Raw genomic sequence first — 902754 nt, 5'->3', positions numbered from 1 at the left:
TCTTGCACCAGGCGATCAGCGCCGCCTTGGAGGCCACGCTGTCGATGCAGTCCAGCACCAGGTCGAGTTCTTCGGTGATGTAGTCGGCCATGGTCTCGCGGGTGACGAAGTCCGCCACCGCCTTGACCGCGCAGGCCGGGTTGATGGCCTGGATGCGCTCGGCCATCACCGTGACCTTGGGCCGCCCCACCTGCCCTTCCAGCGCATGTACCTGGCGATTGGTGTTGCTGACGCAGACGTCGTCCAGATCGAACAGACTGATGCGACCGACACCGCTGCGCGCCAGGGCCTCGGCGACCCAGGAACCCACCCCGCCGATGCCGACCACGGCGACATGACTGGCGGCCAGGCGCTCGACGGCCTCCTGCCCATAGAGCCGGGCGATCCCGCCGAAGCGTTGTTCATCGAACGTCATGAAGGCTTTCCACAAAAGCCACAGTATAGGTTTTCCTTTACCATACCGCTCCCCCTGAACCCTAGCTGCCTCCCGGGACCCGCCATGACCACCGCCCTCACCCCCACCCTGGAACTCGCCTGCGACCTGATCGGCCGGGCTTCGGTTACGCCGCTGGACGAAGGCTGCCAGGCCCTGATGATGCAGCGCCTGGAGCGCCTGGGCTTCGCCCTCGAACCCCTGCGCATCGAAGAGGTGGACAACTTCTGGGCGCGGCGTGGCGGCGAGGGTCCGGTGCTGTGCTTCGCCGGTCACACCGACGTGGTGCCCACCGGCCCGCTGGAGGCCTGGCAGCAAGCCCCCTTCAATGCCCATGTGGATGCCGACGGCATGCTGCGCGGTCGGGGCGCCGCCGACATGAAGGGCAGCCTGGCGAGCATGATCATCGCCGTGGAGCGCTTCGTCGCCGACCATCCCGATCACCATGGCGCCATCGCCTTCCTCATCACCAGCGACGAGGAAGGCCCGGCCCTGCACGGCACCCGCGCCGTGGTGGAGCGCCTGCGCGCGCGTGGCGAGCGCCTGGACTGGTGCATCGTCGGCGAACCCTCCAGCACCCGCCTGCTGGGTGACGTGGTCAAGAACGGACGCCGTGGCTCGCTCAACGGCCGCCTGACCGTGCGCGGCAAGCAGGGTCATGTGGCCTATCCGCACCTCGCACGCAACCCCATCCACCTGGCGGCCCAGGCCCTGGCGGATCTCGCCGCCGAGCAGTGGGATGAGGGCAACACCTTCTTCCCGCCCACCAGCTTCCAGATTTCCAACCTCAATTCCGGCACTGGCGCCGGCAACGTGGTGCCGGGCGAACTGCAGGCGCTGTTCAACTTCCGTTTCTCCACCGAATCCACGGTGGAAGGCCTGCAGGCCCGCGTAGAGGCCATCCTTGATCGCCACGGCCTGGACTGGCACATCGACTGGTCACTGTCCGGCCTGCCCTTCCTCACCGAGCCGGGCGACCTGCTCGACGCCGTCTCGGCCAGCGTGGAAGCGGTCACCGGCTATCGCCCCGAAGCCTCCACCAGCGGCGGCACCTCGGATGGTCGCTTCATCGCCACCCTGGGCGCTCAGGTAGTGGAACTGGGTCCGGTCAACGCCACCATTCACCAGGTGGACGAGCACGTCCTGGCCAGCGACCTGGATCTGCTGACCGAGGTGTACTACGGCACCCTGGTACGGTTGCTGGCATGAAGCTGACCTGTCCGCTCTGCCAGGCCCCGCTGGCCGAACTCGAGGGTGGCGTCGGTTGCGCCGCCGGCCATCGCTTCGACCGCGCCCGTCAGGGCTATCTGAATCTCCTGCCGGTGCAACACAAGAAGAGCCTGGACCCGGGCGACAACGCCGCCATGGTCGAGGCACGCCGACGCTTTCTCGATGCCGGTCACTATGCGCCCCTGGCCGAGCGCCTGGCGCACCTGGCCGCCGAACGCGCGCCCCGGCGCTGGATCGACGTGGGCTGCGGCGAAGGCTTCTATACCGCGCGCCTGGCCCAGGCCCTGCCCGCCGCCGACGGCTATGCCCTGGACATCTCCCGCGAGGCGGTGCGCCGCGCCTGCCGGCGTACCCCGGCGCTGACCTGGCTGGTGGCGAGCATGGCGCGCCTGCCGCTGCCGGACGCCAGTTGCCAGCTGCTGGCCAGCGTCTTCAGCCCCATCGACTGGAGCGAAGCCCGGCGCGTGCTGGCACCCGGCGGCGGCATCCTGCGCCTGGGGCCGGCCAGCGCCCACCTGCTGGAGCTGCGCCAGCGGCTCTATGACGAGGTGCGCGACTATGCCGAAGACAAGCACCTGCAGGATCTGCCGCCGGGCCTGGAACTGGCCCACAGCGAGCGGCTCGAATTCGTGCTGCCACTGGCTGAGCGCCAGACCCGCGAAGACCTGCTGGCCATGACGCCCCACGGCTGGCGCGTCAACGCCAAGCGCCGCGAGCGGGTCCTGGCCGAGCCCTTCGAGGTGCGGGTGGCAGTACGTTACGATTGGATCATCAAATCCGGAGCCTAAGCCCCATGCGCCAGCCCGATATCGAAATCTACCTCAAGGACGTCGATCAGGACGCCATCTCGGCCTGGCTCGAACAGGTGTTCGCCATGCCCTGCGTCTGGCAGGCGCACGGACAGACCTTCAAATGCACCCTGCGCTATGGCGGCGAGTCGATTCCGGTGACCTGGCTGCCGAAGGCAGTCGGCAAGTGGCACAGCCTGCTGCTGGAAAGCGATGTGTCGCCCTGGGTGGATGACCTGGCCTGCGCCCGCGATGCCTATGCAGCCCTCCAGGTACAGGTGCGCTGCGCCCCGAGCGGCTGGAGCGAGGAAGAAGAGGAAGAAGCCGCCGATCGCTGGCTGAAGGTGACGGACGCGGGCGTCGAAGAGATTGTCTGGCGCACCGAGTGAACTGAAGGCGCGAGGAGCCTTGCGCTCCTCGCGCAACGGATCTAGACCTTGGCGACGTCTTCGGCCTGGAGACCCTTCTGGCCCTCGATCACCGAAAACTCCACCTGCTGGCCTTCGTTCAGGGAACGATGACCTTCACCGCGGATGGCGCGGTAGTGAACGAACACGTCGGCACCGCCTTCGCGTTGAATGAATCCATATCCCTTGGCGTCATTGAACCACTTGACGGTCCCGGTTTCGCGTTGCTCACCCATCACATCTCTCCGAAGCTTTCTGGATTTCCTATCCCCGCTCGCCACAAGCTGGGCGCTCGGGTTGCTTTGTTGTATCGGTACAGATCGCTCGCCGGACCGGTCGCCAGGCTGACAGCCCGATTCCGACCATCGGCAAGAACCTGCCGATGCCTTATAAAGCATGGCTTTCCCGGCAAAAGCAACGTTCTTTACGCAAAGTGCCAGCATGGCTGAAAGCCGCGCCAACGCCGGGTTTTCGACGATCTGAGCGGCATTTTTTCGACAACGGGGACAAGCCGCCGACTGCCGGGTCGAAGAGAGAACAACACGGGCGGTTTTACGCCCACCAGGCCATCCGGCACACTGCCGCCCCGTCACTCCGGTAGCCCTCCATGACCCGTTCGCCGCTGCGCCTGCTGGCCTTCTCGCTGCTCAAGCGCCTGCTCTATCTCTGGGTCCGCTCCGAGACCACCCAGGCGGCCAGCCTGCTCAGCCGCATCGATCCCGCCAGGCCGGTGCTCTATGTCCTCCCCGAGGCCTCGTTGAGCGATCTGGCGGTGCTCGACCGGGAATGCCGCAAGGCCGGCCTGCCGCGACCGTTGCGCCCGCTGGTGCTGGGTAGCAAGACAGAGCCACTGGCCTACTTCAACGCCACCGGCAAGGCGAACTGGCGCGGCCGCCCCGCCCGGCGCTCGGTACCCCCTACCCTGCGCCGGGTGGTGGCCGCGGTGACCGAGCAGCGGCTGGAAGACGTCCAGCTGGTACCGGTCAGCGTCTTCTGGGGCCAGTCGCCGGATCGCGAGACCAGTCCCTGGAAACTGCTCTGGGCGGACAACTGGGTGGTGACCGGACGGCTGCGCAAGCTGGCGCGCATCCTGGTGCTGGGCCGGCTGACCCGGGTGCAATTCTCCAAGCCGCTGTCGCTGGGCGAACTGGCCAGCCAGCGTCCCGATCCGCAACGCCTGGAGCGCCTGGTGATGCGGCAGCTGCGCATCCACTTCCGCAACGTGCGCCAGGCGGTGATCGGCCCGGACCTGTCGCACCGCCGTACCCTGTTGCGCGGCCTGCTCCGCGCGCCCCAGGTACGGGCGACCATCGCCCACGAGATCGCCCAGCGCAAGGCTACCCCCGGGCGCATCGAAGACGAGGCGGCGCACTATGCGCGCGAGATCGCCTCGGACTTCTCCTATCCGGTGGTGCGCTGCCTGGACGTCGGCCTGCGCTGGTTCTGGAACAGCATCTATGACGGCGTCACGGTCAGCCACATCGAGCGGATCCAGGAGATGGCGCCCGGTCATACCGTGGTCTACGTCCCCTGCCACCGCAGCCACATCGACTACCTGCTGCTGTCCTACCTGCTGTTCCAGAACGGCCTGACCCCGCCGCACATCGCCGCCGGCATCAACCTGGATATGCCGGTGGTGGGCAACATCCTGCGCCGTGGCGGGGCCTTCTTCATGAGGCGCAGCTTCAAGGGCAACGCCCTCTATGCGGCGGTGTTCAACGAATACCTGCACAGCCTGTTCAGCCGCGGCTTCTCCACCGAATACTTCGTCGAGGGCGGTCGCTCGCGCACCGGACGGACCCTGCAGCCACGCACCGGCATGCTGGCCATGACCCTGCGCAGCTTCCTCCGCGATTCGCGGCGCCCTATCGTCTTCGTACCGGTGTACATCGGCTACGAGAAGGTCTTCGAGGGCCGCACCTACCTGGGCGAGTTGCGCGGCGCGGCCAAGAAGAAGGAATCCATCTTCGACCTGGTCAAGGTCTTCGGCGCCCTGCGCCAGCGCTTCGGTCGGGTCTGGGTCAACTTCGGCGAGCCCATCCCGCTGCAAGGCTTCCTCGATGCCCGCCGTCCGGGCTGGCGCGACGAACCCCTCGACGAAGACCTGAAGCCCGCCTGGTTCAACTCGGTCACCCACGAACTGGGCGAGCGGGTGGTCCGCCGCATCAATGCCGCGGCGGCCGTCACCCCGGTCAACCTGGTGGCCCTGGCGCTGCTCTCGACCAACCGCCAGGCCCTCGACGAAGGCGCCCTGGTACGCGCCATCGACCTCTATCTGGATCTGCTGAAGCGGGTGCCCTACTCCACCAGCGTCACCCTGCCCGAGGGCGACGGCCAGGCGATCATCGAAGAGGTGCGCGCCCTGGGTTTCCTCTCCGAGCAGCAGGACGCCCTGGGACGCATCCTCTACCTGGACGAGCAGAACGCGGTGCTGATGACCTACTACCGCAACAATGTCCTGCACCTCTTCGCCATCCCGGCGCTGATCGCCAGTTTCTTCCAGAACACCGGGCGCATGACCCGCGAGCTGATCCACAGATTCGCCCTGGCGCTCTATCCCTATCTGCAGGCCGAGTTGTTCATCCACTGGGAGCGCGAGGAGCTGCCCCTGGTGCTGGACGGCTGGCTGGAGGCCATGGTGGAGCGCGGCCTGCTGCGCATCGAGGACGACGTCTTCGTGCGTGCGGCGCCCAGCTCGCGGCAATTCGTCCGCCTCACCCTGCTGGCGCGGGCCATCCTGCAGACCCTGCAGCGCTACTACATGACCACCGCGCTGATCCTCAACCACGGCCAGAACAGCCTGACCGCGCCGCAACTGGAAGAACTCTGCACCGTGATGGCCCAGCGGCTGTCGGTGCTGCATGGCCTCAATGCGCCGGAATTCTTCGACAAGTCGCTGTTTCGCCACTTCATCCAGACGCTGCTGGCCGAGGGTGTGCTGCGCAAGGCCGACGACGGCACCCTGGGCCATCACGAATTGCTCGGCGAACTGGCCGAAGGCGCCGGCAAGCGGGTGCTGCCGGCGGAGATCCGCCTGTCGATTCGTCAGGTGGCGCTGGACCGACCCGATGCGCCCGACCTGCCGGATCCCGAATCCCCTGCGGTCGCCGGCAACTAAGCCGGCGTCCATGGGTCACAGCAGTCGATTTCAGTCCAGGATCTACCCATGAAAAGAATCGCCACCCTGCTCGCCACCTCGCTGCTGCTCAGCGCCTGTAGCGGGCTGCGCCCCGGTCCCGCGACGCCACCGCCGCCCGCCGGCCAGCCGCTGCCGCCCACCGAGCAGCCGCAGACCACCACGCCTGGCGTGCCGGCCCAGCCGAGCATGACCAGCCTCAGCGGCCAGGCCACCTTTACCGCCAACGAGCCGGTGCCGCCCACCGCCAAGCTCACCGTCAGCCTCTACAGCGCCAGTGCCGGCGACACCCCTGCCGGTCGCCTGGCCCAGCGCACCCTGTTCGTCAAGCAGCCCGGCCAGGTGCCCTTCCGCCTTGACTACGCCCCGGCCAAGGTCAAGAGCGGCGAGCGCTATCTGCTTAGCGGGCGCATCCTACTCGGCGGTCGCCCGCTGTATCTGACCCAGGAGCCGGTGGCCGTGGACCTGAGCAATGGTGGCGAAGTGGAGTTGCCGCTGCAGCCGGTGCGTTGAGGTCCGTAGGGCCCGGGGCGGCATGCTAGGATCAAGGCTCTCGACCCCCCGCTTCGCTACCGAGGTGCGCCTTGACTCCCCGTCTCGCCATCAAGCGCTATCAGGGCGAACACCAGCCCCATGCCCATGCCTTCGCGCAGCTGGTGCTGCCCATCCAGGGCGGCATGGAGCTGGAGCTCGCCGGGCGTACCGGGACGCGGTTGCATACCGGTCTCGCGGCCCTGGTGGCGCCCGATTGCGGTCATGCCCAGCAATCCGAGCCAGGCAGCCGCTTTCTGGTGATCGACTGCGCGGCCGACTGGTTGCCTGCTCCGCTCTTGGATCGCGCGTTACGGCAGCCGGGCCTGGCGATTCCGCCTGCGACCCGCCAGCTGATCGCCTTCGCCGAGCTGACCTCGCCTGACACCCTCGACCAACACGCGCCCGAACTCACCCGTCTGCTGCTCGCCTCGCTCACCGCCGCTACCGCCAGCGCGGCCTTCGATCGCCTGCTGGTCCAGGTGGAGGCCCAGCCCGCGGGGGACTGGAACAATGCGGCCATGGCCCGCCTGGCGGGCCTGGGGCTGACCCGGCTGCACCTGCTGTTCCACCAGCGTTTCGCCCAGACGCCCCAGGCCTGGCTCACCGACCTGCGGTTGCGCCAGGCGCAGCGCTGGCTCGCCGACAGCCGCCTGCTCATCGCCGACATCGCCCTGCGCGTCGGCTTTTCCGACCAGGCCGCCCTGACCCGCGCCATGACCCGCCGCCAGGGCATCAGCCCGGCCGCCTGGCGGCGCGGTCAGCGACTGCCGGGGTAGGCAGTCCAGGTACGCAGTCCAGGTAAAAAACCCCGCAGTCTCGCGCAAGACCGGTCCAGGTCGCCGTCACCACACTGGTGTCGAATCGGTGGAGACGGCGCGATGCAGGAACGAGAACTGTCGGCAGTGGGTATCGGCTACGGGCTGGCGGCAGGCCTGTGCTGGGGCGTGATATTTCTGGCCCCGGCGCTGGTCCCTGACCTGAGCGGCGCCCAGTTCGCCGTGCTGCGCTTTCTCTGCTACGGACTGGTGTCACTCGGGCTGTTGCTGCCCTGCTGGCGCCGACTGCGCAGGCAGCTGACCTGGGCCGACGGCACGCGCCTGTTCTGGCTCAGCCTGATCGGCAACCTGGGCTACTACACTCTGGTCGGCGTGGGCGTGAAGCAGGCCGGTATCGCGGCGACCACCCTGATCGTCGGCCTGATCCCGCTGCTGGTGGCCCTGGCCGGGCAGCGCGACGCGGGCGCTGTGGGATTCGGTCGCCTCTGGCCATCGCTCTGCTGCGCGCTGCTCGGCGTGGTCCTGATCAGCTACGAGACGCTGACCACCACCGCGGTTGGCGAGCGGCCTGCCCTGGGCCTGCTGTGCGCCTGTGGCGCCCTGCTGGCCTGGAGCTGGTTCGCGGTGGTCAACACGCGCTTTCTGACCAGGACGCCGATCGGCGCCCACGATTGGAGCCTGCTGCTGGGCGGGATGACCGGTGCCCAGGCACTGCTGGTCGCACCCTGGTTGCTGGGAGAAGAGCTGGCGTTGCGGGGACCGGCGGACTGGCTGCAGCCGCTGCTGGTGGCTGCCGGCGTGGCGCTGCTTGCCTCGGTCATCGGCGGCGCCTGCTGGAATTAGGCCAGCCGCCGGCTACCCCTGACCCTGAGTGGTCAGGCCATCGTCATCGAGACCCTGGCCTCGCTGACCTATGGCTTTCTCTGGAGCGGGCGCTGGCCGACTCGCCTGGAATCCCTGGCGATCCTCCTGCTCATGCTCATGCTCGGGACGAGCTGGTGCCTGCAGTGCCACCGGCGCCCGTCTCGGACAGTCGCGGCAGGGGCGACCTGACCGCGAGGGTCGTGGCCGGCTGCGCCCTCCTACGCCAGCGGTGGCAGCGCCCAGTCGATAGGGGTGAGGCCGGCGTTGCGCAGGAATTCATTGGTGCGGCCGAAGTGGCCGTTGCCTATGAAACCGCGGTGGGCCGACAGCGGCGAGGGATGCGCCGACTTGAGGATCAGGTGCTTCTGGGGATCGATGAGCGTCTGCTTGCTCTGGGCATGGCTGCCCCAGAGCAGGAACACCAGGTTCTCCCGCTCGGCGCTGACCACCTCGATGATGCGATCGGTGAATCTCTGCCAACCGGCCTTGGCGTGGGAACCGGCGTTGGCCTGTTCCACGGTCAGCGAGGTATTGAGCAACAGCACGCCCTGCTCGGCCCAGTGCTGCAGATAGCCGTGGTTGGGAATGGGCAGGTTCAGGTCGCGCTTGAGTTCCTTGAAGATATTCTGCAGCGACGGCGGCGCCGGTACCCCAGGCTGCACCGAGAAGCTCAGCCCATGGGCCTGACCCGGACCGTGATAGGGGTCCTGGCCGAGGATGACCACCCTGACCTGATCCAGAGGGGTGGTATTGAGGGCATTGAAGATCAACGGCCCGGGCGGATGGATGACCTTGCCCGCCGCCTTCTCGCGCCTGAGGAATTCGCTCAGCTGACGCATGTAGGGCTGCTCGAATTCGTCGCGCAGCGCGGCTTTCCATTGAGGGTCGAGCTTGATGCGATCGTCGTCCACGATTCGAGGCTTCCTGGTCAAGACAAGGGCAGCACCCTAGAAAAGCCGGCTGCCCCTGTCAAACCCGCTACCAGCGCGGACCGTAGCGCGGGCCCCAGCCGGGCGGACCATAACCCGGACGCGGCCCCCAGCCCGGCGGTCCCCAGCCGGGACCCGGACCCCAGTGAGGCGGTGGTGGCGGTGCCGGTCGATAGTAGTAGCCATAGCCATAGGGCCGCACGATGACCGCGGGCGGCGGATAGGCTGGCGTGCCGTAGAAGACCGCCGCAGGAGGGGCCGGACGGCTGTAATAGCGCGGGGACGTGTCGTAGACGGTGCAGCCGGTGAAGGTCAGGGCACAGAGCGACGCCAAGAGGAAATGGCGCATGGGGGATATCTCCAGAACGGCCCGGATGGGCCTGGACAAAGCTTAAGCCCTGGCCAGGCGCCGCGCCCGGTTATCGCGCGTTCATTCAGCCGGGATTAAGAGACGCCGGTCCGTTCTCCGCCCGCTCGCCCAGGTAGTCCTGCAGCCGCGCCTGCAGATGGGGCACCCCTTGGGGATGGGCAAGGAAGTCGGCGATGCTCATCAACTGCCAGTGCTGGCCTTCGTCGCCAAAGCGGATGGCGGCGAGTTCGGCGGGATGCAACTGCCCGGCGAACAGCCAGCTGGGCAGATAGCCGGGTTGGCGCGGCGGATAGCAACGCCCCCAGGTCAGCCGCGCCTCGTCCAGCACCAGGCCGAATTCCTCTTCCAGCTCGCGCAGGGCGCAGCGCTCGGGCGTCTCGCCGTCTTCGCGACCACCGCCGGGCAGGTCCCAGAGGGCCGGCCAGGGGATGTCGGGCTTGTCATCGCGCTGATAGACCAGGATCTGCTCAGCGCAGAGCAGCGCCAGCTTGGCACCGTTGAAGGCATGGCGGGACATGAGGAGGCCTCCGTTGGCGACGGGGAGACCGGCAGGCCTCCCCGCCTGGACTCAATAACCCAGCTGCTTGAGCAGGGCACCGGGTGCCTGCTTGGCCGGACGCTCATAGAACTTCAGCAATTCGGCGGCGCGATTGCTGAAGAAGCCATCCACGCCACGGGGCGCGAGACGCGCGTAGTCCACCGCCGAGTCCACCGTATAGGCATGCACCAGCAGACCCCGCTCGTGGGCGACGTCGTTCATCCAGGGCTTCACCAGGTCCGCATAGCTCTGGTCGCCACCCTCCTCCAGGGCCGCCGAGGGGCCGATGCCGATGGCGCCATGGGCCTTGGCCCACTCGATCCAGGCGGTGAAATCGCCTTCGGAGCGCACCTGCTGCTTGGCGTAGTAGGCCGCCTTGCTGGCCTCGCCCGACTCGGCGTAGCTCGGCCCGGGCTTGGCCGGGATGTAGTCGTCGCCCAGCCACAGCAGCAGGATCTTCGGCGTCTTCGGCATCTCCTTCTGCAACAGCTCCAGGCTGCTCTTCTCGAAGGTCTGCAGGATCACCCGCCCGGGCATGGCGGCGACGCCGGTGGCACCCGGCTTGGGCTTGCCGAGCCAGCCGCGCTGGGTCAGCTTGGCCTTGAGGTCGCGCTCGATACCCGGAAACAGCTTGGGTTGCTTGGTTTCGATGTAGAGACCCGGCTTGTTGCGACCGCCTTCGGCGATGTCGATGACCTCGTCGAGGGTAAGGATCCTGAGTCCGGCGAACTTTGGCCGGGCGCGGTCGGGATGGGCCTGGTTGAACCAGCTGCCGGCGTCCAGCGACTTGAGTTCGGCCAGGGTGAACTGGCTGACCGGGGCCTTGGCGCGGTCGGGGAAGCGCTTGGCGACATCGGTGGTACGTTCCAGGGTGTCGTCGTGCAGGGCGATGAGCTGGCCGTCCCTGGTGCGCTGCAGGTCGAGCTCCAGGTAGTCGGCGCCCAGTTCCCGCGCCACCAGGTAGGCCGGCGCGGTGGATTCGGGGGCGTCGAAGGAGGCGCCGCGATGGGCGATCACCGCCGGCCAGGGAATGCCGGCCTGGCGGGCCAGGGTCTGGCCGACATCGGCTTCGGTGGCCAGGGCCAGTTGGCTGACCAGCAGGGTGCCGGGAATGAGGGTACGGATCAGGGTGCGCAGAGCAGTTATTGTCATGGGTTCCTCGGGTGGTCCGACGATCGGAGCTAGGATGCAGCTTGCACCCTGGTTGCGACAGTACGCAGACCCCCAGCGTAGCGGACGTTACCCAGGTCGCAATTCCCGGTACTCTGCCGCCCGCTTCGCCCGACGAGATCACCATGGCCGCATCGCCCATCCCCTTCGATCCCACCCGCTGCCCGCTGTGCGGCCAGGCCAACAGCTGCGTCCTGGCGGCCGGGGGCGAGATCCGCGACTGCTGGTGCCTGCAGACGCCGATCAATCCCGCCGTCCTGGACCGCCTGCCCGCGCAAGAGCGCGATCGCCGCTGCCTCTGCCCGGCCTGCGCGGCAGGCGTCGCGAGCGAACCTCGCTGATGCGCCTGGACCGCTGGCTGGGCAACCGACCCGAGCTGGGCCGGCAACTAGGGCGGCGCCTGCTCGCCGAGGGCCGGGTAAGGGTCAACGGCACCACCACCCTGCGGGCCGAGCAGGAGGTGTTCGCCTTCGACCGCATCGAGGCCGACGAGCGCCTGCTGCAGGACGGCCCCGGCGGTCGCTACCTGATGCTGCACAAGCCGCGCGGCTGCGTGAGCGCCACCGTCGACCCCCGCCATGCCACGGTGCTGGACTGCCTCGCCCCGGACCAGCGCGCCGATCTGCACCTGGCCGGACGGCTGGACTTCAACACCACCGGCCTGCTGCTGCTCACCAACGATGGCCAGTGGTCACGCGGCCTCAGTCATCCGCGTCACAGGCAGACCAAGCGCTACCGGGTCACCACCGCCGAGGTCATCCCGCCGCAGCTGGTGGCCGCCTTCGCCGAAGGGCTCTACTTCGCCTATGAGGACCTCACCACCCAACCGGCGCAGCTGGAGTTGCTGGACGACCACAGCGCTTTCCTGACCCTGGTCGAAGGCCGCTATCACCAGGTCAAGCGCATGTTCGGCCGCTTCGGCATCGAGGTCATCGCCCTGCATCGCGACCGCATCGGCGAGCTGGCGCTGGATTCCGCCCTGGCCGAGGGTGCCTATCGTCCGCTCACCTGCGCCGAGGTGGCCCTGCTACGTCCGGCGGACTAGGGGAACAGGAGTCTGGGGACATCGGTCGGGATGCAGACACGCACCACCCTGGAGACTTCCCATGCGTATCGACATCCCCTCCCTCGGCTTTGGCGGCGCCCCGCTGGGCAACATGTTCCGCGAGGTAGGCGACGCCGACGCCCGGGCGACGCTCGAAGCCGCCTGGGACGCCGGCATCCGCCTCTATGACACCTCGCCCCACTATGGCGCCGGGCTGTCGGAGCGACGTTTTGCCGAGGTGCTGGCCGACAAGCCGCGCGACGACTTCGTCCTCTGCAGCAAGGTCGGCCGCCTGCTGGAACCGGCCGACCGGCCGGAAAATGCGCCGCCGTTCGTCAACGAACTGCCCTTCAAGCGGGTGCTCGACTATTCCGCCGACGGCGCCCGCCGCTCCATCGAGGCCAGTCTGGAACGCCTCAAGACCGACCGCCTCGATCTGGTCTGGATCCACGATCTGTCCGAGGACCAGCATGGCCCGGCCTGGCGCGACTACTTCGCCCAGGCCATGCAGGGTGCGGCCAAGGCCCTCACCGAGATGCGCGAGGAAGGGCTGATCCTGGGCTGGGGCCTGGGCGTCAACTTGGTGGAACCCTGCCGCCTGGCGCTGGAGCAGAGCGATCCCGATGCCTTCCTGCTGGCCGGTCGCTATTCCCTGCTGGATCATCGCGAAGCCCTGGACACGCTCTTTCCCGAATGCGAACGCCGCGGCGTGGGCATCGTGGTGGGTGGGCCCTACAACTCCGGCCTGCTCGCCGGTGGCAAGCACTACAACTATGCCGAAGCCGAGCCGGCACTGCGCCGCAAGGTCGAGCTAATCGAGGGCGTCTGCCAGGATCACGGGGTGGACATCCGCGCCGCGGCCCTGCAGTTCTGCCTGGCCCATCCCACCGTGGCCGCCACCATTCCCGGCAGCAGCACGCCAGAGCGGGCCCGGCAGAACGCCGAACTGCTACGGGCGCCCATCCCTGCCGCCTTCTGGCGCAACCTGCGCGAGATCGGCGTGCTGCCGGAAGACGCCCCGACGCCCGCGTGAGCCGTATAGCCTGTTTAAAGCCTACTGCGCGTCGGGCAAACGGCGTTGAAAATGCCTCCGGAATGCTCATTTACCGACTGTAAACTCCGCTTCCTCAGGCATTTTCGCCTTGTTTGTACCTGGCTCGCGAGACTTAAAACAGGCTCTAAAAGGGTGGCTGTGCTAGGCTCGCCGCCCCTTTTCCACCCTGCCTGCCTTCATGACCTCGCCCCGCCGCCCCCTTCCTGGCCGCCCTGCGCCCCTGCATCCACGCAATCGCCACCAGGGCAGCTACGACTTTCCAGCGCTGATGCGCACGAGCCCGGCGCTCAGGCCGTTCGTGGCGCCGACGCCGCGGGGCAATCTGTCCATCGACTTCACCGATCCCCAGGCCGTCCGCGCGCTCAACCGCGCGTTACTGGCGCTGCACCATGGCGTGCGCGATTGGGACATCCCCGCCGATTTCCTCTGCCCACCGATTCCCGGCCGGGCGGATTACCTGCACCACCTGGCCGACCTGCTGGCCGAGGGCAATGGCGGCCGGATTCCCCGGGGTGCGACGACGCGCTTGCTGGACGTGGGTACGGGCGCCAATGGCGTCTATCCGCTGATCGGCTTCAAGGAGTATGGCTGGCATTTCGTTGGCAGCGACATCGCCCCGGCGGCGCTGGCTGCCTTCGGCCGCACCCTGGCGGCCAATGCGGATTGCGCCGCCGCCATCGAGTTGCGCCGCCAGCCGGATCCCCAGGCCATATTCGCCGGTATCCTGCAACCCGGTGAGCGCTACGCCGCCACCCTGTGCAATCCGCCCTTCCATGCCAGCCCCGACGATGCCGTGCGCGGCAGCCGGCGCAAGTGGAAGAACCTGGGCAAGACCACCGGCAAGCAGGTACCCCTGCTCAATTTCGGCGGCCAGGCGGCTGAACTCTGGTGCCCCGGGGGCGAGGCCGTCTTTGTCGAGCGGATGATCCGCGAGAGTCGCGCCTTTGCCGGTCAGGTCGGCTGGTTCACCTGCCTGGTGTCCAAGGTCAACAATCTGCCGCCGTTGCAGGCGGCACTGCGCCGCGAACAGGTCAGTGAAAGTCGCGTGGTGGCCATGGCCCAGGGCCAGAAGCAGAGTCGCTTTCTCGCCTGGCGCTTCGCCTGATCGACCTCTCCACACTTGAACGACGACCCTCCGGCGGCTTTCCGGCCGCTTTCGTCGGTGCCGCCGGCGGCTCGCGGAAAGCCGTCCAGACCGCTCCGGTTCGCCCGGAGCGGCAGCTGGCGGGACTTTGACTGTCGTCACAGAGGGTTAGACTAAAGGCTAATAGGCAAAGCCAATGAATTACGGGCTAGGCAGCCCTAACCCTTCCCTTTAAAATGTCCGGCAACAATTACGCCACGCGCACGCAGCCGCGCCCGAGACCTCTGTCTCCGGTCAGCCGCTGCCAAGGCCGCGTCTTGCGTTTTTGCTCCGACTCCTCCGGTGACTCATGAGAGAGGGGCGGTGGAGGGAAAAGAACCTGCCCTTGCGTGTTTCCGGCTGCATTCTGCCTTGCCCACTGCACATCCCCCCATGTGCCATGGTGCCGCACCGCACCGAAACTCGATAAGCAGACCCAGCTTCTATCGAACGAGAGATCACATGCTGAAGAAAATGACTGGCGCGCTGCTCGGCGTCGCCATCGCCTCCGCCCTGGGCACCGCACAGGCCGAAGACACCAAGAAGGTCGACGTCCTGCTGATCGGCGGCGGCATCATGAGCTCCACCCTGGGCATCTGGCTGAACGAGCTGGAGCCGAACTGGACCATGGAAATGGTCGAGCGCCTGGACCAGGTCGCCGACGAGAGCTCCAACGGCTGGAACAATGCCGGTACCGGCCACTCCGCCCTGGCCGAGCTGAACTACACCCCGGAAGACAAGGACGGCAAGGTCACCATCGCCAAGGCCATCGAGATCAACGAAGCCTTCCAGATCTCCCGTCAATTCTGGTCCTGGCAGGTCAAGAACGGTGTCCTCAAGGACCCGAAGAGCTTCATCAACAGCACCCCGCACATGAGCTTCGTCTGGGGTGACGAGAACATCGCCTTCCTGAAGAAGCGCTACGAGGCGCTCAAGGCCAGCCCGCTGTTCTCCGGCATGCAGTTCTCCGAAGATCCCGCGCAGATCAAGCAGTGGGTTCCGCTGATGATGGAAGGTCGCGATCCCAAGCAGAAGATCGCCGCCACCTGGAGTCCGCTGGGCACCGACGTCAACTTCGGCGAAATCACCCGCCAGTTCGCCGCCAACCTGCAGTCCAAGCCGAACTTCAAGCTGAACCTGTCCAGCGAAGTCGAGAACATCACCCGCAATGCCGACGGCAGCTGGCGCGTTGAGTACAAGAACCTCAAGGACGGCAAGAAGACCGAAACCGACGCCAAGTTCGTCTTCATCGGCGCCGGCGGCGGTGCCCTGCACCTGCTGCAGAAGTCGGGCATCCCCGAAGCCAACGACTACGCCGGCTTCCCGGTGGGTGGTTCCTTCCTGGTCACCGACAACCCCGAGATCGCCCAGCAGCACCTGGCCAAGGCCTACGGCAAGGCGTCGGTGGGCGCACCGCCGATGTCGGTACCGCACCTGGACACCCGCATGCTCGACGGCAAGCGCGTGATCCTGTTCGGGCCCTTCGCCACCTTCTCCACCAAGTTCCTCAAGCAGGGTTCCTACCTGGACCTGCTGACCAGCACCAACACCCACAACGCCTGGCCGATGGTCCGCGTGGGCGTGGCCGAATACCCGCTGGTGGAATACCTCGCCGGTCAGCTGATGCTGTCGGATGACGACCGCATGGCCGCCCTGCGCGAGTACTTCCCCAACGCCAAGAAGGAAGACTGGCGCCTGTGGCAGGCCGGTCAGCGCGTGCAGATCATCAAGCGCGACGCCGACAAGGGTGGCGTGCTGAAGCTGGGCACCGAGATCGTCGCGGCCAAGGACGGCAGCATCGCCGGCCTGCTGGGCGCCTCCCCGGGTGCCTCGACCGCCGCGCCCATCATGCTGAGCGTGCTGGAGAAGGTGTTCAAGGACAAGGTCGCGACCCCGGAGTGGCAAGCCAAGCTGCACCAGATCGTGCCCAGCTACGGCACCAAGCTGAACAGCGACCCGGCGCGCGTGCAGCAGGAGTGGAACTACACCGCCGAAGTCCTGCAACTGGCCACCCCGCCGGTCGCCACCGGCACCGAGAACGCCAAGGCCACCGCCAGCGCCCCGCGCGCCGAAAAGGCCGCCAACGACATGGCGCTGTAGATCGCTGCCAGGCCCGCTGCGCGAGCGGCGGGCGCTTCGCGATGACCAGAAGGCCCCATCCCGACCCGGCGTGGGGCTTTTTTTCGTCCGCCGCTTGCCCGGTATAGAGCCCTTGCGCCCGCTCAGGCCCTGTGACGAAAACCGCAACGGCGTGAATTTTTTCCGGTCAGACAGGCACTAAAAACTGCAGCGATACGCCAAGGCAGGTCGTTGCACGCCACAATGGTGATCTATCCTCGAGCCTTAACCGTTACCTGAATCTGGAGACACGATGACGGCACATCCCGCCCCGGGCATCCTGCATACCCGAGAAGGCCAGCGCCTGGCTGATACCGATGCCGCCGCCTGGCGGCAGTGGGGGCCCTACCTGAGCGAGCGCCAGTGGGCCACGGTCCGTGAAGACTACAGCGCCGATGGCGACGCCTGGCGCTACTTCCCCCATGACCATGCGCGCAGCCGCGCCTATCGCTGGGGCGAAGACGGCCTCGCTGGTTTCTGCGACAAGGCTCAGCAATGGTGCTTGGGCATCGCCCTGTGGAACGAGCGCGATCCCTTCCTCAAGGAACGGCTGTTCGGCCTGACCAACGCCGAAGGCAACCATGGCGAGGACGTCAAGGAGCTGTACTTCTACCTGGACGGGGTGCCGAGCCATGCCTACCAGAAAATGCTCTACAAGTATCCCCACGCCGCCTTTCCCTATGCCCAGCTCACCGAGGAAAACGCCCGGCGCGGCCTGGAGGATCGCGAATACGAGATCCTCGATACCGGCGTCTTCGCCGAGGATCGCTATTTCGACGTCACCGTCGAATACGCCAAGCACACCCCCGACGACATCCTCATGCGGATCACCGTGGAAAACCGCGGGACCGAACCCGCCAGCCTGCGAGTGCTACCGCAGATCTGGTCTCGCAACACCTGGGCCTGGACCGGCACCCCGCCGCGCTCCATGCTCAGCCTGGAAGGCGACCAGGTCCGCGCCAGCTATTTCGACCGGCCCGACCTGGTGGTCAGCGCCTGGGGCCCGCGCGAGGCCGAGTGGCTGTTCTGCAACAACGAAACCAACCTGCCGCGCCTGACCGGTGAAGCCGCCGAGGGCCCCTTCAAGGACGGCATCAACGACTACGTGGTGCGCGGCGCCCGCGAGGCGATCCGCCGCGACTTCGGCAGCAAGGCGGCCGCTCATTTCGCCGTGGAGCTGGAGGGTGGCGCCAAGACCGTGGTCTACCTGCGCCTGGCGCCGACCAATGCGCTGTCGGTGGATGCCGATGCGATCTTTGCCGAGCGCATCGCCGAGGCCGATGCCTTCTATGCCGCCCTGCAGGAAAAGATCGCCGATCCCGATGCGCGCCTGGTGCAGCGCCAGGCCCTGGCCGGCCTGCTCTGGTCCAAGCAGCTCTACTACTTCGAGGTCAATCGCTGGCTCGATGGCGATCCGGCCCAGCCGACGCCGCCGGCGCAGCGCCAGCGCATCCGCAACGGCCACTGGCGCCACCTGCTCAATTTCGACATCGTCTCCATGCCGGACAAATGGGAGTACCCCTGGTACGCCTCCTGGGACCTGGCCTTCCAGGCGGTGGCCTACGCCCTGATCGATCCCGGTTTCGCCAAGCAGCAGCTGCTGCTGCTGGTGAAGGACAGATTCATGCATCCCAATGGCCAGCTGCCGGCCTACGAGTGGAATTTCGAGGACGCCAATCCGCCGGTGCATGCCTGGGCCACCTGGCACGTCTACCTGCAGGAAAAGTCCCTGACCGGGGTGGGCGACCGGGTCTTTCTCGAACGCGTCTTCCACAAGCTCCTGCTGAATTTCTCCTGGTGGATCAACCGCAAGGACACCGAGGGTCGCAACATCTTCCAGGGCGGTTTCCTCGGCCTGGACAACATCGCCCTCTTCGACCGCTCGGCCCCCCTGCCGGAGGGCTATCACCTGGACCAGGCCGACGGCACCGCCTGGATGGCCGCCTATGCGCTGGACCTGATGCGCATCGCCCTGGAGCTGGCCAAGGAAAATCCGGTTTACGTCGATCTGGGGGTGAAGTTCTTCGAGCACTTCCTGCACATCGCCGGCGCCATCAACCACAGCGATGATCGCGAAGACGGCCTCTGGGACGAACAGGACGAATTCTTCTACGACGTCCTGCACAAGGCGGATGGCAGTGCCGAGCCGTTGCGCCTGAGGTCCATCGTCGGCCTCATCCCGCTGTTCGCGGTGCAGGTGCTGGAACAGCGCGAGCACGAGGGCCTCCCCGGCCTCGGCGGACGACTGCGCGGCTTCCTGCGCCAGCGGCCGGATCTCGCCCGACTGGTCTCGCGCTGGACCGAACCCGGCCAGGGCAATAGATTCCTGCTCTCGCTGCTGCGCGGCCACCGTACCAAGCTGCTGCTCAAGCGCATGCTGGATGACAACGAATTCCTCTCCGAATACGGCATCCGCTCGCTGTCCAAGGCCCACGAACAGCAACCCTTCGAGATGCGCCAGGCCGACGGCAACCTGCTCAGCGCCCGCTATCAACCGGGGGAATCGGATTCGCGCCTCTATGGCGGCAACTCCAACTGGCGCGGGCCACTGTGGATGCCGATCAACTACATGCTCATCGAGTCGCTGCACGAGTTCCACCGTTACTACGCCGACAGTTTCTCGGTGGAATACCCCAGCGGCTCCGGCTACCTGGCCAATCTGGAAGAGGTCGCCGACGGCCTCAGCCAGCGCCTGACGCGGCTGTTCCTCAAGGACGCCGACGGCAAACGCCCGAGCATGGTCGACTATCCACAACTGCAGAACGATCCGCGCAGTCGCGACCTGGTGCTGTTCCACGAGTATTTCCACGGCGAAAACGGCCGCGGACTCGGGGCCTCCCACCAGACCGGCTGGAGCGCCCTGGTGGCGCTGCTGCTGCAACCCCGCCGCTAGTCCGCTAACGCCCAGGCGCCGGGAGCGACCGGCGCCTGGGCGAACTGCAGCAAGGCTACAGTTTTCCTCTGTCGCCCTGGATACTATGCTCTAGCCAGAGACCCCGCCTTCGCGAGCCCGCATGACTCACCCCGATGACGCCCAGCGTCTCCACGCCCTGAGCGAGCTGCAGATTCTCGATAGCGGTGTCGAAGCCGCCTACGAGGACATCGTCGCCCTGGCCTGCCAACTGACTCGGGCGCCGGTGGCCTTCATCACCCTGGCCGATCGGCAGCGTCTCTGGTTCAAGGCCTGCCAGGGCATTACGGTAGCCGAGGTACCGGCCGACGCCTCGCTCTGCCACCTGGCGATCCGCACCCCTCGCCAGCCTTTTCTGGTAGAGGATCTGCAGAGGGACCCGCGCGTCTCACACCTTAGGGCGGCACCCGGGCTGGAACGGATGCGCGCCTACCTGGGCATTCCCCTGCTCGACCGGCACGGGGTCGCCCTCGGCACCCTCTGCGTGATGGACGACCGGGTCCGGCGGTTCGAGGCGGCTCAGGTCGACAACCTGCAACGGCTGGCTCGGCAGGTCATCATTCTGCTGCAACAGCGCGAGACCCTGCGCCAGCTGGAAGAACTGGACATCAACTTTTCCGCCTTCATGAACAACGGGCCCTTCATCGCCTACATCAAGGACCGCGACTGGCGCTACCGCTATGTTAACGAGCCCTTCCTGCAGCAGCTGGAACTGACCCGTGACGAGGTCCTCGGCCAGGACGACTTCACCATCTGGCCAGAGGCAGCGCCACGTTTCCGCCAGGTCGACGAGCAGGTGATGAACGAACTCAAGCCGAGCCGACTCGTCGAGCGCATGACGGCCCCGGATGGTCGACGCCTCTTCTGGCAGTCCTACAAGTTTCCCCTGGTCACACGGCAGGGCATCGCCCTGGCGGGGCTGTCGGTGGACGTCACCGAGCATATCGAGCAACAGCACATGCTGGAGGCCTCGCAGCGCCAACTGCTGGACATGATGCAGGCCGCCGAGCAACGCAGCGTCACCGATGCCCTGACCGGTCTGTTCAACAGACGCGCCTTCGACCTGCGCCTGGCGGAGCATCTGCGGCGCGCCGAGGACCAGGGCACGCCGTTGTCCATGCTGCTGATCGACGTCGATCACTTCAAGACCTACAACGACGCCTTTGGCCACCAGGCCGGTGATACCGCATTGCAGACGGTCAGTCAGTTGCTGCTACAAAGCTGTCGCGACAATGACGCCTGCTTTCGCTACGGCGGCGAGGAATTCGCCATCCTGCTGTCGGGTGCCGATCTCACCGCGGCCCACTTGGTGGCCGAGCGTTGTCGGGCTGCCGTCGCCAACCATGCCTGGTCACGGCGCGCGGTGACCCTGAGCGTTGGTATCGCTACCTACAGGACCGGGATGGATGCCTACACCTTCACCGAAGGCGCCGACCGGGCGCTCTATGCGGCCAAGAACGCCGGTCGCAACCGCATCGCTGCGGAACCCGGACCTTAATCGCCCGCTGTCCTTGAATCGCGCCCAACAAAAAACCCGCCGAAGCGGGTTCTTTGTTGCGACCATCCCAACATCCTGTCAGGCGCCATCCTGGCCTGGTCTTCATCCGTGACCTCAGGGCTGCGCATCCTGCGCTGCTGATAGGTGTAGATTACGCAGCCCGCCGAGATGGCAACATGGCCAGGTGACACCAGGGCGTGTAAGCCTTTCGCCATACCCTGCCCGGTCCGCCTGCTGGTCTCAGATTGCGCCCAACAAAAAACCCGCCGAAGCGGGTTCTTTGTTGCGACCATCCCAACATCCTGTCAGGCGCCATCCTGGCCTGGTCTTCATCCGTGACCTCAGGGCTGCGCATCCTGCGCTGCTGATAGGTGTAGATTACGCAGCCCGCCGAGATGGCAACATGGCCAGGTGACACCAGGGCGTGTAAGCCTTTCGCCATACCCTGCCCGGTCCGCCTGCTGGTCTCAGATTGCGCCCAACAAAAAACCCGCCGAAGCGGGTTCTTTGTTGCGACCATCCCAACATCCTGTCAGGCGCCATCCTGGCCTGGTCTTCATCCGTGACCTCAGAGCTGCGCATCCTGCGCCGCTGATAGGTGTAGATTACGCAGCCCACCGAGATGGCGACATGGCCAGGTGACACCAAGGCGTGTAAGCCTTTTGCCATACCCTGCACGGTCCGCCTGCCGGCCTCAGATTGCGCCCAACAAAAAACCCGCCGAAGCGGGTTCTTTGTTGCGACCATCCCAACATCCTGTCAGGCGCCATCCTGGCCTGGTCTTCATCCGTGACCTCAGAGCTGCGCATCCTGCGCCGCTGATAGGTGTAGATTACGCAGCCCGCCGAGATGGCAACATGGCCAGGTGACACCAGTCCTTGAAGCCTTTTGCCATACCCTGCTCGGTCCGCCTGCCGGCCTCAGATTGCGCCCAACAAAAAACCCGCCGAAGCGGGTTCTTTGTTGCGACCATCCCAACATCCTGTCAGGCGCCATCCTGGCCTGGTCTTCATCCGTAACCTCAGAGCTGCACATCCTGCGCCGCTGATAGGTGTAGATTACGCAGCCCACCGAGATGGCGACATGGCCAGGTGACACCAAGGCGTGTAAGCCTTTTGCCATACCCTGCCCGGTCCGCCTGCCGGCCTCAGATTGCGCCCAACAAAAAACCCGCCGAAGCGGGTTCTTTGTTGCGACCATCCCAACATCCTGTCAGGCGCCATCCTGGCCTGGTCTTCATCCGTGACCTCAGAGCTGCGCATCCTGCGCCGCTGATAGGTGTAGATTACGCAGCCCACCGAGATGGCGACATGGCCAGGTGACACCAAGGCGTGTAAGCCTTTTGCCATAGCCTCGGGAACACGGCGACCGCCGCCTCGACTAATGCTGACCCTCGCCGAAGATCCGCCATGGCCCTCTCGACTTCCTTCGCTATCGTGCAACAGCAGATGCGCCGCGCTGCCGGCCTGGTCTGGAGTACCTCTCCCGCGCTGATGATCGGCCTGGTTCTGGCCACCCTGGTCGCCGGCCTGCTGCCGGCCCTGGCCGCCTGGCTCGGGCAGCGCATCGTCGATGCCGTGGTGGCGGCCATGCGGCTGCATGCCGAGCAGGGCCAGGCGCCGCTGTGGCCAGTGCTGAAGTTCGTGCTGGCCGAAGCCGGGGTGCTGGCCGCCCTGGCGGGAGCCCAGCGGCTGCTGTCGGTGCAGCAATCGCTACTGCGGGTACGCCTGGGGCAGACCGTGAATCTGCTGATCCTGGAAAAGGCCCAGACCCTGTCGCTGGCACAATTCGAAGACGCGGATTTCTACGACAAGCTGGTGCGGGCCCGGCGCGAGGCGTCCATCCGGCCCCTGGCGCTGGTGACCAAGTCCCTGACCCTGCTGCAGAACCTGATCTCGCTCGTCAGCTTCGCCGTGCTGCTGGTGCATTTCTCGCCCTGGGCGCTGTTGCTGCTGGTGGTGGGTGCCCTGCCGGTGTTTCTGGCCGAGGCGCGCTTTTCCGGCGATGCCTTTCGCCTGTTCAGTCGGCGTGCACCCGAGACGCGCCGCCAGACCTACCTGGAGACCCTGCTTTCCCACGAGGCCTACATCAAGGAGGTCAAGCTGTTCGGCCTGGCGCCGCTGCTGCTGGAGCGCTATCGCACCACCTTCACCAAGCTCTATGCCGAGGACCGTCGCCTCACCCTGAGACGTGACGGTTGGGGTTTCGTCTTTGGCCTGCTGGGCACCCTCGCCTTCTATGCCGCCTATGCCTGGGTGGTGCTCGATACCGTGCGCGGGCGTCTGAGCCTGGGCCAGATGACCCTCTATCTCACCCTGTTTCGCCAGGGCCAGGCCGCGGTCAGCGCCAGCCTGACGGCCCTTGGCGGACTCTACGAAGACAGCCTCTACCTGAGCAATCTCTACGACTACCTGGGCCAGCCGACCAGCGCCGAGGGCGGCAGCCTCACCGCCGGCAGCCAGCCCGGAGATGGCCTGAGATTCGACGGGGTCGGCTTCACCTATCCGGGCGCGACCGCACCGACGCTCAAGGACATCAGCTTTCACCTGGCGCCGGGCCAGAGCCTGGCCCTGGTGGGCGCCAACGGCTCGGGCAAGACCACCCTGATCAAGCTGCTGACCCGGCTGCATGCGCCTACTCAGGGACGCATCCTGCTCGATGGCAGCGATCTGCAGGAGTGGCAGCCGGCCGCCCTGCACAGGCGCATTGGCGTCATCTTCCAGGATTTCATCCGCTACCAGCTCACCGCTGGCGAAAATCTCGGTGTCGGCGACACCACGGCCTTCAACGACGGGGCGCGCTGGCGCAAGGCGGCCGAACAGGGCCTGGCCGACGAAGTCATCGCCGGTCTGCGCGAGGGCTACGAGACCCAGCTCGGACGCTGGTTCATGGGCGGCCAGGAGTTGTCCGGCGGCCAGTGGCAGAAGATTGCCCTGTCACGCGCCTATATGCGCGAAGAGGCCGACATCCTGGTGCTGGACGAACCCACCGCCGCGCTGGACGCCGCCGCCGAGGCGGTGATCTTCGAGCGCTTTCGCGCCCAGGCGCAGCAGCGCATGACCTTGCTGATCTCGCACCGTTTCTCCAGCGTGCGCAATGTCGATCAGATCCTGGTGCTGGAAGGCGGCGAGATCCGCGAGCGAGGGGATCACGAGCAGCTGCTGGCCAGCGGCGGCCGCTATGCCCAGCTGTTCGATCTGCAAGCCAGAGGCTATCGCTGATCGCCGGTGGCGAACTTCGCGTGGAGGGCTATGCCCAACGCTTAACAACCACTCGCGGAGGCCGCATGAACGATCAGATCAAGGAAAACCCCGACGACCTGGACATCGATCCGGACATTGCGCCCGATCCCGAAGAGCCCGTAGGCGAAGATCCGGATGACAAGCCGGTCGAGGAACGCCTGCCGCAGAAGAATCCGCGCAATCCGGAGTACAGCTGATGAACACCATCCTGCCGTTGCCCGAGGACGAAGATCCGGAGGGGCTGCATCCGGCGGAGTTGCCGGCCGACGAGGACGATGCGCCGCCGGTGGATCCGCTTTGACGCCTGGAGTCGGTATCCGGATGGAGCTGGCGTAGGGATTGCCCTCACCCCGGCCCTCTCCCGGAGGGAGGGGGAAAGAGCGGCGCGTAGGTTGGGTTGAGCGTAGCGAAGCCCAGGCCCAAGCCCAAGCCCAAGCCGGAAACTTTCACACCATGAAAAAGGTCCGCCGTGGCGGACCTTTTCTTTGGCCTTATTTCGCGCCGGGTTGCGGTTTGTAGAGTTCGAGCAGCTTGAGCGTGACGCCATTGGTCCAGCCGAAGCCGTCCTGCAGCTCGTACTCGCCGCCGCCGCCGCCCTGGCCGCCGGTGAGGTCGTATTTCTCCACCAGCTTCTGCTCGCGGGCGTAGAGGTTCTGCACCTGGGTCAGGAAGCGGGTGCCGATGTCCGCGGCCAGCTTGTCCTGCTGATAGCGGCGCAGGCCATCCACGGCCACCCACTGCAGCGGCGCCCAGCCGTTGGGCTCGTCCCACTGCTGGCCGGTCTTGACCGTGGTGGTGGCGATGCCGCCCGGACGCAGCAGCTGGTTGGCCACGGTCGCGGCGGTCTGGTCGGCGCTGCTCTGGCTGGCGGCGCCCACGAACAGCGGGAACAGGGTAGCGGCGGAAACCTTGTCGGTACGGCGCTTGGCCTGCCAGTCGAAGTCGGTGTAGTAACCGGCCGGATTCCACAGGTAGCGGTCGATGGCCTGCTGGCGGGTCTTGGCCTTCTGGCTGTAGGCCTGGACGCAACTGGCCTCGCCGGTCTTCTCGCAGGCCTTGGCGATGGTCTGTTCCAGGTGATAGAGCAGGCTGTTCAGGTCCACCGGGGCGATGGCGGTGGTGCGGATGGTCGCCAGGGTCTTGCCATCGCCCAGCCAGCGCGAGGAGAAGTCCCAGCCACTCTCGGCTCCGGCGCGCAGATCGCGATAGACCTCGCCGGCCGGTCGGCCCTTGGCCTGGGCGGCGGTGGCCAGGTCTTCCAGGTAGGACTCCTGGCGCGGGGTATCGCGAGCATCCCAGTAGCGATTGAGCAGGGTGCCGTCGGCCAGCCTGACCACATGGGCATTGGCCTGGCCCGGTTGCAGGCCTTCGGCCCCGGCCATCCAGTAGGCGTATTCCTTCTGCAGTTGCGGCAGGTAGCGGCGATAGGCGGAGTCGCCTTCCAGGCTGGCCTGCAGATCGACCATGTAGGCGAAGAACGGCGGCTGCGAGCGACTCAGATAGTAGCTGCGATTGCCGTTGGGGATGTGGCCGTAGACGTCGATCTCATGGGCGAAGTTGTCCACCATGTCGTGGACCAGGTCGGTGCGCCCGTCCTTGGCCAGTCCCAGCATGGTGAAGTAGGAATCCCAGTAGTAGACCTCGCGGAAGCGTCCACCCGGCACCACATAGGGCTTGGGCAGCGGCAGCAGGCTGCTGTAGGCCGGCACCTCTTCGTAGTGGCGGGTCAGCACCGGCCAGAGATCCTTGACGTGGGTCGGCAGGTCGGCCCCCGCCTTGGGCGGTGCGGCCTTGATCGGATCGGATTCTTCGAAGTTGGCGCTGACGAAGGCCTTGAGGTCGAAGCCCGGCTTGTCGCGCTGGGCCAGGTAGTCCTGGCGGATGTCGGCCGGATTGCGCTTGGGCAGGGCATCGACGAAGTGCTTCTGGTCGCTGAACAGCTTGCCTTGCTGCACGGCGGCGAACAGCTCGGGATAGGCCTGGTCCGGCGGCACGGCGCGGGCGTTGCTGGCGTCGCGCCAACTCCAGGTCGGGGTTTCCGGCTTGCTGCCCTCATGGGCGCAGGCGGCGAGAAAGGCGATGGACAGGGACAGGACGAGCATCCGCGCGGGTGGCGCAGGTGGCAGGCGTTTCATGAAGCGCTCCTTTTCTTGTCGACACGACAGCAGCCGCAACGGACGTTGCGACACGAAAGGATCGACCCTGGAGCGCCGCGACAGTTCGCCGCAATCGGCTCAGTTCCCCGGACGCAGACGCCTTACGCAGCGTGCCAGCTCTTCGAGACCGAAGGGCTTGCCAATGAGTTCGACGCCCTCTTCCGCCAGCTCCGGCAGGGACGCCGGGTCCGCCTGACCGGACAGATAGAGCACCGGCAGCCCGGGGCTGGTGGCCCGCGCCTGCTCGGCCAGTTGCCGGCCGTCCAGCCCGGAGAGGCCGAGACTGGTCACCAGCAGATCGATACGCAGGCTGCCCGAGGCGATGAGGGCCACGGCGGTGGCGCTGTCGGCGACAGCCAGGGGCGTGTAACCCAGCTCCGCCAGCACCTCGCCGATGATGACGCGGACTTCACGCTCTTCTTCGACGATCAGCGCGCAGTCACCGGAGACCTCCGGCAGGACCGGACCTTCGGCTTCGCTGGGCGCGGGCTCCACCACAGGCTGAGCCAGTAGCCGCGGTAGATAGAGGCTGATGCAGGTGCCCTCGCCCACCACCGAATGGATCTCCACCTGACCACCCGATTGGCGGACGAAGCCATAGATCATCGACAGCCCGAGTCCGGTGCCACGCCCGCTGGGCTTGGTGGTGAAGAAGGGTTCGCAGGCGCGCTTGAGGGTATCGGCGTCCATGCCGGTGCCGGTATCGCAGACCTGGATACGGACGAAATCACCGGCCACCGTCTCGATCGGCAGGCCGATGCTGAGCGGTCCGCTGACATTGTCCACGCGGATGCTCAGGTTGCCGCCCTCGGGCATGGCATCGCGGGCGTTGATGGCCAGGTTCAGGATGGCGTTTTCCAGCTGATGCGGATCGCAGTGCAGCAGCCAGAGGTCGGCATCGAGCTGGACGTCCTTGCGGATCTTCTTGCCCAGGCTGTGACGCAGCAATTCGTGCATGCCCTGCACCAGCTGGCCGGCATCCACCGGGCGGGGTTCGAGTACCTGACGGCGGGCAAAGGCCAGCAGGCGCTGGGTCAGGGCCGCGGCGTTCTCGGCCGAGCGGGTGGCGGTGTCCAGGTAGCGCTCCAGCTCCTGGATGCGCCCCTGCTGCACCCGGCGACGCATCAGATCGAGCGAGCCGACGATGCCGGTCAGCAGGTTGTTGAAGTCGTGGGCGATGCCGCCGGTGAGTTGGCCGATGGCCTCCATCTTCTGCGCCTGGCGCAGCTCCTCTTCCAGGGCCATCAGCTCCTGGCTGCGTATCTCGATGCGCTCCTCGAGGTTGCGATTGAGTTCGTCCAGGGCTTCGCGAGTGTGGACGGCTTCGCTGACATCGCGAGAAATGGAGAGGAATCTCAGGGGCTGGCCGTCATCGCCCAGGATCGGCGTGACCACCACGTCCCACCAGCGCCGGGTGCCCTTTGCCGTGGGCGCCAGCCCGGTGAAACGCCCGATGCCGCCCTGCCGCGCCGCCTCGATGGCGGCGGTCACCTCATGGCGCTGCCCTTCGGGCCAGAGTTCGGCCCAGGGACGGCCCTGGAAGGGAATGAAGTCGTCGATCTCCATGACCACCAGGCCGCCCGGATTCATGTATTCCAGACGCCCTTCCAGATCGATCAGCTTGATGCAGTCGACGCTGCAGACCATGACGCTGCGCTTGAAGGCCTCGCCCTGCCAGAGCTCGGCTTCATGGCGTCGCTGCGCGGTGATGTCGAGCAGTACGCCACCGGCCTCGCGCCGCTGGAATTGCAGGCAGCGCAACTGGCCATCGGTGCCCTGGCGCCAGGCCTCCCAGACCTGGCCCGCGGCGGGCAGCAGCCCCTCGGGCGGTGCGCTGCGACTCTGCAGCCCGCTGAGCAGCTCGGCGGGCGAAAGGCCCCGGGCCAGCGCCTCGGCGTCCCGTTCCAGCATGGCCGCACAGGCGGCATCCGCGCGCCACTCGGCGCGGCTGGGATCGTATTCGAACAGGCCGACGGCAAGGAATTGGGACATGGTGGGTAGGTGGCCGGTAGGAGAAGGAGATGTCATAACGCCAGCAGAAACGGCGAACCTGTCTACGTTAACAGTTTCATCGTTTCGCTTCGCGCTGGGCTTCGACCACTGCGCCGGAAAAATTACTCACTAGGTCGCGTTTTTCTCCACGGCATAGCGCCGCTCCAGACCGCTATGGCCCAGACCGACGCCCTTGCGCACCTTGAGCTGCACCGGGATGCGCTCCTTGAGCGCCTCCACGTGGCTGATGATGCCGATGGTCTTGCCGCTGGCATTGAGCTGATCGAGGGCATCCAGGGCGACCTCCAGGGTTTCGCCATCGAGGGTACCGAAGCCTTCGTCGAGAAACAGCGAGTCGATGCCGGTGCGCTGGCTGACCAGATCCGACAGGGCCAGCGCCAGGGCCAGGCTCACCAAAAAGCTCTCGCCACCGGAGAGGGTACGGATGTCGCGCAGGGCATCGGCCTGCCAGGTGTCGAGGATCTGCAATTCCAGCTCGGCGGCCTGGCGCCGGAAGAGTCGATAGCGACCGTGCAGGCGCATCAGCTGACCATTGGCGAGATGCACCAGGTGATCCAGGGTCAGGCCCTGGGCGAACTTGCGGAATTTGGCGCCGTCGGCCGAGCCGATCAGGCCGTTGAGGTGCTGCCAGAGGTCGTGATCGCGCTCCTGGGCGGCGATCTCGCCGAGCAGGGCCTGCAGACCATCGCGGCGGCGCTCGTCTTCGCGCAGGGCGGCGTTGACCTCGCCCTGGCGCTGGCCCAGGGCGCGCAATTCGGCACCGGCGGCGGCCAGTTCGGCATCCAGCTCGGCGGCGCTGCGCTCGGTCTGCGGCTCGGCGTTCAGGATTGCCAGGCGCTCCTGCGCCGCACCGGCCAGGGCGCGCGCCTCGGTCAGGCCGGTCTCGAGACGGGTGCGCTCCAGCGTCAGAGCGCTGTGCTCGTGGTCGTCCAGTTGCGCGGCGCGCCAGGCGTCGGCGTCGGCGAAGGCGCTGGCGGCCAGAGCGGTCTGCCAACGGACGCCGGCTTCGCTGGCCAGCTGCACCTCGCCCGCCAGTCGCTCGTGCAGCGCCTGGTGGCTGCCCTGCAGCGCCGCACCCTGCTCACGGCAGTCTTCCCAGGTCGCGGTCGCCTCCGCGAGCACGGCCGCAGCGGCCTCCGGCGCTACCGGGACGGCGGCGACCTCGCCGGCGCGCTGGCGCCAGGTCTCGACCAGCGGCACGAGGGTGGCCAGGCGCTGGGCAATGTCCTTCAGGTGCTGCTGCAATTCCTGGGCTCGCTGGCGATCGGCCTGCCAGCGGCGCCACTCCTGCTCGCGCAGCGTCAGCCATTCGCCGGCACGACTGGGCACCTCATGTCCCCAGCGCGCCAGCTCCGCGCCCAACTGGCGCTCTGCCGCGGCCTGTTGCGCCTCGGCCTCCCGCTGTTCCCTGGCACCCTCCGCCAGACCTTGGCGCGCGCGCTCCCAGGCCGCCTCGGCCAGCGCCTGGCGCTGTTCGGCATCGGCCTGTTGACGCGCCAGGCGCTGGGCTTCGTTGCGGCCTTCCTCGCCTTGCTGACGCAGGCCATCCAGGGTGGCGAGCACCTGCTGGATGCGCGCCAGCTCCTGGTCCTGACGGCGGCGCAATTCGGCCACCGCGCCAGGCACCTCAGGATCGGCACCCAGGGCCGTGCAACGCTGACGCCAGAGTTCGCCCAGTTGCTCCAGCTGCTGACTGGCCTCGGTCTGCTGTTCGGTGGCCTGATCCAGTTGCGCCTTGAGCGCGGCCAGGGCTTCGCTGAGCTCCTTGCCCTCCTGGGTCAGGCGCTCCAGCTCGGTCTTGGCGTCCTGCAGGGCGGTCTGGGTGGCGGAGACGTCCAGCGCGGCATAGTCGGCCACCGCGGGGTGATCACGGGAACCGCACAGCGGACAGGGTTCGTCGGGCTGCAAGTCGGCGCGCTGGGCCTCGAGACTGCGGATGACCCTTTCCTGTTCGAGCAGCTTCTCGCGCTCGCGCACCTGCTGGGCCACCTCGCGATAGCGCCCGCGCAGGGCGTCCAGGCGCACCTGGTGATCGCCATGCTGGCGCTGACGCTCACCCTGGCTGCGGGCCAGACGCTCCAGCTGGGTCTGCAGCTGGCGCCGGCGCTCGACCAGCTGATCCAGCTGATCCACCTCGTTGACCCGGCCCAGCGTGGCCTGCCAGAGCGCGCGCCACGCCTTTTCGTCGCGGCCGTCCAGCGCGGCCTGCCAGCGTTCGCGCTGGGCCTGCTCCGTCGCCTGGGCCTGGGCGGCCTGCGCGCGTGCCCGCGTCACCGCCTCCTGGTGGGCTTCGCGTTCCTCGGCCAGCAGCTGCAGCTGGCGGGTCTGCTCCTCCTGGCGGCGCGTCAGGCGCGCCAGGGCCTCGGCTCTTTCGTCGCGCAGGGCCAGCTGGCTGCGCCAGTCGCCCAGGCGTTCGCCAAGTTCGGCATGACCACTGCGCTCGGCCAGGCTCAGCTCCAGATGCTGCTGTTCGTCCAGCGCCTGCGCCTGCTCCGCCTCGGCCTGGCGCAGTTGTTCGCCACTGGCCCCCAGGGCCTGGGCCAGGGCGGCGTCGCGGCGACTGGCCAGGGCCTGGATCCGCTGATCGAGCTGTGCCAGTTCTTCCCGGCTGCGCTGTTCACGTGCCGCGGCCTCGCGCCAGGCCTGCTCGACGGGCAGCAACCGGGCCGCCGGTTCGGCCGCCGCCAGCCGCTGACGTTGCGGCTCGGCGGCCTCCCAGGCCTGCTGCGCCGCGGCCAGGCGCGCCTGGGCCTGCTGCTCGTCCGCCGCCGCCTGCTCCACGGCGCTCAGCCACTGGCGCTGGGCCTGCCAGGTCTTGAGGTCTGCGCCCAGTCGCTCTTCGCGCTGCGCCAGGCCGCTGCCCTCGGCGGCCAGCGCCTGGCGGCGTTCGGCGTCCAGCACCTCGACCCCGGCGACGCGCTGGCGCAGGCCGTCCAGGACGCCCTTGGCCTCCCGCGCGCGCTCGAACACCCGCTGGGAGATCTGCCCGTACACGGCGGTGCCGGTCAGCTCTTCCAGCAATTCGGCACGCTGGCTGGCACTGGCTTCCAGGAAGGCGGCGAAGCCCCCCTGGGCCAGCAGCATGGAGCGGGTGAAGCGCTCGAAGTCGAGGCCGGTGAGTTCCTCGGTAAGTCTGAGCTTGTCGCCGGTCTTTTCGGCGAGAATGCTGCCGTCGAGCCTGGCCAGTTCCACCTTGGGTGGCTGCAGGGCGCCATCGGCGCGGTCGCGGGCGCGTCGCTGGCTCCAGAAGGCCCGGTAGCGCTCGCCACGCACGGCGAATTCCACCTCGGCGAGGCAGTCGCCGGTGTGGCGGGTCATGAGTTCGTTGCTCTCCCCACCCACCTTGCTCATGCGCGGCGTGCGGTGATAGAGCGCCAGGCAGATGGCGTCCAGCAGGGTGGTCTTGCCCGCCCCGGTCGGTCCGGTGATGGCGAACAGGCCACTGCTGGCGAAGGGTTCGGCGGTGAAGTCGATCTTCCACTCACCCTTGAGGGAATTGAGGTTCTTCAGGCGCAGGGTGAGGATCTTCATCGGGCTTTTCCAGGACGACTCGGCGAACCGCCGATTCTGGCATTGTTGGGCGCGCTCGCCCATGCCAACCGACCACTCGACCTAAGGTCGTGCCCACCGCTGAACTTGCTCCGGCCTCCGCTCTCAACTGCAGGGTATCGCTCTGCAATCACGTTTCCCCGGAGGATCCGTCGTGCGCTCGCCCCTCTCTCCCTTCGATTTCCTCGGCATGCCCCTGCTGGTCGGTGCGGGCACCCTGGCACTGGTCAGCTGCAGTGGCGGCCACAAGGTCGCCGCGCTGTGGCAGCCGCTGGCGACCTGGCTGGTCTAGCGGATAGAAAGCCCACCGATCCTGGGATCGCCGGGCTGCCCTCACGGCATGAACACCGCCCTCATGCAGTTCTTGTCCTTGGACTTGAACAGCTCGTAGCCGTAGGGCGACTCTTCCAGGCCCATCGGATGGGTGAGCAGGTAAGACGGATCCAGCTCGCCCTTCTGGATGTGTTCGAACAGCCGCTCCACATAGCGCTGCCCCGGCTGCTGGCCCGATCTCAGGGTCAGGGCCTTGTTGACGATGGCGCCCATGGGAAACTTGTCGATCACCCCGCCATAGACGCCGATCACCGACACCGTGCCGCCCTTGCGACAGGCACGAATGGCCTGGCGCAGCGCCGATCCTCGCTCGGTATGCAGGCGCAGCAGCTGCTTGGTCTTGTCATAGGCATAGTCGACCTGGGTGCCGTGGGCTTCCATGCCGACGCAATCGATGCAGCGATCCGGGCCACGGCCTCCGGTCAGTTCCAGCAGCGCCTCGTGGATGTTGGTGGTCTCGTAATCGAGGACGATGGCGCCGGCCTTCTCGGCCGCCAGCTGCAGGCGATCGCTGAAGCGATCGATGGCGATGACCCGCTCGGCGCCCAGCAGGTAGGCGCTGCGAATGGCCATCTGGCCAACGCCGCCACACCCCCAGACCGCCACGGTATCGCCAGGCTGGATGTCGGCGATGTCGGCAGCGTAGTAGCCGGTGGGCACGGCATCGGACACGAACACCGCCTGGGCATCGCTGACGCCGTCAGGCACCTTGAACAGATTGACGTCGGCATAGGGCACCCGCACGTAGGTGGCGTGGCTGCCGGCATAGCCGCCGAAGGCATGGCTGTAGCCGAAGATGCCGGAACAGGGCTGCCCATAGGCCAGCTCGGTCATCTCGGGCTTGGGGTTGCTGTTGTCGCAGCAGTTGTAATCCTCGCGCTGGCAGTGCTCGCAGTCACCGCAACCGATGATGGAGACGGTCACCACCCGGTCGCCAACGGCCAGGCCCTGGTTACGCAGGCTGCTGCCCAGTTCGACGACCTCGCCGAGGAATTCATGGCCGATGATGTCGCCAGGCTTCATCGCCGGGACGTAGCCGCCCAGCAGGTGCAGGTCCGAACCGCACACCGAGGACATGATGATGCGCACGATGGCGTCGCGCGGATTGAGGATCTCCGGATCCGGGACGGTTTCCACCTGCAGACGATTGGGGGCTTGCCAGGTCAGGGCACGCATTATTCGGACCTCGCCTGAGTGCCCAGGCCGGCATTGATGTCGGCCTGGGGTTCGTCGGCCGGGCGAGTCACTGGCGGATGAGGCGGCGCCAACGGGCGACCGCTGTGGGAGACCTCGGGGGTGGCGATCTCGCCGGTTTCCAGTTGCTGCTTGAGCCGGCGCAGGCCGAGATTGACCGCCTTGCCGGTGAAGCGGCTGATGCCTTCGGTGACGGCATGACCGAGCAGGCCGGCCGGGGCTTCGCAGGCCAGTACGGCCTGGACCAGGGTGCCGCGGCCCTGGGGTGCGTCGCTGAAGGTCAGACTGGCCTTGTGCGCCATGAAGGTGCCGGGCACGGTGCTCCACAGCAGGAATTCGTTCTCGCGGCGCTCGCTCTGCTCCAGGGTCCAGCTCAGGGTGCGCCCCAGGGGACCGGAGGCATGCCAGTGGCTGTCGCCATCGGCGCCCAGCTCGATACGGTCGACGAAGGGCAGCAGCGCGCGCAGGTGCTGCAGGTCGGTGCAATAGGCGAACACCTCCTCACGCGGCTTGGCGATGGTGACGCTGCGCTGGATGGCGGTGGGATTGCGCCAGCCCCAGCGCTCGGCCAGGGCCTGTTCGAAAGGTGATGGCTGCAGCGCGGCCTTGAGCTCGCAACGCTGGCGGACGCCGCGGCTGAGGGCCATGGCGCCCAGCGCCAGTCTCACGCAGCCGGTGAGGCCACCGCTGCGCAGACCACCAAGGATCAGCAGACCACCGCCAAGCAGGGACACCAGGCGTTCGGTGCCCTGGACATTGGGCAGCTGGTCGTCGGAACGTTCGTGACGCGTGGCGGCGAGGGGTTGCGACAGGTCGTGCATGGGGTCTTCTCCGGTATGGGCTACATAGAGAGGGTGACCCCGGGGCAGCGGGCCTTGTTCCGGAGGAGAAATACCGTCCGATGGACGCGTTTCGCTGCGATCAGGCGGGCAACTCGCCGAGAACCTCGCGATAAAGGCTTTCCAGCCGGGTACGCAGGTCGTCGTCCAGGGTCTCTTCGGCCAGGCGCTGGCTGAAGACATCCAGCGGGCTGAGCTCTTCCAGCGTTTCGCGCTGGGTACCCTGCAGAGTGGGCGCGATGGCGCTGCGCGCGCGCCTGACCCGCAGCACCTCCAGCGGCAACTCGGCCACCAGTGCGGAGATGCGCGGCTGCAGATCGGCCAGGTAGTCGTCACCGGCCACCACCACCTCGGCCCACACCGGGCACTCGGGGCGGCCGTCGGCCGCTGCCTCGACCAGGGCGGCGCCCAGGGTGTCGAGGGTGCCCTGCACCACGGCCAGCGGCTGGAAACAGGGCACCGCCACGGGCGTCACCCGCTCCAGGGTCGCGCCGAACTCCACCAGCAGGACTTCCTTGGCGCGCTCCTCATCGAAGCTGAGGCACAGCGGCGAGCCGCTGTAGCGCACCTGCTCCAGGCCGCCGACCCGCTGGGGGCGATGGATATGGCCAAGGGCGATGTAGTCCGCCGGCGGAAAGGCGCTGGTGGGAAAGGCGTCGAGGCTGCCGACATAGATCTCCCGTACCGACTCGCTGGTGCTGGCGCCCACGGTGGTCAGATGGCCGGTGGCGATGATCGGCAGGGCAACGCCCAGTTCGGCGCGGCGCGCCTCGGCCAGAGCGTACAACTCGGCATAGTGCCCCTGGATGGCCTGTTGCAGCGCCTGGCGCTTTTCCTCGGCGCTCTGTCCGGCCTGGCTCTGCACCACGTCACGCGGTCGCACGAAGGGAATGCCGCAGAGCAGTGCGCCGATCTCGCCGTCGCGGCGGCGCAATTCCAGCAGCTGGTCGGCTGGCGTCTCGCTGACGCAGGGGATCACCCGGGTGTCCAGGCAGGCCAGCAATTCGCGGGACTCGGCCAGCACCGCAGCGGAATCATGGTTGCCGCCCAGCACCACCAGGCTGGCGCCGGTGCCGCGCAGGGCGACGATGAAGCCGTTGTACAGCTCGCGGGCATAGCTCGGCGGGGTGGCGGTGTCGAAGATGTCCCCCGCCACCAGCACCACGTCCACCGCCTGCTCCGCCACCTGATCGACCAGCCAGGCGAGAAAGGCGCGATGCTCGGCCTCGCGGGTGCGCCCGAGGAAATGCTGCCCCAGGTGCCAGTCGGAGGTGTGCAGCAGACGCAGACCGCTCGCGGAAGCAGACTTTCGAACACGTCTGGGCTTGGGCTTTTCCTCGGGGGCGGCAACGGGCAGATCGAACAGCGGGAGGTTTTCCATGGGTATCGGCGGTCAGAGCGGCAAAGGGCGCAGTATCCTCTCCGGGGCGCCTGAGGGAAACCGCCCCGCACCCTGACCGGACCGGCGTGCCTAGCGCCGGGGATCGAGGCGCTGACCGGAGGCGGCGTCGAACAGGTGCAGATGCTCCTCCGGCGCGCGCAGCTGCAGGACGTGGCCCGGCGCCGGCCGCTGCTGATGGGGCAGGCGCACCACCAGCGCCTGCTCGCCCCAGCGCCCATGCGCCAGGTTGTCGGCGCCGAGGATCTCCAGAGTGCCGACCACCAGGGGCAGGCCCTGCTCCGAAACGCCGCAGGGCTGCAGGTGCTCGGGCCGGATGCCCAGACAGACCGGACGTCCGGCCAGATGGCGATAGCCCGGCCCCAGCGGCAGGCGCAGACCGCCCGGCACTTCGCAGTGGCTGCCAGCGGCGTCGACCTGGCCGTCCAGCAGATTCATCGCCGGACTGCCGATGAAGCTGGCGACGAAGCGCGTGGCCGGACGTTCGTAGACCTCCACCGGGGTGCCGAGCTGCTCGACCACCCCGGCCTGCATCACCACCACCCGCTGGGCCAGGGTCATGGCCTCCACCTGGTCATGGGTGACATAGAGGCTGGTGGTATTGAGCCGCTGGTGCAGCTGCTGCAATTCCAGGCGCATCTGCACCCGCAGCTTGGCGTCCAGGTTGGAGAGCGGCTCGTCGAACAGGAACACCGCCGGATCACGCACCAGGGCGCGGCCCATGGCCACCCGCTGGCGCTGGCCGCCGGATAGCTCTCGCGGCCGCCGTTCGAGCAGGCCATCGAGCTCCAGGATGCGCGCCGCCTCCTTGACCCGGGTGGCGATCTCGGCACGGCCGAGACCGGCGATCTTGAGACCCCAGGCCAGATTCTCGGCCACGCTCATGTGCGGATAGAGGGCGTAGTTCTGGAACACCATGGCGATGCCGCGCGCCTTGGGTTCCAGCGCGGTGACGTCCCGGCCACCGATATGGATGCTGCCGGCGCTGACCCGCTCCAGCCCGGCCACCAGCCGCAGCAGGGTGGACTTGCCGCAGCCCGAAGGCCCCACCAGCACGATGAATTCGCCATCCGCCACCTGCAGATCGAGGGGCTGGATGACCTGGGTCTTGCCGCCGTTCCAGCTCTTGGAAACGGTCCTGAGTTCGAGGTTTGCCATGGTTACTTTTCGCTATCCACCAGACCGCGCACGAAGGCGCGTTGCATGACCATTACCACCGCCACCGGCGGGATCAGGGTGAGCAGCATGGCTGCCATCACCTGGTTCCATTGCGGCACCCGCTCGCCGAGCGAGAGCATGCCGCGAATGCCCGCCACGGCCGTGCCGAGGTCGGGGTTGCTGACGATCAGCAGCGGCCAGAGGTACTGGTTCCAGCCGTAGATGAAGGTGATGACGAACAGCACCGCCAGGTTGGTCCGCGACAGCGGCAGGACGATGTCGCGGAAGAAGCGCAGCGGCGAGGCGCCATCGATGCGCGCCGCTTCGAGCAATTCCTCGGGCAACGTCAGAAAGAACTGGCGGAACAGGAAGGTAGCGGTGGCCGAGGCCATCAGCGGCAGGGTCAGACCGGCGTAGCTGTCCAGCATTCCCAGGTGGCCGATGGTGTCCACGGTGGGAAAGATGCGCACCTCCACCGGCAGCATCAGGGTGATGAAGATCAGCCAGAAGGCCAGGGTGCGCAGCGGAAAGCGGAACCAGACGATGGCGAAGGCCGAGAGGATGGAGACCGACAGTTTGCCCAGGGTGATGCCCAGCGCCATCAGGAAGCTGTTGAGCAGCAGCAGCCAGAAGGGTGCGGTGCTGTTGCTCACACCCTGGGTCCAGATCAGGCTGAGGTTGTCCCAGAGATGGCGCCCCGGGATCAGGCTCATGGGCGTGGCGAACACCGCCCGGTCGTCGAGGGTGGCGGCCACAAAGGCCACATAGAGCGGAAAGAGGATGACGCCGATGCCCAGTACCAGCATCAGGTGGCACAGCAGCGTCAGCCCGCGACGATTCTCGATCATTGATAGCGCACCCGGCGTTCGACGTAGCGGAACTGCACCACCGTGAGCACGATGACCAGCAGCATCAGCACCACCGACTGGGCGGCGGAGGCGGCGAGATCGAGTCCGGTGAAGCCCTCGCGATAGATCTTGTAGATCAGGGTGGTGGTGGCCTGCACCGGTCCGCCGCCGGTGGCCGCGTCGATCACCGGAAAGGTGTCGAAGAAGGCGTAGACCAGGTTGACCACCAGCAGGAAGAAGCTGACCGGCGCGATCAGCGGCAGCGACAGCTGCAGGAAGCGGCGCAGCGGCCCGGCGCCGTCGATGGCGGCAGCTTCCAGCAGCGAGCGCGGGATGGATTGCAGCGCGGCGAAGAAGAACAGGAAGTTGTAGCTGATCTGCTTCCACACCGAAGCGAGCACCACCAGGAACATCGCCTGACCGGCGTTCTGGGCGTGGTTCCAGTGATAGCCGTAGCGCTCCAGCAACAGGGTGAGCAGACCGAGACCGGGGTTGAACAGAAAGATCCACAACACCGCGGCGATGGCCGGGGCCACCGCATAGGGCAGCAGCAGCAGGGTCTGGTAGATCCGGCTGCCACGCACCACCAGATCGACCAGGGCCGCGAGGACCAGGGACACCAGCAGGCCGCAGCCGGTCACCAGGGCGCTGAAGGTCAGGGTGGTCCAGAAGGAGGCCAGATACAGCGGGTCCTGGAACAGCTGACGGAAGTTGTCGAGGCCGACGAACTGGCTGGACAGGCCGAAGGGATCGACGCTCTGCAACGAGTACCAGAGCGTCTTGCCGGCGGGCCAGAGAAAGAACACGGCGGTGATCGCCAGCTGCGGCGCGAGCAGCGCATAGGGCAGCCAGCCGGAAGGAAAGACCTGACGGGATGTGGACATGGGCGCACGCATCGTCGCGAAAAGAGGAGCGGCGCCGGCACTCGTCGGCAGGCGCCGCCAGGGCGGACCTCAGGCTTACTGGGTGGATTTCTCGAAGCGGCGCAACAGCACGTTGCCGCGCTGCACGGCAGTATCCAGCGCCTGTTGGGGGGCCTGCTTGCCGGTCCAGACGCTTTCCAGCTCTTCATCGATCACCGCGCGGATCTGCGGCATGTTGCCCAGGCGCAGGCCCTTGGTGAAGGCCAGTGGCGGCTTGTTCAGCATCTGCCGGGTGGCGATGTCCGCCCCCGGATTCTTGCTGTAGAAGCCCTGCTCGCGGGTCAGGTCGTAGGCCGCCTTGGTGATCGGCAGGTAGCCGGTCTGCTGGTGCCATTCGGCGGCGATCTCCGGCTGCGCCAGGAAGGCGAGGAATTCGGCCACGCCGCGCTTCACCGCGGCATCCTGGCCCTTGAACACCCAGAGGCTGGCGCCGCCGATGATGGCGTTCTGGGGAGCGCCCTTGAGGTCGCCGTCGTAGGGCATCATGGCCACGCCGAAGTCGAACTTGGCGTAGTGGCGGATGTTGGCCAGCGAGCCGGACGAGGTGGTCAGCATGGCGCAGTCGCCGTTGTAGAACTTCTCCGTGGGTTCGTCCTTGCGGCCGACGTAGGTGAAGTCACCGCGCTTGCCCATCTCCTGCAACAGGGCGATGTGCTTGACCTGGGGCGCCTGGTTGAAGTCCAGCACGGCATCGGTCCCCAGGTAGCCGTTGTCCCGGCTGGCGAAGGGCAGGCCGTTCCAGGCGCTGAAGTTTTCCAACTGCACCCAGCTCTGCCAGCCGCTGGTGTAGCCGCACTTGAGACCGGCGGCGCGCAGCTTGGCGCTGTCCTCCGCCAGGTCCTTCCAGGTCTTGGGCGGCGCTTCCGGATCAAGGCCGGCCTGCTTGAAGGCGGCCTTGTTGTAGTAGAGCACCGGGGTGGAACTGTTGAACGGCATGGACAGCAGTTGACCGGTCTTGGCGTCGCTGTAGTAGCTGGCGACGGTAGGTACGAAGCCCGCTTCATCCAGCTTCAGGCCCGCGTCCTTGAACACCTGGTAGACCGGCTCGATGGCCCGGGAGGCCATCATGGTCGCGGTGCCCACCTCGTAGACCTGCAGAATGGCCGGCGGCTTGCCGGTCCGGAAGGCCGCGATGCCAGCGGCCAGATTCTGCTCGTAGTCACCCTTGTACACCGGCTGTACCTGGAATTCCGGGTGCGCCTGGTTGAAGCGCTGGGCCAGGGAATCGACCTCCTTGCCAAGCTCCGCATCCATTGAATGCCAGAAGGGAATGGGCGTCGCCGCCCACACCGGGCCGCTACTCACCAGCCCGAGTACCAATCCCAACGTCATACCGCGAAGCGAAGCCTGCATGTCTGTGCCGCCCTTATCGATAGCCTGAGGATCGAAGGCGCGAAATCGCGCCTTCCTGTTCGAAAGGCAACATGCCAGGCAGAGATGACAGTCAGGCTACAGCGAAGACAGCACGCACGATCCTTCCGAAAAGACCGTCGTAGAGCCTTTCGCGGGCAAAACCCCTGGCAGCGCGGCGGCAGCCTGGCGCTAGCAGCGACTCGCGGGCGGCGGCGCCAGGGTCAGCCGCTGCACCAGGCTGGGCACCAGGCTCAGCATACCCAGCAGCGCCATTCCCAGGCCGACCCACAGGGGCGCGCGCAGGCCCTGGCCGGCATCGATGGCCGCGCCGCCGGCCCAGGCACCCACTGCCAGGCCCGCGGTGATCACCGAGGTATGCAGGGTATTGACCAGGGGCCCTGGGGTGGCCGCGGCCATGACCCGGGCGACCATGGCCGGGTTGAGCGCCACCCCGGTCAGGCCGATCAGCGCCAGGGCCAGGAGGCTGGCCGCGGCACTGTCGGCGCAGCTGACGAACAGGGCGAAGCCCAGCGCCAGCACCGCCAGCCCGACGCCCTGCACCTTGAGGGTGTAGCGATCGGCCAGGCGGCCCACCAGCAGATTGCCCAGCACGTTGGCGAGGCCGTAACCCATCAGCAACCAGGGAATGGTGGTGGACGCGAAACCCGTCACCTGGATGAGGATGGGCGAGAAGTAGCTGAAACCGGCGAAGGTCGCGCCGATGATCAGGCCGCTGGTGAGGTAGGCCGCCCAGAGCCGGGCGCTGACCAGGGTTCGCAGTTCACCGCCCAACTGCCCGGCCACGCGCGCCGGCGTGCGCGGCACGCACAGGCCGACCAGCAGGGTGCAGCAGGCCGCCAGCAGGGCGACCGCCCAGAAGCTGGCGCGCCAGCCGGCCAGTTGCTCGATCAGTACCGTGCCCGGCACTCCGAACACCGGCGCCAGCATGAGCCCGGACAGGATCAGCGAGGCCGCCCGGCCGCGGCGATCCGGCGTGACCAGGTTGGCGCCCAGGGTCAGGCACAGGCCGATGCTGGCGGAGCTGGCGATGCCCATGAGCACCCGCCCCGCCGCCATCACCGGATAGCTGGCCGCCAGTGCGGCGACCACGGCGCCTACCAGATAGAGCGCCAGCAGCCACAGCAGCGCCGATTTTTCCGCCAAGCGCAGGGCCAGCAGCAACAGGGTCAGCGGCGGGCCGCCCAGGGCCATGCCCAGGGCATACCAAGAGATCAGATAGCCGATCTGGCCAATGGAGACGCCGAGATCGGCGGCCAGCGCCGGCATCATGCCGGCCACCATGAATTCGGCGGTGGTCAGCGCGAAGATGGTCAGGGCCAGCAGATAGATGAGACGGGGGATGGCGGGTGGAACAGTCATGACAGCGGGATATTCCAGAAAAAGCGGACAGGAGCGGCGGTAGCGGGCCGGATGTAGGGGCCGATCCCGGGTATCTCAAGAGGCGACAGCTCAGGCGGTCGCAGAGGGTCCGAGTGGTCTCGGGAGGTGTCCGTTCCAGGCGGAACGACGAATCGACAGGCGGCAGGTCGCGCGCCAGGGTCGGCACCTTAGTGGCTGCACGGTCGCCCGGTCAAACCTCGCGCCGCCTGGCTAGAGGCGAAAATCCTCGGCGATCAGCCCGGCCAGAGAGGTGCAGGCGGGGCTGCGCTCACCGGGCGGCGAGGCTAGCCGCAGCTCGTGCACCGGCAGTTGCGCAAAGCCCTCCTCCGGCGTCAGTTCACGCATCGGCGGGGTCATGCGCGCCCGGTCGGTGATGGCCACGGCCTGGCCCAGTTCGACCGCCGCTTCCAATGCCGAAGAGGCGGCGCTGGTCACCACCGCATGCCAGCGCCGGCCCTGGTGGATCAGCAGGTCGATGCCCAGTTCGCGATAGCTGCAGCCTTCGCCGTGCAGCGCCAGGGGCACGCTGGCGTCTGGGCTCAGTTGCAGCCCGGGACCGGCGACCCACACCGGCTGGGTATGGCCGAACCTCTGGCCGTCCGCCCGATCGGTGCGGGGCGGCCCCACCAGCAGCGCCAGGTCCAGCAGTCCCTGGCCGAGCCAGCGCCGGAGCTGGCTGCTGTTGCCGGTCAGCACCTGCAGGACGATCCCGGGATGCTCGCCCTGCAAGCGCGGCAGCACGGCCTTGAGCAGGCGGGCGGCATAGTCCTCGGCCACGCCCAGGCGCACCTCGCCCACCACCGGCTGGCCGGTGAGACCGGCGAGGATGCGGTCATGGGCCTGCAGCAGGTCGGCGGTCTCCAGCAGCACGCGGCGCCCGAGCGGGGTCAGGGTCACCGCCTGGTTGTCCCGCTCGAACAGCCGGCCGCCGGTCTGCTCCTCCAGTCGGCGGATCTGGCTGCTCACCGCCGAAGGACTGCGATTGAGCTGCAGAGAGGCGGCGCGAAACTGCCCCAGCCGCACGATGGTGTGGAAGGTACGCAGGACGTCGATATCGAGAGGTGCAGGCATGATGCGTTTTTATCGAACCACAGCTACCGATAATGTCGTTTGAGTGTATTACTACCCTGGGCCAGGCTCAAGGCATCCCGTCATCTGGAGCCCGGCCATGCCTGCCATCCTGTCTTCCTCGCTGCTGCGCCAGCTCGCCCTGGTGCTGTGCTGGAGCGCCGGTTTCGTCGGTTATCGCTACGCAGCGGACCAGGCCCCTACCCTGCTGGTGACCTTCTGGCGCCTGCTGCTGGCCGCCGTGCTGCTGCTGCCCTTCGCCTGGGCCGAGGTGCGGCGATTGCCGCTGAAGATCATCGGCCAGCAGGCGGGCATCGGCGTGCTGGCCTTCGCCGGAGCGGCAGGGCCGGCCGCCAAGGCCATCGAACTGGGCGTCTCACCCGGGCTGGCGGCGCTGCTGTCGGATCTGTCGCCGCTGCTGGTGGCTCTGGGCTGCTGCCTGCTGCCGGGCCAGCGCACCAACTGGCGCCAGTGGCTCGGCCTGGGCCTGGGCCTGACGGGCGTCCTGCTGGCCACCGGCGCGGGATTGGGACTGGGCGTGGCCCCCGGCTGGGCCTACGCCCTGCCGCTGGGCAGCGCCCTGGCCCTGGCGCTGGCGACCCTGGTGCAGAGTCGCCTGCCGCCGAGTCGACTGGCGTTGCGGACGCAGCTGTTCATCCAGCTGGCGGCCAGCAGTCTGGTAATGCTGGGGGTGGCCGGGGTGGAAGGTCCGCTGACCCCACCGCTGACCCTCGGCTTCGCCCTGGCGGTGCTCTGGCTGCTGATCCCGACCCTGCTCGGCTTCGGCCTCTACTGGCTGTGCCTGCGTCAGGGCAGCCCCCAGGCGGTGAGTGGCGCGCTCTACCTGAGTCCGCCGGTGGCGCTGCTGTGGGCCTGGGCCTGTTTCGACGAACCCCTGGCACCGGGCATGCTGCTCGGTCTGCTGTTCGCCCTGGCGGGCTTGCTGTGCCTGAATGCGGCGGAGCGGACCCGGCAACCTGAGCCGGCGCTGGCGCCGGGCAGCTGACTCTGGCGGGAAGGTGCGATGCCGACGGTCGTCAGCATCGGAAGGCCTCGCGTGCTGCGAGGCTGGCAGACGGTCAGGCTTTGTCGTCGGCCTGCTCGTCGTGGTCCTTGAGCGCGGGTTTCTTGCCCGGTTGCGGCGCGTGCTCGGCATCGGGTGCGATGTCCTCGCCCTGATGCTTCTTTTCCTGCTGCACTTTCTTGTCGTGGGCGACGTTACGTGGGTCAGTCATGGGACATCCTCGCTCGGTAGGTCATCAGGTTATCCGTCGCCGCGTCAGGCAAGCCGTGCGCCGGGATAAGGCTTCGAGCGGGACGGCAGGCAGCCGTTCCTGTGCGCCGACGAAACGCTCTGGGGCGCGCCCTCTGCCCTTTGCCCCAAGCGCAGCGCCAGGCGGCTCAGTACTTCAACCGCCGCTCCTTGGACGGCGGATAGCCGAAGTAGGCCGAATATCTCTTGCTGAAGTGGGTGACCGAGGTGAAGCCGCAGGCCACCGCCACCTCCAGCACCGACAGGGTGGAATGCTGCAGCAGGCGGCGGCCCTCGGTGATGCGGAGCTCCAGGTAATAACGCATGGGCGCGGTATCGAGCTGCTCGCGAAACAGCCGCTCGACCTGGCGCCGCGAGCGGCCGGCGTAGTCGCACAGTTGCTCGATGGTGAGGGGCTCCTCGATGTTGGCCTCCATCAGGGTCACCACCTCGCGCAATGGCGGGGTCATCTGCACCTTGAGCGTCGGATTGACCTGGCGAAAGCGCGATTCCTCGAAGGCCAGGATGTTGACCAGGCCATCGGCCAGGGCGCTGCCGCACTGGGCGCCGATCCATTCGAGGAAGAGATGGAAGGCGCCGCTGGGACTGGCCGCGGTGAGGCGATCGCGATCCAGCACATGGCTTTCCGCCGAGGTCTTGCAACCGCGCACCCGTTCGCTGAAGGCGCTGCGCTGCTCGGGATGGATGGCGCAGCGATAGCCGTCCAGCATCCCGGCCTGACCCAGTTGCCAGGCGCCGTTCCACAGGCCGCAGAGGGTCACCTGCTGCTTGGCCGCGCGCAGCAGCAGCGCCTTGAGCCGCGGGTCCAGCTCCAGCGGCGTCCGCAGGCCACCACAGACCACCAGCAGATCGAAGCGGGCGCTCTCCGCGGCGCGGTAGTCGCCGTCCGGACGGATGACGATGCCGAGGTCACTGAGCACCTCGGCGCCGGTCGGGCTGTAGGTCCGGGTAGCGAAGGTCCCGGCGGCCAGCAGGTTGGCGGTGACCAGGGTATCCAGCGCCTGGGTGAAGGACGGCAGGGAAAAGTGATCAAGCAGGATGAAGCCGACCAGCCGGGAAAATTCCGGCCGCGGCCGCGTCGACTGCAACTGCAGGTAGTTCTTGCCCTGGATACCGCTGCCAAAGGTTCTCGAATCGATCACGTCCTACCGCCCCGCTCCTTGCCTCGGGCCCATCCTAGCCCAAAGCCGCGTTCCCACTTGGCGGGAGAACCGCCGCCCACCATGTCGCCAGCGACCAGGGTCCTGTCGAAATCAGCGTTCACCTTGCCGGCGAACAGCAGGCTGCCGTCCGGTTCGTAGGTCCACCTGTGATAGGGGCAGACCCGCTTGGCAACCTTGCCCTGCTCGCGCTCGCAGATCTTGGCACCGCGACGGCGACAGGCGTTATGGAAGGCCCGCACCTGACCGTCCTTGCGGCGCATCACCGCCACCGGGTAGTCGCCGATCTGCAGAGTGAGATACTGGCCGGGCTTGGCGATCTCGAAGGTGTGGCCGGCGAAGATCCAGTCGCGATGCCAGAGTCGTTCGAGGTCCTGGCGACAGACCTCGGGATCGCTGTACAGCGCGCGGGCCGGTTTCGTAGCCGAGGCAGAGGGCTTCGGGCAGGTCGCGGCCGCTGATACGGCGGCCCTGGGCGTGCAGGGCATCGGCCAGCGCCAGCAGTGCCGGGACCGCGGTGCGGCATGGCCCTTGGAGGTGAAGTGCCCCTCGTGGGCGTCCAGGCTGTCGCCGGTGAACCCTCCCGCCCAAGCCGCGCCCAGCAGATTCACCGGGGTGCCATCGAAAGGCAGGCGGCTCATGAATTCGCCACCAGGATAGTGCTTGCGCGCATAGCCATAGAGCGTCTGACCGGTGGCATTGGACACCGCCACGGCCAGGGTGCCGAGGATGTCCAGCAGGCTCTTCTGCAGGATGGCCCGGCTAGGGCGCGGTACCTGGTCGAGGGTGAGGGCTTGGCAAAAGGCGTAGGGCGACATCCGCGGACTCCCTTGTTGTTGGCTGCCGAGGTTGGCCGGCAACAGACAATGAGTCAGGGTCGGGCGATGGCTCCAACGACTTTTTCGCCGGGCAAAGGATAACCGCAGGTCAGGCGGGCGCCCGGCCGAGACGGCCGAGCAGCCACTGCTGGAAGCGCCGCACCGCCTCGCTGTCTTCCATTTCCTCGCGGATCGACAGGTAGTGGCGGCTGTTGCGCAGGACCACCTGCTCCTTGATCGGCCGCACCAGCTGGCCCTGTTCCAGCAGCGCCGCCACCAGGTGATTCCAGCCCAGGCTGATGCCCTGGTGCGTCAGCACCATGCCGATGATCAGGTTGTAGTCGTTGGCATTGAACAGCGGCGGACGCCCGGCCGGACGCTCGTCCAGATCGATGCCCTGGAAGGCCAGCCAGACGCCCCAGTCGACGTGCTCGGCCACCTGGGAGCGACCGTAGGGACTGAGGTTGAGCAGGGCCGCGTCGCGTACCCCTTCGAGGGTGCGGATCTGCGGATGGCGTTCGAGATACAGCGGCGAGCACACTGGATAGATGATGTCGTGGAACAGCGCCGTGCTGCGATAGCCGTCGCGCACCTTGGGCATCTTGGTGATGAAGGCGTCCGGCTGCACCCCCGGCTCCATGGCCAGGAAATTCTGGGTGGTGACCAGATTCAGTTCGATCTCGGGGTGGCTGGCGAAGAAATCCGGCAGGTGCTGGGACAGCCACAGTGCCGAGAACGCCGGCGAGCAGCACAGGGTGAGCATGTGCCGGGCGGTCTGGTTGCTGCGGATGCGTTCGGCAGCCTGGGCGATGTTGACGAAGGATAACTGGGCCGCATCGAAGAACAGTTCGCCCGCCGGGGTCAGCGCCACCGCGCGCCCGACCCGACTGAACAACTGAGCCCCGAGATAGCCCTCCAGCTCGCGGATCTGTCGACTGATCGCGGCCTGGGACACGCACAGCGCCTCGGCGGCACGGGTGAAACTTGCGTACTTGGCCGCCGCGACAAAGGCCTTCACCGCGCGCAACGAAGGCATTTTCAGCAGCAGCGTATCGGGATCGACGGCTTTGGACATCGCAACTCTCGACGGACGGAAAAGGGGCGGACAAGCAGTATTGGCCATGGCCGCGCGACCTTGGAGCCTTTGGAGACGCCAGGCATATCTCACGGCGACACCTCTGGCGCGCTCAGCGAAATCATAACGTGACGTTATCAAATTAGGGCTGGAAATGTTGTTGGATTTGCCCGGGGTCAGCTTATAGATTTGCTGAAAAGCCCCGTTCCGAGGGCCATCAGAACAACAAGAAGGGACCGCCGTCGTGAAGACCGACACCCATTTCCTCTGCCCAGCATCTCTCATCAATCAGAACTGCACAGCGGTGGTGACTGCCTGTGCTGGGCGCGAAGGAGGCATGGCATGACCCGCTCCGACGAAATCATCTCGGTCCGCAACATCTACAAGGTGTTCGGCTCTCAGGCGGACACCGCCATGGCGCTGGTCAGGGCGGGGGCTTCCAAGGCGGAGGTGTTCGAGAAGACCGGCCAGGTCATCGGGGTCTTCGATGCCAGCTTCTCGGTCATGCGCGGCGAGATCTTCGTGATCATGGGACTGTCCGGCTCGGGCAAGTCGACCATGGTGCGGCTGTTCAATCGCCTCATCGAACCCACCGCTGGCACCATCTTCCTCAACGGCCGGGAAATCACCGGCCTCAGTGACAAGGACCTGTTGCAGGTCCGCCGCAAGGACATGGGCATGGTGTTCCAGTCCTTCGCCCTGATGCCGCACATGACGGTGCTGGACAACGTCGGCTTCGGTCTGCAGATCAGCGGCGTCGCCGAGAAGGAACGCAACAGCCGCTCCATTACCGCGCTGCGCCAGGTCGGCCTGGCCGGCCAGGAAAACTGCTATCCGCACCAGCTCTCCGGTGGCATGCAGCAGCGCGTGGGCCTGGCCCGGGCGCTGGCCAACGATCCAGCCATCCTGCTGATGGACGAGGCCTTCTCGGCCCTCGATCCGCTGATCCGCCACGAGATGCAGGGTGAGCTGATCAAGCTGCAGCAGCAACAGGACCGCACCATCATCTTCATCTCCCACGACATCGAGGAAGCGGTCCGCATCGGCCATCGCATCGCCATCATGGAAGGCGGCCGGGTGGTGCAGATCGGTACCCCGCGCCAGTTGCTGTGCCAGCCGGCCAACGACTACGTGCGCACCTTCTTCAACGGCTTCGACGCCAGCCGCATCCTCAAGGCCGGCGACATCGCCCAGCGGGATGCGCAGATCGCCTATAGGCCCGGTCGCGAAACCCCGATCACGGCGGACACGCCGATCAGGGACATCTTCGGCACCGTGGCCCGCGCCAGTGCGCCCGTGCCGGTCGTGGACGCCGCCGGCGCCTATCAGGGCTGCATCTCCCAGGGTCGCCTGCTGAGCTATCTCGGCGGCCACTGATCGCTGTTTTCCTTTGTTGAAGGCGCGCAGGCGCGCCGGAGGCCCCGCTCATGTCCGATTTCAGCATTCTCGATCCCTTCAAGACGATCACCGTTCCGGTGGGCTCCTGGGTGGAAGCCGCGCTGCGCTACCTGGTGCACAACTTCCGCGAGGTGTTCCGCTCCATCCGCTGGCCAGTGGACCAGGTCCTGGACGGCATCCAGGCCGCGCTGATGTCGGTGCCGCCGACCGTGTTCATCCTGCTGGCCGCCCTGCTCGGCTGGCAGATCGGCGGTCGCCGCATCGGCATTCTGACCCTGGCCATGCTCACCGCCCTGGGGCTGATCGGCGTGTGGAACGATGCCATGGTCACCCTCGCCCTGGTGCTCACCTCCCTGGTGTTCTGCGCGGTGATCGGCATCCCGCTGGGCATCCTCAGCGCCCGCAGCAATCGCCTGGAAATGTGCATCCGCCCGCTGCTGGACGCCATGCAGACGCTGCCCGCCTTCGTCTACCTGGTGCCGGTGGTGATGCTGTTCGGCATCGGCAACGTGCCGGGGGTCATCGTCACCATCATCTTCTCGCTGGCACCGCTGGTGCGCCTGACCAATCTGGGCATCCGCCAGGTGCCGGAAGACAAGATCGAAGCCGCCCGTGCCTTCGGCTGCACGCCCTGGCAGATGCTGGTCAAGGTCCAGCTGCCGCTGGCCGCGCCGACCATCATGGCCGGGGTCAACCAGACCCTGATGCTGGCGCTGTCGATGGTGGTGGTGGCCTCGATGATCTCGGTCGGCGGACTCGGCCTCATGGTCCTCAGCGGCATCGGTCGCCTGGACATGGGCCTGGCCAGCGTCGGCGGTATCGGCCTGGTGCTGCTGGCGATCTTCCTCGATCGCTTCACCCAGGCCATGGGCGAGCGCAGCGCCCACCTGGCCACCGGTCAGCGCTGGTACCACAGCGGCCCGGTCGGCCTGGTGGTGCGTCTGGTCGCCAAGAAAAAAGCGCTGCCGCAGCCGGTTACGCCTTGAACCTGCCTTCACCGCAGAACATCAACTCACAACGACAGGTGCTCCATGAATCTTTCCGCATGCAAGAAAGCGTTCCTGACCGGCTTCGCCGCCTCCCTCCTGGGTCTGGCCCTGAGCGGCGCCGTCCATGCCGCTAGCGCCGACCAACCCGGCGCCGGGGTGAAAGTCACGCCGATTTTCCCCACCATCGCCGAAGAACGCTTTCGCGGCGAGATCGCCATCGCCGGCCTCAAGGCGCTGGGCTACGACGTCAAGGCCCCCAAGGAAACCGACTACCCGGCGCTGTTTCTGGCGCTGTCCTATGGCGACGCCGACTTCACCGTGCATATGTGGGAACACATGCACCAGGCCTTCTATGACAAGGCCGGCGGCGACGACACCATGGTCAAGGCCGGTAACGTGATGCCAGGCGTGCTGCAGGGCTTCATGATCGACAAGAAGACCGCCGACCAGTACCACATCAAGGACATCTCGGACTTCAAGAAGCCGGAAATCGCCAAGATGTTCGACAGCAATGGCGACGGCAAGGCCGACCTTACCGGCTGCAACCCCGGCTGGGGCTGCGAGGTGATCGTCGAGCACCAGCTCAAGGCCTATGGCCTGAACGACACCGTCACCGACAACCGCGGCTCCTATTTCGCGCTGATGGCCGACACCATCCAGCGCTACAAGGACGGCAAGCCGATCTTCTACTACACCTGGGTGCCGCAGTGGATCTCCAGCGTGCTGGTGGAAGGCCGGGACGTTGTCTGGCTACCAGTGCCCTTCACCTCGCTGCCCGACGGCAAGAACGACGTGAACACCACCTTCGAGGGCAAGAACCTGGGCGCTCCCATCGACAACGTCGTGGCGGTGATCAACAAGGACTTCGCCAGGAAGAACCCCGCCGCGGTCAAGTTCCTCTCGGAGCTGAAGATCGCCACCGCCGACGAAAGCGCCCAGAACCTCAAGATGCAGAACGGCGAGAAATCGCTGGACGACATCAAGCGTCAGGCCGCCGAGTGGATCAAGGCGCACCAGGCCGAGTGGGACGGCTGGCTGGCGGACGCCCGCGCCGCTGGCCAGAAGTGATCGCCTAGACGGCGCCAGCGCGCCGTGACCGGGCAGTAGTCGGGCACAGCGCCACCACGACGTACCGGACCGCCGGGCCTGAACGGCCTGAGCCCGCGGCCCGGTCCTGAACGACCTCAAGCGACATCCTGCCTCCCCGGGAGGCGGGCAAGCCCTGTGCGCCTCGCGTTCAGGCCAGACGCTTCACCGGAGACGGTTGCGCACCATGAAAGTCCAAGCCCTGCCCGCCGACGACAACACCTGTGGCTGGTACCACACCAGCGCCCCGCGCACGCCCCGGCCCAGCCATCGCGGTCATAGCGAGGCGCCCTGGGTAGTGGTCGGCGCCGGTTTCACCGGTCTCGCTGCCGCGCGGCAGCTGGCGCTGAAGTTCCCGGACGACGAGGTGATCCTGGTGGAGGCGCAGGAGGTCGGTCTGGGCCCGGCCGGGCGCAATGCCGGCTTCGCCATCGACCTGCCCCATGACATCGGCGCCGAGGACTACATCGGCGACATCGGCATCGCCCGCACCGTGCTCAAGCTGAACCTGAGTGGCCAGGCCTACCTGCGCCGGCAGGTCGAACGCTACGGCATCGATTGCCAGCTGCAGGCCTGCGGCAAGTATCAGGCCGCCGTCGAGGAACGCGGTCTGGCAGTGCTCGATGCCTACCGGCGCGGCCTGGACAAGCTCGACCAGCCCTACCAGATGATCGAACGCGAGACCCTGCCCGAGCACCTGGGCACGGACTTCTATCAGCGGGCGCTCTATACCCCTGGCGCGGTGCTGATCCAGCCCAGCGCCCTGGTCAAGGGTTTGGCCGAGAATCTACCGGCCAATGTCACGCTCTTCGAGCGCACGCCGATCCTGGACGTGGACTACGGTCCGCGCCCCGAGCTGCGGCATGCCGCTGGCCGTATCACCGCCGGCAAACTGGTGCTGGCCAACAATTCCTTCGGCCAGCACTTCGGCTTCCTGCAGGGGCGCATGCTGCCGATCTTCACCTACGGCAGTCTCACGCGGCGGTTGACGCCCGACGAGCAGGCGCTGCTGGGCGGCAAGCCCTTCTGGGGCGCCATCCCCGCCGACCCTTTCGGCACCACGGTGCGGCGTACCCCCGACCAGCGCCTGCTGATCCGCAACAGCTTCAGCTTCAACCCCGATGGCCGCAGCAATCCCAAGCATTTGCAGCGGGTGCTGCAGCGTCACCAGGCCTCCTTCGCCCGCCGCTTTCCCATGCTGCCCAAGGTGACCTTCGAGTACACCTGGGGTGGCGCCCTGGCCATGACCCGCAACCACAACGGTTTCTTCGGCCAGCTGGCCCCCAACGTCTATGGCGCCCTGGGCTGCAACGGCCTGGGCGTCACCCGCGGCACCGCCACCGGCAAGCTGCTCGCCAACTGGCTGGCCGGCGAGCGCGACGAACTGATCGATTTCCTGCTCGCCGCGCCCGGGCCCAATGCCAACCCACCGCAGCCGTTCCTCTCGGCCGGCGTCAATTTCAACCTCTTGTGGGGGCAGTACCGCGCCGGCTGCGAAAGCTGACGGCCGCGCCCTCCCCCCGACATCCGTGCAACCTCTGGAGGCTCCACCCATGAACTTCGACGGCATCTACACCCCGGCCATCACCCCGCTCAAGGTGGACGGCGCCATCGACCAGGCCGGTTTCGCCCAGGTCCTGGAATACCTGATCGAATCCAAGGTGCACGGCATCGTGGTCGGCGGTTCCACCGGCGAGTACTACGCCCACAGCGGCGAAGAGCGCCTGGCGCTGATCGCCCAGGCCTGCGACGTGGTGGGCCAGCGCCTGCCGCTGGTGATCGGCACCAGCGCCATCCGTACCGAGGATTCGGTGGTGTTCGCCCAGGCCGCCCGTGAGCACGGGGCTGATGCCCTGCTGGTCGGCACCCCGCCCTATGCCCTGCCGACCCAGCAGGAGATCGCCGAGCACGTACTGACGGTGGATCGCGCCGCCGACCTGCCGATCATGCTCTACAACTATCCGGGGCGGATGAACGTGGCCATGGGCGAGGACTTCTTCGCCGCCATCGCCGGCTGCCGCAACGTCCAGTCGATCAAGGAAAGCAGCGGCGACATGGCGAGTCTGCACCGCCACGCGGTCAAGCGCCCGGACCTGCAGCTTTCCTGCGGCTGGGACGACCAGGCCCTGGAATTCTTCGCCTGGGGCGCGCGCAGCTGGGTCTGCGCCGGCTCCAACTTCGTGCCGCGCGAGCACGTGGCGCTCTACCAGGCCTGCGTGCTGGAGCAGGACTTCGCCAAGGGGCGCCGGATCATGGCGGCCATGCTGCCGCTGATGGATTACCTCGAAGGCGGCAAGTTCGTGCAGTCGATCAAGTACGGCTGCGAACTCGCCGGCCTGCCCAACGGCGGCGTGCGTGCCCCGCTCAAGGGCATGACCGCAGCCGAGCAAGCCGAACTGGCGCAGGTGATCACCGCGCTGAAGAGCAACGTCACCCGTATCGTCCAGGGAGCCTGACCATGACCGATCTGCTGAGCAAAGCCGCCTACGCCGACCTCGCCGCCACCGTCGAGCTGCGCACCCAGGCCTTCATCGACGGCGCCTTCGTCGCCGCCCGGAGCGGCCAGACCTTCGCCACCACCAACCCCGCCACTGGCGCTGAACTGGCGCAGGTGGCCGCCTGTGGCGCCGCCGACGTGGACGCCGCCGTAGCCGCCGCCAAGACCGCCTTCGAAGACGGTCGCTGGAGCGGTCGGCACCCTTCCGCGCGCAAGGCCGTGCTGCAGAAATTCGCCGCCCTGCTGGAAGAACACGCCCATGAACTGGCGGTGGTGGAGAGCCTCGACAGCGGCAAGCCGGTGCGCGAGTGCCAGACCATCGACGTGCCGGAGACCATCAACACCCTGCGCTGGCACGCCGAGCTGATCGACAAGATCTACGACGCCACCGCCCCCACCGGCGCCGGCGCCCTGGCCATGGTGGTACGCGAGCCCATCGGCGTGGTCGGCCTGGTACTACCCTGGAACTTCCCGCTGCTGATGCTAGCCTGGAAGATCGGTCCCTCGCTGGCCGCTGGCTGCTCCATCGTGGTCAAGCCGGCCAAGGAGACCACCCTGAGTGCCCTGCGGGTAGCCGAGCTGGCCCACCAGGCCGGGGTGCCGGCCGGCGTGTTCAACGTGGTGCCCGGCAGTGGCAAGGAGGCCGGCGAACCCATCGGCCGGCATCCGGACATCGCCGCGGTCAGCTTTACCGGCTCCACCGACACCGGTCGGCTGTTCCTCAAGTACGCCGCCGAATCCAATCTCAAGCGCATCGTCCTGGAACTGGGCGGCAAGAACCCCGCCGTGGTGATGAACGACGTCGAGGATCTCGACCAGGTCGCCCAGCACGTGGTCAACGGCGCCTTCTGGAACATGGGCGAGAACTGCTCGGCATCGTCGCGGCTGATCGTCCATCGCGAGGTCAAGGATGCCCTGCTGGAGCGCGTCCAGGTCCACCTGCAGGACTGGCAGCTGGGCGACCCGCTGGACCCGGAGAACCGCCTGGGTTCCATGGTCAGCAAGGCGCATTTCGACAAGGTCCGTTCCTACCTGGAGCACGCCAGCGAGCAGCAGCTCAAGGTGGTGACCGGTGGCGCGACCCGCGATGGCGTCTATGTGGAGCCGACCATCGTCGACGGCGTGGCGCGTGACAGCCGCCTGTTCCGCGAGGAGATCTTCGGCCCGGTGCTGAGCGTGACCCCCTTCGATACCCTCCACGAAGCCCTGGAGCTGGCCAACGACACCGCCTACGGCCTGGCCGCCTCGGCCTACACCGGCAACCTGCGCAATGCTATCAAGCTGGCTCGCGGCATCCGTGCCGGCATCGTCACCGTCAACTGCTTCGGCGAGGGCGATGCCTCCACCCCCTTCGGCGGCTACAAGGAGTCGGGGTTCGGCGGGCGCGACAAGTCGCTGTGGGCCCACGACCAGTACACCGAGATCAAGACCATCTGGATCGACGCGTCCTGATCTCGGGCTAAAGACGCTACCCGGTCCGCTGCCGCAGCGCAGCGGACCGTCCTCCCCTGCCTGGCCGCGCTCGACCTCAGTATCCTGGCTGAACACGTGGCGGCGGTCCGCCGTTCGCTGCTGCGCTGATCACGCCGGCTAGCGCTTGCCCTGTACCGCCTCCCGTAGCCAGAACGGACGTGCTGGCTTCCTCGCCCGGCCGCGCACCGACGACCGCCATCCCACCTGGCGCCCTTGTCCTGCTAAGCTTCGCGGCTTTTTTGGCGCTGCCCGCGCCGACGGCCGCGGGCGTTCCGCACACCACCCTTCATTCGACGACCGCGACTGGCCGCCAGAGCCAGCGCCGGCCCCCGTTAAACTGCCAGCTGGAATCCCCATGTCCACCGCCTCTCCGAGTCTGCAGCGCCGGCTCAAGCCCCGCCACCTCAACATGATCGCCATCGGCGGCTCCATCGGCACCGGGCTGTTCGTCGCCTCCGGCGCCACCGTGGCCACCGCCGGTCCGGGCGGCGCCCTGGCGGCCTATGCGCTGATCGGCCTGATGGTCTACTTCCTCATGACCAGCCTCGGCGAGATGGCCGCCTACCAGCCGGTGTCGGGTTCCTTCTCCATCTATGGCAGTCGCTTCGTCGAGGACGGCTTCGGCTTCGCCCTCGGCTGGAACTACTGGTACAACTGGGCGGTGACCATCGCTGCCGAACTGGTGGCGGCGCAGCTGGTGATGGGCTTCTGGTTTCCCGAGGTGCCCGGGCTGATCTGGAGCGCAGTTTTCCTCGCGCTGATGTTCCTGCTCAACGCGGTGTCGGTGCGCGGCTTCGGCGAGAGCGAATTCTGGTTCGCGCTGATCAAGGTGGCCACCGTGGTGGTCTTCATCGGCCTGGGCCTGGCCGCCATCCTCGGCATCTTCAGCGGCATCGAGCCGCCAGGCCTGTCCGTGTTCACCCAGGGCGAGGCGCCCTTCGTTGGCGGCCTGCAGGCCATGGTCGGGGTGGCCATGATCGCCGGCTTTTCCTTCCAGGGCACCGAGCTGATCGGCATCGCCGCCGGTGAATCGGAGAATCCGCGCAAGAACGTGCCCATCGCCATCCGCCAGGTGTTCTGGCGCATCCTGATGTTCTATGTGCTGGCGATCTTCGTCATCGGCATGCTGATCCCCTATACCGATCCGCGCCTGCTGCAGAACGATGCCACCGACGTCTCCGTCTCGCCGTTCACCCTGCTGTTCGAGCGCGCCGGCCTGGCCTTCGCCGCCAGCCTGATGAACGCGGTGATCCTCTCGGCGGTGCTCTCCGCCGGCACCTCGGGCATGTACGCCTCGACGCGGATGCTGCACAGCCTGGCCGAACAGGGCAAGGCGCCGCGGCTGTTCGCCCGCGTCTCGCGCAATGGCGTGCCGCGCAACGCCCTGCTGGCCACCACCGCGGTGGGCGCCCTGTGCTTCTTCACCTCCCTGGTGGGCGACAAGGCGCTCTATGGCTGGCTGCTCAACACCTCGGGCATGTGCGGCTTCATCGCCTGGCTGGGCATCGCCGTGTCCCACTATCGCTTCCGCCAGGGCTACCTGGCCCAGGGTCGCCGGCTGGAAGACCTGCCCTACCGTGCCAAGCTGTTTCCCTTCGGGCCGCTGCTGGCCTTCGCCCTCTGCCTGGTGATCACCCTGGGGCAGAACTATGCCGCCCTGTTCGGGCCGCACGGCGTCGACTGGCTGGGCCTGGCCGCCACCTACATCAGCCTGCCGCTGTTTCTCGCCGTCTGGCTGGGCTATCGCTGCAAGCACGGCAGCCGGCTGGTTAAGCTCAAGGACATGGACGTCAGCCCGAGCGGCGACTGAGCGCTCGCCCGCGGGACCCGCCGGCTGCGCCCGGCGGGTCCCGTGCTAGCATCCCGGATCTTTCCGATCGACTCGCCAGCGCTGCCATGGGCACCACCCTCGCCTCCCAACTGATTCCCGACATCCTCACCTACATCGCCTCGCACCAGCTGGCGGTCGGCACCCGGCTGCCCGAGCGCGCCTTGGCCGAGCGGCTGCGGGTGTCGCGCTCGCCGGTGCGCAGCGCCCTGCAGCAGATGGCCGACCAGAGCCTGCTGGCGCGGCATCCCGAGGGCGGTTTCGCCGTGGCCGCCGCGGCCCTGGACGCCACGCCCCAGGCGCGCGAAGAGGTGTCCGCCAGCGAACGCCTGTACCTGACCATCGCCCGCGACCGCATCGAGGGCGAATTGCCGCTGAAGGTCACGGAAAACGAGCTGATCCGCCGCTACCAGGTCACCCGTGGGCAACTGGCCGATATCCTCAGGCGCATCGTCCAGGAAGGTTGGGCCGAGCGCCTGCCGGGCTACGGCTGGAGCTTCGTCGAAGGTCTCACCTCGCCAGACGCCTATGCCCAGAGCTATGCCTTCCGCCTGCTGATCGAGCCGGCCGGCATCCGCGACGCCGGCTTCACCCTGGATGCCGGCGAATTGCGGCGCTGCCGCGACGAGCAGGCGCTGCTGGCCGCAGGCCGGGTGTTCGAGGCCTCGCCCGCGGAGATCTTCGACGCCAACACCCGCCTGCACGAGACCATCGCCCGCTGCTCGGGCAATGCCTTCATCCTCGATGCGCTGCGCCGGCTCAATCGCCTGCGCCGCTTGATCGAATACCAGAAGTCGGTGGATCGCGAGCAGGCCCAGCGCCGCTGTCAGGAGCACCTGCAGCTGATCGACCTGCTGCTCGAGGATCGCCGTGAAGAAGCCGCGGTCTTCATGACCCGCCACCTGGGCAACGCGCTGCAGGAAAAGCAGGCCACGGCGGCGCGCTGAGCCTGCGGCGCCCAGGGCCTGCCCGCCAGGGCGCGGGGGCGTTAGACTGGCGGACTTTTCTCCGTTACCCGAGGCCGTCATGCCGATCCGTCACGCCATCGTCCATCTGATCGACAAGAAGCCCGACGGCCAGCCCGCGACCCTGCACGCGCGGGACGCCGAACTGGCCGACTCCCAGGCCATCGAGAATCTGCTGGCCGATCTCAACGACAGCTACAACGCCAAGCCCAACAAGGCCTGGGGCCTGTTCCACGAGGAATCCGGCGCCTATCCCTTGAGCGGCTGGCTCCATGCCTACCTGGAAGGCGAGCAGGACTTCGTCGCCTTCAGTCGCCAGGCGGTGGAGCACCTCAAGGGGCTGATGGAGAGCAGCAACCTTTCCACCGGCGGCCATGTGCTGTTCGCCCAGTACCAGCAGGGCATGACCGACTACCTGAGCATCGCTCTGCTGCACCACAGCGAGGGGGTGACCGTCACCGAGAGTCTGGAAGTGGCCCCGGCCAAGCACCTGGACCTGGGCCAGCTGCACTTGGCGGCGCGCATCAACCTCTCGGAATGGCGCAACAACAAGCAGTCGCGCCAGTACATCTCCTTCATTCGCGGCAAGGGCGGCAAGAAGGTCTCGGATTACTTCCGCGACTTCATCGGCTGCCAGGAAGGCGTCGACGCCAAGGGCGAGACCCGGACCCTGCTCAAGGCTTTCAGCGACTACGTGGAGAGCGAGGACCTGCCGGAAGAGGCCGCCAAGGAAAAGACCGACACCCTGGTGGACTACGCCAGCAGCCAGGCCAAGCGCGGCGAGCCCATGGCCCTGGACGCCCTCTCCGAGCTGATGGATGACCAGGCACCGCGTGCCTTCTACGACTACATCCGCAACAAGGATTACGGTCTGGCCCCGGAGATCCCGGCGGACAAGCGCACCCTCAATCAATTCCGCCGCTTCACCGGCCGTGCCGAGGGGCTGTCGATCAGCTTCGAGGCGCACCTGCTGGGCTCGCGCATCGAATACGACGAAGGCCAGGATCTGCTGATCATTCGCGAGGTGCCGACCCAGCTGAAAGACCAGCTCAAGCGGCGCAATGACTAGGCTTCGTCCGAAAAGTCGCCGCGCGAAGGTCAGGCAAGGCGAAAATTCGTGAGGAAGCGGAGTTTACGAGCAGTAGATGAGCGTTCGGAACGGCTTTTCAACGCAGCCTGGCCGAGCGCAGGCACTTTTCAGCCAGGCCCCGGTGACCGCCGGGCCGCTGGACACCTGGGGTTGCAAACGCGATCACCGATCGGGCGCCCCCGGCTGGACAGCGGCCGGCCAAAGGGGGCACAAGATGTCCCTTCTTTTCCTTATCTGCCGAAAAAGTCGAAACCATGAGCCAGTACCCCTTCGAACGCCGCATCGTCATCACCCTGCAATCGAACAACGAACTGACGCTCGACGCCGCCCTCGACCAGGCCGTGTCGCGCATCAAGCAGGGCGAGATCCACGGTGGTGACGAAGGCCTGGCCACCGCCTACAGCTTCCATGTGGACACCGTCGCCGAAGGCCCCTCCGGTCCGGTGGACCTGGGCGAATACCTGGGCCGTCCGGCGACCAAGGCCGAGCAGAGCGTGGTGGACGCCGGCGTGGTCCCGCGCTTCCGCCTGGGCCAGACGGTGGCCGTGCAGGTCGGCAATGGCGAACCCAAGCCCAGCAGCATCCAGGAAGTGCGCCTCTTTCCCCAGGTGGAAGGCCCTTGCTGGCTGTACCTGGTGGAAGAGCGCGTCCACCGCGACTACCTGCCGGCGAAGAAGCTGCGGGCGATCTGAGGGCATCTTGGCGTTGGGCTTCGCTGCGCTCAGCGCCAACCTACCGCTCTGACGTAGATTGGGTTGAGACGGCTTCATCGTCGAAGCCCAACAAGCAGGTCTTAGCCCAACAGCGCCACTCAACCAAAGGCGGCGATCTGGCGATAGAGCGACAGCGAAGGCGCCGCCGTCGCGCCGGTCATCTGGGTGAGGATGCTGCCATCCAGCGCGGTGCTCGCTTCGGCGTCCTGCCCGTCCGCCGGTTGCATCGTCCACTGGGGTGCGCCATCCGCCCCGGTGGTGACGCCAAAGGTCGGCGCCGCCAACGCGGCCGTTTCCTGAGCCGCCGCAGTCGCCACCCCGCCAGCGCTCAGGCCATCGATGAGCTGGGTGTTCAACTGACCCGACTGCCAGTCCGGCGCGCCCGGATTCAGGGTCCCGAGAATGCCGGCATCCTCGGTGGCGGCAGGTGCCCAGTTCCAGGCGGCGGCGCCCTGGCCTGATGTGGAGAGACCGGAAAAGGCCACGTTGGCGCCATCGGTACCGCGCTGCGCCCCTTCGAAATAGGCCAGCTGACGCTCAGCCGAAGTAAAGGTGCCGGAATCGTCGCTGGCGATCCGGGTCAGGCTGTCGCTGTCCAGATTGGCGAAGGGATCCTGGGTAGAGGCGTCGGCATAGCGACTGTCGTCATGGTAATAGCTCACCAGCAGGTGATTGGCCGCCTGCTTGGCCAATTGCACACGGTCGGCACTGGCATCCTGGGGCAGTTCGCCGAGCACGGCGGCGTCGGTGCCCTGGCTGCGGATCTGCTGCTGGAGGATCTGCATGAAACCGTCGAGATCGCTGTTACCGTTCGACTGACCCGGCAGCAATCCGGCTATAAGCTGGGCGGCGGGCGACAGATCCACCGCTACATCGGTGCCGGCTGGGATTCCCCCCGCGCTGGTGGAATCACTGGCGGAGTCACTGGCGGATACGCCCTGACTGGCGGTAACGCTCGAATTGGCAGGCTGAGTCCCTGCCATTGCCGTCGAAGTCTGGCTGTCGATCGCCCTCATGGTCGTGCCCTCCGGCCGCCCAGGCGGCCTGCCTCAGCGTCTTTATGCCATACCCGTCTTAGGTTTTACTTAAGGTCGGAACAATGACCGGAGCCAGGCGGGAAGGCTGCAGGCGAACGCCCCTAGGCCCGGCGCTCCCAGACCTCGCAGGCATAGGCCGGACGGTCGTCCTCGGCCGCATGCGCCTGGCGCGAGACAAGCTCCCACTCCGCCTCCTGCCAATCGGGAAAGAACACATCCCCGGCCGGCGCCAGGGCGACCCGGGTCAGGTAAAGGCGCTGGGCCACCGGCAGGGCTTCGGCGAACAGCTGGGCGCCACCGATCAGCATGATCTCGCTGGCCTCGCGCTCCCGGGCCCAGGCCTCGGCGCGCTCCACGGCAGCGGCCAGCGAGGTCCGCACCTCGGCACCTTCGGCCACCAGATCAGTCTGACGGGAGACCACCAGATTCAGCCGGCCCGGCAACGGGCGGCCCAGGGAATCCCAGGTCTTGCGACCCATGACCAGCGGCTTGCCGAGGGTCACGGCCTTGAAATATTTGAGCTCCGCCGGCAGGTGCCAGGGGAGACGATTGTCGATGCCGATGACGCCGTTGTCGGCCACGGCGACGATCAGGCTCAGGGGAAGAGAGGTTTTCATGGTGACAGAGCATAACAGAGGCGTTAACAGCCAGGGCGCCAGGGACTATGCTCGGCGTCTTTGCCGCAAGGGCGTCGACGCGTGACCGCACTCCCCTCTCCCGCCTTCGAGGATCTCTGGCTCACCGAAGCCCTGCGCCTGACCGAGGAAGACAGCGGCCCGCTGGAAGACGCCGAGGCCAATCGCCAGGCGCGTGCGGCCGGTGGCCCCTTCGAGTCGCGGCTGGTGACGCGCGCCCGTCTGCTCGGCCAGCGCGACGGCCTGCTGGCGGCGCGGCGCCGCTGGCGCCAGGGTGCGCTGCTGGCCGCCTGGCTGCTGGGCATCGTCGCGCTGTTCTGCGGCGCGGGACTCGCCGCCGGGGCCCTGGGTGATGGCAGTCGCCCGGTCAATGTGTTCTGGGCGCTGGGCAGTCTGCTCGGGCTCAACCTGCTCAGCCTGCTGGTCTGGACCCTCGGCCTGCTGGGCGGCGGCCGCCAGCTGGCCTCGCCGCTGGCGCGCCTCTGGCTGTGGCTCTCCGGCCGCCTGGCGCGCGATGCCCGCGCCCTGCACCTGGGGCCCGCGCTGGTCGGGCTGCTCGGCCGCGCCCGTCTGCTGCCCTGGGCGCTGGGCGGGCTGGTGCACGGTCTCTGGCTGCTGATCCTCGGCAGCGCCCTGGCCACCCTGCTGGCCCTGCTTTCCGGGCGCAGCTATCTGTTCGTCTGGGAGACCACCTTGCTTGGCAGCGACACCTTCGTGCTGCTCACCCAGGTACTCGGCGCCCTGCCCCAGCTGCTGGGTTTTCCGCTGCCCGATCCGGCCAGCATCGCCGCCAGTGGCGATGCCGCCAGCCCCCTGGCCACGGCACGTCAGGCCTGGGCCGGCTGGCTGCTGGGCGTGGTGCTGGTCTATGGCCTGCTGCCACGGCTGCTGTTGACCCTGCTCTGCCTGTGGCGCTGGCGACGCGGTCGCCAACGGCTGCGGCTGGACGTCGAGCGCTCCGGCTATCTGCAACTGCGCGAACGCCTGCTGCCCACCAGCGAACGCCTGGGCGTCAACGACGCCGCCCCCGCCCACCTGCCCCAGCAGAACGCCGGCGGTCTCGCCCGCATCGGCGACGAGGCGCTGCTGGTGGGCATCGAACTCACCGACCATACCTGGCCGCCGCCGCTGCCCGAGGGCGTGCGCGATGCCGGCATCCTTGACGATGGCCAGGGCCGGCGCCATCTGCTCGAACAGCTGACCCGCTATCCGGCGCGCCGCCTGCTGATCGCCTGCGATCCGCGCCGTTCGCCGGATCGCGGTACCCTGGCCTTGCTGGCAGAATTGTCACGCTGTGCCACGGCGACCCGCGTCTGGCTGTTGCCCGCGCCCCTGGGCAGCAAGCTCGATCCGGTCCGCCTGGACAACTGGCGGCAGGCGCTGGACGCCCTGCGTCTGGCACACTGCGCCGGCGATCTCGAAGAACTGGCCTGGCTGGAGACGAATCCATGAGCGGCCCCCTGCGCCTGGCGCTGGTCGGTCACACCAATGTCGGCAAGACCTCACTGCTGCGCACCCTGACCCGCGACATCGACTTCGGCGAGGTCTCCCATCGTCCCAGCACCACCCGCCATGTCGAGGGTGCCCGATTGTCGGTGGACGGCGAGGCCCTGCTGGAGCTCTACGATACCCCCGGCCTGGAAGACGCCATCGCCCTGCGCGACTACCTGGAGCAACTGGAAAGACCCGGCGAACGCCTGGACGCCGCCACCCTGCTCGATCGCTTTCTCGACAGCGTGGAAGCCCGCCAGAGATTCGAGCAGGAGGCCAAGGTGATCCGCCAGCTGCGCGCCTCCGATGCCGGGCTCTATGTGATCGACGCCCGCGAGCCGGTGCTGGCCAAGTACCGCGACGAACTGGCGGTGCTGGCTGGTTGCGGGCGGCCCCTTGTGCCGGTGCTCAACTTCGTCGCCGCCGACGGTCACCGCGCCGACGACTGGCGCGCCATCCTGGCCCGTCTCGGCCTGCACGCCCTGGTGCGCTTCGACAGCGTCGCCCCGCCGGCGGATGGCGAGGCGCGTCTCTACGAAAGCCTGGCGACCCTGCTGGAAAGCGGCCGCCCGGCGCTGCAACGGTTGATCGCCGACCATGCCGAGCAGGCCCGCCGCCGCCATCAGCAAGGCGTGCGGCTGATCGCCGAATTGCTGGTGGACGCCGCCGCCGCCCGGCGCAGCGTGGCGCCGGGCGAAGCCGAGGTCAGTACCGCGACCGCCGAGTTGCGCGACGCCCTGCGCACCCGTGAACAACGCTGTGTGGAAGAACTCTTGCGGCTGTTCGGCTTTCGCCCGGGCGATGCCCATGCCAGCGACCTGCCGCTGCTGGACGGCCGCTGGGGCGATGACCTGTTCAATCCGGAAACCCTGCGCCTGCTCGGCATCCGCCTGGGCGGCGGCGTGGCGGCCGGGGCGGCTGCAGGGGTCGGTCTGGACCTGCTCGCCGGCGGCCTGACCCTGGGCGCCGCCACGGTACTGGGCGCCCTGGCCGGCGGCCTGGCGCAGACCGGCGGCCACTATGGCCGGCGGCTGTTCGGCAAGCTGCGCGGCGGACGGGAACTGTCCATCGACGACGCCGTGCTGCGCCTGCTGGCGCTGCGGCAGCGTCAGCTGCTGGCGGCGCTGGAAATCCGCGGCCACGCCGCCCAGGGTGCCATCGAAGTGGCCGCGCCTGACGAGCAGCGCTGGCGCGAAGGCAAGCTGCCCGCCGCCGTGCAGGTGGCCCGGGCCCATCCGGAATGGTCGGCGCTCAATCCGCGACCGCGCCTGCAGGCCGACGACCGCCAGACCCGCATCGACGAGATCGCCGCGGCCCTCGACGCCGAGGCCTAGCGGCCTTCCACCTCGGCGAGAAAGATCGCCACGGTGGCCATGCAGGCCTCGCGTTCTTCCACGTGGGGCATGTGACTGGAGTTCTCGAAGATGCGCCAGCGCACGTCCGGGATGAGTCGATCGAAGGGCTCGACGCAGGCCGGCGTGGCCTCGTCGTGACGCCCGGAGATCAGCAGCGTCGGTACCTGGATCCGCGCCAGCCGCTCGATCACGCTCCAGTCCCGCAAACTACCGATCACATGGAACTCGGTGGGGCCATTCATGGCGTGATAGACGGTGGGATCGGCGTCGATGGCGGCGAAGGTCCGCGCCACCTCGGCCGGCAGCGGCTGCACCCGGCAGACATGGCGGTCATAGAAGACCTGGCTGGCGGCGCGGTACTCGGGCGAGTCGGTGGTGCCGGCGGCCTCGTGGCGCTCCAGGGTGGCCTGCACCACGGGCGGCAATTCGGCCCGCAGCCCTGTTGCCGCCGCGCGCCAGAGCGCCATCGACGCAGGCGAATTGGCGATGATCAGCCCCCGCAGTCCTGCAGGCTGAAGCACCCCGTGCTCGGCAGCCAGCATTCCGCCCCAGGATTGGCCAAGCAGCGCGTACTGGCCGATACCCAGGTGGCGCAGCAGGTTGTTCAGCTCGTCGAGAAACAGCTCCACCGTCCAGAATCCCGGATCGATGCCGCGCAGGTGAGTGGAACGGCCATTGCCCAGCTGGTCGTAATGCACCACCGGCCAGCCGTGCTCGGCCAGGTCCTTGAAGCTGTCGACATAGTCATGGGTGCAACCGGGACCGCCGTGGGCCACCACCAGCGGCAACCGCCCGCTGGCCAGCTCACCGGTGACCCGGTACCAGGTCTGGTGGCCTTGGAAATCGACGTAGCCTTCTTGAACCTGCATGGATGCCTTCCTCGTCGCGATGGGAACGGGGTCAGGCTAGCGGGCGGGCGGCAGGGGGATAACTGGGAAAAGTTGTAGGTTTGGGGAGTTTGGCTGATTCGCGGAACCAGTGGATTCCCTGTGCTGATGGTCCCTGTACGCCGGATGCCTCCTCCACACTAGACCGCCCCCCTCCGCTTGCGGGGGAAGGCTGGGGTGGGGGGCTCTCGCCAAGCTGACTCTCGGTGTATTAGGAAGCTTCTTATTCCGCTCCCGCCGGGCGGGTCATTTTTTTCAGTCGCAAAAAAAGTAACCAAAAACGCTTGCCCTGGTCATCCGGCCCGGCGCTACGCGCCGCGTTCCCTCGCTCCGCCGTCCTTCCGGCGGGCCGTCGTCGAAGGGCCGTCCTGGCCCTCGACGCCTTTCGCGGCATCCTTGCCGCTCACCCACCTACAGAACGGCTGTGCTCGGCCTACTGAACAGGGCGCTGGGTGCCGGCTGAAGGTCCCTTTGAAAACTGGTCAGCTCTTCGCGTTTTTCGGTATGGCATTAAGCAATAGTGCCAAGAAGACGTACTACGACGGGCCAACACAGACCGAATAACTCGAAGTGTCAGCCGGCACCCCAGTGCCCCGTCTGGCCGGCCGAACGGCAGTGTCGCGGAAGCGGGTGAGCGGCATGGATGCCGCGAAAGGGGCCGAGGGCCAGGACGGCCCTTCGGCCCCGGCCCGCTGGAGCGGCGCTGACGTGAGGGCATCCTGCGCAAGGCGCAGGACCGGCCAGTCGGGGCGAGCGTTTTTGGTTACTTTTTTTGCGACTGAAAAAAGTAACCCGCCCGGCGAGGGCGGAACAAAAGCCTACCGAGCACACCGCAAATCAGCTCGGCAGGTTGAGCCACCCCCCACCCCAACCCTCCCCCGCAAGCGGGAGAGGGGGCGTCTGGCGTAAAGGGTAGCTTTCCAGCACAGGATCGTGCCCTGCGTAGGGTGGATGACGGCGCAGCCTCATCCACCAACACACGGAAGGGTCAGTGCGACTTGAGCCCCGCCGCCGTCAGCACCAATCTCAGCACCCAGGCCACCACGCCCAGCGCCACCAGACTGCAGGCCCAGATGGCGGCCATCCAGGCCAGCCGCTGCCAGAGCGGCTTGTTGTCCGCGGAATTGGGTTCGCGCGAGCGGCCGACCATCAGTGGTAGCCCTCCCCCGCGCGGACCTTGCCGCGGAACACGTAGTAGCCCCAGAAGGTGTACATCAGGGTGATGGGGATGATGAACAGGGTGCCGATGAGCAGGAACAGCTGGCTCTGCGGCGGCGACGAGGCCTCCCAGATGGAAACGCCCGGCGGGATGATGTTCGGCCAGAGGCTGATGCCCAGACCGCTGTAGCCGAGGAAGATCAGCGCCAGGGTCAGCAGGAAGGGCGCATGGTGCGAGTCCTCGCGCAGGATGGCGCGCAGCAGGGCCAGGGTCACCACGCCCACCAGGATCGGCACCGGCAGGAACCAGACCAGATTGGGCATGCTGAACCAGCGGGCGGAGATGGCCGCCTGGCTCAGCGGGGTCCAGATGCTCACCACCGCGGTGAAGGCCAGCAGCAGGAACAGCAGCGGCTTGGTCAGGCGGCGCATGGTGGCCTGCAGCGGACCCTCGGTCTTCATGATCAGCCAGGTGCTGCCCAGCAGCGCATAGGCGGCGATGACGCCCAGGCCGCAGAACATCGAGAAGGGCGTCAGCCAGTCCAGCGGACCGCCGACATACTGGCGATTCTCCACCGGGAAGCCTTCGATGAAGGCGCCCAGGGCCACGCCCTGGCAGAAGCTGGCCAGCAGCGAGCCGAAGATGAAGGACTTGTCCCACAGGGCTTCCTTGCCTTCCTGGACCTTGAAGCGGAATTCGAAGGCCACGCCGCGGAAGATCAGGCCGATCAGCATGAAGATCAGCGGCAGGTAGAGCGCCGGCAGGATCACCGCGTAGGCCAGCGGGAAGGCGCCATAGAGCCCCGCCCCGCCGAGCACCAGCCAGGTCTCGTTGCCGTCCCAGATGGGCGCTACGGTGTTCATCATGACGTCGCGATCTTCCTTGCCCTTGACGAAGGGGAAGAGGATGCCAATGCCCAGGTCGAAGCCGTCCATGACCACGTACATCATGAGACCGAAGATGATGATGATCGCCCAGATCAGCGGGAGGTCGATGCCAGGGATGCCGTTCATGTGCGGTCTCCGGTCAGCTGGTCATTGGGATTGTCTTCTTCCAGGCCGCCATCGGCGCCGGACAGCGGACGCTTGGGATGACGATCGGTGCCCGGGCCGCCGGAGGTGGGCAGGTCGCCTTCACCGGTATGCGGACCCTTGCCGATCATGCGCAGTGCATAGAGGGTGCCGATGCCGAACACGGCGAAGTAGACCACCACGAAGGCCACCAGGGTGATGCTCAGCTGGGTGACGCTGTGGTTGGACACCCCGTCTTTGGTGCGCAGGAGGCCGTAGACGATCCACGGCTGGCGGCCCACCTCGGTGGTGAACCAGCCGGCCAGCAGGGCGATGAGGCCGACCGGCCCCATGCAGGTGACCAGGCGCAGGAAGCCGCGGGTCTCGAACAGTTTGCCGCGCCAGCGCAGCCAGGCACTCCACAGGCCGGCGGCGATCATCAGCATGCCGAGGGCGACCATGATGCGGAACGACCAGAACACCACATAGGCCGGTGGCCGGTCTTCCTTGGGGAAGTCCTTGAGCGCCGGGATCGGCTCGGTGAGGCTGTGCTTGAGGATCAGGCTGCCGAGCACCGGGATCTCCAGCTTGAAGCGGGTTTCCTCGCGCTCCATGTCCGGCCAGCCGAACAGGATCAGCGGGGTCGCCTCGCCTGGGGGGTTCTCCCAGTGGCCTTCCATCGCGGCGATCTTGGCCGGCTGGTGCTCCAGGGTGTTGAGGCCGTGGGCGTCGCCGACGAAGGCCTGGATGGGCGCCACCAGCAGGGCCATCCACATGGCCATGGAAAACATCTTGCGCACCGCCGGGTTGTCGTTGCCGCGCAGCAGGTGCCAGGCCGCCGAGGCGCCGACCAGGAAGGCCACCGACAGGTAGGCGGCGATGGTCATGTGCGCCCAGCGGAAGGGGAACGACGGGTTGAAGATCACCGCCAGCCAATCCACCGGGACGATGCGCCCATCGACGATCTCGTAGCCGCTCGGGGTGTGCATCCAGCTGTTGGAGGCCAGGATCCAGAAGGTCGACATCAGGGTGCCGATCGCCACCATCACCGTCGAGAAGAAGTGCAGGCCGCGGCCCACGCGATTCCAGCCGAACAGCATGACGCCGAGGAAGCCGGCCTCGATGAAGAAGGCGGTGAGCACCTCGTAGGTCAGCAGCGGGCCGGTCACGGCGCCGGCATAGTCGGCGAAGCCGCTCCAGTTGGTGCCGAACTCGTAGGCCATCACCAGACCGGACACCACGCCCATGCCGAAGAAGATCGCGAAGATCTTCAGCCAGAAATGATACAGATCCTTGTAGACATGGTTGTCGGTCTTCAGCCACAGCCCTTCGAGCACGGCAAGAAAGCTCGCGGTACCGATGGACAGCGCCGGAAAGACGATGTGGAAGGACACGGTGAAGGCGAACTGGATCCGGGCGAGATCCAGGGCTTCGAGGCCGAACATAGCTATTCCTCTCAGGCACGCCGGCCGTCGAGAGCAGCCGGTCGAGTTGACGCTGACCGAGGTTCGAACCTCCGGCGTCGCCTGGGGTTCGAGCGGGACGCTAAAAAGGCGCCGCCGCCGCTAGCCCAAAGGACCAGGTCGGAAGCTGACGTGGATCAACGTCAGGCTTTAGGATAGTCCTCCTCGATACATTTGCTTACGTGGTTCGATGTCGCATCGGGCAGGCTGTCGCACCCCGCAGTTGTATGACGATCAGCCTCGGGGTGGCTTAAGATGCTGCCTCTGCCCTCGCGAGCCCCAGTCATGTCCGGCGATACCCTGCAGCTGCGTCACCACCGTCCCTTCGTCGCCTTCTGGTTCGCCCGCATCTGTACCGCCGGCAGTTTCCAGATGCTCACCGTCGCCATCGGCTGGCACCTCTATTCCCTCACCGGCAACGTGCTCGACCTCGGCCTGGTGGGGCTGGTGGAATTCCTGCCGCGGGTGCTGTTCATGCTGCACACCGGACATGTCGCCGATCGCTACGACCGCCGCCGGGTCGCTGCCCTCTGCCAGACCGGCCAGGGGCTGATCGCCCTGGTACTGCTGGTGGGCAGCCTCAACCAGGCGGTGACCCGCGAGCTGATCTTCATCCTGGCCTTCTGCCTGGGCACCGCCCGCGCCTTCGAGCAGCCCACCACCCAGGCGCTGCTGCCCAACATCGTGCCACCGGCGATCTTTCCCCGCGCCATCGCCGCGGCGGCCTCGGCCATGCAGGGCGCCACCATCATCGCCCCGGCGCTGGGCGGGCTGCTCTATGCCCTGGGCGCCGCCTGGGTCTATGGCCCGGCGCTGGTGCTCTATGGCATCGCCATCCTGCTGGTCTCCAGCCTGCCGGCGCGGCAGACGCCCAGCCAGAAGGAAAAGCCGACCCTGAACAACCTGCTGGCCGGCATCCGCTTCATCAGGAGTCGCCCGGACGTACTCGGCGCCATCTCCCTGGATCTGTTCGCCGTGCTGCTGGGCGGCGCCACCGCCCTGCTCCCGGTGTTCGCCGCCGACATCCTGCTCACCGGCCCCTGGGGCCTTGGCCTGCTGCGCTCGGCACCCGCGGTGGGCGCCCTGGGCATGTCCTTTCTGCTCGCCTACGTCAGCCTCAATCGTCACGTGGGCCGCATCATGTTCGGTTCGGTGGCGCTGTTCGGCGTCGCCACCATCGCCTTCGGGCTATCCACCTCGCTGTGGTTCTCGCTGGCCACCCTGGTGGTGCTGGGCGCCGCCGACATGGTCAGCGTGGTGATCCGCAGCTCCTTCGTGCAGCTGGAAACCCCGGATGCCATGCGCGGCCGGGTCAGTGCGGTCAACGGGCTGTTCATCGGCGCCTCCAACCAGCTCGGCGAATTCGAATCGGGGGTCACCGCGCACTTCTTCGGCACCGTGCCGGCGGTGGTGCTGGGCGGCGTCGGCACCCTGGTGATCACCGGGGTCTGGATGAAGCTGTTCCCGGGCCTGGCCAGGCGCGACCGGCTGACGGAGCCACGCGACGACGGTTGAATGCTGGCCAGTCGCGCTGGCACGGCCACTCATCCCGAGGCCATGACCGCTCGCCCCGGAAAAGAGTTATCGCGCAAACCTTTACCACAAAATGTGATCCATATCACATTCCGATAGATTCCTGAGGTTTCCATGCGCACCCCTCTTTCCATGGCCGCCCGCCTGGGCCTGGGCTTCGGCCTGATCCTGGTGCTGATGCTGCTGATCACCCTCGTCGGCGTCCAGCGGGTCGGCGTCATCGATGACACCCTGACCGCCGTCAGCCAGGGCGCCAGCGTCAAGCAGCGTTACGCCATCAACTTCCGCGGCAGCGTGCACGACCGCGCCATCGCCATTCGCGATACGGTACTGATCCACGACGCCGCGCCCCTGGCCAGCCGCCTGGCCGACATCGATCGCCTCAAGGCCTTCTATCGCCAGTCCGCCGAGCCCATGGATCAGCTGTATGCCAGCCAGGGCGCCACCGCCGAGGAACAGCGCCTGCTGGCGGCCATCAAGGACATCGAAGGCACCGCCCTGCCGCTGACCGATCGCCTGCTGCAACTGCGCCAGGGCGGTGATCTGGAAGGCGCCCGGATGTTCCTGCTGGAGCGCGTTTCGCCGGCCTATGTCGAATGGCTCAAGCGTATCAATGCGCTCATCGATCATGAGGAAGCCATCGCCAGCGGCCATCTGGCCGAGGTCCGCGGCATCGCCGGTGGCTTCCGCTGGCTGATGCTGGTGACCTGCGCCCTCGCCCTGCTGCTGAGCGTGACCGTCTCCATTCTGATCATCCGCCAGATGGGCGCGACCCTGGGCGGCGAACCCCATGTCGTGGCCGCCGCCATCCGCCGGCTGGCCGAGGGCCGCCTGGACGAGCGCCCCGCCACCCGTCATCCGGACAGCGTGATGGGCACCCTGGGCAGCGCCACCGCGCACCTAGGCGAGACCATCGTCCAGGTCCGCCATACCGCCAGTTCGGTCGCCGCCGCTGCCGCCCAGTTGCAGGACACCGCCCAGACCAACCAGCGCCACACCGATGTGCAGTCCAACCAGGCCCAGCACATGGCCGCCGCCGTCACCGAGCTGGCCGCCACCATCGGCGAGGTCGCCGGCTACGCGGCCCAGGCCGCCCAGGCCACCGGCAACGCCAGTGCCCAGGTGGACACCGGCAACCGGCTGGTCGCCAGCTCCGGCCAGGCCATCGGTCAGCTGGTGCAGGCCCTGGAGCAGGCCAGCGTCACCGTGCAGCAGGTCTCCAGCGACAGCGCCAGCATCGAGAACATCGTCGCCGTCATCAACGGCATCGCCGAGCAGACCAACCTGCTGGCGCTGAATGCCGCCATCGAGGCCGCCCGCGCCGGAGAACAGGGCCGCGGTTTCGCCGTGGTGGCCGATGAGGTCCGCAACCTGGCGACCCGTACCCAGGAATCGACCCGCGAGATCCGCGGCATGATCGCCACCCTGCAGGAAGGCGCCGGACGCGCCGCGGCGCAGATGGAAGAGAGTCGCGGCCAGGCCCACGAGACCGCCGAGCTGACCCAGCGCGCCGTCGCGGCCCTGGCAGCCATCCAGGCGGACGTCGGCTCGGTGAACGCCATGAATGCGCAGATCGCCACCGCCGCGGCGCAACAGACCGCCGTGGCCGAAGAGGTCAACGAAAACATCAATCGCATCCACGCGGCCACCCTGGAAACCGCCAGTGGGTCGCAGCAGATCGCCGGGGCCAGTCGTCAGCTGGCGGAGCTGGCCGAAGACCTGGAACGCCGCATGAGTCTGTTCCGCACCACCCGTGCCTGAACATCCGGCAACGCTCGCGGGCTGAACCTAGACGCGAGCGCAACGGTCAGCAGTCAAACACCTTTTCCGCGCAGGAGTCTGTACATGCAGCTTTCCCTCAACGGCCAGGTCGCTCTGGTCACCGGCGGCAGCTCCGGGATCGGCGCCGCCGTTGCCGAAGCCCTGGGCAAGGCCGGTGCCGCCGTCGCCATCAACTACCATTCCCATGCCGAACCTGCCGAAGACCTGGCCAGGCGCGTCCAGGACGCCGGAGGCCGTGCCATCGCCGTGGGCGGTGACGTCGGCGACGAGGACGCGGTCAAGGCCCTGTTCGAGCGCACCCTGGAAGCCTTCGGCCGCCTGGACATCCTGGTCGCCAACTCCGGTCTGCAAAAGGACGCGGCGGTGGCCGACATGTCCCTCAAGGACTGGAACACGGTGATCAACACCAACCTCACCGGCCAGTTTCTCTGCGCCCAGGCGGCGATCCGCCAGTTCCGCAAGCAGGGCCGCGACGAGAACATTTCCCGCGCCCTCGGCAAGATCATCCACATGAGCTCGGTGCACGAGGTCATTCCCTGGGCTGGACACGTCAACTACGCCGCATCCAAGGGCGGGGTCAATCTGCTGATGCGCAGCCTGGCCCAGGAAGTCGCCGCCGAGGGCATCCGCGTCAACAGCATCGCCCCGGGCGCCATCGCCACCGCCATCAATGAAGAGGTGACCGGCGACGAGGCCAAGGCCCGCGAACTGCTCAGGCTGATCCCCTACAAGCGCGTCGGCCATGTCGACGACGTGGGCAACGCGGCGGTCTTTCTCGCCAGCGACCTGGCCGACTACATCGTCGGCACCACCCTGTTCGTCGACGGCGGCATGTGCCTCTATCCGGGATTCGAAGACAATGGCTGATTCCACCTCCGTACAGGGTCGTCGCAGTATCGGTGCCCACGGTGTCATCGGCGACCTGCGTACCTGCGCCCTGGTCGCCACCGACGGCACCATCGACCACTTCTGCTGGCCGAATCTGGACAGCCCCTCGGTGTTCGCCGCCCTGCTCGACTCGGAAAAGGCCGGCTATTTCAGCCTGGCGCCGGTCTGGGAAGACGCCCGCGAGCAACAGCTCTACCTGCCGGATACCAACATCCTGCAGACCCGCTGGCTGTCGGCGGAAGGGGTCGCCGAGATCACCGACCTGATGCCGGTGTGCAGCAGCGAAGATACCAAGCCGCGTATCGTCCGCCGCGTACAGGTGGTGGCCGGCCGCTGCCGCTTCCGCCTGGTCTGCGCGCCGGCCCACGACTATGCCCGCGCCGAGACCCGCGCCCGCCTGGTGGACGGCGGCGCCCTGTTCGAGGCCGCTGGCCAGCCGACCCTGCGCCTGGCGTCAAGCGTCACCCTGCGGGTCGACGGCAATGCCGCATCGGCCGAGTTCGAACTGGAACAGGGTGAGCAACTGGATTTCGTCTTTGGCTGCAAGGAAGACGACAAGGTCGTCGCCGGCCAGAGCGATCTCTGCTTCGAGGACACCCTCTCCTACTGGACTTCCTGGGCCGCCAAGAGCCATTACCAGGGGCGCTGGCGCGAGATGGTCACCCGCTCGGCCCTGGCGCTGAAGCTGCTGACCTCCTGCAAGCACGGCTCCATCGCCGCGGCCGCCACCTTCAGCCTGCCCGAGGCACTGGGTGGCGAGCGCAACTGGGACTATCGCGCCTCCTGGATCCGCGACGCCTCCTTTACCGTCTACGCCTTCATGCGCCTGGGCTACACCCAGGAAGCCAAGGATTTCACCCACTGGGTGGGCCAGTGCGTGGAAAACAGCCACAACGCCCCGGAAAAACTGCAGATCATGTATCGCCTGGACGGCGGGCTGGACCTGCCCGAGGAAACCCTCGACCACCTGGCGGGCTATGCAAACTCGAGTCCGGTGCGCATCGGCAACGAGGCCTACAAGCAGGTCCAGCTGGACATCTACGGCGAGCTGATGGACGCCATCTACCTGTCCAACAAGTATGGCGAAGCCATCTCCCACCATGGCTGGAAGGACGTGGTGCGGATGATCGATCACGTCTGCGAACACTGGAACCAGCCCGATGCCGGTATCTGGGAGATGCGCGGCGATCCCGAGCACTTCCTGCATTCACGGCTGATGTGCTGGGTAGCCATCGACCGCGCCATGCGGCTGTCGGTCAAGCGCTCGCTGCCAATGCCCTATGAACGCTGGTACGCCGCGCGCGCCGCCATCCAGGAAGACATCTGGGACAACTTCTGGAACGCCGAACTGGGTCATTTCACCTCGACCCGCCACGGCAAGAGTCTGGACGCCGCCCTGCTGCTGATGCCGCTGGTGCGCTTCGTCAGCGCCACCGATCCCATGTGGCTGTCTACCTTGGACGCCATCAAGACCAACCTGGCCTACGACGGCATGATCCGCCGCTACAACCCGGTCGACACCCCGGCGGACAACCTCAAGGGTGAAGAAGGCGCCTTTGTCGCCTGCTCCTTCTGGTACGTCGAATGCCTAGCCCGCGCTGGTCGCGTCGACGAAGCCCATCTGGAGTTCGAAAAGCTGCTGGGCTACGCCAATCCCCTGGGTCTCTATGCCGAAGAACTGGACAAGCGTGGCTACCCCCTCGGCAATCTGCCCCAGGCCCTGTCGCACCTGGCGCTGATCAGCACCGCCTTCTTCCTCGATCGCAAGCTGAGCGGCAAGGATCCGCAATGGCAGCCGTAGGGCGAGCCAATGCGGCCATGGCGGTCCTCGATGCGGCTGCCCCTGTGGGTGCCCCCCCGATAGCGGATCGCGATCTTGCTCGCTGGAGCTGATAAAGCAGGAAACCCGCTCGGACAGCCCCCTCTCCCCCTGGGAGAGGGTTGGGGTGAGGGCACAGCGAGCTACCAGGCTACTTTCCCGGTAACAAACGCAGTTGCTCCAGAAGCTCCGGTAGAGCGGTAACCACGGTTTCCCAGACGACATCGATATCGATGTCGAAATAGCCATGGGCGATACGGTTGCGCATACCCCTCATGCTGCGCCATGGAAGGTGCGGATGCATTTGGGTGAAAGCCTCGTCCGCGATCATGATATTGGTCGCCGCTTCGCCAATGATGATCAGGCTCATGACCACCGCTTGCTGTGTCCGGCGGTCCTCCAGGAAGTCTTCCCGAGTGAGGCCCTCGATAAAGCCTACGGCTTCGCCGGCCGCCTGTTGCATATGAACCAGATAGTCCGCTGTGCGATTCATATCGGTCGTGCTGCCAGCAGGACCTGAGTGCGAAAAGATCCGGGCAGATCGGCAGGGGTCACCAGATCCACAGGAACGCCCAGCAACTCCTCCAGCTCATCCTGCAGGCCTCCCAGATCAAACAAGGTCGCCCCCGGCAATGCGTCTACCAGCAGATCGAGATCGCTGCCGTCCTGATCGGTACCGTCCAGGACAGAGCCAAATACCCGCGGATTGGCCACGCGAAAACGCGCTGCAGCGTCTCGTATTACTGCGCGTTTGAGGTCTAAGGCTAAGGAAGGTCGCATGGCATGACTCAAGCTGGATCAGCCCTCGAATAGTCGGCCATAGGTCCCGACTTTTCAACCGCCCCCTCACGCCACCCGACTCTGCCCCAGCACCTCGTTGACGCAATTGGCCATGTCGTCGATATGCCAGGGCTTGGGCATGAAGCGGGTGCGGCCGGCGCCGCGGGGGACGGTCAGGCGATCGCCGGAGGTAAGAATCACCGGGATGTGCGGCCAGCGCTGAGCGACCAGTTGGGCCAGGGCCTCACCATCCAGGCGTCCCGGCATGCGCACGTCGGTGAAGAGCACGTCGATGCGGGCACCGTTCTGTTCCAGATAGCTCAGCGCCGCATCGGCGGTCGACATGGCCACTACCTGGAGGTCCACCAGCGACTCCAGGGCCTCGGTGGCCAATTCCCGCAGCAAGGGTTCGTCCTCTACCAGAAGCAGTAGTGCACGATAGGAGCCGAAGGGAGAAGATGCCTGAGTCATACCCAACAGACTTTGCCAAGAGGTCACGGTTCTGACCATTCGGCCCTGGCTAGACCAAAGTCGACCACCGGCATAAGCAAGCCTTCTAAGCGGCAACTTTCAACGCCTCGCTGACTCGAAGCGTTCACCTCGGGGGCCTCCTGTGGTATTCTTTTTTAATCGAACGATCAATTAAAAAAGCATTCTTCCCTTTGGCAGTCTGCAAGGAGTCCTCATGAGTGCAACGCCCTCATCCGGCACCGTAAAGCTGAATCCTCCCGCCTTCTATTGCGCGGCCGCAGTGATCCTGCTGTTTTCCCTGGTGGTCATCGGCCGTCCCGAGCAGGCTGGCGCCTGGCTGCTGCAGGCCCAGACCTGGGCCGCCAATACGGTCGGCTGGTACTACCTGCTGGCCATGTCGCTCTATCTGGTGTTCGTGGTGGTCACCGCGCTGTCCGGCTACGGCAAGATCAAGCTCGGTGCCGACCACGACCAACCCGAGTTCAGCTATCTGTCCTGGGCCGGCATGCTGTTCGCCGCGGGCATCAGCATCACCCTGTTCTTCTTTTGCGTATCCGAACCCCTGACCCACTTCGCCCAGCCCCCGGCCGGTGAAGGCGGCAATCCGGCAGCCGCGCGCCAGGCCATGCAGATTCTCTTCCTGCACTGGGGCCTGCACGGCTGGGGCGTGTTCGCCCTCGTGGCCATGGCCCTGGCCTACTTCGCCTATCGCCACAACCTGCCGCTGGCCCTGCGTTCGGCGCTCTATCCGCTGATCGGCAAGCGCATCAACGGGCCCATCGGCCACGCCGTGGACGCCTTCGGCATCATCGCCACCATCTTCGGCCTCGGCGCCGACCTGGGCTTCGGGGTGCTGCACCTCAATGCCGGCCTCGACTACCTGTTCGGCATCAGCCACAGCCACTGGGTGCAACTGATCCTCATCGTGCTGATGATGGGCGCGGCCATCGCCGTGGCCGTGTCCGGTGTCGACAAGGGCGTGCGCATCATGTCCGACATCAACATGGTGCTGGCCGTCGCCCTGCTGCTGTTCGTGCTGTTCGCCGGTCCGACCCAGCACCTGCTCAACACCCTGATCCAGAACATCGGCGACTATCTCTCGGCCTTGCCGGGCAAGAGCTTCGATCTCTATGCCTATGACGAGCCGTCCGACTGGCTGGGTGGCTGGACGGTGTTCTACTGGGCCTGGTGGATCGCCTGGGCGCCCTTCGTCGGGCTATTCATCGCGCGCATCTCGCGCGGTCGCACCATCCGCGAATTCGTCTTCGGCGTGCTGTTCATCCCGCTGGGCTTCACCCTGGCCTGGCTGTCGATCTTCGGCAACAGCGCCCTGGAGCTGGTCCTCGGCCAGGGCATGACCGGCCTGGCGCAGACCGCTCTCACCGATCCGGCCATGGTCTTCTATCAGGTGCTGGAAACCTATCCGGCCAGCCGCGTGGTGATCAGCGTCGCCGTGCTGGTGAGCTTCGTCTTCTTCGTCACCTCGGCCGATTCCGGCACCGTGGTGCTCTCGACCCTGTCGTCCACCGGCGGTGAGGCCGATGAAGACGGTCCCAAGTGGTTGCGGGTGTTCTGGGGCGCGGCCGTGGCCCTGGTCACGGGCGGCCTGCTGTTCGCCGGCAGCATGGATGCGCTGAAATCCGCGGTGGTGCTGACCTCGCTCCCCTTCTCGGTGGTGGTGCTGCTGATGATGTGGGGGCTGCACAAGGCGCTGCACCTGGAATCCCAGCGCCAGCGGGCGCGGCTGCACTCGCTGGCGCCGGTGGCGACCAACGGCAAGGCCCGCCATGGCGGCTGGCGCCAGCGGCTGTCCCAGGCGGTGTACTTCCCTTCGCGGGACGAGGTCTATCGCTTCATGGACAGCACCGTGCGGCCAGCCATGGAAGAGATGGTCGAGGTCTCGCGGGAGAAAGGGTTGGTGGTGGAGACCCAATTCGACGCCACCAACGCCAACCTGCAACTCATCATCGGCCATGGCGAAGAGCATCCCTTCATCTACCAGGTGATCATGCAGGGCTACTTCACGCCCTCCTTCGCCCGCGCCGGCATCGGCGGCCTGCACCTGAAGAATCGGCGCTACTACCGCGCCGAGGTGCACCTCACCGAAGGCAGCCAGGACTACGACCTGGTGGGCTACAACCGCGAGCAGATCCTCAACGACATGCTCGACCAGTACGAACGCCATCTGCAGTTCCTGCACCTGGTGCGCTAGCCAACGGTTTTTTCAGTGACTGAAAGGCCATTGAAAGCGACAAAGGTCGTATAATCGTCTCCGGGGTCGACCCCGTGTCGGCCCCGGGGTCGGTACGCCGCGCCGGTCCCCCGCCGTCCGGAGACCGCCTTGCCCACCCCGCCTGTCCCCTCGCCCTATCCTCCACTGCTGCAATGGCTGGCCCTGATCCTCTGCTCCGCCCTGGTCGGCGGCGGACTCAGCTGGCTGCAAGTACCCGCGGCGCTCTTTCTCGGCCCCATGCTGGTGGCCATCGGCTTTGGCGTCTGCGGCGCCACCATTCGCCTGCCACGGCGGCTGTTCCAGACCGGCCAGGGCGTGGTGGGCTGCCTGATCGCCCATGCCATGACCGCCGCAGTGCTGCTCACGGTCGCCGAACACTGGCCGGTGATGCTGCTGGCCACCGCCCTGACCGTACTGCTCAGCCTGCTCACCGGCGCCCTGCTGGTGCGCTTCGGTGGTCTGCCCGGCAGTACCGCTGCCTGGGGCACCACGCCTGGCGCCGCGGCCGCCATGGTGGCCATGGCCGAGGAATACGGCGCCGACCCCCGCATCGTCGCCACCATGCAATATGTCCGGGTGGTCTGCGTGGTGCTGATCAGTGCCCTGGTCGGCCGCTTGCTGGGCGCCGAAGGCAGCGGCACCGGGCATCAGGCGACGGTAGTCAGCCTGGACGGCCACTTCGCCTTCAACCTGGCGCTGACCCTGGCGGTGGCCCTCGCCGGCAGCTGGCTGGGCGGCCGGCTGTTTCCTGCCGGTGCCCTGCTGCTGCCGATCGCCCTGGGCACGCTGCTGCAACTCAACGGCTGGCTGGATATCACCCTGCCCCATCTGCTGCTCGCGGCGGCCTATGGCGCCATGGGCTGCTATGTCGGCCTGAGATTCGACCGGGCCACGGTCGCCTATGTCTGGCGCGCCCTGCCCAAGATGATCTTCGCCTCACTGCTGCTGATCGCGCTCTGTGCCTTCTCGGCCCTGCTGATGGCGAAGCTGATGCACGTGGACTTTCTTACCGCCTACCTGGCGACCAGTCCGGGCGGACTGGATTCCATGGCCATCATCGCGGTGGATGCCCATGCCGATGTCGGCCTGGTGCTGGCCATGCAGGCGCTGCGCCTGATCGGGGTGGTGCTGACCGGGCCGTTGCTGGCCCGGCAACTGGTCAAGCTGGCCCCCAGCTAGCACGAGCCGAGGGCCCGGCCATCAGGCCGAGCGGCGACGCTCGACCTGGGCAGTGATGTTGTAGCCCTCGGCGGCATGACCGCGCACTACTACCCGGGCATCCGGATAGAACCCCTTGAGGCGCTGTTCGAAGAGAAAGTAGATTTCCGCGCCGACCCGGATCTCCGCAGGATCGGTCAGGGTCAGGGAAAAGTTGCGCACGGGATCGGCGGCATGCTGCGGCTCGTTCTCCTCGATGCGCTGCATGGCGTCTTCGACGATCTGTTCGGCGATCTGCGACATCTTTGACCTCCCGGTCGGGCAGTTGGCTGGGCGCCATCCCAAGGACAGCTATATCGCTAGTGACCACGGCTGTGACGCGAGGATTCGTACGCTCTGCAAGATTCCGACGAAACTGTAGACTTGTCTGACTTTTATCCCCGTGTAGTGGCCTGAATCGCCCGGCGCGCGGTCTCCTGCACACCGAGGACGAGGAAGCTTTCCCGCCATGGTCGACGCCGACGATACTCCCCTCCCGCCGCGCAACCCGGCCACCCAGCGCCGGGCGCTGTGGCTGCTGGTCTGTGCCGTCGCGGTGATCCTGGCCCTGGAGTCCTGGCAGGTATGGCGCAATTACCAGAACGCCTTCGCCAGCGCGCGCAGCGACGTCGGCAACATCGCCCTGGCGGCGGCGCAGCATGCCGACGACGCCATCAAGGAAGCGGATTCGCTGCTGGTCAGCATCCGCGACCGCCTGGAGGATCAACCCCTCGATCACCTGGACCGCCCCCGGGTGCATCGCCTGCTGGCGCGCCAGGCCGCCCTCCTGCCGCAACTGCACGGGCTGTTCATCTACGGTCGCGATGGCGAATGGCGGGTGACCGACAAGAGCAGCGAGCCGCCCCGGGCCAACAATGCCGATCGCGAGTATTTCCAGTTTCACCGCCAGCACGCCGCCGACGTACTGCACGTCGGCACGGTGATCGAGAGTCGCAGCACCCACGAGTTGATCATCCCGGTATCACGCCGGCTGGAAGACCGCGACGGTCGCTTCGCCGGTGTCCTGCTGGCCACCATCCGCCTGCAGTACTTCGTCGACTACTACGAGCGCTTCAAACTGGACGCCCGCGGCGCCATCACCCTGGCGCAGGACGATGGCACCCTGATGGTCCGCCGGCCCTATGTGCCCGAGCACGTCGGCACCCCGCTGGCCAGCAGCACGCTGTTTCGCCAGTACGTGACCCAGGCCCCCAGCGGTACCGCCCTGGTGCGCGCCATGCTCGACGGCCGCGAACGCCTCTATGCCTTCCAGCATCTGGAAGGCTATCCGCTGGTGGCGCTGGCCGGTATCTCCCGGAGCGACATCCTCGCCAGCTGGCGCCAGGACATGCTGAGATCGGTGACGGTGGTGGGCCTCATCATCGTCGGCATGCTGGTCTTCGGCTTCAGCCTGCTGCGCGAGATCCGCGCCGGCGAACGCAGCGCCGTGGCCCTGCGCCAGGCCCATGACGAGTTGCACCTGCTGACGCTCAAGGACAGCCTGACCGGGCTGGGCAATCGTCGGCAGTTCGACAACCTGCTGCCGGTGGAGCTGGCCCGGGCGCAACGCAACGCCCAGTCGCTCAGCCTGCTGATGATCGACATCGATCACTTCAAGGCCTACAACGACCACTACGGCCATCCCGCGGGCGATCGCTGTCTGCAGGCGGTGGCCGGCGTGGTGGCCTCGGCGGCGCGCCGCCCGGGCGACCTGGCGGCGCGCTACGGCGGTGAGGAGATGGTCCTGCTGCTGCCCAACTGCGACGAAAGCGGCGCCCAGCGGGTGGCCGCCACGGTCCAGGAACGCCTGCAGGTACTGGAGGTGGCCCATGCCACCAGTCCCTTCGGTCGCATCACCGTCAGTCTCGGCATCGCCGTCCAGCCGCCCGGCCAGACCCCGCCGCCCCAGCCCGCCGACCTGCTGACCAGCGCCGATGCCGCGCTCTACCGCGCCAAGCACCTGGGCCGCAATCGCACCCATCCGCCGCTGGAAGATCAGGGGCTCTAGGCGTGGCCCGGGCGCCGTGCGGACGGGCCTAGCCGCAGATCATGCCGCCGCGGTAGTGCACCCGGTCCTTGCCGGCGCGCTTGGCCTGATAGAGCTCGCCATCGGCCTGCTTGAGCAGCTCCGAGGGCTGATAGCCCGGGGCGAGGCGCGCCACCCCGGCGCTGAAGGAAAAACAGCTGCCGGTACAGGTGCTGCTGCGGATATCGTCCAGCAGCGCCTGCAGTCGCTGCGCCAGCTGGCGCTCATCCTCGGCCTGCAACAGCACGCCGAATTCCTCGCCGCCCAGGCGTCCGAAGTGTCCACCCGGGAAGTGCCTGCCCAGGGTAACGGCCATCTCCCTGAGCACCTGGTCCCCCACGTCGTGGCCGAATCTGTCGTTGATCCGCTTGAAGTCGTCGATGTCGAGCATGACGAAATACCAGGACGGCGATCCCTCTCGGCAGACCTGCTCCATGTCCAGCATCAGTGCGCGGCGGTTGCTGATCCCGGTGAGGGCATCGGTTTCCGCCTGCAGCCGATAGCTTTCCTTGAGTTCCAGGGTGCTGGCGACGATGCGGACGAAGGTGGCATTGAGCAACAGCCCCAATGCCAGGCTGGCCCCCAGCATGACCACGAACAGCGGCAGGGCCGCCGCGGTGATGGTGTCCAGTTCGCCATAGAACAGCAGCAACCAGACCGCCGCGGCGGCGATGCCGTAGTCGAGCACATGGGAAAACAGAATGGTCGAGCCGAGGATGATGACGATGGCCATGGGAATCATCCAGGCATGGCCAGCCTCGCCCATGCCGAGGATCTGGAAGCGAAAGGCCAGGGCCTCGAACAGCACGAATACCAGGGCGAACATGCGCCAGACGGCGAAACGCCGGGCGGTGGTCATGGCCAGGCAGGAGCCGATCATGCCGGCAAAGGCCAGCCAGCCCCAGGCCGGTACCCCGGCGGTCAGGAAGGGGTTAATCAGCGTGCTGATCAACCAGCCCAGGATGCCGGTGCTCTGCGCCAGCACATTGGGCAACTGCAGCATCTGGCGAATGTGAGTCTGATAAGTCATTGCACAACTCGAACGCCAAATTTAGTGGCCAACTGATATCGCTGGATGCTATCCCATTCGTGGCCCGTCGTCGGCGGAAAGCGGACTCAAGCAAGACAATAGACGTCTGGTTATCGCTTCGCCCATCACTGGAACGCATAGGACCACGGCCGCGCACGGATCGAGCCAACGGACGGCGGCGAAATGACGCCACCGGTCAGCTCATCCTGCAACCCGCAGCGCCCGGCCCGCTAAGCTCATCGCTGCGGATTCTCGGCTAGGCTTGGCAGCGCCCAGGCCGTCGTTCATGCTTTCAGCGACTTATCAGTTCCCACCTTCGGTATAGAACAAACCAGGCGCCATCATGGAAATCGATGCTCTGTTCGATCACCTGCATACCCTTCCCAGCATTCCCAAGGTGGCTCAGGAGCTGATCCAGCAGTTCGACGATCCCAACAGCAGCATCGAAGACGTCGCCCGCAACCTGGCGCTGGATCCGGTGCTCTCGGCCAAGGTCCTGCGCCTGGCCAACTCGGTGCGTTTTCGTGGCGTGCGACCGTCCACCAGCATCGAAGGCGCCGCCATCCGCCTGGGCTTCGACGCCCTGCGCACCTTGGTGCTGGCCTCGGCGGTGACCGCGGCCTTCCGCCACAACCCCAGCTTCGATCCGCGGGACTTCTGGCAGCACAGCTTCGATGTGGCCAGCATCTGCCGCGTCCTCGCCCGCCAGGCCGGTGCCGATCCCGAGACCGCCTTCACCTGCGGCATGCTGCACAGCATCGGCGAGTTGCTGATCAGGACCGCGGCACCCGACATCGCCGTGCGCATCGACGCCGAGCAGCGCGCCCCGGTGCCGGCCGACCAGGCCATCGGCTTCGGCTATCCGGAGGTGGGCGCCGAGCTGGCCCGCCGCTGGCAGCTGCCGGTGGTGATCCAGCATGCCATCGCCTACCAGCTGCATCCCCAGGATGCGCCCGAGGATTCCGCTCCAGCGCGCATGGTTGCCCAGGCGCGCCTGATTTCCTTTGTCCTGCGGCGGCACGGCGGCATCAACGACCAGGCCAAGGCGGCGCTGGCCAATCCGCTGCTGGAAGGCGTGGATCTGGAGCTTCTGCTGGGCGAACTGCCCGAGGTGATAGAGGCGGACAAGGCCTTCGGTACCCTGATCAACTGACCGGCCGTCCCCTGCACGGGCAGCGCCACCGCCTGCATCACAAATCTGCCAGCCGGTCATGGCAAAAGTCGAACGGGTAGCCCAAGAATCGGTCGAAGCGTTATAGCTGACAGGAGTGATTGCGATGGCCGAGCCGCTGAAGTTCACGGATGCGAACACCATTATCAAGGGCGCTTTTCAACCGATGCTGTGCGCCATGACCGCCCAGGATCAGGCGACCTTCAACGTCGAGGTCTATGCGCCCAACGGTACGGCGCTCCTGCAACGCCGCATCGCGCGGGTCGATCTGCTGGACAACTCCCTGCTGGAAGCCTTCATCTGCGACAGTCGCGCCCGTATCGAGCGGGCCACCCATGAGCGACTCGACTGGCAGGTGCGCTACACCCGCGCGTGCTGAACCCGCGCCTGCTGAGGCTTTTCCGCCGTCACAGGCTGCGATCGAAAAAAGGCGCCCCGAAAGGCGCCTTTTGTTTGACCATCAATCGTTGAGCACGCGCTTCTGCTGGCTGCCCTGGCCCTTGGTGGCAGGCGTCTTGTCGGCCTTCTTCTGGGTGGACGGCGTGGCGCTGGAGGTATCGTCCGCGCTGTCTCTGTTGCTGGTGTTGGAGCTGCCCGGCGCGCCGATGCCGTTGCCAGTCACCCCGGCGTCGTTGTTGCTGCTGGCGGCCAGGCTGGGACCGGCCACCAGAGCCAGGGCAGCGCTCAGGGCAAGGATCAGCGGGGTCTTGCGCATCTTGGTGTCCTCCGGCCGCGAAAGGAAGGGTGTCGCGGGCTGCACCCTGATTGATTAGGCCAAAGCCCGGGCCAAGCGTTCCCGCCTTCCTATAGACTAACGGCCATCCCGCCGCACCCCGACAGGTGCTGCCGTCGCATTCAGGAGTTGCCGTGAAGCACCGTTACCTCATCGTCGATCGCACCGCGCTCGATACCCCCGCGCTGTTCGACTATCTGTCCGAGGCGCCGCAGCACCGCGTCATCGTTTCCGGCAGCACGGCCGAGCAACTGTTCGCGGCTGAGCTCTGGCCGCGCCTGCGCGAACGCCTGGCGCCCCACGCCGAGCGCTTCTTCTTCGCCGACTCCAGCGGTCCGTTGCTGCAGGCCGAGCTGGAAGGTCGCAAGCCCGGCCTGCTGGACCGCGAACTGACCCTGGCCTTCAAGCAGGCGGTGACCGCCGACGCCGAGGACGATCGCGTCCTGGTCCGCATTCGCCGCGAATTGCTCGATACCGACGACGATTACCAGACCAACCGCCGCATCTTCCTCAACAGCCTGCTCGGCCAGATGCGCCGCGCCCTGCCGGCGGGCGCGGTGACCACCGGCAACTGGCAGGACGCCGTCCGCCAGGCCATCGCCGCGGCCCAGCAGGGCCTGGCCAAGGGTTTCGCGCCGGGACTGGCCGATGCCCCCTTCAAGGTCTTTCTCAAGGCCTATCCGCTGGCGGCGCGCTATGTCGCCCAGCTCGCCGTGCTGCTGATCACCGCCGGGCGCCAGGACAACGACGTCCTGATCGACCGCTTCGTCGCCCAGGATCCGGCGCTGGTCGCCACCCTGTTCGACGGCCTGCTGACCGAAGATGACGAGCAGCGTCAGGCTTACACCGCCCTCAAGCGCACCCTGGATACGCTGGGGACCGGTGGCCAGGCGCTGCACTAAAGGCTAGAGGCGCTCCAGCAGCGCCGGCAGAATCATCCCGGCTGCGCCCAGCAGCTGCCAGTCACCCTTGAAATCCGCCGCCGGCTGCGGATCGATGCGCACCACCGTGGCGCCCTGCTGGCGCGCTACCCCGGGCAGACTGGCTGCCGGCTGCACCAGCCCCGAGGTGCCGACCACCAGGCAGAGGTCACAGCGCTCGGCCAGGGCCCAGGCGCTGGCCAGGGCCTCTGCCGGTAAAGCCTCGCCGAACCAGACCACCCCAGGCCGGGCCAGACCGCCACAGGCGGGACAGAGCGGCGGCGCCACGAGTTGCTCCGCCGATTCCGGCAACGCCGGCGCTGCCAAGGGCTGCGCACACGCGAAGCAGCGCGGCGCATGCAGGCTGCCGTGCAGATGAATCACCTCGCGACTGCCCGCGCGCTCGTGCAGGTCGTCGACATTCTGGGTGACCAGGCGCAACCGCCCGTGCTGCCGGCCCCAGTCCGCCAGGGCACGATGCGCGGGATTGGGCTGGGCCGCCAGCACCTGGGCACGTCGCCACTCGTACCAGCTCCAGACCCGCACCGGATCCTCGACGAAGGCTTCGGCCGTGGCCAGTTGCGCCGGATCGAAGCGCGCCCAGAGCCCGGTCAGGGCCTCGCGAAAGGTGGCGATGCCGCTTTCCGCCGACACGCCGGCACCGGTCAGGACCAGCACCTCGTCGGCCTGGCGCAGGTGTTCGAGCAGCACCGGCGGCAACGCGGCGAGACCGTCGCGACAGTCGATGGGATTGGGCATGGAAGCGTTGACTCCTGACATCTGCGGCAAAACAACAGGGTCTTGCGGACCGCGAAAAAGACCGAAAGTGTGACGTTACTCGACGGATGGTGAGTCCACTCATCGTTTTCCGGGGAACTGAGGTTCACCCTTTTCGCCACAGGCCGATAATCCGGGAGTCCGCGTCCGATGTCGCTCCTACCCTAACGGTATGTGAATGAAGAAGTCCGTCGTTTCCAAATATCCGCGCCTGCTCATCGCCGGCGCCCTGGCCCTCATCACCGTCCTCAGCCTGGCCAGCTGGCTGTGGCTCACGCCCAGCACGCCGGCGCCTACCGCCACCGCCATGCTCGCCAGCGTGCAGCAGGCTCCCGAACACTGGACCCAGCAGCCACGTGATCTCTCCGTGCTGCTGGGCGATCTGCGCGCCAAGGCCATCACCGGCGCCGTGATCGGTGATCACACCCTCTACATAGACACCAATCGCGGCGAGCACTACGCCGTGGCCGACAACGGCGGGCGCATCGCCGATCGCCTGCTGGCCGACTACGCCACCCAGGCCGAACCGCTGTTCCCGGTGGCCACCTGGAGCGAATCCGGGCAGCGTCATCCCTGGCTCGACGCCCTGCTGATCAACCTGCCGGGCTACCTGCTCCTGCTGTTGCTGGCCATTCCCCTGGCCCTGAGATTCGCCAGCCCCTTCAAGCTGCATCGCAAGGGCACCGGCATCTCCTTCAAGGACGTGGTCGGTGCCGCCGAAGCCAAGCGCGCGCTGGAAGACGTCACCACCTGCCTGCGCAATCCCGCGGCCTTCGCCGCCCTGGGTGCCCGTCCGCCCAAGGGCGTGCTGCTGACCGGCGAGCCCGGCACCGGCAAGACCCAGCTGGCCAAGGCCCTGGCCACCGAGTGCAACGCCCACTTCATCCAGGTGACCGGCAGTGACTTCTCCTCGATGTTCTTCGGGGTCGGCATCCAGAAGGTCAAGTCGCTGTTCCGCACCGCGCGCAAGAAGGCGCCCTGCATCATCTTCATCGACGAGATCGACGGCATCGGCCGCCGCGCCGAGCAGTCGCGTTCCAGCGATGCCGAGGCCAACCGCATCATCAACCAGTTCCTCACCGAGCTGGACGGCTTCGACGGCACCAGCGGCGTGCTGGTGCTGGGCGCCACCAACTTCGCCGATTCCCTGGATCCGGCGCTGCGCCGCGAAGGTCGCTTCGACCGCACCATCGCCGTGCCGCTGCCGAGTCTGGAAGACCGCCGTGCGCTGTTCGAACTCTATGCCGGCAAGCTGCCCTGCGCAGGCGAGCTGGACCTGGCCGCCCTCTCCCGCGGCACCGTGGGCCTGACCCCGGCGGCCATCGCCTACATCAGCAACCACGCCGCCCTGCTGGCCGCGCGCGAGAACGCCAGCGCCGTGACCATGGCGCACTTCGTCGAGGCCATCGAGACCTGCCGCATCGGCGAGCAACCGGTCGGCGTCACCCCGCTGGGTTCGGCCGAGCGCACTCGCATCGCCGTGCACGAAGCCGGTCACGCCCTGGTCGCCGCGGTGCTCAACGTCGGTCGGGTGGAAAAGGTCACCCTGCTGCCCCGTGGCCAGGCCCTGGGCGTGACCCTGATCACCCCCACCGAAGACAAGCGCCTGCACCTGAAGTCGGAACTCGAAGGCCGCATCCAGATGCTGCTGGCCGGTCGTTGCGCCGAGCAGCTGTACTTCAACGAGGTCTCCTCGGGTGCCGCCCAGGACCTGCAGGAAGCCTCCAAGCTGGCGCTGTCCATGGTCGCCTCCCTGGGCATGGGCCCGAGCGGCTCGCTGCTCAGCCTGCAGGCCCTGCGCGACGCCGGCATCGAGTTCGACGCCGGGCCCAGCATCGCCTCTGCCGATCAGCTGCTGCACAGCCTGGATCACCGCTGCCTGGCGCTGATCACCGAACTCAAGCCGGCGCTGGACGACATCACCGACCAGCTGCTGCGCGACGAGACCATTCCCGGCAGCGCCGTGGCCGAAGCCATCGCCCGCGCCAGCGGCCTGGAAGCCTGCGGCGCCCTCAATCGCGCCCTGGCCTTCGTGCCGGAGCGTTCGACTGATTCGCGCGCGGGTGACAGCGAGCCGAGCATCGCGGCGGCCTTCAAGGGCGAGTGACGCCCACGACGCCTTGAAACGAAAAAGCCCCGGCCTGCCGGGGCTTTTTCATATCAGCGCCTGAGCAGACTCTTAGAGGATATTGGCGTAATCCGCCTCGATCCGATCCAGGCTCAGGTGGTTGAGGAAGTTGGAGAAGCACATCCAGGCCGCCAGGGCGTTGAGGTCCTGGAATTGCGCCGGCAGGTACTTGGGCGGCACCACCACGCCTTCGTCCACCAGCTGGCGCAGGATGCGCATGTCTTCCAGGGTGGTCTTGCCGCAGAACAGCAGCGGGATCTGCTCCAGCTTGCCCTTGCGCACCGCCAGCTGGATGTAGTTGTAGATCAGGATGAAGCCCTTGAGATAGGACAGGTCCTTGGTGAAGGGCAGCCCCGTCGGCGTCGAGCCGCGAAACACCCGGCTGGCGTTCTGGTAGCCCGACTCCAGGTCGTAGCCCTGCTCCTGGAAGAAGCGGAACACCTCGAGGAAATCGGCACCGTCCTCGGCCAGGTGGATGGCGCGGGTGCGATTGGTCAGCTTGCGCAGCCGGGTCGGATAGGAGGCGAAGGCAATCACCTCCATGAGGATCGCCAGGCCTTCCTGGGTCACGGTGGACGACGGCGGGCCCTTGGCCAGGAAGGTGCAGATCGGCTGGTTCTGGCCATTGAGGGTGGTGCCGACGTGCACCAGGCCCTCGTGGACCTCCAGCGCACGGACGTCGCGTTCGTTGAACAGGGCGTCGGCGCGCACCTTGATATAGTCGGCGCCGGCCGCGGCGTCGGCGACGATGCCATCGGATTCGAACACCCGGATGGTGCCTTCCGTCTCACCGAACACCCGATTGAGGCGCGCCTGCAGGATGGGTACGGCGTCCTTGGCGGTGAGGGTCTTGGGTTCGTCTTCCAGGGCGCCGCGATGGGCGATGTTGTCCAGGTAGCTGGACATCATCATGCCCAGGTCGGCCAGGGTCGGATCGCCGGCATGGAAGGCGTCCGAGGCCGCGCCATAGAGCTCCTGGGAGATCAGGCCGAAATCCGGGGTACCGCGCGCCTGCAGCATGCGGATCACCATGCGGTATTCGCGGCACATGCGCCTCATGATCTGGCCGACCGGATTGAACTGGCCGAGCTGGCGGGTGACCTCGCGCTCGATGCTCTGGAATTCGCCCTTGAGCGCATCGCCGTCGAAGCCCAGCGGGCGTCCCTCGTAGAAGGCGCGATTCACCGCCGGCAGGCGCTTGCCCTTGCCCTCCAGGAAACCCTGGCGCACCCCGTCGTCCCACTTCACCGCATCAAGGATGCGGATCGGCGCCTGGGCCGCGACGATGCGATCGGACAGCTGGCGAATGGTCTGGTGATAGGGATCGAGAAAGGGCTGGCGGGCATTCATGACGGCAACCGGGCGACGGGCAAGGCTGCAAGGATGGCCGCTGCCGCGTCTTTTGCCTAGGTTGCGTGACATCAGACCTGCCGAGTCGCCCTATTTGGCGAACAGCTGGCTCATGTCCTTGAAGGCCTTGAACTCCAGGGCATTGCCGCAGGGGTCGAAGAGAAACATGGTGGCCTGCTCGCCGACCTGGCCCTGGAAGCGGATATAGGGCTCGATGACGAACCGGGTTTCCCGGGCGCGCAGACGCTCGGCCAGGGCTTCCCATTCGTCCCAGCCCAGCACGATGCCGAAGTGCGGTACCGGCACGTTGTGCCCGTCCACGGCGTTGGTATGGGCCTCGTCCTGGGACGCGGTCTTGGGGTGCTCGTGGATCACCAGCTGATGGCCATAGAAGTCGAAGTCGACCCAGTGATCACTGGAGCGACCTTCGGCGAGGCCGAAGACATCACCGTAGAAGTGCCGGGCGGCGGCCAGGTCGTAGACGGGAATGGCGAGGTGAAAGGGCGACAGGGCCATGCTGGGAAATCCTGCTGAGAGGGAATGCAGCCATTCTCACCCCAGGTTTTCCTGTGCATAAAGCGTATTTTACTGCCCCCGAGCGACAAAAATTTTGTGGCTCGCTACAGTGGCCTCTCCTGACTTCAGGCCACCACCATGCTTCGCGAACTCAAGACCCTGCTCGCCGTGGCCCGCCATGGCAGTTTCGCCGCGGCCGGTCTGCACGTGGGCCTCACGCCCTCGGCGGTGAGCGCCCAGATCCGCACCCTGGAACAGAATCTGGGCGTGAGCCTGTTCGACCGCAATGGTCGCAGCGCCCTGCTCAATGCCGCCGGTCGCCAGGCCCTGCCGCTGGCCGAAGAGATCCTCGCCACCTATGCGCGCATGGCCGGCGCCGGTGACGAGATCCAGGGCGAATTGCGCATCGGCGCCATCGCCAGCGTCCAGACCGGCCTGCTGCCCGGCACCCTGGTACGGCTGCGCCAGCAGGCGCCACGCCTGGAACCGCGGCTGGTGCCGGGCGTATCCCTGGCGCTGCTCAGCCAGGTGGATGCCGGCGAGCTGGATCTGGCCATCCTCATCCGCCCGCCCTTCGAACTGCCCAAGGAGCTGCACGCCACCACCCTGCTGCAGGAACCCTTCGTGCTGATCGCGCCGCCGGACCTGCCCGGCGATGATCCGCGCCTGCTGCTGGAAACCCAGCCCTTCATCCGCTACGACCGCCACTCCTTTGGCGGGCGCCGGGTCAGCGCCTTTCTGCGCGAGCAGCGCCTGGCGGTGCGCCAGGTGCTCGAACTGGACGAACTCGATGCCATCGTCAAGATGGTGGAACACGGCCTGGGCGTGGCCCTGGTGCCCTGCGCCGGCCTCTGGCTGGAGCATCCCCGGGTGCGCCGGCTGTCCCTGGGCCCCCTCACCTTCCACCGCGAACTGCAGATCATCGCCCGCCACGCCGGGCGCGACCTGCCGGCCGTGGCGCTATTCCGCCGCTGCCTGACCGAAGCCGTGTCAGAGCCTGGTTAAAATCTCGCGAGCTAGAGACAAACAAGGCCTGGGCGGCCCCGCGAAAATAGCTGAGGAAGCGGATCGGACCCGCGCTCGGGTTTACGAGTGGTAAATGAGCATTCCGAAGCCATTTTCAACACAGTTTGGCCGACGCGCAGCAGATTTTGAACAGGCTCTTAGAACAGGTGCACCAGCAGCCAGTAGAGTGACGCGGACAGCGCCATGGCCACCGGCAGGGTGAGCACCCAGGCAAGCGCCAGATTGCGTACCGTCGCCCACTGCAGTCCGGAGCCGTTGGCGGCCATGGTCCCGGCCACCCCGGACGACAGCACATGGGTGGTGGAGACCGGCAGGCCGAAGGCGTCCGCCGCGCCGATGGTGCCCATGGCCACCAGTTCGGCCGAGGCGCCCTGGGCATAGGTCAGGTGGGTCTTGCCGATACGCTCGCCGACGGTGATGACGATGCGCCGCCAGCCGACCAGGGTCCCCAGCCCCAGGGCGATGGCCACTGCCACCTTGACCCACAGCGGGATGAAACGGGTGGCCTGGTCGATCTGCCGCTTGAACTCCTTGAGATCCTCCTGCGCCCTGGGCGCCAGCCCCGGCAGGTGCTCCTTTTCCAGCAGGCGGATGGATTCCGAGGCCAGGTACATGGCGTTGCGCACGTTGGGCATGCTCTGCGCCGGCACGTTGTTGAGCGCGCCGTACTGGCGCACCTCGCGGGCGATGTCGTCGGTGATGGCCGCCAGCGCGGGCAGCACCTCGGGGTTGCTCTGCCGCTTGCGCACGAATTCCAGCAGCACCCCGTGGGGATCGGCCGGTGCGGCCTGGGGCGCCGCCTGGCGCAGGCCGCTGGCGGTGACCTCGGCGACGGCGGCGAAGGCTGGCGTGGCCGTGGCCGGCACGGCTCGGTTGAGCGCATAGGCGGTCGGCAGGGCGCCAACCAGGATCAGCATGATCAGGCCCATGCCCTTCTGGCCGTCGTTGGAGCCATGGGCGAAGGACACCCCGGTGCAGGTCAGGATCAGCAGGCCGCGGATCCACGGCGGCGGCGGCTCGGCGCTCTTCGGCTCCTGGTAGAGCGTCTGGTCGCGCACGATCCGTTTGAGCAGCACCAGCAGCAGCGCGGCGCAGGCGAAGCCGATCAGCGGCGAGAACAGCAGCGCATAGCCGACCTTGGCCACCTGGCCCCAGTCCACGCCGCTGCTGCCATCCATCCCACCCAGCCAGGCATGCATCAGACCGACCCCGATGATGGAGCCGATCAGGGTATGGGAGGACGACGCCGGCAAGCCCAGCCACCAGGTGCCGAGATTCCAGATGATGGCGGCGATCAGCAGGGCGAAGATCATCGCGAAGCCCTTGCCCGCGCCCATTTCCACCACCAGGTCCACCGGCAGCAGGGCGATGACGCTGAAGGCCACCGCACCGCTGGAGAACAGCACCCCGAGGAAGTTGCAGAAGCCGGACCAGAGCACCGCCGCATTGGGCGGCAGCGAGTGGGTGTAGATGACGGTGGCCACGGCGTTGGCGGTGTCGTGGAAGCCATTGACGAATTCGAAGCCGAGGGCGATCACCAGCGCCAGCGCCAGACCGGCGAAGGGCAGCCAGGTGGTGGGCGGCGACTGGGCATCGCTGACATCGTTGTGGATACCGCCGAGGGTTACCGCCAGACCGGTCAGCAGCAGCGCGATGAACAGCACGATCCGCAGCGGACCGGGCTTGCGCGAACTGTGCAGGGGATGGGATAGCGGTGACAGGGAGGCGACTGGACTGGACGAAGGCATGGGGCGAACTCCGACACGGGATCTGCCTACCCTGCGCCGGCCACATGACGCTTTTACGTCAGCGAGGTGGCCAGACGACGGATGACCGTCGCGGGCTTTTTTCCACGTCGTCCCTGCCCTGCTAGGCTGGGACTTTGCTCAAGGATCTCGCCGATGTCCCCGCGCTGGCTGCTCTGCCCCCTGCTGCTGTCCCTCGTCACCGGCGCCCTGGCGGCCACGGAGCCTTCACCGCGCAGTTGCGCCCAGGAAATCGGGCAGCGGCCCGCTCAGGCCTTGGCCACCACCTGCCGAGCGCTCTCCCCCGCCACGCGACCGCCCTGCAACGCGGCCAACAGCTGCGCCCTGATGCAGGACGAGATCGCCCGCAGCTGCGCCCTGTTCGGCGATGGCGAGGCGGCCAAGGAACCCGGTTGCGGTCCGCTGCCCAGCAGCGCCGAGGCGGCGGCGGCCGTGGTCCGGCGTTACTACCGGGCGCTGGATGCGCGGGACTACGGCACCGCCTGGCAGCTATGGGGAAGCGATGGCCGGCCCGGCAACAGCTACGAGAAATTCCGCCAGGGCTATGCCAGGACTCGCAGCGTCCAGGTGACCCTCGGTCAACCTGGCCCGGTCGAGGGTGCGGCCGGTTCGAGCTATGTCAGCATCCCGGTGACGATCAAGGCGCGCCTCGCCGACGGTACCCGCCAGACCTTCAGCGGCCGCTATCAGCTACGCCGGGTCAACGACGTCGACGGCGCCTCGGCCGAGCAGCGCCGCTGGCACCTGGACGGGGCGAAGCTGAAGGCCGAGCGCTAGGCTCTGTATGAAAGGTCGCCGAGCGCAGGCACCTTTCGTACAGAGCGCTAGTCCGGCCCGATCTGCCGCAGCTGGGATAGCCGGCTGCGCGTCCGCGACATATCGGCGATCTCGCTGTCGGCCAGGGTCTCGTCGAGGGGCGCGGTGCTGACCAGGAACAGCGCCAGGCGACGGTCGTAGAGCACGTCCACCAGGTTGATGAAGCGCTGGCGGGCGGCGGGACTGGCGTCGCGCAGCGGCGGCACGGCATCGAGCAGCCAGCGCTGCCAGGTTTCGCTCAGGGTCAGGTAGTCGAGGACCGCGGTGGGGCCTTCGCAGAGATCGGCGAAGCTGAAGTGCAGCAGCCCCTCCGCGGCGCTGATGGCGGGCAGGCTGCGATGGCCTACCGGTACCTCGATCCTGGTCTCTGCCAGCGGCGGCAGCCCCAGCGCCTGGCGCTGTTCCAGGCTGCCCGGCCAGAGATAGGCACCGATACCGAAGGGATCGGGCTCGGCAGGACTGGCGCCGCGATAGTCCTGGGGACCGGCCACCGCGAGGATGTCCATGCGCGTCTCGATCAACCGGATCGCCGGCAGGAAGCGCTCGTGGTAGAGCGGATTGGGCAGCAGTCCTTCCGGCGGATAGTTGGAGGTGGTGATCAGCACCACGCCGCGGCTGAACAGCGCCTTGAACAGCCGGGTGATGAGCATGGCGTCGCCGATGTCATGCACATGGAATTCATCGAAACAGAGCAGTCGGCAACCTGCGAGCAGTTCGTCCAGGCTGGCGGCCAGGGCATCGCCACCCGGCGGCTGGCGAAACATCCGCTCGTGCAGTTCACGAAAGAAGGCATGGAAGTGCACCCGGCGCTTCTCGGCGAATGGCAGGGCGGCGAAGAAACCGTCCAGCAGAAAGCTCTTGCCGCGCCCTACCGGGCCCCAGAGATAGAGACTGCGCGGCGCCTGGCGACGGAACAGGCGCGGGCGCAGGAGTTCGTCGGCGAGCCGGGCAAAACGGTCGATGGCGGCCTGTTGCGCTGCATCCAGGGTATAGCCGCGGCCCTGGGCGAGCTCGGCGAAGTGCCCCAGCACCTGCTGGGCGGGCGAAGGAGACGTCATGCAGGCGGCCAGCCGAGAAAGACAGGGCGCTAATGAAGCTACAGCCGTCGCTGCCGGTCAAGACCGGCAGCGACGTTGCACTCAGGCCGCGGCGATGAACAGGCAGAGGCAGCAAAATATCCCGCCGACCCAGGCCAGCGAACGGCGGGTGGCGTGGTCACGGATATACAGCCAAGTATAGGCGATGCGGCTCAGCAGGAAGAGGAAGGCCCAGAAGTTGATGGTGCCCTGGTCGGCGCCACCGGTGACGTGGGCGACGATTACCGCCGCGGCGAACAGCGGATTGATCTCGAAGGCATTCTGCTGGGCAGCGTTGGCCCGCGCCCGGGCACCCTCCAGCTTGCCGAGAAAGCTGCGCGGATCCCGATTGTCCTCGGGCGTGAAACCGCTGCCCTTGAACTTGGCGTAGTAGGCCGCGCCATAGGGCACGAGGTAGACGAGGAAGATGCACCAGTAGGCAAAGGTCATGTCGGCGTCCCTGGAAGGATGAGGGTTCGCCTATCTGACCTGCCACGCCGGGAAAAATCCACTCTACCTCAGACGGCTGTGGATCTGTGGGTCCAGCGCGCCATCAGCGCGGTCGCCACCGCGCAGAGCGCCAGCACCGCGCACATGGGCACCACGGTGCCGTTGTGCAGGGCGCCCACGCTGCTGGAAGCCAGCGCCGCCAGGATGAATTGCAGGCTGCCCATCAGCGCCGAGGCACTGCCGGCATTGGCGCCCTGCCCGGCCAGGGCGCAGGCCGAGGCGTTGGGCACGATGCCGCCGAGCAGGGCGATGGCGCAGAACAGCGGGACCATCAGCACCGGCAGGGCCTTGGGCTGGAAGGCGCCGACCAGCAGCAGGACCAGTCCCGCCGCGGCATAGGCCACCACCGCGCGCCGCAGCCAGAAGGCCGGGCCCTGACGGACCACCAGGCGGGCATTGAGCTGTCCGAGCAGGATGAAGCCGGCGGCGTTGAGGCCGAATACCCAGCCGTAGTGCTCGGGTTTGACGCCATAGAGTTCGATCAGCACGAAGGGCGAACCGGAGATGTAGGCGAACATTCCGGCCATGGCGATGCCGCCGGTGAGGGTGTGGCCGATGAAGGTGCGATCGCGCAGCAGCCGCAGGTAGTTGCGCAAGGCCCCCCGCAGCGGCGGCCGCGGATGGTGCGCCGGCAGGGATTCGGGCAGCCAGAGCGCCACCGCGGTGCCGCAGGCGGCAGCGAACAGCGCCAGGCTGACGAAGATCGCCTGCCAGCCAAAGGTGCTGAGCAGCAGGCTGCCGGCAAAGGGCGCGATGAGGGGGGCGATCCCGGTCACCAGCATGATCTGCGAAAAGGCCCGCGCCGCGGCCATCGGCTCGCAGAGATCGCGTACCACGGCCCGCGCGATCACCATGCCGGCGCAACCGCCCAGGGCCTGGACGAAGCGCGCGGCGATCAGCCAGGGCAGGTTGGGCGCCAGGGCACAGCCCAGCGAGGCCAGGCAGAACAGGCCGATGCCGATCAGCAGCGGCAGGCGGCGGCCGAAGCGGTCTGCCAGGGGGCCATAGAACAGCTGGCCGCTGGCAAGACCGGCGAAATACACCGCCAGACTCAGCTGCACGTGTTCGATATCGGTGGCGAACGACCGTGCCAGCGAGGGGAAGCTGGGCAGGTACATGTCGATGGCGAAGGGAGCGAAGGCCGAGAGGGCCCCGAGAATCAACAATAAGCGAAAGGTCATGAAGCCTGATCCGATGGAAGCGGAAATGTCACGCAGTTACATACAATCATGTTTGTAAAAGCGGCGAGGCGAGCTAGACTGCGTGGCAGACCCACTGCCAGTCAGATCACCCATGCGTCGTACGAAAGAAGAAGCCGAACAGACCCGCCAAGCCATTCTCGATGCGGCGGAAGCCCTGTTCCTGACCAATGGCGTGGCGCGTACCAGCCTGGAAATGATCGCCCGCGAATGCGGCGTCACCCGGGGTGCAGTGTACTGGCATTTCCAGAACAAGGCCCACCTGTTCCACGAAATGCTTAGCCAGATAAGGATCCCGGCCGACGAACTGACCGAGCGCCTGCGCGTCGACGGCGAGGAAGACAGCCTGCAGCGGCTGTTCAAACTGTGCATCGAAGGCATGGCGAAATTCACCCAGCCCGGCCGGGAGCAGCGGGTGATGACCATCCTGCTGCACCGCTGCGAATTCACCGAAGAGTTGCGCGAGGCCGAGGAGCGCGATCTGCAGTTCCTGCGGCAGTTCATCCGCATCACCGACGCCCTCTTCACCGCCCAGGCCGCCCGTTTGCAGCCGGGCGTGACGCCGCAGCTGGCCAGCCGGATGCTGCACAGCCTGTTTCTCGGCACCCTCTCCGACCTGCTGCGCGACGAACAGACCTTCGCCCCGCTGCTGGCCGCCGATCAGGTGTTCACAACCTTCTTCCGCGCCATCGTGCGTGACTGGACTCAGTCGGCGACGGTATAGCCCGCCTGCTCGATGGCCTGGCGGAAGGGCGCATTCACCTCGGCGCTGTCGATACGCACCTCGCCCGCCTGCAGGTCCACCTCCACCCGGGCGCGATTGTCCACCTTGAGCACGGCGGATTCGATGGCGCTCACGCAGTGGGCGCAACTCATTCCGATCACCTTGATGACATGCATGGTCTGCTCCTGTCGGTCTTGACCTCTTTCTCCTGACGCCAGCGCCAGGCTCGGGTTCCAGTGTTGACCTTGACCCGAGGTCAAGGTCAACACTGAGCTCAGGAGGTGCCCATGCACGAATTCGAACTCTCCATCAGTGGCATGACCTGCGCGGCCTGCGCCGGTCGGGTCGAGCGCGCCCTGCAGAAGGTCCCGGCAGTCAGCGCGGCCGGTGTCAACCTGGCCAGCGAAAAGGCCCGCGTCAGTGCGCCGGTCGACGCGGCGCCGGCGCTGGCCGAGGCGGTCAGCGCGGCGGGCTACCGGGTGGCCGAGGTCGAGCATGACCTGGCGCTGTCCGGCATGAGCTGCGCCAACTGCGCCGGGCGGATCGAAAAGGTCCTGCGTGCCGCGCCCGGGGTGCTGGCCGCCGAGGTCAACCTGGCCAGCGAAAGAGCCCGGGTGACAACCCTGGCCGCGGTCGAGACGCCAGCCCTGATCGCCGCGGTGGAAGCCGCCGGCTACGGCGCCGAGGATCGCCACGCCGAAGACGAGCGTTCAGCGCCGGCCCGTCAGGGTGTGCCCTGGGAGGGTCTGGAGCTGGCCCTGGCGCTGCTGCTGGCCGCGCCACTGATCCTGCCCATGCTGCTGACGCCCTTCGGCTGGCACCTGATGCCGCCCGCCTGGCTGCAATTCCTGCTGGCGACGCCGGTGCAGTTCCTAGTCGGCGCGCGCTTCTATCGCGGCGCCTGGCATGCCCTGCGCGCGCGCAGCGGCAACATGGATGTGCTGGTCGCCCTGGGCACCAGCGCCGCCTTTGGCCTGAGTCTCTATCTCTGGCTGGTCAAGGGCAGCCCGCACCTCTATTTCGAGACGGCGGCCATGGTCATCGCCCTGGTGCGCCTGGGCAAATACCTGGAAACCCGCGCCAAGCGCCGCACCGGCGCGGCGCTGCGCGCCCTGGAAGCCCTGCGCCCGGAAAGCGCCCGGCGCCTCGATGCGAACGGCGAGGAAGAGGAAGTCGCCCTGAATCGCCTGCGCCTGGGCGATCGCCTGCAGCTGCGTCCGGGCGAACGCATCCCCGCCGACGGCCGCATCCTGCAGGGTGAGAGCCAGGTCGACGAAGCCCTGCTCACCGGTGAAAGCCGCCCGGTCGCCAAGGGTCCCGGCGACGAGGTGGTGGGGGGCGCCATCAACGGCGAGGGCAATCTGCAGATCGAGGTCACCGCCCTGGGTGGCGAGACGGTGCTGGCCGGCATCATCCGCCTGGTGGAAGACGCCCAGGCCACCAAGGCGCCCATCCAGCAGTTGGTGGATCGCATCAGCCGGGTGTTCGTCCCGGTGGTGGTGGCCCTGGCCCTGGTCACCCTGCTCGGCTGGCTGCTGAGCGGCCACGCCCTGGAGCCCAGTCTGCTCGCCGCCGTGGCGGTACTGGTCATCGCCTGCCCCTGCGCCCTCGGGCTGGCCACCCCCGCCGCCCTCATGGCCGGCACCGGAGTGGCGGCGCGCCACGGCATCCTGATCAAGGACGCCGAGACCCTGGAGCGCGCCCAGGGCATCACCAGCGTGGTCTTCGACAAGACTGGCACCCTGACCGCCGGCCAGTTGCGCCTGCGTCAGCTGGTCACGGCGCCCGGCATCGAGGAAGCCGAATTGCTGAGCCTGGCCGGCAGTCTGCAACGCGGCAGCGAGCATCCCCTGGCCGCGGCGGTCCTCCTGGCCTGTCGCGACCGCGGTCTGGACACCCCACCCGCCCGAGACGTGCGCGCCCTGCCCGGCCGTGGCCTCCAGGGTATCTGGCGGGAGCGCTCCCTGCTGCTGGGCAATGCGCGCCTGCTGGCCGAACAACAGCTGGACGCCGGCCCCCTGGCCGACGCCGCCCGCGCCTGGGAAGATCAGGGACTGACCCTATCGTGGCTGGTGGAAACTGGCAGCCGACCGCAGGTCCTGGGGCTGCTGGCCTTTGGCGACGAGATCCGTCCGGGTGCTGCCGAGGCCATCGCCCGGCTACGCCGCGACGGCATCGACAGCTGGCTGCTGACCGGTGACAACCGCGGCAGCGCCCGCCAGGTGGCTACCGCTCTGGGCATCGAGCAGTGGGAGGCCGAGGTGTTGCCTGCCGACAAGGCCGCCGTGGTGGCCCGGCTGCAGGCGAGCCGGGGCGGCGTCGCCATGGTCGGCGACGGCCTCAACGACGCCCCGGCGCTGGCCGCCGCCGAACTGGGCATCGCCATGGGTTCGGGTACCGCCGCCGCGCGCCATGCGGCCGGCATCACCCTGCTGCAGGAGGATCCGCGCCAGGTGGTGGCGGCACTGGACATCGCCCGGCGCACCCAGCGCAAGATCCGCCAGAATCTGTTCTGGGCCTTCGTCTACAATGTCATCGGCCTGCCGCTGGCCGCCCTGGGTCTGCTCGATCCGGTCTATGCCGGCGCCGCCATGGCCTTTTCCAGCGTCAGTGTCCTGGCCAATGCCCTGCTGCTCGGCCGCTGGCGCCCGTCCGGAGACTCCCTGTCATGAACATCGGTCAGGCCGCCAAGGCCAGCGGGCTCACCGCCAAGATGCTGCGCTACTATGAGCGCATCGGCCTGCTGGCGCCCGCCGGGCGCACCGACAGCGGCTATCGCCAGTACGGCGCCGAAGACCTGCGGGTGCTGGCCTTCGTCCGCCGCTCGCGGGAGCTGGGCTTCAGCCTGGAGGAGATCCGCCAGCTGCTCAGCCTCTGGCAGGATCGCCAGCGCGCCAGTGCCGACGTCAAGGCGCTGGCCAAGCGGCACATCGCCGAGCTGGATCTGAAGATCGCCGAGCTGACCCGCCTGCGCGGGACCCTGGGCGAACTGGTCTCCTGCTGCCATGGCGACGCCAGTCCCGAGTGCCCGATCCTCGATAGCCTGGGCGGCTGACGCAACCGCTGCCGCCCAGCGGGGTCCATCGCTTATCCCCCGCTGCCGAGGCACTCCCATGCAGACCCTGCACCGTTACCTGATCCACTATCGCCTCAATGGCGAGCCCCTTACCCACGAGCTGGAGAGTTTCGAGCCGGTCACCGAGGAAGAAGCGCTGCTGCAATTGCTCATCAAGCACGTCGAGGAGCCCCAGGTAGTGGTCGATGCACCCTGGGAGCGCCATGCCCAGCCGAGCATCGCCCGCCGCGCCCAGGAAGCCGGGCTGAGCGATATCGAGGTCAGCCAGCGGGACTGACGGCCGGTCCAGGCAGGTGGCTTTGCGCTATAATTCCGCGCTTTTGCCCCCTTCGCCGGAGACCTTCATGACCCTGCCCCGCCTGCGCCTCAAAGCCAATGCCGACCGCCGTCTGCGCGCCGGGCACCTCTGGGTGTACAGCAACGAGGTGGACGTCGTCGCCACCCCGCTCACCGCCTTCGAGCCGGGCGATCAGGCCATCCTGGAAACCACCAGCGGCAAGCCGCTGGGCCTGGTGGCGCTGTCGCCCAACAACCTGATCTGCGCCCGCCTGTTCTCCCGCGACACCGGCTACCTGCTGGACAAGTCGCTGCTGGTGCACCGTTTCAAGGTCGCCCTGAGCCTGCGTGAGCGGCTGTTCGGCAGCCACTGCTATCGCCTGGTCTACGGCGATTCGGACTTCCTGCCCGGCCTGGTGGTGGATCGCTTCAACGACATCCTGGTGGTGCAGATCGCTTCCGCCACCATGGAGCGCCAGCGCGACGCCATCCTCGCCGCCCTGCTGCAGGTGTTCAAACCCCAGGGCGTGCTGTGGAAGAACGATGGCAGCGCCCGCGCCGCCGAAGGCCTCTCCAGCTACGTGGAAGTGGCTTACGGCGAGGTCCCCGACTGGGTGGCGCTGGAAGAGAACGGCGTGCGCTTCGAGGCGCCGGTCCGCGAAGGCCAGAAGACCGGCTGGTTCTATGACCACCGCCTGAACCGTGCGCGCCTGGCGCCCTATGTCGAAGGCAAGCGGGTGCTCGACCTGTTCAGCTACATCGGCGGCTGGGGCGTGCAGGCCGCGGCCTTCGGCGCCAGCGAGGTCATGTGCGTGGACGCTTCGGGCTTTGCCCTCGACGGCGTGGAGCGCAATGCCACCCTCAACGGCCTGGCGGAAAAGCTGGTGTGCGTCGAGGGCGATGTCTTCGAGGCGCTCAAGGAACTCAAGGCCGGTGAAGAGAAATTCGACGTCATCGTGGCCGACCCGCCGGCCTTCATCAAGAAGCGCAAGGACCTGAAGAACGGCGAGGCCGCCTACCGTCGCCTCAACGAACAGGCCATGCGCCTGCTGAACAAGGACGGCATCCTGGTCAGCGCCTCCTGCTCCATGCACCTGCCCGAAGACGACCTGCAGAACATCCTGCTCGGCAGCGCCCGCCATCTGGATCGCAACCTGCAGATCCTCGAACGCGGTGCCCAGGGCCCGGATCACCCGGTGCACCCGGCCATCCCGGAGACTCGCTACATCAAGAGCCTCACCTGCCGTCTGCTGCCCAGCTGAACGCCAGGCAGACAAAAGCCGGACACTGTCCGGCTTTTTCGTATCTCCAATGCCTCAACTCAAGGCACGAATCAACTCGTCTTTCTTCATTCGCGACCGACCGCGAACGTTCTGCTCGGCCGCCTTCCTGACCAGCTCATCGCGAGTCATGTCGCTCAGCGAGGTGCTGCCGCCAGACGAACGCCGCGCCGCGGCACGACCGCTGTTGGGCGACTGGCCCTGCCTGGTCGCCACCGCACGCCGAGCGGAATCCTTGCGATCCGCGCGCTTGGCGGTACCGCTCTTGGACTTGCCGGAGCCACTCTGTTCGCCACCGCCGGACTGCTTGTTCACCGTCGCCCAGGCCCGCGCCTCGGCTTCATCCTTGGAGACGCCTTTTTTCTCGTAGCTCTCCTCGATGTGCTCGGCCTTGCGTACCTGCTTGTCGCTGTACGTGGATTTGTCGCCGCGGGGAATGGCAGTCTCCTGGGAAGGACTTGTTTGAAAGGTCACCGAACGAAGGTCAGGCAAGGCCTAGTCTTCCGCTTTGATGGTGGCGACATCGCCTGCCTTCACCCGCACATGACGACCCGCCACATCGGTGAATTCATAGAAGCCATCGGACGTCTTGGTGTTGGGCCTATCTTCGGTGATGTACTGGGTACCGTCCTGCAGGGTCACCACCGTCTCGGTGGAGCAGGCCGCAAGGCCCAGCAGGGTCATGGTCAGCAATCCACCGCTCAGCAGGCGTTTCATGGGGCTTCCGGTGCGACGCGATGGATGGAGACATCGTGCAGTGCCACCAGCGCCTGACCGGACTCGATGTCGGCGAGGTGGAAGCGCTCGTCGTTGATCGCGTCCAGGTGCCGGCAGGCCAGTTCGCGGACCACGTCGGTGATGGGTACGTCCAGGTTGCTGATACGGTCGGTATAGCTTTCGCCCAGCAATTTGTAGTGGATTTCGTAGTGGCTATCGGTGTCGTCACGCATGAGGGATCTCCGCGAAAAGGCTGCCCGACTCGGGTTATTTCTATAGAGCCTGGGCAACCAGAGCGGTTCTTTTCCGCCCGTCAGACGCCGCCGAACGGTCGTCTGTCAAGTACCGCGAACCGGCTCTGGCGCACGAGCTCAACGCCCTGCCCGCATCTGCTGCAACAGGGCGCTGCACTGGGCGCCCTGCTCGTTGCTGGGCGCCACCAGTGCCAGCAGACCGGCGGCCGGCGCTGCGAAGGTGGCGAGCAGTGCCGCCGCCGCGCCGCGGGCCGCCAATGGCAATGCCTTGACCCCCGGCGAGGGACTCTTCAGGGTGCCGCGCACATAGAGCGGCGAGCGCAGCGAGAAGATGCGCAGGCCCTTGCTGTGCGGATCGACGGTAAGATCCAGGCGCTCGCTCGCCAGGTTGATGGTACCGGTGATGTTGATCAGGGCGTTCTCGGTGTCGAGCACGAAGACCTGGGGCTGCACCAGGCCCTTCTTGAAGTCGAGGTCGGCGACCGCACAGTTGATTTCCACCTCGTCATCGCCGAACAGCCGATCGACCAGGTAGTTGCCGACATTGAGTCCGGCCAGCTCCATCAGGCTGCGGCTGATACGGCCGTCGTTCATCAGCAGCTTGAGTTCGCCGTTGCTGGTGCCGAGCAGCGCCGCCACCGAGTTGCCGGTGCCACTCAGGGTGGCATCGCCATTGAGCTCGCCCATGCTGCGCTTCATGGCCTCCACGGTGGGGAACAGCTGGTTCAGCTTGACCCGCCGCACGTGCAGATCGACCCGCCCCTGCAGCGGCGTCTTGTCGCCTTCCAAGCGCACCGTGGTGTTCAGATCGCCCCCGGCCACGCCGAAGCGCAGGGGATCGAGCAGCAGCACCCCATCGGTCAGGCGCACATGGGTATTCAGATCGGTGATCGGCAGCTGCGCGTTCTGCACGATGCGCTTGCCGGTGAAGCGCACATCGGCATCCATGGCGCGCCAGCGCTCGGTGCGGAATTCGGAGACCGGCAGCGCCTTGTCCGCCGGCTGCTGGCTGGTCTCGCCCTTGGCCGCCTGCTGCTCCTTGGTATCGGCGCCGATCAGCGGGGCCAGGTCCTCGAACAGCAACTGATCGGAGCGCAGGGTGCCGCTGAGCTTGGGTCGCGGCTTGCCGCCGGTGAACAGTACCTCGCCATGCAGATCGCTCTTGCCGACCCGGCCATTGAAGTCTTCATAGCTGAAACGGGCGCCCGCCGGATCGTTGAGCTTGACCGTGAGATGGCCGTCGGTGGCATAGGGCGCCGTCTCCGGGAGGGTGACCCCGGTCAGCGGATAGAGCTGCGCCAGGCTCTTGCCTTCCAGCACCAGGTGCAGATCCAGGGCGCCCAGGCGCCGCGGATCGGTCAGGGTGCCAAAGACCTGGACACGGGTTTCGCCCGCCCGGGCATCGAGCTGGATGGGGAAAGGCACATCGGCGTCCTGCAGCGCCAGCAGGCCACCGATCTGGCCACGGCCACTGACCGGCACCTGCTTATAGCTGCCCTCTACCGCCAGGGCGAACTGGAAGGGCTGGGTCTGCCTGACGTTGGAGCGCTGGCGCGAAGTGCCCTGCTTGCCCACCAGATCGGCATAGGCGATGGGAGCATCCAGGGAGGTGATCCGCGCGCGCAGCCGGGTAGCGGTCTGGGCATCGTCGAAGCCGACCCGGCCGGCGTCGAAGCCGATGGTGCCGATGTCGACGGTCCAGGCCGAAGGCTCGGCCTTGGGGTCCTTCTCGGCGGTCGCGAAGGTCCAGCTGTTGCGGCCATCGGCCAGTCGCTGGGCATTGACCACCGGTCCACTGAGGTCGATGCGCGGGATATAGATCTGCTTGGCCAGCAGGGCCAGCGGCGAGATCCGCAACTGCACCCGGTCGAGGTGGACGAACGTCTTTTCCTTCGCCCACTCCGGATTGCCCAGGGTCAGGTCCTCGGCGGCGATGTGCGGCCAGGGAATCCAGGCGCGCCAACCGCCCTGATCCGGCTCGCGGTGCCAGACCACCCCCAGGTTGCCCTCGATGGCGAAGGGCCGGTGCAGGGCGCTCGACACCTGCTCGTTGAGGGTCGGCTTGAGCCGATTCCAGTCGAAGGTGGCCAGCACCACCACCAGCAGGACGAACAGCAGCAGGATGATTCCCAGCAGCCAGGCGAGGATCTTGCGTGGGCGCGTCATGGCCGCCTCCTTGGATTTCCGTTCCCTCTTGGGTCTGCTCAGCGCAGCGGGGTTCCCTGGACAGCCATCATGCCGTGCGTTGGCGCAGGGCGAGCAGTGCCACCGCCACCCCGATCAGGGTCAGCAGCAGCAGACTGCCACGCAGGCCCACCTGCCCCGCCACGGCGCCGATCAGCGGTGGGCCGAGTAGGAAACCGAGATAGCCGGCCGTGGCGGTCATGGCGATACCCGCAGCCGGCGTCTCGGCCACCTGGCCAGCGGCGCTGAAGGCCGCCGGCACCACATTGGACAGCCCCAGGCCGACCAGCGCGAAGCCCAGGATGGCGGTCCAGGGCGCCGGCAGAAGGACCGCCAGCGCCAGTCCCAGGGTCGCCAGCAGGGCCCCGCCAACGATCACCTGGGGACCACCGAAGCGGCCGCGGATACCGTCGCCGAACAGCCGTCCCACCAGCATGGTCAGCGAAAAGGCCGCATAGCCCAGGGTCGCCACCACCGGACTCGCGCCGCCCACCTGGCCCAGGTAGACGGCGCTCCAGTCGGTCATGGCGCCCTCCAGCATCAGGCAGCCCAGGGCGATCAGTCCCAGCGCCAGGACCCGCCGATCCGGCAGCCGCAGGGCCTGACTCACCGGACTGCGATCGCCCTCGTCCAGCGCCAGGGCGGCGGGCAGCGCCAGCACCAGCGCCACCAGGGCAGCAGTCAGCAGCACCGCCAGCGCCGAGGCGCCCAGGTGCAGCACCAGCGCTCCCAGGCCGGCACCCAGAAATCCGCCCAGGCTGAAGGCGGCGTGGAAGGACGACATCAGCGGACCGTTCCAGCGGCTTTCGACATCGCTGGCATGGGCGTTCATGGCCACGTCGATCAGCCCGTTGCAGGCGCCGAGCAGCAGCGCGCAGGGCAGCAGCCAGCCCAGCGACGGCGCCACCCCGGGCCAGCTCAGCACCAGTACGAAGGCCAGGATGCTCAGGCGAGTGAGGCGTCCGGTCCCGCCCAGGCGCGGCACCAGCACCCCGGCGAAGGGCATGGTCAGCAGGGCGCCCAGGGCGACCGCCAGCAGCACCAGACTCAGCTGGCCATCGCCCAGCAGCAGATCGCGCTTGAGTTCGGGAATGGCCGCCGCCCAGCCGCCGATCCCGCAACCGTTGGCGAGAAAGACGGTAAAGGTGGCGCAACGTTGGCGACGCAATACGGCAGAGGTCATGGCGATCCTTGGGCGCGAGTCTAGCGATCGAGCGAATGCAGCTGCAGCCCGGCGTCACGATAGGGCTGCAGGCGCTCCTCGCTCAGCCCCGGTTCCAGCACCAGATGGTTCAGCTGATCGAGCCGGAGCACGTGATAGAAGGCCACGCTGTCGAGCTTCTCGGCGGTCACCGCGACGGCCACCTGGCTGCTCTGCTCGGCCACGGCCGCCTTGAATTCGGCTTCTTCCAGGTCGAAGCCGGTCACGCCGGTCTCCACCGCCAGGGCGCAGGTCCCGAGAAAAGCCAGGTCGGCGCGCACGCCCCGCAGATCACGCAGCGCCCGGGCGCCGAGGCAGGCACCCGACTCCGGCGCGGCCAGGCCGCCGATCATCAGCACCCGGATCCCCGGGCGCTGCAGCAGCGCCGCGGCGATCACCGGTGCATTGGTGGCCACGGTCAGGTCAAGATCCGTGGGCAGCGCCTGGGCGATGGCCAGGTTGGTCGAGCCGGCGTCCAGCAGTAGCAGTTGCCCCCGCTGCGCCAGCCTGGCCGCGGCCTGCCCCAGTGTCTGCTTGGCCGCCTCGTCCTGACCGATACGCGCCGGCAGCGCCTCCGGCGGCGTCAGGAGCGAGAGCGCTCCGCCGTACACCCGACGGCACAGGCCCTGGCGGGCCAGTTCGCGCAGGTCGCGGCGCACGCTGTCTTCGGAAATGCCCCAGGTCGCGGCCAGTTCAGCCGACAGGACCCGGCCCTGTTCGCGCAACAGGGCCAGGATCGCGGCCTGGCGTTCTTCGGGAAGGTGGACGGCTGCTGCATTCATGCTGATACTCCAGGAGGACCAGCACATCATGCACAATCATTTACGATCGTGCAATATCATGCACCAGACGACGCCTTGCTCCGGGCATCCAGCCAGCGGCCGCCAAAGACATTGATCAACAGCCCGAGCATGACTGCCATGCCGCCCACTTCCTGCTGAACGGTCATCTGCTCACCTAGCAGCACGGCGGCCGAACTGAGCCCCACCACCGGCACTAGCAGCGAAAAGGGCGCCACCTGGCCGGCCGGATAACGCGACAGCAGCCGGCTCCAGATACCGTAGCCGACCAGGGTGGCGATAAAGGCCAGGTAGACGATGGCAAAGACCGACCCGCCCGACAGCGACGTCAGCGCCGTGGTGATCTGTTGCGGGCCTTCTAGCAGCAGCGAGAGGATGAAGAAGGGAATGGGCGGAATCAGGCTGCCCCAGACCACCAGACCGAGCATGTCCACCTTGCCGATCTTCTTGGTGACGATGTTGCCCAGCCCCCACATGGCCGCCGCCGCCAGGGTTAGCAGGAAACCGGCCAGGGTCATGGTGACGCCATGTTCGGTGCCGATCAGCAGCAGGCCGAGCGCCGCCACCAGCAGCCCGGCCAGACTCGCCCGGCGTACCTGTTCCCCCAGGAAGGTCGCGGCGAAGGCCAGGGTAAAGAAGGCCTGGGCCTGCAAGACCAGCGAGGCCAGGCCCGCCGGCATGCCCACGTACATGGCCGAGAACAGAAAGGCGAACTGGCCCAGGGAAATGGTCAGGCCGTAGGCCAGCAGCAGTCGCCAGGAGACCTGGGGGCGGCGCACGAAGAGGATGGCCGGAAAGGCCGCCAGGCAGAATCTCAGGGCTCCCAGCAGCATGGGCGGCACGCCATGCAGGCCAACCTTGATGACCACGAAGTTCACCCCCCAGGCCAGGATGACGACCAGTGCCAGCAACAGATCCCGGGGTGCCATCGACAACTCCTTGAACGCGTTCAGATAGATAGGCGGCTACCCTACTCCTTTGTGTCCGCGCTGCGGCGTCACAGTTGCCCACAAATTCGGCCAGTCACTCTCTGCCAAAGAAAAACCGCAGCCTGGGCTGCGGTTCGTCGGGATCAGGCGCTGCGCTTGTCACACAGAGGGTCGTGGCCCCAGTTCATCAGCGACTTGCGCCAGCGCGAATCCTCGATGTCGCCGTCCGGTCTCTGCTTGAGATGGCGGTGCACATAGCCGATGACCTTGCGCATGGCCTGGTAGTCATCGTCTTCCAGCTCGGCCTGACGCTTGCCCTTGAGCTCCAGGATGCGTTCGCCCATGGCATGGCCGACCGCCTTGCCATCGTTGGCCGCCGTGACCTTCTTGCCACCCTTGGTCATGCCCACGCCCTTGCTGGTGTCGCCACTGAGCCATTTACGCAGCTGACTCGGGGTCATGTTGACCACCTGCTTGAACTCGCTGCGTACCTCTTTCTTGTCGTCTTTCTTGTCGTCGTTAGAAGCCTTCTTGGTGCTCATTTTTCACCTGCCTTTTGCAACGCTTTGACCAGTTCGTCTTTCTTCATGCGCGAACGCCCCCGCACCTCGCGGCGCGCCGCTCGTTTCATCAGCTCGTCCTTGGTCAGGCCGGCCAGGCCCGACTCACGCGCCGCGGCCGTCTTGCGTGCCACATCGGCGGGTTGCTTGGAATGCTGCTGGCCCCGGCGCGTGTCACGGCGCTTCTTGGCCGTGGTGCGCTGGTACTCTTCCTTGCTCAGGGAGTCCCGGGCCTTTTCCGGCAGATAGCGTTCGCCGGTGTCCTCGGATTTCTTGCCGGAGCGGGTGTCCCACTTCTCGTCGGTCCACTGCTGCAGATGATTGTCCTTGCCCTTGCCGCCCTGGTATTCACCACCGCGCTTCTGGTACTCCTGGGAGGCCAGTTGCGCCTTGCGCGCCGACCATTGACCGGGCTTGCCGCCCTTGTCGCCCTCGGTAATCTCTTTCTTCACCTTTTCCCAGAGTTCGGGATCGCTCTTCTTGGCCGTCGCACTCATGGCTCACCTCGGATTGGGGGTCACTGCAGTCGCTGTCTCTAGGATGACTGTCCAACCGAAACGGGGGTTCGCGCCAGGCGACGAATGCCCCTACCCTGCGTCTTCCGGTATCCAGAGAAAGCCATGTCCCTCGCCACTCTGCTCCGCCGCCGCCTGATCCCGCTGCTCTTCGTCACCCTGCTGGTAGGGGTCGGGGTCCCCTATGGCTGCTCGGAACTGGCCTATCGCGAACGCCAGTGGGTGTTCAGCATCGAACCAGGCAATGCCAGCTGGTTCACCGGCGTGCCGGAAGGCGTCCGCCAGTTCAACCTGCCAGTGCCGGACGGCCTGACCGGCACCGACTACCTGCACGCCTGGTGGTGGCCCGCCCGCCGGCCGGACGCCCCCACCCTGCTCTATCTGCACGGCACCCGCTGGAATCTCACCGCCCAGGTCCGACGCATCGCCACCCTGCGGCAACTCGGCTATTCGGTGCTGGCCATCGACTATCGCGGCTTTGGCGAAAGTCCGGGCGACGTGCCCTCCGAACGCAGCGTCTACCAGGATGCCCGGGTCGCCTGGAAGTACCTGCAGAGCCTGCAGCCCGATCCCCGCAAGAGATACCTCTATGGCCACTCCCTGGGCGGCGCCGTGGCGGTGGACCTGGCCTGGCGCATCGCCCGCGAAGGCAATCCCACCGGTGACTATCCCGCCGCGGCCGGTCTGATCATCGAGTCCACCTTCACCACCCTGGCCGATGCCGCCACGGCAGTGGTCGACACCCGCTTTCCCCTGCGCTGGCTGATGTCGGAGAAATTCGATTCCCTGGACAAGATCCCGGACATCCATATCCCGGTGCTCATCGTCCACGGTGGCGACGATCGCTATGTGCCTCCACGCTTCAGCGAGGCTCTCTATGCGGCGGCCCGGCCGCCCAAGCGCCTGCTGCTGATCCCCGGCGGGACTCACTCCAACAGCATGGTGATAGGCACGCGCGACTACGCCGCCGCCTTGCGCGAACTGTTCGGCGGCGCTCACCTGAGCGAAGCGGAAAAGGGGCAATCATCGACGGGAAGCTAGAGACTTTCTGAAAGGCATCGACGGCGCTGATAGTCACTATCTGGCCAGTCTATTTTTTCTGGGCGGTCCTGCTCGGGATACTGAACGCACTCCAGCACAGTTTCCCCAGAGGACACCACCATGAACCTGCGTATCGCCTTCGGTTTCGCCCTGACCGCCCTGGCTCTGAACACCTTCGCCCAGGACTTCGCCTTCACCCCGAACGCTGCCACCCAGATCGCCGAGGAATCCAGCCAACGCCCACTGGGCCAGCTGATCAAGCAACAGCAGCAGCGCCTGCAGCAACGTACCCTGGCCGAAGAATCCAGCCTGCGTCCCCTGGGTGGGGTCATCAAGCAGCAGCAACGCCAGCTGCAGGAACGTCGGATCGCCGAGGAATCCAGCCTGCGCCCCCTGGGACAGGTGATCGAAGACCAGCAACAGCGTCTCGGTGACGATGCAGTGGCCGAAGAATCCAGCCAGCGCCCCATGGGTCGACTCATCGACCGCCAGCAGCATCGCCTGCAGGATGACGCCCTGGCCGAAAATGGCTCGGCCCAGACCCTCGACCGCCTGATCAGGGCCGGCCAGACCCGTCAGGCCTGAGCCCTACCCGTCCCTTCCTGCCCGGCCTTGCGCCGGGCTCGCCTAATCAGGTCTTCTCGCTACCCGGCCCAATGCTGGCGGGGGCCTCCACCACCATCTCCTGCGGCACCTCGTCGATGCGCGGATCCAGCGCCGCTGCCATCGGACTCACCGAATCCGGCATGGCCACGTGATGCAGTGGCGCCGCGTCCAGCCGGTGCTCGCCACTGACGAACCGGGGCTGCACGAAGACGATCAGGATCAGCGCATAGGCCGAGGTCAGCACATAGAAGGTGCCGGGGCCGAAATGCTCCATCGCCGCACCGGCCAGCAGCGGCCCGATACAGGCACCGACGCCATAGGTGGTCAGCAGCATCGCCGACAATTCCACCCGCCGCTCGGGCTCGACGTGGTCGTTGGCGAAGGCCGTGGCCAGCGGATAGAGGGTGAACAGCAGCATTCCCGAGACGAAGCCCGCGGCTAGCAGCCAGGGATAGGGCAAGCTGATCAGCCCCCAAAGCGGCACCGCCGCCAGGCACAGCAACACCGCATTGGCGCGGATCAGCTTGCAGCGATCGAGGCGATCCGACAGCCAGCCCAGCGGCCACTGGGCACAGAAGCCCGCGACGATGCACAACCCCACATAGAAGCTCGACTGCGCCGTATCCAGGCCACTGCGACTGGCGAATACCGGCGCCAGGCCATAGAAGCCGCCCACCAGCAGGCCCGCGGTAAAGATGGTGACCAGCGACTGGGGTACCCGCTGCCAGAAGAAACGGATCTCCAGCGGTGCCGCCACCAGCTTGGCCGGGTGCACCCGGCGGGTCATGGCCAAGGGAATCAGGCAGGAGGCGAAGCAGATGGCGACCAGCAGCAGCGGCTTGTAGTCGAGTTGCGGATGCCAGGCCAGTAGCGCCTGACCGATCACCAGCCCCAGGTCCACCGCCACCATGTAGCCGGCGAACACCTTGCCGCGCTGATGATTCTCCGCCTGCTCGTTGAGCCAGCTCTCGATCACCATGTACTGATTCATCATCACTACGCCCATGACGAATCTCAGCGCGATCCAGACGTTCAGGTCATCGATCAGGGCGTGGATGAGCACCGTGACCGTGGCCGCACCGGCGCAGGCCACATAGGAACGGATGTGGCCGACGCTGGCGATCAGCCGATGACCGAACTTGCCACCGCAGACCAGTCCGAAGTAGTAGGCCGCCATCAGGGCGCCGGTCCACAGATCCCCCGCCCCCTCGCCGGTCAGTCTCAGACCGATATAGGTGGTGAAGAGGCCGGAGCCGGCCAGCATCAGGAGAGTGGCGAAATAGAGTGCAGGAAAGGTAACGAGAGGGCTGAACATCAGGGATCACATGAAAAGAAGCGGAAAGCCGGAACGGACCAGCCGGAGCTGATCGTCGGGACTACGGAAGGAAAAGCTTTAGGAGATAGCGCCGGAAATCACTCCGGCTCTTGGCGCCTGCTGGTCTCGGTACGCTGGCGCTGCCGCCATTGATCCAGATAGACCACCTGGCCGTGTTCGGGCTTGGCCTGATAGGCAGGGGCCGAAGCCACCACCGAATCCGCCGCCGGGCGCTCGACCTCGGGTACCACGAAGGGCGCGAACTCGACCTTGGCCAGGGTCTTGCCGAACAGGGCCAGAGAGGCATCGAGCCGCTCTTCGCCCGTCACGGTGAACTCGAAGGCGAACAACCGCGCCAGGCGCTTGCGCCCCTTGGCATCGGCCAGCCAGCGAAAGCGGGAAAAGGCCACGGCGCCATCGAGCAGCATGACCTTACGGCGACGACACTCCTGCTCGGCCAGCAACAGCGCCCGTTCGCGAATGCCGTGGGCGTGCCAGAACCACAGGCCAATGCCGACTGCGCCCAGCAACAGGCAGAGATTACCTAGCGTCAGCATCTTCGCTCCTCATCGAAGGGTACCGCCGTCACTGACGCCGTGCAGCGTCACCAGATGCCGTCTCGTTCAACAGGCGAATGTTTTCACGCTCGCCTTTGTACAGCGCCAGAGGGGCGATTTCCTTACCCAGCAACGGCACCTGCTGTTGGTGCCATATGTAGTAGAAAACGTTCAGTACCACCAATAGCAGAAACAACCAACGCATCATTCGTTCTCGAGCGGACACGCCAAAGCCAATCCAGCAAACACCATATCGGGCACGATTCGCGCGCCCGGAACGACATGTTTGACCAGTTCCGCGTCACCCCCGGTCAGAAAGATCTCGCAACCTTCGGCGAACATCTCCTGAGCCAGTTCGTACTGGGTACGGACGAATCCCTTAAGCATGTACAGACACCCACGCTCCACGGCCTCGCTGGTCGTGCGTCCCGGCGCCTCGTAGCGTTCACCACTGGCCCAATGTGGATCGTAGCGGATCCGCCGGGTATGGGTCTGCAGTTCCCGACGCATCAACGGAATCCCCGGACAGATGAACCCTCCCTGATGCTCGCCCTGGGCGTCGACCAGATCGGCCGTGACCGCGGTGCCCAGATCCAGGACCACACAAGCCTTGCCCTCGGCCAGCCGTACCGCGGCCAGGATCACCAGCCAGCGATCCATGCCCAGGCGCTGATAATCACGATAGCCATTACGTACGCCATTCCAGGCCTCGACCGGGACGGCCTGGTGACAGGGAATGCCGAAGGTAGCGGTCAGCCTTTCCTTGAGCTGCTGGGTCTCTTCGTCGCTGCGCACGCTGACCAGGCGACAAGCTGCCAGTGGCGGTGTATCGGGCTGGGACAACGCAGCCACCAGGGCCTCGTCGCTGTCGACAATGCCCGTAGCGGCCACTTCGGCGCCGGCGGCAAGCAGTCGCCACTTGATCAGGCTGTTACCGCAATCGAGTTCAAGAATCATGATCTAGGCTCAGGCTCAATTCGCCACCGCTGAAGGCCTGTGTCTGACCGTCTACATGCATGAGGATAGCCCCATCTTCGGCAACTCCTGCCACTGTGCCCTGAATACAGCGAACCCCCGAAGACAGGGTTACCGCTCGACCTTGCCAGCCATGATAACGCTCCCACTCGTCGCGCAGGGCGGCGAATCCGGCCTGGCGGTGAATCTGCCACAGGTTATCGATCTCCCGGAGCAGCAGGCTGGCAACCTGGTTGCGATCCTGCAGACCATCCAGGGCTTCGGCCATGGAGATCCAGGGCTGATCGATGTTGTCGGCCAGACGCATGTTGACGTTTATACCGATGCCGATGATGGCCTGACAGACGTCCTGCGGATCACCCGACAATTCGATGAGGATGCCGGCCAGCTTGCGGCCACGCACCAGGACGTCGTTGGGCCACTTCAGGCAGGCATCCTCGACGCCCAGCTGTTGCAGCGTCCTGATGACCGCCAGGCCCATGGTCAGGCTCAGGGCCTGCAGCTTCTGGATCCCGCCCTGACTGGATACCACGGCGGTGAGATAAAGATTCTTGCCATAGGGACTGACCCAGGCGCGCCCACGACGGCCGCGGCCAGCCTGCTGATGCTCGGCCAGCAAGGCGAATGGAGGCAATTGCTGATGCAGACGCCGTTGCGCTTCGGCATTGGTGGAGTCGATGGAAGCCAGGACCGCTACCGGCCAACCGCCCTCCTGGGCGATCCGCTCGGCATCGAGCAGCGACAGGGGCTCTTCCAGGCGGTAACCCCGGCCCGGCACCTTGAACACCTCGACGCCCAAGTCATCTTCCAGCGTCTTCAGCCGCTTCCAGATGGCACTTCTGGAGACGCCCAAGGCCTCACCAAGCTCGACGCCGGAATGAAATTTTCCATCACTCAGCAGTTTCAGCAACGGCATTCCCAGACTCCGTTCGACTTTCTTTCGCCCCAAAGACAACACCCCCGCCAGAGTGAACTGAGCGGGGGTGCTGGGTGTTAGGCGCTTGACGATGACCTACTCTCACATGGGGAAACCCCACACTACCATCGGCGATGCATCGTTTCACTTCTGAGTTCGGGAAGGGATCAGGTGGTTCCAATGCTCTATGTTCGTCAAGCAATTCGGTTGGCTGACCAGGCGATGAGGCTGCCTGGCTGGCCCAATTGGGTCTGTGATCGAAGTAGACAACTCGTCTTGGGTCTTGCGAACCCACGCGCCGGTTTTCGGCGTCGTCTTCCTCACGCTCTGACCACGGTCAGATTGTTTGGGTGTTATATGGTCAAGCCTCACGGGCAATTAGTATCGGTTAGCTCAACGCCTCACAGCGCTTACACACCCGACCTATCAACGTCGTAGTCTTCGACGGCCCTTCAGGAAGCTCAAGGCTCCAGTGAGATCTCATCTTGAGGCAAGTTTCCCGCTTAGATGCTTTCAGCGGTTATCTCTTCCGAACGTAGCTACCCGGCAATGCCACTGGCGTGACAACCGGAACACCAGAGGTTCGTCCACTCCGGTCCTCTCGTACTAGGAGCAGCCCCTCTCAAATCTCAAACGTCCACGGCAGATAGGGACCGAACTGTCTCACGACGTTCTAAACCCAGCTCGCGTACCACTTTAAATGGCGAACAGCCATACCCTTGGGACCGGCTTCAGCCCCAGGATGTGATGAGCCGACATCGAGGTGCCAAACACCGCCGTCGATATGAACTCTTGGGCGGTATCAGCCTGTTATCCCCGGAGTACCTTTTATCCGTTGAGCGATGGCCCTTCCATACAGAACCACCGGATCACTAAGACCTACTTTCGTACCTGCTCGACGTGTCTGTCTCGCAGTCAAGCGCGCTTTTGCCTTTATACTCTACGACCGATTTCCGACCGGTCTGAGCGCACCTTCGTACTCCTCCGTTACTCTTTAGGAGGAGACCGCCCCAGTCAAACTGCCCACCATACACTGTCCTCGATCCGGATAACGGACCAGAGTTAGAACCTCAAGATTGCCAGGGTGGTATTTCAAGGATGGCTCCACGCAGACTGGCGTCCACGCTTCAAAGCCTCCCACCTATCCTACACAAGCAAGCTCAAAGTCCAGTGCAAAGCTACAGTAAAGGTTCACGGGGTCTTTCCGTCTAGCCGCGGATACACTGCATCTTCACAGCGATTTCAATTTCACTGAGTCTCGGGTGGAGACAGCGCCGCCATCGTTACGCCATTCGTGCAGGTCGGAACTTACCCGACAAGGAATTTCGCTACCTTAGGACCGTTATAGTTACGGCCGCCGTTTACCGGGGCTTCGATCAAGAGCTTCGCTTGCGCTAACCCCATCAATTAACCTTCCGGCACCGGGCAGGCGTCACACCCTATACGTCCACTTTCGTGTTTGCAGAGTGCTGTGTTTTTAATAAACAGTCGCAGCGGCCTGGTATCTTCGACCGGCATGAGCTTACGGGGTAAACCCTTCACCCTCACCGGCGCACCTTCTCCCGAAGTTACGGTGCCATTTTGCCTAGTTCCTTCACCCGAGTTCTCTCAAGCGCCTTGGTATTCTCTACCCGACCACCTGTGTCGGTTTGGGGTACGGTTCCTAGTTACCTGAAGCTTAGAGGCTTTTCCTGGAAGCATGGCATCAACCACTTCTCCTTCTAAAAGAAGGATCGTCATCAGCTCTCGGCCTTAACTGTCCGGATTTACCTAAACAGTCAGCCTACCACCTTAAACTTGGACAACCAACGCCAAGCTGGCCTAGCCTTCTCCGTCCCCCCATCGCAGTAACTAGAAGTACGGGAATATTAACCCGTTTCCCATCGACTACGCCTTTCAGCCTCGCCTTAGGGACCGACTCACCCTGCGTCGATTAACGTTGCGCAGGAACCCTTGGTCTTTCGGCGTGCGAGTTTTTCACTCGCATTGTCGTTACTCATGTCAGCATTCGCACTTCTGATACCTCCAGCAAGCTTCTCAACTCACCTTCACAGGCTTACAGAACGCTCCTCTACCGCATCACCAAAGGTGATACCCGTAGCTTCGGTGCCTGGTTTGAGCCCCGTTACATCTTCCGCGCAGGCCGACTCGACTAGTGAGCTATTACGCTTTCTTTAAAGGGTGGCTGCTTCTAAGCCAACCTCCTAGCTGTCTAAGCCTTCCCACATCGTTTACCACTTAACCAGGACTTTGGGACCTTAGCTGACGGTCTGGGTTGTTTCCCTTTTCACGACGGACGTTAGCACCCGCCGTGTGTCTCCCATGCTCGGCACTTCTGGGTATTCGGAGTTTGCATCGGTTTGGTAAGTCGGGATGACCCCCTAGCCGAAACAGTGCTCTACCCCCCAGAGTGATACATGAGGCGCTACCTAAATAGCTTTCGAGGAGAACCAGCTATCTCCGAGCTTGATTAGCCTTTCACTCCGATCCACAAGTCATCCCCTGCCTTTTCAACGGAAGTGGGTTCGGTCCTCCAGTCAGTGTTACCTAACCTTCAACCTGCTCATGGATAGATCGCCCGGTTTCGGGTCTATTCCCAGCGACTAAACGCCCTATTAAGACTCGCTTTCGCTACGCCTCCCCTATTCGGTTAAGCTCGCCACTGAAAATAAGTCGCTGACCCATTATACAAAAGGTACGCAGTCACCTAACAAAGTAGGCTCCCACTGCTTGTACGCATACGGTTTCAGGTTCTATTTCACTCCCCTCTCCGGGGTTCTTTTCGCCTTTCCCTCACGGTACTGGTTCACTATCGGTCAGTCAGGAGTATTTAGCCTTGGAGGATGGTCCCCCCATATTCAGACAGGGTTTCTCGTGCCCCGTCCTACTCGATTTCATTGATAAGAGCGTTTCGCGTACAGGGCTATCACCCACTATGGCCGCCTTTTCCAAAGCGTTCCGCTACTCTCAAATCAACTTAAGGGCTGGTCCCCGTTCGCTCGCCACTACTAAGGGAATCTCGGTTGATTTCTTTTCCTCAGGGTACTTAGATGTTTCAGTTCCCCTGGTTCGCCTCTTAACCCTATGGATTCAGGTTAAGATACCTAGCTTATGCTAGGTGGGTTTCCCCATTCAGAGATCTCCGGGTCACAGGTCATTTGCCACCTCACCGAAGCTTATCGCAGGCTATCACGTCTTTCATCGCCTCTGACTGCCAAGGCATCCACCGTATGCGCTTCTTCACTTGACCATATAACCCCAAGCAATCTCGCTGGCGTCACAAGGACGCTACCGATCTGCAGGCGTTACATGAGTGAAGACGACATTTCGCCGAAAACTTGCGCTTGAGTTCGCAAGATTTTACCTTGACGACACTAACTGCCAGTGAAAACAGTTAATGCAGTCTACTTCTATCACTTTCCCAATTTTTTAAAGAACAGTTCTGATCAAAGACCAGAAGTCAGGATTCGCGTCGGCGAACACTCACTTCTGAGCTTTTCAAGCAATTGCGTTAGCGGTAGGTGGAGATGGTGGAGCCAAGGAGGATCGAACTCCTGACCTCCTGCGTGCAAGGCAGGCGCTCTCCCAGCTGAGCTATGGCCCCATCGATTGGTGGGTCTGGGCAGATTCGAACTGCCGACCTCACCCTTATCAGGGGTGCGCTCTAACCAACTGAGCTACAGACCCAATCGTCTTACCTTGAGTCTAACTAACTCAATTGCTCTTCTATCAGTGAATCAAGCAATTCGTGTGGGTGCTTGCCAGCAAGCTGACATCTTCGATTAAGGAGGTGATCCAGCCGCAGGTTCCCCTACGGCTACCTTGTTACGACTTCACCCCAGTCATGAATCACTCCGTGGTAACCGTCCTCCCGAAGGTTAGACTAGCTACTTCTGGAGCAACCCACTCCCATGGTGTGACGGGCGGTGTGTACAAGGCCCGGGAACGTATTCACCGTGACGTTCTGATTCACGATTACTAGCGATTCCGACTTCACGCAGTCGAGTTGCAGACTGCGATCCGGACTACGATCGGTTTTATGGGATTAGCTCCACCTCGCGGCTTGGCAACCCTTTGTACCGACCATTGTAGCACGTGTGTAGCCCTGGCCGTAAGGGCCATGATGACTTGACGTCATCCCCACCTTCCTCCGGTTTGTCACCGGCAGTCTCCTTAGAGTGCCCACCATAACGTGCTGGTAACTAAGGACAAGGGTTGCGCTCGTTACGGGACTTAACCCAACATCTCACGACACGAGCTGACGACAGCCATGCAGCACCTGTGTCTGAGTTCCCGAAGGCACCAATCCATCTCTGGAAAGTTCTCAGCATGTCAAGGCCAGGTAAGGTTCTTCGCGTTGCTTCGAATTAAACCACATGCTCCACCGCTTGTGCGGGCCCCCGTCAATTCATTTGAGTTTTAACCTTGCGGCCGTACTCCCCAGGCGGTCAACTTAATGCGTTAGCTGCGCCACTAAGATCTCAAGGATCCCAACGGCTAGTTGACATCGTTTACGGCGTGGACTACCAGGGTATCTAATCCTGTTTGCTCCCCACGCTTTCGCACCTCAGTGTCAGTGTTAGTCCAGGTAGTCGCCTTCGCCACTGGTGTTCCTTCCAATATCTACGCATTTCACCGCTACACTGGAAATTCCACTACCCTCTACCACACTCTAGCCAGACAGTTTTGGATGCAGTTCCCAGGTTGAGCCCGGGGATTTCACATCCAACTTATCAAGCCACCTACGCGCGCTTTACGCCCAGTAATTCCGATTAACGCTTGCACCCTTCGTATTACCGCGGCTGCTGGCACGAAGTTAGCCGGTGCTTATTCTGTCGGTAACGTCAAAACTCACAGGTATTCGCTGTAAGCCCTTCCTCCCAACTTAAAGTGCTTTACGACCCGAGGGCCTTCTTCACACACGCGGCATGGCTGGATCAGGCTTTCGCCCATTGTCCAATATTCCCCACTGCTGCCTCCCGTAGGAGTCTGGACCGTGTCTCAGTTCCAGTGTGACTGATCATCCTCTCAGACCAGTTACGGATCGTCGCCTTGGTAGGCCTTTACCCTACCAACTAGCTAATCCGACCTAGGCTCATCTAATAGCGTGAGGTCCGAAGATCCCCCACTTTCTCCCGTAGGACGTATGCGGTATTAGCGTTCCTTTCGAAACGTTGTCCCCCACTACTAGGCAGATTCCTAGGCATTACTCACCCGTCCGCCGCTGAATCGAGGAGCAAGCTCCTCTCATCCGCTCGACTTGCATGTGTTAGGCCTGCCGCCAGCGTTCAATCTGAGCCATGATCAAACTCTTCAGTTAAGTAGACTGATCGGGTTTTGAGAAAACCCTAAACTTGGCTCAGCAATCGCAAAAAACTCATGAATTCACGAGTTACTTGTGTTGCTGATAATCTTGCGACACCAGACTTATCTCACAAGCACCCACACGAATTGCTTGATTCAACTTGTTAAAGAGCAGTTGGTTGCGACCGTGTCGCTAACCGAGGCGCGCATTCTACGCTGTCCTCACATCCTGTCAAGCGTTGATTTGAACTTTTTCGTTTCAACTCAACCACTTGCGCCTGCCTGACCGGTCTAACCAATCTCGGCAGCGGGAGGCGAATCCTACAGCATCCCAAGACGCTGTCAACCCCCTCCGCTTCATCCCGCCATCACCCGGAGGTGAAGACCAGACAGCGAAGAATCCGTGGACCCCTCGCCTGGCTCAGACCTAAGTGCTTGATTTTCAAGCCGCTTCAGCATCTGCGCCGGAAGTGGGGCGCATTATAGGGGAGTTTCGGGGCAGGTCAACAGTTATTTTACGACCGAGTTACAGCGGATCAATTCGGCCATGTCCCTGACCGCCTGCTTGAAGCCGACGAAGACTGCCTGGGCGACGATGGCGTGACCGATGTTCAGCTCGTTGATACCTGGCAGGGCCGCGATCGGCTGAACATTGTGGTAGTGCAGGCCATGGCCGGCATTGACCACCAGCCCGAGGCCGGTGGCGAATTCCACGGCCTTGGCCAGGCGCTGCAGCTCCAGGGTCTGCTCGTGCTGGGTGTCTGCCTCGGCATAGCGACCGGTGTGCAGTTCGATCACCGGGGCGCCGCAGTCCTTGGCCGCCTGAATCTGCTGCAAATCCGGGTCTATAAAGAGGGACACTTCCGAAGCGGGCAGCGCGGCAATGGCAGTGCTGATGCGCTGGACCTGCCCCAAGACATCCAGACCACCTTCGGTGGTCAGCTCTTCCCGGCGCTCGGGCACCAGGCAGACGTGCTCGGGACGGATCTCCTGCGCGAAGGCCAGCATCTCGGGGGTCAGGGCGACTTCGAGATTCATGCGGGTCTGCAGGAGCTCGCGCAGCAGGCGGACATCCCGTTCCTGGATATGGCGACGGTCCTCACGCAGGTGCAGGGTGATGCCATCCGCCCCTGCCTCTTCGGCGTCCAGTGCCGCCTTGACCGGATCCGGATATCTCGTACCCCGGGCCTGGCGCAGGGTGGCGACATGATCGATGTTGACGCCCAACAGAACACGACTGAACTCTTTCATGGCTTATTCACTTGGCTTGGCGAACAATTCGCGACTCATCAGGGGTTTGCTGCCCAGGTGCGGCGCCAGGGCCTGGCGCATCAGGCGCTTGGCAGCGCGGACTACCGTGGGATCGTCCCATTCGCCGCGATCCAGTGCCAGGATTTCCGCGCCGGCCAGACAGCCCGGGCGAACCTCGTCGACGGGCTCGAAGCCCTGATCCGGAATGAAGCGATAGAGACGCCGGGCTTCGATGGCCCGACCATCCAGGGTCTGGGCCAGCGAAAAACCGTAGCCCAGCAGATCAAGCAGACGCCATTCGAAGGTACGCAACAGGGGTTCGACCGGACGGCCCTGGACCAGGGCGGCCAGGGTCAGACCATAGAGTTCGAAGAGGGCGGGATAGGGATCTTCGACGGGTAGCAGCCGGACCAGCAGTTCGTTGAGATAGAAGCCACTGAAAAGGGCCTGTCCCTGAAGCAGAAAGGGCGGCGCCAGGGCCGCCACCTTCTGCAGATTCTTCAACTCCCCTCGCCCGCTGAGCTGGGCTTCGAGCGGAATGAAGGGTCTGGCCAGACTTCCGGAGCGGGAGCGGGCCGCGCGCAATACGGTACGGACCCGGCCAAAGGCGCCGAACACATCCACCAGCGCACTGCTTTCCCGGTAGGGGCGCGAATGCAGGACGAACAGCGGCTCGGACGCCTGCATCGCTAGAGGTCGGAATAACCCAGAGAGCGCAGGGCACGCTCGTCATCGGACCAGCCGCCTTTGACCTTGACCCAGAGGTTGAGCATGACCTTGGCGTCGAACAGGGTTTCCATGTCGTGGCGGGCTTCCTGGCCGATCCGCTTGATGCGCTCGCCGGCCTGGCCGATGAGGATCTTCTTCTGGCCATCACGCTCGACCAGAATCAGGCCGTGGATGTGCAGCACGCCGTTGTCGTACTTGAATTCCTCGATCTCGACCGCGACCTGATAGGGCAACTCCGCCCCCAGCTGGCGCATGATCTTTTCCCGGATCAGCTCGGCCGCGAGAAAGCGGCTGGATCGGTCGGTGATCTGGTCCTCGGGGAAGAAGTGGTCACCTTCCGGCAGACGTTCGGCGACCAGCTCTTCGAGGGCGTCGAGATTGTGGCCATGCTGGGCGGAGATCGGAATGAGCGCGGCTTCCGGCAACTGCTCCTGCAGCCATTGCAGGTGCGGCAGCATGTCGGCCTTGTCTTCCAGGCGATCCATCTTGTTGACGGCGAGCAGCACCGGGCACTTCACGAAGCGCACCCGCTCCAGCACCATCTGGTCTTCGTCGGTCCAGCGGGTGCGATCGACCACGAACACCACGACGTCCACATCGCGCAGGGCGGTGACGGCCGTCTTGTTCATGAAGCGGTTGAGCGCCTTCTGGTTTTCCTTGTGCAGACCGGGGGTATCCACATAGATGGTCTGGACCTCACCCTCGGTCTTGATGCCAAGCATGTTGTGCCGGGTGGTCTGCGGCTTGCGCGAGGTGATGGCCAGCTTCTGCCCCAGGATATGGTTGAGCAGCGTGGACTTGCCAACGTTGGGGCGACCCACGATGGCTACGTAGCCGCAGCGCGATGCCTTCAGCTCATCATTCATGACCATTCTCCACGCCCAGGGCGATCAAGGCCGCCGAGGCCGCTATCTGTTCGGCGATGCGGCGACTGGCGCCCTGCCCCGTCGTCTTTTCGTTGAGCATGGCGATCTCGCATTCGACGAAGAAGACCCGGCAATGGGGCTCTCCTTCGATGGCGACCACCTCGTAGCGCGGCAGGTCGCAGGCGCGCGCCTGGAGAAACTCCTGCAGCCGCGTCTTGGGATCCTTGTTGGTATCCACCGGCGTCAGCTCGCGAAGTTGCGGACCCAGCCAGGCCATGACCCGGTCTTTCGCCGCGTCCATGCCGGCATCCAGATAGATGCCGCCGATCAGGGCTTCCATGGCATCGGCAAGAATGGATTCGCGACGAAAGCCGCCGCTCTTCAGCTCACCGGAACCCAGGCGCAGGTAGTCACCGAGTTCGAAGCTGCGGGCCAGCAGCGCCAGGGTCTCGCCTTTCACCAGCTTGGCCCGCAAGCGGGACAGCTGGCCTTCGCGGGCCTGGGGGAAGTGATCGTAGAGGGCTTCGCCAATGATGAAGTTGAGGATGGCGTCGCCGAGAAATTCCAGGCGTTCGTTGTTGCGACCGGCAAAGCTGCGGTGCGTGAGGGCGAGCAGCATCAGATCCGGGTCCTGGAAGGTATAACCCAGCCGACGCTCGAGGCGATCTAGAGATAAAGTCACGGGAGATTTATACGGAAATCACGATTGAAACGAACGACCAGATCGATGTTGCGGATCAGGTGTTCACGTTTTTCATAGTCGAGGTGGATCTGCAGGTGGTTGCCGTCGGCTTCGACGCGCATAGCCTTTTGCAGATCGAGATCACGGATGTCGTTCACCTGCATACCCTTCCCCACGTAGCTGTAGACGTCGGACACGCTGCGAATCTGGTTATCGGGGTTGTCGCCGATGGATTCGATGACCTTGGTCAGAGCATTGTAGTCCAGGTAATGCGGAACGAGTTTCATGGCCGTGCTGGCCAGGAAGGCGATGACGCAGAGTCCGAGCAGACCACCGAGAAACGACAGACCCTGCTGACGCGACGGGAGACCGGGCACTCTGCGTTCATTCATCTGATGATACCTACGCGAGACAGGGTGGGCATGCTCTGCAGCTTGGGCTCCGGCCAGCTCAGCCAGACGGCGAAGGCCTTGCCGACGATGTTGCGGTCGGGAACCATGCCCAGCAGATCACGGGGAATGTTGGGATCGTCCCAGTAGCGACTGTCGTTGGAGTTGTCGCGGTTGTCACCCATCATGAAGTAGTGACCGGCCGGCACCTTCCACTCGTGGTCGGGCTCCATGCGGTAGCGGGTCATCTCCTCGCGGATCAGGTGTTCGGCCTTGCCCAGTTGTTCCTTGAACAGCTTGACGCTGCCCAGCGAACCCGGCTCGTCGCCTACCAGCTCCTCGCTGACGCGCTGGCCGTTGATGTACAGCTGCTTGTCGCTGGTATAGCGGATGGTATCGCCCGGCACGCCGATCACGCGCTTGATGTAGTTGACGCTGGGATCGCTGGGATAGCGGAACACCATGACGTCGCCACGCTGCGGATCACCGATCGGGATGACCTTGAGATCGATCACCGGCAGGCGGATGCCGTAGGCGAATTTGTTCACCAGGATGAAGTCGCCCACTTCCAGGGTCGGCTTCATGGAGCCCGAAGGAATCTGGAACGGCTCCACCAGGAAGGATCTCAGGATCAGCACGATGGCCAGGACGGGAAAGAAGGACTTCCCGTACTCGACCAGCGCCGGTTCCTTGTTCAACTGCTCCAGGACCACGGGATCAGGCTCGCTGACCTGCTGCCCGTAGGTCTGGATCGCCTTGCGACGACGCGGTGCGAGCACCAGCAGATCGATGAGCGCCAGGGCGCCGCAGACGGCGACCGCGAGAACCAGCAACAGAGGGAAGTTCCAGGACATGGGCTTCAGCTATCCACCTTGAGCACGGCCAGGAAGGCCTCTTGAGGAATCTCTACGCTACCAACCTGCTTCATGCGCTTCTTACCCGCCTTCTGCTTTTCCAGCAGCTTGCGCTTACGGGAGACGTCACCGCCATAGCACTTGGCCAGGACGTTCTTGCGCAACGCCTTGACGGTGGTACGGGCGACGATCTGACCGCCGATGGCTGCCTGGATCGCCACGTCGAACATCTGCCGCGGGATCAGCTCCTTCATCTTCTCGGTCAGGGCGCGACCCTTGTAGTGCGCCTTGTCGCGATGGACGATCAGGGCCAGGGCGTCGACCTTCTCGCCGTTGATGAGGACATCGAGCTTGACCAGGCTGGCCGCCTCGAAGCGATCGAAGCTGTAATCGAGTGACGCATAGCCGCGACTCACCGACTTCAGGCGGTCGAAGAAGTCCAGTACCACCTCGTTCATCGGCAGATCGTAGCTGACCTGCACCTGGCTGCTGAGGAACTGCATGTCGCGCTGGACGCCACGCTTTTCGATGCACAGGGTGATGACGTTGCCCAGGTGCTCCTGGGGTACCAGGATGTTGGCGCGGACGATGGGCTCGCGCATCTCGGCGACGGAGGCCAGGTCCGGCAGTTTCGAGGGGTTGTCGACATAGATGGTGCTGCCATCCTTGAGCACCACCTCGAAGACCACGGTCGGCGCCGTGGTGATGAGGTCGAGATCATATTCGCGCTCCAGGCGCTCCTGGATGATCTCCATGTGCAGCATGCCGAGGAAGCCGATGCGGAAGCCGAAGCCGAGGGCCTCAGAGCTTTCCGGCTCGTATTGCAGGGCCGCGTCGTTGAGGGTGAGCTTCTGCAGCGCTTCGCGGAAGTCCTCGAAGTCGTCGGAGCTGACCGGGAACAGACCGGCGTAGACCTGCGGCTTGACCCGCTGGAAGCCCGGCAGCATGGCCACGTCAGGGGTGGCGCTGAGGGTCAGGGTGTCACCGACCGGAGCACCGAGGATTTCCTTGATGCCGGCGATGATGAAGCCTACTTCACCGGCCTTCAGGTCAGGCATCTCGGTGTGCTTGGGCGAGAAGACACCGACGCTGTCGACCTGGTGCACCTTGCCGGTGGACTTGACCAGGATCTTGTCGCCCTTCTTGACCCGACCGTGCTTGACGCGCACCAGCGAGACGACGCCCAGGTAGTTATCGAACCAGGAGTCGATGATCAGGGCCTGCAGCGGTGCGTCGATCTCGCCTTCCGGCGGCGGAATGACCTTGACCAGTTGTTCGAGCACCTCGGGTACGCCCATGCCGCTCTTGGCACTGCAGGGCACGGCGTCGGTGGCATCGATGCCGATGATGTGCTCGATCTCGGCCTTGACCTTGTCCGGATCGGCCTGGGGCAGATCCATCTTGTTCAACACCGGCATGACCTCGAGGCCCTGCTCGATGGCGGTGTAGCAGTTGGCGACCGACTGGGCTTCCACGCCCTGCCCCGCGTCCACCACCAGCAGCGCGCCTTCGCAGGCGGCCAGCGAGCGGCTGACCTCATAGGTGAAGTCGACGTGGCCAGGGGTATCGATGAAGTTGAGCTGGTAGGTCTTACCATCTTCGGCCTTGTAGTACAGCGTAACGCTGTGGGCCTTGATGGTGATGCCGCGCTCACGCTCGAGGTCCATGGAATCCAGGACCTGGGCCTCCATTTCTCGGTCGCTCAAACCACCACACATCTGGATGAACCGATCCGCAAGCGTCGACTTGCCGTGATCGATGTGGGCGATGATGGAGAAATTGCGGATATGGCTCAGATCACTCACGAATCAGCACTCGAATAGCCAGCGGCGGAACATCCGCCGGGAAAATAGCGGGGGAGTTTACCTGAATGCGGCAAACAAGGGGACTCGCGCCGTTCGAGCGGACAAAAAGAAGGGGCGGTCGCCCGCCCCTGCGCGCCTGCCTTGCCGTTACTTGCCCGGCAGCTTGAAGGTGATGAAGCTGGCGCGACCGTCGCGCACCACGCGCATCGAGATGGAACGACCCGCCGGCAGCGCCGAGGTGATCTTCTCGAAGGCCGGGGCCGATTCGATCGGCTGGTTGTTCAGGTGGGTGATGACATCGCCCGGACGCAGGCCGATGGCCGCAGCGGGACCGTCGCCACTCAACTTGTTGATGACCACACCGCCCTGGATATCCAGGGTCTTCTTCTGCTCGGGCGTCAGATTGGCGACGGCGATGCCCAGGCGATTGCTGGCGCGGTCGGAGCCACGCTCGCCACCGGAAGCGGCCTGGTCATCCTTCGGCATGTCGCCCACGGTAACGCTGAGGTTCTGCCGCTTGCCTTCGCGGATGATCTCCATGTCGGCCTTGGCACCCGGCTTGAGGTTGCCGATCAGGTGCGGCAGGTCGGCGGACTCCTCGATCTTCTGACCATTGACCGAGAGGATGACGTCACCCACCTTGATGCCGCTCTTGGCGGCGGGACCGTCGTCCAGGGTCTGGGCGACCAGGGCACCCGCCGGACGATCCAGGCCGAAGGATTCGGCAAGGTCCTTGTCCACTTCCTGGATGACCACGCCAAGCCAGCCGCGACTGACCCTGCCTTCGGTCTTGAGCTGATTGGCCACGTTCATGGCGACGTCGATCGGGATGGCGAAGGACAGCCCCATGAAGCCCCCGGAGCGGGTGAAGATCTGCGAGTTGATCCCGACCACTTCCCCCTTGAGGTTGAACAGGGGGCCGCCGGAGTTGCCCGGGTTGATGGCTACGTCGGTCTGGATGAAGGGGACGTAGCTTTCATTGGGCAGGCTGCGACCCTTGGCGCTGACAATGCCGGCGGTGACCGAATGATCGAAGCCGAAGGGTGAGCCGATGGCCAGCACCCATTCACCCACCTTGAGCTGGTCGGAGTTGCCCAGCTTGAGGGTAGGCAGGTCCTTGGCGTCGATCTTCAGCAGGGCCACGTCGGTGCGGGGATCCGCGCCGATCAGTTTGGCGGTATGGTCGCTGCGGTCGGACAGGCGCACCAGGATCTCGTCGGCATCGGCGACCACATGATTGTTGGTCAGGATGTAGCCATCGGGCGAGATGATGAAGCCGGAACCCAGCGACTGGGCCTGCTCCTGCTTGCCCCGGGGACTGCGCGGCATCTGCGGAATGCTGCGCTCGAAGAATTCACGGATACCCGGTGGCAGGCCTTCCAGGTCGGGCATGGTCATGGCGCCGGCGCCGCGACCTTCGGGAATTTTCTGCCGGGTGCTGATGTTGACGACCGCGGAAGATGCCGCCTCGACCAGACCGGTGAAATCCGGCAGATCGGCCCGGGCCATGGCCGTCATTCCCATCAGCCAGAGCCCCATCAGGGCAGCCGTGTAATGCTTTAGATTGCGCATGCGCATGCAGCTCCACTCTATCCAATGACTTGAACACATCGCTGGCGACCTGCCTTTCCGGGATCGGAGGCACTGTCAGTGACGACTGGCAGCAGAAATACCACGCCCTTGCTGAACGATAGCTTTCGAAGCTTTTTTGCGACCTGGTCGAAAATCTCCAGGGCAAAAAAAACGGCGCCTGGAGCTGGGCTCCGGGCGCCGTTTCGAGGTGAAGCCAGCGGATCAGCGCTGGGCAGGAGCGTCCTGCTTTTCACCTGCTGCAGGCTGATCAGCCTTGACCTGGGCATTGGCCTTGGTGCTTTCTTCGCTGAAGCTGGCCAATACAGCCGGGCTACGGGCGGGTTGTGGCACGGTCAGCTGGCTCGACGCCTGCTGGGCCAGACCCTGGGTGGAGACGTCGGACTGGTTGTACATCCGCACGCCCGCCAGTACGGCGAAGGTCACGGACGCAGCGACCGCGACACGACCCAGGCTCGACCAACGACCCTTGCTCGCCTGAGCGGCAACAGGTGCTGCTACTGGCGCTGTGGCGACCTCATCACGCTCCAGCGTGGTGGTGACGCCTTTGGCGATATCCAGATTCGGCAGCATGGGCTCACCGCGAATCACGGCGCTGACCATGGCGTAGCGCGACCAGGTGGCGCGCAATTCCGGGTCCTTGCTGACCTCGGCGATGACGCGCCGGGTTTCGAATTCGTCCGCTTCGTTATCCATAACAGCGGACAGGGATTCCAGCAGGGCTTCACGACTCATACGTATTACCTCTCTAAAAGCTGTCGCCGCTGTCTATGCATCACGCAGCAGGGGCTGCAATGCTTTGTCTATCGCTTCCCGAGCCCGGAAAATCCGGGACCGGACCGTTCCCACCGGACATTGCATCACATTGGCAATGTCCTCGTAGCTGAGGCCTTCGAACTCACGAAGAGTCAGCGCGGTGCGCAGATCTTCCGGGAGTTGCTGGATGGTCCGATGCACGGTGGCCTCGATCTCATCCCGCAAAAGGGACCGCTCCGGGGACTCGATATCCTTTAGAGCATGGTCGCCTTCATAAAATTCCGCATCTTCGGCACTGACGTCGCTATCCGGTGGACGACGACCCCGGGCAACCAGATGGTTCTTTGCCGTGTTGATGGCGATACGATAGAGCCAGGTGTAGAAAGCACTATCGCCACGGAAGTTCCCGAGGGCACGATAGGCTTTGATAAAAGCCTCCTGAGCAACGTCCTGGGCTTCCTGGGTATCGTGGACGAAACGCACGATCAGACCGAGAATCTTGTGCTGATACTTGAGCACCAGCAGGTCAAAGGCACGCTTGTCGCCGCGCTGTACGCGCTCGACCAGTTGTTGATCCTGCTCCTGAGTGGGCAGGACTTGCTTGCTATCCTTGGCTTGCAGCTCGGTATCGTCCTTGCCTTCACTATCGACGCGCGCTGCTAGACTGGGCTGTTGCACGAAGTTTCTCCCCTCCACAGCAGTTGATGAGCGAGCACTGAAATGGCTGCTAATCGCTCCTGGGTATCACTGATTTAGCTTTGGCAGATGGCCCATTCTCGTCCAGGCACTCCGGCCGCACGGATGAGCGATTATCTGTACATAGACCCCGTTTGACGCCCGCGAGTTCCCTGCCCCCTTGCCATCGATGGCTATGCCGTCAGCCGCCGTGTTCCTATACTCGCCGTCTCGGTGAGAAGGAAACGTCATGGCGCGTCATCTGGAATTCGATGTCCTGGTAATCGGCAGTGGCGCCGCGGGCCTGACGCTTGCGCTCAATCTGCCCGCGACGCTGTCGATCGCGGTGCTGAGCAAGGGTGAGTTGGCACATGGCTCGACCTACTGGGCGCAAGGGGGTGTCGCCGCCGTGCTGGACGAGGGCGATACCGTCGAGGCGCACGTGCAGGATACCCTAGTCGCGGGCGCCGGACTGTGTGACGAAGCCGCCGTGCGCTTCACCGTCGAGCACAGCCGCGAGGCCATGCAGTGGCTGATCGACCAGGGCGTACCCTTCACCCGCGAGCAGGACGCCGCCAAGGGGGGCCTGGGCTTTCACCTGACCCGGGAAGGCGGCCACAGCCACAGACGCATCATTCACGCCGCCGATGCCACCGGCATGGCGATCTTCGACACCCTGCTGCGGACCGCGGAAGGCCGTCCCAATATCCAGCTGCTCAGCCAGCGCGTGGCGGTGGATCTGATCACCACGGAAAAACTCGGCCGGCCAGGTACGCGCTGCCTGGGCGCCTATGTGCTCGACCGCACCAGCGACCAGGTGGATACCCTGCACGCGCGTTTCACGGTGCTGGCCACCGGTGGCGCCAGCAAGGCCTACCTCTATAGCACCAACCAGGACAGCGCCAGCGGTGACGGCATCGCCATGGCCTGGCGCGCCGGCTGCTCGGTGGCCAATCTGGAATTCAACCAATTCCATCCTACCTGCCTCTATCACCCCCATGCGCGGAGCTTCCTGATCACCGAAGCCCTGCGTGGCGAGGGTGCCGTATTGCGCCTGCCCGATGGCGAGCGCTTCATGCCGCGCTTCGATCCCCGCGCCGACCTGGCACCGCGCGACGTAGTGGCGCGGGCCATCGACCACGAGATGAAGCGCCTGGGCATCGACTGCGTCTTTCTCGACATCAGCCACAAGCCAGCGGATTTTGTGCAGGAGCACTTTCCCACGGTCTATCGCCGCTGCCTGGAACTGGGCATCGACATTACCCGCGATCCGATCCCCGTGGTACCGGCCGCGCACTACACCTGTGGCGGGGTGCGCGTCGATGAGCACGGACGCTCGGATCTCGCCGGCCTCTACGCCATCGGCGAAACCAGCTGTACCGGTCTGCATGGCGCCAATCGCATGGCCAGCAATTCATTGCTGGAGTGCTTCGTCTATGCGCGCTCGGCGGCACTGGACATTCAGGCGCAAGAGGCCGAGATCGCCATGCCGCGCGACCTGCCCGACTGGGATGCCAGCCAGGTGACGGACTCGGACGAGGACGTGGTGATCGCGCACAACTGGGACGAATTGCGGCGCTTCATGTGGGACTATGTCGGCATCGTGCGCACCACCAAGCGACTGGTGCGCGCCCGCCATCGGATTCAGCTGCTGATGGACGAGATCGACGAGTTCTACAGCAATTACCGGGTCAGTCGCGACCTGATCGAATTGCGCAACCTGGCGCAGGTTGCGGAGCTGATCATCGAAAGCGCACTCGCCCGTCAGGAGAGTCGCGGCCTGCACTTCACCCTGGACTATCCGCAGCTCGCCAGCACGGCCCGGGACACTATTCTGGTGCCGCGAACCGACGCGGCGCGAAGCGAAGCCTGACTCTCAGGCGGCGATGGGCGTCCGCGGTGAGGCTGTCGCGGGCGACGCAGAGACTGCGGGTGCGTCTTTCGTCCGGCACCCGATAACGCAGCACCACCAACCGCGCCAGGGCCAGGCTGTCCGGGCGCACCTGGATGGCCTGCCAACCGGTCGCTGGCGACCAGAGCTGCCAACCCTCGGCGCCATGCCGCAGCCGCCGTGGCACGCCCGGGTAGCGCTGCTGGAGCTGGCGCTGGCGCACGCGCTGCCAGGACCAGAGCACCAGCAGCGTCAGCAGGGGCTTGAGCGTCCAGGGAATGGCCGCCAGCCAGGGGCAGATCCCCGCGCCGAAGGCGGCCAGGGCGTGCAGCCGCAGGAGGCCGGTAGAGGCGCTCCAGCGGCATTCGAGGGGCTCAAGCCGGCTGGACACGGTCCAGGATCATGCGCACGATGAGCTGCAGATCGGCGTCTTCCGGTTCGCCACGCTGCATGAACCAGTGGAACATGTCCTGATCCTCGCACTCGAGCAGCTTGCGATAGCGCGCCTGGTCTTCCGCGCCCAGGGAGGAATAGACCTCCTTGACGAAGGGCACCAGCAATACATCCAGTTCCAGCATGCCGCGACGGCTGTGCCAGTACAATCTGTTGAGTTCGGTAGCTTCGGTACTCATGGGGACTCCTGCGACAATCGGCGCAGTATAAGCCCGAAGCGCCCCGCCGCGCAGTGCGCCTGACATTCACCCCGGGCACGCCTATGATGAGCGGCTTCACTCGACACGGAGCTGCTGCCGCAATGGCCGACTCGCCGTATTTCTGCCGCTTGACCCACGAAGGCGTCCTGGCCATCCGCGGGGTCGATGCGACCAAGTTTCTCCAGGGGCAGGTGACCTGCAACCTCAACTATCTCGCTGACGACCAGGCCGGCCTGGGGGGTCGCTGCACGCCCAAGGGGCGCCTGGTGTCCAGCTTCCGCATCGTCAAGCAGGCCGACGGCTATCTGCTGGCGATGGCCGCGGAGCTGGTCGAGCCCTTGCTGACCGATCTGAAGAAGTATGCGGTCTTCTCCAAGTCGACGCTGACCGATGAAAGCAGCCACTGGCAACGCCTGGGGCTCTCTGCCGCCGGTTTCGCCAGCGCCTATCCCGACGTCGTGCTGGGTGACCAGGCCAATGCCGTGGCGCCGCTCGATGGCGGCTTCGCCCTGCGGCTGGAGGATGGCCGGGTCGAGACCTGGCGCGCGGTGGACGCAGCGGCACCGGCCTTGCCGGAGGTCGCGCTCGATGAGTGGCTGCTGGCCCAGGTGCGGGCCGGCGTGGGCCAGGTGTTCGGCGCGACCCGTGAGCTGTTCGTCCCGCAGATGATCAATCTGCAGGCGCTGGATGGCGTGAGCTTTCGCAAGGGCTGCTACACCGGCCAGGAGATCGTCGCGCGCATGCAGTACCTGGGCAAGCTCAAGCGGCGCCTCTATCGGCTCGCCGGCAGCGACCAGCCCCCCGCCGTGGGTACCGAGCTGTTCTCGCCGGTACATGGCAGCAGCGTGGGCGAGGTGGTGCTCGCCGCGTCTAGCGCCGAGGGCTGCGAATTCCTGGCGGTGCTGCAGGGCGATGCCGCCGAGGATGGACGCGTCTCGGTGGGCAGCTCGGGCGGGCCAAACTGCCGTTTACTCGATTTGCCCTACTCACTCGATAGCGATCGTGAAATAAAGCGCTGAAGGTTGGGATCGCCTTTTCCGCTCCTCACACAGGTACGTCATGACTCCTCTTGCCGAAAAAGTTGTCCAGGATCTTCTGCACGCGATAGACACCGATCGCGTGGTGCTGCCCACCCTTCCCGAGGTGGCGCTGAAGGTCAGAGAAGCGGCCGAAGACCCCAACGTGGGTGTCGCCGAGCTGAGCCGGGTGATCGCCATGGACGCCGCCCTGACCGCGCGCCTGATCAAGGTGGTCAACAGCCCGCTGCTGCGCACCAGCAAGGAGATCACCGACCTGCAGATGGCGGTCGGGCGCCTGGGCATCAACTACACGGCGAACCTGGCCACGGGCCTGGCCATGCAGCAGATGTTCCAGGCCACCAGCGACGCCGTGGATCGCAAGATGCGCGAGGTCTGGAGCCAGGGCACCGGGATCGCCGCCATCAGCCATGCGCTGTGCAAGAAGTACACGCGCCTGATGGCCGACCGCGCCCTGCTCGCCGGCCTGGTGCACCAGATCGGCGTGCTGCCGATCCTCACCTATGCCGAAGAACAGGAAGAGCTGCTGGCCAACGCCATCACCCTCGACCAGGTGACGGCGCGCATCCATCCGCAGATCGGCGAACGCATTCTCAAGGTCTGGGACTTCCCGGCCGACATCGCCTGCGTGCCCCGGGAGTATCTGGTGCTGGAACGCCAGCCCGCGGCGGCCGACTATGCCGATATCGTGCAGATCGCTACCCAGCTGCACGCGCAGCGCCAGGGTCAGCAGGAGATCGCGGTGCAGACACTGCCGGCCGGCATCCGCCTGGGGCTGAACAACCAGCCCGATCCAGCCCAGGATCAGTCCTTCTGGGACGCGGTGGAGCAGTCGCGCACCCTACTCGGCTGAGCATCGGGCTTGGCTGAAACGTCGCCTAGCGAAGGTCCGGCACTTTTAGACAAAGCCTAGGCTTCCTCGGCGGGAAATTCGACCCGCACCCGTAGCCCGCCAAGCGCGCCGTCCAGCAACTGGATACGGGCGCGGTGGGCGGCGCAGATCTCTCCGACGATGGCCAATCCCAGACCGGCGCCCCCGGACTGCGGATCCAGGCGCTGAAAGCGCTCGAACACCTTGACCCGCGCATTGGCCGGAATGCCGGGACCGTCATCCTCGACTTCCAGCACCGCCGGCGCCAGCACCCGCACCACGATGTTGCCACCTGGCTGGCTGTGGGCCAGGGCGTTTTCCACCAGGTTGCAGAGCAGCTCGTTGAGCAGCGTCGGCTCACCGATCACCGGCGCCTTGGCGAAGGGCTCGAAGGCCAGGGCGACGCCCTTGGCATGGGTCAGCGGCGCCAGCGCCATGGCCAGCTCCCTGGCCAGTTCGCTGAGCTCCAGCCGTTCGGCGCCACCCTCGGCGATGGCCTGGGCACCGCTCTCGATGCGTGCCAGCGACAGCAGCTGGTTGGCCAGGCGCGCCAGGCGATCGGTGCTCGCGCGGGTCTCTTCCAGGGTGGCGTACCAGGCCTGGGGCTCGCGTTCACGCAGGCCCAGTTCGACTCGCGCCTTGATCGCCGCCAGCGGGGTGCGCAATTCGTGGGCGGCGTTGGCGATGAAGTCGGCCTGGCGCTCGAACAGCCGGCGCAGGCGCAGGGTGAAGCCCTCCAGGGCATGCACCAAGGGCAGCAGTTCCTGGGGCGCCCGCACCTCGGGCAGCGGGCGCAGGTCGTCCACCCCACGCTCTTCCACGGCCTGGCGCAGGCGCTCCATGGGCCGCAGGGCGGCGCCGACCGCCATCCACACCAGCAGGATGGCACCCAGCCCCATCAGCCCGAGGCGGATCAGGGTGTCGGTGAGCAGACTGCGGGCCACCTCCTCGCGAGCTTCGGCGGTCTCAGCGACGCGGATCTCGGCCATGCCGGTGAGATCCGGCTGGCTGACCGGCTGGGCCAGGCTGACCACCCGCACGTCCTTGCCGCGATAGGTGCTGTTGTAGAAGCGCGCCAGGGCCGGATAGTCGCGGGTCAGGGGGGCGCCCGGCGGCGGGGGCGGGATCTCTTCGTAGCCGGAGATCAGCCGGCCACGGGTATCCAGCACCTGGTAGAAGATGCGCCCCACGTTGTCGTAGGCGAAATTGTCCAAGGCGATGTAGGGCACATCGGCGCGCAGGGTGCCGTTGGACGCCGACAGGCCCGCGGCGATGGTCCGGGCCGAAGCCAGCAGCGTCCGGTCATAGGCCACGTCGGCCAGGCGCCGGCCATTAAGATAGGCCGCCAGACTGCTGATCGCCAGGATCACCGCAAGCAGGATGACCATTCGCAGCAGCAGGCGGCCACGCAGGCTGCCCGCTGCCTTCGCCACTTCAGCCATGCTGTTCTTCCAGCAGATAGCCCAGGCCGCGGAAGGTGACGATGCGTACCGCGCCGGCTTCCAGCTTCTTGCGCAGGCGGTGGACATAGATCTCGATGGCCTCGGGACTGGCCTCTTCGTCCAGGCCGAAGACCTGGGCGGCGAGTTGCTCCTTGCTCATGACCCGTCCGGGACGGGCGATCAGCGCAGCCAGCACGGCGTGCTCGCGGGAGGTGAGCGACAGCGCCTCATCGCCCAGGGTGAAGCGCGAGGTATTGAGGTCGTAGATCAGCGGACCGCAGCGCTGCTGGCGATCGCCGCCCAGCACGCTGCGGCGCAGCAGGGCCTTGACCCGGGCTTCCAGCTCGGTGAGTTCGAAGGGCTTGGCCAGATAGTCGTCGGCGCCGAGATTGAGGCCCTGCACCCGGTCCTTGACCTCGCCACGGGCGGTGAGCATCAGCACCGGCAGGCGATCGCCACGCTCGCGCAGGCGCGCCAGCACCTCGAAGCCATCCATGCGCGGCAGGCCGACGTCGAGAATGGCCAGGGCATAGCTTTCACTCTGCAGGGCCAGGTCGGCGGCCACGCCATCGTTGAGCAGGTCGACGTTGAGCCCGGCACTCTTGAGCGCCTGGGCGACGCTTTCGGCCAGAGGCGGATGATCTTCGACCAGTAGGATGCGCACGCTGACAGCTCCTGCCTAAAAGGCCCGAGTTTACCGGATAGTGGCCCCTTGACCCGTTGCCCGCCACGCACATTCGTTGCCTTTCACGACTGAAAGGCTGTTGAAAGCTTGGCGGTCTAGAGTGAAAGGTAGCGGTCCCAGAACCGCATGATGCTTGCCCAAGCGCCACCCCTGGTTGGCCAACAACAATAACAAGCGGAACGACATCCATGCTCGCCCTCGCGCAGCTCCACGTGCTCCCGTGCTACCTCTCCGAACGATCGCCGCCCTGGCGAGCCTGAGCCGTGTCCGCCTGTCAGCTTCTGAAATAACAACAAAAGGAAGACGTCGATGAGCACCACCTTGCGCACCCTGACCCTGACCCTGGCCGCCTCCGTGCTGCTGTCCGCCCAGGCCATGGCCGAACCCAAGCGTCCCGAATGCATCGCCCCAGCCTCGCCGGGTGGTGGCTTCGACCTGACCTGCAAGCTGGCCCAGAGCGGCCTGGTGGAAGCCAAGCTGCTGGACAGGCCCATGCGCGTGACCTACATGCCCGGCGGCGTCGGCGCGGTGGCCTACAACACCGTGGTGGCTCAGCGTCCGGCGGATGGCGACACCATCGTCGCCTTCTCCAGCGGTTCGCTGCTGAACCTGGCCCAGGGCAAGTTCGGTCGCTTCGACGAGAAGGCCGTGCGCTGGCTGGCGGCGGTGGGTGCCAGCTACGGTGCCATCGCGGTCAAGGCCGATTCGCCCTACAAGACCCTGGGTGATCTGGTCGAGGCGCTGAAGAAGGATCCGAGCAAGGTGGTTATAGGTTCCGGCGGCACCGTCGGCAGCCAGGACTGGATGCAGACGGCGCTGATCGCCAAGGCCGCCGGCATCAATCCCAAGGACCTGCGCTACGTGGCCCTGGAAGGTGGCGGCGAGATCGCCACCGCGCTGCTGGGCGGCCACATCCAGGTCGGCAGCACCGACATCTCCGACTCCATGCCCCATGTCGAGGCCGGCAACATGCGCCTCCTGGCGGTCTTCGCCGAGCAGCGTTTCGACGAACCGGCGATGAAGGACATCCCCACCGCACGTGAGCAGGGCTACGACATCGTCTGGCCGGTGGTCCGCGGCTTCTATGTCGGCCCGAAGGTCACCGACGAGCAGTACAACTGGTGGAAAGCCAGCTTCGACAAGCTGCTGGCGTCCGACGACTTCGCCAAGCTGCGTGATCAGCGCGAGCTCTTCCCCTTCGCCATGACCGGTTCCGAACTGGACGCCTATGTGCAGAAGGAAGTCGCGCGCTATCGCGGCATGGCCAAGGAATTCGGCCTGATCCAGTAACAGAGCCCCCGCCCCTGGCGCCCCTCCGGGCGCCTTCGAGGATGTCGACATGATCTTCCAACGCGCCTTCATGGCGGTCTGGCTGGTGGCCGGACTCGTCATGCTGTTCATCGCCCGGGATTACCAGGCGCCCTTCTCCTACGAACCGGTCGGTCCGCGGGCCTATCCGATGCTGATGTTCGGGCTGATGAGCCTGGGCCTCGCCTATCTGATCATCCGCCCCACGCCGATCGGCGATGGCGAAGACCAGAAGCCGCTGGACGCCTCGTCGCTGCGCAAGGTGGTGGCCTGCTGCGTCATCCTGCTGGGCTACGCCCTGACCTTCCAGCCGCTGGGCTTCCCCTTGAGCGCCTTCCTTACCGCCACCTTGTGCGGCCTGCTCTATGGCGGTCGCCTGATGCCCTGTGCCCTGGTCAGCCTGCTGCTCTCGGTTAGTCTCTATGTGCTGTTCGACCGGGTGATGGAAGTCCCCCTACCCCTTGGCGTGCTGGAATTCCTGGAAGGCTGACATGGAAACCTTGAATTTTCTGATGCAGGGCTTTGGCGTCGCCATGACGCCGACCAACCTGATCGTGGCGCTGATCGGCACCCTGATCGGCACCGTTGTGGGTCTGCTGCCGGGTCTCGGGCCGATCAACGGCATCGCCCTGCTGATCCCGGTGGCCTTCGCCCTGGGCCTGCCGCCGGAGACGTCGCTGATCCTGCTGGCGGCGGTCTATCTGGGCTGCGAATATGGCGGCCGGATCTCTTCGATCCTGCTGAACATCCCCGGCGAAGCCGCGACCATGATGACCTGTCTGGACGGCTATCCGCTGGCACGGCAAGGGATGGCGGGCGTGGCCCTGTCGCTGTCGGCCTGGAGCTCCTTCATCGGCGCCTTCATCGCCACCTGCGGCATGGTGCTGTTCTCGCCGCTGCTGGCCAAGTGGGCGATCGCCTTCGGTCCGGCGGAGTACTTCGCGCTGATGGCCCTGGCCATCCTCAGCCTCTCCGGCATGGCCGCCGAGAAGCCGGTCAAGACCCTGGTCGCCGCGCTCTTCGGCCTGGCCATCGCCTCCGTGGGCATCGATGCCAACAGCGGCGTCTATCGCTTCACCTTCGACAACGTGCATCTGGCCGACGGCATCGACTTCGTGATCCTGGTGCTGGGGCTGTTCTCGGTGAGCGAACTGCTCCTGCTGCTGGAGCAGACCCATCATGGCCAGGTTGCGGTCAAGGCCACCGGGCGCATGCTGTTCAACGTGCGCGAAGCCCGCAGTGTGTTCATGGTCAACATGCGCAGTTCGGTGAGCGGTTTCATCATCGGCGTCCTGCCAGGTGCTGGCGCGACCCTGGCCAGCGCCCTGGCCTACACCACCGAGAAGCGTCTGGCGGGCGCCGATGGCAAGTTCGGCAAGGGTGACCTGCGCGGCCTGGCCGCACCGGAAACCGCCATCGGCGCGGCGGTGTGCGGCAACATGATTCCCATGCTGACCCTGGGCATCCCCGGCTCGGGCACCACCGCGGTGATGATCGGCGCCCTGACCCTGTACAACATCACCCCCGGCCCGCTGCTGTTCCAGAACGAGCCGAATCTGGTGTGGGGCCTGATCGCTTCGCTGTTCATCGCCAACGTGATGCTGCTCATCCTCAACGTGCCCATGGTGAAGATGTTCACCAAGATCCTCGATGTACCGAACTGGTCGCTGGCCCCGGCCATCGCTATCATCACCGGCATCGGCGTCTACGCGGTGCACGCCACCACCTTCGATCTGGTGCTGATGGTCTGCGTGGGCATCTTCGGCTACATCATGCGCAAGCTGGACTTCCCCCTCTCGCCGCTGCTGCTGGGCTTCATCCTCGGCGAGCTGATGGAGACCAGCCTGAGACGCGCGCTGTCGATCTCCAACGGCGACGTGGGCATTCTCTGGCAGAGCGGCATCAGCCAGGTCATCTGGATCGTCTGCATCCTGATGGTGGTCCTGCCCTTCTACCGCGCCTGGCGCAAGCGTCGCGCGCCCAAGCCCGCGACCGTCTGAAGTCGGTGACACCAGCGCCCGCGGCCGGAGTCCTTCCGCCCGCGGGCGTTTTCGTTCAGAGCGGCTAAAAAAACGTAGCGAGCGGCTGTCAGGCGGGTGCGCGCGGCGCGCAGGAACCGCACCGGGCTCGCGCACGAGTGTACGAGCGGCACATGAGGATTCCGAGCACTGCACGCGCCCGTCTGGCGGACGCTCAGTAGGGTTGTCAGCTGCTCTAGGAGGACTTGAAGCTCTTCTTCGGATAGATATCGTAGCGGCTGGACTTGCCCTCCAGCACATAGCCCGGCTTCACCCCCTCGATGGCCGGCGCCTTGCGCGGGCGCTTGACCACCACCCGGTGACTGGCGCGGGCCAGGGCCGCGGCCAGCAGCGTCGGTGCGTCCAGATCGTCGCCCACCAGCGGTCGGAACAGGCGCATCTCCTTCTTCACCAGGGCGCTCTTGTCGCGATGCGGAAACATGGGATCCAGGTAGATCACCTCGGGCGCCTCGCCTTCCCCGCCTTGCAGGTAGGCGGTGGAATCGGCCTGCACCAGGGTCATCAGGGCAGCAATGCCGGCCGCTTCATGATCCCGTGCCGCGCGGGCGAGGCCGTCTTCGAGCAGGGCGGCGATCAGCGGCTGGCGCTCGACCAGCGTCACCGTGCAGCCCAGGGTCGCCAGCACGAAGGCGTCGCGACCCAGACCCGCGGTGGCGTCGAGCACGCGCGGGCGCACGCCGGGTCCGACCCCGACCGCCTTGGCGATCATCTGGCCGGCGCCACCGCCGAACTTGCGCCTGTGCGCCGCCGCGCCCTCGACGAAGTCCACCCGTACCGGACCCGGTGCCTCCGGGCCGCGCTGCACCAGCTGCAGGCCCTGAATACCGACCTGCAGGGCGAATTCCTCGGTCGTGGCGGTGCCCAGGGGCAGGTCAAGGCGCGCGGCCCAGGCAGCGGCGGCCTCGATGAAGGCGGGTTCCAGGGCTTCGACGATAAGCGCGGGGCGGGCGGTGGACATGGGCGACTCGCTGGCGAAAGGACCGGCCATTCTACCGGCAGACGCGAAAGCCACCCATGTCGACATGGAAATGATCGCGGTGCGCCGCGTTGTAGTCCGGTCCCAGGGTGGTATTGAAGGACCGGCAGGCCCCATCGCGTACCAGCCGCAGGAAGCGTTGGGCCTGGGGATCGCCCTTCCAGTCCCGCGCCACGCTGATGCGGCGGCCATCGGCCAGACGCAGTCCGGCGATGTCCAGGGCGTTGGCCGTGGCGTGCTGACTGCGCCGGCCGCTGGCGCGGCCATAGATGTTGCGGCAGGCAAAGCTGCCGTAGTGCTCCACCTCGGCCACCCGCTGGCCATAGACGGCTTCGGCCGCCGGCTGCAGGGCCTGCCGCTCGAACAGCGCGAAGCTCACCGCCAGGGGACAGCTGGCGAGGAAGCTGCCGCTGAGTCTCACCCCTTCGCCGCGCTGGATGCGCACCGTCCGCTCCAGCGGGCAGTCGGCCGAACCGGCATTGCCGCGCAATTCGCGATAGTTGAGCGCCGAGGTGGCCAGGGACGCCGCGCAATAGTCGGCATCGGCCTGCAGGCGCCAGAGCTTGAGTCGGGTGACGGCATTGGTAGGTGCCTGGATGTCCAGCGGCGTCCAGGGGTTGTAGGCCGGCGGAATGCGCAGCCAACCTTGGTCAAAGGCGGTGTGCAGACCGCCATAGAGCAGGATGACGAGACCGAGCAGGTGTCTGGCTTTCATGCGGCGCGCCGAAGAGGATCGTCAAGCGAGAGACTTCATCTGACCGGAGCGGACCACGGGAATGCCGGCGAAAACGTCGCCAAACGTATCGCGGTGGACGGCGCGGACTAGAGCAGGCCGAGTTGTTCGGTATCGGCGGTGCTCAACTCGGGCAACGCCGGCAAACCGGGCAGGCGTTCGCGCAGCTGGGCGTGGAATCTCAGGGCCAGTTCGGGCGCCTGGCGGTTGTCCGGTGTGTGCAGGAAGACATAGGGCACCTTGCCCGCCTCGATCCAGTCGGCTACCCGGGTGACCCACTTGGCCAGGTAATAGTCGTTGGCGGCCAGCTCCAGGCGGCCGATGAAGCGCACCTGGGGATGCTCGCTGAACGCCAGGGCGCGCGCCGGTACCCGCGGCTTCTTGGCCTGGGCCAGGCGCACGGCCGGCTCGCTCGGATCGGCGCTGAACAGGGCAGCCGAATCCAGGCCGACGCGCTCCACGCCCAGGTCCATGAGCAGGCGGTTCAAGGCCCGCTCGGACTCGCCCTTGTCGAAAAAGGCCAGGTGCCGGACCTCCACGGCCAGGGCGCAACGCGGCGCCATGGCCGAGAGAAAGACCTGCAGTTCCTTGAGCCGATCGGGCCCGAAGCCGGCGGGCAGTTGCAGCCACAGCGGACTGGCCCGCTCGCCCAGGGGCGCCAGCAAGTCGAGAAAGGTGCGTGCGCTGGCGAGTTGCACGCGCAGATCTTCGGCATGGCTGATGTCGCGGGGAAACTTGGCGCAGAAGCGAAAGTCGGCAGGCATCAGCTCGGCCCAGCGGCGGATGGTATCCGCCGCGGGCCAGGCATAGAAGGTGGTATTGCCTTCCACGGCATTGAACACCTGGGCGTAGCGCGGCAGGAAATCACCCGGGCGCAGGCCGTGATAGAGGCTTTCACGCCAGGCGTTGTCGTTCCAGGAAGGGCAGCCGAGAAAGTACGGCAGCATCAGGCGTAGAGATCGAGGCCCACGACGCTGGAAGAGCCGTCCGCCTCGGCACCGAGGGCGGCGGTGCTGCCGTAGCTGGCCAGCGCCTGTTGCGCACGCGCGGTGAGCTGACTGGCGAAGCGCCCTTCCCGCTCGCTGAGCACCAGGCCATTGCCACCGCCGTTGCCGGTATCGGTTGCTGCGGTCGCCTCGACGCGGCGGACGGGCGCGACGTCGGACCGGGAATTACCCGTGGCCTCGCGGGCGATGGCGTTCTGACGGGCGTCCTCGTCCTTCGCCACCTCGCGTACGAGCGTGACCGCGCGCGAGGAACGATTCAGGGGATAAGCAGAGGAGGAATAGCCGCTGTCAATGCGCATGGCAGGTCCCGAACGGATGGCACTACTCTAAGTAGGGTCGAAAGCTATGACAATCAAGGGCCGGACGCCCGTCGCGACCGGCGGACGAGCGGCATATACAGCTTGGACGTCAGACTATTACGTCGGGTTTCCTGACGTCAGACCGACTGCTTGGGAGTGGCGACCCGATCACGCAGATAGACGGGTTGCGCCGCTTCGGATTCGGCCGACACGGCTTCGCCGCGCTGCCAGGCCGAGGCCGCCAGCACCGCCAGATCCTGCGCATGGGGCAACAGGCTGGCATCCCGCTCGGTCAGGGGCACGGCCATGCGATCGCCGTAACCCCAGCCGGTGCCGGCACCGAACCAGTCGCCGGTGGCGGCAGCCGGCAGGGCAACGGCCTCGGGCGCCAGCACGGCTTCCGCCCCGGCCAGCACCATGGCCGCTTCGTCGAGGCGATAGCAGCCCCAGTAGACCTCGTCCATGCGCGCGTCGATGGCGGCGGCCACCTGGGTCACGCCGCGCTCGCGCCAGGCACGCTGGGCGATGATCGCCAGATTCGACACCGGCAGCACTGGCCGGTCCAGGCCGAAGGCCAGGCCCTGCACCACGCCGATGGCGATGCGCACGCCGGTGAAGGCGCCGGGACCGCGACCGAAGGCGATGGCGTCCACCTGCGTCAGACTCAGTCCGGTTTCGGCCAACAGCTCCTGCACCATGGGCAGGACCCGCTGGGCATGCAGGCGTGGCGCGATCTCGTAGCGATGGATGATCTCGTCGCCCAGATGCAAGGCGACCGAACAGGCTTCGGTGGCGGTGTCGAGGGCGAGCAGGATGGACATGGGGGCGAATCCGCGACGAGGAAAAGGGCTGCGCATTCTAGAGGAAGACGGGACGCGAGGGGACCCGCCCATCGGTCATGACGCCAGGACGGCGCCTTGACCGGACCGCCTGCAGGCACAGGCGGCCGTTACCGGCGTTTAGTTCAGGGCCTGCAGCACCTTGGCGGTGATGGCATCCACCGAACCCACGCCCTCGATGCGGCTGCACTTCGGCGTGCCCTGGGCGGCGCCCAGCTTCTGGTAGAAATCCACCAGCGGCTTGGTCTGGGAATGATAGAGGTCCAGACGCTTGCGAATGGTGGCTTCGCGGTCGTCTTCGCGCTGTACCAGCGGCTCCCCGGTCAGATCGTCGGTGTCGGCGACCTTCGGCGGATTGTGCTCGACGTGATAGACGCGGCCCGAACCCGGGTGCACGCGGCGACCGGACAGGCGCTGGACGATTTCCTCGTCGTCGACGGCGATTTCCAGCACGTGGTCGATTTTGACGCCCGCGGCTTCGAGGGCCTCGGCCTGGGGAATGGTGCGCGGGAAGCCGTCGAACAGGAATCCCTTGGCGCAATCGGCGTCGAGGATGCGTTCGCTGATCAGGGCGATGATGATCTCGTCGGAGACCAGGCCGCCGTTGTCCATGATGTCCTTGACCTGCAGGCCCAGGGGCGTGCCGGCCTTGACCGCGGCACGCAGCATGTCGCCGGTGGAAACCTGCGGAATGCCGAATTTCTCAGTGATGAACCGGGCCTGAGTACCTTTGCCGGCACCGGGCGCTCCCAGCAGGATTACGCGCATCTGTTACTCCTTAGAATGGTCTCGGACTGGCAGCCCGCGCGGGGCGCTGTCGCGATGATTGTTGTCGACGACACGAGACGGCCAAAGGGACCAACCATACACAGCGCCCCCTGGCCGCACAAGTTACCAAGCGTCGCAGGTGCCGGGGCCGTCCAGACGACGCCGGACCCCGGCAAAAGCGACAGTCTGTTCAACCGGTATTGCGCAGTCCGGCGGCGATCCCGGCCACGCTCACCAGCAGGGCCTGATCGAGTGCGGCCGGCTGGCTTTCGCCCGCCGCTCGCGCCCGGGCCAGCAACTCGATCTGCAGCAGATGCAGCGGATCGAGATAGGTATTGCGTACGGCGATGAACACCAGAGTTTCCGGATGGTGCTCGAGCAATTCGGCCTGTCCGGTCAGGCGCAAGACCGCCACCCCGGCCTGGCGCAGCCGCTCGCGCAACTGGCTGCCGAGCACCTGCAGATCGGCTTCCACCAGGCGTTGGTCATAGAGCCGCGCCAGTTCGGCCTCGGCCTTGGCCAGCACCATTTCGAGCATGTCGATGCGCGTCTGGAAGAACGGCCAGCGCTCGCGCATCTCGCGCAAAAGCGGCGATTCGCCACGGCGCTCGGCTTCTTCCAGCGCCCTTTCCCAGCCGAGCCAGGCCGGCAGCATCAGCCGGGTCTGGGTCCAGGCAAAGATCCAGGGGATGGCCCTGAGGCTTTCCACGCCGCCTTCGCGGCGCTTGGCCGGGCGACTGCCCAGGGGCAAGCGGCCCAGCTCCTGCTCGGGCGTGGCCTGCCGGAAATAGCTGACGAAATGCGGATCCTCGCGCACCACCCCGCGATAGGCCTGCAGGCTGTCGCGGGCCAGGCGATCCATCTGCTCGCGCCAGGCCGGCTCGGGTGCCGGTGGCGGCAACAGGGTGGCCTCCAGCACGGCGCCCAGGTACAGCGCCAGATTCTGCTCGGCGATGGCTGGCTGACCGAACTTGAAGCGGATCATCTCGCCCTGTTCGGTGGTGCGGAAGCGCCCGGCCACCGAGCCCGGCGGTTGCGAGAGAATGGCCGCGTGAGCCGGGCCACCGCCACGCCCCACGGTACCACCGCGGCCATGGAACAGCAGCAACTCCACGCCACGGCTGGCGCAGATCTCCACCAGGGCTTCCTGGGCACGGTACTGGGCCCAGGCCGCAGCAAGAGTGCCGGCGTCCTTGGCCGAGTCGGAATAGCCGATCATGACCTCCTGGGGACCGGCCAGACGCTCGCGATAGTCGGGCAGATCGAGCAGGCTGGCGATGGCCGTGCCGGCGTGATCCAGATCGTCGAGGGTCTCGAACAGCGGCACCACGCGCATCGGCTGGCGCACCCCGCACTCGCGCAGCAGCAGCTGCACGGCGAGGACGTCGGATGCGGCACCGGCCATGGAGATGACGTAGGAGCCCAGGGCATCGGGCGGTGAGGCGGCGATGACGCGGCAGGTGGCGAGCACCTCCTGGGTGTCGGCCTCCAGCTCGGCGTCCAGCGGCAGCAGGGGACGCCGGCTGCCGAGTTCGCCGCGGAGGAATTCCAGACGCTGCGCCTCGCTCCAGGCGGCATAGTCGCCGAGGTCTAGGTAGCGGCAGATATCGGCCAGGGCCGCGGCATGGCGCGCGGCGTCCTGGCGGATGTCCAGGCGGACCAGATAGAGACCGAAGGTGCGGGCCCGGCGCAGGGTATCGAGCAGGGAGCCGTCGGCGATGACCCCCAGGCCACAGCGCTGCAGGGAGTCGTAGCACAGCTGCAGCGGTGCGATCAGCTCGGCGTTGTCGCTGAGGACATGGCGGGCGCCGGCATGGGGATCGGTGATGGCATGGGCTGCCCAGCTGCGGGTGATCTGCAGCCGTTCGCGCAGCACCTTGAGCACCTTGCGATAGGGTTCCGGGTGATCGCCGGCCTGCTCGCGCAGGGCCGGACTCGCCGCCTGCATGGACAGCTCGGCGGCGAGCCGGTCGACATCGCGCAGATAGAGATCGGCGGCCATCCAGCGCGCCAGCAGGAGCACCTCGCGGGTAATGGCGGCGGTGACATTGGGATTGCCATCGCGGTCGCCCCCCATCCAGGACGAGAAGCGCACCGGCGCCGCCGTCAGCGGCAGCCGCTGGCCGGTGCGTTCCTGCAGGCCGGCATCCAGCTTGCGCAGCAGACTGGGTATCGCCTGCCAGAGCGAATTCTCGATCACCGCGAAGCCCCACTTGGCTTCGTCCACCGGCGTCGGGCGCTGGCGGCGGATCTCTTCGGTGTGCCAGGCCTCGGCGATCAACCGGCGCAGCCGTGCCTCGATGGCGGCCACCTCGGCAGCGGTGAGGTCGCGATGATCGAGGGCCGCCAGTTGCGCACTGATCTCGTCGTATTTCTGGATCAGGGTGCGCCGGGAGACCTCGGTGGGGTGAGCGGTCAGCACCAGATCGATGTCCAGCGCCGCGACCCGCTCGGCCAGTGCCTGGCCGGAGTGCCCGGCCGCGCCCAGACGCTCCAGCAATTCCGGCAGCACCTGCTGCTCGAAGGGGGGCGGCTCGTCCTCGGTGCGCCGTCTGACCCGATGATATTCCTCGGCAATGTTGGCCAGGTTGAGAAAATGGCTGAAGGCCCGCGCCACTGGCAGCAGCTCGTCTTCGGCCAGGGTATCCAGGGTGTCGCCCAGTTGGCGGGCACCCTCCGCGGAGCCGCCACGGGCGGCCTTGGCGCCCTTGCGGATCCGCTCGATCTTGTCGAGAAAGGCCGCGCCATGCTGGTCGGCGATGGTCTGCCCCAGCAGATCGCCCAGCAACCGCACCTGCTCGCGCAGGCGAACGTCGATTTCCACCATCTCGTGCTCCTCGAAAGTACCGGTTCGGACCTCACGGCAACCGCTGCGGTCTAGCGCAGAGGACAGCACCCTGCTGTCACGGTTGCAAGCCCCGGCTGTTGCAGGGTGCCCAGCCTCGCTCAACCTGAATATCCGACCTTTGCCTAAGCCACGGGAGATGCTCATGAAGATTCGCGAACTCGCTCACCAATGGGAGCAGCAGGCCACCACCTCCGGCACCACCCGCAGCTACCGCCTCGACCTGGAAGTCGAGACCGCGGCCCGTCTCGAGGCGCTCTGCGAACTCTATCCCCAGCGCACGCCCGAAGCCCTGCTCGGCGAGTTGCTGGCGGCCGCCTTCGAAGAACTGGAAGCCAGTTTCCCCTACGTGCAGGGCGAGGAAGTGGTGGCCACCGATGAACTCGGCGACCCCCTCTATGCCGATGCCGGCACCACGCCGCGCTTCCTGGAACTGGCGCGCAAGCACCTGCATCGCCTGCAGTCCGAAACGGCCGGCTAGCCGCCAACCTGCAGCTTTACCTACGCCGCTACCGCTCTGCCAAGGGCCTCCGCGCATGGCGAAATTCGATAGCCAGTGAACATTTTTGCCGGATGAGCGGTCACAGAGTCAGACCGCAGCGCTGGACGAGGGCTGGTTACCAGTACCCGTCACGGCCCCTTGGGGACGGATCGGACTTGCTTCCACGTGCGGCTTTCAACTGACCAGGCGCCCGCCCTGCCCGTGCCGGCGGCGCGCTTTTCGGATCAACAACGGAGCTTGAATCCATGAAGAGTGCCACTGCCCAAAAGTCCCTTTCCAAAGCCTGCACCCTGAAACTTGCAGCCCTTGCCCTGGGCAGCTCGCTGTTGCTGGCCGGTTGCGCCGGCAATCCGCCGACCGCCCAGATGGCCGTGACCCAGTCCGCCGTCAACGAAGCCGTGAGCGGCGGCGGCAACCAGTTCGCCCCCATCGAGACCAAGTCGGCTCAGGACAAGTGGACCCAGGCCCAGACCGCCCTCTCCAACGAGAAGTACGACGAAGCCAAGCAACTGGCCGAGCAGGCCGAGTGGGATGCCCGCCTGGCCACCCGCAAGACCCAGGCCGCCAAGGCCGACGCCGCACTCAAGGATGCCCAGAACAGCATCCAGCAGATCCGTGAGGAAGGTCAGATCAACCTGCAGCTCCAGCAGAACCTGCAGAAGAAGGTCCAGCAGTAAGCGACCGCCCCTTTCCTCCCTTCACGAATTCAAAGGACGACCATCATGCGTAAACACATTCTGATCCCTGCCGTGTCGCTGCTCAGCCTGGCCCTGGCCGCCTGCTCGACGCCGCCCAACCCGAATCTGGAACAGGCCAAGTCCGACTACTCGGCGCTGGAATCCCAGCCTCAGGCCGCCCAGTTGGCCGCCCTGGAAACCAAGGACGCCGGTGCCTGGCTGCAGAAGGCCGAGAAGGCCTACAAGGACGGTGAAAACGAGAAGACCGTCGACCAGCTGGCCTACCTGACCAACCAGCGCATCCAGACGGCCATGCAGACCATCAAGCTGCGCATGACCGAAGCCCAGATGCAGAATGTCGACGCCGAGCGCACCCAGGCCCGCCTGGACGCCCGTACCGCCCAGCTCAAGCAGCTGCAGGACGCCCTGCAGGCCAAGCAGACCGAGCGCGGCACCGTGGTGACCTTCGGCAATGTGCTATTCGACTTCAACAAGGCCGAACTCAAGCCCCAGGGCTACGCCAATGCCCAGAAGCTGGCCGAGTACCTGAAGCAGAATCCCGAGCGCAAGGTGATCGTCGAGGGTTACACCGACAGCGTCGGCAGCGACTCCTACAACCAGCAGCTGTCCGAGCGTCGCGCCCAGGCCATCCAGACCGCCCTGGTCAGCGCCGGCGTCGAGCCGAGCCGCATCCAGACCCGTGGCTATGGCAAGGCCTTCCCGGTGGCCAGCAACAGCAACGCCTCCGACCGCGCCCTGAACCGTCGCGTGGAGGTGACCATCTCCAACGACGCCAACCCCGTCGCTCCGCGCATGTAACGACTGCGTGCAGCTCAAGGACCCCGCCCAGGCGGGGTCTTTTTTTTGCCTGCGGTCCGGCTAGCGGCGCTTGCCACCCAGCAGGGAGCCGAGCAGCCCCCGGACCAGCTGCCGTCCGAGCTGATTGGCCGCCTGGCGCGCCGCGCTCCTGAGCGCATTTCCCGCGAGTTCGCCCACCAGATCGCCGAGGGCACCGCCCTCCCCGGCCTTGGTCTTTTCCGGCGCCGGCGCCTCCGCCGGTACCCGCTCGGCCTGACGCTCCCGCAGGATCTCGTAGGCCGATTCGCGATCCACGGCCCGGTCATAGCGCCCCGCCTGGGGCGACTGGCGGATCAGCGTCTGGCGCTCGGCTTCGCTCAGCGGGCCGACCCGGGATTGCGGCGGGGCGATGGCCACGCGCTGGACCATCGCCGGCGTGCCCTTGTCTTCCAGGCTGCCCACCAGGGCTTCACCGATGCCCAGCTCGGTCAGCACCTGCAGGCTGTCGAACGCCGGATTGGGCCGGAAGCCGTCGGCCACCGCGCGCAGGGCCTTCTGCTCCCGGGCGGTGAAGGCGCGCAAGCCGTGCTGGATGCGCAATCCCAGCTGGGCGAGGATGGCGTCCGGCAGGTCGCTGGGCGACTGGGTGACGAAATAGACGCCAACGCCCTTGGAGCGGATCAGTCGCACCACCTGCTCCAGGCGATCGCGCAGGGCCTTGGGGGTGTCGCCAAACAGCAGATGGGCCTCGTCGAAGAACAGCGCCAGCACCGGCTTATCGGCATCGCCGCGCTCGGGCAGTTGCTCGAACAGCTCGGCCAGCAGCCAGATCAGGAAGGTGGCATAGACCTTGGGCGCCTCGTGCACCAGGCGACTGGCGTCGAGCAGATGGATGCGTCCGCGGCCGTCGGCCTCCGGGCGCAGCACGTCTTCCAGCTGCAGCACCGGCTCGCCGAAGAAGGCCTCGGCGCCCTGCTGTTCCAGGGTCGCCAGCCGCCGTAGCAGCGCCTGGGCCGAGGCACCGGCGAACAGCGCGCGGTCTTCGCCCAGGGCCTCGGGCTGTTCGCGCAGGTGATTGAGGACCGCCTTGAGGTCCTTGAGATCGAGCAGCAGCAGGCCTTCGCGATCGGCCACCTTGAAGGCGGCGTGCAAGGCGGCCTGCTGGCTATCGGTCAATTCCAGCAGGTTGCCCAGCAGCAGCGGGCCCATCTCGCTCAGGGTGGTACGCAGCGGATGACCACGCTTGCCGTCGACGTCCCAGAGGGTGACCGGATAGGCCCGGGGCTGGTAGGGCAGGCCCTGGGCGGCGATGCGCTCAGCCAGCTTGCCCTGGGGCGTGCCAGCCGCGCCGAGACCGCAGAGATCGCCCTTGATGTCGGCGGCGAAGACGGCGACGCCGGCGTCGCTGAAGGCCTCGGCGAGGCGCTGCAGGGTTACGGTCTTGCCGGTGCCGGTGGCGCCGGCGATCAAACCGTGCCGATTGGCGAGCTTGAGCGGATGACCGAGCGGTTGGCCAGTGTTCGGGTCGGCAGAAACGGCAGTACCAAGGATCAGCAGGGGCGTCGAGGACATGGCGCAGCTCCGTAGCGGTTCTGCGCCCAGCTTAACCCGGGAGTCCGCGCTCAGGTACGGTTGCGGATCCGCTCGACGATGGCGGTGGTGGAGCTGTTTTCCACCAGGCCGAGGATGCGTACCTCGCCACCATAGGCCTGCACGATCTGGGCGCCGACCACCTCTTCGACGCTCTTGTAGTCGCCCCCCTTGACCAGCACATCCGGACGCACCTGCTCCAGCAGGCGCTCCGGGGTGTTCTCGCTAAAGGGGATGACCCAGTCCACCGCGCCGAGGCCGGCCAGCACCGCCATGCGCCGGTCGACGCTGTTGATCGGCCGGCCCGGGCCCTTGAGGCGGGTCACGGAGGCGTCGTCGTTGACCGCGACGATCAGGCGATCGCCCTGGGCCCGCGCCTGTTCCAGATAGGTCACGTGACCGGCGTGGAGGATGTCGAAGCAGCCGTTGGTGAAGACGATCTTCTCGCCGTGGGCGCGGGCGTCCTCGATGGCCAGCTGCAGCTGTTCCAGACTCAGGACGCCGCGCTCGGAGCCTTCCGAACGCTGCACCGCGCGCCGCAGCTCGGGGGCGCTGATGGCGGCGGTACCCAGCTTGCCGACGACGATGCCGGCAGCCAGGTTGGCCAGTCCCACGGCCTGGGGCAGGTCTTCACCGGCGGCCAGGGCAGCGGCCAGGGTGGAAATCACGGTGTCGCCCGCGCCGGTGACATCGAACACCTCGCGCGCACGCGCGGGCAGATGCACGGCCGGCTGAGCGGGACGCAGCAGGGTCATGCCGTGCTCGCCGCGGGTCACCAGCAGCGCCCCCAGATCCAGGCGCGCCATCAGTTCGCTGCCCTTGGCGACCAGCTCGGCGTCGTCGGCGCAGACGCCGACGATGGCTTCGAATTCGGAGAGATTCGGCGTGATCAGGCTGGCGCCGCGATAGATGGAAAAGTCCTTGCCCTTGGGATCGGCCAGCACCGGGATGTTGCGCGCCCGGGCCAGCTGGATGAGGGCCTGGTGATTCTTCAGGGCGCCCTTGCCGTAGTCGGACAGCACCAGCACCTTGACCCCGGCCAGCATGGCGGCGGTGTCCGAGGCCAGCGCCTGGGCATCGGTGTCGAAGGGCTCTTCGAAGTCGACCCGGATCAGTTGCTGATGGCGACTCATGATGCGCAACTTGACGATGGTCGGCTGCTGGGCGATGCGCTGGAAGCGCACCTGCACATGGGCGGCTCTCAGGCTGTCGGTGAGGGCATCGGCGGCTTCGTCCTGGCCGGTGACGCCGACCAGATAGGCCGGCGCGCCCAGGGCGGCGATGTTGAGGGCGACGTTGGCCGCGCCACCGGGACGATCCTCGTGCTGGTCGACGCGCACCACGGGTACCGGCGCCTCGGGGGAGATCCGCGAGGTGGTGCCGTGCCAGTAGCGGTCGAGCATCACGTCGCCGACCACCAGGACCGGCGCGAGATCGAAGCGAGGCATGGTCAGCTTCATAGGGACAGGCTCCAAAGCGCGAAAATGGCGGCGATCATAGCATAGGGGCCAAGGCGCCCCGAAAGCGCCTGCCGGCGGGAGACGCCGGGTTCAGAGCTCGTTGCGGCGGCTTATCCAGAACAGCTCGTGACGGCGTACGGCCTTGCGAAAGAACTCGTCTTCGCCGGTGCGCGGCCAGCGGCGACCGGCCAGCAGCCACTGGATGGCCCGACGCAGGCGTTTCTTCGCCGGCAGCGGCACCAGCAGGTCGTGCTGCATACCCAGGGCCATGGCCTTGTCCAGCCGCCGCTCGGGAGTCAGCAGCGGACTCCAGGGCACCAGGGGCGCGGGCGTCTCGATGGCCGGCGGCAGGGCGATGCCGCCTTCGGCCGGGCCCATGGGCCAGCGGTCGTTGTCGTGCAGGTGGTTGGCGTAGAGCAGTTCGAGTTCGGGCTGCCACTGGCTCAACGTCAGAGCTTCGCGCAGGGCCTGGGTACTGGCCACGTGATCGGCATGGGGATCGATCTGCGGATGCGGCAGCACCACCACCTCGGGACGGAAGTGCTCCAGCAGGGCCACCAGATCGGCCACCAGATTGCGCCAGGTGGGGGCGCCGTCGACATCGCCGGGCAGTTGCAGGGGATTGTGGCGCCGGGCGCTGCGCACATCGCAGTCGCCGGACTCGCGAGAGCCGAAGGTGTCTTCCGGCGCCTGGCGCATGGCCGGCAATTGCAGGCAGTAGTAACCCAACTGCACGCAGCGCTCCGGCGGTACCCCACCCCACAGCGGCGTGACCAGGCTGTCCCAGGTGCGCAGCCGCCCCTTGAGCCGGGCCGCGGCCTGGCGATCGAGGCCCAGGCGCTGATAGTGCCCGGCCTCGATCTCGCCCTGGGTCAGGGTGACGATGCTTGCTTCCCGCGCCTGGCTGTAGAGGCCGAACGCCGCCAGTTCGGCGTCGTCGGCGTGAGGCGCGATGACCATGACGCTCTTGCTGCGGAAATCCGGCTGGGCGAAGACGTGCAGACGCAACTCGCCCTGCAACCGGCAGAAGCGCGTCCAGAGGTGCAACTCGCCACGCCGCAGGGCTTCGGCGTAGCCACTGAGATTGACATAGCGCCGCCCGGCCACGCCGCGCTCGAAGTCCTGGCGATCGCCTTCTTCACCGGCGCGCAGGTGCACCCGGGGATCCAGCAGGCGACCAAGCCAGCCGGCCCGCAGCCGACCTTCCAGGAACAGCGTCAGCTCGCCCGGCGGCAATTCCACCGCGGCCAGTCGACCGTGCTCCAGATGCAGGCCCAGCACCAGGGTGTCGGCGGGGAACTGGTAGCTGTAGTTGTCGCGCGGCGAATAGAAGAGATGGTCGGCGAACCAGGCCTCGTGGCCGAGCCAGACCAGCAGCGCCAGCAGCGGCGCGCTCCACCAGGGCCCGAGCGCCAGGCAACCGAGCAGCACGACGGCGATGACCACCAGGACCAGCCGCTTGTGACGGCGGTGACGCTTGAGCAGGGTTTGTTTGCGGGCGGTCATCTCAGCTCTCGAAGACGGTGACGCGGTGGCACCAGCGGTCCTTGTAGTCGCGATCGGCGCGGCCGAAGGAATAGCGCAACGCCTTGCCGAGGACGCGGGCATCCTGCCAGGCGGCCTGGGTGTTCAGATAGGTGAGGACGCTGCCGGGACTCAGGTCGCTGGCAGCGGGATCGACACCGCCATTGACGTATTCGACGCTGATCCATTCGGGCGCCTCCACCCGATAGAGCACCTGGATCGCCACCGGACGTTCGCCGAGCATGAGCAGCGAGCCGGTCATGAATTCCCGCAGCAGGCCGAACACCTCGGCCAGCCGGGCCTTGCCCGGCACCTCGAAGCCCCAGCGCGCCTCGAACAGCTCGGCATAGATCCGTGCCTGCTCGGTGCTGTCCAGCTCGGCCATGGGGACCACGCGCCCACCGGCGTCTTCGAACAGGCGCTGCTCGCGACGCTGGTTGTAGCGAAATTTCTTCGACCAGGCTTCCGGCTCGCGGAGCATGGCCAGTTCTTCGCTCTGCCGGCGCAGACCGGCGAAACGCTCGTCGCACAGGGGCGACAGATAGCGGGCGCGCTGCCGCAGGGGCGCCGCGCTACCCGGGGCGGCGGGCAGGATGATCTCGGCGTTGCCCAGGTCGAACAGGGCACGCTGGCGGCGCTTCTTCAGCACCGTACGCGACAGCGCCAGCTCGCGCCCCCAGCAGGGCACCGCGGCCTGCAGGCCATCCGCGCCGGGCCAGCCCAGGTAGCGCACCGGAATGCCGGCCAGCTCGGCCAGGCGGGCGATGACCTCCGGGTGGCTAGCGACGCTGCCGCCATGGCGCTGCCAGGCAGCGGCGTAGTCGGCGGCGGAAATGGTCGTCCAGCCGCGTTCACGCCAGAAACGGAACCTATTCAGCATGGGACGCGGGCGTCGCGGGAGCGACGTCCTCGAATTGCTTGGCGTGCAGGCGCGCATAGTAGCCGTTCAGCGCCAGCAGCTCGCCATGGCTGCCACGCTCGACGATGCGGCCATGGTCCATCACCAGGATCAGGTCGGCCTTCTCGATGGTGGAAAGGCGGTGGGCGATCACCAGGGTGGTCCGGCCCTGCATGACGCGGTCCAGCGCCGCCTGGATGTGGCGTTCGGATTCGGTGTCCAGCGCCGAGGTGGCCTCGTCGAGGATCAGCAGCGGCGCGTTCTTCAGCAGCGCCCGGGCGATGGCCAGGCGCTGGCGTTGACCGCCGGAGAGCAACACGCCGTTCTCGCCGACCTGGGTGTCGTACTGCTGCGGCAGGCGCTGGATGAATTCGTCGGCATAGGCCGCCTCGGCCGCCGCCCTGACCTGCTCCATCGGCGCCCCGGCCAGATCGCCATAGGCGATGTTGTTGGTGACGCTGTCGTTGAACAGGGTGACGTGCTGGGTCACCAGGGCGATGTGCCGGCGCAGGTTGGTCAGCCGATAGTCCTGGATCTCCAGGCCGTCGAGAAGGATCTCGCCCTGCTCGTGCTGGTAGAAACGGGGGATGAGGTTGGCCAGGGTCGACTTGCCGCTGCCGGAACGACCCACCAGGGCCACCATCTGGCCGGGCTCGGCGACGAAGTCGATGCCTTCCAGCACCGGCTTGTCGGTGCCCGGGTAGCGGAAGGTCAGGTTGCGCACCTCCAGTCGACCCTGGACGCGCTCGCGTTCTTCACGGCCGTCGTCGCGTTCGGCGGGCTCGTCGAGCTGCTCGAAGATGCTTTCCGCACCGGCCACGCCGCGCTGGATGGTGGAGCTGACCTCGGAGAGCTGGCGGATCGGCTTGGGCAGCAGGCCGGCCATGGTGATGTAGGCCACCAGGTCACCGGCGGAGGCTTCGCCGCGCAGCCAGAGCACCAGGAACATCAGCACCGCCATGGCGGAATAGATGACCAGCTGCAGCATGGGCGTATAGACCGCGCCGGTCTTGGTCATGGTCAGCTGCTTGTCGGTGTTGGCCAGACTGGAATCGAGGAAACGCCGTTGCTCGTAGGTCTCGCCGCCGAAGCTGCGCACCACCCGATAGCCCTGGATGGCCTCGGAGGTGATGTGGGTGACGTCGCCCATGGCCGACTGGATCTTGCTGCTCTGCTTGCGGAACTTGCGACTGGCGCTGGTCACCATCAGGGCGATCAGCGGCAGGATGGCCACCATCACCAGGGTCAGCTTCCAGTTCATCCACAGCAGCGAGGCGAACAGGAAGACCACGGTCATGCCTTCGCGGATCACCACCTTGATCGCCTCGGTGGCAGCGCCGGTCACCATGGTGACGTTGAAGGTGATGCGCGAGATCAGGTGACCCGAGTTGTTGGCATCGAAGTAGCGATTGGGCAGGCGCAGCATGTGGTTGAACAGCGCCACCCGCAGGTCGTGCACCAGGCCGAGGGAGACCCGCGCCAGGAAGTAGTTGCCGAGAAAGGAACCGACCCCCTGCCAGGCGGCGATCAGGATGATCATCAGCGGCACCGCCTGCACCAGGTGCAGGCCACCGACGATGGGCCAGCCCGGGAACATGGAGGCGTTGGGGTTGTTCAGGCCATCGACGAAGTACTTGAGGATGCCCGCCAGCATCGGCTGGGTGGAGGCGAAGATCAGAAAGCCGACGATACTCAGGGCGAACATGCCGATGTAGGGCCGCACGTAGCCGAGCAGGCGGAAATAGATCTTCAGACTGGAGGTCTGCGCAGGGGAGTCTTGGCTCATGGTCTCGTCGTGACGCAAAAGCGCCATGTTAACACGCACCCGCCGCCGACCCAGCGGCGGGATTTTCCGCTAGGCTCTGCACGAAAAGTCGTCGAGCGAAGGTCAGGCGAGGCGAAAAAGGCCGAGGAAGCGGAGTTTACGAGCGGTAAATGAGCATTCCGCATGTCTTTTTCAACGAAGCATCACCGAGCGCAGACTCTTTTCGTACAGAGCCCAGGCTTGCCCTCCCCCGCCCCGGAACACCTATCATGCCGCCGCTGATCGCCACCTTCGCCGAACTCAAGGATTACTGGCGCCTGGAGGTGCTGGACGCACCTGGCAAGCCCTTGCGACTCAAGCGTCTGCTCCGGCGCGTCACCGCGGGAGAGAGTCCGAGCTTCCTGTTCTGGTATCGCCTGGCGCAATTCCTGTACTGCCACCCGCGCGGCCTGCTCAACTACCGCAAGCTGGCGGAGCGGATCAATCGCCGGCTGATCCGTCGGCACAATATCGAGATCCTGCTGGGCGCCCGTATCGGCCCCGGGCTGCGCCTGCCCCATCGCATGGGTATCTGCGTGTCCAATCTGGCGGTGATCGGTCGCAACGTGATGATCCGCCAGCACACCACCATCGGCATCAAGAGCGACGATCCGGCGCAACTGGTCGGCATCTTCATTGGCGACAATGTCAGCCTTGGCGCCCACGTCTGCATCGTCGGCGACCACCTGACCATCGGCGACAACGTGGTGGTCGGCGCCGGCGCCCTGGTGATGCGCGACATCCCCGCCGACAGCCTCTACTACAGTCGCCACGAGGCGGTGATCCGCCCGCTGCCGGGCGCTACGCCCGGGGATGGCGCCCCCTGAGGATGGTCCGCAGCATCTGCGGCAGCACGCCGTACAGATACGGCCGATTGCCCAGCAACTGCCGCCCCAGGTAGCGCAGCACCTTGCCGCGCGAGGCGCCCTTGTAGTGCAGGCGCAGCAGCAGGGCGACATAGAATTTCTCGATGTCGCGAAAGCGCCGCTGGGCCGGGGTTTCCGCTTCCAGTTCGGACAGCGAATGGTCGAGGATGCCCGCGCAGCGCAGCGCCACTGGCGCTTCCCGCGCCAGCGCCTGCACCCGCAGGAAAAAGGAGACATCGACGCCATAGAGGGCGAAGCGCTCGTCGAAGACATCGCCGTAGCGAGCCGCGATACGCGCGGCCAGGCCCTGCGTCAGGCACAGGCCCGAACTGATGGTCACGGTGGCCTGGGGATCCAGGGGTCCCTCTGCGGTCACCACCGCCTTGTACTGGTGGGGATAGCGGATGGCGCCCGCCCCCAGCACCAGGGGTACCAGCAACTCGGCGTCCTGGCCAAGCGCCTGCAGAAAGCGCCCGTCCACCACGGTGTCCTGGTCGAAGATCACCAGGCGCTCGGCGCCCAGCCGCAGTGCCTGGTTGTAGACCCGACTCAGGGGCGGATTGCCGAGGTCTTCCTCGATCAGGACCGTCGTCCAACCCGGGGCCGCCAGCAGCGACTGGCGCTCTGCGTCCTCCAGCGTCCGGGGGCCGTTGTTCCAGACCAGCAGGGCGCTGTCGGCCGGCAGGCTGGCAGGGGGCTGGGCCAGCAGGCTGTCGAGGGTGGCCGACTCCGCGGGACGCAAGCCATAGAGGACGACGAGAAAGAGCGTTCGCATGGAATTCCCTGGGGATCGCGGCCTAGCCGCGCACCCGCTTGCGCAGATAGTCGAGGGCCGCGCCGGCTTCGTCGGCCAGGTGAGGACGCGGCAGGTCGTTGGGCCAGATGCCTTCGGCGAAGGCCTGGCGATCGCCGCCGCCGAGACGCTCGCTCAGCGCCCGCTCCCACCAGACGTGGCGACAGGCACGGGCATAGCTGTCCTGGGGCGCCAGGCAGCCATAGAGCAGCTTGCGCCCCAGGCTCGCCCGCTGCTTGTCCAGACCGGCCAGCTGCCACTTCACCCGCAACCGGGTCCAGACATCTGGCAGCGGCTTGGTCAGGGGCACCTCCTGCCAGTGCTGCTGCAGCGCCGGCGAAAAGTCCTCGCCATAGCGCTCGAAGAAGTGCGCCAGCATGAAGTGCAGAAAGCGCTTTTCCGCGTAGTAGTGGCGCACGGGGCCGCGCGCCTCGCCGATGGCCAGATCCGCCAGGCTGAACGACAGGGCGATCTGCTCCAGGGTATGGACCTCCTCGTCGTGGCCATGCCAGTCGTCGATCAGGGCGATGGCCTGCTCGACCCGCGGCAGATGGACCCGCGCCAGACCACAGACGCCGCTGTTGTAGAGCCGGGTCTCTTCCGCCGGCTCCTGGCCACGCGCGGCCAGGGCCGCCGCGAAGCGGGCGAATTCCGGGCGGGTACGGGCCTTGCGCCAGGACCACTCCTCGATGTCCAGCAGCCCGCGTCCGCTGTCGATGCCGTCAAACAACGACGCTAGCGGCGCCTGGACCACGGTGTCGCTGTCCAGGAACAGGGTCCTGTCGGCCCGCGGCAAGGCCCAGGCGATGGCGCAGGCCTTGCTGCGGTGCAGATAGCCGTGCTGCCCCTGCCACTCCCTGAGCGTCGCGGCCTCGATGGCCACTACTTCCGCCGGCCAGCCGCGATAGTCCTGCGGCCGATCGGTCAGGATACGGAGGGCGATGTCCTGGCCCTGCCGCCAGTGCAGGGCGCTGAGCAGGCTGAACTTCAGCTCCTGCCGATAGGCCTGGGCACCGCCGTAGACGAAATACAGGAGTTGGCGTGTGGGGCGCATGTAAAGCTGCCGGCAAAAATCTGATTCTAGCAACAAGCGGCCGGATAGGTCGCAGGGGTCACTTCACAGCCTGCCACCTTCGGGTAACATGCACGCCCTGACGTTGACGGGTCCTGCATGAAGCCTCTCGAACATTCGCGCTATCTCGAACTGCGCGACGCCGCCCAGGTAGTGGAAGCCGATCACCATGGCGACAAGGTCCTGCGCCTCACCGATGGCAGCTATCTCAAGCTCTTTCGCCGCAAGCGGCTGCTGACCTCGGCGGCGCTGTTTCCCTATGCCCAGCGCTTTGCCGACAACGCCCGCCAACTGGCCGAGCGCGGCATTCCCTGTCCGCAGGTGCTGGAGGTCTATCGCGCCGCCTCGCTGCAGCGCGATCTGGTGCACTACAGCCCGCTGCCGGGCGCCACCCTGCGCCAGCTGCGCACCTCGGACGAGGCCGCGGCGCTGCGCCCCGCCCTGGGTCGCTTCATCGCCGAATTGCACGACAGTGGCGTCTACTTCCGCTCGCTGCACCTGGGCAACGTGGTGCTGACGCCAGAAGGCGAACTGGGCCTGATCGACATCGCCGATCTGCGCTGTCATGCGCGGCGTCTGCCGCTGCGCCTGCGGGTGCGCAACTTCCATCACCTGCTGCGCTACGGCGAAGACCGCGACTGGCTGTTCGAACCCGGTCGCGAACCCTTCCTCAGGGCCTATGCCGAAGCCTGCCGCCAGCCCCTGGACTGGCGCGAACTCGACCGGCAGCTGCAGGACTAGATCAGGACTGGACCGGCACCGCCTGTCCCAGCGCGAGCTTGCGCCGGCGTTGCACCTCGGCGCCGACGATCATCGCCGCGGGCAACAGCACCAGCGGCCACAACTCGTCCGGATTGCCGATCAGCTTGGCGCCGTCGAAATTGAGCATCAGCAGAGCCACGGCCAGATAGAGTCCCCAGGGATCGCGCTGGCGCAGAGCCGCGCCCAGGCTGGCCAGCATCAGCACGCCGAAGATCAGCAGCGACACCAGGCCGGTGTAGATGCCGAAGGAGACGAAGATGTTGTGCGGGTGCTGGATGGCCTCGGTGCCATGCAGCAGGTCGTGACTCTGGTAACCTAGGCCGCAGCCCAGCCACCAGCCGCAGGACTCCCAGTCCTTGATCATGAAGTGGAACAGCTCGATGCGTCCGGAATCCGCCCGGCCCCAGAAGGCGACGAACCAGGCTTCGGTATGCACCACCTGGACCACTCCGGCGATCAGGGCACTGACCAGGACGACCAGCGCCAGGGTGCGCAGCGGAAAGCGCGGAAAGGCGAAGAGCACACCGAGGGCGGCCAGGAAGCCGATGCCCACCAGGCCGGTACGGGTCTGCAGGGCGAAGGAGATGCCGACGATGCTGACCACCACCGCCGCCAGCAACTCGATCCGGCGCCGCTCGCGGATCCAGGTGGGCGCGGCCAGGCCGCCCAGGCAGACCATCCAGATGCTCACATAGATGGGATTGGAGATGCGTCCCGGCAGGTGGATGACCCGCTGGCCGACGGCATAGTGGCCGGTCAGCCAGAACACCAGGCTGGAGCCGACGGCATAGGCGCAGACCACCCAGAAGGCCAGGCGTACGAGGCCGGGGCGACGAAATAAGTCGCCATCCACCAGGCAGGCCACGGTCAGCACGAACAGCAGCACATAGAGAATGTGCTTGAAGAACTGCCCCTCTTCGGCCCGTGCCCCCGGCACGATGAACCAGGCGAGAAACACCAGCCAGAGCAGCAGCAGCGGCGAGCGCCAGTCGATCAGCCGCGGCCGCAGCACGAAGAGGATCAGCGCCGGCAGGGCGATCGCCGCATAGAAGTAGCTGTTGATCCACTTGGCCGTGGGGATGCACAGGTAGGCGGCCATGAACACCAGCACCGCCAGGGTGAAATAACGACTCTGCTGCAGGCGATCGAGCAAGGGTGTCACCACAACAGGGCTCCCAGGAGTGCGCCGACCAGGAAGGCCAGTGCCAGTTTGATGCGTTCCATCCGCCGGCGCTTCTGCTTGTCGTTGCGGTCCTTGTCGCTGACCACGTGCTGGCCGAAGCCGGTATGCAGCACGGCATCGTTTTCCAGGATCAGCGCGTGGCGCTGGGCGTCGGCATAGCGCCGGGACAGTTCCTTCTCGCCGCTCAGGTCGCCATAGGGGGCGTGCAGCAGGTAGTCGGCGCGCCGGCGCAGACCGGGATTGAAGGAAAAGCCCTGCCATTCGGGCTTGTGCGAGCCGACTTCGTAAAAGGCGATACCGGCATGCACCTGCCGCGACTTGAGATAGACGTAGGGGCTGTGGATCGCCAGGTCATGGGCATGGCTGCGCAGCCAGACCTGCAGCGCCTGGGGATCGGCCTCCAGCAGCGCCTGAGAATCCTCGATGAAGCCGGGGCGATAGAAGGCCCAGTCATCCTCGCAGTGGAAGATCCAGCTGGTCTCGACCCGGGCATAGGCGGCGTCGACACTGCGCATCTGGCCAAGCTTGGGATTGTTGACGATGAACTCGGTGTGTTCGCGCCAATGGGCGGGGATGCAGTCGCGTACCGCCTCGTCACCGGAATCTTCGGTGATGAAGACGCGGCGGATGGGCGCGGTGTTGAATTCGTCGAAGGTCGCCAGCGTCTGCCGCAGCAGGTCGAAGCGCCCGCAACTGGTGACGACCACGGAGATGTCGCTGTCGGCGGAAAACTGCACGTTCTACCCTTTCTGCCAGTTGAGTCGAAAGCCGGACCTCGGGCAGCGCATCAGCGTCCCAGCCTGCCGAGCAGGCGGTGCAGGAACCCCGGAGCGACTGCCGGTCGCAGCGCTGGGGTTATAGCCGAAACGATGCGCTCACCCAAGTGGCCGAAAGCGAAAGAGTGACGCGCCAGGGCCTCTCCAGCCCTGGCGATGGCCGCGGCGTGCGCCGGATCGCCGCGCAGCCGGGCGAGTTTCTCGCGCAACTCGTCCAGCGAGCGATAGAGCACCACGTTGACGCCATCCGCGAAACCCAGGGCGCAGTTCTCCTCTTCACCCTGATCGAAGGTGAAGAGCACGCAGCCGCAGGCCATGGCCTCGAAGTTCTTGATCATGTATTCACCCATGCCGACATCGGCGCCAACGAAGTAGCGGATGCGGTTGAGGGTCTGCAGGTATTCGTCGCCCGAGCGGGTCTTGGTGATCAGCAGCGGCTCGACCTTGGCCAGGTCTTCCAGCAATTGCTTGCGCCCGCTGTAGGCCACGCTGCCGAGGCTGCCGACGAAGCCCAGTTCGATGTCGCGTTCGAGCCCCAGGTCGCGCAGCCGGCTATCGTCGTAGCCCTTGGGCACGAAGTGGGCGTCCACCCCCTCCTCCTGCAGCCGCCGCGCCACGCCGGCGCCGGAGACCAGCACCCGGACGTGGGGCATGGCCCGGTAGTAGCGGCTGAATTTGCCGGTGTACTTGCAGGGGATGAAATTCTGGTAGGCGTCGTGCTCCAGCTCCACCAGATTGGGCAGGCTGCGGATGAAGGCGACCTGCCTGAGCTGCTTCTTGAATCTGAGAAACAGCAGGATGCGATCGTATTGCTCGGGCTGGGGCACCGCGCGGCGGAAATAGCCGCGCAGATCGGCCTGTTCCTCGTCACTCAGCCAGCGCAGGTCGCACTCGCAGTGGGCGGCGATGCTGGCATAGAAGTGGTCCAGCAGGATGCGTTGCTCCTTCTGGACCAGGAACAGGACTTTCACGGCGCCGGGGCCTTGAAGGCGGCGACCATCGGCAGGCGCCAGAAGTCGCGGCGCACGGCCTCGTCGGAGAAGCGTTCGGCCAGGCGCTCGCGCATGTGCTGCACGCAGGCGCGTCTCTGGCTCGGCGCCAGGCGGCTGAGGTGCTGCAGGCCCTGGCCGAGGGCTTCGGCGTCGCCGAGGGGAAAGAGGAAGCCGACCCCCTCGACGATCTCCCGCGCGCCACCGCAGGAAGTGGCGATCAGCGGGACGCCGGCGGCCATGGCCTCCAGCAGGACCATGCCGAAGGGCTCGTGGTCGGAACTCAGGGCGAAGACGTCGAAAGCCTTGAAATAGCGCCGGGCGCCGTCCACCTGACCAAGGAACAGCACCCGGTCGGCGATGGCCAGTTCGCGGGCCAGGTCCTTGAGGTCTTCTTCCAGGCGGCCCTTACCGAGGATCGCCAGCAGGGCATTGGCCGGCAGATTCGGCAGGGCGGCGGCGAAGCCGCGCAGCAGGGTGGCCTGGTCCTTGTCCGGATGCAGACGACCGACGTTGCCGACGATCCAGGCGTCCTGGGGCAGCTTGAGCCCGGCGCGGGCCTCGTCGGCCGGCAGCAGTTCGCGTTCCACCGCCTCGACGTCCAGACGGTTGTAGAGGGTCTCGATGCGCTCGGCCGGCCAGTCCTTGAGGCGCTGGCGCAACTCGTCGCGTACCGCGTCGGAAACGCCCAGCAGGGTCAGGCGCTTGCTCATCAGCTTGGCGAACAGCCGCCGGCCGAGCCGGTCGTAGTCGCCAAAGGCATGGTGGACGCCGATCACCGGCAGATTGGTGGCCAGGCAGGCGATCCAAATCGGCTTGAATCTATGGGCGATGACGAAGCGGATACCGCGCGAGCGGACGATCTCGCGCAGCGCCTGGATGGCGCCGAGCTTGAGGCCCCGCACGTCCTTGGAGGAATACTCGAGGAACAGCACCTCGTCGCTACCGCAACCGGCGGCCACCTCGGCATCGGCCGTGCCGGTGAGAAAGACCGTGGTGACGCGATAGCCGCTGCCCGCGAAGAGGCTGGCGGTCTGGCGGGCGCAGTCGAGGAAGGGACCGTCGTAGCCATGACAGAACTGCAGCACCCGCGGTTCGGCGGAACGCGTCATAGGCCGGCCCCCTCCTTGATCACCAGGACGTCTTCCATGATCAGGTACTGCAGATCCGAGCCGAAGAACATGTTCAGGGCATCGGTGGGCGAGCAGACCATGGGTTCACCGCGGCGGTTGAGCGAGGTATTGAGGGAGACGCCGTTGCCGGTGAGCTTTTCCAGCTCGACCATGAGGTCGTACCAGCGCGGATTATGCCGGCGCTCCAGCACCTGGGCGCGGGAGGTGCCGTCTTCGTGGACCACCTCGGGCACCCGGCTCTTCCATTCCTCGTTGACCTCGAAGGTAAAGGTCATGAAGGGCGAGGGATGGTCGACCTTGAGCATCTGCGGCGCCACGGTATCGAGCATGGACGGGCAGAAGGGCCGCCAGCGCTCGCGGAACTTGATCTGGGCGTTGATGCGATCGGCCACGCCCGGCACGCTGGGGCAGCCGATGATGGAACGACCGCCCAGAGCGCGCGGACCGAATTCCAGGCGACCCTGGAACCAGGCCACCGGATTGCCGGCCACCATGATCTCGGCGATGCGCTGGGGCATGTTGTCGATCCGCTCCCACTTGGGTGCATTGGGATGGCGGGCGCAGGCGGCGATGACGTCTTCGTTGCTGTAGCCGGGACCGAGATAGACGTGCTCCATCTTCTCCACCGGCACGCCACGGGCGTGGGAGACGTAGGCGGCAGCGCCGACGGCGGTGCCGGCGTCGCCCGAGGCGGGCTGGACGAACAGCTCCTTGACCTCGGGACGGGCGATGATCTTCTGGTTGAGCTTGACGTTGAGCGCGCAGCCGCCGGCAAAGGCGATCTTCCCGGTCTGGCGGATGATGTCGCCCAGGTAGTAGTCCATCATCTCCAGCGCCAGGCGTTCGAACAGTGCCTGCATGCTGGCGGCATAGTGGATGTAGGGATCGTCGGCGATGTCGCCTTCACGCTTGGGTCCCAGCCACTCGATCAGCTTGGGCGAGAAGTAGTAGCCCTTGCCCTTTTCCTTGTAGCGGCGGAAGCCGATGACGTTGGCGTAGTCGGTGTTGATGATCAGCTCGCCGTTCTCGAATTTCGCCAGGCGCGAGAAATCGTACTTGCTGGCATCGCCATAGGGCGCCATGCCCATGACCTTGAATTCGCCGTCGAGCATCTCGAAGCCGAGGAATTCGGTGAGGGCGCCATAGAGGCCACCCAGGGAGTCCGGGTCGTAGAACTCCTTGATCTTGTGGATCTTGCCGTTCTCGCCGTAGCCGAAGAAGGTGGTGGCGTACTCGCCCTTGCCGTCGATGCCGAGGATCGCGGTCTTTTCGCTGAAACCCGAGCAGTGGTAGGCACTGGAGGCATGGGCCAGGTGGTGCTCGACGGCTTCCAGCTTGACCTTCTTCAGGTCGAAGCCGAGCTGCACCAGGCACCACTCGATGCGCTTCTGGTAGCGGTGGTAGCGACGATTGCCGAACAGGATGGCGTCCAGGGCGCGATCCGGGGCGTAGGCATAGCGCTTGGCGTAGTGCCAGCGGGCTTCGCCGAAGAGACTGATGGGCGCATAGGGAATGGCCACCACGTCGACATCGGCGGGGCTGATCCCGGCCTGTTCCAGGCAGAACTTGGCCGACTCGTAGGGCATGCGATTCTTGGCATGCTTGTCGCGCACGAAGCGTTCTTCTTCCACCGCGGCGATCAGCTTGCCGTCGATATAGAGCGCGGCGGAGGGATCGTGGCTGAGGGCGCCGGACAGGCCAAGGACGGTCAGGGACACAGGTAAAGCCTCTGTACAGGGCGAAGCCAGAGGAGTTCGCCGGGGTTTCGCGAGGCCGCTGCAGGCCCGCCTCGCCTCAAAAACGGCGAATTATAGCCGTTCAGGCAGGCCACGGGTAATGGCCGCACGCCGGAGCGGGGCCTAGCGCACGGCGATTCAGCCCCGGTACAGATGGCGGGTCGGCGCTCAGGCTGGCGGCAGGCGCTCGTCGAGCAGGCGATGCAGGGCGCTGTCGGCCGGCCAGTTGCGCAGCAGCCGGGCGCGGTCGCGGGCATAGGCGGCGGCGTAGGCACGGTCGCTGCCATGGGCCTGGAGGGCGTCGAGGTCGATCACCAGCCAGCGACCTTCATGCCAGATCAGGTTGGTGCCCTTGAAATCGCCATGGCCGAGGCGCTCGCGACGCAGGGCCTCGACCAGCGCCAGCAGGGCCTCCAGCTCGACCGCAGGCGGCGCCGACTGCACATAGGGCGCGAAGCGCTCCAGCAGATTGGGTCCGTCGACGAAGGGCGTGACCAGATAGCCGCGCCCGCGCAGGCCGAGAAAGCGGCGCTCGCGCACGGCCAGCGGCTCGGGAGTGGGAATGCCGAGGAATCGCAGCCGATGCCCTTCGCGCCAGCTGTGCCAGGCTCGGCTCGGTCGCCAGAAGCGCGTCAGCCAATGGCCGAAGCCCTTGATGTTGTATCTCTTGAGCACCAGGTCCTGATCCTGCCACTGCACGCGGGCCACGGTGGCGGCGCCGCCGTCCTTGAAGGTCGGCAGGCCGGCCAGGGCGGCGTCGGGATCGGCCAGCAGGCCTTCCAGGCGACTCAGCCAGGTGCGCCGCACGGCGATCAGGCCAAAGGCGCTGCGGGTGACGGCGAACAGGGTGCATTCCCGGCCGCTCTTCTTCAGGTAGTCGGCCAGACGCCAGCGGCGGATCTCGGCGATACGCGCCAGCAGAGCTTCCAGGCGCAGGGCGTGTTCGGCATTGACCAGCAGGTAGTGGATCAGCAGCTCTTCCAGCTGAGCATCCAGGGCGGCCGGCAACTGGGCGAAGAACACCGCCAGATTCTCCTGCACCCGCGCCTGGGACAGTGGCTGGCCGACGGTCTCGGCCTGGATGTCCGCCGCGTCTATGACCAGGGCGGCGCCGTCCTTGACCAGCAGGTTGTCCAGGTGCAGATCGGCTTGCCAGAGCCCCTGGGCATGCAGCCGCGCCAGGGTGGCGAGGGCCGCGCCGAGCAACGCGTCCTGTGCCGGCGACAGGGGCGGCTCGGTGACGAGCGGCTGCCACAGCTGCTCGACGCTGGGCGCCGCCTCGATGAAGTCGAACAGCAGCCAGGCGCCCTGCCCGCTCGCCTCGCCGCTCTCCAGCAGCGTGGGGGTCGGCGCCGCGGCGACCGCCAGCAGGCGGCAACCCTCGCGCTCGCGGGCGAATTGCCGACTCGCGCGCTCACCGACCAGCAGCTTGGCCAGCACCCGCCGGCCCTGCCAGCGGGCCTCGCCGACATAGCGCTGACCGGGCAGCACCCTGAGCAGCGACAGCAGTTCCAACTCGCCACTGGGCAGTTCGATGCGCAACGGCAGGGTCGGCGCACGACCGGCCTTGGTCAGTTGCTCCAGGGTCATGCCTTGCGCTCCTTGTGGCGGCGACGCCCGGCCAGACGCCGACTCCAGTCGCGCACGGCGACGCTGTCCAGCGGCTGGTCCAGATAACTCGCCAGCAGGCGGGCGATGTCCTGCTCGCTCCATTGCGGCGCGCGGCGCAGCAGGGGTTCGAGATCGCGCAGGCGATCGCGCCGGCCGAACAGCAGCGGCCGGGTCTTTTCCAGATCGATCAGCCGCGCGGCCAGGCCTTCGCCCTGACGCTGCAGGAACAGGTGCTTGGGATAGAAGCAGCCGTGCACCTGGCCGGCGCCGTGCAGCTGGCGAGCCAGTTCGCCAACGGCGACCAGCACCGCCTGGCGCTCCTCGGGGGCCAGGTGCGCCCAGACACGCAGCCAGCTGTCGAGATCGCGCCAGTCATCCAGCGCCCGGGTCAGCAGGATGGCGCGCCAGCCCTGGTCATCGCGGCGCTCGCCGTAATAGGCCAGCTCCAGCGCCGGGATGCCGCGCTCGGCGTAGCGGCGGATGTTGCGATTCTCGCGGGCGAAGGTCGGCTCGCCCAGCGGGCGGGCCAGGGTGCGGGTCAGGTAGTCGCGCTGGCGCTTGAGGTAGTAGCCATGACCGCCAACGTCCAGGCGAAACACCTGGCTGAAACCGCCGCGTCCCTGGTTGGGTTCGTCCACCGCGGTCAGCTCCAGCGCCCACAGCGCCGCGAAGCTGTCCAGGCCCTGGCCGGCCAGCACGGTCCGATCCTCGGCCGCCCACACCTCGTTCATTCCCGCCCCTTGAAATAGTCCAGTACCTCGCGGATGCGCCCCTTGTCGTTGTCGCTGAGGCGCGCGCGACCGCGGTATTGCAGATAGAACCTGAGGCGCTGGGTGCGCGACAGCTGGTACTTGGCCACCTTGTCCAGGCAGGCCAGGTCCTTGACGATGCGCCAGCGCAGCCAGTGGCCGACCCAGAAGGCGCCGGCCGGGCAGTCGATGAGATAGAGCACGCCCTGGCCATCCACCAGCAGGTTGCGCCACTTGAGATCGTTATGGACGAAATGGTGGTCGTGCAGGGTACGGGTCGCCGCGGCCAGCTGACGGCTGACGTTGTCCACCCACACCCGGTCGCGCAGCCGCGGATCCTCGCGCCTGGCCAGCTCGGCGAGGTCCAAGGTGTCGGGAATCTCGCGGGTGATCATGGCGCCGCGGGCGAAGCCCCGGGGCGAGCGCTCCATCCCCCAGGCCACCACCGGCGCGGTGGCGATGCCCCACTTGGCGAAACGCTTGAGATTCTGCCATTCGGCCTTGACCCGCGGCCGCCCGACATAGCGCCGCAGCCCCTTGCCGGCGCCGTGGTAGCGCTTGACGTAGTAGCGGATGCCGTCGCGCTCGATGCGCACCACTTCCGACAGCGGATCGCTGGTCAGGCGTTCGCCGCCGAGGGCGAACACCGCTTCCAGGGTGGCGAATTCGGGCAGGTGGGCGACGCTGGAATCGATGCGCCAGTCAGCCATCAGAGCCGGTCCCCGTAGCGTTCCTTGCGCTCCAGCAAGGCGGCGGCCTTGCGTTCCAGACGCGCCAGCAGCGGCGCCTCGTCGCGCAGGATCTCGCGCAGCGGCCGCTGGAAGTAGCCCCGCAGGAAGCGCAGGAAGTCGCGCTGCGTCAGGCCGATGCCCAGGGCGGAGAAATACAGCCCGGCCAGGTCCTTGTCGCGCCAGCGCCGGGGCACCTGGGTGCGGCACTGGGCGCGGTGCAGGTCGATCAGCCAGAGCTGCAGATTGGCCACGGTGACCGGCTGGGCGGTGTCGAGCAGGAAATGGCAGATGTAGCAATCGCGATGGTTGACGCCCGCCCGGTGCATGGCCCCGGTCATGCGCGCCACCTCGGCGATCAGCGCCCGCTTGAGCAGGGGCTCGGGCGGCTGGCGGAGCCAGTCGAGGCTGAAGTCTTCGAGACTGACGGTGGGCGCCAGCTCCTCGGTGATGATGAAGGAGTGCTGGGTCGCCGGATTGGCGCCGCGCTCGCCGAAGGCCACCGCGGTCATGGTCGGCACACCGACCTGGTGCAGCCGCTCGATGGCCTGCCATTCCTGGCGCGCACCCAGCACCGGCTGCTTGGCCTGCAGCAGATTCTTGGCGATCTCGCCCCAGCCGATGCCGCGGTGGATCTTGACGAAGTAGCCACGGCCGGCCACCTCGGTGCGCAGGGTGCGGCGTCCATCCAGCTCGCGATAGACCTGGCCCTGCAGGGCCTCCACGGCGACGAAGGGATCTTGGCCGGCCCAGCGGCTGGCGAAGGGCTCACGCAATTCCAGAGTCATGCCACCCCCAGGATGACATCGGCGGCGCGTTCGGGCAGCGAATAGAGATCGGCGCTGGCGGCGAAGGCCAGGCCATTGCGGCCCTGCACCGCGCGGCGCTCGGGATCGGCCAGCAACTCGGCGAGCATCCGGTCCAGGGTCTCCTGGACGAAGGGCGACGGCACCACCGCGCCGGCGCGGGCCTCGTCGATGTAGTGGGCATAGCCGCAGACGTCGGTGACCAGCACCGGCAGCCCGGCGACCAGCGCCTCCAGCAGCACGGTGCCGGTGTTCTCGTTGTAGGCCGGATGGATCAGCAGATCGGCGCCGAGCAGGAAGCGCGGGATGTCGCTGCGCCCCTTGAGGATCTCGACCCGCTCGCTCACGCCCAGCGCCTTGGCCTGCAGCAGGAAGGGCTTGGGATCGTCCTGGCCGATGGCAAACAGCCGGGTGCGCTTGCGCAACTCCTTGGGCAAAGAGGCCAGGGCGCGCAGGCTGCGATCCAGGCCCTTGGTCTTGAAGCCGGAACCGATCTGCACCAGCAGCAGCTCGCCCTCCTCCAGCCCGAATTCGCGCCGGAAGTCGGCGCGGATCTCGGCGGCGTTGGCCGGCGCGCGACGATCGGCGGCGATGCCCGGCGGCAGGAGGTGGAAGCGCGGCGCCGGCGTGCCGTAGTGCTTGACGAACAGCGGCTGCTGCACCTCGGAGATCATCAGGATCTCGGTCGACGACTCGGGGGCGAACACCGCGCGCTCGTATTCGGCGAAATGGCGATAGCGACCCCACTGGCGATACAGCGGATTGCGCAGGGTCTGGGCCTTGTCCTCGAAGCAGGGATCGGCGGCGTAATAGACGTCCAGCCCCGGCATCTTGTTGAAGCCGATCACCCGGTCCACCGGATCGCGGGCGAGGTCGGCCTGCAGCCAGGCGTGGAATTTCTCGTTGCGTCGGTGATTGAACAGGGCACTGACCCTGGCCACCCGCACGTCGAAGCCCTCCGGCACCGGGCCTTCCCAGATCAGGGTGTAGACGCGGATGGCATGGCCCCGGCGCTGGCACTCCTGGGCGATGCGCAGGAAGTCCCGCTGCAGGCCGCCAAAGGGAAAGTACTTGTAGAGCACGAAAGCCAGGGTCATGCGGGGAGGTCTTCCAACAGCAGGGTTTCCAGTTCCAGTTCGACCCGCTCCGGGGTCAGGGCGGCAAGACTGGCCGATGGCTGATCGCGCGGCTCGTCGGTGCCGTCCAACCCCACGGCGCTCAGGTGCACCTGGGAGCGGCCATAGGCGCCGACCTTCTTCGGACTGGTCGGGCCATAGAGCGACACGGTGGGCACGTCCAGGGCCGCGGCCAGATGACCGAGACCGGTATCCACCGCCACGCAGGCACGGGCGCCGGCCAGCACCTTCGCTACCCCGGCGAGATTCAGTCGCGGCAGCACCTGGACGCCATCCAGGCCGTCGGCGATGCGTTCGGCTCGGGCATGTTCCGCCTCGTTGCCCCACAACAGTCGCACCGGCCAGTCCAGTTGGCTCATGCGCTCGGCCAGTTCGCGCCAGTGGGCCTCGGGCCAGTGCTTGCTGACCCAGGTGGTGCCGTGCAGGAACACCACATAGGGCGTCTCGTTAGGACCGGCCAGGCGTTGCCGATCCAGGCCGTAGTCACCCACGCCCGCCGGCAGCGGATAGTCCAGGGCCTGGGCGAACAGCTGGCGGATCCGCTCCAGGGCGTGCTGCCCCTTGGCGACATGATAGCGCTCGTCATAGAAGCGGCTGGCCAGGGGCTCGCGGGCGGAGTTGCGGTCGAGACCGGCCACCGGCGCCTCGGCGTAGCGGGTCAGCCAGGCGCTCTTGAGCAGGCCCTGGGCATCGATCACCCGGTCATAGCGCTGCTCGCGCACGCGCGCCTTGAATTCGCCCCACTCGCCACTGGCCCAGGCGGAAAAGGGCTGCTTGCGCCAGCGGCGCAGGGCCACCGGGATCACCTGGCTCACGGCCGGGTGCCAGGCGGGAATCTCGGCGAAGCCCTCCTCCACCACCCAGTCGAAGCAGATGCCGGGGATGGCCCGCGCCGCATCGGTCAGGGCCGGCAGGGTATGGATGACATCGCCGAGGGAGGAGGTCTTGATCAGCAGCACGCGCATCTAGCCCACCTCGATCGGATCGGCGACCAGGCGGCCGAGCGCCTCCTGCACCAGACTCGGCTGCAGCAGGCGCAGACAATCGTAATGGCCGAAACGACAGGTACGGTCGAAGCAGGGACTGCATTCCAGCCCCAGGCGCACCACCTCGACCTGGCTGGCCAGCGGCGGCGTGAAGCCCGGCGAGGTGGAGCCATAGACCGCCACCAGCGGGCGATCCAGGGCGGCGGCCACGTGCATCAGGCCGGAATCGTTGCTGATGACCGCACCGGCACAGGAAAGCAGGTCGATGGCCTCGGCCAGGGAAGTACGCCCGGCGAGGTTGTAGACATCCTCCTCGAAACCGGGGGTGACCCACTCGCGGATCTCTTCGCCACCGGGAGCGTCCTTCTGCGAGCCGAACAGCCAGACCTGCCAGCCCTGACGCAGCCGGGCATCCGCCACGGCGGCGTAGTGCTCGGCCGGCCAGCGCTTGGCCTCGCCGAATTCGGCGCCCGGGCAGAGCGCCAGCACCGGCCGGTCCAGGCTCAGGCCGAAGCGCTCCAGGGCGGCGTCACGGCTGGCCGGATCGATGGCCAGCCGTGGCTTGGGATAGGGTTTGGGCAACTCCGCACCGGGCGCGTAAGCCAGCGCCATGAAGCGCTCGATCATCAGCGGATAGCGCGCCTTGTCGAGGGTGCGGATGTCGTTGAGCAGGCCGAATCTCATCTCGCCGCGCCAGCCGGTACGCTTGGGGATGCCGGCGAAATAGGGCACCAGCGCCGACTTCAGCGAGTTGGGCAACAGGATCGCCTGGTCATAGCGACCGCGCAGCTGCTGGCCGATGCGCCGGCGGGTGGCCAGTTCGAAGGCGCCGTGGCCGAGGGGAAAGCTCAGGGCTTCGCGCACCTCGGGCATGCGCTCCAGCAGCGGGCGACTCCACTCGGGGGCGAGGACGTCGATCTGGGAGTCGGGATGCTGGCGCTTGAGGCAGACGAAGAGGGTCTGCGCCATCACCATGTCGCCGACCCAACTGGGTCCGATGATCAGAATATTCATGCTGGAAGGCGATCGGCACCTAGCGGGTGGCCGACTCCCACTCCCTCAGGCCCGGCCTGATCGAAAGCTCGCGCACGGACATCGACATCTTGCCTCTCCTTACTGATGACGGCCTAAAAGGTGGCCGGATTGCCGGACGGCGTGTCCAGCCCCAGGCCGTGCCAGATACGGCGCACTTCGTCGCGCTCGGCGAGAAAGCCGTCGGCCGGCACCTTGCCCGGCTGCTTCTGCAGCACCAGGCGGTGCAGCGCGGCGCGGTAGACCTTGTAGGCTTCGCGCAGGGCAATGGCGTCCGTGGCCGGTACCAGACCAGCCGCTTCGAGGGATTCCAGGATGCGGATGTTGTCGGGAAAACGCAGCAATTCGGGATGCTGCCACGACCAGGCCAGAACGGCATATTGGACCATAAATTCGATATCGACGATACCGCCGGCATCCTGCTTGAGGTCGAAGCGCTGCTCCGGCCGGCGCGCGTTCGGCCCCAGTCCGCCGGCGGTCACCGCGGTGCCGAGGTTGTCGAGCATCTTGTCGCGCATGCCGGCCACGTCGGCCTGCAGGGTCGCCAGCTCCCGCTGCCGACCGAGGATGCGCGCCCGCACCGCGTCGAAGCGCGCGCCAAGCCGCGGGCAACCCGCCACCACCCGCGCGCGCACCAGCGCCTGGTGCTCCCAGGTCCAGGCCTCGCTCTGCTGGTAGCGCTCGAAGGCCTCCAGCGAGCTCACCAGCAGCCCCGCCGCGCCGGACGGCCGCAGGCGCATGTCCACCTCGTAGAGGGTGCCTACCGGGGTAGTGGTGGTGAGCAGATGGATGATGCGCTGGCCGAGGCGATTGAAGAACTGGGCGCCATCCATGGGCTTGGCGCCATCGGTCTCGGCCAGGGGATCGGCATCGTGGATGAACACCAGATCGAGATCCGAGCCATGGCCGAGCTCGATGCCGCCGACCTTGCCGTAGCCGACGATGACGAAGTCCGGCTGGCAGGGCGAGCCGTCGCGTCGCTGCGGCGTGCCATGGCGCTGCACCAGCTGGCGCCAGGCCAGGCCGAAGACCTCTTCGAGGATCACCTCGGCGAGCCAGGTGAGATAGTCGCTGACCTTCATCAGCGGCAGGCTCCCGGCGATCTCCGCCGCCGCCACCCGCAGGCTGTGGGCGCGCTTGAAGTGGCGCAGCACGTCCATCTGCTGCTCCAGATCCTCTTCGGGCAGGCGCATCAGGCGCTCGCGCAATTCGGCGGCCAGCTCCGGTTTCTGCGGCGGATGATAGAGCCGGCCCTCGTTGAGCAATTCGTCGAGCAGCGCCGGATAGCGGGTGATCTGTTCGGCCACCCAGGCACTGGCGCCGCAGAGCTCCAGCAGCCGCGCCAGGGCCGGCGGATTCTCGCTGAGCAGGACCAGGTAGGCGGAGCGTCGCGCCACGGCTTCCACCAGCGGCAGCACCCGCTCCAGCGCCCGATCGGGCTGCTCGTCGGCGCTGACCGCATCCAGCAGCCGTGGCATGAAGGCATCCAGGCGCTCGCGACCGGCGCGCTGCATGGCCCGCACCTGGCCGCTGGCCCGCAGACTGGCCAGCAATTCCAGCGCCTGCTCCGGCGCCTGGAAGCCCGCCGCGCGCAGTCGCGCCAGGGACTCCTCGGGGTCGAGCAGGTCTTCCCACAGCGGCAGCCAGCTGTCTTCCAGCTCGGCGCTCTGGGTCTCCTCCTCGGGATCGGCGATGGTCTGCTGGAAGTGCCAGTCGATGCGGCTGCGCCAGCCGTCGAGCGCCGCGCTGAAGTCATCCCAGTCGGCATACCCCATGAGGAAGGCCACCCGCGCCCGACCCTGAGGGTCCACTGGCAGGGTCTGGGTCTGCTGGTCGGCGATGGCCTGCAGCCCGTGCTCCACATAGCGCAGGAAGCAATAGCCCTCGCGGAGCTCCGCTTCCGCCGCGGCCGGCAGATAGTCGCGCTCGCGCAGACTGGTCAGTACCCCGAGCAGCGGGCGCTGCTGCAGCGCCGGATCGCGCCCGCCGTGGATCAGCTGGTAGGCCTGGGCGATGAATTCCACTTCGCGGATGCCGCCCGCGCCCAGCTTGACGTTGTCGGTCATGCCGCGCCGGCGCACCTCCTGGCGGATCAGCTGCTTCATGCTGCGCAGGGCTTCGATGGCGGAGAAATCCAGATAGCGCCGATAGACGAAGGGCCGCAGCAGGGTCAGCAGCTCGGCGCCGCTGGCCTGGTCGCCGCCGACCACCCTTGCCTTGATCATGGCGTAGCGTTCCCAGTCGCGGCCCTGGTCCTGGTAGTAGAGCTCCATGGCGGCAAAGCTCAGCACCAGGGCGCCGGCGCTGCCATAGGGTCGCAGGCGCATGTCGACGCGAAAGACGAAGCCCTCCACCGTGGTGGCGTCCAGCGCCTTGATCAGGCGTTGCCCGAGGCGGGTGAAGAATTCCTGGTTGTCCTGCTCGCGCCGCGCGCCGCGCGTCTCCCCGCCCTCGCCATAGGCGAAGATCAGGTCGATATCGGACGACAGATTCAGCTCTCCCGCACCCAGCTTGCCCATGCCCAGCACCACCAGCTGCTGAGGCTGACCGCTGTGGCGCCCGGTCGGCACGCCGAACTGGCCGCACTGCTGGGCATAGAGCCAGGCGCAGGCCTGGTCGATGCAGGCGTCGGCCAGGTCGCTGAGGTCGCGACAGGTCTCCACCAGATCGGCACGCCGGATCAGGTCGCGCCAGACGATGCGCACCTGCTGCAGCATGCGAAAACGCCGCAGCCGGCGCCCCAGTTCGGCTTCGTCCGGGCAGTCGGCCAGGGCCTCGCGCAGGCGCTGCGCCATCGCCCCCGGCGCCAGCGACAGCTCCAGATCGCCGCTGTCGACCAGCGCCAGGCAAGGCTCGGGCAGGCGGCAGAACTGCTCGACGACGAAATCGCTGAGGGCGGCCACCCGCCGCCACTCGGCGCGCAGCGGCGCGGGCCAGTTCGCCTGCCGGGCCGCCGCCGCGGGCAGCGGGGACAGGGCGTCGGCCAGACGCCGGTCGGCTAGCTCGGCACAGGCGACAAGAGTCGGAGGCAGTTCGGGACGAAGGAGGGGTATCATGGGCAGTCCTGCGCAGGGACGGTCGAACCCCACCACCCTGCCGCGAACCCCCTACCCGGGACATTCCGACGGACCACCTGGTCCGAGCGGGAACCGTTTTCTCGTCCGCGGTTCGGAGTTCGCGAGCCCTCGAGCAGCGCGTTCGACAAACGTCGAATTGTTTTTTATCGCATTACAGCTCGGAGCTGAAACGGATTTGAATTTGTAGTAAAACTACACGCCGATCGGAACCGTCCGGTCATAAATCCAAGAATTTTCGCTGCCCCCAAGAGGCCGGCGGCGACCCTGAGGCGACCGATTTTGGAAGCCTTTCCGCCCTGGAGCAAGCCATGCAAGATCTCGATCCCGTCGAAACCCAGGAATGGCTGGACGCCCTGGAGTCCGTCCTCGACCACGAAGGCGAGGAGCGCGTTCATTATCTGATGACCCGCATGGGCGAACTGGCTACCCGCAGTGGTACCCAGCTGCCCTACTCCATCAATACCCCCTATCGCAACACCATTCCGGTGACCAAGGAAGCCCATATGCCGGGCGACCTGTTCATGGAGCGGCGCATCCGCTCGCTGGTTCGCTGGAACGCCCTGGCGATGGTCATGCGCGCCAACCTCAAGGATCCGGATCTGGGTGGTCACATCTCCACCTTCGCCTCCAGCGCCACCCTCTATGACATCGGCTTCAACTATTTCTGGAAGGCGCCCAACGAAGAGCACGGCGGCGACCTGATCTACTACCAGGGCCACGCGTCCCCCGGCGTCTACGCCCGTGCCTTCCTGGAAGGCCGCCTCTCCGAAGACCAGATGAACAACTTCCGTCAGGAAGTGGACGGCAAGGGCCTGTCGAGCTACCCGCACCCGCACCTGATGCCCGACTTCTGGCAGTTCCCGACCGTGTCCATGGGTCTGGGTCCGATCACCGCCATCTACCAGGCCCGCTTCATGAAGTACCTGGAGAACCGCGGCTACATCCCCGCCGGCAAGCAGAAGGTCTGGTGCTTCATCGGCGACGGCGAGTGCGACGAGCCGGAAACCCTGGGCGCCATCTCCCTGGCCGGCCGCGAGAACCTCGACAACCTGATCTTCGTCATCAACTGCAACCTGCAGCGCCTCGACGGCCCGGTCCGTGGCAACGGCAAGATCGTCCAGGAACTGGAAGGCATCTTCCGTGGCGCCGACTGGAACGTCACCAAGGTCCTCTGGGGCCGCATGTGGGATCCGCTGTTCGCCCGCGACACCGAAGGCCGCATGCAGCAGCGCATGGACGCCGTGGTCGATGGTGAATACCAGAACTACAAGGCCAAGGACGGTGCCTATGTGCGCAAGCACTTCTTCGGCGCCAACCCCGAGCTGCTCAAGATGGTCGAGGACCTGTCCGACGACGAGATCTGGAAGCTCAACCGTGGCGGTCACGATCCCTACAAGGTCTATGCGGCCTACCACCAGGCGGTCAACCACAAGGGCCAGCCCACCGTCATCCTGGCCAAGACCATCAAGGGCTACGGCACCGGTGCGGGCGAAGCCAAGAACACCGCGCACAACACCAAGAAGGTGGATGTGGAGTCGCTGAAGAAATTCCGCGATCGCTTCGACATCCCGCTGAACGATTCCCAGCTCAGCGAACTGCCCTTCTATCGTCCGGCCGACGACAGTGCCGAGATGAAGTACCTGATGAGCCGTCGCGAGTCCCTGGGCGGTCACCTGCCTCAGCGTCGCGCGCGCAGCCTGAGCATCCCCACCCCGCCTCTGGAAACCCTGAAGGCGGTGCTGGACGGCTCCGGCGATCGCGAGATCTCCACCACCATGGCCTTCGGCCGCATCCTGTCGCAACTGGTCAAGGACAAGGACCTGGGCAAGCGCATCGTGCCCATCCTCGCCGACGAGGCCCGCACCTTCGGCATGGAAGGCATGTTCCGCCAGCTGGGCATCTACTCGCCCCACGGTCAGCTCTATGAGCCGGTCGATCGCGACCAGGTGATGTACTACCGCGAAGAGAAGGACGGCCAGATCCTCCAGGAAGGCCTCAACGAGGCCGGCGCCATGTCCTCCTTCATCGCCGCCGGTACCGCCTACAGCAACTACAACCAGCCCATGCTGCCGGTCTACATCTTCTATTCGATGTTCGGCTTCCAGCGTATCGGCGACCTGGCCTGGGCGGCGGGCGATGCCCAGACCCGCGGCTTCCTGCTGGGCGGCACCTCCGGCCGTACCACCCTGAACGGTGAAGGCCTGCAGCACGAGGACGGTCACAGCCACATCCTGGCTGGCACCATCCCCAACTGCCGCAGCTACGATCCCACCTATGCCTACGAGCTGGCGGTGATCATGCGCGAAGGCATCCATCAGATGATGGAACTGCAGCAGAGCGTCTTCTACTACATCACCGTGATGAACGAGAACTACCAGCAGCCGGCCATGCCCCAGGGTGTCGAGGAAGGCATCATCAAGGGCATGTACCTGCTGGAAGAAGAAAAAGGCGACTTCAAGCACCGCGTCCAGCTGCTGGGCTCGGGCACCATCCTCAACGAGGTCCGCGCGGCTGCGAGCCTCCTGCGCGAGATGGGTGTCGGCGCCGACATCTGGAGCGTCACCAGCTTCAACGAACTGCGCCGCGAAGGCCTGGCCGTCGACCGCTGGAACCGCCTGCACCCGCTGGAAGAGCGCCGCCTGACCTACGTCGAGCAGTGCCTGGGCGAGCGCCAGGGTCCGGTCATCGCCTCCACCGACTACATGAAGCTGTTCGCCGACCAGATCCGCCAGTGGGTCCCCACCGAATTCCAGGTGCTGGGTACCGACGGCTTCGGTCGCAGCGACAGCCGCAAGAAGCTGCGTGATCATTTCGAGGTCGACCGTCGCTGGGTCGCCGTCGCCGCTCTGCAGGCGCTGGCCAACCAAGGCAAGCTGGAACGCAAGGTCGTGGCCGACGCCATCACCAAGTTCGGCATCGACACCGAGAAGCGCAATCCCCTGGATTGCTGATGCGGCACACGGATAAGAGGAAACAACTGTGAGCGAGACCATCCGCGTACCCGACATCGGCAGTGGCGACGGCGAAGTCATCGAGCTGCTGGTGAAGGTCGGCGATACCGTCGAGGCCGAACAGAGCCTGGTGGTGCTGGAGTCCGACAAGGCCAGCATGGAGATTCCGGCCCCCAAGGCCGGCAAGATCGCCGCCCTGCACATCAAGGTCGGCGACACCCTCAAGACCGGTGATCTGCTGATCGACCTGGAAGGCGAGGACGCCGCCAGCGGCAGCGAACCCGCCGCCGAGCCCAAGGCCGAGTCCAAGCAGACCCAGGTCGAGGAAAGCGAAACCCCGACGCCGGCCGGCGACGAGGACGCTTCGGCACCCGCTGGCGAAGGCGAGTCCCAGGAAATTCACGTTCCGGACATCGGCTCCAGCGGCAAGGCCAGCATCATCGAGGTGGCGGTCAAGCCCGGCGACACCATCGCCGCCGAGCAGACGCTGATCACCCTGGAATCCGACAAGGCCAGCATGGAAATCCCCTCCCCCGCCGCCGGCGTGGTGGAGAGCGTTTCCGTCAAGGTCGGCGACGAAGTGGGTACCGGCGATCTGATCATGGTCCTCAAGGGCGCCGCCAATGCCAAGCCGAGCAAGAGCGTCGAATCCAAGGCCGGCGACAAGCCCGCCAAGGAAGCCGCCGAGCCCGAGCTGCACGAGGAAGCCGCCGCCGAGCCGGCCGGTGAATCGGTCGAGGAGATCAAGGTCCCCGACATCGGCTCCACCGGCAGTGCCAACGTCATCGAGGTGCTGGTCAAGGCCGGTGACCAGGTCAAGGCCGAGCAGTCGCTGATCGTGCTGGAGTCCGACAAGGCCAGCATGGAAATCCCGGCGCCCAAGGCGGGCGTGGTGGAAAGCGTCGCCATCAAGGTCAATGACCAGGCCAAGACCGGCGATCTGATCCTGACCCTGAAGGTGGCCGGTGCCGCGCCCAAGCAGGCGGCCAAGCCGGCTGCCGGCAATGCCGCCGCCAGCGCGCAGGCACCCGAGAAGAAAGCCGAGGCTCCGGCCAAGGCCGCCGCTCCCGCCAGCGCACCCGCCGCCGGCAAGGGCAAGAAGGTCCATGCCGGCCCGGCCGTGCGCATGGTCGCCCGCGAGTTCGGTGTCGATCTGGGCGAGGTCACCCCGACCGGTCCCAAGGGTCGCATCCTCAAGGAAGACGTCCAGACCTACGTCAAGGATCAGCTGCAGAAGAGCAAGGCGGCTCCGACCGCGGCCGCGGGCGTCACCGGTGGCGCCGGCATCCCGCCGATCCCCACCGTGGACTTCAGCAAGTTCGGCGAGATCGAAGAGGTGCCGATGACGCGCCTCATGCAGGTCGGTGCCAACAACCTGCATCGCAGCTGGCTGAACGTGCCCCACGTTACCCAGTTCGACCAGTCCGACGTGACGGATCTGGAAGCCTTCCGGGTCGGCCAGAAAGCCGTGGCGGAAAAGGCCGGCGTCAAGCTGACCATCCTGCCGTTCCTGCTCAAGGCCTGCGCCCATGTGCTCAGGGAACTGCCGGACTTCAACGCCTCCCTGGCCCCCAGCGGCAAGGCGGTGATCCGCAAGAAGTACGTGCACATCGGCTTCGCCGTGGACACCCCGGACGGCCTGCTAGTCCCGGTCATCCGCAACGTCGACCAGAAGAGCCTCCTGCAACTCGCCGCCGAAGCCGCTCAGCTGGCGGAAAAGGCGCGGACCAAGAAGCTCAGCGGTGATGACATGCAGGGCGCCTGCTTCACCATCTCCAGCCTGGGTCACATCGGCGGTACCGGCTTCACGCCGATCGTCAATGCCCCGGAAGTGGCGATCCTCGGGGTGTCCAAGGCCAGCATGCAGCCGGTCTGGGACGGCAAGGCCTTCCAGCCGCGCCTGATGCTGCCGCTGTCGCTGTCCTACGATCACCGCGTGATCAACGGGGCGGCCGCCGCGCGCTTCACCAAGCGCCTGGGCGATCTGCTGGCGGAAATCCGCGGTCTGCTGCTGTAAGCCGCCACAGGACGGTAACGGCTTCCCGCTACCGTCTTCTGGTGTAGCGCAAGAACCCCGCTCAGGCGGGGTTTTTGCTGCCAGATCAACCGAAAGATCCAGGAAAAAGGTAGGATGGGCGCCCCGAGCGCCGCCCCTTGCATGGGCCGACCTCTATCGGGCAACCTTGACAGCCATCCCAGGGTGCTGGCGAGGCGGAGAGGAAAAGGATTAATGATTTGTCTGTCCTTTCCGATAAACCTAGGACATCTTTCCGTCTTCACAAGGACGCGGACCCTCGCATGAGTATTCACTCCGATGCTGCCGATGCCGCGGTAGCCGATCAGGCGGGCGCGCTCAGCGCTCCTGCCCGATTGGGCTTGCTGCGTTTCGAGCGTCTGAATGAAGCCTCCTGGGCGATGCTCTATCTCGATTCCCGCTGTGAAGCCAGCCTTGGCCTGCCCGCCCAGGCGCTGTGCTCGCTCATCGATGCCCCCTATGCCAGCCTGATGGAACCTAGCGTCCGTCATCGCCTGCACGAAGACATCCAGCTGCAACTCGCCGAGCACGGCAGCTATCAGGTGCGCTACCTGTTCCACTCCCCTGCGGCTCCGTACCAGGTGGTCGAGGTGGGCGAAAGCCTGCAGCGCCACGGCCGCCCCCTGCTGCGCGGCTATTTGCTGCGGGTGATGAACGACGACGGCCTGGCCGGCGAATGGGAAGCCCACAACCTGGCCCTGCGCTCCACCCTGGCGCTCCTGCAGGACAGCCAGGACCACCGCCAGCAACGGCTGGGGATGGCCCAGGCGCGGCAGACCCTGCTGCTCGAACTGTCCCGGCTGGCTCTGCGCCAGGCACCGGTCGACGACGAACTGGTGCAATTGCTGCGCGCCGAGGGCCCGGCCGCCTTTGCCGCGGACGAACTCAGCCTGTGGCGTTACGAGGGCAATGGCCTCGTCACCCTGTGCAAGGAAGAGCGCCTGCCGACGCTGTGCAGCGACCATCGGCGCCGGTTGCGCGAGCAGGGCGTGATCGAAGACGCCAGTCAGGTGCTGCACCCGCCCCATACCGGGGGCGGAACGGCGCTGGACGTGGCGCTGCTGCATGACAATCAGCTGATCGGTCTGCTCTGCCTACGCCGGGACCACGCGGCCACCTGGGAAGCCGAGGACGTCGCCTTCGCCCGCAGCCTGGCCGAGTGCCTGGCCGCCCTCCTCCAGCAGCCGGAGCGCCTGCCCAAGGTCGCCCATCCCCTGACCCGGGTGATGGAAGCCAGCAACGATGCCTTCCTGCTGCTGGATGCCAGCGGTTGCCTGGAGCACGCCACCGACAGCTTCGCGCGGATCACCGGATACCCCATCGGCAAGCTGCAGGGCCTGCACGTCGAATCCCTGCCAGCCCTGGAAAACTGGGGCGAGCTGCTCTACGAAGCCTGGCAGCGGTTAGCGCACCAGGACAGCTGGCAAGGCGAACTGCGCTGCTATCGTCGCGACGGCGAGACCTACTGGGGCCAGCTATCGCTGTCCAAGATCCAGCAGCCCAATGGCGACCTGCAGGGCTATCTGGGCATCTTCCAGGACACCAGCAAGACCCGCTTCGCCCAGCAGCACAACGACGAACTGGTGTTTCGCGACAGCCTCACCGGGCTGGCCAACCGCAGCCACTTCATCGCCCGCCTGGAAGCGCGCCTGGAGCAGTCCAGTCCAAGCCGCGAACACTCGCTGCTGCTGGTGGACGTCGACAATTTCAAGAGAGTCAACGACAGCCTCGGTCATCGTATCGGCGACCAGTTGCTGGTGGGTCTGGCCCGGCGCCTGCGCAGCGCCCTGGGCAAGGGCGCACTGATCGCCCGCATCGCCAGCAACGAATTCGCCGTGCTGCTCGAAGGCATGGATGCGGTCGCCGCTGACAGCCTGGCCCGCGACACCCTGGTGGCCCTGGATCCGCCACTCTATGTGGAAGGCCACCCGACCCTGATCAGTTGCTCGATCGGCCTGACCACCGCGCGGCCGCACGAGACCGATCCGCAGACCCTGATCAAGCACGCCGGCCTCGCCCTGCACAGAGCCAAGGCCACCGGCGGCCATCAGGTCCAGGTGTTCACCGAGGCGCTGATCGCCGAAGCCAGCAACAAGCTGTTCGTGCAGAACAACCTGCGCCGAGCCCTGGAACAGAACGAACTGCTGGTGCACTACCAGCCCAAGGTCTGCCTGAAACGCGCCAAGCTGCTCGGCCTGGAAGCCCTGATCCGCTGGCAGCACCCGGAAAAGGGCATGATCCGCCCGGACCAGTTCATCAGCATCGCCGAGGAAACCGGGCTCATCGTGCCCATCGGCAAATGGGTCATCCGCGAGGTCTGCCGCCAGCTGCATCGCCTCGACGCCGCCGGCTTCGACGATCTGCAGATCGCCATCAACCTGTCGCCCAAGCAGTTCACCGATCCCGACCTGGTGCAGTCCTTCGTCACCATCCTCGACGAGGAGGGCATCGCGCCCAAGCGTCTGGAGCTGGAACTGACCGAAAGCCTCCTGCTGGATGCCACCGACGCCACCCGCAACACCCTCGAAGCCCTCAAGCGCCTGGGCATGAGCCTGGCGATGGATGACTTCGGCACCGGCTATTCGTCGCTCAGCTACTTGAAAAAATTCCCCATCGACGTCATCAAGATCGACAGGAGTTTCATCAAGGACATCCCGGACAACCAGGACGACATGGAAATCACCTCCGCGGTGATCGCCATGGCCCACAACCTGCGGCTGCAGGTGGTTGCCGAGGGCATCGAGACCACCGAACAGCTGGCGTTCCTGCGCCACCATCGCTGCGATATCGGCCAGGGCTATCTGTTCGACAAGCCCATCCCGGCCGACCAGCTCGACGCCGCCCTGGCGCGTTACCTGCCGACGCGCTGACCCGCCGCGCGGACTCGACCCCGCTGCTGCGATTTTGCGTACACTGAGCTTTTCGCCTGGCCCTTTCCCACGAGGTATCCCATGGTCCTGCGTTCCGAAATCCTGACCAAGAAGACTCATCTGCCCGCCGCCGAGCAGGCGCTGCCCGGCCGCGAGACGGCCATGGCCGTGCCCGCGGCCCACTATGTCAACGGCAATCCGTTGCAAGGCCCCTTCCCCACCGGTCTGCAGAGTCTGGTGGTAGGCATGGGCTGCTTCTGGGGCGTCGAGCGGCGCTTCTGGCAACAGCCGGGCGTCTGGACCACCGCGGCGGGCTATGCCGGCGGCCATACCCCCAATCCGACCTACGAAGAGGTGTGCTCCGGCCTGACCGGTCATACCGAGGTGGTGCTGGTGGTGTTCGATCCGGCCCAGACCTCGCTGGAGGCGCTGCTGAAGATCTTCTGGGAAGCCCACGATCCGACCCAGGGCATGCGCCAGGGCAACGACGTCGGCACCCAGTATCGCTCGGCGCTGTATTACACCGACGACAATCAGCGGGAAGCCTTCGAAGCCAGCCAGGCCGCCTTCCAGGCGCAACTGGTCGAGGCCGGTTATGGCGAGATCACCACCGAGATCGCCCCGCTGCCGCCCTTCTACTACGCCGAGGCCTATCACCAGCAGTACCTGGCGAAGAATCCCAACGGCTATTGCGGCCTGGCCGGCACCGGCGTCTGCCTGCCGCCCAGCCTGGCGGTCTGATCCCGAGCCGCTGCGGCGGCTCTCTTTGTCGGGCTTCGGCGGTAGAGCCGCCTCGACCCAACCTACGCCAACCTTTCCCGTAGGTTGGGTTGAGCGCAGCGAAGCCTAGCAGCGCCGGGCCTCGCTATTCCGCGATCAGCCAGTCCAGCCGCCAGCTGCCTTCGCCCTGGGCCAGATGCTCGGCCAGCCAGGGCAGCAGGTCGCGCAACTCTTCTTCCAGGCCCCACGGCGGATTGACGATGGCCAACCCCGAGCCATTGAGCCGGGTGGGATCGTCCGCCGCGCGGATCAGCAATTCGACATTGAGCAGCTTGGGCGCGCCGCTGGCCTGCAGACCGGCATGAAAGCGTCGGAGCTGGCGGCGATCCTTGATCGGATACCAGAGCATGATCACCGTCTGGCGCATCCGGCCGATGGCCTCCTCGACCGCCTTGACGCAACGCTCCAGCTCGTCGGCCTTCTCGAAGGGCGGATCGATCAGCAGCAAGGCCCGGCGCTCGGGGACCGGCAGCAGCGCCCGCGGCAGCAGCCAGCCATCCTTCTGATGCACCGCGACCCGGCGATCGCGAGCCATGTTTTCCTTGAGCAGGCGACCATCCTCCGGGTGCAGCTCGTTGAGCAGCAGGCGATCCTGGGGGCGCAGGGCCTGGCGCATCAACTCGGGCGAGCCGGGGTAGTAGCGCAGCGCGCCGTCGGGATTGAGCGCCGCCACCGCCTCGCGATAGCCGACAAAGGCCGCCGGCACGGACTCCAGGGCCCACAGCCGTCCGATGCCATCGCGCCATTCATCGGTACGACTGGCCTGATCGCCGGCCAGGTCATAGCGACCAACGCCGGAATGGCTGTCCAGATAGGCGAAGGGCGTCTCCTTGCGCGCCAGCAGCGCGGCCAGGCGCAACAGGGTGGCGTGCTTGAAGACATCGGCGTGATTGCCGGCGTGGAAGGCGTGTCGGTAATTCATGGGATACTCCAGCGTCAGCCCTACAGTGTACCGTCTTCCTCGGGCGCCAGCGGCGTCGCGCTTTGACACCCCGGCCACCCAGCGGGTTAAATCCCCAGGTTCTTCAATTCTTTACCCCAGGAGTCACGCTTGGACGCTGTCACCATCAACAGCTTGTTCTTGATCGGTGCGGTGCTGATCGGCCTGTCGATTCTGGTCAGCTCGATTTCCTCGCGGGTCGGCATCCCGATTCTGGTGATCTTCCTGGTAGTCGGCATGTTCGCTGGCATCGACGGTCCCGGTCACATCGCCTTCGACAACTATCCGATGGCCTACCTGGTGGGCAACCTGGCGCTGGCGGTGATCCTGCTCGACGGCGGCATGCGCACCCGGGTGTCAAGTTTTCGCGTGGCGCTCTGGCCGGCGCTGTCGCTGGCCACCGTGGGGGTGATGATCACCACCGGCCTGACCGGGGTCGCCGCCGCCTGGCTGTTCGATCTCAGCCTGCTGCAGGGCCTGCTGATCGGCGCCATCGTCGGCTCCACCGACGCTGCGGCGGTGTTTTCCCTGCTCGGCGGCCGGGGCCTCAACGAACGGGTCACCGCCAGTCTGGAAATCGAATCGGGCAGCAACGATCCCATGGCGGTGTTTCTCACCGTCACCCTGATCGAGATGCTCGCCAGCGGCCAGAGCGGCTTTTCCTGGAGCCTGCTCGGGCATTTCGTCAGCGAATTCGCCATCGGCGGGGTGATCGGCCTGGGCGGCGGCTGGCTGCTGCTGCAGCTGATCAATCGCATCCACCTCGCCGACGGCCTCTATCCGCTACTGGCCATCAGCGGTGGCCTGCTGATCTTCGCCCTGACCAACACCGCCCATGGCAGTGGCATCCTCGCGGTCTACCTGGCCGGTCTGCTGATGGGCAATCTGCCGATCCGCAGTCGCCACGGCATGCTGCACATGCTCGACGGCATGGCCTGGCTGGCGCAGATCGGCATGTTCCTGGTGCTGGGCCTGCTGGTGGAGCCGCACAACCTGCTGCCCATCGCCCTGCCCGCCCTCGGCCTTGCCCTGTGGATGATCCTGGTCGCCCGCCCGCTGTCGGTGGCCATCGGCCTGCTGCCCTTCCGCGCCTTCCACGACCGGGAAAAGGCCTTTATCGCCTGGGTCGGGCTGCGTGGCGCGGTCCCGATCATCCTGGCGGTGTTCCCGATGATGGCCGGGCTGCCCCAGGCCCAGCTGTTCTTCAACGTGGCCTTCTTCATCGTGCTGGTGTCGCTGCTGGTGCAGGGCTCCAGCCTGCCGCTGGCCGCCAAGCTGCTCAAGGTGACGGTGCCACCGGAGCCGGCGCCCTTCTCCCGCGCCGGCCTGCAGGTCCATCCGACCAGCGAATGGGAGCTGTTCATCTATCGCCTGGGCGCCGAGAAATGGTGCATCGGCGCCGCCCTGCGCGAGCTGAAGATGCCCGAAGGCACCCGTATCGCCGCGCTGTTCCGCGGCGAGACCCTGCTCCACCCCTCCGGCAGTACCACCCTGGAAGCCGGCGACATCCTCTGTGTGGTCGGCCACGAGCACGATCTGCCGGCCCTCGGCCGGCTGTTCAGCCAGGCACCGCAGCAGACCCAGAGATTCTTCGGCGACTTCGTCCTGGAAGCCGACGCCGAACTCAGCGCCGTGGCCGCGCTGTACGGCCTGCAGCTGGGCGAGGTGGACGGCAACCAGCGCCTCGGCAGCTTCATCACCCACGAGATCGGCGGCGAACCCATCGTCGGCGACCTGGTGGAATGGAATGGCCTGGTCTGGATCGTCGCGGCCATCGAGAACAAGCGCGTGCGCAAGGTCGGCGTGAAGTTTCCCGAAGGCCGCAGCAGCGGGCCCGCGCTCTTTCTTTAACGGTGGATGAACAGGGTTCGCGCCCTGGAAAGCGCTATCTTGCGCCCATGGCAGCCTGGCTTTAACCTCGCGCCTTTCCACTGCCCGACGCCCGCCGCATGCACCGCCTGTCCGCTCTGCTTCGCGCCGCCGCTCTCTGCGGTTGCCTGTTCACCCTTCCCGCCGTGGCTCAGGATTCCGGGCCGCCGGATGCCCAGCAGGTGCAGCAGAATCTGACCGGGCTGGCCGATCGCAAGCTGCCCGCCCCCGAGCAGAGCGCCGCCCAGGACAGTCTGCAGCAGACCCTCAAGCTGCTCGATCAGCGTGACCAGTACGTCAAGCAGCTGGCCGATCTGCGCCAGCAGCTGGCCCAGGCGCCGCAGCAGATCAAGGATGCCCAGCGGCAACTGGCGCGACTGCGCGCCGAGCCGATCAAACCGGCCGAACAGCGCTATGCCGGCGCCACGCCCCAGGCCCTGGAGCAGCGTCTGAGCGAGACCAGCCTGGCGCTCAACAGCGTGCAGGACGACCTCAATGCGGCCAACAGTCTGGTGATCAATGCCCAGACCCGTCCCGAACGCGCCCAGGTGGACATCGCCAATCTGCAGACGCGCCTGCAGCAGATCGCCGATCTGCTCAAGAACGGGCGTGAGAACGCCAAGCCAATTACGCCCGAGCGACGTGGTCAGTTGCTGGCGGAACAGGCGGCCGCCAATGCGCAGATCCAGCTGCTGCGCCAGGAACTGGGCGGCAACAGCGTGCTGCAGGATCTGGGGGCCATCCGCCGCGAACTCTTCACCGAACAGGTCAAGCGCTACGAGCAGGAGACCCTGGACCTGCAGACGCTGATCAGCGGCAAGCGCCGCCAGCAATCGGAAAAGACCCTGGCCGAAGCCTCCCGCGAATCGGAAAAAACCGCCGGGGACGATGTGCTGTCCCAGGAGACCGGGCTCAATCTGCAGCTGTCGGACTACCTGCTGCGCGCCACCGATCGCCTCAACGACCTCAACCGCCGCAATCTCGAGTCGCGTCAGCAGTTGGACCAGCTCAAGCAGACCACCGAGAACATGGAGCAGCAGATCGGCGTGCTCAAGGGCAGCGTGCTGCTGTCCAAGCTGCTCTATCAGCAGCGGGCAGCACTGCCCTCGGTCAAGGTCAACAAGGACCTCACCGACGACATCGCCGATCTGCGCCTCTATCAGTTCGAACTCAATCAGCAGCGCGCCCAGATCGCCAATCCGGAAGGCTACGTCGACAATCTGCTGGCCCAGCAGCCGCCGGAAAAGGCCACCCCGCAGCTACGTCAGCAACTGCTCGACCTGCTCAAGACCCGCAGCGAACTGCAGGAGCGCCTCAACACCGAACTCAATGCCCTGCTCAGCGAATCCATCGATCTGCAGCTCAACCAGAACCAGCTGCGCAGCACCATCACCAGCCTGCGCGGCACCCTCGACGAGCAGATGTTCTGGATTCCCAGCAACAAGCCGCTGGACTGGAACTGGGTCAAGACCGCGCCGCGCAAGCTGCTGCAGCAGCTGCGCGACGTGCCCTGGGGCTCCAGCCTGCATGAACTCTATGTCGGCCTGGCCGAGCGCCCGCTGCTGCTGCTGCCGCTGGTGCTGGCCTTCGCCACCCTGATCTGGCAGCGCCCGCGCCTCTATGGCCGGGTCCACAAGCTCAACCAGGACATCGGCCACTATCAGCGCGACAGCCAGTTGCACACGCCCCAGGCGATCCTGCTCACCATCCTGCTGGGCCTGCCGGCAAGCCTGGTGCTCTGGCTGGGCGGCGTGGCCCTGGAAGGTGACGAACGCGGGGTCAACGCCGCCATCGGCGCGGCCCTGCTGGAGATCGCCGCCGGCTGGCTGGTGTTCTACACGGTGTATCGCCTGCTGGCCTCCGGTGGCGTGGCCGAGACCCATTTCCGGTGGGCCCGGCCCCAGGCGCAATCGTTGCGCCGGCTGGTCAGACGGGTGGGGCTGCTGGCCCTGGCGCTGATGGCGGTGGTGGCCATCGCCGAGCGCCAGCTGGCTGGCCTCGCCGACGACGTCCTCGGCATCCTCATCGTGCTGGTCGCCTATGCCAGCCTGGCCTGGATGCTCGGTCGCTCCCTGCTCAATGCCACCGCCCGCGAGCGCCTGCCGTTCTTCCGCCTGCTGCTCGGCCTGATGATCACCGCCATTCCGGCCGTGCTGTTCTTCGCCGTGCTCTTCGGCTACTACTACACGGCGCTCAAGCTCACCGATCGCCTGGTGGACACCCTCTATGTGCTGATGGCCTGGATCATCCTCGAAGCCACCCTGGCCCGTGGCCTGAGCGTGGCCGCGCGGCGCCTGGCCTACCAGCGCGCCATCCAGAAGCGCCAGGCGCAGCAGGAGGACGCCGAGGGCGTCGAGGTGGTGCAGGAGCCGACCCTGGACATGGAACAGGTCAACCAGCAGTCCTCGCGGCTGTTGCGCCTGACCCTGCTGCTGGCCTTCCTCGGCGTCCTCTACCTAGTCTGGGCCGATGTGGTGGCGGTGTTCTCCTACCTGGACAACGTCACCCTCTACCAGTACACCAGCGGCACCGGCGCCGCCGCCACCCAGGTCCCCCTGACGCTGCGGGTGTTCATTATCGCCCTGGTGATCGCCGGCCTCACCGTCGCCCTGGCGCGCAACCTGCCCGGCCTGCTGGAGGTGCTGGTGCTGTCACGCCTGAATCTGGCCCAGGGCAGCGCCTACGCCACCACCACCCTGCTGTCCTATGTCATCGTCGGCTTCGGCACCGTGACCACCCTGGCGACCCTGGGGGTGAGCTGGGACAAGCTGCAGTGGCTGGCCACCGCCCTTTCGGTCGGTCTGGGTTTCGGTCTGCAGGAGATCTTCGGTAACTTCATCTCCGGTCTGATCATCCTCTTCGAGCGCCCGGTGCGCGTCGGCGATCTCATCACCATCGGCAACGTGACCGGCACGGTGAACAAGATCCGCATCCGCGCCACCCATATCACCGACGCCGACCGCAAGTCGGTGGTGGTGCCGAACAAGACCTTCGTCACCAGCCAGCTGATCAACTGGACGCTGACCGACACCGTTACCCGTATCGTGCTGACCTTCGGCGTCAATCGCGGCAGCGATCTGGCCCAGGCGCAACAGCTGATCATGCAGGCGGTGAAGGAGAATACTCGCGTCCTGCACGACCCCGAACCCTCGCTGTTCGTCACCCACTATGGTGCCACCACCCTGGATCACGAATTGCGCATCTATGTCCGGGAACTGGGCGATCGCAGCGCCGCCACCGATGAGCTGATTCGCCGGGTCGACCAGCTGCTGCGCGACGCCGGCATCAATCTGCTGTCGACGCCGCAGATGGAGATCACCCTGAAGAATCGTCACGGTGCGGAGAAACAACTGGGCAAAATGACTCTCCTACCTGAAGGGGATGCCCAGCAGGAGGCCGAGGATCCCAAGCCATCCAAGGCCTGACGGCCCCCAAGAGCCTGTCCATAATCTGCTGCGCGTCGGACAACCTGCGTTGAAAATGGCTTCGGTATGCTCATTTACCACTCGTAAACTCCGCTTCCTCCGCCATTTTCGCCTTATTTGGCTCTAGCTCGCGAGATTATGAACAGGCTCTACAGCCCCTGGGATACCCATGAAACAGCTGCTCGACCTGACCTTCGACAACAGATTCGCCCGCCTGGGCGATGACTTCTCCACCCATATCGACCCCCGGCCGCTGGACGATCCGCGGCTGGTGGTCGCCTCGCCGGCAGCGATGGCGCTGCTGGACCTGGACCCGGCAGTGGCCGAGACGCCCGAATTCACCCAGGTGTTCGCCGGGGCCCAGCTCTGGGACAGCGCCGAACCCCGGGCCATGGTCTATTCCGGCCATCAGTTCGGCTCCTACAACCCCCGCCTCGGCGATGGCCGCGGCCTACTGCTGGGCGAGGCGGTCAACGACCGCGGCGAACACTGGGACCTGCACCTCAAGGGCGCCGGTCTCACACCCTTCTCGCGCATGGGCGACGGCCGCGCCGTGCTGCGCTCCTCCATCCGCGAATTCCTCGCTTCCGAGGCCCTGCACGCTCTGGGCATCCCCACCACCCGGGCGTTGTGCGTGATCGGCTCCGCCACCCAGGTGGTGCGCGAACGACTGGAAACCGGCGCCACCCTGCTGCGTATGGCGCCCAGCCACGTGCGCTTCGGCCATTTCGAATACTTCTACTACACCCGCCAGCATCAGCTGCTGGAGCAGCTGGGCGAGCATGTGCTGGCCGCGCACTTCCCCGAATTGCTGACGACGCCTGAGCCCTGGGCCGCGCTGTTCCGCGAGGTGGTGGAGCGCAACGCCCGGCTGATCGCCCACTGGCAGGCCTATGGCTTCTGCCACGGGGTGATGAACACCGACAATTTCTCGATCCTGGGGCTCACCTTCGATTTCGGCCCCTTCGCCTTTCTCGACGACTTCGACGCCCAGTTCATCTGCAATCACTCCGATCACACCGGGCGCTACTCCTACAGCAACCAGGTGCCCATCGCCCACTGGAACCTGGCGGCCCTGGCCCAGGCGCTGACGCCCAAGGTGGCGGTGGAGACGCTGCAGGAGAGCATCGCCCTCTTCCTGCCGCTGTACCAGGCCCAGTATCTCGACCTGATGCGCCGTCGGCTGGGCCTGCAGGAGGCGCGGGAAGAAGACCAGGAGCTGGTCGAGCGCTTGCTGGCCCTGATGCAACAGGGCGGCGTGGACTATCACCTGTTCTTCCGTCACCTGGGCGAAGACGAACCTGCCGCGGCGTTGGCCCGGGTGCGCGAGGACTTCATCGACCTGCGCGGTTTCGACGACTGGGGCCAGGCCTATCGCGCGCGCCTGGAGGCCGAAGGCGGTACCGCAGCCGACCGCACCGCACGCATGAATGCGGTCAATCCGCTGTATGTGCTGCGCAACTACCTGGCCCAGCAGGCCATCGAGCAGGCCGAAGCGGGCAACTACCGCGAGGTGCGCCTGCTGCACGAGGTGCTGTCACGCCCCTTCGAGGCCCAGCCGGGACGCGAGCGCTTCGCCCAGCGACCGCCGGACTGGGGCAAGCACCTGGAGATCAGCTGCTCGTCCTGAGGCCGGCCCTGGCAAGGCGTCCGAACTCAGGCGCCGTTGACCTGGAAGACGTGCCGCAGATAGTGCAGGAAGTCAGGTTCACCGCCCTGGGCCTTGCCCGGGGCGTCGGAGATCTTGGCCACCGGCTGACCGTTGCAGCGACTCATCTTGAGCACCATGTTCATCGGCTGCACCCCGGGGATGTCGCAGGTGAAGTGGGTACCGATACCAAAGCTCACGTTGATCCGCTCGCGCAGGGCGCGAAACAGCGCCAGCGCCTTTTCCAGGTTGAGCGAATCGGAAAACACCAGGGTCTTGGTCAGGGGATCTATGCCCAGCTGCTGGTAATGGGCGATGGCCTTTTCCGCCCACTGCAGGGGATCGCCGCTGTCGTGCCGCAGGCCGTCGAACAGCTTGGCGAAGTAGAGATCGAAATCGCGCAGGAAGGCATCCATGGTGATGGTGTCGGTCAGGGCGATACCGAGCTGACCGCGATACTCGCGCACCCAGCAGTCGAGGGCGGAGATCTGGCTGTCGATCAGTCGCGGCCCCAGTTGCTGGTGCGCCATCAGCCACTCGTGGGCCATGGTGCCCAGGGGCGCGACATCCAGCTTCCAGGCCAGGTGCACGTTGCTGGTGCCAACGAAGCGACCGGGGAAGTCGTCCCTCAGGCTGCGCACCACCATCTCCTGCACCCCATAGGAGAAACGCCGCCGGGTGCCGAAGTCGGCCATCTTGAACTCGGCCAGTTCATCGGCGCCCGCCTCTCGTGCCAGCCAGTCGAACTTGCGATAGAGCTGATCCTGCGCCACCTGCAGCGGCAGATCGGCATGGCGCTGGCGATTGCGCACCTCGCTGATCAGCGCCAGGATCGGCACCTCGAACAGGATCAGGTGCAGCCAGGGACCTTTCAGGGTCAGGGTGAAGCGCCCTTCTTCCTCGCCCAGGAAAACATAGGACGGATTGAAGCGAAACAGCCGCAGGAAGCGGATGAAGTCTGGGGTGATGAAGGGGATGCGCTCGAGAAAGGCCAGCTGACCGTCGCTGATGGCGACATCGGCGAGGGCATCGATCTCGGCCTGGATGGCCGCGTGATAGGGCCGCAGGTCTTCGTCGTTGCGGCAGCGAAAGGCCCACTCGACTTCCGCATTGGGATAGTTGTGCAGGACGGCCTGCATCATGGTGAGCTTGTAGAAGTCGGTGTCCAGCAGGCTTTGCACGGCCTGCTCGGAAAAACTATCGGCCATCATCGGCGGGGGCTCGGCAGCTAGAAGTCAGACGACAGGATGCCCAACTTGCCGAGGAAGCGAAAGGCGCTTGACCGCCCGAGGGCCTAGCGGTTGTGGGTCTGGGTCATGCCGAAGAGAAACAGCAGCAGGTCCTGGCTACCCGTGCTGGAGGTGGTCAGGCTGCGAGCCACCGGCGTCTGGCAATACTCGAGGCCTTCACTGCCGACCACCACCGCCGCCGGCCGCAGCCAGCTCGCATAGGCCAATGTGGTGACCCCACAGAAAGCCGCAATCAGCAAACCTCGAGTAATTTGTGAAGTCATGGCTCTAACCCTCTGATCTTCCGTCCCAACGCCTGTTGGTAAACGTAGAGGAGAGTTCGCCATTGCGCAGCGTTCCACGACGAATGGCGGCGTAATTGCAGCATATCCCGACGGGCGGCCGTGTCTATGCCGATGCGCTGGCGACATTTCTCCAGATCGAGCAGGGCGACGGAGAATTCCTTGCCCTGAGGGCCGACTCGTTCGGCCACGAAGATGTGCTTGGGATAGAGGCAACCGTGTTGCCAGCGGTGCCGATGCATGCGCGCCAGCACCTCTCCCAGGGTGGTCAGGAAACGCTCGTGCTCGGCTTCGCTGAGAGACTGGCCGCCACCTTCGGCGTACCACTGATCGAGGTCCTGATAGCCTTCCAGAGCGGCACTCACCAGCAGCGCGCGCCAGCCGCCCTGGGCATGCCGGGCATCGCAGAACAGTAGTTCGGGAACCTGAATGCCCAGGTCGCGAAAGGCGATCAGCGCATCGCGCTCGCGCAGAGCGGTGGGACGTCCCAGGGGATGACGCAGGCTGCGATAGAGATGGCCGACCTGGCGCTTGACGTAGGCCAGGGTACCGTCGGGCAGCTGCAGGCGCTGAACACCGCTTTCGCCACCGCGGCGGACGTTGGGGGCTTCCACCCAGTCACCCGCGGTGTTCCACCAGCGATCGAAACGCTCTTCGCCTTGCGTTACGGCTCCCATCAGCTGCCTCTCTTATTTTAGATAGCTTCAATTGGCCTTGCGCAGGACATAGACCCGCCACATGGCATAGCCCGGCAGGAAATCCAGGGCGCGGTCGACGACGAAGCCGGCCTGGGCGACCTCCGCCTCGAACTGGCTGCGCTCGACGATGAATCTGTTCTGATAACCGCCACGATCGCGGCCCTGGGCCTTGCGACGGCGCTCCAGCGCCTGACGCCGCCAGGCCTTGAAGTTGCCATCCACCCACAACGACAGGATGACGCTATCGCGGGTCACCCGGTGGAACTCCTGCAGCAGGGCCAGTCGGTCCGCCGATTCGCCCACATGGTGAAACAAGCGCATACAGAAAATGCAATCTACAGAATTGTCGGACAGGTCGATAGCGAAAGCCGACGTCTGTAGCGTCTTCACCCGGGCCACGACGTCCGCCGGCTGCTGATCGCGGGCGGTGGCCAGCATGTTTTCCGAGTAATCGGCACCGATGATCAGGCGGTTGCGCTTTTCCGCCAGCAGCGGCCAGAAGCGCCCGGCTCCACTGGGCAGATCCAGCACCAGATTGGGCTGGCCGGCGATGCTCAGGGCCTGCCGCGCCAGTTGCTGGTCGCGCCAGTTGGACAGACGCCGGGCCAGACCGTCCTGATGCTTCAGGTAATACTGGCGGGCGTGGTCGGCGTCGTACTTTTGCGAAAAGGGCAGGTCGATGGGCGCTTTCACAGAGGCGGCTCCTGAGGGAGTGGAGAAGTGCCGCCACCCTACCCGGGCCCCTGTCAAACCCCGGTCAAGCCTTTGTGAAATTTCTGTAACCTCAGTCCGCTAGTCTGTCGGTGCCGAGTGCTATCTCGAAGCGGCAACCGCCCGCCGCGCTTTCACCCAGGGTCACGTGCCAGCCCTGCAGCTGGCAGATCCTGCGCACCAGCGACAGGCCCAGTCCGAGGCCCTCGCCGCGCCCTTCCGCGCCCCGCACGAAGGGCTGGAACATCGCCTCGCGCTGCTCCTCGGGGATGCCGACGCCGCTGTCTTCCACCACGAAGCCGTCCGTTCCGACGTGCAGGCCGATATAACCCCGCTCGGTGTAATGCAGCGCATTGCGCAGCAGATTGCTCATCACCGAGCGCAGAAAGGGCTCGTGCCAGAGCCCCTGATCAGTCCCCGGCGCCACGCTCAGTTGCCACTGCAGGCCCTTGGCCTGCACCGCCGCCTGCCACTCCTGGGTCTGCCGCCGCGCCACGTCAGCCAGGGTGGCCCGCGGGGCCTGGGTGTCGTTGTCGCCCTGGTTGCGTGCCAGGGCCAGAAAGGTCTGCACCAGTTCCTGCATCTCCCGCGCCGCACGGGTCATCCGTTCCAGCGGACCCTTCGCCCGCGCTGGCAGATCCGGCGTGGCCTCGAGCAATTCGCAGGAGGAATTGATCACCATCAATGGGGTACGCAATTCGTGGCTGACGTCACTGGTGAACAGCCGTTCCCGGGCCAGGGCAGCACGCAGGCGCTCCAGGGCATCGTCGAAGGCCCCGGCCAGCTCGCCGACCTCGTCCTTGGCGTAGTCCGGCGCCAGGGGCGGGGTTACATCGAGCAACTGGTCACGCCGGCGCACCTGACGCGCCAGCCGTACGACCGGAGCGATCACCCGCCGCGCCAGGGCCCAGCCCAGCAGCCAGGCCAGGGCCACGCTGATCAGGAAGCCGACCAGCACCACCTTGTAGAGCAGGCGTTCGCGCGCCTCGAAATCGCTCTGGTTCTGCAGCAGGACGAAGTGATTGCCCTCCAGCTCGGCCACATAGGCATAGAAGTACTGTTGATCCTCCTCCACTTCACTGAAGCCGGCCGGCAGCTCGCGCAGGTGCGCTGGCAGCTGTGCCACCTCGGTGAGAGGCACGAAATACAGGCGCATGTCCGGGTCCAGCACCGGCTGGCCGCCGCGCTTCATGTCGCGCTGCACCATGCGCTCCAGTTCATTGTGCAGATCGGTGGAGATCAGGCGTTCCTCGACGGTATGCACCGCGGCGACGATCCCCAGGGCAAAGACGCCACCCACCAGAAAGGTCATCAGCACGAAGGCGATGACGATCCGTCGCGACAGGCTCAGGTGATATTCCATGGCTAGTCCTGCTCGACCAGTTTGTAGCCCACGCCGTGAATGGTGCGCAGCAGCGGCTGCTCGAAGGGCTTGTCGATCACTTGGCGCAACTGGTGGACGTGGCTGCGCAGGCTGTCGCTGTCAGGGTAGTCCTCGCCCCATACCGCTTCCTCCAGCACCTCGCGCCGCACCACGTGGGGCGACTTCTGCATCAGCAGGGCGAGAATCTTGAGGCCGATGGGATTGAGCTTGAGCGGCTTGCCGGCGCGACTGACCTCCAGGGTGTCGAGGTCATAGCTGAGATCGGCGACCTGCAGCTGCCGCCGCCCGCCGCCCTTGGCCCGGCGCATGACCGCCTCGACGCGGGCGGCCAGTTCGGACAGGGCGAAGGGCTTGACCAGATAGTCATCGGCGCCGGAGCGAAAGCCTTCCAGACGATCGTCGAGTTGATCGCGGGCGGTGAGCATGATCACCGGGGTGTCGCGGCGGGCATCCTGGCGCAGCCGCTGGCAGAGGGTGTAGCCATCGATGCCGGGCAGCATGATGTCGAGGATCAGCAGGTCATAGTGCTCGGTCGCGGCCAGGTGCAGGCCCGACAGCCCATCCTGGGCGCAATCCACGCTGTAGCCCTTGAGACTGAGGTAGTCCAGCAGATTGCTGAGGATGTCGCGGTTGTCTTCCACCACCAGGATACGCATGTCGCTGACCTCTTGCCCGAGCCCACCGCGGGCCTCGTTGTCGTCTGTTCGGCACAGAGCCTAACCGGCCCCGGCGGCCTCGACCAGCGCGGGCGGGCCGGCGACCGGCCATAAAAAACCCCGGTGTCCGCGAGGAGCACCGGGGTTGGGCTCGGCCCGGGGGCCGGAGCGGGTGTTACATCATGCCGCCCATGCCACCCATGCCGCCCATGTCGGGCATGGCCGGAGCGGAGTCGTCTTTCGGCAGCTCGGCCACGATGGCTTCGGTGGTGATCAGCAGACCGGCGATGGAGGAAGCGGCCTGCAGCGCGCTGCGGGTCACCTTGGCCGGGTCGATGATGCCGAATTCCAGCATGTCGCCGTATTCGCCAGTGGCGGCGTTGTAGCCGTAGTTGCCGCTGCCCTGCTTGACCTTGTCCAGCACGACGGAGGCTTCGTCACCGGCGTTGGCCACGATCTGGCGCAGCGGGGCTTCGACGGCGCGACGCAGGATGTTGATACCGGCGTTCTGCTCTTCGTTGATGCCTTTCAGGTCCTTCAGCGCGTCCAGGGCACGCACCAGGGCGACACCGCCGCCAGGCACCACGCCTTCTTCCACGGCAGCGCGGGTAGCGTGCAGGGCGTCTTCAACGCGGGCTTTCTTCTCTTTCATCTCGACTTCGGTGGCAGCGCCAACCTTGATCACGGCAACACCGCCGGCCAGCTTGGCCAGACGCTCTTGCAGCTTCTCTTTGTCGTAGTCGGAAGAGGTTTCTTCGACCTGGGCACGGATCTGCTTGATGCGGGCCTGGATGTCGACTTCCACGCCGGCGCCGTCGATGACGGTGGTGTTTTCCTTGTTCAGGACCACACGCTTGGCTTGACCCAGGTGCTCCAGGGTGGTGCTTTCCAGGCTCAGACCGACTTCTTCGGAGATGACGGTACCGCCGGTCAGGATGGCGATGTCCTGCAGCATGGCCTTGCGACGATCACCGAAGCCCGGCGCCTTGACGGCGGCGACCTTGACGATGCCGCGCATGTTGTTGACCACCAGGGTGGCCAGGGCTTCGCCTTCGACGTCTTCGGCAACGATCAGCAGCGGGCGACCGGCCTTGGCGACAGATTCCAGCACCGGCAGCAGTTCGCGGATGTTGGAGATCTTCTTGTCGACCAGCAGCAGCAGCGGGCTGTCCAGCTCGGCCGACATGGTGTCGGGCTTGTTGATGAAGTAGGGCGACAGGTAGCCACGGTCGAACTGCATGCCTTCGACGACGGACAGTTCGTTTTCCAGGCCCGAGCCTTCTTCGACGGTGATGACGCCTTCCTTACCAACCCTCTCCATGGCTTCGGCGATGATGTTGCCGATGCTTTCGTCGGAGTTGGCGGAGATGGTGCCTACCTGGGCGATGGCCTTGCTGTCGGCGCAGGGCTTGGACAGGTTCTTCAGCTCGGCGACGACGGCAGCGGTGGCCTTGTCGATGCCGCGCTTCAGATCCATCGGGTTCAGGCCGGCGGCCACGGACTTCAGGCCTTCGGTGACAATGGCCTGGGCCAGCACGGTGGCGGTGGTGGTGCCGTCGCCGGCAGCGTCGTTGGCCTTGGAGGCCACGTCTTTCACCAGCTGGGCGCCGATGTTCTCGATGCGATCCTTGAGCTCGATCTCCTTGGCGACGGACACGCCGTCCTTGGTGATCAGGGGAGCACCGAAGCTACGCTCCAGAACCACGTTACGGCCTTTCGGGCCCAGGGTGGCCTTGACGGCGTCGGCCAGGGTGTTGACACCGGTCAGCAGCTTCTTGCGCGCGGAGTCACCGAATTTGACGTCTTTTGCAGCCATGTTCTGTTTCCTCTAAGAAATTCGAAAAGTGAGCGGGGATCAGCCTTCGATAACGGCCAGGATTTCGGACTCAGCCATCACCAGCAGTTCTTCGCCATCGACCTTGATGGCGTTGCTGCCGGAATAGGGACCGAAAACCACCTTGTCACCCACTTTCACCGCCGGAGCACGGACGTCGCCGTTGTCCAGCACGCGTCCAGTGCCTACGGCAACCACTTCACCGCGGTTCGGCTTTTCGGCAGCCGAGCCCGGCAGCACGATGCCGCCAGCGGATTTGGTCTCTTCTTCGCTGCGACGAATCACAACGCGATCATGCAGAGGACGAAGCGCCATTGTCGTATCTCCCAAAGTTCTAAGTGTTTCCAGCGCCGATGACTGCATCGGCAGTTTGTTTTTACCGGCTGCGCCGGGTGCGCCCCGTGCATGACAGGACGCGAAACCTGCTCGCCTTGCGGCGACAACCTTGCGGTGTCCGCTACATGAGGTTGTCGCCAGGCATTTCAAGGGCGGAGGACAAAATTTTTAGCGTTTTTGCTCGTCACGGTGCACCACTTCACCCTCGATCACCTCGGGGCGATGAGGCGCGCCCTGACCGGCGCCCGGCTGATAGCCCTGGGCGCCGGGATTGCGCCGGGTCACCCGGCCGATCACCGCGCCCAGTAGGGCCTTGCGGGTCACCGGCAAGAGGCAGACGAGCGCCAGAACGTCGCTGATGAAGCCCGGGAAGATCAGCAGGGCGCCGGCGATCGCCAGGGTCAGGCCCTGGATGACTTCCTGCTCGGGCATCTGCCCCTGGGCCAGGCGCATGCGGATGCGCCAGAGGGTGGTGAAGCCGGCGACGCGCAGCAGGGCGACACCGACCAGAAAGCTCAGCAGCAGCAGGGCGAAGGTGGCGAGCACGCCGATTTCGCTGCCGATCTTGATGAGTACGGCCAGTTCCACAAAGGGAAACAGCAAGAAGAGTAAGGCGGTCACGCGCATCTCAGGTCCTTCACGGTGGAAGCCGGTTGAAAGACAGGAGATGGAGGCGGTCGAGCCGATTTCAAGGTCGCCGCCAGGCGCCCGGCACAAACGACAAGGCCGCGAAAGTCGCGGCCTTGAGGGGGTTGCACAGGGTCAGGGAAATATCGGGTTACCAGGACACGCCGACACCGGCGGTGTACTCGGTCTGGTTGACGTTGCCCTCGGCACCGCTGGTCAGTTCCTTGGACGCCTTGAGGTTCAGCGACGCCCAGTTGGTCACCTTGTATCTCAGGCCGACATCGCCGTCGAAGGTGAAGTTGGCGGTGTTGTCCAGCGGACGACCCAGTTCACCCGTGGTGAAGAACTGGATGGTCTGACCGTACAGATAGCGGTTGTAGTCCCACTTCATGCTCGCCGAGAGGAACTGGTCGGAGCCGCCGTCGGCATACTGGTAGCGATTGTGGTTGAGCAGCCCGGTGAGCGAGAAGGCACCCAGTTCGTTGTCCCAGAACTGGTAACCGGGACCGGTACCCAGGGTCCGCTGCTTGGCCAGCGCCTGGATCCAGTCGCGCTTGTATTCGGCGCGGCCCTGCCAGAAGAATTTCTCGTCGAAGAAGCGATCCAGGGCGTATTGCAGATCGTACTTGTTGGTCGAGACGGTATCGTTGGCCTTGTAGCGGTCGTAGCTGCCGTTGGCGTTGTGCCGCCACATGCCATGCCGCGCCTGGGTCTTGAAGTCGATGTCGTACTTCTGGCTGTCCTCGGAGGAGCTGATGTAGTCCAGGCCGGCGTCGATGTTGCCTTTCCAGGCGAAGTCGCGCAGGAAGGGCCGCGGCGGCACGATCTGGGTGATGCTGGCCAGGGGGACGGTCTGCTGGCCATCGGTGGTGGTGACCACCACCTGGCCGTCGTCGGCCGGCTTGAGGCTTTCCACCGGGAAATCGGGTTCGTACTTGCCGCGCTGGACGATGACGGGCTTGTCACGCTGCAGCGTCTTGATCTTGTCCCAGGACAGGGGAATGTTGCCGCCGTATTCGGTCTGCAAGAGCAGCTTCTTGCTGTCCAGCAGCTTGATGGTTCCGGTCAGACGATCGCCGTTCTTGAGCCAGACGGTGTCGGCATGGGCGAAGGAGGCGAGTGACAACAGCGCGAGCGAGGAGAGCAATCGAAAACGCATGGGCACCAGGACACCTTTGGGTGGACTTGGGTGGAAAGGTAACGAAACGAGAGGGGCGCGATTATCCGGGTGCCAGAGGCTCGCGCAACCGTTCCTGGGTAAAAGTTAGGCAAGTTTCCGGAAATACTGCCCAAAGGTCGGACGTCTTGGGAGAATGCGGCAGCTCGACACGTTTCAGCACCACCGTAACCAAACTTTTCGGCACACTGGCACTCTTCTCCCCCGGAGCAGCAGGGCGTCATGCGTGCACCCCCTCCCCTCGAATCCCGTCGCCAGGCCGTCTTCCTGGCACTGGCCGCCATTCCCGCGGGGCGGGTGGTCAGCTATGGCCAGTTGGCGGAACTCGCCGGGCTCGGTCGCGGAGCCCGCTGGGTGGGCTGGGTGCTGGGGCGTCTGCCGGAGGGCAGTGCCCTGCCCTGGCATCGGGTGATCGCGGCGGATGGCCGGCCGAGCCTGACCCAGGACAGCCCCTCTGGCCGGGAGCAACGCGAGCGGCTGCGGGCCGAGGGTGTACTGCTGCACGAGGACCGGGTGGACATGCGTCGGTACCGGTGGAATCCAGCTGAGAGTGTCGAGTAGAGTGCGCGTTTTTTCCGAGCCCAAGGGCATGTTTGCACGTTTCTGGCGTGAAGCCGTCACCACCTACAAGTCAAAGGCCTGCCTGGCCCTGCTGCTGCTGGGTTTCGCCGCGGGCTTGCCAGCCATGCTGGTGTTTTCCACCCTGTCGGTCTGGCTGCGCGAAGCGGGCGTGAGTCGCGAGACCATCGGCTATGCCAGCTGGATCGGCCTGGCCTATGCCTTCAAGTGGGTCTGGTCGCCCATGCTCGACCTGTGGAAGCTGCCGCTGATCGGCAAGCTCGGACGGCGACGCTCCTGGCTGGTGCTGTCGCAGATCCTGGTGGGCCTGGGGCTGATCGGCATGGCGCTGTGCAATCCGCAGCAGCACTTGGAGCAACTCATCGCCCTGGCCGTGCTGGTGGCCTTCGCCTCGGCCACCCAGGACATCGCCGTGGACGCCTATCGCCTGGAGATCGCCGACGACGATCGCCAGGCCGCCCTGGCCGCCTGCTACATGACCGGCTATCGCATCGCCGCCCTGCTGGCCAGCGCCGGCGCCCTGTTTCTCGCCGAGGAGCTGGGCTCGTCCCGGCTGGGCTACAGCCAGAGCGCCTGGGCCACCACCTACATGCTGTTCGCCCTCCTGGTGCTGCCGGGCCTGGTGACCAGCGTGCTGATTCGCGAACCCGAGCCGGTAGCGCCCATGGCCATGGCGGAATCGCGCTTCGGCTTCAATCACCAGCTGGTGGCGGTCGCCCTGCTGCTGGTGATGCTGATCTCCATCCCCGCCGCCATCAATGCCGCCATCGCCCAGGCCTGGCCACGCGCCCTGCTCTACAGCCTGTTCATCGTCGGCTGCCTGTCGCCCTGGGGCCGCTATTGCTCCAAGCCCCTGAGTGATCTCATGCGCCGCATGCGCGAGCCCCTGCGGTTGCGCGATGCGGCCAATGCCGAAGAACTGCCACGCTTCGACTTCGTCCACCAGATGGTCTCGGTGATCCTGCTGATCGTGCTGATCGTGGCCGCCACCGGCGGCCTGTCGGCCCTGGCCGGCGGCTACTGGCCGCGCGGTCTGATGTACGGCCTGATCGTCTGGCTGTGCCTGACCGCGCCGGGGCGCCGGCTGATGGCACCGGTGCTGACGCCCATCACCGAATTCATCCAGCGCTACCAGTGGCAGGCGCTGCTGCTGCTCGGCCTGATCTCCACCTATCGGCTGTCCGACACGGTCATGGGGGTGATGGCCAGCGTCTTCTATATCGACGTGGGCTACAGCAAGGAAACCATCGCCGGGGTCAGCAAGATCTTCGGGGTGTTCATGACCCTGTTCGGCGCGGGCCTGGGCGGCGTGCTGATCACCCGGGTAGGCATCCTGCCGATCCTTTTCCTCGGCGGCGCCGCTTCGGCGCTGACCAACCTGCTGTTCGTGGTGATCGCCTCCACCGGCGCCAACGTGCCGCTGCTGATCGCCACCATCTGCGCCGACAACGTCAGTGGCGGCATGGCCACCTCGGCCTTTGTCGCCTACCTGTCGAGTCTGACCAACCTCAGATTCTCGGCCACCCAGTACGCCATGCTCAGCTCGCTGATGCTGCTGTTGCCGCGCCTGCTGGGTGGCTATTCGGGGGCCATGGTCGAGCACGTCGGCTACAGCTCGTTCTTCTCCCTGACCGCGCTGATGGGGGTGCCGACGCTGCTGCTGATCGCCGTGCTCTGGCTGCGTCAGCGGCGCGATCCCGCCGTCGTCAAGACCGGCGGGAGCTGAGCGGGACCTAGGCGGCGGGGCTGGACTCGCCCTGCGCCTCAGCGACCGGTGCAGTGTTGGCGAAGTGCACCACCCGCTGCGGGAAGGGAATGCCGATACCCACCGCGCCCAGACGGTCGCGGACCTGCTCGTTGAGCATGAACATCAGCGGCCAGTAGTCGCCGCTGTCGGTCCAGAAGCGCAGCGACAGGGTGATGGCGCTGTCGCCCAGGACCGATACCACCACCTCGGCGGCCGGATCCCGATGCACCCGCGAGTCTTCCGCCAGCGCCAGCAGCACCTCGCGGCCCTTCTGCAGATCGGCCTCGTAATCCACGCCGACATCGAAGATCACCTTGCGCTTGGGCTGGCGCGAGTAGTTGGTGATGATGCCGTTGGACAGATTGCCGTTGGGGATGGTGACGGTCTTGTTGTCCCCGGTCAGCAGGATGGTGTGGAAGATCTGGATGGAATTCACCGTCCCCATCACGCCTTGGGCTTCGATGAATTCACCGACGCGAAAGGGGCGGAAGGTCAGGATCAGCACACCGCCGGCAAAATTCGACAGGCTGCCCTGCAGTGCCAGACCCACGGCCAGACCGGCCGCACCGATGATGGCGACAAAGGAGGTCGTGGCGATGCCGATCATGGACGCCGCGCTGACCGCCAGCAGGATCTTGAGGATGATGCTGACCAGGCTGCCGAGGAAACTCAGCAGCGCCGGGTCGGCGCCATGGTGGGCCGCCAGGCCGCTGGCCTTGGCCGAGACCTTGTTGATCAACCACCAGCCGATGGCCAGGGTCAGCAGCGCCAGCAGCACCCGGCCGGAATACTGCAGGACAATGGGCAGCCAGCCCGCGGTCATCGCCAGCAGGTGGTTGTATTGGTTTTCGATATCCAAACGGCGTCTCCTGTTACCTCTTCAGTCAGATGCCGCCGCGCTCGGCGGCGACCCTAAAGGGAGTCAGCTCAATCACGGAAGTTCTGGTATTGCAGCGGCATGTCCAGGGACTGGCCGCGCAGCAGGGCGATGACCTCCTGCAACTCGTCGCGCTTCTTGCCGGTGATGCGCACCTGCTCGCCCTGGATGGCGGCCTGAACCTTGATCTTGCTGTCCTTGATCAGTGCGACGATCTTCTTCGCCAGCTCCTTGTCGATCCCCTCGCGCAGGACGGTCTCCTGCTTGACGGACTTGCCGGAGGCATAGGCATCCTTGACCTCCAGGCACTGGACGTCGATCTTGCGCTTGGCCAGGTTGACCTTGAGGATCTCCAGCATCTGTTCGAGCTGGAAGTCGGCATCGGCGGTGAGGGTCACCGTCAGGTCCTTGGCTTCGAAGCTGCCCTTGCCGCGCAGGTCGTAGCGGCGATCAAGGTCCTTGATGGCGTTGTCGACGGCATTGGTGACTTCGTGCTTGTCCAGCTCCGATACCACGTCGAAGGAAGGCATGGATTTTCTCCTCGGTTGCGATGGGGCAGCCTTGACGCTGCAGCATGACCGACCATTATAACGACTGACCCTAGCCTTGCAGGAATCCAACCATGCCCCGCGAATCCACCCTGGAGTCACAGTTGTGAGCTGGCACGTACTGGGCGCCGGCAGTCTCGGCGGACTTTGGGCGGCGCGGCTGTTTCGCGGTGGCGAACCGGTCCGGCTGATCCTGCGTGACCGTACACGCCTGGCGCAGTATCGCGTCGGCGGCGGACTGCAACTCAGCGAAGGCGACACCACCAGCCTCTATCCGCTGCCGGCCGAGACGCCCGAGGCCGGCAATCCGATCCGCCGCCTGATCCTCGCCTGCAAGAGCTATGACGCCGAAGAAGCCATCGCCAGCGTCGCCGCGCGACTGGAACCGGAGGCCGAGATCCTGCTGCTGCAGAACGGCCTGGGCAGCCAGGATGCCGTGGCCGCCCGGGTCCCGCGGGCGCGCTGCCTGAGAGCCAGCACTACCGAGGGGGCCTATCGCGAGACCGACTTCCATGTGGTGGCGGCCGGCGCCGGGCAGATCTGGATCGGCGACCAGCTCGGCAGCCATACCCCGCCGCCCTGGCTGGACACCCTTACCCAGCTGGGTTTCCCAGTGCGCTGGACCGAAGACATCGACGCCCGGCAGTGGCGCAAGCTGGCGATCAACTGCGCCATCAATCCGCTGACCGTGCTGCATCGCTGCCGCAACGGCGAGCTGCGCCAGCACGCAGCGGAGGTAGCGGCGCTCTGCGACGAACTCGCGACCCTGCTGGAAGCCATGGGCCTCGCCCCGGCGGCCCAGGGGCTGCAGCAGGAGGTCGAGGCGGTGATCGCCGCCACCGCCAACAACCGCTCTTCCATGCTGCAGGACGTGGAGCGCGGCCAGCGCACCGAGGTGAGCCATCTGCTCGGTCATGCCCTGCCGATCGCCGGACGGCTGCGCCTGCCGGTGCCGCATCTGACGGACCTCCAGCAGCGGTTGCGGACCCGGCTCGCGGAGCGCGGATTGCCCGAGGACTAGCTGCGGGCTACCCTGCCCGCTTCCCTGTTGCCGCGGCTGCGCCATGATCCTCGCCAAACGCCTGAAGAATCTCCCGGTCGGCCGCAAGTTGCTGGCCGCCCTGCTGGTGATGATGATCGCGGTGCTGGTGGTGGCCAACGTGACCTTCATCAGTGCCGCCTACTGGATCTCCCAGGAAAGCGTGGCGCCCCAGGCGCTGCAGACCCTGGGCCGGCTGTTCGCCAGCCCGGTGCTCAGTCGCGAGGTGCTGGCCTCGCCGGAGGCGGCCCAGGTGCAGTTGCGCCAGCTGGACGGCTATGCGCCGCTGCGCCTGGCCGCGGTCTACGACAGCCAGGGCCAGCGCCTGGCCGAGTTGCACAACGGCGATCGCCTGCAGGTACCCGCGCGCTTCGAAGAGCTGCAGACCTGGCGCCTGCGGGAATTCCGCACCAACCTGCTGGTGGAACTGCCGCGCCCCGAGGGCCCGCCCGGGCATCTGCTGCTGGTGGCCAGCAGCGAGCTGCCGGGCGCCTTCTACCGCGGCACCCTGACCGCCAGCCTGGCGATCCTGACCTTCAGCATCCTGCTCTGGCTGGTGGTGGCGCGACAGATCAAGCGACTCATCACCCTGCCGATCCGCGAGCTGGAAGAACTTTCCCGCCAGGTGACCCGCGAGGAAAACTACTCGCTGCGCGCCAGCAAGGGCAGCGAGGACGAACTGGGTCGCCTGGCGGAATCCTTCAACACCATGCTCGGCCGCATCCAGGGCCGCGAGCAGCAACTCAAGCGCGCCCGCGACGACGCCCAGTACGCCGTGCTGCAGGCCCAGAGCCTGGCCGAGGAGACGCGCCGCTCCAACCGCAAGCTGGAACTGGAGGTACAGGTCCGCGGCAAGATCGAGAAGAAGCTCACCGGCTTCCAGAACTACCTCAACAGCATCATCGACTCCATGCCCTCGGCGCTGATCGCGGTGGACGAGCAGTTCTACGTCACCCAGTGGAACCAGGAGGCCACCCACCTCTCCGGCACCCAGCTGGACGAAGCCCTGAACCAGCCGGTGTTTCTCGCCTTTCCCTCGCTCAAGCCGTTCCTGCCGCAATTGAGTCGCACCGCCGAATTGCTGCGGGTGGAAAAGGTGGAGCGGGTGACCTGGGCGCTGACCGATACCCCGCGCCACTACACCCTGACCTTCTACCCGCTGATGGGCGGCGCCGGACGTGGCGTGGTGATCCGCATCGACGACATCACCCAGCGCCTCAACATGGAAGAGATGATGGTGCAGTCGGAAAAGATGCTCTCGGTGGGCGGCCTGGCCGCCGGCATGGCCCACGAGATCAACAATCCCCTGGGCGCCATCCTGCACAACGTGCAGAACATCCGCCGGCGGCTGTCGCCGGAATTGCCGAAGAATCTCGAGCAGGCCGCCGAATCCGGCGTCGAACTCAATGCGGTGAATTGCTACCTGGAAAGCCGGCAGATCCCGCGGCTGCTCGACGGCATCCACCAGGCCGGCAGCCGCGCGGCCAAGATCGTCAGCCACATGCTGGCCTTCAGCCGGCGCAGCAATCGCAAGATGGAAGCCAGCGAATTGCCGCCGCTGATCGACCAGGCCATCGAGATCGCCGGCAACGACTTCGACCTGGCAGAAGGCTTCGACTTCCGCACCCTGTCGATCATCCGCGAATTCGATCCGGCACTGGGGCCGGTGCCGGTGATCGGCAATGAACTGGAGCAGGTGCTGCTCAACCTGCTGAAGAACGCCGCCCAGGCGATCCACCTGCGCGACGACGAGGAAGAAGGCGAATACGGACGCATCACCTTGCGCACCAGGCTGCGCGGCGGCTGGGCGGAGATCCAGGTGGAAGACAACGGCATCGGTATCCCCGAGGACATCTGCAAGCGCATCTTCGAGCCCTTCTTCACCACCAAGGAAGTGGGCCAGGGCACCGGTCTGGGCCTGTCGGTGTCGTACTTCATCATCACCAACAACCACAAGGGGCAGATGGAGGTGCACTCCACGCCTGGCGTAGGGACCTGCTTCACCCTGCGCCTGCCGCTCATCCAGGCCGACTTCGACACAGCCTAGGCTTGTCTGAAAAGTGCCTGTGCTCGGCCATGCTGCGTTAAAAATCACCTGGATCGCCAGCCCGGTCGGAATGCTCATTTACTCTTCGTAAACTCCACTTCCTCACCGATTTTTGCCTTGCCTGACCGTCGCTCGGCGACTTCTCAGACAAGCCCTTAGGACCTCATCAGGAGCTGCGCCATGGGTTTTCGCCTTACCGAGATCTACACCCGCCAGGGCGACGCCGGCGATACCGGCCTGGCCGACGGCAGCCGGGTACCCAAGGATCATCCGCGCATCGAGGCCATCGGCGCGGTGGACGAACTCAACAGTGCCCTGGGTCTGCTGCTCGCCGAGCTGGCGGACGATACCCGCCTGGCCGAGGTGAGCGACGCCCTGGCACCCTGCCAGCACCGGCTGTTCGACCTCGGTGGCGAACTGGCCTTGCCCAGCTATCGCGCCCTGCAGGCGGGGGAGATCGAGCGCCTGGAAGGCGCCATCGACCGCTGGAACGCCGAACTGGGGCCGCTGGAGAATTTCATCCTGCCCGGCGGCTCGCGCGCCGTGGCCCAGGCCCATGTCTGCCGCACCCTGGCCCGCAGCGCAGAGCGGCGCTGCCGCAGCCTGCACGCGGTGGAGCCGCTGGAAGGCCAGGGCCTGCCCTATCTCAACCGGCTGTCCGACCTGCTGTTCGTCGCCGCCCGCATCGTCGCCCGGCGCCAGGGGGTGAGCGAGGTGCTCTGGCAGGCCGCACGGCCATGAGCGCGCCGGCGGCACCAACCGCGTCACCACCGCGCCGCCACGAGGGCCTGCTGGCGCTGTGGGACGGCCTGATCCTGATCCTGGTCTGCGTGAACCTGGCGCTGATCCTGTTCGACAGCCTTTACGCCCTGGGGCCGCTCAACCAGGCCCTGGCCGCCATGCTGCCCGGCTTCCACGCCTTCTACGGCGAACGCATCCATGCCCACTTCACCCGCATCGACCTGGTGTTCGTCGCCTTCTTCCTCGCCGATGTGCTGCTGGGCTGGCTGGTGGCGGTAGTCGAGCGCCGCCATGCCCGCTGGTACCACTATCCCTTCATCCACTGGTACGACGTGCTCGGCTGCATTCCCCTAGGCGGCTTCCGCCTGCTGCGGGCGCTGCGCATCGTCTCGCTGCTCCTGCGCCTGCAGCGCCTGGGGCTGATCGACATGCGCGGCTGGCGGCCCTATCGGCTGTTCAGCCACTACTACCAGCTGCTCATGGAAGACCTGTCGGATCGGGTGATGATCAAGATCTGCGGCGAATTGCAGGACGAGCTCAACACCCGCGACGACTTCTCTCAGAGCGTGATCGACCGCGTCATCCGTCCGCGCAAGCAGCGGCTGATCGACGGCATGGCGCTGCGCATCCAGGCGATGGTGGAGCAGGGCTACAGCCAGAATCGCGCCACCCTGGAACGCCTGGTCGGCGACGTGGTGCAGGGCGCCCTGGACGAGAATCCCGACCTGGCCCGGCTCAAGCGCCTGCCCATGGGTGAGCGCCTGGCCGACACCCTGGACGGGGTGCTCACCGACATCGTCAACGGCCTGGTCCGGGAAGCGGCGGCCAGTCTGCGCACCCGCGACTTCCGCGCCCTGGCCAGTCGCCTGGCCGATCACGGCTTCGATCAGAGTCTGCCCAGCGGCGCCCAGGACAATGCCCTGGACGAGGTGCTGGTGGAGATCCTCGAGGTATTCAAGCAGAAGGTCCTGCAGCGCCGGCTCGATCAGCTCGACGGCGAGCTCTGGCCGCAGGACTGGCAGCGCAGCGAGATCGATCCGATCAACGCGCCCCGGCGCTGATCTGCTGCTGCAGATTCTGCACCTGGGTCTGCAGGGTGGTGATGTTGCGGGTGGTCTGCAGGCGGAAGGCGTCGAATTCCTTGCTGTCCGGGCCCACCGGGCGGGCGTCCAGTTCGCTGCGCAATACCAGCAGGTCCTGCTGCATCTCGCCCAAGGCCTGGTTCTGGGCGCTGGGTTTCTTCAGCGCGGCGATGTCGGCCTGCAGCGCCTTGTTCTGCGCAGTGAGGCTGGCGACCTGCTCGGTCAGGCTGGCGGTCTGCGCCAGGCCGCTCTTCAGCGTGGTCTGCTCCTCGGCCAGGGCCTTGAGTCGGGTATCCACCTCGCCACTGCCAGTCTGCACCGTCTGCACCGCGGTGGAGAGATTCTGCAGGCGGTTGTCCTGGGCCTGCTGGTTGTCCGTCACCCCCTGTTGCTGGCGGGTGAGTTCGGCGACCTTGCTCTGCAGGGTCTTGACCTGCAGCAGCAGGGCCTCGCGACTGGTAGTGCCGGAGGATTCGCTCTCCACCAGCTTGCCGGAGATGTCCCTCAGGCGACCCTGGGCGTCTTCGCTGATGCGCGCGAAGTTTTCCTGGGTGGCCACCACCTGCTCCTGCATCAGCACCAGTTGCTGATGACTCCACCAGGCGACCCCGGCCAGGGCCAGGGTCAGGGCCGCGACCAGTACCCACAGCGGCGCGGTGGAGGGCCCGCGGCGTACCGGGCGGGAGTGACCGGCAGCGGGTTCGCGATAGACCTCTTCGGCTTCGACCGGACGCCGACTGCCGGGACGGCGATCGTCGCGCTCCGGGGTCAGACTCGGGACGTTATCCATTTCATCGAGAAGATCGTTGCGCATGGCAGACCTGTGAGCAGAGGCAGGAAGACGGAATCGCGGCCAGTATAACGGCCGTCGCCATGGACGCGAGGCAGCCGGCACGCGGATTGGCCCCGGGAGCGTGCGCCGAAACGCAGTCTGCGTCGATAGCAAAGCACTAGCATGCCCTGCCCTGGGTGCGCTGAGGATTGCCGCTAGACCGGTCCGCTATGGGCCTGGGGCGCCCGCGGGCGATATTCTTCCAGAGCGCTCCAGGAACTGGCTTCGGGCAGGTAGCCGAAGGCCTCCTGGGCGGCGCGGATGTCCAGGGTGAAGGCGCTGTCGAGCAACTCGGGCCAGCAGGATTCATGACCCGGGGTGCGCAAGCGGGCATAGAGCCGCCGGGGATCGAAGGCCTTGCGCTCGACGACTGGCGGCAGCTCGAAGCGGCGCAGCAGGAAGTTGATCGCATCCCAGCACACCAGCGACTGGCCATCGCTGAGGTTGAAGACCTTGCCGTGGGTGGCGGCCGGTTGCCTGAGCAGCAAGGTCACCAGGGCCTTGCGCAGGTTGCCGGCGCTGGTGAAGTCCCAGCGATTGAGACCGTTGCCGCTACGCCCCAGCTGCCTGGCCTTGGCCCGTTCCAGCAACCAGCGCGCCCAGTCGCGATCGGCCAGGCCGAGCACCTGGGCCGGCCGCAACACCGTGACCTGGGGGCCGAATTCACCGGCGGCCAGGGCCAGGCGCTCCAGTTGCAGACGGCGCTGGGCCTCGCGGCTCCTGGGCTTGGCCGGCACCTGGTCTTCCTTGAGCGCTTCGCCGCCGCTTTCGTAGAGGCGCGCGGACGACACATAGACGAATTGCGCGACCTGCTGCTGCAGGGCGGCTTCGATCAGCACCTGACCGTGATCCAGATCGGCGGCGCTTGGCACGCCGGCCACGTCGGTGCAGTGGGCGATGGCGTCGATGTCGTCGCACAGCGCCACCACCTGCGCGGGCTGGTCGAGCAAGGCCGGGTGGTAGTCGGCGCCGCGTTCGACCAGGGCGTCCAGGGTCGCGCCGGGGCGGCCGTGCACCCGCACCAGTTGGCCGCGGTCGAGCAGATCGCAGGCCAGACCCGCACCGAGCGCCTCGCTGGCGCCCGTGATCAAGATACGCATGTCGCTGGGATTCCCGAACCTGTCCGCGGTCGCCGAGGGCGACCCAGGGACCAGTGTAACCAAAGCCTTCGACAGGCGCCGCTAGTCGCGCACCAGCCACTGACCGGCGACGCCCTCCAGATGGCGGGTCAGCGCCTGCAGGGCGACACCGCCATTGCGCCAGTGATGCCAGAACAGCGGGACATCCACCCAGTGACCGGGCGCCAGATCCACTAGGGCACCACTGGCCAGGGCGGCCGCACTCTGGATATCGGGCAGCAGACCCCAACCGATACCACTGAGGGCCATCTGCTGGAAACCTTCGGCGGACGGGCAGAGGTGGTAGTCGAAGGGCGCGGTGACACCGAGCTGCTCCAGGTAGCGGTGCTGCAGGCGGTCGTCCGGACCGAAGACGATGGCGGGCGCGCGCACCAGGGCCTGGGCGATCGGCCGCCCGGTCAGCCAGCGGGCACAGAAATCCGGACTGGCCACGGCGCGATAACGCATGGCGCCCAAGGATCGCACCCGGGCGCCCGCCAGGGGCTGACCGCTGGCGCAGAGGCAGGCCGCCACCTCGCCCGCGCGCATACGGCGCAGCACCACGTCCTGATCCTCTACCACCAGATCCAGCAGCAGCCCCTGCTCCACCAGCCAGGGGCCGACCGCGGCCGGCCACCAGCTGGCCAGGCTGTCGGCGTTCAGGGCGATACGGAGCCGCTGCGGCGCTTCTTCAGCCAGTCCCGGCACCTCGCTGCCCAGATCGGCTTCCAGCAGCCGGACCTGCTGGATGTGGCGCAACAGCCGCAGCCCCGGCGCGGTGGGCTGGGGCGGTGTCTCCCGCACCAGCACCGCCTGGCCGACCCGGGCTTCGAGCAGCTTGATGCGCTGGGACACCGCCGATTGCGACAGGCCCAGCCGGCGCGCCGCCCGTTCGAAGCCACCCTCTTCCACCACCACCGCCAGGGCTTCCAGCAACTTGTAGTCGATCATCGATTCAGCTAATGCTGCATAAGGAATATTGGTTTTTCTTATACACCCGGACCCGGCAAGGTGGCAGCCATTCCCGGACAACAAGGCGACACCCTTGCAATGAACAGCTACCTCACCGGCCTCTTGACCATGGCCAGTCTCATCATGGCGCTGGGCGCCCAGAACACCTATCTGCTGGCCCAGGGGCTGCGCCGCGAGCACCATCTGGCCATTGCCGCCTTCTGCCTCACCTGCGACGTGATCCTGGTGGCCGCCGGGGTGCTGGGCCTGGCCGCGCTGATCCAGCACAGCCCGCTGCTGGTAGTCATCCTGCGCTGGGGCGGCGCGGCCTTTCTGCTCTGGTACGGCGCCCAGGCGCTACGCCGGGCCTGGCGGCCGGCGGCCATCGACAAGCTGGAGACCACGAGTCCGCGCAGCCGGCGGCAGGCGTTGCTCGCCGCGGCCGCCGTCTCCCTGCTCAATCCCCATGTCTATCTGGACACGGTGCTGCTGGTGGGCTCCCTGGGCAGCCAGCAGGCCGCGCCCCTGGCCTATGTGTTCGGCGCCGCCACCGCCTCCATGCTGTGGTTTTTCGGACTCGCCCTGGGCGCGGCCTGGGCCGCACCCTACCTGGCCCGTCCGGGGGTGTGGCGACTGATCGATCTGCTGGTGGCCGGGGTGATGTTTGCCGTCGCGGTGCAATTGCTGGTCTCGACCTGAGGCTGGCCTTCGCCCGGCGAGCGCCCTAAGCTGCGGCTCTGCGTTTCCTGTCGAGAGTTCCTATGCCCTTCGCCCGCTCGCTCCGCAGCCAGAGCCTGCTCCTGTTCGGCGGCAGTCTGCTGCTGATGCTGCTGATCGCCCTCGCCGGCTTCGGCCTGCTTTCCCGCGAACTGCACCGCTACCAGCACCTGATCGAGGGCCCGCTGGAACGGCTGGTGGAAATCGACGACACCCACCTAACCTTCAAGATCCAGGTGCAGGAGTGGAAGAACTTTCTGCTGCGCGGTGGCGATGCCGACACCGCCGAGCGCTATTGGCAGGCCTTTCTGACCCGCGAAGCCGAGGTCGATCAGCGACTGCAACAGCTGGCCACCCGCGTCGACCCCGAATTGCAACCGCGGCTCCGGGCGCTGCGGACCCAGCACGGGCGTCTGGGCGAGCGCTATCGCGCCGGCCATGCCGCCTATCTCGCCCATGACCGCGATCCACGCCGCGGCGATGCCGAGGTCCGCGGTATCGACCGCGAGACCGCCGAGGGCTTCGCCGCCCTGGTCGATGAACTGCACGGCCGTACCGCCGAGCAGATCGCCGCCATCCGCGCCGAGGCCCAGCGCGACATCCTGCTCGCCGGCCTGGCCCTGCTGCTCTGTGGCGGCGGCCTGCTGTTCCTGGGGGTCAGGCTGGTGGAGCGGCGGCTGGTGGATCCGCTGGTGACCTGCGCCCGACAACTGGGGCTGCTGGCGCGCGGGCGCTTCGGCGAGCGCCTGCCCGGCGGGCGCGATGACGAACTGGGCCGCCTGACCCTCAGCACCAATCTCCTGCGCGACGCCGCCGTCCAGCACACCCACGAGCTGCGTCATCAGGCCAGCGAGGTCAGCGCCCTGAGCGCCCTGCTGGCCAGTCAGCTGCTGACCGAACCGGGTCAGCCCGCGCGCGCGATCGATCCGCAGGTCCTGAAAGAGGTCAGTCGCCGCCTCGCCGACATCGCCGGCGATCTGCAGGAGGCCGCCAGCCAGCGGCAGGATTGAGCGGCGGCGCTAGAGCTGCGCCGGTACCTCGCGCCATTGGCCCGGCGCCAAATCGTTCAGCGTCCAGGGGCCGATGCGTACGCGCACCAGGCGCAGCGTCGGCAGGCCCACCGCGGCGGTCATGCGCCGCACCTGGCGATTGCGCCCCTCACGGATGGTCAGCTCGATCCAGGCGGTCGGCACGCTCTTGCGAAAGCGCACCGGCGGATCGCGCTCCCAGAGCACCGGCGGCTCGGCCAGCAGACGGGCTTCGGCGGGCAACGTGGGGCCGTCATTGAGTTCGACCCCCTGGCGCAGGCACTGCAATTGCGCTTCGCTGGGGGTGCCTTCCACCTGGGCCCAGTAGGTCTTGGGCAGCTTGTGCCGGGGATCGGCGATGCGCGCCTGCAGCTGGCCATCATTGGTCAGCAGGAGCAGGCCTTCGCTGTCACGATCCAGACGGCCGGCCGGATAGACACCCGGCACCGCGACATAGGCCTTCAGGGTCGCGCGGCCATCGGCATCGGCGAACTGGGTGAGCACGTCGAAGGGCTTGTTAAGCAGCAGCAGCCGCGGCGTGACCGGCGGCGCCTTGGCCTGGCGACGGGGCCGCTGGCCGGGGGTGGAACGGGTATTTCGCGACATGGGGATCGACGGCGGCTAGCCAAAGGGTAATCTGGACCGCCCAGTCTATTCGTCCGAGGACCCATGCGCATCTTTCGTCCGCTGTGGCTGATCCACCTGTTGACCCTGGCCGGTTGCGCCTCGTCCGCCTACGAAGGCCCGCGCTCCGATCACTTCGACGGCGAGCGCTTCCACAACCTGGCGCCGCGCGAGGACAAGAGTCTCTGGACCCTGCTGAAATGGCAGCTCACCCGCACCCGTCCCGAGTGGACCTGGCAGGAAGGGCCGGCCGTGCCGACGCGGCCAGCGGCCCGGGTCGAGGGTGGCGAATTGCGGGTGACCTTCGTCAACCATGCCACCCTGCTGATCCAGCATCAGGGCCTCAACATCCTCGCCGATCCGGTCTGGTCGGAGCGGGTGAGTCCCTTCAGCTTCATCGGTCCGCGGCGCTATCACGCCCCCGGCGTGGCCTTGGATGACCTGCCGCCGCTGGACCTGATCTTCGTCAGCCACAGCCACTACGATCACATGGATCTGGCGACCCTGCGGCGCCTGGCCGAGCGCGCGCCCCTGACGCCGGTGGTGACGCCCCTGGGCAACGCCGAGCTGATCCGCCGCGAGACCGGTTTCGTCACCGTCAGCGAACTGGACTGGTGGCAGAGTCTGCCGCTCAAGGATGACGTGCGCCTGCACCTGGTGCCAGGGCAGCACTGGTCGGCACGCAGCCGCTTCGACACCAATCGCCGGCTATGGGGTGGCTTCGTGCTGGAAGCGCCGACCGGACCGGTTTATTTCGCCGGCGATACCGGCTGGGGCCCGCACTTCGCGCAGATCCGCGAACGCCTGGGCGCGCCGCGCTTCGCCGCCCTGCCCATCGGCGCCTATGAACCGCGCTGGTTCATGCGGGACAGCCATCTGAATCCCGACGATGCGGTACGCGCTCATCAGGCACTGGGCGCCGTGAGCAGTCTGGGCATCCATTTCGGCACCTTTTCCCTGAGCGACGAAGGACAATTCGCTCCGCCCCGCGACCTGGCCCATGCCCGCGCCCTGCATGGCCTGGCCGACGAGGCGTTCCGGACACTGGCGCCGGGCGAGGCCTGGTCGGTGCCCTAGGTTCAAGACGAAAGGGGGCTGGACGCTACTCCACCAGCCCCTTGTCCCAGAGCCGCACCAGCTCGCTGGGCGCCCGGTCTTCGGGGATCAGCAGGGTCAGTTCGTCTTCCTGCTCGGCGGGTTGCGGGCGAAAGCGCAGCTCCACCTTGAAGTAGCGCTGATCGCCGCGCCCGACCTGGGTCGGTTCGCCGGATTCCGGCAGGCAGCGTTCCAGCACCGAGCAGATGCGCCCGCGCTGGGCGCTGTCGTACTGGCCGAATTCGATCTCCCTCGGCTTGCTCAACGCATGCAGGGGCGCGAAGCCCCCCTGTCGCGAGAGTCGCACCACGGTGTCCTTGCCCAGCGGGGGAAGTTCGCGCATTGCCCTGCTCCTCTAGCTAAGGGTGACGCCGACACCGGCCCAGGCCTCCTCGACCGCGCGGACCTCGGCCGATTCGGCGCCGAAACGGCGCCCGGCGTTGGACACAGTGAGGCGGGCGAAGGCGGCGAAATCCGCATCGTTGGCCAGGCGGCTGTCGCAAAGGGTGTCGTACCAGATCGGCCCGGCCTTTTCCCAGGCGTGACCGCCCAGGGCCAGCGCGGCCAGGTAGAAGGCCCGGTTGGGAATGCCCGAATTGAGGTGGACACCGCCATTGTCTTCGCGGGTCTCGATGTAGTCGCGCATATGGCCAGGCTGGGGATCCTTGCCCAGAGTCGGATCGTCGTAGGCGGTGCCCGGCTCGGCCATCGACCTCAGGCCCTTGCCCTTGATCTTCTTGGTCAGCAACCCGGCGCCGATGATCCAGTCCGCCTCGGCGGCGGTCTGCTTGAGCTTGTACTGTTTGACCAGGATGCCGAAGACATCGGAGACCGACTCGTTGAGTGCGCCGGACTGGTTGAAGTACACCAGCCCCGCCTCGCTCTCGGTGACGCCGTGCACCAGCTCATGAGCGATGACGTCGAGGGCGATGGTGAATCGATTGAAGATCTCGCCGTCGCCATCGCCGAATACCATCTGCTCGCCATTCCAGAAGGCGTTCTGGTAGTCCTGGCCATAGTGGACGGTACCGGCCAGCGGCAGGCCCTGGCCATCGATGGAATTGCGACCGAAGACCTCGTTGAAGAAGGTGAAGGTGGCGCCCAGGTAGTCGTAGGCCTCGTCCACCGCCACATCGCTCAGCGCCGGCTGGCCTTCCTGGCGCACCAGGCGCCCGGGCAGCTGCATGGCATTGCCGGCATCGAAGATGCTGCGCTGCGGACTGGCGTCATCGGTACGCGGCAGCGGCCCGATCGGCGCCTGGCGCACCCCGGGCCGGCCGGGATTGTGCAACAGACTCTGGACGTGGCTCAGGGTGGTCAGGGCGCAGGAACGCTGGTGTTCGTCGCCATGATCGATGATGCGGCCAAGAATGTAGGGGGGAATCACTCCCTGGTAGGTGCCCGGATAACGAGACATGCGCGACCTCCTCCTCTGGGGGACAAAGGTCCCCGATCACCGCAGCGTGCGGTCCTGTCCGTTGGACCACGAAACAGCCGGACCACTCCCGCCTCTTCACCCGGAGGCAGGCTTCTGGTACAAAGGCACCCCACGCGGGCGTCGTATAATGGCATTACCTGAGCTTCCCAAGCTCATGACGAGGGTTCGATTCCCTTCGCCCGCTCCAGATTTCAGGCGGCCTCCAATCAGTCCTTGCGGACACGCTGATTGGGGGCCGTTGCGTTTCCGGGCTCTGCCAAGGGGTTTTGCGTGCGCGAAACCTACCCCGCTACCAGGCTCCTCACCCGCTGCGCCAGGGCCTCCACCGCGAAGGGCTTGGTGAGGATCGCCATGCCGGGCTCCAGGTGGCCGTCGCTGAGCAGCGAGGTTTCGGCGAAGCCGGTGATGAACAGCACCTTGAGTGCCGGACGCTGGACCCGGGCGGCGTCGGCCAGCTGGCGACCGTTCATGCCGCCGGGCAGGCCGACGTCGGTGACCAGCAGATCGATACGGGCATCGGAGTGCAGCACTTCCAGGCCGCCGGCGCCGTCGGCGGCCTCGATGATGACGTAGCCCAGTTCGCGCAGCAGATCGGTCACCAGCATGCGCACCGTGGGTTCGTCGTCGACCACCAGCACCGTGGCATGGGCACCTTCCAGCAGACCGGGCTGGCCCGCTGCCAGAGGCGAGCCGCATGGTCGCCCCACCGGTCGCAGGGGCAGGTAAAGGCAGACCGTAGTGCCTTCGCCTGGCATCGAGCGCAGCCGCAGCTGGCCGCCCGACTGGCGGGCGAAGCCATAGATCATCGACAGCCCAAGGCCCGTGCCCTGCCCCATCGGCTTGGTGGTGAAGAAGGGTTCGAAGGCCTTGGCGGCGACCTCCGGCGGCATGCCGCTGCCGGTATCGGTCACGCTCAGGTGCAGATAGCGCCCGGGGGCCAGTTCGAAATCGCGGCTGTCCCCTTCGCCGAGGGTGCGATGACTGGCGGCGATGAGGATACGCCCGCCCTTGGGCATGGCGTCGCGCGCGTTGATGCACAGATTGAGCAGGGCGTTTTCCAGCTGGGACTGGTCCACCAGCAGCGGCTGGTCGTCCGGCAGACTGGTGAAGTGCACCTGGATGGCCGGCCCCACGGTGCGCTGCACCAGGTCGAGCATGCCGCCCACCAGCTGGTTGACCACCGTGGCCTCCGGGGCCAGGGTCTGGCGGCGGGCGAAGGCCAGCAGCCGGTGCGTCAGGGCCGCGGCGCGCTTGGCGCTGCCCTGGGCGGCCAGCAGGTATTTTTCCAGCTCGGTGAAGCGCCCCTGGCCGATGCGCAGACTCATGAGGTCGAGGCTGCCGGAGATCCCCGCGAGCAGGTTGTTGAAATCATGGGCCAGGCCGCCGGTGAGCTGGCCGACCGCTTCCATCTTCTGCGACTGGCGCAGGGCTTCTTCCGAGCGGCGCAGTTCCTCGGTGCGCTCTTCGACGCGCTGCTCCAGGGTGGCGGTCAGGTCGCGCAACTCCGCCAGGGCGCGGTCGCGCTCGTCGGCCAGGGCACGCCGGGCATCCACGTCCAGCAGCACGCCGGGAAAGCGCAACGGGGTACCGTCCGGAGCCAGTTCGACGTGGCCGTTGGCCTCCAGCCAGTAGTAGCGGCCGTCGCTGCGGCGGACCCGGTACTGGTGGGCATAGCGCCCACCGCGCGCGATGACGTCGGCGATGGCCGCGGCCAGGCCGGTCTGGTCGTCCGGGTGAACGGTGGCCACCACCTGCGCCAGGCTCAGGCCATCGCGGCCCAGCGCCGGGTCGAGGCCGAAGTTGATGGCGAAGGCCTCGTCGACGGTGAATCTGTCGGTGGGCAGGTCCCAGTACCAGGTGCCGATGATGGCACCGGCGGCGAGGGCCAGTTGTACACGCTCGGCGGCGGCCAGCACGCTGCTCTCCGCGGCGCGCGCGCTGTCGCGCTCGTCGATGCGCGCCGAGAGTTCCTGTTCGAGGGTCAGGTTGTGCCGGCGCAGGGCGGCCTCGGCCACATCGCGCTGGTGGTGGGCCTGGACGCCGGCAGTGGTCTCGGTGGTGATGTTGAGCATGCCGACGATGGCCTCGCCGTCACGCAGCGGGCTGTAGGAAAAGCTCCAGTAGGTGTCCTCGGGATAGCCGTTGCGGGTCATCACGAAGTGCTTGTCGACGAAGTGCTGTGCCTCGCCGGACAGCGTCCGCTCGATCAGCGGCGCGATCTCGTCCCACAGTTCCGCCCAGACCTTATCGATCGGCTGCCCCAATGCGGCAGGATGGCGCGCGCCGAGAAAGGGGGCGTAAGCCTGGTTGTAGATCAGCGTCTGCTCCGCGCCCCAGGTGGCGCACATGGCGAAGGGGGACGCCATCAGCAGGTCGTAGGTGGTCCGGAGGGCCACGGGCCAGCTGGCGCGCGCGCCCAGTGGCGTGGTTTCCCAGGCGAAACTTTCGAGATAGGACAAGGGACGACTCACTGGCAGAGGCACTGAGGGATCTCGTGGCCGTCCGGGTCCGCTGCAGGAGCCCGGATGGCCATGATAGGCAGGTACGAGCCTGCCTGCCAGAGTTCCAGGTGACCGACGGCGCCGCCGCCCCCATCAGTGGCAGGCCGGCCCTGCGGCATGCTGTCCCGGTGAAACGACTGGCACGTCCGCCGTGCATCTCTTACCGTGTGGCCCCCGCTGTCGCTGTCAGGTATCCGCTCGTCATGTCCGCGTCTTCCACCCCGCCCGAGGGGCTGCAACGCAGCCTGTCCAATCGCCATCTGCAACTGATCGCCATCGGCGGCGCCATCGGCACCGGCCTGTTCATGGGCTCGGGCAAGACCATTGCGCTGGCCGGCCCCTCGATCCTGCTGGTCTATCTGATCATCGGCAGCGCCCTGTTCTTTGTCATGCGCGCCCTGGGCGAACTGCTGCTGTCGGACCTGGACTACAAGTCCTTCATCGACTTCTGCACCGATCTGCTCGGCCCCTGGGCCGGCTTCTTCTGCGGCTGGACCTACTGGTTCTGCTGGATCGTCACCGCCATCGCCGATGTCATCGCCATCGCCGCCTATGCCCAGTTCTGGCTTCCAGGCCTCGCGCCCTGGATCCCGGCGCTGCTCTGCGTACTGCTCCTGCTGGGGCTCAACCTGGTCACCGTGCGGCTGTTCGGCGAACTGGAATTCTGGTTCGCGCTGATCAAGATCGTCGCCATCTGCGCCCTGATCGTCACCGGCTTCGGCCTGGTGCTCTGGGGCTTCCGGTCGCCCTCGGGCAACGTCGCCAGCCTGGCCAATCTGTGGAACGACGGCGGCGTCTTTCCCATGGGGCTGGGCGGTTTCTTCGCCGGTTTCCAGATCGCCGTCTTTGCCTTCGTCGGCATCGAACTGGTGGGTACCACCGCCGCCGAAACCGCCGATCCGCGACGCAACCTGCCGCGGGCGATCAATTCCATTCCGCTGCGCATCCTGGTGTTCTATGTGCTGGCGCTGGTGGTGATCATGGCGGTGACGCCCTGGCGCCAGGTGGTGCCGGACAAGAGCCCCTTCGTCGAACTCTTCGTGCTGGCCGGCGTGCCCATGGCCGCCAGCCTGATCAATTTCGTGGTGCTGACCTCGGCCACCTCCTCGGCCAACAGCGGCATCTTCTCCACCAGCCGGATGCTCTATGGCCTGGCCCGCGAAGGTCATGCGCCACGCGGCCTCACCCGCCTTTCGCGGGCGGCGGTGCCGGCGCGCGGGCTGGTGCTGTCCTGCCTGTGCCTGCTGCTGGGTACGGTGCTGATCTACCTGATCCCCAACCTGGTCACCGCCTTCACCCTGGTCACCACCCTGGCCGCGGTGCTGTTCATGTTCGTCTGGTCGCTGATCCTGCTGGCCTGGCTGGCGTACCGCCGCAACCGTCCGGAGCGCCATGCCGCCTCGGCCTTTCGCCTGCCCGGCGGACGCTGGGTGTGCTACGGGGTGCTGGCCTTCTTCGCCGCGGTGCTGGTCCTGCTGACCCTGCAGGACGACACCCGCCAGGCGCTGCTGGCCAGTCCGCTGTGGTTCCTGCTGCTGGGCGTGGGCTACTGGTGGCGCGGGCGGCGGGTGGTACGCGCCGGCTAGACCGGCGCTGGGCGCTCAGCCCACCGTCCAGAGTTCATCGAGCCGGGTGGTGTAGCGCGGGCTGAGCAGGTCGCGGCGCATCTGCCAGGCGGGATCGCGCGGAATCCGTGCCGGTCTCAGGGTCTCGCGACCGAACCGGCCGTTGATGGCGTCCAGGGTCGCCATCAGCCGCGCAGCGGCCGGATCCGGGGCGGCGAAGAGATCCGCCGCCACCTCGCCACGGCCGCAGAGATCGAGCAGCAGCACCTCGGCCTTGGCATAGCCGAAGCCGTCGCGAAAGATCTCGCGCAGGCCCGCCTGGGCCTGGTCGTTGAGCACCCGGGTGTCGTCGCTGGGCGCCGGCAGGTTGAGCAGGGCGGCATTGGCGTAGCGGCCGTCGTCGGCGCCGTGCATGCCGGTCTGGATACTGACCCTCAGGGTGCGACAGAGCGAGCCCTGGGCGCGCAGCTTTTCCGCGGCGCGGGCGGTGTAGCTGGCCACCGCCTCGGCCAGGGCGCCGAACTGGTACTGGCGGCGACCGAACATGCGACTGCTGCAGATCGTCTGCCGGGGCGCTTCCAGTTCCTCCAGGCTCAGGCAGGCCAGTCCGCGCAATTCCCGTGCGGTCTTTTCCAGCACCACGCTGTAGCGCTGGCGCAGCGACCAGGCGTCCTGCCCGGCCAACTCCCAGGCCGTGGTAACGCCCTCCCCGCGCAGGCGCGCGGCCAGGCGCCGGCCGACCCCCCAGACGTCTTCGATGGGCGAATGCTTGAGCACCCAGTCGTGCACCGCCGGGTCGCGCAGATCCAGCACCCCGCCGGTGCGCGCCGGCCAGCGCTTGGCGGCGGCATTGGCCAGCTTGGCCAGGGTCTTGGTGCCGGCGATGCCGACGCTGACCGGGATGCCCGTCCACTTCTGCACCCGCGCCTGCAGGCGCTGGCCGAGGGCATCCAGGGGTTCGGGCAGGCCGGCCAGATCGGCGAACACCTCGTCGATGCTGTAGCGCTCCAGGCGCGGCACCAGGGTCGCCAGGGTGCGCATCACCCGATCGCTGAGATCGCCATAGAGGGCGTAGTTGGAACTGAAGGCCTCGACCTCGCCGCGCCGGGCCAGTTCGCGCACCTGGAACCAGGGCGCGGCCATGGCGATGCCCAGGCGCTTGGCCTCCGGCGAGCGGGCGATCACGCAACCGTCGTTGTTCGACAGCACCACCACCGGCCGCTGCGCGAGATCGGGGCGGAAGACCCGCTCGCAACTGCAATAGAAGGCGTTGCAGTCGATCAGCGCCAGCACCGACCCAGCCATGGCCGAAGCGCCGCAGGCTGTGGGTGGCGACGCCCCAGACCTCGAAGTCGTCGCGCTCGCCGATAACCAGGGGCGCATAGGCGGGATTTTCCGCCAGCAGGACGAAATGGGCGCCGCGCCGGCCGAGGCGCTTGAGGGTGGGTTCGCGATCGCGTACCGCCACCACGATGTCGCCGACCCGTGCCGGCCGGGCGCGATCGACGATCACCAGATCGCCGGCGAAGATCCCGGCGCCGGTCATGCTGTCGCCACTGACCTGGATGACATAGGTGTGGGGCGCGCGCAGGTCGACCAGTTCGTCCAGCGAGACCTGGCGCTCCAGATGATCCTGGGCCGGCGAGGGAAAGCCGCACGGCAGGCGAAAATCATAGAGCGGCAGCCGGGTCTCGGACGACTCCAGGCAACCCAGGACGGTAACGGACATGACAAGGCGCTCCTGCGGATAACTGTATATTTATACAGTTATCCGCAGCTGCCGTGTTGTAAAGTCCGACCTAACCCTCGCCGATGAGCGGCGACCTCAGGCGCTAAGGCGAAAGCGCGAAACGATGCCGCGCAGGTCCTGGGAGAGACCGGCGAGACGCTCGGCGGTGCCGGCATCGGCTTCGATCCCGCCCAGGACCTGCAGGGTGCTGGCGCGGATGCCGGTGGTGTTGCGGTTGATGTCTTCGGAGACCGCGGCCTGCTGTTCCGCGGCGCTGGCGATCTGCACGTTGACGTCGACGATGCGCTCCACGGCGGCGCCAATGCTGGTCAGGCTGACGCTGGCCTGCTCGGCCGCCGCGACGCCGGTCAGGGCATGGCCGCGACTGGCCTGCATCTGCCCGACGGCTTCGCCGGTGGCGGCCTGCAACTGCTCGATGATGCGGCGGATTTCCTCGGTGGAGGTCTGGGTGCGCGAAGCCAGGGTGCGGACCTCGTCGGCCACCACGGCGAAGCCGCGGCCCTGCTCGCCAGCCCGGGCGGCCTCGATGGCGGCGTTGAGCGCCAGCAGGTTGGTCTGCTCGGCGATGGTACGGATCACCGCGATGACCCCGCCGATGGCCTGGCTGTGGCTTTCCAGGGCTGCGACCTTGGTGGCGCTGAGGTCCACCTCGGCGGCCAGGGCCTCGATGGCCTGTTGCGTCTGCTGCATCACCCGGGTGCCTTCCCGGGTGGCCTGATCGGCCTGCTGGGCGGCGGCCACGGCACCTTCGGTGTTGTTGGCGACGTCCGCCACGCTGGCGGTCATCTCGGTGATGGCGGTGGCCACCTGATCGGTCTCGCCCTGTTGCGTCTGCATGGTCGAACGCGCCTGGCCAATGGAGCCGGCCAGGGATCCCGAGGCCTCGGCCACCGCGTTGGAGGCCTGATCGACCTCCCGCAGCGAACGACCGAAGGCCTCCAGCATTGCGTCCAGGCTACGGCCGATGTCGGCGATCTCGTCACGTCCGCGCAGGGCGGCGCGGCGACTCAGATCGCCCTGGGCAGCGGCGGCGGTCACCCCGACCAGTTCGGCGATCCCCTGGCGCAGCGCCTGATAGATACCGGCGAAGGTATAGATCAGCAGCAGCAGGGCACCCAGGATCATGCCCACTACCAGATTACGCAGAGTGGTGGCATGGACCAGTCGCTCGGCCAGCAACTGGGAGAGCTGGCCCTGCGCCTCGTCCTGTACCTTGTAATAGCGGGCGACCACGGCATTGCCCTGGGTACCCAGGGCGCGCCCGGAGACCGTACCCTCGTTGGTCATGGCCGCCTGCATGCCCTGGCGGAAGTTGGCATAGTCGTCCGCCGCCTGGGCCAGGGAGCCCTTGAGCCGCTGGGCCAGCTCCGGCGCCTGACGCGCCAGGAGTCTCAGGCCCTGCTCCAGTTCGTCAGCGCTCTGCCGTTCCTGGCTCACCACGCTGCGCGCCAGATTCAGACTGGCCGGATCGAATCTGTTGGTGGCGCTCAGACCGGTGGCCAGGCCGCGAAGTTGTCCGATGAGGTTGATTTCTCGCGGCAGGCGCACGGAAGTGATGTCGATGAGAAAGAGACTGGCGTAATCCGAGTCCAGCGCCAGGCCGGAGGTGGCCGAGACGTAGTAGAAGAGATTGAGGGTCTGGGTCAGCTGCTCGTTCCAGGCCTCGAACACCTCCAGCGGGGTGCCCGTGGTGCCCTGCAGCAGACGCTCGGCGCCCCGTCGCAGCTGGCTCAGGCGATCCCCGGTTTCCAGCTGGGTGCCGAGTTCGCGGTCCAGCCGGCCCAGATCGTCATAGGCCTTGAGCAAATTGTCACGATTGTTCTGCCAGTCCTGCTGAGCGGAGGCATCGCCATCCTGGAGCCGCTTGGTCAGGGCGCGCTGCAACATACTCAGGCGGGCGACCGGGGTCAGTTGCGTCAGATAGCGCTGACCGTCGATTTCCTGGGCCAGGCCGACGCGCTGCTCCTGAATATCCTGATAGAGGTAGACACTGAGGAATACCAGCGGCACCAGGACGATGGCCGCCAGACAGGCGAATTTGGCGGGGAATCTCAAGCGATTCATTAGACTTACGACAGGGGTCAACAGATTCATGGCGAGCTCACGGGCAGCAGAAGGGGTCACTCGGGCTGTACCGCCCAATTTGTGACCTAATAGACAAAGTATTCTGTAACAGTTCTATCGTTATCGGCCTGCCGCTTCGCTTATATGGCGCTTTGCCACCCGACGGTCGAAACGTGCCCCTCAACGGTTGCAGGATGGCTCTAGCATGCATGATGTAGTGATTCTCAATGCCCTTGTGCTGGATGGTCGCGACCGTCCGGGCCGGGTACTCGACGTGGCGATTTCCGGCGAGCGCATCCAGGCGCTGGGGGAACTGGCCGGGCAACCGGCACGGGAGGTCCGCGACGGCAGCGGCCTGGTGCTGGCCCCCGGCTTCATCGATGTGCATACCCACGACGACACCATGGTCATCCGCCGCCCCGAGCAGTTGCCCAAGCTCAGCCAGGGGGTCACCACCGTGGTGGTCGGCAACTGCGGCATCAGCGCCGCCCCGGTGCGGCTGCGCGGCGAACCGCCGGATCCGCTGAATCTGCTCGGCCCGGCCGCGGCCTTCGGCTATCCCACCTTTGCCGCCTACCGCGCGGCAGTGGAGCAGGCGCGGCCCGGCGTCAACGTGGCCGCCCTGGTCGGCCACACGGCGTTACGCAGCAATCATCTGGACGATCTCCAGCGTGCCGCCACCCCCGCCGAAATCGCCGCCATGCGCCTCGAATTGCGTGAAAGCCTGGCGGCTGGCGCCCTGGGGCTTTCCAGCGGGCTGGCCTATGCCTCCGCCGCGGCGGCGCCGACCGCGGAGGTGGCCGAATTGGCCGCGGAGCTGGACGCCGTGGGCGGACTCTATGCCACCCACCTGCGCAGCGAATTCGCCGCGGTGCACGAGGCCCTGGACGAAGCCCTGGACATCGGTCGGCAGGCACGGGCGCCGGTGGTGGTCTCCCACTTCAAGTGCGCCGGGGTGGACAACTGGGGCCGCGCGCCGGAATTGCTCGGCGCCCTGGAGCAGGCCGCCCATCGTCAGCCGGTCGGCTGCGACTGCTATCCCTATGCGGCCAGTTCCTCCACCCTGGATCTCAGGCAGGTCACCGATCGCCACCGCATCACCATCACCTGGTCCACCCCGCATCCCGACTGCGGCGGCCGCGACCTGGCCGCCATCGCCGCCGACTGGGGCCTGGATCTGCAGGAAGCCGCCCGTCGCCTGCAACCGGCGGGCGCCGTCTACTACGGCATGAGCGAGGCCGATGTGCAGCTGATCCTCGCTCATCCGCTGAGCATGATCGGTTCCGACGGCCTGCCCGAGGATCCCTTCCCCCATCCGCGGCTCTGGGGCGCCTTTCCACGGGTGCTGGGTCATTTCAGCCGCGACCTCGGCCTCTTTCCGCTGCACACCGCCGTGCACAAGATGACCGGCCTGTCCGCCGCCCGCTTCGGCCTCAGCGGGCGCGGCCTGATCGAGCCGGGCGCCCAGGCCGACCTGGTGCTGTTCGATCCCCGGCGCATCCGCGACGTGGCCGACTTCAGCGACCCGCAACGGCCTGCCGAAGGCATCCACGCCGTCTGGGTGAATGGCCGCCTGGCCTATGTCCCGGACCAGGCCATTGGCGAACGCCATGGGCGCTTCCTGCCACGCGCCGGCGATCTGCGGCACGGCTTCCCGCGCCCCGCCTGAGCGCTACCGGGTAACGCCTCGCCCTGGTGCGTCCTCGTTACCTTCCGCCACCTTCCGGTGCCCTCTGAGGCACCGGGAGCACCCTCTGCTGCCTGTCGCTCAAGCCAAGCCCTTGATTTGCAACGCCGGGCGAATAGCTGGCACAGTCACTGCAATCCATTCCGTTGTTACGAACATACTTCCGCTATAACGGAAACGGAGAGACGCTATGACAGGCAAGACGAAGGGGTGGAAAACACTGGCGCTGCTGCTCGGCCTGGTCGCCATGACCGGCGCCCAGGCGGCCAAGCTGGATGACGTGCTCAAGCGCGGCCATCTGGTCGTGGGTACCGGCAGCACCAACGCCCCCTGGCACTTCCAGGGCGCCGACGGCAAGTTGCAGGGCTTCGATATCGATATCTCCAAGGTCATCGCCAAGGGCCTGTTCAACGATCCGGAAAAGGTCGAATTCGTCGTGCAGGGTTCGGATGCGCGCATTCCCAACCTGCTCACCGACAAGGTCGACATCAGCTGCCAGTTCATCACCGTGACCGCCAGCCGCGCCCAGCAGGTGGCCTTTACCCTGCCCTACTACCGCGAGGGCGTGGCCCTGCTCCTGCCGGCCAACAGCCGCTACCAGCAGATCGACGACCTCAAGGCGGCCAAGAGCGACCTGACCGTGGCCGTGCTGCAGAACGTCTATGCCGAGGAACTGGTGCACCAGGCCTTGCCCGGCGCCAAGGTCGACCAGTACGACAGCGTCGACCTGCTCTACCAGGCCCTGGGCACCGGCCGCGCCGACGCCGTGGCCACCGACCAGTCCTCGGTCAAGTACCTGATGACCCAGAATCCCGGTCGCTACCGCTCGCCCGACTACGCCTGGAGTCCCCAGACCTACGCCTGCGCGGTCAAGCGCGGCGACCAGGACTGGCTGAACTTCGTCAACACCGCCCTGCACGAGGCCATGACCGGTGTGGAATTCCCCACCTACCAGGCTTCCTTCAAGAAGTGGTTCGGCGTCGAGCTGCCGTCCCCGGCGATCGGCTTCCCCGTCGAGTTCAAGTGATCCTGGCCCCGGCGCGGCCCGTCCGCGCCCTCTAGGTAGACGTCGAGCATGAACTACACCCTCAACTTCGCCCCCGTGTGGCAGAACCTGGACCACCTGCTGGCCGGGCTCGCCCTCGGCCTGCAGCTGGCGCTGGTGGGCATCGCCATCGGCTGCCTGATCGGCCTGGCCACGGCCTTCGCCCTGCTCTCACCGGTGCGGGCGCTGCGCTGGCTGGCGGCGGGCTACGTCACCCTGGTGCGCAACACCCCGATCCTGGTGCTGATCCTGCTGCTGTACTTCGCCCTGCCCAGCATCGGCATCCGCCTGGACAAGCTCAGCTCCTTTCTGATCACCCTGGCGCTCTATGCCGGCGCCTACCTGGCCGAGGTGTTTCGCGGCGGCCTCATGGCGATTCCCAAGGGCCAGCGCGAGGCCGGTCTGGCCATCGGCCTGCGCGAATGGCAGATCAAGGCCTACGTCATCATTCCGGTGATGCTGCGCAACGTGCTGCCGTCGCTTTCCAACAGCTTCATCTCGCTGTTCAAGGACACCTCCCTGGCGGCGGCCATCGCCGTGCCGGAACTGACCTACCAGGCGCGCAAGATCAACCTGGAAAGCTACCGGGTCATCGAGACCTGGCTGGTGACCAGCGCCCTCTACATCCTCACCTGCTACGTCATCGCCCTGCTGCTGCGCCAGCTGGAGCGACGGCTGAGCCTGACCCGCTAGGAGCCCGATCGTGTACGAAGCCCCCTCCTGGTTCCTGGAATTGTGGAACGCCCGCCAGACCCTGGCCGCCGGTTTCGCCACCACCCTGGCCTGCTCCGTGCTGGCGGTGCTCGGCGGCACCCTGCTGGGTACCCTTGGCGGCCTGGCGCTGACCTACGGTCGCTGGCCGCTGCGCCTGCCGTTCCGCGTCTATTCCGACCTGATCCGGGGTACCCCGGTGTTCGTGCTGGTGCTGGCCTGCTACTACATGGCACCGGCCCTGGGCCTGCGGCCCACGCCCTTCCAGGCCGGCACCGCGGCGCTGCTGCTGTTCTGCGGCTCCCATGTGGCGGAGATCGTCCGCGGCGCCCTGCAGGCCATTCCGCGCGGCCAGCACGAGGCGGCCAAGGCCATCGGCCTGACCTTCGCCCAGAGTCTCAAGGAGGTGCTCCTGCCCCAGGCGCTGCGCCAGATCCTGCCGACCTGGGTCAACGCCTCCACCGAGATCGTCAAGGCCTCCACCCTGCTCTCGGTGATCGGCGTGGCCGAGTTGCTCCTGAGCAGCCAGCAGGTCATCGCCCGCACCTTCATGACCCTGCAGTTCTATCTGTTCGCCGGGCTGCTGTTCTTTCTCATCAACTTCGCCATCGAGCGGCTCGGCCGCTACCTGGAAAAACGGGTGACCCTGCCATGACCGATTCCAACGTCCCCCTGCTGAGCATCGACGACCTGCACAAGAGCTTTAGCACCGTGGAGGTGCTCAAGGGCATCGACCTGTCCCTGGATCGCGGCGATGTGGTCACCCTGATTGGCTCCAGCGGCTCGGGCAAGACCACCCTGCTGCGCTGCGTCAACCTGCTGGAAGACTTCCAGGGCGGCAGCATCCGGCTGGCCGGCGAGGCCATCGGCTATCGCGAGGAAGGCGGTCGCCGCCAGCGCCTGCCGGAGCGCGAGATCGCCCGCCAGCGCTCGCTCACCGGCATGGCCTTCCAGCAATTCAACCTGTTTCCCCACCTCACCGCCCTGGAAAACGTCACCCTCGGCCTGCGCAAGGTCAAGAAGATGGGCAAGGACGAAGCCGTGGCCATCGGCGAGCAGTGGCTGCGCCGGGTCGGCCTGATCGAGCGCCGCGATTATCATCCCGGCCAGCTTTCCGGCGGGCAGCAGCAGCGGGTGGCCATCGCCCGCGCCATCGCCATGAATCCCAGTCTGATGCTGTTCGACGAACCCACCTCGGCGCTGGACCCGGAGCTGGTCGGCGAGGTGCTGGCGGTGATCAAGGACCTGGCCCAGGACGGCATGACCATGCTGCTGGTGACCCACGAGATGAGATTCGCCTACGAGGTGTCCGATCGCATCGTCTTCATGAGCCAGGGCCGCATCGAGGAGCAGGGGCCGCCCCGCGAGCTGTTCGAGCGGCCGCGCTCCACCCGTCTCGCCGAATTCCTCGGCCGGACCTCTTTCTGAATACTTCCCCCGTAACAGGAGCAACCCTATGAGCATCACTCGATACGGCGCCGGCGAACGCGGCGCAGGTGGCCAACCCCTGCCCTTCGCCCGCGCGGTGGAAGCCGATGGCTGGCTGCACGTCTCCGGCCAGGTGGCCATGGAGCATGGCGAGATCATCGACGGCGGCATCGTCGCCCAGACCCACAAGACCATGCAGAATCTGATCGCCATCCTCCAGGAAGCCGGCTACGGTCTGGAGCACGTGGTGCGCGCCGGCGTCTGGCTGGACGATCCGCGCGACTTCTGGAGCTTCAACAAGGTGTTCGCCGAGTACTTCGCCGGCAACGCCCCGGCGCGCGCCTGCGTGCAATCCTCCATGATGGTGGACTGCAAGGTCGAGATCGACTGCATCGCCTACAAACCCAAGAACTGAGACAACCCGGAGCCATGACCGAACCTACCCGCCAGAGAGCCCGCGGCCTGGACCGCGCCTTCGATATCCTCGATCACCTCAAGCGGGTGGGTCGGCCGCTGCGACCCAATGAGATCGCCGCCGGCCTGGGCATTCCCAAGTCCACCGTCTACGACCTGGTCGGCCTGTTGCTGGAGCGGCACATGCTCGATGCCGTGGGCCGCGACGGTCAGGTCTACCTGGGCCGCGAGCTGTACTTTCTCGGTCAGGCGCACCTGCGCCACTTCGATCTGGCGCGCGAGGCCGGGCTGCTCCTGGACGACATCGTCGCCCAGACCCGCGAGACCGCCCAGCTGTGCCAGCTCAACGGCCGCAAGTACACCGTCTCGCTGATGAAGGAAGGCGCCCGCGCCTTTCGCATCTCCTCCAATGTCGGCGAGGACGCGCCCATTCCCTGGACCGCTTCCGGGCGGCTGCTGCTGGGTCATCTGAGCGATGCCGAGATCCTCGCCCTGATCGATCCGGACGACTTCATCTTGCCCGACGGCAGCTGCCTGGCCCCGACGACCTTCATCGCCGAGATCCGCAGCGCCTGCGCCGCAGGCTTCTTTTCCTTCGACAGCATCGCCGACACCTACACCCACTGCTTCGCCGCCCCGGTGCAGGATGCCAGCGGCCTGAGCATCGCCACCCTGTGCATCGTGGCGCCCCGCGCCGATGCCCAGGCCCACCATGCCGAGTACCGCCAGGTGCTGGTCGACAGCGCCCGCCGCCTGTCCCAGCGCCTGGGCGGCCAGGAGAATCCATGACCGCTCTACATGCCCCCGAGAAAGGCGCCGCCAGTCCTGGCGCCAGCCTGCTCAGCGACATCGCCCTGCCCGCCCTGGTCATCCACCAGGACGCTCTCGACCACAACATCGCCTGGATGCAGGCCTTCGCCAGCGACCGCGGCGCCGAACTGGCGCCCCACGGCAAGACCAGCATGGCGCCGGCGCTGTTCCAGCGACAGCTGGCCGCGGGCGCCTGGGGCATGACCCTGGCCACCGCGGTGCAGACCCGCGCCGCCCAGGCCCACGGTGTGCGCCGGGTACTGATGGCCAATCAGCTGGTGGGCGCGCCGAACATGGCGCTGATCGCCGAATTGCTCACCGCCGATCCGGACTTCGACTTCCATTGCCTGGTGGATCATCCCGACCAGGTCACCGCCCTGGGTGCCTTCTTTGGCGCACGCGGCCTGGCGCTGCAGGTGATGATCGAATACGGCGTACCCGGCGGCCGTTGCGGTTGCCGCAGCGAAGCCGAGGTGCGTGACCTGGCCCGCGCCATCGCCGGACAACCGGCGCTGCGCCTGACTGGCATCGAAGGCTACGAGGGGGTGATCCATGGTGCCGAAGCGGCCACCGACATCCGCGCCTTCGCCGATTCCCTGGTGCGCCTGGCGGAGGAATTGCGCGTCCAGGGCGCCTTCGCCCTCGACCGCCCCATCGTCACCGCCTCGGGGTCAGCCTGGTACGACCTGATCGCCGCCGCCTTCGACCAGCTGGACGTGCGCGAGCGCTTTATCGCCGTCATGCGCCCCGGCAGCTATGTGGTCCATGACCACGGGATCTATCGCGATGCCCAGTGTGGCGTCCTGGCCCGCACCGGTCTGAACGAAGGCCTGCAACCGGCGCTGGAGGTCTGGGCTCACGTGCAGTCCATGCCCGAACCCGGTTTTGCCATCCTGGCGCTGGGCAAGCGCGACATCGCCCACGATGCCGGCCTGCCGCTGCCACTGCGACGCTACCGACCGGACCAGACCGCCGCCGACGCCGTCGACGTCAGCGGCTGCACGGTCACCGCCATCATGGACCAGCACGCCTTCATGGTCGTGGCCCCGGGGACGGCGCTGGCCATCGGCGACATCATCGCCCTGGGCACCTCCCACCCCTGCCTGACCTTCGACAAGTGGCGCCAGGGCTGCATCGTCGACGGAAAGCTACAGGTGGTGGAGACCTTCGCGACCTGCTTCTAGGACCTCAGGGGCGCAGCTCGCCCTGCTCCTCCCCATCCCAGTAACGCACGCGCTCGGCATGCACCTTGATGAGGATCATGCCGGGCGTGTCGGTGCCCTGGGGAAACCAGCGGTCCAAACTCTTGGTCCAGTGCGCCTCGAATTGCGCCTTGTCGCGGATCAGCTCGGCATGCCCTTCGATGCCGATGAAGAGGCCGGGCTTGCCGAGCAGACTCTTGCCCTCGCTGAAGCTCAGCCCCACCGCCGGATCCTGCTCGATGTCGCGGATCTTGGCCGAGTCCTCGTAGGCATAGAACCAGGAGTCCCCGTCGTATTCGACGTCGCCGTTGTTGCTCATCGGCCGGCTGGTCAAACGCCCGGTGCCGGTGGTCAGCATGCAGAAATCCAGATCGCGCATCGCTTTGGAAAGGTCGTGCAGGGTCTTGTCGGCCATGGGGGTCGCTCCGGTTGGGCGGGCAGGCAGTGCCCGTCTGCATTCAGACCGGGGGCGGCGGCCGCTTGGTTCCGGCGCGGCGGTCGCGACCGGGCTTTTCGGACGGACAGCCCTAGTGCGAAGAGACATAGACCGCCGTCGCAGGCGGTGCCGGCAACGCATAGGTGGCCTTCATCCAGTCGATCTCCGCCAGCGGTGTCCGGCCGAACAGCCGCTTGAATTTGCGACTGAACTGGGAGGCGCTCTCGTAGCCTACGGCAAAGGCAGCGTTCGCCGCCGGGAGGGCGTCGCGCAGCATCAACAGCCGCGCCTGGTGCAGACGGGTCGACTTCAGATACTGCATGGGCGTGGTCCCCGTGACGTCGCGGAAATGGCGATGGAAGCTGGGCTGACTCATGCGCGCTTCCTGCGCCAGCGCGGCGACGTCCAGGCGCTCGGCATAGCGGGCGTGCAGGGTGCGCAACGACCGGGCGATGCGGCCGAAACGACCCTGGCGATCCAGAGCCGCACGCAGTGATCCGCCCTGGGCGCCGGTGAGGATCCGATAGTAGAGTTCGCGCAGCAGCGCCGGTCCCAGCAGCCGCGCGTCCGTCGGCACGCTCAAGGCCTCCAGCAAGCGCAGCGTCGAGGCGCGCAGCGGTTCATCGATCGGCGAGGCATAGAGCCCGCGGGGCGCTTCCCGCGCCGGTCCCAGTTCGCTGTCGAGCTGCAGCACCAGGTCCCCGAGCAGCCGAAAGTCCAGCCTTAGATAGATGGCCAGCAGCGGTGCCTCCGGACTGGCATCGGTCTCCATGGTGAAGGGCACGGGCACGGAGACCACTAGGTAGTGCTGGGCATCGTACTAATAGACACGCTCACCGAAGTAGCCGCGCTTGCCACCCTGGCAGACGATGACGACCCCGGGATCATAGAGCACGGGTACGCCGGTCAGCGGGCGATCCGAACGCAAAAAGCGTACATCCTCCAGGGCGCTGAGGTTGTAGCCTTCCTGGGGCGCCAGCCTGCCCAGCAGCGCCACCAGACGCCTGGCAAGGGGATCGCTCGGATTCATGGGGCCTCCGCGTCAGCCATCGGTGGAAAGGGTCAGGGCCTCCCAGCGCTCGATCTCCCGACTGGCCGTGGCCAGACGTTCGCACACCAGCTGCAAGGCATCGCTCCCCAGCAGCAACTGCGCAGGCGGTGCCGGCAGGGCGATGAGCTGCAGCAGGGCCTGGGCCGCCTTGCGCGGATCGCCGAGCTGCTTGCCGCTCTTGGCCTCCCGCGCCGCACGGATCGGCGTGAACTGTTCATCGTAGTCGGCGATGCCGCGGGCGCTGCGACGCATCGAGCGGCCCGCCCAGTCGGTGCGAAAGGAGCCGGGCGCCACGGCGGTGACCCAGACGCCGAACGGTGCCAACTCCTGGCCCAGGGCCGCGGAGATGCCTTCGAGGGCAAACTTGCTGCCGCAATAGTAGGAGATACCCGGCAGGGTGATGGTGCCACCCATCGAGGTGATGTTGATGATATGACCGCGGCGCCGCTCGCGGAAGGACGGCAGGAAGGCCTTGGTCACGGCGACCGCCGCGAAGACATTGACCTCGAATTGCTGACGCAGCTCTTCCAGCGGCGATTCTTCGAGAATGCCCTCATGGCCGTAGCCGGCATTGTTGACCAGGACATCCACCGGCCCGTGGGCTGCCTGAACCTCGGCCACCACGGTTGCCAGGCGAGCTTGGTCCGTGACATCCAGCAGCACGCCATGAGCCCGGTCCGACAAGGCGGCGAAGGCCTGAAGATCGGCGTCCCGGCGCACGGTGCCGATGACGCGGTGGCCGGCCGCGAGGGCTTCCCGCGCCAGGGCGTTGCCCAGGCCGCTGCTCACCCCGGTGATGAAAAGGGTCTTGTGCTCGTTCATGGTCCACTCCCATCGTTGGAAGCGGCCATGCTAGCGCCGGTGCCTGGCGCCTTCGTTGCCGGATGGTCTGGAGGTCTTGCCTAATCCTCTCGATCCGTACATTCCTGGCCAGGGCTTCGAGGACCTGCACTCATGCAGATCGGTTATCCCGCTGTCGCCTTACGCCAACGCTCCCTTTCTTCGGCCGCACCTGCCATTCAAGTGTCACCGCCGTTAAATAAAACCAACAAGCGCGCCAGGGAAAATCCCAGCTGACCAGGTTCGACTTGGTTGCCGATACAGCAACTTTCGGCAAGCACCCCATCTTCGAATGAACGCCAGCCCTACTACTTAGCGGAGAGATTCTTCATGAGCAGTAAGATCTCGCTATTGATGGTATCCACGACACTCTGCCTGACGTCACCCGTATTCGCCGCCGTTATCAACCACGATCAGGTACAACAGATCCGTGCCGACGCCACCGCCGTCGAATACTACTATCAGCCGATGATTGCCGACGGTCCGGACTCCTGCAACAACTATCCGGCGGTGGATTCCGCGGGCAATGTCAGTGGCGGCCTGCATCCTTCGGGCGCTCCGGATGGGCATTGTCGCGGCACCAACGGTCAGGTCTATTCGCGCATGGCCGAATACTTCAAACACTGCGCGATCCTGTATTCCTGGTATTTCCCCAAGGATCAGCCGCCGAACTATCTGGGCGCCGCCGGCGGTCATCGCCATGACTGGGAAGATATCGTCGTCTGGACCAATGAGTGCAAAGTCGGCTCGCCCATATTGAAGATAGACTATTCCACCCACGGCAAATACCAGGTGAATTTCAATCCCCCCGTCTGGAGAGGTCACAGCGGTTATCTTGCCCAGGGCGTCCATCCCAAGGTCACCTATCATGCGACCTACAAGGGCTTCGCCGACCACTCCCCCGATGCCACCAACGACATGGGGCGCAGCCAGCCGCTGATCAGCTGGAGCCGGATGCCGGTACCCGCCAAGAACACCCTGAACAGCTATGACTTTGGCGCGGCAAACGTACCCTTCAAGGATGGCGGGGCCTTCTGGTCCAACCTGCAGAAGGCCTGGCAGACCCAGTGAACCTGTAGGGTCGCTGGGGCTCCCTGGCTGCGTGGCCGCAGGCGTCCAGCCAACGATGTGCTGGCGACTGCGGAGACACCCCGCTAGCGACGCCCGGTCCGCGTAGCCAGGGCCGAGACCCCGACCCCCAGGATCACCAGCCCGAGCCCTGCGAGAAACAGCGGGGAGACGGTCGCGCCAAACGCCAGACAGGAGAAGGCGGTACCCACGAGCGGCACCCCCAGGGTGAAATTCGACATGCCGAACGTGGAGATCCTCCGCCCATGTTCCGCCGAGATGACGAAGCAGGCCGACGTCGCGATCGGACCGATGAACAACAGTGCCTCGACCAGCGTTCGATCCCAGACGATGGCGATCGGCGGCCCCTCGACGAGGTAGGCGGCAATCGCCAGGGGGATGGTGGCCAACAGCATCTGCCAGGGCGCCAGGAGCAGGGCCGGGGTTACCCAGCGGTGGCGCTTCACATGCAGGATGACGAACGCCCAGCTCACCGCCGCCAGCAGCAGGAAGGCCGCCCCCATGAGGGTGTCCTGCTGCGTCCAGTCGAGCTCTCCAGGGGAGCAGACCGCGACGACGCCCGCCATCCCCACCAGCAGCCCGGCAAGCTGCAGCCGGGTCGGCGCTTCACGAAACAGCACCCAGGCCACGACCACGCACCACAGCGGCGTGGTGTAGGCCAGGAGCACGGCCTTGCTGGTGTCGACATGCACCATCGCCACCATGCCGAGTCCGGTAAAGGTCATCATCTGCAACAGGCCCACGCTGGCGACGATGGGCAGGTCCTGCCGGGTTGGCCGCCTGAGTTGCCCGCGCACGCCGAGATAGGCGAACAGGCAGAGCGCGGCACTGGCGAATCTAAGGGTCGCCAGCCAGAGCGGCGGCACGCTGTGCAGGGCAAGCTTCGTCACCGGCCAGCTACTGCCCCACAGCAGCACCATGAGGCCCAGGCACAGGTAGGTGGAGGAGATGCCCCGGCCCTTGATGCGGCTTTTCGCCAGATGCTGGATTGAAACGCTCATGGTGCCACCCTGTCGCAAGCAGATTGCCTAGGGTCATGATGCGGCGATACCAGCGAAAAAACGCACCTATCTGTTCCTCTAAAAATAGAAGATGGGTAAGTTCTACCCACAAAATGAACAGCATAGGAAAATCTTACCATGAGCCGAGCGACGCTCGATGAGGCCAGCCTGCGTATCCTCGATGCGCTTCAGGAAAATGCGGAGCTCAGCAATGCGGAGCTGGCCGACATCGTGGGCCTTTCCGCTTCGCCCTGCTGGCGCCGCGTCGCGGAAATGAAGGAGCGTGGCGTCTTGCGTGGCGCCGTGACGCTGGTCGATCCGGCAGCGCTCAACCTGGCCATCAACGTCTTCGTGCATGTGTCGCTCAAGCTTCAGGACAAGCAGTCCCTGGAGATCTTCACCAATGCGATCAAGGAGCGCCCGGAAGTGATGGAGTGCTACCTCATGAGCGGCGAGGCGGACTTCATGTTGCGGGTGGTGAGCGAAGACCTGAGCAAATACCAGACGCTCCTGCTCGACTGCCTGACGTCGATCCCCGTCGTGGCCAGCATCAGATCGAGCTTTGCCCTGAGCCAGGTGAAATACACCACGGCCCTGCCCACCAATCATCTGCGAAAACGTCCGGCCGGCAGCAACGGTTGATTGTTCGGGGAGCGCAAGGCCACCCAGGCGGCTGCGCCCCACGGTGTTGCCCGCTCCGGGGTTTACTTCACGTCCCCCGCGGCTTGGCTCGCGCCGTGGGTTCGGCGATCAAGGGATCGTCCGGCCAGTAGTGCTTGGGATAGCGGCCCTTGAGATCCTTCTTCACCTCGCCGTAGGTATTGGCCCAGAAACTGGCCAGGTCCTGGGTGACCTGCACCGGGCGCCGCGCGGGCGAGAGCAGGTGCAGCTTGACCGCCAGCCGCCCACCGGCCAGACGCGGGGTGTCGGCCAGGCCGAACAGCTCCTGCAGCCGTACCGCCAGCACCGGCGGCTGCTCGCTGTAGTCCAGGCGGATGCTGGAGCCGGAGGGCACCGCCAGGCTGCGCGGCGCCAGCTCGTCCAATTGCCGCGGCAGCGGCCAGGGCAGCAGGCCCTGCAGCATGGCGGCCAGGTCAAGAGTGGCGAAATGGGCCAGCCGGGTGACGCGCTCCAGATAGGGCAGCAACCAGTCTTCCAGGCTGACCAGCAGGGCGGCGTCGCTCACATCCGGCCAGTCGCTCGTCTGCTTCTGCTGCAGGTCCAGCTGGCGCAGCAGCGCCACCCGCGCCTGCCACTGGCGCAGCTCCGGCGTCCAGGGCAGCAACTCCAGCCCCTTGCGCCGCACCAGCCCGAGCAGCGCCCGGCTGCGGGCGGCGGCGTCCAGATTCTTCAGCGGCTCGCGACTCAGCACCAGTTGGCCGATCCGCCGCTGGCGTTCCGCACGCAGCACCCCTTCGCGTTCGTCCCAGTCCAGCTCGTCGTGACTCACCACCTGCTCGGCCAGCGGCCCTTCGAACAGCGCCGGATCCAGTTCGGCGGCGAGGTAGATGCGCTCTTCGCGCTGCCCCTGGCGACTGCCCAGGTCGGCCACCACCAGCCAGGGCGATTTCATCAGCCCATCCGGCTCGCCAAAGCTGGCGGCCCGGCCATTGGCCAGGCGATAGTCCTGGCCGCCGGCCTTGCGCTGCTGGGCGATGCGATCCGGATAGGCGCAGGCCAGCAGCGCCCCGGTCCAGCGCGGATGCTCGGGATCGGCCACCGGTTGCCCGGCCGGGCTACGCAACAGGCCGCGATACTGGCGGATCAGCTGACGAATGCGCGCCACGCCGCCGCGCGGACCCCGGCCTTCGCCCGCCAGCAGCAGGAGACGGGTGTGCAGATCGGCGCCCTGCCCCGGGGTCAGATCGCGCTCGCCCAGCAGCGCGGCGATCTCGCAGGCGCGCTCGGCCAGGCCCCAGGCCTGACCGCGCAACAGCAGGTGGGCCAGCCGCGGATGGGCCGGCAGGCCACTCATGGCCTGGCCGTGAGGCGTGAGCGCGCCTTGCTCGTCCAGAGCCCCCAGCCGCAGCAGCAGATCGCGCGCCTGGGCCAGGGCGGCGGCGGGCGGGGGATCGAGCCAGGCCAGCTCTTCCGCGTTCATGCCCCAGCGCGCCAGTTGCAGGGCCAGACCGGCCAGGTCGGCCTGGAGGATCTCGGCGCTGTCATAGGCCGGCAGCTGCTGATGCAGCTCTTCCGACCAGAGTCGATAGCAGACCCCCGGTTCCAGGCGGCCGGCGCGGCCCTGGCGCTGGGTCGCCGAGGCACGGGAGATGCGGCGGGTGGTCAGGCGGGTCATGCCGCTGCCGGGATCGAAGGCCGGCACGCGCGCCAGACCCGCGTCCACCACCACCCGCACCCCTTCGATGGTCAGGCTGGTCTCGGCGATGTTGGTGGCCAGCACCACCTTGCGCGTCCCCGCCGGCGCCGGCTCGATGGCCGCGCGCTGAGCGGCCAGCTCCAGCTCGCCGTGCAGCGGACAGAGCAATACCCCCGCGGGCAGTTGCTCCGCCAGGCGCTCGGCGGTGCGGCGGATCTCCGCCTGGCCGGGCAGAAAGACCAGCAGGCTGCCGGTTTCCTCGTCCAGTGCCTGCAGCACCGTGGCGGCCACCCGCGCCTCCAGGCGCTCGTCCTGGCCGAGCGGTCGGCTCCAGCGGGTCGTCACCGGAAACATGCGCCCCTCGCTGCGCACCACCGGCGCTCCGCCCAGCAAGGCAGCCAGGCGTTCGCCTTCCAGAGTGGCCGACATCACCAGCAGCTTGAGCGGGGTGTCACGCAGCAGTTCGCGGCCGCTCAGGGTCAGCGTCAGGGCCAGGTCGGCGTCCAGGCTGCGCTCGTGGAATTCGTCGAAGATCACCAGGCCGACGCCCTCCAGCGCCGGATCGTCCTGCAGCCGTCGGGTGAGGATGCCCTCGGTGACCACCTCGATGCGGGTGCGCGGACCCACCCGGCTTTCCAGGCGGATGCGATAGCCCACCGTCTCGCCAACGCCTTCGCCCAGCTCCGCGGCCAGGCGCTCGGCGGCGGCACGCGCCGCCAGCCGGCGCGGCTCCAGCAGCAGGATGCGCTGACCGGCCAGCCAGGGCTCATGCAACAGCGCCAGGGGCACGCGGGTGGTCTTGCCGGCCCCCGGCGGCGCTTCCAGCACGCAGTCATCGCGGTGGGCGAGGGCCTGGCGCAGCTCGGGCAGGACAACATCGATGGGCAAGGGCGTCATTGGGCACGGCCGGTGGTCTCAACAGGGCGGGCAGTATAAGAGCGGCTAACAAAATGTAGCGAGCGGCTGTCAGGCAGGTGCGCGCGGCGCGCAGGAACCGCAGTGTACGAGTGGTACATGAGGATTCCGAGCACTGCACGCGCCTGTATGGCAGACGCGCAGTAGTTTTGTTTGTCGCTCTAAAGCGTCTCGCCCGCTGTGATTCCGGCCGTTATAGTGGCGGCCTCATCCAACCGGAGGTTGTCTATGTCGATGCGTACCCGCGCGGTATGTGGCGTCCTCGCCGCAGCCCTGTTCACCCAGCTGACCGCTTGCGGTTCGCTGTTCTATCCCGAGCGCCGCGGCCAGATCACCGGCAGTGGCCGGATCGATCCGGGTATCGTCGCCCTCGATGCCATCGGCCTGCTGTTCTACATTATTCCCGGCCTGATCGCCTTTGGCGTGGACTTCGCCACCGGCGCCATCTACCTGCCGGACAACAAGCGCGCCGAGGTCGATCCGGGCGAGCTGAACAAGGCGGTCAACCCGGACGGCAGCGTCGATCGCGCGCGCCTCAAGGCCATCATCCAGCAGGCCACCGGCCACAGCCTGCCGCTGGACGATCCGCGCCTGCTGCAGCGCAGCGGCAGCAACGAGCAGCTCGCCAGCCTGGGCCTCGCCCCGCGCGCCTGATGAGCGACCCGCACGGCACCGAGCGGCTCCTGCGTCGCGCCACCGCCGCCTCGGTGGCGGTGGCGACGACGCTGATCCTGGCCAAGGCCGTGGCCTGGTGGTTCAGTGGCTCGGTCAGTCTGCTCGCCGGCCTGACCGACTCGCTGCTCGATGGCCTGGCCTCGATCTTCAACCTGCTGGCGGTGCACTACGCCCTCAAGCCGGCGGACGACGACCACCGCTATGGCCATGGCAAGGCCGAGTCCCTGGCCGGCATCGCCCAGGCGGTCTTCATCGGCGTCAGCGCCGTGCTCATCGCCTGGCAGGCCATCGGGCGGCTGCAGCAACCCGAACCCCTGGGCGCCCATGCCCTGGGCATCGCCGTCACCCTGTTTTCCCTGGCGCTGACCGCCGTGCTGGTGACCTACCAGCAGCACGTCATCCGCCTCACCGACTCCACCGTGATCCGCGCCGACGCCCTGCACTATCGCTCCGATCTGCTGCTCAATGTCGGCATCCTGATCGCCCTGGCACTGACCGGCTTCGGCTGGTACTGGCTGGACCCGCTGTTCGGCCTGGCCATCGCCCTCTACATCCTCTGGAGCGCCTACGGTATCGCCCGCGATTCCTTTGGCGTGCTGATGGACCAGGAACTGCCCGCCGACATCAGCGAACACATGCTGCAGCTGGCCTGCCAGGTCCCCGGGGTGGAAGGTGCCCACGACCTGCGCACCCGCCTCTCCGGCAATCACTGGTTCGTGCAATTGCACCTGGAGCTGCCGGGCGAGATGAGCCTGTCCCGCGCCCATGTGCTGTGCGACGAGGTGGAGGCCGCCATCCGCGCCGAGTATCCCCAGGCCGAGGTGCTGGTCCACGCCGATCCGCTGGACGCACCCGACGTTCCGCACCGTCATCCGTTGCCGCCCGCCCCCTGAGCGGAACCCGGCGCCGCTGCGCTCTCTCGAATCTGCTGAGCCTGATTCGAGAGAGCGCCCCAAACGGCGCCGGAGCCCACCATGAAAACCATGCACCCGGTCGCGCACCTTGCCGACCTGCGCGAAGACCGCGGTACCGCGGTCGAGATCGAAGGCACCGAAATCCTGCTGCTGCGCGTCGGTGACGAGGTACGCGCCTTCCAGGCGCAGTGCCCCCACGCCGGCGCGCCGCTGGCCGAGGGCGCAGTCTGCCAGGGCCGCCTGGTCTGTCCCTGGCACAAGGCGAGTTTCGCCGTCGACGATGGCCGCCTTTGCGAACCACCGGCGCTGGATGCCTTGCAACGCTATCCGGTGGACGTGCGCGACGGCGAGGTGCTGGTCGGGACCGAGCCCCTGCCCGCGCAGACGGCGGAGCCACAGTCCGACGATCGCCTGTTCCTCGTCGTCGGTGCGGGCGCCGCGGGCACCGCCGCAACGGCGGCCCTGCGCGAATTCGGCTTTGGCGGCCGCCTGCTGCTGATCGGCCGCGAACCGGGTGAGCCCTATGACCGGACCGCCCTGTCCAAATTCGTCCTCCAGGGCGACAAGGCCCCCGATGAAGCCCCACCGCTGCGCGAGGCCGACTTCTTCCGCCAGCAGCGCATCGAGCGTCTGCATGCGGAAGTGACGCGCCTGGATCCCCAGCTCCGCCAGCTGGAACTCGCCAACGGCCAGACCCTGAGCTACGACGGCTGCGTGCTCGCCACCGGTGGCGAACCCAGGCCCCTTGACGTGCCGGGTGCCGAGCTCAAGGGCGTCCACCTGCTGCGGACCCGCGCCGACGCGGCCGCCATCCTGGCCAATCTGCCTGAGGAAGGCCGCGTGGTGATCGTCGGCGCCAGCTTCATCGGTCTGGAAGCCGCCTCCGCCCTGCGCAAGCAGGGCCTGGCGGTAGACGTGGTTTCCCCCGTTTCCCTGCCCTTCGTCAAGCAGATGGGCGAGACCCTCGGCCAGCATTTCAAGACCCTGCACGAAGCCAATGGCGTGACCATCCATGCTCCCAACGAGGTGGTGGGCTTTACCGGCGGCGACCAGGTGCGCCAGGTCAGCCTCAAGGACGGCACCCACCTGCCCGCCGACCTGGTCCTGGTGGGTACCGGCATCGCCCCGGCGACCGCCTTCCTGGCCAATCTGCCCCTGGCGGACGACGGCAGCGTCCCGGTGGATACCCAGCTCCAGGCCGCCGCGGGCCTCTACGCCGTTGGCGATCTGGCCACCTTTCCCCATGCCGGCCAACCCGCCCGCATCGAACACTGGCGCCTGGCCCAGCAACACGGCCGCCTGGCGGCGCGCAATCTGCTCGGCCACGCCGAGAGCTACGCGGACGTGCCCTTCTTCTGGACCCTGCATCACGGCAAGCGCTACGAATACCTTGGTCATCCCCGCCAGTGGGACGACATGCACCTCGACGGCAGCCTGGGCGACCAGACCTTCGTCGCCCTGCTGCTGGCCGAAGACCGGGTGGTCGGCGTCGTGGCTTGCCAGCGGGAGCGCGCCACCGCGGTCCTGAGCCAGCTGATGCGCCAGCCACTGTCGCGCGCCCGCGCCCTGGACGTCCTGGCAACGTCCTGAGCGGGAACGACCCGGACGCACCTGCGGGACAGGTGCGATCCGGTCGGTCCGAGGCGCCTCAGTTCTTGGCGTTGAACATCTCGCTGAACAGCTGCTTGTGGGCCGCGTAGTAATCGGCCACGACCTTGTCGGCGGAACTGTCACGCGCCTGGAGCATCAGCTGCTGCAAGTCGCCGGCCGGCAAGTGGTAGTGGGCGATGAAGGTGGCGACCTGCGGGTACTCGGCCGGAAATTCCTTGCGCGCCATGGCATGGATCTGCTCCGCCGTGCCGAAGACCCCCTTGGGATCGTCGAGATAGCGCAGCTTCCACTTGGAAAACATCCAGTGCGGACTCCAGGCATTGATCACCGACCACTTGCCGCGCTTCAGATTGCGATCCATCTCGGTGAGCATGCCGACTTCGGACGACGCGACGATCTTGTAGCCCTTGAGCTGATAGACGTCGAAGGCCTTCTCGGTGAGCTTGTACTGGCCATTGCCAACTTCCGAGGAAAGGATCTTGCCGTCGAGCTTGGCCCGCACTTCCGGCTTCTTCAGGTCCTCGATACTGGAGAGTTCGCTCTGGGGAACGGACTCCGGCACCGCCATGCCCAGCTTGCCCTCGTAGAGCACGCCCAGATCGGTGAGCCTGTCCTTGTGCTTGTCGACGAACACCGCATGGGTGGTGGGCAACCAGACCATGGGAATGAGATCGATGCTGCCGTTGGCCATGGCCTGGAACTGGATGCCGATGTCGGCCTGCACCAGCTTCACCGGCAGCTTCAGCTGGTCTTCGATGGCGACCTGGGCGAGCTTCGCGGTGATTTCCGCGTCCGACCAGTTGACCCAGCCAATGCGGACCGGTCCCTGGGCGGCCTGGACCACCTGGCTGGCGATCGTCAGGCCCACCACAGCGACCAGACCCAGCGCCTTGCGCTTCATGTTCTGTGCAACATTCATCAGCTCTATCTCCGGCGTTTGTAGTGTTGTTGTTGCTGGCAGTCTCAAGGCGAAGAACGTGTTGTTGTTGAGTAGAAAGCGTCCGCTAGAGCGCCCGCTCCAGGTCCGGCAGGGCTTGGAAAAGATCGGCCACCAGGGTGTAGTCGGCCACCTGGGCGATGGGCGCCTCGGCATCCTGGTTGATGGCGACGATGATCTTGGAACCGCTCATGCCCGCCAGATGCTGGATGGCGCCGCTGATCCCCACGGCCACATAGAGATCGGGCGCGACATGCTTGCCGGTCTGGCCCACCTGCAGGTCGTTGCCGGCGAAGCCGGCATCCACCGCGGCGCGTGAGGCCCCCACGGCGCCGCCCAGCCGATCGGCCACCCGCTCCACCAGGGCGAAGTTCTCCCGGCTGCCCAGACCACGCCCGCCGGACACCACCACGCGGGCACTGCCCAGCTCGGGCCGTGCGCTGGTGCTGAGCACCTCGCTGACGACGCGGCTCGCAGCCGGTATCAACGCCTGTTCCAGGCGCACGATCGGGCAAGGCGGCTCGCCCTGCTCCGCCGGGGCGAAGGCGGACGCGCGAATTGTCAGGACCTGCACCTCATCGAGGGATTCGATCCGGGCGATCGCATTGCCGGCATAGATCGGCCGGCGGAACACCGTCGGGCTGTCAATGCCGATGACCTCGGCGATCATCCCCACATCCAGCAAGGCTGCCACCCGCGGCAGGACGCTACGCCCCTGGACGCTGGCCTCGGCCAACAACTGCCCGGGCTGCCGGCCCGCCAGCCCGGCGATCAGCTCGGCCTGACTTTCCGGGGCGCACGGCGCGGCGGTCTCGATCACCAGCACCCGGTCCACCCCGACCAGGGCCGCCGCCTGCTCCGCCGCCGCGGCAGCGCCTGGCCCGATCAACAGCAACTCGATGGGCTGCGCCAGCTCCCTGGCCGCCATGACAACGTTCGCCGTGCCAGTCTTGAGCTGGCCCTGATGCTGTTCGGCGAGGATCAAAGTAGCCATCAGAGCACTCCCGCACGCTGTTTGAGGTGACTCACCAGTTCATCGACGGACTGGACCCGGATGCCGGCTGAGCGCTGGCTTGGAGGCTGCACGCCCAGCAGGCGGGTATGCGTCTTGGTCGCGATGCCCAGCGCCGTGCCGTCAAGCACCTCCAGCGGCTTCTTCTTGGCCTTCATGATCGCGGGCAGCGAGGCATAGCGGGGCTCGTTGAGCCGCAGATCGCAGGTCACGACCGCGGGTGAGCGCAGCGCGACGGTCTGGCGCCCGCCATCGATCTCGCGCTCGACGATCCACTCACCCCCCGCATGGCTCAGCGCCGAGGCGCAGGTGGCCTGGGGCAGGCCGGCGAGTTGCGCCAGCATCTGGCCGGTCTGGCTGTTTTCCTGGTCGATGGCCTGCTTGCCGAACAGCACCAGGTCCGGACGCTCGCGCTCGACGACCCGGGCCAGCGCCTTGGCCACGTTCAGGGGCTCCAGGGGGCCCGGCAGCTCCACCAGCAGCGCTCGATCCGCCCCCAGGGCCAGGGCCACGCGCAATTGCTCCTGCGCGGCGCTGCCGCCGACCGTCACCACCACGACCTCCTGGGCGATGCCCCTCTCCTTGAGGCGGATGGCTTCCTCGACGGCGATTTCGCAGAAGGGATTCAAGGCCATCTTGACGCCTGCCAGCTCGACATCGGAACCGTCGGCCTTCACCCGCACCTTGATGTTCGGATCGATGGCGCGCTTCACCGCGACCAGCACTTTCATCGTCTCTCCTGGGGCCCCTGGGGCCGTGGCTACCACCTGAGATGGGCCAATCCTAGCCATGGCTCGGCGTCGTCGGCAAGAGAAATGTACACGATAGATTTATTTATTGACACCAATGTACATTCACCCCAGATTGAGTGAAAACACGCCTGATGTCGTCAGCCCGGAGAGCCCGAGATGTCCACCGATCCGCTCCTGCAGCCGTACCAGCTCAAGCACCTGACCCTGCGCAATCGCATCATCACCACGTCCCACGAGCCGGCCTATCCCGAGGACGGCATGCCCAAGGCGCTGTACCGCGCCTATCACGTCGAGCGCGCCAAGGCCGGGGTCGCCCTGACCATGACGGCCGGCTCGGCGGCCGTTTCCCGCGACAGCCCGCCGGTGTTCAACAACGTGCTGGCCTGGAAGGACGAGGTGGTGGGCTGGCTGCGGGACCTGACGGACGAATGCCATGAGCATGGCGCGGCGGTGATGATCCAGCTCACCCACCTGGGCCGCCGCACCCGCTGGGACAAGGCGGACTGGCTGCCGGTGGTGTCGCCCTCCCACGAGCGCGAGCCGGCGCACCGGGCCTTCCCCAAGCAGATCGAAGACTGGGATATCGAGCGCATCATCAAGGACTACGTCGACGCCGCCGAGCGCATGAAGTACGCCGGCCTCGACGGCCTGGAGCTGCAGGCCTACGGCCATCTGATGGATCAGTTCTGGTCGCCGCTGACCAATACCCTGGACGGCCCCTATGGCGGCTCGCTGGAAAACCGCATGCGCTTCACCTTCGAGATCCTGCGCGGCATTCGCCAGCGCTGCGGCGAGGACTTCCTGGTGGGCATTCGCTACACCGGCGACGAGACCCTCCCCGGCGGCATCGACGCCAACGACGGCATGACCATCTCCCGACTGCTCAAGGACAGCGGCCTGGTGGATTTCCTCAACGTGATCCGCGGCCATATCGAAACCGATGCCGGCCTGACCGACGTCATCCCGATCCAGGGCATGCGTAATTCGCCGCACCTGGATTTCGCCGGTGAAATCCGCTCGGCCACCGGCTTTCCGACCTTCCACGCCGCGAAGATTCCCGACGTCGCCACCGCGCGCCACGCCATCGCCTCGGGCAAGGTCGACATGATCGGCATGACCCGGGCGCACATGACCGATCCGCACATCGTGCGCAAGATCATCGAGAAGCGCGAAGAAGAGATCCGCCCCTGCGTCGGCGCCAACTATTGCCTGGATCGCATCTACCAGGGGGGCGCGGCCTATTGCATCCACAACGCCGCCACCGGCCGCGAGACCACCATGCCGCATGACATCCCCAGGGCGGCGCTGCCGCGCAAGGTGGTGATCATAGGTACCGGCCCGGCCGGCCTGGAAGCGGCGCGGGTAGCCGGGGAGCGCGGCCATCGCGTCAAGGTGTTCGAAGCCGCCGATCGCCCCGGCGGCCAGATCCGCCTGACCGCCCAGAGCGAACGGCGGCGCGAGATGCTCAGCATCATCGACTGGCGCATGGCCCAGTGCGAACGCCTGGGCGTCGAATTCGCCTTCAACACCTGGGCCGAGGCCGACACGGTGCTGGCCGAGGAACCCGACGTGGTGATCGTCGCCACCGGCGGCCTGCCCCACACCGAGATCCTCAGCCAGGGCAACGACCTCACCGTCTCGACCTGGGACATCATTTCCGGCGACGTCAAACCCGGTCGTCAGGTGCTGATCTTCGACGACGCCGGCGATCATGCTGCCCTGCAGGCCGCCGAGGTCATCGCCAGAAGCGGCGCCCAGGTGGAGATCGTCACCCCGGATCGGGCCTTTTCCGCGGAAGTCATGGCCATGAACCTGGTGCCCTACATGAGAACGCTGCAGGATCTCGACGTGACCTTCACGGTGACCTACCGCGTCGACCGGGTCGCGCGGCGCGAAGGTCGGCTGGTCGCCACCTTCAAGAGCGACTACGGCCCGGTGCACAAGGAACGCGTGGTCGATCAGGTGGTGGTGAACCACGGGACCGTGCCACTGGACGATCTCTATTTCGAGCTGCGGCCGCAGTCGAAGAACGACGGCGCCGTGGAGCACCAGGACCTGATCGCCGGCAAGCCGCAGAACCTCGTCACCAACCCGGCCGGGCGCTTCCAGCTGTTCCGTATCGGCGATGCCGTGGCCGCGCGCAACACCCATGCGGCGATCTACGATGCGCTGCGCCTGATGAAGGATCTGTAGCCCAGCGAGCCGCCCTGGTCGCCGGCCAGGGCTAGCTGCCTACAGACCTAGAGTTCGTCCGCTGCCGGCGCCGGACGGAAGGTCTCGCTGAGCGGCACGAAGACCCCGGGCTCGGCTTCGGCATAACCGAACTTGCCAAAGAAGCGGTCGAGTTCACGCTGGGTGGGGCGCTCACCGGTAAAGATGCTGGTGTAGTGCGGGATGCGCCGGAAGCGTTCGGTCAGCCCCTCGGCGGTCTTCATCGAGATATAGCCGATCTGCGTCAGGTACAGCGTCCGCGCCCGGGTGTCGGCGGCATCGGCGTCGTAGCCGAAGCGCTGGAACATGCTGGAAAGCGCCGCCATGCGCGTGCGATCGGCAAGGGCGATGGCCTCCGTCACTTCCGCGGATTGCAGCGCCCAGCTGCGTACCGCGAACTCGAACTGGGAGTCGAACAGCTCGGCGTTCAACCAGCACTCGAAGACATTGAGGATCGCCTCGGCAATGCTTTCCGCATAGCTCTCGCATTGCCGGATCAGATTGCCGGTGTTCTTGTCGCGCCAGCGATCGAGCAGCGCGGCCAGCAGCTGCTCCCGATCCTCGAAGAACCAGTAGAAGCTGGTACGCGACAGCTTCAACCGCTTGGCGAGCGGCATCACCTTGACGCCATCGATGCCGGATTCCTTCAGGGCCTCGTAGGCTGCCTCCAGCCAGCCATCGGCCGAGCCGCGCCAGCCACTGTCCGCGTCCTTTTCCTTGTCCCGCGCCTTGCTCTGTCGCGCCATCAACCGCTTATCCCGTGCAATACTGTCCAGCAACTGTACAGCACCGCGCTTTTCTCTGCGCACCCAGGTGGATTCCTGCTTCTCGACGGCGTCTGCCGTGACGAATCGGGACTGAAGGCATAGCCCGGCGAAGGCAGGCTCCCATGCAGCGCTCCGAATCCATGCGACGTTCCAAAGGCTATCGCCGGCTCATCCCGTCCATGAACGCCCTGCTGGTCTTCGAGGCTGCCGCTCGCCTTGGCAGCTTCACCCTGGCCGCCCAGGAACTCGGGGTGACTCAGGCCGCAGTCAGCAAGCAGATCCGCTTCCTCGAAGAACTGCTGGATACCCGCCTGTTCCACCGCCTGCACCGGGCCATCCAGCTCACCCCCGACGGCAGCGCGCTGTTTCTGGTCATGGGTGATTCCCTGCAGCGCATCGCGGCGACCTTCGACAAGATTCTCGACGGCCAGGCCGAGCAGGAAATCGTCCTGGCCTGTACCAGCGCCTTCTCCCATCTGCGGATCATGCCCCGCCTGCCGGCCTTGCAGGCACTGCTGCCCGATCTCCAGCTGCGCCTGGTCCCGCCGCTGCATCGCGAGGCCGATCTGGCCATCCGCTACGGCGATGGCAGCTGGGATGATGGCACGGCCACCCTGCTGTTCGACGAAGAGGTCTTTCCGGTCTGCGCACCCGAGTGGCTGGTGAGCCATGCCGCGCCACACTCCATCGCGGACCTCTACCAGAGTCCGCTGATCGACTCGGACGCCACGCTGGAAGGCTGGATGACCTGGAGCACCTGGTTCCGCGCCCTGGACCATACCCCACCACGGCTGCGCATCGGCCTGCGCTGTACCCACTATGCCGACACCATCCGGGCGGCGACCCAGGGCCTGGGGATCGCCCTGGGGTGGCAGCGTCTGGTCGCCCCACTGCTGGCGGACGGCCAACTGGTCCGGGTGACGGACTTCATCGTCAAGCCGCGCGATGCCTATTACCTGGTGGTGCCCCATGGTCGCCAGTCGGTGGTGGGCGAGCTGCTGCCGACCTGGCTGCGCGACGAGCCAGGCGCCTATGGACCGCTCTAGATCAAGGCTTTCATCGCATAACCCAGACTCATGCCAGCTTAACAATAAAGCGCGTTGACCCCTTCCAGGGGCGCTTCGATACTGCGGCCACCTACCCCCGGCCAACGTCTCCCCTGAGGTGCCCCATGGATAACGCCCCTGCCAAGAGCCATCGCGACCTGCTCGCCCAGCGCCAGCCGGGTCATGGTCTACCCGGCGAACTGTATGGCCGGCAAGACGTCTTCGCCACGGACCTCGAAATCTTCTACAACCGGCACTGGATCGTGGTCGGCGTGACCGCGGACATCCCCGAGCCGGGCGATGTCTCCACCCTCGACATCGGCAAGGCCTCCATCATCCTGGTGCGCGACGACGACGAGAACATCCGGGCCTTTCGCAACGTCTGCCGGCACCGGGGCGCGCGGCTCAGGGAGGCGGGCAAGTCCACCGTGGGCATGCTGGTCTGCCCCTATCACCAGTGGACCTACGACCTCGACGGCCAACTGAAGCATGCCGCGCACATGGGCCAGGACTTCGACGCCAGCTGTCGCAGCCTCCTGCCGGTAGCGCTACGGGTGGTGGGTGCCCATATCCTGGTCTGCCTGAGCGAAGACCCACCCCAGGACATCGCTACACTCGCGTCCGAGATGGCGTCCCGCTTCGCGCCCTACGCCCTGCAGCTCAGCAAGATCGCCCACGAGAGCGAGATCATCGAGAACGGCAACTGGAAGCTGGTGATCGAGAACAATCGCGAGTGCTATCACTGTGCTGCGGGCCATCCGGAATTGAACGCCTCCTTCCTGCCGGAAGACTTCGGCGTCTGCACCGACGGCATGAGTCCGGAATCGCTCCAGGCCCTGGCGGAGTATCAGGCGACGAATGCCGCGGCCCGGCAGGACTGGGAAGACCAGGGCCATCTCTGCGCCGCCGTGGAGCACCTGGAAGAAGACAGCGTCACCCAGTTCCGCTCGCAGCGCCTGGTCATCGCCAACCACGGCGAGTCCCAGACCCTGACCACCCGCGTGGCCTGCACCCGGCTGCTGGGCGACCTGCAGCGCCGCGACCTCGGCGATGTGCATTTCTGGACCCATAACTCCTGGACTCACGTGATGAGCGATCACGCCGTGGTCTCCTACCTCATCCCGCTCGGCCCGGACCAGACCCTGGTCAGGACCAAGTGGCTGGTCCATGCCGAGGCCGTGGAAGGCTTCGACTACGACCTCCAGACCCTGATCGCGGTCTGGCAGGCGACCAATCTGCAGGACGCCGGCCTCGTCGCCCTCACCCAGCGCGGCACCCAGGATCCCGCCTACGTGCCCGGCCCCTTCTCGACCTTCACCGAGACCTACGTCGAGCAATTCACCCGCTGGTACGCCGCCCGCCTCGCGGCCCACGGGATGTGAGGAATGACCATGACCGCGCTCACCCCCTTGGCCACCGCGCAAGGCAGCCGCCTCAACGACGCCCGGACTTGGTCGGCGTTCGGCGCGGCCTGGAACAGTGCCGAACAGAAGACCCTCGAATGCTGCGCCATTCGGGTCGAGACCGCCGACGTCAAGACCTTCGTCTTTCGCTGTCCCGACTTCGTGGCCCTTGCCTTCGAGCCGGGTCAGTTCATCACCCTGTCGCTGACCATCGACGGCCAGCGGCTGTCACGCTGCTACACCCTCTCCTCCACGCCGACCCGCCCCTTCAGCCTTGCCATCACCGTCAAGCGCGTACCCGGCGGGCCGGTGTCGAACTGGCTGCACGATCACCTGGAGATTGGCAGCCGGCTGCAGGCTTTCGGCCCGGCAGGCATCTTTACCCCAGTCGGACATCCGGTACGCGGGTTGCTCTATCTGTCCGCCGGCTCGGGGGTCACGCCACTGATGGCCATGACGCGCGCCGCCTTCGACCTGGGTAGCGATCCGGACATCGCCTTCGTCCACAGTGCCCGTACCCCCCGGGACATTATCTTCCGCGACGAACTGGCGCACCTGCAGGCCACACGACCTGGCCTCAGGGTCTTTGCCATCTGCGAGGCACCCGGCGCCGAAGCGGACTGGCAGGGCCCGCTCGGCCGTCTGGATCTGCCCCTGCTGGAGCGACTGGTGCCGGACTTCCGCGAACGCGAGGTGTTTATCTGTGGCCCCCAGGGCTACATGGACGCCGTCCAGCGCACCCTGCAGGAAGGCGGCTTCGATCTTGCCCACTCTCACCAGGAGAGCTTCACGATCGGCAGTCCGGCGGCCCCCGCCGAAACCGCGCCTACCGCGGTCGGCGAGGCCCTGTTCACCGTCACCCTGGCCCGCTCGGGCAAGGTGTTCAGCATGGCGGGCGACCAGACTGTGCTCAGCGCCGCCAGGCGCGCGGGCGCCATCGTGCCCTCCTCCTGCGGGCAAGGCCTCTGCGGTACCTGCAAGACGGCCCTGCTCGAAGGCCAAGTGGAGATGCGGCATGCCGGTGGCATTCGCCAGCGCGAGATCGACCGCGGGTTGCGACTGCTGTGCTGCAGCAGGCCCACGTCCAATCTGGTGCTCGACCTCTAGCGGCTTCGGTCCCGTGAAAGCGTCCTACCGGACGCTCTTCGACGAGGCGTCTCTGCCGCCAGCCTTTGCTCAGCCGGGCGCCACGGCGTGCTGAGCCTGGGTGAGGACAGCCGTTCCTCGATTCGCGCGGACCACCGCCCGGCGTTTCGCTTCCGCATAGAACTCCTGGGGGTCCGGACACCTCTCAACTGAAGCGTCAGCCCCGTGATCGATGGCGATCCCGCTAACGGCCTTGAGAGACACCGAGCCCCCATGAATGCCCTCCTAGCCACCGCACCTCGCCCCTATCGCGTCGGCCTGATCGCTGATACCCATGGCCTGCTTCGCCCCCAGGCGCTGGAAGCCCTGGCCGGCAGCGACTTCATCCTGCACGCCGGAGACATCGGCAAGCCCGACATCCTCGACGCCTTGCGCGAGCTGGCGCCGCTGGCGGTGGTCCGCGGCAACAACGACGATCTGCCCTGGGCCGACGACATCCCGGAGCGCGTCACCCTGACCCTGGCCGACGTCGACATCCATATGCTGCACATCCTGCCCGAGCTGGACCTGGCGGCAGCCGGCGCCAAGGTGCGGGTTGTGGTCAGCGGCCATTCACACAAGCCGCTGATCGAAGAGCGTGCTGGCGTACTCTACATAAATCCCGGCAGCGCTGGCCCGCGGCGCTTCCGCCTGCCGATCAGCGTCGGCCGCCTGACCCTGGACGCCGGCCAGCTCCAGGCCGAGATCCTGGAACTCACCCCCTGAAGGAATCCCGATGAGCATCGATTACCACTTCTACGAACCCAGCCAGGGCCACGGCCTGCCCCATGACCCCTTCAACGCCATCATCGCGCCCCGTCCCATCGGCTGGATCTCCTCCCATAGCGAAAGCGGCGTTCTCAACCTGGCGCCCTACAGCTTCTTCAATGCCTTCAACTACAAGCCCCCGCTGATCGGCTTTTCCAGCCAGGGCTACAAGGACAGCGTGGCCAATATCGAGCGCACCGGCGAGTTCGTCTGGAACCTGGCCACCCGTGAACTGGCCGAGGAGATGAACACCAGCAGCGCCATGGTCGGGCCCGAAGTGGACGAATTCGCCCTGGCTGGCCTCGAGCCCGCGCCCTCCAGTGTCGTCAAGGTGCCGCGTGTCGCCCGGGCCCAGGTGGCCTTCGAGTGCAAGCTGAGCCAGGTCGTCCGCCTCAAGACCGCCGCCGGACATGAACTGGATCAGTGGCTGGTGCTGGGCGAGGTAGTCGCCGCCCATATCGACAAGCGCCTGCTCAAGGATGGCATTTACCAGACCGCGGCCGCCCGCCCCATCGTGCGCGGCGGTGGCCCGGCCGACTATTTCGAGATCACCGAGGCCGCGCTGTTCCGCATGCGTCGCCCCGACTGAGCGGTCGGCCCTGGAATGCAAAACGGCGCCCCAGGGCGCCGTTTTGCATTCCAGGCTTCCTAGCCCGCAGCGCTGACGCGAAAATTCAGTCGCGGGAAATGCACCTGGAGCGCCCCCAGTTGCGCGTCGTGGCGACGGATCACCAGGGCTTCGCTGTCGGCATGCACCAGCTCGCCCACCACGGGATCCACCCCATAGTCGGTCGCCGCCACACTCACCCGGTCACCCCAGGCGAAACCTTCCACGGCAACGGCCTGGTCGCGCGGCAAGGCCAGCGGTTCCGCGGCCCTGGCGATCTCCAGCGCCTCGGCGGCGCCGAGTTCCTCATGGGTGCCATGACCGAACCCCAGCACCCGGGCGAACCAGGCGGCGATCTCGGGTCGCTCGTCGACCAGAGGCGCCAGTTGTGGTGTGCTCTTGAGAAACCAGAAGTTGTGCGCCAGGGCGATGTCGGCCAGCGAAGGCGCGCCAAAGAGGAATTCGCCAGCGCTGCGCTTGAGCTGGGTTTCCAGCCGGGTCAGCAGGGTCGGCAGCTGTTGCCGGGCCTGCTCGGGTGTCAGACGACTCAAGCTGCCACCACCGAACAGCGCCTTGCGGTCATCCATGAAGGCCTGGGCCTGCTCCGGCGGCAGACTGGCCAGGCGCGGCCCCATGATCTCCGGCTGGAACATCAGCGCCACCGCATGCTGGAACAGTACCGAATCCGCCCAGCCGGCAAAGGCCGCCACGACCGCTTCCTGACCTTCCGGAAACAGCGCCGGCACCGCCTTTTCCGCCTCCAGCCGGCGGGCGATCAGCGCCGTGTCGCAATAGACATCGGCCCCCACCTGCAGCACCGGGGTCTTGCGATAGCCGCCGGTGAGCGCCACCAGCTCGGGCTTGGGCAGCATCCGCGGAATGATCACCGAACGCCAGGCCAGCCCCTTGAAACCCAGCAGCAGGCGCGCCTTCTCGGCGAAGGGCGATTGCCAATAGTGATGCAGAATCAGCTCGGACATGACAGCACTCCTGAATCAGCCACGGGCAAGGTGCCGGACAGGGCCAGCACCAGGGCTTCCTTGGCTCGTTTGGGTAGCTTCTTGATCTGGATTTCGCGGCGCAGGGCGGCCGACTTGTCTCCGCAGGCTTCCACATAGACCAGCGCCTGGGCCGGGCTGGAAGCGAAGAAGCGGGCACCGCGGCCACTGCGGTGCTGGGCGAAACGGCGCTCGGGATCATCGCTGATGCCGCAATAGAGCGCCTGATTCTCGGCGCGCACCAGGTAGACATACCAGGTGCGCGCGGGTGGCAGGGGGTCGTCGCTCACCGTCAGGCGAACCACTCCCGGGCGGTACGCCAGACGCACACGCCGACGAAGTAGATGCCACTGGCGAACCAGAGGACCATCAGCCACAGCGGCTTGTCGGGATGCACGAACACCATCATGGCGCTGCTCAGCAGCCAGATGGACGTCACGGCGATGTTCAAGGCCATCAGCTGGCGCACGCGGAAGGGATGCAGGAACTTGACCCGGGTCAGGGTCAGGGCGGCCAGCACCAGTACCACCGCCATGCTGAACCAGGGCGCCAGGTCGAGCACGTAGAAATACAGCGCCACCACGTTCCAGGCTGCGGGAAAGCCGACGAAATAGTTGTCCGCGCTCTTCATGTTCACATTGCAGAAACAGAACAGCGACGACAATAGGATGATGCCCACCGCTACCAGCTCGAAGTGCGGCGGCAAGGGAACGAAGCGATAGATGAAGATCGCCGGAATGAACACATAGGTCAGGTAGTCGACCACTAGGTCCAGCGCGGAGCCGTCGAAATGGGGCAGGACCCGCTTGACTTCGAACTTGCGCGCCAGGGTACCGTCGAGCCCGTCGACGAGCAGGGCGATGCCGAGCCACATCAGGCAACCCTTGGGTTGACCGTCGACCAGAGCGAGCAGCGCCAGAAGCGCGAGGATCACACCACTGGAGGTCACCGCATGGGCGCCCCAGGCCTTGGCTTTTGTCAGCATGAGCGGATGGGAAATGGAGTTCACGGGCGTCTCTCTATGATGACGGCTTCGACTGCCCAGCGCACCACCCGTTCTGGCGATACGCTACGAAATCGACAACGAAGCCGGTGAACGGCAAGGCGGGCCTTGACCGCCGACCCCGGAAACCGGGCGCCAAACATCGAGGATACCGCGCCTTGCCGTCCTTTGCCCGCCTTCCCGCCGAACGCCCGTGACTGGGTTCGCAGGACGACCGGGGCGGAGCAGGTCCGCCCCGGCCGCTTCCTAGTGCAGGATCTGCCCGAGGAACAGCCGCGTGCGCTCGTTCTGCGGGTTGTCGAAGAACTGGTCCGGCGCGGCCTGTTCGACGATTTCGCCCTTGTCCATGAAGATCACCCGGTTGGCCACGGTGCGGGCGAAGCCCATCTCATGGGTCACGCAGAGCATGGTCATGCCGTCCTGGGCCAGGCCGATCATGGTGTCCAGCACCTCCTTCACCATCTCCGGATCAAGCGCCGAGGTCGGCTCATCGAACAGCATGATGCGCGGCTGCATGCACAGCGCCCGGGCGATGGCCACGCGCTGCTGCTGGCCACCGGACAGCTGGCCCGGAAACTTGTTGGCCTGCTCGGGAATGCGCACCCGCTGCAGGTAGTGCATGGCGATCTCTTCGGCCTGCTTCTTCGGCAGCTTGCGCACCCACATGGGCGCCAGGGTGCAGTTCTGCAGCACGGTCAGGTGCGGGAAGAGGTTGAAGTGCTGGAACACCATGCCGACTTCGCTGCGAATGGTCTCGATCTGCTTGAGATCGTTGGTCAGCTCGGTACCGTCGACGATGATCTGGCCCTTCTGGTGCTCTTCCAGGCGATTGATGCAGCGGATGGTGGTGGACTTGCCCGAGCCGGACGGTCCGCACAGCACGATGCGCTCGCCCTGGGTGACGGTCAGGTTGATGTCCTTGAGCACGTGGAACTGGCCGTACCACTTGTTCACGTCCTTGAGCTGGATCATGACCTTGCTGCTGTCGGCCGGCTGCTTGTTGCTTACATTCATCTGTTGACTCCTAACGCTTGTGGCCGGTGTTCAGCTTGCGCTCCAGACGGGCGGAGTAGCTGGACATGGCGAAACAGAAAATCCAGAAGACCAGGGCGGCGAACACATAGCCTTCGGTGGACAGGCCAGGCCAGGCCGGGTCGGAGGTAGCGCGCTTGATGCTGTTGAGCAGGTCGAACAGGCCGATGATGACCACCAGACTCGAATCCTTGAACAGCGCGATGAAGGTGTTGACGATGCCCGGGATCACCAGCTTCAGCGCCTGCGGCAGGATCACCAGGCCGGTGGTCCGCCAGTAGCCCAGGCCCATGGCGGCGGCGGCTTCGTACTGCCCCTTGGGAATGGCCTGCATGCCACCCCGCACCACCTCGGCGATATAGGCCGCCTCGAAGACGATCACCATGACGATGGCGCGCAGCAGCTTGTCCAGGTTCATGCCATCGGGCAGGAACAATGGCAGCATCACCGAGGACAGGAACAGCACCGTGATCAGCGGGATGCCACGCCAGAACTCGATCATGGTCACGCAGATGACCTTGATCGCCGGCAGTTTGGAACGCCGCCCCAGGGCCAGCAGGATACCCAGCGGCAAGGCGCCGACGATCCCCACCGCGGCGATCACCACGGTCAGCATCAGGCCGCCCCACTCGCTGCTGGGCACTACGCGCAGACCGAAGCCGCCATACAGCAGCCAGAAGGCCACCAGCGGATAGATCACCAGCAGCGCCAGGCCGTAACGGGCCTTGTGCTTGAAGCTGTCGAGGAACAGCGGAATGGCGCCGACCACGGCGATCACCACCGTCAGATCCACGCGCCAGCGCTGATCACCGGGGTAGAAGCCGTACATGAACTGGCCGAAGCGCTCCTTGATGAACACCCAGCAGGCGCCGCCCGGTACGCAGTCGGCACGGGTGCTGCCGCTCCAGGTGGCGTTGATGAAGGCCCAGTTCACCACCGGCGGCACGATCAGCCAGACGAGGTAGAGACCGAACAGCGTCAGGATGGTATTGCCGACACTGGAAAACAGGTTGCCACGGATCCAGGCCAGGGCACCGACGCTGGAGGACGGTGGCGGCAGGTCCGGTTTGAAGGTATGGGTCTGATTACTCATACGCGCTCCTTAACGCTCGATCAGCGCGATGCGCTTGTTGTACCAGTTCATCAGGATGCTGATGCTGATGCTGATGGCCAGGTACACGCTCATGGTGATGGCCATGGTTTCGATGGCCTGACCGGTCTGGTTCAGAACGGTGCCGGCGAACAGCGCCACCATCTCCGGATAGCCCACCGCGGCGCCCAGCGAAGAGTTCTTCATCAGGTTCAGATACTGGTTGGTCAGCGGGGGAATGATGACCCGCAGGGCCTGGGGGATGATCACCAGCCGCAGGGTCAGACCCGGACGCAGACCCAGGGAGCTGGCCGCTTCGGTCTGGCCATGGCTGACCGCCTGGATGCCGCCCCGCACCGTCTCGCCGATGAAGGCCGCGGTGTAGACCGACAGGGCCAGTGCCAGGGATACCAGTTCGGGGATGATCACCCAGCCGCCGCGCAGGTTGAAGCCCTGCAGTTCCGGCACCTCCCAGTGCAACGGCTTGCCGAAGACCAGGGTCGCCAGCAGCGGGATGCCGATCAGCAGTGCCAATACCGCCCAGAGCACCGGGAAGCGCTGACCGGTGGCGTGCCTGCGCTTGCGCGCCCAGCGCACCACCACCACGCTGGCGACGATGGCGATCAGCAGCGCGATCAGACCAGGCACGAAGCCGGCATCGGCGATCGGCGCCGGCATGTAGAGGCCGCGGTTGTTGACGAACAGCGCGCCACCCAGGCTCAGGCTCTGACGCGGGCCCGGCAGGGGCGCGAGCACGGCGAAATAGAAGAAGAAGATCAGCAGCAGCGGCGGAATGTTGCGGAAGGTCTCGATGTAGACCGTGGCGACCTTGCGCAGCAGCCAGTTGTTCGACAGGCGTGCCACACCCACGCTGAAGCCGATGATGGTCGCCAGGATGATGCCGATCACCGACACCAGCAGGGTGTTGAGCAGCCCGACCAGGAAGACCCGCCCGTAGGTGTCGCCTTCGCTGTAGGGAATCAGGTGCTGGGGAATGCCGAAGCCGGCGGTATTGTTCAGGAAGCCGAAGCCGGAAGTGATACCCCGGTTGGCGAGATTGGCCTGGGTGTTGCTGAACAGGAACCAGCCGAAGGCCACCACGGCGACCACGGCCACGATCTGGAACAGCCAGGAGCGTGCCTGCGGATCGGTGAGCAGAGACCCACGGACCGGCGAGGACGGTTTGCTAACGTTTTGCATCTACTAGAAGCCTCATTAAATTCTCGCCCCACAGCGCGGGGAGCGCTGCAGGGCGAGAATCTGCACATCCGGAAGGTGGTCGGCGACTAAGGCGCCGAGATCAACGGACCGGCGGGGCGTACTGCAGACCGCCTGCATTCCACAGGGCGTTGAGGCCACGCTTGATCTTCAGATCGCTGCCCATGCCGACGTTGCGCTCGAAGACTTCGCCGTAGTTGCCGACCTGCTTGACGATCTTCACCGCCCAGTCTTTCGGCAGCTTCAGATCCTTGCCGAATTCGCCATCGGCACCCAGCAGACGACGCACGTCAGGATTCTTGGAATCCTTGGCCTGGGCTTCCACGTTGGCGGAGGTCAGACCCAGTTCCTCGGCATTGACCATGGCGAACAGAGACCACTTGACCACGGTCAGCCAGTCTTCGTCGCCACGACGGACGGCCGGCGCCAGAGGCTCCTTGGAGATCACCTCGGGCAGCACGACGTAGTCGTCCGGGCTGGCCAGCTTGTTGCGCTGGGCGTACAGCTGGGACTGGTCGGAGGTCAGCACGTCGCAACGACCGGCTTCCATGGACTTGGCGCTTTCGTCCGAGGTGCTGTAGGTGATGGGGGTGAACTTCATGCCATTGGACCGGAAGTAGTCGGCCAGGTTGAGTTCGGTAGTGGTACCGGCCTGGATGCACACGGTGGCGCCGTCCAGTTCCTTGGCGCTCTTCACGCCCAGTTTCTTGTTCACCAGGAAGCCCTGGCCGTCGTAGTAGGTGACGCCGGCGAAGATCAGGCCCATGCCGCCATCGCGGGAGCTGGTCCAGGTGGTGTTGCGCGACAGCACGTCGATCTCGCCGGATTGCAGCGCGGTGAAGCGCTCCTTGGCGGTCAGGGGGGTGAAGCGAACCTTGGTGGAGTCACCGAAGACCGCAGCGGCCACGGCGCGGCAGACGTCGACGTCGATGCCCTTGTAGTCACCCTTGGAATCGGTGTAGGAGAAGCCCGGCAGGCCATCGCTGACGCCGCATTGCACGAAACCTTTGTTCTTCACCGCATCCAGGGTAGCGCCTGCGTGAGCCATGCCGGACAGGCCAAGAGCAGCAGCGGTGGTCAGAATTGCCAGGGTAGACTTCACCATCTTCATCGATAAGCTCCACTTTGTTTATGAATTACGTTCCAGTCGCACGGCAGCACGATGTCTCTCGCCTGATTGCCGTGGAACCCGCCCACCCGATCCCTGGGCGTCCTTCATCAAGGGAAGAAGGAGACGCACTGGAAGGCATGACGAAGCAGTGAGTCAGTGTTACCTGTTAGTGCACTACCTGGCCGCACCCTAAATGAGGCAATTTGCGGACCAGTGAATGCGACAGATGCTCACTTCGCTCAAACCCGGCAATCGCGAGACTTCGAGCAAAAAGCCGAGCAACTAAATTACGAAAATGCGACACGCATTTTGTGCACCATCTGTTACCACACCCATTTTTAGTGGCACCAAACTGGAGCAAAGCCTTGAAAAATTCGCCTCTTGTGCTGGAATCGCCCAGCGGAACCGCCGATAGCTGCGTCATTTGGTTGCATGGCCTGGGGGCTACCCAGCATGACTTCGAACCCGTTGCCGAATTGTTGCAGCGCACCCTGAATTCCACCCGTTTCGTCCTGCCCCAGGCACCGACCCAGGCGGTCACCATCAATGGCGGCTGGGCCATGCCGTCCTGGTACGACATCCTCGCCATGAATCCGGCCCGGGCCATCGACCGCCCCCAACTGGAAGAATCGGCCGCCACGGTACGGGCCCTTATCGAGGCCCAGCAGGCCCAGGGCATTCCCGCCGAACGCATCGTGCTGGCCGGTTTCTCCCAGGGTGGTGCCGTGGTATTGCATACCGCCTACAACACCTCCTGCCCCACCCTGGGTGGGGTCATGGCGCTGTCGACCTACGCGCCCAGCTTTGAAGACGCCCAAGTCAATCGCGGTGGCGCGACCCCGGCGCTGTGCCTGCATGGCGACCAGGACGATGTGGTTCCCCTGACCCTCGGGCGTGCGGCCTACGAGGCGCTGGTGGCCGCGGGCGTGGAAGCGCTCTGGCACAGTTACCCCATGCGCCACGAGGTGATTCCGGCGGAAATCCAGGATATCCAGGACTGGCTGCTGGCACGCCTCGGCGGAAAATAAAGCGCGAATCAGCGGGCCGCTTCGTTTTTGGAAACCGGTCGACAATTTGCGGAATCTGGGGGCGAATGGAGGCCTGGAAAGGGCAAAGCGAACGAACTTTGGGGTACCCATCCGGTCCAGTAGGGGTGCCTGAAGGTCGTGATGTGCATGGAGCAGCTATGGCCCGAGTTTTCCTTTCAGCCCCTGGGGTGTTCCTTTGATGGCCGCCCCCTTGTCGGCCTGGCTGGCCGAAGTCCCGGTCGCTTCCCTGAAGGACCTGCGCCTGTTCAAGGGCGTGGAGACCCATCTGCTTGAAGCCCTGATCGCCCGCTCGGCCACCCGCAGCCTGGTCGCCGGTGAGTGTCTGCTCTCGCCCGCCGTGATCAACCAGTACATGTACCTCGTGCTGGAAGGTCGCCTGCGGGTCCACCTGGGTTCGCCGGAAAATCCGCCCATCTATCTGCTGGGTCCGGGTGAGTGCTCGGGCGAAATCAGCTTCATGGACAGCGAGCGGCCCAGCGCCCACGTCATCGCCGAAGCCGATACCCTGGTGCTCTGCCTGCATCGCGATCTGGTGCTGGAGCTGATCGAACGCTCCTCCAAGGCCATGCACAACCTGCTCGGCATCCTCTGCGAACGGATGCGCCGCGGCAATCAGCTCATCGTCGACACCGAACGCAATGCCAACGTCGATACCCTGACCGGTCTCTTCAACCGTCGGCGCCTCGAGCAGCTGTTCGAGCGCGAAAGCACCCGTTGTGCCTTCAACCGGCAGCCGCTGAGCCTGCTGATGCTGGATGTCGATCACTTCAAGCGCTACAACGATACCCATGGCCACCTGGCGGGCGACTATGCCCTGTGCCTGGTCGCCAACACCCTGCGCGACCAGCTGCGGCCCAAGGACAGCATGGCGCGCTATGGTGGTGAAGAGTTCGTCATCCTGCTGCCGGAAATCGATCGCGACGAAGCGATCGCCATCGCCGAGCGCCTGCGCCAGAGCCTGGCGGAGATCAAGGACTTCTATTCGCCCTGCGGCAGGCTGCCGGGGGTTACCGTCTCCATCGGCCTGGCGCAGATGCGCAAGGCCGACTCCCTGGATGAACTGGTCGGGCGTGCGGACAAGTCGCTCTACCAGGCCAAGGATGCCGGGCGCAATCGGATCAGTGGCTGACCGGATTGCGCCCGCGTTCGGCAGGTAGTTGTTGCCGGGCACGTAGGTTGCTTTACACTGCGGTCTCATTCCGCTTTCGATGATCGAGACCCTCCGTGCTCAAGGCACTCAAAAAATTTCTGGGCAAGGATCAGGAGGTCGCGCAGCCGACTCCCTCCCCTGCGCCCCAAGCTACCCCCAGCGCCGCTCCTGAAGCCCCCTCCTCCCCTGCATCCAGCGTGCCCGAGCCTCAGGCCGAGCGTGCGCCACGCAAGCCGCGCAATCCCGGCGAAGCCCGCAGCCAGGAGCCTCGGGCCCCGGCCGAAACACAGGACCCTCGTGCCCAGGTGGAGAAATCCGCCAAGCCGCGCCGCGAGCGCAGCCCGCGCAAACCCAAGCCGGTCGACACCTGGAAACTGGAAGACTTCGCGGTCGAACCGCAGGAAGGCAAGACGCGCTTCCATGACTTCAAGCTGGATCCGCGGCTGATGCACGGCATCCATGACCTTGGCTTTCCCTACTGCACGCCGATCCAGGCGGAAGTACTGGGCTTCACCCTCAAGGGCAAGGACGCCATTGGCCGTGCCCAGACCGGCACCGGCAAGACCGCCGCCTTCCTGATCTCGACGATCACCCAGCTGCTGACCACGCCGCCGCCCAAGGAAAGATACATGGGCGAGCCGCGGGCGCTGATCATCGCGCCGACCCGCGAGCTGGTGGTGCAGATCGCCAACGACGCCCTGGACCTGGCCAAGTACACCGGGCTCAACGTCATGAGCTTTGTCGGCGGCATGGACTTCGACAAGCAGCTCAAGCAGCTTGAAGCGCGCTACTGCGACATTCTGGTCGCCACCCCGGGCCGTCTGCTGGACTTCAACCAGCGCGGCGAGGTGCACCTGGACATGGTCGAGGTCATGGTGCTGGACGAGGCCGACCGCATGCTGGACATGGGCTTCATCCCCCAGGTTCGCCAGATCATTCGCCAGACCCCGCCCAAGAGCGAACGCCAGACCCTGCTGTTCTCCGCCACCTTCACCGACGACGTGATGAATCTGGCGCGGCAGTGGACCACCGATCCGGCCATCGTCGAGATCGAGCCGGAAAACGTGGCCAGCGACACCGTCGAGCAGCACGTCTATGCCGTGTCCTCCAGCGACAAGTACCGCCTGCTCTACAACCTGGTCGCCCAGAACAACTGGGAGCGGGTGATGGTGTTCGCCAACCGGCGTGACGAGGTGCGCCGCATCGAGGAGCGCCTGACCAAGGACGGCATCAGCGCCGCCCAGATGTCCGGCGATGTGCCTCAACACAAGCGCATCAAGACCCTGGAAGGCTTCCGTGCCGGCAAGATCCGCGTGCTGGTAGCCACCGACGTGGCCGGCCGCGGCATCCACGTCGACGGCATCAGCCACGTGATCAACTTCACCCTGCCGGAAGACCCGGACGACTACGTGCACCGCATCGGCCGTACCGGTCGTGCCGGCGCCACCGGTACTTCCATCAGCTTTGCCGGCGAGGACGACTCCTTCGCCCTGCCGCCCATCGAAGCCCTGCTGGGCCGCAAGATCGGTTGCGAGATGCCGCCAGCCGAGTTGCTCAAGCCGGTGCCGCGGCAGCGTTGAGGCCAGCTCCACTGCCGCAGGGTTGTCCGCCGGTCTCTCAAGCACAGCCGGCCCCTCTGCAGGGTGGATGACGGCGCAGCCTTATCCACCTGAAACGTTGCGTGCCAGGTGGAAAACGCTGACGCGGTTTTCCACCCTGCTTCGTTACCCCTTCGCCCAACGCCCCGCGGCATCCTGGTCGCTGGCGCGACCTTCCACCCAGCGCGGTCCCTCGGAGGTGTCTTCCTTCTTCCAGAAGGGGGCGCGGGTTTTGAGATAGTCCATCACGAAATTGCAGGCCTCGAAGGCCGCCTGGCGATGGGCGCTGGCGGTGCCGACGAAGACGATGGGCTCGCCTGGCTCCAGGCGGCCGATGCGATGCAGGATATCGACCCTGAGCAGCGGCCAGCGCTGGTTCGCCTCTTCGACGATGCGCGCCAGAGCCTTTTCGGTCATGCCGGGAAAGTGTTCGAGAAACAACCCGCCGACGTCCCGGCCGTCGTTGAAGTCCCGCACGTAACCCACGAAACCCACCACGGCACCGATGCCGGTGTTGGCGGCATGCAGGGCATTGAGTTCCTGTCCGGGATCGAAGGCGTCGGCCTGCACACGGATAGTCATGCTCAACCTCCGGTCACGGTCGGAAAGAAGGCGACCTCGTCACCCTCGCGCAACGGCTCGGCCAGCCCGCAGAGCTCTTCGTTGCGCGCGCACATCAGACCACGCTCCCCCAGGGTCTCGGCCCAGATCCCGCCGCGCTGGACCAGGTGTTCACGCAGGTCGCCAACGGTGGCCAGGTCAGGCTCCCAGGCCAGGCTGTCCTCGGCAAGGCCCAGCACTTCACGATAGCGGGCGAAGAATTGCACGCGGATCATGCCGGCTGCTCCTCGGCGCGGAAGTGGCCACTCTTGCCACCGTTCTTTTCCAGCAGCCGCACCGCCTCGATGGTCATGCCGCGATCGACCGCCTTGCACATGTCGTAAAGCGTCAGGGCCGCGACACTGGCCGCGGTCAGGGCCTCCATCTCCACGCCGGTCTGACCGGACAGCTTGCAGGTGGCGGTGATCCGCACCCCGTCGGGTGCTTCAGCGACCAGCTGGACCTTGACGCCGGTCAGCATCAGCGGATGGCAGAGCGGGATGAGGTCGGCGGTCTTCTTGGCTGCCTGGATGCCGGCGATACGCGCCACGGCGAAGACGTCGCCCTTGGGATGGCCGCCACTCTGGATCAGGTCGAGGGTTTCCGGACGCATGCGCACCCGGGCTTCGGCGGTGGCCTCACGGAAGGTCACCTGCTTGTCGGTGACATCGACCATGTTGGCACGGCCTTGGGAATCGAGATGGGTCAGCACGGCATGACTCCTGGAAAGGACCTGCCATTGTAGACCCGTGGCTGGGGATTTGATCCCCGCCCGTGACCGGACGGGGATCAGCCACGTTACAGATGGGCCTCGGCGTATTCGGCGAGGATGGAACGGGGCACGCCCTGCAGGGTGATGTGCACCCCGTGGCTGAAGCCCTTGAAGCGCTCGGACAGGTAGGTGAGGCCGGAGCTGGTGGCCGAGAGATAGGGCGTATCGATCTGCGCCAGGTTACCCAGGCAGATCACCTTGGAGCCGCTGCCGGCACGGGTGATGATGGTCTTCATCTGGTGCGGGGTAAGGTTCTGGCATTCGTCGATGAGGATCAGACTCTGCTGGAAACTGCGGCCGCGGATGTAGTTCAGCGACTTGAACTGCAGCGGTACCTTGCTGAGGATATAGTCCACGCTGCCATGGGGGTTGTGGTCATCCATGTGCAGGGCTTCGAGGTTGTCGGTGATGGCGCCCAGCCAGGGCTCCATCTTCTCGGCCTCGGTCCCGGGCAGGAAGCCGATGTCCTCGTCCAGACCCTGGACGCTGCGGGTGGCGATGATCCGCCGGTATCTCTTGGTGACCATGGTCTGCTCGATGGCCGCGGCCAGCGCCAGGATGGTCTTGCCCGAGCCTGCCGCGCCGGTCAGGTTGACCAGATGAATGTCAGGCTCCAGCAGGGCGAACAGCGCCAGTGCCTGGTAGATGTCCCGCGGCTTCAGCCCCCAGGCTTCCTGGTGCATCAGGGGTTCCTGATGCATGTCGAGCAGGATGACCTCGCCGTCGCGCACCGCCTTGACCCAGCCGACGAAGCCCTGCTCGTCGAGCACGAAGTCATTGACGTTGAAGGGTGGCATCTCGGCCGACAGCTGCACCCGATGCCAGACGCGACCCAGCTCCTGCCGGCTTTCCACCTTGCTCACGTTGTCCCAGAAGGACCCGGGCAGATTGTGATAACCCTGGGACAGCAGGGAGACGTCGTCGAGCAACTGGTCGGTCTGGTAATCCTCGGCGGCGATGCCGCAGCCACGCGCCTTGAGGCGCATGTTGATGTCCTTGGTCACCAGCACGACCCGCTCCTGGGGATGCTGGGTGCGCAATTCGACGAGCTGATTGATGATGCGGTTGTCGTTGATGTCGTCGGGCAGACAGGCCATGGGCCCGGCGCGGCGGCCCATGAGAATGGACAGTCGCCCCTTGGCCTCGCCCTTGCCGCGGGGAATGGGTACGCCCCGCTCGACGTCCTCGGGCGAGGATTCGGCGAGCACGCTGTCGATCAGGCGGATCGCCTGCCGGCACTCGGCGGCAACGTTGTGCTTGCCGGTCTTGAGCTTGTCGAGTTCCTCCAGGACCGTCATGGGAATGGCAACGTGGTGCTCCTCGAAATTGAGCAGCGCGTTCGGGTCGTGGATCAGTACGTTGGTGTCGAGCACATAGAGGGTGGGCTGGGTGGGGCGGGAACGTCCGTGATCATCCATACTCGGTCACCTCGTAGAAACGCTTGACTCGCAAGCCTGTCGACGGAGCGCCAGACGACGCTCCGCTGCGAAAGGTGCCGTCGCTCCAGCAACGGGTTCACGGACCGGCCAACATGAGGGCACGGGACCCGAGAGATGCGACGGACACTTCGGTAATAACGCAAAAGACCTGAGGCACAAAAGCTTTTTTTGGCCATACCCGATTTTTTTCGCGCCCCCCCTGTTTCCTGCGATCTGACCCGGCAACCTCGCCCCGGGAACGTGGTCAATACCTATCGATCCCATCGGCAAGGCCCACTGGAGCCCGGCGGCGGAGACTTCTAGAATGGCGCCTCGCCAAGAGGAGCCAAGCCGATGCTGATGGTGATTTCACCCGCCAAGACCCTGGACTACAGCACACCGCCGAGCACGCCCCGCCATACCCTGCCGCAATACCTGGAGCACTCCCGCGAATTGATCGAGGGACTCAGGCAGCTCGCGCCGGCAGAGGTTGCCGCGCTCATGGGGGTGTCCGACAAGATCGCCACCCTCAATGTCGCCCGCTTCGGCAGCTGGACCCCGGATTTCACGCCGGAGAATGCCAAGCAGGCGCTGCTGGCGTTCAAAGGCGACGTCTACACCGGCCTGGCCGCCGAGGATTTCGAGGAAGACGACTTCGACTTCGCCCAACGGCACCTGCGCATGCTGTCCGGACTCTATGGCCTGCTGCGTCCTCTCGACCTCATGCAACCCTATCGCCTGGAGATGGGCACCAAGTTCGCCAATCCGCGCGGCAAGGACCTCTATGCCTTCTGGGGCGACCGTATCAGCGACTGGCTCAAGGCGGATCTCGCAGCCCAGGGTGACGAGATCCTGCTGAATCTGGCCTCGAACGAGTATTTCAGCGCGGTGCGCCGCGCGCACCTGCAGGCCCGGGTCGTGGATGTGGAGTTTCGCGACCTCAAGAATGGCGATTACAAGATCATCAGCTTCTACGCTAAGAAGGCACGGGGCCTGATGGCGCGGCACGCGATCAAGCAACGCGTCTCTAAGGTGGACGACCTGCGCGATTTCGGCGACCAGGGTTACCGCTACTCGAGCGAGCGCTCCGCGGCCGACAGGCTGGTGTTCCTGCGCGATACACCGGCGGATTAGCCATGGGAATCGACGGATGGCACAATTGCCCGCATGCTGGGCCATCGAACTGGCTAGAGGGTCACATTCGATGGCTGCCATCCGTGAAAGACTGTCATCTCCCTCCAATAAAAAGGTTTCAGCCCCGTAGCGGAGACGTTCCAGGCGCGAAAAGTTGCCGGACATCTCAAAACCGCTGCCTTTCCGAAAAAAGGAAAATTCGCTGAGAACCACTTTCGTTTGATTCTGTCTCTGTCTGGTCCTTGCCCCGGGTCATGCTGGCCAATGGCAATCAGTCCGCACGTTCAATTTGTACCGGTCGACCTTTCGGCCGGTTGATCTTTCGAAGCATGGACGCTTCGTCCCGACCTCAGGGACAGCGGCCACAAATCAGCAGACGCTGAAGGAGTAACGCCCATGATTCCCGTCATCCTGTCCGGTGGTAGCGGCTCGCGACTCTGGCCCCTCTCGCGCAAGCTCTACCCCAAGCAGTTCCTGGCCCTGACCAGCGAACAGACCATGTTCCAGGAGACCATCAATCGCCTGGGCTGCGAGGGCAGCATCGATTGCCCCATCATCGTCTGCAACGCCGAACACCGTTACCTGGTGGAAGAGCAGCTCAAGGCCGTCGAGTGCAAGCCCCAGGCGCTGATCATGGAGCCCTTCGGTCGCAACACCGCGCCGGCCGTGGCCATCGCTGCCATGCAACTGGTCGCTGACGGCAAGGACGACCTGATGCTGGTGCTGCCCGCCGATCACGTGATCGAGGACGAAGCCGAATTCAAGGCCGCCCTGCAACAGGCCGCCGCCGCCGCCGAGCGTGGCGAGATGGTGCTGTTCGGCATTCCGGCCACCGCGCCCGAGACCGGCTACGGCTACATCAAGACCGGCTCCAACGACGATCTGCCCCAGGGCGTGTCCCGCGTCGAACGCTTCGTCGAGAAGCCCGATGCCGTCACCGCCACCGAATACGTGGCCTCCGGCGACTACTGCTGGAACAGCGGCATCTTCCTGTTCCGCGCCAGCCGTTTCCTGGAAGAGCTGAAGAAGCACGACACCGACATCTATGACACCTGCCTGCTGGCGCTGGAGCGCAGCAGCATCGACGGCATCAACATCAGCATCGATGCCGCCACCTTCGCCGTCTGCCCGGACAACTCCATCGACTACGCCGTGATGGAAAAGACCACCCGCGCCTGCGTGGTGCCGATGAGCGCCGGCTGGAACGATGTCGGTTCCTGGTCCGCGCTGTGGGACGTGCATGCCAAGGACAACAACGGCAACGTCATCAAGGGCGACGTCGTCCTGCATGACAGTCGCAACTGCCTGGTGCACGGCAGCGGCAAGCTGGTGACCCTGGTCGGTCTGGAAAACGTGGTCGTGGTGGAAACCAAGGACGCGGTCATGATCGCCCACAAGGACAAGGTCCAGGACGTCAAGAAGCTGGTCAATGCCCTCGAGAAGCAGAACCGCAACGAGGTCAAGGCACACCAGGAAGTCTTCCGTCCCTGGGGTTCCTACGACTCCATCGACATGGGTCAGCGCTTCCAGGTCAAGCGCATCACCGTCAAGCCGGGCGCCCAGCTGTCGCTGCAGATGCACCACCACCGTGCCGAGCACTGGATCGTGGTCTCCGGTACCGCCGAGGTCACCTGTGACGACAAGGTCTTCCTGCTGACCGAGAACCAGTCCACCTACCTGCCGATGACCTCCGTGCACCGCCTGGCCAACCCTGGCAAGGTACCGCTGGAGCTGATCGAGGTGCAGTCCGGTGGCTACCTGGGCGAGGACGACATCGTCCGCTTCGAAGACATCTACGGCCGCGTCGATACCCAGGCCCTGGAAGTCGCCAAGGCCGGCAAGGCGCCCACGCGCTAAGCCCAGCCTCACGGCAATCCCCAGACACCGGCCAAGGCCGGTGTCTGTGTTTTCGGCAGCCGCTCGGCAAAACCGGTTAGGCTTGTCGTTTCCCCTTTTCGCCATCGGATCCGCCGCATGACCGCTCCCACCCTGCTCCGCCTCGATCAACTGGACGAGGCGCTGGCCGCCTATGACGGCTTCATCCTCGACCTCTGGGGCGTGGTGATCGACGGCTACGAGACCTTTCCCGGCGCCCGCGCCTGGCTGGAGCGTCGCGCCGCCGAGGGCAAGCCGGTGTGGTTTCTCAGCAATGCCTCGCGCGATGCGGATGGCATGGTCGAAGAACTGGGCAAGCTGGGCGTGCCGCGCGAACTCTTCGCCGGCATCACCACCTCGGGCCAGCTGGCCATCGACGCCTTTCAGCAGGACCCTAAATTCCGCGCAGGCGGCATCTACCTTTCCGGTCCCGGCACCGGCCAGGCGGGCTGGCCCGCGGAGATCCGCGCGCGCTTCGTCGAAGACATCGACCAGGCGGCCATCATCCTCGGCGTCGGCAGCTTCCCCGAAGACGAGCTGGAAGCCCGCTTCGCGCCCCTGGCCGCTGCCCTGGACAAGCCCTTTCTCTGCGCCAATCCGGATCGCAACGTGGTGTCCGGGGGTCTACCCTTCTATGCGGCCGGCAAGCTGGCCGATCGCTTTGCCGCCCTGGGTGGCGAGGTCACCTGGTACGGCAAGCCCGATCCCTATGCCTTCCGCTGCGCAGCCGAGGAACTGGCCACCCGCGGTGCCCAGCGCCTGCTGTTCGTCGGGGATTCCCTGGTGACCGACGTGCCCGGCGCGGTGGCGGCGGACATCGACTGTCTGTGGCTGGCCGCCACCGGCATCCACCGCGAGGCCCTGGGCCTGGACTTCAATCAGGAGCCCACCCGCGAGGGTCTCGCCGCCCTGCTGGAGCAGCATCCCGCGTTGCCGCGTTTCACGGCAGCCGGCCTGGCCTGACCCCTTTTTCCACACGCCGAGGTATCGATGAGCAAGAAGCACGTAGTGGTCTTCAACCGCCTGCCCGAACAGCTGGTGGAACGCCTGCGCGAACACTTCACCGTCGAGGTGATTCCCACCAGTGCCAACCTCGATCTCTTCGCCGCTGCCGCAGCCAAGGCCCAGGGCCTGATCGGCGCCAGTCGCAAGCTGGGCGAGAAGGAGCTGGAAATGGCCACCACCCTGGAAGCCATCGCCAGCGTCTCGGTCGGCTACGATAGCTATGACGTGGACTACCTGACCGAGCGCGGCATCCTGCTCACCAACACCCCGGACGTGCTAACCGACACCACCGCCGACCTCGGCTTCACCCTGCTGGTGAGCGCCGCCCGGCGGGTGCCGGAGCTGGATGCCTTCGTCAAGGCCGGACACTGGCGCAAGGGCATCGGCGAAGAACACTTCGGCACCGACATCCATGGCCGTACGCTGGGCATCGTCGGCGCCGGTCGCATCGGCGCGGCCATCGCCAAGCGCGGCCACTTCGGCTTCGACATGCCGATTCTCTATACCGCCAACAGCGCCAAGCCCGAGCTGGAAGAGCAGATAGGTGCCCAGCGCCGAGAGCTGGACGACCTGCTCAGGGAAGCCGACTTCGTCTGCCTGGTGGTGCCCCTGTCGGCCGCTACCGAAGGCCTCATCGGCGCACGCGAACTGGGGCTGATGAAGTCCAGCGCCATCCTGATCAACCTGGCGCGCGGCCCGGTCATCGACGAGCCGGCGCTGATCGAGGCGCTGCGCCAGGGCCAGATCCGCGGCGCGGGTCTGGACGTCTATACCCGTGAACCGCTGGAGGCCTCGCCGCTGTTCGAACTGCCCAATGTGGTCACCCTGCCGCACATAGGTTCGGCCACCCACGAGACCCGCTATGCCATGGCCGAACGCGCGGTGGACAACCTCATCGCCGCGCTCGGCGATGAGCGCCCGACCGATCTGGTCAATCCGGCGGCCCTGGACCGCCGCTAGGCGCTGATCGCCCACCGTCGACCCAGGTGGCGTGCCGTCCGGCCGCTTAAAGGCTATACTGCCGCGCCGCTCTCGGGTCGGCCGCCCTGGCCGGGTGGGCCTCTCTCAGTGTGTCAGGCCACCCCTCCGATCGGGCTCCTTCGCGGCCCGATCCGTGCGACCCGAATTGCGCGCCCGTCTCGCCACCGTCCGTGGCCGAGACGCAAGAAACCGCCAAGAGGAGCGCGTACATGACCGTGATCAAGCAGGATGACCTGATCCAGAGCGTCGCCGACGCCCTGCAGTTCATCTCCTATTACCACCCCGTCGATTTCATCCAGGCCATGCACGAGGCCTATCTGCGCGAAGAATCCGCCGCCGCGCGCGATTCCATCGCCCAGATCCTGATCAACTCGCGGATGTGCGCCACCGGCCACCGGCCGATCTGCCAGGACACCGGCATCGTCACCGTCTTCGCCAAGGTCGGCATGGACGTGCGCTGGGACGGCGCCACCCTGAGCCTGGACGAGATGATCAACGAGGGTGTCCGTCGCGCCTACAACCTGCCGGAAAACGTCCTGCGCGCCTCGATCCTGGCCGACCCGGCCGGTGCCCGCAAGAACACCAAGGACAACACCCCGGCGGTGATCCACTACCAGATCGTCCCCGGCAACACCGTGGAGATCGATGTCGCGGCCAAGGGCGGCGGCTCCGAGAACAAGTCGAAGATGGCCATGCTCAACCCGTCCGATTCCATCGTCGACTGGGTGCTCAAGACCGTGCCGACCATGGGCGCCGGCTGGTGCCCGCCGGGCATGCTGGGCATCGGCATCGGCGGCACCGCCGAGAAGGCCGCGGTGCTGGCCAAGGAATCGCTGATGGACGAGATCGACATCCATGAGCTGAAGGCCCGCGGCCCGCAGAATCGCCTGGAAGAGCTGCGCCTGGAGATCTTCGACAAGGTCAACCAGCTGGGCATCGGTGCCCAGGGCCTGGGCGGCCTGACCACGGTGCTGGACGTCAAGATCAAGGACTACCCGACCCACGCCGCCTCCCTGCCGGTATGCATGATCCCCAACTGCGCCGCCACCCGTCACGCCCATTTCGTGCTCGACGGCTCCGGTCCCGCCAGTCTGGAAGCACCGCCGCTGGACGCCTATCCGGAAATCGTCTGGGAAGCCGGTCCGAGCGCCCGTCGCGTCGACCTCGACACCCTGACCCCGGAAGAGGTGCAGAGCTGGCAGCCGGGCGAGACCGTGCTGCTCAACGGCAAGATGCTCACCGGGCGCGATGCGGCCCACAAGCGCATGGTCGACATGCTCAACAAGGGCGAGTCGCTGCCGGTGGACCTCAAGGGTCGCTTCATCTACTACGTCGGCCCGGTCGATCCGGTGGGGGACGAGGTGGTCGGCCCGGCTGGTCCCACCACGGCGACCCGCATGGACAAGTTCACCCGCCAGATCCTCGACCAGACCGGCCTGCTGGGCATGATCGGCAAGTCCGAGCGCGGCCCCATCGCCATCGAGGCGATCAAGGACCACAAGGCGGTGTACCTGATGGCCGTCGGCGGTGCCGCCTACCTGGTGGCCCAGGCCATCAAGGGCTCCAAGGTGCTGGCCTTCCCGGAGCTGGGGATGGAAGCCATCTATGAGTTCGAGGTGAAGGACATGCCGGTGACCGTGGCCGTGGATACTCGTGGCGAGTCGGTGCACATCACGGGTCCGCAGGTGTGGCAGAAGAAGATCGCCGACAGCCTCGCCGTCGAGATCTAAGCGCCAGTCGCTGCGAAAAAGCCCAGCCCTGTGCTGGGCTTTTTCATTGGGCGCACGTCCGTCAGCCGGCGGGAGCACCGCCGATTGGCAGGGGTCGCATAGAGACCATCCCTGACCCCGGAGCACCCATGCCTACTCTTCCCAGCGATTCCGTCTGCAGCCTGGCCCCCGTCTTCGCCGTCCAGCCCGATCAGCTCGAAGCCTTCAAACGCCTGGGCGAGGCCATGCTGCAGCGCACCCGGAACGAACCCGGCTGCCTCTACTACGGCTTCTGCTATGACGGCACCACGGCGCGCTGCCGCGAAGGCTATCGCGATGCCCAGGCGCTACTGACCCACCTGGACAACGTCGGCGACTTGCTGGAGCAGGCCCAGGCCATCGCCACCCTGGAACGCTTCGAGGTGTTCGGTGCGGCCGATCAGCTGGAGCAGCTGCGCGAGCCGCTGGCGGCGCTGAACGCCCGCTTCTTCGTCATGGCCGAAGGCTTCCGCCGCTAGCCTGAGGGGGCTTCTGCTGCGGCGCCAGCCGCGGCAGCAGCACCGCGAGGATGCGTTTGCGGGTCGGCACCACCAGCCGCTCCTGGAACAGCACGCAGAGCACCACCACCGCCAGCAGGAACAGCCAGTACCAGGCGATGGAGTTGGTATAGGCCCCGGCGGCGGCGATGCAGACCTCGCGATTACCGCTCAGGCAGGCTTTGAGATCGCCGCCGATCAGCTGTTCCAGGGTCATGTAGATTCCCGACAGGGGTACGTGCAGGGCGAACATCGACAGCGAAGCGCCGCCGAGTCGTGGCGACCAGTGGCGGATGCGCTCGCTGGCCGGTTCCTGGGCCAGAGCCGCCAGGTACACCAGGATCAGCTGCGACGGCAGGAACAGGCCGTTGTGGAAGAGGAAGTACCAGAACTTGGGGCCGTGGGTGAAGAGTGCCGTACCCAGGGCGAAACTGAGGATCAGGTAGCTCGCCAGCAACAGCCGCTGCCGTTCCGACGGCGCCCAGCCCCGCATATGCTGGCGGCGAAAGACGGCATACAGCAGGATGCCGGCAAGGAATTCCGGCAAGCGGAACAGGGGCACCCGTTGCAGGAGGCCGGTGAAGGGCATGCCATAGTTCTGGTTGGCGATCACCAGCAGCGGCGGAATCAGATAGAGCACCCAGACCAGCAGCAACAGCTGCCAGGGCCGCTCGCTGGTCATCAGCCGCGGGGCCAGCTTGGGAAAGGTCAGATAGAAGAAGAACAGCGCCGAGATCGACCAGAGGGGCGCGTTGAAGGTCAGGTAATAGGGATTCCACGCCTGCAGCATGAACAGCTGCAGCACGGCGTTGAAGCCCAGTTCCGCGTTGGTCATGAAGTGCTGGAACAACTCGGGATTGGTCCGTGCCAGGGGCTCGTTGGTATCGAACACCACGAAGCGGATGCTCGCCGTGGCCGCACCCGGCGGAATGCCCAGACTGCCGATCCAGGTCACCACCGCCATCGCCAGCAGCAAGGCGAAGATATGGATCGGATAGAGATTGGCGAAGCGCTTGATCCAGAAACTGCGCGCCGGCTCGCGCAGGTTGCCGCGACCGCAATAGACGTGGGCGAGCAGGAAACCGGAGAGCACGAAGAAGGTGCTGGTGGCGAAGAAACCCATGCTGGTGATCTCGTCCAGCAGGGGAATGGTCTTGCGCTCGGGATAGAAATGGATGGTGTGGTAGACGACCACATAGAAACCCATCAGAAATCTGAGCCACTCCAGACCGATGAAGCGGTGTTTATCTAAAGTCTGCACTAAGGCGTTACTCGTCTGGCCTCGTCCGCGGGACGATGGGTCCGGCCAACAGCGCCGGATCGGTTATGTTACCCGCACCTGCCAACCGGGGCTGCTAACCGCGACCCAGTACACCGATCACGAGGCGATCCAGCGAACCCCAGAGCCATTCGCGCGCCCGTCTCCACCAGGGGCGACTGCGCCAGAATTCCAGGGTGATCTCGCGGCTCTGGGCGAAATCCTTGACGAAGCTGGCCGCCACCGCCTGACTCAGGCTGCGATCCACCGCCTCGACATTGGCCTCCAGGTTGAACCTCAGATTCCAGTGATCGAAGTTGCAGGAGCCGACGCTCACCCAGTGGTCCACCAGCACCATCTTGGCGTGGATGAATCTCGGCTGGTATTCGTAGATGCGTACACCGGCGCGCAACAGGCCGCGGTAGTAACGCTGCCCGGCGAAACGCACCGGGGGATTGTCGGTATGACGACCGGTAAGCAGCAGGCGCACGTCGACACCGCGGCGCGCCGCGCGCCTGAGCGCCCAGCGCACGCGCCAGGTCGGCAGGAAATAGGGAGTGGCGAACCAGATGCGTTGCTGGCCGCCCACCAGGGCACGAATCAGTGCCTGGAGGATGTCACGGTGCTGGCGGGCGTCGGCGTAGGCCACTCGGCCCTGCCCTTCCTGGGCAGCGGGTGGTGGCGGTGGACGCTCGCGCCCGCGCCGCGGACGCGGCTTCCAGGCGCGGCGGCGACCGACCGCTTCCCATTGGCGCTCGAACAGGGCCAGCCAGTCTTCCACCAGCGGACCCTGGATGCGCACCATGACCTCGTGCCAGTTGCAGTCGCTCTTGGCTGGATCCCAGAAGTCGTCGGTCGCGCCGCTGCCACCGACGAAGGCTTCTGCGCCGTCGATGATGAAGATCTTGCGATGATCGCGGTGCAGGTTGTGCAGGCCGTGGCCGAAGCGCATGGGATTGAAGACGCGCAGCTCGGCGCCGGCTTCCTCCAGCTGACGGCGCAAGCCGGCGTCCATCCGCAGGGTACCGAAGCCATCGAACAGGCAGCGTACCGCGACGCCGCGTCGGGCCGCCTCGGTCAGGGCCACCAGCAGTTGCTCGGAGCAGCTGCCGGCTTCCACCAGATAGAGTTCGACATCGATCTGGCGACTGGCGCCAGCGATGGATTCGAGCATGGCCGGAAAGAACCGACCGCCGTCCACCAGCAATTCGAACCTGTTGTTTTCCCGCCATGGAAAGACGGCGCCCCGCATGCTTCCTACTCCGTGCCTGTGGCCCTTGCATAAGAAGGCTCGGACGGGTGTTCGTTCAGTGGCGTGCGTGGTTTGGCTGGCCAGGTGCCGGCCCGGGAAGTCCTGCCAGCTCTGGCACGCCGCCTGGCCCGCGGCCTGCGCCGATGGACGGCGGCTGATCGCTGCTGGCGCAGGCCCTCAGGGCGCCTAAAGCGTTGGCTCGGGCCGCTTGGCGGCCCAGTCCACCTGCTGGGGGAAGCGTCCGGTCACCTCGGCGCTCAGCGGTCGGGAAACCAGGAAGCCCTGCATGATTTCGCAGCCGTGCTCGATCAGCCAGTCACGCTGCTCCAGGGTCTCCACGCCTTCGGCGATGACTTCCAGATCCAGGTTGCGGCCCAGCTCGAGGATGGTGCTGACGATGGCGGCGTCACGCGAGGAATCGAGCATGTTGGCGATGAACAGCTGATCGATCTTGAGGGTATCCAGTTCGAAGTGGCGCAGGTACGCCAGCGAGGAATAGCCGGTGCCGAAGTCGTCCACCGCGATGCGTACACCAAGGGCACGCAGTTGCGACAGCTGCGCCCGCGTGTAGTCGATGTCGTGCATCAGCGCCGACTCGGTCACCTCGATTTCCAGCTGCCTGGGTTGCAGCCCATGGGTCTCGATGATCTGGCGCAGGCTTTCCGCCAATTGCGGCATGCCGAACTGCACGGGGCTGAGGTTGATGCTCAGCAACAGTTCGGCGCCGTAGATCTCCTGCAGGGACTGCAGCTTGGTCGCGCCTTCGCGGAAGATCCAGTCGCCGATACGGTTGATCAGCCGGGTTTCTTCCAGCAGCGGGATGAAGACACTGGGCGAGACCTTGCCGGCCACCGTGTGCTCCCAGCGCAGCAGCGCCTCGAAGCCGCGCAGGCGGCCATCGCGCAGATAGACCTGCGGCTGGTAGGCAAGCACGAAATCCTTGTTGTCGATGGCATTGCGCACGCTTTCTTCGAGCATCAGCCGGGAACGGGCACGGCCATTCATTTCCGGCGAGAAGAAGCGGTACTGCTGGCGCCCGCCGCGCTTGGCCTCGTACATGGCGATGTCGGCGGAGCGCAGCAGGCCGTCCACGGTATGGCCGCAATCGGGATAGCTGGCGATGCCGATGCTGGCGCCCAGGCTGACCTCCATGCCGTCGATGCGATGCACCGTGGCCAGCAGCTCCAAGAGCTTCTCGGCGACGCGGGCGGCATCCTCGGGATGTTCGAGGGAATCGAGCAGCGCGGTGAATTCGTCGCCGCCCATGCGGGCCAGGATGTCGTAGGGCCGCATGCAGCTCTTGAGCTGCTCGGCGACGATGCACAGCACGCGATCCCCGGCCTCGTGGCCGAGGGAGTCATTGATGCGCTTGAAACCGTCGAGATCGATGTAGAGCACGGCCATGCGCTTGCCGTTGCGGCCGCTGCGCGCCAGCGCCGCTTCCAGGGTCTGGTTGAAGCCGCGGCGATTGAGCAGCCCGGTCAGGGCATCGGTGACGGCCTGGGATTCGAGCTGGTCCTGCAACTCGCGCATGCGCGACATGTCCAGGGCGATGATGACCATGGCCCGCTGCATGCGCGGCAGCGGTGCGCAGGACAGTGCCACCGGCAGGCTGTCACCGCGATTGGTGCGCAGGCGGGCATCGTGCAGGCGGTAGGTCTCGCGACGGTCGTAGTGTTCCATGAAGGGCGAGGTCTGCCAGTCGTCGAGACCGCTCCCCCCTTCGAGGAAGTCGAGGAAGTTGGCATGCACCAGGTCACTGACGCTGCAGCGCAACATGCGGGCGATGGCGGCGTTGGCGAAGGTCACCCGACCCTGCTCGTTGACGGTGAGGATGCCCTCGGCGGCATTGTCGAGCAGCGAGTCGCTGAAGGACTTGGCCAGCTCCAGCTGCTGGGTGGCCTGCAGCAACTCGCGACGATTGCGCTCGTGATCGAGCAGCGAGCGCACCTTGTGGCGGAGGATATTGGGATCGACAGGCTTGAGCAGATAGTCGACCGCGCCGGTGGCATAGCCACGCAGCACCGATTCGTAGGAGTGGGCTTCGGCGGAGACGAAGATTATCGGGGTGAAGCGGGTACGCAGGTTGCTGCGCATGATGCGCGCCACCTCGAAGCCGTCCATGATCGGCATCTGCACGTCGAGCAGGACCAGGTCCACGGTTTCGTCCAGCAGGTATTGCAGGGCACGCTCACCCGAGGCGGCCGTGATCACTCGCCAATTTCCGACCTCCAGCACGGCCTGCATGGCGAACAGGTTCTCCTGGCGGTCGTCCACCACCAGCAACACCGGGCCTTGCTCTGACTGCGGTAACGGGCACTCCATCAAGCCTTTTCTCCCCGCGGCTTCTGCCGCCGTGCAGCAGCCATATGCGGCTGGCTACCCCTTCCCTTCGTGTCCGTTATGCGATGTGTCGCTCCAACCCTACTAGCGTAGCAGCCGGACAGGCGCCTGCCGCCTGCCATTTGACAGGAGGGGACCTTTGCGACGTCTATCAGAGCGCAAAATGGAAAAGCAGTTTCCGCCGCCCTTCACGAGGGCGCGGAAACTGCGGTTCACGGGCGACGAGCGGTCATTGCTGGGCGGGGGTGCCGGTCGCTCCGGGCAGGGGACGCAGATTGACCTCGACGCGACGATTCTGCGCCCGGCCATCGGCGCTGGCGTTGCTGGCGATGGGCGCATCGGGACCGGCGCCGCGGGTGCTCAGTCGCGCCGCGGGTACGCCCTGAGCGGTCAGGTAGCCGGCAACGTTCTGCGCCCGGCGCTGGGACAACTCGATGTTGTGGGCGCGGCTGCCGGTGCTGTCGGTATAGCCGACGATCTCGATGCTGTTCTGATCGAACTGCTTGAAGGAATTGGCCAGGTCGTTCAGCGGCTTGTAGAAGCTGTTGGCGATGTCGGCCGAGTCGGTGGCGAAGGTAATGTTGCCGGGCATGATCAGCTTGATGTCATCGCCCTGGCGCTGCACCTCGACGCCGGTGTTTTCCATCTGCCGGCGCAATTCGGCTTCCTGGCGGTCGGCGTAATAGCCGTAGCCCGCTGCCGCTGCGCCCACGGCCGCGGCGCCGATCAGCGCACCCTTGCCCCGATGATTGTGATCGATGGCGGCACCGGCGACGGCGCCGGCGAGAGCGCCCAGGCCACCGTACTTGGCGGTGTTGGAGGTGCCACCGCTGGCCTGACCCTGATTTTCGTAGGGATTGGGGGAAGCGCATCCGGCCAGGGTGGCCAGGGCCAGGCTGGCGAGAAGGATACGGGTGGGCAGCGCCATGTCTTTACTCCTTGAAGATCCATCGCGGCGGACAGGGCCGCACCTGGCAATTCTAGCCGCCCGATCTGAATCGCAACTGAACGAAGCGGCGCCCCTGGACACTTATCGCGATAGTGAGCCTCTAAGCCCACGATAGGCAGAATCGAAGATGGATAGCTTGCATATCGATTTTTTACGATCTAAGGTTCGCTACAACCCAATATGACGATGCGACCGTGATGGACGAAATCCTCAAAGCCCTGGCCAATCCCCTGCGCCGCCAGATCCTGAGTTGGCTGCGCGATCCCCGGCAGTACTTTCCGCACCAGGACCATGACCTGGGCACGGGCGTCTGCGCCGGGCAGATCGAGGCCCGGGCGGGGCTGTCGCAGTCGACGGTCTCGGCGCACCTGGCGGTACTGACCCGAGCCGGCCTGGTCACCACGCGGCGCATCGGTCAATGGGTGTTCTACCAACGCGACGAGGCCGCCATCCAGGCCTTTGTGCAACGCCTCGCCCGCGAACTCTAGTCTGCAAGGAATCCTGATGCCCGCTTCTCTCATCGTGCTGGCGCTGAGCGCTTTCGCCATCGGCACCACCGAATTTGTCATCATGGGCCTGCTGCCCAATGTCGCAGCCGATCTCGGCGTGTCCATCCCTAGCGCCGGCTGGCTGGTCACCGGCTATGCCCTGGGCGTGGCCGTTGGCGCGCCCTTCATGGCCTTGGCCACGGCCCACTGGCCGCGCAAGCGTGCCCTGCTCGCGCTGATGGGCATCTTCATCGTCGGTAACCTGCTCTGCGCGGTGGCCAGCGGCTACAACATGCTGATGCTGGCGCGGGTGGTCACCGCCCTCTGCCATGGCGCCTTCTTCGGTATCGGCGCGGTCGTCGCCGCGAGCCTGGTCCCGGAGAATCGCCGCGCCTCGGCGGTGGCCCTGATGTTCACCGGTCTGACTCTGGCCAATGTGCTGGGCGTGCCCCTGGGTACCGCCCTGGGTCAGGCGGCTGGCTGGCGCTCGACCTTCTGGGCGGTGGTGGTGATCGGCGTGGTCGCCCTGATCGGGCTCTGGCGGGTACTGCCGGCCGACCGCAACCAGCCGCGCGCCGACCTGCGCCGGGAGTTGCTCGCCCTGCGTGGCCTGGGCTTCTGGCTGGCGCTGTCGATGACGGTGTTCTTCGCCGCCTCCATGTTCGCCCTCTTCACCTATGTGGCGCCGCTGCTGCAGGAAGTCACCGGTGTCTCGCCGCGGGGCGTCACCGGCACCCTGCTGCTGATCGGCCTGGGCCTGACCCTGGGCAACTTCATCGGTGGCCGCCTGGCCGACTGGCGCCTGGCCACCAGCCTGGTAGGCATCTTCGTCGCCCTGGCGCTGACCTCCGCCGCGCTGCGCTGGACCGGTCATGCCTTCCTGCCCGCCGAGATCACCCTCTTCCTCTGGGCCGCCGCCGCCTTCGCCGCCGTGCCGGCCCTGCAGATCAACGTGGTCACCTTCGGCAAGGACGCGCCGAATCTGGTCTCGACCCTCAACATCGGCGCCTTCAACGTGGGCAACGCCCTCGGCGCCTGGGTCGGCGGCCTGGTGATCGACCACGGCCTGGGTCTTACCGCGGTACCCCTTGCCGCCAGCGGGCTCGCCCTGCTGGCCCTCATCGCCACCCTGCTGACTGCCAGCCAGGCCCGCAAGAGCGGCCTGGCGACCGCCAGCTAATCAAGAGAGCTAGCCATGACTCAGCTGTTCGAGCCGATCAAGATCGGCGCCCTGGAACTGCCCAACCGCGTCATCATGGCGCCCCTCACTCGCTGCCGTGCCGAACCGGGCCGGGTCCCGGGCGACCTGATGGTCGAGTACTACGTGCAACGCGCGTCCGCCGGCCTGATCATCACCGAGGCCACCTCGGTGGACCCCATGGGCGTGGGCTATCCCGACACCCCCGGTATCTGGTCCGACGCGCAGGTGGCCGGCTGGCAACGGGTGACCACTGCCGTGCACAAGGCCGGTGGCCGTATCGTGCTGCAACTCTGGCATGTGGGGCGCATCTCCGATCCCCGTTACCTCGACGGCGAACTGCCAGTGGCGCCGAGCGCCATCGCCGCCCAGGGTCACGTCAGCCTGCTGCGCCCCAAGCGTGACTATGTCACCCCGCGAGCGCTGGAAACCGCCGAGATCCCCGGCATCGTCGCCGCCTATCGGCATGGCGCGGAGAACGCCAAGCGTGCCGGCTTCGACGGCGTCGAGGTCCATGGGGCCAACGGCTATCTGCTCGACCAGTTCCTGCAGAGCGATACCAACCAGCGTACCGACAACTATGGCGGCTCCATCGAGAATCGCGCCCGGCTGCTGCTGGAAGTGACCGATGCCTGCATCGATGTCTGGGGCGCCGATCGCGTCGGCGTGCACCTGTCCACCCGTGGCGACATGCACACCATGGGCGACAGCGACCCCGCCGCCACCTTTGGCCATGTCGCCCGCGAGCTGGGCCAGCGCCAGGTCGCCTTCATCTGCATCCGCGAAGCGGCTGGCAGCGACAGCCTCGGCCCGGATCTCAAGGCGGCCTTTGGTGGCGTGTACATCGCCAACGAGAAATTCGACAAGGCCAAGGCCAATGCCTGGCTGGAAGAAGGCAAGGCCGATGCCGTGGCTTTCGGCGTGCCCTTCATCGCCAACCCGGATCTGCCGCAACGGCTGGAGCAGGACGCCGCGCTGAACGAGCCGCACCCGGACACCTTCTACAGCAAGGGCCCGGTGGGCTACATCGATTATCCGCGGCTGTAACTTTCTACGCCGATAAGAAAAAGCCCGCCAATTGGCGGGCTTTTTCTTGGGCTTCGCAGGCGGCTGGGCTAGCTCTACCGCCGAAGCCCAGGGTCACGAGTTCCGTTCATCTCTGTTGGGCTTCGCTGCGCTCAGCGCCAACCTACGTCGAGAATCGTAGGTTGGGTTGAGACGGCTCCATCGTCGAAGCCCAACAGGCACGAGCACGGTGCATCCCTGTTGGGCTTCGTTGCGCTCAGCGCCAACCTACGCCGGTGTAGGCCAGAACGCGCGGATCGCCGCCACGCCCTGGGCGCCGGCCTGCCAGGCGCCGGCGAGGTCGTCATCGCCCAGCCCCCCCAGCAGATAGGCTGGCAGGTTGCAGTCGGCCAGCAGTTGCTGGGCCTTGACCCAGCCCAGGGTCGAGGCGCCGGGATGGCTCGCGGTGGGCATCACCGGCGACAGGGTGACGAAATCCACACCCATCTGCTGGGCCAGAGCCAGTTCCTCGGCGTCATGGCAGGACGCCGCCAGCAGGCGCTGCTCCGGGAAGGGCCGGCCATTGGGCGCATAGCGGCGCAACTGCTCGGTGGTCAGGTGCCAGCCAGCCGCGGGGAAATCCCCCAGCCACTCCAGCGGCCCTTTGAGCATCAGCTGGGCGCGCCCGGTGCAGAGCCCCTGGACATCGCCGGCCAGGTCGCGGTACTGCGGATCGAAGTTGTCCGGTGTGCGCAGCTGGACCAGGCGGATACCGTTGTCCAGCGCCCGGTGCAGACCATTGAGCAATTCCGCGGTGGTCAGCTCGCCAGGGGTGATGAGGTAGCGCTCCGGCAGCCGCGCCGCCTGGACGATGGGCCGGTTGGCCGCCGGAAAGTCGTAGTTGACCAGGTCACGCGGGGCGATCCAGGCCAGCGGCTGGCCTTCGGCGCCATGGGCATCGCCGCTGAAGGCGTCCACCTGCCAGACATCCAGCAGCACCGCCTGGTCGGGATAGTCGTGGCGCACCTGCAGCAGCGGGCGAGCCGCTGTCACCTGGATACCCAGCTCCTCGGCCAGTTCGCGCGCAAGGGCCACGGCCGGCGCTTCACCGGCCTCGACCTTGCCTCCCGGAAATTCCCAGAGACCGCCCTGGTGCTTGTGCGCGGGACGTTGGGCGATAAGGATCTGCCCCTGGGGGTCGCGGATCACCGCGGCGACGACATGCAGACGGCTCATGCGCTCTGCTCCTCGGTTTCAGCCTCCGCCAGCCAGCGCTGGAAGGCCGGCCAGGCGTAGATGGTTTCGACATAGGCGGCCGCCTCGGCCGACAGTTCCACCCCGTAGCTGCGGAAGCGGCTGGCGACCGGAGCATAGAAGGCATCGGCGATGGTCGGCGTACCGAACAGATAGGGGCCTTGCTGGCCATAGCGCTCGCGGCATTCGCGCCACAGGCGCTGGATGCGCTGGATGTCTTCCACCGCCTCGGCGGTGGTCGACTTCAGCCGCTGGCGGCGACGCAGATCCATGGGCAGCTCGCGGCGCAGGGCCAGGAAGCCACTGTGCATCTCGGCGCACAGCGCCCGGGCATGGGCGCGGGCCAGGGTATCCGTCGGCCACAGCCCGGCGTCGGGATAGGCCTCGGCGAGATACTCGACGATGGCCAGGGAATCCCAGATGGTGCCCTCGGCCAGTTTGAGCACCGGCACCTTGCCGGTAGGCGACTGGGCCTTGAGCAAGGCGCGGCTGTTAGGGGTATAGAGCGGGATCGACACCTCTTCGAAGGCGGCGCCGCTGAGCTCCATGGCCAGCCAGGCCCGCAACGACCAGGAGGAGAAATTCTTGTTGCCGATCACGAGTTGCAGCTGGGACATGCGGGGATTCCTCGAAACGATGCGGTCCGCGAGGACCGCCGCAGGCGCCCGTCGGAACGGGCGCCAAGGCGTCGGGTAGCCGTCAGGTACGGTACTCGGCGTTGATCTTCACGTAGTCGTGGGACAGGTCGGTGGTCCAGATGGTCTCGCTGTGGCTGCCGCGACCCAGCTCGATGCGGATCTCGATCTCGGCCTGGGCCATGACCCGCGCGCCCTGCTCCTCGGTATAGGTGGCCGCACGACCGCCCTGCTGGCAGATCTGCACCCCGCCAAGGAAGACGTCGATCAGGCTGACGTCCAGCTGGGGCACGCCGGCCCGGCCGACGGCGGCGAGGATGCGGCCCCAGTTGGGATCGGAGGCGAACAGCGCGGTCTTGATCAGCGGCGAATGGGCCACGGCGTAGCCGACGTCCAGGCACTCCTGGGCATTGCCACCGCCATTGACCTGCACGGTGACGAACTTGGTGGCACCCTCGCCGTCACGCACGATGGCTTGGGCCAGTTCGGCGAATACCGCGAACACCGCCTCGCGCAGCTGCTCGAAGGCCGTGCCGCTGGCCTGGGTAATTTCCGCCATGGCCGCCTGGCCGGTGGCCACCAGCATGCAGCAGTCGTTGGTGGAGGTGTCGCCATCAATGGTGATGCGGTTGAAGGAGCGGTTGGCGGCATCGGCCAGCAGATCCTGCAGCAGGCCCCGGGCGACCTTGGCGTCGGTGGCCACATAACCGAGCATGGTCGCCATGTTCGGCTTGATCATGCCGGCACCCTTGCTGATGCCGGTCACGGTAACGGTGGTGCCATCCACCTGGAACTGACGGCTGGCGCCCTTGGGCAGGGTGTCGGTGGTCATGATGCCGGTGGCGGCAGCGGCCCAGTTGTCTTCGGCCAGATCGGCCAGGGCGGCCGGCAGCGCGGCTTCGATCTTTTCCACCGGTAGCGGTTCGCCGATCACCCCGGTGGAGAACGGCAGCACCGCCGCCTCGCCGACGCTGGCCAGGGTGGCCAGGGTCTTGGTGGTGCGCTCGGCCGCGGCCAGGCCCGGCTGGCCGGTACCGGCGTTGGCATTGCCGGTGTTGGTCAGCAGGTAGCGCACGGGGCCGGCGAAGCGCTGGCGGGCGACGATCACCGGCGCGGCGCAGAAGGCGTTCAGGGTAAAGACCCCGGCCACGCTGGAGCCTTCGGCACAGCGCATCACCACCACATCCTTGCGCCCGGGACGCTTGATGCCGGCGGAGGCGATACCGAGTTCGAAACCGGGAACCGGGTGCAGCGTGGAGAGCGGACCGAGACCGACAGCCATGGGGAAACTCCAGTGAAAGAAAAGGAAACGCCGCGAGCGGAAAACCGGTCGCGGCGTGGAAAGCAGCCTTCCAGCGCCCACCTTGCCCAGCCTGGGCAAGGGGCGCGGACAGCCTAGCGGGTGGAGTTTACAACCTGTCGGCAGCTATGCCGACAGGTTGCCGTCGCCCCGGCTGCCTGGGCAGGTCTCAGTCGAGCTTGCCGTGGCACTGCTTGTACTTCTTGCCGGAACCGCAGGGGCACGGCTCGTTGCGACCGATCTTCTGGTCATTGCGCTGGGGCTGCAAGGGCACCACGGTGTCTTCGCCCTGCTCGTCCTCGAGCACCTCGGGGTCGACCAGCGAAGGCGCCTCGGCATGCTGGAACTGCATGCGCTCGGCCAGGGCCTCGGCCTCGCGGCGCATGCGCTCCTCTTCCTCGACCGGATCCTCGCGGCGCACCTGGACGTGGGACAGCACGCGGATGGTGTCGCGCTTGATGCTGTCCAGCAATTCCTGGAACAGGTTGAAGGACTCGCGCTTGTATTCCTGCTTGGGATTCTTCTGGGCGTAGCCGCGCAGATGGATGCCGTGGCGCAGGTGGTCCATGGTGGTGAGGTGATCCTTCCAGAGGTCGTCGACCACCCGCAGCAGCATCTGCTTCTCGAAGTTGCGCAGGGCCTCGCGACCGGCCATGTCTTCCTTTTCCAGGTAGGCCGCTTCGAGCTGTTCGAGGATCTTCACCCGCAGGGTGTCCTCGTACAGCTTGTCGTCCTCGTCCAGCCATTGGGCGATGGGCAGTTGCTGACCGAAGACGCTGTAGATCTCGGCTTCCAGGCCGGGAACGTCCCACTGCTCGGGCAGCGACTGCGGCGGGATGTGCTCGTTGATCACCTGGGTCAGGGTCTCCTCGCGGAAGCCCTTGATGGTGTCGCCGACGTCTTCGTTTTCCAGCAGGGTGTCGCGCATGTGATAGATCACCTTGCGCTGCTCGTTGGCCACGTCATCGTATTCCAGCAGCTGCTTGCGGATATCGAAGTTGCGGCCTTCGACCTTGCGCTGCGCCTTCTCGATGGCGTTGGTGACCATGCGGTGCTCGATGGCCTCGCCGCCCTGCATGCCCAGGGCCTTCATGAAGTTCTTCACCCGGTCGGAGGCGAAGATGCGCATCAGGCTGTCTTCCAGCGACAGGTAGAAGCGGCTGGAACCCGGGTCGCCCTGGCGACCGGCACGGCCGCGCAGCTGGTTGTCGATTCGGCGGGACTCGTGGCGCTCGGAGGCGATCACGTGCAGGCCGCCGGCATCGATGACCTGCTTGTGACGCGCCTGCCAGGCGGCCTTGATCGCGGCGATCTGCTCCTCGGTGGGATTCTCCAGGGCCGCGACTTCCACTTCCCAGTTACCGCCGAGCAGGATGTCGGTACCGCGACCGGCCATGTTGGTGGCGATGGTCACGGCGCCCGGACGACCGGCCTGGGCGATGATCTCGGCTTCCCGTTCGTGGTACTTGGCGTTGAGCACCTTGTGCTCGATGCCGGCCTGGGTCAGCAACTGGTCGACGTACTCGGAGCTCTCGATGGAGGCGGTACCCACCAGCACCGGACGGCCTTCGGCCTGGCACTGCTTCACGTCCTCGATGATGGCCTGGTACTTCTCGGCCTGGGTCAGATAGACCAGGTCGTTGAAGTCCTTACGGGCGATCTCGCGGTGGGTCGGGATGACCAGCACGTCGAGGTTGTAGATCTGGCGGAATTCGAAGGCCTCGGTGTCGGCGGTGCCGGTCATGCCACCGAGCTTGTTGTAGAGGCGGAAGTAGTTCTGGAAGGTGGTCGAGGCCAGGGTCTGGCTCTCGGGCTGGATCGGCAGTCCTTCCTTGGCCTCGATGGCCTGGTGCAGGCCTTCGGAGAGGCGACGACCCGGCATGGTCCGGCCGGTGTGCTCGTCGATCAGCAGCACCTGGTCCTGCTGGACGATGTACTCGACGTTGCGATGGAACAGGGTGTGGGCGCGCAGGCCGGCGAACACGTGGGTCAAGAGGCCCAGGTTGTGCGCGGAGTAGAGACTCTCGCCCTCGGCCAGCAGACCGGTCTCGGTGAGCATCTCCTCGATGAACTGGTGACCCAGCTCGGTGATCTCCACCTGGCGGGTCTTTTCATCGATGGTGTAGTGGCCGACCTGGGTCGGATTGCCCTCTTCTTCCTCGATGTGCTGCTGCAGACGCGGGATCAGCAGGTTGATCTTCTGGTAGAGCTCGGAGCTGTCTTCGGCCTGGCCGGAGATGATCAGCGGGGTCCGGGCTTCGTCGATGAGGATGGAGTCCACCTCGTCGACCACCGCGAAGTTCAGCTCGCGCTGGTACTTCTCGGCCATGCTGAAGGCCATGTTGTCGCGCAGGTAGTCGAAGCCGAATTCGTTGTTGGTGCCGTAGGTGATGTCCGAGGCATAGGCGGCGCGTTTCTCTTCCGGCGGCTGGAACGGCAGGATGATGCCGATCGACAGGCCGAGGAATTCGTACAGCGGCCGCATCCAGTTGGCGTCGCGGCGGGCCAGGTAGTCGTTGACCGTGACCACGTGGACGCCCTTGCCGGACAGCGCGTTGAGGTAGACCGGCAGGGTACCTACCAGGGTCTTGCCCTCACCGGTACGCATCTCGGCGATCTTGCCCTCGTGCAGCGCGGCGCCACCGATCAGCTGGACGTCGAAGTGGCGCATGCCCATGACCCGCTTGCCGGCCTCGCGGACCACGGCGAAGGCTTCGGGCATCAGCGCGTCGAGGGACTCGCCCTGCGCGACGCGCTGCTTGAATTCCTCGGTCTTGGCGCGCAGTTGCTCGTCGCTCAGGGAGGCAATCTGGGATTCCAACGCATTGGTGGCCACCACGACCTTGCCTAGGCGTTTGACATCTCGTTCGTTCTTGCTTCCAAAGAATTTCTTCAACAAAGGCGCAAACATATCGACTGGAATTCTTCCGCTGGAATGAGGGGAGCGAAACGGGCGGCAAGGCCTCTGCAGAGCCTGGCCAGACGCCTGGGCGCGGGGGTTGAAACCCGCGGTGTCCCGCGATGGTAATCGGGCATTCTACTCGGAAATGCCGATGAGGAAAGAACGACGGGCCCCCGGCCGCCAGGACGCCAGAGCGATCTGTTACCATCGGCCTCTCCTCTTCGCCCATCGCGAGTCCTGCGCATGGCCTTTCGCCCCCTCTCCGCCGTCGCTCCCGCCGCCCTGCTGCGCCAGGCCAAACCGCTCAAGGCGCTGTTTCGCGAGGCCGAGCGGCTGGGTCGGCTGCAACAGTTGCTGGAAGAGCAGCTGCAACCGGCCGCTCGTCCCCATTGCCGGGTGGCCAGCTGGCGCGAGGGGACCCTGCTGCTGGTGGTCAACGACGCCCACTGGGCGACCCGGTTGCGCTATCAGCAGCGGCGCCTGCTCAGACTGCTGCAGCAGGCGCCGGAATTCGCCGGCTTGCTGCGCCTGCAGTTCAAGATGCAGCCGAGTCCTGGCGTCGCCACCCGCGTCCGACCGGTGCGCCTGGTCAGTCAGGTCGGCGCCGACAGCCTGCGCGAAGTCGCGGCGGGAATCCGCGACCCCAAGCTCAGGGCTGCGCTGGAGCGGCTGGCCAGCCGTACCGGCCAGCCAGAGACCTGACGCCTATTTGGCCACCGCCCGCTCGAAGGCGGCGCGGATGCGCTCTTCCGGCAGATCCATGCCGATCAGCACCACGCGGCTTTCGCGCTCCTCGTCCGGCGCCCAGTCGCGTTCCCAGTCGGCGGCATAGATCTGCTGTACGCCCTGGAACAGCAGACGGCGCTCCTCGCCCGCGATGTTGAGCAGGCCCTTGTAGCGCAGCAGGTCGCAGCCGAGGGTATCGAGCAGCATCTCCATCACCTTGCCGATCTTGTCCTGATCGTAGGGCCGCGACTCGCGGATGGCGATGGACTGGATGCGTTCGGTGAGACTGACGGCTTCCGACACCGGCCGCAACGGCCGGAACAGCGTCGGTGGCGCCAGGTCCTCGTCGTGCAGGTTGAAGCCGCGGATGTCCAGCAACTCGGCCAGGTCGATGCGGCCATGGTCGACATGGCGGATCGGCGCGCGGCGGTTGATGCGCTGCAGGCGGTTCTCCAGCGCCTCGATGGCCGCCGGTTCGACCAGGTCGAGCTTGGTCAGCAGCAGGCGATCGGCGAAACCGATCTGCGCCTGCAGCAGCGGATCGCTCAGTTGCTCGCTGGCGTGGACGGCGTCCACCAGGGTCAGCACCCCGTCGAGCAGATAGCGCTCGCGCAGGAGGTCGTCGGTAAAGAAGGTCTGGGCCACCGGACCGGGATCGGCCAGGCCCGTGCACTCCACCACCAGCCGCTCGAAGTCCAGCTCACCACTGTCCAGTCGCTCTAGCAGCACGGTCAGGGCATAGGCCAGGTCCTTGTTGCCGGTGCAGCAGACGCAGCCGTTGGCCACTTTCATCAGCTGCACGGCGCCGGCGTCTTCCAGCAGTTCGCCGTCGACGTCGAGGGCGCTGAATTCGTTTTCGATCACGGCGATCCTGAGGCCGTGCTCGGCCTGCAGGATGTGCTTGAGCAGGGTGGTCTTGCCGGCGCCGAGAAAGCCGGTCAGGACGGTGACGGGAATAGCTTCACGCATGGAAAACTCCAGACAGAAAGAGGCCGGGCATGGAGCCCGGCCTAGGTGACCCTGGGTCAGCAGCAGCGGATGGCGCCCGACTTGCCGCCACCGTAGCGCGCTTCCTGGCGCTCGCGGAAGAAGGCTTCGTAGCTCATCACCGGCTGGTCCGGATGCTTGCCGCGCATGTGCTCGACATAGGTGTCGTAGTCGGGCATGCCCACCAGCATCTTGGCGGCCTGCCCCAGGTACTTACCCATGCGACCCAGGTCATTGAACATGAGGATTCTCCTTTAAACGCCCGTTGCCGGCTGGAACGGGGTCTCGCGGTCGCTGCGCTCGGGCTTGGCCAGGGCGGCGCGACCGACCTTGATGGAAAAGAACAGGATGCTCATCACCACCACCAGGAACAGCACCGACAGGGTGGCGTTGGTGTAGGCGTTGAAGACGATGTGCTGCATCTGTTCCATGCTCTTGGCCGGGGCGATCACCTGCCCCTGGGCCATGGCGGTGCTGTACTTCTTGGCCAGGGCCAGGAAGCCGACCGCCGGATTCGAATCGAACAGCTTGATCAGGCTGGCGGTGGTGGTGCAGATCAGCAGCCACACCGCCGGCACCAGGGTGACCCAGACATAGCGCTGGCGCTTCATCTTGATCAGGACCACCGAGCCCAGCATCAGGGCGATACCGGCGAGCATCTGGTTGGAGATGCCGAACAGCGGCCAGAGGGTGTTGATGCCGCCCAGCGGATCGACCACGCCCTGATACAGCAGCCAGCCCCAGAGGGCCACGCAGCCGGCGGTGCCGATGACGTTGGCGGTCCAGGAATCGGTGCGCTTCAGGGACGGCACGAAGCTGCCCAGCAGATCCTGCAGCATGAAGCGTCCGGCGCGGGTGCCGGCATCTACTGCGGTGAGGATGAACAGCGCCTCGAACAGGATGGCGAAGTGGTACCAGAAGGCCATGGTGTTCTCCCCCGGCAGCACGTTGTGCATGATCTGGGCGATGCCCACCGCCAGGGTCGGAGCGCCACCGGCACGGGCCAGGATGGTGTGTTCGCCGATCTCGGCCGCGGTGGCCTGCAGCATCTCGGGCGTCACCACGAAGCCCCAGGTACTGATCTTGGCGGCCACCGAGACCACGTCGGCGCCGACCACGGCGGCCGGGCTGTTCATGGCGAAGTAGACGCCCGGCTCGATCACCGAGGCGGCGACCATGGCCATGATGGCGACGAAGGATTCCATCAGCATGGCGCCGTAGCCGATGTAGCGGGCGTGGGTTTCCTTGGCGATCAGCTTGGGCGTGGTGCCCGAGCTGATCAGGGCATGGAAGCCGGACACCGCGCCGCAGGCGATGGTGATGAACAGGAAGGGGAACAGGGTGCCCTTCCACACCGGACCGGTGCCGTCGACGAACTGGGTCAGGGCCGGCATCTTGAGCGTCGGCATGGTCACCAGGATGCCGATGGCCAGGGCGATGATGGTGCCGATCTTGAGGAAGGTGGACAGGTAGTCACGCGGCGCCAGTACCAGCCAGACCGGCAGCACGGCGGCGACGAAGCCATAGCCGATCAGCATCCAGGTGATCTGCACGCCGGTGAAGGTGAAGGCCGGACCCCAGACCGGATCGGCGGCGACCACGCCGCCGGCCCAGATGGAGGCCAGCAGCAGCACCACGCCCATCAGCGAGATCTCGCCGATGCGCCCGGGGCGGATGTATCTCATGTAGATGCCCATGAACATGGCGATCGGCAGGGTGGCGATCACCGTGAACATGCCCCAGGGGCTCTCGGCCAGGGCCTTGACCACGATCAGCGCCAGCACCGCAAGGATGATGATCATGATCAGGAAGCAGCCGAACAGGGCGATGGTGCCGGGGATGCGCCCCATCTCCTCGCGCACCATGTCGCCCAGGGAGCGACCGTTGCGGCGGGTGGAGAGGAACAGCACCACGAAGTCCTGGACCGCGCCGGCGAAGACCACCCCGGCGATCAGCCAGAGGGTGCCGGGCAGATAGCCCATCTGGGCGGCGAGCACGGGACCGACCAAGGGGCCGGCGCCGGCGATGGCGGCGAAGTGGTGGCCGAAGAGGATGTGCTTGTTGGTCGGCACGTAGTCCAGGCCGTCGTTGTTGAGGACGGCGGGCGTGGCTCTTTTGGCGTCGAGCCCCATCACCTTGGTGGCGATGAACAGGCTGTAGTAGCGGTAGGCAACGAGGTAGATCGCCACGGCGGCGACCACGATCCAGAGGGCGTTGATCGCTTCGCCTCGACTCAGCGCCACGGTACCCAGCGCGAAGGCGCCCAGTACGGCAACGGCGAACCAGGCAAGATGGCTGGCCATTCGGGTCATGCTTGTTCTCCTGCCGCGCACCAGTGGCCGCGGCGATACTTGTTATTGTTTGAGAGCCTATTCAAAGTCTCGCGAGCTAGAGCCAAACAAGGCGAAAATGGCCGAGGAAGCGGAGTTTACGAGTGGTAAATGAGCCTTCCGAAGCCATTTTCAACGCCGTTTGGCCGACGCGCAGCAGCCTTTGAACAGGCTCTGAGAGCCCATAGCGGAGCCATATTACTATCGGCGGCTCGACGCGACAGCGAAATTCGCAGAACTACCCAAGGCCCGCTACGTAGTTCTACGTAGCGGGCAGTTCGGACAGGTGCCGATGCAGCTCAAATACAAGATGGTCGCCCTCGGACTGCTGCCCCTGCTGCTGGCGGTGGCCGCGGTCTGCCTGGTGGTACTGGAACAGAGTCAACGCCTGGGCGAGCAGCAGGCCCGGCTGCTCGAACACAGCATTCTCGGCAGCAAGAAGACCGAGTTGCGCAACTATGTGGAGATGGGCGTCAGTGCCATCCAGCCGCTGTACGGCAGCGGTCGCGACGACGAGGACACCAAGGCCAGGGTACTGGCGCTGCTGGCCAGCCTGAATTTCGGCAGCGACGGCTATTTCTTCGTCTACGACCAGCATGGCCGCAATCTCATGCATCCACGCCAGCCCGAACTGGTCGGCCAGGATCTCTGGCAACTGACCGACGGTACCGGCCTGCTGGTGATCCAGGCGCTGTTCAGGAGCGCCCGGGAAGGCGACGGCTTCCAGCGCTATGGCTGGCAGAAGCCCTCCAGCGGCCAGATGGCGGAAAAGCTCGCCTACGTGACCCAGCTGCAACGCTGGGGCTGGGTGCTGGGCACCGGCCTCTACCTGGACGACGTGGACGCCGCCCTCGCCCAGGTCCGCCACGACGTGGCCGCCGGCATCCGCACCACCCTGCTGGCCAGCGCCGGGGTGGCCCTGGTGGCGGTGCTGCTGGTGTTCGCCGGCGGCCTGACGCTCAACGTCAGCGAGCACCGCCTGGCCGATCGCAAGCTCAAGCAGCTGACCCAGCGCCTCATCACTTCCCAGGAGGAGGAAAGGTCGCGGCTGTCCCGCGAGTTGCACGACGGCATCAGCCAGCTGCTGGTGTCCATCAAGTTCCAGTTCGAACTGGCCAGCCGTGAACTCGGCGCGGGCAAGTCCAGCGCGGGCGAGACCCTGCGCGAGGGCACCCAGCGCCTGGCCGCCGCCATCGGCGAGATCCGCCGCATTTCGCACGACCTGCACCCTTCCCTGCTGGACACCCTCGGCCTGCCTGCCGCACTCGGCCAGCTGGTGGAGGAATTCCGCCAGCGCAGCGGCCTGGACGTGGACTATCGACAGACCCTGGACGACAGTCCCGCCGGCGGCGACATGGACGTCGCCCTGTTTCGCATCGTCCAGGAGGCCCTGACCAACATCGAGCGCCACGCCGCGGCCCGGCGCGTGGTCATCGACCTGCAACGCCGCGGTCGCTGGATCTGCCTGACCGTGCACGACGACGGTCGCGGTTTCGATACCGGCCAGGTGGAGCGCCTCAGCGGCGGCATCGGCCTGCGCAACATCCGCGAGCGGGTGGAGCTGTTCGGGGGTCGCTGCGCCATCCAGTCCGGACCCGGCGGCACGACCCTCGACGTGGTTCTGCTACGCTCGGACCTCCCGGCCGACGAGGAAAGCCCGACATGACGCCCATCCGCATCCTCCTGGTCGACGACCATGCCCTGGTCCGCGCCGGCGTGCGGGCGCTGCTGGGCACCATCGAGCGCTTCGTCGTGGTCGGCGAGGCCGGTAGCGGCGCGGAAGCCCTCGACCTGCTGGCGCGCCTCGATCCGGACATCCTGCTGGTGGACATCGGCCTCAAGGACATCAACGGCCTGGAGCTGACCGCCCTGATCGCCGAGCGCGCACCCCGTGCTCGGGTACTGATCCTGAGCATGTACGACAATCGCGAGTACGTGAGCACCTCGTTGCGGGTCGGCGCGGCCGGCTATGTGCTCAAGGATGCACCCTCGGAGGAAATCATCGCCGCGGTGGAAGCCCTGGCGGTCGGTGGGCGCTTCTACAGCAGCGCCATCGCCGCCCGCCTGGGCGAAGGGGGAGCCAGCGAGGGCGACCTCACGCCGCGGGAACGCCAGGTGCTGCTGCTGATGGCCCAGGGCCTCAACAACAAGACCATGGCCCAGCAGCTGGGGCTCAGCGTGCGCACGGTGGAGACCCATCGGCTGAGCATCCGCCGCAAGCTGGATATCCAGAAGCCGGCCGACCTGGTCCGCCATGCGCGCGAGTACGGCTGGCGCCCCGAGGGCACTTCCAGCGCCTGACCAAGGCCACTGCTCGCACCCTGGTGACCAATGAGCCCTCTCGTTGTGGCTCCGCTGGCCGCAGCCGGCTACCCTTCCAGGCGCAGTCGATACGGGACGGCCACGGTCGTCTACAGTGATCAGGAAACCTCAGGAAGCCTTTCCATGAACGACACCAACGAGCGTCGCCGCTTTACCCGCTTCACCTTCGATGCCCCTGCGCAGTTGCACCAGGGTGAGCACCAGTGGGCAGCGCCCGTGGACGATATCTCGCTCAAGGGCGTGCTGCTGGCGCGGCCCGCCGACTGGTCGGCCCAGCCAAGCGCCACCTATGAACTGCGCATCCTGCTGAACGACGAGGCCCAGGTGACCATGGGCGTGGAGCTGGTGCGGGAAACTCCCGAGCAGCTGGCCTTCGCCTGTCGCCAGATCGACCTGGATTCCATCAGCCACCTGCGCCGCCTGGTGGAGCTGAACCTGGGCGACGAGACCCTGCTGGAGCGCGAGCTGGCGGCGCTGGGTACGCCCTGAGCGACCTGGGAGGGTTGAGCGAAAGCGAAACCAAGGCGCGAGGCTCAGCCCTGGCTGTTGGGCTTCGACGATGAAACCGTCTCAACCCAACCTACAACGGTAGCCTTGTAGGTTGGGTTGAGCGGAAACAAAGCCCAACGGGGTTTAGAACTCCAGATGCAGACCCACCACCAGGCGCGCGTCGTGGGTGTCTTCGCCCTCTTCCCGCGCCATGGCCGCGGTATTGCCGTGGGTGGCGTTCCAGGACACCCCGACATAGGGCGCGACCTCCGGGGTCACCTGGTATCTCAGGCGCAAGCCCGCTTCGCTTTCGGCAAAGCCGGCGCCCTGGCCGCGGGACTCGTCGTTGCGACCGTAGAAGTTGAGCTCGGTATGGGGCTGGAGGATCAGCCGCTGGGTCAGCGCCCAGTCGTATTCGGCTTCCAGGCGCAGGGCGGTCTGGCTGTTCTCGCCGAAGAAGGCGGTGATCTCGATGTCGAGATCCTCGGGATCGTGCTCCTGGATGCCCAGGGCCGCCCAGGTCTGTGGCGAGCCGGGTTTGAAATCCTGGCGGATGCCGGCCACGCTGCCCCAGCCCTTGGCCAGAGTGTGCCCCCAGAGCGCCTGCACCTCGGCTTGCTCGGTGTGGCCGTTGGTACGCTCGCCCTGGCTGCGGAAATCCAGGCGATTGGCACCACCGCCCAGCGCCCAGCCCTCCAGATCCCAATTGAAGACGCTGCCTTCGTCGGCATGCTGCCACTCCAGCTGATCCACCTCCAGGCTGGCCGGGGCGGAGCTGCTGGGATCGGCGGCCTGGACCAGGGCACTGGTGGCAAGGCCGGCAAGGAACAGGGAAAGCGGGAGCAGACGAGGCATGGCGGGTATCCGGGTTCGTGGAAGCGCCCGATAGACCACCCTGCCCCGCCGAGAGTTTTAAAAAATATTACAAATGCTGCCCGACGCTATTCGAAGAGCGCATCCAGCGCCTGCTCGAGGCGGGTCACGGCGACTACCTGCAGACCGGGCGGCGGATCCTTGGGAGCATTGCCCTTGGGCACGATGGCACGCTTGAAGCCATGCTTGGCGGCTTCCTTGAGGCGCTCCTGGCCACTGGGCACCGGGCGGATCTCGCCGGACAGGCCGATTTCGCCGAACACCAGCAGGTCGTGCGGTAGGGCGCGGTCTCTCAGGCTGGAGATCACCGCAGACATCAGCGCCAGATCCACCGCCGTCTCCAGCACCTTGACCCCACCGACCACGTTGATGAAGACGTCCTGGTCGTAGGTGGGAATGCTGCCATGGCGGTGCAGCACCGCCAGCAGCATGGCCAGGCGATTCTGGTCGAGGCCGACGGTGACCCGGCGCGGATTGGCCAGGTGACTGGTATCCACCAGGGCCTGCACTTCCACCAGCATCGGCCGCGAGCCCTCCCAGGTCGCCATGACCACGCTGCCGGCCACCGCCTCCTGGGCGCGGTTGAGAAAGATCGCCGAAGGGTTGGAAACCTCCTTGAGGCCCTTGTCGGTCATGCCGAACACGCCCAGTTCGTTGACCGCGCCAAAGCGGTTCTTGACCGCTCGCAGCATGCGCAGGCGGCCGTCGGACTCGCCCTCGAAATAGAGCACGGTGTCGACCATGTGCTCCAATACCCGCGGTCCGGCCAGAGCGCCTTCCTTGGTGACATGGCCGACCAGGAAGATGGCGGTGCCGGTCTGCTTGGCGAATCTCACCAGCAGCGCCGCGCTCTCGCGTACCTGGGCCACGCCGCCGGGGGCGGACTGCAGCTGTTCGGTGAAGATGGTCTGGATGGAGTCGATCACCATGACCCGCGGCTTTTCCTGGCGGGCGGTGGCGACGATGGTCTCGATGCAGGTCTCGGTCATGACCTTGAGCTTGTCTTCCGGCAGCCCCAGGCGGCGGGCGCGCATGGCCACCTGCTGCTGGGATTCCTCGCCGGTGACATAGAGCGCCGGCATCCGCGCGGCCAGGTGGCAGAGGGTCTGCAGCAGGATGGTGGACTTGCCGATGCCGGGATCGCCGCCGATCAGCACCACGGAGCCATCCACCAGGCCGCCACCCAGCACCCGATCAAGCTCGGTGGAGTCGGTGGTGAAGCGCGGGGTTTCCTCGACGCTGACCTCGGCCAGGGTCTTGATGGTCGCCTGCGCCCCGGCCCAGCCGGCACGACCGGAAGGCACCGCGGAGGTCTCGACGACGGTTTCCACCAGGGTGTTCCAGGCACCGCACTCGCCACACTGGCCCGCCCACTTGGGAAAGGTGGCACCGCATTCGGTGCAGCCGTAGAGGCGCTTGGCCTTGGCCATGGCGGATTTCTCCAGTCGAAAAAGGAAGGATCCCAGCATAACACGACTGGATGCATAGACAGTAAAAAGGCGCGCTCCCGGGGGAGCGCGCCTCTTTCAATAGCGAGCTTGAGCCTTAGTTGCCCTCGCCACCCGGCTGACGCAGCATGGTCAGGGCCTGGTTGGCCTGGGCGATGCACTTCTTCTCGTCGCCGGCCTTCTGCGCCTCCATGGCGCTCTTGCGGAAGCTGGCGATCTGCTGGGCCTGGGAACTGCCCGGGCCGATCATGTTGGTCTTCATCTTGCTGGCATCGTCCAGCTTCTGCAGCTGGACCGCGCACAGATCCTTGGCGAACACGGGAGCAGCGGCGAACATCATCAGGGCGATCAGGGCGGTACGCTTCATGGGGACATCCTCGTTGGGAGGGCCAGGTAGGCCGGATAAACCTCGCTCACCCCGCGAAATTCGCCTGGGCTACCCCATTGACCGCCAGGTACCGCCGGTCGTTCAGCGCCTGGTCATCAGGTCTGCTGCGAGGTTCTGGCACTAGTGCTTGAGCGTGGACACCATCTCCACGTCGCCTCGTAGCCAGACTGGCAATGCCTGTTGCCAGCGCTCCTGTTCGAGTAGCTGCAGATTGGCCAGCAGGCAGCTGTATTCGGCGAATTCCAGCTGCACACGACGACGCTGGGCGTCCACGGCCGCCTCGGTGATCCACAGGTGCCACTGCTGGTACATCGCCACTTCGTCGGTCATCGGTCCTCTCCTGGGAGGCCATGATGGCAACGCCGGCGGCACTTGCCAATCGCATAAACGTGGGCTCGGCACCACGGGCCGAGCCCGGCACAGCTAGGATGGGTATTTCAGTTGCTGCGCGATCTTGTCCTTGAGCAGGACCCGCTCGCGCCGCAGGCGACCCAGTTCCTCGTCGCCGCTGGATTCTTCCACCTCTTCCAGATCGAGGATCTGCTGGTCGAGCTTGGCGTAGTCTTCCAGCAGTTTGGCAAAGGCCGCATCGGTCTGGGGACGGCTGTCCAGCTGCTCGGCGTATTCGGGAAAGTCTTTGTGCAGGTCGTGTTTGGCAACCATCAGGGGCTCCTTGGGGGCGAGAAGTGGAAGTCGCGAGGGTTGTAGCCCTCGACGTACAGGGTGGACCCGGCCCCTTCGACAAAGTGCGACAGCCACGACCAGCTGCCGATTTCGCGGCGATTTGCCGCTGCTAGGGAACCTCCGGACCGCTCGCAGGGTTCCAAACCCGAGCGAAGCGAGCACAATCGTCTATCGTCTCTTCGAAACTATCCAAAGGAGTGCAGCATGAGCATCATCGCCGAGTTCAAGAAATTCGCCATGAGAGGCAACGTGGTCGACCTGGCGGTCGGCATCATCCTGGGCGCGGCTTTCGGCAAGATCGTGTCGTCCTTCGTGGCCGACATCATCACGCCGCCGCTGGGCCTGTTGCTGGGGGGCGTGGATTTCTCGCAACTGGCGATCACCCTGCGCGCGGCCATGGGCGACCAGCCGGCGGTGGTGATGTCCTATGGCAAGTTCCTGCAGACCATCTTCGACTTCGTGATCATCGCCTTCGCGATCTTCATGGCGATCAAGGTGCTCAACCGCCTGCGTCTGCATCAGGAGACGGCCCCGTCCGGTCCGACCAAGGACCAGGTATTGCTGACCGAAATCCGTGATCTGCTGAAGGAACAGACCAGCCAGGCGACGGTGGCCCCCGTGGTGAAGCAGGAACCGCCGATCAACCCGCTGTAATGTCCTTGTCGAACCCGCCTCGCTAGGAGGCGGGTCGCTCCAGGCGGATCCAGCCGATCCGCCGGTCCTTGACCGACTCCACCGTCAGCTGCCAGCCCTGGTATTCCAGGCGATCACCAGCCACCGGCAGGCGGCCCAGCAGGTCCACCACCAGGCCGCCGAGGGTCTGGTAGTCCTCGTTTTCGGCGATCTGGAAGCCGGTGCGCTGGGCCAGGGGGTGCAGCGTCAGGCCACCGCTGGCGCGATAGCCGTTTTCCACCTTTTCCAGCTCCGGCAGACTGTCCTCGCTGGCGTCCGGCATCTCGCCAGCGATGGCCTCGAGGATGTCGGTCAGGGTCAGCAGACCTTCGAAGCCACCGAACTCGTTGACCACGAAGGCCACGTGAGTCGAGGCCGCGCGCAGTTGCTCCAGGGCGCTGAGCACCGAAGCCTGGGCCGGCAGGTGGATGGGCGTGCGCACGCGATTGCGCAGGTCCGGGGTCTGCCCCTGGAGGATGTCGGTGAACAGCTCCTTCTTGTGCACGTAGCCCAGGGGTTCATCGATGTTGCCGTTGACCACCAGCGGCAGGCGCGAATGCGCCGAGGCCAGCAACTGCTCGCGCAGGCGTTCCGGAGCGGCGTCGGCATCGAGGATGTCGACATCGGCGCGAGCGGTCATCACCGTGCGCACCGGACGCTCGCCCAGTTGCAGCACGCCACTGATCATCAGCCGCTCGCGGCGATCGAAGATCGGGCCTTCGCCCTTCTCGCCTTCCATCAACTCGGCGATGTCCTCGTCCACCTCGTCTTCGCGCAGGCGACCGCCCAGCAGGCGCAGTACGGCCTGGGAGGTCCGCTCGCGCATGCCGAGGCGCTCGTGCAACTGGCGCCTGCGCTTCCAGCGCACCACCTGGTTGGCCAACTCGATGAGGATCGAGAAGCCGATGGCGGCATAGAGATAGCCCTTGGGAATGTGGAAGCCCAGGCCTTCGGCGGTCAGGCTCAAACCGATCATCATCAGGAAGCCCAGGCACAGCATGATCACCGTGGGGTGGGCGTTGACGAAGGCGGTCAGCGGCTTGCTCGCCACCAGCATCAGGCCGATGGAGATGATCACGGCGATCATCATCACGCTCAGGTGCTCGACCATGCCCACGGCGGTAATGACGGCGTCCAGCGAGAACACGGCGTCGAGCACCACGATCTGCGCGACCACCGGCCAGAAGGCCGCGTAGGCACGATTGCCACCGGTCTTGTGGGTATGGCCCTCGATGCGTTCATGCAACTCGGTGGTGGCCTTGAACAGCAGGAAGATACCGCCGAACAGCATGATGAGGTCACGGCCGGAAAAGGCCTTGCCGAATATCTCGAACAGCGGTTCGGTGAGGGTCACCATCCAGGAGATGCTGGCCAGCAGGCCCAGGCGCATGATCAGCGCCAGCGACAGGCCGATCACCCGCGCCTTGTCACGCTGCGCGGGCGGCAGCTTGTCGGCGAGGATGGCGATGAAGACCAGGTTGTCGATGCCCAGGACGATCTCCAGGACGATCAGGGTGAGCAGTCCCAACCAGGCGGTGGGATCGGCGATCCATTCCATCAGCAGCGGACCTCCGTCTGAAGGGGCCGAACGGCCACGGAGGGGATAAGGCGGGAGGGGGTGTCAGCCGCACCTGGCACAGGGGCCGGGGGCGGCTCGGATCTGTCACTGCTCATCGGAACTCGAAAGGTAGCCTTGGAAATTCCGATCCTAGAGCAAGGCGGGCCCAAAACTAAAGGCCCAACCTTTTCCAATTGTGAAGAAAACGTAAAGACGTCGGTGCGCCGGGTGTGGTGTTTTAGAGGTCCGCGCAAGAATCGCCGTCAAAATTGTGCAGTGACTGCTGAAACACCGCACCCTATCTACCAGTAGTTTTCCACCGCCACCTGGCCGGGCCGGCGACTCAGGGCCAGTTGCAGATCACGGGTCTTGAGCAGTTGGCGGGTGTCGTCGACCATCTCCGGATTGCCGCAGATGAGGATGCGCGAGTGCTCGGGCGAGAGTTCGACGCCGGCGGCGCGTTCCAGCTCGCCATTCTCGATCAGGGTGGTGATGCGGCCGCGCAGGGCGCCGGGATGCTCCTCGCGAGTGACCACGGGGACATAGACCAGGCGGTCGGTGAGGCCTTCGAGGTGTTCCACCTGGCCGTAACCGCGGATGACGTCCTGGTAGGCCAGGTCGCGGGCTTCGCGCACGCTGTAGACCAGCACGATGCGCTCGAAGCGCTCCCAGGTGTCGGGCTCCTGCAACATCGACAGGAAGGGCGCCAGACCGGTACCGGTGGCCAGCAGCCAGAGGTCGCGACCGCCGCCGAAGCGCTCCAGGGTGAGATAGCCGTAGGGCTGCTTTTCCACCAGCAGTTCGTCGCCCTCGCGCAGGCGGCTCAGCTCGCTGGTGAAGGCCCCGCCCGGCACCACGATGGAAAAGAATTCGAGGAAGTCGTCGTGGGGCGCCGAGACCATGGAGTAGGCCCGCCAGACGATGTCGCCATCGGCCTTGCGCACGCCCAGACGGGCGAACTGGCCGGCGCGAAAGCGATAGCGCGCGTCGCGGGTGGTCCTCAGGCTGAAGAGGTTGTCGCTCCAGGGCCAGACGGCGGTGATCGTCTCGCGGGTGAACTTGTCTTCGGTGGCGGTCATACTGGCCTCTTTTTCCCGATTGCCTGGCGCCATTGTCCCGCACTGGGCCGCCGATAAACACCGACAGAAACCATGCCTTCTCTCGTCTCACCCTTCGCCACCCTCGAACTCGACCGTCAGCCACCGCGCCGCGACGATCCCCTGCAGGCCTTCGACGCCGCCGACGAGTACCTGCTGCAGCAGGTCGCCGAGCGCGGCCTGGACCCCGCCGCCCGGGTGCTGGTGCTCAACGATGGCTTCGGCGCCCTGGCCGCCAGTCTCGCCGGCCATGCCCGGGTGACCTCCAGTGGCGACTCGCACCTGGCGGCCCTGGCGCTGGCGGCCAACCTGGCGCGCAACGGCCTTGCCGCCGAAGCAGTGACCTTCGTTCCGGCCAGCGAGGCGACCAGCGGTCCCTTCGATCTGGTGCTGATACGGGTGCCCAAGACCCTGGCCTTGCTGGAGGAACAACTGATCCGCCTGCACGGCCAGCTGGCGCCCGGTGCGCGGGTGATCGCCGCCGGCATGCTCAAGCACCTGCCCCGCGCCGCCGGCGACCTGCTGGAGCGGCATATCGGCCCGGTGCAGGCGTCGCTGGCGGTGAAGAAGGCGCGGCTGCTGACCGCCATGCCCGAGGCGCGACCGGCGGTGGCCTCGCCCTACCCGAGTCGTTATCGCCTGGATGCACCGCCGCTGACCCTGGTCAACCATGCCAACGTCTTTTGCCGCGAGGGCCTGGACATCGGTACCCGCGCCTTTCTCCCGCACCTGCCTCAGCAGCTGGGCCAGGCCCGGGTAGCCGATCTCGGTTGCGGCAACGGCGTGCTGGCCCTGGCCTGTGCCCTGGCCAACCCCGAGGCGCGCTTCACCCTGGTGGACGAGTCCTACATGGCGGTGCAGTCGGCGCGGGAGAACTGGACCGCGGCCTTCGGCGAGCGACCGGTGGCGATCCGCGCGGCCGACGGCCTGGCCGACCAGCCGCCGCAGTCGCTGGACCTGATCCTCTGCAACCCGCCGTTCCACCAGCAGCAGGTGGTGGGTGACTTCCTCGCCTGGCGCATGTTCCAGCAGGCGCGAGCGGCGCTGACCGAACAGGGCGAATTCTGGCTGGTGGGCAATCGCCACCTGGGTTACCACGCCAAACTCAAGCGGCTGTTCAGGCGCGTAGAACAGATCGCGGCCACCCCGAAATTCGTGGTGCTCAAGGCGGTCCAACCTCTCTGACATCCACCCCGGAGCGAGAGCTGCCCGCGTGCCTTCCCTGCCCCTCGATCTCCACTACATCGCCCTGGTCCTCGAACTGATCGGCATCAGCGCGGCGATCCACGCCATCATCACGGTGCGTACCGCCCAGGGCGCCATGGCCTGGGCCATGGCGCTGGTGTTCATGCCCTTCCTCAGCCTGATCCCCTATCTGGTCTTTGGCCGGAGGCGCTTCGACAGCTATGTGAAGGCGCGGCGCCAGGCCGACGAGGAGATGGCGCGCCAGGCCGCCGAGCTGGACTGGCGGCCCTGGATCGCCGAGGCCATGGCCGCCCAGCAATGCAGCGCCGCCAATCGCAAGCTCAGGGCCATGACCGCCCTCACCGGCACCCCCTGCGTCGCCAACAACCAGGTGCGCCTGCTGATCAACGGCGAGGAAACCTTCGCCGCCATCCTCACCGCCATCCGCGGTGCACAGAAGGTGGTGCTGGTGCAGTTCTTCATCATCCACGACGACGCCCTCGGCCTGGCCCTGCAGAACACCCTGCTCGACCGGGCCCGCGCCGGGGTGCAGGTCTTTCTGCTGTACGACGCCATCGGCAGCCATGCCCTGCCGCGCGCCTATGTGGAAAAGCTGCGCGAGGCCGGTTGCGAGGTGAAGGGCTTCAGCAACAGACGCGGGCTGATCAACCGTTTCCAGGTCAACTTCCGCAACCACCGCAAGATCGTCATCGTCGATGGCGAGGTGGGCTTTACCGGCGGGCTCAACGTCGGTGACGAATACATGGGCCTCAAGCCGCCCCTGGCGCCCTGGCGCGATACCCACCTGGAATTGCGCGGCCCGGCGCTGGCCACCCTGCAGGAGACCTTCGCCCAGGACTGGTACTGGGTCACCCGGCGGCTGCCCACCCTGCTACTGCCGGAACGCTACGAAGAGGGCGGCGTGCTCTGCCAAGTGGTGCCCAGCGGGCCGGCGGACGACCAGGAGACCTGCTCGCTGTTCTTTGTCGAGGCCATCCACTCGGCGCGCCACCGGATCTGGATCACCACGCCCTATTTCATCCCTGACGAAGCCGTTTCGGCCGCCCTGCGCCTGGCTGCCCTGCGCGGGGTCGACGTGCGCATCCTGCTGCCCTCGCGACCGGACCACAAGGTGGTCTATGCCGCCTCCTATCTCTATGCCTTCGAAGCGGTGCATGCCGGGGTGCGGGTGTTCCGCTACGGACCGGGCTTCCTGCACCAGAAGGTGGTGCTGATCGACGAGGACGTGGCCGCGGTGGGTAGCGCCAACCTGGACAACCGCTCCTTCCGCCTCAACTTCGAGGTCATGGTGATGGTGATGGACGTCGCCTTCGCCTGGGAGGTGCGCAAGATGCTGGAGCAGGACTTCAGTCGCTCGCGCGAGCTGACCCCCGAGGACAATGTCGCCCTGCGCCGCTGGCGGCGGGTGGCCATGCGGGTGGCGCGGGTGTTTTCACCGGTACTCTAGAGCCTCGGAACCTGCTCTGCGACGGCCCGGTCCGATAGCTCATGGCGCCACGCCCGGAGCGCCCCGCGCCCCCGGAGTCGCCCGCCATGCCAGTCTTTTCGCCCCTGCGTTGCGCCTGTCTGCTGGCCGGTTGCCTGGCCGTGGCGGCCCAGGCCGCGCCGAGCAGCGTGCCCTCCATCGAGAGCGAAGACGCCGCCCTGGGCAGCGTGGAGGTCAGCGAGGCCTCCGGGCGCTTCCATCCGCAACTGGGCATGGACGTGCGCAACGGCGACTTCTCCCGCGGCAACTACGATGACGACTCGGCCAGCCTCGACCGCATTCCCCTGCACCTGCAGGCGGGCTTCGCCCTGGATCTGCACCAGGGAAGCGACGGCAACGCCGATGCCTGGCTGGTGTTCAGCAGCAGCAATGGCCTGCACAGCCCGTCCAGCGAGGAGCAGGTCAGCCCGCGGCGCTGGTACGAGAGCAACAACCTGCTGGGGCTGGTGGTGTCACCGGCCGAGGGCCTGAGGGTCGGCTTCGTCTACACGGTCAAGAGCAGCCCCAACGACGTCGCCGCGACCACTCAGGAAGCCAGCCTGACCCTGGCCTACCAGGCCGATACGGGCCTGGGCGCCTGGCGCCCGGGGCTGGCGGTGACCACCCGCACCCAGGGCGACAGCGGTCTCTACACCCAGGGCAGCCTGGAACCCGGACTGGACCTCTCGGCCAGCGGCCTGCGCCTGAGCTTCCCCAGTGCCCTGGGGGTGGGCTGGAACGGCTTCTATGGACCGGACTCCGGCGACCGCCTCTATGCCCGTACCGGCCTGGCCCTGGAACAGCCCTTTCGCTGGGGCGAGACGCGCTGGAGCGCTCGCGCCGAAGCCCTGGCGCTCTATCGCGACGGCGCCCTGCGCGACCTGAGCGGTCCGGAGGGCGAGACCGACGGCGTGGTGCCCCAGGTGACTCTCAGCCTGTCCATGGCCTATTAGAAGCTGTTCACGATCTTGCGAGCTAGAGCCAAACAAGGCCTAGGCGGCCCCGCGAAAAGGCCTGAGGAAGCGGACCGGGCTCGCGCTCGAGTTCATTCGTCGTAAACGAGCATTCCGGCGGGGCTGGCCTTCCAGGGGCTTTTCAACGCCGTTTGGCCAACGCGCAGCAGATGTGAATAGCTTCTTAGCCCAGCGGCGCCACGCCCAGCCCTTCCACCAGGGTCTCCAGGGCGCGCAGGCCGGCGACCGAGTTGCCGTAGCTATCCAGCCGGGGCGACCAGACGCAGATGCTCATCTGCCCGGGCACGATGGCGACGATGCCACCCCCTACCCCGCTCTTGCCCGGCAGGCCGACGCGCCAGGCGAAGTCGCCCGCCGCATCGTAGAGGCCGCAGGTCAGCAGCAGGGCGTTGAGCTGGCGGGTCTGCTGGGGCGTCACCACGACCTGGCCATCCAGGGGATTGACCCCGCCGTTGGCCAGAAAGGCGAAGGCGCGGGCCACGTCGACGCAACTCATGGCCAGGGCGCAGCCGTGGAAATAGACGTCGAGGACGTCATCGACCTCGCTATGGAGATTGCCGTAGGCCTTCATCAGATAGGCCAGGGCGGCGTTGCGCGCCTTGTGGTCCATCTCCGAACGGGCCACGCGGTCGTCGAAGTTGATCGCCGGATTGCCGGCCAGGCGCCGCGCCTGTTCGCGCATCATCCAGTGGATCGACATGATGCGCGACACCAGCAGTTCGCAGACCTGCACGGCGCCGGCGTTGATGAAGGGATTGCGTGGCACGCCCTTCTCTTCTTCCAGCTGCGCCATGGAATTGAAGGCATGGCCGGAGGGTTCGCGGCCGACGCGAGTCCAGATGTCCGGCTCGTCCAGGCGCTGCATGGCGATCACCAGGTTGAGCACCTTGGAGATGGACTGGATGGAAAAGGCCGTGTCGGCCGCCCCGGCGCGCCAGACCTGCCCCTTGACGTCGCAGACGGCGATGCCGAACTGATCCGGCGCCACCTCGGCCAGGGCCGGGATGTAGTCGGCCACCGCGCCTTCGCCGAAATGGCGCGGTGCGGCGGCGGCGATACGGTCGAGCAGGGGTTGCAGCGGCTGGCGGTCGAAGGGCTCTGCCATGACAATTCCGAAACGGGCGGGGGCGCCAAGTGTAGGGGCCGCAGCGGCCTCAGGCGAGCCCCAGGCGCGGCTGCAACGGCAGGCGGATCTCGAACCGGGCGCCACCCCGAGCGCCGGCGCTCAGGTCCAGGCGGCCACCCTGGTTTGCCACTGCGCGACGGCTGATGGCCAGACCCAGGCCGAAGCCGCCGGTGGCGCGGTCGCGACTGCGATCCAGGCGATAGAAGGGTTCGAAGACCCGTTCGCGCTCCGCCGCGGGAATGCCTTCGCCGTCGTCCTCGACGGCGATCAGCAGCTCTTCGCCGTCGCCGCGGACCGTTACCCAGACCTCGCGCTGGCCATAGCGCAAGGCGTTGCCGAGCAGATTCTGCAGGGCACGGGCGGTGAGGCGAGGCGCCAGCTCCACTCGCCTGGGTGCCTGCGTCACGTCCAGATGCACCGCGACACCGCGGCGTTCCTGCTCTTCGGCGAAGTCGGCCAGCACGCTGTCGAGAAAGGCTTCGAGTTCCAGGCTCAGGCGTTCGGGCGGCTGCTGGCTGCTCTGCAGGCGAGCGAAGGACAGCAATTCGTCGACCAGGGCATCCAGTTCGCGGACGTGACGCACCAGTTGCTCCAGCTGCCGCTGGGTCTCGGCCGGCAGCGGATCGGCCTGCAGCAGCGCCAGGCCGAACTCCAGGCGTGACAGCGGCGTGCGCAATTCATGGGAAACGGCGTTGAGCAGGTCGCGCTGCTGGACGATCAGCGCCTCCAGCTCCTGGGCCATGTCATCGAAGGCCCGCGCCACCTCGCCGATGTCCGAGCGCGGCGAGATGGCGGTGCGCTCGCCCAGATGGCCCTTGCCCAGGCGCGCCGCGGTACGCCGCAGCCGTTCCAGGTCACGCCAGTGCGGTCTCAGCCAGACATAGAGACAGACCAGCAGCGCGGCGCCGATCAGGGCGTTCATGGCCCAGTAGGTCAGGGCGATGTCGGTGGGCGCCTCGGGGATGCCGACCCAGAGCACCTGCTCCGCCGGCAGCGGCACCAGGGCCGCGCTGGGCTCGCCATATTCGCCCAGGCGCACCTGCCGCTCGCCGGCTTCGAGCGCCCTGCGCTCGGCAACGGTGAAGACCGGATCCTCGAGCGCGACCAGGCGCAGGGTGATGGGCGCCAGATCCGTGGCCAGTTCCTGCTGTACCGCCGGCCAGCGCGCCGGCGGCGTGGTAACGAAGGCGCGCTGCGCCAGGCTGAGCGGGCCGTGCAACTGCTCCAGGGCGTAGCGGCTGTAACGCTCGTCGAACACCCTGATCAACGCCTCGGGCACCAGGTAGCTGGCGGCGCCGTAGGTCACCAGCAGGATGAGGTAGAGGCGCACCAGAATCTTGAACATCTATTCCCACTCTGCCCGGGAGAGCAGATAACCCTTGCCCCAGACGGTCTTGATCCGCCGGGCTTCGCCGGGATGCTCCTCGAAACGCCGCCGCAGCTTGGAGATGGCCACATCCACCGAACGGTCGACGCCGTTGAATTCGATGCCGCGCAGCTGCTGGATCAGCTGGTCGCGACTGAGTACCTCGCCGGCATGGCGCATGAGGATCGCCAGCAGGTTGAATTCGGTGGAGGACAGCTCCACCAGCTGGTCGCGCCACCAGACCTGGCGTTCGCCCGGCAGCAGCTGCAGCTGACCGATCGTCAGGCGGTCATCGGCAGGCGCCTCGACCAGCTGGCAGCGGCGCAGCAGGGTGCGGATGCGTGCCAGCAGCACCCGCGGTTCGCAGGGCTTGCTGACGTAGTCGTCGGCGCCGATCTCCAGCCCCAGCACCTGGTCGTGGCTGTCGTCCAGGGCGGTGAGCATCAGGATCGGCAGGCTCGGCTGAGTCGCGCGCAGCTGGCGACAGACCTGCAGGCCGTCCAGCCCGGGCAGCATGACGTCGAGCACCACCAGCTGCGGGCGCAGTCGCTGCACCGCGGCCAGGGCTTCGTCGCCACGACCGATCACCGTCACGGCATAGCCCTGGCGGCCCAGGTAGGTGGCGATGAGCTCGGCCAGGGCGGTGTCGTCTTCGACGATGAGCAAGGGGATCACGGCAGGTCTTCGTGGCGGGAAAGTGCCGAGCATAGCCGAGCCCCGGGCGGGCGGGCGCCGGGCTTAACACTCTTTCACAAGAGACCTACAGACGTTTACAGGGCGGCCCAGGCGGGACGCCTACCATGGCGCTCTCCTGGAGGAAGCCCCGATGTCCCTGTCCCGCCCTGCCCTCGGCAGCCTCGTGCTGCTCTGCCTGCTGCTCGCCGCCTGCGACCGTCCGGCCCCCGACGACGCCGCCCCGTCCGCGCCCAGGGTGCAGGTGGAGACACTGCAACCGACGCCGCTGGCCATCGCCAGCGAACTCAGTGGCCGCCTGGTGGCGCCACGGACCGCCGAGGTACGGGCACGGGTCGCCGGCATCGTGCTGCAGCGGGTGTTTCGCGAGGGCAGCGAGGTCAAGGCCGGCGAGGTGCTGTTCCGTATCGATCCGGCGCCGCTGCAGGCCGAGGTGGACAGCGCCGCGGCCGCCCTGCGCAAGGCCGAGGCCAGCGCCTTCCAGGCCCGCCGGCTGGCCGAGCGCTATGCGGCGCTGGTGGAGAGCGAGGCGATCAGTCGCCAGGCGCAGGACGATGCCCGCGGTGCCAGTCTGCAGGCGCAGGCCGAGGTGGCAGCGGTCCAGGCGGCGCTCAAGCGGGCGCGGCTGAATCTGGGCTATGCCACGGTCAAAGCGCCCATCGCCGGGCGCATCGGCAAGGCGCTGGTCACCGAAGGCGCCCTGGTCGGCCAGGGCGATGCCACGCCCCTGGCGATCATCCAGCAGCTGGACCCCATCCATGCCGATGTCACCCAGTCGACCCGCCAGCTCAAGACCCTGCGCGATGCGCTGCGGGATGGTCGTCTGCAGCAGGTGGCGCCGGATCAGGCCCGGGTGACCCTGTTGCAGGAGGACGGCAGCCCCTACCCCGAGAGCGGCCGCCTGCTGTTCGCCGATCTGGCGGTGGACGCCAGCACCGGGCAGATCACCCTGCGCAGCCAGTTTCCCAATCCGCGGCACGACCTCCTGCCGGGCAGCTTCGTGCGGGTGCGCCTGGAGCAGGCGCGCCTCGACCAGGGCCTGAGCGTGGCGCAACGGGCGGTGCAGCGCAGCGCCGGCGGCCAGGCCCAGGTCTGGGTGGTGGACGCCGAAAACCGGGTGGCCCTGCGCGAGGTGCGTCTGGGCCCGGTGGTCGAAGGGCGCTGGGTGGTGGAGTCCGGTCTCGCCGCCGGTGAGCGGGTGTTGCTCTCCGGCCTGCAACAGGCGCAGCCGGGCCTGGTGGTGGAGCCTGAAGAAGCCCAGACCACCGCGGCGGAGGTGCGCTGATGGCCAGCTTCTTCATCGACCGCCCGGTGTTCGCCTGGGTGGTGGCGCTGTTCATCCTGCTCGCCGGCCTGCTGGCCCTTCCGCAGTTGCCGGTGGCCCAGTATCCCAATGTGGCACCGCCGCAGATCGAGCTGACCCTGAGCTATCCGGGCGCCTCGCCGCAGACCCTGGACGAGAGCGTGGTCAGCCTGGTCGAGCAAGAGCTCAATGGCGTCAACCATCTGCTCTACTTTTCCTCCAGCAGCAGCCAGGGCAGCGCCACCCTGACCGTGACCTTCCAGCCCGGCACCGATCCGGAACTGGCCAAGGTGGACATCCAGAATCGCCTCAAGGTGGTGGAGCCGCGCCTGCCGCGCGCGGTCACCCAGCAGGGCATCCAGATCGAGGAGACTTCCGCCGGCTACCTGCTGTTCGTCACCCTTACCGCCACCGATGAGCGCCTCGACACCACCGCCCTGAGCGACTATCTGGCGCGCAACGTGGTCAACGAACTGCGCCGCCTGGACGGGGTGGGCAAGGCCCAGCTGTTCGGCGCCGAGCACGCCCTGCGCGTCTGGCTCGATCCCAGTCGGCTGGTGGCGGTCGGTCTGACCCCGGCCGACGTGACCCGCGCCATCGCCGAGCAGAACGTCCAGGTGGCGGCCGGCAGCCTTGGCGAGTTGCCCGCCCCCGCTGGCCAGGAGCTGAGCGCGCCGGTGCTGATCAAGGGCCAGTTGAGCGACCCGGCGGAGTTCGCCGGCATCCTGCTGCGCGCCGGGGCCGATGGCTCCAGCGTGACCCTGGGCGACGTGGCCCGGGTCGAGGTGGGCAGCCAGAGCTACAACTTCGGCACGCGGCTGGACGGCAAGCCTTCGGTGGCGGTCGGGGTGCAGTTGGCACCCACCGCCAACGCCCTGGCCACCGCCAAGGCGGTGCGCGCCAAGCTGGCCGAGCTGTCCCGGTACTTTCCGCCGGGCATGAGATACGACATCCCCTACGACACGGCGCCCTTCGTCGAGATATCCATCACCCAGGTCATCCATACCCTGCTGGAGGCCATGGCGCTGGTGTTCGCGGTGATGTACCTGTTCCTGCAGAATCTGCGCTACACCCTGATCCCGACCCTGGTGGTGCCGGTGGCCCTGCTGGGCACCTGCGCCGTGCTCCTGGCGCTGGGCTATTCGATCAATGTGCTGACCCTGTTCGGCATGGTGCTGGCCATCGGCATCCTGGTGGACGACGCCATCGTGGTGGTGGAGAACGTCGAGCGGCTGATGGCCAGCGAGGGTCTCGACCCACGCGCCGCCACCCGCAAGGCCATGGGCGAGATCTCCGGCGCCATCGTCGGCATCACCCTGGTGCTCACCGCGGTCTTCGTGCCCATGGCCTTCATGAGCGGTTCGGTGGGCGTCATCTATCGGCAGTTCTCGGCGTCCATGGCGGTGGCCATCCTCCTTTCCGCCTTTCTCGCCCTGAGTCTGACCCCGGCGCTGTGCGCCACCCTGCTCAAGCCGATTCCCCAGGGTACCCATGCCCGCGGCGGCTTCTTTGGCGCCTTCAACCGGGGCTTCGAGCGCCTGACCGCCGGCTTCGAAGGCTGGGTGGCCCGCGCCATCCGCCGGCTGCTGCCCAATCTCCTGCTGTTCGCCGTCCTGCTGGTGGCCCTGGTGGCGCTCTATGGCCGCCTGCCCGGCGCCTTTCTGCCCAGCGAGGACCAGGGCTATCTGATCACCGACATCCAGCTGCCGCCCGGCGCCACCCAGGAACGCACCCTCAAGGTGCTCGAGCGACTGGAACGCCATTACGCCGCCGAACCCGGGGTGGCCAACGACCTCGTGCTGCTCGGCTTCAGCTTTTCCGGCAGCGGCCAGAACGCCGCCCTGGCCTTCACCACCCTCAAGGACTGGTCCGCCCGCGGCCCGACCGACTCCGCCGCGGCCATCGCCGAACGCGCCAACGCCGCCCTGGCCGGCGAGAGCGAAGCCCAGGGTTTCGCCGTGCTGCCGCCACCGGTGGAAGGCCTGGGCACTTCCAGCGGTTTCGAGGTGCGCCTGCAGGACAGATCCAATCGCGGCCAGGCGGCGCTCAAGGCGGCGCGCGATGAGTTGCAGGCCCGGCTGGCGGGCAATCCGATCATCGCCTACGTGCGGGAGACCGCCCTGGCCGACAGCGCCCAGGTGCAGCTGGTGGTGGATCGCCGCCAGGCCGCCGCCCTGGGGGTGGGCTTCGCCGCCCTCGGCGAGACCCTGGGCACTGCCCTGGGCTCAAGCTATGTCAACGACTTCCCCAATCGCGGCCGGATGCAGCAGGTGATCGTGCAGGCCGAGCTGGGCAGCCGCAGCCAGGTGGACGACCTGCTGCGCCTGGAGGTACGCAACGAGCGCGGGCGCATGGTGCCGCTGTCCGCGTTCGTCAGCGCCGACTGGACCCAGGGCCCGGCGCAGCTGTCGCGCTACAACGGCTATCCCGCCATCAGCCTGTCCGGCGAACCGCTGCCCGGTCACACCACCGGCGAGGCCATGGCCGAACTGGAACGCCTGGCCACCGCGTTGCCGCGCGGCTTCGCCCTGGAGTGGACGGCGCTGTCGCTGCAGGAACGCCTCTCCGCCGGCCAGGCGCCGCTGCTGCTGGGGCTGTCGCTACTGGTGGTGTTCCTCTGTCTGGCGGCGCTCTATGAAAGCTGGTCGATTCCCACCGCGGTATTGCTGGTGGTGCCCCTGGGCGTGCTCGGCGCGGTGCTGGCGGTGACCCTGAGGGGGATGCCTAACGACGTCTTCTTCAAGGTCGGCCTGATCACGGTGATCGGTCTCACGGCGAAGAACGCCATCCTGCTCATCGAATTCGCCAAGCGCCTGCACGATGGCGGCCTGGACCTGTACCAGGCCACCTGTCGCGCCGCCCGGCTGCGCCTGCGACCCATCGTCATGACCTCGCTGGCCTTCATTCTCGGTGTGGTGCCCCTGGCCCTGGCCACCGGTGCCAGCTCGGCGAGCCAGCAGGCGGTGGGCACCGGGGTGATCGGCGGCATGCTCAGCGCCACCCTGGCGCTGGTCTTCGTGCCGGTGTTCTTCGTGCTGGTGCTGCGGTTGGTCCGGCGCTGGCGCGCGCCGGAACTCTAGCCTCAGGAGTTGAGGGAGCGCTTGTCGCCCAGCAGCGCGGCATCCTCGACCGGCGCGGGCTCCGGCGGGCGGGCGCCGATCTTGTCCGAGGTCCGCAGGCTCTGCGGCAGTGCCCAGAACATCAGGCCGGCGGCCAGCAGACTGGTGCAGCCGATGAGATAGAGCGCCGGAGTGGTGCTGCCGGTCATGTCCTTGATGTAACCCACCATCACCGGACTGACGATGCCACCGAGCTGCCCCAGGGTGTTGATCAGGGCGATACCCCCTGCGGCCCCTGCGCCCGCGCCGGCCAGCAGTTTCGGCGGCAGCGACCAGAAGGTCGGGATGGCGGCGATGATGCCGGCGCCCATCAGGGCCAGGGACAGGATCAGGAAGGTGGTGTGGTCGGCGAAGAGTCCCGCGCTGAAGAACCCCAGGGCGCCGGCGATCACCAGACCGCAGACGAACTTGCGCCGCTCGCCGCTGGCGTCCGACAGCCGACCCACCACCACCATGCTGATGGCGCCGAAGACGTAGGGCACGGCGGTCAGCAGGCCGATGAGGGTGGGGCTCTCGGTCCCGGCACTGCGGATCAGCTGCGGCGCCCAGAAGTTGAGGCCATAGGAGGCGACCTGGATCAGGAAGTAGATCACCGCGAGCAGCAGGAAGCCCGGCAGTCGGATCGCCGCCAGCAGCGAGCCATGGCTGTTGTTTTCATGGCTGGCGATGCGGCTGGCCAGGAAGGTCTTCTCGTCAGCGTTGAGCCAGGGCGCATCGGCGATGCGGTCATGCAGCAGGCGCAGCACCAGCACGCCCAGCAGCACGCAGGGGATGCCACCCGCCAGGAACAGCCAGTGCCAGCCGCGAATGCCGAGCAGGCCGTCCATCTGGCCGAGGATCACCCCGGAGACGGGGGCGCCGATCAGCCCGGCGAAGGCCGAGGCGAGGAACAGCGTCGAGGTGATGCGCCCGCGATAGCTCTGCGGAAACCACAGCGTCAGGTAGTAGAGGATGCCCGGCGCGAAGCCGGCTTCCATGGCACCGATGAGGAAGCGCAGCACATAGAACTGCCATTCGGTGGTGACGAACATCATCAGCGCCGTGGCGATGCCCCAGGAGATCATGATGCGCGCGATCCAGCGCCGAGCGCCGACCTTGTACAGCATCATGTTGCTGGGTACCTCGAACAGCACATAGCCCACCACGAAGAGTCCCGCGCCCAGGCCATAGGCGGTGTTGCTCAGCGACAGGTCGGCCTGCAGCTGGAACTTGGCGAAGCTGATGTTGATGCGATCGAAGAAGGCGAACAGGTAGCAGATCATGATCAGCGGCATGAGCCGCCAGGCGACCTTGCGGACGATGGCCTGTTCGGCGGCCGCCACGGCGGCGGCGGAGGTTGCGGATAAGGGCATAGCGGTCTCCCGGGAGCGGCCAGACTGGCGCTCCTTTGTTGTTGTAGTCAGGGCGAACGAATGAAAGCGGGTGCGGCTCAGCCAGCGGTCGCGGGCGGTGGATGCAGATCGCAGTTGCGCCCGGCCTTGGCCACCTGGCCGGGGGTGTCGTGCCCCAGCAGCGCCGGCAGGGTGCGCGACAACTCGATCAGCCGTTGCAGGTCGATGCCGGTGTCCACGCCGATCTCGGCGCAGAGATTCACCAGGTCCTCGGTGCAGATGTTGCCGGAGGCGCCCGGGGCGAAGGGGCAGCCACCGAGGCCACCGAGGGCGGCGTCGAAGCGCCGGGCGCCGGCTTCGTAGGCGGCCAGGACGTTGCTCAGACCCAGGCCACGGGTGTTGTGGAAATGCAGGGTCAGGGCGGACGCCGGGATCAGTTCCAGCACCTGGCGGACGATCCGTGCGACCTGTCGCGGATTGGCCATGCCGGTGGTGTCGGCGAGGGTGATGCCGGTCATGCCCAGCGCCAGATAGCGCTGCACCAGCTCGAACACCCAGCCTTCGTCGATGCGCCCTTCGAAGGGGCAACCGAAGGTGGTCGCCACGGTGCCGTTGAGCGAGACCGCCTGCCCCTTGGCCAGCTGCACCACCTCGGCGAAGCTGGCGAGGGACTGCTCGCAACTCATGCGCATGTTGGCGCGATTGTGGGTCTGGCTGGCGGAGAGCACCAGGTTCAGCTCGTCGGCGCCTGCCGCCAGGGCGCGCTGGGCGCCCTTGAGATTGGGCACCAGGGCGACATAGGTCACCCCGGGCCGGCGGGCGACGCCCTGGAACACCGCCTCGCCGTCACGCAGCATGGGCACCGCCTTGGGCGAGACGAAGGAACCGGCCTCGATCCGCGAGAAACCCAGCGCGGAGAGCTCGTCGATCAGGGCGATCTTGTCGGCGGTTTCCACCCAGCTCGGCTCGATCTGCAAGCCGTCACGGGGCGCGACTTCCTGGACGATCAGGCGTTCGCTACTCATTGCACCACCCCGCCCTTTCTGAGTCGCTGGATATCCGCTTCGCTCAGCCCCAGTTCGGTCAGCAGGCCATCGGTGTGCTCACCGAGGGTCGGACCCTGCCAGTTGACCTGGCCCGGGGTGGCCGACAGCTTGGGTACGATGCCCGGCATCTTCAGGGTGGCGCCGTCGGGCAGGGTGGTGTCCAGCAGCATCTCCCGCGCCTGGTAATGGGGATCGGCGACGATGTCGGCGGCGGAATAGATGCGTCCGGCCGGAACCTCGGCACCTTCGAGGATCTCCAGCACCTCGTCGATGCCGCGACTGCCGGTCCAGGCGGCGATGGCCTCGTCGATCAGCTCGCAGTGGCGGGCGCGCCCGTCGTTCTGCGCCAGATCCGGGCGCTCGGCCAGATCGGGTCGGCCGATGGCCTGCATCAGCCGCACATAGATGGGATCGCTGTTGCCGGCGATTACCACGAAACCGCCGTCGCCGGTGGGATAGGTGTTGGACGGCGCGATACCGGGCAAGGCGCCACCGGTACGCTCGCGCACATGGCCGAGCATGGAGTATTCGGGCACCAGGCTTTCCATGACGTTGAAGACGCTCTCGACCAGGGAGACGTCGACCACCTGGCCGTCGCCCTGGCCGGTCTTGACCCGCAGCACCGACATCAGGGCGCCGATCACCGCGTGCATGGAAGCCAGGGAATCGCCCAGGCTGACCCCGACCCGCGCCGGCGGCACGCCCGGAGTACCGGTGGTGTAGCGGATGCCGCCCATGGCCTCGCCGATGGCACCGAAGCCGGGGCGATCACGATAGGGGCCGGTCTGGCCGTAGCCGGAGATGCGCACCAGGGTGAGCTTGGGATTGAGGGCGTGCAGCACGTCCCAGCCCAGGCCGAGCTTTTCCAGGGCGCCCGGGCGCAGATTCTCGATGAGCACGTCGGCGCCCTCGACCAGCTGCTTGACCAGGGCCACGCCTTCGGCGGAACGCAGATTCAGGGCGAGGGACTTCTTGTTGCGCGACTGCAGGTACCACCAGAGCGAGGTGCCCTCGTGCAGCTTGCGCCACTTGCGCAGGGGATCGCCCTTGTCCAGGGCTTCGATCTTGATCACTTCGGCGCCGAATTCGGCCAGCAGGCGGGCGGCGAAGGGAGCGGCGATGAGCGTGCCGATCTCGATGACACGGAGTCCGGTGAGAGCCGTCATGGCGGGCGAGCCTCTTTGTTATTGGAATGAGGCCGATGCTAGGACAATAGAGCAGCCGGTGGTTAACGTCTTTCGGCAAGGGGTCTTCGCGAATCGCGAAGACCCGGATTCAGACCTCCAGCAGGTGGTCGTAGAGCAGCCGGCTGACCGGCGACAGCGTCTCGACGTCGCGGACCACCAGCGCCAGGCTGCGCTGGGACCAGTCGTCATCCAGCGCCGCGGCGATCAGTCCGAGCGGTCGCCCGATGAGTTCGAAGGCCTGCAGCGGCAGCACGCCCAGCCCGAAACCCGCCTGCACCATGCGGCACACGGCATCGAAGCCGGGTACATGGATGCGCAGGCGCAAGGCCTTGCCGTGACTGCGGGCGGCCGCCTTGGTGCGCAGGTTGATGAAGCTATCGGCGTGCAGGCCGACGTGGTCGTCGTCCAGGGTCTCGGCGAAGGCCAGCCGCGCGCGGGCGGCCAGGCGATGATCGGGACGCATCACCACCACCAGGGTGTCCTGCCGGTAGGGCACGGCCAGCAGGCCGCGGGTGTCGGTGTCCGAGGAGCAGATGCCCAGGTCGGCGGCGCCTTCCAGCACGCCCTTCACCACCCCGGCGCTGGGTCGCTCGTCCAGGCTGATCTTGACCTGGGGATGGCCGACGGTGAAGGCCTGCAGGTCCTCGGGGAGGAATTCGATGATGGCGGAGATGTTGGCCATCATCCGCACATAGCCGCGCACGCCCTGCAGGTGTTCGCCGACGTCGATGCTGATGCGCTCGACGTCGGCGAGGATGCGCTTGGCGTAATGCAGCAGCGTCTCGCCGACCGGGGTGAGGGTGGTGCCCTTGGCGTTGCGCTCGAAGAGTTCGATGTCGAGCGACCGCTCCAGATCATGCAGGCGCTTGCTGGCGGCGGACAGGGCGATCATCTCGCGCTCGGCGGCGCGGGTCAGGGTGCCCTCCTCGTGCACCGCCAGCAGCAGCTGCAGCGAGACCAGGTCGAGGCGGCGGAGCAGGTTGCGGTAGTGCATCGTCTTGCGGTCCTGGCGGCCAGAGGTCCTTGTACAGGACCAGGCACACCCGGGCTAGCCGCCCGCCTCCGGTCAGAGACCCAGGTCGCTCAAGCCGGGATGGTCATCCGGCCGCCGCCCCTGGGGCCAGTGAAACAGCCGCTCGGCCGCGGTGATCGGCAGGTCGTTGATGCTGGCGTGTCTCTCGGCCATCAGGCCCTGGTCGTCGAAGTGCCAGTTCTCGTTGCCGTAGGCGCGGTACCACTGGCCGTCTTCGTCCCGCCATTCGTAGGCGAAGCGCACGGCGATGCGCGCGCCGTCATGCGCCCAGAGTTCCTTGATCAGCCGGTACTCGTGCTCGCGCTGCCACTTGCGGGTGAGAAAGGCCTCGATGGCGACGCGGCCCTGGAGGAAGTCGGCGCGATTGCGCCAGCGGCTGTCGACGGTATAGGCCAGGGCCACCTTGGCCGGATCGCGGCTGTTCCAGCCATCTTCGGCGGCGCGGACCTTCTGCTGGGCGGATTCGAGGGTGAACGGCGGGACGGGAGGACGGGCAGCGCTCATGGGACACTCCTGGGCAGATGAGGCCCCAGTGTCGGGCCGCCGCGGCGGTGTCACAAGGTCGAACGGCCCACGGATCCGGCCAAGTCGCTCAGCGCCTGTTCAACGGCTGCTGCGCGTCGGCCAGACGGCGTTGAAAATGACCTGGGTCGCCAGCCCGGTCGGAATGCTCAGCTACCCCTCGTGAACCCGAGCGCGGGTCCGATCCGCTTCCTCAGCCCTTTGCTCCTTGCTTGGCTCTCGCTCGCGAGACGTTGATCAGGCTCTCAGACCTCGACCAGGCGATAGTGCAATCCCCGCACCACCGCCTCGACCCTGTTGCGTGCGCCCAGTTTGCGGGCGGCGGAGTTGAGGTGCAGGTTGACCGTGGCGGTGGAGCGGTTGAGGGTGGCGGCGATGCGCTTGGCGGTCAGGCCCTTGGCCGAGTACTGCAGGCACTCACGCTCGCGCGGCGTCAGGCGGACCTGGCCGCAGCGGCGCTCGGCCGGGGCGAGCAATTCGTCGGCCCGGGCCTGGAAGGCATGGGCCAGCACCAGGAAGGCGCCCAGGCAGGCTTCGCCGGCGGCCTCGGCGTCCGCGGCATCGGCATCGAGGATGCCGGTCAGGGTGGCGAAGGCGCCCCCCGGCAGGTGCAGCGGCACGGTCACCCCGGTGGCCAGGCCGCTGTCCCGCACATAGCAGGTGACCGGGCGATGACTGTCACCCAGGTACTCGCGCAGGGCGCTGCGGGTTTCGCTGCGAAACGACCAGACGAAGGGCGCCGCACGCCGACTGGCGCATTGCTGCACCGGGTCGATCTGGTAGTAGCCGCGCTCGCACCAGAAGGCCTGCATGTCCGCCGGGGCGTTGCGTACCTTGAACACCGAGGGGGTGATGAGTACCCCGTCGTGACTGAGGGGCACCGGGGCGTAGTCGTAGATCAGCGCCTTGCAGCCCAGGTGGTCGGCACTGGCCTGGACGGCATCCAGACAGGCGTCGAGCGTGGGCAGCCCGGCGAGGCGGCTGCTGACGGTGAGCAGATCGGCATGCATCTTGGAGCTCCTGCCCTGATGGCGACGGGGAAAGCGAAGCAAAGGCTCTGCCAGTCGCCCCCGGCCTGCTGTAAACCTAGCACTTTTGTGGATGGGGCCAGGCCCCACCCTGGCCTAGAGTCGAGCCTACCCCGCCCCTTCGAGGAAGCCCCATGACTCAGCACGCTCCGTCCGGCGACGCCGCCGACCTCGCTCGCTTCGGCTACACCCAGGAACTCAAGCGCCAGCTCGGGCTGAAGGACCTGCTCATCTACGGCCTGGTATTCATGGTGCCCATCGCGCCCTTCTCCATCTTTGGCGGGGTGTTCGACGCCAGCCACGGCATGGTGCCCCTCACCTACCTGATCGGCTTCGTCGCCATGCTGTTCACCGCGGTCAGCTACCAGCAGATGTCGCGCGCCTTTCCAGTGGCCGGTTCGGTCTACGCCTACGTCGGTCGCGGCCTGCACCCGGCGCTGGGCTTTCTCGCCGGCTGGGCCATCCTGCTCGACTACCTGCTGGTGCCCACCCTGCTCTATGTGATCGGCGCCAACGCCATGGCCAACGTCATCCCGGTCATTCCCCAGCCGCTGTGGATCGTTTTCTTCGTCGGCCTCAACACCCTGGTCAACCTGCGCGGCATCGAGACCACCGCCCGCGCCAACCGGCTGTTCCTCTACGGCCAGCTGGCGGTGCTGCTGGTGTTTGTGGTGCTGGCGTCCCTGGCCATCAGCCGCGGCGTGAATGGCGCCGAGTGGAGCCTGAAGCCGCTGTACAACCCCCAGGAATTCTCCCTGCCACTGATCTTCAGCGCGCTGTCGGTGGCGGTGCTGTCCTTTCTCGGCTTCGACGCCATCTCCACCCTCTCCGAAGAAACCCGCGGCGGCAGCCGGGTGGTGGGTCGCGCCACGCTGCTGGCCCTGACCCTGGTGGCCGCGCTGTTCATGGTGCAGACCTGGCTGGCCGCCCTGCTGCAACCCAACCTGATCCAGTACCCCGACGCCGATGCCTCGAACAACGCCTTCTATGAGATCGGTCGGTTGATCGCCGGCCCCTGGCTGCAGGTGGTGATCGCCCTGGCGGTGGCCATCGGCGCCGCCATCGCCAACGCCCTGGTGGCCCAGGCCGCCACCTCGCGCCTGCTGTTCGCCATGGCCCGTGATCGCCAGATGCCGCAGTTCCTGCGGCAGATCCATCCCACCACCCGGGTACCGCAGCGCGCCATCCTGCTGGTGGCGGCCCTGAGCCTGGTGCTGGGGCTGTTCTTTGTCGGCCAGATCAACCTGCTCGCCTCCATGTGCAACTTCGGTGCGCTGACCGCCTTCCTGCTCCTGCATGTGGCAGTGGCCTGGCATCACCGCGGCGCCGGTCGCCCGCTGCTGCATGCGCTGGTCCCGCTGGTCGGTTTCATCATCCTCGCCTATGTGCTGTTCAACGCCGACGTCTACGCCAAGGTCGGCGGCAGCTGCTGGATGGTGCTGGGCCTGGCCGTGCTGGCCTTCCTCAGGCTCAGCGGCCGGACCACGGAATTCAAGGCCAACGACGCCGTCCATTAGGCCGTAACCGACGCGGCTGGCTTCCTACTCGTCGGTCGCTATTCCAAGACCCGCGCCGAGCCGCTCAGGGCACGCGTGCATTGCAGCAGGGCCGGCGCCAGTTGCCGCTCGGCATCCGCGCGATTCCAGCGACTGGTGGGAGCCACCACATGGACGGCGGCCACCGGCCGGCCACGCCCGTCGATGATGGGTGCGGCCAGCGTCATGTCACCCAGAAACAACTCCTCGGCGTTCACGGCATATCCCTGCTGCCGCGTTTGCTCCAGGCTCTCCAGAATATCGGCCACGGCAGTGAGGGTTGCGGGTGTATGCACCCGACGGCTCATCCGCTCCAGTTGCTCTCGCGCCTCGACCTCGGGCAGAGCACTGAGATAGGCACGTCCCGATCCGGTGCAATACTGCGGCACGCGACTGCCGATGGGCATGTGCACCGGGACGAAGCCGGCACTGAGAAAACGTGCGACGTACACCATTTCATCGCCAACCGGCTCGGTCAGACAGCAGGTTTCCCCGGTGAGGCGGGTCAACTCGGCCAGAAAGGGATTGGCGACCTCGATCAGCGGATGGGCTTCCAGGTAGTTGAAGCCCAGCTCCAGTACCCGGGGCGTCAGCTGATACCGTCGAGTCCGTGTCTGTTTCCTCAGGTAACCCAGGGTTTCCAGGGTAACCACCATGCGCTGCGCCGAACTCTTGGTCATGGCCGCAGCCTCAGCCACCTCCGCCAGGTTCAGGGTCCGCCGCTGGGCATTGAAAGCCCTGAGCACCGCGAGCCCCTTTTCCAGGGATTGATTGAACAGCTCCGATCGGGGTTCCAGCATGATTTCACTCACAAGTATCAGATGGGGAAAGCAAGGCAAGGATCAAGCCAAATATCGGATATCGATTTTTAAATATCGCTTTTGAATACAAGATAGTCACAAGCCGATTTTGTATTATCGTTTATGGCATAGGGATTGCCTTTGTTCCGGGGCGCTTCATCCATCGCACTGGAGAATCCCCATGAAAGGCTCGCTAACCCTGCTCCGCCGTCTTGTCCTGGGAATGGGCGCTACGCTCACCCTGACGCTGGCTCATGCCGAGGAACCCAAATCGATCAAGGTGGGTGCCACCGCGACCGGCGCCCCCTTCACCTTTCTCGATCTCAAGACCGGCAGCATCCAGGGGATGATGATCGACAGCATCGAAGCGGCTGCCAAAGCGGCAGGGCTCAAGGTCGAGATCCAGCAAAACTCCTTTGCGGCGCTGATTCCCTCGCTGACCGCCGAAAAGATCGATGTCATCTCCGCTGGCATGCTCAAGACCGAAGAGCGCGCCAAGGTGGTGGACTTTAGCGATCCGGTCTATGCCTACGGCGAAGGCCTGCTGGTGGCGGCCGACGACCAGGGCCACTACCCCGATCTGGCGGCGCTCAAGGGCCAGGCCATCGGCGTCCAGGCCGGAACCACCTTCTACGACATGCTGGTCAGACTCGGCACCTTCAGTGAGGTCCGCACCTACGATTCGGTGGCGGACATGGCGCGCGACATCGCTGTCGGCCGTATCAAGGCCGGTATCGGCGACCAGCCCATCCTCGCCTACCAGATCCGGCAAAAAGCCTTTCGTGGGGTCAAGCTCGCCGAAGGCTATCAGCCTAGTCGCTCCGGCGACGTCTGCTTCGTGATGCGCAAGGGCGACACCGCCTTGCGTGATCGCCTTAACAAGGCCATCGCCACCCTAAAAACGGATGGCACCCTGAAAGCCATCCAGCAGCGTTGGGGCATCTGACCGGAGGCTCCATGGATCTTGCCGACTTCCTCCAGAACGCCCGTGACTTCCTGCCGCTGCTGCTGCAGGGCGCCTGGGTCACTGTACAGATCACGGTGCTGTCCTTTGTCCTGAGCAGTGTGCTCGGTCTGGCTCTGGCGCTGTGCAAGCTGTCGCCGATCAAACCGCTGTCAGTGGCGGCCAGCACGGTGATCAACGTCATCCGTGGCCTGCCGATCATCGTGCAGCTGTTCTACATCTATTTCGTGCTGCCTGATCTGGGCGTCCACCTGAGTGCCTTCCAGGCCGGGGTCATCGGCATGGGCATCGCCTACTCCGCCTACCATGCCGAAAACTTCCGTGCCGGCATCCTCGCCGTAGACCAGGGCCAACGCGAGGCCGCCGAGGCGCTAGGCATGAAGTCGCCGCTGATGATGCGCCGGGTGGTGCTGCCTCAGGCCTTTCGCATCGCCCTGCCGCCCTACGGCAACATCCTGGTGATGATGCTCAAGGATTCCTCGCTGGTTTCCACCATCACCGTCGCCGAGATGACCCGCCAGGGCCAGCTGATCGCCGCCTCGACCTTCCAGAACATGACCGTCTACACCCTGGTGGCCCTGCTTTACCTGCTGATGAGTCTGCCCCTGGTGTATGGCCTGCGCCGACTCGAGCTGCGCTTCGGCGCGAGGAGAACCCGATGATCGAAATCCAGGCGTTGCACAAGCGCTATGGCGAGCTCAGCGTGCTGCACGGGGTGGACCTGTCCATCGCCGCCGGTGAAGTGGTCTGCCTGATCGGTCCGTCCGGTTCTGGCAAGTCCACGCTCCTGCGCTGCATCAATGCCCTGGAGTTCTACGAGGGCGGCGACATTCGCGTGTTCGGCGACCGCATCGCTCGTGGCGATCGGGACGCACCGGCGCTGCGCACCCGGCTCGGCATGGTGTTCCAGCGCTTCAACCTCTTTCCTCATCGCACCGTGTTGGAGAACGTCATGGAGGGGCCGCTGTACGTCAAGCGTGAGCCGGCCGCCCAGGTACGCGCGGAAGCACTGCAGCTGCTCGACAAAGTCGGTTTGGCGGCCAAGGCCGATGCCCATCCGGACCAACTTTCCGGTGGTCAGCAACAACGGGTGGCCATCGCCCGTGCCCTGGCCATGAAGCCGGCCGCCATGCTGTTCGACGAACCCACCTCGGCGCTCGATCCCGAATTGGTGGGCGAGGTGCTCCAAGTGATGCGCGACCTGGCCGCCGATGGCATGACCATGGTGGTAGTGACCCACGAGATGGGCTTCGCCCGCGAGGTGGCGGATCGTGTCTGCTTTCTGTACGGCGGGCGCATCGTCGAGAGCGGCCCGGCAGAGCAGGTGCTCGGCGCGCCCGAGCATCCTCGCACCCAGGACTTCCTGCGGCGGGTCCTGACACCCAGTGGGAGTGCGCGCTGATGGATGCTGTCCGTCTCGCCCCAGGACAACCGCTGCCGCCCTCGTTATGGGCTGCTACCGCCATCCTTGGCCCACCCCTGCAGCCGCTCCAGGGTACTCAACGCACCGACGTCCTGGTGATCGGCGGCGGCTACACCGGTCTTTCCACAACCCTGCATCTGGCCGAGGCCGGTGTCGATGTCTGCCTCCTGGAGGCTCATCAACTGGGCTGGGGCGCTTCTGGGCGCAACGGCGGCCAGGTCAACCCGACGCTCAAGTACGATCCGGATGAACTGGAGCGGCTGTTCGGCCCGGCCCGAGCGGAGCCCCTGATCGCAGCCATCTCAAGTGCCGCGGACCTGGTCTTCGACCTTATCGCCCGCCATGGCATCGATTGCGCCCCGGTACGCCAGGGCTGGCTACAGGTGTCCTACTCCGCCAAGGGCGTGCCGGGGCTGCATGCCCGGGCCCGCAAGTGGCAGGCCCGTGGCGTGCCCGCGGATTGCCTGGACGCCGAAGCGCTGCAAAGCCGCATGGGCACCACGGCCTTCGCCGGCGGCTGGCGCGATGGCCGGGCCGGCGGCATCCAGCCGCTGTCCTATGTGCGCGGCCTGGCCTGGGCGGCTCAGGCGGCCGGGGCGCGCCTGCACGACCGCAGCCCGGTCACCGGCCTGCTGTCCCGGGATGGACGCTGGCAGGCCAGCCTGGCGGACGGCTCCTCGGTCAGCGCCGAGCAGGTGGTGATCGCCACCAATGGCTACACCGGCGCGCTCTGGCCGGGCCTTGAGCGGACGATCCTCGCTGCCAACAGCTTCATCGTCGCCACCGAACCGCTGACCGGCGAGGCAGCGGCGAGCATCCTGCCCGGCGGCGAAACCGCGTCCACCGCCCAACGCCTGTTGCTCTACCTACGCCGCGATGCCGAAGGGCGGCTGTTGATGGGCGGTCGTGGCCATTTCGACGACCCCCAGGGCGCAGGCGATTTCGCCCACCTGGAGCGTTCCCTGGAATTGCTTTTCCCTCAACTCGGCAAGCCGCGCTACAGCCACCGCTGGGCCGGGCGCATCGCCATCACCCGTGATTTCTTGCCACACCTGCATGAGCCGGCGCCTGGAATCACCCTGGCCTTAGGGTGCAATGGCCGCGGCATCGCCCTGTGCACCAGCCTCGGACGCCATCTGGCGAACCGCCTGACGAATACCGGAGCGGCCTTCCCCTATCCACTCAGCCCCTTGAGCCCTATCCCGCTGCACCGCCTGCAACGTTTCTACATAGGCGCAGGGGTAGCTTGGTACAGCCTGCTGGATCGCATTGGCAGCTAGGCCTGGACGGGCCGCGGCAGATCCCGCCGCGGCAACGTCCCCCACAGCGAGGCGATGACGATCAGCAGGCCGCCCAGCCAGCCCCAGAGGCCCAGGCGTTCGTCCAGCCAGAAGCTGGCGAACAGCGCGCCGAACAACGGCTCGGCGCCCATCAGCAGGGCGACGCGGGTAGCGCTGGTGCGGCCCAGGGCAAAGTTCTGGGCGAGAAAGGCGCCCAGGGTGCAGAACAGCACCAGGTAGCCGGTGGCGAGCCAGAAGCCCGCTTGCAAGGGCAGCGGCGCCAGGCCCGGGCCCAGGGCGAACAGCAGCAGACAGGCCAGGCCCACCACCCCGGTCTGCACCGCGGTCAGCGCCAGGGCCGGCACCGGGGCACTGGCCTGCTGCAGACGCCGCCGCACCACGCAGACATTGACCGCGCGCAATACCGCCGCCAGCAGGATCAGGCCGTCACCCAGGTTGAAGCTCAGGGTCACCCCACGGGTCAGCAGCCCGGCGCCCGCCACCGCCAGCCCCGCGGCGCCCAGGGCGCGGGCCTCGGGGCGCTGGCCGAGCAGCCACCATTCGGCGAAGGGGGTCAGGGCCACGCAGAGACTGATGAGAAAGGCGGCGTTGCTGGCGCTGGTCAGGGCCACGCCATAGGTCTCGGCGAGAAAGATCGCCAATAGCAGCAGCCCGGTGGGTATTCCCGGTCGCCAGGCCCGCCGACCCTCGCCCCTCAGGGTGGGCAGCAGCAGCGCCGCGGTGAGACAGAAGCGCAGCGCCAGGTAGCCGAGCACCGGATAGAGCATCACGGCGTCCTTGACCACGGCGTAGCTGGTCCCCCAGACCAGGGCGGTAGCGAGCAGCAGGCCTTCGGCGAGGCCGAAGGTGGGGCGTTGCGACATGACAGCTTCTCCCTGAATCAGGCCGCCAGTGTGCCCGCCCCTGACAAGCACGATAAGCCCGCCAGCGTGCATAGCTCTTGTTCCCCCGGGGAAGCAATGGCAGCCTTTCCAGCCCTATTGCTTCTGGCGGACTCTGGCATGGATCTCCTGCGCGCCCTCCCCCTGCTGCCCTGCATGGTCGCCTTCGCCAAGGTGGTGGAGACCGGCAGCTTCACCGCGGCCGCCCGGCTGCTGGACGCCACACCCTCGGCGGTCAGTCGTCAGGTCGCGCGGCTGGAACGGGAGCTGGGGGTGCGTCTGCTGCAGCGCACCACCCGCCAATTGCGCCTGAGCGAAGCCGGCCGCGAGGTACTCGGCCACTGCCGTCATCTGCTGGCTGCCGCCGGTGCGGCGCTGGACAGTGGTCTACAGCACAGCGAGGAACCGCGCGGGCAGGTGCGACTGGCGGTGCCCAAGGCGGTCGGCTACCGGCTGATCGCCCCTTTGCTGCCGGAATTCTTCCAGCGCTATCCGCAAGTGGATCTGCAACTGCGCCTGGACGATCGCCCGCTGGATCCCATCGCCGACGACCAGGATCTGCTGGTGCGCATCACCGAGCAGCCACCCGCCGGCTTCGTCGCCCGGCCACTGCGCGAGATGGACTTCGTGCTCTGCGCCAGCCCGGCCTATCTGCAGCGCCGCGGCACGCCGCAGCAGCCCCAGGCGCTGGCCGAGCACGATTGCCTCTACCTCGGCGAAACCCCGGTCGACCAGCGCTGGCAACTGCGCCACGGCGACCGGGTGGAAAGCGTGACGGTGCGCGGCCGCCTGGCCTGCAATCACAGCGGCGTGCGCCTGGAGGCCACCCTCGCCGACCTGGGCATCGCCTGCCTGCCGGCCTTCGCCGCCGAAGCCGGCCTGGCCGCCGGCAGCCTGCGGCGGGTGCTGCCCGACTGGCAATACCTCGGCCCCTACCAGGGCACCGCCTGGCTGCTCTATCCGCCGGATCGCCAGTTGCCGACGGCGGTCAGGGTGCTGGTGGATTTCCTGCTGGAGCGGCTCAGGTCAGCCCCAGGTTCAGGCTAGCACCGCCACCGACTTGAGCTGCGCCCACACCCGACTCCCCGGCTGCAACGCCAGCCGCTCCAGCGAATAGCGGGTGATCCGCGCCAGCAGCGCCGCGCCGCCCAGGTCCAGGCGCACCAGCACCTGGGCCGGCGAGCGGGTCGGGGCGATCTCGGCGACGGTGGCCGGCAGCACATTGAGGATGCTGCTGTGCTGACGTTCCAGGCTCAGGCTGACATCCCGCGCCAGCACCTTGATGCGCAGCGCCTGCCCGGGCGGCAGCGGGGCATGGGCCAGCAGCACGCGCTGCTCGCCGGCCAGGCCCAGGCTGAGCAGGCCGTAGTCCGGATCATGGCCGAGCACCCGCCCTTCCAGCACCACCCCGGCGTCATCGGCCAGGGCGATGGGCAGGTCGAGGCGCGCCAGTACCTCGGGGGTCGGCCCGCTGGCCAGCACCCGCCCCTGTTCCAGCAGCACCAGGTGATCGGCCAGTCGCGCCACCTCGTCGGGGGCGTGGCTGACATAGAGGATCGGCAGCGCCAGCTCCCGGGTCAGGCGTTCTAGGTAGGGCAGGATCTCTGCCTTGCGCTCGGCGTCCAGCGCCGCCAGGGGTTCGTCCATCAGCAGCAGCCGCGGACTGGTGAGCAGCGCCCGGGCGATGCCGACCCGCTGGCGCTCGCCGCCGGACAGCCGCGCCGGCATCCGCGAAAGCAGTCCTTCGATGCCCAGCAGCTCGACGACCTGTTCCAGCGCCAGCCGCCGGTCGCCCGGTGCCACCCGCTGCCAGCCGAACAGCAGGTTGCGACGCACGTCCAGGTGCTCGAACAGATTGGCATCCTGGAAGACATAGCCCAGGGCGCGCCGGTGCGGCGGCAGGAACAGGCCGCGGTCGCTGTCCTGCCAGGTCTCCCCGGCCACCACCAGACGCCCGCGGGCGGCGGGTTCGAGTCCGGCCACGCACCTCAGGCAGCTGGTCTTGCCCGAGCCCGAGGGCCCGAACAGGGCGGTGACGCCGCTGCCGGGCAGCATCAGGTCCACGTCCAGCGTAAAGCTCGGGTGTGAGAGTTCGAATCTCGCCGTCAGACTCATGTCCAGGCCGACCGCCCGCGGCGGCCATAGAGCAGCAGGAGGATCACGAAGGAAAAGGCCAGCATGCCGCCGGCCAGGAGATGCGCCTGGGGATACTCCATGGCTTCCACGTGATTGAAGAGCTGGGTGGAGACCACCTGGGTCCGCCCGGGGATGTTGCCGCCGATCATCAGCACCACGCCGAATTCGCCCACGGTATGGGCAAAACCGAGGATGGCGGCGGTGACGAAGCCCGGCCGCGCCAGCGGCAGCACCACGTGGAAGAAGGTATCCAGGGGACTGGCCCTCAGGGTGGCCGCAGCCTCCAGAGGACGCGGACCGATGGCCTCGAAGGCGTTCTGCAGCGGCTGCACCACGAAGGGCAGCGAATAGCACAGCGACCCCACCACCAGCCCGGCGAAGGTGAAGGGCAACCGCCCCAGCCCCAGGGCCGAGGTCGCCTGTCCCACCCAACCCTCCGGCCCCATGGCCAGCAGCAGGTAGAAGCCGATCACCGTGGGCGGTAGCACCAGCGGCAGGGCCACCAGGGCGCCGACCGGCCCCTTGAGCCGGGAGCGGGTGCGCGCCAGCCACCAGGCGAGGGGCGTACCCAGCACCAGCAGCAGCAGCGTGGTCATGCTGGCCAGTTCCAGGGTCAGGCGGATCGCCGCCCAGTCCGCCGCGCTCAGGCTCATGGGATCACTGCCGGTAGCCGTAGGCCTTGAGCACCGTGGCCGCCTGGGGTCCCTTGAGATAGGCCAGCAGCGCCTTGGCCGCCGGTTGATCCTGGCCCTTGTCCAGCAACACGGCGTCCTGGCGGATCGGCTCATAGAACTCGGCCGGCACGATCCAGGCCGAGCCTTCCTTGACCTTGCCGTCCTGGTAGATCTGCGACAGGGCGACGAAGCCCAGCTCGGCATTGCCGGTGGCGACGAACTGGTAGGTCTGGGTGATGTTCTGGCCTTCCACCCGCTTGGCCGCGACCGCCTCGGTGAGGCCCAGCTTGGCCAGCACCTGGGTGGCGGCCAGGCCATAGGGCGCGGTCTTGGGATTGGCCACGGCCAGGTGGGCGAAGGCGTTGTGCTTGAGCACCGCGCCTTCGCTGTCCACGTAGCCGGTCCTGGGCGACCAGAGCGCCAGGGTGCCGATGGCATAGGTGAAGCGCGAGCCCTTGACCGCCGCGCCCTCGCTTTCCAGCTTGGCCGGGGTGCTGTCGTCGGCGGAGAGGAAGACCGCGAAGGGCGCGCCATTCCTGATCTGGGTGTAGAGCTGGCCGGTGGCGCCGCTGGAAATCACCAGCTGATGGCCGGTGTCTCGGGTGAACTGCTCGCCGATGGCCTTGAGCGGTGCGCTGAAATTGGCGGCCACGGCCACCTGGACCTCGTCGGCCAGGGCCGGGGTGGCCAGCGCTGCGGTGAGCAGGGAAAGCAACAGGCGGGAACGGCTGGAGATCATCGGTTCTGGCTCCTTGGGCTGGTCAGGATGCGCTCATCAGCAGGACGCTGGCGGCGCTGAAACAGGCGCAGGCGGCCAGGCCGGGGACGAGTCCCAGCTGGCGACTGCTAGTGGCGGTCAGGGTGGCGGTGACGCGGCGACCGGCCGGTAGCGCCAGCACCACCTCGTGGTTGATCGGTCCCTCATGGACGCGCTCGACCTCTCCCCACCACAGATTCTGCGCCGACAGGCGCAGCCCTGGATCGGTGCCGACCAGCACCGCCGAGGCCTTGACCAGGGCCACTACGGCGCGGCCTGGCGCCAGGCCGAGCTGCGCGGCGCTGTCGCGGGTGACCAGGGCGGTGAGTCGCGTGGCATCGTCCAGGCGCAGCACCACGGCGCTTTCCACATCGCCCTGTTCGAGCGCCTCGACCACGCCGGAAAACTGGTTGCGGGCGCTGCTGCGCCAGTTGAGGTTGAGCAGCAACTGGCGAAAATCGGCCACTTCGGTGCGAGTGGCCTCGTCCAGTCCGGCCGCCACCTGGTCCAGGGTGGTCTGGTAGTGCTGCTCCAGCGCCCGATAGAAGGCCACCACCCGCTGGCCATAGGCGGTCAGCCGGGTGCCGCCGCCGCCGCTGCCCCCCGCGCTGCGGGCGACCAGGGGCTGGGCGGAGAGATTGTTGATCTGGTCCACCGCGTCCCAGGCCGCCTTGTAGGACAGCGGCACCCGCTTGGCCGCCTGGCTGATGGAGCCGGTGGCGGCGATGGCCTCCAGCAGACGAATGCGGGTCTGGGTCAGCTCGGCGCCGACACTGCTTTCCAGCGACAGATGGGCAATGAAGGGCGAGGCGCTCATGTCAGGGACTCCCGGCATTCGGGTTGTATGACTGCAACGCTCCGACCTAGAGTGGCGCCCCTTGCCTCTTCCCCAACGTTCAGGAGCGATATCCAATGAAGGTCAGTGCCCGCAATGTCTTCCCGGGAACCGTCAGCCAGGTGCGCGAAGGCGCGGTGAATGCAGAGGTGACCCTTACCCTGACCGGCGGTACCGAGCTGGTGGCCGTGGTTACCCTGGACAGCGTGAAGAGCCTGGAGCTGGCGCCGGGCAAGTCGGCGGTGGCCCTGATCAAGGCGCCCTGGGTGATGGTGATGACCGCCGATAGCGGACTGCGCCTGTCGGCGCGCAACTGCCTGACCGGAACCGTGGAGAGCATCGGCGATGGCGCAGTCAACGCCGAGGTGGCCATCGCCCTGCCCGGTGGCAGCCGCGTGGTGGCCATGGTCACCCGCGACGCGGTGCAGGAACTGCAGCTGGCTCCCGGCGTGGCCGCCACGGCGGTGTTCAAGGCGTCTCATGTGATCCTGGGGGTCCCGGCCTGATCCTGGGGGCGGCGGATCGGATCCGCCAGGGCGTTATAGCCTCAAGTATATAGCGTGGGACAAAAGAAAACGCCGGCAGGTTTCCCTGCCGGCGTTGGTTCTGGTGCTTACGCCAGTTTCTTGTACTTGACCCGCTTGGGCTGGGCCGCGGCCTCGCCCAGGCGCTTCTTGCGATCGGCTTCGTACTCGGTGTAGTTGCCTTCGAAGAACACCAAGTTGGAATCGTCCTCGTAGGAGAGGATGTGGGTGGCGATGCGGTCGAGGAACCAGCGATCGTGGGAGATCACGATGGCCGCGCCGGGGAAGTCCAGCAGGGCGTCTTCCAGGGCGCGCAGGGTTTCCACGTCCAGGTCGTTGGAGGGTTCGTCCAGCAGCAGCACATTGCCGCCCTGCTTGAGGGTCAGCGCCAGGTGCAGACGACCGCGCTCACCGCCGGAGAGGTCCTTGACGAACTTCTGCTGGTCGGCGCCCTTGAAGTTGAAGCGACCGACGTAGCTGCGCGAGGGCACCTCGTAGTTGCCGATCTTGATCACGTCGGAGCCGTCGGAGACCTGCTCCCAGACGGTCTTGGTGTCGGACAGGTTCTCGCGACTCTGGTCGACACTGGCCAGTTGCACGGTATCGCCGATCTCGATGCTGCCGGCGTCCGGCTGCTCCTTGCCCATGATCATGCGGAACAGGGTCGACTTGCCGGCGCCGTTGCCGCCGATGACGCCGACGATGGCGCCCTTGGGCACCACGAAGCTCAGGTCGTCGATCAGCAGGCGATCGCCATAGCCCTTGCTGACGTTCTTGAACTCGATGACCTTGTCGCCCAGGCGCTGACCGGCGGGGATGTAGATCTCGTTGGTCTCGCTGCGCTTCTGGAATTCCTGGGACTGCATTTCCTCGAAGCGCTGCAGGCGGGCCTTGGACTTGGACTGGCGGGCCTTGGCACCGGAGCGCACCCATTCCAGTTCGGCCTTCATGGCCTTGGCGTGGGCGGCTTCCTGCTTGGCTTCCTGGGTCAGGCGCGCGGCCTTGGATTCCAGCCAGCCGGAGTAGTTGCCCTCGAAGGGGATGCCCTGGCCGCGGTCCAGTTCCAGGATCCACCCGGCGACGTTGTCGAGGAAGTAGCGGTCGTGGGTGATGGCCACCACGGTGCCGGGGAAGTCGTGGAGGAAGTGCTCCAGCCAGGCCACCGAGTCGGCGTCCAGGTGGTTGGTGGGTTCGTCCAGCAGCAGCATGTCGGGGGCCGACAGCAGCAGGCGGCACAGCGCCACGCGGCGCTTCTCGCCGCCGGAGAGCACGCCGACCTTGGCGTCCCAGGCCGGCAGGCGCAGGGCGTCGGCGGCAACTTCCAGCTGGCGCTCCAGGTTGTGGCCGTCGGCGGCCTGGAGGATGGCTTCCAGCTTGGCCTGCTCGGCGGCCAGGGCGTCGAAGTCGGCATCCGGCTCAGCGTAGGCGGCATAGACCTCGTCCAGCCGGGCCTGGGCCTGCTTGATCTGACCGACCGCTTCCTCGACCACGTCACGAACTGTCTGCTCGGGATCAAGTTTCGGTTCCTGCGGCAGATAACCCACATTGATACCGGGCATCGGCCGCGCTTCACCTTCGATCTCGGTATCGACGCCGGCCATGATGCGCAGCAGCGTCGATTTACCCGCACCGTTCAGACCGAGCACGCCGATCTTGGCGCCAGGAAAGAACGACAGGGAGATGTTCTTGAGGATTTCACGCTTGGGCGGCACGACCTTGCCGACCCGGTGCATGGTGTAGACGTATTGAGCCATGGTGGGACCTTGGGACCGGAATGAAAAACAGGGGACACAGTATGGCGTCAGCAGCGAACGCTGTCGAAACCCCGCGCGACGAAAGCGCCGGTGCTGATCACGCGGAAAAAACCGGCGGAGACACCGTCCGGTCCCTTATCATAGGCCATCCCTGCCCCGCGGAATCGGGCGCAGCCGAACGGCCATCGCCTCTGCAGGAACGCAGTCCGTCGTGAACAGCCCGCCCTCCTCGCTGCCGGAAGAGCCGCTCGCCCCCGCTTCGCGACGCCTGACCCGCGGTCTGCTGATCCTCTCGCTGGTGGCCATGCTGGCCCTGATGTTCTGGCAGGCCCTCGCCAGCGTGGCCGAGCGCGAGACGCTGCGGCGCGAACAGCTGGATGGCCTGACCCGACAGCTGGCCAACACCGTCGAATTCGGGCTGGCGCTCAAGGCCCAGGCGGTGCGCAGCACCCTGCGCTGGTCGCTGGACCCCACCCTGCCGCTGGCCCCCAATCTGCTGCTCGGCCTCAAGGACTTCTTTCCCGGACTGCAACAGGTACGCTGGCTGCCGGCCAACGCCAACCTGCGCAGTGCGCGCCTGGGCGATACGCCGGACGCCGCCTTCATCCAGCAACTGATCGCGCGCGCCGGCCAGGCCGACTTCCGTTACGGCTACAACGGTCAGGCCACCGCGGCGCCCCTCTATGTGCTGCTGGCTGGCGATCCGCAACTGCAGAACGGCTGGTGGGTGCTGACCAGCGCCCCCCTGCTCGAACCCCTGTGGCGGCCGACCCGGGTACCGTCCGGCCTCGACTGGCGCCTGGAAGATCGCTCTCAGGGCACCCTGCTATTCCGCGGCGGAGAAGCCCCGGCGGCGAACAGCATCGACGAGGTACGCCAGGAACTGGCCTACAGCAACTGGCAGGTGGTGGGCAGCCATCCCGCCGAAGACATGGGCACCACGCTGCTGGGGGCCTCCTTCGGCCGCCTGGCGCTGTTCAGCCTGTCCGGCCTGGTGGCCGTCATCCTGCTCTATTTGCTGTTGCGCGAAGAACGTGGCCTGCGCGCCCTGACCCTCGCCTCGCGACGCGGCCTGCGCCTGGCCGGCATCGCGCTCAACGGGATCGAGGAAGCCGTCTGCATGACCCAGGCCGACGGTCGCCTGGTGCATGTCAACGCCACCGCCGCGCGGCTGCTGGGCATCGCCGCCAATGACGCCCAGCAATTCTTCCTCGCCAGCCTGCTGCCCGAGCTGGTTGCCCTGACGGCCGCCGAGCGTGACAGCGGCGCCCTGGTCACCCTGGCGGTGGAAGGCCAACCGCGCCGCTTCGCGGTCAGCTGCCACGCCCTGGCGGACAGCCAGCCCAGTGCCCGGGTCCTGCGCGACCGCACCCAGACCCAGGACGGCTTCGTCTGGGTCTTGCGCGACGTCACCGAACAGCAGCGCAACCTGGAGACCATCCAGACCACCCGGCAGCGCTACGAAAGCATCTTCAACGGGGTGCACACCGGCATCTGCGTGGTGGATCTGAGCGCCGTCCAGCCGCACATGCAGGCCCTCGGCCTGGAGCGCCCCGAGCAACTGGCGGAGCTGTTCGCCCGCGAGCCCGAAGTCCTGGATAGCCTGGGCCGCCAGGTGCGCATCACCGAGATCAACCAGCGCGCCCTGGAAATGCTCGGCATCGAGCACCTCGACCAGGCCTGGGCGCGGCTGGTGGGTGACTCCCGCGTCCAGCTCGGTGGCAAGAGATACCGCCTGCTGGCCGGCCTGCTCTCCGGCCAGCAGGTACTGGAACTCGAGACCTGCATCGGCACCGCCGAGGGCGAACGGCACCTCTGGCTGACCATGCACCTGCCAGCCAACCCCCGGCACCTCGACGCGACCCTGCTCAGCCTCAACGACATCACCCAGCGCAAGCTCGGCGAATTGCGCCTGCTCGAGCGCGACAGCTTCTGGTCGAATCTGATCAGCGCCATCCCCGACACCCTCTATACCTATGACGTGGCCAGCGGCGAGCTGACCTACGAGAGTCGTTCGCTGGCCCTCAAGCTCGGCTATCCGCCGGAAGCCTTCGCCAGCCTCGGGCGCGCGCGCCTGCACCCGGATGACCTCGAACTGCACGAGCGGGTGGTGAGCATGCGGCCGACGCTCTCCGACCAGCCCAGCAGCAGCCTCTTGCGCTGGCAGCACCGCAACGGCGGCTGGCGCTGGTTCGACGTGCGCGAGCAGCGCCTCGCCCGTGCGGCGGACGGCACCGCGGCGAGCGTGGTCGGGCTGGCCCTGGATGTCACCGACATGGTGCGGGCCAGCGAGCGCCTGCGCGAAAGCGAGAATCGCTACCGGCAGCTGGCGGAAAGCATCAGCGACGTCATCTTCACCACCGACGCCCAGCTGGTGCTCAACTACATCAGTCCCTCGGTGGAGGAATTGCTCGGCTATCCCGTCGGCGAGCTGCAACAACGCACCCTGGCCGAACTGGTGGTGCACTCGCGCCAGTGGCAGGAGGTGCGCCGCACCCTGCAGCGGCTGCTGCGCAGCCTCGACAATCCGCGCGCCCTGGCCGAGTTGCGCCGGGAACACTTCGCGCCTCTGTTGCTCGACTGCCTGCACGCCCAGGGCCACACCCTGCAGATCGAGCTGCGCCTCAAGCCGCTGTGGGACGACCACGAGCGCTTCGCCGGTCTGCTCGGCATCTGCCGCGATATCTCCGCCCAGCGCCGCACGGAAAAGGACATGCGCATGGCGGCCACGGTGTTCGACCACTCCGCCGGCGCCATCCTGGTCACCGACCCGGCCGGCTACATCGTGCGGGTCAACCGCACCTTCACCCGCATCACCGGCTTCAGTCCCGAAGAGGTGTTCGACCAGCAGCCGATGATGCTCTGCGCGGACAAGCAGGAAGCCAACCAGCTGCAGCACGTGATGCAGCAGCTGCGTACCCAGGAGAGCTGGGAAGGCGAACTCTGGCAGCGCCGCCAGGACAACGAGCCCTATCCCTCCTGGGTCGGCATCACCGCCATCCGCGACGACGACGGCGACCTGATGAGCTATGTCTGCTTCTTCGTCGACATCAGCGAGCGCAAGGCCAGCGAAAGGCGCATCCACCGCCTGGCCTACTACGACGCCCTGACCCTGCTGCCCAACCGCACCCTGTTCCAGGATCGCCTGCACAACGCCCTGCAGCAGAGCCGCCACAACGGCAGCTGGGTGGTGCTGATGTTCCTCGACCTCGACCGCTTCAAGCCGATCAACGACAGCCTCGGCCACGCCGCCGGCGACCGCCTGCTCAAGGACGTGGCCATGCGCCTGACCGCCTGCGTCGGCACCGAGGACAGCGTGGCGCGCATGGGTGGCGACGAATTCACCCTGCTGCTGTCCGGTCTGGAAAGCCGCGAGGTCGCCCTGGCCCAGGCGATCCGCGTCGGCGAGCAGATCCTCTCCCAGCTGTCCGAGGCCTTCGTGCTCGAAGGCCGCGAATTCTTCGTCTCCGCCAGCATCGGCATCGCCCTCTCGCCCCAGGACGGCCATGAACTCAGCCAGCTGATGAAGAACGCCGACACCGCCATGTACCACGCCAAGGAGATGGGCAAGAACAACTTCCAGTTCTACCAGGCCGAGATGAACGCCCGCGCCCTGGAGCGCCTGGAACTGGAAGCCGATCTGCGGCACGCCCTGCTGCAGGGTGAATTCCGCCTGCACTACCAGCCGCAGTACCGTTGCGACAACCGGCGCCTGACCGGGGTCGAGGCCCTGCTGCGCTGGGAGCATCCGGTGCGCGGCCACGTCTCGCCGGCGGAATTCATCCCGGTGCTGGAAGAGATCGGCCTGGTGGTCCAGGTCGGCGACTGGGTGATTCGCGAGGCCTGCCGGCAGATGCGCGAATGGCACGCGGCCAGGGTGCGCATTCCCAAGGTCTCGGTGAATCTCTCCGCCCGCCAGTTCAGCGATGGCCAGCTCGGCCAGCGCATCGCCGAGATCCTCGCCGAGACCGGCCTGGCGCCGGCCTGCCTGGAGCTGGAACTGACCGAAAGCATCCTGATGCGCGACGTCGGCGAGGCCCTGCAGCTGCTGGGCGAACTCAAGAGCCTGGGCCTGTGCATCGCGGTCGACGACTTCGGCACCGGCTATTCCTCGCTCAACTACCTCAAGCAGTTCCCCATCGACATCCTCAAGATCGACCGCAGCTTCGTCGACGGCCTGCCCCACGGCGAGCAGGATGCGCAGATCGCCCGGGCCATCATCGCCATGGCCCACAGCCTCAATCTCTCGGTGATCGCCGAGGGCGTCGAGGAACCGGCGCAACTGGAATTCCTGCGCCTCCATGGCTGCGACGAGGTGCAGGGCTTCCTCTTCGACCGTCCGCTGCCGCCGGATCTGCTGCGCGAGCGGCTGGAGCACCAGGGGCTGTTCCCCGTCCTGACATGAGACCGATGGCGGCGGCGCATGACCGGCGCTCATACCTCAGAGTTCCCGCGATGGGGTAGAATGTCGCCCCTCACGAGCCCGATCGGGCTCGCTCTTCGCCATGCCTCAGGGGACCCTGCCGCCATGTTCAGCCGTGAAACCACCCTCGCCCGCTTCGACGCCGACCTGTATGCCGCCATGCAGCAGGAAGCCCAGCGTCAGGAAGATCACATCGAGCTGATCGCTTCGGAAAACTACACCAGTCCGGCGGTCATGGAAGCCCAGGGCAGCGTGCTGACCAACAAGTACGCCGAAGGCTATCCCCACAAGCGCTACTATGGCGGCTGCGAATACGTCGACGTGGTCGAGCAACTGGCCATCGACCGCGCCAAGCAACTGTTCGGCGCCGACTACGCCAACGTCCAGCCGCACTCCGGCTCCCAGGCCAACTCGGCCGTGTACCTGGCGCTGATCGAAGCCGGCGACACCATCCTCGGCATGAGCCTGGCTCACGGCGGTCACCTGACCCACGGCGCTACCGTGTCCTCCTCCGGCAAGCTGTACAACGCCGTGCAGTACGGCATCGACGAGCAGGGCCTGATCGACTATGCCGAAGTCGAGCGTCTGGCCCGCGAGCACCAGCCCAAGGTCATCGTCGCCGGCTACTCCGCCTATTCCCAGGTGCTGGACTTCGCCCGCTTCCGCGCCATCGCCGATGCCGTGGGTGCCTACCTGTTCGTCGACATGGCCCACTTCGCCGGCCTGGTCGCCGCCGGTGTCTATCCGAACCCGGTACCCTTCGCCGACGTGGTCACCAGCACCACCCACAAGACCCTGCGCGGCCCGCGCGGCGGCCTGATCCTGGCCAAGGCCAACGAAGCCATCGAGAAGAAGCTCAACTCGGCGGTCTTCCCCGGCGCCCAGGGCGGTCCGCTGATGCACGTCATCGCCGGCAAGGCGGTGTGCTTCAAGGAAGCCCTGCAGCCCGAGTTCAAGACCTACCAGCAGCAGGTGATCAAGAACGCCCAGGCCATGGCCGGCGTGTTCATCGAGCGCGGCTTCGACGTCGTCTCCGGCGGCACCGACAACCACCTGTTCCTGCTCAGCCTGATCAAGCAGGAAATCACCGGCAAGGACGCGGACGCCGCCCTGGGTCGCGCCTTCATCACCGTGAACAAGAACTCGGTGCCGAACGATCCGCGCTCGCCCTTCGTCACCTCCGGTCTGCGCATCGGCACCCCGGCCGTCACCACCCGTGGCTTCCAGGAAGCCGAGTGCCGCGAGCTGGCCGGCTGGATCTGCGACATCCTCGGCAACATGGGCGACGAATCCGTGATCGACGCCGTGCGTGAGAAGGTCCAGGCCGTCTGCGCCCGCCTGCCGGTATACGGCAAGTAAGAGGTCCGCCTTCCCCCTCTCCCCTGGGAGAGGGCCGGGGTGAGGGAAAATCCCAAACAACGAGCCCCGACCAATTGGCCGGGGCTCGCTGCATTTCCAGCAGGGTCGTCAAGGCCGCCAAGCCGGACCCTGGCGCACGCCGGAAGCCCCCGACAACGAAAAACCCCGGCCAGTGCCGGGGTTTTTCGTTGTCAGACGCTGCTCAGGCCTCAGAGGACCTGCAGATCGCCCAGGCCGTCCAGGTAGCGCTCGGCGTCCAGGGCGGCCATGCAGCCGGCACCGGCCGAGGTGATGGCCTGGCGATAGGTGTGGTCGGCCACGTCGCCGGCGGCGAACACGCCGGGTACGTTGGTGGCGGTGGCATTGGCCTCGCGACCGCCCTTCACCACCAGGTAGCCGTCGTGGCTGTCCAGCTGGCCTTCGAACAGCCCAGTGTTGGGGGTATGGCCGATGGCGACGAACAGACCGGCCACCTGCAGCTCTTCGGTACTGCCATCGTTGTTCTTGATCCGCACCCCGGTGACACCCATGTTGTCACCCAGCACCTCGTCGACGCTGGCATTGAGCTTGAGCGCCATCTTGCCTTCGGCGACCCGGGCGCGCAGCTTGTCCTGCAGGATCTTCTCGGCGCGGAAGGTCTCGCGGCGGTGGATCAGGGTCACCTTGCTGGCGATGTTGGCCAGGTACAGGGCTTCCTCGACTGCGGTGTTGCCGCCGCCGACCACCGCCACCTCGCGATTGCGATAGAAGAAGCCGTCGCAGGTGGCGCAGGCGGACACGCCCTTGCCCATGAAGGCTTCTTCGCTGGCCAGGCCCAGGTAGCGGGCGCTGGCACCGGTGGCGATGATCAGGGCGTCGCAGGTGTAGGTGGCGCTGTCACCCTTGAGGGTGTAGGGCTTGCCACCGAAGTCCACGGCATTGATGTGGTCGAAGACGATCTCGGTCTCGAAGCGCTCGGCGTGCTCGCGCATCCGCTCCATCAGCGCAGGACCGGTCAGGTCGTGGGGATCGCCCGGCCAGTTGTCGACCTCGGTGGTGGTGGTCAGCTGGCCACCCATCTGCATGCCGGTGATCAGCAGCGGCTTGAGGTTGGCGCGGGCGGCATAGACCGCAGCCGTGTAACCGGCCGGACCGGAACCGAGGATGATGAGGCGCGAATGGCGCGAGGTGCTGGCTTCAGACATGACATTCTCCCTGCCGGGATCTCCGGCAGACCTAAGAGTAGAGAAGCCGGCGCGCCCCATGGGCATGCCGGCCGGTGTGCGTGCGGAGCCGTTCCGCAGCGCCGGTCGCTCCTGGCGACGGCGCGACCGGCGCCGATAGGCGGACACCGGGTCCAGGGATGGGGCTCAGCCTAACGGGTACCGCCCCTCCACAGAAGCGACCATTCTAAATCCAGACCATAGGGCGCGCCTATGTCGACCGCTGCGGCAATCGAGCCCTGAGGTAAGCTGTGCATTCCCGCCCCCCGTCAGGAATCTTCATGGCTGTCGCTCCGCTGTCCGGCTCCGCCTATTTCGCCGAAGGGCTGCGCCTGGTGACTCGCCCCGGCATGCGCCGCTTCGTGGTCATCCCGCTCACCATCAACCTGCTGCTCTACGCGGCCATCCTCACCTTTGCCGTGCGCGGCTTCGAGGGTTGGCTGGAGCAGCTGATGCCGAGCCTGCCGGCCTGGGCGAGCTTCGTCGAATGGCTGCTCTGGCCACTGTTCGTGCTCCTGCTGCTGGCGATCATCTTCTTTACCTTCACGATGCTGGCCAACCTGGTGGCGGCGCCCTTCAACGGCTTTCTCGCGGAAAAGGTCGAGGTCATGGTACGCGGCCAGGACGATTTCCCGCCGTTCAATCTCGCCGAACTGGTCACCATGGTGCCGCGCACCCTGCAGCGCGAACTGCGCAAGCTGGGCTACTACCTGCCGCGTGCGCTGGGCCTGCTGGTGCTGACCTTCATCCCCGGTCTGAACCTGATCGCCGCGCCGCTGTGGATCCTGTTCGGCGTCTGGATGATGGCGGTGCAGTACATCGACTTCCCCGCCGACAACCACCAGCTGGATTTCCGCAGCATGCTCGCCTGGCTGCGTACCCGCCGCCTGCGCTGCCTGGGCTTTGGCGGGGTGACCTACCTCGCGCTGCTGGTCCCCGGCCTGAACGCCCTGTTCATGCCCGCCGCCGTGGCCGGGGCGACGCTGTTCTGGGTGCGTGAAGGGGGCGACAAGGCGCTGCTGGTGCGCGCCTGAGGAGCGGGTCCGTCGGACTTTCTGACGCAGGTTGGCGCTGAGACGGCGCCAGCGCCGAAGTCCAGCAGTCCTGGCTAAGCCAGCTCGCGATAACGCCGATCGAAGTACAGCAATCCGCCTTCGCCACCCGGCTCGGCCACCCCCAGCACCTCGCAGAGCAGCAGATCGTGGCTTCCCACCGACTGCACCTCGGCGATGCGGCAGTCGCAGGCCACCAGGGCACCGTCCAGCACCGGCGCCCCCGTGGCGAGGCGGCTCCAGCGCGCCGCGGCGAAGCGTTCGGCCATGGCGGTCTTGCCACCGAAGAGGTTGGCCAGCGCCTGCTGACCGGCGGCCAGGACGTTGACGCAGAGCACGCCGTTGGCGCTGAAGGCGGGGTGCACCGAGGCGCTGCGGTTGAGGCAGACCAGCAGGGTAGGCGGGGTATCGCTGACGCTGCACACGGCGGTGGCGGTGAAGCCGGCCAGTCCGGCCGGACCATCGGTGGTGACGAGGTTGACCGCGGCGCCCAGGCGCGCCATGGCCCCGCGGAAGAGGTCGCGTTCGACCGGGGCGGCGGGGCTGGCGGCGGACAGGGGCAAGGCATGGGCAACGGACATGGCGTTACGCCTCCAGATCTTGGCTGAGATAGTCGAGCACCACCCGGTCGAAGGTGGCGGAATCGGTGACGCTGGAGGCGTGGCCGCCCCACTCCAGCAACTGGAAGCTGGCCCGGGGCAGACCCGCGGCCAGCCGCTGGGACGAGGTCCAGGGCACCAGGACATCGTCGCGATTGGCCAGCACCAGGGTCGGCACCGGGATGCACGCCAGCTCGGCGTCCAGGTCGAAGGCCAGCAGCGCGCCGATGCGCCGCAGGACATTGGCCTCGCCGGGGAAGTGCGCCAGGGCATGGGCTTCGTCGGCGGCCAGGCGCTCGCCGTGTTCGGCGATCCAGGTAGCCGGATAGAGAAAGATCGCCTGGGCCTGGACATAGGCCGCGGCGCCGCTGTCGCGCAGCAGGCGCTGGCGCAGGGCGAAGCAGCGCGCGGTATGCGCATTGGGTCGACTCCAGGCATTGACCAGCACCTGGCGGCGGATCAGGCCCGGACGCAGCAGACTGGCCTGCAGGCCCACCAGGCCGCCCAGGGCATGGCCCATGAACAGGCAGCTGTCGAGTTCCAGGCGATCAGCCAGGGCCAGCAGGTCCTCGGCCATATGCTGGATGCGGTAATCCGCCGGCAGCTCGGCCGGACTCCTGCCGGTGCCGGTCTGGTCGTAGACCACCACCCGGAATCTTTCGCCGAGGGCCGCCAGCTGCGGCGCCCAGAAGGCCCCGGCGCCGCCCAGCCCGGAGCTGAGCAGCAGGGTCTCGGCCGCCGGGTCCTGGCGGCCATGGAGTTCGAAGTGCATGGGCGGTCCTTGGTGGTTCAGTGGTTGGGGCTTCCCTCACCCCAGCCCTCCCCAGAGGGAGAGGGGGTAGGTACGGAGCGGGAACTAGCCGACATGGGCGATGCTGGCGATCTCGATCAGGGCGTCGGGCTTCACCAGGCCGCACTGGATGCAATAGCGCGCCGGCTTCTCGCCGGGAAAGAATTCGGCGTACACCGCGTTGATGGCGGCGTAGTTCGCCCAGTCGGTGAGCATGATCATGTTGAAGGTGACGTCGGCCATGCTGCCGCCAGCCGCCTCCACCACGCCCTGGATGGTGGTGAGCACGTGGCGTGCCTGGGCGGCGGCGTCGCCGACATGGACCACGTTGTTCTGGGCATCGAACGGCAGGGTGCCGGAGACATAGAGCACGCCATCGGCCAGGCTGCCGGGCACGAAGGGGGCGATGGGGGTACCGGTACCGGCGGGAATCACGGCTTGCTTGGGCATGGTGCTCAGTCCTTGGCGAAGGTGGTGTGGAAGTCGGCGCAACTGGCGACCCAGCCGAAGAAGGTCTCGATGTTGAACAGCGCGGCCTCGTGGGCCGCACGGGGCCCGGCCTGGTGGCAGGCGTCGTGCAGGCAGACGCCGAAGTATTCGAGGAAGAAGCCGTCCCTCAGGGTCGACTCCACGCAGACATTGGTGGCCACGCCGACGAACACCAGATTGCGGATGCCACGGGCGCGCAGCAGGCTGTCCAGGTGGGTGTTGTAGAAGCCGCTGTAGCGGGTCTTGGGCACCACCAGGTCCGCGGCCGCCGGTTGCAGCCGGTCGACCAGGGCATAGTCCCAACCCCCCCTGGCCAGCAGCTGCCCCTGCAGTTCGGGTCGCTTGCGCATGGTCTTGAGGGCATTGGATTTGTGCCAGTTGGGCGAACCCGGCCCGCCCGCCTCGCGATACTCCGGGTCCCAGCCATTCTGGAACCAGACCACCTGGATACCCGCGCCGCGGGCGGTCTCCACCACCGCGGCGACGTTCTCGATCACCGGGCCGGTGGCCGAGACATCGAAACCGGCCAGATCCAGGTAGCCACCCTGGCTGGCATAGGCATTCTGCATGTCCACCACGATCAGGGCGGTCTCGCTGGCCTTGAGCCGCAGCGGTTCGGGTCGCGCCGGCAGCGTCACGGCTTCGGTGTCGCTCGCAGGCAAGGCATAGCCCGCCAGAGTTTCCACGGCATTCATCAGGCACTCTCCTTGAGCAGGTCGACGTGACGGCGGCTCTGCATCAGCGGCTGGATACGCTCGCCGAAGTCGGTCACGCCCTGGACGAAGTCGTCGAAGGTCAGCAGCACCCCACTGGCTCCGGGCACCTCGGCGATCTCGTCGAGCATCCGCGCCACGCTGGCGAAGGAACCCACCAGGGTGCCCATGTTGATGTTGACCGCCGAGGTCGGATCGGCCATCTGTCGCACGTTGGTATCGCTGCCGGACTTGGTGTCGGCGGCGGCCTGGGCGCCCAGCCAGGCGATGGCCTCCTCGTCGGCACCGGCCTTGTAGTGCTCCCAGTTGGCGCGGGCGGCCTCGTCGGTCTCGGCGGCGATGATCATGAACAGGGCGATGGAAGAGACCTTGCGCCCGGTCTTGGCGGTGGCCGCCTGCAGCCGCTCCACCGCCGGGGCGAAGGCCTTCGGCGTGTTGACGCCCTTGCCGAAGACGAAGCTGTAGTCGGCGTGTTCGGCGGCGAAGGCCAGGCCGGCGTCGCTCGCCCCGGCGCAGACGATCTCCATGGGCGCCTGGGGCTGCGGACTCACCCGGCAGTCCTCCATCCGGAAGTGCGCGCCCTGGAAATCCGACTGGCCGGTGCCCCAGAGGTCGCGCAGCACCTGGGCGTATTCACCGAGGTATTGATAGCGGCTGGCGAAGAACTCATCCCCCGGCCAGAGCCCCATCTGGCTGTATTCGGGTTTCTGCCAGCCGGTGACCAGATTGACGCCGAAGCGGCCGCCGGAAATGCAGTCGATGGTGGCGGCCATGCGCGCGACGATGGCCGGCGGCAGGGTCAGGGTCGCGGCGGTGGCGAACAGCTTGATGCGCGAGGTCACCGCCGCCAGCCCGGCCATGAGGGTGAAGGACTCCAGGTTGTGGTCCCAGAATTCGGTCTTACCGCCGAAGCCGCGCAGCTTGATCATCGACAGGGCGAAGTCGAAGCCGTAGTGCTCGGCGCGCTGCACGATCTCGCGATTCAGCTCGAAGGTGGGCCGGTACTGGGGCGCGTTTTCCGATAGCAGCCAGCCGTTGTTGCCGATGGGAATGAAGACACCGATGTTCATCGCTCGCACTCTCCCGCAGTCAGGAATCGAGGCGCATCGAGATGCGCCGTGGCTGCAGGATCAGAGCAGAAAGCTTGCCAAGTCTTGAAATTTCAAGCCAATCAAACACTTGGGGGAAATCTAGAAATATATTCAGACCATTTGGTCCAGATCAGAGCACCTAGTTTGTGCAAGGCGCCCGAATCCGGGGCATGCAGGATGTCGGGCCATGCTAGAGTTTGGAGACCGGCGCGCTACCCTCTGGCGTCCGCCGACGATTCGTCACCAGGAAGGTGCGAATCTCAACGACCGCGCCTGAAGCCGTCCCTCCCGCTCGTCCAGCGGTCGGTCCGCGTCAGATGTCCATGCAGGCCCAAGGAGCAGTTCGTGAGTCAGGCCAGTGATCCTCCGCCACGCAAGCCGCGTCAACCCAGCCCTGCCGCCCAGCAACGCCGGCAGCGTCAGATAGAAGCCAAGCGCGCCCAGATCCTCGGCGCCGCGCTCGATATCTTTTCCCGCTTCGGCCTGCACGGCGCCAGCCTGGATCAGGTGGCCCTGCAGGCAGACGTCTCCAAGACCAACCTGCTCTACTATTTCAGCAGCAAGGAAGAGCTCTATGTCGCCGTGCTGCGCCAGTTGCTGGCGACCTGGCTGAGTCCCCTGCGCACCTTCAGCGAAGACCAGGATCCCCTCGACGCCCTGCGCGGCTATCTGCGCCATAAGCTGGAGATGTCCCGCGACTATCCCGCCGAGTCCCGGCTGTTCTGCCTGGAGATGGTCCAGGGCGCGCCGCTGCTGCTGCCGGAATTGCAGGGCAGCCTGCACGACCTGATAGACGAGAAGGCCCGGGTGATCCGTACCTGGATCGATGCCGGTCGGCTGGCACCAGTAGATCCGTACCAGCTGATGTTCAGCCTCTGGGCCACCACCCAACACTATGCGGACTTCAGGGTCCAGGTGCAGGCACTCTGTGGCCGTACCCTGCAGGATCCAGCCTTCTTCGACGAGGTTCTGCGCGGCCTGGAAACCCTGCTCATCGACGGGCTGCGCCCACGCCTCAGAGGCTGAAGCCCGGCTCAGGGCGCCAGGAAGAAGTCGGCGAACAGCTCGCTCAGTCTCGGCCAGAGCGGCGCCGGCAGGTCGTGGGCCATGTCGGGTATCAGCTCGAAGCGGGCACCGGGAATGGTCCGGGCCACGGCGCGGCCACAGGCCGGACGCAACAGCGGATCTCGCGCCCCATGGACCACCAGGGTCGGCGCCTGGATGCGCCGGGCAAAGGGCCGCAGATCACCGCTGCCGAGCAGGGCGAACAGCTGCCGCTGCACCCCGTCCACATCCACCCCGCGCGCCAGGATCCGTTGCACCAGTCGTTCGAGATCCACCTCGCTCTGCCGATAGCGCGGGCTCTCGATACCGCGCAGCAGGGCCTTCTGCCGGGCGAGCGCCGCTTCCGCCGGCAGATCGGCCGGCGGCCGCAGCAGCAGGCTGCCAAGCAGCCTGATCGAGGGCGGCGGCAACAGCGGCTGATTGGTCGACGAGAACAGGATGCCCAGCCGCGCGACCCGCTGCGGCCAGTCGGCGGCGAGGATCTGCGCGATCATGCCGCCCATGGAGCCGCCCAGCACGAAGGCGCGCTCCAGCCCCAGGTGATCGAGTAGCCCGACCGCATCGGCGGCCATGGCTTCCAGGCGATAGGGCACTGCACTGGGCTTGCCCAGTTGCGCCCGCCCCAGCACCGGCCACAGCGAAGGCGGCCGTCCACCCGGCCAGCTCAGCCGCGAGGACTGGCCGACGTCACGATTGTCGAAACGGATCACCCGCAGGCCCCGGCGCACCAGGGCCTCGCAGAAGCCTTCCGGCCAGAGCAGCAACTGGGCGCCAAAGCCCATGATCAGCAGCAGCGTCGGATCGGCGGGATCGCCCCAGTCCTCATAGGCCAGTTCGAGAGCACCAACCCGGGCGCGACCTTCACGTATGTCCATGGCTCCCCCGCGAAATGGGCAAAGGGTCATGCTACCCCAAGGCCGGCGCGGCGAAAGCGGCAGAACCCGGCGGTCACGCAGCGGTGCTGCGCTATGCTCGGGCAGACCCCTTCCAGAAACCATCGCCATGCCCGCAGCGCCACTGGACTACCACCTGACCGACGAAGCGCGCGAAGACCTGCGCCAGACCATCGCCGCGCCGCTGAGACGCTACAACGACAGCCAGGCTGGCCCGAGCGGCTACCGGGCCCTGGTCATCAGCCTGACCCGTGGCGGCGAATCCCTCGGCGGACTCTGGGGCTACACCAGCTATGGCTGGCTCTATGTGCAGTTGCTGGCGGTGGAGGAAGCCGCTCGCGGCCAGGGCGCCGGCCGCGAGTTGCTGCGGCGCGCCGAGGCCGAAGCCCTGGCCCGCGGCTGCCACGGCGCCTGGCTCGACACCCACGAATTCCAGGCCCGCGGCTTCTACGAGCGGCTGGGCTACGAGGTGTTCGGCGAACTGGCGGACTATCCGCCGGGCTTTGCGCGGTACTTCCTGCGCAAGGCGCTCACGGCAGGATAACGGCCAATCCCGCTCATTGAGCGGTAAGGAAGTTGCCGATCCGGGCGTTCTCCTCGCCACCCTCCAGCAGTGGCACCTCGGCTTCGTCCTTGAGTTGCACGCCGGAGAGCTTGCGGCGATCCGCTTCGCGCATCAGGTAGAGCAGCTTGTGCGCCGCCAGGCCATAGGCGAGGCCTTCCAGGCGCACATTGGAGATGCAGTTGCGATAGGCGTCGTTGAGGCCCGGCCGTGGGCCGTAGGTGAAGTAGAGGCCAAGGCTGTCGGGCGAACTCAGACCGGGGCGCTCGCCGATCAGCATCACCAGCAGGCGCGCCTTGAGCAGCCCGCCGATCTCGTCGCCCACCGCCACCCGGCCCTGCTCCACCAGGGTCACCGGCGCCCAGCGCCAGCCCTCGGCCCCGGCCTGGTCGACCAGGCGCTCCAGGAACGGCAGCGCATGGCGATGCACCGCCAGGGCCGAGAGGCCGTCGGCGATGACCACGGCGACGTCGAAGCCCTCGGGATGCTCGGCGGCATAGGCGCCGAGTTCGCGAGCGGACTCCGCGGAAAGCCGGCGCCCCAGATCCGGCCGTTGCAGATAGGTGTGGCGATCCGGCGCGGCGCTCTTCAGTACCAGGGTCTCGCGGCCCTGGGCAGTCAAGCCTTCACGCAAGGCCTGATGATCGAAGGCCAGGTGCACCGCATCGCGGGCCTGGGCATGGGCGGCCTGGAAGTCCAGCTGGGCGGCAGTGGGCAGGCTGGTGCCGGCGCGGCCCAGGGCGATGCGCGCCGGGGTCAGGCGACGCAATTCGGCCCAGGGATCGGGACGGGCGGTGTCGGAGTCCTTCATGGCAACCTCCTTGGTAGGTTGGGTTGAGACAGCTCCATCGTCGAAGCCCAACAGGTACGGGATGGACAGGGCACTCGGCCTTTCGTAGGTTGGGTTGAGACAGCTCCACCGTCGAAGCCCAACAGGCACGAGTCGAGCCTGGCAACGTTGGGCTTCGCTAACGCTCAGCCCAACCTACGAAAAACCATTCAAATCTGCGCCAACACCCGCTGGAATGGTGCCGGCAAGCCCTCGCCGAGGCGGAAGCGGCCGTCCTCCAGGCGCAGGATGCCCAGGCGGTCGAGCCAGGCGGCGAATTCCGGTGCCGGTTGCAGGCCCAGCACCTGGCGGGCATAGAGGGCGTCGTGGAAGGAGGTGGTCTGATAGTTGAGCATCACGTCGTCCGAGCCCGGGATGCCCATGATGAAATTGATGCCCGCCGCGCCCAGCAGGGTCAGCAGCATGTCCATGTCGTCCTGGTCCGCTTCGGCATGGTTGGTGTAGCAGATGTCGCAGCCCATGGGCACGCCGAGCAGCTTGCCGCAGAAGTGATCTTCGAGGCCCGCGCGAATGATCTGCTTGCCGTTGTAGAGGTACTCGGGGCCGATGAAGCCGACTACGGTGTTCACCAGCAGCGGTTTGAATTGACGAGCCACGGCGTAGGCGCGCACCTCGCAGGTCTGCTGGTCGACGCCATGGTGGGCCCCCGCCGAGAGGGCACTGCCCTGCCCGGTCTCGAAATACATGAGGTTGTCGCCCAGGCTGCCGCGACGTTGCGACAGCCCCGCCTCGTAGCCTTCCTGCAACAGCGCCAGGCTGATGCCGAAGCTCTCGTTGGCGCCCTGGGTCCCGGCGATGGACTGGAACACCAGGTCCACCGGCGCGCCGCGCTCGATGGCGGCGATGCTGGTGGTGACGTGGGTCAGCACGCAGGACTGGGTGGGAATCTCGTAGCGCTGGATCACGGCGTCGAGCATCTTCAGCAGTTCGCAGATGCCGCTGGTGCTGTCGGTGGCCGGGTTGATGCCGATCACCGCATCGCCGTTGCCATAGAGCAGGCCGTCAAGGACGCTGGCGGCGATGCCGGCCGGATCGTCGGTGGGATGATTGGGCTGCAGCCGGGTCGACAGTCGTCCACGCAGGCCGATGGTATTGCGAAAGCGGGTCACCACCCGAACCTTCTGCGCCACCAGGATCAGGTCCTGGATGCGCATGATCTTGGACACCGCGGCCACCATCTCCGGGGTCAGCCCCGGGGCCAGGGCGGCGAGACTGGCCTCGTCGGCCGTCGTACCCAGCAGCCAGTCGCGGAAGCCGCCCACGGTGAGGTGGGCGACCGGGGCGAAGGCCTGGGCATCGTGGCTGTCCAGGATCAGCCGGGTGACCTCGTCGGCCTCGTAGGGGATCACCGCCTCGCTGAGAAAGTGCTTGAGCGGCAGCTCGGCCAGCGCCATCTGCGCCGCCACCCGCTCCACGTCGCTGCCGGCGGCGACCCCGGCCAGGACGTCCCCGGAACGCGCCGGGGTGGCCTTGGCCAGCAGCTCCTTGAGATCGGCGAAACGCCAGGTCTGGCCGCCCACGCTGTGCTGGAAACCGCTCATGCTACCTCCTCGGGTTGCGCTGCGCAGAGCCTGTTCAAAGGCTCGCGAGCTAGAGACAAACAAGGCGAAAATGGCTGAGGAAGCGGAGTTTACGAGTGGTAAATGAGCATTCCGAAACCATTTTCAACGCCGTTTGGCCGACGCGCAGCAGACTTTGAACAGGCTCTCAGGCCTCGCCGAAGGCAGCGTCGGGTGCAATGTCGCCCTGTCTACGGCTGAGACCGCAGACCAGCGCGCCTATCACCATCAGCACCACGAAGACGCTGGCGATCACCGGGTTGTACCAGACCATGGCGACCAGGCAGACCACCGCCAGCACCAGGGCGATGGCCGGCACCACCGGATAGCCCGGGGCGCGGAAGGTACGCTCCAGGTTCGGCTCGCTACGGCGCAGCTTGAACAGACTGAGCATGCTCATGATGTACATGACGATGGCGCCGAACACGCTCATGGTGATCATGGCGGCGGTCAGGGTCAGGCCCTGCAGGCTGATCACGCCGTCGCTGAAGATGGCGGCGATGCCCACCACGCCACCCGCGAGCACCGCCCGGTGCGGGGTCTGGAAGCGCGACAGCTTGGCCAGGCCGCGGGGCAGGAAGCCGGCACGAGCCAGGGCGAAGAATTGCCGGGAATAGCCGAGGATGATGCCGTGGAAGCTGGCCACCAGGCCGAACAGGCCGATGCCCACCAGCAGGTGCAGCCACACCGAACCCTCGCCCACCACGCCCTTCATGGCCTGCGGCAGCGGGTCGTTGATGTTGGACAGGGCGCGCCAGTCGCCCACCCCGCCGGCAAAGATCATCACGCCGATGGCCAGGGTCACCAGGGTGAGGATGCCGGCGATGTAGGCCTTGGGAATGGTCCGCTTGGGGTCCTTGGCTTCCTCGGCGGCCATGGCCGCGCCCTCGATGGCGAGAAAGAACCAGATGGCGAAGGGAATGGCGGCGAACATGCCACCCACCGCGGCCAGGGAGAACTGATCCTGGCCAGCCCAGCCACCGCTGGTGAAGTTGGTCAGGCTGAAGCCCGGCGCCACCACCCCCATGAAGATCAAGAGCTCGATCACCGCCAGCACGGTGACAACCAGCTCGAAGGTGGCGGCGATGCTCACCCCGAGGATGTTCAGCGTCATGAAGATGAAATAGGCCGCCACCGCGCAAAGCTTGGGATCGAGGGTGGGAAACTGCACGTTGAGGTAGGCGCCGATGGCCATGGCGATGGCCGGCGGCGCGAAGACGAATTCGATCAGGGTGGCGATTCCGGCGATGGTACCCCCCGTAGGACCGAAGGCGCGCCGGCTGTAGGCGAAGGGCCCGCCGGCATGGGGAATGGCGGTGGTCAGTTCGGTGAAGCTGAAGATGAAGCAGGTGTACATCACCGCCACCACCAGCGCGGTGATCAGAAAGCCCAGGGTCCCGGCGACGCCCCAGCCGTAGCTCCAGCCGAAGTATTCCCCGGAGATCACCAGCCCCACGGCGATGCCCCAGAGGTGCAGGGTGCCGAGGGTCGGCTTGAGTTTCTCGTTGGTCATGACAGGCCACTCCCCGTGTAGCGACGTGATCCGAATGGGTCACCGCAATCCCGCGACGCCCGGCTTTTTCGAGCTTAAACAGCTCGGGGCCGTGCCGACTTGACCGCTTGGCACGGTCGCCGTGACCTCGGGTCAAGTCGGCGTTACCCCTCTTCCCAGGGTGCTACCCGAGACCGCACCACGCTGGTGCGATGCCCGACCACTTGCCCCGCGATGAAGCACGCCAAAGCGCTCAATAGCGTGAAGCCCTCGGCGTTCCAGCCCCACTGGAGGACCGCTTTCCACCCCGGGGCACAGCCTTTGCTTCATTCATGCCGATCTCCTCCCTGGACCCGCACCATGCCCCTGGCCGCCTCCGGCTTCGCCGCCCTGACCTCACCGTCGCGCAACCTCGGCGTGCTCTCCGCCGCCGCCAGCGGCCTGGACGCCGTCATCACCAGCCACGGCGGCGACGTCGATCGCATCTTCGGCACCGCCGGCATCGATCCCGAACAGCTGCAGCACCCGACGCTGAGCCTCGGCTTGGGCAACTACTGCCGGGTCCTGGAAGAGGCCGCCGCCCAATCCGGCTGCGACAATTTCGGCCTGCACTACGGCGGGCAGTTCAAGCCGCAGATGCTCGGCCTGCTGGGCTACGTGGGACTCTGCTCACCCACCGCCGAGGCGGCGCTGCAGAACTTCGCCGGCGCCTTTCCCTTCCACCAGCACAGCACCCTTATCCAGCTGGTGGACGCCGGTGAGTGCTGGCGCTTCGATTACCAGGTACGCCACGGCGCCATCGTCGCCCGCCGCCAGGACGCCGAGCTGACCCTAGGCATGCTGCTCAACCTGCTGCGCCATGTGCTCGGCGCTACCTGGGCACCGCGCGCGGTGCAGTTCGAACACCCGCGCCCCGAGGGCTGGCACGAGCACCGCCGGCTATTCGATGCCCCGGTCAGCTTCGGCCAGCCCTGCAACGCCATGCTGGTGCCCAAGGCCGACCTGCGCGACCGCGCCATGCCCGACCATGATCCGCTGCTCCTGCTGGTGGTACAGGACGCCATCCGCCAACTCGGCCAGCGCCTGCCGCAGATGGAGCTGCTCGAAGAGGTCCGTGCCTCGGTGCGCCTGGCGCTGCCCCTGGGCGAACCCAGCCTGGAGTCCATCGCCCAGCGCCTGGACCTGTCCACCAGCCAGCTGCAACGCCGCCTGCGCGACCAGGGCGCGAGCTTCTCGGCGCTGGTCGAGGGCGTTCGCCGCGACCTGGCTCAGCACTACCTGCGGCAGCGGCTGCCGGTCAGCGACCTGGCGCCGCTGCTGGGCTACTCGGAGACCAGCGCCTTTTCGCGGGCGTTTCGGCGATGGTTTCAGGTGAGTCCGCGGCAGTGGCGGGGGATTTCGTAGGGAAGGGTCGGCGCGCCGAAGACCGGCTGACGTAGGCTGGTGCTGAGCGGAGCGAAGCCCAAAGCACCTGTGCTCATCGGTACCCAGCCGATTACTGAAGTCTGCTGAGGCTTTTTGTTTCGCCCACCCGGGCGAGTCACTTTTGCCAATCGCGGATGCGCGCCCTGGACAAAAGTAACTAAAAACGCTTGCCCCGGACATCCGGCCCTTCGCTGCGCTCCGGGTCCGCTCACGCCAGCGCCGTTCCGGGGTCGGTCCAGATGGGCCGTCCATGGCCCACTGGACCTCTCGCCGCATCCATGCGGCTCGACCCACTCCACGACACTGGCGCTCGCCCTCCTGAACGGGGCGATTCGCCAGCCTGAAAGTGTTGGTTGAAGAGCCATAAAAACCCGTAGCCCGTAGCGTGGACAACGGCGTCGCCTTGTCCACTGATAGTGTCGGTACCTTCCAGTGGAAAACGCTGCGCGGTTTTCCACGCTACAAACCTTTAAACACCCAAGTCTTAGGCTGGCGCCCCGTCCCCGTCAGTGAGGCCGAGTGCAGGTGTTGCGGAGGGAGATGCGAGGCAGGACGCCGAGCAAGGCGCGAGGGGCAGGAGGCCCCTTCGTGCCGTGCCCCCGGAGCGGCGCCGGAGCGAGGGGACCCGGAGCGCAGCGGAGGGCCGAAACGTGGGGTGTGCTTTCTTTTGCTTACTTTTTTTGCACCGGGCGGCGATCCGCAAGCAAAGAAAAGTAAGTCGCCGGCCAGGCGAAACAGGAACCGCATACAAAACTCAGCAAATAGTCCGGGCACCTATCCCGACGCCCTCCATAGCGCCCCCGCTTCACAAATACCACCCACCCGGTCAGATTCTTGCAAGGCCCTCCCCAAACAGCCCAACCAGAACAACGACCACCCGATGACCTCTGCCCTATCCCCTGCCCTCTTCACCCCCGCCTGGCTGGCGCGCCTGGAGCTGGCCTATGCCCGCCAGGGCGACTGGACCCGGCCGACCACCCGCCGCCATCTCGGTCCGTTACGGGTGCAGAAGCACCTGCACGCCGAAGGCCCCGAGGTCTGCCAGCACATCATCGTCCATCCCCCAGGTGGCATCGCCGGGGGCGATCGGCTGGACATCGACGTCAGCGTCGGCGCGACCGCCTGGGCCCAGCTCACCAGCCCTGGCGCGGCCAAGTGGTATCGCGCCGATAGCGCCGCCCACCAGCAGATCGACCTGCGCGTCGCCGCCGGCGCCACCCTGGAATGGCTGCCCCAGGAGACCATCGTCTTCTCCGGCGCCCAGGCCCGTCTCGCCACCCGCATCGAGCTGGCGGGCGACGCTCGCCTCTGCTACTGGGACATCGTCGCCCTGGGCCGCCCAGCCAGTGCCGAGCGCTTCACTGAGGGACTGTTCCAGGCGCACCTGGACATCCGTCGCGATGGCACTCCGCTATGGCACGAGCGCCAGCGCCTGGTCGGGGCGGATCGGTTGCTGGACTCGCCCATCGGCCTCGCCGGTCAGCCGGTGTTCGCCACCCTGCTGATCACCGGCACCCTGGACGCGGATACCCTGGCGCGTTGCCGCGAACTCGGCCTGCCGGTCCGCGGCGACCTGACCCAGTTGCCCGGCCTGGTGGTCGCCCGCTGCCTGGCCGCCGAATCGCTGCAAGCACGCGCCTGGCTGATCGAGGTCTGGCGCCTGCTGCGCCCGGCCCTGCTCGGCCGCGCCGCCGTGCCACCGCGGATCTGGAGCACCTGAGGCCGCGTCACTCTTGTAGGCGCGGCCCACGGCCGCGATGATCGACCTTCCTTGACCGAACCTGCCAACCGGAACACCCATGGACCTGACGCCCCGCGAAAAAGACAAGCTGCTCATCTTCACCGCCGGCCTGGTGGCCGAACGCCGCCTGGCGCGTGGGGTGAAGCTCAACTACCCGGAAGCCATGGCGCTGATCTCCGCCGCCCTGCTCGAAGGCGCCCGTGACGGTCGCACCGTCGCCGAGCTGATGCACTATGGCACCACCCTGCTGACCCGCGACCAGGTGATGGAAGGCGTTCCGGAGATGATCCCGGAGATCCAGGTGGAAGCCACCTTCCCCGACGGGACCAAGCTGGTCACAGTCCACCAGCCGATCGCCTAGGGAGACCGCCATGAGTCTGATCGTCCGCGACGCCATCCCTGCCGACCTGCCGGCCGTGCTGCACATCTACAACGACGCCGTCAGCAACACCACGGCGATCTGGAACGAGACCCCGGTAGACCTGGCCAATCGCCAGGCCTGGTTCGACCTGCGCGCCACCCAGGGCTACCCCATCCTGGTCGCCGAGAATGCCGACGGCGTGGTGGTGGGCTATGCCTCCTTTGGCGACTGGCGGCCCTTCGAGGGCTTTCGCCACACCGTCGAGCACTCGGTCTACATCCATCCCGACCAGCGCGGCCAGGGCATCGGCCCGCGCCTGATGACGGTGCTCATCGAGCGCGCCCGTGCCTGCGACAAGCACGTGATGGTGGCCGCCATCGAGAGCGGCAACCAGGCCTCCATCCGCCTGCACGAGCGCCTGGGCTTCATCACCACCGGGCAGATGCCCCAGGTCGGCACCAAGTTCGGTCGCTGGCTGGATCTCACCTTCATGCAACTGATGCTGGAGCAGCGCCCATGATCCCCGGCGAATACCAGATCCAGGACGGCGATATCGAACTCAACGCCGGCCGCCGCACCCTGAGCCTGACCGTCGCCAACAGCGGTGATCGGCCGATCCAGGTGGGCTCCCACTACCACTTCCACGAGACCAATGACGCCCTGCTGTTCGATCGCGCCCTGGCCCGCGGCATGCGCCTGAACATCGCCGCCGGCACCGCCGTGCGCTTCGAACCGGGCCAGAGTCGCGAGGTGGAACTGGTCGAGCTGGCCGGCCTGCGCACCGTCTACGGCTTCGCCGGGCGGGTGATGGGGAAGTTGTAGGGACAAGCCCCCTCACCCCAACCCTCTCCCTCAGGGAGAGGGGGCTGAAAGCAGACACCGTGCCTTTCGCGCTTTCCTCCTGCTCCGCGAGACTGGAGCGGAGCGAGAGGCCAAACCGGAACACCCGCCCTTCCCCCTCTCCCCCTGGGAGAGGGTCAGGGTGAGAGCAAAACAGAACACCCTGCGGTGCAGGAATACTCCCTGCACGAGGCAACAGGATGCCACCCGCTCTTCCCCCCTCTCCCCCTGGGAGAGGGTCGGGATGAGGACAAACCAGAACACCCTGCCGTCCAGGAATAACTCCCTGCTCGCGGCAACAGGATGCCACCCGCGCTTCCCCCTCTCCCCCTGGGAGAGGGTCGGGGTGAGGGCAAACCGGACCACCTTTATTCGGGATTCACACTTATGAAAATCTCCCGCCAAGCCTATGCCGACATGTTCGGCCCCACCACCGGCGACCGGGTGCGCCTGGCCGATACCGAGCTCTGGATCGAGATCGAAGAAGACCACACCGTCTACGGCGAAGAAGTGAAATTCGGCGGCGGCAAGGTCATCCGCGACGGCATGGGCCAGAGCCAGCTGCTGGCGGCCGAGGTGGTGGATACCGTCATCACCAATGCCCTGATCGTCGATCACTGGGGCATCGTCAAGGCCGATGTCGGCCTCAAGCAGGGCCGCATCCACGCCATCGGCAAGGCCGGCAACCCGGATATCCAGCCCGGTGTCAGCGTGCCCATCGGCGCCGCCACCGAGGTCATCGCCGGCGAGGGCATGATCCTCACCGCCGGTGGGATCGACTCCCACATCCACTTCATCTGCCCGCAGCAGATCGAAGAGGCGCTCATGAGCGGCACCACCACCATGATCGGTGGCGGCACCGGCCCGGCCACCGGCACCTATGCCACCACCGTGACCCCCGGTCCCTGGCACATGGCGCAGATGCTCAAGGCCGCCGACGCCTTCCCGATGAACATCGGCTTCACCGGCAAGGGCAACGCCAGCCTGCCCGGGCCGCTGGAAGAGCAGGTCCGCGCCGGCGCCATCGGCTTGAAACTGCACGAGGACTGGGGCACCACCCCGGCCGCCATCGACAACTGCCTGGCGGTGGCCGATCGCTTCGACATCCAGGTGGCCATCCACACCGACACCCTCAACGAATCCGGTTTCGTCGAGACCACCCTGGGCGCCTTCAAGGGTCGCACCATCCACACCTACCACACCGAGGGCGCCGGGGGCGGCCACGCGCCGGACATCATCAAGGCCTGCGGCTTCCCCAATGTGCTGCCCAGCTCCACCAACCCGACGCGGCCCTTCACCAAGAACACCATCGACGAGCACCTGGACATGCTCATGGTCTGCCACCATCTGGACCCGAGCATCGCCGAGGACGTGGCTTTCGCCGAGAGCCGCATCCGCCGCGAGACCATCGCCGCCGAGGACATCCTCCACGACCTCGGCGCCTTCGCCATGATCAGTTCCGACAGCCAGGCCATGGGCCGCGTCGGCGAGGTCATCACCCGCACCTGGCAGACCGCCGACAAGATGAAGAAGCAGCGCGGCCCGCTGCCCGAGGACACCGCTGGCAACGACAATTTCCGGGTCAAGCGCTACATCGCCAAGTACACCATCAACCCGGCGATCACCCATGGCATCAGCCACGAGGTGGGCTCCATCGAGGTGGGCAAGTTCGCCGACCTGGTGCTCTGGCGCCCGGCCTTCTTCGGGGTCAAGCCGACGCTGATCCTCAAGGGCGGCGCCATCGCGGCCAGTCTGATGGGCGACGCCAACGCCTCCATCCCCACCCCGCAACCGGTGCACTACCGCCCGATGTTCGGCAGCTACGCCGGCATGCTCCACGACACCAGCCTGACCTTCATCAGCCAGGCCGCCTTCGACGCCGGGGTGCCCGAGCAACTGGGGCTGAAGAAGCGCATCGGCGTGGTCAAGGGTTGCCGCACCGCGCAGAAGAGCGACCTCATCCACAACGGCTACCTGCCGACCATCGAGGTCGATCCGCAGAACTACCAGGTCAAGGCCGACGGCCAGCTGCTCTGGTGCGAACCGGCCGAGGTGTTGCCGATGGCGCAGCGGTATTTCCTGTTTTAACGAGGCCTGTTCCAAAGGCACGGCCTGTTGGGCTTCGCTGCGCTCAACCCAACCTACAGGTGTCCAACGTCGCTTGGGCACCCGTAGGTTGGCGCTGAGTGTAGCGAAGCCCAACACGATCAACTCTCACCGCTCGCCCACCGCCCAGTCCTCATCGCGATGTCCTGCCCAATCCACCGGCAGGACGCCCGCTCGCACATAGCGATGAATGGACGAATGGGGCCACTCCACCGCCCTAGGCGCATGGCCGTGCTTCACCGGGTTGAAATGGATGTAGTCGAAATGTCGCTGCAGATCCTGCTCGTCCCGAATCCGGTGCTCCCAATAGCGTCTTTGCCAGACTCCGCGTTCGCGTTTCAGCCGGCGCGATAGATTCACCGTCTCCAACGGCGGTAACTGACGCGAGAAGCCTGCCTTGATCAGGCTCCAACGCAGCGGATAGTCACCATCGTCATCTGGCAGGCGCCAGAGCGCGTGCAGGTGATCGGGGAGGACCACCATGGCGAGGATATCGAAGGGATGCCGGACCTTTACCTCGCGCACGGCCTGCTTGAGCGATCCGATATGGTCGACGAGCAGAGTGGCCGAGCGGTCGTTGAGATTGAGCGTGAAAAAGAAGATGCCGCCCGCGGCACGGCTGCGTCGATAGTCCAAGATCACCGTCCCTGGTGAATGGAAAGTCGCAGTCTAGAGCCTTTTTCAGGGCTTTTGGATAGATCGTGCCTGTTGGGCTTCGCTGCGCTCAGCGCCAACCTGCGCGGTTCAACCATCCACGTTGTACCCAGTCAACATTAGGCACCCGCAGGTTGGGTTGAGGCGGCTCCACCGCCGAAGCCCAACACACCGCAGCAGGCATGGGCGCCGTTGGGCTTCGCTGCGCTCAACCCAACCTACGGACTCAGCCGCGACTGATCGGCGCCGCCGGGGCTTCGGCGCGGTCGTTGCGGTCGTAGGTGGCCTTGTCCAGCTGGCCCATCCAGCGTGCGGTCAGGGTGCCGGCGGTCATGGAGCCGTTGACGTTGAGGGCGGTACGGCCCATGTCGATCAGCGGCTCGATGGACACCAGCAGCGCCACCAGGGTGACCGGCAGGCCGAGGGCCGGCAACACGATCAGGGCGGCGAAGGTAGCACCACCACCTACGCCCGCCACACCCGCCGAACTCAGGGTGACGATACCCACCAGGGTGGCGATCCACAGCGGATCGAACGGATTGATGCCCAGGGTCGGGGCGACCATCACCGCCAGCATGGCCGGATAGAGACCGGCGCAGCCGTTCTGGCCGATGGTGGCACCAAAGGAGGCGGCGAAGCTGGCGATGGCCGGCGGTACGCCGAGACGCTCGGTCTGGGCCTCGATGCTCAGCGGGATGGTCGCCGCGCTGGAACGGCTGGTGAAGGCGAAGCTCAGCACCGGCCAGACCTTGGGAAAGAAGCGCGCGGGCGACAGGCCGCTCAGGGTCAGCAGCAGCGCGTGCACGCCAAAGAGGATGCCCAGGCCCAGGTAGGAGGCGATCAGGAAGGTGCCCAGCTTGAGCACGTCCTGGGGACTGGCGGTGGCGACCATCTTGGTCATCAGCGCCAGCACGCCGTAGGGGGTGAGTTGCAGCAGCAGGCGCACCAGCTTCATCACCCAGGCCTGGAGCACGTCGATGCCGGCCAGCACCTTCTCGCCACGCACCGGATCGTCGCGCTGCAGGCGCAGGGCGGCGACGCCGAGGAAGGCGGCGAAGATCACCACACTGATGATGGAGGTGGGATTGGCACCCGTGAGATCGGCGAAGGGATTCTTCGGAATGAAGGACAGCAGCAGTTGCGGCACCGACAGATCCGCCACCTTGCCGACATAGCTGTTCTGCAGGGCGGTCAGGCGCGCGGTCTCCTGGGCGCCTTGCACCAGGCCCTCGGCGCTCAGGCCGAACAGCCAGGTGACCAGCACCCCGACCAGGGCGGCAATGGCGGTGGTGAACAGCAGCGTACCCAGGGTCAGCAGGCTGATGCGCCCCATGGACGAGGCCTCGCGCAGCCGCGCCACGGCGGCCAGGATGGAGGCGAACACCAGCGGCATGATGCTCATCTGCAGCAGCTGCACATAGCCGTTGCCGACCAGGTTGAACCAGCCGATGGAGGTCTTGAGCACCGGGGCGTCATGCCCGTAGACGAATTGCAGCACCAGGCCGAAGGCCACGCCCAGGGCGAGACCAATGAAGACGCGCACGGCCAGGCTCCAGCCGGTGTTGCGGGTACGCGCCAGCAGGCCGAGCAGCACGGCGAAGGCGACGAGGTTGAGAACGAGAGGCAGATTCACACGAGGTCTCCAGAACGGCGCCCGACACGACCGCCGGACGAAAAGGCGGCGATGGTAGCAGCTCGGGCCGCCTCGGCTTAGATCGAGGTGCTATCACCTGATAACGGGAGGAGCGGTCCTATCGCCGGGGTGAACGGCGCTCGTCCAGGGCATTGCGCTGCTAGAGTTCAGCCAACCGGGAAATGACGCCCGGCCCTGCCACATCAGAAAAGGAATACTCCATGCAACGTTTCGCCAAGCTCGCCGCTTCCTTCGCCCTCGCCGCCGCCGTCGCTGGCTGCACCGGCACCGCGATGAAGACGCAGAACCTGGATCCGTCGCAGTACACCGTCGTCGGTCATGGCGAGGGCAAGGCTACCGGTCTCATGATCCTGGGCTTCATTCCGGTCCAGCAGAACGACCGCTTCGTGCGCGCTCAGCAGGCCGCCATCAAGTCCCGCGGTGGCGATGCGCTGATCAATGCCCAGGTGCAGGAAAACTGGTTCTGGGCCTACGTCCTGAGTGGTTTCACCACCACCGTTTCCGGCGACGTGGTCAAGCTCAAGCGCTGAGCCCCATCCGTCCGATCGACGCCGCCCATCGAGGCGGCGTTTTTGCGCTAGGCTGATCGCTTCTTTCCGAGGAAGCCGACCATGACCGCGACCCTGATGAAACTCCCGCTGCAATCCATCGACGGCGAAACCCTGACCCTGGAGCGCTACCTGGGCAAGGTGCTGCTGGTGGTGAACGTTGCCTCCAAGTGCGGCCTGACCAGCCAGTACGAAGGCCTGGAACGCCTCTATGAGGCCCAGCGCGAGCGCGGCCTGGAAGTGCTCGGCTTTCCCGCCAACGACTTCAAGCAGCAGGAGCCGGGCAGCGACGCCGAGATCAAGGAATTCTGCACCCTCACCTATGGTGTGCAATTCCCGCTGTTCGCCAAGCTCAGCGTGGTGGGTGAAGACAAGCATCCGCTCTATGCCGAACTGACCCAGGCGCAACCCGAGACGACCGGCGACGGCCCCTTCCGCGAGCGCATGCTGAGCCGTGGCGGCAACCCCAATCCCAAGCCCGAGGTGCTGTGGAATTTCGAGAAATTCCTGATCGGGCGGGATGGTGAGGTGGTGGGGCGCTTCGCGCCGGATGTGACCGCGGATGATCCGCGGTTGGTGGCGGCCATCGAGGCGGAATTGGCGAAGGGCTGAGGACTGGTATTGGTAGGTTGGGTTGAGCGGGAGCGAAGCCCAACGAGGCTAGAGTTGATTGATATTGGTGCCCTAGCTGCTTAGCGAGCTTTGCTGATGGCTCTTGTTTCGCCCACCCGGGCGACTCACTTTTTTCAGTCGCGAAAAAAGTAAGCAAAAACGCTGCCCCCACGTTTCGGCCCTCTGCTGCGCTCCGGGTCCCCTCGCTCCGGCGCCGCTCCTGGGGGGCGGCACGAAGGGGCCTTCTGCCCCTCGCGCCTTGCTCGGCGTCCTGCCTCGCATCCCCCTCCGTGACACCTGCACTCGGCCTCACTGACGGGGACGGGACGCCAGCCTGAAATTTTAGGAGCGTTTACAGGGAGGCCATCGCGATTCGTAGCGTGGAAAACCGCCCAGCGTTTTCCACTGATGAGCTTGATCGAGAAAGCGGACAAGGCTTCGCCGTTGTCCACGCTACGGGCTACGGGCTACGGGTGACGCGTTCTTCAACCAACACTTTCAGGCTAGCGAATCGCCCCGTTCAGCAGGGCGAACGCTAGTGCCGTGGAGTGGGTCGAGCCGCATGGATGCGGCGAGAGGTCCAGTGGGCCATGGACGGCCCATCTGGACCGACCCCGGAACGGCGCTGGCGTGAGCGGACCTGGAGCGAAGCGAAAGGCCGGATGGTGGGGCAAGCGTTTTTGGTTACTTTTTTTGGCGACTGCAAAAAGTAACTCGCCCGGGTGGGCGAAACAAAAACTCTCCAAACACTCAATAACCAGCCATGGCACCTACTAAACAAGCGTGAGGCCTTGCAATGTTGGGCTTCGCTAACGCTCAACCCAACCTACAGGCGTCTTCTGCACAAGAGGTCGGATTGCGACGGTCGACCGCCACAACCCAACCTTCCCCTTACCCCCGCTGCAACACCCCGCGCATGGAGCCGAAATGCCCCGGGAAGGAACAGAAGAAGCTGTATTCCTTGCCCGCTTCCAGGGCCCCGGTATCGAAGGTCACGGAGTCCTTCTCGCCGCCGCCCAGCATGCGGGTGTGGGCGATGATGCGTTCGTCGCCCTCGGGCAGGTAGCCCTTGTCTTCGCCCGCGTTCATGCCGGCGGCGTCGACGGCCGAGGCGTCGGTGGAGCGGGTCAGCACCCAGTTATGGCCCATGACGTTCTTCGGCAGGCTGCCGTTGTGGATCAGCTCGACGGTAAAGGTCTTGCACGAAGCCGGGACCTGGATCGAGGCGCGGCTGTAGGTCATCTGGTCGCCGGCTTCGATCTGGGTGGTACAGCTGTCGGCGGCCCAGGCGCCGGTACTTCCCAGGGCGAACAGTGCGGCGGCAAAAAACGTGGATTTCATGAACCCTCCGGATGCGTGAAAGTCGCCAGTCAGACCGATGCGAGGGTGGCGGGTTCCAGCGGCCATGGCAAGGGCACCGCTTCGCTCTATCGCCTCCATCGAAACCTTTGCCAGGTCGCCGGGCCTCAGCTCTGGGTACTATCCCCCCATCATCCGCCAGCCAAGGACGCCCGCCATGACCCTTACCGCCCTGCTGCACGAGTTGTTCGCCAACTATGCCCAGGCCGCCAGCGGCAATGCGCCGGAGGTCGCTTTCCTCGCGCGATGAGGGTGCTTTGCTGCGGCGGAGCGGGCGGCTAGGCTAGGCGCTTTGCCTGCCTAGGAGTCCCCATGTCACTGAAAACCGTCTGTGTCTTCTGTGGCGCCAAGCCCGGTGCCTCGCCTGTCTTCGCCGAAGCCGCCGCGCACCTCGGGCGCACCCTCGCCGAGCGCGGCCTCACCCTGGTCTATGGGGGCGGCAAGGTCGGCCTGATGGGTGTGGTCGCCGATGCCGCCCTGGCTGCCGGTGGCGAAGTCATCGGCATCATTCCCCAGAGTCTCAAGACCGCCGAGCTGGGCCATACCGGCTGCACCCGCCTGGAAGTGGTCGACGGCATGCATGCGCGCAAGGCGCGAATGGCGGAACTGGCCGATGCCTTCATCGCCCTCCCCGGCGGCCTGGGCACCCTGGAAGAACTCTTCGAGGTCTGGACCTGGGGTCAGCTCGGCTATCACGCCAAGCCCATGGGCCTCCTGGAGGTCGATGGCTTCTATGCCCAGCTGGAAGGCTTCCTCGATCACCTGGTCGCCCAGGGCTTCGTCGCCGCGCCGCATCGCGCCATGCTGCAGGTGGAAGCTTCACCAACGGCCCTGCTAGACGCCCTCGCCGCCTGGCAGCCCACGGTGGCACCGCGCTGGGCCGAATCGACACCCCGCTAGGTCGGTACACCGCCCGTCCCGGATCTCGAACCCTCGCCGCTTGTGGCCTGTCGGTACTGACAGGCCCGCAAAAGTTACCGCGACGAGGATTCTTCCATGACCGATTTCCCGAAAGCCCCGATGCCGGAACAGCAGCAGGCCGTTCCCGGCCTGCAATCGCGCATGAATCCGGTACCGGATTGCGGCGAGCAAAGCTACAAGGGTTCTGGCCGTCTGGCCGGCAAGAAGGTGCTGATCACCGGTGGCGACAGCGGCATTGGCCGCGCCGTGGCCATCGCTTTCGCCCGTGAGGGCGCCGATGTCGCCATCAGCTACCTGAACGAGCACGAAGACGCCGAGGACACCGCCCGCCTGGTGCGCGAAGCCGGCCGCGAGGCGCTGCTGCTGCCGGGTTGCCTGTCCAAGCGCGAGCAGTGCCTGGCAGTGGTGGACCAGACCGTGGCCGCCTTCGGCCGTCTCGATGTGCTGGTCAACAACGCCGCCTTCCAGATGACCCACGAGACCCTCGAAGAGATTCCCGACGACGAGTGGGTCTACACCTTCGATGTGAACATCACCGCCATGTTTCGCATCACTCAGGCCGCGATAAAGCACATGGGCCCGGGTGGCTCCATCATCAACACCACCTCGGTGAATTCGGACATGCCGCGGCCGACGCTGCTGGCCTATGCCACCACCAAGGGCGCCATCGCCAACTTCACCGCCGGCCTGGCTCAGCTACTCGGCGAGAAGGGCATCCGCGCCAACAGCGTGGCTCCGGGGCCCATCTGGACCCCGCTGATCCCGGCCACCATGCCGCCCGAGCAGGTCAAGGAGTTCGGCGGCAACACCCCGCTGGGCCGTCCCGGCCAGCCGGTGGAACTGGCACCGGTCTACGTGATGCTGGCGTCGGACGAATCCAGCTACACCTCGGGCGCGCGCATCGCCGTCACCGGCGGCAAGCCGATCCTCTGACCAGCCCTGCACCCTGGCACAGGCCGGGGTCGCCCCTTCTTTCTTCCGTATCCGGAGCCCGCTCGTGAGCGACCATCCCAAACCCCCGCTGAAACCCCAACCCCAGACCTTTCCCGGTTCCGAAGCACGCATGGATCCGCAGCCCGACAGCGGCGCTGCGAGCTACCGCGGCTCGGGTCGCCTGGCGGGCAAGAAGACCTTGATCACCGGTGCCGACAGCGGCATCGGTCGCGCCGTGGCCATCGCCTTCGCCCGTGAGGGCGCCGATGTCGCCATCGCCTACCTGGACGAGCACGAGGACGCCCAAGAGACCGCCCGCCTGGTCACCGAGGCCGGGCGCCAGGCCGTGCTGCTGCCGGGCGATCTGGCCGAGCGCCAGACCTGTTTGGACGTGGTGCAGAAGACCGTCGAGGCCTTTGGCCGCATCGACGTGCTGGTCAACAACGCTGCCTTCCAGCAGGTGCGCGACAGCCTCGACGAGATCCCCGACGAGGAATGGGTGCATACCTTCAACGTGAACATCCATGCCATGTTCCGCATCACCCAGGCGGCGCTGAAGCACATGCCACGCGGCGGCTCCATCATCAACACCGCGTCGATCAACGCCGACATCGCCCCGCCGACCCTGCTGGCCTATTCGGCCACCAAGGGTGCCATCGCCAACTTTACCGCGGGTCTGGCGCAGCTGCTGGGCGAGAAAGGTATCCGCGCCAACAGCGTGGCCCCTGGCCCGATCTGGACGCCGTTGATAGTCAGCACCATGAAGCCGGACGAACCTGAGCAATTCGGTAGCAGCACGCCGCTGGGTCGCCCTGGCCAGCCGGTGGAACTGGCGCCGGCCTATGTGCTGCTGGCGTCCGATGAGGCGAGCTACATCTCCGGTGCCATGCTGCCGGTGACGGGCGGGATGCCGGTGCTCTAAAGGTTTTGGCCGGGGTGCCTGGGTTTGCCCTCACCCCGGCCCTCTCCCGGAGGGAGCGGGGGGTAGCTCCGTAAGCTGGGTTGAGCACAGCGAAGCCCAACGTTGAACATCCAGCAGCGTTGGGCTTCGACGATGGAGCCGTCTCAGCCCAACCCACGGAATTTTCTGCCCTACGCATCCATGCCGGCGACCGGAAGCCTCGGTCAAACGCCCCCTCTCCCTCCGGGAGAGGGTTGGGGTGAGGGTCGCGCGGATACTCTACGGCTGCAGGTAGCGCACCATCGCATCGCCGATCATGGTCTTGTGCCGGCGCAGCACGGCCGGTTCTTCCATGTCGATGTCGTGAATGTGGCCGAAGGTGTGCCGGTTGGAGACGCGATAGAAGCAGAACGAGCACATCAGCAGGTGCACATCCACCGCGTCCAGCCCGCTGCGGATCTCGCCGCTGGCTTCGCCGCGCGCCAGGATGCGGCGCAGGGCCTCCAGCGCCGAGGAGTTGAGGCTGGAGATGGTCTCGGAGTGCGCCAGGTGGCGACCACGGTGGATGTTCTCGATGCTCACCACGCGGATGAAGTCGTCGTGGCTGCGATGGTGCTCGAAGAGGAATTCCGCCAGGGTGCGGATCGCCTCAAGCGGCGGCAGGCGGTCCAGTGGCAACTCGGCCTCGTTGCCGCGCACGTCGCTGTAGAGCTTTTCCAGCACCGTCAGGTAGAGCTGCTCCTTGCTGCCGAAGTAGTAGTAGATCATCCGCTTGGAGGTATGGGTGCGCTCGGCGATGGCGTCCACCCGCGCCCCGCTCAGCCCCAGGTCGGCGAACTCGGCCACGGCGGCGGCGAGGATGGCCTGGCGGGTCTTCTCGGGATTGTTCTTGCGCGGGGTACGGAGCGTGGGCGCGAGCGCCGGGGTGTCCTGCATCGGGCTGACTCTTGTCGGAGGAGAGGCGCGGGCACCCGCAGGTGCCCGCCTGGCTCAGAATTCCAGGGGTGCCGGGCGGCCCTGGCGGGCCTGCAGCATGGCCGCCAGGCGGACCGGGCTGTTGGCCGCGCCGTAGCCACTGTAATCCTTGCGCTGGAGGATTTCGAAGAAGAATCGGTCGGCGAAGGACTCGGTGTAGACGTGAAACAGCTCGCCACCCTGGGCGTCACGGTCGTAGAGCACGTTGTAGTAGGCCAGCCGACTGAGGAAGTCGTCGTCGAAATCGAAGCGCGCGCCCAGGTCGTCGTAGTAGTTCATCGGGATCTCCAGCAGGGGCACCCCGGCGGCCTTGGCCTGTTCCACCGCCAGGAAGATGTCCTGGCAGGCGAAGGCGATGTGATGCACCCCCGAGCCGCGATAGCTGGACAGTGCCCGGGCGATGGCGGTGTTGCGATTCTCCGAGATGTTCAGCGCCAGGCGCACGCTGCTCTCGCGATTCTTCAGCGCACGGCTCTTGACCAGGCCATAGGGGTCCGGGACCACCACCTCGTCATCGGCGCTGAAGTCGAACAGGCTCTTGTAGAACAGCACCCAGCTGTCCAGCGCATCGGCCGGCAGGGCGATGGCCACGTGGTCGACATGCGTCAGACCGAGCCCTCCGCTGGCGCCGGCGCTGACATCGAAGTCGGTGTCGTAGAGACTGCGGCCATCCACGCCGCGATCGGCGAGATAGATCAGACTGCCGTCCGGTGCCCGCACCGCCGGGATCTCCCGCTCGTTGGGGCCGACCAGGCCGCGATAGGGCTGCGCCCGGTACTGCTGGGCGCGCTCCAGGGCGGCCTGGCTGTCCGGCACGCGCAGGGCCATGGCGCACAGCGAGGGGCCGTGGGCCTCGAAGAAGTTGTGGCCGAAGGAATAGGGTTCGGCGTTGAGCACCAGGTTGATCTCGCCCTGGCGCAGCAGGGTGACGTTCTTCGAGCGATGCCGCCCGGCCTGGGCGAAGCCCAGCTTGCCCAGCCAGCGCGCCAGTTCAGCGCCATGGCCGTTGTCCACGGCGAATTCGAGGAATTCGGTGCCTTCCAGGCGCGGCGCCGCGGGCGGGGCGAATAGCGGCGCCGCGACCGGGGTCTCTTCGCGCTGCAGCCGCGCGGCGGTCTGCTCTTCCAAGTAGAGCAGGGATCTCAGACCATCGGCGGCGGTGGCGCGGGTCTGGGCGGCGCGGAAACCGTCGTTGAAGATCTCCAGTGACAGCGGTCCCTGGTAGCCGGTCTGCAGGATGGGCGCGAGGAAACCGGCCAGGTCGAATTCGCCCTGCCCCGGGAAGCAGCGGAAATGCCGACTCCACTCCAGCACGTCCATCTGCAGCAGCGGCGCATCGGCCATCTGCACGAAAAAGATCTTGTCCCCCGGGATCTGCGCGATGGCCGCCGGATCGCCACCGATGGACAGGGTGTGGAAGCTGTCGAGCAGCACGCCGAGATTGGGATGATCGACCGCCTTCACCAGGCGCCAGACCTGCTGCCAGGTGTTGACGTGGCGCCCCCAGGCGAGGGCCTCGTAGCCGATGCGCAGTTCGCGCCGAGCGGCGCGCTCGGCCAGCAGCTGCAGGTCGTCGGCGATCAGGCGCTCGTCGCCGAGGCTGTCGGCGGCGGTGTTGCTGCACACCAGGATGAGGTCGGTGCCCAGTTCCTGCATGAGGTCGAACTTGCGCTCGGCGCGGTCGAGATTGCGCTGCAGGCGCTCGCGGCGATTGCCCTCGAAGTCGCGGAACGGCTGGAACAGGGTGATGGCCAGCCCCAGGTCCTGGGCGCGCTGGCGGATCTCCCGCGGGCTGGCCCCGGAATACAGCAGGTCGTTCTCGAAGATCTCCACACCGTCGAAACCCGCCGCGGCGATGGCCTCGAGCTTCTCGGTCAGGGTGCCGCTGATGGATACGGTCGCGATGGAACGCTGCATGCCGGTGCTCCTGTGTTGGACGGCCACGCCGCGGGACATGCGGGCAGCGTGGCGCGGATTCGTCGGGTCTGGCACCGATTATTCGTGGCACCGCGGGGCCCAACAATGGATTATGTACGAACCGGTTAGTTTCTGTTCGCTGATCGAACATTTGGTCATCCGGCGAATTGACCGGGCCCGGCAGCGACTCGCACTATGGATCGCAGAGCCCAGCGCTCGTCGCTTCCGCCGCGTCGACCATAACAAGACAAACAAGAGTGTGCGTCCATGCCCCAGCTATCCACGTTATCCTGCGTGCCCCGTCGCGTCTGCAGTCCCACCGCGCTCAGTCGGCGACGGCCAGGCTAGGTCTTCCCGTCCTTTTCATCTTCGGCTCCCGCGACCCGAGCGAGTTCGTGCGCGGCGCTGAAACCCTCCTGGCCTGACAATAAAATTCCGGAGACAACCATGGCCACTACCGCCTCCCCCGGCTCCCAAGCCAAGAAAGCCACCGCCAGCGGCTGGATCGGCTCGGCGCTGGAATACTACGACTTCTTCATCTACGCCCAGGCGGCGGCGCTGATCTTTCCGCAGATCTTCTTCCCCTCCAGCGATCCCAAGATGGCCATCGTCGCCTCCCTCGCCACCTATGGCGTGGGCTATCTGGCGCGGCCGGTCGGCGCCTTCGTGCTCGGTCACTGGGGCGATACCCGCGGTCGCAAGAACGTCCTGCTGCTGTGCATGTTCCTCATGGGCATCGCCACCATGGCCGTGGGCCTGCTGCCCACCTACCACCAGATCGGCATCCTCGCGCCCATCCTGCTGGTGGTGCTGCGCCTGATCCAGGGCTTCGCCGTGGCCGGCGAGATCTCCGGGGCCAGTTCCATGGTGCTCGAACACGCGCCCTTCGGCCGACGTGGCTACTATGCGAGCTTTACCCTGCAGGGGGTGCAGGCCGGCCAGGTGATGGCCGCTGCGGTGTTCCTGCCGCTGGCCTACTTCATGCCCGCCGATGCCTTCAACAGCTGGGGCTGGCGCATTCCCTTCCTGCTCAGCGCCTTCGTCCTCCTGGCCGGCTTCATCATCCGCCGGGAAGTCCAGGAGACGCCTGCCTTCGTCAAGGAAGAAGCCAAGACCGGCACCGCCACCGTGGCCAGACGCTCGCCCATCGGCGAAGCCCTGACCACCAGCTGGAAGGCCATGATCCTGGTCGCGCTGATGGCGCTGATGAACGTCATCCCGGTGGTGGCCACCATCTTCGGCGCCGCCTACGCGGTGCAGCCGGCCTATGGCATCGGCTTCGACAAGAGCGTCTACCTGTGGATACCGGTGGTGGGCAACATCGTCGCCGTGCTGGTGATCCCCTTCGTCGGCAACCTCTCCGATCGCATCGGCCGCCGGCCGACCATGATCGGTGGCGCCCTGGGTTCGGGTCTGCTGGCCTTCGGTTACCTCTATGCCATCAGCATCCACAACCTGCCGCTGGCCTTCCTCATGTCGCTGCTGATGTGGGGCGTGGTCTACCAGGGCTACAACGCGGTCTTCCCCAGCTTCTACCCGGAGCAGTTCCAGACCCGCTACCGCGTCTCGGCCATGGCCATCGCCCAGAACATCGGCACCATGCTCACCGCCCTGCTGCCGGCCCTGTTCGCCCTGGTCGCCCCGCCCGGCACCGACAACATCTGGCTGGTGGTCGGTAGCCTGGCCTTCGGCGTGACCTGCCTGTCGGCCCTGGCGGCCTACCTGTCGCCGGAAACCTACCGGGTACCCATGAGCGATCTGGGCAAGCCGGGCGCCGTGCAGATGGACAAGCACGCCTATGATACGGCCCGTCAGGACAGCCTCAAGGCTAGCGTCTGACCCCTCGCGAGCCCTCGCCTGGCGAGGGCTCCGCCCTGCTACCTTGGTAGCCTTGCCGTAAGACATACGTTGTCATATAACTAATCGACCGAACGCCTCGGTCGCTGCTTTCCGATAATTCAAATAAGAAAGGAATCTCTCATGTCGCCTGCACCTTCCTAGCCGTACCTCGCACCACCGCCCTACCCGCCCTCGTCAGATGCCGCCTCCGCGCCGGCAGGGCACCCCTTACCTACAAGAACAAGGAACACCATGAGCACTCGACTCGCTTCCGGCCGGCTCGCCCGTGCCTGCGCCGCCTTCGCCGCTCTCGCCAGCACCACGCCACTGTGGGCCGCGGACGGTTTCATCGAAGGCACCAAGGCCACGCTCAACCTGCGCAACTTCTATTTCAATCGCAACTTCGTCGATCCGGCCTACACCGCGCAGAACAAGGCCGAGGAATGGACCCAGAGCTTCATCTTCGGCCTGACCTCCGGCTACACCCAGGGGCCGGTGGGCTTCGGCATCGATGCCCTGGGGCTGTATTCGGTCAAGCTCGACGGTGGCGCCGGCACCTACGGCACCCAGCTGTTGCCGACCCATGCCGGCAACGAACCGGCCAAGGATTTCGGCCGCCTGGCGGTGGCTGCCAAGGCCAAAGTCTCCAAGACCGATATCAAGGTCGGCGAGTGGTTCGCCGTGCTGCCGATCCTCAGATCCGACGACGGCCGCTCGCTGCCGCAGACCTTCCAGGGCGCGCAGATCCACTCTACCGAGATCCAGAACCTGGAACTCTGGGGCGGCCAGATGCGCCAGAACAGCCCGCGCAACGACGCCAGCATGGAAGACATGTTCATGCAGGGCCGCGCCAATGCCACCTCCGACCGCTTCAACTTCGTCGGCGGCGAATACAAGTTCAACGAGAAACGCACCCAGATCGGCCTCTGGTACGCCCAACTCGAAGACATCTACAACCAGAAGTTCATCAACCTGATCCACTACCAGCCGGTGGGCAGCTGGACCCTGGGCGCCAACCTCGGCTACTTCATCGGCGACGACGACGGCTCCGCCCGCGCCGGTGCCCTGGATAACCGTACCGCCTATGCGCTGCTCTCGGCCAAGCAGGGCGGCGGCACCTTCTATGTCGGCCTGCAGCGCGTCAGCGGCGACAGCGCCTGGATGAGGGTCAACGGCACCAGCGGCGGAACCCTGGCCAACGACAGCTACAATTCCAGCTACGACAACGCCCGGGAGCGCTCCTGGCAGGTGCGCTACGACCACAACTTCGCCGCCTTCGGCGTGCCGGGTCTGACCCTGATGAACCGCTACCTCAGCGGCGACAACGTGCACACCGGCACCATCACCGACGGCAAGGAATGGGGTCGCGAATCCGAGGTGCAATACGAGGTGCAGAGCGGCCCGCTGAAGAAGCTGCTGATCCGCTGGCGCAACTCCAGCATGAGACGCGACTACAGTGCCAGCGGCTCCTTCGACGAGAACCGCATCATCCTCAATTACCCGATCTCGGTGTTGTAGGAAACGCGGGTGCGGCTGCCCGGGTGGCAGCCGCACCCTTGCCCGGATCGACCAGACCTTATACTGTATAAAAATACAGCAATCGAGGTCTGCCCGTGACCCAGCCCCAACGCCCGCCACGGGGTCGTGGCACCGCCAGCAATCCGCACAATCGCTTTGCCGCGACCCGCAGCGAGAGCGAGCACGACGGCTGGTACGAGGAAGCCACCCCGCTGACCTTCACCACCCGCGTGCGCCAGGAAACAGCCAAGACGGTGATCAGCCGCAACCAGTCGCCGGATGTCGGCTTCGATCGCTCGGTGAATCCCTATCGCGGCTGCGAGCATGGCTGTATCTACTGTTTCGCCCGTCCTTCCCATGCCTACTGGGACCTCTCGCCCGGTATCGACTTCGAGACCCAGCTGATCGCCAAGACCAATCTGGCCGAGCGGCTGGAGGCGGAGCTGAGCAAGCCGGGCTATCAGCCGCAGCCCATCGCCCTGGGCATCAATACCGACGGCTACCAGCCCATCGAGCGGCAGTACCAGCTGACCCGTCAGGCGCTGGAGATCCTGCTGCGCTATCGCCATCCGGTGACGATCATCACCAAGAGCGCGCTGATCCTGCGCGACCTGGATCTCTTCGGGCAGCTCGCCGAGCGCAACCTGGTGCGCGTCGCCTTCAGCCTGACCACGCTGGACGACGACCTCAAGCGCATCCTCGAACCGCGCACCGCGGCGCCCCAGGCCAGGCTGCGCGCCATGCGCACGCTGCACGAGCACGGAGTGCCGGTGAGTGCCCTGCTGGCGCCGATGATTCCCATGATCAACGACCATGAACTGGAAGCCCTGCTGGAGGCGGCCCGCGACCACGGCGCCCGCTCGGCCGGCTATACGCTGTTGCGGCTGCCCCTGGAAATCGTCGCGTTGTTCGAGGAATGGCTGCAAACGCACTTTCCCGAACGCGCCGCCCATGTCATGAGCCTGATCCGCCAGTCGCGCGGCGGGAAGAACTACGACAGCCGCTTCGGCATCCGCATGAAGGGCGAAGGCCAGTTCGCCGATCTGCTGGCGCAGCGCTTTCGCCTGGCCCGCCGACGCTTCGGCCTGGAGAGCCGCGAGGGCGAAGGGCTGGACTGCAGCCAGTTCGCCCCGCCGGGGGAGCAGCTGGGGCTGTTCTAGCGCCGGCGCCGAACGGACGGCTCCCTCACCCCAACCCTCTCCCAGAGGGAGAGGGGGAAAGGCAGCGCACGCCCCGCAGGTTGGGCTGAGCGCAGCGAAGCCCAACGGGTCTGCACCCTCACCCCAACCCTCTCCCAGAGGGAGAGGGGGGAAAGGCAGCGCACGCCCCGTAGGTTGGGCTGAGCGCAGCGAAGCCCAACGATGCAGCTACCCTCACTCCAGCCCTCTCCCACAGGGATAGGGGGGGAAAGGCGGCACACACCCCGTAGGTTGGGTTGAGCGCAGCGAAGCCCAACAGCGTGGTATCCCTCACCCAGCCCTTCCCACCCAGCTGCTAGGCTAGACGGCTGTGTCCCTCTCTGGAGTCGCCATGACCGCCCCTATCCCGCTCACGCCGGCCCAGGCCGTTGCCGCCGGTATCGACTTCGCCGAACTCAAGGTCGATGCCAGCGGCCTCTACTGGAGCCAATACGACCCCACCGATGGCGCTACTCGCCTCTGGGTTCGCGAAGCCGGCGCGGCGCCGCGGTGCCTTACGCCGGCGGGCTTCAGCCTGCGCAGCAAGGTCTATGAATACGGCGGCGGTGCCCTCTGTCTGGGTGACCAGGGACCGCTGTTCGTCAACGAAGCCGACCAGGCGATCTATCGCCAACCGCGAGAGGGCGGCGCGCCCGAACGCCTGGCGGGCGGCGAACGCTGGCGCTACGGCGATCTGCACTGGGATGGCGTCCGGCAGCAGGTGCTGGCGGTCGAGGAGGATCGCCGCGAACAGCCGCCGCGTCATCGCCTGGTCGCCCTGAGCTCGGGCGGCGAGCGCCGGGTGCTGGCCGAGGGCGCGGATTTCTATGCGGCGCCGCGTACCAGCGCCGACGGCCGTCGACTGGCCTGGATCGAGTGGGACAGACCGCACCAGCCCTGGACCCGCACCCGGCTGCTGACGGCGACGCTGGAGACCGCAGGACGCCCCGGTGCACCCACCGTCGTGTCGGCCGACCCCGACGAGTCGCTGCAACAACCGCTGTTCGACAGCGAGCAGCGGCTCTGGGCGCTGAGCGATCGCCAGGGCTGGTGGCAGCCCTGGTGCGAGTCCGCGGAGGGCTTCGCGCCCCAGCAGGCACCCGCGGCGGATCACGCGGCGGCGCCCTGGCAGCTGGGCGGTAGCAGCTGGTTGCCGACCGCGGAAGGCTGGCTGGCGACCTGGCAGGAAGACGGCTTCGGTGTGCTTGGCGAGCGCCGGGCCGCGGGCGAGACCCGCCACCTGGCCACAGACTTCAGCCGCTTCCGTGGCTTGGCCCTGGACGACAATTATTGCTATTGCATCGCCGCGGCGCCCACACGCCCCTCGGCGGTGCTGGCCATCGATCGCCGGAGTGGTGCGGTGGAGATCGTCACCGGCGGCGTCGCGCCCCTCGGCGACAGCGCCATCGTCGCGCCCCGGTCGCTGAGCTATCCCAGTGGCGACGGCCAGGCCCAGGGCTTTCTCTATCTGCCGGAACGGCAGGGCGAGGGTCCGCCGCCGCTGCTGGTCAGCATCCACGGCGGACCCACCTCCTGCACCTATCCGGTGTTCGATGCGCGCATCCAGTTCTGGGTCCGCCAGGGCTTCGCCGTGGCCGATCTCAACTATCGCGGCAGCAGCGGCCACGGTCGGGCCTACCGCCAGGCGCTGCACCTGCGCTGGGGCGAAGTGGACGTCGAGGATGCCTGTGCGGTGGTCGCCTACCTGGGCGCCCAGGGCTTGGCGGACCCGGCGCGCGCCTTTATCCGCGGTGGCAGCGCCGGTGGCTATACGGTGCTCTGCGCCCTGGCCTTCCGCGATGTCTTTCGCGCCGGCGCCAGCCTCTATGGCGTCAGCGATCCCCTGGCGCTGGCCAAGGCCACCCACAAGTTCGAGGCCGACTATCTGGACTGGCTGATCGGCGATCCCGAAGCCGATCGCGCGCGCTACGAGGCACGCACCCCGTTGCTGCATGCCGAGGGCATCCAGGCGCCGGTGATCTTCCTGCAGGGCCTCAAGGACGCCGTGGTGGTCCCCGCCCAGACCGATGCCATGGCTGCGGCGCTGGAGGCACGCGGCATACCGGTGGTGGTCAGGCGCTATCCCGACGAGGGCCATGGCTTTCGCCGGGCGGTCAACCAGGCGGACGCCCTGGAACAGGAAGCCGCCTTCTATCGTCGCTGGCTATGAGGAAGGCGCGCTCAGAAAGTCGGCCCGCGCCGACGCTGGGTGCGCCTGGCCCGTATAGAATGGCGCTTTAGCCGTCGAGTTCTTGCATGCCCTTCGTTCGCCGCGGTATCGAAAGCATCGTCTCCACCTGGCTGGCCGGTCTGCTGCTGCTCCTGCCGCTGGTGCTGACCCTGGCGCTGATCGGCTGGATCGTCAGTTTCCTCAATGGCCTGATCGGCCCCAACACCACCCTGGGCCGGTTGTTCGTGGCAGTCGGTCATCCCTTCGTCGGCAATTCCCTGGCGGCCTATGGCCTCGGCACCCTGCTGCTCCTGGTGCTGCTCTATCCGCTGGGCCTGGCGGTCAAGCTGGGACTGCGTCGGCCGCTGGGCTGGTTCGCCGACATGACCTTTCGCCGCATTCCGGTGGTAGGCAAGCTCTATGGCCTGGCCGAGCGCTTCGTCGAGTTGCTCGATCGCAAGGAAGGTGGAGCGGACATCCGCGCCATGAGTCCGGTGTGGTGCTTCTTTGGGGGCAAGGGCGTGGCGGTGCTGGCACTGCTGCCCAATCCGGCGGTGATCGACATCGAGGGTCGCCACTATCACGCCGTGCTGGTGCCCTCGGCGCCGGTACCCGTGGGTGGCGGGCTGCTCTATGTCCCGGTGGACTGGGTGAAGCCGGCGGACATGGGCGTCGACATGTTCACCAGCATCTATGTCTCCATGGGCATCACCCTGCCGCCAGTGGTCAAGGACCGCCAGGTGGAATTCATTCCGCTGGAAGAGGCCGTGCGCCGCCAGCAGGAAAACGGGACGGCCGAGGAGCCGCCCCGCCCGTCTTAGAATCTGTTCACGGTCTCGCGAGCTAGAGACAAACAAGGCGAAAAGGGCTGAGGAAGCGGAGTTTACAACTGGTAAATGAGCATTCCGACCGGGCTGGCGACCCAGGCCATTTTCAACGCAGTTTGGCCGACGCGCAGCAGATCGCGAATAGATTCTTAGTTCTGCACCGCCTGGACCGAACCGCCATCCACGCGCAGGTTGCTGCCGTTGATGAAGGAGCCGCGTTCGGACACCAGCAGGGCGATGGCCGCGGCCACCTCTTCCACCTTGCCGCGGCGCTTCTGCACGATGCCGGGCCGCTCTTCGTCGAGGAAGCTTTCGATGGCTTCCTCGAAGGAGACGCCCTTTTCCTTGGCGCGCTTTTCCATCATGCCGTCGGTCATGCCGGTCTCGATGAAGGCCGGCGACACGGTATTGCACAGCACGCCGTGGGCCGCTTCCTTGTACGACAGGTTCTTGATGAAGGCGGCCAGGGCGGCCTTGGCCACGTTGTAGACGGCCTCTTCCCAATAGGGCTGGACGGCGTTTTCCGAGGTGATGCAGACGAAGCGACCCCAGCCGCGCCGGCGCATGCGCGGGATGGCGGCGCGGCCAACGCGCACGGCGGAAAAGAAGTCGGTGGCCCAGGCTTCCTCGTAGTCGGCATCGGCCAGTTCCAGGGGATCGCCCTTGGCGCCGGTTACACCGGCGGTGTGCACCACGATGTCGATCTGGCCGAAGCGGGCCTCACCCTGCTCCACCAGTTGGTCCACCGCCGCCTGGTCGGTCATGTCGGCGGCGATCAGCAGCGTATCGCCCGGTAGGCCCTTGGCCGCCTCTTCCAGTTTGCCCTGCTCCAGATCGGAGAGCACCAGCTTGACGCCCTCCTCGGCCAGCAGCTTCGCCGTGGCCAGACCCATGCCACCGCTGGCACCCGTGATGAGGGCGACGCGCCCCTTGATTCCCAGATCCATACCGACCTCGCTATCAGATTGCTTACCATGCCGTGATCCGGCGTCTCTGATTCCGACTCGCCACGAGAGGCCGTTGCGCTTACCGTTCGGCGGAAAGCGCAACGGCCGCCCTGCCTGCCGGTCCAGATAGGCAAGCTCCCTGGGAAGATCACGATGCACGCACCTCGTCTGCCCCTGACCCTCTTTCACGACAGCGCCTGTCCGCTGTGCGCCCGCGAGATCGCCTGGCTGCGCCGCCATGCCGACCCCAGCCAACTGCGGCTGGTGGACCTGGCGGCGCCGGACTACCCCACGCAGGCGCCGGCCGATGCCCCGCCGCGCCAGGCCATGCTCGACCTGCTGCATGCCCGGGATGCCGATGGCCGCTGGTTCAAGGGCCTGGACGCCACCTACTGGAGCTGGCGCATCGCCGGCCTCGGTCACTGGGCCCGACCGTTGGGCTGGCGGCCGCTGCGGCCGCTGCTGGAAGTGGGCTATCGCCTGTTTCTCAAGCTGCGCCCGGGTCTGACCTGGCTGCCGCATCCTGAGGGCAGTCGGCGTTGCCAGGATGACGTCTGCACGCTGGAGGCACCGCGCGACCGCTCGCGCAAGGGCTGACGCCATCGCTCGCCTGCCCTCGCCACGGGCCTGAAAGACACCGGCCAACCCTGCTGGCATCCGGCCAGGGTTCGCCTGCACGCGTGTCTCGGCTAAACTGCGCGGCTGCTCGCGTTACGGATCCTGACATGTCTGCTGCTCTACCCGCCCGCGCCCTGGGCCTCGACTTCGGCACCTCCAATTCCACCGCTGGCTGGCTCAGGCCTTCCGGCGAGGTCCTGCTGGCCCTCGAAGAAGGCAAGGCCACCCTGCCCTCGGTGATCTTCTTCAACGCCGAGGAGCGCCGCCCGGCCTATGGCCGTCAGGCCCTGCACGAATACCTGGAAGGCTATGAGGGGCGTCTGCTGCGCTCGCTCAAGAGTCTGCTCGGCTCCAATCTGCTCAAGGGCGAGACCAGCATCCTCGGCAGCGCCCTGCCCTTCACCGAGGTGCTCGGCCTGTTTCTTGGCACCCTCAAGCAGCGCGCCGAACAGCAGGCCGATCGCCCCTTCGACGCCGTGGTGCTGGGCCGTCCGGTGCATTTCGTCGATGACGATCCGGTCGCCGACCAAGAGGCCGAGAACACCCTGGCCGCGGTGGCACGCCAGGTGGGCTTCAGCGACATCTCCTTCCAGTTCGAACCCCTTGCCGCCGCCTTCGACTACGAGCGCAGCATCGAGCGCGAAGAGCTGGTGCTGATCGTCGACATCGGCGGCGGTACCTCGGACTTTTCCCTGGTACGCCTGGCGCCGGAGCGCCGCAACCTGGCCGACCGCGCCGGCGACATCCTCGCCACCGGCGGCGTGCACGTCGGCGGCACCGACTTCGACCGCCAGCTGAGTCTGGAAGGGGTGATGCCGCTGCTGGGCTACGGCAGCGCCATGAAGAGCGGCGCCACCATGCCCACCAGCCACTACATCAACCTGGCGACCTGGCACACCATCAACGCCGTCTACGCCAAGAAGAGCGTGCTGGGCCTGCGCGACATGAGATACGACGCCCAGGACACCCGCTGCATGGATCGCCTGTTCAAACTGATCGAACAGCGCGCCGGCCACTGGCTGGCGATCCAGGTGGAAGACGCCAAGATCGCCCTGACCGACGACTGGCGCCGCACCCTGCGCCTGGATCGCATCGAGACCGGCCTGGCCGCGGATCTGGAACGGCCGCTGTTCGACGCCGCCATCGCCCTACAACTGGAACGCCTGAGCCGCGGCGTGGACGACCTGCTGGCCCGCGCCGACCTCGATCCCGCGCGGGTCGACAGCCTGTTCTTCACCGGCGGCTCCAGCGGCATCCCGGCGCTGCGCCAGGCCCTGGCCAGGCGCTTCCCCGGCGCCCGCCTGGTGGACGGCGACCGCTTCGGCAACATCGGCAACGGCCTGGCCATCGAAGCGTTCAAGCGCTACGGCTGAGTCCTTCGCCACCGGGTCGGCGCCCACCAGGGCGTCGGCTCCACCTCAGGCTCGCTTGCCGGCCGCGCTCCGCCGCCATCTCGCGACCGCCAGCCAAGCCGCCGAGACCATGAAGTAGCAGGCACCGAAAGCCACATAAGGCGTCACGCTGGAAACATCCAGCGGGACTCCGTCAGTCGCCTGCTTGACGAAGAAGCCACCCGCCAGGGCGGATTGAGCGCCACTCAGGATCATCGCCCACTGGCCAGCGGACGTCCGCCAGCGCCGTACCGCCACGACCAGCTGGAAAAGTCCAGCGGCCAGGGCCCAGACCCCGAACACCCCGATCGCGGCGCCTGGGCCGAATATCAATGCCAGCCCTATCGCCACCGCGACGCCCAGACTGACGACGGCGTTGAGCCGTTGCGCAGTGTTGTGCCGCAGCCCGCCGCTCTGGCGGGCATCCAGAACATTCGCCAGGGCATCCCAGGCAGGGTAGAGGACGAGCAACAGCGGCCCCGCCCACCCCTGCTCATGGCCAATGGCGAGCGCCAGCGCGATCCACAGCAGCGAAACCGCAGCCCTGATGAAATAGTAGCGTTGCAGCCAGTGGCCGGCAGTCGAATTCGGGAAGGTATGACTCATGGAGCACTCCAGCGGTGTTCATTTACGGAACGGCAAGGACGCTTGCCGAGCCAGGAATCCACTCACCAGGCAAAACGGCCCTGGCACCTCACCGCGCTGAACGTGCCGCTCGCGCGGGTTGGGCATAGGGATCGAGATGATCCGCGAGGTGGGTGGAAGGGCCGGGGCCACGGGCATCGCAGCCCCGCCAGGATCGATCAGTCGAAGTCGGTATGCAGGGCGAGGTCGCGCCAGGCCGCCATGTCAGCGCGCAGCGCCTGCGACTTGCGTTCCGCGATGTCGTAGGCGACCGGTCCAAGCGGCAGATGCAAGGGCGGCTCGGGCGCCATGACGGCCTGCACTATCACCGCGGCAGCCTTTCGCGGATCTCCCGCCTGCTTGCCGTCATTGCTGTCCCGGTAGGCACGCCGGCGCCCCGCCGTGTCGGCATAGGCCGGGATCACCTGGTTCGCCATGGCGATGGAGCGCCCGAGAAAATCGGTGCGAAACGGCCCGGGCTCGACGATGGTCACGCGGATTCCGAAGGGTTCCACTTCCCTGGCCAGCGATTCGGAAAAGCCCTCGACCGCAAACTTGCTCGCGCTGTAGTAGCCGGAACCCGGTCCTCCCGAGAGCCCTGCCCCGGATGACAGGTTGACGATACGGCCGCCGCCGCGCCGACGCAGGAGAGGCAACGCCAGGCGGGTCGTTTCGATCAGGCCGAATACATTCACCTCGAATACCGGCCGGTATTCGCTGGGCTCGGCCTCCTCCACGGCACCGATGAAGCCTATCCCGGCGTTGTTCACCAGGACATCCAGACCACCGAACTCCCGCTCTGCAAAGGCAAGCGCGGCGGCCACCGAAAGGGGGTCGGTGACATCCAGCTGCACGGCCCTCAGGTTCTCCGGAAATTGCCGGGCCAAGGGTTGCAGTACGGCGGGATCGCGAGCCGTTGCCACGATGCGGTCACCCCGCGCAGCGGCCGTTGCGGCGATATGGCCGCCAAGACCGCTCGAGCAGCCGGTAATGAGCCAGGTCTTTCTCATGCTGTTCTCCTCGCGCCTTGAAAAGCGCTGTTCACTCTGCGTCACAGGCCCCGCGCCAGGCGGTCGTCGGGGCGCTAGGCCAGCTCAAAACGGCCGCCAGCGCCAAGGCACCACCCATCGTCAGGGCGGCAACGGCAAAGGCGACCTGCACCGCTTTCCCGCCAGCGCCATCGGGGGCAAGGGCGAAAAACAGGCCACCAATGAGCGCTACCGCGAGGGCGGCGCTGATCTGCAAGGTGGCATTCATCAAGCCGGCGGCGAGTCCGGCCAGGCTCGGTGCCACCTGATCCGCGTTCATTCTCACCAGGGCCGGAAGCGCTATGCCCTGCCCCAGGCCGATCAACAGCAGCGGCACCGGCAGCCAGCTGGGCAAGCCCGCCAGTGCCGCCGCCAACATCAGGCCCAGGACCTCCAGGGCCATGCCAAGGGCGGCGGTGCGTGCGCCCAGCCGTTGGGCAAGATGCGGACTGCACAGGGGCCCGCAGAGGAATCCGATCCCCAGGGGCAGGATCGCCCAACCCGCAGCCAGGGCTCCGTGACCCAGACCGGCCTGCTGGTAGACGGCGAAGATGAGAAAGAAAGGCGCCAGGGCATAGAACAGAAAGGTCGCCAGGAGGGTGCGTCTGAGCCGGGAGGCGGTGAGCAAGGAAGGCAGTACCAGGGGCGTCTCACCGGCCGCTTCCTTGCGCTGCTCGTAGCGCCAGAAGGCGATCAGCAACCCGGCACTGACGATGAGCAGGGGCAGCGACCACCAGGGCCAATGCAGTCGTGGCCCCTCGACCAGGGGTACGACCAGCGCCAACAGCCCAGCCGCGAGGAGGCCGGCGCCCATGACATCCAGCCGGCCCGGTTGCCGGGCCCGGCTCTCGCGCAGCACGACCAGCGCGGTCGGCAGGGCGCAGAGAATGACGGGAAGATTGATGAGGAAGATGCTGCGCCAGCCCAATCCGAAGGGATTGGCCTCTATCAGCACCCCACTCAAGAGCTGGCCCAGCACAGCGGCGAGTCCGAAGGTCGCGCCGTACAGGCCGAGCGCCCGATTCTTCTCTTCCGCGGGGAAGGTCGCATGGATCAGGGCCATGGACTGCGGCGCCATGATGGCAGCCGCCACGCCCTGCAGCAGCCGTCCGGCAATCAGCATGGCTGGCGTTGGCGCGACCCCGCACAGTGCCGAGGCGATACCAAAGCCCAGCATGCCGCCAAGGTAGACACGCTTGCGGCCGAACATATCGCCCAGACGCCCGCCCAGGATAAGGGTGACCGCATAAGCCGTCGCATAGACGGAGACCACCAGTTGCGCCAGATCCGACGTGGTAGCGAAGTCGCGACGAATCACCGGGAGGGCCACGTTGACGATGAAGAAGTCGAGCGGTGGCAGCAGCGTACCGATCAGCAGCACGCCCAGCGCGAACCAGCGACGGCTGTCGGGCTGGACCTTGGGCAGGGATGAGTTCATGGACGTTTACCGTTAATCGAGCTGCATCCTGATCCGCGCAGGCGTTGCCGGCCCGCGACCTGTAGGTGCAGCGATTTCTCGAAAGCGTGGCTAGAGCTGGCAGGGCGTCAGCGATCGGCGCGCGCGGCGCAGGCAACCGCCTGGTCTAGCGCATGCCGCCGGAGCCGAAGATGAATTCGCCGGTCACCCAGCCGGCATCGTCGGACGCCAGAAAGGCGACGATGGGGGCGATATCCCGTACCTGGCCGATACGGCCGAGTGGGGTGCAGGCCTCGTTCCAGGCCTGGAATTCCGCGCCCAGGGCGCCGGCGGTCCGGGTGCCCTCGGTTTCGATGAGGCCAGGATTGACGGCATTCACGCGGATCCCACGAGGGCCCAGCTCGCGGGCGAGCACCCCGGTGATCGCATCGAGCGCGCCCTTGGTGCCGCTGTAGACGGCGCTTTCCGCCGGCAGCACGCTGGTGACGTTCGAGCTGATGTTGATGATGCTGCTGCCGGCGCCCAGATAGGGACTGGCGGCGCCTATGAGCTGCAAGGGTCCGAGCACATTGATGTCGAATTGCAGCCGATACAGCTCTACCGTGGTGTCTTCGACCCTGGCGAACTGATAGACGCCGGAATTGTTCACCAGGATATCCAGGCGACCGAAGTGTTCGAGGGCCGCCTTTACCAAGGCCTCCATATCGGCCCGTTGGCGGACATCGGCGCGTAGCGCGATAGCCGTACCCCCTGCTGCCTCGATGTCAGCGAGGACGGCGTCCGCCCCGTCCTTGTCGGACGCATAGCTGATGACGACCTTGGCGCCGTCCGCCGCCAATTGCCGGGCAATACCCGCGCCGATGCCCTTGGAGGCGCCCGTTACAATCGCAACCCTATCCAGCAATCTGCCCATAGCTGCTCACCTGCATGGAGCCAGTTCGAACATCCCTGGCTGAATCCAACGTATCTGAGTCGATGTGAACCGCCATGGTCGCCCTTACGATATTGTTTGGGGACTGCCTTTCCTGCATATTTAATGTTCATTTTTGAACGTAGATTAGCCATGGAATGGAGCGATGTACGAATCTTTCTGGCCGTCGCCCGCGGCGGATCCTATGGCGCGGCCGCGCGAGCCTTGGGCATCAGCCACCCGACGGTAGGTCGACGGATCAAAACGCTCGAGGATGAAGCCGGACAGGCGCTGCTAAGGCGCACTCGCGAGGGCCTGATCCTCACGAATTCGGGAGATGCCGTATTCGCCCTGGCCGAGTCCATGGAAGCCTCGGCCCTGGCCATGGAGCGGCGTCTGGCAGGTAATCACCAGCGCCTGGAGGGCATCCTGCGAATCTCTTCGGCGGACTGGTTTGCCGGCTATGTTCTGGCGCCGGTCCTGGCCGACGTCACCCGGCGGCATCCTGCCGTGGTACCCGAGGTCATTGCCAGCTATCGACTGCTGGATCTCTCCCGCCGCGATGCGGACGTGGCCTTTCGTCTGGTGCCCTTCAGCGAACCGGATATCGTGCAGCGCCGTTTCCTGAGGATGCCCTATGGCCTCTATGGCTCCGCCGCGACGGCGCTGGCCGTGCAGGAGGATACGGCCGCGGTCGGGCTGATCCTCATGAACAGCGCGCAAGCGCACTTTCCCGATGTCGCCTGGTTGCTCGATCGGCTGCCGGGAGCGCAACGCGCCTTCACCAGTACCAGTCGAACCGTTCAGGCGCAGATGTGCCGCCGGGGACTGGGGGTTGCCGTGCTGCCTCGCCCGCTCGGCGATGCGACGCCAGGACTGCAGCTCATCGAAAGCTTCGGCATTCCTCCGTCACGGGACATCTGGGTGGGCTATCACCAGGACCTGCGCCACATGGACAGGCTGCGGGCGCTGCTGGATATCGCCGAAGAGGTATTGGGACCGGCGCACTAGGTGCGCCAGCCGGACAACGGGCAGTCGCCCCTATCGCCTGGGCCCCGGGCGATAGCGGCGCGGGCCGCGATCAGGCGCCGAAGGCGCCGTCGATGGTGTGCATGGCACCGGTGACGAAGCCGGCCTCGGGGCCGGACAGCCAGGCGACCATGCCGGCCACCTCGTCGGCGCTGCCGTGGCGCTTGATCGCCAGGAAGCTGTGCATCAGCTCCTTCATGGGGCCATCGGCCGGATTCATCTCGGTATCGATGGGTCCGGGTTGCACCACGTTGACGGTGATGCCGCGTGGACCGAAGTCCCGCGCCAGACCACGGGCGAGTCCCTGCAGGGCGGACTTGCTCATGGCATAGGCGGCCAGGCCGGGCAACGGCATGCGATCGCCATTCACCGAGCCGATGACGATGATCCGCCCGCCTGCCGGCATCTGCCGCGCCGCCTCGACCGCTGCGTGATACGGCGCCTGGACGTTGATGCGCAGCAGGCGATCGACAGCGTCCGGCTCCTGTTCCAGGGCATCGCCGAACAGCGCCACGCCGGAATTCACCACCAGCACGTCCAGCGGACCACAGGCGCGCACCCGGGCGATCACCGCGTCGCGGTCGGCGCTGTCGGTCAGCTCGGCGGAGCTCCCGGTCTCCGCGGCGAGGGCCAGGGCGGCGTCAGCGGAACTGGCATAGGTAAAGGTCACCCGGGCACCTTCGGCGGCGAAGCGCCGCACGATGGCGGCGCCTATGCCGCGACTGCCGCCCAGCACCAGGATCTTCTTGCCTGCGAAATTGCTCATGGATCTGCCTCCTGATTAATGTAGTGAGTGCTACAATAAGCCTCTCCCGGCCGCTGTCAAAGTATTTTTGTAATGAGCACTACAAATAAATCCGCACCCCGTGGGCGGCCCCGCCGTTTCGATCCGGACGAGGCCATCGTCCAGGCCCAGCGCCTGTTCCATGAAAGGGGCTACGACGGGGTGAGCGTCGCCGACCTGACCCAGGCGCTCGGGATCAGGCCGCCGAGCTTCTATGCGGCCTTCGGCAGCAAGCTCGAGCTCTACCAGCGGGTGCTCGATCGCTACATTGCGACGGGCGCCGTGCTGCTGCAGCACATCCTGGAGGCCGAGCTATCCCTGGCGGAGGTCCTGACCCAGGTGCTGGAAGAGGTGGCGCGCAGCTATACTGTCGATCCCAGTGCGGCCGGCTGCCTGGTGCTGGAGGGCACCCATTCCGACGATCCCCAGGCCCGCGCGGCGGCCGACCGTTACCACCAGGCGGCCCAGGCGCTCATCCGCACCCGGGTCGCCGCCTGCAAGCCGGAACGGGCGCAGGAGCTGACCGACTTCGTCATCACCACCATGGCCGGGCTCTCCGCCAGTGCCCGCCATGGGCAGAGTCCGGAGCGGCTGCTGGCCAGCGCGCGCCTGGCGGGCCTGGCGCTGACCCAGGCGCTTGCCGAGGACCGCTGAACCCCAGCCTGGCACCCGGGTGGCGCAGCAGGGGTGCTCGCCGAATCGGCAGCCGCCAGGAACACACCCGGCGAATCGGAATGGCGCCACGGGTCCGCTGCGACCTTTCGCCTGACCGGCTTATGCCCTGCCCAGGCTGACCGCGAGGCGCCGCTGGAGTAAGGTGGCGGCCTTCATCGCATCTTCGAGAGAGTCTGTCCCATGTCGCTGGAAATCGTCGACCATCCCGCCCTGGAAGTGACCGGTCTGCTGTTCGAGCCTGGCCAGGGCGAAGACATCGCCGCCCTCTGGCGGCGCTTCGCCGACCGCGCCGGGGAAATCACCGGCCGCGAAGGCGACGCCGAATGGTATGGCCTGAGCTGGCGTCAGGCCGGCGCCATGCACTACCTGGCCGCGGTGGCCACCGCGCCGGGCGCGCCGCTGCCCGCCGGCATGGTGCGCCAGGAACTGCCGGAAGGCCGCTATGCCCGCTACGTGCACCTGGGCACCGCGCCCAGCGTGGCCAAGAGCCTCGGCCGACTGTTCGCCGAGCTGCTGCCGGCACGCGGCCTGCAACCCCGCCCGGGCGCCTGCTTCGAGCACTACACCGAGGCCTTCACCGGGGTGGATGCCCAGGATTCGCAGATCTACATCTACGTGCCGGTGTTCTAGCAAGGCGTCCTTCGGGCGGAGCGCCGCACGCCGGACAGGACGTTCGTCAGCTGCGGCTTGCCTCCCGGCATAACCCTTTCCAAGCTGGGGGTATCGTCCGCAACTCCAGGTGCCCGATGTCCCTGCCCGAGCTCCAGTCATTTATCGCCCGGCACGAGCGGATCTTCCTGCTCACCGGTGCCGGTTGCAGCACCGATTCCGGCATTCCCGACTACCGCGACCGCGACGGCGCCTGGAAGCGCCCGCAACCGGTCACCCTGCAGGCCTTCGTCGGCGACGAACTCTTGCGCCGCCGCTACTGGGCACGCAGCCTGATCGGCTGGCCGCGCTTCTGCCAGGCGCGGCCCAACGCCACCCATCAGGCCCTGGCGGCCCTGGAGCGGCGTGGCCAGGTGGAGATGCTGCTGACCCAGAACGTCGATCGGCTGCACCAGGCCGCCGGCAGCGAGGCGGTGATCGACCTGCACGGCCGCCTCGACCAGATCCGTTGCCTGGGTTGCGAGCTGCGCCTGCCGCGCCAGGAATTCCAGCAGTGGCTGGGCGAACTCAATGGCGACTGGCTAGCGCTGGACGCGGCTACTGCGCCGGATGGCGATGCCGATCTGGAAGGCGTGGACTTCATGAATTTCCGGGTGCCCGACTGCCCGCGCTGCGGCGCCCTGCTCAAGCCGGACGTGGTGTTCTTTGGCGAACACGTGCCCGGCGCGCGGGTGGAGCGCGCCTTCGCCCACCTGGGCCGCGCCGATGCGCTGCTGGTGGTGGGCTCGTCGCTGATGGTCTATTCGGGCTTTCGCTTCGCCCAGGCCGCGGCCCGCGCCGGCTTGCCCATCGCCGCCCTGGGCTATGGGCGGACCCGCGCGGACGACCTGCTGGCGCTCAAGGTGGAAGCCTCCTGCGCCCAGGCACTGGCCTTTCTGCTGGAGTATCCCGGGGCGGCGCCGGCGCTTACGCCGGTACTTGCCGAGGCCGTGGCGCCCTTCCCAGGTGCATCAGCGGACGCTCGATCCAGCGGTAGCTGAGCATCGACAGCAGGCAGGCGAGCACCAGCACCGGCGGCAGCAGGGCCATGAAACCGACGGTACCCAGGGTCTCGACCGAACCCAGGTTGAGCAGGGTGAAGAGTCCGTAGAGCAGCAGGCCGTGGGTGAGATAGAGGCTGTAGCTGATCTCGCCCAGCACCTTGAGGCCGCGACTGCGCAGCAGGCCGAAGAGGTCGTTGCCGGCGGCCATGGCGGCGAAGGGCAACGCCAGCGCCAGCATCTGCCTGAGGTTGTAGTCGGGCTGGGTCATGGCGTAAGCCACCAGCGCCAGCGACAGTGCCGCCACCAGGGGCGTGCGCAGGCGTGCCAGCAGCGCCGGCCGATGGACCTTGACGAACACCGGCAGGAACCCCAGCAGGAACAGCAGCCCGAAGCGCGCGCCCAGCACGTGGTAGTGATAACCGGCAGCGACCAGGCCACCCACCAGCAGCGCCGAGACCAGCAGGGGCAGGCCGAAGCCACGGCGATTGAACAGCGCGGCGATGAGCGGCAGGGCCAGATAGAACAGCGCCTCGTAGCGCAGCGTCCAGTGGGCGCCGGCGGTCATCCAGCCGCTCTCTTCCAGGCCGTTGAGACTGAAGCCGGAAAACAGCTCCCAGCTGAGCAGTTCGAGCATGAAGTGCTGGCCGTCGGCGATGACGAAGTGGGTGCGGATCAGGGTGAAGAGCACCACCACGGCCACCACGCAGAGATACAGCGGCATCACCCGCAGCACCCGTGAACGGAGCAGTTCGCTCCAGTCCGGCGGGCGCCGATAGACCTTTCCGAAGAACAGGTAGCCGGTGATCATGAAGAACAGCGAGACCGGCACCACGCCCATGTTGTAGAGCAGGTCGCTGTCGGGTTCGCGCCACTGGCCCTCCGCCTTGAGGTGATAGGTCAGCACGAAATGCAGGCAGACCACGGCGGTGGCGAGGATGCCGCGCAGGGCATCCAGCGGCGAGGAGCGCGCTAGGGTCTCCTCGGTGAGCAACGGGCTGCGGCGCAGGGCGAAAGCCAGCAGCACCAGGGTGCCCAGGTAGAGGGCGATGGGGAGAGCGACGTCAGTCATATCCGTGACCTTCTTGACAGGAACCGGCAAAGACCCGCCCCCAGACCGCCGGAGCGGTCGCCGGAGCGAGCGAGAGAAAAGCGCGACAGCCGGGCACGCTACCGCGCGGTACGCGACCGAGGGCAGAGGGACCGGAAAGAGAGGAGAACCGCGGCGAGCGAAAGGGTCCGCTGCCTCAGCTAAGCGCGAGAACGCCCATCAGACAAGTCTTGTTACAGGCGTTCCCTTGAGTTCGACGTTTCGCTGGTCGTCACCCGCTGCTCTGGCATGCAACTTCACGGCTGCATGCCGTTCGTCGGCGCCCGCGATCAGGAGCGGGCGATCCGATCCCGACCCAGGCCAACGCTGCCTTTTCAGCCGCACTCGCTGCCGAAAAGGCAGCGTTGGCCACCTGGGTAGCTCTTGCGTCCAGGCTTATTTCAGGGCACCAGTGCCCGCGCCACCACCGGGTAGTGATCCCACACCTGGCCATCCGCCATGGAGCGCAGCAGCTTGACGTATTCGGCATGGGACCAGGCCAGCGGCGTCGCCGAATCGGTGCCCTGCCCCTGGGTGTAGCCGTGGCGCCGGTTGTCCCCTACGCCGTCCCAGACCTGCTCGGGCAGCATCAGGCCGGCGTTGGCGAACAGTTCCAGGCCGCGAACGTAGGTGTCACGCAGCTTGCCCAGCGCTGCCGCATCCGGCTTGCCCTGCAGGACCAGACGGGCCAGCTCGTAATGGCCGCGTTCGCCGGTGAAGATCGGCCAGACCCGGCCGCGCAGTCCGGAGTTGGGTACCGGCTGCTCGGTGGCGGGGAAATTGATGCCGGAGCTTTCGCTCTCGCCATAGCCGTCGTTGCCGTAGCGCCGCCAGCCGGGGAAGGTGCCGTTCACCCCCGGGTACTGGAAGCTGTATTTGACCCGCAGATTCTCCGGCAGGCCTTCGTCGTCCAGCACCGCCAGGCTTTTCTGTACCAGGGGATCGCTCGCCGGCCGCACGCCGTAGCGCACCAGTTCGAGGAAGCCGGCGTCGAGCACCTGGTCCTCCGGCAGGCCTGGGCGGCTGTTGTTGTCCACCAGCGTGCCCTTGTCGTTGGGATCCTCGTTCTGGGTGATGCGCAGGTAGTAGTTGCCGGCGCCCAGGCTGCCCTGGGTGGTGGCCATGGTCTTTTCCACCTGGCCGGAATAGCGCCGGGCGGTGTCGCGGTAACGGCTGGCATTGGCCTCGTCGCCGGCATGGCGCGCCAGTTCGCTGGCGGTGGCGAGACCGGCGATCACCGCCGCGGTGGTGGACGGCGAATAGCCCCACTGCTCTTCCCAGCGCTCCTGCTGGGTCTGCGGCGGCTTGACCTGCCAGGTGTTCCAGCCCAGGTTGACCTGGCTGTCGCGGGCGAGGAAGTCCGCCGCGGGCCTGAGCATGTCGCGGTACCAGCGATCGATCTCGGCGTCGCCCAGCAGGCCGCCCTGCCAGAGGCGATAGCCGAGCATGATCGGCATGGCGGTCTGGTCCAGTTGCACGCCGACCCACTCGATGGTGCCGTCGACGTGGGTCTTTTGCAGGAACCAGCCGGTGGCGCCCGGCGCCCGCACCTCGTCGCCCTGCTTCTGCTGGTGGATGAAGGCGGAGCTATCGGCCGGCTTGTGCGCGGTATTGGCATCCACCTGCACCTGCTTGAGGTAGCTGAAGGCGACCTTGGGCGTCTGCCGGTCACCCAGCGCCAGCAGCGCCATGGCGCACTGGTAGAAGTCCCGTGGCCAGACCGCCTTGTAGCCGGTGGTGCCCTTGCCCGCCGGCACCGTTTCGCCCCAGGGATTGGACAGCGAGGCGATCAGGGCGCCGGCGTGGGTCTTGTCTTCTTGGGCCTTGAGCACCAGGGCGCTGGCGTTGACCAGCTTGCCGCCGTCGCCGGCCTGGGCCTGCAGACGCGGCAGCTGGTCGAGGCTGGCCAGGTAGTCCTGCCAGCCGATGGCGTCGCCCTCGCCGTTGTAGTGGGCCAGCACCTTTTGATAACCGCGGGCCAGGGTGGCATCCGCCGCCGCCTCGGCCTGGCGCGGATTGGCGCCGAAGCCCACCACCACGTCCAGGGTGGTCTCGGCACTCTTGAGCGGCAGCTTGGCGAGCATGGCGACGTTGCCGGCCTGGTCGCCGGTGCTGCTGTAGGTCTGGGTCAGCTTGCCGTTGCGGCGCAGGTCGTCGAGGCCGTCGGAGCTGCCGACGAAGCCCACGGTGGGCGTCTGCAGCGGCTGGCTGGCCTTGACCACCAGGGCGTGCTCGCCTTCGCTGGCGTAGAGCACCCCACCCTTCACCGCGGCGCGGTCGTGGCTACCGCTGTTGGCCAGCGCCGGATCGACATAGAGATAGGGCTGGATGCGCGGGTCCTGGCTGCGAAAGATGACGCGCATGACCAGGGTGTCCTGGTCCGGGTCGGTGAAGATGTGCTTTTCGATCTCGTAGCGGCCCTGGCGGTCGCGGTTGACGATCTTGTAGGCCAGCGAGGTGGGCCGGCCGGCGGCATCGGTGGCCAGGTATTCGATGCGGCTGTCGGTGTCGTCGCGCTCCAGGTGGGTGAAGTCGGGTCCGCGGATCACCAGCTGCATCTCGCGCAGTTGCGCCTCGTGGATGAGTCCCTGCATGGTCTCGGTGACCACCCCCTGGGCCAGGGAGAACCACACCCGCGAGACGCGGCCGGTGCTGGCCTGGTCGCTGTAGGCACCGTCGCGATAGGCCTCGTAGCTGGTACCGATGCCGGTCTTGCCGGAATAGGACCAGAAGGGTGCGGCGCCGGGGGCACCGGGGGCTTCCAGGGCGGACGCCAGGGGCGTCAGGAGAAAACTGGCGGAACAGAGCAGCGGACGGACGAAGCGGACGGGCATGGGCAGGCGGGCCTTGTTCTGGTTGTGCCGAAAGTCGCATGGCAGAGGGCCTGTGGCCCTCCCCGTCCGTAAGCCTAGTCGGATTTTGGCGGGCTGCTGGCTAGCCTTCGTCGCGCGCCGGTGGCCGGGCCTGCGGCAGGTACCCGGCCAGGGGCGAATCCGGCGCCAGCAGCGAGGTGCGGATGAAGTGCAGGTAGCTGGCGATGCGCCGCAGCGGCGAGCGATCGAAGTCGCCCGGATTGGGCTCCAGGTGGCGCTGGGCCTGGTGCGCCAGGGTGATGGCGTGGTCCACGGCGGTCAGGGCGCGGGCCAGGTTGGCGGCATCGGGCTGGCGGAACAGTCGTACCAGCGCCCGACCCAGGGCGCGGATCGCCAGGCGCCAGGCGCGCTGTTCGCGATACCAGGGCAAGGGTGGCAGCGCGGCCTGCTCCAGGCGCAACTCGATGATGGCGTGGCCCAGCTCCAGACTGAGGAAGGTCCAGTGCAGCAGCCGCCGCTGCACCAGCGGCTGGCCCACGGTGAGCACCTGCACCTGGTTGAGCAGATCGCGCAGGCCGGAATCGAAGCGGCCACTCAGACCGGCCAGGGGTGCCCCGATGGCGTGGACCAGTCGCTCGCGCAGGGCAGCCTCCAGTCGGCGCCAGACCCAGGGCTGGCTGGGCGGCAGCAGGACGCTGACGGCCACCACCGCCACGCCGCAGGCCACCAGATAGGCCAGGTAGGTGTTGCAGAAGAGGTCGGCGTCGTAGCGCGGCAGATTGCCCGGTAGCGCCGCCGAGCAGAACCAGACCATCAGCCCGGTGCCATAGCCGGCCAGCCGCGGTCGGGTGATCAGCCAGGCGCCGGCGGCGAACACCGGCGCCAGCACCAGCAGCAACAGGGCGAAACCGTCGATCCAGGGCAGCACCTGGAATTGCAGCAGGCCACCGGCCAGGGCCCCGACCAGGGTCCCGCCGGCCAGTTGCAGGCAATAGCGGCGCGGATCGGCCGAGGTGGAGGCCAGCGCCGAGATCAGCGCGGCCGCCAGGGTGCAGGCCGCGCCGCTCGGCCAGGCGGTCTCGATCCAGAACAGTCCCACGCCCAGCACCACCAGGGCGCTGCGCAGCCCGGCCATCCAGGCCACCGCGCGACTGGCCAGCGGCGTGAAGGTCTCGCGCGTCTTGGGCGCGGTGCTGGCCGGCAGGTCCAGCTCCAGCTGGGTATTCAGCAGCAGGTGCAGGTCCTCGGCGAAGCGATAGAGCAGTTCGGCGGCGGTGTCGTAGTCGAGGCGATCGACTGCGGCGCCAGGCGCTGTCTGGCCCAGTTGCTGGCGACCGTCGCGGATCGCCGCCATCAGCACCGCGCGCTCCCCGGCCAGGCGCTCGCTGAGGCGGCGCAGGTCACGCTCTTCCGGCAGGCGACCCAGGCCCGGCGCCAGGGCGGCGGCGATCAGCCCCAGGGCGGGCGCCAGCGCCTGGCGCACCGCCGGTGGCCGTCCGGCCAGACGGTCGAGCAGTTGATGAAGGGCATGGAAGCGGGTGTTGAGCAGCATGAGACGATTGCCCAGGGCGGCCAGGCGTCCGCTGCGTCGGCGCAGATAGGGCTCTTCGAAGACGCTGGCACTGCGCAGGCTTTCGAAGCCCACGGAATCGGCAGCGAAACGCGCACTGAGCCCGGCGAAGCGTTCGCCGTCGAGCTGGCCCAGCAGACCGTCATGGGCCATCGCCAGGAAATCGCGCAGGCGCTGGGCCAGGGTGCGGCGCAGGACGCCGCGGGTGGTCTGCGGCAGGATCGCCACGCTCACGACGCCGGCGCAGCAGATGCCCAGGGCGATCTCCAGCAGACGCCAGATCGCCTGGAGAAAGGCGCCCTGGGGCTGGGCCACCGCCGGCAGCCCGACCAGGCAGGCGGTATAGCCGGCCAGCAGGAAGGCATAGCTGCGAAAGTCGCGATAGCGCGCCGCGCCACGGGTGCAATAGCCGATCCACAGCACCAAGGCGCCGAGCAGCAGCACTCGCTCCTGGGCGAACAGGGCGATGGCGGCCACGGTAAAGGTCAGGCCGGCCAGGCTGCCGAGAATGCGATAGAAACTCTTGGCCAGCACCTGGCCACTCTGCGGCTGCAGGACGATGAAGACAGTGACCAGCACCGTGCTCGGTTGCGGCAGTTCCAGGCGATAGGCCAGCCACAGCGCCAGGGCCGCGGCCAGTAGCGCCTTGGCGATGAAGGCCCAGGTCTGGCCATCGGTACGCGCCCATTCGCGAGCGGCACGACGCCAGGCGTTGCGGCTCGGCCAGCGGGTACGGGAGTAGGCAGCGGCGGACCGCGCGAGCGGCGGTGAGGCGAGAGGCATGCTGGGCAACGACGAGAGCGACCGGAAGGGGGGAGACGCAGCGTCTCGGGGGCCATTCTAGAAAGTCTCGCCCGCGCGGATTAAGCCGGGTATGGCAGCAAAGAGCCTTAACCAACGGGCGGGTAATGGCCCACAATGGCCCTTTCCACCGCCCTGCCCCGTCCATGGATCATCTCTTCAATCTGCGCGCCTTCGCCTGCGTGGCCCAGACCGGCAGTTTCACCGCCGCCGCGCGCCAGCTGGAACTCACCACCGCCTATGTCTCCCGGGCGGTCAGCCAGCTGGAGCAGCACCTGCAGACCCGGCTGCTGCACCGGACCACCCGCCAGTTGCGCCTGACCGAAGCCGGCGAACGCTACCTGGTGCGCTGCCAGCGCATCCTCGCCGACCTCGATGAAGCCGATGCCGAGGCCCGCCACGCCCTGGCCGTGCCGCGCGGCCGGCTGCGCATCCACACCATGACCGGCCTCGGCCAGCACTATCTGATCCAGAGCCTGGCCGGCTACGGCGAGCGCTATCCCGAGGTCGACCTGGATCTGCAACTGACCAACACCTTCACCGACATCCTCAAGGAAGGCTACGACCTGTCGCTAATCCTGGCCGACGGTCTGCCGGACTCGGCCTTCCATTCGGCGCATCTGGGCAGCACCCACAGCGTACTCTGCGCGGCGCCCGCCTACCTGGAGCGCCGGGGCCGGCCGACCACCCCGGCGGAGCTGGTCGGGCATCGCTGCCTGCGGCTGGTCAATCGCGCCATGGCGCCGGATCGCTGGTTGCTGGAAGGACCGGAGGGCATAGCCGAGGTGGCGGTGGATCGACCGCCCTTCCAGGTCAACACTGCCGATGCCCTGGCCGAAGCCGTGGCCAGCGGCCTGGGCATCGGCGCCCTGCCGCTGTACGCCGCGGTCGCCGGCCTGGCCAGTGGCCGCCTGCAGCGCGTGCTGCCGGGGCACCGGCTCTATGCCCTGGACATCCATGCGCTCTATCCGTCGCGGCGCTTTCTCGACGCCAAGATCCGCACCCTGGTGGACCACCTGCGCGAGACCCTGCCGGCGCTACTGGAGCGCGACCGGCTGCTGGTGGAAGGGAGCTGACGCCTTAAGGCCGTTGCTCGGGCAACATCCGCTCCAGGGTGCCATCGCGGCGGATCGCCACATGCCAGACCACCGCCGCCACGTGCAGGATCACCAGCCCATAGACGGCGAACTGGCCGGCCACATGGATGCGATTGGCGAGGATGCCGAGGGCTTCATGCCGGGGAAAACCCGGCAGGGAAAACAGTCCGAACACCGGCACCGGCTGCCCCTGGCCGGCCATCAGGTAGCCGGTCACCGGCATCAGCAGCAGCACCGCGTAGAGCAGCCCGTGATTGAGCCCGGCGAGCAGCCGCAGCAGACGACCGTCACGAGGATGGGCCGGCGGCGCCGGATGCCGCCAGCGCCAGGTCAGCCGGATCAGGATCAGCAGGAACACCGAGATCCCGGTGGATTCGTGCAGCAGGTACCAGAGGGTACGCACCGGCCCGGGCGGAAAGTTTTCCGCCACCCAGACGAAGGGCAACAGCAGGCACAGCAGGGCGACGGTCAGCCAGTGCAGGGCCTGGGCGAAGCCGGTGTAGCGCGCGATGGCCATGGGCAGCTCTTCGTAGCAGAGGTATGCCGATAGTGCCCCAGGCAGAGGGCAAAAATTGCCTTGCCTGAGGATAAGCCGTGACCGTCCGTCAGAGATGGATCAAGGCAGCCAGCGCCAACACCAGCGCCGGAATCATCACCACGGCGCCCAGCCTGAGGAATTGCCAGAAGCTCACCGACAGCCCTTCACGGCGCAGCGCGGCCAGCCACAGCAGGGTCGCCAGGGAGCCGGTGATGGACAGGTTCGGCCCGAGGTCGATGCCGATCAGCACGGCGCCGGCGATCTTTTCCGAGACATGGGCGGTCTGCACCGCCGCCCCGGCCAGCAGACCAGCCGGCAGGTTGTTAACCAGGTTGCTGCCAAAGGCCACCAGCAGTCCGGCGCCCCAGGCGGCGCGCTCCGGGGTCGCCTGGGCGGCGGCCTGCAGCTGATTGGCCAGCGCCTGCAGCACCCCGGTGGTCTCCAGGGCTTCCACCAGCACGAACAGCCCGGCCACCAGCGGCAGGACGCCCCAGGAAATGTGCTTGAGCAACTCCAGGCCGCCGCCACGCTTGCAGGCCACCACCACCAGGAAGGTGGCGAAGCCGGCAAGAAAGGTCGGCAGACCCAGCTCGAGATCCAGCGCCGAGGCGCCGAGCAGGACCAGGATGGTCAGGATCAGACCGCAGCCGGCGATGCGTCCGGTGGTGGGCAGCGCCTCCACCGCGCCCCCCTCGGACAACCGCTCGGCACGCAGGACCTTGGCCTGGGTCGCCCAGAGGGTGAGGAAGGTCGCGGCGATGGCCAGGATCGACGGCACCGTGAACAGCGCCAGCCAGCGGCTCAGCTCCGGCATGTGCTCGGCGAAGACCACCAGATTGGCCGGGTTGGAGATCGGCAGCACGAAGCTCGCCGCGTTGGCGATGAAGGCGCAGGAGAACAAATAGGGCAGCGGATTCTTCACCTTCGCCGCGCGGGTGGCGTAGTAGACCGCCGGGGTCAGCACCACGGCGCAGGCGTCGTTGGAAAGGAACACCGTGACCAGGATGCCGACGCCATAGACCAGCGCGAACAGCCGCAGCGCCGACCCCTTGGCCGCGCGCATCGTATGACCGGCGACCCAGTCGAACAGCCCTTCCTTACGAGCGATTTCGGCCAGCAGCATCATGCCGATAAGGAACAGATAGACGTCGGTGCCCTTGGCGACGCCGTGCCAGACGCCGTCCAGCGGCAACAGGCCGAACAGCGCCAGCAGCGCGGCACCGGCGACGGCGAACAGGGCCTCCGGCAGACCGAAGGGCCGCGAGACCACCCCGAGGGTGGCCAGAGCGGCGATGACCCACGTCAGGACGTGGGGAGTGGTGATGATGGACCCCATGAAAGCGCTGTTCCTTCTAGTCGATTCGCGAAACCGGCCTGGCCGACCTCACCATTTGCGGCCATTGCGATTGGGCCCCAGCTGGGTCCCCAGGACGCCCCTGGCCCGCCATTCACCCAGTTGGGTGTGATCCGAACCCCAGTCGGCGGGCGCGGCGACGGGGCAGAGATGACCGCTGAGTTCGACCTCGTCACGGTCTTCACCGCCCTGCGCATCCCGGACCCGGACCTGCAACCGGCGGACGCCCTCCGGCACGGGTCGGTCCCCCTGATAGCGGCCCTTGCCGAGCGGCTGCAGCGGCCACCAGGGACCGTCGTCGCACTGCCACTCGCAGGCCGTGAGGTCGCTCTCGGCCAGCACCAGCACCCGGCACTCGCGCACCTCGGCCACGCCGGCGCCGTTGAGACGGGCATCACCGGGCGCGGTGATCTGCACCCAGGGTCAGCCGTCGACCAATTCGCGAAAGCGCCAGCTCACCACCGGACCGTCCAGGGTGACCAGCGCGAATCCTACACCGCCTACCTCGATCTGGCCGGTGGATCTGCAGGCGGCATAGAGCACGCCGCCGTCGTGGGCCAGTTCGTTGTAGTGGGTATGACCGATCTCCACCAGGCGTACCGGGCCCTCGTGCAGCAACCGCGCCACCCGCTCGGCCTCGCCGGGCCCCTGCAGGTCCGCCGGATAGCTGTGCATGAAGACCACGCAGCGCTGCTCCCGCCGGGTCGCCTGGTGCAACTCCTGCTCCAACCATTGCACCTGCTCGCGGCCAAGGCGGAAATCCGGCCCGCCGGTGCCCGGTCCGCACATGTCGAGGAACAGGCAACGCACGCCGCCCACCTTCCTGGCATAAGGCAGTTGCGGCACCTGCAACTCTGCATAGAAGGGCCCGAGATCGCCGCCTTCCATGTCGTGGTCGCCGGTGATCACCGTTATCGGCAGCGGAAAGTCGTCCAGCAACCGCCTGAGCAGCCGGTACTGCTCCGCGGTGCCGTTGTCGGCGTTGTCCCCGGGCAGATAGACGAAATCCAGTTCGCTGCGCCCGCGCAGGCGCTGCAGGAGGGTCTGCAAATCCCGGGCATTGTCCGCTTCGGCGGTGGTCAGGTGCAGATCGCCGAGATGGGCGAAGGCGAGAAAATCATCCTGGCGTGTCATTTCAGCCTCCCACCACCGAGCCGCTCGACCGCGCCGCGTCTCCGGCGACGTGCTCGTCGCGGGTCTCCGGCATCAGCAGCAGATAGAGCACGAAGCCTACCGCGGCGATGGCCGCCAGGGTGGTGAAGGCCGCCGCGTAGCCGAAGCGGACGATGATGATCCCGGCGATGGTGGCACTGATCGCCGCGCCCAGTCCCTGGGCGGTGGCGATGGCGCCCTGGCTGACGTTGAAGCGCCCGCTGCCGCGGGTCAGGTCGGCGACGATCACCGGCATCAGGGCGCCATAGATCCCGGCGCCAATGCCGTCGAGCAGCTGCACCGCCACCAGGTAGTAGGGGCTGTCGGAAAAGGTGTAGAGCACGCCGCGGATCGCCAGCACGGCGAAGGCGAAGAGAAAGATCGGCTTGCGCCCGAAGACGTCGGCCTTGCGCCCCACCAGGATGGCCACCGGCACCATCACGCACTGGGCGGCGACGATGCAGACGGCCACCAGCGAGGTGGCGCTGTCCTTGCCGACGATATGGGTCAGCTGCTGGCCGACCGAGGTCAGCATGGCGGCATTGGCCAGGTGGAAGATGGCGGCCAGCAGCGCCAGCAGTTGCAACTTGCGATTGGCCAGCAGCGCCTGCCAGGCCGACACCGGCTTGGCGTCGCGGGCACCGACTTCGTCACCCAGCCCCTGGGCCAGATCATCGTCGATCTCGTCCTGGGGCACCCGGACGATGGCGACGATGGAGGCCGCCGCCAGCAGCGCCATCAGCCAGAACACCACGGTAGGGCCGAAGAAATAGGCCAGGCCACCGGCCAGCGCCGCCGAGACGGCGTTGCCGGCGTGGTTGAAGCCTTCGTTGCGGCCGATGTGCCGGGTGAAGGCCTTGGGCCCGACGATACCCAGGGTGATGGCCGCCAGCGCCGGGGCGAAGATGGCCGCCGCGGCATGGGCCAGCGACTGGGTGGCCGCCACCACATAGAAGTTGGAGACGAAGGGCAGCAGCACGCTGCAGACGGTCACCACCAGCGCGGCGACACCAACCATGAGGCGCTTGTGGCGGGTACGGTCGATCAGGGCGCCGGCCGGAGTCTGGGCGATCAGCCCGGCGATGCCGGCCAGGGTCATGATGAAACCGGCGGTGGCCTCGTTCCAGCCCTCCCCCGGACCGCGCACGGCGATCAGGTAGATGGCGAGATAGGGCCCCAGGCCGTCGCGGACGTCGGCCAGGGTGAAGTTCAGGGCATCCAGGGCATGGCGCGCGCGGCGAGAGGGTTCGGCGCTGGCCCCGGCGGTCGGGGAACGGGTTTCGGACATGAGCGGGCATCCGTAGCGAGATATAGGTCGCGGGACGCAGGTCCCACGGCACCTCTCGCCCCGGCCCGCCAGCGACCCACGGCATGACCCGCTGGGCCCCAGCCAACCACCGCTGCCAGGGGAGATTGCAAAATGTGACCGGAGCGAAGCGGCGCTAGTGCCGTGCCCTCAGGAAAGAAATGCCTCTGGCGCGGGACTTTCCGTACGTTTCCTACCCTGGCGGCCCGACGCCTCCTGGGTAACGCCGCCGGTCAGGCCACCCGTCGGCTCGGCACGGCGTCGACCTCGGGCTGGGCCAGGGCCACGGCGCTGCCCTCTTCGCTGCGCGGCCGCAGCATCGACAAGAGGTTGGCCTCGATGGTGGCGCACAGCTTGTCCATGGTGATCTGGTGCTGGCTGTCGGCGAAGGGTGCCTGCAGGTCGCTGCCGATGCGCTCCAGCGCCAGCAGCATGAAGCCGACCACCGTCGACACCAGCGGGGTGAACCAGCCGAGGGTCGAGACCAGGCCCAGCGGCATGGCGATGCAGAACAGAAAGCTGAACAGCTGCGGAAAGCAGACATAGGGATAGGGCAAGGGGGTATTGGCGATGCGCTCCATGCCGCCCTGCCAGTTGGACATGTCCACCAGGGTCTCTTCCAGCCGCGCCAGGCGGATGCTGTCCAGCCGGCCCTGGCGGTATTCGCTGGCGATCAGTTCGGCGGTGCCGGCGAGGATGTCGTTGGCGAAGTTGAGGCTGCCGTCGGCCAACACTAATTCGTGGCGGGCCAGATAGGGCGCCGCGGCCTGGGCCGGGTCCTGGCGCTTGAGCTGGGCGCGCAGGGCATGCAGATAGCCCATGTGCCGACGCAGCAGCACCGCCTTGACCCGGTTCTGCGCCTTGCCCTGGTCGTCGATCAGGGTCAGCACCTGGCGGCCGAAGCTGCGCGAGCTGTTGACCATGGCGCCCCACAGGGTCCGCGCCTCCCACCAGCGAGCATAGGCGCTGCTGTTGCGAAAGCTGATCAGCACCACCAGCGCCGAGCACAGCAGGGTCAGGGGCGTGAGCGGCAGATCGAAGCGCTCGTCGACGAACAGCATGGCGTCCACCGTCACCGCCACGTCCCACAGCAGCAGACCGAACAGCGACCAGCCGACATAGCTGAAGGTGGTGCGCAGGAACTGGATCTTCTTCTGGATGGAACGGAGCTGGATAGGACTGGACATCTGCGACTCCCGGCGGCGCGGCTTCTCGATTCGCGGTTGCCCTCGCCGTCCTGTCGTCACGCCGCGAGCCGCTGAGCCCGTCGCCGTGTCCCCCTCCCTGAGAATGCAACCTGTTCGCGAGACTAGTCGGCGGGCCTTAAGTCAAACTTAATCCGGAGCGACGGGCGGATCATGGCAAAGTGCTGTGTTAGAGCCTTCGGCACAGGCCTCGACGCCTCTACCAGAAGCCTTCCCGTCCGCCTGACCACTGATCGGTCGTGCGCCCGCTCCGCTCGTCCGGGTTGGCGAAATGTGAGCGATCCTGCAGCCGCTCCTGTAGCCGTGGCCCTGATGACTCGCATAGCCAGCAGTGCTTTTGGGACGGCCACCGCCCTTGTTGGCGAAGGTGCCGTGCCATAATCCGGGCACCTTCGCCGTCCTAGATGCCTGCATGCCCAGAATTGTGAAAGCGAGCCTCGTGCTGCTCGCGCTCTTGGCCCTCTACAGTCTGCTCGGATTCCTGGCCGGACCGCGCCTCGCCCTGCACTACCTCAACCAGACGCTGGCCGAGCGCCTCACCCAGCCCGCCAGCCTGCAGGCCCTGAGCTTCAACCCCTTCACCCTGCAGCTGCACGCCGAAAAGCTGCTGATCGGTCCGGCGGAGCACCCCGTGGTGGCGGCCGAAGGCTTTTCGGCCGATGTGCAGTGGGACAGCCTCTGGCGACGGACCCTGCACCTCACCGAGGTGCGCCTCGACCAGCCCCAGGTCGATCTGCGCATCGCCAAGGGTGGCCAGGTCAATCTGGCCCAGCTCTGGCGCAGCGACCCCACCGCCACCGCCGCGCCGACCCCGGCGGATGCGGAGCCGGGCCAGCCCTTCCCGGTGCACATCGAGCGCATTGCCCTGATCGGTGGCCGGCTGCATTTCCTCGATGCCCAGGGCGCCCAGCCGGTGGAGGCCACCTTCACCCCCCTGGATGCCACCCTGCAGGATTTCCGCACCCGTAGCGGCGACACTCCGGGCCAACTGGCAATGACCGCCGCCACCGCCCAGGGCGGCCAGCTCACCTGGAAGGGCAGCCTGGATCTCCTGCCGCTGCGCAGCGAAGGCGACCTGACCCTCAAGGGCGTCAGCCTCGCGCCCTGGTGGCCCTATGTGCGCAACCAGTTGCCGCTGGCGCTGGGCAAGGGGCGCCTGGAAGCCAGCGCCCACTACCGCCTGGACCTGAGCAAGACCCTGCAACTGCAACTCAGCCAGGGCCGCCTGGCGCTGGACGACGTCGCCGTGCAGGCGGTGAATGCCGAACCCAAGGCCAGCTTCAAGCGCCTGGCCGCCGAGGGTATCGGTCTGGATCTGCAGAAGCGCGAAGTCAGCATCGCCCGCCTGCGCGGCAACGGCCTGGATGCCTGGGGCAATCGCAAGCAGGACGGCACGCTCGACTGGCAGCAGCTCTTCCCCACCAGCGATGCCCCCAACAGTGGCCCAACGTGGCGCGTGAAGCTCGACGACGCTCAGCTCAGCGACAACCAGCTGCACCTGGTGGACCGCGTGCCCCAGGAGCCGGCCAGTCTCTATTTCAGCGGCCTGGACCTGGCGGTGAAAGGCTTCGACACCGCCAGCAGCAAGCCCTTCGGCCTGGAGCTCAAGACCACCCTCGGTGATCGCGGCCGCATCACCGCCAGCGGCCAACTGGCGCTGACGCCCCTGCAGGGCAGCTTCGACGTCGGCATCGACGAACTCAACCTGCGCCAGGCCCAGCCCTATCTCAGCCCCTATGTGCGCCTGGAGATTCGCAGCGGCCAGCTGGCCAGCCGGCTCAAAGTGGCGCTGGCCCCGGGCGAGCCGCTGGGGCTCACCGTCAGCGGCGCGGCCCAGGTCACCCAGGTGCATGTGCTCGACACCCTGCACCAGCAGGACTTCATGCGCTGGCAGCTGCTGGACCTGCAAGGCATCGCCTTCACCCTTGGCAAACAGCTGGTCATCGACAAGATCGACCTGGAAAAGCCCTATGGCACCCTGGTGATCAACGAAGACCTCAGCAACAACTTCAGCGCCCTGCTGGTCCCCCAGCCGAAAACCGCGTCGAAGGACAGCTCGCCACCGCTGCGGATCCGCATCGGCGGCGTGAGCATCAAGGACGGCAGCGCCGACTTCGCCGACAACAGCCTCAAACCTGGCTTCGCCACCAATATCCAGTCGCTGGAAGGCGGCATCGGCACCCTGGATACCGCCGCCTCCAAGCCGGCCGACATCCACCTCGCCGGCAAGGTCGATCGCTTCGCCCCGGTGGAGATCAAGGGCCGCCTCGACCCTCTCGATCCCCTGCAGCAACTGGACGTGACCGCCTATTTCCGCCAGGTCGAACTCACCACCCTGTCGCCCTATACCGGCAAGTTCGCCGGCTATGCGGTGCGCAAGGGGCGCCTCGACCTGGACCTGCAATACCGCATCGACGACGGCAAGCTGCAGGCGCAGAACCACGTGGTGCTCGACCAGCTGGAACTGGGCGAGCGGGTGGACAGCAAGGCCGCCGTGGACCTGCCGGTGCGCCTGGCGGTGGCCCTGCTCAAGGACAGCCACGGTCGGATCGACCTGCGCCTGCCGGTGGCGGGCAATCTCGCCGATCCCAACTTCAGCGTCATGCCGGTGGTCTGGCAGACCCTGCGCAATGTGCTGAGTCGCGCCGTCCAGGCGCCCTTCCGCATGCTGGCGGGACTGGTTGGCGGGCACGAGGCGGATCTCAGCGCCATCGACTTCGCCGCCGGCAGCACCACGCTCTCGGCCCAGGCCCGCGGCGAGCTGGACAAACTGGCCGCGGCCCTGCGCCAGCGCCCGCAGCTGACGGTGGAGGTCAGGGGCCATGCCGGCGCCGCCAGCGATGGTCGCGCCCTGGCCGCCAGCCAGCTGGAAAAGGACTTCCAGACCCAGTACTTCAACCTGCTGCAGCGTCGCGGCGACAAGGTCCCCGCCGATCCCAGCCAGTTGCAGGTGCCCGCCGCCATGCGCGCGCCCCTGCTGGAAGGCCTGTACCGCCTGCGACTGCAGGCGCAACCCCCGCAGGAATGGGATAGTCTTGACGATGCCACCCGCACGGCGCGCCTGCGCCAGGCGGTGCTCGAAGCCTGGAGCGGCAACGACGGCCTCCTGCGCAGCCTGGCCCAGCAGCGCGCGGGCGCCATCAAGACCTATCTGGTGGACACGGCGAAACTCGATGCCCAGCGGGTCTATCTGCTGGACGTCAGCACTCAAGCCCAATCCGGTGAATCGCCCACGGCCGCGCAGTTGCAGCTCGGGGTGCTCTGACCGGTCAGGAGACCCCCATGCGTTGCCTGCTCGCCGCCCTCACCCTGCTGGTCGCCACCGGCGCCGCCGCCGATTCCATGAGGTGCGGCAACGCCCTGGTCAGCCGGGGCGATCGCGCCTTCGAAGTGCTGCAGAAATGCGGCGAACCCGCCCACCGCGACCTGGTGGGCTACGAACTGGGCCGCAACGAACGCCGCGAGGCGGTGATCGAGGAATGGGTGTACGGCCCGAAGAACGGCGCCAACTACATCCTCACCTTCGAAGCCAACCGCCTCACTCGCATCGAGTTCCAGCGCCAATGAACCTGCGCCCCCTGCTGTTGCTGCTCCTGCTCGCCACCGGCACCAGCCAGGCCGCGTCGCTGCGTTGCGGCAGCGCCCTGGTCTCCACCGGCTCCACCACCCACGAGGTTCGCGGCAAGTGCGGCGAGCCGCTGAGCGTCACGCCCCTGGGCGAACGCCAGGTCACCGACGGCTACGGCTATCGCCAGGTGGAATTCGTCGAGGAATGGGCCTACGGTCCCTGGAACGGCATGCTGCATTTCCTCACCTTCCGCGGCGGCCGCCTGGACCAGGTGGACAGCAAGAGAGCCAACTGAGGCGACTTGCCTTGAATGATTCGCGTGGACGAGGCTGCGCCGTCGTCCACCCTTGTATCTCGACGACAGCCTCCTTAGGGGGGCATAGTCCCCGACTGATCATCGGGGGAGGATGGCAGGCCGTGTCCACCCTTAAGCCTTTGAGCTTGCAACGTAGATAGGCCGCCTCCTCCACACCCATCCCCGAGTCCGAACGGTATCTAGAGCCTCCAGAGCTCGTATTGCACAAGGTTGGACGGGATGACGTGATCGTGTCGCATCTGAAGGAGGAGACATCATGGCCGTAATCGGTGTTGATATCGCCAAGCGCAGCTTCGATCTGGCGGTCCTGCAATCCAATGGCAAGCACCGGACCAAGGGCAGGCTGAGCAATGATCCGTCAGGCTTCGCGGTCTTTGCCGACTGGCTGCAACAGCATGCCGAGCCAGGCGCTTGGATCGTGATGGAGGCCACGGGCACCTATCACGAAGCGCTCGCCGAGCATTTCCATGCGCTGGGCTACCGAATCGCCGTGCTCAATCCGGCACAGATCGCTCGCTATGCGCAAAGCCAATTGCAGCGCAGCAAGACGGACAAACTCGACGCCAAGCTGATCGCCACCTATGGCCAGCGGCATGAAGACAGCCTGCGGGCCTGGCACCCGGAGCCTGTGTCCATCCGCACGCTTCGCGCGCTGACCCGGCGCCTGGAGGATCTCCAATCGCTACGGCAGATGGAGCTCAATCGGCTCGAGGTCAGCCCGGAAAAAGTCCAAAACTCGATCCAGGCGGTCGTGCAGCGGCTCGATGAGCAGATCGCCTGGACGCTCGAACAGATCAAACGGCATATCGACGATGACCCGGACCTGCGCGGCAAACGTGATCTGCTGGTGAGCATAGACGGCATCGCCGACAAGACCGCCGCCCTGATCCTGGCGGAGCTCGGCGATATCGGTCGCTTCGCCGATGCCCGCGCCGTGACCGCCTTTGCCGGTTTGAACCCACGCCTACAGGAATCAGGTCTTTACCGCGGCCATACCGGCATCTCGCGCATGGGATCGGTCCGCTTACGAAGTGCGCTATACCTACCCGCCGTCGTGGCGCTGACCTACAACCCGGCTATCAAGGCGCAAGCCGAGCGTCTGAAAACCAGGGGGAAGAAAGGTAAACAAACCGTCTGTGCCGCCATGCGCAAGCTGCTGACCATCGCCTATGGCGTGCTCAAATCGGGCAAGCCTTTCGATCCTGCTTTAGCGATTGCACACTGAGGGGCGAAGACGGTATCTACAGCCGGTAGCGTGGAAAACCGCGCAGCCTTTTCCACTGAAGCGTCGTAGTCACGTAGGTTGGGTTGAGACGGCTCCATCGTCGAAGCCCAACGAGGATGTTCAATCCTGGGCACCGTTGGGCTTCGCTGCGCTCAACCCAACCTACGGCTCAACCCGGTAGCCTCGCTCGGTAGCGTGGAAAACCGCAGAGCGTTTTCCACTGATAAGGTCAACTTCACTGCAGTCCATACACCGCATGTAACCGCCCCCTCTCCCCCTGGGAGAGGGCTGGGGTGAGGGACGCTTCGTAGGTTGGGTTGAGCGCCAGCGAAGCCCAACACCACCCAAGGCCCAGCCCCGCCGTTGGGCCCCGAGCCATGGAAACCAGGCCGCGCCAGCCCTCACTCCTCCCGCAGATGAATCCCCAGATCGGTCCGCCCCGGCGCCAGCTCGGGCTTCAGGGTGAGTGCCGGAATCTCGTAATCCCCACCATTCTGCCGCCGGAACGCCAGGGGCGTGTCCGTGGCCAGTCCATCCAGCCGTGCCCCATAGGCCTGGCACAGTCGCTCGAAGCCGGCGGCGTCCAGCTTGCTCGTGCGATAGACCGGAAACGGCGGTAGCACGCTGAAGCCGGGATAGAAGAGGATGCCGTGCTGGATGGGAAAGAGGACGTCATCCAGCGCGCCATTGATGCCGCGCTCGCTATAATGCGACGCCCAGCCGCCACAGGTCACCACCAGCATGGCGCGCTTGCCGGCCAGGGTGCCTTCGCCATAGCGGTCACCCCAGTGGGTGTCGCTGTGCTCGCCGACGCCATAGGCGAAGCCGCAGGCATAGACGCGTTCCACCCAGCCCTTGAGGATGGCCGGCAAGGAAAACCACCACAGCGGAAATTGCAGGATCAGCACATCGGCCCACAGCAACTTGGCCTGCTCGGCGGCGATATCCGCCGGTTGCTGGCCGGCGGCATAGGCCTGCTGCGAATCCAGGACCGTATCGAAGCGTGCCCCAGGCGCCAGGTGTGGCGCGTCCGCCGCATCCAGGGTGGCCTTCCAGTGCAGGGCATAGAGATCGGAGACCCGGACCTCATGGCCGGCCGCCTGCAGATGGGCCACGGCGAAGTCGCGCAGCGCACCGTTGAGCGATCGGGGTTCGGGATGGGCGTAGACCAGCAGGACCTTCATGGCACGTACCTCTCGAGGGAAAGGAGGCCAGGCTAGGGGACGGCGGAGTTATGCTGGAAATGAATTACCGAAACAGTAGCCATTGCCATGCACAATAGCTTGCGCCGCCTCGATCTCAATCTGCTGGTGACTCTCGACGCCCTCCTGGTGGAACTCAACGTCACCCGCGCCGCGCGCCGCCTGAATCTGGCGCAGCCCACCGTCAGCCTGCAGCTTGGCCGGCTGCGCCAGCTGCTGGACGATCCCCTGCTGCTACCTGGGCCGCGCGGCATGCGACCCACGGCGCGCGCGGCGGCGCTGCGGGAACCCTTGCGCCAGGCGCTGGCCGCCCTGGACGAGGCTCTGGCACCGCCCGCCCCCTTCGAACCGGCTCGCGCCGAGCGAACCTGGCGCATCGCTGCCAGCGACCACAGTGCCACCACCCTGCTCACCCCGCTGCTGGCTGACCTGCGCCAGCAGGCGCCCGGCATCCGCCTGGCGCTGCTGGACAAGAAGCCGGCGTTGCTCGCCGAGCAACTGGAGGGGGATCGCCTGGACCTGGCGCTGGACGTGGCCGATACCGCCGCAGCGGGTCTGCGTCAGCGGCTGCTGTTCACCGAACACTATCTGCTGGCGGGCCGGCGCGGCCATCCGGCGCTGCAGCAACCTGTGTCCCTGGAAACCTTCTGCCAACTGGATCAGGCGCTGGTCTCGCCGAGCGGTGGCGGCTTTGCCAGCGTCACTGACCGGTTGCTGGCGGAACAGGGCCGCGAACGGCGGGTGGTGCTGTCGGTGCCCCACTTCGCCACCCTGGCCAGTGTCCTCCTGGTCAGCGATCTGGTGGCCCTGCTGCCCGCCCAGATCGCCCTGAACCATCCCGGCCTCCAGGTCCAGCCGCCCCCCCTGGCCATCCCAGGCTTCGACATGCTGCTGCTCTGGCCCGAACGCCTGCACCGCGATCCAGCCCATGCCTGGCTGCGCGAACGGATCGTCGCCAGCCTCGTGAGCTGAACGCCGGCCTGACCAATCGACTCTCTGCATGGAGGGCATACAGCGGCTTGGCTGTTCGCCCCGGCCCTGGCCCGGCATCCTTGGTCACCTCGTACGAACGCGGCACGACTGCCCGCAGTCGCATGCTTCGTCACTGTCCCTTCCGGAGCCCTCCATGGCCAAGCTACGCCTCTTCACCTCGCCGTCCGCCTTTCCCAACCCGCAGCGGCTGCGGCTGTTCATCCAGGAAAAGGGCATCGCCGATCAATTCGAGGAGGTCATCCTGAAGATGGCGCCCGAAGGCGAGCAACGCCAGTGGCAGCACCTCAAGCGCAATCCCTGGGGCGAGACGCCGACCCTGGAGCTCGCCGACGGCGGCTACCTGGCCGAGAGCGCGGCCATCGCCCGCTATCTGGACAACAGCTATCCCGGCCGCAAGGTAATGGGTGAAACGCCGCTGGAGCAGGGCCAGGACGCCATGTGGAACGACCGCATCTTCGTCCATGTGCTCTATCGCATCGTGACCATGTTCCATGTGCAGCACGAAGGCCTCGGCCACAAGCTGGAGCTGACCCACAATCCGCAGTGGGGCGAGCATTGCCGCAAGGAAGCCCTGATGCACGCGGCGCTGGTGGATCGGCACCTGGCCGATGGTCGCGAGTGGCTGCTGGGCGGCGCGGCGCCGACCTTTGCCGACATCACCCTGTGCACCGCCATCGCCTTCTCCAAGTTCCCCACCAACCAGACGCCGCTGGACGAGCGCTTCGAGCACCTGGCGGCCTTCTGGGCGCGCTGGCAGCAGCGCGACAGCTTCCGCGCGGCCTATGCCGACGGCAACAGCGGACTGGACGAACTGGCGTCCCTGGCACGCGGCTGACGCCACTGCAACCGCTCCCCTCCTTGGGTCAAGGCCCCGTAGCGTGGAAAACGGCGCAGCCTTTTCCACTGGACTGACCGCTAACCACCCCCTCTCCCCTGGGAGAGGGCCGGGGTGAGGGTCGTACCCACCTGACTCGCTAGCCCAGCCGCTCGCGCAACACTGCCAGGGCCACCTCCGGCCCACCGACGACGATGCTGGCCGATACCGCCAGCATCAGGTTCAGCGGCAGGCCGAATTCCTCCAGCGTCCAGCCGTCACGGTCCAGCAGCCCCACGCCTACCCACTCGGGATGTCGCGCGCGAATCCGCTCGGCCAGGCTGCCCGCCTCCGGGACATAGCCCACCACCGGCTTGCCCAGCGCCACCGCATAGCCCACTTCGAAACAGGTGCCGCTGTCAGGCTCGGCGCCGCGAAAGAAATCCAGGCTGGCCAGGACGCCATCCGCCTGCTCGATCAGCGCCAGATTCGCCCGATAGATCCAGGCCGCCTGCTCCCCTGGTTCGGTCAGCCCCGGGGGAAGGGCGTTGTCCAGCGGAAACAGCCCCGTGCAGCCGTGACGGGCGCACAGCGCCTTGAGCGCCTCGCCCTGGGCGACGGCATCGGGCCGGAAGACCTCGGGACCGGCAAGATAGATACGGGGTGGCATGGCAGGACCTCGCGAAATGGCCAGTGTAGAGGGTGGGCGATACCGCGTCTGCCTGATGAGGTTTCGTGGCCACCCTGCCACTCGTGCTGCCGGCATGACCGTTGGCGCAATAACCAATCCACCTGGCCCCGGCTGTATACGTTTTGAAAGCTAGACCTTTTAACATCGGCGCACCTTGAGAGCCTGAATCCTCCGCTGTCCGGAATCGGCTCGCCTCCTGGGCATGCTCGCTTCGGTGTCGCCTGATGTCTGGCCGTTTTCTGCTGACCGCTCATCTCAATCGACTGATTAATGCCTTGCTGGTGGTGACCTCGCTCGCCACCGCCTGCGGCATGGCCCTGCTCGTCCAGCAGGCCCATGAGAATTCGATGAGCATGGGCCTGACCCGTGACCAGTTGCCGGTCTACGAGGAGGCGCTGCGGCTGGTGGAAGCCGTCTCCGCCGAGCGTGGCCCGACCAATGCCCTGCTCGGCGGTCGCGGCGGCGATAGCCATGAGCTGGCGCGCGCCCGGGCCCTGAGCGATCAGCGCTTCGCCCGGCTACAGGTGCTGTTGCAGGGCTGCCGGCAATGCAGCGTGACCGCCGAGCAGGCGGCAAACGGCTATCAGACGCTGCTGCAGGCCCGTGCCCGGGTCGACCAGCGCCTCCGGGGGACGCCGGACGATCCCCCGTCCCAGGACATCGCCACCGTGGTCCAGGGTATGTTCCGCGCCCTCGACAGCAACTTCATCACCGCCGACATCACCCTGCACGACCTCATCCAGCGCAGCCCGGCCGTGGCCATCTACCTGGTCAATGCCAAGCTGGCCGCCCGCCTGCGCGACACCGCCGGACGCCTGGGCTCGCTGCTGACCCCGGCGCTGCAGGCGCAGCGCCTGCCCAGCGGCGCGGAACAGGTCCAGTTGCTGCAGACCCAGGGCCGCATCAACCAGTTGATGGATCTCCTGCGCAGCAACCTCAACCTGGCCCCCGGCCGCCCCGAGCGTGACCGCTTCGTGCAGGTGCAGGGGCGCTATCTGGGTGAAGGCCTGGACTGGTACCACCAGACCCTCGCCGCCCTGGCGACCGGCACGGCGCCCACTGCGGCCAGCTTCGCCCAGGGCTATGTCCCGACCATGGTCAGCATCCTGGAGTTGCGCGACGAGATGCTGAGTCTGGCCCATGACGAAGCCGATGCCCTGGCACGCGAAGCCCAGCTGCGGCTGTGGCTGACCATCGCCGCGGCGGTGGGCATCCTGCTGGCGCTGGGTACCGGTCTGCTGTTGCTCAAGCAGCGCCTGCTGACGCCGCTGCTGGCCAATACCCAGCGGCTGCTCAGCCTCAGCCGGCGCGCCCGACCGCTCGGGACGGTGGCCGAAGACGACCCGCGCAGCCTGTTCGCCGCCTTCGCCCAGCTGGAGGACGAGTTGCTGCAGGCCGACCGGCTGCGTGAGGAGCGTGATGCCCTGATCGCCGAACTGGGGGTCCGCGCGGAGACCGACTACCTGACCGGCCTGGCCAATCGACGCGCCTTCGAACGCGAGCTGGCCCAGGGGGTGATCCGTACCGCCGGACAGCTGGCGGCGATCGCCTTCGATATCGATCACTTCAAGCGTATCAACGACACCTACGGGCACGCCGCCGGTGATCTGCTGCTGCAGCAACTGGCGCAGCGCTGCCGCGAGCTGCTGCGTCCCGGTGATCGCATCGCCCGGATCGGTGGCGAGGAATTCGCCGTGCTCGCCGATGTGGCCCAGCCAACCGACGCCCTGGCACTGGCCGAGCGCCTGCGCTGCGGCATCGCCGAGGCGCCCTTCGCCGTCGGCCCAACCGAGGCGCTGCCGGTCACCGCCAGCTTCGGCGTGGCGGTGACGCCGCGGCTGGCGGAAGGCGTCCCGGTCCGCCTGCTGGCCCAGGCCGATGCCGCCCTCTACCGGGCCAAGCATCGCGGGCGCAATTGCAGCGAGATCGCCGAACCCGGCTAGACCGACAGCGCCAGCGACCGCGGCAGCACTTCGTCGAGCAGCCGGCAGGCGGCCTCGCCGACGCGCCGCACGCCCTCCTCGATCCCTGGACGCTGGGCCTGGGCATAGTTCAGGCGCAGGCAGTTACGGTACTTGCCCGAGGCGGAAAAGATGCTGCCGCAGGCGATCTGTACGCTCTGGGCGAGCAGTTCGCGATTGAGTCGATGGCTGTCGCAGGCCTCGGGCAACTCGACCCACAGCAGGAAGCTGCCCTGGGGCTGGCTGACCCGGGTACCCGCGGGAAAGTAGCGCTGCACCCAGGCACTCATCAGGTCGCGATTGCGCTGGTACTGGGCGCGCATGCGCCGGACGTGCACGGTGTAGTGGCCGGCGGCGATGAATTCGGCGATGGCCAGCTGCGGCTGGGGGGCGGTGCAGCCGGTGCCTATGTACTTGAGGTGCAGGATGCGCTCGGCATAGCGCCCGGGCGCCACCCAGCCAACCCGGAGACCGGGCGCCAGGGTCTTGGAAAAGGAACTGCAGAGGATTACCCGATCGTCTTCGTCGAAGGCCTTGAGCGCTCGCGCCCGCGGATAGCCATAGAGCAGATCGCCATAGACATCGTCTTCGATCACCGCCAGGTCGTGCTTGCGCGCCAGGGCCACCAGCTGGCGCTTGTTGGCCTCGGGCATGCAGTAGCCCAGGGGATTGTTGCAACTGGGGGTGAGCTGGATGGCCCGTACCGGCCATTGTTCCAGGGCCAGTTCCAGCGCCGGCAGGCTGATGCCGGTGCGCGGATCGGTGGGGATCTCCAGTGCCTTGAGGCCCTGACCCTTGAGGGTCTGCATCACCCCGTGAAAAGTCGGCGAATCCACCGCGACGATGTCGCCCTCCTGGCAGGTGGCGCGCAAGGCCGTGGCCAGGGCCTCGTGGGCCCCGCTGGTGATGACGATGTCATCGGCGGTGAGCACGCAGCCGGCATCCAGCTGCAGCCGGGCCACCTGTTCGCGCAAGGCCGCCACGCCCTGGATGCTGTCGTAGGACAGCCCGGCATTGCCCGGCCGCCGCGCCAGGCGCGCCATGCCGGCCAGCAAGGGGGCCAGGGTTGGCGCCTCGGTATCCGGCAGGCCGCGGCCGAGTTGCACCCGTACCGAATCCGGGGTGCTGGTCATCAGCTCCCGTACCGGCTCCCAGCCGGACACCTCCACCGGCCAGCGCGCCGGACGGGTCACCCGCGGCAACTCGATGACGCGTCTTTCCAGGCGGACGAAATAGCCGGACTTGGGCCGTGGCTCCACCAGCCCGCGATCCTCCAGCAGCCGATAGGCCTGCTGCACCGTGGCCAGACTGACCCCGTGCTCCTGGGCCAGGGCGCGCACCGACGGCAGGCGTTCGCCCGGTCGATAGAGGCCTTGTTCGATACGACGGCCGAGGGCATCGGCCAACAGCTGATAGCGATTCATGCTCGGACTATAGCGGCGTAGACAGGAAACACGCGCCATACAGATGGCCACGCACTGCACCATACAGCCGAACGCTGTAAGGCGGCTGTATGGCGGACAACCCACCGGCCTGGGTCTGCCCCTGAGGCGGCTAGCGGCGGAGCATGGAGACAGCCTAGGAGAGACGTCATGCCCAGAGACCCCAGCCTTGACGATCAGACCCGCGCCAGCGGCTGCTGGCTGCTGTTCCAGCGCCAGCTGACCACCCGCCGCAGCCTGCCGGACCTTACCGACCGGGAACTGGCCGATATCGGCCTGGATCGCCATACCGCCCTGCGCGAGGCCCAGCGCCCCTGGTGGCGGCTGCTGCTGGAGGCCTGGCGTCAGTCCGGCAGGCGCGACAGCCGCGCCGCCCAGTCCGCCACCGGTGCCAGCGACTCCGGGTGCCAGAGTCTGCGCCAGACCACCGCCAGCTGTTCGCGACCGCCGCGCTCACGCGGCCACAGCGAGGGTTCGGCGACTAGCCGCCAACCGCTGGCCTCGCGCTGAGCCAGGGCGAAACGGAAACTGTGGTAGCCAGTGGCGCCCAGGCGCAGATCGGTCACCACCAGGTCGTCGCCCAGGCGGTCATAGCGCAGCCAGTCGTCGGTGAACCAGCGCAGCCGTTGTTCGGCCGGCGAGTCGGCGACGATCGGCGCCAGTTCGCCCCCGCGTGGCAGCGGGACCAAGGTTGGCGGGCGGTCGTCGAACAGCCCCACCCAGGTTTCCCGGTAGCGTTCGGGTCCGTCATCCACCATGACCCGCCAGAGCAGGCTGGTGAAAGGCAGCGGCGCGCTGAACAGGCGGGCATCCGCCTGCCCCTGGGCCGCCAGCGCCTGGCGCACCTGGCGCTCGGCGGAATATTTGGCCACCAGGGTCCAGCCCAGATAGGCCGTGGAGAGCAGCAGAGCCACCATGGCCAGCCGAGGGGTTCTGCCCCGGGGGCCAACCACCAGGCCGGCAAGTACCGCCACCAGCAATGGCAGGGTATAGAGCGGATCGATGATGAAGACGCTGGACCAGGCTATCGGGGTGGTCGGCAGCGGCCAGAACAGCTGGGTGCCATAGGTGGTGAAGGCATCCAGCAAGGGATGAGTAATGAGTACCAGCCAGAGCGTCAGGAACAGGCGTGCCTGGCTGTAACCCGGATCGCGCCAGCGGCCGCAGATCGAGGTCAGCAGCAGGGCCAGTCCGGTCAGCACGAACAGCGAATGGCTGAAGCCACGGTGGTAGGTCATCTCCTTGACGGCATCGCCGTAGTCGATGACCACATCGAGATCCGGCAGGGTGGCCAGGGCGGCGCCATAGAGGATCGCGCGCCGACCCTGCCAGCGACCCAGCAGTGCGGTCTGGACGGTAGCGCCGAGCACGGCCTGGGTCAGCGAATCCACCGGTCAGAGCTCCCGGGCGAAGTCGAGCATCAGCCGCGCCAGGGCCTGGGGCGTCTGCAGCGGCATCAGGTGACCGGCACCGGGAATGACCTCCAGCCGGCTGTTGGGGAAGGCCGCCAGGGTGGTGCGGCGCTGTTCGTCCGGACCCGGCACCTGCTGGTCATCGGCGCCGCAGACCAGCAGCATCGGATAGTCCAGGGTCCCGATGCGGTCGCTCCAGTCCTCGCGACTGCCATGGTCGACCCAGGCCCGCCAGGCCTGCAGATTCAGCCGCTGGGCATCGGCGATCACCACCTCGCGGATGGCATCGGGCAGGCGATGGGCGCTGGACTCGTCGACAAAGGCCTCGGCCTCCGCCCGGCTCTTGCCATAGGCGCGCTGGGCATCGCGATCCGCCTCGCTCATGGGCTGCGGCCCGGGCGGCGAAGGCGCCACCAGGATCAGTCCGAGCAGATACTCCGGTCGCCGCGCCGCCAGCACCACGGCCACCTTGCCGGTCATCGAGTGGCCCACAAGGATGCAACGCTCCAGGCCCAGGGCACGAATGCTGGCATCCACCTGGTCGGCCATCTCGGCGACGCTGTAGCCCTCGACCGCGGCGGCATCGCCGAAACCGGGCGTATTGAGCGCCACGCAACGGTGTTCGCCATCCAGGTAGGGCGTGGTGGGAAACCAGGTGCGGTGCGAGCCGCCGAGAAAGTGCATGAGCACGAAGGTGGGCGAGCCGCTGCCCTGCTGACTGTGGGGAAGCATGGGAAATCCTCGGTGCGGGGCTGAAGGCGGATACGTCTCAGATGGAGGGGTAGGCATCGCGCGAAGTTCCGCTTCGCTGAAGACCCGGCAACCCGGGCCGCGCTGGCCGGTCTCACCCAGAACCGCCCCCTTTCCGGAGTCCACCATGGCCGATCTGTCGCGCTTCCCCATCACCCACCGCTGGCCCGCCCGGCATCCCGAGCGCCTGCAACTCTATTCGCTGCCCACGCCGAATGGCGTCAAGGTGGCCATCCTGCTGGAAGAGCTCGGCCTGCCCTACGAGGTGCATCGCATCGACTTCGGCCAGGACGACCAGCACACTGCAGAATTCCTCTCCCTGAGCCCCAACAACAAGATCCCCGCCCTCCTCGACCCCGACGGCCCCGGTGGCGAACCCCTGGGACTGTTCGAATCCGGCGCCATCCTGCTCTACCTCGCGGAAAAGACCGGACGCCTGCTGCCCAAGGCGCCAGCGCAACGCTACCAGGCCATCCAGTGGCTGATGTTCCAGATGGGCGGCATCGGCCCCATGTTCGGCCAGCTCGGCTTCTTCACCAAGTTCGCCGGCAAGGACATCGAAGACAAGCGCCCCCGCGACCGCTACGTGACCGAGGCCCGGCGCCTGCTCGGCGTGCTGGAGGGTCAGCTCAGGGGCCGCGCCTGGATACTGGGCGAGGACTACAGCCTCGTCGACATCGCCACCTTCCCCTGGATCCGCGCCCTGCTAGAGGTCTACCAGGTAGCCGACCTGATCGGCTTCCAGGACTTCCCCGAGGTCCGTCGCGCCCTCGACGCCTTCCTCGCCCGCCCGGCGGTGCAACGCGGCCTGCAGATCCCGGCAGCGCCCTGATGCCGGCCGACGTCGAGCTGGGGCTGCCTCAGAGGGCGCTGGCGGAACGTCCGGCCTTCAGGTGCTCGCAGGCCGCCCCGGCCCTAGCGCAACTGACTGTCCTTGCTCGCCCGCCGGTTGTAGCCGCCGGCGCGCTGGTCTTCGGCGTCCTGCTCGGACTGGCAGCGGATGCACAGGTGCACACCCGGGACCGCCTGGCGGCGCGCCTCGGGGATGGCGTCGCCGCACTCCTCACAATGGGTGAGGCTCGCGCCTCGGTGCAGACGGCTGCGGGCGCGTTGCACCGCATCGTCCACCGTGCTGTCGATCTGTTCCTGAACCGCGCCGTCTCCGGCCCAACCATTGGCCATGGCTGATCTCCCGCTGCATTGCCCTGATAGCCATTGGAAGCGCAGTTCGCGCAGTTGTTCGCTGCCGCCCAGCATCCGCTCGTCGTGGCAGCGCCTGTCGTGGCTGCTGATGCTGGGCATGGCGCTGACGGGCTGTGCCAGCCGCAACCTGTTGCGCCAGGTCACGACCGGGCTCTGCGTGCCCAATGCCCGCCTCAGCGGCCTGGCCACCCCCTGTCGCCAGGTGGTCAAGGACCCCGGCTTCGCCGTGCTGCGCGCGCCGGGTGAGCGACAGCATTTCATCCTGGTACCCCTGCGGCCCCTGCGCGGACTGGAGAGTCCGGCGCTCTGGCAGCCCGGCCAACCCAACTGGTTCGGCCTGGCTTGGCGCCAGCGCTGGTACCTGAGTGCCTGGGGCCAAGCGCCGGTGGCGGACGAGCGGATCACCCTGGCCCTCAATGCCCCCAGCGGGCGCAGCCAGGATCAGTTGCATGTGCACCTGGCCTGCCTGCGGTCCGAGGTGCGCGAGCAGCTCTCGCCACTGGTGCCCGAGCTGGACGAACACTGGCGCGCGCTGCCCATGGCGCTGGCGGGCGGTCGTTATCAGGCGCGGCGGCTGAGCGAAGCCCAGTTGCTGGCTGCGGATTTCTTCCAGGCCCTGGCCAGCCAGCCGCCCTACCCGCTGCCGGACCCACGGCTGTCGCTGGCGGTAGTGGCGCTGCCGAGCCGGGATGCCAGCCGCCAGTTCCTGCTGCTGGCCGGCCGCGCGGGCAGCCAGCCGGGCGACCAGGGTTCCGCCGAGCGGCTGCTGGCGGCGGACTGCCAGGGAACGACCGGGGCCCCGGCGACTCAATAGCGCCAGCGCGCCAGGAGGCTTCATGCCGCAGGAATTCCAAGAACTCTTCGACTTCATCGATCAGCTGCTCGCCTGGTCCGACTTCTATCTCAAGTCCGGCCTGCTGCTCTGCGGGGTGGGCATGCTGGCTGGCGCCATCGCCTGGAAACACTGGTGGGGCAAGGCGCTTGCCTTCGGCTGCGCCGGCCTGGGCGCACTCGCGGCCCTGAGCCTGGATCTGTTGCAGCGCCTCTGAAGCGCCGCCGGCAAGATCCTGAATGACCTGGCAGCTTTCGCCTGCCGCCGCATGGCGGCAAGATGACACTGGCCGTCGCTTTCCGCCGCCAAAGCTTGAACTGCTTCACCGTCTCGAACAGCGGGCGCTACGGGTTGGCGGATAGAGCGCGGCAGCTTGCTAGGGTACTGCCCCACAATAATCCGGCTTGTTCACCACGGCCTTCATCTTTTCAGCTCATGCATAAAGACCCGATCATGCCCATGTCCCCATCTCGCCTGCTGTCCCGCCTCCCGCATCTCGGCCTCTGCCTGGCCGCCTCCCTCGCTTCCCTGGCCGGCACCGCCGTGGCCCAGGAAGGCACTGCCCGCTGGGTCAGCGACAGCCTGACCACCTATGTCCGCAGTGGTCCCACCGATGGCTATCGCATCGTCGGCACCCTCAAGTCCGGGCAGAAGGTCGAGCTGATCAGCACCCAGGGCGACTACAGCCAGGTGCGCGGCGAAGGCGGCAGCACCGTCTGGATCCCCAATGCCGACCTGCAGGCCAAGCCCGGCCAGGCCGAGCGCCTGCCGCAGCTGGAACAGCAGGTGGCCGAGTTGAGCGGTCAGCTCAAGACCATCGACGACAGCTGGAAGAATCGCGTCCAGGGCATGCAGGAGACCCTGGATTCGCGCAAGAAGCAGATCGACGAACTGGAGAGCCGCCGCAAGGATCTCGACGCCCAGCTCACCCAGGCCCAGTCGGAATTGCGCAGCACCCAGGCCAAGCTCGGCAACGAGAACAAGCAGGCGCTGATGCAGTACATGGTCTACGGCGGCAGCATCGCCGGCGCCGGCCTGCTGGCCGGCCTGATCCTGCCGTCCATGACGCGGGGTCGCAAGAAGAACGACCGCTGGTTCTAGACGTCGGCTACCAGCCGTCCTCACGGCGGGGGTGGAACCCGGGGTCGCGGCGCGTGCCTTAGAAAGGCACCGCGTCTGCTACCGTGGCCCGACGCTTCCCGTCCAGACGAGCCCCCATGCCCGACACCCCGCGCGTTCGAATCCAGCAGGTCGAGACCCTTTCCGCCGACTGGGGCCTGCTGAAAAAGACCACCTTCGACTACCAGCGCCGCGACGGCAGCTGGCAACGCCAGACCCGCGAGACCTACGACCGCGGCAATGGCGCCACCATCCTGCTGTATGACCGCGAACGGCGCACCGTGCTGCTGATCCGCCAGTTCCGCCTGCCGACCCTGGGCAACGGCCTGGCCGATGGCCTGCTGGTGGAGACACCCGCCGGCCTGCTCGACGCGGCCGCCCCGGAAGAGCGCATCAAGGCCGAAGTCGAGGAAGAGACCGGCTATCGCCTGGACAACGTCCAGCACCTGTTCGACGCCTTCATGAGTCCCGGCTCGGTGACCGAGTTGCTGCACTTCTTCGCCGCTGAATACCGCGCCGACCAGCGCATCGCCGACGGCGGTGGCCTGCACGAGGAAGGCGAGGACATCGAGCTGCTGGAATTGCCCTTCGACGAGGCCCTGGCCATGGCCCGTGACGGTCGGCTGCTGGATGGCAAGACCATCATGCTGTTGCAGTACGCCGCCCTCTACCTGCTGTCGCGCTAGCCCATGGAACTGATCCGCGATCGTATCGAGCGGCAGGTGATGAGCCTCACCGGACTGTCCCTGGGCGAGGTCGACTACGAGCAGCCGCCGGGCGATCCGGGGCTGTTCGGGCCTGGCAGCGTCCCCTGGCGGGTACACAGCGACTTCACCTGCATGCTGATCGGCGGTATCGCCGCCCTGCTCATGCAGACCCTGCATCCGCTGGCTCTGGCCGGGGTCTGGGACCATTCGAAGTTTCGCGAAGACATGCTCGGCCGCCTGCGCCGCACCGGCCAGTTCATCGCCGCCACTACCTTCGGCAGCCGCGGCGATGCCGACCGGCTGATCGCCCGGGTCCAGGCCATCCACCGGCATATCCGCGGCCAGGCCGCCGACGGTCGCCCCTACAGCGCCGAAGATCCGGCGCTGCTGACCTGGATCCATGTGGCCGAGGTCAGTCATTTCCTCGCGGCCTATCTGCGCTATTTCGATCCCCAGCTGCCGGGTGCCGAACAGGATCGCTACTACGCCGAGATCGCCCTGGTCGCCGAACGCCTGGGCGCGACCGACGTGCCCCGTTCGCGAGCGGAGATCGCCGCCTACTACCAGGCGATCCGCCCCCAGCTGGTCTGCGACGAACGCAGCCGCGAGGTCTGCCGGGTGCTGCTGCAGGCGCCCGCGCCCAGCGCCCTGGCCAAGCCCTTCGGCGCCCTGATGATGCAGGCCGGCATCGACCTGCTGCCCGACTGGGCCAGCGCGGAACTGGGTTTCCACCAGGGCCCGTTGCAAAAACGGCTGATTCGTACCGGTATCGGCGCCACCGCCCCGGTACTGCGCTGGGCCGTCCGCAACGGCTCTTCCCATCGCGCCAGACGGCGGATGGGGATCGACGATCAGTCTTCGCCGTGATCGCGGGCATGACAGTGCGCCGGGGCAACCACTCTTACGCAGGCTAATGGAGACGAACACCTGCTCGGATAGCCCCCTCTCCCCTTGGGAGAGGGTTGGGGTGAGGGCGCGCCTCGCGGCGAAGTCCCAGTGGAAAAGGCTGCGCCGTTTTCCACGCTACGGCGCTACCACTCACCTGAGACAGGCCCGCGGCCATGCCGGTGCGCCGTATCGACCACTCCTACAGGTATCCAATCTATCCATAGGAGCGGCCCATGGCCGCGATAAAGCCCCTGCCGAAAGATGTAACCAGGATGCGAAGGGGCCAACTCGCCCCTACAGCATCCGCACCTTGATCGACCGGCCCTTGATCTTGCCTTCGCTCAGCCGCTGCAGCGCCTGGCGGGCGATGTCTCTTTCCACGGCGACGAAGGCCTGGTTGTCGAACAGGGTGATCTTGCCGATCTTGGCGCCGGGCAGGCCGGCGTCGCCGGTCAGGGCGCCGAGGATGTCGCCGGGGCGCAGCTTGTCCTTCTTGCCCGCCGCCAGGGCCAGGGTGTGCATGGTCGGCACCAGCGGCTCCGGGGTGTCGCGCAGGGCGCCGAGAGGTTGCCAATCCAGCGGTGAGCCCTGCTGAGCCTCGATGGCCTGGGCGCGGCTGGCCTCGGCCGGGGCCACCAGCGACAGCGCCAGGCCCTGCTCTCCCGCCCGCCCGCTGCGGCCGATACGGTGCACGTGCACCGCCGGATCGCGGGACAGCTCCACGTTGATCACGGCTTCCAGGCCGGCGACGTCGATGCCGCGGGCCGCCACGTCCGTGGCCACCAGCACGCAGAGACTGCGGTTGGCGAACATCGCCAGCACCTGATCGCGCTCGCGCTGCTCCAGATCGCCATGCAGGGCAGCCGCGGAGATGCGTTGGGCATGCAGCGCCTCGACCACCTCCTGGCACTGCTGGCGGGTCTGGCAGAAGGCCACGGCGCTGGCCGGGCGATGGTGCCGGAGCAGGCGCACCACGGCAGCGAGGCGATCCTGAGCGGCGATCTCGTAGAAGCGCTGACGGATCTGGGTCTCGCTGTGCTGACTCTCGACGCTGATGCGCAGCGGCGCGCGCAGATAGTCTTGGGCCAGGCGCTCGATGCCTTCCGGATAGGTCGCCGAGAACAGCAGCGTCTGCCGCCGTGCCGGGGTCTGGCTGAGGATGTCGGCGATGGCCTCGATGAAGCCCATGTCGAGCATGCGATCGGCTTCGTCGAGCACCGCGACATTGAGGCCGTCCAGCACCAGGGTGCCCTTGCGCAGGTGCTCCTGCACCCGACCCGGGGTGCCGACGATCACCTGGGCGCCATGCTCCAGGGAGGCGATCTGCGGCCCAAGCGGCATGCCGCCGCAGAGGGTCAGGATCTTCAGGTTGGGCGTGGTGCGCGCCAGGCGGCGCAGTTCGCGGGCCACCTGATCCGCCAGTTCGCGGGTCGGACAGAGCACCAGGGCCTGACAGCCGAAATAGCGCGGATTGAGTCCCGTCAGCAAGCCGATACCAAAGGCCGCCGTCTTGCCCGAACCGGTCTTGGCCTGGGCGATGAGGTCCTGGCCCTTGAGGATGATGGGCAGGCTGGCCGCCTGGATGGGCGTCATGCTCAGGTAGCCGAGCTCGGCCAGATTGGCCTGCATGGCCTCGGCCAGTGGCAGGGAAGCGAAGGATGAGGGCACGGGAGTCCTGTGAAACGGCTGGTAAAGGTTTACCAGTTTAGCAGAAGGGTACCCAGGCTCCTGTGAATGGACGCTGGATGAGGGGCTACCTATGCTAAGGGGTACGACAACTCAAGGAAGCTTCACCATGTTCGACCGGCCTGTGCTCTATACCCACCCCATGTCGCGCGGACGCATCGTGCGCTGGCTGCTGGAGGAGCTCGGACAACCCTACGAGGTGCAGCGGGTCGACTACGGGCCGGCGATGAAATCCCCGGCCTATCGCGCCATCAATCCCATGGGCAAGGTGCCGGCGCTGCGCCATGGCGCCGCCGTGGTGACCGAGACCGCCGCCATCTGCGCCTATCTCGCCGACGCCTTTCCCGCCGCGGGGCTCGCGCCGCCACTGAGCGATCCGGCGCGCGGTGCCTACTACCGCTGGCTGTTCTTTGCCGCCGGTCCGCTGGAGGCCGCCACCACCAACCAGGCGCTGGGCGTCATCCTGCCCGAGGACCCGCAAAAGCGCGGCGCGGTGGGCTATGGCAGCCTTGCCGAGGTGCTCGACACCCTTGACGCCGCCCTGGCCCCGGGCGAGTACCTGGTGGACGATCGCTTCACCGCCGCCGACGTCTATGTCGGCGCCCATCTCGCCTGGGGCATGGCCTTTGGCACCATCGAGAAACGTCCGCACTTCGAGCGCTATGTCGCCGGGCTGGTAAGCCGCCCGGCCGCGGTACGCGCCCGCGAACTCGACGACGCCGAGCTCGCCACGCTCAACTAGTACCGCGGCTACAGCTCCACCGGTCCACGCGGATGGTGCAACGGACAACCGTTGCGCTCGCTGCGGAACTGCGACGACATTTCGTAGGCCGGCTGCCGCGACCTCATGATGCCGCCCAGCGGGCGATGCGCGGCCAGACCGTGCCAGGGGCTGAACACCATGCCGTCGTCCACCTCGCGCGAGCGCGCCTCGTTCCAGGCCGGTTGCGGCTGGACCTCCAGGCACGCCACGGTCACATAGGGACTGAGATCTTCCGGCCACACCACCGAGGCATCCTCGATGGGCGTCTGCTCGATATCGACGCCCAGCTGCACGCGGATCTCCCAGACGCCGCCGTGCCGGGCGAAATGGGCATTGACCGCCTCGCGCAGGCCGTCGGGCTTGCTGTTGACCTCGACCGGCGCGTCAGTCAGGGCGGTCAGCTCGGGCGCCACCGGGACCACGCTGAGCTTGGCGAAATAGGGACCATAGAGAAAGGGCACCATGGTGTAGAAGGTTTCGCCGAGCGGATGGGTCTCCGGGTGGCCACCCAGGCTCTTCAGCGTCGGACTCTCGCCGCCAAGGGCTTCCACCACCTTCTCAGTACCCCGCAACACTGCCGAGGCGACCTTCTTCAGGCCCTCGCCGCGGTCAGTGGTCTTGGCCAGCAGCTTGAGCGTCTTGAGAAAGGTCTTGGGATCCGGCGCGGTAAAGGCCGGGGCGTTCTGCATGACGAAATCCTGGGTCACCTGCCCTTCGCTGCCAGGCAGGCGCTCGCCCGGCACGTCGATCAGCTTGAGAGCGAGGCCCCGCGGGGTGGAGACGCTGTCGGCCAGGATATCGCCCGGATTGGTCGAGAATCTGAGCACCGCGGCATAGCTGCCCGGCGCGGCGAAGGCGCCCTGGGCATAGGCCGGCGGCAGGCCGTCCAATACCGTCACCTGGCCGGTGAGCAGGCCATGACTCTTGGCATGCACACTGCGGATGGCATGGCCACCATTGGCGTAGGTGGTCTCGGTGATGTCTCTCATGGCCGCCACCATCTCGCGAACGGTGTCGGCTTCATCGTCCGGCACCTGTTCGAAGGCGGGCTGGAACGGCAACGGATGGACAGCGGTGGGCGTGGTCATCATGGGAATCCTCGGGCGCCGTCATTCGGAGGAGACGGTAAGCCAATGGACCGCTATCGCGCTAACGACGTTCGATCCCTGACCACCTGGCCGACACGAGGTCGCTGTCGACAGCTGCTCGGGAACGGCCCCGCCCAGAGGGGTTCGATATCTTCACACCCATCGAGGAGAACCACCATGAGCGACGCCGACCAGAAGACCTACGACAACCCCAGCAACACCCCGCCGCCTGAAGAACTGCCCTATGCGGACATGGAGCCGGAAGAGTTTCCGGACGATCCGGACGTGGCTGGCGCGACCGAATCGGGCACCCCTGGCTAATCAGTGCCCTGACCCGCGGACGACAGCCTGAGCGGCGTCCGCGACACTTTGTGACCGGCTGGTTTGACGGGGGCCCGAGGCCCCGCGAAGATGGGCGGGCGTCTGCCGCGTCGAGTCCCCCATGCTTTCCACCAAGGTACCCTTGCTTCTGCGCAGCCTGATCGGTCGGCTGGTGCGTATCGCCATCGCCTCCGGCGTGACCTACCAGACCTTCGATCGCCTGCTGCGCCAGACCTACTTCGAGGTCGCCCAGGATTTCGAACCGCTGCGCGACAAGCCCAATTCCGACAGTCGCATCTCGGTGCTGACCGGCCTGCCGCGCCGCGAGGTCCGCGCCCTGCGCGAGGCCAGCCCGGAACGCACACCCTGTACGCCCAGCCTGGAATGGCAGGTGCTCAGCGCCTGGACCTCACGGCTGGATCTGCTCGATGCCGAGGGCAATCTGCGCCCCCTCCCCCGCACCCAGCGGCGCGGCGGCGAACAGAGTTTCGACGCCCTGGTCGCCAGTGTCGGCAGCGACGTCCGCGCCCGCACCGTGCTGGATGAATGGCTGCGCAAGGGTTACGCCCGTCTCGACGAGGAAGACCGCGTGGTGCTCACGCCCCGCTCGCTGCTGCGCGGCACCGAGAGCCAGGAAGGCGCGGGGCGGCTGCTGGCCCACTTCACCGGCGACCTGCTGGCCGGCTTCGAGCGCCTCTACCTGCAGGACCGCGCCGCGCCGGACTTCACCTTTCACGTGGTCTACGGCCACAACCTGACCCAGGACTCGACCCTGAGTCTCTATCGCACCGCCTACGACGAATCCATGCACCTGCTCAACCGCCTCAACCGCCTGGTGGTCGAACACGAAGCCCGCGACGCCGGCAAGCCCGACGCCACCCAGCGGGTGACCCTAGGCTTTGGCGGCTATCGTGTGGAACAGGACCGGGATGCCGGCCTGGTACAGGGGCGGGAGGATTAGCGCCAGCAGTCGGCGGCATTGCCGGAACCCTTGATCCCTTTCACGCCCTGGGCATTGAGGGTGAGATCGCCACACAGGGTATCGCGGGTCTGGGTACCACTGCGGGTAGCGGTCAGCAGATAGGGACCGTTGCTGGCGTAGTCCGCGCTGTTGGCGGCATAGATGGCGGCACTCAACTGGTAGTAGCCGCTGGTCGAGGTCACCGTCTGGCTGCCCGCCGGCGTCCTGTTGTTGACGATGTTCAGATTGGCCACGCTGGTCGGATAGGCATTGTTCTGCGCATAGAAACGCTCCATCCGCGCCGCCGCCTCGTTGAGCAGAGCCTGGCCCTCACTGCGGTTGGAGCGCAGTACGTAGTTCTGATAACTCGGATAGGCGATGGCCGCCAGGATGCCAACGATCGCCACGACGATCATCAGCTCGATCAGGGTAAAGCCTCGTGCTCGCATCGCTACCTCAGGGATCGGGATTCTGATTGGAGAAGGTACGCCAGGTCTGCCGCTCGGATGGCTTGGTTAACGGCACGCCTCCAATGCCACCACCACCACCACCTCCTTGTGACCCATTGTTGTCGCCCGGCAGGAGGGTACCGCCCACACTGATAGGACCATCGCCATACACGAAGGCGTTCAGTCCGCTGAGCAGTCCGGCCATCTGCAGACGGGCGTAGCGGAGCTGGCTGCCCAGTTGCAGGTGATCGGTCCCGCCACCCGTGTAGGGATCCACTGCATAAAGATAGGTAACGGCGCCCGAATCGCAAGGATTGTCATTGGGCACCAGGGCCGCGGCGAGCAGGGTATCGGCCAGGTAGAGCGGCTTGGTGACGATCATCTCCCCCGTCGACGGCAGGTTGAGGTACCAGCCGTACTTGCCGGTCCTGTTGCTGTCGCCATACCAGTCCACCGCGTTGGTGCTCAGGGTATTGGCCGTCGTGGTGATCGAAACCTGGGCCGTACTGGTATAGGTGAGTTGAGTGTCGCTGCCCAGGGTCTGCACCTGCAGATTGGCCGTGCTGAGGGTCGGCGTGCTGTCGGCGGCCTTGCCTGCCGTCTGGCGGTCCCAGATGCCATACAGGCTCATGGCCTTGCCGGTAACGGCGGTGGCGTCGCCGGCCTCCAGGTACTTGCCGGTGCCAAAGAGCAGCAGATGGCCGATCCCCGAGGGATGCCGCAGCAGGCGTGGCGCCGCGGTGATGGCCTGGACCTGGTTGGCGTCGCCGCTGGTGTAGCGGGACGCCCGGGCGCGATACAGGGGCGCTCCGCCAAAGGCGACCTTGAAGGTGCTCGCGCTGGCATTGGCCTTGAGCTCGCTGCCGATCAGGTCGAAGCGCCAGAGATTGCCGTGCAGGTCGCCCGCGTAAACGTAGTCGGCGATCAGATCACCATCGACATCGGCCACCGTCGGCGCAGCCAGACCATTGGGGGTGGTCAGACCGTCCTTGGGCTCGGGCGTGAGCGCGGCGAGGCGCTTGCCGGTCTTGACGTCCAGGGCATAGAGCACCGCCTTGTCATTGGCACCGTTGTAACCGTTGGCCAGCAGCACCGCCCAGTCGCCACTGTGCAGCCGAGCGACCACGGGCTGGCTGTAGGTCAGGCCGAGCTCGCTGAAATCCGGATCGCTGGCACTGAGCTCCCAGAGAACCTTGGGATTATCGGGATCGGTGACGTCCAGGGCGAACACCGCCCGACCACCGCCTCTCAGGGTGCCGATCAGCACGCTATGCCAGTCATTGTCGTAGTAGACGTCCTGCACCACCGGGGCGCCGTCCACCGAAAACTGGTGGGTGCTGCTGGTGTAGCTCGGATCGCTGAGCTTGTAGAGATTTGGGATGACCGCACTGGGAACAAAGGCGAAGGCCTCGTCGCCGTTGTCGTCGAAGGCGTGCAGCATGCCGTCGTTGGCACCGACGTAGATCCGCGTGGCGCGCTTCGCCCATTTCTGCTGGAAGGCGCTGTAGCTGCCGGCAGCGCCGAGCGCATTCATCCTGGCAGCGGGACTGCTGGGCGTACTGACCAGCGCCGGTGTCGAATCGATGATGTCGCCGAGCAGATGATTGCGAATGCGCAGGGCCGGCGTGGCCGTCTGGCTTTCCTTGCTGCGATCGCCCCGCAGGTAATTGACCCGGGCCTCGCCATAGCCGTCGCGGGTACCACTGGCGTTGCGGTTCAGCGTCGCTTTCTGGTCGTCGCTCAGATTGCTCCAGATAAATGGCTGACGCACCCCGCCCACGCTCATGTACACCTTGCGCGCGGCAAAGCCGCCCGCGCCATAGGTCGTATCCAGACGACTCTGGGCACTCCAGACCCTGGTGGTGCTCGTCGAGGTGCGCAGGTACTTGGCAAGGTCGCCGCTCCAGTCGCTGCTGGAGAAACTGGGTACATAGCTGTAGTTGGAGCTCTGGGTGCTGTCCAGCAGCGGTGACGAGGCCTGGCCGGCGCTGGCCGTATTGGTCTGGGCGATACGATTGACCACCTGATTCAGGGAATCGACCAGGCCATTGGCATCGTCCGCGCTGAAGAAGTCGCCGCGGGAGTTGATCGCCGCGTGCCAGAGGTCGTAGACGTTGTTGTCACTGTCGCTGCTGGCGGCGGGCCAACTCATGGTCGGGCTGTAGCCGCCGGCGAAGGTGCTGCCGCCCCAGGCCGGATTGGTCAGCGACGAACTCAGGCCGAAGCCGACGGTATAGGTGACCAGATGTTGCCAGGTCGCCGGATCGTTCTTAGGATTCCAGTACTGGGTATCAGTGTTGCTGCTGGCGTCGCGGACATAGGGCGAAAGCTGGTTCGGGATGCCTGGCTGGGCATCGGTCGCCCAGTACTTGAACGCCAGGTCGGCCAGGGTATTGCTCGCGCTGTCGGTGAAAGGCGCCCGCGGCGAGTACCTGATGCCGTCTGGAAGCGTCTGGCCACTGCCATCCACATTGCCGGCGCCGATGTTGTCCGAGTTCCACTTACCATCGGTCATCATGATCTGATAACTCGGGCGGCAGGCGTATTCGGGACTCTGGGTCACCCCGGGGTCCTTGGCGTAGGGCGCGTCCTTGCCGCTGGTCTGCAGGAAGCGCCCGGCGCGATCCAGGGCGCTACGCAGCGGCGTGCCGGTATTGAAGTTGATATCGCCCAGCCACCGGAAGAAATTGGCTCGCGCCTGGCCATCGAAGGTGCGCAGCTGGTTGCTGCCGCGGTAGCTGATTCCTTCACAGTCGGTGCCGGAGTTCAGGGTGGTGCAGTTGCTCAGGTCCTGCCAGGTCAGCCGCACCGAACTGGAAAATTGCGAGAAGGCCAGATTGGCCGACGACTGCATGCTCAGGGCACGATTGCGATAGAAGGCATACCAGATGGCGAAGTTCTGCCGATCCGCCGCGGAAGTGGGATTCACTAGGGTGTAGCAGTCTTCATTCGAAGTCTGGCAGTTGGGATTTCCCTTGTTGAACGCGTAGTAATAGGCTGGAACCCCAGCCTCGGTCCTATCGTTCCACCAGACATAGAAATCCGCTCTGGGATTTTCTGCCAGGTAATAGATAGTGCCGGTAGCGCCACCATAATTGGTCCCAGCGTTGTAATTCGTGTCCTGGCCGCGAGCGGTGTCGTATTCCCAGGCGACGCGATAGTCCCGGCTCAGATCCACGGTGCCGGCCCCGGGTCGGAAGCCGTTCACGTATACCCGGGTGAAATCGAAGCCGGTGCCGCTGCTGACCGGATAGTCCGAGGTCGTCAGAACCCCATTGCTGAAGGTGACCTTCTTCGGCACGGCATAGCTCACCGCCGGGTTGTAGTAGAGCGCATTGAAGGCCGCCGACTTGACCCGTCGCGTGGTGCGCAGGCCATTGGCGCTGTATCCCAATGAGTCCGGAATGAAGCCCCACTTCATGCTGTTGGAGTTGTCCAGCGTGACGATGATATTGGGGTCGACGCCGGTACTCAGGAACAGCGGTTGCTGGCTGATGTTCAAGTTGCTGGCACTGGCGCTGACGGAAGCAAGCAGCGAGGTTAGCAGCGCCAGACGGGATGAAAGGTTCATGGCACCTCCAGCTTGACGATGCTTTGCAGAATGACCGGGAAGCGTGCGCCACCACTGCGTGCAACGGCGGTGACGCGGTAGTAGTAGGTGCTGTCGTAGAGCTCGCTGCTGGAGCTGCCCACCGCAGTGATCACCCAGCGTGGCGCCAGGCGATAGCGGGATTGGCCATCGAAACCGCGATAACCTACGGAGTTTTCCGCTGGTACCGGGTCCAGGGTCTGCAGAGCGACCTTGGCCCAGGCCTGGACCTTGGCCTGGGTGTCGAGGTCCTTGCTGTCGCTGAGGATGCACAGATTCTCGACAGTGGCCGCCAGGGCATTCGCACTGGTCGTGCAGGAGTCGAAGCCGCCGCTGGCATTGCCGAAGGCCAGGGTCCCCCGCAGGCTGCTGAGCCGCCGTTCGGCTTCGCGCAGCGCCGATTCGGCGGCGTTGTAGGCGCGTTTCTGTTCGGAGACATTGCCACCCACCCGATTCTGCAAGGTGGTCTCGCGCATGCTGGTGACGGCCAGCAGGGTGAGCAGCAGGAGCATGACCAGGGCGATCAGCAGCACCGCGCCCCCCTGGTTTCGGGGTGAACGGGACGTCATGGCATCAGATTCCGCAAGGTGACGCTGCCCTGGACGATCTGCAGCACCTGGGTGCTGGCGCCCGCGGGCAGTTCGCGCCCGGTGAGGGGCTTCCAATTGGCGGCCATGGCGTTGGCCATACCCTCGGTGGGTACGGCGCGACTGGAAAACAGCGCGGCATAGCGCACGGCCTGACTCGGCTGGCTGAGGGTGGGCAGCGTGAACCAGACGAAATCCGCCAGGCCGGCGACGATGACCTGGGCCGGCCTGCCCTGGGCGCTGCATTGCAGGGTACCGCGGCCAAGGGTGCCAGCGGGATCGGCGACGTAGCTAATACGGGTCAGCACCTCGGTACCGTTACCGTTGGCATCTTCGGCGATAGGATTGCCCAGACAGTCGCTGTCCTTGCCGTTGGTCTCGCCCTGGTAGCGCAGGCACAGCCCGGTCTTGTCGTCGGTCAGGGCGATGGTCTGGCCGCTACTCATCGCCGGACAGCCGTTGCCAGCGGGACGCGCGGCAAAGGCGGTCTCCAGCGTCGTCTGCAGGGTCGGATTGGCCCTGAAGCCCGCGCGCGCCAGTTGCTGGTCGAGCAGCAGCAGGGCAGTCCGGCCGTTTTCCTCGTTGCTGACCTGGCCTTCCTGGAATAGCGCATGTCGCTTGTTGTTCAGGTACAGCTGGGTCACCGCCAGGATGAGAAAGCTGCTCAGGGTCAGGGCGACCATCAGCTCGATGATGGACAGGCCGCGCTGCGCTCTCATAACGCGCCCCTCAGGGTGTAGAAGCACAGGCCGCCACTGCAGCCGGCGCTGTTGCCGGTATTGTCCTGCCAGGCAAGGACGATCATGACCATGGAGGCATCGGGTGACACGCAGGCATCGGGGTCCGCATAGGGCGCGGCGCTGCCAACCTGGGGCGGCTGGCGCGTCGGGCATACCGCGAAGTTGGCCTTGAGGATGGCATCGCTGACCGGTAGCAGCGTCCGCACCTGCTGCAGCCAGCAGGTCAGATCCTTGCCGGCGATGGTCTCCCCGCCCTGGCCCCGAGCGAGGCTGGCACAGGAGCCATCGGCCGCCTCCAAGGCCCGGGTGGTGAAGTCCTTACCGACCGACTTGGCGTAGGGACTGTCGGCGCTGAACCGACCCTTGCTGTCCAGCGCGGTCCCGGCGTTGCTGCGCATCAGCTCCAGCAGATCACCCGCCAGCATGATGGCGTTGTTGCGCTGGATGGCATCCTGGGAAAGCACCAGGCTGCGCGACTGCAGCGCCACCAGGCCCAGCACGCCGATACAGATGATCACCAGGCTCACCAGCACCTCGATCAGGCTGAAGCCTGCCTGGTAAGACTCGCGGCTCAACTGCATCCGCTGCTCACTGACGTCGGTGTGAAATCGGCCACTTCGGTATGGCCACCCTGGCTGACGGTGAGGAGCTTGCCCGGAGTGCTTCTGTCGTTGCTGGCGCAGAGCCGGACGGTAAAGGCGCTCGCCAGGGTGCCGTTGGGCCTGAAGGTCAGGCGCGTGGCCGTCCCGGTGCTGCTAAGGCCGCTGGGCGCCAGGCCGGTGCCCTCGAAGGTCCTCAGGATTTCCACGCCACCGGTCACTGTACTGCTGGCGGTGGTGACCTTGAGCGCCCCGGACCAGTTGTTGACGTCGGGGGCCTCGACGCTGACGTTGAGCCCGCGGGTCAAGGCCTCGCTCCGGGCATAGGTGAGCAGATTAGTCAGCTCATTCGTGGCCACGAGGACGCGATTGGCTCTCGTCATGGCGCCGAAGCCGGGGGTTGCGATGGAGACCAGAATCGCCACCAGCGCCATGACTATGAGCAATTCGGTAAGAGTGAAGCCCGCAGCCTTTTGCATGCCAGGTCTGCCTTGTGCGTGACGGAATGGCGAGGATGCTGCACTCAAGCGGGCTGTAAATCAGCAATAGCGGGATATTCGGCCATCTTGGCGGGATGACTGGACGGCGCGGAGATGAGCGAAACGAGTGATGGCAGCGTGGCGGATTCCTTTGCATAACGTAAATAAAGCCACCTATCAATATGCTATCTAAGCATCTGTCGCTTTCTCGCATGCTCTGAAACGCAGGTCTTGATCGGTTGACGCCCTGGCAAAGGTAAGACTTTTAATGGAGACGCCTCACGGCCCGCTGGCCATGGCTTTCCCTACCCTCCCCGCCTTCCGCCGCTCTCGGCTTTGTGCTCGTTCTCTCCTACCCGGAGCTGCCCCAGAAAGAACGCCGCTGGGTAACTGGCCAAGTCCATTAATTGAACGAACAAACAATAAAATAATATTTAAATTGAAAGAACGAACAATCAAAAACAATTAAAACTACCAACTTCTCATCCAGGCGACATAACACCAGCCGTAACTAGCCAAACCCCGTTAAATTGTTCTAAAACGGTAACGACCCTATCTGGAGCAGCCGCTACGCCTGGCTTCCAGGCCCTGGACAGCCAAGCGCCAGGCCATCTTTCAATCCGCATGACGAAATAGCGCAACGCCTGTAGCCACCCATAGATCGCACTTATCACCCTCGGACGACGCGCCGAATTTGCTTCTTAACGCCGCTGCTTTCATCTACCGACAATGACAAGGCCGCTATGCACGACTCGAAGAAAATCGATTATTCGCTGAATACTGCCGACAGCTCCGCACCGCACTCCGCGCTGGACAATGCCGCCATCATTTCCGCCTATCGGCGCTGGGCCAATGTCTATGATCGGGTGTTCGGCGGCGTTTCCGCCCCCGGCCGCAAGCGCGCGGTGGCGGCGGTCAACGCCCTGGCGGGTACCCGGGTACTGGAAGTGGGGGTAGGGACGGGGCTGGCCCTGCCCCACTACAGCGCCGACAAGCGCGTCACCGGCATCGATCTCTCGCCCGACATGCTGGCCAAGGCCCGGGAGCGCGTCAGCCGCGACGCCATCACCACGGTGGACGCCCTGCTCGAAGCCAATGCCGAGGACACCGGGCTGCCCACCGGCTCCTTCGATATCGCCGTGGCCATGTTCGTGGCCTCCGTGGTGCCCAATCCGCGCAAGCTGATGCAGGAGATGCGGCGGGTGGTGAAGCCGGGCGGTCACCTGCTGCTGGTCAATCACTTCCAGGCCGAGAGCGGCCTGCGGCTGCTGGCGGAAAAGGCCCTGGCGCCGGCCTCGCGCAAGCTTGGCTGGCACCCGGACTTCGCCATGGACTCCATCCTCTCCCGCGAAGACCTGCGCCGCGCCAGTCGCAGCAGCGTGCCTCCCTTCGGACTGTTCACCCTGGTGCAACTGACCAACGACTGAGCGCTACTCCAGGCGACGGCTACTCCACGCGATAGCCACGCCCCGCCAGACAGGCCGCCAAGGCCTGGCGGAAGCGCTGGGTCAGGTAGGGATCGGCGACCGCGCCGGGTCGTTCGGGATCGAAGCCCGACTCTCCGGCAGCGTAGCGCCGACAGTCGTAGCGATCCGTGGCGTAGCGCTGCGGCGATTGCCCCTGCAAGGGATAGGCGGTGACGTCATAGGCGTCGTAACCCGTTCCTGCCGGCGCTGCCGTCGTGGTCGGCACGGCCGCCACGTTGGGATCGGCGACGGTGACGAAGCCGCCGCCCGGATCGGTGCGGTAGTAGCTGCCCGCGGCGAAGTAGTAGGTGGTGCCGCCCATCCACAGGGTCTCGGCGAAGGCCGGCAGGACGCTGACGCGCACCCCGGTCGGCGGCAGGGTCACCACATAGCGCGGCCCCTGGGGTCGATACCAGTAGCCGTCGGCATAGTAATACTGGCTGTTCCGGTACCAGACGCGGGTGAAGCCGGCCGGCACGCCCGGCACCTCGAAACCCGGTCGCCACTGGGGATTGGCGCCCCAGCCCAGACGCTGGCCAGCCCAGTGCGGATCCCGCTCCGGACGCGGTGGCGGGGGCGGCGGATAGTTCCGACCCGGCTGGTCGGGCGCCGGCATCATGTAGCCGGGACGCGGCACGGGGACGGGTCGATCCTGCCAGGCCGGCTGATAGCCCGGCCGCGGTGGTGGGGGGTCGTTGCGCTCCCAGCGCTCCAAGGCCGGACCATTGCCGCGCCCGGGACCGTCGCCCCGCCCGGGCGGGCCGCCATTCCAGCCACCCTGACCGCCGCCCTGCCAGCGTCCGGCATTGCCTGGGGGCATGACCGGCGGCGGCTGGGCGCCCGCCGGGGGCGTGACATAGCCGCCGCCGAGGCGATAGTTGTTATCGGCCCAGGCGGGCCCGGCGCTCCACAGGGAAACGCCGGAAAGGACAAGCGCACACAGCACGGCAGGCGATTTCATCGCACGGCTCCACGAGGGGATGACCCAGAGTACCCCAAGGCTTGGACCCTGCCCCAGCCTGGCTGTTAGCCCCGCGCCGATCTGCCATCGAACGGCCACTGCAGGTGCCGAGAGCGCGCCGAGAAACCCGGAGCCCGCAAGGACGGAGCGAACGCCCGCGCCTGCAATCATCTCGGGCTTCGGGCATTCCCGGGGTCGATCCCTGGGGGTAGCGGGGAAGTTTCTGCCCCTCTGTCATCGCACTTCTAGCGGTCCGCTCGGGTCTATGGCCCCACGCAAGGAGGAAAACACATGTCGAAACACCATCATCACGTTGGCTGGTTCAAGCGTCGCCATGAGGTAAAGCCGGACGACCTCACTATCGTCGACAATTCCCTGGTCAAGCGCGCCGTCGGCGCCGCCGCCCTTGGCAACGCCATGGAGTGGTTCGACTTCGGCGTCTATGGCTATCTGGCCGTGACCCTGGGCAAGGTCTTCTTTCCCGACGGCGATGCCGCGGCCCAACTGATCGCCACCTTCGCCACCTTTACCGTGGCCTTCCTGGTTCGCCCCATCGGCGGCATGGTGTTCGGCCCCCTGGGTGACAAGTACGGTCGCCAGAAGGTGCTGGCCCTGACCATGATCATGATGGCCCTGGGCACCTTTAGCATCGGCCTCATCCCCAGCTACCAGAGCATCGGCATCTGGGCGCCCGCCCTGCTGCTGCTGGCGCGCGTGGTGCAGGGCTTCTCCACCGGCGGTGAATACGGAGGGGCGGCGACCTTCATCGCCGAATACGCCACCGACAAGACCCGCGGACGCATGGGCAGCTGGCTGGAATTCGGTACCCTGGCCGGCTATATCGCCGGCGCGGGAACGGTGACGGCGCTCACCGCGGCCCTGACCCAGGAGCAGCTGCTCGACTGGGGCTGGCGCGTGCCCTTCTTCATCGCCGGCCCGCTCGGCCTGCTCGGCCTCTACATGCGTCTCAAGCTGGAAGAGACCCCGGCATTCAAGGCCCATACCGAGGCCAACGAAGGCAAGGCGGCGGACGGCCCGGCGCACAGCCTGCGCGAGCTGTTCACCCTGCATCGCGTCGCCCTGCTCAAGTGCATCGGCCTGGTGCTGGTGTTCAACGTCACCGACTACATGCTGCTGACCTACATGCCCAGCTACCTGGCCGTGACCATGGGCTATGCCGAGACCAAGGGCCTGCTGCTGATCCTCATCGTCATGGTGGTGATGATGCCGCTCAACATCCTCGGTGGCTTCTTCAGTGACCGCCTGGGTCGCAAGCCGATGATCATCGGTGCCTGCCTGGCGATCCTGGTGCTGGCGATTCCCTGCCTCAAGCTGATCGGCAGCGGCCACGACTGGCTGATCTTCCTCGGCCTGATGCTCCTGGGCATGGCCCTGGCCTGCTTTACCAGCACCATGCCTTCCACCCTGCCGGCGCTGTTCTACACCCCGATCCGCTACAGCGCCCTGTCCATCGCCTTCAACATCTCGGTGTCGCTGTTTGGCGGGACCACCCCGCTGGTCACCGCCTGGCTGGTGGAAAAGACCGGTGACCCCCTGGTGCCGGCCTACTACATGATGGCCGCGGCGGTGATCGGCATCCTGACCATGCTTACTGTGCGCGAAACCGCCGGCCAGCCCCTGCGCGGCTCGCCGCCCTCGGTGGCCAGCGAAGAGGAGGCCAAGGAATTCCTCGCCAGCGACGCGCCTCTGACCGTGGACAAGCAGCCGCCCGGGCAGGCGTAAGCCCCGATCGCGGCCATGGCGGTCCGCCGATGCGGCCGCTCCTACAGGCATGTAACGCGGTAGGAGCGGCCCACGGCCGCGATGCTCTTCCCACCCAACCTCCCCCAAACGCCCCCTCTCCCCCTGGGAGAGGGCCGGGGTGAGGGTAAGACCAACTCCAAAACTTCCACCCAAAAGAAAAGGGGAGACCTTGCGGCCTCCCCTTGAATTCGTTGTCCTCTCGCACCGCTCGTGACGGTGGCTGCGATCGTCCAGGAATGGTGACCTGGGCGGGCCCGGGCGTCGCGGACGGGATACCGTCGTTGACGATGCGAAAGGCCCTCCTGGGGCGCCTTCGTTGGACAGCTCTACCGGGCTATCGAAGTTGAGTTCAGCTTACGCCCCTGCTGCCGGCAGCGGGTTGCGTTGTGCAGCTTCTTTCCTGCCTCTTGCGCAATCCATGGCCACAAACCTAGGATTGGGCGCAATCAGCTAGCGCAAGGCACACAAAATGGACAAACTCGATCGCTTCGATCTGAAAATCTTGGCAGAACTGCAGCGCGATGCGCGTCTCTCCAACCAGGAATTGGCCGAACGCATTGGCCTGTCGCCCTCGCCCTGCTCGCGCCGGGTCAAGCAACTGGAAGACAGCGGCTACATCACCCGCCAGGTCGCCCTGCTCGACCGCAAGAAACTTGGCCTGTCGCTGACCGCCTTCGTGCTGATCGGCATGGACAGGCACACTCCGGAGCGCTTCGAGAACTTCCAGGCCATCATCGCCCAGTGCCCCGAGGTGCTGGAGTGCTGCCTGGTCACCGGCATGGATGCGGACTATCAGCTCAAGGTCGTCGTGCCCGACATGGAGCACTACCAGCAGCTGCTGCTGGGCACCCTGACGCGCATCGAGGGCGTCTCAAGCGTGCGATCGAGCTTTGTGCTCAACCAGATCCTGGCCAGCACCGAACTACCGCTCAATCACCTGCGGCCTTGAGCGCGGCGCGGCTTCGACGCCGGCTTCGAGAAAACGCGGCAACACCAGCATGTGCGGCACGGCGAAGGCAGCCAGCACGGCGAACAGCGCGCGGATGCCGGTACGCTCCTGCAGCAGGAACACCAGGCCGCCGGCCAGGGTAAACAGCGCAGCGCCCAGCAGGATCGGCCACGTCAGACGCAGATAGGCCTTGAAGGTGGCCGCACCCAGTAGCCGCTGGCGTACCCCGGTCTGGGGCGCGGCGTGCAGCAGGTAGAAGCCCAGGGCGAACCCGACCAGGGGCGGCGCCAGCACCACAGCCAGCAGCGTCACCGCCAACCTGGGGCACCGCTGCTGCCAGGCGGCCAGCAACAGCACCGGCAGCGCCAGCAGCCCACCCAGGGCGAGCACGCGGGCCAGCCAGTCTGCGAGGGCCAGAGAGGCAGCCGGCCCCATGGCCAGGCCCAGCAACCGGGCGACGGCGGCTTCGTGCACCACCGCCGGACCGCCAATGATGAACAGCCCCAGGGCCAGCGAGGTCAGTCGATTGGGAAACAGCTCGTCTTCATGGGCGAAATGCCAGGCCGAGAGCAGCAGGAACAGCAGCAGCGCTGCCGTGCCCGCCAGTTGCCAGCAGAGCAGGCAGGCCAGGGCTGTCGCCAGATAGCAGCCGAGAAAGGCGAGGCGCCGCCCGGGTGCGACCAGGCGCAGATCGCTGGCCCCATGCAGCAGGCCCAGACCCAGGCCTACCGCCAGGGCATAGGCCAGTTGCCCGGCCCCGCCCGCCAGACTGGCGAGCCCGGCGGTCAGCACCAGCGCCAGCCAGCCGCGCCCGCTCACGCTCATCCCTAGACGCCAGGTCGCGCCAGGGCCGCCTTGAGATTGCGCTCCGAGGTGAAGGCATAAACCACCTTGGCCAGCACATCGAGGATCAGGAAGACCCAGACCGTGGCGGCGTCGCTCACCGCCCAGCCCCCCTCGGGACCCACGGCGAAGACCACCGGATAGATCAGCCAGAGCACACTGAGAAAGCCGACATTCTTGCGATAGGCCGCGCCGATCGCAGCGTGCTGCCCAGCCAGGGCCGCCAGCGGTTTCCACAGCAGATAGAGCACCCCGACGAAGGCCGCGCAGGACCAAGCGAAGAACACCCACTTGAGGGTGCCGTAGGGCGCCAGGGAGGCCACCAGGCCAGTCACGATCATCACCACGTCCAGGGTGACGATGGATGCCACGAAGCCGGCCTGGCCTTCCTGCTCGCGTGCGCCCAGATAGGCTGAACTGACTACCCCGGCCAGCAGCAGCGGCGTGGTGAAGGTCCAGTCCAGGTAGCGAGCCAGATAAGTGATGCTCCCATCGGGCTTGATCAGATTGCCGACTCCCAGGTACATGGAAAGATAGGCCGTGGCGGCGATGAAGGGCACCGCGGCATGGACCAGGGTATGGCCGCGCAACGGTCCGCGATGCGCACCCTTGGCATAGATGGCCAGGGAAGCCAGCGACATGATGACGAAGCCGATTAGCAGGGGAGTCTGACTCATGGGGTTCTCCGGGGGACGTTAGTCGCGCCGCGACGAACCAGACCCTCTGGAGTAGGGGTTTCTCGGCTACCGCTGCGCCTAGGGTAGAGAAGCGGCCCTGTGAATTGGTTCAAAATGTTTCAGGGCGGCAAACTGGCTGTCACCTGATCCGGATCAACACGGCCGGCCCCGCGCCCAGGCAGGCTGCGCCGCTTCATGCCCGCCCAGGAATCCGCATGCTGCCGGCCCAGAACGTGATGCTGAGCTATGGACGCTGCTGCGCCAGCCCCGCCTTCTTCGATGATTTCTACCAGCGCTTCCTGGCCAGCTCGTCCCGGGTCCGGGAGAAGTTCGTCCATACCGACATGGCCGCGCAGAAGCTGCTGCTGCGCCACGGCGTCATGAACCTGGTCCTGGTGGCCCGTGGCATGCCCACCACCAAGCTGCGTCAGCTTGGCGAAAGCCATTGCCGCGCACGGCTGAACATCGACCCCGAGCTCTACGACCTCTGGGTCGACTGTCTGCTCGCCACCCTGACCCAACACGATGCTGACTTCTCTCCCGCGCTGCGCCAGGAATGGCAGGGCGTGCTGGAAGCGGGAATCGCGGTGATGCGCAGCTACTACTGAGCGGGCCTGGGGTCTGGGGCCTGGGGCCTGTTGGGCTTCGCCGCGCTCAGCCCAACACCCCACGGCACCGCTCCCCACCCAAATGCCCTTTCTCCCCCCGGGAGAGGGCCGGGGGTGAGGGCAAACCAGACCCCGTAGGTTGGGCTGAGACAGCCCCACCGTCGAAGCCCAACACCCCAAGGCACCGCTCATCCCCCAAACGCCCCCTCTCCCTGCTGGAGAGGGCTGGGGTGAGGACAAACCAGACACCGTAGGTTGGGCTGAGACAGCCCCACCCTCGAAGCCCAACACCCCAAGGCATCGCACCCCACCCAAACGCCCCCTCTCCCCCCGGGAGAGGGCCGGGGTGAGGGCAAACCAAACCCCGAAGTACCGCTATCCCACCCAAGACAGCCCAATACCGGCCACCTGCCAGCCACCATCGGTCGGCCAACTCGGCCAATCGCCTGGCAACATCCGTCTCGCGCTTTACCCGCCGCACCTGCCTGACTAACGTATGACGAAAGGATTTTTGTGCGCCAGGTCTCGCTTCACCGCACCCTGCCGCCTCTCGGAATGGATGACCGATGGCCCGCTTTTTCCCAGCTCGCAGCCAGTGCCAGTTCGATACCCCCGGTGAACGCCGCTTCGCCGAACGCCTGGAAAAATTGCTCGAAGACGACTACCTCTGCTGGAGCAACGTCCCGGTCGGCCCCAAGGCGCGCTATCCGGATTTCGTCATACTTCATCCGCGCCGCGGCATCCTGGTGCTGGAGGTCAAGGACTGGAAGCTGGCCACCCTGGAATCCGTCACCCCGGGCAAGGTGCGGCTGCATACCCAGGACGGCCTGAAGACCGTCGCCAATCCCTTGCTGCAAGCCCGCTCCTACATCCTCGAAGTCGACCTGCTGCTGAAAAAGGACCCGCTGCTGCGCCAGAGCGCCGGCTCGCCCCATCCGGGCCAGCTGATCATGCCCTGGGGCTGGGGCGTGGTGCTCACCGGCATCACCCGGCGCCAGTTCGAGCAGACCGATCTCGCCGACGTCCTCGATCCCCAGCGCGTGCTCTTCCAGGACGAGATGACCGAGTCCGCCGACCCGGAAGCCTTCCAGCAACGCCTCTGGGACATGTTCCCCCACGTCTTTCCCTGCGCCCTCAGCCTGCCGCAGATCGACCGGGTGCGTTATCACCTCTACCCCGAGGTACGGGTCAACAGCCAGCCTGGCCAATTCGGCCTGTTCGACGCCGCCGAGGCGCCGCTGCCCAGCCTGATCAAGGTCATGGACCTGCAGCAGGAACAACTGGCGCGCTCCCTGGGCGACGGCCACCGCGTCATCCACGGCGCCGCCGGCAGTGGCAAGACCATGATCCTCGGCTATCGCTGCGCCCACCTGGCCAAGGTCTCGGTCAAACCCATCCTGGTGCTCTGCTACAACAAGTCCCTGGCCGGGCGGCTACGCCAGGTGATCGAGCAGAAGGGCCTGGGCGAACGGGTGGTGGTGCAGAATTTCCACGGCTGGTGTTCGGAGATCCTCACGGCCTACAACGCTGACAAACCCAAGTGGAATCCGTCGCCAGATCGCTATGCAACGCAGTTGGTCGAGCACACCATCGACGCCGTCAACCGCGGCCAGATCCCTCGCGGCCAGTACAGCGCCGTGCTGATCGACGAAGGCCATGACTTCGCCCCCGAGTGGTTCACGCTGGTGGTGCAGATGGTCGATCCCAGCACCCAGTCCCTGCTAGTGCTCTATGACGACGCCCAGGCCATCTACCGCAGCAAGGGCGGCAAGAAGGCGCTGGACTTCAGCTTCGCCAGCGTCGGCATCCAGGCCCAGGGCCGCACCACCATCCTCAAGCTCAACTACCGCAACACGGTGGAAATCCTCGCCGTCGCCCGCGCCTTCGCCACCGAGCTGCTGACCAGCCGCGATGCCAGCGAAGACGGCGTGCCCCTCATCGCCCCGGAAAGCGCCGGTCGCCGCGGCCCCTTCCCCGAACTCATCCAGTGCGGCAGCGACCGCGAGGAATGGGATCTGCTCATTGCCCGCATCCGCGACGAACAGGCCGCCGGCCGCCTGCTCAGCGACATGGCCATCCTCTATCGCAGCACCAGCCAGGCCTACCAGGCCGAATACGAACTCAAGAAGGTCGCCATCCCCTACCGTTCCGGCGCCAGCAACAAGGGCCGCGCCCAGCTCTACGACGCCGAAGACAGCGTGAAGATCGTCAGCATGCACTCCAGCAAGGGGTTGGAGTTTGGTTTGGTATTGATTCCCGGACTAGGCGAAATGCCCAAGCAAGGCGAGCCGGAAGCGGATGAGGCGCGATTGCTGTATGTGGCGATGACCAGGGCGATAGATCGGTTGGTTATGACGTATCAGCGAGCTTCCTCATTCACAGAAAAACTCGTCAGAACAATTATATAAACGGCCTCATCTTAGAAAAATATCAATACCTTCAAAAGCACTAAAGCAAGGAGAGAAAATGGAAATAGAAGGAATTATTGCAGCCCTTTCCCTGGCGCTGTCGACATGCTTGGCTTTCTTCTATCTAAAGGACAGAAAAGCGGCACGATTCAACCTGATAAGTACTCACGCCACGGCGATCCAAGACTGGCATGAGAAGGTTGTTGTTTTGCTTATTTCAATGAAAAACCTGAAGCTCTCCAGAGGCTCAGTGGAGCACCTTACTCACCTGGCGCAACTCTCAGCCCTGATAGAGCAAGGTAGATTCCTATTTCCCAACATCGACAAAGGCGACCACTATGGAAAGGACAAACCACCCGCCTACCAAGGGTATAGAAACCTTGCCCTAGACTTTCTAGTCGCATCGCACAAACTACTCAAACAGCAACCAAGTGATGCAGCAAACTCAAAACTAGAGCTACTACAAAAACACTTCACCTCCATAGTTCATGAAATAGTAAATCCGAGAGACCGCCTGAACACCATCCGCAGCCTCACTGACAGATACTTCATCAAAGACAGCTCTTTTGAGGACTTCCTCGAACACCGGGATAACTCCATAATAAGTCACATCTGGTCAGACCCCGAAGCCAGATTAAGAACACACGCCGAAAAAAGAGCACAAAATCAAAAAAGCAAAGTTTGATTATCCTCCCCCTCAATAACCTTTGCGATTACTAGCCAATATCAGGCTTTGCCTAGCAGGATTGCCACAAACGCCTCCGCCTGCGGCGACACCTCATCCCGGCGCCTCAGCAACCACACCGCCGAGGTCGCCTCCGGATCGTCCAGCTCCCGATACACCAACCCTTCCATCTGGGTCCGCTGGTAGGTGGCGGGCAGCACGCTGACACCAAGGCCGGCGGCGACCAGGCCGAGGATGATGAGGACTTCACTGGCCTCCTGGACGATGCGCGGGGTGAAACCGGCCCGGGCGGCGAGGGTGTGGAGCTGTTCGTAGAGGCCAGTGCCGAAGCTGCGTGGGAAGTAGACGAAGGGTTCTTCGGCGAGGGCAGCAAGAGGCAGCGGCGCGGTACCCTGCTGCGCCAGTGGATGGTCGTGTCTCAGGGCGACCACCAGGGGTTCGCGGAAGAGTTCGACCGCCACCAGAGCATCGGGCAATTCAATGGGGCGGATCAGGCCGATCTGCAGGTTGCCGGCGAGCATGGCGTCGATCTGTTCACGGCTGCTCATCTCCTGCAGTTGCAGGCGCACCTCGGGATAGGCGCGACGATAGGCGAACAGCGTCTTGGGGATGGTGGCGACGAAGGGTGAAGAGGCGCTGAAGCCCACCTGCAACTGCCCCGTCTCGCCACGGCCGGCGCGGCGGACCCGTTCGGCGGCGCGCTCGCTGGCCAGGAGGATCTGCCGGGCCTCGTCGAGAAACAGCCGACCGGCCTCGGTGAGGGCGACGCGTCGGTTGGTGCGTTCCAGCAGACGCGTGCCCAGTTCGGTTTCCAGGGCCTGGATCTGCTGACTGAGCGGCGGCTGGGAGAGATTCAGGCGCTGGGCGGCGCGACCGAAGTGCAGCTCTTCGGCCACCGCCACGAAGTACCTCAGGTGGCGCAATTCCATGTCGGCTCCATTGAGTCGTAAAACCTATCAATCGAGACGGACAATATATTGGATATATGACAGCGACCAGCCTAGGGTGATGAGATCAGACCTGCCCTGAGGTACCCGTGAACACGTCCCGGTCGTCCGCCACGCCCCCTGCCCCGCCGCTGGAAACCCGCCCTGCCGCCAATGAGCCGCAGCACGCACCGGACGCCTTCATCGAAAAGGGGACGCCGCAATTCCTGCGCACCGCCCTGGCGCTGTTCTGCGGCGGCTTCGCCACCTTCGCCCTGCTCTATTGCGTGCAGCCGCTGATGCCGATCTTTTCCCAGGCCTTCGGCCTCACCGCCGCGGCCAGCAGTCTGTCGCTGTCCCTGGCCACCGGCCTGATGGCCTGCGGCCTGCTGGTGACCGGGCCGATCTCCGATGCCATCGGGCGCAAGTCGGTGATGGTCTATGCGCTGTTCGCCGCAGGCGGCTTCACCCTGCTCAGCGCCCTGATGCCCACCTGGGACGGCATCCTGGTGACCCGCGCCCTGGTCGGGCTGTCGCTGGCCGGGGTGGCCGCAGTGGCCATGACCTACCTGGCCGAAGAGGTGCATCCCGAACACCTGGGCTATGCCATGGGCCTCTATATCAGCGGCAATGCCCTGGGCGGGATGTCGGGGCGAGTGATCAGCGGGGTGCTGGTGGATTTCGTCTCCTGGCGCATCGCCCTCGGCGCCCTGGGGGTGCTGGCCCTGGTGGCGGCGGTGCTGTTCAAGCGCAGCCTGCCGGCTTCGAAGCGCTTTCAGCCACGGCCGCTGCGGCCACGCAGCCTGCTCGCCGGCTATGCCCTGCACTTTCGCGATGCCGGGCTGCCCTGGCTGTTCCTGGAAGCCTTCCTGCTGATGGGCGCCTTCGTCACCCTGTTCAACTACATCGCCTATCGCCTGCTGGCCGAGCCCTACCACCTGAGCCAGGCCTGGATCGGCGTGCTGTCGCTGGTCTATCTGGCGGGGATCTACAGCTCGGCCAAGTTCGGCAGTCTGGCCGATCGCTTCGGCCGGCGGCAGGTATTCGCTGGCGCCATCGTGCTCAAGCTGTGCGGCCTGCTGCTGACCCTGTTCACCCCGCTGTGGCTGGTGCTGCCGGGCATGCTGCTGTTCACCTTCGGCTTCTTCGGTGCCCACTCCGTGGCCAGCAGCTGGGTGGGGCGGCGGGCGCGCCAGGCGCGTGGCCAGGCGTCGTCGCTCTATCTGTTCAGCTACTACGCCGGCTCCAGCGTGGCGGGCACCCTGGGCGGTGTCTGCTGGCACCTGGGGGGCTGGACCGGCGTCGGCCTATTTATCGGCGCCCTGCTGCTCGCGGCCCTGGCCGTGGCGGTCCGCCTGTCCAGGTTGCAGCCGTTGCCAGCGGCGTGACGCCAGGCCTCGACCGCTCCCTTGAAGTTGAAACGCCCGTGGAGCGGTCCCTGCAGCCATGATCGCGATAACCGTCAGCGAAAGCTTCACCTTTACCTTCAGCGCTCTTCCCTAAATCGCCGTTTCCACTGCCGCTCGTCGCACGGAGCGGCGTTTCGTGCCCTGAAAAGGGGCCCTCTACCTCCCGCCACGCTAGCCTGTCCCTGGCTTGGCGGCGCGACTGTCACCCCTTCGCAAAGTTCAGACAAATGTTTGCCTAGGGTGGGAGCCGCTTGGATAATGCGCGCCGAACGCTGCAATACCCTGCTCATCAGGGATAGATGAAACGGCAAGCACGCAAGGCTCCGGGGTAGATTCGGCTGTGAACATGCACTTCCAGATTAGCGATTGGCGCGCCTGGGCACCTGGTCTTGGCGACCAGGACGCCTGGCGGCAGTGGTGCGCCGCGCCCTGGCGTCCGGCGGACGACGGCAGCCAACCCGATGCCAGCTTCCTGCCGGCCATGCAGCGCCGCCGCCTGAGCCGGCTGGCGCGCATGACCTTCCAGGTGGCCTGGCCGCTGGCCGACGCCCATGGCGAGCCGCTGCCGCTGATCTTCGCCTCGCGCCATGGCGAGACCCCGCGCACCCTGGCCATCCTCCAGGAACTGGCTCGCGGCGAGCCGCTCTCCCCGACCCAGTTCAGCCTCTCGGTGCACAACGCCATCATCGGCCAATGGTCGATCCTGCGCGGCGACCACAGCGAGATGAATGCCCTGGCCACCGGCCGCGACGGTCTCGAACACGCCGTGCTGGAGGCCTGCACCCTGCTCGCCGAAGGCGCCAGCGGAGTGCTGGTGGTGATCGCCGAAGAGGCGCCGCCGACGCTCTATGCACCGCAGATCGACGATGTCCCCTTTCCCTATGCCGTGGGCCTGCTGCTCACCCCAGGCAGCGGCCATGGCCTGAGCGGCGAGCCGGCACCGGCGGATGCCGCGAGCAGTGCCTGGCCCCATGCCCTGGAATTGCTGCGCCTGCTGGAAGCGCCTGGCGCCCTGCACCTCGCCTATGCCGGGCGCGCCTGGCACTGGCAGGCGGAGGCCTGCGGATGAGCGGCCGCCTGGACTACGGCTATCGACTGCTGGCCACGGGGCTCAACTTCGTGGTGTTCGGTTGCGGCGCCCTGGTCTTTCGCCTGCTGATCCTGCCGCTCCTGCTGGTGCTGCCGGGCGATCCCCTGCGCCGCCGCCAGCGTGCGCGGCGGGCCAATGCCCGGCTGTTCCGCTTTTTCGTCGCCTTCATGGTGCTGACCCGGGTGATGAATCTGCGCATCCAGGGCCGCGAGCGGCTGGGTCGTCCGGGCCAGTTGATCATCGCCAACCATCCCTCGCTGATCGACGTGGTGGTGCTCATCGGCCTGGTGCCCGACGCCAATTGCGTGGTCAAGCAGGGCCTCTGGCAGAACCCCTATCTCAAGCGGCAGATCCAGGCCGCCGGCTATATCAGCAACAACGGCAGCGCCGAGATGCTCGACGAAGCCGCCGACGCCCTGCGCGAAGGCCAGACGCTGATCATCTTTCCCGAGGGTACCCGCACCACCCCCGGCGAGCCGCCGAGCTTCCATCGTGGCGCCGCGGCCATCGCCCTGCGCGGCGCCCGCTGCATCACCCCGGTCATTATCCGCGTGGTGCCCAGCACCCTGACCAAGGCCACGCCCTGGTATCGCATCCCCTCCCGGCGCTTCGATTTCCAGCTGGAAGTGGGCGCCGACATCGACCCCACCACCTTCGCCGGGCGGCCGCTGCCGCTGGCGTCGCGTGAACTCAACGACCAGCTGCACCAGCTCTACCTGAAGGAAACCGGCAACCATGACTGATCTCAACCTTGAGCTCAAAAGCCTGATCATCGAGGCGCTCGGCCTCGAGGACGTCACCGTCGACGACATCGGCGACGACCAGATCCTGTTCGGCGACGGCCTGGGCCTGGATTCGGTGGACGCCCTGGAGCTGGGCCTGGCGATCCAGAAGCGCTACGGCATCCGCATCGACGCCGAAGCCAAGGACACCCGCACCCATTTCGCCAACGTCAACGCCCTTGCGGCCTTCGTCGCCGCCCAGCGCGCCGCCTGAGGAGATCGCCATGCAAAGCCGTGAAGCCATCTTCGAGACCCTGCGCAGCGCCCTGGTCGAACTCTTCGAACTGGAGCCCGAGCGGGTGACCCTGGACGCCAACCTCTACGAGGACCTGGAGATCGACAGCATCGACGCCGTCGACCTGATCGACCACCTGCGCCGCCAGACCGGGCACAAGATCGCCGCCGAGCAATTCCGCCAGGTGCGCACCGTGGGCGACGTGGTCGAGGCTGTTTATCGCATCAGCCAGGCAGACGCCTGATCCGCCGCTTATGAGTGCCCTGCCTTCCCGCTCCCCGCTGGGCCTGGTCGCCAGTGCCCTGCTGCTCCTGCTCGGCCTGGCCTATCCCTTCGCCGTCTACTTCGGCCTGCAGCACCTCTCGCCGCGCCTGTTCGCCGCCGGCCTCGGCGCGCTCTGGGGCCTGCGCCTGCTGCAACCCGGCCTCAACGGCCTGCAGCGCGGCACCGCCCTGGTCGCCCTGGGCTTCTGCCTGCTGCTGGCCCTGAGCGACGCCGCCGTGCTGCTGCGCTGGTATCCGGTGCTGCTCAGCCTCTTCCTGCTGGCGGTGTTCGGCCTGAGCCTGCTGCGCGGCCAGCCGCTGATCGAGCGCCTGGCGCGGCTGCGCGAACCCGAGCTGCCACCCCGTGCGGTGCGCTACACCCGGCGGGTGACCCAGGTCTGGTGCCTGTTCTTTCTGTTCAATGCGCTCACCGCCGCCGCCCTGGCGCTCTGGGCGCCGCTGGCCTGGTGGACGCTCTATACCGGCGTCATCGCCTATGGCCTGATGGGCCTGCTGTTCGCCGGTGAATGGCTGGTCCGCCAGCGCGTGCGGAGGCTGTCATGACGTTCACCCCTCTCGCCGACCTGCTGGGCGCCGCGAGCCCGCTGGATGCGGCCCTCAAGCAGCGCGCCCTGAGCCTGGCGGCGGCCTTCCAGGCCAGTGGCCTCAAGCGCCTGGCGCTGCATCTGGACGATGCCGAGGACCTGGCCTGCGCCCTTCTCGGTGCCTGGCGCGCCGGCATCGAGGTGATCCTGCCGGCCGACGCCCAGCCCGTCACCCGTGCTCGACTGATGCCTACACTCGATGCCTGGCTCGACGATCTTGCCGGCTGCACGGCCGCCGAGCCCCTGGCACCCGCCACGCTCGACCTCCAGGCACCGCTGCTGACCCTGAGCACCTCGGGCTCCAGTGGCGAGCCCAAACTGATCGCCAAGCAGCTGTTCCAGCTGGCCAACGAGGTCGCTGCCCTGGAGCGGCTGTGGGGTAGCTCTCTTGGCGACGCGACCCTCCTTGGCAGCGTCTCCACCCAGCACATCTATGGGCTGCTGTTTCGCGTGCTCTGGCCGCTCTGCGCCGGTCGCCCCTTCGCCCGCCAGGCGCTGCCCTTCACCGAGGAGCTGCAGCGCGAGACCGCCGTTCTGCTGCGGGCGGGCCGTCGAGTGGTGTGGATCAGCAGCCCGGCGCTGCTCAAGCGCCTGGGCGAGAACCTCGACGACGCCATCCTCGCTCAGGTGGTCCGCGTGTTTTCCTCTGGCGGCGTGCTGCCGGAAGCGGCGGCGACGGCCTGCCAGGTCCGTTTCGGCCAGTATCCCACCGAGGTCTATGGCAGCTCCGAGACCGGCGGCATCGCCTGGCGCCAGGGCCCGCAGCCCTGGCAGGCCTTCGCCGACCTGGAGCTGGGCCAGGACGCTGACGGCGCCCTCTGGCTGACCTCGCCCTATCTGCCCCAGGGCGTGCGCGAGCAGACCATGGACGGCGTCCGCCTACTGGGTGACAGTCGCTTCGAACTGCTCGGGCGCCTGGATCGCATCGTCAAACTGGAAGAGAAGCGCATCGCCTTGCCGGCACTGGAAGCGCGCCTGCTCGACCATCCCGCCGTCGCCGACGTCCGCCTGGGCGTGGTGCAGCAGGGTCGCGCCCTGCTCGGCGCCCTGGTCGCCCTGAGCGAACACGGCCTGCACCAGCTGCGCAATGGCGGTCGCCGCGCCCTGGTGGCCGAGTTGCGCGAACACCTGGTCGGCCATTGCGAGGCCATCGCCCTGCCGCGCCGCTGGCGCCTGCTGCTGGCGCTGCCCTACAGCGCCCAGGGCAAGCTGGCCCAGGCCGAAGTAGAGCGCCTGCTGGCCCAGCCACGGCCAGTGGAGATCGAACCGCTCGACGTCGAGCGAACCGCGGACGGCTGGCGCCTGGAGCTGGAAGTCGCCCCGGACCTGGCGTTCTTTTCCGGCCACTTCCCCACGGCGCCGGTGGTGCCCGGGGTGGTGCAGGTCGGCTGGGCCCAGCGCCTGGCCCGTCAGCACCTGGATCTGCCCGTGGAATTCGCCGGCATGGAGGTGCTGAAGTTCCAGCAGCTGCTGCGCCCCGGCGACCGGGTGACCCTGACCTTCCACTTCGACGCCACCCGCAGCAAGCTGCACTTCGCCTTTCGCCAGGGCACCGCGGCCTGCTCCTCCGGGCGCATCCTGCTCAAGGAGGCGCAGCCATGAGCTTTCGCGCCTGCGCGGTGATCCCCGTGTTCGACCATGAGCACGCCCTGCCACTGGTGGTCCAGGCGCTGCGCCAGCGCGCCCTGCCCTGCGTGCTGGTGGACGACGCCTCCAGCCCCGCCTGCGCCCAGGTGATGGACGAGCTGGCGACCCAAGCCGACGTCCATCTGCTGCGCCTGCCGGTCAACCAGGGCAAGGGCGGCGCGGTGATGGCCGGACTCGCCGAGGCGCAGCGCCTGGGCTTCACTCATGCCCTGCAGGTGGACGCCGACGGCCAGCACGACCTGGCCGACGTGGCCGCCTTTCTCGCCGAGGCCCAGACCTATCCCGAGGCGCTGATCTGCGGCTATCCGCAATTCGACGACTCGGTGCCCAGGGGTCGGCTCTATGCCCGCTACCTCACCCATGTCTGGGTGTCGATCAACAGCCTGTCGCTGGCGATCCGCGACAGCATGTGCGGCTTTCGCGTCTATCCGCTGGCGCCGACCCTGGCGGTGATCCGCGCCGGCGGCCTGGGCAAGCGCATGGACTTCGACCCGGAGATCCTGGTGCGCCTGGCTTGGCGCGAGCAGCCCATGCGCTGGCGGCCGACCCGGGTGCACTATCCGCTGGATGGCCGTTCGCACTTTCGCCTCTGGCAGGACAACGTGCTGATCTCGCGCATGCACACCCGGCTGTTCTTCGGCATGCTGCTGCGCGCGCCGCGCCTGCTCTGGCGCCGGGTGCGCGCGTGAGCGGCCACTGGGCGCAGCAGCGCGAGCGTGGCAGCCCCCTGCTGATGCGCCTCACCGCCTGGCTGGCGCGGCACCTGGGCCGCCGCGCCATCGCTCCGCTGCTGCGGCTGATCGTGCTGTACTTCTTCCTGTTCGGCGCCCGCGCCCGCCGTGGCATCCGCGACTACCAGCAGCGCCTGGCCGACTGGAGCGGTCGTCCCGACCTGCAGCCCAGCTGGCGCAGCGGCTATGCCCAGTTCATGGCCTTCGCCGAAGCCCTGCTGGACAAGCTCGACGCCTGGAACGGCCGCCTCGGCCTGGATCAGGTGCAACTGCACGATCCGGATCAGGTGCACAGCCGCATGCACGCCCCGCGTGGCGAGATCCTGGTCACCGCCCACCTGGGCAACCTCGAAGTCTGTCGCGCGCTGGCCCAGCTGGGGCGGCGGGTGCGCCTCAATGTGCTGGTGCACACCCGCCATGCCGAAGCCTTCAATCGCCTTCTGGAAGAGGCCGGCGCCAGCGATCTGCGGCTGATCCAGGTCAGCGAGCTGGACCCGGCGGTGATGCTGCAGCTCAGCGAACGCCTGGAGCGCGGCGAATGGCTGGCCATCGCCGGCGACCGGGTACCGCTGCACGGCGGCCGGACCGTCGAGGTGGATTTCCTCGGCGCCCCGGCGCCCTTCCCCCAGGGCCCCTGGCTGCTGGCGCACCTGCTGCGCTGCCCGACCAATCTGCTGTTCTGCCTGCGCGAAGCCGACGGCTACCACCTCTACCTGGAAGACTTCGCCCCGGCCCCGGCCTGGCGTCGCCAGGAGCGCGCCGCCGGCATCCAGGGTCTGGCCCAGGCCTATGCCGAGCGCCTTGCCGCCCATTGCCTCAAGGCGCCGCGGCAGTGGTTCAACTTCTACCCCTTCTGGAGTCGCGATGAACGCTAGTGTTCGCTTTGGTAGCCAGGCCCTCGCCATCGAAGACCTGGTCGCCCTGGCCGAGGGCCGGGCCCAGGCCGAATTGCAGGACGACGCCGCCTTTCGCGACGGCATCGCCCGCGGTGCCCGCTTCGTCGAGTCGCTGCTGGCCCGCGAGGGCTCGGTCTACGGCATCACCACCGGCTATGGCGACTCCTGCGTGGTCGCCGTGCCCCTGGCCCAGGTCGAGGCGCTGCCGCGTCAGCTCTATACCTTCCACGGCTGCGGCCTGGGTCGCCATCTGGATGCGGCGGCGACCCGCGCGGTACTGGCAGCGCGGCTGCAGTCGCTGTGCCAGGGCGTCTCCGGGGTGCGCGTCGAGTTGCTCGAACGCCTCACCGCCTTCCTGCGCGAAGACATCCTGCCGCTGATCCCCGAAGAGGGTTCGGTGGGCGCCAGCGGCGATCTGACCCCGCTGTCCTATGTGGCCGCCGCCCTCTGCGGCGAGCGCCAGGTGCTCTGGCGCAATGAGCTACGGGAAGCGGCGGACGTCCATGCCGAGCTGGGCTGGACGCCGCTGGTGCTCAGGCCCAAGGAAGCCCTGGCGCTGATGAACGGCACCGCGGTGATGACCGGCCTGGCCTGCCTGGCCTTCTCCCGCGCCGAGTACCTGCTGCGCCTGGCGACGCGCATCACCGCGCTCAACGTGGTGGCCCTGGCCGGCAACCCGGAGCACTTCGACCAGCGCCTGTTCGCCGCCAAGCCCCATCCAGGCCAGGGCCAGGTGGCCGCCTGGCTGCGCGCGGATCTCGCCGCCGAGGGTCCGGCGGCGCCCCTGCACCGGTTGCAGGACAGATATTCGCTGCGCTGCGCGCCCCATGTCCTGGGCATACTGGCCGACAGCCTGCCCTGGCTGCGCCAGTTCATCGAGACCGAACTCAACAGCGCCAACGACAATCCGCTGATCGACGCCGAAGACGAGCGGGTGCTGCACGGCGGCCACTTCTATGGCGGCCATATCGCCTGCGCCATGGACAGTCTCAAGACCCTGGTGGCCAACGTCGCCGACCTGCTCGACCGCCAGCTCGCCCTCTTGGTGGATGCGCGCTACAACCATGGCCTGCCGGGCAATCTCTCCGGCGCCCCGGCCGCGCGGGCCATGCTCAACCACGGCTTCAAGGCGGTGCAGATCGGCGCCAGCGCCTGGACCGCCGAGGCGCTCAAGGGCACCCTGCCGGCCAGCGTCTTCTCCCGTTCCACCGAATGCCACAACCAGGACAAGGTCAGCATGGGCACCATCGCCGCCCGCGACGCCCTGCGCGTGCTGGAGCTCACCGAGCAGGTGGCCGCCGCCACCCTGCTGGCCGCCCAGCAGGGCGTCTGGCTCAGGTGCGAGCAGGGCGGGCAGCCGCCCGCGCCCCTGGCCGCCATGCACCGCGCGCTGGGCGAGACCTTCCCGCCGCTGATCGAAGACCGTGCCCTGGAAGCCGAGTTGCGCCAGACCCTGACCCTGATTCGCGCCCGCCACTGGAGGCTCTATGCGTAAGACCGGTGCCCTGCAGGTGGAGGTGGAGATGCAGATCCCCTTCTTCGACGTCGACATGATGGAAATCGCCTGGCACGGCCATTATGTGAAGTACCTGGAGGTGGCGCGTTGCGCGCTGCTCGACCGCCTCGACCATAACTACCTGCAGATGCGCGACTCCGGCTATGGCTGGCCGGTGATCGACCTGCAGATCCGCTACATCCGCCCCCTGCTGTTTCAGCAGCGCGTGCGGGTAAAGGCCGATCTGGTGGAGTGGGAGAACCGCCTCAAGCTCAACTACCTGATCAGCGATGCCGCCACCGGCGAGCGCCTGACCCGCGCCAGCACCGTGCAGGTCGCCGTGGACCTGGCCAGCCGCGAGATGCAGCTGGCCTCGCCCAAGGTCTTCATCGACGCCGTGGAGAGGGCCCTGGCATGCGTACGCTGATCGCTCTGCTATTCATCCTGGCCGCGCCCCTGGCCCAGGCCTTCGATCTCGACGACCTGGCCGCCCAGTTGGCGCGCCCCGCGGCGGTCGAGGGCAGCTTCGTCCAGCAGCGCTATCTGCGCGCCCTGCCGCAGCCGCTGACCAGCAGCGGTCACTTCACCCTGGCCCGCGGCCTGGGCCTGCTCTGGCGGCTGGAAAAGCCGCTGGCGCAGACCTATCGCATCACCCCCGGGGCCATCGCCAAGCAGACGCCGACGGGCTGGACGCCCCTGCCCGGCAGCGACCTGGCCGCGCGCCAGAGCGCGCTGTTCCTGGCCGTGCTCGGCGGTGATCGCAGCGGCCTGGAACGCGACTTCGAACTGGCCCTGACGGGCGACGCCAATCACTGGCAGCTGCGCCTGACGCCGCGCGGCGCCCTGCTCAAGCAGGTGTTCGACGGAATCCTCATCCAGGGCGGCGCCCTGGTCGAACAGGTGGAGATCCGCGAGACCCAGGGCGACCGCAGCCTGCTCAAACTGGACGGCCAGCCTGGCGACACCCTGAGCGCCGAGCAGCGCGCGGTCTTCCAGTGACCCGGCTGCAGCGCCCCTTCCTGCTGTTCCTGCTCGCCCTGCTGGCGCTCAGCGCCTGGCAGTGGCGGCAGGGTCCACCGGTGGCGGCCGACCTGCTGGCGCTCTTGCCCCAGGGCGCCGGTGATACCCTCACCCTGCAGGCCGAGGCGCGCATGGCCGAGCCGCTCAATCGCGAGGTCCTGCTGCTGGTGGGTCACCCCCAGCGTGAGCGGGTAGCCACCCTGGTCGAGCGCCTGGGTCAGGTCTGGTCGCGAGAGCCGCTGTTCGAGAAGGTGCAGTGGCAACTCACGCCGGACCTGCCCGGCCTGCGCCAGCAACTCCTGGCCAGTCGCCTGGCGCTGGCACCGGGGCCGGCGCGCGACGAGTTGCTCAAGACCCCCGACAGCTATCTGCAGGCCCGCGCTACCGCGCTTTTCGATCCCTTCGCCGGCGCCGGCGCCCTGCCCCTGGAGCAGGACTGGTTCGGCCTCGGCCTGCTGCTGCAGCGCCAGCTCACCCCGGCCAGCAAGGTACAATTCGACGCCGGCAGCGGCCTGCTGCTGACCCAGGGCGACGGCCTGACCTGGGCCCTAATCCGCGCCCGTACCCGCGCCGATGCCTTCGACTTCGATGCCCCGCCCCGGGTGGAAGCCCTGATCGAGGCCGCCCGCCGTGAGGTGGTCGCGGATGGCGGTCAGCTACTTGCCGCCAGCGGCCTGAGATACGCCGCCGCCGGCCAGGCCACCGCCAGTCGCGAGATGTCGCTGATTGGCGGATTGGCCACCCTTGGCACCCTGGCCTTGCTACTAGGGCTGTTCCGCCGCTGGCGGGTGCTGCTCAGCCTGCTGGCGGTGGGCGTGGCGCTCCTGGCGGGTAGCGCCGCCTGCGTGCTGCTGTTCGGCCAGATCAACGCCCTCACCCTGATCCTCGGCGCCAGCCTGACCGGGGTGGCCGCCGACTATCCGCTGCACTATCTCAGCAAGAGCTGGAAGGGCGGCCCCTGGGACGCCACGGCCATCCTGCGCGAGACCCTGCCCGGCCTGTCACTCAGCCTGGCGACCAATCTGCTGGGCTACCTGGCGCTGGCCTGCACGCCCTTTCCGGCGCTGACCCAGGTGGCGGTGTTTTCCGCCGCCGGCCTGATCGGCGCCTACCTCACCACCGTCTGCCTCTTGCCGGCCTGGTGGCAGCGCCTGAACCTGGCACCGCCCGCCGCGCCGCTGCGGCTGATGCAGCGCCTGCTCGACCTGCGGCTGCGCCTGCTGGCGCGCACCGGCAGCCTGCCGCTGCTGCTGGCGCTGCTGGCGTTTTGCGGCGCGGGCGTCTGGCAACTGCACCTGCAGAACGATCTGCGCCTCTGGCTTGGCCAGGACCCGGCCCTGACCCGCGAAGCCCAGGCCATCGCCCGTCTTACCGGGCTGCAACCCACCAGCCAGTTCTTCCTGGTGCGCGGGGCGGATGCCGATGAGGTGCTGCGCCGCCAGGCCGCCCTGGGTCAGCGCCTGGATAGCCTGGTCAGTCAGGGTGAGCTGCAGGGCTATCGCGCCCTCAGTGGTCTGGTCGCCCCCGCTGCGGCCCAGGCCGAATTGCGCCAGGCCCTGACCGGTTGGGGCGAGCGCCTGCAACCCCTGCTGGCGGTAGGCATACCGGCCGAGGCGCTGGACGCCGAACTCAAGCAATTGCAGCAGCTACCCGACCTGAGTCTCGACCAGGCCCTGGCCGGCCCGCTGGGCGAGCCCTGGCGACCGCTCTGGCTGGGCCGCACGGCCGACGGCGGCGCGGCCGGCCTGGTCAGCCTGCAAGGGCTGGGCAACGCCCAGGCGCTGCAGACGGTGGCCGAGGGTTTGCCCGGGGTGCAGTTGGTGGATCGCCTCGGCGAATTGCGCGGACTGTTCCTCCATACCCAGCGCCTGGCGGTGGAACTCAAGCTGCTGGCCTCGGGGGCCATCTTCCTCCTGCTGCTCTGGGCCTTCGGTCGCCGCGCGGCGCTGCGCATCGTCTGCCTGCCGCTCCTGGCGGCCCTCGCGGCCCTGGCCTGCCTGGGCTGGCTGGGCCAGCCGCTGACCCTGTTCAGCCTCTTCGCCCTGCTGCTCATCACCGCCATCGGCGTGGACTACGCCATCCTCATGCACGAGGCCATCGGCGGCGCGGCGGTCAGTCTGCTCGGCGGCCTGCTGTCCGGCGTCGGCAGCTGGCTGTCGTTCGGTCTGCTGATGCTCAGCAGTACCCCGGCCATCGCCAACTTCGGCCTGGCCATCAGCCTGGGGCTGGTATTCAGCTTCCTGCTGGCGCCCTGGGCTTCGTCCCCCGTCTCCCACGAAAAGGACCTTCGTCATGGTTGAACATCACCCCCTGGTCGTCATCGGTGCCGGCCCGGCCGGCGCCGTGGTCGCCGCCCTGCTCAAGCGTCGCGGCCATCCGGTGCTGGTGCTGGAAGCCCAGCACTTCCCGCGCTTTTCCATCGGCGAGAGCCTGCTCTCCCACAGCCTGGACTTCGTCGAGGAAGCCGGGATGCTGCCGGCGGTCGAGGCCGCCGGTTTCCAGACCAAGGTCGGCGCGGCCTTCGCCTGGGGCGAGCGCTACACCGACTTCGACTTTCGCGACACCTACAGTGGTGGCCGCAGCACCTTCCAGGTCCAGCGCGGCCCCTTCGACAAGATCCTCGCCGATGACGCCGCGCGCCAGGGCGTGGCGATCCGCTACGGCCAGCGGGTGACCGCCGTGACCCTGGGCGAAGTTGGTGAAAGGACCCGGATCGAGGTGCTGGGCGACGACGGCCAGGCCTATGCGCTGACCACCGACTTCCTGCTCGACGCCAGCGGCTACGGGCGGGTGCTGCCACGCCTGCTGGACCTGGAAGCCCCTTCGGACTTCCCCCCGCGTCGCGCCCTCTTCACCCATGTCGAGGATCGCATCGACGATCCTGGCTTTGACCGCGAACGCATCCTCATCACCACCCATCCGACCCTGCGCGACGTCTGGTTCTGGACCATCCCCTTCAGCGACGGCCGCACCTCGCTCGGGGTGGTGGCCGCCGCCGAGCGCTATGCCGGACGCGCCCCCGATCTCGCCACCTGTCTGCGCGACTGGGTGGCCGAGACCCCGAGCCTGGCCCGGGTGCTGCACAATGCGGTCTGGGATACCCCGGTGCGCGAGCTGGGTGGCTATGCGGCCAACGTCAAGCGCCTGCACGGCCCCGGCTTCGCCCTGCTGGGCAACGCCGCCGAATTCCTCGATCCGGTGTTTTCCTCGGGCGTCACCATCGCCCTGCGTTCGGCCAGCCTGGCCGCGCCGCTGGTGGATCGCCAGCTGCGTGGCGAGGTGGTGGACTGGGAGGGCGAATTCGCCAGACCGCTCAAGGCGGGCGTCGATACGTTCCGTGCCTATGTGGAGGGCTGGTACGATGGCAGCTTCCAGGACGTCATCTATTTCGAGAACGCCGACCCCGAGATCCGCCGCATGATCTGCGCCATTCTCGCCGGCTACGCCTGGGACCTTCGCAACCCCTTCGTCAAGGAGCCCAAGCGGCGCCTGCGCCTGCTCGTCGAGCTCTGCCAGCTGAATTCGGCCCATCCTGCATGACCCTGCCCCGTCCGTTCGTCTTCGCGCTGGCCTGTCTGCTGCTGCTCGCCGCCTGCGCCAGCCAGCCGCCACTGCCCAGCAATCCGCCCCCGCTGGCGCGCGCCCTCGTCTACCAGGTGGAGCGCCAGACCGTCGAGGGCAATGACGCCCTGCTGCTGGCCATCCAGCCGGAAGGTCAGGCCCTGCGCTTTTCCCTGTTCGATCCCCTGGGCGTGCCCCAGGCGCGCCAGCGGCTGCTCGACGGCGCCTGGCACGCCGACGGCCTGCTGCCGCCCAATCCCCGGGCGCGCACCTTCTTCAGCGTGCTGCTGTTCGCCCTGACCCCGATCGACCAGTTGCCGCGGGCCTATGCCGCGGGCGACTGGCACAGGGACGCCGACGGCAGCCGCCGCCTCAAGGACTGGCAGGTGCGCTATCCCGCCGCCGACAGCCTGGAGCTGGAGGCGCCGGACGGGTCGCGCTATCGCCTGACCCTGCTGCCGGAGTCCGCGCCTTGAGCGCCTACCTGAACGCCCTGGGCCTGCTCTGCGCCCTGGGCCAGGGCAAGGCGGAGGTGGCGCGCGGTCTGTTCGCCGGCGACACGGCGGGCATGCAGCCCACCCCGGGCTGGATTCCCGAGCGCCAGCCACCGGTGGGCACCGTCACCGCCCCGCTGCCGGCCTGGCCATCGGCCTGGACGCCCTATTTCAGTCGCAACAACCAGCTCCTGCTGGCGGCCCTGGCCGAGATCGAGCCCCAGGTGCGCCAGGCCATCGAGCGCCATGGCCCCGCCCGCATCGGCGTGGTGCTGGGTACCAGCACCTCGGGCATTCACGAGGCCAGCCAGGGCATCGCCGTGCACCAGCGCAGCGGTCAGTTGCCCGAGGGCTATCAGTACGCCCAGCAGGAACTGGTGGCGCCGGCGGATTTCCTCGCCCGCTACCTGAGCCTGAGCGGCCCCTGCTACGGCCTGTCCACCGCCTGCACCAGCAGCGCCCGCGCCCTGCTCAGCGCCCGTCGGCTACTGGTCCAGGGCCATTGCGATGCCGTGCTCTGCGGGGGTGTCGACAGCCTCTGCGGCCTGACCCTGAACGGCTTCGCCGCCCTCGAAGCGGTCAGCGAGTCGCTGTGCAATCCCTTCTCGGTCAATCGTTGCGGCATCAACATCGGCGAGGGCGCGGCGCTGTTCCTGCTGACCCGCGAACCCGGCCCCATCGCCCTGCTCGGCGGCGGCGCCAGTTCCGATGCCCACCATATCTCCGCCCCCGATCCCAGCGGTCGCGGCGCCGTCCAGGCCATGCAGGCGGCGCTGCGCGCCAGCGGCCTGCAGCCGGGCGACATCGGCTATCTCAACCTGCACGGCACCGCCACGCCACACAATGACGCCATGGAAAGCCACGCCACCCATGAGGTATTCCCGGCCGGGGTGCCCTGCTCCTCGACCAAGCCGCTGACCGGCCATACCCTCGGCGCCGCCGGCGCCCTGGAAGCCGCTTTCGCCTGGTTGACCCTGGACCCGCTGCTCAATCCCGCCGGCCAGCTGCCGCCGCAGCGCTGGGACGGTCAGGCCGATCCGGCCCTGCCACGCCTGGCGCTGGCCCACACCGACAGTCGCCTGGACGGTCGTCGCCATGCCATGAGCAACAGCTTCGCCTTTGGCGGCAGCAACGTCAGCCTCATCCTCGGAGCCACGCCATGATCCCCTGGCCCCTCGCCGAGCTGGTGCCCCACGCCGGCGACATGCTGCTGATCGAGGAGATCCTCGCCTGCGACGACCAGGGCATCGAGACCCGCCTGGTGGTGCGCCCCGGCCTCTTCACCGACGCCGACGGCGCCCTGCCGGCCTGGATCGGCGTGGAGCTGATGGCCCAGAGCGTGGCCGCCTTCGCCGGCTGCCAGGCACGCCGCCGCGGCGAGCCCCCGGCCCTGGGTTTCCTGCTCGGCACCCGCCAGTTCGCCTGCGACGTAGCGGCCTTTCCCGCCGGCGGTGAGTTGCGCATCCAGGCCCGGCCGGCACTGCAGAACGACGATGGCATGGCCATCTTCGATTGCCACCTGCAGGGCCCTGGCTGCCAGGCCAGCGCCCGCCTGAACGTCTATCGTCCGCCCCGGGCGGATCTGTATCTAGAGGAGCCCGCGCCATGAGCGTCGCCCCCGCCCCGGTCCTGGTGACCGGTTCCAGCCGCGGCCTGGGCCGCGCCATCGCCCTGCGCCTGGCCGCCGCCGGCCATGACCTGGTGCTGCACTGCCGCAGCCGTCGCGAGGAAGCCGAGGCCGTCCGCGCCGAGGTCGAGGCCCTGGGCCGCACGGCCCGGGTGCTGCAATTCGACGTCGGCGACCGCGCCGCCTGCGCGGCCATCCTTGAAGCCGATACCGAAGCCCACGGCGGCTACTATGGTGTGGTCTGCAACGCCGGCCTGACCCGCGACGGCGCCTTTCCGGCGCTGACCGGGGAAGACTGGGACGTGGTCCTGCGCACCAATCTCGACGGCTTCTACAATGTCCTGCACCCGGTGGTCATGCCGATGATCCGCCGCCGCGCGCCGGGGCGTATCGTCTGCATCACCTCGGTCTCCGGGCTGATCGGCAATCGCGGCCAGGTCAACTACAGCGCCTCCAAGGCGGGGCTGATCGGTGCCGCCAAGGCCCTGGCCGTGGAGCTGGCCAAGCGCAGGATCACCGTCAACTGCGTGGCCCCGGGGCTGATCGACACCGAGATCCTCGACGAGCACGTACCGGTGGACAAGATCCTCGAAATGATCCCCGCCGGGCGCATGGGCACCCCCGAGGAGGTGGCCCATGCGGTGGCCTTCCTGCTCGCGCCCGAGGCCGGCTACATCACCCGCCAGGTGCTGGCGGTCAACGGAGGGCTGTGCTGATGAGCGCGCGCCGCGTCGTGATCACCGGGATGGCCGGCGTCACCGCCCTGGGCAGTGACTGGCCGACCATCCGCGACCATTTTCTCGCCGGCCACAGCGGCATCCGCCGCATGGACGTCTGGGATCGCTACACCGAGATGAACACCCGCCTGGGTGGACCCATTGTCGACTTCCAGGTGCCCGGCCACTGGACGCGCAAGCAGCTGCGCAGCATGGGCCGCGTCTCCCAGCTGGCGGTGGCCGCCGGCGAGCGCGCCCTGGCCGATGCCGGGCTGCTGGATGACCCGCGCATCACCGACGGCCGCATGGGCGTGGCCTGCGGTTCCTCCACCGGCAGCACCGACGACATCAAGGCGCTGGCCAACATGCTGCTCAGCGACGCCGCGGTGGGCCTCAACGCCAACACCTATGTGCGCATGATGCCGCACACGGCGGCCGCCAACCTGAGTCTGTTCTTTGGTCTCAAGGGCCGGCTGATCCCCACTTCCAGCGCCTGCACCAGCGGCAGCCAGGGCATCGGCTACGCCTACGAAGCCATCAAGTTCGGCCGTCTGCCGCTGATGCTGGCGGGCGGCGCCGAGGAACTCTGCCCCAGCGAGGCCATGGTCTTCGACACCCTCTATGCCACCAGCCTGCGCAACGACGCCCCCCACACCTCGCCGCGTCCCTACGACCGCGGACGCGACGGCCTGGTGATCGGCGAAGGCGCCGGCATCCTGGTGCTGGAAGAGCTGGATCACGCCCGGGCGCGCGGCGCGCACATCCACGCCGAGATCGTCGGCTTCGGCAGCAACGCCGACGGCCAGCATTCCACCCGCCCCGAGCAGGCCACCATGCAGCGCGCCATGGAGCTGGCCCTGGAAGACGCCGGGCTGAGGCCGGAGGCCATCGGCTACGTCAACGGCCACGGCACCGCCACCGAACAGGGCGACATCGCCGAGACCCGCGCCACCCAGGCGCTGTTCGGCGCCCGCATGCCCATCAGCTCGCAGAAGAGCTACCTGGGCCATACCCTGGGTGCCTGTGGCGCCCTGGAATCCTGGTTCAGCATCGCCATGATGAACGAGGAGCTGTTCGTACCGACGCTCAACCTCGATGACCTGGACCCCCAGTGCGGCGAGCTGGACTATCTGCGTGACGGACCGCGGACCCTGCGCACCGATCACGTGATGAACAACAATTTCGCCTTTGGCGGGGTCAACACCTCGCTGATCTTCCGTCGCTGGTCCTGATGGCCATAGCCCGAGGTACTCCCATGTTGCGTCGCCTGCTGCTCGTCTCCGCGCTGCTGTTCCTGGCGGCCTGCACCCGCGCGCCCCTGGTGACGCCCCAGGAGGTCTTTCCCGCCGACCGCACGGAGAACGCCGCCGATGTCCGCCGCGCCATCGTCGACACCCTCGAACGCCGTGGCTGGAGCGTCGGCCAGGAGAGCCCCGGCCTGGTGGTCGCCAGCATCGTGGTGCGCGATCGCCACCAGGCCTGGGTCGATATCCCCTACAGCACCAAGGGCTATCAGATCCGCTACCGCGACAGCGCCGGCCTCGACTACGACGGCGAACGCATTCATCGCAACTACAACAAATGGGTCCAGCTGCTCGACGCCGACATCCGCCGGCAATTGCAGTTGCCCGCCCCCGCAGCCGACGCGGAATGACCGCCCGCGGCCTGCGCGATAGCGCAGAACGCCGCTCTCCAGGCTGACGGCGCGGACGTTCTGGGTTAAACAGTCATCCCCACCACCACAAGGAAGTCGCCATGCGTACCCTAGCCTCCACCCTCGCCCTTACCCTGAGCCTCGCCACCCTGCTGCCCAGCGCCGCCCAGGCCCGCGACACCACCCTGCAACTGCCCTTCGCCGAAGTCGTCCAGGAAGCCCTGGCCGCCAAGCGTCTGGATGGCAGCGTGAAGTTCTACCTGGCCGGCAACCCGGTGCCGGGTAAGGCCACGGTAATCAACTCCAGCATCACCACCAACCAGAAGACCAACGCCTTCAACAAGACCGACGAGGTCGCCTGCCGCTGGGTGCTGCAATCGGCGCTGATCCGCCTGCAGGAAGCGGCCAAGGCCGCCGGTGCCAATGCGGTCACCGACATCACCAGCTACTACAAGAAGAACGAGTGGAGCGATCCCACCCGCTACGAGTGCCACGCCGGCGCTCTCATGGCCGGTGTCGCCCTCAAGGGCAAGCTGGTCATCCTCAAGTAGCTCGGAACGGCGGCGCGGCCGGGTGGGTCTTTCTAGAGACCTACCTAGAGGCCGCCGCCATGCCCACGTTTCGCGTCCACTACCGCAAGGACGGCGAGTCCCGCCAGCTCGACCTCGAGCATCCGCAGGCCAGTCTCGCCCCGCACGAAGCCGCCCTGGCGGTGCTGGAACAGCTGCGCGCCGACGCCGAGAACAGCCTGGCGCTGCCGCCCGCCGATGCCCCCGCCGCGGCCATCCTGCGCCAGGCGGAGGTGCATGGACTGACGGATATCCAAGTGGAGCCGCTGGCTTCGTAGGTTGGCGCTGAGCGCAGCGAAGCCCAACGGGCGGGACTGGCGGTGTCTGGCCACCCTCACCCCAGCCCTCTCCCGGAGGGAGAGGGGGCGGTTGAACTCCGTAGCGTGGAAAACGGCGCAGCCTTTTCCACTAACGGGCTCCAGTACCAAGGGTGGATAAGGCTACGCCGTTATCCACGCTACCCGTATGCCCCTGTAGGTTGGCGCTGAGCCTGGCGAAGCCCAACACCGCCAGATCTCAGCCCAGGAACAACCGGTACGCCGGATTCTCGGTTTCGTCCCAGTAGCGATAGCCGATGGCATCCAGCGTCGCCAGCAGCTCCGGCCGTTCGGCCTGGCTGGCTTCCAGCCCCGCGAATACCCGACCATCCGCCGCGCCGTGGTTGCGGTAGTGGAACATGCTGATGTTCCAGCGCCCGCCCAGCTTTTCGAGGAAGTCGAACAGCGCGCCCGGTCGCTCGGGGAATTCGAAGCGGAACACCTGCTCCTGGCCCACCCGCGCGGCATGACCGCCCACGGTGTGGCGGATATGCAGCTTGGCCAGTTCATTGTCGGTCAGGTCCAGCACCGGGAAACCCTGGTCGCGCAGCCCGTGCAGCAAGGCCTCGCGCGGATCGCGCTGCGGATGGGTCTGGACGCCGACGAAGATATGGGCCTCTTCGCCAGTATGGTAGCGGTAGTTGAATTCGGTGATCTGCCGCCGGCCCAGGGCCTCGCAGAAGGCCCGGAAGCTGCCCGGCCGCTCGGGGATGGTCACGGCAATGATGGCTTCGCGCTGCTCACCCAGTTCGGCGCGTTCGGCCACGTGCCGCAGGCGGTCGAAGTTGATGTTGGCACCGGAATCGATGGCCACCAGCACCTGGCCGCCACTGCCTTCACGCTCGGCGTACTTCTTGATCCCGGCCACGCCCAGGGCGCCCGAGGGTTCGGTGATGGAGCGGGTGTCGTCGTAGATGTCCTTGATCGCCGCGCAGATCTCGTCCGAGCTGACGGTGATCACCTCGTCGACATAACGCCGGCAGATCTCGAAGGTATGGTGGCCGATCTGGGCCACGGCCACGCCATCGGCGAACAGCCCGACTCGCGGCAAGACCACTCGCTCGCCAGCCGCCATGGCCTGCTGCAGGCAGTTGGAGTCGTCCGGCTCGACGCCGATGACCCTGATCTCGGGCCGCAGGTATTTCACATAGGCGGCGATGCCGGCGATCAGGCCACCCCCGCCCACGGGGACGAAGATGGCATCGAGACGCCCCGGATGCTGGCGCAGGATCTCCATGGCCACGGTGCCCTGGCCGGCGATGACGTCCGGATCGTCATAGGGCGGCACGAAGGTGTAGCCCTGCTCCTCGACCAGGCGCAGCGCCTCGGCCAGGGCCTCGGGAAAGGCGTCGCCGTGCAGCACCACCTCGCCACCGCGCGATTGCACGCCGATGACCTTGAGCTCGGGGGTGGTGCGCGGCATGACGATGATCGCCCGCACGCCCAGCTCGCGGGCCGCCAGGGACAGGCCCTGGGCATGGTTGCCGGCGCTGGCGGTGATCACCCCGCGGGCCTTCTCGGCGGTCGAGAGGCTGGCCAGCTTGGTGTAGGCGCCGCGGATCTTGAAGGAAAACACCGGCTGCAGGTCTTCGCGCTTGAGCAGCACCTGGCAGCCCAGCCGCTCGGACAGCGCCCGCGCCGGCTGCAGGGGCGTTTCGATCGCCACGTCGTAGACGGGGGCGAGCAGGGTCTTCTTCACGTACTGTTCGAGCATCGGCGGGACGATCCGGTAGGTGCGGCGGGGGCGAAAAGTCTACTACGGGCACCCCCGGGTGGGTTAGCCAGGCCGTCCGAGCGGCTATAATCGGCGACCCTCCACCCGTTTCGCGGATACCCCCATGAATCAGGACCAGCTCAAGCAGGCCGTCGCCCAGGCCGCGGTCGACCTCATCCTTCCCCAACTCTCCCGCGACAGCGTGATCGGCGTGGGCACCGGCTCGACCGCCAACTTCTTCATCGACCTGCTGGCCAAGCACAAGCTGGAATTCGACGGCGCCGTGGCCAGCTCCCAGGCCACCGCCGACCGGCTGAAGAGCCATGGCATCACCGTCTATGACCTCAACGGTGTCAACAACCTGGAATTCTATGTGGACGGTGCCGACGAAGCCGACGGCCACCTCAACCTGATCAAGGGCGGCGGCGCGGCCCTGACCCGCGAGAAGATCGTCGCCGCAGTGGCGCGCACCTTCATCTGCATCGCCGACGCCAGCAAGCGCGTCGAGGTACTCGGCGAATTCCCGCTGCCGGTCGAGGTCATCCCCATGGCCCGCAGCTATGTGGCCCGCGAACTGGTCAAGCTGGGCGGCGACCCGGAATACCGCGACGGCGTAGTGACCGACAACGGCAACGTCATCCTCGACGTGCACAATATGCACATCGTCGATCCAGTGGGCCTGGAAGCCAAGATCAACAACATCGTCGGCGTGGTCGCCAACGGCCTCTTCGCCGCCCGCCCGGCGGACGTGCTGCTGCTGGGCACCGCCCAGGGCGTGGAGCGCCTGGAGCGCAGCTAAGCCACCCGTAGCGTGGAAAACCGCGCCAGCGTTTTCCACAGGTGAGCTCAAGCACGGCCAGTGGATAAGGCTGCGCCGTTATCCACGCTACGGCGTTTATCGCGGCCATGGCGGTCCGCCGACGCGGCCGCTCCTACAAAAGTATCATCCCTGTAGGAGCGGTCGCTACGACGCACCGGCATGGCCGCGATGAAACCTCCGCCAGCACGAAAGCAAAAAAGCCCCGGTCAGGCGAACTCGACCGGGGCTTTTTCATGGTGCATTAACGCTTAGAACAGCACGCGGCAACGGATGGTGCCCTTGATGTTCTGCAGCTTTTCCTGGGCCAGGTCGGAGTAGTCGGCGTCGACGTCGATCACCACGTAGCCGACCTTCTCGTCGGTCTGCAAGTACTGACCGGAGATGTTGATGCCGCTCTCGGAGAAGACGCGGTTGATCTCCGACAGCACGCCCGGCACGTTCTGGTGGATGTGCAGCAGGCGGTGCTTGCCCGGGTGCGACGGCAGGGCCACTTCGGGGAAGTTGACCGAGGACACCGAGGTGCCGTTGTCGCTGTACTTGACCAGCTTCTCGGCCACTTCCAGGCCGATGTTAGCCTGGGCCTCGGCGGTGGAGCCACCGATGTGCGGGGTCAGGATGACGTTGTCCAGGCCGCGCAGCGGCGAGACGAATTCGTCGTTGTTGGAGCGAGGCTCCACCGGGAAGACGTCGATGGCGGCGCCGATCAGGTGCTCGTCCTTGATGGCGGCGGCCAGGGCGTCGAGGTCGACCACGGTGCCGCGGGCGGCGTTGATCAGGATGCCGCCCTTCTTGATGGCGCGGATCTCGCGCTCGCCCATCATCAGCTGGGTGGCGGGGGTTTCCGGCACGTGCAGGGTGACGATGTCGCTCATGCCGAGCAGTTCGGTCAGGGAGCCGACCTGCTGGGCGTTGCCCAGGGGCAGCTTGGTGATGACGTCATAGAAGAACACCTGCATGCCCAGGCCCTCGGCCAGGACCGACAGCTGGGTGCCGATGGAGCCGTAGCCGATGATGCCCAGCTTCTTGCCGCGGATCTCGAAGGAATTGGCCGCGCTCTTGATCCAGCCGCCGCGATGGCAGGAGGCGTTCTTGGCCGGGATGCCGCGCAGCAGCAGGATGGCCTCGGCCAGCACCAGCTCGGCGACCGAACGGGTGTTGGAATAGGGCGCGTTGAACACGGCGATGCCGCGCTCGCGGGCGGCCTGCAGGTCGACCTGGTTGGTGCCGATGCAGAAGCAGCCGACGGCGACCAGCTTCTTGGCGCAGTCGAACACCTCTTCGGTGAGCTGGGTGCGCGAGCGGATGCCGATGAAGTGGGCGTCGGCGATCTTTTCCTTGAGCTGGGCATCCGGCAGGGAGCTGGTGACGTACTCGATGTTGCTGTAACCCGCGGACTTCAGGATATCCACGGCGGACTGGTGGACGCCTTCCAGGAGAAGGAAGCGGATCTTGCTCTTGTCGAGGGAAGTCTTGCTCATCTGCGTTGAATCCAGAGTGTCCAGGGAGAAGGATGCCGGCGCGGCGCAGGCCAGTTCAGCCAGCGGCAAAGGGGGCGCTATCTTAGCATGAGCCGTCGCATGCAGGTCCGGTTGCGACCTGAAGCTTTCTCAGGGCGACCATGAGCGCCTTGCGACCAGGACCGCGCCGCGGCCCGCGCTTTTGGTTAAGATCGTGAGGTCAAGATCGCCCGCAGACGCCACTCACCAGGAGCACCAGATGGCCTACCAGCACCAGTACCTCGATGGCACCAAGATCCACTTCCCCCTGGGCAAGGTCGTCTGCATCGGCCGCAACTACGCCGAGCACGCCAAGGAGCTGAACAACCCGGTTCCCACCGAGCCCCTGCTGTTCATCAAGCCGGCCAGTTGCGTGGTGCCGGTGGCCGAGGGCTTCGCCATCCCCACCGATCAGGGTTCGGTGCACTACGAGGCTGAGATCGCCGTGCTGATCGGCAAGCCGCTGTCGAAGAAGCCGTCGACCGAAGAGGTGCGCGACGCCATCTCCGGCTTCGCCCCTTCCCTGGACCTGACCCTCAGAGAGGTGCAGAGCCGGCTCAAGGAAAAGGGCTATCCCTGGGAGATCGCCAAGAGTTTCGACGGCGCCTGCGTGCTCGCGCCCTTCGTGCCGGGCGATGCCTTCGAGGACCTGGCCGACATCCCGGTGCGCCTGACCATCAATGGCGAGGTGCGCCAGGACGGCAACAGCCGCGACATGCTCAATCCCATCCTGCCGCTGATCCAGGCCATCGCCGGGCATTTCTCCCTGCAACCGGGCGACGTCATCCTCACCGGCACGCCGGTGGGTGTCGGACCTCTCAACGTGGGCGATGACCTGGTGCTGGAGTTGCCGGACGTTAGCCGCTTCGAAACGCGCGTGCTATAACCCCGCCACCCACCGTCTCCCGGCCGGTGCCGGGCGACGGTGTGCCGGCGCGGCCACGACGCTCCAGGCCTTGCCTGAAAAGTGCCTACGCTCGGCGACTTTGCAGACAAGCCATAACAAGAAGCCGTACGAGCCCGCATGTCCAGACTCCCCCGCCTCATCCTGTCGCGCCTCCTTCCCGCCTTCGTCCTGCTGGTGCTGATCGTCCTCACCTTCGTCTGGCACTGGAACGACCGGGCGCTGCTCTGGTGGCAGGAATACCGCACGCCGCCGGAAATCCGCGCCCAGGCGGTCTGGCTGCCGGACTACCAGGCGGTGATCCAGGGCAAGCAGCTGCCGGGGCTGGCCGAAGCCGAGACCTCCGATCTCACCTACGACCCCCGTACCCGCACCCTCTTCGCCGTTACCGGCAGCACCCCCTACCTGGTGCAGCTGAGCCTGACCGGCGACATCCTCAGACGCATCCCGATCCGCAACGTCTCCAACCTGGAAGGCGTGACCGCCCTGGAAGACGGGCGCCTGGCCATCGTCGACGAACGCCAGCGGCGGCTGTCGCTGTTCCAGCTGAAGGACGACACCCGGGAGCTGGATGCCAACACCTTCGAACACCACGACCTGGGCTTTCCCGACGCCGGCAACAAGGGCTTCGAAGGCATCGCCTGGGACCGGCGGCACCAGCGCCTGATCCTCAGCAAGGAGCGCGACCCGGCCGCCCTCTTCACCCTGGCCAGCGACGGCCGCGGCGTTACCGGCAGCCTGCAACCCTTTCCGCTGAAGCAGCTGGTGATCGACTACTCCGCGGTGGCGGTCGATCCGCGCACCGGGCACCTACTGGCGTTGTCCGACCAGTCCCATACCCTGGTGGAGCTGACCGCCGAGGGACAACCGGTCAGCTTCATCAGCCTGAGACGTGGCCTGCACGGCCTGGACGCGACAATGGAGCAACCGGAAGGCGTGGCCCTCGACGAAGCCGGCAATCTCTACCTGATTGGTGAACCCAATCTCTTCCACGTGTTTCACAAGGTGTCCAAAGCGGCGCAATGAGCGCCTATTCAGCTTGAATTCAGGGTGGCGCCCTTAGGCTGCGCGGCATTACCGCCTCAGGACCCTGTCGATGTTTCCGCTGTTTTCCCCTCGCACCCTGGGCGCCTTGCTGAGCGGCGCCCTGCTGCTGGCCCTGACCCTGGTGGCCCAGCAGCACCGGCTATTCGAGCGGCTCCTGTTCAACGTCCAGAGCCAGCTTCAGGCCGAGAGCCGCCAGGCCCGTTCGCTGTGGCTGCCGAGCTACCGGGTCACCGTCGAAGCCCGCACCATTGGCGAGGGCATCACCGATGTCTCGGCGCTGAGCTTCGATCCGGATCGCCGCACCCTGGTCAGCGTCACCAACAAGCCGGCGCGCTTTCTCGAACTGGACCTGGACGGCCGGCTGCTGCGCCAGGTGGAGCTCAGGGGCTTCAGCGATCCGGAAGCCATCGAGTACATCAAGCCGGGTGTCTACATGATCAGCGAAGAGCGCCGCCAGCGCCTGGTGCGGGTACGGATCGGCGCCGACACGCGAGTAGTGGACGTCGACGACCGCCAGGTCAGCCACCCCTTCAGCCTCAGCGACGTGCAAAGCGACAACCGCGGCAACGAAGGCCTGGCCTACGACGCGGCACGCGAGCGCTTCTTCGTCGCCAAGGAAAGCGATCCGGTACGCATCTACGAGATCGACGGCCTGGGCAGCGAAGCCTTCGAAGGCCTGCAGGCGCTGTCGCTGCGCACGGATCCACAACGTGATCGCCGCCTGTTCGTGCGCGATCTCTCCAGCCTGCAATTCGACCCCGGCACCGGCCACCTGCTGGCGCTCTCGGATCAGTCGCGCCTGGTGCTGGAACTGGACGACGACGGCAAGCCGATCAGCTCGCTGTCGCTGCTGCGCGGCCAGCACGGCCTGAGCCGCAGCGTGCCCCAGGCGGAAGGCGTGGCCATGGACGACCAGGGCCGGCTGTACGTGGTCAGCGAGCCGAATCTGTTCTATCGGTTCGAGAAGCCGTGAGGTAGATGCTCATCGCGGCCATGCCGGTGCGCCGTAGCGACCGCTCCTACAGACCGGGAAACACCTGTAGGAGCAGCCCATGGCCGCGATCAGTTCCTAGCCTTCCCTCCCCCACAGGAAGAGAGGGAGTGGTTCCGCGCTAGCGGATAGCCTGGCGACAATGAATCGCGAATCTGCCTTTGGCGCTGTACACGAACGTTCGCTCGGACAGCCCCCTCTCCCTCCGGGAGAGGGTTGGGGTGAGGGCGCGCCTGGCAACAACTCTTCAGGTGGAAAAGGCTGCGCCGTTTTCCACGCTACGCAGCCGGTATTGGGTTGAGCGTAGCGAAGCCCAATAGACCGGCGCGGCTTTTCCCTCACCCCAGCCCTCTCCCAAGGGGAGAGGGGGTGGCTCTGCGCTAGCGGATAGCCTGGCGACAATGAATCGCGAATCTGCCTTTAGCGCTGCACACGAACGTTCGCTCGGACAGCCCCCTCTCCCTCCGGGAGAGGGTTGGGGTGAGGGCGCGCCTGGCAACAACTCTTCAGGTGGAAAAGGCTGCGCCGTTTTCCACGCTACGCAGCCGATATTAGGTTGAGCGTAGCGAAGCCCAACGGACCGAAGCGGCTTTTCCCTCATCCCAGCCCTTGCTCGGAGGAAGAAGGTCATCCAGCGCGGGGCGCGGCTCCCGATTGCCCTACTCCCCCTGCTCGAACAACTCTTCCAGATAGCGCCGCGCATTGGCCACATAGACCTGGGCGTTGGCCGCCAGCTGCGCCTGCTGGGCGTCGCTCAGGGTGCGCACCACCTTGGCCGGCGAGCCGAGCACCAGGGAGCCGTCGGGAATCACCGCGTTCTCGGTGACCAGGGCGTTGGCGCCCACCAGGCAGTTGCGCCCGATGCGCGCGCCGTTGAGCACCACGGCGTGGATGCCGATCAGGCTGCCGTCGCCGATCTCGCAGCCATGCAGCATGGCCTGGTGGCCGACGGTGACGCCACGCCCCAGGGTCAGCGGCGAGCCGGGATCGGTGTGCAGCACGGCGCCGTCCTGCACATTGCTGTCCGGGCCGATATGGATCAGCTCGTTGTCGCCACGCAACACCGCGCCGAACCAGACGCTGGCGCCTTCCTCCAGGCGGACCTTGCCGATCACCGCGGCGGTAGGCGCGACCCAGCTGTGCGGATGGGCGTCGACACGGTGTTCTCCCAGGCGGTACTTCATGGCGGTCATCCTCGTGTTGTTAGGGTTGGCGGAAAGTCCGATTGTTCGCCGAGGTGAACGACGGGCGCAATCGGCAACGACCGGCGTCTTCGCGTTGTTGCAAGTCATTCTCGATAGCGAAAGAATGCCCTCAGGGAACCTAAGACCGCAGGACTGCGACGAATGACCACGGCCAGAGCGCTGGGAAAGCAGCCCGGCCTTTGCAAAGCTGGCTGCCGCTGACCGCGCAGCCCTCTGGCACAGTACCGTCAGCCATCCCGGCCCAGGCCGGTTTCCCGAGACCACCGGAATCTGCGAGCGCCCGATGCGTACCACCTGGAAATTCCTGCTGCCCCTCGCCGTCACCGGACTGCTGGCGCTGCTGCCGGCACCGGAGGGCCTGCCCGCTCATGCCTGGCTGTACTTCGCCCTCTTCGCCGGCGTGGTGGTGGGACTGATCCTCGAACCCCTGCCCGGCGCGGTGGTCGGCCTGATCGGGGTGGCCGTGGCGGCCCTGCTGGCGCCCTGGGTGCTGTTCAGTCCGGCGCAGCTGGCGACACCGGGCTTTCGCGCGCCCCAGGAGGCGCTGAAATGGGGCCTGGCGGGCTTTTCCAACAACACCGTCTGGCTGATCTTCAGCGCCTTCATGTTCGCCCTGGGCTACGAGAAGACCGGGCTCGGGCGACGCATCGCTCTCTTGCTGGTCAAGGCCATGGGCCGGCGCACCCTGACCCTGGGCTACGCGGTGATGCTGGCCGATCTGGCCCTCGCACCCTTCACCCCGTCCAATACCGCGCGCAGCGGCGGCACCGTCTACCCGGTGATCCGCAACCTGCCGCTGCTCTACGATTCCAAGCCCAACGACCCCAGCGCCCGGCGCATCGGTTCCTATCTGATGTGGGTGGCGATCTCCTCCACCTGCGTCACCAGCACCCTGTTCCTGACCGCCCTCGCCCCCAATCTGCTGGCCGCCGCGCTGATCGAGAAGACCGCCCAGGTGCACATCAGCTGGGGCCAGTGGTTCATCGCCGCCGCGCCCATGGGCATCCTGCTGCTGGCCCTGCTGCCGCTGCTGGCCTACTGGCTGTATCCGCCGGAGATCAAGCGCAACGACCAGGTGCCGCTGTGGGCGGCCAAGGAACTGGCCGCACTCGGCCCGCTGACCCGCGATGAAAAGCTGCTGCTGGCCCTAGTGATCGGTGCCCTGGCGCTGTGGATCTTTGGTGCCGCCTGGGCCGATCCGGCGCTGGTGGGCATCCTGGTGATCGTGCTGATGCTGCTGCTGAAGGTCATCACCTGGAACGATGCCCTGGGCAACAAGGCCGCCTGGAACACCTTCGCCTGGTTCGCCACCCTGGTAGCCCTGGCCGACGGCCTGACCCGGGTCGGCTTCGTCGCCTGGTTCGGCCAATGGGTCGCCGGCCACCTGGGCGGCTTCCACGCCGGCACCGCCATGGTGGTGCTGGTGGCGGTCTTCTATCTCGCCCACTACCTGTTTGCCAGCTCCACCGCCCACACGACGGCGCTGCTGCCGGTGATGCTGGCCGCCGGCATGGGCATCCCCGGCATCGACCTGCCGGTGTTCGCCCTGCTGCTGGGCACCTCGCTGGGGCTGATGGGCATCATCACGCCCTACGGCACCGGGCCGAGCCCGGTGTACTACGGCAGCGGCTACCTGCCCAGCGCGGACTACTGGCGGCTGGGGACCATTTTCGGCGCGCTGTTCCTGCTGGTACTGCTGGGGATCGGGGTGCCGTGGATCATGATGGTGGTGTGAGGCCGAGGCCCGGGCGGAGTACCGTAGGTTGGGCTTCGCTGTGCTCAGCGCCAACCTACGAATACCGATGTTCGAGATGGCTAGGCACCGTTGGGCTTCGCTGCGCTCAACCCAACCTACCGGACCCAACCTACACCCCTCCCCAAAATTTCCCCGCCCACCCGACCTTTTGCTTAGGGACCTAAGCATCCCTTCGGCGTAGAATCCACATTCTTAGTGTGCTTTCGATAATACCCGCAGAGGTCGTCATGTCCCACCGTATTCGCCATCCCGGTTTCGCCGCCAAGCGCCAGAGCGCCGAGCAGGCCGCGCTGTTCATTCGTCACGGCATGACCGTCGGCATGAGCGGCTTCACCGGGGCCGGTTACCCCAAGGCCGTGCCCGGCGCCCTGGCCCAGCGCATCACCGCCAGCCACGGCGCCGGCGAGCCCTTTCGCATCAAGGTGCTGACCGGCGCGTCCACCGCACCGGAGCTGGACGGCGCCCTGGCGCGGGTCGATGGCATCGAGTTGCGGGTGCCCTTCCAGTCCGATCCGGAGTTGCGCAGTCGCATCAACGCCGGTGGCCTGGAGTACATGGACATCCACCTGGGCCAGCTGGCGGAAAAGGTGCGCTATGGCTTCTTCGGCAAGATCGACGTGGCGGTGGTGGAGATCGCTGCGATCCGCGAAGACGGTCTGCTGGTGCCCTCCTCCTCGGTGGGCAACAACAAGACCTGGCTGGACATGGCCGATGCGGTGATCCTCGAGGTCAATCGCTGGCAGCCCGACGCCCTGGACGGCATGCACGACATCTACACCGACGGCGCCCTGCCGCCCCACCGCACGCCCATTCCCCTGGCGCACCCCGGCGACCGCATCGGCTCGCCCTATCTGGAGGTGCCGCTGGACAAGGTGGTGGCCGTGGTGGAGACCGATGCCCCCGACCGCAACAGTCCGTTCAAGGCCCCGGACGCCGCCTCCCAGGCCATCGCCGCGCACCTGCTGGACTTTCTGCGCTTCGAGGTACGCCAGGGGCGTATCCCGGCCAATCTACTGCCCATCCAGTCGGGGGTCGGCAACATCGCCAACGCCTTCATGCAGGGCCTGGCCGAGAGCGAGTTCGCGGGGCTGACCGCCTTCACCGAGGTGATCCAGGACGGCATGCTGGAGCTGCTCATCAGCGGCAAGATGGAGCTGGCCTCGGCCACCTCCTTTTCCCTGAGTCCGGCGGGCATCGAGCTCTTCGTCGAGCACGCCGAGTCGCTGCGCCAGCGCATCATCCTGCGCCAGCAGGGCGTGAGCAATCATCCGGAACTGGTGCGACGGCTGGGCTGCATCGCCCTGAACGGCATGCTCGAAGCCGACCTCTATGGCAACGTCAACTCCACCCACCAGATGGGCACCGGGATGATGAACGGCATCGGCGGCTCCGGCGACTTCGCCCGCAATGCCTATCTGTCGGTGTTCATGGCGCCGAGCATGGCCAAGAACGGGCTGATCTCGACCCTGGTGCCTATGGTCAGTCACGTCGACCACACCGAGCACGATGTCTCGGTGATCGTCACCGACCAGGGCCTGGCCGACCTGCGCATGCTCAGCCCCAAGCAGCGCGCCCGGGCCATCCTGGAGCACTGCGTGCACCCGAGCTTCCGTCCGGCGCTGGAGGATTATTTCGAACGCGCCCTGGCCGGCAGCCACGGCAAGCACACTCCGCACCTGTTGCCCGAGGCTCTGGCCTGGCACGAACGCTACCTGGTCACCGGCAGCATGCTCGGCCCCACCGCCCAGGAAGCCCACGACTGAAAGGCAAGGCGCCCGAGGCCTCTCGGGCGCCCTTTCGCTCCGCCATCCCCGCCGTCCGTCGGCCATATGCAACTTATTGTGACTTTTTGCCAGCGCGCTGTGTAAAAAGCTGCCTTGTCGGATTCCCAGCCGACATTCCGGGTGATAAAAGACGTGAAATCTCTGAGCAATGTCCTTGATCTGCAAGGGGCATTGCCGTTCGCGGTTGTTCTAACCCCGCCCCCCTTTTGAGAGCTGCCACCGTGAAGATCTGTCATCAACTTGCCGGCCTGTTGCTGGCTGGCTTGGTCGGGCTGAGTCCGGCCGTCCTGGCTCAGACCCCACCGAAGGTCAAGGCCGCGGCGGCCGCCACCGCTCAGCGCCTGGCCTCGAACCACGCCCTGGTCGTCGACCTCAAGACCAACCAGGTACTCTTTTCCCAGAATCCCGACCAGGTCGCCCCCATCGCTTCGGTGACCAAGCTGATGACCGCCATGGTGGTGCTCGATGCCCGGCTGCCGCTGGAGCAGACCATCGACATCGACATCAGCGAGAATCCGGCCATGCGCGGCATCTTCTCGCGGGTGCGCCTGGGTAGCCAGCTGACCCGGCGCGACATGCTGCAACTGGCGCTGATGTCCTCGGAAAACCGCGCCGCCACCAGCCTCGCCCATCACTATCCGGGTGGCCAGCGGGCCTTCGTCGCCGCCATGAATGCCAAGGCCCGCGCCCTGGGCATGAGAAACACCCGCTACGCCGAGCCCACCGGCCTGTCGCCGCTGAACGTCTCCACCGCTCGCGACCTGGTTACCCTGCTCAAGGCCACCGAGCACTATCCGCTGCTCGGCCAGCTCAGCACCACCCCGGAAAAGACCCAGGCCTTCCACAACCCCAACTATGTGCTGGGCTTTCGCAACACCAACCACCTGGTCTACAACGCCGACTGGAGCGTGCAGCTGACCAAGACCGGCTACACCGACAAGGCCGGTCACTGCCTGGTGATGCGTACCGTGATGGCCGGTCGTCCGGTGGCCTTCGTGGTAATGGACGCCTTCGGCAAGTTCACCCACATGGCCGACGCCACCCGCGTGCGCCGCTGGCTGGAAACCGGTGCCCTGAGCCCCCTGCCGGGCGCGCCCAAGGCCGGTCGCAGCACGGTGCTGGCGCGGCAGTAAGTCCTGTCTGGCACGCCAGGAAGCCGCGTCTCGACGCGGCTTCCTGCTGTCCAGCACCTGGCACTTGAAGAACGGACGCCTGCCGCCCCCGGCGAATCGGCCTCCTGGACCTCTTTGACCGCCGAGACGGGCACCCCGGGCATAAGGCGCGGTCTAGGGCTGTATCCCCTATCTGGAACGCCCTATGAGCAAAGACGCGATCGCCCACGAGTACTACGAAACCATCACCGGCCGCTGCTGGCTCGATGACGTGCGCGAATGGCGCCGCCTGCAGGCCGAGGCCCAGGCCGCCGCCGATCGCTACCTGGCCTGCCCGGAGGACCTGGGCACGCCCGAGCGCGAACGCCTGGAGCAGCGCTGGCGCGCCATCAATGAGGAGGCCGGTGCCTTCTGGCAACGCATGTGGGCGAATCTGGATCGTCAGTGAAGGGCCGTGGCTTCAGGCAGCGCTAGCGAGAAGCGCCAGCAGGCCTTCGGGTACCAGCCGACAGCTGTCGTCGAAGGAATCGAGCGGCCGCCAGGTGGCCATGAAGGCCTCACCATCGCTCTCCTGACCAGGCAGCTCGGTCTGCGCATAGAGCTGCCGATTAACGAATTCGGCGGCGTAGACCAGCACCACCTCGTGGCCCGGCCGCCCGGCGTAGCTGAACAGCGATTCCAGGGTGCCCAGCAGCCTCACCTCGGCCAGTTCGACGCCCAGTTCCTTGCGCATCTCGCGCCGCACGGCCGCCAGACTGGTTTCGCCGAATTCCACGCCACCGCCCAGGGGCCGGCAAAAGCTTCGGCCATCCTGCGGATCCTGCGTCTCGCGCACCAGAATGCGCTTGCCCTGGCGCAGCACACAGAGCGCCAGGACGCGAATCTGACCGCTCATCAAACCAGCCCTTCCGCCCTCAACTCGCTCTTGAGATAGGCGTAGTACACCGGCGCCGCCACCAGCCCGGGCAGGCCGAAGGCCGCCTCGAACACCAGCATGGCCACCAGCAACTCCCAGGAACGGGCGCTGATCTGGCCGCCGACGATGCGGGCGTTGAGGAAGTATTCCAGCTTGTGGATGGCGATCAGGTAGCCCAGCGCCGCCACCGCGACCCAGATCGACAGCGACAGGCCGGCGATGAAGATCAGGGTGTTGGACATCAGGTTGCCTATCACTGGCAGCAGGCCAAGGATGAAGGTGAGGATCACCAGGGTCTTGGCCAGCGGCAGATGGACATCGAACAGCGGCAGCACGCCGAGCAGGAAGATGCCGGTCAGGGTGGTGTTGAGCAGCGAGATCTTGATCTGGGCGAAGACGATGTTGCGAAAGGCCTGGGCCACCAGGCCGAGACGCACCAGCAGCGCGCCGGACAGTGGGCGCAGGCGCTCGGGATCAGGCGTGGGCTGCAGCGCGACGATGGCCCCGAGGATCATGCCGATCAGCACGATGACGAAGGTCCGCGCCGCGTCGCGACCGAACAGCTGCAGTTGCGCCACATGGGCGCGTACCCATTCCACCAGCTCCTGCTTCATGCTGTCGGCGTTGGCCGGCAGGTAGGCATCCAGCGAAGGCGGCAACTGGGCACGGGCGCGCTCGGTGAGCACCATGAACTTGTCCAGCAGGCGTCCGGGGTTCTGGACTTCCTGGATGATGAAGCTGGTGAACCAGACGAAGAACAGCGTCAGCAGGCTCACCACCAGCGCGCCGAGCAGGGCCACGGCGAGCCAGCGCGCGCCGCCGCCGGGCATTTGCCGCTGCAGGCGTCCGGCCAGGGTATTGACCAGTTCGTACACCAGCAGGCCGGCCAGCAGGCTGGGCAGGAGCTTGAGCGGGAGAACCAGATAGAGCGCGGTGAAGACGATGATCCAGCTGGCCAAGATGGCCTGGCGTTGCGTGAAGGCGTACATAGATTACCGGCGGCAGAATCCCTGCCCGCAGTCTGACAGTCTGCCGCCTCGCCGCCCAGCCTAGTGTGGTGTTTCAAAAGTTATCTAGGCAATTTTGCCGGCGCCTTTTATCCCTGGACGTCGTTGCCCCTCCTCGCCATGGCCCTACCATGACTCGTCCCGGCGCCTAGCCCATAAACAAAAATCACTCGCCACTTCTTGCGCGAACTTCTGAAACACCACACTAGACAGCGAAGAACGCCCAGGTCTCTGTTACCCGGCGTTACCCGGACGGGCGCTTTGGCACCCCTCGCCTCAGTTGGCCAGTTCCGCGGCACAGACCCGGGCGCGGCCCTGGTGCTTGGCCGCATAGAGCTGGGCATCGGCGGCGGTGATCAGGGCGGCCGGATCGACGGCGGTGGGCGGCAGCGCGGTGGCCACCCCCAGACTCAGGGTGACGTAGCCGGTCACCGAGGAGTAGCCGTGGGTCAGGCGCTGGTCGTGCACCTGCTGCAGCAGCCGCTCGGCGACCTGGGTGGCGCCTTCCAGGTCGGTCCCGGGCAGCAGGCAGCCGAATTCCTCGCCACCGTAGCGCGCCAGCAGGTCATAGGGTCGGAACAGCCCCTGCCCCAGGGCCTGGGCGACCTGGCGCAGGCACTGGTCGCCGGCCAGGTGGCCATAGTGGTCGTTGTAGGCCTTGAAGTGATCGATATCCATGAGGATCAGCGAAAACGGCGTGCCTTCGCGCTGACTCTGGCGCCAGCCGCGCAGCAGCGCCTCGTCGAACTGGCGGCGATTGGCGACGCCGGTGAGGCCATCGACCAGGGCGATGCTGCGCAGGGCGTCGCGTTGCGCCTTGAGGGTCAGCTGGGTGCGCACCCGGGCGCGGACAATGACCGGATTGATCGGCTTGCTGATGAAGTCCACCGCGCCGAGTTCCAGGCCGGTCACCTCTTCGTCGGGGCCTTCCTGGCCGGTGACGAAGATCACCGGGATGGCGGCCGTGGCGGGCTCGGCCTGCAATCGCCGCAGGACCTCGTGGCCGTCGAGCTGGGGCATCATCACGTCGAGCAGGATCAGATCCGGCTGCTGGGCCAGGGCCAGTTGCAAGGCCTGGGCGCCGCTGGTGGCCATCAGCGTCTCGCAATCCTGGCGAAAGAGTTCGTGGAGGATGCGGATGTTCAGCGGTTGGTCGTCGACGATCAGCAGCTTGGGCTTGCTGCGTCCGACGGCCTGCGCGGTCGGCGGAGTCATAGGGCTTCCTTCAGATCAGGCAGGGTAATGAGCGCCGCGGTGAAGTCGAGGGTCTCGACCTGGGCGCGCAAGAGGTCGTAGCGCACCTGGGCTGCGGCGCGGCAGTGCACGGGCAGCTCGGCGATCAGTTCCAGGGCGTCGAGATTGCCCTGGCTGAGCAACTGTTCAAGTTCGTCCAAGCGGGCGCGCCAGTCGACCTGGGGATCGGTGTGGGTTGCGCTTGCGACTGCCGTTTCGGCAGTGACGGGCGGTGGCAGGAGCTCGGCCAGGGCGCTGCGCAATTCGACCAGGGCTTCGTCGAGCAGCTGTCGCAGGGTCGTCAGTTCCATCGCCACCTCCGGGGGGACACCCGCGCCGGCCTTGCCGGCGCGTTCGCCCTCGGCGGCACGCGCGGCCAGGCGCTGGGCACCCATGGTGCCGGCGCTGCCCTTGAGGGAGTGTAGTACGGCCACCGCTGCCTCGCTGTCGGCGGCGTGCCAGGCTCGGGCGAGCCCTCCCAGCAGGCTGACGGAGTCCTCGGCGAAGCGTTCCAGCAGCGAGCCGAACAGCCGGGCATCGCCTCCGAAGCGGCGCAGGACGAGACTCAGGGGTTCCACCTGGCGATCCTCGCCGACCGGCGCGGCAACGGGCGCGACGCTGACCTCCTGGCCGGTCAGGCGTTGCAGGCGGGCGACCAGCAATTCCAGGTCGATGGGCTTGCCGATATGGTCGTCCATGCCGGCGGCCAGGCAGGCGTCGCGATCGGTATGGGAGGCATTGGCGGTCATCGCCAGGATCGGCAGGGTACGGAAGCGCCCGTCGGCGCGGATGCGACGGGTGGCTTCCAGGCCGTCGATGTCGGGCATCTGCATATCCATGATGACCACGTCCAGCGGCGCGCCGGAGAGCACCCGCTCGACCCCTTCCAGACCGCCTTCCGCCAATTCAACCTGGGCGCCCTGGGCCAGCAGCAGCTCGGCGGCCACCTGGCGGTTGAGGGCATTGTCTTCCACCACCAGCAGGCGCAGGCCGGCCAGCCGGTGGCTCTCGTCGACCACCGCGGCGGCGTGCACACCAGCCGGGATCTCGGCGCCCAGGGCCCGCTCCACCACCTCGACGATCTGCGCCGGGGTCACCGGCTTGGTCAGGTAGTCGTCGAAGGGCGCATCGGCGCTCTGCTGGGTTTCGGACAGGAAGTCGCGGCCGAAACCGGTGAGCATGATGACCTTGGGTCGGTTGTCGGCCTGCCGCTCGCGCAGCTGTCGGGCCGCCAGCAGGCCATCGCCGTCGGGCATGCGCCAGTCCATGAGCACCGCCTCATAGGGCTGCGCCTGCTGCTTGGCCTCGGCGACCCGCGCGAGGGCGGCGGCGCCGCTGGTGACCAGGTCCACCTGCCAGCCGAGGGCGGCCAGGGTTTCCACCAGCACCTCGCCGACCAGGGTGTTGTCGTCGGCCAGCAGCACCCGTCGGCGTACCGGCGCCAGCTGGGCCTCGCCCTGGCTGTCCACCGCCAAGGCGGCATCGAACCAGAAGCGGCTGCCCACCCCCAGCTCGCTTTCCACCTGCAACTGGCCATCCATCAGCTCCACCAGGCGCTTGCAGATGGCCAGGCCCAGCCCGGTCCCGCCAAAGCGCCGGCTGATCGAGGCCTCGGCCTGGGTGAAGCCCTGGAACAGCTGCTCCTGATGCGCCGGGCTGATGCCGATGCCGGTGTCCTGCACCGAGAATTCCAGGCGCAGTTGGCCACCGTCCCGCGACAGCTGGCGCACGCTGACCAGCACGTGCCCCGCTTCGGTGAACTTGAGGGCGTTACCGGCCAGGTTGATGAGGATCTGCTGCAGCCGCAGGCTGTCGCCGATCAGGGCGGTGGGCAGTCCGGCATCCAGGTGGTAGTTGATCTCGACGTTCTTTTCGCTGCTGTTGCCGGAGAGCACCACGCCCAGGTTGCGCAGCACCTGCTCCAGGCTGAAGGGATGGACATCCAGCTGCAGCTTGCCGGCTTCGATCTTGGAATAGTCCAGCACGTCGTTGAGCAGCCCCAGCAGCGAACGCGCCGCCTGCTGGGCCTTGGTCAGGTAGTCGCCCTGGCGCGCGTCGAGCGTGGTGCGCTGCAGCAGTTGGAGCATGCCCAGCACGGCGTTCATCGGCGTACGGATCTCGTGGCTCATGTTGGCCAGGAAGGACGACTTGGCCTGGCTGGCCAGGTCGGCGCGGGTACGCTCCTCGCGCAACCGGTGTTCCAGCTCCAGCTGTTCGGTGATGTCGCGGTTGATGCCCACTACCCGCAATACCCGGCCGCGCGGATCGCGCTCGGTGCGGGCGCCGGCGATGATATGGCGCAGCGAGCCATCCCGACGGCGGATGCGGAACACCGGATCGAACACCGCGCGCCCGGCCATGGCGGCGCCCAGGCGCTCTTCGGCGCTGCCCAGGTCGTCGGGGTGCACGCGGTCGCGCCAGTCGTTGTAGGTGATGCCGCGCGTGCGCTGCTCCTCGCTCCATTCGTAGAGATCGAACATCCGCTCGTTGCACTGCACCTGGCCGGTGTCGGGCTGCCAGCACCAGATGCCCAGCTGGGCGACGTCGGCGGCCATGGTCAGCTGATCGCGGGTCTGCACGAGCGCCTGGCGCTGGCGACTCTGTTCGGTGATGTCGGCGATGATGGCCACCGCCAGACGCTCGCCATCGGTCCACATCACCCCCAGGCTCAGGGTGATCGGGAAGACACTGCCGTCCGCCCGGCGCCCCTCCATTTCCTGGCCCTGTTGAGCGGCCTTGTCGTCGGGCACCGCCTGCGAGCAGCTGAACAGCGCCTCGTAGCCGGCCAGATAGCCGGGAATCAGCCGGCGGACGGGTTGACCGATCACCTCGGCCGCGCAATAGCCGAAGATGCGTTCGCCGGCGGGGTTGAAGGAGCGCACCAGGCCATTGCTGTCCACGGTGACGATGGGGCTGACCGCGGTGTCCAGGATCGCCCGGGTCAGGGCCAGGCTGGCAGCCAGCTCCTGCTCGGCGGCCTTGCGCTCGGTGACATCGGAGGCGATGCCCAGGTAGCCGCTGACCTGGCCCGAGACATCGCGCATGGTGGTCACCACCAGGCTGACGTCGCGGTGTTCGCCGTCGCGCCGGACGAAGGTCCACTCGCGGGCGTCGGCACCGGCGCGCTCCGAGCGCTCCACCAGCACCCGGAAGCCGGTGACCGGCAGGCCGTATTCGGCTTCCAGGGCCACGCCCTGGGTCGCCAGTTCTTCCGGCAGATGGAAGTCGCTGGCCTGCCAGAGCCCCACCACCTCGGCGGCGCGATAGCCCAGCAGGCGCTCGGCGCCTTCATTGAACAGGGTGATGCGACCTTCGTGGTCGGTGGCGATGATGCCCACCTCCGAGGCCGCGCGCAGCACGTCGCCGAGCAGGCGGTTGGTCTGGCTGAGTTCGACGGTGCGCTGGGCCACCTGCTCTTCCAGCCGGGCATTGAGTGCCAGGATCTCGGCCTGGGCGGCCTTCTGCAGCGAGATGTCGCGCACCGTCTTGGAGGCGCCGATGACCCGGCCGTCACGGCCGCGCATGGGCGAGACGCTGACCAGCACCTCGATGAGGTGGCCGTCGCGGTGCTGGCGACGGGTCTCGAAGTGCGGCACCGGCTCGCCGCGACCGATGCGGGCGAGCACCGACCGCTCTTCGTGTTCGAGTTCGGTGGGCACCACCAGATCGAGCAGGCGCTGGCCCACGGCTTCGCTGGCGCTGTAGCCGAACAGCTTCTCCGCGGCGTGGTTCCAGCTCAGCACCACGCCCTGGAGGTCCTTGCTGATGATGCCGTCGGACGAGCTTTCCACCACCGCTGTGAGGTTGGCCTGGTCCTGCTGGTACTGGCGGCGCCGCTGGCGCGTGGTCATCACGGCGAAGGTGAGGCCGGCGGCCAGCAGGCTGACCAGCTTGCCGACCAGATGCACCAGGGGTATCGAGACCAGGTTGAGGCCGGCGACGAAGGCCGGGGTGGCGGTAAACGCCATCTGCCAGCGCCGCCCATAGACATCACGGGTGGCGCTCACTTCCGAGAGTCCCTCGGCGACCGGCTCCCGGGTATCGCCGCGGGTATAGAACAGAGAGGGCCGCGCCGGCTCGGTCACGTCGGTCAGGCGGATCAGCAGACCCGGGATATCCAGGCGCAGGCTACCGAACAGTTCCTCGATGCTCAGAGGCACATAGGACCAGCCGAGGGTAGCGGCCTCGCGGCGCGCCGGGTCCTTGGGCAGCAGGCCGTCACGGTAGATGGGCAGCATCAGCAGCAAGCCGCGCTCGGGCGGTTGATAGGCCTGCAACTCCACAGGCCCCGACAAGTGCATGCTACCCCGCTGCATGGCCAGCACCGCCGTCTCGCGGCGTACCGGCTCAGACGCCGCATCCATGCCGACTGCACGCTGGTTGAGCGCCACTGGCTCGACGTACTGGACGACGAATCTATCGCCGCCATGGGGCGCGAAACTGCGAATGGCGAAGTCCGGCCAGCCATCGGCGCGCGCGGCGTAAACGAAGCGCTCTTCCTCGTCGACGGGAACCCGGCGGATGAAGCCTATGCCACGGGCCCCGCGAAACTCCTGGTTCAGGTCGTGGGTACGACCGTAGTGCTCCAGCAGTTCCCGCGACAGCCCCGCGCCGGCCACCACGATGACGTCACGCATGCCGCTCAGGCTGTACTCATAAACCCGCAGCCGCTCGGCGATCTGCTCGCGCACGTCGGTCGCCGCCGCGTTGAGGGCCGTCTGTACCTGTCGCTCGTTGCGCTCGGTCAGATGGCGCATGGTCAGGCTGGTCAACAGGACGCCGAACAGAAAGACGCCGAGACTCCAGCGTACGCGAGAGGATTTGCACAGCCTGCTGAACATGAAGCCCCTGGTGGCAAAGGGTGCCACGCCGTAGGTTAGGCGGTGCCAGGAGCGGGAAGCGCGGACGGAGCAGGGCCTCCACCAGACCTGGCGGTAACAGCTAGCCCATCGGCGGGAAAAAAGGCTTTCTTGATACCGCGGATCGGTCGTCGGGCCGAGGCGCAGCGGGCGATGCGCGCAAAGCGGCAGGCCAGAGCAAGTTCACGCGCTAATTAGTTTTACTGTTTCTGACGAGTGGTCTAGGCCCAATCAGCGTCCAGGGGCGATTTGCTGACCTGCCGGACAGCAAAAAGGGAGCGCCGACCTGGCGTCGGCGCTCCCTTTCAACACCCCCAGGAATCAGATGCGGAAGCCACCCACCAGCCGCTGCAGGCGGCCGGCCTCGGCTTCCAGGGCGGTACAGGCCGCCAGGGTGGCCTGGAGGTTGTCGACGCCCTGCTGGTTCAGCAGATTGATCTCGCTGATGTCCATGTTGAGGGTCTCCACCACCGAGGTCTGCTCCTCGGTCGCGGTGGCCACCGACTGGTTCTGGCCATCGATCTCGCCGATGCGCTCGGTCACGCTGCCCAGCCGCTCGCCGGCGCTCTTGGCCACCTGCATGCTGTGGGCGCTCTGCCGCTGGCTTTCCTGCATCAGGGCCACGGCGTCGCGCGAGCCGGTCTGCAGTTCCTCGATCATCTGCTGGATCTGCTGCGCCGAACTCTGGGTGCGGCTGGCCAGGGAGCGTACCTCGTCGGCCACCACGGCGAAGCCACGCCCGGCCTCACCGGCGCGGGCCGCCTCGATAGCGGCATTGAGCGCCAGCAGGTTGGTCTGCTCGGAGATGCCACGGATGACTTCGAGGATCTGGCCGATGTTGGCGGTCTTGCCGTTGAGTGCCTCGATATGCTCGCAACTGGTGCCGATCTTGGCCGACAGCGCCTGCATGGCGTGCAGGGCTTCGTCGAGCACCTCGCGACCCTCCTCGCCCTGGGCGCGGGCGGTGCTGGCTTCGCCGGAGGCATGGGCGGCGTTGCGGGCGATCTCCTGGGCGGCGGCGCCCAGTTCGTTGATGGCGGCGGCCACGCTGGTGGTGCGCTGGGCCTGCAGATCCGACTGTTGCATGGAGGATTGCGACGACTCCAGCACCCGGCGCGTGCCCTGATTCAGCTCGCCGGTGCTCTGCGCCACGTCGCGGATCGAGGTATGGATCCGTGCCACGAACTTGTTGAAGGCCTCGGCCAGGGCGCCGAATTCGTCGCGGGCCTGCACCGGCAGGCGGCGGGTCAGATCGCCCTCGCCTTCGGCGATGTCGGCCATGGCGCGGGTCAGGTCATGCAGCGGCCGCAGCAAGACGCGGATCAGCAGCCCCAGCAGCAGGATGATGGCGACGACCGCCACCAGGGTGGCGACGATGGCCAGGTTGCGTGCCTGGGTCACCGGGGCATAGGCCTTGGCCTGGTCGATGGACAGGCCCAGGTACCACTTGACCGAGGGCAGGCCATTGACCGGGGTGAAGCTCACCAGGCGGTCGCTGCCATTCTGGGTGACGGCGTGCAGACCCGGCTGCAGGGACGGCGTCTGCTCGGGGAAGACGTCCTTGAGGGTCTTGAGCACCTGCTCGGGATGGCTGCTGACCAGCACCTTGCCGTCGCCGTCGACCAGGAAGGCTTCGCCCAGGCCACCGACGTTGAGCGAGGTGATGATCTCCACCAGCGCCGAGAGGTTGAGGTCGCCGGCCACCACACCGGCCAGCTGGCCGTCACGCTGAAGCGGGGTGGCGATGGTCACGCCCAGCTGTCCGGAAGAGGCGAAGATATAGGGCGGGGTCAGCACCGTGGCGCCGGCGGCGGTGGCGGCCGCGTACCAGGGTCGCTTGCGCGGATCGTAGCCGGCCGGCAGGGTGCGCAGCGGACGGGTGGTGTAGGTGCCGTCCACCTCGCCCAGGTAGGTGGAATCGAAGGTACCGGTGTAGATCTTCTGGTCCAGCAGACCGACCAGGCCGGCGGGCGAGCGATCGCGCGCCAGGGTCTGGGCTTCGCCTTCGATGAGTTTGACCCGCGCATCCAGCCAATAGGCGACGTTGCCGGCGGTGACCCGACCGGTTTCCGCAAGGTTGGCGCTCAGGCTCTGGTCGATGGCCTGGCGTTGCAGGTAGGCGTTGAAACCGGCGGAAGCGGCCAACGCGGTGGAGATCACCAGCGCCGCGACCAGCAGGATCTTGTGGCTGAATTTCAGGTGTCGCTTCATACAGGTCTGCGTCCGTGGCCAGGGTGGAGCCATGCCGGATTCAGGGCATGGCGGTCACTCGTTATCGGGCACATACGTTACGACTTGAGCGGAGCGACGGCCTCTTTTCGGGTACTCGCGCTAGATGCGGAAGCCACCCACCAGCCGCTGCAGGCGACCGGCCTCGGCTTCCAGGGCGGTACAGGCCGCCAGGGTGGCCTGGAGGTTGTCGACACCCTGCTGGTTCAGCAGATTGATCTCGCTGATGTCCATGTTCAGGGTCTCCACCACCGAGGTCTGCTCCTCGGTCGCGGTGGCCACCGACTGGTTCTGGCCGTCGATCTCGCCGATGCGCTCGGTCACGCTGCCCAACCGCTCGCCGGCGCTCTTGGCCACCTGCATGCTGTGGGCGCTCTGCCGCTGGCTTTCCTGCATCAGGGCCACGGCGTCGCGCGAGCCGGTCTGCAGCTCTTCGATCATCTGCTGGATCTGCTGCGCCGAACTCTGGGTGCGGCTGGCCAGGGAGCGGACCTCGTCGGCCACCACGGCGAAGCCGCGCCCGGCCTCACCGGCGCGGGCCGCCTCGATGGCGGCATTGAGCGCCAGCAGGTTGGTCTGCGCGGAGATGCCACGGATGACTTCGAGGATCTGGCCGATGTTGGCGGCCTTGCCGTTGAGCGCCTCGATGTGTTCGCAACTGGTGCCAATCTTGGCCGACAGCGCCTGCATGGCGTGCAGGGCTTCGTCGAGCACCTCGCGGCCCTCCTCGCCCTGGGCGCGGGCGGTGCTGGCCTCGCCGGAGGCATGGGCGGCGTTGCGGGCGATCTCCTGGGCGGCGGCGCCCAGTTCGTTGATGGCGGCGGCCACGCTGGTGGTGCGCTGGGCCTGGATATCGGACTGCTGCATGGACGACTGCGAGGCTTCCAGCACCCGGCGGGTACCCTGGTTGAGTTCGCCGGTGCTCTGGGCCACGTCGCGGATCGAGGTGTGGATGCGCGCCACGAAGTGGTTGAAGGCTTCCGCCAGGGCGCCGAATTCGTCGCGGGACTGCACCGGCAGGCGGCGGGTCAGATCGCCCTCGCCTTCGGCGATGTCGTCCATGGCACGGATCAGGTCATGCAGCGGGCGCAGCAGCACGCGGATCAGCAAGCCCAGCAACAGGATGATGGCGACCACCGCCACCAGGGTGGCGACGATGGCCAGGTTGCGTGCCTGGGTCACCGGGGCATAGGCCTTGGCCTGGTCGATGGACAGCGCCAGGTACCACTTGACCGAGGGCAGGCCCGCGACCGGGGTAAAGCTCACCAGGCGCTCGCTGCCGTTCTGCAGCACGTGATGGAAACCGGGGGCCAGGCTCGGCGTCTGCTCCGGAAAGACCTCCTTGAGCGATTTCAGCACCTGGTCGGCGTGGCTGCTGACCAGGATCTTGCCGTCACCGTCGACCAGGAAGGCTTCGCCCAGACCGCCGGCGTCCAGCGAGGTGATCATCTTCATCAGGCTGTCCATCACCAGGTCGCCGGCCACCACACCGATCAGCTTGCCGTTCTGCAGGACCGGCGCGGCGATGGTGATGCACAGAAAGCTCTGCGGCGGCGCGGTGAGATAGGGCTCGGTGAGGATGGGGCCGCCAGCGCTGACCGCGGCCTTGTACCAGTCGCGCTGGCGGGCGTCGTAGCCGGCCTCCATGGGGGTATGGGGGCGGTCGGTGAAGGTACCGTCGACCTCACCCAGGTAGGTGGAGTCGAAATTGCTGGTGTAGAGCCTCTCTTCCAGCAGGCCCACCACGTTGGCTGGGCTGCTGTCGCGGCTGAGCGCCTGGGCCTGGCTGTCGATCAGCTTGACCCGCGCGTCCAGCCAGTAGGCGATGTTGCCGGCGGTGATACGGCCGATCTCGCCCAGCGAAGCTTCGAGACTCTGGGTGATCGCCTGGCGCTGCAGATAGGCATTGAAGCTGGCGAAGCCGGCCAGGGCGATGGTCACCACCAGGGCGGCCGCCAACAGGATCTTGTGGCTGAATTGGAGCGAGCGTTTCATGGGTACCACGCGTAGGGCTGGAAGTGGGCAGCCGCGCTCCTCGCAGCTACTTATTGCGATAGGCATCGAGAGGGCGAACCGACCGGGGGGACGATCGAGGCCAGACTATTTACGCTCAAATCTGACTTTTTAGTCGGACTCAACCGATAAACGTTCTCACATCGCCGATGTCTGGCCGACCCGGTCTAGAGCAGGCTGAATCCCTTCAGCAGCAGCAGGCCGAGATTGGTGGTCAGCATCCCGCCGAGGGTACTGAGCACCACGATGGTCGCCGCCAGTTGGGCATTGCTGCCGGCGGCGCGGGCCATGACGAAACTCGACGCCGCGGTCGGGCACCCCAGATAGAGGAAGAGGATGCCCAGCGCCGGTCCCTGGATGCCCAGCGCCAGGGCGCCCAGCACGCCCAGCAGCGGAATCCAGACGATCTTCCACAGGCTGGCGCCCAGCGCCAGGCCGCTGCTTTCGCGCAGCGCGGCCAGCGACAGGGTGGCGCCGATGCACATCAGCGCCAGCGGCAGGGTGAGACCCGCGAAGTAGCGCGCCGAGGTGTCCAGCCAGCGCGGCAGCTGCCACTGGAAATAGGCGAAGGGAATCGCCAGCAGGATGCCGATGATCAGCGGATTGCCGAGGATGCTGCGCAGGAGGGTGCGCCAGTTGGCTTCCAGGTGCGGACTGTAGATCGCCAGCACGATGGCCGAGAGCACGTTGTAGAAGAGGATGACCATGCCGGCCATGATCCCGCCCACCGACAGCCCATAGTCGCCGTACTGGGTCGTCGCCAGGGCCAGGCCGACGATGCCGCAGTTGCCGCGAAAGGCGCCCTGCACATAGACCCCGCGATCGGCATGGGGGCAGCGCCAGATCGCCCAGGCCCAGGCGGCCAGGAAACTCGCCACCGTGGCCAGAGCGAAATAGCCCAGCAGCAGCGGCTGCAGCGCCTCGCCGAGATCGGCCTTGAGGATGCCGAGAAACAGCAGGGTCGGCATGGTGGCGCGAAACACCAGCGCCGAGGCGGTGTTGATGAAGGGGGTATCGATCCAGCCCAGCCGCCTGAGCACGCAGCCCAGCAGCACCAGGGCGAAGACCGGGGCGGTGACGTCGAAGGTCGCCTGGACCAGGGCAAGCACGTCGGACATGGCAGAAGGCATCGCGGGAACGGCTCGCGATGGTAGCAGGCACGGCGCGCCAGGGGTTCCTTCCTTCCGTCATCGCGAAGTGACATCAGTCAATGCTTAGCTTACTATCTACCCGCCCGATTCAGACGACGCCCCCGATCCATCCCCTGCTTCGCCTCGGCGCGACCGCTCTAGCTTCCTGCCAGGGAAGCCGGCGAAGGGGTGGAACAATAAGACAGACAACAGGTTCAGACGTAGCAGACGACAGATCCGCATGCGGTTCCGATTTGCGATGTCGTCGATCGAGTCGAAGTCTCTTTTCACGATTGCATTGCGAGCGCTGCCATGACTGTCACTTCCAACGCGAGACCGGGAGGCCTGCCCGCCAGGTTACTCGGCATCCTGTTCATCCTCCTGGGCCTCGCCCTGCTGGGGCTGGGCATCAAACTGGCCACCCTCGGGGGCTCCCTGTATTACCTCGGCGGCGGCGTGCTGCTCGCCCTGAGTGGTTACCTGCTGTGCATTCGGCGGGCCAGCGGGGTCTGGGTCTATGCCTTCTTCCTGGTGCTCTCCACCGCCTGGGCCGTACTGGAAGTCCAGTTCGACTGGTGGCAGCTGGTGCCGCGCCTGGCGCTCTGGTTCGTCCTTGGCCTGGTGCTGCTGATCCCGGTGTTCCGCCGTCCGCTGGACAGCCGTAGCGGCGCCCTGCCGCTGGTCGGCTCGCTGGTGATCGCCGCGGTCGTCGCCCTGATCGCCCAGTTCGTCAACTACAACCGTCTGGACGGTGACCTGGGCCGCGATACCGCAGGCGTCGAAAGCGCCGCGCCGACCGCCGCCGATGGCGACTGGCCGTCCTATGGCCGCACCGCCTTCGGTGATCGCTACTCGCCGCTCAAGCAGATCGACGTCAACAACGTGAAGGATCTGCAACCGGCCTGGACCTTTCGTACCGGCGACATCCCCGGCCCGAACGATCCCCAGGAGACCACCGCGGAAAACACCCCGCTCAAGGTCAACGGCAAGCTCTATGTCTGCACGCCGCACAGCCAGGTGATCGCCGTGGACCCCGACAGCGGCAAGGAAATCTGGCGCTTCGATCCCAAGCTGAGCACCCAGCACGCCGACAGCTTCAAGGGCTGGGCGCACATGACCTGCCGCGGCGTGGCCTACCACGACGACGCCACCTACGCCGGCACCACCACCGCGGGCCAGAGCCCGGCCACCGGCAGTGCCGTTCCGGTCGACGAGCAGAGCACCCCGGCCGCCAGCAGCTGCCCGCGCCGCCTGTTCCTGCCCACCGCCGACACCCGCCTGATCGCCATCAACGCCGACACCGGCAAGGTGTGCAGCGACTTCGGTGACAACGGCCAGGTCGACCTGACCGCCAACATGGGCAGCTTCACGCCCGGCGGCTACTACTCCACCTCGCCGCCGGCGGTGACCCGCAACCTGGTGATCATCGGTGGCCACGTCACCGACAACGTCTCCACCGACGAGCCGTCCGGCGTGATTCGCGCCTACGACGTGCACAGCGGCAAGCTGGTATGGAACTGGGACAGCGGCAATCCGGACGCCACCGCGCCCATCGCCGCCGATGGCATCTACACCCGCAACTCGCCCAACATGTGGTCGATGATGGCCGTCGATGAAAAGATCGGCATGGTCTATCTGCCCATGGGCAACCAGATGCCCGACCAGTGGGGCGGCAACCGTACCCCGGCCTCCGAGAAGTACAGCGCCGGCGTGGTCGCCCTCGACATCGCCACCGGCAAGGTGCGCTGGAACTACCAGTTCACCCACCATGACCTCTGGGACATGGACGTGGGCGGTCAGCCGACCCTGGTGGACATCAAGACCGAAGGCGGCGTGAAACCCGCGCTGATGGCCTCGACCAAGCAGGGCAGCATCTATGTGCTGGACCGCACCAACGGTCAGCCCATCTACCCGATCAAGGAAACCCCGGTGCCCCAGGGCGCGGTGGAAGGTGACCACACCTCGCCGACCCAGCCGGTCTCCTCGATCAACCTGGCCGCGCCGACCCTCAAGGAAAGCGACATGTGGGGCGGTACGCCCTTCGACCAGGCGCTGTGCCGCATCGCCTTCCGCGAGCACCGCTACGAGGGCATCTACACCCCGCCGTCCACGCAGGGGTCGATCGTCTACCCGGGCAACTTCGGCGTGTTCGACTGGGGCGGCCTCTCGGTCGATCCGGTGCGCCAGATCGCCTTCCTCAACCCCAGCTACATGGCCTTCACCTCCAAGCTGGTGCCGCGTGAAGAGATCGCCAACCAGCCGGCGCGCAAGAGCGAGACCGAGGGCATCCAGCCCAACAAGGGCGCGCCCTATGGCGTGATCCTGTCGGCCTTCCTGTCGCCGCTCGGCCTGCCTTGCCAGGCACCCGCCTGGGGCTATGTGGCGGGTCTCGACCTGACCACCGGCAAGCTGGTCTACAAGCACAAGAACGGCACCGTGCGCGACAACTCGCCGGTTCCGCTGCCCCTGCCCATGGGCGTGCCCAGCCTGGGCGGCACCGTCACCACCGCCGGTGGCGTGGCCTTCCTCAGCGGCACCCTGGACCAGTACCTGCGTGCCTATGACGTGAAGAACGGCAAGGAACTGTGGAAAGGCCGCCTGCCGGCCGGTGGTCAGACCACCCCCATGACCTACACCGGCAAGGACGGTCGCCAGTACGTGCTGGTCTATGCCGGCGGCCATGGCTCGCTGGGCACCAAGCAGGGTGACTACGTGATGGCCTTCGCCCTGCCTGAGAAGAAGTAAGGGCGCCCGCGCCTGAGCTCCCCTCTCCTTCGGGAGAGGGTCCGGGGCGAGGATGCTTCGAGCATTTTTGACATCCTGTTGGAACCCCCCTCGCCCCACCTCGAAATCCCGGCCCGGCCGGGATTTTTTTCGCCCGGGTTTTTTCTTTCTGTGAAAAAGCCTCTGGCACCCAGGGCCCAGCGGAAAAGGCTGCGCCGTTTTCCACGCTACGGGGTCAAGACCGTGCCTCGAACGCTCCCTCTCCCCCTGGCAGAGGGCCAGGGGGAGGACAAACCCAGGCACCCCACCCGCGCCTCCCCCTCACCCCCAGGGAGAGGGCCGGGTGAGGGCAAAACCAGGCACGGCTCTCGCTTTTCCCCTCTCCCCAGGGAAAGGGCCGGGGTGAAGGCCAAACCAGGCACAGCCCTCGCTCTTCCCCCTCTCCCCCAGGGAGAGGGCCGGGGTGAGGGCACGCCGCGCTCCATCACCTTCCCCTGGACTCGGTTAAGCTATCCCCATGCCCAGCTCTCTTTCCCAACACCGCCGACTGCGCCTGGCCAACGGCCTGGCCGTCGCCCTGCTGCACGATCCCGAGCTGCCCCAGGCGGCCGCCCTGGTCCGCATCGGCGCCGGCAGTCACCAGGCACCGCGTGCCTTTCCAGGGCTGGCGCACTTTCTCGAACACCTGTTCTTTCTCGGCAGCCATAGCTACCCGGCGGCGGACGGCCTGATGCCGCTGGTGCAGCGCCTGGGCGGCGAACTCAACGCCAGCACCCGCGAGACCACCACCGACTTCTTTTTCGCCCTGGCCCCCGAGCACCTGGCCGCCGGGCTCGCCCGGCTGCTGGACATGCTCGCCGCACCGCTGCTGGCACCAGACGCCCAGCGCCGCGAGCGCGAGGTGCTGCACGCCGAATTCATCGCCTGGTCGCGCAGCGCCGATACCCGCCGCGACCTGGCCCTGGCCGCCGGCCTGCCCGCGGACCATCCCGCCGCCGGCTTCCATGCCGGCAATCGCTACAGCCTTCCGCTGCAGAGCCGCGCCTTCCAAAGGGCGCTGCGCGCTTTCCAGCACCAGCACTACCGCGCCGATAACGCCCTGCTGGTGCTGGCCGGGCCACAACCGCTGGCCGAATTGGCAGGCCTGGCCCGCGAACATGGCGCCGTCCTGGCATCCGCTCCTACGCCCGCGAATGCAGCGCCCCCGCCACTCCCGGCCAGGGGTGAACACTGGCTGAGCAGCGCTGCCGCGCCGCCCAGGCTGGCTCTGCAATTCGCTCTCGACAACCTGCCGCCCGGCAGCTGGGAAGCGGCGGAGCTGCTGGAGACCCTGCTGCTCGGCGACCATCCCGGCGGCCTGCCCGCCATCCTGCGCCAGGCGGGCCAGGCCGCACGATTCAGCCTCGCCTGGCCCTATCGCCAGGCACTTCAGGGCCTGCTCCAGCTGGATTTCTCACCCGGTCCTCAGGCCAGCCCCGGCCACCTGACCAGCCTCCTGTTCGCCTGGCTGGACACCCTGCGTCAGACACCTCTCGCCACGCTGCAGCAGGGCCACGCCGAGCGGGTCCGGCGCCAGTGGGCCACCCTGCCCGCCCTGGCGCTGATAAGGCGCCTGGGTGAACGCCTCTGGCTGGATCGACCAGGAGACGCCTGGCCGCAACCGGCCCTCTCGCCTGCCGCCCAGGCCGCCTGGCCACGGCTGCTCGCGCAGCTGGTCCCGGAACGCCTCAGCGGTTTCGCCGCCGGCCTGGCCGATGCACCCAACCGGGCGTCGCCCGTCGCCGCCCCCTTTACCCTGCCACCGCCCAATCCTTTGCTCGTTGACCCCGCCACTTCGAGCGCCCCGGCGCTGCAGCCCTGGCCGATCAGCCAGGCGCTCGCCCCGCAGCAGCGCGAAGGCCTGCTGTTCCTGCGCTGGCAGTGGCCGGGACCGGCACCGGTCGCGCCCGATGTCCTGGCGCTGGGCGCGCTCCCCCGGCTGGCCGCCGAGGCGGGCGTCAACCTACGCTGGAGTCCACCGGGGGCGCCCTGGGAGTTGCGGCTGCAAGGCTGGGCCGCGGCGCTGCCGGCGGTGCTGGAGCAGACGCTCGGCCGCCTGACGGCAGAGCGGGATAACGGCAGACCGGCACCCGCGCTACCGCCCAAGCCCATGCTGATCCGCCAGCTGCTCAAGGTCCTGCCCGAGCGACTGACCGCGGTCACGCCGCCGAGGGCGATTGCAGCAGGCCCGCGTTGGCAAGCCCTGGCCTGCGGCCTGCCGCGGACGGCGCAGGCATCCCTGGCTGCCGTCACCCCGCCGCCCCAGCCCCAGGCCGGGCCGCCGGGTGAACCGCCCAGCTTCACTGGCCGCCACTGGTACCCCGAACCCAGCACCGACGCCCAGCAGGCGCTGCTGCTGTTCTGTCCACAACCCGATGTGCGCCCCACCACCGAAGCCGCCTGGCGGCTGCTGGCGGCGCGCCTGCAAGGACCGCTGTTCCAGCGTCTGCGCAGCGAGCGGCAACTGGGCTATGCGGTGTTTTCCGCCTATCGCCAGCTGGGCGATCACGGCGGCCTTTTGATCGGCGTGCAGTCACCCCATACCCGGGCGGCGGATATCCTGGCGGAAATCGAAGGTTGCCTGGCTGACAGCCTGGCCGCCATTCAGGCCGAGGGCGCGACGCTGGCGCTGAACATTCGCCAGCTGGTGCGCGACTTCAGCCCCGCCACCCCTCAGCGCGCTGCTCTGGCCGAGCGCCTCTGGTGGGGCTTCCAGCGCAGCGGGACGCTGGACCTCGCGCCCTTGCAGGCAGCCCTGGCCGCCCTGGACAACAGGGCCCTGCAGCAGGCCTGGCAGCAACTCACCGCCAGCGACGCAGCGCGCTTCGCCCTGGCCAATACCGGCGCGCCATCCGGCTGGATGTCATAGCTTTCAACACTTTCCCGGGAGCGTCGGCCGCTGCCGGCGGTCAATCTGTTGCAGGATCGGTAAGACAGTTATGTCCGCCGGACCGCCAGCGATTCGTCGCGGCAAAAACCCTTAGCTAGATAACATTTGTTAGACTTGACGACCGGATCCATCCGGCTTTCGCAGTCAAAGAGGAGACCTCCCATGTGGACCAAGCCTGCTTACACTGACCTGCGCATCGGCTTCGAAGTCACCATGTACTTCGCCAACCGTTGATGCGCCCCACGCCCCGGTTCGCCGGGGCGTACTTTTTCCAGGTTTAGCCTTTCCCATGCATATCCAGATTCTCGGCTCCGCCGCCGGCGGTGGCTTTCCCCAGTGGAACTGCAATTGCGTCAATTGCGACGGCTTCCGCAAGGGCACCCTCAGGGCCCAGGCCCGTACCCAGTCCTCCATCGCCCTGTCCGACGACGGGGTGAACTGGATCCTGTGCAACGCCTCGCCTGACATCCGCGCCCAGCTGGCCGGCTTCGCCCCGCTGCAGCCGGCGCGGGCCCTGCGCGACACCGGCATCCGCGCCATCGTCCTGCTGGACAGCCAGATCGACCACACCACCGGCCTGCTCAGCCTGCGCGAGGGCTGCCCCCACCAGGTCTGGTGCACCGAGATGGTCCACCAGGACCTCACCACCGGTTTTCCGCTGTTCAACATGCTCGAACACTGGAACGGCGGGCTCAGCTGGCAGCCCATCGCCCTGAGCGGCAGCTTCACCATTCCAGCCTGCCCGAATCTGGAATTCACGCCCTTTCCGCTGCGCAGCGCCGCGCCGCCCTATTCGCCCCATCGCCACGATCCGCATCCGGGCGACAACCTGGGGCTGCTGGTCCATGACAGACACACCGGCGGCAAGCTGTTCTACGCCCCGGGCCTCGGCCAGCCGGACGCCGCCCTGCTGGAGCTGATGGGCCAGGCCGACTGCCTGCTGGTGGACGGCACCCTCTGGACCGACGACGAGATGCAGCGTCGCGGCGTGGGCACCCGGACCGGCACCGAGATGGGCCACCTGCCGCAGAGCGGTCACGGCGGCATGCTGGAGGTGCTGGCCGGCTTCGCGCGCCAGCGCAAGGTGCTGATCCACATCAACAACACCAATCCGATCCTGGACGAAGACTCCCCCGAACGCGCCATCGTCGCGCGCCAGGGCGTGGAAGTCGCCTGGGACGGGATGTCCATCGAGTTGTGAACGCCATGCCCAACGCCCTCACGCCCGCCGAATTCGAAGCCGCCCTGCGCGCCAAGGGCGACCTCTACCACATCCACCACCCCTATCACGTGGCCATGTACCAGGGGCGCGCCAGTCGCGAGCAGATCCAGGGCTGGGTGGCCAATCGCTTCTACTACCAGGTCAACATCCCGCTCAAGGACGCCGCCATCCTGGCCAACTGCCCGGATCGCGAGATCCGTCGGGAGTGGGTGCAGCGCATCCTCGACCACGACGGCGAGCCCGGCAGCGAAGGCGGCATCGAGGCCTGGCTGCGCCTGGCCGAGGCCACCGGCCTGGATCGCGAGCAGGTGCTCTCCCAGGAACTGGTGCTGCCCGGGGTACGCTTTGCGGTGGACGCCTACGTCAACTTCGCCCGCCGCGCCTCCTGGCAGGAGGCCGCCAGCAGCTCCCTGACCGAGCTGTTCGCGCCGCAGATCCACCAGTCGCGGCTGGACGCCTGGCCGACCCACTACCCCTGGATCGATCCGGCCGGCTACGAGTACTTCCGCACCCGCCTGGGCCAGGCGCGGCGCGACGTCGAGCACGGCCTGCAGATCACCCTGCAGCACTACACCACCTGGGAATCCCAGCAGCGCATGCTGGAGATCCTGCAGTTCAAGCTGGACATCCTCTGGAGCATGCTCGACGCCATGAGCATGGCCTACGAACTGCACCGACCGCCCTATCACAGCGTCACCGCCGAGCGTCGCTGGCACCGAGGAATCGACCTATGAGCTTCGACCGTACCCAGGTGCCGCGCTGGCGTCCCGGCTACCGCTTCCAGTTCGAGCCGGCGCAGGACGCCCATGTGCTGCTCTATCCCGAGGGCATGATCAAGCTCAACGACAGCGCCGCCGCCATCGGCGGGCTGATCGACGGCCAGCGTGACGTGGCCGCCATCATCGAAGCCCTCGACGAACGCTTCCCCGGCGTCCCCGAACTGGGTGCGGACGTCGAACAATTCATGGAGGTCGCCCGTGCCGAGCACTGGCTCCTGCTCGGCTGATACGTCGCTGCCTGGAGTGCCCATGCAACTCCCGCAGCCGCCGGTCATAGCCAAGCCGAATGTCGGCCTGCCGCTGTGGCTGCTGGCCGAGGTCACCTATCGCTGCCCGCTGCAGTGCCCCTACTGCTCCAATCCCCTGGACTTCGCCGCCCAGGGGCGCGAGCTGACCACCGAACAGTGGTTCAAGGTGATGGCCGAGGCACGGGAGATGGGCGCGGCCCAGATCGGCTTCTCCGGGGGCGAACCCCTGGTGCGCCAGGACCTCGCCGAGCTGATCCGCGAGGCGCGCCGGCTGGGCTACTACACCAACCTCATCACTTCCGGCATCGGCCTCACCGAGGCGCGCATCGCCGACTTCAAGGAAGCCGGCCTGGACCATATCCAGATCAGCTTCCAGGCCAGCGACGAACAGGTGAACAACCTGCTGGCCGGCTCGAAGAAGGCTTTCGCCCAGAAGCTGGCCATGGCCAAGGCGGTCAAGGCCCATGGCTACCCAATGGTGCTCAACTTCGTCACCCACAGGCACAACATCGATCGCATCGACCAGATCATCGACCTCTGCCTGGCCCTGGAAGCCGACTTCGTCGAACTCGCCACCTGCCAGTTCTATGGCTGGGCCGAGCGCAATCGCGCCGGTCTCCTGCCGACCAGGGCCCAGCTGGTGCGCGCCGAAGGTATCACGAACCAGTACCGCGCGCGTCTCAAGGCCGAGAACCATCCCTGCAAGCTGATCTTCGTCACCCCGGACTATTACGAAGAGCGCCCCAAGGCCTGCATGGATGGCTGGGCCAAGCTGTTCCTGACCATCACGCCGGACGGCACCGCCCTGCCCTGCCACGGCGCCCGGCAGATGCCCATCGCCTTCCCCAACGTGAAGGAGCAGGATCTCAGGCATATCTGGTACGACTCCTTCGGCTTCAACGTCTACCGCGGCTACGACTGGATGCCCGAGCCCTGCCGCTCCTGCGACGAGAAGGAAAAGGACTACGGCGGCTGCCGCTGCCAGGCCTTCATGCTCACCGGCGATGCGCGCAACGCCGATCCGGTCTGCGCCAAGTCGCCGCACCACGACCTCATCCTCGCCGCCCGCCAGGAAGCCGAGACCGCGACCCAGCGGATCGAGGACCTGCAATTCCGCAACGAGCGCAATTCGCGGCTGATCGCCAAGGCTTGAAGCCAGCGGCGGCGCCAGGCACGCCAAGGTCGTCGGCGGAATCCGGTCCCCCGCGCCAAGGCGCAGGCTAGTCGACGGGACTCACCACCCACGGCTCCGAGGCATTTGCCTCCCGGCCGGGCAGTGACCATACTGCCCGGCCGGACCTTTTCACCTCGTCGTCATGCCCTCGATACGCCCGCTGCGCCCTGCCGATATCCCCGCCGTTCTCGATATCCAGGCGGCCACCTACCCCGCCGACCTGCTCGAAGACCGCGCCTTCTACGTCAATCGCCTGGAACTCGCCCCGGAGCACTGCTGGGCGGCGACCGATGCCGAGGATCGCCTGCGCGGCTATCTGATCGCCTATCCCTGGGACGACGGCCTGCCACCGGTGCTGGGGGCTCGCCTGGAGCAGCTGCCGAGCGAGGCTTCCACCTGGTTCCTGCACGACTGCGCGGTGCACCCCGCCGCCCAGGGCCAGGGCGTGGCCGGGCGGCTCTATCGCCACGCCAAGGGCCAGGCCCGGCGCGCCCGCCTGCGCCAGGGGCGGCTGGTGTCGCTGTCCAACGCCATCGGCTACTGGCAGCGCCACCACTATCATCCGGTTCCCGCCGACGCCGCGCTCAAGGCCAAGCTGGCCGGCTATGGCGCCGGCGCCTGCCTGATGCAGCGCACCCTCGAGACCCCGGACAACGAGCAGGCATAAAACCTGCAAATCTAAATGCAAGTATTTCGCTTTCGCCTTAACATGGTCCAGCCCAGGAGGGCTTCTGCCGCCCGGCGCTCTGGCGCGGGCATCTTGATCGCCGCTACAAGGAATCCCTGATGAACATCGCTCCAGCGTCTTCGGCCAAGGGCCGGCGCGTCTTTTCCGTTACCTTGTTGGCCGCCCTGCTGGCGCTGGGTGGGCAAGCCGTCCAGGCGCGCTCCAGCTTCGAAGCCCCCGATCCGGACTACCACGGCGAGATCAAGGTCAGCCCCGTCACCGGCACCGCCATTCTGGCCGGCAGCGAGGTGGCGCTGGACGGCCGCGGCTTCACCCCCGGTCAGCAGATCACCCTGTCCCGCGGCGGCGTGGCGCTCAACCCCGACGCCGCCTACGTGGCCGACGCCCAGGGCAACTTCAAGGCGACCCTGCGCATCCCCGAAGACGCCGCCCCCGGGCAGCACCCCATCGTCATCAGCACCGCCCAGCCTTCGGGCGCCGCGGTCTTCCCGCTCAAGGTCTCGCCGGTGGTGCCGCTATCCGGCGCCGACGCCTATAGCCTCACCGCGGTCAAACTGGTCCCCGGCCTCTACCAGGTGGACAGCAGCGCCAAGACCGGCGCCCTCTTCGTCACCTCGGCCGTGGGCCGCCCGCCTGTCAAGGTCTCGCAACTGCTCAAGCTCGACCCCAAGGACCTGGCCATCGAACGCCAGCTCACCCCGGCCGCCGCCCCCGGCGCGGAGGCCGGTGTCTACGCCGTCTACGGCGTGGGCGTGGACGATCGCAACGGCACCGTCTGGACCACCAACACCCGGCAGAACACCGTGGCGGTCTATCGCCAGAGCGACCTGGGCCTGGTCAAGCAATTCGAACCCGGCCTCGTGCCCCATGCCCACACCGTGGTGGTCGACGAGAAACTCGACCGCGCCTTCGCCTCGGCGGCCATGACCCCGGACATCGTCAGCTTCGACGCCAAGACCCCGGCCGTGCGCAAGCACATCACCATCGAATCGGGCGTGCGCGGCGAGCAGTTCGCCGTGGTCGGCATGCACCTGGACCCGGCGGTGCACAAGCTCTACGCCGTCAGCCTGAAGACCAACGAAGCCGCGGTGATCGACGCCAAGACCGAGCAGGTCGAGAAGGTCTTCCCGATCCAGGGCGCCAAGACCCCCATGGGCGTGGCCCACGATCCCCAGACCGATCGCCTGTTCATCACCGCCCAGGGCAGCGACAACCTGCTGATCGTCGACGCCAAGACCGGCAAGACCCTGCACAACGTCACCACCGGCGCCGGGGCGCTAAACGTGGCCTTCGACCCGGTCAAGCGCCTGGCCTACGTCACCAACCGCGGCGCCGGCACCCTGACCGTGGTCGACCCGGACGGCACCATCAGGGCCAACCTGGAGCTGGGCACCTATCCCAACCACGCGGTGGTGGACGCCAAGGGCGTGGTCTACGCGGTCAACAAGGCCAAGGGGCAGGATGATGCCGAGGGGGATCGGATTACGCGGGTAGTGGCCAAGTAACAAGCCTGCAGCCCCTGGCTTGGGCTGGGGGCTGCTTTCGTAGGTTGGGTTGAGCGTTAGCGAAGCCCAACGTTGCAGGGCCTCACACTTGTTTAGTAGGTGCCATGGCTACTTATTGAGCGCTTGGAGAGTTTTTGTTTCGCCCACCCGGGCGAGTTACTTTTTGCATTCGCCAAAAAAGTGAGTCGCCCGGGTGGGCGAAACAAGAACCTTCAAAGCACTCGATAACCAGCCCTGGCACCCAATAGCACAGGCGTTAGGCTTCGCTTCGCTCAACCCAACCTACGTCCTACGCCCGCCCCACAAACAACGACGCCCACCGGATCACTCCAGCGGGCGCCATCCAAGGGGGCGACTGAGGGGAAAACTCACCCCTCCAGCGACTCCACCCCCAACTCATCCCACACCGCCTCCGCCAAGTGGAAGGTGGCATTGGCCGCCGGGATGCCGCAGTAGATGGCGCTCTGCATGATCAGCTCCTTGAGCTCCTCCCGTGTCACCCCGTTGCTGCGGGCGGCACGCAGGTGCAGGCGCAGTTCGCCTTCGCGATTCATGCCGATCAGCATGGCGATGGTGATCAGGCTGCGGGTGTGCCGCGGCAGGCCCGGGCGGGTCCAGATGTCGCCCCAGGCGTGGCGGGTGATCATCTCCTGGAATTCTTCGTTGAAGGGGGTCAGCTTTTCCAGGCTGCGATCGACGTGGGCGTCGCCCAGCACCGCGCGGCGGACCTGCATGCCGGCTTCATAACGTTCTCTTTCGTCCAAGATCGACTCCTTCAGGCGCTCAAAAAGGCCAGCACGCGCTGGGTAAAGGCAGCGCCCATCTGCACGTTGGACAGGTGGGCGGCGGGAAACTCGACGTACTCGGCGCCCGGGATGCGCTCCTGCAGGAAGCGGCCGTCGGCCGGGGTGGTCACGGCGTCGTGGCGGCCGGCGACGATCAGCGTCGGCGCGCGGATGGCGTCCAGTACCTCGCGGAAGTCGGCGTCGCGCACCGCCGCGCAGTTGGCGGCGTAGCCCTGGGGCGAGGTGCCGGCGAGCATGGCGACGATGCGGTCGACCCGGTCCGGCTCGGCGCTGGCGAAATCGGGGGTGAACCAGCGACCGATGGAGGCGTCGCGCAGGTCGCGCATGGCCTGCTCGCCGCCGGCTTCGACGGTCTGGATGCGCCCGTTCCACACCTCGGGGGTGCCGATCTTGGCGGCGGTGTTGCACAGCACCAGACGGGTGATCCGCTCGGGGGCATTGATGCCCAGCCACTGGCCGATGGAGCCGCCCATGGACAGGCCGCAGAAGGCGAATTGGTCGATGCCCAGGGCGTCGGCCAGGGCCAGGACGTCACGGCCGTTCCCGTCCATGCGATAGGGGCCGGGCGTCACCAGGGAGGCGCCATGGCCGCGGGTGTCGTAGCGCAGCAGGCGAAAGCGCTCGCTGAAGGCGGCGGCCTGGTCGTCCCACATGGCCAGGTTGGTGCCCAGGGAGTTGGACAGGATCAGCACGGGGGCGCCCGCGGGGCCCTCCAGTTGGTAGTTCAGGTCGCCATCGGCGAGACGTACGCTGGGCATCAGGCAGTCCTCTGGTCTAGGGATGGGCAAGCAGGGTGCGGTGTTCGGCCAGGGCGCGGGTTACCCAGGCGCGGGCCTGGCCCTGATAATGGGCAGGGTCCAGCAGGCGATCCAGCTCGGCGCTGGAGAGTTCGGCGGTCACTTCCGGCGTATCGCCCAGTACCTGGCGCAGGTGACGCTCCTCCTGGACGGCGCGCTTGCAGCTCTGCTCCACCAGGTGATGAGCGGCCTCGCGCCCCAGCCGTCCGGCCAGGGCGATGCTGACCGCCTCGGCCAGCACCAGGCCGTGGGTCAATTCCAGGTTGGCCTGCATGCGCGCGGCGTCGACCTCCAGCCCGGCGACGATGGCCTGGGCCTGCTGCAGGGCGCCGGCGACCAGGCAGAACAGCTCCGGCAGGGTTTCCCACTCGGCGTGCCAGAGCCCCAGGCTGCGCTCGTGCTCCTGGGGCATGGCGGAAAACAGGGTGCTGACCAGACCCGGCGCGCGGGTGGCGGCGGCGATCAGCACCGCGGCGCCCACCGGATTGCGCTTGTGCGGCATGGTGGAAGAGCCCCCCTTGCCCGGCGCCGAGGGCTCGAAGACCTCGGCGGCTTCGGTCTGCATCAGCAGCGACAGATCGCGGCCCAGCTTGCCCAGGCTGCCGGCCACCAGGCCGAGCCAGGCGCCGACCTCGACCAGGCGATCGCGCTGGGTGTGCCAGGGTTGCTCCGGCAGGCTCAGCGCCAGCGCCCGGGCCAGGGCCTCGGCCACCGGCAGGGCCTGATCGCCCAGGGCGGCCAGGCTGCCCGAGGCACCGCCGAATTGCAGCACCAGCACCCGCGGCCGCAGTTCGGCCAGGCGCTGGCGGTGCCGAGTGATGGCGCCCAGCACCCCGGCCAGCTTCATACCGAGGGTCACCGGCGTCGCATGTTGCAGCCAGGTGCGGCCGGCCAGCACGGTATCGGCATGGCGCTCGGCCTGGATGGCCAGGGCCTCGGCCAGGTGCGCCAGGTCGGCGTCCAGCAGGTCCAGCGCCTGGCGGATCTGCAGCACCAGGCCGCTGTCCATGGCGTCCTGGCTGGTGGCGCCGCGATGCACATGGCGCTCGGCCTCGGGGTCCTGGGCGGCGATCTGCCGGCCCAGCGCCTTGACCAGCGGAATGGCGGAGTTGCCGGCGCTGACCACGGCCCGGGCCAGCTCGGCCGCGTCATACCGCTCGGCGCGGCAGGCGGCGGCGATGGGCGCCACCGCCGTCTGCGGAATCACTCCCACCGCCGCCTCGGCGCGCGCCAGGGCCGCCTCGAAGTCCAGCATGCCCTGCAGTCGGCCGTGGTCACAAAACACCGCGCGCATGGCGGCGCTGGTGAAGTAGGCGTCGAATAGCAGGTTGGACATGAAGGACTCCTCTCGCTTAGTGGTCGTGATGCAGATAGGTGGCTTGCCGCGGCAATCTCAGGCTGACCAGGAAGGCCACCGCCAGCATTACCGAGACATAGATGTAGAAGACTTCTTCATGCCCCTGGGTCTTGAAGCTCAGGGCGACGAATTCCGCCGAACCGCCAAAGATGGCATTGGCCACCGCATAGGACAGGCCCACGCCCAGGGCGCGCACTTCCGGCGGGAACATCTCCGCCTTCACCAGGCCGCTGATGGAGGTGTAGAGGCTGATGATGGCCATGGCCAGGCAGATCAGCAGGAAGGCCACGAAGGGACTCTGGACGCTGGCCAGCGCCGTGAGGATCGGCCAGGTGCAGACCGTGCCCAGGCCGCCGAACAGCAGCATGGAGGCGCGCCGGCCGATGCGGTCGGAGAGCATGCCGAACAGCGGTTGCATGAGCATGAACACCAGCAAGGCGCAGGTCATCACGCCGCTGGCGGTCTTGGCGTCCATGCCGCTGGTGTTGACCAGGTACTTCTGCATGTAGGTGGTGAAGGTGTAGAAGATCAGCGAGCCGCCGGCGGTGTAGCCAAGCACGGTGAAGAAGGCCGCCTTGTGATGCTTGAACAGGCCGCTGAGGGTACCGGCCTCCTTGTTGGCGCGGGTCTCGGCGGTGGTGGTCTCTTCCAGCGAGCGACGCAGGAACAGCGAGACCACGGCCGCGGCGGCGCCGACCAAGAAGGGAATCCGCCAGCCCCAGGCACGCAGGTCGGCATCGCTCAGGACCTGCTGCAGGATCACCACCACCAGCACCGCCAGCAACTGGCCGCCGATCAGGGTGACGTACTGGAAGGAGGCGAAGAAGCCGCGCTGGCCACGCAAGGCCACCTCGCTCATGTAGGTGGCGGTGGTGCCGTATTCACCACCCACCGAGATGCCTTGCAGCAGGCGCGCGAGCAGCAGCAGGGCCGGCGCCGCGACGCCGATGCTGGCATAGGTGGGCAGGCAGGCGATGGCCAGGGAGCCGGCGCCCATCATCAGGATGGAGATGACCATGGAGGTGCGCCGGCCGTACTTGTCGGCGACGCGCCCGAAGATCCAGCCGCCCAGGGGGCGCATGAGAAAGCCCGCGGCAAAGACGCCGGCGGTGCTCAGCAGCTGCACGGTGGGATCGCTCTTCGGGAAGAAGGCGGCGGCGAAATAGATGGAACAGAAGGCGTAGACGTAGAAGTCGAACCATTCCACCAGGTTGCCGGACGAGGCGCCGACGATGGCGAAGATGCGCTTCTTGCGCTCCTCGAAGCTGTAATGCGGGTGAGTGCTCATGGAGATCCTTAATTATAGGTATGGATGGACGGGGGACAGCCTACCGCCATCGGACCAGGAGAGACACACGCGGTTACAGGGGATGTGGGCATGGATTGAGGCTAGCAGTGGATGAAGTCTTGGTAGGTTGCCGAGGCGACCGCTCTAGGATCAGCTCTGGCTATCGCGGCCATGGGCCGCTCCTACAAGTACATCGAGCTCTTGTAGGAGCGGCCGCATCGGCGGACCGCCATGGCCGCGATTTGCCTCAGCGACAAAGCCTCAGATCCCGTCCACCCGCTCCACCGCCAGCGCCAACCCCTGGCCGACGCCCACGCACATGGTGGCGAGACCCAGGCGGCCGCCGGTCTTTTCCAGGTGGTGCACCGCGGTGAGCACCAGGCGGTTGCCGCTCATGCCCAGGGGATGACCCAGGGCGATGGCACCGCCGTTGGGATTGACCTTGGGGCTGTCGTCGGCCACGCCCAGTTCGCGCAGGACGGCGATGCCCTGGGCGGCGAAGGCCTCGTTGAGTTCGATGACGTCGAAGGCCTCGATGGACAGATCCAGTTGCTGCAGCAGCTTGCGCACCGCCGGGGTCGGACCGACGCCCATGATGCGCGGCGCCACCCCGCCGCTGGCCATGCCCAGTACCCGGGCGCGGGGCGTGAGGCCGTGCTTCTGCACCGCTTCCGCCGAGGCCAGGATGATCGCCGAGGCGCCGTCGTTGAGCCCCGAGGCATTGCCGGCGGTCACGGTCCGGTCCGGGCCGTTGACCGGCTTGAGCTTGGCCAGGCCTTCGGCGGTGGTGTCCGGACGCGGATGCTCGTCCTGCGTCACCACCAGGTCACCCTTCTTACCCTTGATGATCACCGGAACGATTTCCTCGGCGTAGTAGCCGGATTCCTGGGCCGCCGCGGCACGCTGCTGGCTGCGCAGCCCGAAGGCGTCCTGGTCGGCGCGGCTGACGCCATAGTCGGCGGCGACGTTGTCGCCGGTGACCGGCATGCTGTCGACGCCGTAGGCCTCCTTCATCGCCGGATTGATGAAGCGCCAGCCCAGGGTGGTGTCCTCCAGTTTCTGGCCGCGACCGAAGGCGCTGTCGGCCTTGCCCATCACATAGGGCGCGCGGGTCATGGATTCCACACCGGCAGCGATCACCAGCTCCATCTCGCCGAGGGCGATGGCGCGATAGGCCTGGCCCACCGCCTCCATGCCCGAGGCGCAGAGGCGGTTGAGGGTCACGCCCGGCACCGTTTCCGGTAGTCCCGACAGCAGCACTGCCATGCGCGCCACGTTGCGGTTGTCCTCCCCGGCCTGGTTGGCACAGCCCATGAACACCTCGTCCACCGCCGTCCAGTCCACCTGGGGATTGCGCTCCCGCAGCGCCTTGAGCGGAATGGCCGCCAGGTCGTCGGCGCGCACCGCGGAAAGTCCGCCGTTGAGCCGGCCGATGGGAGTCCGAATGGCGTCGCAGATATAGACGGGGCGACTCATTCCTCAGCTCCTTTCTGGCCGCCGTGGGCGGCATTGGTCCGGGCCTGCAGATCACGCAGGGCCGCGAGTTCGGTCGCCGTCGGCGCCGCGCTGGTGGCGACCTGGTCGGCGAAGCGGATGGTCCAGCCGGTGGCGGCCACCACCTGCTCGCGGGTCACCCCGGGATGCAGGGCGGTCACCACGAATTCGTGGGTGCCGGCTTCCGGCTCCATGATGCAGAGGTCGGTGATGATGGCGGTCGGGCCCTTGCCCGGCAGACCCAGCTGCTGGCGATGATCGCCACCCTCGCCGAAGCCCACCGAGGTGATGAAGGCCAGCTTGTCGACAAAGCTGCGGTGCGACTGCTTGAGGATGATCAGCACCTCCTTGGCCGAGCCGGCGATCTCCGGCGCGCCGCCGGCGCCCGGCAGGCGCACCTTGGGCTGGTGGTAGTCGCCGATCACCGTGGTGTTGATGTTGCCGAAGCGGTCGACCTGGGCCGCGCCCAGAAAGCCGACGTCGATGCGTCCGCCCTGCAGCCAGTAGCGGAAGATCTCGCCGGTGGGCACCACGGTGTCGGCGGTCTCGGCCAGTTCGCCGTCGCCGATGGACAGCGGCAGCACCGAGGGCTTGGCACCGATGGGGCCGGATTCGTAGATCAGCACCACGTCCGGCGCATGGGTCAGGCGTGCCAGGTTGGCGGCGGTGGACGGCAGGCCGATGCCGACGAAGCAGACGCTGCCATTGCCGAGGCGGCGTGCGGCGGCCACGGTCATCATTTCATTGGTGGTGAAGTCGCTCATGATTCAGGCCTCCGCAGCCAGCTTCGCCTGGAAGGCGGCGAAGTCCGCGGTACCGCGGATGTAGGTGTCGATCCACTGGGTAAAGGTGTCGCGATCGCGAGCGATCGGGTCCCAGGCCTGGTAGAAACGGTTGTCCCGCTCGTAGTAGCCGTGGGCATAGGACGGATGCGCCCCGCCCGGTACCACGCAGACCGCGCTGAGCGCCCAGGTCGGCAGCACACAGGCGTTCATCGGCGCCTGGAGGTCGTCGACGATCTCCTCCACGGTGACGATGCAGCGCTGGGCGGCCAGCGCCGCTTCCTTCTGCACGCCGAGGATGCCCTGGATCAGCACGTTGCCCTGGCGGTCGGCCTTCTGCGCATGGATGACGGTGACGTCGGGGCGCACGCTGGGCACCGCGGCGAGCTGCTCGCCGGTGAAGGGGCAGGCGATGAACTTGATGTCCGGATTGACCTTGGCCAGGTCCGAGCCCTGGTAGCCGCGCAGGACGGCGAAGGGCAGGTTGGAGGCGCCGGCGACATAGGCATTGGCCAGGGCCGCGTGGCTGTGCTCGGAAATCTCCAGCTTGTGCGGCCAGCCTTTTTCCACCGCATCGCGCAGCCGGTGCAGGGAGCCGACCCCGGGATTGCCGCCCCAGGAGAAGATCAGCCGCCTGGCACAGCCGGCACCGATCAGCAGGTCATAGACCAGGTCGGGGGTCATGCGCACCAGGGTCAGGTCGCGCCGATTCTGGCGGATCAGCTCGTGGGCGGCGGCGGTCGGAATGAGATGGGTGAAGCCTTCGAGGGCGACGGTGTCGCCATCGTGGACGAAGCGCTGGATGGCTTCGCTCAGGGACAGGATCTGGGCCATGGATTGTCGACTCGCGTCTTTGTTGTCGGCGCCGCCCGGTGCGGCGGTCTGGAGCCAGACTACAAAGCCCTACCCATGCAAACAATCCGATAATCGACTAACAGTTCGATTATCGAACAGCATCGTTTGTGGACTGTCGACCGCTTCGACGCGCAGCGCGCTGTTGCAGCGGCTACACTGCCCTCCCCTCATCCAGAGCCCAGCCGATGTCCGACAAGCCCCGCGCCTCCCTCGAAGGCATCACCCTCGAAGCCCTGCTCACCCGCCTGGTGGAGCATCACGGCTGGGAAGAACTCGGCCGACGCATCCCGCTGCGCTGCTTCACCCATGAGCCCAGTATCAAATCCAGCCTGACCTTCCTGCGCCGCACGCCCTGGGCACGGGAAAAGGTCGAGCAGCTCTATCGGCGCCTGCCGAAGCAGGGCTAAGGCAGGGCCCGCGACAACTGCCGGACTAGGACTTGGTCCCCAACAGGCCACGCAGCGTCTGCTGGATATCGGCTGGCAGGACCACCGTCTTGGCGTTGTCGCTGGTGGCCAGCTTTTCCATGGCATTGATATAACGCTCGCCCAGCAGATAGAGCACCGGCGTCGGTTCGTTGCCCACGGCTTCGGAGATCTTGCTCAGGGCGGCGGCGGAGGCCTGCGCCAGGGTCACCTGGGCCACACTGTCGCGCTTGGCGGCTTCGAGACGGGCATCGGCCTCCAGGATGGCGGCCTGCTTGGCGCCTTCGGCCCGGGTCACCACCGCCTTGCGCTCCCGCTCGGCGGCCGCCTGCATTTCCATCGCCGCCTGCATCGACGGGGTCGGCTTGAGCTCCTGCACCTCCACCGCCTTGACGGTGATGCCCCAGTCCACGGTCTGCTCGGCCATGCTGACCCTCAGCCGCGCCTTGATCTCGTCTCGCGAGGACAGCGCCTGGTCCAGTTCCATCTCGCCGATGATGGCGCGCAGCGAGGTCATCGCCAGGCTGGTGATGGCCTGGGCATAGTCTTCCACGCCATAGGCCGCCTTGGCCGGATCGACGATCTTGGCGAAGCACAGGGCATTGGCCAGGATCACCGCATTGTCGCGGGTGATGACCTCCTGTTGCTGCACATCGAGGATCAGGTCCTTGGTGCTGAGGCGGTAGCTGACCTGATCCATGTAGGGGATGAGGAAATTCAGCCCGGGCTTGAGGGTGGTGCGGTACTTGCCGAGGCGCTCGACGATCCACTCCTGCCCCTGGGGCACCAGGCGCACGCCCTTGGCGACGGTGACGACGATGAAGACCAGCAACAGCAGGGCGACGATAAGACTGACACTCATGGACGATGTCCCTATGGATGGAAGACGTCAGGATTGACGGGCGACCTTGACCAGGTTGCCTTCGAAGGCGAGCAGTCGAACCCACTCGCCGGCCGCGATCTCGGCATCGGCCAGGCAGGGCCATTCATCGCTGCCGAGGATGGGTTTCTGGAAGCGCACGCGGCCACGGGCGAAGGGGCCGACCGCCGCGACCAGTAGGCCGATCTCGCCCAGATGGACGTCGGCGCTCCAGTCCTCACCGGGCTTGCCACGGTCCTTGCCATAGCGAAACCAGAGAAATACCGCCACCAGCGAGGCCAGACTCCAGACCAGCAGTTGCACGGCCAGCGCCAGCTCCGGCAGTACCAGCAGCAGTACGCCGACCAGCAGGGCGCCCAGGCCGAACCAGATCAGGAAAAAGGCCGGCACCACCAATTCGCTCAGCATCAGGCCGACGCCCAGCACCAGCCAGTACCACCATTGCACGTCCATTGCCGCTCCTTCCAGGTAACGCCACAGCATGGCCGCTGCTGCGCTCATCCGCCACTAGGGCCTCCGAGTGGTACCGAGCGCCCGATGAAGTGGCGCCCTGTCGCGCAGGCGCGGCTGAGACGGCGCCACTGTCGAAGCCCAACGAACTGGGGGTCGAACCCGGGGACTGTTGGGCTTCGCTGCGCTCAGCGCCAACCTACGGGCGGATTCCGTAGGTTGGGTTGAGACGGCTTCATCGTCGAAGCCCAACGGGCCGGGGTCGAGCCTGGGCACCGTTGGGCTTCGCTGCGCTCAGCGCCAACCTACGGGCGGATTCGTAGGTTGGGTTGAGACGGCTTCATCGTCGAAGCCCAACGGGCCGGGGTCGAGCCTGGGCACCGTTGGGCTTCGCGGCGCTCAGCGCCAACCTACGGGCAGGCTCCGTAGGTTGGGTTGAGACGGCTTCATCGTCGAAGCCCAACGGGCCGGGGTCGAGCCTGGGCACCGTTGGGCCTCGCGGCGCTCAGCGCCAACCTACGGGCAGGCTCCGTAGGTTGGGTTGAGACGGCTTCATCGTCAAAGCCCAACAAGGCGGGGTCGAAACCGGGCACCGTTGGGCTTCGCTACGCTCAACCCAACCTACGACGCTTGGTCCTGCTGGAACACCAGCACCTTGAGGCCACCCTCGGCGTCCTCGTCGGCGAATTCCGGTGGATTGGCCAGGCGCTCGACGAAGGCCAGTCCGGGGGCCTCCTGGGCCATGCCAGCGATGAGGAAGTCCGCGCCGACGCCGGGGTCGTTGACGCAGGCCAGCACCCGGCCACCGGGGGTGAGCAGTTCGGGCAGGCGGCGCAGGATGCGCGCGTAGTCCTTGGTCAGGGCGAAGCTACCCTGCTGGAAGCTGGGCGGATCGACGATCACCAGGTCATAGGGTCCCAGCTTGCGCACCTTGCCCCAGGACTTGAACAGTTCATGGCCGAGAAAGCTGACCTTGCCCAGCTCATGGCCATTGAGTCGGTGATTCTCGCGACCGCGGGTCAGGGGCCCGCGGGCCATGTCCAGATTGACCACCTGGTCCGCGCCACCGGCCAGGGCGGCCACCGAGAAGCCACAGGTGTAGGCGAACAGATTGAGGATGCGCAGACCGGCGGCCTGTTCGCGCACCCAGCGGCGGCCCAGGCGCATGTCTAGGAACAGCCCCATGTTCTGGTGGCGGGTGAGGTCCAGGCCGAACTTCAGGCCGTCTTCATGGATGACGTGCTCGCCCACCGGCGCGCCGATCAGCGCCTCGCTGGCGGCGTCCAGGCGATAGCGATGCTGCAGCAGCAGGCTGCGGGCGCCACTGGCGCGCCACGCCGGGGTCTCGCCCAGGACGGTCAGAGTCGTGCGCAGGGCGTCCAGCTCGGCGGCGGGCAATTCGCGAAACAGCCCTACCCGCAGCACGCCTTCCAGCCAGTCCACGGTGAGTTGTTCCAGCCCCGGCAGCAGCCGGCCACGGCCGTGCACCAGCCGGCGCGCCTCGACGGGTGGCGAATCGAGGGCGGCGAGCAGCAGCGCGGAGAGGTGGGCAAGGGTGGCGGTATTCATGGGCGGTCACGACGGCAAAGGAGCGGCATGCTACGGCAAAAGTGCCGGGCTCGCCTCCCGGCACAGGCCCGCCAGGTGTCTGCCGGCAATTGGCGACGAAGGCATTTGGGCGCGCCGTCGCCAACGAACCGACCAGTCCGATGAAAATATGTCTCAGGCGGTAACGACTCGCAGTTGTATCCACTTTGTAAGCCGCCCTAGAATCCGCCTCCCCGAACTCCAGGACGATAACAATGCGCCGGCTGGCCCCTGCTCTCTATCTGCTGCCCCTCTGTGCCCTCCCCCTCGCCGGTCATGCGCAGGAGCAGACGGAAGATTCGCCCCAGGCGCTGTCCGACCTCACCATCGTCGGCACGGCCGAATCACCCACCGGTCCGGTGCAGGGCTACAAGGCAGAGCGTTCCAGCAGTGCCACCCGTACCGATACCCCGCTGCACGAGACGCCCCAGTCGGTGAGCGTGGTCTCCCGCGAAGCCCTCGACGACCTTTCCGCCACCCGCCTGCAGCAGGCGCTGGACCAGGCCGGTGGCGTCGGCCGTGGCAACAACTTCGGCGGCCAGGGCCTGACCAGCTACACGGTGCGTGGCTTCACCAGCTCCGAGTATTTCCGCAACGGCTTCCCCATGAATCGTGGCTATCCCAGCGCGCCGGATGCCGCCACCCTGGAGCGGGTCGAGGTCCTGCGCGGCCCGGCCGCGACCCTCTATGGCCGCAGCGATCCGGGCGGCACCTTCAACGTGGTCACCAAGCAGCCGCTGGGCGAGCGCAAGACCACCCTTGGCAGCCAGTTCACCGACCAGGGCCAGAAACGCGGCACCCTGGACACCACCGGCCCGGTGGACGAGGACGGCCGCCTGGCCTATCGCCTCAACCTGATCGCCGAGGGCGGCGACACCTTCCGCGACGATGTGCACACCGAGCGCTACGAAGTCGCCCCGGTGCTGAGCTGGCAGGCCACCGACGCCACCCTCATCACCTTCGAGGCGGACATCATCCGCAGCAACGCCCCGCTGGATCGCGGCCGCACCAACTACCTGACCCAGCGCGCCGAGGCCAGTCGCTCCACCAATGCCTGGGAAAAGGGCACCACCAACCTGTTGCACAGCGACAGCGAGGCCTATCAGCTGCGCTTCGAGCACCAGTTGAACGACGCCTGGACCCTGGCCGGCGGCTTCCAGTACCTGGACGGCAGCCTCAAGGGCAATGCCGTGGAAGCCAACGGCGTGCAGGCCGACGGCGTGACCCTCGGCCGCAACTTCAACTACCGCAAGCTGGAGTGGAGCGATCGCGACCTGCAGCTGAACCTGACCGGGCGCTTCGACACCTTCGGCCTCGGCCACACCCTGATCACCGGGATCGAGGTGGAAGACTACGACTATCAGTCGATCATCCAGCGCTCCCCCGGCGGCACCGATGTCTATGCGGTCAACCTGGTCGATCCGGTCCTCGGCCAGCCGCGCCCGGCCCTAACCCGTACGCCCACCCACGACCACGAGACCCTCAAGACCTGGGCGGCCTTCGTGCAGGACCAGATCGCCCTCACCGAGCGTTTCAAGGTGCTGGGTGGCGTGCGCCTGGAACGCTTCGAGCATGACTACGACAACTTCGTCGCCGGTGGTCAGAGCTGGTCCAACGCCGACAACGCGGTTACCCCGCGCCTGGGCGTCAGCTACGACCTCACCCCGGAACTGGCCCTCTATGCCAGCGCCTCCAAGTCGTTCAAGCCCAACACCGGCGCGGCGCGCCTGGGCGGCGGCTTCGATCCCGAGGAAGGCAAGGCCTACGAGGTGGGCATGAAGTGGGCGGCGCTGGACGGCCGCCTCAGCGTCGACACGGCGATCTTCCATACGGTCAAGGAAAACGTCCTGACCCTGGACCCGGTCGATCCGAATTTCAACGTCGCCGCCGGCGAGGTGCGCAGCCGCGGCTTCGAAGTCAACGTGACCGGCGACCTGACGCCCAACTGGCGCATCCTCGGCGGCTACGCCTTCACCGATGCGGAAGTCACCAAGGACAACACCCTGGCCCGCGGCACGCGCCTGACCAATATCCCGCGCAATGCCGTCAACCTGCTCAACGTCTACGAATTCCACGACGGTGCACTGCGCGGCCTGGGCCTGGGTGCCAACCTCAAGTACGTGGGTGAGCGCGAAGGCCAGAAGACTGCGGTCAGCGACTACAGCATGGACAGCTACACGGTCACCGACCTCTTGAGCTTCTACAAGGTCGACGAGCACCTGCGGCTGAACCTGGACGTGCGCAACGTCTTCAACAAGGGCTACGACGAGAGTTCCTGGAACGCCTACAGCTATCCGGGCGAGCCGCGGACGGTGCAGGCCGGTTTCACCTACACCTTCTGACGCCCTACCCTCTGCAGCCCCGCGGTCAGGCCTCGCTGAAGGCCTGACCGGTCAGCGGCTGGACCACCGGGCGGCCCTGGCGGTCGTGGAGGATGTCCACCGCCACGCCGTAGGTGGCTTCCAGCAGGTCGGCGGTGACGATGGCGGCGGGTCGGCCGGCGGCCAGCAGGCCACCGTTGACCAGCACCAGCAGCGAATCGGCGTACTGGCAGGCCAGGTTGAGATCGTGCAGCACCACCACGGTCACCCGCTGGTGCAGCCGGGTCTCGTGGCGCACGCGATCGAGCAGGTTGATCTGGTGCCGCAGATCCAGCGCACTGACCGGTTCGTCCAGCAGCATCACCTCGGGTTCGCGCATCAGCACCTGGGCAAAGAACACCAGCTGCCGCTGACCGCCACTCAGGGCGCCCAGCTGGCGCGAGGCCAGATGGCCGATACCCACTTCGTCGAGCTTGCCCAGCGCCCGTTCCAGCAGCTCATCATCCAGGTGCAGGGTCAGCCGTTCCAGGCTGCCCATGGCTACCGTCTCCAGCACCGACAGCGCCGCCTCGGCATGGGAATCCTGGGGCATGTAGGCCACGCCCTGGCGCCAACCCTCGCGCTGACCGCGCAGCGAAGCCCCCGCTACCAGCCGCCGCTCGCCGCGCTCGATATGCCCGGCCGCCAGCGGCAGGTCACCGGCCAGGGCGCGCAGCAGGGTGGTCTTGCCGGTGCCATTGGGGCCGAGGATCACATGCACCTGCCCCGCGTGCAGCTCGGTGCAAAGTCCGGAGATCACGGTGCGGTCGCCGCGCTTCAGCGCGAGGTCCTGGAGGCGGATCATAGGCTGGACCTGCGCGGGGCGAAGATGAGCCAGAGCAGAAAGGGCACCCCGACGATGGCGGTCACGATGCCCACCGGAAACAGCGCCCCGGGCAGGATCGACTTGGACAGCACCGAGGCAGAGGACAGCATCAGGGCGCCGCAGATGGCCGACAGCGGCAGCAGGAAGCGCTGATCCTCGCCCACCTGCCAGCGGGCGATATGGGGCGCGACCAGGCCAACGAAGCCGATCACCCCGACGAAGCTGGTGGCCGTGGCGGTCATCACCGCCACCAGGATCAGCACCTTGAGGCGCAGGCGGCGGATGTCCACGCCCAGGCTCTCGGCCCGGGCCTCGCCCAGGCGCAGGGCGGCCAGTTTCCAGGCATCGCGCAAGAGCAGGAGGCAGCACAGCAGGGTCACCCCGGCGACGATGGCCAGGGTGGTCCAGGTGGCGCGGCCGAGGCTGCCGAACAGCCAGAAGAGGATCTGCTGGGAGAGCTCCGGCGAGGAGAGGAACTGCACCAGCGACAGCAATGACTGGAAGAGGAACAGCAGGGCGATGCCGCCGAGGATGATGGTGTCGCTGCCGGTGCGCTTGAGCGAGGCCAGGGCGAAGAGAAACAGCGCCGCCAACATGGCGAAGGCGAAGGCCCCCAGCGGCACCCCGATCAGCGCGCCCAGGCCGAAGCTGCCCAGTGCCAGGCTGAGAGCGGCGCCACAGCCGGCGGCGGCGGCCATGCCCAGGGTGTAGGGGCTGGCCATGGGATTGTTGAGCAGCGTCTGCATCTGCGCCCCGCCCGCACCGAGGGCGGCGCCCACCGCCAGGGCCATCAGCGCCACCGGCAGGCGCAGGTCGCGGACGATGGCGTCGGTCATCGGCTGCCGCGCGCCAAGGCCGGTCAGCGATTTGAGCACCTCCAGCGGCGAGAGCAGCGAGGGCCCGGTGGCGATGTCCAGCACCAGAGCCGCCAGGGTCAGCAGCAGAAACACCGCGCAGGCGCGCCAGCGGCGGCGCTCGCGGGCGCGCTGCTCGGCGATGGCGTTGCCATGGCTGGCGCTCGCGGCCTCGCTCATGGCGTCAGGCCTATGGCAAAGGTGCCCTGGGGCTGGATCGGCATGTAGCGGCGGTAGTATTCGCGGTAGTTGGCCATGGGATCCACGTCCTGGAACAGATCCGGATAGAGCTGCTTGGCGATGAACTGCAGCATGGCGAAGTCTTCCAGGCTGCGCGAGGCGCCCTGGTAGACGCCATACAGACGCCCGTCGCGGATCGCCGGCAGATTGGCCCAGCCCGGTCGCTGCATGAAGGCGCGCAGGTGGCTGCGGGCGTCGTCGACGGTCACGCCGGGGCCCATGGGCAAGGCGGTGGGATTGCTGTTGTCCTCGCGCCCGGAGATGAAGATTACCTCCGGCTGGGCCATGAGCACCTGCTCCGGATTCATCACCCCCCACCACTGGATGAAGGGCGCGGCGATGTTGTCGCCACCGGCCAGGGTGACCATGGCGCCCCACATGTTGCGGCCGTAGGTGAAGGAGTATTCGGCCGGACCCTTGTTGCCGAACTCGGCATAGACCCGCGGCTTCGGACGATGAGCGGCCGCGATACGGGTCTGGATGTCCTGCACCACCTTGGCATAGAAGTCGGCCAGCTCGGCGGCACGCGTCTCCTGGCCGGTGATGACGCCGAGCAGGCGGGTGGAGGCCAGGTGGCGCTCCAGGGTCTGGGCGTTGTAGTCGATCGCCACCACCGGGATGCCGAGTTGTTCGAGGCGCTTGACCTCGCTGTCCAGCGCCTGGAATTGCCAGGCGGCCAGCACCACCAGATCCGGCTTGAGGGCGAGGACCTTTTCCACCGAGAAGCTGTTGTTTTCCGTCTCCCCCACATCGGGAAGGCTGGCCAGGGAGGGTCGGTGGGCGACATTGAGCGCCCAGTTGGCCGGCACCTTGCGCTCCCAGGCGCCGCGGGAGACACCGACCACCGCGTCGAAGGCCTGCTCGCCGCCCACCGCCAGGTAGTCGCCATAGTGGAAGCCCAGCACCACCCGCTTGGCCGGCGCCTCGATCGTCAACGTGCGCCCGAGGACATCGGTGACCTGGCGCATCTCGGCAAAGGCCGGAGCAATCAGAAAGCAAGCGATAAGCGTTACCAGCCGGACAGCCCACTGCCCGCTGTGCGCGAAACCTTTCATGGAACCCCTTGGACGTCTGCACCCGCTCCAGGAGCCTGCTCATAATCTCGCGAGCTAGAGCCAAACAAGGCGAAAAGGCCTGAGGAAGCGGATCGGACTCGCGCTCGAGTTTACTTAAAGTAAATGAGCATTCCGACCGGGCTGGCGACCCAGGGGGTTTTCAACGCTGTTTGGCCGACGCGCAGCAGATTATGGACAGGCTCTGGGCGGGTGACTGCGAAGCTAGCAAAGGGTGCAACTTTACGCGGTGGCAGTGCCTGCGCCTAGCGCCTGCCACCGGCAAAGGGGAAGCCGTCGACGCTAGGTGGCATCGGCGTGGCTGACCACGCCCTTGATCAGCACCGCCAGGGCGGCAAGACCCGCCGGCAGGAGCAGCGCGGTGAGCACCTGGGTGAAGGTCCAGCCCAGGCCCAGCAGGGTCGCGCCCATCCAGGCGCCGGTGATGGCGCCGAAGCGGCCGATGCCGAGCATCCAGGACACCCCGGTGGCGCGGCCATGGGTCGGGTAGTAGCGCGCCGCCAGCGAGGGCATGGCCGACTGGGCGCCGTTGATGCACATGCCGGCCACCAGCACCAGGGTGGCGACCAGGGCGACCTGGCCCAGGCTCTGGCCGACGCAATAGGCGAAGATCCCAGCCAGCACATAGAACAGGCCGATCACCTTGTGCGGATTGAATCTGTCCATGGCCCAGCCGACGAACACCGCGCTGAGCACCCCGCCGAACTGGAACAGCGCGCCGATCAGGGCAGCCTGCTCCAGGCTGGCGCCGGCGTCGCGCATCAGCGTCGGCAGCCAGCTGGTGAGCAGATAGACGATCACCAGGCCCATGAAATAGGTCAGCCACAGCAGCAGGGTGCCGGCGCTGTAGTTGCGGTTGAAGATCACCGTGAAGACGTTGCCGGTCTTAACCGACTTCTGCTCGGGCACCACGAAGTGGCGCGCCTCGGCGGCCTCGCGACCGATGGGCGCCAATACCCGGCGGATGCGCTCGGCGCTCTTGCCGTGCACCACCAGATAGCGCGCCGACTCCGGCAGCCACAGCAGCAGCACCACGGCCAGCGCCAGCGGCAGCACGCCGCCCAGCACCAGCAGGCTGTGCCAGCCGTAGGCCGGGATCATCCAGGCCGAGACGAAGCCGCCGCCGGCCATGCCCAGGTTGAAGCCGCAGAACATGCTGGTCACCAGCAGCGACTTGAGGCGCTCGGGGGTGTATTCCGAGAGCAGCGTGGTGGCGTTGGGCATGGCGGCGCCCAGGCCCAGTCCGGTGAGGAATCTCAGGATCACCAGCTGTTCGAGGTTGGCGCTGAAGGCCGACAGCAGGCTGAAGCCACCAAAGATGAAGGTGGCGACCACCAGCACGCCCTTGCGGCCGAAGCGATCGGCCAGCGGCCCGGAGCCCAGGGCGCCGAAGACCATGCCGCCCAGGGCGGCGCTCATCACCGGCCCCAGGCTAGCCCGCGGGATGCCCCACTCCACCGACAGCGCCGGGGCGATGAAGCCCATGGCCGCGGTGTCGAGGCCGTCGAGAAAGACGATGAGAAAGCACAGGGCGACGATGCGCCACTGGTAGGCGGACAGCGCCTGGCGATTGATGAAGTGCTGGACATCCAGGGTGCCGGCTGTCGCCGTGGCCGAAGAGTCGGCCAGGGGCACGGCGCCCGCGAGGGTTTGCGTCATGGTGGTCTGCTCGTGTTGTTGTTATCGGCGGATTGCGCCACTGCGCCGACGTTAAGCCCACCTCGAACAGCTGACAATTCGATTATCGGCGATATGGCCGATAATCGACCAGATTCGCTAGTGAAACAGCCGGGTACTCAACTCCTGGCTGGCCGCCAGCAGCACCGGCAGGAAGCGCGTCTCCAGTTCCTGACGACTGACCCGACTGGCGTGGGTGCCGACGTTGAGCGACGCCAGCACCTGGCCGGCGGCGTCTCTCAGGGGCACCGCCAGGGATCTCAGCCCCACCTCCAGCTCCTGGTCGACGATGACGTAGCCCTGCTGGCGCACCTGGCCCAGGCACGCGATGAGCGCCGGCGGCTGATAGAGGGTGCGGCTGGTCTTGGCCTGCAGGTCGGCGTGTTCCAGGTAGTCGTGCAGGGCGGCATCGTCCAGGGCAGCGAGCAGGATGCGGCCCATGGAGGTGCAATAGGCCGGCAGCCGGCTGCCGACGCTGAGGTCCACCGAGATCAGTCGCTGCGGCGTCGCCGAGCGGGCGATGTAGAGGATTTCGTCGCCTTCCAGGGTGGCCATGGAGCAGGCTTCGTGCAGTTGCTCGCTGAGGCGATCGAGCACCGGCTGGGCGGTGACCGCCAGCGGCGTCGACGACAGATAGGCGTGCCCCAGGGTCAGCACCTTGGGTAGCAGCGAGTAGGTGCGGCCGTCGGTGGTGACGTAGCCCAGCTTCATCAGGGTATGCAGGCAACGACGCACCGCGGCACGCGGGATCTCGGTGCGATGGCTGATCTGGGCGATGGTCAGCTGGCGCTTGCGCTCCTGGAAGGCATGGATGACCGCCAGGCCGCGGGCCAGGGAGGTCATGAAGTTGGGGTCGCCGGTGAAGGCTTCGATGCGCTTGGCCGGCGAGGCGATGATGGGCGGCGCGGCCAGTGGCGGCAGGCCCGTGGCGTGAGCGGTGCGGTTATCGTCCATCGGACCGGTCCTCGGCAGGCTTTTGATCGATTATCGAGCGACGGGGCGATTATCGCAATCGCATTTCTCCTGGTGCCCGCTGACGCGCAGGAGCTTCCCGGTGCATGCTGAGGCTTCCCGCCCAGCCGCCTGGATGCCTGCCGATGAAGACCCTGGAAGATCATCTCAGCCAGTACGCGAGCTACCACCGCGATCCGCGCAACATCGCCAGCCACTTTCCCGGCATCCTGCTGATCGTGCTGGCGGTGGCCATCCTGCTGTCGCGACCGGTTTTCAGCCTGGCCGGCTGGCCGCTGTCGCCCGCGGTACCGGTGGCCGGGGCGGTGGCGGTCTTCTACCTGCGCCTGGATCGGCCGCTGGGGCTGCTGATGGGCGTTCTGCTCGGGCTTGCCCTCTGGCTGGGTGCCGCGCTGGCGGCCCGGACCACGGGCGTCTGGCTGGGCTGGGGGCTGAGTCTGTTCCTGGTCGGCTGGGCCATCCAGTTCGTCGGTCACCACTACGAGGGGCGCAAGCCGGCCTTTCTCGACGACCTCGCCGGCCTGGCCATCGGCCCGCTGTTCATCGCCACCGAAGCGGTCTTCTGGCTGGGTGGTCGCCCGCAGCTCAGGCAGGCGATCGAAGAGCGGGCCGGCCCGGTGCGGCGTCGTCAATCCAGCCGATAGCGGATCGTCGGCCGACCGTCGGGGCCGTCCAGCGTCACCTGCGCCTTCACCCCCCAGACCTGCTGGATCAGCGCGGCCGTCAGCACCGCGGCCGGGGCGCCTTCGGCGACCAGGCGGCCGTCGCGCAGCACCGCCAGGCGGTCGCAGAACAGCGCGGCGAGGTTGAGATCGTGGATCGCCAGCACGCAGGTCGCCGGCAGGCGGCGGACCAGGTCGAGGATCTCCAGCTGGTGCTGGATATCGAGGTGATTGGTGGGTTCGTCCAGCAGCAGTTCGCTGGGCTCCTGGGCCAGGGCGCGGGCGATCTGGGCGCGCTGGCGCTCGCCACCGGAGAGGCTGTGCCAGCGCCGTGCCGCCTTGTCGACCAGGCCGACCTGAGCCAGGGCGCGCTGACAGACCTCGGCGTCGCGCGCGCTCCAGGCATCGAGCAGGCCGCGATGGGGCGTGCGCCCCAGGCGCACCACCTCGGCCACCGAGAGATCGGCCTCGGTACCGGCCTGCTGCTCCACCAGGGCGACCCGCCGTGCCAGGTCGCGCCGGCGCAACTCGGCCAGCGGCAACGCGTCGAGACTGACCCTGCCCTCCTCTGGCCGCCGCAGCCCGGCCAGCAGCCGCAGCAGGCTGGACTTGCCCGAGCCATTGGGGCCCAGCAACCCAAGCACCCCGCCGGGCGGCACCTCAAGGGTCACCCCGGCGAGGATCGGCTGGCCGCCGGCGCTCCAGGCCACGTCCCGCGCGGCGAGGCTCATCGGACCTCCCGCGCGCGGTAGAGGATGAAGGCGAAGGCCGGCGCACCGACCAGGGCGGTGACCACGCCGATGGGCAGGGTCTGCTTGGCCACCAGGGTGCGGGCGACGATGTCGGCCAGCACCATGAACAGCGCGCCGATCAGGGCGCAGGTGGGCAGCAGCCGGCCATGCCCCGGACCGACCAGGAAGCGTGCCACATGGGGGATCACCAGGCCGACGAAGCCCACCGCGCCCACCAGGCTGACCAGGCAGGCGGTGATCAGGCCGGTGACCGCCAGCAGCAGCAGGCGCAGCGGCCCCACCGCCACGCCGAGGCTGGCGGCGGCGTCTTCGCCAAAGGCGAAGGCATCCAGCGCCCGGGCGCAGGCCAGGCACACCAGCAAGCCAGCGAGCACCACCCCGGCGGCCAGCCAGACGTCCGGCCAGCGCACCCCGGCCAGGCTGCCGAGCAGCCAGAACATCACGCTGCGCGCCTGCTCGGCATTGGCCGCGGTGGCGACGATATAGGCGGTCAGGGCATTGAACAGCTGGGACGCGGCCACCCCGGCGAGGATGATGCGGGTGCTGCCGCCACTGCCGAGAAAGGGCAGCACCACGGTAAAGGCCAGCACCGCGCCAAGAAAGGCGCCGAGGGACACGCCGAGCATCCCGCCACCGACCCCCAGCAGCATCACCAGCACCGCGCCGGTGGAGGCGCCGGCCGACAGCCCCAGCACATAGGGTTCGGCCAGGGCGTTGCGCAGCAGCGCCTGGAGGATGGCGCCGGAGACCGCCAGGCCGGCGCCGCAGCAGGCGGCCACCAGGGCGCGGCTGAGGCGGTATTCCCAGACGATGCCCTGGACGATGCGCTCCACCGGATAGGGCCCCAGGCCGAGGCCGTTGGCGATGGCCTGCAGACTGGTCAGGGGCGCGATGGGCATCTCGCCGAAGGACGCCGCCAGCACCACGCTCGCCGCCAGCGCCAGCACCGCGGCCAGGCCCAGCAGCCAGCGCCAGGGTCGGGCCCCCTCGGCCGCCAGGGGCAGACTCATGGTTGCGGCTTGGCCAGGTCGGCGGCCAGGGTCTCGACGCTGTCCACCACCCGCAGCGAGGGATTGAGGGTCGGGGCGTCCACCACCAGCAGGTGGTTCTCGCGCACCGCGCGCAATTCGCGGGTCAGGGGATCGCTGCGCAGGAAGGCCAGCTTCTTGTCCACGTCATCGGCGGGATAGAGACGGCGATCCATGCGCGCCACGACGATATAGTCAGGGTCCAGACTGGCGATGCGCTCCCAGCTCACCGCCGGCCATTCCTCGGCGCTGTCGACCACGTTGCGCAGGCCCAGGGCGCGGGCGATCCAGGCCGGCGCGCCGAGGTTGCCAGCGACCCAGGGATCCCCTTCCAGCCGCGGACTGGAGAACCAGAACAGCACCGAGCGCCCCCGGACCCCGGCGGCCTTGGCCTGCTCGCCAGCGGCGGCGATACGGCGGTCCAGCTCGGCAACCAGCTGCTCGCCGGCCGGCTGCACATCGAGGATGGCCGCCAGCTCCTGGGCCTCGCGGGTCACCAGTTGCATGTCGAAGGGCGCGCTGCGGCTGCCATCGCTGTTGGAGTCGGCGGTCACCGCCTTGCCTTCGCAATCGCTGGGCGCCACATAGGCGGCGATGCCCAGCGTGGCGAAGCGCGGGAAGTCCGCCACCTCGCCGCCGGGGCCGACGTGATAGGTGTACTGGGCCGCCACCAGATCCGGCCGGGAGCCGACCACGGCTTCGAAGCTGGGGGCGTTGTCAGCCAGCCGCGGAATGTCCTTGCCCGCCGCCTGCAGGTCCGCGGGCAAGCCGCCGAACCAGACGCCGGTGCCCACCAGCCGCGCGCCCACGCCCAGGCGCAAGAGCAACTCGGTACTGGCCTGGCCCAGACTGACCAGGCGTTGAGGCGCGCGCTCGAAGACCAGGTCGCGGCCGCAGTTGTGGATGGTCAGCGGATAGGGGGTGGCCGCCTGGGCGGTAAGGGAGGATACGGACAGCAGGCCGGCGGCGAGCAGCGGCAGAAGACGACGAAACATGGACTCTCCTCGGGATGACGCGTCCCTGGTGGATGATGGATGTCCCCTGGCAAGGTCTGGCTCACTTCTCGCGAAGCTCACAGTGGCGCGACCGCGCCGGAGTTGCACCGGCTTCCCGCCAGGGAACGGAAAGGTCGCCGAGGGTGAGCCAGCGGCGACCAGGATTCAAGCACTAAATGTTACTTTATAACAATTCCGTATCGTACCAGCGCGGGGTATAGACCCATTCGCCGCCGTCGGCCCGCGGAAAGCGCCGGGTATGGCTGGAGCCGAGGATCACCAGGGTGCGTGAATCCACCATCTCGCTGCGCAGGGCGCCGAGGCTGGTGTATTCGAGACCGCCACCGGGACGGCCGACGTCGCGACCGAGGATCACCGGGGTGTTCGCCGAGCGGCAGCTGCGCAGGACGTCCAGCGCCCGGTCCAGCTGATGCGGTCGGGCCTTGGAGATGGGATTGTAGAAGGCCATGGCCAGGTCCGCCGCGGCGGCCTGGCGCAGGCGCTGCTCGATCACCGTCCAGGGCTTGAGGTTGTCGGACAGGGAGATCAGGCAGAAGTCGTGACCCAGCGGCGCCCCGGCCAGGGCGGCGCTGGCCATGGCCGCGGTGATGCCCGGCAGGATCTCCAGCTCCACCGCCGCCCAGCGCGGGTCGGCGGCGCCCTCCAGCACCTCCAGCACCGCGGCGGCCATGGCGAAGACGCCCGGATCGCCGGACGACACCATCACCACCTGGCGCCCGCTGGCGGCCAGTTCGAAGGCATGGCGGGCGCGCTGCAATTCTTCTCGATTGTCGCTGGCATGGGCCAGCTGGTCCGGACGCAGGGGACCGGCCATCTGCACGTAGGTCGCGTAGCCGAGGACGTCCTCGGCCTGGTCCAGGGCGCGGCGTACCACCGGAGCCATGAGTTCGGCCGCGCCGGGGCCGAGGCCCACCACGCTGAGGCGGCCACGGCGCTGGCCGAGGTCATCGGCGTCCAGCGGCCGGTCATGCAGGTGCAGGGCGAGGCCCTGGGCCTGGGCCCGTGCCACGGCCGCCTGGGCGAATTCCGGGGTACGGGCGTCGACGAATCTCAGCGGCAGCTCCAGCGCCTGGCTCAGCTCGGCCAGGCCGGGCGCTGCCATGTCGGCCGCCTGAGCCAGCAGCACCGCCACGGCCCCGGTGGCATAGCCGGTGCTGGCGAGCAGCGCGGTAATGGCGGCGGCGGTGGCATCGGCGCTTACCGCCACCAGCACGGCGCGGGGGTGGATCAACAGGGTATGGTCGTCGGCGCTGGTCAGGGGCGAGACCAGGATGCGTTGCCGTGCCTCGGGATCGCGGGCCAGGGGCACCTCATCCAGCCAGGGCGCCTCGCCCTCGATGCGGACCGGGGCGCCGGCCAGCAGATCGGCGACCCGGTGCTTGGCCACGTCGACATCGGCCAGGGCATAGCCGGCCGGCGGATCGAGCAGGCAGGTGCCGAATCTCAGTTCGCCGCTGGTGGTGATGGCCGGGGCCACGTCCAGCAGCCTACCCAGCTGACGGGCCAGGCGATTGGCGCCGGCCAGGCCGCCCAGCAGCGGCACCACGGCGCTGCCGTCCTCGGCCACGGCCAGCACCGGCGGCTCGGCGGTCTTGTCATCCAGCACGGACGCCAGGCTGCGGATGACGATGCCGGCGGCGCAGAGCACCAGCAGCGGGCGCTGCTGGCGATAGAGGTCGCGCAGGTGGTCGCCGAAGGCGCTGTAGCTGACATCGCCCTCGACCCGCCCGGCCAGGCCGTGTACCAGGCTGCCCGGCAGGCCGGCCTGCAGGCGGCGGGCGGTGGCCAGGGCACCGGGGCCGAGGATGACGATGGCCGGGCTCAACCCTTCCATTTCACCCCCGGCACCACCACCAGCGAGAAATACGGCGAGGCCATGGGCTCGACGGCGTCCAGCGCGACGATGCGCTGGTTGTCCATGGTGGCGCGCTCGATGTAGCGGGCGCGCTGGTCCAGGCCCAGGTCGCGCAGCACCTGGCGCACCTTCTCGAAGTTGCGCCCGAGCTTCATCACCACGGCGGCGTCGGCGCTGGCGAGGCGCGCCTTGAGCTCCTCGGCGGAAAGCACCCCGGAGAGCACTGTGAGGGTCTGGTTGCGATAGACCAGCGGCAGGCCGAGCATGGCCACGCCGCCGAGCATGGAGCAGACCCCCGGCACCACCTGGGCCTCGTAGCGCTCGGCCAGGCGGTCGTGCAGGTACATGTAGGAGCCGTAGAAGAAGGGATCGCCCTCGCAGATCACCGCCACGTCGCGGCCGGCGTCCAGATGGTCGGCCACCTGGGCGGCGGCGGTGTCGTAGAAGTCGGCGATCACCGTCTCATAGGACAGCGGCGGCGCCAGCTTCTCGGTGGTCACCGGATAGACCAGCGGCAGGCGCTGCTGGCCGTCCAGCAGATAGCCCTCGATGACGCCATAGGCATTGCCGCCCTGGCCCGCGTTGGCCTTGGCCTTGGCGACGAAATAGGCCACCACCGGCGCGCCCTGCAAGAGGCGCAGGGCCTTCACGGTGATGAGTTCCGGATCGCCGGGGCCGACGCCCAGGCCGAGCAGGCGGCCCGCCATCACTCCACCTCCGTGGCCAGGGCGTTGACCGCCGCGGCGGCCATGGCACTGCCACCCCGCCGGCCGCGGACGATGACATAGGGCACGCCGCGGCTGTCGGCGGCCAGGGCGTCCTTGGACTCCCTGGCGCCGACAAAGCCCACCGGCATGCCGAGGATCAGCGCCGGCTTGGGCGCGCCGGCATCGAGCATCTCCAGCAGATAGAACAGCGCCGTGGGGGCGTTGCCGATCACCACCACGCTGCCGGCCAGGTGCCGCCGCCAGCGCTCCAGAGCCACCGCCGAACGGGTATTGCCCTGGGCCACGGCCAGTTCGCGGATGCCTTCGTCGTGCAGGGTGCAGATCACCGGGTTGTTGGCCGGCAAGCGGGTGCGGGTGACGCCCTCGGCGACCATGCGCGCATCGCAGAGGATGGGCGCGCCGGCCGCCAGGGCCGCGCGACCGGCCGCGCCAGCGCCCGGGGAAAAGGCCAGGTCCTGGACCACGTCGACCATGCCGCAGGCGTGGATCACCCGCACGGCGAGCTTTTCCAGGTCGGCGGGGATGGCCGAGAGATCGGCCTCGGCGCGGATGGTGGCGAAGGATTGGCGATAGATCGCCTGGCCGTCGCGTTCGTATTCAAGCATCACTGGGACTCCGGGCCAGCCAGGCGGCGGCCTCGTCGAGGGATAGATGGGTGGCGCGTCGCCGGCCCGGACCGGGCTGGGTGGCGTCGCGCACGAAGAGGTCATAGCGGCCGGGAGCCACCGCCAAGAGGGTATGGGCCGCCTGGCCGGCCAGGGCGCAACTGCGCGGGCAGCCGGAGAGATGCACCTCCACGTCCGCCGGCAGCCGCTCGGCCAGGCGCAGGGCATCGCCCTTGGTGTCGGCCTGGCCCTTGGCGCAGCCCTGGCTGCCGGTGCAGGCGATCAGCCGGGCCAGGGGCGCGGCGGGATCGGTGGTCAGCTCCAGGGTGGCCAGAGCGCCGAGCAGCTCGGGGGCCCTGTCGACCGGCACGTCGGGCAGCAGCAGGCCCTGCCAGGGGGTCAGGTGCAGCGCGCCCTCGCCGAGGTGCTCGGCCAGGTCGGCGAGGGCAGCTAGGCTGGTTGCCGGCAGTCGGCCCAGGGCGGGCTGGGCGCCGACCCAGCAGCGACCCGGCTGAAGCTGGGGATGACTGCCCAGGCGCAGCGCGGTTGCGGCCGGCGCACGAGGGCTGCGCGGAACCGGCAGCAGATCCAACCCCGCCAGCAGTTCGGCGACCGGACGCTGCGCCAGCAGCTGGCGCAGGCGGCCCTGCTCGGGACCGGCCAGGTCGAGAAAGCGATGCAGCAGGCGCGCGACGGTCGCCACCTCCTGGCCCGGGTCGATCAATCCAACCGGCGCATCCAGCGGGATACCGGCGAGACCGAGCAGGTAGCCTTCGGGGCGAGCCGACAGCCAGACATCATGGGGATGGTCGAGCCGCGCCAGGGCTTCGCCGCCGTCCAGTTGCAGGGCGAACTTGGGCGACAGGCCATGCAGTCGGCGGTCACCCTCCAGCAGGGCGAGCAATTCGGCGGCCAGGGGACGGACATCCTGCAACTGCTGCGGATCACGCCCCGCCGCCGGGCTGAGCAGCAGATTGCGCACGTCGTCGGCGGCCGGATCGGCCGGACCCAGACCGGCGGCCTGCAGCGCGGCCACCAGGGCGTCGGCGCCATCCGGGCGCACGCCACGCAATTGCAGGTTGGCTCTGTTGGTCAGCTCCAGTACCCCATTCGCCCAGCGCTCGCTGGCGGCGGCGATGGCCCGCGCCTGGCCTGCCGTGAGTCGCCCGCCCGGCAACTTCACCCGGCACAGGCCGCCATCGCGCGCGGGCACGATGCGCAGCAGCCCCGGACAGGCCGAAGGCCGCGGGACGAGGGCGGAGGGAGAGGGAGGATTCACGGCGGAAGGTCGGGCTGAACGGGAAAGACGTTATTATGCCCGCTTTGCCCGACCCCTTGAAAACGCCCGGTCGGCTGACGTTCGATGAGGTGTGTTCATGATCCCCTGGCTGACCGTGGTGGGTATCGGCGAAGACGGCTACCCCGGCCTCGGCAAGCAGGCCCGCCGCGCGCTGCTGGACGCCCAGGTCATCATTGGCGGTCCACGCCAGCTGGCGCTGCTGCCACCCTGCCTTCGCGCCATCCGCGAGCCCTGGCCGCAACCCTTCGCCCTGGCCCCGGTCCTGGACCGTCGCGGCACCCCGGTCTGCGTGCTGGCCAGCGGCGATCCCATGCTGTTCGGTGTCGGCGCGAGCCTTTCGCGCCAGCTGTCGGCCGACGAACTGCAGGTGCTGCCGGCGCCCTCCTCCTACTCCCTGGCCGCGGCTCGCCTTGGCTGGCCGTTGCAGGAGGTCGCGTTGGTGTCGGTGGTGGCGCGGCCCCTGGCCGGGGTGGTGTGCCACCTGCATCCCGGCGCCCGCCTGCTGGTACTGAGCAATGACGGCCACAGCCCTGCCGCCCTGGCCGCGCTGCTGGTGGACCAGGGCCTTGGCGCCAGCCAGCTGCAGGTGCTGGAGCACCTGGGCGGTCCTCTGGAGCGACGGATCAGCGGCCGCGCCCAGGACTGGTCGCTGGCGGAGGCGGCAGCGCTCAACCTGGTGGCCATCGAGGTCCTGAGCGAGACCGGTGAAGCGGGACTGCCGCTCACCCCCGGTCTGCCGGACAGCGCCTATCGCCACGACGGCCAGCTGACCAAGCGAGACGTGCGCGCGGTGACCCTGTCACGCCTGGCGCCGCGCCCCGGCGAATTGCTGTGGGACGTGGGCGCCGGCTGCGGCTCCATCGGCATCGAATGGGCGCGCAGCCATCCCCGCTGCCGGGTGCTGGCCATCGAGGCCGACGCCGGTCGCCAGGCCCATATCCTCCACAACCGTGACCTGCTCGGCGCCCCGGCGCTGCAACTGGTCGCCGGCCAGGCCCCGGAGGCCCTAGCCGGTCTGGCCACCCCGGACGCCATCTTCATCGGCGGTGGGCTTACCGAGCCGGGGGTACTGGACAGCTGCTGGGCCGCCTTGAAGCCCGGCGGTCGCCTGGTCGCCAATGCCGTGACCCTGCAGACCGAAGCCGCCCTGGTGGCCTTTCGCGAACGCCACGGTGGTGACCTGACCCGGTTGCAGGTGGCCCAGGCCCAGCCGCTGGGCGCCTTCGATACCTGGCGCGCGGCGCTGCCTATCACCTTGCTGGACGTGGTGAAGCCGTGAGTGGCCGTCGCTCGGCAAAAGTAGAGAGGATGATTGGGTGTGCCTCCTTCATCTCTGAAGACGGTGAGCGGCGCCTGGCCCCCTCACCCCAACCCTCTCCCCGCGGGGGCGAGGGGGTCGCTGGGTGGTGGCCTGGAAATCTGGTGTCCGGGCTGACGCTCATGACTCTTGCTGAGCACCCTGTGATCATCGGCGGGCAAGCCGCCTACGAGACCAATACGCCTATTCCGCAGCTCGATCCCAGGCACTGGCTTTGCTCCCCTCTTCCCCCAGGAGAGGGGCCGAGGATGAGGGCACACCATGCATGACAAAACCTCCGCCGCCCTGACGGAAGACCGCCCATGAAGATCCTCCTGCTCGGCGGCACCACCGAAGCCCTGGCCATCGCCCGCACACTGCCGGCGGAGGCCATCTACAGCCTCGCCGGTCTCGGCCGGGTGCCTCGGGACCTGCCCTGCCAGGTGCGGGTCGGCGGCTACGGCGGCGCCACGGGACTGGCCGCCTTTCTCCGCAGTGAAGGCATCGAGCTGCTGCTGGACGCCACCCACCCCTACGCCGCCCGGATCAGCCACAACGCCGCGCGGGCCGCGGCTGACGCTGGCCTCCCCTGCTGGGCGCTGCGCCGACCCGGCTGGCAGGCCGGACCAGACGACGACTGGCGCGAGGTGGCCGACTGGACCGAGCTGCAAAACGCCCTGGCACCCTTCGCCCGGCCCTTCTTCACCCTGGGTCGCGAGCCGCTGGAGCATCTCCAGGAGATTCCCGGCGGGCAGTTCTGGACCCTGCGCCTGCTCGACACCCATCCCGGCCACGTGCGGGCGCGGATCATCGCCGACCGCGGCCCCTTCGCCCTGGAGGCCGAGCGCGCACTCTTCGCCCAGGGCGACTTCGATGTGCTGATCAGCAAGAACAGCGGCAGCGCCGCCACCCAGCCCAAGCTGCAGGTGGCCCGCGAGCGGGGCCTGCCGGTGCTGATCCTGAGGCGCCCAGCCCTGCCTAGCGTCGATCGCGAGTTCGCCAGTGTCGCCGAGCTGCTCACCGCCCTCGCCGAGGAAATCCCATGACCGTTCATTTCATCGGCGCCGGCCCCGGCGATCCCGACCTCATCACCGTCAAAGGTCAGCGGCTGATCCGCCAGTGCCCGGTGATCCTCTATGCCGGCTCCCTGGTGCCGCCCGCGGTGCTGGAGGGTCACCAGGCCGAGACGGTGATCGACACCGCCCACCTGGACCTGGAGGCCATCGTCGGCCACCTGGCCGCCGCCCATGCCCGCGGCCAGGACGTGGCCCGGGTGCATTCCGGCGATCCCTCGCTATATGGCGCCATCGGCGAGCAGATCCGCCGCCTGCAGGCGCTGGGCATTCCCTACGAGATCGTTCCCGGCGTGACCGCCACCGCCGCCTGCGCCGCCCTGCTGGGTTGCGAGCTGACCCTCCCCGGGGTCAGCCAGACGGTGATCCTCACCCGCTATGCCAGTCGCACGGCCATGCCGGAAGGCGAGGCGCTCGCCGACCTGGCCCGCCACCGCGCGACCCTGGCCATCCACCTCGGCGTCGGCCAGCTGGAACGCATCGTCGCCGACCTCCTGCCGCACTACGGCCCCGCCTGCCCGGTGGCCATCGTCCACCGCGCCAGCTGGCCGGACCAGGACAGCGTCCAGGGCACCCTGGCCGACATCGTCGAACGGGCGCGGGACAAGGATTTCCGCCGCACCGCGCTGATCCTGGTCGGCGAGGTGCTGGCACCGGGAGATTTCCAGGATTCCAAGCTGTATCGGCAGGGACCGGGGTAGCACCCATAGGTTGGGCCGAGGCCGAAGCCCAACACCAGGCGGCATCGTTGGGCTTCGCTGCGCTCAACCCAACCTACGTCGAACCTGCCTCAATACCCCGCCCCACCCTCGCCACCGCTGACGATGGCCACGCCCGAACTGGTCCCCAGCCGGGTCGCGCCGGCGTCCAGCATGGCCTGGGCGGTGGCTCGGTCACGCACGCCACCGGAGGCCTTGACGCCCATTTCCGGGCCCACCTCCTGGCGCATCAGGCGGATGTCCTCCAGGGTTGCGCCGCCGTGGCCGAAGCCGGTCGAGGTCTTGACGAAGGCGACCCCGAGGTCGCGACAGATCCGGCAGGCCTGGCGCTTCTGGGTGTCGTCGAGCAGACCGGTCTCCAGGATCACCTTGAGCGGTACCGCCCCGCAGGCGGCCTGGACCGCGGCGATGTCGGCGGAGACCTCGTCCAGCAGGCCATCCTTGAGCCAGCCGATGTTGAGCACCATGTCGATCTCCCCCGCCCCGGCGGCGATGGCCTGCTCGGCTTCGAAGGCCTTGGCCGCGCTCAGCCCGGCGCCGAGCGGAAAGCCCACCACCGCGCAGACCTTGACCGCGCTGCCGGCCAGTTGCGCCGCGGCGTGGGGGACCTGGGCGGAATTCACGCACACCGAGTAGAAGCCATGGGTACGCGCCTCCTGGCACAGGCGCTCGATCTGGGCGCGGCGGGCATCGGCGGCGAGCAGAGTGTGGTCGATGGTCTTGGCGAGTTCGCCGGGTTCAAGCTGCATGGGGCCTCCTCAGGCACGGGTAGCGTATGATCGGATCAGAATTCTTGGTTGGTGCGGCCTGCACCTCTAGTCGGACTCCCGTAGCGCACCCCTCATGGATAGCAAGAAAGCCGCTCGGCTCAAGCTGATGCACCAGGCGCTGCAGGATCAGCACGCCATTCACCTGCGCGAGATGGCCCAGCTGCTGGGTGTCTCGGAAATGACCCTGAGACGCGACCTGCGGCTCCCGCCGGACGGCCTGCGGCTGCTCGGCGGTCACGTCACCCGCGATGTCGGCGGCAGCGAGGCGCCCGGCTACCAGGTGGTGGAACAGGACCTGCGCCAGGTCGAGGAAAAGCGCCGCATCGGTCGGCTGGCCGCGGCGCAGATCCGCGCCGGCGACACCGTCTTCCTCGATTGCGGGACCACCACGCCCTTCGTGGTGGACTTCATTCCCGATGACCTGGAATTTACCGCCGTCTGCCATTCGCTCAATGTGCTGCTCAAGCTGCAGCAGAAGGTCAACTGCACCCTGGTGGTCTGCGGCGGCACCTTCCAGCGCAAGAACCAGATCTTCGAGAGTCGCCTGGAGACCGGGGTGCTCGATGGCGTGCGCCTCACCCACGCCTTCGTCTCGGCGGCCGGGGTGAGCGAGGACTTCGGCGTCACCTGCTTCAACTTCAACGAGGTCGAGGTCAAGCAGAAGGTCCTGCGCCAGGCCCAGCAGCGGCTGCTGCTGGTCGACCATACCAAGTTCGACGTGGTGCGCGCCGCGCATTTCGCGGCGCTCGACGACTTCGACGGGGTGGTCAGCGACTGGCGCATTCCGCGCAGCTATCGCGAGCGGATCGAGGCGAACGGCGCGCAACTGCTTACCTGATCCGCGCCGGGTCGGCCAGGCGCGCCAACAGCGCCTCGCGCTCGGCGGCGTCCAGATAGCCGGTGCGCACGCTGAAGGCGCGCCGTTCACCCGGTTGCAGCTGCTGCACCTGGCCCTTGGCGGTCTCGGCCAGATAGCCCTCCGGTTCACAGGTCGCCGGCAGCACGAAGGCCGCCACCTGCTGATCGGGGTTGTGCAGCACCCAGCGCGTGGCATGGGGCAAGGCCGCCGGGCGATAGGCCGTGTAGAAGGCGGCGCCGCCCGGATGCTCCAGCAGGAAGTGCGCCTCCCCCGCCGCGTCGGTGCCTGGCGCATCGATGAAGCTGACGATTTCCGGCTGGTAGCGCGCCGGCGCATCCAGCACCCGCAGGCGTTCCGAATCTTCGGCCAGCTCGGCGATGAAGGCCTGCCAGTCGGCGGTCGGCCGCACATGGGCCGGCACGCTGGTGCGTACCCGGGTGCGGGCCACGCCCAGCGGCTCATGGAAGCGACCGCCGGGTACGTAGGCGTAGTTCATGTGCGCCATGTACATCAGGTCCATGGGCTGGCCGGCCTGGTTTTCCACTTCCAGGCCCAGCTCGAACACGGCGCTGTCCGGCCTCAGGGTCACGCTGGGCTGGGCGCGATAGCGATCGCCAAAGCCCATGGCGTAGTCATGGCGACCGCCCAGGCGCAGGAAGTCACCCTCCGCGTCCCCGCCCAGCTCCAGCCAGGCCTCGTCCAGCGGTGCGCAGGGCAGTTCGCCGTGCAGCTCGTGGCTGTCCTCCGGCGCCGGGCAGCCGTTGCGCAGCACCCCGGCGTGGAACATGAAGCAGCCATAGGTCTCGATGATCCGCCGGGTCGGCCGCGGCTGGTCGAACAACCCGGGCATGGTCAGGCGGCAGCCGTCGAAGCTGGCGTCCCAGACCATCTGCCCCTGGTAGGGCAGCACGACCAGCCGGCCACGATGATTCTCCAGCGCCAGGGCGCGCACCCCGGAGGGATAGGTCCAGGCGCGCACCTGGAAGGCGTCGCTGGCGAGCAGGGTACGCTCGCACGCGGTGAATTGCTCAGGCTGCAGGGGCACGCGTACGGACATGGCGGCGCCCTCCTCAGGCGGTCTGGGCGGCGCCCACCGGCAGCCGCTCGCTGGCCGGATGACGCAGGCAATAGAGGGCGTAGGCGACGATCACCGTGAAGCACAGCAGCGGCACTGAATAGGCCAGCTGCATGTTGCCGCCGGTGTAGTCCGACAGCAGGCCCTGGAAGATCGGGATCACCCCGCCGCCGACGATGCTCATCACCAGCAGCGAGCCGCCGAATTCGGTGTCGCGGCCGATGCCGTCGACGGTCAGGCCATAGATGGTCGGCCAGCAGGGGCCGAGGAAGATGCTCACGCCCACGGCGGCGTACACCGCGGTGATGTTGGGCACCAGGATGGTGTAGGCCAGCAGGGCGATGCACAGCACCCCGTAGACGCCTAGCACCTTGGCCGGATGCCAGCGACGCATCAGCAGGTTGGCGATCAGCTTGCCGACGAAATAGGCGGCGAAGGTGGTGAGCAGGAACCAGGAGGCGCTGCGCTCGTTCATGCCGCCGAGCTGCATGGCCAGGCGGATGGTGAAGCTCCAGACGCCGACCTGGGCGCCGACATAGAGGAACTGCGCCAGCACGCCAAAGACGAAGCGCGGATTGCGCCGCAGCCGCCCGAGGCTGGCGGCGATACCGTCGCTTTCGCTGCGCACGGCATCGTTGCCCTTGCAGGCCGGATAGCGGGTACAGGCGATCAGCACGAAGATCAGCACCAGCACGCCGATCATCCACTGGTAGGGCGTCAGGGTGGCCTGGATCATCTGCAGCTGCTGGGCGGCGGCCTCGGCGGGATTCATCTGCAGCAGCTGCGCCTGGCTGGCGTCGCCCTCCTTGAACATCACGAAGCTGCCCACGTAGACGCCGGTCATGGCGCCGAAGGGGTGGAAGGTCTGGGAGATGTTCAGCCGGCGGGTACCGGTCTCGCGCGGCCCGAGCAGGGTCGAATAGGTGTTGCAGGCGGTCTCCAGGAAGGACAGCCCCGCGGCGATCACGAACAGCGCCAGCAGGAACATGCCGTACTTGGCCATGGAGGCGGCCGGAAAGAACAGCAGGCAGCCGACCATGTAGAGGAACAGGCCGAAGAGGATGGTCGTCTTGTAGCTGAAGCGCCGCACCATCAGCGCGGCCGGCAGGGCCAGGAAGAAATAGCCGAGATAGAAGGCCGACTGGACGAAGGCGGTCTGGAAGTCACTGAGCAGGAAGGCCTTCTTGAAGTGGGCGATGAGCACGTCGTTCATGCTCGCCGCGGCGGCCCAGAGCGCGAAGATGCAGCACAGCAGGATGAAGGCGAACCACGGCGTGCGGTTCAGGTAGTAGCCGTCGGCGCTGGGCCGCAGGGGTGACTGGCTCATTGTTGTTCTCCGTAGGGATGCCAGGGTGAGGGATTGCCGACCTTGCGTCAGAGATCCAGGGACGCGAGGTAGTCTTCGAAGACCGCGGCCTCGGGATAGGAGGTCTGGGTGCCGCGCCCGGTGACCGACAGTGCCGAATAGGCCACGGCCCGCTGCATGGCGTCCCGCAGGCCGAGGCCCTGGACGCGGCCATGGGCGAAGCAGCCGATGAAGGCATCGCCAGCGCCGGTGGTGTCGATGGCCGCCACCGGCTGGCCGGGGAGGCTGAATTCACCCTCCTCGCCCACGTACAGCGCGCCCGCGGCGCCCAGGGTGACCACCACGTGGCGGATGCCGCGACCGGCCAGCATCCGCGCGGCGGCGAAGGCGCTCTCGCGATCCTGCACGGGCAGACCGCTGACCAGGGCCAGTTCGGTCTCGTTGGGGACGAAGTAATCCAGCCGGGCGAGGTGCGCGGCGCTCAGGTCGGCCACCGCCGGTGCCGGATTGAGCAGCACCGGGATGCCCAGGCGCTGACCGCAGTCGATGGCCGCGTAGACCGTCTCCAGGGCGATTTCCAGCTGCAGCACGATCAGCGCGCAATCGCGCAGATCGGCTTCCGCGGCCTGGATGTCGGCCGGGCCGAGGGCGGCGTTGGCGCCCTTCACGATGAGGATGCTGTTGTGCGAGTCGGGCTGGACGAAGATCGGCGCCACCCCGCTGGAGCGACCCGGCGCGCGGGTCACATGACGGGTGTCGATACCGAAGCGGCGGAAGTTGGCCAGGGTGTTGTCGGCGAAGAGGTCGTCGCCGACCTTGGTCACCATCAGCACCTCGCTGCCCAGCTTGGCCGCGGCGACCGCCTGGTTGGCGCCCTTGCCGCCACAGCCGAGGGCGAAGTCCGGCGCCTCCAGCGTCTCGCCCTGCACGGGTAGGCGCTCGATATAGGTGATGAGATCGACCATGTTGCTGCCGATGACCGCGATTTTGCCCATGCCGAGCGCGCCTCCGTTTTTCTTGATGTTATTAAATTAACGGCTTTTGTTAATTTTCCATCATAGATACTGCAACTCGGGGCGCAGCTCAAGCGCCGGTGATCGTCCAGGGACGACACCTTGCCGCCAGGGCTCAAGGCTGGGAGCTGCGACACGAAAATGCAGGGGCAGGCGACTCAGACGAGGGGGCAGTACGGTAGCGGGAAGCGGCGCACCGGGGACCCGGTGCGCGCGAGGATCAGTGAAACACTTCGGCGATGAAGGCCGCGCCGATGAAGGTGCCGAAGCTGGCGATCAGCGAAACCACCACGATGCGCCAGCCGAGGCGACGGAAGGCCGGGATGTCCTTGGCGATGGACAGGCCGGCGAAGGCCAGCATGGGGGTGATCAGCGCCATGATGCCGACCGCGTTGTGGGCGGCGGTGATCTGCGGCGCCAGCGGGCACCAGGGCGAGGTCAGGAACATGGCCACCAGCGATACCCAGCACACCGCCGGCACCTTGCGGCGGAACAGCTGGCAGAGCAGTTCACCGACGAAGGCCGCCAGGATCATCACCGCGACGCCCAGGAAAGCAGCCGGTGGCAGGGTCTTGCTCATCACCAAGGTCGCCAGCAGCGCCAGGGCGCCCGAGGCCAGCCAGGCGCTGAAGCGTGCCGACCAGCCCAGTTCCACGGGTTCGTCCACCACGCCGGCATCCACCGAACTCTGCTGGAAGGAAGCCTTGGTGGTACGGCCGATGCGCGGCTCCATCACCCGGTAGCCCCAGACCGCCAGCGGCAGGGAGATGAACAGCGTGAAATAGGTGCCCAGGGTCAGGGTGATGAGGTTGGCAGCGGCGGCCAGAGCCATGACCTCCTTGGCCATCTCGGGCGTCTGCTGGGCGGCGATGGCACCGGCAGCGGCGGCCATGATGCTGCCCGAGCCCAGGCCGGCGCCCATGGCCAGGGAATAGGGGTGGAAGATGTTCAGGCTGGCGATGAAGCCGGCGACGATGGCCATGAATACCGCGCCGAACAGGGTGCCGGTCAGGTACTCGGCGAGCACGCCGCGACCTTCCGGGGAGTCCATGCCATAGCGTTCGCTGATGATCGCCAGACTCGGTTCACGCCCCACCGAGAAGGTGGCACCGATGGCCTCGCGCTTGATGCCCAGCAGCAGGGCCACCGGCAGGCCGAGCAGGATGGTGCCGACGAAATGCCCCAGCTCCTGGAAGGCAAGTGCCCAGCCGGCGGCGATCACCGTGGGCAGCGAGCCGCCCACCACCAGGCCGAGCTTGGCGATGAACACCAGCAAGGCGTATTGCAGAATGGCCGCCGAGCGCACCTGGGCGCTGCGGTCGATACCCACCCCCAGCGGCATGCGCTTGCCGACCTGCCCCACCGCTGCACCCAGCAAGAGCGCCCAGATCATCGGCAGCAGCACCACCTTGCCCGGCCCCAGCGGTATGGTGAGGGAGCCGATCAGCTCGGCGATCAGCAGCACCAGTGCTGCCCAGATGTAGAGTCTGACGGTATTGCTGACGGCTCGGTCCTGGCCCACGGCCAGCGTCGGATTGGCGCTCATTCTTCCCCCTGCGGCCCGCTCGCGGGCTCGGTTGTTGGTCTGGTTGGCAGTCGCGAGCGACTCAGAGCGACCAACAAAACTACTGCGCGTCCGCCAGACGGGTGCGTGCAGTGCTCGGAATCCTCATGTACCGCTCGTACACTTCAGTTCCTGCGCGCCGCGCGCACCCGCCTGACAACCGCTCGCTACGTTTTGTTAGCCGCTCTTAGGCCCGCTGGGCAGAAAAGGGCTCCGCTAGGGAGCAGGACCCGGTCGTTCTGGAGGCCTGGTCGAGGTCGCGCGCCTGGCGTGCCGGAGGGAGGAAGCCCAGCGCGGACGGGGTCTCGCATGGGGCTTCGCGCCGTTCCGGAGCTCTGCGTCGCGGGCCTTGGCCAGGCCGGGGCGGCCGTGGTCTTGGGCCGAGTATGGACAGCGGCCTGTTCTCTCTCCAATACTGGAAATGGCCTTTTCCGTTGCCTTTAAGAGAACACACGGATGCGTGGAATTCACGAACAACGCTTGCATTATTTCGTCGAGGCAGTGCGCCTGGGCAGCGTGCGCGCCGCGGCCGACGCCCTGGATATCGCCCCTTCCGCGGTCAGCCGGCAGATCGCCCAGGTCGAGGCGGAGCTGGGTGTCGACCTCATCGAGCGCCACCGCCGCGGCATCACCCCAACCGAGGCCGGACGTCTGGTGCTGGACTATTTCCGCCAGCGCCAGACCCAGCTCGACGGTCTGAGAGACGCCATCTCCGATCTCCAGGGCCTGCGCACCGGCCGGGTGGTGCTGGCCATCGGCGAAGGCTTCATCGGCGATCTGTCGTCCAGCCTCGGTGACTTTTCCGCGCGGCATCCGGAGATCGAGGTCAGGGTCAACGTGGTGGGCACCAATGAGGTGATCCGCCAGGTGATGGAAGACGAGGCGCAACTGGGGCTGGTGTTCAATCCGCCACGCGATCCGCACCTGCGGGTGCATGGCAGCCGTGGACAGCCGCTCTATGCGCTGGTGGCACCGGAGCATCCGCTGGCCGCGACCCGCGGCCCCGTGACCCTGGCGGAACTGGGCGAGCATCGGCTGGCGCTGCCGGACATCTCCTACGGCATCCGCCAGATGCTCGACGCCGTGGAGCAGGCCGCCGGCCAGCGCCTAGCGCCGACCCTGACCTGCAACACCTTCGCCCTGCTCAAGCACTATGCCCAGCAGGGCGGCGTGACCCTCTTGCCGCTGTTCGCCGCCACCCAGGAACTGGACAGCGGCGCCTTGCGCGCCCTGCCCCTGGCCGATCCGGGTTTCGCCCGCGCCCACGTCGAACTGGTCACCCGCCTGGGGCGCAAGCTCAGTCGCGCCGCGGACGAGTTGCGCACGGCCATGGTGCAGCAGATGACCGCCTTTCGCTGAGCGTCGGCGGCGCTCGCTACAAGCGGCCTAGACCGGCAACTCCTGGCGCACCAGCTCGGCCCACAGCCGTACGGCCGGCTCGATGATGGCGTCGTTGAAGTCATAGGCCGGGTTGTGCAGCGGTGCCGAGGGCTGGGCGCCGTCGACGCCCAGCCAGAGATAGGCCCCCGGGCGCGCCGCCAGCATGAAGGCGAAGTCCTCGGAGGCCATGGACGGCGGTACGCCATCGCTGACCCGCTCGGCGCCAAAGGCGGTCACCGCCGCCTGACGTACCCGCGCCGCCTGCTCGGGATGGTTCTGGGTCACCGGATAGCCCCGAGTGAACTCCAGCTCGCCGCGCACCCCCTGGGCCAGCGGCGCCTGGGCGACGATCTCGCCGATCAGCCGCTCCACCTCGGCACGTACCGCGCCATCCAGGCAGCGCACCGTGCCCCTGAGCCGCGCCACCTCGGGGATGACGTTGATCGCCTCCCCTGCCTCCAGCATGGTCACGCTGACCACCGCGGCGGCCAGCGGCGAGATCCGCCGGGCGACGATGGTCTGCAGCTGCAGGATCAGGTCCGCTGCGGCGACGATGGGATCGCGTCCGCGCTCGGGCATGGCCGCGTGGCAGCCCTTGCCGGTCAGGGTGATGGCGAAGGTGTCCAGCGAGGCCATCATGGCGCCCGGATTGACCACCAACTGGCCGGCCGGCAATCCCGGCCAGTTGTGCAGGCCGTAGAGGGCGTCCATGGGAAAGCGTTCGAACAGGCCGTCCTCGATCATCTTCTGGGCGCCGCCAAGATTCTCTTCGGCGGGCTGGAAGACGAAATAGAGGGTGCCGCGGAAATCGCGGTTTTCGCTCAGGTGGCGGGCGGTGGCCAGCAGGATGGCGGTATGGCCGTCATGGCCGCAGGCGTGCATGCGGCCGGCGGCGGTGGAACGGTGGGGAACGTCCCCCACCTCCTGCATCGGCAGGGCGTCCATGTCGGCGCGCAGCCCCAGGCTGGGACCCTCGCCGTGACGCAGCACCCCGACCACGCCGGTACCGCCAAGGCCACGATGGACCTCCAGGCCGAAGCCCTCCAGCAACTCGGCCACCCGCGCCGCGGTGCGGTGCTCGGCGAAACCCAGTTCCGGATGGGCGTGGAAATCGCGACGCCAGCTGCGGGCGTCGTCCAACAAGGCTTGATGGATGGTCATCTGTTACTCCAGGCTGGCGCCGTAGCCGAAGCCAGCGGCGGGCACCGCGGCGGTTTCCACCCAGACGCTCTTCACTTCGCTGTATTCGCGCAGGGCGTCGAGGCCGGAGGAGCGACCGTAGCCGCTCTCGCCGTAGCCGCCGAAGGGCGAGCTGACGTGGATGGTCTTGTAGCCGTTGACCCAGAAGGTACCGGCGCGCACGCCCCGGGCCACCCGGTGGGCGCGACCGACGTCGCGGGTCCAGACCGCCCCGGCCAGGCCGAAGCGGCTGTCGTTGGCGATACGGATGGCGTCGGCCTCGTCCTTGAACGGGATAGCCACCACCACTGGCCCGAAGATCTCTTCCTGGGCGCAGGTCAGGCCGTTGTGACCGGCCAGCACCGTGGGATTGACGTAGTAGCCGGTTCCGGCGGGCAGCGGCTCGACGCCATTGGCGACATGCCGCGCGCCTTCACCCAGGGCGCCTTCCACCATGTTGCGCACATGGGCGAATTGCTTGGCGTTGTGGATCGGGCCGATCTGGGTCTCGGGATCGCTCGGATCTCCCACCTTGAACTGGCTGGCGGCGCGGGCCACCGCCTGGATGAAGCGCTCGTAGATGGCTTCCTGCACCAGCAGCCGCGAACCCGAGACGCAACTCTGGCCGGCGCCGGAAAAGATCGCCGCCTGGGCGCCGCGTACGGCGAGGTCCAGGTCGGCGTCTGCGAAGACGATGTTGGCCGACTTGCCACCCAGCTCCAGCACCACCGGGATGCAGCGCTGGGCCGCGGCGGCGGCGATGTGCCGGCCGGTGGCCGGCGAGCCGACGAAGACCACCTTGCGGATGTCGGCGTGGGCGATCACCTGCTGGCCAACGGTATGGCCCTGGCCGGCGAGCACGTTGACCAGGCCCTTTGGCGCACCGGCGCGTTCCACCAGCACGCCCAGCAGCAGCGAGGTCACCGGAGTCAGCTCGGAAGGCTTGAGGATCACCGCGTTGCCGGCGGTGATGGCCGGGGCGATCTGCCAGCCGCCGGTGAAGATCGGCGCATTCCAGGGGGTGATCTGCAGCACCGTGCCCAGGGGTTCGTAGGTCACGTAGTTGAGGTGGCTGGTGGGCACCGGGATGACTTCGCCATGCAGCTTGTCGGCCCAGCCGGCGTAGTACTCGAACATCTCGGCGACCTTGAGCACCTCGACGCGGGCATCGCGGATCGGCTTGTTGGCGGTCAGCGATTCCAGCTGCGCCAGGGTCTCGGCCTCCTCGCGGATCAGGGCGCCGACGCGGTAGATGATGCGCCCACGCGCCTGGGCGGTCAGGGCGCGCCATTCCTCGCACGCCCGGCGGGCGGCGGCATCGGCGCGCTCGACCACGGCCAGGTCGGCATCGGGGTAGCTGTAGGCCGGGCTGTCGTCATGGGCGTTGCGCACGGTGATCCGCTCGCCGCTGCCATCGACGAAGGCGCCGTCCACGTAGCTGGCGACCTGCTGGCGGTCGCCCCAGAAGGGCTTGAGCAATTCCAGTGTCTTGGCGTTCATCATGATCATTTCCCCTTGCCGAACAGGTCTTCGCTGGTGCGTCGCGCGATGGCGCAGAAATCCTCGCCATCGGCCAGGGTCTCGGCGCTGGCCTTCCAGGCCTGGGCGGTGGCCGCGGCCAGCGGCAGGTCGAGGCCGAGTTCGGCGATGAGCTGCTGGGCCAGGCCCACGTCCTTGCGCATCAAGCCCATGGTGAAGCCGGAGTCATAGGCCTTGTTCAGCACCCAGGTGGGGAACATGCCCTGGCTGGCGGCGCTGCGCCCGGAACCGGCATTGATGCCTTCGAGCAGCTTCTCCGGGGCGACGCCGGCACGGGCGGCCATGGTCACCGCCTCGGCGGTGGTGATCAGGTGCGCCGCGGCGAGCAGGTTGTTGGCGATCTTGGCGATGTTGCCGGCGCCCACGGCACCGATGTGCACCCGGGTCGCGCTCATGGCTTCCAGCGCCGGCAGCGCCTTGGCCAGGGCCGCCTCGCTGCCGCCGATGACCATGGTCATGGTGCCGGCCGCGGCACCGGCGGGGCCGCCGGAGACCGGGGCATCGAGGAAATCGGCGCCGACCTCGGCGAAGGCCGCCGCTACCCGGCCGCTGGTCTCCGGGGTGGAGGTGGTGGTGTCGACCACCACGGTGCCCGGCCGTACGCGGCTGACCAGGCCCGCCTCGCCCAGGCACACGGCCTCGACGTGCTCGGCCTTGGGCAGCGACAGCACGATGACGTCACTGCTGGCGGCCAGGGCCACCAGATCGCCGGCGATGGCCACGCCCTGGGCAGCGACCCGCTCGCAGGCGGCGCTGGAGGGATCCAGCCCGGTGACGGCAACGCCCTTGCGCGCCAGGGTGATCGCCATGTTGCCGCCCATGTTGCCGAGTCCGATGACCCCGACCTGCCTGCCCATGCCTTGTTCCTCTTCTTCGAATGGGTGGTGGCCGACCCGTTGGCCGGCCCCTTGCGATCGAGTATGGGAGGCCCCAGGCATCACCACCAATACGGCATTCGGACTTTCATGTTGCGCAAAAGGCAACGTCAGACGAGGGCACCAGCATCGTGCAAAGGCGCGATTCGAGGGCACCGCTCGGCCCCAGACTGGTGCAGGGCAACCGGTCTCGTAGCCGCGGCTGGCGGCAAGGCGCCAGTCCCCATGCGCCTTGCCGACGCCTGGCACAGTTCCTGAAAAGGCGCCCTGGCTGGCCCGCAGTCCAGCCCAACAACAGCGCACGTTCGCTCAGGAGCCTTTCGCATGAAGCGCCGTCCCCTACTGAAGACCACCCTTGCCGCGTCCGCCCTGCTCATGAGCGGCCTGTTTCCCTGGAGTGCCGCCCACGCCGCGGACACCATCAAGGTAGGCATCCTGCATTCGCTGTCCGGCACCATGGCCATCTCCGAGACCTCGCTCAAGGACATGGCGCTGATGACCATCGACGAGATCAACGCCAAGGGCGGGGTACTGGGCAAGAAACTGGAACCCGTGGTGGTGGACCCGGCCTCCAACTGGCCGCTGTTCGCCGAGAAGGCGCGCCAGCTGGTGACCCAGGACAAGGTCGCGGTCACCTTCGGCTGCTGGACCTCGGTCTCGCGCAAATCGGTGCTGCCGGTCTATGAAGAACTCAACGGCCTGCTGTTCTACCCGGTGCAGTACGAAGGCGAAGAGATGTCGCCCAACGTCTTCTACACCGGCGCGGCGCCGAACCAGCAGGCCATCCCGGCGGTGGAATACCTGATGAGTGAAGAAGGTGGCGGCGCCAAGCGCTTCTTCCTGCTGGGCACCGACTACGTCTATCCACGCACTACCAACAAGATTCTCAGATCCTTCCTGCACAGCAAGGGCGTGCAGGACAAGGACATCGAAGAGGTCTACACCCCCTTCGGCCACAGCGATTACCAGACCATCGTCGCCAACATCAAGAAGTTCTCCGCCGGCGGCAAGACTGCGGTGGTCTCCACCATCAACGGCGACTCCAACGTGCCCTTCTACAAGGAACTGGGCAACCAGGGCCTGAAGGCCACCGACGTGCCGGTGGTGGCCTTCTCGGTGGGCGAGGAAGAACTGCGCGGCATCGACACCAAGCCGCTGGTGGGCCAGCTGGCCGCCTGGAACTACTTCGAGTCGCTGGATAACCCGGTGAACAAGAAATTCGTCGAGGCCTGGAAGGCCTATGCCAAGGCCAAGAACCTGCCCAACTACCAGACCGCCGTGACCAACGACCCCATGGAAGCCACCTATGTCGGCATCCACATGTGGGCCCAGGCGGTGGAAAAGGCTGGCAGCACCGACGTCGACAAGGTCCGCAAGGCCATGGCCGGCCAGACCTTCGCCGCGCCGGACGGCTACACCGTGAAGATGGACGAGAAGAACCACCACCTGCACAAGCCGGTGATGATCGGCGAGGTCCAGGACGACGGTCAGTTCAACGTCGTCTGGCAGACCGAGGGCCCGGTCCGCGCCCAGCCCTGGAGCCCCTACATCCCCGGCAACGACAAGAAGTCCGACGAACCGGTGAAGAGCGGCAAGTAACGGCCAGCCCTCACCCTAGGCCCCTCTCCCCCGAGGGGGGAGCGAAGCCTGAAAGATGGCACCCCGCTCCTACCCCCTCTCCCCTGGAGAGAGGGTTGGGGTGAGAGCCAAAGCCGTGCCGAGGCCAATAGCTCTTCCCCCCTCTCCCTCGGGGGAGGGTTGGGGTGAGGGCAAAAGGCGCTCCGTAGCCAACAGGAAACACCCGCTCCGCTCCTCCCCCTCTCCCCCCGGGAGAGGGCCGGGGTGAGGGCCCGCCAGCGCACCCGGCCACACGGCCCGGTGCCCGGCACCAGAAACGAGGCCACGCCCGCCCTTCCCCGGGAGACGTCGCGCAGGAGCCTTTACCCATCGACGAGGCCGAGCATGTCCCTACGCCTTTTTCTTCTGCCCCTGCTGTTGCTGCTCGTGGGCACCGCCCAGGCCGGCCCCGCCGCCGAACTGGCCGCCGCCAGCGCCAACGACCAGGCCAAACTGCTGCAGGACTGGGCCGCCGCGCCTGATCCCGCCCAACTCCCGGTGCTCCAGGCACTGCAGGACGGCCGCTTCTATGTCGACGAAGACAAGCGCCCCTTCTACAAGACCGGCGATAGCTACAGCGCCGCCGAAGGTGAGGCCACGGCGCCCACCGGCACGCCCAAGCAGATCCGCCTGAACAACCGCCTGCGCATCCTCATCGGCGCTGCCCAGGCCAGCGGCGGGCTGCTGTCCACGGATGCCGGCGTGCGCCTGGCCGCCGCCCAGGCCCTGCGCCAGGAGGCCAAGCCCGAGCAGCGTGCCTTCCTGGAAAAACGTCTGCAGAGCGAAGCCGACAAGGAAGTGCAAGGCGCCCTCGCCGCCGCCCTGGCCAACCTGCAGCTGACCGATGCCGATCCCGCCGTGCGCCTGGCCGCGGTACGTCTGCTCGGCGAATCCGGCGAGCCCCAGGCCAAGACCCGCCTGCAGGCCCTGCTCGATCCCGCGGTGGAAGCCAACGAAGACGTCCGCAAGGCCGCCGCCACCGGCCTCGCCCAGGTGGACCGCAAGCTGCTGCTGGGCGATCTGCTCGGCCAGGCCTTCACCGGGCTGTCGCTGGGCTCCATCCTGTTGCTCGCCGCCCTGGGCCTGGCCATCACCTATGGCCTGCTCGGCGTCATCAACATGGCCCATGGCGAGATGCTGATGCTCGGCGCCTACAGCACCTATATGGTGCAGCTGACCCTGCAGCGCCTGGCCCCCGAGTGGCTGGCCTGGTATCCGCTGCTGGCACTGCCGGTAGCCTTCGCCGTCACTGCCGCCATCGGCATGGCGCTGGAGCGCACCGTGATCCGCCATCTTTATGGCCGACCGCTGGAAACCCTGCTGGCCACCTGGGGCATCAGCCTGATGCTGATCCAGGCGGTGCGGGTGCTGTTCGGCGCCCAGAACGTCGAGGTGGCCAACCCGGCCTGGCTGTCCGGCGGCATCCAGGTGCTGCCCAACCTGCTCCTGCCGTGGAACCGGGTGATCATCCTCGGCTTCGTGGTCTTCGTGCTGGTCCTGACCTGGGCCCTGCTGAACAAGACCCGGCTGGGCCTCAACGTGCGCGCCGTGACCCAGAATCGCAACATGGCCGCCTGCTGCGGCGTCCCCACCGGGCGCATCGACATGCTCGCCTTCGGCCTCGGCTCCGGCATCGCCGGCCTCGGTGGCGTGGCCCTGTCGCAGATCGGCAACGTCGGCCCGGACCTCGGCCAGAGCTACATCATCGATTCCTTCCTGGTGGTGGTGCTCGGCGGCGTCGGCCAACTGGCCGGCAGCGTGCTGGCGGCCTTCGGCCTGGGCATCGTCAACAAGATCCTCGAACCCCAGATCGGCGCCGTGCTGGGCAAGATCCTCATCCTCGGCCTGATCATCCTGTTCATCCAGAAGCGGCCCCAGGGCCTGTTCGCCCTCAAGGGGAGGGTCATCGATTGAACCAGCCACTCGCGCTTACCGCTGTGCAGAAGGCCGGCCCGCGCCTGAGCCTGGCCGTGCTCGGCCTGGCCCTCGCCGTGCTGATCGCCCTACCGCTGCTGTCCCTGCTGCCGGCCGACAATGCCTTCCAGGTCTCGGCCTACACCCTGACCCTGGTGGGCAAGATCCTCTGCTACGCCATCGTCGCCCTGGCCCTGGACCTGGTCTGGGGCTATGCCGGGATGCTCTCCCTCGGCCACGGACTATTCTTCGCCCTCGGCGGCTACGCCATGGGCATGTACCTGATGCGCCAGGCCGCCGGTGACGGGCTGCCCCCCTTCATGAGCTTTCTCTCCTGGACCAGCTATCCCTGGTTCTGGGCCGGCACCGACCATTTCCTCTGGGCGCTGTGCCTGGCGGTGCTGGCCCCCGGTCTGCTGGCGCTGGCGTTCGGCTTCTTCGCCTTCCGCTCGAAGATCAAGGGCGTCTACTTCTCGATCATGACCCAGGCGCTGACCTTTGCCGGTATGCTGCTGTTCTTTCGCAACGAGACCGGCTTCGGCGGCAACAACGGCTTCACCGGCTTCACCACCCTGCTGGGCTTTCCGGTGGCCGCCCAGGGCACCCGCGCGGTGCTCTTCCTGCTCACCGTGGCTCTGCTAACCGCCAGCCTCTGGCTGGGCTGGCGCCTGGCGCAGAGCAAGTTCGGCCGCATCCTCACGGCGATCCGCGACGCCGAGAACCGGGTGACCTTCTGTGGCTACGATCCGCGCGGCTTCAAGCTGTTCGTCTGGGTGCTCTCGGCGGTGCTCTGCGGCCTGGCCGGCGCCCTCTATGTGCCCCAGGTGGGCATCATCAACCCCAGCGAAATGGCCCCGACCAACTCCATCGAAGCGGCCATCTGGGTCGCTCTCGGCGGACGCGGCAGCCTGATCGGCCCGGTGCTCGGCGCCGGCATCGTCAACGGCGCCAAGAGCTGGTTCACCGTGGCCTTTCCCGAATACTGGCTGTTCTTTCTCGGCGCCCTATTCATCGTCGTCACCCTCTATCTGCCGCGTGGCGTGATCGGCCTCATCAAGAAGGAGCGCGACGCATGAAAGCCGCTCCCATACCTCCCACCGCCGCGGAAGTGCTCGATCCCGGCATCGGCGCCGAGGCCAGCGGTCTCGGCCATCGCGCGGGCACGGGCCTGGACACCCGCCATGGCACCATCCTCAGCCTGGAAGGCATCGAGGTCAGCTTCGACGGCTTCAAGGCCCTGCGCGACCTCAATCTCTACATCGGCGTCGGTGAATTGCGCTGCATCATCGGCCCCAATGGCGCCGGCAAGACCACCATGATGGACGTCATCACCGGCAAGACCCGCCCCGACCGCGGCAGCGCCTGGTTCGGCGAGACCCTCGACCTGACCCGCCTGCAACCGGTGCAGATCGCCCAGGCCGGCATCGGCCGCAAATTCCAGAAGCCCACGGTGTTCGAGGCCCTGACCGTCTGGGAGAACCTGGAGCTGGCGCAACGGACCGACAAGTCGGTCTGGGCCAGTCTGCGCGCACGGCTTTCCGGCGAGCAGCGCGACCGTCTGGAAGAGGTGCTCACCACCATCCGCCTGCAGGAGTCGCGCGGGCGCACCGCCGGGCTGCTGTCCCACGGCCAGAAGCAATTCCTCGAGATCGGCATGCTGCTGGTGCAGGAGCCGCAACTGCTGCTGCTCGACGAACCCGTCGCCGGCATGACCGACGCCGAGACCGAATTCACCGCCGAGCTGTTCAAGTCGCTGGTGCCCCGGCACTCGCTGATGGTGGTGGAGCACGACATGGGCTTCGTCGGCAGCATCGCCGACCACGTCACCGTGCTGCACCAGGGCCACGTCCTCGCCGAAGGCTCGCTGGACCAGGTCCAGGCCAACGACCAGGTAATCGAGGTGTATCTGGGGCGCTAGCGCCGCGCCGAACTGAATGCATATCGCGGCCATGGCGGTTCGCCGCTGCGACCGCTCCTACGTAGGAGCGGCCCATGGCCGCGATCAAAGAATCTCCCCGAGGCCCCCATGCTCCAGGTCAACGAACTCCATCAGTACTACGGCGGCAGCCACATCCTGCGTGGTCTGTCCTTCGACGCGCCCATCGGAGAGGTCACCAGCCTGCTCGGCCGCAACGGCGTCGGCAAGACCACCCTGCTGCGCTGCCTCATGGGCCTGATCCCGGCCAAGCGCGGCAGCGTCACCTGGGAAGGCCAGGACATCACCGCCCGCAAGCCGCACCAGCGGGTGCAGTCCGGCATCGCCTACGTGCCCCAGGGCCGCGAGATCTTTCCGCGCCTTACCGTCGAGGAAAATCTGCTCATGGGCCTGTCGCGCTTTCCCGCCCGGGAAGCCCACGAGGTGCCCGAATCCATCTACGAACTCTTCCCCGTGCTGCGGCAGATGCGCCAGCGTCGCGGTGGCGACCTCTCCGGCGGCCAGCAGCAGCAGCTGGCCATCGGCCGCGCCCTGGCCAGCCGCCCGCGCCTGCTGATCCTCGACGAACCCACCGAGGGCATCCAGCCCTCGGTGATCAAGGAGATCGGCACCGTCATCGCCCACCTGGCCAAGCGCGGCGACATGGCCATCCTGCTGGTGGAGCAGTTCTACGACTTCGCCAGCGAACTGGCCGACGGCTACCTGGTGATGTCCCGTGGGGAGATCGTCCAGCGCGGTCGCGGGGTCGACATGGAGGCCGAGGGGGTACGCGGACTGGTGGCGATCTGAGTCACCAGGGTCGATAATCGAACGCTTCCGCAGCCGGCCCTGCCACCCGCCCATTCGCCTCGATTGACGGAATTAACCGGCTGGTACATTTTCTCTCCAGTGCCGGGCAGCGCCTGCCCGGCAAGACAACAAGAGAGAAGGCTGTCATGTCCTCCCGCCGCATCCTGGTCCTCAACGGACCCAACCTCAATCTGCTCGGCACCCGCGAGCCCGCCACCTACGGCCACGAGACCCTGGCCGACGTCGCCCGGCTGTGTACCGAGAGCGCCGCCGCCGGAGGTTACGAGGTGGACTTCCGCCAGACCAACCACGAAGGCGAATTGCTCGACTGGATTCACGCGGCCCGCGGCGCCTATGCCGGGGTGGTGATCAATCCCGCCGCCTGGACCCACACCTCGGTGGCCTTGCGCGACGCCCTGGTGGCCAGCGAGCTGCCGGTCTACGAGGTGCACCTGTCCAACGTGCACCGTCGCGAAGCCTTCCGTCATCATTCCTATGTCTCGGGCATCGCCGTCGGCGTCATCTGCGGCCTCGGCAGCCAGGGATATCGCGCCGCCATCGCCGCCCTCATCGCCCACCAGGGAAACTGACTCCATGACCGCACCCAAATCCGTCCTCGCCGGCCTCATCGGCGCCGGCATCCAGGCCTCGCTGACGCCCGCCATGCACGAACGCGAAGGCGACGCCCAGGGCCTCAGATACCTCTATCGGCTGATCGACCTGGACGCTCTCGGCCTCGCTGCCGACGCCCTGCCCGAGCTGCTGCAGGCCGCCCAGCGCACCGGCTTCACCGGTCTCAACATCACCTTTCCCTGCAAGCAGGCAATCATCCCGCTGCTTGACGAGCTCTCGCCCGAGGCGCGCGGCATCGGCGCGGTGAATACCGTGGTGCTGGCCGACGGCCGCACCGTGGGTCACAACACCGATTGCCTGGGCTTCGCCGAAGGCTTTCGCCGTGGCCTGCCGGACGTGGCCAAGCGCCTGGTGGTGCAACTGGGCGCCGGCGGCGCCGGCAGCGCCGTGGCCCACGCCCTGCTCGCCGAGGGCGTCGACCAGCTGTTCATCTTCGACGTCGAGGCCGAGCGTGCCCAGGCGCTGGTGGACAACCTGACCCGCCACTTCGGCCCCGGGCGCGCCGCGGTCGGCACCGACCGGGCCGCCGCGGTCGCCGCCGCCGATGGCCTGGTCAACACCTCGCCAGTGGGCATGGCCAAGCTGCCCGGCATGCCACTGCCGGCCGAACTGCTGCACCCCGGCCTCTGGGTCGCCGAAATAATCTACTTCCCGCTGGAAACCGAACTGCTGCGCCAGGCCCGCGCCCTCGGCTGCCGCACCCTGGATGGCGGCACCATGGCCGTGTTCCAGGCGGTCAAGGCCTTCGAACTCTTCAGCGGCCGCAGCGCCGACGCCGACCGCATGCAGGCCCACTTCGCCGAATTGCGCGGCTGATATCGCGGCCATGGCGGTCCGCCGATGCGGCCGCTCCTACAGGCTCCGATATGCCCCGTAGGAGCGGCCCATGGCCGCGATCAGCTTTCCTGGCACGATCTACAACCACACCGCATCCCAAAACGGATAATCGCCCACCCTCCGCACCAATCCTGCCCTTACCGGATTGGCAACGATGTACCGCGCCACTGCCTGGACGTCTTCTTCGGCTCTTAGAGCATGGTCATGATAAGCCGGCGCCCAGATTGCCCCTTGTGTCTTTCGGATAGCATTGATGCGGCGCGCACTCGCCGACTTCAAACGAAGAACCAACTCGCCCAGACTGAATCGTTCGCCGAGCGCTATCAGCCAATGCGCGTGATCGGGCATCAATACCCAGGCAAGCAACCGAGCGTCGCCGAACAAACGATGGTCGTTGAAAGTACGGGCAGCCGTGCACGCCACGGAGAAATCGGCGAATAGGGGCTGGCGTTGGCTAGTAGTCGTAGTCAGGAGATACAGCTGGCCAGGCAAAGAAACCCGGCCCCTGCGTAACGCCGCATGACGTGATGACATCGCTCGTCCTTGAGAGATGAAAACGACAAGTTAAATATTTATAGCGGCTCTGATCGCGGCCATGAGCCGCTCCTACAGAAGCATCACACCCCGTAGGAGCGGCCGCTTCGGCGGACCGCCATGGCCGCGATAGCCTCAGCGCGGCATGTTCGGCTGGCGCCGCGACTTCTTGCGCGGACCGCCCTTGGCGTAGCCGGCGGCCTGGCCTTCCTGGCCCTTGTCCCAGGCCTTGCTGCCATCGCTGGCGCGGGGCGGCAGGCCGGTGTGCTGGGTGAGGATGCGCCCACCGCCGGTACCGGTCTTCTTGCTGCCCACCGGGGTGGAATTCTTGCGCCGCGCGCTCTGGTAGCCGGCGTCGCCCACCGGCTGGGTGGCCGGGATCAACTGGTGCTTGCCCGGCCCGATCAGGTCGGCGCGGCCCATCTCCTTGAGCGCCTCGCGCAGCATCGGCCAGCCCCTGGGATCGTGGTAGCGCAGGAAGGCCTTGTGCAGGCGGCGCTGCTGGTCGCTCTTGACGATGGTCACGCCGTCGCTCTTGTAGGTGACCTTGCGCAGCGGATTCTTGCCCGAGTGGTACATGGCCGTGGCGGTGGCCATCGGCGAGGGATAGAAGGCCTGGACCTGATCCGCGCGGAAGCCGTTGCGCTTGAGCCACAGCGCGAGGTTCATCATGTCCTCGTCGGTGGTGCCCGGATGCGCCGCGATGAAGTAGGGGATCAGGTACTGCTCCTTGCCCGCCTCCTTGGTGTACTTCTCGAACATCTGCTTGAAGCGGTCATAGCTGCCGATGCCGGGCTTCATCATCTTGTCCAGCGGACCGCGCTCGGTGTGCTCGGGCGCGATCTTCAGGTAGCCGCCGACATGGTGGGTGACCAGTTCCTTGACGTACTCGGGCGACTCCACGGCCAGGTCGTATCTCAGTCCCGAGGCGATCAGGATCTTCTTCACCCCCGGTAGCGCCCGCGCCTTGCGGTACAACTCGATCAGCGAGGAGTGATCGGTATTGAGGTTTTCGCAGATACCGGGGAACACGCACGACGGCTTGCGGCAGTGGCGCTCGATCTCCGGGTCCTTGCAGGCGATGCGGTACATGTTGGCGGTCGGCCCGCCAAGGTCCGAGACCACGCCGGTGAAGCCCGGCACCTTGTCGCGCATCTCCTCGATCTCGCGAATGATCGAGTCGTGGGAGCGATTCTGGATGATCCGGCCTTCGTGCTCGGTGATGGAGCAGAAGGTGCAGCCACCAAAGCAGCCGCGCATGATGTTGACCGAGAAACGGATCATCTCGTAGGCCGGGATCTTTTCCTTGCCATAGGCCGGGTGCGGCACGCGCGCATAGGGCATGCCGAACACATAGTCCATTTCCTCGGTGGTCATGGGGATGGGCGGCGGCGTGAACCAGACGTCCACCTCGCCATGCCGCTGCACCAGTGCGCGGGCGTTGCCTGGATTGGTTTCCAGGTGCAGCACGCGGTTGGCGTGGGCATAGAGCACCGGGTCGTTGCGCACCTTCTCGAAGGACGGCAGGCGGATCACCGTCTTGTCGCGGGTCATGCGCGGGCTTTCCAGCAGCTGCACCACCTTGGCTTCGTTGGGGTCCTCGACCTCACCCTTCGCCTGCTCGATGGCACAGGCCTCGGTGTCCTGCGTATTCACGTAGGGATTGATGATCTTGTCGACGCGACCGGGACGATCGATGCGGGTCGAGTCGACCTCGAACCAGCCCGCGGGCGTGTCCCGCCGGATGAAGGCGGTACCGCGCACATCGGTGATGGCCTCGACGCGCTCGCCACGCGACAGCCGCTGGGCGATCTCGACCACTGCCCGCTCGGCGTTGCCATAGAGCAGGATGTCGGCGGTCGCGTCCATCAGGATCGAGCGCCGGACCTTGTCCTGCCAGTAGTCGTAGTGAGCGATCCGGCGCAGCGAGGCCTCGATGCCACCGAGCACGATCGGCACGTGGCTGTAGGCTTCCTTGCAGCGCTGGCTGTAGACCAGGCTGGCGCGATCCGGACGCTTGCCGGCGACGTTGCCCGGAGTATAGGCATCGTCGGAACGGACCTTCTTGTCCGCGGTGTAGCGGTTGATCATCGAGTCCATGTTGCCCGCGGCCACACCGAAGAACAGATTCGGCTCGCCGAGCTTCATGAAGTCGTCCTTCGAATGCCAGTCCGGCTGGGCGATGATGCCCACGCGGAAGCCCTGGGCCTCCAGCAGCCGGCCGATGATGGCCATGCCAAAGGACGGGTGATCGACGTAGGCGTCCCCGGTGACGATTATGATGTCGCAGCTGTCCCAGCCGAGTTGCTCCATCTCCGCCCGACTCATGGGCAGGAAGGGTGCAGGACCAAAGCACTCGGCCCAGTATTTCGGATAGTCGAACAGCGGCGTGGCGGCTTGCATGGCAGCTTCCGGGATAGGGGTGTTTTCAGGAGGGCGCGAAGAATAGCACAAAAAATGACCAGTTCAGCCCCCGGACATCGATTGCCTTTGGCTATCGACGGTGGTTCTGGACTCGCCCTCCCCCCAACCCTCTCCTTGGGGGAGAGAGGACAAAAGCACCTCTCGCACCTGCTCGCTCTCCTCTCCAGGGAAGAGGGCCGTCAGGGAGACTCCGGTGCCCCCTGCCACGCTACGCGCTTCCCCCTCTCCCGCCGGGAGAGGGCCGGGGCGAGGGCAACGCCCCCGGACCAGGCCCCTGGCGACAGGAGTGCTACCATAGCCGCCCGCTCCCCTCCCCACCGAGACACCCCCGTCCATGTCCCAGCCCCAACCCGCCGCCGGCCAGTTGCAGCGCGGCCTGAAGAATCGTCATATCCAGCTGATCGCCCTCGGCGGAGCCATCGGTACCGGTCTGTTCCTCGGCTCGGCCGGGGTGCTCAAGTCGGCGGGTCCGGCGATGATCCTCGGCTACGCCATCGCCGGCTTCATCGCCTTCCTGATCATGCGCCAGCTCGGCGAGATGATCGTCGAGGAGCCCGTGGCCGGCTCCTTCAGCCACTTCGCCAGTCGCTACTGGGGCCGTTTCCCGGGCTTTCTCTCCGGCTGGAACTACTGGGTGCTCTATGTGCTGGTGGGCATGTCGGAGCTCACCGCGGTGGGCAAGTACGTGCAGTACTGGTGGCCTGAGGTGCCGACCTGGGCCAGCGCCCTGGTGTTCTTCGTGCTGGTCAACGCCATCAACCTGTTCAACGTGAAGGCCTTCGGCGAGACCGAGTTCTGGTTCGCGCTGATCAAGGTGGTGGCCATCCTCGGCATGATGGCCTTCGGGCTCTGGCTGCTGGTCAGCGGCAGCGGCGGTCCCGAGGCCTCGGTGAGCAATCTCTGGAACCATGGCGGCTTCCTGCCCAACGGCTGGAGCGGCCTGTTCGCGGTGCTGGCGATCATCATGTTTTCCTTTGGCGGCCTGGAGCTGGTGGGCATCACCGCCGCCGAAGCCGACCAGCCGCGCACCGTGATCCCCAAGGCCATCAACCAGGTGGTCTGGCGCATCCTGATCTTCTATGTCGGCGCCCTGACCATCCTGCTGTCGCTGCATCCCTGGGACGAACTGGTACGCAGCATCGGCGCCGGCGGCGACGACTACGCCGGCAGCCCCTTCGTGCAGACCTTCGCCCTGCTCGGCAGCGACACCGCCGCCCATCTGCTCAACTTCGTGGTGCTGACCGCGGCGCTGTCGGTCTACAACAGTGGTGTCTACTGCACCAGCCGCATGCTCTATGGCCTGGCCGAACAGGGCGATGCCCCGCGCGCCCTGCTGCGCACCAATCGCCAGGGCGTGCCCCTGCTGGGCATCGCCGTGTCCTCGGCAGTGACCCTGCTCTGCGTGGTGGTCAACTACCTGCTGCCGCAGAATGCCCTGGAGCTGCTGATGTCGCTGGTGGTGGCCTCGCTGGTGATCGCCTGGGCGCTGATCAGCCTGACCCACCTGAAATTCCGCGCCGCCCAGCGCCAGGCCGGGCGCACCTCGCACTTCCCGGCGTTCTGGTCGCCCTTCGTCAACTGGCTGTGCCTGGCCTTCGTCGGCATGATCCTGGTGCTGATGCTGCGCATCCCCGGCATCGCCGTCTCGGTCTACGCCATCCCGGTCTGGCTGGCCTTCCTGTTCCTCTGCTACAAGCTGCGCCGCGGCTGATCGCCTTCGCACCCGCAGGTTGGGCCGAGCAGAGCGAAGCCCAACACCTGCATCAGGCAGCGCTGGTTGGGCCCTGACGAGGGAACCGTCTCAGCCCAACCTACCCCACTACTCGAACGGCACCCAGGGTCGCTGCGGCTTCATGATGATGCAGCCGTCCTCGCCCACCGCCCAGATGTCGTAGAAGCGGTTGTCCACCAGGCGCGTGGCGGCGCCTGGCACGGCCACCCGCTGGCTGCAGCTGTCGCTGTCGGCATCGTCGATCACCCCCAGATCCAGCAGCCGCTCGGCGATCATGAAGTTGCCCGGCGACAGGCCGAGGATGAAGGGCAGCACCGGCACCTGCTCGAAGGTCTTCTGCGCCAGCGGCAGCCAGGCCACCTCCAGCGGACCGCCGGTCCAGAGCAGGCGCTTGAGCGGCCGCAGCTCCGGGCGACTGCTGAGGTCGTGGTGCAGCTCCTGGACGAAACCGCGCTCGAAGGTCTTTTGCGCCGACAGCACCTGGCCATAGGCATAGGCCAGCGACAGCATCCACAGCACCGGCAGCACCAGCAGCCAGGTCAGCCGTGGCTGGAATCGCTCCAGCAGATCATGGGCCAGCAGCAGCGCCAGGGTCAGGACGACCGCCAGCCCCATCAGGGTGCGGGCTTCGAGGATGAAATCGCTGAACAGCAGGGTGATGCCGGCCACGCAGGCGGCCAGCACCGGCAGGGCCGCAGCGTACAGCAGCAGGGGCAGCAGCGCCCGCCAGCCATAGGCGCGGGCATAGGTCAGGGCCCCCAGGCCGTAACCGATCGCGGCCAGCCCGCCGAACAGCCACCACAGCCAGAGATTGCCCGGGGTGATCAGCAGGCCGACGCTGTGCAGCACCTCGCCCAGCCGGTGCCCGAGCTCCGGCAGCACCTGGCCACCCACGCCGGCGTGCCGCGTGGTCGCCATCAGCTGGTAGGCCGTCAGGTAATAGAGCACGCCACCCAGCAGCAGCTGCAGGCCCTGGCGCAGCACCAGCCGCAAGGCCTGCTCGGGCGCCTCGCGGCGCTGCAAGGCGCGGATCAGCTCCAGGCAGCAGAGGCCGACGAAGACATTGAGCGCCACCTGGTAGAAGGCGATCGCCGCCGCCAGCAGCGCCGCCGGTACCAGCAGCGTCAGCGCGGTATGGCGACTGCGATAGATCACCGCATAGATCACCGCCACCAGGCTCAGGGCCATGGTCGGGCCGTCGTACTGGTAGGTCAGGTTGCCCAGCCAGAACGGCGAGAACCATAGCGGCAATAGGGCCAGGCACTGGGTCGGCCGCGGCGCGCCGAAACAGTGGCGGGCCAGGTCGGTCAGGGCCCAGGCGGCTGCGGCGCAGGCGATCAGCAGCGGCAGGGGGAAGAGATTGAGGGTGCTGCCGCTGAAGGTCAGCAGCCGGTAGAAGACTTCGGTGAGCACCCGCCCCTGCTGCCGCCACTCCGGGCCGTTCTCCAGCTGGATGCGCCAGTTGTCATCGACATAGGGGAAGTCGACCAGGATGAAGGGCAGCACGAACAGCAGCAGCGCGGAAAAGAACAGCGCCCGGGTCTGCAGCGGGGTGAGCGTCTGGGGCATGGCGGCGGATCCGAATCCGGCTTCGACGAGAGACGCAGCCGCCGCCACCCGAAGCGATAGCGGCGCCGGCTGCGTGGGGGGTCAGTCCTGCAGGGCCAGCTGGCAGATCCGCTCGCAGAGTTCGTCGAAGTCGATGCCCATGGCCGCTGCCGATTGCGGCAGCAGGCTGGTGGCGGTCATCCCCGGCAGGGTGTTGACCTCCAGGCACCAGAGCCGCCCTTCTGCGTCCAGACGGAAGTCGGCACGGCTGTAGCCGTCGAGCTTGAGCGCCCGATGCGCAGCCAGGGCCAGGCGGCGGGCTTCCTCGGCGATCTCGGGCGAGACCTCGGCCGGAAACATCTCCACCGCGCCCTTGGGCTGGTATTTGCTGGTGTAGTCGAACACCCCGCTCTGGCCGAGGACGATCTCGCCCACCGCCAGCGGCTGGTCGCCCAGCACGCCCACGGTCAGCTCGCGCCCGGCGACGAAGCGCTCGATCATCACCTCGCGGTCATAGCGCAGCGCCAGCTCGATGGCCGGTTGCAGGTCTTCGGCGCGACTGACCTTGCTCAGGCCCACGGTGGAGCCCTGCTGGCTGGGTTTGACGATCACCGGATAACCCAGGGTCGCGGCCACGGTCGCGGCATCTGCCGGCGCCATCAGCCAGTCGGCGGTGGGTACGCCAGCGGCGCGGAACAGCCGCTTGCTGAGGTCCTTGTCCATGGCCACGGCGCTGCCGACCCGGCCACTGCCGGTGTAGCGCAACTCGGCCAGGTCGAGCAGGGTCTGCAGGGTGCCGTTCTCGCCGGTGCCGCCGTGCAGGGCGAGGAACAGCAGATCCTGGTCGCCCAGCTGGGCGCGACTGAGCAGCGCGCCGGCATCCTGGCCACGCATCCGCACCAGGGCGGTCCGCTCCGGCGGCTCGAGGCCGACCCGGGCTTCCAGCAGCGCGCGCTCGGCATCCTCGTCGAGCAGGCCCAGGGCGGTATCCACGGTCACCACCTGGTGCCCGCGCCGGCGCAGGGCCGCCACCACCTGGGCACCGCTGGCGATGGACACGTCGCGCTCTTCGCTGGTGCCGCCGAGCAGGACCGCGATCTTCAGCTTGTTCTTGACCATCATTCGTCCTCGAAAACGTAGCTGCCGGGCGCGAGATTCTCGAACCGGGTGTATTTGCCGATGAAGGCCAGCCGCGTGGTGCCGATCGGACCGTTCCGCTGCTTGCCGATGATGATTTCCGCCACGCCCTTGTATTCGGTCTCCGGGTGATACACCTCGTCCCGGTAGACGAACATGATGACGTCGGCGTCCTGCTCGATGGCCCCCGATTCCCGCAGGTCGGAGTTGACCGGGCGTTTGTTCGGCCGCTGCTCCAGCGAGCGGTTGAGCTGGGAGAGCGCCACCACCGGGCAGTTGAATTCCTTGGCCAGGCCCTTGAGCGAGCGCGATATCTCGGAAATCTCGGCGGTCCGGTTCTCGCCGCTGCTGCCGCCGATCTGCATCAGCTGCAGGTAGTCCACCATGATCAGCGCCAGGTCGCCGTGCTCGCGCACCAGGCGTCGGGTACGGGCGCGCATTTCCGAAGGACTGATGCCGGCGGTATCGTCGATGAACAGCTTGCGGTCGTTGAGCAGATTGACCGCCGAGGTCAGCCGCGGCCAGTCGTCGTCGTCGAGCTTGCCGGAACGCACCTTGGTCTGGTCGATGCGACCGAGGGACGAGAGCATCCGCAGCACGATGGAGTCGGCGGGCATCTCCAGGGAGAACACCAGGACCGCCTTGTCGGTGCGCAGCACCGCGTTCTCCACCAGGTTCATGGCGAAGGTGGTCTTGCCCATGGACGGGCGACCGGCAACGATGATCAGGTCCGCCGGCTGCAGGCCGCTGGTCTTTTCGTCCAGATCGGCAAAACCGGTGGAGACCCCGGTGATGGCTTCGCTGGAGTTGAACAGGGTATCGATGCGGTCGATGGCCTTGGTCAGGATGTCGTTGACGCCGATCGGCCCTCCGGATTTCGGGCGGGCCTCGGCGATCTCGAAGATCTTGCGCTCGGCTTCGTCGAGCAGCTCGTTGGCCCCGCGGCCTTCCGGGTTGTAGGCACTGTCGGCGATGGCGGCGCTGATGCCGATCAACTGCCGCAGGGTGGCCCGCTCGCGCACGATCTGCGCATAGGCCTTGATGTTGGCCACCGAGGGAGTGTTCCTGGCCAGCTCGGCCAGATAGGCCAGGCCGCCCACCTGGGGCAGTTGGCCTTCGTTGTCCAGCTGTTCGGACAGGGTGACCACGTCGAACGGCTGGTTGCGCTCGGCCAGACGGGCCACGGCGCGGAAGATGAGTCTGTGGTCGTGGCGATAGAAGTCGCCATCGGACACCTGATCGAGCACGCGCTCCCAGGCATTGTTGTCCAGCATCAGACCACCCAGCACGGCCTGTTCTGCCTCGATGGAGTGCGGCGGGACCTTGAGGGCAGCGGTCTGCAGATCGTACTGCTCGGGCAGGGAAATCTCGTTCATGCGCAGGTCTTGGGCCCCCATTGCGGGCGGCGAAATGATTTTTCGGACGGCAGAAAAGACAAAGGGCACGTCACTGCCTTGGCAATGACGTGCCCGATTGTCGACAGACCGGCGCCGGGGCGCAAGTCCGCCAGTCAGGCGACGGCGCGCTTATTCAGCGACGACGACGATCTTGACGGTAGCTTCGACGTCGGTGTGCAGGTGCACTTCGACATCGTATTCGCCAACGCTGCGCAGCGCGCCGTTGGGCAGGCGAACTTCGCTCTTGTCCAGCTCGACGCCAGCGGCGCTGACGGCTTCAGCGATGTCGCGGGTGCCGATGGAACCGAACAGCTTGCCTTCGTCGCCGGAGTTGGCAGCGATGGTTACGGTCAGGTCAGCCAGCTTGGCGGCACGGGCATCAGCCTCGGCCTTCTTCCCGGCAGCTTGCTTCTCGAGCTCGGCGCGACGAGCTTCGAAAGCCTCGACGTTGGCAGCGGTGGCTGCGGTGGCCTTGCCCTGCGGCAGCAGGAAGTTACGGGCGTAGCCGCCCTTGACGTTCACTTTGTCGCCCAGGTTGCCCAGGTTGGCGATCTTTTCCAGCAGGATGACATCCATTGAGTCTTTCCTCTTAACTTTTAACCTTCACCGTCCGCGGGGCCCTGCGGCTCTTGCGCAGACCGCCCACGGAAATCGAACACGCTATCGATCACAGCCAGAATCACCAACAACGGATAGATCAGCTGCCCGAACAGCAGCAGCGTCACGTACAGCCCCACCAGCCAGAATCCCGCCAGGCGCTTGGCCGCCACCAGCCCGTGCAGCAGGGCGATGCCGGCAAAGGCCAGCGGCACGCTGCACAGCGGGGTCAGCAGGCCAAGCCCGCTGCCCAGGTTCGGCGCCAGCACCAGCAGGGCCAGAAGGCCGAGCGCGATGGCTGGACGCAGACGCAGGACGCGAAATTCGCGACCGAACCCCTGGGGGTTGTACAGCGCCGCCTGCCAGTAGCGCCCGAGCATCAGGCACAGCAGGCAGGTGATCTGGAAGAACGCCGCCATCAGGCCGGTCAGCACGGGCAGCAGCAACTGCTGCAACTGCGCCTGCTTTTCCGGCGGCAACTGCGCCGCACTCGGGCCCAACACCTGGGGCAGCAACCGGCGGATTTCCTCCGCCAGCTGCGCGATGCCCTCGGCATAGACCTGCCCCAGCACCAGGGCGAAAACCAACCCCAGCGGGACACTGGCCAACAACACCCGTGTCCAGGACAGGCTCTGGCGCAAAATGGCCGCCAGCAGCGTCGAACCCAGCAACACCAGCACGATGCTGGCATCCCCCAGATACAGCCAGAACAGCGCCGGCAGCAGGGCCCAGACCAGCACCCCGGCCGCCGCGGCAGGTCCCCGGCGCAACAGCACCAGGCTGCCACCGGCAGCGGTCATCCAGTACAGCAGCGGCACGACTGCACCCAGCACCACCACAAGGGTGGCTTGAGTACGGCCGCGCATGATGAACTCAGCCAGAGGCCGCATGCCGTGTTTATCCGTTATTCGTGATCAGGCGTCGATCAACGACCGTGGCTGTCGGTGTAGGGCAGCAGGGCCAGGTAACGGGCACGCTTGATGGCGGCGCCCAGCTGACGCTGGTACTTGGCCTTGGTGCCAGTGATACGGCTCGGGACGATCTTGCCGGTTTCGGAGACGTAGGCCTTCAGGGTGTTGAGATCCTTGTAGTCGATCTCTTTCACGCCTTCGGCGGTGAAACGGCAGAACTTACGACGACGGAAGAAACGTGCCATGACAATGATTCCTCGCTAGATCCAGATTACTCGGCGCTGTCAGCGTCGTCGGAGTTGCCTTCGGCGGACTCGGACTCGGACTCGGCAGGACGCTCGCGACGCTCGCGACGCTCGTTGCGGTTTTCTTCGGCCTTGAGCATCTCGGATTGACCGGTGACGGCCTCGTCACGGCGCAGGATCATATTGCGGATCACGGCGTCGTTGTAGCGGAAGTTGTCTTCCAGCTCGGCCAGGGCCTTGGCGCTGCACTCGATGTTCATGAGTACATAGTGAGCCTTGTGAACGTTGTCGATGGCGTAAGCCAGCTGACGACGGCCCCAGTCTTCCAGGCGATGGACTTTGCCACCGTCTTCTTCGATAGCCTTGGTGTAGCGCTCGACCATGCCGCCCACCTGTTCGCTCTGGTCCGGATGAACCAGGAACACGACTTCGTAATGACGCATTTAATGCTCCTTACGGGTTGCAGCCTGCCGCGGAAACGCGGTCAGACAAGGAGTGAATAGTTCGGATGACTTGCCCTGCGGAATGCGGACGCACTCCGGGCAAGGGGCAACATTCTAGAGAAGGGCGCCGGAGGGCGCAACCGCAGGCATGTCCGACGCGACCGCCGGACAACCTCAGGCACTCAGCGTTGCACGTCGGCCAGGGCCTGGCGGATCTTGTTCAGGTCATAGGGCTTGATCAGCACCCCGACCCGCGCCTCCATGCCCGGCTCGCGCTCGAAGGCATAACCCGAGGCGACGACAATGCGCAGCGTCGGATCCATCGCCAGGGCGCGCCGGGTCAGTTCAATGCCGGACATGCCGCCCAGCCCGATATCGGTGAACAGCACATCGTGTTCGCGCTGCGGCAGCAACTCCAGGGCAGCCTCTGCCGAGGCGACCGCCGTGACCTGATGGTCCAGCTCCTCGATGACTTCGGTGGTCAGCATGCGCAGCGTGGCATCGTCTTCGACGAGCAGCACTCGCAAGCCTACCGGCTCTTGGATCTCCTGACTCACGCGGGCATCCTCTTGTTGACAGGCCTCGCGCCGGGCTTTCCCGGGGCGAGGCCGGTATTCTGCGCACTGCAGCGCGATTCGTATAGTGCGATACGCACTGCGTCGGTACCCAGACGTTTCCTGGCGTGGACTACCCGGGCGCAGAGGTGCGTCTTTGACGCACGGCCTCGAACAGGCAGACCCCGGTCGCCACCGAGACATTGAGACTGCTAACGATGCCAGCCATGGGCAGACGGGCCAGATGATCGCAATGCTCGCGGGTCAGACGGCGCATGCCCTTGCCCTCGGCGCCCATGACCACCACGGTCGGCCCACTCATGTCGACGTCGTAGATATCCTGAGTCGCCTCACCGGCGGTACCGACGATCCACAGGCCACGCTTCTGCAGCTTTTCCAGGGTGCGCGCCAGGTTGGTGACAGCCACCAGCGGCAACACCTCGGCAGCACCACAGGCCACCTTGCGCACCACGGCGGTCAGGGTAGCCGACTTGTCCTTGGGCACGATGACCGCAAGGGCCCCGGCGGCATCGGCGCTACGCAGGCAGGCACCGAGGTTGTGCGGATCGGTCACGCCATCGAGTACCAGCAGCAGCGGCGGTCCTTCGGCCCGGTCGAGCAACTCCTCGAGCATGGCCTCGCCCCAGACCTGACTCGGACTGACCTGGGCCACCACGCCCTGGTGCACACCCTCGGCCAGCTCATCGAGCAAGGCCCGCGGCTTGCTTTCCACCGCCAGACGCTGACCGGCGGCCAGCTCCAGCAGGGTATCGACCCGCGGCTCACGCCGCCCTTCGGCGATCCACAGCTGCTTCACCCGCCGCGGATGGAAGCGCAACAGCGCTTCCACGGCGTGGATACCGTAGACGGTCTCCAGCTGGCTCATGCGTCATCCTTGGGGCGCGACTGACCCTTGCGATGAGGCTTCTTCGCCTTGGTCTTGGTCTTGCCTTTGGCTGCAGCCTTGGCCTGGCCTTCGGCCTTGGACTTGCCTGCCGATTTCTTCTTGGCACTTGCAGCCTTGGCCTTCTTGACCTTGGCATCCACCGCCGCAGCCCCTTCGGCAGCCGCCCCTTTATCCTGACGTGCTGGTGCGGTACGACTCTTGGCCGTGTCGCTGGCCTTGCCCTTGTCGCTATTACCTTTGGCCTTGGCCTTGGCTTTGCCTTGGGCTTTGGGCTTGCCGCCCTCGACCTTGGCTTCGGCCAGCAGCGCCTGCTTCACCGCACGACTACGTCTGACGTCGGTATTACCGAGCAATGGGTCGTCCTGCTTCGGCGCTTCTGGCGAAGTCACCTCAACCGAGGCTGGCATAGACGCCTCGGCGTCCTGCTTTCGCCCCGCAGCGGCCGCGCGCCGACGGGCGCTGCGCGAGCGCCGCGGTTCGGACTCCGACTCTGGCGAAACGCTTGCAGGTGTTGCCTCGACCGCCGCGGCGACACCCTGCTCCTGCGCCGGCGCACCACGACGACGACCGTTACGCGAAGAATTGGGTTGCTGCTCAGACTTCGCCGAAACGGGCTCGACCGCAGCCTCGGCAACCGGGACGACGCTCGATTCCTGCGCCGGCGCGCCGCGACGACGGCCGCTACGCGAGCGGCGAGACCCTCGCTCTGGCGCCGGGGAGACAGGCTCGCCCGAGGCTTCGGCAGCCGGAGCAGCGCTTGGCTCCTGCGCTGGCGCTGGCGCACCGCGGCGACGGTTGTCGCGCTTGTTGCGCGGCTCGCGCTCTTCCCGCACGCGTGGCGCCCCGGCACTGGCCGGCAGTACGAAGTCGATCTTGCGCTCGTCCAGATCGACGCGCGCCACCACCACTTCGAGGGGATCGCCCAGGCGGTAGCTGCGACCACTGCGCTCACCGGAGAGGCGATGGTGGACGCTGTCGAAGTGGTAGTAGTCGTCGGGCAGCGCGGTGACATGCACCAGCCCCTCGACGAACACCTCGGACAATTCGACGAACAGGCCGAAGCCGGTCACCGCGATGATGACGCCGGCAAAGGTCTCGCCGACGCGATCCTTCATGAACTCGCACTTGAGCCAGTTGGAAACGTCCCGCGTGGCTTCGTCGGCACGGCGCTCGGTCATGGAGCACTGCTCGCCGAGCTGATCCAGGCGCAATTCGTCATAGGGATAGATGCGCGCCTTGGCCATGCTCGTCGCGCCTGCGCGCTTGACGTGCTTGGTCTCCAGCTTGGAGCGGATGACGCTGCGGATCGCCCGATGCACCAGCAGATCCGGATAGCGCCGGATCGGCGAGGTGAAATGGGTATAGGCCTCGTAGTTGAGACCGAAGTGACCATTGTTGTCCGGGCTGTAGACCGCCTGGCTCAGCGACCTGAGCATCACCGTCTGGATCAGCCGGAAGTCCGGCCGCTCGCGGATCTGCTGCAGCAGCGCCTGGTAGTCCGAGGGCACCGGATTGGCCTTGCCCTTGGTCAGCGACAGGCCCATCTCACCGAGGAACTGCCGCAGATTGGTCTGCTTTTCCAGGGGTGGCGCGTCGTGTACCCGGTACAGGGCCGGCACCTTGTGCTTCTCGAGGAACTTGGCAGTGGCCACGTTGGCGCACAGCATGCATTCCTCGATCAGCTTGTGGGCATCGTTGCGCTGGGTCGGGCGGATCTCGGAGATCTTGCGATCGGCGCCAAAGACGATGCGGGTGTCCTGGGTGTCGAAATCGATGGCCCCGCGGACATGACGGGCAGCCAGCAGCACCCTGTACAGACTGTAGAGCTGCTCCAGGTGCGGCACTACCTCGCCGAGCTGCTTGCGCAACTGCTTGCCTTCGGCCGACTTGGGCTGCTCCAGCACCGTGGAGACCTTGTTGTAGGTCAGGCGCGCGTGGGAGTGGATGACCGCTTCGTAGAACTGGTAGCCGGTCATGCGCCCGGACGCGGCGATGGTCATCTCGCAGACCATGGCCAGGCGATCCACCTGGGGATTGAGCGAGCAGAGCCCATTCGACAGGGCCTCGGGCAGCATGGGAATCACGCGCTCGGGGAAATACACCGAGTTGCCGCGCTTCTCCGCCTCGGCGTCCAGCGCCGAGCCGACCTTGACGTAGTGGGAGACGTCGGCGATGGCGACGTAGAGCCGCCAGCCACCGGACTTCTTGGCCTCGGCATAGACGGCATCGTCGAAGTCACGGGCGTCTTCGCCATCGATGGTCACGAAGGGCAACTGGCGCAGATCGATGCGCTTCTGCTTGTCCTTCTCTTCCACCTCGGGCTTGAGCTTGGCGGCTTCCTTCTCGACGGCCTTGGGCCATTCGTTGGGGATGTCGTAGCTGCGCAGCGCCACCTCGATCTCCATGCCCGGCGCCATGTAGTCGCCGAGAATCTCGACCACTTCGCCCTGGGCCTGGCGGAAGGTGGTGGGCCATTCGTCGATGCGCACCTGCACGAACTGGCCGTGAGCGGCGCCGCCGTGCTTGCCTTCGGGCACCAGCACCTGCTGGCCGATCTTGGGATTGTCCGGCACCACGTAGGCCAGGCCGCTCTCCTGGAAGAAACGACCGACCAGGGATTCATGTGCCCGGGTGACCACCTCGACCAGACCGCCTTCGCGACGACCGCGCCGATCGTGACCGGCGACCCGCGCCAGGGCGATGTCGCCGTCGAACACCAGACGCATCTGCGCCGGGCTGAGGAAGAGGTCGTCGCTGCCGTCGTCGGGGATCAGGAAGCCGAAGCCATCGCGATGGCCGGCGATGCGTCCGCGCACCAGATCCAGCTTGTCGATGGGGGCATAGGCGCCGCGGCGGGTATAGATCACCTGACCATCGCGCTCCATGGCGCGCATGCGCCGCCGCAGGGCTTCGAGCTGGTCCTCGGTGACGAGACCGAATTCTTCGGCCAACTGGGGCCGTGTGGCCGGGGCGCCGCGATCGGCGAGATGAGCCAGAATGAGTTCGCGACTCGGAATGGGGTTATCGTACTTTTCCGCTTCCCGGGCGGCCTCGGGATCGAGGGATTGCCAATCGGCCATCAGTCTGGGGTTACCTTCTAAGTCTGGGTTCGGTAGGAACTGCCATAACGCCTATTGAAACGTGAAAACCGCGCAATAGTTAGCCTGGCATGCTCAATAAAAATATTTTTCACAGCAGGGGTTTACAAGCAAACGCCCCCTAAGTAAAGTGCCGCCCCACGACGCCGTGAGCAATCGCGACGTCGGAGATGAGCAATCATCGCCTTGAGTGCCCAGGTGGCGGAATTGGTAGACGCACTAGGTTCAGGTCCTAGCGGTGGCAACACCGTGGAAGTTCGAGTCTTCTCCTGGGCACCACTCATTATAGTCGATCGATTTGCAGATCGGTCGACGAAAAGCCGGCGCTAGCCGGTTTTTTAATCCTGAAACCCGCAAGGGCGACGGGAAGCGATCAGAAGTCGCGCTGCAGGCCCAGGTGGCGGAATTGGTAGACGCACTAGGTTCAGGTCCTAGCGGTGGCAACACCGTGGAAGTTCGAGTCTTCTCCTGGGCACCAATACCAAGCGGACGATCCCAGATCGGACGCAACAGAAAAAACCGGCTTTGGCCGGTTTTTTCTTGCCCGCGAAAAGGCGCGGGTCTCCCCTACGCCTTGAACTGCCCCAGACTGCCGCGCAGCTGAGCGGCCAGTTCCGCCAGGGTGCGACTGCTGTCCGCAGTGGCCGCCACCGACTCGGCGGCACGCAGCGCCTCGCCATGGATGACCTCGACCCGCTGGCGCACCGCCGCGGCACCCGCCGCCTGGCGCTGGGCGGCCTGGGCAGCCGTGCTCATGCTGGCATGCACCTGATCCACTGCGCGGTGGACATCCTGCTGGATGCGCTTGCTGTCGCGCAGCACGGCCAACCCGCTGCTGGCCTGCTGCCGCGCCTCGCCTATGGCGGCGACCGCCTCGCGCGCCCCTTCCTGCAGTCCGGCGATATGCGTCCGGATGCTGCCGGTGGACTCCTGGGTCTTGCTGGCCAGCGCCCGCACCTCGTCGGCGACCACCGCGAAGCCACGCCCGCTCTCGCCGGCCCTGGCCGCCTCGATGGCCGCATTGAGCGCCAGCAGATTGGTCTGCTCGGCGATCCCGCGGATCACGTCCAGCACCACCTCGATCTGCTCGCTTTGCGCGGCCAGCCGTTCGATCACCTGGGCACCCGACTCGACCTGGGTCACCAGCCCCTCGATACCCTCGGCCACCTCGGTGGCGATCCGGGCATTGCTCTGGGCAGAGCTGCGGATGGCTTCCACCTGCTGCAGCGCGCCCTGCATGGCCAGACTTTCGCCCTCGGCCTCCGCGGCGATGCCGGACAAGGCCTCCAGGCTGCGGGCCACCTCTTCGCGCTGACGCAGCGCTGCCGCTTCGGCGGTGGCGCTGCTGCCGGCCAGGCCGCGAATTTCTTCGCCGGTGCGTGCGGCGACGCCATGGGCCTCGCCCACCAGCGGCTGCAGCTTGGCCAGGAAGCGATCGACCGCCCCACCCAACGCCTGGATCTCATCGCCCTGCCCCAGCTGCAGGCGGCGGGTCAGATCCCCCTCCCCGGCCGCCAGATCGTCCAGCGCCCGCTGCAGCACACCGATCCGGCGCAGCACCCGGCGACCCAGCACCAGCGCCACGGCCACGACCATCACCACGCCAACCCCGATCAGCCCCAGGGCGATCTGCCAGCGCAGCGCGCCCGCCAGGGCGGCGACCGCCTCACCGGCATTGCGACTCATGGCCAGGGCGGCCTGGCGGGTGCCTTCCAGGCGCGTCGCCAGGGTCGCGGCACTGCCCTTGGCGGCGGCCGTCACGCTGCTGGAGACCAGAACGCCAGCGTCGTCGATCAGACTCTTGAAGCTCTGATCCAGGGCCGCGCCGGTGCGCTCGATGACCTGAGTGGAAAAGCCCACCACCACCTTGCCGATCTCCACGCCGTTGGGACTGATGGAGGCATCCACGCGATAGACCGAGGGATCCCGGGTCGCGGCATCCAGCACCTTGGCCAGGGCGCCCTCGCCCTGGCCCATGGCGAGCAGGCGCGCCACGCGCTCGTCCTGACGATTGAGATAACGGGTCAGATTCTGGCCCTGGGCATCCTGGAAGACCACGAACAGCACCTCGGGATTGCCCTGCGCCCGGCGCGCCAGGTCGGACAGCGCCGGTACATCGGCATCCCACATCGCCTTGGGTGCCACACCCGCCAGCAACTCGGCCAGATTCTGCGCATTGCTCTTGAGGGTAGCGGTCAGGGTCTCTCCGACCTGCTGCCGCTCGCGCGCCAGGCGTTGCGCAAGTCCCTCCGCCAGCCGCGTGCGGGTCTGCCCGGCCAGCTCGGCAAGACTGCCATCCACCTCGCCACCGGCCTGGCGCAGGGTCTCGGCGAGCTGCTCGGATTCGCCGGACAGGCGCGCGGCCAGACCGGACTGCAGGCCCTTCACCGCATCCTGGGTCAGCCATAGCGCCAGGCCCACCTGGAGAACGACGGCGAGCAACAGACTGATGAATACCGGCAACAACAGACGGCTGCGCAGCAGCGACAAGAGAAACGACATGGGGGTCTCCAGCGGCGAGGGACATTCACAGGCTGTCGGCCAACTCGAGAAGAGCTGGAGCCTCAGCGATAAATAGTCATAGCAATATGCTGGCCATTTCGGACCAGCGGCCGTCCCCGAGCTACCAGCGTCTCCTGCCCCCCCGGAAACAGAAAAGCCCCGCGGGGCGGGGCTTTTCAGGCTGCATCCTTTTAGCGCATCAGGCGAAAGGATGGCGCAGCACGATGGTTTCCTTGCGATCCGGACCGGTCGAGACGATGTCGATCGGCGCCTCGACCAGCTCGGCGATACGGCGGATGTAGGCCTGGGCATTGGCCGGCAGCGCCTCGAGGCTCTGGGCACCCACGGTGGATTCGCTCCAGCCGGGCATGTCCTCGTACACCGGCTGCAGACCGATGTAGCTGTCAGCGTCGGTGGGCGCCTCGGTCAGCAGGTTGCCGGCGGCATCCTTGTAACCGGTGCAGATGCGCACGGTTTCCAGACCGTCGAGCACGTCCAGCTTGGTCAGGCACAGGCCGGAGATGCTGTTGATCTCGATGGAGCGACGCAGGATCACGGCATCGAACCAGCCGCAACGGCGCGGACGACCGGTGACGGAGCCGAATTCATGGCCCTGCTTGGCCAGGTAGGCACCGGTCTCGTCGAACAGTTCGGTCGGGAAGGGACCCGAGCCGACGCGGGTGGTGTAGGCCTTGGTGATGCCGAGGATGTAGTCCAGGTACAGCGGACCCACGCCGGAACCGGTCGCCACGCCACCGGCGGTGGTGTTGGAACTGGTGACGAAGGGATAGGTGCCGTGGTCGATGTCCAGCAGGGTGCCCTGCGCACCTTCGAACATCAGGTTCTCACCGGCCTTGCGCAGCTCGTGCAGACGGCTGACGACGTCCATGACCAGCGGCTGCATGACCTTGGCGTGCGCCATGGCCTCGTCGTAGGTCTTCTGGAAGTCCACCGGCGGCTCGTTGAAGTAGTTCTGCAGGACGAAATTGTGATAGTCCAGCACTTCCTTGAGCTTGACCGCGAAACGCTCCGGGTGGAACAGATCGCCGACACGCAGACCGCGACGGGCGATCTTGTCTTCGTAGGCCGGGCCGATGCCGCGACCGGTGGTACCGATCTTGGCTTCGCCACGGGCCTTCTCACGCGCCTGATCCAGGGCCACGTGATAGGGCAGGATCAGCGAGCAGGCCGAGCTGATGCGCAGGCGCTCGCGCACCGGCACGCCGCGCGCTTCCAGCTCGCCGACTTCCTTGAACAGGGCTTCCGGCGACAGCACCACGCCATTGCCGATCAGGCACTGGGTGTCGGCGCGCAGGATGCCCGAGGGAATCAGCCGCAGGATGGTCTTCTGGCCATCGATGACCAGCGTGTGGCCGGCATTGTGACCGCCCTGATAACGCACCACGGCAGCGGCCTGGTCGGTCAGCAGATCCACGATCTTGCCCTTGCCCTCATCACCCCACTGGGTGCCCAGGACGACGACGTTCTTACCCATAACCTTATCCCCTGTCAGGAAGATTTCTGTCGGCCAGGCCGACGATGCTCACATTCACCCGGATGCCAGATCCGGTGCTTAGGAATTCACGGGCACCACGACCCAGGCGCCCTGCTGCTCGACCAGGCGGCGATCGCAACCCGAGCTGTGCAACTGGTCCGCGTCGTCATGACCGGTGGCCTGGACCACCCGCTCGCCCGCGGCGCGCAATTCGCGCACCGCCTGCCAGAGCACCGGCGCATGGCCAGCCGGCGCCCAGATGCCGCGGCGCGGCTCGTCGAGCACGGCGGTGCCCAGCTCGACGAGGGTCTTCAGATCGGTGGAAAAACCGGTGGCGGGACGCGAACGCCCGAAGTCGGCACCGATGTTGTCATAGCGACCACCCTGGGCGATGGACTGCCCGGTGCCCGGCACGAAGGCGGCGAAGACCACGCCGGTGTGGTAGTGATAACCGCGCAGCTCGCCCAGATCGAAATACAGCGGCACGCCCGGGAAACGACCCTGGAGCGATTCGGCCAGGGCGATCAGCTCCTCCAGCGACTGCAGGACGCCTGCGGGCGCACCCGCCAGGCGCTGCCGGGCCTGGTCGAGCACCGCGGCATCGCCGCTGAGCTCAGCCAGGGCCCGCAGCCAGCCGCGCTCGGCGGCGGGCAACTCGGCGGTCAGCTCGGCGATCTCGTCGACCGCCTTGCGCTGCAGGGCATCGAACAGCTGCTGCTCGCTGGCGCCGGAGATGCCGGCCGCCTGGCATAGCCCGCGATAAATCCCCACGTGCCCCAGATCCATGTGGATATCGGGCACCTGGGCCTGCTCGAGCACATCGAGCATCAGGCTGATGACTTCCAGATCCCCTTCGCTGCCGGGCACGCCATAGAGCTCGGCGCCGACCTGGATCGGACTGCGCGAGGTGGACAGGGCACGGGGACGGGTATGCAGCACGCTGCCGGCATAGCACAGTCGGCTCGGGCCGCTCTGCTTGAGGCTATGGGCTTCCATGCGCGCCACCTGGGGCGTGATGTCGGAGCGGAAGCCCATAAGGCGACCGGAGCTGGGATCGGTCACCTTGAAGGTGCGCAGCTCCAGCTCCTTGGCCGCGCCGGTGAGCAGCGATTCCAGGAATTCCAGGTGCGGGGTGATGACGAACTCGTAGCCCCAGCAATGGAACAGTTCCAGCACCCGGCGCCGAGCGCCCTCGATGCGCGCCGCGTCGGGCGGCAGGATTTCCTCGATACCGTCAGGCAGCAGCCAGCGGTCTACCGTAGCCATTAGGCCTCTTCTCCATGTCATGGATCGGCACGCGGCTGCCGAGGTCGGCGCAGTGGATTCCTGGAGAATCCTGCCGCCGGATCAAGCCGCTCTGCCGTGGATTGCTACCCGGATCAGCCAGGGCGTCGCCCTTCCACGGGTTTCGTACGGACGCAAAAAAGCCGGGGATGGCCCCGGCTGATTCATGATAACACGAAAAAATCGGCGATCGGGGATGAACGACGAGCGAAGCCTAGCCGCCGCTCATCCCGGACCTCACTGCCCCGGACTCTGGAAATACTTGAAGAAATCGCTCTTCGGATCCAGCACCAGGACATCGCTCTTGCTGGAGAAGCTGGAGCGATAGGCCTGCAGGCTGCGATAGAAGGAGAAGAACGACGGATTCTTCGAGTAGGCCTGGGAATACACCTGGGCCGCCTGGGCATCACCCTCACCACGGGCCTGTTCGGCCTGGCGATAGGCTTCGGCCAGCAGCACGCGGCGCTGACGATCGGCGTCGGCACGGATGCCTTCGGCCAGTTCGCGACCCTTGGCCCGGTGCTCACGGGCTTCCCGTTCACGCTCGGTACTCATCCGCTCATAGACGCTGCGGCTGACTTCCTTGGGCAGGTCGATGGCCTTGACGCGCACGTCCAGCACCTCGATACCCAGCTCCTGGTTGGCCATCTTGTTCAGCGCCGCGGTCAGCGAACCGACCATTGCATCCCGCTCACCGGAGACCACCTCATGCAGGGTGCGACGACCGAACTGGTCACGCAGTCCCGCTTCCAGGCGGCGCAGCAGGCGTTCGTCGGCGATCTGCTTGAGACCCGAGGTCGCGGTGTAGTAGCGATCGGCATTGAAGATGCGCCACTTGGCGTAGGCATCGACCATCACCGCTTTCTTTTCCAGCGTCAGAAAACGCTGCGTCGGGGTATCCAGCGTCTGCAGGCGGGCATCGAACTTGCGCACCCGGTTGACGTACGGGATCTTGAAGTGCAGGCCGGGCTCCAGATTGGGCTCGACCACGCGACCGAAGCGCAGCATCACCGCGCGCTCGGTCTCCTTCACCACGAACAGACTGCTCCAGGCCGCAAGACCTAGAACGACCACGACGATCAGCGCGGCCAGCGATTTGTTGCTCATCAGCGGCTCTCCCTCGTACGCGCTTCGGTGGACTGCGGCAGATTGCGAATGACCGAGGCCGCCGTGTCGCTCGATGCCGCCGGGGCAGCACCGCTGCTGATGGCCGAGGTCGGTGCCGGAGCACGGTTCTGCATCAGCTTGTCGAGCGGCAGATAGAGCAGATTCTGGCCGGCCTGACCGGTGACCATGATCTTGCTCGACTGGCCAAGCACTTCCTGCATCGTCTCGATGTACAGACGCTCGCGGGTCAGCTGCGGATTGGCCGCGTACTGGACCGCCAGCTGGCTGAAGCGCGAGGCATCACCCTGGGCACGGGCCACGACTTCGTCGCGATAGCCGTTGGCTTCCTCGATGATGCGCTGGGCAGCACCGCGAGCCTCGGGGATCACGCCGTTGGCATAGGCTTCGGCCTGGTTCTTCTCGCGCTGTTCATCCTCGCGAGCACGGATCACGTCGTCGAAGGCTTCCTGAACTTCACGCGGCGCTGCTGCGCTCTGGATATTCACCTGGGTCACCGTGATGCCGGTGCCGTAGGTGTCGAGGAAGCGCTGCAGACGCTCGCGCACACTGGTGGCGACCTGTTCGCGGCCGTCGGTCAGCAACTGGTCCATGGTCGAGGAGCCGGCCACATGCCGCACCGCGCTGTCGGTCGCCTGCTGCAGGCTGACCTCGGGCTGGTCGACATTGAGGACGAAGTCCTTGAGGTTGGTGATGCGGTACTGGACGGTCAGCGGCACCTCGACGATGTTCTCGTCCTGGGTCAGCATGGCGCCCTGCTTGCTGTAGGCCCGCTCACGGGTGACGTTTTCCTGGTACTTGGTCTCGAAGGGCGGGAAGTAGATGTTCAGGCCGGGCCCTACCGTCTCATGGTATTTGCCCAGGCGCAGCACCACTGCCTGCTCCTGCTCGTCCACGACGTAGACGGCGTTGTACAGCCAGAGCGCGCCGACCAGCAGTACGCCCAGGAGCAGCAAGCCCTTGCCACCACCCGAGCCGAAACTGTCGCCGCCACTGCCGCCGGACCGCTTCTTGCCGCCAACCAGGCGGTTGATGCGGTCCTGAAACTTACGCAAGGCTTCGTCGAGATCCGGCGGCCCCTTGCGTCCACCATTGCCGCCACCGTTGTTGTTGCGGCCGCCCCAGGGGTCTTGATTGTTCGAGTTGCCACCGGGCTCGTTCCAAGCCATAGCGCTCTCCCTACTGATAACGCGAAAACGCGCCGAAATGGCGCGCCGACCAATGCTACCGGATGGTCCCTGCCCGAACAAAAGCGCCGAGCGGGGGTTTATTGCAAAACATGTTGCTGGATAAAGACTTCCGGTTCTTCACCGGCCCGGCTGAGCAGTCGATTGAGTTCGGCGCGGGGTACTCGTACAGACAACAGGATGTTGCCTTCGTCATCATGATCGTCCTGGCGAACCACGCCCAGGTCAAACAGCTGCGCGCGCAGCCGGGCATGTCGCTGAGGCAGGCGCAGCACGCCGACCAAGAGATCCTCGCCAAGCAATTCGGCGACGGCCTGACCGACCAGCTCCAGACCGCGACCTTCGCGCGCCGACACCCAGACCCGGATCGGGCGTCCGGTTTCGTCGTCGCGCTGGATATGCGGCTCGACCCCGTCGAGCAGATCGAGCTTGTTGTAGATTTCCAGCATTGGCAGCTCATCGGCGCCGATCTCGTGCAGCACCGCCTCGACCTGCTCGATCTGCAGCTGGCGATCGTCCTCGTGGGCATCGATCACGTGCAGCAACAGGTCGGAGTTGCTGGATTCCTCCAGCGTCGCGCGGAAAGCCTCGACCAGCTTGTGCGGCAGATGGCGGATGAAGCCCACGGTATCGGCCAGCACGATCGGCCCCAGATCCGGCAGCTCCAGACGACGCAGGGTGGGATCGAGGGTGGCGAACAGCAGATTGGCCGCATAGACGCCGGATTCGGTGAGGCTGTTGAACAGGGTGGACTTGCCGGCGTTGGTGTAGCCCACCAGGGACACCGAGGGAATCTCGGCCCGCCGACGCCCGCGCCGAGCCTGCTCGCGCTGGCTGCGCACCTTGTCCAGGCGCTGGCGGATCTGACGGATACGGATCCGCAGCAGACGACGGTCGGTCTCGAGCTGGGTTTCACCCGGGCCGCGCAGACCGATACCGCCCTTCTGCCGTTCGAGGTGAGTCCAGCCGCGTACCAGCCGCGTACTCATGTGTTCGAGCTGGGCGAGCTCCACCTGCAGCTTGCCCTCGTGGGTCCGGGCGCGCTGGGCGAAGATATCGAGAATGAGGCCCGTGCGGTCGAGGACGCGGCACTCGAAGGCTTTTTCGAGGTTGCGTTCCTGACTGGGCGTGAGGTCATGGTTGAAGATGACCAGATCGGCGGCATGGGCGTGCACCTGATCGTGCAGTTCCTCGACCTTGCCGGTACCGATGAGATAACGCGCGGTCGGCTGGCTGCGATTCACCGTGACGAAAGACACGGTCTCCGCACCCGCCGATCGCGCGAGTTCGAGAAACTCCTGAGGATCTTCGCGCGCCTCGGGATGCAGGCCTTCCAAATGGACCAGAATGGCCCGCTCACCACCTTCGTGACGCTCGAAGAACAACAGGGCGCTCCTCTTGTTATTTATTCGCTATCCGACTCGCTCGTCTCGGAGCTGGGCAGACGGACCGGGCGGCTCGGCACCACGGTGGAGATTGCATGCTTGTAGACCATCTGGCTGACGGTGTTCTTGAGCAGAATCACGAACTGGTCGAAGGACTCGATCTGACCCTGCAGCTTGATACCATTGACGAGATAGATGGAAACCGGAACGCGCTCTTTACGCAGGGTGTTCAGGTAAGGGTCTTGTAGCGAATGCCCTTTTGACATCGTGTCGCTCTCCTAAGGAAATGAAAATACCGATCTGGCGACATGCCAGTTTCCGCTGCCCACCATGGACACGCGGACAAAAACGATTCAGCTGTGGGGCGATATGGTGTCACCGGACAGGCATTTCAAGATCCGCGGCAGATTGTCACAAGCCAGGCTGTCGAAGGTGTGCGCGGCGGGCCAGCCACGCAACCAGGTCAACTGCCGCTTCGCCAATTGCCGCGTCGCCGCCACGCCACGCGCCACCATCTCTTCCCGCGTGCAATCCCCTTCCAGGAACTCCCACACCTGACGATAGCCTACGGATCGCATGGACGGCAGACCAGGATGCAGATCGGGACGTTCCCGCAAGGCTGAAACTTCGTCGATGAAGCCCTGTTCCAGCATCAGATTGAAGCGCTCGGCGATACGCGCATGGAGCACCTCACGCCGACCGGGCGCCAGGATCAATTGGGCCACAGTATAGGGTAATTGCGTCTGGGGCGCGCCGTTCGAATCGGCATTGGCGCTCATTTGCAGCGCGCGATGCGCGGTCATCGACTGGCCGCTGACGCGATACACCTCGAGGGCGCGCAGGAGGCGCTGGGGGTCGTTGGGATGGATGCGCGCGGCCGACACCGGATCGACCTCGGCCAGTTGCCGATGGATCTCGCCCCAGCCCGCCGTGGCCGCCAGCGCCTCGATCTCGGCCCGTACTCCGGCATCGGCACCGGGCATGTCGGCCAGGCCTTCGAGCAGGGCCTTGAAATAGAGCATGGTGCCGCCCACCAGCAGCGGGATGCGCCCGGCCGCGGTGATTTCGGCCATGGCCGCCAGGGCATCGGCCCGAAATTCGGCGGCGGAATAGCTCTCGGCGGGATCGCGAATGTCCACCAGCCGGTGCGGATGGGTGGCCAGCAGCTCGGCGTCAGGTTTGGCGGTGCCTATGTCCATGCCGCGATAGATGAGCGCCGAATCCACGCTGATCAGCTCGACGGGCAGCAGCCGTGCCAGTTCGATGGCGAGATCGGTCTTGCCGGAGGCGGTCGGCCCCATGAGAAAGATGGCGGGCGGCAGGGGGGCGGTCATGAGGGATTCTCGAAGGGCGCCGCGCGGGACACGGCGAGGCGGTCAGCGGCCGCGCAGGAAGAGTTTGTCCAGGTCATCCAGGCTGAGCTGGGCCCAGGTGGGACGACCGTGGTTGCACTGGCCACTGCGCTCGGTGGTTTCCATGTCGCGCAGCAGGGCATTCATCTCTGGCAGGGTCAGCCGCCGGTTGGCGCGTACCGAGCCATGGCAGGCCATGGTGCCGAGCAATTCGTTGAGGTGCGCCTGGATGCGATCGCTGGTGCCATAGTCCAGCAGGTCGGCGAGCACGTCCTGCACCAGTCGCGCGGCCTGGGCCTGCTTGAGCAGCGCGGGGATCTGCCGGATGGCCAGGGTCTCGGGGCCGAGCCGCTGCAATTCGAAGCCGAGCCGCTCGAACCACTGGCCGTGCTCTTCGGCGCAATCGGCCTCGCGCTCGCTGACCGCCAGGGATTCCGGCACCAGCAGCGGCTGACCGCGCAGGCCTTCGCTGGCCATGGCCACCTTGAGCCGCTCGTAGGTGATGCGCTCGTGGGCGGCGTGCATGTCCACCAGGATCAGGCCCTGGGCATTCTCGGCGAGGATGTAGATGCCCTTGAGTTGCGCCAGGGCATAACCCAGCGGCGGTACGTCGCCCTGCTCCACCGGCAGGGACGCGGCTTCGGCACCCTCCGGCAGCGGCGCGAAGAAGGCCTTGTAGGCGCTCTGCACCTCGGCCACCGGCGCACCCGCATAGGGCTGCGGGGTGGGACTGTAGTGCGCGGCGCCACCCGACCCGCCGCCACCGGCGAAAGGCTGGGCCGGCGGCGCAGGGCTGTCGTGCAACATGGCGGCGGCCAGGCGCATCTCGCCCTGCGGGCCGAATTCGCCGGCGGCCGGACCGCTCAGCGGCGCTGGCGCCGTGGGTGCCACCACGGCGAGCTGGTCGTCCGGGCGGATATCGCCCAGGGCCCGGTGCAGGGTGCCGTAGAGGAAGTCGTGCACCTGGCGGCTATCGCGGAAGCGCACCTCGTGCTTGGTGGGATGGACGTTGACGTCCACCACCGCCGGATCCACTTCCAGGAACAGCACGAAGGCCGGGTGGCGGCCGTTGTAGAGAACATCGCGATAGGCCTGGCGCACCGCATGGGCGACCAGCTTGTCGCGCACCATGCGGCCGTTGACATAGAAGTACTGCAGATCCGCCTGGCTGCGCGAAAAGGTCGGCAGGCCGACCCAGCCCCACAGGCGCAGGCCGTTGCGCTCGTGCTCCAGCGGCAGCGCCTGTTCGAGAAAGGCCGGGCTGCAGACCGCGCCGACGCGCCGCCCCTGACTCTGGGGATCGCTCGCCGGATGCAGGGCCAGCACGCTCTTGCCGTTGTGTCGCAGATGAAAACCCACGTCGAAGCGCGCCAGCGCCAGGCGCCGCACCACTTCCTGCAGGTGATCGAATTCGGTCTTTTCGGCGCGCAGGAACTTGCGCCGCGCCGGGGTATTGAAGAACAGGTCGCGCACCTCCACCGAGGTGCCCTGGGGATGGGCGGCGGGCTGCACCCGTGGCTGCATCTCGCGGCCTTCGGTCTCCACCTGCCAGGCCTGGTCCTCGCCGCGAAAACGCGAGGTCAGGGTGAGGCGCGACACCGAACTGACCGACGCCAGGGCCTCGCCGCGAAAGCCCAGGCTGGTGACGCTTTCCAGTTCATCCAGGTGATAGATCTTGCTGGTGGCATGGCGCGCCAGGGCCAGGTGCAGGTCATCCGCCGGGATGCCGTGACCGTCGTCGCGGATGCGCAACAGCTTGACCCCGCCCTGTTCCACCTCGATGTCGATGCGCCGGGCACCGGCGTCCAGGCTGTTCTCCAGCAGCTCCTTGGCCACCGAGGCGGGGCGTTCGACCACCTCGCCGGCGGCGATCTGGTTGGACAGCCGCGGGCTGAGCAGCTGGATGCGCCGGGGTTCAGTCATTGCTGGCCGCCAGTTCGTGGGTGGGGATGGTCAACACCTGACCGGAGCGGATGCGATTGCCGCGCAGCCCGTTGGCGGCGCGCAGGGTGGAAAGGTCGACATCATAGCGACGGGCGATGAGGCTCAGGCTTTCGCCGGGTTGCACCCGGTGCTGATCGAAGCCGCGCACGCTGCCGACCTTGTCGCCCCGCTGCTCGCGCTGCCAGGCCAGGTAGGTGCCTGGCGGCGGACGATGCTGGAAGTACTGCACGATACCGGCCTGGATCTGCCGGGCGAGCAGGCCCTGGTGCGCCGGACTGGCCAGCTTGGCCGACTCGTTGGCATTGGTGATGAAGCCGGTCTCCACCAGGATCGAGGGGATGTCCGGCGACTTCAGCACCATGAAACCCGCCTGCTCCACCCGCGAATGCAGGAGCTTGGTCGCGCGCCCGACCTGACCGAGGATGGTCTGGCCGACCTCCAGGCTGGAGGCCACGGTGGCGGTCATGGACAGGTCCATGAGCACCCCGGCGAGCATCGGGTCCTTGTTGTCCAGGGCATCCGACACCCCGCCGACCTGGTCGGAGCGGTTTTCCGCATCGGCCAGCCAGCGCGCCGCCTCGGAGGTGGCGCCGCGCTGGGACAGGGCGAAGACGGTGACGCCCTCGGCGCTGGCGCTGGGTGCGGAGTCGGCATGGATGGAGATGAACAGGTCGGCACCCTTCTTGCGGGCGATGACCTGTCGTTGGCGCAACGGGATGAAGTAGTCGCTGGTGCGGGTCAGCTCGGCGCGAAAGCCCCTCTGTCGGTTGAGATTGGCCTGCAGCTGCTTGGCGATGGCCAGCACCACGTTCTTCTCGTACAGCCGGCCGCGGCCGATGGCGCCCGGATCCTCACCGCCATGACCGGGGTCGATCACCACCACCACGTCGCGCTTGCCACTGGGGCTGGAGGGCAGACGGGTCGCCGGCTGGGCCGGGGTCACCGGGGTGGCCGGCAGATTGGGCGTGACCGTGGCGGGGATGTCGCTGGTGGCAGGGTCGGTGCCCTGGTCGTAGAGATCGACCACCAGGCGATTGCCGTATTCCTTGTTGGGCGCCAGGGTGAAACTCTTGGGCGTCAGGGCACCCTTGGTGTCCAGCACCAGGCGCACCTCGCCCGGCGAACGCTGGGCCGCCCGCAGGCCGGTGATGGGGGTGTTGCGCAGCGGCTTTTCGTTCAGCCCACCGTCGAGCTGCGCGCCGGACAGGTCGATGACGATGCGATCCGGGGCACTGAGGGTGAAGACGCTGGCCTTGACCGGGCCGGTCAGATCGAACACCAGACGGGTATTGTCGGGCGCGCGCCAGACGCGCATACCCTTGATCTGGGTGGCGGCCAGCAACTGACTGCTGAGAATCAACAACAACAGGCCGAGTCCCGACCTGAAAAAACGCTTGCGCATGCCTGCGACCGTATAGCTGGAGAACGAGGGATCGGCGCCTAGGGCGCGAGGGCGGCGCACCAGGCCTCGCCGTGAGCGCCCTGGCTGACCAGGCGTAGATCACGGCCGTCGGCGCGTGGCGTAATGGTAATGTCCAGGTCCGGCTTTGGCAAAAAGCCCTGACCGCGCTCGGGCCATTCCACCAGGCACAAGGCCTCGGGTGTGAAGTAGTCGCGAATCCCCATGAATTCCAGTTCTTCCGGATCGGCCAGGCGGTAGAGGTCGAAGTGATAGACCGCACCGCTGGCCAGTTCGTAGGGTTCGACCAGGGTGAAGGTCGGACTCTTCACCGCCCCGCCATGGCCGAGACCGCGCAGGATGCCTCGCGACAGAGTGGTCTTGCCGGCACCCAGATCGCCGTGCAGATAGAGCACGCCGCGACCGCCGCTGGCCTGGGCCAGGCGGGCACCCAGGGCATACATGGCGTCTTCGTCGGCGGCGTGCAGGGTCAGTTCAGGCATGGCTGGAGTTCCTCGAGCAACTGGCGAGCGACCGGGGGCAGATCGCTGGCGGCGAGACCGCGGCCCTGGCGACCCAGCTCGGCACCGGCACGGCCATGCAGCCAGGCGCCCAGACAGGCGGCCTCGAAGGGCGCCAGCCCCTGCCCCAGCAGGGCGGCGATGATACCGGTGAGAATGTCCCCCAGGCCACCCGTGGCCATTGCCGGGTGCCCCTCTCCGCACAGCGCCATGCGCCCGTCCGGGTGGGCGATCAGGGTGCCGAAGCCCTTGAGCAGCGCCACGCCGCCGTAGCGCCGCGCCAGTTCGCGGGCGCTGCCGGGGCGATCGGCCTCGATGTCCTTGATCGAGACCTCCAGCAGCCGCGCCGCTTCGCCCGGATGGGGCGTCATCACCCAGGGCCCGCGTGGCGCCTCGACCACCCCGGCGGCTAGCAGATTGAGGGCATCGGCGTCCCAGACCTGGACGACGTCCAGCGTCGCGGCGGCACTGGCCAGGGCCTTGCCCCAGGCGCCCTGCCCCAGGCCCGGTCCGACCGCGAGCACATCGGCCTTCTTGGCCAGCTCCAGCACGGCGAAACTGGAATGCACCCCGGCGACCATGATCTCCGGCCGCCGCGCCAGCACCGCGGTCACATTGGACGGCCGGGTCGCCAGGCTGAGCATGCCCACGCCACAGCGCAGCGCCGCCTCGCTGGTCATGATGGCCGCGCCACCGGTGCCTTCGTCGCCGCCGATCACCAGCAGATGACCGTACTGTCCCTTGTGCGCATTGAGCGGGCGCGCCGCCAGGCGTGGCAGGTTGCCGGGTGCCAGGCGCTGGGCGGTGGCATGAGCAGGATTCTGCGGCTCCTCCATCAGCGGCTCGAATACCAGACTGCCGACGTGATCCGGCCCCTTGCCGGTGAACAGCCCCAGCTTGAGACCGATGAAGGAGATGGTCAGGTCGGCGCGTACCAGCGGACCTGCAGCGGCGCCGGTATCGGCGTTCAGTCCGGACGGCAGATCGATGGCCACCACCGGCAGTTCGCTGGCGTTGATCCGCTCGATGGCAGCCGCATAGGGCGCCCGCGCCGGGCCCTTGAGCCCGGTGCCCAGCAGGGCGTCGACCACCACGCCTTCGAGCGGGGCGTCCGCGCGCCAGGGCTGGATGTCCACGCCGGCGGCCAGGGCCTCGGCCTGGGCCAGGGCGGCGTCGCCCTGGAGTCCGGCGGGATCGGCCAGGTACCAGACCCGGGCCTGCCAGCCGGCCTTGCGCGCCAGCGCAGCGACCAGATAGCCATCGCCGGCATTGTTGCCACCGCCGGCCAGCACGCAGAGGGCGCCGGCATGGGGCCAACCATGGCGCAACGAGCGCCAGGCCGCGGCCGCCGCGCGCCTCATCAACTCGAGACCGGGCAGACCGCCGGCGATCAGTTGGGCGTCGAGATCCCGTACCTGCTGGGCGCTGTAGAGCTGGAACGGCAGTTCGTCGTGCATGCTGGGAAAGCCTCCGGAGTCTGGCAAAATAGGCGGCCCTCCTGCCTGTGCGTTCCCGTCGATGTCCGCTGTCGCTCTCGATCTCGCCGCCCTGGCCGACCTCATCAAGACCTGGGGTCGGGAATTGGGCTTTCAGCAGACCGGCATCGCCGGGCTGGATCTGGCACGTCACGAGGAACATCTGGAGCGCTGGCTGGCCGCCGGTTTCCATGGCGAGATGGACTATATGGCCGCGCACGGCAGCAAACGTTCGCGACCGGCCGAACTGGTCCCGGGGACGTTGAGGGTGGTTTCCCTGCGCATGGACTACCTGCCCGGCGACACCCGCATGAGCGAGCGCCTGGCCGACGGCGCGGCCGCCTACGTCTCGCGCTACGCCCTGGGCCGCGACTACCACAAGCTGATCCGCAAGCGCCTGCAACAACTGGCCGAGCGCATCCAGGGCGAGATCGGCCCCTTCGGCTATCGCGCCTTCGTCGACAGTGCGCCGGTGCTGGAAAAGGCCATCGCCGAACAGGCCGGCCTGGGCTGGATCGGCAAGAACACCCTGGTGCTCAATCGCAAGGCCGGCAGCTGGTTCTTTCTCGGCGAACTCTTCGTCGATGTGCCCCTGCCGGTGGACGAACCCACCCCGCGCGATCACTGCGGCACCTGCCGCGCCTGCCTGGATATCTGCCCGACCCAGGCCTTCGTCGGCCCCTATCAGCTCGACGCCCGGCGCTGCATATCCTACCTGACCATCGAGTTCAAGGGCTCCATCCCGCTGGAGCTACGGCCACTAATCGGCAACCGGGTCTTCGGCTGCGACGACTGCCAGCTGGTCTGCCCCTGGAATCGCTTCGCCAAGCCGACTGCCGAAGGCGATTTCCAGCCGCGTCACAGCCTGGACAGCGCCAGCCTGGCCGAACTGTTCCGCTGGACCGAAGCCGAATTCCTCAGCCGCACCGAAGGCTCGCCCCTGCGCCGCGCCGGCTACGAGCGCTGGCTGCGCAATCTGGCCGTCGGCCTGGGCAATGCCCCCACCAGCATCCCGGTTGTGGAAGCCCTGAAGCTGCAGCGCGAACACCCCTCACCCTTGGTGCGCGAACACGTGGAATGGGCGCTGCAGCGGCACGGCGAGGCTTGAGCGGCAGGTAAGACGTTCAGGGCCCTACCGTGGTGTAGGGGATGGGTGCCCACCAGCTGCCATAGGGCACGCCGTACTTGTCGACATAGTGCTTGACCACCGGCGACAGCGGTCGGTACTTGCCGCCCGACTTGCCACCATAGGGCCCCTTGGGCTCGATCTCGGCCTGGAGGGTCAGGACTTCGATGGGATCGAGGCACGGGCCCATGATCCAGACCTTGACCACCCCGCCGGGCGCCAGGCCGATGGTGAGGGCTCGCGATAGTCGAAGTGGTAACCGCTCGGACACTGGTCCGGGATACGCTCGACCATCTTTGCCCTGGCCCAATCGGGGATGGTAAACAGTGCGTGATAGGTTTGAGGCTCGACCATGGATTGCCAGCGCAAAGAGATAACGTAGGGCAAGTCTAAGCCGGTTAGAGTACGGCCTTTGCCTGAGCCGATTCTTTCTGGCCAACCCTCTGCGCGAATCGCCAGATTTTCAGGTTTGCCATAAGACACTACTCCCCCCATGGCATTGGGAAAGATGCGCCCGTTGTTATCACCAATATTGACTTGCTCCAGCCAAACTTCCATGTAGTTAGGCGCTATAAAGCCCAAATACCAGGATTCGTAAGGCATTTTTTGTTTGGTCGAGGCATTGGATTGGCAGCCAGCAATACACAACACCAAGATGAGAAGCAGCCAAAAGCGACTCATATCGGATACCCCGCCTGCGGTCGATTGGGATAGACGTTGCGCCGACCATCGGCGGTAGGGGCATCGACGAAGATCGTATCCACATTACCCAGGCCACTGCCCATGCGCGCATTCCAGTGAGCCGACCTGTGTACATAGCGACTGAGCAGCAGACGATTTTCGGCCTGACTCAGTGCCTCAGGTATATGCGGACTACCGGACTGAAGCTTGCTGGCTATCGGAGCCAGTTCGGCCGGCAAACGCCACTCCGGATCCTCGTCATCGAGGGTCGTGAAAGGGACACCCTGGGCACTGGCCAGACGGTGCATCATCCGCAGGTAAACCAGGGATAGCTCTCCACGAACCTTTCGCTCCAGCCGTATCGCAGCGAAGACTTCGACTTCCGGCAGGTCGCCCCGGACACGGGGCAACTCGAGGCGCCAGGTATCGATGCCAAGACGAGTGCTGGTTGAGTCGTACCAAGGCGGCCCTTGCAGGCGCCGCAACTCCAGTTCAGCCTGACGATAGCTCCAGGCCTGGTGGCTATCCGTGCCCCTGGGCTCACGGGAAGCCCTCGGCCGGGTCATCAACAATCCCTCCTGCATCTCATCCGGATAGCCACCCCCGACATCGGCATATGCGCCGGGCAGGAATATCTCCTCATGCTCGGGCGCCACGCTGGTCAGGGCGAAATTGCGGCGGTACTCGTGCTGCGCTGCCAATTGCACAACCTTGAGCGCGCAACCAGCCGGCAGATAGAGATTGAGCCCCGGATTAATCGCATTGGCTGGACTGAAATCGCCCCGCAGAGGATCAGCAACTGCTGCCACGGTATCGAACACGCCAATGAAATTGAGTTTCACCTTGGTGCGCTTCCAGGGAAGACACGGCAACAATCCTGCCGCGGCAATACCACCATCGACCTTTAATACCTCATTGGCGAAATGCCGCGCTGCTGCTGCCCCTTGGCTAAAACCAAAAAGATCGAACTCGACAGCCTCGACGGATACTTTGGGATTACTGAGTCGAAACTGTACGTATTGTTTGGCAAACGCGGATGGGAAACTGCGGACGCAGCCCAACACGCCGCTTTTCCCCACGCCTGTCCCCATGGAAAACAAATTATCCGGCTGGCCAGCTTGCGTCCCAATACCTTCGATATAGACAGAGATACTGGATCGAATCTCGCTTTTATCGAGCTTTCGATCCACATCGCTCTCATACAGCCGATACAACCGCGCAATATTCGTCTCCGCCCCCGCATAGCTGCCATCGGTACTCAGCATGAACTTCTCGCAATGCCGGACGATGCTGCGCGCCTGATCCTGGCGAAAGCCCTGCTCTTCCGCCCGACAAGCCGCACCGGTGGCGGCATTGAAGAGGTTGTTGCCGGTGCCGTCGAAGAAGACGCCGATGCGCAGGGTGATGCGCTGTTCTAGCGGGCGCTCCGCCTGTTCGGCGACTTCATCCCTGGCAACGGGTGCGCTCTCCGGGTGGTTGGCAGGCTCCTCGATATCCTGTCGCTCCCGGGAGCGAAGTGCCGAAGGCTGGCCCTGCCCCGGTGCCAGGCCGGTAGTGCCTGCACGGCTTGCGCAGGCGCCCTTGGGCGCGCCGCCGGCGTCCAGGCCGATGATGACGCTGCCCGAGCCGCCAATCACCACGCCGCCATGGCAGGTAAGGCTGCCGAGCACCGCCGCAGGCCGGCCGTTGATCAGGACGGTGGGGATGACCGCGGCGCTCAGGGCGGCGCCACAGCCGCAGGCATGGCCGAGAGTGGCGGCGGGTAGGCCATCGAAAGCGACATCGGTGGAGCCCTGGACCAGGGCGCTGGTACCGCATTTGGGGCAGGCGACGGCGTCGCCCAGGCGAGCAGCAGGCTTTCCAGACATGACCGATCTCCCTATCGGTAACTGGGGCCTGAAAAATGCCGCACAAAAGGCTCTAGGACAAGCCTTTCAGCGCGATACCGCGCAATTTCTCACGACCTCAACCGTGGGGATCGTCCGGATAGGTGAAGGTCGGCATCTGCCAGTTGAATCTCAACGCCAGCAGGCGCAACAGCAACCCCGCGGCCAGGGTGATGAGCAGCGCCTGCTCTTCGCCGAGCCACGGGCGGCAGAGCAGGTAGCAGCCGGCGGAGAGTACCGCCACGCTGGCATAGAGCTCGCGCCTGAGGATCAGGGGTACGTCGTTGCAGAGGATGTCGCGCAGGATGCCGCCGCAGGTGCCGGTGAGGGTGCCGCTGACGATGACGATGGCCGGACTCAGGCCCATCTCCAGGGCCACCTGGCAGCCGATCACGGTAAAGGCCACCAGGCCCAGGGCGTCGAGCACCAGGAACAGCCGGCGCAGATAGCGCATGACTCGCGCGATGGCCACGGTGGCGAGGCCCGCGCCGACGGTGAGCGCGAGGTACTCCGGGTGCTTTACCCAGCCGAGTGGATAGTGCCCCAGCAGGACGTCGCGCACCGAGCCGCCGCCCAGGGCGGTGACGCTGGCGATCAGTGCCACGCCGAACAGGTCCATGCCGCGGCGCCCCGCGGACAGGGCGCCGGTCATGGCCTCGGCGGTGATCGCGACCAGATAAAGGATGGACAGCAGCACGGACGGGTGGCCGTCAGACCTTGATGAAGTGCTCGCGATAGTGCCGCAGCTCGGCGATGGAATCGCGGATGTCGTCCAGCGCCAGGTGGCTGCCGCTCTTCTTCACGCCGTCACGCACATGGGGCGCCCAGCGCGCGGCCAGTTCCTTGAGGGTGGAGACGTCCAGGTTGCGGTAGTGGAAGTAGGCTTCCAGCTCCGGCATGCGGCGATAGAGGAAGCGGCGATCCTGACAGATGCTGTTGCCGCAGATCGGCGACTTGCCCTTGGGCACCCACTGCTGCAGGAATTCCAGGGTCAGGGCCTCGGCCTGGGCGGTATCGACGGTGCTCTCGCGCACCCGCTGAGTCAGTCCCGAGCCGCCGTGCTGGCGGGTGTTCCACTCGTCCATGCCGGCCAGGATCTCTTCCGACTGGTGGATGGCCAGCACCGGGCCTTCGGCCAGCACATTGAGATCGCTGTCGGTGACGATGGTGGCCATCTCGATGATCACGTCCCGATCCGGATCCAGGCCGGTCATTTCCAGGTCGATCCAGATCAGGTGCTGCGGATTGGGGGCGGTCATGGTGAACTCCTTGATGATGGCACCAGTGTAGCAGCGCGCCTGCCGCGTACCTACCGGCGCCAGAGCAGCAGCCGGCTGCCACGCAGGTCGCCTACCTCCAGCACCTGATCCGCGGGCTGGTCGGGAATCTCGAAGGTGTTGCTGATCAGCCAGCTGCCGGCCCGCTGTTCCGTGCGGGCCTTGTCGCCCAGGCGTGGCATGGGCGCCGGCGAGAGAAAGCAGTACACGACGTCGAACTCGCCCAGCTCAACCCGCCAGAGATCGCGATAGCGCACCTGGCAATTGCGCCGCGGCAGGCAGCGCAGCCAGGCCAGGGCGAAACTCAGTGGCGCCGTCTCCACGCCGACGAAGGTGGCCTGGGGAAAGCGCCGGGACAGATCGACCAGGGTATCGCCCAGGCCGCAGCCGAGGTCGACGAAGCGAAAGGTCGGCTCGCGCTCGGCGAGCAATTCGGCCAGCCGCTCGCGGGTCTGGCGCCCGGTGAGATAGAGCGGTACCCGCTCGCGCAGGCTGTTCCAGTTCAGCAGCAGGAGCAGCAGGAAGCCGAGCGCGGCGATGCCCGCCGAGAGCCCGCGACCGCTGACCAGGTAGAGCGCCGGGGCGAACAGCACATTGATGAACACCCACCAGCGGGCGAGTCCCAGCAACTCGCCCAACAGAGCCGCCAGTACCGCCTGCAGGCAGACCAGCGCCAGCAGCGAGGGGCGCTGGCCGGCGAAGCCGGCCCACAGGCGGATGCCGACGACGGCGACCACCAGGGCGGCCAGTTGCACCAGCACGGCCAGCAACAGCGGATAGCGCGAGGCGAGATGGGCCAGCATGGGGGCTCCGGAGCGACGAGGTACGCCAAGTTTAGGTAATCCGCGAGAGGCGGCCAATGCTAGACTCAGCGGTCCTGAAACCCGCGGATATCCCATGGCCAAACGCCACCTGACCCGTCGCCAGAGCTGGCGGATCGAAAAAATCCAGACCGAACGCGCCGCCCGCGCGGAAAAGCGCGAATCCAAGCTGATCGACGAACTCGAAGGCGGCGACCTGGGACCGGAGCAACAAGGCCTGGTGATCGCCCACTTCGGCGTTCAGGTGGAGGTCGAGGATGACGACGGCCAGCTGCAGCGCTGTCACCTGCGCGCCAACCTGCCGACCCTGGTCACCGGCGACCGGGTGGTGTTTCGCCCAAGCCTCCAGGGCAACGGCGTCATCGTCGCCCAGTTGCCGCGGCGTTCGGAGATCTGCCGGCCGGACATGCGCGGCCTGCTCAAGCCGGTGGCGGCCAACGTCGACCGCCTGGTGATCGTCTTCGCCCCGCTGCCCACGCCTCACGCCAATCTCATCGATCGCTACCTGGTGGCCGCCGAGCATGCCGGCATCCAGCCGCTGCTGCTGCTCAACAAGGCCGATCTGATCGACGCGCACAACGGCCCGGCGCTGGACGAACTGCTGGGCGTCTACCGCGAGCTGGACTATCCGCTGCTGGAAGTCTCGGCCCACAACGGCCTGAGCATGGACCAGCTCAAGAGCGAGCTGGACGAGCATGTCAGTGTCTTCGTCGGTCAATCGGGGGTGGGCAAGTCGTCGCTGGTGAACGCCCTGCTGCCGGGCGTCGATACCCGCGTCGGACCGCTGTCCGAGCTGACCAACAAGGGCACCCACACCACCACCACCGCCCGGCTCTTCCACTTTCCCGATGGCGGCGATCTGATCGACTCGCCCGGTATCCGCGAATTCGGCCTCAGCCACGTCAGCCGTGACGACGTCGAAGCCGGCTTCAAGGAATTCGGCGACTACCTCGGCCACTGCCGCTTCCGCGACTGCAAGCACGAGCGCGAACCCGGCTGCGCTTTGCTCGCGGCCCTGGAGCGCGGTGACATCCATCCGCAGCGGATGGCCAGTTACCGGCACATCCTGGCCAGCCTCGATGGCGAGTCACGCTACTAAGCAAAACGCCGGGCAAGCCCGGCGTTTTCTTGTATCAGTCGACGACCATCAGCCAAAGACGCGGAAGCGCTCGGCGTCGTCCATGAAGCCCTTCTCCGGGAAGTCGCCTTCGTTGGAACCGAAGGGCATCTGCGCGCGCAGATGCCAGGTCTCCGGCAGTTGCCACTCGGCGGCGGCCAGGGCATCGGGCAGCGGATTGTAGTGCTGCAGGCTGGCGCCGATGCCGGCGTTGGCCAGGGCCGTCCACACGGAGAACTGGGCGATGCCGCTGGCCTGTTCCGACCAGATGGGGAAGTTGTCGGCGTAGGCGGGATACTTGTCCTGCAGGCCGGCGACGACGTGCCGATCCTCGTAGAACAGCACGGTGCCGGCGCCGGCCGCGAAGCTGTTGATCTTGCCTTCGGTGGCGGCGAAGGCGTCGGCCGGAACGATCTGCCGCAGCGCCTGCATGACGAAGCCCCAGAACTTGTCGCTCTCGGCGCCGAACAGGATCACCGCGCGCGAACTCTGCGAGTTGAAGGCGGAGGGCGACAGCTTGACCGCTTCCTGGATCAGCGCGGTGACCTCGTCCTGGGCCAGTGGCAGGTTCTTGCCCAGCGCGTACTGGGTGCGACGGCGCTTGATGGTGTCGATAAAGGCGTTGCTCATCGGAAGGCTCCTGCAAGGGAATCGGAGATCGGGAGACCGCGCGCCAGGGCGCAAGGTGCCCGATCCAGCATGAAACCCCTGCAGCTTAACCAGCCTCGCTCAGGCCAACGGACGAAAAAACCGAACGCTAGCAGCGAATTTTCCTATCGATCACCGCGCCCGCTCAGGGCTTGCCCTGGATGACGCCGGCATCGAAGGCATTGACCTGCTGCTTGAAGGCCGCGTTGTTGACGGGTTGCGCCAGGTTGCCGGTGGCGCTGACGCCACCGCTGGAGACCCCGCCCCGACTGGCCGCCGGTGCGGCGCCAGCCGCGGGCTTGGGCGCCTGGTTGCCGCCGGCGCGGCCCTCGATGGCCTGCTGGGCCTTCTTGGTCAGCACGATGATGTCGATGCGGCGGTTGACCGGATTGAGCGGATGCTCGCGATCGAAGGGTGCCGAAGAGGCATAGCCGACGATCCGCGCCACCTGGTCTTCCGGATAGCCACCGGCGACCAGCGCCCGACGCGCGGCGTTGGCGCGACCGGCGGACAACTCCCAGTTGCTGAAGTCGCCCTTGCCGTTGTAGCGCGCCGCGTCGGTATGGCCGCTGATGCTGATCTTGTTCGGCACCTGGCGGATGGTGTCGGCCATGGCCAGCAGAATGTCCTCGAAATAGGACTTCAGCCGCGGGCTGCCGGAATCGAACATCGGCCGGTTGTCGGCATCGACGATCTGGATGCGCAGGCCGTCCTGGGTGATCTCCAGCAGGATCTGGTCCTTGAATTTCTGCAATTCCGGATTCTGCTCGATCTTGTTCTGCAGCTCCTGCAGCAGCAGCTCCAGGCGCTCCTTGTCGACCTGCTCGGCGATCTTTTCCGCCTGGCTCGGATCCATCTTGGCCTGACTGGCATCCTTCTGCTGCTGGGCCGCGTCGTTGGGCTGGCGCTTGTCGGACTGATCGGGCGCCTGGGTGGGATCGGGCGCGACACGGTTGGAATCGTTGGGGTCGGCGCGCTCCTGCACGTCCGGATTGACCTTGTTCTGGGTCGAATCCGGTTGCGCCTGGATCTCGGGATTCAGGGTGCGGTCAGGCGCCGGCGTCGGCGTGCCGCCCAGGTCGATGACATAGGGGCTGGCACTTTCGGTGAAGCCGATCGGATCCTGGAAGTAGCCGGCGATGGCCTTCTTCTGCTCCGGGGTGGCCGAGGACATTAGCCAGAGCACCAGGAAGAACGCCATCATGGCGGTGGCGAAGTCGGCGAAGGCGATCTTCCAGGCGCCGCCGTGGTGGCCGGCGGCGCTCTTCTTGATGCGCTTGACGATGATCGGCTGGTTGTTGTCCATCAGCTGCCCCGCATCGCCTGCTCGAGCTCACTGAAGGACGGCCGGTGCGCCGGGAACAGCACCTTGCGGCCGAACTCCACGGCGACGGTGGGCGGCATGCCGCTGGCCGCGGCGACCAGGCAGGCCTTGATGGCCTCCAGCACATTGAGCTCTTCCTTGGCGTCGTGCTCCAGGCAGGTCGCCAGGGGACCGAAGAAGCCGTAGGCGGCGAGAATACCGAGGAAGGTACCCACCAGGGCGGCGCCCACGTGGCCACCGATGGCCGCCTGGTCACCCTCGCCGAGCATGCCCATGGTGATCACGATACCCAGTACCGCGGCGACGATGCCGAAGCCGGGCAGGCCGTCGGCGACCCGCGATACCGCGTGGGACGGATGCTCCAGCTCTTCCTTGATGCCGGCCAGCTCCATGTCGAACAGGCCTTCCAGCTCGTGGGGGGCCATGTTGCCGGAGGACATCAGCCGCAGATAGTCGGCGACGTAGGCAGTCATCCGCTCATCCTTGAGGATGTTCGGGTACTTGCTGAAGATCGGACTGGCCTTGGGATCCTCGACGTCCGCCTCGATGGACATCATGCCCTCGCGCCGGCTCTTGTTGAGGATCTCGTAGAGCAGCTTGAGCACGTCCAGGTAGAAGGCGTGGGTGAAGCGATTGCCAAACATCTTCAGCGACTTCTTGAACACCTGCATGAAGGTGCTGCCCGGGTTGGCCTGCAAGAAGGCCCCCAGGGCGGCACCGCCGATGATCAGGACCTCGAGCGGCTGGATGATCGCAGCGATCTTGCCATGCGCGAGGATGTAGCCGCCGAGGACAGCCGCGAATATCACGATGATGCCGATGATTTTTGCCATGGTTGGGAATACTGTGTGCTAAGGAAAATTGAGCCGGGGATCTGCCCTCACGTCCCCTTTATCGGACCTGGCGCCCCGGACTGAAGGCCTTTCATCAAATTTCAAGGCGACCGTCGTATGTCCAGCCGCCCGAACACCGTCGAAGACTGGGTCAAACACCTGGAAGGCGTGCGCCTGCCGGTAGCCACCGCCAGCGCGGAGCGCCTGCGCCGCGCCCTGGCCGATGGCCGTCTGGCGTTGCATGAGATCGCCGAACGGCTCTGCGAGTCACCCCCCCTGGCGCTGGCCCTGTTGCGCGAGGCCAATCGCGGCCATGCCAGCCTCGGCGATCCGGCCGCCAGCCTGGAAGCCGTGCTCGGCCGCGTCGGTCTCGGGCCGGCGGAGTACCTGATCGCCCGCCAGCCGACTCTGTCCGAGGAGCGCCTGCCGCGTCCGCTGCGGCAGCTGTGCCTGGTCAGCCAGCACGCCATGACCCTCGGGCTGGGCCTGTTCGGCGTCCCCCTGGCGCGGCTGTGGCCGGACATCCGCCTGGCCGCCCTGCTCTTTCTGGCGCCGCTCTGGCCGCTGGCGACCCGCTATCCGGAACTCTTCGAGGAATGGGAGCGACGGGTGCTGGGCGAAGGCGAACCGGCGCTCAGGGTCGAGCGCGAATTGCTCGGCGTGCCGGCGATCCGCCTGTGCCAGGCACTAGCCCGTCACTGGCAGCTGCCCGAGTGGATCGTGGAAGGCTATCGCCTGCTGGACCAGGATCGCCGGCAGCTGGTCAGGGCGCTGCACATCGCCCATGGCGACGATCCCCTCGAACAGCAGCAGCGCCTTGACGACGACCCCAACCTGCGGCGCTGGCTGACCCATCCCGGCAACACCATCCTGCTGGCCAACGGTCTGGCGCTGGCCAGCCACCAAGCCTGGGACGGCCCCCACACCCTGCGCTGGCAGCGTTTCAGCGCCCTCTATCTGCAACTGCCGCTGGCGCGGGTGCAGAGTCGCAGCCACGAACTGGCGGTGCAGGATGCCCAGCGCCATGCGCGGCCCGGCCTCTGGCACCCGGCCGAGGGCCTGGTCTGGCCACCGGGCGAACGGCGCCTCAAGCCGGTGCCCCGGGTGCAGGTCGCCAGCGAAAGTCAGGCACAGCGCTGGCGCGGACTCTGCGAGCAGCTGCTGCACACGCCCAGCGCCTTCGCCACCCTGCCCCAGCTGTTCGATTGCGCTCGCCAGGCGCTGGTGGCCTGCGGTCTGCCGCGGCTGCTGCTGTTGACCCCGGATCGCAACGGTCAGAAGGGCAATGTCCAGCTGCACCATGGCCTAGACGACGCCCCCGGTCTGCAACTGGACATCGCCAGCCACCCGCTGCTGGCCAAGTTGTTCGGCAGCCCCGGCCAGTTGCGCATCGATGACGACAACCGGGCGCGCTTCGCGCCGCACCTGCCCGCCGATCTGCGCCGGCTGTTCAGCAACGAGCGGCTGTGGCTGCGCAGTCTGGGCTTTGGCGAACGGGTGGTGCTGGTGGCGATCCTGGACAGCGAACTGCAGCCGGCAGACCCGCGGCGCAGCGCTGCGCTGGACAAGACCTTCACCTGCATCGAGCGCGCCATCGGCACCTTTGCCAACCGTCCGCGGGCACGACCGACCTGACGCTGGCCGGTCAACCTCGGTACACTTCACCTTTGCTACGGACCGACGGGAAATCCGCGATGCCCTTTTCCGCCCTGCCCCTGGTGATCGAACCGGCCGATCTCGCGGCGCGCCTGGATGCGCCCGAACTCATCCTGGTGGATCTCTGCAGCGCCGCCCACTATGCCGAGGGTCATCTGCCCGGCGCGCGCCATGTCGCACCCGCGCGCACCCAGCTGGGCAGCAAGCCGGCGCCCGGCCTGCTGCCGGCCCAGGCGGACCTGGAACAGCTGTTCGGCGAACTGGGGCAACGCGAAGAAGCCGTCTACGTCGTCTATGACGATGAAGGCGGCGGCTGGGCCGGACGCTTCATCTGGCTGCTGGACGTCATCGGGCACGGCCACTATCACTACCTCAACGGCGGGCGCCAGGGCTGGATCGCCGCCGGCCTGCCGCTGAGCACCGCGGTCCCCACCACGGCCGGGGCCCCGGTCGCCCTGACCCTGCACGAAGAGCCCACCGCCAGCCGCGCCTATCTGCAGAGCCGGCTGGGCGCCGAGGACCTGACCATCTGGGACGCCCGGGGCGCCGATGAATACCGCGGCGAGAAGGTGCTGACCGCCCGTGGCGGGCACATTCCCGGGGCGATCAACTTCGAATGGACCGCCGGCATGGATCGCGAGCGCCAGCTGCGCATCCGCGAGGACCTGGCCACCGAACTGGAGCGCCTGGGCATCACCCGCGACAAGGAAATCATCACCCACTGCCAGACCCATCACCGATCCGGCTTCACCTACCTCGCGGCCAAGGCCCTGGGCTACCCGCGTGTCAAAGCCTATGCCGGCTCCTGGGGCGAATGGGGCAACCACCCCGACACCCCGATCGAATGATTGCCAAGGACCTCTCATGAAACTGCAAGACCGTCTGTTCATCCTCGCCCAGCACCTGCTGCCGCACCATCTGCTGTCGCGGCTGATCGGTGGCTTCGCCGAGTGCCGGGCGCCCTGGTTCAAGAATCTGCTGACCCGCTGGTTCGTCCGTCACTATGACGTCGACATGCGCCAGGCCCAGGTGGAAGACCCTACCGCCTACGAGAACTTCAACGCCTTCTTCACCCGCGCCCTGAAGCCCGGCGCCCGTCCGCTGCCGGCCGCAGCCGACGCGGTGGTCAGCCCGAGCGACGGCGCCATCAGCCAGCTCGGTCGCATCGAGCATGGCCGCATCTTCCAGGCCAAGGGTCACAGCTACAGCCTGCTGGAGCTGCTCGGCGGCGACGGCCTGCGCGCCGCGCCCTTCATGGGCGGTCAGTTCGCCACCATCTACCTGTCGCCCAAGGACTACCACCGGGTGCACATGCCGCTCACCGGCACCCTGAAGGAGATGGTCTATGTGCCCGGGCGCATCTTCTCGGTCAATCAGCTCACCGCCGAGAACGTGCCTGAGCTGTTCGCCCGCAACGAGCGGGTGGTGTGCATCTTCGACACCGCCGTGGGGCCCATGGCGGTCATCCTAGTCGGCGCCATGATCGTCGCCAGCATCGAGACGGTCTGGGCCGGTCTGGTCACGCCGCCCAGGCGCGAACTCAAGCGCTTCGCCTACGACGAGGCCGCGCGCGCACCCATCACTCTGCGCACCGGCGACGAGCTGGGTCGCTTCAAGCTGGGCTCCACCGCCATCGTGCTGTTCGGCCCGGAAGCGGTGAACTGGTCCGCTGAACTCGGCGCCTTGTCCACCGTCAACATGGGGCAACTGCTGGGCGTTCCGACCACGCCAGCCCCCTTGACCACCGTTTCCGAGCCAGGGCCTCTCGCCTAGATGCGCGGTTCACTGCCCATCGAAACAGGAGTGTGCGCGGCCAATGGATAGCAAAAGGCCACAGCTCATGTTGCGGGTACCGACACCCGATCAGCGCAGCCTGACGTTTTGTGACGCCACCCCGGCCGGCCTCAAGCGCTGGCTGGAGCAATTGCCGCGGGCCAAGCTGGGCGAATTCGCCCGGCTGCTCTACCAGGGTCTGCTGGAACTCAATCGGCTGATCCTGACGCCGGAAGCGCGTCTGCGCCTGCTCGAATCCCTGCGCCCGGACGTGCAGCGGGTCTGCCAGCTGCTGGAACGCCATGTGCTCAACCAGGCCATCGTGCTCGACGAGCGTTCGCGCAAGGTGGCCAATCTCTGCCAGGCCCTGCAGAACCTGCTGGCGGCCGGCTACAAGCTGATCGTGGTCGAGGAAAGCGATCGTGGCGAACGCAGCACGCTGCTGGCGACCGCCATCCAGCGTGCCCTGCGCGCCCTGCTCGGGCCGCTGATCCGCGCCGCCCAGCTCTACACCCCGGTGCACGACAATCTCTGGCTGGAGCTGCACCAGCTCTATCGGCTGGCGGTGACCACCGGCCTGCACAACCAGAAGATTCGCGATGAACTGCTGCCCGGCGACGGCAGCCAGACCATCACCCAGGCCTATGGCGCCGCCCTGCTGTTCGGCGCCGCGCGCTGCAACCAGTTGCGCCAGAGCCACATCGCCCAGCTGACCCTGCACCTGGACGACTGGGCCAGCCTGATCCGTCTGCAAGGCCCCGAGCAGAACGGCACCCTGATGGTGGTGGCGCCGCAGATCGACGCCCCGCCACGCTATCGCTCGCTGTTGCGCGAGGCCAATCTCAACGGTCTTCTCGGTCTCGCGCCGCAGCAGCTGGTGCAGGCCATCGAGGACTACCTGGCGCTGGCCCCGGAACAGCGGCCGCGGGCGCGCCTGCCGGTGCACGGCGATCTGTCCCTGGATCTGCTGCAACACCTGGTGGGGGCCTGGGGCCAGGAGGCGGATCGCGCCTTCCAGCGCATGCCCGGCCAGGGTCAGGTGCAGGTCTGCATCGGCATGAGTGCCCTGCACTATCAGCTCGCGGGTGGCCAGGCGTTCGCCGACACCCTGCGCCTGTCGGCCACGGTCGTGCCGGACGCCTTTGCGCCCAAGCCCAAGGACGACGTCTGGTCGCTGGCCTTCGATGCCGACACCCAGGCACCCGACGCCCTGGACTGGAGCGCCGAGAATCTGGAAGAGATCCACTACGACGTCCTGCCCGGTGACGGCGAGGCGGCCAGTCCGGCTTTTCCGATCCATGCGGTGCAGGTGGTCAACCACAGTCCGGGCGGCTATTGCCTGAGCTGGAGTGGCGAGGTGCCCGAGCAACTGCAGGCCGGCGAATTGCTCGGCGTGCGCCTGCCCGAGGATCACAACTGGGGCCCGGCGGTGGTGCGCTGGGTCCGCCAGGTGCCCGGCAGCGGGACCCAGATGGGCGTCGAACTGCTGGCGCCCACCGCGCGCCCCTGTGGGCTGCAGCTGCTGCGCAAGGCCGAGCAGAACAGTCAGTACCTGCGCGCCCTGCTGCTGCCGGAGATCAAGGCCATCGACCAGGCGCCGACGCTGATCGCACCGCGACTGCCCTTCCAGGAAGGTAGCAAGGTGCAGATCAACCAGCAGGGCAACGAGCAGCGCGGCATGCTCGACCGGCGGCGCAGCATGACGGTCAGCTTCAGCGTCTTCGAATATCACCTGCTGGAGCAGAGCGGTACGCAGCCCAGCGGCGGATCCACGGGCGGCGGCGCGCGTCAGGAAGAAGACTTTGACTCGCTGTGGAAGTCTCTGTAGCTTCGCTGAATCATCGTTATCGCCAGGGCGCGAATAGACCATGGCCGCCGAACACAGCGCGATCCGCCTGTTACTGCTCGAAGCATCGCAGAACGAGGCGGAACGCCTGGTCAGCCTGTTCCGCAATGCCGGACGGGCGACACGGGCCCAGCGCCTGGCCGACCCCGCGGGTCTCGACGAACTGCTGTCCCAGTCCTGGGACCTCGCCATCCTCGCCCCACCCTCGCCGGAACTCGACAGCCTGGCCGCCCTGCGCCAGTTGCGCCGCCGCGTCCCCCAGCTCGCCGTCATCCAGCGAGTGGCGCCGGACGATCCCGCGGCGGTGCTCGAGGCCCTGCGCCTCGGCGCCCGCGACGGCATCGCCAGCGACAACGACGAACACCTACTGCTGGCCAGTCTGCGCGAACTCGGCAACCTGGCCGAGCGCCACGAACGCCGGCGCCTGGAACAGGCCCTGGCCGAGGCCGAGCAGCGCTGCCAGCTGCTGCTGGCCAACGCCGTGGAAGCGGTCGCCTATGTCCACGACGGCCTGCATATCCACGTCAACTCGGCCTATGTGGAGCTGCTGGGCTATCCGTCCGCGGAAGACCTGGAAATCACGCCGCTGATGGACCTCATCGCCGCCGCCGACCAGCCGGCGCTGCGCGAGGCCTTTCGCCAGTTGCGCGACGATCCCCGCCCCCTCGAACTGGACTGCCGCTGCGTCCGCCAGGACGGCAGCACCTTCGGCGTAACCCTGGGCCTGACGCCAGCCATCTATCTCGACGAACCCTGCGTGCAGCTGCACCTGCGCGAGGAACGCGCGGCCCCGGCCGCCGAGGCCCTCGAGGAACAGCTGCGCGAGGTGCGCTTCCAGGACATCCTGACCGGTCTGCTCAATCGCAGCCGCATGCTCGAATTGCTCGAGGACGCCCTGGAACGCGCCCGGCTCGGCGCCCCGGCCAGCTTCGCCTACCTGAGCATCGACCGCTATCCGACCCTGCTGGCCGAGCTGGGCATAGGCGCCATGGACGAATTGCTGGTGGTCCTGGCCGAGCGCCTGCGCGAACACTTCGGCACCCTGGTGACCCTGTCGCGTTTCGCCGACGACGCCTTTACCGCCCTCCTGCCACAGGCGGCCGACGCCAGCCTGGACAGTGCCTTCGAGCGCCTGCTCGGCCGCCAGGAGCGCCAGCCGCTGACCCTGGCCGGGCGCACCCTGGCCATCAGCTATTCCATCGGCGTGGTCAGCCTGGACAGCCAGGCCAAGAGCGCCGGCGACCTCGTGGACCGTGCGCATCGCTCCGCGCGCCAGGTCGCCCAGCGTGGCGGCAATGCCTGCAAACGCTACGACCCCCAGGAAGAGCTGGCCGCCGCCGCCAATCGCGGCAATCTGGTGGCCATGGTCAAGCAGGCCCTGCAGCAGAACGGCTTCCGCCTGCTGTTCCAGCCGGTGATCGGCCTGCGCGGCGGCAGCCACGAGTACTACGAGGCGCTGCTGCGCCTGATCAATCCCCAGGGTGAGGAGGTCTCACCGGCCGAATTCGCCCGCACCGCCCGCGACAGCGGCCTGAGCGGCCAGATCGATCGCTGGGTGATCCACCAGGCCATGCGCCAGCTCGGCGAGCACCGCGCCCGCGGCCATGGCACGCGCATCTTCGTGCATCTTTCGGGGGCGACCCTGGGCGATCTGGAGTTGTTGCCCTGGCTGCGGGAAACCCTGCAGGCGCAGCAGCTGGACGCCGAGGCGGTGATCTTCCAGCTCAGCGAAGAAGACCTGCTGGCTCAGCCGGAGCAGGCCCTGGCCATGGCGCAGCGGCTGCGGCGCCAGGGACATCCGGTCACCCTGAGCGGTTTTGCCGCCGGCGATCCGCCGCTGGCGGCGCTGCGCCTGCTGGTACCGGATTACGTCAAGCTGTCGGGCAAGCTGATCAAGGACCTGGCGCAACCGGACCACCAGGAGCGCCTCAAGGCCCTGGTCGCCGAACTCAGCGCGCAGAACGTCCAGACCATCGCTCCCTTCGTCGAGAGCGCCAGCGTGCTGGCCCAGCTGTGGCAGGTCGGGGTGCACTTCATCCAGGGCTACTATCTGCAGGAGCCCAGTCAGGCTATGGACTACGAATTCCATCCCGAGCACTAGGGCTCGGGAGGCTCGCAGCGCGCGGACTCAACCGCGGGTATGGCGATCTTCCACACCGAGCAGATAGAGCACGCCATCCAGGCCCAGCACGCTCACCGACTGGCGGGCGGAATGGCGCACCAGCGGCTTGGCGCGAAAGGCCACGCCCAGACCGGCCAGGGCCAGCATCGGCAGGTCGTTGGCGCCATCGCCCACGGCGATGGTCTGCTCCAGCGTCAGGCCTTCACGACTGGCCAGTTCCTGCAGCAGATCGGCCTTGCGCTGGGCATCGACGATGGGCTCGACGGCGCGACCGGTCAGCTTGCCGTCGACGATCTCCAGTTCGTTGGCATAGACGTAGTCGATGCCCAGCCGCGCCTGCACCTGGCGAGCGAAGTAGGTGAAGCCGCCGGAAAGGATGGCGGTCTTGTAGCCGAGCCGCTTCAGCTCGGCGAACAGCCGCTCGGCCCCTTCGGTCAGGCGCAGCCCGGCACCGATGTCTTCCAGCACTTCCTCGGACAGGCCCTGCAGCAGCGCCATGCGCTCGGTGAAGCTAGCGCGGAAGTCGATCTCGCCGCGCATGGCGCGCTCGGTGATGGCCGCGACCCGCTCGCCGATACCGGCAGCCTTGGCCAGCTCGTCGATGACCTCGGCCTGGATCAGAGTGCTGTCCATGTCGAACACCGCCAGCCGGCGGTGCTGACGCTGCAGCTCATCCGGCTGCCAGCCGATGTCGGCCTGGCCTTCCTGGGCCAGCGCCAGCAGGCCCGCGCGCAGCGCCTGGGGTTCGTGCGGCTCGCCGGTCACGCGCAGCTCCAGGGCGGCCCGTTCGGTCGCGCCCGGCTCGCTCAGGGCGCGGATGGCATGGATGTTCAGGCCATGCTCGCGGCACAGCGCGGCCAGGCGGGTCAGCGGCAGATCGGCCAGGGTGCGGCCCATCAGCGTCAGGACATGGGCTTCGCCGGTGTCCGGCGCCGGCTGCGCCAGGGGCGCCACCTGCAGCCCCAGGGCCTGCAGCGCCTGCCCCAGCGCCGCGCCGGCACTCGCCGGACTGACCAGCAGGGTCACCGCGGCACTGTTGTCCAGACCCTGCTGCTGCAGCGATTCCAGCCGGGCCCCGGCCGCGGCCAGGGCGCCGGTGAGAGCCGCCAACCAGTCGGCGGGCAGGATGCCCACTGCCTGGAGTCCGATAACGTCTTGCATGGCGATACCCTCGCGGAAAAGCGCGCAGTCTACCCTTTCGCCTCGGCGGTGCCGAGCCGTGGGCACCGGCTGGCGGAGTGAGTCCACCGCCGGCCTCTTTTGCGGGCGAAGCCCTGTATTCGCCGTTTTCGCACCCCTGGCACGCTGGTTATACTGGCCGCACATTTTTTGTCCAAAGAAACGATTTCTGTGACCCGCCCCGCGACCGTCAAGCCCGATAATTTCTTCCTGCTGATCTACCGAGCCCTGCGCCAGCGTCGTGTGCCGGTGGCCTTGCGCATCGTTTCCCACAGCCTGCTGCTGGTGGCGGCTGCCCTGGTGATCTATGCCGGCATCATGAGCATGCAGTTCCGCCATGCCATGCAGCAGCAGGCCGACGCCGTCGGCCAGAGCCTGGTGACCCAGACGGCCAATTCCGCCGCCGAATTGCTGGTCGCCAACGACAATCTCAGCCTCAATGTGCTGCTGAGCAACCTGGCGCGCAATCCGCTGGTGGCCCATGCCGCGGTCTACAGCCCGGACAACCGGGTGCTGGCCGAGTCCGGCACGCGCCCGAGCCAGGGCCTGCTGACCGCCACCGATGGCATCTACAGCACGCCGATCCGCTTCCAGGACGTCACCGCCGGTCAGGTGCGCCTGGCGCTGGACATGGACCAGTTCCAGCAGCCGATGATGATCAGCCTGCAGAACATGGGCCTGCTGGGCCTGATCCTGCTGGCGCTTACGCTGATTCTCAGCCTGCGGCTCGGTCGTCAGCTGTCGATTCCGCTGCTGGAACTGCGCGTCTGGCTGCGCGATCCCGATGACCCGGCACCGGGCGCCGGCCGTCTCGACGAACTGGGCGACCTGGCTCGCCAGCTGCAGAGTCGCCTGGTCCCGCCCAAGCCACCCAAGCCGCCCAAGCCGGAAGTGGCTGAGGCCGAGGACGACGATCCCTTCGCCGACGAGCAGGGTGGTCTGAGCGTCAAGCCGCCGCCCGCACGCAAGGCTGCCGCCGCCAAACCGGCCGCGCGCAAGGCGCCCGCCGCGGGCGCCGACAGCGAACCGGACGCCGATGCCTTCGCCGAGCTGGTACCTGAGTCCTTTACCGAACCGCCACCCACTCCGGCCCCGGCGGTGCCCACCGAGCCCGACATCGTCACCTCGGCGGTGCTGTCCATCCAGCTCGGCGCCCAGGACCAGCTCAGCCGGCTGCCACGCAGCCGCCTCGAACAGCTGCTGGAGCGCTATCGTGACTGCCTGCAGCAGGCCACCGAGCTCTACGATGGCGAACTCCACACTCTCAAGGACGGCGGCAGCCTGATTCTCTTCCACGAACGCAGTGACGACGACGACTACCTGACCCGCGCGCTCTGCTGCGGCGAGATCATGCGTGCCCTCGGTCATGCGCTGCAGGTGGAAGTGGTCGGCAGCGGTGCAACCCTGCAGCTGCAACTGGGTCTGACGCAGGGCGAACGCCTCGCCGGCCTGGAGCTTGCCCAATTGCTGGAAAACACCACCGTACGCAATGCCCAGGCGCTGAGTCGCCACAGTCGCAACCTGTTGCTGGTCGAGCAGAGCATCGCCGAGGACGAGCTGCTGCGTAAACGCGCCCGTATCCGCACCATCGCCAGCCCCGCCGGGGCCAGTTGCGTGGAACGTCTCCTGGAACCCTACTCCGCGACGCTGGAGCGTCATCTGGTCCGGCTCGAGGCGCATTAACGCGCCCGCCGACCCCACCTATGAGCGTCCTCCTGCCCCGTCTCGCCCTCGCCGCGCTGTTGCTGGCGGCCTGCACTGCTCAGGCGGCGCCCAACGCGAGCAGCGTGAGACTGCCCGATGGCGGGGTCTATACCGGCGAAATCGTCAGCGGCCTGCTCAATGGCAGCGGACGTATCGAGTGGCCCAACGGCAACTGGCTCAAGGGCCGCTTCAAGGACGGGTTGGCCGAGGGGCCCGGTGAACAGCAATTCGCCGATGGCACCTACTACCAGGGCACCTTTCGCCGTGGCCTCTACCATGGCCAGGGCAACCTGATCAGCAGCAGCGGCTGGGAATATCACGGCAGCTTCGTCAACGGCCGTATGCAGGGCCAGGGCTCCAAGCTCGACAGCGACGGCACCCAGACCATCGGCACCTTCAACGACGGCCACCTCAACGGCGTCGGCCAATGGCAGGAGCCGGGCGGCGATCGCTATGACGGCGAATTCGTCGACGACCAGTTCGAAGGTGCCGGCGTCTATCGCAGTGCCGGCGGCGACCTCTGGCGCGGGCGCTTCAGTGGCGGCGAGCTGACCGGCAACGGCGAATTCGTCGGCAGCGACAGCAGCCAGTACCGCGGCGCCTTTCGCAACTGGAAGTTCGACGGCCAGGGCGTGCTTACCAACAGCGACGGCAGCGTCTACCGCGGCAACTTCGCCGACGGCGTCTATGCCGGCATGGGCGTCCTGACCCGCGCCGACGGTCAGGTGGAACGCGGTCTCTGGGAGGGTGGCAAGCGCATCCGCGACGACCAGGGCCAGTACATCGCCGATCCCCTGGAACGCGCCCTGCTCGACCAGGGCAAGGTGCTCGACCAGGAATTGCAGCAGATTCCGGCGTCCACCCCCGCCACCGAACTCTATGGCCTGGTCCTGGCCGGTGACGGTGGCCAGGGTGTGTTCCAGCGCGAAGCCAACTATGTGGCCAACTTCCTGACCACCACCTGGGGCGCCCGCGACGTCGTCCATCTGATCAACGCCAAGGACATCCGCAGCGACCATCCGCTGGCCACCCGCGAGAATCTCTACCAGAGCCTGCAGGCGCTGGCCCAGCGCACCGGTCCCGAAGACCTGATCCTCATCTACCTGACCAGTCACGGCTCGGCCGACCATCAGCTGGTGCTCTCCCAGCCGGGCCTGGATCTCTCCAGCCTGCCGGCAGCGGAGCTTGGCCGCCTGCTCGCGCCCCTGCGCGGCCGCGACAAGCTGATCATCGTCTCCAGCTGCTACAGCGGCGGCTTCATCCCGCAACTGCAGGACGACCACACCCTGGTGATGACCGCTTCCAAGGCCGATCGGACCTCCTTCGGCTGCACCGACGAAGCCGACTTCACCTATTTCGGCCGCGCCCTGTTCGCCGAGGCCTTCCAGCACACCGACGATCCCGAGCAGGCCTTCCAGCGTGCCCGCGACACCGTGTCGGTACGCGAGAAGACCGAAGGCTTCGATCCCTCCGAGCCCCAGCTGTGGGCACCGCCCGCCGTCCTGCAGAAGTGGCGCGCCTGGCGCGCGAGTCGCTGACTGCCGGCTTTGACCAGGGCTTTGACGAACAACCGGAACGTCTGAGGTCCAATCTGACATCAGCGGTCGCCGCTACAAGGAGAGCCCCGTGTACCTGACGCCTCAGCATGCCCTCATCGCCGGCGCCACTGGCCTGACCGGCGAACACCTGCTCGACCGCCTCCTCAACGAGCCGACGGTCCCCCGGGTGCTGGCGCCAACGCGCCGTCCCCTGGCGGAGCACGCCCGGCTGGACAATCCGGTGGGTGACCTCAACAGCCTGCTGCCGACCCTGGAAGGCCCGCTGGACGTGGCCTTCTGCTGCCTGGGCACCACCATGAAGCAGGCCGGCTCCGAAGCGGCCTTTCGCGCCGTGGATTACGGCCTGCCCCTGGCGGTCGGCCAGCGTGCCCTGGAACTGGGGGCCCGCCACTACATCGTGGTCAGCGCCATCGGCGCCGACTCCCAGTCCTCGATCTTCTACAACAAGGTCAAGGGCGAGCTGGAAGAAGCCCTGCGTGCCCAGGGCTGGACGCAACTGACCCTGGCCCGGCCGTCGCTGCTGATCGGCCAGCGCCAGGAAGAGCGCCTCGGCGAGCGCCTGGCCGCCCCTCTGTCGCAATGGCTGCCCGGCAAATGGCACGGCATCGAAGCCGCCGTCCTGGCCCGCGCGCTGTGGCGCCTGGCCCTGGAAGAAGGCAAGGGCGTGCGGGTGGTGGAATCGGACGAGCTGCGCAAGCTGGGCCGTTGAAGGCTTGGTCGCTGGCAGGAGCAGCCTGCTGGGCGTAATCAACCTTAGACTGGGTTGAAAGGGCGCCATCGTCGAAAGCCCGACATCGCCGGTGCCGAGGCAAGCGCTGTTGGGCTTCGCGGCGCCCAACCCAAGCTACGCCGGACTCCACATCGGCAGACCAACCTGGTCGCGATCAGACAGTGGCTCCTATGCCGGCTGCACCAGCACCATCTGGTCGACCTCCTGCACCAGCCAGTCGTGCAGGGCGCGCAGGCGGGGATCGGCCAGGGCACCCTGGGCATAGAGCAGCATGTATCTCTTTTGCGCCGGCACCGAACGCCCGAAGGGCGGCACCACCAGCACGCCCCGGGCCAGTTCGTCGGTGATCAGGGCGCGGCGGGCGATGGCGACGCCCATGCCGGCGATGGCCGCCTCGATGGTCAGGTGGTTGCGATTGAAGGTGTGCCCCCGCCGCACATCCAGCGCCGGCGCACCGATACTGGCCAGATAGAACTCCCATTCGGCGTATTCGTAGCTGCCGCGCCAGGCGGTGATGTCGTGCAGCAGCGGATAGAATTCCAGGTCCTCCGGCCGCTCCAGCGGCGGTCGCCCCACCAGCAGGCTGGGCGCGCAGACCGGAAAGATCTCTTCGTCCATCAGCGGCGTCGAGGCCAGGCCCGGATAGCTGCCGTCGTTGAGATCGATGGCCAGGTCGAATTCGCCCTCGCGCAGCGACCAGCTGCTGTCTTCGGCCACCAGCCGCAGTTGCAGGTCGGGAAAGCGCGCCTGCAGCCGCGGCAGCCGCGGGGTCAGCCATTTGCCCAAGAACGAGGGAATCGACCTGAGGCGCACCACGCCGCCGAACTGACCGGCATTGAGGCGGCGCAATTCGGCGTCGATCAGCCCATAGGCCTGGTTCAGGGTGGTCGCCAGGCGCTGGCCCTCGGCGGTCAGCTCCAGGCCTCGGGCCACCCGGTGAAACAGCTTGAAGCCCAGGCGCTCTTCCAGCTGGCGCATCTGCTGACTGATGGCGCCAGGCGTCACATGCAGCTCTTCGGCGCAGCGCGTGAAGGACAGGTGCCGAGCGGCGCAGACGAACACCTGCAACCAGGCCTGGGTTTGAGCATTGAGGATCCGGCTCATCGATGAGTTCCGCTAAAGGATCGCTTAGAAGCTTTCGTTTGTGCGAGTTGAAGGCTTATCACCACTATGAGCCATCCGCCGGCAGCTTGTCTGGCGACCATTCAAGCTCAATCAGGGATTACCGACATGGCCATCAGCGTCTTCGACCTGTTCAAAATCGGCGTGGGTCCGTCCAGTTCCCATACCGTGGGCCCGATGCGGGCCGGTGCCCTCTTCGCCCAGCGCCTGGTCGACGAAGGTCTGCTGGAACAGGTCAAGCGAGTCGAGGTGCGCCTCTATGGCTCACTGTCGGCCACCGGGATCGGCCATGGCACCGACCGGGCGACCCTGATCGGTCTGATGGGCGAATGGCCGGATCGCGTCGATCCCGCCGCCGTCGAACCGCGCATCGAGGTCCTACGCAACGAGCGCACGCTGTTGCTGGCCGGCCGCCAGGCGGTCCATTTCAACTGGCAGGAAGACATGCTGCTGCTGGAAGAAAGCCTGCCCTACCATCCCAATGCCATGACCCTGACCGCCTTTGGCACCACCGGTGAAGTGGCTGAAGCCACCTACTACTCCATCGGTGGCGGCTTCGTGGTGGACGCCGCCCAGGCCGCCAGCGGCGTGCTGGACAGCGACACCACCGAACTGCCCTATGACTTCTCCAGCGGCGCCGAGCTGCTGCACCTGTGCCGCAGCCATGGCCTGGGCGTGGCCGAGCTGATGCTGGCCAACGAGAAGAGCTGGCGCTCCGAGGAAGAGATCCGCAGCGGCCTGCTACGCATCTGGGGCGTGATGCGCGAATGCGTGCAGAACGGTCTCGCCAACGAGGGCATCCTGCCCGGCGGCCTCAAGGTGCGCCGGCGCGCCGCCCGCCTGCACCAGAGTCTGCAGGCCATCGGCAAGCCCAACGTCATAGGTTCCACCCTCTCCGCCATGGAATGGGTCAACCTCTTCGCCCTGGCGGTGAACGAGGAAAACGCCGCCGGCGGGCGCATGGTCACCGCGCCCACCAATGGCGCGGCCGGGATCATCCCGGCGGTGCTGATGTACTACATGAAATTCAATCCCGACGCCTGCGACGACGACGTGGTGCGCTTCATGCTGGCCGCTGCCGCGGTCGGCATCCTGTGCAAGAAGAACGCTTCCATCTCCGGCGCCGAGGTGGGCTGCCAGGGCGAGGTCGGCTCGGCCTGCGCCATGGCCGCCGCCGGCCTGGCCGAGGTGCTGGGCGCCAGCCCGGCGCAGCTGGAAAACGCCGCCGAGATCGGCCTGGAGCACAACCTGGGACTGACCTGCGACCCGGTCGGCGGCCTGGTGCAGGTGCCCTGCATCGAGCGCAACGCCATCGCCGCGGTCAAGGCGATCAATGCCGCCCAGATGGCCCTGCGCGGCGACGGCGAGCACTTCATCTCCCTCGACCAGGTGATCCGCACCATGAAGGAAACCGGCGCGGACATGCACAGCAAGTACAAGGAAACCTCGCGCGGCGGCCTGGCCGTGACCTTCGTGGAGTGTTGAGAGGCGCTTGATCACTCCAGTGAGACGTATATACTACCTCGTATATACGCTTCAAGGAGACATCCATGGCCGAAGCCCGCGTGTTCAAGTCCGGTAACAGCCAGGCCTTACGCCTGCCCAAGGAATTTCGCTTCGAATCGGATCGGGTGGAAATCTTCCGCCGCGGCGACGAGATCGTTCTGCGGGAATTGCGGCCAGATGCCGCCGATATCTTCGACACCCTGGCCGCGCTGTCATTGGCGACCCTGGAACGGGAAGACAGCCCACCCCAGGCGCGGGAAGAGTTCTAGTGCCTGCTCGCTACCTGCTCGACACCAACATCTGCATCTACATCGCCAAGCACAATCCGCCGCAGGTCCGTGAGCGCTTCGCCCGGCATGGTCGCGATGAACTGGCGATGTCTGCGATCACCTGGGGTGAGCTCTGTCATGGCGCGGCCAAGAGTCAGCAACCCGAGCGCACCCGGACGATCCTGGAACAGCTCCGCCAGCAGATCGCCGTGCTGGAGCTGGATACGGAATGCGCCGAACACTATGGCGCCATCCGCGCCGAGCTGGAGCGCCAGGGCAAGATCATCGGCAACAACGATCTGTGGATCGCCGCCCATGCCCGCGCCAGGGCGCTGATCCTGGTCAGCAACAATCTGCGGGAGTTCAGCCGGGTCGCCGATCTGGCCTGCGAAAACTGGACAGCAGCCGATTGACACGGCACGGTCGGCTCTGACCTAGACACAAGGAACGCCCATGAGCCTCGACTCCGTCCGCCAGCACCTCGCCCGCATCGCTCCCGACCTCGAGATCCTCGAGGCCACCACCAGTACCGCGACCGTCACCCTCGCTGCAGCCGCCCATGGCGTGGAACCGGGGCGGATCGCCAAGACCCTGGGACTGAAAGTTGGGGAGCAGCTGTTGCTGCTGGTGGCTCGCGGCGATGCACGCCTGGACAACCGCAAGCTCAAGGCCGCCTTCGGTGGCAAGGCCAAGCTGCTCGATGCTGACACCGTAGAAGGCCTCACCGGGCATCCGGTGGGCGGCGTCTGCCCGTTCGGGCTGGCCACCCCGCTGCCGGTCTATTGCGACGAATCGCTGAAAGCCTTCGATGAGGTGCTACCGGCCGCGGGTGCCATCCACAGTTGCGTGCGCCTCACGCCGGAGCGGCTGGCCGCCCTCAGCGAGGCGCGCTGGGTGGATGTCTGCGCCCTGGGCGATCAGCGCAGCTGATCGTTCTTTTCCACGTCGCGCCGGTCCTTGTTCAATACCACGCAGGCGTAGTAGCCGCCGCCGAGCAGGATGAGCGCGAGCAGGCTGAAGAGAATCATGAAGATACCATCGTCCATGGCTGCCTCCGAGGGATGCCAGAAAGGGATGGGTAAAGCTTAGGCCCCGAGGCGCTCGCGTTACAGCAGCAGGTAGACACGGGAAAAACCGGATCAGATGGCGCCGTGCTCGCTATAGTGACGGTCTCCCCTGCCCTGGCCCTGCATGAAGCGCTACGAAAGATTCGCCGACCAGCTCGCCACCCTGATGACCCGCGGCGTTCTCGCCCCCGGCGAGCGGCTGCCGTCGGTGCGCAACGCCAGCCAGACCCACGGCATCAGCCCCTCCACGGTGTTCCAGGCCTATTACCTGCTGGAGAGTCGCGGCCTGATCGAGGCCCGCGAACGATCCGGCTATTTCGTTCGTGAACCGGCCCGGGCGCGGGACGCGGCGCCACTGCTGGCGCCCCTGGAGGGCACCGAAGTCGCGGTGAGCGACCTGGTCTATTCGGTACTGCAGTCGCTGCAGGACCCGGACATCGTCCCCTTCGGCTCGGCCTTTCCCAGCCCCGATCTCTTTCCCCTGGCGCGCCTGGCCCGCAGCATGGCCCACGGCCTGCGCGACCTGCCCGCCCAGGATCTCACCGCCTACGTCACCCCCGGCCATCCCGAACTGCGGCGGCAGATCGCCCGGCGCTACGGCCTGGCCGGCATGCCCGAGGTCGGCGAAGAACTGGTGATCACCCACGGCGCCCTGGAAGCCCTCAACCTGGGCCTGCAGAGTCTGACCCGCCCCGGCGATCTGGTCGCGGTGGAAAGCCCGGCCTTCTACGCCAGCCTGCAGGTACTGGAGCGGCTGCAGCTCAAGGCGGTGGAAATCCCGGTGGACCCCGAGCACGGCCTCAATCTCGATGCCCTGGAAGAGGCCCTGAGTCGCCTGCCGATCAAGGCCTGCTGGTTCATGAGCGGCCTGCAGAATCCCACCGGGGTCAGTCTCGATGACCGCGCCCAGCAGCGCCTCTATGGCCTGCTGCAACGCCATCAGGTGCCCCTGCTGGAAGACGACGTCTATGCCGAGCTCTACAGCGGCAGCGAACCGCACCGCCCCATCAAGCGCTTCGACCGCGACGGCCTGGTGCTGCACTGCGGCTCCTTTTCCAAATGCCTGGCGCCCGGCTATCGCATCGGCTGGATCGCCGCCGGCCGTCAGGCAGGCGCCGTCGCCCGGCTGCGACTGATGACCACCATCACCCCCTCGATGCCGGCCCAGGCCGCCCTGGCCGACTATCTGCAGCATGGCGGCTACGATCGCCACCTGCGTCGCCTGCGCCTGAGTCTCGACCGCCAGCGCCAGGCCATGCTGGCCGCGGCGCGGCGTTATTTTCCCGCCGACACCCACGTCAGCCGGCCCCAGGGCGGCTACTTTCTCTGGTTCGAACTGCCGGAGCGCGTGGACAGCCTGGCGCTCTACCGCCAGGCCTTGGCCGAGGGCATCAGCCTGGCGCCGGGGCCGATCTTTTCCGCGCAGCAGGGCTTTCGCCACTGCATCAGACTCAACTGCGGTCATCCCTGGGACGCCCGCAGCGAGGCGGCCATGGCCAGGCTTGGCGAGTTGCTGAAGGCGTTCTAGAGGCCGCCACGCACACTGCCCCGCCCACCGATGGCGGCAGGCAGGGACAACGGCAGCAGCAGGGTATCGAGCAGGGCGCTGGCGGGCAGGTCCAGCACCGGCCAGGCCGGTGCCTCGGCACCGAAGCGCTCCTGGGCGCAGCAGCCGCCCTGCAGCGCATAGAGATCCAGCCGGGTACCGGCATAGACCACCGGCGCGCCGGGCTTGGCGGCGTCCAGGGTGCGCGCCGTGGCGCAACCGCCGAGGACCAGCATGGCCGTCAGCAGCAGACCGAGGCGCACCGCCCTAGTCATCGTTGCCGGACAGGTGATGTTCGCCCCAGCGCGGCAGCATGTCCTGGGGGATGCCAAGGGTATTGAGGATGCGCGCCACCACGAAGTCCACCAGGTCGTCGAGGGTCTGCGGCTGGTGGTAGAAGCCCGGCGAGGCCGGCAGGATGGTCACGCCCAGGTTGGACAGCTTGAGCATGTTCTCCAGGTGGATGCTGGAGAACGGCGACTCGCGTGGCACCAGGATCAGCTGCCGTCGCTCCTTGAGGGCCACGTCGGCGGCGCGCTCGATGAGGTTGTTGCTGGCGCCGGTGGCGATGGCCGAGAGGGTGCCGGTGGAACAGGGGCAGACCACCATGGCCGCCGGGGCGCTGGAACCGGACGCCGGCGGCGCCATCCAGTCGCTCTGGCCGAATACCCGTACCTGGCCAGGGGCCGCGCCGGTGTATTCGGTGAGAAAGGCCTGCATGGCCTGGGGCTTGGGTGGCAGCACCACGTCGGTCTCGGTGGCCATCACCAGTTGCGCGGCCTTGGAGATGAGGAAGTGCACCTCGCGCTCCTCCTGCACCAGGCAGTCCAGCAGGCGCAGGCCGTATTGGGAGCCGGAGGCGCCGGTCAGCGCCAGGGTGATGCGTTCCGGGCCGGCCATCATGCCTGCTCCAGGGCCGCGGCCAGCTTGCCGTGCAGTCCGCCGAAACCGCCGTTGCTCATGATCACCACGTGGGTGGGTCCGTCCAGCTCGGCCTGGACCCGGGCGATGATGGCGTCCAGGGAATCGCAGACCACCGCCGGTACGGCGCAGGCCTCGGCCGTTCCGGCCAGGTCCCAGCCCAGATTCGGCGGGGCGTACCAGATGACGCTGTCGGCGCCGGTGACGCTGTCCGGCAGGCCGTCACGGTGGGCGCCCAGTTTCATGGAATTGGAGCGCGGCTCGATGACGGCGATGATCCGCTCGCTCCCGACCCGGGCGCGCAGCCCCTGCAGGGTGGTGGCGATGGCGGTGGGATGGTGGGCGAAGTCGTCGTAGACGGTCACCCCACGCACCTCGGCGACCTTCTCCATGCGCCGCTTCACGCTACGGAATTCGCTCAGGGCGGCGACGCCCATAGCGGGCACCACCCCGACATGACGAGCCGCCGCCAGGGTGGCCAGGGCATTGGCCACGTTGTGCTGGCCGGTCAGTTCCCAGTTCACCGTGCCCTGCACCTCGCCGTCGAACATCACCTCGAAGCGCGAGCCGTCCTCGGCCAGCAGGCGGGCCTGCCATTGACCACCTGCGCCGGTGGTCTGCACCGGGGTCCAGCAGCCCATCTCCAGCACCCGCACCAGGGCCGTTTCGGCGGTGGGGTGGATGATCAGGCCGCTGCTGGGAATGGTCCGCACCAGATGGTGGAACTGCCGCTCGATGGCCGCCAGATCCGGGAAGATGTCCGCGTGATCGTATTCCAGGTTGTTGAGGATGGTGGTCCGCGGCCGGTAGTGGACGAACTTGGATCTCTTGTCGAAGAAGGCGCTGTCGTATTCGTCGGCTTCCACCACGAAGAAGGGCGTGCCACCCAGGCGCGCCGAGATGCCGAAATTCTGCGGTACCCCGCCGATGAGAAAGCCCGGACTCATGCCGGCGTGCTCCAGCACCCAGGCCAGCATGCTGGTGGTGGTGGTCTTGCCGTGGGTCCCGGCGACTGCCAGCACCCAGCGACCCTGCAGGACGTGCTCGGCCAGCCACTGGGGACCGGAGACATAGGGCAGCCCCTGGTCCAGCACGTATTCCACCGCCGGATTGCCGCGCGACAGGGCGTTGCCGATCACCACCAGGTCCGGCGCCGGATCGAGCTGGGCCGGATCGTAACCCTGGGTCAACTCGATGCCCTGGGCCTCCAGCTGGGTGCTCATGGGCGGATAGACGTTGGCATCGGAGCCGGTCACGCGATGGCCGGCTTCCTTGGCCAGCACCGCGAGCGATCCCATGAAGGTGCCGCAGATACCGAGGATGTGGATGTGCATGACAGGCGGGCTCCGCTGCAGAATTAACGGCGGCAAGGTTAGCACGGGGTGCCGCGCCGCCGGAGCGATGGCCGTCGCGGATAACCCGGCGCTGCGCCCGCCCCGGCCGGCAGGATTTCGACTAGAGTGCGCAAGGCATCCCTGGCTTTCCGGATGCCCGCATCGCCGTAGGTCCGTTCGCCCTGATAACAAGCACAAGAGGTCGACCATGCTGAAACACCTGCTGATCACCGCTGCAACCCTCTCCTTCGCCAGCCTGGCCCTGGCCGCCGCGCCAACCAAGGTCGCCGACACCGCCCTGGGCAAGGTGCTCGTCGACGGCAAGGGCATGACGCTCTACACCTTCGCCAAGGACAGCGCGGGCAAGTCCGCCTGCAACGGTCCCTGCGCCCAGAACTGGCCACCGCTGACAGCCACAGCGGGCGCCAAGGCCGCCGATGGCTACAGCCTGGTCACGCGCGACGACGGCAGCCAGCAATGGGCCTACCAGGGCAAGCCGCTCTACACCTGGGTCAAGGACAGCAAGCCGGGCGATACCAGTGGTGATGGGGTCAATCAGGTCTGGCACGTGGCCAAGCCCTGATGCCCGGGCGCTGCCCACCCAACACGGGCAGCGCCTTATCTATAAAATGGTTCAATATTTCATGATCATTCATTTTTAATGATAAGCGAGCAGGCTTAGCCTGAAGGCCTTCCCTTTCAGGAGCCCTGCCATGCCGCTTTTCGCCGCTGTCCCCGACCAGGCACTCAGACCTTTCAGCCAGCTCGACCGCCCCTTGGAGGTGATCCGCCAGTTCACCCCCAACTGGTTCGCCATGACCATGGGCACCGGCGTGCTGGCCCTTGCCCTGGCCGCCTGTCCCTGGCGGTTTCCTGGATTGCCCGTCCTCGCCGAGGGCCTCTGGCTGCTCGCTGTACTGCTGTTCTGTCTGTTCTCCGGGCTCTATGCCGCGCGCTGGTTGCTGTTCTTCGACGAGGCCCGCGAAATCTTCGCCCACGCCACTGTCTCGATGTTTATCGGCACCATCCCCATGGGTCTGGCCACGCTGATCAACGGCCTGTTGCTGTTCGGCCTGCCGCGCTGGGGCGCGGCGGTGGTGCCCCTGGCGCTCGGCCTCTGGTGGCTGGATGCGGCCATGGCGCTGGCTTGCGGAGTGCTGATCCCCTATCTGATGTTTACCCGCCAGGCGCATCGCATCGACCAGATGACCGCCGTATGGCTGCTGCCGGTAGTGGCCGCGGAGGTGGCGGCGGCCAGTGGTGGCCTGCTGGTGCCGCATCTGGCGGTCAGCGAGCAATTCAGCGTGCTCGTCGCCAGCTATGTGCTCTGGGCCTATTCGGTCCCGGTCGCCCTCAGCCTGCTGGTGATCCTGCTGTTGCGCCTGGCACTGCACAAACTGCCGCCGGCCAGCATGGCCGCGTCGAGCTGGCTGGCACTGGGCCCGATCGCCACCGGCGCCCTGGGGCTACTGGTGCTGGGCAGCGCTGCGCCCGCGGTGTTCGCCGCCCATGGCCTGATCGGTATTGGCGAGATCGCCCGGGGCCTGGGCCTGCTGGGTGCGCTGCTGCTCTGGGGCCTGGGACTCTGGTGGCTGGCGCTGGCGGTGCTGGTGACCCAGCGCCAGGCCCGGGACGGCATGCCCTTCAACCTGGGCTGGTGGGGCTTCACCTTTCCCCTGGGCGTCTATGCCCTGACCACCCTGCGCCTGGGCGAAGCCCTGGCTGCGCCCTTCTTTACTGGCTTGGGCGCCGTGCTGGTGCTGCTGCTGGCGCTGCTGTGGACCCTGGTCGCCAGCCGCACCCTGGCCGGCGCCTACCGCGGCAGTCTGTTCGTCTCGCCCTGCATCGCCCACCTGTGCAAGCAGGTGCGCTAGAGCCTGCTCAAAGGCTCGCGAGCTAGAGTCAAACAAGGCGAAAATGCCTGAGGAAGCGGAGTTTACGAGTGGTAAATGAGCATTCCGAAGGCATTTTCAACGCCGTTTGGCCGACGCGCAGCAGACTTTGAACAGGCTCTTAGTCCTGGGGGCGCTGCAGGCCGTGTTGATGCAGCCAGCGATAGAGGGTGTTGCGACTCACCCCCAGGCGCTTGGCGGCGCGGGTCATCTGCCAGTGGCAGTCGTCCAGTACCGCACGCAGTTCCTCGCGGGCGCTGTCGACCGGCACCGCGCTGGACGGCAGCGGCAGCCGGGCGCCACGGCAGTCGGCGGGTAGCTCGTCCAGGCCGATCTGGCCATCTTCGCTCAGGGCCACCAGGGTGCGCAGCACGGTACGCAACTGGCGGACATTGCCCGGCCAGGGGTGCGCCAGCAGGCAGGCACGCGCGGCCGGATCGAGGTCGATCGCCTCGCCGCGGGCCTCTTCGGCCAGCAGCTGATCGAGCAGTTCGCCACGGTCACTGCGCTCGCGCAGCGCCGGCAGGGTCACCACCAGGCCGCGCAGGCGATAGTAGAGGTCTTCGCGAAAGCTGCCGGCCGCCACCAGGGCCTCCAGATCCCGGTGACTGGCGCTCACCAGGCGCAGGTCCAGAGCGCGCGGCGCTCCGCCGCCGAGCGGGACCACCTGGCGCTCTTCCAGCACTCTGAGCAGCCGGGTCTGCAGCGCCAGCGGCATGTCGCCGATCTCGTCGAGAAAGAGGATGCCGCCATCGGCCTGCTGCAACTTGCCGGCCATGCCTTCCTTGCGCGCTCCGGTGAAGCTGCCGCCGCGATAGCCGAACAGCTCGCTTTCGATCAGGGTTTCCGGGATGGCCGCGCAATTGAGGGCGACGAACGCCTGGCCGGCGCGACTGCTGGCGCGGTGCAGGGCGCTGGCGAAGGCTTCCTTGCCGGTGCCGGTCTCGCCGTGCAGCAGCACCGGCACGTCACGCTCCAGCACCTTGAGCGCCCGGGTGAAATCCCGTGCCAGGGCCGGATCGGCCAGGCAGATGCCGCTGGGCAGGGGCGCCTTGGGCACCGCCACCGGGGTAACCGGTCGTACCTGAGGACCGCGTACCAGGCCGTGGAAGCCCTGGCCCTGGCGGCCACGCAACGCCCAACAGGCGCTGGGTTGCGGGCGGGCGCGCTCCAGCAGCTCGTCCTGCCGCAACTCGAACAGGCTTTCCATCCGCTGCCCCAGCACCGCACTGCGCGCCAGCCCCAGCAGCATCAGCGCGGTCTCGTTGGCGGCGTTGATCCGCCCCTCTTCATCAAAGGCCAGCAGGCCCTCGCTGAGCAGGCCGACATAGGCCGCCTGGGCATGGAAGCGCAGCAGATAGCCATTGGCGTAGCGGTCGAGGAAATAGCAGCTCTCGATCAGCTTGGCCGAGAGATTGACCAGCGCCATGGTATGGAACTGACCCTGGCGCGAGGCTTCCTGGCGGGCGCTGGAGACGTCCAGCACCGCCAGCAGCTCGCCGGCCGGATCGAAGACCGGACTGGCCGAGCAGGTCAGCTGGGTATGGCGACTGCGAAAGTGTTCGTCGCGGTGGATGGTCAGCGCCTGGCGCTCCACCACGCAGGTGCCGATGCCGTTGGTGCCCTCGCAGGCCTCGCTCCAGTCGGCGCCCAGCCACAGGCCGGCCTGCTGGAAGGTCGCGCGCTCGGCGTCGGCGGTGACGCAATCGAGGATCAGCCCGCGGGCATCGGTGAGCAGCACGGCATGGCCGGCGCCGCCCAGTTGCTGGTGCAGGGAATTCATCTGCCCACGAGCGATCTGCAGCACCCGCTGCTGGCGCTGGCGGTGCTCGTCGAAGCGGGCGCGCTCCAGCACCCAGGGTGCTACCGGAGCGGCCGGGTCCAGTTGGTGTTCGTCGAGACAGCGCCGCCAGGAGCGGGCGATGGCCGGATCGCTGGCCGGGCCGTCGAGGACGGCGCCGCGGGCGAGTTCGAGCACCTGGCTGGCATGACGATCGGACGGGGTAGCGGCCATTGTCGTTGTCCTCCGCGGGGCGTCTGCGCGGCCTCCAGCATAGGCCAAATCGGGCGGACTGGGCACTCTGTCACCCCCAGGTGACAAGCTGTCACGCCAAGGGGTGACAGCTCTGTCACAGTGGCAGCTGGCGGCTTTCCCCGGAAAAGACCGCAAGGCCGCAACCATGCGGGTTCGCCCGACTTGGCCCGCGCCTTGCTCAGGATCGGAGCGCCGCTCTTCCTACAAGAACAAACAGGAGACCCACCATGCGCTACGCAGCTCCCGGCACCCAAGACGCCCTGCTGACCCTGCAGGCCCGCTACGGCAACTACATCGGCGGCGAATTCGTCGCCCCGGTGAAAGGCCAGTACTTCACCAACACCTCCCCGGTGAACGGCTCGGTGATCGGTGAATTCCCCCGCTCCGACGCCGCCGACATCGAACGCGCCCTGGACGCCGCCCATGCTGCCGCCGATGCCTGGGGCCGCACCTCGGTGCAGGACCGCTCGCTGATCCTGCTCAAGATCGCCGACCGCATCGAACAGAATCTGGAAAAACTGGCCGTCGCCGAGACCTGGGACAACGGCAAGGCGGTGCGCGAGACGCTCAACGCCGACGTGCCCCTGGCCGCCGATCACTTCCGCTACTTCGCCGGCTGCATCCGCGCCCAGGAAGGCAGCGCCGCCGAGATCAACGACAACACCGCCAGCTACCATTTCCACGAGCCGCTGGGCGTGGTCGGCCAGATCATCCCCTGGAACTTCCCGCTGCTGATGGCCGCCTGGAAGCTGGCCCCGGCGCTGGCCGCCGGCAACTGCGTGGTACTCAAGCCCGCCGAGCAGACCCCACTGTCCATCACCCTGTTCGTCGAGATGGTCGGCGACCTGCTGCCGCCCGGCGTGCTCAACGTGGTGCAGGGCTATGGCAAGGAGGCCGGCGAGGCCCTGGCCACCAGCACCCGCATCGCCAAGATCGCCTTCACCGGCTCCACCCCGGTGGGTTCGCACATCCTCTCCTGCGCGGCCAAGAACATCATTCCCAGCACCGTGGAACTGGGCGGCAAGTCGCCCAACATCTACTTCGAAGACATCATGCAGGCCGAGCCGAGCTTCATCGAGAAGGCCGCCGAGGGTCTGGTACTGGGCTTCTTCAACCAGGGCGAGGTCTGTACCTGCCCGTCGCGCGCCCTGGTGCAGGAATCCATCTACGCCCCCTTCATGGAAGCGGTGATGAAGAAGATCGCCCAGATCAAGCGCGGCGATCCGCTGGACACCGACACCATGGTCGGTGCCCAGGCCTCCCAGCAGCAATTCGAGAAGATCGTCTCCTACCTGGAGATCGCCCGCGAGGAAGGCGCCGAATTCCTCACCGGCGGCAACGTCGAGAAACTGCAGGGTGATCTGGCCAGCGGCTATTACATTCAGCCGACCCTGCTCAAGGGCCACAACAAGATGCGCGTCTTCCAGGAAGAGATCTTCGGTCCGGTGATCGGGGTGACCACCTTCAAGGACGAAGCCGAGGCCCTGGCCATCGCCAACGACACCGAGTTCGGCCTCGGCGCCGGCGTCTGGACCCGCGACATCAATCGCGCCTACCGCATGGGTCGCGGCATCAAGGCCGGTCGCGTCTGGACCAACTGCTACCACCTCTATCCCGCCCACGCCGCCTTCGGCGGCTACAAGAAATCCGGCGTCGGCCGTGAAACCCACAAGATGATGCTCGACCACTACCAGCAGACCAAGAATCTGCTGGTCAGCTACGACATCAATCCGCTGGGCTTCTTCTAGAGGCAGCCTGTAGACCCCGGGGTGCGGCCGCCACTGGCGTTACCCCAGGGTCAAGGTCGCTCCGCGAAGACGACGCCTGGATCGCGCGCCTCAGCAGGACGTCGGGGCGCGCCTCCCGCCTGACCTGGATCAACACCTCCTTCCCGTGGGGGGCCGACGCTAGACGCAGCGGCCGCCCGTGGTAGACAGGTGCGTCCCGGCGCAGGCCTCGTCTGGCTTCATCCACGCATCATGCCTCCATGAGGGACTCGTCATGCCTAAAACAATGAAAGCCGCTGTCGTCACCGCCTTTGGCAAACCCCTGGAATTCCGCGAAGTCGAGGTGCCCACCCCGGGTGCCGGCCAGGTACTGGTCAAGATCGCCGCCAGCGGCGTCTGCCACACCGATCTGCATGCCGCCCAGGGCGATTGGCCGGTCAAGCCCAATCCGCCCTTCATCCCCGGTCACGAAGGCGTCGGCCATGTGGTGGCGGTGGGCGCCGGGGTCACCCATGTCAAGGAAGGTGACCGGGTCGGGGTGCCCTGGCTGTATTCCACCTGCGGTCATTGCGAGCATTGCCTGGGCGGTTGGGAGACCCTCTGCGAATCCCAGCAGAACACCGGCTATTCGGTGAACGGCGGCTTCGCCGAATACACCCTGGCCGATGCCGGCTACGTCGGCCGCCTGCCGGACAACGTCGGCTTCGTCGAGATCGCACCCATCCTCTGCGCCGGGGTTACCGTCTACAAAGGCCTGAAGATGACCGACACCCGCCCGGGCAACTGGGTGGTGATCTCCGGCATCGGCGGCCTCGGCCACATGGCGGTGCAGTACGCCCGAGCCATGGGCCTGAACGTGGCGGCGGTGGACGTGGACGACCGGAAGCTCGACCTCGCCCGCCGCCTGGGCGCCGAGGTCATCGTCAACGCCCGCGAGCAGGATCCGGCGGCCTACCTGAAGAAGGAGATCGGCGGCGCCCACGGCGCCCTGGTCACGGCGGTGTCGCCCAAGGCCTTCGAGCAGGCCATCGGCATGACCCGCCGCGGCGGCACCATCGCCCTCAACGGCCTGCCGCCGGGTGACTTCCCGCTGTCGATCTTCGACATGGTGCTCAACGGCACCACGGTGCGTGGCTCCATCGTCGGCACCCGCCTGGACCTGCAGGAGGCGCTGGACTTCGCCGGCGAAGGCAAGGTCAAGGCCACGGTGAGCGCCGAGCCGCTGGAGAACATCAACGACATCTTCGCCCGCATGCACGGCGGCGGTATCGAGGGTCGGGTGGTGATCGACATGGCGCTGGGCTGAGAACCAGCGCGCCACTCCCGCGTCGGCCCCGGCGCGGGAGTGAACCTTTCGCCTACCCTGACCTCTGAGCGGCTGGCGTTTTTTCCCGGCGCCGATCTCGACCAGGCCACAAACGCTGGCCCCGGCTGCCCTTATAATCGCCGCCGGACCCTCGCAACTACGGTAGGCACGCCCCATGGAATTCAACCCGATCGATCTGATCCTGCACCTCGACGTCTATCTCAGCGGGTTGGTAGCCCAGTACGGCACCTGGATCTACGTCATTCTCTTCGCCGTGATCTTCTGCGAGACGGGTCTGGTGGTCATGCCCTTCCTGCCCGGCGACTCCCTGCTGTTCATCGCCGGCGCCCTCTCTGCCCTCGGCGACATGGACCCCTATCTGCTCGCCGGCCTGCTGATGTTCGCCGCGGTGGCGGGCGACAGCACCAACTACCTGATCGGCCGCTTCGCCGGCGACAAGCTGTTCAGCAACCCCCATTCCAAGATCTTCCGCCGCGACTACCTGCTGCGCACCCAGGCCTTCTACGAGCACCACGGCGGCAAGACCATCACCCTGGCGCGCTTCCTGCCCATCATCCGCACCTTCGCCCCTTTCGTCGCCGGCGTCGGCCGCATGCACTATCCCTACTTCCTCGCCTACAGCGTGCTCGGCTCGCTGCTCTGGGTCGGCGGCCTGGTGAGCCTGGGCTACTTCTTCGGCAACGTGCCCTTCATCAAGCAGAATCTCACCCTGATGGTGCTGGCGATCATCGGTATCTCCCTGCTGCCGATGATCCTCGGCCTGATCAAGAGCCGGCGCGCCGCGGTCCAGAGCGGAGTCTGAGTCCTTGGGTTTCTGGCGCGCCTGGCGCGAACGGCGCCTGCTGGAGCGGGTCGCCATCGCCGACGAGCTCTGGGCGCGCCTGCGTCAGCGCCTGCCGATCCTCGATGGCCTGAGTGCCGCGGAGGACACCTGGCTGCGCGAGCACTGCGTGCTGTTTCTCGCCGAGAAGCGCCTGACCCTGCTCCAGGGCCTGGAACTGGATGACGGCGACCGCCTGCTGCTGGCCGCCCAGGCCCTGCTGCCGCTGCTGCACCTGCCGGAAGCGGCGCTCTATCCCAATGTCCGCGAGATCGTCGTCTACCCAGACGCCTTCGTCAGCCCGCAGCGCCATCGCGACGAAGGTGGCCTGGAACACGAGTGGGACGAGGAACGCGACGGCGAAGCCTGGGATCGCGGCCAGGTGGTGCTGGCCTGGCCCGGCATCCAGGCCAGTGGCGGCTGGGAGGCCTACAACCTGGTCATCCACGAATTCGCCCACCTCCTCGATCTGCTCGCCGGCGGTCTGTGCAACGGCCAGCCGCCACTGCACGAAGGCATGCCCCAGGCCGCCTGGACCGGAGCCCTGCAAGGCGCCTATGACGACCTCAATCGCCAGCTCGACGCCGATCCGGATGCGCAGACTGTCCTCGACCCCTATGCGGCGGAAAGCCCCGAGGAATTCTTCGCCGTCGCCTGCGAGTATTTCTTCAGCGCGCCCGACCTGCTCGGCGAACACTATCCGGCCGTCTACGGACAGCTGCAGCAGCTGTTCCGCCAGGATCCGCGCCAGCGTCTCGCCGCTAGCCTGGCGAGCGTGCAACAGCCGACACCCCCGGAGTCCGAGGCTCGAACCCCGATCTGAAAGCGCCTATACTCCCGGCCACTTTTCCCAACCGACCAGAGGGACCCGTTCATGAGCTACAGCAAGATTCCCGCCGGCAAAGACCTGCCGAACGACATCTACGTCGCCATCGAGATTCCGGCCAACCACGCGCCGATCAAGTACGAGATCGACAAGGACAGCGACGCCCTCTTCGTCGACCGTTTCATGGCCACCCCGATGTTCTACCCGGCCAACTACGGCTACATCCCCAACACCCTGGCCGACGATGGCGATCCCCTCGACGTGCTGGTCGTCACCCCCTACCCGGTCGCTCCCGGCGCCGTGATCCGTGCCCGTCCGGTCGGCGTGCTGCACATGACCGACGAAGCCGGCGGTGACGCCAAGCTGATCGCCGTCCCCCACGACAAGCTGAGCGTCCTGTACAAGGACGTGAAGGAATACACCGATCTGCCGGCCCTGCTGCTGGAGCAGATCAAGCACTTCTTCGAGAACTACAAGGATCTGGAGAAGGGCAAGTGGGTCAAGGTCGAAGGCTGGGGCGACGCCGACGCCGCCCGCGCCGAGATCACCAAGGCCGTGGCCGCCTACAAGGGCTGATCCACGCTCCTTCGAAAAGCCCGGCTTGCCGGGCTTTTCTGTTTCCGGACGTCACACCGGGCACACCGGGCTTCCTATCCGGCGGCAAAGCGACTACCCTGCACCCCTCGTCGCCATCCGCGACCCTGCGCCGATCCGCCATCTGCCGATCGCCGCCGGAGGCCTCAGGCCTCTTTCTCATCTGCCCGGCAAGGGCAACCCGGGCGGGCCGGGCTCACCAAAAATCAGCTCAACCCGCCCTCTAAAGCCGGCCACAAGCCGGCTTTTTTGCGCCTGCCGTTCGAGTAGCGCATAACAGGCGCAGCGGAGCGACGACCGGTACGGAGGCAAGCCGCCCAGGCAGAGCCTTTCGCCCATGTCGGCGCCCTGCGTCGGGCCGCCAGGCAAACTCACGAGAAACTCAGGCCCGTTCCTCAGGGTCGACCGGGTACAAGTCCGCCCCGAGTCGCCATCATGTCCCGCCGTCTGCGCCTGCCGCTTTACCTCCTCATCGGCCTGGTCGTCCTGCTGCTGTGCCTGCACCTGGCCGCGCCGCTGCTGATCCGCCATTACCTCAACGACAAGCTGGCGGACATGGGCGACTATCGTGGCCAGATCACCGACGTGGACCTGGCCTGGTGGCGCGGCGCCTATCGCATCGAGGGGCTGGAGATCGTCAAGGTCAACGGCAAGGTACCGGTGCCCTTTCTCAAGGCGCCCAGCATCGACATCGCGGTGAGCTGGCGTTCGCTGTGGCGGGACCATGCCATCGTCGGGCGCCTTGCCTTCGATCGACCCGAACTCAACTTCGTCGACGGCGGGGCCCGCAAGGAACAGTCGCAGACCGGCGCAGGCACCGACTGGCAGGATCAGGTCGACAAGCTGATCTCCATCACCCTGGACGAGGTGCGGGTGGTCAACGGGCGGGTGACCTTCCGCAACTTCAACTCCAAGCCCCAGGTGAATCTGTCGGCCACCGACGTCAACGCCAGTCTCTACAACCTGACCAACGCCGCCGACGCCCAGGGCGAACGCATCGCCCACTTCGAAGGCAAGGCCGCCGTGCTCGGCAGCGCGCCGCTGGAAGCCAGCGCCCGTTTCGATCCCTTCAAGGACTTCACCGACTTCGACTTCCGCCTGCGGGTGACCGACATCGACCTGCCCAAGCTCAACGACTTCGCCCGTGCCTACGGCAAGTTCGATTTCCGCGCCGGCAGCGGCGACGTGGTGGTGGAAGCCAGGGCGGTGGATGGCCAGCTCAGCGGCTACGTCAAACCCCTGATGAAGAACGTCGACATCTTCGACTGGCAGCAGGACGTCGAGAATCGCAACAAGAACGCCCTGGAAAGCGCCTGGGAAGCCGTGGTCGGCACCGCCCAGACCCTGCTCAAGAATCAGCGCCGCGATCAGTTCGCCACCCGGGTCGACCTGTCCGGCAGCGTGAAGAACCAGGACATCAGCCCGCTGCAGGCTTTCTTCAATATCCTGCGCAATGCCTTCGTACGGGCCTTCAGCGCCCGCTATGACGCGGATTGAAGCTCTCGTGGGTTGGCGCTGAGCACAGCGAAGCCCAACGGGCAGGACTATTGGTGTCTGGCCACCCTCACCCCAGCCCTCTCCCAGCGGGAGAGGGGCGGTTGAATCCCGTAGCGTGGAAAACCGCGCAGCGTTTTCCACTAGCTCGCACGGGTGCCAACGGTGGACAAGGCTGCGCCGTTATCCACCCTACCCGTACGCTCCCGTAGGTTGGCGCTGAGCGCAGCGAAGTCCAACAGCTTAATTTTGGCGTTTGGCCACCCTCACCCCAGCCCTCTCGCAGAGGGAGAGGGGGCGATTGGATTTCGTAGCGTGGAAAACCGCGCAGCGTTTTCCACTAGCTCGCACGGGTGCCAACGGTGGATAGGGCTGCGCCGTTATCCACCCTTGTATCTCGACGACAGCCTCCTTAGGGGGGCATAGTCCCCGACTGATCATCGGGGGAGGATGGCAGGCCGTGTCCACCCTTAAGCCTTTGAGCTTGCAACGTAGATAGGCCGCCTCCTCCACACCCATCCCCGAGTCCGAACGGTATCTAGAGCCTCCAGAGCTCGTATTGCACAAGGTTGGACGGGATGACGTGATCGTGTCGCATCTGAAGGAGGAGACATCATGGCCGTAATCGGTGTTGATATCGCCAAGCGCAGCTTCGATCTGGCGGTCCTGCAATCCAATGGCAAGCACCGGACCAAGGGCAGGCTGAGCAATGATCCGTCAGGCTTCGCGGTCTTTGCCGACTGGCTGCAACAGCATGCCGAGCCAGGCGCTTGGATCGTGATGGAGGCCACGGGCACCTATCACGAAGCGCTCGCCGAGCATTTCCATGCGCTGGGCTACCGAATCGCCGTGCTCAATCCGGCACAGATCGCTCGCTATGCGCAAAGCCAATTGCAGCGCAGCAAGACGGACAAACTCGACGCCAAGCTGATCGCCACCTATGGCCAGCGGCATGAAGACAGCCTGCGGGCCTGGCACCCGGAGCCTGTGTCCATCCGCACGCTTCGCGCGCTGACCCGGCGCCTGGAGGATCTCCAATCGCTACGGCAGATGGAGCTCAATCGGCTCGAGGTCAGCCCGGAAAAAGTCCAAAACTCGATCCAGGCGGTCGTGCAGCGGCTCGATGAGCAGATCGCCTGGACGCTCGAACAGATCAAACGGCATATCGACGATGACCCGGACCTGCGCGGCAAACGTGATCTGCTGGTGAGCATAGACGGCATCGCCGACAAGACCGCCGCCCTGATCCTGGCGGAGCTCGGCGATATCGGTCGCTTCGCCGATGCCCGCGCCGTGACCGCCTTTGCCGGTTTGAACCCACGCCTACAGGAATCAGGTCTTTACCGCGGCCATACCGGCATCTCGCGCATGGGATCGGTCCGCTTACGAAGTGCGCTATACCTACCCGCCGTCGTGGCGCTGACCTACAACCCGGCTATCAAGGCGCAAGCCGAGCGTCTGAAAACCAGGGGGAAGAAAGGTAAACAAACCGTCTGTGCCGCCATGCGCAAGCTGCTGACCATCGCCTATGGCGTGCTCAAATCGGGCAAGCCTTTCGATCCTGCTTTAGCGATTGCACACTGAGGGGCGAAGACGGTATCTACTCGTATGCGCCGTAGGTTGGCGCTGAGCGTAGCGAAGCCCAACACCCCCTCACCTGATAAACAACCGATACGCCGGATTCTCGGTCTCGTCCCAGTAGCGATAGCCGATGGCATCCAGCGTCGCCAGCAGCTCCGGCCGTTCGGCCTGGCTGGCTTCCAGCCCCGCGAATACCCGACCATCCGCCGCGCCGTGGTTGCGGTAGTGGAACATGCTGATGTTCCAGCGCCCGCCCAGCTTTTCGAGGAAGTCGAACAGCGCGCCCGGTCGCTCGGGGAATTCGAAGCGGAACACCTGCTCCTGGCCCACCCGCGCGGCATGACCGCCCACGGTGTGGCGGATATGCAGCTTGGCCAGTTCATTGTCGGTCAGGTCCAGCACCGGGAAACCCTGGTCGCGCAGCCCGTGCAGCAAGGCCTCGCGCGGATCGCGCTGCGGATGGGTCTGGACGCCGACGAAGATATGGGCCTCTTCGCCAGTATGGTAGCGGTAGTTGAATTCGGTGATCTGCCGCCGGCCCAGGGCCTCGCAGAAGGCCCGGAAGCTGCCCGGCCGCTCGGGGATGGTCACGGCAATGATGGCTTCGCGCTGCTCACCCAGTTCGGCGCGTTCGGCCACGTGCCGCAGGCGGTCGAAGTTGATGTTGGCACCGGAATCGATGGCCACCAGCACCTGGCCGCCACTGCCTTCACGCTCGGCGTACTTCTTGATCCCGGCCACGCCCAGGGCGCCCGAGGGTTCGGTGATGGAGCGGGTGTCGTCGTAGATGTCCTTGATCGCCGCGCAGATCTCGTCCGAGCTGACGGTGATCACCTCGTCGACATAACGCCGGCAGATCTCGAAGGTATGGTGGCCGATCTGGGCCACGGCCACGCCGTCGGCGAATAGCCCGACTCGCGGCAGCACCACCCGCTCACCCGCCGCCATGGCCTGGTGCAGGCAGTTGGAGTCGTCCGGTTCGACACCGATCACCCTGATCTCGGGCAGCAGGTATTTTACATAGGCGGCGATGCCGGCGATCAGGCCGCCGCCACCGACCGGGACGAAGATGGCATCCAGCCGCCCGGGATGCTGGCGCAGGATCTCCATGGCCACGGTGCCCTGGCCGGCGATGACGTCCGGATCGTCATAGGGCGGCACGAAGGTGTAGCCCTGCTCCTCGACCAGGCGCAAGGCCTCGGCCAGGGCCTCGGGAAAGGCGTCGCCGTGCAGCACCACCTCGCCACCGCGCGATTGCACGCCGATGACCTTGAGCTCCGGCGTGGTGCGCGGCATGACGATGATCGCCCGCACGCCCAGTTCGCGGGCCGCGAGGGACAGGCCCTGGGCGTGGTTGCCGGCGCTGGCGGTGATCACCCCGCGGGCCTTCTCGCTGGCCGAAAGGCTGGCCAGCTTGGTGTAGGCGCCGCGGATCTTGAAGGAAAACACCGGCTGCAGGTCTTCGCGCTTGAGCAGCACCTGGCAGCCCAGCCGCTCGGACAGCGCCCGCGCCGGTTGCAAGGGCGTTTCGATCGCCACGTCATAGACGGGGGCTTCGAGGATCTTGCGGGCATAGCGCTGCAAGAGATCGGTGGCGGGTTCCTGGACGGTCATGGCGGGCTCCTGGGGTGTTTCGTCGGGGCCCAGGAGTCAGAAAGTACAAACCCGCCTCTTGGGCGGGTCTGGTTGCGCAGCTAACGCTGTCCCGCCATCAGGTAATGGCGGTAATAATGCTGGGGCGTTGGCGGCTGCGCGTGTTCATGAGCGCTACCCTAGGGCCTGGCCGGGCACGGCGTCAAGCGGCGCCGATGGCTGTGGCACAATAGCCGACCTGTTGCCCACTTCCCGCGACCCGATCGCCTCTGCCGAGAATCCCGATGGCCCGCAAGAAAGCTCCCGACTTCGAACAATCCCTGGCCGAACTGCAGACCCTGGTGGAACGCCTGGAGAGCGGCGAGCTGTCCCTGGAGGACTCCCTCGGCGCCTTTGAACAGGGCATCCGCCTGACCCGCGAATGCCAGGGCGCCCTGGCCCAGGCCGAGCAGAAGGTGCAGATCCTGCTGGAAAAGGACGGCGAACTCAGCGCCGCCCCCTTCGCCCCGGCCGGTGACGACGCATGATCGAGGCCTACCAGCAACGCTGCCAGACCCGCGTCGACACCGCCCTCGCCCCACTGTTCACCGCCCCCCGCGCCGAACTCGCCCGGCTCTATGCCGCCATGGCCTACAGCGTCATGGGTGGCGGCAAGCGGGTACGGCCGTTGCTGGTCTATGCCGCCTGCGAAGCCCTGGGTGGCGATCCGGCGCGCGCCGACCAGGCGGCCTGCGCGGTGGAGCTGATCCACGCCTATTCCCTGGTCCACGACGACCTGCCGGCCATGGACGACGACGACCTGCGCCGCGGCCGGCCCACCACCCACAAGGCCTATGACGAGGCCTGCGCCATCCTCGCCGGCGACGGCCTGCAGACCCTGGCCTTCGAGACCCTGCTGACGGCACCCCAGGCTGCCGCGGTGCGGCTGGAGATGATCGCCGTGCTGGCGCGCGCCAGCGGTCCGGCGGGCATGGTCGGCGGCCAGGCCATCGACCTGGAGTCGGTCGGCCGGCGCATCGACCAGCCGGCGCTGGAGACCATGCACCTGCACAAGACCGGCGCCCTGATCGCCGCCAGTGTGCAGCTTGGCGCCCTGGCCAGCGAAGCCGCCGGTGCCGCCGAGCGCGACGCCCTGGCCCGCTACGCCGAGGCCATCGGCCTGGCCTTCCAGGTCTGGGACGACGTGCTCGACATCGAAAGCGATACCCAGACCCTGGGCAAACGCCAGGGCGCCGATCTCGCCCGCGACAAACCGACCTACCCGGCGCTGCTCGGCCTGGACGCCGCCAAGGCCTATGCCCTGGAGCTGCGCGACACCGCCCTGGCCGCCATCGAACCGCTGGGTACGCCGGCCGAACCCCTGCGCGCCCTGGCCCGCTACATCGTGGAACGACGTAGCTAGACGCGCCTCCGGCGGAAAAACTCGTGACCCGGGCCGCATTTGCCCCCGGGTCCGTTGTCACAGGGGCATAACAAGACGCCCTGCCCGCTGTTGGGATGCCACGCGGGCATCGGGTAAACTGCCTAATTCTCTGCGCAAAGTGATCAGCCAGATGCCCAAGACGTTTCACGAGATTCCCCGCCAGCGTCCCGCGACGCCCCTGCTCGACCGCATCGACTCGCCGGTCCAGCTGCGCCAGCTCGGTGACGCCGAGCTGGAAGCCGTCGCCGACGAACTGCGCGCCTTTCTCCTGTGGACCGTGGGCCAGACCGGCGGTCACTTCGGCGCCGGCCTGGGTGTCATCGAACTGACCGTGGCCCTGCACTATGTCTTCAACACCCCGGAAGACCGGCTGGTGTGGGATGTCGGCCACCAGGCCTATCCGCACAAGATCCTCACCGGCCGCCGCGAAGGCATGGCCAGCCTGCGCCAGAAGGACGGCCTGGCCGCCTTCCCGCGCCGCAGCGAGAGCGAGTACGACACCTTTGGCGTCGGTCACTCCAGCACCTCCATCGGCGCCGCCCTGGGCATGGCCATCGCCGCCCAGCTGCAGGGCATCGAGCGCAAGTCGGTCGCGGTGATCGGCGACGGCGCCCTGACCGCGGGCATGGCCTTCGAGGCGCTCAACCACGCCTCGGACACCGGCGCCAACATGCTGGTGGTGCTCAACGACAACGACATGTCCATCTCGCGCAACGTCGGTGGCCTGTCCAACTACCTGGCGCGGCTGCTGTCCAGCCGTACCTACCAGCACCTGCGCGAGAACGGCAAGAAGGCCCTCTCCAAGCTGCCCGGCGCCTGGGAAATCGCCCGCCGCACCGAAGAGGCCGCCAAGGGCATGCTGGTGCCCGGCACCCTGTTCGAGGAGCTGGGCTGGAATTACATCGGCCCCATCGACGGCCACGACCTGCCGACCCTGGTCACCACCCTGAGCAACCTGCGCGACGCCAAGGGCCCGCAGTTCCTCCATGTGATCACCCGCAAGGGCAAGGGCCTGTCCATCGCCGAGGCCGATCCCATCAGCTACCACGCCATCACCAAGCTGGAGCCGCTGGACGCCAAGCCGAAGCGCCCGGGTGCGCCCAAGTACTCCAACATCTTTGGCGACTGGCTGTGCGACATGGCCGCCGCCGATACCAAGCTGGTGGGCATCACCCCGGCGATGAAGGAAGGCTCCGACCTGATCCGCTTCGCCGAACGCTATCCCGAGCGCTACTTCGACGTGGCCATCGCCGAGCAGCACGCGGTGACCCTGGCTGCGGGCCTGGCCTGCGATGGCATGAAGCCGGTGGTGGCCATCTATTCCACCTTCCTGCAGCGCGGCTACGACCAACTGATCCACGACGTGGCGGTGCAGAACCTGGACGTGCTCTTCGCCATCGACCGTGCCGGCCTGGTCGGCGAAGACGGCCCGACCCATGCCGGCAGCTTCGATCTGTCCTACCTGCGCTGCATCCCCGGCATGGTGATCATGGCGCCCAGCGACGAGAACGAGCTGCGCCGCCTGCTCACCACCGGCTATCGCCACCAGGGCCCGGCCGCGGTGCGTTACCCGCGTGGCAGCGGCCCCAACGCCGCCCTCGACCCGGGCCTGGAACCCCTGCCTATCGGTAAAGGCGTGGTGCGTCGCCAGAGCAGCCTGAAAAGCGGCCCCAAGGTCGGCTTCCTGGTGTTTGGCGTGCAACTGGCCGAAGCCCTGCAGGTCGCCGAGCGCCTGGACGCCAGCGTGGCCGACATGAGATTCGTCAAGCCGCTGGACGAGGCGCTGATCCGCCAGTTCGCCGCCGACCACGACCTGCTGGTCACGGTCGAGGAAAACAGCGTCATGGGCGGCGCCGGCAGTGCGGTCAACGAATTCCTGCAGGCCAGTGCCCTGGTCCAGCCCGTGCTCAACCTGGGCCTGCCGGACAGCTACATCGAACACGCCAAGCCGGCCGACATGCTCGCCGAGTGCGGTCTGGACGTCGCCGGAATCGAGCACGCGGTGCGCGAGCGTCTGGCCCTCCCGGACCTTGCGGCAGCGCCGACCGGTCTGCGCAAGGAAGCCTGAGCGACATCCAAGCTGAGATAAAAAAAGGCGCCCTAGGGCTAATGCCGGTCAGTTAAGCTGACTGGCATTTTTTTTCTGGTCGGATACTTCGAGGGCTTGGCCTTGATGACTCTCGGATAGGCCCGGTAATCGCGCCTATGCGGTAGAACGAAGTGCGGTGCCAAGGCGTGCAGTTCGGCCATATCACGTGGGATGTTGCCAGGGCTATTCAGCGAAAGGCTCAGCAGGAATTTCAGGATGGCCCAGCTGCAGGCGGAGAAGCTCATCTCGCAGGGATGAACTCCCGGGCACTGGCGACTCATCTGTACCATCTGATAACGCAGTAGGTTGTATCCCAGCAGTAGCCCCCATAGCTCCTGCGCCACCATGTCGGGCGTTTTGCTGCGTAGCGTGTAACGGCCATCGAGTAGACCCTGCTTGATCTCACGATAGCCGAGCTCGATTTCCCAGCGGTGGCTGTAGAGATCGACGATCTCATCGGAGACGAAACGCCCAGGGTCCGTCATGGAAGTAAGGATCTGGCGCCGCTTGCCCTTGACGGTCTTGCTCAGCAGTCGCGCCTGCAAGGTGTCCGGCAAGCCGGGCCATTGTCGGCGGGCCTGCGGCGAAGTTCGAAGGCTGACAATCGCATCCTGCTTGCCCAGTGAGCGTATCACCTCGTATTGGGCGTCTTTGCGCAGTGGCAATAGCCAGTGCCGTTCGTTACCGGTTCGCTGCCAGCGATGTAGCAGACCTAAAGAGTAAAAGCCCTTGTCGAACAACGTCAGCGAATGGTCGGGGGTGCCCTCGATCAATTGCTCGGCCAGCTTCATTTCATTGCTGGCATAAGCGTCGAAGGCGCTGCTTACCAGCAAATGGCTGGTCAGTTCCATCTGGCACACCATGCGGATCTGGGGAAATCCTCCATCACCGTACTGATTGATCGCCGAGCCGTAGCGCTCGCGATTTTCGAGCGTGTCCGGAGCGCGCCAGACCACGCCGTCCACACCGAGCAAGCGCAGCCCCTGCCAGCCTGGATGTTCGGCCGTCTCATGCCAGCGCTGTTGGGTCAGTTGAAACACCTCCCGTACAGCGTCGCTTCCCAATCGCTGACGGCCTTGCACCACCGCGCTGGGCGCTACCAATGGCTTCTGACCGGGCAGCATGATGTCCAGTTGGTTGACCACATCCCAGGCCGACAGGCGACGAAACAGGGCCAGGCCGATGACGCACCAGAGCATGGATTCCAGCGGCAGCCTGCGTTTGCGTAGGGTAGCGACTCCGGCCGTTTCCAGGGCGGTCTTGACCAGCTCAGGATCGAGCAGTTCGCCCAGGGCCTCCAGTGTCTGTGTGGCCGAAGAGAGCTCGCGAGTCATTTCCAAGGCTTGAGCAATACGCATAAAAAATCCGGTGCTTGAGGAATCAAGCACCGGATTCTGTGCGACGACAGTCAGGCGTCAAGGTGAAGCTCTTAACTGACTGGCATTAGCCCTAGGGCGCCTTTTCCACGTCTTCGTTCTGATGCAGATTGCCGAGCATGTGGCCGAGCTTGCCGGCCTTGGTCAGCAGATAGCGGCGGTTGTGCGGATTGAGCCCTTCCTGCAGCGGCACCCGCTCGGCGACCGGGATGCCCAGGACCTCGAGGGCCTTCACCTTGCGCGGATTGTTGGTCATCAGGCGCAGCGAGGTGATGCCCAGGTGGTCGAGCATCGGCTTGCACAGCGCATAGGTGCGCTGGTCGGCACCGAAACCCAGGCGCTCGTTGGCTTCCACGGTATCGGCGCCGGCATCCTGCAGCTCATAGGCGCGGATCTTGTTGAGCAGCCCGATGCCTCGCCCTTCCTGACGCAGATAGAGCAGCACGCCACGACCGGCTTCGGCGATGGCGCGCAGCGCCGCCTCCAGCTGGAAGCCGCAGTCGCATCTCAGGCTGAACAGCGCGTCGCCGGTCAGGCACTCGGAATGCAGGCGGCCCAGCACCGGCTCGCCATCGGCCACGTCACCGAAGGTCAGGGCGACATGCTCCTTGCCATCGGTCTCGTCGAGGAAACCGTGCATGGTGAACAGGCCAAAGGGGGTGGGCAGTTGGGAGGCGGCGACAAAGACGACGGACACCTGCGGGCTCCTGGCGGGGAAAGACGTACATTGTAACCTTTTCCCCGGGCCCGGCGTCATCGCCAGGGGTTATGACGATGACACATCGCGATCTATCAGAGCCTGTTCAAAACCTAGCGAGCTAGAGCCAAGCAAGGCCTAGGCGGCCCCACGAAAAGGGCTAAGGAAGCGGACCGGGCTCGCGAACGAGTTTACGAGTGGTAAATGAGCATTCCAACGGGGCTGGCCTTCCAGGCCCTTTTCAACGCAGCTTGGCCGACGCGCAGCAGATTTTGAACAGGCTCTCAGCGCGCCTGGACGTAGAAGATACCCTGGGCCTCGCGCCAGCCCACGCGATTGAGGAAACTCATGCCCAGCAGGCCCTGGCTGGGATAGTTGCCCTCCAGGACCATGGCGTCCACCCCGACCACCTCGATGTCACCCAGGCGCACCTGCTTGAGCGTGGTGCGCCAGGCGCGGGCATGACCGCTGGCGGTTTCCACCCAGCCCGGGGTGCCGTCGCGATAGCTGATGCCCAGCTGATCGGCCTGGGCGCCACTCAGGGCGACGCTGGTGGCGCCGGTGTCCACCAGCAGCGACACCGGACGACCATTGACGTTGGCGGTGACCTGATAATGACCATTGTTGCTACGCGGCACGCTGAATTCACGGCGCTGCGGGGCGCTGTAGCCATCGCTGTATTCGCGGTCGAGGGCAAAGGCCTGAGTCCGGCCGTCGATGCGCAGCACCGCCTGCTGGGAATCCGCGCTGACCACCTCGACCTCGTCCAGGCGCTGGCCGACCCGCAGCAATTTGCGCTGGCCGTTGACGTTGACCACCGCCGCGCCATTGAACAACCCCACGACCCTGACCTGGGGTTGCGCCCAGGCGAGCGTACCGACGGCCCAGATGAGGCCGCACGCGCCCAGTCTCTTCACTGCCCTGCTCCTTGGGCCTGCGTCTCGTCAGCCGACGAGATGACCCCAACCGATGTGTAATCCCTGAACCACCAGCCAGGCGAGGATGCCGGCCAGTACATCGTCGACCATGATGCCGACGCCGCCGCGGACATTGACATCCAGCCAGCGGATTGGCCAGGGCTTGCAGATGTCTAGTACGCGGAAGGCGACGAAACCCACCAGCAGCCAGATCAAGCCCGGAGGCGCCAGCCAGAAGGTGATCCAGATGCCGACCATCTCGTCCCAGACGATGCCCTCGTGATCGTGCACGCCCAGCTCCCGGGCGACCTTGCCGCACAGCCAGCAGCCGAACACGGAGAGCAGCACCAGCAGCAGCGGATAGCTCCAGCCGCCGAGCAGTTGCCAGAGCGGCACGAAGGGCAAGGCGATCAGTGACCCCCAGGTGCCGGGCGCCTTGGGCAGGGTGCCGGAACCCAGGCCAAAGGCCAGGAAGTGCCAGGGATCACGCCAGACCGACGGGGGGACCGGCTGGGCGGGGGCTTGCTGTTCGCTCAAGGAAGGACTCCGCGCCGGGGCGCTAGAAATGTTGGAAACCGCTGTGTAGCGGCGTCAGCGGCTGACCGTCGGCGGCGAGCACCTGGACGCCGCTGCCCGCCTCGACCCGCCCGATCACCTGTGCCTGAGGCCAGGCGGCGGCCAGGGCCGGCGCCTGCTCGGGCGGCAGGGTGAAGACCAGCAGGTAGTCGTCGCCGGCGCCCAGGGCCAGGCGCAGCACCTCGTCGGCCGGGAACAGTGCGGTCAGCGCCGGACTCACCGGCAGCCGCGCCGTCTCCACGACCAGGCGGACGCCGGAGGCGGCGGCGATGTGGCCGCAATCGGCGACCAGGCCGTCGGAAACGTCCTGGGCCGCCGTCGCCCGCCCGCGCAGCCAGAGGCCAAGCTCGAATTGCGGCTGGGGTGCCCAGTAGCGCGCCAGCAGGTGCCGACTGGCGGCGCCCTCAGCTGCACGCTGACCGAGGACGAAGGGCAAGGCCCCGCCCGCCTCGCCCGGCGCACCGCCCAGGCACAGCAGATCGCCCGGACGGGCACCGCTGCGCAGCAGTGCCTGACCGGCCGGCACCTGGCCGAAGACCGTGAGGGTGAGGGACAGCGGACCGCGAGTGGTGTCGCCACCGACCAGGCGCAGCTCGCACTGTTCGGCCATCTGCGCGAGGCCTGCCGCCAGGCCTTCCAGCCAGGCGGGCTCGACGGACGGCAGGGTCAACGCCAGGGTGAAACCCAGGGGCGCGGCGCCCATGGCGGCTAGGTCGCTGGCGCTCACTGCCAGGGCACGCTGGCCGAGGCCATGGGCATCCGGGCAGGGATCGGGGAAATGCACCCCGGCGGTCAGGGTGTCGGTGGAGACCGCCAGTTGCTCACCGGGAGCGGGTGCCAGCAGCGCGCAGTCATCGCCGATGCCCAGCGCCACGCCGGGACCGCCGCGAGCGCAGGGCGCCGCGGCGAAATAGCGACGGATGAGTTCGAATTCACCCATGCCGACGTGGGCGATCAGCGCTTGCCGCGCAACTCGGCGCTGCGCAGCTTGGGCGCCAGCTTGTCCAGCACGCCGTTGACGAACTTGTGGCCATCGGTGGCGCCGAAGATCTTGGCCATCTCGATGCCTTCGTTGATCACCACCCGGTAGGGCACGTCGATGCGCTTGAGCAGCTCGTAGCAGGACAGTCGCAGCACCGCCAGCTCGACCGGATCCACCTCGTTCATGGCGCGGTCCAGGCAGGGCAGGATCAGACCGTCGATCTCGCTCTTGTTGGCCGGGACGCCATGCAGGACTTCATGGAAGTAGGCGCCGTCGACCTTGGCGAAATCGTTGTCGACGCGAAACTGCGCCTCGATCTCGTTGATCGCCTGGCCCGCCATGTGCCACTGGTACAGGGCCTGGACCGACAGGCTGCGCGCTTCGCGGCGAGCAGCCAGTTTGCCGGTGGGGGCCTTCTTGCCCGCGGGCTTGCCGGCCGCGGGCGGAGTCAGATCGCCGCTCACTTGGCCTCCAGCTGCGCCAGCAGGCTGACCATTTCCAGAGCGGACAGGGCCGCTTCGGCGCCCTTGTTGCCGGCCTTGGTGCCGGAGCGCTCGATGGCCTGCTCGATGGAGTCGACGGTGAGGACGCCAAAGGACACCGGTACGCCGAATTCCATGGAGACCTGGGCCAGGCCCTTGGTGCACTCGCCGGCCACGTATTCGAAGTGGGGGGTGCCGCCACGGATCACCGCGCCGAGGGCGATGATGGCGTCGAATTCGTCGCGCTGGGCGATCTTCTGCACCGCCAGCGGGATCTCGAAGGCGCCAGGGACGCGGATGATGGTCAGGTCGTCCGGCTTGATGCCGTGACGCACCAGGGCGTCGATGGCGCCCTGCAGCAGGCTTTCGACGACGAAGCTGTTGAAACGACCGACCACCAGGGCGAAGCGGCCCTGGGGAGCGATGAAGGTGCCTTCAAAGGTCTTGATGTTCATGTGCGGGTCCAGTTGTCAAAGAGCCGAACGGCCGGCAGTGCCAGGCCGTCCGTGGAAATCCAGGTGAAGCGCGCCGCACCACCCGGGCGGGGCGCGCCAGGCGGAAGGGTCATTCTTCAGGAGGCAGATAGTCTACTACTTCCAGGTCGAAGCCGGATATGGCGTTGAACTTCATCGGCGAGCTGAGCAGGCGCATCTGACGAATGCCCAGGTCGCGGAGGATCTGCGAACCGGCACCGACGGTGCTGTAGGTGGACAGCGCCTTGGGCACCGGCAGCGGCTCGCGCAGATGCGCCAGCAGGTCGTCGCCCTCGATCGAGTGACCGAGCAGCAGCACCACGCCGGTGCCCTCGCGGGCCACGCGCTCCATGGCGCCACGCAGACTCCAGCGACCCGGTTGCTGCACCTGCAGCAGGTCGCGCAGCGGATCCATGTTGTGCACCCGCACCAGCGGCAGCTCCTGGCCGGCCAGGTCGCCACGGATCAGCGCCAGGTGGACGTCGCCCTCCACCTCGTCGCGGTAGGTCACCAGCTTGAACGGACCGAGTTCGGTCTCCAGCTGCTGCTCGTCGATGCGCTTGACGGTGTGCTCGTGGAGCAGGCGGTAGTGGATCAGATCGGCGATGGTGCCGACCTTGAGGCCATGCTGCTCGGCGAAGGCTTCGAGTTCGTCGCGACGGGCCATGGTGCCGTCGTCGTTCATCACTTCGCAGATCACCCCGCTCTCGGCGAAACCGGCCATGCGCGCCAGGTCGCAGGCAGCTTCGGTATGGCCGGCACGGGCCAGCACGCCGCCGGGCTGGGCCATCAGCGGGAACATGTGGCCGGGGCTGACCACGTCGCCGGCCTTGGCGTCCTTGGCGATGGCGGCCTGCACGGTACGGGCGCGGTCGGCGGCGGAGATGCCGGTGCTGATGCCCTCGGCGGCCTCGATGGAGACGGTGAACTTGGTGCCGAAGCCGGAGGCGTTGCGGCTGGCCATCATCGGCAGGTTGAGGCGCTCGCAGAGGCCCTTGCTCATGGGCATGCAGATCAGGCCGCGCGCGTGGCGGGCCATGAAGTTGATGTGTTCGGCGGTGACGCATTCGGAGGCGATGATGATGTCGCCTTCGTTCTCGCGGTCCTCGTCGTCCATGAGGATGACCATCTTGCCCGCGCGGATGTCCTGGATGATGTCTTCGATGCTGGAAAGTGCCACGGTGTCGTCCTTAGCGCTGCAGATAGCCGTGTTCGGCGAGAAAGGTTTCGGTGACGCCGCCCTTGCTGGACTCGGCGGCCTTGTCGCCCAGTAGCAGGCGCTCCAGGTAGCGGGCCAGCAGGTCCACCTCCAGGTTCACCCGCCGACCGGGGCGGTAGTCGGCCATGATGGTCTCGCCGAGGGTGTGGGGGACGATGGTCAGCTCGAATTCGGCGCCGTCCACCGCGTTCACCGTGAGGCTGACGCCGTCCACGGTGATCGAGCCCTTGAGGGCGATGTAGCGGGCCAGCTCGGCCGGGGCACGCAGGCGAAACTGCACGGCGCGGGCGTTATCGGCGCGGGAGACCACTTCGCCGAGGCCGTCCACGTGGCCGCTGACGAGGTGGCCGCCGAGGCGACTGGTGGGCATCAGTGCCTTTTCCAGGTTGACCTTGCTGCCGGGCTTGAGGCCGCCCAGGCTGGTGAGGCTCAGGGTCTCGCGACTGACGTCGGCCCAGAAGCCGTCGCCGGGCAAGTCCACGGCGGTCAGGCAGACTCCGTTGACGGCGATGCTGTCGCCGAGCTTGACGTCGGCAAGGTCGAGCTTGCCGGTGGCGACATAAAGGCGCACGTCTCCGCCCTTGGGCGTGAGCGCGCGGATCTCGCCGAGGGCTTCGATGATTCCGGTAAACATCAGCTCAGGCCTCCGCGAGGTAGAGCCGGAAAGGCGGTGCAGCTAGACATCGACGAACTCCTGTTTCGGTGAAAAAACAGGGCGTACGGACAGAAGGGAAATCAGACGGACGAGGGGCTCGCACCCCTGCCAGGCGAGGCTATCCCGTTCTCTCTCATCCGGACTATGACCGTCGGCCCCGGAATCCAACCGGGTCTGCTGACCTCCCCCGCCGCAGAGGACGAGAGAGCGCTCGCGGGCTCGTCCCGACTGATCGGGCGTTACCGCCGGTGGGGAATTGCACCCCGCCCTGAGAACTCGCCACCCGAGGGCAGCGCAGGTTTTGTAACACAGTTCGCCGCCGCGGGGCCAGGGGCGTCAGGCGTCCCTGGCCGGTCGGGCGATCAGGTGCAGGTCGGCGCCCACCGGCGTGATGCTGAGGATCTCCAGCTGCGGGGCCTCGGCCAGGTGCGCCAGCGGCCAGTCCAGCAGCGGCCGGGCGCTGGAACCGAGGAACCTGGGCGCCAGGAACAGGTGATATTCGTCGACCAGCCCGGCCTGGGCGAAGGCACCGGCCAGACGCGGCCCGGCTTCCACCAGAACGTCATTGACCTGCTCGCTGCCCAGGCGGGTCAGCAGGGCCGCCAGATCGACCTGGCCCTGGCTACCGGGCAGCGCCAGGTAGTCGTGACCGGCCGCTGCATAGCCGGGCGCCGCGGCGGCCATACCGGCGACCCGTGCCGCGCCGGCCTGAAAGAAGGGGGCATCCAGCGGCACCCGGCAACGGCCGTCCACCAGCAGCCGCTGCGGCGTACGCAGGGTGGCCAGTTCCAGTTCGTCTCCGCTCAGGCCCAGTTCGGCCTGACGCACGGTCAGGCGGGCGCCATCGGCCAGCACGGTATCGGCGCCGGTGATCACCACCCCCGCCTCGGCGCGCAGCCGCTGGACGCTCTGGCGCGCCGCCGGGCCGGTGATCCACTGGCTTTCGCCATTGGCCATGGCGGTGCGGCCATCCAGACTCAAGGCCAGCTTGACCCGCACGAAGGGCCGCCCGGTGAGCATGCGCTGGATGAAGCCGGCGTTGAGCGCTCGCGCCTCGGCTTCCAGGACGCCAGCGCGGGTGGCGATGCCGGCGGCGGAGAGCCGCGCCAGGCCGCGCCCGGCCACCAGCGGATTGGGATCGGTCATGGCCGCCACCACCTCGGCCACGCCGGCGGCTACCAGGGCATCGGCGCAAGGCGGGGTGCGGCCATGATGGCTGCAGGGTTCCAGGGTCACATAGGCAGTGGCGCCACGCGCCGCCTCCCCCGCCTGGCGCAGCGCGTGCACCTCGGCATGGGGACCGCCGGCCTGGCGGTGCCAGCCTTCGCCTACCACCTGGCCGTCGCGGACGATGACGCAGCCCACCCGCGGATTGGGCGCCGTGCTGTAGCGGCCGCAGGCGGCCAGCGCCAGGGCGCGGGCCATCCAGACTTCGTCGCTACCCATGGCGCTCATACCGGCTGCTTGCCCGGATCCTGGGCCAGGCGCTCGATCTCGTCGCGGAATTCGGCCAGGTCCTGGAATTGCCGATAGACCGAGGCGAAGCGGATGTAGGCCACCTGGTCCAGCTTGCGCAGTTCGTCCATCACCAGTTCACCCACCACCCGCGAACGGATCTCGCGCTCGCCAGTGGCGCGCAGGCGGTGCTTGATCAGGGCGATTGCCTCTTCCAGACGCTCGACGCTGACCGGCCGCTTCTCCAGGGCACGCTGCATGCCGGCGCGCAACTTGTCCTCGTCGAAGGGCTGGCGGGTGCCGTCCTGCTTGATCAGCCGTGGCAGCACCAGTTCGGCGGTCTCGAAGGTGGTGAAGCGCTCCTGGCAGGCCAGGCACTCACGTCGCCGGCGCACCTGCTCACCGGCAGCGACCAGCCGGGAATCCGTGACCTTGGTGTCGTGGGCGCCGCAGAAGGGACAATGCATGAGAGAGTCGATCGCCGGAAGGGAAAGCCCTCATGGTACCCGATCACTCCCTGCCGGGAACCTCCGGGTGCCTGACGAATCGACAGCCAGGGGCCGCCGGGCTATAAGAGCGCCCTGTGTTCGACGACCTCTCCAGCCTCCCGTGCAGCCCTCGCCGGCCGCGACCTCCGGATCCCGCCATGACCCCACGCGCCCTCCTGCCCCTGCTGTTCACCGGTCTGCTCGCGGCCTGCTCCAGCCCACCCGAAACCACGCCGCCGCAGCCCACCACCCCGGCCGACGAGCCGGTTCCGGTGGTCGGTGCCCCCACTCCGGCCAATCTGCGCGAGATCTCCGGGGTGCTGCGCAATGCCCAGGGTCTGGTCCCGGCGGGTGCCCAGGTCGAGATCGCGCTGCTGGCGGTCAACGCCAAGGGCCTGCCCCAGCGTCTGCTGGCCAGCGAGACGGTGACCGGCAAGGGCGCGCCCCTGGCCTTCCGCCTGCCCTTCAATCCAGAGATCTTTCCCACCCGCCCGGATCTCAAGGTGGAATTCCACGCGCGCCTGATCCAGGCCGGGCAACTGGCCAGCTATCTGCCGCCGGTGAATGTCGGCGGACCGACCACGCAGAATCTCGGCGAACTGGTGCTGAACCAGACCCCGTGACGCCCCCTGCCGATCTCGCTGCAGCCCTGACCGCCCTGCTGGGCGACGCCTGCCTCTCCTTGCAGGCATTGCCCGGCAGCGACCTGTCGCTGTGGCTGATCGATCCGGCCAACATGGCGCGGGCCTTTTCCCCGGCGGAAACCCAGCGCCTGCTGGAGGCACCGCCCTACTGGGCCTTCTGCTGGGCCAGCGGTCTGGCCCTGGCGCGCTGGATCGTCGCCCATCCCGAGCACGTCGCCGGCCGCCAGGTGCTGGATTTCGGCAGCGGCTCGGGCATCGCCGGACTCGCCGCCGCGCGGGCCGGCGCGGCGCGGGTGGTCTGCTGCGACCTGGATCCGCTGGCCTTGAAAGCCTGCCGTGCCAATGCCCAGGCCAACGCCGTGCAGATCGAGACGCTGGACGATCTGCACGCCAGCACCGAGCGCTTCGATCTCATCCTGGCCGCCGATGTGCTCTACGACCGTGCCAACCTGCCGCTACTGGCGCTCCTGCAGACGCGTGCAGAACGAATCCTGCTGGCCGACTCGCGGGTGCGCGACCTGGCCCACCCCGGCTTCACCCGCATCACCGAACTCCAGGCCTGCACCCTGCCGGATCTGGCCGAGCCGGACGAATTCCGCCGCGTGGCGCTCTATCAAGGTTGAGCTGGCCCGCCTTGTTTCCAAGCCCGGCGCCCCCACCTATAGTGCATCTTTCGTCTGCCGAGTCCGCCATGAGCCAGGTCCCCTACATTTTCGACGCCACCCTCAACACCTTCCAGCAACAGGTCATCGACGCCTCCTTCAGCACCCCGGTGCTGGTGGACTTCTGGGCCGAGTGGTGCGCGCCCTGCAAGGTGCTGATGCCGCTGCTGGCCAAGATCACCGAGTCCTATGGCGGCGCCCTGCACCTGGCCAAGGTCAACTGCGACATCGAGCAGGAACTGGTGATGAGATTCGGCATCCGCAGCCTGCCCACGGTGGTGCTGTTCAAGGATGGCCAGCCGGTGGACGGCTTCGCCGGCGCCCAGCCCGAATCGGCCATCCGCGCCCTGCTCGAACCCCATGTCCAGGCCTTGCCGCCGGCCGAGGAAGATCCGCTGGACGCCGCCCAGGCGATGTTCGCCGAGGGCCGCTTCGCCGAGGCCGAGGCGCTGCTCAAGGCGCTGCTCGAAGAAGACAACAGTGACGCCCTGGCGCTGATCCTCTATGCCCGCTGCCTGGCCGAGCGCAACGAACTGGACGACGCCCAGGCCGTGCTGGACGCGGTCAAGGGCGATGAGCACAAGCAGGCGCTGGCCGGCGCCAGGGCCCAGCTGACCTTCCTGCGGCAGGCCGCCAGCCTGCCCGAGGTGGCCGAGCTCAAGAGTCGCCTGGCGCGCGATGCCGGCGACGATGAAGCCGCCTACCAGCTGGCCGTGCAACAACTGGCCCGCCAGCAATACGAACCCGCCCTGGATGGTCTGCTGGACCTGTTCCGCCGCAATCGCGGCTACGGTGACGACCTGCCGCGCAAGACCCTGGTGCAGGTCTTCGATCTGCTGGGCAACGATCACCCGCTGGTCGCCACCTATCGCCGCCGCCTGTACCAGGCACTGTACTAGGCACCTATTGATAACGGCTGCGTCGCCCCAGGCGCAGCCTTGTCCACAGCCGGCGCCGGCCTGGCGCTGCGGACCTTTCGTAGCGTGGAAAACCGCGCAGCGTTTTCCACTCACCTACCCCCAGTCTCATCCCTGCCAGATATAGAACTGCGCCTCCCCCACCCGCTCCATGCGCACCTGGGGACTGTGCCTCAGCCGTACCAGCAGCTGCTTGGCCACGCCCAGATTGCCGGTCAGCTTTTCCAGGGCCACCAGGATGTCCGGCCCGCTGAGTCGGCCAGCCTGGCTGAGCAATTTCACCACCTGGTCCCAGAGCATGTCGCCGCCCGACTTGGGCCCGCTGGGGGCGGCGGCCACCGCCGCAGCAGGGAGGGACGCCGCCGTCGGCTGCAGGGCTGCGGCCAGGCGCTGCCAGTCGGTCTCGTCCAGTTCCACCGTGAGATCCACGGGCTGGCTGCCGATGGTTCCGCGAATGCGTACCATGGTGTTCTCCTCGTCGTGCAGAGGCCCATGCTCCCACAGCCACCGGCCGACGCCAAACCGAGGTTGCGGCACGCAAATGCAACAACATAACATAGCGCCTTTCCGCCCACTGGAAGCCATCCATGCGCCTGCCCCTGCTGACCCTCTGCCTCGCCGCCGCGCTCGCTCAACCGGCCTTTGCCCAAGGCACCGCTAGTGACCATGACGAACACGAGCACGGTGCCCTGGGCGCCCATGTGCACGGCGAATCCCACCTCGACCTGGCCCAGACGGAAACCGGCCTGGAATTGCAGTGGCGCAGTCCGGCGGCCGATCTGCTGGGCTTCGAACATGCCCCGCGCAACCAGCAGGAAGAGGACGCCGTCGCGGCTCTGCGCCAAAGCCTGGAGAATCCCCAGGCGCTGGTGAAGCTGCCCGCGGCAGCCGATTGCCACCTGACCGAAGCCAGCGCCATCAGCCCGCTGTTCGCCAAGGACGCCAGCGCGAGCGGCCATCTCGACGTGGACGCCAGCATGAGCTTCAGCTGCAGCAAGCCGGGCGCGCTCGCCAGCCTGGATCTCTCCGGCTGGTTCGCCCGCTTCCCCAACAGTCACAGTGTCGAGGTCCAGGCCATCGTCGCCAGCGGTCAGCAAGGCGCCGAACTGACCGCCAAGCAACCGCAGCTGAAATGGTAAGACGGTCGTGACCGCCGCCCCCCTGGTCGAGATCCAGGACCTCGGCTTCGCCTGGCCGGGCCAGGCGGAATGCCTGGACATCCGGCACTTCCAGCTGGCGCCCGGCGAGGCGCTGTTCCTCGAGGGGCCTTCGGGCAGTGGCAAGACTACCCTGCTCGGCCTGCTGGGTGGCGTGCAGCGCCCCGGTCGCGGCCAGGTGCGCCTGCTCGGTCAGGACCTGGGGACGCTCGCCACCGCCCGGCGCGACCGCTTTCGCGTCGACCACACCGGCTTTCTCTTCCAGCAATTCAACCTGCTGCCCTTTCTCTCGGTGCTGGACAACGTCCTGCTGCCCTGCCAGTTCTCGGCGCTGCGCCGCGAGCGCGCCACCGCGCGGCACGGCGATCCGCGGGGTGCGGCCCTGACCCTGCTCTGCGCCCTGGGGCTGAGCGATCCCGCGCTGCCGCGCCGTCCAGCCCGCGAACTCTCCATCGGCCAGCAGCAGCGGGTCGCCGCCGCCCGCGCCCTGATCGGCCAGCCGGAGCTGGTGATCGCCGATGAACCCACCTCGGCGCTGGACACCGATCACCGCGATGCCTTCCTGCAGCTGCTGTTCGCCGAGTGCGCTGCCGCCGGCGCCGGCCTGCTGTTCGTCAGCCACGACCGCAGTCTGGCCAGTCGTTTCGACCGCCACCTGACCCTGGCCCAACTCAACGCCGCCCGGCCGGAGACCTAGGATGCCGCTTCTGCCACTGGCCTGGGCCAGCCTGCGCAATCGTCGCGCCACCGCCCTCCTCACCGTCTTCACCATCGCCGTCTCGGTGGCCCTGCTGCTGGGCGTCGAACGCTTGCGCACCGAGGCCAAGGCCAGCTTCGCCAGCACCATCGCCGGCACCGACCTGGTGGTGGGCGCCCGCTCCGGTGCGGTCAATCTGCTGCTCTACTCGGTGTTCCGCATCGGCAATGCCACCAACAACATCCGCTGGGAGAGCTACGAGAAGCTCGCCGCCGATCCCCGCGTCGCCTGGACCATCCCGCTGTCCCTCGGCGACTCCCACCGCGGCTACCAGGTGCTGGGTACCGACGGCAACTACTTCGCCCACTATCACTACGGGCGCAACCAGCCGCTGCGGCTGGCCCAGGGCCGCCCCTTCAACGACGTCTTCGAGGTGGTGCTGGGCGCCGAGGTGGCCAAGGCGCTGCACTATCAACTGGGCGACAGGGTCGTGCTGGCCCATGGTGTCGCCACCATCAGCCTGACCGAGCATAGCGACCACCCCTTCACCGTGGTCGGCATCCTCGCCCCCACCGGTACCCCCGTCGACCGCACCCTGCACATCCCGCTGAGCGGCATGACCGCCCTGCACCTGGACTGGCGCGGCGGCATGCCCGGTCCTGCGCTGAGCGACGCCGAGGTGCGCCGGCGCGATCTCACGCCCCAGGACCTGACCGCCGCCCTGGTCGGCCTCAAGAGTCGGGTGGCCACCTTTGCCGTGCAGCGAGCGGTCAACGAGTACCGTGGCGAGCCGCTGCTGGCCATCCTGCCCGGCGTGGCCCTGCAGGAACTCTGGGGTCTGCTCGGCACGGCGGAACAGGCGCTGCTGGTGATGTCGCTGTGTGTGGTGCTCACCGGGCTGGTGGGCATGCTCACCGCCCTGCTCGCCAGTCTCAACGAACGACGCCGCGAGATGGCCATCCTGCGCTCGGTGGGCGCCCAGCCGCGTCATCTGTTCGGCCTGCTGCTGGCCGAAGCCCTGGCCCTTACGCTGGCCGGCTGTCTCGCCGGGCTGGCGCTGCTCTATGGCGCCATCGCGCTGGGCCGGCCCTGGCTGCTGGCGGAATACGGCCTGGCATTGCCACTGGACTGGCCCTCGCTCTACGATGGGCAACTGCTCGGCGGTATCCTGCTCGCGGCGCTGGCGCTCGGCTGCATTCCGGCCTGGCGCGGCTGTCGCCAGGCCCTCACGGACGGGTTGTCCGTGCGTTTGTAGACGAGGCTTCCCCATGCGCCTGGCGCTCCTGCTGTTGCTCTGCTGGCTGTCCTGGGCCCAGGCCGACCCCCGCCAACTCGCCTGGCGCGAACTGGTGCCGGCCGATGCGCCGCGCTTCAATCCCGGCAGCGTCGACCACGGCCTCGGCGAAGACGGCCCGGCCGCCAGCCAGCCCTGGCCGGACGCGCCAACGGTGGCCGCCCTGGACGGCCAGGAGGTGCGCCTGCCCGGCTACGTGGTGCCGCTGATGGTCACCGAAGAGGGCGAAGTCACCGAATTCCTGCTGGTCCCCTATTACGGCGCCTGCATCCACGTACCGCCGCCGCCCGGCAACCAGATCGTCTACGTCAAGGGCAGCCACGATCTCTGGCTGTCCAAGCTGCACCTGCCCTACTGGGTGGAAGGCCGCCTGGGCGTGGGCACCCAGCGCAGCGAGATGGCCGTCGCCGGCTACTGGCTGCAGGCCCAGCGCATCCAGCCCTACATCCTCAAGGGCGACGGCTCCTGAGGGATCTGCCCTGCCCTTGAGCGAGATCAAGAGTCCGCCGTTCCGGCTTCGCTAGGCTGCTCCCAGCCATTTTTCAATGCCTTCGGAGCCCTCGCCATGCGTCCTCTCTTCCGTCTCAGCCTGCTCGCCCTCGCGCTGGCCGCCCCCTTCGCCCAGGCCCACCAGGCCGGCGACATCATCCTGCGCGCCGGCGCCATCACCGTGGATCCCCACGAGCGCAGCTCCGACGTCAAGATCGACAGAGGCGCCCTGAGTGGCGCCAATCTGGGCGGCAAGGCGACCATGGACAGCGACACCCAGCTGGGGCTGAACGTCGCCTACATGCTGACCGACCACCTGGGCCTCGAATTGCTCGCGGCCACGCCCTTCGAGCACCAGGTCAACATCAAGGGTACCGGGCTCGACGCCGCCAATGGCAAGCTGGGCAGCCTCAAGCACCTGCCGCCGACGCTGAGCCTGGTCTACTACCCGCTGGACGCCAAGGCGACGTTCCAGCCCTATGTCGGCGCCGGCCTCAACTACACCTGGATCTATGACGAGCACGTCGGCAGCGGCGCCAGCGCGGCCGGCTTCGACAATTTCCGCGCCGACAACTCCTGGGGCTGGTCCGCCCAGGTCGGTGCCGATCTCATGCTCACCGACCGGGTGATGCTCAATGCCCAGATCCGCTACATCGACATAGCCACCACCGCCCACGTCGACAACACCGCCCTCGGCGCCCGCGCCAAGGTCGATCTGGACGTGGATCCCTGGGTCTACATGGTCGGCCTGGGCTATCGCTTCTAGGCCACCGCCAGCCACTCGCGCCTTAGGTTGGCGCCGAGACGGCTCCAGCGGCGAAGCTCAACAGGCCAGGGCTTGCCCCTGGCCTCGCCTGCTAGTCCCGCAGCAGCGCCGCCAACCCCGTGCCCATGGCGGTAGGCTGGCTGAAGTCGAAACGCTCGCGCAGACGACGGTTGTCCGCCTTCGAATGGCGGATGTCTCCCGCCCGCGCGGCCCCATGGGTCACCTGCGGCAGGCCACCGAGCACCTGGCCGATCTCTGCCAGCAGGCCGTTCAGGCTGATGGTCTCGCCGCGCCCCACGTTCACCGCCCCGGCCGTTACTTCGGTGGCTTCCAGCGCCTGCACCAGGATGCCCACCAGATCGGCCACATACACGAAATCGCGGGTCTGCTCGCCATCGCCAAACACCGTGATCGGCGTCTGGCGGCGGGCACGCTCGGTAAAGATGCTGATCACCCCGGAATAGGGCGAAGACGGATCCTGCCGTGGGCCGTAGATGTTGAAAAAGCGGAAGATCGCCGGCTCCAGCCCGTGCTCGCGGCGATAGAAGTCGAAGTAGTACTCGCCGGCCAGTTTGTCGGCCGCATAGGGCGTCAGCGGCGCCTTGGGCAGCTCTTCGTCGATGGCCTGGCCCTGACCGTTGGCGCCATAGACCGCCGCGCTGGAGGCATAGACCACGCGCCTGATGCCGGCCTTGCGCATGGCCTCGCACAGATTCAGGGTGCCGATGAAATTGGCCCGGTGGGTACCCACCGGGTCTTCCACCGACGCCTGCACCGAGGCCACCGCGGCCAGGTGCACCACCGCTGCGCAGCCGGCCACCGCGGCTTCCAGCGTCGCGGTATCAGCCACGTCGCCCACCCGCAGCTCGATACGTTCGTTGTCCAGCGGCAGATTCTCGCGCTTGCCGGTGCTCAGATCGTCAAGCACCCGCACCCGCCTGCCCCGCGCCAGCAGCGCGTCGGCCAGATGGGAGCCGATGAAACCGGCACCGCCAGTGATCAGAATGGGCGCATCACTCATGGAAACCTACCTCGTCCTGCCGAAAGCCCTGCAACAGCGCGGGCAGCTCCTGCTGCCAGCGCCGCGCCTTGATTCCAAAGGTGTTGAGCAGCTTGCGACTGATCAACACCCCCTGTTGTGGCTCTTCCGCGGCATCCGCGCGCTCGAGGTGCGTCACCTCCTGCCATTCGCAGCGCACCGGCCGGTCGAACTCCTGCCAGAGCTGGGCGACGGTCTCGGCCAGGCCCAATTCCGATACCGCTTCCTGGGCGCCATAGTGATAGGTCCCCCAGAGCGGCGCGCCGCAGTCGAGTTGCTTGACCACCGCCAGCAACACCCGCGCGGCATCGCCCACGGTGGTCGGATTGCCGCGCCGGTCGCCCGCCATCGGCACCACCTGCTCGGTGTCCAGCTGCTGCAGCAGACGCCCCAGACGCCCGTCGCGGGAGTCGTCCAGCACCCAGCCCAGGCGCAGCAGGATATGCATCGGGCACAGCGCTCGCACCAGTTGCTCGACCCGCCAGAGCGCTTCGCCACGCGCCCCGGGGGGCCGCGGAAGATCCTTTTCACTATAGCCGGCCACGCGCGAGCCATCGAACAGCTGATAACTGGACGGTTGGATCAGCGGAATCTGATAGTGCTGGCAGAGGCCTGCCAGGCGCTGCACGGCCAGCGCCTGGCGCTGCATCAGGGCCGGATCGAAGTCTGCGGCCTGCAACCAGTCGCGGTAGTAGGCGAGATTGATCACCGCTCCCGGCCGTACCCGGTCGAGGACCTCGGTCAGTCCGGCAGCGTACCAGCCCTCCGCGGGAGTCTCGGGGGCGACGAATTCGATGCCCGCTTCGGCACCGGCGGCGAGTAGCGCCTTGCCCAGGGCGCTCTCCCCGCCCACTACTAGAAGACGCATACGCATGTGTTGGAACAGCCTTCAAACCAGCATAAACAGGCGTCGAAAGATTCGACGGACATCGGTCAACATAGCGCGTCGCGCCAACCTTGCTCAAGCACCGGCGGCAACCGCTGCCGGTTCCTCGCGGGTTTGTTCGCGCAGGGTATGGTTGGCGGCGCTCTTGAGATTGGGTAGCAGCCGGCAGATCAGCGCCAGCTGGGTGCACACCAGTCGATAGCCGTCGTCGTTATCATCCGCCGCGGCTTCCAGTTGGTCGGCCAGGCTGCTTTCCTCTTCGGCGGTAGGCGGCAGACTGCGCCGCTCCGCCACTGCGGCGGCTATGGCCTCCATGCCCTCGGCGATACGGGTCACGGCGCGCTCCACCAGGGCATCGTGCTCAGCCGCTTCCAGCTGGCGGCGATGCGCGCCCAGGGCCGACAGATAACCCAGCAAGGTGTTGGACAACGCCAGATAGCGAAAGCCCGCTTCCAGGTTGCGCCGGAAATGCCCGGGATCGCGCAGCATGTTGGCCAGCGCCGCCGACAGCGTCGCATCGGCATTGTGGGCGTTGCGCCGCGCCACGCGGTAATCGAGGTCGTCGCGCTTGCCGGTGCGGTACTGCTCGTGCAACCGGCGCAGATAGAGGGCGTTGGTGCGCAGGGTGTTGGCCATCACCAGGTGCAGGCGGCGCCCCTGCCAGTCCGGCAGGACGAAGAACACCGCCAGCACCGCGATCAGGCAACCCAGCAGGGTGTCCAGCAGCCGCGGCCAGATCAGCATGAAACCGTTGCCCACCTGGTTGAAGCAGAACAGCACCATCAGGGTGATGGCCGCGGTGGCGACGGTGTAGCGATCGGTCCGGGTGATGAAGAACACCAGACCGGCGACCAGCGCCAGCAGCAGCTGGATCTCCGGTTGCGCGAACAGCTCCAGCAAGGCACTGCCCAGCAACAGGCCGATTACCGTGCCGACGATCCGCTGCACCAGCCGCACCCGGGTCGCCCCGTACTGCGGGCGGCAGACGAACACCGTGGTCAGCAGGATCCAGTAGCCGTTGACCGGGTGGATCAGGTGCAGCACGCCATAGCCGGCCATCAGCGCCAGCGCCATGCGCAGGCCATGGCGGAACAGCAGCGAGGTCGGGGTCAGCTGCAGGCGGATACGCTGGAACACCTCGCGCAACGAGCGCGCCGCCGGATCCAGCAGACTGGTATCCAGATCCGCCGCCCCCGAGTCGCTGTTGCCCGCCTCGGAAAATTGCCGCTCCAGTGTCGAGAGATTGTGCCCGAGCAGGTCCAGGGAGCGCAGCAGGCCGCGCCAGCGCGGATTCTGCTGCTGCTTGAGATACTCCAGCGAGGCCTGCAGATCGGTCAGCCCCTGCTGACTCTGCTGGCCATATTCGAAGGGCTGCCCCAGTCGGATCGCCTCGCCCATGTTGCGGCAGGCTGCGGCCTGCAGCTTGAGCAGGCGCTGGCAGCGAAAGAGGATATCACTGTGAAAGAACGCCTCGGTCAGGGCGCTGTAGGGATAGTGCGAGGAACTGGCGCGCTCATGGATGTCCTGCGCCATGAAATACAGACGGAAGTAGCGCCCTGAACGTGCGCCCGGCCGCCCCGAGCGGCCGAAGCGATTGAGAATGGTCGCCTTGGCCTGGTTCAGCGCCTGCACCACCTTGCCGTTCTGCTGGGCCAGCAGCACCCGCCGCCGATGCAGATCCACCCCGCGCACCGGTTCGAGCATCTCCGCCTTGAGCCGGAGCAGGGTCTCCAGTTCGCCATAGAGCGCGGACAGATTCTGCCGCACCGGCTGGTGGGCGAACAGCGCGCACCAGAGCACCGAGAGCAGGCCGTACCACAGCGCCCCGGCCAGCAGGTGCGCCGGCTCGTACCACAACGGTACCTGGGTACCCAGCCGCTGATCCACGCCAATCATGGCGTAGATCGACAGGATCACCGTAGCCTGGGCGATGGACGCATAGCGCTCGCCGATGGCGCCGAGCATGGTCAGGCTAAAGGTGGCCAGGCCCAGGCCCACCACAAAGATCCACGGATAGGGAAACAGCAGTTCGACCGCGAAGGCGGCAACCGCGAAGCACAGCAGGGTGACCACCAGCGACTTGAGACGGCCCAGCCAGCTGTCATCGGTTTCCGCCAGGGCGCTGGCGATGATGCCGAGAAACACCGGCGACAACGCGCGCAGATCGCCCAGCGACCAGCAGACAGCCATGGCGCCGCTCAGGGCGACAAAGACGCGAACGCCATAGCTGGCCTTTTCGTGCGCCCAGAGCTGGCGCAAAGACACTCCAAACACAGTCATGACGGGAGAGCGAGCCTCGTGTTTTCGCGCTTGATGCGAACCTTAGCACTGCGACGTCGCAAGTGGCGTCCGAGGCAGCCTTTCCCGCACTTTTTTAGTGGCGAAAAAAAGCCCGGCATCCGCCGGGCTCCTTCTACCCCTTGGGTCAGGCCACTTCGCTGGGATCCATCCCCAGCCCCTTGGCGATACCCATGCCATAGGCAGGATCGGCCTTGAGAAAATGACCGATCTGCCGCAGCTGGACATCCCGGGTCACCGAAGCCATGGCACCGACGATATTGTCGATCAGCAACGCTTGCTGGTCCGCGTTCATCAGGCGGAACAGCGCACCGGCCTGACTGTAGTAATCCTCGTCCACCCGGTGGTCGTAGCGATCGGCCGGACCGGCGAAATTCAGCGCCGGCTCACGATATTGCGGCGCCTGCCTGGGCGTATGGCCATAGCTGTTGGGCTCGTAGTTCGGCTGGGAACCGCCATTGCCATCGAATCTCATGGCCCCGTCACGCTGGTTGTTGGCATAGGGGCAGCGCGGCGCATTGACTGGCAACTGCTGGTAATTGGTTCCCACCCGATAGCGCTGGGCATCGGCATAGGCGAACACCCGTCCTTGCAGCATGCGATCCGGCGACAGGCCGATGCCCGGTACCACGTTGCTTGGCGCGAAGGACGCCTGCTCCACCTCGGCGAAGTAGTTCTGCGGATTGCGATTGAGCTCCAGCAGGCCTACCTCCTGCAACGGATAGTCCTGCTGCGACCAGACCTTGGTGACGTCGAAAGGATTTTCGGCGCGACCGGCCGCTTCCTGCTCGCTCATCACCTGGATGCACAGCTTCCAGCGGGGGAATTCGCCACGCTCGATGGCCTGGAACAGGTCGCGCTGGCTGTAGTCCGGATCGCTCCCGGCCAGACGTGCGGCCTCGGTCGGCGCCAGGTTCCTGATCCCCTGCTGGCTCTTGAAGTGAAACTTCACGAAGTGCCGTTCGCCCTGGGCATTGATCAGGCTGAAGGTATGGCTGCCGAATCCATGCATGAAGCGATAGCCATCCGGGATGCCGCGATCGGAAAACAGGATGGTTACCTGATGCAGCGATTCCGGCGACAGCGACCAGAAGTCCCACATCATCTGCGGACTCTTCAGATTGCTCCAGGGATCGCGCTTCTGGGTGTGGATGAAGTCGGGAAACTTGAGCGGATCGCGGATGAAGAACACCGGGGTGTTGTTACCGACGATGTCCCAGTTGCCTTCTTCGGTATAGAACTTGAGAGCGAAGCCACGCGGATCGCGCTCGGTATCCGCAGAGCCGCGCTCACCACCCACGGTGGAAAAGCGCAGGATGGTCTCGGTCTGCTTGCCGACGCTGGCGAACAGCTTGGCGCTGGAGAGATGGGTGATGTCCTGGGTGACGGTAAAGGTGCCATAGGCGGCAGAACCCTTGGCGTGCACGCGTCGCTCGGGAATGACCTCACGATTGAAGTGGGCCAGCTTCTCGATCAGATGGAAGTCGTCGAGCATCAGCGGACCGCGCGGGCCGGCGGCACGGGAATTCTGGTTGTCGGCCACCGGAATGCCGCTGGCGGTGGTGAGGATCTTGGTATCGGTCACAGGTTGTCTCCCTTGAATAGCGCTTGCTGATCGCGTGGGAGAAGTATCGCCAAGGCAATACTTTAGGACTAATTTATTGATCCTAGCATCCTGATAGAAAATCCAAGTAGAAGGGCCTGCCTGCGGCTTCGCCAAACGCCAGGCATGAAAAAGCCGGGCAGGAGCCCGGCTTTTTCCAGAACAGCGCTACTTATTCAGCAGCTTGTTCCACAGTACCGCCGACCGGACGGTCGATCAGCTCGACGTACGCCATGGGCGCATTGTCGCCAGCGCGGAAGCCGCACTTCAGGATACGCAGGTAGCCACCCGGACGGTTGGCGTAGCGCTTGCCCAGGTCGTTGAACAGCTTGCCAACGGCAGCTTTCGAGCGGGTGCGGTCGAAAGCCAGACGACGGTTGGCGACGCTGTCTTCCTTGGCCAGGGTGATCAGCGGCTCGGCAACGCGGCGCAGTTCCTTGGCTTTCGGCAGGGTAGTTTTGATCAGCTCGTGCTCGAACAGCGACACAGCCATGTTCTGGAACATGGCCTTGCGATGTGCGCTCGTGCGGCTCAGATGACGACCACTTTTACGATGACGCATGATTGAAATTCCTTCCCAAACTATCGTTCGGTGAACAATGACGATCAGGCAGTAGCCTTGTCGTCCTTCTTAAGGCTTGCAGGGGGCCAGTTGTCCAGGCGCATACCGAGCGACAGACCACGCGAGGCCAGAACGTCCTTGATTTCGGTCAGGGACTTCTTGCCCAGGTTCGGGGTCTTGAGCAGCTCCACTTCGGTACGCTGAATCAGGTCACCGATGTAGTAGATGTTCTCCGCCTTGAGGCAGTTGGCCGAACGGACGGTCAGTTCCAGATCGTCCACCGGACGCAGCAGGATCGGATCGATCTCGTCTTCCTGCTCGACCACGACCGGCTCGCTGTCGCCCTTAAGGTCGACGAACGCTGCCAGCTGCTGCTGCAGGATAGTAGCGGCACGACGGATGGCTTCTTCCGGATCCAGGGTACCGTTGGTTTCCAGGTCAAGCACGAGCTTGTCCAGGTTGGTACGCTGTTCGACCCGGGCGTTTTCCACCACATAGGCCACGCGACGAACCGGGCTGAACGTAGCATCGAGCTGGAGACGACCGATTGCGCGGGTTTCGTCTTCTTCGCTCTGACGCGCGTCGGCGGGCTCATAGCCACGACCGCGAGCGATTTTCAGCTTCATGTTCAGCGAACCGTTGTCCGCCAGGTGGGCGATGACGTGATCGCCGTTGACGATCTCGACGTCGTGATCGACCTGAATGTCAGAGGCCAGAACCGGCCCCTGACCTTTCTTGCTCAGGCTCAGGGTGACTTCGTCACGGCCGTGCAACTTGATGGCCAGACCCTTGAGATTGAGCAGGATCTCGATCACGTCTTCCTGCACGCCTTCGATGGCGCTGTACTCGTGCAGGACACCGTCGATCTCTGCTTCGACTACCGCGCAGCCAGGCATGGAGGACAACAGGATACGCCGCAGCGCGTTGCCCAAGGTATGGCCGAAACCACGCTCGAGAGGCTCGAGGGTGATCTTGGCACGGGTCTGACTAACCGCCTGCACATCGATATGGCGGGGGGTCAGGAACTCATTTACCGAACTCTGCATGGATGCACCTACTTTCTAGCCCTTACTTGGAGTAGAGCTCGACAATCAGGTTTTCGTTGATGTCGGCGGAGAGATCACCACGGGCCGGCACGCTTTTGAAGGTGCCTTCCTTTTTCTCGGTGCTCACTTCGACCCACTCAACCCGGCCACGCTGGCCGCACAGCTCGAGAGCTTGAGCGATACGCAGCTGGTTTTTGGCCTTTTCACGGACCGCGACGACGTCGCCGACCTTGACCTGATAGGAGGGAATGTTGACGGTCTGACCGTTGACGGTGATCGACTTGTGGGAGACCAGCTGGCGCGATTCAGCGCGAGTGGCACCGAAGCCCATGCGATACACCACGTTATCCAGACGGCATTCGAGCAGTTGCAGCAGGTTTTCACCGGTAGCACCCTTGCGACGGGCAGCTTCCTGGTAGTAACCGGCGAACTGACGCTCGAGGACACCATAGATACGGCGGACTTTCTGCTTTTCACGCAGCTGCAGACCGTAGTCGGACAGACGACCGCGACGCTGACCATGCTGGCCAGGAACGGTTTCCAGCTTGCACTTCGAGTCGAGGGCACGAGCGCCGCTCTTCAGGAAGAGGTCAGTGCCTTCGCGGCGGGACAGTTTGCACTTGGGACCAATGTAACGAGCCATTTCTCACTGTCTCCTATTACACGCGACGCTTCTTCGGCGGACGGCACCCGTTATGCGGGATAGGCGTCACGTCGGTGATGCTGGCGATCTTGTAACCACAGGCATTCAGGGCGCGAACAGCGGACTCACGGCCGGGGCCGGGACCTTTGACGTTCACGTCCAGATTCTTCAGACCATATTCCAGAGCGGCTTGGCCGGCACGTTCGGCTGCAATCTGGGCAGCGAACGGGGTGCTCTTACGGGAGCCACGGAAGCCGGAGCCACCGGAGGTCGCCCAGGACAATGCATTGCCCTGACGATCGGTGATGGTCACGATGGTGTTGTTGAAAGACGCATGGATGTGGGCGATGCCATCAACCACTGTCTTTTTGACTTTCTTACGAGGACGAGCAGCAGGTTTTGCCATGACTAGATTCCTGTCGATTCGCGGATGCGATTACTTGCGGATCGGCTTGCGCGGGCCCTTACGGGTACGGGCATTGGTCTTGGTGCGCTGACCACGGACCGGCAGACCACGGCGGTGACGCAGACCGCGGTAGCAACCCAGATCCATCAGGCGCTTGATGTTCATGTTGATTTCGCGGCGCAGGTCACCCTCGGTGAGGATTTTGGCGACCTCGTTACGCAGCTGATCGACCTGCTCGTCGCTCAGTTCTTTGATCTTGGCGGTCGGCTGGATGCCGGTGGCCGCGCAGATCTTCTGAGAGGTGGTGCGACCGACACCATAGATGTAGGTCAGCGAGATAACAGTGTGTTTGTTATCTGGAATGTTGACGCCTGCAATACGGGCCATTCAGAAAAACTCCAATTGACAGCTACCGACGCCCCGGAAGCCAAGAAAAGGGCGCGCGATATTAACGCTGTAGGAACAAATGATCAACCCGGCAGCACACTAGCTGCCGGGTTAGACGCGTGATTCACACTCAGCCTTGGCGCTGCTTGTGACGCGGTTCAGCGCTGCAGATCACGCGCACGACGCCTTCGCGGCGAATGATCTTGCAGTTACGGCACAGCTTCTTGACCGATGCACGAACTTTCATGACAACTCCTCTAACCTTACGGGTAACGGATCAGCGCATCATGCCGCCGCCGTAACCCTTCAGGTTGGCTTTCTTCATCAGGGACTCGTATTGATGAGATACGAGATGGGATTGGACCTGAGACATGAAGTCCATGACCACTACCACCACGATCAGCAACGACGTCCCACCGAGATAGAACGGCACGTTCGCCGCGACCACCAGGAACTGGGGCAACAAGCACACCGCCGTCATGTACAGGGCACCGAACATGGTCAGTCGGGTCAGCACGCCATCGATATAGCGCGCGGACTGCTCACCAGGACGAATACCCGGAATGAACGCTCCGGATTTCTTCAGGTTCTCGGCCACGTCCTTGGGGTTGAACATCAGCGCTGTATAGAAGAAGCAGAAGAAGATGATTCCTGCACTAAACAGCAAGATGTTCAGCGGCTGACCGGGAGCGATGGCCTGAGCCACGTCCTGCAACCAGCCGAGACCTTCGGACTGACCAAACCACGAACCGAGCGATGCCGGGAACAGCAGGATGCTGCTGGCGAAGATCGCCGGGATGACCCCAGCCATGTTCACCTTGAGCGGCAGATGGCTGTTCTGCGCCGCGAAGACCTTGCGGCCCTGCTGACGCTTGGCGTAGTGCACGGCAATACGACGCTGCCCACGCTCGATGAACACCACGAAGGCGATGATGGCAACCGCCACCACACCCACCATGATCAGCGCGAAGATGTTGATATCGCCCTGCCGTGCCGACTCGAAGGACTGACCGATGGCGCGGGGCAAGCCCGCGACGATACCGGCGAAGATCAGCATCGAGATGCCATTGCCGATACCGCGCTCGGTGATCTGCTCACCCAGCCACATCATGAACAGCGCGCCGGCGACAAACGTGGTGACAGCGACGAAATAGAAGCTGAAGCCCACGCTGAACGCGACGCCCTGACTGGCGAGTCCAACCGACATCCCGGTGGCCTGAACGAGCGCCAGAACCAGCGTGCCGTAACGGGTGTACTGGCTGATCTTGCGACGACCAGACTCACCCTCTTTCTTCAATTGCTCCAGCTGTGGGCTGATGGCGGTAAGCAGCTGCATGATGATCGAGGCCGAGATGTACGGCATGATCCCCAGTGCAAAGATGCTCATCCGCTCCAGCGCACCGCCAGAGAACATGTTGAAGAGGCTAAGAATGGTCCCCTCGTTCTGCCTGAACAGTGCGGCCAGCTGATCGGGATTGATACCCGGAACAGGGATGTGCGCACCGATCCTGTAGACGATGATCGCCAGGAACAGGAATCGGAGGCGGGTCCACAGCTCGGACATACCACCGGTCTTGCTGAGCGCAGAGAGAGCACCTTGCTTAGCCATTTATTCCTCGATCTTGCCGCCAGCTGCTTCGATGGCTGCACGTGCGCCCTTGGTGGCACGAATGCCCTTCAGGGTGACGGCACGAGTGACGTCGCCGGACAGCACAACCTTGACACGCTTGATGTCGCGGCTGATCACGTTGGCGTCTTTCAGCGCCTGCAGATCGACCACATCGACATCAACCTTGGCCAGCTCGGAGGTACGAACCTCGGCACGGTCCAGGGCTTTCAGCGAGACGAAGCCGAATTTCGGCAGACGACGGTGCAGCGGCTGCTGGCCACCCTCGAAACCGGGGGCAACCTTGCCACCGGAACGGGAGGTCAGACCCTTGTGGCCGCGGCCACCGGTCTTGCCCAGGCCGCTACCGATACCACGACCGGGACGCAGCTTCTCGCGGCGAGCGCCGGGAGCGGAACGCAGATCATTCAGTTTCATGACTTAACCCTCCACACGCAGAAGGTAGTAGGCCTTGTTGATCATGCCGCGATTTTCAGGGGTGTCCTGAACTTCGACGGTGTGACCGATGCGACGCAGGCCGAGACCCTTGACGCAAGCCTTGTGATTGGCCAGGCGGCCGTGGACGCTCTTGATCAGCGTGACCTTGACGGTTGCGTTAGCCATGATCAGAGAATCTCCTCGACGCTCTTGCCACGCTTGGCGGCAACAGCTTCCGGCGCCTGCATGTGCTTGAGACCTTCAAAGGTCGCGTACACAACGTTTACCGGGTTGGTGGAGCCGTAGCACTTGGCCAGGACGTTCTGCACACCAGCGACTTCCAGGACGGCGCGCATGGCACCACCAGCGATGATGCCGGTACCGTCGGAAGCGGGCTGCATGTACACCTTGGAGGCGCCATGGGCGGCCTTGACCGGGTACTGCAGGGTGGTGCCGTTCAGATCCACCTGGATCATGTTGCGGCGAGCAGCTTCCATAGCCTTCTGGATGGCGGCAGGCACTTCACGGGCCTTGCCACGGCCGAAGCCAACGCGGCCTTTGCCATCGCCAACCACGGTCAGAGCGGTGAAGGCGAAGATACGGCCGCCTTTCACGGTTTTGGCTACGCGGTTAACTTGAACCAGCTTCTCGATATAGCCTTCGTCGCGCTTTTGATCGTTATTTGCCATGACTTAGAACTCCAGCCCGCCTTCACGAGCAGCGTCGGCCAGCGCTTTGACGCGACCATGGTACTTGAAGCCAGAACGATCAAAGGCCACCTGGGTAACGCCAGCGGCCTTGGCACGCTCGGCGACCAGCAGACCAACTTTCTTGGCCGCCTCGACGTTGCTGGTAGCGCTTTCGCGCAGTTCTTTGTCCAGCGTAGAAGCGCTGGCCAGGACCTTGCTGCCATCGGCCGCGATGACCTGGGCATAGATGTGCTGGGAAGAGCGGTACACGCACAGACGGACCACTTCCAGCTCGCGCATCTTCAGGCGAGCCTTGCGAGCGCGACGCAGTCGGGTTTCTTTCTTGACGGTCATTTGCTATGCCCTACTTTTTCTTGGCTTCTTTACGGTGGACGACTTCGTCGGCATACCGTACACCCTTGCCCTTGTAGGGCTCCGGCGGACGGAAACCACGAATCTCAGCCGCAACCTGGCCGACCAGCTGCTTGTCGATACCCTTGATCAGGATTTCGGTCTGGTTGGGGGTTTCTGCGGTGATGCCTTGCGGCAGGTCGTAGTCCACGGGGTGAGAGAAGCCCAGAGCGAGGTTCAGCACCTGACCTTTGGCCTGGGCCTTGTAGCCCACACCGACCAGTTGCAGCTTGCGCTCGAAGCCCTGGCTAACGCCGACCACCATGTTGTTGACCAGGGCACGGGTAGTGCCGGCCATCGCACGGGTCTGCTGATCGCCATTGCGAGCGGCGAAACGCAGCTCACCGGACTCTTGAGTGACTTCAACGGACGGATGGACCTTCAGTTCCAGAGCGCCCTTGGCACCCTTGATCGAAAGAGCCTGACCGGCCAGATTAACTTCGACGCCTGCAGGCAGTCTTACAGGGTTTTTAGCAACGCGAGACATGCTGATTCCCCTTAGAAGACTGTGCAGAGCACTTCGCCGCCAACACCAGCAGCACGGGCTGCGCGATCAGTCATCACACCTTTGTTGGTGGAAACGATCGACACGCCCAGACCGCCACGCACTTTCGGCAGCTGGTCAACGGCTTTGTACTGGCGCAGACCGGGACGGCTGCTACGCTTCAGCTCTTCGATGACAGGCTTGCCTTCGAAGTACTTCAGCTCGATGGACAGCGACGGCTTGGATTCCGCGCTGACCTGAAAATCCGCGATGTAACCTTCGTCCTTGAGGACTTTGGCAACGGCAGCCTTCAGCTTGGAAGAAGGCATGCTCACAACGGCCTTTTCAGCCATCTGGGCATTACGGATACGAGTTAGCATGTCTGCTAACGGGTCCTGCATACTCATGGGCTATTAGCTCCTAATACAGAAATTGAGCCTACCGGCTCTCAAAATCACCCCTCGGCAATAGGCCGATTCGGGCGAGCCGAGCATTCTAGAGACCAGCCTGAAACGAATCAAGCCCCAAAAGGGGCTTGATTCAATTACCGCGATGAAAGGCGCTAGCTGTTACCAGCTGGCCTTCACCAGGCCGGGCACGTCACCGCGCATGGCTGCTTCACGCAGCTTGATGCGGGACAGACCGAACTTGCGGTACACGCCATGCGGACGACCGGTCAGGCGGCAGCGGTTACGCATGCGGCTGGCGCTGGCGTCACGGGGCTGCTTCTGCAGGGCGACCTGGGCATTCCAACGGTCCTCGGGGGAGGCGTTGACATTACCGATGGTCGCCTTCAGCTCGGCGCGCTTCTTGGCGTACTTGGCAACCGTCTGCTGACGCTTCAGCTCGCGGTTAATCATGCTTTGCTTAGCCATCTGAAGACCTCAATCAGTTACGGAACGGGAAGTTGAACGCGCGCAGCAGCGCACGGCCTTCCTCGTCGGTACGAGCGGTGGTGGTCAGGGTGATGTCCATACCACGCAGCGCATCGATCTTGTCGTAATCGATTTCCGGGAAGATGATCTGCTCTTTCACGCCCATGCTGTAGTTGCCACGACCATCGAAGGACTTGGCATTCAGGCCGCGGAAGTCACGCACGCGCGGCAGGGAGATGGACAGCAGACGATCCAGGAATTCATACATGCGATCGCTACGCAGGGTCACCTTGACGCCGATCGGCCAGCCTTCGCGAATCTTGAAGCCAGCAATGGAATTGCGGGCATAAGTCACGACCGGCTTTTGACCAGCGATCTTTTCCAGGTCAGCTACAGCGTTGTCGATGATTTTCTTATCACCGACCGCTTCGCCCAGACCCATGTTCAAGGTGATCTTGGTGATGCGCGGAACTTCCATCACGTTACCCAGCTGAAGCTGCTCTTTCAGCTTGGGCGCGATTTCCTTCCGATAAATCTCTTTCAATCGAGCCATGGTGATCTACCTAGCAGCTTCAGGCCTGGACCGCTTTTTGGGTCGACTTGAAGATACGAATCTTCTTGCCGTCTTCGACTTTGAAACCAACGCGGTCAGCCTTGTTGGTCTCGGAGTTGAAAATGGCAACGTTGGAGACATGCAGAGGAGCTTCTTTCTCTACGATGCCACCCTGAACACCCAGCATGGGGTTGGGCTTGGTGTGGCGCTTGATCAGGTTGACCCCACCAACGACCAGACGGTCATCAGCGAGCACCTTCAGCACCTTGCCACGCTTGCCCTTGTCCTTGCCGGCAATGACGATTACCTCGTCGTCACGACGAATCTTTTGCATGTCGGCTACTCCTTACAGCACTTCGGGGGCAAGGGAGACGATCTTCATGAACTTCTCGGAGCGAAGTTCACGGGTCACCGGCCCAAAGATACGGGTGCCAATCGGCTCTTGCTTGTTGTTCAGCAGAACCGCGGCGTTGCCGTCGAAGCGGATGATGGAACCGTCGGTGCGGCGGACGCCGTGCTTGGTACGCACGACGACTGCAGTCATCACCTGACCTTTCTTCACCTTGCCGCGCGGAATTGCTTCCTTGACGGTGACTTTGATGATGTCGCCAATGCCGGCGTAACGGCGGTGGGAACCGCCGAGCACCTTGATGCACATCACGCGACGAGCGCCGCTGTTGTCGGCGACGTCAAGCATGGATTGAGTCTGGATCATGGCTCTCTACCCTTATACCTGAACGGCGCGCTCGACGACGTCAACCAGGGTCCACGCCTTGGTCTTGGCCAGCGGGCGGGTTTCGCGAATGGTGACCAGGTCACCAATGCGGCACTGATTGGTTTCGTCGTGAGCGTGCAGCTTGGTGGAACGCTTCACGTATTTGCCGTAGATCGGGTGCTTGACGCGACGCTCGATCAGTACGGTGACGGTTTTGTCCATCTTGTCGCTGACCACTCGGCCGGTCAGCGTACGGACAGTTTTTTCAGCTTCAGCCATGATCACTTACCTGCTTGCTGGTTCAGCACAGTCTTGACGCGAGCGATGTCGCGCTTCACTTGCGAGAGCATGTGAGACTGACCCAACTGGCCAGTTGCCTTCTGCATACGCAGATTGAACTGGTCACGCAGCAGGTTGAGAAGCTGCTCGTTCAGCTCCTCTACGGATTTCTCACGCAAATCTTTCGCTTTCATCACATCACCGTCCGCTTAACAAAGGAGGTTTCGAGCGGAAGCTTGGCAGCGGCCAGGGCAAATGCCTGACGAGCCAGATCCTCGGAAACACCCTCGATCTCGTACAGGACCTTGCCCGGCTGGATCTGGGCTACCCAGTACTCGACACTACCCTTACCTTTACCCATCCGCACTTCGAGAGGCTTCTTGGTGACAGGCTTGTCAGGGAAGACGCGGATCCAGATCTTGCCGCCACGCTTCACGTGACGGGTCAGCGCACGACGTGCGGATTCGATCTGGCGAGCGGTCAGACGGCCACGGCCGACAGCCTTCAGCGCGTACTCGCCGAAGCTGACCTTGCTACCGCGATGAGCCAGACCACGGTTGTGGCCGGTCATCTGCTTGCGGAATTTTGTACGCTTGGGTTGCAGCATGTTGCGTACTCCTTACTTAGCAGCAGCTTTTTTGCGCGGAGCCGGGGCGACGGGCTTGAGCTCTTCCTGGCGGCCACCAATGACCTCACCCTTGAAGATCCAGACCTTCACACCGATCACACCGTAAGTGGTGTGAGCTTCCGCAGTGGCGTAGTCGATATCGGCACGCAGGGTGTGCAGGGGCACACGACCTTCGCGATACCACTCGGTACGGGCGATTTCAGCACCGCCCAGACGACCGCTCACCTGAATCTTGATGCCTTTGGCACCAATGCGGATCGCGTTCTGCACGGCGCGCTTCATGGCACGACGGAACATCACACGACGCTCAAGCTGCTGCGCAACGCTCTGCGCAACCAGGGCACCGTCGAGCTCCGGCTTGCGGATCTCTTCGATGTTGATGTGCACGGGCACACCCATTCTTGCGGTCAGGTCCTGACGCAGCTTCTCGACATCCTCACCTTTCTTGCCGATCACGATACCGGGACGGGCGGTGTGGATGGTGATGCGTGCGGTTTGAGCCGGGCGATGAATATCGATACGGCTTACGGACGCGCTTTTTAGTTTGTCCTGGAGGTACTCACGAACCTTCAGGTCGGCCAGCAGATAGTCCGCATAAGTGCGCTTATCCGCGTACCAGACCGAAGTGTGCTCCTTGACGATACCCAGGCGAATGCCATTGGGATGTACTTTCTGACCCATCTGATCGACTCCGTTACTTGTCCGCAACCTTGACCGTGATATGGCAAGACCGCTTCACGATGCGATCAGCACGACCTTTGGCACGCGGCATGATGCGCTTGAGCGAACGACCTTCGTTTACGAAGACAGTGGAAACCTTCAGGTCGTCCACGTCGGCGCCTTCATTGTGCTCGGCGTTGGCAACAGCCGACTCCAGCACCTTCTTCATGATTTCAGCGGCTTTCTTGCTGCTGAAAGTCAACAGGTTGAGCGCTTCGCCCACCTTCTTCCCGCGGATCTGGTCGGCGACCAAGCGGGCTTTCTGGGCGGAGATACGAGCGCCCGACAGCTTAGCGGCTACTTCCATCTTCCTTACCCCTTAACGCTTGGCTTTCTTGTCAGCCGCATGACCGCGATAGGTGCGGGTAGCAGCGAACTCGCCGAGTTTGTGGCCGACCATGTCTTCGTTCACCAGAACAGGGACATGTTGACGACCGTTGTGCACAGCGATGGTCAGACCGACCATCTGCGGCAGGATCATCGAACGACGCGACCAGGTTTTGATCGGTTTGCGTTCGTTCTTTTCCACCGCGACTTCGATCTTCTTCAACAGGTGAAGATCGATAAAAGGACCTTTCTTCAGAGAACGGGGCACAGTCGAATCCTCTACTGATTACTTGCCGCGACGGACAATCATCTTGTCGGTACGCTTGTTGGAGCGCGTCTTGAGACCCTTGGTCTTGACGCCCCACGGCGAAACCGGATGACGGCCACCGGAAGTACGACCTTCACCACCACCGTGCGGGTGATCGACCGGGTTCATGGCAACACCACGAACGGTCGGACGCACGCCACGCCAGCGGGTGGCACCGGCCTTACCCAGCGAACGCAGGCTGTGCTCACCGTTGGACACTTCGCCCAGGGTGGCACGGCACTCGGACAGCACCTTGCGCATTTCACCGCTGCGCAGACGCACGGTGACGTAGGCGCCTTCGCGGGCGACCAGCTGAGCGGAGGTACCCGCGGAGCGAGCGATCTGAGCGCCTTTGCCAGGCTTCAGCTCGATACCGTGGATGGTGCTACCGACCGGCACGTTACGCAGCGGCAGGTTGTTGCCAGCCTTGATGGGCGCGCCAGCACCGGACAGCAGCTGGTCACCAGCAGCAACGCCCTTGGGGGCGATGATGTAGCGACGCTCGCCATCGGCGTACTTCAGCAGAGCGATGTGTGCAGTACGGTTCGGATCGTATTCGATACGCTCAACGACGGCAGGGATGCCATCCTTGTTGCGACGGAAATCGACCAGACGGTAGTGCTGCTTGTGACCACCGCCGATGTGGCGAGTGGTGATACGACCATTGTTGTTACGGCCGCCGGACTTGCTCTTCTTCTCCAGCAAAGGAGCGTAGGGCGCGCCTTTGTGCAGATCGGAGTTGACCACCTTGACCACAAAGCGGCGGCCAGCGGAGGTCGGCTTGCATTTTACGATTGCCATGATGCCCCCTGATTACTCGGCGCTGCTGGAAAAGTCGAGATCCTGGCCCGGCTGGAGCGCGATGTACGCTTTTTTCCAGTCGTTACGCTTGCCCAGACCACGAGCGGTACGCTTGGTCTTGCCCTGGACGTTCAGGGTGCTGACGCTGCGGACCTTGACCTCGAACAGCTGCTCGACGGCCTTCTTGATTTCCAGCTTGGTTGCATCGGTGGCAACCTTGAATACGAACTGCTTCTGGCTGTCCGCCAGCATGGTGGCCTTCTCGGAGATGTGCGGGCCAAGCAGCACTTTGAATACGCGTTCCTGGTTCATGCCAGCAGCTCCTCGAATTTCTTCACGGCGGACACAGTGACCAGCACCTTGTCGTAGGCGATCAGGCTGACCGGGTCGGAACCCTGGACATCACGCACGTCGACGAAAGGCAGGTTGCGGGCGGCCAGATACAGATTCTGGTCGACAGCGTCGGTCACGATCAGCACGTCGCTCAGGCCCAGGCCGTCCAGCTTGCTGACCAGGGTCTTGGTCTTGGGCGCGTCGACGGCGAAGTCGTCAACCACGACCAGACGATCCAGACGGACCAGCTCGGCGAGGATGGAGCGCAGTGCAGCGCGGTACATCTTCTTGTTCAGCTTCTGGCTGTGATCCTGGGGCTTGGCTGCGAAAGCCACGCCACCGGAGCGCCAGATGGGGCTGCGGATGGTACCGGCACGGGCACGACCGCTGCCCTTCTGACGCCAGGGCTTCTTGCCGCCGCCACGGACTTCGGAACGGGTCTTCTGGGCACGGGTGCCCTGACGACCGCCAGCCATGTAGGCGACGACTGCCTGGTGAACCAGGGTCTCGTTGAATTCACCGCCGAAGGTGTGCTCAGAGACTTCGATAGCTTGAGAGCCATTCACATTGAGTTGCATGTTCTCTCTCCTCTCAACCACGGGCCTTGACAGCGGGACGCACGATCACGTCACCACCCGGCGCGCCGGGGACGGCACCCTTGACCAGCAGCAGGTTGCGCTCGGCGTCTACACGCACGACTTCCAGCGACTGAACGGTTACACGCTCCGCACCCAGGTGACCGGACATTTTCTTGCCCTTGAACACTCGACCAGGAGTCTGGCACTGGCCGATGGAACCAGGTGCACGGTGGGAAACGGAGTTACCGTGGGTGTTGTCCTGACCACGGAAGTTCCAGCGCTTGATGGTACCGGCGTAGCCCTTACCCTTGGACTGACCCGTGACATCAACCATCTGACCGGCTTCGAACAGGGCTACGGTAACTTCGTCACCTGCCTTGTACTCACCGTCTTCCAGGCGGAATTCGAGGACGCTACGACCAGCAGCAACGCTGGCCTTGGCGAAGTGACCGGCTTGCGCCTTGGTCACGCGGGAAGCACGACGCTCGCCCACGGTTACCTGAATGGCACGATAGCCATCGGTTTCTTCGCTCTTGAATTGGGTTACGCGATTCGGCTCGATCTCAATGACCGTGACCGGAACGGAAACGCCTTCTTCGGTGAAAACGCGGGTCATACCGCATTTACGACCGACTAAACCAATCGTCATGTTGAGAACCTCTTGAGTGTACGGGGCTTTCACCCGCTATGGCCGCCCATTTCAGAGCGTTACACGACTGAAACCTTGACGGTCTCAGCCGAGGCTGATTTGCACTTCAACGCCAGCGGCGAGATCGAGCTTCATCAGCGCATCGACGGTCTTGTCGGTGGGCTGAACGATGTCGAGCACACGCTTGTGGGTACGAATTTCGTACTGGTCACGAGCGTCCTTGTTGACGTGCGGAGAAATCAGCACTGTGTAACGTTCCTTGCGGGTAGGCAGAGGAATCGGACCACGCACCTGAGCACCAGTACGTTTCGCAGTTTCTACGATTTCCTGGGTGGATTGATCGATCAGGCGATGATCAAAAGCCTTCAACCGAATACGGATTTGTTGATTTTGCATTTGACCTCAGACTCCAAGCTTTCCTCTCGGACAAAAAGGTGCCCGATTAAAGGAGGCGCAATTCTAAGGATGTCGCCAGCGGCTGTCAAGAACGCCTCTTTTGCCATCTGTCAATTTCACGAGGCAAGAAAAAAGGCCCCGAGGGGCCTTTTTTCGTTTCAGATCAATCGATTACTCGATGATCTTGGCAACCACGCCGGCGCCGACGGTACGACCGCCTTCACGGATGGCGAAACGCAGACCGTCTTCCATCGCGATCGGAGCGATCAGGGTGACAACCATCTTGATGTTGTCGCCCGGCATCACCATCTCGACGCCTTCCGGCAGCTCGCAGTTACCGGTCACGTCGGTGGTGCGGAAGTAGAACTGCGGACGGTAGCCCTTGAAGAACGGGGTGTGACGACCGCCTTCTTCCTTGGACAGCACGTACACTTCGCACTCGAACTTGGTGTGCGGCTTGATGGTGTTCGGCTTAGCCAGAACCTGGCCACGCTCCACGTCTTCACGCTTGGTGCCACGCAGCAGCACGCCGACGTTCTCGCCAGCACGGCCTTCGTCCAGCAGCTTGCGGAACATTTCAACGCCGGTGCAGGTGGTCTTGACGGTGGCCTTGATGCCCACGATCTCGACTTCTTCCTGGATGCGGACGATGCCACGCTCGACACGACCGGTGACCACGGTGCCGCGACCGGAGATCGAGAACACGTCTTCGATCGGCATCAGGAACGGCTTGTCAATGGCACGCTCGGGCTCGGGGATGTACGAATCCAGGGTCTCGACCAGCTTGCGCACGGCAGAGGTACCCATTTCGTTGTCGTCGTTACCGTTCAGCGCCATCAGCGCGGAGCCGATCACGATCGGGGTGTCGTCGCCCGGGAAGTCGTAGGTGTTCAGCAGATCGCGAACTTCCATCTCGACCAGTTCCAGCAGCTCGGCGTCGTCAACCATGTCGGCCTTGTTCAGGAACACGACGATGTAGGGAACGCCTACCTGACGGGACAGCAGGATGTGCTCGCGGGTCTGCGGCATGGGGCCGTCAGCAGCCGAGCAAACCAGGATCGCGCCGTCCATCTGGGCAGCACCGGTGATCATGTTCTTCACGTAGTCGGCGTGGCCGGGGCAGTCGACGTGCGCGTAGTGACGGATCGCCGAGTCGTACTCAACGTGGGAGGTGTTGATGGTGATACCGCGAGCCTTTTCTTCCGGCGCGTTGTCGATCTGGTCGAAACCACGAGCGGAACCGCCCCAGGTGTCGGCACAGACTTTGGTCAGCGCAGCGGTCAGAGTGGTCTTGCCATGGTCGACGTGACCGATGGTGCCCACGTTCAGGTGCGGTTTGTTACGTTCGAATTTTTCTTTAGCCACGAGATAAAACCTCTAGTCAAAGCGCTGATTAAGCTTGTTTCTTGATGATGGCTTCGGCGATGTTCGACGGAGCTTCGGCGTACTTGGAGAACTCCATGGAGTAGCTTGCGCGACCCTGAGACATGGAGCGGACATCCGTAGCGTAGCCAAACATCTCGCCCAGCGGAACCTCGGCACGGATGACCTTGCCGGTCACGGTGTCTTCCATACCCTGGATCAGGCCACGACGACGGTTCAGGTCGCCCATGACGTCGCCCATGTAGTCTTCCGGGGTCACGACCTCGACCTTCATGATCGGCTCGAGCAGCACGGCACCACCCTTCTGGGTGAGCTGCTTGGTCGCCATGGAGGCGGCGATCTTGAACGCCATCTCGTTGGAGTCGACGTCGTGGTAGGAACCATCGAACACAGCGGCCTTCAGGCCGAGCAGCGGATAGCCGGCAACGATGCCGTTCTTCATCTGCTCTTCGATGCCCTTCTGGATCGCCGGGATGTATTCCTTCGGAATCACACCACCCACGACTTCGCTGACGAACTCCAGACCTTCCTGACCTTCGTCGGCCGGCGCGAAGCGAATCCAGCAGTGACCGAACTGGCCACGACCACCCGACTGGCGAACGAACTTGCCTTCGATCTCGCAGGTGTTGCGGATAGTTTCGCGGTAGGCGACCTGAGGCTTACCGATGTTCGCTTCCACGCCGAATTCGCGCTTCATGCGGTCCACCAGGATGTCTAGGTGCAGCTCGCCCATGCCGGAGATGATGGTCTGACCGGACTCTTCGTCGGTCTTGACGCGGAACGAGGGATCTTCCTGAGCCAGCTTGCCCAGTGCGATACCCATCTTTTCCTGGTCGGCCTTGGTCTTCGGCTCGACGGCGACCGAAATCACCGGCTCCGGGAAGTCCATGCGCTCGAGGATGATCGGCTTCTCGATCGAGCACAGGGTGTCACCGGTGGTGACGTCCTTCATGCCGATCAGGGCGGCGATGTCGCCAGCACGAACTTCCTTGATCTCTTCACGGGTGTTGGCGTGCATCTGCACCATACGGCCGACGCGCTCCTTCTTGCCCTTCACCGAGTTGATGACGGAGTCACCGGAGCTCAGTACACCCGAGTAGACGCGGGCGAAGGTCAAGGTACCCACGAAGGGGTCGGTAGCGATCTTGAACGCCAGAGCCGAGAAGGGCTCGTTATCGTCTGCGTGACGCTCGTCGTGGATTTCCTCGTTGTCCGGGTTGGTACCCTTGATCGCGGGAATCTCGACCGGCGCCGGCAGGAAGTCGATCACGGCGTCCAGAACCAGGGGCACGCCCTTGTTCTTGAACGAGGAACCGCAAACGGCCGGGACGATTTCGCAGGCGATGGTACGCTGACGCAGGCCGGCCTTGATCTCGTCGATCGACAGCTCGCCGCCTTCCAGGTACTTGTTCATCAGCTCTTCGTTGGCTTCGGCCGCAGCCTCGACCATGTTGGAGCGCCACTGCTCGGCATCGGCCAGCATGTCCGCAGGAATGTCTTCCTCGCGATAGGTCATGCCCTGGTCGTCATCGTTCCAGAAGATGGCCTTCATCTTCAGCAGGTCGATCTGGCCCAGGAAGTTCTCTTCCGCGCCGATGGCCAGCTGAACCGGGACCGGAGTGTGGCCCAGGCGCTTCTTGATCTGCTCGACGACGCGCAGGAAGTTGGCACCGGCACGGTCCATCTTGTTGACGTAGACGATGCGCGGGACGCCGTACTTGTTGGCCTGACGCCATACGGTTTCGGACTGGGGCTCGACACCGGAGGTACCGCAGAACACCACGACCGCACCGTCCAGCACGCGCAGGGAACGCTCCACCTCAATGGTGAAGTCCACGTGGCCGGGGGTATCGATGATGTTTACGCGGTACTTGTCGTACTGCTTGGTCGAACCGGACCAGAACGCGGTGGTGGCAGCGGAGGTGATGGTGATACCACGCTCCTGCTCCTGCACCATCCAGTCCATGGTCGCAGCGCCGTCGTGAACCTCACCCATTTTGTGGTTCACGCCGGTATAGAACAGAATCCGCTCGGTGGTAGTCGTCTTACCTGCGTCCACGTGGGCGCAGATACCGATGTTCCGATAGCGGTTAATAGCGGTTGTACGAGCCATAAGGTCCTCGCTTGATTGGAAGCGCTAGGCTTAGAAGCGGTAGTGCGAGAAGGCCTTGTTGGCTTCTGCCATGCGATGCACGTCTTCGCGCTTCTTGACTGCGGCACCCTTGCCTTCAAAAGCGTCCATGAGTTCACCCGCCAGGCGCAGAGCCATGGACTTCTCACCACGCTTGCGCGCGGAGTCCACCAGCCAGCGCATGGCCAGGGCATTACGACGGGAAGGACGAACCTCAACCGGCACCTGGTAGGTAGCACCGCCGACACGGCGGGACTTCACTTCGACCAGCGGAGCGATGGCGTCGAGCGCTTTTTCGAAAACTTCCAGGGGTTCGGCATTCTTGGAACGCTCTTTGACCTTATCCAGAGCACCATAAACGATACGCTCGGCAACGGCTTTCTTACCGCTCTCCATCACGTGGTTCATGAACTTGGCCAGGATCTGGCTTCCGTATTTCGGATCGTCAAGTATTTCGCGCTTGGCCGCTACACGACGTCTTGGCATTGATAAGCCCTCAAAACGGTCTTCAGGTTAGCTCGGGACTCATTGCCCGACCTTACTCTTATCGACTCGAACAAAAAGAAAGGTGATTACTTCGGACGCTTGGTGCCGTACTTGGAACGGCCCTGCTTGCGGTCCTTCACACCGGTGGTGTCCAGCGAGCCGCGCACGGTGTGATAACGCACACCCGGCAGATCCTTGACCCGGCCACCGCGGATCAGCACGACGCTGTGTTCCTGCAGGTTGTGACCCTCACCGCCGATGTAGGAGGTGACCTCGAAGCCGTTGGTCAGACGTACACGGCAGACCTTCCGCAGTGCGGAGTTGGGCTTCTTGGGAGTGGTGGTGTACACGCGGGTGCACACGCCACGACGTTGCGGGCAGTTTTGCAGCGCAGGCACGTCGGATTTCTCGACGATACGCTTGCGTGCACTACGCACCAGCTGGTTGATAGTTGCCATCTATAGCTCCACTGATTGTCTTGCGACATAAACGAAATAGCAGAACGTCAGTCCTGCCCATTTTCGGGGAACGAAAGTCTAAAGAGCTTGGGCGCTCCAGTCAAGACAAAGCCCCCGGACGCCTGGGGCGCCGGGGGCTTTGTCAGGCGAGACCTGCTACCGAACTCAGCTGGCGCTGGAGTTCAGCGCCTCGGTCAGGGCGGCTTCGGCCTCGCTGGCGCTCACGCGCTGCGGCTTGCCGAGTTCGCGCTGACGCTTGCGCTCGCTGTGGTAGGCCAGACCGGTACCGGCCGGGATCAGACGGCCCACTACCACGTTTTCCTTCAAGCCGCGCAGGAAGTCGCGCTTGCCGGTCACGGCGGCTTCGGTCAGGACACGGGTGGTCTCCTGGAAGGAAGCGGCCGAGATGAAGGACTCGGTGGACAGCGAAGCCTTGGTGATACCCAGCAGGACGCGCTCGTACTTGGCGACAAAACGATCATTGCCCACCAGTTGCTCGTTCTCTTCCAGGACGTGGGTCAGTTCGACCTGATCGCCCTTGATGAAGCTCGAGTCGCCGGTGTCGCTCACTTCGACCTTGCGCAGCATCTGCCGCAGGATGGTCTCGATGTGCTTGTCGTTGATCTTCACGCCCTGCAGACGGTACACGTCCTGGATCTCGTTGACGATGTACTTGGCCAGCGCGCTGACACCCAGCAGACGCAGGATATCGTGCGGGTTGCTCGGACCGTCGGAGATGACTTCGCCGCGGCTTACCTGTTCGCCTTCGAAGACGTTCAGGTGGCGCCACTTCGGAATCAGCTCCTCGTAGGGATCGGTGCCATCGGTCGGGGTGATGACCAGACGACGCTTGCCCTTGGTTTCCTTGCCGAAGGAGATGGTACCGCTTATCTCCGCCAGGATTGCCGGCTCCTTGGGACGACGCGCTTCGAAGAGGTCGGCCACGCGGGGCAGACCACCGGTGATGTCGCGGGTCTTGGAGGTTTCCTGGGGGATACGGGCGATAACGTCACCCACATGCACCTTGGCACCGTCGCTCAGGTTGACCAGCGCGTTCGGCGGCAGGAAGTACTGGGCCGGTACGTCGGTACCCGGCAGCAGCAGGTCCTTGCCATTGGCGTCGATCAGCTTGACCGCCGGACGGATGTCCTTGCCGGAAGTCGGACGATCCTTGGCGTCGAGCACCTCGATGTTGGTCAGACCGGTCAGTTCGTCGGTCTGGCGCTTGATGGTGATGCCTTCCTCCATGCCGACGAAGGCCACGGTACCGTCCATCTCGGTGACGATGGGGTGGGTGTGCGGGTCCCACTTGGCGACGATGGCGCCAGCGTCGACCTTGTCGCCTTCCTTGACCGAAATCACTGCACCGTAGGGCAGCTTGTAGCGCTCGCGCTCGCGACCGAAGTCGTCGGCGATGGCCAGCTCACCGGAACGGGACACGGCAACCAGGGCGCCATCGGCACGTTCGACGTGCTTCAGGTTGTGCAGACGGATGGCACCGCCATTCTTGACCTGGACGCTGTCGGCCGCGGAGGTCCGGCTGGCCGCACCACCGATGTGGAAGGTACGCATGGTCAGCTGGGTACCCGGCTCACCGATGGACTGGGCGGCGATGACGCCGACCGCTTCACCGATGTTGACCTGGTGACCGCGAGCCAGATCGCGACCGTAGCACTTGGCGCAGATGCCATGACGGGTTTCGCAGGTGATCGGCGAACGCACCACGACTTCGTCGACGCTGTTGAGCTCGAGGAACTCGACCCAGCGCTCGTCGACCAGGGTGCCGGCCGGCACGATGATCTCGTCGGTACCCGGCTTGGGCACGTCACGGGCGATGACTCGACCCAGCACGCGCTCACCCAGGGGCTCGACCACGTCGCCGCCTTCGATGTGCGGGGTCATGATCAGGCCGCGCTCGGTACCGCAGTCGACCTCGGTCACCACCAGGTCCTGGGCCACGTCGACGAGACGACGGGTCAGGTAACCGGAGTTCGCGGTCTTCAGTGCGGTATCCGCCAGACCCTTACGGGCGCCGTGAGTGGAGATGAAGTACTGGAGTACGTTCAGGCCTTCACGGAAGTTGGCAGTGATGGGCGTCTCGATGATGGAGCCGTCCGGCTTGGCCATCAGGCCACGCATGCCGGCGAGCTGACGAATCTGGGCCGCGGAACCCCGGGCGCCGGAATCGGCCATCATGTACATGGAGTTGAAGGACTCCTGGTCGACTTCCTTGCCCTCGCGGTCGATGACCTTCTCTTTCGAGAGGTTGGTCATCATCGCCTTGGACACTTCGTCGTTGGCCTTCGACCAGAGGTCGATCACCTTGTTGTACTTCTCGCCCTGGGTCACCAGGCCGGAGGCGTACTGGCTCTCGATCTCCTTCACCTCGGCGGTGGCAGCATCGATGATGCGCGCCTTCTCATCCGGAATGACGAAGTCGTTAACGCCGATGGAGACGCCGGACAGGGTCGAATAGGCGAAACCGGTGTACATCAGCTGGTCGGCGAAGATGACGGTGTCCTTCAGACCCACCACGCGGTAGCAGTGGTTGATCAGCTTGGAGATGGCCTTCTTCTTCATCGACTGGTTGACCACGTCATACGGCAGACCGGCAGGCACGACCTGGAACAGCAGCGCGCGGCCGACGGTGGTGTCGACGATGCGGGTGTTCTTGGTCAGGCTGCCGTCCTTGTGACGGATGGTCTCGTTGATGCGTACCTTGACCTTGGCATGCAGGGCGGCTTCGCCGGCACGGAAGACGCGATCGACTTCCTGCAGGTCGGCGAACACGCGGCCTTCGCCCTTGGCGTTGATGGCTTCGCGGGTCATGTAGTACAGACCCAGCACCACGTCCTGCGACGGCACGATGATCGGCTCGCCGTTGGCGGGCGACAGGATGTTGTTGGTCGACATCATCAGGGCGCGCGCTTCCAGCTGGGCTTCCAGCGTCAGCGGCACGTGCACGGCCATCTGGTCACCGTCGAAGTCGGCGTTGTACGCGGCGCAGACCAGCGGGTGCAGCTGGATGGCCTTGCCTTCGATGAGGACCGGCTCGAACGCCTGGATACCCAGACGGTGCAGGGTCGGGGCGCGGTTGAGCAGCACGGGGTGTTCGCGAATGACTTCGGCGAGAACGTCCCAGACCTCGGGCAGTTCGCGCTCGACCATCTTCTTGGCGGCCTTGATGGTGGTCGCCATGCCGCGGGCTTCCAGCTTGCCGAAGATGAACGGCTTGAACAGCTCCAGCGCCATCTTCTTGGGCAGACCGCACTGGTGCAGACGCAGGGTCGGGCCCACGGTGATCACGGAACGACCGGAGTAGTCGACGCGCTTGCCAAGCAGGTTCTGACGGAAGCGACCCTGCTTGCCCTTGATCATGTCGGCCAGGGACTTCAGCGGGCGCTTGTTGGAACCGGTGATGGCACGGCCGCGACGGCCGTTGTCCAGCAGGGCGTCAACGGCTTCCTGCAGCATGCGCTTCTCGTTGCGCACGATGATGTCGGGCGCGGCGAGGTCGAGCAGCCGCTTGAGGCGGTTGTTCCGGTTGATGACGCGACGATAGAGATCGTTCAGGTCGGAGGTCGCAAAGCGGCCGCCATCCAGCGGTACCAGCGGACGCAGGTCCGGCGGCAGCACGGGCAGCACGGTCATGACCATCCACTCCGGCTTGTTGCCGGAACCCTGGAAGGCTTCCATCAGCTTCAGGCGCTTGGACAGCTTCTTGATCTTGGTCTCGGAGTTGGTCTGCGGAATCTCTTCGCGCAGGCGACCGATCTCGTGCTCCAGATCAATGGCGCCGAGCAGCTGGAATACGGCTTCTGCACCCATGCGGGCGTCGAAGTCGTCACCGAATTCTTCCAGTGCCTCGAAGTACTGCTCGTCGTTCAGCAGCTGGTACTTCTCAAGGGTGGTCATGCCCGGATCGATCACCACGTAGCTCTCGAAATAGAGCACGCGCTCGATGTCACGCAGGGTCATGTCCAGCAGCAGGCCGATACGCGACGGCAGCGACTTCAGGAACCAGATGTGGGCGACGGGCGAAGCCAGCTCGATGTGACCCATGCGCTCGCGGCGCACCTTGGCCAGGGCGACTTCCACGCCGCACTTCTCGCAGATCACGCCGCGATGCTTGAGGCGCTTGTACTTTCCGCACAGGCACTCGTAGTCCTTGACCGGGCCAAAGATCTTGGCGCAGAACAGACCATCGCGCTCGGGCTTGAAGGTACGGTAGTTGATGGTCTCCGGCTTCTTCACTTCACCGAACGACCAGGAACGAATCATCTCGGGCGAGGCCAGACCGATACGGATGGCATCGAACTCCTCGAGTTGACCCTGGTTTTTCAACAGATTGAGCAAGTCTTTCAAGGCCTTTCCTCCTCACGGACCGGAGGCGACCGCCGCGCGGTCGCCTCCTCTAGGGTCTCGTGTTATTCGGTTTCCAGTTCGATATCGATGCCGAGCGAGCGGATTTCCTTGATCAGTACGTTGAAGGACTCGGGCATGCCGGCCTCCATGCGGTGATCCCCGTCCACGATGTTCTTGTACATCTTGGTCCGGCCGTTCACATCGTCCGACTTCACCGTCAGCATTTCCTGCAGGGTGTAAGCCGCGCCATAGGCCTCCAGTGCCCAGACCTCCATCTCCCCGAAACGCTGACCACCGAACTGCGCCTTACCACCCAGCGGCTGCTGGGTAACCAGGCTGTAGGAACCGGTGGAACGGGCGTGCATCTTGTCGTCCACCAGGTGGTTCAGCTTGAGCATGTACATGTAGCCGACGGTGGTGGTGCGCTCGAAGGCATTGCCGGTGCGGCCGTCGTACAGACGCATCTGGCCACTCTCCGGCAGATCGGCCAGCTTCAGCATAGCCTTGATCTCGCTTTCCTTGGCACCGTCGAACACCGGGGTGGCCATGGGTACACCGCCACGCAGGTTCTTCGCCAGGTCGAGGACTTCCTTATCGCTCAGGTCGTCGAGCTTCTCCTGACGGCCACCGATCTCGTTGTAGATCTCGTGCAGGAAGCTGCGCAGTTCGGCAACTTTGCGCTGCTCCTCGATCATAACGTTGATCTTCTCGCCCAGGCCCTTGGCCGCGAGACCCAGGTGGGTTTCGAGGATCTGACCGACGTTCATCCGCGAAGGTACGCCCAGCGGGTTCAGCACGATGTCCACCGGCGTGCCGTTGGCGTCGTAGGGCATGTCTTCGACCGGCATGATCACCGAGACCACACCCTTGTTACCGTGACGACCGGCCATCTTGTCGCCCGGCTGGATGCGGCGCTTGATGGCGAGGTAGACCTTGACGATCTTCAGTACGCCCGGCGCCAGGTCATCGCCCTGCTGCAGCTTGCGCTTCTTGTCTTCGAACTTGTCATCCAGCAGCTGGCGACGGTCGGACAGGTAGGCCTGGGCCTTTTCCAGCTGCTCGTTGTGAGCATCTTCCGCCATGCGCAGCTTGAACCACTGACCACGCTCGAGGCCGTTCAGGTACTCGTCGGTGATGATGGCACCCTTCTTGACCGCCGGGCCGCCTTCGGCGACCTGACCGACCAGGGCCTGACGCAGACGCTCGAAGGTCGCGCCTTCGACGATGCGGAACTCCTCGTTCAGATCCTTGCGGATCTCGTCGAGCTGGGACTTCTCGATGGCCAGGGCGCGGGAGTCGCGCTCGACGCCGTCACGGGTGAAGACCTGGACGTCGATGACGGTACCCTTGGTGCCGGTGGGCACACGCAGGGAGGTGTCCTTCACGTCGCTGGCCTTCTCGCCGAAGATGGCGCGCAGCAGCTTCTCTTCCGGAGTCAGCTGGGTTTCGCCCTTGGGCGTGACCTTGCCGACCAGGATGTCACCGGCACCGACTTCGGCACCGACGTAGACGATACCGGCCTCGTCCAGCTTGTTCAGCGCAGCCTCACCCACGTTCGGAATGTCGGAGGTGATTTCCTCCGGGCCGAGCTTGGTGTCACGGGCCACACAGGTCAGTTCCTGGATGTGGATGGTGGTGAAGCGATCTTCCTGGACCACGCGCTCCGACAGACAGATGGAGTCCTCGAAGTTGAAGCCGTTCCAGGGCATGAAGGCCACGCGCATGTTCTGACCCAGTGCCAGCTCGCCCATGTCGGTCGAGGGGCCATCGGCCAGGATGTCGAACTTGGCCACCTGATCACCCTTGCTCACCAGCGGACGCTGGTTGATGCAGGTGTTCTGGTTGGAACGGGTGTACTTGGTCAGGTTGTAGATGTCGACGCCGGCTTCACCGGTCTCGACTTCGTCATCGTTGACACGCACCACGATACGGCTGGCATCGACGGAGTCGATCACGCCACCCCGACGGGCAACGACGCAGACGCCGGAGTCACGGGCGACGTTGCGCTCCATGCCGGTACCGACCAGCGGCTTGTCCGAACGCAGGGTCGGCACGGCCTGACGCTGCATGTTGGAACCCATCAGCGCGCGGTTGGCGTCGTCGTGCTCGAGGAACGGAATCAGCGAGGCGGCGACGGAGACGACCTGCTTGGGCGAAACGTCCATCAGGGTGACGTCTTCGGGCGCCTTGACGGTGAATTCGTTCAGGTGACGCACGGCTACCAGTTCGTCGATCAGCCGGTTGTTCTCGTCCAGCCCTGCAGAGGCCTGGGCGATCACATGGTTGGCTTCTTCGATGGCCGACAGGAAGACGATCTCGTCGGTGGCCACGCCGTCCTTGACCATGCGGTACGGGCTTTCGAGGAAGCCGTACTGATTGGTGCGGGCATAGGCAGCCAGGGAGTTGATCAGGCCGATGTTCGGACCTTCCGGCGTTTCGATCGGGCAGACCCGGCCGTAGTGCGTCGGGTGTACGTCACGGACTTCGAAGCCGGCACGCTCACGGGTCAGACCGCCCGGGCCGAGTGCGGAGACGCGGCGCTTGTGGGTGATCTCCGACAGCGGGTTGTTCTGGTCCATGAACTGGGACAGCTGGCTGGAGCCGAAGAATTCCTTGATCGCGGCGGCCACGGGCTTAGCGTTGATCAGATCCTGCGGCATCAGGCCTTCGCTCTCGGCCATGGACAGGCGTTCCTTGACGGCACGCTCTACCCGCACCAGACCCACGCGGAACTGGTTCTCGGCCATTTCACCGACGCAACGGACACGGCGGTTACCCAGGTGGTCGATGTCGTCGACGATGCCCTTGCCGTTACGGATGTCGACCAGGGTCTTGAGCACATCGACGATGTCTTCGCGACTCAGGACGCCCGAGCCTTCGATGGCGTCGCGACCGATACGGCGGTTGAACTTCATGCGGCCGACAGCGGACAGGTCGTAACGCTCGGCGCTGAAGAACAGGTTGTTGAACAGGGTCTCGGCAGCTTCCTTGGTCGGCGGCTCGCCGGGACGCATCATCCGGTAGATCTCGACCAGGGCTTCCAGCTGGTTGCCGGTGGAGTCGATCTTCAGGGTATCGGAGATGAACGGACCGCAGTCGATGTCGTTGGTGTACAGCGTCTCGAACTGCACGACATTGGCCTTGGCCATCTTGGCCAGCATGTCCAGGGTCAGTTCGGTGTTGCACTCGGCGATGATCTCGCCAGTGGACGGGTGCACGACAGCCTTGGCGGTGGTACGGCCAATGACGTAATCGAAGGGCACTTCCAGCTCGCTCAGACCGGATTTTTCCAGCTGGTTGATGTGGCGAGCGGTCACCCGACGGCCCTGCTCCACGATCACCTTGCCGCTGCCATCCTTGATGTCGAAGCTGGCGATGTCGCCGCGCAGGCGCTGGGGCACCAGCTCGAACGTCAGCATCTCACCCTTGATGTGGAAGGTGTTGGTGTCATAGAACGCATCCAGCACCTCTTCGGTGCTGTAGCCGAGCGCGCGCAGCAGTACCGAGGCCGGCAGCTTGCGGCGACGGTCGATACGGACGAATACCGCATCCTTGGGATCGAACTCGAAGTCGAGCCAGGAGCCGCGGTAGGGAATGATGCGCGCCGAGTACAGCAGCTTGCCCGAGCTGTGGGTCTTGCCGCGGTCGTGGTCGAAGAACACGCCCGGGCTGCGGTGCAGCTGGGACACGATGACGCGCTCGGTACCATTGATGATGAAGGTACCGTTCTCGGTCATCAGGGGGATTTCCCCCATGTAGACTTCCTGCTCCTTGATGTCCTTGATCGCCTTGTTCGACGACTCGCGGTCGAAAATGATAAGGCGAACCTTGACCCGCAGCGGGACGGCGAAGGTCACGCCGCGCAGGACGCATTCCTTCACATCGAAAGCCGGCTCGCCCAGGCGATAGCCGACGTATTCCAGGGCCGCATTGCCGGAATAGCTGATAATCGGGAAAACGGACTTGAAGGCCGCATGCAGGCCGATATCGCGGAACTGGTCTTTGCCTGCGCCCGCCTGCAGGAATTCGCGGTACGAATCCAGTTGGATAGCCAGCAAATAGGGCACGTCCATGACGTGCGGCAACTTGCTAAAGTCCTTGCGGATACGTTTTTTCTCAGTGTATGAGTAAGCCATCAGCGTTCCCCAGCTTGGTCACCAGCTTGTTTGGCCTCTCCGACGGGAGCAGCCGGAAAATCGTGCAAACCCTTGGTTTGCCGCACCCCGAGAGCGAGGTGGATACAGCGCATCTTGTCAGGCGGATATGCTCGCTCTGTACAAAACGGCAAAAGGCCGGTGGCGTTCGCCACCAGCCATCAGCCGAACGTGAAACGTTGCGGCTGTAGACGCAAGAACCGAACTTACTTGAGCTCGACCTTGGCGCCTGCTTCTTCCAGAGCCTTCTTGGCAGCTTCGCCTTCCTCTTTGGAGACGCCTTCCTTGACCACGCCCGGGGCGCCGTCAACGACAGCCTTGGCTTCTTTCAGGCCCAGACCGGTCAGTTCACGAACGACCTTGATGACGTTCACTTTCTTGTCGCCGGTTTCGGTCAACATGATGGTGAATTCGGTCTGCTCTTCGACGACGGCAGCGGCAGCAGCCGGGCCAGCGGCAGCGGCGGCAGCGGCGGTCACGCCGAACTTCTCTTCCATCGCCTTGATCAGTTCCACCACTTGCATGACGGACATTTCGGATACGGCGTTGATGATGTCTTCGTTGGTCAGAGCCATGACTCTAGATTCCTATAACAGGGTGCGGCTTCAGGCCGCAAATAATAAGAAAGACTTGCAGGAAACGCAGCACGCGCGATTAGGCGGCGGCAGCTTCCTTTTGGTCGCGAATGGCGGCGAGGGTACGAGCCAGCTTGCTGGTAGCGCCCTGGATGACGCTCATCAGCTGGGACACAGCTTCGTCGTAGGTCGGCAGAGTTGCCAGTACGTCGATCTGGTTAGCCGGGATGAGCTTGCCTTCGAACGCGGCGGCCTTGATCTCGAACTTGTCCTGACCCTTGGCGAAATCCTTGAAGATACGGGCGGCAGCGCCCGGATGCTCCTGGGAGAACGCGATCAGGGTCGGGCCCTTGAAAGTGTCGTTGAGAACGTCGAAAGACGTGCCTTCAACGGCACGACGCAGCAGGGTGTTACGTACGACACGTACATAGACACCAGCCGCGCGGGCCTCTTTACGGAGTCCGGTCATGGCACCCACAGTCACGCCACGGGCATCGGCCACGACAGCGGACAGGGCACCTTGGGCAGCCTCGTTGACTTCAGCGACGATAGCCTTCTTGTCTTCGAGTTTGATTGCCACGGGTTTAACTCCTGGATGTTACCGTTTCGCCCGATGGACTGGGCGGCGTTTTGGTGTCTGACTCGGTAACCGAATCGGGAGCACCATCTGCGTAGGCTAGGGTTTCCCCGGTTTAAGACCTGCGTCCCCTACGGTCTTGGACAGCCCCCGCCAGGCAGGGACCCCAATCTTGGCGCCGCGCCAGAAGGCACGGCGACTTGTATCTTGCTTAGGCTTCCAGGGAAGCCTGGTCGATCTGCAGACCTGGGCCCATGGTGGAGCTCAGGGTGATGCGCTTGACGTAGATGCCCTTGGAGGTCGAGGGCTTCAGGCGCTTCAGGTCGGCCAGCAGAGCTTCAACGTTCTGCTTCAGCTTCACGGGCTCGAAATCGATCTTGCCAACGGAAGCGTGGATGATGCCGTTCTTGTCGGTACGGAAACGCACCTGACCAGCCTTGGCATTCTTGACGGCGGTAGCGACGTCCGGGGTCACGGTGCCAACCTTGGGGTTGGGCATCAGACCGCGCGGGCCGAGCAGCTGACCCAGCTGACCGACAACACGCATGGCGTCCGGCGAGGCGATGACCACGTCATAGTTCAGGTCGCCGCCCTTCATCTCGGCAGCCAGGTCGTCCATGCCGACTCGTTCGGCACCGGCAGCCAGCGCAGCTTCGGCGTTGGCACCCTGGGTGAACACGGCAACGCGAACCGACTTGCCAGTGCCATTGGGCAGCACGGTGGCGCCACGAACGACCTGGTCGGATTTACGCGGATCCACACCCAGGTTCACGGAGACGTCGATGGACTCCTTGAACTTGATGGTGGACAGCTCGGCCAGCAGGGCTGCAGCTTCTTCGAAGCCGTACTGCTTGCCAGCCTGGATTTTTTCGGCGAAAGCCTTTTGACGCTTAGTGAGCTTGGCCATTACACGCCCTCCACATTCAGACCCATGCTACGAGCGGAACCGGCGATGGTACGCACGGCGGCGTCCATATCGGCGGCGGTGAGATCGGCATTCTTGGCTTTGGCGATCTCTTCCAGCTGGGCGCGGGTGACGGTACCGACCTTCTGGCTGTTGGGACGAGCGGAACCGCTCTTGATGCCGGCAGCCTTCTTGAGCAGCACGGAGGCCGGGGTGCTCTTGATTTCGAAGGTGAAGCTACGGTCGCTGTACACGGTGATGATCACCGGGGTGGGCAGACCGGGCTCCATGCCCTGGGTGCGGGCGTTGAACGCCTTGCAGAATTCCATGATGTTGACGCCGTGCTGACCCAGCGCCGGACCGACTGGCGGGCTCGGGTTGGCTTGAGCGGCCTTAACTTGCAGCTTGATGTAAGCCTGAATTTTCTTAGCCATGTGCTACTCCAATGATGGGTTCGACGCCCCGCAGGGCTCCCCAATTACTTGCTATATCCCAGTGACGACAAAACCCCGCAGCCTGGGCTACGGGGTGAGGGATGCGAACAACCTAGACCTTTTCGACCTGGCTGAACTCGAGCTCCACAGGGGTCGACCGACCAAAGATCAGTACCGCCACGTGGATGCGGCTCTTTTCGTAGTTGACTTCTTCGACAACGCCGTTGAAGTCGGCGAACGGACCGTCCACCACCCGAACCGTCTCGCCTGCTTCGAACAGGGTCTTCGGCTTGGGCTTGTCGCTGCTGTCGGAGACACGACGCAGAATCGCGTCCGCTTCGCGATCAGTGATGGGTGCCGGCTTGTCGGCAGTACCACCGATGAAGCCCATGACGCGAGGAGTGTCCTTGACCAGGTGCCAGGTCCCTTCGTTCATCTCCATCTGCACCAGGACGTATCCTGGGAAAAACTTACGCTCGCTCTTGCGCTTCTGGCCATTGCGCATTTCCACCACTTCTTCGGTGGGCACGAGAATGTCGCCGAACTCGTCTTCCATTTCGTGCAGCTTGACGCGCTCGATCAACGAACGCATGACATGCTTCTCGTAACCCGAGTAGGCATGCACGACGTACCAACGCTTAGCCACGGCGAACCCTTTCAACCAACAATCGTGGAAACCAGCCAACCGAGCAGGGAGTCGAGCCCCCACAACAACAAAGCCATCACGAGCACCACGGCAACCACGATCAGCGTGGTCTGAGTGGTCTCTTGCCGGGTAGGCCAGACAACCTTGCGAATCTCGGTACGGGCGTCTTTCAGCAAGCCAAAGAAGGCTTGCCCCTTGGCGGTATGCAGGGCAATAAAGGCAGCGACAGCTGCCAGCACCAACAGACCTACCACTCGATACAGGATGGACTGAGCAGCGAAGTAGTGATTGGCAACAACACCAATCGCCACCAGAACGACAACCACCAGCCACTTCAGCGCATCGAAGCGCGACTCTTTGGCTTCCGCCTTGATGCTCATTGCATGAATCCTGTAAGGAGTGCCAGATGGGAATCTGGCAGGCCAGGAGGGAATCGAACCCCCAACCTGCGGTTTTGGAGACCGCCGCTCTGCCAATTGAGCTACTGGCCTGTAACTTGAATCAGGCCGACCATTATGCCGACCTGACAGACCAAGATCAATCGATTACTCGATGATCTTGGCAACCACGCCGGCGCCGACGGTACGACCGCCTTCACGGATGGCGAAACGCAGGCCGTCCTCCATCGCGATCGGAGCGATCAGGGTGACAACCATCTTGATGTTGTCGCCCGGCATCACCATCTCGACGCCTTCCGGCAGCTCGCAGTTACCGGTCACGTCGGTGGTGCGGAAGTAGAACTGCGGACGGTAGCCCTTGAAGAACGGAGTGTGACGACCGCCTTCTTCCTTGGACAGCACGTACACTTCGCACTCGAACTTGGTGTGCGGCTTGATGGTGTTCGGCTTGGCCAGAACCTGGCCACGCTCCACGTCTTCACGCTTGGTGCCACGCAGCAGCACGCCGACGTTCTCGCCAGCACGGCCTTCGTCCAGCAGCTTGCGGAACATTTCAACGCCGGTGCAGGTGGTCTTGACGGTGGCCTTGATGCCCACGATCTCGACTTCTTCCTGGATGCGGACGATGCCACGCTCGACACGACCGGTGACCACGGTGCCGCGACCGGAGATCGAGAACACGTCTTCGATCGGCATCAGGAACGGCTTGTCAATGGCACGCTCGGGCTCGGGGATGTACGAGTCCAGGGTCTCGACCAGCTTGCGCACGGCAGAGGTACCCATTTCGTTGTCGTCGTTACCGTTCAGCGCCATCAGCGCGGAGCCGATCACGATCGGGGTGTCGTCGCCCGGGAAGTCGTAGGTGTTCAGCAGATCGCGAACTTCCATCTCGACCAGTTCCAGCAGCTCGGCGTCGTCAACCATGTCGGCCTTGTTCAGGAACACGACGATGTAGGGAACGCCTACCTGACGGGACAGCAGGATGTGCTCGCGGGTCTGCGGCATGGGGCCGTCAGCAGCCGAGCAAACCAGGATCGCGCCGTCCATCTGGGCAGCACCGGTGATCATGTTCTTCACGTAGTCGGCGTGGCCGGGGCAGTCGACGTGCGCGTAGTGACGGATCGCCGAGTCGTACTCAACGTGGGAGGTGTTGATGGTGATACCGCGAGCCTTTTCTTCCGGCGCGTTGTCGATCTGGTCGAAACCACGAGCGGAACCGCCCCAGGTGTCGGCACAGACCTTGGTCAGCGCAGCGGTCAGAGTGGTCTTGCCATGGTCAACGTGACCGATGGTGCCCACGTTCAGGTGCGGCTTGTTACGTTCAAACTTTTCTTTAGCCATCGACACTCTCTCCCTTCACGAATTGAGCAAAGCAATGCCGCCATTAAAACAAAGGCAGATATTTGCATATCTGCCTTTTTAAGATGGAGCTCATGAGCGGATTCGAACCGCTGACCTCACCCTTACCAAGGGTGTGCTCTACCAACTGAGCTACATGAGCGAAACATTTGCCAGTCAAACTGGAGCGGGTAGCGGGAATCGAACCCGCATCATCAGCTTGGAAGGCTGAGGTTCTACCACTGAACTATACCCGCAGAGCCTAAGCGCTCTAACAATCTGGTGGAGGGGGAAGGATTCGAACCTTCGAAGTCTGCGACGTCAGATTTACAGTCTGATCCCTTTGGCCACTCGGGAACCCCTCCAAAGTGAGGCGGCATTTTCTTCATCTGCCCTCCTCTTGTCAAGGATCTTTTTAAAATCTCCTTAACAATCAATGCTTTCTCCTCGCTCGCTAGCGTTATCAGCGAAAGCGGGCGCAGTTTATGCAATCGCAGCGACCCATGCAACCCCAAGACGTAAAAAAAGCTTAAAAAACAAAGGCCGCCCTGGCGGCGGCCTTTGTTTGCAGACAACCAGCCCTGCTTACAGCTGGGGACCGGCGGCCAGGATGCCTTCGGATACGCCGGAGAACTTCTTGAAGTTCTCGACGAACTTGCCAGCCAGCTCGCGCGCCGCCGCGTCATAGGCAGCACCATCCTGCCAGGTGTCGCGAGGATTGAGCAGGACGCTGTCCACGCCGGGAACGGCAACCGGGACGTCGAGATTGATGACCGGGACGTGGCGCGTCTCGGTACCGATGAGGGCACCGCTCTGAATAGCTGCGATGACCGCACGGGTGGTCGGGATGTTGAAGCGCTTACCGACGCCGTAACCGCCACCGGTCCAACCGGTGTTGACCAGGTACACCTTGGAGCCGAAGCCCTGGATGCGCTTGATCAGCAGATCGGCGTATTCAGCCGCCGGACGCGGGAAGAAGGGTGCGCCGAAGCAGGTGGAGAAGGTCGACTTGATGCCGGGACCGGAACCCATCTCGGTCGAGCCGACCAGGGCGGTGTAGCCGGACAGGAAGTGGTAGGCCGCCTGCTCATTATTAAGGATGGATACCGGGGGCAGGACACCGGTGAGGTCGCAGGTCAGGAAGATGACCGCGTTAGGCTCGCCACCCAGGTTGTGCTCGGCGCGCTTGTCGATCAGTTCGCGCGGATAGGCCGCCCGGCTGTTCTGGGTCAGGCTGTCGTTGGCATAGTCAGGGTGACGGGTCTGGGGATCCAGAACCACGTTTTCCAGAACGGCGCCGAACTGGATGGCCTTCCAGATGACCGGCTCGTTCTTCTCGGACAGGTCGATGCACTTGGCGTAGCAACCACCTTCCATGTTGAAGACGGTGCCCACGCCCCAGCCGTGCTCGTCGTCACCGATAAGGTAGCGGCTCTGGTCGGCGGACAGGGTGGTCTTGCCGGTACCGGACAGACCGAAGAACAGGGTGACGTCACCCTCCTCGCCTACGTTGGCCGCGCAGTGCATCGGCAGCACGTCCTTTTCCGGCAGCAGGAAGTTCTGCACCGAGAACATGGCCTTCTTCATCTCGCCGGCGTAGCGCATACCGGCGATCAGCACCTTGCGCGCCGCGAAGTTGATGATGACGGTACCGTCGGAATTGGTGCCGTCACGCGCGGGCTCACAGACGAACTCGGGCGCGTTGATGATCTCCCAGGCCGGCTTGGACTGGGGATTGTATTCGGCCGGATTGATGAACAGGCAGCGGCCGAACAGATTGTGCCAGGCGGTCTCGGTACGCATGACGACGGGCAGGTAGTGCTCTACATCAGCGCCTACATGAACATGGGAGACGAATTGATCACGCTCGTCCAGGTAGGCGCTCACGCGCTCCCACAGCGGTGCGAACTTCTCCTCCGGAAAGGCACGGTTGATCGGCCCCCAGTGGATGGCATCGCGCGTGGAGGCTTCCTCGACGATAAAGCGATCTACCGGCGAACGCCCCGTGCGATGCCCCGTCTTGACGACCAGCGAGCCATTGGCGGCCAGCTCTCCTTCGCCACGTCGCAGGGACTCTTCCACTAACTGCGCGACGCTGATATCGGTATACACGTTGGCTTTCGTCATTTCGTTCCCCATGGCCCTGGGCCGTTCCTCATGCTTGTAGCTCTTACACGGCAGAACTACACGTTGCGGGATTATGCCAGAAAGCCTTCGGGCTTTTGCAACGGCTAGTGCCGGGTATTTCCCGGGGTTTGCGTGCCGCCGCCCGCAAAAATCTGCGCGATATCGGCAGCGTCGAATACCTGCTGTTCATTGCAAAACTGACAATCGACCCGAATTTGTCCGTCCTGTTCGTCGAGCAGGCTCTCGACGTCCGGCTGACCCATGCTGATCAGGGCATTGGCCGCGCGGTCACGGGAGCAGCTGCAGCTGAAGGCCACCGGCTGCTCGTCGAACAGGCGTACCTTTTCCTCGTGGAACAGGCGGTGCAGGATCACTTCGTTGTCGAGACCCAGCAGCTCTTCGGCCGTGAGGGTATCGGCCAGGGTTACCACATGCTCCCAGCTGTCCTGGCGGGCCTGGGCATCCTTGATCCGCGACGGCGGCAATTGCTGGAGCAGCAGGCCGCGGGCGCGGCGGCCATCGGCGTTCAGCCAGAACCGGGTGGGCAGCTGCTCGGAGGTGGCGAAATAGCCGGACAGGCACTCAGCCAGATTCGCGCCCTCCAGCGGGACGATACCCTGGTAGCGCTGACCATGGCGCGGGTCGATGGTCAGCGCCAGAACGCCATCGGGCATGAGCTCGCTCAAGGAGGCGGACGCGGTGATCTCGGCCTCTTCGTAGCGTGCGATGCCGCGCACCTCGCGCTCACTGGAGCACTCGACCATGAGCAGCGGGATGGGACCACTGGAGCGCGCCTGCAGCACCAGCAGCCCTTCGAACTTGAGGGTCCCACACAGCAGCGCGGCCGCCGCGAGCAGCTCGCCCAGTAGCTGGGCCACGGGCTCCGGATAAGCATGTTTGGCGAGGACCTCGACATAGCTGCGATCCAGGGTGGCCAGTTCGCCGCGGACATCGGTTTCGTCAAACAGGAAACGTTGGGTGAAATCGTGGGAAGTCATGAACTACCTATATAAGGAAGGAGGCCGCGAAGCGTGGCGTTCACGGCGCACGCCAGAACCGGCGAGCGGACCTGGCCATTGAGAGGCTCCGGCGAGCCGCGACGAACTCAGTCGTCGAACGGATGGACGTACTCGCGGAACTGGTGGATCTGGCGCCGCTGCTTCTTGGTGGGACGGCCATCGGTCTGCACGCCGAGGTTGCCGGCCTTGCGGGCGGCCGCGGCCTGCTCGCGCGCCTTGAGGCTTTCCGGCGTCTCGGTGTAGAGCTGCTGAGCTTCGGGCGCACCACGGCGGTTCTGCGACAGGGCGACGATCACCACCGTCTTTTCGTCATAGCCCTGACGGATGGTGAGAACGTCACCGATGCGCAGCTCCTTGCTCGGCTTGCAGCGCTCGCCACGGCACTGGATCTTGCCGCCTTCCAGAGCCGCCTTGGCCAGCGCGCGGGTCTTGAAAAAACGCGCGGCCCATAGCCATTTATCGAGGCGCATCCGTTCTTCAGTGTGATCTACTGCATACATCGAATAAAAAGCCCCCTGTTGGGTCTTAGACTCTTCTCAAGAACTCTAAACCATCGGACCGACGCTGCAAGCGCGCCTCTGGAGAGCCATGACCACATTCTTTCCTTCCGATCTGACTGGCCAGACCCGCTGCACGGGATGCCAGCAGTCGGAACCCCTGGGCTTCGACTTCGACTTCGCCTATCAGCCCATCGTGGATCTGGGCCAAGGCGCGGTCTTCGCCCGGGAAGCACTGGTGCGCGGACCAGGCGGCGAAGGCGCGCTGTCGGTGCTCAATCAGGTGACTGACAGCAACCGCTATCGCTTCGACCAGCTTTGCCGCACCAAGGCCATCGCCACCGCAGCAGCCCTGGGCATGCAGGAGAGTCTGTCGATCAACTTCCTGCCCAACGCCGTCTACCGCCCGGAACTGTGCATTCGCAGTACGCTGGCTGCCGCGCGCGAGCATGGCTTTCCGCTGGAACGGCTGATCTTCGAGACAGTGGAAACCGAACACGTCGCGAGTGACCATCTGACGCACATCCTGCGCGAGTATCAGCAATTCGGCTTCAAGACTGCCATCGACGACTTCGGCGCCGGTCATTCCGGCCTGACGCTGCTGGCCGAATTCCAGCCGGACCTGGTCAAGCTCGACATGGCGCTCATCCGCCACATCGACCGGGATCAGGTGCGGCGAACCATCGTGCGCAACCTGATCGTCATGTGCCGCGAACTGGGTACCCAGGTGATCGCCGAAGGGGTGGAGACCGTGGCCGAACGCGATTGCCTGCGTGACCTCGGCATCGAGCTGATGCAGGGGTATCTGTTCGCCAAACCAGCCTTCAAACAGCTCATTGATCCGCAACATTTAGGCGGAGGCCACTGATTTCAAGGAGCAGCGATGAGCAATTCCGCCGAACCGGTCATTATCGGCCTGAGTGAATGGGTGGCCCTGCCTGATCTGGGCGTGGTGGGCCTGAGAGCCAAGATCGATACCGGCGCCAGTACCTCTGCGCTGCATGCAACGGAAGTCCAGCCGTTCATGCGCGGCAAGGAACGCTGGGTGAGATTCACCGTGCACCTGGGGACGCTGGTTCAGTCCCGTCATCGCCATTGCGAAGCCCCCCTGGTGGCGAAGAAGACCATTCGCAGCTCCAATGGCATCGCTCAGACGCGTTATGTCATCCGTACCCTGCTGGCCCTGGGCGAGTGCCAGTGGCCGGTGGAATTCACCCTGGCCTGCCGCAAGAGCATGCGCTATCGCATGCTGCTCGGGTCCAAGGCGTTGATCGATGGTGGCCTGCTGGTGAATCCGGCCGTCTCCTATGCGCAAGACAAACCCCAGTTGTCCCTTACTCCGGCTTCCGGTGCCCCATGAAAATCGCCGTCCTCTCGCGTAATCCCAATCTGTATTCCACCCGGCGCCTGGTCGAAGCCGGTGTCAGCCGCGGCCATGAGGTGGTCGTGGTCGACACCCTGCGCGCGTACATGAACATCGCCAGCCACAAGCCGCAGATCCATTACCGCGGCAAACCCCTGGAAGGCTTCGATGCGGTCATCCCGCGCATCGGTGCCTCGGTGACCTTCTATGGCTGCGCGGTGCTGCGCCAATTCGAGATGCAGGGTGTCTTTCCGCTCAACGAGAGCGTGGCCATCAGCCGTTCGCGCGACAAGCTGCGTTCCCTGCAGCTGCTCTCGCGCAAGGGCATCGGCCTGCCGGTGACCGGTTTCGCCCACTCGCCGGACGACGTGCCGGACCTGATCCAGATGGTCAACGGCGCCCCCCTGGTGATCAAGGTGCTGGAAGGCACCCAGGGTATCGGGGTGGTGCTGTGCGAGACCGAGAAGGCGGCCGAATCGGTGATCGAGGCCTTCATGGGGCTCAAGCAGAACATCATGGTGCAGGAATACATCCGCGAGGCGGGTGGCGCGGACATCCGCTGCTTCGTGGTCGGCGACAAGGTGATCGCCGCGATGAAGCGCCAGGCGGCGCCGGGGGAATTTCGTTCGAATCTGCATCGCGGCGGCACCGCCAGCCTAATCAAGATCACCCCCGAGGAACGCATGACCGCTCTGCGCGCGGCCCGGGCCATGGGTCTGAGCGTGGCCGGGGTGGATATCCTCAGATCCAACCACGGCCCGCTGGTGATGGAGGTCAACTCCTCGCCCGGCCTGGAAGGCATCGAGCAGACCACCGGCAAGGACGTGGCCGGGATCATCATCGAGTACCTGGAAAAGAACGCCGAGCCGGGGCTGACGCGGACCAAGGGCAAGGGCTGAGGCTTCTGTCTTGAGGAGCTGTTGGGCTTCGCTAGCGCTCAGCCCAACCTACCCCTCGGTCGATGGGTCGCACGTCAGGCGGATGCCGCTATCGCGGCCATGGGCCGCTCCTACAGGCCACAGCAGCAGGATCCGGTATCAGCTGGCGCTGCGCGGGAGCAGCAGGCCCAGGGGCAACAGTACCCGGGCTTCCACCCCACCACCTTCGCGATTGCGCAGTTCGGCACTGCCGCCGTGCTGCGCGGCGATGCGCTTGACGATCGCCAGGCCCAGCCCGGAACCGCTGACGGTGCGGGCACGATTGCCGCGGGTGAAGGGATTGAAGATGTCCTGCAGGTCCTTGGGATCTATGCCGGGACCGCGATCCATCACGCTCAGGGCGACATAGGGCGCCGTGGCGGAGCCCGCCACCTGCCCGACCACCTCGATACCGCCACCGCCGCCGTGGCGCAGGGCGTTTTCCACCAGGTTGGTCAGCAGCCGCTTGAAGGAGATGCGCCGCACCGGCAAGGGTGGCAGCACGTCCAGCATCAGCCGTACCCGCTCCTCCTCCTGGTTGTAGGGCGCCACCACCTGGCGGGCCAGCTCGTTGATATTGGTGAGCTCCTGCGGTTCGTCGCGGCCATCGCGGACGAAGGCGAGGAACTGGTCGAGGATGGCGTTCATGTCCTCGATGTCGCGGATCATGTCCTCGGCCTCTTCGCGCTCGGCCGGTGGCATCAGCTCCACCGCCAGGCGCAGCCGGGTCAGGGGCGTGCGCAGGTCATGGGAGACCCCGGCCAACATCAGCTCGCGCTCGCGGCCGGCCTGCTCAACGTCCTCGGCCATCTGGTTGAAGGCGTGGTAGACGTCCTGGATCTCGCTGGGTGCATCGGTTTCCGGCAAGCGCACGCTGCGGCCCTTGCCCAGCTCGCGCGCCGCGTTCACCAGGCGGCGCAGCGGTTGGTTGAGTTGCCGGACGAAGACCCAGGCGGCGCCGGTGGAAAGCAGGCCGATGGCGAAAAACCAGCCCAGCACGCTCCAGATGTGCTGCCCGCGCAAGGGATGGGCCATGAGCGGGATCTTGATCCAGTCCGGCCCCAGGGAGGGCGCCAGGACCCACATGGCCGGACCATGCTGGACCCGCACCCGCACCTCGGTCTCCTCGCCCAGTTCCTGCTTCATCTGGCGCTCGAAGATCTCGCTGTAGGGCCAGTGGTATTCCCCGGCCGGCACGGTCTCGGGTGATTCGTAGCGCAGGCCGGCGGCCTGGGCGATGCGCGGCCGCTCGGTTTCCGGGGTGGCCCAGTAGGCACGGAGGGTCAGGGCCGCGCCGTGGCTGTACTGACGATCGACCAGAACGTCCTCATTGAGCAGCAGATAGACCAGGGTCAGCGCCTTGGAAAACAGCACCGCGAGCAGGACCATCCACAGCGAGCGGGCGAAGAAACTCTGGGGAAACCAGCCGGGCGCCTTCATTGCCCGGGCTTTCCGCGCAAAACGGCGCGAAAGCCATCACAACCTCCGGGGTTGCGGGGTCCAGATAGGCCACCCGAGACAGACACATTCGGATACATTTGCTCGTCCATTTCTTCCCTTCGACCTGGAGTTCTCTCGTGTCCGACATCTGCCAGACCGGCCTGGACATCGGCTTCGCTTCGCTCAGCTACGCGCAGATCGCCTTTCTCGGCGTGGTGCAGGGTATCACCGAGCTGCTTCCCATTTCGTCCACGGCGCACATGCGGGTGGTCCCTGCCCTGCTCGGCTGGCACGATCCCGGCTCGGCCTTTTCCGCCGCCATGCAGATGGCGGCCCTGGCGGCGGTGATCAGCTATTTCTGGCGCGATGTCAGCGGCGTGACCCGCGGCAGCCTGGCCGCCGTGCGCCAGCGCAACTTCGACAGCCCGGACTTCCTGCTGGCGGTGATGATCGTGCTGGCAACCATTCCCATCTGCATCGCCGGACTCCTGCTGGCGCCCCTGCTAAATGCCTGCGGCTCGCCGCTGCGGGGCCTCAGCGTCATCGGCTACGCCTGCCTGGCCATGGCCGCCCTGCTGGCGCTGGCGGAACGGATCTGCCGGCACAACAGAGACATCTCGCAGATGCGCCTGCGCGATGCGCTGATCGTGGGGATCGCCCAGGTCGGCGCGCTGATTCCGGGCGTGTCCCGCTCGGGCTCGACCCTGACCGCCGCCATGTTCCTCAATCTGCGTCGCGAGGAAGCCGCGCGCTTCTCCTTCCTGCTCGGCCTGCCGGCCATCGCCCTGGCCGGACTCAAGGAGCTGGTGGTGCTCTGGCACGCGCACATCCCGGCCGAGGCCTGGTCGCTGCTGCTGGTGGGATTGCTGGTGGCGAGCCTGTCGGCCTTTGCGGCGATCTGGGGGCTCATGCGCTTCCTGGAGCGCTTCTCGACCTGGCCCTTCATCATCTATCGCGCGCTGCTGGGGATCTTCCTGCTGGTCGGCGTGCATCAAGGCCTGTTCGCCTGAGCCACCCCCTAGCCGGGGCGCGATGCCCCGGCTACCCGCCTTACTTGCCGGCGCCGTCCGGCACGAAGACGTAGCCCACGCCCCAGACGGTCTGGATATAGCGCGGCTTGGACGGATCGGGTTCGATCATCCGGCGCAGGCGCGAGATCTGCACGTCGATGGAGCGCTCCAGGGCATCCCATTCGCGACCGCGGGCCAGATTCATCAGCTTGTCGCGGGTCAGCGGCTCGCGGGCGTGGTCGACCAGTGCCTTGAGCACGGCGAATTCGCCGGTGGTGAGCATGTGGGTCTCTTCGCCGCGCTTGAGTTCGCGGGTGGCCAGGTGCAGGGCGTAGTCGCCAAAGGTCACCACCTCGTCGGTACCGGCAGGAGCGCCGGGTACCACCGGGGCCTGACGGCGCAGCACGGCCTTGATCCGGGCTACCAGCTCCAGCGGGTTGAAGGGTTTGGCCAGGTAATCGTCGGCGCCCTGGTCGAGACCCTGGATGCGGCTGCCTTCGTCGCCCTTGGCGGTCAGCATGATGATGGGAATGCGGTTGCCGCTCTCGCGCAGTCGACCGCAGGCGGACAGGCCGTCTTCGCCAGGCATCATCAGGTCCAGCACGACCAGGTTGAAGACCTCGCGGGCCAGCAGGCGGTCCATCTGTTCGGCACTTTCGACCGTGCGTACGCGATAACCCTGTTCGGCCAGAAAACGCTCCAAGAGGCGGCGCAGCCGGGCGTCGTCGTCGACGACCAGGATCTTTTCACCTTCCGGGGCAACGGGGGTGCTCATAATATCTCCTTGTGATCTAGCACTGGATTATGCCGTAGGCCATCCGACCGCGGCATTGGGCCATTGTTAGCAGATTTTGCCCACGCTGGGGCGGCGGTGCCGGCACGGGAGGCAGGGCTCCGGCGGGCTCGGGTATACTGCGGCCCGCTTTTTCTCGTGCAAGCCAGGTAGCCCGATGGATATCAATAGCCGCATCGCCGAAGAGCTCGGCGCCCGCCCGCAACAGGTCGCCGCCGCCGTGGCCCTGCTCGACGAAGGGTCGACCGTGCCCTTCATCGCCCGTTATCGCAAGGAAGTCACCGGCAGCCTGGACGACACCCAGCTGCGTCATCTCGAAGAGCGGCTGCGCTATCTGCGCGAGCTGGAAGAGCGCCGCGGCGCGGTGCTGACCTCCATCGAGGAGCAGGGCAAGCTGACCCCCGAACTGGCCCGCGAGATCAATCTGGCCGACACCAAGACGCGCCTGGAAGACCTCTACCTGCCCTACAAGCAGAAGCGCCGCACCAAGGGCCAGATCGCTCTGGAAGCCGGCCTGGGCCCGCTGGCCGACGCCCTGCTGCAGGATCCGACGCTGACCCCGGAGACCGAGGCGGCCGCCTATGTCGATGCGGACAAGGGCGTGGCGGACAGCAAGGCTGCCCTGGAAGGCGCCAAGTACATCCTCATGGAACGCTTCGCCGAGGACGCCAACCTGCTGGCGCGACTGCGCGGCGTCCTGCAACAGGACGCCATCCTCAGCGCGCGCCTGGTGCCGGGCAAGGAGACCGAAGGCGCCAAGTTCAGCGACTACTTCGAGCATGACGAGTCCTTCAAGGCGGTGCCCTCGCATCGCGCCCTGGCGATCTTCCGGGGTCGCAACGAAGGCATCCTCAGCGCCGCGCTCAAGCTCGGCGAAGAAGGCCCGGGCATCGCCCATCCCTGCGAAGGGCTGATCGCCGCGCACTTCGGCCTGAAGAACCAGGGCCGCGCCGCGGACAAATGGCTGGCCGAGGTGGTGCGCTGGACCTGGAAGGTCAAGCTCTATACCTCCCTGGAAACCGATCTGCTCGGCGAGTTGCGCGAAAAGGCCGAGGAAGAGGCTATCGCGGTCTTCGCCCGCAACCTGCACGATCTGCTGCTCGCCGCGCCGGCCGGTCCGCGCACCACCCTGGCGCTGGACCCGGGTCTGCGCACCGGCTGCAAGGTCGCCGTGGTGGATGCCACCGGCAAGCTGCTGGCCACCGACACGGTCTATCCCCATGCGCCGCGCAATCAGTGGGACCAGACCCTGGCCACCCTCGGCGTGCTCTGCACCAAGCATGGCGTGGACCTGATCGCCATCGGCAACGGCACCGCCAGCCGCGAGAGCGACAAGCTGGCCGGCGAGCTGATCAGCAAGTACCCGGGCCTGGGCCTGACCAAGGTGATGGTCAGCGAAGCCGGTGCCTCGGTGTACTCGGCATCGGAACTCGCCGCCCGGGAATTCCCCGACCTGGACGTCTCCCTGCGTGGCGCCGTGTCCATTGCCCGCCGCCTGCAGGATCCGCTGGCCGAGCTGGTGAAGATCGAGCCCAAGTCCATCGGCGTCGGCCAGTACCAGCACGATGTTTCCCAGCTCAAGCTGGCGCGCAGCCTGGATGCCGTGGTGGAAGACTGCGTGAACGCCGTGGGCGTGGACGTGAATACCGCCTCCGCCGCCCTGCTGGCGCGGATCTCCGGTCTCAACGCGACCCTGGCGCAGAACATCGTGCAGTTCCGCGACGCCAATGGTGCCTTCGCCACCCGCGAGGCGCTGAAGAAGGTGCCGCGCCTGGGCGAGAAGACCTTCGAGCAGGCCGCCGGCTTCCTGCGCGTCATGAGCGGCGCCAATCCGCTGGATGCCTCGGCGGTGCACCCGGAGACCTATCCGCTGGTGCAGCGCATCGCGGCCGACACCGGCCGTGACATCCGCTCGCTGATCGGCGACTCGGCCTTTCTCAAGCGCCTGGATCCGAAGAAATTCACCGACGAGAGCTTCGGCCTGCCGACGGTGACCGATATCCTCCAGGAACTGGACAAGCCCGGTCGCGACCCGCGCCCGGAATTCAAGACCGCGGTGTTCCAGGACGGCGTGGAGAAACTCTCCGACCTCAAGCCCGGCATGGTGCTGGAGGGCGTCATCACCAACGTCACCAACTTTGGCGCCTTCGTCGACATCGGCGTGCACCAGGACGGCCTGGTGCACATCAGTGCGCTGTCGGAGAAATTCGTCAAGGACCCCTATGAGGTGGTCAAGGCGGGCGACATCGTCAAGGTCAAGGTGATGGAGGTGGACGTGCCGCGCAATCGCGTGGGCCTGTCCATGCGCATGGGCGACACCCCCGGCGAGAAGGTCGACGGCAAGCCCGGCGGTCAGGCCCGCGGCAACGGTGGCAAGCCCCGCGCCGACAAGGGCGCACCGCGTCAGAATCAACCGGCTCCGGCCAACCAGGCCATGGCGTCGCTGTTCGCCAATGCCAAGCAACTGAGGAAATAGCTATGAGCGGATCTCTCGCAGGCAAGGACAGCGCCTTCAGCACCCTGCTGGGCATGACCATCCACAAGGCGGAGGGTGGCGAGTCCGAGGTGCGCATGAGCGTGCAGGACAGGCTCATCAACCTGCACGGCAAGCTCCACGGCGGTGCCATCTTCTCGCTGATCGACACGGCCCTGGGCCAGGCCAGTCACAGTCTGTTCGACGGCCAGGCCGGCAGCGTGACCCTGGAGTGCAAGGTCAACTACGTGCGTGGCGTCAGCGACGGCGAGCTGGTCTGCCGCGCCCGGGTGATCCACCCGGGCCGCAAGACCCATGTGCTGGAAGCCCAGGTGCATCAGGGCGACAAGCTGATCGCCCTGGCCCAGGCGACCTTCGCCTGTCTGTGACCGGCCAGAGCGGGCGGCAGCGAAGCGGCGCATATCGCCCTTTGCCGCTGCCTGAGCTACGCTGGGAGACAACTGAGCGGGTTGCGGTCTGAGGCTTGAACCCGGACCGCAGCAGTGACTGCTGCCCCCGCGTCGGCCCTGGCCGGCAACCCTCATTTCAGTCGGTTTCTTCTACCCTGCCCGGGGCGAGTACCGCCAAAGGAAGTCAACTTGAGCGATATCCTGTCCCGCCGCCTGGCCCTGCTCGGCGCTGATCCCTCCCTCCTGACCGAATGCCTGCACGGCATCGAGCGCGAGACCCTGCGGGTGGACGCCCGTGGCGACCTGTCCCGACGTCCCCATCCCCAGGCGCTGGGCTCGGCCCTGACCCACCCGCAGATCACCACGGACTATTCCGAGGCGCTGCTGGAATTCATCACCCCCACCGGCACCCGCACACCCGAGGTGCTGGACGCGCTGGATCGGGTGCACCGCGCCGCGGTCGCCGAACTCGATGGCGAGCGCCTCTGGAGCGGTTCCATGCCCTGCGCGCTGCCGGCCGAGGACGAGATCCCCATCGCCGACTATGGCAGCTCCAACATCGGCCGGCTCAAGCACGTCTATCGCCGCGGCCTGGCCCTGCGCTACAGCCGTACCATGCAGTGCATCGCCGGCATCCACTACAACTTCTCGCTGCCGGAAGCGGCCTGGGAACTGCTGCGCCAGCAGGAGGGTGACGCCCGCGATGCCCGCGACTACCAGTCGGCTCGCTACATCGCCCTGATCCGCAACTTCCGCCGCTACAGCTGGCTGCTGATGTACCTGTTCGGCGCCTCGCCAGCGCTGGACGCGGGCTTCCTGCGTGGCCGACCGCATCTGTTGCAGACCCTCGACGAGCGGACCCTTTACCTGCCCCATGCCACCAGCCTGCGCATGAGCGACCTGGGCTACCAGAGCAACGCCCAGGCCAGCCTGACGCCGGACTACAACGACCTGACCACCTACACCGAGAGTCTGAGACGCGCGGTAGGCACGCCCTACCCGCCCTACGCGGAGATCGGTACCCACCAGAATGGCGAGTGGGTGCAGCTCAACACCAACATCCTGCAGATCGAAAACGAGTATTACGCCACCATCCGCCCGAAGCGTGTCACTCGCAGCGGCGAGCGGCCGGTGCAGGCGCTGATGGCCCGTGGCGTGCAGTACATCGAGGTGCGCTGCCTGGACATCGATCCCTTCCTGCCGCTGGGCATCGATACCACCACCGCGCTGTTCCTCGACGCCTTCCTGCTCTATTGCGCCCTGGAAGGCAGCCCGCCACTCAACGGCGAATGTCGCGAATGCACCGACAACTTCGCCAGCGTGGTGCGTGAAGGCCGCAAGCCCGGTCTGCGTCTGCAGCGCCATGGCGCCTCGGTGACCATGATCGACTGGGCGGCGGAGATGCTCGACCAGATCGAACGCTGCGCCGAGACCCTGGACGCCAGCCTGGGCGGCGATGCCCATCGCCGGGCGGTGGCGGTACAGCGGCAGAAGGTTGCCGACGTCCGCCTCACGCCTTCGGCGCGGGTGCTGCAGGAGTTGCGCGAACGCGGCGAGAGCTTTGCCGAATTCGGCCTGCGCCAGAGCGAGGCCCATGCGGCCTATTTCGCCAGCCATCCGCTAAACGAAGGCGAACGCGAGGGCTATGCACAGATGGCGCGTCAGTCGCTGGAGGAACAGGCGGAGATCGAGGCGGCGCCCCAGGGGGATTTCGACACCTTCGTGGCGGCCTATCAGGCGAGTATTCTGGCGACGATCGGGGTGTAGGCAGGCAGGTTGGGTTGAGACGGCTCCATCGTCGAAGCCCAACGTTGTGGTGCCAAAGAGCTTGTTGGTGTCCTAGCTGTTCATTGAGCTCTGCTGGTGTTTCTTGTTTCGCCCACCCGGGCGACTCACTTTTTTCAGTCGTGGCTGCGCGCCCCGGACTACGCGCCCCGGACAAAAGTAAGCAAAAACGCTTGCCCCGGCCATCCGGCCCTACGCTGCGCTCCGGGTGACTCGCGTTGCTCGCCCTGCGGGCCAGCCTGCGGCTGTTACTTCGCTACGCTACGTTTCGCTCACGCCAGCGCCGTTCCGGGGTCGGCCTACACGGGCCGTCCATGGCCCGTTAGGCCTCTCGCCGCATCCATGCGGCTCGACCCACTCCACGACACTGGCGCTCGCCCTGCTGAACGGGGCGATTCGCCAGCCTGGAGGTTTTGGATGAAAAACCCTGAACAGCCCGTAGCCCGTAGCTTATAGCCCGTAGCTTGTAGCGTGGACAACGGCAAAGCCTTGTCCACTGATTACTGCGGTGCCTACCAGTGGAAAACGCTGCGCGGTTTTCCACGCTTACGTCTCCAAACGCCAGCGGACGAATCGATGGTTGATGAGGGCGCCTTCCGGTATCGATGCAGGAAGGGCCAGCTACGCCTTGGAGCGGCTTCGGTTCGGACTGGAGCTATCGCGACCATGGGCCGCTCCTACAGGTGTGCCTAGAAGGTGTAGGAGCGGCCCATGGCCGCGATGACGAGCGGCTTGGTAGCGTTGGGCCTCGACGATGCAGCCGTCTCAGCCCAACCTACGAGCGCGCCCTTACAGGCCCTTCTCGAAGATCTTCGAATTGCGCTGGAAGTTGTACAGCGACGCCCGGGCCGCGGGGAGGCGTTCCACGCCGCTCGGTTCGAAGCCGCGTTCGCGGAACCAGTGGGCGGTCTTGGTGGTGAGCACGAACAGGGTGCCGAGGCCGCGTTCGCGGGCGCGTTGCTCGATGCGCGCCAGCAGGGCGTCGCCGCGGCCGCCGTGGCGGTAGTCGGGATTGACCGCGAGGCAGGCCAGCTCGCCCGCCGCCGAATCGGCGATGGGATAGAGCGCCGCGCAGGCGATGATCAGGCCTTCGCGTTCGACGATGCTGAATTGCTCGATCTCGCGCTCCAGCACCTCGCGGGAACGCCGCACCAGGATGCCCTGCTCTTCCAGCGGACGGATCAGCTCCATCAGGCCGCCGACGTCGGCGATAGTCGCCTCGCGCAGGGTCTCGAAGGGCTCCTGGGCCACCAGGGTGCCGCTACCGGCGCGGGTGAAGAGTTCGGTGAGCAGGGCGCCGTCTTCGGCGTAGCCGACGATATGGCAGCGCCGCACACCGCCGCGGGTGGCCTGGGCGGCGGCGTCGAGCAGCTCGGCCTGGTAGGAGCTGCCCAGGCGCGCCAGATGGGTGGGGATCTGCTGCGGGCCGATCTCGCGGATCAGGGCACCGTGTTCGTCCAGCAGGCCCGGTTCGGCACCGTAGAGCACCAGCTTGTCGGCGCCCAGGTCGATGGCGGCGCGCATGGCGACGTCTTCGCAGGCCAGGTTGAAGGTCTCGCCGGTGGGGGAATAGCCCAGAGGCGAGAGCAGCACGATGGTGCGCTCGTCGAGCAGCCGGCCGATGCCACGGCGGTCGATGCGGCGGACTTCGCCGGTGTGATGGAAGTCGACGCCGTCCTGTACTCCGACCGGGCGCGCGGTGACCAGATTGCCGCTGGCGACCCGCAGCCGCGAGCCCTGCATGGGCGAGGCGGCCATGTCCATGGACAGGCGTGCCTCGATGGCGCTGCGCAGGCTGCCGACGGCATCGATCACCGCTTCCAGGGTCGGGCCGTCGGTGATGCGCAGGTCGTTGTAGAAGCGCGGCTCGATGCCGCGAGCGGCCAGGCGCGATTCGATCTGCGGACGGGAGCCGTGCACCAGCACCAGACGCACGCCCAAGCTGTGTAGCAGCACCAGGTCGTGGACGATGTTGCCGAAGTTGGGGTGGGCGACGCCATCACCGGGCAGCATGACGACGAAGGTGGCGTCGCGGTGGGCGTTGATATAGGGCGAGGCGTGGCGGAGCCAGTTGACATAATCGTGCATCGAGACGAAGACCCTTGGTGGATAGGCGGGAGGGTGAACGAGGGCAGGCAGGGCGTTCAGCGTCGTCGCAGCACGGGGGTTCCTCGACAGGGAGCGGATGGGCAGGCAGCGTCAGTAGACCGTCCGGAGTTTACAAAAAGTCACGCCGGGCGCGCGGATCTGTTCATCGGACAGCCGCGGCCTCGCCCAGGCAGTAGTGGCCGATCAGTTGCTGCAGCAGCCTGACGGTGGGCGCGATGCGCGCCAGCGCCAGGTGTTCCTCGGGCTGGTGCGCGCAGCTGATGTCGCCGGGACCGAGGACCAGCACCTCCTGGGTGATCGCCTGCAGATAGGGTGCCTCGGTGGCGAAGGCCACGGCGTCGGCTTGGTGCCCGGTCAGGCGCTCGGCCAGGCGCACCAGCTCGGCCTCGGCCGGCTGCTCGAAGGGCGGCACGGCGGGAAACAGCGGCTGGTAGTCGATCCGCACCCCGAAGCGTTCGGCAACCGGCAGCAGCCGTCCGCGGATGGCCTGGCGCAGGGCTTCGGGCTGCATGCCCGGCAACGGGCGCAGGTCGAACTCCAGGGCGCACTGGCCGCAGATGCGATTGGGGTTGTCGCCGCCATGGATGCAGCCCAGGTTGAGGGTCGGCTGGGGCACCAGGAACAGTGGATTGCGGTATTCGCGCTGCCACTGGGCGCGCAGGTCGAGCAGCTCGCCCATCACCGCCTGCATGGCCTCAAGGGCGCTGTGGCCCAGACTCGGATCGGAGGAATGGCCGCTCTGCCCGAGGATGTCGATGCGCTCCATGAGGATGCCCTTGTGCAGGCGGATCGGCCGCAGTCCGGTCGGCTCGCCGATCACCGCGGCGCGGCCCAGGGGGCGGCCGGCGTCGGCCAGTACCCGGGCACCGTCCATGGAGGATTCCTCGTCGCAGGTGGCGAGCACGATCAGCGGCTGGCGCAACTGGCGCGGATCCAATTCGCGCACCGCTTCGAGGATCAGCGCGAAGAAGCCCTTCATGTCGCAGCTGCCCAGGCCGTACCAGCGATCGTCGGCTTCGCGCAGACGCAGGGGATCGGCCTGCCAGAGCGCCGCGTCATAGGGCACGGTATCGGTATGGCCGGCCAGCACCAGACCACCCGGCCCGCTGCCCAGGGTGGCGATCAGGTTGAACTTGCCCGGGGTCACCTCCTGGGTCTCGCAGGCGAAGCCCAAGGCGCCGAACCAGTCGCTCAGGCGGGCGATGACGCCGGCGTTGGACTGGTCCAGCGCCGGCTGGGTGCAGCTCACCGAGCTTTCGGCGATGAGCGTCGAGAACAGAGCTTTCAGCGCGGGCAGGGTCATGCGGGGTCTCCTGGTCACGCCTCCATCATGGCGCCATCCGCTGCGCGATGAAACCTTCATGCGCCAGGGGGGCGGGACGGGCTAAACTAGCGCCCACGTTCTCGCCGTCCGTCGTCATGATGCGCTCGGCACGGAGCCGGACCGTTCTCTTCCGGCGCCAGGATCCTCCAATGGCCAAAGAAACCGAAATCAAGCTGCGCGCCAGTGCGGCCACCCTCGACGCCCTGCGCGCTCATCCGCTGCTGAAGAAGCGTTGCAAGGAGGGCTGGCAGCGCCACGAACTCTCCAACTGCTATTACGACACCGACACCCGCGACCTGGCCCATGCCAAGGTCGCCCTGCGCGTGCGGCGCGATGGCGAGCGCTTCATCCAGACACTCAAGAGCCGTGGCCAGAGCCTGGCCGGGCTGTCCGAGCGCAACGAATGGGAATGGCCGCTGGCCGATGCCACCCTCGACACCGCGCTGTTCGACGACAGCTGCTGGCCGGCGGAGCTGGCCGACCTGGACCTGCGCCGCCTGCAGCCGGTGTTCGACACCGACTTCGTCCGCGACGCCGCGGAAATCGCCTGGGGCCGGGGCAAGGCCCGGACCATCATCGAGGTCGCCCTCGACCAGGGCGAGGTGCGTGCCGGCGACCAGCGCGAGGCCATCGCCGAGGTTGAGCTGGAATTGCGCCAGGGTGAACCGGCCGCGCTGCTGGAACTGGCCGAGCAGCTGGCCGCCGAATTCCCGCTGATGCCCTGCGACATCAGCAAGGCCGAGCGCGGCTATCGCCTGCACGATGCCTCGAGCTACACCCTCTATCTGTCCGCGCCGGAACTGGACGCCGAGACGCCGCTGGACGAGGCCGTCGCCCGCCTCGGCTGGCACCTGCTGGCCGGCAGCCAGCGCCTGGCCGAACAGTATCGCTGGAACGGCCACTGGCGCCTGCTGGTGGACTGGGTGCACCAGCTGATCGACCTGCGCGCCCTGCTCGGCAGTCTCGGCCAGGCCGCCCCGCGGGCAACCAGCCGCGACCTGCGCCAGGCCCTCGACGAGTTGCTCGCCGACTGGCGACCGCTGGCCGCCATCGGCCAGGACGACGAGGAAGCCCGCCGCCAGGCACCGCAGCGCTTCGCCGCCGAACTGGAACAGCCGCGCTGGGGCCTGTTCTCCCTGCGCGCCGCACGCTGGCTGCACGAGCGCGCCTGGATCCAGGGTCGCACCGGCCGTGGCGAACGCCAGGGCGTGACCCCGCTCGGCCAATGGCTGCCGCGCTTTCTGGCCCAGGAAGCGGCCGAGTTGCCGCTGCTGCGCGCCATCACCGAACCCGAGCTGATCCAGCAGCAGCTGCCGCGGCTGGAGCGGATGCAGGTCTGGCTGCACCTGGCGCGTGGCGCCCTGGACCTGCCCGAAGCCGATCGGCTGTATGGCGAGCTGGGCAAGCTGGCGCCGCTGAGCGCCCACGGCGATCTCGCCGGGGTCGCCGAACAGGCGCGCCTGGTCTATGGCCTGGCGCCCTGGAAAGCCCTGGCCTGAGCCGCCGGACGGCGGGAACGCCTGGCGCATCCGGCCGTCCATCCTGATGGCACAAGGCCGCGAGCGATTCCTTAATACAAAATCGCTATGCTGGAGGAGGCGACCAACCTGGCGGGTACGGCAGGCGGGTCGCCCCCGGTCAGACGCCGGGTGTCACCCCGGTGCGACCACCTTTCCAAGGAGTCCAGATGTCCGCCATAGCTTCCCCTTCCGCTGATCGTTGGCTCGACCTGGGCGACATCCTGCGCGAGCTGGTCAGCCAGCAGCGGATCGATCAGCAGACCGCCGAGCAGTGCCTGCTCCTGCGCCGTGGCTCGGCCAATCCGCAGCAGCATCCGCTGGAATTCCTCGCGGCGCAGAGCGTGGACGACCTCAGCCGCCCGGGGCGCAAGCTGGATCTGGACAGCCTCACCCGCTGGCTCGCCGAGTATTCGGGCCAGCCCTTCTACCGCATCGATCCGCTCAAGGTGGACGTGGCCTCGGTCACCCCGCTGATGTCCTACGCCTTCGCCCAGCGCAACAAGATCCTCGCCGTGGCGGTGAGTCCGGACGAGGTGACGGTGGCCAGCGCCCAGCCCTTCGTGCACAGCTGGGAGAGCAACCTCACCCATGTGCTGCAGCGGCCGATCAAGCGCGTGGTGGCCAGCCCCGCGGACATCACCCGCTACACCCAGGAATTCTTTCGCCTGGCCCGTTCGGTCACCGGTGCCTCGGCGGTGGAGCAGAAGACCAGCGGCGTCGGCAACTTTGAGCAGCTGGTCAATCTCGGCGCCGCCGATGGCGAGCCGGATGCCAACGATGCCCACATCGTCAATATCGTCGACTGGCTGTTCCAGTACGCCTTCCAGCAGCGCGCCAGCGATATCCACGTCGAGCCGCGCCGCGAACAGGGTGCGGTGCGCTTTCGCATCGACGGGGTGCTGCACACCGTCTACCAGTTCCCCGCCCAGGTCACCCTGGCGGTGGTCAGCCGGATCAAGAACCTCGGCCGCATGAACGTCGCCGAGAAGCGCAAGCCCCAGGACGGCCGGATCAAGACGCGCATGGCCGGCGAGAAGGAAGTCGAACTGCGCCTGTCGACCATGCCCACCGCCTTCGGCGAAAAGCTGGTGATGCGGATCTTCGACCCGGACGTGCTGCTCAAGAGCTTCGACCAGCTCGGTTTCTCCGCCGACGACCTGCGCCGCTGGGCCGGCATGACCGGGCAGCCCAACGGCATCATCCTGGTCACCGGCCCCACCGGTTCGGGCAAGACCACCACGCTGTACACCACCCTCAAGCAGCTGGCCACGCCCGAGGTGAACGTCTGCACCATCGAAGACCCCATCGAGATGGTGGAAGACGCCTTCAACCAGATGCAGGTGCAGCACAACATCGAGGTGACCTTCGCCAGCGGCGTCAGGGCGCTGATGCGGCAGGACCCGGACATCATCATGATCGGCGAGATCCGCGACCTGGAAACCGCCGAGATGGCCATCCAGGCGGCGCTGACCGGGCACCTGGTACTTTCCACCCTGCACACCAACGACGCCCCCAGCTCGGTGAGCCGGCTGATCGAACTGGGCGTGCCCTACTACCTGATCCGCGCCACGGTGCTGGGCGTCATGGCTCAGCGGCTGGTGCGCACCCTCTGTCCGGCCTGCAAGACGCCCACCGAGCTGGACCCGGCCGCCTGGCAGGAGCTGACCAAGCCCTGGAACGCGCCGCTGCCAACCGGCGCCATGCAGCCGGTAGGTTGTCCGGAATGTCGCGACACCGGCTATCGCGGTCGTGCCGGGGTATACGAAATCCTCACCCTCTCCGATAGTCTGCGCGAACTGGTGACGGCGGATACCGACATCACCGCGCTGCGGCGGCAGGCGTTCAAGGAAGGCATGCGCAGCCTGCGCCTGTCCGGTGCGCAAAAGATCGCCGCCGGCTTCACCACCGTGGAAGAAGTCCTGCGCGTCACGCCCCAGAGCGAACGTTAAGGCCCCAGCAGCCCGCGAGCGGAACAAGGATAGCAGCCGTGCAGACAACCGTCGTGAACCCTGCCGTGGGTGCCGAGGACGCCGAGCAGCGACGCCGTCGCCAGGAGGTCCTGGCGGCCTATGGCCTGCTCGACAACCAGCCGGAGCCGGCTCTCGACGATCTAGTGGAGCTGGCCGCCACCCTCTGCGAAACCCCCATCGCCGCAGTCAACCTGCTGGGCGAGCAGCAGCAGCTGTTCATCGCCGAACGCGGCCTGGGTGTGGCGGAAATCCCCCTGGCCCTGTCCTTCTGCCAGTACCTGCACGCTGCCCGGGAAGCGCGGCAGATCGAAGACCTGAGCCAGGACCCGCGCTTCATCGACAACCCCCTAGTAAGGGATCCGGCCGGACTGAGATTCTATGCCGGAGCCCCGCTGCGGACGGCCGAAGGCGTCTTTCTCGGCACGCTCTGCGTGCTCGACTGGCAACCGCGCGAACTGAGCGCCGCGCGCCTGACCGGCCTCGAACGCCTGGCGCGCCAGGTGCTGCGCCTGCTCGAGGCCCGGCTGCAGGCGGCGCCGGCGCGGCACAGCACCCTCGACGAAACCCACTATCGCGCCCTGATGGACGTCAATCCGCAGATCATCTGGTTCGCGCGGCCCGATGGCAGCTTCGAATACGCCAATCGCTACTGGTACGAATACAGCGGCCTGAGTCCGGCCAACGTGGTCGCCGATCCCGATCTCTGGACCGATGCCATCCATCCCCAGCAGCGTCCGCAGCTGTTGCGGCGCTGGCGCGAGGTGCGCGAGCAGAGAGTCGCCGGCAGCCTCGAATTGCAGCTGCGCGACGCCGAGGGCCACTACCGCTGGTTCGAAACCCGCACCATGCCCTTCACCAACGCCAGCGGCGAGATCGAGCACTGGGTCGGCGTGGCCCAGGACATCGACAGCCGCAAGCGGGCGGAAACGGCGCTGCGGGAGAGCGAGGCCTTCGCCCATCTGCTCCTCGAATCGACCCACGAAGGCTTTTGCGCCCTGGATCGCGAAGGGCGCGCCACCCTCTGCAACCGCGCCTTCCGGCAGATGCTCGGGCTGCCCGAGGAACGCGACATCCTTGGCGAGCGCCTGGACACCCGGCTCAGCTCCGCCCGCAGCGAGGATGGCGCCCGGGCCCTACAGCGCGCCGCCAGCGAAGGCGCCACCCTGCACCTGTCCGCCGACGCCCTGCTGCGCGAGGACGGCAGTCTGCTGCCAGTGGAATGGCGCGCCCAGCCGCTCTGGCGCGACGGCGAGGTCCAGGGCGCCATCTGCACCTTCGTCGATCTCAGCGAACGCATCCGCAGTCATGATCGCCAGCGCTTTCTGCTCGAACTGGGCGACCTGCTGCATGGCGTGACCCACACCGGCGAAGTCGCCTCGGTGCTGGGCGACAGCCTCGGCCATCTGCTGGCCGTGCAGCGCATCGGCTATGCCCGGGTCGGTCGTGACGGCAGCCTGACCATCGACAGCGACTGGCTCGAACAGGGGCGAACCCATCGTCTCAACCTGCCCAGCCTGGGTCACTGGCACACCTCGGCGGTGCAGGAATTGCGCCGCGGCATCATCGTCAGCGTGGAAGACAGCGCCCAGGACAGCCGCCTGGGCGAGATGCGCGCCCAACTGGTGGACCATGGCGTACGTGCCGGCCTGGTGGTGCCGCTGCTGGCCGAGGAACAGCTGGTCGGTCTGCTGTTCCTCTATGCCGATACGCCGCGTCACTGGACCATCGGCGACGTGGCCCTGGTGCGCGAGGTGGCCGAGCGCATCCGCATCGTCATCGAACGCACCGCCGCGGCCGACGCCCTGCGCCTGGCCGAGCAGCGCATCGCCCTGGCCATGGACGTCGCCGACCTCGGTGTCTGGGACTATGACATCGACCGCGACCTGATCAGCTGGGATACCCGCCTCGCCCATCTGGTCGGAGCGGGCGAGCGTCGTTGCACGATGCGCGGCGCGGCCCTGCTGCACGCCCTGCATCCGGCCGATGCGCCCCGGGTACGCGCCTATGTGACGGCCGCCATCCAGGGCGGTGGCAATGCCTATGACCTGCGGCTGACCTTTCGGGTACGAGGTTCGCGCCAGGGCGAGCCGGTATGGCTGAGCATCCGCGGGCGTGAACGCCTGGAGCCCGGTGGGCGCCGGCGACTGGTGGGTATCGCGCGCGACATCACCCGCGAACGCCACGACGCCGATCGCATCAGCGAGACCAATCGCCAGTTGCGGCGGCAGATCGAGGAGCGCCGCGAAGCCGAGGCCCGCCAGCATGCCCTGATCGAACTGGGCGATCGCCTGCGCGAAGGCGATCCGGAAAGCACCGGGGTCGCCGCCGCCCTGGAGCTGGTCGGCACCCGGCTGGGCCTGCGCCGGGTCGGCTATGCCCGTCTGGACGAGAGCAGCGGCGCCTTCGTCCCGCAGCAGCTGTGGACGCCCAACGGCAGCTTCGACCAGGCCCTGGCCTATCCGCTGCTCGCCTCCGACCACCTGGGCAACCAAGACGGCGCAGCGCCCCTGGTCATCGACGATGTCAGCCAGGATCCGCGCGCCCAGGCCAATGCCCAGCGCCTGCTCGATCTGGAGATCGCGGCGCTGGTCGACATCCCGCTCTACGAGGATGGCCGCCTGCGCGCGCTCTTCGTCGCTCATGACCAGCGCGCCCGGCTATGGACGGAAGGTGAGGTGCAATTCCTGCGCGATGTCACCGACCGGCTCTGGTCGGCCATCTGCCGGCAGCGCTCCCAGGACGCCCAGCGCGAGAGCGAGGGTCGCTTCCGCCTCATGGCCGACAGTGCCCCGGTACTGATCTGGGCCTGCGATGCCGACGGCCAGCTACAATTCGTCAACCAGCGCTTCGCCAGCGAATTCGATCTGCACGACGCCGATCTGCACGACCAGGGCTGGAGCGCCCTGCTCCCGGACAGTGAATGTCCGGCCTTCGAAGGTGCCTTCAAGCAGGCCGTCGCCACCCACAGCGCCCTGCGCGCCGAGGTGCGGGTGCGCAATGCCCAGGGCGAATGGCGCTGGCTGCGCCTGGAAGGCACCCCGCGCCTGGAGCTCGATGGCGAATTCCACGGTCTGGTGGGCTGTGGCGTGGACGTCACCGAAGCGCGGCAGACCACCGACCAGCTGGAACAGCGCATCGCCGAGCGGACCCAGGAACTGGGGCGCAGCCACGCGCGGCTGATCGCCGAGATCTACGAGCGTGAGCGCACCGAGGAAGCCCTGCGCCAGTCGCAGAAGATGGAAGCCATCGGCCAGCTCACCGGCGGTATCGCCCACGACTTCAACAACATGCTCACCGGCATCGTCGGCGCCCTCGACCTGATCCGCCTGCGCATCGCCAACGGCCGCACTCAGGACCTGGACCGCTACATCAATGCTGCGGTCAATTCGGCCGACCGTGCCGCCGCCCTCACCCATCGCCTGCTGGCCTTCGCCCGCCGCCAGACCCTGGATCCGCAGCCGGTGGACGTGCACCAGCTGGTCGCTTCGCTGCAGGATCTGCTGGTGCGCACCGTGGGCGAAAACGTCGCCCTGCGCCTGGATCTCGCACCGGTCGCCTGGCTCGCCCACAGCGATACCCACCAGCTGGAAAACGCCCTGCTCAATCTGGTCATCAATGGTCGCGACGCCATGCCCACCGGCGGCGAGCTGTGCATCGCCACCGCCAACCTCAGCCTGGACGCCGAGGCGGCCGCGCGCGAATCCCTGACTCCGGGCGACTATGTCCGGCTGAGCGTGGCCGACACCGGTACCGGCATGCCACCGGAGGTCAAGGCCAAGGCCTTCGAGCCCTTCTTCACCACCAAGCCGGCCGGCCAGGGCACGGGGCTCGGCCTGTCGATGATCTACGGCTTCGTCAAGCAGTCCGGCGGCACCGCGCGCATCGATACCGAACAGGGCCAGGGCACCACCATCAGTCTCTATCTGCCGCGCCATCCCGAGGTGGCGGCGGCCAGCACCGATCAGCCAACACTCAAGGTCGCGCCCCGCGCCGAGGCCGGCCAGACCGTGCTGGTGGTGGAAGACGAATACGCCGTGCGCATGATCGTGCTGGAGGTGCTCGCCGAACTGGGCTACACCGCCCTGGAGGCCAGCGATGCCGACGGCGCCCTGCCGATCATCGAGAGCGATCAGCGCCTGGACCTGCTCATCAGCGATGTCGGCCTGCCCGGCATGAACGGTCGCCAGCTCGCCGAGATCGCCCGTGGCCGGCGGCCCGAGCTCAAGGTGCTGTTCATCACCGGCTATGCCAAGAACGCCAAGGTGCGCGGCGAATTCCTCGGCGAGAACATGGACATGCTGATCAAGCCGTTCGACATCGATGCCCTGGCCGAACGCATCCACAGCATGATCCAGCGCTAGGCTGATGCAGAGTTCTGGAACTCAGCGGACGTCTGAGCTCTCTATAGGAGACCTCAAGAAGGAGATCTCATCCATGCGCCTGAAGAAGCTTGCTCTGGTTTCCCTGATCGGTCTGCCGCTGCTGGCCGCGACCACCGCCGCCAATGCGGACGCGCGGTTCTGGCGGCATGCCGCGACCCTGGGGGCGACCTCCGGCTCGTTCTATACCACCAGCCGTGACGATCACAAGATCGTCGCCGCCACCCAGGACGACGCCAGCTCCTACCTGGCCAGCAATGGCCAGATCCGCGGCCCGTACCTGGAAGCCGCGCTGCGCGACATGCGCGCCGCCGAGCCGGGCCTGCAGGCCAGCGACAACGACCTCGCCATGCGTATCCTGACCCAGTAAGGGCCAGGCAAAAAAGAACCCCGCGCGGCTTGGCCGGCGGGGTTCTTTTTTGCCTGGAATCCGGGCGGCGAAAGATGCCTCAGCTTTCGCTGGCCGCGCGATAACCCTCGGCGTCGAGCAACCTGTCCAGCTCGGCCGCATCCTGCGGCTTGAGCTTGAAGAACCAGGCGCCATAGGGCTCGCCATTGACCTGCTCGGGCGCGTCGGCCAGCGCCTCGTTGACGGCGATCACCTCGCCGCCCACCGGGGCATAGATGTCCGAGGCCGCCTTGACCGACTCCACCACCCCGGCCTGGTCACCGGCGGCGAGGGTCTTGCCGACTTCCGGCAGTTCGATGAAGACCACATCGCCCAGGGCTTCCTGGGCGTGGTCGGAAATGCCGACGGTCACGCTACCGTCGGCTTCCAGGCGGGCCCATTCGTGGCTGGCGGCATAACGCAGGTCGGCGGGAATCTGGCTCATGAGAGGTCCTCGGGGCTGGCACGGTTAAAAGGCAAGGGTAGCCTGCCGACCCCGGGGACCGCCATCGCCGGCCGGGCTTAATTAGGGCCGATGCTCGCGCAACTGCGGTTGTCGACGTACTTCTTCAGGGTGGCCCACTGGGGTCGATCCACACCGTTGATGGGTTCCACCGCCAGATTGTAGTTGCCCCAGCCCGGACCGGCGGCCCAGTAGCTGGCCGGAATGCAGTGCTGCTTGAGATAGGCCAGCATGTTGTCCATGGCCACCAGCCAGCGCGGATCGTCGTCCGGCACGCCGAATTCACCGATGTAGCCCTGCTTGCCGTTCTTCTTCAGCCAGTCGACGAAGGGCTTGACGCGATTCACCCCGACCATGGGGTCGAAACCGCTCATGTCCTTGCTGGCGTACTGGCCGCCGCCGTCATTGTCGAAGTAGACGTGGGCGGAAAAGATCAGCTTGTTGGCCGGGTCCTTGAGCGCCAGCAACGGATCGTTCCACTGCGGCCAGCGAGCGGCGCTGGACCAGCCGTTGCCCTCGACGATGATGGGGTGGACGCTGTCCACGGTACGGATGCCGTTGATGCCGTGCTGGGCGGCGATCGGCCAGAAGGCCACGGCGTCGTGGGGCTCGTTCATGATGTCGTAGCCAAAGAGCGCCGGATGCTTGCCGAAGCGGAAAGCCAGGCGATAGGTCACGTCCCAGTAGTTGAAATAGCTGACCTTGCCGGCGCCGATGACCTCGCCGCGATAGCGCGCATAGTTGTGCAGGTCGAGGATCACCTTGACGCCGTATTTCTGGGCGTAGTTGAGCGTCTGGGTGACCAGGGCGCCATAGTCCGGATCCAGCGTGGCATTCAGCCTGGGCTGGATGCGCTCCCAGATGATCGGAAAGCGCACCAGCTTGATGCCCTTGGCGCTCCAGTCCTTGAAGTGCTGTTCGCTGGGGAAGATGTAGTTGCGGTTGTTGAGACCGGGCAGCACCTGGCTGGCGAAGCCGGCACCGGAAAAGTTGAGGCCGACCAGCTCGACCGCCTGGGCCGAACCTAACAAGGCGCTGCTCAGGGCCAGGGTACCGGCCAGCCGCAGGGAAAACTGGCGCAAGCGCCGGGTAAGGGATTGCATGACTGCACCTGTGAAAGAGAAAGACTCCTCGCCCCCGCAAGCTAGCGGGTTCTGGCGTAGGCGAGCTCAGGCGGCCGCGTCCGGTTGCGGCGCCACTGGGTGCGACTTCGTCGTCATTGTTGGGGCAGCTATCGGCGCCCCAGCCGCCAGCTTTAGAGATTTTTTCCTGCAAAAACAGCCAGTTACGCATTGATTCACGTCAGATAGCCGCCACTTTTCCATACACGCCAGCGCAGTCAGGCTAACGCCTTGAATCGGCACGACTTTCTGTATCCGTAAAAGGACGGGGGAGGAGCTGCGGCACGCAAAAAGACCGATAGACCGAAAGCAGTCATTTCCAAAACCGCTCGGAACGAGCCTGCCGGTTATGCTCCAGAACCGGGCCCGGAACGTTCCCCGGACGCCGCGCTCTATCCTGCGAGCCCTTCGCGAGAGCCCCGCCATGTCCCTGAGCGCGCCCCATCCCTTGCGTACCCTGGCCCTGACCTTGGCCGTCGTGATCCTGGTCGGCTGCGGCGAGACCGCGCGGCTGCAGCGCGAAGCCGGATATGGCCCGACCCCCACCTTGCCGGAGCCCCACAAGACCCTGCTGCCGACCATCAACGTGGCGCCGGCGATCGGTTGGCCCGAGGGCGGCAAGCCCATTGCCGCGCCCGGCACCCAGGTCCAGGCCTTCGCCCGCGGCCTGGACCATCCGCGCTGGCTCTATGTGCTGCCCAATGGCGATGTGCTGGTGGCGGAAAGCAATGCGCCCGGGCGCGATGATTTTCCCGGCATCAAGAACTGGATCGCCGGCCTGTTCATGAAGAAGGCCGGCGCCGGGGTACCCAGCGCCGACCGCATCACCCTGCTGCGCGATGCCGACGGCGATGGCGTCGCCGAGACCCGCATGGTCTTCGCCGAGCAGCTGCATTCGCCCTTCGGCATGGCGCTGGTGGGCGAGGACTTCTATGTCGCCAACGCCGATGCCCTGGTGCGCTTCACCTACCGCCCCGGGGCGACTCACCTGGAAGGTCCGCCGGTGACGGTCACCGACCTGCCGGCCGGCATCAATCACCACTGGACCAAGAACGTCATCGCCAGTCGCGACGGCAGGAAGCTCTATCTCACCGTGGGCTCCAACAGCAACGTCGGCGAAAACGGTCTGGACATCGAGCAAGGCCGCGCCGCCATCTGGGAGCTGGACCGCGCCAGTGGCCAGAAGCGCCTGTTCGCCACCGGCCTGCGCAATCCCAATGGCCTGGACTGGGAGCCCACCACCGGCAAGCTGTGGACGGTGGTCAACGAGCGCGACGAGATCGGCAGCGACCTGGTGCCTGACTACGCCACCTCGGTGCAGGATGGCGGCTTCTATGGCTGGCCCTACAGCTACTGGGGCAAGACCGTGGACAGCCGGGTGCAGCCGCCCCGTCCGGATCTGGTGGCCAAGGCGCTGACCCCCGACTATGCCCTGGGCACCCATACGGCCTCCCTGGGCCTCGCCTTCGCCAGCGCCGACAGCCAGTTGCCGACGGCTTTCCGCCAGGGGCTGTTCGTCGGCCAGCACGGTTCCTGGAATCGTGATCCCAAGAGCGGCTACAAGGTCATCTTCGTGCCCTTCCAGGACGGCAAGCCCAGCGGCCCGCCGCGGGACCTGCTGACCGGTTTCCTCAATGGCAAGGAGGAAGCTCAGGGGCGGCCGGTCGGGGTGGTCAACGATGGTCGTGGCGGCCTGCTGGTGGCCGACGACGTCGGCAACACCCTCTGGCGGGTCAGCGCCCAGCGCCCCTGAGCGTTGTTAATCCGCCCTTAAGCGCCTTGGCCTAGGCTGGAGGCTGACCATCCCGGAGGTGGTCACCGCTCTTGCCGAGGCCGGCCCGGAGCGGTACAACCGCTCAACCGCCTGGGAAAATCCGATGAGAATACTGCTGGCCGAAGACGACATGCTGCTGGGCGACGGCATCCGCGCCGGTCTGGCGCTGGAAGGCGATACCGTCGACTGGGTGACCGATGGCCAGGCCGCCCAGGCGGCGCTGGAAACCGATCCCTTCGATCTGGTGGTGCTCGACATCGGCCTGCCCCGCCGTTCGGGACTCGAGGTCCTGGCCGCCCTGCGCAAGCGCGGCGACGCTACCCCGGTGCTGATCCTCACCGCCCGCGACAAGGTCACCGACCGGGTCACCGGCCTGGACACCGGCGCCGACGACTACCTGACCAAGCCCTTCGATCTGGACGAACTGCTCGCCCGGGTGCGCGCCCTTACCCGGCGCAGTGCCGGCCGGGCGCTGCCGCAACTGGAACACAACGACCTGCGGGTCGATCCGGCCACCCACCGGGTGACCCTGGCCGGTCAGCCGGTCGAACTGGCACCGCGCGAATACGCCCTGCTGCGCCTGCTGCTGGAAAACATGGGCAAGGTGCTCTCGCGCAATCGCCTGGAACAGGCGCTCTATGGCTGGGACGGCGACGTCGAGAGCAATGCCATCGAGGTCCATATCCATCACCTCAGGCGCAAGCTCGGCACCAGCCTGATCCGCACCGTGCGCGGCATCGGCTACGGCATCGACCAGCCCGAGCGGCCGGCTCCATGACCGACGGCCCGGCCGTCTCGCTGCGGCGGCGTCTGCTGACGCTGCTGCTGTGTGGCATCTTCGCCTGCTGGCTGATCGCCGCCCTGGTGACCTACCAGCTGGTGCTGCGCCAGGTGAATCGCCTGGCGGATGAAGACATGCTCGACTTCGGCTCGGCCGCCCTGCACCTGGCCACCCTGAGCGAGGGGGGCGACCACAGCCTGCCGCCCGCGGCGCGCGCCCTGGAACGCAGCCGCACGGCCATCGCCGACCTGCCGCTGTTCAAGCGCCGCAACGCCCTGGGCTATCTGCTGCAGGCCGGTGACCAGCGCCTCGGCACCCCCGCGCCGCCCGCCGGCCTGGCCGACCAGCCACCCGGTTTCAGCAGTCTGCTGGCCGAGGGGCAGCACTGGCGCGTGCTGCGCCTGAGCAGCGGCGACGGGCGCATCTGGATCTACGAGAACTTGGCCGATCGCCGCGGCGCCACCAACCTGCTGCTGCTCGGCTCGCTGTTCCCCCTGGCGCTGGCCCTGCCAGTGCTGGCCGCACTCATCTGGTTCGGCGTCACTCGCGGTCTCGACCCCCTGCGCCAGCTGGCGGCGCAGATCAAGCAGCGTTCCGCCCAGCGCCTGGAGCCCCTGGCGCTGAATCAGGTTCCCCTGGAAGCCGCGGTCCTGGTCGAGGAGATCAACGCCCTGCTGCAGCGCCTGGACGGCGCCCTGGAAGCCGAGCGGCGCCTGACCAGCGACGCCGCCCACGAGATCCGCACGCCCCTCGCCAGCTTGCTGACCCACACCCAGGTCGCCCTGAGGTCCAGCGATCCCCAGGCCCACGCCCGCGGCCTGGTGCAGGTGCGCCGCAGCGCCGAACGCATCAGCCAGCTGATGGAGCAGATCCTGCTCCTGGCCCGCCTGGACAGTGGTGCCCTGCAGGAGCAGTTCGTCCCGGTCCATCTCGGCCGGCTGGCGGCGGATACCCTGTCGGAACTCGCGCCCCTGGCCATCGAGAAGAACATCGACCTGGTGCTGGAGGATCAGGAGGTCAAGTTGTCCGGCATTCCCACCTGGCTGAGCGTGCTGCTCACCAACCTGGTGGGCAACGCCATCCGCTACACCCCCAGCGGGGGTCAGGTACTGGTGCGGGTCGTCGAGGACGTGCCCGGCCGGGTACGCATCAATGTCTGCGATAGCGGCCCCGGGGTCAGCCCGGAAGAGCGGGCGGTGATCTTTACCCGTTTCTACCGCAGCGAGAGTGCAGGTCAGAACGTCGGCAGCGGCCTGGGCCTGCCCATCGTCAAACGTATCGTCGAAATCCATGGCGGCAGCCTGCACCTGGGCGAAGGCCTGCAAGGACGCGGGCTGGGGGTGTACGTCGAGCTGCCCGGCCTGGCCTGATCCGGCCAGCTACGACCAAGGCCATCTTTTATCCGGGCCGGCCTAGGGCTTACAGTGCAGGGATTCGCCACAAGCGAATGCAGTCCTGCATTCTGGAGAGCCCGGCCCATGTCCATGATCCTGTACCACACTCCCGCCTCGCCCTTCGGTCGCAAAGTCGTGGTGATGCTCCACGAGACGGACCTGATCGAGCAGGTGGAAGTGGAAATCGTCCAGCAGACGCCGCTCAATCCCAATCGCGATGTTCTCGATACCAATCCGGCTGGCAAGATTCCCGCCTTGCGCCTGGCCGATGGCACCTGCCTGCACGACAGTCGCGTCATCCTCGACTACCTGGACACCCTGCACGAGCGCACCCCGCTGATCCCGCGCCAGGGTCCGGAGCGCTGGCGCCGCCTGACCCTGGCTTCGCTGTGCGACGCCATGATGGAAGCCGCGGTGCAGATCCGCTACGAGAGCTTCATGCGCCCGCCGGGCATGCAGTGGAAGCTCTGGCTGGACAACCAGCAGGAGAAGATCGCCCGGGCGCTGGACTACTTCGAGCGCGAGGCGATCGCCGAGCTGGACGGCGAATTCGACGTGGCCTGCCTGGGCATGGCCTGCCTGCTGGGCTATCTGGACTTCCGCATCCCCACCTTCGCCTGGCGCAGCGACTGCCCGCGCATCGCCGCCTGGTACGCCCGTACCGGCGAGCGCCCCTCGCTGCAGACGACCCGCCCCTGAGCCGGCGCTAGGCCTGCTGCCAGAGCCGCTCCAGGTTGCGAAAACCCCACTCCTCCGGATCCTCCCGCCGCACGATGCGCTCATCGGCGGGTGGCCGGGCGAGATCCAGCAGCCGCTGCGGCAGCGGGGTACGCGAGCGGGCGGAAAAGAACACCCGCACCTGCGGGGTCAGCAGGCTGTCCGGGTGCTGCTCGACCACCACCGCCAGCTGCTCGTTGCTCAGTCGGACCAGGGAACCGATCGGATAGATGCCCAGCGTCTTGACGAAGGCCTGGAACACCCGCGGATCGAAATGCCCCTTCCACTCCGCCATGCGCCGGATCGCTTCGGCGGGACTCCAGGCGGTCTTGTAGGGCCGGGTCGAGGAGATGGCGTCGTAGACGTCGCAGACCGCGGCGATGCGTGACAGCAGACTGATCTGCGTACCGGCCAGGCCATGGGGATAGCCGCTGCCATCGAATTTCTCATGATGGTGCAGGCAGACGTCGATGACCTCCGCGGTCGCACCCCACTGCTGCAGCAGGGCGACGCCCTCCGCGGGATGCCGCTGCATCACGGCGAATTCCTCCTCGGTCAGCTTGCCCGGCTTGTTGAGCACCTCGAGAGGGGTGCGCATCTTGCCCACGTCATGCAGCAGGCCGGCCTGGCCAGCCAGTTGCACCTGGTCCGCCGGCAGCTCCATCTGCCGTGCCACCGCCGTCATGAGGGCACAGACCGACACCGAATGGATATAGGTATACTCGTCGGCCGTGCGCAGCCGCGTCAGGCTGATCAGCGCCGTGGGATGCCGCAGCACCGACGCCGAGATCTGCTCGACCACGGTCGCCACCTCGCTCAGCTCGATGGCCTGGCCCAGGCGCACGTCCTGGAACAGCCGCGCCACCTCCTGCTTGGCGTGGGCGCTCACGGCGGAAGCCTGGGCCATTTCCTGCGGACAGCTCAGGGCGGCGCCTGGCGCGGTGCCGACAACCGGGACCGGAGCGGCGACTGGGGGCACCTCGGGAGCAATGGCCGGCGCGGCGACGGGCTCGGAGAGCAGCACCGGATCCACCGCGGGCGGGCACTCCGCTGGCGGCGGGCAATCCAGCCCTTTCGCGATATCGATCCACACCGCGGTCACGGCGCTGTCCTGGATCTTCTGCAGGTCGCGCGGTTCCTGGAGCAGGAACCGCGCCTTCCAGAACGGATGGTCGATCCAGCTGCCTTCGAATCTGTGGATGTACATGCCGAGGCAGACCTCGGCACTGGTAACCTTCTTGAGCATGGCGTTCACTTCGCAGCTGATCGGCAGCAGCCATCCAGAGCAGATGATCGCAAAATGCTATGTCACGCCAAAGACTATCGCCCCAAGTTCTAGACGAGAGAATCCATGCACCTCCTGACCGGTATCACCGTCTCTGCGCTGCTCCTGCTGAACACCCTGGTCATGATCGGTCCGCTGCTGGCCTTCGCCCTGATCAAGCTGCTGCCCATCGTTGCGCTGCGCGACCTCTGCTCCCGGGTGGTCACCGCCATCGCCGAGACCTGGGCCGAGATCAACAAGGTCATCTTCGCTCGGCTCACCCCTACCGCCTGGGACATCCGCGGCACCGAGACGCTCAACCGCGACAGCTCCTACCTGGTCATCTGCAACCACCAATCCTGGGTCGACATCCCCGCGCTCATCGAGACCTTCAACGGCAAGGTGCCCTACTTCAAGTTCTTCCTGAAGAAGGAGCTCATCTGGGTGCCCTTTCTGGGGCTCGCCTGGTGGGGCCTGGATTACCCCTTCATGAAGAGATACACCCGCGCCCAGCTGGCCCGCCGCCCGGAACTCAAGGGCGCGGACCTGGCCATCACCCGCCGCGCCTGCGAGAAATTCCGCCGCCAGCCAGTGACCATCGTCAATTACCTGGAAGGCACGCGCTTCACCGCCGCCAAGCATGCCGAGCAGCACTCGCCCTATCGCCACCTGCTCAAGCCCAAGGCCGGCGGCATGGCCTTCGTCCTCGCCGCCATGGGCGAGCAGCTGGACACCCTGCTGGATGTCACCCTGGTCTATCCGGACGGTCGCGTGCCCGGCTTCTGGGACCTGCTCTGCGGACGCGTCAAACGCGTTATCATCGATATTCGCGCGCGACCTCTGGATCCGGCGCGCTGGGCGGGTGACTACAGCGAAGATGCGGAATTTCGCGCAGGCTTCCAGCAGTGGGTCAGCACGCTCTGGGCAGAGAAGGACCAGCGGATCGAGGCGCTGCTAGATTCCCGCTCGCGCTGATCGAGCGGGGCACCCTGCCGCGTGCAGACAGTCAGAGAGCGGGTAGTCGGCTGTCTCGACAAGGATCTCCCATGCCCACCCCGACGCTGGATACCACCACGACCCGCTGGCTTCCCTGGCTGATCGCCGTCGCCTTCTTCATGCAGTCGCTGGACGCGACCATCGTCAACACCGCCCTGCCGCGCATGGCCGCCGACCTCGGCGAGAATCCGCTGCGCATGCAGGGGGTGGTGATCGCCTACCTGCTCACCGTCGCGCTGCTGATTCCGGCCTCCGGCTGGATCTCCGATCGCTTCGGCAGTCGCCGCGTCTTCTTCACCGCCATCGCCCTCTTCACCTTTGGCTCGCTGCTTTGCGCCCTGGCGCCCAGCCTCAACCTGCTGATCGCCGCCCGGGTGATCCAGGGACTCGGGGGTTCGCTGATGCTGCCGGTGGGGCGCCTGGTGATCCTGCGCGTCTATCCGCGCAGCGAGCTGGTGCGCATCCTCAGCTTCATCACCATTCCCGGCCTGATCGGTCCCCTGGCGGGCCCGGCACTGGGCGGCTGGCTGGTGGAAGCCGTGTCCTGGCACTGGATCTTCCTGATCAACCTGCCGGTGGGCATCCTCGGCTGCCTGGCCACCCGCCGCCTGCTGCCGGATCTGCGCAGCCCCCTCCCGCAACGCTTCGACGGCCTGGGCTTCCTGCTCTTCGGCACCTCCATGATCCTCATCAGCGTCGCCCTGGAAGGCCTCGGCGAACTGCACCTGCCCCATGTGCGGGTGGTGCTGCTGCTGATGGGCGGCATGGCCTGCATGGTCGCCTACTGGTTGCGCGCCCTGCACCACGACCAGCCGCTGTTCTCCGCCGAGCTGTTTCGCATCCGCAGCTTCGCGGTGGGCATCTTCGGCAATCTCTTCGCTCGCCTCGGCAGTGGCGCCCTGCCCTTTCTCATCCCGCTGCTGTTCCAGGTGGGCCTCGGCTATTCGCCGACCCAGGCCGGTCTGCTGATGATGCCCCTGGCGCTATCGGCGATGCTGGCCAAGCCCATCGCCGGCCCGCTGATCGGGCGGCTCGGCTATCGGCGCCTGCTGGTGGGCAACACCCTGCTGCTGGGGTGCCTGATCGCCAGCCTCGCCCTGATCGGCCCTGGCACGCCCTTCGTCTGGCTGCTCATCCACCTGGGTATCCTCGGCGCGGTGAACTCTATGCAGTTCACCGCCATGAACACCATCACCCTCATCGACCTGCACGACCAGCAGGCAGCCAGCGGCAACAGCCTGCTGTCGGTGGTGATGCAACTGGCCATGAGCTTTGGCGTCGCATGCGCCGCCGCCCTGCTGGGCGGTTTCCAGGACGACTATGGGGACACCGAGGTGCTGTCCGCCTTTCGCGCGACCTTTCTCAGCGTCGGCGCCCTGTCGATGCTGGCGGCGGCGATCTTCCTGCAGGCCTCGCGCGAGACCGGCCGGCGGGTTAAGCCGCTGGCGGCCGAGCCGGAAAAGAGCGCGCAGAACGTGGAGTGAGGCGGCCGGCCGCGCCGGTCCAACCGGCAGAAACGAAAAACCCCGGCCTGGCCGGGGTTTTTCGTGAGCTTCGGGCGCTGTCAGGTGTCAGACGACCTGTACGCGCTCTGCCTGCATGCCCTTCTGGCCTTGCACGACTTCGAAGCTGACCTTCTGACCTTCAGCCAGGGTCTTGAAACCAGTGCCTTCGATGGCGCGGAAGTGCACGAACACGTCCGGACCGCTCTCGGGAGTGATGAAGCCATAGCCTTTGGTTTCGTTGAACCACTTGACGGTACCGTTCTGACGATTCGACATGACGGGTGTTGCTCCTTGGAAGCACGAGTTTGTTATTGACACTGGCTGGCGCGGTAATGCGTTGCATTGACCAGACGCCCGGTACTGAGTTGCAAGGAGTAACAAGAATCGAGCAGCAAGGGGTGGACGAAGAGCCTACCGCCTCAGGTCACGATCGACGGCGACCCAAGCAAACACAGTTCTCGAACTCTACGCCATATTTTTCTGGAAAGCGATTACCCTCCGGAGGGCGAAATCCTTTTTGACAAGGGCTGTTTTGTCACCTCGCGCAAGGTACTGTCGAGCCGGTTTTCGACCACCCGGACAGCCCTGCAAAACCGCAGCCAGACTGCCTCGCCGCAGTCTGGCGTAGCTCTCGAAAGGCCTCGGGCCCGTTGCTCCGCCCTGAAATCCCCCTGCAAGGAATACCGATGAACGTCACCCCTGTGGAACTGCTGATCAGCGATTGCGATGGCGTGCTGGTCGACAGTGAAGTCCTCGCCGAACGGGTCGTCCTCGACGGCCTGGCCGCCCATGCACCGCGCGCTGAACTCGAGGCCCTGCTGCACGGCACCTTCGGCCTGACCACCCGGGATATCTTCGCCCTGGTCGAACAGCGCTTCGGCATCACCCTGCCGCCGGCACTGTTCAGCGACCTGCGCGCCCAGGCGGAAACGCTGATCGCCACCAGCGTCGAGCCCATTCCCGGGGTGAAGCGGGCCCTGGAGAGCATCGACCTGCCGCTGGCGGTTGCCTCCAACAGCCTCAGGCACAGCGTCGAATCCTCGGTCCGCCGGGCCGATCTGGTGGCGCGGGTAGCGGGCCACATCTTCAGCGCCGACATGGTCGCCCAGCCCAAGCCGGCACCCGATGTCTATCTGCTCGCGGCCAGGACCCTGGGCGTCGCGCCAGAGCGCTGCCTGGTGATCGAAGACAGCGCCACCGGCGTGCGTGCGGCCCTGGCCGCCGGCATGCGCGTCATCGGCTTCACCGGCGCCAGCCATATTCCGCCGAGCCACGGCGAGACCCTGAGCGCCCTGGGCGTCACCGCCCTGATCGCCCACATGGACGAATTGCCCGCGACCGTCGCCCGCCTCCGCGCCGCCGCCAACGGCGGGCAATGAAAAAGGGGCCCTCAGGGCCCCTTCGCTTTCCGCGTCAGCGGAATCAGGACAGGACCGCCCCTACCGCCTTGGGCAGTGCCACCGGTGCCAGATCGGCCGTTGCGTTCCAGGTCGCCTCGCTCAGCTGGGTTTCCAGCAGCTGGCGATGGATCGCCTCACGGTGCTGCTGCAGGACGATGTCCAGGGCGCGGCTGGGCGTCAGTTCGACGTCGTCGAAGGTGACGATCTGACCCGGCTCCATGGCCCGCTTCAGCACGCTGTGCTTGAGCAGGCCGATCGGCAGGTGATCCGGGCACTCGGCGATCTTCACCGCTTCGCCGCGCACGCTGTAGCCACCGATGCCGCGCTCGATGATGTCGCCAGCCGCCATGGGCTTCTTCATGATGGCGGCCACGCTCAGGGTCGGCGTGGTGGAGTTGTTGAGCAGGATCTTGCCGCCGGCGATCACGCGACGCAGGGTCTTGCCGACTTCCAGGGAGCACAGGTGGAAGGGGCGTACCAGGACATAGTACGGACCCTTGCCCAGCTTGAAGTATTCGATGGCACCGGCCTGGTCTTCGTCATGACGACCGACGACGAAGACGCCACCCGCGGAGTAGCCGCTCGGGATCACGTAGTCGACGATGGGCGTGCCCAGTTGCTCGGCCATCTGCGCCAGGATGTTCGCGCTGTCCTGCAGGTTGGTCGAGTTGAGGCCTTCCAGACCCTGGCGGGTGATGGTGGCGCCATAGTTGTTGCCCACCACCACCTGCTCGATCTGCACCTTGGTGCCATCGGTGAAGGAGGTGGTCTGGTCGACGCTGGTGCCCTGGCGCGCGGACCAGTAGGCCATGTCTTCCGGCGTCGGATTATGGTTCAGATAGCCCTTCATGTTGCCGTAGACCAGCGGCTTGAAGCCCATCTGCACGGCTTCTTCGTGCAGTGCCGCCAGCGAACCCGGCTGGTCGCCCTCGGCCTCGGTCAGGAAACCCTTGCCGGCCAGGTAGGAACCGGTCGTCACCTGCAGTTCGGCATTGATGGTGACCACCTTGATGCCGGCCTCGAAGGCGCGCTCGATGATCTCGGTACCGTGGTAGGGGTCGCCACTGCATTCCACCAGCAGATCGCAATGATCGACGAGATCCGCCACCGACTGGGTGAGCGCCTCGGTCAGCGGATAGTCGGTAACCGTGGCGATGGGCCGGCGGGTCAGGACGCGGGTCACGGTCATGTCGTCATAGTGACGGCTGATGAGCCGGGCCAGGCAGCGCGAGATCATGCCGGTACCGACGATGCCGATACGGGTGACAGGGGATTGGGAGGACATAGGATCGATTCCTTTCAAAGAGAATGTCGGTGGCGAGCAAGACCACCATGCGAAGTGCCGACCCCAACTGCGTGTCCGATCTCTTGCAAATGGAAAAACCGCTTCCATCAGAAATTCTATGACTGGGATCAATCTTTCCGTGCGACTCGAAGCCAAATCAAAAATTCATGACTTCGTAACAGATAGCGACCAATGGCCGCAGATCGCCACCTTTTTCCTAGCCGTACAGTGACGGCGGTTCAACTCGTCGGTTCTGCGCGCCCCGCACCGTCAGCACCGCGCGCCCAATAGCCGCGGCGGAACAGGTCACGTTCGCCCAGCGCCAGCAATAGCACCAGGAACCCCAGCATCGCCACGCTGATGCTGACGATCAGCTCCAGCAGGTCGACCGGCTTGGGCAACAGGAAAGTCAGCAGGGCCACCGCACTGCCGGCGCTGAACCAGCGCAGCAGCAGCGACAGGTGCAGTCCGGCCAGGGCGTGGCGATAAAGCGCCAGCGCCATGAACACGGCCTGCAGGAAGGCCCCGGTGGTAAAGGAATAGGCCAGCCCCTGGGCGCCGAACGGCTGGTACACAGCTGCGTCCAGTGCCACGGTGATGAAGGAGCTGGCCAGGGTGGTATAGAGGAAGGTGCGGGCGCGCTGCTGCGACAGCAGGGCACGCCCCCACAGCAGGGCCAGGCCCATCCAGGGCAGGCCGAGGGCATAGGCCACCACCAGGGTCGCGGTCGCCGCGCTCTGCTCGGCGCCAAAGGCTCCGCGCTCCAGCAGCACCTTGACCACCGGCTCCGAATAGCTGAACAGCACCACGGCGGCCGGCACCAGGAACAGCAGGGTGCCGAGCAGCGCCTTGCGCATCAGCGCGCTGTACTTGTCGACATTGCCCTCGTTCCAACTGCGGGTCAGCTCGGGAAAGATCATCGCCAGGATGGACAGCGCATAGAGCGTCAGCGGAATGGTCACGATGCGGTAGGAGAAGGACAGCATGGTGATATTGCCCTCGGCCAGCAGCGAGGCGAAGAAGCGCTCCGCCAGCATGCAGCCCTGCTGAGCGCCGGCGGCGAGCAGCACCGGCGCGAAGGTCACGGCGAAGGGACTGCCCTCGGGCTTCTCGAAGGCTACCGAGCGCTGGCTGAGATAGCCCAGCCGCCGGTGCTGGATGACGATCAGCAGCACCTGGGGCAGCAGCATGCCGGTGAACAGCGCGATGCCACTAGGCTGCAGGATGACGATGGCCAGGATGGCGCCCAGATTGAGCATCAGGGTGCGGGTCATCGGCAGGATGAAGATGCGATCCAGGTTGAGCAGCGCGCCCTGGCAATAGAGGATGGCCTGCACGCAGATCAGCAGGGTGCCGACGGCGAAGACCAGCTTGCCGGTCTCGACCTGCTCATCGCTCCAGCCTGGGGCCAGGGCATGCATCAGCCAGGGACTGGCGAGGACACCGATCACCGACAGCAGCAGGCCGAACAGGCCGATGCGCCAGTACAGCCAGCGACCGACCTGCTCGTACTGGGCGTTGCAGCGGTCACGGATGCGTTGCAGATAGGGAATCATGGCATCGCGCAGGGCGAGGCCGAAGAAGCTCTCGAAGAACACCGGCAGGATGAGCGCGACAAAGATCAGGTCGGCTTCCCAGCTCACGCCGAATTGCCGGGCGATCAGCAGGTCACGCAGGAACCCCAGCAGGAAGCTGGCGACGGTGATGGCCAGGATGATAAGCGTCGAACTCACGCCCGCACCTCGGTCGGCCACGACAGGCCAAGCGCAGTAGTACGCAGACGGATAGGGAAGGCGTGCATTGAGCGGTCTCGTTCCGTGAGCCGGAGGTGATCCGGAGAATGGCGAGCAGGGCTGCCCGTTTGGTCCAGACTCAGAGACCAGCTTCCGCGCTTAAGTTTCCCGAAGCAATTCCAGAGACACGCAGAAATGTCGAACGATTGGCAAATTGCCATGACTGGCTGGCGCCTGACCGCCGAGCGGTAGTCCTTGCAATCGCCGCGCAAGCCGAATACTGTATATATAACCAGATACAGAAACGAGGTGACGCATGGCCGTCGAAGTGTTGTATCGCAGCAGCCGAGATCCGGAGCGCCTGTTCATGGATAAAGCCGAAGCCGATCGTCACGACAAGATGTTGGAGCTGGCCGAGTCGCTCGCCAGCGTGCTGGACAAGGCCGTACCCGGTCTTGCCGAAAAGCAGTGCGAAGACCTGGGTCTGTTCATGGCCCGCAATCGCGAGGTCTTCGCCCGCGCATTTCGCAACCAGCCGGATGCATTGGGCGAGTTGGACCTGCCCAGCTAGCAAGGGGCGCCGCCCCTCGGGTAGCCTGGGAAGAGATCTGAGCCGGAGAAAGCCTCTTGTCCCTTCCCATCATCTTCGATACCGATCCTGGCGTGGACGACGCCCAGGCCATCGCCCTGCTGTTTGCCGATCCCGCCTTCGAGGTGATCGGCCTGACCACGACCTTTGGCAACGTGCCGGTCACCACGGCGACCCGCAATGCCCTGCTGCTCACCGAGCTGGCTGGCCGGGACACGCCCGTCGCCGCGGGTGTCGCCGCACCCCTGGTCAAGCCGGCCGGCAACCATGCCCTGCATGTGCATGGCCAGGATGGCCTGGGCAATCAGCAGCTCCCCGCGCCGAGCCAGGCGCCCCACGCCCTGGACGCCGCGCGTTTCATCGTCGAGCAGACCCGCCTGCGACCGGGTGAGATCACCCTGGTGGCGGTCGGGCCGCTGGGCAACCTGGCCCTCGCCCTGGCGCTGGATCCCACGGTCGCCGAGCGCGTCCGCGAGGTGGTGGTGATGGGCGGCGCCATCGTCGAGCCGGGCAACGTCACGCCGGTGGCCGAAGCCAACATCTTTTCCGATCCCCATGCCGCGGCGCGGGTCTTCGCCGCGCCCTGGCCGCTGACCCTGGTCGGCCTCGACGCCACCCACCGCGCCGTCCTCGACCCGCCCCGCCTGCAGCGCATCGCGGCGCGCCAGGGCGCCCTCGGTGAGGTGCTCGCGCGCAGCTATGATTTCTATGCGGACTTCTACCGCAGCGTAAAGGACATCGACGGCTGCCATCCCCATGACAGCTGCGCCCTCGCCTACCTGCGCCGTCCCGAGCTGTTCCACACCGCGCGCGGCCATCTCAGCGTCGGTACCGAAGGCCTGGCGGAAGGCCAGACCTTCTTCGCGCCCGAGGGTCGCGCCTACCTGGACGGGCGCTGGTCCGGCAATCCGCTGGTAACGGTCTGCCTGGGCATGGACGGCGCCGCCATGGTCGCCTGGATGGAAGAGGTCCTGACCGCAACCGAGCGGTAAGGGGTAACACGCCGCCGTTCGGGCTCCAGGCGATCGGCAGGCGAAAAAAAGGCCCCTTACGGGGCCTTTTCTACATCCGGGATCAGTTGACCTTGGGATCCAGTTCGCCGCGCGCATAACGCTCGAACATGGCATCCAGGGAGATCGGCTTGATCTTGGAGGCCTGGCCGGCGGTGCCGAAGGCTTCGTAACGGGCGATGCAGACTTCGCGCATGGCGGTCACGGTCTTGGCCAGGTACTTGCGCGGATCGAACTCGCTGCGGTTCTTGGCCATGAACTCGCGGATGGCACCGGTGGACGCCAGACGCAGGTCGGTATCGATGTTGACCTTGCGGACCCCGTACTTGATGCCTTCGACGATCTCTTCGACCGGCACGCCGTAGGTTTCCTTGATGTCGCCACCGTACTCGTTGATGATCTTCAGCCACTCCTGGGGCACCGAGCTGGAGCCGTGCATGACCAGATGGGTGTCCGGGATGCGCGCATGGATTTCCTTGATGCGCTGGATCGACAGGGTGTCCCCGGTCGGCGGCTTGGTGAACTTGTAGGCGCCGTGGCTGGTGCCGATGGCGATGGCCAGGGCATCGACCTTGGTGGCCTTGACGAACTGGGCGGCTTCTTCCGGATCGGTCAGCAGCTGGCTGTGATCCAGGGTGCCTTCGGCGCCCACGCCGTCTTCTTCACCGGCCATGCCGGTTTCCAGGCTGCCCAGGCAACCCAGCTCGCCTTCCACGGACACGCCGCAGGCATGGGCGAAGGCCACGGTCTGCTGGGTGACGCGCACGTTGTAGTCGTAGTCGGACGGCGTCTTGCCGTCGGCCATCAGCGAGCCGTCCATCATCACCGAGGAGAAGCCCAGCTGGATCGAGCGCTGGCAGATGTCGGGAGTGGTGCCGTGGTCCTGGTGCATGACCACCGGGATGTGCGGGAATTCTTCCACCGCGGCCAGGATCAGATGACGCAGGAAGGGAGCGCCGGCGTACTTGCGGGCACCGGCGGAGGCCTGGACGATGACCGGCGAATCGGTCTTGTCGGCGGCTTCCATGATGGCGCGCATCTGCTCGAGGTTGTTGACGTTGAAGGCCGGAACGCCGTAGCCGAATTCGGCGGCGTGATCCAGCAGCTGACGCATGCTGACGAGTGCCATTGGTGATTATCTCCCTACAAAGGCGGTGGTGGCGCCAGCCTGCATGAGCGGCTGGCAGGGTTCAAGCGGCCGACCCCTGGCCGCCCTGGATTAATCGGTTCAGCTGACATTCGCCCGTTCAAGGCGTCCGGCAGCCGCGGCCGATGAGGTCGTTGTTGGCGATCCAGTAGACGAGGCCCTGGTCGCCGCGGATGTGGAAAGCCACCAGCCCGTCGGTATAGGACTGGCCATCGGTGGCCGGTTCGCGGTTGAGATGGCGGATCAGGCCATCGCCTTCCAGCTTGAGGTCGACGATGGACTGGCTGCGATCCACATAGCGCCAGTCGAAGGCCGCCTTGGAATCGCAGACCCAGTGGGTCCAGCCGCCGGTCTGCTGCGCGCCGCGACCGGCGCAACCGGCCAGCAGGGCGAGACCCAGCAGCCCGAGGGCGAGCGTGCGCCCCTTCACTGGGCGCAACCGCTGGCAGGACGGCTGGCGTTGCCGGTGAGCGTATCGACGCGCTCGCCGTTCTGCGCCGTGGGCGTGGCGGCCGCCGCGGGCGGCGGCGCGAACACCGCGCAGGCCTTGTCGGCATTGCCACCGGCGCAACCGGCCAGCATCAGGACAGCGGAACAGACGAGCAGCGGCATACGCATGGCAATTACTCCTGGGCGCGTTGCTGGAGGACTTCGACGGCCGGCAGGACCTTGCCCTCGACGAATTCGAGGAAGGCGCCACCACCGGTGGAGATATAGGAGACCTTCTCGCCGATGCCGTATTTGTCGATGGCGGCCAGGGTGTCGCCACCGCCGGCAATGGAAAAGGCGTCGCTGTCGGCGATGGCCTGGGCCAGGGTGCGGGTGCCTTCGCCGAACTGGTCGAATTCGAAGACGCCGACCGGACCGTTCCAGAGGATGGTCTTGGCCGATTTGAGCAGGTCGGCGAATTGCTGGGCGCTGACCGGGCCGATGTCGAGGATCATGTCGTCGTCGGCCACGTCGTTGATCGACTTGGTGACGGCTTCGGCGGTCTCGGCAAATTCCTTGGCGACCACCACGTCCACCGGCAGCGGCACGCTGACCTTGGCGGCGATGGCCTTGGCGGTGTCCACCAGATCGGCTTCGTACAGTGACTTGCCGACCTTGTAGCCGGCCGCGGCCAGGAAGGTGTTGGCGATGCCGCCGCCGACGATCAGCTGGTCACAGATCTGCGCCAGGGAATTGAGCACGTCCAGCTTGGTGGAGACCTTGGAGCCGGCAACGATGGCCGCCATCGGCCGGGCCGGATTGCCCAGCGCCTTGCCCAGCGCGTCCAGCTCGCCGGCCAGCAGCGGACCGGCCGCGGCAACCTTGGCGAACTTGGCCACGCCGTGGGTCGAGCCTTCAGCGCGGTGGGCGGTGCCGAAGGCGTCCATGACGAAGATGTCGCACAGGGCGGCATAGTGCTTCGCCAGGTCATCGGCGTTCTTTTTCTCGCCCACGTTGAAGCGCACGTTCTCCAGCAGTACCAGTTGACCCGGCTCGACCTGGACGCCGTTCAGATAGTCCTTCACCAGCGGCACGTCACGACCCAGAGCCTTGCTCAGATAGGCGGCGACCGGTGCCAGGCTGTTTTCCTCGCTGAATTCGCCCTCGGTGGGACGGCCCAGGTGCGAGCAGACGATTACCGCGGCACCCTTTTCCAGGGCCAGCTTGAGGGTCGGCAGGGCAGCGACCAGGCGGGCATCGCTCTTGATCTGTCCTTCCTTCACCGGAACGTTGAGGTCTTCGCGAATCAGGACGCGCTTACCCTTCAGATCGAGGTCGCTCATTTTCAACACGGACATACAGGCAATCCCTTAGTTGTGCTTGTTTCAGGTGGGCTTGGCGATGCGCAGCCAATGGCCGGCGACGTCGAGCATGCGGTTGGCGAAGCCCCATTCGTTGTCGAACCACACCAGCAGATTGACCAGCCGGGGGCCGGAAACGCGGGTCTGGCTGCCATCGACGATAGCGGAATGGGGATCGTGGTTGAAATCGCAGGAGGCGTGGGGCAACTCGGTGTAGTCGATCAGCCCGGCCAGGGGACCGCTCCGGGCGGCGTCACGCAACAGGGTGTTGAGGGCGGGCGCCGTGGTGTCGCGGCCGACGATGCAGGTGATGTCCAGGCAGGAGACGTTGACCGTGGGTACGCGCACGGCGCGGGCCTGGATGCGCCCGCCGAGCTCGGGCAGCAGCCGTTCGATGCCGCGCGCCAGGCCGGTCGCCACCGGGATGATCGACTGGAACGCGGAACGCGTCCGCCGCAGATCTTCGGCATGGTAGGCGTCGATCACGGGCTGGTCGTTCATGGCCGAGTGGATCGTGGTGATGGAGACGTACTCCAGACCCAGGGTTTCGTGCAAAAGTTTCAGCACCGGGACGCTGCAGTTGGTGGTACAGGAGGCATTCGAGACCAGCGTCTCGTCACCGCGCAGGGTCTGCTGGTTGACCCCGTAGACCACGGTGGCATCCACGTCGGTCTCGCTGACCATGGGCTGGGAGAACAGCACCCGCGGCGCACCGGCGGCGAGAAAGCGTCCGGCCTCGGCGCGGGTGCTGAAGGCGCCGGAGCATTCCAGCACCAGATCGACGTCGAGCGCCCGCCAATCCACCCGCTCGGGCTCAGCTTCGCGGCGGATCTCCAGGGCCTGATCGCCGATGCGCAGGCGCTCACCCTCCAGCGCGACCCGGCCGGGAAAGCGGCCATGGGTGGAGTCGAAGCGGGTGAGGTATTCCAGGCTGGGCCGGTCGGCCAGATCGTTTAGGGCGACGATGGCGAGCTGGGTGGCCACGCCACGCTCGTGCAGCGCACGCAACACGCAACGACCGATGCGACCGTAGCCGTTGAGAGCGAGGCGATAGCGAGCGGAACTCATGCGTGAACGGACCCGGGCGCAAGCGAAAGGCCGATTATGCGGCGGTTCGACGACGAATGGGAGTCGCCAGGGTAGTCAGGTCGACTTTCGCACTACAAAAAGGCGCTCTCCTTGGCAGACAGGAAAGAAATCCGCCGCCTGGCCCGACATGCCTGCCGCAGCGACAACGGATCGCGGTCTGCAGGGAAGCCATGCAGGTAGTGCCAGGGGTTGCGGGGCTACCTGACGCTTCGCCCATGGCCTGGCGAAAACCGTCATCCGAGGGCGATAGATCAAAGGCATGACCCAGATCAAAAACCCTACTTGTTGTGTTGTAGAAATTACAAAACACCATATGTAGTATCTGGGCCGAACTTGAGGCCCAAGCCGCGCTCGAAGGAAAAGAGCCGTGGTGCCCCCGGCAAATGCCCGCTGGCCACAGGCTTTTTCCTTTGAATTCGCCCCACTACGGACAGGAGTCAGCCATGACCATCACCATCTACAGCAAGCCCGCCTGCGTGCAGTGCAACGCCACCTATCGTGCCCTGGACCGTCAGGGCATCACCTACCAGGTGGTGGATATCGAGCAGGACGCCCAGGCGCGCCAGACCGTGGAATCCCTGGGCTATCGCCAGGTGCCGGTGGTGGTGGCCGGTAACGACCACTGGGCCGGCTTCCGCCCGGACAAGCTCGGCCAGCTGGTGGCCTGAGGCCGGGGCCATGGGCGAGCTGCTGTATTTCTCCAGCACCTCGGAGAACACCCACAGATTCGTCGAGAAACTCGGGCTGCCGGCGCGGCGCATTCCCCAGGATCCCGCCGCCGAACCGCTCAAGGCCCGCGAGCCCTACATCCTGGTCTTGCCGACCTATGGCGGTGGGGGCAGGAAGGGCGCGGTGCCCAAGCCGGTGATTCATTTTCTCAACGATCCGCACAATCGCGCCCTGATCCGCGGCGTCATTGCCGCCGGCAACACCAACTTCGGCGAGGGCTACTGCCTGGGTGGACGCATCGTCGCCCAGAAATGCGCGGTGCCCCTGCTCTACCAATTCGAATTGCTCGGCACGACGGAGGATGTCGACCGGGTGCGCACGGGAGTGAACGACTTTTGGCAACGGCAGGCCTGACCCCGACCGGCAGCGACGCGGACTATCACGCACTCAATGCCATGCTCAATCTCTATGGTCCCAACGGCGAGCTGCAACTCGACAAGGACCGCCAGGCGGCGCGGCAGTACTTCCTGCAGCACGTCAACCAGAACACGGTGTTCTTCCATAACCTGGACGAGAAACTCGGCTATCTGGTGGACAAGGGCTACTACGAGGCGGCGGTGCTGGAGCAATACGCGCCGGCCTTCGTGAAGGCGCTGTTCGAGCGCGCCTATGCCTACAAATTCCGTTTCCAGAGCTTTCTCGGCGCCTTCAAGTACTACACCAGTTACACCCTCAAGACCTTCGACGGCCAGCGCTACCTGGAACGCTACGAAGACCGGGTGTGCATGGTTGCCCTGAGTCTGGCGCGCGGTGACGAACAGCTGGCCGAGTCCCTGGTGGACGAGATGATCAGCGGCCGTTTCCAGCCGGCCACCCCGACCTTTCTCAACGCCGGCAAGCGCCAGCGCGGCGAGCTGGTGTCCTGCTTCCTCCTGCGCATCGAAGACAACATGGAGTCCATCGGCCGCGCGGTGAATTCGGCGCTGCAGCTGTCCAAGCGTGGCGGTGGCGTGGCCTTCCTGCTGAGCAACGTGCGCGAGGTCGGGGCGCCGATCAAGCGCATCGAGAACCAGTCCTCGGGCATCATCCCGATCATGAAGCTGCTGGAAGACGCCTTCTCCTATGCCAACCAGCTGGGTTCGCGCCAAGGCGCCGGCGCCGTCTACCTCAACGCCCATCACCCGGACATCCTGAGATTCCTCGACACCAAGCGCGAGAACGCCGACGAGAAGATCCGCATCAAGACCCTGTCTCTCGGCGTGGTCATTCCGGACATCACCTTCGAGCTGGCCAAGCGCAATGCCGACATGTACCTGTTCTCGCCCTATGACGTGGAACGGGTCTATGGCGTGCCCTTCGCCGATATCAGCGTCAGCGAGAAATACGCGGAGATGGTGGCCGATGCGCGCATCCGCAAGCGCAAGATCAACGCCCGGGAATTCTTCCAGACCCTGGCGGAGATCCAGTTCGAGTCCGGCTATCCCTACCTGATGTTCGAAGACACGGTGAATCGCGCCAACCCAATCGCCGGACGCATCAACATGAGCAACCTCTGCTCGGAGATCCTCCAGGTCAACACCCCCAGCCGCTTCGACGAAGACCTGGGCTATGAGCACATCGGCCAGGACATCTCCTGCAACCTGGGTTCGCTGAACATCGCCCGCACCATGGATTCACCGGACCTGGGCCGCACCGTGGAGACCGCCATCCGCGGCCTCACCGCGGTCTCGGAAATGAGCGACATCCGCTGCGTGCCCTCGGTGGCCGCCGGCAACGCCGCCTCCCACGCCATCGGCCTGGGCCAGATGAACCTGCACGGCTACCTGGCTCGCGAGCACATCCACTACGGCTCGCCGGAAGGCCTGGATTTCACCAATCTGTACTTCTACACCGTCACCTACCACGCGGTGCGCGCCTCCAATCGCCTGGCCATCGAACGCGGCCAGAGCTTCCAGGGCTTCGCCGACTCCAAGTACGCCAGTGGCGAGTACTTCGATCAGTACACCGAGGGCGACTTCACCCCGCGTACCCCGCGGGTGGCAGAGCTGTTCGAGATGGCCGGCATCCGCCTGCCGACCCGCGCTGATTGGCAGGAACTCAAGGCCTCGGTGATCCAGCACGGACTGTTCAACCGCAACCTCCAGGCCATCCCGCCCACTGGGTCGATCTCCTATATCAACCACTCCACTTCGAGCATCCACCCCATCGTTGCCAAGGTGGAGATCCGCAAGGAAGGCAAGCTGGGCCGCGTCTACTACCCGGCGCCCTACCTGACCGACGACAACCAGGAGTATTACCAGGACGCCTACGAGATCGGCCCGGAAAAGATCATCGACACCTATGCCGAGGCCACCCGCCATGTCGACCAGGGGCTGTCGCTGACGCTGTTCTTCCGCGACACCGCCACCACCCGCGACATCAACCGGGCGCAGATCCATGCCTGGAAGAAGGGCATCAAGACGCTCTATTACATCCGCCTGCGCCAGGCCGCCCTGGAAGGCACCGAGGTGCAGGGCTGTGTGTCCTGCAGCCTGTGAGGAAATCGCCATGAACGCACCCGTCAACGCGCCGCGCCTGAAACTCATCAACGCCATCAACTGGAACCGCCTGCAGGACGACAAGGACCTGGAGGTGTGGAACCGCCTGACCGGCAACTTCTGGCTGCCGGAAAAGATCCCGCTGTCCAACGACATCCCCTCCTGGGCGACCCTGACGCCCAAGGAGCAACAGCTGACCATCCGCGTCTTCACCGGGCTGACCCTGCTGGACACCATCCAGAACGCCGTGGGCGCCCCGACCCTGCTGGCCGATGCCGTCACCCCCCACGAGGAAGCGGTGATCGCCAACATCGGCTTCATGGAAGCCGTGCACGCGCGCTCCTACAGCTCGATCTTTTCCACCCTCTGCTCGACGCCGGATGTGGACGAGGCCTATCGCTGGAGCGAGGAGAATCCCTATCTGCAGACTAAGGCCGAGCTGATCCTCGAGCGCTACCATGCCGAGGACCCGTTGCTGCGCAAGGTGGCCAGCGTCTTCCTGGAATCCTTCCTCTTCTATTCGGGCTTCTACCTGCCGATGTACTGGTCCAGCCGCGCCAAGCTGACCAATACCGCCGACCTGATCCGCCTGATCATTCGCGACGAGGCGGTGCATGGCTATTACATCGGCTACAAATTCCAGCAGGCCCTGGCCAAGGAAAGTCCGGAGCGCCGCCAGCAGGTCAAGGACTTCGCCTACGAGCTGCTGCAGGACCTCTACGACAACGAGGTGGCCTACACCGAGGACCTCTACGACAGCGTGGGCTGGAGCGAGGACGTGAAGAAATTCCTCCACTACAACGCCAACAAGGCGCTGATGAATCTGGGCTTCGAAGCGCTGTTCCCCAGCAGCATGACCGACGTCAGCCCGGCGATCCTCGCCGCCCTGTCGCCCAGCGCCGACGAGAACCACGACTTCTTCTCCGGCTCGGGTTCGTCCTATGTCATCGGCAAGGCGGTGAGTACCGAAGACGAGGATTGGAATTTCTGAGCCAACCCGCTGCTCCGGCAAGCCCCCTCTCCCTTGGGGAGAGGGCGTCCCTCGCGACAAATTCCCAGTGGAAAAGGCTGCGCCGTTTTCCAGGCTACGGCGCTGAGCCAACCCGCTGTTCCGGCAAGTCCCCTCCCCCCTGGGGAGAAGGTTGGGGTGAAGGCGGCCCGGGCGATGAAGCCCCCGGCGGAAAAGGCTGCGCCGTTTTCCACGCTACGACGCTAATAAGTGATACGGCCTATCGCGGCCATGGGCCGCTCCTACAGGGCAGCGCTGCTTTTGTAGGAGCGGCCCATGGCCGCGATAGCACAGGCTGCTCTATCAGACGCCCGCCCACGGCCGCGATAGCTCTCTACCTCAGCGGTCCCGTCCGAAAACGGCCAGTCGCCCCTACCTGGCGGTGCTAACCTGCCGCCATGAACGCCTTCCCCGATATACCCGCCTTCGAACGCGCCCGCCTGGCGCGGGACCCGCGTTTCGATGGCCTGTTCTACACCGCGGTGCTCACCACCGGCATCTATTGCCGACCGGTGTGCCCGGCGCAACCGCCACGCCCGGAAAACGTCAGCTACTACCCCAGCGCCGCGGCCGCCGAGGCCGCCGGCTATCGCCCCTGCCTGAGATGCCGCCCGGAACTCTCCCCTGCCGGCGGCCACTGGCAACGCGGCGACGCCACCCTGGCGCGTGCCCTGCGACTGATGGACGAAGGCCTGGAGGAAGGCGGTCTGCCCGCCCTCGCCGCCCGCCTCGATCTCAGCGAACGCCAGTTGCGCCGGCTGTTCGTCGAGCGCCTGGGCGCTGCGCCCCTGGCGGTGCTCACCACCCGCCGGCTGCTGTTTGCCAAGCAATTGCTCAGCGAGACCCGGCTGCCGATCACCGAGGTGGCCCTGGCCGCCGGCTTCGGCAGTCTCAGACGCTTCAACACCGCCTTTCGCGATGCCTACGACCTGGCCCCCAGCCAGGTGCGCAAGGGCCAGGCCGCGGCTTCGCCGGTGCTGGTCCTGCGCCTGGCCTATCGTCCGCCCTATGATTTTGACGCCCAGCTGGATTTCCTTCGCGGTCACGCCCTGCCCGGAGTCGAGGTGCTGGACGACACCAGCTACGCCCGGGTGATCGGCACGCCCGAACAGCCGGGCTGGCTGCGCGTCTCGGCCTGGGACGCCGACACGCCGGCGCTGCGCCTGGAGTTGCACGGTGCCGCACCCGGCGAACTGCAGGCGGCAGTGGCACGCATCCGCCGCATGTTCGATCTGGATGCCGATCCCGAAGCCATCGCCCAGGGCCTTTCCGTCGACCCGACCCTGGCCGAACTGGTGGCGCGCCGGCCCGGCCTGCGCCTGCCCAGCGGCTGGGACGGCTTCGAGATCGCCGTGCGCGCCGTCATCGGCCAGCAGGTCAGCGTGGTGGCGGCCACCACCATGACCGCCCGGGTGGTGCAGCGCTTCGGGCGGCCCTGGGGCGAGCCCGGCCACGAGGCCAGTCGTCCGCCAGCCGGTCTGCACCACTTCTTTCCCACGGTGGAGGCCCTGGCCGATGCCGCCCTGGAAGACCTCACCGGCCTCGGCCTGATCCGCGCCCGCGCCGGTACCCTCGGCACGGTGGCCCGGGCCTTGCGTACCGGCGAGGTGGACTTCGACACCGGGCGCACCCTGGACGACTTTGCCCGGCGCTGGATCGCGCTCAAGGGCATAGGTCCCTGGACCGCCCAGTACATCGCCCTGCGCGCCCTCGCCCATCCCGATGCCTGTCCGGTGGAAGACCTGGTGTTGCAGAAACGCCTGGCGCCGCCCGGCGAGCGCCTGACCGCCAAGGCCCTGTACGCCCGCGCCGAAGCCTGGCGACCCTGGCGCGCCTACGGGGTGATGCAGGTCTGGCGCGAGGCCACCTGGAAGGCACCTGCCGACGCCCCCGCCGAACCCGTACCCACCCGTCTCGCCATGGAGTCGCCCCGATGATCGCCTACTGCCTGCTGGACAGCCCCATAGGAACGCTTACCCTGGCCGCCGACGACAGTGGCCTGCGCGTGGTGGAGTTTCCCGAGAATCGCTACCTGGCCAAGCGCGATGCCAGCTGGAGCGCCGCCGACCATCCGATCCTCGACCTGGCCCGCGCGCAGCTCGGCGAGTACTTCGCCGGCCAGCGCCAGACGTTCGAGCTGCCGCTGGCACCGCGCGGCACCCCCTTCCAGCTGGCGGTCTGGCAGGCCCTGGCGGAGATCCCTCACGGCCAGACCTGGAGCTATGGTCAGCTCGCCAGCCACCTCGGGCGGCCCCAGGCGATGCGCGCAGTGGGCGCCGCCAACGGGCGCAATCCGTTGCCCATCGTGCTGCCCTGCCACCGGGTGATAGGGGCGTCCGGCGCCCTGACCGGCTTTGGTGGCGGCCTGCCGACCAAGCAATTCCTGTTGGAACTGGAAGGCGCCTTGCCAGCGCCGCGGGATCTCTTCGCGGCGTCCTAGCCCGCCACCGCGCCAGAACCTGGCTGATAAAAGGCTCTAGCATGCGCCTTACAGCGCTTGAGCCGGTGCACTTCTGTAGCGCAAACTGGAATTTTCCATTCGCAAGGATGCGATGCGATGTCCAGCTCAGCCAACGCCCCGACCTTCACCCTGACGCTGGACGGCGTCGCCCACGATTTCCAGGTGCTCGCCTTCGACGGCCACGAAGCCATCGGCCAGCCCTATCGCTTCCAGCTCGAGCTGGTCAGCGAGCGCCCGGACTGGCCGCTGGAGTCACTGTTGCAGCGCTCCGCCTTTCTTGCCCTGGGTGCAGGTGACCGGGGCATCCACGGCCAGCTCGCCGCCGTGGCCCAGGGCGATTCCGGTCGACGCCTGACCCGCTATCGCGCCGAGCTGGTGCCACGCCTGGCCCAGCTGGCTCACCGCGTCAATTCCCGCCTCTTCCAGGGGCGCAACGTTCCCGAGATCCTCGCGCAGCTCCTCGGGGAGCACGGCATCCTCGACGGCGACTATCGCTTCGCCCTGGGCCCGACTCGCTATCCACCGCGCGACTACTGCGTGCAATACGGCGAAAGCGATCTGGCCTTTCTCACCCGCCTCTGCGAGGAAGAGGGCCTGCACTTTCACCACCAGCATCGTCGCGACGGTCATGTGCTGGTCTTTGGCGATGACGCCACCAGCTTTGCGCAGCTGGGCGCCACCCGCTATCTAGCCGGCAGCGGCCTGGTGGCGGACGAGCCCGCGATCAGTCACCTGGCGGTCGCGCTGCAGATCCGCAGCAGCGCCAGCCTCCTGCGCGCTCATGATCCGCTGCAACCTCGGCTGCGCCTGCAGAGCAGTACGGACGCCGCGGCCCAGCCCGCGCTGGAGGACTATGGCTTTCCCGGGCGCTTCACCGATCGCGCACGCGGGCAGCGCCTGAGCAGCCGGCGCCTGGAACGTCTGAGAGGCGACGCCCTCCAGGCCCAGGGCACGAGCGACCAGCCCAGCCTGGTGAGCGGGCACTTCCTGCCGCTGGAACAGCATCCGCGCGCCGACTGGAATCAGCTCTGGCTGTTGACCGAGATCCAGCACCAGGGCCGGCAGCCGCAGGTCCTGGAGGAAGACGTTGCCGACCGGATCCCGGCCGACGGCTTCGCCCAGGGCTATCGCAACAGCTTTGTCGCGCGGCCGTGGGCGCTGCCCTTCCGCCTGCCCCTGCGCCATCCCAAACCCCGGCTGCTGGGCGCCCAGAGCGCCGTGGTCACCGGACCGGCCGGCGAGGAAATACACTGCGATGCCCTGGGCCGAATCAAGGTGCAATTCCACTGGGATCGCGAAGGCCAGGCGGATGAGCACAGCAGTTGCTGGCTGCGGGTCGCCAGCGGCTGGGCCGGTAACGGCCACGGCGCCCTGAGCCTGCCGCGGATCGGCATGGAGGTACTGGTCGGCTTTCTCGAAGGCGATCCCGATCAGCCGCTGGTGATCGGCTGCCTGTACCATGCCGAGCAGCGGCCGCCGCTGGAACTGCCCAGGGACCAGACCCGCAGCACCTTCAAGAGCCTCAGCAGCCCCGGCGGCAACGGCTACAACGAACTCCGCAGCGAGGATCAATGGGGTCAGGAAGAGATCCATGTCCATGCCCAGCGCGACTGGGACGAACGCATCGGCCACGACCACCGCAGCGAGATCGGCCACGAACGCCATGAGCGCATCCGGGGCAACAGCTACAGCACCTTCCACGCCGAGGAACACCGCATCACCCGGGGCGAACGCCGCACCGAGGTGCGCGCCGACGATCACCTGGACATAAACACGAGTCAGCATCTGCGGCTGGACGGCAGCCTGCTGGTCGAGGCGGTAGCGAGATCCGGCTGCACAGTGGCCAGAAGATCGTCCTGGAAGCCGGCGCCCGCCTCACCCTCAGGACCGGCGGCAGCTTTGTGCAGCTGGATGCCGGCGGGGTCACCCTAGCTGGCCCGAGCATCCGGGTGAATCCCTGAGCGCGTGCCGAATCGCGGACACAAAAAAGCCACGCCTAGGCGTGGCTTTTCGGATTACCGCAACAGGACTCAGTCTTCCAGCAACTCGCCGGCCACCGCCAGGACATTGTCCAGGGTGAAGCCGAAGTGCTCGAACAGCGCCGCCGCCGGAGCGGATTCGCCGTAGGTGTGCATGCCGATGATACGACCGTCGAGACCGACGTACTTGTACCAGAAGTCGGCGATGCCGGCCTCGATGGCGATGCGCGCGCCGACTTCCACCGGCAGGACCTGCTGACGGTACTCGGGGCTCTGGCGGTCGAAGACGCTGGTGCTGGGCATGGAGACCACGCGCACCTGGCGACCTTCGGCGGTCAGGCGGTCATAGGCCTGCACCGCCAGGCCGACTTCGGAGCCGGTGGCGATGAGGATCAGCTCGGGTTCGCCGTTGCAGTCCTTGAGCACGTAGCCGCCACGGGCGGCGTTGCCCAGGGTGGCGGCGTCACGCACGCTGTGGGTCAGGTTCTGGCGCGAGAAGATCAGCGCGCTGGGACCGTCGCGACGCTCCAGGGCCGAGGTCCAGGCGATGGCGGATTCCACCGCGTCGGCCGGACGCCAGGTGTCCAGGTTGGGGGTGTAGCGCAGCGAGGCCAGCTGCTCCACCGGCTGGTGGGTGGGGCCGTCTTCGCCGAGACCGATGGAGTCGTGGGTGAAGACATAGAGCACCCGCTGCTTCATCAGCGCCGACATGCGCACCGCGTTGCGGGCGTATTCCATGAACATCAGGAAGGTGGCGCCGTAGGGCACCAGGCCGCCGTGCAGGGCGACGCCGTTCATGATGGCGCTCATGCCGAATTCACGCACGCCGTAGTGGACATAGTTGCCGCTGGCGTCTTCGGCAGTGACGCCCTGGGCGCCCTTCCACAGGGTCAGGTTGGAGCCGGCCAGGTCGGCGGAACCGCCGAGCAGTTCGGGCAGCAGCGGACCAAAGAACTGCAGGGCGTTCTGGCTGGCCTTGCGGCTGGCGATGGTCTCGCCCTTGCTGGCGACGTCCTGGATGAAGGCGGCGGCGCGCTCGGCGAAATCGGCGGGCAGATCACCGGCCATGCGGCGCTTGAACTCGGCGGCCAATTGCGGATGGGCCTGGGCGTAGGCGGCGAACCGCTCGTTCCACTCGGCCTCGGCGGCGGCGCCGCGCTCCTTGGCGCTCCACTCGGCATAGATGTCGGCGGGAATCTCGAAGGGCGCATGGGCCCAGCCGAGCAGCTCGCGCGCGGCCTGGATCTCGTCGTTGCCCAGCGGCGCGCCGTGGCACTCTTCCTTGCCCTGCTTGTGCGGTGCGCCGTAGCCGATCACGGTCTTGCAGCAGATCAGGGTGGGCTTGTCGCTCTTGCGCGCGGTGTCCAGGGCGGTCTGGATCTCGTCGGCGTCATGGCCGTCGACGTTGCGGATCACCTGCCAGCCGTAGCTCTCGAAGCGCTTGGGGGTGTCGTCGGTGAACCAGCCTTCGACCTCGCCATCGATGGAGATGCCGTTGTCGTCGTAGAAGGCGATCAGCTTGGACAGGCCCAGGGTGCCGGCCAGAGAGCAGACCTCGTGGGAGATGCCTTCCATCATGCAGCCATCGCCGAGGAAGGCGTAGGTGTGGTGGCCGACGATCCGGTGGCCGTCACGGTTGAACTGCGCAGCCATGACCTTTTCCGCCAGGGCGAAGCCCACGGCGTTGGCGATGCCCTGACCCAGGGGGCCGGTGGTGGTCTCGATACCCGGGGCGTAGCCGTATTCGGGGTGGCCCGGGGTCTTGCTGTGCAGCTGCCGGAAATTCTTCAGGTCGTCGATGGACAGGTCGTAGCCGGACAGGTGCAGCAGCGAATAGATGAGCATGGAGCCGTGGCCGTTGGACAGCACGAAGCGGTCGCGGTCGGCCCACAGGGGATTGCCAGGGTTGTGCTTGAGCTGATCGTGCCAGAGCACCTCGGCGATGTCGGCCATGCCCATGGGGGCGCCGGGGTGGCCACTGTTGGCCTTTTGCACGGCATCCATGCTGAGGGCGCGGATGGCGTTGGCTCGATCACGACGGCTGGGCATTGCGGTGTCTCCTGGCAGAGGCAGAGCGAAGGGGCCGTTATTCTGGCCCAGCCAGGGCACTTCCAGCAATCGGCGCGGTCGCCTCAGCCCGCCGGGCAGACCGTGGCGCCGTCGACCACGAAGGCGCGTGCCACCGGTTCGATGCGCCTGGCCAGGGTCGCCAGGGCCTGGCGGTGCGCCGCCACGACCTCGGCATAGGAGCCGCCGGCGGGCTGGCTGATCCGGCTGCCACAGGTGAGCACCCGCTCCCCGCCCGGTTCGGCCAGGCGCAGGGTCCAGAGCGCGTCCTGCTGCACGCCACGCCCGGGCTGCGAATCGAAGCGCTGCAGATCCACCTTGATGCGCAGCACCGAGGCACCACTGCCGCGCGGGGCATCGCCTAGGTCCAGGGTACCGAGGTCCCGGGACAGGTCGGCGGACAGGGCGCTGCGCACCTCGTCGGCCAGGGGCGCGATCCAGCGTTCGTTCTCCAGCAGGGCGATGCCGTCGCCCTGGCGGACCACCAGTTGCGGCTGATCCACCTGCGGCGGGACCGAGACGCCTTGCAGGGCGAAGCGGAAATTCGCGGTGCGCGCCTGGGACGCGGGTTCCGCGGCGCTGGTCAGGGTGTGGTAGTTGAGCGGCGCCTTGGATGAACAGGCGGCCAGCAGCAGGGGCAGAGCCAGGCAGGTCAGGCGCTTCATTGCAGTTTTCCTTTGGCGGGATCGCGGGAGCCCGGCTCGAACTTGGGCGGCGGATCGGTCACCAGACCGCGGATCAGGGATTCCGGATGGCGGCCGAGGTAGTCGCCGAACACGCGCAGGGAACGCGCCATGCGCTGCATCTCTTCGAGGGTCTGGGTCAGATTCTGCTGCACCGGCGAATCGGCGCCCAGGCTCTGGCTGGCGCTGCCGGTGAGCTGCTGCACGCCCATCAGGGTGGTGGTCAGTTGCGGCAGGACGCCAGCGTTGAGCTGCTTGAGGGTGCCGCTGAGCTGCGCCAGGCTGGTGTCGAGATTCTTGCCGATGGAATCGAAGGGGATCTTGTCGATCTTGTTGACGATGCCGGCCATCTGCTCCTGCAGGCGATCGAAGCTGCCGGTGACGGTGGGAATCGACAGCGGCTTGGCCTGGGGATCGAAGGCCACCTTGGGCGCATTGGGCACGAAGTCGACGGAAATGTAGAGCTGACCGGTCAGCAGGTTGCCGGTGCGGGCCTGGGCGCGCAGACCACGGGCCACCCAGCCGGCGAACAGCTTGCCGTCGCGGTCCTTGGTCTCGATGCGCTTGCCGACGTCACCCAGCCGCTGGGGATAGATGACCGCGCCGACGATCAGCGAGAAGCGATCCTGGCTGTCCTCGTAGTCGGGGGTCAGGGACACCACCCGGCCGACGTTCATGCCGAGGAATTCCACCGGTGCTCCGGTCGACAGCCCGCGCAGCGACTGCTGGAATCTCATCCGCACATAGAAGGGCTCGCCATCCGGCGGGGCCAGGGCGCTGGTCTGGTCGTCGAACAGGGTGAAACTCTGGTCTTCCTGGGCCTCCTGCGGATCCTTCGGCCATTCGGGGGTGACGAAGGCGATGCCGCCCGCCACCACCGTGGCCAGCGACTGGGTATTGAGCTTGAGCCCGGAGGCGCTGAGCGAGACATCGACCCCGCTGGCGTTCCAGAAGCGGCTGTTGGCGGTGACGAAGCGGTCGTAGGGCGAATCGATGAAGACCTGGGCGCTGACACCCTTGCCATCCGGATTGAGGTGGAAGGACACCACCCGGCCGACCTGGATGCGCCGGTAATAGACCGGTGAGCCGACGTCCAGCGAGCCGATGTCGTCGGCGGTGACGATGAATCTTTTGCCCGAGGCCCCGTGGATCAGCGCCGGCGGCTGCTCCAGACCGCGGAAGTCGCGATGGGATTCGCTGGAATCGCCGATGTCGGCACCGATGAAGGCGCCCGACACCAGGGTGTCGACCCCCGAGACGCCATTGACGCCGAAGCGCGGACGCACCACCCAGAAGCGGGCGTCCTTGGTGGCGAAGCCCTCGGCGGACTTTTCCAGCTCGATGGTGGTGATCACCCGGTTGCGATCCGGCGCCAGCTGGATGTCGCTGACGGTGCCGATCACCACGTTCTTGTACTTGACCTGGGTCTTGCCGGCTTCCAGGCCCTCGGCGGTGAGAAAGGTCACCGTGATGGTCGGACCGCGCGAGGCCCAGCTGTGGATCACCATGGACAGCCCGATCAGGGCCGCCACGATGGGCACCAGCCAGATCAGCGATACGCTCCAGCGACTGCGGCGTACCTCGGGGGTAGGCGCCAGGGCGTCGGGTTCATGCCTGTCCGTCATCGTTCACCTCTGCATCCCAGATCAAGCGGGGATCGAAACTCATCGCGGCGAGCATCGTCAGCACTACCACGAAACCAAAGAACACGATACCCAGGCGCGGCGCCGCCGAACTCAGGGCACCGAAGTGCACCAGCGCCGAGACCAGGGCCACCACGATCACGTCGAGCATCGACCAGTAGCCGATCAGCTCGACGAAGCGATAGAGCCGGGCACGCTGGGCGGTGGCCCAGTCGCTGCGGCGCTGGCAGGTCACCAGCAGGGTGCCGAGCACCAGAAACTTGATGGAGGGCACCGCCACGCTGGCGATGAAGATCACCAGGGCGACGCCCCAGGAGCCGTTCTCCCAGAATTCGATCACCCCTTCGAGGATGGTGCTTTCCGTGCCGCGGCCCAGGGTACCGGTGAACATCACCGGCAGGGTATTGGCCGGGATATAGAGGATCAGCGCGGCGAGCAGATAGGCCCAGGTCTTGGCATAGACGTTCGGCTTGCGCCGGTGCAGCGCCGAGCCGCAGCGCGGGCAGCCGGCCTTGTGCCGGCGTGGCGCGCTGCAGACCTTGCCGCAGACGTGGCAGAGGCACAGGCCGAGTTCGTCGGCGCGCGGCGGCAGCTGGGGCGCGGTCACGGCTCGCGCTCCCCGACGGCGTCCCACAGCGGGTGCAGGTCGCGCTTGGCGATGATCAGCAGGACCACCATCAGCCCGACCATGCCGAACAGCCCCAGGCCCACCACCACGTGCAGCAGCCCGGCGAGCTTGATCACCGCCACCAGGGCGCCGAGCACGAAGACCTCGATCATGCTCCAGGGCCGCAGGTAATGCAGGGTGACCATGGCCGTGGCGAAGCCGGGCGCGCGGCGGCCGAGCTGGGCGAAGCCGAGCACCCAGAGCAGCAGGACGATCTGCAGCAGCGGCACCACGAACAGGGTCATGGCCACCACCAGCGCCATGGGGCCGGCGAAGCCGCGACTCATGGCGACCACCGATTCCAGCAGGGTCGCCTCGCTGTGCAGGCCGCGAAAGCTGAGTTGCAGGATCGGCCCGACATTGGCGATCACGAACAGCACCGCCGCGGCGATCGCCAGCGCCAGCAGACCCTGGATATCCAGCCGGCTGGCGCGATAGAGCAAGGCGCCACAGCGCAGACAATGCGCCCGCTCACCCACCGCGAGGGGTTCGAGGCGATGCACCGAATCGCAGTGCTCGCAGATCACCAGGCGCGTGCCGGCAGCAGGCGCGGAAGGAGATGGTGGCTGGACGGACATGGGTTACCCGGTGACGCTCCTGGAAGGGGGCTGCAGGTTGGACGCGCGAGGCTCGCGGTCGTTACCGCAACGCCGCGAAGACCGCTGAGCAAAAGGCCCGGGCATCTTACCTTCCTCGGCGAAGGTATGCGCGGCCAGCCGCTGCGGGCAAGTATCAAAACTTTTTGATGCTTTTCTTGCGAGGCCCGGGACGGGTCTCTAGACTAGCGCCCCATGAATCCCCTACGTGTGCCGGCGCTCGGCCAGGAACCAGGAGACACCCTCGCCGCCCTGTGCAAGGCCGGTGGCGATCCCCTGCGCCTGAACGTCCTGCGCGCCCTGCACAGCGCCTCCTTCGGCGTGCTGGAACTGGCACAGATCTTCGCCACCGGCCAGTCCGGCATCAGCCACCACCTCAAGGTGCTGGCCCAGGCGCAGCTGGTGGCCACCCGCCGCGAGGGCAATGCCATCTTCTATCGCCGCGCCCTGCCGCGTCCCGGCAGCCTGGGAGGCGCCCTGCACGCCGCCCTGCTCGAAGAGGTGGACAGCCTGGCCCTGCCCGGCGCCGTGCAGACGCGGATCGGCGAGGTGCATGCCCAGCGCGCGGCGGTGAGTCGCGACTTCTTCGCCCGGGTGGCGGAAAAATTCCAGGCCCAGCAGGACCTCATCGCCAGTCTGCCGCAGTATCGCGACGGCCTGCTCAGCCTGCTGGACGCCCTGGCCCTGGATCCGCGCGGCTGCGCCCTGGAGGTGGGCCCGGGCGACGGCGCCTTCCTGCCGGACCTGGCGCGGCGCTTCGCCCGGGTGGTGGCGGTGGACAACAGCCCGGCCATGCTCGAACTGGCGCGTCAGCGCTGCCAGCGCGACGGTCTCGCCCATGTCGAACTGCAACTGGCCGACGCCCTCGCCGAGCCGCTGCCCGCGGCCGACTGCGTGGTCCTCAACATGGTCCTGCACCATCTGGCCGCACCGGCGGAAGCCCTGCAGCAACTGGCCCGGCGCGTGGCGCCGGGTGGCAGCCTGGTGATCACCGACCTCTGCCCTCACGACCAGACCTGGGCGCGCGCGGCCTGTGGCGATCTCTGGCTCGGCTTCGACCAGGACGAACTGGCGCGCTGGGCCCAGGCCGCCGGCCTGCAGGCGGGCGAAAGCCTCTACCTGGGCCTGCGCAACGGCTTTCAGATCCAGGTGCGCCAGTTCGCGCGCCCGGATCAGGGAAACACCCCGTCATGAGGCCAACTGGCCAGTGGCGGGCGGACCCGACGCTCAAGGGCGTCATGTCCAGCAAGGAAACTGCTGTCTCGACCGGCCTGCGGGCCCCTACCCCCTGGTAATTTAGGAACCATTCGATGAGCGAATATTCCCTGTTCACCTCCGAGTCCGTGTCCGAAGGCCATCCGGACAAGATCGCCGACCAGATCTCCGATGCCGTGCTCGACGCCATCATCACCCAGGACAAGCACGCCCGTGTGGCCTGCGAGACCCTGGTCAAGACCGGTGTGGCCATTGTCGCCGGTGAGGTGACCACCTCCGCCTGGGTCGACCTGGAGCAACTGGTGCGCGACGTCATCGTCGACATCGGCTACGACAGCTCGGACGTGGGCTTCGACGGCGCCACCTGCGGCATCGTCAACATCATCGGCAAGCAGTCGGTGGATATCGCCCAGGGCGTCGATCGCAGCAAGCCGGAAGACCAGGGCGCCGGCGACCAGGGCCTGATGTTCGGCTATGCCTGCAACGAGACCGATGTACTGATGCCTGCGCCCATCACCTTCTCCCACCGCCTGGTGGAGCGTCAGGCCGAGGCACGCAAGTCGGGCCTGCTGCCCTGGCTGCGTCCGGACGCCAAGTCCCAGGTGACCTGCCGCTACGAAGGCGGCAAGGTGGTCGGCATCGACGCCATCGTGCTGTCCACCCAGCACAATCCCGAGGTCAAATACGCCGACCTGCGCGAAGCCGTGATGGAGCTGATCGTCAAGCACGTCATCCCCGCCGAGCTGCTGCACAAGGACACCCAGTTCCACATCAACCCGACCGGCCAGTTCATCATTGGCGGCCCGGTGGGTGACTGCGGTCTGACCGGCCGCAAGATCATCGTCGACAGCTACGGCGGCATGGCCCGTCACGGCGGTGGCGCCTTCTCCGGCAAGGACCCGTCCAAGGTCGACCGCAGCGCCGCCTACGCCGGTCGCTATGTGGCCAAGAACATCGTCGCCGCCGGCCTGGCCGATCGTTGCGAGATCCAGGTGTCCTACGCCATCGGCGTGGCCCAGCCCACCTCCATCTCGATCAACACCTTCGGCACCGCCAAGATCAGCGACGAGAAGATCGTGCAGCTGGTGCGCGAGCATTTCGACCTGCGCCCCTACGCCATCACCACCATGCTCGACCTGCTGCACCCGATGTACCAGGCCACCGCGGCCTATGGTCACTTCGGCCGCCACCCGCAGGAAGTCACCGTGGGCGACGACACCTTCACCACCTTCACCTGGGAACGCACCGACCGCGCCGCCGCCCTGCGCGCCGCCGCAGGCCTGTAACACGCCTCCCGGCAAACAGCCCCGCCACCGCTGGTGCCGGGGCTTTTTTCTGGGTCTGCACGCGGGATCCCAGCGCTTTCTTGCGCCAGTCCACAGCCTGGCACGCGCGATGCAACCTCTGGGCATCTGATGGTCAGAATGCCTCGTCTTCCCCAGGAGTCTGCTTATCCATGTGGCTGTTCATCACCAACTTCGGCGATTCTTCGGTGATGCTTCCCTGCGCCGTGCTGATCGCGCTCTGGCTGCTGGCCGGTCTGTCCGCGCGGGCGGCACTGCTCTGGCTGCTGCTGTTTGGTGCCGCCGGGCTCAGCGTTGCCCTGTCGAAGATCGCCTTCTTCGGCTGGGGCCTGGGCATCCCCCGCCTGGACTTCACCGGCTTCAGCGGCCACTCCATGCTGGTTGGCAGCGTGCTGCCGGTCCTCGGCTGGCTGCTGGCCAGCCGGGCGCGGCCGTCGCTGCGGCTGAGCGCAGCCGCCCTCGGCGCGCTCTGTGCCCTGCTCATCGCCGTCTCGCGGGTGGTGCTGGGCTATCACTCGATCTCGGAAGTGGTGACCGGCCTGCCCATCGGCTATGCCGCCAGCGGCAGCCTGCTGTGGCTGCTGCGGGGCCAGGAGGTCAACCTCAGACCGCGCCAGGCCGCGCTGGGCGCCAGCCTGCTGCTGTTGCCCCTGTTGCTGCTGCATGGCACCAACGCCCCGACGCAACGGGTGCTGGAGCGGTTGGCGGTGAAATTCGCCGACGAGCAGAAGCCCTGGACCCGCGCCCATCAGCGTGCCGGCGTGGCACCGCTGCAGAACTGAGCAAGGCCCAGCACCTGCAATAGACGGCCCGCGGCTGGCGAATACCCAGCGGACTCCTAGACTGGCAGAAGCCCCGACGTTCCCGGGGTGAACGCCAGGGCCTTTCGGCCCCTCCTAGTTAAGTCAGTCCTTGCCGCCGAGTCGTCCGCATGCGCTACTGCCTCCCCCTTGTCTGCAGCCTGGTGCTTACCGGGCTGCCCGCGTCACCCGTGGCGGCTGCCGAGTCCTTGCGGCTCTATACCTGGGAAGGCTACTTCAGCGACACCCTGCTGCAGCGCTGGGCCAAGGCCCATCCCACCGTGCAGGAAATCCATTTCGACAGCAGTGACGTACGCGACGCGACCCTGGCGCGCGGCGATGTCGATCTCGACCTGGTGGTGATCAACGAGGTCAGCGCCACCCGCCTCGGTCAGGACGGCCTGCTGACCCGCATCGACCCTCAGCGCCTGCCGCATCTGCGCGAGCTCGATCCGCGCTGGCGCCAGAGTTGCGGCGACTATGCCGTGCCCTACGTCTGGGGCACCCTGGGTCTGCTCTATCGCAGCGATCGCCTGGCCCAGGCGCCTTCTTCCTGGCAGCCGCTGCTGCAGCCGGAGCCGGCCCTGCACGGTCATATCGCCATGCTCGAAGACCACGACGATCTGCTGGTCGCCCCCCTGATCACCCTGGGCGCCGCCATCAACAGCGACGATCCCGAGCTGCTCCGACGCAGCTTCGCCCTGCTCAAGGCCCAGGCCCCGGCGGTGCTGACCTATCAGTACGTGGTCAGCGCCCTGCGCAATCCGGCCTACAGCGATCGCATCGAGCTGGCCCTGGGCTACAGCGGCGACCAGCACCTGCTCAATGCCGCGACCCCCGGACAGCCCTGGCGCTTCGTCACGCCCCGCGAAGGCAGCCTGCTATGGGTGGACTGCGTGGCCCTGCTCAGCAGCTCCCGGCACCAGGCGGCCGCCTGGCGCTTCATCGATTTCCTCAACGAGCCGCGCAATGCCGTGCTGGCGACCGAGGAACTGCACCTGGCGACCCCCAACGCCGGCGCCCTGCGCCTGCTGCCGGCAGACCTGCGCCAGGATCCCAGCCTGTTCCCCCCTGACGACGTGCTCGCCCGCAGCCAGGTCTTTCGTGAAGGTCCACCCGACACCTTCCAGACCCGGCAACGCATCGGCAGCGCTTTGGTAGGTCGCCATGACGCTCAATAGGCGCGCCCTGCTGCTGATCCTGCCGGTCGCCCTGCTCTGCAGCCTGACCCTGGTGGGGCTGGGCTACACGGTGCAGCGCGAGGCGGTGATCGGCCTCGAACGTTCGCGGCTCAACCACGACCTGGCGGCGCTGGAAACCACCTATCGCGAGTACGATCACTTCAGCCGCAACCTGCTCTATGCCCTGTCCAACAGCGCCGCCCTGGGCAACTTCCTGCGGCAGACCGAGGTGCCCTATCGCAACGAAGCCCTGGGTACCCAGCTGCAACTGGCGGTGCGCCAGCTGGCCGGCGACGATGCACCCAGCCACATCTCCCTGGCGATCGCCCGCCCCGATCTCAGCCTGGCCTACTACTACGAGCGCAGCGGCGATCCCTTCGCCCAGTTGAGCGGCGTCCAGCGCCAGTTGCTCGCACGCCTGGCCCGGGAGCCGAACGGCCCGCTGGAGCGGCGCGACTATCTGCTCGACGAGCAGGGGCGTTCGTTGCTGGTGGCGACCACCTCGCTGCTGCCGAGCACCGCCGGACCGCCCCTGCCGGGGCAGCGCGGCCTGGCGATGACGCTGCAGCTGGCGGTCAGCCCGGACCGGATGGAGGCCCTGCGCCGCAGCCTGGAACAGAGCTATGGCGCCCCCCTGAAATTCAGCCGGACACCGCTCACCCGCACCCGCGACTTCAGTGCCATCGAGCGGCTGTCGCCTGATCTCTATGTACGCCTGACCCCGGACCCGGGACGCCTGGACAAGGAATTGCGCCGCCTGGCGATCGCCTACTTCAGTGGCGGCCTGCTGGTGACCCTGGCCTGCATCCTGGTGCTGATCTTGCTGATCCGCCGCTACATCACCCGGCCCATCGCCCGCCTGGACAGCCAGCTCACGGAAGTCCTGGAAGGCCAGCGCCAGGCGCTCGAAACCGGCGACGAACCCGGCGAGATCGGTCACCTGGGTGCCAACATGAAGCGCCTGCACGACAACAACCTGGCCATCCTGGCGCAATTGCGCACGGCCTTGCGCACCGACGTCCTCACCCAGATCGGCAACCGCCGCTATTTCCAACTCATGGGCGAATCCTGGCTGGCGGGCAAGCCGGACGGTCGTCGTATCGCCCTGCTCTATTTCGGCCTGGACCATTTCAAGTCGGTGAACGACAGATTCAGCCACGAGGTGGGCGATGAACTGCTGCAGGCCGTCGCCCGGCAGACCCAGCAACAGCTTAAGGCCTATCAGGCAGACAACGAGCTGGTGTTTACCCGCCTGGCGGGCGATGAATTCGCCATCCTGCTACGTGGCCCGGCAGCGGCGACCGATGCCCTCGCCCTGGGCCAGCAGCTGCAGCAGAACCATGACAACGGCACCCTGGTGGGCGAACGCCGCTATGCGGTGACCCTGAGCATCGGCCTGGCGACCCCCGAGGCGCCGCTGGACCTGGCCGACCTGCTGGCCCAGGCCGATCTGGCCCTGGAGCGGGCCAAGAACGAAGGCGGCAATCGCCTGGTGCATTTCACTCCGGAGCTGGCCGCGCGCCAGCGCCGCCAGGATCTGCTGGACGAATACCTGCGGCACCTCAACCCGGACGAGGAGTTTCACCTGGTCTACATGCCGGCGGTCGACAGTGCCGGCCAGGTACGCTCCGCCGAGACCCTGCTGCGCTGGAATTCGCCCCGCCTCGGCGCCGTGTCACCGGCGGAGTTCATCCCCATCGCCGAGCGCCAGGGACATTTCCGCTGGATCGATCGCTGGGTCGTGGACCAGGCCTGCCGCGAGTATCCCGCGCTGCAAGAGGTACTGGGCACCGATCTGGTGCTGTCCGTCAACCTGTCTTCCGCGCAACTGGATCAGGCCGACATCGTGCCCTATCTGCGCGAGCGGGTGCGCCACCACGGCGTCGATCCGGCCCACCTGGAACTGGAATTCACCGAGACCTTCGCCGCCGAGTTGAACGAGCGGACCCTGGGACTGCTGCACGAATTGCGCGCCGAGGGCTTTCGCGTGGCCATCGACGATTTCGGCGTGGGCTACACCTCCATCCAACAGGTCACCGACTATCCCGCCGACACCATCAAGTTTGACCGGCTCATCGTCGAGCGCCTCAGCCAACCCGGCAACCAGGCCAGCCTGGTTGCGCTCATCGCCTTCTGCCATGCCCGCGATGCCCAGGTGATCGCCGAGGGCGTGGACACCGAACTCAAGCAGCTCTGCCTGCAACAGGCCGGGTGCGATCTCCTGCAGGGTTTTCTGGTGTGCCCGCCACGGCGCTTGGACGAATTGCGCGACTGGCAACGCCAACGGCTGGGCGATCCCAGCCGGGTCTAGGGATGACGCTCACTGGCGCAAGGTCAGCGAGCGCTACCAGGTGGAGCTGCGCTTAGAAGTCCAGCGACAGGCCCAGGCCCACGCCCTGCTGGTGGGTATCGCCCGCACCGGCATAGCTGTAGCCGCCGCGCAGGGTCAGCTCCGGCGTCAGCCGCTGGACCACGCCCAGACTCAGGCGGGTGCGGTCGCTGTCGGGCTGGTAGCCGTCCAGGGTGTAGTCCAGGCCTGGCACGCTGTTCAGGCGCATGGTCACATCGCGAGTGCCATCGGCGAATTCCCGCTCACGGCCCAGATCGGCGAACAGCGCCGTGGCCGGTGCGAGTTGCCAGCGGCCCTGCAGGCCCAGCCCCAGTCGCCGCGAGGTGCTCGACTGGTCGTCGAATTCCAGCGCCGTGGCGTCGTTGCCGCGCTCCCGGTAGCCGTCCACCTGGACACGGGCATAGTCGGCGCTGAGATAGGGACTCAGGTGCCAGGGACTGCCGGCCGCTGCCAGGTCGTACCCCAGGCGCGCCGAGAGGGCGCGCAGATCGCCGTCGGTATCGCCCTGCTCGCTGCGGGTGGTCGGGCCAAGCGCGAAGCGCCGGCTCAGGTCGTCGTAGTCCAGCCGTCCGCCGGTGGCGGTGAGATCGCCCCAGAGGCGCTCGCCCTGGTACTGGGCGAAGGCGCTGAGCAGATAGCTGTTGAGGCGATAGTCGGAATCGGCCGCACCGGGTTCCAGGTGTTGCCGCGCGACCCCGGCGGCGACACCGAGGCGCCATTCCTCGCTGAGTCGATAGCTGCCACCCAGGTCCAGGCTGTAGCCGTTGCCATCGCCGCCGGCAGTGCTGCGCTGGTCGTCGACGTCCAGGCGCCGCGCGCTGGTATCCACATAGCCCTGCCAGCGTCCCACCGGCTGCCAGGCATGCCAGTCGCCCAGCCAGCGCTGGTGCAGGCCGTCCTGGTGCGCCCTGAGGGTGGACTGGGCCATCTCCGGCAGCAGGGTGACCTCCCAGGGTGCGGCCAGCAGCGAATAGGCATAGTCGGCGATCAGCCGCTGACCGGTGATGGTCGGGTGGACGCGATCGTTGAACAGCAGCTGGCTGGGATCGGCCGCCGCCGCGCCCAGGCCATAGGTGGCATTGCGGGTGCAGCTGTCGCCGCTGAAGCAGGTGCCAGTCAGATTCTGCCCGCTGGCCAGGCCATAGCGCCCCGGTTCGGCCACCACCTCGGCCAGCAGCTGGGGCACGTTGAGGCCGATGATCTCGGCGTCGATGCCGGCCAGGCGCGCCACCAGCGCCTGGTTGTAGACCCGGCTCAGGGCCGAGCTGGCCGCCTGTTGCGGCGAACCGGCCAGGGCCGGGGTCTGGCCGATGTCGGGCAGCAGCCAGACCACCATGTAGCGGGCGCCGGCCTGCTGCAGCGCAGCGACGCCGTCACCCAGGCGATTGGCCGCGGCTGCCGCGGTGGCCGGCGAGGTGACCAGTCCCTGGAGGAAGTCGTTACCCCCGCCGCTGATGTAGAACAGGGTATTGGGATCCAGACTCAGGCCCTGGCTGGCAAGTCCGGGCAGGTAGCCGTCCCGGCTGCGCAGGATCAGGCCACCCACCGCCACCACCGAGCCGTTGCGAGCGGTGATGGAGTCGCGGATCTGCGCCGTGGTGTAGCCGCCCGTGGCCCAGTTGTCACCATCGCTCAGGCCGATCCGCTGATTGATCAGCGAGGTGGAGGCGTCCAGGGTACGGACATCGAAGCCCAGTTGCTGGCCGAGCAGCATCGAGGACACCGGTCCGGTCACCGCGCCGCTGGCCGGGCTGTAGCCCGGCCCGACGCGGTTGGTGAATCTGAGGCTGGCGCCATTGACCCCGGTGTCGGGAAACTGCCCGGCATCGAGCAGGCTGTCGCCGAACACGGTGAAGCCACTGTAGGGATTGGGAGCCGCCTGGGCGGTTGCCGCGAGCGCCGTGGCCAGGGCGATGGCCAGCGGCAGGCGTTGCCGGAGAAAAGATGTCATGCCTGCATCCTTGATTGTTGTTATCGGAGCACGCGTCAGGGCGTGTAGCCCCACGCTAGACGGTTTTTGTGACGTTGTATCTGGGTGTGAACAAAAACTTGCAGGACGTTCATGCCGTCTGGACGGCATGCCAGACGGCTGTCGATAGTTCGACCAGGGCGGCCCGCCATGACTGTCGAGTCTGCTGATCAACCAGTGGCAGCGCTCATGGGGGTGCTGACGCTGAGCGCCCGCTGAGATAGCCCCCTTTCCCTCTGGGAGAGGGTTGGGGTGAGGGCTCTCTGGCGGCGAACCCCAGTGGAAAAGGCTGCGCCGTTTTCCACGCTACGATTTTCTCCGGGCGACGACGCTGAGCACCCGCTCGGATAGCCCCCTCTCCCCCGGGGAGAGGGTTGGGGTGAGGGCCCCTGGCCAGCGAACCCCCAGTGGAAAAGACTGCGCCGTTTTCCACGCTACGGTTTCATCCGGGACGACGACGCTGAGCGCCCGCTCGGATAGCCCCCTCTCCCTCTGGGAGAGCGTTGGGGTGAGGGCCCCTGGCCAGCGAACCCCCAGTGGAAAAGGCTAACGCCGTTTTCCACGCTACGGTTTTCTCCGGGCGACGACGCTGAGCACCTGCTCGGATAACCCCCTCTCCCTCTGGGAGAGGGCTGGGGTGAGGGAGCGGCGAGATCCCTGTCCCGCCAGCTACCTCACTGCCCCAGCTTGCCCGCCTCGCAACCGGTGCTGGCGCACTCGCGCAGGCGTTCCTTGAGCACCTCCAGGCGGCTGTCGGTCAGGGTGACGGCGCAGTCCAGATTGACGAAGTAGCCATCGGCCTCCTCGCGGGCGCACTGGCTGTCGCGCTGCTTGATCCAGGCCAGCTGGCGCTGCTTGAGCACGGCCTGCTGATCGGCCGGCAGCTGCTTGCGCAGCTCGCCATAGGTCTGGTTCAGCGACTTGTCGCTCTGGGCGAACAGGTTGCTGGCGCAATAGACGGTATCGAAGGCATTGCGCGGCGTGCCGCAACCGGCGGCCTGAGCCGTGGCGAAACCGAAGATACCGGTCAGGGTGAAGGTGGCGACGAGGGTGGTCTTGAGCATGGCAGCATCCTGCAAGGAGGCCGTCCGGAGTGGCGCGGCCATGAGACCAAACCTAGCAGAGCCATCGGCTCCGCGCGTCGCGCTCGCTGAAAAACAGCCAACAAAAAAGCGCCCGAAGGCGCTTTCCTGTACTACCCGGGCGGGATCAGACCTTGGAACGCTCGAAGCGCTTGCGGTCGTTCTCGTTCAGGTACTTCTTGCGCAGACGGATGGACTTCGGCGTCACTTCCACCAGCTCGTCGTCGGCGATGAATTCCAGTGCCTGCTCGAGGGTGAACTTGATCGGCGGCACCAGGGCGATGACTTCGTCCTTGCCCGAGGCGCGCATGTTGTCCAGCTTCTTGCCCTTGGTGGGGTTGAGCACCAGGTCGTTGTCACGGCTGTTGATGCCGCACAGCTGGCCTTCGTAGATCTCGTCGCCCGGCGCCAGGAACAGCTTGCCGCGGCTCTGCAGGGTTTCCAGCGAGTAGGTCAGGGCGGTACCGGTGGCCATGGACACCAGCACGCCGTTCTGACGGTTGGTCACTTCGCCGGCCTTGATCGGGCCGTAGTGGCTGAAGGTCGAGGTCAGGATGCCGCTGCCCGAGGTCAGGGTCAGGAAGTTGTTACGGAAGCCGATCAGGCCACGCGCCGGGATGGTGTATTCCAGGCGGATACGGCCCTTGCCGTCGGGGATCATGTTGGTCAGATCGCCCTTGCGCAGACCCATCTGCTCCATCACCGAGCCCTGGTGCTGCTCTTCGATGTCGATGGAGACGTTCTCGTAGGGCTCCTGCTTCACGCCGTCCTTCTCGATGATCACCACTTCCGGACGGCCCACGGCCATCTCGAAGCCTTCGCGGCGCATGTTCTCGATCAGTACCGACAGGTGCAGCTCGCCACGGCCGGAGACCTTGAATTTCTCGGCCGACTCGCCCGGCTCGACGCGCAGGGCCACGTTGTGCAGCAGTTCCTTCTCCAGCCGGTCCTTGATGTTGCGGCTGGTGACGAACTTGCCTTCACGACCGGCGAACGGCGAGTCGTTGACCTGGAAGGTCATGCTCACGGTGGGCTGGTCGACGGTCAGCGGCGGACGGGCTTCGACGTTCTGCGGATCGCACAGGGTGTCGGAGATGAACAGCTCGTCCATGCCCGAGACGCAGACGATGTCGCCGGCTTCGGCTTCGGCCACTTCCACGCGCTGCAGGCCGGAGTGGCCCATGATCTTGAGGATACGACCGTTGCGCTTGCTGCCGTCATCGCTGATGGCGACGACCGGGGTGTTGGCCTTGATGCGGCCACGGGCGATGCGGCCGATGCCGATCACGCCGAGGAAGCTGTTGTAGTCCAGCTGGGAGATCTGCATCTGGAAGGGACCTTCCAGATCGACCTGGGGGGCCGGCACGTGGTCGACGATGGCCTGGAACAGGGCATCCATGTTGTCGTCCATCTTCTCGTGGTCCAGACCGGCGATGCCGTTCAGGGCGCTGGCGTAGACGATCGGGAAGTCCAGCTGCTCATCGGTGGCGCCGAGGTTGTCGAACAGGTCGAAGATCTGGTCGATGACCCAGTCCGGACGCGCGCCGGGACGGTCGATCTTGTTGACTACCACGATCGGACGCAGGCCGGCCTTGAAGGCCTTCTGGGTCACGAAGCGGGTCTGCGGCATGGGGCCGTCCTGGGCGTCGACCACCAGCAGCACGGAGTCGACCATGGACATCACGCGCTCCACCTCACCACCGAAGTCGGCGTGGCCGGGGGTGTCGACGATGTTGATGTTGTAGTCGCCCCACTTCAGCGCGGTGTTCTTGGCCAGGATGGTGATGCCACGTTCCTTTTCCTGGTCGTTGCTGTCCATCACCCGCTCGTTTTCCGCTTCTTTGCGGTCCAGGGTGCCGGACAGGCGCAGCAGCTTGTCGACGAGGGTGGTCTTGCCATGGTCGACGTGCGCGATGATGGCGATGTTGCGTAGATTCTCGATCACAGTGGTGTTCTCGGTATAGAAATGAAGGAGCTTCAGCCAGCAGGCTGACAGCCGGAGATTGCAAAGGCGCGAAACGCGGCCGACCGGTACGTGGCCGGAGGGCTAGAAAGGGTCGGGAGGGCGGTGGCGGATACTGCCACCCAGCAGGCCCGGCTGCTTAGGCCGGACGATAAACGCGCACATTGGCGTGCCCTTCGGTGAGCAGGTGATGGGCGTGCAGCCGGCTCATCACCCCGCGGTCGCAATAGAGAAGGTACTGGCGATTCTCGTCCAGTTCCTTGAAACGGCTGTTCAGCGCGAAGAACGGCAGGGTCTGCACCTCGATGCCGGGCAGCTCCAGCGGCAGGTCTTCCTGGGCGTCGGGATGGCGAATGTCCACCACGACCTGCCCGGGCAGCGGCTGGTCCACCTCTTCCACCTGCACGTCCTTGCCCAGTTCCTCGATCACCTTGTCGACGGTGATGAAGCGCGCGCGTTCCAGGGCGGCGTCGAGCACCGCCATATCGAACTTGCCTTCCTCGTGCTCCACCCGCAGGGCCTTGGCCTTGGTGGTGGGATTCACCGAGATGATGCCGCAGTACTCGGGCATGTGCTTGGCGAAGTCGGCGGTGCCGATGCGCTGGGCGGTGTCGATGATGTCCTGCTTGTGGCTGGCCAGCAGCGGGCGCAGCACCAGGGTATCGGTGGCCTTGTCGATCACCGCCAGGTTGGTCAGGGTCTGGCTGGAGACCTGGGAGACGGCTTCGCCGGTCACCAGCGCCTCGATCTGCAGCTGCTCGGCGATACGACTGGCCGCACGCAGCATCATGCGCTTGAGGATCACGCCCATGTGGCTGTCGTCGCACTGGGTGAGGATCTGCCCCACCACTTCCTCGAAGGGCACGCTGATGAACAGCACGCGCTGGGAGCGGCCGTACTTCTCCCAGAGATAGTGGGCCACTTCCATCACGCCCAGTTCGTGGGCGCGCCCGCCGAGATTGAAGAAGCAGAAATGGCTGACCATCCCGCGTCTCATCATCTGATAGGCGGCCACGGTGGAGTCGAAACCACCGGACATCAGCACCAGCACCTGCTCCAGGGCGCCCAGCGGATAACCGCCCAGCCCTTCGTGGTGCTCGTCGATGATGAACAGCCGCTGGTCACGGATCTCCAGGCGGACGTTCACCTCGGGATTCTTCAGGGCGATGCCGGCGCCGCCGCAGCGTTCGCGCAGGCCACCGCCGACATGGCGCTCGACGTCCATCGAGGAAAAGTCATGGCGACCGGCACGCTTGCAGCGCACCGAGAACACCTTGCCGCGCACCCGCTCGCCGAAGTGGCGGACGCACAACTCGAGAATCGAGTCGAAATCGCCCAGCGGATACTCGTGCACCTCGAGAAACTGGCCGATGCCAGGGGTGCAGGCCAGCCGCTGCTTCAGCTCCGCCAGCAGCCGCGGCTCGGCGAGCGCGGTCTCCAGGGTGATGTTGTCCCAGACCCCTTCCACGCGGACATCCGGATCCAGATCGCGCAGCACGACACGAATGTTCTTCACCAGCTGGCGAATGAAATTCTTGCGCACCGGGCGACTCTTGATGGTGATTTCCGGAAAGACCTTGATGATGAGCTTCATGAGCGGGAAACGGGGGGCGGGTAACGCGAAAGAAAAGGGCGAATATCATACCTGAAAACCATCACGCACTCGAATTCAGCCGACAAAATCACCTCAGGCGCCATTTGAGTGCAGTGATGAATTTTTAAGCACCAACTTGGTGCGCAGATACGTCGCCGATTGGCCTGAAAACGGCACGACTGGCGTCAGGAAGGGCTTCCAGCCCATTTGAGGGCACTGGCATACAACTTGCTCTCTTGTGAGGCAGCCGCCCCTGGGCCAGCATAGGGCGCTTTTCGTGGAACGCCGGTCGCTGACCAGGCAGTACGGAAGCGCCCCTCAAGGGCACAGCTGATACCGGGAGTACCGCCAACCGCTCCCGGCCGAAATTCCTCTGGAGGAAACCATGTCGAAGGCTGTTCAACTGATCAAAGAAAACGACGTGAAGTGGGTAGACCTGCGCTTCACCGACACCAAAGGCAAGCAGCAACACGTCACCATGCCGGCGCGTGACGCGCTGGACGAAGACTTCTTCGCCCACGGCAAGATGTTCGACGGCTCCTCCATCGCCGGCTGGAAAGGCATCGAAGCCTCCGACATGATCCTGCTGCCCGACGACAGCACCGCCGTTCTGGATCCCTTCACCGAAGAGCCGACCCTGATCCTGGTCTGCGACATCATCGAACCCTCCACCATGCAGCCCTATGAGCGCGACCCCCGTGGTATCGCCCGCGCTGCCGAGGAATACCTGAAGTCCACCGGTATCGGCGACACCGTGTTCGTCGGCCCGGAGCCCGAGTTCTTCATCTTCGACGAAGTGAAGTTCAAGTCGGACATCTCCGGCTCCATGTTCAAGATCTTCTCCGAGCAGGCTTCCTGGAATACCGATGCCGACTTCGAGTCCGGCAACAAGGGCCACCGTCCGGGCGTCAAGGGCGGCTACTTCCCGGTGCCGCCGGTCGATCACGACCACGAAATCCGTACCGCCATGTGCAACGCCCTGGAAGAGATGGGCCTGGTCGTGGAAGTCCACCACCACGAAGTGGCGACCGCTGGCCAGAACGAGATCGGTGTGCAGTTCAACACCCTGGTCAAGAAGGCCGACGAGACCCAGACCCTGAAGTACGTCGTGCACAACGTGGCCGATGCCTACGGCAAGACTGCCACCTTCATGCCCAAGCCCCTGTACGGCGACAACGGCTCCGGCATGCACGTGCACATGTCCATCTCCAAGGATGGCAAGAACACCTTCGCCGGCGAAGGCTATGCCGGCCTGTCCGATACCGCTCTGTACTTCATCGGCGGCATCATCAAGCACGGCAAGGCGCTGAACGGCTTCACCAATCCGTCCACCAACAGCTACAAGCGTCTGGTGCCCGGCTTCGAAGCTCCGGTCATGCTGGCCTACTCGGCCCGTAACCGCTCCGCCTCCATCCGTATCCCCTATGTGTCGAGCCCGAAAGCCCGCCGCATCGAAGCCCGCTTCCCGGATCCGGCCGCCAACCCCTACCTGTGCTTCGCCGCCCTGCTGATGGCCGGCCTGGACGGTATCCAGAACAAGATCCACCCCGGCGATGCCGCCGACAAGAACCTGTACGATCTGCCGCCGGAAGAAGGCAAGAAGATCCCGCAGGTCTGCGGCAGCCTGAAGGAAGCCCTGGAAGCCCTGGACGCCGGTCGCGCGTTCCTGACCAAGGGCGGCGTCTTCACCGACGAGTTCATCGATGCCTACATCGAGCTGAAGTCCGAGGAAGAGATCAAGGTGCGTACCTTCGTGCACCCGCTGGAATACGACCTGTACTACAGCGTCTGAACCCGCTGCGGTAATTGAAAGAGGCCTCCTTCGGGAGGCCTTTTCTTTTGCCCTGGGAAAATTGCCGCGACCGACGCCAGCGCGGAGCGGCCGAGCTGCCTACCTGCCCACACGACGCGCCTGCTACCCTTGATCTCCATCGCCCGGCCGAGATTCCGCCATGCCTCGCCTGCTTGCCTGCTGTCTGCTCTGCCTCGCCTGCTCCGCCCAGGCCGCGATCTACAAGTCGGTGGATGCCGAAGGCAACACGGTATTCAGCGACCAGCCCTCGGCCAATGCCAAGCCGGTGCAGGTGGCGCCCACCAACACCGTGGACAATCCACGACCGGCACCGCCCATCCCCAGTGCGCCTGCGGCGACGACCCCTGCCGGCCCGGCCTTCAGCCGTCTGGAAGTCAATGTGCCCGACGATGAGGCCATCCGCGCCAACAACGGCACCTTCTCGGTGGGGGTAGCCGTGGAACCGGCCCTGGGCCCGGGGCAGTCGCTGCAATTGCTGGTGGACGGCGCACCCTATGGCAGCCCCGGTCAGAGCACCCGCTTCGGCGTGGCCAATCTGGAGCGCGGCGAGCACCGCTTCGCGGCCCAGGTGCTGTCCGGCAACGGCGAGGTGATCCAGACCAGTGCCGAGAAGACCGTGACCGTGCAGCGCATCAGCGTCAACAGCCCGGCCCGCTGATGCGTCCGCTGCTGATCCTGCTGCTGCTCTGCCTGCTGCCGCCTGTCCAGGCGGCGGTCTACAGCTATGTCGACAAGGAAGGCAATCGGGTCTACACCGACCAGCCACCCAAGGGCGTCAAGGCGACCCAGGTGCCGCTCACGGTGCCCAACAATCTCAACCAGCAGGGCCAGCCGACCCGCAAGCTGAGTCCGACACCCGCCGCCCCGGCGGCCAGGCCCGCCAAGACAGCGCCCTTCCGCTACCAGATGCTGCGCATCCTGGTACCCGAGCCCGATGCCACGGTGATAGATCAGGAAGGGCAACTCATCGTCAGCCTGGTCAGCGAGCCGGCGTTGCAGCCGGGGCACAGCTACCGGCTGCTGCTGGACGACAAGGAAGCCGGTGTCGGGCACAGTCCGGTGTTTCCCCTGGGCAATCTGGATCGCGGCAGCCACAGTCTGGTGGCGGAGATCCTCGCCGCCGATGGCAACGTGCTGGAGCGGACGCCGGCGCAGCCCTTCCACCTGCGCCGCCCTTCGCTGGAGCAGAAGCGCCTGGCCCATCCCTGTAGCGACAAGGACTGGGGCAAGCGCCCGGAATGCCCACTGGACCTGAAACCGCCCGAACCTAGGAAATCCTGGCTACCCTTCCTCTAGCGCACCTATTTGGTGCGCTTTTTCATTGTGCACCATCTTGATACAAATACGGTTTCGTTCCGCCTGTCGCGCGGCGGCTGTTAGTGCACGTTACAGCCATCTGCCCTAACTCGGGGCGTCTTGGTTTGCTTCTTGCATTTTCCTATCGTCCCTATAGCGCTGTGGCCCCTCATGCCTACCGACGTCATCCACCGACTCTTGCTCGACAACCTCACCACCGCGGTCATCCTGCTCGATGCGGAGTTGCGCCTGGAGTACATGAATCCGGCGGCCGAGATGCTGCTGGCCATCAGCGGCCAGCGCAGCCATGGCCAGTTCATCAGCGAGCTGTTCACCGAATCGCCCGAGGCCCTGCAGGCACTGCGTCAGGCGGTGGACCATGCCCACCCCTTCACCAAGCGCGAGGCGCTGCTGATCTCCACCTCGGGCAACAGCCTCACGGTGGACTATGCGGTGACCCCGATCCTGGATCGCCACAACACCCTGCTGCTGCTGGAAGTCCATCCGCGCGACCGCCTGCTGCGCATCACCAAGGAAGAGGCGCAGATCTCCAAGCAGGAGACCACCAAGCTGCTGGTGCGCGGCCTGGCCCACGAGATCAAGAATCCCCTCGGCGGCATCCGCGGCGCGGCCCAGCTGCTGGCGCGCGAGCTGCCGGAAGAGGCACTCAAGGACTACACCAACGTCATCATCGAGGAAGCCGACCGGCTGCGGAATCTGGTCGATCGCATGCTCGGCTCCAACAAGCTGCCGAAACTCGCCATCACCAACGTCCACGAGGTGCTCGAACGGGTCTGCAGCCTGGTGGAAGCGGAAAGCCAGGGCCTGATCAACCTGGTGCGCGACTACGATCCGAGCATTCCCGACCTGCTGATCGATCGGGAGCAGATGATCCAGGCGGTGCTCAACATCGTGCGCAACGCCATGCAGGCCATCTCCCAGCAGAACGAACTGCGCCTGGGCCGGGTGACCCTGAGAACCCGTACCCTGCGTCAGTTCACCATCGGCCACCACCGCCATCGCCTGGTGTGCAAGGTGGAGATCACCGACAACGGTCCGGGCATCCCCCAGGATCTGCAGGAAACCATCTTCTATCCTATGGTCAGCGGTCGCCCCGACGGCACCGGCCTCGGGCTCGCCATCACCCAGAACATCATCACCCAGCACCAGGGGCTGATCGAGTGTGAAAGCCATCCTGGCCACACCGCCTTCAGCATCTTCCTGCCGCTGGAATAACGAGGAGTACGCATGAGCCGTCAGGAGACCGTCTGGATCGTCGACGACGACCGTTCCATCCGCTGGGTCCTGGAAAAAGCCCTGCAACAGGAGGGCATGACCACCGTTGCCTTCGACAGCGCCGACAGCGTCATGACCCGCCTCGGCCGCCAGCAGCCGGACGTGGTGATCTCGGACATCCGCATGCCGGGGACCAGTGGCCTGGACCTGCTGTCGCGCATCCGCGAAATGCACCCGCGCCTGCCGGTCATCATCATGACCGCCCATTCCGACCTGGACAGTGCCGTGGCCTCCTACCAGGGCGGCGCCTTCGAATACCTACCCAAGCCCTTCGACGTCGACGAGGCCGTGGCCCTGGTCAAGCGCGCCGGGCAGCACGCCCAGGAGCAGCAGGGATTCGCCGAACCGGCGCACCTGACCCGCACCCCCGAGATCATCGGCGAGGCGCCGGCGATGCAGGAGGTGTTCCGCGCGATTGGCCGCCTCTCGCACTCCAACATCACGGTGCTGATCAATGGCGAATCCGGTACCGGCAAGGAGCTGGTCGCCCACGCCCTGCACCGCCACAGTCCGCGCGCCGCGGCGCCCTTCATCGCCCTGAACATGGCCGCCATCCCCAAGGACCTGATGGAATCCGAGCTATTCGGCCACGAGAAAGGCGCCTTCACCGGCGCCGCCGCCCAGCGTCGCGGCCGCTTCGAGCAGGCCGATGGCGGCACCCTGTTCCTCGACGAGATCGGCGACATGCCGGCCGACACCCAGACCCGCCTGCTGCGCGTACTGGCCGATGGCGAGTTCTATCGCGTCGGCGGCCACACTCCGGTCAAGGTGGACGTGCGCATCATCGCCGCCACCCACCAGAACCTCGAAGGCCTGGTGCGCGAGGGCAAGTTCCGCGAAGACCTGTTCCATCGCCTCAACGTCATCCGCATCCACATCCCGCGCCTGGCCGATCGCCGCGAGGACATCCCCGCCCTCGCCCGCCACTTCCTCGCCCGCGCCGCCCAGGAACTGGCCGTGGAGCCCAAGACCCTGCGCAGCGAGACCGAGGAGTACATGAAGGGTCTGCCCTGGCAGGGCAACGTGCGCCAGCTGGAGAACACCTGCCGCTGGATCACGGTGATGGCCTCCAGCCGCGAGGTGCTGATCGACGACCTGCCGCCGGAGTTGCTCAACCAGCCCCAGGACGCCGCCCCCGCCGCCAACTGGGAACAGGCGCTGCGCCAGTGGGCCGACCAGGCCCTCACCCGTGGCCAGTCGAGCCTGCTGGACAACGCCGTACCGGCCTTCGAACGCATCATGATCGAGACGGCCCTCAAGCACACCGCCGGCCGCCGCCGCGATGCCGCCGTCCTGCTGGGCTGGGGTCGCAACACCCTGACCCGCAAGATCAAGGAGCTGGGCATGAAGGTGGACGGGCCGGATGAGGAGGGGGAAGACTGAGGCTCTCGACGGTGCCGTAGGTTGGGTTGAGCGTAAGCGAAGCCCAACATTGCCAGGCTTGAACTTCATATCGGTGCCTTAGCTGCTTATCGTGTTTTGCTGGTAGCTCTTTTTTCGCCCACTCGGGCGACTCACTTTTTTCAGTCGCGGCTGCGCGCCCCGGACAAAAGTAAGCAAAAACGCTTGCCCCGACCATCCGGCCCTCCGCTGCGCTCCGGGTGACTCGCGTTGCTCGCCCTTCGGGCCAGCCTACGGCTGTTACTTCGCTGCGCTACGTTTCGCTCACGCCAGCGCCGTTCCGGGGTCGGCCTACACGGGCCGTCCATGGCCCGTTAGGCCTCTCGCCGCATCCATGCGGCTCGACCCACTCCACGACACTGGCGTTCGCCCTCCTGAACGGGGCGACTCGCCAGACTGAAAGTGTTGGTTGAAGAAACGGAAGCGACTCATAGCGTGGACAAGGGCGAAGCCTTGTCCACTGATGATGTCGGTGCCCAACAGTGGAAAACGCTGCGCGGTTTTCCACGCTACGCCCCCCCTGAACTCCGAACTCTCAGGCTGGCGCCCCGTCCCCGTCAGTGAGGCCGAGTGCAGGTGTCGCGTAGGGGGATGCGAGGCAGGACGCCGAGCAAGGCGCGAGGGGCAGGAGGCCCCTTCGTGCCGTGCCCCCCGGAGCGGCGCCGGAGTGAGGGGACCCGGAGCGCAGCGGAGGGCCGAAACGTGGGGACAGCGTTTTTGGTTACTTTTGTCCGGGGCGCGCAGCCGCGACTGGCAAAAGTGACTCCCCCGAGGGGGGCGAAAATAAAACGATCAGCAAACTGCGATAATCCGCTGAGGCAGCCTTAAGCCCGAACCCGAGACGTTTGGGCTTCGCTAACGCTCAACCCAGGTAACAAAGCCCCCCCAAAACCACCCAAACCAAAACTTGGCACACCTCCTGCAATATCCTAGGTAACTACCCTTTTGGGGACCTCGGTACAGGCAGGCTGGGGAATCCCCTCTTTTCTTCTCGAGGCCATCACTCACTGTGATGGCCTCTTTTTTTCGTCCGTGAAAAGTCGCGAACCCCAGGCTAGAGCGCTTTTCACCCCACGGCCAAGCCCATGGGATTGGCCGTGGCAGATGAAGCACCTAGGCAACTCGGCGCCACATCCCGTTCCGCCCTGGTGCAAACCAGCGGCCCTTTGCCTGATAACGGGGCATTTCAGGGGGTCAGCGGGACCTCGACGTGGAGCACCCAGTCCTCGCCTTCCTCGGCAATACGATCACTGGCCTGCAGGGCGCCGCCAACGCCTACCAGCAAAATCTTCAGATCCTGTCCGTCCTGGCGTACCGTCCAGGAAAAGCTGCCGCCCGGCCGCGCCACCCGCCCCTGGCGTTCGCCGCCGTCCCAGCGGGCGCGGGGCAGGCGCAGGCTGAGGGCGCCGTCGGGGCGATAGCGTTCGTAGAACAGCGAGCGATCGGCGGTGATCAGCAATTCGAAGCGGCCGGCTTCCTGGCGACTGTCCACCCCCAGGATGACCGGGCGGCGGGCCTCGGACGACCAGGGATCGGGATGGGTACGCTGGTACACCAGCTGGCCGATGATCATGCCGAACAGGCCGGCGCCCAGCGCCGCCGAGGCCAGCCAGAGGGTCAGGCGCTGGCGCTGGCTGCGCCATTCGGCCTTGAGCAGGTCGGGATCCTCCACCCGCGCCAGTTCTTCCCGGCGGGCGCGCTGTTCGCGCAACAGCCAGTCGACCAGCCGGCGCCAGAGGTTCATCGCCCTACCCCGCTCGCGACGGCGCGACGGTGGCGCAGTACCATAGGCGCTTTGCCAGGCGCCCTGCCCTTCATGTTCGACATCATCCTCTACCAACCGGAAATTCCGCCCAATACCGGCAACGTCATTCGCCTGTGCGCCATCACCGGCTGCCGCCTGCATCTGATCGAGCCACTGGGCTTTGCGCTGGACGACAAGAAATTGCGCCGCGCCGGCTTGGACTACCACGAGTGGTCCAGCGTGCGGACCCATGCCAGCCTCGCGGCCTGTATAGCAGATTTGCAGCCACCCCGACTGCTGGCCTTCACCACCAAGGCCAGCCATCCCTTCACCGAGATCGCCTATGCGCCGGGCGACGCCCTGCTGTTCGGCCCGGAAAGTCGCGGCCTGCCGGCCGAGGTGCTGGAGTCCCTGCCGCCCGAGCAGCGGCTGCGCCTGCCCATGCTGCCCAATCGCCGCAGCCTCAATCTGTCCAACACCGTGGCCGTGGCGGTCTACGAAGGCTGGCGGCAACTGGACTTCGCCGCACCGCCGGGCTGACCGTCAGAACCTTCCCGCCAGACGCGCCGTCCCATGACCTACAGGCACATCGCCAGACCGTCACACGAGGCGCACCATGAGCAAGATCGGCAAACCCAAGGTTGAACGCTACGATGCGCCCTCCGGTGGCTGGGGCTCGGCGCGCTCGGTGACCGAGATCGTCCTGCGCGAACGGGTGCCGCTCAAGTCCGGCGCCCTGCTGGCCAGGCAGAACAAGCACGGCGGTTTCGCCTGCGTGAGTTGCGCCTGGGCCAAGCCGGGCAAGCCTCATCCGCTGGAATTCTGCGAGAACGGCGCCAAGGCCACTGCCTGGGAGGTCACCAGCAAGAGGTGCGGACCGGAATTCTTTGCCGGCCATTCCCTTACCGAACTGCGCGGCTGGCGCGACTATGACCTGGAGGAGGTCGGACGCCTGACCCACCCCCTGCGTTACGACGCCGCCAGCGACCGTTATCGGCCGGTGAGCTGGGTCGAGGCCTTCGCCGACATCGGCGCCGAACTCAAGGCGCTGGATCCGGACTCGGTGATCTTCTACGCCTCGGGTCGCGCCGCGCTGGAGACCTCCTACCTCTATCAGCTCTATGCCCGCCTGTACGGCACCAACAACCTGCCGGACAGTTCCAACATGTGCCACGAGAGCACCTCGGTGGCCCTGCCCAAGAGCATCGGCGTGACCGTGGGCACCGTGACCCTCGACGACTTCGATCAGACCGACTGCCTGCTGTTCTTTGGTCAGAATCCGGGCAGCAACAGCCCGCGGATGCTGCATGACCTGCAGGAAGCACGCAAACGTGGCGCGCCCATCATCACCTTCAATCCCCTGCGCGAACGTGGCCTGGAAACCTTCGTCAATCCACAATCGCCGGTGGAGATGCTGACCGACCACCCCACCCAGATCAGCACCCAGTACCATCAGCTCAAGCCGGGTGGCGACCTGGCGGCCCTTACCGGCATGTGCAAGGCGCTGCTGACCGCCGATGACCAGGCCCGTGAACAGGGCCAGGCCGCGGTGCTCGATCATGCCTTCATCGCCGAGCACTGCCATGGCTTCGCCGACTTCTGCGAATGGCTGCAACGTCAGGAGTGGCCGCAGCTGGAGCGCCAGTCGGGCCTTACCCGCAGTGCGCTGGAAGCGGCCGCTACCGTCTATGCCCGCTGCCAGAAGGTCATCGGTATCTATGGCATGGGGCTGACCCAGCATCGCTACGGGGTGGAAACCATCCAGATGCTGGCCAACCTGCTGCTGCTGCGCGGCAACCTCGGCAAGCCTGGTGCCGGTATCTGTCCGGTTCGGGGGCATTCCAATGTCCAGGGTCAGCGTACCGTGGGTATCACCGAAAAACCGGAACTGGCGCCGTTGAAGCAGCTGGGCGAGCGTTTCGGCTTCACGCCGCCGCAAGACAAGGGCCGCAATACCGTAGAGGCCTGCGAAGGCATCCTCGACGGCTCGGTAAAGGCCTTCATCGGCCTGGGCGGCAACTTCCTGCGCGCCATTCCCGAGACCAGCCTGATGGAGCCCGCCTGGCGCACCCTGCGCCTGTCGGTACAGATCGCCACCAAGCTCAATCGCAATCATCTGGTGCCGGCGGACAAAGCCTACCTGCTGCCCTGCCTGGGGCGGACCGAGATCGATCGCCAGAACGAGGTGGAACAGGCCCATAGCACCGAGGACAGCACCGGCTGCATCCACGGCTGGCGCGGCGCGGCCGAGCCGCCCGAGGGTGAGTTGCTGTCCGAGCCAGCCATCGTCGCCGGGTTGGCCAAGGCTACCCTGCCGGACAACCCCAAGGTCACCTGGGATGCCTGGGTGGCCGACTATGCCCTGATCCGCGACGAAATCGCGCAGTCCTTCCCGGAGATCTTCCACGACTTCAATGCGCGGATGTGGGAGGTAGGTGGCTTCCATCGTCCGCTGCCAGCGGCCAAGCGCGAGTGGAAGACCGAAACCGGCAAGGCCAATCTCATCGTGCCACGCAGCCTGGAAGAAGACCCGGATATGCCCGCGAGCGGGCGTGACGTCCTGACCCTGATGACGCTGCGCAGCAACGACCAGTTCAACACCACAATCTACGGCTATCACGATCGTTTCCGCGGCGTGAAGGGTACCCGGGCGGTGCTCTTCATGAATCGCAACGACATCGAACGCCTGGGCCTGGCCGAGGGCGACAAGGTGCAGGTGTCGACGGTGGCCGACGATGGCGTACGCCGCGAAGTGGGACCGCTGCGGGTCACGCCCTACAACATTCCGGAAGGCGCCTGTGGCGGCTACTACCCGGAATGCAATGCCCTGATCCCGCTCTGGCACCATGCCGAGGGCAGCAAGGTACCGGCGGCCAAAGCCATCCCGGTCCGTCTGAACAAGCTGATCGCCGCCAACGATGGCAGCTTTCCAGTGGAGCCGGAGGGGTATGGGGCGCAGTATTAGGCCCTGCTGGAGTCTCGCCTGAGCTAGGCCATGGCCTGCTGTTGGGCTTCGCTACGCTCAACCCAACCTACGGACGTGCTTTAGTAGGTTGGGCTGAGACAGCTCCATCGTCGAAGCCCAACGGCTACGCGAATGGCGGGCTTCGCTGCATCCAGCTCAGCCCGACGCGCCCTCAACCGATGGTCATCAGACTGGCATTGCCGCCGGCCGCTGCCGTGTTCACGCTCAGGGCGCGCTCGATGAGCAGGCGCTCCAGCGGGATGGCGGTTTCGCCACGGGCCAGGCCCTGGACACCGACGATGGGACCACTGCGCTTGGCCACCTGCTGGCAGATCTGGCGCAGCTGATCGGAATCGCCATGGTGCAGGACCGCTTCGAAGGCGACCTCGTCCTTGCGCCAGTCGGCCGCCACCTGCACCCGCGAGCGTACAGCCTGCGGCAGGCGATTCAGGGTGGCCTTGTGGGCCTCCTCGATCAGCGCCGTGCTGCCCACCGCCATGACCGCTGCCAGTTGCAGCAGCAGATCGCTGTCGTCGGCCGCCAGGCACAGCACCCGGCTACGTGGCAGCAGGCTGTAGCTGTTGCGCTCGCCGGTCGGACCCGGCAGCAGGCGGGTCAGGCCGCTCAGGGATTCTTCGGCGAATCTCAGGCAGGCCTGCTCCAGCTCGCCCAGGCCCTGCTGCCTGGCCCAGTCGTGCAGGGCGCCCAGCGGATTGCCGGCCTGCTGACGCAGGGCATCACGCACCTGCCATTCGGTCTCGCCGGTGCTGCCCTTGGCCAGGGCCACGGCGGGATCGCCATCGGGACGGGTGCTGAGCAGGCGATAGAGGTAGAGCGGACCGCCCGCCTTGGGACCGGTGCCCGAGAGGCCTTCGCCGCCGAAGGGCTGCACCCCGACCACCGCGCCGACCATGTTGCGGTTGACGTAGAGGTTGCCGGCATGGGCGCGCTCGATCACCTTGGCGATGGTCTCGTCGATGCGGGTGTGGACGCCAAAGGTCAGGCCGTAGCCGGTGGCATTGATCTGGTCGATCACCTTGTCCAGGTCCTTGCGACCATAGCGCACCACGTGCAGCACCGGCCCGAAGACCTCGCGACCCAATTCGGCCAGGCTTTCCAGCTCGATCAGAGTGGGCATGACGAAGGTGCCACGGTGGATGGCGTCGCCTTCGACGCGACCGCCCTGGTGCACCCGGCGGCCTTTGCCTCTCAGGGTCTGGATGTGCTTGTCGATGGTGGTCTTGGCCTCGCCGTCGATCACCGGGCCGATGTCGATGGCCAGGTTCTCCGGGTTGCCCAGGCGGCATTCGGCCATGGCGCCCTTGAGCATTTCCAGCACGCGATCGGCCACGTCGTCCTGCACGCAGAGCACGCGCAGGGCCGAGCAGCGCTGACCGGCGCTGTCGAAGGCGGAGGCGACCACGTCGGTCACCACCTGCTCGGCCAGCGCCGAGGAGTCGACGATCATGGCGTTCTGGCCACCGGTCTCGGCGATCAACGGGATCGGCCGGCCCTGGGCGTCCAGACGTCCGGCGATGTTGCGCGCCAGGATCTGGGCCACCTCGGTGGAGCCGGTGAACATCACGCCCTTGACCCGCACATCGTTGACCAGGGCGGCGCCGATGGTGGAGCCCTCGCCTGGCAGCAACTGCAGCACGCCCTCAGGGATGCCGGCTTCCAGCAACAGACGCACGGCCTGGGCGGCGATCAGCGGGGTCTGCTCGGCCGGCTTGGCCAGCACCGTGTTGCCGGCGGCCAGGGCCGCGGCGATCTGGCCGCTGAAGATGGCCAGGGGGAAGTTCCAGGGGCTGATGCAGACCACCGGGCCCAGCGGGCGGTGGCTGTCATTGGCGAAGTCACGGCGCACCAGGGCGGCGTAGTAGCGCAGGAAATCCACTGCCTCGCGTACCTCGGCGATGGCGTTGGCGTAGGTTTTGCCAGCCTCGCGCACCAGGAGGCCCATCAATGGCTGCAGCTGCGCCTCCATCAGTTCGGCGGCGCGATCCAGGGCCGCGGCGCGCTGCTCGGGCGGGGTGGATTGCCAGATGGGCGCGGCGGCCAGGGCCTCTTCCAGGGCGATGTCGACATCGGCGCGAGTGGCGTTGCTGACCTGGCCGACACGGTCGCGGCGATCGGCCGGATTGAGCACCGGCTGCGCAATCGACGGCTCGCTGGCGCGACCCAGCAGCGGACGGGCTTCCCAGGCGGTGTTGCCACTGGCCAGCAGCGCGGCCGACAGCGAACCCAGGCGGTGCTCGCTGGACAGGTCCAGGCCGCTGGAATTGCAACGCTCGGCACCGTACAGGGCGCTCGGGTGGGGAATGCGCGGATGCGGCAGGCCGATGGCGCCTTCGCTGCTGGACTGCTGCTCGATCTGCACCACCGGATCGGCCACCAGCTCGTCGAGGGAGATGGAGTGGTCGGCGATGCGGTTGACGAAGGAGGTGTTGGCGCCGTTTTCCAGGAGGCGGCGGACCAGGTAGGCCAGCAGCGTCTCGTGGGTGCCCACCGGGGCATAGATGCGGCAGGGCCGCGCCAGCTTGCCGTCCTTGACGCTGCCCACCACCTGCTCGTACAGCGGCTCACCCATGCCGTGCAGGCACTGGAATTCGTACTGGCCGGGGTAATAGTTCTGCCCGCCGAGCTGGTAGATGGCGGCCAGGGTGTGGGCGTTGTGGGTGGCGAATTGCGGGTAGATGGCTTCCGGCGCGGCCAGCAGCTTGCGGGCGCAGGCCAGGTAGGCCACGTCGGTGTAGACCTTGCGGGTATAGACCGGATAACCCTCCAGGCCTTCCACCTGAGCGCGCTTGATCTCGCTGTCCCAGTAGGCGCCCTTGACCAGGCGGATCATCAGGCGGCGACGGCTGCGCCGGGCCAGGTCGATCAGGTAGTCGATCACCAGCGGGCAGCGCTTCTGGTAGGCCTGGATGACGAAGCCGATGCCGTTCCAGCCGGCCAGTTGCGGTTCGAAGGACAGGCGCTCCAGCAGATCCAGGGAGATCTCCAGGCGATCGGCTTCCTCGGCGTCGATGTTCAGGCCGATGTCGTAGCGCTTGGCCAGCAGGGTCAGTTCCAGCAGGCGCGGGTAGAGTTCGCTCATCACCCGGTCGTACTGGGCGCGGCTGTAGCGCGGATGCAGCGCCGAGAGCTTGATGGAGATGCCCGGGCCTTCGTAGATGCCGCGACCGTGGGAGGCCTTGCCGATGGAGTGGATGGCCTGCTCGTAGGAGGCCAGGTAGCGGCGCGCGTCGGCCTCGGTCAGGGCCGCTTCACCCAGCATGTCGTAGCTGTAGCGGAAGCCCTTCGCCTCGAACTTGCTGGCGTTGGCCAGGGCCTCGGCGATGGTCTCGCCGGTGACGAACTGCTCGCCCATCAGGCGCATGGCCATGTCCACGCCCTTGCGGATCACCGGCTCGCCGCTCTTGCCGATGAGGCGATTGAGCGAGCTGGTGAGGCCGGCCTCGTTGTGGGTCGACACCAGGCGACCGGTCAGCAGCAGCCCCCAGGTGGCGGCATTGACGAACAGCGACGGGCTGTTGCCCAGGTGCGGCTGCCAGTTGCCGGTGCTGATCTTGTCGCGGATCAGGGCATCACGGGTGCCTTTGTCCGGAATGCGCAGCAGGGCTTCGGCCAGGCACATCAGGGCCACGCCTTCCTGGGAGGACAGCGAGAACTCGCGGAGCAGACTCTGCACCATTCCGGAGCGCCCGGTTGCACCCTTGGCATTGCGCAGCTTCTCGGCGATGCGATGGGCCAGTTCGTGGGTAGCCTTGGCCTGGGCCGCGGGCAGGCGCGCCTGCTCCAGCAGCAGCGGTAGCAGCTCTTCTTCCGGCCGGCGATAGGCGGCGGTGATGGCCGAGCGCAGCACGGATTGCGGCAGGATGCTCTCGGCGAACTCCAGGAACGGCTGGTAGACCGGATCGGCCAGGGCCTCGACGGCTTCGTTGTCGCCCTCGGCCAGACGCTGGGCGATACCCTGCAGATCGGCCAGGGTCGCGCCGCTTTCCAGGGTCTCGAGGTAGGTGTAGATGGCCTGCTTGATCAGCCAGTGAGGCGTCCGATCAATGCGGCGCGCCGCTTCCTTGAGGCGATCGCGGGTGGCTTCGTCGAGCTTTACGCCCAGGGTAGTGGTAGTGGCCATGCGCAGGTCCTCAAGCAAGAAGGCGTCGAAATTCGGCGCAGCTTAGCGCTGCTCGAAATAAAAGTGCAACCAAGTGCAACCCATGAGGTTCTACCGTCGATCTGGTTGCACCAGCGGGTAGGTAACAGATCGCAAGGCTATGCAGAGATCAGGCCAAGGGGTGCGACCAGGTTGAACCCCCGGCAGAGGAGAGCCCGCCGCACGAAGAGCGATCGTTAGCCTGGCAAGTGTTACCTGGCTTCACACCAAGGCGCTGGCTTCAGGCCAGGGAAGGGAAATGCGGCAGGACGAATTCGCCCAGTTCCTGGACCACTTCGCTGGCCGGACGCCGCGAGGGCCGCAGGTTGAGCGCCAGATGATTGACCCCCGCCTCCTGCAACTGGGCAAGGTAGTCCACCAGCGCTCGCCGCCCGCAGGACAGTCCGGCATGGATGGGCCGAGGCGGCTGGGCCGGATCGCTGGCCAGTTCGAAGAACAGCCCCTGGGCGAAGGGCTTGAACAGCTCGCGCCCGCCGATCTCGTCCAGCGCCTCGCGCCAGACCCGCGTCAGGGCCGGGACGTGCTCGGCGGGCACGAAGTAGTAGAACCAGCCATCGGCCTTGGCGGCGATCCAGTCCACCGTCTGCCGACTGCGCCCGGTCACCAGCGCCGGGATGCGGCCGTGCACCGGCTTGGGCACCAGATCGGCCAATCCCTGCAGATCGCCGAAACGGCGAAATTCACCCCGGGGAAAATTGGTCTCGCCGGCCAGGCGGAACATCTCGAAGGCATCGCGGAAGCGCTCGCCTCGCCGCTCGAATTCGCTCTCCAGGCCAAAGGCCGGGTACTCCACCGGACGATCGCCGGAGGCCACCCCCAGCACCAGCCGACCATCGCTCAACTGGTCGACCGAGGCCGCCATCTTGGCCAGGTGCAGCGGATGGCGCAGGGTGATGACGGCGCTGCCGGTGGCCAGGGTCAGGTGCTGGGTGATGCCCGCCAGGTAGCCGAGATAGGTGAAGGGCTCGAACACCTGGCCGGCGTCGTTGAAACCGGGATCGTAGAAGGGCACGTCGCGCGCCCAGAGTGCCGCGAAGCCCAGCTGGTCGGCCAGCCGCGCCAGGCGGGCATGGTCGCGCAGGGTGGGCATGGGATCGTCGGGATAGCCTTCCAGCGGCAGCAGAAAACCCAGGGTCAGACGACCCGGCGCGAACAGTCGCGAAAAGCCCGGATGCTGCAGAAAGGCGCGGCGACGCTCCGTGGTGGACATGGGGATTCCTTGCCGGAGAGGGAAAGCGGATGACCTTTCTATGGAGTCTAACGGCATTCCAGGGTTCGCCAGACAACCGATGAGGGCGCGAGGCGTCGCTCATCCCCGCCAAGGGGGGCCGCACCTGCTGGCGACGAGGCCTCCAGCCGCCCTTCCCTGCCGAGTCCAGGCCGGGACCTCTCGACCCCCACCCTTTGGCTGTATCACTAAAGCATGACTAATAAAAAACAGCGCATTAAAACGGCACCACTCGTTCCACCTGAACTTCGTGGCCAGGAATCTACTTCTTCAATAGTCCCGATACTGGGGACCAGCAAACAGCGGAACCCCTCTTTAAGCCTCTATATAAACATTAGACTTACCATTATTTAAATGTTGTAAATACCAAACTTTTCCCCATGACCCTCGGCTAGAATCCGACGCCCTCAGCACTCCTCGAACCCCGGAACTTTCCGCCGAACGTTGGGAAATAGCCCCATGAAAATGAGCAACATGAGTGTTCGTACGAAGCTGTTTTCCGGCTTTACCGTCCTGATCATCCTGACCCTGGCTATCGCCTATGCCGGTTGGAACGGCATCCAGGCCCTGGGCCGACGCGGCAACCTGATCGAACAGTTCAACCAGATCGGGCTACTTGCCCGCGACATGCGCAATGCGCGCAAGGACTTTGCGATCTTGCCGGAAGCGGATCAGGCCAGTCGCTGGAAAAGCGGCATCGATGCCCTCGAACAGCACTTGCAGGATGCCCGTCCGCTGTTCAAACGTCCGGAGAGCAAAGCGCTGCTGGCCCGCACCGAACAGACCCTCAGGGAATACCGTGACCTCTATCGGCAGACGCTGAAGGTGACCCAGGACCGCACCACCACCCTTCAGGACGTGCGCAACACGGGCGATATGCTGGACAAGCGGTTGCAGGAGGCGTCCGGCGTCCTGAACCGCGAAGGCGATCAGGCCAGCGCCCAGCTGCCTTCCCTGCTGGCGGCGCTGCAGCAGCTGCGGATCCACTTGCACCTCTATGTACTCAAGTCAGCCGGCCCGCAACAGGAGGCCTTGCAAGCGTCCCTGGACAGGGTCGGCGAGGTACTCAAGACCCTGCCTTCGACCCCGGAATTGCAGCAGCTGCCAGGGCTCCTTGACGATTATAAGCGCCAGGTCCAACAGCTGTTCAGTATTCAGAAGGCGTACCAGGAGGTTAATCAGGGCCTCTACCAGCATATCCAGGTGCTGCTCAAGACCTCCGACGAAATGAAACAGATACAGAGCCAGTTCCGCCTCGACGATATCCGCGGGGCCAAGCTGATGCTCATTGGCGGGCTGCTGCTGGCGATACTGCTCAGCCTGGTCGCGGCCTGGATCATTACCCGCTCCATCGTGACGCCGCTGCGCCAGACCCTGGCGACCGTGGAGCAGCTCGCTGCCGGCGACCTGACCGTGCAGATCGAGGCGGCGCGCAAGGACGAGATCGGCCAGTTGCAGGCGGCCATGCAGCTCATGATCGTCAATCTGAGCGATCTGATCCGCGAGCAGAAGGATGGCGTCATCCAGGTCGCCAGTGCCGCCGAAGAACTCTCCGCCATCACCGAGCAGACCCGCGCTGGCGCCTCGGCGCAGAAGATGGAGACCGAGCAGATCGCCACCGCCATGCAGCAGATGAGTGCCACCATTAATGAGGTGGCGCGCAATGCCGAACAGGCGTCGACGACCGCCCGCGAGGCCACCCTCAAGACCCGCGAGGGTGACGAGATGGTCAACCAGGTCGCCACCCAGATCCAGACCCTGGCCCAGGAAGTGGACAGCACCCAGACCACCATGGAGTTGCTCAGGCAGGACGCCGACCGCATCGGCGGGGTGCTGGACGTGATCAAGGCGGTCGCCGAGCAGACCAATCTGCTGGCGCTCAACGCCGCCATCGAAGCCGCTCGCGCGGGTGAAGCGGGCCGTGGCTTCGCCGTGGTCGCCGACGAGGTGCGTGGCCTGGCGCAGCGTACGCGCTCCTCCACCGACGAGATCGCCAGCCTCATCACTAGGCTGCACGGCAGCACCGACAAGATGAGCGCCGCCCTGGACCGCAATATCCAGCTGACCGGCGACAGCGTCGACCTGACCCGCCAGGCGGGCGTGGTCCTGGGCAGCGTCAGCAGTGCGGTGAGCGAGATCGAGGCCATGAACGAGCAGATCGCCACCGCGGTCGAGCAGCAGAGCGCGGCCGGTGAAAACATCAGCCGCAGCGTGGTCAAGGTCCACGAAGTCGCCGACCAGACCGCCGCCGCCACCGAGAAAACCGCCGGTTCCAGCACCGAGCTGGCCAACCTGAGCCTGCAGCTGCAAGAGCTGACGTCGCGCTTCAGGGTCTGAGACCTGTTCGGCTTCCGTTCCGCCGAGCTCCCGGCCTGCTCTCGTCGCGGACGGAAGACCTCGGGCGTTGATGACCGGGGACTCGTTCAGGCCTGACACCCAGGGGGCGTCTTGCCCATGCACTTCGGCGACACTTCAACCAGCCAGAAGCCTGCAGCGGAAGAAGTACTGTTATCGGGTGAAAACCAACTACGAAGTTATGGGAGCAATAAAGCCTTCATCCTGACCGAAGTTCGTCAGCCTTTGGACGAAGAGAATCCTCAACAGTCATAAACTTGAAACAAGGGTTCCACAACCTGCTCTCTGTTGTTATCGGTTGAACGATATCTCTTATCTCAACAGATAGTTCCACCTGGAGCCAAGGTGCTTGTCACCGAACCGCTCGTTAGTTCCTGCACAGGCCTTTCGATGTCACTACGGCGGCAAGACGCGGCGTGTTGCCAAGTTCCTGGCAATGAACGCTTTCCCAGCGCCGCTGCTGCTCAACCCTGGTCGTCGTTCAGGCGATCCGTTCGTACCTGCAATCGCGGCCAGCGCTCCACCCAGCCCTTGGTCGCGAGCCGCTGGCGAAAGGCTTCCGGCCGGGGCCGCCAGGGATTGGGCGTGAGATGCAGGGCCAGGAGCCCTTCCTGGGCGAAGGGACTGACGACTTCGAGCTCACCTTCGGCGGTCAGGCGCGCGGCCAGGGCCGTTTCCATCTCGGGCCAATGGGCCATGGCATCCCGGCAGTCGCGATAAGGGCGATCGTCATTGCGCAGATGCATCCGCGCCTGATTCTTCACCGACCAGGGCCGACCCGGCGCCCGCTCCGCCAGCGTCATCTCGATGGACCTGTCCCGCTCGGGTCGACAGTCGGTCGCGTCGAAATGGATGACATCCAGATCCGCCAGCGGCGTCGATTCGGCATGGCCATGCAGTCGATCCCAGACCAGGTTGCGCACGAAGCCTGCAGCCAGCCAGGCGTCTGGCAGCTGCAGGTCGGCGAGGACGCGCAGCAGGCGCAGACGCTCGGCATCGGCCTTCAACCAGGACTCGATCTGGGAGAACACGGGGGTCATGGCAGGACTGGTCAGTCTGGAAATCCCGAAGATGACCGCCTGCACCGCCTTTCGCAACGCCCATCGCCAATAATCGCAATAACGTTTGGTCGTCTTAAGTTTTACCAACAGATGTCGAAAATGTGACGGCTTCGCTAAATCACGTTTGCGAGGCCAACAGGACGTGGTGACCGGTCAGGACATGACCCTTGGCAAGCCCTCGCTCGAAAAGAGGGTGCCGCACCTCGCTGCTTGCTACTGCCCATGCTTCCCGAGGTGTAGATGTTTCGTAACCTGTCGCTGACGCTCAAGCTGTCGCTGCTGCCGGCTGCCGCTCTGCTGGGCCTGCTGCTCTACGTGGCCTATACCTCCGCCCAGCTGGCTGGCAACGATCAACGTCTCGACCAGCTGGAAAATCACAGCTATCCGCTGCTGGAAAAGGCCGACGCGGTGCTCTTCCAGTTTTCCCGCCTGCCCGGACTGTTCAACAGCGCCGTGACCGCCAGTGAACTGGAAACCCTCGGCGAGGCCCGCAAGGTGGTCGACGACATCGACAGCCGCCTGCAGGAAATGGCCGACCTCACCCGCCAGACCTCGGCGCGCAACGACGAGATCTCCGGCTGGCGCCAGGGTATCCATCGCTATGCGGACAACGCCCTGAGCGCCTCCGAGCAACTGATCAAGGGCAGCGGCTCCTTCGATTCCCTGCGGCCCAATCTGGACCGCATGGCCACGGACCTCGCCGCTGCCCAGCAGCTGGGCACCACCCTGCGCAGCCATGCCTATACCGACTTCCAGCAGACCCTGGCCCAGGCCCGCGACCAGAATGCCGACACCACCCGGGTCGGCATCTGGCTGAGTCTGCTGCTGGTGGTGATCCTGGCCGGCGCCGCCGTGCTGACCATCCGCAGCGTGCTCGGCAGCGTGCGCGAGGTGATCACCTCGCTGCGCGCCATCGCCGAGGGCGACGGCGACCTCACCCGTCGCCTGCAGGTCGGCTCGCGGGACGAGATCGGCCAGATGACCGCACTGTTCAACGTCTTTCTCGATCAGCTGCAGGGCACCATCAAGGCCATCGTCGATGCCGCCCACCCGCTGGGCCAGGTGTCCGGCGAGCTCTACAGACTCACCCAGACGGTGGAGAACAACGCTCGTTCCCAGCAGGGTCACACCGAGTCCATCGGCCGTGACATCCAGACCATGAACACCAACCTGCACGAGGTGGCCGACCGCTCGCGCGAGGCCGCCGACCAGGCCTCCGCCGCGGCCGAGCAGTCCGCAGCCGCCCGCACCAGCATCGGCCAGCTGTCGCGCAACATGGGCGAACTCGACGACAGCGTGCGCCAGTCGGCCGAGTCCATGCAGCAGCTGGAACAGGAAACCCGCCAGGTCGGCCTGGTGCTGGACGTGATTAAGTCCATCGCCGAGCAGACCAATCTGCTGGCGCTCAACGCCGCCATCGAGGCCGCGCGCGCCGGCGAACAGGGCCGCGGCTTCGCCGTGGTGGCCGACGAGGTGCGCAATCTGGCTCAGAAGACCGCGCGCTCCACCGCCGAGATCCAGCAGATCATCGAACGCCTGCAGGGCAACGCCCAGCGCGTGCTGCAGGCCATGCAGGGCAGCCATACCCAGGCGCAGGTCAGCGCCAGCAGCTCCCAGGCCGCCACCGCGATGCTCGAAGGCATCGCCCAGGCCGTGGCGCGCATCAACGACTACAACGCTCAGATCGCCCTGCTCACCGGCGAGCAGCTGAGTCTTTCCGATTCGATCAGCAGCGACACCCGCCGCCTGCAGACCGATACCCAGTCCAGTGCGGACAGCACCACCGCCACCGCCCGCATGGGCGAGCAGCTGGTGGTGGTCGATACCGATCTCCGGCAGGCGACCTCGCGCTTCCGCATCTAGCTAGCCCTCTACCGACTTTCCCTATACCGAGAAACCTCTAGGAGCATTTCCATGGCTTTTGCACGTCTGCTCGCCTTCGGCGCGGCCCTCACCTGCGCGGGATCCGCGCTCGCCCTCGATCAGGGCGACTACCGCTTCAACGGCTTCGGCACCGCCGGCATCACCCACCTGGGCGGGGAAGACGACGGCCGCAGCTTCGGCATCAACGGCCAGACCAACGATCACTGGCGTGGCGATCAGCTGAGCAAGCTGGGCGGCCAGTTCCAGTACGGCCTGACCGACAAGCTGGACGCCACGGTGCAGGTCACCGCCAAGGCCGAGCAGGACCAGTGGAAGGCCAACCTGGAATGGGCCTATCTGGCCTTCCACGCCACCGACAACCTGACCTTCCGCGCCGGCCGCCTGCGCACGCCGGTGTTCATGTATTCCGAGACCCTGGACGTGGGTATCACCTACCCCTGGCTGCGCCTGCCCGACGAGGTCTACAGCCAGGTGCAGGTCTCCAACTACGAAGGCGCCGACGCCCTCTGGAGTCTGCCGGTCGCCTTCGGCACCCTGAACGTCCAGGTGAGCGGGGGCCAGGCGGTCAATCGCAACTACTTCGTCAACGATGATCTCTACGACATCGACTACAAGCGCATCGCCGCCGCCAACGTCAGCCTGGCGACCAACGAGTACGGCACCGTGCGCCTGGCCTACACCGAATCGAGCATCGACCTGCACTACCCGTTGCTGACCCTGGACGACCAGAAGGGCAAGTTCACCTCGCTCGGCTACCAGTACGACAACGGTACCTGGCTGACCAGCAACGAATGGACCCGTCGCGTCATCGAGGGCGACAACCAGGGCAGCGGCAACGCCTTCTACCTGATGGCCGGTCGCCGCTTCGGTGACTTCCTGGCCCACGTGACCTACGCCCAGCTGGACGAAGAACGCGCCGGTCGCCAGAGCTCCTGGACCTATGGCCTGAACTACAACATCACCCCCAGCCTGGTGCTCAAGAGCGAATACAAGCGCGTCGACACCACCGGCGGCTACAACGGTACCTTCGTCAAAACCGACAGCGAGAGCATCGCCAACGCCGTCTACGACCGCAGCGGTGGTCGCTTCGGCGCGCCGGCGCGCAACTTCGACGGCGACATCGTCAGCATCGGCCTCGACTTCATCTTCTAAGGAATCCGCCCATGAGTTCTCTCCGCCTGCTCACCGGCGCCGCCCTGCTGTTCAGCGTCGGTCTGGTCCACGCCGAAGTCGCCGTGATCGTCAATCCGGCCGCGGCCAAGACACCCGGCCAGGATGAAGTGGCCAACATCTTCCTCGGCAAGGACAAGTCGCTGAAGGGCGTCGACCAGAAGGACTGGTCGGCCACCAAGGAGACCTTCTATGCCAAGGTCGCCAACAAGAACGAAGCCCAGCTGAAGTCCTACTGGTCGGGCCTGGTGTTCACCGGCAAGGGGCAGCCGCTGCCCAGCGTGGCCGGCGACGCCGCCGTGGTCGCCCAGGTAGCCGGCGAAGCCGACGCCATCGGCTACGTGGACAAGGCCGCGGTCACCGACAAGGTGAAGGTCCTCTTCACCCTGCAGTGATAGTCGCACCATGAAAAAAGCCGTCTCGCGACGGCTTTTTTCATTTCCGGGAAGGCCTCAAGCCACCGAGGCGATGCGGTTGCCGGCGCTGGCCTTCTCGACCTTGATGGCGACGAACTTGGAAGTGGGCGTGAAGCTGCCCTCGCCGTAGCTCTCCAGGGGCACCAGCGGATTGGTCTCCGGGTAGTAGCCGGCGGCCTGGCCGACCGGGATGTCGAACGGCAGCGCGGTGAAGCCGCGGACCCGGCGCTCGATGCCGTCGTCCCACAGGGCGACCAGATCCACCTTCTCGCCGGCGGCCACGCCCAGCCGATCCAGATCGGCCTGGTTGACGAAGACCACGTCGCGCTGGCCCTTCACGCCGCGATAGCGGTCGTCGAGGCTGTAGATGGTGGTGTTGTACTGGTCGTGGGATCTCATGGTCTGCAGGATCAGATCCGGCTTGATGCCCTGGCGGCGGACCGCGTCCGGCAGCAGGTCATGCAGCAGCGCATTGGCGGCGAAATTGGCCTTGCCGGTGGCGGTGTTCCACTCCCGGCGCCCGGCCTTGTTGCCCAGGTAGAAGCCACCGGGCGCGGCCAGCCGGGCATTGAAGTCCTGGAAACCGGGGATGACGTCGGCGATCAGGTCGCGGATGCGGTCGTAGTCCTCGATCAGCCAGTCCCAGTCCACCGGATGGTTGCCCAGGGTGGCCTTGGCCAGCCCGGCGACGATGGCCGGCTCGGACTTCATCTGCGACGACAGCGGCCGCAGGATGCCGGCCGAGGCATGCACCATGCTGAAGCTGTCTTCCACGGTGATGGCCTGCTTGCCGCCCTTCTGCACGTCCGTCTCGGTACGACCCAGGCAGGGCAGGATCAGCGCCTGCCGACCGGTCACCAGGTGGCTGCGGTTGAGCTTGGTGGCGATGTGCACGGTCAGCCGGCACTTGCGCAGCGCCTTGTGGGTGCGCGGGGTGTCCGGGGTGGCCTGGGCGAAGTTGCCGCCCAGGGCGATGAACACCTTGGCCTGCCCCTGCTCCATGGCGGCGATGGCCTCCACGGTGTTGTGACCACGGTTGCGCGGCGGCTCGAAGGCGAAGCGCTTGGCCAGGGCGTCGCTGAGCCAGGCCGGGGCCTTCTCGTCGATGCCCATGGTGCGGTCGCCCTGGACGTTGCTGTGGCCGCGCACCGGACAGAGACCGGCGCCAGGCTTGCCGATCTGGCCGCAGAGCAGCTGCAGGTTGGCGATCTCCTGCACCGTGGCCACTGAGTGGCGGTGCTGGGTGATGCCCATGGCCCAGCAGATGATGACCTTCTCGGCCCGGGCATACATGCGCGCGGCCTGCTCGATCTCGTGCAGCGACAGCCCCGACTGGCGCTCGATCAGCTCCCAGGAGGTGGCGTCGACCTGGGCCAGGTAGTCGTCCATGCCGAGGGTATGGGCGGCGATGAAATCGTGGTCGAAGATGCGCTTGCCACCCTTGGCGGCGGCTTCGCGCTCCCACTGCAGGAGGTACTTGGCGATACCGCGCAGCGCCGCCATGTCACCGCCCAGAGCCGGACGGAAATAGGCGGTGTTGGTCGGCCGCGAGTCGTTGGTGAGCATCTCCAGCGGATTCTGCGGATGCTGGAAGCGCTCCAGGCCACGCTCCTTGAGCGGGTTGAAGCAGACCACCTGGGCACCGCGCTTCACCGCGTTGCGCAGGGTCTCGATCATGCGCGGGTGGTTGGTGCCGGGATTCTGGCCGATGACGAAGATGGCATCGGCCTCGTCCAGGTCGTGATAGGTCACGGTGCCCTTGCCGACGCCGATGCTGCGGCCCAGGCCGACGCCGCTGGCCTCGTGGCACATGTTCGAGCAGTCGGGGAAATTGTTGGTGCCATAGGCGCGCACGAACAGCTGGTAGAGGAAGGCCGCCTCGTTGCTGGCGCGACCCGAGGTATAGAACTCGGCTTCGTCGGGGCTGGCCAGGGCCTTGAGCTCCTTGGCGATCAGCGCGAAGGCGGCATCCCAGGCGATGGGCACATAGCGATCGGTGGCGGCGTCATAGCGCAGCGGCTCGGTCAGCCGGCCCTGGTATTCGAGCCAGTAGTCGCTCTGCTCCTGCAGCGAGGTCACGCTGTGGCGAGCGAAGAAGGCCGCATCGACACGGCGCTTGGTGGCTTCCCAGTTGACCGCCTTGGCGCCGTTCTCGCAGAACTTCACCAGGCCGTTTTCCGGCGCCTCGCCCCAGGCACAGCCCGGGCAGTCGAAGCCGTGGTCCTGGTTGGTCTTGAGCAGCGTCCGCAGATTCTTGAAGGCGTTGCCGCTGTCGAGCCAGAAGTGCACCACGCTCTTCAGGGCGCCCCAGCCGGCGGCGGGGCCTTGATAGGGTTTGAAGGACTGCTGAGGTTTGTTCATGGCGATACCTGTGGGATCAAGGGGCAACGGGCGCCGGGGCATAGACCCGCGGTGGCGACCGGTGCGGCAGGTGGATCAGATTGAGACGATGGCGGCGCGCCCATTCCACGGCGAGCCCGGTGGGCGCCGACAGGGTGATGAGGGTGGCGAGCCCGGCACGCACCGCCTTGTGGATGAGTTCGAGACTGCAGCGACTGGTGACCACCACGCAGCCCTCGCGCACCGGCTGGCGCTGGCGCAGCAGGGCGCCGATCAGCTTGTCCAGGGCGTTGTGGCGGCCGATGTCTTCGCGGCACAGGGTCAGTTCACCCTGAGCGTCGATGAACAGCGCGGCATGGACCGCCCCGCTGCGTTGCCCGAGATCCTGGGCAGCATCGATCCGCTGGCGCAGGTCATGCAGATGGGCGGCCGGGGGCAGCCGCACCTTGCGCAGTCGATCCAGCTGCGGCAGCGCCTGTTCCAGCGCCTCGACCCCGCACAGGCCGCAACCACTGGTCCCGGCCAGCTGGCGGCGCTGCTGCTTGAGCGCCCAGAAGGTGCGGCTGCTGATCTCGACGTCGACATTGAGCGCCTCGCCCACGCGCCGCACCTGGATGCCATAGATGTCGTCGATGGCATCGACGATGCCGGCGCTGAGGCTGAAACCGACCACGTAGTCTTCCACGTCGGCCGGGGTCGCCATCATCACCGCATGGCTGATGCCGTTGTAGGCGATGGCCAGCGCCACCTCTTCGGCCAGCGGCTGTTCGCCCCGTACGGCAGGCTGCTCCAGCTCGGCGAAGGCATAGCCGGCGGGGGCCGCGGCAACGAGGTCTGGCGATTGCTGGGACATGGGCGAAAACGACCTGCGGCGGTTTGACACAGATCAAAGATTAACCAGCACATCCCGAGGCGTCTAATCGCTATGACCGATGCCTTGATAAACGCTATCTATCACTCTCGGCGTAGAGCGCCTTGACCGCCTGGAAGCAGGCATCGGCGACCGCCAGTCGGGGTTCGGTCCGACGAATGAGCAGGCCCAGCGGCGTCAGGGTGCGGGCCGTGTCGATGGGAATCAGCCGGGCGTGGGGAGTAAGGCGATCAAAGCCGCCGGCCAGGGGCACCACGGCGCAGCAAAGTCCGGCATTGACCGCCTGCAAGAGCAGATAGACCGCATCGGTCTCCAGCACCGGCTGCGGCGTCAGGCCCAGGCTGCGAAAGCCGTGGTCCACCGACTGGCGAAAATGCATGGCGCCGGTCAGCAGGCCGAGCGGCAATCCGGCCACCGCCTGCCAGTCCAGCGCGACCTGGTCGAAGCTGAAATGCCGCTCGTCATAGAGCAGGCCCATGCGCGTCTCGGTCAGGGTCAGGCTGTCGAAGCGCGCCGGATCCAGGTGTTCCAGGTAGGAGATGCCCAGCTCCAGGCGATTGCTGGCTACGGCTTCGAGGATGCGCTCGGTGCTCAGCACCTGCAGCTGGAAATGCAGCTTGGGGTGCAGCAGGCGCAGGTGCTGCAGCAGCGGCATGGGATCGAAGCTGGCCAACGGCACCAGGCCGACCCGCAGGGTGCCCACCAGTTGTCCCTGGAAGGCCTGGGCCTCGGCATAAAGCCCGTCATGGGCGGCCATCAGGGTGCGCGCCCAGGCGAGAATGCGCTGACCGGCCTCGGTGAAGCCCTCGAAGCGCTGCCCGCGACGCACCAGCTCCACTCCCAGCTCGTCTTCGAGGCCGCGCAGGCGCATGGACAGGGTCGGCTGGGTAACGTGACAGCGCGCCGCGGCCTGGCCGAAGTGCCGCGTCTCGTCCAGGGCGATGAGAAAACGCAGTTGCTTGATATCCACAGATTACCTCCAGGCGCTCTGCCCCCTCTCCCGCTGGGAGAGGGCCGGGGTGAGGGTCGCCAGGACTGCGGCAGTCATCACTGCGGCAGCAACTCCCGATAGTCCCGCACCGCCTCGAATTCCTCGCTGTCCTTGGGTCCGCGCCGGCTGTCCGGCTCGTGGATCGCCAGCAGGTGGGCGACCCCGTAGTCGCGGGCGCTGCGCAGGATCGGCAGGTTATCGTCGATGAACAGGGTGCGCGCCGGATCGAAGGCGAAGTCGGCCTGCAGGGCGTGCCAGAACTGCTGTTCTTCCTTGGGAAAGCCATAGTCGTGGGAGCTGATCAGCCGGTCGAAATAGGGCGCCAGCTCGATGCGCTCCAGCTTCAGCGACAGGGAGTCGCGGTGGGCGTTGGTGATCAGCGCCACCCGCTTGCCGGCGCGCCGCAGGGCGGCCAGGAAGGTATCGGCATCCGGACGCAGGGCGATCAGGTGGGCGATTTCCTCCTTGAGTTCGCGCATGGAAAAACCCAGCTCGGCGCTCCAGAAGTCCAGGCAATACCAGGTCAGCTTGCCCTGGTGGCTGAAAAACAGCGGCTCCAGCTCGGCCTTGGCCAGCGCCAGGGACTGGCCGTGGCGCTCGGCATAGCGCTGCGGCAGGTACTCCAGCCAGAAATGGTTGTCGAAATGCAGATCGAGCAGGGTGCCGTCCATGTCCAGCAACACGGTATCGATACGGCTCCAGTCGAGAGGGGTCATGGTGACTCCGGATCATGTAACAGGCGGGTTATCATACCCGTCCGCCCAGCCCAGGAGCCGTCCATGCGCCAGAAACCCACTGTTCTCGCCCGACAGATCGTGGCCAAGAGCCGCCTGTTCACCGTCGAGGAGATGCAGTTGCGCTTCGCCAACGGCGAGGAACGCACCTATGAGCGCCTGGCCAACAAGGGCACCGGTCACGGTGCGGTGATGGTGGTGGCCCTGCAGGACGCCACCCGCGCCCTGCTCATCGAGGAATACTGCGGCGGCGTGGAAGACTACGAACTGTCGCTGCCCAAGGGCCTGGTGGAGCCGGGCGAAGAGATCCTCGACGCCGCCAATCGCGAACTCAAGGAAGAGGCGGGGTTCGGCGCCCACCAGCTGGAATACCTCACCGCGCTGTCGCTGAGCCCCGGCTACATGAGTCAGCGCATCCATGTGGTGCTGGCCCGCGACCTCTATCCGGAGCGCCTGCCGGGCGATGAACCCGAGCCCCTCGAAGTCAGCAGCGTCGACCTGCGCGAGCTGTCGCAGCTGGTGCAGAATCCGCGCTTTTCCGAAGGCCGCGCCCTGGCCGCCCTCTACCTGGTGCGCGACCTGCTCACCCAACGCGGAGAACTGCCGGCATGATGGCGCCCGTTTCCATTACCGCTCCGCTGGTACTCAACGTCATCGACCTGGTGCGCCAGGCCGGCGCGGCCATCCTGCCCCACTGGCGCCAGGGCGTGGCGGTGCGGCAGAAGAGCGACGACTCGCCGGTGACCGCCGCCGACCTCGCCGCCCACCGGGTGCTGGCCGACGGCCTCGCCCGGCTGACCCCGGACGTGCCGGTGCTGTCGGAAGAAGCCTGTGACATCCCCTTCGCGGCGCGCAGCGCCTGGGACGTCTGGTGGGTGGTCGATCCCCTGGACGGCACCAAGGAATTCATTGACGGCAGCGAGGAATTCACCGTCAACGTGGCCCTGGTCGAACGCGGCCAGGTGATCTTCGGCGTGGTCGGCATCCCCACCCGGGACGTCTGCTTCAGCGGCGGCCGCGAACTGGGCGCCTTCCGCATCCAGGGCGAAGACGGCATCGAGATGGGCGTGCGCGTCCAGCCGGAAGACGCCTTCACCGTAGTCGCCAGCCGCCGCCACGGCAGTCCGGCCCAGCAGCGCCTGATGGACGGGTTGGGCGATACCTTCGGCGAACCCAAACTGGTAAGCGTCGGCAGCTCGCTCAAGTTCTGCCTGCTGGCCGAAGGCCTGGCCGACTTCTATCCCCGACTCGCCCCCACTTCCCAGTGGGATACCGCCGCCGCCCAGGGCGTGCTGGAAGGCGCCGGCGGCGAGGTCCTGACCCTGGACGGCCAGCCCCTCACCTACGAGATGCGCGAGTCCTTCCTCAACCCGCACTTCCTCGCCCTGCCCCGCGAGGCCGCCTGGCGGCAACAGGTGCTGGAGCTGGCCGGGTCGTTGGGCGACGCCTGAGCCACGCCGCCCAAGTGGATTCCCAGAGGCTACCCGCTTGATATCGGAGTCGTATTCGTGCGCCTCCGTAGCCCCTTTGCTCGGCGCAGCCATCGCTGCCGATTTCGCCCTGTCAGTTTCGGCGCCTGTTTCTGCGGTGTGTCGAGCAATTCGGAATTACCCATCCAGTCTCGTATGAATCTCTGAATCAGCTACTTGAAGCGGTGTTCGCCGCCCTCGGTAGCAGCCCCAGGATTCACCGGCCTATTACCGCATCACCTTAAAAATCGGCGAATCCAGACTTGACACCGCAATTTTGTGATCACATATTTTATCTCACAAAATAAAAAGGAGCCGGTCATGTCCGACGTCCCCCTCGCCTTTCCCGCGCTGCGCCAGGTCACCCGCGCCACCCTGCAGGACCAGGTCTATCGCCAGCTGCGGGAAGCCCTGATGAGTGGCCGCTTTCAACCGGGGCAGAAACTCACCATCCGTGGTCTGGCCGAGGCCCTGGGTTCCAGTCCCATGCCCGTGCGCGAGGCACTGCAGCGCCTAAGCGCGGAAAATGCTTTCGAAGTATCAGGCACTGCCCGGTTGCGTGTACCCATGATGACGGCAGCGCGCCTGCGCGAGATCCGTGACGCCCGGGTCGCCCTGGAAGGCCTGCTGGCAGAGCGCTGCATCCAGCGCCTGGACGCCAGCGACCTGACGCAGATCGGCAGCATCTACCAGGACATGCAGCAGGCCGTGGACAACCACGACGTGCCTCGCTACCTCTGGACCAACTTCGCGTTCCACCGACGCATCTACGCCGTCGCCCGCGCCGACCTGATCGTTGCCGCCGTGGAGACCTTCTGGCTGCACATGGGTCCCTGCTTCGCCCTGGTGGCACCCGAGCCAGCCCACCTCGACCGCTCCATGGAGGCCCACGCCCGCATCGTCGCTGCCCTGGAGGCCCGCGATGGCGCCGCCGCTCGCGCCGCGGTGGCAGACGACATCATGCAGGCCGCCGACTCGCTCGGCCGCCTGCTGGCCCAGCGCGAAAATTCCAAGAGCAACGGAGGCAAACGCGCATGAGCGTGCTCGACAGATTCATCCCCTACCCCAACCTGCGGGTACTGATCTCCGGCGGCGCTGCCGGCATCGGCGAAGTCCTGGCCACGGCCTATCTGGAAGCTGGTGCCCAGGTCCATGTCTGCGACGTCAGCGAAACTGCCCTGGCAGCCTTTCGCGAACGGCATCCTACCGCCCTGGCCACCCGTGCGGATGTCGCCGTGGCTGCGGACGTCGCCCAGGTCTTCGTTGCGCAACGCGACCATTGGGATGGCCTCGATGTGCTGGTCAACAACGCTGGCATCGCCGGTCCGACGGCAGGCATTGACGACATCAACGAAGCCGACTGGCAGCGCACCTTGGACATCAATCTCACTGCCCAGTACCGCTTTGCCCATCACGCCGTGCCCCTGCTGCGCGAATCGCCCCATGGCCATCTGCTGCAGATCGCTTCGGTGGCCGGCCGCCTGGGCTATGCCTGGCGTACGCCCTATGCCGCTACCAAGTGGGCCATCGTCGGCATGATGAAGTCCCTGGCGGCCGAGTTGGGCGCAGCCGACATCCGAGTCAACGCCCTGCTCCCCGGTATCGTCGAGGGACCGCGTATGGACGGGGTGATCCGCGCCCGTGCCGAGCAGCTCGGTCTGCCGGAAGCGGAGATGCGCGAGCAATACCTGAAGAAAATTTCTCTGGGGCGCATGGTGACCGCCGAGGACGTCGCCGCCATGGCGCTGTTCCTCTGTTCGCCGGCGGCGCGCAACGTCACCGGCCAGGCGATCAGCGTGGACGGCAACGTCGAGTACCTCTGAAGCCCCAGCGTTTCCACAACAACAATTCACAGGAAACCCGCCTCATGGCCCACGCTCGCCCCGTCATCATCACCTGCGCCGTTACCGGTGCCATCCATACTCCATCTATGTCGCCGCATCTGCCGGTCACTCCCGAACAGATTGCCGACGCCGCCCTGGGCGCCGCGGCAGCCGGTGCCGCCATCGTCCATCTCCATGCCCGCGATCCCGAGGATGGTCGGCCGGTGCAGGATCCGGAGCTGTTTCGCCGCTTCCTGCCGCGCATCAAGCGGGAAAGCGACGTCATCATCAACCTCACCACTGGCGGCGCTCCGACCATGGGTGTGGAGGAGCGCCTGCAACCGGCGCTGCAGCTCAAGCCCGAGCTGGCATCGCTGAATATGGGTTCGATGAACTTCGGCCTCTACGAGATGCTCGGCCGCTTCAAGGACTTCCAGCACGCCTGGGAACGTCCTTACCTGGAAGAGAGCGACGACCGCATCTTCCGCAACACCTTCCGCGACATCGCCCATATTCTCGAGGCCTGCCGCGAGAATCACACGCGCTTCGAGATCGAGTGCTACGACATCGGCCACCTCTACACCGCTGCGCACTTCCTCGAGCGCGGACTGCTGCCGCGTCCACTATTCATCCAGTCGGTATTCGGCCTGCGCGGCGGCATCGGCGGGCACCCGGAAGACCTGATGCAGATGCGCCGTACTGCCGACCGGCTGTTTGGGGAGGACTATCTCTGGTCGGTACTCGGCGCCGGACGCAACCAGATACCGCTGGCGACCATGGGTCTGGCCATGGGCGGCAATGCACGGGTCGGTTTGGAGGATTCACTGTGGGACGGTCCGGGCAAGCTGGCCGCCTCCAACGCCGACCAGGTCCGGCGCATCCGTACCGTGGTGGAGGCCCTCGGTGGCCGGGTCGCCAGTCCAGATGAAGCCCGCGAGCTCCTGGGACTGAAGGGACGCAACGCCGTCGACTTCTAGCCCGCCCACCGAACCGCGCTTCCCGCAAAACAACAACAGAGAGGGAAAACATCATGCGTATCGAGATCGTCGCCGACCTCAAGACCACGCTTGGCGAAGGGCCACTGTGGGACGTGAATCAGCAGCGCCTGTATTGGCTGGACAGCTTCGACGGCCGCATCCTGCGCTGCACCGCCGACGGCCGCGAGCTGCGGGCCTGGGACGTCGGCCAGAAAATCGGTTCCATGACCCTGCGCCGCGACGGCGATCGCGCCTTGGTAGCCCTGCAGGAAGGCATCCACGACCTGGATCTGACCAGCGGTGAACTCACGCTCATCCACGCGCCCGAGCCCGACCTGCCACACAACCGACTCAACGACGGCAAGGTGGATCGCCAGGGACGCTTCGTTTTCGGCTCCATGGATACCCGCGAAGAAAGCGCCTCGGGCCGCCTCTACCGGCTGGATCCGGACCTGTCACTGCATGTCCTGGACGAAGGCATCATCTGCTCCAACGGTCCCTGCTGGAGTCCGGATGGCAGCACCCTGTATTTCACCGATACCTGGACCGGCGAGCAGTGGGCCTATGCCTACGACACGGCAACCGGCGCGGTAGGCGAGCGGCGCACGCGCAACCGGATCGACACCTCCGGCGGCGGTGCCGCGGATGGCGCCACCGTGGATGCCGAAGGCTACCTTTGGCAGGCCCTGGTCTACGCTGGCCAGCTGGTGCGCTACACCCCCGATGGTCAGGTGGAGCGGATCATCGAGATGCCGGTGAAGAAGGTCACCAGCGTCATGTTCGGCGGGCCCGAACTGGACATCCTCTACGTCACGTCCATGGCACGTCCGCCTCTGCCGCGCTTTCCCGGTGACGGTCAGCTGCGCGGAGCTCTGTTTGCCGTTCACGGCCTGGGCGTACGCGGCATCGCAGAGCGCCGCTTCGCCGCCTGACCCACCCTCCCACCGCTTCCAAACCCTTCAGGTTCTGACAGGGCGCCCGGCGGCGCCCGGAGCACACTCATGCACACCGCAAACAAGGCCTCGCTGCGCCAGATCCACCGCTATTCCTGGGTTTCCCTGCTGGTCTGCTGGCTGATCTGGATTCTCAACGCCTACGACCGCGAGATCGTCCTGCGCCTGGGGCCCACTATCTCCAAGCACTTCAACCTCAGCCCCGATGACTGGGGCACCATCGCCACCCTGATCATGCTCGCTCTGGCTCTGCTGGATATTCCGGGAGCGATGTGGAGCGACCGCTATGGCGCCGGCTGGAAGCGCGCACGCTTCCAGGTACCCCTGGTGCTGGGCTATACCGCGCTGTCGTTTCTCTCCGGCTTCAAGGTTCTGAGCCATAGCCTGACCAGCTTCGTCGCCCTGCGTATCGGGGTGAACCTGGGTGCCGGCTGGGGCGAACCGGTCGGCGTAAGCAATACCGCCGAATGGTGGCCGGTGGAACGCCGCGGGTTCGCCTTGGGCGCCCACCACACCGGCTACCCCATCGGCGCACTGCTCAGCGGCCTGGTGGCCAGCTTCGTGCTCACCACCTTCGGTGAGGACAACTGGCGCTATGTCTTCTTCTTCGCCTTTGTCGTCGCCGTACCGCTGATGCTGTTCTGGTCGCGCTATTCCACCGCCGAGCGAATCACCGCGCTGTATGTGGACATGGCAGCCAAGGGACTCACCCCACCTGATATCACCCCCAGCGGTCAGGTCGCCAAGGGCCAGGCGTGGCGCACCTTCACCGCGACCTTAAGCAACCGCAACATCGCCCTTACCGCCGGTAACACCCTGCTGACCCAGGTGGTGTACATGGGCATCAACATCGTCCTGCCGGCCTACCTCTATAACATCGCCAAGCTGTCGCTGGCCGAGTCGGCTGGGCTCAGCGTGGTCTTCGCCATCACCGGCATTCTCGGACAACTGATCTGGCCAACCCTCTCGGACATCATCGGGCGCAAGATCACCCTGATCATCTGCGGCCTGTGGATGGCCGCCAGCGTCGCTGCCTTCTACTTCGCCAGCAGCATTACTCTGATCATCCTGGTGCAGCTGCTGTTTGGCCTGGTAGCCAACGCCGTTTGGCCCATCTACTACGCGGTTGCCTCGGATGCCGCATTGCCGTCGGCCACCTCCACCGCCAATGGCATCATCACCACCGCCATGTTTATTGGTGGCGGCATCGCACCGGTCCTGATGGGCTGGCTGATCAGCGCCGGGGGCGGCTGGACCAGCCTGGGCGGCTACGTCTCCTGCTTCTTTCTGATGGCGGGCTGTGCGCTCGGGGGTGCGCTTCTGCAGCTGGGTACCCGAGCACCGGCCAAGCCCGCCATCGCCGCGCGACCTTGACACCAGGAGCGCAATAGCGCCCAGACCTCAAAGCGCCTTCGGCACCTGCTGGTGATCGGGCAACAGTGAGCGGGTGCTAGGCCACGACCCTGGCCAGTTCCGGCACATCGCCGGACAGGCCCAGGGCGCGGCGGACGAACAGCGCCTTGGCTTCGAAGTGGCGATCGACCTGCTTGAGCGCGGCGTTGCGCAACCAGCGCAGCGGCAGGCGGTCGTCCTGGAACAGGCGCTGGAAGCCTTCCATCGCCGCCATCATCGCCAGGTTGTGCGGCATGCGGCGGCGCTCGTAGCGTTCCAGCACCCGCTGTTCGGCGATGGATTCACCGCGCGCCTGGGCATGGCGCAGTTCCTCGGCCAGCACCGCGGCATCGAGAAAGCCCAGGTTGACGCCCTGCCCGGCCAGCGGGTGGATGACGTGGGCGGCATCGCCGATCAAGGCCAGGCCAGGTTCCACATAGCGCTTGGCATGGCGCTGGCGCAGCGGGATGCACAGGCGCGTGTCGCTGCACTCCACCTTGCCCAGACGCTGCTCGAAGGCCTCGCCCAGGGCCTGGCAGAAGGCCGCGTCGTCCAGGGTCATCAGCCGCTCGCCCTGCTTGGGCGTGCAGGACCAGACGATGGAGCACCAGCGGGTATCGCCACAGCGGTCCAGCGGCAGGAAGGCCAGCGGGCCGTCGTCGGTGAATCTCTGCCAGGCGGTGCGCTGGTGCGATTCGGCGCAGCGCACGCTGGTGACGATGGCATGGTGCAGATAGTCCCACTCGCGGGTTTCCAGCCCGGCCAGGCGGCGTACGGCGGAGGTGGCGCCATCGGCGGCCACTACCAGGGGGGCGCGGATCTGGCGGTCACCGGCCAGTTGCACCAGCCACTGGTCGCCGGAGCGACGCAGCAACTCCAGGCGCGCCTCGGGCAGGAGTAGGACGTTGGCCTCGGCCAGGCGTTCGAGCAGGGCATCCTGCACCACGCGATTCTCGACGATATGGCCGAGCACCTCGGCATGCACGCTGGCGGCATCGAAATGCACGGCGCCGGTGCCGGAGCCGTCCCAGACGTGCATCGCCTGGTAGGGACTGACGCGGCGCGCGAGGATGCCGTCCCAGGCGCCGAGGCGTTGCAGGATGCGTTGACTGGCCAGCGACAGGGCGCTGACCCGGGGTTCGAAGGGCAGGTCGCTTTCGACCACGCCAGGGGTGAGCGGGCCGCGGTCGAGCAGCACCACCGACAGGCCGCTGTCGGCCAGGGCCAGGGCCAGGGCGCTGCCGACCATGCCGGCACCGACGATCACCAGATCCGCATGGGTCAGCATGCTCGTTTCTCCTCGCAGGTCAGGGACGGGTACCCAGGCCCATGGCCTGGCGGGCGAAGGCACTCTTGGCCGGCGGGCACAGCTCCAGGCCGACCAGGCCCAGGTTGCGTCCGGCACTGAGCCAGGGCCGGCTGTTGGAGAACAGCCGGGTGATGCGATCGGAAAAGCCGATGGTCAGCTGCTGGTCCAGGCGCTGGCGCTGCAGGTAGTCCTGCAGGGCGGCGAAGTCGCCGGGTGCCGCGGCGCTCTCCAGCAGGCACTCGGCCAGGCTGTCGACATCGCGCAGGGACAGGTTGAAGCCCTGGCCGGCGATGGGGTGCAGGCTGTGGGCGGCATTGCCCAGGACCACCAGGTGCGGGCGGATCTGCTCGTTGGCTTCCAGCAGGGTCAGGGGATAGGCATGGCGGGTGCCGACCTGGGTGAAGCTGCCCAGGCGATAGCCCACCGCCTGCTGCAATTCGGCGAGAAAGACGGCGTCGGGCGCCTGTTGCAGGCGCAACGCCTCGGCATCCGGCTGGGTCCAGACCAGGGCGCTGCGCTGACCCGGCAGGGGCAGCAGCGCCAGGGGGCCGTGGGGGGTGAAGCGCTCGAAGGCGCGACCACCATGACCCAGATTGGTCGAGACGTTGGCAATCAGTGCGGTCTGCTCGTAGACCGTTCGCCGCACCTCGATGCCGAGGGATTCGCGCAGCGCCGAGCGGCCGCCGTCGGCCAGTACCGCCAGGCCGCATTCGAGGATGTCGCCATCATCCAGCTCCAGGCGATAGCCATCGGCAACGGCGGTGAGCGTGCGCACCTCGGCCGGGCAGCGCCATTCCACGACCTCGTGATCCAGCGCCTGCCAGAGCACCTGGCCGATCCAGGCGTTCTCCACCACATAGCCCAGCGCCGGCAGATTCTCGTCGCGGGCGAGCAACTGGGTCACGCCGAAGCGGCCCTGGTCGGAAACCTGGATCTCGCGGATCGCCTCGGCGTGTTCGGCCAGGGCATCCCAGACGCCAAGGCGCTGGTAGATCAGCCGCGAGCCGTAGGACAGCGCCGAGGAGCGGGCATCGTAGCTGGGCTGATAGGTGTCGCCGGGGGCGAAGGGCTCCACCAGCAGGATGCGCCAGCCGCGCGCCTTGGCGCCGGCCTGCAGGGCCAGGGCCAGACTGGCACCCACCAGGCCGCCACCGATGATGGCGATATCAGGACGTTGCATGAGCGTTCTCCCGGCGGTCGCGCGCGGCCGCCATCAACCCTTCGATCTCCGCGGCCGCCTTGGGCAGGCCGGCGGTCAGCACCTCGCAACCACTGCGCGTCACCAGCACCTCGTCCTCGATGCGGATACCCAGGCCGCGCCATTTGCGCGGCACCTCGGCCTCCACCGGGATATACAGTCCGGGCTCCACGGTCAGCGCCATGCCCGGCTCCAGCATCCGCCACTGATCGCCGATGCGGTATTCGCCGACGTCATGGACATCCAGCCCCAGCCAGTGACCAGCACGGTGCATGTAGAACTGCCGACAGGCGCCCGTCTCGATCAGGTCGTCCAGTTCGCCCTGGAGCAGACCCAGCGCCAACAGCCCTTCGGTGATCACCCTGACCGTGGCTTCGTGGGGTTCGTTCCAGTGCCGCCCGGGCGCCACGCAGGCAATGGCGGCCTGGTTGGCGGCCAGCACGATGTCGTACAGCTGCCGCTGCTCCGGCGAGAAGCGGCCATTGACCGGAAAGGTACGGGTCACGTCGCTGGCATAGCACTCCAGTTCGCACCCGGCATCGATCAGCACCAGGTCGCCGTCGCGCAGGGGCGCATCGTTGGCCTGGTAGTGCATGACGCAGGCATTGGCCCCGGCGGCAACGATGGAGCCATAGGCCGCCAGTCGGGCCCCGCCCTGGCGGAAGCAGTAGTCCAGCTCGGCCTCCAGGTGATACTCGCGCAGCCCCGGTTGGCAGGCCTGCATGGCGCGCAGGTGGGCCGCACAGGTCAATTCGGCGGCGGCCTTGAGCAGGCGCACCTCGGCGGCCGACTTGTACAGCCGGCTGTCGTGCAGCAGGGTATCCAGCGCCAGCAGCTCCCGCGGCGGCGAGGCGCCCTGGTCGGCCTTGGCGCGGATCAGTTCGATCCAGTTGAGCAGTTGCCGCTCGAATTCCGGATGGGCGCCCATGGCGTAGTAGACCCGCTCGCGCCCTTCCAGCAGGCCGGGCAGGATGTCGTCCAGATCGCCGATGGGAAAGGCATCGTCCGCGCCATAGTCGGCCAGCGCCCCTTCCTGACCGGCGCGCCGGCCCTCCCAGCGTTCCAGCTCCGCGTCCCGCTCGCGGCAGAACAGCAGGTATTCACCGTGGGCCCGGCCGGGAATCAGCACGGCCAGGGCCTCGGGCTCGGGAAAACCGGTGAGGTACTGGAAGTCGCTGTCCTGGCGATAGGGCTGCTCGATGTCGCGATTGCGCAAGCACACCGGCGCGGCGGGCAGCAAAGCGATGCCGCCGTGGCCGATCTCGGCCATCAGGGCGCGGCGGCGACGGGCGAATTCGGCCTTGTGGATCCGCGGCATGGCCGCTCAGTGCACCACGGGCGCAGGTTCGGGGAGGGGGCCGCGCCCGTATTCGCCGTACAGCAGCAGCGGCGCCACACGCAGGTATTCGGTGACTTCCATGAAGTCGTTCTCGCCCTCTTCGCCTTCCTCGGCGGGTTCCTGGATCTGTGCAATGGCCGCCAGGTCCTCGAGCACCTCGCGCGCCTCGCCCGAGACCTCGCCGGTGCGCCCGGACAGTCCGAAACCGGCCAGGAAGCCCTGGCACCACTGGCCCAGGGCAGCGGTGCGCTCGGCGAGCGGCACCTCGTCCGGCGGCAGCATCAGCACCAGGGCCACCTGCTGGCCGGCGAATTCCTGCTGCACCATGCCCAGCAGCCCCGACAGTGCCGCCTGCAGACGCTCGCCCGGCGCGCCACCGAGCAGCTCGCTGGCCGCGGCCAGCCAGTCGTTCTCGTCGAAGCCCGCGCCCCCACAGACCCGCCCGAGCAGGTGACCGTGGAGTTCGGCAGGCGAGACCGGCAAAGCGGCCTCGGCGAGCAGGGTGGAGAAGGCGGCGTAGGCGGATGCTGAGCTGGACATGGCGTCGAGGGGAGGCGCTGGCTAGAATGAAGCCTTATCCTACGCGCTGACCCCGCCGGCGGCCAATCTCGTTGCACCCTTCTGGAGCTGTAGCCCTCATGCGCGAGTCTCGCGACACGCCCCTCGACGCCGATCTGGAAGCCCTCGGTGACCGTGTGGAGCGCCTGCTCCTGCGTCTTGAGGAATTGCAGCGGCAGAATCGACAACTGCGCCAGGGCGAGCGCAACTGGCGCCAGGAGCGCGCCGAGTTGATCGAAAAGAACGAATTGGCCAGATCGAAGGTCGAAGCGATGATTTTACGCCTGAAAGCTTTGGAGCAGGACTCATGAGCATCGAGACCGTGACCGTCCAGATAATGGAAAAGGAATATCGCATCAGCTGCCCGGCTGACGAGCGCGCCAACCTGGAGAGCACCGCTCGCTACCTGGACGGCAAGATGCGCGAGATCCGCGGCAGCGGCAAGGTCATCGGCGCCGACCGCGTGGCCGTGATGGCCGCCCTCAACATCACCCACGAACTGCTGCACCGCCAGGACGACGTCAGCCTGGAAGTCAGCAGCACTCGCGAGCGGGTCCGCGACCTGCTGGATCGCGTCGACCGGGCGCTGATCACCGAACACGACACCACTGCCTGACCGCCAGCCGAGGATCGGCGGGGGGGTTTGCATCCCGGCTCAGGGGCGTATACTGGAGGTCACTCTCTGGTGTGTGCGCCAGTCGGTCATGTCCCCGAGCCGATAAGCAACACCCCGGGGGTTGCTCGTAAGGCTGGTGTGCATGTCCGCTACGGCGGAAAGCCTAAAGGTCTACGACTTCTCCCACCTTGAACCAAGGGTTCAAGGGCTACACCGGCAGCGGCATTCCGGAGAGCTCATTTTTTTCCATGACCATCCCGCCTTCTCCCGATCTCAGCAGGCCCGCGCTACGCAAGCTTCTTCGCCAGCGACGTCGCGCCCTTACCCCTGTCCAGCAACGCCAGGCCGCCCGCCAGCTCTATCGGCAACTCGCCCAGCATCCGCTGTTTCGCCGTGCGCGACATATCGCCTTCTATCTGCCCAGCGATGGCGAGATCGATCCGCGTCCACTGCTCGAAGAAGCCCAGCGCCGCGGCAAGGCCACCTATCTGCCAGTGCTCTCGCGCTGGCCGCGGACGGCGATGATCTTTCAGCGGGTCGGTCGCGGCGAATCCTGGGTGCGCAATCGCTTCGGCATCGCCGAGCCGCGCCCGGATCGGCGCCTGGGTCGGCCGACCTGGGCCCTGGAGCTGATCCTGATGCCGCTGGTGGGCTTTGATCCCCAGGGCGGACGCCTGGGCATGGGCAAGGGCTTCTATGACCGCAACCTGGCCTACTTGGCGCGCCGGCGGCAATGGCACAGTCCGCAGCTGATCGGCTGCGCCCATGAATGTCAGAAGGTGGAGCGACTGGCACTGGCAGCCTGGGACGTGCCCATGGCGGCCGTGGTGAGCGATGGCGACTGGTACGCTCAGCGGATGGGAGAGACTTCCCGCGTCGGCTGAACGTCGCTGGCATAGCGGGCGTACTGCTGCTGGCTCTGGTGCTGTTCCCAGAAACTCTGGGTGTACCCGGTGGTGACCACGCCCAGGGTAAAGATCAGGACCAGCACCCATAACAGATCAGGTTTGCGTTTCATCGAGCTGGGCCACCCCCTTGCTGGCACCTTTGGGCAGGACAGGACGTCGCCCTGTTATGCTCAGCGCGTACGATCAGACTACATCCGGAATGGGCGGCATTCTGCGACAAGCGGTCGCCCCTTGCAATCGACCAGACCCTTTCCTGGAAGCTCCCGAGCCTCCATTCGTCAGGAGACGAACCGTGGCCTGCTGGCTGTTGAAATCCGAGCCCGATGAGTTCTCGCTAACCGACCTGGAACACCTGGGCCAGGCGCGCTGGGACGGGGTGCGCAATTACCAGGCGCGTAACTTCCTGCGCGCCATGGCATCCGACGAACTGTTCTTCTTTCATCATTCGAGTTGCGCCGAACCGGGCATCGCCGGCATCGGCCGCATCGTCGGCGCGGCCTTCGCGGACCCTACCGCCCTGGACCCTGAAAGCCCCTACCATGCGCCCAAGGCCAGCGCCGAAAACAACCCCTGGACGGCGCGCCAGGTCGCTTTCGTCGAGGCCTTTCCGCGGGTGCTGACCTTGCCGCGCCTGCGCCAGTTGCCGGCGCTCGCCGACTTCGCCCTGCTGCGCAAGGGCAACCGCCTCTCGGTGATGCCGGTCAGCCCGGCGGAGTGGACAGCGATCGTCGCCGCGGCGCGCGGCTGACCGCCGGCCTCAAGGCTGGATGATCAGGTTGTTGAACAGCAGGTCTTCCACCAGCGGCTTGCCCTCCTCCTGGGTGAGCACGCTCTGCACCTGCTTGAGCGCCTCCTGGCGCAGTTTCTCGCGGGCTTCCACGCCGGCCAGGGTTTCGTCGGTCTGCTGGGCGAAGAGCATCACCAGCTGATTGCGGATCAGCGGCTCGTGGAACTCCACCTTATCCTTGGCTTCCTTGCCGGTCATCATCAGGGCGATGTCGGCCTTGTAGTACTTGAGCTTGGGCCCGCTGCCATAGTTGCCGACCAGCGCCGGGGTCAGGTTGTAAAATTCGGTCTTGGGTGCCTCCCCTTCCTTCTTCTCTTCGTTCGCCCAGACATTGAAGGCCAGGCAGAAGGACAGCAAAACGGCAGCGACGGCTTTCACGGCGAATCCTCTAGAGGTGAATGGCTGCAGCATAGCCAGCGGGATTCAAGGGGTCACCTCGAACCTGAGGGTTCCGATCACCTGGCCGACGTCCGTCACCACTTGCACCTGCCAACGGCCGGTCACGTCGCCGGGGAAGTTCTGCTTGTGGGTCCAGGCGCGATAACCGGCCTCGCGACCGCCGCTGATATCCAGCGGAATCCGATCCACCTCCTGACCGGCATGGCGCCAGACATGGTAGATGCGCTCGTTCAGGCCGCGCGGCGCGTTGATGGCGGTGAAGGCATAGAGCCCCTGGGCGCGCAGCTGGGCACTGCTCAGGCTCTTCACCGCATCGCCGGGCTGGCGCTTGAGGCTGTCGAAGTTGGTGCTCATGCCCATGTCGGTCAGCCACAGGGTAGCCGGCGGCACCCAGGCGCGGCCCAGCCAGCCGAAGGCGCCGATGGCCAGGCACAGACCCAGCAATCCCAGCCAGCGCCAGCCCAGGCGTACCCGGAAGGCCACCGCCAGACTGGGAAAGGACAGCAGCACGGCGACGCCCAGGGCCAGTTCGTAGCTCTGGGTGGTGGTCAGGTGCAGGATGATCGGCAGGGCGGTGAGCAGCACCGCGAACAGCGTCAGGGTGTGGTAGCTGAGGAACACCCAGCGTCGCGGCGCCAGGGCCTTGTAGTAGAGCGGATCGATGATGGAGACCAGCGCGGCCGCGCCGATCAGCCCGGTGAACAGCGCCTGGCCGCTGTTCCAGGCCGTGGTGATGGCAAAGAACGGCAGGCAGAAGAACAGGCTTTCCTGGTGGATCAATTGGGTGGCGTAGCGCAGCAGCGGTGGCGGCAATTCCCAGCCGAAGCGCCGGCTGACCCAGCCCCGCAGCACGTTTTCCAGCATCAGCCAGACCCAGCTCGCCAGCATGATCACCGCCATCACCGGGGCGAAGCCCTTCTGCCGGTCCACCAGCAGGAAACTGCAGATCCCTGAAATGAAGCCGGCCAGGGCGATCAGCCGCGGATAGCGTTCGAACAGGGCGGTGGCCAGGTTCAGGGCGCGGGAGGACAGGACTTTCCAGGCAGGCATGACGACTCGTGAAAACGGCAGCAAAGACGCGCCACCCTAGGCGCGCAACCCGCACAGATCAAGGGGGAATCCTGGCGCTCGTTGCCATAGGGCGGAAAAGCCTATGCAGGCTGTAATATCATTGTAATATTCGAAAACGAACCTGGAATGTTCGCTTTCGATTAATACCTATAACAATACCGAGGCTCCCATGCTTGGAATCTTCGCCCCTGCGGCCCATCGCACGCCGCTGCCCGCCGATCGCATCGATCCCGTCTACCGCCGTCTCCGCTGGCAGATCTTCGCCGGGATCTTTATCGGCTATGCCGGCTACTACCTGCTGCGCAAGAACTTCTCGCTGGCCATGCCCTACCTGGTGGAGCAAGGCTACAGCCGGGGTGAACTGGGCGTGGCGCTGTCCGCGGTGGCCATCGCCTACGGCCTGTCCAAGTTCCTCATGGGCCTGGTCTCGGACCGCTCCAATCCGCGCTACTTCCTGCCCTTCGGGCTGGTAATGTCGGCGCTGGTAATGCTGCTGTTCGGATTCGCACCCTGGGCCACCTCCAGTGTCAGCATCATGTTCGTCCTGCTGTTCCTCAACGGCTGGTTCCAGGGCATGGGCTGGCCGCCCAGCGGTCGCACCATGGTGCACTGGTGGTCGCAGAAGGAGCGTGGCGGGGTGGTCTCGGTATGGAACGTCGCCCACAACGTCGGCGGCGGCCTGATCGGCCCGCTGTTCCTGCTCGGCCTGGCCTGGTTCAACGACTGGCACGCCGCCTTCTATGTCCCGGCTGTGGTGGCCCTGGCGGTGGCGGTCTTCGCCTTCATCGCCATGCGCGACACCCCGCAGTCCTGCGGCCTGCCATCGGTGGAACACTGGAAACAGGACTTCCCCGAGGGCTACAGCGAAGGCCACGAACGCGAATTCTCCACCAAGGAGATCTTCGTCGAGTACGTACTGAAGAATCGCCTGCTCTGGTACATCGCCCTGGCCAACGTCTTCGTCTATCTGCTGCGCTATGGCGTGCTGGACTGGGCCCCCACCTACCTCAAGGAAGCCAAGCACTTCTCGGTGGACAAGACCTCCTGGGCCTACTTCTTCTACGAGTGGGCCGGCATCCCCGGCACCCTGCTCTGCGGCTGGCTCTCGGACAAGCTGTTCCGCGGCAACCGCGGCGCCACCGGGGTGGTGTTCATGCTCGGCGTGCTGGTCGCCACCCTGGTCTACTGGCTCAACCCGGAAGGCAATCCCGGCATCGACCTGGCGGCCCTGGTATCCATCGGCTTCCTGATCTACGGACCGGTGATGCTGATCGGCCTGCAGGCGCTGGAACTGGTACCCAAGAAGGCCGCCGGCACCGCCGCGGGCTTTACCGGGCTGTTCGGCTACCTGGGTGGCTCGGTCGCGGCCAACGCCCTGGTCGGCTACACCGTGGACCACTTCGGCTGGGATGGCGGCTTCATGCTGCTGATCGGCTCCTGTGTCCTGGCCATCGTCTTCCTGGCGATGACCCTGAGACACACCGGCATGGTGGCCAAGTCGGCGCAGTAGCGCCGATTGCCCAGGGTGGATGACGGCACAGCCTCATCCACTCTGGGTCCTGGTCGAAAACGCTTTGTGCTTTTCGATCAATCGCGGCCATGGGCCGCTCCTACAGGTAGAGCTTACCCGTAGGAGCGGTCGCTACGGCGCACCGGCACGGCCGCGATAGGCTCACCCCCGCGGCGCGTAGGCGAAGACGTCGGCGCGCATCTGGTGCGCGTCCATGCCGGCTTCCACCAGGGCGTCCAGGGTGGCATAGACCATCGCCGGCGAGCCGCTGGCATAGACGTGCAGGCCGCTCAGATCGGCGAAATCCGCACGCACCACCTCGTGCAGCAGACCGCAGCGCCCTGCCCAGCCACAGGCGTCGCTCACCACCCGGTTCAGGGTGAGATTGGGCAGCTCCGCCCAGGCGCCCCAGGCCTCGATGGCATAGAAGTCGTCCGGCGTGCGCACGCCCCAGTAGAGGTGCACCGGATGGGCGAAGCCGCGGGTGCGGGCGTCTTCGATCAGGCTGTGCATCTGGGCCATGCCGGTCCCGGCGGCGATCAGTACCAGGGGACCTTCGGGCAGTTCGGCCAGGTGGGCGTCGCCATAGGGCAGCTCGACCTGGGCCATGCCCTTGCTTTCCAGCTGCGCCAGCAGCGCCTGGCTGCTGGCCTCGCGCGCCAGCACGTGCAATTCCAGCTCACGCCCCTGATGGGGCGCCGAGGCCAGGGAAAAGGCCGACTGCTTGCCGTCGTCGCGCTGGATCAGCAGGTACTGACCGGCATGATAGCGCGGCGGCCGCCCGGCTGGAGCACGCAGGCGCACCCGGCGGACATCGCCACCCACGTCGTCCAGGGCCACCACCTGGCAGGCCAGCTGGCGCACCGGCAATTCGCCAGGCGCCAGGACGCCGTCCCACTGCAGCAGGCAGTCGCTCAGGGGTACGGCCACGCAGACATAGATCTCGCCATGATCGACGGTCTGGCCATGCTGGGCGACCTGGCCCTCCACCAGCAGCGCGGCGCAGAGCTGGCAATTGCCGTTGCGGCAGCTGTGCGGCCCGCTGTAGCCGAGGCGCTGCGCGGCGGCCAGGATGGCCTCGCCGGGCTGGGTTTGCAGTACCGCACCCGAGGGCTGCAGGGTGACCTTCATCGTCGTCTCCGTTAGTCGATCCCGAGACTGGACCACATCTCGTCCACCCGTTTGACCACCGCTTCGTCCTTGACGATCGCCCGCCCCCACTCGCGAGTGGTTTCACCCGGCCACTTGTGGGTGGCATCCAGGCCCATCTTCGAGCCCAGGCCGGAGATCGGCGAGGCGAAGTCCAGGTAGTCGATGGGGGTGTTGTCGATCATCACGGTGTCGCGCTTGGGATCCATGCGCGTGGTCACGGCCCAGATGACGTCGTTCCAGTCGCGGGCATTGATGTCGTCGTCGGTGACGATCACGAACTTGGTGTACATGAACTGCCGCAGGAACGACCAGACGCCCAGCATCACCCGCTTGGCGTGGCCGGGGTACTGCTTCTTGATGGTCACCACCGCCATGCGGTAGGAGCAGCCTTCCGGCGGCAAGTAGAAGTCGACGATCTCCGGGAACTGCTTTTGCAGGATGGGCACGAAGACTTCGTTGAGCGCCACGCCGAGGATGGCAGGCTCGTCCGGCGGACGCCCGGTGTAGGTACTGTGATAGATGGGATCGCGGCGCCGGGTGATGCGCTCCACGGTAAAGACCGGGAAGGTATCGACCTCGTTGTAGTAGCCGGTGTGATCGCCATAGGGCCCTTCCGGCGCGGTCTCGCCCGGATGGATGACCCCTTCCAGCACGATCTCGGCACTGGCCGGCACCTGCAGGTCGTTGCCCACGCACTTGATCAGTTCGCTGCGACTGCCGCGCAGCAGGCCGGCAAAGGCATATTCGGACAGGGTGTCGGGTACCGGAGTGACCGCGCCGAGAATGGTGGCCGGATCGGCGCCCAGAGCCACGGCCACCGGATAGGGCTGGCCGGGATGCTTCTGGCACCACTCGCGGAAATCCAGGGCACCGCCCCGGTGACTCAGCCAGCGCATGATCAGCTTGTTGCGGCCGATGACCTGCTGGCGATAGATGCCGAGGTTCTGGCGTTCCTTGTTGGGCCCGCGGGTGACCGTCAGACCCCAGGTGATCAGCGGCGCCACGTCGCCCGGCCAGCAGTGCTGGATCGGCAACTTGCCCAGATCGACCGCCTCGCCCTCCTCGATCACCTCCTGGCAGGGCGCATCCTTGACCACCTTGGGCGCCATGCTGATGACCTTCTTGTAGATCGGCAGCTTCGACCAGGCGTCCTTGAGGCCCTTGGGCGGCTCGGGCTCCTTGAGGAAGGCCAGCAGCTTGCCGATCTCGCGCAAGGCGCCGACGTCCTCGGCGCCCATGCCCAGCGCCACACGCTGGGGCGTACCGAACAGGTTGCCCAGCACGGGCATGGAGAAGCCCACGGGATTCTCGAACAGCAACGCCGGGCCCTGCTTGCGCAGGGTCCGGTCGCAGATTTCGGTCATCTCGAGGATCGGCGAGACCGGGGCGGTCACGCGCTTCAGTTCACCACGCTGCTCCAGGCTGCGGATGAAGTCACGCAGATCTCGGTATTGCATGCGGCCTCTTGGCGCTGGGGAAAGTCTGGCAGTCTACCGCCTGAGTCGCGCATCGAGAAAGCACTGGCCCAGAAACGCCAAAGGCCGGGATTTCCCGGCCTTTGCATGCGACTGCGCCTTACTTGCTGCGCCTCATCGAATCGAAGAACTCGCTGTTGGTCTTGGTCTGACGCAACTTGTCGAGGAGGAATTCGATGCCGGCGATCTCGTCCATCGGATGCAGGATCTTGCGCAGGATCCACATGCGCGACAGCTCTTCCTCGTCGGTCAGCAACTCTTCGCGGCGGGTGCCGGACTTGTTGATGTTGATGGCCGGGAAGACGCGCTTCTCGGCGATCCGACGCTCCAGGGGCAGTTCCATGTTGCCGGTGCCCTTGAACTCCTCGTAGATCACCTCGTCCATCTTCGAGCCGGTTTCCACCAGCGCGGTAGCGATGATGGTCAGGCTGCCGCCTTCCTCGATATTACGGGCGGCGCCGAAGAAGCGCTTGGGCTTCTCCAGGGCATGGGCGTCGACACCACCGGTGAGCACCTTGCCGGAGCTGGGGATCACGGTGTTGAAGGCCCGCGCCAGACGGGTGATGGAATCCAGCAGGATGACCACGTCCTTCTTGTGCTCGACCAGGCGCTTGGCCTTTTCGATCACCATGTCGGCGACCTGCACGTGGCGGGTCGGCGGCTCGTCGAAGGTGGAGGCCACCACTTCACCACGCACGGTGCGCTGCATCTCGGTCACTTCCTCGGGACGCTCGTCGATGAGCAGCACGATGAGGTAGCACTCGGGATTGTTGCGGGTGATGTTGGCCGCGATGTTCTGCAGCATGATGGTCTTGCCGGCCTTGGGCGGCGCGACGATCAGCCCGCGCTGACCCTTGCCGATGGGGGCGCAGAGGTCGATGACCCGACCGGTGAGGTCTTCGGTGGAGCCGTTGCCGGCTTCCATGGTCAGGCGCTTGGTGGGGAACAGGGGCGTGAGGTTCTCGAACAGCACCTTGTTCTTGGCGTTTTCCGGACGGTCGAAGTTGATGGTGTCGACCTTGAGCAGCGCGAAATAGCGCTCGCCCTCTTTCGGCGGACGAATCTTGCCGATGATGGTGTCGCCGGTACGCAGGTTGAAGCGGCGGATCTGGCTGGGGGAGACATAGATGTCGTCGGGACCGGCCAGGTAGGAGGAGTCGGCGCTACGCAGGAAGCCGAAGCCGTCCTGCAGGATCTCCAGCACGCCATCCCCGGAAATCTCGTCGCCACCCTTGGCGTGCTTTTTAAGCAGCGCAAAGATGATGTCCTGCTTGCGGGACCGGGCCATGTTTTCCAAGCCCGCGGCATCCGCCATTTCCAACAGTTCCGTGATGGGCTTTTGCTTGAGTTCGGTCAGATTCATAGACGTATGTTGACGTGAGAAGAGGCGAAGGAGGGATTCGAGCTGAGCGGCCGGATGCGAGATTAGCTTCGCGGGATGCGTTCTGAAGAGGAGAACTGACGGCTACAGCAGATGAGAAGACGGCCCGCTGATGGGGTCGTGGCTGGAATCTAGCACCTGCATGGGTACTCGTCCAGCCGTCCGGGCATAAAAAAGCCCCGCATGGCGGGGCTTTCGACTGGCTGCCTCAGACGTTGGCGTCGAGGAAGGCGGCCAGTTGCGACTTGGACAGGGCGCCGACCTTGGTGGCCTCGACCGCGCCATTCTTGAACAGCATCAGGGTCGGGATGCCACGCACGCCGTACTTCGGCGGGGTGTCCTGGTTTTCATCGATGTTCAGTTTGCAGACCTTGAGCTTGCCCTGGTAGTCCTTGGCGATCTCGTCCAGAACCGGCGCAATCATCTTGCACGGACCGCACCATTCGGCCCAGTAGTCGACCAGCACGGGGCTGTCGGACTTCAGCACGTCCTGCTCGAAGCTGGCGTCGCTGACGTTGGTGATGTATTCGCTCATTGACTCTCTCCGAATTCGGGTGCGACTTGAAGTATGGCCATGATAGCCCTGCCGCCGTCACTTCGAAAGCATTCGAACATTGATGGTGGCTATGACCGGCATTGATGGCAGAGGTGGTTCACGATCCGGCAAACGGGCGACAAGGCCTGAGAAAGCGGAGTTGAGCTGCATTTTCGAAGCCTTTGCAACCCTGGTCGATCATCGTTCCACCGATCGTGGATCGCTGTTTAGACAGCAGGAACCGTGAAAGGGGTTCCACTGCGCAGGGCCGCATTGCGGATATGTTCGCGCATGGCCTTTTGCGCCGCCGCGGGCGAGCGGCGGCTCAGGGCCCTGAGGATGCGCCGGTGTTCCTGCCAGGTTTCCAGGGCCCGCTCGGGGCGCACGAAGGGCAGCTTCTGGCTCTCGTGGAAGCGTTCGGGGCTGCTGGTGATCACCGCCAGCATGGCCGGGTTGTCCGCGGCCAGCAGCAGCTGGCGATGGAAGTCGAAGTCCAGCACGGCCGCCTTTTCCAGCTCGTTGGCCCGCAGCGCCCGGTGCAGGGCGGCCAGATTGACCTCCAGGCGATCCAGGTCGGCGGGCCCCAGGGTGACGGCGGCCAGCCCGGCGGCGAAGCCTTCCAGGGCGAATCTCAGCTGGAAGACATGGGCGGCCGTCACCTCGTCGGCGAAGGGCCAGTGTCCGTCCACCGTACCCGTCGCCGCCTGCACATAGACGCCGCGCCCGGGCTGGACACTGACCAGGCCCAGGGCGCTCAGGGTGGACAGCGCCTCGCGCAGGGAGGCACGACTCACCCCCAGCCGTTCGGCCAGCTCACGCTGCGCGGGCAGGGCCGCGCCGGGGGCATAGCCTTCGGTCTCGATCAGTCGGCGAATGGCGTCGACGGCATATTGGGGTACGGCGCGGGTGGCAGCGAGGGGCATGGCGTGGTCGGGCCAGTCAGTCCGGGAGCTTGCCTTTTATGCCCAATTTCCAGGGACTTCAAGTGCGGCCCCAAGGCGGAGCACGCCGCTATAACCGCGCACCAAAGCGGCTCACGGCAAGCGCCAGCGCAGGTAGCTGTCCCACGCAACTGTTCAGACCAGTAAGACCAATCCTCAAGCCTGACGGCCCTTGCGCCCCTCTGGCAGGCGGCTGGCACATGAAATGCACTGGGCAGAGCCATCCCAACCTGCTTCCGGAGTCTCGTCATGCTCAAGCGCTGGACCGCCCTCTCCCTGCTCGCCCTGGGCCTGACCGCCCTGCACACCTCCGCCCAGGCCGACCAACTGGCCGATATCCAGCAGCGCGGCGTGCTCAAGGTCGCCGTGCCACAGGACTTCCCGCCCTTCGGTTCAATCGGACCCGATCTCAAACCGCGCGGCCTGGATATCGACACCGCGCAACTGATGGCGGACAAGCTGAACGTGAAGCTGGAAGTCACCCCGGTCAACAGCACCAACCGCATTCCCTTCCTGACCACCGGCAAGGTGGACCTGGTCATCTCCAGCCTGGGCAAGAATCCCGACCGGGAAAAGGTCATCGACTTCAGCAAGCCCTATGCGCCCTTCTATCTCGGCGTCTTCGGTCCCAAGGATGCCGCCATCAGCACACCCGAGCAGCTGGCCGGCAAGGTGATCTCGGTTACCCGCGGCTCCATTGAAGACCTGGCGCTCACCGATGTGGCGCCGAAGGACAGCGTGATCAAGCGCTTCGAGGACAACAATTCCACCATCGCCGCCTACCTGGCCGGGCAGTCCGAGCTGATCGCCAGCGGCAGCGTGGTGATGAAGGTGATCGGCGCGCGCAACCCGGCCAAGGAACCGGTGCTCAAGGTCAAGCTCAAGGACTCGCCGGTGTACGTGGGCATCAACAAGAACGAGCCGGCGCTCAAGGACAAGGTCGATGCCATTATCGATGCAGCCCGCGCCGACGGCACCCTGAGCAAGAACTCCGAAAAATGGCTGGGCGATCCCCTGCCGGCCGCTCTCTGAGGATCGACGCGCCATGGCGTATCAGTTCGACTTCCAGCCCGTGCTCGCGCAGAGCGACCTGCTGCTCAAGGGAGCGCTCTACACCCTTGAGCTGACGGTGATCGGTGGCTTCTTCGGCATCCTCATCGGCATCGTCGGTGCCACCTGCCGCGCCTGGCGCCTGAAGCCCTTCGCCCAGGCTTTCGGGGTCTACGTCGAGCTGATCCGCAATACGCCCTTCCTGATCCAGCTGTTCTTCATCTTCTTCGGCCTGCCCTCCATCGGGGTGCGGATCGAAGCCGGCCAGGCGGCGGTGCTGGCCATGGTCATCAACCTCGGCGCCTATTCCACCGAGATCATCCGCGCCGGCATCCAGGCGATACCGCGGGGCCAGCTGGAAGCGGCGGCGGCCCTGGCCATGACCCGCTTCGAAACCCTGCGCTACGTGATCCTGCGTCCGGCCCTGGCCAAGGTCTGGCCGGCGCTGTCGAGCCAGCTGGTGATCGTGATGCTGGGCTCGGCGGTGTGCTCGCAGATTTCCACCGAGGAGCTGACCTTTGCCGCCAACTTCATCCAGTCGCGCAACTTCCGCGCCTTCGAAACCTATCTGCTGACCACCCTCATCTATCTGCTCATGGCCATTGGCGTGCGTCAGGCGCTGCACTGGCTGGGCGTCTTCTTCATCGTCAGGAGGCGTTGATGGACTTCACTCTCGCCGACATCCTGCGCAGCCTGGCCAGCGGCCTCGGCCTGACTCTGGTGCTGTCGCTGGCGGCCTTCCTCTTTGGCGGCCTGGCCAGCGCACTGGTCCTGCTGGCGCGCAACTCGACGCTCCGGCCGCTACGCCTGCTGGCGCGCGGCTACATCGAGCTGTTCCAGGGCACCCCGCTGCTGATGCAACTGTTCCTGACCTTCTTCGGCCTGTCGCTGCTGGGTCTGGAAGTCCCCGCCTGGCTGGCCGCCGGCCTGGCCCTGACCCTGTTCACCAGTGCCTATCTCGCCGAGATCTGGCGGGGCTGCGTCGAAGCCATTCCCCACGGTCAGTGGGAAGCCTCGGAAAGCCTGGCGATGAGCCGCTTCGAGCAGTTGCGCCACGTGATCCTGCCGCAGGCCCTGCGCATCGCCGTGGCGCCCACCGTGGGCTTCTCGGTGCAGGTGGTCAAGGGTACCGCGGTGACCTCCATCATCGGCTTCACCGAGCTGACCAAGATCGGCGGCATGCTCGCCAATGCCACCTTCCAGCCCTTCACCGTCTACGGCCTCGCGGCCCTGGGCTATTTCATCCTCTGTTATCCGCTGTCGCTGGCCGCACGCTGGCTGGAAAGGAGACTGCATGCCGCTGCTTAGAGTGACCGCCCTGCACAAACACTATGGCAACCACCATGTGCTCAAGGGCATCGACCTGACCGTCGAGGAAGGCCAGGTAGTGGCCATCATCGGCAAGAGCGGTTCGGGCAAGAGCACCCTGCTGCGCACCCTGAACGGTCTGGAATCCATCAACGACGGCGTCATCGAGGTGGACGGCGAATACCTGGACGCCGCCCGGGTCAATCTCCGCTCGCTGCGGCAGAAGGTCGGCATGGTCTTCCAGCAGTTCAACCTCTTTCCGCACCTGACCGTGGGCGAGAACGTGATGCTGGCGCCCCAGGTGGTCAAGAAGACCAGCAAGGACGAGGCCCGCGCCCTGGCGCGGCAGATGCTTGATCGGGTCGGCCTGGCGGAGAAATTCGACAGCTATCCGGACCGCCTCTCCGGCGGTCAGCAGCAGCGGGTAGCCATCGCCCGCGCCCTGGCCATGTCGCCCAAGGTGCTGCTGTGCGACGAAATCACCTCGGCGCTGGATCCTGAGCTGGTCAACGAGGTGCTGGCGGTGGTCAAGCAGCTGGCCCGCGAGGGCATGACGCTGATCATGGTCACCCACGAGATGAGATTCGCCCGCGAGGTCGGCGACAAGCTGGTGTTCATGCACCAGGGCAAGGTCCACGAAAGCGGTCCTCCCCAGGAGCTGTTCGCCCACCCGCAGACACCGGAACTGGCCCAGTTCATCGGCCAGGTGGCTTCCTGAGGCGGAAAAACCCTATTTTTTCTGCCACTTTGCGCAACCGTAACCGCTGTGCGCTTGAAGCCGTCACCGGCTAGCTGGCACGATGGCGCGGTTTATCGCCGAGAGCCTCCAGATGCAGCCTTCGCCAGCCGAACCCCACGAACTGATCGCCGCCATCGACCTGGGCTCGAACAGCTTTCACATCGTCCGGGCGCGCCATTCCCACGGGGAGATCCGCATCCTTGAGCGACTGGGCGAAAAGATCCAGCTGGCCGCCGGCCTGGACGAGTCGCGTCTGCTCAGCGAAGAGGCCATCCAGCGCGGCCTGGACTGCCTGCGCCGCTTCGCCCAGCTGATCGCCGGCATGCCGCGCGGCGCCGTGCGGGTGGTGGGCACCAACGCCCTGCGCGAAGCGCGCAACCGCGGCGAATTCATCCAGCGCGCCGAAGCCGTGCTCGGCCATGCGGTCGAGGTCATCTCCGGTCGCGAAGAAGCCCGCCTCATCTATCTGGGCGTGTCCCACTCCATGCCCGATGTGCCCGGACGCCGCCTGGTGACCGACATCGGCGGGGGCAGCACCGAATTCATCATCGGCCAGCGCTTCGAGACCCTGCAGCGCGAGAGCCTGCAGATGGGTTGCGTCAGCTTCACCAAGAGATTCTTCGCTGACGGCAAGATCACCGCCGCCCAGTACGCGCGCGCCTACACCGCTGCCCGCCTGGAACTGATGAACATCGACCAGGGCCTGCGCGAGATGGGCTGGCACCAGGCCCTGGGCGCTTCCGGCACCATCCGCGCGGTGGCCCTGGCGATCCAGGCCGCCGGCCGCGGCAATGGCGAGATCACCCCGGATGGCATCGAGTGGCTCAAGCGCAAGCTGCTCAAGCAGGGCGACATCAACCTGCTCAACATCGACGGCGTGAAGCCGGATCGACGCGCCATCCTGCCGGGCGGCCTGGCCATCCTCGAAGCCCTGTTCAAGGCCCTGGAGCTGCAGGAGATGCACCTCTCCGAAGGCGCCCTGCGCGAAGGCGTGCTCTACGACATGATCGGCCGGCACAGCCACGAGGACGTCCGCGAGCGTACCCTCAACGCCCTGGCCGAGCGCTACCACGTCGATCAGCGCCATGCCGAACGGGTGGAAAAGCGCGCCCTGAAGTCCCTGGCACAGGTCGCCGAGGCCTGGGCCCTGACCGACGAGAATCATGCCGAACTGCTGCGCTGGGCGGCGCGCCTGCACGGCGTCGGCCTGGACATCGCCCACTACCAGTACCACAAGCATGGCGCCTACCTGATCGAGCACTCGGACCTGCCCGGTTTCTCCCGCCGCGACCAGCAGGCCCTGGCGCTGCTGGTACGCGGCCATCGCCGCAACATTCCCTTGGAGCGCCTGCAGGAGCTGGGCGCGGAAGGCGAGCCGCTGCTGCGCCTGACGCTGCTGCTGCGCTACGCCATCCTCTTCCACCACATCCGCCACAAGAGCATTCCGGATGTCCAGCTCAGCGCCGGCGAGCGCAGTCTGGACGTGCAATTCCCCGATGGCTGGCTGGCGGAGAACCCCCTGACCCAGGCCGACTTCGAGCAGGAGGCGCAGTGGCTGGAGCGGGTGGGATACAGGTTGAGCGTGCGCTGATTTTTCGTAGGTTGGGCTGAGCGGGAGCGAAGCCCAACTGTTGCATGTGCAACTCTGCACCCTAGGTTTTGTAAGTGCCCTGGCTGTTCATCGAGCTTTGCTGATGTTTCTTGTTTCGCCCACCCGGGCGATTCTTTTCAAACGCGGCTGCGCGCCCCGGACTACGCGTCCCGGACAAAAGTAAGCAAAAGCGCTTGCCCCGGACATCCGGCCCTCCGCTACGCTGCGGGTGACTCGCGTTGCTCGCCCTTCGGGCCAGCCTGAGGCTGCTACTCCGCTACGCTACGTTTCGCTCACACCAGCGCCGTTCCGGGGTCGGCCTGCACGGGCCGGCCATGGCCCGTGCAGGCCTCTCGCCGCATCCATGCGGCTCGACCCGCTCCACGACACTGGCGTTCGCCCTCCTGACCGGGGCGATTCGCCAGCCTGAAAGTGTCGGTTGAATAGCCACAAAAAGCCGTAGCCCGTAGCGTGGACAACGGCGAAGCCTTGTCCACAGAGATCTGCGTCACACGCCAGTGGAAAACGCTACGCGGTTTTCCACGCTATACCTGTGAACACCCAAGCCTCAGGCTTGCGCTCCGTTCCCGTCAGTGAGGCCGAGTTCCGGTGTCATGGCGGGGGTTGCGAGGCAGGACGCCGAGCAAGGCGCGAAAGACAGGAAGCCCCTTCGTGCCGTGCCCCTGCCACGGCGCCGGGACGAGAGTATCCGGAGCGTAGCGGAGGGCCGAAACGTTGGGGTGCGCTTTCTTTTGCTTACTTTTCTTTGCGCAAACAAAGAATAGTGAGTCGCCCGGGTGGGCGAAACAAGAGGTACCGGCAAAGCGCGATAAGTAGCTAAGGCACCGTAATACTCAAGGCGCAGAATTAAGCGCCCCGCACCTTTGGGCTTCGCTCCCGCTCAACCCAACCTACGAAACCGACCAGGGCCCACGTCGACATGGGCCCGGACTGTCTCAGCGGGTATTCACCACCGGGCTGGCCAACCGCTCCAGCAGCGTCGCCTGCACACTGCGGGCATTCTGGTTGCCGGTCGGCGATTGCCGCACGTAGCTGCCGTCTTCCTGCAGCACCCAGGCCTGGGTGTTGTCGGTGAGGTAGCCTTCCAGCTCCTTCTTGACCCGGGTGATGAGTTTCTTGCCTTCCACCGGGAAGCAGGTCTCGACGCGCATGTCGAGGTTGCGCTCCATCCAGTCTGCGCTGGAGAGATAGAGCTTCTCGTCGCCACCGTTGAGGAAGTAGTAGATGCGGCTGTGCTCCAGGAAGCGGCCGATGATGGAGCGCACCTGGATGTTGTGGGACACGCCCGGTACACCGGGGCGCAGGCAGCACATGCCGCGCACCACCAGGTCGATCTTCACCCCGGCCTGGCTGGCCTTGTAGAGGGCGCGGATGACCTTGGCATCGGTGAGGCCGTTGACCTTGGCCATGATCTGCGCCGGCCGTCCCTCGCTGGCCGCCAACGCTTCGCGGTTGATCATCTCCAGCAGGTTCTTCTTCAGGGTGAAGGGCGCGTGCAGCAGCTTCTTCATGCGCAGGGTCTTGCCCATGCCGATCAGCTGGTTGAACAGCTTGTGCACGTCCTCGGTGAGGGCCACATCGGCGGTCAGCAGGCTGTAGTCGGTGTACAGCTTGGCGTTGCCGGCGTGGTAGTTGCCGGTGCCCAGGTGTGCATAGCGGCGCAGCTCGCCGTTCTCGCGGCGCAGGATCAGCATCATCTTGGCGTGGGTCTTGAAGCCCACCACGCCATAGATGACTACGGCGCCGGCCTGCTGCAGGCGGCTGGCCAGCTGCAGGTTGGACTCCTCGTCGAAGCGCGCGCGCAATTCGATGACCGCGGTCACCTCCTTGCCACTGCGTGCCGCGTCCACCAGGGCGTCGACGATCTCGGAGTTGGCGCCGCTGCGGTAGAGCGTCTGCTTGATCGCCAGGACGTTGGGGTCCTTGGCGGCCTGGCGCATCAGGTCGATCACCGGAGTGAAGGACTCGAAGGGGTGCAGCAGCAGCACATCGAGCTTGCCCAGCACGTTGAAGAGGTTGTCCTTCTTCTGCAGCAGCTTGGGAATGGTCGGCGTGAAGGGAGCGCTCTGCAATTCCGGATGGCTGTCCAGCCCGGTGATGGAGAACAACCGGGTCAGGTTGACCGGGCCGTTGACCTTGTACAGCTCGCTCTCGCCCAGATTGAACTGCTTGAGCAGGTAGTCGGTGAGGTGTTTCGGGCAGATGTCCACCACCTCGACCCGCACCGCATCGCCGTAGCGACGGGAGAACAGCTCGCCGCGCAGGGCACGCGCCAGGTCTTCGACATCCTCGGTGTCCACCGAGAGATCGGCGTTGCGGGTCAGGCGGAACTGGAAGCAGCCCTTGACCTTCATGCCGGGGAAGAGATCGTCGGCGTGGGCGTGGATCATCGAGGACAGGAAGACGTAGTTGTCTCCGGGGCCCGCGACTTCCTCCGGCACCCGGATGATCCGCGGCAGCAGGCGTGGCGCCGGGATGATGGCCAGACCCGAGTCGCGACCAAAGGCGTCCATGCCCTCCAGCTCGACGATGAAGTTGAGGCTCTTGTTCACCAGCAGCGGGAAGGGATGGGTCGGGTCCAGGCCGATGGGGGTGATGATGGGCGCAATCTCGTCGCGGAAGAACTTGCGCACCCAGGCCTTGATCTTGACGTCCCAGTAACGACGGCGGATGAAGCGAATCCGCTGCTCGGCCAGGGCCGGCAAGAGGACATCGTTGAGGATGGCGTACTGCCGGTCCACCTGGCCGTGGACGATGTCGCTGATGCGCGCCAGCGCCTGGTGCGGCAGCAGGCCATCGGCCCCGGCCTGCTCGCGGGCGAAGGCGATCTGCTTCTTCAAGCCCGCCACGCGGATCTCGAAGAACTCGTCCAGGTTGCTGGAAAAGATCAGCAGGAACTTGAGGCGCTCGAGTAGCGGATAGGATTCGTCGAGAGCCTGCTCCAGCACGCGGATGTTGAACTGCAGCTGCGACAGCTCGCGATGGATGTAGAGGCTGCTGTCGTCCACGTTGGCCGCCGGCACGCTGGGCGCGGCAGGCACCTCGAGCACGGGCGCGGACGGCTGCACCTCGACGTCTGTCGCGATCGCCTCCTCCGGCGTCTCCAGAGACTCGGCAGTGACGGGCTGTTGCAGATCGGTTTCGACGAAACCCTGGCTACTCATTGAAGCTCCTTAGGAACGCGAAGGCCCCTGGCGAAGTTGTTGGGCGGCGCGTTTGGCGAAATAGGTGAGGATGCCGTTGGCCCCGGCCCGCTTGAAGGCCAGGAGCGATTCGAGGATCACGGCGTCGGACAGCCAGCCGTTCTGGATCGCGGCCATGTGCATGGCGTACTCGCCGCTCACCTGGTACACGAAGGTCGGCACGCGGAATTCCTCGCGGACCCGGCGGACGATGTCCAGGTAGGGCATGCCCGGCTTGACCATCACCGAGTCGGCGCCCTCGGCCAGGTCGCCGGCGATCTCGTGCAGGGCCTCGTCGCTGTTGCCCGGATCCATCTGATAGGTGGCCTTGTTGCCCTTGCCCAGGTTGGCGGCCGAGCCGACGGCGTCACGGAAAGGTCCATAGTAGGCGCTGGCGTACTTGGCCGAGTAGGCCATGATCTGCACGTTGTGATAGCCGGCGTCTTCCAGGGCGGCGCGGATGGCGCCGATGCGACCGTCCATCATGTCCGACGGGGCGATCACCTGGGCCCCGGCAGCGGCATGGGACAGCGCCTGCTTGACCAGCACCTCGACCGAGATGTCGTTGAGCACGTAGCCGCGCTCGTCGAGGATGCCGTCCTGGCCGTGGGTGGTGAAGGGATCCAGGGCCACGTCGGTGATCACCCCCAGTTCCGGGAAATGCTCGCGCAGGGCACGGGTGGCGCGCTGGGCGATACCGTCGGGGTTGTAGGCCTCGGCGCCGTCCAGCGACTTGCGCTCGGCGGGCGTGACCGGGAACAGCGCAACCGCGGGAATCCCCAGCGCCACCAGTTCGGCGGCCTCTTCCAGCAGCAGGTCGATGGACAGCCGCTCCACGCCGGGCATCGAGGGAATGGCCTCGCGACGGCCTTCGCCATCGAGCACGAAGACCGGCAGGATCAGGTCATCCACCGTCAGCACATGCTCGCGCATCAGGCGACGGGAAAACTCGTCGCGGCGCTGACGGCGCATGCGAGTGGCAGGGTAGCTACGGTTGATGGGGGTAAAACTCACGATCGACTCCCAGACCCGGATCACGGGTCAGTGTGATGGGTTATAGGCCACAATCATGACCGATTGGTAACAGCAGATGACAATATGGTGTGCCTATAGGTGCTATCCAAGGCAGACGCCGGCTGGACCCGGCGTGACACAGGGTCGCAGTGAAATCCCTGCCTGACCGCCTGGCACCCGGCGGACGGAAGTCCGTCACACTTTCTTTCCAGACGCCAACCGGGGTAGGCTGCGCCATCTTTATTCACCTCGTGTAGCGCCGAATGCTCCAACAATTCCTCCACGATTTCGGCTATTTCGCCCTTTTTCTCGGCACCTTTTTCGAGGGCGAAACCATTCTGGTACTGGCCGGTTTCCTGGCCTTCCGCGACTACATGAACATCCAGACCGTCATCCTGGTCGCCTTCTGCGGCAGCTATGCCGGCGATCAGCTCTGGTACTTCCTCGGCCGGCGCCATGGGCGCAAGCTGCTGGCGCGCAAACCCAAGTGGGAAGCCGCCGGCGAAAAGGCGCTGGCGCACATCCGGCGCCATCCGGATCTCTGGGTGCTGAGCTTTCGCTTCGTCTACGGCCTGCGCACGGTGATGCCGGTGGCGATCGGCCTGTCGGGCTATCCGCCGGCGCGCTACCTGATCCTCAACGGCATCGGCGCCATCGTCTGGGCCACGGTGCTGGGTTATGCCGCCTTTCACTTCGGCGCCGTCCTCGAAGGAGTGCTGGGCAATCTCAAGCGGTATGAACTGATGGTGCTGGGCGGCCTGGTGGTGATCGGCCTGCTGCTCTGGCTGTGGCGCCGCAGCCGCACGCCCAAGGCCTGACGGCAGGCAGCCCCCTAACCGGTACGTCCATCGAACGAATTAAAGGCCCGGCTACCACTGCCGATGCCCTGAGCATCAACCTCTCCCGAAACCTCGTGTGCACGCTGGCGATAGAGCATGCTGAACTTCTCCACCCTGCTGCCTCCCGGCCATCAGATCCTGGCTGCCAACGAGTACGAAAGCCTGCTCGTGGTCCTGGCGTACCTGATCGCCAGCGCCGCCGGCTACACCGCCCTGGCCATGGCCGACTGGGTGACCAACAGTCGCTCCCGCCGCAGCAGCGAGCTGGCCAAGCTGATCGGCGCCGTCGCCCTGGGCGGGGGCATCTGGTCGATGCACTTCCTGGCCATGCTGTCGTTCAAGATCGGCATCCATGTGCACTATGCGCCGCTGCAGACCCTGGCCTCGCTGCTGATCGCCGTCGCCGTGTCCTACACGGTCATGCACCTGATCGGGCGCGAGTCCCTGACCACACCACAGTACCTGCTCGCGGCCCTGGCCGCCGGCCTGGGCATCGCGACCATGCACTACACCGGCATGCTGGCCATGCAGTCGGTCGCCATACAGCTCTATGATCCGCTGCTGGTGGTGGTCTCGGTGGTGGTCGCCAGCCTGGCTTCCCTGGGCGCCCTGCTGCTGGCCTTCCGCCTGCGCGGCAGGACCGGCCTCAGGACCCTCTGGCTGCGCCTGCTGGGGAGCCTGGTCCTGGGTTTCGCCATCGTCTCCATGCACTTCACCGGCATGGCCGCCCTCACCCTCTCCGTGCCCATCGGCTTCGAACCCGACGGCCTGGCGGAAGTGAATCAGCACCTGGAGCTGGGCATGGGCATCGCCCTCGGCACCCTGTTCATCATCATGGTCGGCCTGCTCGCCGCCTGGGCCGGCGAACGCTTCAATGCCCAGCGCCTGCGGCTGGAGCGGGTCTCGACCACCCTCGATCAGATCACCCTGCACGATCCCCTCACCCACCTGCTCAACGGCGGCAGTTTCATCCAGACCGTCGACCGCGCCATCGGCCAGGCACGCACCGGAGAGCAATTCGCCCTGCTGATGCTGGACATCGATCACTTCAAGCGCATCAACGACAGCCTCGGCCACGCCCTCGGCGATGAATTGCTGATCCAGATGGCGCAGCGGATCCGTGCGGTGCTCGACAACGACCTGCCGCTGGCCCGCTATGCCGGCGACGAATTCAGCCTGTTGCTGCCGCTCGGCCAGCGCGGCGACAGCCAGCCCCTGGCCATGCGCCTGATGGAGCAGTTGCGCCCGCCCTTCGAGCTGGCCGGGCAGCGCATCGCCATGACCTTCAGCCTGGGTATCGCCCACTATCCCCAGGACGGCGCCAACGCCGGCCAGTTGCTGCGCAGTGCGGGCCTTGCGGTTGGCCACTGCAAGCGCAGCGGACGCAATCGCAGCCAGAGATTCACCACCGACCTCCAACGCGATGCCGACGACCTGCTCAGCCTGGAGATGGACCTGCGCCATGCGCTGGCCCAGGGTGGCCTGCATGTGGCCTATCAGCCCATCGTCGATCCGGACGGTGCTGCGGTGGCTCTGGAAGCGCTGGTGCGCTGGCAGCATCCGGTCCTGGGCCCACTGAGCCCCGAACGCTTCGTGCGCGTCGCCGAGGAAACCGGACTGATCGCCGACCTGGATGGCTGGGTCATGCGCCAGGCCTGCGCCGATCTCGCCCAACTGCACCGTGAGGGTCATGCGGAGCTGCGCGTTTCGGTGAATTGCTCGGCACTGAATCTGAGCGATCGCCTGCTGCCCCAAGCCATCGCCCGGGCCTTGCAGGCCGAGGACCTGCCGGCGTCGGCGCTGATCCTCGAGGTGACCGAGAACGCCCTGATGCACAGTCTCAACGTGGCCGTCGAGGTACTCGGCGAGATCCGTACCCTGGGCGTGCGGGTGTCCATCGACGACTTCGGCAGCGGCTATTCATCCCTGGCCTATCTGAGCCGGCTGCCGGTGGATTCGCTCAAGGTCGATCGCGCCTTCGTTCGCACCATTCCCAAGCAGAGCAACGACATGGCCATCGCCGCGGCGATCATCGCCATGGCGCACAAGCTGGGCCTCAACGTGGTCGCCGAAGGGGTGGAAACCAGCGAGCAACGCCAGTTCCTGCAGGCCAACGGCTGCAACTTCATGCAGGGCTATCTGTTCGGCCGGCCCATGCCGTTGCCGCAACTGCGCAGCTGGCTGCAGCAACCCGCCCTCGCGGCCGTCCCGGCCTAGGCGAGGCTCCGTGCCTAGCCAGCAGCGCCGCGCTGGAGGCGGGTGAGCAGCCGATCCAGGGCATTGGCGAAGGCCTGGCGATCACGTTCGCCGTAGCCGGCCTGGCCGCCGCCCATCTGGCCCTGGTCGCGTAGATCGGTCATCAGATTGCGCATGGCCAGGCGCTGGCTCATGTTGCGCTCGTCGAATTCCTGGCCACGCGGATCGAGGGCGACCACGCCCTTCTTCACCAGCCGGTCGGCCAGGGGAATGTCACTGCAGATCACCAGGTCACCGGGCTGCGCCTGCTCGACCAGATGGTCGTCAGCGGCGTCGGGGCCACTGGGCACCACCACCAGGCGCACACAGGCGAAGGGCGGCTTGATCTGTGGCTGGCCAGCCACCAGCACCACCTCCAGCTTGCGCTTGAGGGCGAATTTGCAGACCAGCTCCTTGGCGGCGCGCGGACAGGCATCGGCATCGATCCACAGGATCACGGGGGATTTCTCCGGCAAAAGCCCAGGATACCGCGCTGCGGCGGCGCACCCCAGCGTGGCGGCGCGGTCCGACAGGGATAGCGATCTGACTGGAGTCTCCCATGACCTTCTGGCAACGCCTGGAGCAGCCCGCCCAGGTCCTGGTGTATGGCGCCACCGGCGGCCTCGGTCTGGCCCTGTGCGACCAGTTGCTGGCCCGCGACGACGTCGCGCGGGTCTGGGCCTGCGCCCGTCAGGCCGAGGGGCATGCCGGTCTGACCGCGCTGGAGCGGCGCCATGGCCCGCGTCTGCGCCGCCTCGACGTCGATCCGCTGGCCGAGCCCGAGCTGGCGGCCCGCCTGGCTGACGAGACGCTCCGCCTGGATCTGCTGCTGTGCGCCTCGGGTCTGTTGCAGGGCACACGGGCGCGCGCCGAGAAGAGTCTGGCGCAGGTGGACCAGGCCGGACTGCTGGAAAGCTATCTGGCCAATGCCGTGCTGCCGCTGCTGCTGATCCGCCAGCTGACGCCGCTGCTCAAGGGCCAGCACCCCTGTCAGATCGCCGCGCTCTCGGCGCGGGTCGGCTCCATCGGCGACAACCAGCTGGGCGGCTGGTACGGCTATCGGATGGCCAAGGCCGCGCTCAACCAGGGCTTGCGCTGCGCCAGCATCGAACTCGCCCGGCTCAATCCGCAGAGCTGCGTGCTGGCCCTGCACCCTGGCACCACCGACACGGCGCTGTCCCGGCCCTTCCAGGCCCGGGTACCGGCCGACAGGCTGTTCACCCCAGCCTATGCGGCAGACCGTCTGCTGGAAGTACTGGCTGCACGGACACCGGCCGAGACCGGCAGCTTCTGGGACTGGCAGGGCCAGTCGGTGGTCTGGTAGCGCCCGGCTTCAGACCGCGGCGCGGCGCACCGTGGACAGCAGCGCCGCCGCGGCGAGAAAGAGGCTGGCGAACACCCGGTTGGTGATGCGCTGCTGCCTTGGCGTGCGCAGCAGGGTCAGCACCCGGGCGGCCAGACCGGTGTAGCCGGCCATCACGATCAGGTCGACGGTGACCATGGTCACCCCGATGAGCAGATACTGCGCAGCCAGGGGCGCGTGGGGATCGACGAATTGCGGCAACACCGCGAGCAGGAAGATCAGCGCCTTGGGATTGCTCACGTTGACCAGGAAGCCGCGCATGACCAGGGCGCCGATTCGCGGCGGCAGACGTTCGCCGACCAGCTGCTCACCCAGGTCCAGCGGCGCCGCGCGCCATTGGCGGATAGCCAGGTAGGCGAGATAGGCCACGCCGAACCACTTGATCAGGGTAAAGGCCAGCTGCGAGGCCGCCAGCAAGGCGCCGACGCCCACGGCGACCACGGCGATCTGCAGCGCCAGGCCCAGTTGCAGGCCCAGCGCCGTCCAGTAGCCACGCCGGAAACCGTGGTTGACGCCTGCGCTCATGGAGGCAACGGCGCCCGCCCCCGGCGAGAGGCTGATCATCCAGCAGGCAATGAAGAAACCGGTCCAGACCTGCAGACTCATGAATTCACCTGTCGAGATGGAAATCGAAGGAGCCATCGGCATCGCGCCAGCGGCGGACCGACTTCTGGAAGAACTGGGTATTGGGGATCTGCACCAGGGTGGCTTCCTGGTTGTCGTCCAGTTCCTGCAGGGTCACGAAGAGCATGTTGATGGCCACCACCCGACCCTTGATGCCCGGCTTGTCCGACGCGTCCAGCACCTCGATGCGATCGCCCAGGCGAAAGGGGCCGACGGTAAAGATCAGTACCGCGCAGAACAGGTTGGAAAGCACGCTCCAGATGGCGAAGAAGGCCACCGCGGCCACCGCGACGAAACCGGAAATGGCCGTCCAGAGCACCGCCGCGGAGACGCCGAAACGCTCCAGCGCCATCAGGATGGCACTGCCCATGATCAGCCAGCGCAGGACGCCGCGCAGCCCGAGGACGATCTGCGGTGGCAGCGGATAGCGTTCGCCCAGGCCGGTGACGGCGCGGGCCACGATGCGCTGCAGCACGTAGCCGAGCAGCAGCACCAGGGCCACCTGACCGGCCACCAGCAGGTAGTCGCCCCAACCCGGCAGCCAGGTGTACAGCCACTGCGTCATCAGGCCCCCTCGAGTTCGGCTTGCAGACCTTCCAGCCGCTCCAGGGCCTCCAGCCACTGCTCTTCCAGCTCGGCTTCGCGGGTCTTGGCCGTGGCCTGGTCGGCCAGCGCCTGGCGCAGCTCCTCCTTGCGGGAGGCGTCGTAGAGTCCACTGTCACCCAGGCGGGCTTCCAGGGTGGCGAGCTTTTCCTGCAGCTTGCCCAGCTCGACTTCCAGCTTGTCGGCGGCCTTTTTCAGCGGTGCCAGCTGCTGGCGCAGGGCGGCGGCGGCCTGGCGCTGGGCCTTGCGATCGGTCTTGTCGACCGCCGCGTCGCCGTCCGACACGGGCTCCTGCCGGGCGCGGAAATCCACCAGCCAGCGACTGTAGTCGTCCAGGTCGCCGTCGAAGGCCTGCACCTTGCCATCGGCCACCAGCAGGAATTCGTCGGTGGTGCTCTTGAGCAGATGACGATCGTGGGAGACCACCAGCACCGCCCCGGCGAACTCCTGCAGCGCCAGGGTCAGCGCCAGGCGCATGTCCAGGTCCAGGTGGTTGGTGGGTTCGTCCAGCAGCAGCAGGTTGGGCTTCTGCCAGGCGATCAGCGCCAGGGCCAGCCGGGCCTTCTCGCCACCGGAGAAATTCAGCACCACCTCGTCGCAGCGCGGACCGCGGAAGTCGAAGCCGCCAAGGAAGTCACGCAGACCCTGCTCGCGCTCGCCGGGGGCAATGCGCTGCAGGTGCAGCAGCGGACTGGCCTTGGCGTCCAGGGAATCGAGCTGGTGCTGGGCGAAGTAGCCGATGGCCAGGTTCTCGCCGCGCTGCAGGCGGCCACCGAGAGGTTCCAGCTCGGCAGCCAGGGTCTTGATCAGGGTGGACTTGCCGGCACCGTTGGGGCCGAGCAGACCGATGCGCGCACCTGGCGTCAGCTGCAGCTTGACCGGGTGCAGGACGGTGGTCTCGCCATAGCCGAGCCGGCCTTCGGCGAGGTCGAGCAGCGGGCTGGACAGCTTGTCCGCCTCGCGGAAGACGAATTCGAAGGGCGAGTCGACATGGGCCGGCGCCAGCTCTTCCAGGCGTTCCAGGGCCTTGATCCGGCTCTGTGCCTGGCGCGCCTTGGTGGCCTGGGCCTTGAAGCGGGCGATGTACTTCTCCATGTGGGCGCGCTGGGCCTGCTGCTTGTCATAGGCCTGCTGCTGCTGCGCCAGGCGTTCGGCGCGGGTGCGCTCGAAGCTGGAATAGCCGCCGCGATAGAGCACCAGCTTCTGCTGGTCCAGGTGCACCACGTGATCGACCACGGCATCGAGGAAGTCGCGGTCGTGGGAGATCAGGATCAGGGTGCCGGGATAGCCCTTGAGCCAGTCTTCCAGCCAGAGGATGGCGTCCAGATCCAGGTGGTTGGTGGGTTCGTCGAGCAGCAGCAGGTCCGAAGGGCACATCAGCGCCTGGGCCAGGTTCAGGCGCATCCGCCAGCCACCGGAGAAATCGCCGACCTGGCGTTCCATCTGCGCGGCGGTGAAGCCCAGACCGGCCAGCAGCTTGCGCGCCCGGGCATCGGCGGTATAGCCGTCGGCGGCCTCGAAGTCGGCGTGCAGCCGACCCAGGGCATTGCCGTCCTGGGCCGCTTCGGCGGCTGCCAGCTCGCGCTGGATGCGGCGCAAGTCGATGTCGCCATCCAGCACATAGTCCACCGCCAGCCGCTCCAGGGTGTCCACCTCCTGGCGCATGTGGGCGATGCGCCAGGCCGCCGGGATGTGGCAGTCGCCGGCGTCGGCACCGAGCTGGCCGCGCAGGAGGGCGAAAAGACTGGATTTGCCGGCACCATTGGCACCGATAAGACCGGCTTTCTGGCCGGGATGCAGGGTCAGCTCAGCGCTTTCGAGCAGACGCTGGGGGCCACGCTGTAGAGTAAGGTTCTGTAGTCGGATCATGGCGGCGGAGTGTAGCAGCTCCACCACCCACGAACGGGGAGGCGGACATGCAAGAGGACCTGTGGGAATTCGCGTTGGCAGTATACGCCCGGCCCGGCGTGGAAGGCGCCTGTTTGCGTCTGCAGGAGGCTGGCGCCGATGTCTGCCTGGTGCTGACGGCGCTCTGGCTGGATCGGCGCGCCTGCGCCCTCGACAGCGAAGGACTGGCGCGGCTGCAGCGTGCCTCGCAGCACTGGCAGGACACGGTGGTGCGTCCACTGCGCCAGCTACGGCAGGCCTGGAAGGCCGCGTCCGGCGCGGACGAAAGCCTGGCGGCACTGCGCGAGCAGCTCAAGGGACTGGAATTGGCGGCGGAACGTGAACAGCTCGCTCGCCTGGCCCACCTGGCCGCGCACTGGCCATGTCGCGCTGCTCAGGACTCGGAGACCTGGCTGCATGCGCTGACACCGCGCGAGGCAGCCGCCGCGGACCTCGACCTGCTGGCCGAGGCGGCGCGGATGATCCGCGTCTAGAGCGAAGCCAGACGCGGTTGCTGGTGCGAGGTGTGCAGCACCTCGATGAGGCAGTCTTCCAGCTCGAAGCGCTCGCGCAGGGTTTCGCCCAGCAGCTTGAGTTCGATGGTCAGCAGACCCGGGTCCCGGTAGGCCCCGCGCTCGAATCTGTCGTTGAAGTTCAGGGCGGCGTCGGTCAGGGCCTGCAGGCGCGGATAGACGCTGTCGGCGAACTCGATGGCGCGCTCGTCCTGGAATTCGCGGGCTTCGGCCACCAGTTGCTCGTAGATCTCGAAATGCGCGGTGGACATGTAGTCGACCAGCATGTCGCAGAGTCGCTCCAGTTCACCGACCTCGCGCACCGGACCCAGCAGGGGCTCCATGTCCAGGGTTTCGTAGGCGGTCACCAGCTCGCGGCGGGCAATCAGCCAGCGGTCGATCAGCTGGTGGACCCCACCCCAGCGTTCCTGGGCATTGCGGCAGGTTTCTAGCATGACGGCAGCTCTCTATACGGGCGATACGGTCCGGGCGCAGGCGCCCGGGGGTTATCAGGAACTATACCGACATCGTCTCGCCAGGCGAGTGCCGTTGCTCGGAGAAAGGCCAAAGTGGCGTTTCAGAAGTTAACCACGCAGTTTTGGCGGCGCTTCCTGTCCGCAGCGGCGGACCGTCTTGGACGTCGCTGCCCCTCCCGCCACAGCCCTGCCATGACTCGTCCGGCACCCGGCCCACTCTGGGCGCCGAACCGCACGAAACTCACTCGCCCATTCTTGCGCGAACGTCAGAAACACCACACTAGCGACGGCGAAAGACCTTGACCAGGCTCAGGGCCATGAGCAGCACGAAGGCCAGCAGGCTCCATTCCGGGATGCTCAGACCGAACAGCGTCCAGTTGACCTCGGCGCAGTCGGCGGTGCCGTGCAGGACCAGGCGGATGATCTCCTGGAAGGGCAGCGCCTGCATCATGTAGTCCAGGCTCGGCAGACAGGCTGCCAGCTCCTCCGCCGGGACCGTCTGCAGATAGACCTGGCGGCCGGCGGTGGCGGCACCGGCCGCGGCCAGCAGCAGCAGGACCACGCCATAGATGCGCCGCCCACGCTTGCCCGGTGCCTGGATGCCGGCGATCAGCGCCACCACCCCGACCAGGATGAAGAAGATCCGTTGCATGACGCACAGCGGGCACGGTTCGAGGCCGACCACGTGTTCGAGATAGAGACCGACGCCCATGAGCACCGCGCAGGTGGCGGCCATGAACAGGAAGATGAAGCGGGGACTAGTCACGGACGCGCCGTCTCCAACAGGGAATTGGGACGTTACGGTAGTGAAAGCCCGGGCACCTTTCAAGGACCCGGGCAGACGAGGCGTGCCGTCAGACCCTGGGCGTCGGCAGCGAAGAGGCGTCGGACTCGCGCCATTGGCTCTGCAGGAGCTGCTGGCTGCGGTTCACATCGCCCAGCTGGATGGCCACCCGGGCCAGTTCACCGGCGGTGACCGCGGACGGCCGCTGCGCCAGGCTGCGCTCCAGATATTCGCGCGCCTTGCCCCACAGCTGGTTGTTCATGCACAGCCGGCCCAGGGCCAGCAGCAGCACCGCGTCCTGGGGTCGGTCCTTGAGCCAGCCCTCGGCATGGTGCAACGGGCGACTGGCGTCGCGCGGACGCAGCTGGCCATAGAGCTCCACCAGGCGCTCGTCCCACTGGCGATTGAGGGTAATGTGCAGCACCTCCTCGGCCAGATCGTCGCGGCCGATGGCGCGCAGCTGACGGGCATAGGCCAGTACCACTGCGGCATCGCCCTTGAGCGCCGTGGGCACCTGTTGCCACTGGGCATCCACCGCCGATTCCGCGCCCTGGGCGGGAACCTCATCGAGGGTGGCGATCCAGACCTTGCGTTCCAGGTCATCCTGCTCCTGGGGCCGTAGCACCTGCTGCTTGCGCAATTGCGGCAGCAGGGCGATCAGCGCCGGCCAGTCGCGCAGGGTCACCTGCAGGCGCTGCAGTTGCAGCAGCACCTCGCCATTCTTCGGATACTTGGCCTGCAACGGCGCCAGGCTGTCGCGGGCTTCCAGGTATTGGCCCCGGTCGATCTGCAGCCGCGCCTGTTGCAGGCCGATGGCCAGCTCGGCCTGGGGCTCGCGCTCGCGGGCCTGGCGCAGCAGGCGATCCCGTTCTTCCAGGTCACCCAGCTCGTTGGCGGCGCGGGCAGCACCCAGCAGCACGAACAGCGGCTGGTCGGCGTGCTCGGCGGCGCCTTTCAGATGCTTGAGGGCACCGCTCCAGTTGCCTTCGGCCAGTTCCAGCTGCCCCTTGTGGCGAGCCTGCTCCAGGCGGCGCTGGCGATTGTGCCGCGACCAGGGATTGAGCACCTTGCCGGTCAGACCCAGGGCGCCCAGCACCAGCTTGAGGATGTAGAGCGCCAGCCAGGCGGCCACCAGCATGGCCAGGAAGGCCCAGAGACTCGATTCGTAGCGGAAGTTGCTGTAGGACAGCAGGACGTAGCCCGGCTCCTTGGCCAGCACCACGGCGACACCCAGGCCGACAAGCAGGGCGAACAGGAACAGCAGGTACAGGCGCTTCATGGGCGATTCTCCTGAGCCGCGCCGGCGGCGGCATTGTTCGGCTGGATTTGCTGACGCTGAGCGATGTAGGCCTGCAGCGCGGTCAGGGCCGGGGTCAGGTCAGGCGCTTCGAAGGTGACCGGACGCTCGGCCAGCTCCTGCAGACGCAGCTTGACCGCACGGCTGTCGGGATTCTGGTTGTTGAAGTGCGCGGCGAGGACGTCTTCGGCCTGCTCGATGGAGAGTCGATAGACCTCCTGATTGCCGTTGAGCACGGCCCACTGCGCCTGCTCCAGCGCCAGGCTCATGGCCAGGCGCACCTGGGCGAGGGACTCCTCGGCCAGCAGCGGACGGATCGGCTGATCGGCGGAAAAGTCGATGCGGAAGTAGCTGGAGATGCGCTGGCGGAAATCCTGCCACCATTGCTGCAACGCATTGCTCGGCGGGACCGCGGCCTTTTCCACGCCGGGCTGGTCGGCCACCGTGGTGGAGAAGCGTGGCGGCAGGGGCTCCAGGCTCTGCACCTGGTTACGCAGCGAGGCCAGCTGGACGAACTGCCCGGTACGATCCAGATCGGGCAACTGGCGCAGGGTCTGCTGGGCATTGGCCACCTGCTGACGCGCGTTGAAGGCGGCCGGATCGTTTTGCGCCTTGAGGATGTCATCGACGCCCTGCAGCAGATTCTGGGCACTGGGCACATCCTGTAGCGCGGTCATGCGCAGGGTCGCCATGCGCAGCAGGTGCTCGGCTTCGGTCAGGCGCCAGGCTTGGCGACTCTGGCCGACCACCTCCTTGAACTGCTCGGCGAGGTGCTGCTGGTCACCCTGCAGCTCGGCCAGCTGACGGCGGCGCTCTTCAAGTTCGTTGGCCGAGGGCAGGCGGCCCAGATCGGCACTCAACGCCTGGTTGCGGTTTTCCAGCTGGCGCAGCTGGCTGCGCAGATCCTCGGCCTGGGCGGCCTGGCTCTGCTCGGCCTGACGCACCTGCTGCAGTTGCCAGACGCTCCAGCCGCCGACGCCCAGGCCACCGGCGGCTACCAGCAGGGCCAGCAGCGCCAGGCCGGACGCCTTGCCCGAGCCCTTGCGGCGCACGCCTGCCGGTGGCGGTGATGGCGACGGCGAGGCAGGGGTCACGACTGGATCGGGGGAGACGTCGTCGGCGCGGGGGGCTTGAGTTTCGCTCACGGGAATTCCTTGTAGGGTCAATCCGGATGGTGATGGGCAAGCGCGGCGATCAAGGCACTGGCGCTGGCGCCCTGGCACTCGATGATGAGTTCGCAGCCGCTGGCGCGAGCCAGTTCGGCAACACGGGCGCTGGGTACCAGCAGGGGATAACGGCGCACCGCGGGCCAATCCGCACCCGCACAGGCCTGCAGATGCGCGAAACCCTGCCCACTGCTGACCATGATGGCATTCAGGCGTTCCGCTGCCAGGGTCTCTAGGACCTGCCCTGCGGGGTACTCCGGGCACTGGCGGCAATAGAGTTCGAGCACCTCGACGCGGGCGCCGCGGGCGGTGAGGGTTTCGACCAGCAGGTCGCGGCCGCCCTCGCCGCGCAGCAGCAGCACCTCGGGCTCCGGGCGCTGCAGGGCTTCCTGCAAGGCCGGCAGGGCCAGCAGGCCTTCGCTGTCCTCACGCTGGGGGTGGTGCACCAGCAGCCCATAGTCTTCGAGCACGGCGGCAGTGGCCGCACCTACGGCGAACCAGGCCTGTAGCGGCGGTTGCGGCCAGTACTGATCGAGGGCGGCGAGACCCAGACGAGCCGCCGGCTTGCTCACCACCAGCACGGCGGCATAGCGATCGAGATCGAGCCAGAGCGAGCGCTGTGCGGGCGTTTCCGCCAGCGGCTGCAAGTCCAGCAAGGGCAGGCTGGCAGTGGCGATGCCCGCCTGGGCCAGGGCGGCGGCGAGCGGTGGATTCTCCTCCGCCGGCCGGGTCAGCAGCAGCCGCCAGCCGCTCATGATGCGCCGCTGGTCCCGTAGACGGCATCGAGGATGTCCTGGGCGCCCTGGGCGAGCAGGTCCTCGGCCACCGCCACGCCAAGGGTGGCGGGATCGTTCAGCGGGCCGCGGGCCTCGGCGCGCAGCAGCAGGCCGCCATCAGGCTGGCCGACCAGACCGCGCAGCCAGAGCAACTCGCCCTGCTGCACGGCATAGCAGGCGATGGGCACCTGGCAGCCGCCATTGAGACGGCGATTCAGGGCGCGCTCGGCAGCGACCCGGCGTTCGGTGTCGAAATGGTGCAGGGGTTCGAGCAGCGCATGGACCTCGGCATCGTCGGTCCGGCACTCGATGCCCACGGCGCCCTGGCCACCTGCCGGCAGGCTGTCCTCGACAGTCAGGTATTCACGGATGCGCGCGGCGAAGCCCAGGCGGATCAGTCCGGCGGCGGCCAGGATGATGGCGTCGTAGTTGTCGGCATCGAGCTTGGCCAGCCGGGTATTGACGTTGCCGCGCAGGAAGCGGATCTCGAGATCCGGGCGCAGGGCCAGCAACTGGGCCTGGCGCCTCAGGCTGGATGTCCCCACCACGCTGCCCCGGGGCAATTCGGCAAGACCGCTGTAGCGATTGGAGACAAAGGCATCGCGCGGGTCTTCCCGCTCGCAGATGGCGTACAGGCCGAGGCCTGCAGGAAACTCCATGGGGACATCCTTCATGGAGTGCACGGCGATGTCGGCGCTGCCGTCGAGCAGGGCGTTTTCCAGTTCCTTGACGAACAGGCCCTTGCCACCGATCTTGGCCAGCGGCGCATCGAGCAGCTTGTCTCCACGACTGATCATCGGCAGCAGGCTTACCCGCAGACCCGGATACGCCGCTTCGAGGCGGTCTTTGACAAAGTTGGCTTGCCAGAGGGCCAGGGCACTCTGGCGCGTGGCGATACGAATTTCGCGGGGCATGGGCATTACCGGCACGTCAGGACGTCAGATTGCCGGCCATGATAGCAAATCGACCGGCGCCGCTTTCGCGCTGCGAACCGGTCGTCGGCCCATGAACGTGTCAGATGCTGTGCATCAGGCGGCGCACACCGGCCACATGGCGGCGGCTGACGGTCAGGGCGTCGCCGTTCATGCCCTTGAGGAACAGCTGGAAGTGACCCAGGGGCGTCCGCTGCAACCGCTCGATGCGCTCGCGGGAAACCAGCGCATTGCGATGGATGCGCACGAAGCGCTCGCCGAATTCGTCTTCCAGCGCCTTGAGCGGCTCGTCCAGCAGCACTTCGCCGCCGGAATGCCTGAGGGTCACGTACTTGTGATCGGCGATGAAGTAGACCACGTCGTCCAGCGGGATCAGCTCGATGCCCTTGCGGGTGCGCGCGCTGATGTGGCTGCGCGGACCCGGGCCTCCACTGGCCGGCGGCTTGGTCAGGGCAGCCAGCTGCATCCGGTTGGGACGCTGGGCCTTGCTCAGCGCAGCGGCCAGGTCTTCCTGCCGCACCGGCTTGACCAGATAGCCCACGGCGCTGACCTGGAAGGCGTCGAGCGCGTATTCGTCGTGGGCGGTCACGAAGATCACCGCGGGCGGCGATTCGCGCTCGCAGAGTCGCGCGGCCACCTGCAGGCCGTCCAGACCCGGCATGCGGATGTCGAGCAGGACGATGTCAGGCTTGAGGTTTTCGACCAAAGCGAGGGCTTCCTCACCGTTGGTGGCTGTTGGCTCCAGGGCGGTATAACCGTCCAGTTGCCCCACCAGACGGGCCAGACGCTCGCGCGCCAAGGGTTCGTCATCGACGATCAGGACATTCATAAGCTCAGGCTTCCCGCATGAGTCGCTCGCATGGATAGCGAAGAGACGTTGTATGCCGCTGGTCGCGGCGTTCGATTTTGAGACTCGCAGCTGGTCCGAAAAGTGCCGTCAATCGCGCCTCGATATTGCTTAAAGCTTGACGGGTGCCCTTGGGTGGGCGTGGCTGCTGCTCCACCTCCGGGTCATAGGGATTGCTGATGACCAGTTCGAAGACCCCGTCCCGGTAGGTGGCGAAGATGGTCACCAGGCCGCCTTCGATGCGCGGCGCGACGCCATAGATCAGGGCGTTTTCCAGCAGCGGCTGCAGCGTCAGCTGGGGAATCGGCAGGTCCGCCGGCACTCCGTCCACGTCCCACTGCAGCTGCAGGCGATCGCCCAGGCGCAGGCGCTCGATCTCCAGATAACGCCGCGACAGTTCCAGCTCCTCGGACCAGCGTACCCGGCTGCCCGGCTGGGCCAGGCTGGCGCGAAACAGTGCCGACAGGTCCAGCACCGCACGCTCGGCCTTGTCGGCGTCCAGGGCGACCAGGCTGGCGATGCTGTTCAGGCTGTTGAACAGGAAATGCGGGCGGATGCGCGCCTGCAGCGACTCGATGCGCGCCTGCAATTCGGCCTGCTGCTGGCGGCGCCACTGGCTCTGCAGCCAGAAGTAGCGCAGCAGCAGCATGGACATGATCAGGGCGATCAGCGCGTGTCTCATGTACAGCCGCACCTCGCCGACCCGCTGCAGCGGTCCGGCCAGCTGCAGCCAGTCGGCCACCAGGGTGCAGAGCAGCGTCAGGGCCACCACGATGGCGCAGCAGAAGCCGCCCGCCACCACCGGTCTATGGCGTGCCAGCCAGGGCCGCAGGCGACAGAGCAGCGCCGCCGACAGCAGCACGATCCACTGCACGAACAGCGACACCAGCGCCAGGCGGATCCAGTTGAACTGCAGGGTGAAGGGCTCTGCCAGCACTAGGACGAGGACCAGCAGCTCAGCTAGCACCACCAGCACGAGCAGGGCTTCCGGTTCGCAGAGCGCCGGGACGAAGAAGTCGTCGACCTTGACCGGTCGGGGAGTTTTGCGGCGTTCGAGTATCATGGAGGCAGTGTGGGTCAGATACCACTCGTCGGCAAGTCGGCTCCGTTGAATCGGGCCGGCGCCCGCTCGGGACTGCTATCATCGGCCCCTTCTCATCCTTACCGACAAGCCCAGCAGCAGGCCGATCCATGAGCAGCGAAAAAACCAACCAGTCCTGGGGCGGACGCTTCAGCGAACCCGTCGACGCCTTCGTCGCCCGCTTCACCGCCTCGGTGGACTTCGACAAGCGCCTCTATCGCCACGATATCCTCGGCAGCCAGGCCCATGCCCGCATGCTGACCCAGGCCGGGGTGCTCAGCGAAGCCGAGCGCGACGCCATCATCGCCGGGCTGGACGAGATCCGCGGCGAGATCGAGGCCGGCACCTTCGAGTGGCGCGTCGACCTGGAAGACGTGCACATGAACATCGAGGCGCGCCTGACCGAGCGCCTGGGAGTGGTCGGCAAGAAGCTGCACACCGGACGCAGCCGCAACGACCAGGTGGCCACCGACATCCGCCTCTGGCTGCGTGACGAGATCGACGCCATCCTCGTCGAGCTCAACCGTCTGCAGGAAGGCCTGCTGCAACTGGCCGAGACCGAAGCCGATACCATCATGCCCGGCTTCACCCACCTGCAGACCGCGCAACCGGTGACCTTCGGCCACCACCTGCTGGCCTGGTTCGAGATGCTTTCCCGCGACCACGAGCGCCTGGTCGACTGCCGCAAGCGTGTCAACTGCATGCCCCTGGGCAGCGCCGCGCTGGCCGGCACCACCTACCCCATCCAGCGCCAGGTCACCTGCGAACTGCTGGGCTTCGAGGCCATTGGCGGCAATTCCCTGGACGGGGTCTCGGATCGCGACTTCGCCATCGAATTCTGCGCCGCGGCCTCCCTGGCGATGATGCACCTGTCGCGCTGCTCCGAAGAACTGGTGCTCTGGACCAGCGCCCAGTTCCAGTTCATCGACCTGCCCGACCGCTTCTGCACCGGCTCCTCGATCATGCCGCAGAAGAAGAATCCCGATGTCCCCGAACTGGTGCGCGGCAAGACCGGCCGGGTGTTCGGCGCCCTCACCGGCCTGCTGACCCTGATGAAGGGCCAGCCGCTGGCCTACAACAAGGACAACCAGGAAGACAAGGAACCGCTGTTCGACGCCGCCGACACCCTGCGCGACTCCCTGCGGGCCTTCGCCGACATGGTCCCGGCCATCAAGCCCAGGCGCGAGATCATGCGCGAGGCGGCCCGCCGTGGCTTCTCCACCGCCACCGACCTCGCCGACTACCTGGTGCGCAAGGGCCTGCCCTTCCGTGACTGCCACGAGATCGTCGGCCACGCGGTCAAGTACGGCGTGGACAGCGGCAAAGACCTGGCCGAGATGAGCCTGGACGAACTGCGGCGCTTCAGCGATCAGATCGAGCAGGACGTCTTCGCCGTCCTGACCCTGGAAGGTTCGGTCAATGCCCGCGACCATATCGGCGGTACCGCCCCGGCCCAGGTCCGCGCCGCCGTGCAACGCGGTCGCGCGCTGCTGGCCCAGCGCTGATCCGGCCACTGCGCTGCTCGCCGCCCCTTTAGCGGGGCGGGCGAACAAGCCGCCGGCCGAAGACCCCGCCCCTGCCGCTCATCGGCAGGGCGAACGGGCGTAAGGGCTTACTCCACCGTCGAGCAGGCGCCTGGGCAGAAGACAAGGGCTCTAGGCCAGGGCTCTCTGCGCAAGGGGGCCGGAAAGCCGGTCACGCGACGGCCGACCAGCCGTTGATAGGTACGACGACTGGCGCTCAGGACTGCGACCCGGCAGCCGATACTGGAGACTTGACCAGCCGTTCGAGTCAAGTCTCATGCGCCTTTCAGCCTGTTCCATCCTGCTTTGCGGAATGTTCACCGCGGCTTCCAGCCAGGCCGCCCTGCCGCCACCGCTGCCACAGACGCTCACCTGGCATGTCCAGCTGAACGGCGTGCTGCAAAAGCCCAATCGCACCCTCTACGACATCGATCTCTATGACACCAGCAAGGCGGTGATCGCCAATCTGAAGGGCAATGGGAAGACGGTGATCTGCTATTTCAGCGCCGGTACCTGGGAAGACTGGCGGCCCGACGCCGCGCTCTATCCAAAGGCCGCTCTGGGCAAGGCGCTGGACGCCTGGCCGGGCGAACGCTGGCTGGACATCCGCCGTGCCGACGTCCGCGCCTTGCTGGCCAAGCGGCTGGACCTGGCGGTGCAGAAGGGTTGCCAGGGCGTGGATCCGGACAACGTCGACGGCTTCAGCAATCCCAACGGTCTCAAGCTGACCAAGGCCCAGCAGCTGGACTTCCTCAACTGGCTGGCTGACGAGGCGCACAGGCGCAGTCTGCTGGTGGGTCTGAAGAACGCCGTGGACCTGGTGCCGAGCCTCTACGGCAAGTTCGACTTCGCCCTCAACGAGAGCTGCTACGACTACGCCGAGTGCAACGCCTACAGCTACTTCCGCACCCAGAAGAAGCCGGTGATGATCATCGACTACGGCCTCTACAGCACCAAGCGCTGCAGCCAGGCCAAGACCTCGGGCTACAACCTGCAGTTCTACCCGCTGTCGCTGGCGGCGCTGGGCACCGCCTGCAAGTAGGCAGGCGCTCAGTCGAGCCCGGCCTTCTTATGCGATCTCTGCCCCAGCGCGATCCAGTCCAGATCGCCCTCGCCCTGGGCGACGGCCTCCAGCAGGTTGTCTCTCAGGACACTGGCGAAGGGTAGCGGTACCGCCTTTTCCTGACCGGCCGCCAGGGCCAGGCCGACGTCCTTGAGTCCCAGGCTGAGCTTGAAGGCCGCCGGCGAGAACTTTCGCTCGGTCAGCAGGCGGCCGTAGTTCTGGTACACCGGCGCGGCGAACAGGGTGCTGGTGAGGATCTCCAGCAGCGCCGCGGGCTCTACGCCATAGCTGCGCGCCAGGGCGGTACTTTCGCCCATGGTCTCGATGGCGCTGGCGATCATGAAGTTGCCGGCGATTTTGACCACATTGGCCTGCCGCGGCTCCGTGCCCACCGGCCAGGTCTTGCGCCCCAGGACGTCGAGCAGTGGTTGGACGCGCTGGATCGCTTCGGGCTCGCCCGCCACCACGATGTTGAGTTGGCCACTGGCGGCCACGTCGGTGCGCCCGAACACCGGCGCCGCCACATAACCCACGCCCGCCTCGGCATGGCGCGCGACCAGTTCGTCGACCAGGGCCACCGACAGGGTGGCCATGCTGACGTGGACCAGTCCGGCCCGTGCCTGCTGCAGGGCGCCGCTGTCGAGGATCACCTCGCGAGTGGCGGCGTCGTTGGCCAGGATGCTGAAGACCACCTCCACGTCGAAGGCCTCCGCCGGCGTCGCTGCCGCGCGGGCACCCTGCCCGACCAGCGCCTGGACCGGCTCCGGAGAGCGATTCCAGACCACCACCTCATGGCCCGCCTTGAGCAGATTGGCGGCCATGCCCTGGCCCATGCCACCCAGACCGATGAATCCGATACGCATAGTTTTGCCTCCTCGAGGTGCGATGGATGCCGCCGGCTACAGCCAGCGGCGAAACTTGAACCAGGCATAGGGAATCAGCGCCGAGACCACCATGGCGCCCAGCGCCAGCGGATAGCCGAAATGCCAGTCCAGCTCCGGCATGACCTTGAAGTTCATGCCGTAGATGGTGCCCACCAGGGTCGGTGGCAGGAACAGCACCGAGGCGATGGTGAACACCTTGACGATGTTGTTCTGCTCCACGCTGATCAGGCCCAGGGTGGCGTCGAGCAGAAAGCCGATCTCGCCGTTCATCTTGGCCTGGTAATCGCTCAGCGAGCGGACGTCGCGTTCCAGCGTCTTGAACCAGGTCTTGGCCGTGCCGGAGATCCAGGTGGCACCCGCGCGCCGCAGGTAGGAGACGATGCGATTGATGCCCAGCAGACTCTCGCTGAGCTGCGCCAGCAGCTGGTTGCTGCGACCGAGCTGCTTGACGATGGATTGCAGGTCGGTCTTCGGCTGCTTGGCCTGATGGGGGTCCAGGGGTTCGCGAAACACCGCCTTGGCCAGGCGATTGAGATGCGCCTGTACCGATTCGAGGATGTCGGCCACGCGGTCCACCAGGCTGTCCAGCAGCGAGGCGAAGATGACATCGCTGCGGCAGTGCTGGCTCGCCTGCTGCTGGGCCTTGCCGAGAAAGGTCTTGAAGGCGGCCAGTTCGGCGTAGCGCACCGTCACCAGCCACTCGGGCGTCAGCACGAAATTGACCACCGAGGCCTGCGGCTGATGCTCGCTGAAGCCGCTGACCACGGTGGTGGTCAGGTGCAGGGCCTGGTCGGTCTGATAGAGTCGCGAGGATTCCTCGATCTCGGCGATTTCTTCCCGGGTGGGGATGTCCATCGCCAGTGCCTGCTCCAAATAGCGCTCTTCCGCCTCACTGGGATCGAGCAGATCGACCCAGAGCAGATCCGCAGGCAGCGGGTCTCCCGGCGACAAGGGCTGCGCGACCAGCTCGTCGGCGGACAGGCGATAGCAGGTGATCATCGAGAAGACTCCAGGCCAGAATCAGGGGTCGCACTGTAACAAAAGGTATCCAGACATGATTGACCACGCCGATGACGAAGAATCCTTCGTGTCCTCCCATCTGATCGAAGCGGTGGAGAACCAGCTCGCCGCTGGCCAGCCGGATTATGTCCAGGCCGTGCTCAACAAGCTGACCCTGGTCGGCTACGAGCGCGAAGAGGCCGTGCTGCTGATGGCCCAGGCGCTGTCCTACGAAATCGCCGCCATGCTCGACGCCGATCGCCCCTTCGACGGCGCCCACTACGAGCGCCTGCTACGGGCTCTACCGGAACTGCCCGAGGTCGTGGACGACTAGGCCTCGGCCGGCTCCAGCGCCAGCAGTTCCACCTGCTGCTCCTTGCCGCCGGGTACCGGCCAGCTGAGGTGCTCGCCGGGCGTCGCGCCGAGCAGCGCGCTGCCGGCCGGCGCCAGCACCGAGACCCGCCCCTCGCCACCAGCGTCCTCCGGATAGACCAGCACCACCTGGTACTCCTTGCCGGTATCGGTCTCGCGGCAACGCACCCGCGAATTCATGGTGACCACCGCACCGATCTCCTCGGGCGCCACTACCCGCGCCTGGGCCAGTTCCTCGTCCAGGGCCTCGGCCACGGGCCCGAATTCGGGCAGGGCGTCGAGCAGCCTTTCGAGACGGGGCAGATCGACGGCGGAAACGGTAATGGGCGATGCATGGCGCATGGCGGACTCCTGGAGGACAAGACGACGCGGCCCCTGCCGCGAGCAGCGACGGACCAACGGGATGACGGGCAACGGACGCCCAGTGAGAAGCCGCGACAGGGGCGGCAAAAGAAAACGGCGCTCGAAAGGCGCCGATAGAGCCTGTTCAAAGGCTCGCGAGCTAGCGACAAACAAGGCGAAAATAGCTGAGGAAGCGCAGTTTACGAGTAGTAAATGAGCATTCCGACCGGGCTGGCGACCCAGGACATTTTCAACGCCGTTTGGCCGACGCGCAGCAGACTTTGAACAGGCTCTTAGGTCACGCTAGCACAGGGGTCTTGGCAGCGGTCAAGCCGCACCGACCGCAGGTCGTCAGAGCCCGGGCAAGGCGACGCTCTCGCCGGTCTGCTCCAGGGTCACCCGCACCAGTAGCGCACCGAGGGTCTCGGACGAGGTGTCGCAGATCCAGCTCTGGCCATCCCAGTCGAAGTGATAGCCACCCGACCGCGCCGCCACCCAGAGCTGCACCAGCGGGGGCTGGCGGCTGAGAATGACCTGGCTGCCGTTGTCGAACTTGATCGTCAGCACGCCACCGGCATTTTCCAGATCGAGGTCCAGCCCGCTGTCGTCATAGGCGTCTTCGACCTGGCGCTGGGTCTGGTCGACGAGGTGATGGAATTGCGCTTCGCTGAGCCGGCTCATGACGATCCTCGAAAGAAGGGAAACAATCGCCGCACGGTAGCGGGCCGCCCAGATGGCGTCCAGTCGCGGCTGTTGCCGGCAGCTGCGCTTCAGCCATCCAGGCGTGTCAAAGAGTCGCTCAACCCCGTTATACTCCGGGCAATATTCGCCTGAATAAAGGTTTAGCGTCATGAAGCGCCTGTCTCTCCTCTTCATCGCCTGCGCCTGCCTGCTGGCCGGCTGCGGTCAGAAAGGCCCGCTGTACCTGCCCGACGACCAGAAAGCCGCCAAAGAACACCGCCACGACGTGTTCTAGGGAGCCACCATGGAAGTCTTCGCTGTCCGTGCAGGTGAACTGCATGCGGAAGGGGTAGCCCTGAGCGCTGTGGCGCAGGAATTCGGCACCCCCGCCTACGTCTATTCGCGAGCGCACATCGAGGGGCAGTACCGTGCCTATACCGATGCGCTGGCCGGTCTGCCGCACCTGGTCTGCTTTGCGGTCAAGGCCAACTCCAACCTCGGCGTGCTCAATGTCCTGGCCCGCCTCGGCGCCGGCTTCGACATCGTTTCCCGTGGCGAACTGGAACGCGTCCTGGCCGCCGGTGGCGATCCGCGCCGGGTGGTGTTCTCCGGGGTCGGCAAGACCCGTGACGACATGCGCCGCGCCCTGGAAGTGGGCGTGCACTGCTTCAACGTCGAATCCACCGACGAGCTGGAACGGCTGCAACAGGTGGCTGCGGAGCTGGGTGTGGTCGCGCCGATCTCGTTGCGGGTCAATCCCGATGTCGACGCCGGTACCCACCCCTACATCTCCACCGGTCTCAAGGAAAACAAGTTCGGCATCGACATCGCCGACGCCGAGGCGGTCTACGCCCGCGCCGCCGAGCTGCCGAATCTGCAGATTCTCGGGGTGGATTGCCACATCGGCTCCCAGCTCACCACCCTGCCGCCCTTCCTCGATGCCCTCGACCGCCTGCTGGCGCTGATCGATCGCCTCGCCGAGCGCGGTATCGTCCTGCGCCACCTGGACCTCGGCGGCGGCCTGGGCGTGCGCTATCGCGACGAGCAGCCGCCGCTGGCCGGCGACTACATCCAGGCCATCCGCGAACGCATCGTCGGGCGCAACCTGACCCTGGTGTTCGAACCCGGCCGCTTCATCGTCGCCAACGCCGGCATCCTGCTGACCCGCGTGGAATACCTCAAGCACACCGCCCACAAGGATTTCGCCATCGTCGACGCGGCGATGAACGACCTCATCCGCCCGGCGCTGTACCAGGCCTGGATGGCGGTGGAGCCGGTGACCGCGCGCGAGGGCGACGCCCGCCGCTACGACCTGGTCGGTCCCATCTGCGAGACCGGCGACTTCCTCGCCAAGGACCGCGAGCTGGTCCTGGCCGAAGGCGATCTGCTGGCCATCCGCTCCGCCGGGGCCTATGGCTTCACCATGAGTTCCAACTACAACACCCGTGGCCGTGCGGCCGAGGTGATGGTGGATGGCGACCAGGCGCACCTGGTCCGTCGGCGCGAGACGCTGGAAGAACTCTTCGCAGGCGAGAGCCGGCTGCCGGCCTGAGGGGAGTTCCATGCAACTGCGCTTCACCAAGATGCACGGTCTGGGCAACGACTTCATGGTCCTCGACCTGATCAGCCAGCACGCGCACATCCAGCCCAAGCACGTTCGTCTGTGGGGTGACCGCAAGACCGGTGTCGGCTTCGACCAGCTGCTGATCGTCGAGACCCCCAGCACCCCGGACGTGGACTTTCGCTATCGCATCTTCAACGCCGATGGCTCCGAGGTCGAACAGTGTGGCAATGGTGCCCGCTGCTTCGCCCGCTTCGTCTTCGACAAGCGCCTGACGGTCAAGAAGCAGATCCGCGTCGAAACCAAGAACGGCATCATCGAGTTGCACCTCAAGGGCGATGGCATGGTGCGCGTCGACATGGGGGCACCGCGCCTGCAGGCAGCCGAGATTCCCTTCATCGCCGAGGCGGAGACGCTGAGTCATGCCATCCAGGTCGAGGGCGAGACGGTCGAGCTGGCGGTGGTCTCCATGGGCAATCCCCATGGCGTGCTGCGGGTCGCCGACGTCGACCAGGCACCGGTGCTCACCCTCGGTCCCAAGCTGGAGTGCCATCCGCGCTTTCCGCAAAAGGCCAACATCGGCTTCCTGCAGATCATCGACGCCCAGCGCGCCCGCCTGCGGGTCTGGGAACGGGGCGTCGGCGAAACCCGTGCCTGCGGCACCGGCGCCTGCGCCGCCGCCGTGGCCGGGATCCGCCAGGGCTGGCTGAAATCGCCGGTCAGCATCGAATTGCCGGGCGGTCTGCTCAACATCGAGTGGGACGGCGTCGGTCAATCGGTGCTCATGACCGGTCCGGCCACCCGTGTCTACGAAGGCCAGGTAAGAGTATGAGCGACACCCCCGAACTGACTGCGGACCAAGTCGCCGACTGGCTGCTGGATCATCCGCACTTCTTCGCCGATCGCGAAGAGCTGCTGGCGGAGATGCGCGTCCCCCACCAGCGGGGCACCGCCATCTCCCTGGTCGAGCGGCAACTGGGTCTGCTGCGCGATCGCAATGGCGAGATGCGCCACCGCCTCACCCACCTGATGGACGTGGCGCGGGACAACGACCGGCTGTTCGACAAGACCCGGCGGCTGATCATCGGCCTGCTCGACGCCAACAGCCTCGAAGAGGTGATAGGCACCGTCGAGGACAGCCTGCGCCATGAATTCAAGGTGCCCTACGTCGGCCTCATCCTGTTCCACGAGCATCCCCTGCCGGTCGGCCGCAGCGTCACGCCCGCCGAAGCACAAAAGGTGATCGGCGGCCTGCTGGGCGGCGAGAAGACCACCAGCGGTGTCCTGCGCGCCCACGAACTGGCCTTTTTGTTCGGCGATTCGGCCAAGGAAGAGGTCGGCTCCGCGGCTGTCGCCGCCCTCTCCCATCAGGGTCTGCATGGCGTCCTGGCGATCGGCAGCCCCGATCCCCAGCACTATCGCAGTAGCCTGGGCACGCTGTTCCTGAGCCACGTGGCGGAAGTCCTGGCGCGGGTACTGCCGCGCTTTCCCGTCCCCTTGCGTACGGTGCGCTGAGCCCGGGAGCGGAGCATGCAGGTCCAGCTCGATGCCTATCTCGACCACCTGCGGCTGGAGCGTCAGGTTTCGCCCCACACGCTTGACGGCTACCGGCGCGACCTGCGCAAGCTGCTGACCTTCGTCGAAGCCGAAGGCCTGAGCGACTGGGGCGGCCTGGACAGTCGCCGCCTGCGCGCCCTGATCGCCCAGCTGCACCGGGCCGGCGCCTCCAGTCGCAGCCTGGCGCGGCTGCTGTCGGCCTGCCGCGGCTTCTATCTCTACCTGATCCGCGAAGGCCACTGCAGCCAGGATCCGGCCCATGGACTCACGCCCCCCAAGGCACAGAAGGCCCTGCCCAAGGTGCTCGACGTCGACCGCTCCATGCAGCTGCTCGATGGCGCCGTGGAGGACGACTTCCTCGGCCTGCGTGATCAGGCGCTGCTGGAACTCTTCTACAGCTCCGGACTGCGCCTCTCCGAGCTGGTCGGACTGGATCTCGCGGACGTGGATCTGGCCCAGGGGCTGGTCCAGGTGCGCGGCAAGGGGAACAAGGAGCGGGTGCTGCCCATCGGCAGCAAGGCCCGGGACGCCCTGGAGGCCTGGCTCAAGGTCCGGCTGCAGGCCGCACCGCGCGACGACGCCCTGTTCATCGGTCAGCGCGGTCTGCGCCTGACACCCCGCGCGGTTCAGCTGCGGGTACGCGAGGCCGGCGTGCGCGAACTGGGCCAGCACCTGCATCCGCACATGCTCAGGCACAGCTTCGCCAGCCACATGCTCAGCGCCTCCGGCGATCTGCGCGCGGTGCAGGAGTTGCTCGGCCACGCCGACATCGCCACCACCCAGATCTACACCCACCTGGACTTCGGCCAGCTCGCCGAGGTCTATGACAAGGCGCACCCCCGCGCCAAGCGCAAGGCCAGCCGATGACGATTCGCCTCGTGACCTTCGACCTCGACGATACCCTCTGGGAAATCGCGCCGGTCATCCATTCCGCCGAAGCCCTGCTGCGTGACTGGTTCGCCGCCTCCGCGCCGCGGCTGGGCAGCGTTCCGGTCGAGCATCTCTGGGCGATCCGCGATCACCTGCTGCAGCAGGACGCCGGTCTCAAGCACCGGGTCAGCGAGATGCGCCGCCGGGTCATCCATCAGGCGCTGCTCGATGCCGGCTATGTCGAGCCCGAGGCTGCCCAGCTGGCCGAGGCGGGCTTCGCGGTCTATCTGGCCGCTCGCCAGCAGGTCACCCTGTTCGACGATGTCCACCCCACCCTGGAGCGCCTCGCCGATCGCTATACCCTGGGGGTGCTGACCAACGGCAATGCGGATGTGCAGACCATCGGCCTGGCTGACTACTTCCGCTTTGCCCTGAATGCCGAGCAGCTGGGCGTCGGCAAACCCGACCCCACGCCTTTCCGCGAGGCCCTGCGTCTCACCGGCATCGCGGCCGACGCCACCGTGCACGTGGGCGACAACCCCGTGGACGATGTCGCCGGCGCCCAGCGCGCCGGTATCCGCGCCGTCTGGTTCAACCCCTTGCAGAACCCCTGGCAGGATCCTGGCAAGCCGGATGCGGAGATCCGCAGTCTGAGCGAACTTCCCTCCCTGTTGGAAGGCTGGTCAGGCCGGCCGTAAAGTCAGTAATACCAAATGCTGAACGGCTGATTTTTCGTGCTCGCCGGTCGTCTACTAGGCCCCTGGGTTTTGTTAACCAATCGCCAAAATATTCGTCACACTTATCGACCTCGACAGCAGAAGCTTTGCGACCCCCTTCACCAAAAGCCGCGGGGCTGGGCGATTTTTTGCCAAGCACACCTCATTTGGCCGCCGATTCCTTGATAACAACAGCGCCGATAGCCGTCTCGCTGGCCGGATTTCCCCTCCGGACCTCGCGTTGACAGTGCTAACCCTTTTGACAATCATTGCGACAAGTTCGAAGTAGCGCTGGGATTGCGCGCTGAACCAGCCGCCGTTCAGGTCAGGGAAGACAGCATTACCTCCCCCCTCCTCTGCGTCTCGCCGATGGCTTCTCAAGTTCCTGCTCAAACATTGTCAGGTCTTGATATCGGTAAATAACCCTCTGTTCATCCCGTCCAGGTGCAAACCCGTGCGGTAGCCATGTCCCAACCGGACTGGTTACCACCCAAGTCACGGCAAACCTGTGCGGTAGCCATGCCCGGTGCTGGACAGAAGGGGACGATCACCGTGCCAGCGAGCACCTGCAGGACTACAGGGATGTCACCCGAGCGGGACTTAATTCTATTTACCCAGGCAACTTCAACCCTGCCCACAGCAGGCCGGCAAGTGGCTCAGCCAGGCCAACTTCGGCCTGCCCCCGTCATCGACGGCCTGGCCCTGTTTAGTTTGGAAAGTGCTTGGCAGACAGCTTCGAGCAAGTTCTCTTACTTCTGCTGCCGACACGGGCGAATTAATTATTGGCAAGGGTTAAAACAGGTACTGACCGACATTCATCAGACGGTCATTAAGTCAATAAAGATTAAAACGATCCGCTGCATTTTTTGCTGACTGCCGGGCACTGTGAAAGCCAGTTTCAATCACGTTAATTGCGCCTTGAAGGCGCACAGAGAGGATGCCCCGATGGCAAGGAATGATCTATCGGAATCGACATTAGGATGTCTAATTGGCGGTGCCGGTCCGGCAGGCCTGGGATTCCTGTTCAATGCCATCAAGCGCGGTGCTCTGGAGCAACTTGCCCAGGCCGGCACCATCATCGTCGATGCCGGGACCGAACTCGGTGCCGGCAAGCTGGGTGACTATCAGATCATCGCCAACTCGGTGAGCGACGTCTTTCTGGACTGCCTGCGCGATCCGCTGCTGGCGCCCATCCTGGCCCCGCTGCAAGCATCCCCGACCTTTCGCCACCTCAAGCTGAATTCCCAGGAAGCACCGGCGCTGCCCATCGTCGGCCAGCTCTTCCAGCAGGCCGCCGGCCTGGTCCTGCCCTGGCTCGAACGCCAGTACGGCATCCCCACCTGGCGCCAGACCCGCATCACCGAAGTGACCTGCGAAGGTTCGAGCTATGTCGTCTGGCTGGAACAGGCCGGCGCCATCCGCCGCGTCCGCACCTCCAGCCTGGTGCTGAACCTGGGCGGCAAGCAGACCCGCCACAGCTTCGAAGAAAGCATCCAGGCCATGGGCCTGCAGCTGCCCCAGAGTGCCTCGATCGACAGCTCCGACAATCTGCTGCGCCTGCAACCCGAAGCCCTGCGCCAGCGCTATCGGGCCCGCCTCAAGGATGGCGGTCCGATCTGCGTGGTCGGGGGTTCTCACAGCGCCTTCTCCGCCCTCGACAACCTGGCCAGCGCCCTGCACCACGATGGTCTGCGCGAACTGACCCTGGTCCATCGCTCACCGATCCGGCTGTTCTACGAGACCGCCGCCGAAGCCCTGGCCGCCGGCTACGCCTTCGATCCGCTGCAGGACATCTGCCCCATCTCCAAGCGGGTCAACCGCTCCGGCGGACTGCGCTACCGCGCCCACGAGATCGGCCGCCAGGTCCTTGCCGGTCAGGGCATCGGCGGTACCCCGGTCAAGGTCAAGACGCTGCAACTGGATGGCAGCGCCGAACAACTGGCCAACGCCCAGACGCTGTTCGACAGCGCCGCCCTGCTGGTGCAGGGCATGGGTTACCAGCCCGTCGTGCCCGAGCTGCGCTGCCAGGACGGCCGTCCGCTGACCCTGCGCACCCTGCGCGGCGGTCTGGACTCCGATGCCGCCGGCAGCCCGCTGGACCAGCACGGCCAGCGCCTCAAGGGCCTGCACCTGTTCGGCCTGGGCTCGGGATTGGCAGTGGATCCCCGCCTGGGGAGCGAGGCGTCCTTTTCCGGACGCATCTACGGGGTCTGGCAGTTCCACAACGATGCCAGTCGCGAGGCCCTGGAGTCGGTTCTGGAACGTCTGGACAAGCCCGGCGCCGCCTTCCGGCAACCGGCCAGTCCGGTCGCCGAACACGCTTGACCGAACCGACACGTATCAAGGACTCGATAAGCAGGTACCGGATCATGATCAATGTGACCAAGCCCTACCTTGGCGATAAGGAACGCTTCAAGGCGTATATCGACAAGATCTACGCCAACAACTGGATCACCAACCAGGGCCCTCTGCACGCTCAGCTCGAAGAGCGTCTGCGCGACTATCTGGGCGTCAGAAACATCATCCTGGTCAACAACGGTACCCTGGCCCTGCAGGTCGCCTATCGCGCCCTGGGCCTGACCGGCAGCGCCATCACCACGCCGTTCAGCTTCGTCGCCACCACCAGCACCCTGCACTGGGAAGGGATCCGGCCGGTGTTCGCCGACATCCATCCGGAAACCTGGAACCTGGATCCGGCCAACGTCGAAGCCGCCATCGAGCACGACACCTCGGCCATCGTCGCCACCCACGTGTTCGGCAATCCCTGCGATGTGCGCGGCCTGCAGCAGGTCGCCAACCGCCACGGCCTGAAGGTCGTCTACGACGGCGCCCATGCCTTCGGCACCCTGTTCGAAGGCCGCTCGGTCCTGCAGTGGGGCGACATCACCACCGTCAGCTTCCACGCCACCAAGCTGTTCCACACCATCGAAGGCGGCGCGATCATCACCGAAGACGACGAGCTCGCCGAGCGCGTCCGCCGCATGATCAACTTCGGCATCGTCGATGCCGAGCGTATCGAAGGCGTGGGCATCAACGCCAAGCTCAACGAGGTCTCCGCGGCCATGGGGCTGTGCATCCTCGACGAGCTGGAAGACATCCTGGCCCGCCGCGCCGTCATCGGTCAGCACTATGAGAGACGCCTGCAAGGCGCCTTCGACCTGCAGCGGCCCACCTACGGCACCCAGCTGAACTACAGCTACTTCCCGGTGGCCCTGCGCGACGAGCCGAGTCTGCTGGATACCAAGAAGGCGCTGAACGCCGTCGGCATCAATCCGCGCCGCTACTTCTATCCGTCGCTGGAAACCCTGGATTACCTGCAGCCCCAGGCGATCAAGCCGGTCTCGCGCAAGCTGAGTCACCGCATCCTCTGCGTGCCGCTCTACCCGGACCTGCCGCAGGCGACCCAGGACCTGCTGATCGACACCCTGCTCCTCGCGCAGCAGAAAAAGACCAGCATGGAATCCCTGCGGGCACTCATCACCCCGGCACAGCTGCTGCCGAGCTGGGATTTTCCCGGCGACTCCTCTCCTGCTCTAACTTGACCCTGGCCCGCTATCTCCCATGACCAGTCCCGCGAAAGTGTCGGTGTTGCGCAACACCCTGATCAACTATGCCGGCCAAGCCTATGCGCTGCTGATCGGCATCTTGATCCAGCCGATGTATCTCGGTCATCTGGGTGCCGAAACCTATGGTCTGATCGGCTTCTTCGCCGTGCTGCAGACCTGGCTGCAACTCCTCGACGTCGGCATTTCCGCGTCCCTCGTGCGCGATGTCGCCCATGGCCGTGGCCAGGCCGGCGCCGGGCGCACCCGCGGCCAGCTGCTGCGCTCGCTGGAATTCATCTTCATCCCCCTGGCGACCCTGGCCTTTGTCGCCATCGAGCTGAACTCGGAGTGGATGGCGGGTCACTGGCTCAACGTCCAGGGGCTGCCCACCGAGACCGTGGCCCACTGCATCGGCCTGATGGGGCTGATGATCGCCTTCCGCCTGCTGTCGACGCTGTACAAGAGCGGCGTCCAGGGGGTCGAGCTGCACGGCTGGCTGAATCTGGTCAATGTGCTGATCGCCACCGTCCGCTACTTCGGCGGCCTGATCCTGGTGATGTGGATTTCCCAGGAGCCGCTGGACTTCTTCGTGTTCCAGGCCTTCGTCGCCGTGTTCGAGATGCTGGTCTATGCGCTCAAGGCCTATCGGCTGCTGCCCAACCCCACCTGGTGGAGCGGCTTCGACTGGCAGCGGGTCAAGCCCATCGTGCCCTTCGCCCTGAGCATGTCCTTCACCTCGATCCTGTGGATCGCCCTGACCCAGCTCGACAAGCTGGTGCTGTCCAAGGCGCTGCCCCTGGCCGAGTACGGCTACTTCAGCCTGGTGGCGCTGATCTCCACCGGCATCGTCACCCTGACCAACCCGCTGGTACAGGCCCTGCTGCCGCGCATGACGGTGCTGGTGTCCCAGGACAAACCGCTCGAACTGGAACGGCTCTATCGCAACGCGGCGCGCTTCGCCTTCGCCATCCTGCTGCCGCTGGCGGCCATGGTGGCCTTCCATGGCGAGGCGCTGGTCTTTGCCTGGACCGGCGACAAGGTCTCCGCCCACTGGAGCGAGCCGATCCTGTTCTGGTACGCCCTGGGCTCGGCGCTGCTCGCCCTGAGCCAGTTCCAGTTCTATCTGCAGTACGCCTACGGCAAGTTGCGCCTGCACGTCTGGTACAGCCTGGTATCCGCGGCCATCTCGGTGCCCATCGTGATCCTGGTGGTCCTGCACTACGGCGCCTATGGCGCAGCGCTGGCCTGGTTCTTCATGCGCCTGATCCCCTTCGTGATCTGGCCGATGATCGTCCACGGCCGCTTCGCGCCGAATCTGCAGCGCTACTGGAACCAGGACCTGCTGGTGGCCGTGGTGGTGACCGCCCTCGGCGTGGGCCTGAGCAAGCTGCTGTACCAAGAGATTCAACCGCAGGAGCGGTTCGCCATCCTGGCCACCCTCGCCCTGGGCGGTGGCCTGACCCTGGTGCTGATGGCGTTGAGCTACGTGCTCTGTTCTCCGAAACAGACCCGCTCGCGCCTGTTTTCCCAACTCTACAAAGCAGGTATCTGACATGGACGCTCGGACCGAAGCAGAGATCATGAAGAACTGGCCGACGAATTGCAGTCGGCCGGTCGCCAGCATCGTCTGCCTGACCTTCAACCATCGCGAGTACATCGGCCAGGCCATCGACGGCTTCCTGCGCCAGCAGACCGATTTTCCTTTCGAGATCATCGTCAACGACGACGCCTCGACCGATGGCACCCGGGAAATTCTCAAGGACTACGAGAGTCGCTATCCCCGGCTGATCCGCCTGATCCTGCAAAAGGAAAACCAGTACAGCCAGGGCAAGCCCTATGGCATGCCGGTGTTCCAGCACGCCCGCGGCGACTACATCGCCTACTGCGAAGGCGACGACTACTGGAACGATCCGCGCAAGCTGCAGCTGCAGGTGGACTTCCTGGAGAACAACCGGGACTACGCCCTGACCTTCCATGCGTCCTATGCCTTCAACAGCAAGGGGATCGTCAATCCGCAGCGGTTCGGTGGCCAGGATCACTACGACCGCAGCGAAACCGACCTGAAGAAGGCGCTGCCGCTGTCCACCCTGACCGCCTGCTTCCGCAATGTCCTGCGGGAACTGCCGCCGGAGCTGGAAACCGCTGCGCTCATGGACATCGTCTGGTGGTCGCTGCTCGGTGCCCACGGCAAGGGCAAGTTCATGGACGAGATCCGCCCCGCCGCCTACCGCGTGCACGAGGGCGGGATCTTTTCCATGCGTGCCAGCCAGAAGCGCCTGCAGATGGATCTCCACACCCAGTACTGCCTGGCCAACTACTACTACCGGCTGGGCGAGCGCGACCTGCATGTCTTTTTCCTGCGCCAGGTCCTGAGTCTTTCGCTGTCCTCGATTCCACCGACGCAGAAGGTCAAGGCGCTTCTGCGGGCGGTAAGCAACATCACCCTCAACATCGGCCGACGCTTCGCCCCCAAACGCGTCACCTACTGAACTTACACAGAGCAGTTTTCCGGCTGCCAGGTATCCAGCTAAAAGGAAGGGACCCCAATGACCGTCATGCAGCGCTCTTCGTTCGAACAACACGAAGAACAACATCTGGATCTCAAGACGATGGCCCTCACGCTTCTTGACCACAAGAAGCTGATCGCGGGCATCACCGCGGGCTTTCTGGCCGTGGGCATCGCCTACGCCGTGCTGTCCACCCCGCAGTACGTCGCCGGGGCGATGATCCAGATCGAACCCAAGAAGAATGCGCTCACGGCGGTTGCCGAGACCGTGGTGCGACCCAATTCGGCCTCGCCGGCCGTGGCCGAGATCGAGCTGCTGAAGTCGCGCGCGGTGCTGACCAAGACCGTGGAAAACCTGCGCCTGGACATCGAGGCCAAGCCGCGCTTCTTCCCGCTGATCGGCCACTACCTGTGGCGCCACTACGAAGCCGAGAAGCCAGGTCAGCTGGCGGACAGCTGGCCGCAACTGCGCGGCTTCGCCTGGGGCGGCGAGCAGATCGACGTCTTCCAGTTCGACGTCCCGGACGACATGTACGGCGAGACCCTGACGGTGGTCGCCGGCAGCAACGGTCGCTATCGCCTGCTGGACAAGGACAAGCAGCCGCTGCTCGACGGCCAGGTCGGCCAGATGGCCGCCGGTAACGGCTATCGCATGCAGATCAAGACCCTGACCGCGCGCCCCGGCACCGAATTCAAGGTGACCCGCAATCGCGTCATCACCACCGCGCAGCTCTATCAGAATCGCATCAAGACCAGCGAAGCCGGCAAGGAATCGGGGATCATCTACCTGTCCCTGGCGGACGAGAATCCCGACCTGGCCAAGAGCGTCCTGTCCGAGATCAGCCGCCTGTACGTTATGCAGAACGTCGAGCGCAGCTCGGCGGAAGCCGCCCAGCGCCTGGACTTCCTGCGCGGCCAGCTGCCGGCGGTGCGCAAGGATCTGGAAAGCGCCGAAGCGGCCCTGAACAACTATCAGACCAACAGCCGCTCCGTGGACATCAGCCTGGAAACCAAGGCCGTCCTGGACAAGATCGTCACCCTCGACACCTCCATCTCCCAGCTCAAGCTCAAGCAGGCCGAATACGATCGCCTCTATACCCGCGATCACCCCAGCTACAAGACCCTGCTGAACCAGCTCGCCCAGCTGGAAGTGGAAAAACGCAGCCTGCAGCGCAAGGTGGAAGCCCTGCCCAGCACCCAGCAGGAACTGCTGCGCCTGAACCGCGACATGAAGGTCACCAACCAGACCTATCAGCTGCTGCTGAACCAGGCCCAGGAACAGGACATCATCCGCGCCGGCACCATCGGCAACGTGCGCCTGGTCGACAATGCCGACGTCAACCTCGACGAGCCGGCCACCAATCGCAAGATCGCGCTGATCCTGTCGCTGCTGCTGGGTCTGGTGACCTCCGTGGTGGTGGTCTTCGTCCGCCAGGCCTTCCAGAAGGGCATCGAGAATCCCGACACCGTCGAACAGATCGGCCTGCCGGTCTATTCCACCCTGCCCTTCACCAAGGACCAGGAGCGCCTGAATCGTCGCCTGAAGAAGAAGACCCGTACCGGCGAACCCAACCTGCTGAGCGTGGTGCAACCGGCCAACCTGGCGGTGGAATCCCTGCGCAGCCTGAGATCCAGCCTGCACTTCGCCATGCTGGAAGCCAAGAACCGGGTGATCATGATTTCCAGCCCGACCCCGGGCGTCGGCAAATCCTTCGTCTCCAGCAACCTCGCCACCGTGGTCGCCCAGTCGGGTCAGCGCGTGCTGCTGATCGACGCCGACATGCGCAAGGGCTATCTGCATCGCGTGTTCGGCCTGCAACCGCAAGCCGGCCTGTCCGAGCTGCTGACCGGTCGCAGCAAGCTGCGTGAAACCATCGTGCCGAGCGGTATCGCCCAACTGGACATCATCAGCTGTGGCCAGGCCGCGCCGAATCCCTCGGAGCTGCTGATGCACGCCAACTTCTCCCGTCTGCTGGACGAAGTGGGCAGCCTCTACGACCTGGTGATCATCGATACCCCGCCGATCCTGGCGGTGACCGATGCCGCCCTGGTGGGTCGCCTCGCCGGCACCACCCTGCTGGTCACCCGTTTCGGTCAGAGCACCCTCAAGGCGGTGGAGAACTCCCGTCGTCGCTTCGCCCAGAACGGCATCACCATCAAGGGCGCCATCCTCAACGGCGTGCAGCGCAAGGCCTCGACGTCCATGGAAGACGATGGCGTCTACGGCTACTACGAATACGGCCCCCGTACCTGATACGCCGCTCCGCCGCACCTGACTGCCCCTAGAGAAGGAACTCGCCCATGACGCTCGCCCATCCCGCCGGTCACTGGTATCTGGTGCAGACCAAGCCCAATCAGGAAGTCCGCGCCGAAGAAAACCTGAGCAGACAGGGTTACGTCTGCTTCCGGCCCCAGCGCGAGCGCAAGGCCTCCGGCAGAAGTCGCGCGAGCGGCAGCGAGTCGCTGTTCCCGGGGTATCTGTTCATTCAGCTCAACGACGTGAACGACAACTGGTACCCCATCCGCTCGACGCGCGGCGTCAATCGGATCGTCAGTTTCGGCACCCAGCCGACGGCCGTGAGCGAAGGCATCATCGACGACATCCGCCAGCGCCTCGCCGCGCTGGCGGAACCTGCACCCAGCCATCAGCCCGGTGAGACCGTGCGGGTGCAGTACAGCCAGGAGCTGGAAATGGACGCCGTGTTCCTGAGTGCCGATGGCAACGAGCGGGCCATCATCCTGCTGCGCATCCTGCAACGCGAACAACGGGTCAGCGTCGCTCTTGATCAACTGTCGGCAGTCGCCACCGTCAACCAGCGGCTGCGCGCCTGACCAAGAACTGTAAGGCCCTTTGGAGGAATTTGTTCATGCAATGCAAGACCACGGTCGTTACCGTCACCTACGGCAATCGCCTCGGCTATCTGGAGCAGCTGGTCACCCGCGCCCTGGCCGAACGCACCATTCACCAGGTCGTCGTGGTGAGCAATGCGGCCACGGTGTCGCTGGATAGCCTCGAAACCCGCTGGCCCGGTCAGGTCAAGGTGATCAACCTGAGCGAGAACACCGGTTCCGCCAACGGTTATGCCGTGGCCCTGGAAGCCGCCCTGGCCACCGATACCACCCATATCTGGATGATGGACGACGACAACGCGCCCCTGGGCGATGCCCTCGACGTGCTGCACCGTCGCCTCGACGAACTCGGCGCCATCCACGGTCGCGACAAGGTCGCCGTGCTCGGCTACCGGCCGACCCAGCAGGCCGATATCGCCCAGTGCATCCCGACCCGGATGATCACTCAGCCGCGTTCGAGCTACTTCGGCTTCCACGTGGCCCGCATCCCCTACAAGATCTGGCGCCGCCTGCCCTGGGGCCGTCCGCGCGGTGGCCAGCCGGAAGCCCTGGTCGAGCTGCCCTTCGCCCCCTATGGCGGCATGCTCGCCCACCGCAGCCTCTATGAGCGCATCGGCCTGCCCCTGCGCGAGCTGGTGCTCTACTCCGACGACACCGAGTACACCTACCGCATCACCCAGGCCGGCGGAAAGCTGTTCATGGTCACCGAGGCGGAGCTCGAAGAACTGGAGCACTCCTGGAACATCAAGGAAGGCACCAGCAACGTCTACCAGAACTACCTGCAGGCCGGCTCGGACTTCCGTGCCTACTACGCCGCGCGCAACCAGGCCTGGTTCGACAAGAACGTCTGGGCCAGCTCCCGGCCGATGTACAGCCTCAACCGCTACGTCTTCCACACCCTGCTCAAGTGGTTCGCCCGTGACGACAAGAGCCGTCAGCGCCTGGCGCTGATCCGGCAGGCGGTCCAGGACGGCGAAACCGGCGCGCTGGGGATAAACCGCAGCTATCCGCTATGAAACTGCTCTTTCTCAACAGCTTCTATCCGCCCCATGTGGGCGGTGGCGCGGAGCTCATCCTGCAACGCAGCGTGGAAGGCTTCCAGCAGCGTGGTCACGACGTGGCCGTGCTGGTGACCGGTCCCGAGCAGGGTGTGCGGCAGGAGACGGTGAACGACGTTCGCGTCTATCGCGCCGGGCTGAAGAATTTCTACTGGCCCCTGACCCAGCAGCGCCCCGGTCCGCTGGCGCGCTTCGGCTGGCACTTTCGCGACCAGTACAACAGCGCGATGCGGGCGCCCCTGCGCCAGGTGCTGCAACAGGAAAAGCCGGACCTGGTGGTGTGCCACAACCTATCCGGCTGGTCGGTCGCGGCCTGGGACGAGATCCGCGCCAGCGGCGTCCCCATCGTGCAGGTGCTGCACGACATGTACCTGCTGTGCCCGAAGAACACCCTGTTCAAGAAGGGCCAGAGCTGCCAGAAACTCTGTGGCAGCTGCGCGGCCCTGCGCCGGCCCCACGCCGAGCAGTCCGCCAAGGTGGATGCCGTCGTCGGCGTCAGTCGCTACCTGCTGGATACCATCGTCAACAAGGGCTATTTCGGCGGCGTTCCGCGCCAGGTCATCCATAACGCCAGCCTGATCGCCGGCAGCAATGCCGAGACCGCGACCCCCAGGCCGGACGGCGTCGTCCGCTTCGGCTACATGGGCACCCTGTCGGAGAACAAGGGCGTGGGCTGGCTGATCGAGCAGTTCCAACGGCTGTCGCTCAACGCGACCCTGACCATCGCCGGCAAGGGCCAGCTGGATTACGAAACCCAGCTCAAGGCCATGGCCGATCCGCAAAAGGTCAGCTTCGTCGGCTACCAGAAGCCCGAGGCCTTCTACCAGAACATCGACGTCTTCGTCGCGCCGTCGCTGTGGGCCGAGCCCTTCGGCATGGTCGCCGTCGAGGCCTGCGCCTTCCAGAAGCCGGTCATCGCCAGCCGCATGGGCGGCCTGCCGGAGATCGTCCGCGATGGCGTCAACGGCCTGCTCTGCAACCCTGACGACCGCGACTCCCTGGGCCGCGCCCTGCAGTGCCTGCATGACGATGCCGAGCTGCGCAAGCGACTGAGTCTGCTGAGTCGCACCGCGGTGGCCGACCTGCTGAGCATGGACACCATGCTCGACCAGTACCTGGCGCTCTTCGAGGACGTCCTGGGCAAGGCGCAACACGGCTCCGCCAAGCAGCTTCACGTACCTCACACACAGCTTTCCAACTGATCCACCCCAGGTCACGGCAACGGGCAGAATCATGATCATCGTCAATTCCCGCTTCATCACCCAGGATCTTCGCGGCGTCCAGCGCTTCGCGGAATGCATCTCGCTGGAGCTGGCGAAGCTGCGATCCGACCTGCGCTTCGTCGCGCCGCCCGGCGTCGTCAGGCCCGACGTGGCCAAGCGGCTGAACATCGAGATCATCGGCACCCGCCAGGGCCAGCGCTGGGAGCAATGGGACCTGCCGAACTGGCTGAAGAGCCAGGGCAGCCCCCTGCTGCTGTCGCTGTGCAGCACGGCGCCGCTGCTCTACACCAACCAGATCGCCACCCACCACGACATCAACTACGTGCGCTTTCCCGAGAGTTACTCGTGGAAATTCCGTACCTCGTACCGCTGCCTGATCCCCATGCTGCTCAAGCGCTCGAATGCCCTGATCACCGTGAGTGAATTCTCCCGGGACGAGATCTCGCGCTTCTATCGCTACCCGAGCGACTCGATCACGGTCGTACCCAATGCCGTCGCCGACGCCTTCACCCTGGCGCCGCGAATCGACAGCGCCGACACCCCCTATCTGCTGGCGGTGTCCTCGCCCAGCTACCACAAGAACTTCTCGCGGATGCTGGAAGCCTTCGCCGCCCTGCCGCGGGACCTCAAGGTCGAATTGCGCATCGTCGGCGACAGCCACGCCGTGTTCGGCCAGAGCGATCTGGCGACCCTGGCCGCCAGGGATCCGCGGGTCAAGCTGCTCGGCCGCATCGACGATGCCGAACTGGCGCGCCAGTATCGCCAGGCCACCGCCTTCGTCTTTCCGTCGCTCTACGAGGGGTTCGGCATCCCGCCCCTCGAAGCCCAGGCCTGCGGCTGCCCGGTGATCTCGGCCAATACCGCCTCCATGCCGGAAGTGCTGCAGGACAGCGTCCTCTATTTCGACCCCTACGAGACGGCCAGCATCACCCAGGCGATGCGCACCATCCTGCAGGACGCACCGCTCAGGGAGGCGCTCCGCGCCAAGGGCCTGGCCAACATCCAGCGCTTCAACTGGCAGACCTCGGCCAGCAAGGTCTCCGACCTGCTGGACAGCGCCCTGGCGAGCTCCTCGAAGACCACGGCCAGGGCCGCCTGAAACGACCACAGAACAATAATTCAGCGATCAAGAACTCATGGAAGAGACAAGCAACGCCATGGCAGGCCAGAGCCGCTCCTCGGTACCCCTGACGCTCGACAACGACACGAGAACGTCCGGGCGCGTCCTTCAGGTCGCTGAATGCCACCTACTGCAAGGCGGCTCGGACGACACCGCGGCAGCGACCGCGGAATGTCCGGATAACGCCGCTGCTTGCGAAACGCCTGCAACAGACACCGTCTTTGCACAAAGCCCAACCATCAAGTTGCACGAGCTCGACAGCCCTTCGGACAGCATCGAGATCACCCGGCTGCCCTGGGGATATGCAGTGACCAGAAAGACCCGCACTCCATGAATCAGCACCAGCACTTGATTTCATTTCACGCTTAAGGAAGACGACATGAAAATCGCCATCGTTCACGATTGGTTGGTAACCTTTGCTGGCGCCGAACGCGTGCTTGCCGAACTGCTCCACATCTGGCCGGAGGCGGACCTGTTCAGCGTGATCGACTTCCTCTCGGACGAGGATCGGGCGCAATTGCAGGGCAAGCAGGCGACCACCACCTTCATCCAGCGCCTGCCCCAGGCCAAGAAGCGCTATCAGACCTACCTGCCGCTGATGCCGCACGCCATCGAGCAACTCGACCTGTCCGGCTACGACCTGATCATCTCCAGCAGCCATGCGGTGGCCAAGGGCGTCCTGACCGGTCCGGACCAGCTGCACATCAGCTACGTCCACTCGCCCATCCGCTACGCCTGGGACCTGCAGCACCAGTACCTCAAGGAAGCCGGTCTCGACCGCGGCCTCAAGGGCAAGCTGGCGCGCGTCATCCTGCACTACGTCCGCATCTGGGATCAGCGCACCGCCGCTGGCGTAGACGCCTTCGTCGCCAATTCCCACTTTATCGCCCGGCGCATCAGCAAGGCCTATCGCCGCGAAGCCAAGGTCATCTATCCGCCGGTCGACATCAGTCGCTTCACCCCGAGCGGCGGCAAGGAGGACTTCTATCTCACGGCCTCGCGCATGGTGCCCTACAAGCGCATGCCGATGATCGTCGAAGCCTTCAGCTCGATGCCCGACAAGAAGCTGGTGGTGATCGGCGCCGGCCCCGAATTCGAGAAGGCCAAGGATGTCGCCGGCCCCAACGTCACCATGCTGGGCTACCAGGACTTCGACTGCCTGCTGGATCACATGCGCCGGGCGCGGGCCTTCGTCTTTGCCGCCGAGGAAGATTTCGGCATCACCCCCATCGAAGCCCAGGCCTGCGGTACCCCCGTCATCGCCTATGGCCGGGGTGGCGTCCTGGAAACCGTGCGCGGCCTGGATACGCAACAGCCGACCGGCGTCTTCTATCCGGAGCAGACCGCTGCCTCGCTATGCGCCGCCGTGCGCCAGTTCGAGGCCCTGGAAACACCGATCAGCCAGCAGGCGTGCCGACAGAATGCCGAGCGCTTCGCCACCAAGCGCTTCCGTCAGGAAATGCGCGCCTTCGTCGAAGCCCGGGTCGCCGCCCTGCACCTGCCCGCCGATCTGGATCTGGACATCGTGACGCCCTTTCCCAGCAAGGGCCTGCAGCCGAGTTCGCTGAGCACGGCCTGATGGTTACTCCTTCACGTCCATGAATTCCCGCGCCCAGACTCGATACTCCTGCAGTGTCGAGTACTTGGTGGAGAGTTCCGACGCGGACAGGTCCGACGCGGTGATGTCGCGCTGCTCCCTGAGGCAATCATAGGTCGCCTTGATCGCCGCGAAGTAGGCGGCATGGCCGTTCACCACGACCCGCACCCCGGCCTTGGCCAGGCGGGCGTTGTCACGCAACTGGGGATTGCCGTAGGTCACCAGCATCACCGGCACGCTCAGGTGCTGGGTGATCTCTTCCAGGTGCGCGAAATCGCGAATGCCGACCATGCAGATACCGTCCGCGCCTGCGGCCTCGTAGGCCTTGGTGCGGGAGATGACTTCCGCGGTGCTCAATTCGGTGGCATTGGTCCGGGCAAAGATGCTCAGGGCTTCGTCGATACGGGCTTCCAGCGCGCCCTTGATCTTGCCGATGCCTTCTTCGACGCTCACCAGGTCGGTGGACTTGCGGCCATAGCCGGCCGGCAGCACGGTGTCCTCGATGGTCAGGGCAGCCACCCCGGCGCGTTCGAGCTCGGTGATGGTGCGCATCACGTTCAGCGCATTGCCGTAGCCATGATCGGCGTCGGCGATGATGGGCAGCCGGGCGACCCGACCGATGCGCGTGGCCTGCTCGACGAACTCGCTCAGGGTGATCAGGGCGAAGTCCGGCGCGGCCAGCACCTGCAGGGAAGCCACCGACCCGCCGAGGATGCCCATTTCGAAACCAAGATCATTGGCGATGCGCGCCGACATGGGATCGAAGACGGACGCCGTGTGGTAGCAACTGTCCGATTTCAGCAGGGATCTGAACGCTAGACGCAGCTTGTGCGGGGAGGTTGGCTTCATAGGATTTTCCTTCTGGGATATACCGAACAGACAATGTTAGCGCGACAAGTAGTGGTGACACGACCAGATGTCCGGCTTTGAGATAAATCGATTCATCAAGCTGACTCACGGTCACCGCTCGGCCTCGCGCGCTTCAGCTACCGGAAGCCAGGGTCCGAATGTCGTCGAGCAAGGCTCAGCTGGCGCAGCCGGGCGCCGGAAATTTCGATACCCAAGTCTGCCTGGGCGAAGTGACAATAGTGGCCAGGCCCTGCCTTCCTGCCAATCCCGTCATTGCCTAATGCCATCATGCTTGCCGCCGACTTGCTAGACCGCTTCACCGCCCTGGATCTCTTTCTGACCCGGCATCAGCACCTGTGGCGGCCCAGACCCTTCGTCGAACGCGAACTGGCCTGGGAATCGAGCCATCCGGATCTGGCCCGCTGGCTGCGGGCCCGCAGTCTGGAAGCGGCCGAGGCGGCCCATAATACTCCCCAGCTGCTGGAAGCACCTGAACCCTTCCGCTCGCTGGCCGCCACCTCGCTGGCGCTGGGTCAGGTCGAGGAGCGCCAGGCGCAGCCCGGTCGCGATCGGCCTGGCAGGCAGGAAGTCGACGTGCCCGGACGCAAATGGCTGCAGATAGAAGCCTTCGCCCGCACGCTGGACTTTCAGCAACCCGTACAGCGCTGGGTCGACTGGTGTGCGGGCAAGGGCCACCTCGCCAGGCACCTGACCCATCAGGGTGCGCCGGCCGTCTGCCTGGAGGTCGATGCGGCTCTCGTCGAGGAGGGCGAAAGGCTCAGCCACCGGGCTCGAACCCCGGTGCACCATTATCAGGCCGATGTTCTCCAGCCGCTGGCAGGAGCACCGCTCGGCAGTCGCGACACCCCCGTCGCCCTGCACGCCTGCGGCGACCTGCACGTCCAGCTGCTCAGGGTGGCCGCGGAACGGGGCTGCCAGCAACTGGCCCTGGCGCCCTGCTGCTATGACCGCATCGCCGCCGCGGCATATGGTCCGCTGTCGGTGCCGGCCAAGGCCTCGGCGCTGCGGCTGGACCGGGAAGCCCTGCGCCTGGCCCTCTGTGAAACCGTCACCGGCGGGCAGCGGGTGCGGCGGGACAGAGACCTGTCCATGGCCCGCCGGCTGGGATTCGATCTCCTGCAGCGCGAGATCAGGGGCTGCGATACCTATCTGAATACGCCGCCGCTGCCCAGCCACTGGCTGCGCCAGCCCTTCTCGGCCTTCGGTGCGGAACTGGCGCGGCGCAAGGGATTGCGGCTGCCCACCGGGATCGACTGGCCCCTCTGGGAACAACGGGGCTTCCAGCGGCTGGCAGAAGTTCGTAATCTCGAACTGCTGCCCGGTCTGTTTCGGCGTCCTCTGGAGCTCTGGCTGGTGCTGGACCAGGTGCTGTTCCTACAGGAGCAAGGTTACAGTGTGAGGTTGGGGACCTTCTGTCCCGCCAGTCTGACACCGCGAAACCTGCTGCTGACCGCGGAAAAACGCCGCTTGGTATAGGCCTACAGCCGCTCTACCCTGCACGTTTGTCGGAATCTGAGCGGAGGAGTGTAAAAAATACCTTTTGGTGATGGACTTCTCACAAAGTCTGCACAATAGTTAGGTTGCAATCTCGCAAAAAAAGCAGGAATAACAAAAATGCGCTACTACCTGCCCGTTTGGACCGGCGTTGCCGGTTGCCTCGTCTTCGCCCAAGCCCAGCTGCCCTGGCTTGCGGTGGCCTCCCTCCTTGTCAGCTGGTCGTTCCTGCTGTTCTCGCACGACAACACGAGAAACTCAGCCTGGCATTCCAAGATCTCCAGCCTCCCCGTCAATTCCCCCCTGAGTTTTCAGTCCCACCATCGCCATTGAGGCGTGTTTCAGGCCAGGGACTGGCCTACACCCGACCTGACCGGTCTGGCTGTCTCATTGTTTGGCGAACCAGCTCACAACTTCCGCATCCCGCATTAAAGTCCGACGGAACGTTTTACCCCCTCCTGCTGCCCGGGCAAGCCACTCATCGCACCCTGATGCGAGAGAAGTGTGCCAGCCGTCCGCCCGCGTTGTGACGCACTCCGCCCTTCTTCACTTCCCTTCCCCCGTCGCAGACCGACTGGCGTGCTATTTGCCCTGATTTGGGGCAACTCGACAGCGTCGTCCGGCCTTTCTACCGTGTGAACCTCTTAATCAGTGCCGAGTCCTAACGTCGCTACAGCCATCATGGCATTTAGCGATCGGTGGTCAGTCATCGGTCCTAGAGCGCCATAGTGAACATTTCATACGCTGGTAGCTGCCTCGCCCAGTTGAAAGTTCGTGCACGGTATACGCACAAGGATGGAACCATGAATTTGAAAGAACGCGGCATTTTGCATACGAATTCCTCGGCAATCTCGCTCGCACACCGCCTGCTCGATCTCGCCGTGATCACGCTGAGCGCCTACGTGGCAGGCACCTGGGCGTCGGACACCGGCATGCGTCCCGAGCATTGGGTCGTCATCTTCCTGTCCTTGCTGATCTTCCACTTCCTCACCGAGCTGAACCACGTCTATGGTTCCTGGCGCGGCGAGCGCATCACCGATGAACTGCTCAAGATCGCCACCTACTGGGTGCTGACCTTCGCAACCGTGTTCATGGTGGACTACTTCTTCTTCGATCAGTCCTATCTGACGCCTGGCGTGATGCAGGGCTGGCTGGGTCTGACGCTGGGCACCCTGTGCGGCTATCGCGTGCTGCTGCGCTCGATCATGCATTCCCTGCGCAAGGCTGGCATCAATACCCGCAATGTCGCCATCGCCGGCAACGGCATGGTTGCCCAGCGCCTGGCGCACACCATCAGCACGGCGCCCTGGATGGGCCTGCGCATTGCCGGCTTCTATAGCGACAACCAGGATACCGGTGAGGAAGGCGTGCCCAGCCCGGCGCTGAATGGCGGCCTCGACCAGCTCATGCAGGACGTCCGCTCCGGCCTGGTCGACAAGGTCTACATCACCCTGGGCATGGCCGATCAGAGCAAGATCAACTGGCTGGTCCAGGAGCTGAGCGATACCACGGCTTCGGTGTACATCATCCCGGACATCTTCATGTTCCACCTGCTGCACGCCCGCAGCGAAAGCCTGGACGGCCTGCCCAGCATCAGCATCTTCGATACCCCGATGGATGGCGCCAGCCATATCGTCAAACGTATCGAGGACATCGTGCTGGCTTCGATCATCCTCGCCATGATCTCCCTGCCCATGCTGGCCATCGCCATCGGCATCAAGATCACCTCGCCCGGTCCGATCTTCTTCAAGCAGAAGCGCTACGGCATGGACGGCAAGCCGATCGAAGTGTGGAAATTCCGCAGCATGAAGGTCATGGAAAACGGCGCCAAGGTCACCCAGGCGACCAAGAATGACTCCCGGATCACCCCGTTTGGTGCATTTTTACGACGTACGTCTCTCGATGAATTGCCTCAATTCATTAATGTACTCCGCGGCGAAATGTCCATCGTCGGTCCCCGCCCCCATGCTGTCGCTCACAACGAGCAGTACCGCAAGCTGGTGCAGGGCTACATGCTCCGCCACAAGATGAAGCCCGGCATTACCGGCTGGGCTCAGGTCAACGGCTGGCGCGGCGAGACCGACACCCTGGACAAGATGCAGAAACGCGTCGAGTTCGATCTGGACTATATCCACCACTGGTCCTTCTGGTGGGACGTCAAGATCATCTTCCTCACGCTGTTCAAAGGCTTCATCAATAAGAACGCATACTGAGTCTGGCCGGGGCCGCTGGCCCCACTGCTCAGCACGACGATCTGGAGCCTGGACTCCTGACTCTAATTACATCGGCAGCGAGCAACTCCCAAGGGGATTGCTGGGCTATCTGCCGTCGATACCTGTTGTCCGGACAACAGGAAGGTTTTGAAGAATGATCAAGTCGATATTGGTTGTATGCGAAGGGAACATCTGCCGTAGCCCGGTCGCAGAAGCACTACTGGCCAAGGCCCTGGAAGGCCGTGACGTCCAGGTCGGCTCGGCCGGCATCAGGGCGCTGGTCGGCCACGGCATCGAGAAGACCGCTCAGGAGGTACTGCTACGGGAGAACGGCATCGATTTCACGACCCACAAAGCTCGCCAGGCGGATGCAGAGATGCTGCGCAAGGCGGATTTGATTTTGACCATGGAAGAGTTCCACTCACGCTCCGTCGAAAGTATTGCTCCTGAAGTCAGGGGTAAGGTTTTTCTGATCGGGAAATGGTTGAGCAATCAAGAAGTACCAGACCCTTATCGCCTTTCTAAAGAGATGTTTCAAAATGTCCAAATACTTTTGACGCGCTGTGTAGACAGTTGGCTTCCATACATCAAATAGGGAAGAAGGAATTTCATGACCACGATGCCTCGCTTTACTCCCGAAGTTAAGAATGAGTCGGATATCAACTTCTCCGCACTCTTCGGTATGTTGATCGATTACAAATGGCAACTCCTGTCGGTAATCGGCATTTTCGCTGCGCTCGGTATCGGCTATGCCATCCTGGCCACGCCGATGTATTCGTCCAACGCCATGATCCAGATCGAAATGGAGAAGAAGGGCGTTACCCGACTGACCGATCAGTCCACCGGCATGCCGCCGCCCATGCCCGAGGCGGTGACCGAGATCGAGCTGCTCAAGTCGCGCTCCGTGATCGGCAAGGCGATCGAGAACCTCAAGCTGGATATCGAGGTCAAGCCGCGCTACTTCCCGCTGATCGGCAACTTCGTCGCACGTCGTTTCGATCCGCAGAATGAAACCGACGTCGCCTCTCCCCTGCTCGGCCTGAACAGCTTTGCCTGGGGCGGCGAGAAGCTGGTCATCGACCAGCTGGAAGTACCGGACAGCAACCTCGACAAGCCGATGAAGCTGAAGGTCGAGGACAACCAGAACTTCACCGTCTTCAATGCCGACGACGAAGTGGTACTGCACGGTGGCCTCGGCCAGCCGGTGAGCAATGCCGGGTACCAGATCAAGGTGACTACGCTGCAGGCTCGCCCTGGCACCGAATTCACCATCATGAAGAAGCGTTTTTCCAAGACCATCCAGGAATACCAGGGTCGCATCGTCGCCGGTGAGCGCGGCAAGATGTCGGGCATCATCGGTGTCGGTCTGCAGGACGCGGATCCGCTGAAGGCCCAGGCCATCGTCCAGGAAGTCGCGGACATCTACGTTCAGCAGAACATCGATCGCAACGCCGCCGAGTCTACCCAGAGTCTGGAATTCCTGCGTGCCCAGATCCCGGTCGTGAAATCCGACCTGGAAAAGGCCCAGTCCGCGCTGAACTACTACCAGACCAACAAGAAGTCGGTCGATATCGACAGCGAGACCAAGGGTGTCCTGGAACAGACCGTTGCCCTGGACAACCAGATCTCCGAGCTGAACCTGAAGCGCACCGAGATGGACCGCAAGTTCACTCGCCAGCACCCGGCCTACCAGGCGCTGATGAGCCAGCTGGGCCAACTCCAGGCCGAGCGCGCCAAGCTGCAGAAGCGCGTCGAAGTGCTGCCGGAAACCCAGCAGGAACTGCTGCGTCTGAACCGCGACATCGAGGTGACCGGCCAGACCTATGCGCTGATGCTGAACAAGGCTCAGGAACTGGAAGTCATTCGCGCCGGTACCGTGGGCAGCGTCCGCATCATCGACAACGCCAACGCCAACGTCGACGATCCGTCCGCGCCCAACAAGCCGCTGATCATCGCCGTCGCCATCATCCTCGGCGGCATCGTCGGCCTGGCCATCGTCTACACCCGTCATACCCTGCGTCGCGGTGTCGAGACTCCGGAAGCCATCGAGCAGATCGGTCTGCCGGTCTACGCCTCGATCCCCTACAGCAAGAACCAGGCGGACACCACCAAGGTACTGGGCACCAAGCAGCCGGGCGAATCCTCGCTGACCGCCATCACCCATCCGACCGATCTGAGCACCGAGGCGCTGCGCAGCCTGCGTACCAGCCTGCACTTCGCCATGATCGAGGCCAAGAACAACATCCTGATGATCTCCGGTCCCAGCCCGGGCGTCGGCAAGTCCTTCGTGTCCTCGAACCTGGCCGCGGTGATCGCCGAGTCCGGCCAGCGCGTCCTGCTGATCGACGGCGACATGCGCAAGGGCTATCTGCACAAGCTGATGAACACCAAGCAGCAGGACGGCCTGTCCGATCTGCTGAGTGGCCGCATCGCCCTGAACGACGCCATCAAGAAGACCGAAGTCGGCAGCCTGGATTTCGTCTCCTGCGGTCAGTTCCCGCCGAATCCGTCGGAACTGCTGATGAGCCTTCGCTTCACCACTGTGCTGAAGAAATTCAGCGAGCTGTACGACATCGTGATCATCGATACCCCGCCGATCCTGGCGGTGACCGAGGCCGGCATCATCGGCAGCCACGCCGGTACCAGCCTGATCGTCGCACGTTTCGGCGTGAACAGTGTCAAGGAGCTTGAGGCGACCAAGCGCCGCTTCGACCTCAACGGCATTCCGCTCAAGGGCGTGATCTTCAACGCCGTCGAGCGCAAGGCCAGTAACTACGGCTCCTATGGCAACTACCACTACTCCTACGAGCAGGACGCCAAGAGCTGATGCACGACCCCGGCTGGACGGCCTGAGCGCCGTCCAGCCAATCCCTTCAGGGATCGCGGCAGTATTCGTACAGGCGCATCGAACAAGAAACTACCTCACACAGCGATTTCGAAGGGTTCGCTCCTGAACCCGGCCACGCTTGGCAGCCTTGGATCTCGACGCTGTACCGGATTGATGATTCTGAAGAATAGGAACACGCCAATGAACGTAGTCATGGTGCTCAACTACAAGGCCCCCAACGAAACCATCAGTTGTGTGGAGAGCATCCTCAAGCACTGCCCGTCCATCGATCACACGGTGGTGGTGGACAATGATTCCCAGGACGGCTCCATCGACGTCCTGCAACGCTGGCAGGCCGAAAACGGCCTGAGCCAGGTCACCGTGCTCGCCAGTCCGCGCAACGACGGCTATGCCGGTGGCAACAACTACGGCATGCGCTGGGCGCTGGACAATCTGGCGGTCAAGCATTTCTGGGTCGTCAACAACGACGCCTACGTCAAGGACGATGCCTTCGCGCCACTGCTGGCCGAACTGCAGCGCGCGCCCAAGACCATCGTCGGCTCAGTGATCCTGAGCTCCCAGACCGGTCGCCTGGAGTGCTACGGCGGCGGCATCCTCTATCCGCTGCTGGGCAAGTCCAAGCTGCTGGGCAAGGACATCGAGGTCAGCGAGATCTCCAAGCTGGACCGTGAACCCGACTACATCATGGGGTGCAGCATGGCTTTCTGCGCCAGCCTGCTGACCGAGATCGGATTCATGGACGAAGCCTACTTCATGTACTCCGAAGAGGTGGACTGGCAGCACCAGGCCAAGCGCAAGGGCGTCGCCCTTAAGGTTTCGCCCGAGAGCCAGCTCTATCATTACGGCTCCATGAGCTCGGGTGGACGTAGCGCCTTCTATCACTACTTCCGCAACCGCGCGGCCACCCGTTTCAATCGCAAGTTCCACGGTACCCCCTACGCACTGGTCTCCGCCGTGTTGCTGTCCGGCATCACCGTGCTCAAGGAATTCAAGAATCCGAAACTGGCCTGGTCCGGCGTCAAGGGCGCCTTCAAGGGAGCGACGATGCATGTCTAACCTACGCACCCAAGCCTTTGGTATCGACTTCTTCACCGGTACCAAGGACGAGTTGCTGAACTCGATCAGCCAGGACATCCATCGGCCCTACAGCTACATCGTCACGCCGAACATCGACCATGTCGTGCAGCTGCAGAGCAATGCCGACATGCGCGAGTCCTATCAGCGCGCCGGCAAGCGCATCTGCGACAGCCGGATCCTGATGCCCATCCTCAAGTCGCTGGGCGTCGCCGTGCCCGAGGTCATCACCGGCAGCGATCTGACCCTGAGCATCCTGCGCAAGGCCAACGACGAGCGCCTGTCGGTAGTGCTGATCGGTTCCAGCGAGGATGACGTCGGCAAGTTGCGCCGGATGTATCCACACATCCAGCTGGCGCACTACAACCCGCCGATGGGCTTCATCAACGATCCGCTGGAGACGCAGAAATGCGTCGACTTCGTGATGCAGAATCCGTCGGAATTCATCCTCTATGCCGTAGGGGCGCCGCGTCAGGAAAAGCTCGCGCGGCAGATCGACAGCAGCAAGCGTACCGGTGTCGGCCTGTGCATCGGCGCGTCCATCCTGTTCGCCGTGGGCACCGTCAAGCGCGCACCGCGCTGGATGCAGAAAGCCAGGCTGGAATGGCTGCACCGGCTGTGCTCGGAGCCCAAACGGCTGGCCAAGCGTTACGTGCACGATGCGTTGAGCATCCTGCCCATCTATCTCAAGGAACGCAGCAGTCGACGCACCTGAGTGGCTGCCTCGCAGCGTTCTCAGCCGCAAGGAAGATGACCACCGGACAAGCCGTCCGGTGGTCCCGTCTGGATGGGTAGGTCTATGAGCATTCTCCGTAAAAGTACCGTTTCCTTCGTTCTCCTGATCCCGTTGCTGATCCTGCACCTGGACGTGTTCGGCGAAAGCCCGCACAACCCGGTCGGCATCCTCTATCTGAACGAGCTGTATCTGGCCATCTGCATGGCCTTCACCTTCTTCTACCTGCTGACCAGCATTGGCACCCAGCAGCGCGAATTCAAGATCCTGATGACCTACGCCGTCTATTCGTCGGTGGTCTTCATCGGGTTGCCGGCGGTCTTTTCCTTCCTGTTCTACGGTCAGCCGCTGATCTATGGCCTGATCGAGGAGCGGCGGATCCTGTTCTGCTTCGGCTTCGCCACCCTGATGTTCCTCGGTCGCAACATGACCGCCTCGCAATTCGAGAAGGCCCTGCTGATCACCGCGCTGCTGGCCGCCGTCATGGCCTGGATGTTCAAGTTCGGCGTGCTGCCGGACCTGCGTGACAAACAGTCCTCCTTCGACCGCCCGGACCGTTCCTCCATCGGTGCGCCGGCGCTGTGCCTGGCCTACTTCTACTGCATCCAGACCTGGAACAAGGGCATCTCGCCGATCGATGGCTCGACGCGCAGCAAGACCGTCCACATCGTGCTGGCCATGGTCTTCCTGCTGACCCTGGTGTTTGGTACCCAGACCCGGCAGCTGATCGTGCTGGCGCTGGTTTTCACCGTGTTCTGCCTGAAGAGCAAGTCCATCGTCTGGATCTGCGTCTCTACGCTGTTGCTGTCGCCCTTCTTCATCTTCCCGGACCTGATGAAGGTGCTGGGGCTGAATCTGGACTTCTATGCCCAGTCGGTGGAGGACGGTCCCACCGATGGCGTGCGTGAGCAGACCATCGGCTACATCTTCTCCCACCTCAGCCAGAACCACTGGTTGCCGAGTGGCTCGCTGTCGCTGATGTGGAACAACGGCTTCATCCCCTATTTCGGCGAGTACTTCTTCCTCTCCGATGTCGGGGTGTTCGGCACCCTGTTCCGCTTCGGCTTCCTGGCCTTCATCATCATCCCGGTGTCGCTGTTCCTCTACTATCGCTGGGCCAAGATGCTGCACCCCGATACCGGCTTCGTGGTGACCGCCACCCTGGCCCAGCTGGTGATCTGGCCGCTGGCCGGCTTCTTCGAGTACCTCCAGGCCACCATCTGCTACCTGATGGTGATCCAGGCCCTGCGCGCGCTGCACCACTACAGCTCCGCGTCCGCCCCGGAGACCTACGTCAGCAGTCCCTACCCGCGCCCGAGCAGCCAGCTGGCTCGCCCGGTCTGATCCCTCGTGCCGCCCGGTGTCCGCCGGGCGGCCCCAAGGAGTTTTCACCCCCACGATGTCGATGATCAAAAACAGCACCTGGAACATCCTGGGTGTCGTCATTCCCAGTGCCATCGCGCTGCCCACCATGGGTGTGCTGTCGCGCCTGCTCGGTGTCGAGCAATTCGGCCTGTTCACCCTGGCCTTCGCCATTGTCGGCTATGCCACCCTGTTCGATGCCGGCCTGTCGCGCGCGGTGATCCGCGCCGTCGCCATGCACCACGGCGACAAGGAGCGCAATCGGCTGGTCATGGGTACGGCCACCGGCGCCGTCATCGGCCTGAGTCTGCTGGCGACACTGCTGCTATGGTTCGGCGCGGGCAAGGTGGTGAGTCTGCTGCACGTCTCGCCCGAGCATTTCGACAATGCCGTGGCCGGCTTTCGCTGGCTGAGCCTGTGCGTCCCGCCCTTCCTGCTGGCGACGGTCTGGTTCGCCTACCTGGAAGGCAACGAGCGCTTCGGCGAATTCAACATCCTGCGGACCTTCTCCAACAGTCTGCTGGCGATCGCGCCGCTGATCGCGGTACTGATCGAACCGAGCTTTTCCGCAACCGTGATTGGCCTGGTGCTGGCCCGGGTGGTCTCCATGGCGCTGGCCTACTGGCCGTTGCACAAGGATTTCCCGGAAGGCATCCGGACCTTCAAGGCCGAGGTGTTCAAGGAGCTGTTGAAATTCGGCAGCTGGATGACGGTGAGCAACATCATCAGTCCGCTGATGGTCTATTTCGACCGCTTCGTGCTGTCGCACATGGTCGGTGCCAGCCGCGTGTCCTTCTACACCGCCCCGGCCGAGGCGGTCTCGCGGATGCTGATCATCCCCAATGCCGTGGCCCGAGTGGTGTTCCCGCTGCTGAGCAAGAGCAGTGAGGACGCTACGCGCCAGGCCAACAAGGCCTTCTGGGGCCTGTTGCTGATCAGCCTGGCGATGGTGCTGCCGATCCTGGCGCTGGCGCCCTGGATCATGACCGTATGGATGGGCCCTGAGTACGGCGGCGATGCCGCGCAGATCCTGCGCATCTTGGTGGTGGGCTTCATCTTCAACGCCCTGGCACAGATTCCCTTCGCCAAGATCCAGGCCCGCGGTCATTCGCGGACCACCGCGATGATCCATCTCGCCGAACTGCTGCCCTACCTGGGTCTGCTGGTGGTCTGCATCCAGCATTTCTCCATCATGGGCGCCGCCATCGCCTGGACCATCCGGGTGACCGTGGACTATCTGGCGCTGGAATACTTCGCCCGGCGCACACCGCCGCTGCAACCCGCGCCGGTCTATCAGCAGAGCTCCTGAGGGAGCCCTGCCCAGACGAATTTCCGCAATACACGAGAGGTGCTGTCCGTGTCACGAGTGAAACGTCGTATCGGTGGTGGCCTGCTGGCCACCGTCTTGTTGTCCGCGGCGCTTTATGGCCAGGCTCAGCCCGAGTCGGCGACGGCCAAGGTGGACCTCATCGGCATCAACATGTCGGCCGCCGGCTTTGCCGGCCAGGTCCTGCCAGGCGTGGAAGGCACCAACTACTTCTACCCCACCGAAGATTACTTCCGCCGCTACGCGGCCAAGGGCATCCGCTTCATCCGCTTTCCCTTCCTCTGGGAGCGGGTGCAACCCCAGCTGGGCGGTGAACTGGACCAGGCCCAGGTCGCGCTGCTGCAGCGCACCCTGGATTTCGCCGACAAGTACGGGATCCGCGTGATCCTGGACATGCACAACTACGCGCGCTATCGCGGTCAGCTGATCGGCTCTTCCCAAGTGCCCTACGCCAGCTACGCCGATGCCTGGAAACGCCTGGCCCTGACCTTCCAGAAGCATCCGGCGCTGTACGGCTACGATGTCATGAACGAGCCCCATGACACCCAGGGTCTCTGGCCCCGCGCGGCCCAGACGGCCGTGGACAGCATCCGCAGCGTCGACATGAAGACGCCGATCTTCATCGCCGGCGACAGCTGGTCCAGTGCCCAGCGCTGGCCCCAGGTGAATGGCGACCTGCTGATCAAGGATCCGGCGGACAACCTCATCTATGAGGCCCATATCTACTTCGACGACGATTCCAGCGGCAATTACGCCTCGGGCATGAAGGGCGTCCATCCCATGATCGGCGTGGAAAGAACCCGCCCCTTCATCGAATGGCTGAAACAGCACAATTTGCGCGGCTTCGTTGGCGAATATGGGATACCTGCACACCCACAGTGGCTGGAAGCCATGGACAATCTGCTGAGCTATCTGGGCGAGCAGTGCGTACCCAGCGCCTATTGGGCGGCCGGTCCGGGCTGGGGCGACTATCCTCTGGCCATCGAACCCAAGAACGGCACGGAGAAGCCGCAGACGGCCCTGCTGCAAAAACACCTGAACAAACATGACTGCCAAGTCATAGGACCTCGTTAGCGGAGATGTGACAGATTTCGAACGGCGTCACCTTTTTCCGCTCCCGGGGCGCTGAACTCGATGGCTAAAGGCCAGTCCTAGACCAGCAGACTCAGGTGCTCATACAACTAAAAGCTGAGACCTCGAGTTCTCTCGTACGCTGGACAGACGGGTCACCTGGAACCTGGTCCACCGTCGAGGCTCGCCGCGTCTTGCGAAGGAACACCATGAATAACCGGCTCGTTGCTTCTACCTTCCGATTTATTCCTCTTGCTCACACTCAATCAGCAATCAAGGACGAATGACATGAAAACCAAATTTACCGCTCTGGCCTTGCTGTCCGGCATCGTCCTGCAGGGTTGTGCCTACTCCCCGGGTCAGTACCTGGACCAGGACGACCTGAAGAGCGATCCGAGCATCCAGGGCACCAAGGTCCAGCTGATCCCGATCACCAGCTCGCTGCTGATGAGTCAGGATTCCGCGGCCCTGTCCAAGGCTCCCGACCTCAAGCCCCTGCTGGACTACAAGCCGCAGGCTTACCGCGTCGGTGCGAGCGACCTGCTCTACATCACCGTCTGGGATCACCCCGAACTGACCGCTCCGTCCGGCGCCCAGCAGCAGCTGGAAGCCAACGGTCGCCTGGTACGTCCGGATGGCACCCTGTTCTACCCCTACGTCGGCACCGTGCGCGCCGCCGGCAAGACCCTGGAAGAGATCCGCACCGATATCTCCCGCCGTCTGGCCACCTTCATCGACAATCCCCAGATCGACGTCAGCGTGCTGAAGTTCGGCAGCCAGAAGGTCACCGTCTCCGGTGCCGTGAACAAGGGCGATGCCATTCCTCTGACCACCAAGCCCATCACCCTGGTGGAAGCCCTGGGCCAGGTTGGCGTGGCCAACACCGGCGGTGCCGATCTGACCGGCGTGACCCTGGTTCGCGACGGCAAGGAATACCGCCTGGATACCGACAGCCTGAACCGCAAGGATTCCAAGCTGTACGGCATCTACCTGAAGGACGGTGACAGCATCCACCTGCCCTACAACGATGCCCGCAAGGTCTATGTGGTCGGTGAAGTCCGCTCGCCCGCAGCGGTCAGCTACAAGATCACCAACCTGAACCTGATGGAAGCCCTGAGCCAGGCCGGCGGCATCCAGCAGGAAACCGCCAACGCCGATGCCGTCTACGTCATCCGTGGCCCGGAAGATCTGAAGGCGCCGGGTGCCACTGCCCAGGTCTTCCACCTGGCGGCCAAGAACCCCACCGCCTATGTGCTGGCGCAGAACTTCCATCTGCAGCCGCAGGACGTGGTCTTCGTTGGCCCGGCCGGTATCACCCGCTGGAACCGCTTCGTCAGCCAACTGCTGGGTTCCACCAACATCCTGTCCTCCAGCGCCAGCCTGAACAGCAGCTTCAAGTAATAGCGCTCGCTTGCCGTCATGCCGGTTACCGCCGCGCATGACGGCAATTCCTCTGACGTTCTGCTACACCCCCCTCCGTATCCCCGCTCTATTTTTCCCGCCAGAAAATCTGAAATCCGCTGCCTAGACGGCCTCGCCCGTCGCCCATTAATTATTTCGATACCTATTAGCCCCATAATTGCTGCCGCTCGGCCTGGCACAGGCAGTTTTTCGTCACGCTTTTGCGTAATGTAGCTAACCTGATACCGAAGTTGGGCACGTTTAAGGACTGGGTGTGGCGTCAGGCAAGGCAACAAGAGCAAGGTCCCGCTTCGGTTGGTGGCGCAGGCTGACGGTAGGGCTGCTGGGCTATCTGTCCCTCCTGGGGACGGCCCTGGCGGCGCCCGCCAGCGTGGCGTTCTGGTACGCGGAAAAACCGCCGGTAGCCGAACTCGCGCAGTTCGATTGGGTGGTGCTCGAACCCGGACATGCCAGCGCCACCGATGTCCGCGCCCTGCACGAGGCCGGAGCCCAACCCTTCGCCTATCTGTCCATTGGCGAATTCGCCGGCGATGCGGCGGCCCTGGAAAAGGCCGGCCTCAGTGCCGGTGCCAGCCCGGTGGCCAACAAGGCCTGGGGCAGCCAGGTGATGAACCTGGCGTCGCCGGTCTGGCGAGCCCATCTGCTCGAACGCGCCGCCCAATTGGCCAAGGCCGGTTACACCGGCCTGTTCCTCGATACCCTCGACAGTTTCCAGCTGGTGGCCGAAGACCAGCGGGAAAGCCAGCGCCTGGCGCTCAAGAGCCTGCTGGCCGACCTGCACCGCCGCCAGCCGTCGCTCAAGCTGTTCTTCAATCGCGGCTTCGAGGTGCAACCCGAATTGCCCGGGGTCGCCGCCGCCATGGCGGTCGAATCCATCTATGCCGGCTGGGATGCCGGCAAGAAGACCTATCGCCCGGTCAGCGAGCAGGATCGCGAATGGCTGAAGCCGCGGATCGAGGCGGCGCGCAGTGCCGGCATCCCGGTCATCGCCATCGAGTACCTGCCGCCGGAGCAGCGCGACGAAGCCCGGCGCCTGGCCAAGCGGCTGCGCGACGAAGGCTACGTGCCCTATATCACCACCCCCGATCTCAACACCCTGGGCATCAGTTCGGTGGCCCTGCAGCCACGTCGGCTGGCGCTGCTCTACGATGGTCGCGAAGGCGCCCTGCGCCAGTCGGCGGTGCACCGCTTCCTGGGCAGCGCCCTGGAGTACCAGGGCTATCGCCTGGACTATTTCGATGCCTCCAAGCCGCTGCCCGCGGCCTGGCCCGGCGCCCTCTATGCCGGGGTGGTGGTCTGGATGACCAGTGGCCCGCCACCCGATTCGCGGAATTTCAGCGACTGGATCGGCCAGCGTCTGGACGAAAAGACGCCGTTGCTGATCCTCGGCGGTCTGCCGCTGGACAACGAAGCCCTGCTCAAGCGGCTGGGTCTGGGCGTCAGTCGCAAACCGCTGCCCGACAACCTGACCCTCAAGGTGACGGACCCTGCCCTCGCCGGCAACTTCGAGGCACCGGTCAAGTTGCGGACGCGTGACCTGCCCGCCGTGCAGACGCTACCCGGCGGGCCGACACCGGTGGTCAGTCTGAGCGGTCCGGGCGGGACCTTCGTGCCCATGGGCGTGGCCTCCTGGGGCGGCTTCGCTTTCGGCCCCTATGTCATGGAAGACGGTCCCGAAGCCAGTCGCTGGATCATCGACCCCTTCACTTTCACCGCGAAAACGTTGCAACTGCCGCCCCTGCCGGTGCCCGATCCGACCACGGAGAACGGCCGGCGCATCGCCACCGTGCACATCGACGGCGACGCCTTCGCGTCCAAGGCGGAGATTCCGGGCGCGCCCTTTTCCGGCCAGGTGGTGCTGGAGCGGTTCATCCAGCCGCACCCCTTTCTGACCTCGGCCTCGATCATCGAAGGCGAGGTCGGCCCCAAGGGCCGCTATCCGGAGCTGACCGCGCAACTGGAGCCCATCGCCCGCCGCCTGTTCGCCGACCCCAAGGTGGAGGTGGCTACCCACACCTTCAGCCATCCGTTCTTCTGGCAACCGGCGGTCTCCGAGCAGAGCGAGAACTTCGAAGCCCAGTACGGCTACATGATGCAGATTCCCGGCTACGACAAGGTGGATTTCACCCGGGAGATCGTGGGCTCGACGCGCTATATCAATGAACGCCTGACCACCCCGCAGAAGCCGGTGAAGATGGTGTTCTGGTCCGGTGACGCCCAACCCGATGCGGCGACCCTCAAGCTCGCCTACGACAACGGCCTGCTCAACGTGAACGGCGGCAACTCGCACATCACCCGCTCGCAGCCCTCGGTGAGCGGTCTGTATCCCTTCATCCGCCCCACCCCGGGCGGTCTGCAGTTCTATGCGCCCATCATCAACGAGAACGTCTACACCAATCTCTGGCGCGGTCCCTATTACGGCTTTCGCGATCTGCTCTATACCTTCGAGCGCACCGAGCATCCCCGCCGACTGCGCGGGCTGAATCTCTACTACCACTTCTACTCGGGCACCAAGCAGGCTTCGCTCAAGGTCATGGAAGAGATCTACCAGGGCATGGCCGCCGAGCATCCGCTGTCGCTGTGGATGAGCGACTACCTGAGTCGCCTGCGGGGCTTCTTTACCGCCAGTCTGGCCCGGGAAGACGACGGCAGCTGGTCGATCAAGGCCCTCGACGGCCTGCGCACCCTGCGCCTGGATCCGCGCCTGGGCTGGCCGGATCTGCAGCGCTCGAAGGGCATCGCCGGGGTCCGCGACCTGCCGCAGGGACGCTATGTCCACCTGGCCGGCGATCAGGCGCGGCTGGTCCTGCGTGACAGCCGCGATCCCACCCCCGCTCTCGAAGAGGCCAACATCCCGCTGCAGCAATGGGACTACCTGTCGCCGACGCGGATCCGCTTCGCCTTCGCCGGGCAATTTCCGCTGGAGCTGACCCTGCGCGCGGCCTCGGCCTGCGAGGTACGGGTCGGTCGCGAGCGCTACAAGGGCCAGTCAGGACAGGCCGGACTGCTGACGTTCAAACTTCCGCTAACACAAGTGAGTGACGGTGAGATCGTCTGCAGCTAAGAAAACCCGGCTCCTGAGCGGTTGGACACTGCTGGGGGTCGCGCTCCTCACCGCGCTGGTGCTGGTGCTGACCTTTCACGGCAAGCAGGTCTTCCTGCCCGGCGAGGAGCCGGCCGACCAGGTCTCCATCAGCTACGCGCAGGTGCTGCTCAAGGCGACGCCGGACGATACCGGGCTGCGCATGAAGCTGATCGACCAGTTGATCGCCCTGGGGCGCATCGACGAGGCGCGGCGTCAGTTGCAACTGCTGCCCGAGCCCCTGGCCTCGACGCCCTTCTACGCCCTGGAAATGGACATCCTGCAGGCGGAGGCCCAGCCGCAAGGCCTGGCCGACGCCGATCGCGAACGCCTGGCGCAACGCCTGAGCGCCCTGGACGTGGCGACCCTGAGCACGCCCCAGCTGCAACGGGTGGCCGAGCGCGCCCTGCAACTGGCGGATCCGGCCACGGCGGCGCAGCGTTACGTCGAACTGGCCCGGCGTGATCCGCCGCGGCGCCAGCAGTGGCTGGAACAGGCGGCGCGCTGGAGTCTGGCCGGTGGCCGTCAACAGGAGGCCGCGCGTCTCTATCTGCGCCTGGCCGATCTCGCCGATTCGGCCGAACAGCGCCAGGGCTACCGGCACCAGGCCTTCGATGCCTGGCTCGCCGCCGGCCAGGGCGCCGAAGCCGCCGCCCTGCTGGAGCAGGAACTGCCGCGTCTGCAAGCCGATGCCAGCGGTCTGGCCTGGCTGCAGGCCGGGGTGGCCGCCGCCCAGGGCAGCGGGCGCCTGGATCTGGCCCAGCGGCTGATCGATCGCTGGCGCGAGTGGCAACCGGACGATCCCGCCGCCCTGGAGGCCGCCTACCGACTGGCCCTGGGCCGCGGCGACACCGAACGGGCCTGGGACGAAGGTCATCAGCTGCTGGCCCTGCGCCCGGACGATGAGAAATTGCTCGCGGAACTGGCCCAGCTGGGCGAATGGACCGGGCATATGGACGAAGCCCTCGACCTCTGGTTGCGCCTGCTGGCACGCCAGGACGATCCGGCCCGCCGCGACCACGCCTGGAAGCTGGCCGCCCGGGCGTTTCGCTTCGATGCGGTGGTCGAGTTGCTGGCCGAGGCGTCGCGGCGGCGCCAGCTGGACAAGACCGAACTGGACGCGCTGATCTTCGCCTACGAGTCCCTGGGCGATCCCGCTGCCGAGGAGCGCTGGCTGCGCGACTACATCAGGCGTCAGCCCAAGCAGCGCCTGGCCTGGGAGCGGCTGCAGCAACTGCTGGCCCGTACCGAGCAGGGCGATGCCGAAGCCGCAGGCTGGGCAGCGTTCGGCAAGAGATTCCCGCTGACCAACGCCGAGTATCTGAGCTGGGCCGGCACCCTCTGGGAGCTGTTCAAGCCCGAAGAGGCCTGGAAGGTGCTCGAGGGCATGCCGGCCAAGCAGCGGCAGGGCGACGACTACTGGCGCCTGCGGGCGGAGCTGGCCTGGGAACTGGAGCGCGATGGCGAGGCCCAGCTGGCCTTCGAACGCCTGGCCGCGAGCGACAAGGGCCTGGCCGCCAACGACGAGGACCGGCTGCTGGCGATCTATCTGCGCACCGCGCCGCGCAAGGCCCTGGCCCTGCTGGAAAAGAGCTGGGAAAAGAGCAAGAGCCAGAAGCGCCTGACCGACGCCCTGCAATGGGCCGAGCAACTCAAGGACACGGCGGCGCTGGAGCGGCTGCTGGCCAGTGCCGCGCGTGAGCCGGCCTCGGCCGACAATCCCGCCGTCTGGCTGGCGCGGTCGGGGCTGGACTTCCAGCGTGGTCGCGTCGTCCAGGCCGAAGAAGGCTATCGAAAGGCCTTGCAGCGCTTCCCGGACGACGACCGCTTCCGCGAGCGGCTGCTGTGGCTGCTCATCGACCAGAATCGCCAGACCGAGCTGGCGACGCTGCTGCGCGACTGGAAGGGCCGGGCCCGCGACAGCGACGTGCTCTGGCTACCCTTCGGCAGCGGCCTGGTGCTGCTGGGCCAGGCGGAAGAGGCGCTCGGCTGGTATCGCCGCTACCTGGACGCCCACCCCCAGGACTGGCTGGTGCAGGCCGCCTACGCCGATGCCCTGGACGCCGCCGGTCACCAGGACGCGGCGCTGCGACTGCGCAAGGCCGTCACGCCGCACCTGGCCAACGACGAGGTGCCGGCCACCCCCGAGCGCTATGCCACCTACCTGCGGCTGCTCTCCAGCCTGCGCGGCCCCCAGGCGGCGCTGGCCCAGGCGCGCGCCTGGCAGGATGGCTCGCCGAGCATGCTGCAACTCTGGTTCGACCAGTGGCTCGACGCCCTCAGCCAGAACAACGACGACGGCCTCAAGAGTGAATGGCTGGCCTGGGCCAAGAGTCGTGGCCTGAAGGTGCGCCAGTACGAGCAGTTGCAGGAGGTCCTGCGCCGGCAGAATCGTGGCGAGCTGGAGAAGCTGCTGGCGGCCGGCGATCTGGATCCGGCGCAGCGCGTCGAGGTGCTGCAGCGCCTCGGCCATGCCGGCGACGCCCAGGCCGCGGCCCTGACGGCGGCCGGCGACGAGCCACCGGAGGTCATCCAGCGGCAGCTGCTGCGCCAGGCCACCGAACAGGCCGAGCGCACGCCCAATGGCGTCCAGGCCGGCTGGGAGCGCCGCGACTATGGCGGCCTGATTGAACAGGGCAGCGAGGTGCGCGCCGCCCGGCGACTCAGCGATGACGTCTATGCCGATGTCCAGCTCAAGCAGAATCGCGTGGAGAGCAGCGGCCTCAAGTCCGACGCCCTGGGCAACGAACACCAGATGCTGCTCAAGGTGCTGAAGAACCTGGCCGACGGCGGTCTGGAAACCACCGTCGACGCCAGCCAGCGGTCGGACAGCAATCGCCTGGGCCTGGGCGTCGCCCGCACTTGGCGCATCGATGGCAACACCGAGATCGAGGCGGCCCTGGACTGGCACCGGCAACCCGACGAGAGCGGCTATCTGCGCGCCCTGGGCCGCCGCGACAGCGTCAGCCTGGCGGGTCGCCACAACCTCACGCCACGCGACCAGCTGAGCTGGCGGGCGGCGCACAATCGCTATTCCAGTCGGGACGGCGATGCCCTGGGCAGCGGCTTCGCCTTCAACCTGGAGCTGAGCCACATGATCTTCTTCGAAGGTCCCACCTGGCAGGTGCGCAGCGGCATCACCTACCAGCAGAACAGTGCGCGCAGCACCCTGCCCGCCAGCGTCACCCGCTACCTGCAGCCGCTGGCCGGCAGTGGCGAGAACGGCGAGGTCACCGTGGCCGACCTGGAGGCCCTGGGCGGCACCCAGCTGTTGCAGGATCGCTATGGCCAGCTCTATGTCGGCAGCAGCTGGCGCCGCGGCATTCCCGGTTCGCTCAACCGCACCCACCCCCAGTACAGCTGGCTAGTGGACACCCTGGTCGGCTGGCAGTGGACCGAGCGCGAATTCAACTACGGTTTGAATGTCGGCCTGGGCATGGTAGTGCTCGGCGACGACGAACTGGCGTTCACCGCCGGCTACCAGTCCGCGCCCCAGGGCAGCGGCGGTCAGGCCGGCAGCACCCTGGGCATTCAATACAGCAATCGAATCGGTCGCTAGGCCGCTTCAAGGGAGAGACCTCATGAACATCACGCGTCTGCTCGTCGCCAGTGTCGCCACCGTGCTCCTGGCCGGCTGCTCGAGCTTTACCCGTCCCAGCGGCGAGGCCCTGCCCAAGGATGCGCGCTGGGGCCTGGTGCCCCTGGCCAACTATGCCCAGGCGCCCATGGCCGGCGACCGCGCCGCGCAGATCCTGGTCAGCGTGCTCGGCGAGCGCGGCATCCGTCCGCAGGTCTACGACGACAGCCAGGGCGGCAATCCCAGCGACGACGAGAAGGCCCGCCAGCGCGCGGCCCTGGACTGGGCGCGGCAGCAGAATCTGCAATACGTGCTCACCGGCAGCGTCGACGAGTGGCAGTACAAGAACGGCCTGGACGGCGAACCGGCGGTGGGTGTGACCCTCCAGGTGATCGAGCCGGCCAGCGGCCGGGTGGTCTGGAGCAACAGCGGCGCCCGCTCCGGCTGGTCCCGCGAGAGCCTGGCAGCCACCGCGCAGAAGGTCCTGCGCGGTACCGCGCAAGAGCTGCAGTTGCGCTGATGGCCCTGCAATCCGTCCACAAGGACTACACCCTGGCGCCCCGCGCCAGTGGCCGCCTGTCCTGGCTGGAAACCCTGCTGGTCACGGCGGCCGCCCTGGGACTGGGATTCTGGCTGGTGCCGGAAGACCCGCTGATGGTCGGTCTGGCCTTTCCCTGGGTGGTCTTCGCGCCCATCCTGATGGGCGTGCGCTATGGCTTCATGCGCGGCCTGGTGAGCGCCAGCCTGCTGGTGGTGGCGCTGCTCTATCTGCACCGCCAGGGCTATCCGGCCTACGAGGAGATCCCGCCGTCCTTTATCGTCGGCGTGCTGCTCAGCGCCATGCTGGTGGGTGAATTCCGCGATCTCTGGAATCGCCGCCTGGAACGTCTGGACCTGGCCAACGACTATCGCCAGCTGCGCCTGGACGAATTCACCCGCGCCCACCACCTCCTGCGCATCTCCCACGACCGTCTGGAACAGCGCGTCGCCGGCAACGACCTCAGCCTGCGCAGCTCCCTGCTGGACCTGCGCCGCCAGCTGCGCGAGGTGCCCCGCGAGCAGGACGCCCTGCAGGCCCTAGCCGAACCCATCGTCGGCCTGCTGACCCAGTACGGCTCGCTGCGGGTGGCGGGGCTGTACCGGGTCGACGGCAATGGCCGGGTGGATCGTCGCGCCCTCGCTAGCCAGGGCGAGATGCCCGGCATCGATCCCGATGACCTGCTGGTGCGCCTGACCCTGGAGCGCGGCGAGACCCTGAGCATCCGCCAGGCGCTGCTTGAGCGCGGCGAGACCCAGCATTCGGCATTGCAGGCCTGCGTGCCCCTGCTGGACACCGAGGAGCGGCTGCTGGCGGTGCTGGCCATCGAACAGATGCCGTTCTTTTCCTTCAACGAACGCACCCTCAATCTGCTCACCATCCTCGCCGGCCACATCGCCGACCTGCTCGGCAGCGATCACCAGGCGCTGGCCCTGGCCGACGACGACGCCCAACAATTCTCCCAGCATCTCAAGCGTTCGCTGCGCGATGCCCAGCAGCACGCCCTGCCCGCCTGTCTGTTCTGCTTCGAGATGACCGAGGCCGATGGTGGCGAGCGCGCCCTGGCGCTGCTGGAGGGCAGTCGCCGCGGCCTCGACCTGCAACTGCGCCTGACCAACCAGGCGGGCCACCCCTGCCTGCTGGTGCTCCTGCCGCTGACCTCTTCCGATGGCCTGGAAGGCTATCGCCGCCGGCTGCGCCAGCTGCTGGCCGAGCGCCATGGCCAGGACAGCACCCTGGAAAGCCTGGGCGTGCGCAGCCATGAACATGAGCTGCTGCCCAAGACCCGCGCCCAGGAGTTGCGCGTCTTCCTGTTCAACGAGTGTGGCCTGCATGAACAGCAAGTGGCTGTTTAGCGGCGCCTTCGCCTTCGAGGCCAGCAGCTGGGCGCTGCTGTTCGCCAACCTGCCGGTGGCGGCGGCGGCCCTGGCCTTCGTCACCGCCCATGCCGCCGGCAGTGCCCTACTGGCGGGTGGCGTCTGGCTGTTGCTGCCCAGGCGCTATCAGCGCCCGCTGCCCTGGAGTCCGCTGTTTCTCTTTGCCCTGGCCTTCTTCATTCCGCTGGTGGGCGCGGCCGGGGTAATCGCCGCGGTCTTTCCGGCGCTCTATCTGCCGCGCAAGCGCCGCGAGATCGCCTGGGAAGCGCGCAGCGTGCCCAATCTGCCGTTCCGCCCGCTGGAGCGTCGCGAGGAGATGCTGTTCAGCGATGGCGGCCTGCAGGACGTGCTGCGCCATGCACCCAGTACCGACAAGCGCCTGACCGCCCTCTTCGCCACCCGCCGCATGCCCGGGCGCGACGCCATTCCCATCCTCAAGCTGGCCCTGCGCGATCCGGCCGACGACGTGCGCCTGCTCGCCTATTCGATGCTCGACCAGCAGGAAAGCCAGATCAACCAGCGCATCGAGACCCAGCTCGGCGAACTGGCCAGCACCCCTGCGGAACGCCAGCCGGCGCTGCACGGCACCCTGGCCCGCGGCTACTGGGAGCTGGCCTATCTGGGCCTGGCCCAGGGCAGCGTCCTGCGCCACGTGCTCGGCCAGGCGCGGGAACATATCGAACTGGCCCTGGCCGGTGAAGAAAACGAAGAGCTGCGCATCCTCGCCGGGCGCATTGCCCTGGAACAGGGCGAGCCCGAGCGCGCCCTGGAATTCTTCCAGGCCGCCGAGGCGGCGGGCGTGCCCCTGGCCCAGCTGGCGCCCTTCCGCGCCGAAATCGCCTTTCTGCGCCGCGATTACGCGGTCATCCCGGCGCTGCTCGACAGCCTGCCGGCGGATCTGAAGAAGCGGCCGCCGTTCGCCGCCCTGGTGAAGTACTGGTTATGAAAGACGCTCCCGCCGCGACCGTGACGCCCGATGTCTGCCTGCTCCTGGAGGGCACCTGGCCCTATGTGCGCGGCGGGGTGTCGAGCTGGGTCAACCAGCTGATCCTCGGCCTGCCGGAGCTGACCTTCTCGGTGTTCTTCATCGGCGGTCAGCGCGAGAACTACGAGAAGCGCCACTACGCCATCCCGCCCAACGTGGTGCACATCGAGGAGCACTTCCTCGCCGGCTCCTGGGTGCCCAAGGGCGCGCCCATCAGTCCGCGCCGTCAGGCGCCGGTGCAGCTGCTGCGCGATCTGCACGCCTTCCTGCACCACCCCGACGAACCCAGCGCCGCCCAGGGCGACGCCCTGGTGGACGCCTTCGCCCAGGGCAGCGTGACCCTGGACGACTTCATGTACAGCCGCGCCAGCTGGGAAGCCATCACCGAGGGCTACGAGCGCTATTGCACCGACCCGTCCTTCGTCGACTACCTCTGGACCCTGCGCGCCATGCAGGCGCCGCTGCTGATGCTGGCCGAGGCCGCGCGGCGGCTGCCACGGCCGCGGATGATCCATTCCATCTCCACCGGCTATGCCGGCATGCTCGGCGCCATCCTGCAGCGGCGCTGGGGCTGCAACTTCCTGCTCAGCGAGCACGGCATCTACACCAAGGAGCGCAAGATCGACCTGGCCCAGGCGAAGTGGATCGCCGAAGGCCCGGACGAGGCCCTGCGCACCGGGCTGGACGTGGACGTCAGCTACATCCGCCGGCTGTGGATCCGCTTCTTCGAGCGCATCGGTCTGCTCACCTACAAGGCCGCCGATCCGATCATCTCGCTCTATGACGGCAACCGCCGCCGGCAGATCCAGGACGGCGCAGATCCCGCACGCTGCCGGGTGATCCCCAACGGCATCAGCCTCACCCAGTGGCAGGACGCCCTGGAGCGTCGCCCCGAGGGCGTGCCGCCGGTGGTCGGGCTGCTCGGCCGGGTGGTGCCGATCAAGGACGTCAAGACCTTCATCCGCGCCATGCGCGGAGTGATCAGCGCCATGCCCGAGGCCGAGGCCTGGGTGGTCGGTCCGGAAGACGAAGACGAGGAATACGCCGCCGAATGCCACAGCCTGGTCACCAGCCTGGGCCTGGAGGGCAAGGTGAAATTCCTCGGTTTCCAGAAGATCGGCGACATCCTGCCCAAGCTCGGCCTCATGGTGCTGACCTCCATCAGCGAGGCCCAGCCGCTGGTGATCCTCGAAGGCTGGGCCGCCGGCGTGCCGGTGGTGAGCAGCGACGTCGGCTCCTGCCGCGAGCTGATCGAGGGCTCCATCCCCGAGGACCGCGCCCTGGGTACCGGTGGCAGCGTGGTCGCCATCGCCGATCCCCAGGCCACCGCCCGCGCCATCCTCGCCCTGCTGCGCAATCCCGGTCGCTGGCAGGCTGCGCAGCGCACCGGGCTGGCCCGGGTCAATCGCTACTACACCGAGCCGCTGATGCTAGAACGCTATCGCGAGCTCTACCAGGACGCCATCGGGAGGAGCCTCTGACATGGCCGGTATCGGCTTCGAACTGCGCAAGATCCTCGCGCGCGACTCCTACACCGCCACCCTGCGCGCCTATGTCTACGCCGGCCTGATCAGTTCGGGGCCCTGGGTGCTGTCGATCATCAGCGTCATGCTGATCGGCGTGCTGGCCACCGGCATCGTCACCCCCAACGTGCTGATCCGGCAATTCCTGGTCACGGTGACCTACCTCATGGCCAGCTCGCTGATCCTCACCGGCGGTCTGCAGCTGTATTTCACCCGCTTCGTCTCGGACCGGCTGTTCGAGGAGAAGCAGACGAGCATCCTGCCCAATCTGGTGGGCATCCTGCTGCTGGTGACCCTGGTCGCCGGGGGCCTGGGCTTCGTGCTGCTGGCCACCCTGTTCGACCAGCCCTTCGCCTACCGGCTGCTGGTGCTGGCCAACTTCGTCACCCTCTGCGACCTCTGGCTGGTGATCATCTTCCTGTCGGGGATGAAGGCCTACAACCGCATCCTGGTGGTGATGACCCTGGGCTACGCCATCATGATCGCCGCCGCCGTCATGCTGCGCTTTCTCGGCATGAACGGCCTGCTGATGGCGCTGCTGCTGGGCCACGCCGCGCTGCTGTTCATGTTTCTCTACGACATCATCCGCGAGTACCCGGCCGATCGCCTGGTGGCCTTCGACTTCCTCGACCGCAAGCAGATCTTCCTCAGCCTGCTGGTCACCGGGCTGTTCTACAACCTGGGCATCTGGGTCGACAAATTCGTCTTCTGGTTCAATCCGCTGACCTCCGACGCCGTCATCGGTCCCCTGCGCGCCTCCATCCTCTACGACCTGCCGATCTTTCTCGCCTACCTCGCCATCATCCCCGGCATGGCGGTGTTCCTGGTGCGCATCGAGACCGACTTCGCCGAATGGTACGAGCGGGTGTTCAACGCCGTGCGCGGCGGCGAGACCCTGCAGCACATCAGCCAGCTCAAGGAACAGATGATCCTGGCCATCCGCCAGGGCCTGCTGGAGATCTGCAAGGTCCAGGGCCTGACCCTGGTGCTGGTGTTCCTGCTGGCGCCGCAGCTGCTGGCCTGGCTCGGCATGTCGCACTACTACCTGCCGCTGTTCTACATCGACGTGGTGGGCGTGAGCATCCAGGTGGTGTTCATGGCCCTGCTCAACGTCTTCTTCTACCTGGACCGGCGCGACACCGTGCTGATGCTCTGCACCCTGTTTCTCGGCCTCAACCTGGCGCTGACCCTGCTCAGCATCGAGCTGGGTCCGAGTTTCTTCGGCTACGGCTTCACCGTCTCCCTGGCCTGCTGCGTGCTGCTGGGTCTGCACCGCCTGGACCGGGTGCTGGACGACCTGGAATACGACACCTTCATGCTCCGGCACTGACGGCCGCCGGCACCGGACGAACGGTGTGACCCGCACACCCGGGAGGCGTCCAACACAGCTCAGCCCTGCAGGACCCTGCCATGAATACCGCCGCCTTGCGCCTCGTGATCCAGACCACCCAGGTGCGCGCTCGGGACAGTGGCGAGGCCAGCCGCACCTTTGCCGACCAGGCGGCGCGTACGACCAGCGCCGATGCCACCCGCGGCGCGGCCCTGGAGCGCTTCGCCAGCGCCTATGTCGACAAGGTGCCCGATGCCCTCGAAGCCCTGCTGCTGCAGGCGCGGGCGGTGGCCTTCGAGGCGCCCCTGGCCGGGGTGCTCGAGCGCGCCCTGGCCGGTTTCGCCCCGGCGGCACTGGCCCAGGCGCCTTCCGCCAGCCTGGCGCTGCTGGCCGCGGCCTATCGTCTCCATCGTCTGCTCGAAGGCCTCCAGCAGCGCCTGGCCGCCTGGTGGGGCGCCACTGGCGAATCGACGGCGCCCAGCCTGGGCAATCTCATCGCCCACCAGGTGCTGGGGCAGCTCACCGTGGCGGCCCTGGAAGACGCTGTGGAAGGCTGGCTCGATGACCTGGACGCCAGCGTCGAGGCGCCGTTCACCCAGCAGTGCTTCCAGCCCCGGCAACGGCGCGGCGCCCTGGCCACGGCCCGCCCGGCCCTGACCTTGAGTCGCCAACGCCAGCGCAGCGTTCGATAAAACGCACGTTTCGGCGCCCTTGGCGGCTAACTGTCAAATATATTGATAACCCTTCCGGGCCGGTTTAGGGTGGCTGCTCACCGCCATTAGCGAGGAGTCACCCATGAGCTTGCCCAGCCGCGCCGAGTGGGAGCAGCGCTTCCAAGGTCTCACCCTGGAAGGTCGCGCCTTCATCGACGGCGCCTATGTCGACGCCGCCGCCGGCGCCACCTTCGATTGCCTGAGTCCGGTGGACGGACGCTTTCTCGCCAAGGTCGCCAGCTGTGACGCCGCCGACGCCGACCTGGCCGTCGCCGCCGCCCGCGCCGCCTTCCAGAAGGGCACCTGGGCGCATCTGGCGCCGGCCCAGCGTAAGCGCGTGCTGATCCGCTTCGCCGACCTGCTGCTGGCCAGCGCCGAAGAGCTGGCGCTGCTGGAAACCCTGGACATGGGCAAGCCCATCGGCGACTCCCTCAGGATCGACGTACCGGCATCGGCCAATGCCATCCGCTGGAGCGCCGAGGCCATCGACAAGCTCTACGACGAGGTCGCCCCCACGCCCCATGACCAGCTCGGCCTGGTCACCCGCGAGCCGGTCGGCGTGGTCGCCGCCGTGGTGCCCTGGAATTTCCCGCTGATGATGGCCTGCTGGAAACTCGGCCCGGCGCTGGCCACCGGCAACTCGGTGGTGCTCAAGCCCTCGGAGAAGTCGCCGCTGACCGCCATCCGCGTCGCCCAGCTGGCCCAGCAGGCGGGCATCCCGGCCGGGGTGTTCAACGTGCTGCCGGGCTACGGCCACAGCGTCGGCAAGGCCCTGGGCCTGCATGCGGACGTCGACACCATCGTCTTCACCGGTTCCACCCGGGTCGCCAAGCAGCTGCTGGCCTACTCCGGGGAATCCAACATGAAGCGCGTCTGGCTGGAAGCCGGCGGCAAGAGCCCCAACATCGTCTTCGCCGATGCCCCCGACCTCAAGGACGCCGCCGCGGCGGCCGCCAGCGGCATCGCCTTCAACCAGGGCGAGGTCTGCACCGCCGGTTCGCGCCTGCTGGTGGAGCGCTCCATCAAGGAGGAATTCCTGCCGCTGGTGGTCGAGGCCCTTAAGGGCTGGAAGCCCGGCCATGCGCTGGACCCCGAGACCAACGTCGGCGCCCTGGTGGACACCACCCAGCTGGACACCGTGCTGCGCTACATCGAGGCCGGCCATGCCGAAGGCGCCACCCTGGTGGCCGGTGGCAAGCGCACCCTGGAAGAAACCGGCGGGGTCTATGTCGAGCCGACCATCTTCGACGGCGTGAGCAACGCCATGAAGATCGCCCGCGAAGAGATCTTCGGCCCGGTGCTTTCGGTGATCACCTTCGACACCGCCGAAGAAGCCGTGCAGATCGCCAACGACACCCAATACGGCCTGGCCGCCGCGGTCTGGACCCGCGACATCTCCAAGGCCCACAAGACCGCCCGCGCCCTGCGCGCCGGCAGCGTCTGGGTCAACCAGTACGACGGCGGCGACATGACCGCGCCCTTCGGCGGCTTCAAGCAGTCCGGCAACGGTCGCGACAAGTCCCTGCACGCCTTCGACAAGTACACCGAGCTCAAGGCCACCTGGATCAAGCTGTAAGCCCCATCAGGCTGATCCCGGCCGGGATCAGCCTGCAACCCTTCAGCGCTGCTGGATCGTCGCCTGGTTACCGAAGCCGCTCTGCGTGATGCGCGCCGTGGAACCGATCTGGTCGATCACCGCCGAATGGGCGTCGCCGGTCTGGCTGATCATGGCACTGGCGCCGCTGAAGCTGTCCGGCACCGTGTCCTGGGTGATGGACGCCAGGTTGCCATTGCCCTGCTGCTGGATCTCCGCCTCCACCCGCACGCCGCTCTGGACGAAGCTCGCCTGGTTGGCATCGCCCGTGCTGGTGCCGGTGATCCGGGCTTCCAACCCGGTCTGGGTGGCGCTCAGCTCGTTGTCGTTACCCTGCTGGCTAAAGGTGATGTCGCTGAAGCCGGCACGCTGCGACAGCGTCGCCTGGTTCGCATTGCCCGTCTGCGTCAGCGCCAGGGCACTGCGATAACGACTGGTCAGCTGATCCGCCTGCACACTGTTGTCAGCGCCTTGCTGGCGCAAGGTGGCGCTGCCGCCGGCGAAGGACACGTTCTGCGTCAGCTGCACGGCGTTGCCGTTGCCGGTCTGCACCACCTCGGCCACCCCGCCGCTGCGCTGCTCCACCGTCAGCCGGTTACCATCGCCGGTCGCGGTCGCCCGCAGCTCGTTTCCGCCGAAACCCGCCTGGCGCACGCTGTAGACGTTGAGATCGCCCGCCTGGTGCAGATAGGCGGAAGCCGCATTGCCGCGCTGCTCCAGCTCCAGGCTGTTGCCCGCGCCGCCGCCGATCTGGGTGAGGTCGGCGAAGTGGTTGCCGTTTTCCAGCTGGGTCACGGCGATCTGCTGATTACTGCCTTGCTGGACGATCTGCAGGCCGTTGCCGCTGGACGTCTGCTCGATCCGCGCCTGGGCACCGAAGGCCTGGCGCTGTTCCAGCGTCGTGCGATTGCCGTCGACGCGCTGCAGTTGCTCGACGGTGTTGGCGCGCCCGTCGCTCTGATTCAGGGTGGCCTGGTTGTCATTGCCGGCCTGGGTCAGGCTGATGCTCTGCTCGACGGCGAAGGCCGGCGCCGCGAGGCCGGCGAGCAGGGCCGCCAGCAAGGTAGGGGTCTTCATGACGGTCTTCCGCTCCAGTGACAGCTACCGGGGGCAGGACGACTAGCCGCGAACCCGGCCAGATGCCGGAATTCGACCGTACTGCAAGGGAGGCGCCGCCCACGAGCGGCCCGTGCTGAGTGTGGTCAGCCAGGCACCCTCCGCCATCCATCCAAAGAGCGGTTTCGACGAGCGTAGGCAGCCGCCTGCCTGAGCGTTCGGCCGTGCGCCTCTTCCACAGCCAGCGCCGGGTCGCCATGACCCGGCGCTGGCGCGGACGCGGATCTAGCGATAGACGTGGTAGGTGGCGTATCTGCTCACCTCCACGCTGCCGCTCCAGCTGCTGACCACCCGCTTGGAATCCCAGTCGTACCAATGCATCCCGGGTGGGTTGGAGATGCCTCGTGAACAGCTGCCGGTCCGTACCCAGGCACCACGGAACTTGCCGCTCTTCCAGCGCCGTTCCACCACCTGGATGGGTTGCGCCCGATAGCCCGGTTCTATCCTCACGCCCCAGGTGAAGGCGGTACTCATCGAGCGATCCTGCTTGTAGCTGCCATCGACGCCGAGGATGCTCAGGTACTTGCCGATGAAGGGCAGCTTCTCCCCGTTGAGCTTGACCCCCACCGACCAGCCGTAGCTGGAGGTCTTGGTCTCGCCCCAGGTATAGGTACAGTCGATGGTCCCGGTGCTCGAGCAGCGGAAGATCGGTCCACGCCAGATCCAGTCCTCCCAGGTCTTGGCGGCCTGCTGGGTGGAAAAGGCCCGGGAACCGTCACCCAGGATGACGGGCTCGGTGTGGTCGGTGAAACAGTCGCCCGCCTGCACCAGACCGGTCGAAAGAATGAAGCCGAGCGCCCCGACCAGGGTGGATTTCACGAAGGTGTTCATGGCTTTGGTCCCTCAAAGTCCGAAGACGTTTTCGATGGTGTTGCTCGCCTGGTCCTGCTTGTTGCTCTGGGCCTTGCTCGCGGACAGGGCATCGGCGCACGCGGGCCGATCGACGGGGGTTATCAGCAGGCCAGTGTCCTTCTCCGGCTTCTTCACCATCAGGGCATCCGCCTCGACGGTCATGCCCAGCGCCAGGGCCGCGTTCTCACTGGCGAGGTGCTGACCGGGCTGATTGTCGAAGATCACGCGCTTGCCTTGATCGAGGGCGTTGTTGATCTCCTTCTTGACGTTGCCGTCGACCTGCACGTTGGGCCCGACCACCAGATAGTCGTATTCACCACCCGTGACGATCTTGGTGTCTTCCGCCTTCAATCTGTTGAGGACGAATCCGGTATTGCCCAGCACCTTGAGCCGCAAGTAAGGGCCCGTACTCAAAGACTCGGCTGCCTGGGCGGTAGTACCCAACAGCGTTGCCAACATCAGCGTGGCCACAGGTTTAAAGTTCATGTCGAACGCTCCTATTACGACAGTCATGTCACAACTGAAAGTCCTATTGAAATATCGAAATCTCCCGCGAAACGCTCAACCACGCGGCTCCGGCAGCTTGCGCGGACAGCAGGAAGCCGTTTACCGAAGTCAGCTCCGATAATTGTTTTCCTGACAGTGCTCAGGCAGCCAGACAACCGCTAGCAGCAACGACCTTGATATCCAGGTGCCCGCCATCGGCACAAGGGCAACGTCGCTAGCCGTCCAGAAAAAGCCTAGCCAAAGTTTCTTTAAACAAATAGCAACGATTAACGATCCAGCGAAAGAGAACAGCCACAAGTAGCAGGCTGTTGTTTAATCTTTTTATATAGGCATATAAAAAGCGGCCTTACATTCAAGTAGAGCCAGTGATCGTCAAAGGGTGGTCAATCTTGTTTGTGTAAAACCAGATAAATAACGCGACTGCCAAAACATCGACAGCCGTCGCCGGCCCGAGGCGACGCCCAGGAAAAATGTAACCAGATATTTCACTACTGAAGGACCCGTCGAATGCCCGGTCCGGAAGCCACCCGGTGCAGCCAGGCCCACGCCCTGAGGACGCGAGCCGTAATGCGGGTATCAGCCCAGCAGATCCACCAGCAGGTCATCGTGGCGGCGCTGCTGGCGATCCAGGCGCAGCTGGCGGGTGCGGAAGATCGACTTGAGGTCTTCCAAGGCGCTGGCGAAATCGTCGTTGATGATCAGGTAGTCGTATTCGACATAGTGGCTCATCTCGCTCACCGCCTCGCGCATGCGGCGTTCGATGATTTCGGCGCTGTCCTGGCCGCGATTGTCCAGGCGCTGGCGCAGGGCGGCCTGGCTCGGCGGCAGGATGAAGATCGACTGGGCGTGGGGCAGCTTGCGGCGGACCTGCTGGGCGCCCTGCCAGTCGATTTCCAGGATCAGGTCGTGACCTTCGGCGAGGTCACGTTCCAGGGCAGCCTGGGAGGTACCGTAATAGTTGCCGAATACCTCGGCGTGTTCGAGGAAGTCGCCGTGCTCGAGCAGGTTGGTAAAGGTCGCGCAATCGACGAAGTGGTAGTTCACCCCGTCGGTTTCACCCGGGCGCATGGCGCGGGTGGTGTGGGAGACCGACAAGCGGATGTCGGGCAGGGCGTCCAGCAAGGCCTTGACCAGGCTGGTCTTGCCGGCGCCGGAGGGCGCGGAAACGATGTAGAGGGTGCCGGGAAGGGCTGTCATGAAGGTCCGCCTATTCGATGTTCTGCACTTGCTCACGCATCTGTTCGATGAGCACCTTGAGATTGATGGCCGCCTGAGAGGCACGGGCGTCGATGGCCTTGGAACCCAGGGTATTGGCCTCGCGATTGAGCTCCTGCATGAGGAAATCCAGCCGCCGTCCGGCCGCGCCGCTGCCCGCCAGGACCCGCCGCACCTCGGCCACATGGGTCTCCAGCCGATCCAACTCCTCGGCCACGTCGCTCTTCTGCGCCAGCAGCACCAGTTCCTGCTCCAGCCGTGACGGTTCGAACTCGACGCCTGCCTCGGCGCAGCGCTCGAGGATACGGCGCCGCTGCAGGGCCAGCAGCTCGGGCAGCAGCGCGCGCAGCGTCGCCACCTCCGCCAGCACCTGGGCCAGGCGCTCCTCGATCAGTCGCGCCAGTTCGCGCCCCTCGCGCTGCCGGCCGTCGAGCAATTCATCCAGCGCCGCCTCGAACAGCGCCAGGGTCTGGGCCTTGAGTTCGGCGCCATCCACCTCGGCGCCCGCCAGCACTCCGGGCCAGGCCAGCACGGCCAGGGGGTCGAGCTTGGCCGGACGCGCGATCAGCGCGGCGATGTCTTCGGCAGCGGCCACCAGCTGCGCGGCCCGGCGGGCATCGATGCGCAGGGCCACGCTCTCGTCGCGTTCCTCGCGCAGCACGCACTCCAGCTTGCCCCGCGACAGGCGTCGGCGCAGCGCCTCGCGCACGCCGGACTCCAGATCGCGAAAGGTCTCCGGCAGCCGCAGGTGGGGCTCCAGGTAGCGGTGATTGACCGAGCGCAACTCCCAGCTCAGGGTGCCCTGGGGTCCTGGCCGCTCGACCCGGGCGAACGCCGTCATGCTGTGCACCATGGCAGGATCCTCGTCTGACGATGCGCGGATCTGGGGCGATCCCGAGCGACCACGCATGTAAAACGCACGATTCTAGCGCACCTGATCGGAGTGACCCAATGCATCCGTGTCGCATGAGCCGGACGCTCTCTATACTATGGGTCTGATATCTACGCCTTACAGGAAGCCCGCAATGAAGCGTCCCAGTGGCCGCGCCGCCGATCAGCTGCGCCCCATCCGCATCACCCGTCAGTACACCAAGCACGCCGAGGGTTCGGTTCTGGTGGAGTTCGGCGATACCAAGGTGATCTGCACCGCCAGCGTCGAGGCCGGGGTGCCGCGCTTTCTCAAGGGCAAGGGCCAGGGCTGGCTCACCGCCGAATACGGCATGCTGCCGCGCGCGACCGGCGAGCGGAATCAGCGTGAAGCCGCCAAGGGCAAGCAGGGCGGTCGGACCCTGGAGATCCAGCGGCTGATCGGTCGGTCGCTGCGCGCCGCCGTCGACCTGTCCAAGCTGGGCGAGAACACCATCTACATCGACTGCGACGTCATCCAGGCCGACGGCGGTACCCGCACCGCCTCGGTGACCGGTGCCTGCGTGGCCCTGGTCGACGCCCTGGGCGCACTCAAGCGCCGTGGCAGCCTCAAGGGCAATCCGCTCAAGCAGATGGTGGCCGCCATCTCCGTGGGCATCTATCAGGGCACCCCGGTGCTCGACCTGGATTACCTGGAAGACTCCGCCGCCGAGACCGATCTCAACGTGATCATGACCGATGCCGGTGGCTTCATCGAGGTGCAGGGCACCGCCGAAGGCGCGCCCTTCCAGCCGGCCGAACTCAACGCCATGCTCGAACTGGCCCAGGGTGGCCTGCGCGACCTGTTCGAGCTCCAGCAAGCTGCCCTGCGCAGCGAGTAAGGAAGCCCTCATGCACGATCTCGTCCCCGCCCCCAGCGCCGAAGCCCGGCGCTGGGCCATGCTCTGCCACTACGCCGCCTTCCTGGGCTTCGTGGTGCCCTTCATCGGTAACGTGATAGGTCCGCTGGTGGTCTGGCAGTTCAAGCGCGAGGACGACCCCTTCATCGACCGGCAGGGCAAGGAGGCGCTGAACTTCCAGCTCACCGTCACCCTGCTGCACATGATCTGCTGGCTGCTGGTGTGGGTGCTGATCGGTTTTCCGCTGATGCTGCTGGTGGCCTGCGTGGCCTTCGTGCTGACGGTGATCGCCGGCATCAAGGCCAATCAGGGCCGCGACTACCGCTACCCCCTGACCTGGCGGATGGTCAATTAGCGGGCTTTTTGTGGCCTGCTTCTGATATCCGCGTTGAGGATTTCCAGTCGGCCCGGCGTCGTTTGACAGGCGCCGGAAGCCCTCCGCTATCATCCCTTCGGCTTACTTCTCACGCCCTCGCCGCGACCGGCTTCGGTAGTCGCTGGCGGTAGCGTGCCCGCCTATGCGCTTTTGCGTCAGCAGTCCGTCGATAACGCCAAGGTGGCGTGCCCCGACGGTCCTCGCTTCTTACGTCAGGACTGGTGGCCTCCGGCGCCATCGGCATCAAGACAGGGATGATCATCATGTCGGTTGCAACCGCCACCCCCTCCCCCTTCCAGCGTGTGCTCGAATGGCGCTATTCCACCCTCATGGTGTGGACGGCCATCGGTCTGCTGGTGGTCGAGACCTTTTCCGGCTTTCTGCGCTATGCCCTGGATATGGTCGGCGCCTCGGCGCTGGTCTATCTGCCCAAGATCGCCTGTCTGGCGCTGTTCGCCCTACAGGTGGCGACGGTCAAGCTGCCCCGGGTGATCTGGGTCGGCCTGTTCGCCGGGCTGGCCTATGCCGCCCTCGCCCTGCTGCATGGCGGGACCTTCAACAACGTGCTGTTCTCGCTGTTCGTCTACAGCCCGCTGCTGTTCGGTCTGGTCTGCGGCCGCGAATTGCTCAAGCAGCGCCGCCTGCTGGGCCGCGCCATGTTCCTGCTGCTGCTCGCCAGCCTGGTCGGCATCGCCCTGGACAAGTACACCTCGGTGCCCTGGAAAGGCTACAGCTACAACCTCGGCGGCAACGACATCGCCGGTAATACGCAGTGGGTCGCCGGTGAAGAGGACCGGATCGCCGGCTTCGCCCGGGTCTCCAACGTGCTGGCGGCGCTGATCGCGGTCTACTGCCTGTTCCTCGCGCAATTCGCCCGTTCCAGGACGCTCTGGCTGGTGGTCGCCCTGGTCGGCTTCTTCGGCATCCTGCTCACCACCAGCAAGGCGCCGGCAGCGGCCTTCGCCTTTACCCTGGCGCTGATGATGACCCGCCGCTTCCAGTGGCCGACCTATGCGCTGATCCTGCTGGCGGTGGTGGGTGGCATGCTGCTGCCGGTGCTGAGCCTGATCCGCGACTTCGATCCCCTGGTGGTGATGAGCGACAGCGGCCTGGCCTCCTTCTACGATCGCCTGGTCAACACCTGGCCGAATGTCGTGGCGGAAATGAGCCGCCATGGCTGGACCGTGGAAGGCGCCGGCTTCGGCCTGTTCGGCAGCTCCATGGCCGCCTTCCCCGTGCCGGGGATCGACCTCTTCGTCACCAGCGACAGCAGCGTGGTCTATCTCTGGTGCGTGTTCGGCGTGGTCGGCATCCTCGGCTATGCCATGCAGCTGCCGGTGTTCATCCGCCTGCACACGGCGCCCGACCGCCTCAGCCACACCCTGCTGGCCATCGCCTTCTGCCTCTGCCTGATCGGCTGGACCACCGACCTCTTCGATATCGGCGTCGGCAATCTCTTCGTCGGCATCATCCTCGGCTACGTGCTGATGCGTGATCCGGAAGACGACAACCAGCCAAGCCTGCGACCGATCAGCGGCAGTGCCCTGACCGATTGAGCCGCGCAGCGCGGCAATGAAAAAGGGCCGACCCCGCGAGGGATCGGCCCTTTTTCATTGCCGCATAGATCAGGTCACCGGGGCCGGATTGAACAGCGCCAGGTCGTTGTGCAGGCGATGGCGCTCGGCCCAGGTCTGGCGGCGGCCACTGGCCACGTCTAGGTAGCACTGGAAGATCTCCCAGCCCATCTCCTCCAGCGACAGCCGCCCGCTCACCACGCGACCGGCATCGATGTCGATCAGGTCCGGCCAGCGCTCGGCCAGCTGGGTGCGGGTCGAGACCTTGATCACCGGCACCATGGACAGCCCATAGGGGGTGCCGCGGCCGGTGGTGAAGATGTGCAGGTTCATGCCCGCGGCCAGTTGCAGGGTGCCGCAGATGAAGTCACTGGCCGGGGTGGCAGCGAAGTACAAGCCCTTGCCGCGGATCTTCTCGCCGGGTGCGATGACCCCGGCGATGGGGCTGGTACCCGACTTGGCGATCGACCCCATGGCTTTTTCGACGATGTTGTTCAGCCCGCCCTTCTTGTTGCCAGGGGTGGTATTGGCACTGCGATCGGCCATGCCCCGCTCCAGGTAGCGGTCGTACCAGTCCATCTCGCGGATCAGGGCATCGGCCACCTCGGGGGTGGCGGCGCGCGGGGTCAGCAGGTGGATGCCGTCGCGCACCTCGGTGTTCTCGGAAAACATCACGGTGGCGCCGGCCCGCACCAGCAGATCGGCGGCCACGCCCAGGGCCGGGTTGGCGGTGATGCCGGAGAAGGCGTCGCTGCCGCCGCACTGCATGCCCACCACCAGCTCGGAAGCCGGCACCGTCTCGCGGCGGCGCCCATTGAGCACCTCCAGACGCGCCTCGATCAGCCCCAGGATCTGCTCGACCATGCCGGCGAAGCCGTTGGCCGAATCCTGCAGGCGGAACAGCCACTCCTCTTCGTTCTGCCCGGCGGTGAGCTCATCGCCCGGCATCAGCTGGCTGGCCTGCAGCTTCTCGCAGCCCAGGCCGATGACCAGCGCCTGGCCGCCGAAGTTGGGGTTGCGGCTGATGTTGTGCAGGGTGCGGATGGGGATCACCGCATCCGGGGCGTTGATGGCCACCCCGCAGCCATAGCTGTGGGACAGCGGCACCACGTCGTCGACGTTGGGGTAGCGCGGCAGGAGCTCCTTGCGTACCCGCTCCACGCAGTGGTCCAGCACCCCTACCACGCACTGTACGGTGGTGGTCACCGCCAGGATGTTGCGGGTGCCGACGCTGCCGTCCGGATTGCGGAAACCCTCGAAGGTGTAGCCTTCCAGGGGTTCGCCGACCTGGCCGGGCGCGGTGGCCTTGGGCAGGTTGTCCAGCGCCGGTGGCTCCGGCATGCGCAGCAGGGCTTCGGTGATCCAGCTGCCGGCGGGAACGTCCTGCAGGGCGTAGCCGATGACCTCGCCGTAGCGCACCACCTCGGCGCCCTCCGCGAGATCCACCAGGGAGACCTTGTGGCTCTGGGGAATGGCCTCGACCGTGGTCAGGCCATCGGCGAAGGCGGTGCCGGCGGCCACGCCGGGTTCGTTGACCACCACCCCGACGTTGTCCTGGGGGTGGAGCTTGATGTAGCGCGGCGAATCACGGTGATCAATCAGGTTCATATTCTTATCCTCTGCCGGGGCTCAGGCCCGGGCCGGGTCAGGCTGGGTCGCGCCCAGGATCTCGCCGTCGGTGGTCCGCAGCTCGACGCGCTGGATGCGACCGACGATGAACAGGTAGCTGAACACGGCCACCAGGGCATTGGCCCCGACATAGACCAGCGCCCACTTGAAGGAGCCGGTGGCGGCGATGAGGTAGCCGATGACGATGGGGGTGGTGATGGAAGCCAGGTTGCCGAAGGTATTGAACAGGCCACCGGAGAGCCCGGCGATCTGCTTGGGCGAGGTATCCGCCACCACCGCCCAGCCCAGGGCGCCGATGCCCTTGCCGAAGAAGGCCAGGGTCATGAAGCCCACCACCATCCAGTCGGCGTCGACATAGTTGCAGAAGATCATGCTGGTGGAGAGCAGCAGGCCGCAGACGATGGGCAGCTTGCGGGCGAAGGTCAGGGAGTGGCCGCGGCGCAGCAGGTAATCGGAGATCACCCCGCCGAGCACCCCGCCGATGAAGCCGCAGATCGCCGGCAGCGAGGCGATGAAACCGGCCTTGAGGATGGTCATGCCGCGCTCCTGCACCAGGTACACCGGGAACCAGGTCAGGAAGAAATAGGTGATGGCGTTGATGCAGTACTGGCCGAGGTAGACGCCCAGCATCATGCGGTTGGTCAGCAACTGGGTGATGTAGTGCCACTTCGGCCCGCCATCGCGCTGGCGGGCGCTGTTGTCCATGTCCACCAGGCCGCCGTTGTCGCGGATGTGCGCCAGCTCCGCGGCGTTGATGCGCGGATGCTCCTTGGGATTGTGGATGTACTTCAGCCAGACCCCGGAGAAGAGGATGCCCAGGACGCCCATGATGACGAAGACGTGCTCCCAGCCGAAGTGGAAGACGATGCCGCCCATGATCGGCGCGAACAGCGCGGTGGCGAAATACTGCGCCGAGTTGAAGATCGCCGAGGCGGTACCGCGCTCGGCGGTGGGGAACCAGGCGGCGACGATGCGCGCGTTGCCCGGGAAGGACGGCGCCTCGGCCAGCCCGACCAGGAATCTCAGCATGAACAGGGTGGTGACCGCCCAGGCCACCGGCAGGCCGCCGACCAGCCCCTGCAGCAGGGTGAAGAACGACCAGAAGAAGATGCTGCCGGCATAGACCTTCTTCGAACCGAAGCGATCCAGCAGCCAGCCGCCGGGAATCTGCCCAGCCACATAGGCCCAGCCGAAGGCGGAGAAGATATAGCCGAGGGTCACGGCGCTGATGCCGAGGTCTTTCTGCAGGCTGGAGCCGGCGATGGCGATGGTGGCGCGATCGGCGTAGTTGATGGTGGTCACGACGAACAGCATCAACAGGATCAGGTAGCGCACCCGAGTCGGTCTTGTGGCATCCATGGGGATCCCTCTTGCGTGATTGTTTTTATTGAAGGCGCGGACCCTAGGATGATTGCGCAATCATATCTTGATGCGACAATCGGTCTCAGCCCTTGCGTTTGCCCAAGACTAAGCCATGATTGCGCAACCATACAAGTACGACGTCTAACAAGATCAGGACCGGCGGTCAGGTCGTGGCGCGGTCGATGATATGAAAACCGGTGTCGATGCGCACTGCCTCCCGGCCCTGGTCGCCCTCGTTGAAACGCTGCAGCAGTGCCTCGGCCGCCAGGGTGCCCATGCGATCGCCCTCGACACTCACCGACGACAGCGCCGGGTGCATCTGGGCGGCGCTGGAAAGATTGCCGAAGCCCAGCACCGCCAGGTCCTCGGGCAGGCGCAGCCCGCGACTGGCGGCTTCCGCCATGACGCCCTGGGCGACGGTATCCGAACTGCAGACCACTACGTCGAAGGCCTCGTCACGGGCCAGCAACTGGCGCAGGCCAGCCCGCCCGGACTCCACCAGCGCGGGGGCTGGCAGGATCTCCAGCGGCGGTTCCGCCACGCCCAGCTCGGCCAGCCGTGCCACCAGGCTGCGACAGCGGCGCAGGGCGCGGGGGTCATCCACCGAGACCACGGCGAAGCGCCGATAGCCGCGGGCGTGCAGATGCTCGGCCTGGGCCCGACCAACGGCTTCATGGGAAAAGCCCACCTGCATGTCCAGCGGGTCTTCGCCCAGGTCCCAGGACTCCACCACCGGGATGCCGGCCTGGGCCAGGCGCTGGCGACTGGCGGCGGTATGCAGGGTACCGGTCAAGACGATGCCATCGGGCTTGCGCCCCAGCACCGCGGCCAGCAGCTGCTCTTCCTGTTCGGCGCTGTAGCCGGTCAGGCCCAGCAGGGTCTGGTAACCGGCCTGGGACAGCCGCGCCATCAGCGCCTGGACGGTCTCGGCGAAGATGGAGTGGACAATGGTCGGCACGAACAGCGCCACCAGGCGACTGCGATTGGAGGCCAGACCGCCGGCCAGCAGATTGGGCACGTAGCCGGTGGCCTGCACCGCCGCCAGCACCTTCTCCCGCGCCGCCTCGCTGACGATCTCCGGTCGATTCAGCGCCCGCGAGACGGTGATCGGCGACACCCCGGCGACCCGGGCCACGTCGATCAGCGTGGGGGCGGCGGGATTGACCGCGGCAGTGAGGACTTTGCTGGACTTCTTGGCCATGGATCGCTGGAGACGGGAAAGAGATCGGCCATGGTAACGGTTGGGGCGGGCGGCGTCCCCGGTGAACACCGTAGCGTTTTCCACCGCGAGCCGCCGTAGGTTGGGTTGAGCGCAGCGAAGCCCAACAGGCTTTGCTCGGGGCCAGCCATGTTGGGCTTCGACGATAGAACCGTTTCAACCCAACCTACGGGCCGCAGTAGCGTGGAAAACGGCGTAGCCTTTTCCACTGGAACAGGGTGGCGACGGACATCCTCACCCCAGACCTCTCCCAGGGGGAGAGGGGGTCAGCCGAGCAGGCATTCAGCGCCATCCGCCCTGGCCAGAGCGCGATCGATCGTCGGGGCCCGTCCCATCGGCGCACCGCCACGGCTGCGATAATCCCCGTGCCAGAGCTGATCGCGGCCGTGGCGGTCCGCCGATGCGGCCGCTCCTACAGGCTATCTGGCTGCTGTAGGAGCGGCCGCGATACGCCCTACCCGCCCATCGCCGTCCGAATATCCGCCGCCAGCTCAAGCACTCGAGCTTCCTCGGTGTCCCAGGAGCACATGAAACGCGCCCCGCCGCTGCCGATGAAGGTGTAGAAGCGCCAACCGCGGTTGCGCAGGAATTCCAGCGCCGGTTCCGAGAGCTGCAGGAATACCGAGTTGGCTTCCACCGGGAACATGAAGTCCACGCCGGGCACGTCGCGCACGCGCTCGGCGAGCAGCTGGGCCATGGCGTTGGCATGGCGGGCGTGGCGCAACCAGGTGTCGTTTTCCAGCACACCCAGCCAGGGCGCAGAGAGGAATCTCATCTTGGACGCCAGCTGGCCAGCCTGCTTGCAGCGGTACTCGAAGTCCTCGGCCAGGTCGCGGTTGAAGAAGAGGATGGCCTCGCCCACCGCCATGCCGCTCTTGGTACCGCCAAAGCAGAGCACGTCGACGCCGGCCTTCCAGGTCACCTCGGCCGGCGTGCAGCCCAGGCCGGCCACGGCGTTGGAAAAGCGCGAGCCGTCCATGTGCAGGTGCAGGCCGAGGTCGCGGCAGGTGGCGCTGATGGCCTGCAGTTCGTTGAGGCCATAGAGGGTGCCCACCTCGGTGGCCTGGGTGACAGTCACCGCGCGCGGTTTGGGAAAGTGGATGTCGGCGCGCTTGGTGGCGATCTGCTGGATGGCGCCCGGCGTCAGTTTGCCCTGATGGGCCGGCGCCAGCAGCAGCTTGGAGCCGTTGGAAAAGAACTCCGGCGCGCCGCATTCGTCGGTCTCGACGTGGGCGGTGTCGGAGCAGATCACGCTGTGGTAGCTCTGGCACAGCGCCGCCAGGGCCAGGGAGTTGGCCGCGGTGCCGTTGAAGGCGAAGAACACCTCGCAGTCGGTCTCGAACAGCTGGCGAAAGCGATCGGCGGCGCGCGCCGTCCAGGTGTCGTTGCCGTAGGCGGTCTCGTGGCCGACGTTGGCCGCGGCCATGGCGGCCCAGGCTTCCGGGCAGATGCCGGAATAGTTGTCACTGGCGAATTGCTGGGCGTTGCTGCTCATCGGGCAGTCCTCGCGACGGGTTCGGTACGGGCCAGCAGCCAGTCGCGCGCGGCGCCCTCGACCAGCGGCAGCACGCGACGGCGGACCTCGGCGTGATAGCCATCCAGCCAGTCCAGCTCGTCGCTGCGCAGCAGCGCCAGATCCAGGCAGCGGGTGTCCAGCGGACAGAGGGTCAGGGTCTCGAAGGCCAGGAAATCGCCGAATGCGGTGGTTTCCGCGCGGGTGCACAGCAGCAGGTTTTCCAGCCGCACGCCCCACTGGCCAGGGCGATAGATGCCCGGTTCGTTGGAGGTGATCATGCCCTCGCGCAGAACATGGTGCGGGGTCACGGTGGCATAGAAGGAAATCGACTGCGGTCCCTCGTGCACATTGAGGAAATAGCCCACACCATGCCCGGTGCCGTGGCCGTAGTCGATGCCGGCGGCCCAGATCGGCTCGCGCGCCAGGGCATCGAGCATGGGCGCGGCGACGCCGGCCGGGAAGCGCGCTCGCGACAGCGCCAGCATGCCCTTGAGCACCAGGGTGAAGTCGCGGCGCTGGGCGGCGCTGGGGGTGCCGATGGGCACCACCCGGGTGATGTCGGTGGTGCCGCCCAGGTACTGGCCGCCGCTGTCGATCAGCAGCAGGCCGTCGCCCTGGAGCTCGGCATGGGCCTCCTCGGTGGCGCGGTAATGCGGCAGGGCGCCGCCGGCATTGAAGCCGGCGATGGTGGCGAAGCTCAGGGAGACGAAATTCGGCCGGGCGGCGCGGGCTTCGCTCAGCCAGTCGTCCACGGTCAGCTCGGTGAGGCGCTCGCCGCGGGCCAGGGCCGCCTCGAAGCGGGCAAAGAAGACGCACAGCGCCGCGCCATCCTCTTCCATGGCGGTCCGCACCTGGGCCACTTCCGCGGCGGTCTTGCAGGCCTTGAGCAGGGTCGAGGGATTGATCTGCTCGCGCCGCTCGACGCCCTGGGGCGCGGCCTCGGCCAGCCCCAGGGTAACCCGCGCCGGGTCCACCAGCAGGCGACTACCAGCCGGCAGGCTGGCCAGCTCGGTGGCGGCCTGGTGGTAGTCGGCCAGGGTCACGCCGTCCGCCTCCAGGGCCGCGCGGAGCTCGGCCGGGACCTTGCCCGGATCGATGAACAGCTGGCAGCTGTCCTGACTCAGCAGCAGATGGGCGAGGAACACCGGGTTGTAGGGCACATCCGCGCCGCGCAGGTTGAGCAGCCAGGCGATGTCGTCCAGCGAAGAGATGAAATGCCAGGCGGTGTCTGCCTCGACCATTGCCTGGCGCACCTGGGCGAGCTTGGCGCTGCGCGGCTGGGGCGCATGGGGCGCCGCATGGGCGTAGATAGGCGCGGCCGGCAGCGCGGGGCGCCCGGTCCAGATCGTCGCCAGCGGATCGAGGTCGGTTCGTAGCTGGATACCCTTGGGTTCCAGTGCCCGGCGCAGGACCGCCGCGGCGCCGAGCGACAGCACCTGGCCGTCCACCAGTACCGTGCCACCCGCGGGCACCTGCTCGGCCAGCCACTGCAGGTGGGCCTGGGGCTGGCTGGCGACCTGCTTCATCAGGTCGATGCCGCTGTCCGCCAGCTCCTGGGTGGCCTGCTCCCAGTAGCGGCTGTCGGTCCAGACGCCAGCGGCCTGGCGCGTCACCAGCAGCAGCCCGGCGGAGCCGGTGAAACCGGACAGCCAGGCACGGCCCTGCCAGTGTTCCGGCAAGTATTCGGACAGATGGGGATCGGCGCTGGGGATCAGGCAGGCATCGGCGCCCTGTTCGGCCAGGAAGGCCCGCAGGTCGGCAAGTCGTTGAGCGGAAATGGCGGTCATGAGCACCTCGACAAGGTCAGGGGCTCAGTGTGCCGCAGATATAAAAAAGCCGCACCCGAAGGGTGCGGCGGAGAAAGACCAAAGGAGCAAAGAGGGGTGGTCTTTCGAAAACGGAGCGGCTCAGCGACGCGCGTCGGCGGCGGGAGCGGCTTGATCACTGTAGTGCTGCATGGCGGCATGATTCTGATCGACCAGCTTGTATCTCAGGCTGGGATTGTCGTCGGCAGCGGCGAACTGGGCGGCGGTCAGGGTGGCAAGGGTCAGCACGAGGGCGGACAGAGAACGTTTCATGGCGAACTCCTAAAAGGTCGTGTTCATCGGGGTACAGGACCATTCTAGGTAAAGAACGCAGCCTAATAAATAGCATGCTAACTAAATCACTGTTACAAAACCTGCAACAAGCTCGGCCCTAGTCCTTGGCCCAGTAGCGCTGATCTTCCAGCACCCGGTTCTCCAGCTGCAGGCGCTCGGGCAATTCTTCCTTGAGGAAGTCGATCCAGGTCTTGATCTTGGCATCGAGAAAGCGCCGCGAGGGATAGAGCGCATGGATATTGCGCTCGCGCAGGCGGAAGTTGGGCAGCAGCCGTACCAGACTGCCATCGCGTAGGTAGTTGACCGCGATGTAGCTGGGCAGCAGGCAGATGCCCATGCCCTGGCGGGCCACGCTGGCCAGGGCCTCGGCGACGTTGACCTGGAAGACATAGCGCGGCGCGACCTGCTGCTCGCCGTCTTCGCCGGCGAAGACCCAGCGTTCGGAGAAATTCGGATCCATCAGGCGCAGGCAGTCGTGCTCGGCGAGATCGGCGGGCACCTTGGGTGCCGGACGCTGCGCCAGGTAGCTGGGCGCCGCGCAGACCACGCTGTAGACACCGCCGAGACGCTGGGCGACGAAATCCGAATCGGCCAGTTCGGTGTCCAGGGTGATGGCGATGTCATGCCCATCCTCCAGCAGCGCCGGATGGTTCTGCGAGAGCGTCATGACGATCTCGACATGGGGATAGCGCGCGCAGAAGCGTGACACCAGGGGCGCCAGCAGTTGAGTGCCGAGGCCGGTCATGGAATGCAGGCGCAGATGGCCATGGGGCTTGAGATGGGCGCCGCTGGCTTCGGCCTCGGCCTCGCCGACATCCTGCAGGATGCGTCGGCAGCGTTCGAGGTAGCGTTCACCCGCCTCGGTCAGCGCCAGGCGCCGGGTGGTGCGGTGCAGCAGGCGGGTCTGCAGGTGGCTTTCCAGTTCCGCCAGCAGGCGCGACACCTGGGCGGTAGACAGAGCGAGGGTGTGGGCGGCAGCCGTGAGACTGCCCAGATCCACCACCCGGACGAAGATGCGCATGCCTTGGAAAATATCCATTATTGCCTTTTTCGCAATGGAGTTTCGTCAAGCCGTCACTTTATTGAAAAAGTCGCACGCACGATAGTGGTGCGGTGAGCCGCTGTGGATTCGACATTCTGACCGCGCGAATCCTTCCCTCCGGCAGTGGCTCCTTGGATAGCTCCTTGCGGCCTTCTGGCAGATGTCTCCTCTGGAGACCTCCGCCAGAGGGCTGTTTTTTTTGCCCTACCGTTTCGCTCATCGTTCCTCACGCCCCGGCTCGCGAATGCGATAGCTGGCGATGTACAGCGCCGGCAGGAACAGCAGCGTCAACAGGGTCGCCGCGACGATGCCGCCGATCATGGCGTAGGCCATCGGCCCCCAGAACACCTCGCGGGCGATGGGAATCATGCCCAGGCTGGCCGCCGCGGCGGTCAGCAGGATCGGCCGGCGCCGGTGCCGGGTGGCTTCCACCACGGCGTCCCAGGGCGAGCGACCGTCACGCTCGAAGGCGTCGATCTGGGTCACCAGGATCACCGAGTTGCGGATGATGATGCCGATCAGCGCCAGTACCCCAAGGATGGCGACGAAGCCCAGCGGCTGGCCGAAGGGGATCAAGCCCAGCACCACGCCGATCAGCCCGAGGGGCGCCACGCTCGCCACCAGGAACAGCTTGCGGATGCTGTGCAGCTGGATCATCAGGAAGGTGGCCATGAGGAACAGCATCAGCGGCACCACCTCGGCGATCGGGCCCTGGGCCTTGCTGCTCTCCTCCACCGTGCCGCCTACCGCCACCTGATAACGCGGCGGCAGCTTGGCGATGAAGGCATCCACGTCCGGCTGCAGCTGCTTGACCAGATCCGGCGCCTGGATCTCGCTGAGGATCGAGGCCTTGAGGGTGATGGTGGGCAGCCGATCGCGGCGCCATACCAGCGGCTGCTCCAGGGCGTAGTCGATACGGGCGAAGGCCTTGAGCGGCACCGCGACGCCCTGAGGCGTCATGATCTGCAGATTCTCTAGGGTTTCCACCGAGCGCCGCTCGGCCTCACTGGCCCGCGCCACCACGTTGACCAGGTAGATGTCGTCGCGTACCTGGGTCACCGGGGTACCGGTCACCACGCCATTGAGGATCTGCGCCACGTCCTGGGACGAGAAGCCCAGCTGCCGCGCCTTGTCCTGGTTGACCTCGACCTTGAGCATCCGCGCCGGCTCGTTCCAGTCGTAGAGGAAGTCCCCCAGTTGCGGACTCTTGCCCAGCACGCTGGCCAGCGCCAGGGCCTGGCGGCGTACCTCGGCGACGTCGGGGCCACTGATGCGGTACTGGATCGGCCGGCCCACCGGCGGACCCATCTCCAGGGGCTGGACGTAACCGGACAGGCCGACGAAGTCCTGGCGCAGCCGCTGCTTGAGCTTGGGCAGCAGGCGATTGCGCGCCTCCAGGTCCTTGGCCACCAGGATCACCTGGCCGTAGAAGGGATTCTCCAGCTGCTGGTCCAGCGGCAGATAGAAGCGCACCGCGCCCTGGCCGACATAGGAACTCCAGTGGGCCACGTCCGGATCATCGGCCAGGGTCTTCTCGAATCTGTCCATCTGCGCGCGGGTGGCGTCGAGGGAGGCGTTCTGCGGCAGGTTGAAGTCGATCAGCAGCTCGGGTCGATCCGAAGACGGGAAGAACTGGTTCTGCACGAACTTCATCGAGAACAGCGCCGCGGCGAACAGCAGCACCGTGAGGAGGATGGTCAGCCAGCGGTGGCGCATGGCGCCCAGCAGCAGGCCGTCGGACCAGCGTGCCAGGCGGCCGGGCTGGTCGTGGTCCTTCTGCTTCACCTTCTTCGGCAGGATGTGCACGCCGATCACCGGCGAAAAGAACACCGCGACGATCCAGGACAGGAGCAGCGCCACGGCGATCACCGCGAACAGGGTGAAGGTGTACTGGCCGGCGCTGCTGGAATTGAGCCCGATGGGCACGAAGCCGGCTACCGTCACCAGGGTGCCGGTGAGCATGGGAAAGGCGGTCGACTCGTAGGCGAAGGTCGCCGAGCGGTGCAGCGACTCGCCCTCCTCGCGCTTGGTCACCATCATCTCCACGGTGATCATGGCGTCGTCCACCAGCAGACCGAGGGCGATGATCAGGGCGCCCAGGGAGATTCGCTGCATGGTGATGCCGCTGTACTCCATGAAGACGAACACCAACGCCAGGGTCAGGGGGATCGACAGCGCCACCACCAGGCCGGCGCGCACGCCGAGACTGATGAAGCTCACCACCAGTACGATGATGACCGCCTCGAACAGCGCCCGGGTAAAGCCGCCGACGGCCTTTTCCACCACCTGCGCCTGGTTGGAGACCACATGCACGCCGATGCCCACCGGCAGGTCGGCCGTCAGCTCCTGCATCTTCTCGGTAAGCGCCTTGCCAAAGGTCTGGATATTGCCGCCGCTGCTCATGGCGATGGCCAGGCCAATGGCCGGCTGGCCGTTGTAGCGAAACAGCGAACTGGGCGGATCGGCGTAGCCGCTGCGGATGTCGGCCAGGTCGGTGAGGCGATAGAAGCGGTCGTCGATGCGCAGATTGACGGCGGCCAGATCGGCGGTGGAGCGGAATTCGCCACTGGTGCGCACGCTGATGCGCTCGGCGCCGGATTCGATGGTGCCCGAGGGGGTCACCGCATTCTGCTGTTGCAGACTCTGCATCACCTGGCGCTGATCGATGCCCAGGGCCGCCAGCTTGCGGGTGGAGAAGTCCAGGTAGATGACCTCGTTCTCCGCGCCGATCAGCTGCACCTTGCCGATGCCGGGCACGCTGCGAATCTCGCGGCGCACCTGCTCCACCTGGTCGCGCAGCTGGCGCATGCTGAAGCCGTCGCCGGTGAAGGCATAGATGCTGCCGAAGACGTCGCCGAATTCGTCGTTGAAGGCCGGTCCCTGGATGCCCTGGGGGAATTCGCCCTGGATGTCCGAGACCTTCTTGCGCACCTGGTACCAGATGTCGGGAATCGCCTTGGCCGGCGTGGTGTCGCGCAGATAGACGAACACCGTGGACTGCCCCGGCCGGGTGAAGCTCTTGGTGTAGTCGAGGGAATCCAGCTCTTCGAGCTTTTTTTCCACCCGCTCGGTGACCTGGCGCAGGGTCTCCTCGGTGGTCGCCCCCGGCCAGCGGGTCTGGATGACCATGGTCTTGATGGCAAAGGACGGATCTTCCTCGCGCCCCAGCTTCATGTAGGAGAAGACGCCCATCAGCAGGGCGACGAACATCAGGTACCAGACAAAGGATTGGTGGCGCAGCGCCCAGTCCGACAGGTTGAAGCCTTTCATGGCCGAGCGCCCTCCTGATCCTTCACCCGCTGTCCCTCCTCGAGACTGTTCACCCCTGCCGTCACCACCCGCTCACCTACCTTCAGGCCCTTGCCGATCCACGCCAGACCAGCGGCCTCGCGCAGCACCTCGACCGGACGCTGGCGTACCTGCGCCTGCTCGCCCTGGCCTTCCACCACCCACACCGAGGCCCGGCCATCCTGACGCCGCAGCGCCTGGGTCGGCAGCGGCAGGCCCGCGGCCGGTGGCGACTCCAGCTCGCCCTGCACCAGGCTGCCGATGCGCAGCGCGGCCGGCGGCTCGTCCAGGGTCAGGCGTACCCGCCGGGTGCGGGTGGTGGCATCGGCCTGGGGCTCGATCTCGCGCACCCGGCCCTGCACCGCCACCTCGGGATCCAGGGCCATGCGCACGGTCAGGACACGTCCCGGGGTCAGCTGGCCGATGGCCTGGGCCGGCAGATCCAGGACCGCCTCGCGAACATCCGGCCGGGCGACCCGCACCACCGGCTGACCGGCGGAGACCACCTGGCCGACCTCGGCCTGCCAGGCGGTGATCACCCCGTCGAAATCACTCTGGAGTTCGGCATAGTTGCGCTGGTCGCGGGCCTGGCGCTCGGCACTCTGGGCCTGCTCGCGGGAGGCTTCCAGGGTGTGCAGCCGGGTCAGCGCCTGGTCCAGCTGGGAGCGCGAGCCGACCCCCTGGTCGAACAGCTGCTGCTGGCGCCGCGCATCGTTGCGCGCATCACGCCACTGGGCTTCGGCATCGGCGGTCTGGCCCTGGCGACTGCGCAGGGCGTTGTCCTGATCGGTGGGATCCAGCGCCGCCAGCAACTGGCCACGCCGCACCGGCTGACCCACGTCCAGCAGCCGGCGGGTCATGCGGCCGCCGACGCGAAAGCCCAGCACGCTCTCGTAGCGCGCCTGGATGCTGCCGGCGAAGACCTCGCGCCCGGGCGGCGGGGCACTGAGGGTCAGGGTCGCCACCGGCCGGATCGGCGGCGGCGGGGCCTCGTCGTCGGAACAGCCGGCCAGGACCAGCAGCAGGCAGAGCGGCAGCAGCGGCTTCATGGCCGCACCTCGTTGAAGGCGGAGCGCTCGGCAAGCTCGACCTTCTGCCCGGGACTGAGCGCCTGGCCACCGGCGACCACGATGCGGTCACCGGCCTTGAGCCCGTCGCTGACGATGATGCTGTCACGGGTATAGCGCTCGATGCGCAGCGGCTGCAGGCTGACCCGGCCATCGTCATTGAGGCGCCAGGCGGCGGGTTGATCGGTGGTGCCATTCAGCGCCGTCCAGGGCAGGGCGAAGCCCTGCTCGGCCACGCCCTCCAACTGGGCGTTGACCACCGCGCCCAGGGTCATGGCCGCTGGCGGTCGATCGAGTTGCACCTTGATGCGCACCGTGCCGCTGCTGGCCACCGTCGGCGCGATCTCGCGCAGGGTGCCCTGGGTCGTGATCGCCGGTTGCGCCTGCAGGACGACGGGCAGGGTCTGACCGACCTTGAGTTCGCGGGCCAGGGATTCGTAGAGATCGAAGACGGCGTCGAGCTCGCCACTCACTGCCAGATCGAAGATCGCCGCCCCGGCCTGGACGACCTGCCCGGCTTCGGCATGGCGGGCGGTCAGTACTCCGGCGGCACTGGCGCGCAGCTCGGTATAGCCGAGCTGCTTGCGCGCATCGTCGCGCTGGGCCATGGCGGTCTGCAGGGCGCTGCGCGCACCGTCGAGGGTGGCCTGGGCCTGGTCGTACTGGCTGCGACTGGTGTAGCCCTTGGGCAGCAGCGCGGCCTGGCGCTCGAAATCGACGCGGGCCAGGCGCGTGCGGGCTTCCTGGGCCTCTACCTGGGCCTGGGCGGCGGCCAGGTTGTTGCGCAGATCCTGGGGGTCCAGCCGGGCCAGCACCTGGCCCTCGCGCACGCGATCACCGACGTCCGCCAGCCGCTCGCTGATCTTGCCACTCACCCGAAAACCGAGCGGCGCCTGGACGCGTGCCTGGATGTCTCCGGTAAAGGGGATGCGCTGGCTGTCCCGTATCGGACTCAGCTGCGCCACCACCACCCGTGCCCGTTCCTCGGTGGGAGGTTGCTCCTGGGAGCAGCCCGGTAACAGCGTTACCAGGGTCAGAGCAGCTGTTACCTGGCAGAGGCGAGCAAGGCGGAGAGCCCTCATGATTGTCCTTGTTGGTGGAAGAGGCGCGATCTGCGAACTGACCACGCGCGTCGCAGGGGGTTCGTCTGACGAATTGTCAGGTGCTTGAGGCCACTTGGGAAGCGCTACACCGACGGTCAGGTGCAAACGCCCGCTACCGGAGCGGCCACTCGCCCACAAATGTTCACAAATGCCCTGGAACCCGGCATTCCGGGCGGCAGTCAACTGATATGTGCGCTGTGGACCTGTCCGTCTGCAGCTGATGCCCGACGCCCTTGCGGTGCGGGCCCTATCAGATTCACAGGTTCATTTCGACGAGGCCGAACTCATGAAAAAGCTGCTGATCACCTCTACCGCTGCTGTGATGCTGTCGATGGCCACGGGTGTCTTCGCGGCCGATGCTTCCAAGAGCGCCACGGCCGTCAATGGCGCCGCCACCACCGAGGTGCCGGGCAAGACTACCGTCAAAGGGGGTGCCGACGGCGCTGCCGAGGTGCCCTTCAAGAGCGACAAGCCCAACAAGGTCGACGCCCGCAACCAGAACAACATGCAGTAACCGCCCACCCCGGCGGTAACGAAAAGCCCCGGCATGCCGGGGCTTTTTGCTGTCTGCCGTACAGACGGCGGACAAAACAAACCCCGCCGGAGCGGGGTCTGTGGAAACTGTGCAGCGGCCGGGCTTAGCGCCAGAACGGCTTGTGCATTTCCTGGTAGCGCTGGGCCTCGGTGATACCGGCGTCAGCCAGCATACGGGTATCCAGACGGGCCAGTTCATTACGGCTGGCGATGCGACGCTGCCAGGTGGACAGGGTGGAGATAACGCGCAGGGCAGCGGGAACACGGGTGCTGGGCTTGGCGTTGTACAGCGAGGAACTGAAGGTGCGTTCCATGGTGGCTTTCCTTCCCGCTTGTGACGGGTACTGGTCATCGAATGGCGCCATTGTCTCGCCGGACGAGTGCTACCACCAGTAACAGTACAGGGAAAGGTTCGCGGATCACCTCGCACACAATTGCAACTGTACTGCTGCAATTTGGGTCATTCTGTAACGTATTGCACCATTGCAGTGCAAAATTTGGTTACCAGAGGGAACATCGCGGAAATCAGAGCTGTACAGTTGGCCGCTAGCCAACAAAACAGGAGTGCTGTTCTACCTGTTACCGCACCCGCTGTCCAGCCTGGAAAGGCCTCAGTGCTCCAGAAAGGAGCGCTCCCGACGCGTGGTGACGTCGGAAGCCTCTCGCGATCAACGTGCGGCGGCAGCCAGGCTCGGCGTGGCGGGCTGGCGACGGCCGACCCAGGTGCCGATGGCCACGACCACCAGTGCCAGCAGACCGGTCGCCAGGATCTCGAAGCGATGGGCTTCGCTGAACAGCATCACGGTCAGGGCGCCGACGATGAAGACGATCACCGCCCAGGTCAGCCATGGGAACAGCCACATGCGGAATTCCAGCTGCTCGCCGCGGGCCATCAGCTTGCGTCTCAGGCGCAGCTGGGTCACGGCAATGACCAGGTAAACCAGCAGGGCGACGGCACCGGAGGTGGACAGCAGGAAGCTGAACACCGCCTCGGGCATGGTGTAGTTGGCAATGGTGGTGAGGAAGCCCACGGCGGTACTGGCCAGCACCGCAGCTCGCGGTACACCGCTGCTGGAGGCCCGACCCAGCTTGGCCGGGGCATCGCCACGGCGAGCCAGCGAATAGAGCATGCGCGACGCGGTATAGAGCGCCGAGTTCAGGCAGCTGGCCACGGCGACCAGC

The 902754-nt window shown here is 66.3% G+C and carries 812 protein-coding genes, 9 tRNA genes, 3 rRNA genes, 4 other RNA genes, 6 pseudogenes and 2 riboswitches (2 of these 836 cut by a window edge); of the genes and pseudogenes, 380 read left to right on the top strand and 454 right to left on the bottom strand.

Features of this window, described 5'->3' with window-relative positions; genetic code table 11:
* Positions 1 to 415, bottom strand: partial view of a tRNA cyclic N6-threonylcarbamoyladenosine(37) synthase TcdA gene (gene tcdA, locus AABM56_RS05225; protein ID WP_133862938.1) — the 5' portion only. Its footprint begins 371 nt before the window's first position; 415 of the gene's 786 nt are visible here — the first part of the coding sequence; its start codon is at positions 413 to 415; its stop codon lies off the left edge, out of view.
* Between the two features lie 84 nt (positions 416 to 499).
* Between tcdA and dapE the strand changes: the two genes are divergently transcribed.
* Genes dapE through AABM56_RS05210 form a run of 3 tightly spaced genes read left to right on the top strand, consistent with a single transcriptional unit; the run spans position 500 to position 2840 of the window.
* Positions 500 to 1642 carry a succinyl-diaminopimelate desuccinylase gene (dapE, locus tag AABM56_RS05220; protein ID WP_133862937.1) on the top strand — a complete coding sequence of 381 codons (1143 nt, stop codon included), beginning with the start codon at positions 500 to 502 and terminating at the stop codon, positions 1640 to 1642.
* Positions 1639 to 2451 (top strand): putative RNA methyltransferase, encoded by an 813-nt coding sequence (locus tag AABM56_RS05215; protein WP_133862936.1) that lies wholly within the window; start codon positions 1639 to 1641, stop codon positions 2449 to 2451. Before dapE ends, AABM56_RS05215 begins: the two co-directional genes overlap by 4 nt.
* 5 nt (positions 2452 to 2456) lie before the next feature.
* A complete protein-coding gene (locus AABM56_RS05210; protein WP_133862935.1) occupies positions 2457 to 2840 on the top strand; it encodes a hypothetical protein in 384 nt (127 codons plus the stop codon).
* A 41-nt stretch (positions 2841 to 2881) separates the two neighbouring features.
* Here AABM56_RS05210 and AABM56_RS05205 read toward each other — a convergent pair whose 3' ends face one another.
* Positions 2882 to 3094 (bottom strand): cold-shock protein, encoded by a 213-nt coding sequence (locus tag AABM56_RS05205; protein ID WP_347883887.1) that lies wholly within the window; start codon positions 3092 to 3094, stop codon positions 2882 to 2884.
* 371 nt (positions 3095 to 3465) lie between these two features.
* Here AABM56_RS05205 and plsB point away from each other — a divergent pair, with 371 nt between their 5' ends.
* From plsB to AABM56_RS05185, 4 genes and pseudogenes are all read left to right on the top strand, one after another.
* On the top strand, positions 3466 to 5976 hold the full coding sequence (gene plsB / locus AABM56_RS05200; protein ID WP_347883886.1) for a glycerol-3-phosphate 1-O-acyltransferase PlsB: 2511 nt from the start codon (positions 3466 to 3468) through the stop codon (positions 5974 to 5976).
* A gap of 48 nt (positions 5977 to 6024) precedes the next feature.
* Positions 6025 to 6507 (top strand): YbaY family lipoprotein, encoded by a 483-nt coding sequence (locus AABM56_RS05195; protein WP_133862932.1) that lies wholly within the window; start codon positions 6025 to 6027, stop codon positions 6505 to 6507.
* A 71-nt stretch (positions 6508 to 6578) separates the two neighbouring features.
* Entirely contained in the window at positions 6579 to 7304 is a 726-nt protein-coding gene (locus AABM56_RS05190; RefSeq protein WP_133862931.1) for a helix-turn-helix domain-containing protein, read from the top strand.
* A 102-nt stretch (positions 7305 to 7406) separates the two neighbouring features.
* A pseudogene (locus tag AABM56_RS05185) lies at positions 7407 to 8357 on the top strand (DMT family transporter).
* Between the two features lie 29 nt (positions 8358 to 8386).
* On the opposite strand, the gene ung reads toward AABM56_RS05185, so the two are convergent.
* The 4 genes from ung to AABM56_RS05165 all read right to left on the bottom strand — a co-directional run bounded on the left by ung (position 8387) and on the right by AABM56_RS05165 (position 11157).
* Entirely contained in the window at positions 8387 to 9082 is a 696-nt protein-coding gene (ung, locus tag AABM56_RS05180; RefSeq protein ID WP_133862944.1) for a uracil-DNA glycosylase, read from the bottom strand.
* Positions 9083 to 9146: 64 nt separating this feature from the next.
* Complete coding sequence (locus AABM56_RS05175) at positions 9147 to 9446, bottom strand: hypothetical protein (RefSeq protein WP_007163043.1); 300 nt, start codon at positions 9444 to 9446, stop codon at positions 9147 to 9149.
* Between the two features lie 85 nt (positions 9447 to 9531).
* On the bottom strand, positions 9532 to 9984 hold the full coding sequence (locus tag AABM56_RS05170) for an NUDIX hydrolase (protein ID WP_133862930.1): 453 nt from the start codon (positions 9982 to 9984) through the stop codon (positions 9532 to 9534).
* 51 nt (positions 9985 to 10035) lie between these two features.
* Positions 10036 to 11157 (bottom strand): glycerophosphodiester phosphodiesterase, encoded by a 1122-nt coding sequence (locus AABM56_RS05165; RefSeq protein WP_133862929.1) that lies wholly within the window; start codon positions 11155 to 11157, stop codon positions 10036 to 10038.
* Between the two features lie 143 nt (positions 11158 to 11300).
* Here AABM56_RS05165 and AABM56_RS05160 point away from each other — a divergent pair, with 143 nt between their 5' ends.
* From AABM56_RS05160 to AABM56_RS05120, 9 genes are all read left to right on the top strand, one after another.
* A complete protein-coding gene (locus AABM56_RS05160) occupies positions 11301 to 11516 on the top strand; it encodes a cysteine-rich CWC family protein (RefSeq protein WP_133862928.1) in 216 nt (71 codons plus the stop codon).
* Positions 11516 to 12220: a pseudouridine synthase gene (locus tag AABM56_RS05155; RefSeq protein WP_347883885.1), complete on the top strand. Its 705-nt coding sequence runs from the start codon at positions 11516 to 11518 to the stop codon at positions 12218 to 12220. The genes AABM56_RS05160 and AABM56_RS05155 overlap by 1 nt, the downstream gene beginning before the upstream one ends.
* Before the next feature lie 61 nt (positions 12221 to 12281).
* Positions 12282 to 13253, top strand: a complete 972-nt coding sequence (locus AABM56_RS05150) for an aldo/keto reductase (protein ID WP_133862926.1) — start codon at positions 12282 to 12284, stop codon at positions 13251 to 13253.
* A 199-nt stretch (positions 13254 to 13452) separates the two neighbouring features.
* Entirely contained in the window at positions 13453 to 14379 is a 927-nt protein-coding gene (gene rlmF / locus AABM56_RS05145; protein ID WP_133862925.1) for a 23S rRNA (adenine(1618)-N(6))-methyltransferase RlmF, read from the top strand.
* A 480-nt stretch (positions 14380 to 14859) separates the two neighbouring features.
* Positions 14860 to 16497: a malate dehydrogenase (quinone) gene (mqo, locus tag AABM56_RS05140; protein WP_133862924.1), complete on the top strand. Its 1638-nt coding sequence runs from the start codon at positions 14860 to 14862 to the stop codon at positions 16495 to 16497.
* Positions 16498 to 16768: 271 nt separating this feature from the next.
* Complete coding sequence (locus AABM56_RS05135; RefSeq protein WP_347883884.1) at positions 16769 to 19408, top strand: glucosidase; 2640 nt, start codon at positions 16769 to 16771, stop codon at positions 19406 to 19408.
* A 121-nt stretch (positions 19409 to 19529) separates the two neighbouring features.
* Complete coding sequence (locus AABM56_RS05130; RefSeq protein WP_347883883.1) at positions 19530 to 20924, top strand: diguanylate cyclase; 1395 nt, start codon at positions 19530 to 19532, stop codon at positions 20922 to 20924.
* Between the two features lie 1409 nt (positions 20925 to 22333).
* Positions 22334 to 24145 (top strand): ABC transporter ATP-binding protein, encoded by a 1812-nt coding sequence (locus AABM56_RS05125; protein ID WP_347883882.1) that lies wholly within the window; start codon positions 22334 to 22336, stop codon positions 24143 to 24145.
* A 65-nt stretch (positions 24146 to 24210) separates the two neighbouring features.
* A complete protein-coding gene (locus tag AABM56_RS05120; RefSeq protein ID WP_007162537.1) occupies positions 24211 to 24363 on the top strand; it encodes a hypothetical protein in 153 nt (50 codons plus the stop codon).
* Between the two features lie 294 nt (positions 24364 to 24657).
* On the opposite strand, the gene treA is transcribed toward AABM56_RS05120, so the two are convergent.
* The 3 genes from treA to AABM56_RS05105 form a co-directional block, all read right to left on the bottom strand.
* Positions 24658 to 26301 carry an alpha,alpha-trehalase TreA gene (gene treA, locus AABM56_RS05115; RefSeq protein ID WP_133862921.1) on the bottom strand — a complete coding sequence of 548 codons (1644 nt, stop codon included), beginning with the start codon at positions 26299 to 26301 and terminating at the stop codon, positions 24658 to 24660.
* Positions 26302 to 26400: 99 nt separating this feature from the next.
* Positions 26401 to 28314, bottom strand: a complete 1914-nt coding sequence (locus AABM56_RS05110; protein WP_133862920.1) for an ATP-binding protein — start codon at positions 28312 to 28314, stop codon at positions 26401 to 26403.
* 129 nt (positions 28315 to 28443) lie between these two features.
* Positions 28444 to 31866 (bottom strand): AAA family ATPase, encoded by a 3423-nt coding sequence (locus AABM56_RS05105; RefSeq protein WP_133862919.1) that lies wholly within the window; start codon positions 31864 to 31866, stop codon positions 28444 to 28446.
* A 172-nt stretch (positions 31867 to 32038) separates the two neighbouring features.
* Between AABM56_RS05105 and AABM56_RS05100 the strand changes: the two genes are divergently transcribed.
* A complete protein-coding gene (locus tag AABM56_RS05100) occupies positions 32039 to 32176 on the top strand; it encodes a hypothetical protein (protein WP_166655942.1) in 138 nt (45 codons plus the stop codon).
* A gap of 41 nt (positions 32177 to 32217) precedes the next feature.
* Here the strand turns inward: AABM56_RS05100 and AABM56_RS05095 are convergent, their stop codons facing one another.
* The 9 genes from AABM56_RS05095 to AABM56_RS05055 form a co-directional block, all read right to left on the bottom strand.
* Positions 32218 to 33393, bottom strand: coding sequence for a zinc-dependent alcohol dehydrogenase (locus tag AABM56_RS05095; protein WP_133862918.1), 1176 nt, complete (start codon positions 33391 to 33393; stop codon positions 32218 to 32220).
* Complete coding sequence (locus tag AABM56_RS05090; protein ID WP_347883881.1) at positions 33393 to 34232, bottom strand: SRPBCC family protein; 840 nt, start codon at positions 34230 to 34232, stop codon at positions 33393 to 33395. The genes AABM56_RS05095 and AABM56_RS05090 overlap by 1 nt, the downstream gene beginning before the upstream one ends.
* A gap of 100 nt (positions 34233 to 34332) precedes the next feature.
* Positions 34333 to 35538, bottom strand: a complete 1206-nt coding sequence (gene sbcD, locus AABM56_RS05085; protein ID WP_133862943.1) for an exonuclease subunit SbcD — start codon at positions 35536 to 35538, stop codon at positions 34333 to 34335.
* Between the two features lie 183 nt (positions 35539 to 35721).
* Positions 35722 to 36807 carry a sn-glycerol-3-phosphate import ATP-binding protein UgpC gene (locus AABM56_RS05080; RefSeq protein ID WP_133862916.1) on the bottom strand — a complete coding sequence of 362 codons (1086 nt, stop codon included), beginning with the start codon at positions 36805 to 36807 and terminating at the stop codon, positions 35722 to 35724.
* 2 nt (positions 36808 to 36809) lie between these two features.
* Positions 36810 to 37655: a sn-glycerol-3-phosphate ABC transporter permease UgpE gene (gene ugpE, locus AABM56_RS05075; protein WP_347883880.1), complete on the bottom strand. Its 846-nt coding sequence runs from the start codon at positions 37653 to 37655 to the stop codon at positions 36810 to 36812.
* Complete coding sequence (gene ugpA / locus AABM56_RS05070; RefSeq protein ID WP_263259708.1) at positions 37652 to 38539, bottom strand: sn-glycerol-3-phosphate ABC transporter permease UgpA; 888 nt, start codon at positions 38537 to 38539, stop codon at positions 37652 to 37654. Before ugpA ends, ugpE begins: the two co-directional genes overlap by 4 nt.
* 75 nt (positions 38540 to 38614) lie before the next feature.
* Positions 38615 to 39931 carry a sn-glycerol-3-phosphate ABC transporter substrate-binding protein UgpB gene (ugpB, locus tag AABM56_RS05065; protein WP_133862913.1) on the bottom strand — a complete coding sequence of 439 codons (1317 nt, stop codon included), beginning with the start codon at positions 39929 to 39931 and terminating at the stop codon, positions 38615 to 38617.
* 189 nt (positions 39932 to 40120) lie between these two features.
* The gene (locus tag AABM56_RS05060; RefSeq protein WP_133862912.1) at positions 40121 to 41311 is read right to left on the bottom strand and encodes an MFS transporter; all 1191 of its coding nucleotides are present in this window, start codon (positions 41309 to 41311) and stop codon (positions 40121 to 40123) included.
* 231 nt (positions 41312 to 41542) lie between these two features.
* Positions 41543 to 42403, bottom strand: coding sequence for a LysR family transcriptional regulator (locus AABM56_RS05055; protein ID WP_133862911.1), 861 nt, complete (start codon positions 42401 to 42403; stop codon positions 41543 to 41545).
* 97 nt (positions 42404 to 42500) lie between these two features.
* Between AABM56_RS05055 and AABM56_RS05050 the strand changes: the two genes are divergently transcribed.
* Positions 42501 to 43406, top strand: coding sequence for a DMT family transporter (locus AABM56_RS05050; protein WP_347883879.1), 906 nt, complete (start codon positions 42501 to 42503; stop codon positions 43404 to 43406).
* 73 nt (positions 43407 to 43479) lie between these two features.
* Here the strand turns inward: AABM56_RS05050 and AABM56_RS05045 are convergent, their stop codons facing one another.
* The 4 genes and pseudogenes from AABM56_RS05045 to AABM56_RS05030 all read right to left on the bottom strand — a co-directional run bounded on the left by AABM56_RS05045 (position 43480) and on the right by AABM56_RS05030 (position 46726).
* Positions 43480 to 43635 carry a hypothetical protein gene (locus AABM56_RS05045; RefSeq protein ID WP_007162553.1) on the bottom strand — a complete coding sequence of 52 codons (156 nt, stop codon included), beginning with the start codon at positions 43633 to 43635 and terminating at the stop codon, positions 43480 to 43482.
* 166 nt (positions 43636 to 43801) lie between these two features.
* A complete protein-coding gene (locus tag AABM56_RS05040; protein ID WP_133862909.1) occupies positions 43802 to 44815 on the bottom strand; it encodes a GlxA family transcriptional regulator in 1014 nt (337 codons plus the stop codon).
* Between the two features lie 98 nt (positions 44816 to 44913).
* Positions 44914 to 45240 (bottom strand): annotated as a pseudogene (locus AABM56_RS05035) (aromatic ring-hydroxylating dioxygenase subunit alpha); the annotation flags it as partial.
* Between the two features lie 520 nt (positions 45241 to 45760).
* Positions 45761 to 46726, bottom strand: a complete 966-nt coding sequence (locus tag AABM56_RS05030) for a LysR substrate-binding domain-containing protein (RefSeq protein ID WP_133862908.1) — start codon at positions 46724 to 46726, stop codon at positions 45761 to 45763.
* 342 nt (positions 46727 to 47068) lie between these two features.
* On the opposite strand from AABM56_RS05030, the gene AABM56_RS05025 reads away from it, so the two are divergent.
* The 10 genes from AABM56_RS05025 to AABM56_RS04980 all read left to right on the top strand — a co-directional run bounded on the left by AABM56_RS05025 (position 47069) and on the right by AABM56_RS04980 (position 58744).
* A complete protein-coding gene (locus AABM56_RS05025) occupies positions 47069 to 48103 on the top strand; it encodes a glycine betaine/L-proline ABC transporter ATP-binding protein (RefSeq protein WP_285388703.1) in 1035 nt (344 codons plus the stop codon).
* A gap of 50 nt (positions 48104 to 48153) precedes the next feature.
* Positions 48154 to 49110, top strand: a complete 957-nt coding sequence (gene proW / locus AABM56_RS05020) for a glycine betaine/L-proline ABC transporter permease ProW (protein ID WP_133862907.1) — start codon at positions 48154 to 48156, stop codon at positions 49108 to 49110.
* A 45-nt stretch (positions 49111 to 49155) separates the two neighbouring features.
* The gene (proX, locus tag AABM56_RS05015) at positions 49156 to 50181 is read left to right on the top strand and encodes a glycine betaine/L-proline ABC transporter substrate-binding protein ProX (RefSeq protein ID WP_347883878.1); all 1026 of its coding nucleotides are present in this window, start codon (positions 49156 to 49158) and stop codon (positions 50179 to 50181) included.
* Positions 50182 to 50386: 205 nt separating this feature from the next.
* Positions 50387 to 51703 (top strand): FAD-binding oxidoreductase, encoded by a 1317-nt coding sequence (locus AABM56_RS05010; protein ID WP_133862905.1) that lies wholly within the window; start codon positions 50387 to 50389, stop codon positions 51701 to 51703.
* 49 nt (positions 51704 to 51752) lie between these two features.
* Complete coding sequence (locus AABM56_RS05005; RefSeq protein ID WP_347883877.1) at positions 51753 to 52655, top strand: dihydrodipicolinate synthase family protein; 903 nt, start codon at positions 51753 to 51755, stop codon at positions 52653 to 52655.
* Positions 52656 to 52657: 2 nt separating this feature from the next.
* Entirely contained in the window at positions 52658 to 54148 is a 1491-nt protein-coding gene (locus AABM56_RS05000; RefSeq protein WP_133862903.1) for an aldehyde dehydrogenase, read from the top strand.
* A 376-nt stretch (positions 54149 to 54524) separates the two neighbouring features.
* Positions 54525 to 55979 carry an amino acid permease gene (locus tag AABM56_RS04995; protein ID WP_133862902.1) on the top strand — a complete coding sequence of 485 codons (1455 nt, stop codon included), beginning with the start codon at positions 54525 to 54527 and terminating at the stop codon, positions 55977 to 55979.
* Positions 55980 to 56065: 86 nt separating this feature from the next.
* Positions 56066 to 56944: a GntR family transcriptional regulator gene (locus tag AABM56_RS04990; RefSeq protein ID WP_133862901.1), complete on the top strand. Its 879-nt coding sequence runs from the start codon at positions 56066 to 56068 to the stop codon at positions 56942 to 56944.
* A gap of 79 nt (positions 56945 to 57023) precedes the next feature.
* Complete coding sequence (gene yejK, locus AABM56_RS04985) at positions 57024 to 58031, top strand: nucleoid-associated protein YejK (RefSeq protein ID WP_017640943.1); 1008 nt, start codon at positions 57024 to 57026, stop codon at positions 58029 to 58031.
* A gap of 275 nt (positions 58032 to 58306) precedes the next feature.
* Positions 58307 to 58744: a hypothetical protein gene (locus AABM56_RS04980; RefSeq protein ID WP_133862900.1), complete on the top strand. Its 438-nt coding sequence runs from the start codon at positions 58307 to 58309 to the stop codon at positions 58742 to 58744.
* 119 nt (positions 58745 to 58863) lie between these two features.
* On the opposite strand, the gene AABM56_RS04975 is transcribed toward AABM56_RS04980, so the two are convergent.
* Positions 58864 to 59631, bottom strand: coding sequence for a hypothetical protein (locus AABM56_RS04975; protein ID WP_347883876.1), 768 nt, complete (start codon positions 59629 to 59631; stop codon positions 58864 to 58866).
* Positions 59632 to 59903: 272 nt separating this feature from the next.
* The gene (locus AABM56_RS04970) at positions 59904 to 60419 is read right to left on the bottom strand and encodes a dihydrofolate reductase (protein ID WP_133862898.1); all 516 of its coding nucleotides are present in this window, start codon (positions 60417 to 60419) and stop codon (positions 59904 to 59906) included.
* Between the two features lie 81 nt (positions 60420 to 60500).
* Between AABM56_RS04970 and AABM56_RS04965 the strand changes: the two genes are divergently transcribed.
* Entirely contained in the window at positions 60501 to 61889 is a 1389-nt protein-coding gene (locus tag AABM56_RS04965; RefSeq protein ID WP_133862897.1) for a DUF2868 domain-containing protein, read from the top strand.
* Positions 61886 to 63262 carry a GTPase/DUF3482 domain-containing protein gene (locus tag AABM56_RS04960; RefSeq protein WP_347883875.1) on the top strand — a complete coding sequence of 459 codons (1377 nt, stop codon included), beginning with the start codon at positions 61886 to 61888 and terminating at the stop codon, positions 63260 to 63262. Before AABM56_RS04965 ends, AABM56_RS04960 begins: the two co-directional genes overlap by 4 nt.
* Here AABM56_RS04960 and AABM56_RS04955 read toward each other — a convergent pair.
* The 4 genes from AABM56_RS04955 to AABM56_RS04940 form a co-directional block, all read right to left on the bottom strand.
* On the bottom strand, positions 63259 to 64152 hold the full coding sequence (locus AABM56_RS04955; RefSeq protein WP_133862895.1) for a proline iminopeptidase-family hydrolase: 894 nt from the start codon (positions 64150 to 64152) through the stop codon (positions 63259 to 63261). The two genes, AABM56_RS04960 and AABM56_RS04955, sit on opposite strands and share 4 nt — an antisense overlap.
* 1006 nt (positions 64153 to 65158) lie before the next feature.
* Complete coding sequence (locus AABM56_RS04950; RefSeq protein WP_133862894.1) at positions 65159 to 65320, bottom strand: DUF2474 domain-containing protein; 162 nt, start codon at positions 65318 to 65320, stop codon at positions 65159 to 65161.
* Positions 65320 to 66342, bottom strand: coding sequence for a cytochrome d ubiquinol oxidase subunit II (cydB, locus tag AABM56_RS04945; protein WP_133862893.1), 1023 nt, complete (start codon positions 66340 to 66342; stop codon positions 65320 to 65322). The genes AABM56_RS04950 and cydB overlap by 1 nt, the downstream gene beginning before the upstream one ends.
* Positions 66339 to 67784: a cytochrome ubiquinol oxidase subunit I gene (locus AABM56_RS04940; RefSeq protein ID WP_133862892.1), complete on the bottom strand. Its 1446-nt coding sequence runs from the start codon at positions 67782 to 67784 to the stop codon at positions 66339 to 66341. The genes cydB and AABM56_RS04940 overlap by 4 nt, the downstream gene beginning before the upstream one ends.
* Positions 67785 to 68087: 303 nt before the next feature.
* On the opposite strand from AABM56_RS04940, the gene AABM56_RS04935 reads away from it, so the two are divergent.
* From AABM56_RS04935 to AABM56_RS04920, 4 genes are all read left to right on the top strand, one after another.
* Positions 68088 to 69317 (top strand): MFS transporter, encoded by a 1230-nt coding sequence (locus AABM56_RS04935; protein ID WP_166655943.1) that lies wholly within the window; start codon positions 68088 to 68090, stop codon positions 69315 to 69317.
* A gap of 132 nt (positions 69318 to 69449) precedes the next feature.
* Positions 69450 to 71096, top strand: coding sequence for a methyl-accepting chemotaxis protein (locus tag AABM56_RS04930; protein WP_347883874.1), 1647 nt, complete (start codon positions 69450 to 69452; stop codon positions 71094 to 71096).
* Between the two features lie 84 nt (positions 71097 to 71180).
* Positions 71181 to 71984, top strand: coding sequence for an SDR family oxidoreductase (locus AABM56_RS04925; protein ID WP_347883873.1), 804 nt, complete (start codon positions 71181 to 71183; stop codon positions 71982 to 71984).
* Positions 71977 to 73806, top strand: coding sequence for a glycoside hydrolase family 15 protein (locus AABM56_RS04920; protein ID WP_187978526.1), 1830 nt, complete (start codon positions 71977 to 71979; stop codon positions 73804 to 73806). Before AABM56_RS04925 ends, AABM56_RS04920 begins: the two co-directional genes overlap by 8 nt.
* 169 nt (positions 73807 to 73975) lie before the next feature.
* On the opposite strand, the gene AABM56_RS04915 is transcribed toward AABM56_RS04920, so the two are convergent.
* The 3 genes from AABM56_RS04915 to AABM56_RS04905 all read right to left on the bottom strand — a co-directional run bounded on the left by AABM56_RS04915 (position 73976) and on the right by AABM56_RS04905 (position 75075).
* Positions 73976 to 74317, bottom strand: a complete 342-nt coding sequence (locus AABM56_RS04915; protein ID WP_347883872.1) for a DUF86 domain-containing protein — start codon at positions 74315 to 74317, stop codon at positions 73976 to 73978.
* Complete coding sequence (locus AABM56_RS04910) at positions 74314 to 74604, bottom strand: nucleotidyltransferase family protein (RefSeq protein ID WP_133862887.1); 291 nt, start codon at positions 74602 to 74604, stop codon at positions 74314 to 74316. Before AABM56_RS04910 ends, AABM56_RS04915 begins: the two co-directional genes overlap by 4 nt.
* Before the next feature lie 66 nt (positions 74605 to 74670).
* A complete protein-coding gene (locus tag AABM56_RS04905; RefSeq protein WP_347883871.1) occupies positions 74671 to 75075 on the bottom strand; it encodes a response regulator in 405 nt (134 codons plus the stop codon).
* 247 nt (positions 75076 to 75322) lie between these two features.
* Between AABM56_RS04905 and betT the strand changes: the two genes are divergently transcribed.
* Together betT and AABM56_RS04895 are read left to right on the top strand one after the other, a co-directional pair.
* On the top strand, positions 75323 to 77287 hold the full coding sequence (gene betT, locus AABM56_RS04900; protein WP_187981318.1) for a choline BCCT transporter BetT: 1965 nt from the start codon (positions 75323 to 75325) through the stop codon (positions 77285 to 77287).
* A 129-nt stretch (positions 77288 to 77416) separates the two neighbouring features.
* The gene (locus tag AABM56_RS04895; RefSeq protein WP_347883870.1) at positions 77417 to 78487 is read left to right on the top strand and encodes an AbrB family transcriptional regulator; all 1071 of its coding nucleotides are present in this window, start codon (positions 77417 to 77419) and stop codon (positions 78485 to 78487) included.
* Between the two features lie 21 nt (positions 78488 to 78508).
* On the opposite strand, the gene AABM56_RS04890 is transcribed toward AABM56_RS04895, so the two are convergent.
* The gene (locus AABM56_RS04890; protein ID WP_133862885.1) at positions 78509 to 78769 is read right to left on the bottom strand and encodes a hypothetical protein; all 261 of its coding nucleotides are present in this window, start codon (positions 78767 to 78769) and stop codon (positions 78509 to 78511) included.
* Between the two features lie 205 nt (positions 78770 to 78974).
* Here AABM56_RS04890 and AABM56_RS04885 point away from each other — a divergent pair, with 205 nt between their 5' ends.
* On the top strand, positions 78975 to 80513 hold the full coding sequence (locus tag AABM56_RS04885; protein ID WP_263259773.1) for a sensor domain-containing diguanylate cyclase: 1539 nt from the start codon (positions 78975 to 78977) through the stop codon (positions 80511 to 80513).
* 28 nt (positions 80514 to 80541) lie between these two features.
* Here AABM56_RS04885 and AABM56_RS04880 read toward each other — a convergent pair whose 3' ends face one another.
* A complete protein-coding gene (locus tag AABM56_RS04880; protein ID WP_133862883.1) occupies positions 80542 to 81561 on the bottom strand; it encodes a GGDEF domain-containing protein in 1020 nt (339 codons plus the stop codon).
* Between the two features lie 340 nt (positions 81562 to 81901).
* Here AABM56_RS04880 and AABM56_RS04875 point away from each other — a divergent pair, with 340 nt between their 5' ends.
* Both AABM56_RS04875 and AABM56_RS04870 read left to right on the top strand, forming a co-directional pair.
* Positions 81902 to 82714 carry an HDOD domain-containing protein gene (locus AABM56_RS04875; protein WP_218568720.1) on the top strand — a complete coding sequence of 271 codons (813 nt, stop codon included), beginning with the start codon at positions 81902 to 81904 and terminating at the stop codon, positions 82712 to 82714.
* Between the two features lie 124 nt (positions 82715 to 82838).
* Positions 82839 to 83111, top strand: a complete 273-nt coding sequence (locus tag AABM56_RS04870; RefSeq protein WP_133862881.1) for a hypothetical protein — start codon at positions 82839 to 82841, stop codon at positions 83109 to 83111.
* An 81-nt stretch (positions 83112 to 83192) separates the two neighbouring features.
* On the opposite strand, the gene AABM56_RS04865 is transcribed toward AABM56_RS04870, so the two are convergent.
* Positions 83193 to 83447, bottom strand: a complete 255-nt coding sequence (locus AABM56_RS04865; protein ID WP_133862880.1) for a hypothetical protein — start codon at positions 83445 to 83447, stop codon at positions 83193 to 83195.
* A 152-nt stretch (positions 83448 to 83599) separates the two neighbouring features.
* Here AABM56_RS04865 and AABM56_RS04860 point away from each other — a divergent pair, with 152 nt between their 5' ends.
* Positions 83600 to 84367, top strand: a complete 768-nt coding sequence (locus AABM56_RS04860) for a hypothetical protein (protein ID WP_133862879.1) — start codon at positions 83600 to 83602, stop codon at positions 84365 to 84367.
* Positions 84368 to 84370: 3 nt separating this feature from the next.
* Here AABM56_RS04860 and AABM56_RS04855 read toward each other — a convergent pair whose 3' ends face one another.
* A complete protein-coding gene (locus AABM56_RS04855; RefSeq protein ID WP_133862878.1) occupies positions 84371 to 85144 on the bottom strand; it encodes an NAD-dependent deacylase in 774 nt (257 codons plus the stop codon).
* 196 nt (positions 85145 to 85340) lie between these two features.
* Between AABM56_RS04855 and AABM56_RS04850 the strand changes: the two genes are divergently transcribed.
* Positions 85341 to 87269 (top strand): AAA family ATPase, encoded by a 1929-nt coding sequence (locus tag AABM56_RS04850; RefSeq protein WP_133862877.1) that lies wholly within the window; start codon positions 85341 to 85343, stop codon positions 87267 to 87269.
* Positions 87270 to 87341: 72 nt separating this feature from the next.
* On the opposite strand, the gene AABM56_RS04845 is transcribed toward AABM56_RS04850, so the two are convergent.
* Together AABM56_RS04845 and AABM56_RS04840 are read right to left on the bottom strand one after the other, a co-directional pair.
* On the bottom strand, positions 87342 to 88640 hold the full coding sequence (locus AABM56_RS04845; protein ID WP_133862876.1) for a flavohemoglobin expression-modulating QEGLA motif protein: 1299 nt from the start codon (positions 88638 to 88640) through the stop codon (positions 87342 to 87344).
* Positions 88641 to 88730: 90 nt separating this feature from the next.
* Positions 88731 to 89156, bottom strand: coding sequence for a VOC family protein (locus AABM56_RS04840; RefSeq protein WP_133862875.1), 426 nt, complete (start codon positions 89154 to 89156; stop codon positions 88731 to 88733).
* Between the two features lie 138 nt (positions 89157 to 89294).
* Between AABM56_RS04840 and AABM56_RS04835 the strand changes: the two genes are divergently transcribed.
* Positions 89295 to 90161 (top strand): LysR family transcriptional regulator, encoded by an 867-nt coding sequence (locus tag AABM56_RS04835; protein WP_133862874.1) that lies wholly within the window; start codon positions 89295 to 89297, stop codon positions 90159 to 90161.
* A 158-nt stretch (positions 90162 to 90319) separates the two neighbouring features.
* Here the strand turns inward: AABM56_RS04835 and AABM56_RS04830 are convergent, their stop codons facing one another.
* Positions 90320 to 91930, bottom strand: a complete 1611-nt coding sequence (locus AABM56_RS04830; RefSeq protein WP_133862873.1) for an inorganic phosphate transporter — start codon at positions 91928 to 91930, stop codon at positions 90320 to 90322.
* 153 nt (positions 91931 to 92083) lie between these two features.
* On the opposite strand from AABM56_RS04830, the gene AABM56_RS04825 reads away from it, so the two are divergent.
* Positions 92084 to 92725, top strand: coding sequence for a hypothetical protein (locus tag AABM56_RS04825; RefSeq protein ID WP_133862872.1), 642 nt, complete (start codon positions 92084 to 92086; stop codon positions 92723 to 92725).
* A gap of 47 nt (positions 92726 to 92772) precedes the next feature.
* Here the strand turns inward: AABM56_RS04825 and zapE are convergent, their stop codons facing one another.
* The 3 genes from zapE to AABM56_RS04810 all read right to left on the bottom strand — a co-directional run bounded on the left by zapE (position 92773) and on the right by AABM56_RS04810 (position 95531).
* Positions 92773 to 93822: a cell division protein ZapE gene (gene zapE, locus AABM56_RS04820; protein ID WP_133862871.1), complete on the bottom strand. Its 1050-nt coding sequence runs from the start codon at positions 93820 to 93822 to the stop codon at positions 92773 to 92775.
* 81 nt (positions 93823 to 93903) lie between these two features.
* Positions 93904 to 94290: an MAPEG family protein gene (locus tag AABM56_RS04815; protein ID WP_133862870.1), complete on the bottom strand. Its 387-nt coding sequence runs from the start codon at positions 94288 to 94290 to the stop codon at positions 93904 to 93906.
* Between the two features lie 68 nt (positions 94291 to 94358).
* Positions 94359 to 95531: a multidrug effflux MFS transporter gene (locus AABM56_RS04810; RefSeq protein ID WP_347883869.1), complete on the bottom strand. Its 1173-nt coding sequence runs from the start codon at positions 95529 to 95531 to the stop codon at positions 94359 to 94361.
* Between the two features lie 112 nt (positions 95532 to 95643).
* On the opposite strand from AABM56_RS04810, the gene AABM56_RS04805 reads away from it, so the two are divergent.
* Positions 95644 to 96273 (top strand): TetR family transcriptional regulator, encoded by a 630-nt coding sequence (locus tag AABM56_RS04805; RefSeq protein ID WP_133862868.1) that lies wholly within the window; start codon positions 95644 to 95646, stop codon positions 96271 to 96273.
* On the opposite strand, the gene AABM56_RS04800 is transcribed toward AABM56_RS04805, so the two are convergent.
* The gene (locus AABM56_RS04800; protein ID WP_133862867.1) at positions 96255 to 96449 is read right to left on the bottom strand and encodes a cation transporter; all 195 of its coding nucleotides are present in this window, start codon (positions 96447 to 96449) and stop codon (positions 96255 to 96257) included. The genes AABM56_RS04805 and AABM56_RS04800 overlap by 19 nt on opposite strands.
* Positions 96450 to 96560: 111 nt before the next feature.
* Here AABM56_RS04800 and AABM56_RS04795 point away from each other — a divergent pair, with 111 nt between their 5' ends.
* The 4 genes from AABM56_RS04795 to AABM56_RS04780 all read left to right on the top strand — a co-directional run bounded on the left by AABM56_RS04795 (position 96561) and on the right by AABM56_RS04780 (position 100887).
* On the top strand, positions 96561 to 98945 hold the full coding sequence (locus tag AABM56_RS04795; RefSeq protein WP_133862866.1) for a heavy metal translocating P-type ATPase: 2385 nt from the start codon (positions 96561 to 96563) through the stop codon (positions 98943 to 98945).
* Positions 98942 to 99328 (top strand): Cu(I)-responsive transcriptional regulator, encoded by a 387-nt coding sequence (cueR, locus tag AABM56_RS04790; protein WP_133862865.1) that lies wholly within the window; start codon positions 98942 to 98944, stop codon positions 99326 to 99328. Before AABM56_RS04795 ends, cueR begins: the two co-directional genes overlap by 4 nt.
* Before the next feature lie 58 nt (positions 99329 to 99386).
* The gene (locus tag AABM56_RS04785; RefSeq protein ID WP_133862864.1) at positions 99387 to 99626 is read left to right on the top strand and encodes a hypothetical protein; all 240 of its coding nucleotides are present in this window, start codon (positions 99387 to 99389) and stop codon (positions 99624 to 99626) included.
* 67 nt (positions 99627 to 99693) lie between these two features.
* The gene (locus AABM56_RS04780; RefSeq protein WP_133862863.1) at positions 99694 to 100887 is read left to right on the top strand and encodes a class I SAM-dependent rRNA methyltransferase; all 1194 of its coding nucleotides are present in this window, start codon (positions 99694 to 99696) and stop codon (positions 100885 to 100887) included.
* A gap of 54 nt (positions 100888 to 100941) precedes the next feature.
* Here the strand turns inward: AABM56_RS04780 and AABM56_RS04775 are convergent, their stop codons facing one another.
* From AABM56_RS04775 to AABM56_RS04735, 9 genes are all read right to left on the bottom strand, one after another.
* Complete coding sequence (locus AABM56_RS04775) at positions 100942 to 101343, bottom strand: Rho termination factor N-terminal domain-containing protein (protein WP_133862862.1); 402 nt, start codon at positions 101341 to 101343, stop codon at positions 100942 to 100944.
* A gap of 57 nt (positions 101344 to 101400) precedes the next feature.
* The gene (locus tag AABM56_RS04770; RefSeq protein ID WP_133862861.1) at positions 101401 to 101622 is read right to left on the bottom strand and encodes a YgdI/YgdR family lipoprotein; all 222 of its coding nucleotides are present in this window, start codon (positions 101620 to 101622) and stop codon (positions 101401 to 101403) included.
* Positions 101619 to 101855, bottom strand: a complete 237-nt coding sequence (locus AABM56_RS04765) for a hypothetical protein (RefSeq protein ID WP_133862860.1) — start codon at positions 101853 to 101855, stop codon at positions 101619 to 101621. Before AABM56_RS04765 ends, AABM56_RS04770 begins: the two co-directional genes overlap by 4 nt.
* A gap of 138 nt (positions 101856 to 101993) precedes the next feature.
* A complete protein-coding gene (locus AABM56_RS04760) occupies positions 101994 to 104042 on the bottom strand; it encodes an AsmA family protein (RefSeq protein WP_133862859.1) in 2049 nt (682 codons plus the stop codon).
* A gap of 67 nt (positions 104043 to 104109) precedes the next feature.
* Positions 104110 to 105243, bottom strand: coding sequence for an MFS transporter (locus tag AABM56_RS04755; protein WP_347883868.1), 1134 nt, complete (start codon positions 105241 to 105243; stop codon positions 104110 to 104112).
* A 20-nt stretch (positions 105244 to 105263) separates the two neighbouring features.
* Positions 105264 to 106043, bottom strand: coding sequence for a DeoR/GlpR family DNA-binding transcription regulator (locus AABM56_RS04750; protein WP_133862857.1), 780 nt, complete (start codon positions 106041 to 106043; stop codon positions 105264 to 105266).
* Between the two features lie 56 nt (positions 106044 to 106099).
* On the bottom strand, positions 106100 to 106990 hold the full coding sequence (locus AABM56_RS04745) for an EamA family transporter (protein ID WP_133862856.1): 891 nt from the start codon (positions 106988 to 106990) through the stop codon (positions 106100 to 106102).
* A gap of 143 nt (positions 106991 to 107133) precedes the next feature.
* A complete protein-coding gene (locus AABM56_RS04740; protein ID WP_133862855.1) occupies positions 107134 to 107532 on the bottom strand; it encodes a DUF3140 domain-containing protein in 399 nt (132 codons plus the stop codon).
* On the bottom strand, positions 107529 to 108047 hold the full coding sequence (locus AABM56_RS04735; RefSeq protein ID WP_133862854.1) for a hypothetical protein: 519 nt from the start codon (positions 108045 to 108047) through the stop codon (positions 107529 to 107531). Before AABM56_RS04735 ends, AABM56_RS04740 begins: the two co-directional genes overlap by 4 nt.
* Positions 108048 to 108170: 123 nt before the next feature.
* Between AABM56_RS04735 and AABM56_RS04730 the strand changes: the two genes are divergently transcribed.
* Both AABM56_RS04730 and AABM56_RS04725 read left to right on the top strand, forming a co-directional pair.
* The gene (locus AABM56_RS04730) at positions 108171 to 109106 is read left to right on the top strand and encodes an alpha/beta hydrolase (RefSeq protein ID WP_133862853.1); all 936 of its coding nucleotides are present in this window, start codon (positions 108171 to 108173) and stop codon (positions 109104 to 109106) included.
* 120 nt (positions 109107 to 109226) lie between these two features.
* A complete protein-coding gene (locus AABM56_RS04725) occupies positions 109227 to 109691 on the top strand; it encodes a hypothetical protein (protein WP_133862852.1) in 465 nt (154 codons plus the stop codon).
* A gap of 46 nt (positions 109692 to 109737) precedes the next feature.
* Here AABM56_RS04725 and AABM56_RS04720 read toward each other — a convergent pair whose 3' ends face one another.
* From AABM56_RS04720 to rpoE, 20 genes are all read right to left on the bottom strand, one after another.
* Positions 109738 to 111027: an MFS transporter gene (locus tag AABM56_RS04720; protein WP_133862851.1), complete on the bottom strand. Its 1290-nt coding sequence runs from the start codon at positions 111025 to 111027 to the stop codon at positions 109738 to 109740.
* Positions 111028 to 111125: 98 nt separating this feature from the next.
* A complete protein-coding gene (locus AABM56_RS04715; RefSeq protein WP_133862850.1) occupies positions 111126 to 111584 on the bottom strand; it encodes a DUF3301 domain-containing protein in 459 nt (152 codons plus the stop codon).
* A gap of 28 nt (positions 111585 to 111612) precedes the next feature.
* Positions 111613 to 111792: a hypothetical protein gene (locus AABM56_RS04710; protein ID WP_037006863.1), complete on the bottom strand. Its 180-nt coding sequence runs from the start codon at positions 111790 to 111792 to the stop codon at positions 111613 to 111615.
* Positions 111789 to 112541, bottom strand: coding sequence for a type III pantothenate kinase (locus AABM56_RS04705; RefSeq protein ID WP_133862849.1), 753 nt, complete (start codon positions 112539 to 112541; stop codon positions 111789 to 111791). The genes AABM56_RS04710 and AABM56_RS04705 overlap by 4 nt, the downstream gene beginning before the upstream one ends.
* Entirely contained in the window at positions 112531 to 113475 is a 945-nt protein-coding gene (gene birA / locus AABM56_RS04700) for a bifunctional biotin--[acetyl-CoA-carboxylase] ligase/biotin operon repressor BirA (protein WP_133862848.1), read from the bottom strand. Before birA ends, AABM56_RS04705 begins: the two co-directional genes overlap by 11 nt.
* A gap of 83 nt (positions 113476 to 113558) precedes the next feature.
* Positions 113559 to 113674, bottom strand: a 5S ribosomal RNA gene (gene rrf / locus AABM56_RS04695).
* 158 nt (positions 113675 to 113832) lie between these two features.
* A 23S ribosomal RNA gene (locus tag AABM56_RS04690) occupies positions 113833 to 116725 on the bottom strand.
* 278 nt (positions 116726 to 117003) lie between these two features.
* Positions 117004 to 117079 (bottom strand) — tRNA-Ala (locus AABM56_RS04685).
* 6 nt (positions 117080 to 117085) lie between these two features.
* A tRNA-Ile gene (locus AABM56_RS04680) sits at positions 117086 to 117162 on the bottom strand.
* A 96-nt stretch (positions 117163 to 117258) separates the two neighbouring features.
* Positions 117259 to 118795 (bottom strand): 16S ribosomal RNA (locus AABM56_RS04675).
* Together the 16S, 23S and 5S rRNA genes with 2 tRNA genes alongside form the textbook arrangement of a ribosomal RNA operon.
* Positions 118796 to 119289: 494 nt before the next feature.
* Positions 119290 to 120030, bottom strand: a complete 741-nt coding sequence (gene pdxJ, locus AABM56_RS04670; protein WP_133862945.1) for a pyridoxine 5'-phosphate synthase — start codon at positions 120028 to 120030, stop codon at positions 119290 to 119292.
* Between the two features lie 3 nt (positions 120031 to 120033).
* Positions 120034 to 120717 (bottom strand): DNA repair protein RecO, encoded by a 684-nt coding sequence (gene recO / locus AABM56_RS04665; protein ID WP_347883867.1) that lies wholly within the window; start codon positions 120715 to 120717, stop codon positions 120034 to 120036.
* Between the two features lie 2 nt (positions 120718 to 120719).
* A complete protein-coding gene (gene era, locus AABM56_RS04660) occupies positions 120720 to 121625 on the bottom strand; it encodes a GTPase Era (protein ID WP_133862947.1) in 906 nt (301 codons plus the stop codon).
* Positions 121618 to 122307, bottom strand: coding sequence for a ribonuclease III (gene rnc / locus AABM56_RS04655; protein ID WP_133862948.1), 690 nt, complete (start codon positions 122305 to 122307; stop codon positions 121618 to 121620). Before rnc ends, era begins: the two co-directional genes overlap by 8 nt.
* A complete protein-coding gene (locus tag AABM56_RS04650; protein ID WP_133862949.1) occupies positions 122304 to 122699 on the bottom strand; it encodes a DUF4845 domain-containing protein in 396 nt (131 codons plus the stop codon). The genes rnc and AABM56_RS04650 overlap by 4 nt, the downstream gene beginning before the upstream one ends.
* Positions 122696 to 123550 (bottom strand): signal peptidase I, encoded by an 855-nt coding sequence (gene lepB, locus AABM56_RS04645; RefSeq protein WP_133862950.1) that lies wholly within the window; start codon positions 123548 to 123550, stop codon positions 122696 to 122698. Before lepB ends, AABM56_RS04650 begins: the two co-directional genes overlap by 4 nt.
* Positions 123551 to 123555: 5 nt before the next feature.
* Complete coding sequence (gene lepA / locus AABM56_RS04640; RefSeq protein ID WP_187978494.1) at positions 123556 to 125355, bottom strand: translation elongation factor 4; 1800 nt, start codon at positions 125353 to 125355, stop codon at positions 123556 to 123558.
* Between the two features lie 147 nt (positions 125356 to 125502).
* Entirely contained in the window at positions 125503 to 126927 is a 1425-nt protein-coding gene (locus tag AABM56_RS04635; RefSeq protein WP_347883866.1) for a DegQ family serine endoprotease, read from the bottom strand.
* A gap of 222 nt (positions 126928 to 127149) precedes the next feature.
* A complete protein-coding gene (locus tag AABM56_RS04630; RefSeq protein WP_133862953.1) occupies positions 127150 to 127680 on the bottom strand; it encodes a sigma-E factor negative regulatory protein in 531 nt (176 codons plus the stop codon).
* A gap of 33 nt (positions 127681 to 127713) precedes the next feature.
* On the bottom strand, positions 127714 to 128295 hold the full coding sequence (gene rpoE, locus AABM56_RS04625) for an RNA polymerase sigma factor RpoE (protein ID WP_026083736.1): 582 nt from the start codon (positions 128293 to 128295) through the stop codon (positions 127714 to 127716).
* A gap of 331 nt (positions 128296 to 128626) precedes the next feature.
* Between rpoE and nadB the strand changes: the two genes are divergently transcribed.
* The gene (gene nadB / locus AABM56_RS04620) at positions 128627 to 130249 is read left to right on the top strand and encodes an L-aspartate oxidase (RefSeq protein ID WP_133862954.1); all 1623 of its coding nucleotides are present in this window, start codon (positions 128627 to 128629) and stop codon (positions 130247 to 130249) included.
* Here the strand turns inward: nadB and AABM56_RS04615 are convergent.
* Positions 130206 to 130658, bottom strand: a complete 453-nt coding sequence (locus tag AABM56_RS04615; protein WP_133862955.1) for a protein YgfX — start codon at positions 130656 to 130658, stop codon at positions 130206 to 130208. The two genes, nadB and AABM56_RS04615, sit on opposite strands and share 44 nt — an antisense overlap.
* On the bottom strand, positions 130642 to 130899 hold the full coding sequence (locus tag AABM56_RS04610) for a succinate dehydrogenase assembly factor 2 (protein ID WP_133862956.1): 258 nt from the start codon (positions 130897 to 130899) through the stop codon (positions 130642 to 130644). Before AABM56_RS04610 ends, AABM56_RS04615 begins: the two co-directional genes overlap by 17 nt.
* 122 nt (positions 130900 to 131021) lie before the next feature.
* On the opposite strand from AABM56_RS04610, the gene AABM56_RS04605 reads away from it, so the two are divergent.
* Both AABM56_RS04605 and AABM56_RS04600 read left to right on the top strand, forming a co-directional pair.
* On the top strand, positions 131022 to 131939 hold the full coding sequence (locus AABM56_RS04605) for a folate-binding protein YgfZ (protein WP_133862957.1): 918 nt from the start codon (positions 131022 to 131024) through the stop codon (positions 131937 to 131939).
* 40 nt (positions 131940 to 131979) lie between these two features.
* Positions 131980 to 132810: an HDOD domain-containing protein gene (locus tag AABM56_RS04600; protein WP_166655944.1), complete on the top strand. Its 831-nt coding sequence runs from the start codon at positions 131980 to 131982 to the stop codon at positions 132808 to 132810.
* A gap of 56 nt (positions 132811 to 132866) precedes the next feature.
* Here the strand turns inward: AABM56_RS04600 and AABM56_RS04595 are convergent, their stop codons facing one another.
* Complete coding sequence (locus AABM56_RS04595; protein WP_133862958.1) at positions 132867 to 134270, bottom strand: sensor histidine kinase; 1404 nt, start codon at positions 134268 to 134270, stop codon at positions 132867 to 132869.
* Positions 134263 to 134934, bottom strand: a complete 672-nt coding sequence (locus tag AABM56_RS04590; RefSeq protein ID WP_133862959.1) for a response regulator — start codon at positions 134932 to 134934, stop codon at positions 134263 to 134265. Before AABM56_RS04590 ends, AABM56_RS04595 begins: the two co-directional genes overlap by 8 nt.
* Before the next feature lie 330 nt (positions 134935 to 135264).
* On the opposite strand from AABM56_RS04590, the gene AABM56_RS04585 reads away from it, so the two are divergent.
* From AABM56_RS04585 to AABM56_RS04575, 3 genes are read left to right on the top strand one after another with little or no spacing between them, the layout of a single operon-like run.
* Positions 135265 to 136245 (top strand): tripartite tricarboxylate transporter substrate binding protein, encoded by a 981-nt coding sequence (locus AABM56_RS04585; protein WP_133862960.1) that lies wholly within the window; start codon positions 135265 to 135267, stop codon positions 136243 to 136245.
* Between the two features lie 49 nt (positions 136246 to 136294).
* A complete protein-coding gene (locus tag AABM56_RS04580; RefSeq protein WP_017640135.1) occupies positions 136295 to 136753 on the top strand; it encodes a tripartite tricarboxylate transporter TctB family protein in 459 nt (152 codons plus the stop codon).
* Position 136754: 1 nt separating this feature from the next.
* The gene (locus AABM56_RS04575) at positions 136755 to 138263 is read left to right on the top strand and encodes a tripartite tricarboxylate transporter permease (RefSeq protein ID WP_133862961.1); all 1509 of its coding nucleotides are present in this window, start codon (positions 136755 to 136757) and stop codon (positions 138261 to 138263) included.
* A gap of 62 nt (positions 138264 to 138325) precedes the next feature.
* On the opposite strand, the gene AABM56_RS04570 is transcribed toward AABM56_RS04575, so the two are convergent.
* From AABM56_RS04570 to ppc, 8 genes are all read right to left on the bottom strand, one after another.
* A non-coding RNA gene (locus AABM56_RS04570) (sX9 sRNA) lies at positions 138326 to 138417 on the bottom strand.
* Between the two features lie 60 nt (positions 138418 to 138477).
* Positions 138478 to 139260, bottom strand: a complete 783-nt coding sequence (locus AABM56_RS04565) for a class I SAM-dependent methyltransferase (protein ID WP_133862962.1) — start codon at positions 139258 to 139260, stop codon at positions 138478 to 138480.
* Positions 139261 to 139291: 31 nt separating this feature from the next.
* A complete protein-coding gene (locus AABM56_RS04560) occupies positions 139292 to 139993 on the bottom strand; it encodes an extensin family protein (protein ID WP_133862963.1) in 702 nt (233 codons plus the stop codon).
* Positions 139994 to 140100: 107 nt separating this feature from the next.
* Positions 140101 to 140958 (bottom strand): DUF72 domain-containing protein, encoded by an 858-nt coding sequence (locus AABM56_RS04555; RefSeq protein WP_133862964.1) that lies wholly within the window; start codon positions 140956 to 140958, stop codon positions 140101 to 140103.
* Positions 140958 to 141317, bottom strand: coding sequence for a hypothetical protein (locus AABM56_RS04550; RefSeq protein WP_133862965.1), 360 nt, complete (start codon positions 141315 to 141317; stop codon positions 140958 to 140960). Before AABM56_RS04550 ends, AABM56_RS04555 begins: the two co-directional genes overlap by 1 nt.
* A 137-nt stretch (positions 141318 to 141454) precedes the next feature.
* Positions 141455 to 142138 carry a tRNA (adenosine(37)-N6)-threonylcarbamoyltransferase complex dimerization subunit type 1 TsaB gene (gene tsaB / locus AABM56_RS04545; protein WP_133862966.1) on the bottom strand — a complete coding sequence of 228 codons (684 nt, stop codon included), beginning with the start codon at positions 142136 to 142138 and terminating at the stop codon, positions 141455 to 141457.
* Between the two features lie 138 nt (positions 142139 to 142276).
* Positions 142277 to 142924, bottom strand: a complete 648-nt coding sequence (adk, locus tag AABM56_RS04540; RefSeq protein ID WP_133862967.1) for an adenylate kinase — start codon at positions 142922 to 142924, stop codon at positions 142277 to 142279.
* Between the two features lie 190 nt (positions 142925 to 143114).
* Positions 143115 to 145751 carry a phosphoenolpyruvate carboxylase gene (gene ppc, locus AABM56_RS04535; RefSeq protein ID WP_133862968.1) on the bottom strand — a complete coding sequence of 879 codons (2637 nt, stop codon included), beginning with the start codon at positions 145749 to 145751 and terminating at the stop codon, positions 143115 to 143117.
* Positions 145752 to 145914: 163 nt separating this feature from the next.
* Here ppc and AABM56_RS04530 point away from each other — a divergent pair, with 163 nt between their 5' ends.
* The 3 genes from AABM56_RS04530 to AABM56_RS04520 all read left to right on the top strand — a co-directional run bounded on the left by AABM56_RS04530 (position 145915) and on the right by AABM56_RS04520 (position 147767).
* Positions 145915 to 146250, top strand: a complete 336-nt coding sequence (locus AABM56_RS04530) for a pilin assembly protein (protein WP_133862969.1) — start codon at positions 145915 to 145917, stop codon at positions 146248 to 146250.
* A 266-nt stretch (positions 146251 to 146516) separates the two neighbouring features.
* On the top strand, positions 146517 to 146948 hold the full coding sequence (locus AABM56_RS04525) for a DUF4398 domain-containing protein (RefSeq protein ID WP_133862970.1): 432 nt from the start codon (positions 146517 to 146519) through the stop codon (positions 146946 to 146948).
* Positions 146949 to 146993: 45 nt separating this feature from the next.
* The gene (locus AABM56_RS04520; protein WP_133862971.1) at positions 146994 to 147767 is read left to right on the top strand and encodes an OmpA family protein; all 774 of its coding nucleotides are present in this window, start codon (positions 146994 to 146996) and stop codon (positions 147765 to 147767) included.
* A 60-nt stretch (positions 147768 to 147827) separates the two neighbouring features.
* Here AABM56_RS04520 and AABM56_RS04515 read toward each other — a convergent pair whose 3' ends face one another.
* The 5 genes from AABM56_RS04515 to msbA all read right to left on the bottom strand — a co-directional run bounded on the left by AABM56_RS04515 (position 147828) and on the right by msbA (position 155004).
* Entirely contained in the window at positions 147828 to 149318 is a 1491-nt protein-coding gene (locus tag AABM56_RS04515; protein WP_347883865.1) for a helicase HerA-like domain-containing protein, read from the bottom strand.
* A gap of 50 nt (positions 149319 to 149368) precedes the next feature.
* Positions 149369 to 150796, bottom strand: a complete 1428-nt coding sequence (hldE, locus tag AABM56_RS04510; protein WP_133862973.1) for a bifunctional D-glycero-beta-D-manno-heptose-7-phosphate kinase/D-glycero-beta-D-manno-heptose 1-phosphate adenylyltransferase HldE — start codon at positions 150794 to 150796, stop codon at positions 149369 to 149371.
* 90 nt (positions 150797 to 150886) lie between these two features.
* Positions 150887 to 152302: a PIG-L deacetylase family protein gene (locus AABM56_RS04505; protein WP_133862974.1), complete on the bottom strand. Its 1416-nt coding sequence runs from the start codon at positions 152300 to 152302 to the stop codon at positions 150887 to 150889.
* 1 nt (position 152303) lies between these two features.
* Positions 152304 to 153200 carry a GNAT family N-acetyltransferase gene (locus AABM56_RS04500; RefSeq protein ID WP_133862975.1) on the bottom strand — a complete coding sequence of 299 codons (897 nt, stop codon included), beginning with the start codon at positions 153198 to 153200 and terminating at the stop codon, positions 152304 to 152306.
* Positions 153190 to 155004, bottom strand: a complete 1815-nt coding sequence (gene msbA, locus AABM56_RS04495; RefSeq protein WP_133862976.1) for a lipid A export permease/ATP-binding protein MsbA — start codon at positions 155002 to 155004, stop codon at positions 153190 to 153192. Before msbA ends, AABM56_RS04500 begins: the two co-directional genes overlap by 11 nt.
* 248 nt (positions 155005 to 155252) lie before the next feature.
* Between msbA and AABM56_RS04490 the strand changes: the two genes are divergently transcribed.
* On the top strand, positions 155253 to 155849 hold the full coding sequence (locus AABM56_RS04490; protein ID WP_133862977.1) for a serine acetyltransferase: 597 nt from the start codon (positions 155253 to 155255) through the stop codon (positions 155847 to 155849).
* Here the strand turns inward: AABM56_RS04490 and AABM56_RS04485 are convergent.
* Positions 155824 to 156663, bottom strand: coding sequence for a glycosyl transferase (locus AABM56_RS04485; protein ID WP_133862978.1), 840 nt, complete (start codon positions 156661 to 156663; stop codon positions 155824 to 155826). The genes AABM56_RS04490 and AABM56_RS04485 overlap by 26 nt on opposite strands.
* Before the next feature lie 22 nt (positions 156664 to 156685).
* Positions 156686 to 157735 carry a hypothetical protein gene (locus AABM56_RS04480; protein ID WP_093253871.1) on the bottom strand — a complete coding sequence of 350 codons (1050 nt, stop codon included), beginning with the start codon at positions 157733 to 157735 and terminating at the stop codon, positions 156686 to 156688.
* 117 nt (positions 157736 to 157852) lie between these two features.
* On the opposite strand from AABM56_RS04480, the gene AABM56_RS04475 reads away from it, so the two are divergent.
* Entirely contained in the window at positions 157853 to 158494 is a 642-nt protein-coding gene (locus AABM56_RS04475; RefSeq protein WP_133862979.1) for a lipopolysaccharide kinase InaA family protein, read from the top strand.
* Position 158495: 1 nt separating this feature from the next.
* On the opposite strand, the gene AABM56_RS04470 is transcribed toward AABM56_RS04475, so the two are convergent.
* From AABM56_RS04470 to glnE, 13 genes are all read right to left on the bottom strand, one after another.
* A complete protein-coding gene (locus AABM56_RS04470; protein ID WP_347883864.1) occupies positions 158496 to 159668 on the bottom strand; it encodes an O-antigen ligase domain-containing protein in 1173 nt (390 codons plus the stop codon).
* A 5-nt stretch (positions 159669 to 159673) separates the two neighbouring features.
* Positions 159674 to 160435 (bottom strand): glycosyltransferase family 2 protein, encoded by a 762-nt coding sequence (locus tag AABM56_RS04465; RefSeq protein WP_017640113.1) that lies wholly within the window; start codon positions 160433 to 160435, stop codon positions 159674 to 159676.
* A gap of 50 nt (positions 160436 to 160485) precedes the next feature.
* Entirely contained in the window at positions 160486 to 161445 is a 960-nt protein-coding gene (locus AABM56_RS04460; RefSeq protein WP_133862981.1) for a glycosyltransferase, read from the bottom strand.
* Positions 161442 to 162575 (bottom strand): glycosyltransferase, encoded by a 1134-nt coding sequence (locus AABM56_RS04455; RefSeq protein ID WP_347883863.1) that lies wholly within the window; start codon positions 162573 to 162575, stop codon positions 161442 to 161444. The genes AABM56_RS04460 and AABM56_RS04455 overlap by 4 nt, the downstream gene beginning before the upstream one ends.
* Positions 162572 to 164314 (bottom strand): carbamoyltransferase, encoded by a 1743-nt coding sequence (locus AABM56_RS04450; protein ID WP_133862983.1) that lies wholly within the window; start codon positions 164312 to 164314, stop codon positions 162572 to 162574. The genes AABM56_RS04455 and AABM56_RS04450 overlap by 4 nt, the downstream gene beginning before the upstream one ends.
* 186 nt (positions 164315 to 164500) lie before the next feature.
* Positions 164501 to 165922 (bottom strand): lipopolysaccharide kinase InaA family protein, encoded by a 1422-nt coding sequence (locus AABM56_RS04445; RefSeq protein ID WP_347883862.1) that lies wholly within the window; start codon positions 165920 to 165922, stop codon positions 164501 to 164503.
* A complete protein-coding gene (locus AABM56_RS04440; RefSeq protein WP_347883861.1) occupies positions 165919 to 166674 on the bottom strand; it encodes a lipopolysaccharide kinase InaA family protein in 756 nt (251 codons plus the stop codon). Before AABM56_RS04440 ends, AABM56_RS04445 begins: the two co-directional genes overlap by 4 nt.
* The gene (locus AABM56_RS04435) at positions 166671 to 167402 is read right to left on the bottom strand and encodes a lipopolysaccharide kinase InaA family protein (RefSeq protein WP_133862986.1); all 732 of its coding nucleotides are present in this window, start codon (positions 167400 to 167402) and stop codon (positions 166671 to 166673) included. Before AABM56_RS04435 ends, AABM56_RS04440 begins: the two co-directional genes overlap by 4 nt.
* Positions 167402 to 168208 carry a lipopolysaccharide core heptose(I) kinase RfaP gene (rfaP, locus tag AABM56_RS04430; protein ID WP_133862987.1) on the bottom strand — a complete coding sequence of 269 codons (807 nt, stop codon included), beginning with the start codon at positions 168206 to 168208 and terminating at the stop codon, positions 167402 to 167404. The genes AABM56_RS04435 and rfaP overlap by 1 nt, the downstream gene beginning before the upstream one ends.
* On the bottom strand, positions 168205 to 169323 hold the full coding sequence (locus tag AABM56_RS04425) for a glycosyltransferase family 4 protein (RefSeq protein WP_133862988.1): 1119 nt from the start codon (positions 169321 to 169323) through the stop codon (positions 168205 to 168207). The genes rfaP and AABM56_RS04425 overlap by 4 nt, the downstream gene beginning before the upstream one ends.
* Entirely contained in the window at positions 169320 to 170327 is a 1008-nt protein-coding gene (gene waaC, locus AABM56_RS04420) for a lipopolysaccharide heptosyltransferase I (protein WP_133862989.1), read from the bottom strand. Before waaC ends, AABM56_RS04425 begins: the two co-directional genes overlap by 4 nt.
* Entirely contained in the window at positions 170328 to 171362 is a 1035-nt protein-coding gene (waaF, locus tag AABM56_RS04415; protein WP_347883860.1) for a lipopolysaccharide heptosyltransferase II, read from the bottom strand.
* Positions 171363 to 171475: 113 nt separating this feature from the next.
* Entirely contained in the window at positions 171476 to 174436 is a 2961-nt protein-coding gene (gene glnE, locus AABM56_RS04410; protein ID WP_133862991.1) for a bifunctional [glutamate--ammonia ligase]-adenylyl-L-tyrosine phosphorylase/[glutamate--ammonia-ligase] adenylyltransferase, read from the bottom strand.
* Between the two features lie 329 nt (positions 174437 to 174765).
* Between glnE and aceE the strand changes: the two genes are divergently transcribed.
* From aceE to msrA, 4 genes are all read left to right on the top strand, one after another.
* Positions 174766 to 177408 (top strand): pyruvate dehydrogenase (acetyl-transferring), homodimeric type, encoded by a 2643-nt coding sequence (aceE, locus tag AABM56_RS04405; RefSeq protein WP_133862992.1) that lies wholly within the window; start codon positions 174766 to 174768, stop codon positions 177406 to 177408.
* 28 nt (positions 177409 to 177436) lie between these two features.
* Positions 177437 to 179425, top strand: coding sequence for a dihydrolipoyllysine-residue acetyltransferase (aceF, locus tag AABM56_RS04400; protein ID WP_347883859.1), 1989 nt, complete (start codon positions 177437 to 177439; stop codon positions 179423 to 179425).
* Between the two features lie 281 nt (positions 179426 to 179706).
* Positions 179707 to 182313 carry a bifunctional diguanylate cyclase/phosphodiesterase gene (locus AABM56_RS04395; protein ID WP_133862994.1) on the top strand — a complete coding sequence of 869 codons (2607 nt, stop codon included), beginning with the start codon at positions 179707 to 179709 and terminating at the stop codon, positions 182311 to 182313.
* A gap of 81 nt (positions 182314 to 182394) precedes the next feature.
* The gene (gene msrA, locus AABM56_RS04390) at positions 182395 to 183054 is read left to right on the top strand and encodes a peptide-methionine (S)-S-oxide reductase MsrA (RefSeq protein ID WP_133862995.1); all 660 of its coding nucleotides are present in this window, start codon (positions 182395 to 182397) and stop codon (positions 183052 to 183054) included.
* A 124-nt stretch (positions 183055 to 183178) separates the two neighbouring features.
* On the opposite strand, the gene AABM56_RS04385 is transcribed toward msrA, so the two are convergent.
* Positions 183179 to 184015 carry a 23S rRNA (adenine(2030)-N(6))-methyltransferase RlmJ gene (locus AABM56_RS04385; RefSeq protein ID WP_263259509.1) on the bottom strand — a complete coding sequence of 279 codons (837 nt, stop codon included), beginning with the start codon at positions 184013 to 184015 and terminating at the stop codon, positions 183179 to 183181.
* A gap of 129 nt (positions 184016 to 184144) precedes the next feature.
* Here AABM56_RS04385 and AABM56_RS04380 point away from each other — a divergent pair, with 129 nt between their 5' ends.
* The 3 genes from AABM56_RS04380 to selO all read left to right on the top strand — a co-directional run bounded on the left by AABM56_RS04380 (position 184145) and on the right by selO (position 190957).
* On the top strand, positions 184145 to 185884 hold the full coding sequence (locus AABM56_RS04380) for a potassium/proton antiporter (protein WP_133862997.1): 1740 nt from the start codon (positions 184145 to 184147) through the stop codon (positions 185882 to 185884).
* A 98-nt stretch (positions 185885 to 185982) separates the two neighbouring features.
* Positions 185983 to 189327, top strand: a complete 3345-nt coding sequence (gene mscK, locus AABM56_RS04375; RefSeq protein ID WP_133862998.1) for a mechanosensitive channel MscK — start codon at positions 185983 to 185985, stop codon at positions 189325 to 189327.
* A gap of 169 nt (positions 189328 to 189496) precedes the next feature.
* Positions 189497 to 190957 (top strand): protein adenylyltransferase SelO, encoded by a 1461-nt coding sequence (gene selO, locus AABM56_RS04370; protein WP_133862999.1) that lies wholly within the window; start codon positions 189497 to 189499, stop codon positions 190955 to 190957.
* 26 nt (positions 190958 to 190983) lie between these two features.
* Here selO and pncB read toward each other — a convergent pair whose 3' ends face one another.
* The 10 genes from pncB to AABM56_RS04320 form a co-directional block, all read right to left on the bottom strand.
* Positions 190984 to 192186 (bottom strand): nicotinate phosphoribosyltransferase, encoded by a 1203-nt coding sequence (pncB, locus tag AABM56_RS04365; protein WP_187978459.1) that lies wholly within the window; start codon positions 192184 to 192186, stop codon positions 190984 to 190986.
* An 83-nt stretch (positions 192187 to 192269) separates the two neighbouring features.
* Entirely contained in the window at positions 192270 to 192431 is a 162-nt protein-coding gene (locus AABM56_RS04360) for a hypothetical protein (RefSeq protein ID WP_347883858.1), read from the bottom strand.
* Positions 192432 to 192484: 53 nt separating this feature from the next.
* The gene (locus tag AABM56_RS04355; protein WP_133863001.1) at positions 192485 to 193183 is read right to left on the bottom strand and encodes a lipopolysaccharide kinase InaA family protein; all 699 of its coding nucleotides are present in this window, start codon (positions 193181 to 193183) and stop codon (positions 192485 to 192487) included.
* A gap of 27 nt (positions 193184 to 193210) precedes the next feature.
* Positions 193211 to 193897 (bottom strand): class I SAM-dependent methyltransferase, encoded by a 687-nt coding sequence (locus AABM56_RS04350; protein ID WP_133863002.1) that lies wholly within the window; start codon positions 193895 to 193897, stop codon positions 193211 to 193213.
* Between the two features lie 91 nt (positions 193898 to 193988).
* The gene (locus tag AABM56_RS04345) at positions 193989 to 195278 is read right to left on the bottom strand and encodes a HAMP domain-containing sensor histidine kinase (RefSeq protein ID WP_133863003.1); all 1290 of its coding nucleotides are present in this window, start codon (positions 195276 to 195278) and stop codon (positions 193989 to 193991) included.
* A gap of 2 nt (positions 195279 to 195280) precedes the next feature.
* Positions 195281 to 195955, bottom strand: a complete 675-nt coding sequence (locus AABM56_RS04340) for a response regulator transcription factor (RefSeq protein WP_133863004.1) — start codon at positions 195953 to 195955, stop codon at positions 195281 to 195283.
* A 175-nt stretch (positions 195956 to 196130) separates the two neighbouring features.
* Positions 196131 to 197771: a chaperonin GroEL gene (gene groL, locus AABM56_RS04335; RefSeq protein ID WP_347883857.1), complete on the bottom strand. Its 1641-nt coding sequence runs from the start codon at positions 197769 to 197771 to the stop codon at positions 196131 to 196133.
* Between the two features lie 39 nt (positions 197772 to 197810).
* On the bottom strand, positions 197811 to 198104 hold the full coding sequence (locus AABM56_RS04330; RefSeq protein WP_007161933.1) for a co-chaperone GroES: 294 nt from the start codon (positions 198102 to 198104) through the stop codon (positions 197811 to 197813).
* 189 nt (positions 198105 to 198293) lie between these two features.
* A complete protein-coding gene (locus AABM56_RS04325) occupies positions 198294 to 198752 on the bottom strand; it encodes an FxsA family protein (protein ID WP_133863006.1) in 459 nt (152 codons plus the stop codon).
* A 151-nt stretch (positions 198753 to 198903) separates the two neighbouring features.
* Positions 198904 to 199911 carry a DUF481 domain-containing protein gene (locus tag AABM56_RS04320; RefSeq protein ID WP_133863007.1) on the bottom strand — a complete coding sequence of 336 codons (1008 nt, stop codon included), beginning with the start codon at positions 199909 to 199911 and terminating at the stop codon, positions 198904 to 198906.
* A 240-nt stretch (positions 199912 to 200151) separates the two neighbouring features.
* Here AABM56_RS04320 and AABM56_RS04315 point away from each other — a divergent pair, with 240 nt between their 5' ends.
* Together AABM56_RS04315 and AABM56_RS04310 are read left to right on the top strand one after the other, a co-directional pair.
* Positions 200152 to 200490, top strand: a complete 339-nt coding sequence (locus tag AABM56_RS04315; protein ID WP_133863008.1) for an MGMT family protein — start codon at positions 200152 to 200154, stop codon at positions 200488 to 200490.
* A 28-nt stretch (positions 200491 to 200518) separates the two neighbouring features.
* Positions 200519 to 202234 (top strand): AmpG family muropeptide MFS transporter, encoded by a 1716-nt coding sequence (locus AABM56_RS04310; protein WP_158889438.1) that lies wholly within the window; start codon positions 200519 to 200521, stop codon positions 202232 to 202234.
* A gap of 7 nt (positions 202235 to 202241) precedes the next feature.
* Here the strand turns inward: AABM56_RS04310 and AABM56_RS04305 are convergent, their stop codons facing one another.
* A complete protein-coding gene (locus tag AABM56_RS04305; RefSeq protein ID WP_133863010.1) occupies positions 202242 to 203114 on the bottom strand; it encodes a mechanosensitive ion channel family protein in 873 nt (290 codons plus the stop codon).
* Positions 203115 to 203182: 68 nt separating this feature from the next.
* Positions 203183 to 203662, bottom strand: coding sequence for a YajQ family cyclic di-GMP-binding protein (locus tag AABM56_RS04300; protein ID WP_133863011.1), 480 nt, complete (start codon positions 203660 to 203662; stop codon positions 203183 to 203185).
* Between the two features lie 124 nt (positions 203663 to 203786).
* Here AABM56_RS04300 and AABM56_RS04295 point away from each other — a divergent pair, with 124 nt between their 5' ends.
* The 4 genes from AABM56_RS04295 to AABM56_RS04280 all read left to right on the top strand — a co-directional run bounded on the left by AABM56_RS04295 (position 203787) and on the right by AABM56_RS04280 (position 208568).
* On the top strand, positions 203787 to 204701 hold the full coding sequence (locus AABM56_RS04295) for a putative 2-dehydropantoate 2-reductase (protein WP_263259504.1): 915 nt from the start codon (positions 203787 to 203789) through the stop codon (positions 204699 to 204701).
* A gap of 43 nt (positions 204702 to 204744) precedes the next feature.
* Entirely contained in the window at positions 204745 to 206766 is a 2022-nt protein-coding gene (locus AABM56_RS04290) for a HAMP domain-containing sensor histidine kinase (RefSeq protein WP_133863013.1), read from the top strand.
* A gap of 180 nt (positions 206767 to 206946) precedes the next feature.
* Entirely contained in the window at positions 206947 to 207507 is a 561-nt protein-coding gene (locus AABM56_RS04285; RefSeq protein ID WP_133863014.1) for a cob(I)yrinic acid a,c-diamide adenosyltransferase, read from the top strand.
* Positions 207504 to 208568 (top strand): ion transporter, encoded by a 1065-nt coding sequence (locus tag AABM56_RS04280; protein ID WP_133863015.1) that lies wholly within the window; start codon positions 207504 to 207506, stop codon positions 208566 to 208568. The genes AABM56_RS04285 and AABM56_RS04280 overlap by 4 nt, the downstream gene beginning before the upstream one ends.
* On the opposite strand, the gene AABM56_RS04275 is transcribed toward AABM56_RS04280, so the two are convergent.
* The 3 genes from AABM56_RS04275 to AABM56_RS04265 form a co-directional block, all read right to left on the bottom strand.
* Positions 208549 to 209403 carry an ATPase gene (locus tag AABM56_RS04275; protein WP_133863016.1) on the bottom strand — a complete coding sequence of 285 codons (855 nt, stop codon included), beginning with the start codon at positions 209401 to 209403 and terminating at the stop codon, positions 208549 to 208551. The two genes, AABM56_RS04280 and AABM56_RS04275, sit on opposite strands and share 20 nt — an antisense overlap.
* A gap of 173 nt (positions 209404 to 209576) precedes the next feature.
* Positions 209577 to 210521, bottom strand: a complete 945-nt coding sequence (locus AABM56_RS04270; RefSeq protein WP_133863017.1) for an NAD(P)-dependent oxidoreductase — start codon at positions 210519 to 210521, stop codon at positions 209577 to 209579.
* A gap of 81 nt (positions 210522 to 210602) precedes the next feature.
* The gene (locus AABM56_RS04265) at positions 210603 to 211490 is read right to left on the bottom strand and encodes a LysR family transcriptional regulator ArgP (RefSeq protein WP_133863018.1); all 888 of its coding nucleotides are present in this window, start codon (positions 211488 to 211490) and stop codon (positions 210603 to 210605) included.
* A gap of 99 nt (positions 211491 to 211589) precedes the next feature.
* On the opposite strand from AABM56_RS04265, the gene AABM56_RS04260 reads away from it, so the two are divergent.
* Together AABM56_RS04260 and AABM56_RS04255 are read left to right on the top strand one after the other, a co-directional pair.
* Positions 211590 to 212189: a LysE/ArgO family amino acid transporter gene (locus AABM56_RS04260; RefSeq protein ID WP_133863019.1), complete on the top strand. Its 600-nt coding sequence runs from the start codon at positions 211590 to 211592 to the stop codon at positions 212187 to 212189.
* Between the two features lie 62 nt (positions 212190 to 212251).
* The gene (locus AABM56_RS04255; RefSeq protein WP_347883856.1) at positions 212252 to 213217 is read left to right on the top strand and encodes a hypothetical protein; all 966 of its coding nucleotides are present in this window, start codon (positions 212252 to 212254) and stop codon (positions 213215 to 213217) included.
* A 9-nt stretch (positions 213218 to 213226) separates the two neighbouring features.
* Here AABM56_RS04255 and AABM56_RS04250 read toward each other — a convergent pair whose 3' ends face one another.
* Positions 213227 to 213841 (bottom strand): pseudouridine synthase, encoded by a 615-nt coding sequence (locus tag AABM56_RS04250; RefSeq protein WP_133863021.1) that lies wholly within the window; start codon positions 213839 to 213841, stop codon positions 213227 to 213229.
* Between the two features lie 63 nt (positions 213842 to 213904).
* On the opposite strand from AABM56_RS04250, the gene AABM56_RS04245 reads away from it, so the two are divergent.
* Positions 213905 to 214936: an MBL fold metallo-hydrolase gene (locus AABM56_RS04245; RefSeq protein ID WP_133863022.1), complete on the top strand. Its 1032-nt coding sequence runs from the start codon at positions 213905 to 213907 to the stop codon at positions 214934 to 214936.
* Positions 214937 to 214961: 25 nt separating this feature from the next.
* Here AABM56_RS04245 and AABM56_RS04240 read toward each other — a convergent pair whose 3' ends face one another.
* Both AABM56_RS04240 and AABM56_RS04235 read right to left on the bottom strand, forming a co-directional pair.
* Positions 214962 to 215297: a protealysin inhibitor emfourin gene (locus tag AABM56_RS04240; protein ID WP_017640065.1), complete on the bottom strand. Its 336-nt coding sequence runs from the start codon at positions 215295 to 215297 to the stop codon at positions 214962 to 214964.
* 12 nt (positions 215298 to 215309) lie between these two features.
* Positions 215310 to 216371 (bottom strand): M4 family metallopeptidase, encoded by a 1062-nt coding sequence (locus tag AABM56_RS04235; RefSeq protein WP_133863023.1) that lies wholly within the window; start codon positions 216369 to 216371, stop codon positions 215310 to 215312.
* A gap of 134 nt (positions 216372 to 216505) precedes the next feature.
* On the opposite strand from AABM56_RS04235, the gene AABM56_RS04230 reads away from it, so the two are divergent.
* Positions 216506 to 216579: transfer RNA gene (locus AABM56_RS04230), tRNA-Gly, on the top strand.
* A 94-nt stretch (positions 216580 to 216673) separates the two neighbouring features.
* Here AABM56_RS04230 and AABM56_RS04225 read toward each other — a convergent pair.
* The gene (locus AABM56_RS04225; RefSeq protein WP_133862063.1) at positions 216674 to 218851 is read right to left on the bottom strand and encodes an ATP-binding protein; all 2178 of its coding nucleotides are present in this window, start codon (positions 218849 to 218851) and stop codon (positions 216674 to 216676) included.
* 245 nt (positions 218852 to 219096) lie between these two features.
* On the opposite strand from AABM56_RS04225, the gene cycA reads away from it, so the two are divergent.
* The gene (gene cycA / locus AABM56_RS04220) at positions 219097 to 220479 is read left to right on the top strand and encodes a D-serine/D-alanine/glycine transporter (protein ID WP_263259503.1); all 1383 of its coding nucleotides are present in this window, start codon (positions 219097 to 219099) and stop codon (positions 220477 to 220479) included.
* 15 nt (positions 220480 to 220494) lie between these two features.
* On the opposite strand, the gene AABM56_RS04215 is transcribed toward cycA, so the two are convergent.
* The 3 genes and pseudogenes from AABM56_RS04215 to AABM56_RS04205 all read right to left on the bottom strand — a co-directional run bounded on the left by AABM56_RS04215 (position 220495) and on the right by AABM56_RS04205 (position 224302).
* The gene (locus tag AABM56_RS04215) at positions 220495 to 221763 is read right to left on the bottom strand and encodes a Y-family DNA polymerase (RefSeq protein WP_347883855.1); all 1269 of its coding nucleotides are present in this window, start codon (positions 221761 to 221763) and stop codon (positions 220495 to 220497) included.
* 10 nt (positions 221764 to 221773) lie between these two features.
* Positions 221774 to 222187 (bottom strand): annotated as a pseudogene (locus AABM56_RS04210) (LexA family protein); the annotation flags it as partial.
* A gap of 96 nt (positions 222188 to 222283) precedes the next feature.
* Entirely contained in the window at positions 222284 to 224302 is a 2019-nt protein-coding gene (locus AABM56_RS04205) for a methyl-accepting chemotaxis protein (RefSeq protein ID WP_133862067.1), read from the bottom strand.
* 175 nt (positions 224303 to 224477) lie between these two features.
* Here AABM56_RS04205 and AABM56_RS04200 point away from each other — a divergent pair, with 175 nt between their 5' ends.
* The 8 genes from AABM56_RS04200 to AABM56_RS04165 all read left to right on the top strand — a co-directional run bounded on the left by AABM56_RS04200 (position 224478) and on the right by AABM56_RS04165 (position 231551).
* Positions 224478 to 225941: an amidohydrolase family protein gene (locus tag AABM56_RS04200; protein ID WP_133862068.1), complete on the top strand. Its 1464-nt coding sequence runs from the start codon at positions 224478 to 224480 to the stop codon at positions 225939 to 225941.
* 265 nt (positions 225942 to 226206) lie between these two features.
* Entirely contained in the window at positions 226207 to 226986 is a 780-nt protein-coding gene (locus AABM56_RS04195; protein ID WP_236712125.1) for a transporter substrate-binding domain-containing protein, read from the top strand.
* Positions 226987 to 227034: 48 nt separating this feature from the next.
* The gene (locus AABM56_RS04190) at positions 227035 to 227697 is read left to right on the top strand and encodes an amino acid ABC transporter permease (RefSeq protein ID WP_133862070.1); all 663 of its coding nucleotides are present in this window, start codon (positions 227035 to 227037) and stop codon (positions 227695 to 227697) included.
* Positions 227698 to 227707: 10 nt separating this feature from the next.
* Positions 227708 to 228370, top strand: a complete 663-nt coding sequence (locus tag AABM56_RS04185; RefSeq protein WP_133862071.1) for an amino acid ABC transporter permease — start codon at positions 227708 to 227710, stop codon at positions 228368 to 228370.
* Positions 228367 to 229143, top strand: coding sequence for an amino acid ABC transporter ATP-binding protein (locus tag AABM56_RS04180; RefSeq protein WP_347883854.1), 777 nt, complete (start codon positions 228367 to 228369; stop codon positions 229141 to 229143). Before AABM56_RS04185 ends, AABM56_RS04180 begins: the two co-directional genes overlap by 4 nt.
* A 28-nt stretch (positions 229144 to 229171) precedes the next feature.
* Positions 229172 to 229558 (top strand): RidA family protein, encoded by a 387-nt coding sequence (locus tag AABM56_RS04175; protein WP_133862073.1) that lies wholly within the window; start codon positions 229172 to 229174, stop codon positions 229556 to 229558.
* 14 nt (positions 229559 to 229572) lie between these two features.
* A complete protein-coding gene (locus tag AABM56_RS04170) occupies positions 229573 to 230346 on the top strand; it encodes an IclR family transcriptional regulator (RefSeq protein ID WP_347883853.1) in 774 nt (257 codons plus the stop codon).
* Entirely contained in the window at positions 230343 to 231551 is a 1209-nt protein-coding gene (locus AABM56_RS04165) for an amino acid deaminase (protein ID WP_133862075.1), read from the top strand. Before AABM56_RS04170 ends, AABM56_RS04165 begins: the two co-directional genes overlap by 4 nt.
* 4 nt (positions 231552 to 231555) lie before the next feature.
* Here AABM56_RS04165 and AABM56_RS04160 read toward each other — a convergent pair whose 3' ends face one another.
* The 3 genes and pseudogenes from AABM56_RS04160 to AABM56_RS04150 form a co-directional block, all read right to left on the bottom strand.
* A complete protein-coding gene (locus AABM56_RS04160) occupies positions 231556 to 231984 on the bottom strand; it encodes a pyridoxamine 5'-phosphate oxidase family protein (protein ID WP_133862076.1) in 429 nt (142 codons plus the stop codon).
* Positions 231985 to 232096: 112 nt separating this feature from the next.
* Positions 232097 to 233035: pseudogene (locus AABM56_RS04155) on the bottom strand (AraC family transcriptional regulator N-terminal domain-containing protein).
* A 12-nt stretch (positions 233036 to 233047) separates the two neighbouring features.
* Positions 233048 to 233878, bottom strand: coding sequence for an oxidoreductase (locus AABM56_RS04150; protein ID WP_263259502.1), 831 nt, complete (start codon positions 233876 to 233878; stop codon positions 233048 to 233050).
* 348 nt (positions 233879 to 234226) lie between these two features.
* Between AABM56_RS04150 and AABM56_RS04145 the strand changes: the two genes are divergently transcribed.
* Positions 234227 to 234967 carry an NPP1 family protein gene (locus AABM56_RS04145; RefSeq protein WP_133862079.1) on the top strand — a complete coding sequence of 247 codons (741 nt, stop codon included), beginning with the start codon at positions 234227 to 234229 and terminating at the stop codon, positions 234965 to 234967.
* 83 nt (positions 234968 to 235050) lie between these two features.
* Here AABM56_RS04145 and AABM56_RS04140 read toward each other — a convergent pair whose 3' ends face one another.
* On the bottom strand, positions 235051 to 235986 hold the full coding sequence (locus tag AABM56_RS04140) for a DMT family transporter (RefSeq protein WP_133862080.1): 936 nt from the start codon (positions 235984 to 235986) through the stop codon (positions 235051 to 235053).
* Between the two features lie 138 nt (positions 235987 to 236124).
* Here AABM56_RS04140 and AABM56_RS04135 point away from each other — a divergent pair, with 138 nt between their 5' ends.
* Positions 236125 to 236628, top strand: coding sequence for an Lrp/AsnC family transcriptional regulator (locus AABM56_RS04135; protein ID WP_133862081.1), 504 nt, complete (start codon positions 236125 to 236127; stop codon positions 236626 to 236628).
* Positions 236629 to 236695: 67 nt separating this feature from the next.
* Here the strand turns inward: AABM56_RS04135 and hrpB are convergent, their stop codons facing one another.
* Both hrpB and AABM56_RS04125 read right to left on the bottom strand, forming a co-directional pair.
* Complete coding sequence (gene hrpB / locus AABM56_RS04130; RefSeq protein ID WP_263259500.1) at positions 236696 to 239200, bottom strand: ATP-dependent helicase HrpB; 2505 nt, start codon at positions 239198 to 239200, stop codon at positions 236696 to 236698.
* A gap of 43 nt (positions 239201 to 239243) precedes the next feature.
* Positions 239244 to 239319: non-coding RNA, sX9 sRNA (locus AABM56_RS04125), on the bottom strand.
* Between the two features lie 127 nt (positions 239320 to 239446).
* Between AABM56_RS04125 and AABM56_RS04120 the strand changes: the two genes are divergently transcribed.
* The 3 genes from AABM56_RS04120 to AABM56_RS04110 all read left to right on the top strand — a co-directional run bounded on the left by AABM56_RS04120 (position 239447) and on the right by AABM56_RS04110 (position 242397).
* Positions 239447 to 239872, top strand: a complete 426-nt coding sequence (locus AABM56_RS04120; protein WP_027598502.1) for a hypothetical protein — start codon at positions 239447 to 239449, stop codon at positions 239870 to 239872.
* Complete coding sequence (locus AABM56_RS04115) at positions 239872 to 240786, top strand: cation diffusion facilitator family transporter (RefSeq protein ID WP_133862083.1); 915 nt, start codon at positions 239872 to 239874, stop codon at positions 240784 to 240786. Before AABM56_RS04120 ends, AABM56_RS04115 begins: the two co-directional genes overlap by 1 nt.
* An 81-nt stretch (positions 240787 to 240867) precedes the next feature.
* On the top strand, positions 240868 to 242397 hold the full coding sequence (locus tag AABM56_RS04110) for an apoptosis inducing factor family protein (protein WP_133862084.1): 1530 nt from the start codon (positions 240868 to 240870) through the stop codon (positions 242395 to 242397).
* Positions 242398 to 242455: 58 nt separating this feature from the next.
* Here AABM56_RS04110 and AABM56_RS04105 read toward each other — a convergent pair whose 3' ends face one another.
* The 3 genes from AABM56_RS04105 to AABM56_RS04095 all read right to left on the bottom strand — a co-directional run bounded on the left by AABM56_RS04105 (position 242456) and on the right by AABM56_RS04095 (position 245098).
* Positions 242456 to 243337 carry a glycine betaine ABC transporter substrate-binding protein gene (locus AABM56_RS04105; RefSeq protein ID WP_133862085.1) on the bottom strand — a complete coding sequence of 294 codons (882 nt, stop codon included), beginning with the start codon at positions 243335 to 243337 and terminating at the stop codon, positions 242456 to 242458.
* Positions 243338 to 243422: 85 nt separating this feature from the next.
* Positions 243423 to 244349 carry an electron transfer flavoprotein subunit alpha/FixB family protein gene (locus AABM56_RS04100; RefSeq protein ID WP_133862086.1) on the bottom strand — a complete coding sequence of 309 codons (927 nt, stop codon included), beginning with the start codon at positions 244347 to 244349 and terminating at the stop codon, positions 243423 to 243425.
* Positions 244349 to 245098 (bottom strand): electron transfer flavoprotein subunit beta/FixA family protein, encoded by a 750-nt coding sequence (locus AABM56_RS04095; protein WP_133862087.1) that lies wholly within the window; start codon positions 245096 to 245098, stop codon positions 244349 to 244351. The genes AABM56_RS04100 and AABM56_RS04095 overlap by 1 nt, the downstream gene beginning before the upstream one ends.
* A gap of 177 nt (positions 245099 to 245275) precedes the next feature.
* On the opposite strand from AABM56_RS04095, the gene AABM56_RS04090 reads away from it, so the two are divergent.
* Positions 245276 to 247312 (top strand): NADH:flavin oxidoreductase, encoded by a 2037-nt coding sequence (locus AABM56_RS04090; protein ID WP_133862088.1) that lies wholly within the window; start codon positions 245276 to 245278, stop codon positions 247310 to 247312.
* A 47-nt stretch (positions 247313 to 247359) separates the two neighbouring features.
* Here AABM56_RS04090 and AABM56_RS04085 read toward each other — a convergent pair whose 3' ends face one another.
* Positions 247360 to 248076 (bottom strand): TetR/AcrR family transcriptional regulator, encoded by a 717-nt coding sequence (locus AABM56_RS04085; RefSeq protein ID WP_133862089.1) that lies wholly within the window; start codon positions 248074 to 248076, stop codon positions 247360 to 247362.
* 143 nt (positions 248077 to 248219) lie between these two features.
* On the opposite strand from AABM56_RS04085, the gene AABM56_RS04080 reads away from it, so the two are divergent.
* The 5 genes from AABM56_RS04080 (at position 248220) to AABM56_RS04060 (ending at position 253028) form a co-directional block, all read left to right on the top strand.
* Positions 248220 to 249143 carry a LysR substrate-binding domain-containing protein gene (locus AABM56_RS04080; protein WP_133862090.1) on the top strand — a complete coding sequence of 308 codons (924 nt, stop codon included), beginning with the start codon at positions 248220 to 248222 and terminating at the stop codon, positions 249141 to 249143.
* Between the two features lie 125 nt (positions 249144 to 249268).
* Positions 249269 to 250525, top strand: coding sequence for an aromatic ring-hydroxylating dioxygenase subunit alpha (locus tag AABM56_RS04075; protein ID WP_347883852.1), 1257 nt, complete (start codon positions 249269 to 249271; stop codon positions 250523 to 250525).
* A gap of 9 nt (positions 250526 to 250534) precedes the next feature.
* Positions 250535 to 251653 (top strand): hybrid-cluster NAD(P)-dependent oxidoreductase, encoded by a 1119-nt coding sequence (locus AABM56_RS04070; protein WP_133862092.1) that lies wholly within the window; start codon positions 250535 to 250537, stop codon positions 251651 to 251653.
* A 252-nt stretch (positions 251654 to 251905) separates the two neighbouring features.
* A complete protein-coding gene (locus AABM56_RS04065) occupies positions 251906 to 252397 on the top strand; it encodes a metallophosphoesterase family protein (protein ID WP_133862093.1) in 492 nt (163 codons plus the stop codon).
* Between the two features lie 10 nt (positions 252398 to 252407).
* Positions 252408 to 253028 (top strand): flavin reductase family protein, encoded by a 621-nt coding sequence (locus AABM56_RS04060; protein WP_133862094.1) that lies wholly within the window; start codon positions 252408 to 252410, stop codon positions 253026 to 253028.
* Between the two features lie 59 nt (positions 253029 to 253087).
* Here AABM56_RS04060 and AABM56_RS04055 read toward each other — a convergent pair whose 3' ends face one another.
* From AABM56_RS04055 to AABM56_RS04025, 7 genes are all read right to left on the bottom strand, one after another.
* The gene (locus AABM56_RS04055) at positions 253088 to 254026 is read right to left on the bottom strand and encodes a glutathione S-transferase family protein (RefSeq protein WP_263259494.1); all 939 of its coding nucleotides are present in this window, start codon (positions 254024 to 254026) and stop codon (positions 253088 to 253090) included.
* Positions 254014 to 254334 carry a GIY-YIG nuclease family protein gene (locus AABM56_RS04050; protein WP_178083926.1) on the bottom strand — a complete coding sequence of 107 codons (321 nt, stop codon included), beginning with the start codon at positions 254332 to 254334 and terminating at the stop codon, positions 254014 to 254016. The genes AABM56_RS04055 and AABM56_RS04050 overlap by 13 nt, the downstream gene beginning before the upstream one ends.
* A 2-nt stretch (positions 254335 to 254336) precedes the next feature.
* Positions 254337 to 255029: a phosphatidylcholine synthase gene (gene pcsA / locus AABM56_RS04045; RefSeq protein WP_133862217.1), complete on the bottom strand. Its 693-nt coding sequence runs from the start codon at positions 255027 to 255029 to the stop codon at positions 254337 to 254339.
* Positions 255030 to 255293: 264 nt separating this feature from the next.
* Positions 255294 to 256061: an amino acid ABC transporter ATP-binding protein gene (locus tag AABM56_RS04040; RefSeq protein ID WP_133862096.1), complete on the bottom strand. Its 768-nt coding sequence runs from the start codon at positions 256059 to 256061 to the stop codon at positions 255294 to 255296.
* A gap of 10 nt (positions 256062 to 256071) precedes the next feature.
* A complete protein-coding gene (locus AABM56_RS04035) occupies positions 256072 to 257172 on the bottom strand; it encodes an amino acid ABC transporter permease (RefSeq protein WP_133862097.1) in 1101 nt (366 codons plus the stop codon).
* Between the two features lie 9 nt (positions 257173 to 257181).
* Positions 257182 to 258369: an amino acid ABC transporter permease gene (locus AABM56_RS04030; RefSeq protein ID WP_133862098.1), complete on the bottom strand. Its 1188-nt coding sequence runs from the start codon at positions 258367 to 258369 to the stop codon at positions 257182 to 257184.
* 100 nt (positions 258370 to 258469) lie between these two features.
* Positions 258470 to 259498 carry an amino acid ABC transporter substrate-binding protein gene (locus AABM56_RS04025; protein WP_039976150.1) on the bottom strand — a complete coding sequence of 343 codons (1029 nt, stop codon included), beginning with the start codon at positions 259496 to 259498 and terminating at the stop codon, positions 258470 to 258472.
* A 365-nt stretch (positions 259499 to 259863) separates the two neighbouring features.
* Between AABM56_RS04025 and AABM56_RS04020 the strand changes: the two genes are divergently transcribed.
* The 3 genes from AABM56_RS04020 (at position 259864) to rhlB (ending at position 263277) form a co-directional block, all read left to right on the top strand.
* Positions 259864 to 260526: an alpha/beta fold hydrolase gene (locus AABM56_RS04020; protein WP_347883851.1), complete on the top strand. Its 663-nt coding sequence runs from the start codon at positions 259864 to 259866 to the stop codon at positions 260524 to 260526.
* Positions 260527 to 260725: 199 nt separating this feature from the next.
* A complete protein-coding gene (locus AABM56_RS04015) occupies positions 260726 to 261676 on the top strand; it encodes a GGDEF domain-containing protein (RefSeq protein WP_133862099.1) in 951 nt (316 codons plus the stop codon).
* Positions 261677 to 261771: 95 nt separating this feature from the next.
* A complete protein-coding gene (rhlB, locus tag AABM56_RS04010) occupies positions 261772 to 263277 on the top strand; it encodes an ATP-dependent RNA helicase RhlB (RefSeq protein ID WP_133862100.1) in 1506 nt (501 codons plus the stop codon).
* 144 nt (positions 263278 to 263421) lie between these two features.
* Here rhlB and moaE read toward each other — a convergent pair whose 3' ends face one another.
* The 4 genes from moaE to AABM56_RS03990 all read right to left on the bottom strand — a co-directional run bounded on the left by moaE (position 263422) and on the right by AABM56_RS03990 (position 266085).
* On the bottom strand, positions 263422 to 263877 hold the full coding sequence (gene moaE / locus AABM56_RS04005; protein WP_133862101.1) for a molybdopterin synthase catalytic subunit MoaE: 456 nt from the start codon (positions 263875 to 263877) through the stop codon (positions 263422 to 263424).
* Between the two features lie 2 nt (positions 263878 to 263879).
* Positions 263880 to 264131 (bottom strand): MoaD/ThiS family protein, encoded by a 252-nt coding sequence (locus AABM56_RS04000; protein WP_133862102.1) that lies wholly within the window; start codon positions 264129 to 264131, stop codon positions 263880 to 263882.
* The gene (gene moaC, locus AABM56_RS03995) at positions 264128 to 264607 is read right to left on the bottom strand and encodes a cyclic pyranopterin monophosphate synthase MoaC (protein WP_133862103.1); all 480 of its coding nucleotides are present in this window, start codon (positions 264605 to 264607) and stop codon (positions 264128 to 264130) included. The genes AABM56_RS04000 and moaC overlap by 4 nt, the downstream gene beginning before the upstream one ends.
* Positions 264608 to 264693: 86 nt before the next feature.
* Positions 264694 to 266085 (bottom strand): PhoH family protein, encoded by a 1392-nt coding sequence (locus tag AABM56_RS03990; RefSeq protein WP_133862104.1) that lies wholly within the window; start codon positions 266083 to 266085, stop codon positions 264694 to 264696.
* A gap of 354 nt (positions 266086 to 266439) precedes the next feature.
* On the opposite strand from AABM56_RS03990, the gene yaaA reads away from it, so the two are divergent.
* From yaaA to AABM56_RS03960, 6 genes are all read left to right on the top strand, one after another.
* Complete coding sequence (gene yaaA / locus AABM56_RS03985) at positions 266440 to 267219, top strand: peroxide stress protein YaaA (protein WP_133862105.1); 780 nt, start codon at positions 266440 to 266442, stop codon at positions 267217 to 267219.
* 396 nt (positions 267220 to 267615) lie between these two features.
* Complete coding sequence (locus AABM56_RS03980) at positions 267616 to 269076, top strand: mannose-1-phosphate guanylyltransferase/mannose-6-phosphate isomerase (protein ID WP_133862106.1); 1461 nt, start codon at positions 267616 to 267618, stop codon at positions 269074 to 269076.
* 117 nt (positions 269077 to 269193) lie between these two features.
* Entirely contained in the window at positions 269194 to 270057 is an 864-nt protein-coding gene (locus tag AABM56_RS03975; RefSeq protein WP_133862107.1) for a TIGR01459 family HAD-type hydrolase, read from the top strand.
* Between the two features lie 27 nt (positions 270058 to 270084).
* The gene (locus AABM56_RS03970; protein WP_347883850.1) at positions 270085 to 271059 is read left to right on the top strand and encodes a D-glycerate dehydrogenase; all 975 of its coding nucleotides are present in this window, start codon (positions 270085 to 270087) and stop codon (positions 271057 to 271059) included.
* A gap of 230 nt (positions 271060 to 271289) precedes the next feature.
* Positions 271290 to 272810, top strand: coding sequence for a fumarate hydratase (locus AABM56_RS03965; RefSeq protein ID WP_133862109.1), 1521 nt, complete (start codon positions 271290 to 271292; stop codon positions 272808 to 272810).
* A 128-nt stretch (positions 272811 to 272938) separates the two neighbouring features.
* The gene (locus AABM56_RS03960; RefSeq protein WP_133862110.1) at positions 272939 to 273307 is read left to right on the top strand and encodes a putative quinol monooxygenase; all 369 of its coding nucleotides are present in this window, start codon (positions 272939 to 272941) and stop codon (positions 273305 to 273307) included.
* Here the strand turns inward: AABM56_RS03960 and AABM56_RS03955 are convergent.
* The 4 genes from AABM56_RS03955 to AABM56_RS03940 all read right to left on the bottom strand — a co-directional run bounded on the left by AABM56_RS03955 (position 273282) and on the right by AABM56_RS03940 (position 279106).
* The gene (locus tag AABM56_RS03955; protein ID WP_133862111.1) at positions 273282 to 274586 is read right to left on the bottom strand and encodes an acyltransferase; all 1305 of its coding nucleotides are present in this window, start codon (positions 274584 to 274586) and stop codon (positions 273282 to 273284) included. The two genes, AABM56_RS03960 and AABM56_RS03955, sit on opposite strands and share 26 nt — an antisense overlap.
* Positions 274587 to 274680: 94 nt before the next feature.
* Positions 274681 to 275835: a phosphatidylserine/phosphatidylglycerophosphate/cardiolipin synthase family protein gene (locus AABM56_RS03950; protein ID WP_347883849.1), complete on the bottom strand. Its 1155-nt coding sequence runs from the start codon at positions 275833 to 275835 to the stop codon at positions 274681 to 274683.
* Between the two features lie 186 nt (positions 275836 to 276021).
* On the bottom strand, positions 276022 to 278160 hold the full coding sequence (locus AABM56_RS03945; protein WP_133862113.1) for a bifunctional diguanylate cyclase/phosphodiesterase: 2139 nt from the start codon (positions 278158 to 278160) through the stop codon (positions 276022 to 276024).
* Positions 278161 to 278407: 247 nt separating this feature from the next.
* Positions 278408 to 279106, bottom strand: a complete 699-nt coding sequence (locus AABM56_RS03940) for an OmpA family protein (RefSeq protein WP_133862114.1) — start codon at positions 279104 to 279106, stop codon at positions 278408 to 278410.
* Between the two features lie 218 nt (positions 279107 to 279324).
* Here AABM56_RS03940 and AABM56_RS03935 point away from each other — a divergent pair, with 218 nt between their 5' ends.
* The 3 genes from AABM56_RS03935 to AABM56_RS03925 are packed head-to-tail and all read left to right on the top strand — an operon-like array spanning position 279325 to position 281860.
* Positions 279325 to 279615 (top strand): helix-turn-helix transcriptional regulator, encoded by a 291-nt coding sequence (locus AABM56_RS03935; RefSeq protein ID WP_133862220.1) that lies wholly within the window; start codon positions 279325 to 279327, stop codon positions 279613 to 279615.
* Between the two features lie 16 nt (positions 279616 to 279631).
* A complete protein-coding gene (locus tag AABM56_RS03930; RefSeq protein ID WP_133862115.1) occupies positions 279632 to 280795 on the top strand; it encodes an MFS transporter in 1164 nt (387 codons plus the stop codon).
* A 15-nt stretch (positions 280796 to 280810) separates the two neighbouring features.
* Complete coding sequence (locus AABM56_RS03925) at positions 280811 to 281860, top strand: alkene reductase (protein ID WP_133862116.1); 1050 nt, start codon at positions 280811 to 280813, stop codon at positions 281858 to 281860.
* Between the two features lie 246 nt (positions 281861 to 282106).
* Here AABM56_RS03925 and AABM56_RS03920 read toward each other — a convergent pair whose 3' ends face one another.
* The 4 genes from AABM56_RS03920 to secA all read right to left on the bottom strand — a co-directional run bounded on the left by AABM56_RS03920 (position 282107) and on the right by secA (position 287918).
* Positions 282107 to 283054 (bottom strand): Nudix family hydrolase, encoded by a 948-nt coding sequence (locus AABM56_RS03920; RefSeq protein ID WP_133862117.1) that lies wholly within the window; start codon positions 283052 to 283054, stop codon positions 282107 to 282109.
* On the bottom strand, positions 283051 to 283689 hold the full coding sequence (locus tag AABM56_RS03915; protein WP_133862118.1) for a glutathione S-transferase family protein: 639 nt from the start codon (positions 283687 to 283689) through the stop codon (positions 283051 to 283053). The genes AABM56_RS03920 and AABM56_RS03915 overlap by 4 nt, the downstream gene beginning before the upstream one ends.
* An 82-nt stretch (positions 283690 to 283771) precedes the next feature.
* Entirely contained in the window at positions 283772 to 284989 is a 1218-nt protein-coding gene (argJ, locus tag AABM56_RS03910; RefSeq protein WP_133862119.1) for a bifunctional glutamate N-acetyltransferase/amino-acid acetyltransferase ArgJ, read from the bottom strand.
* Between the two features lie 187 nt (positions 284990 to 285176).
* Positions 285177 to 287918, bottom strand: a complete 2742-nt coding sequence (gene secA / locus AABM56_RS03905; RefSeq protein WP_133862120.1) for a preprotein translocase subunit SecA — start codon at positions 287916 to 287918, stop codon at positions 285177 to 285179.
* A 234-nt stretch (positions 287919 to 288152) separates the two neighbouring features.
* Between secA and AABM56_RS03900 the strand changes: the two genes are divergently transcribed.
* Positions 288153 to 288611 (top strand): DciA family protein, encoded by a 459-nt coding sequence (locus tag AABM56_RS03900; RefSeq protein ID WP_133862121.1) that lies wholly within the window; start codon positions 288153 to 288155, stop codon positions 288609 to 288611.
* Between the two features lie 3 nt (positions 288612 to 288614).
* On the opposite strand, the gene yjiA is transcribed toward AABM56_RS03900, so the two are convergent.
* The 3 genes from yjiA to AABM56_RS03885 are packed head-to-tail and all read right to left on the bottom strand — an operon-like array spanning position 288615 to position 291934.
* Entirely contained in the window at positions 288615 to 289604 is a 990-nt protein-coding gene (gene yjiA / locus AABM56_RS03895; RefSeq protein ID WP_133862122.1) for a GTPase, read from the bottom strand.
* Between the two features lie 56 nt (positions 289605 to 289660).
* Positions 289661 to 289864: a YbdD/YjiX family protein gene (locus AABM56_RS03890; protein ID WP_007162682.1), complete on the bottom strand. Its 204-nt coding sequence runs from the start codon at positions 289862 to 289864 to the stop codon at positions 289661 to 289663.
* 12 nt (positions 289865 to 289876) lie between these two features.
* On the bottom strand, positions 289877 to 291934 hold the full coding sequence (locus AABM56_RS03885; RefSeq protein ID WP_133862123.1) for a carbon starvation CstA family protein: 2058 nt from the start codon (positions 291932 to 291934) through the stop codon (positions 289877 to 289879).
* A gap of 310 nt (positions 291935 to 292244) precedes the next feature.
* Between AABM56_RS03885 and AABM56_RS03880 the strand changes: the two genes are divergently transcribed.
* The 3 genes from AABM56_RS03880 (at position 292245) to AABM56_RS03870 (ending at position 294763) form a co-directional block, all read left to right on the top strand.
* Positions 292245 to 293618, top strand: a complete 1374-nt coding sequence (locus tag AABM56_RS03880; RefSeq protein WP_133862124.1) for a cache domain-containing protein — start codon at positions 292245 to 292247, stop codon at positions 293616 to 293618.
* Entirely contained in the window at positions 293615 to 294253 is a 639-nt protein-coding gene (locus AABM56_RS03875; RefSeq protein WP_133862125.1) for a response regulator transcription factor, read from the top strand. The genes AABM56_RS03880 and AABM56_RS03875 overlap by 4 nt, the downstream gene beginning before the upstream one ends.
* A gap of 144 nt (positions 294254 to 294397) precedes the next feature.
* Complete coding sequence (locus AABM56_RS03870; RefSeq protein WP_133862126.1) at positions 294398 to 294763, top strand: PilZ domain-containing protein; 366 nt, start codon at positions 294398 to 294400, stop codon at positions 294761 to 294763.
* 144 nt (positions 294764 to 294907) lie between these two features.
* Here AABM56_RS03870 and AABM56_RS03865 read toward each other — a convergent pair whose 3' ends face one another.
* The 5 genes from AABM56_RS03865 to AABM56_RS03845 all read right to left on the bottom strand — a co-directional run bounded on the left by AABM56_RS03865 (position 294908) and on the right by AABM56_RS03845 (position 298135).
* Positions 294908 to 295618 (bottom strand): copper resistance protein B, encoded by a 711-nt coding sequence (locus AABM56_RS03865; protein WP_133862127.1) that lies wholly within the window; start codon positions 295616 to 295618, stop codon positions 294908 to 294910.
* 86 nt (positions 295619 to 295704) lie between these two features.
* Positions 295705 to 297066, bottom strand: coding sequence for a DNA repair protein RadA (gene radA / locus AABM56_RS03860; RefSeq protein WP_017639095.1), 1362 nt, complete (start codon positions 297064 to 297066; stop codon positions 295705 to 295707).
* 115 nt (positions 297067 to 297181) lie between these two features.
* A complete protein-coding gene (locus tag AABM56_RS03855; protein ID WP_133862128.1) occupies positions 297182 to 297451 on the bottom strand; it encodes a hypothetical protein in 270 nt (89 codons plus the stop codon).
* A 141-nt stretch (positions 297452 to 297592) separates the two neighbouring features.
* Complete coding sequence (locus AABM56_RS03850; RefSeq protein WP_347883848.1) at positions 297593 to 297802, bottom strand: hypothetical protein; 210 nt, start codon at positions 297800 to 297802, stop codon at positions 297593 to 297595.
* Between the two features lie 93 nt (positions 297803 to 297895).
* On the bottom strand, positions 297896 to 298135 hold the full coding sequence (locus AABM56_RS03845; protein WP_007162691.1) for a YdcH family protein: 240 nt from the start codon (positions 298133 to 298135) through the stop codon (positions 297896 to 297898).
* 225 nt (positions 298136 to 298360) lie between these two features.
* On the opposite strand from AABM56_RS03845, the gene mscL reads away from it, so the two are divergent.
* Positions 298361 to 298810: a large-conductance mechanosensitive channel protein MscL gene (gene mscL, locus AABM56_RS03840; RefSeq protein ID WP_133862130.1), complete on the top strand. Its 450-nt coding sequence runs from the start codon at positions 298361 to 298363 to the stop codon at positions 298808 to 298810.
* A 22-nt stretch (positions 298811 to 298832) separates the two neighbouring features.
* On the opposite strand, the gene AABM56_RS03835 is transcribed toward mscL, so the two are convergent.
* Together AABM56_RS03835 and AABM56_RS03830 are read right to left on the bottom strand one after the other, a co-directional pair.
* Positions 298833 to 300386, bottom strand: a complete 1554-nt coding sequence (locus AABM56_RS03835; protein WP_133862131.1) for a TerC family protein — start codon at positions 300384 to 300386, stop codon at positions 298833 to 298835.
* Between the two features lie 302 nt (positions 300387 to 300688).
* Entirely contained in the window at positions 300689 to 301465 is a 777-nt protein-coding gene (locus tag AABM56_RS03830) for a ferredoxin--NADP reductase (protein WP_133862132.1), read from the bottom strand.
* Between the two features lie 72 nt (positions 301466 to 301537).
* Here AABM56_RS03830 and AABM56_RS03825 point away from each other — a divergent pair, with 72 nt between their 5' ends.
* The 3 genes from AABM56_RS03825 (at position 301538) to AABM56_RS03815 (ending at position 305107) form a co-directional block, all read left to right on the top strand.
* On the top strand, positions 301538 to 302668 hold the full coding sequence (locus tag AABM56_RS03825; RefSeq protein WP_347883847.1) for a class I SAM-dependent methyltransferase: 1131 nt from the start codon (positions 301538 to 301540) through the stop codon (positions 302666 to 302668).
* 28 nt (positions 302669 to 302696) lie between these two features.
* Positions 302697 to 304136, top strand: a complete 1440-nt coding sequence (cls, locus tag AABM56_RS03820) for a cardiolipin synthase (protein ID WP_133862134.1) — start codon at positions 302697 to 302699, stop codon at positions 304134 to 304136.
* An 86-nt stretch (positions 304137 to 304222) separates the two neighbouring features.
* Positions 304223 to 305107 carry a hypothetical protein gene (locus AABM56_RS03815; RefSeq protein WP_133862135.1) on the top strand — a complete coding sequence of 295 codons (885 nt, stop codon included), beginning with the start codon at positions 304223 to 304225 and terminating at the stop codon, positions 305105 to 305107.
* Positions 305108 to 305291: 184 nt separating this feature from the next.
* On the opposite strand, the gene glsB is transcribed toward AABM56_RS03815, so the two are convergent.
* The 3 genes from glsB to AABM56_RS03800 are packed head-to-tail and all read right to left on the bottom strand — an operon-like array spanning position 305292 to position 308292.
* A complete protein-coding gene (glsB, locus tag AABM56_RS03810) occupies positions 305292 to 306233 on the bottom strand; it encodes a glutaminase B (RefSeq protein ID WP_347883846.1) in 942 nt (313 codons plus the stop codon).
* A 49-nt stretch (positions 306234 to 306282) separates the two neighbouring features.
* Entirely contained in the window at positions 306283 to 307599 is a 1317-nt protein-coding gene (locus tag AABM56_RS03805) for an ATP-binding protein (RefSeq protein ID WP_347883845.1), read from the bottom strand.
* A complete protein-coding gene (locus tag AABM56_RS03800) occupies positions 307600 to 308292 on the bottom strand; it encodes a response regulator transcription factor (RefSeq protein ID WP_208694916.1) in 693 nt (230 codons plus the stop codon).
* A gap of 154 nt (positions 308293 to 308446) precedes the next feature.
* Between AABM56_RS03800 and AABM56_RS03795 the strand changes: the two genes are divergently transcribed.
* Together AABM56_RS03795 and AABM56_RS03790 are read left to right on the top strand one after the other, a co-directional pair.
* Positions 308447 to 309598 carry an efflux RND transporter periplasmic adaptor subunit gene (locus AABM56_RS03795; RefSeq protein ID WP_347883844.1) on the top strand — a complete coding sequence of 384 codons (1152 nt, stop codon included), beginning with the start codon at positions 308447 to 308449 and terminating at the stop codon, positions 309596 to 309598.
* Positions 309598 to 312696, top strand: a complete 3099-nt coding sequence (locus AABM56_RS03790; RefSeq protein WP_347883843.1) for a multidrug efflux RND transporter permease subunit — start codon at positions 309598 to 309600, stop codon at positions 312694 to 312696. The genes AABM56_RS03795 and AABM56_RS03790 overlap by 1 nt, the downstream gene beginning before the upstream one ends.
* Before the next feature lie 2 nt (positions 312697 to 312698).
* Here the strand turns inward: AABM56_RS03790 and AABM56_RS03785 are convergent, their stop codons facing one another.
* From AABM56_RS03785 to AABM56_RS03760, 6 genes are all read right to left on the bottom strand, one after another.
* Positions 312699 to 314087, bottom strand: coding sequence for an MFS transporter (locus tag AABM56_RS03785; RefSeq protein WP_133862141.1), 1389 nt, complete (start codon positions 314085 to 314087; stop codon positions 312699 to 312701).
* Between the two features lie 77 nt (positions 314088 to 314164).
* Positions 314165 to 315091, bottom strand: a complete 927-nt coding sequence (locus tag AABM56_RS03780) for a hydroxymethylglutaryl-CoA lyase (protein ID WP_347883842.1) — start codon at positions 315089 to 315091, stop codon at positions 314165 to 314167.
* Positions 315088 to 316278, bottom strand: a complete 1191-nt coding sequence (locus AABM56_RS03775; protein ID WP_133862143.1) for a CaiB/BaiF CoA-transferase family protein — start codon at positions 316276 to 316278, stop codon at positions 315088 to 315090. Before AABM56_RS03775 ends, AABM56_RS03780 begins: the two co-directional genes overlap by 4 nt.
* A 109-nt stretch (positions 316279 to 316387) precedes the next feature.
* Positions 316388 to 317293, bottom strand: a complete 906-nt coding sequence (locus AABM56_RS03770) for a LysR family transcriptional regulator (protein WP_133862144.1) — start codon at positions 317291 to 317293, stop codon at positions 316388 to 316390.
* A 72-nt stretch (positions 317294 to 317365) separates the two neighbouring features.
* Positions 317366 to 317836: a nuclear transport factor 2 family protein gene (locus tag AABM56_RS03765; protein ID WP_133862145.1), complete on the bottom strand. Its 471-nt coding sequence runs from the start codon at positions 317834 to 317836 to the stop codon at positions 317366 to 317368.
* Between the two features lie 263 nt (positions 317837 to 318099).
* The gene (locus tag AABM56_RS03760; protein ID WP_133862146.1) at positions 318100 to 318864 is read right to left on the bottom strand and encodes a LuxR family transcriptional regulator; all 765 of its coding nucleotides are present in this window, start codon (positions 318862 to 318864) and stop codon (positions 318100 to 318102) included.
* A gap of 152 nt (positions 318865 to 319016) precedes the next feature.
* On the opposite strand from AABM56_RS03760, the gene AABM56_RS03755 reads away from it, so the two are divergent.
* Positions 319017 to 320399, top strand: a complete 1383-nt coding sequence (locus AABM56_RS03755) for an APC family permease (RefSeq protein ID WP_133862147.1) — start codon at positions 319017 to 319019, stop codon at positions 320397 to 320399.
* A gap of 38 nt (positions 320400 to 320437) precedes the next feature.
* Here AABM56_RS03755 and AABM56_RS03750 read toward each other — a convergent pair whose 3' ends face one another.
* Positions 320438 to 321217 carry an IclR family transcriptional regulator gene (locus AABM56_RS03750; protein ID WP_133862148.1) on the bottom strand — a complete coding sequence of 260 codons (780 nt, stop codon included), beginning with the start codon at positions 321215 to 321217 and terminating at the stop codon, positions 320438 to 320440.
* A gap of 181 nt (positions 321218 to 321398) precedes the next feature.
* On the opposite strand from AABM56_RS03750, the gene AABM56_RS03745 reads away from it, so the two are divergent.
* Genes AABM56_RS03745 through AABM56_RS03730 form a run of 4 tightly spaced genes read left to right on the top strand, consistent with a single transcriptional unit; the run spans position 321399 to position 324884 of the window.
* Positions 321399 to 322163: an ABC transporter substrate-binding protein gene (locus tag AABM56_RS03745; protein WP_133862149.1), complete on the top strand. Its 765-nt coding sequence runs from the start codon at positions 321399 to 321401 to the stop codon at positions 322161 to 322163.
* Between the two features lie 11 nt (positions 322164 to 322174).
* Positions 322175 to 322843, top strand: coding sequence for an amino acid ABC transporter permease (locus AABM56_RS03740; protein WP_347883841.1), 669 nt, complete (start codon positions 322175 to 322177; stop codon positions 322841 to 322843).
* Entirely contained in the window at positions 322840 to 323583 is a 744-nt protein-coding gene (locus AABM56_RS03735; protein ID WP_133862151.1) for an amino acid ABC transporter ATP-binding protein, read from the top strand. Before AABM56_RS03740 ends, AABM56_RS03735 begins: the two co-directional genes overlap by 4 nt.
* Positions 323583 to 324884, top strand: coding sequence for an FAD-binding oxidoreductase (locus AABM56_RS03730; protein ID WP_133862152.1), 1302 nt, complete (start codon positions 323583 to 323585; stop codon positions 324882 to 324884). The genes AABM56_RS03735 and AABM56_RS03730 overlap by 1 nt, the downstream gene beginning before the upstream one ends.
* Here the strand turns inward: AABM56_RS03730 and AABM56_RS03725 are convergent.
* Positions 324881 to 325768 carry a DMT family transporter gene (locus tag AABM56_RS03725; RefSeq protein ID WP_133862153.1) on the bottom strand — a complete coding sequence of 296 codons (888 nt, stop codon included), beginning with the start codon at positions 325766 to 325768 and terminating at the stop codon, positions 324881 to 324883. The two genes, AABM56_RS03730 and AABM56_RS03725, sit on opposite strands and share 4 nt — an antisense overlap.
* A 138-nt stretch (positions 325769 to 325906) precedes the next feature.
* On the opposite strand from AABM56_RS03725, the gene AABM56_RS03720 reads away from it, so the two are divergent.
* Positions 325907 to 326833 carry a LysR family transcriptional regulator gene (locus tag AABM56_RS03720; RefSeq protein WP_347883840.1) on the top strand — a complete coding sequence of 309 codons (927 nt, stop codon included), beginning with the start codon at positions 325907 to 325909 and terminating at the stop codon, positions 326831 to 326833.
* On the opposite strand, the gene modC is transcribed toward AABM56_RS03720, so the two are convergent.
* From modC to AABM56_RS03700, 4 genes are read right to left on the bottom strand one after another with little or no spacing between them, the layout of a single operon-like run.
* Entirely contained in the window at positions 326825 to 327901 is a 1077-nt protein-coding gene (gene modC / locus AABM56_RS03715) for a molybdenum ABC transporter ATP-binding protein (protein WP_133862155.1), read from the bottom strand. The genes AABM56_RS03720 and modC overlap by 9 nt on opposite strands.
* The gene (modB, locus tag AABM56_RS03710) at positions 327898 to 328575 is read right to left on the bottom strand and encodes a molybdate ABC transporter permease subunit (protein WP_133862156.1); all 678 of its coding nucleotides are present in this window, start codon (positions 328573 to 328575) and stop codon (positions 327898 to 327900) included. The genes modC and modB overlap by 4 nt, the downstream gene beginning before the upstream one ends.
* A gap of 4 nt (positions 328576 to 328579) precedes the next feature.
* Positions 328580 to 329335 (bottom strand): molybdate ABC transporter substrate-binding protein, encoded by a 756-nt coding sequence (modA, locus tag AABM56_RS03705; RefSeq protein WP_133862157.1) that lies wholly within the window; start codon positions 329333 to 329335, stop codon positions 328580 to 328582.
* 22 nt (positions 329336 to 329357) lie between these two features.
* Positions 329358 to 330170 carry a TOBE domain-containing protein gene (locus tag AABM56_RS03700; RefSeq protein ID WP_133862158.1) on the bottom strand — a complete coding sequence of 271 codons (813 nt, stop codon included), beginning with the start codon at positions 330168 to 330170 and terminating at the stop codon, positions 329358 to 329360.
* A gap of 95 nt (positions 330171 to 330265) precedes the next feature.
* On the opposite strand from AABM56_RS03700, the gene AABM56_RS03695 reads away from it, so the two are divergent.
* The gene (locus tag AABM56_RS03695; protein WP_208694073.1) at positions 330266 to 330694 is read left to right on the top strand and encodes a molybdopterin-binding protein; all 429 of its coding nucleotides are present in this window, start codon (positions 330266 to 330268) and stop codon (positions 330692 to 330694) included.
* Positions 330695 to 330801: 107 nt separating this feature from the next.
* Here AABM56_RS03695 and ettA read toward each other — a convergent pair whose 3' ends face one another.
* Positions 330802 to 332466, bottom strand: a complete 1665-nt coding sequence (gene ettA / locus AABM56_RS03690) for an energy-dependent translational throttle protein EttA (protein ID WP_133862160.1) — start codon at positions 332464 to 332466, stop codon at positions 330802 to 330804.
* 211 nt (positions 332467 to 332677) lie between these two features.
* Between ettA and AABM56_RS03685 the strand changes: the two genes are divergently transcribed.
* Positions 332678 to 336871: an EAL domain-containing protein gene (locus AABM56_RS03685; protein ID WP_347883839.1), complete on the top strand. Its 4194-nt coding sequence runs from the start codon at positions 332678 to 332680 to the stop codon at positions 336869 to 336871.
* A 123-nt stretch (positions 336872 to 336994) separates the two neighbouring features.
* Positions 336995 to 338248, top strand: a complete 1254-nt coding sequence (glyA, locus tag AABM56_RS03680) for a serine hydroxymethyltransferase (protein ID WP_133862162.1) — start codon at positions 336995 to 336997, stop codon at positions 338246 to 338248.
* A 209-nt stretch (positions 338249 to 338457) separates the two neighbouring features.
* Here glyA and trxB read toward each other — a convergent pair whose 3' ends face one another.
* Positions 338458 to 339432 carry a thioredoxin-disulfide reductase gene (gene trxB, locus AABM56_RS03675; RefSeq protein ID WP_133862163.1) on the bottom strand — a complete coding sequence of 325 codons (975 nt, stop codon included), beginning with the start codon at positions 339430 to 339432 and terminating at the stop codon, positions 338458 to 338460.
* A 299-nt stretch (positions 339433 to 339731) separates the two neighbouring features.
* Between trxB and cysZ the strand changes: the two genes are divergently transcribed.
* Positions 339732 to 340484: a sulfate transporter CysZ gene (gene cysZ, locus AABM56_RS03670; RefSeq protein ID WP_133862164.1), complete on the top strand. Its 753-nt coding sequence runs from the start codon at positions 339732 to 339734 to the stop codon at positions 340482 to 340484.
* A gap of 74 nt (positions 340485 to 340558) precedes the next feature.
* Here the strand turns inward: cysZ and AABM56_RS03665 are convergent, their stop codons facing one another.
* From AABM56_RS03665 to rutA, 5 genes are all read right to left on the bottom strand, one after another.
* Complete coding sequence (locus AABM56_RS03665; RefSeq protein ID WP_133862165.1) at positions 340559 to 341083, bottom strand: flavin reductase; 525 nt, start codon at positions 341081 to 341083, stop codon at positions 340559 to 340561.
* Positions 341084 to 341087: 4 nt separating this feature from the next.
* A complete protein-coding gene (rutD, locus tag AABM56_RS03660) occupies positions 341088 to 341873 on the bottom strand; it encodes a pyrimidine utilization protein D (protein WP_133862166.1) in 786 nt (261 codons plus the stop codon).
* A gap of 84 nt (positions 341874 to 341957) precedes the next feature.
* Positions 341958 to 342341 carry a pyrimidine utilization protein C gene (gene rutC / locus AABM56_RS03655; RefSeq protein WP_017642623.1) on the bottom strand — a complete coding sequence of 128 codons (384 nt, stop codon included), beginning with the start codon at positions 342339 to 342341 and terminating at the stop codon, positions 341958 to 341960.
* Positions 342342 to 342346: 5 nt separating this feature from the next.
* A complete protein-coding gene (rutB, locus tag AABM56_RS03650) occupies positions 342347 to 343075 on the bottom strand; it encodes a pyrimidine utilization protein B (RefSeq protein WP_133862167.1) in 729 nt (242 codons plus the stop codon).
* Positions 343075 to 344163 carry a pyrimidine utilization protein A gene (gene rutA, locus AABM56_RS03645; protein ID WP_133862168.1) on the bottom strand — a complete coding sequence of 363 codons (1089 nt, stop codon included), beginning with the start codon at positions 344161 to 344163 and terminating at the stop codon, positions 343075 to 343077. Before rutA ends, rutB begins: the two co-directional genes overlap by 1 nt.
* Positions 344164 to 344529: 366 nt before the next feature.
* On the opposite strand from rutA, the gene rutR reads away from it, so the two are divergent.
* Positions 344530 to 345210, top strand: coding sequence for an HTH-type transcriptional regulator RutR (gene rutR, locus AABM56_RS03640; RefSeq protein ID WP_133862169.1), 681 nt, complete (start codon positions 344530 to 344532; stop codon positions 345208 to 345210).
* Between the two features lie 8 nt (positions 345211 to 345218).
* On the opposite strand, the gene AABM56_RS03635 is transcribed toward rutR, so the two are convergent.
* Positions 345219 to 346124, bottom strand: coding sequence for an alpha/beta fold hydrolase (locus AABM56_RS03635; RefSeq protein ID WP_133862170.1), 906 nt, complete (start codon positions 346122 to 346124; stop codon positions 345219 to 345221).
* A 127-nt stretch (positions 346125 to 346251) separates the two neighbouring features.
* On the opposite strand from AABM56_RS03635, the gene AABM56_RS03630 reads away from it, so the two are divergent.
* On the top strand, positions 346252 to 346686 hold the full coding sequence (locus tag AABM56_RS03630) for an N-acetyltransferase (RefSeq protein ID WP_133862171.1): 435 nt from the start codon (positions 346252 to 346254) through the stop codon (positions 346684 to 346686).
* Between the two features lie 13 nt (positions 346687 to 346699).
* Here the strand turns inward: AABM56_RS03630 and eutC are convergent, their stop codons facing one another.
* The 3 genes from eutC to eat form a co-directional block, all read right to left on the bottom strand.
* Positions 346700 to 347515 carry an ethanolamine ammonia-lyase subunit EutC gene (gene eutC / locus AABM56_RS03625; protein ID WP_263259520.1) on the bottom strand — a complete coding sequence of 272 codons (816 nt, stop codon included), beginning with the start codon at positions 347513 to 347515 and terminating at the stop codon, positions 346700 to 346702.
* 188 nt (positions 347516 to 347703) lie between these two features.
* Positions 347704 to 349095 (bottom strand): ethanolamine ammonia-lyase subunit EutB, encoded by a 1392-nt coding sequence (locus AABM56_RS03620; protein ID WP_133862173.1) that lies wholly within the window; start codon positions 349093 to 349095, stop codon positions 347704 to 347706.
* Between the two features lie 166 nt (positions 349096 to 349261).
* Positions 349262 to 350626, bottom strand: a complete 1365-nt coding sequence (eat, locus tag AABM56_RS03615; protein WP_187981138.1) for an ethanolamine permease — start codon at positions 350624 to 350626, stop codon at positions 349262 to 349264.
* 339 nt (positions 350627 to 350965) lie between these two features.
* Here eat and AABM56_RS03610 point away from each other — a divergent pair, with 339 nt between their 5' ends.
* The 6 genes from AABM56_RS03610 to ureC all read left to right on the top strand — a co-directional run bounded on the left by AABM56_RS03610 (position 350966) and on the right by ureC (position 357060).
* Positions 350966 to 352009, top strand: coding sequence for an AraC family transcriptional regulator (locus AABM56_RS03610; protein ID WP_133862175.1), 1044 nt, complete (start codon positions 350966 to 350968; stop codon positions 352007 to 352009).
* Between the two features lie 901 nt (positions 352010 to 352910).
* Complete coding sequence (locus tag AABM56_RS03605) at positions 352911 to 353750, top strand: urease accessory protein UreD (RefSeq protein WP_133862176.1); 840 nt, start codon at positions 352911 to 352913, stop codon at positions 353748 to 353750.
* 79 nt (positions 353751 to 353829) lie between these two features.
* Positions 353830 to 354132 (top strand): urease subunit gamma, encoded by a 303-nt coding sequence (ureA, locus tag AABM56_RS03600; RefSeq protein WP_007162996.1) that lies wholly within the window; start codon positions 353830 to 353832, stop codon positions 354130 to 354132.
* 10 nt (positions 354133 to 354142) lie between these two features.
* Positions 354143 to 354652: a GNAT family N-acetyltransferase gene (locus AABM56_RS03595; protein ID WP_133862177.1), complete on the top strand. Its 510-nt coding sequence runs from the start codon at positions 354143 to 354145 to the stop codon at positions 354650 to 354652.
* On the top strand, positions 354649 to 354954 hold the full coding sequence (locus AABM56_RS03590) for an urease subunit beta (RefSeq protein WP_064307547.1): 306 nt from the start codon (positions 354649 to 354651) through the stop codon (positions 354952 to 354954). The genes AABM56_RS03595 and AABM56_RS03590 overlap by 4 nt, the downstream gene beginning before the upstream one ends.
* A 405-nt stretch (positions 354955 to 355359) precedes the next feature.
* Entirely contained in the window at positions 355360 to 357060 is a 1701-nt protein-coding gene (gene ureC, locus AABM56_RS03585) for an urease subunit alpha (RefSeq protein ID WP_133862178.1), read from the top strand.
* Positions 357061 to 357186: 126 nt separating this feature from the next.
* On the opposite strand, the gene AABM56_RS03580 is transcribed toward ureC, so the two are convergent.
* Positions 357187 to 357717, bottom strand: a complete 531-nt coding sequence (locus AABM56_RS03580; protein ID WP_218568717.1) for a transposase — start codon at positions 357715 to 357717, stop codon at positions 357187 to 357189.
* 241 nt (positions 357718 to 357958) lie between these two features.
* A complete protein-coding gene (locus AABM56_RS03575; RefSeq protein ID WP_133862180.1) occupies positions 357959 to 359365 on the bottom strand; it encodes an L-cystine transporter in 1407 nt (468 codons plus the stop codon).
* Between the two features lie 221 nt (positions 359366 to 359586).
* Between AABM56_RS03575 and AABM56_RS03570 the strand changes: the two genes are divergently transcribed.
* Together AABM56_RS03570 and AABM56_RS03565 are read left to right on the top strand one after the other, a co-directional pair.
* A complete protein-coding gene (locus AABM56_RS03570; protein ID WP_133862181.1) occupies positions 359587 to 359916 on the top strand; it encodes a hypothetical protein in 330 nt (109 codons plus the stop codon).
* 81 nt (positions 359917 to 359997) lie between these two features.
* Complete coding sequence (locus tag AABM56_RS03565; RefSeq protein WP_133862182.1) at positions 359998 to 360546, top strand: glutathione peroxidase; 549 nt, start codon at positions 359998 to 360000, stop codon at positions 360544 to 360546.
* 891 nt (positions 360547 to 361437) lie between these two features.
* Here AABM56_RS03565 and azu read toward each other — a convergent pair.
* Entirely contained in the window at positions 361438 to 361887 is a 450-nt protein-coding gene (azu, locus tag AABM56_RS03560) for an azurin (protein WP_133862183.1), read from the bottom strand.
* Positions 361888 to 362217: 330 nt separating this feature from the next.
* Between azu and AABM56_RS03555 the strand changes: the two genes are divergently transcribed.
* From AABM56_RS03555 to AABM56_RS03545, 3 genes are all read left to right on the top strand, one after another.
* A complete protein-coding gene (locus AABM56_RS03555) occupies positions 362218 to 362805 on the top strand; it encodes a TIGR00730 family Rossman fold protein (RefSeq protein ID WP_133862184.1) in 588 nt (195 codons plus the stop codon).
* Positions 362806 to 362901: 96 nt separating this feature from the next.
* Positions 362902 to 363759, top strand: coding sequence for an SDR family oxidoreductase (locus AABM56_RS03550; protein WP_133862185.1), 858 nt, complete (start codon positions 362902 to 362904; stop codon positions 363757 to 363759).
* 64 nt (positions 363760 to 363823) lie between these two features.
* Positions 363824 to 364681, top strand: a complete 858-nt coding sequence (locus AABM56_RS03545) for a glucose 1-dehydrogenase (RefSeq protein ID WP_133862186.1) — start codon at positions 363824 to 363826, stop codon at positions 364679 to 364681.
* A 258-nt stretch (positions 364682 to 364939) separates the two neighbouring features.
* Here the strand turns inward: AABM56_RS03545 and AABM56_RS03540 are convergent, their stop codons facing one another.
* Both AABM56_RS03540 and quiC read right to left on the bottom strand, forming a co-directional pair.
* Entirely contained in the window at positions 364940 to 365596 is a 657-nt protein-coding gene (locus tag AABM56_RS03540) for a TetR family transcriptional regulator (RefSeq protein ID WP_133862187.1), read from the bottom strand.
* 54 nt (positions 365597 to 365650) lie between these two features.
* Positions 365651 to 367552 carry a 3-dehydroshikimate dehydratase QuiC gene (gene quiC / locus AABM56_RS03535; protein WP_347883838.1) on the bottom strand — a complete coding sequence of 634 codons (1902 nt, stop codon included), beginning with the start codon at positions 367550 to 367552 and terminating at the stop codon, positions 365651 to 365653.
* 447 nt (positions 367553 to 367999) lie between these two features.
* Here quiC and AABM56_RS03530 point away from each other — a divergent pair, with 447 nt between their 5' ends.
* From AABM56_RS03530 to AABM56_RS03510, 5 genes are all read left to right on the top strand, one after another.
* A complete protein-coding gene (locus AABM56_RS03530) occupies positions 368000 to 369391 on the top strand; it encodes an MFS transporter (protein WP_133862189.1) in 1392 nt (463 codons plus the stop codon).
* A gap of 252 nt (positions 369392 to 369643) precedes the next feature.
* Positions 369644 to 370909 carry an OprD family porin gene (locus tag AABM56_RS03525; RefSeq protein WP_133862190.1) on the top strand — a complete coding sequence of 422 codons (1266 nt, stop codon included), beginning with the start codon at positions 369644 to 369646 and terminating at the stop codon, positions 370907 to 370909.
* Positions 370910 to 371004: 95 nt separating this feature from the next.
* Positions 371005 to 372069, top strand: a complete 1065-nt coding sequence (locus tag AABM56_RS03520; RefSeq protein ID WP_133862191.1) for a PA0069 family radical SAM protein — start codon at positions 371005 to 371007, stop codon at positions 372067 to 372069.
* A gap of 370 nt (positions 372070 to 372439) precedes the next feature.
* Entirely contained in the window at positions 372440 to 374257 is a 1818-nt protein-coding gene (locus tag AABM56_RS03515) for a S9 family peptidase (RefSeq protein WP_133862192.1), read from the top strand.
* 86 nt (positions 374258 to 374343) lie between these two features.
* On the top strand, positions 374344 to 375078 hold the full coding sequence (locus tag AABM56_RS03510; RefSeq protein WP_133862193.1) for a DUF502 domain-containing protein: 735 nt from the start codon (positions 374344 to 374346) through the stop codon (positions 375076 to 375078).
* A gap of 155 nt (positions 375079 to 375233) precedes the next feature.
* Here the strand turns inward: AABM56_RS03510 and AABM56_RS03505 are convergent, their stop codons facing one another.
* Positions 375234 to 376031 carry an SDR family NAD(P)-dependent oxidoreductase gene (locus tag AABM56_RS03505; RefSeq protein ID WP_133862194.1) on the bottom strand — a complete coding sequence of 266 codons (798 nt, stop codon included), beginning with the start codon at positions 376029 to 376031 and terminating at the stop codon, positions 375234 to 375236.
* 153 nt (positions 376032 to 376184) lie between these two features.
* Between AABM56_RS03505 and AABM56_RS03500 the strand changes: the two genes are divergently transcribed.
* Positions 376185 to 376628, top strand: a complete 444-nt coding sequence (locus AABM56_RS03500) for a DUF393 domain-containing protein (RefSeq protein ID WP_347883837.1) — start codon at positions 376185 to 376187, stop codon at positions 376626 to 376628.
* Positions 376629 to 376756: 128 nt separating this feature from the next.
* On the top strand, positions 376757 to 378022 hold the full coding sequence (locus AABM56_RS03495; protein WP_133862196.1) for an Hsp70 family protein: 1266 nt from the start codon (positions 376757 to 376759) through the stop codon (positions 378020 to 378022).
* 45 nt (positions 378023 to 378067) lie between these two features.
* On the opposite strand, the gene AABM56_RS03490 is transcribed toward AABM56_RS03495, so the two are convergent.
* From AABM56_RS03490 to AABM56_RS03475, 4 genes are all read right to left on the bottom strand, one after another.
* Positions 378068 to 378646, bottom strand: coding sequence for a DUF308 domain-containing protein (locus tag AABM56_RS03490; protein WP_263259521.1), 579 nt, complete (start codon positions 378644 to 378646; stop codon positions 378068 to 378070).
* A 197-nt stretch (positions 378647 to 378843) separates the two neighbouring features.
* On the bottom strand, positions 378844 to 379674 hold the full coding sequence (locus tag AABM56_RS03485) for an oxidoreductase (RefSeq protein ID WP_133862198.1): 831 nt from the start codon (positions 379672 to 379674) through the stop codon (positions 378844 to 378846).
* Between the two features lie 31 nt (positions 379675 to 379705).
* Positions 379706 to 381130, bottom strand: coding sequence for an MFS transporter (locus AABM56_RS03480; RefSeq protein ID WP_347883836.1), 1425 nt, complete (start codon positions 381128 to 381130; stop codon positions 379706 to 379708).
* A 145-nt stretch (positions 381131 to 381275) separates the two neighbouring features.
* Entirely contained in the window at positions 381276 to 382022 is a 747-nt protein-coding gene (locus AABM56_RS03475; RefSeq protein ID WP_133862200.1) for a glucose 1-dehydrogenase, read from the bottom strand.
* 123 nt (positions 382023 to 382145) lie between these two features.
* Here AABM56_RS03475 and AABM56_RS03470 point away from each other — a divergent pair, with 123 nt between their 5' ends.
* Positions 382146 to 383030, top strand: a complete 885-nt coding sequence (locus AABM56_RS03470; RefSeq protein ID WP_347883835.1) for a LysR family transcriptional regulator — start codon at positions 382146 to 382148, stop codon at positions 383028 to 383030.
* Positions 383031 to 383100: 70 nt separating this feature from the next.
* Here the strand turns inward: AABM56_RS03470 and bdcA are convergent, their stop codons facing one another.
* Positions 383101 to 383814, bottom strand: a complete 714-nt coding sequence (gene bdcA / locus AABM56_RS03465; protein ID WP_133862202.1) for an SDR family oxidoreductase — start codon at positions 383812 to 383814, stop codon at positions 383101 to 383103.
* 72 nt (positions 383815 to 383886) lie between these two features.
* On the opposite strand from bdcA, the gene AABM56_RS03460 reads away from it, so the two are divergent.
* The 3 genes from AABM56_RS03460 (at position 383887) to AABM56_RS03450 (ending at position 386156) form a co-directional block, all read left to right on the top strand.
* Positions 383887 to 384486, top strand: coding sequence for a TetR/AcrR family transcriptional regulator (locus AABM56_RS03460; RefSeq protein ID WP_133862203.1), 600 nt, complete (start codon positions 383887 to 383889; stop codon positions 384484 to 384486).
* Positions 384487 to 384687: 201 nt separating this feature from the next.
* On the top strand, positions 384688 to 385137 hold the full coding sequence (locus tag AABM56_RS03455) for a GyrI-like domain-containing protein (protein ID WP_133862204.1): 450 nt from the start codon (positions 384688 to 384690) through the stop codon (positions 385135 to 385137).
* Between the two features lie 116 nt (positions 385138 to 385253).
* Positions 385254 to 386156: an NAD-dependent protein deacetylase gene (locus AABM56_RS03450; protein ID WP_133862205.1), complete on the top strand. Its 903-nt coding sequence runs from the start codon at positions 385254 to 385256 to the stop codon at positions 386154 to 386156.
* Here AABM56_RS03450 and AABM56_RS03445 read toward each other — a convergent pair.
* The 3 genes from AABM56_RS03445 to AABM56_RS03435 form a co-directional block, all read right to left on the bottom strand.
* A complete protein-coding gene (locus AABM56_RS03445; RefSeq protein ID WP_347883834.1) occupies positions 386083 to 387228 on the bottom strand; it encodes an acyltransferase in 1146 nt (381 codons plus the stop codon). The two genes, AABM56_RS03450 and AABM56_RS03445, sit on opposite strands and share 74 nt — an antisense overlap.
* 419 nt (positions 387229 to 387647) lie before the next feature.
* Complete coding sequence (locus tag AABM56_RS03440) at positions 387648 to 390080, bottom strand: glucan 1,4-alpha-glucosidase (RefSeq protein ID WP_347883833.1); 2433 nt, start codon at positions 390078 to 390080, stop codon at positions 387648 to 387650.
* 100 nt (positions 390081 to 390180) lie between these two features.
* Complete coding sequence (locus tag AABM56_RS03435) at positions 390181 to 392412, bottom strand: FUSC family protein (protein WP_133862208.1); 2232 nt, start codon at positions 392410 to 392412, stop codon at positions 390181 to 390183.
* Positions 392413 to 392576: 164 nt separating this feature from the next.
* Between AABM56_RS03435 and AABM56_RS03430 the strand changes: the two genes are divergently transcribed.
* Positions 392577 to 393506 carry a LysR family transcriptional regulator gene (locus tag AABM56_RS03430; RefSeq protein WP_133862209.1) on the top strand — a complete coding sequence of 310 codons (930 nt, stop codon included), beginning with the start codon at positions 392577 to 392579 and terminating at the stop codon, positions 393504 to 393506.
* Positions 393507 to 393510: 4 nt separating this feature from the next.
* Here the strand turns inward: AABM56_RS03430 and AABM56_RS03425 are convergent, their stop codons facing one another.
* The 6 genes from AABM56_RS03425 to AABM56_RS03400 all read right to left on the bottom strand — a co-directional run bounded on the left by AABM56_RS03425 (position 393511) and on the right by AABM56_RS03400 (position 399064).
* Entirely contained in the window at positions 393511 to 394044 is a 534-nt protein-coding gene (locus AABM56_RS03425) for a cytochrome b (protein WP_133862210.1), read from the bottom strand.
* A gap of 88 nt (positions 394045 to 394132) precedes the next feature.
* Positions 394133 to 395401: an arsenic transporter gene (locus tag AABM56_RS03420; RefSeq protein ID WP_133862211.1), complete on the bottom strand. Its 1269-nt coding sequence runs from the start codon at positions 395399 to 395401 to the stop codon at positions 394133 to 394135.
* 48 nt (positions 395402 to 395449) lie between these two features.
* Complete coding sequence (locus tag AABM56_RS03415) at positions 395450 to 395836, bottom strand: hypothetical protein (RefSeq protein WP_218568714.1); 387 nt, start codon at positions 395834 to 395836, stop codon at positions 395450 to 395452.
* 6 nt (positions 395837 to 395842) lie between these two features.
* Entirely contained in the window at positions 395843 to 396553 is a 711-nt protein-coding gene (locus AABM56_RS03410; RefSeq protein WP_347883832.1) for a metallophosphoesterase, read from the bottom strand.
* A 1-nt stretch (position 396554) separates the two neighbouring features.
* The gene (locus AABM56_RS03405) at positions 396555 to 397859 is read right to left on the bottom strand and encodes an MFS transporter (RefSeq protein ID WP_133862212.1); all 1305 of its coding nucleotides are present in this window, start codon (positions 397857 to 397859) and stop codon (positions 396555 to 396557) included.
* Positions 397860 to 398110: 251 nt separating this feature from the next.
* Entirely contained in the window at positions 398111 to 399064 is a 954-nt protein-coding gene (locus AABM56_RS03400) for a bestrophin family protein (RefSeq protein ID WP_133862213.1), read from the bottom strand.
* A gap of 457 nt (positions 399065 to 399521) precedes the next feature.
* Here AABM56_RS03400 and AABM56_RS03395 point away from each other — a divergent pair, with 457 nt between their 5' ends.
* The 4 genes from AABM56_RS03395 (at position 399522) to AABM56_RS03380 (ending at position 404191) form a co-directional block, all read left to right on the top strand.
* A complete protein-coding gene (locus tag AABM56_RS03395) occupies positions 399522 to 402347 on the top strand; it encodes a DUF748 domain-containing protein (protein ID WP_347883831.1) in 2826 nt (941 codons plus the stop codon).
* Positions 402348 to 402364: 17 nt separating this feature from the next.
* On the top strand, positions 402365 to 402649 hold the full coding sequence (locus AABM56_RS03390) for a DUF2845 domain-containing protein (RefSeq protein ID WP_133862215.1): 285 nt from the start codon (positions 402365 to 402367) through the stop codon (positions 402647 to 402649).
* On the top strand, positions 402646 to 402945 hold the full coding sequence (locus AABM56_RS03385; protein WP_133862216.1) for a DUF2845 domain-containing protein: 300 nt from the start codon (positions 402646 to 402648) through the stop codon (positions 402943 to 402945). Before AABM56_RS03390 ends, AABM56_RS03385 begins: the two co-directional genes overlap by 4 nt.
* A gap of 277 nt (positions 402946 to 403222) precedes the next feature.
* Positions 403223 to 404191: an IS110 family transposase gene (locus AABM56_RS03380; protein WP_309740940.1), complete on the top strand. Its 969-nt coding sequence runs from the start codon at positions 403223 to 403225 to the stop codon at positions 404189 to 404191.
* 401 nt (positions 404192 to 404592) lie between these two features.
* Here AABM56_RS03380 and AABM56_RS03375 read toward each other — a convergent pair whose 3' ends face one another.
* Entirely contained in the window at positions 404593 to 405375 is a 783-nt protein-coding gene (locus tag AABM56_RS03375) for an NAD(P)H-dependent oxidoreductase (RefSeq protein ID WP_133863262.1), read from the bottom strand.
* An 87-nt stretch (positions 405376 to 405462) separates the two neighbouring features.
* Between AABM56_RS03375 and AABM56_RS03370 the strand changes: the two genes are divergently transcribed.
* Entirely contained in the window at positions 405463 to 406365 is a 903-nt protein-coding gene (locus tag AABM56_RS03370; RefSeq protein ID WP_133863261.1) for a LysR family transcriptional regulator, read from the top strand.
* Positions 406366 to 406519: 154 nt separating this feature from the next.
* A complete protein-coding gene (locus tag AABM56_RS03365; RefSeq protein ID WP_133863260.1) occupies positions 406520 to 407221 on the top strand; it encodes a glutathione S-transferase family protein in 702 nt (233 codons plus the stop codon).
* A 139-nt stretch (positions 407222 to 407360) separates the two neighbouring features.
* Here the strand turns inward: AABM56_RS03365 and AABM56_RS03360 are convergent, their stop codons facing one another.
* Positions 407361 to 407870 (bottom strand): nucleoside 2-deoxyribosyltransferase, encoded by a 510-nt coding sequence (locus AABM56_RS03360; protein WP_133863259.1) that lies wholly within the window; start codon positions 407868 to 407870, stop codon positions 407361 to 407363.
* A 245-nt stretch (positions 407871 to 408115) separates the two neighbouring features.
* Between AABM56_RS03360 and AABM56_RS03355 the strand changes: the two genes are divergently transcribed.
* Entirely contained in the window at positions 408116 to 409834 is a 1719-nt protein-coding gene (locus tag AABM56_RS03355) for a GGDEF domain-containing protein (protein WP_347883830.1), read from the top strand.
* Here AABM56_RS03355 and AABM56_RS03350 read toward each other — a convergent pair.
* Positions 409831 to 411276, bottom strand: a complete 1446-nt coding sequence (locus tag AABM56_RS03350) for a PLP-dependent aminotransferase family protein (RefSeq protein ID WP_263259833.1) — start codon at positions 411274 to 411276, stop codon at positions 409831 to 409833. The genes AABM56_RS03355 and AABM56_RS03350 overlap by 4 nt on opposite strands.
* Positions 411277 to 411444: 168 nt before the next feature.
* On the opposite strand from AABM56_RS03350, the pseudogene AABM56_RS23115 reads away from it, so the two are divergent.
* Positions 411445 to 411576 (top strand): annotated as a pseudogene (locus AABM56_RS23115) (DUF1127 domain-containing protein); the annotation flags it as partial.
* Positions 411577 to 411638: 62 nt separating this feature from the next.
* Here the strand turns inward: AABM56_RS23115 and AABM56_RS03345 are convergent.
* Together AABM56_RS03345 and AABM56_RS03340 are read right to left on the bottom strand one after the other, a co-directional pair.
* Positions 411639 to 412685 carry a metal-dependent hydrolase gene (locus AABM56_RS03345; protein ID WP_133863256.1) on the bottom strand — a complete coding sequence of 349 codons (1047 nt, stop codon included), beginning with the start codon at positions 412683 to 412685 and terminating at the stop codon, positions 411639 to 411641.
* A 3-nt stretch (positions 412686 to 412688) separates the two neighbouring features.
* A complete protein-coding gene (locus AABM56_RS03340) occupies positions 412689 to 413438 on the bottom strand; it encodes an alpha/beta fold hydrolase (RefSeq protein ID WP_133863255.1) in 750 nt (249 codons plus the stop codon).
* Between the two features lie 145 nt (positions 413439 to 413583).
* On the opposite strand from AABM56_RS03340, the gene AABM56_RS03335 reads away from it, so the two are divergent.
* Complete coding sequence (locus AABM56_RS03335; RefSeq protein ID WP_133863254.1) at positions 413584 to 414288, top strand: glutathione S-transferase N-terminal domain-containing protein; 705 nt, start codon at positions 413584 to 413586, stop codon at positions 414286 to 414288.
* A gap of 83 nt (positions 414289 to 414371) precedes the next feature.
* On the opposite strand, the gene AABM56_RS03330 is transcribed toward AABM56_RS03335, so the two are convergent.
* Positions 414372 to 414638: a DksA/TraR family C4-type zinc finger protein gene (locus tag AABM56_RS03330; protein WP_017642690.1), complete on the bottom strand. Its 267-nt coding sequence runs from the start codon at positions 414636 to 414638 to the stop codon at positions 414372 to 414374.
* On the opposite strand from AABM56_RS03330, the gene AABM56_RS03325 reads away from it, so the two are divergent.
* From AABM56_RS03325 to AABM56_RS03305, 5 genes are all read left to right on the top strand, one after another.
* Positions 414637 to 415473 (top strand): CDP-diacylglycerol diphosphatase, encoded by an 837-nt coding sequence (locus tag AABM56_RS03325; protein ID WP_263259837.1) that lies wholly within the window; start codon positions 414637 to 414639, stop codon positions 415471 to 415473. The genes AABM56_RS03330 and AABM56_RS03325 overlap by 2 nt on opposite strands.
* A gap of 22 nt (positions 415474 to 415495) precedes the next feature.
* Positions 415496 to 415708, top strand: a complete 213-nt coding sequence (locus AABM56_RS03320; protein ID WP_133863253.1) for a hypothetical protein — start codon at positions 415496 to 415498, stop codon at positions 415706 to 415708.
* Positions 415709 to 415944: 236 nt separating this feature from the next.
* A complete protein-coding gene (locus AABM56_RS03315; protein WP_133863252.1) occupies positions 415945 to 416592 on the top strand; it encodes a TIGR04211 family SH3 domain-containing protein in 648 nt (215 codons plus the stop codon).
* A gap of 116 nt (positions 416593 to 416708) precedes the next feature.
* Positions 416709 to 417296, top strand: coding sequence for an NUDIX domain-containing protein (locus tag AABM56_RS03310; RefSeq protein ID WP_347883829.1), 588 nt, complete (start codon positions 416709 to 416711; stop codon positions 417294 to 417296).
* 3 nt (positions 417297 to 417299) lie between these two features.
* Positions 417300 to 418184, top strand: coding sequence for an oxygenase MpaB family protein (locus AABM56_RS03305; RefSeq protein ID WP_133863250.1), 885 nt, complete (start codon positions 417300 to 417302; stop codon positions 418182 to 418184).
* 315 nt (positions 418185 to 418499) lie between these two features.
* On the opposite strand, the gene dbpA is transcribed toward AABM56_RS03305, so the two are convergent.
* Complete coding sequence (gene dbpA / locus AABM56_RS03300) at positions 418500 to 419873, bottom strand: ATP-dependent RNA helicase DbpA (RefSeq protein ID WP_133863249.1); 1374 nt, start codon at positions 419871 to 419873, stop codon at positions 418500 to 418502.
* A gap of 127 nt (positions 419874 to 420000) precedes the next feature.
* Between dbpA and AABM56_RS03295 the strand changes: the two genes are divergently transcribed.
* Positions 420001 to 420633 (top strand): glutathione S-transferase family protein, encoded by a 633-nt coding sequence (locus AABM56_RS03295; protein ID WP_133863248.1) that lies wholly within the window; start codon positions 420001 to 420003, stop codon positions 420631 to 420633.
* Between the two features lie 8 nt (positions 420634 to 420641).
* Here the strand turns inward: AABM56_RS03295 and AABM56_RS03290 are convergent, their stop codons facing one another.
* Positions 420642 to 421742, bottom strand: a complete 1101-nt coding sequence (locus AABM56_RS03290; protein ID WP_133863265.1) for a catalase family protein — start codon at positions 421740 to 421742, stop codon at positions 420642 to 420644.
* 177 nt (positions 421743 to 421919) lie between these two features.
* Here AABM56_RS03290 and AABM56_RS03285 point away from each other — a divergent pair, with 177 nt between their 5' ends.
* Entirely contained in the window at positions 421920 to 422063 is a 144-nt protein-coding gene (locus AABM56_RS03285; protein ID WP_007161029.1) for a hypothetical protein, read from the top strand.
* A 121-nt stretch (positions 422064 to 422184) separates the two neighbouring features.
* Entirely contained in the window at positions 422185 to 423024 is an 840-nt protein-coding gene (locus tag AABM56_RS03280; RefSeq protein WP_133863247.1) for a DUF6502 family protein, read from the top strand.
* Here the strand turns inward: AABM56_RS03280 and AABM56_RS03275 are convergent.
* From AABM56_RS03275 to AABM56_RS03250, 6 genes are read right to left on the bottom strand one after another with little or no spacing between them, the layout of a single operon-like run.
* Positions 423021 to 423473 carry a type IV pilin protein gene (locus AABM56_RS03275; RefSeq protein ID WP_133863246.1) on the bottom strand — a complete coding sequence of 151 codons (453 nt, stop codon included), beginning with the start codon at positions 423471 to 423473 and terminating at the stop codon, positions 423021 to 423023. The genes AABM56_RS03280 and AABM56_RS03275 overlap by 4 nt on opposite strands.
* A gap of 7 nt (positions 423474 to 423480) precedes the next feature.
* The gene (locus AABM56_RS03270) at positions 423481 to 427044 is read right to left on the bottom strand and encodes a pilus assembly protein (protein ID WP_263259843.1); all 3564 of its coding nucleotides are present in this window, start codon (positions 427042 to 427044) and stop codon (positions 423481 to 423483) included.
* Positions 427041 to 427631: a PilX N-terminal domain-containing pilus assembly protein gene (locus AABM56_RS03265; protein WP_133863245.1), complete on the bottom strand. Its 591-nt coding sequence runs from the start codon at positions 427629 to 427631 to the stop codon at positions 427041 to 427043. Before AABM56_RS03265 ends, AABM56_RS03270 begins: the two co-directional genes overlap by 4 nt.
* Entirely contained in the window at positions 427628 to 428368 is a 741-nt protein-coding gene (locus tag AABM56_RS03260) for a PilW family protein (protein WP_133863244.1), read from the bottom strand. Before AABM56_RS03260 ends, AABM56_RS03265 begins: the two co-directional genes overlap by 4 nt.
* Positions 428365 to 428970 carry a type IV pilus modification protein PilV gene (gene pilV / locus AABM56_RS03255; RefSeq protein ID WP_133863243.1) on the bottom strand — a complete coding sequence of 202 codons (606 nt, stop codon included), beginning with the start codon at positions 428968 to 428970 and terminating at the stop codon, positions 428365 to 428367. The genes AABM56_RS03260 and pilV overlap by 4 nt, the downstream gene beginning before the upstream one ends.
* A complete protein-coding gene (locus AABM56_RS03250; RefSeq protein WP_133863263.1) occupies positions 428961 to 429467 on the bottom strand; it encodes a GspH/FimT family pseudopilin in 507 nt (168 codons plus the stop codon). Before AABM56_RS03250 ends, pilV begins: the two co-directional genes overlap by 10 nt.
* A 743-nt stretch (positions 429468 to 430210) precedes the next feature.
* Here AABM56_RS03250 and AABM56_RS03245 point away from each other — a divergent pair.
* Entirely contained in the window at positions 430211 to 430894 is a 684-nt protein-coding gene (locus AABM56_RS03245) for a class I SAM-dependent methyltransferase (protein ID WP_133863242.1), read from the top strand.
* Between the two features lie 19 nt (positions 430895 to 430913).
* Here AABM56_RS03245 and AABM56_RS03240 read toward each other — a convergent pair whose 3' ends face one another.
* Positions 430914 to 431894, bottom strand: a complete 981-nt coding sequence (locus AABM56_RS03240; protein ID WP_133863241.1) for a DUF6515 family protein — start codon at positions 431892 to 431894, stop codon at positions 430914 to 430916.
* Between the two features lie 291 nt (positions 431895 to 432185).
* Between AABM56_RS03240 and proP the strand changes: the two genes are divergently transcribed.
* Both proP and AABM56_RS03230 read left to right on the top strand, forming a co-directional pair.
* Positions 432186 to 433637 (top strand): glycine betaine/L-proline transporter ProP, encoded by a 1452-nt coding sequence (gene proP, locus AABM56_RS03235; protein ID WP_133863240.1) that lies wholly within the window; start codon positions 432186 to 432188, stop codon positions 433635 to 433637.
* A 490-nt stretch (positions 433638 to 434127) separates the two neighbouring features.
* Positions 434128 to 434607 carry an Lrp/AsnC family transcriptional regulator gene (locus AABM56_RS03230; RefSeq protein WP_064309082.1) on the top strand — a complete coding sequence of 160 codons (480 nt, stop codon included), beginning with the start codon at positions 434128 to 434130 and terminating at the stop codon, positions 434605 to 434607.
* Here the strand turns inward: AABM56_RS03230 and AABM56_RS03225 are convergent.
* Positions 434581 to 435432 carry a Brp/Blh family beta-carotene 15,15'-dioxygenase gene (locus AABM56_RS03225; protein WP_133863239.1) on the bottom strand — a complete coding sequence of 284 codons (852 nt, stop codon included), beginning with the start codon at positions 435430 to 435432 and terminating at the stop codon, positions 434581 to 434583. The genes AABM56_RS03230 and AABM56_RS03225 overlap by 27 nt on opposite strands.
* Before the next feature lie 2 nt (positions 435433 to 435434).
* Positions 435435 to 436127: a bacteriorhodopsin gene (locus tag AABM56_RS03220; protein ID WP_133863238.1), complete on the bottom strand. Its 693-nt coding sequence runs from the start codon at positions 436125 to 436127 to the stop codon at positions 435435 to 435437.
* Positions 436128 to 436342: 215 nt separating this feature from the next.
* Between AABM56_RS03220 and AABM56_RS03215 the strand changes: the two genes are divergently transcribed.
* The 3 genes from AABM56_RS03215 to AABM56_RS03205 all read left to right on the top strand — a co-directional run bounded on the left by AABM56_RS03215 (position 436343) and on the right by AABM56_RS03205 (position 439828).
* A complete protein-coding gene (locus AABM56_RS03215; protein ID WP_133863237.1) occupies positions 436343 to 436735 on the top strand; it encodes a globin in 393 nt (130 codons plus the stop codon).
* A 566-nt stretch (positions 436736 to 437301) separates the two neighbouring features.
* Complete coding sequence (locus tag AABM56_RS03210; protein ID WP_133862221.1) at positions 437302 to 439143, top strand: 3'-5' exonuclease; 1842 nt, start codon at positions 437302 to 437304, stop codon at positions 439141 to 439143.
* 58 nt (positions 439144 to 439201) lie between these two features.
* The gene (locus AABM56_RS03205; protein ID WP_133862222.1) at positions 439202 to 439828 is read left to right on the top strand and encodes a hypothetical protein; all 627 of its coding nucleotides are present in this window, start codon (positions 439202 to 439204) and stop codon (positions 439826 to 439828) included.
* A gap of 41 nt (positions 439829 to 439869) precedes the next feature.
* Here the strand turns inward: AABM56_RS03205 and AABM56_RS03200 are convergent, their stop codons facing one another.
* Complete coding sequence (locus AABM56_RS03200; protein ID WP_133862223.1) at positions 439870 to 440757, bottom strand: LysR substrate-binding domain-containing protein; 888 nt, start codon at positions 440755 to 440757, stop codon at positions 439870 to 439872.
* A gap of 149 nt (positions 440758 to 440906) precedes the next feature.
* Between AABM56_RS03200 and AABM56_RS03195 the strand changes: the two genes are divergently transcribed.
* The 22 genes from AABM56_RS03195 to AABM56_RS03090 all read left to right on the top strand — a co-directional run bounded on the left by AABM56_RS03195 (position 440907) and on the right by AABM56_RS03090 (position 459826).
* Positions 440907 to 442142 (top strand): MFS transporter, encoded by a 1236-nt coding sequence (locus AABM56_RS03195; protein ID WP_263259580.1) that lies wholly within the window; start codon positions 440907 to 440909, stop codon positions 442140 to 442142.
* Positions 442143 to 442509: 367 nt separating this feature from the next.
* Positions 442510 to 443232: a beta-ketoacyl synthase chain length factor gene (locus tag AABM56_RS03190; RefSeq protein ID WP_133862225.1), complete on the top strand. Its 723-nt coding sequence runs from the start codon at positions 442510 to 442512 to the stop codon at positions 443230 to 443232.
* Entirely contained in the window at positions 443229 to 443996 is a 768-nt protein-coding gene (locus AABM56_RS03185; protein ID WP_133862226.1) for a 1-acyl-sn-glycerol-3-phosphate acyltransferase, read from the top strand. Before AABM56_RS03190 ends, AABM56_RS03185 begins: the two co-directional genes overlap by 4 nt.
* The gene (locus AABM56_RS03180) at positions 443989 to 444249 is read left to right on the top strand and encodes a phosphopantetheine-binding protein (RefSeq protein ID WP_017642722.1); all 261 of its coding nucleotides are present in this window, start codon (positions 443989 to 443991) and stop codon (positions 444247 to 444249) included. The genes AABM56_RS03185 and AABM56_RS03180 overlap by 8 nt, the downstream gene beginning before the upstream one ends.
* A gap of 10 nt (positions 444250 to 444259) precedes the next feature.
* Positions 444260 to 444514 carry an acyl carrier protein gene (locus AABM56_RS03175; protein WP_133862227.1) on the top strand — a complete coding sequence of 85 codons (255 nt, stop codon included), beginning with the start codon at positions 444260 to 444262 and terminating at the stop codon, positions 444512 to 444514.
* Positions 444515 to 444524: 10 nt separating this feature from the next.
* Positions 444525 to 445097 (top strand): hypothetical protein, encoded by a 573-nt coding sequence (locus AABM56_RS03170; RefSeq protein ID WP_133862228.1) that lies wholly within the window; start codon positions 444525 to 444527, stop codon positions 445095 to 445097.
* Complete coding sequence (locus AABM56_RS03165) at positions 445094 to 446740, top strand: AMP-binding protein (protein WP_133862229.1); 1647 nt, start codon at positions 445094 to 445096, stop codon at positions 446738 to 446740. Before AABM56_RS03170 ends, AABM56_RS03165 begins: the two co-directional genes overlap by 4 nt.
* On the top strand, positions 446737 to 447474 hold the full coding sequence (locus AABM56_RS03160; RefSeq protein WP_347883828.1) for a glycosyltransferase family 2 protein: 738 nt from the start codon (positions 446737 to 446739) through the stop codon (positions 447472 to 447474). The genes AABM56_RS03165 and AABM56_RS03160 overlap by 4 nt, the downstream gene beginning before the upstream one ends.
* A complete protein-coding gene (locus AABM56_RS03155; RefSeq protein WP_133862231.1) occupies positions 447471 to 448391 on the top strand; it encodes a glycosyl transferase in 921 nt (306 codons plus the stop codon). The genes AABM56_RS03160 and AABM56_RS03155 overlap by 4 nt, the downstream gene beginning before the upstream one ends.
* On the top strand, positions 448381 to 449907 hold the full coding sequence (gene hutH, locus AABM56_RS03150; protein ID WP_133862232.1) for a histidine ammonia-lyase: 1527 nt from the start codon (positions 448381 to 448383) through the stop codon (positions 449905 to 449907). The genes AABM56_RS03155 and hutH overlap by 11 nt, the downstream gene beginning before the upstream one ends.
* The gene (locus tag AABM56_RS03145; protein WP_133862233.1) at positions 449900 to 450334 is read left to right on the top strand and encodes a thioesterase family protein; all 435 of its coding nucleotides are present in this window, start codon (positions 449900 to 449902) and stop codon (positions 450332 to 450334) included. Before hutH ends, AABM56_RS03145 begins: the two co-directional genes overlap by 8 nt.
* Complete coding sequence (locus tag AABM56_RS03140) at positions 450322 to 450906, top strand: outer membrane lipoprotein carrier protein LolA (RefSeq protein ID WP_133862234.1); 585 nt, start codon at positions 450322 to 450324, stop codon at positions 450904 to 450906. Before AABM56_RS03145 ends, AABM56_RS03140 begins: the two co-directional genes overlap by 13 nt.
* The gene (locus tag AABM56_RS03135) at positions 450903 to 453227 is read left to right on the top strand and encodes an MMPL family transporter (RefSeq protein ID WP_133862235.1); all 2325 of its coding nucleotides are present in this window, start codon (positions 450903 to 450905) and stop codon (positions 453225 to 453227) included. Before AABM56_RS03140 ends, AABM56_RS03135 begins: the two co-directional genes overlap by 4 nt.
* Positions 453220 to 454467, top strand: coding sequence for an NAD(P)/FAD-dependent oxidoreductase (locus tag AABM56_RS03130; protein ID WP_133862236.1), 1248 nt, complete (start codon positions 453220 to 453222; stop codon positions 454465 to 454467). The genes AABM56_RS03135 and AABM56_RS03130 overlap by 8 nt, the downstream gene beginning before the upstream one ends.
* Positions 454464 to 454964, top strand: coding sequence for a hypothetical protein (locus AABM56_RS03125; RefSeq protein WP_133862237.1), 501 nt, complete (start codon positions 454464 to 454466; stop codon positions 454962 to 454964). Before AABM56_RS03130 ends, AABM56_RS03125 begins: the two co-directional genes overlap by 4 nt.
* Positions 454961 to 456145 carry a beta-ketoacyl-[acyl-carrier-protein] synthase family protein gene (locus tag AABM56_RS03120; protein ID WP_133862238.1) on the top strand — a complete coding sequence of 395 codons (1185 nt, stop codon included), beginning with the start codon at positions 454961 to 454963 and terminating at the stop codon, positions 456143 to 456145. Before AABM56_RS03125 ends, AABM56_RS03120 begins: the two co-directional genes overlap by 4 nt.
* Entirely contained in the window at positions 456142 to 456591 is a 450-nt protein-coding gene (locus AABM56_RS03115) for a hotdog family protein (protein WP_263259570.1), read from the top strand. The genes AABM56_RS03120 and AABM56_RS03115 overlap by 4 nt, the downstream gene beginning before the upstream one ends.
* Complete coding sequence (fabG, locus tag AABM56_RS03110) at positions 456588 to 457325, top strand: 3-oxoacyl-ACP reductase FabG (RefSeq protein WP_133862240.1); 738 nt, start codon at positions 456588 to 456590, stop codon at positions 457323 to 457325. The genes AABM56_RS03115 and fabG overlap by 4 nt, the downstream gene beginning before the upstream one ends.
* Entirely contained in the window at positions 457325 to 458557 is a 1233-nt protein-coding gene (locus AABM56_RS03105; protein ID WP_133862241.1) for a beta-ketoacyl-ACP synthase, read from the top strand. The genes fabG and AABM56_RS03105 overlap by 1 nt, the downstream gene beginning before the upstream one ends.
* A 23-nt stretch (positions 458558 to 458580) precedes the next feature.
* Positions 458581 to 458979, top strand: a complete 399-nt coding sequence (locus tag AABM56_RS03100) for a hypothetical protein (RefSeq protein WP_133862242.1) — start codon at positions 458581 to 458583, stop codon at positions 458977 to 458979.
* Between the two features lie 101 nt (positions 458980 to 459080).
* Positions 459081 to 459530, top strand: a complete 450-nt coding sequence (locus AABM56_RS03095) for an excinuclease (protein WP_133862243.1) — start codon at positions 459081 to 459083, stop codon at positions 459528 to 459530.
* A 59-nt stretch (positions 459531 to 459589) separates the two neighbouring features.
* Positions 459590 to 459826: a hypothetical protein gene (locus AABM56_RS03090; protein WP_133862244.1), complete on the top strand. Its 237-nt coding sequence runs from the start codon at positions 459590 to 459592 to the stop codon at positions 459824 to 459826.
* A 238-nt stretch (positions 459827 to 460064) separates the two neighbouring features.
* Here AABM56_RS03090 and ilvA (AABM56_RS03085) read toward each other — a convergent pair whose 3' ends face one another.
* A complete protein-coding gene (ilvA, locus tag AABM56_RS03085) occupies positions 460065 to 461579 on the bottom strand; it encodes a threonine ammonia-lyase, biosynthetic (RefSeq protein ID WP_133862245.1) in 1515 nt (504 codons plus the stop codon).
* 124 nt (positions 461580 to 461703) lie between these two features.
* Here ilvA (AABM56_RS03085) and rpiA point away from each other — a divergent pair, with 124 nt between their 5' ends.
* A complete protein-coding gene (gene rpiA, locus AABM56_RS03080) occupies positions 461704 to 462378 on the top strand; it encodes a ribose-5-phosphate isomerase RpiA (protein ID WP_133862246.1) in 675 nt (224 codons plus the stop codon).
* 269 nt (positions 462379 to 462647) lie between these two features.
* On the opposite strand, the gene serA is transcribed toward rpiA, so the two are convergent.
* Complete coding sequence (serA, locus tag AABM56_RS03075; protein ID WP_017639986.1) at positions 462648 to 463877, bottom strand: phosphoglycerate dehydrogenase; 1230 nt, start codon at positions 463875 to 463877, stop codon at positions 462648 to 462650.
* Between the two features lie 238 nt (positions 463878 to 464115).
* Here serA and AABM56_RS03070 point away from each other — a divergent pair, with 238 nt between their 5' ends.
* From AABM56_RS03070 to AABM56_RS03060, 3 genes are all read left to right on the top strand, one after another.
* Positions 464116 to 464781, top strand: coding sequence for a fumarylacetoacetate hydrolase family protein (locus AABM56_RS03070; RefSeq protein WP_133862247.1), 666 nt, complete (start codon positions 464116 to 464118; stop codon positions 464779 to 464781).
* 138 nt (positions 464782 to 464919) lie between these two features.
* Positions 464920 to 465825, top strand: coding sequence for an SdiA-regulated domain-containing protein (locus AABM56_RS03065; protein ID WP_263259571.1), 906 nt, complete (start codon positions 464920 to 464922; stop codon positions 465823 to 465825).
* Between the two features lie 70 nt (positions 465826 to 465895).
* Positions 465896 to 466819 carry an SdiA-regulated domain-containing protein gene (locus AABM56_RS03060; RefSeq protein ID WP_133862249.1) on the top strand — a complete coding sequence of 308 codons (924 nt, stop codon included), beginning with the start codon at positions 465896 to 465898 and terminating at the stop codon, positions 466817 to 466819.
* Positions 466820 to 467496: 677 nt separating this feature from the next.
* Here the strand turns inward: AABM56_RS03060 and AABM56_RS03055 are convergent.
* Positions 467497 to 468021 carry a gamma carbonic anhydrase family protein gene (locus AABM56_RS03055; RefSeq protein ID WP_133862250.1) on the bottom strand — a complete coding sequence of 175 codons (525 nt, stop codon included), beginning with the start codon at positions 468019 to 468021 and terminating at the stop codon, positions 467497 to 467499.
* Between the two features lie 304 nt (positions 468022 to 468325).
* Here AABM56_RS03055 and AABM56_RS03050 point away from each other — a divergent pair, with 304 nt between their 5' ends.
* The 4 genes from AABM56_RS03050 to AABM56_RS03035 all read left to right on the top strand — a co-directional run bounded on the left by AABM56_RS03050 (position 468326) and on the right by AABM56_RS03035 (position 473142).
* Complete coding sequence (locus AABM56_RS03050) at positions 468326 to 469777, top strand: anion permease (RefSeq protein WP_133862251.1); 1452 nt, start codon at positions 468326 to 468328, stop codon at positions 469775 to 469777.
* 248 nt (positions 469778 to 470025) lie between these two features.
* Positions 470026 to 471561: an acetyl-CoA hydrolase/transferase family protein gene (locus tag AABM56_RS03045; RefSeq protein ID WP_133862252.1), complete on the top strand. Its 1536-nt coding sequence runs from the start codon at positions 470026 to 470028 to the stop codon at positions 471559 to 471561.
* A gap of 248 nt (positions 471562 to 471809) precedes the next feature.
* Positions 471810 to 472715 (top strand): D-alanyl-D-alanine endopeptidase, encoded by a 906-nt coding sequence (pbpG, locus tag AABM56_RS03040; RefSeq protein WP_027598771.1) that lies wholly within the window; start codon positions 471810 to 471812, stop codon positions 472713 to 472715.
* Between the two features lie 184 nt (positions 472716 to 472899).
* Positions 472900 to 473142, top strand: a complete 243-nt coding sequence (locus AABM56_RS03035) for a hypothetical protein (protein ID WP_133862253.1) — start codon at positions 472900 to 472902, stop codon at positions 473140 to 473142.
* A 12-nt stretch (positions 473143 to 473154) separates the two neighbouring features.
* Here the strand turns inward: AABM56_RS03035 and AABM56_RS03030 are convergent, their stop codons facing one another.
* From AABM56_RS03030 to AABM56_RS03000, 7 genes are all read right to left on the bottom strand, one after another.
* Positions 473155 to 473589, bottom strand: a complete 435-nt coding sequence (locus AABM56_RS03030; protein ID WP_347883827.1) for an NUDIX domain-containing protein — start codon at positions 473587 to 473589, stop codon at positions 473155 to 473157.
* On the bottom strand, positions 473589 to 474599 hold the full coding sequence (locus tag AABM56_RS03025) for an AI-2E family transporter (RefSeq protein ID WP_133862255.1): 1011 nt from the start codon (positions 474597 to 474599) through the stop codon (positions 473589 to 473591). Before AABM56_RS03025 ends, AABM56_RS03030 begins: the two co-directional genes overlap by 1 nt.
* Positions 474600 to 474893: 294 nt before the next feature.
* The gene (locus AABM56_RS03020; protein ID WP_263259572.1) at positions 474894 to 475832 is read right to left on the bottom strand and encodes a diguanylate cyclase; all 939 of its coding nucleotides are present in this window, start codon (positions 475830 to 475832) and stop codon (positions 474894 to 474896) included.
* Positions 475829 to 480691, bottom strand: coding sequence for a PAS domain S-box protein (locus AABM56_RS03015; RefSeq protein WP_263259573.1), 4863 nt, complete (start codon positions 480689 to 480691; stop codon positions 475829 to 475831). The genes AABM56_RS03020 and AABM56_RS03015 overlap by 4 nt, the downstream gene beginning before the upstream one ends.
* 339 nt (positions 480692 to 481030) lie before the next feature.
* Positions 481031 to 482920, bottom strand: coding sequence for a methyl-accepting chemotaxis protein (locus AABM56_RS03010; RefSeq protein WP_133862258.1), 1890 nt, complete (start codon positions 482918 to 482920; stop codon positions 481031 to 481033).
* A gap of 120 nt (positions 482921 to 483040) precedes the next feature.
* On the bottom strand, positions 483041 to 484933 hold the full coding sequence (locus tag AABM56_RS03005; RefSeq protein WP_133862259.1) for a methyl-accepting chemotaxis protein: 1893 nt from the start codon (positions 484931 to 484933) through the stop codon (positions 483041 to 483043).
* Positions 484934 to 485118: 185 nt separating this feature from the next.
* Positions 485119 to 486069 (bottom strand): AEC family transporter, encoded by a 951-nt coding sequence (locus AABM56_RS03000; RefSeq protein WP_133862260.1) that lies wholly within the window; start codon positions 486067 to 486069, stop codon positions 485119 to 485121.
* A 324-nt stretch (positions 486070 to 486393) separates the two neighbouring features.
* Here AABM56_RS03000 and AABM56_RS02995 point away from each other — a divergent pair, with 324 nt between their 5' ends.
* From AABM56_RS02995 to AABM56_RS02955, 9 genes are all read left to right on the top strand, one after another.
* Positions 486394 to 488826, top strand: a complete 2433-nt coding sequence (locus tag AABM56_RS02995) for a glucose/quinate/shikimate family membrane-bound PQQ-dependent dehydrogenase (protein WP_133862261.1) — start codon at positions 486394 to 486396, stop codon at positions 488824 to 488826.
* A gap of 496 nt (positions 488827 to 489322) precedes the next feature.
* Positions 489323 to 491713: a pyrroloquinoline quinone biosynthesis protein PqqF gene (gene pqqF, locus AABM56_RS02990; protein ID WP_347883826.1), complete on the top strand. Its 2391-nt coding sequence runs from the start codon at positions 489323 to 489325 to the stop codon at positions 491711 to 491713.
* 183 nt (positions 491714 to 491896) lie between these two features.
* Positions 491897 to 491968 (top strand): pyrroloquinoline quinone precursor peptide PqqA, encoded by a 72-nt coding sequence (gene pqqA / locus AABM56_RS02985; RefSeq protein WP_003243383.1) that lies wholly within the window; start codon positions 491897 to 491899, stop codon positions 491966 to 491968.
* Between the two features lie 55 nt (positions 491969 to 492023).
* Positions 492024 to 492935: a pyrroloquinoline quinone biosynthesis protein PqqB gene (pqqB, locus tag AABM56_RS02980; RefSeq protein WP_133862263.1), complete on the top strand. Its 912-nt coding sequence runs from the start codon at positions 492024 to 492026 to the stop codon at positions 492933 to 492935.
* Between the two features lie 5 nt (positions 492936 to 492940).
* Positions 492941 to 493690: a pyrroloquinoline-quinone synthase PqqC gene (gene pqqC / locus AABM56_RS02975; protein ID WP_133862264.1), complete on the top strand. Its 750-nt coding sequence runs from the start codon at positions 492941 to 492943 to the stop codon at positions 493688 to 493690.
* Complete coding sequence (gene pqqD, locus AABM56_RS02970) at positions 493687 to 493962, top strand: pyrroloquinoline quinone biosynthesis peptide chaperone PqqD (RefSeq protein WP_133862265.1); 276 nt, start codon at positions 493687 to 493689, stop codon at positions 493960 to 493962. The genes pqqC and pqqD overlap by 4 nt, the downstream gene beginning before the upstream one ends.
* Positions 493963 to 493984: 22 nt before the next feature.
* Complete coding sequence (gene pqqE, locus AABM56_RS02965) at positions 493985 to 495136, top strand: pyrroloquinoline quinone biosynthesis protein PqqE (protein WP_133862266.1); 1152 nt, start codon at positions 493985 to 493987, stop codon at positions 495134 to 495136.
* Positions 495137 to 495299: 163 nt separating this feature from the next.
* Entirely contained in the window at positions 495300 to 495824 is a 525-nt protein-coding gene (locus AABM56_RS02960; protein WP_133862267.1) for a GNAT family N-acetyltransferase, read from the top strand.
* 119 nt (positions 495825 to 495943) lie between these two features.
* Positions 495944 to 497350, top strand: coding sequence for an ATP-binding protein (locus AABM56_RS02955; protein WP_133862268.1), 1407 nt, complete (start codon positions 495944 to 495946; stop codon positions 497348 to 497350).
* A gap of 368 nt (positions 497351 to 497718) precedes the next feature.
* On the opposite strand, the gene pcaC is transcribed toward AABM56_RS02955, so the two are convergent.
* From pcaC to AABM56_RS02920, 7 genes are all read right to left on the bottom strand, one after another.
* Positions 497719 to 498114, bottom strand: a complete 396-nt coding sequence (gene pcaC, locus AABM56_RS02950) for a 4-carboxymuconolactone decarboxylase (RefSeq protein WP_093257243.1) — start codon at positions 498112 to 498114, stop codon at positions 497719 to 497721.
* Between the two features lie 11 nt (positions 498115 to 498125).
* A complete protein-coding gene (gene pcaD / locus AABM56_RS02945) occupies positions 498126 to 498914 on the bottom strand; it encodes a 3-oxoadipate enol-lactonase (protein WP_347883825.1) in 789 nt (262 codons plus the stop codon).
* Between the two features lie 16 nt (positions 498915 to 498930).
* Positions 498931 to 500289 (bottom strand): 3-carboxy-cis,cis-muconate cycloisomerase, encoded by a 1359-nt coding sequence (locus AABM56_RS02940; RefSeq protein WP_133862270.1) that lies wholly within the window; start codon positions 500287 to 500289, stop codon positions 498931 to 498933.
* A 16-nt stretch (positions 500290 to 500305) separates the two neighbouring features.
* The gene (locus tag AABM56_RS02935) at positions 500306 to 501598 is read right to left on the bottom strand and encodes an MFS family transporter (RefSeq protein ID WP_263259577.1); all 1293 of its coding nucleotides are present in this window, start codon (positions 501596 to 501598) and stop codon (positions 500306 to 500308) included.
* A 261-nt stretch (positions 501599 to 501859) separates the two neighbouring features.
* Positions 501860 to 503074: a 3-oxoadipyl-CoA thiolase gene (gene pcaF, locus AABM56_RS02930; RefSeq protein ID WP_133862272.1), complete on the bottom strand. Its 1215-nt coding sequence runs from the start codon at positions 503072 to 503074 to the stop codon at positions 501860 to 501862.
* A complete protein-coding gene (locus tag AABM56_RS02925) occupies positions 503071 to 503856 on the bottom strand; it encodes a CoA-transferase subunit beta (protein ID WP_133862273.1) in 786 nt (261 codons plus the stop codon). The genes pcaF and AABM56_RS02925 overlap by 4 nt, the downstream gene beginning before the upstream one ends.
* Positions 503857 to 503859: 3 nt before the next feature.
* Entirely contained in the window at positions 503860 to 504708 is an 849-nt protein-coding gene (locus AABM56_RS02920) for a CoA transferase subunit A (protein ID WP_133862274.1), read from the bottom strand.
* 206 nt (positions 504709 to 504914) lie between these two features.
* Here AABM56_RS02920 and AABM56_RS02915 point away from each other — a divergent pair, with 206 nt between their 5' ends.
* The gene (locus AABM56_RS02915; protein ID WP_027598793.1) at positions 504915 to 505136 is read left to right on the top strand and encodes a VF530 family DNA-binding protein; all 222 of its coding nucleotides are present in this window, start codon (positions 504915 to 504917) and stop codon (positions 505134 to 505136) included.
* 25 nt (positions 505137 to 505161) lie between these two features.
* On the opposite strand, the gene AABM56_RS02910 is transcribed toward AABM56_RS02915, so the two are convergent.
* The 3 genes from AABM56_RS02910 to AABM56_RS02900 form a co-directional block, all read right to left on the bottom strand.
* Entirely contained in the window at positions 505162 to 506016 is an 855-nt protein-coding gene (locus AABM56_RS02910; protein ID WP_133862275.1) for an SPFH domain-containing protein, read from the bottom strand.
* A gap of 27 nt (positions 506017 to 506043) precedes the next feature.
* Complete coding sequence (locus AABM56_RS02905; protein ID WP_133862276.1) at positions 506044 to 506487, bottom strand: NfeD family protein; 444 nt, start codon at positions 506485 to 506487, stop codon at positions 506044 to 506046.
* A 618-nt stretch (positions 506488 to 507105) separates the two neighbouring features.
* Positions 507106 to 508053 carry a class I SAM-dependent methyltransferase gene (locus tag AABM56_RS02900; RefSeq protein WP_133862277.1) on the bottom strand — a complete coding sequence of 316 codons (948 nt, stop codon included), beginning with the start codon at positions 508051 to 508053 and terminating at the stop codon, positions 507106 to 507108.
* A 233-nt stretch (positions 508054 to 508286) separates the two neighbouring features.
* Here AABM56_RS02900 and AABM56_RS02895 point away from each other — a divergent pair, with 233 nt between their 5' ends.
* A complete protein-coding gene (locus AABM56_RS02895; RefSeq protein ID WP_133862278.1) occupies positions 508287 to 510413 on the top strand; it encodes a TonB-dependent siderophore receptor in 2127 nt (708 codons plus the stop codon).
* Positions 510414 to 510438: 25 nt separating this feature from the next.
* On the opposite strand, the gene AABM56_RS02890 is transcribed toward AABM56_RS02895, so the two are convergent.
* The 5 genes from AABM56_RS02890 to AABM56_RS02870 form a co-directional block, all read right to left on the bottom strand.
* Positions 510439 to 511236 (bottom strand): ABC transporter ATP-binding protein, encoded by a 798-nt coding sequence (locus tag AABM56_RS02890; protein WP_133862279.1) that lies wholly within the window; start codon positions 511234 to 511236, stop codon positions 510439 to 510441.
* Entirely contained in the window at positions 511233 to 512291 is a 1059-nt protein-coding gene (locus AABM56_RS02885) for an iron ABC transporter permease (protein WP_133862280.1), read from the bottom strand. The genes AABM56_RS02890 and AABM56_RS02885 overlap by 4 nt, the downstream gene beginning before the upstream one ends.
* A complete protein-coding gene (locus AABM56_RS02880; protein ID WP_178083928.1) occupies positions 512288 to 513406 on the bottom strand; it encodes an ABC transporter substrate-binding protein in 1119 nt (372 codons plus the stop codon). Before AABM56_RS02880 ends, AABM56_RS02885 begins: the two co-directional genes overlap by 4 nt.
* Positions 513407 to 513706: 300 nt before the next feature.
* Positions 513707 to 515083 carry an MFS transporter gene (locus AABM56_RS02875; RefSeq protein WP_133862281.1) on the bottom strand — a complete coding sequence of 459 codons (1377 nt, stop codon included), beginning with the start codon at positions 515081 to 515083 and terminating at the stop codon, positions 513707 to 513709.
* Between the two features lie 117 nt (positions 515084 to 515200).
* Positions 515201 to 516055 (bottom strand): IclR family transcriptional regulator C-terminal domain-containing protein, encoded by an 855-nt coding sequence (locus tag AABM56_RS02870; RefSeq protein ID WP_133862282.1) that lies wholly within the window; start codon positions 516053 to 516055, stop codon positions 515201 to 515203.
* Between the two features lie 143 nt (positions 516056 to 516198).
* Here AABM56_RS02870 and AABM56_RS02865 point away from each other — a divergent pair, with 143 nt between their 5' ends.
* Entirely contained in the window at positions 516199 to 516717 is a 519-nt protein-coding gene (locus AABM56_RS02865; protein WP_133862360.1) for a DUF962 domain-containing protein, read from the top strand.
* On the opposite strand, the gene AABM56_RS02860 is transcribed toward AABM56_RS02865, so the two are convergent.
* The 7 genes from AABM56_RS02860 to cobG form a co-directional block, all read right to left on the bottom strand.
* Positions 516702 to 517466, bottom strand: a complete 765-nt coding sequence (locus tag AABM56_RS02860; protein ID WP_133862283.1) for an ABC transporter ATP-binding protein — start codon at positions 517464 to 517466, stop codon at positions 516702 to 516704. The two genes, AABM56_RS02865 and AABM56_RS02860, sit on opposite strands and share 16 nt — an antisense overlap.
* Entirely contained in the window at positions 517463 to 518497 is a 1035-nt protein-coding gene (locus AABM56_RS02855; protein ID WP_133862284.1) for an iron ABC transporter permease, read from the bottom strand. Before AABM56_RS02855 ends, AABM56_RS02860 begins: the two co-directional genes overlap by 4 nt.
* Positions 518494 to 519510: an ABC transporter substrate-binding protein gene (locus AABM56_RS02850; RefSeq protein ID WP_133862285.1), complete on the bottom strand. Its 1017-nt coding sequence runs from the start codon at positions 519508 to 519510 to the stop codon at positions 518494 to 518496. Before AABM56_RS02850 ends, AABM56_RS02855 begins: the two co-directional genes overlap by 4 nt.
* Positions 519511 to 519540: 30 nt before the next feature.
* Positions 519541 to 519688: riboswitch (cobalamin riboswitch) on the bottom strand.
* A gap of 6 nt (positions 519689 to 519694) precedes the next feature.
* The gene (gene cobJ, locus AABM56_RS02845; RefSeq protein WP_166655932.1) at positions 519695 to 521365 is read right to left on the bottom strand and encodes a precorrin-3B C(17)-methyltransferase; all 1671 of its coding nucleotides are present in this window, start codon (positions 521363 to 521365) and stop codon (positions 519695 to 519697) included.
* Positions 521353 to 522093, bottom strand: a complete 741-nt coding sequence (locus AABM56_RS02840) for a precorrin-2 C(20)-methyltransferase (protein WP_133862286.1) — start codon at positions 522091 to 522093, stop codon at positions 521353 to 521355. The genes cobJ and AABM56_RS02840 overlap by 13 nt, the downstream gene beginning before the upstream one ends.
* Positions 522093 to 522719: a precorrin-8X methylmutase gene (locus tag AABM56_RS02835; protein WP_347883824.1), complete on the bottom strand. Its 627-nt coding sequence runs from the start codon at positions 522717 to 522719 to the stop codon at positions 522093 to 522095. The genes AABM56_RS02840 and AABM56_RS02835 overlap by 1 nt, the downstream gene beginning before the upstream one ends.
* Positions 522712 to 523998 carry a precorrin-3B synthase gene (gene cobG / locus AABM56_RS02830; RefSeq protein WP_317630269.1) on the bottom strand — a complete coding sequence of 429 codons (1287 nt, stop codon included), beginning with the start codon at positions 523996 to 523998 and terminating at the stop codon, positions 522712 to 522714. The genes AABM56_RS02835 and cobG overlap by 8 nt, the downstream gene beginning before the upstream one ends.
* 97 nt (positions 523999 to 524095) lie before the next feature.
* Here cobG and cbiE point away from each other — a divergent pair, with 97 nt between their 5' ends.
* From cbiE to cobM, 3 genes are all read left to right on the top strand, one after another.
* The gene (gene cbiE, locus AABM56_RS02825; protein WP_133862289.1) at positions 524096 to 525298 is read left to right on the top strand and encodes a precorrin-6y C5,15-methyltransferase (decarboxylating) subunit CbiE; all 1203 of its coding nucleotides are present in this window, start codon (positions 524096 to 524098) and stop codon (positions 525296 to 525298) included.
* Positions 525299 to 525639: 341 nt separating this feature from the next.
* Positions 525640 to 526362 carry a cobalt-precorrin-6A reductase gene (locus tag AABM56_RS02820; protein WP_133862290.1) on the top strand — a complete coding sequence of 241 codons (723 nt, stop codon included), beginning with the start codon at positions 525640 to 525642 and terminating at the stop codon, positions 526360 to 526362.
* Entirely contained in the window at positions 526359 to 527090 is a 732-nt protein-coding gene (gene cobM / locus AABM56_RS02815) for a precorrin-4 C(11)-methyltransferase (protein WP_133862291.1), read from the top strand. The genes AABM56_RS02820 and cobM overlap by 4 nt, the downstream gene beginning before the upstream one ends.
* An 89-nt stretch (positions 527091 to 527179) precedes the next feature.
* Here cobM and deoC read toward each other — a convergent pair whose 3' ends face one another.
* Positions 527180 to 527857 (bottom strand): deoxyribose-phosphate aldolase, encoded by a 678-nt coding sequence (deoC, locus tag AABM56_RS02810; RefSeq protein WP_133862292.1) that lies wholly within the window; start codon positions 527855 to 527857, stop codon positions 527180 to 527182.
* Between the two features lie 94 nt (positions 527858 to 527951).
* Here deoC and deoR point away from each other — a divergent pair, with 94 nt between their 5' ends.
* Positions 527952 to 528716 (top strand): DNA-binding transcriptional repressor DeoR, encoded by a 765-nt coding sequence (gene deoR, locus AABM56_RS02805; RefSeq protein ID WP_133862293.1) that lies wholly within the window; start codon positions 527952 to 527954, stop codon positions 528714 to 528716.
* Here deoR and AABM56_RS02800 read toward each other — a convergent pair.
* The 4 genes from AABM56_RS02800 to AABM56_RS02785 form a co-directional block, all read right to left on the bottom strand.
* Positions 528709 to 529794, bottom strand: coding sequence for an aldose 1-epimerase family protein (locus AABM56_RS02800; protein ID WP_133862294.1), 1086 nt, complete (start codon positions 529792 to 529794; stop codon positions 528709 to 528711). The genes deoR and AABM56_RS02800 overlap by 8 nt on opposite strands.
* A gap of 13 nt (positions 529795 to 529807) precedes the next feature.
* The gene (fucP, locus tag AABM56_RS02795) at positions 529808 to 531139 is read right to left on the bottom strand and encodes an L-fucose:H+ symporter permease (protein ID WP_133862295.1); all 1332 of its coding nucleotides are present in this window, start codon (positions 531137 to 531139) and stop codon (positions 529808 to 529810) included.
* A gap of 47 nt (positions 531140 to 531186) precedes the next feature.
* A complete protein-coding gene (gene rbsK, locus AABM56_RS02790) occupies positions 531187 to 532113 on the bottom strand; it encodes a ribokinase (RefSeq protein ID WP_133862296.1) in 927 nt (308 codons plus the stop codon).
* A 238-nt stretch (positions 532114 to 532351) separates the two neighbouring features.
* Positions 532352 to 533677, bottom strand: coding sequence for a DUF3100 domain-containing protein (locus AABM56_RS02785; RefSeq protein ID WP_133862297.1), 1326 nt, complete (start codon positions 533675 to 533677; stop codon positions 532352 to 532354).
* A 125-nt stretch (positions 533678 to 533802) separates the two neighbouring features.
* Between AABM56_RS02785 and AABM56_RS02780 the strand changes: the two genes are divergently transcribed.
* Positions 533803 to 533878: non-coding RNA, sX9 sRNA (locus AABM56_RS02780), on the top strand.
* 273 nt (positions 533879 to 534151) lie between these two features.
* Positions 534152 to 535054 carry a LysR family transcriptional regulator gene (locus tag AABM56_RS02775; RefSeq protein ID WP_133862298.1) on the top strand — a complete coding sequence of 301 codons (903 nt, stop codon included), beginning with the start codon at positions 534152 to 534154 and terminating at the stop codon, positions 535052 to 535054.
* A 27-nt stretch (positions 535055 to 535081) separates the two neighbouring features.
* On the opposite strand, the gene AABM56_RS02770 is transcribed toward AABM56_RS02775, so the two are convergent.
* From AABM56_RS02770 to AABM56_RS02760, 3 genes are read right to left on the bottom strand one after another with little or no spacing between them, the layout of a single operon-like run.
* Complete coding sequence (locus tag AABM56_RS02770; RefSeq protein WP_347883823.1) at positions 535082 to 536236, bottom strand: M20 aminoacylase family protein; 1155 nt, start codon at positions 536234 to 536236, stop codon at positions 535082 to 535084.
* A gap of 3 nt (positions 536237 to 536239) precedes the next feature.
* Positions 536240 to 537757, bottom strand: coding sequence for an aldehyde dehydrogenase family protein (locus AABM56_RS02765; RefSeq protein ID WP_133862300.1), 1518 nt, complete (start codon positions 537755 to 537757; stop codon positions 536240 to 536242).
* A 2-nt stretch (positions 537758 to 537759) separates the two neighbouring features.
* A complete protein-coding gene (locus tag AABM56_RS02760; RefSeq protein ID WP_347883822.1) occupies positions 537760 to 538731 on the bottom strand; it encodes an NAD(P)-dependent oxidoreductase in 972 nt (323 codons plus the stop codon).
* A 261-nt stretch (positions 538732 to 538992) separates the two neighbouring features.
* Between AABM56_RS02760 and urtA the strand changes: the two genes are divergently transcribed.
* The 7 genes from urtA to AABM56_RS02725 all read left to right on the top strand — a co-directional run bounded on the left by urtA (position 538993) and on the right by AABM56_RS02725 (position 546373).
* Positions 538993 to 540267 (top strand): urea ABC transporter substrate-binding protein, encoded by a 1275-nt coding sequence (gene urtA / locus AABM56_RS02755; protein WP_187981015.1) that lies wholly within the window; start codon positions 538993 to 538995, stop codon positions 540265 to 540267.
* Between the two features lie 363 nt (positions 540268 to 540630).
* Positions 540631 to 542199 carry an urea ABC transporter permease subunit UrtB gene (gene urtB / locus AABM56_RS02750; protein ID WP_133862303.1) on the top strand — a complete coding sequence of 523 codons (1569 nt, stop codon included), beginning with the start codon at positions 540631 to 540633 and terminating at the stop codon, positions 542197 to 542199.
* Positions 542196 to 543275 (top strand): urea ABC transporter permease subunit UrtC, encoded by a 1080-nt coding sequence (gene urtC, locus AABM56_RS02745; protein WP_059316373.1) that lies wholly within the window; start codon positions 542196 to 542198, stop codon positions 543273 to 543275. The genes urtB and urtC overlap by 4 nt, the downstream gene beginning before the upstream one ends.
* Entirely contained in the window at positions 543272 to 544117 is an 846-nt protein-coding gene (gene urtD / locus AABM56_RS02740; protein WP_133862304.1) for an urea ABC transporter ATP-binding protein UrtD, read from the top strand. Before urtC ends, urtD begins: the two co-directional genes overlap by 4 nt.
* A gap of 108 nt (positions 544118 to 544225) precedes the next feature.
* Positions 544226 to 544924, top strand: coding sequence for an urea ABC transporter ATP-binding subunit UrtE (gene urtE, locus AABM56_RS02735; protein ID WP_133862305.1), 699 nt, complete (start codon positions 544226 to 544228; stop codon positions 544922 to 544924).
* A gap of 146 nt (positions 544925 to 545070) precedes the next feature.
* Positions 545071 to 545514: a type II 3-dehydroquinate dehydratase gene (aroQ, locus tag AABM56_RS02730; RefSeq protein ID WP_133862306.1), complete on the top strand. Its 444-nt coding sequence runs from the start codon at positions 545071 to 545073 to the stop codon at positions 545512 to 545514.
* Between the two features lie 4 nt (positions 545515 to 545518).
* Complete coding sequence (locus AABM56_RS02725; protein WP_133862307.1) at positions 545519 to 546373, top strand: shikimate dehydrogenase; 855 nt, start codon at positions 545519 to 545521, stop codon at positions 546371 to 546373.
* 99 nt (positions 546374 to 546472) lie between these two features.
* On the opposite strand, the gene AABM56_RS02720 is transcribed toward AABM56_RS02725, so the two are convergent.
* Positions 546473 to 546928 (bottom strand): transposase, encoded by a 456-nt coding sequence (locus AABM56_RS02720; RefSeq protein ID WP_133862308.1) that lies wholly within the window; start codon positions 546926 to 546928, stop codon positions 546473 to 546475.
* A 135-nt stretch (positions 546929 to 547063) separates the two neighbouring features.
* Positions 547064 to 549331 (bottom strand): YgiQ family radical SAM protein, encoded by a 2268-nt coding sequence (locus AABM56_RS02715; RefSeq protein WP_133862309.1) that lies wholly within the window; start codon positions 549329 to 549331, stop codon positions 547064 to 547066.
* Between the two features lie 355 nt (positions 549332 to 549686).
* Here AABM56_RS02715 and AABM56_RS02710 point away from each other — a divergent pair, with 355 nt between their 5' ends.
* Positions 549687 to 551063: an amino acid permease gene (locus AABM56_RS02710; protein WP_133862310.1), complete on the top strand. Its 1377-nt coding sequence runs from the start codon at positions 549687 to 549689 to the stop codon at positions 551061 to 551063.
* Positions 551064 to 551171: 108 nt separating this feature from the next.
* Here the strand turns inward: AABM56_RS02710 and AABM56_RS02705 are convergent, their stop codons facing one another.
* The 10 genes from AABM56_RS02705 to rnr all read right to left on the bottom strand — a co-directional run bounded on the left by AABM56_RS02705 (position 551172) and on the right by rnr (position 561903).
* Positions 551172 to 552653 carry a glucosyltransferase domain-containing protein gene (locus AABM56_RS02705; RefSeq protein WP_133862311.1) on the bottom strand — a complete coding sequence of 494 codons (1482 nt, stop codon included), beginning with the start codon at positions 552651 to 552653 and terminating at the stop codon, positions 551172 to 551174.
* A gap of 81 nt (positions 552654 to 552734) precedes the next feature.
* Positions 552735 to 553751, bottom strand: coding sequence for a D-alanine--D-alanine ligase (locus AABM56_RS02700; RefSeq protein ID WP_347883821.1), 1017 nt, complete (start codon positions 553749 to 553751; stop codon positions 552735 to 552737).
* The gene (gene dnaB / locus AABM56_RS02695) at positions 553751 to 555145 is read right to left on the bottom strand and encodes a replicative DNA helicase (RefSeq protein WP_133862313.1); all 1395 of its coding nucleotides are present in this window, start codon (positions 555143 to 555145) and stop codon (positions 553751 to 553753) included. Before dnaB ends, AABM56_RS02700 begins: the two co-directional genes overlap by 1 nt.
* 150 nt (positions 555146 to 555295) lie before the next feature.
* Positions 555296 to 555742, bottom strand: a complete 447-nt coding sequence (rplI, locus tag AABM56_RS02690; protein ID WP_133862314.1) for a 50S ribosomal protein L9 — start codon at positions 555740 to 555742, stop codon at positions 555296 to 555298.
* 20 nt (positions 555743 to 555762) lie between these two features.
* Entirely contained in the window at positions 555763 to 556653 is an 891-nt protein-coding gene (locus AABM56_RS02685; protein WP_133862315.1) for a hypothetical protein, read from the bottom strand.
* 35 nt (positions 556654 to 556688) lie between these two features.
* On the bottom strand, positions 556689 to 556919 hold the full coding sequence (rpsR, locus tag AABM56_RS02680; RefSeq protein ID WP_059316384.1) for a 30S ribosomal protein S18: 231 nt from the start codon (positions 556917 to 556919) through the stop codon (positions 556689 to 556691).
* A gap of 26 nt (positions 556920 to 556945) precedes the next feature.
* Positions 556946 to 557362 carry a 30S ribosomal protein S6 gene (gene rpsF, locus AABM56_RS02675; protein WP_007161146.1) on the bottom strand — a complete coding sequence of 139 codons (417 nt, stop codon included), beginning with the start codon at positions 557360 to 557362 and terminating at the stop codon, positions 556946 to 556948.
* Between the two features lie 182 nt (positions 557363 to 557544).
* On the bottom strand, positions 557545 to 557919 hold the full coding sequence (locus tag AABM56_RS02670; protein ID WP_007161147.1) for a response regulator: 375 nt from the start codon (positions 557917 to 557919) through the stop codon (positions 557545 to 557547).
* A gap of 130 nt (positions 557920 to 558049) precedes the next feature.
* Positions 558050 to 558802 carry a 23S rRNA (guanosine(2251)-2'-O)-methyltransferase RlmB gene (rlmB, locus tag AABM56_RS02665; protein WP_347883820.1) on the bottom strand — a complete coding sequence of 251 codons (753 nt, stop codon included), beginning with the start codon at positions 558800 to 558802 and terminating at the stop codon, positions 558050 to 558052.
* Positions 558799 to 561903, bottom strand: coding sequence for a ribonuclease R (rnr, locus tag AABM56_RS02660; protein ID WP_263259632.1), 3105 nt, complete (start codon positions 561901 to 561903; stop codon positions 558799 to 558801). Before rnr ends, rlmB begins: the two co-directional genes overlap by 4 nt.
* A 210-nt stretch (positions 561904 to 562113) precedes the next feature.
* Here rnr and AABM56_RS02655 point away from each other — a divergent pair.
* Both AABM56_RS02655 and AABM56_RS02650 read left to right on the top strand, forming a co-directional pair.
* A tRNA-Leu gene (locus AABM56_RS02655) sits at positions 562114 to 562200 on the top strand.
* A gap of 112 nt (positions 562201 to 562312) precedes the next feature.
* A tRNA-Leu gene (locus tag AABM56_RS02650) sits at positions 562313 to 562399 on the top strand.
* 89 nt (positions 562400 to 562488) lie between these two features.
* Here AABM56_RS02650 and AABM56_RS02645 read toward each other — a convergent pair.
* The 12 genes from AABM56_RS02645 to AABM56_RS02590 form a co-directional block, all read right to left on the bottom strand.
* Positions 562489 to 564423: a methyl-accepting chemotaxis protein gene (locus AABM56_RS02645; RefSeq protein WP_133862318.1), complete on the bottom strand. Its 1935-nt coding sequence runs from the start codon at positions 564421 to 564423 to the stop codon at positions 562489 to 562491.
* Between the two features lie 199 nt (positions 564424 to 564622).
* Positions 564623 to 565918 (bottom strand): adenylosuccinate synthase, encoded by a 1296-nt coding sequence (locus AABM56_RS02640; protein ID WP_133862319.1) that lies wholly within the window; start codon positions 565916 to 565918, stop codon positions 564623 to 564625.
* A gap of 78 nt (positions 565919 to 565996) precedes the next feature.
* Positions 565997 to 567184, bottom strand: coding sequence for an ATP phosphoribosyltransferase regulatory subunit (locus AABM56_RS02635; RefSeq protein ID WP_133862320.1), 1188 nt, complete (start codon positions 567182 to 567184; stop codon positions 565997 to 565999).
* 255 nt (positions 567185 to 567439) lie between these two features.
* Positions 567440 to 568309: a protease modulator HflC gene (gene hflC, locus AABM56_RS02630; protein WP_017642910.1), complete on the bottom strand. Its 870-nt coding sequence runs from the start codon at positions 568307 to 568309 to the stop codon at positions 567440 to 567442.
* Positions 568309 to 569496 (bottom strand): FtsH protease activity modulator HflK, encoded by a 1188-nt coding sequence (hflK, locus tag AABM56_RS02625; RefSeq protein WP_133862321.1) that lies wholly within the window; start codon positions 569494 to 569496, stop codon positions 568309 to 568311. Before hflK ends, hflC begins: the two co-directional genes overlap by 1 nt.
* A 98-nt stretch (positions 569497 to 569594) precedes the next feature.
* Positions 569595 to 570899 (bottom strand): ribosome rescue GTPase HflX, encoded by a 1305-nt coding sequence (hflX, locus tag AABM56_RS02620; protein ID WP_133862322.1) that lies wholly within the window; start codon positions 570897 to 570899, stop codon positions 569595 to 569597.
* Between the two features lie 20 nt (positions 570900 to 570919).
* Positions 570920 to 571165: an RNA chaperone Hfq gene (hfq, locus tag AABM56_RS02615; protein ID WP_007161156.1), complete on the bottom strand. Its 246-nt coding sequence runs from the start codon at positions 571163 to 571165 to the stop codon at positions 570920 to 570922.
* A gap of 87 nt (positions 571166 to 571252) precedes the next feature.
* Entirely contained in the window at positions 571253 to 572233 is a 981-nt protein-coding gene (gene miaA, locus AABM56_RS02610) for a tRNA (adenosine(37)-N6)-dimethylallyltransferase MiaA (RefSeq protein WP_347883819.1), read from the bottom strand.
* 42 nt (positions 572234 to 572275) lie between these two features.
* On the bottom strand, positions 572276 to 574174 hold the full coding sequence (gene mutL, locus AABM56_RS02605; protein WP_133862324.1) for a DNA mismatch repair endonuclease MutL: 1899 nt from the start codon (positions 574172 to 574174) through the stop codon (positions 572276 to 572278).
* Positions 574167 to 575597 (bottom strand): N-acetylmuramoyl-L-alanine amidase, encoded by a 1431-nt coding sequence (locus AABM56_RS02600; RefSeq protein WP_133862325.1) that lies wholly within the window; start codon positions 575595 to 575597, stop codon positions 574167 to 574169. The genes mutL and AABM56_RS02600 overlap by 8 nt, the downstream gene beginning before the upstream one ends.
* Positions 575598 to 575635: 38 nt before the next feature.
* A complete protein-coding gene (gene tsaE, locus AABM56_RS02595; RefSeq protein ID WP_133862326.1) occupies positions 575636 to 576097 on the bottom strand; it encodes a tRNA (adenosine(37)-N6)-threonylcarbamoyltransferase complex ATPase subunit type 1 TsaE in 462 nt (153 codons plus the stop codon).
* Positions 576085 to 577572 carry an NAD(P)H-hydrate dehydratase gene (locus tag AABM56_RS02590; RefSeq protein WP_263259631.1) on the bottom strand — a complete coding sequence of 496 codons (1488 nt, stop codon included), beginning with the start codon at positions 577570 to 577572 and terminating at the stop codon, positions 576085 to 576087. The genes tsaE and AABM56_RS02590 overlap by 13 nt, the downstream gene beginning before the upstream one ends.
* A gap of 61 nt (positions 577573 to 577633) precedes the next feature.
* Between AABM56_RS02590 and queG the strand changes: the two genes are divergently transcribed.
* Positions 577634 to 578698 (top strand): tRNA epoxyqueuosine(34) reductase QueG, encoded by a 1065-nt coding sequence (queG, locus tag AABM56_RS02585; RefSeq protein WP_133862328.1) that lies wholly within the window; start codon positions 577634 to 577636, stop codon positions 578696 to 578698.
* 16 nt (positions 578699 to 578714) lie between these two features.
* Here the strand turns inward: queG and AABM56_RS02580 are convergent, their stop codons facing one another.
* The 6 genes from AABM56_RS02580 to AABM56_RS02555 all read right to left on the bottom strand — a co-directional run bounded on the left by AABM56_RS02580 (position 578715) and on the right by AABM56_RS02555 (position 583363).
* Complete coding sequence (locus tag AABM56_RS02580) at positions 578715 to 578906, bottom strand: hypothetical protein (RefSeq protein ID WP_263259630.1); 192 nt, start codon at positions 578904 to 578906, stop codon at positions 578715 to 578717.
* A complete protein-coding gene (locus AABM56_RS02575; protein WP_347883818.1) occupies positions 578873 to 579397 on the bottom strand; it encodes a DUF2931 family protein in 525 nt (174 codons plus the stop codon). The genes AABM56_RS02580 and AABM56_RS02575 overlap by 34 nt, the downstream gene beginning before the upstream one ends.
* Positions 579394 to 581265 (bottom strand): PAAR domain-containing protein, encoded by a 1872-nt coding sequence (locus AABM56_RS02570; protein ID WP_133862329.1) that lies wholly within the window; start codon positions 581263 to 581265, stop codon positions 579394 to 579396. Before AABM56_RS02570 ends, AABM56_RS02575 begins: the two co-directional genes overlap by 4 nt.
* Before the next feature lie 97 nt (positions 581266 to 581362).
* Complete coding sequence (locus AABM56_RS02565; RefSeq protein WP_042137396.1) at positions 581363 to 581977, bottom strand: trimeric intracellular cation channel family protein; 615 nt, start codon at positions 581975 to 581977, stop codon at positions 581363 to 581365.
* A 16-nt stretch (positions 581978 to 581993) separates the two neighbouring features.
* On the bottom strand, positions 581994 to 582542 hold the full coding sequence (orn, locus tag AABM56_RS02560; RefSeq protein WP_133862330.1) for an oligoribonuclease: 549 nt from the start codon (positions 582540 to 582542) through the stop codon (positions 581994 to 581996).
* 50 nt (positions 582543 to 582592) lie between these two features.
* Positions 582593 to 583363, bottom strand: coding sequence for a class I SAM-dependent methyltransferase (locus AABM56_RS02555; protein WP_208692990.1), 771 nt, complete (start codon positions 583361 to 583363; stop codon positions 582593 to 582595).
* Between the two features lie 94 nt (positions 583364 to 583457).
* Between AABM56_RS02555 and rsgA the strand changes: the two genes are divergently transcribed.
* Positions 583458 to 584480, top strand: coding sequence for a small ribosomal subunit biogenesis GTPase RsgA (gene rsgA, locus AABM56_RS02550; protein ID WP_133862332.1), 1023 nt, complete (start codon positions 583458 to 583460; stop codon positions 584478 to 584480).
* 48 nt (positions 584481 to 584528) lie between these two features.
* Here rsgA and AABM56_RS02545 read toward each other — a convergent pair whose 3' ends face one another.
* From AABM56_RS02545 to motA, 3 genes are all read right to left on the bottom strand, one after another.
* Positions 584529 to 585128 carry a nitroreductase family protein gene (locus tag AABM56_RS02545; protein WP_133862333.1) on the bottom strand — a complete coding sequence of 200 codons (600 nt, stop codon included), beginning with the start codon at positions 585126 to 585128 and terminating at the stop codon, positions 584529 to 584531.
* A gap of 163 nt (positions 585129 to 585291) precedes the next feature.
* Positions 585292 to 586452, bottom strand: a complete 1161-nt coding sequence (locus AABM56_RS02540) for a flagellar motor protein MotB (protein WP_133862334.1) — start codon at positions 586450 to 586452, stop codon at positions 585292 to 585294.
* Positions 586452 to 587303: a flagellar motor stator protein MotA gene (gene motA, locus AABM56_RS02535; RefSeq protein ID WP_017642892.1), complete on the bottom strand. Its 852-nt coding sequence runs from the start codon at positions 587301 to 587303 to the stop codon at positions 586452 to 586454. Before motA ends, AABM56_RS02540 begins: the two co-directional genes overlap by 1 nt.
* Positions 587304 to 587420: 117 nt before the next feature.
* Here motA and AABM56_RS02530 point away from each other — a divergent pair, with 117 nt between their 5' ends.
* The 5 genes from AABM56_RS02530 (at position 587421) to AABM56_RS02510 (ending at position 594679) form a co-directional block, all read left to right on the top strand.
* A complete protein-coding gene (locus tag AABM56_RS02530) occupies positions 587421 to 588938 on the top strand; it encodes an HDOD domain-containing protein (RefSeq protein ID WP_133862335.1) in 1518 nt (505 codons plus the stop codon).
* 59 nt (positions 588939 to 588997) lie between these two features.
* Complete coding sequence (locus tag AABM56_RS02525) at positions 588998 to 589807, top strand: rhodanese-like domain-containing protein (protein ID WP_133862336.1); 810 nt, start codon at positions 588998 to 589000, stop codon at positions 589805 to 589807.
* A 16-nt stretch (positions 589808 to 589823) separates the two neighbouring features.
* A complete protein-coding gene (gene asd / locus AABM56_RS02520) occupies positions 589824 to 590732 on the top strand; it encodes an archaetidylserine decarboxylase (protein ID WP_347883817.1) in 909 nt (302 codons plus the stop codon).
* Between the two features lie 67 nt (positions 590733 to 590799).
* Positions 590800 to 592560 (top strand): molecular chaperone, encoded by a 1761-nt coding sequence (locus AABM56_RS02515; protein ID WP_347883816.1) that lies wholly within the window; start codon positions 590800 to 590802, stop codon positions 592558 to 592560.
* A gap of 40 nt (positions 592561 to 592600) precedes the next feature.
* Positions 592601 to 594679 (top strand): EAL domain-containing protein, encoded by a 2079-nt coding sequence (locus AABM56_RS02510; RefSeq protein WP_347883815.1) that lies wholly within the window; start codon positions 592601 to 592603, stop codon positions 594677 to 594679.
* Between the two features lie 27 nt (positions 594680 to 594706).
* Here AABM56_RS02510 and serB read toward each other — a convergent pair whose 3' ends face one another.
* Positions 594707 to 595861, bottom strand: coding sequence for a phosphoserine phosphatase SerB (serB, locus tag AABM56_RS02505; protein ID WP_347883814.1), 1155 nt, complete (start codon positions 595859 to 595861; stop codon positions 594707 to 594709).
* Between the two features lie 189 nt (positions 595862 to 596050).
* Here serB and AABM56_RS02500 point away from each other — a divergent pair, with 189 nt between their 5' ends.
* From AABM56_RS02500 to AABM56_RS02490, 3 genes are all read left to right on the top strand, one after another.
* The gene (locus AABM56_RS02500; protein WP_133862341.1) at positions 596051 to 597562 is read left to right on the top strand and encodes an AhpA/YtjB family protein; all 1512 of its coding nucleotides are present in this window, start codon (positions 596051 to 596053) and stop codon (positions 597560 to 597562) included.
* Positions 597563 to 597582: 20 nt separating this feature from the next.
* Positions 597583 to 599121, top strand: a complete 1539-nt coding sequence (locus tag AABM56_RS02495; protein ID WP_133862342.1) for a C13 family peptidase — start codon at positions 597583 to 597585, stop codon at positions 599119 to 599121.
* Positions 599122 to 599209: 88 nt separating this feature from the next.
* Positions 599210 to 599851, top strand: a complete 642-nt coding sequence (locus AABM56_RS02490) for an oxidoreductase (RefSeq protein WP_007161182.1) — start codon at positions 599210 to 599212, stop codon at positions 599849 to 599851.
* Positions 599852 to 600040: 189 nt separating this feature from the next.
* Here the strand turns inward: AABM56_RS02490 and AABM56_RS02485 are convergent, their stop codons facing one another.
* A complete protein-coding gene (locus AABM56_RS02485) occupies positions 600041 to 600976 on the bottom strand; it encodes a LysR substrate-binding domain-containing protein (protein ID WP_133862343.1) in 936 nt (311 codons plus the stop codon).
* Between the two features lie 126 nt (positions 600977 to 601102).
* Here AABM56_RS02485 and AABM56_RS02480 point away from each other — a divergent pair, with 126 nt between their 5' ends.
* The 4 genes from AABM56_RS02480 to AABM56_RS02465 all read left to right on the top strand — a co-directional run bounded on the left by AABM56_RS02480 (position 601103) and on the right by AABM56_RS02465 (position 603699).
* Entirely contained in the window at positions 601103 to 602479 is a 1377-nt protein-coding gene (locus tag AABM56_RS02480) for an L-serine ammonia-lyase (protein ID WP_133862344.1), read from the top strand.
* 65 nt (positions 602480 to 602544) lie between these two features.
* Positions 602545 to 602769: an antitoxin gene (locus AABM56_RS02475; RefSeq protein WP_133862345.1), complete on the top strand. Its 225-nt coding sequence runs from the start codon at positions 602545 to 602547 to the stop codon at positions 602767 to 602769.
* Positions 602769 to 603182, top strand: coding sequence for a type II toxin-antitoxin system VapC family toxin (locus AABM56_RS02470; protein WP_133862346.1), 414 nt, complete (start codon positions 602769 to 602771; stop codon positions 603180 to 603182). The genes AABM56_RS02475 and AABM56_RS02470 overlap by 1 nt, the downstream gene beginning before the upstream one ends.
* A gap of 40 nt (positions 603183 to 603222) precedes the next feature.
* The gene (locus AABM56_RS02465) at positions 603223 to 603699 is read left to right on the top strand and encodes a YbaK/EbsC family protein (protein WP_133862347.1); all 477 of its coding nucleotides are present in this window, start codon (positions 603223 to 603225) and stop codon (positions 603697 to 603699) included.
* On the opposite strand, the gene AABM56_RS02460 is transcribed toward AABM56_RS02465, so the two are convergent.
* Positions 603687 to 603815 carry a hypothetical protein gene (locus AABM56_RS02460; RefSeq protein ID WP_007161186.1) on the bottom strand — a complete coding sequence of 43 codons (129 nt, stop codon included), beginning with the start codon at positions 603813 to 603815 and terminating at the stop codon, positions 603687 to 603689. The genes AABM56_RS02465 and AABM56_RS02460 overlap by 13 nt on opposite strands.
* 145 nt (positions 603816 to 603960) lie before the next feature.
* On the opposite strand from AABM56_RS02460, the gene AABM56_RS02455 reads away from it, so the two are divergent.
* On the top strand, positions 603961 to 605364 hold the full coding sequence (locus AABM56_RS02455) for a PLP-dependent aminotransferase family protein (protein WP_133862348.1): 1404 nt from the start codon (positions 603961 to 603963) through the stop codon (positions 605362 to 605364).
* On the opposite strand, the gene AABM56_RS02450 is transcribed toward AABM56_RS02455, so the two are convergent.
* The 3 genes from AABM56_RS02450 to mpl are packed head-to-tail and all read right to left on the bottom strand — an operon-like array spanning position 605361 to position 607637.
* Positions 605361 to 605657: a YceK/YidQ family lipoprotein gene (locus tag AABM56_RS02450; protein ID WP_133862349.1), complete on the bottom strand. Its 297-nt coding sequence runs from the start codon at positions 605655 to 605657 to the stop codon at positions 605361 to 605363. The two genes, AABM56_RS02455 and AABM56_RS02450, sit on opposite strands and share 4 nt — an antisense overlap.
* Positions 605650 to 606282 (bottom strand): flavin prenyltransferase UbiX, encoded by a 633-nt coding sequence (gene ubiX, locus AABM56_RS02445; RefSeq protein ID WP_007161189.1) that lies wholly within the window; start codon positions 606280 to 606282, stop codon positions 605650 to 605652. Before ubiX ends, AABM56_RS02450 begins: the two co-directional genes overlap by 8 nt.
* On the bottom strand, positions 606282 to 607637 hold the full coding sequence (mpl, locus tag AABM56_RS02440; RefSeq protein ID WP_133862350.1) for a UDP-N-acetylmuramate:L-alanyl-gamma-D-glutamyl-meso-diaminopimelate ligase: 1356 nt from the start codon (positions 607635 to 607637) through the stop codon (positions 606282 to 606284). Before mpl ends, ubiX begins: the two co-directional genes overlap by 1 nt.
* A 208-nt stretch (positions 607638 to 607845) precedes the next feature.
* Between mpl and AABM56_RS02435 the strand changes: the two genes are divergently transcribed.
* Together AABM56_RS02435 and AABM56_RS02430 are read left to right on the top strand one after the other, a co-directional pair.
* Positions 607846 to 608220: a hypothetical protein gene (locus AABM56_RS02435; RefSeq protein ID WP_133862351.1), complete on the top strand. Its 375-nt coding sequence runs from the start codon at positions 607846 to 607848 to the stop codon at positions 608218 to 608220.
* A 130-nt stretch (positions 608221 to 608350) separates the two neighbouring features.
* Positions 608351 to 609511, top strand: a complete 1161-nt coding sequence (locus AABM56_RS02430) for a C4-dicarboxylate ABC transporter (RefSeq protein ID WP_133862352.1) — start codon at positions 608351 to 608353, stop codon at positions 609509 to 609511.
* Positions 609512 to 609650: 139 nt separating this feature from the next.
* Here AABM56_RS02430 and AABM56_RS02425 read toward each other — a convergent pair whose 3' ends face one another.
* On the bottom strand, positions 609651 to 611543 hold the full coding sequence (locus AABM56_RS02425) for a sigma-54-dependent Fis family transcriptional regulator (protein WP_133862353.1): 1893 nt from the start codon (positions 611541 to 611543) through the stop codon (positions 609651 to 609653).
* Positions 611544 to 611791: 248 nt separating this feature from the next.
* Here AABM56_RS02425 and AABM56_RS02420 point away from each other — a divergent pair, with 248 nt between their 5' ends.
* The 7 genes from AABM56_RS02420 to AABM56_RS02390 all read left to right on the top strand — a co-directional run bounded on the left by AABM56_RS02420 (position 611792) and on the right by AABM56_RS02390 (position 619936).
* Positions 611792 to 613312, top strand: coding sequence for an aldehyde dehydrogenase family protein (locus AABM56_RS02420; RefSeq protein WP_133862354.1), 1521 nt, complete (start codon positions 611792 to 611794; stop codon positions 613310 to 613312).
* A gap of 253 nt (positions 613313 to 613565) precedes the next feature.
* A complete protein-coding gene (gene adhP, locus AABM56_RS02415) occupies positions 613566 to 614597 on the top strand; it encodes an alcohol dehydrogenase AdhP (RefSeq protein ID WP_133862355.1) in 1032 nt (343 codons plus the stop codon).
* A gap of 175 nt (positions 614598 to 614772) precedes the next feature.
* Entirely contained in the window at positions 614773 to 615420 is a 648-nt protein-coding gene (locus AABM56_RS02410) for a DedA family protein (RefSeq protein WP_133862356.1), read from the top strand.
* A gap of 4 nt (positions 615421 to 615424) precedes the next feature.
* Positions 615425 to 616261: a M90 family metallopeptidase gene (locus AABM56_RS02405; RefSeq protein ID WP_133862357.1), complete on the top strand. Its 837-nt coding sequence runs from the start codon at positions 615425 to 615427 to the stop codon at positions 616259 to 616261.
* Between the two features lie 51 nt (positions 616262 to 616312).
* Entirely contained in the window at positions 616313 to 616840 is a 528-nt protein-coding gene (gene ppa, locus AABM56_RS02400; RefSeq protein ID WP_007161198.1) for an inorganic diphosphatase, read from the top strand.
* Between the two features lie 453 nt (positions 616841 to 617293).
* Complete coding sequence (locus AABM56_RS02395; RefSeq protein WP_133862358.1) at positions 617294 to 618355, top strand: DUF748 domain-containing protein; 1062 nt, start codon at positions 617294 to 617296, stop codon at positions 618353 to 618355.
* Positions 618356 to 618967: 612 nt separating this feature from the next.
* Positions 618968 to 619936: an IS110 family transposase gene (locus tag AABM56_RS02390; RefSeq protein WP_309740940.1), complete on the top strand. Its 969-nt coding sequence runs from the start codon at positions 618968 to 618970 to the stop codon at positions 619934 to 619936.
* Positions 619937 to 620005: 69 nt separating this feature from the next.
* On the opposite strand, the gene ilvA (AABM56_RS02385) is transcribed toward AABM56_RS02390, so the two are convergent.
* Positions 620006 to 621547 (bottom strand): threonine ammonia-lyase, biosynthetic, encoded by a 1542-nt coding sequence (ilvA, locus tag AABM56_RS02385; RefSeq protein WP_347883813.1) that lies wholly within the window; start codon positions 621545 to 621547, stop codon positions 620006 to 620008.
* Positions 621548 to 621810: 263 nt separating this feature from the next.
* Between ilvA (AABM56_RS02385) and AABM56_RS02380 the strand changes: the two genes are divergently transcribed.
* The 3 genes from AABM56_RS02380 (at position 621811) to dxs (ending at position 625017) form a co-directional block, all read left to right on the top strand.
* Positions 621811 to 622053 (top strand): exodeoxyribonuclease VII small subunit, encoded by a 243-nt coding sequence (locus AABM56_RS02380; protein ID WP_017639518.1) that lies wholly within the window; start codon positions 621811 to 621813, stop codon positions 622051 to 622053.
* On the top strand, positions 622050 to 622928 hold the full coding sequence (locus AABM56_RS02375) for a polyprenyl synthetase family protein (protein ID WP_133860582.1): 879 nt from the start codon (positions 622050 to 622052) through the stop codon (positions 622926 to 622928). Before AABM56_RS02380 ends, AABM56_RS02375 begins: the two co-directional genes overlap by 4 nt.
* Positions 622929 to 623079: 151 nt before the next feature.
* Positions 623080 to 625017 (top strand): 1-deoxy-D-xylulose-5-phosphate synthase, encoded by a 1938-nt coding sequence (gene dxs / locus AABM56_RS02370; protein ID WP_133860581.1) that lies wholly within the window; start codon positions 623080 to 623082, stop codon positions 625015 to 625017.
* Positions 625018 to 625055: 38 nt separating this feature from the next.
* Here the strand turns inward: dxs and AABM56_RS02365 are convergent, their stop codons facing one another.
* From AABM56_RS02365 to nrdR, 11 genes are all read right to left on the bottom strand, one after another.
* The gene (locus tag AABM56_RS02365; RefSeq protein WP_263259874.1) at positions 625056 to 626396 is read right to left on the bottom strand and encodes an IS4 family transposase; all 1341 of its coding nucleotides are present in this window, start codon (positions 626394 to 626396) and stop codon (positions 625056 to 625058) included.
* Between the two features lie 91 nt (positions 626397 to 626487).
* Positions 626488 to 627111: a GTP cyclohydrolase II gene (ribA, locus tag AABM56_RS02360; RefSeq protein WP_133860580.1), complete on the bottom strand. Its 624-nt coding sequence runs from the start codon at positions 627109 to 627111 to the stop codon at positions 626488 to 626490.
* Positions 627112 to 627395: 284 nt separating this feature from the next.
* Positions 627396 to 628028: a TIGR02281 family clan AA aspartic protease gene (locus AABM56_RS02355; protein ID WP_133860579.1), complete on the bottom strand. Its 633-nt coding sequence runs from the start codon at positions 628026 to 628028 to the stop codon at positions 627396 to 627398.
* Between the two features lie 27 nt (positions 628029 to 628055).
* Positions 628056 to 628565, bottom strand: a complete 510-nt coding sequence (locus AABM56_RS02350; protein ID WP_133860578.1) for a phosphatidylglycerophosphatase A — start codon at positions 628563 to 628565, stop codon at positions 628056 to 628058.
* A 22-nt stretch (positions 628566 to 628587) separates the two neighbouring features.
* A complete protein-coding gene (gene thiL / locus AABM56_RS02345) occupies positions 628588 to 629544 on the bottom strand; it encodes a thiamine-phosphate kinase (protein WP_133860577.1) in 957 nt (318 codons plus the stop codon).
* A gap of 14 nt (positions 629545 to 629558) precedes the next feature.
* Positions 629559 to 630038: a transcription antitermination factor NusB gene (gene nusB, locus AABM56_RS02340; protein WP_221191688.1), complete on the bottom strand. Its 480-nt coding sequence runs from the start codon at positions 630036 to 630038 to the stop codon at positions 629559 to 629561.
* 8 nt (positions 630039 to 630046) lie between these two features.
* Positions 630047 to 630523, bottom strand: coding sequence for a 6,7-dimethyl-8-ribityllumazine synthase (gene ribE / locus AABM56_RS02335; RefSeq protein WP_007161209.1), 477 nt, complete (start codon positions 630521 to 630523; stop codon positions 630047 to 630049).
* A gap of 109 nt (positions 630524 to 630632) precedes the next feature.
* Positions 630633 to 631721 carry a bifunctional 3,4-dihydroxy-2-butanone-4-phosphate synthase/GTP cyclohydrolase II gene (ribBA, locus tag AABM56_RS02330; RefSeq protein ID WP_133860575.1) on the bottom strand — a complete coding sequence of 363 codons (1089 nt, stop codon included), beginning with the start codon at positions 631719 to 631721 and terminating at the stop codon, positions 630633 to 630635.
* Positions 631722 to 631731: 10 nt separating this feature from the next.
* Complete coding sequence (locus tag AABM56_RS02325) at positions 631732 to 632394, bottom strand: riboflavin synthase (protein ID WP_133860574.1); 663 nt, start codon at positions 632392 to 632394, stop codon at positions 631732 to 631734.
* 142 nt (positions 632395 to 632536) lie between these two features.
* Positions 632537 to 632695, bottom strand: a riboswitch (FMN riboswitch).
* Between the two features lie 56 nt (positions 632696 to 632751).
* The gene (ribD, locus tag AABM56_RS02320) at positions 632752 to 633870 is read right to left on the bottom strand and encodes a bifunctional diaminohydroxyphosphoribosylaminopyrimidine deaminase/5-amino-6-(5-phosphoribosylamino)uracil reductase RibD (RefSeq protein ID WP_133860573.1); all 1119 of its coding nucleotides are present in this window, start codon (positions 633868 to 633870) and stop codon (positions 632752 to 632754) included.
* Positions 633867 to 634337, bottom strand: coding sequence for a transcriptional regulator NrdR (gene nrdR / locus AABM56_RS02315; RefSeq protein WP_007161213.1), 471 nt, complete (start codon positions 634335 to 634337; stop codon positions 633867 to 633869). The genes ribD and nrdR overlap by 4 nt, the downstream gene beginning before the upstream one ends.
* A 179-nt stretch (positions 634338 to 634516) precedes the next feature.
* On the opposite strand from nrdR, the gene AABM56_RS02310 reads away from it, so the two are divergent.
* The 3 genes from AABM56_RS02310 to trxA (AABM56_RS02300) all read left to right on the top strand — a co-directional run bounded on the left by AABM56_RS02310 (position 634517) and on the right by trxA (AABM56_RS02300) (position 636563).
* A complete protein-coding gene (locus AABM56_RS02310) occupies positions 634517 to 634981 on the top strand; it encodes a YbaY family lipoprotein (RefSeq protein ID WP_133860572.1) in 465 nt (154 codons plus the stop codon).
* Complete coding sequence (locus AABM56_RS02305; RefSeq protein ID WP_133860571.1) at positions 634978 to 635625, top strand: methyltransferase; 648 nt, start codon at positions 634978 to 634980, stop codon at positions 635623 to 635625. Before AABM56_RS02310 ends, AABM56_RS02305 begins: the two co-directional genes overlap by 4 nt.
* A 68-nt stretch (positions 635626 to 635693) precedes the next feature.
* Positions 635694 to 636563: a thioredoxin gene (gene trxA, locus AABM56_RS02300; RefSeq protein ID WP_347883812.1), complete on the top strand. Its 870-nt coding sequence runs from the start codon at positions 635694 to 635696 to the stop codon at positions 636561 to 636563.
* A gap of 126 nt (positions 636564 to 636689) precedes the next feature.
* On the opposite strand, the gene AABM56_RS02295 is transcribed toward trxA (AABM56_RS02300), so the two are convergent.
* The gene (locus AABM56_RS02295) at positions 636690 to 637046 is read right to left on the bottom strand and encodes a hypothetical protein (RefSeq protein ID WP_133860569.1); all 357 of its coding nucleotides are present in this window, start codon (positions 637044 to 637046) and stop codon (positions 636690 to 636692) included.
* 122 nt (positions 637047 to 637168) lie between these two features.
* On the opposite strand from AABM56_RS02295, the gene AABM56_RS02290 reads away from it, so the two are divergent.
* The 5 genes from AABM56_RS02290 to AABM56_RS02270 all read left to right on the top strand — a co-directional run bounded on the left by AABM56_RS02290 (position 637169) and on the right by AABM56_RS02270 (position 640984).
* Positions 637169 to 637720, top strand: coding sequence for a DUF2796 domain-containing protein (locus tag AABM56_RS02290; RefSeq protein WP_133860568.1), 552 nt, complete (start codon positions 637169 to 637171; stop codon positions 637718 to 637720).
* Positions 637721 to 637727: 7 nt separating this feature from the next.
* Positions 637728 to 638435 (top strand): ABC transporter ATP-binding protein, encoded by a 708-nt coding sequence (locus AABM56_RS02285; protein ID WP_133860567.1) that lies wholly within the window; start codon positions 637728 to 637730, stop codon positions 638433 to 638435.
* Position 638436: 1 nt separating this feature from the next.
* Positions 638437 to 639690, top strand: a complete 1254-nt coding sequence (locus tag AABM56_RS02280) for an ABC transporter permease (protein ID WP_347883811.1) — start codon at positions 638437 to 638439, stop codon at positions 639688 to 639690.
* A 13-nt stretch (positions 639691 to 639703) separates the two neighbouring features.
* Positions 639704 to 640198: a DUF3299 domain-containing protein gene (locus AABM56_RS02275; RefSeq protein ID WP_133860565.1), complete on the top strand. Its 495-nt coding sequence runs from the start codon at positions 639704 to 639706 to the stop codon at positions 640196 to 640198.
* A gap of 96 nt (positions 640199 to 640294) precedes the next feature.
* A complete protein-coding gene (locus AABM56_RS02270) occupies positions 640295 to 640984 on the top strand; it encodes an OmpW family protein (RefSeq protein ID WP_027601114.1) in 690 nt (229 codons plus the stop codon).
* 91 nt (positions 640985 to 641075) lie between these two features.
* On the opposite strand, the gene AABM56_RS02265 is transcribed toward AABM56_RS02270, so the two are convergent.
* The 52 genes from AABM56_RS02265 to AABM56_RS02010 all read right to left on the bottom strand — a co-directional run bounded on the left by AABM56_RS02265 (position 641076) and on the right by AABM56_RS02010 (position 682108).
* Positions 641076 to 642005 (bottom strand): NAD-dependent epimerase/dehydratase family protein, encoded by a 930-nt coding sequence (locus AABM56_RS02265; RefSeq protein ID WP_133860563.1) that lies wholly within the window; start codon positions 642003 to 642005, stop codon positions 641076 to 641078.
* Positions 641998 to 642897 carry a sugar nucleotide-binding protein gene (locus AABM56_RS02260; RefSeq protein ID WP_178083888.1) on the bottom strand — a complete coding sequence of 300 codons (900 nt, stop codon included), beginning with the start codon at positions 642895 to 642897 and terminating at the stop codon, positions 641998 to 642000. Before AABM56_RS02260 ends, AABM56_RS02265 begins: the two co-directional genes overlap by 8 nt.
* Before the next feature lie 87 nt (positions 642898 to 642984).
* Positions 642985 to 645189 (bottom strand): YccS family putative transporter, encoded by a 2205-nt coding sequence (gene yccS, locus AABM56_RS02255; protein WP_178083887.1) that lies wholly within the window; start codon positions 645187 to 645189, stop codon positions 642985 to 642987.
* A 145-nt stretch (positions 645190 to 645334) separates the two neighbouring features.
* Entirely contained in the window at positions 645335 to 646792 is a 1458-nt protein-coding gene (locus tag AABM56_RS02250; protein WP_133860561.1) for a catalase, read from the bottom strand.
* A 190-nt stretch (positions 646793 to 646982) separates the two neighbouring features.
* Positions 646983 to 647372 carry a 50S ribosomal protein L17 gene (gene rplQ / locus AABM56_RS02245; protein WP_007161227.1) on the bottom strand — a complete coding sequence of 130 codons (390 nt, stop codon included), beginning with the start codon at positions 647370 to 647372 and terminating at the stop codon, positions 646983 to 646985.
* Positions 647373 to 647416: 44 nt separating this feature from the next.
* On the bottom strand, positions 647417 to 648418 hold the full coding sequence (gene rpoA / locus AABM56_RS02240; RefSeq protein WP_017640290.1) for a DNA-directed RNA polymerase subunit alpha: 1002 nt from the start codon (positions 648416 to 648418) through the stop codon (positions 647417 to 647419).
* A gap of 22 nt (positions 648419 to 648440) precedes the next feature.
* Positions 648441 to 649061, bottom strand: coding sequence for a 30S ribosomal protein S4 (rpsD, locus tag AABM56_RS02235; protein ID WP_017640289.1), 621 nt, complete (start codon positions 649059 to 649061; stop codon positions 648441 to 648443).
* A 16-nt stretch (positions 649062 to 649077) separates the two neighbouring features.
* Complete coding sequence (rpsK, locus tag AABM56_RS02230) at positions 649078 to 649467, bottom strand: 30S ribosomal protein S11 (RefSeq protein WP_003281811.1); 390 nt, start codon at positions 649465 to 649467, stop codon at positions 649078 to 649080.
* A 30-nt stretch (positions 649468 to 649497) separates the two neighbouring features.
* Positions 649498 to 649854, bottom strand: a complete 357-nt coding sequence (gene rpsM, locus AABM56_RS02225; RefSeq protein ID WP_017640288.1) for a 30S ribosomal protein S13 — start codon at positions 649852 to 649854, stop codon at positions 649498 to 649500.
* A 130-nt stretch (positions 649855 to 649984) separates the two neighbouring features.
* Entirely contained in the window at positions 649985 to 650101 is a 117-nt protein-coding gene (rpmJ, locus tag AABM56_RS02220) for a 50S ribosomal protein L36 (RefSeq protein WP_002555468.1), read from the bottom strand.
* A 30-nt stretch (positions 650102 to 650131) separates the two neighbouring features.
* Positions 650132 to 651463, bottom strand: a complete 1332-nt coding sequence (gene secY, locus AABM56_RS02215) for a preprotein translocase subunit SecY (RefSeq protein WP_133860560.1) — start codon at positions 651461 to 651463, stop codon at positions 650132 to 650134.
* The gene (rplO, locus tag AABM56_RS02210) at positions 651464 to 651898 is read right to left on the bottom strand and encodes a 50S ribosomal protein L15 (RefSeq protein WP_133860559.1); all 435 of its coding nucleotides are present in this window, start codon (positions 651896 to 651898) and stop codon (positions 651464 to 651466) included.
* Between the two features lie 3 nt (positions 651899 to 651901).
* Positions 651902 to 652084 carry a 50S ribosomal protein L30 gene (gene rpmD / locus AABM56_RS02205; protein WP_007161233.1) on the bottom strand — a complete coding sequence of 61 codons (183 nt, stop codon included), beginning with the start codon at positions 652082 to 652084 and terminating at the stop codon, positions 651902 to 651904.
* 2 nt (positions 652085 to 652086) lie between these two features.
* Positions 652087 to 652587: a 30S ribosomal protein S5 gene (gene rpsE, locus AABM56_RS02200; RefSeq protein ID WP_007161234.1), complete on the bottom strand. Its 501-nt coding sequence runs from the start codon at positions 652585 to 652587 to the stop codon at positions 652087 to 652089.
* Between the two features lie 3 nt (positions 652588 to 652590).
* Positions 652591 to 652941 carry a 50S ribosomal protein L18 gene (gene rplR / locus AABM56_RS02195; RefSeq protein ID WP_007161235.1) on the bottom strand — a complete coding sequence of 117 codons (351 nt, stop codon included), beginning with the start codon at positions 652939 to 652941 and terminating at the stop codon, positions 652591 to 652593.
* 10 nt (positions 652942 to 652951) lie between these two features.
* A complete protein-coding gene (gene rplF / locus AABM56_RS02190) occupies positions 652952 to 653485 on the bottom strand; it encodes a 50S ribosomal protein L6 (protein WP_017640286.1) in 534 nt (177 codons plus the stop codon).
* 11 nt (positions 653486 to 653496) lie between these two features.
* Positions 653497 to 653889, bottom strand: coding sequence for a 30S ribosomal protein S8 (gene rpsH, locus AABM56_RS02185; protein ID WP_017640285.1), 393 nt, complete (start codon positions 653887 to 653889; stop codon positions 653497 to 653499).
* Positions 653890 to 654051: 162 nt separating this feature from the next.
* Complete coding sequence (gene rpsN / locus AABM56_RS02180; protein WP_017640284.1) at positions 654052 to 654357, bottom strand: 30S ribosomal protein S14; 306 nt, start codon at positions 654355 to 654357, stop codon at positions 654052 to 654054.
* A gap of 13 nt (positions 654358 to 654370) precedes the next feature.
* Positions 654371 to 654910, bottom strand: a complete 540-nt coding sequence (gene rplE, locus AABM56_RS02175) for a 50S ribosomal protein L5 (RefSeq protein ID WP_007161239.1) — start codon at positions 654908 to 654910, stop codon at positions 654371 to 654373.
* A gap of 19 nt (positions 654911 to 654929) precedes the next feature.
* Positions 654930 to 655244 (bottom strand): 50S ribosomal protein L24, encoded by a 315-nt coding sequence (rplX, locus tag AABM56_RS02170; RefSeq protein WP_017640283.1) that lies wholly within the window; start codon positions 655242 to 655244, stop codon positions 654930 to 654932.
* 12 nt (positions 655245 to 655256) lie between these two features.
* Complete coding sequence (rplN, locus tag AABM56_RS02165; protein WP_007161241.1) at positions 655257 to 655625, bottom strand: 50S ribosomal protein L14; 369 nt, start codon at positions 655623 to 655625, stop codon at positions 655257 to 655259.
* Positions 655626 to 655637: 12 nt separating this feature from the next.
* Positions 655638 to 655904, bottom strand: a complete 267-nt coding sequence (gene rpsQ, locus AABM56_RS02160) for a 30S ribosomal protein S17 (RefSeq protein ID WP_007161242.1) — start codon at positions 655902 to 655904, stop codon at positions 655638 to 655640.
* 2 nt (positions 655905 to 655906) lie between these two features.
* Positions 655907 to 656098, bottom strand: coding sequence for a 50S ribosomal protein L29 (gene rpmC / locus AABM56_RS02155; RefSeq protein ID WP_007161243.1), 192 nt, complete (start codon positions 656096 to 656098; stop codon positions 655907 to 655909).
* Positions 656098 to 656511, bottom strand: a complete 414-nt coding sequence (gene rplP, locus AABM56_RS02150) for a 50S ribosomal protein L16 (protein ID WP_017640282.1) — start codon at positions 656509 to 656511, stop codon at positions 656098 to 656100. The genes rpmC and rplP overlap by 1 nt, the downstream gene beginning before the upstream one ends.
* Positions 656512 to 656523: 12 nt before the next feature.
* Positions 656524 to 657213, bottom strand: coding sequence for a 30S ribosomal protein S3 (rpsC, locus tag AABM56_RS02145; RefSeq protein ID WP_007161245.1), 690 nt, complete (start codon positions 657211 to 657213; stop codon positions 656524 to 656526).
* A gap of 13 nt (positions 657214 to 657226) precedes the next feature.
* Entirely contained in the window at positions 657227 to 657559 is a 333-nt protein-coding gene (rplV, locus tag AABM56_RS02140; RefSeq protein ID WP_007161246.1) for a 50S ribosomal protein L22, read from the bottom strand.
* Positions 657560 to 657571: 12 nt separating this feature from the next.
* The gene (rpsS, locus tag AABM56_RS02135; RefSeq protein WP_007161247.1) at positions 657572 to 657847 is read right to left on the bottom strand and encodes a 30S ribosomal protein S19; all 276 of its coding nucleotides are present in this window, start codon (positions 657845 to 657847) and stop codon (positions 657572 to 657574) included.
* Between the two features lie 18 nt (positions 657848 to 657865).
* Complete coding sequence (gene rplB, locus AABM56_RS02130; protein ID WP_007161248.1) at positions 657866 to 658687, bottom strand: 50S ribosomal protein L2; 822 nt, start codon at positions 658685 to 658687, stop codon at positions 657866 to 657868.
* Positions 658688 to 658699: 12 nt separating this feature from the next.
* A complete protein-coding gene (gene rplW, locus AABM56_RS02125; protein WP_007161249.1) occupies positions 658700 to 658999 on the bottom strand; it encodes a 50S ribosomal protein L23 in 300 nt (99 codons plus the stop codon).
* Entirely contained in the window at positions 658996 to 659598 is a 603-nt protein-coding gene (gene rplD, locus AABM56_RS02120) for a 50S ribosomal protein L4 (protein ID WP_017640279.1), read from the bottom strand. The genes rplW and rplD overlap by 4 nt, the downstream gene beginning before the upstream one ends.
* A 13-nt stretch (positions 659599 to 659611) precedes the next feature.
* On the bottom strand, positions 659612 to 660247 hold the full coding sequence (gene rplC / locus AABM56_RS02115) for a 50S ribosomal protein L3 (RefSeq protein ID WP_007161251.1): 636 nt from the start codon (positions 660245 to 660247) through the stop codon (positions 659612 to 659614).
* Positions 660248 to 660331: 84 nt separating this feature from the next.
* Positions 660332 to 660643 (bottom strand): 30S ribosomal protein S10, encoded by a 312-nt coding sequence (gene rpsJ, locus AABM56_RS02110; RefSeq protein WP_003243886.1) that lies wholly within the window; start codon positions 660641 to 660643, stop codon positions 660332 to 660334.
* A 171-nt stretch (positions 660644 to 660814) separates the two neighbouring features.
* The gene (gene tuf, locus AABM56_RS02105) at positions 660815 to 662008 is read right to left on the bottom strand and encodes an elongation factor Tu (protein WP_133860552.1); all 1194 of its coding nucleotides are present in this window, start codon (positions 662006 to 662008) and stop codon (positions 660815 to 660817) included.
* 28 nt (positions 662009 to 662036) lie between these two features.
* A complete protein-coding gene (gene fusA / locus AABM56_RS02100) occupies positions 662037 to 664139 on the bottom strand; it encodes an elongation factor G (RefSeq protein ID WP_133860558.1) in 2103 nt (700 codons plus the stop codon).
* A 30-nt stretch (positions 664140 to 664169) separates the two neighbouring features.
* On the bottom strand, positions 664170 to 664643 hold the full coding sequence (gene rpsG / locus AABM56_RS02095) for a 30S ribosomal protein S7 (RefSeq protein ID WP_007163088.1): 474 nt from the start codon (positions 664641 to 664643) through the stop codon (positions 664170 to 664172).
* 86 nt (positions 664644 to 664729) lie between these two features.
* On the bottom strand, positions 664730 to 665101 hold the full coding sequence (gene rpsL, locus AABM56_RS02090; protein WP_007163089.1) for a 30S ribosomal protein S12: 372 nt from the start codon (positions 665099 to 665101) through the stop codon (positions 664730 to 664732).
* 165 nt (positions 665102 to 665266) lie between these two features.
* Entirely contained in the window at positions 665267 to 669466 is a 4200-nt protein-coding gene (gene rpoC / locus AABM56_RS02085) for a DNA-directed RNA polymerase subunit beta' (RefSeq protein WP_133860557.1), read from the bottom strand.
* Positions 669467 to 669528: 62 nt separating this feature from the next.
* Positions 669529 to 673602: a DNA-directed RNA polymerase subunit beta gene (rpoB, locus tag AABM56_RS02080; RefSeq protein WP_133860556.1), complete on the bottom strand. Its 4074-nt coding sequence runs from the start codon at positions 673600 to 673602 to the stop codon at positions 669529 to 669531.
* Between the two features lie 224 nt (positions 673603 to 673826).
* Positions 673827 to 674195, bottom strand: coding sequence for a 50S ribosomal protein L7/L12 (gene rplL, locus AABM56_RS02075; protein ID WP_059316466.1), 369 nt, complete (start codon positions 674193 to 674195; stop codon positions 673827 to 673829).
* Between the two features lie 79 nt (positions 674196 to 674274).
* A complete protein-coding gene (gene rplJ / locus AABM56_RS02070) occupies positions 674275 to 674775 on the bottom strand; it encodes a 50S ribosomal protein L10 (RefSeq protein ID WP_017641868.1) in 501 nt (166 codons plus the stop codon).
* A gap of 208 nt (positions 674776 to 674983) precedes the next feature.
* Positions 674984 to 675679 carry a 50S ribosomal protein L1 gene (rplA, locus tag AABM56_RS02065; protein ID WP_133860555.1) on the bottom strand — a complete coding sequence of 232 codons (696 nt, stop codon included), beginning with the start codon at positions 675677 to 675679 and terminating at the stop codon, positions 674984 to 674986.
* On the bottom strand, positions 675679 to 676110 hold the full coding sequence (gene rplK, locus AABM56_RS02060) for a 50S ribosomal protein L11 (protein WP_133860554.1): 432 nt from the start codon (positions 676108 to 676110) through the stop codon (positions 675679 to 675681). Before rplK ends, rplA begins: the two co-directional genes overlap by 1 nt.
* Positions 676111 to 676222: 112 nt before the next feature.
* The gene (gene nusG / locus AABM56_RS02055) at positions 676223 to 676756 is read right to left on the bottom strand and encodes a transcription termination/antitermination protein NusG (protein ID WP_026083932.1); all 534 of its coding nucleotides are present in this window, start codon (positions 676754 to 676756) and stop codon (positions 676223 to 676225) included.
* An 11-nt stretch (positions 676757 to 676767) separates the two neighbouring features.
* Positions 676768 to 677136: a preprotein translocase subunit SecE gene (gene secE / locus AABM56_RS02050; RefSeq protein ID WP_347883810.1), complete on the bottom strand. Its 369-nt coding sequence runs from the start codon at positions 677134 to 677136 to the stop codon at positions 676768 to 676770.
* A 35-nt stretch (positions 677137 to 677171) separates the two neighbouring features.
* Positions 677172 to 677247 (bottom strand) — tRNA-Trp (locus tag AABM56_RS02045).
* A gap of 54 nt (positions 677248 to 677301) precedes the next feature.
* The gene (gene tuf / locus AABM56_RS02040) at positions 677302 to 678495 is read right to left on the bottom strand and encodes an elongation factor Tu (RefSeq protein ID WP_133860552.1); all 1194 of its coding nucleotides are present in this window, start codon (positions 678493 to 678495) and stop codon (positions 677302 to 677304) included.
* 84 nt (positions 678496 to 678579) lie between these two features.
* A tRNA-Thr gene (locus tag AABM56_RS02035) sits at positions 678580 to 678655 on the bottom strand.
* A 20-nt stretch (positions 678656 to 678675) separates the two neighbouring features.
* Positions 678676 to 678749 (bottom strand) — tRNA-Gly (locus AABM56_RS02030).
* A 23-nt stretch (positions 678750 to 678772) separates the two neighbouring features.
* Positions 678773 to 678857: transfer RNA gene (locus tag AABM56_RS02025), tRNA-Tyr, on the bottom strand.
* Between the two features lie 220 nt (positions 678858 to 679077).
* A complete protein-coding gene (locus AABM56_RS02020; RefSeq protein ID WP_133860551.1) occupies positions 679078 to 680619 on the bottom strand; it encodes a phosphoenolpyruvate carboxykinase in 1542 nt (513 codons plus the stop codon).
* Between the two features lie 104 nt (positions 680620 to 680723).
* Complete coding sequence (gene hslO, locus AABM56_RS02015; RefSeq protein WP_187980950.1) at positions 680724 to 681617, bottom strand: Hsp33 family molecular chaperone HslO; 894 nt, start codon at positions 681615 to 681617, stop codon at positions 680724 to 680726.
* Positions 681618 to 681724: 107 nt separating this feature from the next.
* On the bottom strand, positions 681725 to 682108 hold the full coding sequence (locus AABM56_RS02010) for a S4 domain-containing protein (RefSeq protein WP_347883809.1): 384 nt from the start codon (positions 682106 to 682108) through the stop codon (positions 681725 to 681727).
* 118 nt (positions 682109 to 682226) lie between these two features.
* Here AABM56_RS02010 and AABM56_RS02005 point away from each other — a divergent pair, with 118 nt between their 5' ends.
* From AABM56_RS02005 to rimK, 3 genes are read left to right on the top strand one after another with little or no spacing between them, the layout of a single operon-like run.
* Complete coding sequence (locus AABM56_RS02005; protein WP_133860548.1) at positions 682227 to 683003, top strand: EAL domain-containing protein; 777 nt, start codon at positions 682227 to 682229, stop codon at positions 683001 to 683003.
* A 15-nt stretch (positions 683004 to 683018) separates the two neighbouring features.
* A complete protein-coding gene (locus tag AABM56_RS02000) occupies positions 683019 to 683495 on the top strand; it encodes an ATP-dependent zinc protease (protein WP_027598255.1) in 477 nt (158 codons plus the stop codon).
* The gene (gene rimK / locus AABM56_RS01995; protein ID WP_027598254.1) at positions 683492 to 684397 is read left to right on the top strand and encodes a 30S ribosomal protein S6--L-glutamate ligase; all 906 of its coding nucleotides are present in this window, start codon (positions 683492 to 683494) and stop codon (positions 684395 to 684397) included. The genes AABM56_RS02000 and rimK overlap by 4 nt, the downstream gene beginning before the upstream one ends.
* Positions 684398 to 684535: 138 nt before the next feature.
* On the opposite strand, the gene AABM56_RS01990 is transcribed toward rimK, so the two are convergent.
* Complete coding sequence (locus AABM56_RS01990) at positions 684536 to 685855, bottom strand: ATP-binding protein (protein ID WP_133860547.1); 1320 nt, start codon at positions 685853 to 685855, stop codon at positions 684536 to 684538.
* A gap of 137 nt (positions 685856 to 685992) precedes the next feature.
* On the opposite strand from AABM56_RS01990, the gene uppP reads away from it, so the two are divergent.
* The gene (gene uppP, locus AABM56_RS01985; protein WP_133860546.1) at positions 685993 to 686865 is read left to right on the top strand and encodes an undecaprenyl-diphosphatase UppP; all 873 of its coding nucleotides are present in this window, start codon (positions 685993 to 685995) and stop codon (positions 686863 to 686865) included.
* Positions 686866 to 686905: 40 nt separating this feature from the next.
* Here the strand turns inward: uppP and ompR are convergent, their stop codons facing one another.
* A complete protein-coding gene (gene ompR, locus AABM56_RS01980; RefSeq protein WP_027598251.1) occupies positions 686906 to 687640 on the bottom strand; it encodes a two-component system response regulator OmpR in 735 nt (244 codons plus the stop codon).
* Positions 687641 to 687815: 175 nt separating this feature from the next.
* On the opposite strand from ompR, the gene AABM56_RS01975 reads away from it, so the two are divergent.
* The 3 genes from AABM56_RS01975 (at position 687816) to gshA (ending at position 692308) form a co-directional block, all read left to right on the top strand.
* Positions 687816 to 690134: a Tex family protein gene (locus tag AABM56_RS01975; RefSeq protein WP_133860545.1), complete on the top strand. Its 2319-nt coding sequence runs from the start codon at positions 687816 to 687818 to the stop codon at positions 690132 to 690134.
* Positions 690135 to 690136: 2 nt separating this feature from the next.
* Entirely contained in the window at positions 690137 to 690520 is a 384-nt protein-coding gene (locus AABM56_RS01970) for a PaaI family thioesterase (RefSeq protein WP_052504088.1), read from the top strand.
* Positions 690521 to 690730: 210 nt separating this feature from the next.
* The gene (gshA, locus tag AABM56_RS01965; protein WP_263259105.1) at positions 690731 to 692308 is read left to right on the top strand and encodes a glutamate--cysteine ligase; all 1578 of its coding nucleotides are present in this window, start codon (positions 690731 to 690733) and stop codon (positions 692306 to 692308) included.
* 807 nt (positions 692309 to 693115) lie between these two features.
* On the opposite strand, the gene argA is transcribed toward gshA, so the two are convergent.
* Both argA and argE read right to left on the bottom strand, forming a co-directional pair.
* Positions 693116 to 694414, bottom strand: coding sequence for an amino-acid N-acetyltransferase (argA, locus tag AABM56_RS01960; protein WP_133860543.1), 1299 nt, complete (start codon positions 694412 to 694414; stop codon positions 693116 to 693118).
* A gap of 163 nt (positions 694415 to 694577) precedes the next feature.
* Positions 694578 to 695738 carry an acetylornithine deacetylase gene (argE, locus tag AABM56_RS01955; protein ID WP_133860542.1) on the bottom strand — a complete coding sequence of 387 codons (1161 nt, stop codon included), beginning with the start codon at positions 695736 to 695738 and terminating at the stop codon, positions 694578 to 694580.
* Positions 695739 to 695908: 170 nt separating this feature from the next.
* On the opposite strand from argE, the gene AABM56_RS01950 reads away from it, so the two are divergent.
* The 4 genes from AABM56_RS01950 (at position 695909) to AABM56_RS01935 (ending at position 703998) form a co-directional block, all read left to right on the top strand.
* Positions 695909 to 697258 carry an inorganic triphosphatase gene (locus AABM56_RS01950; RefSeq protein WP_187980946.1) on the top strand — a complete coding sequence of 450 codons (1350 nt, stop codon included), beginning with the start codon at positions 695909 to 695911 and terminating at the stop codon, positions 697256 to 697258.
* A gap of 188 nt (positions 697259 to 697446) precedes the next feature.
* Positions 697447 to 699228: a GspE/PulE family protein gene (locus tag AABM56_RS01945; protein WP_017639492.1), complete on the top strand. Its 1782-nt coding sequence runs from the start codon at positions 697447 to 697449 to the stop codon at positions 699226 to 699228.
* A gap of 38 nt (positions 699229 to 699266) precedes the next feature.
* Positions 699267 to 703610 (top strand): PAS domain S-box protein, encoded by a 4344-nt coding sequence (locus AABM56_RS01940; RefSeq protein WP_263259104.1) that lies wholly within the window; start codon positions 699267 to 699269, stop codon positions 703608 to 703610.
* 73 nt (positions 703611 to 703683) lie between these two features.
* Positions 703684 to 703998, top strand: coding sequence for a DUF2388 domain-containing protein (locus AABM56_RS01935; protein ID WP_017639490.1), 315 nt, complete (start codon positions 703684 to 703686; stop codon positions 703996 to 703998).
* A gap of 79 nt (positions 703999 to 704077) precedes the next feature.
* On the opposite strand, the gene gcvH is transcribed toward AABM56_RS01935, so the two are convergent.
* Positions 704078 to 704461, bottom strand: a complete 384-nt coding sequence (gene gcvH / locus AABM56_RS01930) for a glycine cleavage system protein GcvH (protein ID WP_133860538.1) — start codon at positions 704459 to 704461, stop codon at positions 704078 to 704080.
* Positions 704462 to 704538: 77 nt separating this feature from the next.
* The gene (locus AABM56_RS01925) at positions 704539 to 705582 is read right to left on the bottom strand and encodes a glycoside hydrolase family 5 protein (RefSeq protein WP_133860537.1); all 1044 of its coding nucleotides are present in this window, start codon (positions 705580 to 705582) and stop codon (positions 704539 to 704541) included.
* 442 nt (positions 705583 to 706024) lie between these two features.
* On the opposite strand from AABM56_RS01925, the gene AABM56_RS01920 reads away from it, so the two are divergent.
* From AABM56_RS01920 to AABM56_RS01905, 4 genes are all read left to right on the top strand, one after another.
* A complete protein-coding gene (locus AABM56_RS01920; protein WP_178083886.1) occupies positions 706025 to 707353 on the top strand; it encodes a sorbosone dehydrogenase family protein in 1329 nt (442 codons plus the stop codon).
* Positions 707354 to 707477: 124 nt separating this feature from the next.
* Complete coding sequence (locus AABM56_RS01915; RefSeq protein WP_133860536.1) at positions 707478 to 708152, top strand: response regulator; 675 nt, start codon at positions 707478 to 707480, stop codon at positions 708150 to 708152.
* Positions 708149 to 709525, top strand: a complete 1377-nt coding sequence (locus tag AABM56_RS01910; RefSeq protein WP_133860535.1) for a HAMP domain-containing sensor histidine kinase — start codon at positions 708149 to 708151, stop codon at positions 709523 to 709525. The genes AABM56_RS01915 and AABM56_RS01910 overlap by 4 nt, the downstream gene beginning before the upstream one ends.
* A 108-nt stretch (positions 709526 to 709633) precedes the next feature.
* The gene (locus AABM56_RS01905; RefSeq protein WP_133860534.1) at positions 709634 to 710248 is read left to right on the top strand and encodes a glutathione S-transferase family protein; all 615 of its coding nucleotides are present in this window, start codon (positions 709634 to 709636) and stop codon (positions 710246 to 710248) included.
* Between the two features lie 7 nt (positions 710249 to 710255).
* Here AABM56_RS01905 and AABM56_RS01900 read toward each other — a convergent pair whose 3' ends face one another.
* A complete protein-coding gene (locus tag AABM56_RS01900) occupies positions 710256 to 711512 on the bottom strand; it encodes an HD-GYP domain-containing protein (protein ID WP_263259103.1) in 1257 nt (418 codons plus the stop codon).
* Positions 711513 to 711617: 105 nt separating this feature from the next.
* On the opposite strand from AABM56_RS01900, the gene AABM56_RS01895 reads away from it, so the two are divergent.
* Both AABM56_RS01895 and mdtD read left to right on the top strand, forming a co-directional pair.
* Positions 711618 to 712505, top strand: a complete 888-nt coding sequence (locus tag AABM56_RS01895; protein ID WP_133860532.1) for an acyltransferase — start codon at positions 711618 to 711620, stop codon at positions 712503 to 712505.
* Positions 712506 to 712576: 71 nt separating this feature from the next.
* Positions 712577 to 714010: a multidrug transporter subunit MdtD gene (mdtD, locus tag AABM56_RS01890; RefSeq protein WP_133860531.1), complete on the top strand. Its 1434-nt coding sequence runs from the start codon at positions 712577 to 712579 to the stop codon at positions 714008 to 714010.
* A gap of 87 nt (positions 714011 to 714097) precedes the next feature.
* On the opposite strand, the gene AABM56_RS01885 is transcribed toward mdtD, so the two are convergent.
* Positions 714098 to 714307 carry a cold-shock protein gene (locus AABM56_RS01885; protein WP_133860530.1) on the bottom strand — a complete coding sequence of 70 codons (210 nt, stop codon included), beginning with the start codon at positions 714305 to 714307 and terminating at the stop codon, positions 714098 to 714100.
* A gap of 410 nt (positions 714308 to 714717) precedes the next feature.
* Here AABM56_RS01885 and AABM56_RS01880 point away from each other — a divergent pair, with 410 nt between their 5' ends.
* Positions 714718 to 715410 (top strand): HAD family phosphatase, encoded by a 693-nt coding sequence (locus AABM56_RS01880; protein WP_133860529.1) that lies wholly within the window; start codon positions 714718 to 714720, stop codon positions 715408 to 715410.
* A 43-nt stretch (positions 715411 to 715453) separates the two neighbouring features.
* Here AABM56_RS01880 and AABM56_RS01875 read toward each other — a convergent pair whose 3' ends face one another.
* Together AABM56_RS01875 and AABM56_RS01870 are read right to left on the bottom strand one after the other, a co-directional pair.
* The gene (locus AABM56_RS01875) at positions 715454 to 716668 is read right to left on the bottom strand and encodes an NAD(P)-dependent oxidoreductase (RefSeq protein ID WP_178083894.1); all 1215 of its coding nucleotides are present in this window, start codon (positions 716666 to 716668) and stop codon (positions 715454 to 715456) included.
* Positions 716669 to 716955: 287 nt separating this feature from the next.
* Entirely contained in the window at positions 716956 to 718449 is a 1494-nt protein-coding gene (locus AABM56_RS01870; RefSeq protein WP_347883808.1) for a lipid II flippase MurJ, read from the bottom strand.
* Positions 718450 to 718765: 316 nt separating this feature from the next.
* Between AABM56_RS01870 and AABM56_RS01865 the strand changes: the two genes are divergently transcribed.
* Entirely contained in the window at positions 718766 to 719020 is a 255-nt protein-coding gene (locus tag AABM56_RS01865; RefSeq protein WP_007161283.1) for a YebG family protein, read from the top strand.
* Between the two features lie 56 nt (positions 719021 to 719076).
* Positions 719077 to 720030, top strand: coding sequence for a nucleoside hydrolase (locus AABM56_RS01860; protein WP_133860526.1), 954 nt, complete (start codon positions 719077 to 719079; stop codon positions 720028 to 720030).
* An 82-nt stretch (positions 720031 to 720112) separates the two neighbouring features.
* Here the strand turns inward: AABM56_RS01860 and fba are convergent, their stop codons facing one another.
* The 5 genes from fba to epd form a co-directional block, all read right to left on the bottom strand.
* Positions 720113 to 721177, bottom strand: coding sequence for a class II fructose-bisphosphate aldolase (fba, locus tag AABM56_RS01855; RefSeq protein ID WP_059316498.1), 1065 nt, complete (start codon positions 721175 to 721177; stop codon positions 720113 to 720115).
* Positions 721178 to 721295: 118 nt separating this feature from the next.
* Positions 721296 to 721625 (bottom strand): MliC family protein, encoded by a 330-nt coding sequence (locus AABM56_RS01850; protein ID WP_133860525.1) that lies wholly within the window; start codon positions 721623 to 721625, stop codon positions 721296 to 721298.
* Complete coding sequence (locus AABM56_RS01845; RefSeq protein ID WP_133860524.1) at positions 721622 to 721813, bottom strand: hypothetical protein; 192 nt, start codon at positions 721811 to 721813, stop codon at positions 721622 to 721624. The genes AABM56_RS01850 and AABM56_RS01845 overlap by 4 nt, the downstream gene beginning before the upstream one ends.
* Before the next feature lie 5 nt (positions 721814 to 721818).
* Complete coding sequence (locus tag AABM56_RS01840) at positions 721819 to 722982, bottom strand: phosphoglycerate kinase (RefSeq protein ID WP_133860523.1); 1164 nt, start codon at positions 722980 to 722982, stop codon at positions 721819 to 721821.
* 27 nt (positions 722983 to 723009) lie between these two features.
* Positions 723010 to 724053 carry an erythrose-4-phosphate dehydrogenase gene (gene epd / locus AABM56_RS01835; RefSeq protein WP_133860522.1) on the bottom strand — a complete coding sequence of 348 codons (1044 nt, stop codon included), beginning with the start codon at positions 724051 to 724053 and terminating at the stop codon, positions 723010 to 723012.
* A gap of 464 nt (positions 724054 to 724517) precedes the next feature.
* Between epd and nrdH the strand changes: the two genes are divergently transcribed.
* The 7 genes and pseudogenes from nrdH (at position 724518) to AABM56_RS01800 (ending at position 732711) form a co-directional block, all read left to right on the top strand.
* Positions 724518 to 724742, top strand: coding sequence for a glutaredoxin-like protein NrdH (gene nrdH, locus AABM56_RS01830; RefSeq protein ID WP_133860521.1), 225 nt, complete (start codon positions 724518 to 724520; stop codon positions 724740 to 724742).
* A gap of 10 nt (positions 724743 to 724752) precedes the next feature.
* Positions 724753 to 725157, top strand: coding sequence for a class Ib ribonucleoside-diphosphate reductase assembly flavoprotein NrdI (gene nrdI / locus AABM56_RS01825; protein ID WP_133860520.1), 405 nt, complete (start codon positions 724753 to 724755; stop codon positions 725155 to 725157).
* Entirely contained in the window at positions 725139 to 727280 is a 2142-nt protein-coding gene (gene nrdE / locus AABM56_RS01820) for a class 1b ribonucleoside-diphosphate reductase subunit alpha (protein WP_133860519.1), read from the top strand. Before nrdI ends, nrdE begins: the two co-directional genes overlap by 19 nt.
* A gap of 10 nt (positions 727281 to 727290) precedes the next feature.
* Positions 727291 to 728271, top strand: a complete 981-nt coding sequence (gene nrdF, locus AABM56_RS01815) for a class 1b ribonucleoside-diphosphate reductase subunit beta (protein ID WP_133860518.1) — start codon at positions 727291 to 727293, stop codon at positions 728269 to 728271.
* A gap of 416 nt (positions 728272 to 728687) precedes the next feature.
* A complete protein-coding gene (locus AABM56_RS01810; protein ID WP_133860517.1) occupies positions 728688 to 730226 on the top strand; it encodes a DNA-3-methyladenine glycosylase 2 in 1539 nt (512 codons plus the stop codon).
* Positions 730223 to 730729 carry a methylated-DNA--[protein]-cysteine S-methyltransferase gene (locus AABM56_RS01805; RefSeq protein ID WP_133860516.1) on the top strand — a complete coding sequence of 169 codons (507 nt, stop codon included), beginning with the start codon at positions 730223 to 730225 and terminating at the stop codon, positions 730727 to 730729. Before AABM56_RS01810 ends, AABM56_RS01805 begins: the two co-directional genes overlap by 4 nt.
* A gap of 117 nt (positions 730730 to 730846) precedes the next feature.
* Positions 730847 to 732711: pseudogene (locus AABM56_RS01800) on the top strand (type VI secretion system tip protein VgrG).
* Positions 732712 to 732780: 69 nt separating this feature from the next.
* On the opposite strand, the gene tkt reads toward AABM56_RS01800, so the two are convergent.
* From tkt to AABM56_RS01775, 5 genes are all read right to left on the bottom strand, one after another.
* Positions 732781 to 734778, bottom strand: a complete 1998-nt coding sequence (tkt, locus tag AABM56_RS01795; RefSeq protein ID WP_347883807.1) for a transketolase — start codon at positions 734776 to 734778, stop codon at positions 732781 to 732783.
* An 83-nt stretch (positions 734779 to 734861) separates the two neighbouring features.
* Entirely contained in the window at positions 734862 to 735461 is a 600-nt protein-coding gene (locus tag AABM56_RS01790; RefSeq protein WP_133860514.1) for a membrane integrity-associated transporter subunit PqiC, read from the bottom strand.
* The gene (locus AABM56_RS01785) at positions 735458 to 737104 is read right to left on the bottom strand and encodes an intermembrane transport protein PqiB (protein WP_133860513.1); all 1647 of its coding nucleotides are present in this window, start codon (positions 737102 to 737104) and stop codon (positions 735458 to 735460) included. The genes AABM56_RS01790 and AABM56_RS01785 overlap by 4 nt, the downstream gene beginning before the upstream one ends.
* Entirely contained in the window at positions 737088 to 737687 is a 600-nt protein-coding gene (locus tag AABM56_RS01780; protein ID WP_256664471.1) for a paraquat-inducible protein A, read from the bottom strand. Before AABM56_RS01780 ends, AABM56_RS01785 begins: the two co-directional genes overlap by 17 nt.
* A 38-nt stretch (positions 737688 to 737725) precedes the next feature.
* Positions 737726 to 738367 carry a paraquat-inducible protein A gene (locus tag AABM56_RS01775; protein WP_133860511.1) on the bottom strand — a complete coding sequence of 214 codons (642 nt, stop codon included), beginning with the start codon at positions 738365 to 738367 and terminating at the stop codon, positions 737726 to 737728.
* Between the two features lie 213 nt (positions 738368 to 738580).
* On the opposite strand from AABM56_RS01775, the gene AABM56_RS01770 reads away from it, so the two are divergent.
* From AABM56_RS01770 to AABM56_RS01750, 5 genes are all read left to right on the top strand, one after another.
* Positions 738581 to 739579 (top strand): metalloregulator ArsR/SmtB family transcription factor, encoded by a 999-nt coding sequence (locus AABM56_RS01770; protein WP_133860510.1) that lies wholly within the window; start codon positions 738581 to 738583, stop codon positions 739577 to 739579.
* Between the two features lie 116 nt (positions 739580 to 739695).
* A complete protein-coding gene (gene metK, locus AABM56_RS01765; RefSeq protein ID WP_064307819.1) occupies positions 739696 to 740886 on the top strand; it encodes a methionine adenosyltransferase in 1191 nt (396 codons plus the stop codon).
* Positions 740887 to 741056: 170 nt separating this feature from the next.
* On the top strand, positions 741057 to 741686 hold the full coding sequence (locus AABM56_RS01760) for a phosphatase PAP2 family protein (protein WP_133860509.1): 630 nt from the start codon (positions 741057 to 741059) through the stop codon (positions 741684 to 741686).
* Positions 741687 to 741835: 149 nt separating this feature from the next.
* Positions 741836 to 742885, top strand: a complete 1050-nt coding sequence (locus AABM56_RS01755; protein ID WP_285386543.1) for a spermidine/putrescine ABC transporter substrate-binding protein — start codon at positions 741836 to 741838, stop codon at positions 742883 to 742885.
* Positions 742872 to 745196 carry a GGDEF domain-containing phosphodiesterase gene (locus tag AABM56_RS01750; RefSeq protein ID WP_285386544.1) on the top strand — a complete coding sequence of 775 codons (2325 nt, stop codon included), beginning with the start codon at positions 742872 to 742874 and terminating at the stop codon, positions 745194 to 745196. Before AABM56_RS01755 ends, AABM56_RS01750 begins: the two co-directional genes overlap by 14 nt.
* A 52-nt stretch (positions 745197 to 745248) precedes the next feature.
* On the opposite strand, the gene AABM56_RS01745 is transcribed toward AABM56_RS01750, so the two are convergent.
* The 4 genes from AABM56_RS01745 to thiI form a co-directional block, all read right to left on the bottom strand.
* The gene (locus AABM56_RS01745) at positions 745249 to 747186 is read right to left on the bottom strand and encodes an autotransporter domain-containing protein (protein ID WP_347883806.1); all 1938 of its coding nucleotides are present in this window, start codon (positions 747184 to 747186) and stop codon (positions 745249 to 745251) included.
* A gap of 692 nt (positions 747187 to 747878) precedes the next feature.
* Positions 747879 to 748268, bottom strand: a complete 390-nt coding sequence (locus AABM56_RS01740; protein ID WP_133860505.1) for a lysozyme inhibitor LprI family protein — start codon at positions 748266 to 748268, stop codon at positions 747879 to 747881.
* Positions 748269 to 748413: 145 nt separating this feature from the next.
* Positions 748414 to 750231: a translational GTPase TypA gene (gene typA, locus AABM56_RS01735; RefSeq protein ID WP_133860504.1), complete on the bottom strand. Its 1818-nt coding sequence runs from the start codon at positions 750229 to 750231 to the stop codon at positions 748414 to 748416.
* A gap of 157 nt (positions 750232 to 750388) precedes the next feature.
* A complete protein-coding gene (thiI, locus tag AABM56_RS01730; RefSeq protein ID WP_133860503.1) occupies positions 750389 to 751843 on the bottom strand; it encodes a tRNA uracil 4-sulfurtransferase ThiI in 1455 nt (484 codons plus the stop codon).
* Positions 751844 to 752228: 385 nt separating this feature from the next.
* On the opposite strand from thiI, the gene glnA reads away from it, so the two are divergent.
* The 5 genes from glnA (at position 752229) to ntrC (ending at position 757631) form a co-directional block, all read left to right on the top strand.
* Entirely contained in the window at positions 752229 to 753635 is a 1407-nt protein-coding gene (glnA, locus tag AABM56_RS01725) for a glutamate--ammonia ligase (RefSeq protein WP_017639449.1), read from the top strand.
* A 160-nt stretch (positions 753636 to 753795) separates the two neighbouring features.
* Entirely contained in the window at positions 753796 to 754314 is a 519-nt protein-coding gene (locus tag AABM56_RS01720; RefSeq protein WP_133860502.1) for a DUF4124 domain-containing protein, read from the top strand.
* Positions 754314 to 754952, top strand: coding sequence for a DUF4124 domain-containing protein (locus AABM56_RS01715; RefSeq protein ID WP_133860501.1), 639 nt, complete (start codon positions 754314 to 754316; stop codon positions 754950 to 754952). The genes AABM56_RS01720 and AABM56_RS01715 overlap by 1 nt, the downstream gene beginning before the upstream one ends.
* Positions 754953 to 755123: 171 nt before the next feature.
* Positions 755124 to 756188, top strand: coding sequence for a nitrogen regulation protein NR(II) (glnL, locus tag AABM56_RS01710; protein ID WP_133860500.1), 1065 nt, complete (start codon positions 755124 to 755126; stop codon positions 756186 to 756188).
* Between the two features lie 12 nt (positions 756189 to 756200).
* Complete coding sequence (ntrC, locus tag AABM56_RS01705; RefSeq protein WP_017639445.1) at positions 756201 to 757631, top strand: nitrogen regulation protein NR(I); 1431 nt, start codon at positions 756201 to 756203, stop codon at positions 757629 to 757631.
* Between the two features lie 1204 nt (positions 757632 to 758835).
* Here ntrC and AABM56_RS01700 read toward each other — a convergent pair.
* A complete protein-coding gene (locus tag AABM56_RS01700) occupies positions 758836 to 759393 on the bottom strand; it encodes a hypothetical protein (protein WP_133860499.1) in 558 nt (185 codons plus the stop codon).
* Between the two features lie 72 nt (positions 759394 to 759465).
* On the opposite strand from AABM56_RS01700, the gene AABM56_RS01695 reads away from it, so the two are divergent.
* The gene (locus AABM56_RS01695; RefSeq protein ID WP_133860498.1) at positions 759466 to 759933 is read left to right on the top strand and encodes a tRNA (cytidine(34)-2'-O)-methyltransferase; all 468 of its coding nucleotides are present in this window, start codon (positions 759466 to 759468) and stop codon (positions 759931 to 759933) included.
* Positions 759934 to 760018: 85 nt separating this feature from the next.
* Complete coding sequence (locus tag AABM56_RS01690) at positions 760019 to 762358, top strand: FdhF/YdeP family oxidoreductase (RefSeq protein ID WP_133860609.1); 2340 nt, start codon at positions 760019 to 760021, stop codon at positions 762356 to 762358.
* Between the two features lie 172 nt (positions 762359 to 762530).
* On the opposite strand, the gene putA is transcribed toward AABM56_RS01690, so the two are convergent.
* Both putA and AABM56_RS01680 read right to left on the bottom strand, forming a co-directional pair.
* On the bottom strand, positions 762531 to 766499 hold the full coding sequence (gene putA, locus AABM56_RS01685) for a trifunctional transcriptional regulator/proline dehydrogenase/L-glutamate gamma-semialdehyde dehydrogenase (RefSeq protein ID WP_347883805.1): 3969 nt from the start codon (positions 766497 to 766499) through the stop codon (positions 762531 to 762533).
* A gap of 259 nt (positions 766500 to 766758) precedes the next feature.
* Positions 766759 to 767748, bottom strand: a complete 990-nt coding sequence (locus AABM56_RS01680; RefSeq protein ID WP_187980921.1) for an LLM class oxidoreductase — start codon at positions 767746 to 767748, stop codon at positions 766759 to 766761.
* A gap of 492 nt (positions 767749 to 768240) precedes the next feature.
* On the opposite strand from AABM56_RS01680, the gene AABM56_RS01675 reads away from it, so the two are divergent.
* Complete coding sequence (locus AABM56_RS01675) at positions 768241 to 770103, top strand: methyl-accepting chemotaxis protein (RefSeq protein ID WP_347883804.1); 1863 nt, start codon at positions 768241 to 768243, stop codon at positions 770101 to 770103.
* Between the two features lie 482 nt (positions 770104 to 770585).
* Here AABM56_RS01675 and AABM56_RS01670 read toward each other — a convergent pair whose 3' ends face one another.
* A complete protein-coding gene (locus tag AABM56_RS01670; RefSeq protein ID WP_347883803.1) occupies positions 770586 to 771161 on the bottom strand; it encodes a nucleotidyltransferase family protein in 576 nt (191 codons plus the stop codon).
* 261 nt (positions 771162 to 771422) lie between these two features.
* Between AABM56_RS01670 and AABM56_RS01665 the strand changes: the two genes are divergently transcribed.
* Genes AABM56_RS01665 through AABM56_RS01655 form a run of 3 tightly spaced genes read left to right on the top strand, consistent with a single transcriptional unit; the run spans position 771423 to position 774631 of the window.
* Positions 771423 to 773045: a methyl-accepting chemotaxis protein gene (locus AABM56_RS01665; protein ID WP_133860493.1), complete on the top strand. Its 1623-nt coding sequence runs from the start codon at positions 771423 to 771425 to the stop codon at positions 773043 to 773045.
* A 51-nt stretch (positions 773046 to 773096) separates the two neighbouring features.
* Complete coding sequence (locus tag AABM56_RS01660) at positions 773097 to 774218, top strand: hypothetical protein (RefSeq protein ID WP_347883802.1); 1122 nt, start codon at positions 773097 to 773099, stop codon at positions 774216 to 774218.
* 11 nt (positions 774219 to 774229) lie between these two features.
* Positions 774230 to 774631, top strand: a complete 402-nt coding sequence (locus tag AABM56_RS01655; protein ID WP_133860491.1) for a phosphate ABC transporter substrate-binding protein — start codon at positions 774230 to 774232, stop codon at positions 774629 to 774631.
* A gap of 57 nt (positions 774632 to 774688) precedes the next feature.
* On the opposite strand, the gene AABM56_RS01650 is transcribed toward AABM56_RS01655, so the two are convergent.
* From AABM56_RS01650 to yrfG, 4 genes are all read right to left on the bottom strand, one after another.
* Positions 774689 to 777013 (bottom strand): FdhF/YdeP family oxidoreductase, encoded by a 2325-nt coding sequence (locus AABM56_RS01650; RefSeq protein ID WP_187980918.1) that lies wholly within the window; start codon positions 777011 to 777013, stop codon positions 774689 to 774691.
* Positions 777014 to 777029: 16 nt separating this feature from the next.
* Positions 777030 to 777845, bottom strand: coding sequence for a formate dehydrogenase accessory sulfurtransferase FdhD (fdhD, locus tag AABM56_RS01645; protein ID WP_133860489.1), 816 nt, complete (start codon positions 777843 to 777845; stop codon positions 777030 to 777032).
* 94 nt (positions 777846 to 777939) lie between these two features.
* The gene (locus AABM56_RS01640; RefSeq protein WP_133860488.1) at positions 777940 to 778833 is read right to left on the bottom strand and encodes a LysR family transcriptional regulator; all 894 of its coding nucleotides are present in this window, start codon (positions 778831 to 778833) and stop codon (positions 777940 to 777942) included.
* A 77-nt stretch (positions 778834 to 778910) separates the two neighbouring features.
* Positions 778911 to 779570, bottom strand: coding sequence for a GMP/IMP nucleotidase (yrfG, locus tag AABM56_RS01635; RefSeq protein WP_133860487.1), 660 nt, complete (start codon positions 779568 to 779570; stop codon positions 778911 to 778913).
* A gap of 63 nt (positions 779571 to 779633) precedes the next feature.
* On the opposite strand from yrfG, the gene nudE reads away from it, so the two are divergent.
* From nudE to AABM56_RS01600, 7 genes are all read left to right on the top strand, one after another.
* Positions 779634 to 780200, top strand: a complete 567-nt coding sequence (gene nudE, locus AABM56_RS01630; RefSeq protein WP_059316538.1) for an ADP compounds hydrolase NudE — start codon at positions 779634 to 779636, stop codon at positions 780198 to 780200.
* Positions 780197 to 781039 (top strand): 3'(2'),5'-bisphosphate nucleotidase CysQ, encoded by an 843-nt coding sequence (gene cysQ / locus AABM56_RS01625; RefSeq protein ID WP_133860486.1) that lies wholly within the window; start codon positions 780197 to 780199, stop codon positions 781037 to 781039. Before nudE ends, cysQ begins: the two co-directional genes overlap by 4 nt.
* A 339-nt stretch (positions 781040 to 781378) precedes the next feature.
* Complete coding sequence (locus tag AABM56_RS01620) at positions 781379 to 782095, top strand: GntR family transcriptional regulator (protein WP_133860485.1); 717 nt, start codon at positions 781379 to 781381, stop codon at positions 782093 to 782095.
* Positions 782092 to 782880, top strand: coding sequence for an SDR family oxidoreductase (locus tag AABM56_RS01615; protein ID WP_133860484.1), 789 nt, complete (start codon positions 782092 to 782094; stop codon positions 782878 to 782880). Before AABM56_RS01620 ends, AABM56_RS01615 begins: the two co-directional genes overlap by 4 nt.
* Before the next feature lie 44 nt (positions 782881 to 782924).
* On the top strand, positions 782925 to 783857 hold the full coding sequence (locus AABM56_RS01610; protein WP_108576243.1) for a 3-keto-5-aminohexanoate cleavage protein: 933 nt from the start codon (positions 782925 to 782927) through the stop codon (positions 783855 to 783857).
* A 53-nt stretch (positions 783858 to 783910) separates the two neighbouring features.
* Positions 783911 to 784789 (top strand): SMP-30/gluconolactonase/LRE family protein, encoded by an 879-nt coding sequence (locus AABM56_RS01605; protein WP_187980913.1) that lies wholly within the window; start codon positions 783911 to 783913, stop codon positions 784787 to 784789.
* Positions 784790 to 784858: 69 nt separating this feature from the next.
* A complete protein-coding gene (locus tag AABM56_RS01600) occupies positions 784859 to 786184 on the top strand; it encodes an MFS transporter (protein WP_133860482.1) in 1326 nt (441 codons plus the stop codon).
* Between the two features lie 76 nt (positions 786185 to 786260).
* Here the strand turns inward: AABM56_RS01600 and AABM56_RS01595 are convergent, their stop codons facing one another.
* From AABM56_RS01595 to AABM56_RS01580, 4 genes are read right to left on the bottom strand one after another with little or no spacing between them, the layout of a single operon-like run.
* Complete coding sequence (locus AABM56_RS01595; RefSeq protein WP_347883801.1) at positions 786261 to 787490, bottom strand: 2-octaprenyl-3-methyl-6-methoxy-1,4-benzoquinol hydroxylase; 1230 nt, start codon at positions 787488 to 787490, stop codon at positions 786261 to 786263.
* 19 nt (positions 787491 to 787509) lie between these two features.
* Positions 787510 to 788691 (bottom strand): 2-octaprenyl-6-methoxyphenyl hydroxylase, encoded by a 1182-nt coding sequence (gene ubiH, locus AABM56_RS01590; protein ID WP_187980910.1) that lies wholly within the window; start codon positions 788689 to 788691, stop codon positions 787510 to 787512.
* Positions 788678 to 790027, bottom strand: coding sequence for a Xaa-Pro aminopeptidase (gene pepP / locus AABM56_RS01585; protein ID WP_263259093.1), 1350 nt, complete (start codon positions 790025 to 790027; stop codon positions 788678 to 788680). The genes ubiH and pepP overlap by 14 nt, the downstream gene beginning before the upstream one ends.
* Before the next feature lie 6 nt (positions 790028 to 790033).
* Complete coding sequence (locus tag AABM56_RS01580; protein ID WP_133860478.1) at positions 790034 to 790588, bottom strand: UPF0149 family protein; 555 nt, start codon at positions 790586 to 790588, stop codon at positions 790034 to 790036.
* Positions 790589 to 790686: 98 nt separating this feature from the next.
* On the opposite strand from AABM56_RS01580, the gene AABM56_RS01575 reads away from it, so the two are divergent.
* From AABM56_RS01575 to AABM56_RS01560, 4 genes are all read left to right on the top strand, one after another.
* Positions 790687 to 790917, top strand: coding sequence for a TIGR02449 family protein (locus tag AABM56_RS01575; RefSeq protein WP_007161334.1), 231 nt, complete (start codon positions 790687 to 790689; stop codon positions 790915 to 790917).
* On the top strand, positions 790914 to 791222 hold the full coding sequence (locus tag AABM56_RS01570; protein ID WP_133860477.1) for a cell division protein ZapA: 309 nt from the start codon (positions 790914 to 790916) through the stop codon (positions 791220 to 791222). Before AABM56_RS01575 ends, AABM56_RS01570 begins: the two co-directional genes overlap by 4 nt.
* A 60-nt stretch (positions 791223 to 791282) precedes the next feature.
* Positions 791283 to 791460, top strand: a non-coding RNA gene (gene ssrS, locus AABM56_RS01565) — 6S RNA.
* Positions 791461 to 791476: 16 nt separating this feature from the next.
* Positions 791477 to 792106, top strand: coding sequence for a 5-formyltetrahydrofolate cyclo-ligase (locus AABM56_RS01560; RefSeq protein ID WP_263259109.1), 630 nt, complete (start codon positions 791477 to 791479; stop codon positions 792104 to 792106).
* Here the strand turns inward: AABM56_RS01560 and AABM56_RS01555 are convergent.
* Positions 792073 to 792240 carry a hypothetical protein gene (locus tag AABM56_RS01555; RefSeq protein WP_166655883.1) on the bottom strand — a complete coding sequence of 56 codons (168 nt, stop codon included), beginning with the start codon at positions 792238 to 792240 and terminating at the stop codon, positions 792073 to 792075. The two genes, AABM56_RS01560 and AABM56_RS01555, sit on opposite strands and share 34 nt — an antisense overlap.
* A gap of 182 nt (positions 792241 to 792422) precedes the next feature.
* Between AABM56_RS01555 and AABM56_RS01550 the strand changes: the two genes are divergently transcribed.
* Complete coding sequence (locus AABM56_RS01550; RefSeq protein ID WP_133860475.1) at positions 792423 to 792878, top strand: EVE domain-containing protein; 456 nt, start codon at positions 792423 to 792425, stop codon at positions 792876 to 792878.
* A 9-nt stretch (positions 792879 to 792887) separates the two neighbouring features.
* On the opposite strand, the gene AABM56_RS01545 is transcribed toward AABM56_RS01550, so the two are convergent.
* Positions 792888 to 793295 carry a flagellar basal body-associated protein FliL gene (locus AABM56_RS01545; RefSeq protein ID WP_133860474.1) on the bottom strand — a complete coding sequence of 136 codons (408 nt, stop codon included), beginning with the start codon at positions 793293 to 793295 and terminating at the stop codon, positions 792888 to 792890.
* Positions 793296 to 793340: 45 nt separating this feature from the next.
* Positions 793341 to 794366 (bottom strand): DUF5924 family protein, encoded by a 1026-nt coding sequence (locus AABM56_RS01540; RefSeq protein WP_133860473.1) that lies wholly within the window; start codon positions 794364 to 794366, stop codon positions 793341 to 793343.
* A gap of 190 nt (positions 794367 to 794556) precedes the next feature.
* Between AABM56_RS01540 and glpT the strand changes: the two genes are divergently transcribed.
* Positions 794557 to 795897, top strand: a complete 1341-nt coding sequence (glpT, locus tag AABM56_RS01535; RefSeq protein ID WP_133860472.1) for a glycerol-3-phosphate transporter — start codon at positions 794557 to 794559, stop codon at positions 795895 to 795897.
* A gap of 162 nt (positions 795898 to 796059) precedes the next feature.
* On the opposite strand, the gene AABM56_RS01530 is transcribed toward glpT, so the two are convergent.
* The 5 genes from AABM56_RS01530 to AABM56_RS01510 form a co-directional block, all read right to left on the bottom strand.
* On the bottom strand, positions 796060 to 797028 hold the full coding sequence (locus AABM56_RS01530) for a CDP-6-deoxy-delta-3,4-glucoseen reductase (protein WP_133860471.1): 969 nt from the start codon (positions 797026 to 797028) through the stop codon (positions 796060 to 796062).
* Positions 797029 to 797039: 11 nt separating this feature from the next.
* Complete coding sequence (ubiD, locus tag AABM56_RS01525; RefSeq protein ID WP_187980904.1) at positions 797040 to 798506, bottom strand: 4-hydroxy-3-polyprenylbenzoate decarboxylase; 1467 nt, start codon at positions 798504 to 798506, stop codon at positions 797040 to 797042.
* Positions 798507 to 798624: 118 nt separating this feature from the next.
* Positions 798625 to 799887, bottom strand: a complete 1263-nt coding sequence (rho, locus tag AABM56_RS01520) for a transcription termination factor Rho (RefSeq protein ID WP_133860469.1) — start codon at positions 799885 to 799887, stop codon at positions 798625 to 798627.
* A gap of 226 nt (positions 799888 to 800113) precedes the next feature.
* Complete coding sequence (gene trxA / locus AABM56_RS01515) at positions 800114 to 800440, bottom strand: thioredoxin TrxA (RefSeq protein ID WP_017639417.1); 327 nt, start codon at positions 800438 to 800440, stop codon at positions 800114 to 800116.
* Between the two features lie 227 nt (positions 800441 to 800667).
* Complete coding sequence (locus AABM56_RS01510) at positions 800668 to 801363, bottom strand: FadR/GntR family transcriptional regulator (protein ID WP_133860468.1); 696 nt, start codon at positions 801361 to 801363, stop codon at positions 800668 to 800670.
* A 267-nt stretch (positions 801364 to 801630) separates the two neighbouring features.
* Here AABM56_RS01510 and AABM56_RS01505 point away from each other — a divergent pair, with 267 nt between their 5' ends.
* From AABM56_RS01505 to ppx, 5 genes are all read left to right on the top strand, one after another.
* The gene (locus AABM56_RS01505) at positions 801631 to 802413 is read left to right on the top strand and encodes a transporter substrate-binding domain-containing protein (protein ID WP_133860467.1); all 783 of its coding nucleotides are present in this window, start codon (positions 801631 to 801633) and stop codon (positions 802411 to 802413) included.
* A gap of 13 nt (positions 802414 to 802426) precedes the next feature.
* Positions 802427 to 803092 carry an amino acid ABC transporter permease gene (locus tag AABM56_RS01500; protein WP_133860466.1) on the top strand — a complete coding sequence of 222 codons (666 nt, stop codon included), beginning with the start codon at positions 802427 to 802429 and terminating at the stop codon, positions 803090 to 803092.
* Positions 803089 to 803739 (top strand): amino acid ABC transporter permease, encoded by a 651-nt coding sequence (locus AABM56_RS01495; protein WP_178083884.1) that lies wholly within the window; start codon positions 803089 to 803091, stop codon positions 803737 to 803739. The genes AABM56_RS01500 and AABM56_RS01495 overlap by 4 nt, the downstream gene beginning before the upstream one ends.
* The gene (locus tag AABM56_RS01490; protein ID WP_133860464.1) at positions 803726 to 804457 is read left to right on the top strand and encodes an amino acid ABC transporter ATP-binding protein; all 732 of its coding nucleotides are present in this window, start codon (positions 803726 to 803728) and stop codon (positions 804455 to 804457) included. Before AABM56_RS01495 ends, AABM56_RS01490 begins: the two co-directional genes overlap by 14 nt.
* Positions 804458 to 804569: 112 nt before the next feature.
* Positions 804570 to 806069, top strand: coding sequence for an exopolyphosphatase (gene ppx / locus AABM56_RS01485; protein WP_133860463.1), 1500 nt, complete (start codon positions 804570 to 804572; stop codon positions 806067 to 806069).
* Positions 806070 to 807025: 956 nt separating this feature from the next.
* On the opposite strand, the gene ppk1 is transcribed toward ppx, so the two are convergent.
* Positions 807026 to 809254, bottom strand: a complete 2229-nt coding sequence (ppk1, locus tag AABM56_RS01480; protein WP_133860462.1) for a polyphosphate kinase 1 — start codon at positions 809252 to 809254, stop codon at positions 807026 to 807028.
* A 9-nt stretch (positions 809255 to 809263) separates the two neighbouring features.
* Complete coding sequence (hemB, locus tag AABM56_RS01475) at positions 809264 to 810286, bottom strand: porphobilinogen synthase (RefSeq protein WP_133860461.1); 1023 nt, start codon at positions 810284 to 810286, stop codon at positions 809264 to 809266.
* Positions 810287 to 810549: 263 nt separating this feature from the next.
* On the opposite strand from hemB, the gene AABM56_RS01470 reads away from it, so the two are divergent.
* Together AABM56_RS01470 and AABM56_RS01465 are read left to right on the top strand one after the other, a co-directional pair.
* The gene (locus tag AABM56_RS01470) at positions 810550 to 811104 is read left to right on the top strand and encodes a DedA family protein (protein WP_133860460.1); all 555 of its coding nucleotides are present in this window, start codon (positions 810550 to 810552) and stop codon (positions 811102 to 811104) included.
* Between the two features lie 117 nt (positions 811105 to 811221).
* Positions 811222 to 813342: a bifunctional diguanylate cyclase/phosphodiesterase gene (locus AABM56_RS01465; protein ID WP_133860459.1), complete on the top strand. Its 2121-nt coding sequence runs from the start codon at positions 811222 to 811224 to the stop codon at positions 813340 to 813342.
* A gap of 14 nt (positions 813343 to 813356) precedes the next feature.
* Here the strand turns inward: AABM56_RS01465 and AABM56_RS01460 are convergent, their stop codons facing one another.
* Positions 813357 to 813818: a YaiI/YqxD family protein gene (locus tag AABM56_RS01460; protein WP_133860458.1), complete on the bottom strand. Its 462-nt coding sequence runs from the start codon at positions 813816 to 813818 to the stop codon at positions 813357 to 813359.
* A 101-nt stretch (positions 813819 to 813919) separates the two neighbouring features.
* Here AABM56_RS01460 and AABM56_RS01455 point away from each other — a divergent pair, with 101 nt between their 5' ends.
* On the top strand, positions 813920 to 814684 hold the full coding sequence (locus AABM56_RS01455) for an SDR family NAD(P)-dependent oxidoreductase (RefSeq protein ID WP_133860457.1): 765 nt from the start codon (positions 813920 to 813922) through the stop codon (positions 814682 to 814684).
* Positions 814685 to 814693: 9 nt separating this feature from the next.
* Here AABM56_RS01455 and rhtB read toward each other — a convergent pair whose 3' ends face one another.
* From rhtB to AABM56_RS01440, 3 genes are read right to left on the bottom strand one after another with little or no spacing between them, the layout of a single operon-like run.
* Positions 814694 to 815329, bottom strand: a complete 636-nt coding sequence (gene rhtB, locus AABM56_RS01450; protein WP_133860456.1) for a homoserine/homoserine lactone efflux protein — start codon at positions 815327 to 815329, stop codon at positions 814694 to 814696.
* Between the two features lie 4 nt (positions 815330 to 815333).
* The gene (locus AABM56_RS01445) at positions 815334 to 815912 is read right to left on the bottom strand and encodes a mechanosensitive ion channel family protein (protein WP_133860455.1); all 579 of its coding nucleotides are present in this window, start codon (positions 815910 to 815912) and stop codon (positions 815334 to 815336) included.
* A complete protein-coding gene (locus AABM56_RS01440; RefSeq protein ID WP_133860454.1) occupies positions 815912 to 817819 on the bottom strand; it encodes an ATP-binding cassette domain-containing protein in 1908 nt (635 codons plus the stop codon). Before AABM56_RS01440 ends, AABM56_RS01445 begins: the two co-directional genes overlap by 1 nt.
* A gap of 47 nt (positions 817820 to 817866) precedes the next feature.
* Here AABM56_RS01440 and AABM56_RS01435 point away from each other — a divergent pair, with 47 nt between their 5' ends.
* Positions 817867 to 818331, top strand: a complete 465-nt coding sequence (locus AABM56_RS01435) for a TIGR02444 family protein (RefSeq protein ID WP_133860453.1) — start codon at positions 817867 to 817869, stop codon at positions 818329 to 818331.
* Here the strand turns inward: AABM56_RS01435 and rsd are convergent.
* The 8 genes from rsd to AABM56_RS01395 form a co-directional block, all read right to left on the bottom strand.
* Positions 818328 to 818804 carry a sigma D regulator gene (gene rsd, locus AABM56_RS01430; protein ID WP_347883800.1) on the bottom strand — a complete coding sequence of 159 codons (477 nt, stop codon included), beginning with the start codon at positions 818802 to 818804 and terminating at the stop codon, positions 818328 to 818330. The genes AABM56_RS01435 and rsd overlap by 4 nt on opposite strands.
* Before the next feature lie 301 nt (positions 818805 to 819105).
* Complete coding sequence (locus AABM56_RS01425) at positions 819106 to 819591, bottom strand: disulfide bond formation protein B (RefSeq protein ID WP_133860451.1); 486 nt, start codon at positions 819589 to 819591, stop codon at positions 819106 to 819108.
* A gap of 88 nt (positions 819592 to 819679) precedes the next feature.
* Positions 819680 to 820888, bottom strand: a complete 1209-nt coding sequence (locus AABM56_RS01420) for a heme biosynthesis HemY N-terminal domain-containing protein (protein WP_133860450.1) — start codon at positions 820886 to 820888, stop codon at positions 819680 to 819682.
* The gene (locus AABM56_RS01415) at positions 820885 to 822051 is read right to left on the bottom strand and encodes a uroporphyrinogen-III C-methyltransferase (RefSeq protein WP_133860449.1); all 1167 of its coding nucleotides are present in this window, start codon (positions 822049 to 822051) and stop codon (positions 820885 to 820887) included. Before AABM56_RS01415 ends, AABM56_RS01420 begins: the two co-directional genes overlap by 4 nt.
* Positions 822052 to 822068: 17 nt before the next feature.
* Positions 822069 to 822827 carry a uroporphyrinogen-III synthase gene (locus tag AABM56_RS01410; protein WP_133860448.1) on the bottom strand — a complete coding sequence of 253 codons (759 nt, stop codon included), beginning with the start codon at positions 822825 to 822827 and terminating at the stop codon, positions 822069 to 822071.
* A complete protein-coding gene (gene hemC / locus AABM56_RS01405; protein ID WP_347883799.1) occupies positions 822824 to 823762 on the bottom strand; it encodes a hydroxymethylbilane synthase in 939 nt (312 codons plus the stop codon). The genes AABM56_RS01410 and hemC overlap by 4 nt, the downstream gene beginning before the upstream one ends.
* A 100-nt stretch (positions 823763 to 823862) precedes the next feature.
* Entirely contained in the window at positions 823863 to 824609 is a 747-nt protein-coding gene (locus tag AABM56_RS01400) for a LytTR family DNA-binding domain-containing protein (RefSeq protein WP_007161369.1), read from the bottom strand.
* A gap of 4 nt (positions 824610 to 824613) precedes the next feature.
* Positions 824614 to 825690: a sensor histidine kinase gene (locus AABM56_RS01395; protein WP_133860446.1), complete on the bottom strand. Its 1077-nt coding sequence runs from the start codon at positions 825688 to 825690 to the stop codon at positions 824614 to 824616.
* Between the two features lie 128 nt (positions 825691 to 825818).
* Between AABM56_RS01395 and argH the strand changes: the two genes are divergently transcribed.
* Both argH and AABM56_RS01385 read left to right on the top strand, forming a co-directional pair.
* Positions 825819 to 827213, top strand: coding sequence for an argininosuccinate lyase (gene argH / locus AABM56_RS01390; RefSeq protein ID WP_133860445.1), 1395 nt, complete (start codon positions 825819 to 825821; stop codon positions 827211 to 827213).
* Positions 827214 to 827508: 295 nt separating this feature from the next.
* Positions 827509 to 828273, top strand: coding sequence for an endo alpha-1,4 polygalactosaminidase (locus AABM56_RS01385; RefSeq protein WP_263259090.1), 765 nt, complete (start codon positions 827509 to 827511; stop codon positions 828271 to 828273).
* A gap of 8 nt (positions 828274 to 828281) precedes the next feature.
* On the opposite strand, the gene AABM56_RS01380 is transcribed toward AABM56_RS01385, so the two are convergent.
* The gene (locus AABM56_RS01380) at positions 828282 to 829157 is read right to left on the bottom strand and encodes an NAD(P)-dependent oxidoreductase (protein WP_133860444.1); all 876 of its coding nucleotides are present in this window, start codon (positions 829155 to 829157) and stop codon (positions 828282 to 828284) included.
* A gap of 36 nt (positions 829158 to 829193) precedes the next feature.
* A complete protein-coding gene (locus tag AABM56_RS01375) occupies positions 829194 to 830177 on the bottom strand; it encodes a magnesium transporter CorA family protein (protein ID WP_133860443.1) in 984 nt (327 codons plus the stop codon).
* A 55-nt stretch (positions 830178 to 830232) separates the two neighbouring features.
* On the opposite strand from AABM56_RS01375, the gene AABM56_RS01370 reads away from it, so the two are divergent.
* A complete protein-coding gene (locus AABM56_RS01370; RefSeq protein ID WP_133860442.1) occupies positions 830233 to 830511 on the top strand; it encodes a hypothetical protein in 279 nt (92 codons plus the stop codon).
* Here the strand turns inward: AABM56_RS01370 and rnk are convergent.
* Both rnk and cyaY read right to left on the bottom strand, forming a co-directional pair.
* Positions 830508 to 830891: a nucleoside diphosphate kinase regulator gene (gene rnk, locus AABM56_RS01365; protein WP_007161376.1), complete on the bottom strand. Its 384-nt coding sequence runs from the start codon at positions 830889 to 830891 to the stop codon at positions 830508 to 830510. The two genes, AABM56_RS01370 and rnk, sit on opposite strands and share 4 nt — an antisense overlap.
* A gap of 351 nt (positions 830892 to 831242) precedes the next feature.
* The gene (gene cyaY / locus AABM56_RS01360; RefSeq protein WP_059316577.1) at positions 831243 to 831572 is read right to left on the bottom strand and encodes an iron donor protein CyaY; all 330 of its coding nucleotides are present in this window, start codon (positions 831570 to 831572) and stop codon (positions 831243 to 831245) included.
* Between the two features lie 169 nt (positions 831573 to 831741).
* On the opposite strand from cyaY, the gene AABM56_RS01355 reads away from it, so the two are divergent.
* The 17 genes from AABM56_RS01355 to AABM56_RS01275 all read left to right on the top strand — a co-directional run bounded on the left by AABM56_RS01355 (position 831742) and on the right by AABM56_RS01275 (position 850157).
* Positions 831742 to 831867 (top strand): lipoprotein, encoded by a 126-nt coding sequence (locus tag AABM56_RS01355; RefSeq protein WP_007161378.1) that lies wholly within the window; start codon positions 831742 to 831744, stop codon positions 831865 to 831867.
* 9 nt (positions 831868 to 831876) lie between these two features.
* A complete protein-coding gene (gene lysA / locus AABM56_RS01350) occupies positions 831877 to 833124 on the top strand; it encodes a diaminopimelate decarboxylase (RefSeq protein WP_133860441.1) in 1248 nt (415 codons plus the stop codon).
* Positions 833125 to 833134: 10 nt separating this feature from the next.
* Positions 833135 to 833965 carry a diaminopimelate epimerase gene (gene dapF, locus AABM56_RS01345; protein ID WP_133860440.1) on the top strand — a complete coding sequence of 277 codons (831 nt, stop codon included), beginning with the start codon at positions 833135 to 833137 and terminating at the stop codon, positions 833963 to 833965.
* Positions 833962 to 834648, top strand: a complete 687-nt coding sequence (locus tag AABM56_RS01340) for a DUF484 family protein (protein WP_007161381.1) — start codon at positions 833962 to 833964, stop codon at positions 834646 to 834648. Before dapF ends, AABM56_RS01340 begins: the two co-directional genes overlap by 4 nt.
* Positions 834649 to 834663: 15 nt before the next feature.
* Positions 834664 to 835557 carry a tyrosine recombinase XerC gene (gene xerC, locus AABM56_RS01335; RefSeq protein WP_133860439.1) on the top strand — a complete coding sequence of 298 codons (894 nt, stop codon included), beginning with the start codon at positions 834664 to 834666 and terminating at the stop codon, positions 835555 to 835557.
* Complete coding sequence (locus tag AABM56_RS01330; protein ID WP_133860438.1) at positions 835554 to 836258, top strand: HAD family hydrolase; 705 nt, start codon at positions 835554 to 835556, stop codon at positions 836256 to 836258. The genes xerC and AABM56_RS01330 overlap by 4 nt, the downstream gene beginning before the upstream one ends.
* 963 nt (positions 836259 to 837221) lie before the next feature.
* Entirely contained in the window at positions 837222 to 838601 is a 1380-nt protein-coding gene (locus AABM56_RS01325; RefSeq protein WP_133860437.1) for a pyridine nucleotide-disulfide oxidoreductase, read from the top strand.
* A gap of 44 nt (positions 838602 to 838645) precedes the next feature.
* Positions 838646 to 839818, top strand: coding sequence for a DegT/DnrJ/EryC1/StrS aminotransferase family protein (locus AABM56_RS01320; RefSeq protein ID WP_133860436.1), 1173 nt, complete (start codon positions 838646 to 838648; stop codon positions 839816 to 839818).
* A 19-nt stretch (positions 839819 to 839837) separates the two neighbouring features.
* The gene (locus AABM56_RS01315; protein WP_133860435.1) at positions 839838 to 841373 is read left to right on the top strand and encodes an oligosaccharide flippase family protein; all 1536 of its coding nucleotides are present in this window, start codon (positions 839838 to 839840) and stop codon (positions 841371 to 841373) included.
* Position 841374: 1 nt separating this feature from the next.
* Positions 841375 to 842310, top strand: coding sequence for a glycosyltransferase (locus AABM56_RS01310; RefSeq protein ID WP_133860434.1), 936 nt, complete (start codon positions 841375 to 841377; stop codon positions 842308 to 842310).
* A gap of 57 nt (positions 842311 to 842367) precedes the next feature.
* Positions 842368 to 844581 (top strand): polysaccharide biosynthesis tyrosine autokinase, encoded by a 2214-nt coding sequence (locus AABM56_RS01305; protein WP_133860433.1) that lies wholly within the window; start codon positions 842368 to 842370, stop codon positions 844579 to 844581.
* A 47-nt stretch (positions 844582 to 844628) separates the two neighbouring features.
* The gene (rfaH, locus tag AABM56_RS01300) at positions 844629 to 845159 is read left to right on the top strand and encodes a transcription/translation regulatory transformer protein RfaH (protein ID WP_133860432.1); all 531 of its coding nucleotides are present in this window, start codon (positions 844629 to 844631) and stop codon (positions 845157 to 845159) included.
* Positions 845160 to 845194: 35 nt separating this feature from the next.
* Entirely contained in the window at positions 845195 to 846193 is a 999-nt protein-coding gene (locus tag AABM56_RS01295) for a glycosyltransferase (RefSeq protein WP_133860431.1), read from the top strand.
* On the top strand, positions 846190 to 847437 hold the full coding sequence (locus AABM56_RS01290) for a glycosyltransferase family 4 protein (protein WP_133860430.1): 1248 nt from the start codon (positions 846190 to 846192) through the stop codon (positions 847435 to 847437). The genes AABM56_RS01295 and AABM56_RS01290 overlap by 4 nt, the downstream gene beginning before the upstream one ends.
* Positions 847438 to 847468: 31 nt before the next feature.
* On the top strand, positions 847469 to 848557 hold the full coding sequence (locus AABM56_RS01285) for a glycosyltransferase family 1 protein (protein ID WP_133860429.1): 1089 nt from the start codon (positions 847469 to 847471) through the stop codon (positions 848555 to 848557).
* Between the two features lie 37 nt (positions 848558 to 848594).
* A complete protein-coding gene (locus AABM56_RS01280; RefSeq protein WP_133860428.1) occupies positions 848595 to 848912 on the top strand; it encodes a hypothetical protein in 318 nt (105 codons plus the stop codon).
* Between the two features lie 45 nt (positions 848913 to 848957).
* The gene (locus tag AABM56_RS01275) at positions 848958 to 850157 is read left to right on the top strand and encodes a glycosyltransferase family 4 protein (RefSeq protein ID WP_133860427.1); all 1200 of its coding nucleotides are present in this window, start codon (positions 848958 to 848960) and stop codon (positions 850155 to 850157) included.
* 3 nt (positions 850158 to 850160) lie between these two features.
* Here AABM56_RS01275 and AABM56_RS01270 read toward each other — a convergent pair whose 3' ends face one another.
* Complete coding sequence (locus tag AABM56_RS01270; protein WP_133860426.1) at positions 850161 to 851024, bottom strand: oxaloacetate decarboxylase; 864 nt, start codon at positions 851022 to 851024, stop codon at positions 850161 to 850163.
* A gap of 288 nt (positions 851025 to 851312) precedes the next feature.
* Here AABM56_RS01270 and AABM56_RS01265 point away from each other — a divergent pair, with 288 nt between their 5' ends.
* From AABM56_RS01265 to AABM56_RS01170, 20 genes are all read left to right on the top strand, one after another.
* On the top strand, positions 851313 to 852521 hold the full coding sequence (locus AABM56_RS01265; RefSeq protein WP_133860425.1) for a methyltransferase: 1209 nt from the start codon (positions 851313 to 851315) through the stop codon (positions 852519 to 852521).
* A gap of 138 nt (positions 852522 to 852659) precedes the next feature.
* A complete protein-coding gene (locus AABM56_RS01260) occupies positions 852660 to 852872 on the top strand; it encodes a hypothetical protein (RefSeq protein ID WP_133860424.1) in 213 nt (70 codons plus the stop codon).
* Positions 852873 to 853342: 470 nt separating this feature from the next.
* Positions 853343 to 854752 carry an undecaprenyl-phosphate glucose phosphotransferase gene (locus AABM56_RS01255; protein ID WP_133860423.1) on the top strand — a complete coding sequence of 470 codons (1410 nt, stop codon included), beginning with the start codon at positions 853343 to 853345 and terminating at the stop codon, positions 854750 to 854752.
* Positions 854753 to 854906: 154 nt separating this feature from the next.
* A complete protein-coding gene (locus AABM56_RS01250; protein WP_133860422.1) occupies positions 854907 to 855347 on the top strand; it encodes a low molecular weight protein-tyrosine-phosphatase in 441 nt (146 codons plus the stop codon).
* Positions 855348 to 855362: 15 nt separating this feature from the next.
* Positions 855363 to 857579 (top strand): polysaccharide biosynthesis tyrosine autokinase, encoded by a 2217-nt coding sequence (locus tag AABM56_RS01245; protein WP_133860421.1) that lies wholly within the window; start codon positions 855363 to 855365, stop codon positions 857577 to 857579.
* Positions 857580 to 857780: 201 nt separating this feature from the next.
* Positions 857781 to 858656 (top strand): glycosyltransferase family 2 protein, encoded by an 876-nt coding sequence (locus AABM56_RS01240; protein WP_133860420.1) that lies wholly within the window; start codon positions 857781 to 857783, stop codon positions 858654 to 858656.
* Positions 858649 to 859389, top strand: a complete 741-nt coding sequence (locus tag AABM56_RS01235) for a WecB/TagA/CpsF family glycosyltransferase (protein WP_133860419.1) — start codon at positions 858649 to 858651, stop codon at positions 859387 to 859389. The genes AABM56_RS01240 and AABM56_RS01235 overlap by 8 nt, the downstream gene beginning before the upstream one ends.
* Before the next feature lie 84 nt (positions 859390 to 859473).
* Positions 859474 to 860751, top strand: a complete 1278-nt coding sequence (locus AABM56_RS01230; RefSeq protein WP_133860418.1) for a hypothetical protein — start codon at positions 859474 to 859476, stop codon at positions 860749 to 860751.
* Positions 860752 to 860806: 55 nt separating this feature from the next.
* A complete protein-coding gene (locus AABM56_RS01225) occupies positions 860807 to 862078 on the top strand; it encodes a flippase (RefSeq protein ID WP_252977242.1) in 1272 nt (423 codons plus the stop codon).
* 57 nt (positions 862079 to 862135) lie between these two features.
* Positions 862136 to 863170, top strand: a complete 1035-nt coding sequence (locus tag AABM56_RS01220) for a glycoside hydrolase family 5 protein (protein WP_133860606.1) — start codon at positions 862136 to 862138, stop codon at positions 863168 to 863170.
* Positions 863171 to 863455: 285 nt separating this feature from the next.
* On the top strand, positions 863456 to 864568 hold the full coding sequence (locus AABM56_RS01215; RefSeq protein WP_133860417.1) for a polysaccharide biosynthesis/export family protein: 1113 nt from the start codon (positions 863456 to 863458) through the stop codon (positions 864566 to 864568).
* A 328-nt stretch (positions 864569 to 864896) separates the two neighbouring features.
* Positions 864897 to 867653 (top strand): bifunctional glycoside hydrolase 114/ polysaccharide deacetylase family protein, encoded by a 2757-nt coding sequence (locus tag AABM56_RS01210; protein WP_347884141.1) that lies wholly within the window; start codon positions 864897 to 864899, stop codon positions 867651 to 867653.
* Entirely contained in the window at positions 867634 to 871230 is a 3597-nt protein-coding gene (locus AABM56_RS01205) for a tetratricopeptide repeat protein (RefSeq protein ID WP_263259089.1), read from the top strand. Before AABM56_RS01210 ends, AABM56_RS01205 begins: the two co-directional genes overlap by 20 nt.
* 22 nt (positions 871231 to 871252) lie before the next feature.
* On the top strand, positions 871253 to 871768 hold the full coding sequence (locus AABM56_RS01200) for a penicillin-binding protein activator LpoB (RefSeq protein WP_133860416.1): 516 nt from the start codon (positions 871253 to 871255) through the stop codon (positions 871766 to 871768).
* Entirely contained in the window at positions 871768 to 873141 is a 1374-nt protein-coding gene (locus AABM56_RS01195; protein WP_133860415.1) for a PelD GGDEF domain-containing protein, read from the top strand. The genes AABM56_RS01200 and AABM56_RS01195 overlap by 1 nt, the downstream gene beginning before the upstream one ends.
* Positions 873119 to 874108 (top strand): HEAT repeat domain-containing protein, encoded by a 990-nt coding sequence (locus AABM56_RS01190; protein WP_133860414.1) that lies wholly within the window; start codon positions 873119 to 873121, stop codon positions 874106 to 874108. The genes AABM56_RS01195 and AABM56_RS01190 overlap by 23 nt, the downstream gene beginning before the upstream one ends.
* Positions 874105 to 875628, top strand: a complete 1524-nt coding sequence (gene pelF / locus AABM56_RS01185) for a GT4 family glycosyltransferase PelF (RefSeq protein ID WP_133860413.1) — start codon at positions 874105 to 874107, stop codon at positions 875626 to 875628. The genes AABM56_RS01190 and pelF overlap by 4 nt, the downstream gene beginning before the upstream one ends.
* Before the next feature lies 1 nt (position 875629).
* Entirely contained in the window at positions 875630 to 877000 is a 1371-nt protein-coding gene (pelG, locus tag AABM56_RS01180; RefSeq protein WP_347883798.1) for an exopolysaccharide Pel transporter PelG, read from the top strand.
* Between the two features lie 80 nt (positions 877001 to 877080).
* Complete coding sequence (locus tag AABM56_RS01175) at positions 877081 to 877692, top strand: hypothetical protein (protein ID WP_133860411.1); 612 nt, start codon at positions 877081 to 877083, stop codon at positions 877690 to 877692.
* A gap of 103 nt (positions 877693 to 877795) precedes the next feature.
* The gene (locus tag AABM56_RS01170) at positions 877796 to 879289 is read left to right on the top strand and encodes an aldehyde dehydrogenase (RefSeq protein ID WP_263259087.1); all 1494 of its coding nucleotides are present in this window, start codon (positions 877796 to 877798) and stop codon (positions 879287 to 879289) included.
* Between the two features lie 42 nt (positions 879290 to 879331).
* Here the strand turns inward: AABM56_RS01170 and AABM56_RS01165 are convergent, their stop codons facing one another.
* The 5 genes from AABM56_RS01165 to AABM56_RS01145 all read right to left on the bottom strand — a co-directional run bounded on the left by AABM56_RS01165 (position 879332) and on the right by AABM56_RS01145 (position 883850).
* The gene (locus AABM56_RS01165) at positions 879332 to 880384 is read right to left on the bottom strand and encodes a hypothetical protein (RefSeq protein WP_133860409.1); all 1053 of its coding nucleotides are present in this window, start codon (positions 880382 to 880384) and stop codon (positions 879332 to 879334) included.
* 264 nt (positions 880385 to 880648) lie between these two features.
* Positions 880649 to 881254, bottom strand: coding sequence for a hypothetical protein (locus AABM56_RS01160; RefSeq protein ID WP_133860408.1), 606 nt, complete (start codon positions 881252 to 881254; stop codon positions 880649 to 880651).
* A 12-nt stretch (positions 881255 to 881266) separates the two neighbouring features.
* Positions 881267 to 881761, bottom strand: a complete 495-nt coding sequence (locus AABM56_RS01155; RefSeq protein WP_133860407.1) for a hypothetical protein — start codon at positions 881759 to 881761, stop codon at positions 881267 to 881269.
* Positions 881762 to 882358: 597 nt separating this feature from the next.
* Positions 882359 to 882979, bottom strand: a complete 621-nt coding sequence (gmk, locus tag AABM56_RS01150) for a guanylate kinase (protein ID WP_133860406.1) — start codon at positions 882977 to 882979, stop codon at positions 882359 to 882361.
* A gap of 10 nt (positions 882980 to 882989) precedes the next feature.
* On the bottom strand, positions 882990 to 883850 hold the full coding sequence (locus tag AABM56_RS01145) for a YicC/YloC family endoribonuclease (RefSeq protein WP_133860405.1): 861 nt from the start codon (positions 883848 to 883850) through the stop codon (positions 882990 to 882992).
* 172 nt (positions 883851 to 884022) lie between these two features.
* Here AABM56_RS01145 and rph point away from each other — a divergent pair, with 172 nt between their 5' ends.
* From rph to AABM56_RS01130, 3 genes are all read left to right on the top strand, one after another.
* Positions 884023 to 884745, top strand: coding sequence for a ribonuclease PH (rph, locus tag AABM56_RS01140; protein WP_133860404.1), 723 nt, complete (start codon positions 884023 to 884025; stop codon positions 884743 to 884745).
* 10 nt (positions 884746 to 884755) lie between these two features.
* The gene (locus AABM56_RS01135; protein ID WP_017639343.1) at positions 884756 to 885118 is read left to right on the top strand and encodes a DUF4870 domain-containing protein; all 363 of its coding nucleotides are present in this window, start codon (positions 884756 to 884758) and stop codon (positions 885116 to 885118) included.
* 284 nt (positions 885119 to 885402) lie between these two features.
* Positions 885403 to 886695, top strand: coding sequence for a hypothetical protein (locus AABM56_RS01130; RefSeq protein WP_133860403.1), 1293 nt, complete (start codon positions 885403 to 885405; stop codon positions 886693 to 886695).
* 69 nt (positions 886696 to 886764) lie between these two features.
* Here the strand turns inward: AABM56_RS01130 and garD are convergent, their stop codons facing one another.
* The 10 genes from garD to AABM56_RS01080 form a co-directional block, all read right to left on the bottom strand.
* A complete protein-coding gene (garD, locus tag AABM56_RS01125; protein ID WP_133860402.1) occupies positions 886765 to 888321 on the bottom strand; it encodes a galactarate dehydratase in 1557 nt (518 codons plus the stop codon).
* Positions 888322 to 888342: 21 nt separating this feature from the next.
* On the bottom strand, positions 888343 to 889701 hold the full coding sequence (locus AABM56_RS01120; RefSeq protein ID WP_133860401.1) for an MFS transporter: 1359 nt from the start codon (positions 889699 to 889701) through the stop codon (positions 888343 to 888345).
* Between the two features lie 166 nt (positions 889702 to 889867).
* Complete coding sequence (locus AABM56_RS01115) at positions 889868 to 890905, bottom strand: LacI family DNA-binding transcriptional regulator (protein ID WP_133860400.1); 1038 nt, start codon at positions 890903 to 890905, stop codon at positions 889868 to 889870.
* Between the two features lie 472 nt (positions 890906 to 891377).
* The gene (locus AABM56_RS01110) at positions 891378 to 892418 is read right to left on the bottom strand and encodes a low specificity L-threonine aldolase (RefSeq protein WP_133860399.1); all 1041 of its coding nucleotides are present in this window, start codon (positions 892416 to 892418) and stop codon (positions 891378 to 891380) included.
* A complete protein-coding gene (locus AABM56_RS01105) occupies positions 892415 to 894226 on the bottom strand; it encodes an aminopeptidase P family protein (protein WP_347883797.1) in 1812 nt (603 codons plus the stop codon). The genes AABM56_RS01110 and AABM56_RS01105 overlap by 4 nt, the downstream gene beginning before the upstream one ends.
* A gap of 120 nt (positions 894227 to 894346) precedes the next feature.
* Entirely contained in the window at positions 894347 to 894517 is a 171-nt protein-coding gene (locus tag AABM56_RS01100; protein WP_166655881.1) for a hypothetical protein, read from the bottom strand.
* A 118-nt stretch (positions 894518 to 894635) separates the two neighbouring features.
* Positions 894636 to 895577, bottom strand: coding sequence for a LysR family transcriptional regulator (locus AABM56_RS01095; protein WP_218568699.1), 942 nt, complete (start codon positions 895575 to 895577; stop codon positions 894636 to 894638).
* A gap of 219 nt (positions 895578 to 895796) precedes the next feature.
* On the bottom strand, positions 895797 to 898850 hold the full coding sequence (locus AABM56_RS01090) for an efflux RND transporter permease subunit (protein ID WP_133860397.1): 3054 nt from the start codon (positions 898848 to 898850) through the stop codon (positions 895797 to 895799).
* Complete coding sequence (locus AABM56_RS01085; protein ID WP_133860396.1) at positions 898847 to 899917, bottom strand: efflux RND transporter periplasmic adaptor subunit; 1071 nt, start codon at positions 899915 to 899917, stop codon at positions 898847 to 898849. The genes AABM56_RS01090 and AABM56_RS01085 overlap by 4 nt, the downstream gene beginning before the upstream one ends.
* Positions 899914 to 901017 carry an efflux RND transporter periplasmic adaptor subunit gene (locus AABM56_RS01080; RefSeq protein WP_133860395.1) on the bottom strand — a complete coding sequence of 368 codons (1104 nt, stop codon included), beginning with the start codon at positions 901015 to 901017 and terminating at the stop codon, positions 899914 to 899916. The genes AABM56_RS01085 and AABM56_RS01080 overlap by 4 nt, the downstream gene beginning before the upstream one ends.
* Before the next feature lie 307 nt (positions 901018 to 901324).
* Here AABM56_RS01080 and AABM56_RS01075 point away from each other — a divergent pair, with 307 nt between their 5' ends.
* Positions 901325 to 901552 carry a hypothetical protein gene (locus AABM56_RS01075; protein ID WP_133860394.1) on the top strand — a complete coding sequence of 76 codons (228 nt, stop codon included), beginning with the start codon at positions 901325 to 901327 and terminating at the stop codon, positions 901550 to 901552.
* 124 nt (positions 901553 to 901676) lie between these two features.
* Here AABM56_RS01075 and AABM56_RS01070 read toward each other — a convergent pair whose 3' ends face one another.
* Entirely contained in the window at positions 901677 to 901886 is a 210-nt protein-coding gene (locus AABM56_RS01070) for a DUF1127 domain-containing protein (protein WP_133860393.1), read from the bottom strand.
* Positions 901887 to 902240: 354 nt separating this feature from the next.
* A protein-coding gene (gene gabP, locus AABM56_RS01065) for a GABA permease (RefSeq protein WP_133860392.1) crosses the window boundary here: on the bottom strand, positions 902241 to 902754 show its final stretch. The gene runs 875 nt beyond the window's last position; 514 of the gene's 1389 nt are visible here — the last part of the coding sequence; its start codon lies off the right edge, out of view; its stop codon occupies positions 902241 to 902243.

The organism is Pseudomonas aestiva, from assembly GCF_039908605.1.
Classification (GTDB): domain Bacteria; phylum Pseudomonadota; class Gammaproteobacteria; order Pseudomonadales; family Pseudomonadaceae; genus Chryseomonas; species Chryseomonas aestiva.
Note: the sequence above shows the minus strand (reverse complement) of the source record. Positions and strands in the feature narration are given on the sequence as shown.

What these genes read in the sequence shown, in the direction of transcription:
- msrA (WP_133862995.1), top strand. Translation starts at nt 182,395, where the DNA reads ATGGTCCTGCGTTCCGAAATCCTGACCAAGAAGACTCATCTGCCCGCC.
- AABM56_RS01225 (WP_252977242.1), top strand. Translation starts at nt 860,807, where the DNA reads ATGTCGATGATCAAAAACAGCACCTGGAACATCCTGGGTGTCGTCATT.
- AABM56_RS02885 (WP_133862280.1), bottom strand. Translation starts at nt 512,291, where the DNA reads ATGAGCGAGGCCGCGAGCGCCAGCCATGGCAACGCCATCGCCGAGCAG.
- eat (WP_187981138.1), bottom strand. Translation starts at nt 350,626, where the DNA reads ATGACCAACGAGAAACTCAAGCCGACCCTCGGCACCCTGCACCTCTGG.
- AABM56_RS01650 (WP_187980918.1), bottom strand. Translation starts at nt 777,013, where the DNA reads ATGAACAAACCTCAGCAGTCCTTCAAACCCTATCAAGGCCCCGCCGCC.
- glnL (WP_133860500.1), top strand. Translation starts at nt 755,124, where the DNA reads ATGCCTACCGACGTCATCCACCGACTCTTGCTCGACAACCTCACCACC.
- AABM56_RS01215 (WP_133860417.1), top strand. Translation starts at nt 863,456, where the DNA reads ATGAAAACCAAATTTACCGCTCTGGCCTTGCTGTCCGGCATCGTCCTG.
- AABM56_RS03365 (WP_133863260.1), top strand. Translation starts at nt 406,520, where the DNA reads ATGGCCAAGCTACGCCTCTTCACCTCGCCGTCCGCCTTTCCCAACCCG.
- rplK (WP_133860554.1), bottom strand. Translation starts at nt 676,110, where the DNA reads ATGGCTAAGAAAATTCAGGCTTACATCAAGCTGCAAGTTAAGGCCGCT.
- AABM56_RS02000 (WP_027598255.1), top strand. Translation starts at nt 683,019, where the DNA reads ATGAGCAATTCCGCCGAACCGGTCATTATCGGCCTGAGTGAATGGGTG.
- waaF (WP_347883860.1), bottom strand. Translation starts at nt 171,362, where the DNA reads ATGAATATTCTGATCATCGGACCCAGTTGGGTCGGCGACATGGTGATG.
- fucP (WP_133862295.1), bottom strand. Translation starts at nt 531,139, where the DNA reads ATGAGCCAGTCACCCCTGCGGCCCAGCGCCGACGGCTACTACCTGAAC.
- AABM56_RS04865 (WP_133862880.1), bottom strand. Translation starts at nt 83,447, where the DNA reads ATGCGCAAGACCCCGCTGATCCTTGCCCTGAGCGCTGCCCTGGCTCTG.
- AABM56_RS02525 (WP_133862336.1), top strand. Translation starts at nt 588,998, where the DNA reads ATGCCCTTTTCCGCCCTGCCCCTGGTGATCGAACCGGCCGATCTCGCG.
- AABM56_RS01500 (WP_133860466.1), top strand. Translation starts at nt 802,427, where the DNA reads ATGGCGTATCAGTTCGACTTCCAGCCCGTGCTCGCGCAGAGCGACCTG.
- AABM56_RS01445 (WP_133860455.1), bottom strand. Translation starts at nt 815,912, where the DNA reads ATGACGCAGTGGCTGTACACCTGGCTGCCGGGTTGGGGCGACTACCTG.
- zapE (WP_133862871.1), bottom strand. Translation starts at nt 93,822, where the DNA reads ATGACGTCTCCTTCGCCCGCCCAGCAGGTGCTGGGGCACTTCGCCGAG.
- aceE (WP_133862992.1), top strand. Translation starts at nt 174,766, where the DNA reads ATGCAAGATCTCGATCCCGTCGAAACCCAGGAATGGCTGGACGCCCTG.
- AABM56_RS02475 (WP_133862345.1), top strand. Translation starts at nt 602,545, where the DNA reads ATGGCCGAAGCCCGCGTGTTCAAGTCCGGTAACAGCCAGGCCTTACGC.
- AABM56_RS03280 (WP_133863247.1), top strand. Translation starts at nt 422,185, where the DNA reads ATGCTTTCCACCAAGGTACCCTTGCTTCTGCGCAGCCTGATCGGTCGG.
- AABM56_RS04765 (WP_133862860.1), bottom strand. Translation starts at nt 101,855, where the DNA reads ATGCGTGACGACACCGATAGCCACTACGAAATCCACTACAAATTGCTG.
- AABM56_RS02495 (WP_133862342.1), top strand. Translation starts at nt 597,583, where the DNA reads ATGAGCGTCCTCCTGCCCCGTCTCGCCCTCGCCGCGCTGTTGCTGGCG.
- ubiD (WP_187980904.1), bottom strand. Translation starts at nt 798,506, where the DNA reads ATGCAATACCGAGATCTGCGTGACTTCATCCGCAGCCTGGAGCAGCGT.
- AABM56_RS03165 (WP_133862229.1), top strand. Translation starts at nt 445,094, where the DNA reads ATGACGTTCACCCCTCTCGCCGACCTGCTGGGCGCCGCGAGCCCGCTG.
- AABM56_RS04440 (WP_347883861.1), bottom strand. Translation starts at nt 166,674, where the DNA reads ATGAACGAGGTGTGGGCGGCCGAGGATCGGACCGTGCTGGCCGGCCAG.
- nrdF (WP_133860518.1), top strand. Translation starts at nt 727,291, where the DNA reads ATGAACGCACCCGTCAACGCGCCGCGCCTGAAACTCATCAACGCCATC.
- AABM56_RS03250 (WP_133863263.1), bottom strand. Translation starts at nt 429,467, where the DNA reads ATGCAAAAGGCTGCGGGCTTCACTCTTACCGAATTGCTCATAGTCATG.
- ettA (WP_133862160.1), bottom strand. Translation starts at nt 332,466, where the DNA reads ATGGCTCAATACGTCTACACCATGCACCGGGTCGGCAAGGTCGTGCCG.
- AABM56_RS03565 (WP_133862182.1), top strand. Translation starts at nt 359,998, where the DNA reads ATGACCGCGACCCTGATGAAACTCCCGCTGCAATCCATCGACGGCGAA.
- AABM56_RS03775 (WP_133862143.1), bottom strand. Translation starts at nt 316,278, where the DNA reads ATGACGGCTCTCACCGGACTCCGTGTCATCGAGATCGGCACGCTCATC.
- rutA (WP_133862168.1), bottom strand. Translation starts at nt 344,163, where the DNA reads ATGAACATCGGTGTCTTCATTCCCATCGGCAACAACGGCTGGCTGCTA.
- AABM56_RS04810 (WP_347883869.1), bottom strand. Translation starts at nt 95,531, where the DNA reads ATGACCTTTCGCTTATTGTTGATTCTCGGGGCCCTCTCGGCCTTCGCT.
- AABM56_RS04905 (WP_347883871.1), bottom strand. Translation starts at nt 75,075, where the DNA reads ATGACTCAGGCATCTTCTCCCTTCGGCTCCTATCGTGCACTACTGCTT.
- AABM56_RS03830 (WP_133862132.1), bottom strand. Translation starts at nt 301,465, where the DNA reads ATGACCGCCACCGAAGACAAGTTCACCCGCGAGACGATCACCGCCGTC.
- AABM56_RS04725 (WP_133862852.1), top strand. Translation starts at nt 109,227, where the DNA reads ATGAACCTGCGTATCGCCTTCGGTTTCGCCCTGACCGCCCTGGCTCTG.
- AABM56_RS01915 (WP_133860536.1), top strand. Translation starts at nt 707,478, where the DNA reads ATGAGAATACTGCTGGCCGAAGACGACATGCTGCTGGGCGACGGCATC.
- AABM56_RS04560 (WP_133862963.1), bottom strand. Translation starts at nt 139,993, where the DNA reads ATGAAAGCCAGACACCTGCTCGGTCTCGTCATCCTGCTCTATGGCGGT.
- hldE (WP_133862973.1), bottom strand. Translation starts at nt 150,796, where the DNA reads ATGAAGCTGACCATGCCTCGCTTCGATCTCGCGCCGGTCCTGGTGGTC.
- AABM56_RS02775 (WP_133862298.1), top strand. Translation starts at nt 534,152, where the DNA reads ATGCGTGGAATTCACGAACAACGCTTGCATTATTTCGTCGAGGCAGTG.
- urtB (WP_133862303.1), top strand. Translation starts at nt 540,631, where the DNA reads ATGTCCCTACGCCTTTTTCTTCTGCCCCTGCTGTTGCTGCTCGTGGGC.
- AABM56_RS03115 (WP_263259570.1), top strand. Translation starts at nt 456,142, where the DNA reads ATGATCCCCTGGCCCCTCGCCGAGCTGGTGCCCCACGCCGGCGACATG.
- adk (WP_133862967.1), bottom strand. Translation starts at nt 142,924, where the DNA reads ATGCGCGTAATCCTGCTGGGAGCGCCCGGTGCCGGCAAAGGTACTCAG.
- AABM56_RS05160 (WP_133862928.1), top strand. Translation starts at nt 11,301, where the DNA reads ATGGCCGCATCGCCCATCCCCTTCGATCCCACCCGCTGCCCGCTGTGC.
- AABM56_RS01260 (WP_133860424.1), top strand. Translation starts at nt 852,660, where the DNA reads ATGCGCTACTACCTGCCCGTTTGGACCGGCGTTGCCGGTTGCCTCGTC.
- rfaP (WP_133862987.1), bottom strand. Translation starts at nt 168,208, where the DNA reads ATGACTCTGGAATTGCGTGAGCCCTTCGCCAGCCGCTGGGCCGGCCAA.
- AABM56_RS03745 (WP_133862149.1), top strand. Translation starts at nt 321,399, where the DNA reads ATGAAAGGCTCGCTAACCCTGCTCCGCCGTCTTGTCCTGGGAATGGGC.
- rplF (WP_017640286.1), bottom strand. Translation starts at nt 653,485, where the DNA reads ATGTCTCGCGTTGCTAAAAACCCTGTAAGACTGCCTGCAGGCGTCGAA.
- glpT (WP_133860472.1), top strand. Translation starts at nt 794,557, where the DNA reads ATGCTTGGAATCTTCGCCCCTGCGGCCCATCGCACGCCGCTGCCCGCC.
- AABM56_RS01540 (WP_133860473.1), bottom strand. Translation starts at nt 794,366, where the DNA reads ATGCCTGCCTGGAAAGTCCTGTCCTCCCGCGCCCTGAACCTGGCCACC.
- AABM56_RS01310 (WP_133860434.1), top strand. Translation starts at nt 841,375, where the DNA reads ATGGACGCTCGGACCGAAGCAGAGATCATGAAGAACTGGCCGACGAAT.
- rph (WP_133860404.1), top strand. Translation starts at nt 884,023, where the DNA reads ATGAAGCGTCCCAGTGGCCGCGCCGCCGATCAGCTGCGCCCCATCCGC.
- thiL (WP_133860577.1), bottom strand. Translation starts at nt 629,544, where the DNA reads ATGGGTGAATTCGAACTCATCCGTCGCTATTTCGCCGCGGCGCCCTGC.
- AABM56_RS05080 (WP_133862916.1), bottom strand. Translation starts at nt 36,807, where the DNA reads ATGGCAAACCTCGAACTCAGGACCGTTTCCAAGAGCTGGAACGGCGGC.
- AABM56_RS03200 (WP_133862223.1), bottom strand. Translation starts at nt 440,757, where the DNA reads ATGGAATTGCGCCACCTGAGGTACTTCGTGGCGGTGGCCGAAGAGCTG.
- AABM56_RS04960 (WP_347883875.1), top strand. Translation starts at nt 61,886, where the DNA reads ATGAGCGGCCCCCTGCGCCTGGCGCTGGTCGGTCACACCAATGTCGGC.
- mutL (WP_133862324.1), bottom strand. Translation starts at nt 574,174, where the DNA reads ATGACTGAACCCCGGCGCATCCAGCTGCTCAGCCCGCGGCTGTCCAAC.
- AABM56_RS03140 (WP_133862234.1), top strand. Translation starts at nt 450,322, where the DNA reads ATGCGTACGCTGATCGCTCTGCTATTCATCCTGGCCGCGCCCCTGGCC.
- AABM56_RS05030 (WP_133862908.1), bottom strand. Translation starts at nt 46,726, where the DNA reads ATGTCCAAAGCCGTCGATCCCGATACGCTGCTGCTGAAAATGCCTTCG.
- AABM56_RS04755 (WP_347883868.1), bottom strand. Translation starts at nt 105,243, where the DNA reads ATGACCTCTGCCGTATTGCGTCGCCAACGTTGCGCCACCTTTACCGTC.
- AABM56_RS03890 (WP_007162682.1), bottom strand. Translation starts at nt 289,864, where the DNA reads ATGTTCAATGACCTGGGTCGCATGGGTAAGTACCTGGGGCAGGCCGCC.
- AABM56_RS01675 (WP_347883804.1), top strand. Translation starts at nt 768,241, where the DNA reads ATGAGTGTTCGTACGAAGCTGTTTTCCGGCTTTACCGTCCTGATCATC.
- AABM56_RS03090 (WP_133862244.1), top strand. Translation starts at nt 459,590, where the DNA reads ATGCCCACGTTTCGCGTCCACTACCGCAAGGACGGCGAGTCCCGCCAG.
- AABM56_RS04880 (WP_133862883.1), bottom strand. Translation starts at nt 81,561, where the DNA reads ATGACTTATCAGACTCACATTCGCCAGATGCTGCAGTTGCCCAATGTG.
- AABM56_RS01785 (WP_133860513.1), bottom strand. Translation starts at nt 737,104, where the DNA reads ATGACGGACAGGCATGAACCCGACGCCCTGGCGCCTACCCCCGAGGTA.
- AABM56_RS02720 (WP_133862308.1), bottom strand. Translation starts at nt 546,928, where the DNA reads ATGTCATCACGTCATGCGGCGTTACGCAGGGGCCGGGTTTCTTTGCCT.
- AABM56_RS03210 (WP_133862221.1), top strand. Translation starts at nt 437,302, where the DNA reads ATGGCCCGCTTTTTCCCAGCTCGCAGCCAGTGCCAGTTCGATACCCCC.
- AABM56_RS02920 (WP_133862274.1), bottom strand. Translation starts at nt 504,708, where the DNA reads ATGGCCCAGATCCTGTCCCTGAGCGAAGCCATCCAGCGCTTCGTCCAC.
- radA (WP_017639095.1), bottom strand. Translation starts at nt 297,066, where the DNA reads ATGGCCAAGGCCAAGCGCCTCTACGGCTGCACCGAATGCGGTGCCACC.
- hemC (WP_347883799.1), bottom strand. Translation starts at nt 823,762, where the DNA reads ATGCCCCGCGAAATTCGTATCGCCACGCGCCAGAGTGCCCTGGCCCTC.
- hflK (WP_133862321.1), bottom strand. Translation starts at nt 569,496, where the DNA reads ATGGCTTGGAACGAGCCCGGTGGCAACTCGAACAATCAAGACCCCTGG.
- AABM56_RS03095 (WP_133862243.1), top strand. Translation starts at nt 459,081, where the DNA reads ATGCGTACCCTAGCCTCCACCCTCGCCCTTACCCTGAGCCTCGCCACC.
- AABM56_RS03000 (WP_133862260.1), bottom strand. Translation starts at nt 486,069, where the DNA reads ATGTCCGACGTGCTTGCCCTGGTCCAGGCGACCTTCGACGTCACCGCC.
- AABM56_RS01615 (WP_133860484.1), top strand. Translation starts at nt 782,092, where the DNA reads ATGAGCGTGCTCGACAGATTCATCCCCTACCCCAACCTGCGGGTACTG.
- AABM56_RS01080 (WP_133860395.1), bottom strand. Translation starts at nt 901,017, where the DNA reads ATGAGGGCTCTCCGCCTTGCTCGCCTCTGCCAGGTAACAGCTGCTCTG.
- AABM56_RS03185 (WP_133862226.1), top strand. Translation starts at nt 443,229, where the DNA reads ATGAGCGGCCGCCTGGACTACGGCTATCGACTGCTGGCCACGGGGCTC.
- AABM56_RS01790 (WP_133860514.1), bottom strand. Translation starts at nt 735,461, where the DNA reads ATGAAGCGCCTGACCTGCCTGGCTCTGCCCCTGCTGCTGGCCGCCTGT.
- AABM56_RS02395 (WP_133862358.1), top strand. Translation starts at nt 617,294, where the DNA reads ATGTCCCGCCGTCTGCGCCTGCCGCTTTACCTCCTCATCGGCCTGGTC.
- trxB (WP_133862163.1), bottom strand. Translation starts at nt 339,432, where the DNA reads ATGTCTGAAGCCAGCACCTCGCGCCATTCGCGCCTCATCATCCTCGGT.
- AABM56_RS03760 (WP_133862146.1), bottom strand. Translation starts at nt 318,864, where the DNA reads ATGCATGCCGATCTGCTCACCGTCAGCAGCCGCCTCGCCGGGCTGCCC.
- AABM56_RS01330 (WP_133860438.1), top strand. Translation starts at nt 835,554, where the DNA reads ATGACGATTCGCCTCGTGACCTTCGACCTCGACGATACCCTCTGGGAA.
- rpsH (WP_017640285.1), bottom strand. Translation starts at nt 653,889, where the DNA reads ATGAGTATGCAGGACCCGTTAGCAGACATGCTAACTCGTATCCGTAAT.
- AABM56_RS04500 (WP_133862975.1), bottom strand. Translation starts at nt 153,200, where the DNA reads ATGCTGAATAGGTTCCGTTTCTGGCGTGAACGCGGCTGGACGACCATT.
- AABM56_RS04630 (WP_133862953.1), bottom strand. Translation starts at nt 127,680, where the DNA reads ATGAGTCGTGAAGCCCTGCTGGAATCCCTGTCCGCTGTTATGGATAAC.
- AABM56_RS04705 (WP_133862849.1), bottom strand. Translation starts at nt 112,541, where the DNA reads ATGATTCTTGAACTCGATTGCGGTAACAGCCTGATCAAGTGGCGACTG.
- AABM56_RS04970 (WP_133862898.1), bottom strand. Translation starts at nt 60,419, where the DNA reads ATGAAAACCTCTCTTCCCCTGAGCCTGATCGTCGCCGTGGCCGACAAC.
- AABM56_RS03530 (WP_133862189.1), top strand. Translation starts at nt 368,000, where the DNA reads ATGGCCACTACCGCCTCCCCCGGCTCCCAAGCCAAGAAAGCCACCGCC.
- AABM56_RS04730 (WP_133862853.1), top strand. Translation starts at nt 108,171, where the DNA reads ATGTCCCTCGCCACTCTGCTCCGCCGCCGCCTGATCCCGCTGCTCTTC.
- AABM56_RS01580 (WP_133860478.1), bottom strand. Translation starts at nt 790,588, where the DNA reads ATGTCCAGCTCAGCATCCGCCTACGCCGCCTTCTCCACCCTGCTCGCC.
- eutC (WP_263259520.1), bottom strand. Translation starts at nt 347,515, where the DNA reads ATGAAGGACTCCGACACCGCCCGTCCCGATCCCTGGGCCGAATTGCGT.
- AABM56_RS05095 (WP_133862918.1), bottom strand. Translation starts at nt 33,393, where the DNA reads ATGCGTGCCCTGACCTGGCAAGCCCCCAATCGTCTGCAGGTGGAAACC.
- AABM56_RS01670 (WP_347883803.1), bottom strand. Translation starts at nt 771,161, where the DNA reads ATGACCCCCGTGTTCTCCCAGATCGAGTCCTGGTTGAAGGCCGATGCC.
- tuf (WP_133860552.1), bottom strand. Translation starts at nt 678,495, where the DNA reads ATGGCTAAAGAAAAGTTTGAACGTAACAAGCCGCACCTGAACGTGGGC.
- AABM56_RS03125 (WP_133862237.1), top strand. Translation starts at nt 454,464, where the DNA reads ATGACCCTGCCCCGTCCGTTCGTCTTCGCGCTGGCCTGTCTGCTGCTG.
- AABM56_RS04720 (WP_133862851.1), bottom strand. Translation starts at nt 111,027, where the DNA reads ATGTTCAGCCCTCTCGTTACCTTTCCTGCACTCTATTTCGCCACTCTC.
- AABM56_RS03445 (WP_347883834.1), bottom strand. Translation starts at nt 387,228, where the DNA reads ATGACTGACGTCGCTCTCCCCATCGCCCTCTACCTGGGCACCCTGGTG.
- AABM56_RS01305 (WP_133860433.1), top strand. Translation starts at nt 842,368, where the DNA reads ATGACCGTCATGCAGCGCTCTTCGTTCGAACAACACGAAGAACAACAT.
- AABM56_RS02870 (WP_133862282.1), bottom strand. Translation starts at nt 516,055, where the DNA reads ATGGACGATAACCGCACCGCTCACGCCACGGGCCTGCCGCCACTGGCC.
- AABM56_RS01385 (WP_263259090.1), top strand. Translation starts at nt 827,509, where the DNA reads ATGCGCCTTTCAGCCTGTTCCATCCTGCTTTGCGGAATGTTCACCGCG.
- AABM56_RS02020 (WP_133860551.1), bottom strand. Translation starts at nt 680,619, where the DNA reads ATGACGAAAGCCAACGTGTATACCGATATCAGCGTCGCGCAGTTAGTG.
- AABM56_RS03130 (WP_133862236.1), top strand. Translation starts at nt 453,220, where the DNA reads ATGGTTGAACATCACCCCCTGGTCGTCATCGGTGCCGGCCCGGCCGGC.
- AABM56_RS01530 (WP_133860471.1), bottom strand. Translation starts at nt 797,028, where the DNA reads ATGAAGGTCACCCTGCAGCCCTCGGGTGCGGTACTGCAAACCCAGCCC.
- hfq (WP_007161156.1), bottom strand. Translation starts at nt 571,165, where the DNA reads ATGTCAAAAGGGCATTCGCTACAAGACCCTTACCTGAACACCCTGCGT.
- AABM56_RS04145 (WP_133862079.1), top strand. Translation starts at nt 234,227, where the DNA reads ATGAGCAGTAAGATCTCGCTATTGATGGTATCCACGACACTCTGCCTG.
- AABM56_RS02725 (WP_133862307.1), top strand. Translation starts at nt 545,519, where the DNA reads ATGACCGCACCCAAATCCGTCCTCGCCGGCCTCATCGGCGCCGGCATC.
- AABM56_RS02890 (WP_133862279.1), bottom strand. Translation starts at nt 511,236, where the DNA reads ATGATCCGCCTCCAGGACCTCGCGCTGAAGCGCGGCGACCGCACCGTG.
- AABM56_RS01605 (WP_187980913.1), top strand. Translation starts at nt 783,911, where the DNA reads ATGCGTATCGAGATCGTCGCCGACCTCAAGACCACGCTTGGCGAAGGG.
- AABM56_RS03505 (WP_133862194.1), bottom strand. Translation starts at nt 376,031, where the DNA reads ATGGATCTGGGAATCAAGGGGCGCGTCGCCCTCATCACGGGTGCCAGC.
- AABM56_RS03160 (WP_347883828.1), top strand. Translation starts at nt 446,737, where the DNA reads ATGAGCTTTCGCGCCTGCGCGGTGATCCCCGTGTTCGACCATGAGCAC.
- AABM56_RS03730 (WP_133862152.1), top strand. Translation starts at nt 323,583, where the DNA reads ATGGATGCTGTCCGTCTCGCCCCAGGACAACCGCTGCCGCCCTCGTTA.
- AABM56_RS01760 (WP_133860509.1), top strand. Translation starts at nt 741,057, where the DNA reads ATGTGGCTGTTCATCACCAACTTCGGCGATTCTTCGGTGATGCTTCCC.
- AABM56_RS01315 (WP_133860435.1), top strand. Translation starts at nt 839,838, where the DNA reads ATGACCAGTCCCGCGAAAGTGTCGGTGTTGCGCAACACCCTGATCAAC.
- rnk (WP_007161376.1), bottom strand. Translation starts at nt 830,891, where the DNA reads ATGCGCCATGCATCGCCCATTACCGTTTCCGCCGTCGATCTGCCCCGT.
- cycA (WP_263259503.1), top strand. Translation starts at nt 219,097, where the DNA reads ATGTCCGCGTCTTCCACCCCGCCCGAGGGGCTGCAACGCAGCCTGTCC.
- AABM56_RS03180 (WP_017642722.1), top strand. Translation starts at nt 443,989, where the DNA reads ATGACTGATCTCAACCTTGAGCTCAAAAGCCTGATCATCGAGGCGCTC.
- AABM56_RS04315 (WP_133863008.1), top strand. Translation starts at nt 200,152, where the DNA reads ATGCGTGCACCCCCTCCCCTCGAATCCCGTCGCCAGGCCGTCTTCCTG.
- AABM56_RS02515 (WP_347883816.1), top strand. Translation starts at nt 590,800, where the DNA reads ATGTTGCGGGTACCGACACCCGATCAGCGCAGCCTGACGTTTTGTGAC.
- AABM56_RS04800 (WP_133862867.1), bottom strand. Translation starts at nt 96,449, where the DNA reads ATGCATGTCATCAAGGTGATCGGAATGAGTTGCGCCCACTGCGTGAGC.
- rpoA (WP_017640290.1), bottom strand. Translation starts at nt 648,418, where the DNA reads ATGCAGAGTTCGGTAAATGAGTTCCTGACCCCCCGCCATATCGATGTG.
- AABM56_RS02715 (WP_133862309.1), bottom strand. Translation starts at nt 549,331, where the DNA reads ATGCAAGCCGCCACGCCGCTGTTCGACTATCCGAAATACTGGGCCGAG.
- rplP (WP_017640282.1), bottom strand. Translation starts at nt 656,511, where the DNA reads ATGCTGCAACCCAAGCGTACAAAATTCCGCAAGCAGATGACCGGCCAC.
- AABM56_RS03725 (WP_133862153.1), bottom strand. Translation starts at nt 325,768, where the DNA reads ATGTCGCAACGCCCCACCTTCGGCCTCGCCGAAGGCCTGCTGCTCGCT.
- rplO (WP_133860559.1), bottom strand. Translation starts at nt 651,898, where the DNA reads ATGAAACTGAATGATCTGCGTTCCGCTCCCGGCGCTCGCCGCGAGAAG.
- AABM56_RS02915 (WP_027598793.1), top strand. Translation starts at nt 504,915, where the DNA reads ATGTCCGACAAGCCCCGCGCCTCCCTCGAAGGCATCACCCTCGAAGCC.
- AABM56_RS04275 (WP_133863016.1), bottom strand. Translation starts at nt 209,403, where the DNA reads ATGCGCAACGATCTTCTCGATGAAATGGATAACGTCCCGAGTCTGACC.
- AABM56_RS03460 (WP_133862203.1), top strand. Translation starts at nt 383,887, where the DNA reads ATGAGCACTACAAATAAATCCGCACCCCGTGGGCGGCCCCGCCGTTTC.
- dnaB (WP_133862313.1), bottom strand. Translation starts at nt 555,145, where the DNA reads ATGAACGAGATTTCCCTGCCCGAGCAGTACGATCTGCAGACCGCTGCC.
- hflC (WP_017642910.1), bottom strand. Translation starts at nt 568,309, where the DNA reads ATGAGCAACAAATCGCTGGCCGCGCTGATCGTCGTGGTCGTTCTAGGT.
- rpsK (WP_003281811.1), bottom strand. Translation starts at nt 649,467, where the DNA reads ATGGCAAAACCTGCTGCTCGTCCTCGTAAGAAAGTCAAAAAGACAGTG.
- modC (WP_133862155.1), bottom strand. Translation starts at nt 327,901, where the DNA reads ATGAGTCTGACGGCGAGATTCGAACTCTCACACCCGAGCTTTACGCTG.
- AABM56_RS04845 (WP_133862876.1), bottom strand. Translation starts at nt 88,640, where the DNA reads ATGAATGCCCGCCAGCCCTTTCTCGATCCCTATCACCAGACCATTCGC.
- AABM56_RS01175 (WP_133860411.1), top strand. Translation starts at nt 877,081, where the DNA reads ATGAATACCGCCGCCTTGCGCCTCGTGATCCAGACCACCCAGGTGCGC.
- ppc (WP_133862968.1), bottom strand. Translation starts at nt 145,751, where the DNA reads ATGGTGGAAATCGACGTTCGCCTGCGCGAGCAGGTGCGGTTGCTGGGC.
- AABM56_RS01600 (WP_133860482.1), top strand. Translation starts at nt 784,859, where the DNA reads ATGCACACCGCAAACAAGGCCTCGCTGCGCCAGATCCACCGCTATTCC.
- AABM56_RS01230 (WP_133860418.1), top strand. Translation starts at nt 859,474, where the DNA reads ATGAGCATTCTCCGTAAAAGTACCGTTTCCTTCGTTCTCCTGATCCCG.
- AABM56_RS04485 (WP_133862978.1), bottom strand. Translation starts at nt 156,663, where the DNA reads ATGCGAACGCTCTTTCTCGTCGTCCTCTATGGCTTGCGTCCCGCGGAG.
- AABM56_RS03245 (WP_133863242.1), top strand. Translation starts at nt 430,211, where the DNA reads ATGCACGACTCGAAGAAAATCGATTATTCGCTGAATACTGCCGACAGC.
- AABM56_RS04280 (WP_133863015.1), top strand. Translation starts at nt 207,504, where the DNA reads ATGAGCGCGCCGGCGGCACCAACCGCGTCACCACCGCGCCGCCACGAG.
- AABM56_RS03105 (WP_133862241.1), top strand. Translation starts at nt 457,325, where the DNA reads ATGAGCGCGCGCCGCGTCGTGATCACCGGGATGGCCGGCGTCACCGCC.
- AABM56_RS04340 (WP_133863004.1), bottom strand. Translation starts at nt 195,955, where the DNA reads ATGCGTATCCTGGTGGTGGAAGACAACCGCGACATCCTCAGCAATCTG.
- AABM56_RS02640 (WP_133862319.1), bottom strand. Translation starts at nt 565,918, where the DNA reads ATGGGTAAGAACGTCGTCGTCCTGGGCACCCAGTGGGGTGATGAGGGC.
- AABM56_RS01115 (WP_133860400.1), bottom strand. Translation starts at nt 890,905, where the DNA reads ATGGCCAAGAAGTCCAGCAAAGTCCTCACTGCCGCGGTCAATCCCGCC.
- hutH (WP_133862232.1), top strand. Translation starts at nt 448,381, where the DNA reads ATGAACGCTAGTGTTCGCTTTGGTAGCCAGGCCCTCGCCATCGAAGAC.
- AABM56_RS01975 (WP_133860545.1), top strand. Translation starts at nt 687,816, where the DNA reads ATGGATATCAATAGCCGCATCGCCGAAGAGCTCGGCGCCCGCCCGCAA.
- AABM56_RS01990 (WP_133860547.1), bottom strand. Translation starts at nt 685,855, where the DNA reads ATGAAGGCGCCCGGCTGGTTTCCCCAGAGTTTCTTCGCCCGCTCGCTG.
- AABM56_RS03430 (WP_133862209.1), top strand. Translation starts at nt 392,577, where the DNA reads ATGGATCATCTCTTCAATCTGCGCGCCTTCGCCTGCGTGGCCCAGACC.
- AABM56_RS04740 (WP_133862855.1), bottom strand. Translation starts at nt 107,532, where the DNA reads ATGAGCACCAAGAAGGCTTCTAACGACGACAAGAAAGACGACAAGAAA.
- mqo (WP_133862924.1), top strand. Translation starts at nt 14,860, where the DNA reads ATGCTGAAGAAAATGACTGGCGCGCTGCTCGGCGTCGCCATCGCCTCC.
- cyaY (WP_059316577.1), bottom strand. Translation starts at nt 831,572, where the DNA reads ATGAGCCGGCTCAGCGAAGCGCAATTCCATCACCTCGTCGACCAGACC.
- AABM56_RS01095 (WP_218568699.1), bottom strand. Translation starts at nt 895,577, where the DNA reads ATGGATATTTTCCAAGGCATGCGCATCTTCGTCCGGGTGGTGGATCTG.
- AABM56_RS03315 (WP_133863252.1), top strand. Translation starts at nt 415,945, where the DNA reads ATGCCCATGTCCCCATCTCGCCTGCTGTCCCGCCTCCCGCATCTCGGC.
- AABM56_RS04550 (WP_133862965.1), bottom strand. Translation starts at nt 141,317, where the DNA reads ATGCGCATTGACAGCGGCTATTCCTCCTCTGCTTATCCCCTGAATCGT.
- serB (WP_347883814.1), bottom strand. Translation starts at nt 595,861, where the DNA reads ATGCAAGACGTTATCGGACTCCAGGCAGTGGGCATCCTGCCCGCCGAC.
- AABM56_RS04515 (WP_347883865.1), bottom strand. Translation starts at nt 149,318, where the DNA reads ATGTCCTCGACGCCCCTGCTGATCCTTGGTACTGCCGTTTCTGCCGAC.
- AABM56_RS04770 (WP_133862861.1), bottom strand. Translation starts at nt 101,622, where the DNA reads ATGAAACGCCTGCTGAGCGGTGGATTGCTGACCATGACCCTGCTGGGC.
- AABM56_RS02410 (WP_133862356.1), top strand. Translation starts at nt 614,773, where the DNA reads ATGGAATTCAACCCGATCGATCTGATCCTGCACCTCGACGTCTATCTC.
- AABM56_RS03700 (WP_133862158.1), bottom strand. Translation starts at nt 330,170, where the DNA reads ATGAGCGCCTCGCCCTTCATTGCCCATCTGTCGCTGGAAAGCAGTGTC.
- AABM56_RS01420 (WP_133860450.1), bottom strand. Translation starts at nt 820,888, where the DNA reads ATGAAGCGCCTGTACCTGCTGTTCCTGTTCGCCCTGCTTGTCGGCCTG.
- ilvA (WP_347883813.1), bottom strand. Translation starts at nt 621,547, where the DNA reads ATGACCGTCCAGGAACCCGCCACCGATCTCTTGCAGCGCTATGCCCGC.
- AABM56_RS04950 (WP_133862894.1), bottom strand. Translation starts at nt 65,320, where the DNA reads ATGGTCGGCCGCTCGCGCGAACCCAATTCCGCGGACAACAAGCCGCTC.
- AABM56_RS03340 (WP_133863255.1), bottom strand. Translation starts at nt 413,438, where the DNA reads ATGCTTCCCCACAGTCAGCAGGGCAGCGGCTCGCCCACCTTCGTGCTC.
- AABM56_RS03035 (WP_133862253.1), top strand. Translation starts at nt 472,900, where the DNA reads ATGAGCAAAGACGCGATCGCCCACGAGTACTACGAAACCATCACCGGC.
- AABM56_RS01970 (WP_052504088.1), top strand. Translation starts at nt 690,137, where the DNA reads ATGAGCGGATCTCTCGCAGGCAAGGACAGCGCCTTCAGCACCCTGCTG.
- ntrC (WP_017639445.1), top strand. Translation starts at nt 756,201, where the DNA reads ATGAGCCGTCAGGAGACCGTCTGGATCGTCGACGACGACCGTTCCATC.
- AABM56_RS03740 (WP_347883841.1), top strand. Translation starts at nt 322,175, where the DNA reads ATGGATCTTGCCGACTTCCTCCAGAACGCCCGTGACTTCCTGCCGCTG.
- miaA (WP_347883819.1), bottom strand. Translation starts at nt 572,233, where the DNA reads ATGACCGCCCCCCTGCCGCCCGCCATCTTTCTCATGGGGCCGACCGCC.
- fba (WP_059316498.1), bottom strand. Translation starts at nt 721,177, where the DNA reads ATGGCACTCGTCAGCATGCGTCAGCTGCTGGATCACGCCGCCGAATTC.
- AABM56_RS04605 (WP_133862957.1), top strand. Translation starts at nt 131,022, where the DNA reads ATGGCCGACTCGCCGTATTTCTGCCGCTTGACCCACGAAGGCGTCCTG.
- AABM56_RS01200 (WP_133860416.1), top strand. Translation starts at nt 871,253, where the DNA reads ATGAACATCACGCGTCTGCTCGTCGCCAGTGTCGCCACCGTGCTCCTG.
- AABM56_RS02545 (WP_133862333.1), bottom strand. Translation starts at nt 585,128, where the DNA reads ATGAGCAACGCCTTTATCGACACCATCAAGCGCCGTCGCACCCAGTAC.
- ureA (WP_007162996.1), top strand. Translation starts at nt 353,830, where the DNA reads ATGGACCTGACGCCCCGCGAAAAAGACAAGCTGCTCATCTTCACCGCC.
- rplN (WP_007161241.1), bottom strand. Translation starts at nt 655,625, where the DNA reads ATGATCCAGACTCAATCCATGCTTGACGTCGCCGACAACAGCGGCGCT.
- AABM56_RS02280 (WP_347883811.1), top strand. Translation starts at nt 638,437, where the DNA reads ATGCCGCTTCTGCCACTGGCCTGGGCCAGCCTGCGCAATCGTCGCGCC.
- AABM56_RS02760 (WP_347883822.1), bottom strand. Translation starts at nt 538,731, where the DNA reads ATGCCTGGGGCCTCCCATACTCGATCGCAAGGGGCCGGCCAACGGGTC.
- AABM56_RS03945 (WP_133862113.1), bottom strand. Translation starts at nt 278,160, where the DNA reads ATGGAGTGCCCGTTACCGCAGTCAGAGCAAGGCCCGGTGTTGCTGGTG.
- gmk (WP_133860406.1), bottom strand. Translation starts at nt 882,979, where the DNA reads ATGACAGCCCTTCCCGGCACCCTCTACATCGTTTCCGCGCCCTCCGGC.
- rplW (WP_007161249.1), bottom strand. Translation starts at nt 658,999, where the DNA reads ATGAACCAGGAACGCGTATTCAAAGTGCTGCTTGGCCCGCACATCTCC.
- pncB (WP_187978459.1), bottom strand. Translation starts at nt 192,186, where the DNA reads ATGATGGCCGATAGTTTTTCCGAGCAGGCCGTGCAAAGCCTGCTGGAC.
- AABM56_RS04260 (WP_133863019.1), top strand. Translation starts at nt 211,590, where the DNA reads ATGAACAGCTACCTCACCGGCCTCTTGACCATGGCCAGTCTCATCATG.
- pqqF (WP_347883826.1), top strand. Translation starts at nt 489,323, where the DNA reads ATGCCCAGCTCTCTTTCCCAACACCGCCGACTGCGCCTGGCCAACGGC.
- nrdR (WP_007161213.1), bottom strand. Translation starts at nt 634,337, where the DNA reads ATGCATTGTCCCTTCTGCGGCGCCCACGACACCAAGGTCACGGATTCC.
- AABM56_RS01250 (WP_133860422.1), top strand. Translation starts at nt 854,907, where the DNA reads ATGATCAAGTCGATATTGGTTGTATGCGAAGGGAACATCTGCCGTAGC.
- AABM56_RS01865 (WP_007161283.1), top strand. Translation starts at nt 718,766, where the DNA reads ATGGCCGTCGAAGTGTTGTATCGCAGCAGCCGAGATCCGGAGCGCCTG.
- AABM56_RS03285 (WP_007161029.1), top strand. Translation starts at nt 421,920, where the DNA reads ATGAGCGACGCCGACCAGAAGACCTACGACAACCCCAGCAACACCCCG.
- AABM56_RS03925 (WP_133862116.1), top strand. Translation starts at nt 280,811, where the DNA reads ATGACTCAGCTGTTCGAGCCGATCAAGATCGGCGCCCTGGAACTGCCC.
- birA (WP_133862848.1), bottom strand. Translation starts at nt 113,475, where the DNA reads ATGCCGTTGCTGAAACTGCTGAGTGATGGAAAATTTCATTCCGGCGTC.
- AABM56_RS04300 (WP_133863011.1), bottom strand. Translation starts at nt 203,662, where the DNA reads ATGCCTTCCTTCGACGTGGTATCGGAGCTGGACAAGCACGAAGTCACC.
- ppk1 (WP_133860462.1), bottom strand. Translation starts at nt 809,254, where the DNA reads ATGAGTAGCCAGGGTTTCGTCGAAACCGATCTGCAACAGCCCGTCACT.
- AABM56_RS04240 (WP_017640065.1), bottom strand. Translation starts at nt 215,297, where the DNA reads ATGCGCGAACTTCCCCCGCTGGGCAAGGACACCGTGGTGCGACTCTCG.
- AABM56_RS02900 (WP_133862277.1), bottom strand. Translation starts at nt 508,053, where the DNA reads ATGAATACCGCCACCCTTGCCCACCTCTCCGCGCTGCTGCTCGCCGCC.
- AABM56_RS01120 (WP_133860401.1), bottom strand. Translation starts at nt 889,701, where the DNA reads ATGGATGCCACAAGACCGACTCGGGTGCGCTACCTGATCCTGTTGATG.
- AABM56_RS01240 (WP_133860420.1), top strand. Translation starts at nt 857,781, where the DNA reads ATGAACGTAGTCATGGTGCTCAACTACAAGGCCCCCAACGAAACCATC.
- lysA (WP_133860441.1), top strand. Translation starts at nt 831,877, where the DNA reads ATGGAAGTCTTCGCTGTCCGTGCAGGTGAACTGCATGCGGAAGGGGTA.
- AABM56_RS02925 (WP_133862273.1), bottom strand. Translation starts at nt 503,856, where the DNA reads ATGAGCGACTTCACCACCAATGAAATGATGACCGTGGCCGCCGCACGC.
- AABM56_RS03940 (WP_133862114.1), bottom strand. Translation starts at nt 279,106, where the DNA reads ATGGCGCTGCCCACCCGTATCCTTCTCGCCAGCCTGGCCCTGGCCACC.
- AABM56_RS01110 (WP_133860399.1), bottom strand. Translation starts at nt 892,418, where the DNA reads ATGAGCAGCAACGCCCAGCAATTCGCCAGTGACAACTATTCCGGCATC.
- AABM56_RS05005 (WP_347883877.1), top strand. Translation starts at nt 51,753, where the DNA reads ATGAACTTCGACGGCATCTACACCCCGGCCATCACCCCGCTCAAGGTG.
- AABM56_RS02700 (WP_347883821.1), bottom strand. Translation starts at nt 553,751, where the DNA reads ATGGTCAAGAACAAGCTGAAGATCGCGGTCCTGCTCGGCGGCACCAGC.
- AABM56_RS01105 (WP_347883797.1), bottom strand. Translation starts at nt 894,226, where the DNA reads ATGACCGCCATTTCCGCTCAACGACTTGCCGACCTGCGGGCCTTCCTG.
- AABM56_RS01620 (WP_133860485.1), top strand. Translation starts at nt 781,379, where the DNA reads ATGTCCGACGTCCCCCTCGCCTTTCCCGCGCTGCGCCAGGTCACCCGC.
- pcaD (WP_347883825.1), bottom strand. Translation starts at nt 498,914, where the DNA reads ATGCCCAGCGTACGTCTCGCCGATGGCGACCTGAACTACCAACTGGAG.
- AABM56_RS05010 (WP_133862905.1), top strand. Translation starts at nt 50,387, where the DNA reads ATGAAAGTCCAAGCCCTGCCCGCCGACGACAACACCTGTGGCTGGTAC.
- AABM56_RS03060 (WP_133862249.1), top strand. Translation starts at nt 465,896, where the DNA reads ATGTTTCCGCTGTTTTCCCCTCGCACCCTGGGCGCCTTGCTGAGCGGC.
- AABM56_RS04555 (WP_133862964.1), bottom strand. Translation starts at nt 140,958, where the DNA reads ATGCTGCCGTACTTTCTCGGCTGCCCTTCCTGGAACGACAACGCCTGG.
- AABM56_RS04530 (WP_133862969.1), top strand. Translation starts at nt 145,915, where the DNA reads ATGAAGATTCGCGAACTCGCTCACCAATGGGAGCAGCAGGCCACCACC.
- AABM56_RS04090 (WP_133862088.1), top strand. Translation starts at nt 245,276, where the DNA reads ATGTCCACCGATCCGCTCCTGCAGCCGTACCAGCTCAAGCACCTGACC.
- AABM56_RS03865 (WP_133862127.1), bottom strand. Translation starts at nt 295,618, where the DNA reads ATGCCTCGTCTGCTCCCGCTTTCCCTGTTCCTTGCCGGCCTTGCCACC.
- AABM56_RS02420 (WP_133862354.1), top strand. Translation starts at nt 611,792, where the DNA reads ATGCGCTACGCAGCTCCCGGCACCCAAGACGCCCTGCTGACCCTGCAG.
- rplQ (WP_007161227.1), bottom strand. Translation starts at nt 647,372, where the DNA reads ATGCGTCATCGTAAAAGTGGTCGTCATCTGAGCCGCACGAGCGCACAT.
- AABM56_RS02905 (WP_133862276.1), bottom strand. Translation starts at nt 506,487, where the DNA reads ATGGACGTGCAATGGTGGTACTGGCTGGTGCTGGGCGTCGGCCTGATG.
- AABM56_RS04110 (WP_133862084.1), top strand. Translation starts at nt 240,868, where the DNA reads ATGAAAACCATGCACCCGGTCGCGCACCTTGCCGACCTGCGCGAAGAC.
- pepP (WP_263259093.1), bottom strand. Translation starts at nt 790,027, where the DNA reads ATGCCGCGGATCCACAAGGCCGAATTCGCCCGTCGCCGCCGCGCCCTG.
- AABM56_RS03855 (WP_133862128.1), bottom strand. Translation starts at nt 297,451, where the DNA reads ATGAAGCGTACCGCCCTGATCGCCCTGATGATGTTCGCCGCTGCTCCC.
- deoR (WP_133862293.1), top strand. Translation starts at nt 527,952, where the DNA reads ATGGATAGCAAGAAAGCCGCTCGGCTCAAGCTGATGCACCAGGCGCTG.
- AABM56_RS03420 (WP_133862211.1), bottom strand. Translation starts at nt 395,401, where the DNA reads ATGGGGTCCATCATCACCACTCCCCACGTCCTGACGTGGGTCATCGCC.
- AABM56_RS03005 (WP_133862259.1), bottom strand. Translation starts at nt 484,933, where the DNA reads ATGAAACGCTCGCTCCAATTCAGCCACAAGATCCTGTTGGCGGCCGCC.
- AABM56_RS01510 (WP_133860468.1), bottom strand. Translation starts at nt 801,363, where the DNA reads ATGCCCCTCGCTGCCACCCGCGCCGTACCCCAATATGCCGTCGACGCC.
- tsaB (WP_133862966.1), bottom strand. Translation starts at nt 142,138, where the DNA reads ATGTCCATCCTGCTCGCCCTCGACACCGCCACCGAAGCCTGTTCGGTC.
- AABM56_RS01845 (WP_133860524.1), bottom strand. Translation starts at nt 721,813, where the DNA reads ATGCGTATGCCGCTGCTCGTCTGTTCCGCTGTCCTGATGCTGGCCGGT.
- AABM56_RS01505 (WP_133860467.1), top strand. Translation starts at nt 801,631, where the DNA reads ATGCTCAAGCGCTGGACCGCCCTCTCCCTGCTCGCCCTGGGCCTGACC.
- pqqB (WP_133862263.1), top strand. Translation starts at nt 492,024, where the DNA reads ATGCATATCCAGATTCTCGGCTCCGCCGCCGGCGGTGGCTTTCCCCAG.
- ugpB (WP_133862913.1), bottom strand. Translation starts at nt 39,931, where the DNA reads ATGCAGGCTTCGCTTCGCGGTATGACGTTGGGATTGGTACTCGGGCTG.
- AABM56_RS04215 (WP_347883855.1), bottom strand. Translation starts at nt 221,763, where the DNA reads ATGGCTGGGTCGGTGCTGGCGCTGATCGACTGCAACGCCTTCTATTGC.
- pdxJ (WP_133862945.1), bottom strand. Translation starts at nt 120,030, where the DNA reads ATGAAAGAGTTCAGTCGTGTTCTGTTGGGCGTCAACATCGATCATGTC.
- AABM56_RS02765 (WP_133862300.1), bottom strand. Translation starts at nt 537,757, where the DNA reads ATGATGAACGCCAAGACACTGGAATTGCTCAAGCCCTTCTGGGGCGAC.
- AABM56_RS04285 (WP_133863014.1), top strand. Translation starts at nt 206,947, where the DNA reads ATGGGTTTTCGCCTTACCGAGATCTACACCCGCCAGGGCGACGCCGGC.
- AABM56_RS04160 (WP_133862076.1), bottom strand. Translation starts at nt 231,984, where the DNA reads ATGGCCGACAAGACCCTGCACGACCTTTCCAAAGCGATGCGCGATCTG.
- asd (WP_347883817.1), top strand. Translation starts at nt 589,824, where the DNA reads ATGAAACTGCAAGACCGTCTGTTCATCCTCGCCCAGCACCTGCTGCCG.
- AABM56_RS01680 (WP_187980921.1), bottom strand. Translation starts at nt 767,748, where the DNA reads ATGTCCACCACGGAGCGTCGCCGCGCCTTTCTGCAGCATCCGGGCTTT.
- rhtB (WP_133860456.1), bottom strand. Translation starts at nt 815,329, where the DNA reads ATGAGTCTGCAGGTCTGGACCGGTTTCTTCATTGCCTGCTGGATGATC.
- AABM56_RS05150 (WP_133862926.1), top strand. Translation starts at nt 12,282, where the DNA reads ATGCGTATCGACATCCCCTCCCTCGGCTTTGGCGGCGCCCCGCTGGGC.
- AABM56_RS04525 (WP_133862970.1), top strand. Translation starts at nt 146,517, where the DNA reads ATGAAGAGTGCCACTGCCCAAAAGTCCCTTTCCAAAGCCTGCACCCTG.
- AABM56_RS04455 (WP_347883863.1), bottom strand. Translation starts at nt 162,575, where the DNA reads ATGACGCGTTCCGCCGAACCGCGGGTGCTGCAGTTCTGTCATGGCTAC.
- dapF (WP_133860440.1), top strand. Translation starts at nt 833,135, where the DNA reads ATGCAACTGCGCTTCACCAAGATGCACGGTCTGGGCAACGACTTCATG.
- AABM56_RS03370 (WP_133863261.1), top strand. Translation starts at nt 405,463, where the DNA reads ATGCACAATAGCTTGCGCCGCCTCGATCTCAATCTGCTGGTGACTCTC.
- AABM56_RS01805 (WP_133860516.1), top strand. Translation starts at nt 730,223, where the DNA reads ATGATCGCCTACTGCCTGCTGGACAGCCCCATAGGAACGCTTACCCTG.
- AABM56_RS02635 (WP_133862320.1), bottom strand. Translation starts at nt 567,184, where the DNA reads ATGGCTACGGTAGACCGCTGGCTGCTGCCTGACGGTATCGAGGAAATC.
- ppa (WP_007161198.1), top strand. Translation starts at nt 616,313, where the DNA reads ATGAGCTACAGCAAGATTCCCGCCGGCAAAGACCTGCCGAACGACATC.
- rplX (WP_017640283.1), bottom strand. Translation starts at nt 655,244, where the DNA reads ATGCAAAAGATTCGTCGTGACGACGAGGTAATCGTCATTGCCGGCAAG.
- AABM56_RS03825 (WP_347883847.1), top strand. Translation starts at nt 301,538, where the DNA reads ATGCCTTCTCTCGTCTCACCCTTCGCCACCCTCGAACTCGACCGTCAG.
- AABM56_RS04200 (WP_133862068.1), top strand. Translation starts at nt 224,478, where the DNA reads ATGCATGATGTAGTGATTCTCAATGCCCTTGTGCTGGATGGTCGCGAC.
- AABM56_RS03510 (WP_133862193.1), top strand. Translation starts at nt 374,344, where the DNA reads ATGCCCTTCGTTCGCCGCGGTATCGAAAGCATCGTCTCCACCTGGCTG.
- AABM56_RS03930 (WP_133862115.1), top strand. Translation starts at nt 279,632, where the DNA reads ATGCCCGCTTCTCTCATCGTGCTGGCGCTGAGCGCTTTCGCCATCGGC.
- AABM56_RS01155 (WP_133860407.1), bottom strand. Translation starts at nt 881,761, where the DNA reads ATGAACTTTAAACCTGTGGCCACGCTGATGTTGGCAACGCTGTTGGGT.
- AABM56_RS02465 (WP_133862347.1), top strand. Translation starts at nt 603,223, where the DNA reads ATGAGCCTCGACTCCGTCCGCCAGCACCTCGCCCGCATCGCTCCCGAC.
- AABM56_RS04520 (WP_133862971.1), top strand. Translation starts at nt 146,994, where the DNA reads ATGCGTAAACACATTCTGATCCCTGCCGTGTCGCTGCTCAGCCTGGCC.
- AABM56_RS02435 (WP_133862351.1), top strand. Translation starts at nt 607,846, where the DNA reads ATGCTGAAACACCTGCTGATCACCGCTGCAACCCTCTCCTTCGCCAGC.
- AABM56_RS04195 (WP_236712125.1), top strand. Translation starts at nt 226,207, where the DNA reads ATGACCGGCGCCCAGGCGGCCAAGCTGGATGACGTGCTCAAGCGCGGC.
- AABM56_RS05090 (WP_347883881.1), bottom strand. Translation starts at nt 34,232, where the DNA reads ATGCACGACCTGTCGCAACCCCTCGCCGCCACGCGTCACGAACGTTCC.
- AABM56_RS04330 (WP_007161933.1), bottom strand. Translation starts at nt 198,104, where the DNA reads ATGGCGCTTCGTCCTCTGCATGATCGCGTTGTGATTCGTCGCAGCGAA.
- AABM56_RS04015 (WP_133862099.1), top strand. Translation starts at nt 260,726, where the DNA reads ATGGCCGCCCCCTTGTCGGCCTGGCTGGCCGAAGTCCCGGTCGCTTCC.
- AABM56_RS04085 (WP_133862089.1), bottom strand. Translation starts at nt 248,076, where the DNA reads ATGGCGCGACAGAGCAAGGCGCGGGACAAGGAAAAGGACGCGGACAGT.
- AABM56_RS05195 (WP_133862932.1), top strand. Translation starts at nt 6,025, where the DNA reads ATGAAAAGAATCGCCACCCTGCTCGCCACCTCGCTGCTGCTCAGCGCC.
- AABM56_RS04115 (WP_133862083.1), top strand. Translation starts at nt 239,872, where the DNA reads ATGAGCGACCCGCACGGCACCGAGCGGCTCCTGCGTCGCGCCACCGCC.
- AABM56_RS03875 (WP_133862125.1), top strand. Translation starts at nt 293,615, where the DNA reads ATGACGCCCATCCGCATCCTCCTGGTCGACGACCATGCCCTGGTCCGC.
- selO (WP_133862999.1), top strand. Translation starts at nt 189,497, where the DNA reads ATGAAACAGCTGCTCGACCTGACCTTCGACAACAGATTCGCCCGCCTG.
- AABM56_RS01655 (WP_133860491.1), top strand. Translation starts at nt 774,230, where the DNA reads ATGAGTTCTCTCCGCCTGCTCACCGGCGCCGCCCTGCTGTTCAGCGTC.
- AABM56_RS03885 (WP_133862123.1), bottom strand. Translation starts at nt 291,934, where the DNA reads ATGACCCGAATGGCCAGCCATCTTGCCTGGTTCGCCGTTGCCGTACTG.
- AABM56_RS04025 (WP_039976150.1), bottom strand. Translation starts at nt 259,498, where the DNA reads ATGAAGATGGTGAAGTCTACCCTGGCAATTCTGACCACCGCTGCTGCT.
- AABM56_RS01810 (WP_133860517.1), top strand. Translation starts at nt 728,688, where the DNA reads ATGAACGCCTTCCCCGATATACCCGCCTTCGAACGCGCCCGCCTGGCG.
- AABM56_RS01165 (WP_133860409.1), bottom strand. Translation starts at nt 880,384, where the DNA reads ATGAAGACCCCTACCTTGCTGGCGGCCCTGCTCGCCGGCCTCGCGGCG.
- AABM56_RS04980 (WP_133862900.1), top strand. Translation starts at nt 58,307, where the DNA reads ATGAGCCAGTACCCCTTCGAACGCCGCATCGTCATCACCCTGCAATCG.
- argE (WP_133860542.1), bottom strand. Translation starts at nt 695,738, where the DNA reads ATGACCCTGCCCGCGCTGAAAGCTCTGTTCTCGACGCTCATCGCCGAA.
- AABM56_RS02705 (WP_133862311.1), bottom strand. Translation starts at nt 552,653, where the DNA reads ATGCCCCAGACGCTCACCCCGCTGCAGACCCGGGCGCTGTTCTTTTCC.
- cysZ (WP_133862164.1), top strand. Translation starts at nt 339,732, where the DNA reads ATGGCTGTCGCTCCGCTGTCCGGCTCCGCCTATTTCGCCGAAGGGCTG.
- argH (WP_133860445.1), top strand. Translation starts at nt 825,819, where the DNA reads ATGAGCAGCGAAAAAACCAACCAGTCCTGGGGCGGACGCTTCAGCGAA.
- AABM56_RS04385 (WP_263259509.1), bottom strand. Translation starts at nt 184,015, where the DNA reads ATGAATTACCGACACGCCTTCCACGCCGGCAATCACGCCGATGTCTTC.
- fdhD (WP_133860489.1), bottom strand. Translation starts at nt 777,845, where the DNA reads ATGTCCCAGCAATCGCCAGACCTCGTTGCCGCGGCCCCCGCCGGCTAT.
- yaaA (WP_133862105.1), top strand. Translation starts at nt 266,440, where the DNA reads ATGCTGATGGTGATTTCACCCGCCAAGACCCTGGACTACAGCACACCG.
- AABM56_RS03500 (WP_347883837.1), top strand. Translation starts at nt 376,185, where the DNA reads ATGCACGCACCTCGTCTGCCCCTGACCCTCTTTCACGACAGCGCCTGT.
- pcsA (WP_133862217.1), bottom strand. Translation starts at nt 255,029, where the DNA reads ATGCTGACAAAAGCCAAGGCCTGGGGCGCCCATGCGGTGACCTCCAGT.
- argA (WP_133860543.1), bottom strand. Translation starts at nt 694,414, where the DNA reads ATGCACGATTATGTCAACTGGCTCCGCCACGCCTCGCCCTATATCAAC.
- AABM56_RS02710 (WP_133862310.1), top strand. Translation starts at nt 549,687, where the DNA reads ATGTCCCAGCCCCAACCCGCCGCCGGCCAGTTGCAGCGCGGCCTGAAG.
- AABM56_RS01255 (WP_133860423.1), top strand. Translation starts at nt 853,343, where the DNA reads ATGAATTTGAAAGAACGCGGCATTTTGCATACGAATTCCTCGGCAATC.
- plsB (WP_347883886.1), top strand. Translation starts at nt 3,466, where the DNA reads ATGACCCGTTCGCCGCTGCGCCTGCTGGCCTTCTCGCTGCTCAAGCGC.
- AABM56_RS01160 (WP_133860408.1), bottom strand. Translation starts at nt 881,254, where the DNA reads ATGAACACCTTCGTGAAATCCACCCTGGTCGGGGCGCTCGGCTTCATT.
- AABM56_RS03735 (WP_133862151.1), top strand. Translation starts at nt 322,840, where the DNA reads ATGATCGAAATCCAGGCGTTGCACAAGCGCTATGGCGAGCTCAGCGTG.
- nrdI (WP_133860520.1), top strand. Translation starts at nt 724,753, where the DNA reads ATGGGCGAGCTGCTGTATTTCTCCAGCACCTCGGAGAACACCCACAGA.
- AABM56_RS03475 (WP_133862200.1), bottom strand. Translation starts at nt 382,022, where the DNA reads ATGGGCAGATTGCTGGATAGGGTTGCGATTGTAACGGGCGCCTCCAAG.
- AABM56_RS03275 (WP_133863246.1), bottom strand. Translation starts at nt 423,473, where the DNA reads ATGCGAGCACGAGGCTTTACCCTGATCGAGCTGATGATCGTCGTGGCG.
- AABM56_RS03485 (WP_133862198.1), bottom strand. Translation starts at nt 379,674, where the DNA reads ATGAGAAAGACCTGGCTCATTACCGGCTGCTCGAGCGGTCTTGGCGGC.
- AABM56_RS04855 (WP_133862878.1), bottom strand. Translation starts at nt 85,144, where the DNA reads ATGCCCAATCCCATCGACTGTCGCGACGGTCTCGCCGCGTTGCCGCCG.
- AABM56_RS04310 (WP_158889438.1), top strand. Translation starts at nt 200,519, where the DNA reads ATGTTTGCACGTTTCTGGCGTGAAGCCGTCACCACCTACAAGTCAAAG.
- yejK (WP_017640943.1), top strand. Translation starts at nt 57,024, where the DNA reads ATGCCGATCCGTCACGCCATCGTCCATCTGATCGACAAGAAGCCCGAC.
- AABM56_RS01270 (WP_133860426.1), bottom strand. Translation starts at nt 851,024, where the DNA reads ATGAAGCCAACCTCCCCGCACAAGCTGCGTCTAGCGTTCAGATCCCTG.
- AABM56_RS01395 (WP_133860446.1), bottom strand. Translation starts at nt 825,690, where the DNA reads ATGATACTCGAACGCCGCAAAACTCCCCGACCGGTCAAGGTCGACGAC.
- AABM56_RS01905 (WP_133860534.1), top strand. Translation starts at nt 709,634, where the DNA reads ATGTCCATGATCCTGTACCACACTCCCGCCTCGCCCTTCGGTCGCAAA.
- AABM56_RS04595 (WP_133862958.1), bottom strand. Translation starts at nt 134,270, where the DNA reads ATGGCTGAAGTGGCGAAGGCAGCGGGCAGCCTGCGTGGCCGCCTGCTG.
- rutD (WP_133862166.1), bottom strand. Translation starts at nt 341,873, where the DNA reads ATGCACTTCGAACTCCATGGCCGCCAGGACCCGGCGGCCGAGACCCTG.
- rlmB (WP_347883820.1), bottom strand. Translation starts at nt 558,802, where the DNA reads ATGAGCCAGCTGGAGACCGTCTACGGTATCCACGCCGTGGAAGCGCTG.
- AABM56_RS03450 (WP_133862205.1), top strand. Translation starts at nt 385,254, where the DNA reads ATGTCCCTGCCCGAGCTCCAGTCATTTATCGCCCGGCACGAGCGGATC.
- AABM56_RS04915 (WP_347883872.1), bottom strand. Translation starts at nt 74,317, where the DNA reads ATGAATCGCACAGCGGACTATCTGGTTCATATGCAACAGGCGGCCGGC.
- ppx (WP_133860463.1), top strand. Translation starts at nt 804,570, where the DNA reads ATGCAGCCTTCGCCAGCCGAACCCCACGAACTGATCGCCGCCATCGAC.
- AABM56_RS04035 (WP_133862097.1), bottom strand. Translation starts at nt 257,172, where the DNA reads ATGAGTAATCAGACCCATACCTTCAAACCGGACCTGCCGCCACCGTCC.
- cydB (WP_133862893.1), bottom strand. Translation starts at nt 66,342, where the DNA reads ATGAACGGCATCCCTGGCATCGACCTCCCGCTGATCTGGGCGATCATC.
- AABM56_RS02260 (WP_178083888.1), bottom strand. Translation starts at nt 642,897, where the DNA reads ATGCGTATGCGTCTTCTAGTAGTGGGCGGGGAGAGCGCCCTGGGCAAG.
- AABM56_RS01190 (WP_133860414.1), top strand. Translation starts at nt 873,119, where the DNA reads ATGAACAGCAAGTGGCTGTTTAGCGGCGCCTTCGCCTTCGAGGCCAGC.
- AABM56_RS03065 (WP_263259571.1), top strand. Translation starts at nt 464,920, where the DNA reads ATGTCCAGACTCCCCCGCCTCATCCTGTCGCGCCTCCTTCCCGCCTTC.
- AABM56_RS04075 (WP_347883852.1), top strand. Translation starts at nt 249,269, where the DNA reads ATGGATAACGCCCCTGCCAAGAGCCATCGCGACCTGCTCGCCCAGCGC.
- AABM56_RS05215 (WP_133862936.1), top strand. Translation starts at nt 1,639, where the DNA reads ATGAAGCTGACCTGTCCGCTCTGCCAGGCCCCGCTGGCCGAACTCGAG.
- AABM56_RS02855 (WP_133862284.1), bottom strand. Translation starts at nt 518,497, where the DNA reads ATGAGTCTGCCCCTGGCGGCCGAGGGGGCCCGACCCTGGCGCTGGCTG.
- ubiH (WP_187980910.1), bottom strand. Translation starts at nt 788,691, where the DNA reads ATGCAACGTCCTGATATCGCCATCATCGGTGGCGGCCTGGTGGGTGCC.
- rho (WP_133860469.1), bottom strand. Translation starts at nt 799,887, where the DNA reads ATGAATCTGACCGAACTCAAGCAAAAGCCCATCACGGAACTGTTGGAA.
- rpsM (WP_017640288.1), bottom strand. Translation starts at nt 649,854, where the DNA reads ATGGCCCGTATTGCAGGCGTCAACATTCCAGATAACAAACACACTGTT.
- AABM56_RS01235 (WP_133860419.1), top strand. Translation starts at nt 858,649, where the DNA reads ATGTCTAACCTACGCACCCAAGCCTTTGGTATCGACTTCTTCACCGGT.
- AABM56_RS03765 (WP_133862145.1), bottom strand. Translation starts at nt 317,836, where the DNA reads ATGAGCGCTGCCCGTCCTCCCGTCCCGCCGTTCACCCTCGAATCCGCC.
- pcaF (WP_133862272.1), bottom strand. Translation starts at nt 503,074, where the DNA reads ATGAGTCGCCCCGTCTATATCTGCGACGCCATTCGGACTCCCATCGGC.
- rpsQ (WP_007161242.1), bottom strand. Translation starts at nt 655,904, where the DNA reads ATGGCTGAAGCTGAAAAAACTGTCCGTACGCTGACCGGCCGAGTGGTC.
- AABM56_RS05130 (WP_347883883.1), top strand. Translation starts at nt 19,530, where the DNA reads ATGACTCACCCCGATGACGCCCAGCGTCTCCACGCCCTGAGCGAGCTG.
- AABM56_RS03620 (WP_133862173.1), bottom strand. Translation starts at nt 349,095, where the DNA reads ATGAGCGGTTTCCAGCACAGCGTGGGCGGCCAGACCTGGCGTTTCGCC.
- AABM56_RS03225 (WP_133863239.1), bottom strand. Translation starts at nt 435,432, where the DNA reads ATGAGCGTGAGCGGGCGCGGCTGGCTGGCGCTGGTGCTGACCGCCGGG.
- AABM56_RS04780 (WP_133862863.1), top strand. Translation starts at nt 99,694, where the DNA reads ATGACCCTGCCCCGCCTGCGCCTCAAAGCCAATGCCGACCGCCGTCTG.
- AABM56_RS05055 (WP_133862911.1), bottom strand. Translation starts at nt 42,403, where the DNA reads ATGCCTGCACCTCTCGATATCGACGTCCTGCGTACCTTCCACACCATC.
- groL (WP_347883857.1), bottom strand. Translation starts at nt 197,771, where the DNA reads ATGGCTGCAAAAGACGTCAAATTCGGTGACTCCGCGCGCAAGAAGCTG.
- msbA (WP_133862976.1), bottom strand. Translation starts at nt 155,004, where the DNA reads ATGAGCCAAGACTCCCCTGCGCAGACCTCCAGTCTGAAGATCTATTTC.
- AABM56_RS04475 (WP_133862979.1), top strand. Translation starts at nt 157,853, where the DNA reads ATGAAGCCTCTCGAACATTCGCGCTATCTCGAACTGCGCGACGCCGCC.
- AABM56_RS01700 (WP_133860499.1), bottom strand. Translation starts at nt 759,393, where the DNA reads ATGAACCTCTGGCGCCGGCTGGTCGACTGGCTGTTGCGCGAACAGCGC.
- AABM56_RS03455 (WP_133862204.1), top strand. Translation starts at nt 384,688, where the DNA reads ATGTCGCTGGAAATCGTCGACCATCCCGCCCTGGAAGTGACCGGTCTG.
- AABM56_RS04955 (WP_133862895.1), bottom strand. Translation starts at nt 64,152, where the DNA reads ATGCAGGTTCAAGAAGGCTACGTCGATTTCCAAGGCCACCAGACCTGG.
- AABM56_RS03525 (WP_133862190.1), top strand. Translation starts at nt 369,644, where the DNA reads ATGAGCACTCGACTCGCTTCCGGCCGGCTCGCCCGTGCCTGCGCCGCC.
- AABM56_RS02325 (WP_133860574.1), bottom strand. Translation starts at nt 632,394, where the DNA reads ATGTTTACCGGAATCATCGAAGCCCTCGGCGAGATCCGCGCGCTCACG.
- epd (WP_133860522.1), bottom strand. Translation starts at nt 724,053, where the DNA reads ATGAGTTCCGCTCGCTATCGCCTCGCTCTCAACGGCTACGGTCGCATC.
- AABM56_RS02580 (WP_263259630.1), bottom strand. Translation starts at nt 578,906, where the DNA reads ATGGGCCCGTGCCTCGATCCCATCGAAGTCCTGACCCTCCAGGCCGAG.
- AABM56_RS01195 (WP_133860415.1), top strand. Translation starts at nt 871,768, where the DNA reads ATGGCCCTGCAATCCGTCCACAAGGACTACACCCTGGCGCCCCGCGCC.
- AABM56_RS01465 (WP_133860459.1), top strand. Translation starts at nt 811,222, where the DNA reads ATGCTGAACTTCTCCACCCTGCTGCCTCCCGGCCATCAGATCCTGGCT.
- queG (WP_133862328.1), top strand. Translation starts at nt 577,634, where the DNA reads ATGTCCGCTGTCGCTCTCGATCTCGCCGCCCTGGCCGACCTCATCAAG.
- nrdH (WP_133860521.1), top strand. Translation starts at nt 724,518, where the DNA reads ATGACCATCACCATCTACAGCAAGCCCGCCTGCGTGCAGTGCAACGCC.
- AABM56_RS01665 (WP_133860493.1), top strand. Translation starts at nt 771,423, where the DNA reads ATGTTTCGTAACCTGTCGCTGACGCTCAAGCTGTCGCTGCTGCCGGCT.
- AABM56_RS03490 (WP_263259521.1), bottom strand. Translation starts at nt 378,646, where the DNA reads ATGAGTCATACCTTCCCGAATTCGACTGCCGGCCACTGGCTGCAACGC.
- AABM56_RS04565 (WP_133862962.1), bottom strand. Translation starts at nt 139,260, where the DNA reads ATGTCCACCGCCCGCCCCGCGCTTATCGTCGAAGCCCTGGAACCCGCC.
- aroQ (WP_133862306.1), top strand. Translation starts at nt 545,071, where the DNA reads ATGTCCTCCCGCCGCATCCTGGTCCTCAACGGACCCAACCTCAATCTG.
- AABM56_RS05170 (WP_133862930.1), bottom strand. Translation starts at nt 9,984, where the DNA reads ATGTCCCGCCATGCCTTCAACGGTGCCAAGCTGGCGCTGCTCTGCGCT.
- AABM56_RS04940 (WP_133862892.1), bottom strand. Translation starts at nt 67,784, where the DNA reads ATGTTCGGCCTCGAAGCCCTGGATCTCGCCCGGATCCAGTTCGCCTTC.
- AABM56_RS04060 (WP_133862094.1), top strand. Translation starts at nt 252,408, where the DNA reads ATGAGCATCGATTACCACTTCTACGAACCCAGCCAGGGCCACGGCCTG.
- AABM56_RS01880 (WP_133860529.1), top strand. Translation starts at nt 714,718, where the DNA reads ATGAACGTCACCCCTGTGGAACTGCTGATCAGCGATTGCGATGGCGTG.
- AABM56_RS04425 (WP_133862988.1), bottom strand. Translation starts at nt 169,323, where the DNA reads ATGACCCTGGCTTTCGTGCTCTACAAGTACTTTCCCTTTGGCGGCCTG.
- AABM56_RS04150 (WP_263259502.1), bottom strand. Translation starts at nt 233,878, where the DNA reads ATGAACGAGCACAAGACCCTTTTCATCACCGGGGTGAGCAGCGGCCTG.
- AABM56_RS04270 (WP_133863017.1), bottom strand. Translation starts at nt 210,521, where the DNA reads ATGCGTATCTTGATCACGGGCGCCAGCGAGGCGCTCGGTGCGGGTCTG.
- AABM56_RS03835 (WP_133862131.1), bottom strand. Translation starts at nt 300,386, where the DNA reads ATGGAATGGATCGCCGATCCCACCGCCTGGTTGGGACTGCTCACCCTG.
- AABM56_RS05165 (WP_133862929.1), bottom strand. Translation starts at nt 11,157, where the DNA reads ATGACAATAACTGCTCTGCGCACCCTGATCCGTACCCTCATTCCCGGC.
- AABM56_RS04490 (WP_133862977.1), top strand. Translation starts at nt 155,253, where the DNA reads ATGCCGCCGCTGATCGCCACCTTCGCCGAACTCAAGGATTACTGGCGC.
- AABM56_RS04355 (WP_133863001.1), bottom strand. Translation starts at nt 193,183, where the DNA reads ATGGGAGCCGTAACGCAAGGCGAAGAGCGTTTCGATCGCTGGTGGAAC.
- AABM56_RS01275 (WP_133860427.1), top strand. Translation starts at nt 848,958, where the DNA reads ATGAAAATCGCCATCGTTCACGATTGGTTGGTAACCTTTGCTGGCGCC.
- rbsK (WP_133862296.1), bottom strand. Translation starts at nt 532,113, where the DNA reads ATGGGCAAAATCGCGGTCATCGGCAGCAACATGGTCGATCTCATCACC.
- ribD (WP_133860573.1), bottom strand. Translation starts at nt 633,870, where the DNA reads ATGAGCGCCATGGGTAGCGACGAAGTCTGGATGGCCCGCGCCCTGGCG.
- AABM56_RS02480 (WP_133862344.1), top strand. Translation starts at nt 601,103, where the DNA reads ATGGCCATCAGCGTCTTCGACCTGTTCAAAATCGGCGTGGGTCCGTCC.
- trxA (WP_347883812.1), top strand. Translation starts at nt 635,694, where the DNA reads ATGAGCCAGGTCCCCTACATTTTCGACGCCACCCTCAACACCTTCCAG.
- quiC (WP_347883838.1), bottom strand. Translation starts at nt 367,552, where the DNA reads ATGCAGCGTTCCATCGCGACCGTATCCATCAGCGGCACCCTGACCGAG.
- secA (WP_133862120.1), bottom strand. Translation starts at nt 287,918, where the DNA reads ATGTTTGCGCCTTTGTTGAAGAAATTCTTTGGAAGCAAGAACGAACGA.
- AABM56_RS01715 (WP_133860501.1), top strand. Translation starts at nt 754,314, where the DNA reads ATGCGTCCGCTGCTGATCCTGCTGCTGCTCTGCCTGCTGCCGCCTGTC.
- rfaH (WP_133860432.1), top strand. Translation starts at nt 844,629, where the DNA reads ATGACGCTCGCCCATCCCGCCGGTCACTGGTATCTGGTGCAGACCAAG.
- AABM56_RS05060 (WP_133862912.1), bottom strand. Translation starts at nt 41,311, where the DNA reads ATGACTGTTCCACCCGCCATCCCCCGTCTCATCTATCTGCTGGCCCTG.
- fabG (WP_133862240.1), top strand. Translation starts at nt 456,588, where the DNA reads ATGAGCGTCGCCCCCGCCCCGGTCCTGGTGACCGGTTCCAGCCGCGGC.
- AABM56_RS03750 (WP_133862148.1), bottom strand. Translation starts at nt 321,217, where the DNA reads ATGCTGGAACCCCGATCGGAGCTGTTCAATCAATCCCTGGAAAAGGGG.
- AABM56_RS01770 (WP_133860510.1), top strand. Translation starts at nt 738,581, where the DNA reads ATGAATCCCCTACGTGTGCCGGCGCTCGGCCAGGAACCAGGAGACACC.
- ureC (WP_133862178.1), top strand. Translation starts at nt 355,360, where the DNA reads ATGAAAATCTCCCGCCAAGCCTATGCCGACATGTTCGGCCCCACCACC.
- AABM56_RS02570 (WP_133862329.1), bottom strand. Translation starts at nt 581,265, where the DNA reads ATGTCTGGAAAGCCTGCTGCTCGCCTGGGCGACGCCGTCGCCTGCCCC.
- AABM56_RS02960 (WP_133862267.1), top strand. Translation starts at nt 495,300, where the DNA reads ATGCCCTCGATACGCCCGCTGCGCCCTGCCGATATCCCCGCCGTTCTC.
- rpoB (WP_133860556.1), bottom strand. Translation starts at nt 673,602, where the DNA reads ATGGCTTACTCATACACTGAGAAAAAACGTATCCGCAAGGACTTTAGC.
- AABM56_RS04930 (WP_347883874.1), top strand. Translation starts at nt 69,450, where the DNA reads ATGCGCACCCCTCTTTCCATGGCCGCCCGCCTGGGCCTGGGCTTCGGC.
- mpl (WP_133862350.1), bottom strand. Translation starts at nt 607,637, where the DNA reads ATGCACATCCACATCCTCGGTATCTGCGGCACCTTCATGGGATCGCTC.
- AABM56_RS03900 (WP_133862121.1), top strand. Translation starts at nt 288,153, where the DNA reads ATGGCCTTTCGCCCCCTCTCCGCCGTCGCTCCCGCCGCCCTGCTGCGC.
- adhP (WP_133862355.1), top strand. Translation starts at nt 613,566, where the DNA reads ATGCCTAAAACAATGAAAGCCGCTGTCGTCACCGCCTTTGGCAAACCC.
- fusA (WP_133860558.1), bottom strand. Translation starts at nt 664,139, where the DNA reads ATGGCTCGTACAACCGCTATTAACCGCTATCGGAACATCGGTATCTGC.
- AABM56_RS02865 (WP_133862360.1), top strand. Translation starts at nt 516,199, where the DNA reads ATGAAGACCCTGGAAGATCATCTCAGCCAGTACGCGAGCTACCACCGC.
- AABM56_RS04925 (WP_347883873.1), top strand. Translation starts at nt 71,181, where the DNA reads ATGCAGCTTTCCCTCAACGGCCAGGTCGCTCTGGTCACCGGCGGCAGC.
- bdcA (WP_133862202.1), bottom strand. Translation starts at nt 383,814, where the DNA reads ATGAGCAATTTCGCAGGCAAGAAGATCCTGGTGCTGGGCGGCAGTCGC.
- AABM56_RS02800 (WP_133862294.1), bottom strand. Translation starts at nt 529,794, where the DNA reads ATGTCCGTACGCGTGCCCCTGCAGCCTGAGCAATTCACCGCGTGCGAG.
- rpsL (WP_007163089.1), bottom strand. Translation starts at nt 665,101, where the DNA reads ATGGCAACTATCAACCAGCTGGTGCGTAGTGCACGCAAGCGTATCGTC.
- AABM56_RS04825 (WP_133862872.1), top strand. Translation starts at nt 92,084, where the DNA reads ATGTCCCCGCGCTGGCTGCTCTGCCCCCTGCTGCTGTCCCTCGTCACC.
- motA (WP_017642892.1), bottom strand. Translation starts at nt 587,303, where the DNA reads ATGGCAAAAATCATCGGCATCATCGTGATATTCGCGGCTGTCCTCGGC.
- AABM56_RS01075 (WP_133860394.1), top strand. Translation starts at nt 901,325, where the DNA reads ATGAAAAAGCTGCTGATCACCTCTACCGCTGCTGTGATGCTGTCGATG.
- rnr (WP_263259632.1), bottom strand. Translation starts at nt 561,903, where the DNA reads ATGGCCGATTGGCAATCCCTCGATCCCGAGGCCGCCCGGGAAGCGGAA.
- AABM56_RS02365 (WP_263259874.1), bottom strand. Translation starts at nt 626,396, where the DNA reads ATGCGTATTGCTCAAGCCTTGGAAATGACTCGCGAGCTCTCTTCGGCC.
- AABM56_RS01695 (WP_133860498.1), top strand. Translation starts at nt 759,466, where the DNA reads ATGTTCGACATCATCCTCTACCAACCGGAAATTCCGCCCAATACCGGC.
- AABM56_RS04325 (WP_133863006.1), bottom strand. Translation starts at nt 198,752, where the DNA reads ATGCGCGTGACCGCCTTACTCTTCTTGCTGTTTCCCTTTGTGGAACTG.
- ilvA (WP_133862245.1), bottom strand. Translation starts at nt 461,579, where the DNA reads ATGCTCGAACAGTACGTGAAGAAGACCCTGCTCGCCCCCGTCTACGAC.
- rpsG (WP_007163088.1), bottom strand. Translation starts at nt 664,643, where the DNA reads ATGCCAAGACGTCGTGTAGCGGCCAAGCGCGAAATACTTGACGATCCG.
- rplA (WP_133860555.1), bottom strand. Translation starts at nt 675,679, where the DNA reads ATGGCCAAGCTCACTAAGCGTCAAAAGGCTTTCGCCGAAAAAATCCAG.
- AABM56_RS04445 (WP_347883862.1), bottom strand. Translation starts at nt 165,922, where the DNA reads ATGACCCTGGAGCAACTGACCAAGGCCGGTCGTGCGCCGACCCTGCCG.
- AABM56_RS02590 (WP_263259631.1), bottom strand. Translation starts at nt 577,572, where the DNA reads ATGCACGACGAACTGCCGTTCCAGCTCTACAGCGCCCAGCAGGTACGG.
- AABM56_RS03010 (WP_133862258.1), bottom strand. Translation starts at nt 482,920, where the DNA reads ATGAAGCGACACCTGAAATTCAGCCACAAGATCCTGCTGGTCGCGGCG.
- lepB (WP_133862950.1), bottom strand. Translation starts at nt 123,550, where the DNA reads ATGTCCTGGAACTTCCCTCTGTTGCTGGTTCTCGCGGTCGCCGTCTGC.
- rimK (WP_027598254.1), top strand. Translation starts at nt 683,492, where the DNA reads ATGAAAATCGCCGTCCTCTCGCGTAATCCCAATCTGTATTCCACCCGG.
- AABM56_RS04920 (WP_187978526.1), top strand. Translation starts at nt 71,977, where the DNA reads ATGGCTGATTCCACCTCCGTACAGGGTCGTCGCAGTATCGGTGCCCAC.
- AABM56_RS01745 (WP_347883806.1), bottom strand. Translation starts at nt 747,186, where the DNA reads ATGACATCTTTTCTCCGGCAACGCCTGCCGCTGGCCATCGCCCTGGCC.
- AABM56_RS03440 (WP_347883833.1), bottom strand. Translation starts at nt 390,080, where the DNA reads ATGCCCGTCCGCTTCGTCCGTCCGCTGCTCTGTTCCGCCAGTTTTCTC.
- AABM56_RS03595 (WP_133862177.1), top strand. Translation starts at nt 354,143, where the DNA reads ATGAGTCTGATCGTCCGCGACGCCATCCCTGCCGACCTGCCGGCCGTG.
- AABM56_RS05205 (WP_347883887.1), bottom strand. Translation starts at nt 3,094, where the DNA reads ATGGGTGAGCAACGCGAAACCGGGACCGTCAAGTGGTTCAATGACGCC.
- AABM56_RS04760 (WP_133862859.1), bottom strand. Translation starts at nt 104,042, where the DNA reads ATGACGCGCCCACGCAAGATCCTCGCCTGGCTGCTGGGAATCATCCTG.
- AABM56_RS03330 (WP_017642690.1), bottom strand. Translation starts at nt 414,638, where the DNA reads ATGGCCAATGGTTGGGCCGGAGACGGCGCGGTTCAGGAACAGATCGAC.
- pelF (WP_133860413.1), top strand. Translation starts at nt 874,105, where the DNA reads ATGAAAGACGCTCCCGCCGCGACCGTGACGCCCGATGTCTGCCTGCTC.
- AABM56_RS04715 (WP_133862850.1), bottom strand. Translation starts at nt 111,584, where the DNA reads ATGCTGACGCTAGGTAATCTCTGCCTGTTGCTGGGCGCAGTCGGCATT.
- glnE (WP_133862991.1), bottom strand. Translation starts at nt 174,436, where the DNA reads ATGATACCCCTCCTTCGTCCCGAACTGCCTCCGACTCTTGTCGCCTGT.
- AABM56_RS04080 (WP_133862090.1), top strand. Translation starts at nt 248,220, where the DNA reads ATGCAGCGCTCCGAATCCATGCGACGTTCCAAAGGCTATCGCCGGCTC.
- AABM56_RS05050 (WP_347883879.1), top strand. Translation starts at nt 42,501, where the DNA reads ATGCCTGCCATCCTGTCTTCCTCGCTGCTGCGCCAGCTCGCCCTGGTG.
- glsB (WP_347883846.1), bottom strand. Translation starts at nt 306,233, where the DNA reads ATGGCAGAGCCCTTCGACCGCCAGCCGCTGCAACCCCTGCTCGACCGT.
- ubiX (WP_007161189.1), bottom strand. Translation starts at nt 606,282, where the DNA reads ATGGCCGGCCCGGAACGCATCACCCTGGCGCTGACCGGCGCCTCCGGC.
- AABM56_RS04055 (WP_263259494.1), bottom strand. Translation starts at nt 254,026, where the DNA reads ATGTCCGAGCTGATTCTGCATCACTATTGGCAATCGCCCTTCGCCGAG.
- rsgA (WP_133862332.1), top strand. Translation starts at nt 583,458, where the DNA reads ATGGCCAAACGCCACCTGACCCGTCGCCAGAGCTGGCGGATCGAAAAA.
- AABM56_RS01100 (WP_166655881.1), bottom strand. Translation starts at nt 894,517, where the DNA reads ATGAAACGTTCTCTGTCCGCCCTCGTGCTGACCCTTGCCACCCTGACC.
- thiI (WP_133860503.1), bottom strand. Translation starts at nt 751,843, where the DNA reads ATGAAGCTCATCATCAAGGTCTTTCCGGAAATCACCATCAAGAGTCGC.
- AABM56_RS04750 (WP_133862857.1), bottom strand. Translation starts at nt 106,043, where the DNA reads ATGAATGCAGCAGCCGTCCACCTTCCCGAAGAACGCCAGGCCGCGATC.
- rpiA (WP_133862246.1), top strand. Translation starts at nt 461,704, where the DNA reads ATGAATCAGGACCAGCTCAAGCAGGCCGTCGCCCAGGCCGCGGTCGAC.
- hrpB (WP_263259500.1), bottom strand. Translation starts at nt 239,200, where the DNA reads ATGACGCCCTTGCCCATCGATGTTGTCCTGCCCGAGCTGCGCCAGGCC.
- AABM56_RS02555 (WP_208692990.1), bottom strand. Translation starts at nt 583,363, where the DNA reads ATGCTGGCCCATCTCGCCTCGCGCTATCCGCTGTTGCTGGCCGTGCTG.
- modA (WP_133862157.1), bottom strand. Translation starts at nt 329,335, where the DNA reads ATGATCTCCAGCCGTTCCCGCCTGTTGCTTTCCCTGCTCACCGCAGCG.
- AABM56_RS01135 (WP_017639343.1), top strand. Translation starts at nt 884,756, where the DNA reads ATGCACGATCTCGTCCCCGCCCCCAGCGCCGAAGCCCGGCGCTGGGCC.
- ugpA (WP_263259708.1), bottom strand. Translation starts at nt 38,539, where the DNA reads ATGTCCACATCCCGTCAGGTCTTTCCTTCCGGCTGGCTGCCCTATGCG.
- AABM56_RS03295 (WP_133863248.1), top strand. Translation starts at nt 420,001, where the DNA reads ATGTTCGACCGGCCTGTGCTCTATACCCACCCCATGTCGCGCGGACGC.
- tkt (WP_347883807.1), bottom strand. Translation starts at nt 734,778, where the DNA reads ATGCCCAGCCGTCGTGATCGAGCCAACGCCATCCGCGCCCTCAGCATG.
- AABM56_RS04070 (WP_133862092.1), top strand. Translation starts at nt 250,535, where the DNA reads ATGACCGCGCTCACCCCCTTGGCCACCGCGCAAGGCAGCCGCCTCAAC.
- pelG (WP_347883798.1), top strand. Translation starts at nt 875,630, where the DNA reads ATGGCCGGTATCGGCTTCGAACTGCGCAAGATCCTCGCGCGCGACTCC.
- rpsE (WP_007161234.1), bottom strand. Translation starts at nt 652,587, where the DNA reads ATGGCAAATAACGATCAAAAGCGCGACGAAGGCTATATCGAGAAGCTG.
- AABM56_RS04830 (WP_133862873.1), bottom strand. Translation starts at nt 91,930, where the DNA reads ATGCCTTCGTCCAGTCCAGTCGCCTCCCTGTCACCGCTATCCCATCCC.
- urtA (WP_187981015.1), top strand. Translation starts at nt 538,993, where the DNA reads ATGAAGCGCCGTCCCCTACTGAAGACCACCCTTGCCGCGTCCGCCCTG.
- pqqD (WP_133862265.1), top strand. Translation starts at nt 493,687, where the DNA reads ATGAGCTTCGACCGTACCCAGGTGCCGCGCTGGCGTCCCGGCTACCGC.
- AABM56_RS01265 (WP_133860425.1), top strand. Translation starts at nt 851,313, where the DNA reads ATGCTTGCCGCCGACTTGCTAGACCGCTTCACCGCCCTGGATCTCTTT.
- glnA (WP_017639449.1), top strand. Translation starts at nt 752,229, where the DNA reads ATGTCGAAGGCTGTTCAACTGATCAAAGAAAACGACGTGAAGTGGGTA.
- AABM56_RS04105 (WP_133862085.1), bottom strand. Translation starts at nt 243,337, where the DNA reads ATGAATGTTGCACAGAACATGAAGCGCAAGGCGCTGGGTCTGGTCGCT.
- AABM56_RS01595 (WP_347883801.1), bottom strand. Translation starts at nt 787,490, where the DNA reads ATGCTGACCCATGCGGATCTGGTGATCGTCGGTGCCGGCATGGTCGGC.
- AABM56_RS02955 (WP_133862268.1), top strand. Translation starts at nt 495,944, where the DNA reads ATGAACATCGCTCCAGCGTCTTCGGCCAAGGGCCGGCGCGTCTTTTCC.
- pilV (WP_133863243.1), bottom strand. Translation starts at nt 428,970, where the DNA reads ATGCAGTTGAGCCGCGAGTCTTACCAGGCAGGCTTCAGCCTGATCGAG.
- AABM56_RS01660 (WP_347883802.1), top strand. Translation starts at nt 773,097, where the DNA reads ATGGCTTTTGCACGTCTGCTCGCCTTCGGCGCGGCCCTCACCTGCGCG.
- era (WP_133862947.1), bottom strand. Translation starts at nt 121,625, where the DNA reads ATGAATGATGAGCTGAAGGCATCGCGCTGCGGCTACGTAGCCATCGTG.
- AABM56_RS02460 (WP_007161186.1), bottom strand. Translation starts at nt 603,815, where the DNA reads ATGGACGATGGTATCTTCATGATTCTCTTCAGCCTGCTCGCGCTCATC.
- cobM (WP_133862291.1), top strand. Translation starts at nt 526,359, where the DNA reads ATGACCGTTCATTTCATCGGCGCCGGCCCCGGCGATCCCGACCTCATC.
- AABM56_RS04065 (WP_133862093.1), top strand. Translation starts at nt 251,906, where the DNA reads ATGAATGCCCTCCTAGCCACCGCACCTCGCCCCTATCGCGTCGGCCTG.
- AABM56_RS03630 (WP_133862171.1), top strand. Translation starts at nt 346,252, where the DNA reads ATGCCCGCAGCGCCACTGGACTACCACCTGACCGACGAAGCGCGCGAA.
- AABM56_RS03480 (WP_347883836.1), bottom strand. Translation starts at nt 381,130, where the DNA reads ATGAACTCATCCCTGCCCAAGGTCCAGCCCGACAGCCGTCGCTGGTTC.
- AABM56_RS04815 (WP_133862870.1), bottom strand. Translation starts at nt 94,290, where the DNA reads ATGACCTTTGCCTACTGGTGCATCTTCCTCGTCTACCTCGTGCCCTAT.
- AABM56_RS03780 (WP_347883842.1), bottom strand. Translation starts at nt 315,091, where the DNA reads ATGAGTAGCGAACGCCTGATCGTCCAGGAAGTCGCGCCCCGTGACGGC.
- AABM56_RS01435 (WP_133860453.1), top strand. Translation starts at nt 817,867, where the DNA reads ATGCAAGAGGACCTGTGGGAATTCGCGTTGGCAGTATACGCCCGGCCC.
- rpsN (WP_017640284.1), bottom strand. Translation starts at nt 654,357, where the DNA reads ATGGCTAAGCAAAGCATGATTAACCGCGAGCTGAAGCGTCAGCAGACG.
- AABM56_RS02375 (WP_133860582.1), top strand. Translation starts at nt 622,050, where the DNA reads ATGATCGAGGCCTACCAGCAACGCTGCCAGACCCGCGTCGACACCGCC.
- AABM56_RS03850 (WP_347883848.1), bottom strand. Translation starts at nt 297,802, where the DNA reads ATGACCGACGAAGTGGCGATGTACCAGCAGTGGCACCTGTGGATCACC.
- rpmC (WP_007161243.1), bottom strand. Translation starts at nt 656,098, where the DNA reads ATGAAAGCGAAAGATTTGCGTGAGAAATCCGTAGAGGAGCTGAACGAG.
- serA (WP_017639986.1), bottom strand. Translation starts at nt 463,877, where the DNA reads ATGAGCAAGACTTCCCTCGACAAGAGCAAGATCCGCTTCCTTCTCCTG.
- AABM56_RS05025 (WP_285388703.1), top strand. Translation starts at nt 47,069, where the DNA reads ATGACCCGCTCCGACGAAATCATCTCGGTCCGCAACATCTACAAGGTG.
- AABM56_RS03015 (WP_263259573.1), bottom strand. Translation starts at nt 480,691, where the DNA reads ATGTTCAGCAGGCTGTGCAAATCCTCTCGCGTACGCTGGAGTCTCGGC.
- AABM56_RS02820 (WP_133862290.1), top strand. Translation starts at nt 525,640, where the DNA reads ATGAAGATCCTCCTGCTCGGCGGCACCACCGAAGCCCTGGCCATCGCC.
- AABM56_RS03025 (WP_133862255.1), bottom strand. Translation starts at nt 474,599, where the DNA reads ATGTACGCCTTCACGCAACGCCAGGCCATCTTGGCCAGCTGGATCATC.
- AABM56_RS01555 (WP_166655883.1), bottom strand. Translation starts at nt 792,240, where the DNA reads ATGAAACGCAAACCTGATCTGTTATGGGTGCTGGTCCTGATCTTTACC.
- AABM56_RS03770 (WP_133862144.1), bottom strand. Translation starts at nt 317,293, where the DNA reads ATGCACTACCGCAACCTGCTCCGCCGCCTCGACCTGGTCTCGCTGCAG.
- AABM56_RS04610 (WP_133862956.1), bottom strand. Translation starts at nt 130,899, where the DNA reads ATGAGTACCGAAGCTACCGAACTCAACAGATTGTACTGGCACAGCCGT.
- AABM56_RS05125 (WP_347883882.1), top strand. Translation starts at nt 22,334, where the DNA reads ATGGCCCTCTCGACTTCCTTCGCTATCGTGCAACAGCAGATGCGCCGC.
- AABM56_RS04030 (WP_133862098.1), bottom strand. Translation starts at nt 258,369, where the DNA reads ATGCAAAACGTTAGCAAACCGTCCTCGCCGGTCCGTGGGTCTCTGCTC.
- AABM56_RS03805 (WP_347883845.1), bottom strand. Translation starts at nt 307,599, where the DNA reads ATGTTCAAGATTCTGGTGCGCCTCTACCTCATCCTGCTGGTGACCTAC.
- AABM56_RS01895 (WP_133860532.1), top strand. Translation starts at nt 711,618, where the DNA reads ATGCACCTCCTGACCGGTATCACCGTCTCTGCGCTGCTCCTGCTGAAC.
- AABM56_RS01170 (WP_263259087.1), top strand. Translation starts at nt 877,796, where the DNA reads ATGAGCTTGCCCAGCCGCGCCGAGTGGGAGCAGCGCTTCCAAGGTCTC.
- AABM56_RS01950 (WP_187980946.1), top strand. Translation starts at nt 695,909, where the DNA reads ATGGCCAAAGAAACCGAAATCAAGCTGCGCGCCAGTGCGGCCACCCTC.
- AABM56_RS02860 (WP_133862283.1), bottom strand. Translation starts at nt 517,466, where the DNA reads ATGAGCCTCGCCGCGCGGGACGTGGCCTGGAGCGCCGGCGGCCAGCCG.
- AABM56_RS04205 (WP_133862067.1), bottom strand. Translation starts at nt 224,302, where the DNA reads ATGAATCTGTTGACCCCTGTCGTAAGTCTAATGAATCGCTTGAGATTC.
- AABM56_RS03495 (WP_133862196.1), top strand. Translation starts at nt 376,757, where the DNA reads ATGTCTGCTGCTCTACCCGCCCGCGCCCTGGGCCTCGACTTCGGCACC.
- AABM56_RS03720 (WP_347883840.1), top strand. Translation starts at nt 325,907, where the DNA reads ATGGATCTCCTGCGCGCCCTCCCCCTGCTGCCCTGCATGGTCGCCTTC.
- AABM56_RS04505 (WP_133862974.1), bottom strand. Translation starts at nt 152,302, where the DNA reads ATGACCGCCCGCAAACAAACCCTGCTCAAGCGTCACCGCCGTCACAAG.
- AABM56_RS02785 (WP_133862297.1), bottom strand. Translation starts at nt 533,677, where the DNA reads ATGAGCGCCAATCCGACGCTGGCCGTGGGCCAGGACCGAGCCGTCAGC.
- moaE (WP_133862101.1), bottom strand. Translation starts at nt 263,877, where the DNA reads ATGACTATCCGTGTGCAGGCCGACGCCTTCGATCCCGGACAGGAACTC.
- pqqC (WP_133862264.1), top strand. Translation starts at nt 492,941, where the DNA reads ATGCCCAACGCCCTCACGCCCGCCGAATTCGAAGCCGCCCTGCGCGCC.
- AABM56_RS05110 (WP_133862920.1), bottom strand. Translation starts at nt 28,314, where the DNA reads ATGTCCCAATTCCTTGCCGTCGGCCTGTTCGAATACGATCCCAGCCGC.
- AABM56_RS02940 (WP_133862270.1), bottom strand. Translation starts at nt 500,289, where the DNA reads ATGTCCAACCTGCTATTCGACGCCTACTTCACCAGCGCCGCCATGCGC.
- rutC (WP_017642623.1), bottom strand. Translation starts at nt 342,341, where the DNA reads ATGCCCAAGCAAGCCGTGATTCCCGCCGGTACCGGTACCCCCATCGCC.
- AABM56_RS03870 (WP_133862126.1), top strand. Translation starts at nt 294,398, where the DNA reads ATGAACGACACCAACGAGCGTCGCCGCTTTACCCGCTTCACCTTCGAT.
- rplL (WP_059316466.1), bottom strand. Translation starts at nt 674,195, where the DNA reads ATGGCTCTGACCAACGAAGACATCATCAACGCCGTATCCGAAATGTCC.
- AABM56_RS03310 (WP_347883829.1), top strand. Translation starts at nt 416,709, where the DNA reads ATGCCCGACACCCCGCGCGTTCGAATCCAGCAGGTCGAGACCCTTTCC.
- rplR (WP_007161235.1), bottom strand. Translation starts at nt 652,941, where the DNA reads ATGACCGTCAAGAAAGAAACCCGACTGCGTCGCGCTCGCAAGGCTCGC.
- AABM56_RS05120 (WP_007162537.1), top strand. Translation starts at nt 24,211, where the DNA reads ATGAACGATCAGATCAAGGAAAACCCCGACGACCTGGACATCGATCCG.
- AABM56_RS04785 (WP_133862864.1), top strand. Translation starts at nt 99,387, where the DNA reads ATGCAGACCCTGCACCGTTACCTGATCCACTATCGCCTCAATGGCGAG.
- garD (WP_133860402.1), bottom strand. Translation starts at nt 888,321, where the DNA reads ATGAACCTGATTGATCACCGTGATTCGCCGCGCTACATCAAGCTCCAC.
- recO (WP_347883867.1), bottom strand. Translation starts at nt 120,717, where the DNA reads ATGCAGGCGTCCGAGCCGCTGTTCGTCCTGCATTCGCGCCCCTACCGG.
- AABM56_RS04850 (WP_133862877.1), top strand. Translation starts at nt 85,341, where the DNA reads ATGAAGAAGTCCGTCGTTTCCAAATATCCGCGCCTGCTCATCGCCGGC.
- AABM56_RS04885 (WP_263259773.1), top strand. Translation starts at nt 78,975, where the DNA reads ATGGTCGACGCCGACGATACTCCCCTCCCGCCGCGCAACCCGGCCACC.
- AABM56_RS03350 (WP_263259833.1), bottom strand. Translation starts at nt 411,276, where the DNA reads ATGAATCGCTATCAGCTGTTGGCCGATGCCCTCGGCCGTCGTATCGAA.
- AABM56_RS04735 (WP_133862854.1), bottom strand. Translation starts at nt 108,047, where the DNA reads ATGAGTGCGACGGCCAAGAAGAGCGATCCCGAACTCTGGGAAAAGGTG.
- nadB (WP_133862954.1), top strand. Translation starts at nt 128,627, where the DNA reads ATGGCGCGTCATCTGGAATTCGATGTCCTGGTAATCGGCAGTGGCGCC.
- AABM56_RS02540 (WP_133862334.1), bottom strand. Translation starts at nt 586,452, where the DNA reads ATGGACAACAACCAGCCGATCATCGTCAAGCGCATCAAGAAGAGCGCC.
- AABM56_RS04710 (WP_037006863.1), bottom strand. Translation starts at nt 111,792, where the DNA reads ATGATGCGTTGGTTGTTTCTGCTATTGGTGGTACTGAACGTTTTCTAC.
- AABM56_RS04320 (WP_133863007.1), bottom strand. Translation starts at nt 199,911, where the DNA reads ATGCGTTTTCGATTGCTCTCCTCGCTCGCGCTGTTGTCACTCGCCTCC.
- AABM56_RS03320 (WP_133863253.1), top strand. Translation starts at nt 415,496, where the DNA reads ATGCCGCAGGAATTCCAAGAACTCTTCGACTTCATCGATCAGCTGCTC.
- AABM56_RS03785 (WP_133862141.1), bottom strand. Translation starts at nt 314,087, where the DNA reads ATGCCCTTATCCGCAACCTCCGCCGCCGCCGTGGCGGCCGCCGAACAG.
- AABM56_RS04290 (WP_133863013.1), top strand. Translation starts at nt 204,745, where the DNA reads ATGATCCTCGCCAAACGCCTGAAGAATCTCCCGGTCGGCCGCAAGTTG.
- AABM56_RS01410 (WP_133860448.1), bottom strand. Translation starts at nt 822,827, where the DNA reads ATGAGCGGCTGGCGGCTGCTGCTGACCCGGCCGGCGGAGGAGAATCCA.
- AABM56_RS05000 (WP_133862903.1), top strand. Translation starts at nt 52,658, where the DNA reads ATGACCGATCTGCTGAGCAAAGCCGCCTACGCCGACCTCGCCGCCACC.
- xerC (WP_133860439.1), top strand. Translation starts at nt 834,664, where the DNA reads ATGCAGGTCCAGCTCGATGCCTATCTCGACCACCTGCGGCTGGAGCGT.
- AABM56_RS02835 (WP_347883824.1), bottom strand. Translation starts at nt 522,719, where the DNA reads ATGCTTGAATACGAACGCGACGGCCAGGCGATCTATCGCCAATCCTTC.
- AABM56_RS03355 (WP_347883830.1), top strand. Translation starts at nt 408,116, where the DNA reads ATGTCTGGCCGTTTTCTGCTGACCGCTCATCTCAATCGACTGATTAAT.
- AABM56_RS05045 (WP_007162553.1), bottom strand. Translation starts at nt 43,635, where the DNA reads ATGACTGACCCACGTAACGTCGCCCACGACAAGAAAGTGCAGCAGGAA.
- AABM56_RS02880 (WP_178083928.1), bottom strand. Translation starts at nt 513,406, where the DNA reads ATGAAAGGTTTCGCGCACAGCGGGCAGTGGGCTGTCCGGCTGGTAACG.
- AABM56_RS01610 (WP_108576243.1), top strand. Translation starts at nt 782,925, where the DNA reads ATGGCCCACGCTCGCCCCGTCATCATCACCTGCGCCGTTACCGGTGCC.
- AABM56_RS01935 (WP_017639490.1), top strand. Translation starts at nt 703,684, where the DNA reads ATGCGCCTGAAGAAGCTTGCTCTGGTTTCCCTGATCGGTCTGCCGCTG.
- AABM56_RS03570 (WP_133862181.1), top strand. Translation starts at nt 359,587, where the DNA reads ATGCAACGTTTCGCCAAGCTCGCCGCTTCCTTCGCCCTCGCCGCCGCC.
- AABM56_RS01885 (WP_133860530.1), bottom strand. Translation starts at nt 714,307, where the DNA reads ATGTCGAATCGTCAGAACGGTACCGTCAAGTGGTTCAACGAAACCAAA.
- AABM56_RS03380 (WP_309740940.1), top strand. Translation starts at nt 403,223, where the DNA reads ATGGCCGTAATCGGTGTTGATATCGCCAAGCGCAGCTTCGATCTGGCG.
- AABM56_RS04000 (WP_133862102.1), bottom strand. Translation starts at nt 264,131, where the DNA reads ATGATCCGCGTGCAATTCTTCGCCCGCTATCGTGAAGTGCTGGGCCTT.
- AABM56_RS01750 (WP_285386544.1), top strand. Translation starts at nt 742,872, where the DNA reads ATGACGCTCAATAGGCGCGCCCTGCTGCTGATCCTGCCGGTCGCCCTG.
- AABM56_RS04245 (WP_133863022.1), top strand. Translation starts at nt 213,905, where the DNA reads ATGCGCATCTTTCGTCCGCTGTGGCTGATCCACCTGTTGACCCTGGCC.
- AABM56_RS03555 (WP_133862184.1), top strand. Translation starts at nt 362,218, where the DNA reads ATGTCACTGAAAACCGTCTGTGTCTTCTGTGGCGCCAAGCCCGGTGCC.
- AABM56_RS02275 (WP_133860565.1), top strand. Translation starts at nt 639,704, where the DNA reads ATGCGCCTGGCGCTCCTGCTGTTGCTCTGCTGGCTGTCCTGGGCCCAG.
- AABM56_RS04600 (WP_166655944.1), top strand. Translation starts at nt 131,980, where the DNA reads ATGACTCCTCTTGCCGAAAAAGTTGTCCAGGATCTTCTGCACGCGATA.
- AABM56_RS04910 (WP_133862887.1), bottom strand. Translation starts at nt 74,604, where the DNA reads ATGCGACCTTCCTTAGCCTTAGACCTCAAACGCGCAGTAATACGAGAC.
- proX (WP_347883878.1), top strand. Translation starts at nt 49,156, where the DNA reads ATGAATCTTTCCGCATGCAAGAAAGCGTTCCTGACCGGCTTCGCCGCC.
- AABM56_RS03360 (WP_133863259.1), bottom strand. Translation starts at nt 407,870, where the DNA reads ATGCCACCCCGTATCTATCTTGCCGGTCCCGAGGTCTTCCGGCCCGAT.
- AABM56_RS03405 (WP_133862212.1), bottom strand. Translation starts at nt 397,859, where the DNA reads ATGTCCGAAACCCGTTCCCCGACCGCCGGGGCCAGCGCCGAACCCTCT.
- AABM56_RS03170 (WP_133862228.1), top strand. Translation starts at nt 444,525, where the DNA reads ATGAGTGCCCTGCCTTCCCGCTCCCCGCTGGGCCTGGTCGCCAGTGCC.
- AABM56_RS02310 (WP_133860572.1), top strand. Translation starts at nt 634,517, where the DNA reads ATGACCCCACGCGCCCTCCTGCCCCTGCTGTTCACCGGTCTGCTCGCG.
- AABM56_RS01355 (WP_007161378.1), top strand. Translation starts at nt 831,742, where the DNA reads ATGAAGCGCCTGTCTCTCCTCTTCATCGCCTGCGCCTGCCTGCTGGCC.
- AABM56_RS02840 (WP_133862286.1), bottom strand. Translation starts at nt 522,093, where the DNA reads ATGGCGGGCCGCCTGCTCGGCCTGGGCGTCGGCCCCGGCGATCCGGAA.
- AABM56_RS03920 (WP_133862117.1), bottom strand. Translation starts at nt 283,054, where the DNA reads ATGAGCCGTCTGCATGTCGTCGCCGCGGTGATCCGCGACCCCCAGGGG.
- AABM56_RS03290 (WP_133863265.1), bottom strand. Translation starts at nt 421,742, where the DNA reads ATGACCACGCCCACCGCTGTCCATCCGTTGCCGTTCCAGCCCGCCTTC.
- AABM56_RS03960 (WP_133862110.1), top strand. Translation starts at nt 272,939, where the DNA reads ATGCCTACTCTTCCCAGCGATTCCGTCTGCAGCCTGGCCCCCGTCTTC.
- AABM56_RS03205 (WP_133862222.1), top strand. Translation starts at nt 439,202, where the DNA reads ATGGAAATAGAAGGAATTATTGCAGCCCTTTCCCTGGCGCTGTCGACA.
- AABM56_RS01490 (WP_133860464.1), top strand. Translation starts at nt 803,726, where the DNA reads ATGCCGCTGCTTAGAGTGACCGCCCTGCACAAACACTATGGCAACCAC.
- AABM56_RS01925 (WP_133860537.1), bottom strand. Translation starts at nt 705,582, where the DNA reads ATGCAATCCCTTACCCGGCGCTTGCGCCAGTTTTCCCTGCGGCTGGCC.
- yccS (WP_178083887.1), bottom strand. Translation starts at nt 645,189, where the DNA reads ATGACTGTGTTTGGAGTGTCTTTGCGCCAGCTCTGGGCGCACGAAAAG.
- AABM56_RS02455 (WP_133862348.1), top strand. Translation starts at nt 603,961, where the DNA reads ATGAAGCGCTACGAAAGATTCGCCGACCAGCTCGCCACCCTGATGACC.
- AABM56_RS02850 (WP_133862285.1), bottom strand. Translation starts at nt 519,510, where the DNA reads ATGTTTCGTCGTCTTCTGCCGCTGCTCGCCGCCGGCCTGCTGTCCGTA.
- cueR (WP_133862865.1), top strand. Translation starts at nt 98,942, where the DNA reads ATGAACATCGGTCAGGCCGCCAAGGCCAGCGGGCTCACCGCCAAGATG.
- rpsD (WP_017640289.1), bottom strand. Translation starts at nt 649,061, where the DNA reads ATGGCTCGTTACATTGGTCCCAAGTGCAAACTGTCCCGCCGCGAAGGC.
- AABM56_RS02875 (WP_133862281.1), bottom strand. Translation starts at nt 515,083, where the DNA reads ATGACGCAAACCCTCGCGGGCGCCGTGCCCCTGGCCGACTCTTCGGCC.
- AABM56_RS02910 (WP_133862275.1), bottom strand. Translation starts at nt 506,016, where the DNA reads ATGAGTGTCAGTCTTATCGTCGCCCTGCTGTTGCTGGTCTTCATCGTC.
- AABM56_RS03635 (WP_133862170.1), bottom strand. Translation starts at nt 346,124, where the DNA reads ATGGACATACGTGAAGGTCGCGCCCGGGTTGGTGCTCTCGAACTGGCC.
- AABM56_RS03190 (WP_133862225.1), top strand. Translation starts at nt 442,510, where the DNA reads ATGCACTTCCAGATTAGCGATTGGCGCGCCTGGGCACCTGGTCTTGGC.
- AABM56_RS01755 (WP_285386543.1), top strand. Translation starts at nt 741,836, where the DNA reads ATGCGCTACTGCCTCCCCCTTGTCTGCAGCCTGGTGCTTACCGGGCTG.
- AABM56_RS04190 (WP_133862070.1), top strand. Translation starts at nt 227,035, where the DNA reads ATGAACTACACCCTCAACTTCGCCCCCGTGTGGCAGAACCTGGACCAC.
- AABM56_RS01070 (WP_133860393.1), bottom strand. Translation starts at nt 901,886, where the DNA reads ATGGAACGCACCTTCAGTTCCTCGCTGTACAACGCCAAGCCCAGCACC.
- AABM56_RS02295 (WP_133860569.1), bottom strand. Translation starts at nt 637,046, where the DNA reads ATGGTACGCATTCGCGGAACCATCGGCAGCCAGCCCGTGGATCTCACG.
- AABM56_RS02575 (WP_347883818.1), bottom strand. Translation starts at nt 579,397, where the DNA reads ATGAGTCGCTTTTGGCTGCTTCTCATCTTGGTGTTGTGTATTGCTGGC.
- cbiE (WP_133862289.1), top strand. Translation starts at nt 524,096, where the DNA reads ATGATCCCCTGGCTGACCGTGGTGGGTATCGGCGAAGACGGCTACCCC.
- AABM56_RS02005 (WP_133860548.1), top strand. Translation starts at nt 682,227, where the DNA reads ATGACCACATTCTTTCCTTCCGATCTGACTGGCCAGACCCGCTGCACG.
- rpsC (WP_007161245.1), bottom strand. Translation starts at nt 657,213, where the DNA reads ATGGGTCAGAAAGTACATCCCAATGGCATTCGCCTGGGTATCGTCAAG.
- AABM56_RS03230 (WP_064309082.1), top strand. Translation starts at nt 434,128, where the DNA reads ATGGACAAACTCGATCGCTTCGATCTGAAAATCTTGGCAGAACTGCAG.
- rplC (WP_007161251.1), bottom strand. Translation starts at nt 660,247, where the DNA reads ATGACGATTGGTTTAGTCGGTCGTAAATGCGGTATGACCCGCGTTTTC.
- AABM56_RS02995 (WP_133862261.1), top strand. Translation starts at nt 486,394, where the DNA reads ATGACTGTCACTTCCAACGCGAGACCGGGAGGCCTGCCCGCCAGGTTA.
- AABM56_RS05155 (WP_347883885.1), top strand. Translation starts at nt 11,516, where the DNA reads ATGCGCCTGGACCGCTGGCTGGGCAACCGACCCGAGCTGGGCCGGCAA.
- AABM56_RS04165 (WP_133862075.1), top strand. Translation starts at nt 230,343, where the DNA reads ATGACCGCTCTACATGCCCCCGAGAAAGGCGCCGCCAGTCCTGGCGCC.
- AABM56_RS03215 (WP_133863237.1), top strand. Translation starts at nt 436,343, where the DNA reads ATGCTGCCGGCCCAGAACGTGATGCTGAGCTATGGACGCTGCTGCGCC.
- AABM56_RS02425 (WP_133862353.1), bottom strand. Translation starts at nt 611,543, where the DNA reads ATGGCCGCTACCCCGTCCGATCGTCATGCCAGCCAGGTGCTCGAACTC.
- orn (WP_133862330.1), bottom strand. Translation starts at nt 582,542, where the DNA reads ATGACCGCCCCCAATCCGCAGCACCTGATCTGGATCGACCTGGAAATG.
- AABM56_RS04250 (WP_133863021.1), bottom strand. Translation starts at nt 213,841, where the DNA reads ATGTCGCGAAATACCCGTTCCACCCCCGGCCAGCGGCCCCGTCGCCAG.
- AABM56_RS04255 (WP_347883856.1), top strand. Translation starts at nt 212,252, where the DNA reads ATGCCCTTCGCCCGCTCGCTCCGCAGCCAGAGCCTGCTCCTGTTCGGC.
- AABM56_RS01400 (WP_007161369.1), bottom strand. Translation starts at nt 824,609, where the DNA reads ATGAATGTCCTGATCGTCGATGACGAACCCTTGGCGCGCGAGCGTCTG.
- waaC (WP_133862989.1), bottom strand. Translation starts at nt 170,327, where the DNA reads ATGCGCGTGCTGCTGATCAAGACCTCCTCCCTCGGCGATGTCATCCAT.
- AABM56_RS01575 (WP_007161334.1), top strand. Translation starts at nt 790,687, where the DNA reads ATGCGCGAGTCTCGCGACACGCCCCTCGACGCCGATCTGGAAGCCCTC.
- AABM56_RS03815 (WP_133862135.1), top strand. Translation starts at nt 304,223, where the DNA reads ATGCCAGTCTTTTCGCCCCTGCGTTGCGCCTGTCTGCTGGCCGGTTGC.
- mscK (WP_133862998.1), top strand. Translation starts at nt 185,983, where the DNA reads ATGCACCGCCTGTCCGCTCTGCTTCGCGCCGCCGCTCTCTGCGGTTGC.
- AABM56_RS01320 (WP_133860436.1), top strand. Translation starts at nt 838,646, where the DNA reads ATGATCAATGTGACCAAGCCCTACCTTGGCGATAAGGAACGCTTCAAG.
- AABM56_RS01130 (WP_133860403.1), top strand. Translation starts at nt 885,403, where the DNA reads ATGTCGGTTGCAACCGCCACCCCCTCCCCCTTCCAGCGTGTGCTCGAA.
- rpsF (WP_007161146.1), bottom strand. Translation starts at nt 557,362, where the DNA reads ATGCGTCATTACGAAGTCGTGTTCCTGGTTCATCCGGACCAGAGCGAA.
- AABM56_RS04135 (WP_133862081.1), top strand. Translation starts at nt 236,125, where the DNA reads ATGAGCCGAGCGACGCTCGATGAGGCCAGCCTGCGTATCCTCGATGCG.
- AABM56_RS04575 (WP_133862961.1), top strand. Translation starts at nt 136,755, where the DNA reads ATGGAAACCTTGAATTTTCTGATGCAGGGCTTTGGCGTCGCCATGACG.
- AABM56_RS03070 (WP_133862247.1), top strand. Translation starts at nt 464,116, where the DNA reads ATGGCCTACCAGCACCAGTACCTCGATGGCACCAAGATCCACTTCCCC.
- AABM56_RS03305 (WP_133863250.1), top strand. Translation starts at nt 417,300, where the DNA reads ATGGAACTGATCCGCGATCGTATCGAGCGGCAGGTGATGAGCCTCACC.
- AABM56_RS03175 (WP_133862227.1), top strand. Translation starts at nt 444,260, where the DNA reads ATGCAAAGCCGTGAAGCCATCTTCGAGACCCTGCGCAGCGCCCTGGTC.
- AABM56_RS03965 (WP_133862109.1), top strand. Translation starts at nt 271,290, where the DNA reads ATGACCGTGATCAAGCAGGATGACCTGATCCAGAGCGTCGCCGACGCC.
- cysQ (WP_133860486.1), top strand. Translation starts at nt 780,197, where the DNA reads ATGATGGCGCCCGTTTCCATTACCGCTCCGCTGGTACTCAACGTCATC.
- AABM56_RS04435 (WP_133862986.1), bottom strand. Translation starts at nt 167,402, where the DNA reads ATGGCTGACTGGCGCATCGATTCCAGCGTCGCCCACCTGCCCGAATTC.
- AABM56_RS04805 (WP_133862868.1), top strand. Translation starts at nt 95,644, where the DNA reads ATGCGTCGTACGAAAGAAGAAGCCGAACAGACCCGCCAAGCCATTCTC.
- rutB (WP_133862167.1), bottom strand. Translation starts at nt 343,075, where the DNA reads ATGAATGCCGTGGAAACTCTGGCGGGCTATGCCTTGCCTGCGAGCGAC.
- secY (WP_133860560.1), bottom strand. Translation starts at nt 651,463, where the DNA reads ATGGCTAAGCAAGGTGCTCTCTCTGCGCTCAGCAAGACCGGTGGTATG.
- AABM56_RS03270 (WP_263259843.1), bottom strand. Translation starts at nt 427,044, where the DNA reads ATGAACCTTTCATCCCGTCTGGCGCTGCTAACCTCGCTGCTTGCTTCC.
- AABM56_RS03045 (WP_133862252.1), top strand. Translation starts at nt 470,026, where the DNA reads ATGTCCCACCGTATTCGCCATCCCGGTTTCGCCGCCAAGCGCCAGAGC.
- AABM56_RS04585 (WP_133862960.1), top strand. Translation starts at nt 135,265, where the DNA reads ATGAGCACCACCTTGCGCACCCTGACCCTGACCCTGGCCGCCTCCGTG.
- AABM56_RS01470 (WP_133860460.1), top strand. Translation starts at nt 810,550, where the DNA reads ATGCTCCAACAATTCCTCCACGATTTCGGCTATTTCGCCCTTTTTCTC.
- AABM56_RS04095 (WP_133862087.1), bottom strand. Translation starts at nt 245,098, where the DNA reads ATGAAAGTGCTGGTCGCGGTGAAGCGCGCCATCGATCCGAACATCAAG.
- AABM56_RS04235 (WP_133863023.1), bottom strand. Translation starts at nt 216,371, where the DNA reads ATGTCTCGTTATCCGGGCACCTACCAGGGAGTGATTCCCCCCTACATT.
- AABM56_RS01290 (WP_133860430.1), top strand. Translation starts at nt 846,190, where the DNA reads ATGAAACTGCTCTTTCTCAACAGCTTCTATCCGCCCCATGTGGGCGGT.
- AABM56_RS04650 (WP_133862949.1), bottom strand. Translation starts at nt 122,699, where the DNA reads ATGAATGAACGCAGAGTGCCCGGTCTCCCGTCGCGTCAGCAGGGTCTG.
- AABM56_RS01440 (WP_133860454.1), bottom strand. Translation starts at nt 817,819, where the DNA reads ATGATCCGACTACAGAACCTTACTCTACAGCGTGGCCCCCAGCGTCTG.
- rlmF (WP_133862925.1), top strand. Translation starts at nt 13,453, where the DNA reads ATGACCTCGCCCCGCCGCCCCCTTCCTGGCCGCCCTGCGCCCCTGCAT.
- AABM56_RS01900 (WP_263259103.1), bottom strand. Translation starts at nt 711,512, where the DNA reads ATGCTCAAGAAGGTTACCAGTGCCGAGGTCTGCCTCGGCATGTACATC.
- AABM56_RS04395 (WP_133862994.1), top strand. Translation starts at nt 179,707, where the DNA reads ATGAGTATTCACTCCGATGCTGCCGATGCCGCGGTAGCCGATCAGGCG.
- urtE (WP_133862305.1), top strand. Translation starts at nt 544,226, where the DNA reads ATGCTCCAGGTCAACGAACTCCATCAGTACTACGGCGGCAGCCACATC.
- AABM56_RS04990 (WP_133862901.1), top strand. Translation starts at nt 56,066, where the DNA reads ATGGGCACCACCCTCGCCTCCCAACTGATTCCCGACATCCTCACCTAC.
- AABM56_RS03550 (WP_133862185.1), top strand. Translation starts at nt 362,902, where the DNA reads ATGACCGATTTCCCGAAAGCCCCGATGCCGGAACAGCAGCAGGCCGTT.
- hslO (WP_187980950.1), bottom strand. Translation starts at nt 681,617, where the DNA reads ATGACTTCCCACGATTTCACCCAACGTTTCCTGTTTGACGAAACCGAT.
- AABM56_RS03515 (WP_133862192.1), top strand. Translation starts at nt 372,440, where the DNA reads ATGACCGCCCCTATCCCGCTCACGCCGGCCCAGGCCGTTGCCGCCGGT.
- AABM56_RS03335 (WP_133863254.1), top strand. Translation starts at nt 413,584, where the DNA reads ATGGCCGATCTGTCGCGCTTCCCCATCACCCACCGCTGGCCCGCCCGG.
- AABM56_RS03950 (WP_347883849.1), bottom strand. Translation starts at nt 275,835, where the DNA reads ATGCGGGGCGCCGTCTTTCCATGGCGGGAAAACAACAGGTTCGAATTG.
- AABM56_RS02290 (WP_133860568.1), top strand. Translation starts at nt 637,169, where the DNA reads ATGCGCCTGCCCCTGCTGACCCTCTGCCTCGCCGCCGCGCTCGCTCAA.
- AABM56_RS03400 (WP_133862213.1), bottom strand. Translation starts at nt 399,064, where the DNA reads ATGTCCAGTCCTATCCAGCTCCGTTCCATCCAGAAGAAGATCCAGTTC.
- AABM56_RS04890 (WP_133862885.1), bottom strand. Translation starts at nt 78,769, where the DNA reads ATGTCGCAGATCGCCGAACAGATCGTCGAAGACGCCATGCAGCGCATC.
- putA (WP_347883805.1), bottom strand. Translation starts at nt 766,499, where the DNA reads ATGGCCACTACCACTACCCTGGGCGTAAAGCTCGACGAAGCCACCCGC.
- glyA (WP_133862162.1), top strand. Translation starts at nt 336,995, where the DNA reads ATGTTCAGCCGTGAAACCACCCTCGCCCGCTTCGACGCCGACCTGTAT.
- AABM56_RS04580 (WP_017640135.1), top strand. Translation starts at nt 136,295, where the DNA reads ATGATCTTCCAACGCGCCTTCATGGCGGTCTGGCTGGTGGCCGGACTC.
- secE (WP_347883810.1), bottom strand. Translation starts at nt 677,136, where the DNA reads ATGAGCATCAAGGCGGAAGCCAAAGAGTCGCGCTTCGATGCGCTGAAG.
- AABM56_RS04140 (WP_133862080.1), bottom strand. Translation starts at nt 235,986, where the DNA reads ATGAGCGTTTCAATCCAGCATCTGGCGAAAAGCCGCATCAAGGGCCGG.
- rpmD (WP_007161233.1), bottom strand. Translation starts at nt 652,084, where the DNA reads ATGGCTAACGCAACCGTCAAGGTCACGCTGATCAAGAGCGTCCACGGC.
- AABM56_RS04265 (WP_133863018.1), bottom strand. Translation starts at nt 211,490, where the DNA reads ATGATCGACTACAAGTTGCTGGAAGCCCTGGCGGTGGTGGTGGAAGAG.
- AABM56_RS03220 (WP_133863238.1), bottom strand. Translation starts at nt 436,127, where the DNA reads ATGAGTCAGACTCCCCTGCTAATCGGCTTCGTCATCATGTCGCTGGCT.
- AABM56_RS02450 (WP_133862349.1), bottom strand. Translation starts at nt 605,657, where the DNA reads ATGACTAGGGCGGTGCGCCTCGGTCTGCTGCTGACGGCCATGCTGGTC.
- nudE (WP_059316538.1), top strand. Translation starts at nt 779,634, where the DNA reads ATGCGCCAGAAACCCACTGTTCTCGCCCGACAGATCGTGGCCAAGAGC.
- AABM56_RS03260 (WP_133863244.1), bottom strand. Translation starts at nt 428,368, where the DNA reads ATGAGAGCGCAGCGCGGCCTGTCCATCATCGAGCTGATGGTCGCCCTG.
- AABM56_RS03610 (WP_133862175.1), top strand. Translation starts at nt 350,966, where the DNA reads ATGCCCCTGGCCGCCTCCGGCTTCGCCGCCCTGACCTCACCGTCGCGC.
- tsaE (WP_133862326.1), bottom strand. Translation starts at nt 576,097, where the DNA reads ATGCCTGAACTGACCCTGCACGCCGCCGACGAAGACGCCATGTATGCC.
- urtD (WP_133862304.1), top strand. Translation starts at nt 543,272, where the DNA reads ATGAAAGCCGCTCCCATACCTCCCACCGCCGCGGAAGTGCTCGATCCC.
- AABM56_RS02770 (WP_347883823.1), bottom strand. Translation starts at nt 536,236, where the DNA reads ATGACCATCCATCAAGCCTTGTTGGACGACGCCCGCAGCTGGCGTCGC.
- proP (WP_133863240.1), top strand. Translation starts at nt 432,186, where the DNA reads ATGTCGAAACACCATCATCACGTTGGCTGGTTCAAGCGTCGCCATGAG.
- AABM56_RS02485 (WP_133862343.1), bottom strand. Translation starts at nt 600,976, where the DNA reads ATGAGCCGGATCCTCAATGCTCAAACCCAGGCCTGGTTGCAGGTGTTC.
- AABM56_RS05175 (WP_007163043.1), bottom strand. Translation starts at nt 9,446, where the DNA reads ATGCGCCATTTCCTCTTGGCGTCGCTCTGTGCCCTGACCTTCACCGGC.
- rplB (WP_007161248.1), bottom strand. Translation starts at nt 658,687, where the DNA reads ATGGCAATCGTAAAATGCAAGCCGACCTCCGCTGGCCGCCGCTTTGTG.
- AABM56_RS01570 (WP_133860477.1), top strand. Translation starts at nt 790,914, where the DNA reads ATGAGCATCGAGACCGTGACCGTCCAGATAATGGAAAAGGAATATCGC.
- AABM56_RS03845 (WP_007162691.1), bottom strand. Translation starts at nt 298,135, where the DNA reads ATGGTTGCCAAACACGACCTGCACAAAGACTTTCCCGAATACGCCGAG.
- AABM56_RS03970 (WP_347883850.1), top strand. Translation starts at nt 270,085, where the DNA reads ATGAGCAAGAAGCACGTAGTGGTCTTCAACCGCCTGCCCGAACAGCTG.
- AABM56_RS02685 (WP_133862315.1), bottom strand. Translation starts at nt 556,653, where the DNA reads ATGCGGCCTCTGGCTGAGTTCATCATGCGCGGCCGTACTCAAGCCACC.
- AABM56_RS03030 (WP_347883827.1), bottom strand. Translation starts at nt 473,589, where the DNA reads ATGAGCGGTCAGATTCGCGTCCTGGCGCTCTGTGTGCTGCGCCAGGGC.
- AABM56_RS01945 (WP_017639492.1), top strand. Translation starts at nt 697,447, where the DNA reads ATGTCCGCCATAGCTTCCCCTTCCGCTGATCGTTGGCTCGACCTGGGC.
- AABM56_RS01325 (WP_133860437.1), top strand. Translation starts at nt 837,222, where the DNA reads ATGGCAAGGAATGATCTATCGGAATCGACATTAGGATGTCTAATTGGC.
- AABM56_RS01285 (WP_133860429.1), top strand. Translation starts at nt 847,469, where the DNA reads ATGATCATCGTCAATTCCCGCTTCATCACCCAGGATCTTCGCGGCGTC.
- AABM56_RS04120 (WP_027598502.1), top strand. Translation starts at nt 239,447, where the DNA reads ATGTCGATGCGTACCCGCGCGGTATGTGGCGTCCTCGCCGCAGCCCTG.
- argJ (WP_133862119.1), bottom strand. Translation starts at nt 284,989, where the DNA reads ATGGCTGTCGGTCTCGGTCCGCTCTCCACGCTGCACCCGGTTCCCGGT.
- AABM56_RS04100 (WP_133862086.1), bottom strand. Translation starts at nt 244,349, where the DNA reads ATGGCTACTTTGATCCTCGCCGAACAGCATCAGGGCCAGCTCAAGACT.
- treA (WP_133862921.1), bottom strand. Translation starts at nt 26,301, where the DNA reads ATGAAACGCCTGCCACCTGCGCCACCCGCGCGGATGCTCGTCCTGTCC.
- ribE (WP_007161209.1), bottom strand. Translation starts at nt 630,523, where the DNA reads ATGAACATCAAGACCTTTGAAGGCACCTTCATCGCTCCCCAGGGCCGC.
- AABM56_RS02380 (WP_017639518.1), top strand. Translation starts at nt 621,811, where the DNA reads ATGGCCCGCAAGAAAGCTCCCGACTTCGAACAATCCCTGGCCGAACTG.
- rplV (WP_007161246.1), bottom strand. Translation starts at nt 657,559, where the DNA reads ATGGAAGTAGCCGCTAAGCTGTCGGGCGCTCGTATCTCCGCCCAGAAA.
- AABM56_RS04345 (WP_133863003.1), bottom strand. Translation starts at nt 195,278, where the DNA reads ATGGAATATCACCTGAGCCTGTCGCGACGGATCGTCATCGCCTTCGTG.
- AABM56_RS03055 (WP_133862250.1), bottom strand. Translation starts at nt 468,021, where the DNA reads ATGAAGTACCGCCTGGGAGAACACCGTGTCGACGCCCATCCGCACAGC.
- AABM56_RS04795 (WP_133862866.1), top strand. Translation starts at nt 96,561, where the DNA reads ATGCACGAATTCGAACTCTCCATCAGTGGCATGACCTGCGCGGCCTGC.
- AABM56_RS01875 (WP_178083894.1), bottom strand. Translation starts at nt 716,668, where the DNA reads ATGATCTCGCGCTGCCTGGCCCGGCTCATCAGCCGTCACTATGACGAC.
- AABM56_RS03020 (WP_263259572.1), bottom strand. Translation starts at nt 475,832, where the DNA reads ATGACTCCGCCGACCGCGCAGGCCGTCGGACGCAGCAAGCCCAAGCTG.
- yrfG (WP_133860487.1), bottom strand. Translation starts at nt 779,570, where the DNA reads ATGACCCCTCTCGACTGGAGCCGTATCGATACCGTGTTGCTGGACATG.
- mscL (WP_133862130.1), top strand. Translation starts at nt 298,361, where the DNA reads ATGAGCATCATCGCCGAGTTCAAGAAATTCGCCATGAGAGGCAACGTG.
- AABM56_RS02935 (WP_263259577.1), bottom strand. Translation starts at nt 501,598, where the DNA reads ATGAGCACTCACCCGCATTACAGCTTCGAGGAGCGCAAGAAGCGCATC.
- AABM56_RS02390 (WP_309740940.1), top strand. Translation starts at nt 618,968, where the DNA reads ATGGCCGTAATCGGTGTTGATATCGCCAAGCGCAGCTTCGATCTGGCG.
- AABM56_RS05105 (WP_133862919.1), bottom strand. Translation starts at nt 31,866, where the DNA reads ATGAAGATCCTCACCCTGCGCCTGAAGAACCTCAATTCCCTCAAGGGT.
- AABM56_RS01380 (WP_133860444.1), bottom strand. Translation starts at nt 829,157, where the DNA reads ATGCGTATCGGATTCATCGGTCTGGGTGGCATGGGCCAGGGCATGGCC.
- AABM56_RS04175 (WP_133862073.1), top strand. Translation starts at nt 229,172, where the DNA reads ATGAGCATCACTCGATACGGCGCCGGCGAACGCGGCGCAGGTGGCCAA.
- AABM56_RS01840 (WP_133860523.1), bottom strand. Translation starts at nt 722,982, where the DNA reads ATGTCCGTGTTGAAAATGAGCGACCTCGATCTGAAGGGTAAGCGCGTC.
- AABM56_RS03325 (WP_263259837.1), top strand. Translation starts at nt 414,637, where the DNA reads ATGGCTGATCTCCCGCTGCATTGCCCTGATAGCCATTGGAAGCGCAGT.
- AABM56_RS03980 (WP_133862106.1), top strand. Translation starts at nt 267,616, where the DNA reads ATGATTCCCGTCATCCTGTCCGGTGGTAGCGGCTCGCGACTCTGGCCC.
- AABM56_RS01455 (WP_133860457.1), top strand. Translation starts at nt 813,920, where the DNA reads ATGACCTTCTGGCAACGCCTGGAGCAGCCCGCCCAGGTCCTGGTGTAT.
- AABM56_RS02010 (WP_347883809.1), bottom strand. Translation starts at nt 682,108, where the DNA reads ATGCGCCTCGATAAATGGCTATGGGCCGCGCGTTTTTTCAAGACCCGC.
- AABM56_RS03240 (WP_133863241.1), bottom strand. Translation starts at nt 431,894, where the DNA reads ATGAAATCGCCTGCCGTGCTGTGTGCGCTTGTCCTTTCCGGCGTTTCC.
- AABM56_RS04040 (WP_133862096.1), bottom strand. Translation starts at nt 256,061, where the DNA reads ATGAATGTAAGCAACAAGCAGCCGGCCGACAGCAGCAAGGTCATGATC.
- AABM56_RS03375 (WP_133863262.1), bottom strand. Translation starts at nt 405,375, where the DNA reads ATGAAGGTCCTGCTGGTCTACGCCCATCCCGAACCCCGATCGCTCAAC.
- rplI (WP_133862314.1), bottom strand. Translation starts at nt 555,742, where the DNA reads ATGGATGTCATCCTGCTGGAAAAGATCGCCAACCTGGGCAACCTGGGC.
- AABM56_RS04170 (WP_347883853.1), top strand. Translation starts at nt 229,573, where the DNA reads ATGACCGAACCTACCCGCCAGAGAGCCCGCGGCCTGGACCGCGCCTTC.
- AABM56_RS03100 (WP_133862242.1), top strand. Translation starts at nt 458,581, where the DNA reads ATGTTGCGTCGCCTGCTGCTCGTCTCCGCGCTGCTGTTCCTGGCGGCC.
- AABM56_RS01920 (WP_178083886.1), top strand. Translation starts at nt 706,025, where the DNA reads ATGTCCCTGAGCGCGCCCCATCCCTTGCGTACCCTGGCCCTGACCTTG.
- AABM56_RS04870 (WP_133862881.1), top strand. Translation starts at nt 82,839, where the DNA reads ATGGCCGAGCCGCTGAAGTTCACGGATGCGAACACCATTATCAAGGGC.
- AABM56_RS01370 (WP_133860442.1), top strand. Translation starts at nt 830,233, where the DNA reads ATGATTGACCACGCCGATGACGAAGAATCCTTCGTGTCCTCCCATCTG.
- AABM56_RS03605 (WP_133862176.1), top strand. Translation starts at nt 352,911, where the DNA reads ATGACCTCTGCCCTATCCCCTGCCCTCTTCACCCCCGCCTGGCTGGCG.
- dapE (WP_133862937.1), top strand. Translation starts at nt 500, where the DNA reads ATGACCACCGCCCTCACCCCCACCCTGGAACTCGCCTGCGACCTGATC.
- AABM56_RS03755 (WP_133862147.1), top strand. Translation starts at nt 319,017, where the DNA reads ATGACTCAGCACGCTCCGTCCGGCGACGCCGCCGACCTCGCTCGCTTC.
- AABM56_RS01910 (WP_133860535.1), top strand. Translation starts at nt 708,149, where the DNA reads ATGACCGACGGCCCGGCCGTCTCGCTGCGGCGGCGTCTGCTGACGCTG.
- cobJ (WP_166655932.1), bottom strand. Translation starts at nt 521,365, where the DNA reads ATGGAAGGGTTGAGCCCGGCCATCGTCATCCTCGGCCCCGGTGCCCTG.
- AABM56_RS04995 (WP_133862902.1), top strand. Translation starts at nt 54,525, where the DNA reads ATGTCCACCGCCTCTCCGAGTCTGCAGCGCCGGCTCAAGCCCCGCCAC.
- AABM56_RS03390 (WP_133862215.1), top strand. Translation starts at nt 402,365, where the DNA reads ATGCGTTGCCTGCTCGCCGCCCTCACCCTGCTGGTCGCCACCGGCGCC.
- AABM56_RS02600 (WP_133862325.1), bottom strand. Translation starts at nt 575,597, where the DNA reads ATGCGCAAGCGTTTTTTCAGGTCGGGACTCGGCCTGTTGTTGTTGATT.
- AABM56_RS03695 (WP_208694073.1), top strand. Translation starts at nt 330,266, where the DNA reads ATGAAGGTCAGTGCCCGCAATGTCTTCCCGGGAACCGTCAGCCAGGTG.
- trxA (WP_017639417.1), bottom strand. Translation starts at nt 800,440, where the DNA reads ATGAGCGAATACATCACCAACGTCAGCGACGCCAGCTTCGAGCAGGAC.
- AABM56_RS05135 (WP_347883884.1), top strand. Translation starts at nt 16,769, where the DNA reads ATGACGGCACATCCCGCCCCGGGCATCCTGCATACCCGAGAAGGCCAG.
- AABM56_RS03385 (WP_133862216.1), top strand. Translation starts at nt 402,646, where the DNA reads ATGAACCTGCGCCCCCTGCTGTTGCTGCTCCTGCTCGCCACCGGCACC.
- AABM56_RS02265 (WP_133860563.1), bottom strand. Translation starts at nt 642,005, where the DNA reads ATGAGTGATGCGCCCATTCTGATCACTGGCGGTGCCGGTTTCATCGGC.
- AABM56_RS03795 (WP_347883844.1), top strand. Translation starts at nt 308,447, where the DNA reads ATGTCCCTGTCCCGCCCTGCCCTCGGCAGCCTCGTGCTGCTCTGCCTG.
- AABM56_RS02530 (WP_133862335.1), top strand. Translation starts at nt 587,421, where the DNA reads ATGTCCAGCCGCCCGAACACCGTCGAAGACTGGGTCAAACACCTGGAA.
- AABM56_RS03145 (WP_133862233.1), top strand. Translation starts at nt 449,900, where the DNA reads ATGCGTAAGACCGGTGCCCTGCAGGTGGAGGTGGAGATGCAGATCCCC.
- AABM56_RS02510 (WP_347883815.1), top strand. Translation starts at nt 592,601, where the DNA reads ATGGCCGCCGAACACAGCGCGATCCGCCTGTTACTGCTCGAAGCATCG.
- AABM56_RS03935 (WP_133862220.1), top strand. Translation starts at nt 279,325, where the DNA reads ATGGACGAAATCCTCAAAGCCCTGGCCAATCCCCTGCGCCGCCAGATC.
- yjiA (WP_133862122.1), bottom strand. Translation starts at nt 289,604, where the DNA reads ATGCGTGAAGCTATTCCCGTCACCGTCCTGACCGGCTTTCTCGGCGCC.
- AABM56_RS01280 (WP_133860428.1), top strand. Translation starts at nt 848,595, where the DNA reads ATGGAAGAGACAAGCAACGCCATGGCAGGCCAGAGCCGCTCCTCGGTA.
- AABM56_RS03470 (WP_347883835.1), top strand. Translation starts at nt 382,146, where the DNA reads ATGTTCATTTTTGAACGTAGATTAGCCATGGAATGGAGCGATGTACGA.
- AABM56_RS01340 (WP_007161381.1), top strand. Translation starts at nt 833,962, where the DNA reads ATGAGCGACACCCCCGAACTGACTGCGGACCAAGTCGCCGACTGGCTG.
- proW (WP_133862907.1), top strand. Translation starts at nt 48,154, where the DNA reads ATGTCCGATTTCAGCATTCTCGATCCCTTCAAGACGATCACCGTTCCG.
- ugpE (WP_347883880.1), bottom strand. Translation starts at nt 37,655, where the DNA reads ATGATCGAGAATCGTCGCGGGCTGACGCTGCTGTGCCACCTGATGCTG.
- AABM56_RS01740 (WP_133860505.1), bottom strand. Translation starts at nt 748,268, where the DNA reads ATGCTCAAGACCACCCTCGTCGCCACCTTCACCCTGACCGGTATCTTC.
- AABM56_RS03540 (WP_133862187.1), bottom strand. Translation starts at nt 365,596, where the DNA reads ATGCAGGACACCCCGGCGCTCGCGCCCACGCTCCGTACCCCGCGCAAG.
- dxs (WP_133860581.1), top strand. Translation starts at nt 623,080, where the DNA reads ATGCCCAAGACGTTTCACGAGATTCCCCGCCAGCGTCCCGCGACGCCC.
- AABM56_RS04180 (WP_347883854.1), top strand. Translation starts at nt 228,367, where the DNA reads ATGACCGATTCCAACGTCCCCCTGCTGAGCATCGACGACCTGCACAAG.
- AABM56_RS01375 (WP_133860443.1), bottom strand. Translation starts at nt 830,177, where the DNA reads ATGATCACCTGCTATCGCCTGTCCGCCGACGAGCTGGTCGCGCAGCCC.
- AABM56_RS04840 (WP_133862875.1), bottom strand. Translation starts at nt 89,156, where the DNA reads ATGGCCCTGTCGCCCTTTCACCTCGCCATTCCCGTCTACGACCTGGCC.
- rplD (WP_017640279.1), bottom strand. Translation starts at nt 659,598, where the DNA reads ATGCAACTCAATGTGAATGGCTCTCAAGCTATCGAAGTCTCTGAGCAC.
- AABM56_RS04835 (WP_133862874.1), top strand. Translation starts at nt 89,295, where the DNA reads ATGCTTCGCGAACTCAAGACCCTGCTCGCCGTGGCCCGCCATGGCAGT.
- deoC (WP_133862292.1), bottom strand. Translation starts at nt 527,857, where the DNA reads ATGCAGCTTGAACCCGGCGAACTCGCCAAGACCATCGACCACACTCTG.
- AABM56_RS03990 (WP_133862104.1), bottom strand. Translation starts at nt 266,085, where the DNA reads ATGGATGATCACGGACGTTCCCGCCCCACCCAGCCCACCCTCTATGTG.
- AABM56_RS05210 (WP_133862935.1), top strand. Translation starts at nt 2,457, where the DNA reads ATGCGCCAGCCCGATATCGAAATCTACCTCAAGGACGTCGATCAGGAC.
- modB (WP_133862156.1), bottom strand. Translation starts at nt 328,575, where the DNA reads ATGAGCCTGAGCGCGGCGGACTGGGCGGCGATCCGCCTGACCCTGGAA.
- metK (WP_064307819.1), top strand. Translation starts at nt 739,696, where the DNA reads ATGAGCGAATATTCCCTGTTCACCTCCGAGTCCGTGTCCGAAGGCCAT.
- AABM56_RS03975 (WP_133862107.1), top strand. Translation starts at nt 269,194, where the DNA reads ATGACCGCTCCCACCCTGCTCCGCCTCGATCAACTGGACGAGGCGCTG.
- rpsR (WP_059316384.1), bottom strand. Translation starts at nt 556,919, where the DNA reads ATGGCACGTTTCTTCCGTCGTCGTAAGTTCTGCCGTTTCACCGCCGAA.
- rsd (WP_347883800.1), bottom strand. Translation starts at nt 818,804, where the DNA reads ATGCTAGAAACCTGCCGCAATGCCCAGGAACGCTGGGGTGGGGTCCAC.
- AABM56_RS04745 (WP_133862856.1), bottom strand. Translation starts at nt 106,990, where the DNA reads ATGGCACCCCGGGATCTGTTGCTGGCACTGGTCGTCATCCTGGCCTGG.
- AABM56_RS02430 (WP_133862352.1), top strand. Translation starts at nt 608,351, where the DNA reads ATGCCGCTTTTCGCCGCTGTCCCCGACCAGGCACTCAGACCTTTCAGC.
- rplE (WP_007161239.1), bottom strand. Translation starts at nt 654,910, where the DNA reads ATGGCTCGATTGAAAGAGATTTATCGGAAGGAAATCGCGCCCAAGCTG.
- AABM56_RS03050 (WP_133862251.1), top strand. Translation starts at nt 468,326, where the DNA reads ATGCGTACCACCTGGAAATTCCTGCTGCCCCTCGCCGTCACCGGACTG.
- AABM56_RS03425 (WP_133862210.1), bottom strand. Translation starts at nt 394,044, where the DNA reads ATGGCCATCGCGCGCTACACCGGCTTCGCCCAGGCCCTGCACTGGCTG.
- AABM56_RS03880 (WP_133862124.1), top strand. Translation starts at nt 292,245, where the DNA reads ATGCAGCTCAAATACAAGATGGTCGCCCTCGGACTGCTGCCCCTGCTG.
- AABM56_RS01145 (WP_133860405.1), bottom strand. Translation starts at nt 883,850, where the DNA reads ATGGTGCACAGCATGACGGCGTTCGCCCGGGTCGAGCGGCCAGGACCC.
- AABM56_RS03590 (WP_064307547.1), top strand. Translation starts at nt 354,649, where the DNA reads ATGATCCCCGGCGAATACCAGATCCAGGACGGCGATATCGAACTCAAC.
- AABM56_RS01720 (WP_133860502.1), top strand. Translation starts at nt 753,796, where the DNA reads ATGCCTCGCCTGCTTGCCTGCTGTCTGCTCTGCCTCGCCTGCTCCGCC.
- gcvH (WP_133860538.1), bottom strand. Translation starts at nt 704,461, where the DNA reads ATGAGCCAGATTCCCGCCGACCTGCGTTATGCCGCCAGCCACGAATGG.
- AABM56_RS04480 (WP_093253871.1), bottom strand. Translation starts at nt 157,735, where the DNA reads ATGCGCCCCACACGCCAACTCCTGTATTTCGTCTACGGCGGTGCCCAG.
- mdtD (WP_133860531.1), top strand. Translation starts at nt 712,577, where the DNA reads ATGCCCACCCCGACGCTGGATACCACCACGACCCGCTGGCTTCCCTGG.
- AABM56_RS02645 (WP_133862318.1), bottom strand. Translation starts at nt 564,423, where the DNA reads ATGTCGTTTCTCTTGTCGCTGCTGCGCAGCCGTCTGTTGTTGCCGGTA.
- AABM56_RS02895 (WP_133862278.1), top strand. Translation starts at nt 508,287, where the DNA reads ATGCGCCGGCTGGCCCCTGCTCTCTATCTGCTGCCCCTCTGTGCCCTC.
- AABM56_RS04935 (WP_166655943.1), top strand. Translation starts at nt 68,088, where the DNA reads ATGTCCGGCGATACCCTGCAGCTGCGTCACCACCGTCCCTTCGTCGCC.
- AABM56_RS03265 (WP_133863245.1), bottom strand. Translation starts at nt 427,631, where the DNA reads ATGACGTCCCGTTCACCCCGAAACCAGGGGGGCGCGGTGCTGCTGATC.
- rpsJ (WP_003243886.1), bottom strand. Translation starts at nt 660,643, where the DNA reads ATGCAAAATCAACAAATCCGTATTCGGTTGAAGGCTTTTGATCATCGC.
- AABM56_RS01085 (WP_133860396.1), bottom strand. Translation starts at nt 899,917, where the DNA reads ATGAAGCCGCTGCTGCCGCTCTGCCTGCTGCTGGTCCTGGCCGGCTGT.
- ompR (WP_027598251.1), bottom strand. Translation starts at nt 687,640, where the DNA reads ATGAGCACCCCCGTTGCCCCGGAAGGTGAAAAGATCCTGGTCGTCGAC.
- AABM56_RS01090 (WP_133860397.1), bottom strand. Translation starts at nt 898,850, where the DNA reads ATGAAAGGCTTCAACCTGTCGGACTGGGCGCTGCGCCACCAATCCTTT.
- AABM56_RS03790 (WP_347883843.1), top strand. Translation starts at nt 309,598, where the DNA reads ATGGCCAGCTTCTTCATCGACCGCCCGGTGTTCGCCTGGGTGGTGGCG.
- AABM56_RS01245 (WP_133860421.1), top strand. Translation starts at nt 855,363, where the DNA reads ATGACCACGATGCCTCGCTTTACTCCCGAAGTTAAGAATGAGTCGGAT.
- azu (WP_133862183.1), bottom strand. Translation starts at nt 361,887, where the DNA reads ATGAAATCCACGTTTTTTGCCGCCGCACTGTTCGCCCTGGGAAGTACC.
- AABM56_RS02270 (WP_027601114.1), top strand. Translation starts at nt 640,295, where the DNA reads ATGCGTCCTCTCTTCCGTCTCAGCCTGCTCGCCCTCGCGCTGGCCGCC.
- AABM56_RS03915 (WP_133862118.1), bottom strand. Translation starts at nt 283,689, where the DNA reads ATGTCCCAGCTGCAACTCGTGATCGGCAACAAGAATTTCTCCTCCTGG.
- AABM56_RS03665 (WP_133862165.1), bottom strand. Translation starts at nt 341,083, where the DNA reads ATGTCCGTTGCCCATGCCTTGCCCCTGTCCGCCGCCAGCCCCGCCGCC.
- AABM56_RS03435 (WP_133862208.1), bottom strand. Translation starts at nt 392,412, where the DNA reads ATGCCTCTCGCCTCACCGCCGCTCGCGCGGTCCGCCGCTGCCTACTCC.
- pqqE (WP_133862266.1), top strand. Translation starts at nt 493,985, where the DNA reads ATGCAACTCCCGCAGCCGCCGGTCATAGCCAAGCCGAATGTCGGCCTG.
- AABM56_RS01775 (WP_133860511.1), bottom strand. Translation starts at nt 738,367, where the DNA reads ATGTCCGTCCAGCCACCATCTCCTTCCGCGCCTGCTGCCGGCACGCGC.
- AABM56_RS04635 (WP_347883866.1), bottom strand. Translation starts at nt 126,927, where the DNA reads ATGCGCAATCTAAAGCATTACACGGCTGCCCTGATGGGGCTCTGGCTG.
- rpmJ (WP_002555468.1), bottom strand. Translation starts at nt 650,101, where the DNA reads ATGAAAGTTCGTGCATCGGTCAAGAAGCTGTGCCGTAACTGCAAGATC.
- AABM56_RS03410 (WP_347883832.1), bottom strand. Translation starts at nt 396,553, where the DNA reads ATGACACGCCAGGATGATTTTCTCGCCTTCGCCCATCTCGGCGATCTG.
- AABM56_RS01295 (WP_133860431.1), top strand. Translation starts at nt 845,195, where the DNA reads ATGCAATGCAAGACCACGGTCGTTACCGTCACCTACGGCAATCGCCTC.